Origin of the sequence: Paenibacillus segetis, from assembly GCF_014639155.1 — a bacterium.
In the GTDB taxonomy this organism is placed as follows: domain Bacteria; phylum Bacillota; class Bacilli; order Paenibacillales; family Paenibacillaceae; genus Fontibacillus; species Fontibacillus segetis.
In genome coordinates, this window is record NZ_BMFT01000001.1 from 692,058 (window position 1) to 1,614,803 (window position 922,746).

General features: G+C 42.3%; 895 protein-coding genes, 10 tRNA genes, 1 other RNA gene, 7 pseudogenes, 6 riboswitches and 1 other annotated feature (2 of these 920 running past the window's edge). Of the genes and pseudogenes, 689 read left to right on the top strand and 224 right to left on the bottom strand.

Going from position 1 to position 922,746, the window contains the following annotated elements; translation table 11 throughout:
* The 3 genes in view from IEW05_RS02915 to IEW05_RS02925 are tightly spaced (each overlapping or abutting the next) and all read right to left on the bottom strand, a layout consistent with a single transcriptional unit that may run on beyond the window.
* Positions 1-903, bottom strand: the 5' portion of a protein-coding gene (locus IEW05_RS02915; RefSeq protein ID WP_188535658.1) for an ABC transporter permease. It extends 270 nt beyond the left edge of the window; the window shows 903 of its 1,173 coding nt (coding positions 1-903); the start codon lies at positions 901-903; its stop codon lies beyond the left edge, outside the window.
* The gene (locus IEW05_RS02920) at positions 900-1,601 is read right to left on the bottom strand and encodes an ABC transporter ATP-binding protein (protein WP_188535660.1); all 702 of its coding nucleotides are present in this window, start codon (positions 1,599-1,601) and stop codon (positions 900-902) included. Before IEW05_RS02920 ends, IEW05_RS02915 begins: the two co-directional genes overlap by 4 nt.
* The gene (locus tag IEW05_RS02925) at positions 1,601-2,932 is read right to left on the bottom strand and encodes an efflux RND transporter periplasmic adaptor subunit (protein WP_188535662.1); all 1,332 of its coding nucleotides are present in this window, start codon (positions 2,930-2,932) and stop codon (positions 1,601-1,603) included. Before IEW05_RS02925 ends, IEW05_RS02920 begins: the two co-directional genes overlap by 1 nt.
* Positions 2,933-3,144: 212 nt before the next feature.
* Here IEW05_RS02925 and IEW05_RS02930 point away from each other — a divergent pair, with 212 nt between their 5' ends.
* Together IEW05_RS02930 and IEW05_RS02935 are read left to right on the top strand one after the other, a co-directional pair.
* Positions 3,145-3,501, top strand: coding sequence for a DUF4190 domain-containing protein (locus IEW05_RS02930; protein ID WP_188535664.1), 357 nt, complete (start codon positions 3,145-3,147; stop codon positions 3,499-3,501).
* A 154-nt stretch (positions 3,502-3,655) separates the two neighbouring features.
* Complete coding sequence (locus IEW05_RS02935) at positions 3,656-5,866, top strand: Tex family protein (RefSeq protein ID WP_373285816.1); 2,211 nt, start codon at positions 3,656-3,658, stop codon at positions 5,864-5,866.
* 39 nt (positions 5,867-5,905) lie between these two features.
* Here the strand turns inward: IEW05_RS02935 and cmpA are convergent, their stop codons facing one another.
* Both cmpA and IEW05_RS02945 read right to left on the bottom strand, forming a co-directional pair.
* Complete coding sequence (cmpA, locus tag IEW05_RS02940; protein ID WP_188535668.1) at positions 5,906-6,037, bottom strand: cortex morphogenetic protein CmpA; 132 nt, start codon at positions 6,035-6,037, stop codon at positions 5,906-5,908.
* 95 nt (positions 6,038-6,132) lie between these two features.
* Positions 6,133-6,486, bottom strand: a complete 354-nt coding sequence (locus IEW05_RS02945) for a hydrolase/acyltransferase (protein WP_188535670.1) — start codon at positions 6,484-6,486, stop codon at positions 6,133-6,135.
* Positions 6,487-6,614: 128 nt separating this feature from the next.
* Here IEW05_RS02945 and IEW05_RS02950 point away from each other — a divergent pair, with 128 nt between their 5' ends.
* The 11 genes from IEW05_RS02950 (at position 6,615) to IEW05_RS03000 (ending at position 13,011) form a co-directional block, all read left to right on the top strand.
* Entirely contained in the window at positions 6,615-7,076 is a 462-nt protein-coding gene (locus IEW05_RS02950; protein ID WP_188535672.1) for a SprT family protein, read from the top strand.
* Positions 7,077-7,134: 58 nt separating this feature from the next.
* On the top strand, positions 7,135-7,383 hold the full coding sequence (brfA, locus tag IEW05_RS02955) for a ribosome rescue factor BrfA (RefSeq protein WP_188535674.1): 249 nt from the start codon (positions 7,135-7,137) through the stop codon (positions 7,381-7,383).
* A gap of 39 nt (positions 7,384-7,422) precedes the next feature.
* A tRNA-Asn gene (locus IEW05_RS02960) sits at positions 7,423-7,498 on the top strand.
* Between the two features lie 7 nt (positions 7,499-7,505).
* Positions 7,506-7,594 (top strand) — tRNA-Ser (locus IEW05_RS02965).
* Positions 7,595-8,290, top strand: a complete 696-nt coding sequence (locus IEW05_RS02970; RefSeq protein WP_229753241.1) for a glycerol-3-phosphate responsive antiterminator — start codon at positions 7,595-7,597, stop codon at positions 8,288-8,290.
* Positions 8,291-8,542: 252 nt separating this feature from the next.
* Positions 8,543-9,352, top strand: coding sequence for an HAD-IIA family hydrolase (locus IEW05_RS02975; protein ID WP_188535676.1), 810 nt, complete (start codon positions 8,543-8,545; stop codon positions 9,350-9,352).
* Positions 9,353-9,431: 79 nt separating this feature from the next.
* On the top strand, positions 9,432-10,799 hold the full coding sequence (locus tag IEW05_RS02980) for an ABC transporter substrate-binding protein (protein WP_188535678.1): 1,368 nt from the start codon (positions 9,432-9,434) through the stop codon (positions 10,797-10,799).
* Positions 10,800-10,849: 50 nt separating this feature from the next.
* Positions 10,850-11,746 carry a carbohydrate ABC transporter permease gene (locus IEW05_RS02985; protein WP_229753242.1) on the top strand — a complete coding sequence of 299 codons (897 nt, stop codon included), beginning with the start codon at positions 10,850-10,852 and terminating at the stop codon, positions 11,744-11,746.
* Between the two features lie 27 nt (positions 11,747-11,773).
* Positions 11,774-12,574, top strand: coding sequence for a carbohydrate ABC transporter permease (locus IEW05_RS02990; protein ID WP_373285772.1), 801 nt, complete (start codon positions 11,774-11,776; stop codon positions 12,572-12,574).
* A 242-nt stretch (positions 12,575-12,816) separates the two neighbouring features.
* A tRNA-Glu gene (locus tag IEW05_RS02995) sits at positions 12,817-12,891 on the top strand.
* 37 nt (positions 12,892-12,928) lie between these two features.
* Positions 12,929-13,011, top strand: a tRNA-Leu gene (locus IEW05_RS03000).
* Between the two features lie 187 nt (positions 13,012-13,198).
* Here the strand turns inward: IEW05_RS03000 and IEW05_RS03005 are convergent.
* Positions 13,199-13,825: a PAS domain-containing protein gene (locus IEW05_RS03005; RefSeq protein ID WP_188535682.1), complete on the bottom strand. Its 627-nt coding sequence runs from the start codon at positions 13,823-13,825 to the stop codon at positions 13,199-13,201.
* A 170-nt stretch (positions 13,826-13,995) separates the two neighbouring features.
* Here IEW05_RS03005 and IEW05_RS03010 point away from each other — a divergent pair, with 170 nt between their 5' ends.
* Positions 13,996-14,394, top strand: a complete 399-nt coding sequence (locus IEW05_RS03010; RefSeq protein WP_188535684.1) for a helix-turn-helix domain-containing protein — start codon at positions 13,996-13,998, stop codon at positions 14,392-14,394.
* Between the two features lie 29 nt (positions 14,395-14,423).
* Positions 14,424-14,506 (top strand) — tRNA-Leu (locus IEW05_RS03015).
* A 76-nt stretch (positions 14,507-14,582) separates the two neighbouring features.
* On the opposite strand, the gene IEW05_RS03020 is transcribed toward IEW05_RS03015, so the two are convergent.
* Both IEW05_RS03020 and IEW05_RS03025 read right to left on the bottom strand, forming a co-directional pair.
* A complete protein-coding gene (locus IEW05_RS03020) occupies positions 14,583-15,851 on the bottom strand; it encodes an alkaline phosphatase (RefSeq protein ID WP_188535686.1) in 1,269 nt (422 codons plus the stop codon).
* 189 nt (positions 15,852-16,040) lie between these two features.
* Positions 16,041-17,399, bottom strand: coding sequence for an Nramp family divalent metal transporter (locus IEW05_RS03025; protein ID WP_188535688.1), 1,359 nt, complete (start codon positions 17,397-17,399; stop codon positions 16,041-16,043).
* A gap of 224 nt (positions 17,400-17,623) precedes the next feature.
* Between IEW05_RS03025 and IEW05_RS03030 the strand changes: the two genes are divergently transcribed.
* The 12 genes from IEW05_RS03030 to IEW05_RS03085 all read left to right on the top strand — a co-directional run bounded on the left by IEW05_RS03030 (position 17,624) and on the right by IEW05_RS03085 (position 28,992).
* Entirely contained in the window at positions 17,624-17,902 is a 279-nt protein-coding gene (locus tag IEW05_RS03030; protein WP_188535690.1) for a hypothetical protein, read from the top strand.
* 111 nt (positions 17,903-18,013) lie between these two features.
* Positions 18,014-18,448, top strand: a complete 435-nt coding sequence (locus IEW05_RS03035) for a thiol-disulfide oxidoreductase DCC family protein (protein WP_188535692.1) — start codon at positions 18,014-18,016, stop codon at positions 18,446-18,448.
* 150 nt (positions 18,449-18,598) lie between these two features.
* Entirely contained in the window at positions 18,599-19,789 is a 1,191-nt protein-coding gene (locus IEW05_RS03040) for a P-loop NTPase family protein (protein WP_188535694.1), read from the top strand.
* On the top strand, positions 19,737-20,984 hold the full coding sequence (locus IEW05_RS03045) for a TadA family conjugal transfer-associated ATPase (protein WP_188535696.1): 1,248 nt from the start codon (positions 19,737-19,739) through the stop codon (positions 20,982-20,984). Before IEW05_RS03040 ends, IEW05_RS03045 begins: the two co-directional genes overlap by 53 nt.
* 1 nt (position 20,985) lies before the next feature.
* Complete coding sequence (locus IEW05_RS03050; RefSeq protein ID WP_188535698.1) at positions 20,986-21,783, top strand: type II secretion system F family protein; 798 nt, start codon at positions 20,986-20,988, stop codon at positions 21,781-21,783.
* A 15-nt stretch (positions 21,784-21,798) separates the two neighbouring features.
* Positions 21,799-22,674 (top strand): type II secretion system F family protein, encoded by an 876-nt coding sequence (locus IEW05_RS03055; protein ID WP_188535700.1) that lies wholly within the window; start codon positions 21,799-21,801, stop codon positions 22,672-22,674.
* A 51-nt stretch (positions 22,675-22,725) separates the two neighbouring features.
* Positions 22,726-22,920 (top strand): Flp1 family type IVb pilin, encoded by a 195-nt coding sequence (locus IEW05_RS03060; protein WP_188535702.1) that lies wholly within the window; start codon positions 22,726-22,728, stop codon positions 22,918-22,920.
* Positions 22,921-23,574, top strand: a complete 654-nt coding sequence (locus IEW05_RS03065) for a TadE/TadG family type IV pilus assembly protein (RefSeq protein WP_188535704.1) — start codon at positions 22,921-22,923, stop codon at positions 23,572-23,574.
* 19 nt (positions 23,575-23,593) lie between these two features.
* Positions 23,594-25,819, top strand: coding sequence for a hypothetical protein (locus IEW05_RS03070; protein ID WP_188535706.1), 2,226 nt, complete (start codon positions 23,594-23,596; stop codon positions 25,817-25,819).
* Between the two features lie 49 nt (positions 25,820-25,868).
* Positions 25,869-26,759 carry a pilus assembly protein gene (locus tag IEW05_RS03075; protein ID WP_229753243.1) on the top strand — a complete coding sequence of 297 codons (891 nt, stop codon included), beginning with the start codon at positions 25,869-25,871 and terminating at the stop codon, positions 26,757-26,759.
* A gap of 27 nt (positions 26,760-26,786) precedes the next feature.
* Entirely contained in the window at positions 26,787-27,293 is a 507-nt protein-coding gene (locus tag IEW05_RS03080) for an A24 family peptidase (protein ID WP_188535710.1), read from the top strand.
* 19 nt (positions 27,294-27,312) lie between these two features.
* Positions 27,313-28,992: a DUF6382 and FHA domain-containing protein gene (locus IEW05_RS03085; RefSeq protein WP_188535712.1), complete on the top strand. Its 1,680-nt coding sequence runs from the start codon at positions 27,313-27,315 to the stop codon at positions 28,990-28,992.
* 52 nt (positions 28,993-29,044) lie between these two features.
* On the opposite strand, the gene IEW05_RS03090 is transcribed toward IEW05_RS03085, so the two are convergent.
* On the bottom strand, positions 29,045-29,956 hold the full coding sequence (locus tag IEW05_RS03090; RefSeq protein WP_188535714.1) for a TIGR01777 family oxidoreductase: 912 nt from the start codon (positions 29,954-29,956) through the stop codon (positions 29,045-29,047).
* 112 nt (positions 29,957-30,068) lie between these two features.
* The gene (locus tag IEW05_RS03095) at positions 30,069-30,536 is read right to left on the bottom strand and encodes a DUF2621 domain-containing protein (protein WP_373285773.1); all 468 of its coding nucleotides are present in this window, start codon (positions 30,534-30,536) and stop codon (positions 30,069-30,071) included.
* A 120-nt stretch (positions 30,537-30,656) separates the two neighbouring features.
* Here IEW05_RS03095 and IEW05_RS03100 point away from each other — a divergent pair, with 120 nt between their 5' ends.
* The 12 genes from IEW05_RS03100 (at position 30,657) to ppnP (ending at position 48,835) form a co-directional block, all read left to right on the top strand.
* On the top strand, positions 30,657-31,778 hold the full coding sequence (locus tag IEW05_RS03100; RefSeq protein ID WP_188535719.1) for a deoxyribonuclease IV: 1,122 nt from the start codon (positions 30,657-30,659) through the stop codon (positions 31,776-31,778).
* Positions 31,779-31,818: 40 nt separating this feature from the next.
* Positions 31,819-32,718 (top strand): formyltetrahydrofolate deformylase, encoded by a 900-nt coding sequence (gene purU / locus IEW05_RS03105; protein WP_188535722.1) that lies wholly within the window; start codon positions 31,819-31,821, stop codon positions 32,716-32,718.
* 163 nt (positions 32,719-32,881) lie between these two features.
* Positions 32,882-35,257, top strand: a complete 2,376-nt coding sequence (locus tag IEW05_RS03110; RefSeq protein ID WP_188535723.1) for a DUF8725 domain-containing protein — start codon at positions 32,882-32,884, stop codon at positions 35,255-35,257.
* A complete protein-coding gene (locus tag IEW05_RS03115; RefSeq protein ID WP_188535725.1) occupies positions 35,254-36,192 on the top strand; it encodes an ABC transporter ATP-binding protein in 939 nt (312 codons plus the stop codon). Before IEW05_RS03110 ends, IEW05_RS03115 begins: the two co-directional genes overlap by 4 nt.
* Complete coding sequence (locus IEW05_RS03120) at positions 36,179-37,105, top strand: ABC transporter permease (protein ID WP_188535727.1); 927 nt, start codon at positions 36,179-36,181, stop codon at positions 37,103-37,105. Before IEW05_RS03115 ends, IEW05_RS03120 begins: the two co-directional genes overlap by 14 nt.
* 72 nt (positions 37,106-37,177) lie before the next feature.
* Positions 37,178-38,893, top strand: a complete 1,716-nt coding sequence (locus IEW05_RS03125; RefSeq protein WP_188535729.1) for a DUF8809 domain-containing protein — start codon at positions 37,178-37,180, stop codon at positions 38,891-38,893.
* A gap of 28 nt (positions 38,894-38,921) precedes the next feature.
* The gene (locus IEW05_RS03130) at positions 38,922-39,908 is read left to right on the top strand and encodes an AAA family ATPase (protein WP_188535731.1); all 987 of its coding nucleotides are present in this window, start codon (positions 38,922-38,924) and stop codon (positions 39,906-39,908) included.
* The gene (locus IEW05_RS03135; RefSeq protein ID WP_188535733.1) at positions 39,905-40,825 is read left to right on the top strand and encodes a DUF58 domain-containing protein; all 921 of its coding nucleotides are present in this window, start codon (positions 39,905-39,907) and stop codon (positions 40,823-40,825) included. Before IEW05_RS03130 ends, IEW05_RS03135 begins: the two co-directional genes overlap by 4 nt.
* A gap of 123 nt (positions 40,826-40,948) precedes the next feature.
* Entirely contained in the window at positions 40,949-42,943 is a 1,995-nt protein-coding gene (locus tag IEW05_RS03140) for a VWA domain-containing protein (protein WP_188535735.1), read from the top strand.
* Entirely contained in the window at positions 42,927-45,815 is a 2,889-nt protein-coding gene (locus tag IEW05_RS03145; protein ID WP_188535737.1) for a VWA domain-containing protein, read from the top strand. The genes IEW05_RS03140 and IEW05_RS03145 overlap by 17 nt, the downstream gene beginning before the upstream one ends.
* 652 nt (positions 45,816-46,467) lie before the next feature.
* Entirely contained in the window at positions 46,468-48,492 is a 2,025-nt protein-coding gene (tkt, locus tag IEW05_RS03150) for a transketolase (protein ID WP_188535739.1), read from the top strand.
* A 31-nt stretch (positions 48,493-48,523) separates the two neighbouring features.
* Entirely contained in the window at positions 48,524-48,835 is a 312-nt protein-coding gene (gene ppnP / locus IEW05_RS03155; RefSeq protein WP_188535741.1) for a pyrimidine/purine nucleoside phosphorylase, read from the top strand.
* 112 nt (positions 48,836-48,947) lie between these two features.
* Here the strand turns inward: ppnP and IEW05_RS03160 are convergent, their stop codons facing one another.
* Complete coding sequence (locus tag IEW05_RS03160) at positions 48,948-49,844, bottom strand: NAD(P)-dependent oxidoreductase (protein ID WP_188535743.1); 897 nt, start codon at positions 49,842-49,844, stop codon at positions 48,948-48,950.
* A gap of 166 nt (positions 49,845-50,010) precedes the next feature.
* Between IEW05_RS03160 and IEW05_RS03165 the strand changes: the two genes are divergently transcribed.
* From IEW05_RS03165 to IEW05_RS25885, 6 genes are all read left to right on the top strand, one after another.
* Positions 50,011-51,366, top strand: a complete 1,356-nt coding sequence (locus IEW05_RS03165) for a glucose-6-phosphate isomerase (protein WP_188535745.1) — start codon at positions 50,011-50,013, stop codon at positions 51,364-51,366.
* A gap of 105 nt (positions 51,367-51,471) precedes the next feature.
* Entirely contained in the window at positions 51,472-52,104 is a 633-nt protein-coding gene (locus IEW05_RS03170) for a YigZ family protein (protein ID WP_188535748.1), read from the top strand.
* 5 nt (positions 52,105-52,109) lie between these two features.
* Positions 52,110-52,706 (top strand): TetR/AcrR family transcriptional regulator, encoded by a 597-nt coding sequence (locus IEW05_RS03175; protein WP_188535750.1) that lies wholly within the window; start codon positions 52,110-52,112, stop codon positions 52,704-52,706.
* Between the two features lie 289 nt (positions 52,707-52,995).
* Positions 52,996-54,060: a sulfate/molybdate ABC transporter ATP-binding protein gene (locus IEW05_RS03180; protein WP_188535752.1), complete on the top strand. Its 1,065-nt coding sequence runs from the start codon at positions 52,996-52,998 to the stop codon at positions 54,058-54,060.
* Positions 54,061-54,728: 668 nt separating this feature from the next.
* Positions 54,729-55,490, top strand: coding sequence for an MBL fold metallo-hydrolase (locus IEW05_RS03185; RefSeq protein ID WP_373285817.1), 762 nt, complete (start codon positions 54,729-54,731; stop codon positions 55,488-55,490).
* Between the two features lie 212 nt (positions 55,491-55,702).
* Complete coding sequence (locus tag IEW05_RS25885) at positions 55,703-55,834, top strand: hypothetical protein (protein ID WP_268238718.1); 132 nt, start codon at positions 55,703-55,705, stop codon at positions 55,832-55,834.
* A 25-nt stretch (positions 55,835-55,859) separates the two neighbouring features.
* Here the strand turns inward: IEW05_RS25885 and IEW05_RS03190 are convergent, their stop codons facing one another.
* Entirely contained in the window at positions 55,860-56,660 is an 801-nt protein-coding gene (locus tag IEW05_RS03190) for a Cof-type HAD-IIB family hydrolase (RefSeq protein WP_188535754.1), read from the bottom strand.
* Between the two features lie 202 nt (positions 56,661-56,862).
* On the opposite strand from IEW05_RS03190, the gene IEW05_RS03195 reads away from it, so the two are divergent.
* The 4 genes from IEW05_RS03195 to IEW05_RS03210 all read left to right on the top strand — a co-directional run bounded on the left by IEW05_RS03195 (position 56,863) and on the right by IEW05_RS03210 (position 59,963).
* Entirely contained in the window at positions 56,863-57,660 is a 798-nt protein-coding gene (locus tag IEW05_RS03195; protein ID WP_188535756.1) for a lipid II flippase Amj family protein, read from the top strand.
* A 31-nt stretch (positions 57,661-57,691) separates the two neighbouring features.
* On the top strand, positions 57,692-58,249 hold the full coding sequence (locus IEW05_RS03200; protein WP_188535758.1) for a GNAT family N-acetyltransferase: 558 nt from the start codon (positions 57,692-57,694) through the stop codon (positions 58,247-58,249).
* Between the two features lie 19 nt (positions 58,250-58,268).
* Positions 58,269-59,435 (top strand): purple acid phosphatase family protein, encoded by a 1,167-nt coding sequence (locus IEW05_RS03205; protein ID WP_188535760.1) that lies wholly within the window; start codon positions 58,269-58,271, stop codon positions 59,433-59,435.
* A gap of 66 nt (positions 59,436-59,501) precedes the next feature.
* The gene (locus tag IEW05_RS03210; RefSeq protein WP_188535762.1) at positions 59,502-59,963 is read left to right on the top strand and encodes a hypothetical protein; all 462 of its coding nucleotides are present in this window, start codon (positions 59,502-59,504) and stop codon (positions 59,961-59,963) included.
* A gap of 33 nt (positions 59,964-59,996) precedes the next feature.
* Here IEW05_RS03210 and IEW05_RS03215 read toward each other — a convergent pair whose 3' ends face one another.
* The gene (locus tag IEW05_RS03215; RefSeq protein ID WP_188535764.1) at positions 59,997-61,382 is read right to left on the bottom strand and encodes an MFS transporter; all 1,386 of its coding nucleotides are present in this window, start codon (positions 61,380-61,382) and stop codon (positions 59,997-59,999) included.
* Between the two features lie 112 nt (positions 61,383-61,494).
* On the opposite strand from IEW05_RS03215, the gene IEW05_RS03220 reads away from it, so the two are divergent.
* Complete coding sequence (locus IEW05_RS03220) at positions 61,495-62,388, top strand: LysR family transcriptional regulator (RefSeq protein WP_188535766.1); 894 nt, start codon at positions 61,495-61,497, stop codon at positions 62,386-62,388.
* Between the two features lie 50 nt (positions 62,389-62,438).
* On the opposite strand, the gene lplA is transcribed toward IEW05_RS03220, so the two are convergent.
* Entirely contained in the window at positions 62,439-63,443 is a 1,005-nt protein-coding gene (gene lplA, locus IEW05_RS03225; protein WP_188535768.1) for a lipoate--protein ligase, read from the bottom strand.
* A 143-nt stretch (positions 63,444-63,586) separates the two neighbouring features.
* Positions 63,587-64,393: a PPK2 family polyphosphate kinase gene (locus tag IEW05_RS03230; RefSeq protein ID WP_188535770.1), complete on the bottom strand. Its 807-nt coding sequence runs from the start codon at positions 64,391-64,393 to the stop codon at positions 63,587-63,589.
* Between the two features lie 383 nt (positions 64,394-64,776).
* Between IEW05_RS03230 and IEW05_RS03235 the strand changes: the two genes are divergently transcribed.
* From IEW05_RS03235 to IEW05_RS03300, 14 genes are all read left to right on the top strand, one after another.
* Positions 64,777-65,871, top strand: coding sequence for a pyridoxal phosphate-dependent aminotransferase (locus tag IEW05_RS03235; protein ID WP_188535772.1), 1,095 nt, complete (start codon positions 64,777-64,779; stop codon positions 65,869-65,871).
* Positions 65,868-66,596, top strand: coding sequence for an adenosylcobinamide amidohydrolase (locus IEW05_RS03240; protein ID WP_188535774.1), 729 nt, complete (start codon positions 65,868-65,870; stop codon positions 66,594-66,596). Before IEW05_RS03235 ends, IEW05_RS03240 begins: the two co-directional genes overlap by 4 nt.
* A complete protein-coding gene (cbiB, locus tag IEW05_RS03245; protein WP_188535777.1) occupies positions 66,596-67,564 on the top strand; it encodes an adenosylcobinamide-phosphate synthase CbiB in 969 nt (322 codons plus the stop codon). Before IEW05_RS03240 ends, cbiB begins: the two co-directional genes overlap by 1 nt.
* A 135-nt stretch (positions 67,565-67,699) precedes the next feature.
* Positions 67,700-68,305 (top strand): histidine phosphatase family protein, encoded by a 606-nt coding sequence (locus tag IEW05_RS03250; RefSeq protein WP_229753244.1) that lies wholly within the window; start codon positions 67,700-67,702, stop codon positions 68,303-68,305.
* Between the two features lie 128 nt (positions 68,306-68,433).
* Positions 68,434-69,321, top strand: a complete 888-nt coding sequence (locus tag IEW05_RS03255; RefSeq protein ID WP_188535781.1) for a TRM11 family SAM-dependent methyltransferase — start codon at positions 68,434-68,436, stop codon at positions 69,319-69,321.
* A 452-nt stretch (positions 69,322-69,773) separates the two neighbouring features.
* Positions 69,774-71,330: a methyl-accepting chemotaxis protein gene (locus tag IEW05_RS03260; protein ID WP_188535783.1), complete on the top strand. Its 1,557-nt coding sequence runs from the start codon at positions 69,774-69,776 to the stop codon at positions 71,328-71,330.
* A 100-nt stretch (positions 71,331-71,430) separates the two neighbouring features.
* Positions 71,431-71,639: riboswitch (cobalamin riboswitch) on the top strand.
* A gap of 202 nt (positions 71,640-71,841) precedes the next feature.
* Positions 71,842-72,843: a cobalamin-binding protein gene (locus IEW05_RS03265; protein ID WP_188535785.1), complete on the top strand. Its 1,002-nt coding sequence runs from the start codon at positions 71,842-71,844 to the stop codon at positions 72,841-72,843.
* Positions 72,840-73,886, top strand: a complete 1,047-nt coding sequence (locus tag IEW05_RS03270) for a FecCD family ABC transporter permease (protein WP_188535787.1) — start codon at positions 72,840-72,842, stop codon at positions 73,884-73,886. The genes IEW05_RS03265 and IEW05_RS03270 overlap by 4 nt, the downstream gene beginning before the upstream one ends.
* A complete protein-coding gene (locus IEW05_RS03275; RefSeq protein ID WP_188535789.1) occupies positions 73,883-74,704 on the top strand; it encodes an ABC transporter ATP-binding protein in 822 nt (273 codons plus the stop codon). Before IEW05_RS03270 ends, IEW05_RS03275 begins: the two co-directional genes overlap by 4 nt.
* 16 nt (positions 74,705-74,720) lie before the next feature.
* Positions 74,721-75,812, top strand: a complete 1,092-nt coding sequence (gene cobT, locus IEW05_RS03280) for a nicotinate-nucleotide--dimethylbenzimidazole phosphoribosyltransferase (protein ID WP_188535791.1) — start codon at positions 74,721-74,723, stop codon at positions 75,810-75,812.
* The gene (gene cobU, locus IEW05_RS03285) at positions 75,809-76,384 is read left to right on the top strand and encodes a bifunctional adenosylcobinamide kinase/adenosylcobinamide-phosphate guanylyltransferase (RefSeq protein ID WP_188535793.1); all 576 of its coding nucleotides are present in this window, start codon (positions 75,809-75,811) and stop codon (positions 76,382-76,384) included. The genes cobT and cobU overlap by 4 nt, the downstream gene beginning before the upstream one ends.
* A complete protein-coding gene (cobS, locus tag IEW05_RS03290) occupies positions 76,381-77,187 on the top strand; it encodes an adenosylcobinamide-GDP ribazoletransferase (protein WP_188535795.1) in 807 nt (268 codons plus the stop codon). The genes cobU and cobS overlap by 4 nt, the downstream gene beginning before the upstream one ends.
* 15 nt (positions 77,188-77,202) lie before the next feature.
* Positions 77,203-78,795 carry a cobyric acid synthase gene (locus IEW05_RS03295; RefSeq protein WP_229753245.1) on the top strand — a complete coding sequence of 531 codons (1,593 nt, stop codon included), beginning with the start codon at positions 77,203-77,205 and terminating at the stop codon, positions 78,793-78,795.
* Between the two features lie 32 nt (positions 78,796-78,827).
* Positions 78,828-78,970, top strand: a riboswitch (cyclic di-AMP (ydaO/yuaA leader).
* Positions 78,971-79,135: 165 nt separating this feature from the next.
* The gene (locus tag IEW05_RS03300) at positions 79,136-80,290 is read left to right on the top strand and encodes a KamA family radical SAM protein (RefSeq protein WP_188535797.1); all 1,155 of its coding nucleotides are present in this window, start codon (positions 79,136-79,138) and stop codon (positions 80,288-80,290) included.
* Positions 80,291-80,796: 506 nt separating this feature from the next.
* Here IEW05_RS03300 and IEW05_RS03305 read toward each other — a convergent pair.
* Entirely contained in the window at positions 80,797-82,485 is a 1,689-nt protein-coding gene (locus tag IEW05_RS03305; protein ID WP_188535800.1) for a methyl-accepting chemotaxis protein, read from the bottom strand.
* Between the two features lie 276 nt (positions 82,486-82,761).
* On the opposite strand from IEW05_RS03305, the gene IEW05_RS03310 reads away from it, so the two are divergent.
* On the top strand, positions 82,762-83,460 hold the full coding sequence (locus tag IEW05_RS03310; protein WP_188535803.1) for a queuosine precursor transporter: 699 nt from the start codon (positions 82,762-82,764) through the stop codon (positions 83,458-83,460).
* 110 nt (positions 83,461-83,570) lie between these two features.
* On the opposite strand, the gene IEW05_RS03315 is transcribed toward IEW05_RS03310, so the two are convergent.
* Positions 83,571-84,659 (bottom strand): M24 family metallopeptidase, encoded by a 1,089-nt coding sequence (locus IEW05_RS03315; protein ID WP_188535805.1) that lies wholly within the window; start codon positions 84,657-84,659, stop codon positions 83,571-83,573.
* Positions 84,660-84,846: 187 nt separating this feature from the next.
* Between IEW05_RS03315 and IEW05_RS03320 the strand changes: the two genes are divergently transcribed.
* Together IEW05_RS03320 and IEW05_RS03325 are read left to right on the top strand one after the other, a co-directional pair.
* Positions 84,847-86,364: an MDR family MFS transporter gene (locus IEW05_RS03320; RefSeq protein WP_268238746.1), complete on the top strand. Its 1,518-nt coding sequence runs from the start codon at positions 84,847-84,849 to the stop codon at positions 86,362-86,364.
* Positions 86,365-86,395: 31 nt separating this feature from the next.
* A complete protein-coding gene (locus IEW05_RS03325) occupies positions 86,396-86,968 on the top strand; it encodes a PadR family transcriptional regulator (RefSeq protein WP_188535807.1) in 573 nt (190 codons plus the stop codon).
* Between the two features lie 87 nt (positions 86,969-87,055).
* Here IEW05_RS03325 and IEW05_RS03330 read toward each other — a convergent pair whose 3' ends face one another.
* The gene (locus tag IEW05_RS03330; RefSeq protein ID WP_188535808.1) at positions 87,056-88,027 is read right to left on the bottom strand and encodes a 2-hydroxyacid dehydrogenase; all 972 of its coding nucleotides are present in this window, start codon (positions 88,025-88,027) and stop codon (positions 87,056-87,058) included.
* A gap of 264 nt (positions 88,028-88,291) precedes the next feature.
* Between IEW05_RS03330 and IEW05_RS03335 the strand changes: the two genes are divergently transcribed.
* A complete protein-coding gene (locus tag IEW05_RS03335) occupies positions 88,292-89,848 on the top strand; it encodes a copper amine oxidase N-terminal domain-containing protein (protein WP_188535811.1) in 1,557 nt (518 codons plus the stop codon).
* Positions 89,849-89,934: 86 nt separating this feature from the next.
* Here IEW05_RS03335 and IEW05_RS03340 read toward each other — a convergent pair whose 3' ends face one another.
* Positions 89,935-90,423: a flavodoxin domain-containing protein gene (locus IEW05_RS03340; protein ID WP_188535812.1), complete on the bottom strand. Its 489-nt coding sequence runs from the start codon at positions 90,421-90,423 to the stop codon at positions 89,935-89,937.
* A gap of 203 nt (positions 90,424-90,626) precedes the next feature.
* Between IEW05_RS03340 and IEW05_RS03345 the strand changes: the two genes are divergently transcribed.
* The 6 genes from IEW05_RS03345 to IEW05_RS03370 all read left to right on the top strand — a co-directional run bounded on the left by IEW05_RS03345 (position 90,627) and on the right by IEW05_RS03370 (position 95,149).
* Positions 90,627-91,037, top strand: coding sequence for a NusG domain II-containing protein (locus IEW05_RS03345; RefSeq protein WP_188535814.1), 411 nt, complete (start codon positions 90,627-90,629; stop codon positions 91,035-91,037).
* A gap of 130 nt (positions 91,038-91,167) precedes the next feature.
* The gene (locus IEW05_RS03350; RefSeq protein ID WP_308420371.1) at positions 91,168-92,379 is read left to right on the top strand and encodes a GTP-binding protein; all 1,212 of its coding nucleotides are present in this window, start codon (positions 91,168-91,170) and stop codon (positions 92,377-92,379) included.
* A gap of 31 nt (positions 92,380-92,410) precedes the next feature.
* Positions 92,411-92,560, top strand: coding sequence for a 50S ribosomal protein L33 (rpmG, locus tag IEW05_RS03355; RefSeq protein WP_091232962.1), 150 nt, complete (start codon positions 92,411-92,413; stop codon positions 92,558-92,560).
* Positions 92,561-92,584: 24 nt separating this feature from the next.
* Entirely contained in the window at positions 92,585-93,301 is a 717-nt protein-coding gene (locus tag IEW05_RS03360; protein WP_188535816.1) for a metal ABC transporter ATP-binding protein, read from the top strand.
* On the top strand, positions 93,238-94,134 hold the full coding sequence (locus tag IEW05_RS03365; protein WP_188535818.1) for a metal ABC transporter permease: 897 nt from the start codon (positions 93,238-93,240) through the stop codon (positions 94,132-94,134). The genes IEW05_RS03360 and IEW05_RS03365 overlap by 64 nt, the downstream gene beginning before the upstream one ends.
* Before the next feature lie 13 nt (positions 94,135-94,147).
* Positions 94,148-95,149, top strand: coding sequence for a metal ABC transporter substrate-binding protein (locus IEW05_RS03370; protein WP_188540707.1), 1,002 nt, complete (start codon positions 94,148-94,150; stop codon positions 95,147-95,149).
* Positions 95,150-95,177: 28 nt separating this feature from the next.
* Here IEW05_RS03370 and IEW05_RS03375 read toward each other — a convergent pair whose 3' ends face one another.
* The 4 genes from IEW05_RS03375 to IEW05_RS03390 form a co-directional block, all read right to left on the bottom strand.
* Positions 95,178-95,783 (bottom strand): DUF2087 domain-containing protein, encoded by a 606-nt coding sequence (locus IEW05_RS03375; protein WP_188535820.1) that lies wholly within the window; start codon positions 95,781-95,783, stop codon positions 95,178-95,180.
* Positions 95,784-95,943: 160 nt separating this feature from the next.
* Positions 95,944-97,197 (bottom strand): DEAD/DEAH box helicase, encoded by a 1,254-nt coding sequence (locus tag IEW05_RS03380; protein WP_188535822.1) that lies wholly within the window; start codon positions 97,195-97,197, stop codon positions 95,944-95,946.
* A gap of 277 nt (positions 97,198-97,474) precedes the next feature.
* Entirely contained in the window at positions 97,475-98,026 is a 552-nt protein-coding gene (locus IEW05_RS03385) for a 50S ribosomal protein L25 (protein ID WP_188535824.1), read from the bottom strand.
* A gap of 264 nt (positions 98,027-98,290) precedes the next feature.
* Positions 98,291-99,064, bottom strand: a complete 774-nt coding sequence (locus IEW05_RS03390) for a hypothetical protein (RefSeq protein ID WP_188535826.1) — start codon at positions 99,062-99,064, stop codon at positions 98,291-98,293.
* Positions 99,065-99,311: 247 nt separating this feature from the next.
* Here IEW05_RS03390 and IEW05_RS03395 point away from each other — a divergent pair, with 247 nt between their 5' ends.
* The 9 genes from IEW05_RS03395 (at position 99,312) to IEW05_RS03435 (ending at position 110,286) form a co-directional block, all read left to right on the top strand.
* Positions 99,312-99,716, top strand: a complete 405-nt coding sequence (locus IEW05_RS03395; protein ID WP_188535828.1) for a GNAT family N-acetyltransferase — start codon at positions 99,312-99,314, stop codon at positions 99,714-99,716.
* Between the two features lie 33 nt (positions 99,717-99,749).
* Positions 99,750-101,444 carry a sensor histidine kinase gene (locus IEW05_RS03400; protein ID WP_188535830.1) on the top strand — a complete coding sequence of 565 codons (1,695 nt, stop codon included), beginning with the start codon at positions 99,750-99,752 and terminating at the stop codon, positions 101,442-101,444.
* Positions 101,425-103,011 carry a response regulator transcription factor gene (locus IEW05_RS03405; protein ID WP_188535832.1) on the top strand — a complete coding sequence of 529 codons (1,587 nt, stop codon included), beginning with the start codon at positions 101,425-101,427 and terminating at the stop codon, positions 103,009-103,011. Before IEW05_RS03400 ends, IEW05_RS03405 begins: the two co-directional genes overlap by 20 nt.
* Positions 103,012-103,100: 89 nt before the next feature.
* The gene (locus tag IEW05_RS03410) at positions 103,101-104,405 is read left to right on the top strand and encodes an ABC transporter substrate-binding protein (RefSeq protein ID WP_188535834.1); all 1,305 of its coding nucleotides are present in this window, start codon (positions 103,101-103,103) and stop codon (positions 104,403-104,405) included.
* 69 nt (positions 104,406-104,474) lie between these two features.
* Entirely contained in the window at positions 104,475-105,362 is an 888-nt protein-coding gene (locus tag IEW05_RS03415) for a carbohydrate ABC transporter permease (protein WP_188535836.1), read from the top strand.
* A complete protein-coding gene (locus IEW05_RS03420) occupies positions 105,362-106,174 on the top strand; it encodes a carbohydrate ABC transporter permease (RefSeq protein WP_188535838.1) in 813 nt (270 codons plus the stop codon). The genes IEW05_RS03415 and IEW05_RS03420 overlap by 1 nt, the downstream gene beginning before the upstream one ends.
* A gap of 5 nt (positions 106,175-106,179) precedes the next feature.
* The gene (locus tag IEW05_RS03425) at positions 106,180-107,220 is read left to right on the top strand and encodes a glycoside hydrolase family protein (protein WP_229753246.1); all 1,041 of its coding nucleotides are present in this window, start codon (positions 106,180-106,182) and stop codon (positions 107,218-107,220) included.
* 186 nt (positions 107,221-107,406) lie between these two features.
* Positions 107,407-109,131, top strand: a complete 1,725-nt coding sequence (locus IEW05_RS03430; protein ID WP_188535840.1) for a cellulase family glycosylhydrolase — start codon at positions 107,407-107,409, stop codon at positions 109,129-109,131.
* A gap of 210 nt (positions 109,132-109,341) precedes the next feature.
* Positions 109,342-110,286 carry a phosphotransferase family protein gene (locus tag IEW05_RS03435; protein WP_308420372.1) on the top strand — a complete coding sequence of 315 codons (945 nt, stop codon included), beginning with the start codon at positions 109,342-109,344 and terminating at the stop codon, positions 110,284-110,286.
* A 113-nt stretch (positions 110,287-110,399) separates the two neighbouring features.
* Here the strand turns inward: IEW05_RS03435 and rlmD are convergent, their stop codons facing one another.
* Positions 110,400-111,956, bottom strand: coding sequence for a 23S rRNA (uracil(1939)-C(5))-methyltransferase RlmD (gene rlmD / locus IEW05_RS03440; protein WP_188535844.1), 1,557 nt, complete (start codon positions 111,954-111,956; stop codon positions 110,400-110,402).
* Positions 111,957-112,120: 164 nt separating this feature from the next.
* Between rlmD and recQ the strand changes: the two genes are divergently transcribed.
* Positions 112,121-113,962 carry a DNA helicase RecQ gene (gene recQ, locus IEW05_RS03445; RefSeq protein WP_188535847.1) on the top strand — a complete coding sequence of 614 codons (1,842 nt, stop codon included), beginning with the start codon at positions 112,121-112,123 and terminating at the stop codon, positions 113,960-113,962.
* Positions 113,963-113,973: 11 nt separating this feature from the next.
* Positions 113,974-115,746 carry a B12-binding domain-containing radical SAM protein gene (locus IEW05_RS03450; protein WP_188535848.1) on the top strand — a complete coding sequence of 591 codons (1,773 nt, stop codon included), beginning with the start codon at positions 113,974-113,976 and terminating at the stop codon, positions 115,744-115,746.
* Between the two features lie 103 nt (positions 115,747-115,849).
* On the opposite strand, the gene IEW05_RS03455 is transcribed toward IEW05_RS03450, so the two are convergent.
* Genes IEW05_RS03455 through mnmL form a run of 4 tightly spaced genes read right to left on the bottom strand, consistent with a single transcriptional unit; the run spans position 115,850 to position 118,773 of the window.
* Entirely contained in the window at positions 115,850-116,779 is a 930-nt protein-coding gene (locus IEW05_RS03455; RefSeq protein WP_188535851.1) for an alpha/beta hydrolase, read from the bottom strand.
* A 28-nt stretch (positions 116,780-116,807) separates the two neighbouring features.
* The gene (locus IEW05_RS03460; protein ID WP_188535853.1) at positions 116,808-117,209 is read right to left on the bottom strand and encodes a VOC family protein; all 402 of its coding nucleotides are present in this window, start codon (positions 117,207-117,209) and stop codon (positions 116,808-116,810) included.
* Between the two features lie 21 nt (positions 117,210-117,230).
* The gene (mnmM, locus tag IEW05_RS03465; RefSeq protein ID WP_188535855.1) at positions 117,231-117,818 is read right to left on the bottom strand and encodes a tRNA 5-(aminomethyl)-2-thiouridylate-methyltransferase MnmM; all 588 of its coding nucleotides are present in this window, start codon (positions 117,816-117,818) and stop codon (positions 117,231-117,233) included.
* A 1-nt stretch (position 117,819) separates the two neighbouring features.
* Positions 117,820-118,773 (bottom strand): tRNA modification radical SAM protein MnmL/YtqA, encoded by a 954-nt coding sequence (gene mnmL / locus IEW05_RS03470; RefSeq protein ID WP_373285818.1) that lies wholly within the window; start codon positions 118,771-118,773, stop codon positions 117,820-117,822.
* Positions 118,774-119,107: 334 nt separating this feature from the next.
* Between mnmL and trmB the strand changes: the two genes are divergently transcribed.
* Positions 119,108-119,821, top strand: a complete 714-nt coding sequence (gene trmB, locus IEW05_RS03475; RefSeq protein ID WP_188535859.1) for a tRNA (guanosine(46)-N7)-methyltransferase TrmB — start codon at positions 119,108-119,110, stop codon at positions 119,819-119,821.
* A gap of 60 nt (positions 119,822-119,881) precedes the next feature.
* On the opposite strand, the gene IEW05_RS03480 is transcribed toward trmB, so the two are convergent.
* Together IEW05_RS03480 and IEW05_RS03485 are read right to left on the bottom strand one after the other, a co-directional pair.
* Positions 119,882-121,018, bottom strand: coding sequence for an MGDG synthase family glycosyltransferase (locus IEW05_RS03480; protein WP_188535861.1), 1,137 nt, complete (start codon positions 121,016-121,018; stop codon positions 119,882-119,884).
* Positions 121,019-121,074: 56 nt separating this feature from the next.
* The gene (locus tag IEW05_RS03485) at positions 121,075-121,602 is read right to left on the bottom strand and encodes a phosphatase PAP2 family protein (RefSeq protein WP_188535863.1); all 528 of its coding nucleotides are present in this window, start codon (positions 121,600-121,602) and stop codon (positions 121,075-121,077) included.
* Between the two features lie 605 nt (positions 121,603-122,207).
* Between IEW05_RS03485 and IEW05_RS03490 the strand changes: the two genes are divergently transcribed.
* The 5 genes from IEW05_RS03490 to IEW05_RS03510 all read left to right on the top strand — a co-directional run bounded on the left by IEW05_RS03490 (position 122,208) and on the right by IEW05_RS03510 (position 125,401).
* Complete coding sequence (locus IEW05_RS03490; RefSeq protein ID WP_188535865.1) at positions 122,208-123,446, top strand: glycosyltransferase family 2 protein; 1,239 nt, start codon at positions 122,208-122,210, stop codon at positions 123,444-123,446.
* Positions 123,447-123,734: 288 nt separating this feature from the next.
* On the top strand, positions 123,735-124,229 hold the full coding sequence (gene infC / locus IEW05_RS03495) for a translation initiation factor IF-3 (protein ID WP_188535867.1): 495 nt from the start codon (positions 123,735-123,737) through the stop codon (positions 124,227-124,229).
* 84 nt (positions 124,230-124,313) lie between these two features.
* Positions 124,314-124,514: a 50S ribosomal protein L35 gene (gene rpmI, locus IEW05_RS03500; protein WP_188535869.1), complete on the top strand. Its 201-nt coding sequence runs from the start codon at positions 124,314-124,316 to the stop codon at positions 124,512-124,514.
* 30 nt (positions 124,515-124,544) lie between these two features.
* Positions 124,545-124,904, top strand: coding sequence for a 50S ribosomal protein L20 (rplT, locus tag IEW05_RS03505; protein ID WP_188535871.1), 360 nt, complete (start codon positions 124,545-124,547; stop codon positions 124,902-124,904).
* A 170-nt stretch (positions 124,905-125,074) separates the two neighbouring features.
* Complete coding sequence (locus tag IEW05_RS03510) at positions 125,075-125,401, top strand: hypothetical protein (protein ID WP_188535873.1); 327 nt, start codon at positions 125,075-125,077, stop codon at positions 125,399-125,401.
* An 11-nt stretch (positions 125,402-125,412) separates the two neighbouring features.
* Here IEW05_RS03510 and IEW05_RS03515 read toward each other — a convergent pair whose 3' ends face one another.
* Entirely contained in the window at positions 125,413-125,868 is a 456-nt protein-coding gene (locus tag IEW05_RS03515; protein ID WP_188535875.1) for a GNAT family N-acetyltransferase, read from the bottom strand.
* Positions 125,869-126,434: 566 nt separating this feature from the next.
* On the opposite strand from IEW05_RS03515, the gene ilvB (IEW05_RS03520) reads away from it, so the two are divergent.
* The 9 genes from ilvB (IEW05_RS03520) to IEW05_RS03560 all read left to right on the top strand — a co-directional run bounded on the left by ilvB (IEW05_RS03520) (position 126,435) and on the right by IEW05_RS03560 (position 136,731).
* A complete protein-coding gene (gene ilvB / locus IEW05_RS03520) occupies positions 126,435-128,180 on the top strand; it encodes a biosynthetic-type acetolactate synthase large subunit (RefSeq protein WP_188535878.1) in 1,746 nt (581 codons plus the stop codon).
* A complete protein-coding gene (gene ilvN / locus IEW05_RS03525) occupies positions 128,177-128,665 on the top strand; it encodes an acetolactate synthase small subunit (protein WP_188535881.1) in 489 nt (162 codons plus the stop codon). The genes ilvB (IEW05_RS03520) and ilvN overlap by 4 nt, the downstream gene beginning before the upstream one ends.
* A gap of 173 nt (positions 128,666-128,838) precedes the next feature.
* Positions 128,839-129,831: a ketol-acid reductoisomerase gene (gene ilvC, locus IEW05_RS03530; RefSeq protein WP_188535883.1), complete on the top strand. Its 993-nt coding sequence runs from the start codon at positions 128,839-128,841 to the stop codon at positions 129,829-129,831.
* A gap of 94 nt (positions 129,832-129,925) precedes the next feature.
* Positions 129,926-131,452, top strand: a complete 1,527-nt coding sequence (locus IEW05_RS03535) for a 2-isopropylmalate synthase (protein WP_188535885.1) — start codon at positions 129,926-129,928, stop codon at positions 131,450-131,452.
* A 183-nt stretch (positions 131,453-131,635) separates the two neighbouring features.
* On the top strand, positions 131,636-132,739 hold the full coding sequence (locus tag IEW05_RS03540; RefSeq protein ID WP_188535887.1) for a glycerol dehydrogenase: 1,104 nt from the start codon (positions 131,636-131,638) through the stop codon (positions 132,737-132,739).
* A 133-nt stretch (positions 132,740-132,872) separates the two neighbouring features.
* The gene (gene leuB / locus IEW05_RS03545) at positions 132,873-133,952 is read left to right on the top strand and encodes a 3-isopropylmalate dehydrogenase (protein ID WP_188535889.1); all 1,080 of its coding nucleotides are present in this window, start codon (positions 132,873-132,875) and stop codon (positions 133,950-133,952) included.
* A 190-nt stretch (positions 133,953-134,142) separates the two neighbouring features.
* A complete protein-coding gene (locus IEW05_RS03550; RefSeq protein WP_188535891.1) occupies positions 134,143-134,688 on the top strand; it encodes a peroxiredoxin in 546 nt (181 codons plus the stop codon).
* A gap of 231 nt (positions 134,689-134,919) precedes the next feature.
* The gene (locus tag IEW05_RS03555; protein WP_188535894.1) at positions 134,920-135,342 is read left to right on the top strand and encodes a hypothetical protein; all 423 of its coding nucleotides are present in this window, start codon (positions 134,920-134,922) and stop codon (positions 135,340-135,342) included.
* A 249-nt stretch (positions 135,343-135,591) separates the two neighbouring features.
* Positions 135,592-136,731 carry an ATP-binding protein gene (locus tag IEW05_RS03560; protein ID WP_188535895.1) on the top strand — a complete coding sequence of 380 codons (1,140 nt, stop codon included), beginning with the start codon at positions 135,592-135,594 and terminating at the stop codon, positions 136,729-136,731.
* A gap of 64 nt (positions 136,732-136,795) precedes the next feature.
* On the opposite strand, the gene IEW05_RS03565 is transcribed toward IEW05_RS03560, so the two are convergent.
* Genes IEW05_RS03565 through IEW05_RS03575 form a run of 3 tightly spaced genes read right to left on the bottom strand, consistent with a single transcriptional unit; the run spans position 136,796 to position 139,291 of the window.
* A complete protein-coding gene (locus IEW05_RS03565; RefSeq protein ID WP_188535897.1) occupies positions 136,796-136,948 on the bottom strand; it encodes a FeoB-associated Cys-rich membrane protein in 153 nt (50 codons plus the stop codon).
* A gap of 29 nt (positions 136,949-136,977) precedes the next feature.
* Complete coding sequence (gene feoB, locus IEW05_RS03570; protein ID WP_188535899.1) at positions 136,978-139,035, bottom strand: ferrous iron transport protein B; 2,058 nt, start codon at positions 139,033-139,035, stop codon at positions 136,978-136,980.
* A 28-nt stretch (positions 139,036-139,063) separates the two neighbouring features.
* Positions 139,064-139,291, bottom strand: a complete 228-nt coding sequence (locus IEW05_RS03575) for a FeoA family protein (protein ID WP_188535901.1) — start codon at positions 139,289-139,291, stop codon at positions 139,064-139,066.
* A 246-nt stretch (positions 139,292-139,537) separates the two neighbouring features.
* On the opposite strand from IEW05_RS03575, the gene IEW05_RS03580 reads away from it, so the two are divergent.
* The 4 genes from IEW05_RS03580 (at position 139,538) to IEW05_RS03595 (ending at position 143,119) form a co-directional block, all read left to right on the top strand.
* Positions 139,538-140,497, top strand: coding sequence for an aldolase catalytic domain-containing protein (locus IEW05_RS03580; protein ID WP_188535904.1), 960 nt, complete (start codon positions 139,538-139,540; stop codon positions 140,495-140,497).
* Between the two features lie 165 nt (positions 140,498-140,662).
* Positions 140,663-142,786, top strand: a complete 2,124-nt coding sequence (locus IEW05_RS03585) for a putative bifunctional diguanylate cyclase/phosphodiesterase (protein ID WP_229753247.1) — start codon at positions 140,663-140,665, stop codon at positions 142,784-142,786.
* 110 nt (positions 142,787-142,896) lie between these two features.
* A tRNA-Pro gene (locus tag IEW05_RS03590) sits at positions 142,897-142,973 on the top strand.
* A 75-nt stretch (positions 142,974-143,048) separates the two neighbouring features.
* A tRNA-Gly gene (locus tag IEW05_RS03595) sits at positions 143,049-143,119 on the top strand.
* Between the two features lie 133 nt (positions 143,120-143,252).
* Here the strand turns inward: IEW05_RS03595 and IEW05_RS03600 are convergent.
* A complete protein-coding gene (locus IEW05_RS03600; RefSeq protein ID WP_188535906.1) occupies positions 143,253-143,447 on the bottom strand; it encodes a YwbE family protein in 195 nt (64 codons plus the stop codon).
* A gap of 128 nt (positions 143,448-143,575) precedes the next feature.
* Positions 143,576-143,865 (top strand) — a binding site (T-box leader).
* Between the two features lie 97 nt (positions 143,866-143,962).
* Here IEW05_RS03600 and pheS point away from each other — a divergent pair.
* From pheS to zapA, 3 genes are all read left to right on the top strand, one after another.
* Complete coding sequence (gene pheS / locus IEW05_RS03605) at positions 143,963-144,997, top strand: phenylalanine--tRNA ligase subunit alpha (protein ID WP_188535908.1); 1,035 nt, start codon at positions 143,963-143,965, stop codon at positions 144,995-144,997.
* A 26-nt stretch (positions 144,998-145,023) separates the two neighbouring features.
* Complete coding sequence (gene pheT / locus IEW05_RS03610; protein ID WP_188535910.1) at positions 145,024-147,471, top strand: phenylalanine--tRNA ligase subunit beta; 2,448 nt, start codon at positions 145,024-145,026, stop codon at positions 147,469-147,471.
* A gap of 114 nt (positions 147,472-147,585) precedes the next feature.
* Positions 147,586-149,409, top strand: a complete 1,824-nt coding sequence (zapA, locus tag IEW05_RS03615) for a cell division protein ZapA (protein ID WP_188535912.1) — start codon at positions 147,586-147,588, stop codon at positions 149,407-149,409.
* Between the two features lie 68 nt (positions 149,410-149,477).
* On the opposite strand, the gene IEW05_RS03620 is transcribed toward zapA, so the two are convergent.
* Both IEW05_RS03620 and IEW05_RS03625 read right to left on the bottom strand, forming a co-directional pair.
* Positions 149,478-149,852 (bottom strand): cupredoxin domain-containing protein, encoded by a 375-nt coding sequence (locus tag IEW05_RS03620; protein WP_188535914.1) that lies wholly within the window; start codon positions 149,850-149,852, stop codon positions 149,478-149,480.
* 190 nt (positions 149,853-150,042) lie between these two features.
* Positions 150,043-150,405 carry a phage holin family protein gene (locus IEW05_RS03625; protein ID WP_188535916.1) on the bottom strand — a complete coding sequence of 121 codons (363 nt, stop codon included), beginning with the start codon at positions 150,403-150,405 and terminating at the stop codon, positions 150,043-150,045.
* A 145-nt stretch (positions 150,406-150,550) separates the two neighbouring features.
* Here IEW05_RS03625 and IEW05_RS03630 point away from each other — a divergent pair, with 145 nt between their 5' ends.
* From IEW05_RS03630 to IEW05_RS03640, 3 genes are all read left to right on the top strand, one after another.
* Positions 150,551-152,914, top strand: coding sequence for an endonuclease MutS2 (locus IEW05_RS03630; RefSeq protein ID WP_188535918.1), 2,364 nt, complete (start codon positions 150,551-150,553; stop codon positions 152,912-152,914).
* A gap of 19 nt (positions 152,915-152,933) precedes the next feature.
* A complete protein-coding gene (locus tag IEW05_RS03635) occupies positions 152,934-153,350 on the top strand; it encodes a DUF350 domain-containing protein (protein WP_188535920.1) in 417 nt (138 codons plus the stop codon).
* A 131-nt stretch (positions 153,351-153,481) separates the two neighbouring features.
* Positions 153,482-154,012: a hypothetical protein gene (locus IEW05_RS03640; protein ID WP_188535922.1), complete on the top strand. Its 531-nt coding sequence runs from the start codon at positions 153,482-153,484 to the stop codon at positions 154,010-154,012.
* Positions 154,013-154,094: 82 nt separating this feature from the next.
* Here the strand turns inward: IEW05_RS03640 and IEW05_RS03645 are convergent, their stop codons facing one another.
* The gene (locus IEW05_RS03645; RefSeq protein ID WP_188535924.1) at positions 154,095-155,327 is read right to left on the bottom strand and encodes an NAD(P)/FAD-dependent oxidoreductase; all 1,233 of its coding nucleotides are present in this window, start codon (positions 155,325-155,327) and stop codon (positions 154,095-154,097) included.
* Between the two features lie 168 nt (positions 155,328-155,495).
* Here IEW05_RS03645 and IEW05_RS03650 point away from each other — a divergent pair, with 168 nt between their 5' ends.
* The 9 genes from IEW05_RS03650 (at position 155,496) to IEW05_RS03690 (ending at position 161,577) form a co-directional block, all read left to right on the top strand.
* Positions 155,496-155,729, top strand: coding sequence for a hypothetical protein (locus IEW05_RS03650; protein WP_188535927.1), 234 nt, complete (start codon positions 155,496-155,498; stop codon positions 155,727-155,729).
* A 38-nt stretch (positions 155,730-155,767) separates the two neighbouring features.
* Complete coding sequence (locus IEW05_RS03655) at positions 155,768-156,145, top strand: spore coat protein (protein ID WP_188535929.1); 378 nt, start codon at positions 155,768-155,770, stop codon at positions 156,143-156,145.
* A 182-nt stretch (positions 156,146-156,327) separates the two neighbouring features.
* On the top strand, positions 156,328-156,828 hold the full coding sequence (locus tag IEW05_RS03660; protein WP_188535931.1) for an Lrp/AsnC family transcriptional regulator: 501 nt from the start codon (positions 156,328-156,330) through the stop codon (positions 156,826-156,828).
* Positions 156,829-156,841: 13 nt separating this feature from the next.
* Positions 156,842-158,053: an aminotransferase class I/II-fold pyridoxal phosphate-dependent enzyme gene (locus IEW05_RS03665; protein WP_188535933.1), complete on the top strand. Its 1,212-nt coding sequence runs from the start codon at positions 156,842-156,844 to the stop codon at positions 158,051-158,053.
* Positions 158,054-158,215: 162 nt separating this feature from the next.
* Positions 158,216-158,440, top strand: a complete 225-nt coding sequence (locus IEW05_RS03670; RefSeq protein WP_188540710.1) for an aspartyl-phosphate phosphatase Spo0E family protein — start codon at positions 158,216-158,218, stop codon at positions 158,438-158,440.
* Between the two features lie 180 nt (positions 158,441-158,620).
* The gene (locus IEW05_RS03675) at positions 158,621-159,184 is read left to right on the top strand and encodes a cob(I)yrinic acid a,c-diamide adenosyltransferase (protein ID WP_188535935.1); all 564 of its coding nucleotides are present in this window, start codon (positions 158,621-158,623) and stop codon (positions 159,182-159,184) included.
* A 2-nt stretch (positions 159,185-159,186) separates the two neighbouring features.
* On the top strand, positions 159,187-160,164 hold the full coding sequence (locus tag IEW05_RS03680) for an RluA family pseudouridine synthase (RefSeq protein ID WP_188535937.1): 978 nt from the start codon (positions 159,187-159,189) through the stop codon (positions 160,162-160,164).
* Positions 160,165-160,524 (top strand): arsenate reductase family protein, encoded by a 360-nt coding sequence (locus tag IEW05_RS03685; protein WP_188535939.1) that lies wholly within the window; start codon positions 160,165-160,167, stop codon positions 160,522-160,524.
* Between the two features lie 159 nt (positions 160,525-160,683).
* Positions 160,684-161,577, top strand: a complete 894-nt coding sequence (locus IEW05_RS03690; RefSeq protein ID WP_268238719.1) for a 5'-3' exonuclease — start codon at positions 160,684-160,686, stop codon at positions 161,575-161,577.
* 161 nt (positions 161,578-161,738) lie between these two features.
* Here IEW05_RS03690 and IEW05_RS03695 read toward each other — a convergent pair whose 3' ends face one another.
* Entirely contained in the window at positions 161,739-162,041 is a 303-nt protein-coding gene (locus IEW05_RS03695) for a DUF3055 domain-containing protein (RefSeq protein ID WP_188535941.1), read from the bottom strand.
* A gap of 315 nt (positions 162,042-162,356) precedes the next feature.
* On the opposite strand from IEW05_RS03695, the gene IEW05_RS03700 reads away from it, so the two are divergent.
* Positions 162,357-163,361, top strand: a complete 1,005-nt coding sequence (locus IEW05_RS03700) for an HRDC domain-containing protein (protein ID WP_188535943.1) — start codon at positions 162,357-162,359, stop codon at positions 163,359-163,361.
* 92 nt (positions 163,362-163,453) lie between these two features.
* On the opposite strand, the gene corA is transcribed toward IEW05_RS03700, so the two are convergent.
* On the bottom strand, positions 163,454-164,389 hold the full coding sequence (gene corA, locus IEW05_RS03705) for a magnesium/cobalt transporter CorA (RefSeq protein ID WP_188535945.1): 936 nt from the start codon (positions 164,387-164,389) through the stop codon (positions 163,454-163,456).
* Positions 164,390-164,849: 460 nt separating this feature from the next.
* Positions 164,850-164,985: riboswitch (SAM riboswitch) on the top strand.
* 122 nt (positions 164,986-165,107) lie between these two features.
* On the opposite strand from corA, the gene metA reads away from it, so the two are divergent.
* The 7 genes from metA to thrS (IEW05_RS03735) all read left to right on the top strand — a co-directional run bounded on the left by metA (position 165,108) and on the right by thrS (IEW05_RS03735) (position 173,109).
* Positions 165,108-166,043, top strand: a complete 936-nt coding sequence (gene metA / locus IEW05_RS03710) for a homoserine O-acetyltransferase MetA (protein ID WP_188535947.1) — start codon at positions 165,108-165,110, stop codon at positions 166,041-166,043.
* Between the two features lie 16 nt (positions 166,044-166,059).
* Positions 166,060-167,247 (top strand): PLP-dependent transferase, encoded by a 1,188-nt coding sequence (locus tag IEW05_RS03715; RefSeq protein ID WP_188535949.1) that lies wholly within the window; start codon positions 166,060-166,062, stop codon positions 167,245-167,247.
* Positions 167,240-168,424 carry a trans-sulfuration enzyme family protein gene (locus IEW05_RS03720; protein WP_188535951.1) on the top strand — a complete coding sequence of 395 codons (1,185 nt, stop codon included), beginning with the start codon at positions 167,240-167,242 and terminating at the stop codon, positions 168,422-168,424. Before IEW05_RS03715 ends, IEW05_RS03720 begins: the two co-directional genes overlap by 8 nt.
* Before the next feature lie 147 nt (positions 168,425-168,571).
* Positions 168,572-169,708 (top strand): cyclic dehypoxanthinyl futalosine synthase, encoded by a 1,137-nt coding sequence (mqnC, locus tag IEW05_RS03725; protein WP_188535953.1) that lies wholly within the window; start codon positions 168,572-168,574, stop codon positions 169,706-169,708.
* 118 nt (positions 169,709-169,826) lie between these two features.
* A complete protein-coding gene (locus IEW05_RS03730; RefSeq protein ID WP_188535956.1) occupies positions 169,827-170,732 on the top strand; it encodes a putative sporulation protein YtxC in 906 nt (301 codons plus the stop codon).
* Positions 170,733-170,848: 116 nt separating this feature from the next.
* A complete protein-coding gene (locus IEW05_RS25890) occupies positions 170,849-170,983 on the top strand; it encodes a hypothetical protein (protein ID WP_268238720.1) in 135 nt (44 codons plus the stop codon).
* A 188-nt stretch (positions 170,984-171,171) separates the two neighbouring features.
* Entirely contained in the window at positions 171,172-173,109 is a 1,938-nt protein-coding gene (gene thrS / locus IEW05_RS03735) for a threonine--tRNA ligase (RefSeq protein ID WP_188540712.1), read from the top strand.
* A 12-nt stretch (positions 173,110-173,121) separates the two neighbouring features.
* Here thrS (IEW05_RS03735) and IEW05_RS03740 read toward each other — a convergent pair whose 3' ends face one another.
* Positions 173,122-173,289, bottom strand: a complete 168-nt coding sequence (locus IEW05_RS03740) for a hypothetical protein (protein ID WP_188535958.1) — start codon at positions 173,287-173,289, stop codon at positions 173,122-173,124.
* Positions 173,290-173,324: 35 nt separating this feature from the next.
* Here IEW05_RS03740 and IEW05_RS03745 point away from each other — a divergent pair, with 35 nt between their 5' ends.
* The 11 genes from IEW05_RS03745 to glnA all read left to right on the top strand — a co-directional run bounded on the left by IEW05_RS03745 (position 173,325) and on the right by glnA (position 185,279).
* Positions 173,325-174,017, top strand: coding sequence for a 3D domain-containing protein (locus IEW05_RS03745; RefSeq protein ID WP_188535960.1), 693 nt, complete (start codon positions 173,325-173,327; stop codon positions 174,015-174,017).
* Positions 174,018-174,134: 117 nt separating this feature from the next.
* The gene (locus IEW05_RS03750) at positions 174,135-174,296 is read left to right on the top strand and encodes a hypothetical protein (protein WP_188535962.1); all 162 of its coding nucleotides are present in this window, start codon (positions 174,135-174,137) and stop codon (positions 174,294-174,296) included.
* 186 nt (positions 174,297-174,482) lie between these two features.
* Positions 174,483-175,466 carry a cell wall-active antibiotics response protein LiaF gene (gene liaF, locus IEW05_RS03755; RefSeq protein WP_188535964.1) on the top strand — a complete coding sequence of 328 codons (984 nt, stop codon included), beginning with the start codon at positions 174,483-174,485 and terminating at the stop codon, positions 175,464-175,466.
* A gap of 4 nt (positions 175,467-175,470) precedes the next feature.
* On the top strand, positions 175,471-176,520 hold the full coding sequence (locus tag IEW05_RS03760; RefSeq protein ID WP_188535966.1) for a sensor histidine kinase: 1,050 nt from the start codon (positions 175,471-175,473) through the stop codon (positions 176,518-176,520).
* A complete protein-coding gene (locus IEW05_RS03765) occupies positions 176,513-177,172 on the top strand; it encodes a response regulator (RefSeq protein WP_188535968.1) in 660 nt (219 codons plus the stop codon). Before IEW05_RS03760 ends, IEW05_RS03765 begins: the two co-directional genes overlap by 8 nt.
* Before the next feature lie 141 nt (positions 177,173-177,313).
* Positions 177,314-178,915 (top strand): S1C family serine protease, encoded by a 1,602-nt coding sequence (locus IEW05_RS03770; RefSeq protein ID WP_188535970.1) that lies wholly within the window; start codon positions 177,314-177,316, stop codon positions 178,913-178,915.
* Between the two features lie 157 nt (positions 178,916-179,072).
* Entirely contained in the window at positions 179,073-179,762 is a 690-nt protein-coding gene (locus IEW05_RS03775; protein ID WP_188535972.1) for a response regulator transcription factor, read from the top strand.
* A gap of 1 nt (position 179,763) precedes the next feature.
* Complete coding sequence (locus IEW05_RS03780) at positions 179,764-181,227, top strand: sensor histidine kinase (RefSeq protein WP_188535974.1); 1,464 nt, start codon at positions 179,764-179,766, stop codon at positions 181,225-181,227.
* A gap of 71 nt (positions 181,228-181,298) precedes the next feature.
* A complete protein-coding gene (locus IEW05_RS03785; RefSeq protein ID WP_188535977.1) occupies positions 181,299-182,261 on the top strand; it encodes a 4-hydroxy-3-methylbut-2-enyl diphosphate reductase in 963 nt (320 codons plus the stop codon).
* Positions 182,262-182,514: 253 nt separating this feature from the next.
* The gene (gene aroF, locus IEW05_RS03790) at positions 182,515-183,558 is read left to right on the top strand and encodes a 3-deoxy-7-phosphoheptulonate synthase (protein ID WP_188535979.1); all 1,044 of its coding nucleotides are present in this window, start codon (positions 182,515-182,517) and stop codon (positions 183,556-183,558) included.
* Positions 183,559-183,854: 296 nt separating this feature from the next.
* On the top strand, positions 183,855-185,279 hold the full coding sequence (glnA, locus tag IEW05_RS03795) for a type I glutamate--ammonia ligase (RefSeq protein WP_188535981.1): 1,425 nt from the start codon (positions 183,855-183,857) through the stop codon (positions 185,277-185,279).
* Between the two features lie 85 nt (positions 185,280-185,364).
* Here the strand turns inward: glnA and IEW05_RS03800 are convergent, their stop codons facing one another.
* Complete coding sequence (locus tag IEW05_RS03800) at positions 185,365-186,375, bottom strand: LacI family DNA-binding transcriptional regulator (protein WP_229753410.1); 1,011 nt, start codon at positions 186,373-186,375, stop codon at positions 185,365-185,367.
* A 434-nt stretch (positions 186,376-186,809) separates the two neighbouring features.
* On the opposite strand from IEW05_RS03800, the gene IEW05_RS03805 reads away from it, so the two are divergent.
* From IEW05_RS03805 to IEW05_RS25560, 9 genes are all read left to right on the top strand, one after another.
* On the top strand, positions 186,810-188,159 hold the full coding sequence (locus IEW05_RS03805; RefSeq protein ID WP_188535985.1) for an ABC transporter substrate-binding protein: 1,350 nt from the start codon (positions 186,810-186,812) through the stop codon (positions 188,157-188,159).
* 97 nt (positions 188,160-188,256) lie between these two features.
* Entirely contained in the window at positions 188,257-189,150 is an 894-nt protein-coding gene (locus IEW05_RS03810) for a carbohydrate ABC transporter permease (RefSeq protein ID WP_188535987.1), read from the top strand.
* Position 189,151: 1 nt separating this feature from the next.
* A complete protein-coding gene (locus IEW05_RS03815) occupies positions 189,152-189,988 on the top strand; it encodes a carbohydrate ABC transporter permease (RefSeq protein WP_188535989.1) in 837 nt (278 codons plus the stop codon).
* Positions 189,989-190,037: 49 nt separating this feature from the next.
* A complete protein-coding gene (locus IEW05_RS03820) occupies positions 190,038-192,764 on the top strand; it encodes a GH36-type glycosyl hydrolase domain-containing protein (protein WP_188535991.1) in 2,727 nt (908 codons plus the stop codon).
* Between the two features lie 133 nt (positions 192,765-192,897).
* Positions 192,898-193,782 carry a hypothetical protein gene (locus tag IEW05_RS03825; RefSeq protein WP_188535993.1) on the top strand — a complete coding sequence of 295 codons (885 nt, stop codon included), beginning with the start codon at positions 192,898-192,900 and terminating at the stop codon, positions 193,780-193,782.
* Positions 193,783-193,941: 159 nt separating this feature from the next.
* Positions 193,942-195,030: a 3-phosphoserine/phosphohydroxythreonine transaminase gene (gene serC / locus IEW05_RS03830; protein ID WP_188535995.1), complete on the top strand. Its 1,089-nt coding sequence runs from the start codon at positions 193,942-193,944 to the stop codon at positions 195,028-195,030.
* A gap of 111 nt (positions 195,031-195,141) precedes the next feature.
* On the top strand, positions 195,142-195,606 hold the full coding sequence (trmL, locus tag IEW05_RS03835; RefSeq protein WP_188535997.1) for a tRNA (uridine(34)/cytosine(34)/5-carboxymethylaminomethyluridine(34)-2'-O)-methyltransferase TrmL: 465 nt from the start codon (positions 195,142-195,144) through the stop codon (positions 195,604-195,606).
* Positions 195,607-195,812: 206 nt separating this feature from the next.
* Entirely contained in the window at positions 195,813-196,058 is a 246-nt protein-coding gene (locus tag IEW05_RS03840) for an AbrB/MazE/SpoVT family DNA-binding domain-containing protein (RefSeq protein WP_188535999.1), read from the top strand.
* A 57-nt stretch (positions 196,059-196,115) separates the two neighbouring features.
* Positions 196,116-196,274: a hypothetical protein gene (locus IEW05_RS25560; RefSeq protein WP_194434086.1), complete on the top strand. Its 159-nt coding sequence runs from the start codon at positions 196,116-196,118 to the stop codon at positions 196,272-196,274.
* A 147-nt stretch (positions 196,275-196,421) separates the two neighbouring features.
* On the opposite strand, the gene IEW05_RS03845 is transcribed toward IEW05_RS25560, so the two are convergent.
* Complete coding sequence (locus IEW05_RS03845; RefSeq protein WP_188536001.1) at positions 196,422-197,489, bottom strand: phosphodiester glycosidase family protein; 1,068 nt, start codon at positions 197,487-197,489, stop codon at positions 196,422-196,424.
* Positions 197,486-197,896 carry a hypothetical protein gene (locus tag IEW05_RS03850; protein ID WP_188536003.1) on the bottom strand — a complete coding sequence of 137 codons (411 nt, stop codon included), beginning with the start codon at positions 197,894-197,896 and terminating at the stop codon, positions 197,486-197,488. Before IEW05_RS03850 ends, IEW05_RS03845 begins: the two co-directional genes overlap by 4 nt.
* A gap of 135 nt (positions 197,897-198,031) precedes the next feature.
* On the opposite strand from IEW05_RS03850, the gene IEW05_RS03855 reads away from it, so the two are divergent.
* Positions 198,032-199,357: an aminotransferase-like domain-containing protein gene (locus tag IEW05_RS03855; protein ID WP_194434087.1), complete on the top strand. Its 1,326-nt coding sequence runs from the start codon at positions 198,032-198,034 to the stop codon at positions 199,355-199,357.
* Positions 199,358-199,390: 33 nt separating this feature from the next.
* Here the strand turns inward: IEW05_RS03855 and IEW05_RS03860 are convergent, their stop codons facing one another.
* Positions 199,391-200,146 (bottom strand): DUF2161 domain-containing phosphodiesterase, encoded by a 756-nt coding sequence (locus IEW05_RS03860; protein ID WP_188536007.1) that lies wholly within the window; start codon positions 200,144-200,146, stop codon positions 199,391-199,393.
* A 501-nt stretch (positions 200,147-200,647) separates the two neighbouring features.
* Here IEW05_RS03860 and IEW05_RS03865 point away from each other — a divergent pair.
* Complete coding sequence (locus IEW05_RS03865; protein ID WP_188536009.1) at positions 200,648-202,543, top strand: PrkA family serine protein kinase; 1,896 nt, start codon at positions 200,648-200,650, stop codon at positions 202,541-202,543.
* Between the two features lie 83 nt (positions 202,544-202,626).
* On the opposite strand, the gene IEW05_RS03870 is transcribed toward IEW05_RS03865, so the two are convergent.
* The 3 genes from IEW05_RS03870 to yhbH form a co-directional block, all read right to left on the bottom strand.
* Positions 202,627-203,601 carry an aldo/keto reductase gene (locus tag IEW05_RS03870; protein WP_188536011.1) on the bottom strand — a complete coding sequence of 325 codons (975 nt, stop codon included), beginning with the start codon at positions 203,599-203,601 and terminating at the stop codon, positions 202,627-202,629.
* A 374-nt stretch (positions 203,602-203,975) separates the two neighbouring features.
* On the bottom strand, positions 203,976-205,406 hold the full coding sequence (locus IEW05_RS03875) for a SpoVR family protein (RefSeq protein WP_188540713.1): 1,431 nt from the start codon (positions 205,404-205,406) through the stop codon (positions 203,976-203,978).
* An 8-nt stretch (positions 205,407-205,414) separates the two neighbouring features.
* Positions 205,415-206,578 carry a sporulation protein YhbH gene (yhbH, locus tag IEW05_RS03880; protein ID WP_188536013.1) on the bottom strand — a complete coding sequence of 388 codons (1,164 nt, stop codon included), beginning with the start codon at positions 206,576-206,578 and terminating at the stop codon, positions 205,415-205,417.
* Between the two features lie 292 nt (positions 206,579-206,870).
* On the opposite strand from yhbH, the gene IEW05_RS03885 reads away from it, so the two are divergent.
* Entirely contained in the window at positions 206,871-208,232 is a 1,362-nt protein-coding gene (locus tag IEW05_RS03885; protein WP_373285776.1) for an MATE family efflux transporter, read from the top strand.
* A 70-nt stretch (positions 208,233-208,302) separates the two neighbouring features.
* Here the strand turns inward: IEW05_RS03885 and IEW05_RS03890 are convergent, their stop codons facing one another.
* Complete coding sequence (locus tag IEW05_RS03890; RefSeq protein WP_188536016.1) at positions 208,303-209,157, bottom strand: DegV family protein; 855 nt, start codon at positions 209,155-209,157, stop codon at positions 208,303-208,305.
* A 75-nt stretch (positions 209,158-209,232) separates the two neighbouring features.
* Complete coding sequence (locus IEW05_RS03895; RefSeq protein WP_188536018.1) at positions 209,233-210,090, bottom strand: DegV family protein; 858 nt, start codon at positions 210,088-210,090, stop codon at positions 209,233-209,235.
* Positions 210,091-210,289: 199 nt separating this feature from the next.
* Here IEW05_RS03895 and IEW05_RS03900 point away from each other — a divergent pair, with 199 nt between their 5' ends.
* A complete protein-coding gene (locus IEW05_RS03900) occupies positions 210,290-210,670 on the top strand; it encodes a DUF423 domain-containing protein (RefSeq protein ID WP_188536021.1) in 381 nt (126 codons plus the stop codon).
* A 90-nt stretch (positions 210,671-210,760) separates the two neighbouring features.
* Here IEW05_RS03900 and IEW05_RS03905 read toward each other — a convergent pair whose 3' ends face one another.
* Complete coding sequence (locus IEW05_RS03905) at positions 210,761-211,315, bottom strand: hypothetical protein (RefSeq protein ID WP_188536023.1); 555 nt, start codon at positions 211,313-211,315, stop codon at positions 210,761-210,763.
* 380 nt (positions 211,316-211,695) lie between these two features.
* Here IEW05_RS03905 and IEW05_RS03910 point away from each other — a divergent pair, with 380 nt between their 5' ends.
* The 6 genes from IEW05_RS03910 to sufB all read left to right on the top strand — a co-directional run bounded on the left by IEW05_RS03910 (position 211,696) and on the right by sufB (position 217,628).
* Positions 211,696-212,169: a Dps family protein gene (locus IEW05_RS03910; RefSeq protein ID WP_188536025.1), complete on the top strand. Its 474-nt coding sequence runs from the start codon at positions 211,696-211,698 to the stop codon at positions 212,167-212,169.
* Between the two features lie 306 nt (positions 212,170-212,475).
* Entirely contained in the window at positions 212,476-213,258 is a 783-nt protein-coding gene (sufC, locus tag IEW05_RS03915; protein WP_188536027.1) for a Fe-S cluster assembly ATPase SufC, read from the top strand.
* An 18-nt stretch (positions 213,259-213,276) separates the two neighbouring features.
* Positions 213,277-214,578, top strand: a complete 1,302-nt coding sequence (gene sufD, locus IEW05_RS03920) for a Fe-S cluster assembly protein SufD (RefSeq protein ID WP_188536029.1) — start codon at positions 213,277-213,279, stop codon at positions 214,576-214,578.
* Entirely contained in the window at positions 214,575-215,789 is a 1,215-nt protein-coding gene (locus tag IEW05_RS03925; RefSeq protein WP_188536031.1) for a cysteine desulfurase, read from the top strand. Before sufD ends, IEW05_RS03925 begins: the two co-directional genes overlap by 4 nt.
* A complete protein-coding gene (sufU, locus tag IEW05_RS03930; protein ID WP_188536033.1) occupies positions 215,789-216,214 on the top strand; it encodes a Fe-S cluster assembly sulfur transfer protein SufU in 426 nt (141 codons plus the stop codon). Before IEW05_RS03925 ends, sufU begins: the two co-directional genes overlap by 1 nt.
* Positions 216,215-216,230: 16 nt before the next feature.
* Positions 216,231-217,628 (top strand): Fe-S cluster assembly protein SufB, encoded by a 1,398-nt coding sequence (gene sufB, locus IEW05_RS03935; RefSeq protein ID WP_188536035.1) that lies wholly within the window; start codon positions 216,231-216,233, stop codon positions 217,626-217,628.
* A 92-nt stretch (positions 217,629-217,720) separates the two neighbouring features.
* On the opposite strand, the gene IEW05_RS03940 is transcribed toward sufB, so the two are convergent.
* Positions 217,721-217,900, bottom strand: coding sequence for an aspartyl-phosphate phosphatase Spo0E family protein (locus IEW05_RS03940; RefSeq protein ID WP_188536037.1), 180 nt, complete (start codon positions 217,898-217,900; stop codon positions 217,721-217,723).
* Between the two features lie 49 nt (positions 217,901-217,949).
* Positions 217,950-218,996, bottom strand: coding sequence for an HD-GYP domain-containing protein (locus tag IEW05_RS03945; protein WP_188536039.1), 1,047 nt, complete (start codon positions 218,994-218,996; stop codon positions 217,950-217,952).
* A gap of 287 nt (positions 218,997-219,283) precedes the next feature.
* On the opposite strand from IEW05_RS03945, the gene IEW05_RS03950 reads away from it, so the two are divergent.
* From IEW05_RS03950 to IEW05_RS04030, 17 genes are all read left to right on the top strand, one after another.
* Complete coding sequence (locus tag IEW05_RS03950) at positions 219,284-220,723, top strand: bifunctional metallophosphatase/5'-nucleotidase (RefSeq protein ID WP_373285820.1); 1,440 nt, start codon at positions 219,284-219,286, stop codon at positions 220,721-220,723.
* Between the two features lie 120 nt (positions 220,724-220,843).
* Positions 220,844-221,941, top strand: coding sequence for an HD-GYP domain-containing protein (locus IEW05_RS03955; protein ID WP_188536043.1), 1,098 nt, complete (start codon positions 220,844-220,846; stop codon positions 221,939-221,941).
* Between the two features lie 70 nt (positions 221,942-222,011).
* Complete coding sequence (gene yfkAB, locus IEW05_RS03960) at positions 222,012-223,148, top strand: radical SAM/CxCxxxxC motif protein YfkAB (RefSeq protein WP_373285777.1); 1,137 nt, start codon at positions 222,012-222,014, stop codon at positions 223,146-223,148.
* A gap of 16 nt (positions 223,149-223,164) precedes the next feature.
* Positions 223,165-224,517, top strand: coding sequence for a hemolysin family protein (locus IEW05_RS03965; protein WP_188536046.1), 1,353 nt, complete (start codon positions 223,165-223,167; stop codon positions 224,515-224,517).
* A 132-nt stretch (positions 224,518-224,649) separates the two neighbouring features.
* Entirely contained in the window at positions 224,650-225,387 is a 738-nt protein-coding gene (locus IEW05_RS03970; RefSeq protein WP_188536048.1) for a helix-turn-helix transcriptional regulator, read from the top strand.
* A gap of 24 nt (positions 225,388-225,411) precedes the next feature.
* Complete coding sequence (locus IEW05_RS03975; protein WP_188536050.1) at positions 225,412-226,155, top strand: transglutaminase domain-containing protein; 744 nt, start codon at positions 225,412-225,414, stop codon at positions 226,153-226,155.
* A gap of 123 nt (positions 226,156-226,278) precedes the next feature.
* The gene (locus tag IEW05_RS03980; RefSeq protein ID WP_188536052.1) at positions 226,279-226,497 is read left to right on the top strand and encodes a spore coat associated protein CotJA; all 219 of its coding nucleotides are present in this window, start codon (positions 226,279-226,281) and stop codon (positions 226,495-226,497) included.
* Positions 226,436-226,771, top strand: a complete 336-nt coding sequence (locus tag IEW05_RS03985; protein WP_308420374.1) for a spore coat protein CotJB — start codon at positions 226,436-226,438, stop codon at positions 226,769-226,771. Before IEW05_RS03980 ends, IEW05_RS03985 begins: the two co-directional genes overlap by 62 nt.
* Positions 226,772-226,819: 48 nt before the next feature.
* Entirely contained in the window at positions 226,820-227,389 is a 570-nt protein-coding gene (locus IEW05_RS03990) for a manganese catalase family protein (RefSeq protein ID WP_188536055.1), read from the top strand.
* Between the two features lie 159 nt (positions 227,390-227,548).
* Positions 227,549-228,661: an acyltransferase family protein gene (locus IEW05_RS03995; RefSeq protein WP_188536057.1), complete on the top strand. Its 1,113-nt coding sequence runs from the start codon at positions 227,549-227,551 to the stop codon at positions 228,659-228,661.
* A 371-nt stretch (positions 228,662-229,032) separates the two neighbouring features.
* Complete coding sequence (locus IEW05_RS04000; RefSeq protein ID WP_188536059.1) at positions 229,033-230,001, top strand: ABC transporter permease; 969 nt, start codon at positions 229,033-229,035, stop codon at positions 229,999-230,001.
* A 28-nt stretch (positions 230,002-230,029) separates the two neighbouring features.
* Entirely contained in the window at positions 230,030-230,926 is an 897-nt protein-coding gene (locus IEW05_RS04005; RefSeq protein ID WP_188536061.1) for a carbohydrate ABC transporter permease, read from the top strand.
* Positions 230,927-231,017: 91 nt separating this feature from the next.
* On the top strand, positions 231,018-232,688 hold the full coding sequence (locus IEW05_RS04010; RefSeq protein WP_373285821.1) for an extracellular solute-binding protein: 1,671 nt from the start codon (positions 231,018-231,020) through the stop codon (positions 232,686-232,688).
* Between the two features lie 180 nt (positions 232,689-232,868).
* Positions 232,869-234,455 (top strand): response regulator, encoded by a 1,587-nt coding sequence (locus IEW05_RS04015; RefSeq protein ID WP_188536065.1) that lies wholly within the window; start codon positions 232,869-232,871, stop codon positions 234,453-234,455.
* Between the two features lie 16 nt (positions 234,456-234,471).
* Positions 234,472-236,247, top strand: a complete 1,776-nt coding sequence (locus IEW05_RS04020) for a sensor histidine kinase (RefSeq protein ID WP_188536067.1) — start codon at positions 234,472-234,474, stop codon at positions 236,245-236,247.
* 361 nt (positions 236,248-236,608) lie between these two features.
* Complete coding sequence (locus IEW05_RS04025) at positions 236,609-241,624, top strand: S-layer homology domain-containing protein (RefSeq protein ID WP_229753248.1); 5,016 nt, start codon at positions 236,609-236,611, stop codon at positions 241,622-241,624.
* 189 nt (positions 241,625-241,813) lie between these two features.
* The gene (locus IEW05_RS04030) at positions 241,814-242,926 is read left to right on the top strand and encodes an Ig-like domain-containing protein (protein WP_188536069.1); all 1,113 of its coding nucleotides are present in this window, start codon (positions 241,814-241,816) and stop codon (positions 242,924-242,926) included.
* Positions 242,927-242,974: 48 nt separating this feature from the next.
* Here IEW05_RS04030 and IEW05_RS04035 read toward each other — a convergent pair whose 3' ends face one another.
* Genes IEW05_RS04035 through IEW05_RS04045 form a run of 3 tightly spaced genes read right to left on the bottom strand, consistent with a single transcriptional unit; the run spans position 242,975 to position 245,986 of the window.
* A complete protein-coding gene (locus IEW05_RS04035) occupies positions 242,975-244,081 on the bottom strand; it encodes a sensor histidine kinase (protein ID WP_188540716.1) in 1,107 nt (368 codons plus the stop codon).
* 12 nt (positions 244,082-244,093) lie between these two features.
* Positions 244,094-244,795 (bottom strand): response regulator transcription factor, encoded by a 702-nt coding sequence (locus tag IEW05_RS04040; protein ID WP_188536071.1) that lies wholly within the window; start codon positions 244,793-244,795, stop codon positions 244,094-244,096.
* A 3-nt stretch (positions 244,796-244,798) separates the two neighbouring features.
* Positions 244,799-245,986 (bottom strand): acyltransferase, encoded by a 1,188-nt coding sequence (locus IEW05_RS04045; RefSeq protein WP_188536073.1) that lies wholly within the window; start codon positions 245,984-245,986, stop codon positions 244,799-244,801.
* A gap of 256 nt (positions 245,987-246,242) precedes the next feature.
* Here IEW05_RS04045 and IEW05_RS04050 point away from each other — a divergent pair, with 256 nt between their 5' ends.
* From IEW05_RS04050 to IEW05_RS04085, 8 genes are all read left to right on the top strand, one after another.
* Positions 246,243-247,265 (top strand): LacI family DNA-binding transcriptional regulator, encoded by a 1,023-nt coding sequence (locus IEW05_RS04050; protein WP_188536076.1) that lies wholly within the window; start codon positions 246,243-246,245, stop codon positions 247,263-247,265.
* A gap of 175 nt (positions 247,266-247,440) precedes the next feature.
* Positions 247,441-248,781 carry a glycoside hydrolase family 30 protein gene (locus tag IEW05_RS04055; RefSeq protein ID WP_188536078.1) on the top strand — a complete coding sequence of 447 codons (1,341 nt, stop codon included), beginning with the start codon at positions 247,441-247,443 and terminating at the stop codon, positions 248,779-248,781.
* Between the two features lie 22 nt (positions 248,782-248,803).
* Positions 248,804-252,031 carry a cellobiose phosphorylase gene (locus IEW05_RS04060; RefSeq protein WP_188536079.1) on the top strand — a complete coding sequence of 1,076 codons (3,228 nt, stop codon included), beginning with the start codon at positions 248,804-248,806 and terminating at the stop codon, positions 252,029-252,031.
* Positions 252,032-252,270: 239 nt separating this feature from the next.
* Complete coding sequence (locus IEW05_RS04065) at positions 252,271-253,209, top strand: ABC transporter permease (RefSeq protein WP_229753412.1); 939 nt, start codon at positions 252,271-252,273, stop codon at positions 253,207-253,209.
* Between the two features lie 18 nt (positions 253,210-253,227).
* Positions 253,228-254,118, top strand: coding sequence for a carbohydrate ABC transporter permease (locus tag IEW05_RS04070; protein WP_188536081.1), 891 nt, complete (start codon positions 253,228-253,230; stop codon positions 254,116-254,118).
* 108 nt (positions 254,119-254,226) lie between these two features.
* Positions 254,227-255,912: a type 2 periplasmic-binding domain-containing protein gene (locus IEW05_RS04075; RefSeq protein ID WP_188536082.1), complete on the top strand. Its 1,686-nt coding sequence runs from the start codon at positions 254,227-254,229 to the stop codon at positions 255,910-255,912.
* 83 nt (positions 255,913-255,995) lie between these two features.
* Positions 255,996-257,897: a cache domain-containing sensor histidine kinase gene (locus IEW05_RS04080; protein WP_188536083.1), complete on the top strand. Its 1,902-nt coding sequence runs from the start codon at positions 255,996-255,998 to the stop codon at positions 257,895-257,897.
* Positions 257,894-259,459: a response regulator transcription factor gene (locus IEW05_RS04085; protein WP_188536084.1), complete on the top strand. Its 1,566-nt coding sequence runs from the start codon at positions 257,894-257,896 to the stop codon at positions 259,457-259,459. The genes IEW05_RS04080 and IEW05_RS04085 overlap by 4 nt, the downstream gene beginning before the upstream one ends.
* Before the next feature lie 98 nt (positions 259,460-259,557).
* Here the strand turns inward: IEW05_RS04085 and IEW05_RS04090 are convergent, their stop codons facing one another.
* Positions 259,558-261,204, bottom strand: a complete 1,647-nt coding sequence (locus tag IEW05_RS04090) for a response regulator transcription factor (RefSeq protein ID WP_188536085.1) — start codon at positions 261,202-261,204, stop codon at positions 259,558-259,560.
* Between the two features lie 32 nt (positions 261,205-261,236).
* Positions 261,237-262,970, bottom strand: a complete 1,734-nt coding sequence (locus tag IEW05_RS04095) for a sensor histidine kinase (protein WP_188536086.1) — start codon at positions 262,968-262,970, stop codon at positions 261,237-261,239.
* A 182-nt stretch (positions 262,971-263,152) separates the two neighbouring features.
* Here IEW05_RS04095 and IEW05_RS04100 point away from each other — a divergent pair, with 182 nt between their 5' ends.
* The 3 genes from IEW05_RS04100 (at position 263,153) to IEW05_RS04110 (ending at position 266,872) form a co-directional block, all read left to right on the top strand.
* Positions 263,153-264,085, top strand: coding sequence for an ABC transporter permease (locus tag IEW05_RS04100; RefSeq protein WP_229753413.1), 933 nt, complete (start codon positions 263,153-263,155; stop codon positions 264,083-264,085).
* A 12-nt stretch (positions 264,086-264,097) separates the two neighbouring features.
* Positions 264,098-264,976: a carbohydrate ABC transporter permease gene (locus tag IEW05_RS04105; protein WP_188536088.1), complete on the top strand. Its 879-nt coding sequence runs from the start codon at positions 264,098-264,100 to the stop codon at positions 264,974-264,976.
* A 132-nt stretch (positions 264,977-265,108) separates the two neighbouring features.
* Positions 265,109-266,872 carry an extracellular solute-binding protein gene (locus tag IEW05_RS04110; protein ID WP_188536089.1) on the top strand — a complete coding sequence of 588 codons (1,764 nt, stop codon included), beginning with the start codon at positions 265,109-265,111 and terminating at the stop codon, positions 266,870-266,872.
* A gap of 68 nt (positions 266,873-266,940) precedes the next feature.
* Here IEW05_RS04110 and IEW05_RS04115 read toward each other — a convergent pair whose 3' ends face one another.
* Together IEW05_RS04115 and IEW05_RS04120 are read right to left on the bottom strand one after the other, a co-directional pair.
* On the bottom strand, positions 266,941-267,591 hold the full coding sequence (locus IEW05_RS04115) for a class F sortase (RefSeq protein WP_229753249.1): 651 nt from the start codon (positions 267,589-267,591) through the stop codon (positions 266,941-266,943).
* Between the two features lie 45 nt (positions 267,592-267,636).
* Positions 267,637-267,885: a hypothetical protein gene (locus IEW05_RS04120; protein WP_188536091.1), complete on the bottom strand. Its 249-nt coding sequence runs from the start codon at positions 267,883-267,885 to the stop codon at positions 267,637-267,639.
* A 199-nt stretch (positions 267,886-268,084) separates the two neighbouring features.
* Here IEW05_RS04120 and pdxK point away from each other — a divergent pair, with 199 nt between their 5' ends.
* Both pdxK and IEW05_RS25565 read left to right on the top strand, forming a co-directional pair.
* Positions 268,085-268,906 carry a pyridoxine/pyridoxal/pyridoxamine kinase gene (gene pdxK, locus IEW05_RS04125; protein WP_188536092.1) on the top strand — a complete coding sequence of 274 codons (822 nt, stop codon included), beginning with the start codon at positions 268,085-268,087 and terminating at the stop codon, positions 268,904-268,906.
* A gap of 71 nt (positions 268,907-268,977) precedes the next feature.
* Positions 268,978-269,121 carry a hypothetical protein gene (locus tag IEW05_RS25565; protein WP_194434088.1) on the top strand — a complete coding sequence of 48 codons (144 nt, stop codon included), beginning with the start codon at positions 268,978-268,980 and terminating at the stop codon, positions 269,119-269,121.
* Positions 269,122-269,209: 88 nt separating this feature from the next.
* Here IEW05_RS25565 and IEW05_RS04130 read toward each other — a convergent pair whose 3' ends face one another.
* From IEW05_RS04130 to IEW05_RS04160, 7 genes are all read right to left on the bottom strand, one after another.
* Complete coding sequence (locus IEW05_RS04130) at positions 269,210-269,893, bottom strand: HAD family hydrolase (protein WP_188536093.1); 684 nt, start codon at positions 269,891-269,893, stop codon at positions 269,210-269,212.
* A gap of 168 nt (positions 269,894-270,061) precedes the next feature.
* Positions 270,062-271,171, bottom strand: a complete 1,110-nt coding sequence (locus IEW05_RS04135) for a YheC/YheD family endospore coat-associated protein (RefSeq protein WP_373285778.1) — start codon at positions 271,169-271,171, stop codon at positions 270,062-270,064.
* A 56-nt stretch (positions 271,172-271,227) separates the two neighbouring features.
* Positions 271,228-271,677 carry a GNAT family N-acetyltransferase gene (locus tag IEW05_RS04140; RefSeq protein WP_188536096.1) on the bottom strand — a complete coding sequence of 150 codons (450 nt, stop codon included), beginning with the start codon at positions 271,675-271,677 and terminating at the stop codon, positions 271,228-271,230.
* A gap of 18 nt (positions 271,678-271,695) precedes the next feature.
* Positions 271,696-272,823 (bottom strand): YheC/YheD family endospore coat-associated protein, encoded by a 1,128-nt coding sequence (locus tag IEW05_RS04145; RefSeq protein WP_188536099.1) that lies wholly within the window; start codon positions 272,821-272,823, stop codon positions 271,696-271,698.
* Entirely contained in the window at positions 272,823-274,196 is a 1,374-nt protein-coding gene (locus tag IEW05_RS04150) for a YheC/YheD family endospore coat-associated protein (RefSeq protein WP_188536101.1), read from the bottom strand. The genes IEW05_RS04145 and IEW05_RS04150 overlap by 1 nt, the downstream gene beginning before the upstream one ends.
* Positions 274,197-274,219: 23 nt before the next feature.
* Positions 274,220-275,335: a YheC/YheD family endospore coat-associated protein gene (locus IEW05_RS04155; RefSeq protein ID WP_188536103.1), complete on the bottom strand. Its 1,116-nt coding sequence runs from the start codon at positions 275,333-275,335 to the stop codon at positions 274,220-274,222.
* Entirely contained in the window at positions 275,332-276,717 is a 1,386-nt protein-coding gene (locus IEW05_RS04160) for a YheC/YheD family endospore coat-associated protein (RefSeq protein ID WP_188536105.1), read from the bottom strand. The genes IEW05_RS04155 and IEW05_RS04160 overlap by 4 nt, the downstream gene beginning before the upstream one ends.
* A 146-nt stretch (positions 276,718-276,863) precedes the next feature.
* Here IEW05_RS04160 and IEW05_RS04165 point away from each other — a divergent pair, with 146 nt between their 5' ends.
* Complete coding sequence (locus tag IEW05_RS04165; protein ID WP_188536107.1) at positions 276,864-277,220, top strand: YlbF/YmcA family competence regulator; 357 nt, start codon at positions 276,864-276,866, stop codon at positions 277,218-277,220.
* 101 nt (positions 277,221-277,321) lie between these two features.
* On the top strand, positions 277,322-277,615 hold the full coding sequence (locus tag IEW05_RS04170; RefSeq protein ID WP_188536109.1) for a hypothetical protein: 294 nt from the start codon (positions 277,322-277,324) through the stop codon (positions 277,613-277,615).
* Between the two features lie 65 nt (positions 277,616-277,680).
* Here the strand turns inward: IEW05_RS04170 and ilvB (IEW05_RS04175) are convergent, their stop codons facing one another.
* Positions 277,681-279,390: a biosynthetic-type acetolactate synthase large subunit gene (ilvB, locus tag IEW05_RS04175; RefSeq protein WP_229753250.1), complete on the bottom strand. Its 1,710-nt coding sequence runs from the start codon at positions 279,388-279,390 to the stop codon at positions 277,681-277,683.
* Between the two features lie 193 nt (positions 279,391-279,583).
* Between ilvB (IEW05_RS04175) and IEW05_RS04180 the strand changes: the two genes are divergently transcribed.
* Positions 279,584-280,309: a YwiC-like family protein gene (locus tag IEW05_RS04180; RefSeq protein WP_188536111.1), complete on the top strand. Its 726-nt coding sequence runs from the start codon at positions 279,584-279,586 to the stop codon at positions 280,307-280,309.
* Positions 280,310-280,465: 156 nt separating this feature from the next.
* The gene (locus IEW05_RS04185) at positions 280,466-281,800 is read left to right on the top strand and encodes a DRTGG domain-containing protein (RefSeq protein WP_188536113.1); all 1,335 of its coding nucleotides are present in this window, start codon (positions 280,466-280,468) and stop codon (positions 281,798-281,800) included.
* Positions 281,801-281,825: 25 nt separating this feature from the next.
* On the opposite strand, the gene IEW05_RS04190 is transcribed toward IEW05_RS04185, so the two are convergent.
* The 3 genes from IEW05_RS04190 to IEW05_RS04200 are packed head-to-tail and all read right to left on the bottom strand — an operon-like array spanning position 281,826 to position 283,006.
* Positions 281,826-282,125 carry a YtpI family protein gene (locus IEW05_RS04190; protein WP_188536115.1) on the bottom strand — a complete coding sequence of 100 codons (300 nt, stop codon included), beginning with the start codon at positions 282,123-282,125 and terminating at the stop codon, positions 281,826-281,828.
* 57 nt (positions 282,126-282,182) lie between these two features.
* Positions 282,183-282,671: a sporulation membrane protein YtrI gene (locus tag IEW05_RS04195; RefSeq protein WP_505818304.1), complete on the bottom strand. Its 489-nt coding sequence runs from the start codon at positions 282,669-282,671 to the stop codon at positions 282,183-282,185.
* A 5-nt stretch (positions 282,672-282,676) separates the two neighbouring features.
* Positions 282,677-283,006, bottom strand: a complete 330-nt coding sequence (locus IEW05_RS04200; RefSeq protein ID WP_188536119.1) for a YtrH family sporulation protein — start codon at positions 283,004-283,006, stop codon at positions 282,677-282,679.
* Between the two features lie 251 nt (positions 283,007-283,257).
* Between IEW05_RS04200 and IEW05_RS04205 the strand changes: the two genes are divergently transcribed.
* From IEW05_RS04205 to IEW05_RS04240, 8 genes are all read left to right on the top strand, one after another.
* On the top strand, positions 283,258-286,998 hold the full coding sequence (locus IEW05_RS04205; RefSeq protein ID WP_188536121.1) for a DNA polymerase III subunit alpha: 3,741 nt from the start codon (positions 283,258-283,260) through the stop codon (positions 286,996-286,998).
* Between the two features lie 179 nt (positions 286,999-287,177).
* The gene (locus tag IEW05_RS04210; RefSeq protein WP_188540718.1) at positions 287,178-287,675 is read left to right on the top strand and encodes a phosphatidylglycerophosphatase A family protein; all 498 of its coding nucleotides are present in this window, start codon (positions 287,178-287,180) and stop codon (positions 287,673-287,675) included.
* A gap of 132 nt (positions 287,676-287,807) precedes the next feature.
* Positions 287,808-287,996, top strand: a complete 189-nt coding sequence (locus IEW05_RS04215; RefSeq protein WP_188536123.1) for a glutamate decarboxylase — start codon at positions 287,808-287,810, stop codon at positions 287,994-287,996.
* Positions 287,997-288,079: 83 nt separating this feature from the next.
* Positions 288,080-288,973: an acetyl-CoA carboxylase, carboxyltransferase subunit beta gene (gene accD / locus IEW05_RS04220; protein WP_188536125.1), complete on the top strand. Its 894-nt coding sequence runs from the start codon at positions 288,080-288,082 to the stop codon at positions 288,971-288,973.
* Positions 288,974-290,005 carry an acetyl-CoA carboxylase carboxyltransferase subunit alpha gene (locus IEW05_RS04225; protein WP_188536127.1) on the top strand — a complete coding sequence of 344 codons (1,032 nt, stop codon included), beginning with the start codon at positions 288,974-288,976 and terminating at the stop codon, positions 290,003-290,005.
* A gap of 112 nt (positions 290,006-290,117) precedes the next feature.
* The gene (gene pyk, locus IEW05_RS04230) at positions 290,118-291,539 is read left to right on the top strand and encodes a pyruvate kinase (RefSeq protein WP_188536129.1); all 1,422 of its coding nucleotides are present in this window, start codon (positions 290,118-290,120) and stop codon (positions 291,537-291,539) included.
* A 132-nt stretch (positions 291,540-291,671) separates the two neighbouring features.
* Positions 291,672-292,091, top strand: a complete 420-nt coding sequence (locus IEW05_RS04235) for an acyl-CoA thioesterase (RefSeq protein WP_188536131.1) — start codon at positions 291,672-291,674, stop codon at positions 292,089-292,091.
* A gap of 70 nt (positions 292,092-292,161) precedes the next feature.
* On the top strand, positions 292,162-292,554 hold the full coding sequence (locus IEW05_RS04240) for an FxsA family protein (protein WP_188536133.1): 393 nt from the start codon (positions 292,162-292,164) through the stop codon (positions 292,552-292,554).
* Between the two features lie 68 nt (positions 292,555-292,622).
* On the opposite strand, the gene ytvI is transcribed toward IEW05_RS04240, so the two are convergent.
* Positions 292,623-293,741: a sporulation integral membrane protein YtvI gene (gene ytvI, locus IEW05_RS04245; protein WP_188536135.1), complete on the bottom strand. Its 1,119-nt coding sequence runs from the start codon at positions 293,739-293,741 to the stop codon at positions 292,623-292,625.
* Between the two features lie 404 nt (positions 293,742-294,145).
* Here ytvI and IEW05_RS04250 point away from each other — a divergent pair, with 404 nt between their 5' ends.
* The 6 genes from IEW05_RS04250 to IEW05_RS04275 all read left to right on the top strand — a co-directional run bounded on the left by IEW05_RS04250 (position 294,146) and on the right by IEW05_RS04275 (position 300,167).
* Complete coding sequence (locus IEW05_RS04250) at positions 294,146-295,258, top strand: citrate/2-methylcitrate synthase (protein ID WP_188536137.1); 1,113 nt, start codon at positions 294,146-294,148, stop codon at positions 295,256-295,258.
* An 87-nt stretch (positions 295,259-295,345) separates the two neighbouring features.
* Complete coding sequence (gene icd / locus IEW05_RS04255) at positions 295,346-296,641, top strand: NADP-dependent isocitrate dehydrogenase (protein ID WP_188536139.1); 1,296 nt, start codon at positions 295,346-295,348, stop codon at positions 296,639-296,641.
* Positions 296,642-296,656: 15 nt separating this feature from the next.
* Positions 296,657-297,601, top strand: coding sequence for a malate dehydrogenase (mdh, locus tag IEW05_RS04260; RefSeq protein WP_188536141.1), 945 nt, complete (start codon positions 296,657-296,659; stop codon positions 297,599-297,601).
* Between the two features lie 147 nt (positions 297,602-297,748).
* Positions 297,749-298,174: a DUF2269 family protein gene (locus tag IEW05_RS04265; RefSeq protein ID WP_188536143.1), complete on the top strand. Its 426-nt coding sequence runs from the start codon at positions 297,749-297,751 to the stop codon at positions 298,172-298,174.
* 195 nt (positions 298,175-298,369) lie between these two features.
* Positions 298,370-299,239 carry an SDR family oxidoreductase gene (locus tag IEW05_RS04270; RefSeq protein WP_188536145.1) on the top strand — a complete coding sequence of 290 codons (870 nt, stop codon included), beginning with the start codon at positions 298,370-298,372 and terminating at the stop codon, positions 299,237-299,239.
* A 223-nt stretch (positions 299,240-299,462) separates the two neighbouring features.
* Positions 299,463-300,167, top strand: a complete 705-nt coding sequence (locus IEW05_RS04275) for a hypothetical protein (protein ID WP_188536147.1) — start codon at positions 299,463-299,465, stop codon at positions 300,165-300,167.
* 85 nt (positions 300,168-300,252) lie between these two features.
* Here the strand turns inward: IEW05_RS04275 and yfbR are convergent, their stop codons facing one another.
* Complete coding sequence (gene yfbR, locus IEW05_RS04280) at positions 300,253-300,849, bottom strand: 5'-deoxynucleotidase (protein WP_188536149.1); 597 nt, start codon at positions 300,847-300,849, stop codon at positions 300,253-300,255.
* 177 nt (positions 300,850-301,026) lie between these two features.
* Here yfbR and IEW05_RS04285 point away from each other — a divergent pair, with 177 nt between their 5' ends.
* From IEW05_RS04285 to IEW05_RS04350, 14 genes are all read left to right on the top strand, one after another.
* Complete coding sequence (locus tag IEW05_RS04285) at positions 301,027-302,562, top strand: fumarate hydratase (RefSeq protein ID WP_188540719.1); 1,536 nt, start codon at positions 301,027-301,029, stop codon at positions 302,560-302,562.
* Positions 302,563-302,568: 6 nt separating this feature from the next.
* The gene (gene pnpS, locus IEW05_RS04290) at positions 302,569-304,368 is read left to right on the top strand and encodes a two-component system histidine kinase PnpS (protein ID WP_188536151.1); all 1,800 of its coding nucleotides are present in this window, start codon (positions 302,569-302,571) and stop codon (positions 304,366-304,368) included.
* 132 nt (positions 304,369-304,500) lie between these two features.
* Positions 304,501-305,226: a response regulator transcription factor gene (locus IEW05_RS04295; protein ID WP_188536153.1), complete on the top strand. Its 726-nt coding sequence runs from the start codon at positions 304,501-304,503 to the stop codon at positions 305,224-305,226.
* A 154-nt stretch (positions 305,227-305,380) separates the two neighbouring features.
* The gene (locus IEW05_RS04300; protein WP_188536155.1) at positions 305,381-306,481 is read left to right on the top strand and encodes an amidohydrolase/deacetylase family metallohydrolase; all 1,101 of its coding nucleotides are present in this window, start codon (positions 305,381-305,383) and stop codon (positions 306,479-306,481) included.
* Positions 306,459-307,562, top strand: coding sequence for a DgaE family pyridoxal phosphate-dependent ammonia lyase (locus tag IEW05_RS04305; protein ID WP_188536157.1), 1,104 nt, complete (start codon positions 306,459-306,461; stop codon positions 307,560-307,562). Before IEW05_RS04300 ends, IEW05_RS04305 begins: the two co-directional genes overlap by 23 nt.
* 2 nt (positions 307,563-307,564) lie before the next feature.
* Complete coding sequence (dagF, locus tag IEW05_RS04310) at positions 307,565-308,320, top strand: 2-dehydro-3-deoxy-phosphogluconate aldolase (protein WP_188536159.1); 756 nt, start codon at positions 307,565-307,567, stop codon at positions 308,318-308,320.
* On the top strand, positions 308,313-309,329 hold the full coding sequence (locus tag IEW05_RS04315) for a sugar kinase (RefSeq protein WP_188536161.1): 1,017 nt from the start codon (positions 308,313-308,315) through the stop codon (positions 309,327-309,329). The genes dagF and IEW05_RS04315 overlap by 8 nt, the downstream gene beginning before the upstream one ends.
* The gene (locus IEW05_RS04320) at positions 309,329-310,057 is read left to right on the top strand and encodes a GntR family transcriptional regulator (RefSeq protein ID WP_188536163.1); all 729 of its coding nucleotides are present in this window, start codon (positions 309,329-309,331) and stop codon (positions 310,055-310,057) included. Before IEW05_RS04315 ends, IEW05_RS04320 begins: the two co-directional genes overlap by 1 nt.
* 305 nt (positions 310,058-310,362) lie before the next feature.
* Positions 310,363-311,118 carry a phosphate ABC transporter ATP-binding protein PstB gene (pstB, locus tag IEW05_RS04325; protein WP_188536165.1) on the top strand — a complete coding sequence of 252 codons (756 nt, stop codon included), beginning with the start codon at positions 310,363-310,365 and terminating at the stop codon, positions 311,116-311,118.
* Positions 311,119-311,138: 20 nt separating this feature from the next.
* Positions 311,139-311,789, top strand: a complete 651-nt coding sequence (phoU, locus tag IEW05_RS04330) for a phosphate signaling complex protein PhoU (protein WP_188536167.1) — start codon at positions 311,139-311,141, stop codon at positions 311,787-311,789.
* 400 nt (positions 311,790-312,189) lie between these two features.
* The gene (polA, locus tag IEW05_RS04335) at positions 312,190-314,856 is read left to right on the top strand and encodes a DNA polymerase I (protein WP_188536169.1); all 2,667 of its coding nucleotides are present in this window, start codon (positions 312,190-312,192) and stop codon (positions 314,854-314,856) included.
* A 30-nt stretch (positions 314,857-314,886) separates the two neighbouring features.
* Positions 314,887-315,747 (top strand): DNA-formamidopyrimidine glycosylase, encoded by an 861-nt coding sequence (mutM, locus tag IEW05_RS04340; RefSeq protein ID WP_188536171.1) that lies wholly within the window; start codon positions 314,887-314,889, stop codon positions 315,745-315,747.
* The gene (gene coaE, locus IEW05_RS04345) at positions 315,744-316,340 is read left to right on the top strand and encodes a dephospho-CoA kinase (RefSeq protein ID WP_188536173.1); all 597 of its coding nucleotides are present in this window, start codon (positions 315,744-315,746) and stop codon (positions 316,338-316,340) included. The genes mutM and coaE overlap by 4 nt, the downstream gene beginning before the upstream one ends.
* Positions 316,337-316,900, top strand: coding sequence for a lytic transglycosylase domain-containing protein (locus IEW05_RS04350; protein WP_188536175.1), 564 nt, complete (start codon positions 316,337-316,339; stop codon positions 316,898-316,900). Before coaE ends, IEW05_RS04350 begins: the two co-directional genes overlap by 4 nt.
* A 100-nt stretch (positions 316,901-317,000) precedes the next feature.
* Here IEW05_RS04350 and IEW05_RS04355 read toward each other — a convergent pair whose 3' ends face one another.
* On the bottom strand, positions 317,001-317,219 hold the full coding sequence (locus IEW05_RS04355) for an alpha/beta-type small acid-soluble spore protein (RefSeq protein WP_188536177.1): 219 nt from the start codon (positions 317,217-317,219) through the stop codon (positions 317,001-317,003).
* A 131-nt stretch (positions 317,220-317,350) separates the two neighbouring features.
* Between IEW05_RS04355 and nrdR the strand changes: the two genes are divergently transcribed.
* From nrdR to pstB (IEW05_RS04380), 5 genes are all read left to right on the top strand, one after another.
* Complete coding sequence (nrdR, locus tag IEW05_RS04360; RefSeq protein WP_188536179.1) at positions 317,351-317,821, top strand: transcriptional regulator NrdR; 471 nt, start codon at positions 317,351-317,353, stop codon at positions 317,819-317,821.
* Positions 317,822-317,962: 141 nt separating this feature from the next.
* Positions 317,963-318,877, top strand: a complete 915-nt coding sequence (locus tag IEW05_RS04365; RefSeq protein WP_188536181.1) for a phosphate ABC transporter substrate-binding protein — start codon at positions 317,963-317,965, stop codon at positions 318,875-318,877.
* A gap of 77 nt (positions 318,878-318,954) precedes the next feature.
* Complete coding sequence (gene pstC, locus IEW05_RS04370) at positions 318,955-319,857, top strand: phosphate ABC transporter permease subunit PstC (protein ID WP_188536183.1); 903 nt, start codon at positions 318,955-318,957, stop codon at positions 319,855-319,857.
* Positions 319,854-320,741, top strand: a complete 888-nt coding sequence (gene pstA / locus IEW05_RS04375; protein ID WP_188536184.1) for a phosphate ABC transporter permease PstA — start codon at positions 319,854-319,856, stop codon at positions 320,739-320,741. Before pstC ends, pstA begins: the two co-directional genes overlap by 4 nt.
* Positions 320,742-320,753: 12 nt before the next feature.
* Positions 320,754-321,512: a phosphate ABC transporter ATP-binding protein PstB gene (gene pstB / locus IEW05_RS04380; RefSeq protein ID WP_188536186.1), complete on the top strand. Its 759-nt coding sequence runs from the start codon at positions 320,754-320,756 to the stop codon at positions 321,510-321,512.
* A gap of 73 nt (positions 321,513-321,585) precedes the next feature.
* On the opposite strand, the gene IEW05_RS04385 is transcribed toward pstB (IEW05_RS04380), so the two are convergent.
* Both IEW05_RS04385 and IEW05_RS04390 read right to left on the bottom strand, forming a co-directional pair.
* Positions 321,586-322,116, bottom strand: coding sequence for a hypothetical protein (locus IEW05_RS04385; protein ID WP_188536188.1), 531 nt, complete (start codon positions 322,114-322,116; stop codon positions 321,586-321,588).
* 112 nt (positions 322,117-322,228) lie between these two features.
* On the bottom strand, positions 322,229-322,411 hold the full coding sequence (locus IEW05_RS04390) for a hypothetical protein (RefSeq protein ID WP_229753251.1): 183 nt from the start codon (positions 322,409-322,411) through the stop codon (positions 322,229-322,231).
* A 191-nt stretch (positions 322,412-322,602) separates the two neighbouring features.
* Here IEW05_RS04390 and IEW05_RS25715 point away from each other — a divergent pair, with 191 nt between their 5' ends.
* Positions 322,603-322,719: a YjcZ family sporulation protein gene (locus IEW05_RS25715; protein WP_229753252.1), complete on the top strand. Its 117-nt coding sequence runs from the start codon at positions 322,603-322,605 to the stop codon at positions 322,717-322,719.
* A gap of 82 nt (positions 322,720-322,801) precedes the next feature.
* Here IEW05_RS25715 and IEW05_RS04395 read toward each other — a convergent pair whose 3' ends face one another.
* From IEW05_RS04395 to IEW05_RS04405, 3 genes are all read right to left on the bottom strand, one after another.
* Positions 322,802-323,959: a DNA glycosylase AlkZ-like family protein gene (locus IEW05_RS04395; protein WP_229753253.1), complete on the bottom strand. Its 1,158-nt coding sequence runs from the start codon at positions 323,957-323,959 to the stop codon at positions 322,802-322,804.
* A 125-nt stretch (positions 323,960-324,084) separates the two neighbouring features.
* Positions 324,085-324,240, bottom strand: a complete 156-nt coding sequence (locus IEW05_RS04400) for a DUF1540 domain-containing protein (protein ID WP_188536192.1) — start codon at positions 324,238-324,240, stop codon at positions 324,085-324,087.
* A gap of 81 nt (positions 324,241-324,321) precedes the next feature.
* Entirely contained in the window at positions 324,322-325,278 is a 957-nt protein-coding gene (locus IEW05_RS04405; RefSeq protein WP_229753254.1) for a radical SAM protein, read from the bottom strand.
* Positions 325,279-325,832: 554 nt separating this feature from the next.
* Here IEW05_RS04405 and IEW05_RS04410 point away from each other — a divergent pair.
* Positions 325,833-327,311: an Lsa family ABC-F type ribosomal protection protein gene (locus IEW05_RS04410; protein ID WP_188536196.1), complete on the top strand. Its 1,479-nt coding sequence runs from the start codon at positions 325,833-325,835 to the stop codon at positions 327,309-327,311.
* A gap of 136 nt (positions 327,312-327,447) precedes the next feature.
* On the opposite strand, the gene IEW05_RS04415 is transcribed toward IEW05_RS04410, so the two are convergent.
* From IEW05_RS04415 to IEW05_RS04430, 5 genes and pseudogenes are all read right to left on the bottom strand, one after another.
* Positions 327,448-327,520: transfer RNA gene (locus tag IEW05_RS04415), tRNA-Lys, on the bottom strand.
* Positions 327,521-327,540: 20 nt separating this feature from the next.
* A tRNA-Ala gene (locus IEW05_RS04420) sits at positions 327,541-327,616 on the bottom strand.
* Positions 327,617-327,795: 179 nt separating this feature from the next.
* Positions 327,796-328,116 (bottom strand): annotated as a pseudogene (locus tag IEW05_RS04425) (FAD-binding protein); the annotation flags it as partial.
* Positions 328,117-328,127: 11 nt separating this feature from the next.
* Positions 328,128-328,256: a hypothetical protein gene (locus IEW05_RS25895; protein ID WP_268238721.1), complete on the bottom strand. Its 129-nt coding sequence runs from the start codon at positions 328,254-328,256 to the stop codon at positions 328,128-328,130.
* A gap of 385 nt (positions 328,257-328,641) precedes the next feature.
* Positions 328,642-329,532, bottom strand: coding sequence for a LysR family transcriptional regulator (locus IEW05_RS04430; protein ID WP_188536198.1), 891 nt, complete (start codon positions 329,530-329,532; stop codon positions 328,642-328,644).
* Positions 329,533-329,658: 126 nt separating this feature from the next.
* Here IEW05_RS04430 and IEW05_RS04435 point away from each other — a divergent pair, with 126 nt between their 5' ends.
* The 12 genes from IEW05_RS04435 (at position 329,659) to IEW05_RS04485 (ending at position 341,188) form a co-directional block, all read left to right on the top strand.
* Positions 329,659-330,879 (top strand): amidohydrolase family protein, encoded by a 1,221-nt coding sequence (locus tag IEW05_RS04435; RefSeq protein WP_188540721.1) that lies wholly within the window; start codon positions 329,659-329,661, stop codon positions 330,877-330,879.
* Between the two features lie 26 nt (positions 330,880-330,905).
* Complete coding sequence (locus IEW05_RS04440) at positions 330,906-332,126, top strand: amidohydrolase (RefSeq protein WP_188536200.1); 1,221 nt, start codon at positions 330,906-330,908, stop codon at positions 332,124-332,126.
* 142 nt (positions 332,127-332,268) lie between these two features.
* On the top strand, positions 332,269-332,406 hold the full coding sequence (locus IEW05_RS26165) for a response regulator (protein WP_229753256.1): 138 nt from the start codon (positions 332,269-332,271) through the stop codon (positions 332,404-332,406).
* Positions 332,367-332,609, top strand: a complete 243-nt coding sequence (locus IEW05_RS04445; protein ID WP_229753257.1) for a response regulator transcription factor — start codon at positions 332,367-332,369, stop codon at positions 332,607-332,609. Before IEW05_RS26165 ends, IEW05_RS04445 begins: the two co-directional genes overlap by 40 nt.
* Before the next feature lie 299 nt (positions 332,610-332,908).
* A complete protein-coding gene (locus IEW05_RS04450) occupies positions 332,909-333,562 on the top strand; it encodes a suppressor of fused domain protein (RefSeq protein ID WP_229753258.1) in 654 nt (217 codons plus the stop codon).
* Positions 333,563-333,599: 37 nt separating this feature from the next.
* Positions 333,600-334,364 (top strand): alpha/beta hydrolase, encoded by a 765-nt coding sequence (locus tag IEW05_RS04455; RefSeq protein WP_188536202.1) that lies wholly within the window; start codon positions 333,600-333,602, stop codon positions 334,362-334,364.
* A 94-nt stretch (positions 334,365-334,458) separates the two neighbouring features.
* Positions 334,459-335,445 (top strand): ABC transporter substrate-binding protein, encoded by a 987-nt coding sequence (locus IEW05_RS04460; protein ID WP_188536204.1) that lies wholly within the window; start codon positions 334,459-334,461, stop codon positions 335,443-335,445.
* A 10-nt stretch (positions 335,446-335,455) separates the two neighbouring features.
* Positions 335,456-336,469, top strand: a complete 1,014-nt coding sequence (locus tag IEW05_RS04465; protein WP_188536206.1) for a FecCD family ABC transporter permease — start codon at positions 335,456-335,458, stop codon at positions 336,467-336,469.
* The gene (locus IEW05_RS04470; protein WP_188536208.1) at positions 336,462-337,487 is read left to right on the top strand and encodes a FecCD family ABC transporter permease; all 1,026 of its coding nucleotides are present in this window, start codon (positions 336,462-336,464) and stop codon (positions 337,485-337,487) included. The genes IEW05_RS04465 and IEW05_RS04470 overlap by 8 nt, the downstream gene beginning before the upstream one ends.
* 16 nt (positions 337,488-337,503) lie before the next feature.
* Complete coding sequence (locus tag IEW05_RS04475) at positions 337,504-338,343, top strand: ABC transporter ATP-binding protein (RefSeq protein ID WP_188536210.1); 840 nt, start codon at positions 337,504-337,506, stop codon at positions 338,341-338,343.
* Positions 338,309-339,112, top strand: a complete 804-nt coding sequence (locus IEW05_RS04480; protein ID WP_188536212.1) for an alpha/beta hydrolase — start codon at positions 338,309-338,311, stop codon at positions 339,110-339,112. Before IEW05_RS04475 ends, IEW05_RS04480 begins: the two co-directional genes overlap by 35 nt.
* An 81-nt stretch (positions 339,113-339,193) precedes the next feature.
* On the top strand, positions 339,194-341,188 hold the full coding sequence (locus IEW05_RS04485) for an AraC family transcriptional regulator (protein WP_188536214.1): 1,995 nt from the start codon (positions 339,194-339,196) through the stop codon (positions 341,186-341,188).
* Between the two features lie 76 nt (positions 341,189-341,264).
* Here IEW05_RS04485 and shc read toward each other — a convergent pair whose 3' ends face one another.
* The 5 genes from shc to IEW05_RS04510 all read right to left on the bottom strand — a co-directional run bounded on the left by shc (position 341,265) and on the right by IEW05_RS04510 (position 348,667).
* A complete protein-coding gene (gene shc, locus IEW05_RS04490; protein WP_188536216.1) occupies positions 341,265-343,166 on the bottom strand; it encodes a squalene--hopene cyclase in 1,902 nt (633 codons plus the stop codon).
* A 179-nt stretch (positions 343,167-343,345) separates the two neighbouring features.
* A complete protein-coding gene (locus IEW05_RS04495; protein ID WP_188536218.1) occupies positions 343,346-344,176 on the bottom strand; it encodes a carbohydrate ABC transporter permease in 831 nt (276 codons plus the stop codon).
* Positions 344,173-345,099, bottom strand: coding sequence for a carbohydrate ABC transporter permease (locus IEW05_RS04500; protein WP_188536220.1), 927 nt, complete (start codon positions 345,097-345,099; stop codon positions 344,173-344,175). The genes IEW05_RS04495 and IEW05_RS04500 overlap by 4 nt, the downstream gene beginning before the upstream one ends.
* 71 nt (positions 345,100-345,170) lie before the next feature.
* A complete protein-coding gene (locus IEW05_RS04505) occupies positions 345,171-346,580 on the bottom strand; it encodes an ABC transporter substrate-binding protein (protein ID WP_188536223.1) in 1,410 nt (469 codons plus the stop codon).
* A 98-nt stretch (positions 346,581-346,678) separates the two neighbouring features.
* Positions 346,679-348,667 (bottom strand): glycoside hydrolase family 127 protein, encoded by a 1,989-nt coding sequence (locus IEW05_RS04510; protein ID WP_188536224.1) that lies wholly within the window; start codon positions 348,665-348,667, stop codon positions 346,679-346,681.
* 138 nt (positions 348,668-348,805) lie between these two features.
* On the opposite strand from IEW05_RS04510, the gene IEW05_RS04515 reads away from it, so the two are divergent.
* Positions 348,806-349,696: a helix-turn-helix domain-containing protein gene (locus tag IEW05_RS04515; RefSeq protein WP_188536226.1), complete on the top strand. Its 891-nt coding sequence runs from the start codon at positions 348,806-348,808 to the stop codon at positions 349,694-349,696.
* 10 nt (positions 349,697-349,706) lie between these two features.
* Positions 349,707-349,832 (top strand): hypothetical protein, encoded by a 126-nt coding sequence (locus IEW05_RS25900; RefSeq protein WP_268238722.1) that lies wholly within the window; start codon positions 349,707-349,709, stop codon positions 349,830-349,832.
* A gap of 112 nt (positions 349,833-349,944) precedes the next feature.
* On the opposite strand, the gene IEW05_RS04520 is transcribed toward IEW05_RS25900, so the two are convergent.
* Complete coding sequence (locus IEW05_RS04520) at positions 349,945-350,874, bottom strand: hypothetical protein (RefSeq protein ID WP_188536228.1); 930 nt, start codon at positions 350,872-350,874, stop codon at positions 349,945-349,947.
* Positions 350,875-351,172: 298 nt separating this feature from the next.
* On the opposite strand from IEW05_RS04520, the gene IEW05_RS04525 reads away from it, so the two are divergent.
* Together IEW05_RS04525 and IEW05_RS04530 are read left to right on the top strand one after the other, a co-directional pair.
* A complete protein-coding gene (locus tag IEW05_RS04525) occupies positions 351,173-352,210 on the top strand; it encodes an NADH:flavin oxidoreductase/NADH oxidase (protein ID WP_188536230.1) in 1,038 nt (345 codons plus the stop codon).
* Positions 352,211-352,395: 185 nt separating this feature from the next.
* Complete coding sequence (locus tag IEW05_RS04530; protein WP_188536232.1) at positions 352,396-352,830, top strand: MarR family winged helix-turn-helix transcriptional regulator; 435 nt, start codon at positions 352,396-352,398, stop codon at positions 352,828-352,830.
* Between the two features lie 71 nt (positions 352,831-352,901).
* Here the strand turns inward: IEW05_RS04530 and IEW05_RS04535 are convergent, their stop codons facing one another.
* The gene (locus IEW05_RS04535) at positions 352,902-354,560 is read right to left on the bottom strand and encodes a histidine kinase N-terminal 7TM domain-containing diguanylate cyclase (protein ID WP_188540723.1); all 1,659 of its coding nucleotides are present in this window, start codon (positions 354,558-354,560) and stop codon (positions 352,902-352,904) included.
* A gap of 257 nt (positions 354,561-354,817) precedes the next feature.
* Complete coding sequence (locus IEW05_RS04540) at positions 354,818-355,366, bottom strand: TetR/AcrR family transcriptional regulator (protein ID WP_229753259.1); 549 nt, start codon at positions 355,364-355,366, stop codon at positions 354,818-354,820.
* 204 nt (positions 355,367-355,570) lie between these two features.
* On the opposite strand from IEW05_RS04540, the gene IEW05_RS04545 reads away from it, so the two are divergent.
* On the top strand, positions 355,571-356,458 hold the full coding sequence (locus IEW05_RS04545) for an ABC transporter ATP-binding protein (RefSeq protein WP_188536237.1): 888 nt from the start codon (positions 355,571-355,573) through the stop codon (positions 356,456-356,458).
* Positions 356,455-357,264, top strand: a complete 810-nt coding sequence (locus IEW05_RS04550) for an ABC transporter permease subunit (RefSeq protein WP_188536239.1) — start codon at positions 356,455-356,457, stop codon at positions 357,262-357,264. The genes IEW05_RS04545 and IEW05_RS04550 overlap by 4 nt, the downstream gene beginning before the upstream one ends.
* A gap of 69 nt (positions 357,265-357,333) precedes the next feature.
* On the opposite strand, the gene IEW05_RS04555 is transcribed toward IEW05_RS04550, so the two are convergent.
* Entirely contained in the window at positions 357,334-357,759 is a 426-nt protein-coding gene (locus tag IEW05_RS04555; protein ID WP_188536241.1) for a MarR family winged helix-turn-helix transcriptional regulator, read from the bottom strand.
* A gap of 143 nt (positions 357,760-357,902) precedes the next feature.
* On the opposite strand from IEW05_RS04555, the gene IEW05_RS04560 reads away from it, so the two are divergent.
* The 6 genes from IEW05_RS04560 to IEW05_RS04585 all read left to right on the top strand — a co-directional run bounded on the left by IEW05_RS04560 (position 357,903) and on the right by IEW05_RS04585 (position 363,228).
* A complete protein-coding gene (locus IEW05_RS04560) occupies positions 357,903-359,366 on the top strand; it encodes an MFS transporter (protein ID WP_188536244.1) in 1,464 nt (487 codons plus the stop codon).
* A gap of 149 nt (positions 359,367-359,515) precedes the next feature.
* Positions 359,516-359,896, top strand: a complete 381-nt coding sequence (locus tag IEW05_RS04565) for a VOC family protein (RefSeq protein ID WP_188536246.1) — start codon at positions 359,516-359,518, stop codon at positions 359,894-359,896.
* A 114-nt stretch (positions 359,897-360,010) separates the two neighbouring features.
* Positions 360,011-360,127, top strand: a riboswitch (glycine riboswitch).
* Between the two features lie 209 nt (positions 360,128-360,336).
* On the top strand, positions 360,337-361,002 hold the full coding sequence (sdaAB, locus tag IEW05_RS04570; RefSeq protein ID WP_188536248.1) for an L-serine ammonia-lyase, iron-sulfur-dependent subunit beta: 666 nt from the start codon (positions 360,337-360,339) through the stop codon (positions 361,000-361,002).
* A gap of 13 nt (positions 361,003-361,015) precedes the next feature.
* A complete protein-coding gene (gene sdaAA, locus IEW05_RS04575) occupies positions 361,016-361,903 on the top strand; it encodes an L-serine ammonia-lyase, iron-sulfur-dependent, subunit alpha (protein WP_188536250.1) in 888 nt (295 codons plus the stop codon).
* 116 nt (positions 361,904-362,019) lie between these two features.
* Positions 362,020-362,577, top strand: a complete 558-nt coding sequence (locus IEW05_RS04580) for a hypothetical protein (RefSeq protein ID WP_188536252.1) — start codon at positions 362,020-362,022, stop codon at positions 362,575-362,577.
* Positions 362,578-362,700: 123 nt separating this feature from the next.
* Positions 362,701-363,228, top strand: coding sequence for a hypothetical protein (locus IEW05_RS04585; RefSeq protein WP_188536254.1), 528 nt, complete (start codon positions 362,701-362,703; stop codon positions 363,226-363,228).
* Here the strand turns inward: IEW05_RS04585 and IEW05_RS04590 are convergent.
* From IEW05_RS04590 to IEW05_RS04600, 3 genes are read right to left on the bottom strand one after another with little or no spacing between them, the layout of a single operon-like run.
* Positions 363,225-364,379 carry a DHHW family protein gene (locus IEW05_RS04590; RefSeq protein WP_188536256.1) on the bottom strand — a complete coding sequence of 385 codons (1,155 nt, stop codon included), beginning with the start codon at positions 364,377-364,379 and terminating at the stop codon, positions 363,225-363,227. The two genes, IEW05_RS04585 and IEW05_RS04590, sit on opposite strands and share 4 nt — an antisense overlap.
* Before the next feature lie 48 nt (positions 364,380-364,427).
* Positions 364,428-365,813 (bottom strand): MBOAT family O-acyltransferase, encoded by a 1,386-nt coding sequence (locus IEW05_RS04595; protein WP_188536258.1) that lies wholly within the window; start codon positions 365,811-365,813, stop codon positions 364,428-364,430.
* Between the two features lie 5 nt (positions 365,814-365,818).
* Complete coding sequence (locus IEW05_RS04600) at positions 365,819-366,310, bottom strand: DUF4358 domain-containing protein (RefSeq protein ID WP_188536260.1); 492 nt, start codon at positions 366,308-366,310, stop codon at positions 365,819-365,821.
* Positions 366,311-366,563: 253 nt separating this feature from the next.
* On the opposite strand from IEW05_RS04600, the gene IEW05_RS04605 reads away from it, so the two are divergent.
* Positions 366,564-367,643 (top strand): AI-2E family transporter, encoded by a 1,080-nt coding sequence (locus IEW05_RS04605; protein ID WP_188536262.1) that lies wholly within the window; start codon positions 366,564-366,566, stop codon positions 367,641-367,643.
* A gap of 70 nt (positions 367,644-367,713) precedes the next feature.
* Here the strand turns inward: IEW05_RS04605 and IEW05_RS04610 are convergent, their stop codons facing one another.
* Positions 367,714-368,286 carry a superoxide dismutase family protein gene (locus tag IEW05_RS04610; RefSeq protein WP_188536263.1) on the bottom strand — a complete coding sequence of 191 codons (573 nt, stop codon included), beginning with the start codon at positions 368,284-368,286 and terminating at the stop codon, positions 367,714-367,716.
* A gap of 169 nt (positions 368,287-368,455) precedes the next feature.
* The gene (locus tag IEW05_RS04615; RefSeq protein WP_188536265.1) at positions 368,456-369,379 is read right to left on the bottom strand and encodes a LysR family transcriptional regulator; all 924 of its coding nucleotides are present in this window, start codon (positions 369,377-369,379) and stop codon (positions 368,456-368,458) included.
* Positions 369,380-369,622: 243 nt separating this feature from the next.
* On the opposite strand from IEW05_RS04615, the gene IEW05_RS04620 reads away from it, so the two are divergent.
* Positions 369,623-370,666, top strand: coding sequence for a YeiH family protein (locus IEW05_RS04620; RefSeq protein ID WP_188536267.1), 1,044 nt, complete (start codon positions 369,623-369,625; stop codon positions 370,664-370,666).
* On the opposite strand, the gene IEW05_RS04625 is transcribed toward IEW05_RS04620, so the two are convergent.
* On the bottom strand, positions 370,658-371,500 hold the full coding sequence (locus IEW05_RS04625) for an NmrA family NAD(P)-binding protein (RefSeq protein WP_188536269.1): 843 nt from the start codon (positions 371,498-371,500) through the stop codon (positions 370,658-370,660). The two genes, IEW05_RS04620 and IEW05_RS04625, sit on opposite strands and share 9 nt — an antisense overlap.
* A 60-nt stretch (positions 371,501-371,560) precedes the next feature.
* Positions 371,561-372,007 carry a MarR family winged helix-turn-helix transcriptional regulator gene (locus IEW05_RS04630; RefSeq protein WP_188536271.1) on the bottom strand — a complete coding sequence of 149 codons (447 nt, stop codon included), beginning with the start codon at positions 372,005-372,007 and terminating at the stop codon, positions 371,561-371,563.
* Positions 372,008-372,208: 201 nt separating this feature from the next.
* Between IEW05_RS04630 and IEW05_RS04635 the strand changes: the two genes are divergently transcribed.
* The 4 genes from IEW05_RS04635 (at position 372,209) to IEW05_RS04650 (ending at position 376,916) form a co-directional block, all read left to right on the top strand.
* On the top strand, positions 372,209-373,636 hold the full coding sequence (locus IEW05_RS04635; RefSeq protein WP_188536273.1) for a serine hydrolase domain-containing protein: 1,428 nt from the start codon (positions 372,209-372,211) through the stop codon (positions 373,634-373,636).
* A gap of 135 nt (positions 373,637-373,771) precedes the next feature.
* A complete protein-coding gene (locus IEW05_RS04640; protein ID WP_373285779.1) occupies positions 373,772-374,137 on the top strand; it encodes a response regulator in 366 nt (121 codons plus the stop codon).
* Positions 374,138-374,216: 79 nt separating this feature from the next.
* Positions 374,217-375,119, top strand: coding sequence for a LysR family transcriptional regulator (locus tag IEW05_RS04645; protein ID WP_188536275.1), 903 nt, complete (start codon positions 374,217-374,219; stop codon positions 375,117-375,119).
* A 48-nt stretch (positions 375,120-375,167) separates the two neighbouring features.
* Positions 375,168-376,916, top strand: a complete 1,749-nt coding sequence (locus IEW05_RS04650; RefSeq protein ID WP_188536277.1) for a hypothetical protein — start codon at positions 375,168-375,170, stop codon at positions 376,914-376,916.
* Between the two features lie 65 nt (positions 376,917-376,981).
* Here IEW05_RS04650 and IEW05_RS04655 read toward each other — a convergent pair whose 3' ends face one another.
* Positions 376,982-378,163 (bottom strand): S-layer homology domain-containing protein, encoded by a 1,182-nt coding sequence (locus IEW05_RS04655; RefSeq protein ID WP_188536278.1) that lies wholly within the window; start codon positions 378,161-378,163, stop codon positions 376,982-376,984.
* A 199-nt stretch (positions 378,164-378,362) separates the two neighbouring features.
* Between IEW05_RS04655 and thpR the strand changes: the two genes are divergently transcribed.
* Positions 378,363-378,932, top strand: coding sequence for an RNA 2',3'-cyclic phosphodiesterase (gene thpR / locus IEW05_RS04660; RefSeq protein WP_188536281.1), 570 nt, complete (start codon positions 378,363-378,365; stop codon positions 378,930-378,932).
* A 10-nt stretch (positions 378,933-378,942) separates the two neighbouring features.
* On the opposite strand, the gene IEW05_RS04665 is transcribed toward thpR, so the two are convergent.
* Complete coding sequence (locus IEW05_RS04665) at positions 378,943-379,842, bottom strand: SDR family oxidoreductase (RefSeq protein ID WP_188536282.1); 900 nt, start codon at positions 379,840-379,842, stop codon at positions 378,943-378,945.
* 121 nt (positions 379,843-379,963) lie between these two features.
* Between IEW05_RS04665 and IEW05_RS04670 the strand changes: the two genes are divergently transcribed.
* From IEW05_RS04670 to IEW05_RS04705, 8 genes are all read left to right on the top strand, one after another.
* A complete protein-coding gene (locus IEW05_RS04670) occupies positions 379,964-380,986 on the top strand; it encodes a serine hydrolase domain-containing protein (protein WP_188536284.1) in 1,023 nt (340 codons plus the stop codon).
* 218 nt (positions 380,987-381,204) lie between these two features.
* Positions 381,205-382,665 carry a spore germination protein gene (locus tag IEW05_RS04675; protein ID WP_188536286.1) on the top strand — a complete coding sequence of 487 codons (1,461 nt, stop codon included), beginning with the start codon at positions 381,205-381,207 and terminating at the stop codon, positions 382,663-382,665.
* 15 nt (positions 382,666-382,680) lie between these two features.
* Complete coding sequence (locus IEW05_RS04680; protein WP_188536288.1) at positions 382,681-383,808, top strand: GerAB/ArcD/ProY family transporter; 1,128 nt, start codon at positions 382,681-382,683, stop codon at positions 383,806-383,808.
* On the top strand, positions 383,805-384,938 hold the full coding sequence (locus IEW05_RS04685) for a Ger(x)C family spore germination protein (protein WP_188536290.1): 1,134 nt from the start codon (positions 383,805-383,807) through the stop codon (positions 384,936-384,938). Before IEW05_RS04680 ends, IEW05_RS04685 begins: the two co-directional genes overlap by 4 nt.
* 155 nt (positions 384,939-385,093) lie before the next feature.
* On the top strand, positions 385,094-386,191 hold the full coding sequence (locus IEW05_RS04690) for a GerAB/ArcD/ProY family transporter (protein ID WP_229753260.1): 1,098 nt from the start codon (positions 385,094-385,096) through the stop codon (positions 386,189-386,191).
* Positions 386,188-387,588 (top strand): spore germination protein, encoded by a 1,401-nt coding sequence (locus IEW05_RS04695; protein WP_188536292.1) that lies wholly within the window; start codon positions 386,188-386,190, stop codon positions 387,586-387,588. The genes IEW05_RS04690 and IEW05_RS04695 overlap by 4 nt, the downstream gene beginning before the upstream one ends.
* Positions 387,585-388,730: a Ger(x)C family spore germination protein gene (locus IEW05_RS04700; RefSeq protein ID WP_188536294.1), complete on the top strand. Its 1,146-nt coding sequence runs from the start codon at positions 387,585-387,587 to the stop codon at positions 388,728-388,730. Before IEW05_RS04695 ends, IEW05_RS04700 begins: the two co-directional genes overlap by 4 nt.
* A 25-nt stretch (positions 388,731-388,755) precedes the next feature.
* Complete coding sequence (locus tag IEW05_RS04705) at positions 388,756-389,349, top strand: DUF421 domain-containing protein (protein ID WP_188536295.1); 594 nt, start codon at positions 388,756-388,758, stop codon at positions 389,347-389,349.
* An 86-nt stretch (positions 389,350-389,435) separates the two neighbouring features.
* Here the strand turns inward: IEW05_RS04705 and IEW05_RS04710 are convergent, their stop codons facing one another.
* A complete protein-coding gene (locus IEW05_RS04710; RefSeq protein WP_188536298.1) occupies positions 389,436-390,341 on the bottom strand; it encodes a diacylglycerol/lipid kinase family protein in 906 nt (301 codons plus the stop codon).
* 393 nt (positions 390,342-390,734) lie between these two features.
* Here IEW05_RS04710 and IEW05_RS04715 point away from each other — a divergent pair, with 393 nt between their 5' ends.
* From IEW05_RS04715 to IEW05_RS04830, 24 genes are all read left to right on the top strand, one after another.
* Positions 390,735-391,295 (top strand): DUF1697 domain-containing protein, encoded by a 561-nt coding sequence (locus IEW05_RS04715; RefSeq protein ID WP_188536300.1) that lies wholly within the window; start codon positions 390,735-390,737, stop codon positions 391,293-391,295.
* Between the two features lie 189 nt (positions 391,296-391,484).
* Positions 391,485-391,691, top strand: coding sequence for a helix-turn-helix transcriptional regulator (locus IEW05_RS04720; protein ID WP_188536302.1), 207 nt, complete (start codon positions 391,485-391,487; stop codon positions 391,689-391,691).
* A gap of 1 nt (position 391,692) precedes the next feature.
* On the top strand, positions 391,693-392,133 hold the full coding sequence (locus tag IEW05_RS04725) for a hypothetical protein (RefSeq protein ID WP_188536304.1): 441 nt from the start codon (positions 391,693-391,695) through the stop codon (positions 392,131-392,133).
* A gap of 163 nt (positions 392,134-392,296) precedes the next feature.
* Positions 392,297-394,060, top strand: coding sequence for a methyl-accepting chemotaxis protein (locus tag IEW05_RS04730; protein ID WP_188536306.1), 1,764 nt, complete (start codon positions 392,297-392,299; stop codon positions 394,058-394,060).
* A 127-nt stretch (positions 394,061-394,187) separates the two neighbouring features.
* Positions 394,188-396,110 carry an NAD(P)/FAD-dependent oxidoreductase gene (locus tag IEW05_RS04735; RefSeq protein ID WP_188536308.1) on the top strand — a complete coding sequence of 641 codons (1,923 nt, stop codon included), beginning with the start codon at positions 394,188-394,190 and terminating at the stop codon, positions 396,108-396,110.
* A 175-nt stretch (positions 396,111-396,285) separates the two neighbouring features.
* On the top strand, positions 396,286-397,068 hold the full coding sequence (locus IEW05_RS04740; RefSeq protein WP_188536310.1) for a tyrosine-protein phosphatase: 783 nt from the start codon (positions 396,286-396,288) through the stop codon (positions 397,066-397,068).
* 572 nt (positions 397,069-397,640) lie between these two features.
* Positions 397,641-397,937, top strand: coding sequence for a PX domain-containing protein (locus IEW05_RS04745; protein WP_188536312.1), 297 nt, complete (start codon positions 397,641-397,643; stop codon positions 397,935-397,937).
* 258 nt (positions 397,938-398,195) lie between these two features.
* Positions 398,196-398,951, top strand: a complete 756-nt coding sequence (locus tag IEW05_RS04750) for a YveK family protein (protein WP_188536314.1) — start codon at positions 398,196-398,198, stop codon at positions 398,949-398,951.
* Positions 398,932-399,624, top strand: a complete 693-nt coding sequence (locus tag IEW05_RS04755) for a CpsD/CapB family tyrosine-protein kinase (RefSeq protein ID WP_188536316.1) — start codon at positions 398,932-398,934, stop codon at positions 399,622-399,624. The genes IEW05_RS04750 and IEW05_RS04755 overlap by 20 nt, the downstream gene beginning before the upstream one ends.
* A gap of 228 nt (positions 399,625-399,852) precedes the next feature.
* Entirely contained in the window at positions 399,853-400,755 is a 903-nt protein-coding gene (gene galU, locus IEW05_RS04760) for a UTP--glucose-1-phosphate uridylyltransferase GalU (RefSeq protein WP_188536318.1), read from the top strand.
* Between the two features lie 58 nt (positions 400,756-400,813).
* Positions 400,814-401,446, top strand: a complete 633-nt coding sequence (locus tag IEW05_RS04765; RefSeq protein ID WP_229753415.1) for a sugar transferase — start codon at positions 400,814-400,816, stop codon at positions 401,444-401,446.
* Between the two features lie 21 nt (positions 401,447-401,467).
* Positions 401,468-402,583 (top strand): glycosyltransferase family 4 protein, encoded by a 1,116-nt coding sequence (locus IEW05_RS04770; protein WP_188536321.1) that lies wholly within the window; start codon positions 401,468-401,470, stop codon positions 402,581-402,583.
* Positions 402,584-402,600: 17 nt separating this feature from the next.
* Positions 402,601-403,992, top strand: coding sequence for an O-antigen ligase family protein (locus IEW05_RS04775; RefSeq protein WP_188536323.1), 1,392 nt, complete (start codon positions 402,601-402,603; stop codon positions 403,990-403,992).
* Positions 403,989-405,158, top strand: coding sequence for a glycosyltransferase family 4 protein (locus IEW05_RS04780; protein WP_188536325.1), 1,170 nt, complete (start codon positions 403,989-403,991; stop codon positions 405,156-405,158). The genes IEW05_RS04775 and IEW05_RS04780 overlap by 4 nt, the downstream gene beginning before the upstream one ends.
* Positions 405,158-406,288, top strand: a complete 1,131-nt coding sequence (locus IEW05_RS04785; RefSeq protein WP_229753416.1) for a glycosyltransferase — start codon at positions 405,158-405,160, stop codon at positions 406,286-406,288. Before IEW05_RS04780 ends, IEW05_RS04785 begins: the two co-directional genes overlap by 1 nt.
* Complete coding sequence (locus IEW05_RS04790) at positions 406,285-406,857, top strand: LbetaH domain-containing protein (RefSeq protein ID WP_188536329.1); 573 nt, start codon at positions 406,285-406,287, stop codon at positions 406,855-406,857. The genes IEW05_RS04785 and IEW05_RS04790 overlap by 4 nt, the downstream gene beginning before the upstream one ends.
* A gap of 97 nt (positions 406,858-406,954) precedes the next feature.
* Positions 406,955-407,986: a glycosyltransferase family 4 protein gene (locus tag IEW05_RS04795; RefSeq protein ID WP_188536331.1), complete on the top strand. Its 1,032-nt coding sequence runs from the start codon at positions 406,955-406,957 to the stop codon at positions 407,984-407,986.
* A complete protein-coding gene (locus IEW05_RS04800; RefSeq protein ID WP_229753261.1) occupies positions 407,987-408,895 on the top strand; it encodes a glycosyltransferase in 909 nt (302 codons plus the stop codon).
* 9 nt (positions 408,896-408,904) lie between these two features.
* Positions 408,905-410,257, top strand: coding sequence for an oligosaccharide flippase family protein (locus IEW05_RS04805; protein WP_188536334.1), 1,353 nt, complete (start codon positions 408,905-408,907; stop codon positions 410,255-410,257).
* A 1-nt stretch (position 410,258) separates the two neighbouring features.
* The gene (locus IEW05_RS04810) at positions 410,259-411,215 is read left to right on the top strand and encodes a polysaccharide pyruvyl transferase family protein (protein ID WP_188536336.1); all 957 of its coding nucleotides are present in this window, start codon (positions 410,259-410,261) and stop codon (positions 411,213-411,215) included.
* 151 nt (positions 411,216-411,366) lie between these two features.
* On the top strand, positions 411,367-412,761 hold the full coding sequence (locus IEW05_RS04815; protein ID WP_188536339.1) for a sugar phosphate nucleotidyltransferase: 1,395 nt from the start codon (positions 411,367-411,369) through the stop codon (positions 412,759-412,761).
* Entirely contained in the window at positions 412,758-414,092 is a 1,335-nt protein-coding gene (locus tag IEW05_RS04820; protein ID WP_188536341.1) for a UDP-glucose dehydrogenase family protein, read from the top strand. The genes IEW05_RS04815 and IEW05_RS04820 overlap by 4 nt, the downstream gene beginning before the upstream one ends.
* A gap of 70 nt (positions 414,093-414,162) precedes the next feature.
* Positions 414,163-417,369, top strand: a complete 3,207-nt coding sequence (locus IEW05_RS04825) for a hypothetical protein (protein WP_194434089.1) — start codon at positions 414,163-414,165, stop codon at positions 417,367-417,369.
* Between the two features lie 116 nt (positions 417,370-417,485).
* Positions 417,486-418,412, top strand: a complete 927-nt coding sequence (locus tag IEW05_RS04830) for a hypothetical protein (RefSeq protein ID WP_188536345.1) — start codon at positions 417,486-417,488, stop codon at positions 418,410-418,412.
* A gap of 1 nt (position 418,413) precedes the next feature.
* On the opposite strand, the gene IEW05_RS04835 is transcribed toward IEW05_RS04830, so the two are convergent.
* Positions 418,414-418,770 carry a helix-turn-helix domain-containing protein gene (locus IEW05_RS04835; RefSeq protein ID WP_188536347.1) on the bottom strand — a complete coding sequence of 119 codons (357 nt, stop codon included), beginning with the start codon at positions 418,768-418,770 and terminating at the stop codon, positions 418,414-418,416.
* Positions 418,771-418,967: 197 nt separating this feature from the next.
* The gene (locus IEW05_RS04840) at positions 418,968-419,804 is read right to left on the bottom strand and encodes a patatin-like phospholipase family protein (RefSeq protein ID WP_188536349.1); all 837 of its coding nucleotides are present in this window, start codon (positions 419,802-419,804) and stop codon (positions 418,968-418,970) included.
* A 232-nt stretch (positions 419,805-420,036) separates the two neighbouring features.
* Here IEW05_RS04840 and htpG point away from each other — a divergent pair, with 232 nt between their 5' ends.
* Entirely contained in the window at positions 420,037-421,917 is a 1,881-nt protein-coding gene (htpG, locus tag IEW05_RS04845; RefSeq protein ID WP_188536351.1) for a molecular chaperone HtpG, read from the top strand.
* 317 nt (positions 421,918-422,234) lie between these two features.
* On the opposite strand, the gene IEW05_RS04850 is transcribed toward htpG, so the two are convergent.
* Entirely contained in the window at positions 422,235-423,005 is a 771-nt protein-coding gene (locus tag IEW05_RS04850) for an SDR family oxidoreductase (RefSeq protein WP_188536353.1), read from the bottom strand.
* Entirely contained in the window at positions 422,998-423,396 is a 399-nt protein-coding gene (locus IEW05_RS04855) for a MerR family transcriptional regulator (RefSeq protein WP_188536355.1), read from the bottom strand. The genes IEW05_RS04850 and IEW05_RS04855 overlap by 8 nt, the downstream gene beginning before the upstream one ends.
* A gap of 71 nt (positions 423,397-423,467) precedes the next feature.
* Here IEW05_RS04855 and IEW05_RS25570 point away from each other — a divergent pair, with 71 nt between their 5' ends.
* From IEW05_RS25570 to IEW05_RS04950, 20 genes are all read left to right on the top strand, one after another.
* Positions 423,468-423,731: a hypothetical protein gene (locus IEW05_RS25570; protein WP_194434090.1), complete on the top strand. Its 264-nt coding sequence runs from the start codon at positions 423,468-423,470 to the stop codon at positions 423,729-423,731.
* A gap of 208 nt (positions 423,732-423,939) precedes the next feature.
* Positions 423,940-424,956: an aminoglycoside phosphotransferase family protein gene (locus tag IEW05_RS04860; protein ID WP_188536357.1), complete on the top strand. Its 1,017-nt coding sequence runs from the start codon at positions 423,940-423,942 to the stop codon at positions 424,954-424,956.
* Between the two features lie 66 nt (positions 424,957-425,022).
* The gene (locus IEW05_RS04865; RefSeq protein ID WP_188536359.1) at positions 425,023-425,898 is read left to right on the top strand and encodes a dihydrodipicolinate synthase family protein; all 876 of its coding nucleotides are present in this window, start codon (positions 425,023-425,025) and stop codon (positions 425,896-425,898) included.
* Positions 425,899-425,958: 60 nt separating this feature from the next.
* The gene (locus tag IEW05_RS04870) at positions 425,959-426,837 is read left to right on the top strand and encodes an AraC family transcriptional regulator (RefSeq protein ID WP_188536361.1); all 879 of its coding nucleotides are present in this window, start codon (positions 425,959-425,961) and stop codon (positions 426,835-426,837) included.
* 94 nt (positions 426,838-426,931) lie between these two features.
* Positions 426,932-427,924, top strand: coding sequence for an N-acetylglucosamine kinase (locus tag IEW05_RS04875; RefSeq protein WP_188536363.1), 993 nt, complete (start codon positions 426,932-426,934; stop codon positions 427,922-427,924).
* On the top strand, positions 427,921-429,234 hold the full coding sequence (locus tag IEW05_RS04880; protein ID WP_188536365.1) for a 6-phospho-beta-glucosidase: 1,314 nt from the start codon (positions 427,921-427,923) through the stop codon (positions 429,232-429,234). The genes IEW05_RS04875 and IEW05_RS04880 overlap by 4 nt, the downstream gene beginning before the upstream one ends.
* Before the next feature lie 186 nt (positions 429,235-429,420).
* On the top strand, positions 429,421-431,175 hold the full coding sequence (locus tag IEW05_RS04885; protein ID WP_229753262.1) for a sensor histidine kinase: 1,755 nt from the start codon (positions 429,421-429,423) through the stop codon (positions 431,173-431,175).
* Positions 431,176-431,198: 23 nt separating this feature from the next.
* Positions 431,199-432,839, top strand: a complete 1,641-nt coding sequence (locus tag IEW05_RS04890) for a response regulator transcription factor (protein ID WP_188536368.1) — start codon at positions 431,199-431,201, stop codon at positions 432,837-432,839.
* 113 nt (positions 432,840-432,952) lie between these two features.
* The gene (locus tag IEW05_RS04895) at positions 432,953-434,656 is read left to right on the top strand and encodes a type 2 periplasmic-binding domain-containing protein (RefSeq protein WP_188536370.1); all 1,704 of its coding nucleotides are present in this window, start codon (positions 432,953-432,955) and stop codon (positions 434,654-434,656) included.
* 190 nt (positions 434,657-434,846) lie between these two features.
* On the top strand, positions 434,847-435,740 hold the full coding sequence (locus tag IEW05_RS04900; protein WP_188536372.1) for an ABC transporter permease: 894 nt from the start codon (positions 434,847-434,849) through the stop codon (positions 435,738-435,740).
* A gap of 17 nt (positions 435,741-435,757) precedes the next feature.
* A complete protein-coding gene (locus tag IEW05_RS04905; protein WP_188536374.1) occupies positions 435,758-436,636 on the top strand; it encodes a carbohydrate ABC transporter permease in 879 nt (292 codons plus the stop codon).
* Between the two features lie 63 nt (positions 436,637-436,699).
* Positions 436,700-437,752 carry a glycoside hydrolase family 53 protein gene (locus IEW05_RS04910; RefSeq protein ID WP_229753263.1) on the top strand — a complete coding sequence of 351 codons (1,053 nt, stop codon included), beginning with the start codon at positions 436,700-436,702 and terminating at the stop codon, positions 437,750-437,752.
* Positions 437,752-439,851 (top strand): beta-galactosidase, encoded by a 2,100-nt coding sequence (locus IEW05_RS04915; RefSeq protein WP_308420378.1) that lies wholly within the window; start codon positions 437,752-437,754, stop codon positions 439,849-439,851. Before IEW05_RS04910 ends, IEW05_RS04915 begins: the two co-directional genes overlap by 1 nt.
* Before the next feature lie 244 nt (positions 439,852-440,095).
* Positions 440,096-440,383, top strand: a complete 288-nt coding sequence (locus IEW05_RS04920; protein WP_188536377.1) for a Dabb family protein — start codon at positions 440,096-440,098, stop codon at positions 440,381-440,383.
* Between the two features lie 26 nt (positions 440,384-440,409).
* Complete coding sequence (locus tag IEW05_RS04925) at positions 440,410-440,838, top strand: DUF86 domain-containing protein (RefSeq protein ID WP_188536379.1); 429 nt, start codon at positions 440,410-440,412, stop codon at positions 440,836-440,838.
* 125 nt (positions 440,839-440,963) lie between these two features.
* Entirely contained in the window at positions 440,964-441,404 is a 441-nt protein-coding gene (locus IEW05_RS04930; RefSeq protein ID WP_188536381.1) for a YtxH domain-containing protein, read from the top strand.
* Between the two features lie 178 nt (positions 441,405-441,582).
* On the top strand, positions 441,583-442,398 hold the full coding sequence (gene racE / locus IEW05_RS04935; RefSeq protein WP_188536383.1) for a glutamate racemase: 816 nt from the start codon (positions 441,583-441,585) through the stop codon (positions 442,396-442,398).
* Positions 442,399-442,574: 176 nt separating this feature from the next.
* Positions 442,575-443,204, top strand: coding sequence for a TraX family protein (locus IEW05_RS04940; RefSeq protein ID WP_188536385.1), 630 nt, complete (start codon positions 442,575-442,577; stop codon positions 443,202-443,204).
* Positions 443,205-443,216: 12 nt separating this feature from the next.
* Positions 443,217-444,134, top strand: coding sequence for a M14 family metallopeptidase (locus IEW05_RS04945; RefSeq protein WP_229753264.1), 918 nt, complete (start codon positions 443,217-443,219; stop codon positions 444,132-444,134).
* Between the two features lie 94 nt (positions 444,135-444,228).
* On the top strand, positions 444,229-444,468 hold the full coding sequence (locus IEW05_RS04950) for a hypothetical protein (RefSeq protein ID WP_188536387.1): 240 nt from the start codon (positions 444,229-444,231) through the stop codon (positions 444,466-444,468).
* On the opposite strand, the gene IEW05_RS25575 is transcribed toward IEW05_RS04950, so the two are convergent.
* Both IEW05_RS25575 and IEW05_RS04960 read right to left on the bottom strand, forming a co-directional pair.
* The gene (locus tag IEW05_RS25575) at positions 444,460-445,176 is read right to left on the bottom strand and encodes an ATP-binding protein (protein ID WP_194434091.1); all 717 of its coding nucleotides are present in this window, start codon (positions 445,174-445,176) and stop codon (positions 444,460-444,462) included. The genes IEW05_RS04950 and IEW05_RS25575 overlap by 9 nt on opposite strands.
* Before the next feature lie 595 nt (positions 445,177-445,771).
* Positions 445,772-446,512, bottom strand: a complete 741-nt coding sequence (locus IEW05_RS04960; RefSeq protein WP_188536392.1) for a LytR/AlgR family response regulator transcription factor — start codon at positions 446,510-446,512, stop codon at positions 445,772-445,774.
* Between the two features lie 222 nt (positions 446,513-446,734).
* Between IEW05_RS04960 and IEW05_RS04965 the strand changes: the two genes are divergently transcribed.
* The 4 genes from IEW05_RS04965 (at position 446,735) to IEW05_RS04980 (ending at position 449,321) form a co-directional block, all read left to right on the top strand.
* Positions 446,735-447,655 (top strand): ABC transporter ATP-binding protein, encoded by a 921-nt coding sequence (locus IEW05_RS04965; protein ID WP_188536393.1) that lies wholly within the window; start codon positions 446,735-446,737, stop codon positions 447,653-447,655.
* A gap of 3 nt (positions 447,656-447,658) precedes the next feature.
* Positions 447,659-448,456 carry an ABC transporter permease gene (locus tag IEW05_RS04970; RefSeq protein ID WP_188536396.1) on the top strand — a complete coding sequence of 266 codons (798 nt, stop codon included), beginning with the start codon at positions 447,659-447,661 and terminating at the stop codon, positions 448,454-448,456.
* A gap of 252 nt (positions 448,457-448,708) precedes the next feature.
* On the top strand, positions 448,709-449,011 hold the full coding sequence (locus tag IEW05_RS04975; RefSeq protein WP_188536398.1) for a HesB/IscA family protein: 303 nt from the start codon (positions 448,709-448,711) through the stop codon (positions 449,009-449,011).
* Between the two features lie 76 nt (positions 449,012-449,087).
* Complete coding sequence (locus IEW05_RS04980; RefSeq protein ID WP_188536400.1) at positions 449,088-449,321, top strand: YuzB family protein; 234 nt, start codon at positions 449,088-449,090, stop codon at positions 449,319-449,321.
* A 48-nt stretch (positions 449,322-449,369) separates the two neighbouring features.
* Here IEW05_RS04980 and IEW05_RS04985 read toward each other — a convergent pair whose 3' ends face one another.
* The gene (locus IEW05_RS04985; protein WP_188536402.1) at positions 449,370-451,367 is read right to left on the bottom strand and encodes an LTA synthase family protein; all 1,998 of its coding nucleotides are present in this window, start codon (positions 451,365-451,367) and stop codon (positions 449,370-449,372) included.
* A 54-nt stretch (positions 451,368-451,421) separates the two neighbouring features.
* Positions 451,422-452,567, bottom strand: coding sequence for a THUMP domain-containing class I SAM-dependent RNA methyltransferase (locus IEW05_RS04990; protein ID WP_188536404.1), 1,146 nt, complete (start codon positions 452,565-452,567; stop codon positions 451,422-451,424).
* Positions 452,568-452,701: 134 nt separating this feature from the next.
* Between IEW05_RS04990 and IEW05_RS04995 the strand changes: the two genes are divergently transcribed.
* Positions 452,702-453,331, top strand: a complete 630-nt coding sequence (locus tag IEW05_RS04995; protein ID WP_188536406.1) for an O-methyltransferase — start codon at positions 452,702-452,704, stop codon at positions 453,329-453,331.
* On the opposite strand, the gene IEW05_RS05000 is transcribed toward IEW05_RS04995, so the two are convergent.
* Positions 453,314-454,525, bottom strand: a complete 1,212-nt coding sequence (locus tag IEW05_RS05000) for an MFS transporter (RefSeq protein WP_188536408.1) — start codon at positions 454,523-454,525, stop codon at positions 453,314-453,316. The two genes, IEW05_RS04995 and IEW05_RS05000, sit on opposite strands and share 18 nt — an antisense overlap.
* 194 nt (positions 454,526-454,719) lie before the next feature.
* Here IEW05_RS05000 and hemE point away from each other — a divergent pair, with 194 nt between their 5' ends.
* The 8 genes from hemE to IEW05_RS05040 all read left to right on the top strand — a co-directional run bounded on the left by hemE (position 454,720) and on the right by IEW05_RS05040 (position 463,937).
* Positions 454,720-455,778, top strand: a complete 1,059-nt coding sequence (hemE, locus tag IEW05_RS05005) for a uroporphyrinogen decarboxylase (RefSeq protein ID WP_188536410.1) — start codon at positions 454,720-454,722, stop codon at positions 455,776-455,778.
* A gap of 117 nt (positions 455,779-455,895) precedes the next feature.
* Positions 455,896-456,837 (top strand): ferrochelatase, encoded by a 942-nt coding sequence (hemH, locus tag IEW05_RS05010; RefSeq protein ID WP_188536412.1) that lies wholly within the window; start codon positions 455,896-455,898, stop codon positions 456,835-456,837.
* Between the two features lie 7 nt (positions 456,838-456,844).
* Entirely contained in the window at positions 456,845-458,266 is a 1,422-nt protein-coding gene (hemY, locus tag IEW05_RS05015) for a protoporphyrinogen oxidase (protein ID WP_188536414.1), read from the top strand.
* Between the two features lie 132 nt (positions 458,267-458,398).
* Positions 458,399-459,712: a CapA family protein gene (locus IEW05_RS05020; RefSeq protein WP_188536416.1), complete on the top strand. Its 1,314-nt coding sequence runs from the start codon at positions 458,399-458,401 to the stop codon at positions 459,710-459,712.
* 35 nt (positions 459,713-459,747) lie between these two features.
* Entirely contained in the window at positions 459,748-460,479 is a 732-nt protein-coding gene (locus IEW05_RS05025; RefSeq protein WP_188536418.1) for a glycerophosphodiester phosphodiesterase, read from the top strand.
* A gap of 18 nt (positions 460,480-460,497) precedes the next feature.
* A complete protein-coding gene (locus tag IEW05_RS05030) occupies positions 460,498-461,145 on the top strand; it encodes a fumarylacetoacetate hydrolase family protein (protein ID WP_188536420.1) in 648 nt (215 codons plus the stop codon).
* A complete protein-coding gene (locus IEW05_RS05035; RefSeq protein ID WP_188540731.1) occupies positions 461,145-461,960 on the top strand; it encodes a DUF92 domain-containing protein in 816 nt (271 codons plus the stop codon). The genes IEW05_RS05030 and IEW05_RS05035 overlap by 1 nt, the downstream gene beginning before the upstream one ends.
* Positions 461,961-461,999: 39 nt before the next feature.
* Complete coding sequence (locus tag IEW05_RS05040) at positions 462,000-463,937, top strand: ABC-F family ATP-binding cassette domain-containing protein (protein WP_188536422.1); 1,938 nt, start codon at positions 462,000-462,002, stop codon at positions 463,935-463,937.
* 120 nt (positions 463,938-464,057) lie between these two features.
* On the opposite strand, the gene IEW05_RS05045 is transcribed toward IEW05_RS05040, so the two are convergent.
* The 8 genes from IEW05_RS05045 to IEW05_RS05080 all read right to left on the bottom strand — a co-directional run bounded on the left by IEW05_RS05045 (position 464,058) and on the right by IEW05_RS05080 (position 473,799).
* Positions 464,058-468,269, bottom strand: coding sequence for a 2-hydroxyacyl-CoA dehydratase (locus IEW05_RS05045; protein WP_188536424.1), 4,212 nt, complete (start codon positions 468,267-468,269; stop codon positions 464,058-464,060).
* A 23-nt stretch (positions 468,270-468,292) separates the two neighbouring features.
* On the bottom strand, positions 468,293-468,733 hold the full coding sequence (locus tag IEW05_RS05050; RefSeq protein ID WP_188536426.1) for a MarR family winged helix-turn-helix transcriptional regulator: 441 nt from the start codon (positions 468,731-468,733) through the stop codon (positions 468,293-468,295).
* 214 nt (positions 468,734-468,947) lie between these two features.
* Complete coding sequence (locus IEW05_RS05055; protein ID WP_188540732.1) at positions 468,948-469,718, bottom strand: hypothetical protein; 771 nt, start codon at positions 469,716-469,718, stop codon at positions 468,948-468,950.
* On the bottom strand, positions 469,705-470,742 hold the full coding sequence (locus IEW05_RS05060) for a M42 family metallopeptidase (RefSeq protein ID WP_188536428.1): 1,038 nt from the start codon (positions 470,740-470,742) through the stop codon (positions 469,705-469,707). Before IEW05_RS05060 ends, IEW05_RS05055 begins: the two co-directional genes overlap by 14 nt.
* Positions 470,743-470,794: 52 nt before the next feature.
* The gene (locus IEW05_RS05065; RefSeq protein WP_188536430.1) at positions 470,795-471,115 is read right to left on the bottom strand and encodes a LapA family protein; all 321 of its coding nucleotides are present in this window, start codon (positions 471,113-471,115) and stop codon (positions 470,795-470,797) included.
* 176 nt (positions 471,116-471,291) lie between these two features.
* A complete protein-coding gene (gene pepF / locus IEW05_RS05070; protein ID WP_188536432.1) occupies positions 471,292-473,082 on the bottom strand; it encodes an oligoendopeptidase F in 1,791 nt (596 codons plus the stop codon).
* A 259-nt stretch (positions 473,083-473,341) separates the two neighbouring features.
* Positions 473,342-473,515, bottom strand: a complete 174-nt coding sequence (locus IEW05_RS05075) for a hypothetical protein (protein WP_188536434.1) — start codon at positions 473,513-473,515, stop codon at positions 473,342-473,344.
* A 50-nt stretch (positions 473,516-473,565) separates the two neighbouring features.
* Positions 473,566-473,799: a hypothetical protein gene (locus IEW05_RS05080; protein WP_188536436.1), complete on the bottom strand. Its 234-nt coding sequence runs from the start codon at positions 473,797-473,799 to the stop codon at positions 473,566-473,568.
* Positions 473,800-474,003: 204 nt separating this feature from the next.
* Here IEW05_RS05080 and IEW05_RS05085 point away from each other — a divergent pair, with 204 nt between their 5' ends.
* From IEW05_RS05085 to IEW05_RS05105, 5 genes are all read left to right on the top strand, one after another.
* Positions 474,004-474,201 carry a cold-shock protein gene (locus tag IEW05_RS05085; protein WP_188536438.1) on the top strand — a complete coding sequence of 66 codons (198 nt, stop codon included), beginning with the start codon at positions 474,004-474,006 and terminating at the stop codon, positions 474,199-474,201.
* A gap of 252 nt (positions 474,202-474,453) precedes the next feature.
* Positions 474,454-475,197, top strand: coding sequence for a YebC/PmpR family DNA-binding transcriptional regulator (locus IEW05_RS05090; RefSeq protein WP_188536440.1), 744 nt, complete (start codon positions 474,454-474,456; stop codon positions 475,195-475,197).
* 176 nt (positions 475,198-475,373) lie between these two features.
* On the top strand, positions 475,374-476,336 hold the full coding sequence (locus IEW05_RS05095; protein ID WP_188536443.1) for a helix-turn-helix transcriptional regulator: 963 nt from the start codon (positions 475,374-475,376) through the stop codon (positions 476,334-476,336).
* Positions 476,333-477,412, top strand: a complete 1,080-nt coding sequence (locus tag IEW05_RS05100; protein WP_188536445.1) for a DNA glycosylase AlkZ-like family protein — start codon at positions 476,333-476,335, stop codon at positions 477,410-477,412. Before IEW05_RS05095 ends, IEW05_RS05100 begins: the two co-directional genes overlap by 4 nt.
* A gap of 14 nt (positions 477,413-477,426) precedes the next feature.
* Positions 477,427-478,332, top strand: a complete 906-nt coding sequence (locus tag IEW05_RS05105) for a hypothetical protein (protein ID WP_229753266.1) — start codon at positions 477,427-477,429, stop codon at positions 478,330-478,332.
* Positions 478,333-478,416: 84 nt separating this feature from the next.
* On the opposite strand, the gene IEW05_RS05110 is transcribed toward IEW05_RS05105, so the two are convergent.
* Complete coding sequence (locus IEW05_RS05110; protein WP_229753267.1) at positions 478,417-479,169, bottom strand: YheC/YheD family protein; 753 nt, start codon at positions 479,167-479,169, stop codon at positions 478,417-478,419.
* Between the two features lie 210 nt (positions 479,170-479,379).
* Between IEW05_RS05110 and IEW05_RS05115 the strand changes: the two genes are divergently transcribed.
* Together IEW05_RS05115 and IEW05_RS05120 are read left to right on the top strand one after the other, a co-directional pair.
* Entirely contained in the window at positions 479,380-480,168 is a 789-nt protein-coding gene (locus IEW05_RS05115; RefSeq protein ID WP_188536449.1) for a DUF6492 family protein, read from the top strand.
* Positions 480,169-481,488, top strand: coding sequence for a sugar phosphate nucleotidyltransferase (locus tag IEW05_RS05120; RefSeq protein WP_229753268.1), 1,320 nt, complete (start codon positions 480,169-480,171; stop codon positions 481,486-481,488).
* 72 nt (positions 481,489-481,560) lie between these two features.
* Here IEW05_RS05120 and IEW05_RS05125 read toward each other — a convergent pair whose 3' ends face one another.
* Both IEW05_RS05125 and IEW05_RS05130 read right to left on the bottom strand, forming a co-directional pair.
* Entirely contained in the window at positions 481,561-482,208 is a 648-nt protein-coding gene (locus IEW05_RS05125) for a nitroreductase family protein (RefSeq protein WP_188536451.1), read from the bottom strand.
* A 113-nt stretch (positions 482,209-482,321) separates the two neighbouring features.
* Positions 482,322-483,509, bottom strand: coding sequence for an MFS transporter (locus IEW05_RS05130; RefSeq protein ID WP_188536453.1), 1,188 nt, complete (start codon positions 483,507-483,509; stop codon positions 482,322-482,324).
* Between the two features lie 260 nt (positions 483,510-483,769).
* Between IEW05_RS05130 and IEW05_RS05135 the strand changes: the two genes are divergently transcribed.
* On the top strand, positions 483,770-484,798 hold the full coding sequence (locus tag IEW05_RS05135; protein ID WP_188540735.1) for a tetraprenyl-beta-curcumene synthase family protein: 1,029 nt from the start codon (positions 483,770-483,772) through the stop codon (positions 484,796-484,798).
* A gap of 102 nt (positions 484,799-484,900) precedes the next feature.
* Positions 484,901-485,872, top strand: coding sequence for a 6-phosphofructokinase (gene pfkA, locus IEW05_RS05140; RefSeq protein WP_188536455.1), 972 nt, complete (start codon positions 484,901-484,903; stop codon positions 485,870-485,872).
* An 81-nt stretch (positions 485,873-485,953) separates the two neighbouring features.
* On the opposite strand, the gene IEW05_RS05145 is transcribed toward pfkA, so the two are convergent.
* From IEW05_RS05145 to IEW05_RS05155, 3 genes are all read right to left on the bottom strand, one after another.
* On the bottom strand, positions 485,954-487,318 hold the full coding sequence (locus IEW05_RS05145; RefSeq protein WP_188536457.1) for an MATE family efflux transporter: 1,365 nt from the start codon (positions 487,316-487,318) through the stop codon (positions 485,954-485,956).
* 100 nt (positions 487,319-487,418) lie between these two features.
* Positions 487,419-487,622, bottom strand: a complete 204-nt coding sequence (locus IEW05_RS05150) for a hypothetical protein (protein ID WP_188536459.1) — start codon at positions 487,620-487,622, stop codon at positions 487,419-487,421.
* A gap of 175 nt (positions 487,623-487,797) precedes the next feature.
* Positions 487,798-488,619 (bottom strand): YitT family protein, encoded by an 822-nt coding sequence (locus tag IEW05_RS05155; protein ID WP_188536461.1) that lies wholly within the window; start codon positions 488,617-488,619, stop codon positions 487,798-487,800.
* Positions 488,620-488,896: 277 nt separating this feature from the next.
* Between IEW05_RS05155 and cshA the strand changes: the two genes are divergently transcribed.
* Positions 488,897-490,495: a degradosome RNA helicase CshA gene (gene cshA, locus IEW05_RS05160; protein WP_188536463.1), complete on the top strand. Its 1,599-nt coding sequence runs from the start codon at positions 488,897-488,899 to the stop codon at positions 490,493-490,495.
* A 66-nt stretch (positions 490,496-490,561) separates the two neighbouring features.
* Here the strand turns inward: cshA and IEW05_RS05165 are convergent, their stop codons facing one another.
* Entirely contained in the window at positions 490,562-490,651 is a 90-nt protein-coding gene (locus IEW05_RS05165) for a sporulation protein YjcZ (RefSeq protein WP_188536465.1), read from the bottom strand.
* Positions 490,652-490,839: 188 nt separating this feature from the next.
* Between IEW05_RS05165 and IEW05_RS05170 the strand changes: the two genes are divergently transcribed.
* The 3 genes from IEW05_RS05170 to IEW05_RS05180 all read left to right on the top strand — a co-directional run bounded on the left by IEW05_RS05170 (position 490,840) and on the right by IEW05_RS05180 (position 492,417).
* A complete protein-coding gene (locus tag IEW05_RS05170; RefSeq protein ID WP_188536468.1) occupies positions 490,840-491,619 on the top strand; it encodes a YesL family protein in 780 nt (259 codons plus the stop codon).
* A gap of 43 nt (positions 491,620-491,662) precedes the next feature.
* Positions 491,663-491,853, top strand: a non-coding RNA gene (gene ssrS / locus IEW05_RS05175) — 6S RNA.
* A gap of 174 nt (positions 491,854-492,027) precedes the next feature.
* A complete protein-coding gene (locus IEW05_RS05180; RefSeq protein ID WP_188536470.1) occupies positions 492,028-492,417 on the top strand; it encodes a DUF1499 domain-containing protein in 390 nt (129 codons plus the stop codon).
* A 74-nt stretch (positions 492,418-492,491) separates the two neighbouring features.
* Here IEW05_RS05180 and tpx read toward each other — a convergent pair whose 3' ends face one another.
* Complete coding sequence (tpx, locus tag IEW05_RS05185; RefSeq protein WP_188536471.1) at positions 492,492-493,013, bottom strand: thiol peroxidase; 522 nt, start codon at positions 493,011-493,013, stop codon at positions 492,492-492,494.
* A 113-nt stretch (positions 493,014-493,126) separates the two neighbouring features.
* Between tpx and IEW05_RS05190 the strand changes: the two genes are divergently transcribed.
* Together IEW05_RS05190 and gltC are read left to right on the top strand one after the other, a co-directional pair.
* Positions 493,127-493,741 (top strand): rhomboid family intramembrane serine protease, encoded by a 615-nt coding sequence (locus IEW05_RS05190; protein WP_188536474.1) that lies wholly within the window; start codon positions 493,127-493,129, stop codon positions 493,739-493,741.
* A 64-nt stretch (positions 493,742-493,805) separates the two neighbouring features.
* Positions 493,806-494,717, top strand: coding sequence for a glutamate biosynthesis transcriptional regulator GltC (gltC, locus tag IEW05_RS05195; RefSeq protein ID WP_188536476.1), 912 nt, complete (start codon positions 493,806-493,808; stop codon positions 494,715-494,717).
* Between the two features lie 102 nt (positions 494,718-494,819).
* Here gltC and IEW05_RS05200 read toward each other — a convergent pair whose 3' ends face one another.
* Both IEW05_RS05200 and IEW05_RS05205 read right to left on the bottom strand, forming a co-directional pair.
* Complete coding sequence (locus IEW05_RS05200) at positions 494,820-495,503, bottom strand: zinc metallopeptidase (RefSeq protein WP_188536478.1); 684 nt, start codon at positions 495,501-495,503, stop codon at positions 494,820-494,822.
* Positions 495,504-495,534: 31 nt separating this feature from the next.
* A complete protein-coding gene (locus tag IEW05_RS05205; RefSeq protein ID WP_188536480.1) occupies positions 495,535-495,966 on the bottom strand; it encodes a MerR family transcriptional regulator in 432 nt (143 codons plus the stop codon).
* A 276-nt stretch (positions 495,967-496,242) separates the two neighbouring features.
* On the opposite strand from IEW05_RS05205, the gene IEW05_RS05210 reads away from it, so the two are divergent.
* The 4 genes from IEW05_RS05210 to IEW05_RS05225 all read left to right on the top strand — a co-directional run bounded on the left by IEW05_RS05210 (position 496,243) and on the right by IEW05_RS05225 (position 500,353).
* Positions 496,243-497,637, top strand: coding sequence for an ammonium transporter (locus tag IEW05_RS05210; RefSeq protein ID WP_188536482.1), 1,395 nt, complete (start codon positions 496,243-496,245; stop codon positions 497,635-497,637).
* A 65-nt stretch (positions 497,638-497,702) separates the two neighbouring features.
* Positions 497,703-498,803: a DUF294 nucleotidyltransferase-like domain-containing protein gene (locus IEW05_RS05215; RefSeq protein ID WP_188536484.1), complete on the top strand. Its 1,101-nt coding sequence runs from the start codon at positions 497,703-497,705 to the stop codon at positions 498,801-498,803.
* Positions 498,800-499,534, top strand: a complete 735-nt coding sequence (locus IEW05_RS05220) for an exonuclease domain-containing protein (RefSeq protein ID WP_188536486.1) — start codon at positions 498,800-498,802, stop codon at positions 499,532-499,534. The genes IEW05_RS05215 and IEW05_RS05220 overlap by 4 nt, the downstream gene beginning before the upstream one ends.
* A 222-nt stretch (positions 499,535-499,756) precedes the next feature.
* Positions 499,757-500,353, top strand: coding sequence for a TlpA family protein disulfide reductase (locus IEW05_RS05225; protein ID WP_188536488.1), 597 nt, complete (start codon positions 499,757-499,759; stop codon positions 500,351-500,353).
* 48 nt (positions 500,354-500,401) lie between these two features.
* On the opposite strand, the gene cimA is transcribed toward IEW05_RS05225, so the two are convergent.
* Entirely contained in the window at positions 500,402-502,021 is a 1,620-nt protein-coding gene (cimA, locus tag IEW05_RS05230) for a citramalate synthase (RefSeq protein ID WP_188536490.1), read from the bottom strand.
* A gap of 409 nt (positions 502,022-502,430) precedes the next feature.
* Between cimA and IEW05_RS05235 the strand changes: the two genes are divergently transcribed.
* The 3 genes from IEW05_RS05235 (at position 502,431) to IEW05_RS05245 (ending at position 505,742) form a co-directional block, all read left to right on the top strand.
* Positions 502,431-503,717: a DNA polymerase IV gene (locus tag IEW05_RS05235; protein WP_188536492.1), complete on the top strand. Its 1,287-nt coding sequence runs from the start codon at positions 502,431-502,433 to the stop codon at positions 503,715-503,717.
* Between the two features lie 122 nt (positions 503,718-503,839).
* Positions 503,840-504,082 carry a ferredoxin gene (locus IEW05_RS05240; RefSeq protein WP_188536494.1) on the top strand — a complete coding sequence of 81 codons (243 nt, stop codon included), beginning with the start codon at positions 503,840-503,842 and terminating at the stop codon, positions 504,080-504,082.
* Between the two features lie 205 nt (positions 504,083-504,287).
* Positions 504,288-505,742, top strand: coding sequence for a L,D-transpeptidase (locus tag IEW05_RS05245; RefSeq protein ID WP_188536496.1), 1,455 nt, complete (start codon positions 504,288-504,290; stop codon positions 505,740-505,742).
* Here the strand turns inward: IEW05_RS05245 and IEW05_RS05250 are convergent.
* Complete coding sequence (locus IEW05_RS05250; RefSeq protein ID WP_188536499.1) at positions 505,739-505,876, bottom strand: hypothetical protein; 138 nt, start codon at positions 505,874-505,876, stop codon at positions 505,739-505,741. The two genes, IEW05_RS05245 and IEW05_RS05250, sit on opposite strands and share 4 nt — an antisense overlap.
* A 187-nt stretch (positions 505,877-506,063) precedes the next feature.
* Here IEW05_RS05250 and IEW05_RS05255 point away from each other — a divergent pair, with 187 nt between their 5' ends.
* The 6 genes from IEW05_RS05255 (at position 506,064) to IEW05_RS05280 (ending at position 512,340) form a co-directional block, all read left to right on the top strand.
* Positions 506,064-507,158 carry a quinone-dependent dihydroorotate dehydrogenase gene (locus tag IEW05_RS05255; protein WP_188536501.1) on the top strand — a complete coding sequence of 365 codons (1,095 nt, stop codon included), beginning with the start codon at positions 506,064-506,066 and terminating at the stop codon, positions 507,156-507,158.
* A gap of 31 nt (positions 507,159-507,189) precedes the next feature.
* On the top strand, positions 507,190-508,005 hold the full coding sequence (gene yjbM, locus IEW05_RS05260; protein ID WP_188536503.1) for a GTP diphosphokinase: 816 nt from the start codon (positions 507,190-507,192) through the stop codon (positions 508,003-508,005).
* Positions 507,995-508,468: a DUF309 domain-containing protein gene (locus IEW05_RS05265; protein WP_188536505.1), complete on the top strand. Its 474-nt coding sequence runs from the start codon at positions 507,995-507,997 to the stop codon at positions 508,466-508,468. The genes yjbM and IEW05_RS05265 overlap by 11 nt, the downstream gene beginning before the upstream one ends.
* 115 nt (positions 508,469-508,583) lie before the next feature.
* Positions 508,584-510,113 carry an RsmB/NOP family class I SAM-dependent RNA methyltransferase gene (locus tag IEW05_RS05270; protein WP_188536507.1) on the top strand — a complete coding sequence of 510 codons (1,530 nt, stop codon included), beginning with the start codon at positions 508,584-508,586 and terminating at the stop codon, positions 510,111-510,113.
* Positions 510,114-510,116: 3 nt separating this feature from the next.
* Complete coding sequence (locus IEW05_RS05275; protein WP_188536509.1) at positions 510,117-510,881, top strand: pseudouridine synthase; 765 nt, start codon at positions 510,117-510,119, stop codon at positions 510,879-510,881.
* Positions 510,882-511,542: 661 nt separating this feature from the next.
* Entirely contained in the window at positions 511,543-512,340 is a 798-nt protein-coding gene (locus tag IEW05_RS05280; RefSeq protein ID WP_188536511.1) for a Cof-type HAD-IIB family hydrolase, read from the top strand.
* Positions 512,341-512,456: 116 nt separating this feature from the next.
* Here IEW05_RS05280 and IEW05_RS05285 read toward each other — a convergent pair whose 3' ends face one another.
* Positions 512,457-512,555: a sporulation protein YjcZ gene (locus IEW05_RS05285; protein WP_188536513.1), complete on the bottom strand. Its 99-nt coding sequence runs from the start codon at positions 512,553-512,555 to the stop codon at positions 512,457-512,459.
* Positions 512,556-512,866: 311 nt separating this feature from the next.
* Between IEW05_RS05285 and IEW05_RS05290 the strand changes: the two genes are divergently transcribed.
* Genes IEW05_RS05290 through IEW05_RS05300 form a run of 3 tightly spaced genes read left to right on the top strand, consistent with a single transcriptional unit; the run spans position 512,867 to position 518,522 of the window.
* Positions 512,867-513,988 (top strand): glycosyltransferase family 4 protein, encoded by a 1,122-nt coding sequence (locus IEW05_RS05290; protein ID WP_188536515.1) that lies wholly within the window; start codon positions 512,867-512,869, stop codon positions 513,986-513,988.
* Between the two features lie 17 nt (positions 513,989-514,005).
* Positions 514,006-515,328 (top strand): metallophosphoesterase family protein, encoded by a 1,323-nt coding sequence (locus tag IEW05_RS05295; protein WP_188536517.1) that lies wholly within the window; start codon positions 514,006-514,008, stop codon positions 515,326-515,328.
* Complete coding sequence (locus IEW05_RS05300; RefSeq protein ID WP_188536519.1) at positions 515,325-518,522, top strand: AAA family ATPase; 3,198 nt, start codon at positions 515,325-515,327, stop codon at positions 518,520-518,522. Before IEW05_RS05295 ends, IEW05_RS05300 begins: the two co-directional genes overlap by 4 nt.
* A gap of 6 nt (positions 518,523-518,528) precedes the next feature.
* On the opposite strand, the gene IEW05_RS05305 is transcribed toward IEW05_RS05300, so the two are convergent.
* Entirely contained in the window at positions 518,529-519,566 is a 1,038-nt protein-coding gene (locus IEW05_RS05305) for a YkvI family membrane protein (RefSeq protein ID WP_188536521.1), read from the bottom strand.
* 114 nt (positions 519,567-519,680) lie between these two features.
* On the opposite strand from IEW05_RS05305, the gene IEW05_RS05310 reads away from it, so the two are divergent.
* From IEW05_RS05310 to IEW05_RS05335, 6 genes are all read left to right on the top strand, one after another.
* Entirely contained in the window at positions 519,681-520,307 is a 627-nt protein-coding gene (locus IEW05_RS05310; protein ID WP_188536523.1) for a DedA family protein, read from the top strand.
* Positions 520,308-520,366: 59 nt separating this feature from the next.
* A complete protein-coding gene (locus IEW05_RS05315; RefSeq protein ID WP_188536526.1) occupies positions 520,367-520,942 on the top strand; it encodes a xanthine phosphoribosyltransferase in 576 nt (191 codons plus the stop codon).
* Positions 520,943-521,025: 83 nt separating this feature from the next.
* Complete coding sequence (locus IEW05_RS05320) at positions 521,026-521,358, top strand: hypothetical protein (protein ID WP_188536528.1); 333 nt, start codon at positions 521,026-521,028, stop codon at positions 521,356-521,358.
* Positions 521,359-521,472: 114 nt separating this feature from the next.
* Positions 521,473-521,688, top strand: coding sequence for a hypothetical protein (locus IEW05_RS05325; protein ID WP_188536529.1), 216 nt, complete (start codon positions 521,473-521,475; stop codon positions 521,686-521,688).
* Between the two features lie 187 nt (positions 521,689-521,875).
* Positions 521,876-521,959, top strand: a tRNA-Leu gene (locus tag IEW05_RS05330).
* Between the two features lie 375 nt (positions 521,960-522,334).
* The gene (locus IEW05_RS05335; protein WP_188536531.1) at positions 522,335-525,832 is read left to right on the top strand and encodes an endo-alpha-N-acetylgalactosaminidase family protein; all 3,498 of its coding nucleotides are present in this window, start codon (positions 522,335-522,337) and stop codon (positions 525,830-525,832) included.
* Between the two features lie 406 nt (positions 525,833-526,238).
* On the opposite strand, the gene IEW05_RS05340 is transcribed toward IEW05_RS05335, so the two are convergent.
* The 3 genes from IEW05_RS05340 to IEW05_RS05350 form a co-directional block, all read right to left on the bottom strand.
* Positions 526,239-526,694: a chemotaxis protein CheX gene (locus tag IEW05_RS05340; protein ID WP_188536533.1), complete on the bottom strand. Its 456-nt coding sequence runs from the start codon at positions 526,692-526,694 to the stop codon at positions 526,239-526,241.
* On the bottom strand, positions 526,691-527,110 hold the full coding sequence (locus IEW05_RS05345; protein WP_188536535.1) for a bacteriohemerythrin: 420 nt from the start codon (positions 527,108-527,110) through the stop codon (positions 526,691-526,693). The genes IEW05_RS05340 and IEW05_RS05345 overlap by 4 nt, the downstream gene beginning before the upstream one ends.
* Positions 527,111-527,334: 224 nt before the next feature.
* A complete protein-coding gene (locus tag IEW05_RS05350) occupies positions 527,335-527,895 on the bottom strand; it encodes a sugar O-acetyltransferase (RefSeq protein WP_188536537.1) in 561 nt (186 codons plus the stop codon).
* Between the two features lie 236 nt (positions 527,896-528,131).
* On the opposite strand from IEW05_RS05350, the gene IEW05_RS05355 reads away from it, so the two are divergent.
* From IEW05_RS05355 to IEW05_RS05380, 6 genes are all read left to right on the top strand, one after another.
* On the top strand, positions 528,132-529,145 hold the full coding sequence (locus IEW05_RS05355) for an ROK family transcriptional regulator (protein ID WP_188536539.1): 1,014 nt from the start codon (positions 528,132-528,134) through the stop codon (positions 529,143-529,145).
* Positions 529,146-529,154: 9 nt separating this feature from the next.
* Positions 529,155-530,387: an MFS transporter gene (locus IEW05_RS05360; protein ID WP_188536541.1), complete on the top strand. Its 1,233-nt coding sequence runs from the start codon at positions 529,155-529,157 to the stop codon at positions 530,385-530,387.
* A gap of 22 nt (positions 530,388-530,409) precedes the next feature.
* Positions 530,410-530,997: a DUF1349 domain-containing protein gene (locus tag IEW05_RS05365; RefSeq protein WP_188536543.1), complete on the top strand. Its 588-nt coding sequence runs from the start codon at positions 530,410-530,412 to the stop codon at positions 530,995-530,997.
* A gap of 219 nt (positions 530,998-531,216) precedes the next feature.
* Positions 531,217-531,702 (top strand): hypothetical protein, encoded by a 486-nt coding sequence (locus tag IEW05_RS05370; protein WP_188536545.1) that lies wholly within the window; start codon positions 531,217-531,219, stop codon positions 531,700-531,702.
* Positions 531,699-532,088, top strand: coding sequence for a hypothetical protein (locus tag IEW05_RS05375; protein WP_188536547.1), 390 nt, complete (start codon positions 531,699-531,701; stop codon positions 532,086-532,088). The genes IEW05_RS05370 and IEW05_RS05375 overlap by 4 nt, the downstream gene beginning before the upstream one ends.
* A gap of 500 nt (positions 532,089-532,588) precedes the next feature.
* Positions 532,589-533,257 carry an SGNH/GDSL hydrolase family protein gene (locus IEW05_RS05380; protein WP_188536549.1) on the top strand — a complete coding sequence of 223 codons (669 nt, stop codon included), beginning with the start codon at positions 532,589-532,591 and terminating at the stop codon, positions 533,255-533,257.
* Positions 533,258-533,376: 119 nt separating this feature from the next.
* On the opposite strand, the gene IEW05_RS05385 is transcribed toward IEW05_RS05380, so the two are convergent.
* Positions 533,377-534,153: a DeoR/GlpR family DNA-binding transcription regulator gene (locus IEW05_RS05385; protein WP_188536551.1), complete on the bottom strand. Its 777-nt coding sequence runs from the start codon at positions 534,151-534,153 to the stop codon at positions 533,377-533,379.
* A gap of 392 nt (positions 534,154-534,545) precedes the next feature.
* Between IEW05_RS05385 and IEW05_RS05390 the strand changes: the two genes are divergently transcribed.
* The 15 genes from IEW05_RS05390 (at position 534,546) to IEW05_RS05460 (ending at position 547,833) form a co-directional block, all read left to right on the top strand.
* Positions 534,546-535,508 carry a metallophosphoesterase family protein gene (locus IEW05_RS05390; RefSeq protein WP_188536553.1) on the top strand — a complete coding sequence of 321 codons (963 nt, stop codon included), beginning with the start codon at positions 534,546-534,548 and terminating at the stop codon, positions 535,506-535,508.
* Between the two features lie 24 nt (positions 535,509-535,532).
* The gene (locus IEW05_RS05395; RefSeq protein WP_188536555.1) at positions 535,533-536,390 is read left to right on the top strand and encodes an EamA family transporter; all 858 of its coding nucleotides are present in this window, start codon (positions 535,533-535,535) and stop codon (positions 536,388-536,390) included.
* Positions 536,391-536,546: 156 nt separating this feature from the next.
* Positions 536,547-537,962 carry an MFS transporter gene (locus tag IEW05_RS05400; RefSeq protein WP_188536557.1) on the top strand — a complete coding sequence of 472 codons (1,416 nt, stop codon included), beginning with the start codon at positions 536,547-536,549 and terminating at the stop codon, positions 537,960-537,962.
* Between the two features lie 20 nt (positions 537,963-537,982).
* Entirely contained in the window at positions 537,983-538,807 is an 825-nt protein-coding gene (locus IEW05_RS05405; RefSeq protein WP_188536559.1) for a MerR family DNA-binding transcriptional regulator, read from the top strand.
* A 2-nt stretch (positions 538,808-538,809) separates the two neighbouring features.
* Positions 538,810-540,315: a cellulase family glycosylhydrolase gene (locus IEW05_RS05410; RefSeq protein ID WP_188536561.1), complete on the top strand. Its 1,506-nt coding sequence runs from the start codon at positions 538,810-538,812 to the stop codon at positions 540,313-540,315.
* Positions 540,316-540,471: 156 nt separating this feature from the next.
* Positions 540,472-540,858 carry a nuclear transport factor 2 family protein gene (locus IEW05_RS05415; protein WP_188536563.1) on the top strand — a complete coding sequence of 129 codons (387 nt, stop codon included), beginning with the start codon at positions 540,472-540,474 and terminating at the stop codon, positions 540,856-540,858.
* 116 nt (positions 540,859-540,974) lie between these two features.
* Positions 540,975-541,295: a hypothetical protein gene (locus IEW05_RS05420; protein ID WP_188536564.1), complete on the top strand. Its 321-nt coding sequence runs from the start codon at positions 540,975-540,977 to the stop codon at positions 541,293-541,295.
* 102 nt (positions 541,296-541,397) lie between these two features.
* On the top strand, positions 541,398-542,231 hold the full coding sequence (locus IEW05_RS05425) for an MBL fold metallo-hydrolase (RefSeq protein ID WP_194434092.1): 834 nt from the start codon (positions 541,398-541,400) through the stop codon (positions 542,229-542,231).
* Between the two features lie 186 nt (positions 542,232-542,417).
* Positions 542,418-543,428: a helical backbone metal receptor gene (locus tag IEW05_RS05430; protein ID WP_188536568.1), complete on the top strand. Its 1,011-nt coding sequence runs from the start codon at positions 542,418-542,420 to the stop codon at positions 543,426-543,428.
* 27 nt (positions 543,429-543,455) lie between these two features.
* Complete coding sequence (locus tag IEW05_RS05435) at positions 543,456-544,451, top strand: FecCD family ABC transporter permease (RefSeq protein ID WP_188536570.1); 996 nt, start codon at positions 543,456-543,458, stop codon at positions 544,449-544,451.
* A 1-nt stretch (position 544,452) separates the two neighbouring features.
* The gene (locus tag IEW05_RS05440) at positions 544,453-545,229 is read left to right on the top strand and encodes an ABC transporter ATP-binding protein (protein WP_188536572.1); all 777 of its coding nucleotides are present in this window, start codon (positions 544,453-544,455) and stop codon (positions 545,227-545,229) included.
* Between the two features lie 18 nt (positions 545,230-545,247).
* Positions 545,248-545,763: a HugZ family pyridoxamine 5'-phosphate oxidase gene (locus IEW05_RS05445; RefSeq protein WP_188536575.1), complete on the top strand. Its 516-nt coding sequence runs from the start codon at positions 545,248-545,250 to the stop codon at positions 545,761-545,763.
* A 25-nt stretch (positions 545,764-545,788) separates the two neighbouring features.
* Positions 545,789-546,250, top strand: a complete 462-nt coding sequence (locus IEW05_RS05450) for a DinB family protein (RefSeq protein WP_188536577.1) — start codon at positions 545,789-545,791, stop codon at positions 546,248-546,250.
* A gap of 178 nt (positions 546,251-546,428) precedes the next feature.
* Positions 546,429-546,950, top strand: coding sequence for a putative ABC transporter permease (locus tag IEW05_RS05455; protein ID WP_188536579.1), 522 nt, complete (start codon positions 546,429-546,431; stop codon positions 546,948-546,950).
* A 13-nt stretch (positions 546,951-546,963) separates the two neighbouring features.
* Positions 546,964-547,833, top strand: a complete 870-nt coding sequence (locus tag IEW05_RS05460) for a divergent polysaccharide deacetylase family protein (RefSeq protein WP_188536581.1) — start codon at positions 546,964-546,966, stop codon at positions 547,831-547,833.
* Here IEW05_RS05460 and IEW05_RS05465 read toward each other — a convergent pair.
* Positions 547,820-548,509, bottom strand: coding sequence for an N-acetylmuramoyl-L-alanine amidase family protein (locus IEW05_RS05465; RefSeq protein ID WP_188540736.1), 690 nt, complete (start codon positions 548,507-548,509; stop codon positions 547,820-547,822). The genes IEW05_RS05460 and IEW05_RS05465 overlap by 14 nt on opposite strands.
* Positions 548,510-548,657: 148 nt before the next feature.
* Here IEW05_RS05465 and IEW05_RS05470 point away from each other — a divergent pair, with 148 nt between their 5' ends.
* The gene (locus tag IEW05_RS05470; RefSeq protein ID WP_188536583.1) at positions 548,658-548,870 is read left to right on the top strand and encodes a YqzE family protein; all 213 of its coding nucleotides are present in this window, start codon (positions 548,658-548,660) and stop codon (positions 548,868-548,870) included.
* Positions 548,871-548,945: 75 nt separating this feature from the next.
* On the opposite strand, the gene IEW05_RS05475 is transcribed toward IEW05_RS05470, so the two are convergent.
* The 3 genes from IEW05_RS05475 to IEW05_RS05485 all read right to left on the bottom strand — a co-directional run bounded on the left by IEW05_RS05475 (position 548,946) and on the right by IEW05_RS05485 (position 552,818).
* Positions 548,946-549,902 carry a hypothetical protein gene (locus IEW05_RS05475; protein WP_188536585.1) on the bottom strand — a complete coding sequence of 319 codons (957 nt, stop codon included), beginning with the start codon at positions 549,900-549,902 and terminating at the stop codon, positions 548,946-548,948.
* A 180-nt stretch (positions 549,903-550,082) separates the two neighbouring features.
* Positions 550,083-551,042, bottom strand: a complete 960-nt coding sequence (locus IEW05_RS05480) for a YqhG family protein (protein ID WP_188536587.1) — start codon at positions 551,040-551,042, stop codon at positions 550,083-550,085.
* Positions 551,043-551,048: 6 nt separating this feature from the next.
* Positions 551,049-552,818, bottom strand: a complete 1,770-nt coding sequence (locus IEW05_RS05485; RefSeq protein WP_188536589.1) for a DEAD/DEAH box helicase — start codon at positions 552,816-552,818, stop codon at positions 551,049-551,051.
* 311 nt (positions 552,819-553,129) lie between these two features.
* Between IEW05_RS05485 and IEW05_RS05490 the strand changes: the two genes are divergently transcribed.
* Positions 553,130-555,712, top strand: coding sequence for an adenosylcobalamin-dependent ribonucleoside-diphosphate reductase (locus IEW05_RS05490; RefSeq protein WP_188536591.1), 2,583 nt, complete (start codon positions 553,130-553,132; stop codon positions 555,710-555,712).
* A 70-nt stretch (positions 555,713-555,782) separates the two neighbouring features.
* Here IEW05_RS05490 and IEW05_RS05495 read toward each other — a convergent pair whose 3' ends face one another.
* Positions 555,783-556,676, bottom strand: a complete 894-nt coding sequence (locus IEW05_RS05495; RefSeq protein WP_188536594.1) for an AraC family transcriptional regulator — start codon at positions 556,674-556,676, stop codon at positions 555,783-555,785.
* A 164-nt stretch (positions 556,677-556,840) separates the two neighbouring features.
* Here IEW05_RS05495 and rhaB point away from each other — a divergent pair, with 164 nt between their 5' ends.
* The 7 genes from rhaB to IEW05_RS05530 all read left to right on the top strand — a co-directional run bounded on the left by rhaB (position 556,841) and on the right by IEW05_RS05530 (position 565,204).
* Positions 556,841-558,295 carry a rhamnulokinase gene (gene rhaB / locus IEW05_RS05500; protein WP_188536596.1) on the top strand — a complete coding sequence of 485 codons (1,455 nt, stop codon included), beginning with the start codon at positions 556,841-556,843 and terminating at the stop codon, positions 558,293-558,295.
* Between the two features lie 34 nt (positions 558,296-558,329).
* Positions 558,330-559,586, top strand: a complete 1,257-nt coding sequence (gene rhaA / locus IEW05_RS05505) for an L-rhamnose isomerase (protein ID WP_188536598.1) — start codon at positions 558,330-558,332, stop codon at positions 559,584-559,586.
* 530 nt (positions 559,587-560,116) lie between these two features.
* Complete coding sequence (locus IEW05_RS05510; protein WP_308420379.1) at positions 560,117-560,884, top strand: DeoR/GlpR family DNA-binding transcription regulator; 768 nt, start codon at positions 560,117-560,119, stop codon at positions 560,882-560,884.
* Between the two features lie 115 nt (positions 560,885-560,999).
* Positions 561,000-561,911 carry a 1-phosphofructokinase gene (gene pfkB / locus IEW05_RS05515; protein ID WP_188536600.1) on the top strand — a complete coding sequence of 304 codons (912 nt, stop codon included), beginning with the start codon at positions 561,000-561,002 and terminating at the stop codon, positions 561,909-561,911.
* A 39-nt stretch (positions 561,912-561,950) separates the two neighbouring features.
* Positions 561,951-563,912, top strand: coding sequence for a PTS fructose transporter subunit IIABC (locus tag IEW05_RS05520; RefSeq protein ID WP_188536602.1), 1,962 nt, complete (start codon positions 561,951-561,953; stop codon positions 563,910-563,912).
* A gap of 210 nt (positions 563,913-564,122) precedes the next feature.
* A complete protein-coding gene (locus tag IEW05_RS05525) occupies positions 564,123-564,509 on the top strand; it encodes a CidA/LrgA family protein (protein ID WP_188536604.1) in 387 nt (128 codons plus the stop codon).
* A complete protein-coding gene (locus IEW05_RS05530) occupies positions 564,509-565,204 on the top strand; it encodes an LrgB family protein (RefSeq protein ID WP_188536606.1) in 696 nt (231 codons plus the stop codon). Before IEW05_RS05525 ends, IEW05_RS05530 begins: the two co-directional genes overlap by 1 nt.
* A 4-nt stretch (positions 565,205-565,208) precedes the next feature.
* Here the strand turns inward: IEW05_RS05530 and IEW05_RS05535 are convergent, their stop codons facing one another.
* Entirely contained in the window at positions 565,209-565,625 is a 417-nt protein-coding gene (locus IEW05_RS05535) for a MarR family winged helix-turn-helix transcriptional regulator (RefSeq protein WP_188536608.1), read from the bottom strand.
* A gap of 136 nt (positions 565,626-565,761) precedes the next feature.
* Here IEW05_RS05535 and IEW05_RS05540 point away from each other — a divergent pair, with 136 nt between their 5' ends.
* From IEW05_RS05540 to IEW05_RS05585, 10 genes are all read left to right on the top strand, one after another.
* Complete coding sequence (locus tag IEW05_RS05540) at positions 565,762-566,238, top strand: DUF2798 domain-containing protein (protein WP_188536610.1); 477 nt, start codon at positions 565,762-565,764, stop codon at positions 566,236-566,238.
* Between the two features lie 101 nt (positions 566,239-566,339).
* Positions 566,340-566,420: riboswitch (cyclic di-GMP riboswitch) on the top strand.
* Positions 566,421-566,458: 38 nt separating this feature from the next.
* Positions 566,459-566,540: riboswitch (cyclic di-GMP riboswitch) on the top strand.
* Between the two features lie 13 nt (positions 566,541-566,553).
* The gene (locus tag IEW05_RS05545) at positions 566,554-567,357 is read left to right on the top strand and encodes a transglutaminase-like domain-containing protein (RefSeq protein ID WP_188536612.1); all 804 of its coding nucleotides are present in this window, start codon (positions 566,554-566,556) and stop codon (positions 567,355-567,357) included.
* Between the two features lie 306 nt (positions 567,358-567,663).
* Positions 567,664-568,230, top strand: a complete 567-nt coding sequence (locus IEW05_RS05550; RefSeq protein WP_188536614.1) for a GGDEF domain-containing protein — start codon at positions 567,664-567,666, stop codon at positions 568,228-568,230.
* A 109-nt stretch (positions 568,231-568,339) separates the two neighbouring features.
* Positions 568,340-569,047: an HAD family hydrolase gene (locus tag IEW05_RS05555; protein WP_188536616.1), complete on the top strand. Its 708-nt coding sequence runs from the start codon at positions 568,340-568,342 to the stop codon at positions 569,045-569,047.
* A gap of 75 nt (positions 569,048-569,122) precedes the next feature.
* Positions 569,123-569,770, top strand: a complete 648-nt coding sequence (locus tag IEW05_RS05560) for an HAD family hydrolase (RefSeq protein WP_188536618.1) — start codon at positions 569,123-569,125, stop codon at positions 569,768-569,770.
* Between the two features lie 14 nt (positions 569,771-569,784).
* Positions 569,785-570,633: a P-loop NTPase family protein gene (locus tag IEW05_RS05565; protein WP_188536620.1), complete on the top strand. Its 849-nt coding sequence runs from the start codon at positions 569,785-569,787 to the stop codon at positions 570,631-570,633.
* A gap of 28 nt (positions 570,634-570,661) precedes the next feature.
* A complete protein-coding gene (locus tag IEW05_RS05570; protein ID WP_188536622.1) occupies positions 570,662-571,078 on the top strand; it encodes a hypothetical protein in 417 nt (138 codons plus the stop codon).
* A 19-nt stretch (positions 571,079-571,097) separates the two neighbouring features.
* Positions 571,098-571,652, top strand: coding sequence for a DUF4269 domain-containing protein (locus IEW05_RS05575; RefSeq protein ID WP_229753269.1), 555 nt, complete (start codon positions 571,098-571,100; stop codon positions 571,650-571,652).
* 134 nt (positions 571,653-571,786) lie between these two features.
* Positions 571,787-572,203 carry a YjdF family protein gene (locus IEW05_RS05580; protein ID WP_188536624.1) on the top strand — a complete coding sequence of 139 codons (417 nt, stop codon included), beginning with the start codon at positions 571,787-571,789 and terminating at the stop codon, positions 572,201-572,203.
* A gap of 117 nt (positions 572,204-572,320) precedes the next feature.
* Positions 572,321-572,860, top strand: a complete 540-nt coding sequence (locus tag IEW05_RS05585) for a GNAT family N-acetyltransferase (RefSeq protein ID WP_188536626.1) — start codon at positions 572,321-572,323, stop codon at positions 572,858-572,860.
* Positions 572,861-572,868: 8 nt separating this feature from the next.
* On the opposite strand, the gene IEW05_RS05590 is transcribed toward IEW05_RS05585, so the two are convergent.
* Positions 572,869-573,762 carry a helix-turn-helix domain-containing protein gene (locus IEW05_RS05590; protein WP_188536628.1) on the bottom strand — a complete coding sequence of 298 codons (894 nt, stop codon included), beginning with the start codon at positions 573,760-573,762 and terminating at the stop codon, positions 572,869-572,871.
* Between the two features lie 175 nt (positions 573,763-573,937).
* On the opposite strand from IEW05_RS05590, the gene IEW05_RS05595 reads away from it, so the two are divergent.
* Positions 573,938-575,716 carry an ABC transporter ATP-binding protein gene (locus IEW05_RS05595; RefSeq protein ID WP_188536630.1) on the top strand — a complete coding sequence of 593 codons (1,779 nt, stop codon included), beginning with the start codon at positions 573,938-573,940 and terminating at the stop codon, positions 575,714-575,716.
* A gap of 177 nt (positions 575,717-575,893) precedes the next feature.
* Positions 575,894-576,997, top strand: a complete 1,104-nt coding sequence (locus IEW05_RS05600) for a DUF4349 domain-containing protein (protein ID WP_229753270.1) — start codon at positions 575,894-575,896, stop codon at positions 576,995-576,997.
* Positions 576,998-577,047: 50 nt separating this feature from the next.
* Here the strand turns inward: IEW05_RS05600 and IEW05_RS05605 are convergent, their stop codons facing one another.
* Positions 577,048-578,298, bottom strand: a complete 1,251-nt coding sequence (locus IEW05_RS05605) for a methyl-accepting chemotaxis protein (RefSeq protein ID WP_188536634.1) — start codon at positions 578,296-578,298, stop codon at positions 577,048-577,050.
* A 211-nt stretch (positions 578,299-578,509) separates the two neighbouring features.
* Between IEW05_RS05605 and IEW05_RS05610 the strand changes: the two are divergent.
* Together IEW05_RS05610 and IEW05_RS05615 are read left to right on the top strand one after the other, a co-directional pair.
* Positions 578,510-579,379, top strand: a pseudogene (locus IEW05_RS05610) (glycoside hydrolase family 5 protein); the annotation flags it as partial.
* Positions 579,380-579,426: 47 nt separating this feature from the next.
* Complete coding sequence (locus IEW05_RS05615) at positions 579,427-580,182, top strand: class I SAM-dependent methyltransferase (protein ID WP_188540739.1); 756 nt, start codon at positions 579,427-579,429, stop codon at positions 580,180-580,182.
* 116 nt (positions 580,183-580,298) lie between these two features.
* On the opposite strand, the gene IEW05_RS05620 is transcribed toward IEW05_RS05615, so the two are convergent.
* From IEW05_RS05620 to IEW05_RS05635, 4 genes are all read right to left on the bottom strand, one after another.
* Positions 580,299-582,734, bottom strand: coding sequence for a glycoside hydrolase family 94 protein (locus tag IEW05_RS05620; protein WP_188536636.1), 2,436 nt, complete (start codon positions 582,732-582,734; stop codon positions 580,299-580,301).
* An 85-nt stretch (positions 582,735-582,819) separates the two neighbouring features.
* Positions 582,820-583,872, bottom strand: a complete 1,053-nt coding sequence (locus tag IEW05_RS05625; RefSeq protein WP_188536638.1) for a LacI family DNA-binding transcriptional regulator — start codon at positions 583,870-583,872, stop codon at positions 582,820-582,822.
* A gap of 138 nt (positions 583,873-584,010) precedes the next feature.
* Positions 584,011-584,931, bottom strand: a complete 921-nt coding sequence (locus tag IEW05_RS05630) for a molecular chaperone DnaJ (RefSeq protein ID WP_188536640.1) — start codon at positions 584,929-584,931, stop codon at positions 584,011-584,013.
* A 173-nt stretch (positions 584,932-585,104) separates the two neighbouring features.
* Positions 585,105-586,001, bottom strand: a complete 897-nt coding sequence (locus IEW05_RS05635) for a C40 family peptidase (protein WP_188536642.1) — start codon at positions 585,999-586,001, stop codon at positions 585,105-585,107.
* A 164-nt stretch (positions 586,002-586,165) separates the two neighbouring features.
* On the opposite strand from IEW05_RS05635, the gene IEW05_RS05640 reads away from it, so the two are divergent.
* Together IEW05_RS05640 and IEW05_RS05645 are read left to right on the top strand one after the other, a co-directional pair.
* Positions 586,166-587,449, top strand: a complete 1,284-nt coding sequence (locus IEW05_RS05640; protein WP_373285780.1) for an MFS transporter — start codon at positions 586,166-586,168, stop codon at positions 587,447-587,449.
* Positions 587,450-587,522: 73 nt separating this feature from the next.
* Positions 587,523-588,515: an aldose 1-epimerase gene (locus IEW05_RS05645; RefSeq protein WP_188536644.1), complete on the top strand. Its 993-nt coding sequence runs from the start codon at positions 587,523-587,525 to the stop codon at positions 588,513-588,515.
* A 114-nt stretch (positions 588,516-588,629) separates the two neighbouring features.
* Here the strand turns inward: IEW05_RS05645 and IEW05_RS05650 are convergent, their stop codons facing one another.
* Positions 588,630-588,986 carry a LytTR family transcriptional regulator DNA-binding domain-containing protein gene (locus tag IEW05_RS05650; protein WP_188536646.1) on the bottom strand — a complete coding sequence of 119 codons (357 nt, stop codon included), beginning with the start codon at positions 588,984-588,986 and terminating at the stop codon, positions 588,630-588,632.
* A 185-nt stretch (positions 588,987-589,171) separates the two neighbouring features.
* Here IEW05_RS05650 and IEW05_RS05655 point away from each other — a divergent pair, with 185 nt between their 5' ends.
* The gene (locus tag IEW05_RS05655; RefSeq protein ID WP_188536648.1) at positions 589,172-590,257 is read left to right on the top strand and encodes a lactonase family protein; all 1,086 of its coding nucleotides are present in this window, start codon (positions 589,172-589,174) and stop codon (positions 590,255-590,257) included.
* Positions 590,258-590,345: 88 nt separating this feature from the next.
* Here the strand turns inward: IEW05_RS05655 and IEW05_RS05660 are convergent, their stop codons facing one another.
* A complete protein-coding gene (locus tag IEW05_RS05660; RefSeq protein WP_188536650.1) occupies positions 590,346-591,419 on the bottom strand; it encodes a bifunctional 3-deoxy-7-phosphoheptulonate synthase/chorismate mutase in 1,074 nt (357 codons plus the stop codon).
* Between the two features lie 548 nt (positions 591,420-591,967).
* Here IEW05_RS05660 and IEW05_RS05665 point away from each other — a divergent pair.
* Positions 591,968-593,044, top strand: a complete 1,077-nt coding sequence (locus tag IEW05_RS05665; protein WP_188536652.1) for an AI-2E family transporter — start codon at positions 591,968-591,970, stop codon at positions 593,042-593,044.
* Positions 593,045-593,113: 69 nt separating this feature from the next.
* Here IEW05_RS05665 and IEW05_RS05670 read toward each other — a convergent pair whose 3' ends face one another.
* Complete coding sequence (locus tag IEW05_RS05670; protein ID WP_188536654.1) at positions 593,114-593,635, bottom strand: hypothetical protein; 522 nt, start codon at positions 593,633-593,635, stop codon at positions 593,114-593,116.
* Between the two features lie 172 nt (positions 593,636-593,807).
* Here IEW05_RS05670 and IEW05_RS05675 point away from each other — a divergent pair, with 172 nt between their 5' ends.
* Positions 593,808-594,848, top strand: coding sequence for an FUSC family protein (locus tag IEW05_RS05675; RefSeq protein ID WP_188536656.1), 1,041 nt, complete (start codon positions 593,808-593,810; stop codon positions 594,846-594,848).
* 154 nt (positions 594,849-595,002) lie between these two features.
* Here IEW05_RS05675 and IEW05_RS05680 read toward each other — a convergent pair whose 3' ends face one another.
* Entirely contained in the window at positions 595,003-596,733 is a 1,731-nt protein-coding gene (locus IEW05_RS05680) for a S41 family peptidase (RefSeq protein WP_188536658.1), read from the bottom strand.
* Between the two features lie 595 nt (positions 596,734-597,328).
* Here IEW05_RS05680 and helD point away from each other — a divergent pair.
* The 4 genes from helD (at position 597,329) to rpiA (ending at position 602,627) form a co-directional block, all read left to right on the top strand.
* Positions 597,329-599,683, top strand: a complete 2,355-nt coding sequence (helD, locus tag IEW05_RS05685; protein ID WP_188536660.1) for an RNA polymerase recycling motor HelD — start codon at positions 597,329-597,331, stop codon at positions 599,681-599,683.
* An 81-nt stretch (positions 599,684-599,764) separates the two neighbouring features.
* Positions 599,765-601,021: a bacillibactin exporter BcbE gene (bcbE, locus tag IEW05_RS05690; protein WP_188536662.1), complete on the top strand. Its 1,257-nt coding sequence runs from the start codon at positions 599,765-599,767 to the stop codon at positions 601,019-601,021.
* Positions 601,022-601,141: 120 nt separating this feature from the next.
* Positions 601,142-601,825, top strand: coding sequence for a DsbA family protein (locus IEW05_RS05695; protein WP_188536664.1), 684 nt, complete (start codon positions 601,142-601,144; stop codon positions 601,823-601,825).
* A gap of 127 nt (positions 601,826-601,952) precedes the next feature.
* Positions 601,953-602,627 (top strand): ribose-5-phosphate isomerase RpiA, encoded by a 675-nt coding sequence (gene rpiA / locus IEW05_RS05700; RefSeq protein ID WP_188536666.1) that lies wholly within the window; start codon positions 601,953-601,955, stop codon positions 602,625-602,627.
* A gap of 56 nt (positions 602,628-602,683) precedes the next feature.
* Here the strand turns inward: rpiA and IEW05_RS05705 are convergent, their stop codons facing one another.
* Positions 602,684-603,043, bottom strand: coding sequence for a hypothetical protein (locus IEW05_RS05705; protein ID WP_188536668.1), 360 nt, complete (start codon positions 603,041-603,043; stop codon positions 602,684-602,686).
* A 181-nt stretch (positions 603,044-603,224) separates the two neighbouring features.
* Between IEW05_RS05705 and IEW05_RS05710 the strand changes: the two genes are divergently transcribed.
* Positions 603,225-603,653, top strand: coding sequence for a GNAT family N-acetyltransferase (locus IEW05_RS05710; RefSeq protein ID WP_229753271.1), 429 nt, complete (start codon positions 603,225-603,227; stop codon positions 603,651-603,653).
* 59 nt (positions 603,654-603,712) lie between these two features.
* Here IEW05_RS05710 and IEW05_RS05715 read toward each other — a convergent pair whose 3' ends face one another.
* On the bottom strand, positions 603,713-604,387 hold the full coding sequence (locus tag IEW05_RS05715) for a tetratricopeptide repeat protein (RefSeq protein WP_188536672.1): 675 nt from the start codon (positions 604,385-604,387) through the stop codon (positions 603,713-603,715).
* Positions 604,388-604,530: 143 nt separating this feature from the next.
* Between IEW05_RS05715 and IEW05_RS05720 the strand changes: the two genes are divergently transcribed.
* The 4 genes from IEW05_RS05720 (at position 604,531) to IEW05_RS05735 (ending at position 607,103) form a co-directional block, all read left to right on the top strand.
* Positions 604,531-605,127, top strand: a complete 597-nt coding sequence (locus tag IEW05_RS05720) for an HD domain-containing protein (RefSeq protein WP_188536674.1) — start codon at positions 604,531-604,533, stop codon at positions 605,125-605,127.
* 75 nt (positions 605,128-605,202) lie between these two features.
* Positions 605,203-605,952: a 2,3-diphosphoglycerate-dependent phosphoglycerate mutase gene (gene gpmA / locus IEW05_RS05725; RefSeq protein ID WP_188536675.1), complete on the top strand. Its 750-nt coding sequence runs from the start codon at positions 605,203-605,205 to the stop codon at positions 605,950-605,952.
* A gap of 66 nt (positions 605,953-606,018) precedes the next feature.
* A complete protein-coding gene (locus IEW05_RS05730) occupies positions 606,019-606,732 on the top strand; it encodes a glycoside hydrolase family 73 protein (protein WP_229753272.1) in 714 nt (237 codons plus the stop codon).
* A gap of 191 nt (positions 606,733-606,923) precedes the next feature.
* Positions 606,924-607,103 carry a hypothetical protein gene (locus tag IEW05_RS05735; protein WP_188536679.1) on the top strand — a complete coding sequence of 60 codons (180 nt, stop codon included), beginning with the start codon at positions 606,924-606,926 and terminating at the stop codon, positions 607,101-607,103.
* On the opposite strand, the gene IEW05_RS05740 is transcribed toward IEW05_RS05735, so the two are convergent.
* Positions 607,100-607,279 carry an aspartyl-phosphate phosphatase Spo0E family protein gene (locus tag IEW05_RS05740; RefSeq protein ID WP_188536681.1) on the bottom strand — a complete coding sequence of 60 codons (180 nt, stop codon included), beginning with the start codon at positions 607,277-607,279 and terminating at the stop codon, positions 607,100-607,102. The genes IEW05_RS05735 and IEW05_RS05740 overlap by 4 nt on opposite strands.
* Positions 607,280-607,536: 257 nt before the next feature.
* Between IEW05_RS05740 and IEW05_RS05745 the strand changes: the two genes are divergently transcribed.
* Positions 607,537-608,418, top strand: coding sequence for a GNAT family N-acetyltransferase (locus tag IEW05_RS05745; RefSeq protein WP_188540741.1), 882 nt, complete (start codon positions 607,537-607,539; stop codon positions 608,416-608,418).
* A gap of 61 nt (positions 608,419-608,479) precedes the next feature.
* On the opposite strand, the gene IEW05_RS05750 is transcribed toward IEW05_RS05745, so the two are convergent.
* From IEW05_RS05750 to IEW05_RS05770, 5 genes are all read right to left on the bottom strand, one after another.
* Positions 608,480-608,776, bottom strand: a complete 297-nt coding sequence (locus tag IEW05_RS05750) for a phosphatidylinositol kinase (RefSeq protein WP_188536683.1) — start codon at positions 608,774-608,776, stop codon at positions 608,480-608,482.
* 172 nt (positions 608,777-608,948) lie between these two features.
* Complete coding sequence (locus IEW05_RS05755) at positions 608,949-609,167, bottom strand: hypothetical protein (RefSeq protein ID WP_188536685.1); 219 nt, start codon at positions 609,165-609,167, stop codon at positions 608,949-608,951.
* 191 nt (positions 609,168-609,358) lie between these two features.
* A complete protein-coding gene (locus IEW05_RS05760; protein ID WP_188536687.1) occupies positions 609,359-609,838 on the bottom strand; it encodes a ferritin-like domain-containing protein in 480 nt (159 codons plus the stop codon).
* 145 nt (positions 609,839-609,983) lie between these two features.
* On the bottom strand, positions 609,984-610,136 hold the full coding sequence (locus tag IEW05_RS05765; protein ID WP_188536689.1) for a hypothetical protein: 153 nt from the start codon (positions 610,134-610,136) through the stop codon (positions 609,984-609,986).
* A 91-nt stretch (positions 610,137-610,227) separates the two neighbouring features.
* Positions 610,228-611,079, bottom strand: coding sequence for an aldo/keto reductase (locus IEW05_RS05770; protein WP_188536691.1), 852 nt, complete (start codon positions 611,077-611,079; stop codon positions 610,228-610,230).
* A gap of 22 nt (positions 611,080-611,101) precedes the next feature.
* On the opposite strand from IEW05_RS05770, the gene IEW05_RS25725 reads away from it, so the two are divergent.
* Together IEW05_RS25725 and IEW05_RS05775 are read left to right on the top strand one after the other, a co-directional pair.
* Positions 611,102-611,392, top strand: coding sequence for an AraC family transcriptional regulator (locus IEW05_RS25725; protein WP_229753273.1), 291 nt, complete (start codon positions 611,102-611,104; stop codon positions 611,390-611,392).
* Positions 611,377-611,679, top strand: a complete 303-nt coding sequence (locus tag IEW05_RS05775; protein WP_188536693.1) for a hypothetical protein — start codon at positions 611,377-611,379, stop codon at positions 611,677-611,679. The genes IEW05_RS25725 and IEW05_RS05775 overlap by 16 nt, the downstream gene beginning before the upstream one ends.
* 52 nt (positions 611,680-611,731) lie before the next feature.
* Here IEW05_RS05775 and IEW05_RS05780 read toward each other — a convergent pair whose 3' ends face one another.
* Positions 611,732-612,007 carry a DUF2642 domain-containing protein gene (locus IEW05_RS05780; protein WP_188540742.1) on the bottom strand — a complete coding sequence of 92 codons (276 nt, stop codon included), beginning with the start codon at positions 612,005-612,007 and terminating at the stop codon, positions 611,732-611,734.
* Positions 612,008-612,133: 126 nt separating this feature from the next.
* On the opposite strand from IEW05_RS05780, the gene IEW05_RS05785 reads away from it, so the two are divergent.
* The 8 genes and pseudogenes from IEW05_RS05785 (at position 612,134) to IEW05_RS05820 (ending at position 614,819) form a co-directional block, all read left to right on the top strand.
* Positions 612,134-612,511, top strand: coding sequence for a nucleoside triphosphate pyrophosphohydrolase family protein (locus tag IEW05_RS05785; RefSeq protein WP_188536695.1), 378 nt, complete (start codon positions 612,134-612,136; stop codon positions 612,509-612,511).
* Positions 612,512-612,630: 119 nt separating this feature from the next.
* Positions 612,631-612,837 (top strand): annotated as a pseudogene (locus IEW05_RS05790) (terminase large subunit); the annotation flags it as partial.
* Between the two features lie 115 nt (positions 612,838-612,952).
* On the top strand, positions 612,953-613,240 hold the full coding sequence (locus IEW05_RS05795) for a hypothetical protein (RefSeq protein WP_229753274.1): 288 nt from the start codon (positions 612,953-612,955) through the stop codon (positions 613,238-613,240).
* Between the two features lie 186 nt (positions 613,241-613,426).
* Positions 613,427-613,612, top strand: coding sequence for a hypothetical protein (locus tag IEW05_RS05800; RefSeq protein ID WP_188536697.1), 186 nt, complete (start codon positions 613,427-613,429; stop codon positions 613,610-613,612).
* Between the two features lie 67 nt (positions 613,613-613,679).
* Positions 613,680-613,925, top strand: a complete 246-nt coding sequence (locus IEW05_RS05805) for a hemolysin XhlA family protein (RefSeq protein ID WP_188536698.1) — start codon at positions 613,680-613,682, stop codon at positions 613,923-613,925.
* Between the two features lie 2 nt (positions 613,926-613,927).
* Positions 613,928-614,310, top strand: a pseudogene (locus IEW05_RS05810) (M15 family metallopeptidase); the annotation flags it as partial.
* 120 nt (positions 614,311-614,430) lie between these two features.
* Positions 614,431-614,595 carry a hypothetical protein gene (locus tag IEW05_RS05815; protein WP_188536700.1) on the top strand — a complete coding sequence of 55 codons (165 nt, stop codon included), beginning with the start codon at positions 614,431-614,433 and terminating at the stop codon, positions 614,593-614,595.
* A 2-nt stretch (positions 614,596-614,597) separates the two neighbouring features.
* Positions 614,598-614,819, top strand: a complete 222-nt coding sequence (locus tag IEW05_RS05820) for a phage holin (RefSeq protein WP_188536702.1) — start codon at positions 614,598-614,600, stop codon at positions 614,817-614,819.
* Between the two features lie 153 nt (positions 614,820-614,972).
* Here the strand turns inward: IEW05_RS05820 and IEW05_RS25990 are convergent.
* Positions 614,973-615,050: pseudogene (locus IEW05_RS25990) on the bottom strand (YjcZ family sporulation protein); the annotation flags it as partial.
* A gap of 439 nt (positions 615,051-615,489) precedes the next feature.
* Here IEW05_RS25990 and IEW05_RS05830 point away from each other — a divergent pair.
* Positions 615,490-615,864: a hypothetical protein gene (locus tag IEW05_RS05830; RefSeq protein ID WP_194434093.1), complete on the top strand. Its 375-nt coding sequence runs from the start codon at positions 615,490-615,492 to the stop codon at positions 615,862-615,864.
* 55 nt (positions 615,865-615,919) lie between these two features.
* On the top strand, positions 615,920-617,164 hold the full coding sequence (locus IEW05_RS05835) for an SIR2 family protein (RefSeq protein ID WP_188536708.1): 1,245 nt from the start codon (positions 615,920-615,922) through the stop codon (positions 617,162-617,164).
* Positions 617,165-617,327: 163 nt separating this feature from the next.
* On the opposite strand, the gene IEW05_RS05840 is transcribed toward IEW05_RS05835, so the two are convergent.
* From IEW05_RS05840 to IEW05_RS05855, 4 genes are all read right to left on the bottom strand, one after another.
* A complete protein-coding gene (locus tag IEW05_RS05840) occupies positions 617,328-617,996 on the bottom strand; it encodes an Ltp family lipoprotein (RefSeq protein ID WP_229753275.1) in 669 nt (222 codons plus the stop codon).
* A 59-nt stretch (positions 617,997-618,055) separates the two neighbouring features.
* A complete protein-coding gene (locus IEW05_RS05845; protein ID WP_194434094.1) occupies positions 618,056-618,268 on the bottom strand; it encodes a hypothetical protein in 213 nt (70 codons plus the stop codon).
* A gap of 44 nt (positions 618,269-618,312) precedes the next feature.
* Positions 618,313-618,546, bottom strand: a complete 234-nt coding sequence (locus tag IEW05_RS25905) for an aspartyl-phosphate phosphatase Spo0E family protein (protein ID WP_188536712.1) — start codon at positions 618,544-618,546, stop codon at positions 618,313-618,315.
* A 145-nt stretch (positions 618,547-618,691) separates the two neighbouring features.
* Positions 618,692-620,095: a fibronectin type III domain-containing protein gene (locus tag IEW05_RS05855; RefSeq protein WP_188536714.1), complete on the bottom strand. Its 1,404-nt coding sequence runs from the start codon at positions 620,093-620,095 to the stop codon at positions 618,692-618,694.
* 225 nt (positions 620,096-620,320) lie between these two features.
* Between IEW05_RS05855 and IEW05_RS05860 the strand changes: the two genes are divergently transcribed.
* The 4 genes from IEW05_RS05860 to coaD all read left to right on the top strand — a co-directional run bounded on the left by IEW05_RS05860 (position 620,321) and on the right by coaD (position 622,885).
* Positions 620,321-620,713, top strand: coding sequence for a YhjD family protein (locus tag IEW05_RS05860; protein ID WP_188536716.1), 393 nt, complete (start codon positions 620,321-620,323; stop codon positions 620,711-620,713).
* 11 nt (positions 620,714-620,724) lie between these two features.
* On the top strand, positions 620,725-620,985 hold the full coding sequence (locus IEW05_RS05865; protein WP_188536718.1) for a YolD-like family protein: 261 nt from the start codon (positions 620,725-620,727) through the stop codon (positions 620,983-620,985).
* 800 nt (positions 620,986-621,785) lie between these two features.
* Entirely contained in the window at positions 621,786-622,382 is a 597-nt protein-coding gene (rsmD, locus tag IEW05_RS05870) for a 16S rRNA (guanine(966)-N(2))-methyltransferase RsmD (RefSeq protein ID WP_188536720.1), read from the top strand.
* The gene (gene coaD / locus IEW05_RS05875; RefSeq protein ID WP_188536722.1) at positions 622,379-622,885 is read left to right on the top strand and encodes a pantetheine-phosphate adenylyltransferase; all 507 of its coding nucleotides are present in this window, start codon (positions 622,379-622,381) and stop codon (positions 622,883-622,885) included. The genes rsmD and coaD overlap by 4 nt, the downstream gene beginning before the upstream one ends.
* Here the strand turns inward: coaD and IEW05_RS05880 are convergent, their stop codons facing one another.
* A complete protein-coding gene (locus tag IEW05_RS05880; RefSeq protein WP_188536724.1) occupies positions 622,886-624,103 on the bottom strand; it encodes a nucleoside recognition domain-containing protein in 1,218 nt (405 codons plus the stop codon).
* 135 nt (positions 624,104-624,238) lie between these two features.
* Between IEW05_RS05880 and IEW05_RS05885 the strand changes: the two genes are divergently transcribed.
* On the top strand, positions 624,239-625,264 hold the full coding sequence (locus tag IEW05_RS05885; protein WP_188536727.1) for a YlbL family protein: 1,026 nt from the start codon (positions 624,239-624,241) through the stop codon (positions 625,262-625,264).
* Here the strand turns inward: IEW05_RS05885 and IEW05_RS05890 are convergent.
* Positions 625,254-626,498: a nucleotidyltransferase gene (locus IEW05_RS05890; RefSeq protein ID WP_188536728.1), complete on the bottom strand. Its 1,245-nt coding sequence runs from the start codon at positions 626,496-626,498 to the stop codon at positions 625,254-625,256. The genes IEW05_RS05885 and IEW05_RS05890 overlap by 11 nt on opposite strands.
* Before the next feature lie 189 nt (positions 626,499-626,687).
* Here IEW05_RS05890 and IEW05_RS05895 point away from each other — a divergent pair, with 189 nt between their 5' ends.
* The 10 genes from IEW05_RS05895 to rnc all read left to right on the top strand — a co-directional run bounded on the left by IEW05_RS05895 (position 626,688) and on the right by rnc (position 634,328).
* Positions 626,688-627,203 carry a YceD family protein gene (locus IEW05_RS05895; protein WP_188536730.1) on the top strand — a complete coding sequence of 172 codons (516 nt, stop codon included), beginning with the start codon at positions 626,688-626,690 and terminating at the stop codon, positions 627,201-627,203.
* Between the two features lie 50 nt (positions 627,204-627,253).
* Entirely contained in the window at positions 627,254-627,427 is a 174-nt protein-coding gene (gene rpmF / locus IEW05_RS05900) for a 50S ribosomal protein L32 (protein ID WP_127191826.1), read from the top strand.
* Between the two features lie 208 nt (positions 627,428-627,635).
* On the top strand, positions 627,636-628,232 hold the full coding sequence (gene fapR / locus IEW05_RS05905) for a transcription factor FapR (protein WP_188536732.1): 597 nt from the start codon (positions 627,636-627,638) through the stop codon (positions 628,230-628,232).
* Positions 628,216-629,214: a phosphate acyltransferase PlsX gene (gene plsX, locus IEW05_RS05910; protein WP_188536734.1), complete on the top strand. Its 999-nt coding sequence runs from the start codon at positions 628,216-628,218 to the stop codon at positions 629,212-629,214. The genes fapR and plsX overlap by 17 nt, the downstream gene beginning before the upstream one ends.
* Complete coding sequence (locus IEW05_RS05915; protein WP_188536736.1) at positions 629,211-630,200, top strand: beta-ketoacyl-ACP synthase III; 990 nt, start codon at positions 629,211-629,213, stop codon at positions 630,198-630,200. The genes plsX and IEW05_RS05915 overlap by 4 nt, the downstream gene beginning before the upstream one ends.
* Positions 630,201-630,230: 30 nt before the next feature.
* Positions 630,231-631,169, top strand: a complete 939-nt coding sequence (fabD, locus tag IEW05_RS05920) for an ACP S-malonyltransferase (RefSeq protein WP_188536739.1) — start codon at positions 630,231-630,233, stop codon at positions 631,167-631,169.
* Between the two features lie 34 nt (positions 631,170-631,203).
* Positions 631,204-631,953, top strand: a complete 750-nt coding sequence (gene fabG, locus IEW05_RS05925) for a 3-oxoacyl-[acyl-carrier-protein] reductase (protein ID WP_188536741.1) — start codon at positions 631,204-631,206, stop codon at positions 631,951-631,953.
* Between the two features lie 68 nt (positions 631,954-632,021).
* Entirely contained in the window at positions 632,022-632,255 is a 234-nt protein-coding gene (acpP, locus tag IEW05_RS05930; RefSeq protein ID WP_019638123.1) for an acyl carrier protein, read from the top strand.
* A gap of 127 nt (positions 632,256-632,382) precedes the next feature.
* On the top strand, positions 632,383-633,621 hold the full coding sequence (gene fabF, locus IEW05_RS05935; RefSeq protein WP_188536743.1) for a beta-ketoacyl-ACP synthase II: 1,239 nt from the start codon (positions 632,383-632,385) through the stop codon (positions 633,619-633,621).
* Positions 633,622-633,635: 14 nt separating this feature from the next.
* Positions 633,636-634,328: a ribonuclease III gene (rnc, locus tag IEW05_RS05940; protein ID WP_188536745.1), complete on the top strand. Its 693-nt coding sequence runs from the start codon at positions 633,636-633,638 to the stop codon at positions 634,326-634,328.
* 80 nt (positions 634,329-634,408) lie between these two features.
* Here rnc and IEW05_RS05945 read toward each other — a convergent pair whose 3' ends face one another.
* Positions 634,409-635,830 carry a serine hydrolase domain-containing protein gene (locus tag IEW05_RS05945; protein ID WP_188536746.1) on the bottom strand — a complete coding sequence of 474 codons (1,422 nt, stop codon included), beginning with the start codon at positions 635,828-635,830 and terminating at the stop codon, positions 634,409-634,411.
* A gap of 187 nt (positions 635,831-636,017) precedes the next feature.
* On the opposite strand from IEW05_RS05945, the gene smc reads away from it, so the two are divergent.
* From smc to IEW05_RS06030, 18 genes are all read left to right on the top strand, one after another.
* Positions 636,018-639,590, top strand: coding sequence for a chromosome segregation protein SMC (gene smc, locus IEW05_RS05950; RefSeq protein ID WP_188536748.1), 3,573 nt, complete (start codon positions 636,018-636,020; stop codon positions 639,588-639,590).
* Between the two features lie 529 nt (positions 639,591-640,119).
* Positions 640,120-641,112 (top strand): signal recognition particle-docking protein FtsY, encoded by a 993-nt coding sequence (ftsY, locus tag IEW05_RS05955; RefSeq protein ID WP_188536750.1) that lies wholly within the window; start codon positions 640,120-640,122, stop codon positions 641,110-641,112.
* Positions 641,113-641,148: 36 nt separating this feature from the next.
* Entirely contained in the window at positions 641,149-641,793 is a 645-nt protein-coding gene (gene trhA, locus IEW05_RS05960) for a PAQR family membrane homeostasis protein TrhA (protein ID WP_188536752.1), read from the top strand.
* 128 nt (positions 641,794-641,921) lie between these two features.
* On the top strand, positions 641,922-642,275 hold the full coding sequence (locus IEW05_RS05965; protein ID WP_188536754.1) for a putative DNA-binding protein: 354 nt from the start codon (positions 641,922-641,924) through the stop codon (positions 642,273-642,275).
* A gap of 55 nt (positions 642,276-642,330) precedes the next feature.
* Positions 642,331-643,710 (top strand): signal recognition particle protein, encoded by a 1,380-nt coding sequence (gene ffh, locus IEW05_RS05970; protein WP_188536756.1) that lies wholly within the window; start codon positions 642,331-642,333, stop codon positions 643,708-643,710.
* 53 nt (positions 643,711-643,763) lie between these two features.
* Positions 643,764-644,036 carry a 30S ribosomal protein S16 gene (gene rpsP / locus IEW05_RS05975; RefSeq protein WP_059045412.1) on the top strand — a complete coding sequence of 91 codons (273 nt, stop codon included), beginning with the start codon at positions 643,764-643,766 and terminating at the stop codon, positions 644,034-644,036.
* 22 nt (positions 644,037-644,058) lie between these two features.
* Positions 644,059-644,289 carry a KH domain-containing protein gene (locus IEW05_RS05980; protein WP_127191811.1) on the top strand — a complete coding sequence of 77 codons (231 nt, stop codon included), beginning with the start codon at positions 644,059-644,061 and terminating at the stop codon, positions 644,287-644,289.
* Positions 644,290-644,461: 172 nt separating this feature from the next.
* Positions 644,462-644,980 (top strand): ribosome maturation factor RimM, encoded by a 519-nt coding sequence (gene rimM, locus IEW05_RS05985; protein WP_188536758.1) that lies wholly within the window; start codon positions 644,462-644,464, stop codon positions 644,978-644,980.
* Between the two features lie 2 nt (positions 644,981-644,982).
* Positions 644,983-645,774, top strand: a complete 792-nt coding sequence (gene trmD, locus IEW05_RS05990) for a tRNA (guanosine(37)-N1)-methyltransferase TrmD (protein WP_188536760.1) — start codon at positions 644,983-644,985, stop codon at positions 645,772-645,774.
* Positions 645,775-645,952: 178 nt separating this feature from the next.
* Positions 645,953-646,087 (top strand): hypothetical protein, encoded by a 135-nt coding sequence (locus IEW05_RS25910; protein ID WP_268238723.1) that lies wholly within the window; start codon positions 645,953-645,955, stop codon positions 646,085-646,087.
* Positions 646,088-646,241: 154 nt separating this feature from the next.
* Positions 646,242-646,586 carry a 50S ribosomal protein L19 gene (rplS, locus tag IEW05_RS05995; RefSeq protein ID WP_188536762.1) on the top strand — a complete coding sequence of 115 codons (345 nt, stop codon included), beginning with the start codon at positions 646,242-646,244 and terminating at the stop codon, positions 646,584-646,586.
* Positions 646,587-646,690: 104 nt separating this feature from the next.
* On the top strand, positions 646,691-647,317 hold the full coding sequence (gene lepB / locus IEW05_RS06000) for a signal peptidase I (RefSeq protein WP_188536764.1): 627 nt from the start codon (positions 646,691-646,693) through the stop codon (positions 647,315-647,317).
* 46 nt (positions 647,318-647,363) lie between these two features.
* Positions 647,364-648,227 (top strand): ribosome biogenesis GTPase YlqF, encoded by an 864-nt coding sequence (gene ylqF, locus IEW05_RS06005; RefSeq protein ID WP_188540745.1) that lies wholly within the window; start codon positions 647,364-647,366, stop codon positions 648,225-648,227.
* Between the two features lie 154 nt (positions 648,228-648,381).
* A complete protein-coding gene (locus IEW05_RS06010; protein ID WP_188536766.1) occupies positions 648,382-649,317 on the top strand; it encodes an MraY family glycosyltransferase in 936 nt (311 codons plus the stop codon).
* Between the two features lie 616 nt (positions 649,318-649,933).
* Positions 649,934-650,551, top strand: coding sequence for a ribonuclease HII (gene rnhB, locus IEW05_RS06015; protein ID WP_188536768.1), 618 nt, complete (start codon positions 649,934-649,936; stop codon positions 650,549-650,551).
* 59 nt (positions 650,552-650,610) lie between these two features.
* Complete coding sequence (locus tag IEW05_RS06020; protein ID WP_188536770.1) at positions 650,611-652,638, top strand: TP0910 N-terminal domain-containing protein; 2,028 nt, start codon at positions 650,611-650,613, stop codon at positions 652,636-652,638.
* On the top strand, positions 652,635-652,937 hold the full coding sequence (locus IEW05_RS06025) for an EscU/YscU/HrcU family type III secretion system export apparatus switch protein (protein ID WP_188536772.1): 303 nt from the start codon (positions 652,635-652,637) through the stop codon (positions 652,935-652,937). The genes IEW05_RS06020 and IEW05_RS06025 overlap by 4 nt, the downstream gene beginning before the upstream one ends.
* Before the next feature lie 8 nt (positions 652,938-652,945).
* The gene (locus IEW05_RS06030) at positions 652,946-653,296 is read left to right on the top strand and encodes a YraN family protein (protein ID WP_308420380.1); all 351 of its coding nucleotides are present in this window, start codon (positions 652,946-652,948) and stop codon (positions 653,294-653,296) included.
* 133 nt (positions 653,297-653,429) lie between these two features.
* Here IEW05_RS06030 and IEW05_RS06035 read toward each other — a convergent pair whose 3' ends face one another.
* The 6 genes from IEW05_RS06035 to IEW05_RS06060 form a co-directional block, all read right to left on the bottom strand.
* Positions 653,430-653,804: a magnesium chelatase subunit ChlI family protein gene (locus IEW05_RS06035; RefSeq protein WP_229753276.1), complete on the bottom strand. Its 375-nt coding sequence runs from the start codon at positions 653,802-653,804 to the stop codon at positions 653,430-653,432.
* 95 nt (positions 653,805-653,899) lie between these two features.
* Positions 653,900-655,588, bottom strand: coding sequence for a recombinase family protein (locus tag IEW05_RS06040; RefSeq protein ID WP_188536773.1), 1,689 nt, complete (start codon positions 655,586-655,588; stop codon positions 653,900-653,902).
* A 35-nt stretch (positions 655,589-655,623) separates the two neighbouring features.
* Entirely contained in the window at positions 655,624-656,256 is a 633-nt protein-coding gene (locus IEW05_RS06045; RefSeq protein ID WP_188536775.1) for an ImmA/IrrE family metallo-endopeptidase, read from the bottom strand.
* Positions 656,257-656,334: 78 nt separating this feature from the next.
* Positions 656,335-656,496 carry a hypothetical protein gene (locus IEW05_RS06050; protein WP_188536777.1) on the bottom strand — a complete coding sequence of 54 codons (162 nt, stop codon included), beginning with the start codon at positions 656,494-656,496 and terminating at the stop codon, positions 656,335-656,337.
* 89 nt (positions 656,497-656,585) lie between these two features.
* The gene (locus IEW05_RS06055; RefSeq protein ID WP_188536779.1) at positions 656,586-657,290 is read right to left on the bottom strand and encodes a hypothetical protein; all 705 of its coding nucleotides are present in this window, start codon (positions 657,288-657,290) and stop codon (positions 656,586-656,588) included.
* Between the two features lie 51 nt (positions 657,291-657,341).
* Complete coding sequence (locus tag IEW05_RS06060) at positions 657,342-657,740, bottom strand: helix-turn-helix domain-containing protein (RefSeq protein ID WP_188536781.1); 399 nt, start codon at positions 657,738-657,740, stop codon at positions 657,342-657,344.
* A gap of 157 nt (positions 657,741-657,897) precedes the next feature.
* On the opposite strand from IEW05_RS06060, the gene IEW05_RS06065 reads away from it, so the two are divergent.
* From IEW05_RS06065 to IEW05_RS06165, 21 genes are all read left to right on the top strand, one after another.
* A complete protein-coding gene (locus tag IEW05_RS06065; RefSeq protein ID WP_188536783.1) occupies positions 657,898-658,149 on the top strand; it encodes a helix-turn-helix transcriptional regulator in 252 nt (83 codons plus the stop codon).
* On the top strand, positions 658,150-658,311 hold the full coding sequence (locus IEW05_RS06070) for a hypothetical protein (RefSeq protein WP_188536785.1): 162 nt from the start codon (positions 658,150-658,152) through the stop codon (positions 658,309-658,311).
* 1 nt (position 658,312) lies between these two features.
* Positions 658,313-658,558 carry a hypothetical protein gene (locus tag IEW05_RS06075; protein WP_188536787.1) on the top strand — a complete coding sequence of 82 codons (246 nt, stop codon included), beginning with the start codon at positions 658,313-658,315 and terminating at the stop codon, positions 658,556-658,558.
* An 86-nt stretch (positions 658,559-658,644) separates the two neighbouring features.
* Positions 658,645-659,160 carry an XRE family transcriptional regulator gene (locus IEW05_RS06080; RefSeq protein ID WP_188536789.1) on the top strand — a complete coding sequence of 172 codons (516 nt, stop codon included), beginning with the start codon at positions 658,645-658,647 and terminating at the stop codon, positions 659,158-659,160.
* A 10-nt stretch (positions 659,161-659,170) separates the two neighbouring features.
* Positions 659,171-659,449, top strand: coding sequence for a hypothetical protein (locus IEW05_RS06085; RefSeq protein ID WP_188536791.1), 279 nt, complete (start codon positions 659,171-659,173; stop codon positions 659,447-659,449).
* Between the two features lie 49 nt (positions 659,450-659,498).
* A complete protein-coding gene (locus IEW05_RS06090) occupies positions 659,499-659,750 on the top strand; it encodes an AbrB/MazE/SpoVT family DNA-binding domain-containing protein (RefSeq protein ID WP_188536794.1) in 252 nt (83 codons plus the stop codon).
* 207 nt (positions 659,751-659,957) lie between these two features.
* Positions 659,958-660,215 (top strand): hypothetical protein, encoded by a 258-nt coding sequence (locus IEW05_RS06095; RefSeq protein WP_188536796.1) that lies wholly within the window; start codon positions 659,958-659,960, stop codon positions 660,213-660,215.
* Between the two features lie 71 nt (positions 660,216-660,286).
* A complete protein-coding gene (locus IEW05_RS06100; RefSeq protein WP_188536798.1) occupies positions 660,287-660,547 on the top strand; it encodes a hypothetical protein in 261 nt (86 codons plus the stop codon).
* Positions 660,544-662,541 carry an AAA family ATPase gene (locus IEW05_RS06105; RefSeq protein ID WP_188536800.1) on the top strand — a complete coding sequence of 666 codons (1,998 nt, stop codon included), beginning with the start codon at positions 660,544-660,546 and terminating at the stop codon, positions 662,539-662,541. The genes IEW05_RS06100 and IEW05_RS06105 overlap by 4 nt, the downstream gene beginning before the upstream one ends.
* The gene (locus IEW05_RS06110; RefSeq protein ID WP_229753277.1) at positions 662,542-663,597 is read left to right on the top strand and encodes a recombinase RecT; all 1,056 of its coding nucleotides are present in this window, start codon (positions 662,542-662,544) and stop codon (positions 663,595-663,597) included.
* The gene (locus IEW05_RS06115) at positions 663,594-664,301 is read left to right on the top strand and encodes an MBL fold metallo-hydrolase (protein ID WP_188536802.1); all 708 of its coding nucleotides are present in this window, start codon (positions 663,594-663,596) and stop codon (positions 664,299-664,301) included. Before IEW05_RS06110 ends, IEW05_RS06115 begins: the two co-directional genes overlap by 4 nt.
* Complete coding sequence (locus IEW05_RS06120; protein WP_188536804.1) at positions 664,298-664,480, top strand: hypothetical protein; 183 nt, start codon at positions 664,298-664,300, stop codon at positions 664,478-664,480. The genes IEW05_RS06115 and IEW05_RS06120 overlap by 4 nt, the downstream gene beginning before the upstream one ends.
* A 12-nt stretch (positions 664,481-664,492) precedes the next feature.
* Entirely contained in the window at positions 664,493-665,371 is an 879-nt protein-coding gene (locus IEW05_RS06125; protein ID WP_188536806.1) for an HTH domain-containing protein, read from the top strand.
* Complete coding sequence (locus tag IEW05_RS06130; RefSeq protein ID WP_188536808.1) at positions 665,358-665,693, top strand: replicative helicase loader/inhibitor; 336 nt, start codon at positions 665,358-665,360, stop codon at positions 665,691-665,693. The genes IEW05_RS06125 and IEW05_RS06130 overlap by 14 nt, the downstream gene beginning before the upstream one ends.
* A complete protein-coding gene (gene dnaB / locus IEW05_RS06135) occupies positions 665,671-667,098 on the top strand; it encodes a replicative DNA helicase (RefSeq protein WP_188536810.1) in 1,428 nt (475 codons plus the stop codon). Before IEW05_RS06130 ends, dnaB begins: the two co-directional genes overlap by 23 nt.
* A 15-nt stretch (positions 667,099-667,113) precedes the next feature.
* Complete coding sequence (locus tag IEW05_RS06140; RefSeq protein WP_188536812.1) at positions 667,114-667,272, top strand: DUF6906 family protein; 159 nt, start codon at positions 667,114-667,116, stop codon at positions 667,270-667,272.
* The gene (locus tag IEW05_RS06145; protein ID WP_188536814.1) at positions 667,269-667,457 is read left to right on the top strand and encodes a hypothetical protein; all 189 of its coding nucleotides are present in this window, start codon (positions 667,269-667,271) and stop codon (positions 667,455-667,457) included. Before IEW05_RS06140 ends, IEW05_RS06145 begins: the two co-directional genes overlap by 4 nt.
* A gap of 137 nt (positions 667,458-667,594) precedes the next feature.
* Positions 667,595-668,014: a RusA family crossover junction endodeoxyribonuclease gene (locus tag IEW05_RS06150; protein WP_188536815.1), complete on the top strand. Its 420-nt coding sequence runs from the start codon at positions 667,595-667,597 to the stop codon at positions 668,012-668,014.
* Between the two features lie 26 nt (positions 668,015-668,040).
* Positions 668,041-668,838 carry a hypothetical protein gene (locus tag IEW05_RS06155; protein ID WP_188536817.1) on the top strand — a complete coding sequence of 266 codons (798 nt, stop codon included), beginning with the start codon at positions 668,041-668,043 and terminating at the stop codon, positions 668,836-668,838.
* Between the two features lie 86 nt (positions 668,839-668,924).
* Positions 668,925-669,161, top strand: coding sequence for a hypothetical protein (locus IEW05_RS06160; RefSeq protein WP_188536820.1), 237 nt, complete (start codon positions 668,925-668,927; stop codon positions 669,159-669,161).
* The gene (locus tag IEW05_RS06165; RefSeq protein ID WP_188536822.1) at positions 669,161-669,955 is read left to right on the top strand and encodes an HNH endonuclease signature motif containing protein; all 795 of its coding nucleotides are present in this window, start codon (positions 669,161-669,163) and stop codon (positions 669,953-669,955) included. Before IEW05_RS06160 ends, IEW05_RS06165 begins: the two co-directional genes overlap by 1 nt.
* 89 nt (positions 669,956-670,044) lie before the next feature.
* Here the strand turns inward: IEW05_RS06165 and IEW05_RS06170 are convergent, their stop codons facing one another.
* Complete coding sequence (locus IEW05_RS06170; protein ID WP_188536824.1) at positions 670,045-670,239, bottom strand: DUF6199 family natural product biosynthesis protein; 195 nt, start codon at positions 670,237-670,239, stop codon at positions 670,045-670,047.
* Positions 670,240-670,309: 70 nt separating this feature from the next.
* Between IEW05_RS06170 and IEW05_RS06175 the strand changes: the two genes are divergently transcribed.
* Complete coding sequence (locus tag IEW05_RS06175) at positions 670,310-670,696, top strand: LexA family protein (RefSeq protein WP_188536826.1); 387 nt, start codon at positions 670,310-670,312, stop codon at positions 670,694-670,696.
* Positions 670,693-671,040: a hypothetical protein gene (locus IEW05_RS06180; RefSeq protein ID WP_188536828.1), complete on the top strand. Its 348-nt coding sequence runs from the start codon at positions 670,693-670,695 to the stop codon at positions 671,038-671,040. The genes IEW05_RS06175 and IEW05_RS06180 overlap by 4 nt, the downstream gene beginning before the upstream one ends.
* 73 nt (positions 671,041-671,113) lie before the next feature.
* On the opposite strand, the gene IEW05_RS06185 is transcribed toward IEW05_RS06180, so the two are convergent.
* Positions 671,114-671,626 carry a GNAT family N-acetyltransferase gene (locus tag IEW05_RS06185; protein ID WP_188536830.1) on the bottom strand — a complete coding sequence of 171 codons (513 nt, stop codon included), beginning with the start codon at positions 671,624-671,626 and terminating at the stop codon, positions 671,114-671,116.
* A gap of 194 nt (positions 671,627-671,820) precedes the next feature.
* On the opposite strand from IEW05_RS06185, the gene IEW05_RS06190 reads away from it, so the two are divergent.
* From IEW05_RS06190 to IEW05_RS06220, 8 genes are all read left to right on the top strand, one after another.
* The gene (locus tag IEW05_RS06190; protein WP_188536832.1) at positions 671,821-672,312 is read left to right on the top strand and encodes a hypothetical protein; all 492 of its coding nucleotides are present in this window, start codon (positions 671,821-671,823) and stop codon (positions 672,310-672,312) included.
* A 197-nt stretch (positions 672,313-672,509) separates the two neighbouring features.
* On the top strand, positions 672,510-674,231 hold the full coding sequence (locus IEW05_RS06195; protein ID WP_188536833.1) for a P-loop NTPase fold protein: 1,722 nt from the start codon (positions 672,510-672,512) through the stop codon (positions 674,229-674,231).
* Between the two features lie 235 nt (positions 674,232-674,466).
* Complete coding sequence (locus IEW05_RS06200; RefSeq protein WP_188536836.1) at positions 674,467-675,198, top strand: restriction endonuclease; 732 nt, start codon at positions 674,467-674,469, stop codon at positions 675,196-675,198.
* Between the two features lie 229 nt (positions 675,199-675,427).
* On the top strand, positions 675,428-675,577 hold the full coding sequence (locus tag IEW05_RS25585; protein WP_194434095.1) for a hypothetical protein: 150 nt from the start codon (positions 675,428-675,430) through the stop codon (positions 675,575-675,577).
* A 171-nt stretch (positions 675,578-675,748) separates the two neighbouring features.
* Positions 675,749-676,501 carry a hypothetical protein gene (locus IEW05_RS06205; protein WP_188536838.1) on the top strand — a complete coding sequence of 251 codons (753 nt, stop codon included), beginning with the start codon at positions 675,749-675,751 and terminating at the stop codon, positions 676,499-676,501.
* Positions 676,502-676,725: 224 nt separating this feature from the next.
* Entirely contained in the window at positions 676,726-677,265 is a 540-nt protein-coding gene (locus tag IEW05_RS06210) for a hypothetical protein (protein ID WP_188536840.1), read from the top strand.
* A gap of 239 nt (positions 677,266-677,504) precedes the next feature.
* Positions 677,505-677,831, top strand: a complete 327-nt coding sequence (locus IEW05_RS06215) for a nucleotide pyrophosphohydrolase (RefSeq protein WP_188536842.1) — start codon at positions 677,505-677,507, stop codon at positions 677,829-677,831.
* Positions 677,832-677,839: 8 nt separating this feature from the next.
* The gene (locus IEW05_RS06220) at positions 677,840-678,805 is read left to right on the top strand and encodes an HNH endonuclease (protein ID WP_188536844.1); all 966 of its coding nucleotides are present in this window, start codon (positions 677,840-677,842) and stop codon (positions 678,803-678,805) included.
* A 117-nt stretch (positions 678,806-678,922) separates the two neighbouring features.
* On the opposite strand, the gene IEW05_RS06225 is transcribed toward IEW05_RS06220, so the two are convergent.
* Complete coding sequence (locus IEW05_RS06225) at positions 678,923-679,243, bottom strand: hypothetical protein (RefSeq protein ID WP_188536846.1); 321 nt, start codon at positions 679,241-679,243, stop codon at positions 678,923-678,925.
* Between the two features lie 502 nt (positions 679,244-679,745).
* Here IEW05_RS06225 and IEW05_RS06230 point away from each other — a divergent pair.
* From IEW05_RS06230 to IEW05_RS06245, 4 genes are read left to right on the top strand one after another with little or no spacing between them, the layout of a single operon-like run.
* Positions 679,746-680,591, top strand: a complete 846-nt coding sequence (locus IEW05_RS06230) for a phage terminase small subunit-related protein (protein WP_188536848.1) — start codon at positions 679,746-679,748, stop codon at positions 680,589-680,591.
* On the top strand, positions 680,588-681,850 hold the full coding sequence (locus IEW05_RS06235; RefSeq protein WP_188536850.1) for a PBSX family phage terminase large subunit: 1,263 nt from the start codon (positions 680,588-680,590) through the stop codon (positions 681,848-681,850). The genes IEW05_RS06230 and IEW05_RS06235 overlap by 4 nt, the downstream gene beginning before the upstream one ends.
* Positions 681,762-683,366 carry a phage portal protein gene (locus IEW05_RS06240; RefSeq protein WP_229753278.1) on the top strand — a complete coding sequence of 535 codons (1,605 nt, stop codon included), beginning with the start codon at positions 681,762-681,764 and terminating at the stop codon, positions 683,364-683,366. The genes IEW05_RS06235 and IEW05_RS06240 overlap by 89 nt, the downstream gene beginning before the upstream one ends.
* Positions 683,366-684,409 (top strand): phage minor capsid protein, encoded by a 1,044-nt coding sequence (locus tag IEW05_RS06245; protein WP_188536852.1) that lies wholly within the window; start codon positions 683,366-683,368, stop codon positions 684,407-684,409. Before IEW05_RS06240 ends, IEW05_RS06245 begins: the two co-directional genes overlap by 1 nt.
* Here the strand turns inward: IEW05_RS06245 and IEW05_RS06250 are convergent.
* Positions 684,398-684,697: a hypothetical protein gene (locus IEW05_RS06250; protein WP_188536853.1), complete on the bottom strand. Its 300-nt coding sequence runs from the start codon at positions 684,695-684,697 to the stop codon at positions 684,398-684,400. The genes IEW05_RS06245 and IEW05_RS06250 overlap by 12 nt on opposite strands.
* A 155-nt stretch (positions 684,698-684,852) precedes the next feature.
* Here IEW05_RS06250 and IEW05_RS06255 point away from each other — a divergent pair, with 155 nt between their 5' ends.
* From IEW05_RS06255 to IEW05_RS06365, 23 genes are all read left to right on the top strand, one after another.
* Entirely contained in the window at positions 684,853-685,530 is a 678-nt protein-coding gene (locus tag IEW05_RS06255) for a scaffolding protein (protein ID WP_188536855.1), read from the top strand.
* Positions 685,531-685,545: 15 nt separating this feature from the next.
* Positions 685,546-685,923 (top strand): head decoration protein, encoded by a 378-nt coding sequence (locus tag IEW05_RS06260; protein WP_188536857.1) that lies wholly within the window; start codon positions 685,546-685,548, stop codon positions 685,921-685,923.
* Positions 685,924-685,953: 30 nt separating this feature from the next.
* A complete protein-coding gene (locus IEW05_RS06265; RefSeq protein WP_188536859.1) occupies positions 685,954-687,093 on the top strand; it encodes a major capsid protein in 1,140 nt (379 codons plus the stop codon).
* Positions 687,094-687,142: 49 nt separating this feature from the next.
* Positions 687,143-687,484, top strand: coding sequence for a DUF7210 family protein (locus IEW05_RS06270; RefSeq protein WP_188536861.1), 342 nt, complete (start codon positions 687,143-687,145; stop codon positions 687,482-687,484).
* Between the two features lie 10 nt (positions 687,485-687,494).
* Positions 687,495-687,875, top strand: a complete 381-nt coding sequence (locus IEW05_RS06275; protein ID WP_188536863.1) for a hypothetical protein — start codon at positions 687,495-687,497, stop codon at positions 687,873-687,875.
* Positions 687,872-688,204 carry a hypothetical protein gene (locus IEW05_RS06280; RefSeq protein WP_188536866.1) on the top strand — a complete coding sequence of 111 codons (333 nt, stop codon included), beginning with the start codon at positions 687,872-687,874 and terminating at the stop codon, positions 688,202-688,204. The genes IEW05_RS06275 and IEW05_RS06280 overlap by 4 nt, the downstream gene beginning before the upstream one ends.
* The gene (locus IEW05_RS06285) at positions 688,182-688,631 is read left to right on the top strand and encodes an HK97 gp10 family phage protein (RefSeq protein WP_188536868.1); all 450 of its coding nucleotides are present in this window, start codon (positions 688,182-688,184) and stop codon (positions 688,629-688,631) included. Before IEW05_RS06280 ends, IEW05_RS06285 begins: the two co-directional genes overlap by 23 nt.
* 4 nt (positions 688,632-688,635) lie before the next feature.
* Positions 688,636-689,037 (top strand): minor capsid protein, encoded by a 402-nt coding sequence (locus tag IEW05_RS06290; RefSeq protein WP_188536870.1) that lies wholly within the window; start codon positions 688,636-688,638, stop codon positions 689,035-689,037.
* A 5-nt stretch (positions 689,038-689,042) separates the two neighbouring features.
* The gene (locus IEW05_RS06295; protein ID WP_188536872.1) at positions 689,043-689,594 is read left to right on the top strand and encodes a hypothetical protein; all 552 of its coding nucleotides are present in this window, start codon (positions 689,043-689,045) and stop codon (positions 689,592-689,594) included.
* A gap of 79 nt (positions 689,595-689,673) precedes the next feature.
* Positions 689,674-690,081 carry a hypothetical protein gene (locus IEW05_RS06300; RefSeq protein WP_188536874.1) on the top strand — a complete coding sequence of 136 codons (408 nt, stop codon included), beginning with the start codon at positions 689,674-689,676 and terminating at the stop codon, positions 690,079-690,081.
* Positions 690,081-690,383 carry a hypothetical protein gene (locus tag IEW05_RS06305; protein ID WP_188536876.1) on the top strand — a complete coding sequence of 101 codons (303 nt, stop codon included), beginning with the start codon at positions 690,081-690,083 and terminating at the stop codon, positions 690,381-690,383. The genes IEW05_RS06300 and IEW05_RS06305 overlap by 1 nt, the downstream gene beginning before the upstream one ends.
* A gap of 3 nt (positions 690,384-690,386) precedes the next feature.
* Complete coding sequence (locus IEW05_RS06310; protein ID WP_188536877.1) at positions 690,387-694,616, top strand: hypothetical protein; 4,230 nt, start codon at positions 690,387-690,389, stop codon at positions 694,614-694,616.
* Positions 694,617-695,147 (top strand): phage tail domain-containing protein, encoded by a 531-nt coding sequence (locus IEW05_RS06315; RefSeq protein WP_188536879.1) that lies wholly within the window; start codon positions 694,617-694,619, stop codon positions 695,145-695,147.
* Positions 695,148-695,165: 18 nt separating this feature from the next.
* A complete protein-coding gene (locus tag IEW05_RS06320; RefSeq protein WP_188540748.1) occupies positions 695,166-695,564 on the top strand; it encodes a phage tail fiber protein in 399 nt (132 codons plus the stop codon).
* A 13-nt stretch (positions 695,565-695,577) separates the two neighbouring features.
* A complete protein-coding gene (locus tag IEW05_RS06325) occupies positions 695,578-697,245 on the top strand; it encodes a hypothetical protein (RefSeq protein WP_188536882.1) in 1,668 nt (555 codons plus the stop codon).
* On the top strand, positions 697,245-697,538 hold the full coding sequence (locus tag IEW05_RS06330; RefSeq protein ID WP_188536884.1) for a hypothetical protein: 294 nt from the start codon (positions 697,245-697,247) through the stop codon (positions 697,536-697,538). The genes IEW05_RS06325 and IEW05_RS06330 overlap by 1 nt, the downstream gene beginning before the upstream one ends.
* The gene (locus IEW05_RS06335) at positions 697,538-697,678 is read left to right on the top strand and encodes an XkdX family protein (RefSeq protein WP_188536885.1); all 141 of its coding nucleotides are present in this window, start codon (positions 697,538-697,540) and stop codon (positions 697,676-697,678) included. The genes IEW05_RS06330 and IEW05_RS06335 overlap by 1 nt, the downstream gene beginning before the upstream one ends.
* 18 nt (positions 697,679-697,696) lie before the next feature.
* The gene (locus IEW05_RS06340; RefSeq protein ID WP_188536887.1) at positions 697,697-697,885 is read left to right on the top strand and encodes a hypothetical protein; all 189 of its coding nucleotides are present in this window, start codon (positions 697,697-697,699) and stop codon (positions 697,883-697,885) included.
* Positions 697,886-697,923: 38 nt separating this feature from the next.
* Positions 697,924-698,478 carry a hypothetical protein gene (locus IEW05_RS06345; protein WP_188536889.1) on the top strand — a complete coding sequence of 185 codons (555 nt, stop codon included), beginning with the start codon at positions 697,924-697,926 and terminating at the stop codon, positions 698,476-698,478.
* An 83-nt stretch (positions 698,479-698,561) separates the two neighbouring features.
* Entirely contained in the window at positions 698,562-699,083 is a 522-nt protein-coding gene (locus IEW05_RS06350) for a phage distal tail protein (protein WP_188536891.1), read from the top strand.
* An 11-nt stretch (positions 699,084-699,094) separates the two neighbouring features.
* The gene (locus IEW05_RS06355) at positions 699,095-701,296 is read left to right on the top strand and encodes a phage tail spike protein (protein WP_188536893.1); all 2,202 of its coding nucleotides are present in this window, start codon (positions 699,095-699,097) and stop codon (positions 701,294-701,296) included.
* 41 nt (positions 701,297-701,337) lie between these two features.
* Positions 701,338-701,898 (top strand): stalk domain-containing protein, encoded by a 561-nt coding sequence (locus IEW05_RS06360; RefSeq protein ID WP_188536895.1) that lies wholly within the window; start codon positions 701,338-701,340, stop codon positions 701,896-701,898.
* 65 nt (positions 701,899-701,963) lie between these two features.
* Entirely contained in the window at positions 701,964-702,227 is a 264-nt protein-coding gene (locus IEW05_RS06365) for a hypothetical protein (protein ID WP_188536897.1), read from the top strand.
* Here IEW05_RS06365 and IEW05_RS06370 read toward each other — a convergent pair.
* Positions 702,219-702,602, bottom strand: coding sequence for a DUF2513 domain-containing protein (locus IEW05_RS06370; protein WP_188536899.1), 384 nt, complete (start codon positions 702,600-702,602; stop codon positions 702,219-702,221). The genes IEW05_RS06365 and IEW05_RS06370 overlap by 9 nt on opposite strands.
* 83 nt (positions 702,603-702,685) lie before the next feature.
* On the opposite strand from IEW05_RS06370, the gene IEW05_RS06375 reads away from it, so the two are divergent.
* Positions 702,686-702,907, top strand: coding sequence for a hypothetical protein (locus IEW05_RS06375; RefSeq protein ID WP_188536901.1), 222 nt, complete (start codon positions 702,686-702,688; stop codon positions 702,905-702,907).
* 136 nt (positions 702,908-703,043) lie between these two features.
* Here IEW05_RS06375 and IEW05_RS06380 read toward each other — a convergent pair whose 3' ends face one another.
* Complete coding sequence (locus IEW05_RS06380; RefSeq protein ID WP_188536902.1) at positions 703,044-703,304, bottom strand: hypothetical protein; 261 nt, start codon at positions 703,302-703,304, stop codon at positions 703,044-703,046.
* 157 nt (positions 703,305-703,461) lie between these two features.
* On the opposite strand from IEW05_RS06380, the gene IEW05_RS06385 reads away from it, so the two are divergent.
* The 3 genes from IEW05_RS06385 to IEW05_RS06395 are packed head-to-tail and all read left to right on the top strand — an operon-like array spanning position 703,462 to position 704,887.
* The gene (locus IEW05_RS06385) at positions 703,462-703,734 is read left to right on the top strand and encodes a hemolysin XhlA family protein (RefSeq protein WP_229753279.1); all 273 of its coding nucleotides are present in this window, start codon (positions 703,462-703,464) and stop codon (positions 703,732-703,734) included.
* A gap of 2 nt (positions 703,735-703,736) precedes the next feature.
* A complete protein-coding gene (locus tag IEW05_RS06390) occupies positions 703,737-704,648 on the top strand; it encodes a peptidoglycan recognition protein family protein (RefSeq protein ID WP_188536904.1) in 912 nt (303 codons plus the stop codon).
* Between the two features lie 17 nt (positions 704,649-704,665).
* A complete protein-coding gene (locus IEW05_RS06395) occupies positions 704,666-704,887 on the top strand; it encodes a phage holin (RefSeq protein ID WP_188536906.1) in 222 nt (73 codons plus the stop codon).
* Positions 704,888-705,045: 158 nt separating this feature from the next.
* On the opposite strand, the gene IEW05_RS06400 is transcribed toward IEW05_RS06395, so the two are convergent.
* The 7 genes from IEW05_RS06400 to IEW05_RS06430 all read right to left on the bottom strand — a co-directional run bounded on the left by IEW05_RS06400 (position 705,046) and on the right by IEW05_RS06430 (position 710,936).
* Positions 705,046-706,272 carry a phosphoribosyltransferase family protein gene (locus IEW05_RS06400; RefSeq protein WP_188536908.1) on the bottom strand — a complete coding sequence of 409 codons (1,227 nt, stop codon included), beginning with the start codon at positions 706,270-706,272 and terminating at the stop codon, positions 705,046-705,048.
* On the bottom strand, positions 706,253-707,509 hold the full coding sequence (locus IEW05_RS06405) for a DNA-protecting protein DprA (RefSeq protein ID WP_229753280.1): 1,257 nt from the start codon (positions 707,507-707,509) through the stop codon (positions 706,253-706,255). The genes IEW05_RS06400 and IEW05_RS06405 overlap by 20 nt, the downstream gene beginning before the upstream one ends.
* A 326-nt stretch (positions 707,510-707,835) precedes the next feature.
* Positions 707,836-708,333 (bottom strand): hypothetical protein, encoded by a 498-nt coding sequence (locus tag IEW05_RS06410; RefSeq protein ID WP_188536910.1) that lies wholly within the window; start codon positions 708,331-708,333, stop codon positions 707,836-707,838.
* Positions 708,334-708,362: 29 nt separating this feature from the next.
* Positions 708,363-709,418, bottom strand: a complete 1,056-nt coding sequence (locus tag IEW05_RS06415; protein WP_188536912.1) for an MBL fold metallo-hydrolase — start codon at positions 709,416-709,418, stop codon at positions 708,363-708,365.
* A 93-nt stretch (positions 709,419-709,511) separates the two neighbouring features.
* On the bottom strand, positions 709,512-709,724 hold the full coding sequence (locus IEW05_RS06420; RefSeq protein ID WP_194434096.1) for a hypothetical protein: 213 nt from the start codon (positions 709,722-709,724) through the stop codon (positions 709,512-709,514).
* 44 nt (positions 709,725-709,768) lie between these two features.
* Positions 709,769-709,933, bottom strand: coding sequence for an aspartyl-phosphate phosphatase Spo0E family protein (locus IEW05_RS25915; RefSeq protein WP_188536916.1), 165 nt, complete (start codon positions 709,931-709,933; stop codon positions 709,769-709,771).
* Positions 709,934-710,147: 214 nt separating this feature from the next.
* Complete coding sequence (locus tag IEW05_RS06430) at positions 710,148-710,936, bottom strand: hypothetical protein (protein ID WP_188536918.1); 789 nt, start codon at positions 710,934-710,936, stop codon at positions 710,148-710,150.
* A gap of 230 nt (positions 710,937-711,166) precedes the next feature.
* On the opposite strand from IEW05_RS06430, the gene IEW05_RS06435 reads away from it, so the two are divergent.
* Positions 711,167-711,448: a hypothetical protein gene (locus IEW05_RS06435; RefSeq protein ID WP_188536920.1), complete on the top strand. Its 282-nt coding sequence runs from the start codon at positions 711,167-711,169 to the stop codon at positions 711,446-711,448.
* Positions 711,449-711,461: 13 nt separating this feature from the next.
* Here IEW05_RS06435 and IEW05_RS06440 read toward each other — a convergent pair whose 3' ends face one another.
* Positions 711,462-711,950 carry a helix-turn-helix domain-containing protein gene (locus IEW05_RS06440; protein WP_188540751.1) on the bottom strand — a complete coding sequence of 163 codons (489 nt, stop codon included), beginning with the start codon at positions 711,948-711,950 and terminating at the stop codon, positions 711,462-711,464.
* A pseudogene (locus IEW05_RS06445) lies at positions 711,934-713,043 on the bottom strand (YifB family Mg chelatase-like AAA ATPase); the annotation flags it as partial. The gene IEW05_RS06440 and the pseudogene IEW05_RS06445, both read right to left, overlap by 17 nt.
* A 554-nt stretch (positions 713,044-713,597) precedes the next feature.
* Here IEW05_RS06445 and sucC point away from each other — a divergent pair.
* The 98 genes from sucC (at position 713,598) to pduL (ending at position 818,038) form a co-directional block, all read left to right on the top strand.
* Positions 713,598-714,755, top strand: coding sequence for an ADP-forming succinate--CoA ligase subunit beta (sucC, locus tag IEW05_RS06450; RefSeq protein ID WP_188536924.1), 1,158 nt, complete (start codon positions 713,598-713,600; stop codon positions 714,753-714,755).
* A 224-nt stretch (positions 714,756-714,979) separates the two neighbouring features.
* Positions 714,980-715,909 (top strand): succinate--CoA ligase subunit alpha, encoded by a 930-nt coding sequence (gene sucD / locus IEW05_RS06455; protein ID WP_188536926.1) that lies wholly within the window; start codon positions 714,980-714,982, stop codon positions 715,907-715,909.
* A gap of 147 nt (positions 715,910-716,056) precedes the next feature.
* On the top strand, positions 716,057-717,145 hold the full coding sequence (dprA, locus tag IEW05_RS06460) for a DNA-processing protein DprA (protein ID WP_188536928.1): 1,089 nt from the start codon (positions 716,057-716,059) through the stop codon (positions 717,143-717,145).
* Positions 717,146-717,233: 88 nt separating this feature from the next.
* Positions 717,234-719,333: a type I DNA topoisomerase gene (topA, locus tag IEW05_RS06465; RefSeq protein WP_188536930.1), complete on the top strand. Its 2,100-nt coding sequence runs from the start codon at positions 717,234-717,236 to the stop codon at positions 719,331-719,333.
* Between the two features lie 20 nt (positions 719,334-719,353).
* Positions 719,354-720,685, top strand: coding sequence for a methylenetetrahydrofolate--tRNA-(uracil(54)-C(5))-methyltransferase (FADH(2)-oxidizing) TrmFO (trmFO, locus tag IEW05_RS06470; RefSeq protein ID WP_373285822.1), 1,332 nt, complete (start codon positions 719,354-719,356; stop codon positions 720,683-720,685).
* 184 nt (positions 720,686-720,869) lie between these two features.
* Complete coding sequence (gene hslV, locus IEW05_RS06475) at positions 720,870-721,412, top strand: ATP-dependent protease subunit HslV (RefSeq protein ID WP_308420381.1); 543 nt, start codon at positions 720,870-720,872, stop codon at positions 721,410-721,412.
* Positions 721,413-721,559: 147 nt separating this feature from the next.
* Positions 721,560-722,963: an ATP-dependent protease ATPase subunit HslU gene (gene hslU / locus IEW05_RS06480; protein ID WP_188536934.1), complete on the top strand. Its 1,404-nt coding sequence runs from the start codon at positions 721,560-721,562 to the stop codon at positions 722,961-722,963.
* 601 nt (positions 722,964-723,564) lie between these two features.
* Positions 723,565-723,969, top strand: coding sequence for a flagellar basal body rod protein FlgB (gene flgB / locus IEW05_RS06485; RefSeq protein WP_188536936.1), 405 nt, complete (start codon positions 723,565-723,567; stop codon positions 723,967-723,969).
* 29 nt (positions 723,970-723,998) lie between these two features.
* Complete coding sequence (gene flgC / locus IEW05_RS06490; protein ID WP_188536938.1) at positions 723,999-724,454, top strand: flagellar basal body rod protein FlgC; 456 nt, start codon at positions 723,999-724,001, stop codon at positions 724,452-724,454.
* A 30-nt stretch (positions 724,455-724,484) separates the two neighbouring features.
* Positions 724,485-724,793: a flagellar hook-basal body complex protein FliE gene (gene fliE / locus IEW05_RS06495; RefSeq protein WP_188536940.1), complete on the top strand. Its 309-nt coding sequence runs from the start codon at positions 724,485-724,487 to the stop codon at positions 724,791-724,793.
* 31 nt (positions 724,794-724,824) lie between these two features.
* Positions 724,825-726,414, top strand: a complete 1,590-nt coding sequence (gene fliF, locus IEW05_RS06500) for a flagellar basal-body MS-ring/collar protein FliF (RefSeq protein WP_188536942.1) — start codon at positions 724,825-724,827, stop codon at positions 726,412-726,414.
* A gap of 11 nt (positions 726,415-726,425) precedes the next feature.
* Positions 726,426-727,445, top strand: coding sequence for a flagellar motor switch protein FliG (gene fliG, locus IEW05_RS06505; RefSeq protein WP_188536943.1), 1,020 nt, complete (start codon positions 726,426-726,428; stop codon positions 727,443-727,445).
* The gene (locus IEW05_RS06510) at positions 727,438-728,289 is read left to right on the top strand and encodes a FliH/SctL family protein (RefSeq protein WP_188536945.1); all 852 of its coding nucleotides are present in this window, start codon (positions 727,438-727,440) and stop codon (positions 728,287-728,289) included. Before fliG ends, IEW05_RS06510 begins: the two co-directional genes overlap by 8 nt.
* Complete coding sequence (gene fliI / locus IEW05_RS06515; RefSeq protein WP_188536947.1) at positions 728,276-729,595, top strand: flagellar protein export ATPase FliI; 1,320 nt, start codon at positions 728,276-728,278, stop codon at positions 729,593-729,595. The genes IEW05_RS06510 and fliI overlap by 14 nt, the downstream gene beginning before the upstream one ends.
* 10 nt (positions 729,596-729,605) lie before the next feature.
* Positions 729,606-730,049 (top strand): flagellar export protein FliJ, encoded by a 444-nt coding sequence (gene fliJ / locus IEW05_RS06520; protein WP_188536949.1) that lies wholly within the window; start codon positions 729,606-729,608, stop codon positions 730,047-730,049.
* Between the two features lie 44 nt (positions 730,050-730,093).
* Positions 730,094-731,041: a MotE family protein gene (locus IEW05_RS06525; RefSeq protein WP_188536951.1), complete on the top strand. Its 948-nt coding sequence runs from the start codon at positions 730,094-730,096 to the stop codon at positions 731,039-731,041.
* Between the two features lie 39 nt (positions 731,042-731,080).
* Positions 731,081-732,493 carry a flagellar hook-length control protein FliK gene (locus IEW05_RS06530; RefSeq protein WP_188536953.1) on the top strand — a complete coding sequence of 471 codons (1,413 nt, stop codon included), beginning with the start codon at positions 731,081-731,083 and terminating at the stop codon, positions 732,491-732,493.
* 18 nt (positions 732,494-732,511) lie between these two features.
* Positions 732,512-733,045: a flagellar hook assembly protein FlgD gene (locus IEW05_RS06535; RefSeq protein WP_188536955.1), complete on the top strand. Its 534-nt coding sequence runs from the start codon at positions 732,512-732,514 to the stop codon at positions 733,043-733,045.
* Positions 733,042-733,425, top strand: a complete 384-nt coding sequence (locus IEW05_RS06540) for a TIGR02530 family flagellar biosynthesis protein (protein WP_188536957.1) — start codon at positions 733,042-733,044, stop codon at positions 733,423-733,425. Before IEW05_RS06535 ends, IEW05_RS06540 begins: the two co-directional genes overlap by 4 nt.
* A 91-nt stretch (positions 733,426-733,516) precedes the next feature.
* Positions 733,517-734,338 (top strand): flagellar basal body rod protein FlgG, encoded by an 822-nt coding sequence (gene flgG / locus IEW05_RS06545; protein ID WP_188536959.1) that lies wholly within the window; start codon positions 733,517-733,519, stop codon positions 734,336-734,338.
* Between the two features lie 113 nt (positions 734,339-734,451).
* The gene (locus IEW05_RS06550; RefSeq protein ID WP_188536961.1) at positions 734,452-734,676 is read left to right on the top strand and encodes a flagellar FlbD family protein; all 225 of its coding nucleotides are present in this window, start codon (positions 734,452-734,454) and stop codon (positions 734,674-734,676) included.
* On the top strand, positions 734,673-735,146 hold the full coding sequence (locus IEW05_RS06555; RefSeq protein WP_188536963.1) for a flagellar basal body-associated FliL family protein: 474 nt from the start codon (positions 734,673-734,675) through the stop codon (positions 735,144-735,146). Before IEW05_RS06550 ends, IEW05_RS06555 begins: the two co-directional genes overlap by 4 nt.
* A gap of 40 nt (positions 735,147-735,186) precedes the next feature.
* Positions 735,187-736,185, top strand: coding sequence for a flagellar motor switch protein FliM (gene fliM / locus IEW05_RS06560; protein WP_188536965.1), 999 nt, complete (start codon positions 735,187-735,189; stop codon positions 736,183-736,185).
* Entirely contained in the window at positions 736,175-737,389 is a 1,215-nt protein-coding gene (gene fliY, locus IEW05_RS06565; RefSeq protein WP_188536967.1) for a flagellar motor switch phosphatase FliY, read from the top strand. Before fliM ends, fliY begins: the two co-directional genes overlap by 11 nt.
* 27 nt (positions 737,390-737,416) lie before the next feature.
* The gene (locus IEW05_RS06570) at positions 737,417-737,782 is read left to right on the top strand and encodes a response regulator (RefSeq protein WP_188536969.1); all 366 of its coding nucleotides are present in this window, start codon (positions 737,417-737,419) and stop codon (positions 737,780-737,782) included.
* Positions 737,783-737,791: 9 nt separating this feature from the next.
* Positions 737,792-738,304, top strand: coding sequence for a flagellar biosynthetic protein FliO (locus IEW05_RS06575; protein ID WP_188536971.1), 513 nt, complete (start codon positions 737,792-737,794; stop codon positions 738,302-738,304).
* Positions 738,305-738,327: 23 nt separating this feature from the next.
* The gene (fliP, locus tag IEW05_RS06580) at positions 738,328-739,089 is read left to right on the top strand and encodes a flagellar type III secretion system pore protein FliP (protein WP_188536973.1); all 762 of its coding nucleotides are present in this window, start codon (positions 738,328-738,330) and stop codon (positions 739,087-739,089) included.
* Between the two features lie 34 nt (positions 739,090-739,123).
* Positions 739,124-739,393 carry a flagellar biosynthesis protein FliQ gene (gene fliQ, locus IEW05_RS06585; protein WP_188536975.1) on the top strand — a complete coding sequence of 90 codons (270 nt, stop codon included), beginning with the start codon at positions 739,124-739,126 and terminating at the stop codon, positions 739,391-739,393.
* A 12-nt stretch (positions 739,394-739,405) separates the two neighbouring features.
* Positions 739,406-740,194, top strand: coding sequence for a flagellar biosynthetic protein FliR (gene fliR / locus IEW05_RS06590; RefSeq protein WP_188536977.1), 789 nt, complete (start codon positions 739,406-739,408; stop codon positions 740,192-740,194).
* A gap of 19 nt (positions 740,195-740,213) precedes the next feature.
* Positions 740,214-741,302, top strand: a complete 1,089-nt coding sequence (gene flhB, locus IEW05_RS06595) for a flagellar biosynthesis protein FlhB (RefSeq protein WP_188536979.1) — start codon at positions 740,214-740,216, stop codon at positions 741,300-741,302.
* A gap of 20 nt (positions 741,303-741,322) precedes the next feature.
* Complete coding sequence (gene flhA, locus IEW05_RS06600; protein ID WP_188536981.1) at positions 741,323-743,359, top strand: flagellar biosynthesis protein FlhA; 2,037 nt, start codon at positions 741,323-741,325, stop codon at positions 743,357-743,359.
* A complete protein-coding gene (flhF, locus tag IEW05_RS06605) occupies positions 743,356-744,738 on the top strand; it encodes a flagellar biosynthesis GTPase FlhF (RefSeq protein WP_188536983.1) in 1,383 nt (460 codons plus the stop codon). The genes flhA and flhF overlap by 4 nt, the downstream gene beginning before the upstream one ends.
* A complete protein-coding gene (locus tag IEW05_RS06610) occupies positions 744,735-745,622 on the top strand; it encodes a MinD/ParA family protein (protein WP_188536985.1) in 888 nt (295 codons plus the stop codon). Before flhF ends, IEW05_RS06610 begins: the two co-directional genes overlap by 4 nt.
* A gap of 29 nt (positions 745,623-745,651) precedes the next feature.
* Positions 745,652-747,073: a protein-glutamate methylesterase/protein-glutamine glutaminase gene (locus IEW05_RS06615; protein ID WP_188540753.1), complete on the top strand. Its 1,422-nt coding sequence runs from the start codon at positions 745,652-745,654 to the stop codon at positions 747,071-747,073.
* A 28-nt stretch (positions 747,074-747,101) separates the two neighbouring features.
* Positions 747,102-749,171, top strand: coding sequence for a chemotaxis protein CheA (locus IEW05_RS06620; protein WP_188536987.1), 2,070 nt, complete (start codon positions 747,102-747,104; stop codon positions 749,169-749,171).
* Positions 749,172-749,233: 62 nt separating this feature from the next.
* Positions 749,234-749,695, top strand: a complete 462-nt coding sequence (locus tag IEW05_RS06625) for a chemotaxis protein CheW (protein ID WP_188536989.1) — start codon at positions 749,234-749,236, stop codon at positions 749,693-749,695.
* 38 nt (positions 749,696-749,733) lie between these two features.
* On the top strand, positions 749,734-750,327 hold the full coding sequence (locus tag IEW05_RS06630; RefSeq protein WP_188540754.1) for a chemotaxis protein CheC: 594 nt from the start codon (positions 749,734-749,736) through the stop codon (positions 750,325-750,327).
* Positions 750,320-750,817, top strand: coding sequence for a chemotaxis protein CheD (locus IEW05_RS06635; protein ID WP_188536992.1), 498 nt, complete (start codon positions 750,320-750,322; stop codon positions 750,815-750,817). Before IEW05_RS06630 ends, IEW05_RS06635 begins: the two co-directional genes overlap by 8 nt.
* 2 nt (positions 750,818-750,819) lie before the next feature.
* A complete protein-coding gene (locus IEW05_RS06640; RefSeq protein ID WP_188536994.1) occupies positions 750,820-751,242 on the top strand; it encodes a hypothetical protein in 423 nt (140 codons plus the stop codon).
* A 15-nt stretch (positions 751,243-751,257) separates the two neighbouring features.
* Positions 751,258-752,046: a FliA/WhiG family RNA polymerase sigma factor gene (locus IEW05_RS06645; protein WP_188536996.1), complete on the top strand. Its 789-nt coding sequence runs from the start codon at positions 751,258-751,260 to the stop codon at positions 752,044-752,046.
* A 34-nt stretch (positions 752,047-752,080) separates the two neighbouring features.
* Positions 752,081-753,490 (top strand): flagellar assembly protein A, encoded by a 1,410-nt coding sequence (locus tag IEW05_RS06650; protein WP_188536998.1) that lies wholly within the window; start codon positions 752,081-752,083, stop codon positions 753,488-753,490.
* A gap of 56 nt (positions 753,491-753,546) precedes the next feature.
* Positions 753,547-753,867 carry a hypothetical protein gene (locus IEW05_RS06655; protein ID WP_188537000.1) on the top strand — a complete coding sequence of 107 codons (321 nt, stop codon included), beginning with the start codon at positions 753,547-753,549 and terminating at the stop codon, positions 753,865-753,867.
* A 214-nt stretch (positions 753,868-754,081) separates the two neighbouring features.
* Positions 754,082-754,684 carry a hypothetical protein gene (locus IEW05_RS06660; RefSeq protein WP_188537001.1) on the top strand — a complete coding sequence of 201 codons (603 nt, stop codon included), beginning with the start codon at positions 754,082-754,084 and terminating at the stop codon, positions 754,682-754,684.
* On the top strand, positions 754,681-755,307 hold the full coding sequence (locus IEW05_RS06665; protein WP_188537004.1) for a hypothetical protein: 627 nt from the start codon (positions 754,681-754,683) through the stop codon (positions 755,305-755,307). The genes IEW05_RS06660 and IEW05_RS06665 overlap by 4 nt, the downstream gene beginning before the upstream one ends.
* A 218-nt stretch (positions 755,308-755,525) precedes the next feature.
* Entirely contained in the window at positions 755,526-756,224 is a 699-nt protein-coding gene (gene rpsB, locus IEW05_RS06670; RefSeq protein WP_188537006.1) for a 30S ribosomal protein S2, read from the top strand.
* 156 nt (positions 756,225-756,380) lie between these two features.
* On the top strand, positions 756,381-757,031 hold the full coding sequence (gene tsf, locus IEW05_RS06675) for a translation elongation factor Ts (RefSeq protein WP_188537008.1): 651 nt from the start codon (positions 756,381-756,383) through the stop codon (positions 757,029-757,031).
* A gap of 134 nt (positions 757,032-757,165) precedes the next feature.
* Positions 757,166-757,894 (top strand): UMP kinase, encoded by a 729-nt coding sequence (gene pyrH, locus IEW05_RS06680; protein ID WP_188537010.1) that lies wholly within the window; start codon positions 757,166-757,168, stop codon positions 757,892-757,894.
* On the top strand, positions 757,894-758,448 hold the full coding sequence (gene frr / locus IEW05_RS06685) for a ribosome recycling factor (protein WP_188537012.1): 555 nt from the start codon (positions 757,894-757,896) through the stop codon (positions 758,446-758,448). Before pyrH ends, frr begins: the two co-directional genes overlap by 1 nt.
* Before the next feature lie 70 nt (positions 758,449-758,518).
* The gene (gene uppS, locus IEW05_RS06690; protein ID WP_188537014.1) at positions 758,519-759,286 is read left to right on the top strand and encodes an undecaprenyl pyrophosphate synthase; all 768 of its coding nucleotides are present in this window, start codon (positions 758,519-758,521) and stop codon (positions 759,284-759,286) included.
* A gap of 21 nt (positions 759,287-759,307) precedes the next feature.
* Entirely contained in the window at positions 759,308-760,108 is an 801-nt protein-coding gene (locus IEW05_RS06695; RefSeq protein WP_188537015.1) for a phosphatidate cytidylyltransferase, read from the top strand.
* 50 nt (positions 760,109-760,158) lie between these two features.
* The gene (locus IEW05_RS06700; RefSeq protein WP_188537016.1) at positions 760,159-761,298 is read left to right on the top strand and encodes a 1-deoxy-D-xylulose-5-phosphate reductoisomerase; all 1,140 of its coding nucleotides are present in this window, start codon (positions 760,159-760,161) and stop codon (positions 761,296-761,298) included.
* 116 nt (positions 761,299-761,414) lie between these two features.
* Positions 761,415-762,692 carry an RIP metalloprotease RseP gene (gene rseP / locus IEW05_RS06705; RefSeq protein ID WP_188537017.1) on the top strand — a complete coding sequence of 426 codons (1,278 nt, stop codon included), beginning with the start codon at positions 761,415-761,417 and terminating at the stop codon, positions 762,690-762,692.
* 33 nt (positions 762,693-762,725) lie between these two features.
* Positions 762,726-764,177 carry a proline--tRNA ligase gene (gene proS, locus IEW05_RS06710; protein WP_188537018.1) on the top strand — a complete coding sequence of 484 codons (1,452 nt, stop codon included), beginning with the start codon at positions 762,726-762,728 and terminating at the stop codon, positions 764,175-764,177.
* Positions 764,178-764,939: 762 nt separating this feature from the next.
* Positions 764,940-769,259, top strand: a complete 4,320-nt coding sequence (locus tag IEW05_RS06715) for a PolC-type DNA polymerase III (protein ID WP_188537019.1) — start codon at positions 764,940-764,942, stop codon at positions 769,257-769,259.
* Positions 769,260-769,486: 227 nt separating this feature from the next.
* On the top strand, positions 769,487-769,948 hold the full coding sequence (gene rimP / locus IEW05_RS06720; RefSeq protein WP_188537020.1) for a ribosome maturation factor RimP: 462 nt from the start codon (positions 769,487-769,489) through the stop codon (positions 769,946-769,948).
* A gap of 43 nt (positions 769,949-769,991) precedes the next feature.
* Positions 769,992-771,089, top strand: coding sequence for a transcription termination factor NusA (gene nusA, locus IEW05_RS06725; RefSeq protein ID WP_188537022.1), 1,098 nt, complete (start codon positions 769,992-769,994; stop codon positions 771,087-771,089).
* 250 nt (positions 771,090-771,339) lie between these two features.
* Complete coding sequence (rnpM, locus tag IEW05_RS06730) at positions 771,340-771,654, top strand: RNase P modulator RnpM (protein ID WP_188537024.1); 315 nt, start codon at positions 771,340-771,342, stop codon at positions 771,652-771,654.
* Positions 771,647-771,970 (top strand): L7Ae/L30e/S12e/Gadd45 family ribosomal protein, encoded by a 324-nt coding sequence (locus IEW05_RS06735; RefSeq protein ID WP_188537026.1) that lies wholly within the window; start codon positions 771,647-771,649, stop codon positions 771,968-771,970. The genes rnpM and IEW05_RS06735 overlap by 8 nt, the downstream gene beginning before the upstream one ends.
* Positions 771,963-774,599, top strand: a complete 2,637-nt coding sequence (gene infB / locus IEW05_RS06740) for a translation initiation factor IF-2 (RefSeq protein WP_188537028.1) — start codon at positions 771,963-771,965, stop codon at positions 774,597-774,599. The genes IEW05_RS06735 and infB overlap by 8 nt, the downstream gene beginning before the upstream one ends.
* Positions 774,600-774,614: 15 nt before the next feature.
* Entirely contained in the window at positions 774,615-774,965 is a 351-nt protein-coding gene (rbfA, locus tag IEW05_RS06745) for a 30S ribosome-binding factor RbfA (RefSeq protein ID WP_188537030.1), read from the top strand.
* A 19-nt stretch (positions 774,966-774,984) separates the two neighbouring features.
* Positions 774,985-775,962: a DHH family phosphoesterase gene (locus IEW05_RS06750; protein ID WP_188540755.1), complete on the top strand. Its 978-nt coding sequence runs from the start codon at positions 774,985-774,987 to the stop codon at positions 775,960-775,962.
* Positions 775,959-776,876, top strand: coding sequence for a tRNA pseudouridine(55) synthase TruB (gene truB, locus IEW05_RS06755; protein ID WP_188537032.1), 918 nt, complete (start codon positions 775,959-775,961; stop codon positions 776,874-776,876). The genes IEW05_RS06750 and truB overlap by 4 nt, the downstream gene beginning before the upstream one ends.
* 38 nt (positions 776,877-776,914) lie before the next feature.
* Complete coding sequence (locus IEW05_RS06760; RefSeq protein WP_188537034.1) at positions 776,915-777,862, top strand: bifunctional riboflavin kinase/FAD synthetase; 948 nt, start codon at positions 776,915-776,917, stop codon at positions 777,860-777,862.
* Positions 777,863-778,078: 216 nt separating this feature from the next.
* Positions 778,079-778,348: a 30S ribosomal protein S15 gene (gene rpsO, locus IEW05_RS06765; RefSeq protein ID WP_188537036.1), complete on the top strand. Its 270-nt coding sequence runs from the start codon at positions 778,079-778,081 to the stop codon at positions 778,346-778,348.
* A 226-nt stretch (positions 778,349-778,574) separates the two neighbouring features.
* Positions 778,575-780,668, top strand: a complete 2,094-nt coding sequence (gene pnp / locus IEW05_RS06770) for a polyribonucleotide nucleotidyltransferase (RefSeq protein WP_188537038.1) — start codon at positions 778,575-778,577, stop codon at positions 780,666-780,668.
* Positions 780,669-780,855: 187 nt separating this feature from the next.
* Positions 780,856-781,842, top strand: coding sequence for a polysaccharide deacetylase family protein (locus IEW05_RS06775; RefSeq protein ID WP_188537040.1), 987 nt, complete (start codon positions 780,856-780,858; stop codon positions 781,840-781,842).
* 149 nt (positions 781,843-781,991) lie between these two features.
* Positions 781,992-783,245 (top strand): M16 family metallopeptidase, encoded by a 1,254-nt coding sequence (locus tag IEW05_RS06780; protein WP_188537042.1) that lies wholly within the window; start codon positions 781,992-781,994, stop codon positions 783,243-783,245.
* Positions 783,229-783,684 (top strand): dUTP diphosphatase, encoded by a 456-nt coding sequence (gene dut / locus IEW05_RS06785; protein ID WP_373285784.1) that lies wholly within the window; start codon positions 783,229-783,231, stop codon positions 783,682-783,684. The genes IEW05_RS06780 and dut overlap by 17 nt, the downstream gene beginning before the upstream one ends.
* A 370-nt stretch (positions 783,685-784,054) precedes the next feature.
* Positions 784,055-784,954 (top strand): dipicolinate synthase subunit DpsA, encoded by a 900-nt coding sequence (gene dpsA / locus IEW05_RS06790; protein ID WP_188537046.1) that lies wholly within the window; start codon positions 784,055-784,057, stop codon positions 784,952-784,954.
* Positions 784,951-785,544 carry a dipicolinate synthase subunit B gene (locus IEW05_RS06795; protein WP_188537048.1) on the top strand — a complete coding sequence of 198 codons (594 nt, stop codon included), beginning with the start codon at positions 784,951-784,953 and terminating at the stop codon, positions 785,542-785,544. Before dpsA ends, IEW05_RS06795 begins: the two co-directional genes overlap by 4 nt.
* 70 nt (positions 785,545-785,614) lie before the next feature.
* Positions 785,615-786,649 carry an aspartate-semialdehyde dehydrogenase gene (locus IEW05_RS06800; protein WP_188537050.1) on the top strand — a complete coding sequence of 345 codons (1,035 nt, stop codon included), beginning with the start codon at positions 785,615-785,617 and terminating at the stop codon, positions 786,647-786,649.
* A gap of 94 nt (positions 786,650-786,743) precedes the next feature.
* The gene (dapG, locus tag IEW05_RS06805) at positions 786,744-787,967 is read left to right on the top strand and encodes an aspartate kinase (RefSeq protein WP_188537052.1); all 1,224 of its coding nucleotides are present in this window, start codon (positions 786,744-786,746) and stop codon (positions 787,965-787,967) included.
* Between the two features lie 89 nt (positions 787,968-788,056).
* Complete coding sequence (gene dapA / locus IEW05_RS06810; RefSeq protein ID WP_188537054.1) at positions 788,057-788,917, top strand: 4-hydroxy-tetrahydrodipicolinate synthase; 861 nt, start codon at positions 788,057-788,059, stop codon at positions 788,915-788,917.
* 234 nt (positions 788,918-789,151) lie between these two features.
* Positions 789,152-790,831, top strand: coding sequence for a ribonuclease J (locus tag IEW05_RS06815; RefSeq protein WP_188537056.1), 1,680 nt, complete (start codon positions 789,152-789,154; stop codon positions 790,829-790,831).
* Between the two features lie 269 nt (positions 790,832-791,100).
* Complete coding sequence (locus tag IEW05_RS06820) at positions 791,101-791,865, top strand: ClpP family protease (RefSeq protein WP_373285823.1); 765 nt, start codon at positions 791,101-791,103, stop codon at positions 791,863-791,865.
* Positions 791,862-792,089, top strand: a complete 228-nt coding sequence (locus tag IEW05_RS06825; protein WP_188537058.1) for a YlzJ-like family protein — start codon at positions 791,862-791,864, stop codon at positions 792,087-792,089. The genes IEW05_RS06820 and IEW05_RS06825 overlap by 4 nt, the downstream gene beginning before the upstream one ends.
* A gap of 148 nt (positions 792,090-792,237) precedes the next feature.
* Positions 792,238-794,859, top strand: a complete 2,622-nt coding sequence (locus tag IEW05_RS06830) for an FtsK/SpoIIIE family DNA translocase (RefSeq protein ID WP_188540757.1) — start codon at positions 792,238-792,240, stop codon at positions 794,857-794,859.
* Positions 794,860-795,031: 172 nt separating this feature from the next.
* Entirely contained in the window at positions 795,032-795,877 is an 846-nt protein-coding gene (sleB, locus tag IEW05_RS06835; protein WP_188537060.1) for a spore cortex-lytic enzyme, read from the top strand.
* A 171-nt stretch (positions 795,878-796,048) separates the two neighbouring features.
* Positions 796,049-797,329: an EF-P 5-aminopentanol modification-associated protein YfmF gene (gene yfmF / locus IEW05_RS06840; RefSeq protein WP_188537062.1), complete on the top strand. Its 1,281-nt coding sequence runs from the start codon at positions 796,049-796,051 to the stop codon at positions 797,327-797,329.
* Between the two features lie 3 nt (positions 797,330-797,332).
* A complete protein-coding gene (gene yfmH, locus IEW05_RS06845) occupies positions 797,333-798,613 on the top strand; it encodes an EF-P 5-aminopentanol modification-associated protein YfmH (protein ID WP_188537064.1) in 1,281 nt (426 codons plus the stop codon).
* A gap of 1 nt (position 798,614) precedes the next feature.
* Positions 798,615-799,382 (top strand): elongation factor P 5-aminopentanone reductase, encoded by a 768-nt coding sequence (gene ymfI, locus IEW05_RS06850; RefSeq protein WP_188537066.1) that lies wholly within the window; start codon positions 798,615-798,617, stop codon positions 799,380-799,382.
* Between the two features lie 127 nt (positions 799,383-799,509).
* On the top strand, positions 799,510-799,764 hold the full coding sequence (locus IEW05_RS06855; protein WP_188540758.1) for a DUF3243 domain-containing protein: 255 nt from the start codon (positions 799,510-799,512) through the stop codon (positions 799,762-799,764).
* 210 nt (positions 799,765-799,974) lie between these two features.
* Complete coding sequence (locus tag IEW05_RS06860; protein WP_188537068.1) at positions 799,975-800,742, top strand: DUF3388 domain-containing protein; 768 nt, start codon at positions 799,975-799,977, stop codon at positions 800,740-800,742.
* Between the two features lie 78 nt (positions 800,743-800,820).
* A complete protein-coding gene (locus IEW05_RS06865; protein WP_188537070.1) occupies positions 800,821-801,792 on the top strand; it encodes a helix-turn-helix domain-containing protein in 972 nt (323 codons plus the stop codon).
* Positions 801,793-801,879: 87 nt separating this feature from the next.
* The gene (locus IEW05_RS06870) at positions 801,880-802,047 is read left to right on the top strand and encodes a hypothetical protein (protein ID WP_188537072.1); all 168 of its coding nucleotides are present in this window, start codon (positions 801,880-801,882) and stop codon (positions 802,045-802,047) included.
* A gap of 158 nt (positions 802,048-802,205) precedes the next feature.
* Entirely contained in the window at positions 802,206-802,697 is a 492-nt protein-coding gene (locus IEW05_RS06875) for a YajQ family cyclic di-GMP-binding protein (protein ID WP_188537074.1), read from the top strand.
* 255 nt (positions 802,698-802,952) lie between these two features.
* On the top strand, positions 802,953-803,540 hold the full coding sequence (pgsA, locus tag IEW05_RS06880) for a CDP-diacylglycerol--glycerol-3-phosphate 3-phosphatidyltransferase (protein WP_188540759.1): 588 nt from the start codon (positions 802,953-802,955) through the stop codon (positions 803,538-803,540).
* Between the two features lie 118 nt (positions 803,541-803,658).
* Complete coding sequence (locus tag IEW05_RS06885; RefSeq protein WP_188537076.1) at positions 803,659-804,924, top strand: competence/damage-inducible protein A; 1,266 nt, start codon at positions 803,659-803,661, stop codon at positions 804,922-804,924.
* A 1,080-nt stretch (positions 804,925-806,004) separates the two neighbouring features.
* Positions 806,005-807,063, top strand: a complete 1,059-nt coding sequence (gene recA / locus IEW05_RS06890; RefSeq protein WP_188537077.1) for a recombinase RecA — start codon at positions 806,005-806,007, stop codon at positions 807,061-807,063.
* 126 nt (positions 807,064-807,189) lie between these two features.
* Positions 807,190-808,017 (top strand): regulatory protein RecX, encoded by an 828-nt coding sequence (locus IEW05_RS06895; protein WP_188537079.1) that lies wholly within the window; start codon positions 807,190-807,192, stop codon positions 808,015-808,017.
* 299 nt (positions 808,018-808,316) lie between these two features.
* The gene (gene rny / locus IEW05_RS06900) at positions 808,317-809,861 is read left to right on the top strand and encodes a ribonuclease Y (RefSeq protein ID WP_188537081.1); all 1,545 of its coding nucleotides are present in this window, start codon (positions 808,317-808,319) and stop codon (positions 809,859-809,861) included.
* A gap of 116 nt (positions 809,862-809,977) precedes the next feature.
* Positions 809,978-810,772 carry a TIGR00282 family metallophosphoesterase gene (locus tag IEW05_RS06905; protein ID WP_188540760.1) on the top strand — a complete coding sequence of 265 codons (795 nt, stop codon included), beginning with the start codon at positions 809,978-809,980 and terminating at the stop codon, positions 810,770-810,772.
* Between the two features lie 110 nt (positions 810,773-810,882).
* Positions 810,883-811,143: a stage V sporulation protein S gene (locus IEW05_RS06910; protein ID WP_007430104.1), complete on the top strand. Its 261-nt coding sequence runs from the start codon at positions 810,883-810,885 to the stop codon at positions 811,141-811,143.
* Positions 811,144-811,465: 322 nt separating this feature from the next.
* Entirely contained in the window at positions 811,466-812,428 is a 963-nt protein-coding gene (locus IEW05_RS06915; protein WP_188537083.1) for a dipeptidase, read from the top strand.
* A gap of 221 nt (positions 812,429-812,649) precedes the next feature.
* Positions 812,650-814,419: a 2-oxoacid:acceptor oxidoreductase subunit alpha gene (locus tag IEW05_RS06920; RefSeq protein ID WP_188537085.1), complete on the top strand. Its 1,770-nt coding sequence runs from the start codon at positions 812,650-812,652 to the stop codon at positions 814,417-814,419.
* The gene (locus IEW05_RS06925) at positions 814,406-815,272 is read left to right on the top strand and encodes a 2-oxoacid:ferredoxin oxidoreductase subunit beta (protein WP_188537087.1); all 867 of its coding nucleotides are present in this window, start codon (positions 814,406-814,408) and stop codon (positions 815,270-815,272) included. Before IEW05_RS06920 ends, IEW05_RS06925 begins: the two co-directional genes overlap by 14 nt.
* A gap of 209 nt (positions 815,273-815,481) precedes the next feature.
* A complete protein-coding gene (locus tag IEW05_RS06930) occupies positions 815,482-817,062 on the top strand; it encodes a trypsin-like peptidase domain-containing protein (RefSeq protein WP_188537089.1) in 1,581 nt (526 codons plus the stop codon).
* 403 nt (positions 817,063-817,465) lie between these two features.
* Positions 817,466-818,038: a phosphate propanoyltransferase gene (gene pduL / locus IEW05_RS06935; protein ID WP_188537097.1), complete on the top strand. Its 573-nt coding sequence runs from the start codon at positions 817,466-817,468 to the stop codon at positions 818,036-818,038.
* Positions 818,039-819,079: 1,041 nt separating this feature from the next.
* On the opposite strand, the gene spoVAD is transcribed toward pduL, so the two are convergent.
* The 3 genes from spoVAD to IEW05_RS06950 are packed head-to-tail and all read right to left on the bottom strand — an operon-like array spanning position 819,080 to position 821,456.
* Positions 819,080-820,093, bottom strand: coding sequence for a stage V sporulation protein AD (gene spoVAD / locus IEW05_RS06940; protein WP_188537099.1), 1,014 nt, complete (start codon positions 820,091-820,093; stop codon positions 819,080-819,082).
* Between the two features lies 1 nt (position 820,094).
* The gene (gene spoVAC / locus IEW05_RS06945) at positions 820,095-820,583 is read right to left on the bottom strand and encodes a stage V sporulation protein AC (RefSeq protein ID WP_188537101.1); all 489 of its coding nucleotides are present in this window, start codon (positions 820,581-820,583) and stop codon (positions 820,095-820,097) included.
* 12 nt (positions 820,584-820,595) lie between these two features.
* On the bottom strand, positions 820,596-821,456 hold the full coding sequence (locus IEW05_RS06950) for a DUF421 domain-containing protein (protein WP_188537103.1): 861 nt from the start codon (positions 821,454-821,456) through the stop codon (positions 820,596-820,598).
* 171 nt (positions 821,457-821,627) lie between these two features.
* Here IEW05_RS06950 and IEW05_RS06955 point away from each other — a divergent pair, with 171 nt between their 5' ends.
* The 15 genes from IEW05_RS06955 (at position 821,628) to IEW05_RS07025 (ending at position 836,315) form a co-directional block, all read left to right on the top strand.
* The gene (locus tag IEW05_RS06955) at positions 821,628-821,834 is read left to right on the top strand and encodes a DUF1657 domain-containing protein (RefSeq protein WP_188537105.1); all 207 of its coding nucleotides are present in this window, start codon (positions 821,628-821,630) and stop codon (positions 821,832-821,834) included.
* Between the two features lie 224 nt (positions 821,835-822,058).
* Positions 822,059-823,612 (top strand): tRNA (N6-isopentenyl adenosine(37)-C2)-methylthiotransferase MiaB, encoded by a 1,554-nt coding sequence (gene miaB, locus IEW05_RS06960; protein ID WP_188537108.1) that lies wholly within the window; start codon positions 822,059-822,061, stop codon positions 823,610-823,612.
* Between the two features lie 54 nt (positions 823,613-823,666).
* Positions 823,667-824,119, top strand: a complete 453-nt coding sequence (locus tag IEW05_RS06965; protein ID WP_188537110.1) for a YlbF/YmcA family competence regulator — start codon at positions 823,667-823,669, stop codon at positions 824,117-824,119.
* Positions 824,120-824,214: 95 nt separating this feature from the next.
* The gene (locus IEW05_RS06970) at positions 824,215-824,625 is read left to right on the top strand and encodes a PaaI family thioesterase (RefSeq protein ID WP_188537112.1); all 411 of its coding nucleotides are present in this window, start codon (positions 824,215-824,217) and stop codon (positions 824,623-824,625) included.
* A gap of 108 nt (positions 824,626-824,733) precedes the next feature.
* On the top strand, positions 824,734-825,513 hold the full coding sequence (locus tag IEW05_RS06975) for an NUDIX domain-containing protein (protein ID WP_188537114.1): 780 nt from the start codon (positions 824,734-824,736) through the stop codon (positions 825,511-825,513).
* A 68-nt stretch (positions 825,514-825,581) separates the two neighbouring features.
* The gene (locus IEW05_RS06980; protein ID WP_188537116.1) at positions 825,582-826,133 is read left to right on the top strand and encodes a cysteine hydrolase family protein; all 552 of its coding nucleotides are present in this window, start codon (positions 825,582-825,584) and stop codon (positions 826,131-826,133) included.
* A 48-nt stretch (positions 826,134-826,181) separates the two neighbouring features.
* Positions 826,182-827,636 carry a nicotinate phosphoribosyltransferase gene (locus IEW05_RS06985; protein ID WP_188537118.1) on the top strand — a complete coding sequence of 485 codons (1,455 nt, stop codon included), beginning with the start codon at positions 826,182-826,184 and terminating at the stop codon, positions 827,634-827,636.
* A 380-nt stretch (positions 827,637-828,016) separates the two neighbouring features.
* On the top strand, positions 828,017-829,024 hold the full coding sequence (locus IEW05_RS06990; RefSeq protein WP_188537120.1) for a 2-oxoacid:acceptor oxidoreductase family protein: 1,008 nt from the start codon (positions 828,017-828,019) through the stop codon (positions 829,022-829,024).
* Between the two features lie 21 nt (positions 829,025-829,045).
* Positions 829,046-831,352, top strand: a complete 2,307-nt coding sequence (locus IEW05_RS06995; protein WP_188537122.1) for a thiamine pyrophosphate-dependent enzyme — start codon at positions 829,046-829,048, stop codon at positions 831,350-831,352.
* A 59-nt stretch (positions 831,353-831,411) separates the two neighbouring features.
* The gene (locus IEW05_RS07000; RefSeq protein WP_188540761.1) at positions 831,412-832,407 is read left to right on the top strand and encodes an acrylyl-CoA reductase family protein; all 996 of its coding nucleotides are present in this window, start codon (positions 831,412-831,414) and stop codon (positions 832,405-832,407) included.
* 165 nt (positions 832,408-832,572) lie between these two features.
* Complete coding sequence (locus IEW05_RS07005; RefSeq protein WP_188537125.1) at positions 832,573-833,100, top strand: hypothetical protein; 528 nt, start codon at positions 832,573-832,575, stop codon at positions 833,098-833,100.
* Positions 833,101-833,374: 274 nt separating this feature from the next.
* Positions 833,375-834,418: a CobW family GTP-binding protein gene (locus IEW05_RS07010; protein ID WP_188537127.1), complete on the top strand. Its 1,044-nt coding sequence runs from the start codon at positions 833,375-833,377 to the stop codon at positions 834,416-834,418.
* 103 nt (positions 834,419-834,521) lie between these two features.
* Positions 834,522-834,860 carry a four-helix bundle copper-binding protein gene (locus tag IEW05_RS07015; RefSeq protein WP_188537129.1) on the top strand — a complete coding sequence of 113 codons (339 nt, stop codon included), beginning with the start codon at positions 834,522-834,524 and terminating at the stop codon, positions 834,858-834,860.
* 43 nt (positions 834,861-834,903) lie between these two features.
* Entirely contained in the window at positions 834,904-835,365 is a 462-nt protein-coding gene (locus tag IEW05_RS07020) for a hypothetical protein (RefSeq protein WP_229753282.1), read from the top strand.
* A 62-nt stretch (positions 835,366-835,427) separates the two neighbouring features.
* On the top strand, positions 835,428-836,315 hold the full coding sequence (locus tag IEW05_RS07025; protein ID WP_229753283.1) for an S-layer homology domain-containing protein: 888 nt from the start codon (positions 835,428-835,430) through the stop codon (positions 836,313-836,315).
* A 72-nt stretch (positions 836,316-836,387) separates the two neighbouring features.
* On the opposite strand, the gene IEW05_RS07030 is transcribed toward IEW05_RS07025, so the two are convergent.
* On the bottom strand, positions 836,388-838,457 hold the full coding sequence (locus IEW05_RS07030; RefSeq protein ID WP_188537133.1) for an ABC transporter ATP-binding protein: 2,070 nt from the start codon (positions 838,455-838,457) through the stop codon (positions 836,388-836,390).
* A 1-nt stretch (position 838,458) separates the two neighbouring features.
* Positions 838,459-840,216 (bottom strand): ABC transporter ATP-binding protein, encoded by a 1,758-nt coding sequence (locus tag IEW05_RS07035; RefSeq protein WP_188537135.1) that lies wholly within the window; start codon positions 840,214-840,216, stop codon positions 838,459-838,461.
* A gap of 474 nt (positions 840,217-840,690) precedes the next feature.
* Here IEW05_RS07035 and IEW05_RS07040 point away from each other — a divergent pair, with 474 nt between their 5' ends.
* A complete protein-coding gene (locus tag IEW05_RS07040; protein WP_188537138.1) occupies positions 840,691-840,984 on the top strand; it encodes a HesB/YadR/YfhF family protein in 294 nt (97 codons plus the stop codon).
* 74 nt (positions 840,985-841,058) lie between these two features.
* On the opposite strand, the gene IEW05_RS07045 is transcribed toward IEW05_RS07040, so the two are convergent.
* The gene (locus IEW05_RS07045; RefSeq protein WP_188537140.1) at positions 841,059-841,565 is read right to left on the bottom strand and encodes an ADP-heptose synthase; all 507 of its coding nucleotides are present in this window, start codon (positions 841,563-841,565) and stop codon (positions 841,059-841,061) included.
* A gap of 120 nt (positions 841,566-841,685) precedes the next feature.
* On the opposite strand from IEW05_RS07045, the gene IEW05_RS07050 reads away from it, so the two are divergent.
* Positions 841,686-843,434 carry an ABC transporter ATP-binding protein gene (locus IEW05_RS07050; RefSeq protein ID WP_188537142.1) on the top strand — a complete coding sequence of 583 codons (1,749 nt, stop codon included), beginning with the start codon at positions 841,686-841,688 and terminating at the stop codon, positions 843,432-843,434.
* Between the two features lie 81 nt (positions 843,435-843,515).
* Here the strand turns inward: IEW05_RS07050 and IEW05_RS07055 are convergent, their stop codons facing one another.
* Positions 843,516-843,968, bottom strand: coding sequence for a DUF441 domain-containing protein (locus tag IEW05_RS07055; protein ID WP_188537144.1), 453 nt, complete (start codon positions 843,966-843,968; stop codon positions 843,516-843,518).
* 41 nt (positions 843,969-844,009) lie between these two features.
* Positions 844,010-844,999, bottom strand: a complete 990-nt coding sequence (locus tag IEW05_RS07060; RefSeq protein ID WP_188537146.1) for a YpdA family putative bacillithiol disulfide reductase — start codon at positions 844,997-844,999, stop codon at positions 844,010-844,012.
* Between the two features lie 239 nt (positions 845,000-845,238).
* Here IEW05_RS07060 and IEW05_RS07065 point away from each other — a divergent pair, with 239 nt between their 5' ends.
* Positions 845,239-845,709: a DUF3939 domain-containing protein gene (locus tag IEW05_RS07065; RefSeq protein WP_188537148.1), complete on the top strand. Its 471-nt coding sequence runs from the start codon at positions 845,239-845,241 to the stop codon at positions 845,707-845,709.
* 617 nt (positions 845,710-846,326) lie between these two features.
* On the top strand, positions 846,327-847,424 hold the full coding sequence (gene rsgA / locus IEW05_RS07070; RefSeq protein ID WP_229753284.1) for a ribosome small subunit-dependent GTPase A: 1,098 nt from the start codon (positions 846,327-846,329) through the stop codon (positions 847,422-847,424).
* 21 nt (positions 847,425-847,445) lie between these two features.
* Here rsgA and IEW05_RS07075 read toward each other — a convergent pair whose 3' ends face one another.
* Positions 847,446-848,243, bottom strand: a complete 798-nt coding sequence (locus IEW05_RS07075; protein ID WP_188537150.1) for an alpha/beta hydrolase — start codon at positions 848,241-848,243, stop codon at positions 847,446-847,448.
* A gap of 176 nt (positions 848,244-848,419) precedes the next feature.
* Between IEW05_RS07075 and IEW05_RS07080 the strand changes: the two genes are divergently transcribed.
* Positions 848,420-849,598 carry an MFS transporter gene (locus tag IEW05_RS07080; protein WP_188540764.1) on the top strand — a complete coding sequence of 393 codons (1,179 nt, stop codon included), beginning with the start codon at positions 848,420-848,422 and terminating at the stop codon, positions 849,596-849,598.
* Positions 849,599-849,712: 114 nt separating this feature from the next.
* Here IEW05_RS07080 and IEW05_RS07085 read toward each other — a convergent pair whose 3' ends face one another.
* On the bottom strand, positions 849,713-849,952 hold the full coding sequence (locus IEW05_RS07085; protein ID WP_188537152.1) for a hypothetical protein: 240 nt from the start codon (positions 849,950-849,952) through the stop codon (positions 849,713-849,715).
* Positions 849,953-850,244: 292 nt separating this feature from the next.
* Here IEW05_RS07085 and IEW05_RS07090 point away from each other — a divergent pair, with 292 nt between their 5' ends.
* The 11 genes from IEW05_RS07090 (at position 850,245) to IEW05_RS07140 (ending at position 858,518) form a co-directional block, all read left to right on the top strand.
* Positions 850,245-851,051, top strand: a complete 807-nt coding sequence (locus IEW05_RS07090; RefSeq protein ID WP_188537153.1) for a class I SAM-dependent methyltransferase — start codon at positions 850,245-850,247, stop codon at positions 851,049-851,051.
* Positions 851,052-851,196: 145 nt separating this feature from the next.
* On the top strand, positions 851,197-851,823 hold the full coding sequence (locus tag IEW05_RS07095; protein WP_188537155.1) for a hypothetical protein: 627 nt from the start codon (positions 851,197-851,199) through the stop codon (positions 851,821-851,823).
* 138 nt (positions 851,824-851,961) lie between these two features.
* Positions 851,962-852,345, top strand: a complete 384-nt coding sequence (locus tag IEW05_RS07100) for a GntR family transcriptional regulator (RefSeq protein WP_188537157.1) — start codon at positions 851,962-851,964, stop codon at positions 852,343-852,345.
* Positions 852,342-853,211: an ABC transporter ATP-binding protein gene (locus tag IEW05_RS07105; protein WP_188537159.1), complete on the top strand. Its 870-nt coding sequence runs from the start codon at positions 852,342-852,344 to the stop codon at positions 853,209-853,211. The genes IEW05_RS07100 and IEW05_RS07105 overlap by 4 nt, the downstream gene beginning before the upstream one ends.
* Positions 853,204-853,839, top strand: coding sequence for an ABC-2 transporter permease (locus IEW05_RS07110; RefSeq protein WP_188537161.1), 636 nt, complete (start codon positions 853,204-853,206; stop codon positions 853,837-853,839). Before IEW05_RS07105 ends, IEW05_RS07110 begins: the two co-directional genes overlap by 8 nt.
* Positions 853,840-853,949: 110 nt before the next feature.
* On the top strand, positions 853,950-854,756 hold the full coding sequence (locus IEW05_RS07115; protein ID WP_188537163.1) for an SDR family oxidoreductase: 807 nt from the start codon (positions 853,950-853,952) through the stop codon (positions 854,754-854,756).
* Positions 854,757-854,905: 149 nt separating this feature from the next.
* Positions 854,906-855,241 carry a PadR family transcriptional regulator gene (locus IEW05_RS07120; protein ID WP_188537165.1) on the top strand — a complete coding sequence of 112 codons (336 nt, stop codon included), beginning with the start codon at positions 854,906-854,908 and terminating at the stop codon, positions 855,239-855,241.
* 53 nt (positions 855,242-855,294) lie between these two features.
* A complete protein-coding gene (locus tag IEW05_RS07125; RefSeq protein WP_188537167.1) occupies positions 855,295-855,981 on the top strand; it encodes a permease prefix domain 1-containing protein in 687 nt (228 codons plus the stop codon).
* Positions 855,971-856,549 carry a DUF4825 domain-containing protein gene (locus IEW05_RS07130; protein WP_188537169.1) on the top strand — a complete coding sequence of 193 codons (579 nt, stop codon included), beginning with the start codon at positions 855,971-855,973 and terminating at the stop codon, positions 856,547-856,549. Before IEW05_RS07125 ends, IEW05_RS07130 begins: the two co-directional genes overlap by 11 nt.
* A gap of 435 nt (positions 856,550-856,984) precedes the next feature.
* Positions 856,985-857,878, top strand: coding sequence for an alpha/beta fold hydrolase (locus tag IEW05_RS07135; protein ID WP_188537170.1), 894 nt, complete (start codon positions 856,985-856,987; stop codon positions 857,876-857,878).
* Between the two features lies 1 nt (position 857,879).
* Positions 857,880-858,518, top strand: coding sequence for a TetR/AcrR family transcriptional regulator (locus IEW05_RS07140; RefSeq protein ID WP_188537172.1), 639 nt, complete (start codon positions 857,880-857,882; stop codon positions 858,516-858,518).
* 9 nt (positions 858,519-858,527) lie between these two features.
* Here IEW05_RS07140 and IEW05_RS07145 read toward each other — a convergent pair whose 3' ends face one another.
* Complete coding sequence (locus IEW05_RS07145) at positions 858,528-859,202, bottom strand: SOS response-associated peptidase (protein WP_188537174.1); 675 nt, start codon at positions 859,200-859,202, stop codon at positions 858,528-858,530.
* Between the two features lie 201 nt (positions 859,203-859,403).
* Between IEW05_RS07145 and IEW05_RS07150 the strand changes: the two genes are divergently transcribed.
* The 4 genes from IEW05_RS07150 to IEW05_RS07165 all read left to right on the top strand — a co-directional run bounded on the left by IEW05_RS07150 (position 859,404) and on the right by IEW05_RS07165 (position 863,279).
* Positions 859,404-859,919: a sigma-70 family RNA polymerase sigma factor gene (locus IEW05_RS07150; RefSeq protein WP_308420385.1), complete on the top strand. Its 516-nt coding sequence runs from the start codon at positions 859,404-859,406 to the stop codon at positions 859,917-859,919.
* Entirely contained in the window at positions 859,909-861,186 is a 1,278-nt protein-coding gene (locus IEW05_RS07155; protein WP_188537179.1) for a DUF4179 domain-containing protein, read from the top strand. The genes IEW05_RS07150 and IEW05_RS07155 overlap by 11 nt, the downstream gene beginning before the upstream one ends.
* Before the next feature lie 108 nt (positions 861,187-861,294).
* On the top strand, positions 861,295-862,032 hold the full coding sequence (locus IEW05_RS07160) for a DsbA family oxidoreductase (protein ID WP_188537181.1): 738 nt from the start codon (positions 861,295-861,297) through the stop codon (positions 862,030-862,032).
* A gap of 299 nt (positions 862,033-862,331) precedes the next feature.
* Positions 862,332-863,279: a DegV family protein gene (locus tag IEW05_RS07165; RefSeq protein WP_229753286.1), complete on the top strand. Its 948-nt coding sequence runs from the start codon at positions 862,332-862,334 to the stop codon at positions 863,277-863,279.
* Between the two features lie 57 nt (positions 863,280-863,336).
* On the opposite strand, the gene tlp is transcribed toward IEW05_RS07165, so the two are convergent.
* The gene (gene tlp, locus IEW05_RS07170; RefSeq protein WP_188537183.1) at positions 863,337-863,558 is read right to left on the bottom strand and encodes a small acid-soluble spore protein Tlp; all 222 of its coding nucleotides are present in this window, start codon (positions 863,556-863,558) and stop codon (positions 863,337-863,339) included.
* An 800-nt stretch (positions 863,559-864,358) separates the two neighbouring features.
* Here tlp and thrS (IEW05_RS07175) point away from each other — a divergent pair.
* Positions 864,359-866,272: a threonine--tRNA ligase gene (thrS, locus tag IEW05_RS07175; RefSeq protein WP_188537184.1), complete on the top strand. Its 1,914-nt coding sequence runs from the start codon at positions 864,359-864,361 to the stop codon at positions 866,270-866,272.
* A gap of 518 nt (positions 866,273-866,790) precedes the next feature.
* Here the strand turns inward: thrS (IEW05_RS07175) and IEW05_RS07180 are convergent.
* The 7 genes from IEW05_RS07180 to deoC form a co-directional block, all read right to left on the bottom strand.
* On the bottom strand, positions 866,791-867,681 hold the full coding sequence (locus IEW05_RS07180; protein WP_188537186.1) for an alpha/beta fold hydrolase: 891 nt from the start codon (positions 867,679-867,681) through the stop codon (positions 866,791-866,793).
* A gap of 18 nt (positions 867,682-867,699) precedes the next feature.
* Positions 867,700-867,909, bottom strand: a complete 210-nt coding sequence (locus IEW05_RS25735) for a hypothetical protein (protein ID WP_229753287.1) — start codon at positions 867,907-867,909, stop codon at positions 867,700-867,702.
* 18 nt (positions 867,910-867,927) lie between these two features.
* Entirely contained in the window at positions 867,928-868,539 is a 612-nt protein-coding gene (locus IEW05_RS07185; protein WP_188537188.1) for a DUF2239 family protein, read from the bottom strand.
* A 338-nt stretch (positions 868,540-868,877) separates the two neighbouring features.
* Positions 868,878-869,066, bottom strand: coding sequence for an XRE family transcriptional regulator (locus IEW05_RS07190; protein ID WP_308420386.1), 189 nt, complete (start codon positions 869,064-869,066; stop codon positions 868,878-868,880).
* A 253-nt stretch (positions 869,067-869,319) separates the two neighbouring features.
* Complete coding sequence (locus tag IEW05_RS07195; protein WP_188537193.1) at positions 869,320-870,621, bottom strand: pyrimidine-nucleoside phosphorylase; 1,302 nt, start codon at positions 870,619-870,621, stop codon at positions 869,320-869,322.
* Positions 870,622-870,647: 26 nt separating this feature from the next.
* Positions 870,648-871,826 carry a NupC/NupG family nucleoside CNT transporter gene (locus IEW05_RS07200; RefSeq protein WP_188537194.1) on the bottom strand — a complete coding sequence of 393 codons (1,179 nt, stop codon included), beginning with the start codon at positions 871,824-871,826 and terminating at the stop codon, positions 870,648-870,650.
* Positions 871,827-871,874: 48 nt separating this feature from the next.
* On the bottom strand, positions 871,875-872,543 hold the full coding sequence (deoC, locus tag IEW05_RS07205) for a deoxyribose-phosphate aldolase (protein ID WP_188537196.1): 669 nt from the start codon (positions 872,541-872,543) through the stop codon (positions 871,875-871,877).
* A 216-nt stretch (positions 872,544-872,759) separates the two neighbouring features.
* On the opposite strand from deoC, the gene IEW05_RS07210 reads away from it, so the two are divergent.
* Entirely contained in the window at positions 872,760-875,069 is a 2,310-nt protein-coding gene (locus IEW05_RS07210) for a glycoside hydrolase (RefSeq protein WP_188540766.1), read from the top strand.
* A gap of 81 nt (positions 875,070-875,150) precedes the next feature.
* On the opposite strand, the gene IEW05_RS07215 is transcribed toward IEW05_RS07210, so the two are convergent.
* Positions 875,151-876,188: a HAMP domain-containing sensor histidine kinase gene (locus IEW05_RS07215; protein WP_188537198.1), complete on the bottom strand. Its 1,038-nt coding sequence runs from the start codon at positions 876,186-876,188 to the stop codon at positions 875,151-875,153.
* Entirely contained in the window at positions 876,185-876,859 is a 675-nt protein-coding gene (locus IEW05_RS07220) for a response regulator transcription factor (RefSeq protein ID WP_188537200.1), read from the bottom strand. The genes IEW05_RS07215 and IEW05_RS07220 overlap by 4 nt, the downstream gene beginning before the upstream one ends.
* Before the next feature lie 219 nt (positions 876,860-877,078).
* Here IEW05_RS07220 and IEW05_RS07225 point away from each other — a divergent pair, with 219 nt between their 5' ends.
* Entirely contained in the window at positions 877,079-879,466 is a 2,388-nt protein-coding gene (locus IEW05_RS07225) for an ABC transporter ATP-binding protein/permease (protein ID WP_188537202.1), read from the top strand.
* Positions 879,467-879,706: 240 nt separating this feature from the next.
* Here IEW05_RS07225 and IEW05_RS07230 read toward each other — a convergent pair whose 3' ends face one another.
* On the bottom strand, positions 879,707-880,459 hold the full coding sequence (locus IEW05_RS07230) for a spermidine synthase (RefSeq protein WP_229753288.1): 753 nt from the start codon (positions 880,457-880,459) through the stop codon (positions 879,707-879,709).
* Between the two features lie 50 nt (positions 880,460-880,509).
* The gene (locus tag IEW05_RS07235; RefSeq protein WP_188537204.1) at positions 880,510-881,529 is read right to left on the bottom strand and encodes a LacI family DNA-binding transcriptional regulator; all 1,020 of its coding nucleotides are present in this window, start codon (positions 881,527-881,529) and stop codon (positions 880,510-880,512) included.
* A gap of 358 nt (positions 881,530-881,887) precedes the next feature.
* Between IEW05_RS07235 and IEW05_RS07240 the strand changes: the two genes are divergently transcribed.
* From IEW05_RS07240 to IEW05_RS07260, 5 genes are all read left to right on the top strand, one after another.
* Positions 881,888-885,850, top strand: a complete 3,963-nt coding sequence (locus IEW05_RS07240; RefSeq protein ID WP_188537206.1) for a carbohydrate-binding domain-containing protein — start codon at positions 881,888-881,890, stop codon at positions 885,848-885,850.
* Between the two features lie 415 nt (positions 885,851-886,265).
* Complete coding sequence (locus IEW05_RS07245) at positions 886,266-888,587, top strand: ABC transporter permease (protein WP_194434097.1); 2,322 nt, start codon at positions 886,266-886,268, stop codon at positions 888,585-888,587.
* 38 nt (positions 888,588-888,625) lie between these two features.
* Positions 888,626-889,402, top strand: coding sequence for an ABC transporter ATP-binding protein (locus tag IEW05_RS07250; protein ID WP_188537210.1), 777 nt, complete (start codon positions 888,626-888,628; stop codon positions 889,400-889,402).
* Positions 889,403-889,416: 14 nt separating this feature from the next.
* Complete coding sequence (locus IEW05_RS07255; protein ID WP_188537212.1) at positions 889,417-890,097, top strand: response regulator transcription factor; 681 nt, start codon at positions 889,417-889,419, stop codon at positions 890,095-890,097.
* A complete protein-coding gene (locus tag IEW05_RS07260) occupies positions 890,084-891,364 on the top strand; it encodes a sensor histidine kinase (protein WP_188537214.1) in 1,281 nt (426 codons plus the stop codon). The genes IEW05_RS07255 and IEW05_RS07260 overlap by 14 nt, the downstream gene beginning before the upstream one ends.
* Before the next feature lie 90 nt (positions 891,365-891,454).
* On the opposite strand, the gene IEW05_RS07265 is transcribed toward IEW05_RS07260, so the two are convergent.
* Positions 891,455-892,342, bottom strand: coding sequence for a fructose bisphosphate aldolase (locus IEW05_RS07265; protein ID WP_188537216.1), 888 nt, complete (start codon positions 892,340-892,342; stop codon positions 891,455-891,457).
* Between the two features lie 507 nt (positions 892,343-892,849).
* Between IEW05_RS07265 and IEW05_RS07270 the strand changes: the two genes are divergently transcribed.
* The 4 genes and pseudogenes from IEW05_RS07270 to IEW05_RS07280 all read left to right on the top strand — a co-directional run bounded on the left by IEW05_RS07270 (position 892,850) and on the right by IEW05_RS07280 (position 898,811).
* Positions 892,850-895,915, top strand: a complete 3,066-nt coding sequence (locus IEW05_RS07270; protein ID WP_188537218.1) for an Ig-like domain-containing protein — start codon at positions 892,850-892,852, stop codon at positions 895,913-895,915.
* Positions 895,916-896,335: 420 nt separating this feature from the next.
* Entirely contained in the window at positions 896,336-898,519 is a 2,184-nt protein-coding gene (locus IEW05_RS07275; RefSeq protein WP_188537220.1) for a stalk domain-containing protein, read from the top strand.
* Positions 898,520-898,586: 67 nt separating this feature from the next.
* Positions 898,587-898,637: pseudogene (locus tag IEW05_RS25920) on the top strand (S-layer homology domain-containing protein); the annotation flags it as partial.
* Positions 898,638-898,643: 6 nt separating this feature from the next.
* On the top strand, positions 898,644-898,811 hold the full coding sequence (locus tag IEW05_RS07280) for an S-layer homology domain-containing protein (protein ID WP_229753289.1): 168 nt from the start codon (positions 898,644-898,646) through the stop codon (positions 898,809-898,811).
* Positions 898,812-898,896: 85 nt separating this feature from the next.
* Here the strand turns inward: IEW05_RS07280 and IEW05_RS07285 are convergent, their stop codons facing one another.
* The 3 genes from IEW05_RS07285 to IEW05_RS26050 all read right to left on the bottom strand — a co-directional run bounded on the left by IEW05_RS07285 (position 898,897) and on the right by IEW05_RS26050 (position 900,280).
* Entirely contained in the window at positions 898,897-899,223 is a 327-nt protein-coding gene (locus tag IEW05_RS07285) for an AzlD domain-containing protein (RefSeq protein WP_188537222.1), read from the bottom strand.
* Positions 899,214-899,948: an AzlC family ABC transporter permease gene (locus tag IEW05_RS07290; RefSeq protein ID WP_188540768.1), complete on the bottom strand. Its 735-nt coding sequence runs from the start codon at positions 899,946-899,948 to the stop codon at positions 899,214-899,216. The genes IEW05_RS07285 and IEW05_RS07290 overlap by 10 nt, the downstream gene beginning before the upstream one ends.
* Positions 899,949-900,094: 146 nt before the next feature.
* A complete protein-coding gene (locus tag IEW05_RS26050) occupies positions 900,095-900,280 on the bottom strand; it encodes an ATP-binding protein (protein ID WP_188540769.1) in 186 nt (61 codons plus the stop codon).
* A gap of 363 nt (positions 900,281-900,643) precedes the next feature.
* On the opposite strand from IEW05_RS26050, the gene IEW05_RS07300 reads away from it, so the two are divergent.
* Positions 900,644-901,018, top strand: a complete 375-nt coding sequence (locus IEW05_RS07300; RefSeq protein WP_188537224.1) for a BlaI/MecI/CopY family transcriptional regulator — start codon at positions 900,644-900,646, stop codon at positions 901,016-901,018.
* Between the two features lie 14 nt (positions 901,019-901,032).
* Entirely contained in the window at positions 901,033-902,898 is a 1,866-nt protein-coding gene (locus tag IEW05_RS07305; protein ID WP_194434098.1) for a M56 family metallopeptidase, read from the top strand.
* 89 nt (positions 902,899-902,987) lie between these two features.
* On the opposite strand, the gene IEW05_RS07310 is transcribed toward IEW05_RS07305, so the two are convergent.
* Genes IEW05_RS07310 through IEW05_RS07320 form a run of 3 tightly spaced genes read right to left on the bottom strand, consistent with a single transcriptional unit; the run spans position 902,988 to position 906,595 of the window.
* Complete coding sequence (locus IEW05_RS07310; protein WP_188537228.1) at positions 902,988-904,127, bottom strand: toxic anion resistance protein; 1,140 nt, start codon at positions 904,125-904,127, stop codon at positions 902,988-902,990.
* 22 nt (positions 904,128-904,149) lie between these two features.
* Positions 904,150-905,838, bottom strand: coding sequence for a vWA domain-containing protein (locus IEW05_RS07315; protein ID WP_188537230.1), 1,689 nt, complete (start codon positions 905,836-905,838; stop codon positions 904,150-904,152).
* A 13-nt stretch (positions 905,839-905,851) separates the two neighbouring features.
* Positions 905,852-906,595, bottom strand: coding sequence for a hypothetical protein (locus IEW05_RS07320; RefSeq protein ID WP_188537232.1), 744 nt, complete (start codon positions 906,593-906,595; stop codon positions 905,852-905,854).
* Between the two features lie 402 nt (positions 906,596-906,997).
* Between IEW05_RS07320 and IEW05_RS07325 the strand changes: the two genes are divergently transcribed.
* From IEW05_RS07325 to IEW05_RS07335, 3 genes are all read left to right on the top strand, one after another.
* Complete coding sequence (locus tag IEW05_RS07325) at positions 906,998-907,702, top strand: demethylmenaquinone methyltransferase (protein ID WP_188537234.1); 705 nt, start codon at positions 906,998-907,000, stop codon at positions 907,700-907,702.
* Between the two features lie 954 nt (positions 907,703-908,656).
* Positions 908,657-909,304: a hypothetical protein gene (locus IEW05_RS07330; RefSeq protein ID WP_188537236.1), complete on the top strand. Its 648-nt coding sequence runs from the start codon at positions 908,657-908,659 to the stop codon at positions 909,302-909,304.
* Between the two features lie 106 nt (positions 909,305-909,410).
* On the top strand, positions 909,411-910,499 hold the full coding sequence (locus tag IEW05_RS07335) for a DUF1648 domain-containing protein (protein ID WP_188537238.1): 1,089 nt from the start codon (positions 909,411-909,413) through the stop codon (positions 910,497-910,499).
* 330 nt (positions 910,500-910,829) lie between these two features.
* On the opposite strand, the gene IEW05_RS07340 is transcribed toward IEW05_RS07335, so the two are convergent.
* Positions 910,830-911,183, bottom strand: a complete 354-nt coding sequence (locus tag IEW05_RS07340; protein WP_194434099.1) for a hypothetical protein — start codon at positions 911,181-911,183, stop codon at positions 910,830-910,832.
* A gap of 66 nt (positions 911,184-911,249) precedes the next feature.
* Between IEW05_RS07340 and IEW05_RS07345 the strand changes: the two genes are divergently transcribed.
* The 9 genes from IEW05_RS07345 (at position 911,250) to IEW05_RS07385 (ending at position 919,137) form a co-directional block, all read left to right on the top strand.
* Positions 911,250-912,266, top strand: coding sequence for a siderophore ABC transporter substrate-binding protein (locus IEW05_RS07345; protein ID WP_188537242.1), 1,017 nt, complete (start codon positions 911,250-911,252; stop codon positions 912,264-912,266).
* 16 nt (positions 912,267-912,282) lie between these two features.
* Complete coding sequence (locus IEW05_RS07350; RefSeq protein ID WP_188537244.1) at positions 912,283-913,311, top strand: ABC transporter permease; 1,029 nt, start codon at positions 912,283-912,285, stop codon at positions 913,309-913,311.
* Positions 913,308-914,372 carry an iron chelate uptake ABC transporter family permease subunit gene (locus IEW05_RS07355; RefSeq protein WP_188537246.1) on the top strand — a complete coding sequence of 355 codons (1,065 nt, stop codon included), beginning with the start codon at positions 913,308-913,310 and terminating at the stop codon, positions 914,370-914,372. The genes IEW05_RS07350 and IEW05_RS07355 overlap by 4 nt, the downstream gene beginning before the upstream one ends.
* Positions 914,369-915,121 carry an iron ABC transporter ATP-binding protein gene (locus tag IEW05_RS07360; protein ID WP_188537249.1) on the top strand — a complete coding sequence of 251 codons (753 nt, stop codon included), beginning with the start codon at positions 914,369-914,371 and terminating at the stop codon, positions 915,119-915,121. The genes IEW05_RS07355 and IEW05_RS07360 overlap by 4 nt, the downstream gene beginning before the upstream one ends.
* 189 nt (positions 915,122-915,310) lie before the next feature.
* Complete coding sequence (locus tag IEW05_RS07365) at positions 915,311-915,994, top strand: response regulator transcription factor (protein WP_188537251.1); 684 nt, start codon at positions 915,311-915,313, stop codon at positions 915,992-915,994.
* Entirely contained in the window at positions 915,984-917,075 is a 1,092-nt protein-coding gene (locus tag IEW05_RS07370) for a sensor histidine kinase (RefSeq protein ID WP_188537253.1), read from the top strand. Before IEW05_RS07365 ends, IEW05_RS07370 begins: the two co-directional genes overlap by 11 nt.
* A gap of 91 nt (positions 917,076-917,166) precedes the next feature.
* Complete coding sequence (locus IEW05_RS07375) at positions 917,167-917,838, top strand: hypothetical protein (protein ID WP_188537255.1); 672 nt, start codon at positions 917,167-917,169, stop codon at positions 917,836-917,838.
* Position 917,839: 1 nt separating this feature from the next.
* The gene (locus IEW05_RS07380; protein WP_188537257.1) at positions 917,840-918,562 is read left to right on the top strand and encodes a cytochrome c biogenesis CcdA family protein; all 723 of its coding nucleotides are present in this window, start codon (positions 917,840-917,842) and stop codon (positions 918,560-918,562) included.
* Positions 918,563-918,579: 17 nt separating this feature from the next.
* On the top strand, positions 918,580-919,137 hold the full coding sequence (locus IEW05_RS07385) for a TlpA disulfide reductase family protein (RefSeq protein WP_188537259.1): 558 nt from the start codon (positions 918,580-918,582) through the stop codon (positions 919,135-919,137).
* Positions 919,138-919,340: 203 nt separating this feature from the next.
* Here IEW05_RS07385 and IEW05_RS07390 read toward each other — a convergent pair whose 3' ends face one another.
* Entirely contained in the window at positions 919,341-920,006 is a 666-nt protein-coding gene (locus IEW05_RS07390; RefSeq protein WP_188537261.1) for a FadR/GntR family transcriptional regulator, read from the bottom strand.
* 289 nt (positions 920,007-920,295) lie between these two features.
* Between IEW05_RS07390 and IEW05_RS07395 the strand changes: the two genes are divergently transcribed.
* The 3 genes in view from IEW05_RS07395 to dgoD are tightly spaced (at most 13 nt apart) and all read left to right on the top strand, a layout consistent with a single transcriptional unit that may run on beyond the window.
* A complete protein-coding gene (locus tag IEW05_RS07395; RefSeq protein WP_188537262.1) occupies positions 920,296-921,249 on the top strand; it encodes a sugar kinase in 954 nt (317 codons plus the stop codon).
* Between the two features lie 12 nt (positions 921,250-921,261).
* A complete protein-coding gene (locus IEW05_RS07400) occupies positions 921,262-921,906 on the top strand; it encodes a bifunctional 4-hydroxy-2-oxoglutarate aldolase/2-dehydro-3-deoxy-phosphogluconate aldolase (protein ID WP_188537264.1) in 645 nt (214 codons plus the stop codon).
* A 13-nt stretch (positions 921,907-921,919) separates the two neighbouring features.
* A protein-coding gene (gene dgoD, locus IEW05_RS07405; RefSeq protein ID WP_188537266.1) for a galactonate dehydratase crosses the window boundary here: on the top strand, positions 921,920-922,746 show its 5' portion. 325 nt of this gene lie beyond the right edge of the window; only the first 827 of its 1,152 coding nucleotides appear in the window; the start codon lies at positions 921,920-921,922; its stop codon lies off the right edge, out of view.

Consider the following 922,746-nt stretch of genomic DNA (forward strand, 5'->3'; position numbering starts at 1 on the left):
TCGTACACCGATTTCACGAGTTCTTTCACTGACCGATACCAACATGATATTCATGATACCGATACCGCCGACTAATAGAGAAATGCCAGCAATACCTCCTAGTGCAACGGATAGCAATTGAGTTGTTGAATTTAATGTATCCAGCATCTCTTGGGAATTGAATATGGAATATGAATTCGTCGCATTAAGAAATTTTTTATTCAGAGCAGCTTCGAGGTCTGCTTTTACAGTGCTAATTTGATCAGGAGATACTACTTGTACTGTAATTGAACGGACTCCTCCAGACTGAAGGAAGCGTTCTGCTGTGTTAATAGGTATCAGTATCTTATCGTCATTAGATGCCGTCATGCTGGACCCTTTGGATTCAAGGAGACCGATGATTTTGAAGCTGGTACCATTCAGTTGAATGGTTTGGCCGACAGGATTGTCGGTTCCAAAGTACGTAGTCGCGGTCTCTGTTCCAATTAGAGCTACCTTCATACGATATTCGATATCTAAATCTACAATGTAACGACCCGATTGCACGTGGAAGTCCTGTACATCTTCGTAGCTAGGAGCAATCCCTTCAACCGATATCGTGTCATTTGTCGTTCCCCTTTTAGCAGTTACAGAGCCTGAAATCACGGGAGACACAGCTTCAACTCCGTCAATGTTGCCCAATTCCATTGCTTCTTCATAGGATAAGGATGTAGTGTTCCCACGCCCCATGATATTAACGGTGAGAAGGTTTGTACCTAGCCCCTCTAGACTTTTCGTGATAGAAGAGGTCGTTCCTTGCCCAACCGATACGAGAGTGATAACAGAGGATACCCCGATAATGATGCCAAGCATCGTAAGAAAAGATCTGATTTTGCTGCCCATGATGCTCTTCCAAGACATCTTGATACTTTGGAGAATATTCACGCGTCATTCCCCCGGTCTTCAACGATCATTCCATCTTGAATATGGATGATCCGTTTTGCTTGATCGGCAATGGAAAGGTCATGTGTAATGAGTACTATGGTATGTCCCAATTTATTTAGTTCTTTAATCTTTGCCATAACTTCTGTGCCTGTCTTACTGTCTAATGCTCCAGTTGGCTCATCAGCTAACAAGATGGGAGGATTTCCGGCGATAGCCCGGGATATTGCTACACGTTGTTGCTGTCCCCCTGATAACTCTGAAGGTCGATGATGCATCCGATCCCCTAAGCCCATTAATTGCAATGCCTCTATAGCATTCTTTTTTCGTTCTTTGTAAGGTACATTACGGTAAATGAGTGGGAGTTCCACATTTTCGTAGGCCGACAACTTAGGTAACAGATTGAATTGTTGAAATATAAAGCCGATTTTTTGGTTGCGAATTTGCGCCAATTTATTGTCAGACAATTTTCTGATGTCCTGCCCGTCCAGTAGATAGGTGCCTTCATTTGCAATATCAAGACAACCCAGCATATTCATCAGTGTGCTCTTACCGGATCCGGAAGGGCCGATAATGGCTACAAACTCACCATGCTCAATGGTGAAGGAAACATTCTTAAGCACAGTCATCTCTTCACCCGCCATAGTATACCCATGTCCTAAATCGTTCACTTGAATTAGTGGTAGGTTGGAAGTGAGCATTATCTGCCACCACTTCCGCGGAATCCGCCACCGCTTGGCATACCGCCACCACTTGGCATACTACCACCGCTTGGCATTCCACCACCGCTGAAACCACCAAATCCGCTACCCATTTCACCTTGCTTGGATGTGGATGCATTTGTAGTAGAGGTAGGAGCTACTACCGTTGGGATTACAACCTCATCCCCTTCATTTAATCCACTCATAATTTCGATACTGCTTTCGTCATGGATACCAACTTCAACCTCTTTCATCTGACCGCCAAAATTATTGGGTCTCCCACTTCCGTTTCTACTTGAAGTGGTCGTAGATTTGTTGGTTCCTTCTGTACCGCCTTCCGCTGGCTTGGTTGCGACTTGACCATCCGTAGCTTTCGTGCCAGTGTCATTCCCTGTTTGGGTCGTTGGCAAGATAACGGAATATTTATCACCCATTTTTCGCACGGTTTCAATAGGTAATGTGAGAGCATCCTTCTTTTCACTCACTATAATATTCGCTTCTGCAGACATTCCCACTCGAGCTCCAGTTGGGTTACTTAATTCGATGGTGACAGCAAATAAGGACACGCCATTTGAAGGCGTACCTTCATTAGCAATACTTGATACCTTCCCTTCAAAGGTTTGATCGGGAAGTGCGTCTAAACTAATAGTTGCTGCCATTCCCAATGTAACACTGGGGATATCCAGTTCATCGACTGATATGTCTACACTCAGCTTTTGGTAATCATTGATGATGAACAATTCACTTCCATTACTAGCCCTTTCTCCAGCAGCAATGTTAACAGTTGTAATTGTACCGTCTATTGGAGAGGTTAACGGATCGGGTGGAATTTCTGCTTCCTTTAAAGAAGCGATGTCCCGTTCCGTACTTTTCATATTGAGTTCTTGTTTGGTTATCGACTTCTTAGTAGAATTAATCGTTTCCTCGGTAGCACCTTCCTGAACCTGTCGTTTGTACTGTTCCTGTAAGTCAACCAGATCCAGTTGCTGTTGTTGGAGTGTACTTTCTTTAGAATAAAGGCTATCACTGTTATCAATAGCTTCAAAAGTAAGTAAGACTTGTCCTTTTTTTACTACATCGCCAGTAGTAACTAATACCTCTTTCACTTTTCCTTCGTCTTTGGTTCGAACTGTCTCTTGATTAGTGGATGTAACGGATCCGGATCCGGACACTTTAACAACAATGTCTTTTTTTACTACCTGTGTGGTATTTTGAACGGGTGCCAGGCTTACATCCTTTTTACCAGAACTCGTAAGGATAAGGATAAGTATGAATGCAGCCGCGATCAAGATAATTAGACCAAGTCCAATCCAAAGCCACTTTTTCTTCATTCCATCACTCCAACTTTCTGTGAAATTGTTTCCATCGCAGTAGAAACATGAATCATTATAATTTATCAAGATGAGTTGAAGATGAAGCTTGGCTGAACGTTAGCTGAAAGTTTTTCGCCTAATATTTGGGGACAATTCAATAAATTTAATTAATTTACGTTCTGTTATCTGTTATACTTAGAAATATTTATATCTGAGGAGGACCTCTCTGAATGAATCAGAATTCTGAACAGCCTTATCAATATAGTACTTTTAATGATTACCCGCCAAACTATCCGCCAGCACCACCGAAGACGAACGGCAAATCTATAGCCTCACTTGTACTTGGTATATTGGGTATTGTGGTTCCGTACGGTGGATTCCTTTTGGGGATCTTAGCGATCATCTTCTCTAGTTTATCCTTTAAAAACATTAAGCGGACCAATGAGCAAGGTAAGGGACTCGCCATTGCTGGACTCGTATGTGGAATCGTCGGCACTGTGCTGTGGGGTATTGTTATTCTACTAGTCATTATCTTTGTGGTTGCTTTTTCTTCTTACGATAGTTATAACTCTTACACTAATTTTTAAATTGAGGATCAAGAACACCGCTCCCCTTCCGGCGCGGTGTTTTGTCATTTTAACCGTTGAATGTCAAATTCGTTCTGCTGGAAATAGGAATCAAAGTTTGTGATAATAGAGGTAGCGACTTTATCAGTATGAAAGAGGGATATCATTGGCACAATTGGATGAGAACGTGGAAGTAGGTCAAGGTAAGCTAACGCCAGAGGTACTTGAACGGATTATTGTACAAATCTCTAAAGAGTTAAGCTTATCATTGAAACAAGTAAGAACAACAGTGGGATTGCTGGACGAAGGAAATACCATTCCTTTTATTGCTCGTTATCGTAAGGAAATGACGGGGGAACTCGATGAGAACCAGCTCCGTGATATTGAGGAGCGTGTGCATTATCTTCGCAATTTGGAAGAACGCAAACGGGAAGTCATTCGCATCATTGCGGAACAGGACAAGTTGACGACAGAACTTGAATCTTCGATCAACAAAGCGGTGAAGCTTCAAGAGGTTGAGGATCTATACAGACCTTATCGTCAAAAGCGTAAGACGCGGGCTAGTGTGGCGAAGGAGAAGGGGCTAGAGCCCTTAGCTGTATGGGTGCTGTCGCAGCCGAAACAAGGTGATCCTTTGGCAGAAGCCGCGAAATTTGTGGATGCCGACAAAGGTGTGGAGACGGCGGACGATGCGCTGCAAGGGGCAATGGATATCATTGCGGAGCAAATTGCAGACGAAGCTCCCGTTCGGGCGTGGGTACGTCGATATACAATGGATCAGGGAACGATGATCTCCGAGGCGAAATCACCTGAGGAAGAATCCGTATACGAAATGTATTACAACTATCGTGAGCCTGCAAAAAAGATGCCACCGCACCGTATTCTCGCAATGAATCGTGGTGAACGCGAGAATGTGCTTAAAGTGACGCTGGAAGTAGAAGCTGAGCCTATACATCGATATATTGCTAGCAGGTTTATTAAGGGCCAATCTTCTGTTGAAGCTCTTCTGCACACAGTCATAGCGGATGCTTATAAACGTTTAATTGCACCTTCTATAGAACGGGAAGTCAGAGGTGAATTGACGGAGAAAGCGGAGAATCAGGCGATTTCGATCTTTGCTGGTAATCTGCGTAGTCTCTTGCTGCAACCGCCAGTTCGAGGTAAGAATGTGCTGGGTGTTGACCCCGCTTATCGGACAGGCTGTAAACTTGCTGTCGTAGACGACACGGGCAAGCTACTGGAGGTAGCTGTCACTTATCCAACGCCACCAAATAACAAGAAACAGGAAGCTGCGGCCAAGTTTAACGAACTGATTGATAAATATGCCGTAGAGCTTATTGTTATAGGTAATGGTACTGCATCACGTGAGAGTGAACAGTTTGTGGCTGAAGTTATTGCCCAGCGGCAAGACAAAGAATTAGCTTATCTAATCGTTAATGAAGCTGGGGCTAGTGTGTATTCCGCCTCGAAATTAGCACAAGAAGAATTCCCAGATCTCGACGTTGCAGAGCGTAGCGCTGTATCCATTGCACGTAGAATACAGGATCCTTTGGCGGAACTCGTAAAAATTGAGCCTAAAGCGATTGGTGTAGGACAATATCAGCATGATGTAACTCAGAAGAACTTGGATGAAAGCCTCAAGACTGTAGTAGAGTCCGCCGTTAACCATGTTGGCGTTGACGTTAATACGGCATCACCTGCACTCTTATCTTACGTATCAGGTGTAAATGCAACAACGGCTAAGAATATTGTGAAGTTCCGTGAAGAGAACGGTAAATTCAAAAGTCGGAAGCAATTACAGAAAGTGCCTCGCCTTGGAGCGAAGACATTTGAACAATGTATTGGGTTTTTGCGGATTAGCGAGGGGGACTACCCGCTAGATCGTACACCGATTCACCCGGAATCGTACGATGTAGTGAATCGCCTGTTCCAAGAGCTGCGAGTAGAACTGTCACAGCTGGGATCTAAGGAGCTTGCTGCGAAGCTTGCAGCGCTAGAGCCGGAGACACTGGCCGTGGAGCTAGGTGTTGGCCTGCCAACCCTGCGTGATATTTTGGACAGCTTGCAGCGTCCGGGGCGTGACCCGCGGGAGGAATTGCCATTACCCATTTTCCGTACAGATGTGCTAAAGATTGAAGATTTAGCTCCGGGGATGGAGCTACAAGGTACAGTGCGTAATGTAATCGACTTTGGGGCATTTGTTGATATTGGCATCAAGAACGATGGTCTGGTGCATATTTCTCAACTCAGTAATGGCTTTGTGAAGCATCCAATGGATATCGTATCCATCGGTGATAACGTCACGGTGTGGGTGCTGAGTGTCGACATTAACAAAGGACGCGTTGGGCTAACCATGCGTGATCCGGGCAAATCGGCTAATCAATAACAATCGTATATTAAATAAACAAAGAAGCCGGACAGTAATTTACTGTCTGGCTTCGTTATTGGTTTCACGGCGACTATAATAGAAAAACCAACAATCATTAAGTAATCGAATCTGGCGGCGATCCCGCTTATTAAAGGCGTTCATGATTTGATTGCTAAGCCATTTAGGCAAGAATATCTCCTCCTCTGGCAATTCCCTGTGTACGATAACATATGGGCGGAAGCCGGAAAAAGTGCAAGTCTTAGCCTAAACATCTTTAATTGTAGTTATAGGGCTCCTTCTTCCTCGTACCATTGTTCCAATTGGGCTTGTAGGGCCCGGATTTCAGTCAGTAAGGAGATAAGGGGATAATTCTCCTCCTGGATCGCTGAGAAAGATGACTCTAATTCATTAATATAATGAAGCCCATTAGTCATTTGATAAGATTCTTGCAAGAGCTCAAGCGAATCGCATTCGGCAATCGCCCGTGGCAATTCAGGAACCTGATCTGCTGTTAATTTCTCAATTTCCTTATTCAGACGTAAGTTTAAAGCACTTAATTGATAAGCGTATTCGCTGGGCATTTCCACGAAATTCAATTCCTGGCCGTGTTGTAAAATAACGTATCTCATTAAAGGCATGGTATATTAATCTCCTTTTCTATCATTCCTACTTGACAGTGTAGCGTAATGACAAGTTAAAATTCAAGTACATGGTCGAGGGAATAATGGTTAAAGGTTTATTTAGGTAAGAGAAAAGAGGGGATCATATGACCAACGAACAGCTTCAGACTTGGGTAGAGGAAATATCACTTCGTAGTTTTGGCCTCCCATTTCGGCATTGTGCTAGATTTAATTCTCGCTTAAGAACGACAGGTGGACGGTATTTTATGAAATCCCATGATATTGATATTAACCCCCATCAGCTTACCGCCTTTGGTAAGGAAGAAGTGGAGAAAATCATTAAGCATGAGTTATGTCATTATCATTTGCATTTGACTGGTAGGGGACATCGCCATCGTGATCCAGATTTTAAAGAGTTATTGGCAAAGGTGAAGGGGAGTAGGTATTGTCAGTCTCTGCCGGGAAGTACCGGACGACGTTCTCTTCCATATCGCTATAAACTGGTATGCGTTAGCTGTGGGATGGAGTATCTACGTAAGCGTAAGGTTGATCCAAAGCGCTACCGTTGTGGGAAGTGTGCGGGAATTTTGAAGATGAGTTCCTTATAACGGATCCCGATCATGTGCTATACTAATGAGGAAAGAAACTAATGAAGGAGTGATTGACATGGCTACATCTAAAGCTAAGAAAATTAGACAGAAGATAGCTAGAGAAGGCAAACGAAATCCTGAAGCTGGTCGAAGCCCATTTGCTACTACAGACATGAGAACTAGGAGGACTAAAACGAAGCTCGAACAACTGAATCGCAGCAAATATAAGAATCATTCCTCTATCTATGGAGACGATGGTTCTTTTTATTTATATAGAAAAATCCCCTTACAACACCGACTTGAACTTCTTGACTTTGCTATATAATCATGATAAATTAATTTGTATTCTGATTGTTATTTCTATTCCCTGATAGCTCAGTTGGTAGAGCACTCGACTGTTAATCGAGTTGTCACAGGTTCGAGTCCTGTTCGGGGAGCCATTATTTTGGAGAGATACCCAAGTGGCTATAAGGGGACCCTCTGCTAAGGGGTTAGACTGCGTAAGCGGTGCGAGGGTTCGAATCCCTCTCTCTCCGTTGCGAAATACATCAAGTAAAACGGCCTGCCGGCGATATCGGCAGGCCGTTTTTTTGTCAGTTAATACTGTACAAACAGTTGCTGGTTACACTGTAGATAAGACTCATAGGGTAGGTGGAAATGTGAGACATTATCCAATTATTGCATCAGTAACGAAAGAAGAACAATTCGTGCAGGTATTGCAAAGCGATGTAGAGCGAGTGAATTTGATGATCGGACATATCGGGAACATCGAGGAATATATCAGCCAGCTTCATGATGCGGGCAAGCAGGTATACGCTCATATCGAAATGATTACGGGACTCGGAAGGGACGCCCATTCAATCTCTTATCTATGCGACAAATTCAAAGCAGACGGGATCGTTACGACTAAGTCCGGCGCGATTACAGCAGCCAGACAAGTTGGAATCAAGAGCATCCAGCGCATATTCGCGATTGACACTGCCGCGATAAATACGGCCGTAAAGATGATCAACAGCACAAAACCTGACGAAGTGGAACTCATGCCCGGACTGATGCCGCGGGTAACCCGGGAATTGAAGGCTATGATTGAACAGCCCTTGATCGTCGGCGGACTGATTCGTCACGAGCATGAACTGATCGAAGCAATAGAGAGCGGAGCGGACTATATCTCTAGCGGCGATCCCATGATTTGGCGACATGCCGAGGTGCCGTTAAAAGTGGAAGTGAACTAGCAAAATATTTTTGCTGACAGGTAAGTAATCGATGGATTTAATGGTTTACATAGAAATAACAATCGCTTGATCTTCTCTTGATAAAGCGGTTTTATACTATTCTTGTACATGGTTACTGTAATTAATGGGTAGAGACCAGGAGAAAACCCTTGTTCGGTAATGATGATACGGTAAGGCCACCTAATGGTCTGCTTCCGTATCTCATTTTCGAGCAAGGGTTATTTTGTTTGAAAGGAGCAGCTTGAGAAACAGATGCAGCAGACCCCTTTGAGTGATTTTTCTAGTTATCTGTTTGATCTCGACGGAACGGTCTATGTCGGGAATCAGGTATTGGAGGGCGCGGCCTCCACGATTGAAGCATTACGAGAGCGCATGAAAACGATCATGTTCGCGACGAATACGACCGTGTATACGAGAGAGGAAGTGCAGCGCAAGCTTGCGGGCTTTGGCATTGCCTGTACGGTGGATGAAGTGATCACTGCCTTGTCCGTAGCCGGGATGTATTTCCGTGACTATGCCTCCGGCGCATCAGTATTTCCCCTCGGTGGCGAAGCTATGCGGGAGGAGATGTCCCGCAGCGGGATTACCGTCACTAGTGAAGCAGGCCGGGCGAGTCATGTTCTAGTCGGTCTCGACCGAACCTTCGATTTCGATAAACTGACAGCCGCCGTAAACGCCGTCAGAAACGGGGCGCTACTTATCGCCGCGAATCCGGATCCGTTTTGTCCGATGGAGGACGGGGTGATTCCCGATACCTGGGCACTCGTCAAAGCTATTGAAACAGCGGGCGGTCAAAAGGTCTGGGAAACCGTCGGCAAACCTTCGAGGCACTACGCCGCTTATGCTTTACAAAAGCTGAAGTCGGCCCCCGAACAATGCCTGATGGTTGGAGATAAGCTGGAAACGGATATCGCGCTGGGCAAAGTCATCGGGATGCGAACAGCGCTTGTGCTCTCCGGCGTGGATTCCCGGGAATCTGTCAAAAGGATAGGGATTAATCCGGATTACATTTGTTCCTCTATCAGCGCCATTTTAGAAGAAACCCGGCTGGAGAGGATTTGATTGCCGGCACCCTGGCAATAACCTTCATCATCCGATGAAGGACTCCATACATGCTTTTCAAAACCAAGGAGGGAATAACATGAAAAAGTTTAGTCTTCTTATCATCGCCATGATGCTCGTTCTATCTGCTTGTGGAAAATCAGGAAGCAACAATGGAGCTGGCGACAACAGCGTCGCTTCGGCGGCGGAGCAAGGTTCAGGAGGACAAGAAAACAATAAGACATCCGGAAACGGAGAAGAGAAGCCGGTCGAACTCAGTTTCTATTTCCCGGTAGCGGTCGGGGGGCCGATCACAGGTTTCATCGATAAGCTCGCTGCTGATTTTCACCAGGAAAATCCGGCAATTACGGTGAAGCCTATCTACGCCGGTAGTTACCAGGATACGATGACCAAAGTCGTGACGGCGGTCCAAGGTGGCAATTCGCCGGATTTGGCCGTGCTACTCTCGACAGAGTTGTACAGTCTGCTTGAGATGAATGCACTTGAAGAGCTGACACCGCGTTTTTCACAGGATTATTTCGGCGGATTTTATGAGGCTTTTATGAGCAACACCAAATCCGGTGACCAGGTCTGGAGCGTGCCGTTCCAGCGCAGTACCATTGTTATGTACTATAACAAAGACATGTTCAAGGCGGCGAATCTAGATCCGGAGAAAGCACCGGCTAACTGGAGCGAATTGAGGGATTTCGCTCAAAAACTCACAGTCAAAGACAGCGCGGGTAAGGTGAGTCAATGGGGCTTAGAAATTCCAAGCACTGGTTATCAATATTGGATGCTTCAAGCTCTTTCTTTACAAACGGGTACCAACATCGTATCCAATGACGGTACGGAAGTATATTTCAATAAACCGGAAGTAAAAGAAGCTTTGCAATTCTATACCGACTTAGGACGTAAGGATAAAGTCATGCCGGAGGGTGTGCTAGAGTGGGCGACCGTACCTTCCGATTTTATTAGCGGCAAGACGGCAATGATGTTCCATACAACAGGGAATTTATCCAAAGTGAAGTCCGATGCGAAATTCGATTTTGGCGTAGCCTATCTTCCAGCTAACAAAAATTACGGCTCACCTACAGGCGGGGGTAATCTGTACGTTTTTAAAGACATTCCAGAGGAACGCAAAGCCGTTGCTATTAAGTTCATCGAATTCCTTACACAGCCGGAACGTGTCGCACAGTGGTCCATTGACACAGGGTATGTGGGTACGACCAAAGCTGCCTATGATACGGAGCTTTTGAAGAACTATGTGGCTGGTTTCCCTCAAGCCGCGGTGGCCCGTGATCAGATGGAGTATGCTTCAAGCGAACTATCAACCTACCAAAACGGGCAGGTAACGAAGCTGTTCAATGATAATATCCAGTCTGCGCTACTTGGAGAAATAACGCCGGAAGAGGCGCTTGAGAAGTCGCAGCAGCAGGCGGATGATATTCTGAAGAAATACCGCAAATAAGGGACCTGGAACGGGAAACCGATTAACGTAAAGAGAGAAGTGAGACTTTCGTGACACGGCACTTGCTGCAAGTATTTCGCAGGTACAATTGGAAGGACAACATTCTGGCCTATGCTTTGCTGCTTCCTTCGCTTATTTTTCTAGTGATTTTTACATTCTACCCCATGATCAAAGTGTTGGACTTAAGCTTTTATGAATCCGTGATGAACGAAAGGCGTTTTGCGGGTTTGGAGCTTTACGGGCATGTTCTTCGGGATGAGGTGTTTCTTAAGGTACTTCGCAACAATATGCTACTTGCACTAGTGACCGTGCCGGTAAGCATCCTGCTTGCGTTATATATGGCGGTTTGGGTCAACGGTAAGCTGCGGGGAAGAAGTTTGATCCGGGCGGCGTTCTTTTATCCGACACTGATACCCATGATTGCGATAGCGAACATCTGGCTGTTTATTTATACGCCTGATTATGGGTTACTCGATAAATTTCTGGGGCTATTCGGGATAGAAGGGCCAAACTGGTTGGGGGACCCTGCTTGGGTACTAGTCTCCATGATGGGGATGCTGATTTGGAAGGAGTCTGGGTATTTCATGATCTTTTTTCTGGCTGGACTCCAGGTATTGCCGAAAGAAATCTACCAAGCCGCGGAGTTGGACGGAGCCGGGCCGCTCCGGAAGTTCAGAACGATTACGCTGCCTCTGGTTATGCCGACCACGCTGTTTGTCCTGATTATTGCCACAACGAATTCATTTAAGCTGGTCGACCACCTGTACATCATGACCAAGGGTGGTCCGAACAATGCGAGCAACCTGCTGCTTTATCATATTTATGAGACGGCATTCAGCTTCTGGGATATGGGCAAGGCGTCTGTATTGACTGTGATTCTGCTCGTCATTCTGCTGGTCATTTCGGTCTTTTATTACGGATATTTGGACAAGCGGATCCATTATTAGAGAGGAGTCCATGCGATGCACCGCCTGATGAACCAAATTGCCATATCTATTCTTGCGATCCTATTCGCTGTTCCATTGATCTGGGCCGCAGTAACCTCGATTACGCCATCGGATGAAATGCTTACCCGGGCAAATCCATTTGCCGTATCGCATCCGACGTTCAATAATTATGTGGCGGCTTGGCAGACGATCCCGTTCCCTGTGTACTATTGGAACACTCTGCTGATCGTAGCGGGCGTACTTGTCGTTCAGTTACTGACAGCAACGCTGGCGGCCTATGCGTTTGCCAGACTGCGGTTTTTAGGTCAAAGCCTTTTATTTATTCTGTTTCTTGTGCAGATTATGATTCCACCGGATATTTTGATTTTTCCTAATTATACGATTATGAAAGATCTACATCTCATTGATACGAAATGGGCGATCATCATTCCATTCTGGGCTTCTTCATTCGGTATCTTTCTGCTAAGACAGACTTTTAAGCAGATTCCTTACGAGCTGGACGAAGCATCAAGGGTGGATGGGTGCCGATGGTGGCAAAGCTTATGGCATGTCTATCTACCATCCGCACGGCCGACCTATATCGCATTTGCGTTGATTTCGATCAGTACGCATTGGAGCAATTTTATGTGGCCGCTCATTGTTACAGATTCCGTTCATAACCGGCCGCTGACCGTCGGGATCGCGATCTTCGCCCAATCCTCCGAGACGGGTGCGCAGTGGGGGACGGTTACGGCGGCAACGCTGATGGTTATTGCTCCTTTGCTGATCGCGTTCTTCTTTTTTCAGAAACAGTTTGTTGAAAGCTTCATGCATGCCGGTATCAAATAAACCGAATAAACTGGTAGCACAGGACACGTGGATAAAACCCTTTATGCAACGGATAATGATTTTTTTGCGCATTCCTTCATGTTGGATAGAGGGTTTTATCGTTTTTACACACAACGGTATGATCGACGGGGAGGTTAATTTTCCCATGTATTTTGTACGGGAAAAAATAAAAAAAGTGTTGCAAGGTGCATACGCATTTGATATACTCAATCTTGTCGCCGCTTCTGGGCGGTAATGAATATGGCCCGTTGGTCAAGCGGTTAAGACACCTCCCTTTCACGGAGGTAACAGGGGTTCGATTCCCCTACGGGTCACCATATTTTTTCCCTCATAGTTTCGAATTTAATTGTATATGCGGTCGTGGTGGAATGGCAGACACGCTATCTTGAGGGGGTAGTGGGTGTATACCCGTGGAGGTTCGAGTCCTCTCGACCGCATCCTATATTTAAAGTAAAGAACCCTTGATCAGCAAGGGTTCTTTTTTGTTATATGCTATATGTATGCAAATTTTGAATATAGTTCTCCTATGGGTTAATCATTGGATATGTTACAATTTAACAAATATGGGGTAGATTCTTGTCTAGCTTTGATTGTAATGTTGAGATAAGTATTTTATTTGTATCCTTACTGATCAGGCTGATCGAGAGCAGACGAATATTTTGGATATAGCAGTCGAATGCACTCAGGACAAATATCATGTGTGAACTCGATAGAGGTATGCTGCTTCATATATTTTTCAAGGGGATTCCAGACATTCTCATGATCTTTAATTTTCTTACATACGGCACAAATAGGGAGAAGCCCGTGTAATGCCGATATATTGGACATGACCTCAATGAGTTGAAATTCAATTTCTTTAAACTCTGTGATGTCGGAGCAAGTGAACAAAATACCTTCTATCTGTGTTGTTCCTTGTTTGGTTAATGGGGTGATTTCTGCAAGAAACCAGCGAGTTTCTTGGGTAGAATTCATCTGGAACTCTGTTTGAAAGTAAGGGGAATCGCCATGCAAAATCTGATGAAAATGTTCTAGGAGATGACTTGAGAGAGGGCTTAATTTATAAGTGCTGGAACCCAATAACTGAAGTAGGTTGGTTCCTGGTCGATCCCAATGAGGAGCTAAACCGTATTTTATAGCTTGCGTAGCCCAAGCTTGGTTAACGTGCTCTAGAGTGCCATCGGGAGATATAATACATATACTTAGTTTTAACGAATGTATGGCATCAAGCCATACGTAGGACAACTCAGTCACGATTAGCGCTCCTATAATAGAAGATAAGGGATGGGGATATTATTTTATAATAAAAATACAAAAATATTTATATTTAATTAATTTAATTATATACGTAAAAACGTAATTAAACAATGATATAACAACTTGAATACGTATTAATTACGTGTCTGAAGGAAGGTCGAGGTTCGTTGACTATATATGAGAGAATTGAATTATTAATTAAAAATATGGGAATAACGAAGAAAAAATTTTGTGCGGAGCTTGGAATTAGTACAGGGAATTTTGGAGATTGGAAGCGTGGAAAATCGACACCAAGCAGCAATAAATTGATTGATATTTCTCAGTATTTCAATGTTAGTTTAGATTGGCTTATGACAGGGAGGGAGAGGCGATCTGAACAAATAGATGACCATTTAGAGGCCTATCTAGCACATATATCATCCCAAAAATGTTCGTTTAAACTATCTGCCCATGAAGTAGCATTTATTCGAGAATATATTCAATTCTCCCAGTATCGGAGGAAATTGAAACTAATGAGTGAGGGGGGAAATAATACTGCTTTACATTTGGATTCTACGGAGTTATAATGTTAAATGTTCGCTTTAAGAACTCTCGCGCGGTCGTGGTGGAATGGCAGACACGCTATCTTGAGGGGGTAGTGGGTGTATACCCGTGGAGGTTCGAGTCCTCTCGACCGCATCAAATGAACATAATATAACGAGTAAATGAAAAAAGACTAACCTATAAGTGGCTAGTCTTTTTTTTTATTTCGATCTTATTTTTTAACTTTAAAATCTAAGGCTTGCATAAGCTTGGTAAATACTTCAGTGTTTTCATAAATCCCAGTAAATAATTGTGCGTTTTTTCCCATAGCTGTGATTGGAATATCTACTGCTGTATGACCTGAGGTCGTCCAGTCCACTACAAAATTAAGTTTGGAATTAGCAATGGCAAAAGGGCCGTCTTCTTGGGAAATGCTGTCTCCAGACTCATCCTCTTCGTCAACAGCTTCAATAGAGAACCCACCTGTTTCATGGTCGGCAAGAACTAGGACGAGGGTATCTGGATTCTTTTTAGCGAAATCTTTGGCTACTTGAACTGATTTATCCAGCTCTTGACCCGCTTTGATTGTCATCTTGGCATTGTTCTGGTGAGCGAATTCGTCAGTACCTTCTTCTTCAACCATTAGGAAAAATCCATTTTTATTGCTTGCAAGCGTGTCTATCGCTTTTTTAGTCATTTCAGGTAGAGATACAACCGGGTTGTAAATATCTCCTTCACCTTCTGGCTTTTGCTGGAACATTTCCTCATTTGCAAATAAGCCGAGCAACTTTCCGTTTTTTGCCTTTTGCATATCCGTTTTATTCGTTACATAGGTGTATCCTAACTGCTTAGCTTTATCTACAAGGTTGCCTTGGGTTCCTTTGCTTTTCTCTGAAGGGTCTTCAGCAGGTTCATCAGGGAATTTACCTGGGCTTCCTGCAGGATACCAGAAATCTTCGCCTCCACCGAGAAGAACGTCAACTTTACTTTTGGTCAGAAGTTGCAGAGCAATGTCACTTTGTTTGGAGCGATCTTCAACATGAGCACCGAATGCGGCGCCAGTAGCATCCGTGATTTGACTGGTAGTAACTATTCCTGTTGATTTTCCAGCAGATTTTGCATACTCCATAATAGTTTGGACAGACTTTTTATTGGCATCCATCCCAATAGCTCCATTATAAGTTTTCACACCGCTAGCATAAGCTGTAGCGGAAGCCGCTGAATCTGTAATTGGAACGGTGGAGCTTGTATGAATTAATCCAACGTATGGCATTGAATCCATAGCTAGATTTCCTTTTTCACCTACTGTAGCAAGGCGAATTGCATCACGTTGGGCGGTCCCCATTCCATCCCCAATAAACAGAATCACATTTCGTGTGCTTGATGAGGCTGCATTTGCTTGATTAGGTGCAAGTGTAGTGATTACATTCGAAACGAAAAGAGCAGTTACTGCAGTCGCTACAATTGCAGTTTTAACGCCATACTTTTTTGGTGATTTCATAGTTTCCCTCCTAATGTTTGTTTACAACCTCATACTATAGTAATTACATTAAGAGAATGTTTTCGAGAATTGTAAAAAATGTAAAAAATAGAGTTGCCAACCAAAGTTGATAACCAAGTATGGAATAACCCCGCTATCAGTGGTTAAACTGATAACGGGGTTATGTTCAGTTAAGACTATACAAGCTGTTTAAGAAGTAATGGTCTGTACAAGGAGATAGACATTTAATATCACGATGACCCCAGCGATAAACCATGCAAGGATGTTGAGCCACATTTTATTGGCGAATTCACCCATTTTGGTTTTGCTGGCTGTGAATTTGACCAATGGAATGACTGCAAAAGGTAGCTGTAGCGATAGGATAACTTGGCTGAAGATAAGCAGGTCCTGCGTGCCACGCTCTCCGTAGATCGCCGTAACAATAACTGCAGGAATGATGGCGATCAATCTTGTAATTAATCGTCGTAACCAAGGTGTTAGCCTTATATTGACAAAGCCCTCCATCACGATTTGACCCGCTAAAGTGCCGGTCAGTGTGGAATTTTGTCCGGAAGCGAGCAGGGCAACTGCAAACAAAATACTGGCAAGTGTAGTTCCAACAATAGGGGTAAGCAGATGGTAAGCTTCAGAGATGTCTGCTACCTGCGTCATACCGGTCTTGTGGAACGCAGCTGCTGAGAGGATCAAAATTGCCGAGTTGATAAATAACGCAAAGGTAAGGGCGATACTGGAATCCCATGTTGCATATTTGATGGCTTGTCGTTTTCCGGCAGGGCTCTGATCGAATTGTCTTGTCTGTACAATAGAAGAGTGAAGATATAAGTTATGCGGCATAACCGTTGCCCCTAGAATACCAATAGCAATGTACAACATTTGGGTATTACTTAAAATTTGGGCACTAGGTACATAACCTCTTGCAACACTCCCCAGGTCAGGTTTTGCAAGAATGAGATCGATCCCGAAGCAAGTACCGATGGTCACGATTAGCACTAGGACGAAGATCTCCAGCGAACGAAACCCTTTATTTTGTAATAACAGGATTAGTAATACATCAACGGCAGTAATCATTACGCCATAAATAATCGGGAGACCAAACAGGAGATTTAGGGCTATTGCCGCTCCAATAACTTCTGCTAGATCCGTGGCAGCAATGGCTAACTCGCATAGTAACCATAATGAGATGACCGTTGGTTTAGAGTAATTATCCCGACATGCCTGGGCCAAATCTTTCCCAGTTACAATGCCTAACTTACCTGAGAGAGCTTGGAGAACAACGGCCATGAGGTTGGAGATAAGAATTACGGATAGAAGTGTATAACCAAACTTTGAACCACCTTCAATATCTGTTGCCCAGTTGCCTGGATCCATATATCCAACAGCAACCATGTAGCCGGGCCCGGCGAATGCAAGAAATTTTCTGAACCAAGAACCTGTGGTAGGGATACGCATAGAACGGTGTGCTTCTGGTAGCGAGGGCTGACCCGCATCCATTCTCCATCCTTTTCCAGAGGCACCTGGATTACCTAAATTATCTTGAGATTCTTTCATGATGATCACCTTTATTATTAGAAGTTGTAAGAATACATCTATATTGTACACCTACAAGAGTTTTTGTCTAGGGAAACTTTTTATAGAGAATAGGATGAATTTGTTGTTGAGAAGCTATGGTTTAGTTAATTGTCATGTGCTTCCAAGTTGACATGAAGCTAAAAATTATTTAATATGTCTAAGTACTAAAACAGGATTGAAATTTGATAATATGGGTGATGACCATGTCTTACAGACCGAGTGTTGAGAACGTGACCAAAGCCGGAAGCAACGAGAAGGACGGATTGTACGAGTTTATCGTTAAAATGGCTGATGGCACAGAGTGCCGAGTATTTTACAGCCGGAATCCGCAGTGGCGCCTTACGAATATTAGCCGTCTGCAAAAAACACCTTGTCCAGTCTGCCGCAAAGATTTTATTTGTAAATGTATGGACAGCTTTTCAGATGCAATAGGACGCCAACTTGAAGAAGGACAATGGTTCGAGAAGGCATTAGCCGAGTAAGTGGGCAATGTATACCGATAGGCACGGGGATAATTCCTCGTGCTTTTTTCATGTTTATTTTATTAGCTGACTAGAGTTCGATATAATGGATAGATGGAGGTGTTATCGTCAATGAACATAGATCATTCGGAACCGGATGCGATTGTATTGTTTGACGGTGTCTGCCACTTATGTCAAGGTGCAGTTAAATTCATAATCAAGCGTGATCCTAAGGGACGATTTCATTACGCATCTTTACAATCACCGGCTGGTCGTCGTCTGATGGCGGAGAATGGTGTGAATGCAGAACTTTTAGACACCATCGTATTATTCGATAAAAATAACTACTATATTCGTTCAACTGCAGCGCTCCATATTGCGAAGAGACTCACTTTTCCATGGCCACTGTTATATGGATTCATCGTCATACCGCGATTTATTCGTGACGCGATATACCGTGTAATCGCTGCTAATCGATATCGACTTTTTGGCAGAGATGAGACCTGTCTTGTACCAACGAAGGAGCTACGTAGTCGTTTTTTGGAGGATGGTCAACACCTTACATGATGGAATGCAGGAAAGGGCTTGCCTCCCTATAATAACTATGGTATTCTAACTGTAAATTTAAGGAATTGGGAACGGAAGCACCGTTCAAGGACCGATACGTCGGTTTTTGAACGGTGCTTTTTTTCGTTTTCTCGAAAGGATGATGTAGTCTTGGTTCCTGTCAGACTTGTATTGGCTGTTCAAGATGAACAGTATATTGAGCTCTTCTTGCATTATGTACAATGCAGTGAATTTCAACAAAGGTTGGTTGTTACGGCGTTTAGTCGTAGGGATGCATTCTTGCGCTACATCGAGGACTCCCGAGAACTAATTCATGTTGTGTTAGGTGAGTCCTATTTCATGGAATACAAATCCAGCGAGTGTGAGAACCAAATTCCTTGGATTTGTCTCGGCGAGGGAGAGATGGAGCAACAATATGTAGGAAGAGTATCAAAGTATCAGTCGTTACATGCCATGTTATCCATAGTTCTAGGTCTCTACAGAGGGCGTGGAGAAGGGGCTGTATCTTCTGAAGGGAAATGTCAGGTCATTGGGGTTTACTCAGCACTCGGAGGTTCTGGTAAGACTACGGTTGCCCTAAATATAGCCAAGCAGCTCGGAATGCAAGGGAATCGGACTTTCTATTTGAATCTGGAGACGGTGAATGCAGGAATTCCAGGTCAAGGACAGATTCAGAATGGCGGTCAGCGTGCTGGACTTGCCCGTCTGCTATATGACCTAAAGGGAGATGATCTAGGAAAGTCGCCTATATCTCCGGTTTCAACCTATGCATTTAGGCATCCGGCTTTGCAGAGTGATATCTTTAGCCCTGTTGACAATATCAAAGAAATTTTGGAGATGGAAGAGAAGGATACGAGACAATTGATTGATTATATTGTGGATAGTGAACTCTATGATGCTGTAATTGTAGACATCGATTCAGCTCCAAATCATCGGAGCTTTGTAGCACTGGAGAGGTCCGATAAGTTGGTGTGGGTACTACTAGATGAATGGAGTGGTATGCAGAAGACGGATCTATGGATGTCTTATCTGGAACGCTCTTATTCAGCGCTATACAGTTCGATAATGGGGAAAACTTTTTTCGTTGTTAATCGCTATTCTGGGGAGATGTCTGTGCCTTTACCCAAGAGAGGGATGGCGGTTGAAGCAACTCTTTCATACATTTCTACATCGAATCAGGGGATGCATGGAGCCCTGCTGCACTCCCCTTTATTTCAACGAGATATATTGCGATTATGTCGAGAAGTATACACGGAGAAGAGTCTTGTAGCTCGGGGAGGGTTGGTGGATGACAAACGATATGTTTACACTACTGCGGGCCGAGATCCGCTTTGGTCTTGATGTTACTTCAGCGCTAAGTGATGATCAATTACTTGACTATATTGAACGGCGTGTACTTGAAGAGGATAAACTAGTTGATTTAACAGCTGCGGAGAAACGGAAATGGGTTCGGAGATTATATGATTCTTTCCGAGGTTTGGATGCATTGCAGCCACTAGTAGATGATCGCTCGGTGACTGAGATCATGATTAACAATCATGAGGAGATCTTTGTTGAGCGGAGCGGAGAGGTTTGTCGCCTTCCGGTGAAGTTCGAATCCAGAGAGAAGCTAGAGGATATTATTCAGAGCATTGTCTCAGGAGTCAACCGGGTAGTCAATGAATCTTCACCGATTGTGGATGCGAGGTTGAAGAATGGCTCACGGGTCAATATCGTTATGCCACCTGTCGCTTTGAAAGGTCCAACGATGACAATACGTAAATTTCCGGAACGACCTATGACGATGGAACAGCTAGTTGCATGGAATTCACTAAGTAGGGAGGCGGCTGAATTTCTACAGACGTTAGTTAGGAGTAAATACAACATTTTTATAAGTGGTGGTACTGGCTCCGGCAAGACAACGTTCTTAAATGCTCTTTCACAATACATCCCTCCCGATGAGCGTGTAATCACGATTGAAGACTCCGCAGAACTACAAATTGTTACCGTCCCGAACCTGGTATCGCTTGAGACTCGTAATGCCAATACAGAAGGAAAAGGGGAGATATCAGTAAGGGATTTAATTCGCTCCTCACTACGGATGAGGCCAAACCGGATCGTGGTTGGCGAAGTTCGGGGCGGGGAGGCCTTGGACATGCTACAGGCGATGAATACAGGACACGATGGTAGCCTCTCAACGGGCCATGCGAATGGCACAGTAGATATGATCAGCCGTCTGGAGACGATGGTACTTAGCGGAGCGGAATTACCTTTGGGAGTTGTTCGGGGACAGATTGCTTCTGCGATCGATATCTTTGTTCATTTGTCCCGGCTCCGTGATCGCTCCAGACGGGTGACGGAAATCTCTGAAGTGTCCGGGATCCAAGAAGGGGAGGTGATACTTAATCATTTGTATGTATTCAAAGAGGAGGCGGAGCGTGATGGGAAGATAATCGGCCAATTGACAAGAACGGGTAACAAGCTACTGCATGGAGATAAGCTTCGGATGGCGGGGATGACTTCCGACAGTTTTAGAGAGTGGGAGGAGGGGAACTGATATGAAGATCGTATTAAGACGACAAGAGGCAAGAAGATCAGTTTCCTCCCCAAATAAACTGCCGGACTATACAGTTTATGTACTCTCAACGCGGCAGAAGGGGATTTGCTTGTTGGTTGGTGGGGTGGTGCTCTACGGTATAGGCTACGTTTTCTTTCATTCATTATGGATTGCGCTAGTGTTAGCAGGAGGTGCCGTTTTTATACCAAAATATTGGAGTCGTTATTTACTGCGCCGTAGAAGGGATGCTCTAAGTTTAAATTTTAAGCAAGCATTGTATTCCCTGTCCTCTTCACTAGCGGCAGGGCGCTCGGTGGAGAATGGTTTTCATGATGCGATAGAAGATTTAAGACTACTGTATCCCGGTGGAGACAACGATTTAATGATGGAATTGGGGATTATTTGTACAAGGCTGGAGTATGGACAACCCATAGAGGAAGCACTTCAGGATTTCAGTAACCGGGCAGGAAATGAGGACATTGCGAACTTTGCGGATGTATTTACAACATGCAAACGTTCCGGAGGTGATCTTGTGGAGATCGTTAGAAGAACCTCTGCCATCATTAGTGAAAAGCTGGAGATTAGTCAGGAGATCGGTGTCATGATAGCCCAGAAACGGTTCGAAGCAAAGGCCATGATGATGTCTCCTCTGTTGTTTCTTGTATTTATGGATATGACTTCTTCAGATTATATGTCTCCGATGCATAGTGGCATAGGCTTGGTTATTTCAGGTCTGGCGTTATTAGTATTTGGGCTATGTGCCTGGCTAATGATAAGGATCATGGATATCTCGGTATGAAGGGAGTCTTTGTAGATGAATTGGTTCATGGGGGTCCTTCTGCTTGTGCTGATCTCGGTTTGGGGATTCTTATTCCTGCGCTCTACCGGAAAATATCGAAATAGCGCCAGCATGGTGATGGAAGGATTGCGACTTCAACGACTAGCACCCCCTATGTTGTATTTACTTGAGCGATTATCAATCTCTTCTAGGTTTCCAATGTTCTTCTTCAAGATCCAACGCTCGGTACAAAAAATATGTGGTGATCGGCGTAGCGGTGAGTTTACACTACTATTTCTTGCTGAGATGCTCACTTATAGTTGGTTGTTATTAACCTCAGGATGCTTGTTGTCCTTACTGATGGGCGAAGACAATACGATGATGATTATGGGAGCTGCCCTTGCTGTTCTTATTCCAGTTGCACTCTTCAATGATCTTCATCGAAAAGTAGTCAAACGTGAGCACGAGGTCATTCTGGAGTTACCGGAACTACTCAACAAAATCATTCTGCTAGTTGGTGCAGGATCTACAGTTCAGCAAGCCATCAAACAGTGTCTTGAACGGAAACGAGGAGAAGCGAATCACCCTTTATATCGTGAGTTATTTCAGATGCAACGAGAGTTGGAGAGTGGGGATCCATTTCAACAGGCATTGGAAGGATTCAGCAAACGGTGTGGGATTCAGGAGGTATCTGCTTTTACAACCTCGGTATTACTTAATTTTCGTCGTGGGGGTAATGACTTTGCTCTGGCACTACGTGAATTGTCCCATACCCTTTGGGAAAAGCGGAAGGCGGTTAGCCGCACGCTGGGAGAGCAGGCATCTTCAAAGCTGATGTTCCCGATGATGTTGTTATTTGTGGTGATCATCGTCTTGGTAGGCGCACCAGCATTTATGATCATGGATCTTTGATTTGCAGTTTCATTGCAATTTCAGTCAATCATCATTTTAGGAGGGAAGTTTATGTTAGAAGCAATTCGTGGGAAGGCCAAGGGGTTATGGCGAAATGAAGATGGGCTTGGCATGCTGGAGATGATCTTGATTATTGCGGTAATTGTAATTATCGCTGTTGTATTCAGAAAGCAACTGAAAGAGATGATTGAAAATTTGCTTGGTAAAGCAGCATCCAAGACTGATGAATTCATGGACGGTAAATAAATGAATCTGCTTCGTAATCGGGATGGAAGCTTTACGTTGGAAGCTTCTCTAGTATTTCCAACGATCTTCACTACGCTATTAATTCTATTGTTCTTCTGTTTGTATTTATATCAAAATACACTACTAGGTCACATCGCGACTATGGCGGCGGAACGAAGTGCTTATACCTGGGACAACAGCCACCGAAATCCCAGAACTGGAGCTTTTGAGATCACTGAACACGATTCATTATATTGGCGTTTGAAAGATGATGGTATGCTGCAGGCGATATTTGGATGGAGTGGCCAAACTTCACCGTCGGTGTTGCAATTACCTAGTGAGGCTAACTCGGATAGGGCGTTACCTCTACAAAAGCTTAGCCGAGTAGGTAGTGAAATTCCACAAGGAATCGACGGGGAAATGACATACGGTAATAAGCTGTTATTTCGCAAAATTACAGTATCGATGAATCGTTTGATACCTTTTGCACCATTAGAGCGTGTGATCGGGGATGTAACACAATTTGGCCAATCTACCTCCTATGTCGTTGAGCCCGTTGAATGGATTCGAACTGTAGATTTGGCACGATATTATGGTGCCAAATTTAAAGGTTCAGGGAATGATCATGTAGATAAGAACGAAGCGGGCAAGGCGCTTGATATGTTTGGAAAATGACGTGAGGAGGGAGAATAGAATGTTTAATAGACAGGACTCTGAAAAGGGAGCCGTAACGGTTTTTTTAATCGTAATCTTCACGGCCATCTTTGCATTTGTAGCGATTTTTATTGATTTTGCTAGGATGTATGCGCTACAGACGAAGACGGAGGCTTTAGCTCATGCAGCTACCCGCTCCCTCCTTTCAGCTTACGATAAGGATCTCGTTCAGAAATATGGTTTATTTGCATACGGAGAAACGGATGAGAATTACGTTTTGTCTAAGGTACTTCAGGACAATTTAGATCTAGCTGATCGAAGTGATGATCTACCAATACTGGGCGCTAGACTGGATTCTTCCTCAGTGGAATTACTAAGACCTTTAGGTAATTATTCCGTCTTTGAATCGCAAATTCGTGAGGAAATGAAGTACAAGGCACCTATCGATTTTACGATAGACATTATAAATCGCTTTAAACCGATATCGCAGGTAATGAAGGAGACTTCCAATACAGTAGATTTACTCGGTAAGCTACAGAAGCTGTATGACGAGAGAGAAGAGAAGCTAGATCAATTACTAGATAAGCAAAGGAAGGCTGGATTATCCGCAGAACCGTTGGCGTCCTTGCTACCGCGTTCTGCTTCGCTCCAGGTATCTGATGAAGCGGCGGGTGGGGTGCCATCGACTGCTGCCGACATGGCATCACAATACGCCTCTTACCAGAGCATGGTAATCGAAGACCAAGATAAAGATATTCTAGAGCGGCAACATAGTATAAGAATAAGCTCTTACCGACTTGGAGCGTCAAGGATATTTAGTGAAGCTGAGCGTTCTGTATCACAGGCACAGAGCAAACATAACGATTTATTAGCGGAAGCTAGAGGATTGCTCGAAGAAGTTGTACAGATAAATGAACAGATGAAAGTAATTATTGACCAGTCAGAGCAGCGGTCAGAACAGGATGGTTATAATTCTGTGTCCCAGGGACAGAGCACGGGAGGCTCTGAGAACGTTATAGGTGACAAAGAAATAGCAAAAATCCGCGAGCAAAGTCGAGCGTTACTACTTCCTGCGGACCTTATAGAAGATTTTAGATCCGATATTGGTGGACAAGCCATGCAAATGACTAAGCTCCAAAGTGAAATGAGTTCGTTCTTTACTGAGGAGGGCGGCGTGATGTCAGCCTCTACCTCTTGTGAATCGTTGAAATCTGCTGTATCTGTAGCCAGTAGAGCGGTTGATTCATATTTACATATTTATCTGGATCATGGGGCTAACAATGTATTAGATGAGAATGTCGCAGCACTTGAGCGATATCGTTCCTATGACCGTGAGCGTAAACAAGTGGAGAAAGAGGCGGGAGCTAAACTAAAAGATACTACAAATATCTTGAAACAACTGAAGGAATTAAAGAACATAATGAACCAACATCAGGAACAATTCGACGTTTTAGAATCTTATTTCAATGCAAATCGTCAATTGAATCAAGATGCCTCATCCGAAGAATCAACTGACGGTACCTCAATCGCCAAAGATCCTTATGATGCTGGTAAAGATGCAACCGCAAGCATGGATACCTTTTATGGTGGATTATCTAACATTATGGCAGGGATGACAGACACTTGTTTCCAAGCTGAATATATCGTCAATTATTTTCATTTCTTTGATGTGAGTACACTAGATGAACTACTGAAAGGCAATGGTACAGGGAAGCTGGAAGCTTTAACTGAACAGTTTGCTCCACAGGAACAGGAAGTTGAATACATATTGTACGGATTTCATAATCCAAGCGGTAATATTGCTGCTGCATATGGCGAAATTTTTACTATGAGACTGGCAATAAGGACAATGGAAGGGTTTATTAAGAACGTCAATAAAGGCAATCCATTGCTTATCCTAGCTTCTGCTCTGTTATATGGAGTTGAGAAGGCGATAGAGGATATGCTGACACTGGTACAGAAAGGGAGCGTTCCGCTCTGTGATTTTTTAAAGATTGAATTGAGCTATAGGGATCATTTGCGAATATTTCTCTTTTTACACGGTAGAAGTGAGAAACGATTATCCCGGATGTTATCCGTTATTCGGATGAATACCGGAATTAATCTAGACGAACGAGCAACGTATGCGAAAGGGGAAGTTACAGCGGCAATAAACTTATGGTTCTTGCCAGGTGTAGCTAAGGCTATGGACTCAGCGGGAGCATTGACAGGAAGAGTGGAAGGAAGCAGATATTATGTCGTCAAACAAGCGGACTTCTCATACTAAGAGAGTATTGGGGTCAAAGGGAAGTATTGTACTTGAAGCCTCCCTTGTTATGCCCATATTTATTATCGTTGTGTTCTTCTTCATTTATATGGTCCAAATGGCGCTTATAACTACGCAAATGCACACGGTGACTTCTAATGCGGTCAAATTAGTTTCTTCACACATTTATCCTATCGCTTTAGCGGTGGAAGCTCATACTGAGAATGCAGAGAGTAATAAAGAAGGCTCTGATTGGAAAATTCCCAAACTATCGTTAGCGGATTGGGCTGATCAATATGCTGCCAAATTACCGTCACCATTATCCGATTGGATCAGAGAAGCTGCAGCCAAAGGGGATGAACCACTTCAGGATATGAAGAATACGGTTTTGGAAAGTGTACTCGATCCGGTGATGAAACCTTTGCTACACCCTTTTCTCGAAGAGACGATTCTTAATGAAGATCGGCTACATGTCAGTCGTGTGATTGTCCCGGATTTAAAAACCGGGAAAAATCCCTATTTTGGCATAGAAGTTAGCTATGAGTTACCCATTAAAGTTCCTTTTACGAACCGAAAAATAGTCCTGCAATCAAAAGCAGAAGAGCGCCTTTGGATTGGGGATACCGGAGAATTAAATCAGAACTCAGGTGAAGGAGAGAATACTGAGGGGCTACCAGCTGTAATCCTCTCAAAACCAGAACCTGCTTATGCTGGGCATAAAACACGGGTGTCAGCGAGGATTGAACCTGGATCGACAGCAAAGTTAACTGTTTATTACAAGAGTGGTACCAGTCAGGCCAAATATTTAGGAGAGGCGACTGCAGATGCTAGTGGAACTATTGATTGGGAGTGGCTAGTAGGAGGGAACACCACACCTGGAACGTGGACTTTTGTTGTAGAAACGCAAGATGGATTACGTACAACGGATGTATTTGAGGTTGTAAGTCCAAATAAGAGTTAGACAAACTTTTAGGAGTGAAATGATACCATGCATATAGAATATTGGGGTTGTTTTATTTTACTCAGTGTCGCATTTATAACGGATATGAGGTCAATGAAGATACCGAATTTCGTCACGATGGGCGGAATGATATTGGGGATCTTATTTCATACCATGATGGATGGGAGCTCGGGATTGGTCTTTGCTCTCCAAGGTGCTGGGACTGGTTTTGGTCTGATGTTGATCCTCTATTTACTTGGTGCTGTAGGTGGGGGAGATGTAAAGTTATTTGGTGGAGTGGGAGCTTGGTGCGGTATAGGCTTAACTTTATCCACGATGATGTATTCCATCTTTGCTGCTGGATGCATCGGACTCATCATACTCATTTGGAGAAGAGATTTATTTAATAGATTACGTGGGGTTCTGAGCAGTTTGTTAGGTTCTATAGTTCTGAAAAGTCTCGTACCGATCCAGGCGAATGCCAAGGGTCATCTGCAATTTCCATTCATGCTTGCAGTACTTCCAGGTGCTATTATGGCGTTCTATTATTTTTAATGTGAGGGAGTGACGGCTCATGATGGGGTTGCATGTTGATTTCGTCAGAGATGGCGGGACGTATATGATCTTGAGAGCAGAAGGAGAATTGAGTTCCAATCAGTTAAATCAGGTGCAAAAAGAAATGCTGCTATCAGTAGCTGTACCTGGCTTACTGCGACTGGACATACGGGAGGTAGATTATAAGGTTAGTCTGCACTATGACATTACAGGCAAAAGGATGTTATCCCAATGTCTGAAGAGCGACAAATTCGGTATGACAGAGTTTTACAGCCTTCTACTTCAGATCATTACGGTATTGGATGATAGCAAAGGATATATGTTATCCCCATTAAATTATATTCTTGAAGAGGAATTTATTTTTGTTGAGGAACCACTGGCGAACGGAATCTTATTCTTCACCTACGTGCCTATGAAGGATCAGCTGACACTTGAACCGATCCAAAAAAAGCTATTATCTTTGATCACACGACTTATAACGAACATCTCTCAAATAGAGGGAAATGGGATTCAGAAAATCATTTCTTTTTGTAGTAGTGACCTTTTCTCCATCACGGGATTAAAGAAGATGCTGATTGGATTATTAGCTGATGACAGGTTAATGGAGAGTAAAGGGCCTAGCTCCATGGTTACTAATATGCAAAGTAAATATGAAAGTTCTCAAGTTGTAATCAAAGAATATTTGCCTTCATCTCCTCAAACGGCGGCTGCTAAAGAGAACGTAAGATTTGATCATAACTTCTTGCGGAGAAATGACCCCATCGTGCATCAAGAGCGAGAATCGCCGCGTTTATTCCACCCAGAAGATAACGAGGCTACTGAGCCTACAACTGAAAGCACTTCGAATTCGAGCTCACCAAAGTTAATTCATTTTCTCCTAGGTATCATTCTAATCGATGCTCTTTGCTGGAAGTTTCTATATTTGGACCATCCGGGAAGTTTGAGTAAGTATATATGTCTTACTTTGACTATTCTTCTTGCTGGAATTGTTCTACTTCTATGGAGTGGTAAACTCCCATTACCGTTAAATGGACTGTCAAAGCAACATTCTAAATCCAGCATAGGTATAGACGAGGAGCCTATAGAGGAAGAGCGAGGAGGAAGGGAAACTAGAGGACAGCGGAGGGCCCGGGAATATGACGAAAAATGGAGATGGAATGAAGTAGGAGACGTTAATTTTCCTAATCCACCTAAAGACAGAAGAGAGCCTCAGCCTATTGGGACACCACATTCATTCGAGGTGCCCGTGCAGCAGTCAGCTCAAATACCACAACAAATCTGGAGAGAACGTAATGAAGATTTGGCTTTAGAAAAGGAATCGGTTCTCCCTACTAATCCAGCAACAGTTCTATTGAAGGGACCCGCGGTTCAAGCCAGTTATTCTATGCCGCAGCAGACCATGGATCGTTATTTGGAACGTTGCCATGCCGGGGAGGGTGGAGCAGAGCGTATTCCGTTAAAACCAGGAAGCTTTGTAATTGGTCGTTCGGAAGAAATTGTTCAGTATGTAGAAAAAACAGTTGGGGTTTCACGTGCCCATGTTGAATTGATGGTGACTAACAATAGTTGTACTTTAAAAGATCTGGGCTCCAAAAATGGGACAAAGCTGAACGGTGAACTTCTTGCGCCATATAAGGATTATCCTCTTGAAGTGGGTGACGTATTCTCGATCGCTGAGGTCACTTTTAAATATTGTTGAGTGTATCGAGCTTTTGTGGGAAAAGCTCCGGTTAATTTGGTTTTGCAATAGTTTATCTTTTCCTTCTTAAATCTATTAACGCACTACTCAGCGTTGGATAAGTAAACTCAAAGCCATAACGGAGTGCAGCGCTTGGCAACACTCTCTGCCCTTCCAATAGGAGGGAGGACATATCTCCTAGTGCAGTCCTAAGGAATAAACTCGGAAGCGGAAGCCAGTGTGGTCTATGGTATACCGAGCTTAGAGTGAGTCCAAAATCGTTATTTGTGACAGGATGCGGGCTTACAGCATTGATTGGCCCGGAAATGTCTCGATTAGAGATGCAAAAGTCGATTAAGGAGACGATATCTGCAAGGTGTATCCACGGAATCCATTGATTGCCGCTACCGATTCTTCCACCGATGCCAATTTTATATGGGAGCGCCATCAGTGGATAGGCACCGCCGTTGTTTCCAAGTACAACCCCGGTCCGTAGCTTAACTAGCCGAACACCATGAATTTCGTGATCCGCTGTGCTTTCCCATTGTGTGGTTACATCTGCAAGAAAGTCATTGGAGGATATCGTGGACTCCTCGTCAAACTCCCCCTCAAGTGAGGTCCCGTATATTCCCACAGCTGATCCTTGAATAATAACTTCAGGTTTGATCGTTAAACCATTTACCCACCGAGCAACGGACTTCGTAGCGGTCAATCGTGAAGCTAAAATGTCCGCCTTAGCGGCAGGGGACCAGCGTTGATTGATGGTGGAACCCGCTAAATTAACAACCGCGTTTACTTCGTTATGAGGATACTCGTTATTCTCTAGCTCTTCCCAAGTTACATAGGAAAGGGCAGGATGCTCTAGAGCACGTGTTACGTCTGTTTTATTGCGTGTAACGATAGTCACTTGATATCCCTTTTCCAGCCAATATCCTTTTAATGCACTTCCTATAAATCCAGTTCCTCCACAAATAACGATCCTCAATGTATTCTCCTTTCCCAGTTCCGCATGGAATGTTTGTGGTTATAAAAAAACATCCGACCTTTGACGGAAATAAAAGCTGTCAGGGCCAGATGGATTGTTTATGTAAAATCATTTATTTGTTCATCAAATGCTGGTAAGGCGTATAATCGATCTGATTCTTCTCAAGAAAACGGACGAGAAACTTGTTATCTCTTTGAGGTGTTGCGACAATATAACCTTTGATACAGTGGTCTCTAGTTACTTCATCCGAGCCATCCTCAAGCGCTATTTTACCAATTTCGGCAGCAATAGAGTGTTTGGCAATATCTCTGAACGCACTTGGAACGGGAGCAACAAGTAAATCGAGGAAAGACTTAGCGTCTTCGCTCCAGAGATGACGACTCTTCTCTACCCAGTGATTCTGCCAATCAAGTTTGGACATGCCGTCTGCCTTAGGTAGTACCTTCATAAATTTGCGAAACATAAAGAATCCACCGATCGTCATCGCTCCGAGCATGACAAATCCCCAGAATACAATGGAATTCATGAACCAACGGTTCGGTCCAGACGCGTTAAGCGTATACAAAATAGAGTACCACATGGTCATTATCACCTCATTATTACTCTTATAACACCTAATCTGATAAGGATTATACCTTATTTCTAGATTTATTTCGATATTCGGGATAAAATAGGTGGTGTTTAAGAAGGAGGAGATAAAATGTTGAAGATAGGTTCACATGTTTCGTTCTCAGACAAAGGGTTGTTAAGCGCAACAGCAGAGGCCGCCTCGTACGGCTCTAGCTCGTTCATGATATATACTGGGGCACCACAGAATACACGGCGCAAACCCATTGATTCGATGCATATTGAAGAAGGGCAAGCTGCAATGGCAGCCGCAGGGATTGACGAGATCGTCGTCCATGCACCGTATATCATTAATTTGGGTTCGTATAAGTCTAATACGTACGAGCTTGCTGTCGATTTCCTACAGGAGGAAATTCGTCGTACACACGCACTAGGAGTTCGTAATATTGTGCTTCATCCTGGTGCATTTACGGACAAGGATGCTGAATATGGTATCGCAAGGATTGCCGATGGCTTGAATGAAGTGTTAAATGGTACGAATGAGACTGATGTGAACATTGCACTTGAGACGATGGCAGGTAAAGGTACGGAAATGGGGAGAAGCTTCGAGGAGCTTGCTTCAATTATTGACAAGGTGCAGCATAATGAACGGTTGACCATTTGTCTAGATACTTGCCATATTCATGACGCTGGTTATGATATCGTGAATGATCTGGATGGTGTACTACGTAAGTTCGATGATATCGTTGGTCTAAACCGAATTGCAGTGGTTCACATAAATGATAGTAAAAATCCGGTCGGTGCGGGTAAAGACCGTCATACTCCGATTGGATCGGGCTGGATCGGGTTTGAGGCGATCAACTCAGTTGTTCATCACGAAGCGTTAAAAGGCAGACCTTTCATTCTGGAGACACCTTGGGTTGGTAAGAACCCTAAAACCCAACGTCCGATGTATGAAGTGGAAATCGCGTTACTTCGGGGTGATGTTGCTGAGCGACTAGGACCTAAATTCCTAACGGAAGTTGAGCAGCTAAGTGCATTCTTTGCAAAAAGAGAACTTCACCAACGCGCCTTTGTCCTCGATACTTGGAATCTTCTTAAGAATGATGCTAAGGCGAAAAAAGCAGATCCACGTGAACCAATGGAACGTTTATATGATCTTGTAACAGAAGCAAATCTGTTCCCTGAACACACTGAAGAACAAGTGAATCAACTATTGGTGGCGTGGTTTGCTAGTAAAGCTCTTAATATGTAAAGCAGCGTAACTCACAATGATGCAGGGGGTAAGGAGAGAGATGGATACACACAAAAAGGCGGGCCGACGACCTGTCAAACCGTATGAGAATAACCGTGCACGGATGTTAATATCTTGTCCTGATGGACCTGGTATTGTAGCAGCAGTGTCACATTTTCTGCATCTTCATGGTGCGAATATCGTACAATCGGACCAGTATACGATGGATCCTGAAGGCGGTATGTTCTTCATGAGAATAGAATTTGATATGGAGAATCTTGAAGACAAGCTGGTCTCACTGAAAGAGGATTTTCTCGTTATTGCCGATAAATTTCAAATGAAGTGGGATATTCATCAATTGAGCTACAAGAAGAAGCTCGCCATTTTCGTATCCAAGGAAGACCATTGTTTGGTTGAGCTTCTGTGGCAATGGCAAGCAGGTGATTTGGATGCCGAAATTTCGATGGTCGTCAGTAATCATCCCGATATGAAGGAATATGTAGAATCCTTTGGGATTCCATATCATCATATCCCGGTTACTGCCGATACGAAGGCAGAAGCGGAGCAAAGACAGCTTGATCTTGTAAATGGTCAGGTTGATCTCATTGTCCTGGCTAGATATATGCAGATTGTATCTCCGGCTCTGATTGAACCGTATCGCAACCGGATTATCAATATCCATCACTCTTTCCTTCCTGCGTTTGTAGGTGGCAAACCCTATGCTCAAGCGTATGAGCGCGGCGTTAAAATTATCGGCGCAACCGCTCACTATGTGACTGAACAGCTGGACGGAGGACCAATTATTGAGCAAGACGTTCAACGTGTAAGTCATCGGGATAATGTTAACGAGTTGAAACGGATTGGTCGAACGATTGAGCGGGTTGTACTAGCTCGGGCAGTTAAATGGCATATCGAGGACCGTATTCTTGTTCACCAGAATAAAACGGTTGTTTTTAATTAAATTGAAGCTATGAAAAATACCGTCACAGCAAGGTTTTTTATCCTGCTGGGCGGTTTTTTTTTAATAGCATATTGAAGGGCATATTGTCATTATTCGTAACTTTATAGAGCTGAGTGCGTTATAGTTGAAAAAGTTCCTTTTATTTCAGAGAGGGGAGAATCATTTGTTTCTTCAAGTACAACGAAAGATAACACGTATGTCACTTTGGTTAACCATCATGGTGGCGCTTGTATGTATGTTGCCACAATCGGTTCATGCGGCTGATCCAGCTATTAAAATTCAGAAAAGCGAAATAGGTTATGGAGGGCATGTCAAACTAGGTGAGTGGAGTCCACTTACCATAACGTTGACAAGTGATGTCGATGTCTCTGGCGAAATTGTTGTCCAGACTGAATATCCATTCATTAATGGTAGTGGCTCCTATGTAAAGAAGGTAGATTTACCTGCTGGGACATCGAAAAAGGTGACACTAGGGATACCAGGCAATTTATTTCATGAAAGAAATAACTCTATTCGTTTCTATGAAGGATCTGCTGAGTCCGGTAAGTACATTCCATTTAAAGCAGGTCAGTCTTATATACAATCGACGGATACAGGAAGTACTCTAATCGGAGTGTTAGCGGCAGATCCGGATAGTGTAAACTTCTTGCAAACCTTGAATGCAAAGGGTTTGAATCTTTCGATCATTCCGCTTACGGGAGAGCAAATTCCAGAAGATGCAACCTTATTGAATACTTTGGATGTCATCTTTATAAATGATTTTGCAACAGACAGCTTAAGTTCAAAGCAGATTGAGGCCATTCATTCTTGGGTGGCTAATGGGGGGGCATTAGTATTAGCAGGAGGGTCGGGCTATCCTAAGGCAGTTCAGGGATTAGAAGATTTGTCTCCTGTCGAATACATAGGTCAAACTGACGTTACCTCATTACCAGAACTGGTGAAGCTAGGAGGTAAGCCGTTACCTTTAGAATCGCCTTTCCCAGTATCTTTGGGTAAGCCTAAAGCTGGTGCTGAAGTCGTACTTGAATTTGGAGAAAATCCGTTATTTGCTTCTTGGACCGTAGGAAAAGGGGAAGTCCATTATGCAGCTTATGATGTTGCGATGGAACCTTTGAACTCTTGGAGTGGACATGGTGACGTTTGGAGCAGTGAGCTAAGCACAAAATTTGCTATTACATCTACTAGTAATCAAGGAAGATATGGTAGCCAAAGTGGCTTCATGTCGGGAATGGATTATATACTGGATTATTTCCCATCATTAACGCTTCCCCCATTCTCTTTACTGGTATGGCTGCTTCTCGCTTATGCAGTTCTGGTTGCACCTATTTTGTATTACGTGCTCAAGAAATTAGATAAGAGAGAGTGGGCCTGGCTGCTCATACCGCTAATTGCAGTGATTGCAAGTGGAGGCATTTATGTAGCGGGAACATCAGGCAAATCATCGACGCTTACGCATACTTTAAATATTATGGAGCTTGATGGACAAGGACATGCCGATCGAACGACGGCCTCAGCTCTTTTTGTACCGCGCGGCGGGGATTATAAATTAGAATTTGCTGCAGGTAATCATCTGATCGTAAAGCGTGAGGATGGTCTTATCTCCGGGGGACAGGCAGGAGGCGCTGATAGGCAGTACATCAGAGTACAGGATGAAGCTACCACGGTCAAGTTGAAGGATATGACTCATCGTTCGATAGCTAAATTATGGACGGATGTAACAGAAACAAGGGAGTTCGGCAAGATCAAAGTGGAAGTTGCGTATGACGATCAGGGGAGTCCCGTGGGGACGGTAACAAATGAAACAACAACTGATTTAAGCAATGCTGCGATAATCTTAGGTGGCAAAGTATTCACGCTTGGAGATCTACCGAAGAATAAGAGCATATCGATTCCTGCTACTGCAAATTCACTTGTTTATGGGGATTATGGTTCCATGCTGTTTCCGTATAGTAACTACGGTAATGACGACGAGTGGGAACGAGAAAGAGGGATTTTAAATAATTATTATAGCCGCTCCAATTCCTCAGTAAATAATGCAGTAGTTGCTTGGAGTAAAGAAGAACTGAGCGACTATAAAGTAGATGGCAAAAAAGTGTCGTCTGAAAACCTGAATATGTGGGTTCAATCTGTCTCTCCGAAGTATGAGGCGAACGGTAAGGTGAATATCCCTTTTGGTCTTATCGGTGGTAAGATTAGCAGCGCAAAAGCGGGACAAGCGATGATGGAAGGACCGGGAATAATTCAAATGTCCGATGGTGAGGTTGTCTTTGACTATAACTTATCTAAGACCGATAACATTGACTATTCTTATCTAGCTATCAAGCAAGGAGATAATAACCCTAACTATAAGGCTGAGATATGGAACAACATGAGCGCGGAATGGGAAGAGTTGGATTGGAAGAGCGGTCAAGTGGAATTCACTGAAAATCTTAAATCCTACATCAAAGAAAATAGAAGCATACAAATTCGTTTGACAACAACCGACTGGGCTAACTTTGCTTTGCCGGAAATCTCTCTGAAAGGAGTGGTTAGCCGATGATTGAGATCAAGAACTTAACGAAAACCTATGGCAGCTTTGAGGCATTAAAATCGGTTAATATCTCTATTGATAAGGGGACGGTATTTGGCTTTGTTGGTCCCAATGGCGCAGGTAAATCGACGACGATGTCGATTCTGGCAACATTACTTCTGCCAACCTCCGGTAGCGCAAGCGTCAACGGATTTGATGTGACACAGCATCCTCATGAGGTACGGAAAAGAATCGGTTATATGCCCGATTTCTTCGGCGTTTACGATCATTTTAAGACTACGGAGTATTTGCATTTCTACGGCGCGAGTTATGGCATTCCTAGGGCTGAACGTGACAAGCTTATTCCTCAACTCCTGGAGTTAGTTAATCTAAGCGATAAAAAAGAGGCTTATGTAGACAGTTTATCTAGGGGGATGAAGCAGCGCCTTTGTCTTGCACGTTGTCTGGTTCATGATCCAGATGTGCTTATTTTGGACGAACCTGCTTCGGGTCTAGATCCTCGGGCGAGAATTGAAATGCGGGAAATCTTGAAGGAACTGAAGCTGATGGGTAAAACCATCATTATTTCTTCGCATATCTTACCTGAATTGGCGGAAATGGTTGATGAGATTGGAGTAATCGAGCACGGGGCAATGGTAGCCCAGGGTAAGGTTGCCGATATTCAAAATAGTCTTCGCGTTAAGCGTGTATTGCATATCAGGGTACTTGAGCGATCGGAGGAGCTAGCCGTGCAACTACGAGATGAGGCTTATGTCAGCCAAGTGCTAAGTGATGCTAACGGCGTACATGCGCACTTCAGCGGTGGAGATGCCGAACAGTCTCAGCTCTTAGGTAGAATTATGGATTTAGGTTATCAGGTCGTGTCCTTTAATGAGGCGCAGAGCAATCTGGAGGATGTATTCTTGGAAATTACGAAAGGAGGGGCGTCCAATGAATTGGCGTAGAAAATGGATCAATCCTGTGCTGAATAAAGAATTTGTACTGCGCATGCGGACGCCTCGCTCAGCCTATTCAGTACTTGTATATGTACTAGTTATGGGACTACTTGGCATGGGCATCATCTATGTGATGACGTCGAATTCGAGTAGTACTATGGGACGAATTGATCCCAGCACGAGCCGTATGATGTTCTACGCGCTGAGCATAGCTCAGCTGGTTCTCATCGCATTTATGACACCGGCTCTAACGGCAGGCGTAATCAGTGGTGAACGCGAGAAGCAGACATTGAATATGCTGTTGACGACTCAACAGAGCTCGGCAACCATTATTTTGAGCAAGCTTGTGGCATCGCTTAGCTTTATGACCTTGGTCATTTTGGCTACATTACCTGTATACAGTATTGTATTTCTGTATGGTGGGGTCTCACCCAAGCAGCTCGTATCTGTCTTTTTATTCTATTTATTTGTAATGCTGCTCTTAGGTGCGCTTGGTGTTTTGTTCTCGACGATTTTCAAAAAAACGATGATATCGGTTATTATGACGTATGGCGTAGGCCTAGTTATTTTTCTAGCAACGGGGATCGGATATATTTTTGCAATGGGCATTACGCAAGCCAATAGGTATAGCACAAATGTGACTCCACCGAGTTACTCATGGGTTGGTTATCTACTTGGGCTTAATCCTGCAGGCGCTTTGATTAGTATCTTTGAGCCTTCCTTTTCAGACTCAGTCTTTCTCGTCAATAGCGGTAATGCAGGTGCACCGATCGAATTGTGGCAACAGTTTTTGTTGGTATACAGCGTGATCATCGTAATCGCTTTGTGGCTGGCTATCCGTTACATTCGCCCGGTCAGAAGAAGAGTAAAGGCGAGTCGAGACATGGCGCCTATTGGAACCATGGACAAGATAGACGACTAGATCGATTGTGGCATAGGGCAAGAAGGCGACTAAGCATTACATCGTGAATAATTGCGGGAAGGAGGTGGAAACGTGGAGCAAATTTATACTCAAATCAATAAGGTTCGTCGGCGGTTGCGATGGTTCCATAGCATTGATGGAGCAAGGTTTGGTCTTGCAGGAGGGGTAGTCATTGCTATTCTTTGGTTTGTTGCAGGAAGGCTGTGGCCTATTGATGGCGTACTGTGGTTTGCTATTGGAAGCTTCATTGTTACAACAATCGTTGGTTTATTATATGGACTACTGAAGCGGATTTCCTATATGGAGGCTGCTCGTATGATGGATGCTACGGAAGCTGGAGTGGAGCGACAGGATGCCATGACAACGTCACTAGCATTTGCAGACAGTGATATTCCTGCCGCTATTCTTCAACGGAATCAAGCTATTGAATATGGCGAGGTTTATATTCGCGATTTGAAGAATAAGCTTCCATTTCCATCTAAGCGCAAGCAATGGATTCCTCTTGCCGCTGGTCTTCTTGTAGCTATATTACTGGCCGTGCTGCCTAACCCGATGAATGATATTATTGCTCAGCACAAACAGGAACAACAATGGGTAGATACACAGAAGAAAGAGATAGAGCAGCTTACAAAGACGCTTGAGGAACGTAAACTAGAACCTTTGGTAACGGATCCTTTATCCCAAGAATTAAAGAATTTGAGAAGGGCTTTGGAGAAGAGTTCTGATCCAAGCGAAGCACTTGAAAGTGTGGAGCAAACGATGAAGCAGCTCAAAGAAATGTCAGATAAGCTGGAATTGAAGCAACAGGAGCAGTCGCAGTGGCTTGACTCTTGGAAGTCTAATCCGGTATCCAAAGGACTAAGTGAGGCGCTGGAGCGGAAGGATGCGGAATCACTAGCAGAACAGATGAATACGCTGCGCAAAGACATGAATAGCATGGCGAAGGAAGATCGCCAGTCGTTAGCCGATGATTTGAAACAACTAGCGGATACTGCACCCGCTGATGATCAAGATGCGCAGCGTTTGGTAGAAGCGTTGAAGAAAGCGGCGGAAGCGTTGAGTAAGGGACAACCATCTCAGATGGATCAAGCGCTTCAAACTTTAAATGACGCCTTGCAGCAAGCGGCAAGCAGTGCGAGTCGAAATTCGCAGCAAGCCGACAGTGCCGCAGCATTAGCCTCTGCTCTCGCCAAACAAGGCATGGGCTTGGCACAGGAGATGTCGGCATCAGGGCTTGCCGTTTCGAATACTTGGAGTATGGGTGGCAGTGCCGAAGAGTTAGCCTCTGGAAACAGCGTTGCTAGTGGTGAAGGATCGAATGGTGGAGCTGAAGGTGGAGAAAGTGGGGCTGGACAGGGAGTGGGCCAAGGTTCTGGGCAAGCCGCTGGTAGCGGAAGTGAATCTGGTTCCGGTAGTGGAAGCGGTTCTGGTTCTGGCTCTGGTAGTGGCAGTGGAACTGGGTCCGGTTCTGGTTCCGGTAGTGGCAGTGGTCAGGGAAATGGATCGGGCTCGGGGGCTGGATTAGGTTCAGGTGGACGTAGTTTAGTGAAGACACCTAGAACTTACAGTGGCAGTGGCAACGTTCAAAATGATGGAGGCCCTTCTAACGGAGGCAGTGTACAAAAGGGTGGCAATTCCCCCGTATTTGAAGGAACAAGCCGCCCATATGAAGAGGTATATAGCGATTATGCTGCGGAGGCCAAACGTTCTTTGGAACGCAATGAACTACCGCAAAGCATGCAGAGTTTGGTCGAGAGTTATTTTACAGAGATTGACCCAGGGTCTTGAGTTAGGATTCATGAGGAGGACATAGGATATGGAAGCAAAAGAGCAGATGGAGTACTGCAGAAATACAATATCTTTGGTGCGGGAGGAAATTGCCCGCGTCATCGTTGGACAACAGGAAGTTGTTGAACAGCTCTTGTGGTGTGTTTTTGCGGGTGGACATGCCTTATTAGAGGGGATACCTGGCTTGGGTAAGACAATGTTAGTTCGCACGATTGCCGATACGCTTGACCTTTCCTTCTCGCGCATTCAATTTACACCCGATCTTATGCCAAGTGATATTACGGGCACGAATGTGATTCGATTTGGCCTGCAAGGTGCTGCTGATACCGTATTCCAGCCTGGACCAGTGTTCAGCAGTATTGTTCTTGCTGACGAGATTAACCGGGCTACACCAAAAACGCAAAGTGCTCTGCTCGAAGCGATGCAGGAACAGACGGTAACCGTTGCTGGTGAGACTAGGAAGCTACCGCAGCCCTTCTTTGTATTGGCAACTCAGAATCCGCTCGAGAATGAAGGGACGTATCCATTACCCGAAGCACAACTGGATCGATTTTTGCTAAAAATTAATGTGACCTACCCTAGCCCAGAGGAATTGAAGGAAATTGTACGTCGTACAACGGCTGTAAATCTATTAACTGTTGAAAAGCTGGCTTCAGCACAAGAATTGCTAGATATACGGCAAGTGGCTAAAGAGGTTCTACTAGCTGATGATGTGCTAGATTATGGAGTTCGTTTGTTAATGATGACCCATCCTGACGAGCCGTCTGCTCCAGAATCTATTCGTAAATATGTTGCTTTTGGATCAGGCCCGCGTGGTATCCAGTCCATAATCTCTGTGAGTAAAGTAAGGGCAATTTCGAAGGGGCGGATGCATGTATCGACAGGTGATATTGTTGCGGTAGCCATTCCTGCACTGCGTCATAGGTTGTTCCTTAATTTCGAAGGTCAGGCGATGGGGGTCTCTACCGACAGATTAATAGAGGATATAGTATCTGCGTTGGAGGGCTCAAGATGACGGAACCACTGCTACCACCGTCACTTCTACCTCGCTTGGAACGGTTATCTATCGCTTCCAAACGAAGAGTCAAAGGAACTACGCAGGGGAAACGCCGTTCGGGCCGATTGGGAGCTTCGCTGGAATTTGCCGACTATCGTGAGTATGCACCGGGAGACGACATCCGCCGTTTCGATTGGGGAGTATATGCCCGCACCGGACGGCCATTTGTTCGGCAATATTGGGATGAGCAAGAACTATACGTCAATCTGTATGTAGATATCTCAGCATCCATGGATTTTGGTGGCGAGAAGAGTACCGGGGCACCCGCTACCGAGAATAAGCTTCTTTATGCTAAGTCATTAGCTGCTTCCGTAGGTTATATGGCTTTGGCTGGGTACGATCGGGTGCAGGCTTCACTGTTTGCTAGTGAAGTAGAGGGGAAATTACCGCCGATTAGAGGGAAGGCTTCAGCCGCCAGGCTGTTTACATTTCTTCAAGATGCTGTTCCAAGGGGCTCGGGTGATTTGGCAAGTGCGTTACGACGCCCGCAATCTATTCCTAGACAACCTGGAATGACTTGGATTTTCTCTGATTTTTGGTTAGAAGGTGGCATTGAAACGCTGGGAGATATGTTATCCTTCCTGCTCGCTGCGGGTCAAGAAATTGTACTAGTTCAAGTATTGTCATCTGAGGAGCTAGGTCCCAAACTGAGTGGTGATTTGCGCCTACTAGATAGTGAGCTTGGAACAGGCAAGGAGATTGCACTGACAGGTAAAGTGCTGGAGAAGTATGGATATGCTTTGAAGCAATATAGAGAAGAGATTGCCCGCTTTTGCAGTGAGCGGGGTATACGCTATGTGTTGGCTCCAACTCATTTGCCACTTGAGAAGAGAATCTTCGAGACGCTGCGCGGTGCAGGCGTTGTTGGTTCATAAGTGGGGGACAGGATGGTATTTACAAAGCCCACTTTCTGTTGCGTGAAGTAGTAGTTGCATTGTTTACACCTAAATTTGGAAAGTCATCAGATCTTTTGAATGAAACTTTTAGGAGGGGACGTCATGGGAATTACATCATGGGCAGGATTATGGTTCGGCTTAACCATTCCCGTTATTGTGCTGATGTATTTGTTCAAGCGAAAGTATATCGACACGATCGTTCCCAGCCATCTGCTCTGGAATCGCGTCTTACGGAATATTGAAGCGAATCGTCCGTGGCAGAAGCTCCAAAATCGATTGCTGCTGTGGTTACAGTTATTGGTTGCCGCGCTGCTTGTATTTGCGCTGATGCTGCCCTTCGTCTGGGTCCATGGCAAAGCACAGGGCCATACGATTATTATTGCTGATACGTCGGCCAGCATGAGCGCAATATGGGATGGAGCACTAAAGAATCAAGAGGATTCAGTAACCCGTTTGACTGAAATGAAGAAGCAATTGATTAAGTATACGGATTCGCTTGATCAAGGAAGTGAAGTAACACTTCTGAAGCTTGGAAGTGAACCGCAGGTGTTGTTATCACGAGAGCATGATGAAAAGGTTTTAAAGAAAGTGATTGAAGCCTTATCTATCGATTATGGTAAAGCAGCTTATAGAGAGGCACTATCACTGGCGGCTGCATTGTCGCGAGATGACTCAAAGGCCAGGGTTGTTCTATATACGGATGGGGAATGGAGTGAATCTTCAGCGGACATTGTCTTTGATGCTCCAGTAGAGATGGTCTCCTTGAACTCAAGCAATGTTGCTGTGGTGAATGTGGCAATTGAACAATTTGGCGTCAAATACGATTCGAATTCTACTGAAGGTGCCGGGGTAGCGGTTATTCGCAATTATGGTACATCACAAGTGAAAGTTACTCTAGATTTGTATGGGGATGGGAAACTAACTGCTTCTAAACAATTAGTAGTTGAGAGTGGCAAACGGATGACGATGTCATTCGCTGGGTTACCTGTTGCGGACATCTATAAGCTCAAACTAAGTCCAGACGATGAGTATGCTCCTGATAATGAGGCCTTTGCATTTCGAGAGCAAGGGGGAGCGCCAAATGTATTGCTTATTTCCTCAGGAAATCTGTTTTTGGAGAAAGCGTTGCAGCTCTCTGGAGCTAGGGTGACCTTAATGGGTCCCGATTCGAGTTCATCCTCTGATGACGAAGGTGAGGCTGGAAATACCAGTACGCGTAAATTACCATCTCTGTCTCCTGATATCGTAATTGTTGATGGTGAGGCTCCAGCATTTATCAAGCAGACTCCTTGGGCTGAACTATTGCGTGATACACCGCTGTGGACTTTGGGGGGGCAAGGAGAAGTAGTCCAACCTACCCGGGGAGAAATGAAGGTAGAGAATCATCCGGTAACCCGTTATTTATCGCTAACAGAACCGCCGGCTGGAGAACTTCAGGACGAGGAAGTACCAGCGTGGGCCAAGCCTATTCTAACAATGGACGGGCTACCTGTGATGTATGCTGGAACGGAAGCGGGAGTTCCGCGATTAAGATTTCTCTTCACGCTAGAAGAAGGGGATTTACCTTTGCGGCCAGAGTTTCCGATCCTTGTGAATAATGCTGTTCAGTGGCTTCAATCAGGTAAAATGACTGGACTTGGTCGTGTAACGGCTGGATCCATCATAGACATTCCTGTATCTGCGTCAGCTGTTGAAGCTTCTTGGATACCTATTGATGGTTATGCAATAGCAGTGGGAGCAAAGTCTATACCGGCTAGACAAAGTGATCAATATATAGCTTCAGAGCAGGAGAGTCCGGGAATACCTGGATTATGGCGGTTTGTATCGAAGAGTGAAGATGGTACGGATCTGCCCGAATTCAGTGTAGAGGTAACTGCTGATTCACGAGAGTCAGTCATTCAGAGTGCGGAGCCTCTTCAATTAAGCAGATCGGATGGTACAGTGGTCGTCGATGGAGACGACATAGGAGATAACCCATCAGGTAATGAAAGTATGCAATTGAAATCGCGATTATCATTGGTGTATCTCCTAGCGTGGCTAGCATTGCTTGTTATTTTAGTGGAGTGGGGGGTGTATCAGCGTGGGCGTTCAATTTGATCATCCTTGGTTGCTACTACTCTTGATACCATTCGCTGTTGGTGCCGTATATGGGTATCGAGCTGATTTTAGATTAATTGGGGGACGGAAGAAGTGGGCTGTCGCTCTACGTGCGTCGATCATTCTACTGCTTGTTCTTCTGCTTGCCGGATTGCGCACTTATACACTGGTCAAAGATAAAGAAGTTGTCTTCTTAAGTGATCGGTCCTCTAGTATGCGAGAATTAAGCTCCGTTTCCTCGTGGATTGCGACCGCCGGCGAAGGGAAAGGTACGCAGGATAAAGTCGGGGCTGTATCTGTGGGCCTTGATGCCGTTGTAGAAAAAAACTTAGACTACTCGCCTCTCACAGATGGCTCCTTTGGAGGAGAGGTCGGATCTGGATTTACTTATTTAGAGAAAGGTCTACAACTTGCAGGGAGTCTGTTCGGAGGTCAAGGGAATCGTCACGTTGTCCTGATCTCGGACGGAGAAGAAAATGTGGGAGAAGTCTTAAATGGAGCCAAGCTGCTGAAAGAACGGGGAATTACGATTGATGTACTTCCGTATATCCAACCTGATCGTAAGGACGCTGCGGTTGAAGCATTTCAAGTTCCGCAGAAGCTGTTCCTTGCAGAATCTTTTACGTTTGAAGTATTGATTAGAAGCACCTTTTCCGGTAATGGAGAACTTCGCCTTTATGAAGATAATACGGAAATCGGACGGAAGACCGTTTCGTTAGAGCCAGGAGAAAATCGGTATGCGCTCCAAGGAGTGGCTAAAGCTCCCGGACTCCATCGATATCGAGCAGAAATTTTCACGGAAGGGGACGAGCAGTCGGCAAATAATGTAAATTACGCTTTTACCCGTGTGACAGGTAGTCCCAAGGTGCTGATTGTAGAAGGTAAGAGTGGAACCTCCTCTAATCTGGAGAATGTTCTTCAATCGGGTTTGATCGATTACTCCGTTATGGAACCAACGATGCTCCCCTCTGAGATAGCTAAGTATGCTGCATATGACAGTATTATTTTTAATAACGTCTCGGGTGATCAAGTCGGGGGTAAGCAGATGGAACTGATCGAAGCAGCCGTTCGTTCCTACGGAATTGGGTTTGTGATGGTTGGCGGCGAGGATAGCTATGGCATGGGTGGATATTTCAAGACACCGATCGAGAAATTGCTTCCCGTATCGATGGAATTGGAAGGGAAAAGAGAGGTTCCATCCCTGGGGCTTATTCTCGTCATTGACCGTTCCGGCAGCATGTCAGGTGACAAGATCGAGCTTGCCAAGGAATCGGCTATGCGAACCGTCGAACTACTACGAGCCAAGGATACGGTGGGGGTTGTTGCGTTTGATGATAAGCCCTGGTGGGTCGTGGAACCACAAAAATTAGATAATAAAGATAATGTCATCGCGCAGATTAATAGTATACCGAGTGCAGGAGGGACGGATATTTTCCCAGCGGTTTCAGAAGCTACTGAGAAAATGTTGACCATTTCGGCGCAACGCAAACATATTATTTTGCTTACGGATGGGCAGTCAGCGAGAACTTCGGCCTATAATGACCTCTTAAGCACAATGAATGATGAGAAGATCACGATGTCTACTGTTGCAGTCGGTGATGATGCAGATGTTCAGTTACTACAATCTTTAGCACAAGATGCTAAAGGGCGATATTACCTTGTTAAGGATGCAACAACATTACCGGCGATATTTAGCCGGGAAGCAGCGTTAATAGCTAGAACTTATATTGTAGATAAACCTTTTGTCCCATCACTTGTACAACCAGGGGATTGGCGGGAGCTGCTCTCAGGTGGTTTACCCACGGTTTACGGTTATGTAGCAACGACGCCTAAATCGACAGCACAGACGGTATTGTCAAGCCCCGAACCCGATCCTTTGCTTGCCAGATGGCAATATGGGTCAGGTCGGAGCGTGGCTTGGACTAGTGATTTGAGCGGGAAATGGTCACGAGATTGGGTGGCGTGGAACAAGTTCTCTGATATGTTCACTGAGATGGTGAAGTGGACGTTTCCGCAATTTACGGCTTCACCTTATGATGTGAATACGGTGGTGAAGGGGAATGAGGTTCATTTTGAAGTGAAGGTGGAAAGCGATACCTCACCGGAGGAGCTTGAAGCGGTAATTGCTGGTGAGGATGCAACAGAAGAGAGGATTCCATTAATTCAAAGCTCACCAGGGATCTACACAGGAGTTATGGAGGTTCGTAATCCAGGATCTTTTCTGATTAATTTGCAGGGGAAGTCGGAAGGAGAAGTTATCGATGGGGGTACGGGGACAGGGTTCGTTATCCCTTATTCACCAGAATATCGTTTGAATGTTGAGGATTCACAGAAGAAGCTACAGCAACTTGCGGAGCTTACGGGTGGCAGGATGTTGTCTTGGGAAGATCCGCAAGCAGTCTTCCAATTCAACACTAAGCCTTATAAATCCCTCCGCAATTGGGACTACGCGCTGCTAGTCGCCGCGCTGATGCTGTGGCTCGCTGACATCGCTGTGCGCCGTCTGGCGTTGCCATGGGGCCGCATGGCGGAGGCGCTGCTCGCCGCCATGCCTTGGCGCCGCCGCGCTAGCATGCGAGCGGCGGCTGGGTCCGGGCAGCCCGGCGCGTCCGCAGAGCCGGACGCCGGGCTCGCCCGCCTTGCGGCGCGGAAGTCCCGCACCGCGGCCTTCTACGGCGGCGATGGCGGGGACGCCACCACGCCGCCGGCTGCGGTGCGCGCTGATGCGAAGCCACGCGCGCAAACTCCGCCAACGGCTTCCCCTCCGCAGGAGGGGGCCGGGCGGAACAACGGCAGCGGCACGGAAGATGCCGCGCCAGGGGCAGAGCGGCTTGGCCGCCTGCTGGAGGCCAAGCGGCGTGGCAAGCGCTAGTATAACTAGCCCGCACACGCCCCTCGCCACGAGTTAAGCCGCCGCTATTACAGCATTATGCAGCTATACACTAGAAAAACGCCGCTTGGCGTTTTTCTTACTATTCTAAAGCATAAATTCAATTAACCTCTCATTTAAGTGACTATAGTACAACTAAATCTGAACTATTTTTGCTGATGCTCGATTTAATTGCACAAAGTACAACTAATTTCTAGGAAACCGTCTATTTTTAGCACATATTATTAGATTAATTGCACTATATGCAACTAATTCTCGCTTTCACAAAGTTACTATTGAAATATAAGTGTACTTTGTACAACTATTTAACGAGTTAGGTAGGTATGCTCGTATCATGGTGCTCTATAACGACGAATTGCGTAGATATGTTAAGTAAGTACTTAGCACCTTCTTCACATGTGTATAAAATGAGTTCTTTTCGGGGCAGGGTATGGGATAAGTAGAAAATTAGGTTCTCTTTGCTTTGGATTGGTTATTAGTCTTAAAAGTACAGAAAAGCATATGGAAATGATGTTATTGAAGTGGTACAATAGATAAAGTCGAAATGATCTTTTCAAATTGAATGTTTTGATTTAATGATTGAGTGTATATTTTAAAAAAACAGTTAGCTTTCAATTCTAAGGAGGAAACTAGCATGCCACTTTCAGACAACAACAACATTGACAACCTGTCGATTACCACGATTCGTACGTTGGCGATCGATGCAATCGAGAAAGCAAATTCCGGTCACCCTGGTATGCCGATGGGTTCGGCACCAATGGGTTATCAATTGTTCGCAAAAACGATGAATCATAATCCGGATCACCCAACTTGGATCAATCGCGACCGTTTCGTATTGTCCGCAGGTCATGGTTCAATGTTGCTTTACAGCTTGCTACACCTAAGTGGATACGATCTTCCAATGGAAGAGCTTAAGCAATTCCGTCAATGGGGAAGTAAAACTCCAGGACATCCGGAGTTCGGCCACACAGCAGGTGTTGATGCGACAACAGGTCCACTAGGACAAGGTATAGCAATGGCTGTTGGGATGGCACTTGCTGAGACTCAGTTAGCTGCAACTTACAATAAAGACGATTTTAAGATTGTTGATCATTATACGTACGGCATTTGCGGCGACGGAGATTTGATGGAGGGTGTTGCTAGTGAAGCGGCTTCCCTTGCGGGTCACCTGAAGCTAGGCAAATTGATCTTCCTGTATGATTCCAACGATATCTCACTTGATGGTAAGCTGAACCTCAGCTTCTCTGAAGATGTAGGTAAACGTTTCGAAGCTTATGGCTGGCAAACCCTTCGCGTTGAGGATGGTAATGACTTGGCGGCGATTGAAGCGGCGATTGCTGAAGCAAAAAGCGATACGACTCGTCCAACATTGATCGAAGTGAAGACCGTCATCGGTTACGGAAGCCCGAACAAACAAGGTAAAGGTGGACACGGTGGTACTCACGGTTCTCCGCTAGGTTCGGAAGAAGCGAAGTTGACGAAGGAATTTTACAAATGGGTATCTGAAGAAGATTTCTTTGTTCCAGAAGAAGTTCGCGAGCATTTTGCCAAAGTTAAAGAGCGCGGAATTGCAGCTAACCAAGCATGGGATGAGTCTTTTGCAAAATACAAAGCTCAATATCCAGAACTTGCGGCGCAATTCGAAACGGCTATCACTGGCGATCTGCCTGCTGCATGGGATGCAGACCTTCCGAAATATAGTGCAGAAGACAAAGCGGTATCCACTCGTGTTGCTTCCGGTAATGCGCTTAATGGATTAGCTGGACGTGTACCACAACTTCTTGGTGGATCTGCCGACCTTGAAAGCTCCACAATGACCCATCTGAAAGGGTTGACGGTTTATAACTCTGAGAACCGTGATGGACGCAACTTGTATTATGGTGTTCGTGAATTCGGTATGGCAGCTGCAATGAATGGTATTGCACTTCATAGTGGACTCAAAATTTTCGGAGGAACGTTCTTCGTATTTACAGACTACCTTCGTCCGGCGATTCGTCTGGCTTCCATCATGAAACTGCCGGTAACTTACGTGCTTACACATGATAGTATTGCGGTTGGTGAAGATGGCCCTACACATGAGCCAATCGAACAGCTTGCTTCCTTGCGGATTATCCCAGGTCTGACTGTTATTCGTCCTGCTGACGGTAACGAGACGTCTGCTGCTTGGGCATATTCTGTTGAGAATAAAGATAACCCTGTAGCTCTCGTGTTGACTCGTCAGAACCTACCTATTCTTGAGAAGAGTGCGGAGCTAGCACGTGAAGGCGTAAAACGTGGTGGATATGTAATCTCTGATGCCAAAGATGGTAACCCAGTAGCGCAAATCATTGCTTCTGGTTCTGAAGTTCAACTTGCTGTGAAAGCTCAAGCTGCTTTGGCAGAAGAAGGCATTCATGTTCGCGTAATTAGCTTGCCGAGCTGGGATCTATTCGATAAACAGGATCAAGCTTATAAAGATTCCGTTATTCTTCCAAGCGTTAAAGCTCGTGTTGCTGTGGAAATGGCTCATCCATTTGGCTGGGAGCGTTATACTGGCGAGAAGGGTTCCGTTATCGGCATCGACATCTTCGGCGCATCTGCACCTGGGGATAAAGTCATTGAAGAGTATGGCTTTACAGTGGCAAATGTAGTAAACCATGTGAAAGAACAATTGAAATAAGAATGAAGCACTTTTGAGGGGGAGTGGGGACATGTCGCAATTCAGTAATGTAACTGTAGACAAATCGGCTAACATTTATTTTGAAGGCAAAGTAACGAGTCGGAGCGTATGGCTGCAGGATGGAAGCAAAATTACACTTGGAATTATGCTGCCTGGAGCATACGAGTTTGGTACGGATTCGGTGGAAGTAATGGAAATCCTGTCTGGAGATTTGAAGGTATTACTTCCTGGCCAAAGTGAATGGTTAGAGATCCAAGGTCAAGGGACGTTCACCGTCCCTGCCCACACCTCCTTTAAGTTGGAAGTGCGCACTGTGACTGACTATTGCTGTTCCTATAGTTAAGGGGAGCGTAACCAGTAACTAAGCAGATAGACCAAAGGCAGATACCAGCGGGTACCGCTGTATCTGCCTTTTTCTTTTAAGATATAGACCCATATTATCTTTAGACTACCGCTTAAAGTTGTTTGCCACCCATCGTTTGTCCAATCCAAGACTCATAGATCTTCACGACGGAGGAAAGATCTTCGTCGCCATATCCCTCAGTCTGACCGGCTTGGAACAAACTCTTAGCCAGATTTAACATCGGGGATGGGATACTGGATTCGTCCGTTAGTGAAGAAGCAAGTTTGAGGTCTTTTAGCATAAGCGCTAGGGAGAACTGATTGGTGAAATCATGATCAATAATTTTACGTCCTTTAAGCTCTGCGGCTTTGCTACCTGCCGATCCAAGTTGAACGAGCTCTAGGAAAGCATCACCAGGAAGACCGGATTTGGCTGCAATGGCGAAGCCCTCAGCAAGTGCCAAATTGTTAATACCGACGATCGTGTTATGTGCTAGTTTAGCAACTGCACCAGTGCCGTTAGGTCCCATATGAAGTACCTTTTTGCCAAGGGTATCAAAGATATCCTGTTGTGCTGCTAACGTCGTTGTATCTCCACCTACCATGAAGACAAGTGTGCCACTGATCGCAGCCGGAGAGCTTCCTGTTACAGGAGCATCAAGGAATGCGCAGCCAAGTTTTTGAATCTTGTCAGCAAGCTGCTTCACTAGCGCTGGTGAAATGGTGCTGCAGTCTATAACTGTCGCTCCAGAACGGAGTCCTGTCAGCAGGCCATCTTCCCCTTCATATACAGCGATGATTGAAGTGTCGTCACTAACCATCGTGATGACCGTGTCAGCAGTACTAGCAGCTTCTCTAGGTGTGGTAGCTATAAATGCACCTTGCTCAGCTAAAGCTTCACTTTTGGCGCGGGAACGGTTGTATACAATGACTTCATAGCCTTGTTTCAAAAGATTGGCCGCCATAGGGGCACCCATTGTGCCGAGTCCAATAAATCCGATTTTTTTCAAAACAGTCACCTCAATCTAGAAATTGAACAGCATTTAATTATTTTATCATGTGTGGTGGATACTGTATATTGTGCCTTGTCTTCATTTGAAATTTACAGTATCCTAGTTTTAATGAGGATAGGCAGTGAGATTATATAAATATAATTAGATGGAGGTTTTTATTGTAATGTCTAACAAAGTGACGTTTGATTACAGCAAAGCCCTACAATTTGTTGGTCAACATGAAGTAGATTATCTTGCGGAGTCCATTCGAATTGCTCATGAGCAATTACATAATGGTACGGGAACAGGTTCAGATTATCTAGGTTGGATCGATCTTCCAACTGCCTATGATAAAGAAGAATTTGCTCGTATTCAGCAAGCAGCTTCCAAGATCCAAAGCGACTCTGAGGTACTGATTGTTATCGGTATTGGTGGTTCTTATCTGGGTGCTCGTGCAGCCATCGAATCATTGTCTCATTCGTTCTATAATCTTCTTCCTAAGGACAAACGCAAAACCCCGGAAATTTATTTTGCAGGTAACAACATCAGCTCGACTTATGTGAACCATTTGCTCGATTTGATCGAAGGTAAAGATTTCTCCGTTAACGTCATTTCCAAATCAGGTACAACAACTGAGCCTGCTATCGCTTTCCGTATTTTCCGTGCAGCATTGGAGAAGAAATATGGTAAAGAAGAAGCTCGCAAACGGATCTATGCAACAACAGACCGCGAGAAGGGTGCACTCAAGAAATTAGCTGACGAGGAAGGTTATGAGACGTTTATTATTCCTGATGATGTAGGTGGACGGTACTCCGTACTTACACCAGTGGGTCTCTTGCCAATCGCAACAGCGGGCATTAACATCGAAGAAATGATGCAAGGTGCGGCTGAAGCAGCCAAAGAATATAGCAATCCTAACGTGGCTGAGAATGCCAGTTACCAATATGCAGCCGTTCGTAATGCCTTGTACCGCAAAGGCAAAGTAACGGAAATTCTTGTGAACTATGAACCATCTCTTCACTATGTATCGGAATGGTGGAAACAACTTTTCGGTGAAAGTGAAGGTAAGGACTATAAAGGTATTTTCCCAGCAGCCGTAGACTTCTCAACGGATTTGCACTCGATGGGACAATTCATTCAAGAAGGTAACCGGAATATCTTTGAAACGGTAATCCAAGTTACTGAAGTACCAAGCCATATCACGATTGAATCCGATCCAGCTGACCTGGATGGATTGAATTTCCTTGAAGGCAAGACGCTTGATTTTGTTAATAAGAAGGCATTCCAAGGTACATTGCTTGCTCATACCGATGGTCAGGTTCCAAATTTGGTTGTCAATGTTCAAGATTTGACTCCTCATTCATTTGGATATCTGGTATACTTCTTTGAAAAAGCTTGTGGCATCAGCGGATACCTCATGGGTGTTAACCCATTTGATCAACCTGGTGTGGAAGCTTATAAGAAAAATATGTTCGCATTACTTGGTAAACCAGGTTATGAAAAGGAAAAAGCGGAGCTTGAATCCCGACTTTCCGAATAACGTAGAAGTTTTCTCTTCTTAGGGAGACATAAACGCCAGTGAAGCAGTTCAAACCGGAGTAACCGGATGGACTGCTTCTTGGCACATTTATAAGGATGAGGTCATATGCTAGAGTCATACAAAAGTGTTCGCTGTGCCGGGGATAAGGAAATAGTCATCAAAAAATCGCGATTTATCGGCTACATCAAGCCGGTGGATAACGAAGAAGATGCCATTTCTTTTATCGAGGAGATTAAGAAGAAGCATTGGAATGCAACCCATAACTGTTCTGCCTATATGATTGGGGAACGGGACGAGATTCAGAAGCAGTCCGATGACGGGGAACCTAGTGGAACGGCCGGCAAACCGATTCTGGAAGTGATCAAGAATCAAGGGCTCAAGAATGTTGTTATTGTAGTAACCCGTTATTTTGGCGGCATTATGCTCGGTGCGGGTGGTTTAATCCGGGCGTATACCGACGGGGCTGTCGCGGCGATTGAGGCGGGTGAAGTCATTCACTGGGTGCTTCATCGCGAAGTGTTTGTTGAATTGGATTATACTTGGCATGGTAAAGTAGAAAACGAGCTCAGAACCAGAGGAGTTCGTACAGGAGAAACAGCGTTTGCTGATAAGGTAACGTTGTTATGTCTGCCACTCGATGGGGAGGCTGAGGCCTTCAAAGACCGGATGACTGATATAACGCAAGGGCAGGCTGTACTGACGGAAGGTGAGAAGCTTTACTTAATTGAAGGGGAATAACGCCTATGGCAAGAAGAGCAGTGGAGCAGGAGTTGTCGAGGGAAAGGATTATGGATGCCGCTAGACACTTATTTATTACAAAAGGATATCGCGGAATTTCCATGAGGAGTATCGGGCAGCATTTAGGGTATAGCCACGGTTCTCTGTATTATCATTTCAAGGAAAAAGCGGAACTATTCTATGCGATTGTCGTGCAGGATTTCAATCTTTTATCGCAGCTTTGTCATCAGGTAACAAAACAAGCTCCTTCTGAAGGGTTAACGAAGGTCGAACAGTTGATGTTGGAGTTTATTAAGTTTGGCTTAGAGCATCCATACCAGTATGAGATCATGTTCATGCTTCGGGATGAGGAAATTCTCTCCTACTGCCGTAATGAACAAGCTAAATGCTTCGATATGTTCGAATGCCTCGTACGTCAATTTTTGCAGGAAGAGTGTCATCCGTTGGAGCATACCCCATCATTTCCGCTTAGTATGTTTTTGGGTATGCATGGATTCATATCTTTTTATATTCAGGATCGTTTGACGTTTGAGGAGATACTGCCCGCTGCTGTTGCCCATGTCAAAATGCTTAGTCAAAGCAGTTACCGCATGACGTCATAAGACGTTTTTATTTTCAAATCACGCTTTACCCATTTACCCTGTTATAGCTGTACTCCTGTATAACATTAATTTAACGATGTATCGGAAAAATAAGAGGCGTGAGTTTCCTAAGGGGAATTTACGCCTCTTAACGTTATTGTCTACAAAGTTCATTCATCGTTGTAGGTTTGGATTGACGTAAAAGGCAGAGTTTGGTAAAGTTATTGCAAAAGATAAATCCTAGTATTTTCATATGAATAATTTATTGTGTGGTCGTGAATTGGGGATTAATGAAAGGGTGTGACCTGTGATGCATGTAGAAGTACGAAATTTAGATAAGCACTTTGGTAATTTTCATGCGGTAAACGACGTCAGTTTTGGAATTAAGAAAGGCCAATTGATCGGTTTGCTTGGACCAAGTGGTGGAGGTAAAACGTCCATTCTTCGCATGCTTGCAGGACTGGAACAACCGGATTCAGGTGATATTCTGTTTCATGGTCAAAGTGTGGCTGGACTCCCTCCGCAGGATCGCGGCATTGGTTTTGTATTCCAGAGTTATGCTCTTTTTAAACATATGACGGTGTTCGACAATATTGCCTTTGGCCTACAGGTGAAGAAGGCGACTAAAGCACAAATTAAAGCTCGTGTGATGGAACTCGTTGAACTGACAGGACTAAGTGGTTTCGAGCAGCGTTACCCTCATCAGTTATCTGGGGGACAACGTCAGCGTGTAGCCTTTGCACGAGCATTAGCCCCTGAACCGCAATTGCTGCTGCTTGATGAGCCGTTTGCAGCGATTGATGCCAAGATTCGTCAGGAGCTACGCTCCTGGTTACGAGAATTAATCGAGCGCGTGGGTATTACATCTATCTTCGTGACGCATGATCAGGAAGAAGCAATTGAAGTTGCCGATGAGATCATGATTATAAATCAAGGGCGATTAGAGCAGAAAGGGACCCCATGGGATATTTATAAAGACCCGCATACACCTTTTGTTGCTTCCTTTATCGGGCAGTCCACGTTGGTGGAGAAAGCTTCCGATCTCAAGGGATTTGAAGAAGAAGCAGGTGATCCTGGAACTCGTGCGCTAATTCGTCCTGAATACATCGAGGTTGGTAAAGAACATGAATTTACCTTGCGTTCAGCAACTACACCAGGTAGAGTCAAGCATTTGCATTTCCGCGGTAGTGAATGGCTTGTTGAGGTTGAGGTAGGCGGATACACCCTGACAACGTTCCGCTCGCTGGAAAAAGAAACACTTCAGACCGGTGAGGAAGTAGCTGTCTTGGTGCATCGTGCTTACCTATTCAATGACGAGAGAAATTGGATCCTCGAAAATCCATTGAAGCGGGATCCGTTGAGTGTAATCATTTAGAAGTGGGAAAAGTGTGGTGAACAGCTGTCCGCTGCGCAAACCGTTTGATCTTTCGATCACTGTTGGAGTTGGATTATCTGATATGATTACACCTAAATGGGTTATAATCCAACTCCAAAGGCGAACGCGTTGCTTCTCCAGATTCAAACGTTTTACTCCACTCTGCTGTTCACCACACTTTTATGGGTGTGTAGTAAGGAGTGTTCCTTTAAATTGGAACACTCTTTTTTGTGTAGGTAGCTTAATCATTTGATGCCAATTATACACATTATTAGAGATTCAACCTTGGGGTTAGTGCTTGAATAGTACGCTGTAATAGTAAAAGTAGGGGTAACTGACACAGGAGCCACTGATTAATATAACAATTAAACCTTTTATTGGAGATTAGTGGACACTAGGGTTCTTATTTACTCAACAAACATTGGATAGAATCTTAATAGAGGCAAATAAGGTGTTCAGGTCCGTAAGATTTCTAAAGAGTTAAATAGTGTAAGAATAATGTTGTAATTGAACTATAACGGAAGAAGTACCCACACAACTAGCACGATGTTATAATTCTTGATGGGCGAAAGAAGAATTTGACTGTCTTTTTTGTATGAAGGACAAGACTCATGATTAAATGGATCAAATGCTTGTGAATCAAAGGAGGGACATTAGTGAACGATGTTATGACATTCTGGGGGACCGGTGATGCGATGGGGGTTCCGCGTGTCTATTGTGAATGTGAGGTCTGCCAGGAAGCAAGAAGTGGTGGAGTGAATCGGCGGTTTCGCTCCGCTGTGTTTATAGATGGCGAAGAGGGTGGGTTCCTGATCGACTGTGGGCCAGATTGGCAAGCTGGGATGGAGAGAGAGGGACTGCGATTTGTAGAACAAATTTTGATTACACACGCTCATTTTGACCATATTGGTGGATTACCGGAGTGGGCGGATGCGTGTCGATGGCTGGGACAGAGGGGACAGTTGTACGCACCACAAGAGGTGCTGGACATTATTGTTCGGCAGTATCCATGGCTTCCAGGGCAGTTGGATTTTCATGCTGTAGATGAGGGCGTTACTTTGGCGGATTGGAAGATTCAGGCCTGGAAAGTGTTCCATGGGAAGAATGGTTACTCTTATGCGTACCGTTTGGAGAAGGAAGACTATATTTGGGCTTATTGTTCAGATGCGATTGGCTTGCCTGCAGAACAGAAAATACCGCTTGAAGGTCTTGATCTGCTTATACTGGGAACGAGTTTCTACAAGGAGTATGCAGAATTCTCTACGAGGTCAGTCTATGATGTTACGGAAGCGTTGGAACTGCTGCAAGAGGTGAAGCCGAAAGAGACAATCTTTACTCATATGTCTCATGACATTGACCTGAATCGTGATTATGGACTACCTGCAAATGCCCGATTTGCAAAGACGGGGCAAAGGATTTTTTTGAAATAAATAAAAGAGTTCCATGAAGTCTGAACTCGACTTCTGTATTCAAATAAAGGTAAATTCTCCAGTTAGGTTGTTGCGTGGATAAATATGCCTACTTCTAACTGGAAAACCTCCTGTTAATTCAAGCGATTCTCGTTGAATATTGCTCCAAATTAAAAATTAGCGGGATAAATTCCAGGTAAGTTGCCATTAGATTGCTTTAGCAGTCAAATTAAATGGAGGAATTCCAGTTAAGTTGCACCGAACGTCAGGGTAAGGCGAACGTCACTGTACAACCGGACCTTGCCACACCGCAGCTCATCGTATCTACAAAGAATCTAGTCATTAAGACACAAAAAGGAGCCTGAAAATACCTTTCAGGCTCCTTCCATATTATTCCCGGTTAAACACAAATTTATCGATGACGAGCTTGACGCCATCTTCGTTGTTGCTAGCTGTTACGAAGTCGGCGATTTCTTTCAATGCTGGGATGGCGTTGCCCATAGCGACTCCAAGACCAGCTGCTTCGAGCATTTCATGATCATTCCAGGAATCACCGATCGCAATGGTGTCTGCAATATTGCAACCGAAGTGGTTGGAGAGGAATTTTAGCGCATGGCCTTTGGTTCCCTCATGATGCATGATCTCTAGGAAGTTTGGTTTGGACTTGGTGATATGCACTTGGTCACCTAAGAGTTCACGGAGCACAGGGGCGATTTCGTCCAAGTAATCCGGTTCATCGATGATGAGCATCTTTGGCGTAGGCTGGGCAACCAGCTTAGCGAAGTCAGGCTCTACGTAGTATTTGGTCCCATTGAGGTTCGTGTAGTCAATTAGTTTTTGATTTTCTTCACGCGCGTAGAGCTTGTCATCAATATAAGTTTGAAGATGAAGATTATGTTCAATACAGTATCTAAACAGCTTGTCCGCGGCCTCTTTTGGTACATAACGTTCGAACAATACGTGTTCATCCAGCAGGTTCTTAATTAATGCGCCTTGATAAGTAATAATCGGTACATTGAGTCCAGTCTGACGAGCTAGTACATGGGCGGAAGCATACGCACGACCTGTGGCTAATGTGACAACAACGCCTGCTGCAACAGCTTCTTCAAGTGCCTTCTGTGTGGCCGGTGTTACTTCTTTGTTATCGTTAATCAAGGTGTCGTCGATATCGATGGCAATCAGTTTGTACATATTGTTCTCTCCTTCATGATAGTTATGGAATATAAGTTCCACCTATTTATCTCTATAGACATAGCTGTATCTATTGTACCGTACGATGCGTAGATTTCAATTCAGAAAAGTGATTATTATATTTACATAAATTTCTTATTTCGTTTAGAATAGGGTTTAGTCATGGCGTTTGAGAATGATGAACTCCAAATGAGGTGTATTTATGTTACAACAAGTATTGTTTGTTGCATTGTTTACTTTTATTATTCACCTCTCAGAGACACTTACCTATTCTCTTCGTCTAGCTGGAGTAAAGTTAGGGAAATTAGCTGTTGCCTTATCCTTAACAGGAATCATACTTTTAGTATCAAGAACAGCCAATATGGTTCAAGCCGTACTAACCGGGAAAATCATAGACTTCGCAAAGCTTAACGCGGATTACGATCTAGTAGGACATTTACGAATTATAATCGGTGCCTCAACGATGGGAACCATTGTTGCGTTATTACTGTTTCCAACAGCAGTTGCTCTAGCAGCAAGAGTGATAGCACATTTAGAAGTAGCTGGGTCCATACCGCAAATGATCCGTTCCTCGGTTTCTACTCAAAAGATCCATAACGCAAGACATCATTTACGCAAACCCAAGTTATCGATGTTGTCGCGACTCCGAATCGGTGGAATACCCAAGAGGCTAGTCATTCTCAATTGTGTCGTAACCGCAATTTATACGATAGGTGTGCTAGCGGCCTTACTCGCTTCAACATTTACAACGCAATATGCAACGACAGCATTACAGTCTTCAGGACTCATCAATGGGCTGGCAACAATTTTATTGACGATACTTATTGATCCGCAAGTTGGTTTAATAACGGATAAGGTGCTTAGAGGAGAACAAGAGATTACTTCTCTTAACAAAGTCTTTGGGTTATTAATGATCTCGCGGTTATTAGGTACGGTACTTGCACAGATTTTACTGGTACCGGCGGCACACTTCATTATCTGGATGGTATCCATTTTATAGTCAACTTTATAGTCAATTAAGGAGCGAGCAGATGTATACAGACAATGAAATGATGATTAGACCTGCTAGGAAAGAAGATTTAAGAGATCTATGGGAGCTAATCTATCAAGACGAAGCGCCAGAGTGGAAAAAATGGGATGCACCTTATTACGAATTTAATAGAATTTCTTGGGATGATTATTTACTTAAGGATAACGTGATTGATCAGGATAATGATTGGGTCATTGAAGTCCAGGGAAGAATCATTGGCGGGGTTAGCTACTATTGGGAGCATAAACCTTCGAATTGGCTGGAGATGGGAATCGGCATCTATGATCCTAAGTATTGGAGCGGTGGGTTTGGTACACGAGCTCTTAAGCTGTGGATTAATCATCTATTTCATACGTTACCGTTGGTAAGAGTCGGTTTTACAACTTGGTCAGGGAATCATCGGATGATTGCAGTTGGAGAAAAGCTAGGCATGACCATGGAAGCCAGACTTAGAAAGTGCCGTTACTATAACGGCGTATATTACGATTCCATTCGAATGGGGCTATTGCGCGAGGAGTGGGAGTCGAATCCTTCTTTATTTAATAGTGGAGAATCTTGATTTAAAGTGAGGGGAAATCATGCTATTAATAGTTAAAGGACCCTATTTACAACGACCTACTGAAAACTCCATGACGATCATGTGGGAGACTTCAGATCCGGCTTCTTCAAGAGTTGAAATATTGTTGGCGGAGAGAATCCATAGCGGCCATCAAGGAAACTACAAGAAACCGGAGGTTGTACTCACCTCTGTTTCCAATGATAACCCTTCTACGATTCATCTACTTAGAGTAACCGGACTTGAGCCCGGAACGATGTATTTTTATAACATTTTCTCGGCAAATGAGCACGGAGAAGTCCAATCAGGTCCATATCCTTTTAAAACGGCGGTGCGAAGGGGCGAACCTTTTTCCTTTACCGTGACGAGTGAGACCGGAGGATTCAGCGGATTTGATCTATCGGATGGCTTGACGAATATCAACATATTCAAACAAATGCAAAGGTACCGACCCGATCTAACCTTATTTATTGGTGATTTAGTGAATGATGGGGACAACTACGAGGATTGGGAGAAATATTTCTTTGGCCCAGGAGGAGACTTTTTAATAAGTACGCCGTTCTATAGTTGCCTCGGTAATCATGAGAATAATGCTTCTTGGTATTATGACTTTTTTGATTTCAACTCACCTAAAAATTATTATTCATTTGATTATGGGGACGTTCATTTCATTTGTCTCGACAGCACAGATTTTATAAAGTCTGAACATTACCCCGCTAGTTCTGGAAATATGAGCACTGGAAATGATCAATACGACTTCTTAATCCATGATCTACAAGCTTCGTCTGCTAAATGGAAAATACTCTTTTTTCATTATCCGCCCTACGTATCAGGTGGGTATCAAGTGGAAGACTTGCGACAATTGTGTCCCGTGTTTGAACAGTATGGAGTTGACCTCGTATTTAATTCGCATACCATCGTATACGAACGTAGTCATCCAATTCGTGAGGGTATAGTGGACTTCCATGACGGGATTATTTACATTGTGGCTGGTGGTGCAGGTGCTATGCCGGAGTGGCTGTTGCCTAAGAGGGAGTGGCATACCTCGCAATCTTTGGCGATTCCCCATTTTGTACAAGTTGTTGCGACCAATGATCATCTGGAACTTCGAGCAATTGACGAAGAGGGCAGATTATTCGATAAATTTACTTTGAGAAAAGATTCGGATGGGAACAAGACTTACTTTTAGTGTCGATCTTAGCTATACGCCTACGTTGAAAGGTAATATTGTATGTAGGAAAGAGGGGAGATATAGTTGAAAAGAAAAGTAGTGTACGCAGGACCTATGACCAAAGTCTTCTCTGCTCTATTTTCAGCCATATCGGTTACCGTTTTAGCCATTCCAAGCTTAGGAGCAAGTGTAGACAAAACGAACGACGCTTATTTTTCATTCGGCTTTCAATTTATTACTGGATTGATCATAAGTTTAGCCATATATATCATCTTGATTATGCCCTTGTCGATATTAGCAGATGGATGTATTGCACAAAGTATGGGATCGAAGAGAATAATGAATATGATTACGATAATCTTTACTTATTGCATTTTAGGTGTTGTGAGCGGAATGATCTTCGCACTGTTTGTCCGTGTGTTCAACAACATATCTAATATAGTTCCCCTCTTTATTGTGGGGGCGTTAATATATCTGATATATCAATCATTACTAACATGGATATTCAACCAAATCAGATTAAACTACGCAAGGACTAGAATGTGAACAATAAAGCGTTAGACTCATGATGCTGTAAATCTACGACTCCTTTAATTGCCCTGACTCCCTGCGCCGCCGACTCATAAATACCAAAGACAATGCAATTAGCATGAGGATAATCCCAAGCACTTGAAATCCCTCGAAGCTGAACTTACTTCCCATTACGATACCTATTAACAATGAAGATAGAATGGTTCCTAAGTATCTTGATGTATTAAATAATCCGGATGCTACGCCGACGATTTCTTTGGGAGAACTTTGGAACAGGGCTGCTTGCATACCTACATTGTTCAACCCGTTGCTAATACCGAATGCAGCCAAAGCCAAACAGACGCTGATAACCGGCGAAGTTGGATTCAATGTCGCGAGCCATACCGACCCTAATGTCATCAGGATTGCGGACACCAGCAATGCCGGCCTTGGTCCTGATTTATCGATCCATCGACCTGCTATTGGAGAAGTAACCAGCGAACTGAGTCCTAAGGTTAGCATAAGTATCCCCGTTTGGAACTCACTGACATGGCGTACCATTTGCAAATAGGACGGAATCCCGAAAAAGAGTGAGTAATAAAGTACGTTAACGAGCATGAATTCCACATTAACCCAAGTCATTTCAGGATATTGAGCGAAAGTGCGCAAAGGAATAAAGGGCGATGGGGCTTTTAACTCATGTCGTACGAAAACCCCCAGCAGAACGAGGCCGATTAGAAAGACAAGGACATTTCCTAATGAGATATGCCCAGATGATTTTGCTGAGAGTAATGAAGCGAGCAGGGCAACCAGGCTTACTGTGAAGAGCAGGATCCCTGACGCATCAATCAAATCAGACCATTTACGAACGGACATGCCCTGTGCAACGGGTGTTGAAGGTTCGTCCTTAGGAATATGCCTCCAAGATAATAGAAAGCTCATTACGACGAATGGAATATTGACGAAAAAGATAGCAGGCCAGCCCCACCAGTGTATGATGACCCCGCCGATAAAGGGGCCGATTGCTGCAGCTCCGGATAGGAATATGGACAAAACAGCCAGCGCAGTCGCTTGTTTCTCCGTAATATGAATTCGCACAATGGCCATTCCGACGGCAACCATCATGCTGGTTCCGATGGCTTGCACAATGCGGAACACGATGAGCCACGCGAAGTTTGGTGCTAACGGAGCTATTAATGATGCAATGAAGGCTACAACAAGCCCGGTAAGAAATATCTTCCTACGACCGAATAAATCGCTGGCTTTTCCCATAACGGGTTGAGCGATGCTACTTGCAATGTAAAAAGAAAAAATAATCCAGGAAACATCTGTAAAGTCTAGTTGGAACACATTTTGCAGAATTGGAATGGCAACAGAAACTATCGAAGAATTTAAAGGGTTCAATAGTATCCCTAGACCCACTGAAATCATTAACCACCTGCTGCGAACACTCATTTTGAATCCCCCCGAAGCTTATTAATGTCATCGTACAATAAGTCGTTTATTCATTCCAACGCATTTCATGTTATGATCTCATAGACTTGAAGGAATGAATGGAGGGTGCAAAGTGGAACTTCTTCAACTGCAATATTTTCTCGCGGTAGCTCGTTTGGAACATGTGACCGAAGCTGCACGAAATCTGCACGTAACTCAATCGTCACTAAGCAAAACGATTGGACGCTTGGAGGAGGATCTAGGGGTCCCCTTATTTGATCGAGTAGGGAGAAAGCTGCGATTAAATGAATTCGGAAGCAGATTCCTTCTCCGTGCAGAAAGGGCTTTGTTTGAATTGGAGCAGGGGAAGCAGGAGCTTAGGGATTTATCCAGCCCGGAACATAGCACGCTTGAATTAGCGGTGACTACCGCTAGCACATTACCCAATATCCTTCGCGAGTTTCGGAAAAGGCGACCCGATATTCAATTTCATGTGCAAATGCTGACCACGCAGGAAATGGTTACGCTTCTTAATAGAGGAGAGGTTGACTTTTGCTTATCCTCGCCGCCTGTAGAAGGGGATGAAATCGAATGCCAAATTGTGTTGATCGACCCCATCCTTGTAGCCGTTCCTAAGGGGCATCGGCTGGCAGATCGAAGCAGCGTCTCCTTGACGGAGCTAAGGGATGAATGGTTTGTCGGTGTAAAGAGCGGTTATGGAACTCGCGATTTAATAGATTCTGTGTGCCAATCGGTTGGATTTATGCCTAAATATGTGTATGAGGGAGATGAACCTGCGAGATTAATCACTCTTGTGGAAGCCGAGATTGGCCTAGCCTTCATACCTAGTACGGCAAGGAATTCACGGGAAGACATCAAATATCTTCAAATAGATAATCACGAATTGGTACGGGAAATAGCATTACTATGGCACAGGAGTCGATACATTTCGCAGGCTGCTCTGGAATTCCGGAAGGTAGTTGTAGAATATTTTGGAAGGATATCCAGACAGAATCTGGAACGTTAGGACAATGACAAAAGGCTACCGAAGTGAACGGCAGCCTTTAGTACTAACTTCTATTCCTCCAAGAAAACAAGCCCTACAAAATCATCCATTTCCAAATTACCGAAATAATGCTTCACATCGATATCGGCAAGTGCGCTGCGAACTTCACTTTCCTCGTGACGAACACCTCTCAGTTTATTCTCGATATCCGCTACATCTCCCACTCCGAAGAAGTCGCCGTATATTTTGATTTCCTGAATAGTGCCATCCTTAATGTTCATACGCAAATCGATGATCCCGACTGGGAACTTCTTGGAATGCTTGACGTTCGATTCTGGGGATAGTCCATAGTTCCAGTCCCAGTTCTTATAGTGTTCTTCGGAGATTTCATGAATCTTCTTCCAATCAGCGTCAGTAAGTTTGTACTCCGGTACAGAGTTTGCTTCCATGCCGAAAATGTGGCGAAGCAGCTCGGAACGGAACTCTTCGATCGTCATTTTTGTATCCATAAAATCAATGATATTCGCCACACGACTACGCACGGATTTGGTGCTCTTGGATTTGAACTTCTCGGGATTAGCGTGTAATGATGCCGCTACATTGTCCAAATTCAGGTTAAACATCAATGTCCCGTGGCTGAACATCCGGCCTCGTGTAGCAAATTGAGCGTTACCGGATATTTTTTGATCGCCAACTTGCAAATCATTACGACCTGTCATTTCAGCATTTACACCAAGTGAATGAAGTGCTTCAACTACAGGTTGGGTGAACTTGCGGAAATTGTGGAAGGATTGTCCATCATCTTTGGTAATGAAGCTAAAGTTGAGATTGCCAAGATCGTGATAGACCGCGCCACCGCCAGAGAGTCGGCGTACGACTTGAACGCCGTTATCCTTGCAGTATTCCGCATTGATCTCTTCAATCGTATTCTGGTGTTTGCCGATAATGACGGACGGTGCGTTAATATAGAACAGCAAGTAACTGTCGTCGTCCATTGGAAGGTTCTTAAGTACAAATTCCTCGATAGCCAAATTGATGGACGGGTCGGTAATCCCCTGATTATCGATAAATAACATGAGTATCGCTCCTCCGATATAGTGAAGTGTTGAGCGTAACTGGTTTACAAATTGTATAATTTAATGCATCCGAGCTACCTTTATATTGTAAACCAATTCATCACAAAACCAAAGGAAAAGGACGTATGAAGATAGAGCTAATATTATTTGATTTCATCCAGGAGTGTCAGTAACTCAGGAATTGGCTCAGGATCTTTCAAATGTAATTTTCTTAAAGACTCTACGGCGATGCTGAGAACCGCATGATCCCGATACCATCTGTGATCTGCTGGGACGACATGCCATGGGGATACGCTGCTGCATTTTTCAAGTGCTTCTTCGTAATAAGCTCGATATTTCTTCCAAGCCTTACGTTCCATTACATCGGAAGGGTCAAACTTCCAGTTCTTTGCTGGATCTTCGATACGTTCTTTTAGCTTTTCTAACTGGAACTCTTTTGAGATATGCAAAAATATTTTTACGACTTTCACCTGATTGTTTTCTAACAGGGACTCAAAATGGTTAATGTGTTTGAAGCGACTTTTGGCTTCTTTATCCGAAATTAATTCATGTACCCGTGTAATAAGTACATCCTCGTAATAAGAACGATTAAATGTAGTGATATGACCTAGAGCTGGAACTTTATTGTGAGCTCTCCAGAGAAAATCATGCAGCGATTCTTCTTCGGTTGGTGTTTTGAAACTATAAGAGGATACTCCTCCAGGATTAAGCCCAGAGAATACATGCTTGATTACTCCGTCTTTACCGCTGCAATCCATGCCCTGAAACACAAAGAGGACAGCGTGACTTTTGCCCGCATGAAGTTTCTCCTGTAATTCCTGAAACTCTTCCTTAAGTTTGATCGTTTCTTCTTCCACTTCTTCTTTGCTGAGAAATGTACCCGTATTCTTAGGATCGATAGCGCTCAGATCAACCTTTTGTTTGACAGGAAGTGCGAATGGCTTGGGCATGTGTTATAGCCTCCTATTAAAACATATTTTCATTAGCGGTAGTTCAAAAACTCATCTTTTGATCACGAAGTAAAACTAGAAGTAGAATCGACATCGAATCTTGAATTCTGCCGGGCCTTCCGGTACTCACGTAGGTTTTGCCTACGCTCTGTTCCTCAGTCCCTAGCCTCATTCAACCTTCTCGGTGCTGAAAAGCTAACTTTTTGAACATGTACTATTAGTGTAACTCTAAAAGGGGAATATATCATCCTAATTATGGAAATATACATGAAATTGAGAGATTGACGGAAGAAGAGAATAAACGGCATAATGAGGGCATTGATTCTAATCGGCAGGAATGAGAATTTAGAATAGTAAGTAAGAGAGAAGAGAGGTTTGAAACGATGCTGGAGGTTTATGGGCATGGGGGAGATGTAGAGACAGCATCCCTTAGATACGGCATAGCGCCGAATGGGTTTACGGATTTTAGTGCTAATATCAATCCACTAGGGCCACCACCGGGATTGCTGGATAGACTTAAGGAGGCTTTGCCTGGCATCATCCGTTATCCTGACCCGGGACATCGAATGCTCACTACACTGCTCGCACAGCGAAATGAAGTTCAAGAGGCGTCCATCGTTACAGGGAACGGCGCAGCTGAAAATATGGCATTGGCACTCTTAGCAATTTCTCCAAAGATTGTTGGGATTGTTGAGCCTTGTTTCTCTGAATACGCTACGCTGTCCAGACAAATGGGTGCAAAAGTGCGGAGTGTATTTGGTACAGAGGAGAGAGCATTTAAGGCTGAACCCAAGGATATTGAGCGTTTGATTGCAGATAGTGATCTAGTGTTTATCGGACAGCCGAACAATCCGAACGGTGTGCAATATGGGCTGGATGAGCTGCGTTTCTTTGCCGATGCAGGGGAACGTTATAAAACTTATGTGGTGTTGGATGAGGCGTTTATTGACTTCATTCCAGCATCGGAACGTCAATCGCTTCTACCTGAACTTGAGCGCTATAAGTATGTGATTCTGATTCGTTCCATGACGAAATTTTATGCCATTCCTGGACTGAGACTTGGGTACGCGATCGCTAGTCCTCCATTAGCTGCGGAGATGATCGATAAGCAGGTGAGCTGGAGTGTGAATTTGTTAGCTTTGATTGCAGGTGAACATTGTTTGGCAGCGGGCGAGGAGTACGAGGCTAAGACAATTGCACTGGTTACCCAGCAACGGGGGTTTTTACAGGAAGGTTTGAATCGACTTGGCTGCATGACGTGGCCGGGCGAAGCTAATTTTCTGTTAGTTCGCTTACCGCTAGGCTGGACCGCAGCGGGGATGCAGAAGGCTTTGGGCCTGAGGGGTATATTAGTACGGAGTTGTGCGATGTATCCAGGTCTGGGCGATAGAGACATTCGCATTGCCGTTAAGAATAGTGAGGATAATAGGAAGCTGTTATTGGAAATGGGGCACGTGCTGGGAGGGACGGTATTGTGACAACACCTTTTTTAGATGGAAAACCAGGAGATATTTATGAATCTATCATTTGGCCGGGACTACAGCTCAAGCAAGGTGAGCGGCATTTACTGCTAGAAGCACCAATATCATTAGATGGGCTTGGAAGTGCGGTGTTTGGTGGTGGAATGAGGCCGCTACGAAGAATGGTTAACATCTATGTAGATCGATTCTATCGTTGCGATGATCCTGAGCGGGATATTTTACAGTTGTTGAATCAATGGGAATATCCGCAAGAAGAGACAGCCGGTTTATTGACGGCGGTTCAGCTTCGGCATGCTGCAGTGGCGGAAGAACGTACGGGTGATTTTGCGGTATTCTGCTGTGCAACGGCAGGCGTATCCAACGGTGCTCGGGCAGGTGTGAAGCGGACGACGTTTTCAGCTTCGTGGACACCGGGGACGATTAATTTGATGCTAGTCGTAGACGGGAGAATGACGCCTGCCGCGATGGTAAACGCGGTGATTACGGCAACGGAGGCAAAGGGGGCAGCACTTAGCGATCTTGGCGTGTTGGACGCCGAGAATGGGCTCGTGGCGACCGGCACAACGACAGATGCGGTCGTGCTTGGCGTGAGTCAGCGTGCCGATTGGCCGCTGCTTCACGCTTACGCCGGGACCGCGACGGATATCGGCGGCGCGGTGGGGCGGTTGGTGTACGCCGCCGTGAGCGAATCGCTGCGCGTAGCAGCAGGTGAGCGCGGGTGATGGCGGCGTGGTGGATTTTGCCGGCCGCGTATGCGCTGGACCGGCTGCTTGGTGATCCGCGGTGGCTTCCTCATCCCGTGGTCGGGATGGGGAAGGCGATTACCGCGATCGAGGCGGCGATTCGCCGCCTGGTTCCGCCCCGCCGCTACCGCATGGCGGGGCTCGCACTGCCGCTGCTGGTCGCCTGCGGCAGTTTTGCCTTGACCTGGGCCGCGCTGCGCCTGCTGGCCATGGTCAATCCATGGCTGGCCGCCGCCGCTGAGGCCGCTCTCATCGCGACGACGATCGCCGCGAAAGGACTGCGGGATGCTGGCATGGAAGTGTGCGGCCATCTGCGCCGTGGAGATCTCCCGGCGGCGCGCCGCTCGCTCTCCATGATCGTCGGCCGCGACACAGCGGATCTGCAATCGCCCGACATCGTCCGCGGCGCTGTGGAGACCGTGGCGGAGAACATCGTCGACGCGGTGGTGTCGCCGTTGTTCTTCGCATTGATCGGCGGCGCCCCGCTGGCCATGGCTTATCGAGCGGTAAATACGCTGGATTCCATGGTTGGCTACAAGAATGATAAATATATTCATCTTGGCTGGGCTTCAGCCAGATTAGATGATATCGCTAATTACATTCCTGCACGCTTAACGGCGCTAATGCTGTTGGCAGCTTCTTGGTGTCTTAGGCTCGATTCAAAAGGGGCATGGAATGCTGTTCGGCGCGATGCCTCAGGTCACCCTAGTCCCAATAGTGGCTATCCAGAAGCGGCTGTAGCAGGGGCACTTGGTGTAAGGCTTGGTGGCGAAAATTCATATCACGGTGTAACTTCCTTCCGCGCCTATATGGGTGACAAGAAGCGCGAACTCGAACCAGATGACATTCCACGGACAGCCAAACTTATGTTTCTAGTGTCGGGTGGATTTGTGCTGTTAGGAACCTTGATTTGGATCTGGATCAATGGCGGTCTGGCTTGGGTGTAATGAAATTATGGATAAGGATATAATTAGGGTTTGACACTGTAAGTAACGTTGATAGATATGGTGTTAGATCTCCTGTTTTTCGGTTGTTGTAGAGGATTACTAGATAGAGCGGTACAGAGGGGAGAGGTGTCACAGTTGCCACAGAATAGACAGGATAAGGCCGAGTTATCGGTGGAATGGTGGCTAGTCCGTCACGGATTAACCTCGTGGAATGCTGAGCGGCGATATCAGGGTCATAGCGATCAGCATTTGCTCTCTGGTGTAGCAGCTGGACTAGAATCACTACGCCAAGAGATACGAGGAGTCTCTTTCTCTACCACTTACTGTAGCGATTTAATTCGATGCCAAGAGACGCTCGCCTATGTCCGTCCTGACTTAAGTCCTACAGCTATACTAGATGATCGACTGCGGGAAATGAACTTTGGGCAATGGGAAGGTCAGACCTATGACATGCTTAAGGAAGATCACTTGTACCGTAGTTGGATTGATAACCCATACAAGGTTACGCCTCCTGGTGGAGAATCATGGAGTAGGTTTCACGAACGGGTTATGAGTGTACATAGTGAACTTATGCTACTCTCTCGCAAGCTAGTTGAAGAGCAACAACAGAACCCTGTTATTCTCGTCGTAACTCACGGTGGGGTCATTTCTATGTTGTCTTCAATTCTTCAGCCAGGAACGGGGTTTTGGGATACGAAGGCACCTTTAGGTGGAATAATACGGCATCAGATACGATTGTAGCCAGAGTACTAGGATGCAATTAAATTATTATTAAAACAGAGATGATTGGAATGTGATTGGCTTTGGAACACGAACCTAACTACATTTATACCTATACGAGTCATGAAAACGATCAAGAATTGTGTCAAATGGAGTTACGAGCTTTGTTCGGACAAAAGAGTCTGGAGTCTGAATCTGCTTTTTCCTATATCGAAACCAAGGTGAAAATTGATCCGAGTCGTAGCCCATTCATTTCTATGAGGCTCGATGTATTGCTCAGCGGTGATTCGCTGGATGAAATTCGATTGGCTGTGAAATCACTTGATTTAGGTGAGGCTACATTTAAGGTTCTATATATCAAACATGGAGATAAAATAAGTTACGAAGAGCAGCGAAACGTAGAGCGACTCGTTGGAATGAATATTACAGGAAAAGCAGATATGCGATCACCCGACGTGACGTACGGCATATTATCCAGTGGAGGAAGATGGATTTTTGGGCAATGTCATGCAGCTGAGGCTGTTTGGCTGAGACATAAAGATAAACCGCAAAATTATTCCACAGGATTAAGTACTCCTGTAGCAAGGGCACTTGCCAACATTGCTGTGCCGCAGCCAAGAGGTATCAAGGCGATTGATCCCTGCTGTGGAATGGGAAATGTGCTAATTGAGGCATTATCCATGGGGATAGATATGGTTGGAATGGACATTAATCCACTTGCGATTAAGGGAGCACGAATGAACCTACGGCATTTTGGTTACAACGATGCAACGCTGGTTCGTATTGGAGATATGAATGAAGTGGAGCAATCTTATGATGCTGCTATTTTGGACATGCCCTATAACTTGTGTTCGGTGCTATCGGTTGCGGAACGAATTCAGATGCTGTCTAGTCTTCGACGTTTCAGTGCAAGGTCTGTGATTGTATCATCTGAGCTTTTGGATAGGGATATTCAGCAGGTGGGGTTATGTGTTATAGATCAATGTACGATTACAAAAGGAACCTTTATCCGTAATGTGTGGTTATGTCAGAACTGAAAATCAAATGTCATGCAGCCGACCGAATGGGGTTGGCTTTTTTTTAGTGGATTCCAGTTATGTAAATTTAATAGGCAATGGTGGTTATGTGGAGAATAGTTGCATTTTCTACAGTTAAAATTTGAAACTCAACGCAAGATGGAGTAATTAGTTGCAGATTGTACAGTTAAATGAAGTTAAATTGGAGTTCACAAGGGATTCTCCTTATTTTAGATGCAGTTAGTACAACTAAATAAGCAAAAAGGGGTATTTGTGTTGAAATAGTTGCAGTTTATACACCTAATTATATGGGGGACGAGGATTAATTCGCAATATATGACGTGTGATGTTATATATCTCCTGATTCAAATCGCTTTTTAATAAAAAACAGCAAAAAAGTTACATATTTTTCTTTATAATTACTAACTTCCGCTTTATAATGTTAGATAAACTTACATAAAGGAGTGGTGGAGATGAATCAACTCCGCTCGAATGGTCGAAACACCCTGGTTTTTGGAGCAGGGGCGTCTCTTTTCCTAGTTATAGGTGTGTTATTACAAGGAGGAGCTTGGTATCTCGTTATACTAAGTCTATTAACCTTAGTATGCCAGGCATTAGCATGGTTGACACAGCACAAATCTACTGGGAATAAGCATGATAACGTAGAGGAGACGAACTGGAACGTCATAGCCAATGAGTCGTTAGTGGCGGCAGATCGGCTTCAGGCGGCTGTCGGTGAAGTGAATGGGAGTATTGAACAATTACAAAGCCTTGCTGATAAGGCTTCTTTGGAGGATATGAAGCTCAAGCGAAGCAGTGAGCGTTCTTTAGAACAGGTGCAAGAAAGTCTGGCCGCGATGGAGGAAGTAGCAGCTTCAGCCGCTCAAATTCAAGATGTAGCCAATACACTCCATGCAAGAAGTGAGAAGACGAGGGCCGAAGCTTCTCGGATGGCAGAGGCGCTAAAGACTGCTGATGGAACCATTCATTCAATTGCCGATTCCCAGAATTCTATAGAGAGGCCTATGGTAGATTTGGAACAGAACACCCGTAAGCTTGGTGCACTATACCAAGACATGGAGGGGATCGCTGGTGAGGTATCGCTACTTGCCTTGAATGCTTCCATAGAAGCTGCACGTTTTGGTGATCAGGGAAAAGGTTTTGATGTGGTTGCTTCACGGATGCGCCAGCTTGCCCAACAAACCACGTTAGCGATTGGAAATTCAGCTCCATTGTTTAAGCGAATTGAGGAAGATGTAGAGAAAGTAAAGGGATCGCTTCATGTGGGGAGAGAGTCCGCGATGCAAGGCATTTCGTTTATGAGAAAGATGGGGGAAGATATCCGCAATATTACTGAAGAAGTAGCCACAGTAGATGGACTTGTTGCAGATACAGGATGGCGAAGTAGGGAGCAGGCGGAGTTAACACGTAATATGGAAAGCATGATGGCAGAGGTGCATGAAGCTCTTAATCACAATATTACGCATGTTGAAGGTGCTTTGGTCCGAATGGAATCGCAAAGACGACATACCGTGGGCTTACAGGCTGTAGCTGGGGGGCTTCAAAAGGCTTCTGCAGAATTGATGTCATCTCTGGACAGTGTACGCGATTCAAGTGAGGATTTCATGGATGGGATAAGTGATGTGGTTGAACTAGGGCATGCTTACATACTCAAGTTAATTCAGGCAGCGAAGCAACCTGTATTTCAAGGAATGGAAGAATCTATTCATCGCACTGAGCTTACAAATTTGTTAGGAAGAGAGAACATCATAGAGGCCGCATGGACCAATCGCAGAGATGGATCATTTGTTATATCTATCCCGGAAGCTGGGCTATTAAACGCTAGAGGTAGAGACTGGTTCAAGAGAGCGTTAGCGGGTGAATCTGTCGTGTCTGAAGTATACATTTCGGCGATCACGAAGCGCCGTTGTGTAACTATCTCTGTACCCATTTCAAGTAATGGTGTGGTGATTGGCGTGCTGGGAGCGGACTTAGCAGTAGGTAATGTCGCTGCTAGGAGCAACATATAATTAGTGTTTAGATTATAGCTGAGTTAAACTAGGCTCGTATTGTAACTTTTCTGCTTTTCCCCTATAATCCAATAGAGAAGAAAGCCTTTAAAGACACACGAACCAATAAATACCCGTAGGTCCTGAAGAAAGCGGCTTGTCGCAGACTTTAGGTTAAAAGGGAAGCCGGTGCAAATCCGGTACGGTCCCGCCACTGTAAAACAGGGACGAAGCTCATTTATGCCACTGTTATCCATGAAGGATGATGGGAAGGAGAGCTAAGTCATTCAACCTGTAAGTCAGGAGACCTGCCCACGGGTGTCATAGACGGTCCTTCGAGGAAAGGATAACGTTCTGCTAAGATGATTCATGCTGGACCCGGTTTATTTTACGGTGTCGACGGTATGACCTTGTAGACGTAACCCAATTCCTTGCGGATTGGGTTTTTCTTGTATGATGATTTGTCAGGTGTTCAACAAAGGAACTTCACTCGTACTACAGAGAAATAAATTTTAAGGGGATGAAGAGCGAAATGAAGAACATGAGAAAAATATGGGGAATTTGGCTGCTTGCATTAATGTTAGCAGTAGTTGCAGGGTGCGGTACCAATAACGCAGCGAATAATAACAAACCAACTAACGAGGTAGAGCAGGGACAGAATACAACAACTCCGGCACCTACGCAGGATGAACTTAAAACGACTTATCCGTTGACGGTTAAGGATGCCAAAGGAACTGAATTAACGTTTGAGTCGGCACCACAGAAGATCGTATCACTTGCACCATCGGAGACAGAAGGATTGTTTGCACTCGGTTTAGATGATCAGGTTGTTGGGGTATCTGATAATGATGATTATCCTGATGCTGTAAAGGATAAGCCTAGAATGGGTGGATGGCAGGTTAATGTTGAGGCAGTTGTGGCGGCTAAGCCAGATTTGGTGCTGTCAGGTAATTTAGTGGATGAAGCAACGGTGAAGAGCCTTACCGATTTGGGTATCAAGGTATATCAATCTGACGCTAAAACTTTAGATGGAGTAATAGCGAATATTCGGGCAGTAGCTCAAATTACGGATCATCAAGCTCAAGGGGAAGAGGTAGTCTCCCAAATGGAGAAGGAACGCGACCAAGTAGTTGAAGCGGTCAAATCACTTACACCTGAGCAACGTAGTAAAGTCTATATTGAATTCTCCCCAGGCTGGACAGTGGGTAAAGGCGAATTCATGGATGAAATGATTACATTGGCCGGCGGAGAGAACATTGCTTCTGACATGACAGGCTGGAATGAAATTAATGAAGAAAATATTATTAAGGCGAATCCAGATGTGATTCTATACGCAAGCAGTGTGGTTGACGAGAACAACAAAACATTGGCAGATATTATTAAGGGCCGCAGTGGATGGGACCAAATCACAGCTATTAAGGAAGATCGCATCGTGGGTCTTAATGATAATTTGCTCAGTCGTCCGGGTCCTCGTGTGACTCAAGGTTTGATTGAAATGGCAAAAGCGATTTATCCGGAATTGATGAATAAATGAGTAAAAAGCTGGCGGGATATGGGACAATTGGCCTGATCCTTCTCGGCGTCACGTTACTGATCTGTATAGGCTTTGGTTCCGTATCTCTACCGCTAGGCGAGATACTCCGAATTTTATTGCATCGACTACCCTGGATGGACCAACTCATAACTAGGGATTGGGATGTGACATCGGAACAAATCATTATGCAGGTGCGACTGCCCCGTGTATTACTAGGTCTCTTAGTTGGAGCGTCGCTTGCAGTAGCGGGAGCCGCCTTTCAGGGAGTGCTTCGTAATCCACTTGCTGACCCGTTTACCCTTGGGGTATCTTCGGGTTCAGCCGTTGGGGCGGCAACCTTGATTTTCTTCGGATGGCAGTTCTCTTTAATCGGTGTGTTTACCTTACCAGTCATAGCGTTTGTCGCAGGTGCATTGACACTCTGGATTGTCATGTGGCTGGCGAGAGAGAATGGGAAAATTCCAATTGAAGGGCTTATTTTATCAGGTGTTGTAATGCAATCGTTCCTCGGAGCGATTGTATCTTTTCTAACGGCTATGTCGAAAAAGACGGTAAATGAAATTTTATACTGGACGATGGGGAGTCTAAGCCTTCGCGGATGGTCATATACGACCATCCTTTTGCCGTATTTAGCACTAGGGGCATTGTTCCTATGGAGTCGTGCCAGATCGCTAAATTTGTTAGCTTTGGGCGAGCGTCATGCGGCCCATTCTGGACTTCATGTGGAACGAACCAAACTCATCGTGTTACTTGTAGCTACTTTGATGACGGCCGCAGCTGTATCTGTATCAGGCGTTATCGGATTTGTTGGTCTTGTAGTTCCCCATATGCTTCGGCTTATAGTAGGACCGGATTATCGTATTATTATTCCACTCTCCGCGCTTGGCGGTGGTATATTTATGATGTGGAGTGATTTAGCTGCACGTTCGCTACTAGCACCAACTGAGATTCCTTTAGGTATTGTCACAGCGTTTGTTGGCGCTCCTTTCTTTGCGTATTTGTTATATCGGAAGAAGAAGCAGAGGGAGGCAGAAATGTCATGACGAACTCAAGCGAATTGAATATCATCGATGTTAAGGGGATCGTCAAATCGTTTAAGCGTACTCCAGTACTGCAGAACGTGAATTGGAGTGTTAAGCCAGGTCAATTCTGGGGGATTATCGGACCTAATGGTAGTGGTAAGACAACCTTGTTAAATTTAATTTCTGGCGTAGAGCAACCAGATCGTGGAGAGATAAGTTTTGGTGGGAAAGCTCTGACTTCTTATGGGCGCAAGGAGCTTTCACGTAGGCTTGCGGTATTACAGCAGGATGGATTGCCATCTGTTCCATTTCCAGTTCGTGATGTGATCCAGATGGGAAGATTTCCGTTTCAGGATTGGCGTGGAAAAGAGACGGATGAGAACGCAGAACAACTTCTCGAAGAAATTATGGAGAAGCTTGAACTCAAGGAGCTTGGCAATCGTCCACTAAGCGTGCTGAGTGGTGGACAACGACAACGTGTTGCGCTTGGTAAGGTGATGGCTCAGCAACCGGAAGTTGTTCTATTAGACGAACCAACAACATATCTCGATATCCGCTATCAGATGCGCTTTATGGAGCTCGTTTCTAGTTGGCAAAGGGAGGAAGGGTTGACGGTAATTGCAGTCATGCATGATCTTAATCTGGCTGCACTTTTCTGCGATCGCTTACTGGTACTGCAAGAAGGGAACATCGTAGCTGAAGGAACTCCTGATGAAATTATGTCGTCTGAAACGATGGAAAAGGTCTTCGAAGTGAAGACACATGTTATAAACCATCCGGACGTTGGAGCGCCTCAGTTGTTGCTCAAGACGGAGAAGAGGTCAATAGTAAATGAATGAAGGAGGAAATTATGATATGAACCCATTTATATCAATTTCTCAAATTGTGAATGACATTAAAGCGCTGGACATCACAGCGGCTACTGCTGCTGCAGATCATTTGGATCAGTTGACTAAGCCACCGGGTAGCCTTGGGAAGCTGGAGACCTTAGCAATTAAACTTGCTGGGATTACAGGGATGGAGCGACCATCTTTCCCTCATCGTTCGGTCGTTGTTATGGCAGCAGATCATGGAGTTTGTGAGGAAGGAATAAGTGCTTTTCCGGCTGAAGTCACACCACAGATGGTGATGAATTTTCTGTCTGGTGGCGCGGCGGTAAATGTACTATCTAGACAAGCTGGTGCAGAAGTATTGTGCGTTGATATAGGGGTAAACGCTGAAATGAATCATCCTGATCTTATTGATCGTAAGGTCCGTATGGGTACAGCGAATATGGCTAAAGGCCCAGCCATGAGCCGGAAAGAAGCAGAGGCGGCACTATTAATAGGTGCCAATATCGTGAATGAGGCTTTTGCCCGCGGAGTAAGACTATTTGTAACTGGGGAAATGGGCATAGGAAATACAACGGCTAGTGCTGCTGTATTGAGTGCTTTAATCGGTATTCCTCCATTGGAGAGTGTTGGACGAGGTACAGGAATTAGTGATGAAGTACTTCAACATAAAGCGTTGGTTGTAGAACGTGCAATAGAGTGTAACATTCCGAATGCGTTAGATCCGCTTGATGTGTTATCCAAGGTTGGCGGACTTGAAATTGCCGGATTAACAGGTGTAATCTTAGCCGCTGCGGCACATGGTTGTCCGGTCGTAATTGATGGGTTTATTTCTAGTGCAGCTGCATTATTGGCACAGCGGTTCTCACCAGAGTCAACTTATTATATGATTGCTTCCCACATTTCTCATGAACAAGGGCATGGTCTTTTGCTGAAGGAGTTGGGCTTAGATCCTATGCTGCAACTTGACATGCGGTTAGGGGAAGGAACAGGGGGAGTTCTAGCACTTCATCTTATTGATGCTGCTTGTCGCATAATGTCCGAGATGGCCACATTTGAGAGTGCAGGAATATCTTCAGGGCAGGAAGCAACAGAAGTAGAGAGCGAACAATTATGATTGTCTTGGTTACAGGAGGGGCTCGAAGCGGAAAGAGCTCATTCGCTGAACGATTGTGTATGAAGTATGCGGAATCGGCGGTATATATAGCTACAGCTCAGGCATTTGATCAAGAAATGGAGCAGCGGATTGCTTTGCATAGGGAACAAAGAGAAGGGACAGCGTTTCAGTGGACGACTCTAGAAGAGCCGCTGCAGCTTGCTGAACGGTTAACTTCTCCTAATGCTATAATCGGTGGAAATCTCATAGGAGAGGCTCCGCTTGTCCTTGTTGACTGCCTAACACTGTGGTTATCCAATGTTCTGTTAGCTGTCGTGGATGAGCCTGATGCTGAAGCTCGTGTGATGGAACAAATTCACCAGCTGGAGACAGCAGTTACGGCATACCCGGGTACGATTATTTTGGTTACGAACGAAGTTGGTAGCGGAATTGTTCCGGAATATCCACTAGGCCGAATGTATCGTGATTTGGCTGGTATTTTGAATCGTATGATCGCCCGGATCTCTGATCAGGTATTTCTAGTGACTGCAGGGATTCCAATTGAGTTGAAGAGTAGGGAGTACATTCTATGAGTGATAGAAGCCGGCCTATATTGGCTGCTTTTCAATTTTTATCAAGGATACCTATTAAGGCGGAACTGGATTTCAGTCCGGAACTGTTGCGGCGAAGCGTTAAATATTATCCATTAGTAGGATCGGTAATCGGACTAGCTGTATGGGCGGGGGCAACGCTCTCTAGCTGGGCATTACCCACCCTACCTGCGGCAGTTATTACGTTAATTCTGTGGGTTTGGATAACCGGTGGATTACATTTGGACGGATGGATGGATTCTGCTGATGCTCTATTAAGTTATCGTTCACGTGAGAAAATGCTGGAGATTATGAAGGATAGCCGCGTTGGAGCGATGGGTGTGCTGGCGTGTGTATTATTGCTCATGCTTAAAGTGTCGTTGATTAGTTCGTTACTGGAACTAGGAACTCTTCCATCGGGAGCGGCGTTATTGACTGCACCGGTATGGAGCCGATGGTTTATGGGGTGGGCGATGCGTTCATGGCCGATGGCTAGGAATGGTGAAGGACTGGCGGTACGATTTCATGGTGTAAGCTCTAAGGATACGATTTTGTCCGCACTACTCGCGTTAACATTGTCTGCAACAGGTATATTTCTTGCCTCCTCCACGGATTGGAGCGGGGTTACTTGGATGCCGTTGGTTTTGTATTTCGCTCTGCATCCACTAGTAATCTTTGGGGTTGGGACTTTAGTGGCCAGAGTAATGAACGCCAGACTAGGTGGCTTGACTGGTGATACTTACGGTGCGTTGAATGAAGGTCTAGAGGTTGTGCTACTCCTTCTGGCCGTTCTGATATTTCGTTGATGGAGGTAAAGCAACATGACAGAGAAGACGAAATGGATGTCTGATGATGACAATTCAATTGAGTTAGGTGCAGTCTTGATGGTTCAGGGGACGGCATCAGATGTCGGTAAAAGTGTTATTGTCACGGCACTTTGCCGTATTTTCAAACAGGATGGGTTAAGAACAGCTCCATTTAAATCGCAAAATATGGCTCTGAATTCCTACGTTACCCCAGATGGACTTGAGATTGGTCGTGCCCAGGGAATTCAAGCTGAGGCCTGTGGTATTTCAGCGACAACGGATATGAATCCGGTTCTGATCAAACCGACAGGAGATATGCATTCTCAGATTGTTGTTCATGGCAAACCGTACCAACATCTCAGCGCAGTAAGTTATCGGGAGGATTTCTTGCCTCAAGCAAAGCCCTTAGTAATGGATGCGTTAAAAAGACTGCGAGAAAACTATGACATTATCGTTATGGAAGGCGCAGGCAGTCCTGCAGAGATTAATCTGAAGCATCGAGATATTGTGAATATGAATTTGGCCGGTTGGGCGGATGCACCGGTAATTCTCGTCGCTGATATTGATCGTGGAGGAGTGTTTGCTTTTCTTGTTGGCACGCTTGAGTTGTTAGAGCCAGAGGAAAAAGCGCGGGTTAAGGGGTTCATTATTAATAAATTTAGAGGAGATCTTTCGCTACTACAGCCTGGACTTGATTGGTTGGAGCAGAAGACAGGTATTCCTGTACTTGGTGTGCTACCTTATATACCGGATTTGGAGATTGAGGCCGAGGATTCGGTTATTCTTGATTCACAGCATCTAAAAGTACAAGCAGAACGAGAGCTGGAAATTGTCGTTATTCGTTATCCGCGCATTTCTAATTTCACTGACTTTGATTGCCTTGCTGTAGAAGGTGATGTCTCTCTTCGTTACGTGGACAGGGCGTCTGATCTCGGAACACCAGACATCATTATATTGCCGGGGACAAAGGATACGATTGGAGATTTGTCCTTCTTGCGAGATCAAGGGCTGGATGCGGCGATTGAAGGAGTTATCAACTCATCTTCGCATACACAACTGGTTGGCATTTGCGGAGGCTATCAAATGCTGGGTAATTGGCTATCTGATCCGGAAGGGATTGAGTCTGGAAGTTCCAAGGAGGCGAAAGGACTTGGATGGCTTCCGGTTTCGACGGTCTTTCGTTCTGACAAAACGACGATTCGCGTCCACGGTGTAACCGTAGATAATCAACCTATTATGTTGTATCCACCTGGCAAGAGCGTTCCAGTGGAAGGGTACGAAATCCATGCAGGTGACACGAGCTGGGACCTCGGTTCAGATGTGGTCCATTTATTTAGCATCACGCGAACTAGCGGAGAGAAATTGTTCGAAGGAGCAGGACGCTTGGATGGTAGAGTATTTGGAACGTATCTGCACGGTTTATTCTCCAGCGATGTTTGGCGTAGATCCTGGCTTAATGGCGTACGGATGTCCAAGGGACTGGCACCTTTGGAAGAGACATTTTCAGCCGCGGTACGGAAGGAAGCAGCTTATGATCGTCTAGCTGATCATGTTCGCGAGCATTTGAATATGGACCTTGTATATGAAATAGCTCAGTTGGTTCGGTAGCAGACTTTGACAATAGGTAGAATATGGTATAGCATAAAAGTACGCTTAATTTTCGATTGGTAAAGTCGAAAAGCGGGGGAACCACTTTTTGGGGCGAATCGTAGATTCATTGAACGTAGGGAACCATAACTCCCGAGCCCGTCAGCTAACCTCGTTTGCAGTGTATGGGTCACAATCAGCTTTGCTATACTACATACTCATTGACCCTGTAACGGGGTCTTTTTGCATTTTTTTGACTCTTTGGCCCCGTTAACGGCACAGTATTGCTGTATTCACTGCGGTTAGTTGGTTTCTGCGCTTTCTCTTTACAAATTAGTAATGTCAGAGGAGGAGATAGCGTATGGCACGACCGAAGTACATCACCGATATTGGTAAAGTGACGCAGTTGTCCCAGTTGGAGATGGAGGAGCTCCGGCCAATTACAGACAAATTTGTATTCCGGGTAAATGATTATTATTTAAATCTTATCGATTGGGATGATCCACACGATCCGATTCGTAAATTAGTCATCCCTAACAAGGGTGAACTGAGCGAGTACGGTCGGTGGGATGCCTCCGATGAGGATACAAATTATGCAGCACCTGGCTGTCAGCACAAGTATCGAACAACAGCTCTACTCATTGTTTCAGAAGTGTGTGGTTCTTATTGCCGCTATTGTTTCCGTAAGCGCCTGTTTCGCAATGATGTCAAAGAAGCTTTAGCTGATGTTACGCCTGGCATTGAGTATATTAAGGAACATCCCGAGATTAATAACGTACTCCTCACCGGGGGAGATAGTTTAATATTAGCTACCTCAAAACTAAGAATTATTTTAGAACAATTACGTCAGATCGATCATGTGAAGATCATTCGTTTAGGTTCAAAGATTCCAGTGTTCAATCCAATGCGTATTTATGAAGATCCGGAGCTTTTAGAACTGATTAAGGAGTTCTCAACGGTAGATCAACGGATTTATGTCATGGCGCATATCAATCATCCCCGTGAAATTACGCCTGAAGCTAAGAAAGGTTTCCAGGCTATGCATGAGGCTGGAGCGATTGTCGTAAATCAGACGCCAATACTAAGGGGAATCAATGACGATTCCAAAGTGCTTGGGGAATTACTTGACCAGTTATCCTGGGCTGGAGTTACACCTTATTATTTCTTTATTAACCGGCCGGTTGCCGGTAATTCAGAATTTGTCATCCCTCTTGAACGCGCCTATACGTTGGTGGAAGAAGCCAAAGCCCGAACTTCTGGGCTTGGAAAACGGGTTCGACTGTCGATGAGTCATACCTCAGGGAAGATTGAAATCTTAGCGATTGAGAACGGTCAGGCGTTCCTGAAATATCACCAGTCCAGAGATGATGAATATGGAAAATTCATGATCCTGGACTGTCCGAAGGACGCAGCTTGGTTCGACGATCTTCCCGGTAACGAGGCTTATTGGAAACGGCCAGAGAAGAAACTGGCCGAGGTTGTATCTGTAAACGAGCTATCTCCCTCATCGGTGTAGAAGTAACAGATGGGGGTTCAGTCGTAACTTTGAGGAAAATTTGGACTTTCGATCGCTGTTATCCTCAGATTTCTAGAATTTATTCCGCTCAGCGGATGAAATCCGAGGATAAAGGCGAACGCTACCGCTTCTCCAGTTCCAAATTTCCTCTACGTTACTCCTTCACCCATCTGTTTAAGTGGTTAGTAATAGGCTGTAGCTCAACTTTAAAGAGTTGAGCTACAGCCTCAGTTTGTCGAGAAAGCCCAAAGGACTTTTCGGCGCTTAACAAAGACGTATCTCCTATGATTTCAAAAGGAGATACGTCTTTGTTGTAGTACTACTCACTCTAACAGATGGGTGAAGGGGGCATGGGGTGAGATTCGAAACTGGAGAAGCGGAGCGTTCGCCTTTGCTGTGTGATTATAACCAATTAAGGGTTTATACAATCAAAATAATCACACAGCAACAGCGATCGAAAGTTCGAATCACGCCGAATGCCCTTGCACTTCACCCAGCTGTCCCTCCTATATTTTAAACCTATTAACAGACTCTCTTAAAATGGTTGCTATTTCTTGTAGCGAGTTCACAGTCGTAGCGTGAGCCGTAATCTCCGTCATTTGCTGACTGGAATAATGTGCGATTTCTTTGATATTTTGCAATGACTTTGCTGTGATACTAGCAGCTTCTTCTACAGAAGCAGTAACTTCTTCCGTTCCAGCGGACACCTCTTGCGTAGATGAAGAAACTGAATGAATCGTAATATTGATATGTTGGATTAGCTCCGTTAACTGGTCGAAGGCGAGGCCAGCGTTCCTAACAATAGCTGCCCCAGAGTGAATTTCGTCACTTACATGCTGCATGGCGGTGAAGGAATTATGAGATTCCTCCTGAATGCTAATAAGATACTGACTAATTTTATCGGTGGCGGTTTGCGATTCCTCAGCTAGTTTACGGACCTCTTCAGCTACAACGGCGAAGCCTTTACCGTGAGCACCAGCACGGGCGGCTTCAATTGATGCATTTAATGCAAGGATATTGGTTTGTTTGGTGATTTCGCTGATTGTAGCTACAACTTTAGCGATGGATTCGGAACGCTCATTGAGAATTGATATGTGCTGTAGTGACTTTCCAGCGGCACCTTCGACTTGTTCCATTTGGTTAATGGCTGTTTGTGCTAGCTCATTGCCGATATTGGCTTGTTCGGAAGCTTGTCCTATTCTCTCTGTGACTGCAGCAGAGGAAGCAGCAATTTGCTGAATACCATCCGAGATTTCCTCCATAGCACGTGCATTCTCAGCCGTTGCTGAAGCTATTATATTACTACCACTCTCGATTTGAGTAGTTGCAGCATTGGAACGTTCAATCAATTCCTCAAAGGTACGGACAGATTGGATCATTTCATCGGCTCCGCTGACAACAGACAAGGAAGTATCATGTACTTTGGAGATCATGTCCTTGAGTTGAACAGTCATGGAATGAAAGCTCTCAGCCAACTGAGCCACTTCATCATGTCCTTTTATCTCAATATTTTGACGGAAATCACCAATTGCCATCTTTTCAGTTATTGTAACTAGATTTTTGATCGGTTTCGTGATGCGGCGACTACCTAGATAAGCAATCGTTATCCCAACCGTAATAACAAATAATGTGATACCAATACAGATCCACAGAATCTGGGATTGCTTCTGTTCTACAAAGGTTGCATCCATCCCTACGGCAAGTATAATGGAGCTTCCCGGAATGGATATGTAAGCTGTTTTGTGTGCCCCAAACTGGTCGGAGTAGATATTACTGATGCTGACAGTGCTATTTTCAGCCTTCAACATGGCATCCTGAATCATTAATGTATCCGTAGTTTTCATTTTCGATGTATCATTAGTAGCCAGTATGACGGCTTGTTTATCTTGATAATTAATGAGATAAGCGGAATCTAAATTGAATTTTTTTACACTTTCAGAAAGGTAAGATTCCACAGTAAAACGTGAATTTTCTTTGCCTTTAAGTAATTGTAGCGTTTGGCTCTTATCGAGACTTTTATAAATATCCTGTGTGCTAGTATATAATACCTTGTCAAACTGGGGGAGAACATGGGTTTTGATAATACCCATAGATATGTAATAAAAGCTGGTACTAAATAAGAGTGATGATAGAACGATAACTACTGCAAATGTCCGCATAAGTTTACGGCTAATAGAATGTTTAATTCTGAACATGCAATCCTCTCCGTTTTCCTCTAGATGTTCTTTTTTTGACGATTGTTCGCTGTTTCAATGGGATAGTTATATTTACCAACGGTCAATAGAACTATTTTATATGAAAAGCTATGATTTGCAAATGATAGTTACATGGGGAATTATATATTTTTCATTATTTTCACATCATGTATATGGTGGATTACAAGAAGGGATTATGGTAATGTAATAACTGCTGTATGTTGTTAGCCGCGGTTCGTAACCATCCCGCGTAATCAAAACTAGGAGGAATTTAATGTGTTTAATATAGGATGGGGCGTTTTGTTCATGCTTGTGAACTTTACGTTCTTCTTGATATGTTACCGTTTGTTTGGGAAGAAAGGGCTGTACGCTTGGATTGGTGTGGCGACAATCATCGCTAACATTCAGGTTGTCAAAACAATTGAGATGTTTGGAATCGTCATGACGCTCGGGAATACAATGTATGTCAGTTTGTATTTGACCAGCGATTTGCTGAATGAGAAATATGGCCGAGCAGAGGCCAAAAAAGCGGTTTGGTTTGGCTTTTTTACGTTGATTATGACAACGATTATTATGCAAATGGCGCTAGTGTTCCAACCTCAAGAGACTGATATTGCTCAATCGTCATTGGAGACGATATTTGGATTAATGCCACGTTTGGCACTCGGGAGCTTAACCGCTTATTTTATCAGTCAATTTCTCGATGTCAGACTATATGCTTGGATTCGGCGCTTTTATCCAAAACCACATCAATTGTGGATTAGGAACAATGGAAGTACGATGGCCAGCTCTTTTGTGGATACACTCGTATTCTGTACGATTGCTTTTGCAGGTGAATATAGCTTGAGGGTTTGGCTTGAAATTCTCTTTACGACCTATGTCATTAAATTTATACTGACAGCTGCGGGAACTCCGTTTTTATATATTGCGAGAAACTTTCAGCATAAAGACGATAAAGAAATGAGTACCGAATAACTACTTCATACTATTAACATACAATACAGCAATAAAAACCTCCAATTCATTTCGTGAACTTGGAGGTTTTTATTATGGGCTTCAAATATCGTGTTATAGAGAAGATTATCTTATAAATACGTAAGCATCTTCGGGAAAGATGTCAGTACTTCAACGCCTTCAGGAGTAACAAGTACATCATCCTCAATCCGGACACCACCGACTCCTGGAACATAAATTCCCGGTTCAACAGTAAATACGTTACCTTCCGTCAGTAAAATTTCATTATTTCCATGAATGGAAGGGAACTCATGCACATCAATACCTAGCCCGTGACCCAGACGGTGAATGAAGTATTCACCATATCCTGCTGCATCGATAACATCTCGAGCTGCTTTGTCTATGGAGCCGAAGGTAACACCGGGCTTAATTGCTGAGATAGCTGCTTGATTGGCAGCGAGAACCGTTTCATATATGTGCTTTTTCTCTTCAGATAATTCTCCAACGGCAAAGGTTCGGGTGATATCAGATGCATAACCGGAAGCATACACTCCAATATCAAACATCAGCAAGTCTCCGCGGCTGATCTGTCGGGTTCCTGGTACGCCGTGTGGAAGTGCGGTCTTCTCGCCAGACAATACCATAGAATCAAAAGAAGGACCGTCTGCACCCAGCTTTCGAATTTGATATTCAACTTCCGCAACCAATTCATTCTCCGTAATACCTTCTTTTACTTTGAGGAGAGCTTCTTGCAGGACTTGTTCAATGATTTGTACAGCATATCGAATTTTACTAACTTCCTCGGGAGATTTGACTACGCGTAGCTCGCGGAGCCACGGACCAATATCTACAAGATAACTGTCAAAAGACAACGTAGCCTTCAATTCTTCATAACGGGCGATGGAAACGTGCTCTTTCTCTAGGCCGACAGTTCCTAACGTACCATCCAAATGATTATTTAATATCAGGTAAGGATTATCTGTATCTTGGTGAGTAATGATATCTTGGATATCCGATGTAGAGCGAGCTGCCTCTTCGTCAAGTGCTGGTACAATGAGAAACGGCTCTCTGCCAAGCTGCAGTACAGCACCTAGAAACCTTTCATGGGGATTGCTTAGGAACCCGGTTAGATAATATACATGTTTGGGATCTGTAATGAGTAATGTATGTATACCAACATCCTTCATTCTTTGTTCTAATCCACTCCATTTATAGTTCATAAGTTAATCCTTCCTTTCACAACATTATTGCTATATTATAGGGTATTTATTTTGATAACAAAAGTTTTGTAGATTAACTTGGATTTTTTGTGGGTTAATTGGAATAAAAAGGTTTACTTTTTTAAAATTAAAACTAAAATAAAAATGTACTCAAATTTGAATAGGATGAAGGAGAGAGAATAGCTTGATAGTAAAAAACAAAGATCATACTAAATTTATATTGATCGGACTCATGTTGGGCATTTTGATGTCTGCGATGGATAATACGATCGTGACGACAGCGATGGGAACCATCGTTTCTGAACTGGGTGGAATGGATCAATTCGTTTGGGTAACGTCAGCGTATATGGTGGCCGTTATGGCGGGAACCCCGATCTTTGGTAAATTATCTGACATGTACGGCCGAAAACGTTTCTTTATTTTTGGGATTGCGATGTTCCTACTTGGCTCCATGTTATGTGGATTAGCCGGAAGCATCCTTCAGCTCAGTATATTCCGGGCGATTCAAGGGATTGGCGGAGGAGCGCTAATGCCGATTGCCTTTACGATTATTTATGATATTTTTCCGATTGAACAACGTGGAAAGATGACAGGATTACTTGGTGCCGTATTTGGCACATCCAGTATTTTTGGTCCGCTGCTCGGTGCATTTATTACCGACACATTTAGTTGGAACTGGGTATTCTATATCAATGTGCCGATCGGTTTGATTGCACTGGTTCTCATTATTATTTTCTATAAAGAATCATTGTCCCATGCTAAACAGCAAATTGACTGGGGCGGAGCGTTCACACTTGTTGGTGCGATCGTTTGTCTCATGTTTGCTCTGGAACTGGGTGGAGGTAAGTTTGCTTGGGATTCTGTAGTTATTCTCAGTTTATTAGGCGGTTTTGCTGCATTATTCATCGTTTTTGTACTGATCGAGAGACAAGCGAAGGAACCGATCATTTCCTTTGGTATGTTCAAGAATCGTTTGTACGCGACTAGCAATGCGATGGCATTGTTCTATGGTAGTGTCTTTATTGTAGCAACCGTATATATTCCCATTTATGTACAAGGGGTATTTGGGGGATCGGCGACTAATTCGGGTATTATCCTGATGCCGATGATGATTGGATCGGTTATTGGAAGTATGCTAGGTGGAATCCTTGCGCCGAGGATGCCTTATCGCACAATTATGATGATTTCTGTGTTGTTCTTAGCAGTTGGTATATTTTCACTAAGCACTCTAACGGGAGATTCATCACGAATATTGTTGACGGTGTACAGTGTGTTAACAGGTATAGGTGTAGGGTTCTCCTTCTCCGTTCTTAGCATGGCTGCGATTCATCACTTTGATATGCGGCAACGTGGTGCTGCAACATCAACAAATTCCTTCCTTCGCTCATTAGGTATGACGCTTGGCATTACAATATTTGGTATCGTGCAGCGAAATTTGATGTCTGATCAAATGGCAAAAGCTTTTGAGGGGATGGGTCAGGCAGGACAATCGTTTGGTGATACTAGAGAGGTGCTATCTTCGGAGTCAAGGGCGCACATTCCTGCAGAAATTCTTAAGAAAATTACGGATTCGCTTTCCTACTCGATCTCGCATATGTTTATGTGGGCTTTGATTCCTGTTATTTTGGCTATCTTGACTGTGCTTGTGATGCCAAAAGACCGGATTGCACGTAAATCAGGTGCCTCTGTAGAACAAATGAATTAATTTGATAAAAATTGCGAGGAGAGAATATGTTTTGTCAATCCGATTGTCCATATTAGGCTTACTCCTTGAAGAAGATCTGCATCCTTATGAAATTAGAGTTCGAATGAAAGAACGTTTTCTCGATCATCAGGGTAAGTTCCACATTGGTTCGCTGTATTATGCGGTGGAACAATTGGCTAAGCAGAAGTATATTGAAGTATTAGAAACCATTAGTAGTAGTAATCGTCCGGACAAAACGGTATATCGAATAACGGATAAGGGAAAGGATCATTTTCAGAAGCTATTACTTGATAAAATCAAGGTAATAGAGCCAGTGTACCATTCGATGTATATCGCTCTGGTGTTTGCTGACAAGGGAGACCAAGAAAAAATTGCGTCACTTTTAAGAGAACGGGTGAAGGAAGCAGAGCACCATGTAAATATCCAATATCAGATCTATTGTGAGCATCAAGGTATAGTTCCTAGAAGTGTCCTACACTTTATGGCAGGTCATTATGAGCATGCAATGGCAGAACTAAAGTGGCTCAAAAGATTGCTGGTTGATACGGAAGCTGGCCGTTTAGGCCAGATAGAGTTTACTCCTTTGCTAGATGATGAGGAGTAATACAAGTAATGAACCCCGGACCTGTTAGGTTTCCGGGGTTCATTTTTTAAATAAAATAAGTAACGAGCATTCGATGAGTCGAGGGTGTCATGTGCGCAGTTCTTTAACCAAATTGTTAGGGGTTTCACCCTTTAGGGCACTGACAAGATTCTCTGCGGCGAGCATGGCCATTTGATGACGGGTTTGTCTCGTCGAGGAACCAATATGAGGCAGGGTAACTACATTTGGTAGAGACAATAAGGGGCTGTCCCCTGTGAGAGGTTCATGTTCAAAGACATCTAGACCAGCCCCATAAATTTTCCCTTGTTGAAGTGCATGAATCATCGCTTCTTCATCTACCGTGGCGCCACGTGATGCGTTAACAAATACCGCAGTAGATTTCATCAAGGCAAATTCTTTGGCACCGATCATCTGATAGGTTTCTGCTGTCAGCGGGGTCATAAGAACGATGAAGTCACTTTCTTTGAGTAAGTCATGCATTGTGCAGTATTTAGCTTCTAGAGTGGCTTCGACTTCAGGTTTTCGATGGCGGTTATGATACAACACTTCCATTCCGAAACCCCATTTTCCTCTGTGAGCAACGGCTTCGCCGATTCCACCCATGCCAATAATACCTAGTTTCTTATGATGGACATCCAGTCCGAATAAATTCTCATCATCTCCACGTTTCCATTGTCCTTCTTTGACATACCGATCCATTTCGGGAATACGGCGAGCGGTTGATAGGATGAGAGAGAAAATTAAATCTGCTACGGTATCGTTCAGAACCTGGGGGGTATTTGTGCCCAAAATCCCTCGTGATTTCATTGCTTCTAGATCAAAATTGTTGTATCCCACACTGATCGTGCTGACGACTTTTAGATGAGGGGCATGGTCCAGAAGTTCCTGATTGATTTTACCGCCGGATGTTAATAACCCTTCAGCTATACTCAGATTTTCAAGGAGCGTAGCGCGAGGAATCGGTTCAGGATGATCCCACTTGCTGTAATTGCAGTGTTTAGCGATATAAGCTTCTACTTCTGCCGGGATTTTTCTTGCGATATAAACGTTCGGTTTCATGTTGTATGCTCCCTTCTATAACTTAATAACAGGCTTGTATATATATTTTACCAGAAATGAAGAGGAGCGAACCGATTACAGGTTATCAATTTTTTCTGGGCACATATCATAATGAAGTAGACAGGGCTTTGCTACCGCTTCGTATTTCGTCTCAGGACATTTGAAATAAATAATGTTGCGGAAATTTAACTCTCTATTTACAATTCGGACTGGTATGAAAGATAATGGGAAATAGCAGTGAAAGAAGAAGGGGGAAAATAATAAATGATGAAAAAATCGAAGTGGATTGCTGCACCATTGATCCTACTATTGATCATGCTTACCGGATGTACAGCAATTGGAGGTTTTGATGTCAATAAGGCTATACTCGGCAGTTTTGACGTAAAGGCTAGCGAATCGAAACAGACGCTATCGTTTGAGATTGTGCCTGCCGCAGGTGGTAATTTATCTGCAGAAGAGAAGAAAGCGATTGAACTCATTAATTCATTGTCGTTGACCGTTGATAACGCTAAAGTGAAAGACGGAAGCAATGTATCCATTGTTGGATCTGTAGGCTACCAAGGTAAGAAGCTTCCTTTCCAACTAGCAATGGACGAGAAAGGCATGACTGTTCAAGTGGAAGGCGCTAAGAAGCCGATCTACATAGCATTGGATACTTCGGAACAAGGTCTTCCTGACATGACGCAATATAAGGATCAGGTACAAGATCTTTCGATACAAGCGATGGGATTGATTATTAAGCATCTTCCGAACCCATCCACCTTGTCTGTGAAGCAACTACAAGAGAAGGTTAATGGTGAATCACTGAATTTAACAAATCTTCATGTTGAACTCGGTGGAGATGAGCTGTTAGGTCTAATTAAGCCGTTTTTAACGAATTTGTCTAAAGATGAACAAGGCTTGAAAGAGATTATTGGAGCATTCTACGATGTATCTAATACGCTGGGCTCCATGTATACTGATCCGTTTGAATATGAGTATGAGGATGAGTACGATTACGATTACGAGGATGAGTATGATGTTGAGGAAACAACTCCATTACTCAGTTCCAAAGAAGTTGAAGTAGCTGCAATCTTTGGCGTTATACAGCAAGGAATTACTGAGCTGTTGACTAACTATGATGAGCAAGTAACAGCATTACTGGATGAGACCCCAGAGCTTAAGACTGTTCTTAGCAAAGATACGACATTAAAGGTTGATCTGTACTTTGATAGTGCACTGAATATTCGTAAGCAGGTCTTGGATCTTAAGGTTGCTCTTCCACAGTCTGAAGAACTGCCTATCCAGGCGATTAAAGTTCATAGTGAAAATGAAACATGGAATATTGGCGGGGTTGTAGTCCCTGATAAGGTTGATATTTCCGCAGGGGTACTGGATGTAACGGATGGAGTGGTAACACCAGGACAGATCTTGCGTAACTTCGAGACGAATTCAGAAGTTTACAAGCTGTTAAAGAACGATTTGAAAATCTCGCAAAAATATTTAGTGATTGATACATTAAGCGACTATGATGGAGTCATTACTAAGAATAATACGTCTTTCGTACCGCTTCGCTATTTGTCGGAGCAATTGGATGCGGAGGTAAAGTGGACGAAGGGTTCTAAACAAATCGTCATTATTGACGATATCACGGGTCTGAACATTGTGATAACCGTTGGTTCTAAGGAAGCTAAGATAGGCGACCGTACGGTAACGTTAGCCCAGCCAGCATTTGTCGATAAGAGTGGAACAACCTATGTTCCTTTACGATTTATGGCCGAATCTCTAGGGGCCGTGGTTCAGAGTGATCCAGATGGTTGGATTACGATTGAACGTCAATAATTGATCTAGGTAGATATATATATGGCTGGCCCCAAATCATCTTTGATGAGTGGGGCCAGCCTTTTATACGTGTCGTTATTTTTAAATTAGGCTAAATTAAATTCTTCAGAAAACTTGGTGATGGAATGGAGAAAGATTTCGGGTGCGGGTTTACCATTTTTTTGCGCTGCTTTGGTTATGATTCCAGTGATCAACTTATCAAAAAAATTCATGTTAGTTCGATTTAATTCCCCACCAAAACATTCCTTGACTATGGCATGTTCCAGTAATTCAGAAGGAACAGCTACTGACCAATATTGCTCAATATTCTCAGGACTACCGCAGCATATAAATAATCCGAGCTGTTTCTGTTTTAGAATACTCAGGTTATCTATGCAAAACTGTTTAGCCACTTTTTGAAATTGTCCGAAATAAATAGATCCCCCAATAATGATCTTGTCATAATTAGATAGATCGGGTGTAGCTTCCTGATGAAGGTCGATTACTGTAACCGGGTTGTTTAAACTCATTTTTAATGCGTCTACGCTTGTTTTGGTAGAACCATATTTACCAGCATACAAAATCAGCGTACTCATCATTATGCCCCCATTATCATCCTAATTTTTACTTAAGTATAAATGGAGTACATTTTGGCGTATACGATATTCGTCATAGGAAGATACAATGAAAGTTTCTCATTTGCATATAGGCATTGACAAATGAGTGAATTGTCCATAATATGATTGTTGTTAATCGTAATTATTACGCTTAATCCGAAAGTGGTGGGTAAAGGAGAACTATGTTTAAACTGAAGCGTGGAGATATTTTGTTGATCACTGTGTTGATTTTGGTTGGCACGTTGTGGCTAGGATTAAGATATTACAACGAGAAAACTCAGGTCTACGATCCCTCAAGCTTGAGTGCGGTGATTACCGTAGATGGAAACCTATACGAGAAGATTCCTCTAGATGGGAGGGAGCAGAATATTGAGATCAAGACAGAGTATGGACACAACATATTAAAGGTCTTCGACAACGGGATTCAAATGGTGTACGCCGACTGTCCGAAGAAGATTTCCATGGCGATGGGCTTTATATCGCGTCCCAATGAAAGTATAGTTTGTGTTCCTAACCGAATATTTGTTGAAGTCGTTAAGAATCAAAGCAATGTTACGGATACCGATGATGGAATTGATGCGTATGTTCGATAAAACATAAAAAGGATAATAAACCTTATGTTGACAAAATTGATCAAAGGGATTATATTGATTTTTGTTAATCGTAATAATTACGATTAATGAGTGGGTTAGCTATTATATGGTCTGGAAAGGGGCTGCAGTATTGAATAAAAGGAAAATACCTGCTACCGTGCTTTGCGGATATTTAGGATCAGGTAAAACGACATTGTTAAATCATCTTCTCAATAACCGCAAGGGTTTAAAGGTAGCGGTTATCGTGAATGACATGAGCGAGATAAATATTGACGCCGATCTAATACAAGCCGGAGCGAATTTGTCGCGTACGGAAGAGAAGTTAGTGGAGATGTCCAATGGGTGTATATGCTGTACGCTTCGCGATGACTTGATTAAGGAAATAGAGAAATTAGCAATAGAAGACAGATTTGATTATATCTTGATTGAATCTACGGGGATTAGTGAGCCGATTCCGATTGCTCAGACATTCTCATATGAGGATGAGGAGAGTGGAATTGACTTGACCTCTGTGGCTAGATTGGACTGCATGGTGACTGTAGTAGATGCTTATCGGTTCTGGCATGACTTTTCCTCGGGTGAAACATTGCTAGAACGGGGGGAAGCAACGGGTACAGAAGATACTCGCGATGTAGTTGATTTGTTGATCGATCAAATTGAAACATGCGATGTGTTGATTATCAATAAATGTGATCTCGTTAATGAAGATGAGCTGAAAGAACTCGAGGGCGTACTTCGTAAAATACAACCTAGTGCTAAATTGATTAGAACACAGAATGGCATCGTTGAACCGGGAGAAATTTTGAATACAGGGTTGTTCGATTTCGATAAAGCTAGCGTGTCCGCTGGTTGGATCAAAGAGTTAGAACAAGAGAGCCATATTCCTGAAACAGAAGAGTATGGGATTAGTTCGTTCGTTTATCGACGTAGAAGACCGTTTCATCCTGAGAGGTTGGCGGACTACATGGCGGATTGGCCCGTCGAGGTTGTCAGAGCAAAAGGGTTAATCTGGATCTCAGTTAAATCGGATCTTGCTGCAAGCTTTAGCCAGGCGGGTCCCTCCATTCAGTTCGGTCCTGCAGGTCACTGGCTTGCAGCTTTGTCTGAGGAAGAACAACAGGCTGTATTCACAAATGAACCTGAGGTTCTACAAACATGGGATCATATCTGGGGAGATAGGATGACAGAGATCGTTCTGATCGGTATACACATGGACAAAAGAGAAATTGAGCAACAGTTGGATCGCTGCCTCTTAACTACTGAGGAGATGAATATGGACTGGGCCTCATTCAGAAATCCGCTCCCATGGCTTAGTGATGAGGAACTCCTGTCAAAGCGCTAATTAACATAAATAGTTCAAGGAGGTGATACACGTGCGGGTAGTCGTAACATTGGCATGTACGGAATGTGGAGATCGTAACTATACAACGACCAAGAATAAACGAAACCATCCAGAGCGTTTGGAGCTGAGAAAATATTCCCCTCGTTTGAGAAAATATACGATCCATCGGGAAACTAGATAGAAATGAATAAAAAGAGGGATCAAGATGATTTTATCTTCAATGAAAAATGTAGTTTTTGGATACGGAGAAGCCCCCGTTCTAAACGGGGTTTCTCTGGATATACACTGCGGGGAGTTTATAGGAATTACAGGTCCTAACGGAGCAGCCAAAACTACGATGCTCAAATTGTTACTAGGTTTACTTAAGCCATGGAGCGGCACGGTTGAATTAAACAAGCATGCTCTAGGTGGGAAAAAGCTGCAAATCGGGTATGTGCCACAGCATATCGCTTCTTTTAACAGCGGGTTTCCCAGCCATGTGTTGGAACTAGTCCAATCAGGCTGCTATTCGCGGTTAGGTCTGTTCAAGCGATTCACACAAGAGAAGGCAGCTGTAGTAGAGCAAAGTCTTAAGCAAGTAGGGATGTGGGACTACAGGCACCGCAGGATTGGTGAGTTGTCTGGAGGGCAAAAGCAACGGATTTGTATTGCTAGAGCACTCGCTGGAGAGCCCAATGTGTTGATTCTAGATGAGCCGACAGCAGGAATGGACCAACAGAGCCGTATTGGATTATATCGGTTAATGAGGCACTGCGTAACAACACACGGGATTACGGTCATTATGGTTACTCATGGACTGGAAGAAACGGATGAATATCTGGACCGAGTTATATCTTTGGAACAAAGGGAAAGTGAGGAGTGGCAATGTTTGAGTACGAGTTCATGCAACGTGCATTTTGGGCCGGAGCCTGTATCGGAATAATTGCGCCGATATTGGGTGTCTATCTAATGTTACGACGTCAGGCATTGATGGCAGATACACTTTCTCATGTCTCTTTGGCCGGGGTAGCGCTAGGCTCTGTGCTTAGCCTTAATCCCATAGTTTGTGGGTTTGTTGTTGCCGTGATCGGCGGAATCCTAGTTGAACAATTAAGGAGAACCTACCGGACTTATAGTGAAGTTTCGGTTGCGATTATTATGACCTCGGGGTTAGCGCTTGCTATTGTTCTTATGAGTCTACGAAGTAATTTGAATAAAAGCTTTAGTTCATATTTATTTGGTTCAATCGTTGCTGTTAGCGATGCGCAACTCTGGCTAATTGCTGTTGTCGCAATGATCGGTGTTGGTTATTTCTTTGTTCTAAGAAGACCGCTATATAACCTAACATTTGATGAAGAAACGGCACAAATTGGTGGAATGCGTGTCAGAGGACTGACGTTTTCGTTCGCTGTATTAACCGGTATGACGGTGGCTGCTGCAATGCCGATTGTTGGTGTTCTACTTGTATCCTCTCTGATGGTACTTCCCGCCTCATTGGCGTTACGAATAGCAAGAGGTTTTACAGCAGCTATAATTATGTCCGTGATCATCGGGTTCATAGGTATATTCAGCGGATTGACCGCTTCTTATTATATCAATACACCTCCGGGAGGAACGATTGCGTTAGTGTTGTTAATTTTACTTTTAATTGGGATTGGGATTCAGCGACTACGGCTTGGATCTCACAAACGAAGAGCCCGTGCTAGCTGGAGAAAGGGAATAGAAATGAATGAACAAGGATACCCCAAAAAAGGAGAGTCTCATTTTGAAATTTAAAAATCAAGTATTTATGACATGTATATTAGGATTGATATTCATTGTATCTGGTTGTGGTGGAGGAACGAATAATAGTGGCTCTATGGCAGATAGCGCTAATTCGAACGATTTTGGAAATAGCAAGGTAGTTCGATCGGAGAAACTAAAGATTCAAGTTAGCTTTTATCCCATGTATGAATTTACCAAAAATGTTGCTGGCGATTTAGCTGAGGTGGAAGTTCTGGTTCCTGGGGGAATCGAGCCTCATGATTGGGAACCTACGCCACAAGACATCAAGAAAATAGTAGATTCCGATGTGTTAGTCTATAACGGTGCAGGGATGGAATCTTGGATTGATCAGGTGTTATCTGCCGTGGGTAATGATAACCTAGTGAAGATAGAAGCGAGTCATGGTCTGGATATAATGGTAGGCTCGGAAGAAGAAGCTCATGAACATGAAGAAGAACCTCACGATCACGATGGAGAAGAAGCTCACCATCATGATCATGACGGTATGGACCCGCATGTATGGCTATCTCCAGCCCTAGCGATCAAGGAAGTTCGTAATATTGAAGCAGGGCTTGCGGAAGCGGTGCCTGATCATAAGGATGAGTTTAAGAAGAACGCTGACAACTATGTAGCTAAATTGGAACAGTTAGATCAGGAATTTATAGATGGATTAACAAATACAAAGAGGAAAGACTTTATTACGCAACATGCTGCTTTTGGTTATTTGGCTCAAGCATATGGACTAACACAGGTTCCGATTGCTGGCTTATCTCCTGAGCAAGAACCTTCTGCGGCGATGATGACGGAAATCGTGAAGTTTGCGAAGGACAATAAGGTGAAAACCATTTTCTTCGAGACGCTAGTTTCTTCAAAGGTGGCAGATACCATAGCGAAAGAGATTGGCGCAAAGACCGCCGTACTTAATCCAATAGAAGGACTTACGGAAGAAGACAAGACTAATCAATTAGATTACTTGGGTATTATGCGTCAGAATCTAAAAAGCCTACAGGCTGCGCTAAACGAATAGACGTGATGTTCGAATTACGAATGACTATTTAGGTCAATGTCTCCCATCTTGTCCACATTTCCTGCGGATTTATCGTATAAATCTCATGATCACGAATCATCATCTGATGCATGATGAATTCCCGACGGATGGTCGCGTAATCCTCATGATATTGTTTAATGAAATCGTTGATCTCTTTCTCCGTATATTGGCGACTTGGCTCAAGTGAAGATACGAGATGCTCTAGAACTATCAGTTTCTTCTTGAGTTGAACGGGTAACTGCTTCAATTTCCCTTCAGAAGTGAAGAAATTTCTAATAACGGAATCTTTCATGCGCTGTTGTTGATCATTCATTGGTTCCAAGCCTCCCAGAGTATTTATATTTTTGTAGATTAAATCAGCTGTTGCATTAGCGCTATTCTTGATGAAGTAGTGATTCAAGGAGAAATAAATCGTATTCTTCTCCCGACGTTCGCAGATCAAACTGGCTTCGCGAAGTTTGGAGGCATGGTGGGTAATGGTAGCCGGAGTAACAAATAATTTCTCGGCCAGCACTTGACCATTTAGTTCTCCACCCGATAATAAGAGCAGAATTTTGATTCTCGTTGGATCAGCAAGAGCCTTATGATAGTTAACAATCTTATCTAATTGCATAGATCAAGCCTCCTGACTGTTAATTTAACACTTATCTAATTTGATATTTGTTAAATTAGATATTACAGACAATAGAAATTATTGTCAACAGATACTAAGACATAACAAAAAAAGTAGTGATTCTGGAGACGTACTCTTCTCTAGAATCACTACTTTTAGGCTATGCCTTTCTTGGTGGAGCCGATTTAAAGGATTTACCCATCGGTTTTTTCTTGTTAAAAGGTTTGGGTTTTCTTGGCGATGTGGGCGTGGCTTCCTTTGCAGGTGGAGTTGTAACCAACATTGGATAAGGATGATCTTTCACTTCGGAAATCGACTTTCCGATCACTTTCTGTATATCCTTGAGATAAGGTATTTCTTCAATTTCGCAGAAGGAGATGGCAGTCCCGCTTAGACCCGCTCTACCCGTACGGCCAATTCGATGGACATAGGTTTCAGGAATATTAGGGAGATTGTAGTTGAATACATGAGAGAGTTCATCAATATCTATACCTCTCGCCGCGATATCTGTTGCCACGAGTACCCGTGTGACGCCACTTTTGAAATTACTAAGTGCATTCTGACGGGCATTTTGCGATTTATTACCATGAATGGCCTGGGCGGTAATATTTGCTTTGGTTAGCTCACGCACAACTCGGTCAGCACCATGTTTTGTACGAGTGAACACAAGTGCCGAAGCGATGGATTTGTCTTGAAGTAGGTCAATTAATAATTTCTGCTTGTTTCCCTTATCTACGAAATAGACACATTGTTGAATCTTATCGGCTGTCGAAGACACCGGGGTGATTTCCACTTTTACCGGATTAACAAGGATCGATTTAACCATAGTAGAAATTTCTGGTGGCATGGTTGCCGAGAAGAACAGGGTTTGTTTTTGCTTGGGGATCTTCGCGATGATCCTTTTCACATCATGAATAAAGCCCATATCTAGCATTCTGTCGGCTTCGTCTAGCACAAAGATTTTGACATGTTGTAAATCAATTAGTTTTTGATTCATTAGATCGATCAGTCTGCCTGGGGTTGCAACAACGATATCTGCACCTTGTTTGAGAGATCGCTCCTGCGAAATTTGTGATACGCCACCAAAGACAGCGCAACAGCGTAACCCGGTGTATTTGCCATAGGCTTGAAAGCTATCAATTATTTGAAGGGCAAGTTCCCTAGTCGGAGTTAATATTAATGAGCGGACATGACGGTGATTTGGTTTGCCGCTTTGCTGCTGGCTTAAGAGCTGTATAATTGGAACGGCAAATGCAGCCGTTTTTCCTGTTCCGGTCTGAGCGCACCCCAGTAAATCTCGGCCGGCTAACACTGGCGGGATGGCCTGTTCCTGTATAGGTGTTGGTTTCGTATAGTTTTCATTACTTAAAGCTTTCAAAATTGCGGGTATAATATTCAGTTCCTTAAATGTCATTATGTCTCCTTAGTTTGAAAAAAAGTATTGCGAAAAATCAGTCTGTTCACGGTCTAACTTACTCGCATTCCTCTATTGTACCATCTATAACGTTTTCGGGTTTACTTTTTCATTGTTATCTACCGTCTTTAGCATCTTTTGGTAAGATAAATGTTTCCTTACGAGCTATACTTTTATCCTGGAGTATACTGAAAAAGACCATGTTACTCTACATAAGTAGATAACATGGTCTTTCGATATATTAAATATTATTCTTATCTTAGATAAAATGGTGCGACTATAATCGAGGAGTGACAACGGATACTAGAAACTCATTACCGGAAGAAATAAGTTCAACATTGTTTGGAATCTGTAGATCTTTGACTTGGAGCGATTCACCAATTTCCAGATGACTAATGTCGATGGCTATTGAAGCAGGAAGGTCTGCAGGTAGCGCCTCAACTTCGATCATCGTAACTTGCGTCTGGAGAACCCCCCCCTTCTTTGTACCACTCGGTGTGCCAACGTATTCAACCATAACCCATGTACGAACAATTTCCTTATGATTCACTCGTAGAAAATCAGCATGAATCAGGTCCCTTGTGACAGGATCCCTTTGTATGGCTTCGAGAAGAACGGGTACTGTTTCGGATCCCTCCAGCTGCAATTCCAATACACCTGTTCCACCATTCCTAGTCCAACGTTGGAACTCTTTTAGCGCCACATGAATCATAGTTGATTCTGCATTCGCACTTAAGATTACGCCAGGAAGACGTCCCTCTCTACGTAAAGATTTCAAACCACTACGATTCGTTGGTTGACGCAATTCCGCCTCAAAACATGTCCTCATCACAATGACACTCCTTATTATTATAATTTTGTGTGTGCTCCCAATAACTCTGGTCTTACTTTGTTTTGGTTGGGCCCCCACGCAGGGGGATAGAAGAGCACCATCACATCACCACCTTTAATACATTTAATGTAAAACTACATAAATACGCACGAAGGCACCTCGTTCCAGTGGAACGAAATGCCTCATTGATGATACCATAGCATAAAGAATTCAAACTGTCGAATAGCTTTATAGGTTGAACGGAGGTCACATCGATTTGATCTACCTACACACCTCAGCTAACTTTCGTATCTCACTACTTAATCTTGCATTTACAGGAAAGATATCTTCAATATAGTTCAAAATATGAATGGCTGATTCAGGAACTTTATCATAACCTTGTATCATGTTCCCTAGGTTATTCGCAAAGTTCGGATACCTTTTTTCAATTCTTCGTTCATTCCCAAACCTATCAGGATAATAATCCACTTCTTGTTCTAATAAATGCATTACGGATATCAATCCGTCCACGGCATAACTTTGGATAAACTTTGTTCCTGACAACTTTTCACCTCTAGCGTATCGGCCAAGTCCGACATACAGATTGGTTAAAGCCTCATTGATGGCAAAGTCAATCGATTCTTGCTTTATTTTCTGAAAGTGGTCTGACGGATTTACTATATTGTCATTACCAAAGGAAGGATCCTTCCAAATAATTCTACCTTCAGAATAAGCTGCTTGCTCTAACTCCGTTTCTTCAAATATGGCAAATTCCCCGTAGATCCCATCTTCAAACATAATCTTATATCCAACGCGGCTATTCATGAAATAATAAGCTAAAGGGTGGGTATCCTCTAACCAATCCAGTTGCTCAATATACCTCTGTTTGTATCCTGGAGTGACAATGACAAAGAAATCTAGATCAGAATACTCATCTAACCGCTCTGTCTCAATACCTACAGACCCAAGCCCCATTAAAGCTAGTGCCCCACCTTTCTTGCTGAGAACTTTCCCTAATGCTTCGAGCCTTTGAAGTAAATGTTCTTTTGTTGCCATAATATATTCCTCCTCGTCCGTTATAATTTTCGCTCATTAAAAAAGTACAAGTCGGCTGTGAGGATGAATGCAAAAAGGGTTCAACCTCACAATTAGCGAGGTTGAACCCGAAGGTTACATTGCCTTTTTATTACAGCCAATTTAGCACAGCGTAATCATCGTAGTCAAGTTAATTATTTTATATAAAATAGGCATGCCTTACCACATTATTTTTAATATAATAGTTTACTAGAGAGGATGGATCATAATGAACATCAATTACACATCAGGTAAAGAACGTATCACAGAGGACAAGCTTGAAGAGTTATTTCTATCCGTTGAATGGGAATCAGGCAAATATCCGAAACAACTGTTACAAGCGATCCAAGGGTCTCATTCAGTCGTAACAGCATGGGACGGAGACAAGTTAATTGGTTTAGTAAACGCTTTATCTGATGGCATATTAACGGTATATTTTCATTATGCGCTGATCAACCCGAGTTATCAGAGTAATGGTATTGGTAAGGAACTAATGAAGATGATGCTCGAAGAATACAAAGAATACAAATCTAAAGTATTGATCTCTTATCCGGATGCGGTTAATTTTTATAGTAGACTTGGATTTAAAGCTGAAGACGGGTCTTCCCCAATGTATATTTCAGAATTGGTATGATATAGCTTTCATCAAAAAAGGAGGGAGCTATTTTTGAAAATCAAATATAAGCTCCTGCTTCTACTCATTGTATGTGTGGTTCTACCGTTATCTGTAAGCGTGTTTCTATCTTATAATTCAATCAATAATAGATTGAAGAATGAGATGATCGCCCAGTACAAATCGCAAGCGGAGCAGCTGAATCAATCTTTTGAAGTGTCGATTCACAGCATTGATAACAGTATACTAAGTATTTATCAGACATCTGAGTTATATAACTTTGTTACCAAGAGTACTGCAGGTACTGGGGAAGAAATAGTTGCTAGCCAGCGTCGAACGGAAAACTTGCTCAAAATATTAGCTCATTCCCTTAATGATTATAGTAATGTGTATTTGTATTTGAACGAACGTCAGCAATTATTCAGGGTAAGTGCCAAATATTTAAATGTGCAGGTTGAGACACTTTCAAATGATCAAAGTAAGTCATGGATTTCTCCGACACAAAGAGCGAATGGCGAGCTTGTTGTTGTTCAGGAGGATAGTCAATCAGAAGACAGAGATGCTACTGTATTTGTTGGTCGCTCTATATCGGATGTCATTTTAAAGCGACAGCTCGGGGTTATTGGAATTGATCTAGGCAAGGAGTATTTTGAGAATATTATTGGTTCTGATAATGTACTCGAAAGAGTCGAGGTACTGGATTCGGATGGTCAACTGTTGTTCTCGCATTTGCATGGTGAACAAACTCAAGGCAAGCAGCTAGTGATGGAAAGCCGGATGAACGTCTATGGTTGGCGCGTAGTTACCTATTTGTCACAAGGTACACTGAATAGCATCGCCTGGGAGGCTGTTCGTCCCACTATTGTGTGGGGCAGCGCCTTTATGCTAATGGCGATAGCATTATGGGCAGCGCTTTCACGGCAAATTTCAGGACCACTTTATAGTCTCGTACGAAAAATGCGGGATGTAGGCAAGGGGAATTTTCATAAGGAATTATGGAGCATATCGAAGCCCCGTAAGGATGAATTCGGATATTTGGAACAGCAATTTCTATCCATGGTAGAAAAGATTGATGAAATGATTAAGCAGGAATACCAATTAAAAATGAATGCATCTGAGATGCAGATGAAAGCATTACAGGCGCAGATCAACCCGCATTTTTTATATAACACGCTGACTTCTATTTACTCTGAGGCGCTTGAGGTAGGGGCGGATCAAGTATGTAAAATGGTGAAATCACTCTCTTCAATGTTTCGCTATACGACGGATTTCAGTCAGGATATCGTGCCATTGTCAGCTGAGATTGCCCATGTCCGTAATTATCTCGAAATTCAGAAGTTCAGATTTGAGGATAAATTGGATTTCCGATTTGATATCCCTGCTTATTTGTTAGATAAGTCGATTCTCAAGCTAAGCCTTCAGCCGATTGTAGAAAATGCGATTGTACATGGTATTTCCCGTGCAGGCAAAGGCTGTATTGTGATTGAGGCTTATGAGAGTAGAGGAATGGTCTGTATCAGGGTAGAAGATACAGCGGGTATGCTAAGTGAAGAAGAAGCTGCTAAACTGACTGCAGAAATCCAAAGTGAAGAGAGATTTGGATCTCATATCGGTCTTGTGAATGTACAACAGCGCATTCTGCATCTATTTCCTGGATCAACGGGCATATCAGTTGAAGTCGAGCATGGAGTAACCAGTGTTAAGATAACCTGGAAGGCGGAGGGGCATCATGAAGGTATTACTAATTGAGGATGAGCCTAAAGTTAGACGAGCACTACGAAGGTTGCTGACGGAGATTGATTCAGATATCGAAAGTATCTTGGAGGCTGAGGACGGCAATGAGGGACTTAAGCTAATCGTAGAAAAGCGGCCTGACATTCTGTTACTGGATATGATTATGCCAGGTATGCATGGTGACGAGCTGTTTGAACGCATAAGAACAATGAAACTGGATATTCCAGTTATTGTCGTAAGTGGACATAATGACTTTGCGTTGGTGAGACACGCCTTGGCAAACGATGCTATCGACTACATTCTTAAGCCATTTGATAAGGAGGATGTAGAGAAAGCGTTCCATAAAGCAAAGGGAAGTCTGGTGAAATCACAGCTAAATAGTCAGACAGAACAGCTTGTATTGGAAATGAGAAATGAGCATTCCCGACAACAATTTCATGCCTTAATACAAAATATTTATACCGGTCGGATAACGAAGCAAGAACTTGAATTGTTGCCTGAATTTATCCAAGAGGAAGCGTGCTCGATTCATATGGTGGTTATCAGGAATTACGTAGCAACAGTAGATGATCGTTTCAGAAAAGATGTCGCACTACTTCAATATGCAATTCGAAAATGTATCAATGAATATGCTGAAATGAAGGGGCTTGAGCTACTACCTGGGGGATCAGGGCAGTATGATTGGTGCACTTGGTTTGCCGTACGCGGTCACTTGGATCAAAGGCTGGATACTGATGAATTGACCGATATGCTCGAACATGTGCTCAGGCTCTCCTGTTTTGTACTTAGTTTAGATGAACCAAGATGTCTTCAGGAGTATTGTCATGCGATTAATGAATTAGAGAGTGACATAATGTACATCCAACTTGACAGTGGATTAAAGGTCGAGACAACACCTACACCAGAGCTATTGCGAGCTGCAGATACGTTCGTTTCCAGAACGATACATCTGATTCAACATCGATTATCTTTTCGTATTCAAGCTGATATCGAGGAGTTATTTCGAACTGTAGCCTTTCACGGGCAGTTATCCGTCATGTTTCTATTTCAGATTTGGACCAATCTGAATGCACGTGCTAAGCCGTTAGTAAAGCGTGTTCCTGGTGGAGTTAAGGAGATGGATCGAGTTGAACCTTTTGCGCTCTGCATCGCACTTGATGTGGATAAGGCGATGGTTCTTTTCACACGGGTGCTGGAAGATTATATTGTGGAGGCGGATACAGGCACAGACTCAATCAGCAGAAAGAAAGACAATCGTGCCTTTGTGGTTAAGGAATATATTGATTTTGCATTCTGTGAGCCTTTGTCGTTGGCCGATCTGGCTAAGCGCTTTTATGTGAGTAAGGAATACTTGGCGGCACAATTCAAAAGTCAGTTTGGAATGACGGTTATGCAATACATCCATTTTCTTAGGCTAGAATTGAGTAGACAGCGTTTAGAGGAAGCTGATGAGCCTGTGTCGTCGATAGCAGTAGCTGTAGGTTATGATCATTTCAGTTATTTTGACAAACGTTTCAAAGAAAAGTATGGAGTAACGCCATCGGAGTATCGTAATCGATATAAAAAACAGATAACACCTTAATATTGTGCTAATACAAACCTTAATATCTGGATAGGACCCCCTTTTAGAATTGTCTATACTTAAGACAATCAATGAAGGGGGTTTTTATATTGGTACATAACAAAAAAATATCTATTGTATTAATCCTAGTACTTAGCATCGGACTTATTCTTACCGCGTGTGGTGGCAATAAGGATAGCGATGGTGGAAAGAATGGACCTGCTGCAGCATCGGATAATAATGTAGGTGACAATGGTGCTTCTTCCCAAGATCCAATCACTTTAAATGCTTTCCTGTTTAACATGGATAAACGTCAGGCGCTGGAGGAGACATTCAAGGAATTCACCAAACAAAACCCAGGTATCACCGTTGATTTATTAGTAAATGATCAGGATTACTATACGGTATTAAAAACTAAAATTGCCTCTAACGATATGCCTGATATTGTGATGGGGGAATATGGTGATCTGAAGGAACTTGGGGATGCGGGTCACATTTTGGATTTGTCTGGCGATGACTATATCAACAATTATTCACAGCAAATCCGTGAGCAGATGCAGACGACCGATGGGAAAATTTATGGAGTTCCGCTCGACGTATCTGGGATGGGAATCTACTACAATAAGGATTTGTTTAGCAAAGCGGGGATAGAGCAGTTCCCCAAAACACAACAACAATTACATGAAGCGATTGATAAGCTAAAGAGTGCGAATATAACCCCATTTGCATTAGCCGTAGCGGATGGTTGGACTTTAGCGCATTCACTTTTCACTACAATTTCGGGCACGACGGACGATTTGAAAGGACTCGTCACGACTGTGGAAGGGGGAGGCTCAATTGAATCTGATCGTCTGACAGAAGGTTTCAAAACACTGGATATGATGTTTGCGAATGCGGATCCCCAAGCGTCAACCAATAACTACAATGCAAGCTTGTCCTTATTGGCTCAAGGAAAGGTTGCTATGTTACAGCAGGGATATTGGGCACTCTCTAGCATTAAGGACATTAACCCAGATGTGAATCTTGGATTTGCGGCAATCCCCTATAGCAATAAGGAAGAGGATGCAAAATTAGGTGTTAATGTGAACGTATCCTACGCAATAACAACTGAATCCAAGCATCAAGAGGCTGCTAAGAAGTTATTTGCGTGGTTGACGACCAAAGAGGGCAATGCAATAGCCAATGAGAAAATGCAACAAATTCCTGTTATAGAAGGGGTAGAGGTTAGCAGCAACCCGATTGCCGATGATATTTTAGCTTATAAAAATGAAGGGAAGGTGGTTCCTTGGTCACAAGTCTTGATGAATGGTTCTACTCGTACCGAGGCAGAATCCCTTATGCAAAGCTACTATTTCAATAAAAAGAATGCTCAAGAGGTCATGAACAGCATTTCAGCTTCTTGGGGTAAAAAATAAAAATAGTAACGGAAGCTGAGCAGGGTATTGATAATGTATCCTGCTCTGGCTTTGAAAGGAGTGGGGAGCATGCTTGGAACGAAGTCCAAATGGAGGGAAGCGGGGATTTCACTTAGCTTCATAGGACCAATACTCATACTATATATTTGTTTTTTTATTGTGCCATTGGGAGGTTCGCTTGTATATTCGTTCACGGATTGGGATGGTCTACAAACCTCATTTAACTGGGTAGGATTTCAGAACTATATCGACTTATTGCGCAACAGCGATAGCTTCAGGCATTCTTTTATTTTTACTGTTCAGTTTTCTCTAGTTAATATCATTCTCGTGAACGTATTTGGGCTGCTATTGGCATTGCTAGTTGATTCCAAGCTCAAATCCCGTTTTATTCTTCGCACCATCTTTTTTTCACCTAACGTCATTTCGTTGATTGTGGTTGGTTTCTTATGGAAATTCTTCTTTTCCTCAGTATTGTACGAACTGGGTGAGAAGTTGCATTGGAGTTTTCTAACCTATAGCTTCCTGGGGAATCCAGACAAGATTTTGTATCCGATTGCTGGTGTATCCTTGTGGCAAAGTGTCGGTTTGGCGATGGTTATATATTTGGCGGGTTTACAAGGAATACCTACTGAGCTGAAAGAAGCGATGCATATGGACGGGGCCGGTCGTTTTACCCAGCTGCTGAAGCTTATTATTCCACTGCTAGTGCCGGCCTTTATATCCAATCTGTTTCTGACAACAACCAATTCTTTTAAAGTTTTTGATCTCATATTGGCACTAACAGGAGGAGGACCAGGGGGAGCTAGTGAAAGTTTGGCAATCAACATTTATCGCGAGGCGTTTACAGCCAATGAATACGGTTCAGGAACCGCGAGATCAATCATTTTTTGTTTGTTCATTATGATTATTATGTTGATTCAATTTATGACGATGAAGCGTAAGGAGGAGAATAACTGATGCGCAAAATGGCATATGAGGTGGCAGCTGTGTTGCTTGCATTGATTTTTCTACTCCCTATTATCTTTGCATTGATCAACTCATTTAAAAGTAACGGTGAAATGCTGAGATCCTTTGTATCTTGGCCTGAGGTTTGGCGTTCAAGTAATTATGCAAGGGTATGGAGGGATATGAACTATCCACGAACGTTATGGAATACCATTGTAGTTACTGCAGTAAGTGTTAGTGTCACATTGCTTTTTAGTTCTATGGCTGCCTATCGGATATCACGAATGCGCTCTTCTAGAGGATTCTGGCTGACGATCTTCCTAACCATATCCATGATGGTACCATTTCAGACGATTATGATCCCGCTTGTCAAGTTAGCTTCAAAGCTCCATATGACTAACTCGCGGTTTGGTCTGATTTTGATGATCATAGCTTTGTTTTCTCCATTTACTATTTTTCTATATCGCGGCTTTATGTCGCAGCTTCCGGTGGAGTTGGAAGAGGCTGCCCGCATTGATGGAGCAAATATCTATCAAGCATTTTTTAGAGTGATCTTACCACTTTTAATGCCTATTACGGCAACGGCTGCTGTACTTAATATTCTTTGGGTATGGAATGATTTCATTCTATCCTTCCTTATGCTGCAAAAAGCGGAAGTTATGACGTTGCAGCTTGCCGTGTATCGCTATTTCGGAACGTATAGTCAGGAATGGAACTTGGCTCTGGCATCCTTAGTTCTGGCTGCCATTCCAGTGTTAATTCTGTATTTGCTATTACAAAAATATATTATTCAAGGCGTCGCTTCGGGCGCTGTGAAAGGTTGAGTGCCATGGGTCTTAAGCTTGATGATAAGAATGCACTGATGGAAGCTTGGGGAACGCTACTTCGTTCAGATCAGCCAGCGTTCACTGGATCTGGCATGGCTGGAAGCTATGATTCACATGGGGTAGATTGTCCTTTTGTATTTCGCCATCATGATCGATTCTATATGATGCATGTTGGTTTTGATGGAATTGGCTATCAGACAGCTCTGGCCGTGAGTGATGATTTATTGACATGGCAACATGAGACGGTTATCTTATCACGCTTACCGGATAGTGGACGGTGGGATCATGTAGGAGCGGCAGGCTCATGGATTTTACTGAATTCTAATGATATCGGAGACTTTCCACAGCTTAAAAAAATGAATGGAAGATACTGGATGATCTATCATTCCTATCCTGATGAGGGTTATGAAGCGGGCGGTGCAGTGATGGGGCTTGCCTGGACTGAGGATGAGTCGCTTCATGAATGGCATAGATGGGATGAGCCTATATTTACTTATGAGGAAGGCGATGCTTGGGAGCGCCAAGGTCTTTATAAATGCTGTTTGCTGGAGCATGAGGGTCGCTTCTGGATGCTGTACAATGCTAAGGGCGGATCAGAGTGGCCGTGGCAGGAGGAGACCGGTATTGCATGGTCGGAGGATCTATTTCATTGGCATCGTTATGAGCAGAATCCGGTGCTGCCTTGTCTTGAGGGAAGCTTTTATAGTCAGTTCTGTAGTGACCCGTACATACGTCATGATGGCGAACGCTGGCTGAACTTTGGTTTTGGCTTTGACGGTATTCATGCCCAAGGTCTGCTGGCTGTATCCAATGATTTGTTGCAATGGGAGACGTTAGAGCAACCTTTACTTCCACATGGATCAACCGGATCGCTTGACGAAATCCACGCTCACAAATCCTGTGTCGTTATCTGGAAAGGTATTATGTATCACTATTATTGTGCTTGTCGGCCTTGGCGACAAGGAGATCCTACTTCGGTTGAAGTATTTGACGGTCAGTTGGAGTTTAGATGTATTGCGGTAGCTACTGGCACGGCCTTATGACCTTTCCTTTATAGTTAGAAAAATAGCGTAGAAGCTCAAAAATGAGTTTCTTACGCTATTTTTGTGTGGTCACTGATATTTTGCTCACTGATTTACACATGATTTTCACATGAATTATTAAGGTATTTTAAGGAGATAAGGCATGATAAATTAGTCAATAGAAAACGCTTACAAAAGGAGGACGAAATGAAAAAGAGAAGACACAAATCCATAATATCGTTAACTGTTGCTACATGCTTACTACTATCTATGTTCTCAGCTGCGGTTTCCGCTGCTGATGTAACAAAAGAGCAGGGAACCAAAATCGTACCGGAGGGTACAATCCAGTCCTATGTCAACGATATGCAACCTGGATGGAATTTGGGTAATACGCTTGATGCTACTGGAAGCGACGAAACGTCATGGGGGAACCCTCGCGTAACCAAAGAGTTAATTCAACAAATTGCCGCTCAAGGCTACAAGAGTATTCGTATTCCGATTACATGGGACCAACACATTGGAGATGCTCCCAATTATACAATTGAACCAGCATATATGGACCGGGTGCAAGAGGTTGTCGATTGGGCACTGGATGCGAATCTGTATGTCATGATCAACATCCATCATGACTCCTGGCTGTGGGTAAGTCATATGGAAAAGGAACATGATACGGTGCTCGCCCGCTATCAAGCGACTTGGAGACAGATTTCCGACCGATTCAAGAACCACTCGAATAAGCTCATGTTCGAAAGCATCAATGAACCTCGTTTCACCGATGGGGGAACTCAAGATCGCGAGAAGCAAAATGAAATGCTATATGAACTTCTTACATCTTTCCACAAAATTGTTAGGGAATCCGGCGGGGAAAATGCAGTTCGTCCACTTGTATTACCAACACGTGAGACAAACCCTTCGCAAGAAGATTTAGATGTACTTTATAAAACGATCGTTAAAATGAACGACCCTAACTTGATAGCAACCGTCCACTTTTATGGGTTCTGGCCATTTAGTGTGAACATCGCCGGATACTATAAGTTTGAACAAGAGACGACGAAGGATCTTACGACTACCTTTGATAATGTTTACAATACGTTTGTAGCTAAAGGAATTCCTGTAATCCTAGGTGAATATGGCCTGCTTGGATTTGATAAGAACACAAATACGATCGAGCAGGGAGAGAAGCTTAAGTTTTTCGAGTTTTTAACGAACTATCTCAAAGAGAAAAAAATAACGAGTATGTTATGGGATAACGGACAACATTTCAACCGTACAACGTATAAATGGTCGGACCAAGAGCTGTTCAATATTATGAAAGCGGGTTGGGAAGGGCGTTCATCAACCGCAGAGAGTGACATTATCTATCTTACCAAGGGAACCGAAATTCAAGATGCCAAAGTACACCTGAACTTGAACGGAAATCAATTTGTTGGAATTGTGGTTAATGGTCAACAATTGCAGCAAGGTGAGGATTACGTATTGAACGGCGAAGAGTTAACCATCAAGTCAAGCCAAATCAGCAAGCTGACGAAGATTGGTAACCTCGGGGTCAATGCAACATTACAAGTACAATTCAACTACGGACCTGACTGGAAGTTGAAATTAACCATCAACGATAAACCCGTATTGCGTAGTGCAGAAGGTACAACTGAATCCTTTGCTATCCCGACCCAATTTAATGGTAATCGTATAGCTACAATGGAAGCAGTCTACGCTACTGGTGGAAATGCCGGTCCACAAGACTGGACATCCTTTAAAGAGTATGGCAACACGTTTAGTCCCTCTTTTATGACGGATGAGATTAAATTAGTTCCAGACTTTTTTAAAGATATTAAAGACGGCGATGTGATATTGAAATTCCATTTCTGGAGTGGAGAGATCGTTAGCTATACGATCACGAAAAAGGGAGAAAGTATTGTAGGTAAAGTTTCATAAAGTAATGAAGACTAGAAAAAGAGCGTTCTATTAAGGGAGATTTATCCCTATAGTTCGCTCTTTTGTTTCGTGTTTATCTGTTAATTTCTGATTCAATAGTTATAATATTAGAATAATAAAAGGAATAATAAGGGAGACATTCTATTGACTACGGCAATCATATTCTCTTCGAATAAGCTAGGTACAATAACTGATTCTCAATTACAGTCCATGCTTGATCGATTTAACTTAGGTAAACTCATATCATCTGAGAAAACAGAAAAAGGTGCGATGGGGCAGACGATGTTTGTCACATCTACGGAAGGGAAATTTGTATTTAAAGGTAACCCTTTGTTTCCGGAACAATTTGCTGAGGAAAAGTATTTTGTTGAAAATATTAATCATCGCACTGGAATAGCTGTTCCAACTCCGTATTTAATAGATGATATTGCAGATATTTTTGATTGGGCGTATTGCATCATGCCTTGCCTTGGTGGTAGTCACATGAACTCTCAGCAAATCAAAGCGAAACAAACGATAGATGACAAATTACAAATTGCTGAATTAATAGCTGATTCGTTGGCTGTCCTTCATAATTGGAAGGTTACTGAATATGGCGAGTTAGATACGAAGGATTTCACAATACATCCTTTTGAAAATTCATATCGAAGTTGGCTTTATACCAGAATTAGATTTTGGTTGGAAGATGCTAAGAAGTATTCAGTCATAACATCTGAAGATGTTCTATGGGTGGAAGATTTATTAGGGACTTCGCAGGCTTGTTTTGATAAATTAAGCTCCCCTACATTCGTGATGGGAGATTTTAAAGCTGATAACTTCTTATTAGAATTAGAAAATAATACTTGGAAAATAAGTGGTCTATTCGATTTTACTAATGCGTATTTTGGCGATCCCCTTGCTGACTTAATAAAGATGATCATTATGTATATAGATAATGACGAGGAAGAAGTGGCGAAGCATCTTGTATCAGTTTATCTAAACCAAACTGGGCAGATAGAAGCTTATAAAGAACGAATTAGAGTTCATATGCTTCAGCAACGGATTTTGGATTGGGGATGTGCCAAAGCGATGGGCATGGTTTCCTGGGATGATGAGCAGTCATTTTCTGATTGGGTAGAATATTACACGGGTGCAGCGATGAATTTGTTGAACTGAGTTCACATTCTTTTGTCAAAGAGTATGAAAATAAAGACGACTGCCACGGGGCAGCCGTCTTTGTGTTAACGGGAAAGATCGTACATATCATAAGTGAAATCGCTTCGTCTCAATTATGGATTTAAACTTAACAATACGACACACTCTACTTGACTTGTCTGTGGGAACATATCGATAGGTTGTACCCATTCCATGGTGTATCCTCCGTCTAGCAAAACCTTGCAATCCTTGGCGAGAGTGGAGGGATTACACGACACATACACGAAACGTTTAGGTTTCGTACGCAGAACAGCTTCCACAAAACTTGGATGGAGTCCGGTACGTGGTGGATCTGCGATGATAACGTCAGGCGAGAATCCACTCTTAACCCAGCGTGGCAGTAGATCCTCTGCATAACCTTCATAAAATGTTACATTATCGCGTCCGTTAAGAGATGCGTTGTCTTTTGCATCCAATATTGCCTCGGAGATGGATTCAATCCCCCGAACCTCTCGCGCATAAGGAGCTAGCCATAGGCCAATCGTGCCAGTCCCGCAGTAAGCGTCAACGACGGTCTCGCGACCGGTGAGTGCAGCAGCTGCTTTTACAGATTCATACAGTTTGACCGTCTGTAGTGGGTTCAATTGGAAGAACGCACGCGGCGATAGGGTGAATTCCAAATCACCAAGCGATTCCCTAATCCCTTCTTCTCCCCATATAAGAAGCGTTTTATCCCCAAATATCAGGGAGGTGTTCTTCGAATTAACGTTCATGGATATGCTGACGAGTTCTGGAATCGCGAGCCTGAGCTCTCTCACGAGTAGATCACGTTTTGGCAGCTTGTCACTCGCTGTCACAAGCGTGAGCTGAAGTTGCTCAGATTGAAATCCCCAGCGAACAACGATCGTGCGAATGAATCCTAGATTTCCTCGATCTTGGCCCTTATGAACTGGAATGTTGAGGCTTTGGAGTACTTGTCTTGTTTTGTTCACAGCTTCATTTACCTTAGGATGTTGGATAGGGCAGCCCGTAATATCTACAAGTTTGTGGGAATCGGCGCCATACAGTCCAGCGATGATTTCTTCCTTCTGCATGCCTAGTTGGAGCTGCGCTTTATTGCGATAATCCCAAGGATGTTCCATGCCAAGGATCGGTTTCATTTTGAGCTCCTGGGTCCCGGCGAAACGGGAGAAAGCTTCGCGAACGATCTCTTCCTTGCTTTTTAATTGTCCTGCGTAGGAGAGATGTTGGATCTGGCACCCTCCACAGATACCGAATACAGGGCAGGGAGCATCAACCCGATCTGGTGAACGCTTCTCAATTTTGGCAATGTCAGCACTGATGAATTTGCTCTCGGACCGCGTTACTGTAGCCTTGATAACCTCACCAGGTAGTGCACCTGGAATAAATACGGCCTTACGTCGATAATATCCGACGCCCTCGCCATTAATCCCGAGTCTCTTTACCGTTACAATAATTGTATCTCCAATGTGCAACTCTTCGGCATGCTCACGATCTTGCACCCTCTGTGCAGACGGTTTGGATTTAACCGATCCAGAGGAAGTATTGGTTTTCCCTGGCTTATAAGGTTTTTCGGATTTACCAACAGAGTGATTTTTTTTAGAGTTCAATGGTGTTTGATGTCCCCTAGATTTATTAGTGGGACGTTTAGCGTTTTTTGGTTCGTTCATAGTTTTAATTCTCCATCCTTGAAATTTCTACAGACTCAATATACCACGTAGAGGGTGGCAAGTACCATGTACTGACGAAGTCAATTTGCCCAATTTCCTCAACCCCGTTAAACTGGAAGGATAGATGGTTCAATGAGCAAGTGAAACGTAAGGAGCTTATTAAAATGAATTTGGTAGAACTTCATATGGAACAAGCCCAGGCTTATTTGCAAAAATACTACGGTTACCCCGATTTCCGTGAAGGACAGCGTAAAATTGTGGAGAGTGTGCTCTCAGGCTCAGATACTCTTGGCATTATGCCAACGGGTGGGGGCAAGTCAATTTGTTACCAAATCCCGGCTTTGATCTTGCCGGGGCTGACGCTGGTTGTGTCACCGCTTATTTCATTGATGAAGGATCAAGTGGATGCACTTACAACGATGGGAGTGCCAGCAGCTTATATTAACAGTACACTTTCTGGTAAAGAAGTGAACGACCGCATCCGGGCTGCAAAGCGTGGTGAGCTTAAGCTGCTCTATGTTGCACCTGAACGGCTGGAGCTGGACTGGTTCCGTGACGAGATGAGCAGTTTAGAAATTTCTTGCGTCGCAGTAGATGAAGCGCACTGTGTATCTCAGTGGGGTCACGATTTTCGGACGAGTTATCTCGCTGTATCGCCATTTGTGAACGGGCTACCCGAGCGTCCGATCGTAGCAGCATTTACCGCAACGGCAACACCGGAAGTCATGGATGATATGATCCGGTTACTTCGTTTGGAGGAACCGTCTTTATTTATTACCGGATTAGGTCGAGATAACCTCTCCATGTCGGTGCTACGTGGCGAGAATAAACGTGAATTCGTTTTGAATTACGCGGAGACTCATGCCCATCAGCCAGGAATCGTATATGCGGCAACACGCAAAGAGGTTGATGATCTATACGAGCGTTTGCGTCAATCGGGTATACCAGCTGGTCGGTACCATGCAGGCTTACCAGATCGCGAACGTGAGGAGAGCCAAGAAGCGTTTCTTTACGATGATATTCGCGTCATGGTAGCGACGAACGCGTTTGGTATGGGAATCGACAAGTCGAACGTTCGCTACGTCATTCACTACAATATGCCTAAGAATATGGAAGCTTATGTACAGGAAGCGGGACGAGCGGGGCGTGATGGTGAGCCCAGCGATTGTATTCTGCTCTTTAGTCCTCAGGATATCATGACACAAAAATTTCTGATTGAGCAAAATCCCCAAGATGGGGAGCGGAAGCGGAATGAATATCGCAAGCTTCAACAAATGATCGAGTATTGTTATTCAACCAATTGTCTAAGATGGGGGATGTTAGACTATTTTGGAGAAGTTCATGATCGTAAGCCTTGCGGTATTTGTAGTTCTTGCCGAGACGAACGTGAATTGGTTGATATGACCGTCGATGCGCAGATTATTTTCTCCTGTATCCATCGGATGCGTGAACGTTTCGGAGTTTCATTGGTTGCTTCGGTATTAAAAGGTTCGCAGAACAAGAAGGTTCTTCAATACGGATTTGATACTCTACCTACTTATGGAATGATGCGACGACGCACGGAGAAAGAAATATCAGAACTCATTAATCTTTTAATTGCGGAAGGCTATCTAGCTTTGACTGAAGGTCAGTATCCGGTAGTCCGCCTACAACCGTTATCGGTTGACGTATTAAAAGGACAGCATCAGGTCATGATGCGTGCTCCAGAACCTGTGTTGTCCAAAACTGCTAGTAGTAGTGGGAGTCGTCGAAGAGGTAATGCTTATGATGACGGACCTTCAGCGGTTAATGAGACGATATTTGAGCAGCTTCGCCTGATCCGTCGTGAATTAGCCGAGCGGGATCGTGTTCCTTCTTATATTATTTTCAATGATGCAACACTTCGTGAGATGAGTATGATCTGTCCAACCACGGAGTCGGATATGTTAAGAATTAAAGGGGTCGGTGAGGTCAAATACCGTAAGTATGGCCGGCCATTTCTTGAGTTTTTTCAAAATATGGAATAGGGTTGTGAATTATGAAAGTCATCTTGTCTACATTAAATGCTAAATATATACACACATCATTAGCGATACGGTTACTGAAGGCATACAGCGAGCACCAATTTGACATCGAGTTAGCTGAGTATACAATCAAGGATCCTGTAATGAATGTTGTATCTGATCTATTTCAGCGCAAACCGGATGTCATTGGATTCTCGTGTTACATTTGGAATATTGAAGAGACTATTCGTTTGGCTGATCTCTTAAAGAAGGTGCTACCGGATTGCAAAATCGTGTTGGGTGGACCTGAAGTTTCATATGATACGCAGTATTGGATGGAACGGGCGAAGAATGTTGACTTTATCGTGATGGGAGATGGAGAAGAGACCTTTCATCATCTCTTACAGGAGATAGAGGGCGACCAGAAGTACCATTATGTATTTGGTGCCGCTTATCGTAAGGGAGATGAAGTTGTTGTTAACCCGGGGCGACCGAAAAGTGATCTGAATACCTTACCGACACCTCATCGCTTTCCTGATGACCTTCCAGATTTAGGTAAACGAATCGTGTACTTTGAGACAAGCCGTGGTTGTCCGTTTAGCTGCCAATTTTGTCTCTCTAGTATAGAAGTAGGCGTACGTTATTACGATATTGAACGGGTCAAGTCGGACCTGCTTTACTTGATTGATAATGGCGCAAAAATAATTAAATTTTTGGACCGTACATTCAACATTAACCGTAGTTATGCGATGGAAATGTTTCAATTCCTTATTGAGAATCATAAGGGTTGTGTATTCCAATTTGAAATTACAGCTGACATTATGCGTCCAGAGGTTCTTGATTATTTAGCTGAGAATGCCCCGCCTGGTATTTTCCGCTTCGAGATTGGGGTACAGTCGACCAATGACGCCACGAATGAACTCGTTAAACGTCGCCAGAACTTTACCAAACTTTCCCGAACGGTCATGAAGATCAAGAACAGCGGGAATATTGATCAGCATCTTGACCTTATTGCCGGATTACCTGAAGAGGATTACGCTAGCTTCCGCAAAACTTTCAATGATGTGTTCGCCATGCGTCCAGAGGAACTTCAGCTTGGATTTCTGAAGATGTTGAGAGGAACCGGACTGCGAAATGAAGCTGCTAAATATAACTATGTTTACATGGATCATGCACCTTATGAAATCCTTGGAAATGACGTCATGCCTTTCTCAGATATCATCTCTTTGAAGCGGCTAGAAGATGTACTAGAGAAATATTGGAATGCACATCGAATGGATCATACGCTTAACTATTTGATGAAATATGAATTTGAATCGCCGTTCGATTTCTTCCAGGAGTTTGGTGATTACTGGGAAGAGCAGGGATGGCAACGTATTGGTCACCAACTTGAAGATTTGTTCACCCGTCTACAACAATTTCTAACTCGGCGTGGTCTCAAAGAGCCAGGGATCGTTCTTGGTCTGATGAAGTTGGATTATTTCCTGGGTCATAAATATAAGCCGCGGAAAATATGGTGGGAGGATCGGACACCTAAAGACATGCGTGTGAGTTACTTCAAGAAACTCGCAGATGAGCCTTCTAAGGTATCTGATGATTTTGCAGCTCGTCATCTCGATGAACGTGAATTACTGAAATTCGCGGTAGTTGAAGAGCTTCCATTCCTGCTGAATGACGTATTAGAGGATAAGGTTATTACGGAGTCTAATGGTCAGGGTTCATTACTTGTGATCTTGTATCAGCAATCAGAAGATGAGGTTCCGGTCTTTTATTCCATGCCCTTAGTACCAACACAAAATGGGGGATAGACTTATCTAGTAAAATTATTGTCGAATAGTAGCAGAATAAAATCCACTTGACTTTGGTCAAGTGGATTTTATGTTAAACAGGCTGAACATTTAATTGGTGAAGTTACTTCGTGTGACGAACTAACCAATCGACAACATCTGCAGTCACTTCGTCCCGATTCGTTTCATTAAGCATTTCGTGTCTTCCGCCCGGGTACATTTTCAGTTCAAGATCTTGTATTTGAAGCCGCTTATATATATCTACAAGTCGCTGAACTCCGGTCCCATTCTTCCCGACGGGGTCTTTATCCCCCCCGAATATATATACGGATTTTTGTTTGGAGATTTTGGCCATATTGTTTGGACGATGTATTTCTAAAAGTAATGTAAAGAAATCTTGAAAGAAACTAGCACTGCACAGGAATCCGCAGAATGGATCATCTATGTACTTATCCACTTCGGCTGGATCTCTGGAGAGCCAATCGAACTTCGTGCGAACAGGAAGGAAATTCTTGTTGAAGCTTCCGAAAGTGAGCGCATTCAACATCAAGCTAGGATGACGTTCACCTTGCAACATACCTTGAAAACGTGCAAGATTTTGTCCCATATGCAGTAAACCCTGAGGACCATTGGTTCCAGTCAGGATAAATCCGATGTAGTTTTGCTGGCCTGCGTACATTGTTTTTTGGGTTAGAAAGGATCCCATGCTGTGACCGAGTAAAAATAGAGGTAGATTCGGGTGTTGCTCTTTAATGATATCGCCAAGTTTGACAATATCTCGCACCATACCGTTAAATCCATCCTTGCCCGGATAACCAAGCTCTTCAGAATTTTGGGCTGTTTTACCATGACCTCTATGGTCGTTGGCATACACTTGGAAGCCTTGTTGCGTCAACTCACTGGCAAAACGTTCGTACCGTTTGGCCGTCTCCGTCATGCCATGTGCAATCTGCACAACACCCCTAACGGGGATCGATTCATCTTCAGAAGTCCAATGATATACAAAAACTTGTTGCCCCGCATCATTCTGAAAAGTGAAATTTTCCTCTCTCAACGATCACACCATCCTTTTAAGAGTTTCATTAATCTGATAAATGCACCGGCTCAAAAAATTCAATCTTTTCACCATCAGGACCGTTGAAGAAGAAAAAACGACTTTCGTTAGCTAGTGTACGAATTTCACGATCCAGTCCTGAAAGTTCTAACCCTGCGATCCGAGAATATTCTTGTTCAATCTGACTTACTGTAAATGCAATATGGTGAACCCGGCCTTCATTAGGAAGGTCATCACCTCCGCGGATAGAAATCAATTCGATCTCGACATTATCTTGCCCCGGAAATGCTAAAAAAGCAAGACGAAGATCGCTGTCTACTTCACCAATTATATTGAGCAATTTTAGACCGATTACTCGTTCATAAAATTCGATTGAGTCCTCAAGTGCGGATACACGAATACCGATGTGTTCTATTTTTCTGATCGACATAAATGTTCCCTTTCTTAATCCTTATTTTTTCTCAATAGCGATGAGATAAGGAGCAGTTGGTCTTTGCGGTTGACGATATACAATGGCTTGTCCGGTGGAAGAGGGGAGGTTTGCAGCCCATGATTCAACGGCCTTAGCCTCCTGATCCCCTCCAGGATGTCCTGGGTAGAGAACTACAGTTATTAGACCTCTGGGACGAAGCAAAGAAACCCCAGTTTCAAGAGCTTCCAAGGTGCTCTCCGTCAGAGTAATAACCGAATGGTCAGCCCCTTCGGTAGGGAGATAACCCAAATTAAACATAATAGAACCTAGTTGACCGTGCACTTCTGATGGAAGAGCATACTTTATTTCGGCATGACTACGGTGTAACAAGGTTACCTGTGCAAGCTTGGTATTTGCAGGTTTAGCCTTGTCTAGCCGTGCCTGGGTAATGTCTAATGCCTCTGACTGAACATCAAAGGCAAAGACATGTCCACGTCTTCCACAAGCCTGCGCTAGAAACAACGTGTCTGAGCCCGTACCTGCCGTTGCATCCACAGCGTAATCGCCAGGTTGAAGTCTTTCACTTGTAAGTTTGTGTGCAAAACTTAGAACAGAGAGGAAGCCCATATTAGCGACCTCTCCAATACTTACCTTGCCAAGAGTCACGCTGCTTCAGTTCATCGTCAATCGCATTGAGAACTTCCCATTTCTTCAGACTCCACATTGGACCAACCAGCAGGTCACGCGGTGCGTCTCCTGTTAGACGGTGAACGATCATTTCAGGTGGCAAAAATTCTAGTGTGTCGACGATAAGCTTCACATATTCGTCTTTCTCTAGAAATCTCAGCAGACCAGCTTCATATTGCTTAACCATTGGAGTTTTGCGCATGAGATGAAGCAGGTGAATCTTAATACCTTGCACATCCATGGCGGCGACTGCACGTCCCGTATCCAGCATCATCTCATGCGTTTCCTGTGGTAATCCATAAATGATGTGGGTACACACACGGATGTTTCGGCTACGAAGCTTCGCCACCGCATCCAAATAACATTGACTATCATGAGCACGGTTAATGAGCTCAGAAGTGGACTCGTGAATAGTCTGTAATCCCATTTCTACCCATAAGTAAGTCCGTTCATTAAGCTCAGCTAAATAATCAACTACATCATCCGGTAGACAATCCGGTCTAGTAGCGATAGACAATCCAACAACTCCTGGTTGCTGTAGAATAGCCTCGAAGTATTCGCGGAGCTCATCTACAGGAGCATAAGTGTTGGTGTATGCTTGGAAATAACCAATATACTGCGCATGAGGCCACTTGATGTGCTGTTTATCGCGGATTTTGTTGAATTGTGTAACAAGATCATCACGTCGACTTCCTGCAAAATCGCCCGATCCGCGTGCACTACAGAAGGTACAACCGCCTTTGGCAATGGAACCGTCCCGATTTGGACAAGTGAATCCGGCATCCAGCATAACCTTAAATACTTTGCCACCAAACTCCTCGCGCATTTCCGTATTCCATGTATGAAATCTTTTGTCTCCCCACAATTGGGGAGGGGTACTTGGTAGTGTTTTCATCATAACTCCTTTATTCTGTCACAAAAAATATGTTTCATTGTATCTTTGCCATAAAACCGTATTAATTCACGGCTTCCACAGTTCCATTGTATCAAAATTTTCAGAAAAAGGGGAATCTGGGGTGCTGACTTTCTTGCGATGAAATAGAGATTATGTTACTTTGAATGTATTAAAAACGTTGGACCCCAATTCCAAAATATATTGAAAAAGGAATCAAGCAAACCGTCTCCCCGGCGGTCGCAAGATTCCTTTTTCACTGTTTTTACTCTTTACAATTGAGTAGATCTTAGGCACAATTATGCAAGAATGGATTATAAGAAAGCGGAGGAATGACATGCGTTTACGCGGTAGGAAAGGCATACGCGAGAACCTTGAGCAACAGCAGGATCTCGTTATATTAGAGCCTAAAGAATATAAAGGCCGTTGGTCAGAATTGTTCGGTAATGATCGTCCTATTTACATCGAGCTAGGGATGGGGAAGGGACAGTTTATTAGTGGAATGAGCGTTAAATATCCGGAGGTCAACTTTATCGGCATGGATATGTACGATGAATTGATTCGTCGTGCGAGTGAGAAGGTTCGTACCATATGGAATGATCAGGAAGAGGGTACGGGCAAACCGGAGAGTGTTCGACTTGCACTTGGAAATATTGAATCCATTGAAGAGATTTTTGCACCTGGTGAAGTGGAGCGGATTTATTTGAATTTCAGTGATCCGTGGCCAAAAGCTAAGCATGGCCGCAGACGACTAACACATCCGCGTTTTTTGGATAAATATGTCGAGTTGTTGAATGAGCGTGGTGAAATACACTTCAAGACAGACTCACGGGATCTCTTTCAATTTTCACTTAACGCTTTTGCAGCGAGAGGATTGCAGATGAGTAATATTTCATTGAGTCTCCACGCGAATGGCATTAATGAAGAACATGTTATGACAGAATACGAGAGCAAATTCGTGGGGCAGGGAATGCCGATACATCGTTGCGAGGTCATCATCGGTTCAGAGGCTTTGCGTAACTATCATGACCACAAAATGGATACATTTTAATATAGCAAAAAGCCGCCAACCCCTGATTCTTTGTGGGTGGCGGCTTTTTTGCACCGAATATTAAATAAGAGCTTTGCTATTACTTTCTAAGATATCAATAATTGCCTGCGCGCTCTGCATCGGATGATAGCTGGCAATTTCACTGAGGACCTTCTCACGTTCCTGTGTTACTCCCTCATAATCATCAGTCAAACGCTTAATCCAATTGGTGATATCATCCAATGAACTAATCGGTGTTCCCCAACCTTGTGCAGCGAAATATTGCGAGTTCTCTTCTTCCTGACCTGGTAGTGGCTTATGGAATAACATAGGTATTGCCTTGGCCAATCCTTCCGAGCAAGTCATGCCACCGGGCTTCGTAATCAGAAGATCGGATACTTCCATCAGTTTGTCAATTTCTCTGGTAAAGCCCAGAAGATGGACATTCGGATGAATGAAGCGAGGATCTCGTTTCATCTTCTCCAACGATTTGACATTACTCCCGAAACAGAAGATAAGCTGGATTTGGTCTCTATGCATGGCAAGTAGAGAATGTACCGCTTCATCCTTCATAAATCCCCAACCGCCGCCCATGATTAGAATCGTAGGCATGTCGTGTAAATGAAATTGCTTCCGGATGTCATCTTTTCCGTGACGTTCCCAAAAGTTTGGATGGATTGGAATTCCAGTAATCTGAATCTTATCCTCTTCGACACCACGTTCCAGCAGCTTCTCCTTCACTGGATCTGTAGATACCAGGTAACGGTTGACTTCAGCACTGACCCAAGTTCCATGGGCATCATAGTCAGTTATAACTGTGCATAATGGTACATCTAGTCCGAGTCGCTTCATGCGCGAAATAACGGCACTAGGGATCGGATGAGTACACACAATGACATCGGGATGGAGTTGCTGAATGATTTGGGTAGTGTGCGTATAAAATAGCCGGTGAAGAGCCAGCGTCGTTAATCGGTTTAACGATTTTTTGTAGTTGCTGCGATACATCATACGAACAAGTCGCGGTTGAGTAAACACCGTTTTTTTGTAGGCAGTTATTATAAACGGTGCCATTCTCGGATTTAGGAAGCTGCCGAGTTCCATCACTTTCGTCTGCACATGAGGCGCTATCTTACGTAAACTGCTCGATAAGGCATATGCAGCTTGAGTGTGTCCAGCTCCAAACCCCTCAGATAAAAGTAAGACTCTTTGTTTATGCACTATAGTTTCACCTTTTCCCGCAAGGTATTCCCATTAACAATTTAACAATATCTTCTTTACGCCCATAATGCAACAGTTCCGAGCGCAACTGAGGTACCGATTATTAGCCCAGCAAGAACATCGGACGGATAGTGTAATCCCAAATAAATCCGGGAGAGTCCAACTAACAGCGCAATAGGACCAAGAACAAGTATAAGTGCTGGTTGAGCTGCTATAAATGGCATTGTCACCGAGAATATAGCTGTAGTATGCCCGGAAGGAAAAGAATGATCAGTTAGTGGATTCCTAAAAGTGTTCGTTCCTGGTATCGCCAAATAAGGTCGGATACGAGGATATAATTTTTTGGCAAGAGCGACTGGAATATGGCTGATCGCTAATGCAACACCTGCTTGAAGAGCTACCGTATGCCAAGGTTCAGGGCTTACCCACCAGATGAATAATACGGATATGATCGTGAATCTGGCCCCTCCTAAATGGGTAAGATGATACAGCCAAAAGTTGAGAAAACTCCGGTGCAAACGACCGTTGATTCCCATGAAGAGCTGCTGATCAAGTTGTATAAGTCTTTCAAATAAACGATTCATGTGATCCCTCCTCGCTTCAATTGGCCGCGAGTACGGCCCCAAATTGCACTCTTTTGAGTTAGGGTTTGTCGTAGCATGGCATTTTCGGGTTAGACCTATCATATTTTTATTCGATGACCTTTTCAAGGATAGAGGTCAATTTTTTTATTGAAATGAGTGTTGCTTTTTTGACTCTGAACTATTCAACCTTTACAATGATTCAAATGATATCAAAAAAGTTTAAAGAAAAATGAGTTATTTGGTAAACTTTTAAATTTTTTATTCGTTTATAAATGCAGGGATTAATTTTAAATGGCTAGTAAACGAAAAAAAAAGGGGGCATCAGGAAATAAAAAATGCCAAAATGGATGAAAATAAGAACTAAATTACATTGATTGAAGGCAACGATGTTGCCTTGTGGAGTTATATACTGACTAAGGCGCTTTTTTCGCCATATGAGGCTCTACAAGGGCTTTGACAAATGGATAAAAGTCAAGGAAAATCGTAATGCGTTAACTAGATGTAAATTTTCAGGTGAACGTTAATACAAAGGGTCATTACAAAAAAAGAAAACTCCACACTATGTAGACAAAGAATCGTGGAGTTCATAGGGGGTACAAAAAAATATGATCGACACCATCTTGGTATCACTGCAAATCGTTCTGGCAGTAGTAGGTTTGTATCAATTTGGACTATCTTTATTTGGCATGTACAAGAAAAAGAGAAAAGAAACTTTTGCGCCAAATAAATCTTTTGCTGTGCTGGTAGCGGCACACAACGAAGAACAGGTGGTAGGGGCTCTTATGGAGAACCTGAAGCACCTTAACTATCCGAAGGAACTTTACGATGTATTTGTAATTTGTGATAATTGCACAGACGGTACGGCGGCGATTGTCCGTAGCCATGGCATGAATGCTTGTGTGCGTACAAATCAAAATTTGCGCGGTAAAGGTTATGCGATTGAATGGATGTTGAAAGAGCTTTGGAAAATGCCTCGCCAATATGACGCGGTTGTTATGTTTGACGCTGATAACTTGGCGCATCCAGATTTCTTGAGTGAGATGAACAATGATCTGTGTTCTGGGGCTCGTGTCATCCAAGGTTACATCGATACGAAAAATCCTGAGGATTCATGGATTACTGCCTCTTATGGTATTTCGTACTGGTACTGTAACCGTTTATGGCAGTTGTCTCGCCATAACTTGAAGATGGCCAACTTCCTTGGCGGTACAGGAATGTGCTTTGAAACCGAGCTTCTGAAGGAAATCGGATGGGGAGCCACAAGTTTGGTTGAGGATTTGGAATTTACAATGCGCTGTGTTGAGCGGGGAATTTACCCGGTATTTAACTATGATGCAAAGCTGTTTGATGAGAAGCCTCTCACATTCAAGGCCTCAGCACGTCAAAGATTGCGTTGGATGCAGGGTCACTTTACAGTAGCTCGGCGTTATTTCTTCCCGTTATTGTGGAAGAGTATCAAAGAACGCAATTTGGTGAAATTAGATATGGCTTTGTATGGTGCTAACGTGTACATTGTGTTGTTGACGTTCCTGATGACTGCCGTAGTATGGGTGGATCAATCGTTTATGGGCGAGCCGCACTTAGCGAATCTGTATGGTTACTTCCCGTTCTGGGTATCTTTCGTAGCAATTGCAGCTAACGTGTTCATTTTCCTAGCGGCAATGGCTCTGGAGAAAGTAACTTACAAAAAAGTATACGCTTATCTCGTTTTGTTCCCGATTTATTTATTGTCGTGGTGGCCGATTACGTTCTACGCGTTCTTTACGCAAAACAACAAGCAATGGAGCCATACGAAACATACTCGTGTTGTTCGGCTTGAAGAGGTACAAAGTAAACAAGGTTAATAATTAATAAAAAAAGTGATGGATGACGCTTGACTTGTCGTCATCCTGTATGCTATATTACTTTGAGTGTTGCAACAATTAATAATGGATTGCAAGCAGAAGCCAATGCTTCTCACCTGTTCAACTTTTTTTGTTGGCTGGTTTTGATCCAATGATTTATGAATGGTATATTCATGAAGAATTGATCAATTTGGGGATGCGGGCGTTAACCTGCATCCCTTTTAATTTTGACTTATAGTCGTAAAGGTAACGAATATTTGGAGGTGGATATTTATCAGTAAGGAACATTTGATCAATGATGAGATACGGGCCAAAGAAGTACGTTTAGTAGGTGCTGAAGGCGAGCAAATTGGTATCAAACCAATTCGCGAAGCACTTCAAATGGCTATCGACCTGAATCTGGATCTGGTTAACGTCGCTCCGACGGCTAAACCGCCGGTATGTCGGATTATGGACTACGGCAAATTCCGTTATGAGACGCAGAAGAAAGAGAAAGAAGCCCGTAAGAATCAGAAGATAGTGGACATCAAGGAAGTATGGTTCCGTGCCAATATTGAGGAACATGACTACCAGACGAAGCTTCGTAACGTGATCAAATTTTTGAATGAGGGCGACAAGGTTAAATGCTCGGTTCGTTTCCGCGGACGTGAAATCGCCCATGCCGACCTAGGAAAGAAAATTTTAGACCGCGTTAAAGAAGAGGTTGCAGAAATCTGTAGTGTTGAACGACTTCCAAAACTGGAAGGTCGCAGCATGATTATGATCTTGGCACCAAAAAACTAAAGCATTCGCTCACTTCTACAGGCAGTTCCGCTCTAGCGGAATACTCGCGAAGTGTAAGCTCACAAATTCTGAGGGGGAAGTATAATGCCTAAAATGAAAACCCACAGCAGCCTGAAAGGCCGCTTTAAGATTACTGGTACAGGTAAAGTAAGACGTTACAAAGCTAACCGTAACCACTTGCTTTCGCACAAGTCCAAACGTGGTAAACGCGTACTAGCGAATAGCCCTGTAATGTACTCAGGTGACGTTAACCGTCTTAAACAACAATTAGCTAATTTGAAGTAATTAACATAACTTTTTGGGAGGTTTATTAATATGGCAAGAGTAAAAGGCGGATTTGTCGTTCGTCGTCGTCATAAAAAAGTATTGAAGCTTGCTAAGGGCTATTTTGGTTCGAAACACCGCATTTTTAAAACTGCTAATGAGCAGGTAATGAAATCCCTGATCTATGCATACCGTGACCGTCGTCAAGTGAAACGTGATTTCCGCAGATTGTGGATCGTACGTATCAATGCGGCAGCACGTTTGAATGGCTTGTCTTACAGCAAAATGATGCATGGCCTTAAATTGGCTGAAGTCAACATCAACCGTAAAATGCTTGCTGACTTGGCAGTGAATGATCTTCCTGCGTTCAATTCTTTGGCTACTGTAGCTAAAGAAAAGATCAATGCTTAAGCAATTGAATTCATAAAACAATAGGGCGACTCAATCTAGTATTATACTGGATTTGAGTCGCCTTTTTTTTGTGATAAGGCGATGGCGTAATCTGAATCCGCTTATAACGAATATGTTGAGTTAAAGACAGGGTATGGTCTTTGAACAATAAATTTCGGAGGAGGGTTTCCATGAGCAGAACGGTTACGAAAAAGGAAGCCGAGAAATGGATTGGTAAATCCATTACCGCTTACAAGAAGGATGGTAGCATCGTTACGGGCAAACTGATGAAAATCAGTGGTAATCGTCTGATATTAAGTCCTAATTCCAAAAAAAAGGTAAGTACGAAAGCGATTATTCCACTTGTTTTGTTTGATCTGCTAGCGATTGGAACTGCGCCTTACGTTGGTGGTTATGGAGGCTATGGCTACGGTGGTGGGTATGGAGGATATGGAGGAGGGTATGGTGGATATGGTTATCCTGGCTATGGTGGATATCCGTATGGTTATTTTCGGTAACTAGGATGAGTTTACGTTCTCATAGTTAGCTTCTTCTCCAATTCGTAACATTGGGATAGCTGAATGTAGCGGATCATTTGGTAACCTAACTTCTCGTAGAATAGGTGGGCTCGGGAGTTGCCCTGGTCCACCATTACTTTTGACCGCGTGCATCCACGGGAACTAGCGAAATTTTCTGCCTGAGACATAAGCGTTTTGCCTTGCTGCTTCCGTTGATACTCTGGTGCCACTGCCATCATATCGATATATAACAGTTCACCGTGAATCATAAAGTGAATGAATCCCACTAGATCGGCTTCGTAGTGAGGTGAAGCTACTAGCGTAACACCGCGCGATAGCCTTTTGGGCAGCTCCTCAATAACCTTGTTCAATTCGTTTGTGGGCAAACTTGAGAAAGGGACAAGCTCCTCTTTAATCAAGTTGTAAATATCAGGATCATCCTGTTTGGGCCTTCTATAGCGGATCATTTCGCTCGTATTCCTCCTTACTGTGCATAAATTGGGCGCTATTTAATATCATATGACAGTAAGGGGAAGAAGCGTTCCAATGATCGTTTTTTTGTTAAATACGAGATCATGTACGAAAAGGGTATTGACGGGGCGTGTAAACTAATCATATAATGTTTCTAACATTTTACGTTCATAGTGCATCGGCGATGATGAGGACGAAGGTTTAGGGGCTCTTTGCTCAGAGAGTGGCTGGAATTGCTGAAACCACCACCATAATTCCCTTAAATACGAGCTCACCTCGGAGCTGTTTTCTTGAAAAGCTTTAGTCAGGTAAAGTATCCTGTGGAACTTTACACCATAAGCCTATTAGGGAGAATCGTCAGGTCTGCGTTAGAGACCACGAGTACAGGCTAGCCATGCTTATACTCGTCAAGGCTTGGCATTGCGAAATGCTGGGTAAAAATGGGTGGTACCACGGAAGATATAACCTTTCGTCCCTCGGAATAGGAAACTATTCCGGCGGGATGGAAGGTTTTTTTGTTGTATGATTGGGAACTGCCTAACATTTGGAAGGAGGATGACTGATGAGTGCGCATATTCCAGAAGTGCAGTCTACAGATGAGTTACGTCAGAAATGGATGAAACCGGAGATTATTTCGGGTTCAGAAATCTTGCTTCGCAGTTTGCTGTTAGAGGGTGTTGAATGTGTCTTCGGTTATCCAGGAGGCGCGGTGTTATACATCTATGACGCTTTGTATGGATTTACTGATTTCAAGCACTTACTAACAAGGCATGAACAAGGAGCTATCCATGCTGCGGATGGATATGCCCGTGCTAGTGGTAAAGTGGGAGTTTGTATTGCAACTTCCGGTCCGGGAGCGACGAATACAGTTACAGGAATTGCAACGGCGTTTATGGATTCGGTGCCTTTGGTAGTCATTACCGGGAATGTGGTTTCTAGCTTGATCGGTACAGATGCATTCCAAGAAGCCGATATTACTGGGATTACGATGCCGATCACGAAACACAGTTACTTGGTTCGAGATGTAGAAGAACTGCCTCGTGTTATCCACGAAGCGTTTCATATCGCTAATACGGGACGTAAGGGACCAGTACTCATTGACATTCCAAAAGACGTATCGGCGAACAAGACTTTGTTCCAACCAGGTCAATCATTAAAGCTTCGTGGTTATAATCCAACAGTTATTCCGAATCGACTGCAGCTTGATAAGCTAGCAACTGCGATTCAAGAGTCAGAACGTCCAGTGATCATCGCTGGTGGAGGCGTGGTATACTCTGGAGCACATGAAGAACTGCTTAAGTTTGTGACTCAAACAGAAATTCCAGTAACAACAACCTTACTTGGTCTTGGTGGATTTCCAAGTGGTAACGAATTGTGGATGGGTATGCCGGGAATGCATGGAACATACACAGCGAACCAGGCAATACAGCAAGCGGATCTCTTGATCAATATCGGCGCACGCTTCGATGATCGCGTGACAGGTAAGCTGGATGGATTTGCACCACTAGCGAAGATCGTCCACATTGATATCGACCCGGCCGAAATTGGTAAGAACGTGAAGGCCGACATTCCAATTGTTGGTGATGTCAAAACGGTTCTAGAATTGTTAAACCCGCTCGTGAGTCGTAGTCACAAGGCTGATGCTTGGAGATCCAAAATCAGCGAGATGAAGAAAAACAAGCCGTGGAAATATATTGATTCCGAAACAGAATTAAAACCACAGTGGGTTATTGAATTGCTGAATGATACAACAAACGGTGAAGCAATCGTAACGACGGATGTTGGACAACATCAGATGTGGGCGGCACAATATTATAGATTCAATCAGCCGCGTTCAATGATTACCTCTGGTGGTCTAGGTACAATGGGCTTCGGATTCCCGGCAGCAATCGGTGCGCAAATGGCTTATCCTGAACGTTTGGTCATCTCGATCAATGGTGACGGAGGCATGCAAATGTGTGCTCAAGAGCTTGCGATTTGTGCGATCAATAACATTCCGGTAAAAATTGTAGTCATTAACAATCAGGTGCTTGGAATGGTTCGACAATGGCAGGAGTTGATCTACGAGCAGCGTTATAGCCATATCGATTTAGCAGGCAGTCCAGATTTTGTGAAACTGGCAGAGGCCTATGGTGTTAAAGGGTTACGTGCAAGTAACAAAGATGAGGCTAAACAAGTTTGGCAGGAAGCTATGGATACGCCAGGACCTGTTCTAGTGGAATTCGTAGTCTGCAAAGGCGAAAACGTATATCCGATGGTACCTCAAGGTTCTACCATTGATCAAATGTTGATGGGGGACAGTGAATGATGATGAAGAGCCATGCGATTTCTGTGTTAGTGAACGACCAACCGGGAGTTCTGCAACGTGTGTCGGGTCTTTTTGGAAGACGTGGGTTCAATATTGAGAGCATTACCGTTGGACAGTCGGAGGAAATGGGATTGTCCCGGATGGTCATCGTGACCCAAGGTGATGACAAGACCTTGGAACAAATCGAGAAGCAACTTTATAAGTTGATCGATGTCATCAAGGTTGTAAATCTAAGCTCCAAACCGATGGTAGGCCGTGAATTGGCGTTAATTAAAGTCAAGTCTGAGCCAGCTGAACGTCCTGAAATTATGGGAGTCGTTGAAACGTTCCGTGCGGCTGTCGTCGATATCGGAACCAATAGCATGATTGTCCAGGTTGTTGGTGATACCGATAAGATCAATGCAATGATTGAGCTGTTACATCCATATGGCATTCGGGAATTATCTCGGACCGGAGTTACAGCGATGATCCGGGGTAATGCGTAAGTAATCCAAATGTAAAAGTATTTGTACGACCCGCACCTAAGGCGGGCGTTTGAGAGGATCGAATAGATATAATCTCTCATTACGGTCCTTTGAAACGCCCGCTCATTAGGCGGAAATATAATATAAATAGGGGCATGCTTAAACGCTACCCACAAATTTAGGAGGCTAAAAAAATGGCAGTTACTTTGTACTATGAACAAGATGCAGAACTTAGCGTATTAAAAGGAAAGACAATCGCAATTATCGGTTATGGTAGCCAAGGACATGCGCACGCACAAAACTTGCGTGAGAGCGGTTTGAACGTAGTTATTGGTCTCCGCGCGGGTAAATCTTTTGATAAGGCAAAAGAGGATGGCTTTGAAGTGTTGTCCGTTGCGGATGCTACTCGCCGCGCAGATGTAGTACAAATTCTAATGCCTGATGAAACACAAGCATCTGTATACAATAGCGAAATCGCACCAAACCTCAAAAAAGGTGCAGCTCTATTGTTTGCACATGGATTTAACGTACATTTTGGCCAAATCGTACCTTCAGTAGACAATGATGTTCTACTTGTAGCTCCTAAATCTCCTGGCCACATGGTTCGTCGTACTTATGTTGAAGGCTTTGGCGTTCCTGGATTGATCGCAATCCACCAAGATGCAACTGGCAAAGCGAAAGAAATCGGTCTTGCTTATGCAAAAGGTATTGGTTGTACTCGTGCAGGGGTTATTGAAACTTCATTCCGTGAAGAAACAGAAACCGACTTATTCGGTGAACAAGCTGTACTTTGCGGTGGTGTGAGTGCACTGATCAAAGCAGGTTTTGAAACATTAACTGAAGCCGGTTATGCTCCAGAAATGGCATACTTCGAGTGTCTGCACGAACTTAAATTGATCGTTGATTTGGTATATGAAGGTGGACTAGCTACAATGCGTGATTCCATCTCCAATACAGCTGAATACGGCGATTATGTAACTGGACCTCGCATTGTTACTGACGAAACGAAAAAAGCGATGAAGGCCGTATTGACCGACATCCAACAAGGTAAATTTGCTCGTGACTTCATCCTAGAGAACCAATCTAATCGTGCTTTCCTCACGGCGACTCGTCGTAATGAGGCAAATCATCCGATCGAAGTGGTTGGCCGTGAATTACGTGGTCTAATGCACTGGATCAAGAAATAATAATTTATTATTCCTCTAAATCAATGCGGCCGTGCCATCAGCATGAGCCGCATTGCGTTTTTTGTAGGCCTTACTAAAGTCAGGAGGCATAGGAATGCGTAAAATTTATATTTTTGATACAACATTACGCGATGGGGAGCAGTCACCGGGAGTCAATCTGAACACTAGGGAAAAGCTTGAGATTGCCTATCAGCTCGAAAAGCTTGGAGTGGATCGCATTGAGGCGGGATTTCCTGCTGCTTCGCCAGGGGATTTAGCAGCAGTTAACGCTGTTGCACGTGCGGTTAAGCAATCCACTATTATCGGTTTGTCCCGTTCTCGTGAACAGGATATCGATGCAGTACGTGAAGCTCTTAAAGGAGCTGAGGATCCTTGTATTCATCTCTTCTTGGCTACAAGCCCTATTCATCGCAAATTTAAACTGAAGATGGAGAAGGAGCAAGTAATGGAAACGGCTCAAGCGGCTATCCGTTACGCTCGGAAATATTTCTCTAAGATTGAGTTTTCTTGCGAGGATGCAGGAAGAACAGAAATTGACTTCTTATGTGAGATGACTGCGATGGCTATCGCTGAAGGAGTTTCTGTGGTGAATATTCCCGATACGGTAGGGTATTTATATCCGTATGAATATGGGAATATCTTTAAGACGCTGAAAGAAAAAGTGCCAGGCATTGAGAAGATTCAATTAAGTGCTCACTGTCATGATGATCTGGGGATGGCAACAGCCAATTCGCTAGCCGCGATACTCGGTGGAGCAGATCAGATTGAAGGTACGGTGAATGGGATTGGTGAACGCGCGGGAAACACAGCGATCGAAGAGGTAGCTTTGGCGCTTGAAACGAGAAGCGATTTCTTCAATGCCAAAACTTCGCTTGCACTGACGGAAATTTCTCGTACGAGTCGATTGGTCAGTCGTCTGACTGGGATGGTCGTTCCTGGAAACAAGGCGATTGTGGGTGCCAATGCTTTTGCACATGAATCAGGTATCCATCAGGATGGGATGTTGAAGGAGAAAACGACTTACGAGATCATGTCTCCAGAAACGATTGGACTCAAGGAAAGTAAATTGGTGCTCGGGAAGCATTCTGGACGTCATGCATTCAGGGAGAAGCTTATTGATTTAGGATTTTCTCTGGATGATGAACGCCTGAACCAGGCTTTTGCTAAATTTAAAGCCTTGGCCGATAAGAAAAAGGATGTCAGCGATGAGGACATAATCGCCATCGTGGATGAGCGTTTGATCGATGCTCCTGAATTCTTCGCTCTTGAGACGATATATGTCTCCTATGGTAACGAAATGACGCCTTCGGCTAAGGTTCGGATCACAACGGCGGATGGAGATGTACTGGAGAGGGAAGCGGAAGGTAACGGTTCCGTTGATGCCATTTACAATGCCATTGATCAGGCTTCAGGAGAGGAAGTTACCTTATCTGATTACTCCATTAAATCTGTAAGCCATGGTAAAGATGCTCTAGGTGAGGTACACGTCGTGCTTACTCAGGATACGGCTTCAGTACAGGGAAGAGGCGTAAGTACGGATATATTAGAGGCCAGTGCTCGTGCTTATGTAGATGCGTTAAACAGATTGATCGAGAAAAGACAGCTGAATAATTGGAAATAGTCAAATCAAGTCGCAGAGATAGTCTCTGCGGCTTTTTTGTATGGAGACACTCCTTAAATTTTAGATTCAAAGGTTTGAAAAGGGGAGAAGGATGTTTAATTTTCTTAGAAAGGGCCATCTTAACTGTGAACCCAATGAAGTGATGTCTTTTGGATTCAAAATGATAAAGAAGGAGTTTTTTCCATGTCTAGCAACGTTAAATCAGTGACTTCTCCTAAGAAATTTATATCCGGTATGAATTTGCTTTCTAGCTTGAATGATTACATGAAAAGTTTTGGTGATCATGCGTATATTATCTGTGATGAATTTATTCTGGAACGAGCAAAAACCGAGGCAGGGCATTCTATTGAAGCTGGCGGTAATAAGGCTGTGTTTGAGAAGTTTAATTATGAGTGCACCAAGGATGAGATTAACCGGAATCGCGAGTTAGCTCGGCAGTCTGGAGCTAATATTATCATTGGAATAGGTGGAGGAAAAACGCTTGATACTGCGAAAGCCACGGCTTATTACGAGAAATTGCCCGTAGTCATTTTTCCGACGATTGCTTCTACCGATGCACCATGTACAGCACTTGCTGTAATCTATAAGAAGGATGGATCATTCGATGAGTATTTGTTCTTACCAAGTAATCCGGACGTTGTTTTAGCAGATACAGGTATTTTGGCTGCAGCGCCAGCTCGTTTCTTTGCTGCGGGTATTGGAGATGCACTAGCTACGTATTTTGAAGCGAGGGCTTGTTTCCGCTCTCATGGCGATAATCTTGTGCTAATGAAGCCTTCGACCACAGGTTTGGGACTGGCTAAGCTATGCTATGATACATTGCTTGAAAATGCCGTGAAAGCGAAAATAGCAGTTGATCGGCATATCCCTACACGGGCAGTAGAAGCCACCATTGAAGCAACCATATACTTGAGTGGTGTAGGCGCGGAGTCCGGGGGACTAGCGGCTGCTCACGCAATTCACAATGGTATGACAGCGGTGAAGTCATTGCATAAAGCACAGCATGGTGAGAAGGTTACCTTTGGCCTATTAGCACAGCTTGTTCTGGAGAATGCACCCAAGGAAGAGCTGGATACCGTGATTAAGTTAATAAAAGATGTGGGGCTACCACTGACATTAAAAGATCTAGGTGTGAAGGATTTCGATGAAAAAGAATGGCGTCAGGTGGCAAAAGACGCTTGTGCAGAAGGGGATACCATGGGGAATATGCCATTTCCGGTGACCCCGGATGATGTGTATAATGCGATTGTTGCAGCCAATGCAATCGCTGAGTCCTATCACGATTGAACGGCTTCTCTATAGCTATAACCTATAGCCTTAATAGATTCTATATCTTTGTTTATCTTAAGTGATTATGATACAACTGAGTAAGAGTCTATTCGAGTGAGTTTATAGTTATATTGAGAAGGAGCTGGAAGTCATGGGAGAAGTTAAGAAAATTGCGGTTATAGCTGGCGATGGAATTGGACCTGAAGTAGTTGCTGAAGCGGAAAAAGTATTGAAACGTACAGAGGAATTGTTTGGTTATCGATTTGAAACTGAGCATGCACTCTTTGGCGGTATCGCGATTGATCAGAAAGGAACTCCACTGCCGCAAGAAACGTTGGATGTATGTCAGCGGGCTGACGCAGTATTACTAGGCGCGGTTGGAGGGCCACAATGGGACAACAATCCGAAAGAATTACGCCCTGAAACGGGTTTGCTAGGGATTCGTAAAGCACTTGGCTTGTTCTCAAATCTTCGTCCAGCTGTTGTATTCGATTGCTTGAAGGATGCTTCAACACTGAAGCCTGAAGTCCTTGAAGGTACAGATTTGATGGTTGTACGTGAGCTGACTGGCGGGATATATTTTGGGGAGAAATTCCGTCGTGATACTGAGCATGGGCAAGAAGCAGTAGATACTTGCGCTTATAATGTTAAAGAAGTAGAACGGATTGTGACTCAAGCATTTGAGATTGCACAGAAACGTCGTAAGAAGCTTGCTTCCGTCGATAAAGCAAACGTATTGGAAACATCGCGTTTATGGCGTGAGGTTGTTAACGGAATTGCTCCAAAGTACCCTGACGTTGAATTGGAGCATGTGCTTGTCGACAACTGTGCAATGCAATTGTTACGTCGTCCTTCAAGCTTCGACGTTATCGTTACTGAGAATATGTTCGGGGACATCCTTAGTGATGAAGCAGCTATGTTGACGGGTTCGATTGGTATGTTATCATCAGCTTCCTTGGGTGAAGGTAGCTTTGGATTATATGAGCCAGTCCATGGGTCGGCTCCTGATATTGCAGGTCAGAATTTAGCTAACCCGATTGCCACCATTCTATCGGTTGCCTTAATGTTCCGGATGACCTTTGGATACGCTGATGCGGCTGATGCAATTGAATCTGCTGTGGCAGAAGTACTAAATGCTGGACATCGTACAAGTGATATCGCAGTTGATAAGAGCCAAGCAATTGGAACTAAAGAAATGGGCGATCTTATCGTAGCTGCAATTCAAAAATAATAGATTCAAATAAAGTGAAAAATTCAAGAAATATTCTTAATTAGAATGAGTATAGAAAATAAGCTGTTATAATCTTTACTTTGATATATATGGATGATAACATTTGAAATGTAGTCTTTTACTACTGTAAACAAATAAATTTAAGACATATTTTGTGTTTCTTACATATTTTCAAAGGAGGGTTTTTATAATGGCGGAACGTTTAGTTGGTAGACCTGCTCCTGATTTTAATATGGCAATGGTAACGGGTGATGGTAAGGAATTTGGACGTGTTAAGTTGTCGGAGTACCGTGGAAAATGGTTAGTATTCTTCTTCTATCCACTGGATTTCACCTTTGTATGCCCTACTGAAATTACAGCACTTAGTGAAGCTTACAGCCAATTTAAATCGTTGGATACAGAAATTTTGGGTGTCAGCACGGACTCTGAGCACAGCCATAAAGCTTGGATCAATACTCCAACTGACAGCAACGGTCTTGGACAATTGAACTTCCCGCTTGCTTCGGATATTACGAAGAGCGTAGCTCGTGACTACGGTATTCTAATTGAAGAAGAAGGCATCGCATTGCGTGGTCTATTTATCATTGACCCAGAAGGCGAATTGAAATACCAAGTTGTCAATCATAATGATGTAGGACGTAGTGTTGAAGAAACACTTCGCGTGCTTCAAGCTCTTCAATCAGGCGGTTTGTGCGCAATGAACTGGAAACCAGGTCAAAAGAACCTGAACGCATAATTCAGTTAATAAGGTCTTGAAAGACCCCCTGATGGGCATGTAACCTTGCCAATTCAGGGGGTCTTTTACCCTGATTTTCAATCAAATCTATCAGGTTCGTGGTACAAATTCAGCCCTGTTTAAATTTTATTTAAAAGGAATTTGAAGCAGGTGTCTCGAATAAATTATATGAAGTTCCATACGATATAGAGCCAGAGTTCATCTGAATTAAATCGGAGAGGGTGATGGGGAATGAGTTTTTGCTGTGGTGCAAGTATGGTGGGAACTAAGGGAACTTTGAAGCATTACCATACGCAGGTTCATAATGTTCCCCTACTTTTTTGTCCGGTGTGCCATCGGGTGGAGGTTCATTATAAAGTGGAGAACGAATACGAGGTCTTAGCGGAGTATGCACACGGTGACGGCGTGTCTGAGATCGATTTTCAAGACTTTATTATGGAAGATGACGAGTCCATTTTTAGAAATTGTGTGAATCGTGAAGACGAGGATCCCAATGATGTTGTGCAGAGTCAAATTGATATGTCCTTGGATCTGCTAACCGTAGCCAAGTTTATTGGAGATAGTAAGTGGGAAAGTGAACTTAAGAAACGACTTGCAGTGATGAGCAGGCGGAGAATGCGGTTGCAACATAACAATAGTAACGGCATGAAATAAGAGATCATAGCTCTCATATGAGGGCTATTTTCTTTTTTTTTGTGGAAATTTTGATGTTTAGTGATGATCCCTCTTTTTTCGACAGTATCTCTGATTGAGAAAATTGGAAATCTTTACTATGATTATAATAGAATATTATACCTTGTGTGATATTTAACATGGAATTTCGAAGATATTAGTTGAGGGGAGTAAAGAAATCTCGTACATAATTATCGGACAAGCTCATTTTTGGGAATAGGGGGAACCAATTTGTTGAGTGAATTCCAGAAAACTTTGCTTCAGTCGGTTAAGGCATTTCAGTCGACCCAACTTGTAAAGAATAAGTATGAGAATGTACTACAGCATTTAGACAGTGGAATAATACTGTTTGATAGCGAAGGGGTTCTAACTTTTGTCAACGTAGAGATGGCTAAATTAATGGAATTGCCGCGGCAATCACTCATAGGGTGCAACTTACTTCAAATGCTGCGTCATCCACATCTAAGTCGTTATTTGAAGAGAAAAGTCATACGAATTTATCGAGAAACATTCCTTTATGGCAAGAAATTCCATGAATTGGTTGATGAATACGGTAGAAATTGGCTTATTACGATTACGTATGGGGATCAGATGGATGGTGACTTTCTGCTTAGTGTTAAAGATGTATCAGATTATAAGCGAATAGAACAAACGGCTTATCATAATGACAAACTGGCGATGCTTGGGAAGATATCTGCAGCTATCGCACATGAAATTCGCAATCCATTGACGTCAATTCGTGGCTTTATTCAACTTCTACGTCCACATCTCATTCAACTGGGTAGGGACGAATATGCTCGTATTATTTTGGCGGAAATTGATCGTGCTAACGACATTATTCATGAATTTCTTAATTCATCGAAACCCTCAGCTCCCTTAAAAAGTGTTATTGATATCCCGACGCTGTTAGGGGAAGTAGTACTTTTAACTGAGAGTGAAGCTCTTATGAAGAATTGTGAAATTGTACTGAGCCTTCCAGAAGATAGTAGCATGACGGTTTCAATTGATACGAAACAAATAAAACAGGTTTTACTAAATATTATTAAGAATGCAATGGAAGCCATTGAGGAAATGGATGCTGAGCATAGGGGAATGATTGATATCTCTGCACATTCCGAAGGAGAGCTTGTATATATTACAATCCGAGATAATGGGAATGGTATGGATCAGAATTTAATGAATCGCTTGTTTGACCCATTCTTCACAACGAAGGAGAAGGGCACTGGTCTTGGTTTATCTGTTAGTTACCGAATAATAAAAAACCATCGGGGACATATATCTGTGGACAGTACAAAAGGTATAGGAACCGTTTTTGAGATAACTCTTCCCATGGTTGACTCGAAGAGTGCTGTGGTAGGAGCTAGTCAATAATAAAGCAGGAGGGACAGCGACGGCGCTATTCCTCCTGCTTTTGTATTATTGTGCAATAGCTCTATCAGGGCTTTTTCGTATCACATGAGCTGAACTGACTGCAGGAGCCACTGCAACCTGCACACCCACCTCCACCTGATTTACGCTTTTTGATTGAACGATAGGTGGTGAATCCAATAATGCTTGCTATCAGCAATATGATGATAAAATCTGCCATGTTCTTCCTCCTCCTGGTACTTGCGCTAGTTATGCAAGTCCGATGCCCAGAAAATGTCCCGCCTGATAAACGACCATTGAAATTAGCCATGCTGTTCCACACTGATAGGCGATGGTGAATAAGGTCCATTTCCACGAGTTCAACTCTTTCTTCGCTGTCGCAATAGCGGCAAAGCAAGGTACATAGAGTAGGACAAAGACCATAACCGAGAAGGCAGCTAAAGGGGTGAAATGGGTCTGCAGCGCAGTGCTTAATGCGCCGGTTAACTCTTCCGTACCTTGATTAATGTATAGAATACCTAAAGTACTTACAACGGCCTCCTTAGCAATCAACCCCGTCAGTAAAGCCGCCCCGATCTGCCAGTGAACTGCCCCCGTATCTTTAATATAGCCAAACCCATTCCACGCGAAGATTGGAGATATCGCTCCACCAATGACACCAAAGATACTTTTTGATGAATCATCAACCATTTGTAAGGAGAAGTTGAAGGTTTGAAGAAACCAAATGGCAACCGACATCGTTAGAAGGACGGTTCCCACTTTGATGACATACCCTTTAGCCTTTTCCCAAGTATGCAAAGTAGTCGCTTTTAATGTAGGAATACGATAGGGTGGAAGCTCCATGACAAAGGGAGCGGCATCCCCTTTTAACACGGTCTTATTTAACAAAAGACATGATAACATAGCAACAATGATCCCAAGAGAATAGAGACTGAACACAATCAAACCTTGATGTGCGGCGAAGAAAGAGCCTGCAAATACCGCATAAACGGGTAGTCTAGCACTACATGACATAAACGGCATGAGCGTAATGGCAAGACGTCGGCTTTTTTCATCCTCGAGAGTTCGCGTTGCCATGATGGCGGGAACCGAACATCCATATCCCATCAGCAAAGGTACGAAGGCTTTACCTGAAAGTCCAAAATACTGGAACAACCGATCCATAACAAAGGCAACCCTTGACATATAACCAATGTCTTCCAAAACGGATAGACATAGGAACAATAAAATAATCTGCGGCAAGAAAGATAATATATTACCTAGACCGGTTATTATACCGCCTACAACTAAACCTTGAGTTACTTCAGATGCTCCAGCCCAAGTTAAAAATTCCGTTGCCACATTCGGTAATGTCTCGGTTAGGAAGGCTGAGAAGGGGTCGACGACCCAGGCACCAATCGTACCAACTGCAACTTGAAATACTAGATACATAATGAGGAAAAATATAGGTAATCCTAAGATTCTATGAGTAACGATTTTATCAATCTTATCGGAGAAAGTAAGATCGCCTTCTTTACGGCCTTTCTGCACAAACTTAGAGATCGATTCCGTAATGTATTTATACCGTAAATCGGCAATCATCATTTCGATTTCTTGACCCGTTTGATGTTCTGCTTGCGCAACAGCTTTGTCGACAGCTAAATTCAAAGAAGGAGATAATTTTAAAGTGTCTTTAATTTTCTCATCTTTCTCCATCAGCTTGATCGCATTGTACAAAGTGTTGGAATAACCATTGGCTGTTAATAGGTCGCTAATGGTTTGTATAGTATCACATATTTTGGAGTTGTTTAGAGCATTTTTATGGGTGAGATCATGTCCAAGCTCAAGGGAAAGGGCTTTTTCTAGCAGTTCTGTTATTCCTTGATTTTTTGAGGCAGTAATCGGGACAACAGGGACACCTAATTGCTTCTCCAAGTTGATGATGTCAATTTTATCCCCACGCAATTCAAGTTCGTCCATCATATTGAGGGCAATAATCGTAGGAATTCCGAGCTCTAATAATTGTGTGGTCAAATACAGATTACGTTCAATATTTGTAGCATCAACGATGTTAATAATGGCATCGGGTCTATCTAGGGTTAAGAAATCACGAGCAACAATCTCTTCTGGTGTGTAAGGAGAAAGGGAATAAATACCGGGGAGGTCAACGATCATTATGTTTTCTGAAGTCTTCTTACATTTACCTTCTTTTCGTTCAACGGTGACCCCAGGCCAATTCCCAACATGTGCATTGTTTCCTGTTAGGCTATTGAATAGAGTTGTTTTACCGCTATTGGGATTACCAGCTAATGCAAACCGATAACTCATCTGGGAATCATCCCTCGCTTTATTATATTTATCGTTCGACGGTAATTTGGTCGGCCTCCGCTTTTCGGATGCTAAGCTCGTAACCGCGAATATTAATTTCAATAGGATCGCCAAGAGGTGCGACCTTTCTCATTATAATTCTAGCGCCAGGAGTAATGCCCATATCCATAAGCCTTCTACGGATGGGACGAGTGCCCCCAATACTTGTAATGATGCCACTCTCGTTCGGCTTAAGTTCTTTCAAAGAAACCATCATTTCCCCAGCCTCCAGTATTTCTATATATTAATGAAATAAATTTTTTGGTCGGATAGTTTATCGCATGTTACACACGAGGAAGATGGAGAGATTGATAATCAATCTCAATTGAAAACTAAAAGTAATATAACATGATGCCGTTATTCTAACTGTGACAATCATCACAGTCAATATGCACTTTACTTTTTTTATTCGGTTCAAGTAAGATGGGAAGTACAACATATATATGGAGAGGATTCGGTAAGAATGAAATTAAATCAGTGTAAGATTGTAGATTGCACTATTCGCGACGGAGGTTTGGTTAATAACTGGGACTTCAGTGTGGACTTTGTGCAAAAGTTGTATGCCGGCTTAAATGAAGCGGGCGTGGATTACATGGAAATAGGATATAAAAATAGTCCGAAACTGCTCAAAGGAGCAGAAAATGCAGGTCCTTGGAGATTTCTTAACGACGATTTTCTACGTAAAGTTATTCCGCAAAAAGGGCATACGAAATTATCCGCACTGGTTGACATCGGCCGGGTAGACGAGAACGACATTCTACCACGTAGTGAAAGTATGCTCGACCTGATTCGGGTAGCTTGCTACATTAAAGACGTGGACAAGGCACTTCAACTCGTACAGGTATTTCATGATCTAGGATATGAAACTACAATTAATATCATGGCGCTATCTAATGTCATGGAGAATGAATTAATTGAAGCTTTTGAAATGATCAAGGCTAGTGTTGTCGATGTCGTGTATATCGTGGATTCCTATGGAAGTCTCGATTATAAAGACATGCAGTATCTAGTGGAGAAATTCAAAACACACTTACCTAATAAAAGACTAGGCGTGCATACTCACAATAATATGCAGCTCGCTTTCTCCAACACACTTGTAGCCGTTGATCATGGAGTTGAGTTGCTCGATGCATCTGTATATGGCATGGGCCGTGCAGCTGGTAATTGTCCAACCGAGCTTCTTGTCACACATTTGAAGAATACCAAGTACAATCTTAGACCGGTTCTTCAGGTTCTTGAGGAACTTCTAATTCCGCTCCGTGAGAAAGAAGAATGGGGATATATCATTCCATATATGATCACAGGTACTTTGGACGAGCATCCACGTTCAGCTATGGCACTTCGTGCTACAGAAGATCGTGATAAATCGGTCGATTTCTATGATAAAATGACAACTCCCGAAGTGAATTTTGACAAAAAATAAGCATGTTTAAAGGCCCGGAGTATTCTTCCGGGCTTTTCCTAACATCATAGTTTCGACAATTCTCCAAGATATGATGTATTTTTCGATAACAAAGGAGGAAATAGCAGAAAAATGTTGAATTTGTAATTTAGCTAAATACGTATTTTTATACATCCGGGGGAAAATATGATGCAAATCAAGGTAGAGGAAAAAACAAAAATCATTCAGATATTCATCGGTTTGACGGTTATGCTATGTGTCATCCAACTCTCTGCTTCTACAGATTTGCTACCCATTAGCGGGAATGTGCTGCGGGCAATGCACCTATTAGCTGGTTTTTCATGTGCGGCTATGTCCTTCGCTATATTCACCCAAGGATGGATTTTATTCACGGATAAACTTTCGAGACAACGACTGTATTCCGCCGTTTTATTTTCTATTTTGGGGATTTTGGACATATTCCATATTGCGGCTTTTAGTAGTTTTAATTTTTTTGGCTTTGAACCGAACCTTAATTTATCAATTTGGTTCCTTATGCTCTCTCATGGGCTTGGGGCCATAGGAATGCTATTCATTTTTAGCTTTGGAGATCGACAGGTATCGGGAAGACATAAGCTGGGTGTTTTTGCGGGAACCGTGCTTTTCAGTCTCGGTGGAATCATTCTTTTATACATATATCAGGGGCAACTTCCAAGCTTATTGAGAGTGCCTGGTTTTGGAATTGGAGAACAAATCGCAATGATTGGCATTCCATTTCTGTATGGCTTGGCTATTTTTGCAATTTTATATCGTCATCGTAAAGAACGTTCATCTGCTGCTCTGACGGTTATCACGGCACTTATGTTTATGATGATGGGACATTATTTACTAACGGTGGTTGATCCTTTAGGGACGGGATTGGCACATGCTGCAGGCGAATGGTTTATGGGGTTGTCCTACTATTTTGTTCTGAGTGGTGTTTATAAGTTAACCATCGAGGAGCCTTATCGGGGGCAACTATTAATTGAAACTCAAATGAAGCATATGGCATATCATGACGATTTGACAGGTCTTCCTAATTTGCGTCGTATGAAAGAATGTTTGGGAGAGTGCTTGAACTCATTAAGTCCTTCAACAGGTCAGATCGGTGTTGTTGTTATTAATATTAACCGGTTCAAGGCAATTAACGATTCTCTGGGGTACAGTGCAGGTGACAAGTTGCTCACGGAAGTGGGAGAGCGGCTTACGGCACTTTGCTTACCTACAGAAACTGTATTTCGCATGGGAGAAGACGAGTTTGCTGTCGTTATGCCTGGATTTAGCAATATCGAAGCGGCAGAGTCAAGAGCGAAACAACTTCTGGCTTCTGTTGATCCTGCGGTCTTGATCGATAAGACGGAGTATCATATATCCCTTAGTATGGGGTTGTCTGTGTACCCTGAGGATGGGGTTACAGTAGATGAGATGATTCAATATGCTGACATGGCTGTACATAGTGCTAAAGAACTTGGGTTGGATTTTATGCGGTATACTCCAGCTATGAAAATTAGAACTCAATCTAGAGTGGAACTAGAGAATGATATGCGAAAAGGCTTGGACCGGGGAGAGTTCTTCCTAGAGTTTCAACCGCAAGTGAGCCTTGATTCTGAACGAACCGTTGGTATGGAGGCGTTGGTCAGATGGAATCACCCTAAGCGGGGCTTACTTCCTCCTGGAGAGTTTATACCGCTAGCAGAAGAAAGTGGCTTGATCGTTCCATTAGGTGAATGGGTGTTGAAAACGGCATGTCAATACAATAAGCAATGGCAGCTCGAAGGGTATGAGCCTATATGTATTTCTGTTAATTTATCGATGCGTCAGTTCCGACAATATAATCTGGCTGATCGGGTTGATGCAATCCTTAAGGAAGTTGGCTTGGAGGCGCGTTACTTAGAGCTTGAAATTACGGAAACGATGACATTTGATATTGATACGGCATTTGAACAACTGCATAGTTTGAAGCGACTTGGCGTACATATTAGTATCGATGACTTCGGAACAGGTTATAGCTCGCTATATTACTTAAAAAGTTTGCCGATTGATCGGCTCAAAATTGACCGTTCTTTCGTGAAAGAGGTTATGTTGGACGGGAATGATGCAGCTATTGTGTCTACGATAACTACGATGGCGCGTCATTTGAAGCTGAAGGTAACGGCTGAAGGCGTGGAGAGTAAGGAGCAACTTGAATTTCTAAAACTCCAGAACTGTCACGAAGGTCAAGGTTATTTATTTAGTAAACCTGTACCTGCTGGGATCTTTGAATCGCAGTTTCTTACACGACTGGTAAGCTGATGTTGAGTAGGGTTAAGGAAAAATTTTTGAAAAAAAGTGTTGCAATGACTCTTGAAAAATGATATATTATTTCTTGTCTTCACTTGAGAATTTCTTCTCAGCGAAGCCTTCGGGACGTAGCTCAGCTTGGTAGAGCACCTGGTTTGGGACCAGGGGGTCGCATGTTCAAATCGTGTCGTCCCGACCATTATTCTTTGATGTTGGCACCGCGAAAGTAATCGGCATTATCAGCGGAGCTTATCGTCACTTTTGTGGGTATTTTGCGGGTGTAGTTCAATGGTAGAACTTCAGCCTTCCAAGCTGATAGCGTGGGTTCGATTCCCATCACCCGCTTATAATGCATGAAGAGAACCTTGTGATACAAGGTTCTCTTTTTTTTGCAACTTTTGAATCGAACGATCCTTTGCATTTAGAGCGCTAAGCTAGCGAAGCCCCAGACTAGGTCATAGCCTGGGGTTTCATTTTATTATCCATGTATCAGCTTTACTCGGCCTACCTGACCGTCTTGAAGCCGGACTTTAATCCCGTGAGGATGGTTTGGTGAATTAGTGAGAATATCTTTAACCACTCCTCTCGTTAATTGCCCGGTGCGTTGATCTTTCTTTAGAACGATGTCAACGGTGATGCCTGGTGTGATGTTCTTGCGTTCAGTACCGTTCATTTCTACCCAACTCCTCATTAATTCTTAAGTAACAATAAAGATACCACAATCAAGATGATATACAAATAAACGTCTACTTGCCATTAAGTGCAACTTTTCATATAATAACAGATAAGTCAAGTTAACTAACAAATGCATTGATGGAGAAGAGTAAGCAGAATCCTCCTTACAGGAAGGGGACGCCAATGATTGAGAGCGTCTCTATGGAAATCAGGCTGCTGAAGTTCACTCCGGAGCAGTTTCTTGAACTCCAAATTTGTCTGTTAAGATAAATGTGGTACAGTAGGGAATACCGGTCACGATCCGTTACATCGTTAAAGTGAGAGTTTGCGCATGATGTTGCCCAGAGGTAAATGCCTTGGGGGGGCCTTATTGTGTACTCTAACAAGGGTGGTACCACGGTCTTTTCGTCCCTTTATGGGAGAGAAAGGCCTTTTTTTGTTGTTTTAATTCAAGTGCTGTTCAAAAAAAGTCATTTTTAAGAAACGAAGCAACCTTTAAAGGAGGATTTATCCATGAAAGAACGTTTGATAGCACTCAAACAGGAAGCGGTGGCGCAGCTCGGTAAAGTAGCTGATGCAGCCCACTTGAACGATCTTCGAGTTAAATATTTAGGTAAGAAAGGCCCTTTGACTGAAATACTACGTGGTATGGGATCGCTTAGTGCTGAGGAACGCCCAGTAATCGGTCAAGTTGCAAATGAGGTTCGTGGCGCAATTGAGTCGTTAATCGAAGAAAAACAAGAACATTTCCAACGTCAAGAAACAGAACAACGGCTAGCAGCTGAGAAAGTCGATGTTACATTGCCAGGTCGTCCGTTGAAACAGGGTGGCATACACCCGTTGAACCAGGTTATTCAAGATATTGAGGACATTTTTATCGGTATGGGATATCGTATCGCTGAAGGTCCAGAAGTGGAAACCGACTATTACAACTTTGAAGCACTAAATCTACCCAAGAATCACCCGGCACGGGATATGCAGGATTCTTTTTATCTAACGGATGATTTGCTTATGCGTACACAGACTTCCCCGGTACAAGTAAGGACGATGGAAGCTATGAAGGGTGAGGTTCCAGTAAAAGTAATTTGTCCAGGTAGAGTGTATCGTCGGGATGATGATGATGCGACTCACTCATTCCAATTCCATCAAATCGAAGGTATCGTGATTGGTCCTCGAATTCGGATGAGCGATCTTAAAGGTACATTGCTGCAGTTCACTCGTGAAATGTTTGGGCCTAATACACAGATTCGCTTGCGTCCAAGCTTCTTTCCATTCACAGAGCCTAGTGTGGAAGTAGACGTAACTTGCATGAAATGCGGTGGACAAGGTTGTCGGGTTTGTAAAAATTCAGGTTGGCTTGAGATTCTCGGTAGCGGAATGATTCATCCACGCGTACTTGAAATGAGCGGTTATGATCCGGAAAAATATAGCGGATTCGCATTCGGTATGGGTGTCGAGCGGATTGCGATGCTGAAATATGGTGTAGACGATATTCGCCATTTCTTTAGCAACGATCTACGTTTCTTAAGTCAGTTTGCATCACATTAATTTCTGAAGAGGGAAGGGAACCTAAGATGAAAGTATCAACCGAATGGTTGTCAGATTATATTAGTCTAGATGGAGTAGACATCGAGCAGTTAGGAGAGCAAATTACCCGCTCAGGGATTGAGATCGATTCAATTGAGAACCGAAATCTTGGTGTCACGAATGTGGTAGTTGGATACGTGAAAAGTAAGGAAAAGCATCCTGATGCTGACAAGCTTAACGTTTGTATTATCGACGCTGGAGTGGGTGAAGACCTACAAATCGTTTGTGGTGCTAAAAATATTGATGCGGGACAAAAGGTACCTGTTGCCCTTGTCGGAGCCAAACTACCCGATGGTCTAGAAATCAAAAAGGCGAAGTTGCGTGGCGTCGTATCACAAGGTATGATCTGTTCTGCTAAAGAGCTCGGCATGAATATCAAGTTGCTTCCAAAAGAGCAGCAAGAAGGTATCCTCGTACTCCCAGAAAACACAGAGATCGGCACACCGATAACCAAAGTACTCGGACTGGACGACAAAGTGATGGATTTCGATCTGACACCTAACCGTTCGGACTGCTTAAGTATGATTGGAGCTGCATATGAGGTTGGTGCCATTTTAGGTAAAGAGGTTATGTTGCCGAAGGCAAACCTAATTGAAGTTACGGAGCATGCTGCAAAAGAATCTATCTCTGTGAAAATCGATGATCCGGATTTGTGTAGCCATTACGCCGTACGGTACATCTCAGAAGTGAAAATTGGCCCTTCGCCACTTTGGATGCAGAATCGTCTTATGGCAGCTGGCGTTCGTCCAATTAACAATATTGTTGATATTACCAACTACGTTATGTTGGAATACGGACAACCGCTTCATGCGTTTGACGCTGATGTAATTGCAGGTGGATCAATTGGTGTAAGAAGAGCAGTAGAAGGCGAAAAGCTGGTTACCCTGGACGGACAGGAGCGTAGTCTCACAGCGGGTGCCCTCTTGATCGTGGATGGTCTGAACAAACCGGTAGGTTTGGCTGGGGTTATGGGTGGACTTGACTCTGAGGTAACGGAGAAAACCGTTAATATTGTGATGGAGTCGGCCAAATTTGACGGGGGTTCAGTACGTAAAACATCTCGCCAATTGGGTCTTCGTTCGGAAGCTTCGCAACGTTTCGAGAAAGAAGTGGACCCTAGCGCTGTTATTCCAGCATTAGACCGGGCGGCTGCTCTCATGGCCCTTTATGCGGGCGGGACAGTTCATCAAGGTGTGGTGGAGTCGATCCTTTCTCAGCCAGAAGAAAGAGTGATCCATCTATCGGTTAACAAATTGAATGATTACTTGGGGACTGATATTTCTGCACTCGAAATCAAGGTGATCTTGTCACGTTTGCATTTTGAACATGGTGATCTGGATAACGATGTGTTAAACGTTTCTGTGCCTACACGTCGTGGTGACATTACGCGTGATGTAGATCTTATAGAGGAAATAGCTCGCTTGTATGGCTATGATAATATTCCGGTAACGGCTATTGAAGGGCCTACAACAGCTGGAGGATATACGAAGCCTCAGGCGATTCGCCGTGCACTGCGTGGGTTACTGTCTCATGGAGGCCTGCAAGAAGCAATGGGTTACTCCTTCATTCGCGAAGGAGCAGGACGCGTGTTCCCGCTACTTGGTAAAGATGGACATGAAGTAAAATTAGCTATGCCGATGAGTGAGGACCGTAGTGTACTGCGGAGCAGCCTATTACCAGGATTAATTGATATAGCTGCATACAATCGGAATCGCAAAGAGGACAATGTGGCACTATTCGAAATCGGAAGTGTGTTCCAATCCGATGAAAAAGACCTAACGAAACAGCCACAGGAGTCGCCAGTGTTGGGCTTACTGCTTACTGGTGAACGTGGAGAGAAACGTTGGAACATACCAGCAGAGAAAGTAGATTTCTATGATTTGAAGGGTGCAGTAGAAAGCGTATTTGCTTATCTCGGAATGGCTGACATGGTTACTTATGAAGCTAATAAACCACAAGGCTTCCATCCTGGTCGATCAGCATCTATCTATCTGAATACTTCCGGGGGGAAAGAATGGATTGGCACATTGGGTCAGATTCATCCGGAACTCCAACGTGAGAAGGATTTAGAAGATACGTATGTAGCGGAAATATTGCTGACACCTGTATATCAGCATGCTGGCGAACGTGTTGTATATCGTGATTTACCACGCTTCCCTGCAATGGAAAGAGATATTGCCGTCGTTATTGACAGTGATATTGAAGCTGAAGCTCTTATTTCGAAGATTAAGCAAACGGCAGGAGAATTGCTTGAATCTGTTAAAGTATTTGACGTATTCACCGGTAGTAAACTTGGAGAAGGTAAGAAGAGTGTAGCTCTTTCTCTCGTCTATCGTCATAAAGAGCATACATTGACGGATGAGGAGATCTCAGCGGTCCACGAAGAAGTGGTTTCGGCACTTGAACAAACTTTTGCTGCAGAATTGAGAAAATAGCAGGAATTATACGAAGTCACATCGAATCAATGTAAAGTATCGATTCGATGTGACTTTCGTGCAAGTATAAGGCATCAAGACACACAACGGAGGACCCGAAGGAGGCACAAATCTTTGACTACCCCTGACCGAATTACTGTTAATGTTGAGATCTATGGAACTTCTTATAAAATTGTCGGTAGCAGCGCCGAATATATGAATCAAGTTGCCCGCCGTGTGGACGAACACATGCGTGCCATATCCAAAATGTATTCTCATTTGGATACACCACGTCTTGCGGTATTGGCGGCTGTTCGTATGGCGGAGGAAGCGGTTAAAACCGAACAGATTCGCGGTGAACTTCAGACTGCTCTCCAAGAGAAAGCTGGACTCACTCAAGAGATTTCTGTTATCGAAGCATTACACACTAAGCAAGAGAGTATGTACAAAACGCTGCAAGAGGAGCAACATCAGCTAAAGATTGATAATAAAATGCTCAGTGAGCAACTCGTAAAGAGTGAGAACACGGCTAAAGAACGAGAAGCTCAGAATCAAAAGATTACGGCTCGAGTGCAAGAATTAGAGCGTCAATTGTCTGAGCAACGAACTAGTAGTTCGCAACTTCAGTCTAAGCTGGCTTCAGTAGAGCAAGTGGCTATGAAGGAGAAGGGGGAAGTTGAAAGACTCCTACTTCAAATAAAGAGCTCGCAACAACGTGAGGAAGCGGCTAAAATCAGTGAACAGCGAGCTAAGGATAATCATGCCAAGCTGGAGCAACAGACAAAGGTTATGCAATCCACGTTACAAGCTGCTGAAGCTGAGACTAAGAAACAGCTGCGCTTAATTCAGGAAGCGAAAGAACGAGAAGATAAACTTCGTGCTGAGGTTGCAAGTGCACTTCAAAATGAGAAGTCATGGCAGAAATTGGCCGAGAAGCGAAACGAGGAATTGAGTCGACTAGAAATTGGTCTGTTGGAAGCGGCTGATCGTAGTGAAAAACTAGAAGAACAGTTGCAGCTCGCCAAGCAAGAATTGGATGGTACACGAGAAGGACTTCAAGCTGAGAAAGAAAAGGCTCGGAAGCTTATTTCGGATATGGAATTGTTGCGCTCTCAAATGGAACAAGTCACTAGAGAACGTACTCATGCACTTCATACAGTAGAATCAGCAGAAGAAGAAAAATCAAGCTTACAGGAGGAAGTACAGCGTCTTGGCGAGCGTTTGGCTGAGGCTGAACGCGAGATTCAGGATTATGCTGCATTGGTTGAGGAGCAAGAATCGTCGAAGCAGGAAGTACAGCGCCTTGGCGAACGTCTGGCTGAAGCTGAACGCGAGATTCAGGATTATGCTGAGCTGGTTGAGGAGCAAGAAGCATCGAAGCAGGAAGTACAACGCCTTGGCGAACGTCTGGTTGAAGCTGAACGCGAGATTCAGGATTATGCTGAGCTGGTTGAGGAGCAAGAAGCATCGAAGCAGGAAGTACAACGCCTTGGCGAACGTCTGGCTGAAGCTGAACGTGAGATTCAGGATTATGCTGCATTGGTTGAGGAGCAAGAGGCATCCAAGCAGGAAGCGGAACGCCGAGAGCTTGAATGGCGTGAGCAGTTGGCTTCGGCGGAGCAAGAATTGGTGTCGTGGCGGGAGACAGAGGCTGATCTTCAACGACAATTAAGCCAATGGCAGCAGGAAAGTGCTGCTGGAGGGGAACAGGTTCTGAATTTGTCGTCTGATTTCAGAGAGCTTGAGGAGAATAAAGCGCAAATTGCGGAGCAGTTGCGTCAGATTTCTGAAAGCTACGAAATTGTTTCACATGAGTATCGGTTGCTTCAGGTGGAGCGAGAAGTTGAGCGAGAACAGGTTCAGAAGACAGAGCAGGAATTCTCCCGTTTAAAGGAAGACTACTCCAAGCTTCAGTCTGAATATAACGAGTGGATCGAGTTAATCGAACAAGAGAATTAATCTGTTTCGGTTGTGATTAACGTACAAGAGCCCCCGGAAAAACTGGGGGCTCTTGTATATGTTTATTGCTAATCAACGATGATTTTGGCGGTCATGGTACCATGACCAGTGCCACACATAATCGCACAGGACATTTCGTATTCACCGGATTTTGTGGGCACAATGACCTTGGAATCGTTCTTTCCATCCAATTGCACCTTTAACCCTGGAATGAGTATCCCGTGATTGCCTTCATCATTCTTAAATGTGATTTTTACGGGAACGTCTTTCTTCAGATGGTACTCATTCTGATCAAATTGGTAATTAGTTGCGGTTATAACCAGTTCTGTTTCTGGTACGATCTTATTTTCCTCTGCATTATTGTTTGACTCAGTTCCACTACTACATGCGGAAATGGCAAGCAAAAAAGTCAATGTGAGCATAAAAGCAAGTATTTTTTTCATGTTTTCTCCTATGAAATTAAAATTTCGATGACAATTACATGAAAATCATAACTCAATTGGAGAATACTTGAAAGCTAAGGGTATGAAGAATTAATGACATTTTTAGTGTATGTCTTATTTTTTACAGCAAAAGAACTCCTTGCCCGCCTGAGAACAAGGAGTTCTATGCTACATCTAAGTAAACTAGATGTTAGTGGGAATCTTTTTCCTTAGCTGCGTTAAATGGAGTGGAAACTGGGATAAACAAATCAATAATCCCAATCACCAAAGCAGCAAGTAATGCTCCTATAATGGACACGGAAACACCCGAAACAATAAACTGGGCCAGCCAGATTACAAGTGCACTGACAAGAAATCCGACGATCCCACGTCCAAAAGGGGAGACTCCTTTTCCGAAAATACCTTCGATTGCCCATCCCAGTAAAGCAATGACGAGTGCCAGCAATAATGCGCTGCCAAAACCGCCAATACTGAACTGTGGAACGAGCCATCCCACAACAATCAGAACCAATGCAGAGACAATAAAGCGAACAACGTGTCCCAGAAAATGCATGGCAAATGGCCTCCTTTTATTTAATACTACACTTGATTATCTTGTTCTTAAATTGGTCTTCTTATGTGCCTATGTATGTAAAATGGCAAAAAATGAGCCATTTCGTTATAATGGAATCATAGCTTGAGGGGAGTAGTGAACGTTCTTGGACGAGAAAATATTAAGAACCATGGAATATCAAAAAATTATAGATAAGCTGTATAAATATTGTCAGACTCCGTTAGGCAAATCGACTGCTGAACAGCTGTTACCCGTTTCAAATCTGGAGGAAGTAAAACAGCTTTTGCAGGCAACGGATGAAGCCTTTAAAGTCGATCGACTTAAGGGATCACCAGCATTTGGTGGAATTGTTGATATTACGCCTGCTGTAAAGCGTGCGCGTATCGGTGGAACATTGAATCCACATGAGCTTTATGGTGTCGCAACAACGCTGGAAGCAGCTAGACGTATTAGAAGGTATATCGCTGCTATACATGATGAGGAGCCTATTCAGCTATTGTTTACGCTTAGTGATGCGCTTAGTGAACAAAAGGCGCTTGAAGAGGCGATCAAACGTTGTATTGATGAAAGCGCCGAGGTTCTGGATTCCGCTAGCTCAGAGCTGGCACAAATCCGCCGTGAACTAAGAGGCGGAGAAGTACGGATTCGTGAGAAGCTGGATGCGATGATTCGTTCATCGACTGTCTCGAAGATGTTGCAGGATCAGCTCATTACGATTCGAGGAGATCGTTTTGTTATTCCAGTAAAGGCGGAATACCGCGCTCACTTCGGTGGCATCGTACACGACCAGTCTGGATCTGGAGCGACGTTGTTTATCGAGCCGGAGTCTATTGTAGCGATGAACAACAAACTTCGTGAGACACGTCTTAAGGAAGAACGTGAAATCGAAGTTATTCTTCAGAAGCTTACCGCGTTAGTTGGAGATCAGGCGGAGCTATTGTTATATGATAGTGATGTGTTAGCTCAGTTGGATTTCATATTTGCTAAAGCACGTTTGGCTCGTGAAATGAAAGCGTCACTGCCGAGAATGAACGATCGAGGATTCTTGAAGCTGAAGAAGGGACGACACCCGCTTATTCCAGCCGATCAAGTCGTTCCCATTGATGTAGAGTTAGGGAACCAGTATTCCTCTATCATTGTTACAGGGCCTAATACCGGCGGTAAAACGGTAACCTTAAAAACCATTGGACTGCTAAGTTTGATGGCGATGTCCGGTCTGTTTGTACCTGCTGAAGATGGCGTTCAACTATGTGTATTTGATGCGATTTATGCTGATATTGGTGATGAGCAAAGTATTGAGCAGAGTCTAAGTACTTTCTCTAGCCATATGACCAATATTATCTCGATTTTAAAGGTAATGACCCCGAAGAGTTTAGTGCTTCTGGATGAAGTTGGGGCGGGTACTGACCCTGCAGAAGGTTCGGCTCTCGCGATAGCCATTCTGGAACATATTCATTCACTAGGTAGTCGCATGGTTGCAACCACTCATTATAGTGAATTGAAAGCTTATGCATATGAGCGTAAAGGTGTAATTAATGCGAGCATGGAGTTTGATGTGAATACACTCAGCCCAACTTATCGATTGTTAGTTGGTGTACCGGGACGAAGCAATGCCTTTGCCATTGCTAGCCGCCTAGGTTTGCCAACAGGCATCTTAGATTATGCTCGTGGAGAGGTAAAGGAAGAAGATCTTCGCGTTGAGAATATGATCGCCTCGTTAGAGGAGAATCGTCTTGGTGCTGAACAAGAGCATGAGAAAGCAGAGAAGCTACGCCGTGAGCTGGAAGCTTTACGTAGCAAGCATGAGGCAGAATTGGATAAGCTGGAGCAACAGCGTGATAAACGCTTGAGTAAAGCTGAAGAGGAAGCAGCTGCGATCGTCGCTAAGGCACGGAGCGAAGCAGAGAAAATTATCGAGGATCTACGTAAGCTTGCATTAGAAGAAGGCGCTTCAGTTAAGGAACATAAACTTATCGCTGCTCGCAAACAGTTGGACGAGGCTGAGCCACAGCGACGAAAGAAAGTGGGTACCAAACGTCAAGCAGTCAAAGCACCACGTACAATTGGTCCCGGAGATGAAGTCATGGTTTATAGCTTGAATCAACGTGGAGTTGTGGTTGAACTTGCAGGCAAGGAAGCTCTTGTCCAGCTCGGGATCATGAAGATGAAGGTCCGTACGGACGATCTTGAATTGATTGGCTCTGCTCCTGAAAGTAAGCCAACTCAGCGCACGGTTGCTAATGTGAAGCGGACTCGGGATGAACATGTCCGTAATGAATTAGACCTACGGGGTGCAAATTTAGAGGAAGCGTTGATTGAGGTAGATCGATTTATTGATGAAGCCTACCTCGGCAATTTAGGACAGGTAAGTATTATCCATGGTAAAGGTACAGGAATTTTACGTACCGGGATATCGGATTATCTACGCAAACATAAACATATAAAAAGCTACCGTCTTGGAAATTACGGAGAAGGCGGTAATGGAGTAACAGTAGCTGAACTAAAGTAATGATAAGGAGAGGGGAAACTTGAGAGGAAGCATTGATCCACTGCTGGAACAACCGCTTGGATTCATGGTCGGTTATTTATCGGTAGCAGTTTTGGAATTAATCGTGTTTCTTTCCTTCTTTGAACTTGTAACGAAATATCGTTGTTGGCAAGAGATTAAGCGCGGCAATGTAGCCGCGTCGCTCGCAACGGGTGGCAAAATATTCGGGATCAGCCATATTATCTGGAGAGCGGCTAGCGAGCCGACAATTTATGATTTTATGGCTTGGTCTAGTGTTGGTGTCGGATTGCTCTTTGTGGCCTATATATTGTTTCAATTTTTGACAACCGTTTTTCAGGTAGATAAAGAAATTGCTGATGGAAATGTGGCAGTGGGGTTTATAGCCTTGACTGTTTCAGTATCGATTTCGTATTTAATTGGGGCATGTATAGGTTAGGAGGAGTATAGTATGAAGAATTTTATGAAGAATCTAGCCGGAATTTTATTCGTTGCTGCTATACTTTTTATGGCCGCAGGTATCATATTTTTATGGAACACTTAAATTAAGTATTGAAAGGATGGGCTGCAATGGAAACGACGATTTGCCCATGGTGTCAGACGGAAATTGTATGGGATGAGGAGATTGGGCCGGAAGAAGAATGTCCCTATTGCCATAACGAATTAAAAGGCTATCGTACACTGCATATTGGTCTTGATTCCGATGTGGATGACGAGGATGAAGAAATTAGCGAAGGTGTTCAGCCATTTTGGGAAGAAGATAATGAAGAACACTTGGATACGATACGTCGCTTAGATGTTTTTGAAGCGGGAGGTGGAAACCCGCTCGTCTATGAATCTGGTGTGGAGACATTGCTTGATGCTCAAGACGAAGTCCCAGAGTGTCCACATTGCCGGGAGTATATGTTGTTTACTGGACAACAGCCGCTCGCTCAAGGTGATTTCGAAGCTATTGTCCCGGCTGGTCTTAAAAAGCCACTGATACGAGAAAAAGCAAAGCTAAATGTGTATGTATGCTCAGCATGTTTCCATGTTAGCCGGTTTCTCTCAGAGGAAGACAGGATCTCTTTAATCCAAACGGTTAGTGGAGAAAATGACTAAGTAGGTATAGCTTTTATAAGTAGTTACAGTTACAATGGCAGGTCCTGAGGAGTATCCTTCAGGCCTGCCATTTTTCATATAATTAGCTGAGATTAGGTGTCGGTTTGGAAGTTCGAGTCAAAGAGAATATCTCCATGTCTGGTCGATTTACTCCAGTTAGTTCATCAGTGATCATCTCAGCAGCAATCATACTGTACACTGTTCCGTTACCACCATAACCTTCTAAGAAATAACAATGTGGATAATCTGGATGTGGCCCGATGAAGGGAAGACCATCATGCGTTCCTCCAAATACTGCTCCCCAGGCATACTCCGATTTCAAGTTGGATTTATCAGGGAACATGGTATGAACGTTGTCTAATAATTTTTTGCTTTGGTGAATATATCGGCTCTCTTCTAACATTCCTCCAGGTAAATGCTCGTCAAGGCCCCCTGAAATAATGCGACCATCTGATGTTGTTCTCATATATAAGTAAGGTCTTGCCGTCTCCCAAATGAGGCAGCGTTGATACCAGTCGTTGAAATTTTGCACGGGTTCAGTCACTGTCACAAATGAGCTGGTTAGAGAAGCACCTTGATCTTTCTTGAATTGCTGTGTTTCGTACCCTGTTGCAAAAATAACGTGTTTTGCTCTGATGCTCCATTTACCGGATTGGCAAGTGACCCCGTCTTCTTGAAACTGGAATCCGTTAACTTCACTTTGCTCGAAAATTTTTGCTCCGTACTTTGAAGAAGCTTGCTTAATAAGTCCGTGTACATGGGCAAAAGGGTTAGTTTCGGCGTCCCCTTGAGTATAGATCGCGGCAGGCCTACTGAATGGAAAGCGAGCAGCGATATCATCTTCTCCCCACCATTCAGCAGGAAACCCAAATCTTGTTAGCGTTTCATACTCCTCCTGAAGCATGTCGACATCCTCTGGTGTACTAGCCAAATACAGGCTGTTTCTTGGGATGAGCCGTGCATTTGGCTCAAGATGCGAACTGAGCTCTTGAAGCTTAACGAGCGCTTGTAGCGATAATTTGTAGAAATGAACAGCAGTCTCCTCACCAAAAGTTCGGATGAAGGAAGTTAGTGTTTTATCACTCGAGTATTGTAGCAGGCCTGTATTTGCTATGGTGCTCCCACTACCAATTCTACGTTTGTCAACCAAAACAGTGTCAATACCTTGACTTGATAGCAAATTAGCACAGAGGGCGCCTCCCATGCCTCCGCCAACAATCAGACATTGGCAGGAAATATGTTCACTAACAGAAGGATATTGAGGTTGGAACTTCGTCACCTCTGGCCAGTAATAACTTCCGGTATGAAGCCTCATGACATTCTCATTCTCCCTCCATAGATGATTAGGATAAGATCATTATCTCCATGTGATATCGTTCTATATAAGTACTTGTTCAAAAAGTCGACTTTTCTAAGGCACATATCAATAAAGTTCCGGGACATAATATGCTTGAGTGCATCTATATCCAGGAGGGAATACAACATGAACGTATCGCAAATGCAGCCGATGTCAAACAAAGAATTGGAATACATCTCCGATTGCATTTCCAATGAGGATTTATTGATTAAACAGTGTGCAGCAGCAGCAGTAGTTAGTCAAAACCCAACGATCAGTCAGGCCATCACGCAACATATCCGTACTCATGAACAGCATTTGACTAAATTGACTGGAGCGCTGCAACAACATCAGAATCTAGCCCCCACTCAAGGTCATTAATACACGTCAGCTAATATAACTACAGGAGGGTAATAACTGTGAATTCACAACTACAAAATACGGATTTACTACCGCTCGAGGATATTCTTAATACGATACTTTGTGATTTAAAACGCTCAGTACGTGAATATACAACAGCCACTACGGAATCAAACTGCCCAAGCATTCGCCAGATGTTCACTGAATTGACTGACTCTACGCTGAAGCTTCAGGGGAATCTATACCAAATCATGTCCCAAAACAATATGTACACTGCTCCAACTCCAGCACCACGGACGGAAGTGAGTAAACAATTACAGTCAGCCCAACAAACGGTACAAAAGGCACAACAATTTGTTCAACAACGAGTACCTAACATGAATGCAGCATATCAACAACAGCCGAATATCCCATCTGGGCCATCAAAATTTATGTAACCTAACGCGTAAAGATTGAATCAGTACGTATAGAATAACCGTCCTTCCACATGTAAAGCTTTCCTGTGAGGACGGTTTTTCTTTGCATGGACCCTGAATTCATGTAATATAGTATTAAATTTAGATTCCGAAGGCTAAGAAACAATAGTAAGGTCATCGGAACAGCGCTGGAGGATTGAAGCATGAAACAATTGAGCGAATTGAAGCTGAAAGTGCTGGATCTTCTGAAAGAAGATGCTCGCCGAGATCCAAGCTTGCTAGCAACTCTTCTCGGTGTGACTTCGGAAGAAGTGACGGAAGCAATCAACGAGTTGGAAGAGGATCGAGTGATCGTGAAGTATGCGACAGTTATCAACTCGAGCAAATTGGATGATGAGAAGGTAACTGCGCTGATTGAGGTGCAGATTACTCCTGAGCGTGGGCGTGGATTTGAGGCAATAGCGGAACGGATTTATTTGTTCCCACAAGTGATGTCGGTCTATCTTATGTCGGGTGCTTACGATCTGCTTGTCGAAGTGGAAGGACGCAACTTGAAAGAGGTGGCCAGCTTTGTATCTGATAAACTGTCCCCGTTGGAATCGGTATTATCTACTAAAACACACTTTATTCTTAAGAAGTACAAACAAGATGGCATCATCTTCGAAGATCCTGAGGAAGATCGTCGTCTGTTGATTTCTCCGTAAAGGAAGTAATGGTATGAGTGAAAATACACAACAATCGTCTCAAGAGAATAATCAATCTATGACCAATTATTTGGCTCCACGTGTAAGAGAAATCCAACCTTCAGGAATACGACGGTTTTTTGATCTAGCAAGTGGGAGTAAAGATATTATTACACTTGGTGTGGGTGAACCCGATTTCATCACACCTTGGCATGTACGTGAAGCATGTGTGTATTCCCTGGAAAGAGGGTACACCAGTTATACCTCAAATGCAGGTACTCCAGAACTTCGTGAGGCGATAGGAGAGTATCTGTATAATAGTTTTGATGTGAAATACAATCCAAAGGATGAAATCCTCGTTACCGTCGGTGGTAGTGAAGCGATTGATCTTGCTCTGCGGGCATTGATTGAACCTGGAGACGAGATCTTAATTCCAGTACCTTGTTATATTTCATATTCTCCGATTGTTGCTATTGGCGGCGGAGTACCTATTGAAATTGAAACAAATGCACAGGATAGCTTTAAGCTAAAGGCTGATCAACTTCTTGATAAGATTACACCTAAATCAAAAGTGTTGATACTGAATTACCCTAATAACCCAACGGGCGGGATTATGACTTACGAGGATTGGCTGCCTATTGCAAAATTAGTGGAAGAAAATGATCTAATCGTCATTTCTGATGAAATTTATTCCGAGCTGACTTATGGGCAAAAGCATGTTAGTTTTGCTTCACTTCCGGGAATGAAGGATCGTACCATTCTGGTAAATGGGTTCTCCAAGGCATTCGCCATGACCGGATGGCGTATGGGTTATGCTTGCGGTCATCCTGAACTGATCTATGCTATGCTCAAAATCCATCAATACACTGTAATGTGTGCTCCGGTAATGGGTCAAGTGGCTGCGCTAGAAGCGTTGAAGAATGGGCTAGAAGAGAAAAATCATATGGTTGAATCCTACAACCAACGTAGGAGATTAGTTGTTCAAGGGTTGCGAGACATCGGTTTATCTTGTCATGAACCCGAGGGTGCATTTTATGCCTTCCCAAGCATACAGAGCACAGGACTGACATCAGATGAGTTCGCTCAGCGACTGCTTATGGAAGCTAAAGTGGCAGCTGTTCCCGGTAATGTGTTTGGGGCTGGTGGAGAAGGTTTCTTGCGTTGTTCGTATGCGACCAGCGTCAGTCAGCTTAGTGAAGCACTAAATCGAATGGGCCAATTTATTCACAAGTTAAAACAAGGCTAGTCTGTTCCCCAATAGAGAAATGGAGCTAATTAACATTTCTTTCATTTTTTAATTGATCGATGTCTTATTGGCATGATATAATTTTATTTTGGAAGAGACAACATTCTGTTTCTCAGGGAGGGATTACTTGTGTGTTACGTTGAATACAATCTAGCATTCGATATGAGCTCTTATATTGCTGAAGGCAAGAATTCAAATCGGAGCAATAATAGTCGATTGAGCTCCCCGGAAGCTGTTTCTTTAGAAGATGAAATCCATCAACTTCGGTGCAAAATGGAGCGTATATTTTCTCAGGAAAAATCCTTTACTTCGGATAATGTAATTGAAATCAGCAGCTTACTAGATTTAAAAATTAATGAATTTATGAAGACCCGGAAGACTAAATAAACGGGATTCATTTGTTGAATAACAGTAATTTTAATAATAATTAGGGCTCTTTCGTAGATCTAATGGGATCTATTGAGGAGCTCTTTTTGCCATTCGTTCGCTTCATTTATGTTATAGTGTAACTACAATAATGCAAATTGAATGTAGGCTTAATGCCGCTTTATTATAGGGGGAGTAATTATGACGATTTATACTCGGACCGGTGACGAAGGAAAGACCTCGGTAATCGGAGGAAGAGTTCTTAAAGACGATGATAGAGTTGAAGCTTACGGTACGATCGATGAGCTGAATTGTTTTGTAGGGCAGGCAATTAGTATAGCAGATCCAGAGACTTTCGCTGATTTGCGGGAAGACTTGCTTCTAATACAACATGAGCTGTTTGATTGTGGGTCTGATCTTGCTTTTGTCCGGATTAAAGAGGAACGCTATAAGGTAGGACAAGAACTGGCTGAACGATTAGAGTCGTGGATTGATCGTTATGAAGGGGAGAATCCCGCATTAGAGAAGTTCATACTACCAGGTGGTACGGGGCTAGCTTCATTATTGCATGTTTGCAGGACGGTATGTCGCCGCGCGGAACGGAGAACCGTGACTTTAAGTCACCAGTTGGAGATTAATCCTGAGGTGCTCAAGTATTTGAATAGACTCTCCGATTTTTTCTTCGCGGTAGCAAGGACTGCAAATGCGCGGGTTGAAGTGCAGGATATTGAATATGTACGGAGTGGGAAGGTGTTCCGCAACTAATTATGGCAGATTATTATGAACCGATAACATATGAAGTAACCGAACAGGAGAATGGGTGGATACTTAAAACGGTCTTGCAAAAAAGACTAGGAGTATCTCGTAAGCTACTGTCTAAGATTAAGCTCACAGAACGAGGAGTCACGCTGAATGGAGAAAGAGTCTATATTAGCGTGACTGTGAAAACGGGGGACCTTGTCGCGATTACACTGGAAAAAGAGACATCGGAGGATATCTTATCACAGCCGATTCCCTTTAATACGGTATTTGAAGATGATTCATTATTGATCGTAAACAAAGATCCAGGAATTATTGTCCATCCGACGCATGGACATTACACTGATACACTAGCGAACGGAGTTGTACATTATTGGCAGGAGAAGGGCGAAATGTTTCGCTTTCGTCCTGTGCATCGCTTAGATCAAGATACGAGTGGGCTGCTTGCGATTGCCAAGAATGCCTATGTACATCAGCATATTTCTGAGCAATTGATTGCAGGTCAGGTTGCGAAGAAGTATGCTGCAATCGTTCATGGTTGCCCGGAGCCATTGAAAGGTGTTATCGAAGGACCAATAGACCGAGATCCGGAAGAACCGCATCGACGAATTGTGATTGAAACAGGGTACCCAGCGATAACATGGTATAAAACTTTGGCCTCTTTTAAGCGAGGGGCACTTGTCGAACTTATCTTAGGTACGGGGAGAACCCATCAAATTCGTGTGCACATGACATCGCTCGGTCACCCGTTGATCGGCGACAAAATGTATAGGATGCCTGGGTTAGAAACGATGGATGATCAGGAGAGCGAGGGTATAGAGGCATTGGATCGTTTAATTCCTCGTCAAGCCTTACACGCTTGTGAACTTGGTTTTCGTCATCCTATTACGGGTGAACCACTTCTGTTCAAGGCACCACTACCCGATGATATGGAACAATTGAGAAACAAACTTGCAGATGATTTAAATACAGGAGGATTAACATAAATGAGTCAGCTTATTATTTTCCAATATCCGAAATGCAGCACATGCCGTAACGCTATGAAATGGTTAGAAGCTAAGGGGCATACACTAGATTCCAGACATATCGTAGAGACACCGCCCACAGAGACTGAACTCTCGGAAATGATTGATCTTAGTGGATTTGAATTGAAGAAGTTCTTTAACACAAGCGGTGAAGTTTATAAACAATTAGGGCTAAAGGACAAGCTCTCAGGGATGTCACGCGAGGAACAAATCGCGCTACTGGCTAGTAATGGCATGTTGATTAAACGGCCGCTCGTGAGCGATGGTAAGACAGTTACCGTCGGATTCAAAGAAGCTGAGTATGAGCAGGTCTGGGGTTAATAAAATTTGGAAGAACGTAGCGGAGGGGACGGAATTGTTCTGAAGAAGCGCTAGCGTTCGGCTTTGCCATCAGAAGAATAATCCGTCACAGTAGCGGTCATCTTCACTACTTTTTTAATTACTGTTCTGTGCTCAACTAATATTCAAGGAGAGATTGAAGTGGATTTTAAAGGGAACGATCAAGATAGAATTTTATTGGTGGATGGGATGGCACTAATGTTTCGTGCCTTTTATGCTTCGGCTGCCACAGGATACATTCGCCGGACGAAGGCAGGCATTCCAACGAATGCTGTGTATGGATTTATGCGTTATTTTTGGGATGCTGTACAGAAGTTTAATCCTACGCATATCGCTTGCTGCTGGGATCTTGGCGGCAAGACTTTTCGAAGTGGACAATTTGCTGCATATAAAGGGAATCGTTCTGATGCCCCGGATGAATTGATTCCGCAATTTGATATTATTCGTGATGTGATGGATAGCCTCGATATACCTAACATTAGCTCTGTAGGCTATGAGGCAGATGATTGTATCGGTACACTTGCAGCTAAGTTTAGTGAGGAAATGGATGTCCTGATATTAACGGGCGATCATGATATGCTGCAACTCGTAAGTCCAAAGACGAGCGTTATCATCATGAAAAAAGGTGTGGGCAATTATATGGTGTACACTCCTGATAGCTTGATGGAAGAGAAAAACCTGACCCCAATTCAGATCATTGATCTTAAAGGTCTGATGGGAGACACTAGCGACAACTATCCTGGTGTTCGTGGTATTGGTGAGAAGACGGCGTTGAAGCTGGTACAGGAATATGGCTCTATAGAGGCGATTCTTGCAAATTTGGATGGATTGACCAAGTCGGTTCGTACCAAGATTGAAGCTGATCTCGAGATGCTCCATCTATGTAGAGGGCTTGCGCAGATTCGCTGCGATGTTGAGCTCGTTTGTAGTTCAGACTCTTGCCGGTTTGAGCTTAATCCGGTACAGGTTGTCTCCAAGTTTGAAGAGCTAGAGATGGCAAGTGTATGTTCTTGGATGGGGGTAGCTGTGGTTTAAAGACCAAGGGGGCTATGTGAAATAACAGCAATGCACTCATAGTTGATGCCAACGTTAAGAAATAAGTGAAGAACCCTCCGGTAGTTCTACCGATCAGAGGGTTCTTTCTTTGTGTTCCTTTTTGAACGAGATATATAGAATCAGCAACAGCGGAATCTATATCAGTCTGTAAAGTAGGGCTCCCCTATAACTTGATGCAGAAAAATACGTAATTCATCTCCTTCTTCTGCATCGATTTTGAATATATGCTCCAGATATCCTGCTTCTTCTAGATCATCACTACCAAGAATGGCTGTTCTACCGTTCTGTAAGTCGGTTACGAGCTTCTTCCCGTAGAAACGGTTTGTAGTCGTGACAGCCAGATCAAATCGTTTCATCGAGTGTCCGACAAAGGTAACGAATCTTGTGGAGGTACTCTCCGTACTATCAGATAAAAAATCTAAGTCGTGTTGAGGATTAGTCATTTCATGGGCCTCCTTGAGAACATTTAGATGAAATTTTATTATTCAGGTTTGTAGTTATTATAACGGAAAAGCTAGTCGAGTGGGAATTTGTTAGCTATCTGAGAGGGTAATAATTCCTCACTAATAGTAGCGGTTATTGACAGTCTTGTAGAAAATGGTATAATAGGAAATAACAGTATACAGATGGAGGAAGCACCTTCTCTTGCGAATTCGCAGGGCAGGGTGCTTTTTTTGCATATATATTAGTGCAAGGGTTTAGCATTCCTGACTTCTTATTCGTTGCTGAAGCAGAAGACTAATAAGGAGGAGAAAGGTATGCGAGTTGTGTTCTTAAACAGCTTGGAGAAAAAGGAAGACCGTAAAATTTCATGTGCTGCGCAAGTGTGGATTGGAGAGGAAGACGGAATTTGGCGGATGGGCTGGAATGAAGTAAAGGATGAGGAAGAGCAGGAGCATATATGGTACGAAGGAGTGTCCTGGTCAGAAATGTTGCATGTGTATCGTCATCGACTCGTCATGAAGTTAAGTGAAGGCTTTCGTCCGGTCATAGAAGGTATTTGGGATGAGAAGGAAGATTTACATGGACGTGGCATGACAGCTCAGAAGTTAGTTTGTTATAGCGAATTAAATGGGAATGAGCCGCTGTATCTCGAACTATGTTCTTGGCGGAGGAAGAAAGCTTCATCAGAACGGAAGGTTCCCTATCTGATTGCCAGTAATCGATTGCTCAGGCTGATTAGTGTGTTTTGTCCACAAACGATGGAAGAGTTGCTACAACTGCCAGGGTTCGGTGAGAATAAAGCGAAGGAATATGGAATGGAATTGCTTGAGATGACTCAAGTTATTGAGCGGACGACATCTTTTCCACTAGACTGGGCCTTATTAGAGCTTGATGAGGAAACGTTCCGCTCCTGGCTTTATAAGCAAAAGGAAGCTAAATTTCGAGCAGAGATGGAGAAATTCACGACTCGTCGGAATGTGCTGGAGTATATTAATGAAGGTCTATGCGTAGAACAAATCGCCATACGCGCCGGAATTGAACGAAGAGAAGCTGTGGAATTACTAGAGGATTTAGAGAAGGATGGATATAACACGGATCATTTGATAGAAACAGAATTAAAGGAGATGCCGGATGGCGAACAAGTAGCCGTATGGAAGGCGTACGAAGAGATGGGGGATACCTTTCTGAAACCTGTATTGCAGCGGGTATATGGTCAAGAGGCAGCAGAGGGGAGTAATCTGGAGAAATTATATGAACGACTCCGCTTAATTCGCATACGTTATCGCCGTCAACGAGAATCTGTCCGCAGCGCAGGGTAGGTTACGAATCACAAAAGGACGAAAGAAATCTCCGTGGTTGTGGAGGTCTTTCGTCCTTAAGTATGTCCTAAGTGGTATATCGGGTTCTTCTTTCATATCCAATCACGCTTGCGGAACAGATAAAACATTCCTGCACCAGCAGTGACCATAATGCCAATAACGATAAAATAACTGTATTTCCCATGAAGTTCTGGCATGTTGTCAAAGTTCATTCCATAAATACCTGTAATCAAAGTAAGTGGAATAAATATGGTCGTGATCGCAGTAAAAACACGCATGATTTCATTCGCACGATTGGCGATGGCTGACTGATAGGCTTCACGTAAGTTGCCCATCAATTCGCGGAAAGTATCAAAGTTTTCAGATATTTTTACAGCATTCTCATAAATATCGCTGAAATACTTTTGCAGTTGGTCGTCGATCAGACGTAGATCTTTTTTATTTAAAATATTTATAACTTCTTTTTGTGGGCCAAGCATTTTTTTGAGCCAAAGAATCTCGCTTCGCAGACCGATAATTTCACTCAGATGAGAGCGTTTGGTATGCATGAGGATATCTTCTTCCAGTTTCTCGATTTTGTACTCAATCCGGTCGCCTACTGTAAAGTAATTATCAACTACAAGGTCGATGAGCAGATAGAGGAAACGGTCAGGTTCGCTTACTTCTTGATCCCATAGGATAGGCTTCACTGCCCGCAGCTCGTTAATCTTTTGTTTCGTTACAGTGATGATGTAATGACGACCTAGGAAAAGGCTCAGCGCACGCAGAAAAATTTCTTCGTCATCATATCGAATGCTATTTACAACAATAAAATAATGATTATCATAAGTTTCAATTTTCGGACGCTGTTCTTCTTCTGTAAGACAGTCCTCCACTGCTAAATCATGCAACGAGAAAAGAGGCTGCAGCAGTGCAAGATCCTCTACATCTGCATCAATCCAGTAAAAGCCTTCTTCTGGAGCAACAGTCGTAGTTTCTACGTCTTCGACAGTCGTGAATACGCCAGCTTGTACGTGACGAATTTTCATATGATTTCCTCCCTTACCCCGAGAGTTTGATCGGGGATGCTCTTGATTAGAGCAAGGGAAAGAACACAGCAGTACGGGAACACCAAAATAGGGTGTTACCTATGTAGTAACCGTAAAATGAAAGAGCCCCAATCTTTCCACGAGTGCCCTGCTGAATTCTTTCCTATGCGATTGTCGTATTGGGGCAGTTCTCCTCTGCGGACTCGGGTCGCCTTCCATTTCTTGGTTCACCTCTTTACCTTAACATTTTCAAACACTTGTCTAGTATAACGCCGCTGTATGAAATGTTACAACCCTTTAAATATCTTAATTTTATTCCCCAGTATATGGTTGGCTATCGGCAGAGGTGCCCCAAATTTTTGGATATGAGTTCTTGACGTAAGTAGGCCTTATACATTAAAGTGAATTCAGGGAACGCATTGTGATATTTATCCCTGAATCATGAATTAAATATAGCGAAATCTTATCAAGAGCAGGTGGAGGGACTAGCCCGATGACACCCGGCAACCGGCGATTTATCGCACGGTGCTAATTCTTGCAGAACCAGACCAGTAGTAATTACAAAGACATGGTTGGTGGTTTCTGAGAGATGAGAGAGGCGCATTCACGAAAATAGATGACGACCTTTCTCTAATGTGAGATAGGTCTCTTTTTGTTATCGCGATACTCTCTGGTAGAAAAACAAATTTCATTTACTGTAAAAAAGGAGCGAAGAATTATGCCGATTAAAATCCCTGATCATTTACCCGCCAAAGAAGTGCTTGAAAATGAGAATATTTTTGTAATGGATGAGAGTCGGGCTTATCGTCAGGACATTCGACCTTTGCGGATTGCTATTCTGAATCTGATGCCGACAAAGGAAACGACAGAGTCTCAAATTTTACGGTTACTCGGAAATACGCCACTTCAAGTAGAGATTGTGTTGCTTCATCCTCGTTCACACACATCGAGGAATACATCTGCAGAACATCTGGAGATGTTCTATAAAACGTTCGATGAGATTAAGAATCGTCGTTTTGACGGGATGATTGTAACGGGTGCTCCTGTTGAACAAATGGAATTTGAAGAAGTGAACTATTGGGAAGAGCTACAAGAAATTTTTGAATGGAGCAAAACTCACGTCACCTCAACATTACACATTTGTTGGGCTGCTCAAGCAGGCTTATATCATCACTTTGGTGTACAAAAAACTTACCTTGAGAAAAAATGTTTCGGCGTGTTTTCACATCGTATTAACATTCCTAATGTTAAATTGCTATTCGGATTTGATGAGGGTTTTCATGTTCCACATTCCCGTCATACGGATGTTGAACGCGCAGATATCGAGGCTAACCCTGAACTGCATATTTTGGCTGAGTCACCGGAAGCAGGTATCTATCTCGTAGCAACCCGTGATGGTAAGCAGATTTTCGTAACGGGTCATTCGGAATATGATCCTTGGTCACTGAAGTGGGAATATGATCGGGATATCGCCAAGGGACTTGAAATTGAATTGCCTGTTAATTACTATCCAAATAACGATCCTTCACTTGATCCGCCTTCAACATGGCGAGCACATGCTAACTTATTATTTTCCAATTGGCTCAATTACTATGTGTATCAGGAAACACCTTATGATATAGACCAGCAAACGGAGTTTGTTTATCAAATTTAATGTGGAGGGATAACTGGTGGCGGACAAAACATTGCGTATTGAAAGTAAGCTTGCACAAATTGGCTCTATAGAGGAACCGGTGACAGGAGCTGTCAATTATCCTATTTATCAGGCGACCGCTTTTCGACACCCTAGATTAGGGCAAAGTACAGGATTTGATTATGCACGAACAAAGAGCCCGACTCGTAAGGTGTTGGAAGATGCGGCAGCGGTGTTAGAAGCCGGTGATGCTGGTTTTGCCTGTAGCTCTGGGATGGCAGCACTGCAAACCGTGTTTACCTTGTTCTCACAAGGTGATCATCTCATTGTATCGCTCGATTTGTATGGTGGGACATATCGTCTACTTGAGCAGATTTTGTCTAAGTACGGTGTAACGGCTTCTTATGTTGATACGAACGATTTAGATGCGCTTGAAAGTGTGCGTAAACCCAACACCAAAGCAGTGTTTATTGAAACACCAACGAACCCTCTTATGATGGTGACCGATATTGAAGCAGTAACTAGCTGGGCACATGTACATGACATTATTACAATCGTAGATAATACGTTACTAACTCCATTCTTCCAGCGTCCACTGGAACTTGGAGCGGATATTGTCGTTCATAGTGCAACGAAGTATTTAGGTGGGCATAATGATGTACTTGCCGGACTGATCGTGACAAAAGATGAGAAACTATCCAAAGAAATTGGCTTTCTACATAATTCCATTGGTGCAGTTCTCAGCCCTACCGACTCTTATCAGCTCATGCGAGGAATGAAGACATTAGCGCTGCGGATGGAGCGTCATGAAAGTAATGCACTGGCAATGGCAAAATATTTAGAGAAGCATCCGCAAATCGCAGAGGTATTCCATCCTGGGCTTCCGGGACATCCGGGATATGAGATTCAAAACAAACAATCGAGCGGAAATACAGGGATTTTCTCATTTAAAGTGACAGATGCTCGGTTTGTTGAGCCAGTACTTCGCCATCTGCAACTGATCGCCTTTGCGGAAAGTCTAGGTGGAGTCGAATCACTTATGACTTATCCTGCGGTACAGACACATGCTGATATTCCGCTTGAAATTCGTGAAGCTGTTGGCGTAGATGATCGGTTGCTGCGTTTCTCGGTTGGTATCGAACACATTGACGATTTAATCGAGGATTTAGGCAGGGCATTAGAAGCAGCACGTGTGGAAGTTGAAGGAGGAATTAACCATGGGTGACCGCACGAATCACAACGAAAATTCAGAAGGTCCGGTGAAGAAGTTTGACACAAAACTGATTCATTTTGGTAGCGAAGTAGATAGTACCACGGGAGCATCCAGCGTACCGATCTATCAGGCGTCCACATTCCACCATCATGATATTTTTAATCCCCCTATACATGATTACAGTCGCTCGGGGAACCCAACGCGTCAAGCACTGGAAGACTATATCGCTGTGTTAGAAGGCGGAGTACGAGGATTTGCATTCTCTAGTGGAATGTCGGCGATTTCGAGTACATTTATGATGTTATCCGCTGGGGATCACATCATTGTAACAGAGGATGTATACGGTGGTACCTACCGCCTGTTAACAACAATACTTAGCCGGATGGGTATTGAGTCTACGTTTGTTGATATGACACAAGTGGAGCAGGTCAAAGCGGCATTAAAGCCAAATACAAAAGCTGTTTATATGGAGACACCATCCAACCCTACATTGAAAATAACGGATATAGCAGAGATAGCTGCTTGGTGTCAGCAAAATGATTTGCTTAGTATTGTGGACAATACGTTTATGACCCCATATTATCAACGGCCGATTGAACTTGGTGTTGATATTGTATTACACAGTGCTACCAAGTTTCTTGGCGGACATAGCGATGTGCTTGCTGGGCTTGCAGTCGTACGCACCGAAGAGCTGGGTAATCGTCTTAAATACATGCAAAATGGACTTGGAACCGTACTGGGGGCACAAGATTCATGGTTGTTGATACGTGGTATGAAGACGTTATCCGCCCGGATGGCACACAGTGAAATCAGCTCTCGTAAGCTGGCAGATTGGTTATCAACTCGCCATGATATCGAAGCGGTGTTCTATCCTGGGTTGCCGAACCATCCAGGCCGTGAAGTACATGAGAAGCAGTCCACTGGGTACGGTGCGGTAGTCTCTTTTGACGTCGGATCAGGTGAACGTGCGAAGCGGGTACTTAATGAAGTTAAACTACCGCTAGTTGCCGTTAGCCTTGGTGCAGTTGAGAGTATTTTGTCCTATCCAGCCATGATGTCTCATGCTTCTATGCCAAAGGAAGTTCGGAGTGAACGAGGGATTACTGACGGTTTGCTACGTTTCTCTGTTGGTCTTGAAGACATTGATGATCTTATTGCCGATCTAGAACAAGCATTAGAAAATAACTAAAGTAGTGACTGATTTCTTTCTATATAAGGCACTCGATCTTAGATTCGGGTGCTATTTTTCTGCCTATGATTATGTTACGATAATAGCCATAAACTATTTTTAATTTTAATATACTTCATCAATACGGGAATGAGGAGGCAGGCCAGAGTGACTGCAATAGACGATATACTAGATAAGGCGCTTCAAGGGGAGCGATTGAACCTTGAAGATACGATACGGTTATTTGAATCTAATGAAATTGAAAAAATGGGACATACCGCTAATATATTAATGGAGCGGAAGCATCCTGAGCCAGTGACAACTTTTGTCATTGGTCGAAACATTAACTACACGAATGTATGTGATGTTTATTGTCGTTTTTGCGCATTCTACCGCAGACCGGGATCCGAGGAAGGTTATGTCCTTCCGGATGAGGTTATTTTCCAAAAAATCCAGGAAACCATGGATGTTGACGGAACAGAAATTTTGATGCAGGGTGGAACGAATCCAAACCTGCCGTTTAGTTACTATACGGATTTGCTCAAGGCGATTAAAGAGCGCTTCCCAGAGATTACAATGCATTCCTTCTCCCCAGCGGAGATTATGAAGATGAAAGAGGTCTCGGACGGTCTATCTCTCGAAGAGGTAGTGCGTCAAATACACGAAGCCGGGTTAGATTCACTACCTGGTGGTGGAGCTGAGATTCTAGATGACCGTACACGTCGTAAGATTAGCCGACTCAAAGGTTCATGGACAGATTGGATGGATGTAATGAAGACTGCCCATCGCATTGGGATGAACACGACGGCGACGATGGTTATCGGATTAGGTGAATCCATGGAGGAACGTGCGCTACATTTGATGCGTGTACGTGATGCTCAAGATGAATGCATTCAGAACGGATATGATTCTGAAGGGTTCTTAGCATTTATTCCGTGGACATTCCAGCCTGACAATACGAACTTGAAGCTGGATAGACAAACTCCACAAGAATATTTGAAAACAGTGGCGATTAGCCGTATCGTTCTCGATAATATTAAGAATATTCAATCTTCTTGGGTAACTATGGGTCCAGAGATTGGAAAGCTGTCTCTGCAATATGGATGTAATGACTTTGGTAGTACAATGATCGAAGAGAACGTAGTTTCTTCAGCTGGTGCAACCTACAAGGTTAACATAGAATCTATTACTGAGATCATCCGTGAAGCAGGCAAAATCCCGGCGCAACGGAATACTCGTTATGAAATCCTACGGGTATTTGAAGAGGGAAGCTCGATCGAACGAGATTTTACCATGCAAAATTAACGATAATTATTCGTAATATTACAATTTTTTTCACTGAATTTCTTTCCATGAATCGCTCCGTATATCCGTTTCCTCCCCACCATATACTTTGGAGGAGGAAGTGGAAGGGGGCGAGTGCATGGATTTTTTTATGATATGTGCAAAATTGGATTCCGCAGAGTCGGGAGATCTGTTACCCGGATACATTGAAGAAGCGTTAAATGGTTTATATAAGGATAAAGCAAGGACGGAACTTACTACCCAGCTGGATGGGAAGATGGTCAAGGTCTTGCTAAGTGTTCATGACACATGGGATACCTATGGGAATGACTGGCCCAATAAGCTGGTGCAACGACTAGCAGAGGCGCTTGCTAACTACATCGTGGAGGTCAAGGAAGAGGGGATCGTCTCGGAGATCATCGCATCGGAATATTCCTTGTCCTCTCCTGAACAATCGAAGGCCGTTAAGGAACTAAGCTGCAAACTGCTCGGAACAGAACAGGATAGCGTTGAAGCCAGAAGGCTGCGAATGACAGGGCTGACGGAGTCCTGTTACTTATTCTTGCTGGAGAATAAGTCCCTCCATATAGATGGATTTATCACTTTTCGCTTAAAGGAATATAGAGCGAAGCTGAAGGAAATTGTAGATTTTGCTGTTGATGAATATTTACTTGATAAGCAGTACGAGGAGTTTATAGGGTTGCTCCAATATTTCGTGTACTTCCAGGAACCTCTGACACCTTTAGTTCATTTAATGCATATACGCGGTAATGAATTCAGTGTTCTGAACCAAGACTTCTCATCGGTAAGTGTTTCCTCTGTTAGTGGAGTGGTGGCAAGAATAGCTGATCAGGAGCTTGAGCTGGAGGATATTGTCGTAAGCACATTAATTTCGCTATCCCCTAGCCGTATAGTGATTCATACCCGCGATCCGGAGGTCGTCATTATCTCCACCATCCGGCGTATTTTTGGCGAGCGAGTTGAACTTTGTTTACTTTGTCCACACTGTAATTTATTACATCAAGGAGCCAGACACAGTGATTAAAGCGATATAGATAAAGCTGTCAGGTGCCCATCACTTATGACAGCTTTTCTTGACGGTAGAATGCGATACGATTATAATTACATGCAGAATGAATTTTTGCACAAATATGAAAAGCGTTGATAAAGATATGGACCATTGACATTGAACTGTACAGAGAGAGGGAACGTTTCTGGCTGGAAGTCCCTTCAGCTTCGGTATTGGTCTACCACTTTGTAGCTGCTTTCCTGAACTCGGACGGAACTGTTATCTAGTCCTGAATGGTATTAAGGAATGCCGGGTCATTGCCGTTACACAATGCCGAATAAGGGCTTATCCGTGATTAGCGGAGGAGCCGAATGAGGGTGGAACCACGGGTATATAACGCTCGTCCCTTTCCGGGACGGGCTTTTTGTATTATCCGCTTCCAACAAGTAGAACTTATTTTAGGGAGGAAAACATGGTGGCAGTATCAATTTCATTACCGGACGGTTCGGTCCGGGAGTATGCTGAAGGTAGTACTTTGGAGGATGTAGCAGCATCGATTAGTAGCGGGTTACGCAAAAATGCAGTAGGCGGAAAAATAAATGGGGTCACAGTTGACCTGAATACTAAACTTGAGGATGGCGCGTCCGTTGAGTTAATTACGCTTGATTCTAAAGATGGTTTGGAAATGATGCGTCATAGTTGCGCTCACTTGCTCGCGCAAGCAGTGAAAAGACTATATGGCAATAAAGAAGTTAAACTCGGCATCGGTCCGGTTATCGAAGATGGTTTCTATTACGATATGAATTTGGAACATCCACTTAATCCTGAAGATTTGCAAAAAATCGAGAAAGAAATGGAGCGTATCATCGGCGAGAATTTACCGATTACACGCAGAAACGTGAGCCGTGCAGAAGCTCTCGCCATTTTTACGGAGCTTGGTGACCAATACAAACTGGAATTGATTAACGATCTTCCTGAAGACAGCATCATTTCCATTTACGATCAAGGCGAATTCTTTGACCTATGTCGCGGACCGCATGTACCATCTACAGGTAAGATCAAAGTATTTAAGTTGCTAAGCGTTGCTGGTGCTTACTGGCGCGGTAATAGCGACAATGTAATGTTGCAGCGTATTTACGGTACGGCTTTTGCCAAAAAAGCTGAGCTGGATGAGCATCTGCATTTGCTCGAGGAAGCTAAGAAACGGGATCACCGTAAACTAGGTAAAGAGCTGAATATCTTCACGTTCTCTAATCTTGTGGGACAAGGATTGCCGATTTGGCTTCCTAAGGGTGCTACCCTACGTCGTACACTAGAACGTTACATTGTTGATATGGAAGAACGGTTGGGATATCAGCATGTATATACACCAGTATTGGGTAATGTTGAATTGTACAAAACATCGGGTCACTGGGAGCACTACCAAGAAGATATGTTCCCGAAAATGGTTCTTGATAACGAGGAGTTAGTTCTTCGTCCAATGAACTGCCCTCACCATATGATGGTATACAAGAGTGATATGCGGAGCTACCGGGATCTTCCGATCCGTATTGCTGAGCTGGGTATGCAGCACCGTTATGAAATGTCAGGTGCATTGACAGGCTTACACCGTGTTCGTGCGATGACTCTGAATGATGCTCATATTTTCTGTCGTTTGGATCAGATCAAAGGTGAATTTACTCGCGTACTCGATTTGATCAAACAGGTATATAGCGATTTTGGTATTAACGAGTACCGCTTCCGTCTATCTTATCGTGATCCGAAGGACACAGAGAAATATTTCGCGAATGATGAGATGTGGGATACAGCGCAACGGATGTTGCGTGAGGTTGTGGAAGAAGCTGGATTACCGTTCTTTGAGGCTGAGGGTGAAGCAGCTTTCTACGGACCTAAGCTTGACGTACAGATCAAAACAGCTCTAGGTAAGGAAGAAACCCTTTCGACTGTACAGATCGACTTCTTGCTACCAGAACGTTTCGAGCTGGAATACGTTGGCGATGACGGTGCTAAACATCGTCCAGTCGTATTGCACCGGGGAATACTTGGAACGATGGAACGTTTCTCGGCATTCTTACTTGAGAACTTCGCGGGCAACCTGCCTCTATGGTTAGCGCCAGTTCAGGCAAAAGTAATTCCGGTTTCGGTTGCGTTTGAAGGTTATGCTCGTGAGGTTCAAGAGAAGCTTCAAGCGGCGGGAGTCCGTGCAGAGAGTGATCTGCGCAACGAAAAGCTTGGATATAAGATTCGTGAAGCTCAATTGGAGAAGCTACCTTACATGTTCGTTGTTGGTGAGAGCGAGCAAAGCAGTGGCAGTGTCTCCATTCGTAAACGTGGAGAAGGAGATCTTGGCGCTAAATCACTTGATGAAGTAATCTCCATGCTTCGTGACGAAATTTCTAACCACACGATCTAAGTTAAGTTGACATCAGCAGAGCGGGCCACTTGAATCTGGAGAAGCGGACGCGTTCGCCTTTGTAGTTGGATTGTAACCCTGTAAGGTGTTATAAAAATGAGACAATCCAACTACAACAGCGATCGAAAGATCAAATGGCGCGCGTAGCGTTGCAATCATAATGTATGAAATTTGACGCATATGGAAATCCTTCGTACTAAGGGGGAGATTTTCATATGCGTCAATTTGTTATGTGGTACAGAATCGGAGTAGGATCACTCTTAACGATTCTGGTGATTACTCTGTTAACTTCGGACAACCCAATACAAGCAAATAACAATCCATCCATAAATGCTTACTCTGGTTATATCGAACCTGGAATATGGCTCAAATCTAAGTGGGTCTTAGGAAAACCAGAGCGGATGGTCTTTATGCCTGCAGAACGTCAAGAGGCGAACGTCATTCCACCGATAACTACCAAAGAGGAGCCAAAAGCGGAGAAGAAAGTGGTCAAGACAGTAAAAGTAATGGCTACTGGATACACGGCAGGTTATGAATCGACTGGTAAAAGACCTAGCCATCCTCAATACGGGATTACTTATTCGGGAGTTAAGGTCCGCAGAGACAAGAATACCGTTTCAACTATTGCGGCTGATTTGAAGGTATTCCCATTGGGGACAATTCTTTATATCCCAGGATACGGCTATGGGGTAGTTGCGGATAAGGGGTCGGCCATAAAGGGTAAGAAGATCGATCTGTACTTCAAAACTACCAAACAGGTATTCAAGGAATGGGGTAAGAAAGAAGTTGAAGTGCAAGTCATACGTAAAGGGAACGGCAAGCTGACAGAGGCTATGCTAAAAGAACTAGGTAACGCGATGGAAGTTAGTGAGGAGATACCAGAGAATTTATGGAACAATGTCATCTAATGCTGTAGTCTGCATATTTTTCTTCATTAATCGACATAATACTCAATGAAGTGTTTCCTGACGTCATCATTGGACCTTGACAGGAATCACCGTATTATGCAAATGGAGGTGAAATATATGCCGAATCAAAACAATAAAAAAGCGGCTTCTCCTGAATACAAAACACCAAATGAGAAGTTTAACGCTGAATTCGCTGAAGAGAATAATTCAACGATAGCACAGAAAGCGAAAGCTTCCCGTAATGCTGTCTCTAATCAAGGCTCCCAAAAACAAAATTAATTCCACATATTTATTAGAGCGCCTTTAGAGGCGCTCTTTCTTGTTGTTCTTATTTTTGTTAAAATCTAGTAGTAGACTCAGTCTGCAGACGGAGGAAGATTCAATCTCTCGGCGCTGTTATCCCATATTATAATGATATAAACTGTAATTAATAAAGATTGTGCTGCAATAATGGAGGGATTTGAGATGAGGGACGGCAGATTTTTTGGTGGGATGGTACTGATCGGTATCGGTGCATTGTTCTTGCTTAATCAAATGGGAATCACTGATATTAGTATTGGATATTTATTTTCGACCTATTGGCCCGTATTTTTAATATTAGGTGGACTTTCTCATTTATTTAATGGACAACGCGGAGGATCCAATTTGATCGGTAGTGCAATATTGATCATTATCGGTGTTTACTTTTTGAGTAGAAATACCGGCTATGTCGTGGTTTCACCAGGAGAGTTCTTTAAATATTTCTTCCCAGTTATGCTGATCATTGGTGGTCTACATGTTCTATTCAAACCTCGTTCACATCGACGTGAACGTCGAGAAGAACGTCGGGAAGAGCGTCACCGCGACCGTCATAACCGTCATCGTGATAGAAATAATAACTGGAATGTTGAGTTTCCACCTCCAGCTCCGATGAATCCTCCGGTGCCACCGATCACAGAGATGGAATCACCTTTAGACTCCATTTTTGGTGATGTAGGCAAGGAAGAATCTAAGAAGCAGGAGAAGTCGAACCAAGATAAATTCAAGCAAGATTATTATGGAATGGGAGGCGCATCAACAGGCAAAGTCGATGTGCTTAATAAATCAGGATTTATCGGTGATGTCCACTTCGGTCAAGAGTATTTCCAACTTCAACCGACGAACATTTCTCATTTTATCGGTGATACGATTATTGATTTGACGAAAGCGCAAATTCCTTATGGCGAGACTAAAATTAATGTATCTGCTTTTATCGGTGATGTGAAAGTATTTATCCCAGATGACATGGATATCGGTATTACCGTGACTTCAAGTGCTTTTATTGGGGATTTGAAAGTGCTCACACAGAATCAAGGTGGTTTTATGAGCAGTGTTCAAGCTCAATCTCCTTATTATGGAGAAGCAGGCAAGAAAGTAAAATTAATTGTCAGCGTCTTTATCGGTGACGTTAAAGTAAATATGGTAGGTTGATATTATGATGGTGCAACGTATTTTAAAAAATACCAAGTGGGAACTACTGTTTTATTTTCTGCTGACAGGCAGTATAACGGCGGTCACCTTGTATATCGGTTCTACATCCGGGGTCATTGTGGTAAACGATGCCCGGGTGTGGATTTACGGTATCGCAGGGAGCGTCGTTTTGACGCTTATAATTGGTTATATCGCAGGACAACGTATTCAACGACGTATTGATCTACTCCATTTAAATATGCTCCAAGTGGCTAAGGGTAATCTATCAGTAAGAATGCCTGATACCGTGGATCAATCTTTTGCTAGTGTGTATCAGGAGTTTAACAATATGACCATTACGGTTGAGAAGAAAATGCAATTACTGCAGCAGCTTGGTGAGCAAGAAGTAGTAGAGAAGGAACAAGCGGCAGAATTAGCTGTTCTAGAGGAGAGACGACGGCTGGCTCGTGATCTACATGATACGGTGAGTCAGCAATTGTTCGCCATTCATATGGCAGCGTCCTCATTACCTAAGGTATTGGAGACTAATGAAGAACACGCAAAAACCGTACTGGATCAGTTAATCCAAATGTCGAATTCAGCACAGAGGCAGATGCGCGCCTTGATTGCCCAACTTCGCCCGATGGAGCTTGTTGGCAAGACATTAGCGGAAGCATTAGATCAATGGTTCCCAGATTATTGCAGACAGAATGGTTTGAAAGGTATGAAGGATATGGATCTTCAGGGAGACATGTCTGAAGCTAAGGAGCATCAATTATTTCTGATAACACAAGAAGCGATGGCTAATATCGTTAAACATGCGGGGGCTAAGCTTGTCAGCTTGTCACTTCGAGAAGGCCCACGTCAAGTTGTTTTAAGTATAAGTGATGACGGACAAGGCTTTAGTAGCTCATATCAAAAACAAGGCTCATATGGATTAACGACGATGAGGGAACGCGCCGAGAAGCTCGGGGGACATGTTGAGATTATTAGTAAGCCAGGTGCAGGAACAACGATTCGTGTGCATATACCGAAGTTTGAGGAAGGTAAAAGGGGAGAAGAAGAGGATGAGTGAGAAGATCAAGGTCATGATCGTAGACGACCATGATATGGTACGAATGGGCCTTAAGACATATTTGATGTTAGATCCAGGGTTTGAGGTGATAGCCGAAGCCACTGATGGTAAGGAAGTTGTGGAAGTACTGAACCAAATGGCCCCAGAAGGACTACCTGACATCATTTTAATGGATCTGATGATGCCGATAATGAATGGCGCTGAAGCTACAAAAGAAGTTTTGAACCGTTACCCTGGATTAAAAATAGTTATTCTTACTAGTTTCCTTGAAGATGACCTTGTCGTACAGGCTATCGAGGCGGGTGCTGTTAGTTATGTGCTGAAAACGGTATCTGCTGAGGAGCTTATTTATGCATTGCAAGGGGCAAATAGGGGAATGCCTGTGATGACAGGTGATGTTGCTCAAGCTCTAACGAGAGGACTTAGACAAAGATCTGTTCAAGACGATGACTCTGGCATGACAGGGCGCGAGAAGGAAGTTCTCCTTTTGATCGCAGAAGGAAAGAGCAACAAAGATATTGCGGAAGAATTACATATTAGTATCAAAACAGTCAAGACGCATGTCAGCAACCTACTGATGAAGTGTGAGCTTGAGGATCGTACACAACTCGCAATTTATGCTCATCGGCAAGGTTGGGTCTCTCGTACGTAAACTAAACATATATTTTAAAAAGAATAGATAGGCTTTTATCTCCTTTTTAATTGTTTTTAAGGTACGCTTAAGGTTTATAGTACAGAATAAGAACATATAAACAACACCCCCTGAACAACAGGGGAAGGAGGTATAATCACTATGGATGATAACAAAAACAAACCTGACCCAACTTGGGGAATGAATGGAGATAACAATAACAAGCCGCAGGAAACACCCGAGTCTGACTCTTCATACTATTATTCCTACGGACCTTACCAATCCTATGGTAAAGATCGTGAGGAATCACGTGAAGAATATCCTTCTAACGAGCGTCGTCAACCGGAAGAGGTTGAAGTGACTAGACCACAACCGGTTAAACCGATTCCGTCATCCTATGACATTCGTCCTTCTTCAGATGGACTTAGGGGATCGAACGGAGGCGGCGGAACACCGCCAGGAAAAGGAAATGGAAATTGGCAGTATAATAAGCCACCTAAGAAAATCTCCTTCAAGAGTGTCATCGCTGGAGGATTGGCGGGTATGTTGATTCTACTAGGTGGAATGGTATATGCCGACACTCAGAACTTATTTACTGGGAATAAGTCAGCAGCTATACCGGTATCGACTTCAGGAGCAAAGAGCAATGAATCCAACTCAACGGCTTCAACGGCTTCATTTGCTATGACAAATCCTGGCGATGTGACGGCCGTGGTGAACAAAGCGGGAGCTGCTGTTGTCAAAATTGAAACACTAGTTAAATCAAGTAAACAAAGTAGAAACAATGCTTACAACAGTGATCCGTTCTATCGTTATTTCTTCGGGGATGATTCCTCCGGTAACGGTGATAGCAACCAAAACGGTGGAAGTTCTTCTGGGAACTCCGATCAGTTAGTTCCTACGGGCATTGGATCCGGTTTTATCTTTGAGAAAGACGGATATATTCTAACGAATGAGCATGTGGTTCACGATGCTGACGTTGTTCAAGTAACGTTACAAGATACGGAGAAACCTTATGAAGCTAAGGTGCTTGGTACTAGTTATGAACTTGACTTAGCTGTGCTTAAGATAGAAGGCGATAATTTCCCTTCCATCCCAATGGGCGATTCTGATAACACGGTTGTAGGTGAATGGTTGGTGGCTATTGGTAATCCACAAGGATTTGACCATACTGTAACTGCAGGTGTGCTTAGCGCCAAGGAACGTGGAGGCATTACGATCGCTGGTGAGAATGGAGAAGCCGATCGGCAGTATGAGCATTTGCTCCAAACGGATGCTTCCATTAACCCAGGTAACTCGGGTGGTCCACTTCTTAACTTGAAAGGTGAAGTTGTCGGTATCAATGTAGCCGTAAGCTCTGACTCTCAAGGTATTGGTTTTGCTATTCCAACCTCTACAATTTCTGAAGTACTAGATAAACTAAAAAATAATGAAAAAATTCCGAAAGCACCAGCACCTTTCATCGGTGCAACTTTAATGACGATGACAAGTGAAGTTGCCAAACAAATGGGTACGGATATTCAAGAAGGTTCAGTAGTTTCGAATATTATTTACAAATCGCCTGCTTATAATGCCGATCTTCGTCCTTACGATATTATCACAGGGGCAGATGGTAAAAAGTATGCGACAAAAGAAGATTTGATTGCGTATATCCAGAAACAAACGGTTGGCACAGATGTAACTTTTAATGTGGTACGTGATGGTAAAACGATCGACCTAAAAGTGACCATTGGTGACAAGAACGATTTTTCCAATTTGGAATAATGTGATTGTTCGGCCTGTAGTGTAACGAGAGACGGCAGGGCTATATGTCCTTCCGTCTTTTGTTCGTATATAGTTATTTTTTTGATAAAATAGGGATACTGAAGGTGTAGGCGAGCTGTAGCAACATCGTCGTCGCCTTATAAAAGGAGAGGTTACGATGAGATTCGAAATATTAGTAATTGATGATGATGAGAAAATCACTTCGATGTTAAGAAGAGGTTTAGCATTTGAAGGGTATGGTGTACATACAGCGAACAATGGGACGGAAGGACTGTCAAAGGTGTTGTCTGTCGATCCAGATTTGATTATCTTGGATGTGATGATGCCGATGATCGACGGTTTTGAAGTGATTCGTAGACTACGTGAAGGCGGCAGTACAACCCCGGTATTGATGCTAACAGCCAAGGACGAAGTAGAGAATCGTGTGAAAGGGCTGGATTTGGGAGCTGACGATTATTTGGTCAAGCCTTTTGCGCTTGAGGAATTGTTAGCAAGGGTACGCGCATTATTACGACGCAAAGAATCCGTAGGGGAAGCAGAGGGGCATAGGCTTACTTTTGAAGATATTGTACTTGATCTTGATTCTCGTGAAGTTGTAAGAGCAGGACAACGTCTAGAGCTTACGGCAAAGGAATTTGATTTACTATATCTTTTTATGCAGAATCCTAAGCGACTACTAACTAGAGATTTATTGATGGACAAAATTTGGGGTTATGATTATAGTGGTGAGTCCAATGTGCTTGAAGTATATATTGCTATGCTGAGACAAAAAACGGAGGAGTATGGCGGCAAACGTATCATACAGACGATTCGTGGCGCCGGTTACATTCTGAGAGGAGACTCTTAAGATGTCAATTAGACTGCGGCTAACCGCTTGGTATACTAGCATATTGGTCGTCATGCTAATTCTGTTTGGAGCTTCGATATATTGGCTTGTTTACTATAACACTTTTCAAGAAGTGAAGAATCGAGTCGAAGAACAGGGAGCTCTGATTGCTAGTGAAAACGCGGTGGGTTTATCCCAGGGATTAGATTTGAAGATGGAGCGGAGTCGAAGGATCCGATTAGAAGATGCTCGTATATTTTGGCAACTCAATAATTATGTGAAAGGCTCCATAGAGACCTCTCAAGGAATGGTTGACCGAGATATGGTATTCCCGGTTCCTAATATTGAAGAATTAAGTACGAAAGGTAACTTTCAAAATGTGACCATTAACGGTAATTCTTATATGTTGTATGAACGTGCCATTTATCTAGAAAATAAGAATGCTATTGTAGGATTGCTGCAGCTTGCAGCCGATACCAATGCAGAATATCGATTAATGGGTCAAATGAAGATTGTATTAATCTGGGGTTCGATTATTTCGATTGTGATTGCGAGTACCTTAGGATTGTTCCTTGCACGAAAATCAATGGCACCAATCGGCAAAGTGATCGAAGCCGCTAATGGGATTCAGACAGGAAATGACCTCAGCGTGCGTATTGATTATTCGGGTCCAAACGATGAGATAGGCCAACTCATTGGTACGGTTAACAACATGCTGGAGCGTACAGAGGGGTTCTATAAAGAACTGGATGATGCTTATGCGACTCAGCGACGCTTTGTCTCGGATGCTTCACATGAACTACGGACTCCGCTTACTACGATCCGCGGAAATGTCGATCTTTTGAAAAAAATGTGGACGCAGGAGAAAGAAGGAAAGGTCGCTTTAGATGAAGAGGATTTACGAAATATTTCGCTGGAGGCCATGAGTGATATTGCAGATGAATCTGAACGGATGAGCCGACTGGTGAACGACATGTTATCGTTAGCGCGAGCTGATGCTGGACATACGTTAATTAAGGATGTTCTCCCTCTCCCACCGCTAGTGGAGGAAGTTGTAAGACGCGCTCAATTTCTACCTCGTAAGGTATTATGGCTTCAAGGAGATTTGAGTGTAATTGAAAATGCATATGTGATGGGGAATAAAGATTACTTACAGCAAATGCTGTTCATATTCATTGAGAATGCGTTCAAATATACACCTGAAGGTAGTGTTACACTGGACGCTGTAGCAGCGGATAATCAGATCGGCATTAGGATCGCTGATACTGGCATTGGCATGGATCGTGAAGAAATTCCACATATATTTGAACGATTCTATCGCGCAGATCCTTCACGTGGAATCATTCAGGGAACAGGTCTTGGGCTATCGATTGCAAAATGGATTATCGATGAACATGGTGGTTCGGTTGAGGTAGTTACGAAGCGCGGTGAGGGCACAACGTTTGTAATTTGGCTTCCTGCTATCTTTGACGCTCTGGAGGAATAAGTTATAATAGACTTGTTTCCTACCGTAAGTAGATTTAGTTATGGAGACAGGAAAGTGGGGGATCAGTAACGATGGAAGTCATTAAAATATCGCCGCGAGGTTATTGTTATGGCGTTGTCGATGCGATGGTACTTGCTAGACAGGCCGCCAAGAATCTTGATTTGCCCAGGCCGATTTATATATTGGGCATGATCGTTCATAACAGTCATGTTACCACCTCATTCGAGGATGAGGGAATTATTACACTAGATGGTCCAAATCGTCTAGAAATCTTGAACCAGGTGGATAGCGGTACAATTATCTTCACAGCTCATGGTGTATCGCCAGAGGTGCGCAAAATCGCCCGGGAGAAGGGACTAACGACTGTTGATGCAACATGTCCAGATGTGACGAAGACGCATGTACTCATTAAGGAGAAAGTAGCCGAAGGTTATGATGTAATCTATATCGGTAAACGTGGTCATCCGGAACCTGAGGGAGCTATTGGCGTTGCTCCAGATCGTGTTCATTTAATTGAGAAAGAAGAAGAAATCGAGCAGCTGAGTATCGATTCAGATAAAATTATTATTACAAATCAGACTACGATGAGTCAGTGGGACATCAAACATATTATGAAGGAGTTGCTACAGAAATTCCCTGGTGCTGAAATACACAATGAGATTTGTTTAGCTACACAAGTCCGTCAGGAAGCTGTAGCGGAACAAGCAGGCCAAGCAGATTTAGTGATTGTAGTGGGTGATCCTCGCAGCAATAATTCTAACCGTCTAGCTCAAGTGTCAGAGGAGATTTCAGGAGTGACTGCTTATCGGATTGCAGATGTGACTGAATTGAATCGCGAATGGTTGATGGGAATAAATAAAGTTGCTGTAACTTCCGGCGCGTCTACACCTACGCCTATTACCCGAGAGGTCATTGCCTATTTAGAGCAATTTGATCCTAACAATGAGGACACATGGGAGATCGTGCGTACGGTTAATATGCAGAAGCTATTACCACCCGTCAAGGCAGCGGCGAAGAACAAATCAGCGGAATAATACTGCCTCAGTATAATGAAATTTACGGCGTTATGTTGGCATTTCAAACATAACGCCGTATTTTTTTATTATGGGTAATTCCCGAAGTAGTAGAAGCGAAAGTAATAAAGGGCTTGACGGTTAAGGTCATTTTCGGTATTATTGCTTTAGTAATTAAAAGCGTAGAAGCGAACAAGCGTTCAAGCATCAAAATAAAAAAGAATGAAGTGAACTTATTAGGCACTTGCCCGTTAATTATGAAAGGATGATTGAGATGATCGTTATAACTTCTAATCAAACACCTGAGAGTCGAATTCAGGAAATTATTGCAGTGATTGAAAAGGAAGGACTTCAAACGCACGTATCGCGTGGGAGTGATCGTACTGTGATTGGATTAATTGGTGCGATCGAGCCGAAGCTTGCTGAACATTTGCGTCAGATGAAAGATGTAGAGAGCGTGGTTAAGATATCCAAGTCTTACAAACTGGCAAGCCGTGATTTCCACCCAGAGGACACCGTAATCAAGATTGGTAATGTTTCTATTGGTGGAGGGGAACTTGTAGTAATGGGTGGTCCATGTGCTGTAGAATCTCCAGAACAGATTGATGAAATTGCCGCCTTAGTTAAGGCTGCTGGTGGGCAAGTACTTCGGGGAGGGGCATTCAAGCCACGTACAGGTCCTTACAGCTTCCAAGGAGTTGGTGTTGAAGGTCTCATCATGATGGCTGAAGCAGGCAAGAAACATGATTTGCTAACGATTACTGAGGTCATGACACCGGAGTATGTTGATGTTTGTGCTGAATATGCTGATATTTTGCAGATTGGAACACGTAATATGCAGAATTTCGATTTATTGCGCAAGCTTGGAACATGTGGTAAGCCGGTCTTACTGAAACGGGGATTCAGCGCAACCTACGACGAGTTATTAAATGCGGCAGAATATATTTTAGCTGGTGGTAACCCGAATGTTATGCTGTGTGAACGTGGAATTCGTACATTCGAGACATATACCCGTAACACATTAGATCTTTCCGCAATTCCTGTGCTTCAAAGCCTCAGTCATTTGCCAGTCATTTCTGACCCAAGTCATGGTACAGGAAGACGTGAGTTGGTCGAGCCGATGACTAAAGCATCTGTAGCAGCTGGTGCAGATGGACTTATCATTGAAATGCACACAGATCCTGACAATTCTATGACAGGAGACGGGGTTCAGTCCTTGTTCCCGGATCAATTTGCTTCGCTACTTCGCGACTTGGAGAAGCTTGCACCATTGGTTGGCAAACGTTTTGATACGCCGAAAGCTGCTAGCACGCTATAATACAAGAGGTATTATTAGAGTCTATATAATATTAAATAGATAAGCTGTTTTAGAAGTAGTTTAACCTACTTTTGAGACGGCTTATTTTTATGTATAAGCGCAGTTATGAGGCCTTTTATACTATTTGTAGAGAAGTTTGTACTCAATGTTATAATACCTTACATAGGGCATAAAAATACCTGACATGAGTATTGACGGTAGAAATTTCTGGTTTTATAATGACGACATAATTGAAGAAAAGGATGAACGTTAACTCTTAATTTTGAATTAATGTTCGTGATTGGGGAGGAATTTCAATGTCAGCAGAATTGGTTTTGAAGACAATTAAAGAAAAACAAATCGAATGGGTGGATTTCCGTTTTGCCGATTTGTCAGGACGGGCGCATCACATCACCTTACCGGCAAAAGAAGTAGATGAAGACACTTTTATTAACGGTGTTGCATTTGACGGATCATCAATTCCTGGATTCCGTGGAATTGAAGAGTCCGATATGGTCATGATGCCAGATCACGGCTCAATATATGTGGACCCATTCATGGCGCACCCAACGTTGAACGTATTTTGTGATATCTTCACACCGGATGGTGAACGTTACGAAAGAGACCCGCGTAGTATTGCGGTTCGTGCTGAAGAGTACTTGAAGGAAAGTGGCGTCGGAACAGCAGCGTTCTTTGCTCCAGAATCGGAATTCTTTATTTTTGACGATGTACGTCATGAGAGTGGAATGAATAAATCTTATTATTCCGTTGACTCTGAAGAAGCTTCGTGGAATACAGGACGTAGTGAAGAGGGCGGAAACTTGGGCTTTAAAATCCCAGTTAAGGGTGGATATGTTCCAGTAGCGCCGATGGATAAGCAACAAGATATCCGTAGTGAAATGTGCCGATTGTTAGAAGAAGTGGGTATCCGTGTAGAACGCCATCACCATGAAGTTGCTACTGCGGGTCAAGCGGAAATTAATTTCCGTTTCGATACATTGACTAAAACTGCTGATAATTTAATGATTTATAAATATATCGTGCACAATACGGCTGTTCAATTTGGTAAAACAGCAACTTTCATGCCAAAGCCGTTATTTGGCGACAATGGTAGTGGAATGCACGTTCACCAATCGATCTTTGATGGTGATACGCCGTTATTCTATGAAAAAGGTGCTTACGCGAATTTGAGCGAAACTGCGCTGCACTATATTGGGGGTATTCTATATCATGCTCCTGCGTTGATTGCGTTCACTAATCCCAGCACGAACTCGTTTAAACGGTTAGTTCCTGGTTACGAAGCGCCGGTTAATCTGGTATATTCCAAAGGAAATCGTTCCGCAGCGGTACGTATCCCAGTTGCTGCTGTGACACCGAAGGGTTGCCGGATTGAGTTCCGCACACCGGATTCAACGGCTAATCCATACCTTGCATTCTCTGCAATGCTAATGGCTGGGTTAGACGGAATCAAACGCAAGATTGATCCAACGAAAGAAGGATACGGACCGTTTGATAAAAATATTTATGAGCTCTCCGATGAAGAAAAAGGAGAGATTCGTAGTGTACCTGGATCGCTGGATGAAGCTTTAAATGCACTTCAGTCTGATTATGAATTTTTGACTGAAGGTGGCGTATTTACGAAAGAGTTCATCGATAACTTCGTTGATCTCAAACGGGCAGAAGCTAGATCGGTAGCCATTCGCGTTCATCCACACGAATTTGGTCTTTACTACGATTTGTAGGATTACTAAGAAAGATAATATTTGTATAACAAACAGGGTGTAGATCGCATTTTGATCTACACCCTGTTTGTTATTGTTACTATGTTTACTCGTAGATACTGCCTAGATTCATACCACTTCCACATGACTCACGAATAACCAATTCCGGTTCTACCACAACATTCACTGTTTCCGATTGATTATTGATTAGGTCAAATAACATAAGCGAGGCCAACCTACCGATTTTGTCTTTGTTCTGCTTAATTGTCGTTATGGATGGGCTTGTATATTGACATGCCTCAATATCATCACAGCCAATAATGGCTACATCTTGAGGTACACTTAAATGATTCTCTTTGAGTGCTCTCATTGCCCCGATAGCAATCAGGTCTGATGCTGCAAAGATGGCCCGTGGAAGGCTGCCAGATTGTATCATTCTACTCATCGCTTCATAACCGCTTGATTCAAAGAAGTTATCCCCATTAACGAACCAATTATCGTTTTGTGGAAGTCCAAAGTTCTCAATTGCATCTTTATAACCAGTTTCACGCATATTAGAGATATCGGATTCCAATGTACTTCCGATGTACCCCAGTTCTCGGTAACCCTGTAAATAAAAATGTTCGACAACCTTGTATGACATTTTATAGTTGTCGGACATAATATAACCAGAATTTTTGCCCTTGAGGTGGATATCGACGCCGATACATGGGATTTCGCTGAGATCTAACTCGGTAATGGATTGTTCCAATTGTTGTCCGGTAACAATAATACATCCATCTACATGAAAGTGTAAGCAGCGTGCTACATAATCCCCATCCACGGAGTGGAATTTCTCATTGGAGAAAAACAGGAGATCGTATCCTAAGAAGCCCATATGCTTCTTGAACGAGTTAAGCACTCCTAGAAAAAATGGATGTGTGAAGTCGACATTTAGCTTTCCCGCAAAAATAACGCCAATGAGATTGGATTTCTTGGTTGCCAACGTTTTCGCGGAATTCGAAGGGACATAACCAGTTTGTCTCATGATTTCAAGGACCTTAGCTTTGGTATCCTCGGAAATATCGCTGTAGTTGTTAATAATCTTGGAGACAGTTGATACGGAGACTCCAGCCATTTCAGCAATGGTTTTAATGTTTACCGACACGATCAAGCCCTCCTAGAGTTCAAAACAAATCTATACTTTAAAATCATCTTGTCATTAAGGATGATCATGGAGTCGAACATTCTGTTAAGCCTTATCCTATATACGAAAATTGTTTTCGTAAAATAGTGTACAAGTTATTTAAAGGGTAGTCAATTAGATTAATGTGAGGGAGAACAAAAAAACCATATATGAATAGGTTTTATGCTAAATATAACGATACTTATTTATATAAGAAGCGAAATTTCTGACATTAAAAAATAACTTTACAAACAAAAAAATCAATGCAATAATGGCAATGACGAAACCGCTTTCGTTAAAAATATCGCAGATACATTGGATTTTACGAAAATTAACGAAAATAAGTTTCGAAACAAAAATTTTGATAACACAGGGGGTTATTTAAAATGATTAAGAGAATTCCTGCTCTAGTCCTATCTGGTGCTCTAACACTTAGTTTGGCGGCATGTGGAAGCAATAATACCGCTACAGAAGGAAATGGTGGTAGCAAACCATCGGGAGAGAAAAAGGTAGTCAAAATTCTTCACTGGAAACAAGGTAACGTTAATGCAGCAATGGAGGAAATTAATAAGGCGTTTGAAGCTAAATATCCAGAATATAAAGTTGAGTATACGACAACCGGTCCGGATGACGAGTACAAGCAAGCGCAAAGAGCAAGAATTACTGCAAACGACGTTGACATTCTTGCCGACCTCTCAGGTATGAGATTGTCTCCGAAAGATTGGACTCCAGGAGCGAAAGTGCCTGACTGGCAACAATGGATTGATTCTGGCCTCATCGCTGATTTGTCAGATCAAGAATTCGTGAAGAAATGGAATGCTAACGATATCGAAAAAGCAGGTACCTACAACGATAAAGTCTATGCGATTCCAACTGGTAAAGTAGCGATGTCCGGGTTATTCTACAACAAACAAATTTTTGAAGATAATGGACTGAAAGTCCCTACTACTTGGACAGAGTTCCTTAAACTTTGTGAGGATTTGAAAGCAAAAGGTATCACTCCAATCGGCGTAGCTGGTAAAGATGTATGGCCTTTGAAACTGCCTGTATTCGCACTGCAAGCGAAAATTCTTGGCGGTGGAGATCAACAAAAATGGATTGAAGGCGTTTGGAAAGGCGAAACTGCATTTAACGATGCGGAAGCCGTAGAAGTTCTAGAAAAAATGAAGACTCTTCAAGATAATTATATGATTGATGGATTTATGGGAATTGACTATGCATCTGCACCTTCCATTTTTGCAACTGGAAAAGTGGCCATGCTTGCTGATGGTTCATGGGATGCACCAACAATTGCTACTGCAAATCCAGATTTGAAATTTGGTTATTTCCCAGTTCCAGCTACTGAAGACGCTGCGAAAAATGCATCTTTCGTTGGTAAATACGATGTAACCTGGTACGCAGCAGAAAAAGGTCCGAACAAAGAAGGCGCTTTGAAATGGTTGGAATTCTTCTCTGAACCAGAGAACTACACGAAATATGTCAAGGCTGCAGGATTTATTCCGACTCAAGATAATATCTCTACTGAAAGCGAATTTATCGACAATGAACTTACCCCTTACTTGGGTGACTTCGAACTTGCATATGAGATTATGATGATCAACCGTCAAAACGTGGGTGAGCATCTCGCTGCTGAAGGTGTTCATACTGAATATCTAGCTCCAGGCGGAGAATTTAAAACAGCTAAAGAATTGGCTGATGTACAGCAAAAAGAATGGGAAGCTGCTGCTCCTAAATGATTTAGGCGCTGATATAACTTATAGAACCAAACTGTATCGGGGTCTGAGTTATCAGACCCCGCTAGTTTATTGACATGGATAGGTGAGGTGAGAGAGTTTGTATCCATTTGGAAAAGGTTTTAACCGTTACGTACCCTTGCTGCTGTTGCTTATACCTTTTTTATTGTACGTAATATTCTATTTTGGTCCTTCAGTATTAACGGTTATTTACTCCTTTACGGATGTAAAGAATATACCTGGAAGTCCTGTTAACTTTGTAGGACTTGATAATTATTATGATGTATTCTTCTCTGGGAACTCTGGAGAACGTTGGCGCTCAATTACAAACACGCTAATCTTCATGGTTGTTGTAACAGTTGTACAGAATGGGGTAGCTTTGTTTATTGCTGTTTTGATTAATCAAAGGTTGCGTGGCGATAATTTCTACCGTGCCGTGTTCTTCATGCCGGTTGTTCTAGGTGTCGCTGTAGTTTCGTTAATTTGGGGCATGATGTTTGATCCACTTAGTGGCCCTGTGAACATGTTATATGAGTGGCTGTTTGGATATAAAGATATGTTCTTTGCCAGCTTTACACATGCTTTTGGTTACATTATCTTTGTACAGATTTGGATGTACATGGGTTACTCTATGTTGATTTTCCTTTCAGGACTTCAGTCCGTGCCTAAAGACTTATACGAGGCAGGATATATTGATGGAACTACAAAATGGCAGTCATTCCGCCATATTACATTCCCTCTAATTGCATCGTCATTTACCGTTAACATGTTGCTTTCGATTATCGGGGCGATGTCGACGTTTGATATTATTTTGGCAACGACAGATGGACGATTCAATACAAGAACAATGGCTTACGACGTATATAAAGAGACATTCCGTGGTAGCTTGGAGATGGGACTTCCTTCGGCCCTTTCCGTTGTTCAGTTCCTTATGATCCTAGTCTTCGTTATCGTTGCTGTTAAACAAATGCGTAAGAGAGAGGTGGAATATTAAAATGAAGAAGTCAAAATCATTTACTATTCTGTCTTACTCCGTAATTTTTGTACTATTGATACTGTATATCGCACCTCTGATCCTTGTTCTTAACGTTTCGCTCAAATCATATCCAGAGTATCTAATGAACCCCATTGGTCTTGTAAAAGAAGTGCAGTGGAGCAATTACGTTGATGCTTGGACGGAAGGGAACTTCGCCAATTACTTTATTAACAGTATTATTTATACGGTAGCTGCAACTGTATTGACAATCATTGTATCCGTTATGGGTGCATTCCCAGTTGCCCGCGGTTATGTAAAGTGGAGCGGATTTATTTACCTGTTCTTCTTGCTGTCGCAATTTCTGCCAAATCCAATGGTTTCTCAATATAAATTGATGCTATCACTGCGGGAAAGTTTGGATATCTTCGGATATGATACCAAGTTAGGTTACATCATATTGAAAACGAGCGGTACAGGTGTCGTGTTCATGTTGTTCGTTGGTTATATCAAATCCATTAGTCGCGACTTGGATGAAGCTGCGGGAATGGATGGATCTGGCTATGTTCGCTACCTGTTCCAAATGATTATGCCGTTGATGAAACCGGTTATTGCAACGGGTGTCATTCTGACAGCGATTGGGATTTGGAACGACTTTGTCGGTCCGATTATGTACTTGCCTAGTAAGGTGAATTACCCAATCACATTCGGATTGAAGGAGTTCAAGGGGCAATACGGAAATAACTGGCCACTTCTTGCCTGCGGTATTACTCTTGTTGCTGCTCCGCTTATGGTGTTATATTCCTTCATCCAGAAATATCTTGTAGATGGAGCTTTAGCAGGTGCAGTTAAATCTTAAGAAGTAAAGTTAAAAATGTGGTGATTTCAAAGTGAGAGGAAGAAGCAAAATGAGCCAACAGGGCTGGAAATTTCAGGGGAAACAAGGGGAGTTTAAGCTAACTCATCCGGAGAATCATAGCTATTTATACTTTCCTTTAGTGAATGAGGCGGGAATGATGTCCGCTATTACACCGAATTTGCATGGCGAGATCACCTCAAGTCATAATACATTCCTTATGGAACCAGTTTCTGTGGACAACTTACACAATTCCAAGGCATCGCGAAACTTTTGGGTTCATATTGAAGGTTACGGTGCTTGGTCAGCTAGCGGCAATTCGGCAAGACAGAACGCTCAGCAGTTCTCTGATGCCAAAGAAGATAGCTTCATGGAAGCAGGATTTTTGTGGCATAAATTAACACGGAATAATCAAGAGGTTGGCTTGAAGGCTGAGACGGTTAGCTTTGTCCCCGTTACTGATGACAAGGTAGAGCTAATGAAAGTGAGTTTGACCAATACGGGTAAATCCCCTATCCAATTGACTCCGACAGCAGCAATTCCTTTGTACGGACGTTCTGCAGATGACCTTAGGGATCATCGTCATGTAACTTCATTGCTTCATCGTATTTATCCTTCTGAATACGGGGTAGAAGTGCAACCAGCGCTTTCTTTTGATGAAAGAGGACATCGTATTAACAAAGTAACTTATGGAGTGTTGGGCTCTGACGCTAGTGGAGCAGCACCAACAGGATTATTCCCAGTAACTGAGGAGTTTGTTGGTGAAGGTGGGGCGCTTGATTGGCCTGAAGCCGTTGTTGCCAATTTAGAGCCAAACACTGCACGTGGGGTAACAATCGAAGGTTATGAAGCTGTAGGTGGATTGCGGTTCGAGCATGTGCAATTATTACCTGGGCAATCAGTCTCCTATATTGTGGCTATGATTATTTCTGATGATCGGATCGAAACTGAGCGTTATGCTAAAGATTATTTATCTGAAGCTTGTTTTAATGCTCTATTAGAAGAGAATAAGACTTATTGGCTAGAGAAGCTGGACACTATCTCATTCCATTCAGGAGATCAAGAGCAAGATATGTGGATGAAGTGGGTAACGCTACAGCCCATTTTGAGACGTATGTATGGTAACTCCTTCCTTCCATATCATGACTACGGTCGTGGTGGCCGTGGATGGCGCGACCTATGGCAAGACTGCTTGGCGTTGATGGTCATGGAGCCGTCCGAAGTGAGATATCTTCTCCACAATAACTATGCGGGTGTTCGTATTGATGGAAGTAACGCGACGATCATTGGATCAAAACCGGGTGAATTTGTTGCTGATCGGAATAACATTCCACGGGTTTGGATGGATCATGGAGCTTGGCCATTGCTGACTACATTGCTCTATATTCGTCAAAGTGGGGACATAGACTTCTTGTTACAACCACAGTCTTACTTCCGTGATTCCTTCGTCAAGCGTTGTCATGATCGTGATCTTTCTTGGAAGCCTGAGCACGGTAATCAGCTCCTGTCTCGTGAAGGAAGTCTTTATGAGGGAACTATTCTAGAGCATATTTTGCTACAAAACATCGTCCCATTCTTTAATGTTGGCGAACATAACAATATCAAATTGGAAGGCGCCGATTGGAATGATGGTCTTGACCTTGCTCCAGATCGGGGAGAGAGTGTTGCGTTTACCGCTTTCTATGCTAGTAATTTGCTAGAATTGTCTGAATTATTGCTCCATTTGAAAAAGGTTTCAAACATGGAGACCATCGAACTGGCAGAAGAAATGATCGTATTGTTCGATACATTGTCAAGTGCGATTTCATATGAGAGTATCACTGACAAGCATGCTTTATTGGAACGGTATTACGATTCCATTGTTCCGACGATTAGTGGTAAAAAACTCAAGTTGGACATTGAAAAAGTAGCAGCCGATTTACAACATAAAGCAGAATGGGTAATTGACCATCTCCGCAAAAATGAATGGATCGTGAACAAAGAAGGCTTTGAGTGGTTCAACGGATACTATAATAATGACTCAGAACGCGTAGAAGGAGATTATCCTAGTGGTGTAAGGATGACGCTTACGGGTCAAGTGTTCAGCATTATGGGTGGAATCGCTACAGATGAACAGGTTGGCAAAATTGTAAATGCTGTGGATCGGTATTTGAAGGATGATCATATCGGTTATCGTTTGAATTCGCAATTTGGTGGTATTCAGCAAAACCTAGGTCGGGCTTTTGGCTTTGCCTTTGGACACAAAGAGAATGGAGCCATGTTCAGCCACATGACCGTGATGTATGCCAATGCACTTTATAAACGCGGTTTTGTCAAAGAAGGTCATCAGGTACTAGACTCGATTTACTCTTTATCCGCAGACTTCGGCACAAGCCGGATGTATCCTGGGGTTCCAGAGTATATCAATGAGAAAGGCCGGGGTATGTATACTTATTTGACAGGGTCAGCCAGCTGGTTGCTACTGACCGAGCTTACTGAAGTATACGGAGTGAAGGGTCATTACGGAGATTTGCATCTGGAGCCAAAGCTTACAAAAGAGCAGTTCGATCAAGAAGGCAATGCTTCTGTCGAAACGTTGTTCGCCGATCGGATGTTACGTATTGTGTATCATAATCCTAAGCATGCTGATTTTGGGCAATACCGTATTGCATCTATCACTTTAAACGGTAAGCCGATCTCTTATGAAGAGCATGGCTTGGGTAGCCTTATTGGGCGTTCAATATTGGAGTCGCTACCTAAGGACAATACTCATACTATTGATATTATCCTTGATGTATAGTCGAAATTAAGTGTTAGCAACATGAACTTCAGTATATAACTTGATGATGAAGACCCTGGTCCTTACTAGAAGGCCAGGGTTTCTCTTATAAACTATTACTTTAATCGTTATAGAATAAAGAAGGGGATGCTATATGGCATATCAACTAAAAAATGAACATTTGATTATTGACATTGCGGAACCTGGTGATTACCAACGTACTCGTTTTGATTGGAGTGGGTTTATCACGGGAACGACTCTGATCCAAGGGAATCATACCTTTTGCGTACCGGAAAGCCTGATTCCGATGCAAGGAACTGGGGGAATAGGGATATGTAATGAGTTTGGATTGGCGAAGGCGATTGGGTACGATGAGGTGGGAGTGGGAGAACAATTCCCTAAGCTTGGAGTAGGTTTACTTACAAGAACCAGTGATACAGCTTATGAATTTAATCGAGACTATCCTCTCGATTCTTTCGAGATCAGTGTAGAGCATTCCGGACCGCAGAGCATCACTTTTACCGTACTACCCAAGGATTGCAGGGGCTACGCCGTTTCATTGGTTAAGACAATTTCGGTTGAGAATAACCGGTTAATTGTAGACTACTGCCTTCATAATACGGGAACAAAGGGGATTCATACCCACGAATATGCTCATAACTTCTTCGGCATTGACGGCCGTAAGGTAGGGCCCGATTATGTCCTGAAATTTCCTTTCGCATTACGTCCATGGAATGATGATAAAGAGACGATGGAGGGACTTTCGTTTCACAAGGGGGAGGTTCGCTGGAGCGGGGAGCCAGAAGAGGAGTTCTATTTCTGCTTAGATGGATTTGAAGGCCAGGCATATCCTTGGATGTGGGAGCTTCTACATGAACCTAGCCATACAGGAATACGTGAGCTTAGTAAGTTCTCCGTTTCCTCTGTCGCGGTATGGGGGAAGGGGCATGTTGTATCACCTGAAATATTCATTGAGTTAAAGCTTAACCCTGGTGATAAGAAAAATTGGTCCCGTGTGTATGAGTTTTTCACAAGGTAACACATAAATTCTTTGCCGAGATCAAGCGTTAATGTGTCAATTCTGCAAACTATGTTTTTTGATGCAATATACGCTTGCTGTCAAAAAGAATAGTTGCTATGATAATTCTTATCTATAACTTCGAACTATATAAAACAGGATAAGAGAGGGTGGGGGATTATGAGTAAGAGAGCTTATAACTTTAATGCCGGACCGGCTGCACTGCCGCTTGAAGTGCTAGAACGGGCACAAGCTGAATTTGTTGATTATCAAGGTACTGGAATGTCAATTATGGAGATGTCTCACCGTGGTGCGGTTTATGAGGCAGTTCATAACGAAGCTGCAAGTCGCCTGTTGAATCTACTAGGTAATCCGCAAGGGTATAAAGTATTGTTCCTGCAAGGCGGAGCTTCAACTCAATTCGCTATGCTCCCAATGAATTTCTTGACTGAAGGTAAGACTGCCGGTTATGTGAAGTCGGGAAGCTGGGCTAATAAGGCAATTAAGGAATCCAAATTGATCGGTAGCACTTTTGTAGCAGCGTCTTCGGAAGAGAACAAATATATGTCGATGCCCGATGTAAGTAACCTTGAACTACCTGAGAATACGGCTTACCTACATTTGACTTCCAATGAAACGATTGAAGGAACGCAGTTCCAAGAGTTCCCGGATACAGGTAATGTTCCATTGATCGCAGATATGTCTAGTGACATTTTGTGTCGTCCGTTTGATCTAACTAAGTTTGGCCTTGTCTATGCAGGGGCTCAGAAAAATTTAGGTCCTTCGGGTGTGACGGTTGTTCTTGCTCGTGAAGAATTGCTGCAAAATTCACCAAGTCATATCCCTACGGTTCTACGGTATGACACACATGCCGAGAATAATTCTTTGTATAATACCCCGCCATCTTTCGCAATTTATATGGTAAATCAAGTATTGAAATGGATTGAAGAGCAAGGTTCTTTAGAAGGTATTGAGAAGAAGAATCGTGAGAAGGCTAGTCTTCTCTATAATGCTATTGACGAAAGCGCCGGTTTCTTCCGTGGTTGTGTAGATCCTGCCAGCCGCTCGATCATGAATGTAACATTCCGTCTTGGTTCTGAGGAACTGGAGAAGTTGTTCATTAAGGAATCAGAAAAAGAAGGATTTGTTGGTCTGAAAGGACATCGTAGTGTTGGAGGGCTTCGTGCTTCCATCTACAATGCAGTCCCATATGAAAGTATTAAGGCGTTAGTTGACTTTATGAGTCAGTTCCAAAAGTCACACGGATAGGACAGGATAGTTCCTATTTAGGATAGCAAAAGCCTTTCGCTGGAAGACAGCGAAAGGCTTTTGCTTGATAGCTAGAAGTTAGCAAATTCATAAAGTGAGGTGCCATTCATCATGACATTGCATATCGTGCTCGTAGAACCAGAAATCCCGGCAAATACCGGAAATATCGCAAGAACGTGTGCGGCTACCGGTGTACATTTACACTTGGTACGTCCACTTGGTTTTCGTACCGATGATGCTACATTAAAGAGAGCAGGACTTGATTACTGGTATGCGGTGAATATCGAATATCATGACTCTTTTGCAGAGGTTGAAGAAAAGTATAGCGGCAGTCGGTTTTTCTTTGCATCAACCAAGGCGGAGAAAAGGTACAGTGATTTTGAATACAAAGATGGGGACTTCTTTGTATTTGGTAAAGAGACTAAAGGCCTACCCGTTGAATTACTACAAGCCAACTCAGATACTGCGATTCGGATGCCGATGACAGATAAAGTACGATCTCTGAATTTGTCGAATTCTGCCGCGATTATTGTGTTTGAAGCTTTACGACAATTGGATTTTCCAGATATGAAATAATGCTTAGATAAGGCCAGAGTAATGGGATCGATTGTGACCCGGTATAAGCCATTTGGACCTGTTGTACGAGGAAATCCTGCTAAAATAATAAAATTTGTCGAATTGTAGCAGGAATCTTGATAAATATAGCGAAATATTAAGTGAGTGTGTTCTCGATTTATATGTAAAATATCCATTATATTTTTCAGGAGAGGTGTACGTTAATTATGAAACCTGCTGGTGTGGTCCGCAAAGTGGACCAACTGGGTAGAATTGTTTTACCCAAATCTTTGCGCAAGAGATATCAAATGAATGAAGGAGATCCTGTTGAAATTTTAGTACAGGGTGATCATATCATTTTGGAGAGATATCGCCCGAAATGCGTATTCTGCGGATCTATGGAAGGCGTAAGTGAGTTTAAGGAACGCTCCATTTGCAGTCAATGCCTAGGTGATATGACACAATTGATCTAAATGAAATTTAAAATGAGAGAAGTATCCGAATCTAGAGATCGGATACTTCTTTTTTTCATGAATGAAATGACGAAGACGCAAATAAATAAGCATCCTTTCGCAGGAGGCTTATTTATTAACCGTGCTTTATCAATAGAAGACGATCCAAGTTACTTCTTACAGGCCTTTAGTTTTATCGTCGTTATAGGACGAAGTCAAGATGCCACACAAAAATAGGGCCAGCACTAATGCAATAATCCAAAACGTAATTGAGAAGGACAAAGCTGAACACCTCCAAGATTTAATCCCCTATAGTATACCTTTCTCTTGGAAAAAAATAAATGCCATTATGATATTTTTCGCAGACAAAGAGAAACTACAGTGCTACTTGAAGAATAGAAAGTGCGTTGGAACAGGACGAAGCGAGCCATCTGAAGGGTTATTGATAACTCGTCCATTCACAACAAGTGATGAAGAACCACCGCCATCCAGATTATAAGCATCTTTGACAGCAAGCTTCATTAGTCTCCCCTGAAGCTCCTCAAGCGTGGCTCCAGAGCTTCCGCTTTCATTGTAGCCATCGACAACAATAATGAGTAACTGATCATCTTTGTAATTCCCGATGACCGTACGTGGTGCACGAAGAGGAGAAGTCTGCCACTTGGTAGGGATGGTTGTCTTCTTACCATCCTTAAGTAATACAGGGACAAATGATGCACCAAACAAGGGGTTAAGCTTATCCAGGTTTTCTTTTCGTTGAAATTTCCCGCCAATCAATTTCCCCGATGAATTCAAACCAACGAAGAATAGATCCTTGAAAGTTGGCTCAAACCCAGTTAAATATTTGCCGTTCATTATTGTAGTACTCAGTGGATAACGTTTGCCACTAGAATCTGCAAACCCTCCAGCATTAATTCCCGCTACGGCGCCGTAACGATTTACGGCATGCAATGTCGTCTCAGAACCACCGAGTTTATCGTTACCCAACGTCATTTTCATGGCATCTGTTGATTTGAGCTTGATTTTCATAGCGTAACCTTTATAAGTTCCGGGATTCATCTTATATAGTTGAATCTTAATTTTATCGCTTTGTATTGTTTGGAATGGCGTTCCTAATTTAGATGAAATACGATCGTCATAAATATTCTCGGGACTTACGGCTGCTTTTTGCGCCATCTTAACGATGGAAGACATCGTTGACGTTGTCTTATGGTACAGCTCAGCAGTCGTTTTAATGGAGGAGATTGTAGTCTTTGCCATATTTTCAGCCTGACTCAGCCCTTCCGCTATATTTCCTGTCGTAGTCAAAATATCACTATCCGTTGTAATGGTGCTAGATTGACTCTCCCATTCAATTAAAGTGCCACTTATGAGTAGTGCTATGAGCAGGCCTAATAAAGGGCCACAAGCAAGTAGAAAGAAACGGTTGATTTGTTTTGTCTCAGTCATCATTTGAGTAAATCCATTTGTTTTTGTAGCTTGGCAAGCTGCTGCTTCACATCACTTAATTGGGAGTATAGCTTGTTGCTGTTATCCGTTTTATCGCTTGTGTTGTCTTTGGTAAAAGTGAGTAGTTCATTGAAGGTTTCGACCTTACTCTGTAATGTCTGAACCTCCTGGGACAATGTGGATAATTGAGTAGTGTAGTCGGCTTTCATCCGTTCTGTTTGTATATGCAATTTGGCTTCTAGTTGCTCAAGCATCGATTTCTTCAAATGATTGCTATATAGGAGGGCACCCGTTACACCCGCACCAATTAATAGAATCCAGATCAGTATTACAATTTTTGGGGATGTCTTTCGCGTTTTCTTATTTCGGGTGGGGCTTGTATTTGCTACAGGCTCCGTATAGTAAGACATGGAGATCACCTCTAGTATTTATTTCAAATTAATATTTTAACATGAGCCTACTTGATTCGCAAAAATAAAAGAGAGATTTAATCCTGGGAGATTATGTTTGCCGTGGAAATTTGTCCTGCTGTACAATCGCTTTAAATGAAGCAATCGAAGGTGGGTGAGAACATAGTGGAAGTATGGTTACGAGAATTTATACAGAGGTTACCATTGGGGTTTGGGAAGGATGTTGATACACCTTTCGTAAATGAAGGCTATATTTCCTTTGCGCAGAGGCAAGGCGATGGAGGAACGGGAACGGGTTCTTGGCGTGAGCTAGCAGAAGAGGCAAGAAAATCAACGTTGTCGGTGAAACAAGAGGCTTCAACGAGTCGGAAGAAGAGGGAACGAGAAGCTGAACAGGGATATTTACCTTTACGACAATGGTTAGTGAAAGCTTATGCTGAAGCTGAGGGAGCGGAAGAGGAGAATGCTCCAGATCATTTCATATTAGTAGATGATGCTGGAGAAGCGTTACATTTGTTGCTTCGTTCTTTGGTGAAGCCAGGTGAAGTGGTCCTGGTAGAGACGCCTGCTTCGCCTGAAGCTTTGGCAGAGATAAGCAGTTATGGTGCAATAGCAGTTCAAGTAGCTTGTGATCACGACGGTATGTTGCCCGTAGATGTGCAGAAACAGATGAATGGACATAAGCCGGTATTCGTGTATGTAACACCACATTATTCGAATCCATCGGGTACAGTATGGAGCCTGGAACGTAAGCTAGCTCTCCTTGAGATATGTGAGGCGAATGGAGTCTTCATCGTTGAAGATGACACGGCGGGAGCAGTACCCTTTCAATCATTACAAGAAGTCAATGAAGAGAGGGGTAAGAATCAAGTTTCCATCTCATTCTATCGCATATGTCAGATGCAGGAGAAGCATGAAGGGAAACTGAGGGTAGGAGTACTGAGTATAGGCGCTTTTGAGGGTACGCTGTTTCCAAATTTACCGCTGGCTTGGATTCGTGGTGAACCGAAAGAGATTCATTCTTTGTTGGATGTGAGGTTAGCAGGGCCGGTTTCCCTTAGGAAAATCGAGCGGGAACAAACGCTTCACACGCTGCTGGAAATGCCGTCCTTCAATTGGCGCGATCATGCCGTGCATGTAGAGGTTGAATATGCTGCAAGGCGTAAGCTGATGCTGGAGCTGCTGAGTGAGCCAGCCTGGAAGGGAACTGAGGTTATTGACCCCGGAGGTGGTCTATTCCTCTGGCTGCGCCTTCCAGCAGGTCTGAGCTCCGAAGCATTGCTACGTGCGTCTCTGCTTCAAGGCGTAGCCTTCGTGCCTGGTGTGCGCTGCTATGCAAGTGAGCCGGACACCGCTAGGCTCCGGCTCACATTTGCAGCGCAGCCCGAAGCGCAGCTGCGTCAAGGCATGGCCGTGATTGCGGGTGCAATCACGGAGTTCACAGCGCGCGCCGCCGAATGAGGCGCGCGAGACAGGCAAGAGCCGCCGCAGTCGTCAGTTCTCCGGCGGCTCTTGCCCTTCGGCAGCGGCGGCGGTCCGCTGCCAGCCTGCCACCACGGCGGCGTACTGCGCTAGCCCCTCGACGCCTTCCGGCGTCAAGGTGTAGCGTCCGCGCGCCACGCGGTGGAACCAACCATAATAATTGTGCTGCAGAATGGCAGCAGCATTACCGACCCCGCTCTGATCACGAATCTGTCGCGGACTCATTTCTACACCAACTTTGAGTGCAAGCGCAACGCGTAGTGCTTTTTCGCGATAGGATGTCATCAGCTTGGTGCCATGGCTACCCCCAACATTGTAATCACCGCTACGTTCATTAAATTCGTACAGCAAACGCTCTGAACGTTTTTTGGTAATTTTCCGCGACGAACCATTCGTAACTTCCCCAGGAGAGCATAAAATTTCGACAAATGGACTTTTTGTCTTGAACAGCGTGATCGTAATTAGCCCTAGGCCTAGACGTCGGCACAACCCGGTAAGATCACCCCAACGCTGGTTATGCGCCCCTTTCTTCGAACGGTTACGTTCAACGGCCAGATAGACTTCTTGACTGAGTTTCTGTCTCTCCAAGCCTTGCAGCAGCAAGGGAAGGTTAAATGTCTTCTTAATCTCCACAATGAGTGGGTGCTGGCGATCAGGATGAATACCAACTAGGTCACAGTGTTTGACCTCACCCCGGACAACATATCCCCGTTCCTCAAAAAACACTTTAAGGGGGGCGTATAATTCGGTTTCATGCTGTACAGCCATGAGAATCTCCTTTTATTAGTAGTTCAAAAAGTCATCTTTTGATCACGGAGGGTTTCAAGAAGTTTATTCGACTTCGAATCTTGAATTCAGCCGGGCCATGCATATGCTTACGGGGTATGTTTCCTACGAAACATTTTAGGTGCTCACGTAGGTTTTGCCTACGCTCCGCACCACAATCCCTAGCTTTATTCAACCTTCTGAGGCGTTTGGAAAAAACGCTACTTCGTAAGCTTAAGCTCTGGTGCTGAAAAGCCGACTTTTTGAACACGTATTTTTATTTTCCACTTTTCTTAAAGTCTGCTGGTTTCGTTACTTCCCGTTTTATTTTGTCAAGCTTCGATTTTGGTTTTGAGCCTGAAAAAATGGTCAACTTCTCTACACAAGTCGCATAGTTATGTAATACACTTTACCATTTATTTAGCTCTACTCAGTTTAGCATGGATCACTATTTGTGGAAACGCGATACGCTTGCCCCAAGCGGGAGTATAGGAGGTACCGAACATGGATATTTTTGAACGTATAGCAGCCTATCGGGCGGAAAGTGATTCTCTGGCGTGGAGCGGCACTTTCAAGGATTATTTAAATTTGTTAGCCGAAGACCCTTCGCCAGCCATGACCGCTCATGCACGGGTGTACGAAATGATCGAGTCATACGGTGTAGAGGAAGTGAACGGTCGGAAAAGGTATAAATTTTTTGAACAGGAAATATTCGGTCTGGACCGGGCTGTTGAGAAATTGGTTGAAGAGTATTTCCATTCTGCTGCCCGGCGTTTGGATGTACGCAAACGGATCCTATTGTTAATGGGTCCGGTCAGTGGTGGTAAGTCAACATTAGTAACATTGCTTAAGCGAGGATTAGAGAAGTTCTCTCGAACGGAAAAAGGGGCTGTGTATGCGATTGCCGGTTGCCCGATGCATGAGGACCCACTCCATCTTGTTCCGCATGAGCTTAGGTCTGATGTAGAAAAAGCACTAAGTGTGCGAATCGAAGGCAATTTATGTCCCGTTTGTCAAATGCGGTTGAAAACCGAATATGAAGGTAACATCGAAAATGTGATGGTAGATAGGGTACTGCTGTCTGAAGATAGTCGAGTAGGGATCGGAACCTTCAGTCCCTCAGATCCGAAGTCGCAGGACATTGCCGATCTGACAGGAAGTATCGATTTCTCAACCATTACTGAATATGGTTCGGAATCAGACCCACGTGCTTACCGTTTCGACGGGGAACTAAACAAAGCAAATCGGGGATTAATGGAATTTCAGGAGATGTTAAAGTGTGACGAGAAGTTTCTGTGGAACCTGCTCTCTCTAACGCAGGAAGGTAATTTTAAAGCGGGTAGATTTGCTTTAATTAGCGCGGATGAATTGATCATTGCGCACACGAATGAATCAGAATACAAATCTTTTATTGCGAATAAGAAAAATGAGGCGCTACAGTCGCGGATGATCGTTATGCCTATTCCTTATAATCTCAAAGTATCTGAAGAAGAGAAGATTTACGCCAAGCTGATTGGTCAAAGCGATATGAATCATATCCACGTGGCCCCGCATGCACTGCGTGCGGCAGCGATCTTCTCTATTTTGACTAGGCTTAAGGAAACGAAGAAGCAAGGAATGGATCTAGTCAAGAAGATGCGGTTATATGATGGTGAGGAAGTTGAAGGTTACAAGGATGCTGATTTGAAGGAATTACAAAATGAATACTTGGATGAGGGAATGTCTGGCGTCGATCCACGTTACGTCATTAACCGAATTTCTAGTGCCTTGATTAAGCAGGACCTGCAGTGTATGGGGGGACTTGATATCCTCCGTGCGATTAAGGATGGTTTGGATCAACATGCATCCATAACAAAGGAAGAGCGCGAACGTTATCTGAACTTTATTAGTATTGCACGTAAGGAATACGATGATCTGGCGAAAAAAGAAGTACAAAAGGCTTTTGTATACTCGTTCGAAGAGTCGGCTAGAACACTATTCGAAAATTATCTCGATAATATCGAAGCATTCTGCAACTGGACTAAGATTCGTGATCCACTGACGGATGAGGAGCTCGATCCAGATGAGCGGCTTATGCGATCGATTGAAGAACAGATTGGAATTTCAGAGAATGCCAAGAAAGCGTTCCGCGAAGAGATTTTGATCCGTATATCTGCTTATTCTCGTAAAGGACGTAAGTTCCAATACGATCATCATGACCGACTGCGCGAAGCCATCGAGAAGAAGTTGTTCGCTGATCTGAAGGATATTGTAAAAATAACGACTTCAACTAAAACACCAGATGAGAATCAGCTAAAACGTATAAATGAAGTTAGCAAACGACTCATGGATGAGCATGGCTATTGTCCGGTTTGTGCTAATGAGTTGCTCAGATATGTGGGAAGCTTGTTAAATCGTTAATTGAAACTGTTATCTCATGGAAAATAAAAAATTAGCCCTTCTCACGGTAATAAACCGTAAGAAGGGCTTTTCCTCTTGTACCTTTAAGGTAGGTTTCTGCCTAGTGCACTTGTGTAGAGCGTATACCACTCATCACGTGTAAGACGTAAAGTAGTGGCGTCCTTACATGAACGAATTCGAGCAGGGTTAATCGTCCCAATGACGGGTTGAATACCAGCAGGGTGGGTCATCAACCAAGCCAGCACAATGGCTTCAGCTGTTGTATCTTTCTCGTTGGCCATTTGCTCAACGAGCTTCGCTGTATTGACAACACGTTCAGGCTGGCCATCAAGTGAGCGGCCGGATAAATATCCTTGAGCAAGTGGACCCCACGATTGAAGCTGAATATTCTCCAAGCGGCAATACTCCATGGTTCCTTCCGGAAATACATTGTCTCGGGCGGCTTCTTGATTTACCGTAATGGCGGTATCTACGAAACCAGATTTGAGCAGACTCATCTCCAATTGGTTAGCAATGAATGGTTCATCACTGTATGTTTGTAGCAGCTTAATTTGGCTATGGCTCATATTGGACACACCGAAGTGGCGCACTTTACCTGAAGCTTTAAGCTGATGGATGGCGCTGGCCACTTCCTCAGGGTCAACAAGAGGGTCGGGACGATGTAAGAGCAGAATATCGAGATATTCTGTTCCTAGGCGTTCAAGGATGCCGTCAACGCTTTGCAGGATATATTTCTCTGAGAAGTCGAATTGGTGAGGGCTTGTACCTTGTGGAAAGCGAATTCCACATTTGGATTGCAGAATGATTTGCTCACGCAAACTTGGTCGCTCTTTCAATAGTTGACCGAAAACGCGTTCCGCTTTACCTTTGGTGTATATGTCAGCATGATCAAACATATTGATGCCAATTTCTAGTGCTGTTTCAAGGGCATCTTGACCTTCCTTGTAATGTTGTTCTGTAATAGGACTTTTATCATCCCAGTCTCCGCCTAATCTCATGCATCCGAGAACGAGTTGACTAGCTTGAATGCCACGTTTTTGGAATGGAATCGGTTTCATTTGTATGCCTCCATCAGATAGTTAATATGATCAAATAAAGTTGTGACTCAAAATCAAAATCGGTGTTTGACAAAATAAACGGGAAGAAACGTTACGTTTTGGAGGATGTTTCCCTCGCTGTTAAATGAGAATTTCCTTATTATACGATTGTAGTGGTTGAAATTCTCATTTAAAGGCGAACGCTTCGCTTGTCCACATTCCTCCAAAACTCCACTCGTATATGGGTTCTTGTCAACCAATGATTTCAAGGATGAGCCCCAATTATGACTCCTCTTATTATAGATGGAGTCTATACTGAATTGGAAGGGTTGAACTTAAAGATCCCGTTACCCCAGTCATAGACATGGAGCCGGGATCTTTATGGTTGTTATTCCTTACATGATCTTACGATAGTGTTTCTCGCCATCATAACTGAAAAGCGCCTTCTTATTTTCAACAATCGTCTCTAAATGGACGGTTTTTCCCCAGAGACGATATACGTAAGGGAGGGTGCGTTCTAGGTATTTTAAATCAAGCTCAATGCCTTCATATTGATGTTTGAGTACTAATTCACCATTACGAAGATGATCCCCATCCTGGACTACGATGTAGGGTGAACCTCCGTTGACACGAGAGGCGACAAGTTGATCGCGAATATTCTCCCATGACTTATCGGTGATTTTCCATTCTGGACCTTGTTTCTCAAAGATATATAGGTCCAGGTCGGTGACCAATTTCTTTGTCAGATAGCTACGGAGAAAGGAAGTGTCTCCATCCATCTCTCGTACCTCGAAGATTTTCTCTCTTCCAAGGCCCGGCTTACGTCCCAACCTACGCTGTTCTTCCTCTGTAGGATGATCCCAGCGGCGTTCGATGTCTTCGAATATTTTGAGTCCCAAATAATAAGGATTAAGACTCTGTTGCGAAGGCTGCACGACAGCAGAGTTGAGCTTGGCGAATTCAATGGTTTCTTCGCTGGTCAAATCTAGCTCACGCAGGATGCGTTGATGCCAATAGGAAGCCCAGCCTTCGTTCATGATCTTCGTCTCCATTTGCGGCCAGAAGTACAGCATCTCTTCCCGAAGCATGCTCATGATATCTCGTTGCCAATCTTCAAGAATCTCTGAGTATTCCTGAATGAACCAAACGATGTCCTTTTCGGGTTCAGGAGGAAAGGTTGGGATCTTAGTTTGTGGTTCCTTGATAGGTGACGGGTTCTTTAGATCATCAAGCGACCATAAATCATCATATTTACTATTCGTAGGCTTTTTAGGGCCTCCTTCTTTGGCTTGGGCAAGCTGTTCTTCTACTTTTTTACGTTTATCATGTCGTTCTGGCTTGATGAGTCTTGGATCAACATGTTCTTGAATACCCAGTACGGCATCAATGAAAGTTTCCACGGTGCTGGCACCATAGAGTAACTCGTATTGAGAGATTCGCTGGGCTGTTGCAGACATGCTCTCTACCATATCTCGGTTGGTGGCCGAGAAGCGGAGATTATTCTTGAAGAAATCACAGTGGGCCAATACATGAGCTACGATTAGTTTGTTCTGGATCAGAGAGTTCCCATCGAGTAAGAATGCATAACATGGATTGGAGTTAATGACGAGCTCATATATTTTGCTAAGACCAAGATCATATTGCATCTTCATCTTATTGAACATTTTTCCGAAGCTCCAATGGCTAAATCGGGTAGGCATGCCATAGGATCCAAACGTATAAATGATATCAGCCGGACATATCTCGTAACGCATCGGATAATAATCAAGACCAAAGCCATCCGCGATTTCCATGATCTCGGCTATGGCGTATTCCAGTTGCTCCATTTCTCCCTTCACAGTGCAGCGTCTCCTTCCCGCTTATGGAAAAATTGCCGAAGCGCTTGATATACCTCGCCTTTTTCTTTAATTACGTAATAAACAAATCGTTCGTGTTTGAGGTTACGATAAGCGGACATTAACGTACTTCCACGATTGTATTGATTTACTTCTCCGTACCCGAACATATTACAGCGTTTTAGAAGCTCATCAATCAGCCGGATGCATCGCTCATTGTCTGAAGTCAGGTTATCCCCATCTGAGAAGTGAAAAGGGTAGATGTTGTAAGCAGAAGGAGGGTAACGAGAATCGATGATGTCTAATGCTTTCTGGTAAACGGAAGAGCAAATCGTACCGCCACTTTCGCCACGGTTGAAGAAGTCTTCTTCGCTAACTTCACGCGCCTCCGTGTGATGTGCTAAAAAGACGATTTCGACCTTCTCATATTGTTGACGCAAAAACCGGGTCATCCAGAAGAAGAAACTACGCGCACAATACTTTTCGAAGGCTCCCATTGATCCTGAAGTATCCATCATGGCAAGGATAACCGCATTTGATTTTGGAACGACAACATCTTCCCAAGTCTTGTAGCGGAGATCGTCTGGTGAGATACCGTGAATACCAGGAATCCCCTCACGTGCGTTACGGCGTAGATTCTCTAGTATCGTTCGCTTCTTATCGATGTTCGACATGATACCCTTTTTGCGAATGTCATTGAAGCGGTAGGAAATGGTTTCGAGTTCATCCTTTTCTTTCTCCTGAATAAAGGGAAGCTCTAAATCGGCAAATAACAACTCTTCTAAATCTTCAATATTTACTTCGGCTTCCATATAATCGTGACCAGGTTGATCTCCCGCTTTACCACCTTTCCCGGAATCCTTAGGACTGTCTTGGGCTAGGACGTCACCAACCTCGCTGTCACCATTACCTTGCCCGACATGCTTATGCTTCTGGTAATTATGGATGAAGCGGTATTCCTCCAAATTTCGAAGGGGTATCTTGATGATCTTCTTCCCGTCAGACATGATGATGTTCTCCTCGGTGACGAGATCCGGGAGATTCTGTTTGATGACTTCGCGTACTTTCTCCTGATGGCGCTGCTGGTCTTGATATCCTTTACGGTGCAGCGACCAATCTTCCTTTGAGACAACAAAATTATATGGTTTTGGTGAAGACGGCATGGTTAGCACCTCCCTATATGCATAACAGAGAACCGTGAAGTGGATGTAAATAAAGTATATTCACGCAAGGGGACGATATGTGAGGAAATCTGGTGGAAACTTGTTCAGCGGGGAGCTCGTAGAGCTTTTAATACGTGTCGTAGTCATAAAAGGAGTACTTATGAAATGTTTATATTCGACAAAATTCCCCTTACATCGGCATAGCTCAGGTGATACGATGTTTATCGTACATTGTGCAAACGTTTGAACTGTAATGCTATATCTGTGTAACTATATGAAGGATGTGAATTACTTGCAGAGCAACGTAAAAAGAGATTTCTATAAAAATGTCTATAAAATTGCTGTTCCAGTAACAATGCAGAGCCTGATCATGGCATTACTTTCTTTAACGGATCAGTTAATGGTGGGTCAACTTGGAGATGTAGCGATTGCCTCCGTTGGGATGTCCACTAAGATCTATGGGATAATATCGGTCGTATTAGCAGGACTAGCAGCGGGAGTCTCGATCTATGCAGCACAATTTTGGGGGAAGCAAGATCGGAAGAGTATATCACAGCTACTGGGTATCGGCTTATTCTGTGGATTTATTTTGTCATTCTTATTCACTCTACTGGTCTATTTCAAGCCAGAGTTATGTCTCAGTATGTTCACAACAGATGAACGTGTCATTGGGGATGGATTTATCTTTCTGCAAATTGTTGCACTTAGCTATGTACCAACTATGTTGACGATGATGTACTCGGCAATACTTCGAAGTACGACTCATGTAAAATTGCCGATGTTTGTTAGTTTATTTACGGTATGCCTTAATATTGTATTGAACTATCTATTAATTTACGGAAATTTTGGTTTTCCTGAATGGGGACTAAAGGGTTCTGCAGTTGCCACGCTAATATCGAGGTTCATAGAATGTATAATAATCATTAGTGCGGTTTACATCTATCGGCTTCCGGGTTCGGTCGACTTCAAAAATCTATTTGGAGCAGGCAAACCGTTGGTGTCCAAATTTTTTCAAACTACCTATCCCATCATTCTTACTGAACTAATATGGGTACTTGGCGAGACCGTGTATGCGATTATTTACAGTAGGATGGGAACAGCGGAGATGACAGCCATGACGATTACTTTTCCGCTCCAAGGGTTAAGTATTGGATTATTATCTGGATTGGCTAGTGCAGGTGCCGTTATGGTTGGAAATAAATTAGGCGCTGGTGAAGAGAATCTAGCTCAGCAATATGCCAAGAGTTTTATTTCTTTAGGAATAATAATTTCTTTGGGTGTAGGGTTAGTTATTGCGTTGGCAGCTCCGCTATATGTATCGGCATTCCATGTTTCCGATGATGCCCATCAATTAGGAATTTATCTCGTCTGGGTATTTGCCGGATTCCTATGGGTGAAGGTAGCGAACATGATTATGGCTGGAGGGATCCTGAATAGTGGGGGCGACAGTAAATTTGTATTTGCCATGGAGTCCACGGCTACTTGGTTGATCGGAGTTCCATCCGGGCTATTATTATCCTTTGTCTGGAAGCAACCGATCTTTCTCGTCTATTTGGTATTGTCACTTGAGGAGGTAGTTCGCTTCGGTTTTGGGCTGGCTCGGATACACTCAAGAAAGTGGATCAAAAATCTGGTCAAGGATCTCGTGGCATAAAACAAGAACAAGCTGCTCCCGAAGTAGAGGGGATCAGCTTGTTTGTTATTCATTATTTGATATCGGACATTTAACTGATAGCTTTGGTGTATAGAATACCGATTGTTCTAGCTCCACAGTGGCTTGAAATAACACAACCCGCGTTGGAGATGACAATATCTTTCGCGCCAGTGCCAGCTTGAAGGGCAGCTCTTAATTGAACAGCATCTTCGTCGGCTAAGGAATGAGTGATAAAGATAAGATCATTATCCATTTCAGCGACCCGCGTCATTACGTTTTGGACCAATTGGTTCAGTGCCTTCTCGCGGGGGCCTCGTATTTTGTATGCCGGAGTCATTTTCCCATCGATCACTTTGATTACAGGACGAATTTTGAGCAGGCTACCTACCAGATTCTGTAATCCGGAACAACGTCCACCTTTATATAAATAATCGAGCGAATCGATAACAAACTCAGTTTCTACGTGTGGCCGGACATCATCCAATAGCTTGATGATTTCAGGCACGCTCTTACCGTCGGCGGCAGCTCTTACTGCCTTCATGACTTGTAGCCCGATCCCCGTGGATAGATTTAACGAGTCAAATACAGTCACTTGCCCAGGATGAAATTCATCACTTGCGATAAGTGCATTCTGATAGGTGGAAGATAACTCCGATGATAAACTAATATACAGTATTTGTTGTCCCTGATTAATAAAGGGAGTAAATGCTTGGATAAAATCGTTTGGTGAAGGAGCAGCTGTTTTGGGCAGACGTCCTTGCTCTGTTACCTTACGATACAATTGCTCTGTCTCCAAATCAATGCCATCTCTGTAGGTCTCTTCATCAAACGTGACATAGAGTGGAACGATACCGATGTCATAATCTTGAATCCATGACGATGGGAGATCGCAGGTGCTGTCAGCAAATATTTTGATCCTTCCCATACGGCACCTCCTAAAAGTTTTGTTAGCATTACATCAAGGAAAATCTACGTTCAACACTTACTTCGAAAGCATTTTCTAGTGAGTTAGTTTCTTAGTGTACATGATGCCAATCGTGTGTGGGCCGCAATGGCTAGAAATAACACATCCAGCTTCAGCTACAGCCACTTCGCGTGCTCCGGTTTGCTCTCTAAGAATAGCAGCTAAACGCAGGGCTTCTTCTTCAGCATACGTGTGAACAACGATGATCAGATCATTATCCATCATATCTGTATTCGCTAACGTGTTGTCCAACATTTGCCCGACAGCTTTTTCTTTCTTACCACGTATTTTGTAGGCTGGAATGATTCCTCCATCCACAACTTTTAGTACGGGCCGGATTTGTAATAAGCTACCAATGAAATTTTGCATACCGGAGCAACGTCCGCCCTTATATAAATACTCTAGTGTATCAATTACAAACTCGGTTTCCACTAGCGGCCGATAGGCCTCCACCAGAGAGACGATTTCGTCCAGACTTTGGCCGGATTCTGCTGCTCTAGCTGCTTTCATTACTAATAGACCTATCCCGGAACACAAGTTGAGGGAATCAACGATACGCACTCGGTTCTCCGGATATTCAGCAGCCGCAATGAGAGCATTTTGGTAGGTGGATGAGAGCTCAGATGACAAGCTGATATATAGAATATCTTCTCCACGTTCAATATGCGGACCGAAGGCATCCATAAAGTCTTTCGGAGAGGGTGCTGTCGTCTTAGGCAAACGATCCGTTTTCTCTACACGTTGGTAAAGTTCGGCAGGGGTAATTTCGACGCCGTCCTTGAAGCTTTCCTCATCAAATACAACATACAATGGAATAACTCCAATGTTATATTGGTTAATCCATGATGCTAATAAATCAGAGGTGCTATCTGCAAATATTTTAACTTTTGACATGAGTATCTCCTTATATTCAGTTCGTCCAATTCCATTTTAGCAAAAAGTGAGCGGGTTAGCATCATTTTACTCAGGTTACCTCTCAAACTTTGATGATAAACATCACTTCCGCACAATTCTTAAATTTTGTAATAAAAAATCAGATTCGGATTGCATTTTAGATCTCTTTCTGGCAAAGTGATGGCAAGGAGGCGAAATTATGCAACGAAAATATATCAGTATTGGTACTATCTTAATGGCTATATCCGTAGCACTCGGCGCCTTTGGTGCTCATGTGTTGAAGTCTATTATTGATGAAAATGCACTGGGTACTTTTGAAACAGGGGTTCATTATCATATGATTCATGCCTTAGGTATCCTGATTGCCAGTTTGTTTGTAGGGCAGTGGGGAGAATCTCGTAAAATACTATGGGCGAATCGATTGTTCTTAATCGGTATAATCTTATTCTCAGGAAGTCTTTATTTGATGGCAATTACGGGCTGGAAATGGCTTGGTCCCATCACTCCACTTGGAGGGGTATCATTTATCGCGGGTTGGTTATTCTTAGCTTCGGCTGCGTGGACTAGACCTACGAAGTAGAGAAGTAATGTAGATAAAATAGCTTGTTAAATGAAGAGGCCCCTTAAAAGTAGAACAAACTACTTTTAAGGGGCCTCTTTTTGGTAAATGTTATGTTTCAATAAAATCGATAATTTCACTCAAGTTGAACGTATATACTTGCTTTTCATCCACATGATACACATTGATCGCATACGTTTCAGGAATAAAGTTTAAAATTCGGCAAGGTATACTTAGTCTGTCACCATTACGAGTGACAGATAATCTAATAAGTCTGTTCTCAGAGATATGTTTTTGAATCCATTCTCCAAATTCCCCATTGTTGGCCATGTGCGCAAAGTTATCACGAATAGGTTCAGCGCTCTTTGTTTTTACGGATAGTGGCTCTGGAATGACCCCAGGACTTTTCTTCTTATTCTGTGCGTTAGCATTTAATCGTTTGTAGGAGTTAGTAATCATCGTTTGCTTCTTAGCAGTTAATAGAGATTCAATGATTGAACCCAATTCGATTCCGGAGTTAATACGGTAATCAATTATATTCTCAGCGTTGTTGAGCAACTGTAATAGAGCTTGCAGTGCTAGTGCATTGGTCTTGTCCTTTACCAAAACTTCTATATTGAACAAATAACCCAATTCTTCAGTGTTGTTTTGATTATGAGTGTCCATATTTCCCCCAAAAAAATCGCAATTTCAGTAATTATTCAGTTAAGAGAATCATATCATGAATTCCTCAATTAATAATAGCACCGCTCGTATCACAATCATAGTCCCTAAGTCCCTCAAGAAGGATCATTTTTTCTTGGTAACGTTTTCGGCATTCTTATTTAGTTCAAAAGTTACATGGAAACAAGTCTTTTATATGATGAACCCCTAGTTCAAAAGTTTCCTAAATAGATAATTGGCGGAAGGTCGGGAAGATATAAAATGATCACTAACAGAAATTTGGCTAACAAATACCTGTTTTGCTGGGGAATAAATTGGGTAAATAGAATAAATAGGAACGGTTATACAATTGAAATCAAAATGGAGAAATGAGGGGTTTTATCATGGCAAAGACAGATTCAGGTTCTTCAAGTAAAGTGAGCACAACAAATCTAGAAAAAGTATTAGATGAACAAGTAGCTAACCTAAATGTGCTATACGTAAAACTTCATCATTATCATTGGTATGTTAAAGGTGAAAACTTCTACACATTGCATATTAAATTTGAAGAGTTGTATAACGAGGTCACAGAGATGATGGATGCTATCGCTGAGCGTATGCTCACCCTTAAAGGTAGTCCTGCGGCCACGATGAAGCAATATTTGAAGCTTGCTACGATCCAAGAAGCCTCAGGAAAAGAAGAAAGTCGGATGATGGTGCAAAATCTGATTGAGGACTTCGCTACATTATGTGAATCCTTCCATGAAGGAATTGAACTAGCTGACAAAAATAACGATCAAGTGACAAGCGACCTTTTGACAGGATTCGAAGGTGATCTTGAGAAACATATGTGGATGTTACGTTCATTTTTGGGATAAGTATGATCTAGGTTGATATTATTAATGAATAAAGTTGAATTAATACGGACTTAGTCAAGGAACATGGCTAAGTCTGTTATTCTGTCAATGAGTATTTATATAGTAAGAAGGTACTCTATACGTATAGGGACCATTGATTAAGGTAAAAAAGTAGGTTAGAATGGAATGAGAATCAGTGATAATCACTTAGAATTATTCTAATCTGATAATCATTATGGTATACTGTCTACAACTTCAGGGAGGTGTCCCTGTAACAATACACGTAATATCAAATAATTAATGACAATTTGGAGGGAGCTTTAAAATATGTCTACACATTTCGTTATTGAAGGACTTAAAGCGACAATTGAGGAGAAACAAATTCTCAAGGGTATCGATATTGAAATAAAGGGCGGCGAAATTCACGCGATTATGGGACCGAACGGAACTGGTAAAAGTACGCTCGCTTCCGCGCTTATGGGACATCCCAAATATGAGGTGACTGAAGGCACTGTAACTTTGAACGGTGAAGATGTTCTGGAGATGGCAGTAGATGAACGTGCTCGTGCAGGTCTATTTTTGGCCATGCAATATCCTAGTGAAATCGCTGGAGTTACTAACTCCGATTTTCTACGCAGTGCTATCAACGCACGTCGTGGTGAAGGAAATGAAGTATCTTTGATCAAGTTCATTCGACAAATGGAAGGCAAAATGAAGGAACTCGAAATGAATCCTGAATTTGCACACCGTTATTTAAATGAAGGTTTCTCCGGTGGGGAGAAGAAACGTAATGAAATTCTACAAATGATGCTGCTAGATCCTAAGATCGTCGTATTGGACGAGATTGATTCCGGTTTGGATATCGATGCCCTTCGGATCGTTGCTAATGGTGTAAATGCTATGCGTAGTGAAGATCGTGGCTTCCTTATTATTACCCACTATCAACGTTTGCTTAACTATGTAAAACCTGATTTCGTACACGTGATGATGCAAGGACGTATTGTTAAATCCGGTGGTCCGGAATTGGCTGAACGTCTGGAGCAGGACGGATACGATTGGATCAAAGAGGAACTAGGCATTGAGGACGAGACTGTCGGTCAAGAAGCTTAAGTGGAGGGAGAAATAGAGATGACTACACAAATACTTCTTCCGGTGGAATCAGACCAGCTTAAGAATATTTCATTAAGTAATGGGGAGCCAGCTTGGTTGACTGAGAGCCGAGTTAATGCACTTGGGCTTGCTACTGAACTGGATCTGCCGAAACTGGAAAAGGCGAAAATTGAACGTTGGGATATTCAAAATTACGGTGCTTTGCGTCAAGCTCGTCAAGAGACTTCGCAGCAACTTCCAGAGAGTGTGACTTCACTCGTTGATCTTGGGGATCAGAGCAATCTGATTGTACAACGAAATGGTGATGTCGTCTTTACACGGCTTTCTCCTGAACTGGCTGCAAAAGGTGTGATCTTTACAGATCTTGAAACAGCGGTTCGTGAGCATGGAGACTTGGTGAAATCCTATCTGCACACAGCGGTGAAAAGTGATGAGAACCGTCTTACAGCGTTGCATGCAGCGCTCTGGAACGGAGGAGTTTTCCTCTACGTTCCAAAAAACGTGGAGATTGAAACACCATTGCAAAGTATTTTCCTACTAGATGATACAAGCACGGTGTTCTCACCTCACGTTCTTATTGTGGCAGAGTCAAACAGCCGCGTAACCTACGTTGACAACTATATATCAAGTGAGTTTGGCGATAAGATCGTGCATAATGGCGCTGCAGAAGTATTCGTCAAATCAGGATCTAAAGTACAATTTGCTACCATTCATGAATTAAATGAGAATACAACGGATTTGATCTACCGCCGGGCCATTGTTGAGAATGATGGCAGCATTGAATGGATCGTTGGAGAAATGAACAATGGCGATGCTATGAGTGAGACTTTGTCTGTGCTTAAGGGCAATGGATCGACGTCTGATGCCAAAGTTATCGCTGTGGGTTCTGGATCACAGAAATTAAATCTTACGACCAAAGCCGTTCACTTTGGTAAGAGCTCAGATAGCCAGATGATTACTCGTGCTGTAATGCGTGAACAATCAACGGCGATTATTAATGGGATTACGAAGATCGAGAAAGGCGCGACCAAGGCTAATGGAGAGCAAACGGAAAAAGTATTAATGCTTAGTCCTAAAGCTCGTGGGGATGCAAATCCGATCCTTCTAATTGATGAAGATGATGTAACAGCAGGTCACGCAGCTTCCGTTGGTCAAGTGAATCCTGAACAAATCTATTATCTGATGTCGCGGGGGATTTCTAAGGAAGAAGCCGAACGATTGGTCATTTACGGTTTCTTAGCTCCTGTTGTCTCCGATATTCCACTTGAGCAATTGCAGAAGCAACTGCAGGAGTTGATCGAAAGGAAGTTAGGCCAATGAACGCCGAGCTGATCAAAGAGCAATTTCCTATTTTACATCAGGAGATTAATGGTCACCCTCTTGTGTATCTTGACAGTGCTGCCAGTTCGCAGAAGCCGAAAGTCGTATTAGAAGCGTTGAAGCACTATTACGAGTGGGATAACGCCAATGTTCATCGGGGTGTTCATACGCTAGGTAGCCGGGCTACGGATGATTATGAAGGCGCACGTGAGAAGGTGACTAAATTTATCGGGGCTTCCCACACGGAGGAAATTATTTTCACCAGGGGAACAACGACTGCTCTTAACATCGTGGCTTCATCCTATGGTCCAGCGGTGCTACAAGAAGGCGACGAAATTGTCATTACGCCAATGGAACATCATAGCAATTTGATTCCTTGGCAACAACTTGCGCTGAGAACCAAAGCTGTACTGAAATATATTCCTCTTCAGGCTGACGGTCATGTTGCACTTGAAGATGTTGAGAAGACAATTACAAACAGAACAAAAATCGTAGCTATCGCATATGTATCGAATGTGCTCGGTGTAGTGAATCCGGTGAAACAAATCGCCGAAATCGCTCATCGTCACGGAGCGGTCATCGTAGTAGACGGTGCTCAGAGTACACCGCATATGAAAGTGAATATGCAAGATTTGGACTGTGATTTCTACGCTTTTTCTGGTCATAAGATGTGTGCACCAACAGGTATTGGAGTATTATATGGTAAGAAGACTTTATTAGAGTCCATGGAGCCGGTTGAATTCGGCGGAGAAATGATCAATGATGTTGGTCTTTATGAATCCACGTGGAAAGAGCTGCCTTATAAATTTGAAGGTGGAACACCAATCATTGCTGGTGCCGTGGGTCTTGGGGCTGCGATTGATTTCTTGGAAGCTATCGGCATGGATGAAATTCATCGGCATGAAACGAAGCTCGCCATGTATGCGATGGACCGCTTGTCTGAAATTGAAGGGATCACTCTATATGGACCTCGCGATCGTGAGGTTGGTTTGGTCACATTCAATCTGATGGATGTTCATCCGCATGATGTAGCGACTGTATTGGATGCATCTGGCATAGCCGTTCGGGCGGGGCATCATTGCTGTCAACCGTTGATGCGTTGGCTGCAAGTTAACTCAACGGTGAGAGCCAGTCTTTATTTATACAATACAGAGCAAGACATTGATGCATTGGCGAAAGCTTTAATCCAAACAAAGGAGTATTTTGGATAATGCAACTTGACGATTTGTACCGCCGTGTAATTATGGATCATTATAAAACCCCACGTAATCGTGGAACATTCGATGACGAGACTTTGACGGTAGAGTTAAATAATCCGACTTGTGGAGATCGAATCTCCCTTCATCTTGTCATCGAGGACGATATCGTGAAAGATGCCCGGTTTACGGGAGATGGTTGCTCGATCAGTATGTCGTCTGCATCAATGATGACGGAAGCAGTTAAAGGTCGTACGTTTAGCGAAGCGATGGAACTGGCTGACCGGTTCTCCTGCTTAATGAAGGGTGAACCAGCTGAATTTGATGACTATGAAGACATCGAAGCACTGTCGGGTGTGAATAAATTTCCTGCCAGAATCAAATGTGCAACGCTGGCATGGAATGCGTTGAAGAAGGGCATTAACGAAGAATCAAAATAATAAGGGGGTATCAACCATGGCCAAGAAAGCGCCTGATATGGAAGAGTATCAATATGGCTTTCGGGATGAACATAAATCAATCTTTCAGACGGGTAAGGGATTAACTCGTGAAGTTGTCATGGAAATATCCAAAATCAAGAATGAGCCTGAATGGATGTTAGACTTCCGTTTGAAATCACTAGAACAGTTCGAGAAGATGGCACTTCCTAAATGGGGTGGAGATCTCAGCGGTCTTGATTTTGACGATATTCAATATTATGTTAGACCATCAGAGAAACAAGGAAAAACGTGGGAAGAAGTTCCTACTGAAATCAAAGAAACATTTGATAAACTTGGAATTCCAGAAGCGGAACAAAAGTTTCTGGCGGGTGTCTCGGCACAGTATGAATCCGAGGTAGTTTATCATAGCATGCAAAAGGAATTGGAAGACCAAGGTGTTATCTTTACGGATACAGATACGGCGCTCAGAGAGCATCCTGAAATTTTCCGTGAGTACTTCGGAACCGTTATTCCACACACAGACAATAAGTTTGCTGCATTGAACAGTGCGGTATGGTCAGGCGGAAGCTTCATTTATGTTCCGAAGGGCGTGAAGTGTGAAGTACCATTGCAAGCCTACTTCCGGATCAATTCCGAGAACATGGGACAATTCGAACGCACACTGATCATTGCCGATGAAGACAGCTTTGTACACTATGTAGAAGGTTGTACGGCTCCAATTTATAGCACGAACTCTTTGCACAGTGCTGTCGTAGAAATTATCTGTAAGAAGAACGCACGCGTGCGTTATACAACGATACAGAACTGGGCACCGAACATCTATAACCTTGTAACCAAACGTGCTGTTGCTGAAGAGAATGCAACGATGGAATGGGTTGATGGTAACATCGGCTCCAAGCTGACAATGAAATATCCAGCTGTCATTCTCAAAGGTCGCGGAGCCAAGGGAAGTGTACTTTCAATCGCTGTTGCGGGTAAAGGACAACTTCAGGATGCCGGCGCAAAAATGATCCATCTAGCTCCTGATACAACGTCTACGATCATTTCGAAGTCGATCAGTAAGCACGGTGGTAAAGTAAGTTATCGTGGCTTGGCTTCCTTTGGCCGTAAAGCAGAAGGTGCTAAATCTAACATCAAGTGTGATACGTTGATTCTGGATAACGAATCGACTTCAGACACGATTCCTTACAATGAGATCATGAATGATAATGTCACGCTTGAGCATGAAGCTACGGTATCTAAGGTGTCAGAGGAGCAATTGTTCTATCTGATGAGCCGTGGTCTCACCGAAGCTGAAGCGACACAAATGATCGTTATGGGCTTCATCGAGCCGTTCACCAAGGAGCTTCCAATGGAATATGCGGTTGAGATGAACAGACTCATTAAGTTCGAGATGGAGGGCTCCATCGGTTAACGATAGCCAAGATATCTCGATGAAGATCTAGATATGATCGCAAAAAAACTCTGCTGAGCATGTAGCTAGCAGAGTTTTTTCGTGATAATTCATCAGGCCTCTTTATGGCAGGCACCTATAAGAGTTTTTCGTAACAATATATGGTTATACTCATTCAGCATAGCATCAAGTTGTTGGCTTGTCTCTAGAACCTCTTGATCAGCAAGACGTTTATGTACACATAGTTTATTTAACTCTAATCGGAGTTCTTCAATCTTATGGACAATTTCCAAAAGTAACAGCTCCTACTAATCAGACCGCTGGAGTCTTTCAATTTATGTATTACATATATACTTCAGTTATTGCCATCTCGCGTTCTTTAGATAAATCTATGAACCGTGACTCTGTTTGTACTAAGGGTCGGAAGAAATCCATTTGATTGGTCATAATAATCGATCCAATCTCTCCAGAAGTGAGAAGTACCTTCTTGCCAATAAAGTTCGGTAGTAAGTGATTGATAAGAGCTTGTGTAGGTTTCGGGCTTAGCTTACCGAAGCTAAGTGCATTCAATTCACGAAGTACTGTCAGAAACTCATGCTTTGACTGGTATACGCGGTTAGATGTCATTGCCGTATAAACATCAGCCACGGCTGTGATCTTGGCGTAAGGATGGATCTGCTCGTCTCTCAGGCCTCTAGGGTAACCAGATCCGTCATCTCGTTCATGGTGCTCGAGGGCAACTTGGGCGGAAACGCTATCACCAGTGGAGTTGAGGATGATGTCATGTCCATATTGGGCATGACGTTTTACAATCTCGAATTCTTCTGTAGTCAGCTTCCCGGGTTTGCTGAGGATATCTTGAGGCAATTTAGATTTACCGATATCGATCAAATAACCTGCTTTGCCGACCAAGTAAGCTTCTTCTTTTGGATAACCGAGCCAAGAAGCGATATAATAGGAAAGCATACCTACTTGCAAGGAGTGATTGTAAGTATAGTTGTCATTATCACCTAGCAATAAGAGCAGTGAAACTACGTCTTTTTGTCCAATTAATCCATTAATCATGGGCTCTAGTAGCTGATCAACTTTGGCTTCATCATAGGTGCCACTTGCTAACGCCGATAAGAAGATGACCTCAAACCCTTCAACAGCTTCGTCAAAGACTGGTTTTAACTTTTGCACGGAGTCCGAGATCGTGGTATTGGAATTGAAATTATGTTCTAGTATCAGCGGCTCGATATCTACGTAGTCAATTCCATGTTGCATGAGCTTTACAATCGCGTCATTGGATAAGGATGTATCTTTTTGCAGAACCAATACGCCATAACGGTTAAAAACATCAACCTTAAGACGATCACCGGAACTGAGATCCATGATATGAACTTTCAAGTTACTGACACCTCATTAAACAGTAATTTTCTTAATAATATCAGGTAAATTATGGATTGACAATGCATCCCATCTTCCCATATTTCTTTTTTCCAAGTGGGAACTCAAAGAGTGAGAAAGTAATTTCTATTTATATTCATCTCGAATGGTTTGTCAGCCACTATAATATATCATATATAGGGAGACAATGATTAAAAATGAGGTATATAATATTGTTAGAATATTGAATGGAAATGGATAGGGACTGGGCCGGATATACAAAGGCAAACCAAGGGGGGAATGCAATGTTGCAGGATGCGGACCAGGATGAATTAACCATACTTTATACAAATGATTTACACAGCCATTTCGATGTCATGGGACGTATTTCCGCCATGGTGGAGGAACAAAGAGCGGCCTGTAAAGATGCTACATCTACACTCCTACTTGATATTGGGGATCATATGGATCGAGCAGCACCGGAAACTGAAGGGACGATGGGACAAGCCAATGTAGATATTCTAAATCTAATGAGATATGATGCCATCACGATTGGTAATAATGAAGGGCTAACCTTTACTCCAGAGTTATTAAATCAAGCTTATGCTGGATTAATTTGCCCTGTCGTATGCGGTAACATTCGAGAGTTAGGCAAAGAACAACCTCCAAGTTGGATGATGGAGGATTTGATCGTCCAAAAAGGGAATATCACGATTGGATTAGTTGGGGCAACGGTGGCATACGCGGAGTTCTATGAATTACTGGGTCTAGAGGCGTTAGATCCGAAGCTTACAATTATGAATTCAGTAGAACGGCTACGTTCTAGGGTTGATCTGATTATTGTGATGTCACATATGGGCCTTCCTTTTGATAAAGAACTTGCTGAAGAGGTATCAGGTATTGATCTAATTATCGGAGGACACACGCATCATTTACTTGAAGAGCCGTTATTTATCGGTAGAACTGCGATTACAGCAGCTGGTAAATTTGGACGTTATCTCGGGAGAGTCGTGTTCAAGCGAGATTACGAACAAGGAAGATTCGTTGTGACAGAGGGGAATTGTATTCCCGTAGAAGAGGGAGCAGAAGATGGTATCATTCTACGAGCGATTTCTATTCACAAGAAACAAGCCGAGGAACGGATGCAGCGTACTGTCGCGGTTACAGATCGAACGCTACCTATTGAATATAATGTGGAGTCACCTTTTGGTAATTTGCTTGCCCAGGCGGTCCGTAGATATACCCATAGTGAGATTTCGATTGTGAATAGTGGTCAATTATTAGCTGATCTTCCAGCGGGAGAGATTAGTGAGGGAATGTTACATGAGCGGTGCCCATCGCCAATTAACCCTTGCCGGATGAGCCTTACAGGCGAAGATATTCTGTATACCTTGGAGCAATCACTACTTCAAGAATTTAATGAACGAGTCATTTATGGATTTGGATTTCGCGGAAAAGTTCTTGGTGGGATTTGCGTGGACGGCATGGAAATTATATACGATTTAGATCGTTTACCATATAATAGAATCCTTCAAGCAAGTGTACACGGAGTACCTATTTTACCTGAGAAAGTTTATGATGTGGGAACACTGGATATGTTCTCATTTGGTATTGGATATGAACGACTAAAGAATGGTAATCATAAACAGTTTATGTTACCTGATTTCTTGCGTGATCTGCTCAGAATGGAGCTACAGACACCTGGAGCGGTATCAGACTGTTATCTATCTAGATGGAGACCAAGCTAAATGGTTAAAATATAGTTGTATTATTCCCGATATATAAGATAACTTTTGTTTTAAGATTCAATTGAGATTTATGTTCGTGGTCATTGTTTTTATTCTTATCAGAGATGGAGTAGTGGATTTATGCGGTTAGTATCTGTCAACTCCTTGCTACCAGGAATGAAGCTTGGCAAGAAGCTATATAATGAAGAAGGTATTGTCTTACTATCGGAGAACGCGGAATTGAGCGACCCCATTATTCGTCGTTTGAAGTCTCATGGTCTGGATTTTGTTTATGTGTCTGATCCTCGTACAGATGATATTGTGATTGAGGACATGATCACTGAAGAGACACGTCAGCGAGCACTCATTGAGATCCGTACTAATTATCGTCAATTGATGAAACCTGCAGCGAAAGGTCTAGTCTATCCATATTTGGGAAAAGTATTCTCGAATCTAGTGGATTCAATTATGGATGACCTTGGTTCAAGAGAAGACGCGATGATTATGCTCATGAATATTAATAGCATGGATCAGTACCTATACCGTCATTCATTGAATGTGTGTATTTATACCATTCTTTTGGGGCAAATCCATGGATACAGCAAGGATGAGCTAACTATGCTGGGTATGGGCGCCATGTTGCACGATATCGGTAAGACCAAAGTGCCACTAGAAGTCCTTAATAAGCCAGGAAAATTAACAGATGAAGAATTTATGCAGATGAAGACCCATACGGAGATTGGGTTCAAGATACTCAAGGATGAACCAGGAATACCATTGGTCTCCGCGCATTGTGCCTATCAGCACCACGAACGAATAGATGGTAGTGGTTATCCTCGGGGAATTAAAAAAGATGAAATCCACGAATTTGCCCGTTGGATAGCGATTGCAGATGCTTTTGATGCGATGACAACCCACCGTGTATATCGCTCGGCGATGCTCCCACATCAAGCTTTAGAAGTGCTCTACACAGGTTGTGATACATGGTACGAGAAATCGAAGCTGGAAGTATTCCGGGACCGAGTTGCGATCTATCCGCTAGGGATGATGGTGAAGCTTAGTACGGGAGAGCGGGGAGTTGTCTCCCAAATTCATGGACTCATTCCGCATCGTCCGGTCATTCGCATATTGACTGATGAATTCGGTATGGATATAAAGTCTCCTTACGAAGTGGATCTCTCTAATCAATTATCCGTTGTAATTACTGAAGTTGACAATATGGGGGTAAAAGGGGCGTAAGATTGTTGAACCCATTCCTTGATGGTTTGACAACACGCCAGATTATTTAAATAGATAAGGTGAGTAAATAATGAAGATAATGTACAACAATACACATAAGATGGCTGCCATCAGTCCGAGCAATGATCCGTGGGACCCGATCGGTTCACTACGCGAATTTGGTCGTCACGTCCTGACGAGCGTAGAAATGACGGTCACTAATTTATGCAATATGCGCTGTGAACATTGCGCTGTTGGTGATAGCCTAGTCATGAAGGAGCCGGAGCAAATTCCACTCTCTCTCATGTTGAAGTCACTGGATGAAGTAGAGAATCTTCGTACGATTAGTATTACAGGCGGGGAACCGACATTTAGACGTCAAACAGTGGATGAGAAAATTATTCCTCTGCTACAGTATGCCAAAGAGCGAGGGATTCGCTCGCAAATTAATTCTAACTTAACACTGGATTATGAACGCTATGAGAAGTTGTTACCTTATTTAGATGTTATGCATATATCGTTTAACTACAGGGATGAGACAGATTTTCACGAAGTCGGATTTGCACGTAGTGGACACTCTGTTAAGCCTGAAGTGGCCTACAAGATGTATCATAAAATGATTGAGAATACGAAGCGACTTAGCGAAGCGGGCATGTTCATCTCAGCGGAAACGATGATTAATTACCGTACTTATGACAAATTACCTGAGATTCATCAATTAATCGTGGATATGGGTTGCCAAAGGCATGAGGTTCACCCTATGTATGCGGCTGATTTCGCAGAAGGATTACCTGTACTTTCCCTCGAAAATATGCGGATGGCAATCCATTCGTTGCTGGATAATAGAAATCAGGATTTATGGATGTTGTTTGGAACGCTTCCGTTCTTTGCGTGTAATAGTAATGAGGAGGACGCAAAGTTGCTACGCCGTCTTCGTCATGAACCAAATGTTACGGTACGCAACGATCCCGATGGCAGAAATCGGGTAAATGTCAATATGTTTACCGGAGACGTCTATGTAACGGACTTTGCTACAATCCCGGCTTTTGGTAATATAAATAATGGAAGATTGGACGATATTTTTGGACAATGGCTAAATGGACATCCCTTGAATCAAAAGGTGAACTGTCATTGTGATAGCGTTGGCTGCTGCGGACCTAATTTACTTGTAGCTGATATGTACTATAAGGATATTGATTTTAAATCCCGCAAAGCCATTAATTTATAGGAAAGAGGAGTGCATCATGCCCGACGGACATATAGAATTTAGTAAACTTATGTTAAATTTATTGTTTGTCTTTGTACTTGTATTATTAAATGGATTCTTCGTAGCTGCTGAATTTTCACTCGTTAAGGTGCGTCAGTCAAGGCTGACGCAACTTGTTAGTGAAGGGAACCGACGTGCTTCATATGCACTTAAAGTCAATAAGAAATTGGATGCTTATCTGTCAGCTACTCAATTGGGGATTACACTCGCTTCCCTTGGACTTGGATGGGTAGGGGAACCGGCCATTTCAGAGCTCTTGATTAAACCCTTAATGTACAAAATGGGCATCACTGATGCGACATTGATTTCAACGGTATCGGTTGCGGTCGGATTTGCAATTATTACATTTTTGCATATTGTTATTGGAGAGCTGGCACCAAAGTCACTCGCGATTCAGAAATCCGAGGAAGCATCTTTATGGTTGTCAGCACCACTTCTATACTTCTATAGAATTTTTCTTCCTGTAATTTGGTTATTAAATACAGCAGCAAATGGAATGCTTCGGTTGGTTGGTATTAAGCCAGCTGGTGAAGGGGAGGCAGCCCATTCAGAGGAAGAGATTCGTATTTTGATGAATCAAAGCGCCAAGAGTGGTGTCATTGATAAAGATGAAATGAAACTGATGGATAATTTGTTTGATTTCTCAGATATGCTAGCAAGAGAAGTTATGCTTCCTCGTACCGATATGGACTGCTTATACACACATTTATCATGGGAAGAGAACATGAAGATTGTAAGTGAAAGCAAACATTCACGTTATCCGGTTGCAGTGGAGGATAAGGACCAGATCATTGGTTTTGTACATATTACAGACCTTTTGTTACCTGAACCAGGTAAACCACTTGATTTAACACAAATGGTACGACCTATTCTTAATGTTCCGGAGTCGATGGAAGTTAGCCAAGTTCTGCGAAAGATGCAGAAGAAACATTCACAAATGACGCTGGTAGTTGACGAATACGGTGGAACTGCAGGCCTGCTGACGGCTGAGGAAATTATTGAAGAAATTGTAGGCGATTTGCATGATGAATTTGAGGACGAACGTCTTGAAATAGAAAAGCTTGCGGAAGGTGTTTATTCCGTGGATGGTCGGTTGTTGATTGAAGAGGTTAATGATTTAATAGGTATTGCAATTGAAGATGATGAAGTGGATTCTATCGGTGGCTGGCTGTTCAAAGAGCTGGAGGGGGCTCCAGTGAAAGGTAGAAAGAAAGAGTTCGAAGGTACCTTGTTTGAAGTTGCTGAATCTGCGCGATTGCGTATTACACGCGTGAAAATCACCAAACGCAAAATGAAAGAATCTGAAACGACCGATCCATCGGAAACATAAAGCTATGATATAAGTAGTTAATATCTATTCCAACAGGGTAGATTACCGTGACCTGCAAAAAGGATACTTTGTGAAAAGTAACTTTTGCGGGTCATTATTTTTTAACCACAGGTTTAGTGAAGGAGATTAGCAATGCTTAATCTATTATTTAGAGAAGAAGCCGTTCTCTTCTCCATAGATTCATTGGATGCCGAAATGCACCGTCACCATATGCTGCAAATCATATATGCGGTAATGCAACCTATCGAGATAACAATTGGGAATATGATGTTCCAAACGCAGTTTGTAATTATCGACACGAATGTCCTGCACAAGGTGAACACCTTAGGGACAGCTACTCATAATGTGCTTGTTGACCCTAGTTCCGCTTTATATTCATCTATCTATGCTGAATTGTTATTACAACAGCCTTATGTTTGTATAGATCACCTCTGGAAGGACTATAATATTGGATCTTGCGATCAATTGTATGAAGTGATTCAAGGACTAGTTGAGAAAAATAAGATACAGTACGTAGATCTAGAACAAAATGAGCAGATGGAGGAAGTTATAACTGCCATGCGACGCTCGGGTAAGTTTTATACACAGACCGAGATGGCTTCCCTTCTGAATTATTCTCCTAGTCATTTCTCAAGGTTATTCTCTGAAAAGTATGGCGTTGCTTATAGTAGTTATATCATTTTACATAAATTGAAAAGAGCCTTTATCCTGATGAATGAAGGGTACTCCTTAACCAGCGCCGCGCATGAAGCCGGCTTCAGTCATTCCGCGCATTTAGCTTCCGTAGCCAAAAAAACGTTGGGCATGTCGTTAACACAAATAAAAAAAGATAGCATAAATTTGAAAGTCATCCCTCCAGGACAGCATTAAACTGTAGCTGAAGGGGGCGAGAACATGAAGTCATATTTATGTGAAACTCAATTGTTAGATTATAAACAATCAGTGATTGAAGATTTGATTGATTCGCGTCAATGGAGGCAGATTGAATCCTCTCAAGAGCTTATTTCAGAAGTCTATAATTTTGTCAGAAATGAGATCAAATTCGGCTATAATCGGGGAGATGCGCTGACTGCAAGTGAAATACTGGGGGATGGCTTAGGCCAATGCAATACGAAGAACATCTTGCTTAGAGGTGTTGGGGTACCTTGTAGGATTCAAGGATTCACGATTGATAAGACGATGCAAAAGGGTGCTTTGACTGGAGTCACATATAGGCTGGCACCCAAAAAAATTATCCATGCCTATACTGAAGTGTTTTATAATCAAGAATGGCTTGCTCTGGAGGGAGTGATTGTTGACGATCAATTGCTCTCACAAACGAAGAGTCATCTCAGTGATCAAGGGGATAAATTACTCGGTTATGGTGTTTCCGTAAAGAAAAGCGATGGATTCAATACGTGCTTTTACGGAAAGTCTACCTATATCCAGTTCGCCTCGGTAATAGATCATTTAGGAACCTATAATTCTCCGGACGAGTTATTCCAACAGTACTCGAATAACAGATTGAAGTTCAAAATGTGGATTTTTAATACGTTTATGCGAAGAAGAATTAATACTAACCTGCAAAAAATACGTGATTATGGTGTGAGATATTCAATAAAGCTAGTTGCAACAAATTTTCAAAAATACAAACGATAAGAAATCTCAGGCCAGAGATATCTTGTCGTTTTCTTTTTTGCCCATATTTTAGGTTCATTTTCTGGGCGAACATCATATGTTAATGATGAGGAAATTGTCTTTTGATAAAAGGAGGAGCTTGGTTTGAGTTATCCCCAAGAGCAAACATGGGCCCCGTTTGTTGGCCCGTTCGACCCCTGCCCACCGATACTGTGCAAGACTTACAGCACACCTCCGCAGTTATTTATGTGCTTTCAACCTCCCAATTTACCGCAGTTTAGCCCACAGGAAGCCCTAAGATTTGGCACGTTATGGCCCGCTCTGTATAGTCCCTATGAATCCAGATGGGGAAAAGGACGGTGATGAAATGACATCGAAATCGCAATGTGAACCAGAGTTCTATGAAATGTTGGAAAAGCTGCAGGCGCTTGATTTTGTCTTAGTTGAATTGAATCTTTATCTCGACACTCACCCGGATGATTTACAAGCTATTGAACAATTTAATCAGTTGACTTGTGAACGGACCGGACTTGCTAACCAATTCCAGCAGCTATATGGCCCCTTGCAGAACTTCGGCCGTGCATACTCGAAATTTCCGTGGGAATGGTCGAAGGTCCCATGGCCTTGGCAGGTGTAAAGTTGTTTTACCATTTGGAGGCAAGCCAAAGGAGGGTAACACCAAGTAATGTGGGTCTATGAGAAGAAACTACAATATCCTGTTCGCGTGGGTAAATGTGATATCGGAATGGCAAAACTATTGCTTGAGCAGTATGGCGGTGCTGACGGAGAGTTAGCTGCGGCTTTACGGTATTTGAATCAGCGGTATACCATTCCTGACAAAGTTATTGGATTACTTAACGATATTGGCACAGAAGAATTTGCCCACTTAGAGATGATCGCCACGATGGTATATAAGCTGACCAAAGACGCAACGGTGGAGGAGCTGAAGGCGGCGGGTCTGGCACCGCATTATGTCGCCCATGATCGGGCGATCTTCTATGAGAACGCCGGCGGGGTACCCTTCACAGCAGCCTATATTCAGGCTAAAGGTGACCCTATCGCCGATCTCTATGAAGATATCGCCGCGGAAGAGAAAGCCCGGGCTACATACCAGTGGCTCATCGACATGACCGATGACGTTGATTTGCAGGACAGTTTGAAATTCCTGAGGGAACGGGAAATCATCCACTCGCTGCGCTTCCGCGAAGCGGTGGAGATCTTGAAGGATGATCGGCAGCAGAAGAAGGTGTTTTGAGGTAAGCTAAACAAAGGGATTCGTGGCCTATTGGCTACGGATCCTTTTGTTTATGGTTGTATTTTGTCCAAAAATATGATGATGAATTAGTCAAATTGAATATTTTTGTATATAATATTATTCGATTCGAATAACTTTAAAAAGGATGGTGGTACTTGAATGGCAAAAAAGATATCTGTTGAGATACTCTTGTTACGTTGCGTTGGCTGTCTATTTGTTGTGATGGTTCATGCCTTAATATTCACAAGTAGAATTCATGAGCCGACTGCTGTATTGAATGGGTTGAAACTCATCTTCAATGTAGGCACCCCGATATTTATTTTTATTACTGAATTTCTCATTGCCAAAAATTATAAAGAAGACTTGCCCGATCATTTCATTTGGAAGCGAATCAAAACATTAATTCCACCCTATATTGCGATGGGGATCATTGGCTCAATCTACAAGGTACAGGAAAACAATGAACCGTATACGATGTATAATATCTTAATTGAAATCTTAAGAAATGTATTCATGGCTGATTATAATGGCTATTTTATTATCATTATCATTCAATTTATATTGATTCATTACCTGTTACATAACAAATTAAAGAACTGGTCTGCCAAGGTGGTACTCCCTGTCTCTTTTGCCATTAACCTTATCTATCTTGGTTTCTTTAACTTTGTAAAGCCGTTTGGTTTCGCAAATGTAAACACAGCAGAGTATATTTGGTATTATGCTAGTTGGTTACCCTTTATTGGGTGGGCTTTTTATTTCGCGGTAGGGTATTACTGCGGTAAGTATTACGATCAATTCGTTGCCATCCTAAATCGACATAAAGGGATCGTGTTGGCATTGCCGATAATTACCTTAATCCCGATATTAGCTTTGAAATTCCTGGACATTTCCAATGTTTCTAGTTCAAAAGGTGTTGGATACTTATTTTTTACCCCCGCCATGATTTTTCTTATTTTTTATATATCCAATAAAATAACAAAGGTTCCGGATTTTATGGTTTCTATCTCGGACCACTCGTTTGGAATTTATTTAACACATAGCGTCATTATGAGAATCTTTGTTATTCTATATCTTCCGATTGCGACTAGTATGAATCAATATATTACGTTGCCACTGATTTATATCACTTGTTTGGGTGCAGCGTGGATCACAACGAAATATTTGAACAAGCTGCCATTTGGTAAGTTCATTGTTGGACCTGTAAGGAATAATTTAAAGGCTGTCAAACGTGATCAGGCAGTCAAAACCATCCATGCTGTCCAACAAGAATAGTGAAAAGTATAAATAAGGCACGTGCAGACGATAACTTTGCAGGTGTCTTATTTATTATTTACAGCCCAATTAATAGGGGCTAATACAAGAACGTGTCAAAGTATCAATAATCGTTGTTTTGTCATATACCTTTGAAAGCGCTTTGATATTAAGATTGAAATAAATAAGCCAAGGTCGTATCGGTAACATGATCGCGGTAATACGACAAGTTAAGGAATAGAAGAAACTGTAATTCAATGGAGGGGGAGAAAGAGTAGTAAGCCAACATAAAGAGATAAGGCTTGAATTATCCATACTTGTCAGAGATGTTATCACTAAGGGGAACGGCACTTTTATTTATGGCAATCAAGATTTGTAGGAGGGATTCGTAAATGGCGAACGCAAGTGTCGCACCAGACAAGAGATCCGAACTGAATCTCGACAAGCAACGAACAAGCGGAATAAGACGCTTTTTTAAACAAATAGATTTACAACTTATGGTAATTCCCGCACTCGTATTTATCTTTATATTTTCCTATATCCCCATGTACGGAATTCTTATCGCATTCCAAGATTATAAGTTAGGTTCAAGCTTTATAAGTAGTAACTGGGTTGGGTTAAAGCACTTTACTTATTTCTTTAATTCTCCTGAGTTCCCAGTGGTTATGAAAAATACGATTGTTATCAGTTTGCTAAAGTTCATTTTTGGATTCCCAGCACCGATTCTGCTGGCGTTAATGCTGAACGAAGTTCGTAAAATGGTTTTTAAACGTGTTATTCAGACAGTTACTTACTTGCCACACTTTTTATCTTGGGTTGTTATCGGCTCGATGGTAACTTCGATGCTATCCGTAGATAATGGCAGTATTAATATGTTGCTTGAGAAATTACACATCATTAATGAACCGATTAACTTCCTATCTTTGTCGGAATATTTCTGGGGTATTCTAGTTACAACCAATGTATGGAAAGAAATTGGTTTTGCTTCGATTGTATACTTAGCCGCTATCGCTGGAGTAGATCCTCACTTATACGAGGCTGCTGCGATGGACGGTGCAAGTCGCTTCAAGCAGGTATACTTGATTACATTGCCTTCAATTATTCCGGTTGTAATCATCTTCATGATTCTGGCTATCGGTAATCTGGTGAATGCAGGATTCGAAGATATTTTGATTCTAGCTTCCAATCCAGCTCTAAGGGAAGTATCAGATTCAGTTGATGTATACGTTGTGCGTGTTGGTATAGATAACTTCAGGTACTCCTATGCGACTGCTATCGGATTATTTAAGGCCGTTGTCAGCGTAAGCTTACTTACTTTTGCCAATTTCGTTTCCAGAAAAGCTGGTAGCAGCTTATGGTAATGAATTACTCGATTAGGAGGACTGAACGATGATACGAAGTAATATAGGGGACCGCATATTTATAGTGTTTATCTATATATTCTTGACCTTACTAGCATTTTCAGCTTTCTATCCATTTTGGAATTCACTTGTTATTTCCTTTAATGAAGGGATGGATACTTCCAAAGGTGGAGTGACCTTCTGGCCCCGACAGTTTACGCTTGAGAATTATAAGGTTGTATTCGAAGATTCTCGTCTAATGAATGGTTTCGTCATTGCTATTCTAAGAACGGTGATTGGTACTGTATCTTCGATATTCGCTACTTCGATCTTTGCTTATGGGATGTCAAAGCGTGAGCTGATGGGACGCAAATATTACATGATTATGTGTATCATTACCATGTATTTCGGAGGCGGACTTATTCCGTCATACATGCTCCTTAGAAATTTAGGTCTCTTTAATTCATTTTGGGTGTTCATTATTCCTGCACTTGTAGGTGTTTGGAATATGATCATATTCCGTACCTTCTTTCAAGGTCTTCCGCAGGGCTTGGAGGAATCAGCAAAGATTGATGGTAGTGGTAACTGGGGGATTTTCTTCCGTATCATTGTCCCATTGTCCGGTCCTGTCATTGCAACGTTATCATTGTTCACAGCTGTAAATCACTGGAATGAATGGTTCGTAGCGAGTATCTACATTACGAAAGAAGAGTTAATGCCAATTCAGACGATTTTGAGACAGATCCTATTCTCCAATATTGCATCAGAACAGTTGGCTAATGTAGATGCAAGTTCCATTGCACATATTAATGCAGCCAAGAAAATAACGTCGAAGTCATTGACGATGGCTACGGTCATGGTTGCAACCATCCCGATCATATGTGTGTATCCATTCCTACAGCGGTTTTTTGTTAAAGGTGTATTAGTGGGATCACTGAAAGAGTAGTATGATAGAACGAGTTTTGGGTTTAGAGCATATTGCTTTGAACATAGATTAAAATTTGAAAGGGGAAAATTCAGTGAAGAACAAGAGAAAAATGCTTCTCAGTATGTTGTCCATCTTGATGGTGTTGACACTGATGGCGGGCTGTGGTGGCAAAAACAATTCCAGCGCACCAGCTGCAACGGATACACCGGAGAATCAAGGAGGAAATGCGGCTAACACTGCTACTGAAGCTCCTGCGCCTGTATTGTATGAACTAGGGAAGGAACCGCTTGAAGTATCTTTTTACGGTAACTACGGCTGGTATCAAATGCCGAAATGGGGTGCCGATGCTGCTTCGAAGTGGATCTTAGACAATCTGAAGATCAATGTCACTGGAATTAGCTCTGGGGGCAATAATGCTCAAAAGCTGCAAACCATGATCGTTGGTAACGAGCTGCCGGATATTGTATGGACTGAAAAGGGTGCTGACGTAGAACGTCTTCGTCAAGCGGATATGCTAGTTCCATTAGATGAGTATATTGACAAATATCCAAACTTTAAAAAGTCTTTAACAGAGCAGCATTTAAATATGCTTCGTTCTCCTGATGGAAAGATATATCAATTGCCAAACTATTATACAACTCAACCTAACGGAAATGCCGGTTATGCAATCAATAAGAAGATTTACAAAGAACTAGGGTCTCCTAAACTAGAAACTACTGATGATTTGTATGCATATTTACAAGCTGTTAAGGCGAAGTACCCTGACGTAACTCCGTTCGAGACGGGTATTGCTAAAGATGGTAACGGTATTGACCAGTTGTTCTCCTCTTTCAAAGAGAATAACCTATCGTATACTAGAATTTATGCCGTTCCTAATGGCGACAAAATGGATTCGATCTATAAAGATGAAGGATTCCGTGAATCCGTTGTATATGGTGCTAAATTAATGCGTGAGAAGTTAATGACGCAGGATGCAAATACACAAACGGAAGACCAAATTAGAGAAAAAGCGTTGAATGGTAAGTTTGCTGTTATTGCGACATTCGATCCAATGAAGCTGCTTGCTACCGCTGATGAAGAGTTGAAAAAGGCAGATCCAGAAGCTGGTTATATGTTTATTAAACCAATTTACAAAGAAGGCTTGGACCCAAGTAAGATTACTCCAGGAACGTGGAATCAATTGGGTTGGAACGTTGCAACAATAACTAAAAATGCTAAAAATCCGGAAGCTGTGTTCGCTATGCTTGATTGGATGACAGGACCAGAAGGTAATATGGTATTGAACTGGGGCCCTCCAGGACCAGATGGTTATTGGGATGGATTTGAAGCAGATGGAGTTACACCTAAATTCAATAAAGATAAATATCTAAATGATCCAGATGCCCTAGCTGAAATTAGCGGTAAAGCCGGTGACTTGACTTGGGTAGGTGACACGGTGTTCTTGGATAATACGAAGAAGAACTTCTTGTCAACTCTTCCTGCTGACCAGGTTGACTTTATTAACCGTTCGCAAATGGAAGTAACCTGGGCTTCACAAGGTGACTTCACGGAGTTCCTAGGTTGGGATCCGGCTCCAGACAGTGAAGAAGGTATTATTAGACAAAGCGTTAGAGATATTTGGTTAACCGCTAGAGCAAAATCGATGTATGCGAAGACAGATGAAGAAGCATTGGCGATTCTGGATAAAGCACATGACGATTCCATGAAAGTTGGATATCAGAAATTCCTTGATCACATTACAAAGGTTTGGACAGAAAACAAGAAGAATTTAGGGAAATAATAATTAATAATTTGTAATACGAAGGTTTGCTACTAGGCAAACCTTCGTTTTTACGTTTCAAATCTTGTGACTCTTTGTTTAAAGACTGTTAGGCAAGATAATGAATGGTATACTGGAATAGATTCGGAAGTAGAATTCATATTGATATTTTTACTGCATTTCAAAGGGGGATTACACCTGATGTACAACGTATTATTAGTAGACGATGAGATGCTTGATCTGGAAGGTATGAGACAATTTATTCCTTGGAACGAGCTTGGGATGGAAGTCGTAGAGGCGGCGAATAACGCGTTTACCGCGTGTGATATTTTGGAACAACATGAGATAGATATTATCGTTAGCGATGTGAATATGCCTAATATGTCGGGTCTTGAGTTAGCCCGGATTGCGATAGAGAAAAAATCGGATATTCGTGTGATATTTGTAAGCGGTTACCAAGATTTCAGCTATGTTAAGCAGGCATTATCATTAAAGGCGTACAGCTACGTGCTTAAGCCAATGGATGATAATGAGCTTATTGCTGCACTTCGTAAAGTAAAGCAGGATTTGGATGATGAATATAAACGACGTGACGTTGAAGAAGCTTATCAACATTTGATCCCTATGGCTAAAAATGATTTAATGATTCGCTTGTTTGAAGGGGAGTGGGAGGGAGATGGGGGCCGTCAAGCTGGAATGCAGAAGCTTGTGAAGTCATATGGCTTAGATAAGCTGGAGTGGCCAGTTCGTGTAGCGGTCCTTGAGCTAGACTATTTCAGTTGGTTTCAAGAACAGGACAATTTATCCTTACATCAAATGTCCAAGGACTTTCTATATGAAGTGAATGAAATAGGTCAGAGGCATGGCATGCCTCATTGCTACAAAGTATCGTCTTATCGAATCGCATTGTTGATTCATGAACAGGGGATGGACGCATTTATTGAAGACATATACTCTGCGGTTCGCGCAAAGTTCCTTGTCACAATGACCGTGGGGATAGGTAAGCCAACCCTTGCTTTGGAGCAACTCCACACATCCTACAGGCAAGCAATGGAAGCCGTTGACGGGAAGATGTTTATTGGTAAAGGTAATCTTATTATGTACGAAAACGTTAGCTGCGAGCCCGGAATGATTGATGCCCGTATGCTGGATACTCGCATGGAAACGCTGTTTACAGCGATGAAGGAATACGAGCTAGTTCTTATTTATGATGAGATCGAAAAGTTGTTCCAATCTGTAAGTAGATTAAGATCCAAATTTACGATTCATAATCTAGCCATGTATATTATATGGAAGCTTGATCAGCAATTGAAGGATGTTAGTGAGGATCTATTTGATATTTTAGGTATGGAATTACATAGTTTAGATATTTTACTGCAATTTGATACGATCAAAGATATTCGCTCTTGGCTCGTACTTAAGGCTTTTGAGATATCCGAGTACTTGCGAAGTAAAGCAGATTCAGTGAACAATAAATTAATTCGCGAGATCATTCAAATGATGAAGGATAAGATGAGCGAGAACTTTACGCTTAAGGATATTGCGCAGCAGTTCTCTTTTTCTCCAAACTATTTGGGGTATCTATTCAAAGAAGAAACCGGGAAAACGTTCAGCGAAGTGCTCATTCAGCTTCGAATGGAACAGGCTTGTGAACTGTTGAAGGATCAGACGAGCAAAATCTATGAAGTTGCGAGCAAGGTAGGATACCGTTACCTTCCTTATTTCAGCAGGCAGTTCAAAGAGGCGTATGGTATGACACCAATGGAGTATCGTAAGCGTGATAAGTGATGGGGGATGATGTTCCATGAAACTGCAGCAAAAAAAACATAAGTATATGCCGATTGGTTATAAATTAATGCTGACCTATATGTTTTGCATTATTATCCCTATATCCGTGATTGGTGTTGTCTCTCACTCAATGTACAATGAATCATTACGCGAACACACGAGTACGAATGTTAAAGGTACGTTATTACAACTTCGTGATAATATTGATTATAAAATGGAGGAAATTACGCGTATATCCACGCAATTATATAGTGATTATGATTTCTATCGGAATCTAAGGAGTTACGAAGAAGGTTGGGAAAATTACGATCGGATGTCCAAGAAAGTACTTCCGAAGCTTGATGTAGCGATCCAATCTACAGGTATGAAGATTGGAATGTCGTTATTTTTGAAGAATGAATCCATTCCTGAGATCTATTCGAATTTATCTGGGCTTACGGGCTACCAAGAGAATAGCAGCATCTATCAAATTTATCATATGAAACGGATTGCTAATAAATCATGGTACAAAGAGTTTCCAACCGAAAAATACGGTGAAACGATGAAATGGTGGCAGATTGAGCGCGATGTAGACAATAATCGTATCTCGTTGCTCCGTAGATTTATCGATACATACAACCCCCTTCTACCCAATGAGATTGGGTTCCTAAGAATTAATGTAGGAATTTCAGAAATATTTGATAGTGTCAATTATACGAAGATAGGAAAAGGCAGTATCATACTAGTCAAGAACGAATTTGGTGAGACGTTGTACCAATCTGGAGAATTACCGGAGAACTATGCCAATGAAGCCGAGCTAAATAAAGATTACCTGACGATTAGTGAGGCATTTGGCAACCAATCATGGAAATTGATCGCCCTTGTTCCAACTACAATCCTTGAACAAGATGCTATGAAGATACGTCTATTGATTATTTTGATGTGTCTCATCTGTTGTGTTGTTTTTAGTTTCATTGGAATATTTATATCCAGATATTTCTCGATTCGGATTAATAAATTCGTATATGTACTGAATGCCTATCGGGAAGGTGATTTACATAAACGTATGTCATATCGAGGTAAGGATGAATTCTCTCAGATTGCTACCGCGTTGAATGATATGGGAGAAAATATCGAAGCATTGATTAAAGAGGTATATTTGACACAGCTACAGAAGAAGGAAGCGGAGCTAGAAATATTGCAATCACAAATCAACCCTCATTTCCTATATAATACCCTATCATCTATCAATCGATTAGCGAAGTTTGGGCAGAATGAGAAGTTGCAGCAGATGGTGCTGGAATTAGCAAAGTTTTATCGGCTGACATTAAATGAGGGTCGCACCATGATTCCAGTTCCAACCGAAATTGAACAGGCAAACGCATATTTGGAGATTCAGAAAATTAAATATGGCGACCGCATGGAGGTTTTGTTCGATATCGATCCAGATATCTGGCCTTATGAGACGATCAAGCTGATTTTACAACCGTTTATCGAGAACGTACTGAAGCACGCATGGTGCGGAGATCACATTCATCTTCGAATTGTTGGCCGTAAGGAAATGGATGGTATTCTGTTTCGCATCATTGATGATGGTATTGGTATGAGACAGGAACGTATCGATCAAATTTTCGATCCTAAGGGTCATATGAATACAGGTTATGGCATCCGAAATGTTGATCAACGTATCAAGCTACAATATGGTTCAGAGTATGGCGTAACTATATTTAGCCGAGTGGGAATTGGCACCTCAGTTCAGATCCTGATTCCTGCCAGAAGAAGTAAGCGAGAGCAGCATGGTGAGGGCGTGTAGCTTTGGATTACTGTACGGGGGCGTTATTTTACTTTCAAGCGGATGGTCTAAGTTCATTCCGTTCATTAATGAGAACTTCTCAGAATCTATGTCTGAGAAGTTCTCCATCCGTTAAAGGTATCATATTTGGGAATAAATAGAAAATAGTTTATGTAAATATCAATATGATAGTTATATATGTAGAAAATGAATTAAGATAACAAAATATGTAGAGAATACCCTGATGTTTTTAAGCTATATTTAATATAGAAGTATTGTAAAGGAGGGACGATGTCGAAGATCAAGGGACTGCTATTACACAAAAGTTAAAGCGCTTAAACTTTTGCTGAAAAGGGGAATGAGAGTGCAGATGAACAGCAATTTGAAAAAAAGACTACGCCGAATCGTTTCTTTGTTACTTGTACTTACGATGTTGCCATTCTATGTTGTTGGAGCTGCAGCTGCACCAGAATCTCCCGGTTCGAAAGCTTCATCCAGTGCGGAGTCTATAGCGGAATGGGTGTTCAAAGATACCCCTGAGAATGAGAGTGTATATCTAGCAACAAAAGGCACCTATAAGACAGCATCAACCCTTCGTAATGTGGGTGGTGTATTCGAGGAGTTTAATGATAGTGAGAAGTACATCGGCTACCAGGGATGGGATGACGGTGATGGGAAGAAGTATTGGCTAGCTACCGTATCAACATCCGGCTATAAGAATATTACCTTGTCATCCGAACAAAGCTCTTCTGGATCAGGACCTCGTGACTTCAAGGTACAAAGTAGCCACGATGGGAAGTCATGGATTGATGTGCCAAGAACAGATCTGAAATTGGGCAGGGACAAATTCGTAAATACTAGTAAATTGGTGAATACTCGCCTTCTGCAGGGTGATGATAATCAAGAATTGCTATATATTCGTTGGATCGTAAGCTCCAATGAGAACACAGGTGGCGAAGAAGAGGGCATTGGTTCAGGTGGTTCCAGCAGAATTAGAAATATTATAGTTTCTGGTGATCCTATTCTAGGGAAAACCCACGTTATTCCTACAATAGACCTTTTGGAACAGCCTACCAATGAATCTGATAATGTGCCAGCCGAAGTACCCATTCAAATCAGATTCAATAAGGCGATTGTTCTGAAGCAGGGTCATTCTGTCTCAATTCTAGATGAGAATAACAGAACACTAGATAAAGTTTCTCCTAAAATTGTGGATCACAACATTTTGCAGATTGACCATTCCACTTTGGAATATGGGATGTCTTATAAGGTAACCATCCCGAAGGAACTCCTAAAAGGTACAGATAACGTACCATTGGTTCGAGATGTTTCCTTAAGTTTTCGCGTTCAGGATTCACCCCTTGCACCAAAATCCATCAACATGACATTTAACGGAGATCCTAAAACTAGTATTGCTTTAGCTTGGTATACAGATGTCATGACCGATACCATATTACAGGTGGTGGAGGCCACCAAGGTTACAGGGAATTCATTCCCTGAAGCGGGAAGTTTGAGCTATCACGGGAAGGCAGAGGAAATTGAAACTTATGTAAAAGCAAGTGATAGAGAAACCGATCATACAACGAAATTTATCAGTCATAAAGTTATCGCAGATCAGCTTAAACCTGGAACTGCGTATAAGTTCCGTGTAGGCAACGGTAATGCGGAAGATTGGAGTTCGATCGGTTCGTTTACGACAGATGCAGCCGTTAACCAACCTTACCATTTTATCGCAGGTTCTGATTCACAAGCATCCAGTAAATCTGAGTTTGAACCTTGGGGTGATACATTCCGAAAGGCAATCGATTATATGGATGCTCCAAAATTCTTGATCAGTGCCGGGGATTTAGTGGATAACGGTGATTTAGAGGAGCAATGGCAATGGATGCTTGGTGTTGCCCAAGATGAATTGCTCCAGGTGCCTTATGTACCTGTTCTTGGTGGTCATGAAGTTATGGATTATGACGGAGACGAAACAACGCCAAATGATAATTTCTACAATCATTTTAATTTACCTAAACAGCTTGTAGCTGATACGCATAAAGGTTCAGTATACTCTTTTGAATATGGCGATGCACTCTATCTTGTCTTCAATTCGCAGTACGCAGGAGAGCTTGCGGAGAATGGAAAAGATGTGGAATTTGCGGATCAGCAATTCTGGGATCAGGTGGCCTGGATGAAGAATGCTGTTGCTAAAAGCGATAAAAAGTGGAAGTTCGTTACATTCCATAAGAGTCCTTATGCTGCAGGTGATAACTCAGCACAATGGGAAGGTGATCGCATAGAGTTTTACAAAAAGAATCTGATCCCTGCCTTTGACGAGATGGGCATTGATATGGTGTTTGAGGCTCATGATCATATGTATATGAGATCCTTTCAAATGTACAATGATGAGGTAATTCCGAAAGAAGAATTGCAATTTGATGAAAATGGAAATGCAATTAATCCTAAAGGTACCGTGTATCTCATGTCCAATGCATTTGGTAATAAATTCTATTATAAGAACAATCAATATTATCTAGATGAAGAATGGGAACCACATGAGGTACTAGATAAAGCAGGGAATCCGATTCCATATGACGATTACTTTGCTGATATTGATGAACAGCCAGAGAAGAAGATGTTCACGGATGTTTCTATCACAGATAAAGTACTTTCTTTTACAGCTTATACGGCGGCCGTAGCAGATGAAGGGAAATCAGGCACCGTAGGTAAAGGATTAATAGCTTACGATAATTATGGTATTAAGCGAACGGATACGAAGCCAGATTCGGTAGAAGCTGTGAAGGTTACGGTTAACGATAACAAAGCAGTCCTTTCATGGAAAACTCCTTCCGCAAGTAAAGAACCGGTAAGAGGGTTCCGAATTTATGAGAAGAACGACAAGGTAAAAACGCACTGGAGTACGTATGTACCCGTAGTAAAAGGACAAAGTGAATATACTTTTGCAGTAGACAATCTTAATCCAGCAAAGAATTATGATTTTATTGTCAAAGCTGTTGGCACGAGAATGAATTCAAATCCAGTCGAAGTTAGCACAACGGGGGGGCCTATCAAGTCTGAGCCGCCTTCAGCTCCTACTGATTTAAAAGGCACAGCTGCTTCGGCATTCCAGACTAATCTGACTTGGACAGCTTCCGCGGGAACTAAAAGCTCTGAAGGTTACAATGTGTACCGTAACGGTAGCAAGATTGGGACTACGACGGAACTATCTTACAAAGATACCGGACTAGAATCGAATAAGACATATACCTATGTGATTAAGGCTTACAACACGGTAGAAGTTGAATCTCTGGCTAGTAACTCGATAAGTGTGACGACGAAGTCATCTCCAACTGGAGCAGGGGTTCATAAGGCATTTCCGCAGCACACCGCTTATGCTGCAGGTACGATTAAGCCAAATCACTTAACACAGGCCCAATTGGATGCCACGGTTGCAAGGTTGTATAACGAGTGGAAAAGTAAGTACCTGAAGCAAAATCCATATAACAGTGATCAATACTATGTATGGTACGCTGATGGGGATTGGTTCGAGGAGAATGAAATTACAGTCTCAGAAGCTCATGGGTATGGGATGTTAATTACCTCTCTGATGGCGGGACATGATCCTGATGCTAAGAAATATTTTGATGGGATGTATCGTTATTTCCGAGCACATCCAAGTGAAATCAATCCGGATCTCATGGCTTGGCAGCAAGCAGATACAGGAACAGAAATTAAGGATATTAATGGTGTCGATTCGGCTACGGATGGCGATATGGACATTGCTTATGCCCTTCTGCTAGCTAATAGTCAATGGGGGAGTAATGGAGCTATTAACTATTTGGCGGAGGCCAAAAAAGTTATTCATGCCATCATGGAAAGTGAAGTCAATCATTCCGAATGGACCTTAAAAATGGCGGATTGGGTCACGGATGATGATCCGAAATATGGAAATGCAACACGTCCGTCCGATTTTATGCTTCAGCATCTGAAAGATTTCCGAAATGTGTCGGGGGATAGCAATTGGGATCTTGTAATCGACAAGACGTATAACGTGATTCAAAGCTTATATAAAGATTACAGCTCAAAAGCAGGTCTTCTTCCTGATTTTGTATTTAAGGATACAACCGATGGAAAGTATAAACCAGTAAGTACGCAAGATTGGGAGCCAGACGGAATTTTTCTGGAATCAGAGCAGGATGGAGATTATAACTATAACTCTTCCCGTATTCCTTGGCGCATTGCTACAGATTATCTCTTAACAGGGGATGACCGGGCTAAAGCTCAATTGGGCGCGCTTAACCAATGGATTCGTACCAAGACGAATAACGATCCCGAGAAAATTCTTGCGGGTTATAAATTGGACGGATCCGCAGCACTGAACGATTACACTGATATTACGTTCTCTGCTCCAATGATGGTTAGTGCTATGATCGATTCATCAAATCAGGAATGGTTGAATACATTGTGGGATTATAATGCCGCGGGTTCAACCGAAGATGATTTATATTTTGGCAATAACTTGCGCTTACTCAGTATGATTGTGGTGTCAGGCAACTGGTGGACTCCAACGATAGTTGATACTGATTCGCCTATGGAACCAACAATCGACAAAGCAGAGGCCGTTTCCAGCTCAGCTATCGAGTTGAATTGGACACCTTCCAAAGATAATGTTGGGGTAGCAGGGTACAAGGTATACCGAAATGATCAAGAGATCAAGGTAACAACATCTACAAATTTCAGAGATAGTGGACTTAATTCGAGTACTTCCTATAAATATTATGTAGTGGCTTATGACGCTGCAGGTAATACTTCGAAAATAAGTAATGTGAGACTTGTATCCACATTAGCTGCATCAAATGGCGGTAGTGACTTTAGTGATGTTGGCAGCCAATATTCCTGGGCAAAGGACGCTATTGAACAATTAACGGCCCAAGGAATTATTCAGGGAACATCCAAAACAACCTTTGATCCAGGCCAAAAGGTAACCAGAGGAGATTTTATACTAGGTTTGGTAACAGCACTGGGTTTAAAAGCAGATTCTACTGCTAACTTTGAAGATGTTGATCGGAACAGTGATTATTACGAGGCAATTGGCATAGCCAAGCAATTAGGGATTACCAGCGGAATAGATGGAAAGAAGTTTAATCCGCAAGGTGAGATCTCTAGGCAGGATATGATGGTATTGATTGCTAATGCATTACAGAAGGCAGGAAAAATAAGCGAACCTGGGACCGCTTCTGAGCTTAATAAATTTAAAGATGGTTCCAAAGTAGCTGATTATGCAGTGAAGGCCGTAGCTACGCACATCAAAGAGGGAATTGTTCTTGGCGATGGAAATTACATTCATCCAAAGGGAATGGCAACTCGAGCAGAAATGGCCGTAATGATCTTCAGAATATACAAGCTGAAATAACCAAGTAATTGTGAACTATGAGAGCAAATGTCTGAATTGTTCTAACAAAGGAGGTCTAGAGCCCGTTCATGTTGTGAGCGGAGCTTTAGACCTTTCTTTTGAGATGCCAAAGTACTTTTTAGCACTATATCAAATTCATATTATATTTTGCAGGTAGCTTTCCGAAATAAATAGAGAGGGGGAGAGAAATTGAAGATTAGAAATAACAAAATGATACATTTTCTATTAGTTATGGTACTAGTATTTATGACGGTATTGCCAACTAATGCGATGGCAGATAATGAGAAATTAACAGCCATTGGCTGGGAGAATTCCACATCGATTAAGCTAAATGTATCTGAAAGTAAGCAACTTCGCGTGATGGCTGTATACGATAATCAGACCGATAAACCTGTGGAGATCACAAGCAAAGCAGTATGGACTTCGAGTAACGAGAAGGTTGCATCGATAAAGAACGGAAAAGTTACCGCGAAGAAATCAGGTGACGCAATCATTACAGCCAAGTATGGTGATTTCCAAATAGAGGCACAGATTAAGGTGGACTCTAAGATACTAAATCTTAAGCTCTCAACGAAATCATTCCGTCTTAGCAAAGGTGGCGAGAGCGTTCTACCTACAGTAAAAGCTGTTCGTGAGGATGGTACAGAACAAGATGTAACTGCATTTATTCAATGGACCCTAAGTAGCCCGGTTGCAGAAATAAGTAACGGCAAAATTAAAGGAGTGACAGCGGGGAGAGCTACGCTAAAGGGTACGTATCTGACTAAATCGATTACGATCCCGGTTGCTGTAACTGCGGATATTGTAAAGATAGAGGCTAACCTTAAATCACTCCAACTGAATATAAAGAAGGTAAAATCCCTTCAAGTGACTGGGACCTATGAGGGTGGGAAAACGGTTAATCTTAGCAGTGATATGAAATGGGAATCTTCAAATAGCAGTATTGCAAAAGTAACAGGGTCCAAAGTACAGGCTGTTGCAGAGGGATCTACTACACTGACTGGTACATATCAAGGTCAAACAGTTACGATAGAAGTTAAAGTTGTACCTGTACTCACTAAACTGATTCCAAGCGAGAAGAAACTCATGTTAGCCCCAGGGGGGAATGCATCAGTTAACCTTACTGCATGGTATGATACAGGCAAATCCATATCTGTTACGAATCAAGTCGTGTGGACAAGCTCAAAACCATCCGTTGCTACCGTTGTTAACGGTAAGATACAAGCGGTTAGCAAAGGAACGGCCAGTATTAAAGCTAAATTTGCTACAAAAACAGTTACGATATCCGTCACCGTTAAATAGTAGATATGGCCAACCTGAGTTGATAGGTTGGCTTTTTTTATCGTGTATCTATTCAGCTATAGCTGGAAAGGAAGTCTCGAATTCTGTCTTTTTCCGTGAACTTTTGGCTGTAATACTCCCTTTATGAAGCTCCGTAATGCTCTTGGCAATGGCCAGGCCGAGTCCTGTACCGCCAGTTTCCCGTGAACGTGATGGGTCCACCCGGTAAAAACGTTTGAATAGATGAGGGATGTTTTCAGCCGGTATGGGGGGACCATAGTTTGTGCAAGTGGCAACTACTCTATCGTCTTTCCTATATACGGAAATGTCTAGAATCTTACCTTCCTTGCCGTACCTAACGGCATTGGTGAACAAGTTCTCATATAACCGAACCAGCTCGTCCGCATCCCCTTGTACTAACAAAGACCCCTCGTTAATATGGATTCGATACGACATATCGGCTTGCTCCAGAACGGGGACAAACTCCTCTGCGAGTTGTTCGAGTAGTTTTCCCAGATCAACTGGCTGAAGATCAAGTGGTAATTCGCTACCGGATACCCTTGTATACTCGAATAGATCATCAATTAGTTTTTTTAGTGTCAGCGATTTTTCATAAGCAATATTCACATAATAACGTAGCTCGATCTCGTTATCATAGCGGTCTTGCTCTATATACTCAAGAAATCCAAGCACAGACGTAAGCGGCGTTCGGAGGTCGTGGGAAACTCCGGTGATAAGCTCGTTTTTTGCTTTAGCTGCCGCCCGTTCCTCCTGTAATGCTGACTCTAGCTTGTCGGCCATTGCATTTATATTTACTGCCAATGTCCCCAGTTCATCTGTACGCGAAACGGGGATATGATAGGATAGATTCCCGTCTGATATCGTCTGCACACCAGTAGAGATGCTATGCAGATCACTCATGGTATCACGGGATATGATCAGAGTGAAGAGAATAAATAAAGGCACGCCAACAATGATCATGATTGGAGTCGAGCCGATATTGTTGATGACCCAGCGGATTAACGTCACTCCCCAAAAAGACTGCGAAGGATTGAGCCATAGGAGCATCGATGTGAAATAATAGCCGATCATAAGAACTAGGGCGGTGAACCCTAGGCTTGCGAGACTGAACCATGCCATTTTCCAAGATAGTGTATTGAAACGTCTGTTATTCAACATGGCTTCTCTTTATCCCTCTTTATCAATTTTGTACCCGACTCCCCAGACTGTCTTCAAATACCTCGGTTTTCTTGGGTTAGCTTCGATTTTTTCGCGAATCTTACGTATGTGAACCATAAGTGTGTTGTTACTCTCGAGAAATTGTTCTTTCCAAACCTTGGCATAGATCTGCTCCATACTTATCACTTGACCCGCATTTCGGGCAAGAAACTCCAAAATAGCAAATTCTCTAGGAGTTAATTTAACCTGCTGTCCATCCACGCTAACCTCATGTGTTGCGGAATTGATTAACAGTCCATCAATCAGGATTTCATCCTGTTTTGCAGCTAGATCTCCCATATAATTTCGTGTTCTGCGAAGTTGTGATTTAATTCGCGCTACAAGCTCCAGGGGACTAAAAGGCTTGGTCACATAATCGTCAGCTCCTACACTAAGTCCAGTGATTTTATCAAGTTCTTGTCCTTTGGCTGATAGCATAATAATTGGGAATTTTTGAGTTTCTCTAATCTTGATGCAGGCTTCTATGCCATCCATATTGGGCATCATAATATCAAGTACCATGAGATCGATGGTTTCTTTGCTAACAATTTCAAGCGCTTCAAGTCCATCACGGGCAGTTAACAGTCGATAACCTTCGTTCTCAAGATAGATTTGCATCAGTTTAACAATTTCGGCTTCATCGTCTACTAGGAGCAGCGTACCGTTGTCCATTCATTAAATTTCCTTTCTTGCTATATAAGCTGAGCTGTTATTTGTGATTAGCTTCTTTTTTAGTTTTGGTAAATTTCCGAAAATCATCCATGCATAAGGCAAATAGCGTGCTGCTAACCCGACCACAATCCAGGAACAGCCTAATGCCACGATGAATCCGCCGATATACCATAGGTGCAGAACCCAAGCAGTGCTTATCGCCGGAGATAACTGCCGGTATAGTAGTAGAAAAAAAGGATGAATCAGATATACACCAAACGAGAGTGAGCCGAGTCGATTTAACGGGCGGCATAACAGTGATAACTTGTTCTTACGAAGTAACATACTAGCAGCATGCATGAGGACGGGAAGACTTGTGAACGCAAAAATACTGTAGAGCAGGTCATATGCGAGCGAATTAAAGGAATGTCCATAGAGCCGACTTTGGTACCACAAAATGGAGTGAGAAACTCCTGAACATAGCCACACTGCCCATATTCCTCGTAATAGCATTCCAACGCCTGTTTCTCTCACGCCATTTTTCGAAATCATGTTATTGAACTTCTCTTTGATCATTGGATAGTACATGCCTAACCATGCGCCTAACATGTAATAAGAGAAATAAGTGAAGCACCAGCTACCTCTACTTGTTACATGGAACTGATATTTGTTGCCCAGTATAAATAACCATTGGATGACGATCCCTGCTACAATGGCCCATTTTCTTGATTTTGGGTAACGCTTGAACAATAGCAATAGGAAAGGAAACAGCAGATAGAACTGCACATTGATGAACACAAAATAGAGATGGGTATATGCCTTTCCTGTGAGTAGTTTATTTATAAAGTTTGAGATCATCTCAGCATTAAGCGTAGAACCCGCTATCACTTGAGTGAGCGAAAAATAAAACAATGAGAATAGGAAGTAGGGGAGCAGAATGTACAGCAATCTTTTTTTATAAAATCCTACGATTAGCTCTCTATTTAATGGCCGGTCACTATAGTTGTAGAAGAGAACAAAAGCGCTCATCGCGATAAAAGTTGGGGTCCCGAATTTCATAAAGATATTAAAGAAATTATAAAGAATAAAATAACCAGAGCCTGTTAATTGTACTGTTGCATACGAAGTAGCATGAACTGTAATTACCCCTAGAATACAAATAGCTCTGACGATATTGAGCTCAGGAACTCTTTCCTTTTTGATCGTAGTCATGTTTGCTTTCTTCCTTTCAAATCAGGTATATCTCTATTTAAAAGGAAAATTATTAACAATAATGATCTATATAAGTGAAGGAAAGCTTATCTTTTTCTTAAGAAATATTAAGAATTAAATTCATATCATATAAATTGTCACGGGTAGTATCGATTGAAGACGATAAGTTATATTTTTAGCTGGACTGGTTTGTAGAAAGAGGTTAAAATTACAGTGGACAAAATGGTCTTCATTTTAAGGGCAAGGGGGAGCCGGATTGATAACTATATATGATATTGCTAAAAAAACCGGTTACTCACCTACAACTGTGTCCAAGGCGTTCAATAACTATTCCGATGTACGTGAGAAGACCCGCCAAGAGATATTCAGAACAGCCAGAGAAATGGGATATGTACCCAATGCTCATGCGCGTACGCTAACCACTAAGAAATCGTGGACCATCGGTGTGTTGTTCATTGAGAGTACGGGAGTCGGAATCAGACACCCTTTTTTCAGTGCCGTCATTGAGAGCTTCAAACAGGTTGCTGTTGCCAAAGGTTATGCTTTGATGTTTATCTCCAAGGATGTAGCGGGTAAACAGAGCGGATATTTGGAAAATTGCAAAATCCGTGGTGTTGATGGTGTCGTAGTCTTTTTATCGGATTATGGAGATCCTTACTTCCAGGAACTTCTGGACAGTGATATTCCTACCGTCATTTTGGACTATGAGACAACCCAATCGCATACGGTGTGTTCTGACAACACAGCAGGTGCACTCTTGGCGATAGAATATCTGGAATCCCTCGGTCACAGTAAGATTGCTCACATTTCTGGAGGTATGAACACGTATCCAGGAATGATGCGTCAACTGGGGTATGAGGCAGCAATGAAGCAACGAGGACTTGAAATAAGGGACTCTTATGTCGTTGAAGGTGCATATTACTCTCTTGAGAGTGGCTATGGAGCAATGATGGAGCTGCTTCAATTGCCGGAACGGCCGACAGCAATATTTGCGTCAGGTGACTTGCTAGCATTAGGTGCTATTATGGCAGCTAAAGACAGTGGACTTTCCGTTCCAAATGATATCTCTGTCTTAGGATTTGATGATATCGACCTCGCAAAGTATGTTACACCCGCTTTAACGACAATACGGCAGGACACGGCTTTATTAGGAAGTCGTGCAGCAGACATTCTCTTTGCCACCATCGATAGAGATCGAGATGACATTGAAGCATTGGTGCTCCCTGTAGAAGTAGTTGAAAGGGATTCCTGTGCGCCTCCGGCGAGAGGGATATCATGAATATTCCTCATTTTTTGAACAATGCGCTTAGTTTGTAGTTTTTTTTTGAAACAATCGAAACCGGTTTCGATTGTTTCAACTAGAACGATTCCTTGTGTGAGTGGCTGTGTAGTTTGAGCAAATTGAATGCGCCCCAAAGTGATGTTCCAATCAATCTTAAGGAGATGAATTTGAAATGCCAACAGTACAAACCGTAGTAACTGCTAAGAACACGGACGAACGATTAAGTCCAAAGAACGGAATTGTATTTAAGGTAAGGGATGGGAATAATCCAGCTGATGTAGAACTGAGACCAGAGCGAGGGTATCAGACTATGATTGGTTTTGGAGGCGCATTCACTGAATCTGCGGCGTATACGTTGTCGCGAATGAGCCCAGCGAAACGAGCGGAGGTCATTCATCGTTATTTTCACCCTGTAGAGGGACTCGGTTACAGCATGGGGCGCGTGCATATTCATAGCTGCGATTTTTCCTTAGGAAACTATTCCTATGTTGAAGACAACGATACGGAATTAGCTACATTTGATATTTCTCATGAGTATAAGTGGGTGATGCCACTTATTAAGGACGCCATGAAAGTAAGAGGTGGAGAATTGACGATGCTGGCTTCTCCGTGGAGCCCTCCTGCATGGATGAAGACCAACGGTGAGATGAATAATGGTGGATCACTAAGACCAGAATATGGGGATGTCTGGGCACGTTATTACACCAAGTTCATTGAAGCATACCGTAAGGAAGGAATACCAATCTGGGCAGTTTCGGTTCAGAATGAGCCAGCCGCAGTTCAGACATGGGACTCTTGTATATACAGCGCAGAAGAAGAACGCGATTTTGTGAAGAATCATCTCGGTCCAGTGATGCACCAAGCAGGCCTGGAAGATGTGAACATCATCATCTGGGATCACAACCGCGATATTATGGTGGAACGCGCATCGGTCGTGTTATCTGATCCTGAGGCAGCGAAATATGTTTGGGGGACGGGCATTCACTGGTATGTCAGCGAGGATTTTGAGAATGTAGGTAAGGTTCATGACCTCTTCCCTGATAAGCATTTGTTGTTCACTGAGGGCTGTCAAGAAGGCGGCGTGAAGCTGGGCGAATGGTTTACAGGTGAACGCTACGGACGAAATATGATAGGCGATCTGAATCAATGGACGGAAGGTTATCTGGATTGGAATCTTGTACTCGATGAGACAGGAGGTCCAAATCATGTAGGTAATCTATGCGATGCACCGATTATTGCAGACACGACTACGGATGAGGTTCATTACAATAGCTCTTACTATTATATTGGTCATTTCAGTAAATTTATTGCTCCCGGTGCAGTACGTATCGGCTTAGAATCCGAAAATTCAGGCATTCTGTCCACTGCATTCCGGAATCCAGACGGAAGTATTGCTGTTGTACTGATGAATGAAAGTGAGGAAGATCGCAGTGTCACTCTAGGCTTGGGAGAACAAATTGCTTCCTGCCAGCTGACAGCGCATTCTATCGTAACGCATCTTATTTCTGAATAAAACAACATGAGGAGGAATTGACATGAGTAACTATTATTTTGAATCGGGCAAGTTTGTGATTGAACAATTTGACAAAGGGAAGCCATTCTCAAGCTTTCTTCCAGGGCTCGCTGGTCTAAAAGGCATACCGATGTGGTCCTTTTATGTAAACCGAGGTCAGGGGATTGCTAGTTTCGGTGTTCGCGATAAGAATTCTCCGATCATGGAATTCTCACCGGCTAACATTTCTTATAAAAATGTAGCAGAAACGGGTTTTCGGACTTTTATTAAGATCAAGGGTGAACAGGAAATCTATGAACCTTTTCAATCCGCGCGTCCTGATCAGGCGGCTAAGCGGATCATGACGATTCTACCGAACGGGCTTACGATTGAAGAAAGTCATGCTGTACATGGTTTGAAGACGACAGTTCACTATTTCATTTTGCCGAATGAGGATTATGCAGCTCTCGTTCGTCGGGTGAAGATTGAGAATATCGGTGACAAAGAGATCGATCTGGAACTGCTGGATGGCCTACCAGAGATTCTACCTTACGGGGTAGAGAATAGTGGCTACAAGGATATCGGTAATCTTTTGCGCAGCTGGATGGATGTATACAATGTCGAAAATGGCATTCCGTTCTACAAGTTACGTTCAAGTACAAGTGACGAGGCGGAGGTTAGTGAAATTACTAACGGTCATTTCTATCTATCATTTACAGGCGAGGGTGAAAAAATCTCACCGATCGTCGATTTTGAGGTGGTTTTTGGAGGTAACACATCCCTTGTCTACCCTGATCGATTTGCTGAGACAACGCTTGCTGATCTCGCAGAGCTGCCGCAATATCCAGTGAATAAAGTACCTTGCGGATTTAGCGGTGTAGCAAGAAACCTAGCTCCGGGTAAAGAATTAATCGTGAATACGTTGATCGGGCATGTCAACGACATCGACAAAATCAATAAGAAATCAGAGGCTGTATGCCGTGATGAATATATAACTCTCAAGGCTCAGGAAGCTGCAGACCTGACGGAGGAGTTGACAGCAGACATTGCCACTCACACCTCATCAGAAATATTTGATGCTTACTGTAAGCAGTCCTATCTCGATAATTTCCTCCGTGGAGGATACCCGTTCATTTTTGATAACGGGGGAGACGGATATGTTGTTCACTTGTATTCTCGTAAGCATGGCGACTTGGAGCGAGACTATAACTTCTTCTCACTAGCTCCAGAATACTATTCTCAGGGCAACGGGAATTTCCGTGATATGAATCAGAATCGACGGAATGATGTGTTTTTTAACCCGAAAGTTGGCAGTTTCAATATCAAAATGTTTTATAGCTTGATTCAAGCTGACGGATATAATCCGCTGAGTGTACAAGGAACAAGCTTTGAGGTTATGCCAGAGCATAAGGACAAGTTGAAGAACTGGATTACTGAAGGGGCTGTAGATCATCACGATGAACTTGCGAAGTTATGCAGCAGACGCTTTACGGCTGGTGGGTTGATCAACTACATCGCTGATCATGATGTCACACTTCAAATGAGCGAACAGGAATTTTTGTCTGGCGTATTGTCCTTGTCTAAGCAGAACATTGAAGCGACCTTTGGTGAAGGGTTCTGGTCTGACCACTGGACGTACAATATGGATCTGGTTGAGGGTTATCTGGAAATATTCCCTGACAAGAAGCATGAGCTTCTCTTTGGAGATGAGACATATGCCTTCTATGATAGTCCGGCATATGTTTTGCCTCGCAGTGAGAAATATGTTATTAGCCAAGGCAAGGTACGGCAATATGGTGCGCTCTTGGAAGATGAAGAGAAGCTGCACAAGTTGAACCGGAAAGCAGGAAATACAGAATGGCTTCGTACTGAAGGTGGCTATGGCAGTATTTATTACAGTAATCTGTTCGTGAAAATGGTGTCGTTAGCGTTGAACAAGTTTGCTACCTTGGATCCTTACGGTATGGGTGTTGAGATGGAAGGGAACAAGCCGGGCTGGAACGATGCTATGAACGGCTTGCCAGGATTATTTGGTTCCGGAATGAGCGAGACTTTCGAATTGAAGCGGATGGTTGTCTTCTTGTTAGAAGCTCTAAAAGATTCAGAAACCGAAGATGCGACTGTGAAGCTGCCTGAGGAAATGGTGCAGTTGCTAAATCAAGTATACGACCATGTAACCTCAGCATTAGCAGGTGATCTTGCACAGTTCCGTTACTGGGATATGGTGGCTTCTGCGAGGGAGGGCTATCGCGCAAGTATTCGTTTTGGCATCACAGGGAATCAATCTGAGGTGACACTAGCGTATATCCGCGAGGCATTCTCCCAGTTCCTTGTCAAAATCGATGAAGGAATAAAGAAAGCGGTAGAGCTGGGCAACGGAATTGCTCCTACTTATTTTCGCTTTGAAGCAACACGCTTCCAGCCAGTGACTGATGCAGCTGGTCATCCAGTGATCAGTGGCTATGGTCTGCCGAAAGCTATCGTAGAAGAGTTTGAAGTCTTTGCATTACCTTATTTCCTGGAAGGACCAACTCGTTGGTTGAAGACGTTAAAAGATCCTGTACAGGCGAAGAAGATTTACAACACGATCAAAACGACGGGGCTCTACGATCCCACAACGTCAATGTATCAAACGTCCAGCAGTCTCGAAGGAGAGTCACCTGAAATCGGACGGATGCGCGCTTTCACACCAGGTTGGCTAGAACGGGAATCGAACTTCCTGCATATGTCCTACAAATATTTACTTGAGTTGTTGAAATCAGGGCTCTATGAAGAATTTTACGGAGAGATGAAGACTTCACTCGTTCCATTCCTTGACCCAGCTGTTTATGGACGTAGTACTTTAGAGAATTCTTCGTTTATTGCTACCGGGGGCAATCCGGATCCTGGGACTCACGGAAGAGGTTTTGTCGCTAGACTCAGCGGGTCAACTGCGGAATTCCTCAGTATGTGGAGAACGATGATGGCTGGAAAATCGGTGTTCACTGTAGTGGACGAAGAGTTAACGTTATCCTTGGCGCCGATTCTACCTGGTTGGTTATTTGATGAACAAGGAAAAGTCTCATTTACCTTCCTTGGTGGTACTGAAGTGACGTATCATAACCCGCGGCGAGTCGATACCTTCGGAGCAGAAGGAGCAGTAATTCGGAGCCTGAAGCTTGTATACCGTGATGGAACGGCAGTAGGAAGTTCTGGAGGGCTGCTACGTGGTGAAGCTGCTGAAGCTCTACGTCGTGGAGAGATTGCTTCAATCGAAGCTGAACTGGAGTAAATTGTTAGGGTAAATGGCAGTGAGGAGGAGTTTGGCATTATGGGTCACGGTCGTATGTAGAGCGTGACCCGAAAAATGGTGCCTACCATACGAAATATGAAGCCTTACGGGCGTAGGTGAAAGCTCATACAATAAATGTATAGATGATGTATACGCTTTTATGAGCTGACAGAAAGAGCATGGAGGTCCATACGATGGAAAACAAAAGAAGCCCCGAAGTGGGGACGAGTTTAACACCAATGCTGCCTATGAACGTAAAATCCTCCTCACGTCGTTCACTCTGGAGAAGATTTATTGCCCAACGACATTTGCAAGTGATGGCACTACTAGGTGTAGCTTGGATGATAATTTTCAATTACATTCCGATGTATGGAATTATCATTGCTTTTAAGGAATTCAATATTGTCAAAGCCATTTCGGAAGCACCGTGGGTGGGACTTACTCACTTTAAGGAGTTTCTGCAAGACGACAATCTTCCAAATGTGATTAGAAATACGCTAGGTATCAGTTTGATTAAGCTGTGTATCGGTTTTCCACTGCCGATCATATTCGCACTTTTTCTTAATGAAGTTCGTTCCGTAAGGTACAAAAAGGCGATTCAGACGATTTCGTACTTACCACACTTTCTCTCATGGGTAGTACTTGGTGGGATATTGGCTACATGGCTTGCTGATGTAGGTATTATCAACCACATCCTGCAAGCGCTTCATCTCATCGATGAGCCGATTTCCTATCTAGCCGAACCAAAGTACTTCTGGACCATCATTATATCCTCGGATATTTGGAAGGAACTTGGTTGGTCTGCGATCATCTATCTGGCTGCGATATCTGGGGTATCACCAGATATGTATGAAGCGGCAACGATTGACGGTGCAGGACGGTTTCAGAAAATGTGGTATGTTACCCTACCAGCGATCAAATCTACCATTAGCATTCTCTTTATTCTCGCAGTCAGTGGTGTATTGAGTTCTAATTTCGATCAGATTCTGGTGCTACGTAACTCATTAAATGATAGTGCTAGTAATGTCATTGACTACTATGTCTACCAAACAGGTATTCTATCAGGCCGGTTCTCTTATTCTGCCGCTGTTGGTCTGATCAAATCAGTTATCACCCTTATTTTGCTGCTTATTGCTAACAAAGTATCTCAAAAAATTAATGACACATCGCTGTTTTAGGATAAGGGGGACCTATACATGTTTGCTATAAAGCGCAAAACAAAGGGAGAAGCTATATTTGATATCATCAACAATTTCGGTATGTTATGCATTTGTTTCTTAACTCTATACCCGATCTGGTACGTACTGGTTAACGCCTTTAATAATGGTAACGACGCAATGCTAGGAGGAATCTATTGGTGGCCACGAATGTTTACCTTGGAGAACTTTAAGGCGGTCTTCGCTAGTCCCGGCATTATGCAAGCCATGTGGATTACAGTTGCCAAGACAGCAATCGGTACGGTTGCCCATGTATTATTTACAGCAATGGTAGCCTATGCTTATTCTCGTAAAGGACTAATCGGCGGTAAATTTTACATTTTACTAGGTACAATCACTATGATCTTTAGTGGAGGGCTCATTCCAGGCTTTCTACTCATTAGAAATTTGCATATGCTAGATAATTTCCTGGTATACATTATTCCGTTTATGTTTAGCTTTTTCGACCTCATCATATTCATGACCTTCTTCCGTGAAATCCCTGAGGGTTTGGAGGAGGCGGCTCGGATCGATGGCGCAAATGATTGGTCTATCTTTCTAAGAGTCGTGCTACCCGTGTCAATGCCTGTTATAGCTACCATTGCGTTGTTCCACGGCGTATTTCAATGGAATGATTATTTTACAGGTATGATTTACATCAACAATGAGAATCTGCAACCAATTCAAACCTATCTGTTCCGTGTTGTGGCGCAGTCTAGTTCCAATCAGATGATGGTTGCTGTTCAGGGTAGTGCCATTAACAGAACAGTAACATCACAGTCGATCAAGCTGGCCACTATGGTGGTCACAACGCTCCCAATTGTATTCGTATATCCGTTCCTGCAACGATATTTTGTCAAAGGAATGATGATTGGATCGATCAAGGGTTGATTTGGAAAATAGGTTGTTATGCAGATCAAGGTAGCTCCTCCAGCCGTATAAGGCGGTCCTGGAGTTATAACTTATATATTAATCATTCTAAGAAGAGGGGTAAGAAGAATGGGTAGAAACAGCAAGCCGATGAAGACATTGATGATGTTATTGGCAGTAATCATGGTATTGTCATTAGCTGCATGCGGCGGGAATAGCAAGACTAACGAAGGAAAGGCAAACGATGGAAAGTCATCAAATACGGCAGCTAATGCAGAGCCAACTGCAGCAGCACCGTCGGCTGATGAGCCAGGTTGGAAATCTGACACTTCGCCGATCACATTTGATTGGTACCTGAATTTCGCTTGGTTTCCAAATAAATGGGGCGTTGATCCGACCTCCCAATATATTACCAAAAAAACCGGCGTTGATATTAACTTCATCGTTCCTGCAGGTAACGAAAATGAGAAGTTGAACACCCTGATCGCTTCAGGTAAGTTGCCTGACTTCATTACACTTGGATTTTGGGAAGATGCCGTCAAGAAAATGATCGAAGGAGATCTTGTACTTCCGCTCAATAAGTTGGCTGAAGAATATGATCCATACTTCTTCAAAGTATCTGATGCCGACAAATTGGGTTGGAATACACAAGATGACGGCAATGTTTACGCTTATCCTAACTCTTCCTCTTCTCCAGCCGATTATAAGAAATATGGAGAAAATTATGTCTCGAACCAAACCTTCGTTGTCCGCAAGGATATCTACGAAGCTATCGGTAGCCCTGATATGCGTACTCCGGAAGGATTCCTGAATGCGCTGAAGGCAGCAAAAGAGAAGTTCCCTGAAATCAATGGTCAGCCAATGATTCCACTTGGTCTGCATGAATTTACCGCAACCGGTAACGATTCATTAGAAGGATATATTCAAAACTTCCTAGCGATCCCGCGTGAAAAAGATGGTAAACTATATAACCGTGAGACGGATCCAGAATATATTCGCTGGATGAAGACACTTCGTCAGGCTAACCAGGATGGATTACTTGCTAAGGATATCTTTATCGATAAACGTCCGCAAATGGAAGAAAAGATTACTCAAGGTCGCTATTTCGCTATGTTGTACCAACGTACTGACTTTGCGGCACAACTTGGCACACTATATCAGCAAGATCCGAATAAAATTTATATCGCTGTGGACGGACCAGCTAACGCAAACCTTGATGCACCACGCTTGAACGGCCCTGGTATTTCTGGCTGGACAGTAACCCTCATTTCTAAAGATGTAAAAGACAAAGCACGTGCTATCAAGTTCCTTAGTTACTTGAACAGTGAAGAAGGCAATAAAGACCTGTTCCTAGGTGAAAAAGGCGTTAGCTATGACACTATAGATGGAAAAGATCAATTTAAGCCGGAAGTGTTTGAGTTGATGAATAAGGACCGTTCGGCGTTCGACAAGCAGTATGGCTCTTCCTTTACCTTCTGGATGCTGCAAAACACAAATATCACGGATCAATGGGCACCTAAATCAGTAGAGCCTTTCAAACAGCTTGAAGACTGGACGAGAGGAAAAGCGCACAGTAACTCGGAGTTCGATCAAATTGATCCTTTAGGCAACTCTCCTGAAGGAATTATCGGTTCAAAAATTAAAGAACTACGCGGCAAAACCTTCCCTAAGCTGTTGATGGCGTCTTCTGATGCGGAATTTGATAAACTTTGGAACGAGTATATTAACAAACAAAATGATCTAGGTCTCGATAAGTTCCAAGCTTACCAACAAGCTGAATATGAGAAGAACAAGAAGAAGCTTGGTATGGAATAAAATATGCTTTCTCAAAACGCCCGCCACCCGCGGGCTTTTGGGCTATCTATCAAATAGAATTACAGCGAGGTGGACATTACAGCGTGGAACCGAGCAAGCGTACAGTAGCTATATGGGATTCGTTCACCTATTGGTGGGGGCGCCGCTCACTGCAGAGCCGTCTAATCGCCGCATATATTTTTATTATTCTGGGACCCTGTTTGGCGGTGTCCTTTTATTCGTACAAAGCTATTAATAACACCTATATTCGAAATGCTATCGACAAGAACGACTATTTGCTTCAAATGGAGAAGTTGCATATTAATACCCAGATTGAAGCAATGGAGCGGGCAGCGCAAATGGCTTATTCGAACAAGGAAGTTAAGAATTATTTGATGAATGAAAGCGAACCTCAGCTCGGAGAGTTAGTTGATTTCAATACGAATGCTTATATTAATATGATGCAGATTCAGTTTAATAATCCTAATATTGAACATTTACAGGTGTATTCTAATAATAAGTATGTACATGAAATTTGGCCGATCTTTTACAGTGAAGAGCGGGTGATCAATGAACCTTGGTATCAAGAGGCGATGAATCTGATGGGGCCGGAACTATGGTCATTCCAAATGAGTGATCCCGATCTTATGCAGCGTTATGTGGACCAAAGCACAGTAAATAAACCAAAGGTCTCTTTGCTTCGTGAGATCAATATTCCTGCAGGTAATCATATCGGGATGATTCAGGTGGATATGATGTTGGATCGGTTTACGCCGAAGACATATACGAAAATACGAGATGGTCAGTCGCAAATGTTCCTGATTGATGACAAGTTCCAGTTGTTTACACGATCAGATTATTCATTCCTGCACGAGAACGGGGAAATGGCTCAAGCGATCACGGACCGCCTTCAGTTATATCGAAAGACAGGGGAATGGAATATTAACTACAAAGAAAATGGTAAATCTTTTCTCCTCATCAATACGCCTCTAGATGGGATGGATGCTAATCTGCTCAATGTAGTGTCCATGGAAAATGTAATGAAGGATATCTCACGTACACGCAATTTAATTATCGGGCTTAATATAGGTTTTATTGTGTTAGTAACCCTGATTGCTTATGTAATGAATGCATTTATACTTCAAAATTTACGGCGTTTGACCGATGCTATGAAGAAGGTACGGAGAGGCGAGTCGTACAAAGTGATAACCATCCGTGGTGGGGGGGAGGTCGGTGAGCTGGCGCATCATTTCTCTAAGCTGATGAACACGATAAATAAACTAGTAGCGCAAGCAGTTCAAAAAGAGGTGCTCTCAAAGGAAGCCGAGTTACATACCCTGCATAATCAAATAGATACACATTTTCTATACAACACGTTAGAGAACATAAAAATGCTGGCGGAAATGGAGAATCAACAGACAATCTCCGATGCGTTAACCTCACTCGGTGGGATGATGCGTTACAATTTCAAATGGTCCAGCGAGTATGTGAAGCTACGAGACGAAATTCGCCATATTGAGAACTACATCGAAGTCATGAATATACGTTTTGAATATCCTGTGGAGCTCGCGATCCAGATAGAATCGACATATTTGGAAGTAGAAGTATTGAAAATGTCACTGCAACCCATTGTAGAGAATAGTGTCAAACATGCATGGACCGAAGGAGAAGAGGAGCTTACGAATCGGATCATCCAGATTGAAATCTCGGAAGCTGAAGGAGACATCTATATTGAGATTACTGATAACGGTGCGGGAATTGACCCGCTGAAGCTATCCACTTTAAATGAGTCCATCTATTCCGAGGTACCGCCACCATCTGACTTTTCTGGTTCGCGCGGTGGTGTCGTTAGAGCTGGTGGAATCGGGCTGCGAAATGTAAATCAACGCCTGAAACTATTCTATGGGGAAGCATATGGCCTAAGAATACGAAGTGAGGTTGGGAGAGGGACAACCGTATCTATGACCTTGCCAAGAGTACTTTTGACAGGAGAACAACAACGATGACCAAACTGCTAATTGTAGATGATGAGAAGAATATCCGTAACGGTCTCAAAATTATGATCGAGCGGGAGTACCCTTCGAAATATACCATTTTCATGGCTGGAAATGGTGCTGAAGCGTTGAACCTGTTCCGATCGGATCCGGTTGATATTATTATTACAGATATCCGAATGCCAGTAATGGATGGAATGGAGTTTCTAGAGCAATTGTCTTCCGAAACGGGCAGTGGTATTGGACCAGAAATTGTAATATTAAGTGGTTTTGATGATTTCCACTATGCCCAAAGTGCAATCCGCTATCGTGTTAAGGATTATCTACTCAAACCGATTCGTCGGGATGAATTGTTTAAGATTCTAGAGGAAATTAACAAGGAAAGATTAGAGAAAGAATCTAACATCCACAAGACGGAACAGGAAACAGAAGCCCTGCTCAGAATGATTCGTACGAGTCGTTTGAAGGACCTATTGATACAGGATGAGATACATCTGGAGCCTGAACATAGGGATGAATTGAAGGGATTTGAGGTACCATTCACTATAGGTGTATTGAATTATCATTGTAGTGATGGAACGCGAGTTAAGTCGGGGGAACTACAATCTATTGTTGAATGTATTACCGGGCCACTTGAGAAGAAATTTACAGAAGTGATAATAGATTGGGATGGGAAATTAGTATTGTTCGGAAGTAGTAGGAAGTGTTTCATAGAACTTTCACAATGTGCTGAACAAAAGGGTTTAACTGGGCTAACCCTAGGGGTTAGCAGTGAAGGTCAGAGTATGTATGATATACGTGATTGTTATAAGGAAGCCTGTCGGGCGCTACAATATACCCTTCTGTATTCTCGGGCTAACTGTATTGAATATAATGATGTTAAGCAGGGGCGTCTTAACTTCCCTTCACCTGATGAGGAGCTTCGTAAGTTGCTTAATATGCTGGGAACAGAACGAGACAAGGAAATGAAGCTTTTACTAGCTGTTATATTTCAAATCGAGCACTTAAAAGAACTAGATCTATCTTATCTTGAGGCAGTAAGTCGAAGCATGAATGAGAAAGTACTAGATGAGGTGTTTCGAGTTCATGGAGAAGCCTCTATAGAAGTACTTAAGCTATATCGTCAAGTAGGTAGTATTTATAATTTTCTTAATTTCCACGATTATTATCGAGCGCTTGAGCATTTATTAATAAGTGTTAATGATTTTATTCTAGGGATACGATCAGCCCATACTGAGCATGCAGATTTAAAAGATGCCGTGGAATATATTGAAGCTAACTACCAACGTCCTATTAATATGGCAATGGTTAGCAACCATGTGTCTTTGAATTATTCTTATTTCAGTGAGGCATTTAAGGCATATATAGGCGAGAGCTTTGTTTTATATTTGAAAAAAGTACGCATCCGTCATGCGAAAGAGCTGTTGACTGAAAATCGCTGTAAAGTTGCTGAGGTTTCAGAGGCGGTTGGATTCGAGAACAGCAAACAGTTTGCACGAGTTTTTAAAGAGTTGGAAGGGATCTCTCCCGGTGAGTTCAGAGCGAAGAAGTTACAACAGTTCCAGCGAGAATAATGGCTAATCTCATATGCACTCATATAAAAGGAAAGCTGGCGCTACTAGGCGTCAGCTTTCTTTTTATATGAGTGTGTGTCGTCTGGAACCAAATTAGCTTATAATCCCAACTTATTTCGATATTCTTGTGGAGTTACGCCATAATACTTCTTGAATAGTTGGATAAAGTAACTTGGTTTTTGATAGCCTAGCATAACAGATATTTCATAGATTTTCTCCGGCGACTGCGATAGTAAAGTGGAAGCCTTCTCCATACGGACGCTTAGGATATATTCACTGATCCCTTCTCCGGTCTCTAGCTTGTAAATCTTAGAGAGGTAGGAGGGGTTAAGATAGATATTGGATGATATGGTTTGTAAAGAGGCCGTGTCAATATTGGCTACGATGTACTCTTGCACCTTGCGGATAATGTTTGAACGGGAATCAGTTTTGACATCACTGACCGATCGACGGTAACTGGCAATAACACGTTCTGTCCAGCTGCGTAGATCTTCAACCGTTTGTAATGGTTGTCCATTTGCTACTGCGTAGAAATCGTCTCCGATCGTGTCAGCCAGCCATTTCTTTGAACGGTGAATTAGCGAAGCAATGGAGGAGGCTATCACAAAATAGGTTTCAAGTATATGTTCCTGGGAGCCAGACCATTCCTCCTCCAATTCATGAAAGATTGCTGCAAGTTTCAAGTCGACTGCTTCCCATTGTCCGATCTCAAGCATGGAAGCGAGAGTTGGCATACGGTAGAGCTCGCCTAACTGTTGCATCTCACCACGATCTCGTTTCTTGGCAAGAGAAACGAATAATTCGGTATCATTCCCTATGAAATGTCGAAAGTCACCCAAAGATGATTGGTACATAGAGCCAATGTCTTGGGGAAATTGTCCGCTTTTGCTCGTCAGTACGGAGATACCTATTTTTAGATATGTTTTGGCAGCATGTTGAAGCTGGATTGCTTGTTTCTCGATCCAGTCGTCAAGTTCTTCCTCGTGTTCTTGGGGAATGTTAAGAGTCTCTTGTAAAGGAGAATAAAGTGATAGTATGCAGACGATGATGCCATGAGAGTCCTTGCAATGCCAAAGAGTCATTCGATCACCGAACAATTCAGCAGCCATGTTAGTTAGAGCATATTCAATGAGCGCTTCTCCAGCAGTATCGTACGAGCCATCGAAATTATCGATTCGTAATAGCATCATTCGGAATGAATCAGCGTTGTTGATTTGCACCTCATACATGTCAAGTTTCTTTACAAGTGAATTGGAATCAGGGGCCTGTTTCCCTGAAATTAGATCGAGTAGTAAGTACTCTCTAAGCTTTGGTAGTTGTTCACGCAAGGCATACATTGCTTTTTGCGTGGAAGAGATTTCTTGCCACTCCTTCTCAAGATCACTTAAAGCACGGCTTACGGAGTCCATCAATTCCTGATCCTCAACAGGCTTAAGTAAATAATCATACGATTTTAACTGCAATGCCTGTTTGGTATATTCGAAATCATCATAACCGGTCAGCAGAATGCACTTAATATGTCTCCAATTGCGTTTTATCTCCGAGATTAATTCCAAACCTGACATGCCAGGCATCCGGATATCCGTAACAACAATGGAGATAGAATGCTCATACAGCAGCTCAAGCGCTTCACGTCCAGAGTAGGCTTTATGAACGATGTCGATTCCAATTTCATGCCATGGCAGCATTTCAGCTAAATCGTCTGCTAGTACGGTTTGATCGTCAATAATTAGAAGTTGATGCATGATGATGTCCCTCCTAGATAGATAAGACCTGTCTACAAATCATTGTCAGAGTCCTTAAATTTTGGCCAGTAGAGCTGAGCCTCAACCCCACCTTCCTTTCGCCTTAAAATGCGGAGTCCCGCATTCGTCCCAAATTGCAGTTGCATTCTTTGTCTTGTATTCCATAAGGCACAACCCTTGTCATCCGTTGGAGGCATCACAATCTCTCTCTGCAAGGCAACGAGTTGTTCTTCTGTTAAACCAATGCCATCGTCTTCGACGGAAATAATATTATATTCATCATCACTACTAGCGATGATACGAATCGTTCCACCCCCAACGGGTTCAATACCGTGAAGGGCAGCGTTTTCTACCAGCGGCTGGAGAATAAGACGCGGCAGTTCAAGCTGAGCAAATTGCTCTGGGACATCGATTTCATATGTAAGGTCCTGTATCTGTATCGCTTGAATTGCTAGATAGCTATTGACTAAATCAAGCTCTTCCCGAAGTTCAGCTAGCTGGCGCTCGGAGCGGGTTGTATATCGATAATATTTACTTAGATGCATCGACAATTGCATGACGGTTTCTTTCTCACCGAGCCTAGTCAGACTGCGGATGAGCGAAAAGCAGTTATATAAAAAGTGCGGGTTGATTTGGGATTGTAGCTGTTTAAGCTTGGCATCCCGAGAGGTAATCTGCTCCATGTAGACGTTCTGAATAAGTTGCTCGATTTGCTTTGCCATGTCATTAAAGCTGACAAGTAAAAAGTGGAATTCGTTATTTGGATGTAAGACATTGACATTCGAGTAGTCACCTCGCTTCATCCTGTGGACGCCGCGAATGAGTTCACGAATCGGTACCTGAACATTGATGTATAAGAAGTAAGCAGCAATCGTACTGCCGATGAGCAGGAAAACAATCAAACTGTAGAATAGGTAGCTATTCGCCGTAATCGGCCGCACTACGTTCTGGATCGGTAAGTAATCAACGAGATATAGTCCTAGCCTTGGCATCCATACGCAGCTTACAGCATATTCGCTACCAGAGAGTGAAAAACGTGAAAATGTCATTTGTGTTAACGCTTGCATGTCTAGTTTGTTGACTAGTTCGGTTTGTAGTTTATTATCGGCGTTTATAGCGTTGATGACATGATGGTCAGGAGTGATAAAGAAAGGATCACCTTTGCCACCTTCTTTGAAGCGATCGAGCGCTTTGATCAAATCCGTGGCAGGAAAGCTTACTTCCACTATTAGTGTAGCTTTGTCCAGCGAGGAGTTAAATGGTTCTGTGATGTAACGGACAAAACGCGGTTGGTTGCGAAAACTGGAATGCACATCTTCTGTATATCGCCAAGCTCGTGAAAAATTGCGACGGATAAGCTCTTTATCATATTGCACTGAGATGTTGGAGGTTACAAAGGTATTGGTACCTGGTGCATAAATGCTAAGCGTCGTATCCCAAGTTGAGGAGGCAATCATTAGCCTGAGCTTGTCCTCAATGCGCATTTTCTCGGTAGTTTGCTCGTACAGTGTCGCGATATCAATGAACTCGAGCACCCTTACATCGAGATCCTCACTAAGAATGAGACCACTGTTGGATAACTGTGCGGCTGTATTATCTGTCTGGGCCGCAAAGTAAGTAAGATCCTTATACATCGACTTCTCAACTTCATCTGAAACCACACTTAGACTGGTCTGATTGGAGAACCAGTAGAGTACGATGATCGGAATCAGCAATATTAGAATTAGCCCGACAATCTTAGTAAAGGTATTTAGACGTATGTTCATGAACACGTGACTCCTTCATAACAAAAATGCAGGAAACAAAAAATGAGGCATCGTTCCAAAATAATCGGCGCAGACGGCCAAAAAAGGTCATTGGTATACTTACTATTGCAGGATGATGTCGTGGATGTCAATCCGTAAAAATGAACTTAGAGAGGATTATGGGCATGGAAACAACAAAAAAGATGAGTGTAAAAAGCACTCTGGCTACGCGGCCCGGACTTAAAGGTTTTCTAAAACGGACATGGCCATTGCATGTGATGCTGCTGCCCGCCGTCGTATTACAGTTTATTTTTGGTTATATGCCGCTTAGTGGGCTTGTAATCGCATTCAAAAATTTCAAACCATATGATGGGATTTGGGGTTCCAAATGGGCAGGATTAGAGCATTTTCGGTATATGTTCGAATACCCGGATAGCAAGCAGGTTATTCTGAATACCGCGCTGATCGCTGGATTAAAGATCCTATTTAATATCATAGTGCCATTTACATTTGCGCTACTGTTAAATGAAGTCAGACGTAATTCGGTCAAAAGAACGGTACAAACGCTCGTATATTTGCCTTATTTCATTTCTTGGGTGTTCCTTGGGGGAATATTGAGCGACATGCTCTCATCTGACGGCATTATTAACATGATGCTACAAAATTGGTTCGGCCTTGAACCGATCATGTTTCTGGCTAGTGGCAATTGGTTCCGCTTTATCGTCGTCGTCAGTGATGTTTGGCAGCAATTTGGTTTTGGAACGATCGTTTATCTTGCGGCCCTTGCCGGGGTTAATCCATCACTGTATGAAGCGGCAGAGGTTGATGGTGCAAATCGCTGGAGGCAAACACTAAGCGTGACGATTCCATCTCTTACACCTATCGTTATTGTGGTAGCCACACTTGCTATCGGTAATATTCTCAACGCGGGCTTCGACCAAATATTCAATTTATATAATCCACTTGTTTACGATAAAGGTGATATCATCGATACTTTCGTGTATCGCACGGGTATTCTGAATGGTCAGTATAGCTTTGCAACAGCAGTTGGCGTCTTTAAATCGTTAGTTGGATTTGTACTCATTGTGATTGGTTACAGGTTGGCATACAAGCTGGCGGACTACAAAATATTCTAAGGGGGTGCGGACATGTATTATAAAACACCGGGATACAGGGTATTCACCATATTCAATTACATCTTACTTATCATGGCCGGATTGTTATGCCTCTTGCCAATCATTCACATCTTAGCAATCAGCTTCAGTGCGAGTGCACCTGCCAATGCGCATCTGGTTGGGTTGTTACCCATTGATTTTAGTATTGAATCGTACTCAAAGACCTTAAACAATCCGAATTTCTTGCGGGCGTTCTTCATTTCAATAGGACGAACTATACTGGGCACTTTTATGACCATGAGTGTTATTACGCTTGCCGGATATTCTTTGTCCAAGGATTCGACGGTTCTCAAAAGCCGCAATATCTATGCTTGGTATTTCGTATTCACCATGTTATTCACTGGTGGAATGATTCCTTTGTATATGGTTGTACGCAATTTGCATCTCATGGATACCATATGGGCACTCGTATTACCAGGTGCGGTGCAAGTGTTTAATATGATTCTTCTCATGAATTTCTTCAGGGCAACGCCGAAGGAATTGGAGGAGGCGGCACTGATTGATGGAGCTGGACACTTTACCGTTCTGTTTCGGATCTACTTACCGCTTGCGATGGCATCCATAGCTACATTATCATTGTTCTCTATCGTCGGAAGTTGGAATGCTTGGTTCGACGGATTGTTATATATTAACAATTACCGCAACTATCCACTTGCAACATTTCTGCAGACCGTTATTGTGCAGCAGGATTTCAGTAAGTTGATTGCAGATCCAAGAGAGCTGATTAACATTTCAACGCGGACAGTGAAGGCCGCTCAGATATTTATCGGAATGTTACCAGTACTGGTTGTGTATCCGTTTATGCAGCGGTATTTCGTAAAGGGAATCGTGCTCGGGGCAATAAAAGAATAACAAAGCAAGAAGATAATAAATTAGTATCTGCCCCAAATCTCGGGTATATCCTAATTCCAAAACGAGATTTATAGTTTAAAATGTAGAGTGTTGGTAAGCGCTCACAATATTGCATAGGGGGAAATGAATAAGATGCGATTCAAACGAATGTTCAGTGTATTGCTGATTACAGCTTTGGCGCTCAGTGTGACTGCTTGCTCGGGAGGCAACAACAATAAGCCTTCAGCCAGCAATTCTGGCACGAATAACCAGAGTAAAACTAGCAATACCGATGGAAAGAACTCAAATAGTGCCGTTGACGAAACCGGTTGGGATGGTAGCAAATATGTTGATCCAATTACAATTACGACTGTAAAAGCCGTCGGTAACAATTACTACTACAAGACTGGCGAAACTATGGAGAATAACGTTCTTAATACTTATATGAAAGATAAGTTAGGCATCGATGTGAAATACGATTGGGTTGTAACTGATACAAATGAGGCTTATAAAACGAAGATACGACTTATGCTTTCCTCTGGGGATAAAATGCCGGATGTCATCACCTACCGGGGCGACATGGAAACAGTCAATATGTTGATCGATTCTGGTCAGTTCATGGACGTTAGTGACCTGTTCGACAAGTATGCAGGTGAGGCTTACAAAAAAGGTGTGGCACTGAACCCGGATACTTTGCTACCAGTAACCCGCGATGGCAAAATGATGGCATTGCCGGTGTTGGACTATGCTTACAACGATGATATGTTGCTATGGTTACGTCAAGATTGGATGGATAAGCTTGGATTACAAGCACCGAAGACAATTGCTGATTTCGAGAATATTATGGACGCATTTGTTAACCAAGATCCCGATGGCAATGGTAAGAAGGATACACTTGGTCTTGCAGCTGGATTCAAGAATACTTATCTGAGCTGGATTGCTGATATCAGCTGGGTGTTCGGTGCATATGGTACAATGCCTGAGTTATGGAACAAAGCAGCAGATGGTAGTTTGACCTACGGTTCAGTTGATCCTGGTGCTAAGCAAGCGCTTGAAACATTGAAATCATGGATGGATAAAGGATATATTTCCAAAGATTCAGGTATGATCGACGAAACAGGTGGATATGAGCTATTCACCAAAGGGCAAGCAGGTGCGATCGTTGGCCGTAACTGGTTACCGGATTGGCCGTTTGGTGATTTGTTAAACAATGTTCCAACAGCAAAATACAAAGGTTATCCGATTCCGGCTGGTCCTGATGGAAAAATTGGGTCGCAAAGTGGTAATCCGTCAGTTAACGGTTGGATGTTGATCAATAAGGACGCAAAGAATCCAGAAGCGCTTCTACGTTATTATAACTTCTTCTTCGATAACTGGGCTAATCCGCAAGCAGGTAGTGAGTTCGAGAACGGATTCGCGGAAGGTTATGACTATGCGAAGCTACCAGACGGTACAATTACGAAGGATCCTGCTAAATATCCTGACCTATTCCCAGGGTATGGAGACCGTACACATTTGGTTGAACCGATCTACTACTCGCTTACTTATGAGGGTGCACGTGATCCTGCATTATATGCAGAGACTATGAGTAAGCTGGCGGACGGTGGCAAGCCAGAAACACCTTATGAAATTGCAACAGCTAACAGCCGTAAGAAAGAGAATGTTGATGCGATGAAGATCGTGTTGGATCAGAAGGATATTCGTATGAAGAATTACTTCCAAGGACCACTAACTGAAACGATGACTTCGAAGAATGAACTGCTGTTGAAACTGATCCGTCAAACATATTCAAAAATTGTATACGGCCAATCCCCAATCGATGAGTTTGATACGATGGTAGCTAACTGGAAGAAAACTGGCGGGGATCAAATTACAACGGAAGTAAATGATTGGTATAAATCTGCCAGTGGCAAATAAATAGACATTAAAGACAATAAAGGAACGCTACTATTATTAATAGCGTTCCTTTTTTTATGGTTTGATTATCATTTATATTCCAGTTTTGTATATACAACAAGTCTTTTTTCGTGTTCTTGTTTCTTTCTGCTGTATTTTCCAGTGCATGTAATCAAATTTAAACGGGAGTCATCAGTTTCTCCAAAGATCCGGTCTTCAGGAGCCTCGAAAGTATTATATATTTCAACGGATTCAACTGTATAAGTTAGTTGACGTCCAGTTTTATTATTACGAACAATAACAGCGTCTCCACGTTTTAGTTTTTTTAAATTAAAAAAAATAGCTGGACCGGTGTAACTATCTACATGTCCGTCCAAAATAATATTACCTTTCCCACCAGCCAATATACCGGGTTGTAGAATGCCAACGAGTGTTGTATCTTTTGGAACAGCCATTTGACCGTCTTTAAGCAGACCTATCGGAACAATTTTCGCAGAAACATGAATGGCAGGAATTACTAGCTGAGTTGGCATAAATGGTTTGATTTCAGGTTGTTTGGCTTTAATTTCTTGAGTCTCCTGCAGCATTTTTGGCCCTGTGGGGACCTTGTTTATCACTGGAGGTTGAGATGAACTAGATGGATTATTCTGCTGCTTATTCTTTTGGATATTAGGGCTTGAACAACTAACAAGGCTGCAAGTAAACATGATTATTATGCATACGGATATCCACTTTTTCATATTTAAGAAAAGAAAGAGGGAGCTATTTGTCCCTCTTTCATCCTCCTACTCGGTTTGTTCGCTCGCGCCACCGAACCCGGTTTTTGGCATTTTTGTAGCTTTTGCTTTGATGCTTTTTGCTTTTATGCTTTTGGTTTTGATGCTTTTTGCTTTATGGCTCTTCATATGCATTTTTTTCTCATGAGCTTTTACTTCATGATGTTTATGTGTTGCAGGAGCGGCACTTGCACTTACTGCAGAGACTGTTGAGAGTAGTAAACAAGCTGACAAAATGGCCACAGATATTTTTTTCATGTGTGTGATCGCCTCCAATGAAGTTGTTATCCCCACAAGTTATAATCTCCAAAAGCCAAAAATTTAGGCTGGTAAATTATCCATTCATCTTTTTGTATCTTCAAAAATTATTTATAGCCATTTTATTTCAAGTTTTCTGATATAATAAGACAATATATTTTTTAGGTTTGAATATAATGGGACAAGGAGAATTATCTTTATGAGTGTGCGAAAAACGTTAACGGTTGCTGGTAGTGATTCTAGTGGTGGTGCAGGTATTCAAGCTGATTTGAAGACCTTTCAGGAATATGGAACTTATGGATTCAGCGCGCTAACAACGATCGTGACTATGGATCCGGATAATGGTTGGCATCATAAGGTCTATCCAATGGATGCAACGCTTGTTGCTGAACAATTGAAGACGATTTTAGCTGGCGGGCCAGTGGACGCTATGAAGACTGGGATGTTAGGCAGCGTAGACATCATTAAAGTGGTGGAGTCTACGATTTTAGCCAATCAACAAAAAAATGTTGTCATTGACCCTGTTATGGTATGTAAAGGGGAGGACGAAGTTTTGAATCCCGATAGTGCGGATGCGATTCGTGATTTGCTTCTACCGCTTGCTACGGTTACGACACCAAATCTTTTTGAAGCTGGAGTATTATCCGGTTTAGGTAAGCTTTCTACAATTGACGATATGAAGGAAGCTGCCAAGAAAATCCACGAGCTAGGTGCAGAGAATGTGGTCATTAAAGGCGGAAAAGCTTTGGATGGCGAAAAGGCTATTGATCTTTTTTATGATGGATCGGAGTTTACTGTGTATGAAACTGCTAAAATTGAGCCAGCTCATAATCATGGAGCGGGTTGTACATTTGCGGCTGCCATAACTGGTGGTTTAGCCAATGGGCTTACTGTGCAAGAGGCTGTAGCGAAGGCGAAAGACTTTGTAACAGAAGCAATCCGTGCAGGATATCAATTTAATGAATATGTTGGACCCGTTTTCCACGGTGGTTACCGGTTGAATGGAGCTGACAAAGCTTAAGATTCGAAGGTTATAGGTCAAATTGAAAAACAAGCAGAAACCCATTCGGGATTCTGCTTGTTTTTTTGTTTTTGTTGTTTTGTCGTTATACAATTGTGATACTGCCACCAGCATATCCAGTTACTGTAGAAGCTAAAGCAGAAGAAGAGAGTCTTGTTTACGCCGTTACTGGTATTGAAAGTCCAGTAGCAACATTACATGCCGTAATTGAATAAAATAACAAACAGCTAGTTTCCAATAACCCGGATACTTGCTGTTTTTTATCACCATTTACCAAAACTCCAAGATAACACAATTATTGTATTAGAAAGCCTCATCATACAATTGAATCAACTCATCGAAGGATGTGATCAAAACGTCAGCACCATCCAATTCAATACCTGCACCAAAACCGGCATATGCACACCCAATTACAGTCTGACCATTCTTCTGACCTGCTTCCACATCAGAGGAACGGTCACCAACCATCCATGCATTGTTTACTCCGTGGTTATCTAGCAAAAGTCTGACCAATTCCACTTTGGATTTGGTTTTATGTTCTCCAGCGCTATAAACCCCTTCAAATAATGATATTATCTTATGAGTTTCCGCTACGTCCTTCACATATAACTCCAGTCCATTACTAGCCACAAAAAGACGTACTCCATGCTCTCTTAACTTCATCAATGTTTCTGCTACTCTCGGGTATAATTCAGTAGCATACTCTTGTAATCCCTCATGTTCAAGTTGTAACAATAATTCATCTGCCCGAAGATGAACAACTTCATCATGGTTTGGAAGGACCTTCTTCCAAATTTGATCTAGCAACATACCAAGACAGCTTAAAATAATCTCCTCAGGTGGTGTTTCTCCGGAGTATAAACCTTCTAATCGCAGCTGATCAAATACTTGATGATATACAGGAATAAGCAACGTCTCCGTCTTAAACAATGTTCCATCCATGTCAAAAATAATAGCTTCTGGTCTCTTCAATGTCCTTCTCTCCATCTCTACATCCCTTCAGTATGTATAGTTATAGCCCCATATTAGGCTAAAATTTATTGCTTGTACACCCTGTATTCTGTTGAAAATCTGTAGTCAAATACAAAACATGATACCTCCGTTACTATCGTATTCATACATTTCTTAGCATGCTTAATAACATAAACGCCACCCTTAAGGGGCGGCGCTTTGTTTGTACATCCACATTGCATATTCAAGTGGTTTTATAATAGCCTGCCTATAGGCTTCTAAATCTCCCGACTGCTTGAATACCTCGCGTGCTGGTTTGGGGTTGACCTCGAGCAAGTATACATGGCCGCTCTTGTCGATCGCTAGATCAAGAGCGAGTTCGCATAGCGCTCCATAAGACTCCTCCAAATAATCCGCAACTTCAAGGCTGAATTTCTCCGCCGTATTACGAATCTCAACTCGATTCTCTTCGTTTGGGATCGATTCCTTGAGCAACGTATTCATCGTGACTGCATGCCCACCTCCGTGTAAATTGGAAGTGACGCTACGAGGGGGGCCTATACGCCCTGCACAGCCGGTAACCTCCCATTTTCCATTTCCGTTCTTCTGTACCAGCATCCGATAGTCATGGACTCTACCACTTGGGAGTTTAATCTGAATCCCTTGCTGGACAATAAAAGGAGTTTTTCCTTTCCAATGAAGTAAATATGAACTCAGACGAGCTCCATTGAATTTCTGGGCAGGAATGATCTGGCGGGTTTGTTTTCTACCTTGAACTAAATAATTATCGTTTCCTAGTTTGTCGATCCGCAGAATACCCCTTCCCCCCGTTCCGTTAATGGGTTTGATATATACGGATGAATGGTTCCTCAGAGTTGAAGTCACATTGTTGAAACTTTGAAATAGAGCCGTTTCAGGTAAATACGGACGAAATTTCGATTTCTGGTAAAGTGTTTGATGAACGGTCCACTTGTTGCGTAGAGGTCGATTGAGGAATTTCAAATTTCGATATCGAACCCTGAATTTTTTTAATTGCTCGAATCGTTTACTGTGTTGAATCCTGCAGCGGTCGAAAATGAGGTTAGGGAAATTACTCCATTTACGTGACCAAGTTTTTGTTTTGGGATCATAAAATAGGGCGAAGATTTTTCCCTTGCTATCGTATACATCCATTGGCGTAAATACAAATACATCCAATCCGATTCTTTGTCCTTCTGATATCATTTGCTGATAAATATGCCGCTCTTCAAGTTGCTTCTTATCATTAAGATATAAAGTTAATATACCTAGAACGGGTTGAGACAACAAAATCACCTTCTTTGAACGACGTTGGCGGCACGACTTTATTATGTTAGAGGGAGACCGAGCTTCTATTCTAACAGCAGGAGTGTCTTGCCATTAAGACCTTTGACTATACCTCTTGCACTTAGACCTGCGTGAAAACACATTTGGAGACTGGAAATGTTGCTTAAGGTAACGCGGCAGGACAATCGTCCAAGAGTGGATAATTGGTTCATTAGAAGCTTTGAACCTAATCCTGTTCCACGATACAGGGAATGAACGACGACTAAGCAGATCCCCTTGCCGTAAGAGGTCACACAGGAAACTCCAGCTATTCTTTCGCCATCCTCAGTTTTGATGGTGGCTACTAGTAGAGAAGTTCCCGGAGTATCCAAATCTCTGGGAGATAGCTTTCGGAGAATGCGATAATTCTCTGTGCTGATGACTTTTCTGCCAAAACGTTGGATGAATGACAGGATCTCACTGAATTGTAGCTCCCAAGCAACCCCCTTATCGGCAAGCAAGGATCTGATTTCCATGACGATGTACCTCCCTTGTTAACTTAACTTTTTAGACTGTTGATATAAATAATGACTATATTGAAAAATACGTTCCAGTGATTTTTTGCGAATATGTGGTTCATCAAACTTCATGGGTTTGGCGTTCGCTTCAAAAAACCACATTTTCCCATTAGTATCTATGCCGAGGTCCATGGACATTTCACCTAAATTATATCCCGCTCCCTTCTCAAGTTGTTTGGCTATGAGTAGAGAGTTGGATTTCAAACGATTAAGCAAATTCGTCGTCATTTCCTGGCCAAATAACGGCATTAGTAGCTTTTCTGGATCTTCAACACTTCCCCCCTGTGGTACATGAGTTGTAATTCGCTTGAGTCCTGCCAGACGAGCTCCGACCCCTGTGACCATCCAGACACCTTTGCCCGTTTTTTGCACGAGCACCCGTAGATCAAAGTGTCGGTTATGGTACGATGCCAAAGTGATTCCTTCCTGCATGATATAAGGTGTTTTCCCTGTCTCCCTTTTGATTCTTTTCCATAGTGAGGATAGTATGGCGGTCTTATATACTACATTTTTCTTAACTTTTCCTTGAATTGTCAGACGATATGGCATAGGACTGTGTTCGTCCATTTGCAGCAGCATGATTCCTTTGCCCGCTTTTCCACTTTCAGGTTTCAAATATAGACTTCCATAAGTCTTTAACATGGCAGATAACGATCTAGGGGTCAGCAACCTTTTGGTATCTGGAACTAGTGCTTTAGTAGAAGAGCCTTTTTTTAGCCAATCGAATAGACGCCATTTGTTGAAGAAGTAAGGGTTATAAATATGAATTGAATGGTGGTTGAGGCATTCATTGATTTTTCGTAAGACAACTTTTTTTTGTTCATCTTCACGAAGTGGAATTCGATTATAAATGATGTCTGGAAGAGGACACCATTGTTTATTCCATTCTTTCTCATCTGGATTGAACAGGTATCCTTGAACCCGTGAAGAGGAGAGCTTTAAATCTTTAGTAGTAACAATATATACTGGGTAGTTGAGTTCCCGACCTGTTTTCATAATATCTTTGAAGTTGGAGCGGTTTCCCCTAAAATGTTTCCATTCGTCTTCTACAGTTAAAACGGCAATGACAGGTTTTTTATCGTCTGAGAGGTGGCTTTGGATCATTAGCCTTCCCTCCTCCGGAATTTACTTAAATATAGGCAATGTTCTAAAATATGCTCAACTGATGCTTTCCCCTCATTACGTAAGGAAGGATGCTTGAATATAGAACGTCCTGGTTTGGCGTTGGCTTCGAACATCCATACTTTTTCGTCTTTGTCGATCCCGATGTCGAAGCCAAGTTCCCCGACTAGGTGGTTTTGATGAGTTTCGATTGATTCTGCTAATGAGATAGCGACGGATTTGGCATAGCGGAGGACTTCATCTCCCCTTGAGCCAAAGGCTCGATCAAGTGCTTGTTCCGGAGTCAATAACGATCCACCATTTTTAAGATGGGTAGTTACACTACCTTTACCAGCCTTTTTGGCTCCAATTCCTACGACAACCCACTGGTTCTTTCCGTTCTTATGCATGTGGAACCTGAAATCAATTGGGCAACCATCGATTTCGATTAGTCTGATACCTTGCTGTGCAACGTAACCTCTGAGGGCACTTCCATGCCGCGATTGAAATGTTCGCATTAGGCTTCCGAAAGAATTAAAACGAAGTAGTGCATTTTTGTTTCCTTTACGATAGCGAGCATAATATCCATTCTTAGCAACATAAGATAAACGATAAATCCCATGCCCAAGACTACCGTTATTGGGTTTGTAGTATATAAGAGAATGACGTTGTAGCAAATCCTTGATTTGCTCTGGTGATGGATTCATGATGGATTCAGGCACATGTCGGTTTGCTACAGGATCTTTTTCAAGCAGACGGTATATGTCTGATTTATTGAAGAAGCTCCAGTTAAAGAAAGGTATTTTCCGGCGGATAAACCGCTCGCGAAGTTGATTTATCGATAAGGAAGTTTCCGCACGACGGCTAGGCAGTCGGTTATATACAACATCGGGAAGAGGTACTGTCTTCCGGACAAACCGCCCAGCTTCATTTAGAAAATAGCCATGTACCTTTTCGTCTTCCCAATGGATATTTTTTGGTGTAAAGGCGAATATATAGGCCTGTTTGCTACCCTGTCTCAGAAGTTGTTTAATAAATCCTGTCCGAGATCCAAAAGGATTAACAGCGGAAGATGTTGGACCGTCAGATAAAATGCCAATGAGCGGGCCAATTTGAACATCGCCGTCTTGTAGGGTCCTCAGATGAATACCACCGGCTTGGGGGATTTTCAATTTTTTATGCACACCGGAGGAAAGATATAGATGGTTTCCACTTTTCTTAATCGGCTTGAGGGTGGCGGGAAAGAGTTCTCCACCCAATCTGAGACGAACAGACTTTTTTCCGGACAGCTTCAGGTTTTTCATTAAGGCCCCAGACACGTAGACGACCCTTTGGGGTTGCCCCGTGAGATGGACGTTGCAAAAAGTCAAACTCATGTATTTTTCCTCCTATAATTTTGCTACTCGCGGGGTCTGCTTAGCAGCAAGTAACGGGCGTAATGAATCGGATTCTCAATCGACCTTCTTGCGCTCTTCATATCACCGATCTGTGAGAAGGAGGACCGTCCTGGCTTGGAATTAACTTCCAGAATCCAGACTTTTCCTTCTTTGTCGACACCGAAATCAATACCGAGTTCTGCGAGGCGACCAAAGTAAGATTCAAGATAACTTGGGATCCTCTCTGATAATTGAGTGATAAGATGAATGAGTTCATTGCTGACAGTTGTACCTAATTCTCGACCCAGAAAAGGTAGCACCTCATAGGCAGTCCCCCCGCCATGAAGATTAGAGGTCAAAGAATTCCTCCGTCCTGCTCGCACCGCCATTCCTGTTAAGCTCCATAGTCCATTTTGATTTTTTTGCATTAATACTCTGATATCAAAAGGTTCTTCCTGTGAGCTGTTGAGCTGTAAATATTGCTGTAGCAGATAGTTTCGCTTGCCGGTGATTTTATTTATCCATTCGAAACCGTCTGCTTTATTGCGGAAAATTCTTCGAAATATAGTATTATTACCGCTCCGGCCCCTTACGCGAAGTCTGTCATCCATATTTGTGATTTTGACATGCAATGTCCGTTTTCCGTGTGTTCCATGCTGGGGTTTTAGAAAAGCTTCTCCTCCGTGAGAAGAAAGCCAGTCGGCCAATTGAATGGCCCCTGTATACTGTATAGTTTCGGGTAGGTATGGAGCGATCTCCTTGGATTTACATAGTGCCTGATAGACGGCCCACTTTCCAGCAAGTCCGCGAGTTAAATAGACAAAGGGATGATTATCAGTTAATAGAGATAAACAGCGTTGTTTGAGTCTTTGATGTTTGTTGTCACGTGAGAAGAAACGGTCGTAAATAATATCTGGGAAAGGGAACATTTTCTTAATCCAGCTCCCATTCTCATAGGTAAACCCCGGAATTAGATTTTTTCCAGAATGAACCCATGTAGGACAAAAGATATAAATCGCCATGTTATATCTTCGACCGATCATGCAAAGCTTGCGGCAGAAATCTGGTTCGGTGAAGGGGAGAGGGCCACTGCTCTCGTCAACCAAGATCCCAACTGTGCCTGGAATAGGTTTGTTCATCTTCTTCTCCCCCCAGTGAAGCCAGACAAATAACAAGCATATTCAATTACTTGTTTAACCGAGGGACGAATTTTATTTCCTCCAAGGGGAGTGTTATCGTTTTTAGATGGTTTGGAGTTGACTTCGAGTAACCAAATGCGCCCCGTCGTATCCACGGCTAAATCGATTCCGAGTTCTCCAAAGTGTGCAGGAATCTGGGTATCCACTCCGTTTGCAATATCGAGTGCTGCTTTTCGCAGACGGGTACCGATTTTAGTCTTGATGCCTCCTGGTAGAGCACTAAGAGCAATCGCTTCCTTCACGGTACTGAGTGAACCTCCACGAGCCAAATTAGATACAAAATGTTGGTTTCCAGCAGTTCGAGCAACGATGGAGGTAATATTCCATTTCCCAGCTAGATTTTTTTGCACGAGTGCCCGGAAGTCGACTGGACGCTTGGATACATCGATAAGGTTAAGACCTTGTTGAATTTGATAACGTGTTGTTTTCATTTTCTCTGATAAGGTTGAGAAGAGTTTGGCGAGTCCTGGATAAGTTTGACGCTTGGTTCCTCCTACTTGTGCTGTTAAAGTCTGATAACCCCCGCCCTCAATCCTGGAAATTCGGATGATTCCTTTCCCGAGACTTCCCCTTATAGGTTTTAGAAAAACGATGGGGTGTTTGCTACACATCGTTTTCAGCATGGCGAAATTTCGGAATAAATGAGATTCAGGCATGTACCTTGCTAATGAGGCATCATGAGCTAACGCATCAAACACTTCCGTCTTGTCAAGGAACTTTTCATTAAAGACATGGCTACCATAGCTAGATTTTACATCTTTCATAAATTGCTGTACGCTAGGTTTGTTCTCTAATTTGCGAGAAGTAAGGCGATTGTAGAATACGTCTGCGGCCGGTACCGTGGTCCGCTTCCAGCCGTCACCATAAACCCAGCCCGATATCACGCTGGAGTTTGTGTTGATTTGCTCAGGAGTGAAAAAATAAACAAAAGCCCCTTGCCGCTGACATGCATTTACAAGCTCCCTACAGAACATGGTGATTGGACCAAATGGTCTCTCCGGATTATCCGGATAATCCCTACTAAGCAGTACACCAATCAGTGGTCCAAAATGGATTGTGGAGGAATGTGGGCGGTATACCATCCGTAATGAGGATCTGTGGAAGATACCCATTTTTTTGGCAGTTCCTTGGCTGATACGCACCCCGTCAACTTTGGATAATGGAATCACCTTGATGCTCTGCCGAAATGATCCGAATGATAGTTGCAGTGAATGATTTGTGGGGATTTTCCACTGTTTGATTAGATTTTCTCCGAGCACGAGACAGTCGTCTTCCAGCAATCCCGGACTCATGATCTGTACCGTTATTTTTTTGGAGGACATGTAGCGGATCTCCTTCCAAGCTTAGGCTTGATGTTTTGGGGGCAATTGTATACTCTGCGTAAGTGCATGTAATGCATCATATGAGGACATATAATCCTTGGTGATTAACCTAATTTTGTATTTAAATATTGAGGAGGCGTAAATTGATGAACATTTATGATAAGGCGCATGAACTGGCACAATCTTTGAAAGAGAGCCCTGAGGTAAGTGAAATTAATGCAGCTATGAAAATAATCGATGCTGATCCGGAGAGCAGACGTATGCTGGATGACTTCCGTAATCGCCAAAATGAGGTACAGCAGCGGATGATGACGGGTGAAATGCCATCTCCTGAAGAGATGGAGAAGATGGAGAAGTTGTTTGAAGTATTAAGTCAAAACTTAAGTATACGGCGTTTATTTGAAGCAGAACGTCGTTTGAGCGTGATAATTCAGGATGTGAATAAGATCATTACAGACAGCCTAGTGCATTTGTATGGTTCTTCCCCTGAGTTGGAACAATAGTTTGTGAATCTCTCCTTGATTTCTTGTAATTTGTCTCATATTCTTCTGATTTACTTCATAGAATAGAGATATAGATTCAAGAAACAAAGGAGTTGCGGCAAATGAAGATTGTGAAGAAGAAAAGTAAGTTTACACATGCAATCTATTTGATTCTAGCTTTGGGCATGCTGGTATATGCTCTGCCTCTCATTTCATTCCAGCCTGGGACAGGATGGGTCTCTATATTTGGAGCGGTATGGGCTGGGTTTGCATTTCTAGTGATCGGCGCCCATCTGCATTTCATATTAGGTGTGAATGAGGAGAAACAGCGGGCGCTTGATTCTGTTCGTAAGCAAAAGCTGGAAGAATGGCAACTCAAATGGCAAGAGGAAAGCAAACAAGGTCAAAGCTTATAGTAACGATGAGGAGCCACCCATTTGGGTGGCTCCTTTATTATGGCAAGTGTGATAATTCAGCTAATCTAATTCTGTTCATCTATAATCATCCTATTATTACTTTCTCCTGGAGGAACCATAGGGTAGACATTTTGTTCTTCCTTTACGATAAATTCCATGAGAACGGGACCGGGAATTTGCAGAGCCTCTTGTATGATAGAGTCCGCTTCTATCACGGTTTCTGCACGTAAGCCGGGCACGCCGTAAGCCTTAGCAAATGTCACATAATCTGGGGAAGTTATTTGTACTGACGAATAGCGACGTTGATAAAATAACTGTTGCCATTGTCGTACCATCCCAAGATACCCGTTATTTAATATGGCAATTTTGATAGGTAAACCGTAGTCGACTGCTGTCATCATTTCCTGTAAGTTCATCTGAAAACTACCGTCACCTGTAATACAGAGGATGGGTCTAGAAATATCAGCTACGGCTGCTCCGATTGCGGCAGGAAAACCATAACCCATCGTACCAAGACCTCCTGATGTCAGGAAGGAACGTGGGTGAGTAAATCGGTAATGGTGGGCAGTCCAAATCTGATGTTGGCCTACATCCGTAGCTACAATAGCATCTCCTTTTGTATATTTGTTCAATAGTTGGATGACTTCTTGTGGATTAAGTATCCCTGGTTCGGCTCCGAAATGGGGAACCTTCTTCTGCCAGGTGGCAGTTTCTTGAGACCATAAGGTTGTAGCGGTCCGAAGGGATAGACGATTCAAATTAAGAAGTAAATTTCTAATATCTCCTTGGATGGCGAGATCCACGGGGATATTTTTGTTTAGCTCTGCATTATCGATATCGATATGAATTTTCCAGGAATCCGGTGAGAAGGATTTAACTTTACCGGACAGACGATCATTGAATCTTGCACCAAGACATAGTAATAGGTCCGCTTGATGAACCGCACGATTAGCAGCAAAGGTTCCGTGCATGCCTAACATCCCAAGATAAAGAGGGTGACTCGTAGGGAAAGAACCAATGCCCATCAAAGTACTTACAACGGGGATATTAGCTTTATCTGCTAAAACTAGCAGTTCATCTGTTGCACCTGAAGAGATGACCCCTCCACCTGCGATTAGGATAGGTCGCTTAGCGTAGTTGATTTTGTCCCAAATGGTGTTAATCGTTTCATCAGCAATTTGTGGAGTCTCGGAATACCCTCGAATTGAAATCTTGTGTTCAGGGCCAAGATCAGATTTAGCATTCATGATGTTCTTCGGTAGATCGATCACCACAGGACCTGGTCTTCCCGTAGATGCGATATGAAACGCTTCTTTAATAATCCTTGGCAATTGTTCAAGATCCATGACGACATAGTTATGTTTGGTTACATCCATCGTCATACCGAAAATATTCACTTCCTGAAAGCTGTCGCGTCCAATCAGATCAGTGGGGACCTGCCCCGTCAGAACGATGAGTGGTACAGAATCCATGAATGCATTGGCAATGCCGGTAATCGCATTTGTCGCACCGGGTCCAGAAGTCACAAGCGTTACTCCTGGTCTCCCCGTGACCCGTGCATAACCATCTGCTGCATGAACGGCTGCTTGCTCGTGCCTGGTTAAGATATGCTTGATCTCCTTACAGTCGTAAAGAGCATCATATATCGGAATGACAGCTCCTCCTGGATAGCCAAAAATCGTATCCACTTTTTCTTCAAGCAGACATTCAATGAGTAATTCTGCACCCGTTATGTGTTTTTGGTGTTGAGAAGCTGAAATCTGATATGTACTCAATTTGATATCCCCCTGATTATTTATTTTGACAATTTTAACGGATAGAATATCAATCGAGAGTGATTCTGGTCATAGGTACGGGGTTTTGATAAGCTGTCATTATTGAAGTGATGTCAATCACTAAACCGGTTTCTTGTTTGTCCATATAATAAATGTGCAAATTGGAAAACAGCCAAGAAGGGAGAAGACTTTGTTGAAGTTGAAGTATTATATTCCAAATCAGCATGGTGCTTGGGCTATGCTTATCGTTCCATTTTTGTTCGGTATGATCATTGCTGAGCCTAATCCACAGCATTTATTACTCTTTGTTTGTTGGTTACTTGTATATTTAATGATGTTCCCAATACTCCAGTGGATTCGTACGAAGAAGACAATTCAGTATCTGAGTCCGATTCTTTTTTTCGGTACGCTCTTGGTTCCTTTCGCCATTTGGCTCATTGTTCTTCGTCCTAAGATGATTCTTATAGCGCTGATGTTCATACCTTTATTCCTCGTAAATGCTTATTTTGCTAAAACAAAAAACGAACGAGCACTAATCAATGATATCGCTGCTATTGTGCAATTTAGCTTGATGGTCTTTATCTCTTTTGAGATAGGTGAAGGCACAAACTATTCCGCTGCAATGGAATTGTTCTTTGTTAGCATTCTATATTTTGTCGGAACAGCGTTCTATGTAAAAACAATTATTCGTGAGAAGAATAATAGATCATTCTATTACTTCTCCGTGGGATATCATGTTTGTTTGGTGTTGCTGTCGATGTGTTTTCTTCCATGGATGATGGTTTTGTCTGCGTGTGTACTACTAATAAGAGCTCTTTGGTTTCCACGAATGAAGATTAGTGTGAAGCAATCGGGGATAAGTGAGATTGTATTTTCTATTGTTGTATTATTGTCGGTTTGGCTTTCGTACGGGATATAAAACGAGTAGTTAAGGCCTATGAGATGATACTCATAGGTCTATTTTGTTTATTGTAACAATTCGTACAACGAGTAAGAGTTAGAACACTTTTTTTAGAATTCTAAAATGTGTATAATAGATACAGAATAGTACAGATTTGAACGGGAGGTATAACAGTTGGAGGGGCATGAAGAAAGTGTCACCAAACATGAGCAACTGCTTCAGCACATCGAAGGGCTTAAGATCGGAACGAAGATATCGGTGCGTAAGCTTGCTAAAAGTTTGGGTGTAAGTGAAGGGACGGCATATCGAGCTGTCAAAGAAGCCGAGAATCTTGGGATTGTAATTACGAAGGAACGGATCGGCACGGTACGTGTTGAGAAGAAGCCACGTAATATTTCCGACCAATTATCTTTCGGTGATGTAGTTGAGATCGTCGAAGGTCACGTGTTAGGTGGTGCAGAAGGATTGGACAAGACACTGCACAAATATGTTATTGGAGCAATGAAGATCGATGCGATGGCTCGATATATTGACGCAGGCAGCTTACTTATTGTGGGAAATCGGGAGAACACGCATTCTCTCGCTCTTGAACAGGGTGCTGGTGTATTGATTACTGGCGGTTTCGGTACGAGCCGGGAAGTTAAAGCGCTGGCAGATCGATTGTCCTTACCTATTATATCTTCACGCCATGATACATTCACAGTCGCTTCGATGATTAACCGGGCGCTATTTGACCGTCTGATTAAGAAGAAAATTATTTTGGTTGAAGACATCGTTGCTACTAAACCACGTGTGAATATGCTCAAAGTGACGAGCAATATTTCGGATTATGATCAGTTATCGCTGGAAACGGGGCAACAGCATTTCCCTGTTGTCGATGAGTGGAATCGAGTGATAGGGATCATTAGCCGTAAAGACGTGGAGGAGTTAAGTGGGGATCAAAGTATTGAGAAATGCTTGACCCGTCATCCCATTACGGTAGGACTGCAAACCTCACTTGCTTCTGCTGCGCAAATCATGGTGTGGGAAGGGATCGACTTCTTACCTGTTGTCGATCGCAACCGTAAGCTTGTTTCCTCTGTAACACGTAGAGAAGTGCTGCAGGCAATGCGTGATGCAAGGAATCAACCACAGCTCGGTGAAACGTTCGAACATTTGATGTGGAACGGTTTTGCAGAGGAACGGGATGAGCAGGGGAAACTGTTCTTCCACGGGATGGTTACACCACAAATGTCTAGCGATCTGGGTACGATATCTCATGGAGTACTGACCTCGTTGATGACACAGGCAGGTCTCAGAGCTGCAAAAGACATAGGTGGGGGAGATTATGTCGTAGATAATTTGACTAATTTCTTCATACGCCCTGTTCAAATCGAGAACCCGATCGTTATCACTCCGTTTATGCTCGAGATCAGTCGCAGGGCGTGCAAGCTAGAGATTGTTATGACTCACCAGGATCATATTGTCACAAAGGCCGTAATGACACTCCAATCCATCGATCACGCATAGAAGAGTATGTTTTAAATGTAAGAGGCTATCCCGCTTTGCGTCTTGAGAAGTTGCTATGATTACGAATACCGGCAAAAATGTTAAATGCACCAAGTACCATAAACAGAGCACCGATTACGACGCGAAGCGATGAACCCGTGAACAAAAACATTTGAATCAACGCTAGAATAATGAGCATGGCTCCCATGCTAATGTTCATTTTAGCATTGTAGAGTCCACGTAGTGTGCCATCGCTCGATCTCCGGGATCGAAAGCTAAAAACTAGTGAACAGACGCTAGAAATGATCAGCCCGACGTATAATACGTATTGAATGCCCTGGATCATGAAATAAGATGCTCCTTTTCAATTTTAATTAATTCTATTTTAATATATCATGAATAATCAGCTTCGGACATAAGGGCGCATATCAACCCAAACTTGTAGAACTCCATCACTTACTAGCATCGTCTTGACTTGAATACTATATTCTTTGTCGCGGACGTTGTATATTTTCTTATTCAACAGCGTACGAGCCATTTTGGCATCTGAATCAATCTCAAATATGCTTCTGCCACGAAGCACCTCAAGCTCTCCATGCAGTTGCTGAACTACTTCCTTAATAGCGAGTGAATCAAGTGGGGGGTCCTGCTCTTCTACCGTCACCTTGATTTCCTTGATCACAGTAGATCTTTTACTGTACTTCTTCAATGTTTTGTTGTCTTCTTCTGCTTGATACAATTGAATTTGTAGATCCTTGTTTTGGATCCAAAGCGTATTGAAGCTAGTTTGATAGACTACATTGTAAGCGACACTTCCTACAACCATCCCTAACACGAAAATGGCTGTAAACTGCATGAACTTCCTGAACCCTTTTAGTGTTGGTCGGTTGATCCCGTTCATCCCCGACTTCCTCCGCACATCCATCTCACCAGCTCCGAGCCCATATGAGCACCTAAAAAGGCGAACAGCAGATATAAAATCTGTTTGATTGCCGGAGATAAATTACCATCAAAGAAATTACTCTCAATGACCCGCATGGGGTCTATCGTTCCTCCAACTGCAGCTGCCAGAGCCCATATTTTGATGCGATCAGCAACATCCAGCATGCTCTGAGTAGGTGGTTGCAGGGATACAACTGCTCCGATGCCGCCAACCAAGGCTCCTCCAAGCACGATACCGAAGGCGATGAAAAAGTCCATAACTGCTTTGGTTAGAAACGTACTCATGTTTGCTAACTCCCCTTTTTAGGATTGTCATAACCGGTCTAAGATTTCGCTTGTCCGGTCCTATTACCTATTCTATGGGCGTATTAAAGCTATGTATGATAAAATATTTTTGAGTAGTTTAAAGTGAGTTCAAAAAGCTCTGCTGAATTCAAGATTCGATGTCGAATCCGCTTCTTGATATGCTTCGTGATCAATAATGGATTTTTGAACAACCTCTAAAAGAGTTTATTTTATTGAAGGGAAGGGGACACATGGACAGCTTCGTTCATCTTCACGTGCATAGTGAGTACAGCCTGCTGGACGGTGCCGCCCGGCTTGAAGATCTCGTACAAAAAGCAGCTGGCTTAGGTATGAAGGCGCTAGCGTTGACTGATCACGGCGTCATGTACGGTGCAGTTCCTTTTTATAAATTATGTATAGCAAACGGCATTAAGCCGATTATTGGATGTGAAATGTATTTTACGTCTGGTTCTCGTAAGGAACGAGGCAGTCGTAAAGATCAGCCGATCCATCATTTGATTCTTCTTGCCAAAGACGAAGTCGGATACCGGAATCTCATGCGACTTTGCTCCATTGGACATTTAGAAGGTTTCCATTACAAACCTAGAATTGATTGGGATGTGCTAGAGCGACATAGTGAAGGATTAATTTGTCTGAGTGCCTGTCTTGGTGGAGAAGTGCCGCAGCATTTACTTCATGGTCGATATGAGGAAGCAAAGAAAGCGGCTGGACGCTACCAAAAGGTTTTCGGTGATGATTTCTATTTGGAGTTGCAAGATCATAGCATTCCGGAGCAAAAAAGAGTGAATCCCGGGCTCATCGATCTAGCTCGTGAGTTAGGTATTTCCCTAGTTGCCACAAATGACGTTCATTATCTTGGCAGAGAAGACGCAGAGGTACAGGATGTGCTGATTTGTATCGGGACGGGGAAAACGGTAGACGATGAGGAACGTTTCAAAATGACAACGAATCAGTTGTATTTGAAAACAGGAGCAGAAATAGCTGCTTTATTTCCGCATGTACCCGAAGCGATTACGAATAGTGCACTCATTGCGGATAAATGTAATTTAGAGCTAGAATTCGGTCGTCACATTCTCCCTGCGTATTCACCAATTCCTGCGGAAATGACCGCTGAAACTTATTTGGCTTCACTCTGTGAGAAGGGACTATACAATCGATATGGTCATTTGGATTCATGGACAGACCCTGAAGAGCAAAGCCGACTGAAGCAGCGGTTGCATTATGAATTAGAAGTTATCCGTAATATGGGATTCTCTGATTATTTCCTGATCGTCTGGGATTTCATTGCTTATGCTCACCGAAATGGGATTACTACAGGACCAGGGCGGGGTTCATCAGCGGGCAGCATCGTCGCTTATGTTCTGAACATTACAGATGTTGATCCGATGAAGTACGCGCTATTGTTCGAACGATTCTTGAATCCTGAGCGGATTACGATGCCCGATATCGATATTGATTTTAACGACGAGCGAAGGGATGAGGTTATCTCTTATGTAGCCGATAAATATGGGGCAGAGCATGTGGCTCAAATCATTACATTTGGTACAATGGCGGCTCGCGCTGCAGTTCGAGATGTAGGCCGGGCGCTTAATGTTCCGTTTGGCGAAGTGGATAAGGTAGCGAAACTAATCCCAGGTAATCTGGGGATGACGATTGAGCGTGCATTGAAGGAAAGTCCTGATTTGAAGGCATTATATGATGGGCAGACTCGAATTACAGCATTGCTTGATATGGCGATGAAAGTAGAAGGCATGCCACGACACGCCTCCACGCATGCCGCAGGTGTTGTCATTTCCCGTGATCCGTTAACAGATGCTGTACCTTTGCAAGCTGGAAGTGAAGGGGCGGCACTTACTCAGTATTCGATGGAGAATCTCGAATCGATAGGTCTGCTGAAGATGGATTTTCTTGGTCTTCGAACCCTCTCGATTATTGAACGCTGTATGGCTTGGATTAGTGAAGAACAAGGCGTGACACCTGACTTTCAGCTAACCCTTGATAACGACGAGCTTACCTACGATATGTTAGGACGCGGGGAGACCACTGGAGTGTTCCAATTGGAGTCGGCGGGGTGTAGGCGTGTATTGCGTGATTTGAAGCCATCGAAATTCGAGGATATTATATCCGTTGTAGCACTGTATCGTCCTGGTCCAATGGAGTTTATTCCGAAATTCATTGCCGGTAAACATGGCGAAGTTACTGTGGAGTACCCACATCCGGATTTGCAACCGATTCTCAAAGATACGTATGGAATTATCGTGTATCAAGAGCAAATTATGCAGATTGCTTCTAGAATGGCAGGTTTCTCACTTGGAGAAGCGGATTTACTTAGACGAGCTGTTTCGAAGAAGAAGCGGGAAGTGCTGGACGAACAACGCAGTCATTTTGTAGCTGGTAGTAAGCTTCAGGGCTATACCGAGGACGAAGCAAACGTTGTGTACGATATGATTGTTAAATTTGCTAATTATGGATTTCCACGTGCTCATGCTGCAGCTTACGGTGTACTTGCGTTCCAGACTGCATATTTAAAGGCACATTTCCCTGTACATTTTATGGCCTCAATGTTAACAGCTGTCATGGGCAGCCATCGTAAGGTTGCAGAATATATTCTCGAATGCCGTCGAATGGGAATTAAGGTCATGCCACCCGATGTTAATGAAAGTGGCGTGTTATTTACACCTCAAGTACAGCTCACTGAAGCACCTGCAGCGGCAATAGATGCAGTACAGAAGTCCCTTGTGACTGATGTTGATTCAACAGGGATTACAAACGGTGTTATTCGCTTTGGTCTAGCTGCAATCAAAAATGTCGGAACACAAGCGATGGATAGTATTCTACGCGAACGTAAAGAGCGACCTTTTGACAGTTTGCTCGATTTCTGTCGTCGTGTCGATTTGCGCACGTGTAATAAGCGGGTTATTGAATCGCTCATTCAAGCTGGGGCGTTTGATTCTTTGCCGGGACACCGAGCTCAGCTGTTAGCCATGCTTGATGAAACTGTTGATGCAGCTATGAAATGGCGCAAGGAACGGGATGATTTACAAATTCAATTGTTTGATTTTGTGGAAACCCCCAACTGGGAAATTCAGTATCCCAATATCCCTGTATTTTCTATTTCACAGCAATTGGATCTGGAGCGAGAGCTCCTCGGCTTATACTTGTCTGGTCATCCGCTAGATGATTATGATGATTTGCTTGAGAAGGAAGGAATTGACCGATTGATGGAACTCACAGAAGCTCCAGATGAGAGTCGGAAAATTGTTGCTGGGATGGTCGTTTCAATAAAGACGATCATGACGAAGCAAGGTAAAGCGATGGCGTTTATGGAGTTGGAAGACCAAGTCGAACGCTGCGAGGTAGTCCTATTTCCAGAGGTATGGCGCCGTTGCTCAGGATTAATTATCAAAGGAGCGTTACTCGCTCTCAGGGCTACGGTCCAGCAGCAGGACGAAGGTTTTAAGTTGCTGGCAGACGATGTGGCACTGTTAGATGCACAGAACCTTGAGGCCTTACAGCGCGCGGCAGCGGCACGTGGCTCATCTAGAGGCAGGGAGTCTGCGAAACCTAAGAAGGTTGGTAGCTCAGCCTCAACAGATAATAACGCCGTTACACCGGTCTCTGCGGCTCCAGGGGGGCACTCCCCTTCCAAGACTATAGATAGTGATAGGGGAGACGCTGAGGACATGGTGAGGAACGCTGAGCGACCTGCTAAGGAAGGGCATGTCCGTAAATCGCAGCCGCAAGCACAACGTGTCTTTATCAAGATAGCGACCGTTAAGGAGAACGCTATTCTTTTAGAACAGCTGAAGGAGTTGCTGGAACTGCACCACGGTCCAGTGGAAACCGTACTTTTTTACGAAAGCACTGGGAAGCTGCTCGCATTGAACGAACGCTATAGCATCAAGCCCTCCCCCGACTTATTCCACCAAATGGAGGAAATGTTGGGACCGGACACTGTGAAGGTAAAGTAAGGAACATAAATCCTAGTCCGTTCTTCGATAGAAATATCGAGGTACGGGCTTTTTTAACGAACATTTTACCCTGCTCGCGCATACACTTAGAATCACGTTAGGACAAATACTGAAGTCAAAAAAGTCCTCAAAGAGCACAGACAGAATTCTGATCTTGATGGTATGCGGGAGGGATAATGATGTCATTTGAAATTGCGGAGGCACAGTTACTTCGCCGAGGTGTCAAGTTAGAGGATATTGCAGACATTGTATATTCACTACAAATTGTTTACAACTCAGAGCTAACGATGGAGCAATGTCTGGACAGCGTCAAGGCTGTACTACAAAAACGTGAGGTACAGTACACATTATTTACGGGGATTGCTTTGGACGAATTAGCAGAGAAGAAGCTGTTACCAGAGCCACTCCAGGCCATCATGGAGGCTGACGAACCGCTCTACGGCGTAGATGAAACTATGGCACTCGGGATTACGAGTGTATTTGGAATGATAGGATTGACCAGTTTTGGTTATTTGGACAAGGTGAAGCCTGAAATTATTGGTAAATTAAATGAAAAAGGAGCGCAGATTCATGTGTTCCTGGACGATTTGGTTGCAGGTCTTGCTGCTGCGTCTTCCGCTCGGATTGCTCATAAGAGTCCAAAGGCTAATCACTATCAATCGCCAAAGCTCCCTTAAACCAAACTCTTGTGATCGAAATAAGGCCGGGAATCCCGGCCTTTGCTATTTGTTGCGGGAAATTTGAAAATTATGTTATCATTATTCTATTAAACGGGCTCAGAAGTATATGGTTAGGGGGCTTAAGAAGGCATGTGGACCGTTATTTATATTGCGCCTACCGCGAAAATTACGGATATGATCAAAATGAAACTCTCGGAAGAAGGCTTTCTTGTCCAAACGCGTCCCGTCAATTTATCAAAACAGCAGTTTGAAATCTTAGTTCCTTCAGGAGAACTAGAGGAAGTTCAAGAAGTGTTAAATTCGATCCTTCATCCTTGAGGGTAAGAATAGGGCAAATCATCGAACAATAGATCCTTATCTGCAGATGTGGCCAATAAATTTACGGCTGAAGAGGTGTAGTTGTGTTTAAAGATTTGTTTCAGAAGAAAAGAAAATATGCGACCATTCCTTCTGAACGTTTGGGTAGCGATGACAGTTCGCAGTCGCTAGATCGACCTAAGCGTGAAGTTCCAGAAGGTTTGATGAATAAATGCAGCAGCTGTGGAAGCATTCAATATAGCAAAGAGCTTGAGAAAAATTTGAAAGTCTGCCCTTCCTGCGGCTATCATATGCGTCTGAACGCTATGGACCGAATTCGATTTACTATCGATGAAGGTACTTTTATCGAATATGACGAAGATATGGTCTCCGTTGATCCGCTAACATTTCCGGGATATGCTAACAAACTGGAACAACAGACCTTGAAATCGGGTCTACGTGAAGCGGTAATTACTGGACAAGGAAGTATTGGCGGGTTTCAAGCCGTTGTAGCTATAATGAGCTTTGATTTCTTCACAGGTAGTATGGGGTCCGTTGTTGGTGAGAAAATAACGCGGGCGATTGAAGCTGCCATAGAGAAATCTCTTCCTTTAATCATTTTCTCTACTTCAGGTGGAGCACGAATGCAGGAGAGTATTCTCAGCCTAATGCAAATGGCAAAGACAAGTGCGGCACTGGCACGATTGAATGAAGCTGGTGGATTATATATTTCGGTCATTACGGACCCAACAACAGGGGGCGTATCGGCCAGCTTTGCTATGCTTGGAGACATCATTATTGCTGAGCCGGGAGCTGTATTCGGTTTTGCGGGTAGAATAGTAATTGAACAAACCATCCGACAGAAGCTTCCTGACGACTTCCAAACAGCAGAATTCAATTTGGAGCATGGCCAGCTTGATCTGGTCGTTCATCGTAAAGAGATGAAAGCAATGTTAACTAAATTGCTTGATCTGCACGGTGGGAAGGGAGGGGTGTAAGTGGCAGGAGAATTACCTTTTGAAAGCCCATTAGTTAAACTGCGCGAGAAGATTCAAGAACTTGAACAGTTCGGAAGCGAAAAGGGCATAGATTTTGGCGAAGAAATTGCACGGTTGGAGGAACGTTATCTTCAACTTGAAGATGAGATATATAGCAACATTTCACCTTCACAAAAAATGCACTTGGCCAGACAACATCAACGGCCTACTTCGCTCGATTTGATCAATTTAATTTTTGGTGATTTCATTGAATTACACGGTGACCGTGTATTTGGTGATGACAAGGCCATTGTCGGTGGATTGGCTAAGTTAGATGATATGCCCGTTACCGTGATTGGACAGCAGCGTGGTAAGGACACGAAGGATAATATTGCGCGTTTCTTTGGAAGCGCACATCCAGAGGGCTTCCGAAAAGCGCTGCGCCTCATGCAGCAGGCTGATAAGTTTGGACGTCCGATTATTACCTTTATTGACACGAAAGGAGCTTATCCAGGGATTACGGCCGAAGAGAGAGGCCAATCCGAGGCAATTGCCCGTAACCTGAGGGATATGGCAATGCTAAGAGTTCCTGTTATTTGTGTGGTCATTGGCGAAGGTGGAAGTGGCGGTGCTCTTGCACTTGCTGTGGGAAACCGCGTACTGATGCTAGAAAATGCCATTTACTCAGCAATTTCACCAAATGGTGCGGCTTCCATTCTATGGAAGGATGCTTCTAAGGCAGATCAGGCAGCCGAGGCGATGAAGATCACCGCTCAGGATCTTCTGGAAATGGAAGTTATTGAGGGGATTATTCCAGAACCACGTGGTGGAGCTCATAAAGATTATGAGACCACTGCTTCTGAAATTAAAAATTCACTTGTGCAGCATTTAGCGGATTTGGTCAATATGAATCCGGACGAGCTTGTTGAAGATCGATATCGTAAGTTCCGCAAGATTGGACAATTTGCTGAATCGGGTAAGGTTGTCGGCCATAAAAAGGAAGATAACGAAGAACTAACCATTATTGATTCTCCATTAGTGGGTAAAGAATAAGAAGAATAATAAAAGTATGACGAATATCCTATACAAAACGAGTAAACTATAGTAAATTTAGTTGTTGGTAAAGATGATATAGAGAGAACTAATTAAACGGAGGAAACCCAAAATGCGCAAAACAAAAATCGTATGTACAATCGGTCCTTCTAGCGAGTCGTTAGAGAACATCAAGAAACTAATTACGGCCGGAATGAATGTCGCTCGTCTCAACTTCTCACATGGTGATTTTGAGGAGCACGGTGCTCGTATCACTACGATCCGTGAAGCGAGTGCAGAACTGGGGAAATCAATCGCCATACTGTTGGACACGAAAGGTCCTGAAATCCGCACAGGCAAACTTAAAGAAGAGCCGATTGAGCTAGTGCAGGATGAGTTAATCACTCTGACGACCGAGGAAATTCTCGGTGACAAAGATCGCATCTCCATCACATACAGTGATCTTCCTGGAGATGTTGAAGTCGGCTCGACTATTTTGATTGATGACGGATTAATTGGTCTTACTGTTGTTGATATCCAAGGTACGGAGATTAAATGCCGTATTGTCAACGGTGGTACGATCAAGAGTAAAAAGGGCGTTAACGTTCCAGGTGTGAATATCTCCCTTCCGGGTATTACAGAGAAAGATGCTAACGATATCGTATTTGGAATCGAGCAAGGCGTCGATTTTATTGCTGCTTCCTTCGTGCGTAAAGCTAGTGATGTTCTTGAAATCCGTCAATTGTTGGAAAGCCACAATGCATCTCATATCCAAATCATCTCCAAAATTGAAAACCAACAAGGTGTTGACAATTTGGATGAAATCTTGGAAGTGTCTGATGGTTTGATGGTTGCCCGTGGTGACCTAGGCGTAGAAATCCCTGCCGAAGATGTTCCATTGGCACAAAAACGTATGATTGAAAAATGTAATCGCGTTGGTAAACCGGTTATTACAGCTACTCAAATGTTGGATTCCATGCAACGCAACCCTAGACCTACTCGCGCAGAAGCAAGTGACGTAGCGAACGCTATTTTCGACGGTACAGATGCAATTATGTTGTCTGGCGAAACAGCTGCCGGTAAATATCCGGTTGATTCCGTTCTGACCATGTCCCGTATTGCTGAAAAGGCAGAATCGGCATTGGAATATCGCGAAATTTTCATTAAACAAAGTAATGCACAACAAACAACAGTTACAGAAGCAATCAGCCAATCGGTAGCCAACTCCGCTCTGGAATTGAATGCTAAGGCAATCATTACTTCTACAGAAACTGGTTATACAGCTCGTATGGTATCTAAATATCGTCCGAAAGCTCCAATTATTGCTGTAACAACTGAAGATCAAACCATGCGTCGTCTTGCTTTGAATTGGGGCGTTACTCCTGTGAAGGGCAATGTTGCTACTTCTACAGATGAAATGTTCGACAAAGCAATGAAGGGCGGTCTTGATTCCGGTATCGTTAAAGAAGGAGATCTTGTTGTAATTACAGCGGGAATTCCATTGGGACGTTCTGGATCAACTAACTTGATCAAAATTGGCCAAGTACGCAAATAATTAATTCGAGCTTGAAATAAATAATAGTCGGCAACGACAATTCAGAAAAAGCAATGGGGCATCCGGTAACGGGATCCATTGCTTTTTTTGCAAAATAAATATACATACCGCTGGAAAGGAGCTGGTATCTTCATGTTTGTTAGTGAGTTGACGATTCTGCCCAAATATTCTGAATTTGATATGATGGGAATTATTTATCATGCGCATTATCTAGGTTGGTTCGAGATGGGGCGCACGAAATTGTGTCAGGACCTTGGTTTTAATTATTTTGATATGGAGCAATCGGGTTATATTTCCCCTGTTCATGAAATGAAGGTAGAGTACAAACGGGGAATTACCTATGGAGATCAGGTGCTGCTCAGAACGTGGATCAAGGAGAACGGCGGCGTCAAAACGGTTTATGGTTATCAAGTGTTGGATGGAGAAGGGGTACTTCGAGTAGAAGGTTCGTCATCACACTATGTGGTGCGAAGAGAGGATTTCAAACCAGTTCAATTCAAAAAGGTATTCCCTGAATGGTATGCTGCTTTCGAAAAGGCTAGTAAATTTTGATTATACGGCTTTGAAGCGTTAAAATACTCCTATAAGTGTAGAATAGCAGCAACTATAAAGGAGTTATCATATGCGTAGATGGATGTTTTTACTTGTTATTATAATCACTACCTGTGAGTTCTGGGTTTATGTAGAGGTAGGAGAACGGTTTGGAGTTGGAAAGACAATATTCCTCTCATTAGCCACCTCGGTCATTGGTGGATTAATGATGCAATTTGAAGGACGTAAAGTGCTTGGAGATGCTAGAGCCCAAGTAAATGGAGGACAAATTCCAGGCAGAACCATGCTGGATGGGATATGTATCTTTATTGGTGGTATCTTACTGCTTATTCCAGGATTCGTTACCGATATCATTGGATTTACGTTGGTATTTCCGTTAACTCGACCGTTATATCGGAAGCCGCTTTTGAAATGGATCAGTAAAAAAATGAAGGATGGATCCATTACGTACTTCCGTCGTTAAATACGTTGATAACTTTTGTGAGCCCCGCTAGCTTTCTAAGTATGTGGGGCTTTTTTTACACTACACGTTTATCGTAACCGGCCATTAATAATATAATTCCGTAGATCACGAAGCACTCCTGCACGGATAAAAGCACCGATGACAACTAAGGACACGGGGCCGATGATGAGTCCGAGTACGCCGAATAACTTCATTCCGACGAACATGCTAATCAAGGTAGGTAGAGGGTCGAGTCCAACGCTACTTGCAAGAATCTTTGGTTCAATCAACTGTCTGGCAACAAGAATGATGCCATATAGAATGGACAGTCCGATACCTAGATGTAAATCTCCCGTTATATATGCGTAGAGTAACCAAGGAATCATTATCGTACCTACACCAAGGTAAGGCAGTAAATCAACCACTCCGATCAGAAGGGCGTAAGTGAAAGCTGACTCGACGTTAAGTATTATTAGAGTAATGAATACGATCAAGGCTGTAATGGAGATCATAATAAACTGTGCGCGAATATATCCGAAGAAGGCCTTTTGTAGATCTCGCCATACTTCCCCTGAGGCTTTGCGGAACGGACCAGGAATAAGGTTTCTTAACCGTGTCATGTTTCTATCCCAATTGTTACTGATAAGAAATGTAGCGAGAAGAATGACACTTAGAATGATCCCCAAGCCTGGCAATGAAGTGATCAAATTAATTATTCCGCTTAACAAAGCGGAAATGATATGTGAGACGACAGAACTTATGGAGGCGGCTGTGTTGTCAATATTTTTATTGATGGTATTGCTGTAACCTGGATTATTAGCAACGAAAGTGTTGATCTCACGAATGAGACTTTGAATCCCATCGCTGCGACTCCAGGCAATGAACCAATCCTTCCACTCTGCGATATGAACATCTAAAGATTCGGCTAAATGAATTAACTCTCTAAGGAGTCGTGTCACAGCAGCTGAGAGAACGATGGCTGCGCTACCCCAATACACTAACAGTCCTATGATAACGGAGATCCACCTTGGTAACTTGACCGCGGTCCGCATCCAGTGAATAAATGGATTCATTGCATATGCGATGACCCAGGCGATTAGAAAAGGGTATAAGAGTGGGATCAGCCAATAGATAGATAGTAATACGATGATCAGGACAGTACATATCCAAGTACCGCGCATTATGCGTTTGGTAATTACGTTATCCATGCGACATTCTCCTTTACGGTACAGGCCTTTCTTTTACCTTATTATTAATTCTAAAATAGTATTCCGAGAATCCGTTATAGATCCGTAGAAAAGCTAGGTTAATAGCTGATAGTCAATCATTTTCCATAATTTTCTTAGTCGAAAGTGATATTTATCATTGCGATATGGAATCGTTTACAAAATTAATTTATGGTTGTGATAAAACAATTTGATATACATAGGAGGGCTCAAAGCGGTTCCTTTGCTTCTTAAAATCCAGTATGATGATTTAGAAGGTGTAAAAAGCGTTCATACAAAGGTTTTTTCGACTGTTTAGGTCTTACTACCAAAATTTTAAACTTTCAAATTGAAAATGTTTACATGAACCTGTTGCTCAAATTCACATTACAAAGGAGAGATGTATCATGACAGCTACTAAAGGCCTGGAAGGTATTGTGGCAGCGACTTCCTCGATTAGTTCTATTAATGATGGCGTGCTCGCTTATCGTGGAATTAATATCGATGAGTTAGCTGAATGTGCTAGCTATGAGGAAACCGCCTATTTGCTTTGGTATGGTAAATTGCCTACTAAATCACAGTTGTTGACTTTGCAGGAACAACTCAGCGAATATGCAGCTGTACCACAAGAAATACTTGAACAAATGAAGTTATTTCCTACAGATGCTAACACAATGGCTGTTCTTCGTACGACCGTTTCTGCACTTGCTTTGTATGATGAGACTGCCAATGATATTTCTCGGGAGAGCAACCAGAAGAAATCGATCAAGTTACAATCGCAAATCCCAACGCTAATTGCGGCGTTCGCCCGTATTAGAGAGGGCAAAGAACCAGTAGCACCATTAAAGGGAGTCTCTATCGCACATAATTTCCTCTACATGCTAACGGGAGAAGAACCTGATGAAGTCGCTATTCGCGCTCTGGATCAGGCGTTGGTGCTGCATGCCGATCACGAACTTAATGCTTCTACATTCTCGGCACGTGTCACGATCGCAACTCTTTCGGATATATACTCCGGTGTTACTTCTGCCCTCGGCACATTAAAAGGACCTCTTCATGGAGGTGCTAACGAAGCAGTTATGCAAATGTTAAGTGAGATTGGTACTTTGGAACAAGTGGAGCCTTACATTCAAAATAAGTTGAATAATAGAGACAAGATTATGGGCTTTGGGCACCGTGTGTATAAGAATGGTGATCCGCGTGCGAAACACTTGCAAAAGATGTCCTATCAACTTAGTCAATTGAAGAACGACTCAACGTTATATGATATTTCTGTCAAAGTAGAAGAACTAGTAACAGGACAAAAGGGTCTTAGACCAAATGTGGATTTTTATTCTGCTTCCGTCTATACGCTACTCGAAATTCCGCGTGATTTGTTCACACCGATCTTTGCAATCAGTCGTCTTTCTGGGTGGACTGCTCACATTCTGGAACAATTAGATGATAACCGCATTATTCGTCCACGTGCAGAATATACAGGGGCGAACAATCAACAATACATTCCAATTGAATTAAGATAATCAAGAACGAAGAAACCTTGATGTAATCTGTGTTAGAATGGAGAACGTAAAAGTTTTAACTATTCATACGAGGAGGAAAAAATAGCTATGCTGAAATTGGAAAAGTTTGACCTTCCTACCGAGGGCGAAAAGATTGAAATTCAGGACGGTAAGCTTTTGGTCCCGAATAACCCTGTCATTCCTTTTATTGAAGGTGACGGTACAGGACGCGATATTTGGAAAGCATCCAAACGTGTTCTTGATGCAGCGGTAGAAAAAGCCTATGGAGGCACTAAAAAAATTGCCTGGTATGAAGTGTTTGCAGGAGAAAAGGCCTTCAATACATACGGGGAATGGCTGCCTGGCGATACGCTAACAGCTATCCGTGAATTTATTGTAGGTATTAAAGGACCACTTACGACACCGATTGGCGGAGGAATTCGTTCTTTGAACGTTGCATTACGTCAGGAACTTGATTTGTATGTGTGTCTTCGTCCGGTGCGTTATTTCGATGGGGTTCCTTCTCCGGTTAAACGTCCGGAACTTGTAGATATGGTTATTTTCCGTGAGAATACCGAAGACATCTATGCGGGAATTGAATACAAAGAAGGCTCTGAAGAAGTCAAAAAAGTGCTTTCGTTCTTGCAGAATGAAATGGGCGTAAGCAAAATTCGTTTCCCTGAAACTTCGGGTATCGGTATCAAGCCAGTTTCCGAAGAGGGTTCCAAACGTTTGGTTCGCGCAGCGGTTCAGTATGCGATCGATCATGGTCGTAAGACTGTGACGCTTGTTCATAAAGGGAATATCATGAAGTTTACTGAAGGTGCGTTCAAGAACTGGGGCTACGAAGTCGCTGAAGATGAATTTGGCGATAAAGTATTCACTTGGGCTCAATATGATCGGATTAAGGAAGAGTCTGGAACAGATGCAGCAAATGAAGCGCAAAAAGCTGCATTGGATGCGGGCAAAATTCTGATCAAGGATGCGATTGCTGACATCGCGCTGCAACAAGTGTTAACACGTCCAACTGATTTCGATGTCATTGCGACGTTGAACTTGAATGGTGACTACCTGTCTGATGCTTTGGCTGCGCAGGTTGGAGGCATTGGTATCGCACCAGGAGCTAACATTAACTATGTAACTGGACATGCGATATTTGAAGCGACACACGGTACGGCTCCTAAATACGCTGACCTTGATGTGGTGAACCCTGGATCGGTTATTCTATCCGGTGTCATGTTGCTAGAACATCTGGGCTGGCAGGAAGCGGCTGATCTGATCTATAAAGGCTTGGAGACATCGATTAATAACAAGACGGTTACGTATGACTTTGCACGTCTAATGGATGGCGCTACAGAAGTGAAGTGTTCTGAGTTCGCTAATCAAGTTATTAATAATATGTAGGAGGCCCTGACCGACGTGGCAATTGCTCGTAAAAAAATAACGGTTGTTGGCGCAGGGTTTACAGGAGCTACTACGGCTCTGATGCTTGCGCAGAAAGAGCTTGGGGATATCGTTCTTCTTGATATTCCACAGTTGGAGAATCCGACAAAGGGTAAAGCTCTGGATATGCTAGAAGCGAGTCCGGTTCAAGGCTTCGATAGCAACATCATAGGGTCGTCTTCATATGAAGATGCTGCTGACTCTGATATCGTCATTATTACAGCGGGTATTGCACGTAAACCAGGTATGAGTCGTGATGATCTCGTTCATACGAATGCAGGGATTATTACGTCCGTTTGCGAGAATGTGAAGAAATACTGTCCGAACTCTACTGTGATCATTCTGAGTAATCCAGTGGATGCTATGACATATGCGGCATATAAGAGCCTTGGTTTTCCGAAGAATAGGGTAATTGGTCAATCGGGTGTGCTTGACACGGCTCGTTACTGCACGTTTATTGCTCAGGAGCTTAACGTTTCTGTAGAGGATGTACGTGGATTTGTTCTTGGGGGACATGGTGATGATATGGTGCCGCTTATTCGGTACTCCAGTGTTGGTGGGATTCCAATAGAAACGCTGCTTTCTGCGGAACGCATTGATTCGATCGTGCAGCGCACACGCGTTGGCGGCGGCGAAATTGTTGATCTGCTAGGAAATGGTAGTGCCTATTATGCGCCGGCAGCTTCGCTAGTGCAGATGACGGAATCGATTCTAAAGGATAAAAAACGGATTATTCCGGTTATTGCACTACTAGAAGGCGAATACGGGTATGATGGTCTGTTCTTGGGTGTGCCTACAGTACTTGGAGGTAACGGTATTGAGAAGATCTTCGAACTAGAATTGACAGCGTATGAGAAGCAGGCGCTTGATAAATCAGCGGATTCTGTTCGTCAGGTTATTTCCGTTGTAAGAGGCTGGTAAGTAGGCTGCTCTCTTGCACTTTTGCTAGTGAATGAATATTTATATATTTTAAACCTCCCAGATTGGGAGGTTTTCTTTTCTTTATTCCGGTTAATAGTTATAATAGAGTGTGATACATCTAATTGACTTTGAGGAGTGGAGCGTTTTATGTACAAGGTTATGCTATTTCTTCATATCGTTGGAACCTTAGGACTCGGATTCTATTTGGTCCTACCATTTGTGCTTGGATCTGTAAGCAAATTATCTCTTGCAGCACAAGAAGGTACTGTGTCGGCAGTGAAAACGCTGAATCGTTACGCACAAATCGCATTGGTAATCCAATTACTTACGGGTGGATATATGATAAGTAAAGGGGATTATTCTGTTGCCTGGATGGTCGTCGTTGTGGTTCTGTTCCTAGCGATTGGCGCATTCAGCGGCATTTTAGCCAAGCCACTTCGGCTTGCATTGGAAGCTATCCGTCAGAATAAGAAGATTACTGCTCAAGCTAGTAAGCTCACTACTTTAAGTGCTGCGCTGTCAGTATGTGTTCTGCTTATTGCTTTCTTTATGGTTTATGATTCAATTATTTAATATTGAATAGAATGAAATCGCTCATTTGGGATCGTTGCTAGGATGTCCGGCAACCTTCCAAAGAGCGATTTTTTTTGTTTTAATGTAAATTCTGTGGCATAAGCTCAACTTCTTGGGTAATTCTAATTGGGATTAGGTAGTGAATTCTGCCAACAGATAGACCCATTACTTCAAGGTGAGAAAGGAGCATGTAACATGTCAGGGAATAAACAAACCAAACAAACGATGCCTCCCCAGCACCAGAATCAACAGCCAGGTGTTGAGGCGGAGATGAATCCAAAACCGGACTATGAGCGTTCTGCTCGTACGGCTGGTAAACTCCTCAATAAGGTAGCTCTGATTACAGGCGGGGATAGTGGGATTGGACGAGCGATTGCAGTAGCTTACGCCAAAGAGGGGGCAGACGTATCTATTGTGTATTTGAACGAACATGAGGATGCGAAGAAGACGAAGCAGGAGGTCGAGCAGGAAGGACGGAAGTGTCTACTGATTCCTGGAGACATAGGTGATGAAGCTTTTGCTGGACAAGCCGTGAGTCAAACGGTGGAGAAGCTTGGAGGTTTGGACATTCTTATTAATAATGCGGCAGAGCAGCATCCGCAGCAGGATATTACCAATATTACGGCCCAGCAGTTAGAAAGAACATTTCGAACGAATATATTTTCAATGTTTTATCTGACTAAGGCAGCTATACCGCATTTGAAAAAAGGTAGTTCCATTATTAATACTGCCTCGGTAACTGCTTACAGAGGAAACCCTATGTTAATTGATTACTCTTCCACCAAGGGAGCGATTGTTAGTTTTACACGTGCGCTATCCATGAATATTGTAGGTAAAAAAGGAATTCGTGTGAATGCCGTTGCACCAGGCCCAATTTGGACGCCTCTAATTCCTTCTACATTTGATGAGCAACAGGTTGCGACATTTGGTGGAGATACTCCAATGCAACGTCCTGGTCAGCCAGAAGAAGTTGCTCCAGCTTTTGTATTCCTCGGTTCGGACGATTCTTCTTATATTAGTGGCCAGGTTATTCATGTTAATGGTGGAGAGATTGTAGGGGGTTGATCCTATATAATCACTGCCGAGCCTGTACAAATCAGACACCCTGTATCCAGTTCAGATGGAGACAGGGTGTTTGTTATGTGAATAATACGGTTAATGTTAACGTATACATGCCAGAAAATAAGGCCGTTGTCTCAGTACTCGGTCTAGAATAATATAGATTTCCTGAACATAATGTGAACTATGCACAAAGCAAATATAGAAAGCGAAAGGATGTTTATCCTCTATGAGTCAAAAAAAACGTTACAGATGGCTTGGAATAAGCTTACTTGCACTCATCTTCTTACTCGCGCTACCTATGGCCTCATTTGCAGCAAATGCACAGAATGTAACTGAATCGGATCTTGTTATTAAATATGATTGTTCTTCGACGGCTACTCATCAGGTTTGGAAAATCAAAAACCCAACCTCCTATGATTACAGCAGTAGTTGGCCTAATGGAGGATACTGGATTGCCCGTAATAGTGATGGTGGGGTAGTCAAGGATCACTGGTTGCCTAACCTAACTGCGGGCGAAGAAGTTACTATAGAGTTCGATATCACGAAATGGGGAGAGTTTTCCGGTAAAAATGTCCCTGATCGTTTAGCTATAGCGGACAAAGACTATAAGACACTTCAATACAAATTTGCCGTATGCGAAATAGAGAAAAAGATAGTTATTGAATTCGATAAAACAGAAGGTAGTAAAACGTATTTTAATGTAACCAATACGACGGATAACGAATATGCGGGACAATGGTATTCTTTTGTTGGCAATGAAATTTACGCTAATGATGGATATATTAAAATTCCTAATGATGGTCAGCCTCATCAGCTCGTTGTGAATTATTGGGATACGAAAAATAATCCTCTCACCAAACTGACTCTATCTGCTCCGGATTCCGGTTGGTTAGGCGCAGGTAAACCGCTAGTTGCCGTTTGGACACCATAAAGCAACAATAGGGATAGGGTACAAAAACACCCCACCTCCATGATGTTGGAGGTGGGGTGTTAACTGTGTTGCGGGTCATTCACTGTTATGATAACTCATCAAGTGTCATCTCGAAACTGGGAGCGAAATGCTCTAAGAAGTAACTGACTTCTGGAAGCGTTAGACGTTGAAGCTTCTCTTGTAACTGGTCTTTAGCCACTGCAAATTCGCGGTTTCCACAGGTTAATTCCCAAGCACATTTGAGATAAGCATCTAGACTATCTGCTGCTTTAACATAGATCATGAGCTCCTTATCTTTCAGGTTACCCTCTTCTTTACCGGGAGACAGTAACTGGTCATAGGTAGCCTGTAGCTCTGAGGGAACCATCGAAAGCAGACGTTCCGCAGCAATATTTTCCATTTCCCTAAAGTTAGATAGTAAACGAGGATTGTGATGTTTCACGGGCGTTGGAATATCACCGGTGAACACTTCAGTTGCATCATGAAACAGAGCTAGTGTTGCAGCGCGATCGGAATTCAACTCGCGATTGAACAAACTGTTGCCTATCTCGCAGAGTAAATGAGCCAGCAAGGCCACGTGAAATGAATGTTCTGCAACATTCTCAGTCGAAGTACTCCGCATAAGACTCCAACGTTTAATGGAGCGAAGTCGGTACATATAAGCGGGAAAATGGTAGCTCATCAATGACAAACCTCTCTTTAATATGAGTGAATTTTGTATAAAAATTGTCAACCTCTTAAATTGTATTATGTTATTATAAAGCTAATAAGTAGCATAACACCATTGTTGAAATTACGGCAATTTAAAACTTTTACTACAATTAATCTATTTGTAGACAAGAGAGGGGACCCTATGATTATGCACCAGTTTGAAGAGAGCGTATACCAATTAATTGTGGAAGCTTCAACGAAATTACCTGGAGATGTGCGTAGGGCTGTGAATCGAGGAATGGCTGAGGAGAACAGAGCAACACGTGCGGGACTCGCATTAGCTACGATTTCCCGTAACATAGGGATGGCCGAGGAACAAATTTCACCGATATGCCAAGATACAGGGATGTTGACCTTTATTGTGCACACGCCTATCATGGTTAATCAGATTGAGATGAAACGAAGTATTCGTGCTGCAATCCAAAGAGCAACCAAAGAAGGAAAGCTGCGTCCCAATTCAGTAGATTCACTCACAGGCGAGAATAGTGGTGATAATCTAGGGCCGGGCACACCTGTAATTCATTTTGAACAATGGGAGAATGATTATATAGATTTGCGGCTTATTCTAAAAGGTGGAGGCTGCGAGAATAAGAACATCCAATACAGCTTACCAGCAGAATTGGAGCATCTGGGTCGTGCGGGACGGGATTTGGATGGGATTCGTAAATGTATTTTACATGCAGTGTACCAAGCGCAGGGTCAAGGTTGTAGTGCCGGATTCATCGGCGTTGGTATCGGTGGTGATCGGACAACAGGGTATGAACTGGCGAAGCAGCAGTTATTTCGTGCAGTGGACGATGTCAATCCGATCGCTGAATTAGATCAGTTGGAACAATACATTATGCAAAATGCCAACAAACTTGGTATTGGTACGATGGGATTTGGCGGGGAAGTAACGTTGCTTGGTTGTAAGATCGGTACTGCAAATCGTCTTCCGGCAAGTTTTTTTGTGTCCGTAGCCTATAATTGCTGGGCGTTTCGCCGTCAGGGTGTAGAGATAGATGCGGTAACCGGAGAAATTAATACATGGATATATGAAAAGGGTTCAGAGGTATCTATGGATCAACAAGCAAATGACGAATCCGAAACGGACGGGGAATCAGCCAGTCGTGAGATCGTTCTTCAAACACCAATAAGTGAAGAACAAATTCGTGCATTGCGTGTAGGTGATGTAGTTGTAATTAAAGGCGAAATGCACACGGGTCGAGATGCACTTCATAAATATTTGATGGATCATGATTCTCCTGTGGATTTGAACGGAGCCGTAATCTATCACTGTGGACCTGTAATGCTTAAGGATGAAGAAGGTTGGCATGTTAAGGCAGCGGGACCAACGACCAGTATTCGTGAGGAGCCCTACCAAGGCGATATTATCAAAAAATTCGGCATCCGCGCCGTGATCGGTAAAGGTGGCATGGGACCGAAGACATTAGCTGCGCTTAATGAACATGGCGGAGTCTATTTGAATGCTATTGGTGGAGCTGCTCAATATTATGCAGAATGCATCAAGCATGTAAATGGCGTTGATTTTATGGAATTTGGTATTCCTGAGGCGATGTGGCATCTGAATGTGGACGGTTTTGCAGCGATAGTAACCATGGACTCTCATGGGGATAGTTTGCATGAAGGTGTAGAGAAGAATTCTGCAGAGAAATTAGCTTCATTTAAGGAGAAGGTGTTTTAATCAGTTATGAAGACATTTCGCAAGAGACTTACGCTAATCATGATGGGGTTGGTGGGCATTTCCATGCTTGCTGCAGGGATTTCCATGGCGCTGGTATTTAAAGACTCGCATATCCATGCCTTGGAAGAGAACATGGGGCGTGAGATCAATTTACTTGAGAACACATTCCCTTTTGAACCCCTCGATGGAAACCCAGGCGCTTCGGAGTATTATACGGCGAAAGCCAAAGAACTGGAGGAATTAATCAATTCTCGTGTTACATTCATCAGTCTTGATGGGAAAGTCATTGGTGATTCCGAGGCCATTACGAGTGAGATGGACAATCACTTGAATCGTGAAGAAATCATCTCTGCGACTGAGGATAAGGTGGGTAGCGCTATACGATATAGCGAAACCATGCGCGAGGATATGCTCTATGTAGCGAGGAAAGTTTCGGTGTCTGACCAAGGCTATGATGGATATATAAGATTATCTATGAGTCTTGCAATTGCTAGTGAGGGGTTAAATCGAGGTTGGTTGTTGATGATCGGCGGGCTGGTGGTTTTATTTCTGGCAGCCACCTTACTTAGCTACCGGATGGCAAAAGGACTTACTAAACCACTGGAGCATATTACTAGGGTTGCGAATAAGATTTCCAAATTCGATTATGATGCGAGAGTAGGATTTAGTCGTAAGGATGAAATCGGCCAGCTTGGAGAAGCCATTAATGGCATGGCTGATAGTTTACAGCAGCAATTGAAACGAATCCGCGATAACGAGAGTCTGATGCAAAGTGTATTAACCAATATTACAGGCGGTATTGTAATGGTTGATTCTGATGGACAAATCGCACTGATCAATCGGGAAGCTGAACGTATTTTACGAATGAAAGAGAATTTGTTATTAGGCAAACCTTATCATGTGCTGAAAAGAAATTTCGAATTTACAAAGTTTATGGAAGAAGGCATGGAACACAAAGTTCGTGTTCATGAAGAGCGTAATGTGTATGACCCTGAGAATAAAATTTTACATTTTGACGGTGTGCCTATGTTTGAGAACGATGGAAGCTACCGAGGGATGCTCTTCCTGCTTCACGATGTTACAAGTATCCGTCGCTTAGAAGTGATGCGTAGTGAATTTGTAGCGAATGTATCTCATGAGTTGAAGACTCCAATTGCTGCGGTGAAAGGTTTCGCGGAGACCCTTCTGGCCGGTGGAGTAAAAGATGAAGAAACGGCAAGGTCTTTCCTGCAGATCATCTATGACGAGGGAGATCGTTTGAATCGTCTGATCGGGGATATCTTGGAGTTATCCAAGATCGAATCGAAACGGGCACCACTGGAGTATGCTCCGATCCAACTTAAGGAATTGTTCGATAGTATATTTGAAGTGCTGCAATCTGCCGCGGATAAGAAATCGATTGTATTACACCATGGTATTCCTGAACATATGTTTATTGAGGGTGATGAAGATAGGCTCAGACAAATCTTTATGAATCTGTTATCCAATGCAATCAATTATACGCCAGATGGTGGTAGAGTGAAGGTAGAAACCCAGATTAAGCATGAGGGTAGTGAAGAGGAAAAAATCAAATTTATTATTAGTGATACGGGGATTGGTATTCCGAAAAAAGATCTTCCGCGAATTTTTGAACGTTTCTATCGAGTAGACAAAGCAAGGTCAAGAAACTCGGGAGGTACCGGGCTCGGCTTATCCATTGTCAAGCATCTAGTGGAACTGCACCATGGGACAATTACAGTAGAAAGTAAGGTCGGTGAAGGATCATCCTTTATTTTGGAGCTTCCATTTATGCATAATTTGGAGTGAGTTAGGGTATTTCTCTATTTATGTTTGATATATTTTACACCGCGTTAACAATGTGGTGATATGCTGAGCATGTATACTCGAGTCAAGATTCGTCAACATCCATTCTGCATATAGAAAACAATGGGGGTTTATATGACGCAGCGACTATTAGTAATTGAAGATGAACCAACGCTATCCAGACTATTATCTTACAATCTTTCAAGAGAAGGATATGAGGTGACCGTGGAAGATCACGGACAAACTGGCTATGATACGGCTTTAAATCAAGAATTTGATTTAATTCTGCTGGATTTAATGCTTCCGGGGATGAATGGATTTGAAATTATGACCAAGCTCCGGCAAGAAGGCGTAAAGACACCAGTGATCATTTTAACGGCAAAGAATGCTGAAGAAGAAGTGGTAGAGGGCTTGAAATCTGGTGCAGATGATTACATTACGAAGCCATTTGGAGTGGCAGAGTTACTGGCGCGAGTTGCTGCTGTATTAAGAAGGTCGACAGGTGTAGAAGAACGGGAGAAGCTGCCGGATCGTGAAGATGCGCATATTTCGCATGGTGCACTTGTCATTTACCCTGAGAAGTATGAAGTAACGCTTAATGGCGAATCGATTACACTTCGGCCCAAAGAATTTGAAGTATTATTGTACCTAGCTCGTAAGCCTGGTGTAGTTATGACGCGGGACGATTTGATGAACGCGGTTTGGGGATTTGACTACATTGGAGGTCAGCGGACAGTGGACGTGCACGTTAGTTCACTACGGAAGAAGTTGGAACTCGATCCAGAGTCAGTGCATATTGATTCCATCCGCGGAGTTGGTTATAAGCTAGTTGTTAGTAAGAAAAAAAGCGTCCATCATTAATAAAATGATGGATGTTTTTTTGTAAATGAAGTGATTGAGGAGTTTAGTTATTTATGGAGCACTACAATCATAAACATTATAACGTTATATTTACTTAATGAACTATTCATGCTATCTTAAACATTATAATGTTATATTGAAAGAGGTGAGAACTTTGAAGAATAGTTTCGTCCTTCGCAATGTAAAACGTGTAAACGGTGAAGAAATTGATATCGTTATTGAGAGCGGTAAAATAGCCGAGATAGCTATTGCCGGAGAGGGGCACGGGGAACAAGTTTGGGATGGAGCAGGCACCTATGTATCAAGTGGTTGGATCGACATGCATGTCCATGCTTTTCCTGAATTCTCTCCGTATGGTGACGAGATCGATGAGATTGGAGTCAAACAAGGAGTAACGACCATTGTTGATGCTGGAAGTTGCGGAGCTGATCGGATTCCTGATCTAGTTGCTGATAGCAAACAGGCTAAGACGAATTTATTTGCGTTTCTAAATATTTCTCGGATAGGTCTAAAGAGAATCGATGAACTGTCCAATATGGAATGGATAAATCGCGAGAAGGTTAAGCTGGCGGTCAAAGCATACGGGGACGTTATCGTTGGTTTAAAAGCACGAATTAGCAGTAGTGTTGTTGGAGATAGCGGAATTGAACCACTACGCATTGCGCGGGAACTTTCCGATGAAACAGCACTGCCGGTAATGGTTCACATAGGTTCAGCACCGCCGAATATTGAGGAGGTTATTCCACTTTTAGAGCGAAAAGATATAATTACTCACTATCTTAATGGAAAGAGAAATAATCTGTTCGATATGGAGGGAAAACCACTTCAAGTGTTAATCGATGCGATTAACAGAGGAGTTCATTTAGATGTGGGGCATGGTACGGCAAGCTTTTCTTTTAAGGTGGCTGAAGCGGCCAAACAGCAGGGAATAGGGTTTCATACGATTAGCACCGATATTTACCGGGGAAATCGGCTTAACGGTCCGGTATACAGCTTGGCGAATGTTCTTACCAAATTTCTGTACCTAGGATATTCACTTGAAGAGATTATTGCGGCAGTCACGACACATGCAGCAGCTTGGCTAGGAAAACCAGAGCTTGGTCGAATCCAAGTAGGTGATCAAGCGAACTTGACGTTATTTACTCTACGAAATGAACAGACGGTACTCATCGATTCTGAAGGGGAGCAAAGAGTATCGGATCAAGTGATCGAAACGAGAGGAGTGGTTATAGGTGGGGAATACATTGAATGCTAAATATGGACTAAAACGTGTCATTAATGCTAGCGGACGAATGAGTATTCTTGGGGTTTCGGCTCCGACAGATACCGTAATGGAGGCGATGAAGCAAGGCGGGCAAAGCTATGTGGAAATTGCCGATTTGGTTGATAAAGCAGGGGATTACATAGCGAAGATTGTAGACTCTGAGGCAGCCGTCGTAGTGAACTCAGCCTCAAGCGGCATAGCCCTTTCTGTAGCGGCTATCGTGACGCAAGGAAATCGCCGCCGTAGTGAGCGTCTACACCAGGAGGAAATCCAGAAGAATGAAATCATCATTCTGAAGGGTCATAATGTGCAGTATGGTGCACCTGTTGAGACGATGGTATTCTTAGGTGGTGGTAAGCTGCTGGAAGTTGGATACGCCAATGAAGGCAAAGCTGAGCACATTGAAGAAGCTATATCGGACAAAACAGCTGCTATCCTGTACGTGAAATCGCATCATGCTGTTCAGAAAAATATGATTTCCGTAGAAGAGGCATGGGAGGTTGCTCAGCGTAGAGGTATTCCATTAATCGTGGATGCTGCTGCGGAAGAGGATATCCAAAAGTATGTTAAGGTTTCGGACCTGGCGATTTACAGTGGGTCTAAGGCCATTGAAGGACCTACATCAGGGATCGTTGCAGGGAAACGCACTTATGTGGAATGGCTTAAAGTGCAATTATACGGCATTGGACGAAGCATGAAAGTGGGGAAAGAAGTTACCTACGGACTGCTTCAGGCATTGGATGAATACATCGTGAAGCAAGATCGAAGTGAGCAAGAAAAAGAAACACTTCAAACTTTAATGCCGCTAAATGAAATCGCAGGAGTGCGGGTATCCATTGTTCAGGATGAAGCAGGGCGAGCGATCTACCGTGGGCGCATTCACATTGATCCGGAGCAGGCAGGTACTAACGCTAAGCAAGTTGCATCGGGACTGCAGAATGGGGAAATTGCGATCTATACCCGGGATTATGGGGTGCGACAGGGGTATTTCGATATCGATCCACGCCCATTACAGGGTGATGATATTACAGTTATTGAATCAAAAATACGTGAATTAGTTGGGGGACAATAAATATGTCTAATATCGCTAAGCGTTTTTATAAAGGTCGTGTTGCATTAAATGTATTAGCCAAGGATGTTGCCAATGCTAAAGAGGTCTTTGAAGCAGCGGAAGGGTATGTGCTAGTCGGTGTTTTGTCTAAAGACTATGCAACCGTAGAAGAAGCGGTAGTGGCTATGAAACAATACGGTCAAGAAATAGACGAAGCCGTATCCATTGGACTTGGAGCAGGGGATAGCCGCCAAGCGGCTGTTGTAGCTGAGATTGCAAAATATTATCCAGGTAGTCACATTAATCAAGCATTTCCTGCTGTTGGGGCGACACGTGCTAATCTTGGGGAGAAGGATAGCTGGATTAACAGTATGATAGCTCCTACCGGTCGTCCTGGATACGTGAATATCTCAACAGGTGCGATTAGCTCTACGCAGGATGAGTTAGCTATTGTTCCTATTAGATCTGCAATCGCGTTGGTCAAGGACATGGGAGGGAATGCACTCAAGTATTTCCCAATGCAAGGACTGAGTCGTGAAGATGAGTTCCGAGCTGTAGCCGAGGCTTGTGCCGAGACAGGATTCGCTTTAGAGCCAACTGGTGGAATCGATATGGACAATTTCGAAGCGATCCTGCGTATTGCGTTAGAAGCTGGAGTTCCGCAAGTTATTCCTCATGTATATTCTTCGATTATCGATAAAGAAACAGGAAAAACGAATGTTCAAGATGTGCGTGATTTACTAGTAATCATGAAGAAGTTGGCGGATTTATATGCCTAAGAACATAGCGGCCTTCGGAGAGGTCATGATGCGTTTACAAGTACCTGGATTCGAATTGCTATCGCAGGCAAGTACATTGAACTATTCTTTTTCCGGTACCGGAGTGAATGTAGCTTCGGCCTTAGGACGCTTTGGACATAACGGTTACCTCGTAACCCGATTACCCGTCAATCCCCTCGGAGATGCAGCAGCAGCATATCTTCGTAAACTGGGTGTTGCTTCATCGCTTATAATCCGGGGTGGAAGTTATCTTGGTATGTATTTTTTAGAAAATGGATTTGGTGTCCGGCCGAGTCGTGTAACCTATAGTAATCGAATGGATAGCAGCTTTAACACATCACCAGAAGGTACGTATGATTATGAAGGCATTGCCATGGAAATCGATGCGATTCATTTTTGCGGAATCACTTTATCTATGAATGATGGTGTTCGTAATCATATGAAAGCTTTGGCTAGGGCGGTTAAACAACACGGGGGGACCGTTATTTTTGATTGTAATTATCGTCCCTCTCTTTGGGGTGAGGATGGATATACAAGGGCGAAGCCACATTATGAAGAAATGCTAGAACTGGCCGATATCGTCATGATGAATGAAAAAGATGCTATCTTTACCTTAGGGATGGAAACTACAAAAGAGCAACGAGAAGACCAGCTTGTGGAGTTGATTCCAGTAGTTGCTAAGCGGTATGGTATCCGTACTATAGCAGGAACTCACCGATCCATTCATAGTGATAATTCACATTCATTGCGCGGGTTTATATTTAAGGATCAAAGCTTCACGTTTTCAAGTACATTAACCTTTTCCGTCTATGATAGAATAGGTGCAGGCGATGCCTACACTAGTGGAATCATACATGGTGAGATGGAGGGCTTCCCTGCTGTGAAGACGGTCCAATTTGCTGCAACGGCTGGAATGTTGGCCCATACGGTCGTAGGGGATACTCCCATGGCATCTGCGGAGGAAGTTCTCCGGGCGATGACAGAATCCATAGGCGATGTAGAAAGGTAGTGACAACCAACGTGAGCTTGTCCCGCAAAGACAAACCGTTATATTTACAAATCAAAAACATCCTGAAGGATCGGATTTTATATGGTACCTATTCCTTAGGAACAAATATCCCTTCGGAACCCCAGTTGGAGAAAGAGTTCGCAGTTAGCAAAATTACAGTGCGTAATGCAATTCAAGAATTAGCCCAAGAAGGTTATGTTGAGAAAGGCAGCGGTAAAGGAACGAAGGTGATCCGGAATACGTCTGCTTCTAAGCTGTCCAAGTGGAAACGGTTCACGGAGATTTTAGTGGATGAAGGGTATCAACTCCAAAAACAATGGTTACGAGCGGGAGTTACCCATAATGAAGCTGAAACTGAACTCTATCGGTTGTTTGGTGAACGCTGTTTAAGCTTACAACGCGTATATAGTCTGGATGCTGTGCCCTATATCCATTACACACATTATCTTTCCATAGCTATCGATGAGGTAGACTTGTCAGATTTAAATGCTGCTCAATCCCTATATGAATTACTTGAAGAACAAGAGATCTCTTTGGATAAGCTTCGAGATGAATTTGCAGTGGCTCTTCCACCAGAAGAAGTGGGGGAAATACTAGGGATAAAGAAGGGAACAGCCGTACTGAAGAGATCCAGGTATTCTTATGATGTACAAGGTAATTTGATCGAATTCAGTGTAGGTTATTACAATACGGAATTGCAAAGTTATGTTGTGAATTATGATGTGTAACTAGGCCGAGTGCTATATAAAGGTTATCCCTAAAAGCGACTTTTCGCTATGCGGATAGCCTTTTTTCTTCGGTATGGTGGTGCAGATTTTACACTGCGTTTACATTCAGGGCTAATATCGTTTACATAGAGAATGTAAAATTGTGATATTCGTGAGAAAATGGACTAGAAATGAAATGAAACAGAGAAACTGAAGAAGATGGCTTACAGGTCTGATCCCATCTTCTACCTGAAACGTTGGCATGGGTTTTCCGAGTTTACGTTTTGGTGCTGGTAGAGATGTTTAATTAGAGAAGGAGCAGTGACATGGAACCAATCATTCGTATTGATAAATTGAATTTGTATTACGATCAATTTCATGCGCTTAAGAATGTATCAATGGAAATTCCAGAAAAAGCAATTACTGCGTTTATTGGACCGTCTGGCTGTGGTAAGTCGACGCTTCTACGGACGCTGAATCGGATGAATGACATGGTTGTCGGCACCCGAATTGAAGGCTCTGTACAAATAGCCGGTACAGAAATTTATGGTGACGATGTACAGGTGGAATCACTCCGCAAACAAGTGGGAATGGTATTCCAACAACCAAATCCATTTCCTAAATCAATTTATGATAATGTTGCTTACGGTCCTAGACTCCATGGGGTAAAAAATAAAGCCGAGTTGGATGAGATTGTTGAGCAAAGTTTGCGGCAAGCAGTTCTATGGGACGAGGTTAAAGATTTCCTGAAGAGATCCGCTCTTAGTTTGTCCGGTGGGCAACAGCAACGTTTATGCATTGCGCGTGCGATAGCTGTTCGTCCTGATATTCTGCTTATGGATGAAGCAACCTCGGCGCTCGATCCTATTTCAACTTTAAAAATTGAAGAACTAGTTGGACAACTCCAAGATAGGTATACTATTGTTATGGTAACGCATAACATGCATCAAGCGGCTCGTATTTCAGGTCGGACTGTGTTCTTCCTGAACGGTGAGATCGTAGAGGCCGGGGATACTAAGGAGCTATTCTCTACTCCACAGGATTCACGCACTGAAGACTATATTTCCGGACGTTTCGGTTAAGAGAAGGGAGCATATGATCTATGATTCAAAGAAAGGAATTTGATCGAAATCTAGAAGAACTTCGTCAGTTACTGGGGCAAATGGGAGAGCATGTGGAACATGCCCTACAGGAATCCATTCAGGCATTACACAGTTTGGATGTAAGCAAAGCTAAAGAAGTTATAGAGCGTGATCTTAAGCTTAATAGGATGGAAGAACAAATCATGGACATTGGTGCACGATTAATAGTGACCCAACAGCCAGTAGCCAAAGACCTTCGCCGAATTATCGTAGCATTCAAGATTTCTAGTGACTTGGAACGAATGGGTGATTTAGCGGTTGATATTGCTAAAGTAACATTGCGTCTGGAAGGTCAGACCTTGATCAAACCTTTGATTGACATTCCTAAGATGTCCGAGATGGTTGTTCTCATGATAAGTGAATCCTTAGAATCTTACTTGGAAGAAAATACGGATTTAGCGTATAAGATGGCTAAAGATGATGACGAAGTAGATCATTTATATAGTCAAATGATTCGTGACCTTTATTCTTATATGGTCGAGCATCCAGAACAAGCGATGTTGCTAACTTTGGTTGGACGCTATATTGAAAGAATTGCTGATCATGCGACAAATATTGGTGAGAGTGCTGTTTATCTGGTTACAGGACATCGCCCTGATTTGAATCAATAAAATAAGTTTCATATAAAAGGTAGTTCAAAAACTCATCTTTTGATCACGAAGTAAATCATGAAGCGAAATCGACATCGAATCTTGAAATTAGCCGGGCCAAGCATATGCTTACGGGGTATGTTTCCTACAGAAACATTTCAGGTGCTCACGTAGGTTTAGCCTACGCTCCGCTCCTCAGTCCCTAGCTTCATTCAACCTTCTGAAGCGTTTTGAAAAAACGCAGCATCGTAAGCATAGGCTCTGGTGCTGAAAAGCTGATTTTTTGAACATCCATTATAATCAAGAGGTTACCTTACAGGTTAAAGAAATCAACTTGTAGGGTAGCCTTTTTTGTTTTTTTATTAAAGGGAGGCTTGTGTTAGAATATAGGGAGGAGTATAGCTGAAGGAGTAGGTGCTGTATGGAAAAATTGATTCTTATTGATGGTAACAGTATTATTTACCGGGCATTCTTCGCTATGCCACCGCTAACAAATTCTAAAGGATTGCATACGAACGCGGTGTATGGATTCACGAACATGCTGCTACGTTTGATTCAAGAAGAGAAGCCAAGTCATATTCTTGTGGCGTTTGATGCGGGGAAAGAAACGTTTCGTCACGAAGGATATAAGGATTATAAAGGTGGTCGTGAGAAGACCCCCCATGAGTTATCGGAACAGTTCCCATTGATGCGAGAATTGCTCGAAAGCTTTGGGATTGCCTGGTTTGAGTTGTCCGGTTATGAGGCGGATGACATTATTGGTACGATCAGTAAAAAAGGAGAAGAGTCTGGTCGTCAAGTACTTATTGTTACAGGCGATAAGGATATGCTCCAAGTCGTTTCGGATAATGTAAAAGTAGCGTTGACCCGTAAGGGGATTAGTGAAGTAGAACCCTATGGACCGAAGGAGATTGAAGAAAGATACGGTCTTCGTCCAGAACAGATCATTGATCTGAAAGGATTGATGGGTGACACTTCGGATAATATTCCAGGTGTTCCAGGTATCGGAGAGAAAACGGCATTGAAGTTGTTGCATCAGTATGGATCGGTTGAAGAAGTATTGGCTCATACGGATGAAATGAAGGGCAAGATGAAAGAAAATTTAGTGAATCATGCGGAGGATGCGCGCATGAGTAAGAAGTTAGCTACCATTTTCTATGAAGTTCCCGTTGAGCGCTCATGGGAAGATATGGCCTTTGCAGGCGTGCAGGAGGATAAGGCTGCTCCAATGCTACATAGACTAGAGTTTAAGTCGCTACTCGAACGGCTAGACTTTACGGTTGGCACGGCAGGGGAGGCAACCTCTGACAGTAATGTTCAATCTTTGACAGAAGTAGATGTAACTATTGTAGATACGGCTACATTACCGGAACTTAAAGAACTTCTCCCACAAATCGAAATGATGTATGTGGAGTCTTATGGTGATAATCCTCATCACGCGATTGCAATGGGGATGACTTTATCGACCCCTGAACGTCACTTCTTTGTCCCTTTTGATTTTCTGAAGAGCAAGGAGGCAGAAGTTATAGTCGCCTGGCTAGGGGACGCTTCTGTGCCAAAACGAGGATATGATCTACACCGAGCGGATTTAGTACTGCATTGGTTAGGTATTACTTTGGCGGGCGAGGAGCATGATGTTCAACTGGCTGCTTATCTGCTTGACCCTACGGATAATAATCAAACCACTAGTGGATTGGCTGCTAAATATAAGTTGCCTATTATAGCATCTGATGAAGAGGTATATGGCAAAGGTGCTAAATTCAAAGTACCAGATCAGGAGATATTGAGTAAGCATCTGGCTAGGAAAGCTCAGTTGTTGTTACAGATCATGGAGTTACAACGAAATGAGCTTGAGAAGAATGAAATGAATAGATTGTTTTATGAGTTGGAAATGCCCTTGTCTCGTATTTTGGCAGACATGGAGAAGCAAGGTGTGGCCGTAAATCGGGATGATTTGATCCAGTTAGGCAAAGAATTTGAGTCACAAATTGCTAAATTGATGAAACAAATTTACGAGATTGCTGGTTTGGAGTTTAATTTAAATTCACCTAAACAATTAGGTGAGGTTTTGTTTGATAAGTTAGGTATGCCTGTGATGAAGAAGACCAAGACTGGTTATTCAACAGATGCCGAAGTTTTGGAGAAATTAGCTCCATACCATGAGATCGTTCAATATATTCTTGACTATCGTCAACTTGCTAAGTTGCAATCGACTTATGTAGAAGGATTGCTAAAGGAGATCTCGCCAATTACTGGGAAGGTGCATACGTATTACCGCCAGACCATTGCGGCTACAGGTAGACTTAGCAGTCAGTTCCCGAACTTGCAGAACATTCCGATTCGGATGGAAGAGGGCCGCAAGATTCGCAAGGTATTTGTTCCATCGGAGGAAGGTTGGTTCATACTCGCTGCCGACTATTCCCAGATCGAACTTCGTGTATTGGCTCATATTTCTGAAGATGAAGGGTTACAAGAGGCTTTCCTTCATGATCTGGATATTCATACAAAAACAGCGATGGATGTATTCGGTGTATCGGCTGATCAAGTAGATTCAAACATGCGCCGTTCCGCAAAAGCGGTTAACTTCGGGATTGTATATGGGATTAGTGATTATGGATTATCTCAGAACCTGAACATTACGCGTAAAGAAGCTGCTCAGTTCATTGAGAAGTATTTCCAAGCATTCGGGGGAGTTCGTCGCTATATGGACGATATTGTACTCGAAGCAAAGCGGGATGGTTATGTAAAAACACTCTTAGAACGTCGGCGTTATTTGCCGGAGATTAATGCTTCCAATTTCAATATTCGTTCGTTCGCCGAACGTACAGCCATGAATACGCCAATTCAAGGAACGGCGGCAGATATCATCAAGTTGGCGATGGTGTTGATGGATGAAGCACTTAAGAAGCAAGGATTAAAAAGCCGAATGTTATTGCAAGTACACGATGAGTTGGTATTTGAGGTTCCACCGGAAGAAATGGATATCATGAGTAAGCTTGTGCCAGAAATTATGGGTCAAGCCCTTCCGTTATCTGTTCCGCTCAAGGCTGAAGTTAGCAGTGGCTTAAATTGGTACGAAGCAAAGTAACTCTTATATTAACTGAATGAGGTGAGCAATATGCCGGAATTGCCTGAAGTAGAGACGGTTAGAAGAACATTGACCGAATTAATCGTTGGGAAAACCATTCAATCCGTGACCGTGTCGCTCCCAAGAATTATTCAGCGACCTGACGACATTAAGCGGTTTGAAATAGAATTAATCGGTCATCGAATTCTCGAGATCGGTCGGCGGGGTAAATTTTTGCGAATCATCATGGACGGTCTTGTTCTGGTATCCCATTTACGGATGGAAGGAAGATATGGTTTATATGACAAAAGCGATCCTGTTGAGAAGCATACTCATGTCATTTTCCATTTCACCGATGGTTCAGAGTTAAGATACAAAGATGTACGGCAATTTGGAACGATGCACTTGTTCCGAACTGGTGAGGAATTTACGATGAATCCATTAGCCAAACTGGGATTAGAGCCACTTGATAGTTCATTCACTGCAGAGGCTTTTCGTGAAGTGATTTCGGGGCGGTCGACCAAGATCAAACCGGCATTACTTAATCAGGAATATGTGGTCGGGCTGGGGAATATTTATGTGGATGAAGCGTTATTTAGAGCGGGAATACATCCTGAGTATCCTGCAAAAGAACTGAGCGCGGCTAAGCTTGACGAATTATATGAAGCGATTAAATCGACGCTGCAAGAAGCCGTGGACGCTGGAGGCTCTTCAATTAAATCATTTGTGAATGGTCAAGGGGAAATGGGGATGTTCCAGCATTCTTTCCAAATTTATGGACGAAAGGGTGAACCCTGTGTTTCTTGCGGACATGCTGTGGAGAAGACCGTCGTGGGGGGACGTGGCACCCACTATTGTCCGAACTGCCAAAGACCATTCACTTCTGATCAAAGTAATGAGGTGAAGGGATGAATATCGGTTTGACTGGTGGAATCGCATCGGGTAAGAGCACCGTTTCTCAAGAACTGGTGAAGCGAGGTGCAGTGTTAATCGATGCCGATGTAATTGCCAGGGAAATCATGGAGCCAGGTCACCCGGTACTTGGGACTGTGGTTGATACTTTTGGTCCCTCCATTCTGTTTCCAGATGGTACGCTGAACCGAAAAAGATTAGGAAGCATTATATTCTCAAATCCAGAGGAACGTAAAGCTCTTGAAGATATTACACACCCTGCGATTCGAGTGGAAATGCGTAGACGTATGGTAGAATATGAAGCTGAAGATCCTAAACGTCTGGTTGTTGCGGATATTCCTTTGCTATATGAATCCAGGCTCGAGGACTTATACGATGAGATCATGGTCGTTTATGTACCCAGAGAAATCCAACTAGAGCGGCTAATGCAAAGAGATGGCCTTAACCGCAAAGACGCGGAGGATAGGCTAAATGCGCAAATGGATATTGAAGCAAAGAGGGAGAGGGCGGATATATTGATTGACAATAGCCTCGGGCTGGACGAGACGTTAAGTCAGATCGATAACTTTATGCGGGACAAAGGTTTGTTATGAGGTGGCTTCGAAAAAAAAGGGTGCTGTTACTTTTATTCATCGGCTTTACAGGTATTTTATTTCTTAACTCGAGTTGGCTTTCGTTATTCTACCCGATTCAATATAAGGATGAAATTCGTTATCATGCGGAGAACAATGATCTTGATCCAAGGTTGGTTGCTGCAATTATACGGGTTGAGACCAATTTTAAAACGGGGGCTGTGTCTAAGAAAGGCGCGCTTGGTGTTATGCAAATTATGCCGGATACAGCTAAATGGGTCATTGAAAAAGCAAAGTATACGGATGTGGAACTTGAAAGGGTTAAAGAAGAACCAGCAACGAACATCGAGATTGGAACCTGGTATCTGAAATACTTGTTCGACCAGTTTGATGGGAATGAAATTGCGATGATCGCTGCATACAACGCGGGTCCAACTAATGTTAAGAATTGGATCAAGAGTGGGAGATGGGATGGAACACTCGAAGCATCAAAGGATATTCCGTTTGGGGAAACAAGACATTACGTTCAGCGAGTATCCCATTATTTTAAACAGTACTCCAAAATTTACGACGAATTCTAAGTTCAACGAAAAAAACTTCCCCTAAAGGGCAGGTTAGGGTATATATATTAAAGAAAGCACTGGAGGCGTGAGCCTACCAATGCTTTCTCTGATCGATTGGTTATTTAAATTGACCTGCAAGTGATTGTTCTGCCAGGGTCACTAAGCGTTTTGTGATGTAACCACCGATCGAACCGTTTTCGTATGAAGTCAGGTTACCAGCGTATCCATCTTTCGGGAAAGAAATGCCAAGTTCTTGAGCAACTTCGTATTTCATTTGTTCAAGTGCCCCGGAAGCTTGTTTAACCACCAGGTTATTCGAAGAGTTGTTTTGGCTCATGTTGTTCACCTCCTTGTGGTTGGTAACAGTATTATGTACAGGGATGACAAACTTCATTACGCATTTTATAAGTTATTTTTTGGAATTATTACAAAGAGATAAGAGATATTAGAGAAGGGAGGGCGGATGACTTGAAATGCCCCTATTGCGACTATTTAGGAACGAAAGTGCTGGATTCAAGACCAGCAAATGAGAATCGTTCGATTCGGCGCAGGCGTGAATGTGAGAAGTGTAGTCGTCGGTTCACTACCTTTGAAATGGTGGAGGAAATGCCTCTCATCGTAATTAAGAAGGATGGTAGCCGTGAGGAATTCAGCCGCGAGAAAATGTTGCGTGGTTTAATTCGAGCTTGTGAGAAACGGCCAGTATCTGTTGAGCAACTTGAATCGATTGTCTCCGAAGCGGAACGTTCGCTGCGGCATTCAGCTAATGCTGAGGTTGAGAGCAGGGAAATCGGTGAATTAGTTATGGAACAACTTTATCCGGTTGATGAGGTCGCATTTGTGCGTTTTGCTTCCGTATATCGTCGTTTTAAAGATATTAATATGTTTATGAAAGAGCTCAAAAATCTATTGTCCAAAAATACAGGATCCGACAAATAAAATAGGACAAGCCCTATCAAATACATCTGCGAAATCCGCAGATGTATTTTTTTACACTGCGTTAACAAAACTAATACAGAGAGTTTATATTCCGTTTATATAATTGGTATTGTACAAACAAATAAGGGGGATACCTAAGAAATGAAAAAGAGTTTGATGTTGGTTTTGACACTGATCCTTACTTTCACATTGGCCGCATGCGGTCAAAACAACACTGCAAAGAATAATACTTCAGGATCGAATGGAGGAAATTCTACAGGTTCCGAGTTGTCCGGGTCGATTCTAGCTGTCGGTTCTTCTGCACTTCAACCACTGGTTGATCAAGCTTCTCAAAAGTTCATGGATTTAAATCCGAAGGTGTCTATCCAAGTGCAAGGTGGAGGCAGTGGAACTGGGCTGACTCAAGTCTCTGGAGGGCAAGCTGACATTGGTAACTCTGACGTATTCGCTGAGGAAAAGCTAGAAGCGGCTGAAGCGGGTGAATTAGTTGACCATCAGGTAGCAGTTGTTGCTATGGCTACAGTTATTAATCCAGATGTGAATGTTGATAACTTGACAAAAGATCAACTAGTCCAAATTTTTACCGGTAAGGTAACGAACTGGAGTGAAGTTGGTGGTAATGATCAAGCGATCCAAATCATCAATAGACCATCCAGCTCCGGTACTCGGGCAACATTTGAGAAATATGCGCTTGGAACAAAGACAGAAGATCTTAAAGGTGCAATTCAAGAAGATTCTTCCGGTACGGTTAAGAAGCTAGTTAGTGAAACACCTGGAGCTATCGGATATCTTGCTCTTTCCTATCTAGATGATTCAGTTAAAGAAGTGAAGTACGAAGGTGTAGAAGCAACTGTTGATAATGTAGCCAATGGAACTTATCCTGTGTGGGCATATGAACATATGTACACAAAAGGCGAGGCAAGTGAAGTAGTAAAAGCATTCCTTGATTTCATTGCATCTGATGAAGTTCAAAATGCTGATGTGGTTGAATTGGGATATATCCCAGCAAGCCAAATGCAAGTTAAACGCGATGTGGATGGAAACATCACTAAATAATAATGCATAACATCATATAGTAAGGAGAGAGGCGGAACCTTCTGCCTCTTTCTGTGCTGTGTAAAGGGAGAGGTTTCATGGCTCAGTCCGGCGGAAAGAAAAAGGTACAACCGCATATTATAGAGGAATGGACCGGTAAAATATATACTTCGTTATGTATCACTTTTCTGATTGTAACGATTTTCTCAATGGTTTTTTTTGTAGCATCTAAAGGATTAAGCTCATTCTTTGTAAATGGGATCAGCTTTGGTGAAATATTCGGAGGAACACAGTGGAAACCCGATGGAGAACCAGCGTTGTTTGGAGCATTGCCTTTTATCATCGGCTCGTTCAGCACATCGATATTAGCCGCGCTCATTGCTGCTCCACTTGGTATATGTGCAGCATTGTTTATGGTTGAAATTATGCCTAAATACGGAAAGAAATATTTGCAACCTGTTATTGAACTTCTTGCTGGCATACCATCTGTCGTTTACGGGTTTGTTGGATTAAGTGTAATAGTACCCTTCTATAGAGATATATTTCCTGGACAAGGACTGGGGATTGTTGCTGGAGCTACAGTTTTGTCTATTATGATCCTACCTACGATTACTTCGATTGCGACAGATGCACTTTCTGCTCTTCCTCCAGGACTTAAAGAGGGATCTTATGCTTTGGGAGCAACCAGATGGCAGACGCTATATCGTACAGTGCTTCCTACAACAATGCCTGCGTTAATGACAGGGGTTGTGCTTGGTATGGCGCGTGCATTCGGGGAAGCTCTTGCAGTTCAAATGGTTATCGGGAATGCACCTCATATTCCGACTTCCCTCTTTGAATCAACGTCGACACTAACAAGTGTCATCACTTTAAGTATGGGAAATACCGTTATGGGATCCATTCAGAACAATGTACTGTGGACCCTTGCGCTCATTCTTATGGCGATGACGTTCATCTTCGTATTTACAGTTCGTTGGCTTGAGAGGAGGGCAAAACGATGAGTGCAAAAACTGCAGATAAAGTAGCGACAGCGGTCATCATCACATTTGCAGGAGTTATCGTCCTGATTATGGCGGGCTTGCTTGGCTTCATTCTATTTCGCGGAGTAGGACATATCAGTTGGGATTTCCTGACTTCCGCACCGCAAACGATTAAGGCGGGTGGAGGAATAGGCCCTCAATTATTTAACTCTTTGTTTCTACTTGTTTTAACGATGATTATTACGATCCCACTCGGTTTGGGCGCAGGTATTTATATGAGTCAGTATTCAAAACCAGGGAAGGTTACGAATTTTATCCGTTTGATTGTTGAAGTGTTATCCTCGTTTCCTTCGATCGTCGTTGGTTTGTTCGGCTTACTCGTTATTGTTAATATATTTGGTTTTGGATTCTCATTATTCTCTGGCGCACTTGCGTTAACGGTATTTAATTTACCGTTGATGGTTCGTATCACAGAGCAGGCTATGGCTAGTGTTCCTCTGGCACAGAAAGAGGCTAGTTTGGCTTTGGGCTTGTCTAAATGGAAAACGATCAAATCGATTATGCTACCGATTGCCTTGCCAATCATTATAACAGGTACGATATTATCTGCTGGTCGCGTATTTGGAGAAGCTGCGGCACTGTTATTTACTGCAGGTATGAGTAGTCCAAGACTGGATTTCGGGAACTGGAACCCGCTAAGTCCTACGTCACCGTTAAATCCTTTTCGTCCCGCAGAAACGCTGGCCGTTCATATTTGGAAGATCAATTCCGAGGGCTTGGCCCCAGATGCGCCGGAAATTGCCGCAGGAGCTTCAGCTGTGTTGATATTAACCGTATTGATCTTCAATCTACTAGCGCGCTATATCGGGCGTTTAATGCACAAGAAATTTACGGCCACGAAATAGGAGGGCTATCATATGCAGAATATTGAATTGTCGGCCAAAGATTTGAGCGTATTCTATGGAGAGAAGCAAGCTGTAAAGAATATATCGCTTGATTTTGCTGCAAAGCAGGTAACGGCTTTAATAGGGCCTTCAGGCTGTGGTAAATCAACATTCCTTCGGAGCTTAAATCGGATGAATGATTTGATTGACGGAGCCCGGATTACCGGAGAAATTTGGATTGGGGATGAGAATGTAAATGACCCCAAGACAGATGTCGTTCTGCTTCGGCAGAAAATCGGCATGGTATGGCAGCGTCCTAATCCTTTTCATAAGTCCATATATGAGAATATCGCCTTTGGACCACGTTATCATGGAATTAAGAATAAGAAGAAGCTGGATCAGATTGTCGAGGAATCATTGAGAAAAGCAGCATTATGGGATGAGACGAAAGATCGACTGAACAAGTCGGCGCTTTCGTTATCAGGGGGACAGCAACAACGTCTATGTATTGCTAGATCAATTGCCGTTAGTCCAAGCATTATCTTAATGGATGAACCTGCTTCAGCGCTTGATCCCGTCTCTAGTGCCAAAATTGAAGAGCTCATTGCCGATTTAAAGCAGGAGTTCTGTATTATTATCGTAACACACAATATGCAGCAAGCTGCCCGTGTATCTGAGAAGACGGCTTTCTTCTTGATGGGTGATCTTGTGGAATATGGTGATACTAGCAAGATGTTTACGAACCCTTCTGAGAAACGTACGTCTGATTATATCTCAGGGAGATTTGGATAATTAATGTCAATTATGGAATAACCCGGGTTGCTTATGAAGCAGCCCGGGTTATTTAATGTTGAATATATTTAGATTACAGTAAGGAGATAACGAGAAGGTTATAGAGAACGAGTGGTAGAATAACGTCATTAAAGCCAGGACCGCCAAAACCAGGTCCACCGAAGAAAGCACGGTAATGTGGTTGATGACCTTGTTGTCCTAGTCCGGGATACTGCCCTCCATGATGCCCTTGGCCCCCTTGATGTCCCGGCATAGGATATCCTCCATGATGATGGTGCCCGTCTTGATGCCCCCAATTCCAATACTGCCCTCCATGGTGCCCATCTTGATGGCCCCAGTTCCAATACTGTCCATCATGATGTCCGCCATGTTGCCCTCCATGACCAGGGATAATTATGAACATATGGTCGCCATCCATATGAGATAGTCTACCTTCATAAGTGATTCCATCTACAGTTTGAACACGTACCGGATGATTAGCATATTGATTTCCAAGTTGATGGACCTTATTTTTAACTCCTTGCATGGCTTTAATTGAATTATCATCGGCTCTATAAATAACTTGACCTTGCCCTTGGCTTTGACCTTGCCCTTGTAAAGACATAAGTTTATTACCTCCACTAAGTCATTTTTTTCTCATACCGTATCGTATGCGATAGCCTATAGGGAGGTGCCTACAAAAAAGGCGCTAGAGTTCATCCGCTCTAAACGCCTTTTTAAGATTTTTTCTTTTTACCTTTCTTCTCCGTATCTTCACGTTCTTTAAGCAAAGAATAAAATGCGAATAAATCCCCAAGTACTTGAAGACCCGCGGCGATAATAGCTAGGTCCTCGGCCGTTAAGTCATTATTAACTAAATTAAATTCTTCATCTTCTAAAATATTGTTCCTTCTTGGCAAGGATATCACCTGCATTGAATTGTATTAGCTACATCATATGCAATGATGGAACATCTGGAGTAGGCAGACAACATCATAATGTTGGTAGCAATGCTGTTAAGCTTATATTTTTTGTAGCTCAACAAGTGCCGTGACTGAAAAGGCTATGCCCTAATATGATGGTCTATACTTCTGAAAAGGGAGGGAATACAATGTCGGGATGTTGTAACGAAGGTATTGTCGGAGGAGCAGGATTATGGACTTCTACAGGGGTAATATTGGTTTTGTTCATTCTTCTTGTAATCGTATCAAGAGCGTGCCTTATCTAGTGTTACAAAGACACCCTGCGTGAAAAAAAAGGTCCAGCAAATCATTTTGCCGGGCCTTTTTATTTTGTTATATTTATCTATTTTAAATTAAATATTTACCAAAGCGTTGCATACCTTCTTGTACTGCAAGCTCTAAAGATGATTCTATGTGAAGGTCTTTCTCCCACCACCAATTCTTGATCACGGATTTACCATTTTGATGGTGTTTCTCTGGTTCAAACCTAGCGATTAATTGATCGCCATATAGTACTGGTAATACATAATAACCATATTGACGGTCCACTGCAGGCTTATAAACTTCCCAGCGATATTCGAAATTAAATAATTCCTTAATCAAATTTCGGTCCCAGAGCAGGTTATCTAGAGGTGCCAGAATCCTGACGTGGGGCTTGCTCAGAGCATCTTGTTTGGTAATGCCTTCTAGCATAGGCAAATTCTCAGAACGAATGTATAGAGGAAAAGTCATATTTTCTATGGTAACTTCCACGATTTTATGATTAGTAAGTAGACGGCTAAAGGCTTCGTTTCGCTCTTTACTCTTAAAACCACTGCCAATGGAGGGCTGAATGCCAAGCCATGCATCACTTGGACGATTCCATAGCAAACCAATACTATCGATTCTTCTCAGTACAAACCAGTCGAAGAAGTCTTGTTCGGTAGCGTTTGGTTCAGGACTATGAAGAACACTTGTGGTTATATGGCGCTCCGCGAGGTCGTAATATTTCCGAGTGCGAACCTTATGATGAATTACAAGCTCACCCGCATAATACATTCCCTCGAGGGCAGCCCTAGCCATTCTTGTCTCTCCATAGTGCCAATCGACCTTGTCTTCAAATTCAAAGTCTGAAGAGCAACAGGCGCCTTGGGTCGTTATTTTCTTCACAATCGCTTCAATAATATCTCTATGTTGGTTGCACCAAGGTATGTACTTCGCCCTGAATCTTGAGAAATAAGGCCAATCTTCAGCGAGGCAGATTGACATGTTCTTGTCCCATTGGTCAATCAGCTGATAGTCAGTATACAACAGCTCTCGTAGTTGGTCAGGACGATAATTGCTAATACGTGATTGTAATATTAGATCCTGATTTTGGCCGACAACATTAAGCGGATCATATTGAATACAACGTACCCTGTTCATATAATCCATTACACCTGAAGTACCCGATAAGATATCACGGTCTAGAAAGTGGTAATGTATTAGAAACCGTCTTGCTTGCTCTTTGCTTATCCGTATACTCATAATGATTAAACCTGCCCCTTATGGTATTTATTCTCATTATATGCGAACGTATGATCTTTTTGAATATAGAATCGAAAAAAATCCCCGCTTGATTTGAAATCTGGCGGGGTTTTCTTAAGGGAAGTCTAAATTTTTGGTTCGAAAGTTTTGCAGTCGGTCTCTGCTGAATTCTTGGCGTGCTTTCCCTGATGACTTACTACATAAATGGAGGAAGCAGCGCATTTATTTCCAGCTGCCCAATAATTACAATTGTTTACCTCGCAAAGAACATCTTTTGCCATAGTTGGTTCACCCCCTTACCTTATTAACTAGGATGATCAGGATATGGGGGGGATATACATTTAGGATGAACTATGGAAGAATCACACGCCTTGCGGAAATAAGGCATCAAGTGCCGGACAAGGCCGTTTCTCAAGATATTGTTCAAGTGGGGCAGGCATGTTGGAGTAGATATCTTTTAATGATGTGCCTTGATATATATTTCCGATGATGATCGGATGACACAGCTCAGAAATGAGTATATCGCCATTACCGTGTAAATGAAGTTGTTTCATCCCTTCGATACAGTGGGGGAAGTATACCCCAGGCTGTTCTTCAAATCCAAGTGCTTCAGCAAAACGATCCATACACGTAAAGTAGAGAACGGTGTCCTCCTTCTTGTGTTGAATTAAATCATGTACTGCTTGTTTCAACGCATCGCGAGCGGCGATCGCCTTCCAGCCCGTGTGATCCATGATGATACTATTCTGAATTTCATGGGTGCGCACACCTAATTGGTACACCTTTTCGCTAATGGCCTGCATATTATGCTCAGTCTCGGCGAATAGAAGAGTTTCGAGAACCGTATCGATGCTAGTTGTCGCGCACATGGCAATATTACGACATATCTTATCATAAACACTTGGATGTACATTATAGTAGTTAGAATGACTCTCAGCAGTAGTGAAGTTAAAGGAGAAATGAATGGTCGTTAATCCGGCGTTCGCTAATTGCTGAATCCGTTCGGGATTAAGTAAGCTACCATTAGAGTTTAACTGAGTTTCAATCCCTTTGGAGCGACAATAGGCAACAATCTCTACACAGTCTTGAAACTTGAGGGTTACCTCGCCACCAGACAGTCGTACTCGCTTGATCGTTGGGATCTCTTCGAGTATACGAATAACTTCTTTACCGTCAATGGATTCTCCATCGTTTCTATTATATGCGCAGCAATAATCGCAACGAAAATTACAATTGGAGGTAACACCGACCTCGAGTGCCTCTAGCTCATATGTAACAGGCTTTTCTAACTCAAGAAATTTATATTTTATATTGTTCATAGTTTTAAAGTCCTCCTGAGAATGATGTGTATTTGAAAACATTCAACCTTTAGGATTATAAAGCTTTATCTATTTTCGGTTTGTGATTTTTTTAACTCCAAATTTAAAGATCATTATCGTTAGATGGAGGGTAGAGTTTTCAATTTGGAATTGAAATTGATGCTGATATTGTATTTCAATAAGAAAATTGCTAATATAAACTTACAATGATGAGAGGACTGATGAATGGACAATGATTAACTAATCTATATTTTTATTTGAAATGAATAACTTCAAACTACAAAATATAGGGTTAGTCTATCATTTTTCATAAATCGGTTTTCACTTGAATGATCATGAATCTATTGGTGAAAAAGAACTTTTTCATCGAAGTGAAAGACTAATCCTTCCGATTACGAATGGGGAGGATTTTTTTGTTCTCTCATAGAAATATTGATACTTTTTATCTGTAGGATAAAGGGGAGGAAGAAATGAATAATTCAGACACTACCGTTACACATGTAATGCTCCGTATAAGTCGATAATATCAATTAAACTTATACGGAGGAATTAACATGTCAATGATACAAGTACAAGACTTAACTTTTTCTTATCCAAGCAGCTTTGACAATATTTTTGAAGGCGTAAACTTTCAGATTGATACGGATTGGAAACTTGGATTTATCGGTAGAAATGGACGAGGTAAAACAACATTCTTTAATTTGTTATTGGGGAATTATGAATATAGCGGAAAAATCACGTCTTCGGTGGATTTTAATTATTTTCCTTATCCTGTTTCAGATAAAAATAAGTATACCTATGAAATCCTTGCAGAAATTTGTCCCCAAGCAGAAGATTGGGAATTTCTTCGCGAAATATCCTATCTTGATGTTGATGCCGAGGTCATGTACAGACCATTTAGTACATTATCCAATGGAGAACAAACGAAGGTATTACTTGCCGCACTATTTTTGAATGAAGGCCAATTTCTATTAATCGATGAGCCAACCAATCATTTAGACACCGATGCACGTAAGATAGTCTCAAATTATTTGAAGAAGAAAAAAGGGTTTATTTTAATTTCTCACGACAGAATCTTTTTAGATGGATGCGTTGACCATATCCTGTCAATTAATAGAGCTAATATAGAAGTTCAAAGTGGTAACTATTCTTCATGGAAGTTAAATTTTGATCGACAACAGGAACATGAAGAAGCAACGAATGAGCGTCTACAAAAAGACATCGGGAGATTAAAAGACTCCTCCAAGCGTTCTACAGGTTGGTCTCATCAAGTAGAAGCTTCTAAAAATGGGACAAGGAATTCGGGTTCTAAGTTAGACAAGGGGTTTGTCGGACATAAAGCGGCAAAGATGATGAAGAGAGCAAAGAACATTGAATCCAGGCAACAAAAAGCGATTGAGGAAAAGTCAAAACTGCTCAAAAATGTGGAAAAAACCGAGTCATTAAAATTAGAACCATTGGAATTTCAGGCAAAAGAATTGGTTGTTTTGGCTGATGTATCGATTCAGTATGATGATCAAATCGTGAATAAGCCAATTAGCTTTACCGTTGAACAAGGCGAGCGAATTGTACTTGATGGGAAAAATGGAAGCGGAAAAAGCAGTATCTTAAAACTAATTTTAGGAAATCCGATACAACATACGGGCTCAATCAATTTAGGTTCTGGACTTATCATTTCTTATGTTCAGCAGGATACTTCTCATTTGAAGGGACAGCTATCAGATTTCATTGTAGAGCATGAGATTAATGAATCATTATTTAAATCGATCTTACGTAAGATGGATTTTGACCGAATACAATTTGAGAAAGATATATCGCATTATTCTGGTGGACAAAAGAAAAAGCTGCTTATAGCCAAAAGTTTATGTGAAGAAGCTCATTTATATATTTGGGATGAACCTTTAAATTTTATTGATCTTTATTCACGTATGCAGATTGAAGAGCTTATTCAAGATTTTAATCCCACCATGGTTATTGTGGAGCATGATCTGGCTTTTCAACAAACCATTGCAACCAAAACGATATATATGTAATTAAATTTGAAAACTTGAAGATCAAATTTTTTTTCAAAATGAGATTAAAAATTTCAGTAAGAAAAACCCCCGCTAGATTTGAAATCTGGCGGGGGTTTTCTTAAGGAAGATCTAGATTTTGGGTTTCTTTCGATGATGGATTGTCAGGGGCTCGAACCCTGGACCTGCCGATTAAGAGTCGGCTGCTCTACCAACTAAGCTAACAATCCTTATCAATATGAAGTCCTCATGGTGGAGAATAGGGGGCTCGAACCCCTGACCTCTTCGCTGCCAGCGAAGCGCTCTCCCAGCTGAGCTAATTCCCCGTGAAAAAACGTTGCTTAAGTATTATACAAAATAAGTAGCTAATAATGCAAGAGAAAATTTTGGGCTTGTAAAAGGAGAGGAACAGTAATGTGATTTTTACAAATTAGCCAATAAGAGGATGCCAGCGAGGGGCATCCTCTTAAATGCAAAGCTCTTCCAATCTTCATTGTTTATTTAGCTACTGTTTCATATTGATGGCTGCATTTTCACCAGCGATACGTCCAGAGTTCCAAGCAAAGCCAGTTGCCAAACCTTCAAAAGTAGGGCAGCTTGTGATATTACCATAGAATCCGGCCGCATCGTTACCTACAACGTACAAGCCTGGGATAGGTTTAAGATTCTCATCTGTTGCTTGTAGTTTTTCGTTAACGCGTACGCCACCAAGTGTGCCTAGGTTACTAATTTGCATTTTGATTGCGTAGAAAGGTCCTTCTTTTACTTCATAAACCAAGCTTTTTTCGCTTTTTCCTAAAGGATCTTCCTTTGTTTGTACGGCTTTATTGTACTCTTCTACCTAGAAGTAAGACGATCAGATTCCATATCCAAGTTTTTAGCTAATTCTTCTAAAGTGTCACCTTTCGTGATAATTCCTTGTTTCACACCTTCTTCAGCTACTGCAGTGAAGTCACCGGGTTCCATGTTAGGACCACCAACAGCGGTATCCATTGTTAATGTTTTACCATCTGTATAGCTTTTCAGTGTATTGGTATCAACTAAGATATAGTAGACACCGCCTACAGATTAACCTGCGTTTGATGTTTGAGCCGTATCCCATACAAGTTCTTCATTTGCGTAGCGATTATCAGATTGATCGATCCACATTAAGGGAGAACGAGTGATTCGATTCTCATGTATTACTCTTGTTACTCTCTTTCATACTTATCTATTCTACCAAGGAAAACATAGTCAGAACAATATACATGCTCTCCATTTGGAATCGTTATGAGCGGCTCTTTAATAATTCGATTCTGGAGGTTCACATCGATTGTGTGGATGCTAGTCCATGTATAGTAGATGTTTTTGTTTAAAGGGAGGTTTCGACCATGCTCTTCTTTAGTAAATGGACAAAGTTCTGAGCAGACTTAGATAAGTAATGATTCTTCAACCATATGATTCCGACCGAAGAAGACAATGTAGTGCTCGAGATTTTATAACTCTGTATAGGATATCCTTTATGACGTTTAAGTATAGTTTCTGGAACGATAGACGCGCCAAAGCCAGATGAGACTAGATCCATCAAAAGCGTAATATCGGAGCATTCACTAACTATATTGGGATGTAGCTGAAACCGAGAAAATGCTTCCGTGATTAAATAGTGCACCCCAAGCCCTTCGGTACTCGGCAAAATGAGTGGAAAGTGTTGAATATCAGCAAGGGAAACTTCATGATCAAATGCCTTCTGTAGTGTGGAAGTAATAAAGTAAAAAGGTTCTGTATGAAGATGAAGCACGGAGAAATGCTCCAACTCAAGTGGTAATCGAATGATAGCCAGCTCGACTGCGCGGTCTCTGACCAATCTACAAAGGTGGGAAGATTCATTTTGCTGAATTTTGTAGGTTACCTTAGGGTAATGTTCCTGAAATTGATGAAGTAATCCGGGTAACTCAACGACAGAGAACGTATTGATGCCGAGCGTTAATCTTCCGTTTATCCCGTTTCCGACTTCCTTAACTTCCATTTTGGCTTCTTCCATTAGCTGAGTCATTTGCAAAGCATATTTATATAAAGCTTTTCCAGCTTCCGTTACTTCTAGAAACTTCCCGCTTCGTTCAATTAGCTTTGAACCAAGTTCCTCTTCCATTGTTTTTAATTGCTGGCTTAACGGAGGTTGACTGATATGGAGCCTTTCAGCAGCAGCGGAGATTTTTCTTTCTTCAACTATAGCTATGAAATATCGCAGCTGTCTTATGTCCATCCTTGAACACACACCTTTCTTGTATATGAAAAAAATAAGAAAAACAATTTATTTTAATATTTTTCATATAGCAATTTCCATGTTAGCATATTTGTATTGAAGAAAAAAGGAGTGGTATGGAAAGTGATGGAAACAGCATACTGGTTAACAAATGTCGCATTAGAAACTGGCTACCACTTTGAAAATGGTGAAGTTATCGGGACTGAAACAGATAGCTTCCATATACAAATTGTAGATGGACTCATAGTAGACATAATTCCGGCGAATAAACCCATTGCAACGAATTTACCTATACATGATGCCAATCATTACTTATTACTTCCATCCTTCAGAGATATGCACATTCATCTTGATAAAACCTACTATGGAGGTCCATGGAAAGCACCAACGATTGCTACTAAGGGAATTATGACCAGGTTGGAGGAAGAGACAGAATTACTTCCGCGTCTACTGCCTGTTGCCCAAGAAAGAGCTGCAAAATTACTGGATTTGCTGCTGCGATCTGGTTCAACACACATTCGTACGCATTGCAATGTTGATCCGGCGATTGGTTTGAAGAATTTAGAAGCGATCCTGCGAGTAGTGGAAGCTTATCAAGAAAAAGCTTCTGTAGAAGTTGTGGCCTTCCCGCAACACGGATTATTACGCAGCAATTCTGTGGCCCTGGTTAGAGAAGCATTACACAATGGGGCCTCATTCGTCGGAGGTGTTGATCCAGCATCGATTGACCAAGACATAGAGAAGTCTTTACAAAAGGTAATGGAGCTTGCGGTAGAAGCAAATGCAAATATTGACCTTCATATACATGATCCAGGTCATCTTGGTATATTCACGTTCAAGCGTCTGGCTTACTTAACGGAGCAGGCTGGCTGGCAAGGGAGGGTCACCATAAGCCATGCATTGGCCTTTACCGACATTTCATCTCAAGAAGCAGGTGAAGTAGCAGAGCTGTTGGCACATCAGGGAATATCAATTACATCATCAGTTCCGATTGGAAGGACGATACCGATTCCTTTACTTCATGACAAGGGAGTGGAGATATCCCTAGGTGATGATAGTATTACGGATCATTGGTCTCCATTCGGAAAAGGAGATAGCTTGGAGAAAGCGGGCGTATTAGCGGAACGATTCGGGCTCATTGACGAACGTTCTTTAGGGCAAACCCTGGGGTATATTACTGGAGGCATAACACCTTTAAATAATGAGGGTCAACGTATGTGGCCTAATGTAGGTGACAATGCAGATTTCGTGCTAGTTGATGCGACCTGCTCAGCTGAAGCTGTTGCTAGGAGAGCAAGAAGAATCGCTGTTTTGTTTAAAGGAAACCTCGTTGCGGGTTCACTATAATTTTACTACAGAAAGGTAGATGGCTGATGAGATCTTCATTTTGGTTAACAAACGCTCGATTAGAGAATGGCTATCATTTTGAGAATGAAGTCATAATGGGCACTAAGACTGATTGCTACCATCTGTTCATTGAGGATGGAAAAATTGCGAGAATATTGCCCTCTAGTGACATCATTACAGATGACCTTCCAAAAAAAGATGTTAAAGGGTTATTGCTGCTTCCATCGTTCACGGAAAAACACTGTCATTTGGATAAAACGTTGCTGGGTGACCGATGGCGTGCAGTAACACCTGCAAATACGATTTTTGAACGATTTGAAATAGAGAAAGAAGTGCTGTCTTCGTTGGAGACATCTACCCAAGAACGTGCAGAAAGATTACTGGATCATTATTTGAAATCAGGAGTTACCCATGTTCGTACACATGTGGATATTTATCCCGAGGTTGGATTGAAGAATTTAGAAGAGGTTCAACAAGCTTTGCAAACATTTGAAGGAAAGTTGTCTTATGAAATAGTCGCTTTTCCGCAACACGGTTTACTGCGCTCGAAGGCAAAAAATCTAATACAAGAAGCCCTTCGCCATGGAGCAAGCTTAGTAGGTGGTGTTGATCCTGCTACAGTAGATGGTGATATTGAAGCTTCACTGCAAGAAATGGTTGAGCTTGCTGCGCAAAGCAATGTTGGAATCGATTTGCATTTACATGATGCCGATCATCTAGGTATATTTACTATAAAAAGACTGGCGCAGCTAACAAAAGAAGCGGGTCTCCAAGGCAAGGTTGCCATAAGTCACGCATTTGGACTTGGGGATATCTCGGGGGCTCAAGCAGAAGGCATGGCAGAACTATTAGCTGATGCAGGGATATCCATAATTACAAGTGTACCAATTAACCGTAAGTTCCCACCTGTTGGCTTGTTGCACGCAAGAGGAGTATCTGTGGCGCTCGGATGTGATAATATATTTGATGTTTGGTCACCTTTTGGAAATGGTGATATCTTGGAACGAGCGGGGCGTTTAGCGGAAGTATCAAGATGGGCAGATGAGAGTTCATTAGCTCAGACACTACATTTTATTACGGGCGGGCAGACACCACTCAATCCTGAAGGACAACAAATCTGGCCGCGAGTTGGAAACGATGCAAGTCTCGTATTTGTTGAGGCATCTTGTTCTGCTGAAGTCATTGCGAGAAGATCGAAATCAGTAGCTACGATGTTCAAAGGAAAGATTGTTTCAGGTGCAATTTAATCTCAGTGTTGTATACCTTTAATTTATCAGTCGGATAAATGGATAGCATAGATTACAACCAAAATGGTAGGTCAAGGTGTATATCCTTGCCTGCCATTTTTTTGATTGATGTAATTACAGTAAAGTTAGACAAAGCCGATAATTGTTAACAAATGGAATAGAAGCGTTAGAGCAGGCGGGGAAGGAGCCCGATATTATTCTGCTCGACATCAACATGCCTGCGATGGATGGACTTGGGGTATGTACAATCATCAGAAATCATGTTTCATTCTATTCCTGACAGCAAAGGTTGAGGATGCTGATAAGATTAATGGCTTTCGCGTGGGTGGCGATGACTATATAGTGAAGCCGTTCTCCATAGAAGAACTTGGTGCAAGAGTTGCAGCTCATTTGCGTCGAGAGATGCGAAATCAAACCAAATCGAAGGTAATCTTTGCGGGTGATTTGGTGATTCTTAGGTGCTGTTGGGATGTTCTTCAGTAGAATCAGTGGCAATATAGCGGTTGGTTACATGATACCACTCGTTTATTATGTGTTTAATATAGGGGGGAAGAAGTAAGTATCTTGGAAAGTTCTATCTATTTTCGATGGTCAAAGAGAGTTTTGAAGAGAAGTATTGGCTTATGGGTACTGCGATTTTGCTGGTTGTTGTCACTTTGTTAATTCAAACTGTGATTAGAAGGGTGAGATAAGGAAGAAAAAACATAAATGAGAAGGTATTTTATACAAATTCGTCGAAATTTCCAATTATCGTAAAACCTACATTTTAGGAGGTATATATTTTGGATCATTCGACTGGATATTCTGAACAGATCTACAATCATGTTGAAAAGCATGTTGGTACAATTAATAATGTGTATAAAGAAATCGTACCAGATCATTACACAGTAGACATACTAGTTGTTAATCCTACACCTAAGCGGAATTATTATACTTTAATTACATCTGGAATGAGTGCATTACCTATGACGGTTCCAGAAGGAGCGGAGGAATATAGACATGCTGAAGTTATGATATGCCTTCCCCCTTCCTGGAAATTGTCAGATGAGGCTTTTAAGGATGAACGAAATTATTGGCCAATTCGGGCGCTAAAAGTAATAGCAAAGTTTCCACATGAGTATAATACTTGGCTCTATTTTTGGCATACAGTTGCGAATGGTAATCCAGCAAAAGCATACAGTGATGATGCATTATTTCAGGGTATGTTGCTCTTGCTTCCAGAGGTAGAAGATAAAGGAGGTTTCTTTAACTTAAATATTTCCGACGAAAAAGTGGTGCATTTCTATAATTTATTTCCACTATATGCTGAGGAAGTTGATTATAAGCTGAAGAATGGCGAGGAAGCCCTAATAAATAAATTATTTAAAGAGGGAGTTAGTGAATTTGTGGATATTTCCCGTAAGAATAGCTGTAAGAAAAAATGGGGGCTTTTCTAAACCTAATTGCTAGATTACTTTAAGGAGGGGCATTCCTATGTCAATTTACCCGCAAATAGAAGGAACAATTACGGAAATATTCTGTAACGAGCGGTCCATAACCCTCTACTTCCCTAAGGAATATCATGATCAATCGGATCGACTGTTTCCTATCCTCTTGGTACACGATGGTGCTGAATTATTTCAGGATGCTCTAATAGAAATCGAAGAGAATGTAAGCGAAGGAGTTGCAGCCCCAGTTGTCTTAGCAGGGGTATCCTCTACCGTGCGTAATGATGAATATACACCGTGGCCGCACCCGGCTCTAGCAGATCATTTTCCCGCTTTTGCTGGAGAAGGTGCATCGTACTTGGATGCCATAGAAAACGAAATTATTCCTTGTATTCAAAGTCTGTACCGAATATCGTTAGATCCTTGGGACCGAGCAATAGGAGGCGCTTCATTAGGGGGACTTATCTCGTTATATGCGATGTATAAGAAAAGCCACCTATTCAAAAAATATATGCTTTTATCTAGTTCACTTTGGTATGAAGGTTTTATAGAATTTATGTCGTCAGAGCCGTTAGATCCTGCTTTACAGGCTTATATGTACATCGGTGAAAAGGAAGGCATAACCAAACAAAATATACAAAGGAACATGGTGGCCAATAACAAATTAGGTTATCAGATTCTAAGTGATAAGCTTCATTCACTGTCCAAGCAACTCTGCTTCGAGACTGATCCTGAAGGTGTTCACGATGATCCTTATTTTATTAAGTATTTTATCCGTGGACTAGCTATTTTGTTTCCTGGTGCTAAGTAATAATATAAAGCCTTCCTTTAAAAAAAATAGTTGATAATGAGAATCATTATCGATATAATTATCAACATCAACTATTTTAGGGAGAGAGATTAGAATGAAAAGACTATTTATTGCAGGCACGACTGTATTACTAGCAATGAGCCTTGCAGCTTGTGGAAGTGATAACAAGAATGAAGCGAATGTTGCCCCGACTGAACCAGCAACAGTAGCTGTGGACACATCATCAACAGAAGCAACATCTTCTGAACAAACAATAACTTACCTGGGTAAAGACTATACTCTACCTGCACAAGTGAACAATATTGTTGCAGCAAGTCTGGAATCTATGGAAGATGCTGCGATTCTGGGAATTAAACCGGTTGGAGTATTGTCTATCGCTAATGCTATCCCTACATATCTTGAAAAAGAACTTGCCGGCGCTACTCTAATAGGTGATAAATTCGCACCTAATAATGAAGCTATTTTGGGATTAAATCCGGATGTTATATTGGGAAGTTCGAAATTTGGTGATGAGGTAGTAAGTGCTTTGAACAAAATACAAACCATGATTCCTTACTCTCATATTTCTACGAATTGGAAAGATAATCTTAACCTTCTTGCCCAATTAACCGGTAAAGAATCTCAAGCATCTACCATTATTGCCGATTACGATGCGAAAGCTGCTGAGGCAAAGCTTAAAATTAGCGAAACCTTAAAGGATAAGAAAATTATTGTGGTTCGTATTCGTGAGGGCTCCATGTGCGTGTATCCTGCAACCGTGTATTTGAACCCTATTCTTTATGACGATTTAGGCGTAACTATTCCAGATGTCATAGCAAAAACGGAAGCACAAGCCGAGCTTTCACTAGAAGGACTAGCCGAAGTAAATCCGGATTATATCTTCCTTCAGTTCGAAACGTCTGAGAATACGGATGCACCAAAGGCTCTTGAAAAGTTGCTAGATAATGCTATCTTCAAAAGTACGGAAGCAGCTAAAAATAATCATGTATTCGTAAACGCTATTGATCCACTTGCACAAGGTGGAACAGCTTGGTCTAAGGTTAAGTTCCTTGATGTAGCGATTGAAAACTTATTGAAATAAGGTGCGATATATGAGTACGAAGAAAACGAATTGGATACCAATTACGATGTTGGTTATCTCCCCATTCTTCATACTCCTCGCCATCGTAATATCAGTTCTATATGGGACAAAGGATATATCTGCACTCACTGCATGGCAAGCGATTACTGAGTTCGATCCCAATAATGTTGATCATAATATTATTGCAGGTTCTCGAATTCCTCGCGTAGTCGCTGCTCTACTGGTGGGTGCTTTTTTAGCGGTGGCAGGGGCGATCATGCAAGGGATTACAAGAAATTACTTAGCTTCTCCTTCCATTATGGGAGTAAATGACGGATCTGCGTTTGTCATTACATTGGCTATCGTCTTTTTTCCTGGCTTGTCTAACTACCAAATGATCATCTTATCTATGGTAGGTTCGGCTCTTGGAGCGGGCTTAGTATTTGGTTTCGGTTCGGTTATTAGAAATGGATTATCTCCAGTTAGGCTGGCGATTATCGGTACTGTTATTGGTACTTTCCTAAGCAGTATCGCTTCAGCAATTGCATTGTTTAATCAAGTTTCGCAAACGGTTAGCATTTGGTACAATGCCAAACTTCATGCTGTTGATGTTGATATGTTAAGGGTTGCAATTCCTTTTGGGATCATCGGATTATTACTGGCACTATTCACCTCCAAATCGGTAACCGTCGCTTCACTTGGAGAAGATATAGCGATTGGACTAGGACAAAGAACCAAATGGGTTAAGGCGCTAAGCATATTAGCAGTCGTATTCTTGACGGGCACATCGGTAGCTCTAGTGGGGAAAATCGCATTTGTTGGCCTTGTGATTCCGCATATTGTCAGATTTATAGTTGGAGTAGATTATCGTTATATTATTCCATGTTCAGCGGTAGTCGGATCTATATTTCTTGCCTTTTGTGATATTATTAGTCGCTTCATCAATTATCCGTTCGAAACGCCAATCGGAATTGTCACAGCAGTCATTGGTGTACCCTTCTTTCTCTATCTAATTCGTACTAAAGGAGGGGAGAAGAGTGCTTAGATCAAATCGTTTTGTGCTGACCTTATTCGTGATCTTTCTTCTAACATTTGGGGCATTTTATCTCCATATAACGAATGGTTCTTTTGATATGAGCGTATGGGATGTCATCAAAACCTTGTTACGCATCGACCCTAACCCTAAGCATGATCTCGTCATTTTTGATTTTAGACTTCCACGTATCGTTATTGCCATGCTTATAGGGATTGGGCTGGGCATTGCGGGGACCGTAATGCAGGGAGTAACCCGAAATGGTCTTGCTGATCCGGGTATCTTAGGTATTAATGCTGGTGCTGGAGCATCTATTGTTCTATTCTTACTACTCTTTCAAATGAAAGCGAAGCATATTACAGATGGTAGCTGGACATCCACAATGATGATGCCCATTTTTGGTTTTGTAGGAGGAGCACTCGCAGCAGCACTCATCCTGATTTTCTCGCGTAAGAATGGTCGAATGGATATGCAGCGATTGATTCTAACGGGAATTTCCATTAATAGTGGCTTTGGGGCGCTGTCGATGTATATTTCCTTAAAAATGAATCCTCAGGATTTTGAGATGGCAGCAGTTTGGATGGTAGGTAGTATATACAATGCCAACTGGGTATTTGTGTTGTCTATGCTTCCTTGGATCGTGATATTAAGCGTAATTATTTATCGAAAGGCACATTTGCTTGATTATTTTCAACTTGAAGAGGGAACGGTTACAAGTCTAGGTATCTCCGTTGAGAAGGAAAAAATAATTTTGATATTATGCAGTGTAGGGCTTATTAGTGCCTGCGTTTCCGTTTCTGGAAGCATAGGTTTTATCGGATTAATGGCGCCACATATCGCTAGAAGTCTTGTAGGGCTTCGTCATCGATTGATCATGCCAGTCAGTGCTGGAGTGGGAATGTTTCTATTAATCATCTCGGACTATATTAGTAAAACGGTGTTTGAGCCATCAGAATTGCCAGTTGGTATTGTCGTGTCTATTATAGGCATTCCCTATTTCTTATACTTACTAGTCAAATCAAAGGCTTAAGGAGGCTAGACAATAGATGCAAAATGTCATACGTATGGAAGAGTTGAGCTCAGGCTATGAGAAGAATACGATTTTTGCAAATCTCAATACTTCGATTCAAGCTGGTAAAATAACCACGATTATTGGACCTAACGGCTGTGGTAAATCTACCTTACTTAAAACAATTGGACGGATTTTGCAGCAAAAAAGCGGTAAGGTTTATTTGCAGGAACAAGATATGCAATTACTCTCAACGAAGGAAATTGCCAAGAAATTAGCGATTCTCTCTCAGAATCCAATAGCTCCTTCTGGGCTAAAAGTAGAAGAACTGATCTCATATGGACGTTATCCACATCGTAAAAATGTCGGAAGGCTTGCTGCAAAGGATCAAGAAGTTATTCAGTGGGCGATGGATATTACACATACTACGGCTTTTAGGGCACGAGATATAGAGGAGCTCTCAGGTGGACAGCGGCAGAAAGTATGGCTAGCCATGGCATTAGCACAGGAGACAAGCATCTTGTTGCTAGATGAACCAACAACTTATCTAGATATGGCTCATCAGCTTGAAGTATTACAAATCGTTCAAGCGCTAAATGAGGACCATCAATGTACCATTGTTATGGTACTTCATGACATCAATCATGCTGCCCGTTTCTCTCATGAACTTATTGCCATGAAGGAAGGGACGATAGTCAATCAAGGACGCCCTTCAAGCATTATGACCAAGGAGGTTATGCGTACGGTCTTTCAAATTGATGCGAAAATTATGCAAGACCCAGAAACGGGAACTCCTATATGTTACAGCTACGATGTAATTGGAGAAAGGAAGGAAAAAAGCGATGGAAGTAACAAAACTCGTACTCTCGCACTGTGATCATTTTCAGTTCCCTTCTCAGAAAGCAGGGTACACCTATGATATACGGGTGTATGTTCCTGAGGGAGAAGTTCCAACGGGGGGGTATCCCGTATTTTACGTGCTTGATGGCAGCTCTTATTTTCAAATTGCGCGTGATGTCGTACATCTTCAATCTCGGAATGCACCTAAAACACATATTGATAAAGCTATTGTGATTGGAATAGGTCATCAGGAATCGGATACGACAAAGAGAAGATTTTATGATTTTACAGCGCCTGCTGATGAATATATCTACCCTCCCCGTCTTCAGGATAGTGATCTAGGACCACATGGAGGTGCAGTGGACTTTCTTGCTTTTATAGAAGAAGAATTGATGCCTTATGTCCAACAGCATTACTCTATTCATGGTTCAAAACAGTCCTTATACGGTCACTCCTTGGGAGGATACTTCACATTATGGGTTAAATTCACAAGACCGGATTTATTCCAAACGTTTCTTGCTACCAGTCCATCCGTCTGGTGGAATAATCATGAGCTGCTGAACTATGCTGAACAATTCGCTGTGGATATGACACCTTCTGAACACAATAATATAATGATTACTGTAGGAGAAGAAGAGGGTTTTATGGTAGAGGATGCTGATAAACTAAGGGAGCTCCTTCAAAAGTATCATCTATCCGTTGGAGTCTACATCGCACTTGAAGAAAATCATGCCTCCGTAGTTCCAACAACGATGAGTAGAATGTTTCGATTTGGTTCTACTTATGTAGGTTCCATTCACGAATAAAACAGAATACGCCGGGGATGTAATATAGTAGATCACTAGAGCAAGCGCTGCGACATAGTTGATTGGAGGTCTAAAAAGGCAATGAAGTTGAATGATCACATCTTGCTCTGGAATCATGTTTTCATAAAAGTGATGGATGTCCGTCATAATATGCTGGATAAAGGGGAGAAATTATCAAACTATCGGCTCCCAACCAGCGCGTTTCTATATGTCGTACGTGGAAGCTCTAAGGTGTGGCTAGATCAAAATCTTCATAGAGTGGAGCGTTTCCATGTGTTGCATAGTGGAAAGGGCACGTGTCTGAATATTGTTACAGACGACGATCTTGATTACTACATAATTCTATACAAGGCAACACTTGTGTTGCCTTGCAGCAAGGAAGTTCAACAACGGATGGAAAGCGAAAATCCTTTTCATAATCAGTATGCTTTCACACCCCATAATCCGCTGCCTCTATATGATAAAGTTGAACTTCTGGAGAAAGAATGGCGTCAAGCATCCGGGCTTGGAAAGCTACATGTTAAAGCTATATTTCATCAGCTTGTCTATGAACTGCTTTGGCAATTGCACGGGCAAGGTATACGACCGCTTAAGCCTGATCTGGTTGCTCAGGCTACTTCGTATATCAGAGAACACTTCAGTCAACCCGTCACACTTGAAATGATTGCGGAAGAACTGGCATGCAGTGCTGGACATTTATCCAGATTGTTCAAGAAAAACATGCACACCAGCCCGATTCATTACCTTGGTCAGGTGCGGGCAGACCGAGCGATGCAATTATTAATACAGACCGATGCAACTTTGCAGGAAATTGCGGAGAACGTGGGCTTTCCAGATGCTCATTCTTTAAGCCGCAGCTTTAAGAAATACAAGGGAATATCCCCTATTAGTTTCAAAAAAGAGTGGAAACATAAGGCATGGAGTCAAGATATGCCTCAATCTATGTTAAAATATGCCGTTCAGCAGAGTTTGCCTACACGCTATACTGATATTGATTATCATTATCAGAAAAGAGTGGAAGGAGATTTATTCATGCATGGAAGAGTTAGAATTACTGCAATGACTGTAGTATTGTGTTTATCATTGGTACTGGGAGCTTGTTCAAGTCCGGCAAATAGTAATAATGGTAGCTCGCAATCCGAGGTTAATCATACGGCTGTCCAAGCCAATGGAGACCAGGTAAATACAAATGGGCAAGAGGCAGTACAGGTAAAGACGAGAACCGTATCGACGCTAAAAGGGGATATAGAAGTACCGTTAGATCCCAAACGGGTAGCTTCTGATCAGTATATGGGGCACCTTTTGAAACTGGGGATAATTCCTGTAGGGGTCAGAAGTTTTATGCTAGGTGAGTCTTGGATCGAGAAGTCTGGTATTTCAAAAGACGTATTGGCTGGAATTGAGGATCTTGGTGGATTTCCTATGAATTTAGAAAAGTTAGTCTATCTGGAGCCAGATTTGATTATTGGTTCGATAGAGGACAATATCGAAGCTTACCAAAAGATCGGAACCACTGTATTTTTGCCTTATTGGGAGGGCCTATCTACCGCGGATCCGTTGGCGAAATTCCGGAGAATTAGTGAAATATTCGGAAAGCAGGATGAAGCGGAGCAATGGATAACGGAATATGAGAACAAAGTCGCAGAGGCTAGAGCAAAAATTGCCGGAATCGTTAAAGAGGGTGAGACGGTTTCCGTCGTACAAATCGGAGGTAAATCGCTGTTTGTTGCTGCAGCGGAGAATGGAAACTATGGCAGCTCAACCATTTATCAAATGCTGAAGTTGCCGCCTACGGAACAAGCTCTGAAGATGGAGGAAGGATTTGAAAATATCTCTCTCGAGGTTCTACATGAATATATGGGGGATCATATATTTGTATATGGAGCTGACGATGAAGGGGCAGATCAAGTATTAAACAGTGCTTTGTGGAAGGCACTTCCAGCTGTTCAGAAAGGTCAAGTCTATAAATACGGTTCATTCGGAGAAAAAGGCGATGAATTTGTAATGGAGGATCCTTACTCTCTGGAGCTTCAACTTGATACTATTGTAAATCTTTTATTAGGCAAACAGGAATAGGATCAGGTGGAGTTACCCCTCTGATCCAACTATATTTTGAACATAAGCGGCAGTGATGCCGCTTTTTTGCATTTTCTTAATCTCCATATTTCCTTCTATAGTGACCCAGTGTAAGCAGCGGCCATATGTATCGGTAGCTGTGATAATGAATATAAAAGTTACCGGGTAGACCAGCACCTGTTGGATAAGTGGTCGTCCACTTATCTTCTTGCAATAAAATCATTAATTTCTCGATCCCTTTATTTATAGCAGGTGTTGGTTGCGAATGTACAGAGATGAGTGCATCTAAAGCCCAAGCGGTTTGAGAAGGTGTACTTTCCCCTAAGGGTATATATAGCTTGTGCCGATCACTTCTACAGGATTCTCCCCAGCCTCCATCATGGTTTTGTATGCTTAACAGCCATTTGACTGCTTTCTGTACCGTTTCATGGTTGGAAGCAATCCCTGTAGCCTTCAAACCAGTCAGTGCTGCCCAAGTACCATAGATATAACAAATTCCCCATCTCCCATACCACGACCCATCCTTTTCCTGATGGTGAATTAGCCAGTTGGTTCCACGTTTGATGAACTCGTGCCGGATATCGAGTCCGGCAAAACTCCCTAGATACTCCAAGGTGCGTCCGGTAAGGTCAGCCTCAGAGGGGTCAATAGCAGCAGATTTGGCTCCGTCGATGGCAAGCCAAGTGAGCATTTCTTTGTTCGTATTTTTCTCGAAAGCGGGCCATCCTCCGTCATTATTTTGCATGGATATCACCCAATTCAATCCACGATTCCATGACTCTAGATACGTTGGTTTGGACCATGTTAAGCCATGGATTGCTCGCAAAGCAGCAGTTGTATCATCGACATCCGGATTGATTGTATTGGTTTCTGAGAATCCCCATCCACCCGGTTCGATATTGGCATTATGAATGCTCCAATCTGCTAACTTGTTCTGTTGCTTGGATAGCAAATATGCAGCAGCACGACGAATTACCCTATGATCAGCGGGAAATCCGGCTTCTTGCATGGCGTAGGTGAGTAAAGCTGTGTCCCATATGGTAGAGGGTGAATTTTGAACCGTCGTTTTGCCGTTAGTGCGAAATTGCATAGCTGTTATACCTTGAACGGCATGAGTGATGAGTGGATGTTGTTGATCATATCTCAGAGCAAGTAGAGCGAATATCATCAAAATAGTACTACTGGCATAACTGTAAAGGGTGCCATCTGACTCAATTCGTTGTAACATGAACTGTTCAGCCTTCTTGAGGGCGGCTTTATGGATATTATGCGGAGTGCCAATAAGTCTATTTAGACCCGTTTGTATATTGTTTTGCATCTCCTGAAATCCTCGGGAATGCAACTCGTCTACTTCAATATCATTGGTGTGAGTCTGCTTGTTAAGCTCACTTAGTTCGGGAGTTTGGGCTGTCTGAATAGAAAAATTACGATCAGCCATGATTAGCATGGGGGTGAGATGGACTCTTGAGTACCCTGAAAATTCAAAAAAATTGATGGGGAAAGAAGAGGGAAAAAGGAGAAGTTCTAGTGGAATGGAGGAAATAGATGCAGGCCATTTCATTTGTCCAGTTGCGGCAAGGAGGGACCTGGTCAAGATACTTGAGACTTTTCCAAGACCACCCTTGGATTGTATAAAACGTTTGGCTCGTTGAATCGGCCCGTCTGTTGCTTGGCTGTATCCTGAATAGAGTAAGGCATAATAGGCTTCAATAGAAGCGGACAAGTTTCCCTCCTCTTCATCCTGGAACAATTTCCAGCCACCATCAGCTTGTTGCTCAGCAAGAATACGATCATGTAGTTGCAGAATAAGGGCTTCGTTCTCTATGTTTAACGTTCGAAAGAGAATGATTACATAAGCATCAATCGTCGTACCATTCTCAAAACAGCAACGCCAAGACCCATCCTGTTCCTGTTGTTGGATCAGTGATTCAGACAATCGATGGATTTCTTCATCTATTTTACTTACAACATTACTCATTCCCCTGGTACCTCCGAAATAAGTCGTTTTTATCATTGTATGATGATAGGGGGAGGGAAATGAGGGGAGCTAAAAATGCAATTACGATTCATCATAAAATAAGCTAAACCACGTCTCCTGGACGTGGTCTCTATTTTACCGGTGGATTAGGTAAAGCACTGATTAATTAATCAATCATGTTAACCTTTGATTCCCGTTGTCGCAATGCCTTCGGTGAAGTATCTTTGTCCGACCAAAAAGATAATAGTAGCGGGAATAATCATAATCATTGTACCAGCCATAATAAGGTGCATTGGAGAGGTTAGACTACTACGCAATGTTGATAACCCAAGAGCCACCGTGTACATATCCTGATCGTTCAAATAGACGAGTTGGTTCAAGAAGTCATTCCATACCCCAACGAAAGTGAACAGTAGGACTGCGACCAGCGCTGGTTTGACCAGTGGCAGGATGATTTGGGAGTATATCTTGAAATATCCCGCACCGTCCATAACCGCTGACTCATCCAAATCACGGGGAACGGTCAGTAAAAACTGCCTAAGTAGAAAAATGTTAAATGCGCCTCCGCCGAAGTAAGCCGGTATGATGAGAGGGAGAAAAGTACTCGTTAAACCAAGCTTCGACCAACCGATATAAGTTGGTACTAACGTAACAATGCTTGGCATTAATATCGTCATAATGACTAATGAGAACCAGAAATTCTTGAGTGGGAAATCGATTCGTGCGAACCCGAATGCAGCTAAACTACTCGTAAGACCGACTCCGATTAACACTGGAATGATTATGATAAATGTATTGCCGATGTATTTGAGGAAATCGACACGGTTTAGTACCTCGCTATAATTCTCCCACCTAAAAACTTCAGGAAATAGAATCGGAGGGTATCCCATGATTTCCCCTAAATCGAGTAACGAGGAACGGAATATCCAGTAAATCGGAAATATAAAGAGGAAGGCAAGAATCCCTAGGAAAAAATAAGTGAGCATTTGACCCCGTACACGGTAATTCATCTCTTGCTGCCCCCTTCATAATGCACCCAAGTGGACGAGAGCTTAAATAGCAAATAGGTGAAGAATCCAACGATAACGAAGAGTACCATAGCCAGTGCGCATGCATACCCCATATTCTGATACTTGAAGGCTTCCCGATAGATTAGGAAGGAATAGAACAGAGCGGAATCATTGGGCCCCCCACCGTTGCGTCCAAGGACATAGGTCTGGGTGAATGCTGTCAGCGAGTTGATGAAAGCTAAGATAATATTATAGAAAATAACGGGTGAAATAAGTGGAATTGTAACAGAGGTTAGTTTTTTCCACCATCCGCCACCATCGATTTCTACCGCTTCAAGAAGATGCCTAGGAACATCCTGCATACCAGCCATGAAGATGACAATGACATTTCCCGCTCCCCATACTGCGATAATTATCAATGAGGGAATAACCGAACCAGGGGCTCCAACCCAATACTGCTTATCAATCCCGAGAAATCCAAGAGCATAGTTGATAATCCCGAAATCGACGTTGAACATCCAAATCCAACAGATGGCACCAGCCAGCATCGGAATAACCGTTGGTAAATAGAAAACGGCTCTGAAAAAAGCCTTTGCCCGTTTGACAGAATTGAGTAACATCGCGATGGTGAAACAAAATATGACGATAGCTACAACACTTCCAATCGAATAGTAGGCGGTTACTTTCAATGATTTAACGAAAAAGTAATCTTCCATAAATACTTTTCGGTAGTTTTCGAAACCAATCCATTTTTTTGGTGCCAATACAGTCCAATTCGTAAAACTCAAATAAAAACTGTATAACAGTGGGGCCAAGGTAAAGATGAGAATACCTAGGATAGCGGGTAAGATAAAAAGATATCCTGCCCATATCTGCCGCCGTTTATGGCTTTTGTAACTGGTAGGTCGATCAAGTGTGGGCATTCACTATGCCTCCTTAATGTTGGAATGCACGGAGAGGCTGCTTCTATTTGCAGCCTCCGTGCATCGATCACTTACGGATTCGCTTTACCACTGTCGAATATTTCCTTCATTTTTGGATAAATAGCATCAACTGCTTCTTGTGCTGTCATCTCACCAAGCCATACTGGATCAAGCCCAGGATTTAGCACTTCACCGAGTCGGCTGTATGTTGGTAGGAAGAACCAGGGAGTTGGATATGTTGCTTTTAATGCATAATCGATAACGGCAGTTTTATATTCTGGTGGGTGTACTGCAGTTGCTGTCCATTTCTTGATTAATTCTGGATCCGTATACCAGCTTAGTTCTGTTGGCATCCACACACCACTGTCAAAGTTAGCTTGGTTTTGGTTTGGATCCATTAACCATTTGTATAACGTAATAGCTTCATCTGGATGTTTCGCTGTATTGTAGATAACCAGAGGCAATCCGGTATTGGTTGTTGCTGGTTTCTTAAAGATAGGCAATACACCTACGCCGTTCTTTAGGCCTTTTTCAACTTGTGGACCGATGTTAACGAGCTCCCATTGACCTGAAGTAGCCATGGCGATCTTGCCAGAGGCTAATTTTTGACCAACGTCACCAGGTAGCCCTTGCGCTTGTGCTGGAGTTGGAGAAACGAACTCTTTCAAGGACAAATCGGCTACTTTCTGAATGGCTTCGATGGTCTCCGGTTTATTGATCAGCAGTTCCTTGCCATCTTGGCTTACTTCACCGCCCCCATTACTAATGGCAAAAGGAGTCCAGAAGAAATCTGCAGCATGGTTAACATCGATACCAAATTGCACAATGTTACCTTTATCGAAGCCAGCTTCATTCGGGTGTTTACCATTCTTATCGACCGTTAGCTTTCGAGCAACCTCTAGCATTTGATCCCATGTCCAAGCCTTTTCTGTTTCGGCAGGAGGATAAGGAATACCAGCGTCATCAAATAACTGTTTATTGTAGTGAAGGATGATGATTTCATTGGCAACGCTATACCCGAGTAGCTTACCGTCTGGTGAGACGAATTTGTTACTTTCCATTTTCGGTGAGATCGTACCATCTTCATAGTATTTTGACATATCCATTAAAATACCTGATTCCGCCCATCTAAGTGCTTGAGCTTCATTCATTGCACTAATATCGGGTAGAGTTTTTGAAGCAGCCATCGCGGTCAATTTGGACGGAAACTCGTCTTCTGGAACGCTTTGATAATCAATCTTAATATTGGGGTGAGCTTCCATAAATGCATCGAAGCTTTTTTGCTGCGATTTTCTTTCTTCATCGGGGGCCCAGTCTAAGTACTTCAGAGTTACAATTTCGCCAGATTTATTTGAATCAGAAGTCTTGTTACTAGGGGAAGCTGTATTCCCTTTATTGCTATTCGAGCTACAGCCTACGATTAATGCGAAGATTGTGATTAATGCAACACTCATTGCCAATCCTTTTTTAATAAATCTCACGTTAACCCCTCCTTTATATAATCGTCGTCTTGGGAAAATGACTACATTCCCAGAACCCATAATTAATAGCTTCCCTCCCTCATTAGAGTAAGAAATATTTATACTTGCACCTCCTCAGGTTGAAACTTTTGTTCCCGTATCCAGACCTGCATCTCACCTACACTTCGGTTGGCCCAAGCGAAGTAGGGGATGAAATGGGCTGTCGTTTGCTCTAGCTGATCCTGAACATCAGCTTGGTATAGCTGATCGCCCCAGTAATCTCCTCGCATACGGAAGGCTGGCATTTCTATCATTTGCATACCTCCGAGTAACTCAGGGTGAAAGAGGGAGTGCCCGGTCTCATTGGGAGAGATCATTAATTGATGCAGATGGTTTCCATTGTCGACTTCCTCCAAGCAGTACACTAGGGGGCCTCGCTGTAACGCAACCTTTCCCGCTGTTTCTCTGATAAGAGGGTTGCCCTTCATATGATTAATTTGCATAGGTAATACAAGATGCACTAGATCCTTAGGATTCCATCGTCGGTCGATGTATATATAGCCATCGATTAATGATGCTTCATGAATAGAATAAGAAGTATCATTGATATGAATTTCAGGAGTATCGCACCAACTAGGTAATCTCAGCGCAAATGTGAATCGTAAAGATTGCTCCATGTTGAACTGGAAGCGAACATTACCTTCCCATGGAAGTTCAGAGTGCTGAATAACTTGAACCTTCTGGTCGTTGAGCTCTAGTTCGATTTGGCTTCCAATATACAGGTGGGTATACAAGGTCTCTTCCTTGACTGAGTAAATATAGGACCCAAGTGAGGCAAGTAGCCTTGAAATATTAGGGGGACAACACGCACAACCGAACCAACGCTGCCTTTGATGCTTCACGTGGTCAAAATTTCTATTCTTACCACTAGCGTCGGGCCATACTTCAAGTGGATTCACATAGAAGAAATGCTTTCCATCTTGGGACATTCCGGCTATTACGGTGTTATACAGTGCACGTTCTAGGACATCCGCATACTCGCTTTTTGCTGCGATTTGCAGCATACGGCGGGCAAAAAAGATTAATCCAATGGAGGCACAAGTTTCCGCATATGCGGTATCACTAGGTAGATCATAATCAAGAGAGAAGGCTTCACCGTAGGCCATTGATCCTATTGCCCCTGTGATATACATTCGTTTGGAGACAATATTTCTCCATAGTGAAAGGCAAGCAGCTAATAATTGTTCATCGTTTGTTTCGGCCGCAACATCTGCCATCCCCGCACACATGTAGACAACTCGGACTGCATGCCCTTCGGCTGTCTTTTGCATTCTGATTGGCAGGTGAGATTGGCTATACGATTTGTCTTTGGCCATGCTTAGTGAAGGAAAATGTGTTTTGCCGTTTCGTTTGGCGTATTCCAAATCGTAGAAATGCGGACGCTGTCCCCGTTCATCCAAGAAGAACTTAGCTAGCCGTAAATAGCGATCATTGTCTGTGATTTGATATAGCTTGATCAAAGCAAGTTCGATTTCCTGATGTCCGTCGTAGCCCTTGATTTTTCCAGCCTCTGCACCAAAAGCCTCATCAATACAGTCTGCTAAACGACAAGCGACATCCAAGATCTTACCTTTTCCTGTTGCATTGTAATAAGCAACCGCAGCTTCAATTAAATGTCCTGAGCAATATAATTCATGGCATTCCGCTAGATTTGTCCACCGTCCTGTGGGCTCTTTCAGCGTAAAGTACGTATTTAGATATCCATCCGTATGTTGAGCTTTGGCAATGATATCAATAACCTCATCGGCAATCTTCTCTAACTCGCTATCTGGACTTAATGTGAGTAAATAGCCAACAGCTTCTAACCACTTGGCAACATCACTGTCCTGAAACACCATTCCGTGAAACTCACCCGTTTCTAATCCAGCAGCAATTTTGAAGTTTTGTATGGCATGACTCGGCTCGGATTCTTCAACACGATCATTAAGCGCATCCCATTGATAAGGAACAACAACGTCTCGGATCAATGAAATATAAGGAGACCAAAAGTCATCCTGGATCGTTACCTTTTTTAATGGAAGAGGGGTCGATATGGACAAATTTCTCATCAAGTAGTCTCCTTTGATTTATAAATCCAAACTTTTATGAAAGCGCTATTAATTACATAATAAACGTAGTACTATGATATTTATATAATAATTACCAACTACTTTTTTAGAAATTACAACCAACTGGAGGTGATAAAGATGAGTTCACCGATCCTACATTTCATCTCTCCACCCATTCCCTATTTCATCGATTGTGGTCGCGCATTCTATTGTGTAGGTGAGCGCCATGTCAGTCGAAACAGCATTGGTGTATTTGATTTGGTCGTTGTTACCAAGGGGACATTATGCTTGGGAGAAGGGGAAACGGAGTGGATAATTCAGGAGGGGGAATCGTTCATTCTTAGGCCAGATGCCAGTCATTTTGGGACAGAAGCTTGTAATACAAATACGGAAATTATTTGGATTCATTTTCATACCTTCGGGGCTTGGGAAGAATGTATGAGTATGGGGGATTGTTTAGATAATCAATCAGCATTGTTCGCTAGTCACAAGCAAACAGCCTATCTAAACCATAGTGAGGTATGCTCCGTGTTTCTCCCAAAGCACATGCGACTTAAGCCCAAGGCGATGGATATTTTGGAGCAATTTTTTCAATTGGAAGATGAACCTAGGTCGCTTCGTAACTGGAAGAGGCAATCGGTGTTCCAGATCTTTATCCAGTATCTTGACCGTGAGCTTGCTTCAACATCAGATGGAACGGCATTTAATTTAGCAGAGAAAATTGAACTCTTCATCAGACAAAATTACAGCAATAAAATTACCAATTCGATCTTACAGAGCGTACTGAATTATCACCCCAACTACATGGCTAGATGCATGCTTAAGGTGTATGGAATGACGCCTATGGATTACTTATTACAATACAGAATTGAGCAAGCGAAGAAATTACTAGTGCAAACGGAGTGGTCGGCCACGCGGATTTCAGAGGAGGTGGGATTCCAGCATGGTTCGTATTTCACGTTCTGTTTCTCAAATAAAGAAGGGATCTCCCCGCTTAATTTTCGACGGAAAATGAGGGGACACCTGTAATTTTATGAAGATGAATTTATATAGAAATTTGGATGTTATGTCAGCCAACTACATTATTGATATGGGGCCAGAAGGTGAGAAGCATCACATACCGGAAGATCTCTTCGTACGGTGCTTTGAATCGGTGATTATGTAGCCATCTATTGTTTATATTCATGATTGTATTAACAAAAAACGTATACCATCCGAAATTGCCGGGGTAAACGTTTTTTTCTCTTGCGAAGTATTGTAAATTAGCTTTGTAGTTTTTATGAGGAAATACCTTTTAGAAAATCATTAATAGCTTGAGTTTTTGTATCATCTGATTGGTCTAGTAGCTTGAGGAACTCTTGGAGCTCGGTTAGAACACCACTGGCTTTGATTTCCGATGAAGTTTTACTGGTAAGTGCTTTTTCGTAAGCTGCTTTTGCTTCAGGATTGATTGTCATCGAATCGTAATCAAACAGCGGGGTATTACTGGTCCCGTAGAAGGTGTACATTCTAGACAGTACGAACGCCTCTTTAACAGCAGCCGTACGATTGGAACTCTTATATTTTGTTAGGAATGCTTCTTTTGCCAAGGTACGCTCAAGCACCTCATCCCAACCGATCCGAAGTGCTGCATCTGCGGTGGAAGGCTGCTGGGATTCCGTTGCCATCAAATCAATGTAGGCTTGAATATCTGGCTTCACATACGGCTTAAATACCTTAAAACTCTTATAATCCATAACAGGATAAAACATGCCTTCACTTGTCTCAAGCTTATAGCCAATAGAGTTTAGATCTTGGAGTACAATCTTGGTCTTGGAACTAGTAACTTTGGAGCGAACGGTGTTCATGGTCATACCTGGCTCGTAAACTTTATTAATATCATTCTGTATGGCGGTTGCTTCTATTCTTTGTTGAGCAGTTGGTAGGTAGGCTTTTTGCGCGTTTTCCAGGTGTAGTGTCGCAATTGTCGCTTGGTATAGTGAAAATTCATCAATGTTATTGATTAGGGTAGCTTTTGCCCAACCAAGCGTCGACGGTTTCTTCAATCGTTGCTCAAATTGGTCGTAAGAAGAATGGGTTGCTGTTGCAGCCGCCGCTTCCGTTTGCCCAGGGAGTAGGACGCTTGAGACAGCAAATCCTATACCTGCAAAAGCAATTGTCGAGCTGAGACCAACGGAAATCCATTGTTTAAGTAATTTCCTCTGCATAGATAACCCTCCTTTTGAAGTATTTGTTATATATATGACGATTTTTTGAATGCTAATGTTGCAGTTATAGTTCAATCGCTATAATCGACATTGTTTAGTTCGAATTAACAGTTCAAATTTTTCGTCAATTAGAGTTTACAGTCTTGAGTCTCTCACGTACTTCGTTCGTCAGGCTCTTGACAGTAAATTTCTTAACGTTATATAATATATGCATGAGCATGCATTTAATTAATGTGTGAAATTTAGCCATACTTAGAACATCAAAATAATTGATCGTACAAAAGGAGAGAGAGAGTTTATGAATCATTTATTTTCACCATACGAGTTGAAGAATCTGAAATTAAAAAATCGCGTGGTTATGCCTCCAATGTGTCAGTATTCTGTATCAGCCAAAGACGGAATGGCTACGGACTGGCATTACGTGCACTATGTGAGCAGAGCAATTGGAGGAACAGGATTAATTATCGTTGAAATGACGGATGTAGAGCCAGATGGACGAATTTCGGATTATGACCTTGGAATCTGGTCCGATGAACATATACCTGCATTGGCAAGAATCGTTGAAGCATGTCACGCGTATGGTGCTAAAGTGGGGATTCAAATTGGCCATACAGGGCGCAAAGCGGAAGATGCGGCTGTTCCTGTAGCACCATCAGCAATTGCGTTTAACGAAAAATATAAAACTCCAAGAGAACTTACGACTGCAGAAGTTAAAGAAATGGTTGAGAAATTCCGATTGGGTATACAACGGGCGATCAAAGCAGGTTTTGATGTGATCGAGCTTCACGGGGCACACGGTTACTTAATTCACCAATTCCATTCACCATTAACGAATAAGCGATCAGATGAATACGGACAGGATCTAACCTTGTTCGGTACTGAAGTCATTCGCGCTGCCAAAAGTGAGATGCCAGCTGATATGCCATTGATTATGCGTATCTCCGCTATGGAATATGTTGAAGGTGGATATGGAATTAATGAGAGCGTAGAATTCAGTAAGGCATATAAAGAAGCTGGTGTAGATATGTTCCACGTTAGTTCAGGTGGGGAAGGTGAAATCGCCGCTGCTGGTAGACCGGGTACCCATGCAGGTTATCAGGTTCCTTTGGCGAGAGAAATCAAGCAGCGATTGGATGTTCCCGTAATTGCGGTTGGCAAATTAGATGAGCCGGTACTCGCCAATGCTGTAATTGGTAATGCAGAGGCTGACCTTGTTGCAGTAGGACGTGGAATGCTAAGAAATCCTCATTGGACGCTGGAAGCTGCGGTTCAGCTTCAAAAAGAGACAGAGTTTCCTAGACAATATCAGTTTGGATTTCCTCGCATAACGAAATAAAACAATAATCCATTCATGTTTTGGAGACCTACTTTATGGTTAAGTAGGTCTCTGTTTTTTTATATAAGGGTTTATTGGGACATACATGCTCATATGCTCGTTATCTGTTGAACCTAATGTTATAATATGAAAAAAGTAAAGACTGATTCTTCAATTGCATTTTGCTTTGGAAAGGACTTAATGATATGGAAAATGAACTGAATCATGATTATATATGCACATGGCTGTCACTAACGCATATTCAAATGAACATAGCAGGTGAATTAGAATCTAATTTATTAGAAAAGCATCAGTTATCCTTAAAAGAATTTTATTTGCTCTTATTCCTATCTCAGGCACCTGAGAAGAAGCTTAAGTTGCACCAATTGGAGTCGATGGTTGGATTAAGTCAAAGCGCCGTCTCCAGACTTGTCAGTCGTTTTGAAGCCAAAGGCTGTGGGGCATTACAAAAGCAAATTTGTGAAACTGATCGTAGAAATGTCTATACCTCTTTGACATCTATTGGTCAGGATAAACTGGATAGAGCGAAAGTGACATTTAACGAGGTTCTATTAAAGGCTTTGCCGGACAACGATTTAGAAAGTTTGCTGCAACAGATTCTTCAGTTGAAACAACGTTAAAATAGAAGGCCCCCTCATAGTTCGTTAGATGACGAATTATGGGGGGGCCTTCTTCAAATTTTAAACTCAGCTTACCCTACAATACTAACTATCCGGTTACGGCCTTCATTTTTGGCTTGATATAAGGCTTTGTCCACAGATTCAAACATTTCATTTAGAATAGTCTTGGGGTTATTTGAAATTTCTTTATTAAATTCATGAATAGCTAGAAAGCCCATACTTACAGTAATCGATAAAGGAAATTCTACATTCTGGACAAAAACTTTATTCGATTCAACGGCTTGTTTGACTCTTTCAGCTATGTGGTATGCTTGATCTTGATTCGTATTAGGTAAATAGATTATAAATTCTTCTCCACCATACCGAGCCAAAATGTCACTTTGCCGCAGTGATTTATTAATTATCTCAACAGTGTTACATATCACTTCATCGCCGGCTAAATGCCCGTAATTATCATTTACAGATTTAAAAAAATCAATATCTAATAGAAACAAGGCAAACGGAATTTGATATTTCATATTCTTCATCACTTCATGTTCTAATTGTTGTGTCAAAAAGTGACGATTATAGCAACCTGTTAAGCTATCGGTAATTGCCATGAGCTCGAGTTTCTGATTGGTTTGAAAAAGTTCATGTTGAATGCCAATTAATGATTGATTACGAAGTTGTAGAACTTCGTTCTGGAAGTTGGTTTCGTCAATGAGACGGTGAAGTTCGCTCGTATCCTGAAAAGTAAGAATTCGCCCAACCATTGTATGGCTAACCATGATAGGTGCTGCGTGAATTTTGATATGACGGAAGTTGATATTATTATATTTCACTTCAATTTCATTTCTCTCCTGAGGTCGTTCTCTGTAAGCCTCCAGGAACATGTCAACCTCACTAATAGGATCTTCTTGTAAAAGGAAGGTCCCTATATCGAAGCGGTCACCTATTTCTAATTGGATATAAGGGGATAACGATTGATTTATTTCTACAACGGTTTCATTATCATCAAGTACTAGAATCCCAAGAATGAGTGTGTCGATAATATCTTGATGAGCTATCGTTACGATGTCAAATACTTTATAGCGACGAATAGCAATGACGAAAAAGCAAGCAGATAGCAGAATACCAAGAGACGTTAACCCTGGAATAACCGGTATAGGTAACGGGAATACGACATTGAGGAATATGTCCATAAATATGAAAGCAGACATGACCAAGATTCCTTTACGCATCTGGATAACCGGTTTTTTGATACGAGAAACTTGTTCTGACTTTAAAGCTAGATACATGAAATAGAGAGATACAATAAGATACCCTATGAAAATGGCCGAGATAACCCAAAAAAGTGGCCCATAAGCTCTCTGTACGTAACCCCCATGTACAGGTTGGACAAACATAGATTTTGGATTGAATATTGCACTGAGCGTTACTAATATAACTGGAACATAAATGAGTAAAGATATTTTTCTGCGTAAAAACTTGGAGTGCCCCGTTAGAAAAAGCGTGAATAGTAGCCATCCAAGTGCTAATAGAGTCATATTAATAAAAGCAAGCTGTACATAGAATAATTGCAACTGGGCGTTATCCGTTGTTTTTATGACAAACTGACAGAAGGGCCATAACATCATGGAGAAGTGAAATGCTAAATATATCTTATGTAAATTAGTGATTGGTACAGAGACAAAAACATAAACAAAAAGAGCAAATAAAAGGAAGAATACGATTATATCAACCCATGCCATGGGGCCCAATATGTAACACTCCTTATGTAATTGTATTTTTTCTCCATTCTAAGTTGGGCCTAAACTCCTATAATAATACTAATATAGTGAAAAAATTACAACAGAATTAAAGGTGTATTAAGTAAAATATTCCAAATGGATATGAGAAAATTCACAAAAATAATATTTTATATGTAAAAAAAGGCTATCCTGGCGGATATCCTCTAAATATATGTGAATGCTATTGGATTTGTAGATTGAAATTATAGTCTAGTAAATTAGGGCTTTCCGCATATACCATAAAAAAACATATGAACCATTCCATCGAGAAATTTATCTAAATCGCTACTTTGCTGAGCCATTCCCAGAATTAATTCGTATTGATTCATGAAAAGTTGTATAAAGCCTAGAACGCTTTCGATGGAGACGTCTTCGGAAATCTCGCCACTTTTTTTCCCTTCCCCAATGATCCGAATGGTCAAAGGAAGGGTTTTCTCCTTATAAACCTCTTCGACATATCGAGTTAGTTCTTGATCATCTATCAAAAGCTCTTTGATAAGTCCTGGTGATAATTCATTATAGTATTTTTTCTCCATGAAGAGAATATACTCTATCTTCTCCTTTAACGAATGACCTCCGTTCATATAGTCTTCGAATTCGGCGATTACATTGTTTGCGTAGTTTTTAAAGACTTCTTGGAGCAAAGTCTCTTTACTTCCAAAATAATTATAGATCGTAACTTGAGAAACCTTGGCCTCCTTGGATATGTCAGCGATTCGAATCCGTTTAGGGCCCGATGTTCGTAGCATGTTAAAGGTAGTTTTCATGATTTTATTTTTAATGAGGTTGGCCCTCTTTTCAAACCCGTTCATTACGTTCACCCTAACTTTATGGAATAATATAAATTTTATGAAATATAAACATAAATATATTTCATAAAACCATTGACGAAGTTATTTTTCAGGTATATTGTAACATATGAAATATATTATTAAAAATATTTCATTTTCTTTATTCTTGGAGGTGCCGTAATGTTAACCGTTCAGCATTTGACGAAGACATTTTCAAATGGGAGAGGGATTTTCGATGTGTCGTTTTCGGTGGAGAAGGGCGAGGTCTTCGGCTTCTTAGGGCCAAATGGAGCAGGGAAGTCTACAACTATTCGGCATATCATGGGCTTCATGAAACCTGATAAAGGCTTTGTGAAAGTGAATGGGTTAGATACATGGACGGAGCAAGGGAAGGTTCAAGCTTATACGGGATACCTGCCGGGAGAAATATCTTTTATTGAAGGGATGACGGGGAAGACGTTCTTGGATTTTATAGCTAAGATGCAGGGAATTAAGGATTTGTCCAAGCGCGCCAACTTGATTGATCGATTGCAGTTTGACGTTCATACCCCCATTCGTAAAATGTCCAAAGGCATGAAGCAAAAGGTGGGGATTGTAGCCGCATTTATGCATGATCCAGAAGTAATCATTTTAGACGAACCAACGTCAGGTCTTGACCCCCTCATGCAGAAGGTATTTATTGAGATTGTCTTAGAGGAGAAGTCCCGAGGTAAAACCTTCCTGATGTCTTCACATAGCTTCTCAGAAATTGAGCGGACCTGCGATCGGGCTGCGATTATTAAAGACGGTGTCATCATTGCGGTTAAAGATATTCACGAATTACAATCCATGCAGCGTAAGGTGTTCGAAGTTACCTTCGAAGACCCCTCCGATGCCCAATCATTCTTGAACTCGGGTCTGCTAATCGAATCACACAAAGGGGATCGCGTGAAGGTTGCCATTCAGGGGAATTACAATAAATTTGTGGAAGAGACGGCCAAATATAAAGTACGTAATATTGATATCTTTAGCCAAAACCTAGAGGACATATTTATGAATTATTATGATCGAAAGGAGACGATGAAATGAATGCTACCCTATATAAACAGATGATGAAAGTGAACTTAAAGGGATTCATGAACTATGCGTTTGGATCCGCGTTTTATATCATTCTCATGTTCTGGTTGTTTCCAAGCATCGCGAAAAATTCGGAAGCCATCGATGGACTAGTTCAAGCTATGCCTGAAGGAGTAGGCAAAGCTTTTGGACTTAACGGCTTTGGTAGTGCCGAGGCATTCATTTCAGGCGAATATTATGGATTGATTCTAATTCTTATCCTTGCGATCGTATGTGTTCAATTATCAACTGGGCTTATGGCTAAATTGGTGGATCAAGGTTCTATGGCCTATTTATTATCTACCCCGACAACTAGGGGGAAAGTAGCGTTTACTCAAGCAAGCGTGCTGGTAACTGGTTTATTTCTGATTATGGGTGTTACGACCCTTGCTGGATTCGCAGGAAATGCTTGGTTTCTGGGAAGTGAATATGAGTTCGATACAACTAAATTTATTCAGATGAACGTTTCGGCGTTTTTGCTATTCTTTGCTGTTGGAGGTATATCCTTTCTAGTGTCCTCTCTTTGTAATGATGAGAAGAAGGCGCGTGGTATTTCCGGATTGATTGCATTCGGATTCTTCAGCTTGGATCTGCTGGGTAAACTTAGTGACAAGATACATTGGATGAGGAACATTTCCATCTTCTCCTTGTATAAGCCTAGTGAAATTATTAATGGTAATGTGGATATGGTATTCATCTCGATCATTCTCACTGCTATCGGTTTGATATCGTTCGGTTTAGCGGTAGTATTATTTCGAAGACGTGATTTGCCATTATAATATGATTCATTCCATGGAAAGCAAATATGAAAACTCCAAGTCCCTAGGGGCCTGGAGTTTTTTGCGCATTTATTCTTCAGGGGGTTCAATATTGATTTTTTGGAGGAGGGAGATGAGTAAATCTTCTTCTTCCTGGTTTAAATTTTGAGCAAGTCTTTTATTATTATCATCCAATATGGATTGAAGAATGGGTAAGAACTCTTGAGCTTTTGATGTTGGATAAAGAAGCTGGGAGCGTCGATCATTCGGATCTGGCTTCCGCTCGATATATCCAGATTGCTCCAACTGTTTGATTGAACGGGCAGTAGTTGCTTTATCGAATTTTAATTGTTGTGTGAGCTGATCTTGGGTTATTCCAGGATAATGTAGAATTGATTTTAGAAAGCTATGCTGCCCACCGCTGCCAACTCCATAAGGAGATAGCTGCTTTACGAGTGTTTTTTGATTTTGCCTGTGAATATATGAGATAAGCTTGGCTAAGGGTTCTTTCTTCAAGATTACACCTCTTTAAAGAATTAATGTTACAACCCATATTATAATAAAGTGGTTGCACACGCAACTAATTTGAGTTAAACTGGAATTACTGATTTAGTTGCGTGTGCAACTAAATGAACTTTAGTCATCTGGAGGTTTACTTAATGAACTCAATTCTTGGAAGCTACCAAGAGGATGCCGACATTCAGAAGAAGCGTTGGCTTATTCTCATTGTTCTTAATTTATTTACCTTTATGTCCACGTTAGACGGAAGTATTGTTAATATTGCATTGCCTGTTCTATCCAAGGAGCTCGGCCTACCCATCGCGCAGATTGAATGGGTGACTACAGGTTACCTTATGGCTATCTGTGCAGCAATTCTTTTCTTTGGGAGATTAGGAGATATCGCGGGGAAAATCAGAATATTTAAAATCGGAACAGTCATTTTTATTATTGGCTCATTGTTATGTGGACTGAGTAGTTCATTATCCTTTTTGATTATCTCAAGGGTCATTCAAGCTTTGGGTGCTTCCATGACCATGGCGAATAGCCAAGGAATTGTTACTGATATTTTCCCAGCGCATGAACGGGGGAAGGCACTTGGCTTTATTGGAACCTTTGTCTCGCTCGGAAGTATTGCTGGTCCAAGCTTAGGTGGAATTATTATATCGTCACTCGGTTGGGAATATATATTTTGGGTGAATGTCCCCATTGGAATCATTGCCATTATGATGGGATGGAGATACCTTCCGAAAGATCAAGTTCGGGTAAAAGCAAAAATAGACGTACCAGGAAGTTCGCTGTTTGCCATATTTATTGTTACGTTGTTTGCTGGTCTGCTGCTTGGCCAACAATTGGGTTACGATAACATGTGGATTATTATTTCTCTGATTGCTGCTGCAATAACTTTAGCTTTATTCTTACGAGTAGAATTCGTTCGCTCTGAGCCGTTGCTTCAGCTGTCACTATTCAAGAACCCGTCGTTCTCAATCAGTATTCTTTGCGGATTTCTCGTGTTCACGGCAAACTTCTGTTTCAATATTATTGCACCATTCTATGCCCAGAATATGCTCGATTTGTCCCCGTTCCATGCGGGGTTCCTACTAATGCTTTTGCCAATTTGTATGGTCATTGTAGCTCCGCTTAGTGGAGCTTTATCTGACAAAATAGGATCTGAACTGCTGACCTTTGCGGGGCTCATTGTGATGGTCATTGCCCAATTCGGATTAGCTAATCTGCACGGGGGAAGCTCTTTGATTGTTGTAGGCATTTGGATTGCGATGCTAGGGATAGGCAGTGGGCTATTCCAATCACCGAACAATTCGCTCGTCATGTCTGAGGTTCCTCGTACCCAGCTTGGTTCGGCTGGAAGCGTGAACTCATTGGTACGGAATATTGGGATGGTCGTAGGGATTACCGTTGCAACCACGATTCTGTTCCATGTCATGAGCGGTGAGGTTGGTTATAGGGTAACTGGATTGATCCCTGATCGGCCAGATGTCTTCTTAACTGGTATGCGAGTGGTTTTCACAACTTCGGCATCGATCTGCTTAGTTGCAGGGTTGTTAACGGGCTGGCGTATGTATAAATCGCAGGCGGTTAAGCGGGCCGTTGCTAAAGAGGAATAATTGCCAATTTAATGAATCCATCAACTTAGTACGGAAGCCCTTGAAATTTTCAAGGGCTTCTATATATATGAAACTAATGCTTGACGGAAAAAGAATAAAATTGGATAATTCAGCATGGTACATATATCCTATAAAAGGAGTGTTCTATCGTGGAACATCAAAAAATTGCCACGTTTTTCATGTTTTCTGGACGGGCTGAGGAGGCTATGAATTTTTATACCTCTTTGTTTGACAATTCAGAAATAAATAAGGTGTTATATCATGAAGATGGAACCATATTACATGCTATCTTTACTTTAAATGGACAAACTTATATGTGTATTGATAGTAAAGAAGAACATAATTTCAACTTTACGCCGAGCATTTCATTGTTTATAACCTGCGAGACATCTGAAGAAATTGATAATCTTTATCTGAAGTTATCTCAAGAGGGTACGGTACTAATGCCAATATGTCCCACTCCCGTAAGTGAGAAATTTGCCTGGGTTAATGATAAATTCGGTATCTCGTGGCAATTAATGCTGCTCTAATGAGAATCACTCATGAGAATTTATAACCGGTTACTAATTTGAGTTAAAAAGCTAGGTATATTGACTGCTATGAATATTCTACATTAAGCTAAAAAGGTAAAACAGAATATGCGGATGAAGATGGTAGGGAGAGACCCTGAGCAAGATATATTCTCCGGGCACCGAAGGAGCAAGTCGGCAGCTAGTCAGCTGTTCGATTAAACTCTCAGGTAGAAGAACCGCCATTGGACGCGACTCTGGAGAGAGCACATAGCCACCAAAGGGGAACGCTGGTCTTAGGACTGCTTAAACTCTCAGGTACCCAGGACAGAGGATCGGGCATTATAGCCGGATCTCTGTCCTTTTTTGTGTTTACAAGTTAATTAATAAGAAATATGCATACGAACAGGTAGAGCATGACAAAGTAAAGCTAGAACGCTCACCTAAGAAGGGGATTCGTCATGAGGTTCAAAGATGTATTTTCTATTATCGGTCCAGTTATGGTTGGACCTTCAAGTTCACATACAGCTGGTGCGGTGCGCATCGGTCGTGTTGCACGGCAGTTGCTCGGATGTATGCCTGAGCAAGCTATCATCACTTTTTACGGTTCCTTTGCGGAGACGTATTCCGGCCACGGAACAGATCTAGCTATTATTGGAGGACTACTTGATTTCGACACAGATGATGAGCGAATTCAGAATGCCTTCACTGAGGCCGAGCAGTCCGGTCTGCACTTTGAGTTGCGGCAGAGTACTTTGATGAGTCCTCATCCCAATTTCGTTGAGATTACAGCGAGCGTAGGTGGTAGGGATATCACAGTTAGTGGGGCTTCAATTGGCGGTGGAAATATAAAGATACATTCCATAAATAGCTTCGCTGTTAGCTGCACAGGATATTATCCGACACTGGTGATCACTCACGACGACCAGGTTGGGATCCTGGCTTCTATTACGAGAGCGGTTAGTAGCGCTGGATTGAATATCGGTTTTATGAATGTAGATCGCAAAGAAAGAAATGGTTCCGCGATGACAGTCATCGAGTGTGATAAAAGGCCGGGGGATGAAGTTCTCGAAACCCTTTCTCTCCTGCCACATATTAGCCGAGTCTCTGTAATTGATCTCAACTAGAGGAGTTGTATATATGCGTTTTAGTACCCTTAAAGATATAGTGGAAATATGCCAGGTTGAATCGTTAACGATCGCAGAGCTCATGATCGCTGAACAGGCTAAAGAAACCGGGGAATCACCGGAGGAGATTGTGAATCAGATGACCGCCTATTATCAAGTGATGAAGGAAGCGGTTAGTAAAGGACTTGAGAGTAATACTTCCTCTCGAAGTGGGCTTGTAGGTGGGGACGGTCGAAAGGTTAACGAACTCATCACTTCTTTTGAACCGTCTGTTGGTGTTTGGGCTGCTAAAGCGATGGCGTATGCTCTCGCAGTGTCTGAGGTTAACGCTTCGATGGGTCGCATTGTGGCTACACCAACAGCAGGTTCCTGTGGGATCATTCCCGGCGTCTTTGTTAGCGCTCAAGAGCGATTCGGATGGGAGGATGAGAAGCTCGTTCATGGGCTGTTTAGTTCGGGAGCGATTGGATACGTTATCGCCAACAATTCTTTCATTTCAGGTGCAGAGGGCGGCTGTCAGGCTGAGGTTGGTTCTGCCATCGGGATGGCGGCAGGAGCACTTGTAGAACTTCGTGGAGGAACTCCTGAGCAAGCGGTTCATGCCGTTGGTCTTGCGCTCAAGAATACGCTGGGTCTAATATGCGATCCTGTTGCCGGGCTCGTTGAAGTACCATGTATTGTTCGTAATGGTCTTGGCGCAGTGAATGCATTAGCGGCTGCGGATATGGCTCTTGCCGGCGTTCGAAGTGTCATTCCCTCGGACGAAGTGATAGGTGTTATGTTAGAGGTTGGTTCGAAAATGCCGGGAGAACATCGCGAAACGGCACTTGGTGGATTAGCTCAAACTCCAACCGGACGCAAGTTGACGGAGCAGATCAAAGCGACTAAATCACCATCTTAAATGATCCTTAGGAAACATGGTTTAAGGATTGAAGATGTGGTTAATCCTATCTATCAATGTAATAGTATTTTTCAGTTAGAGATAATTTAACGATTAAACTTAATGGAGGTAACACGATGACACATAAAAGCAACATACAGCGACGATTTCATGCTACACTCCTTCTTTTTACTTGCCTATTCATTCTGCTAAGTGGTTGTTCGAAGGCACAAACTGAATCACAGAACTCAATTCCTCCAGTAGAAACCCCAGCACCAACAGAATCGAATACGAATACTACAACAGAACAACCGAATTCTCAAACAGAATCTAATGTAGCGGATTCAGAAGGAATCCCCGCAGATGTGAAAGTTAAAAAGGTACTTGTGGATACTACAATAAAAAAAGATTATCACAAAAAGGTTGAGCTCCTTACAGACGGTGGTAAACGTGTAACCATTACCGATCCTAAAGGTGAAATTGTCTTGCGGCAACTTGAATATGATGGAATCATTCAAGCGGTTAATGGGAATCAAGTTACCGTCCAAGTGGAACATGGGGGGCAACAAACCTTAACCATTCCGAGTCATATCGTCATTGAAGATGAAGACAACTTAGGACTGAACAAAGGTGTTGAAATCGAATGGACGGTAGATACGGATGGTCAAATCCAAAGTGTGGAATTGGATGATTAAGTAAGATATAAATAGAATTTAGACTATCTCAAGGGCGACCCTCGGGTCGCCTTTTGTCTTTTCTAGTGTATAATTATGGAAAATATCTCTTAACTGACATTCTTTGAATAGGGGAGGGAACTGATGAGTAAAAAATATTATATATTTATTGCGATCATTACTTTATGCTCAATCATGTTAGATGCTTGTTCGTATAGAGAAGAAATTAAGAACACGAGTAATGTTACTACACAAGTTTCTACAGCTACTAACATAGCCCTTAAATATAAATTGAAGGAGCTTGAAGCAGCTCCACCGGACAACGCTAAAGAGATTAACCCAGAGCAAATCGCGAAGAGGGAAAAGTCGATTAAGTCTCTAACAACAAAAGAGTTTTTCGATAAACAATCTGCTGATCATGTCTACGAATGGGCTTTGAGAGCAGCATTAATCAAACAAAGTGACCTGAAAATTACTTATATTTCATTTAGAAGATCAAATGTTACTGAAGATAGCAGTGAGCTTACTTATGAGGCCACTCTTCGTTTTGGGGAAGAAAAATTAACCCTGAATGGAACGATGACTCTTTTAAAAGAAGGCGGCTCTTGGAAAGTAAATGATGATCAATATAACGCTGATGATATTTTAGAAATAATAAATACAAATGACTAACGGGCTAATTTCAACAATTCTTGATTATCAACAAAAGTCGTTGTATTAAACAGTAGTAATACATCCTCAATCCCATTCTCGGTCATGTAAGTACCAATATCGCCGTTGTAATACCGTAGATCGATAACGTGAATTTCCGGCACTTGAAGGGCTAGAAATGGAAGCACGCTATGCGCATAAGAATCTTTGATGACTAACAGCTTCTGCTGTTCTATGTCCTCTGGCTTAATATCGCTTGTTATGGTCATGAGGGCATGGACTCCACCAAGAAAATAAGAGTATTTATCTTTCTTCTCCAAATAACTGGGGTCGTATAGACTAGATATGGTTTCATTTGTATCCGCGATATACATCTTTGAAGAGGTAGGCCATTTCGGTACATAAACTTGGATGGAATCTGGGTCTAATCTATTGAATTGGCTCCGTGTATGATAGCTCCCTAGAAAAGAATCGGTGATCGTTTTAATCGTAAACTCCGATTTGTCCTTTACCGTCCAGCCCACGTTCTCCGCATAGGCTTGATAAGCTAAGTAAGCACCATAAGTCGTCCAATGATGGTCTGTGCGGTAGAAGATGGGTATCTGTTCATGAGCAGCAGGACGCAAGAAATCAAACCCATCCATGAAAGATAGGTTGACGCCTAACTGTAACTGATCAGCAACATACTCGTTCACCTTCACCTGCGGAAAAGTAGGGGCAAGCCAAGGTAGCCGTTCTGGATATACCCCAATCGACGTAGGAGCAAGCATAAACGTTATGTTGGCCTTGGGATGATTAGCCGCAAACTTATTAATAGCCCCCGTATATTTCTGTATTGCTTCAAAATTTGGTTTACCAAACTTCTCGAATAAATAACCGTCATGACCTTTGTAAATCCCATTGTTCTCTTGTTGTAGACGCAACTGTTCTATGCTTGATTTTAATGAAACCCATGAATCTCGAAAAGGGAAATGATCGGTTATGTAGCCTTCGGTCTGTTCGGAAAATGTCTTGGACCAAAGGTTATCCCACGTGAACTGTGGTACTTTCTGTAGTGGACGATTCTCTGTGTCCGAGAAATACGACTTAGGTAGAAGCAGGAATAAGAAAGACATGACGAATAGAATAGCGACAAATCCAGCGATGTACAATTGATCTACGCGTTTCTTCATCTCATTCATACTCCTTTAATAGTGTGTTCAAAAAGTACCTCTTAGGTTTTAAAATCGGAAGTATAGGAAAGGATTAAAGGTTGCATCAACCAAGTAAGCGATTGACAGTACGAATAACACGGCATGCCAAACAAGCTGAAGATAAGGCCTAGTCTCCATACGTGATCCTATCCGGTTAGAACAAGAAGCAATGACCAGTACAACGAGCAATATTAAGTTCGTGTACCAAAGATAACCTGTCTCTGCATCCCATAAAGGTTGTCCATTTAGCCCTAACATGGCGGTAAAATAACTCAACATGGCGGGAAGCTCATCAAATGCGAAGAGTACCCAGCCGATCAAGATAAGAAGTATTGCATAACTATGTCTGATCCACCGTGGCATACGTTGAAGAAACTTCAGTCCTACCCACTTTTCAAATATTAGAATAATGCCAAAGTACAACCCCCAAAAGAGGAAGTTCCAACTTGCTCCATGCCAAATCCCCGTCAGCATCCATACGATCAGAATATTTCGCAGCTGTTTGCCAAATCCATGACGATTACCACCTAACGGTATATAGACATAGTCGCGGAACCAGGTGCTTAATGAAATATGCCAACGCCGCCAAAAATCAGTGATGCTCTGTGCCATATAGGGCTTATTAAAGTTCTCATTAAACCGAAATCCAAACATTAACCCAAGACCTATAGCCATGTCTGAATAACCACTGAAATCAAAATAAATTTGGAATGCAAAGGCGATAATACCGAGCCATGCAGTGAGAACAGTTAGTGTATCTGGGCTTGAGTTAGTGATCGTATTCCATAGCAATCCAATATTGTTCGCTAGCAATACCTTCTTCGCTAATCCAATCGTAAAACGCCGTACTCCTTCTGCAAACATCTCCCTGCTTACCGTTCGATGGCGTAATTGCTCAGCAATTGTGGAATATTGCACGATAGGGCCAGCTACTAATTGTGGGAAAAGGGCTACAAAGGTACCGAAATCGATCCAGTTCCGCTGGGCTTTAGCGGTTCTTCTATACACATCGATGATATAGGACATAGATTGAAACGTATAAAAAGATATCCCGATCGGCAAAGGTAACTCAGTTAACGGAATGTGTGTATCGAAGAGTGCGTTGATATTTCCGATAAGAAAGTCTGCATATTTGAAATAGGACAGCAAGCTCAAATTAACGATGACGGATACAACAACAATCCCTTTTCGCTTGTTATCACTGAGCTTTGGTCTCTCTAGAAGCAGACCAAAGCTGTAATCAGTGATGGTGGAGAGCAACATGATGACGATATATACAGGTTCTCCCCAAGCGTAAAATACGAGGCTGGCAGCGAATAAGATCAAATTCTTCATTCGCCACGGTGAGCCATAATATAATGCCAATACGGCAGGCAAGAACAAGAATAAGAATATTAGGCTACTGAAGACCATAACGATTATTTCTTAACGAAGAAAGTTTCGAATTCTTGCATGATTTTATCGGCTTCTTCGGAGATAACGAAGATAACGTATTTCCCTTTTGTTACTAGTTTATAGTTCTTGGCATTTTCGTATTGGTCAGGTAGATAAGTTTCGAATTGCTTCTGAATATCAGTTGCCCGTTGTTTGACAGCAGTTTCTACGGCCGGGGTGTCTTTGACATCTTTGACCTTGAGAAGAGCAATTTCATTTGTTTTCACATTCATCATCGGCATCATAATGGTATATTCCTCAAGTAAAGCAGGATCCAAGTGGTAGAGGTCACTGACCATATCCGGTGATAATTCCATTAAGGAAGGTTGCTCAACTTTTGAAAGTACAGTGTCGGTCATTTCCTTTGTTGTTTGGGTTGGTTCGACAGCCTCTTCTTTGTTGCTTGTACTACCGCATGCGGTTAGCATGATTCCAAGTACAACGACCATTATCATTAAAAGATTCTTTTTGCTCATGTTAGTTCATTCTCCTCGTCGTGTTTTATTGTGTTCAGATAGCAAAGACGGTACGGAAACTGTTAATGTTGCACGAAGACCAGTGGGAAAATAAGTATGCTTCTTATCATCTGCGGAAAACTATACAAAAATACAAAAAACGAGCCTGATACGATGATGTATCAGAGCTCGTTTGTTTAGTATTAGACCTCGGTTTCTGGGGGATTAATATAGTGATCAAGAATAGTAGCTGAAAAGAATAAGGGGCGATTATGTGATTAAGCTTAATAACTTTATCCGAGTATGTATTGCAATTGTATTAATACTGACAATATTGTATTTGGGCTCACAGGTTACTTTCATCTTTAGACCTATATTGTCGCTTATTACGATTGCTACCGTGCCTTTAATGTTATCGGCTTTCTTTTATTATTTACTTCGTCCACTTGTAAATATAATGGAACGAAAAAAAATGAATCGTACTTTATCGATCCTACTGATTTATTTGGTGTTTGGATTATTTTTTGTAGGCTTTATTCTTGGTGTATGGCCATCACTACGTGATCAATTTATCAATTTGTTAAATAATGCGCCGGATTTATTTGTCGCGCTAGGCAAACAGCTTCAAAATCTCGAACAAAGCGGGATTCTCTCGCAATTTTTCCCTAGTGACACGAGTCCTTCTTCACAGATCACGGATTATTTGAATAAGGGCTTTTCGGTGATGACCAACTATCTCTCTGGATTGTTCTCTGTCATATCGAATATTACCGTGATTTTGTTCATTTTTCCCATTGTATTGTTCTATATGTTAAAAGATAGTGGTAATTTTGGACGTAAACTCGTTAGCTTTACGCCAAAAAGATTTCATAAGGAAGCAGCTAAAGTAGTCGCTGATATCGATCGTTCTCTGAGCAGTTTTATTGTGGGCCGGGTGCTGATTAATTTGGCACTGGGAGTACTGATGTATTTTGGGTTCATCATCATTGGTTTACCGTATGCTCTGTTACTTACCGTGATAGCTGTTATCATGAACTTTGTTCCATTTGTCGGGGCAATATTATCTGCGATACCGATTGTCATTATTGGGTTAATTGAGTCCCCTTCCATTGGGATTTGGTCACTCGTTATCATTTTGGTCGCTCAGCAAATTCAAGATAATTTGATTGCCCCCTATATTTTTGGTAAGCAGCTAGATATTCATCCGATCACTACAATCATTTTGGTGTTGGTGGGTGGTGATTTGGCTGGAATCATCGGAGTGTTATTGATCATTCCAGTCTATATGATTATAAAAATTGTTGTAGTTAAGATATATGATTTATTCTTCCGTAAAAAATGGGAAAAAGCATAAAAAAACTGGCGATACGCCAAAAAGGACATACCGCCAGCTTATTGGATTTTCATAACATTACAAACTATGTTTATTGAATGATCGCGCATCCAATTCTATTACCAGAGTTACCTGCGGGATCGGTATGCATATCATCTGGATCTTCATGAATGATCAAAGCAGTTCCACCACTTTTGAGTAGTGAGTTGGGAACATCTTTTTGCAACGTGACCGTCGTTAATACAAATTGAGCCTGTGCTTTCCCATCTGCTCCTGCTACGAGATTAGATAAATCACCCGCATGTTCTCCTTTGGGGCTATCATATCCATGCTGTTTAACTGTTGGGTTAAAGTGTGCACCTGCTGATTTGAAATCCGGTATTTCACACTTGCCTGTTTCGTGTATATGAATGCCATGGAGTCCAGGCTTTAACCCTGATGCAGATACATCAATTTGAACACCTTTTGCTAATTGCGTAAACGTAGCTGTTCCAATTTTAGCTCCCTTTTCATTGATAATGTCGCTCGTGATGGGCTTCACCGCTGCAGATGGTTCATTGGCGATTGAGGCTGTCATTGCACCCATGGTTTCTTCGGCTTTGCAACCTGTTACGATCAGTAGCAGGACAATAACAGCTAACAATGGAATTTGTCTTAACTTCATAAATACCCTCCAAATCAATTGATTTATTTGTGTACTACCTTTTATTTATTCCCATTATCAGAGTCAGCAAACCCGTGTTGAATTAATATGGTCTCTCTTTTATGCAAAAAAGCACCGGATACATGAATGTATCTAGTGCTTTTCATATTTCTTTCTTTATTTTAACGGGTTAGTGGAATGATGGGGGAGTGAAGGTGTCCGGATCGTGAGCAAATTGTCTAAGTTTTTGAATGAACATTTTCACAGCCATCGTATCTAAGGAAGACTTCTTATCCTGCAAAACATAGAAATTACGGGTCATATGTTGACCTTGTATCTGTATATTATGTAATCCCTCACTTTCAAGCTCCTTAATCATAACTAAGCGGGATAAAATCGCAACACCCAAACCTGCAATAACAGCTTCCTTAACCCCCTGATTACTGTTGAAGACGAAGGAACGTTTCACGTGTAGGCCCAGCTCATCGATAAAATGATCGCTAAAAGCCCGGGTACCCGATCCGTGTTCTCTAAACACCCAGACTAGATCATGCAACATGTTTGGACTAACACTTCTTAGCGAAGCTAAGGGATGTCCAGCAGGCACAACTAACACCATTTCATCTTCCATAAAAGGCGGATTCACTTGAATTTCGGGATACTCAATTTCACCCTCAACCAAGCCGACATCAAGTTCATTGGTATGGATCTCTTGTGCGATCTCTTCGGTATTCGCAATTTTTACCTGGATATCGATATGCGGATATTGATTCACGAATTGTGATAGAAGACGCGGTAGGATGTATTCACCAATGGTATAGCTTGCGCCTATTTTTAATGACCCTGTAACCTCGTTCCGTAATAGATGAATTTCTTCTGTAGCTGCATCATATTGGGCTAAAATTTGCTTGGCTCTTGTGTATAAAATAAGTCCTGCTTCCGTCATCTTCACTTGCTTAGAAGAACGATGGAGAAGCTTAACACCAAATTCATTTTCCAAGTTTCTTATATGTAGACTGACCCCTGGCTGAGAAAGATTAAGCATTTCTGCAGCTCTTGAAAAATTGCTTTGTTCTGCTACGGTTACAAATACTTTCAAGGTATGAACAATCATTTTCTCCTCCATTATCGGACACGCTAAACTTACGAATATCTTACAAACATTGTATCTCTTTCTCGTAAGTTGGACAAACCGTCTTCGCTTCTCCTCCTTGTAGATGTAAGTATAAGTTTTGCAAATACTTCAGATAGCATATCGGTATTTCACTTCTGAGCTAAGGCGCCGTATTATTGTTGTCACAGATAAATACGTACTTACTATATCATCATGAGGCGCAATTAAGGGGTGTTTAGGAATATGAGTCAGTCGCAAGGAACTAAAGTTCAGGCTAAGAAACAAAGTATGGGTTTTGCATATGGAATCGGATTAACATTAATCATTGCACTAGTCGCTAAATTGTTGTCAGGGTTTCCTTTCCTCAGCATAATGGGTCAATTAGTCATTGCCATTTTGATCGGGATTGCTTGGCGGGCGACCATAGGGGTGCCAGATTCTATTGTCAGTGGGACTAATTTTTCAAGTAAAAAATTGCTTCGTCTGGGTATTATTCTACTTGGTATGAGGCTCAACCTTATGGATATTATTCATGCGGGTCCAAAGGTATTTCTAATCGCTGTCATCGTGATTACATTTACTCTTATGGTTGTTTACGGGATTACTCGTGCTCTTAACGTAGACAAGCGTTTGGGTATCTTGACAGCCTGCGGTACTGCAATATGTGGTGCTGCGGCAGTTGTTGCGATTGCTCCACAAATCAAAGCCAAAGACGACGAAACAGCTATTGGAGCGGCGATTGTGGCGATATTAGGTACGATATTTACGCTGCTATATACCTTTTTGTATCCGGTTCTTGGTTTATCGCCTTTAGGTTATGGTATATTCTCGGGGGCTACTTTACATGAGATTGCTCACGTAATTGCAGCAGCAGATGTAGGTGGAACCGAAGCAGTGGATATGGCGGTTATCATCAAATTAACGAGAGTAGCTTTGTTAGTTCCGGTTGCTATTCTGATTGGCTTCTTGTCTAATCGCGCATTAGTAAAAGAGCAGGGGGGATCACCTAAGACTTCATGGAAATCAATCCCGATTCCTTGGTTCATTCTCGGTTTTCTGCTCGTCAGCGGAATTAACTCGTTCGGGATCATTTCTCCATCGATTGCAAGTGGGATTGTAGTCATCGCATATATGCTGATTGCTATGGCCATGGGTGGACTTGGCTTGAACGTTGATTTGGTGGCTTTTAAAAGGCTCGGAATGAAAGCATTTGCCGCAGGACTTATCGGATCTGTATTGCTCTCCGTTCTGGGGTTCATTCTAGTTCAATTGTTCGGATTAAGTTGATTTTGGCAAATGTGATCCGATAAACGGTTTAATGCTGTCGGTTAAGGGAGTGACGGGACCTCCAATAAATCGCTCCAAATCAACTGAAGTTGAAGAGGTATTGATCTTGGCTAAGAATCCATATATCCAATTTTGAATTTGCGTATCTTGACGTAGGGAGATGGATTTGCCTGTAAGCTTGGATAAGGCTATGGCTAGCTCCTCAAATGTCCATGGACGAGGCGCAGTAAGCTCATAGGTCTTATTTTCATGGCAGGATTCTGACAGAATGGTTGCTATTCCTACAGCAAGATCATGGCGTGTGACGACATTAAATTTCCAATCACCAGGGTAAATACTCAGTTCACCTTTTGCTATAGCAGCATCCAGACCAAGTATTCCAACAAAGTCGATATACAAAGCATTTCGAAGAAAAGTATACGGAAGTCCCGTTGTAAGAATGGCATGCTCCGTAGCTAAATGTAAATGATGGAGAGAAGTTGAGTCGATACCATCTCCTAGGAAAGCAAAGCTGGTGTATAGGAGATGTTCAATGTTACACTTTTTTGCGGCTTCAATAACATGGGCATGCTGACGTAGTCGAACAGTATCATCTGGATTTGAGCTTGAAATCAATAACAGTTTAGATACTCCATCAAAGGCTTGGTGAAGTGTTTCAGGTTGGTCGTAGTCACAGATTCGAACATCTATCCCTTGCTTAATATAGCATTGTGCACGTTCTGACTGAGGATGACGAACACCAGCAATGATTTGATCCGCAGAAACTTTCCGCAAAAGTTGTTCAATAATTAAACTCCCTAATTTACCAGTAGCTCCCGTAATGATAATCGACATTGACAACATCCCTTTCGGATTATGATATTAGTTAAGTCCTTAACTATATGAACAAAAAAATTATGTCATTCTTAATTTATGGAGTAAAACAAGGAGTTGTTTCAATTCCTGCTCACCCAGTACATTCATTTTTTCGGATATGCCTTGACGGTTCTCAGGTAGGTACTTCAACAAAATACTTTGGCCTTCACTTGTAATCGATATTACTGATTTTCTGCCATCCTTTGGATGACTAGTACGAATAATTAATCCTTCATTCTCAAGGGGGGTTAACAATAGACTTATATTCGATTTCGTAACGCCAATTTTCTTGGCGAGCATCGAAGGAAGTATAGAACCGCCTTCCTTCATAATTTCAACTAAAATACGAATTCTAGCTCCGTTCAAACCTTTGGATTGCCAATATTTCTCTGAAGTCTCGACTAATGCTGCGGTTGTTTCAACTAATGAGAAAAAAGCCTGTGTATGTAGTGGCAAATCAATCACGTATTGTTGCAAATCCTTCATATAGTCACCACCCCCCCCAAATTAGTTAAGTGCTTAACTATATTATTACAAATTATAGAAAAAGTCCAATAAGAAAATTGTGAGATATTTGGTAGGATGAAATGGTAACTAACCATTCGTTTAAGTGAATTGCTTCACAAAAGTATGATATTATACAGGTGAATAGATATTCTCTTATCATTTTTTCAAAAGGGAGAGTTTATGAAAAAGACTATCGTTTTTGTATTAACGATATTTATATTATTCTCAGGATTCGCACCACAAAGTTATGCGTTGTCAGATTCGCAATCTGAGGCAATACATGGGTTGCTGGATGATGCCCGTCGTATATCAGGTGTGCCTGGAATGTCAATTTCAATAGTTGCCGATGATGAAGTGTTCTACTTTTCTTCCGGGTATGCAGACCGCGAAAAGGGGTTGTCTGCAAGTGAAAATACACTCTATGAGTTGGCCTCGGTCAGTAAAGCCTTTACCGGCATGGGTATTCTACTGTTGGAAGAGCAAGGGCTGCTATCAATGACTGACCCTATCCAAAAATATTTACCTTGGTTTACGTTAAAGTATCAAGGGAAACCTGTTGATATGCAAAGCCTTACACTTAATAACTTTCTTCACCATACGAGCGGCCTAACAAATTTTAGGCATACTCAAAATATTCCGCAAGGAAATACGTCGGATTTACTGCAAAAGACTGTGGAAATGCTGGTAAATGCTGAATTGGCGTTCCCTCCCGGCGAACAGTATAACTATGGAACCGTTAATTATGACGTATTGGGTTTGGTTATTGAGATTGTGTCGGGACAAAGCTATGAAGACTTTATGAGGGAACAGGTATTTCAGCCGTTAGGTCTTCACCAGACGTATGTTTATAGAGAAGATGCTCAAGCCACTGGACAGTTGGCACAGGGCTACCGCTCTTCCTTTTTTATGACAACTCCGTATAACGCGCCGGAATATGCTGGGAATAAACCCGCAGGTTATATCATTTCTTGTACAAAAGATATGGCGCGTTGGATGGGCATACAGATGGGTATTGTGCAGGACATACCCGAAATATTCCATACGGTTGTCGAAAAATCACATCAGGGTGATATGTCTGTTTCGGCTGTTAACGATATGTATTATGCGGCAGGCTGGTCGGTAAACGCCGACCAAACGATTATAGAGCACCCAGGGGGTAACCCCAATTTCGCAACCGAAGTGGCCATACTGCCAAATGAACGAACAGCCGTTTGCTTGCTGACCAACGGCGCAAATACCAATAGAAGCATGGTACTTCAAGTTAAAGATATATTAGATGGCAATCTCACGCAGTCATATGAAATAAGCGGCACACAGCTTTTGGACATCATTTTGTCATCTACAACAATTATTCTTTGTCTATTGGCCATTCTGTTATTTCTCTTAGGATTACGCAGAAGGAAAACGAATGAGCGGCAGCCAATGACAAAAAAGAGCATAATCGTAACAGTTATTTTCTTGATCGCTACGATTGTCCTGTGTATAGTGTGCAGTGCCTTCGATTGGTCAACGATACTTATTTGGCAAACATATAGTGTTCTTATAGCTTTGATTTCGTCGGCATTATTAACAGCAAGCATTACATGGTTTGTATACACGCATCGATAAAATTTTAATATCATCGACAATCCTCCAGTTTTGCAGAGAGATCCTATCTCTCTGTTTTTTTGTGAGAATGATTTGATAAAATTCCAGTGAATTAACACTTGTCGGAAGGGTTCCTACAGAAATGAGGGTAGTTAAATGATAAAAGGTAAAATTATGATCGTTGATGATACTGAGTTTATGCGGCGAGTACTCAAGAACATTCTTATAGCTAGTGGTTATGATGTTGTTGCGGAAGGGAGTAATGGCGCTGAGGCTGTTCAATTGTATAAGCTTGTGAGACCCGATTTGGTGACTCTAGATATTACGATGCCCGTGCTAGATGGGCTTGCTGCACTATCAGAGATTAAACGAATAGACTCACAAGCAAAAGTGATCATGTGCTCGGCAATGGGACAGAAGAATATGGTCGTTGAAGCCATTATGGCGGGAGCCAAAGATTTTATTGTAAAACCATTTAATGAAGAACGGGTCGCTGAGACAATCCATAAGGCGTTGGTTTGAATGATGTCCAATGAAGAGTTTCAGTATATAATGAGCATTAGATTGATGCTGGTAACGGAGGCGCAAGGAGGATAATCTATTGACTCTTCAACAATTAAAATATGTAATTGAGGTGGCTAGTCGTGGTTCGATCAACGAAGCTGCAAAGCGGTTATTCATATCCCAGCCCAGCCTTTCAAATGCGATAAGGGATCTGGAAGAAGAACTGCATATTACTATTTTTGAGCGTACGAACAAAGGAATTTCATTGTCTATGGAGGGGGCGGAATTTCTCAGTTATGCCCGTCAGGTGGTCGAGCAGGCCGAATTACTGGAGGGACGGTATCTCAATGCTAAGCCTTCTCCACAGCATTTTTCAGTTTCTACGCAGCACTACGCTTTTGCAGTGAATGCATTTGTGAAGCTAGTAAGTGAATATGGCCTAGATGAGTACGAATTAGCGCTTCACGAAACAAAAACCTACGATATTATCGAGGATGTTAAGACGATGCGCAGTGAGATTGGGATATTATATCTCAATGAGTTCAATGCCAAAGTAATCAACAAGTTACTTCTATCTGCACAGTTACAATTCCATGGTCTATTCATGGCTAAACCACATGTGTTTATAAGTATAAATAACCCGTTGGCTAAACAATCTATCGTTACCCTAGATGATCTTCAACAATACCCGTATCTTTCCTTTGAACAGGGTGAGTATAATTCCTTTCATTTCTCAGAGGAAATCCTCAGCACTTTATCGCATAAGAAGAGTATTCGTGTAAATGACAGAGCGACACTCTTCAATTTATTGATCGGTTTGAACGGATACACAATCTCTACAGGCGTACTTAGCGCTGATTTGAATGGTAATGAAATCATTCCCGTTCCACTAGAATGTGATGAAGTCATTAATGTGGGTTGGATAAGCCGCAAGAATATGACGCTCTCCAAACTTGCATCAGCCTACGTTGAAGCCCTTCAGCAAGCGATAGCTGAATAAGTGCTATATAATCGAACATGGAAAAATATAACTGATTAGAGGGGTATCATGAAAAGTGAGCTGCGAATCGGGATTTTTATTTTTATACTAATGATGGCATTTTCCTTATTGGGATGCTCGACTAATAATAGTCAAAAGGATTCACAAGCTTCGAAAGAAGATTTGACTGCGAAAGTAGATTCCGCCGCGTCTGATATTGATAAATGTACCCAGATTATTCAAAATATCTTTGGCACAAATCTGAAATATCGTGGGACAGAGACCATTAAAGGGTCTTCAGATGAGTTGTATATATTTTACGCGGATGCAGCTGAGGGCTTTGATAGCTTGACTTACAAGCTGAATGTTCGTACGGGAACAGTATCTGATGGTACTAGTGGAATGCCCTTATACAATATACAGGTTGAATCTTCGAATCTAAATGAGCTGGATTTTGAGAGCTATAAGGTTACTTTGAAGAAAATAGTTGTTCCCCTAATAACGAGTAATGGCTATAAACTGGATAGTGATGATTTAGATGCTGCTTTTCTTGGCTTTATTGGAGACGGTAACATTGAGTATCAAGTCAAGAAGAACGACGCTCCCTATGTAATACAAGTGGAACCATTCTTGAAGGAAGTGAAGGGAATGGGAGAGGTAGCGGCAGATATTGCTGTAACAGGGGATTTCGATGAGAATTCAGACATTGAGGAACAAGATTCCGAACAGACCCTGGAAGGTTTGCAAGAAGATGGATTTACTATAATCGAGGAACAGTCTTTTTGGGTAGATTTAAATAACTGGGGAAATGTGAGATTTGTTTCGGGATATTATACGAAGAACAAAGTGCAACAACTGCAATTTTTTATCATAAATTCAGATAAGGTTGTATTATGTGCTCTACCAAAAAGTTATTCTGGAACTCATCAGTTAGAGAATATTCAAGCGGTAAGTTTCAAAGATATGAATGGCGATGGATATAAGGATATTATTCTAATTGGAAATAATAATTTAGCATCGGTGTTTTTCTATTCATGGGAGTCGTTCATTCAATTGCCTTGGTATGACGATATAATCAATGATTCGGGAAACAACAATACGATAGCAGCTATAGTTAGAGAAGGACAAAAGCTGCTTCAAAAGATTCAGTCGCCTAACATAAGTAACGAGAATGATGAGTCTGAAATTGAAAGATTGGCTTCCCTGATTAGTAACAAAAAACTATTAGATTTAGGAGATTTAGATTATGCTGATTTATCGGCGTCTCTTGTCGTATTCTCGAGTTCTTCAACGTATTCAGAAGGTTACATAACGGGTCTAGTTAGCAATTATTTTGAAGAGGATACCGCACGTGTAGCATTTGATGACGAAACACTAAGAGTAAACTCAGAGAAATATGATGCCTTATCTGTCGATATTATTGGAGATATAATTACTTATAACTATATTGAATCGGGTGGGGGAACCATTTGGTCCCTGATCCATTCTTATTCCGCATTAGAAGCAAAGGTTGCGATAAATAGGTATGTAAAAGGAAATACTCTGGGGGATCAAGGAGCCCTTCGTACCTCTCTTAGCTCTTTATTGATTAATTGGAATCAATTACGTAAAGAAATGCAAAAGGTGATAGAAGATGAAGGGTTTCTTTCAGGAGATTATTCTATAGAATTGAAAGATGGAGACCTTGAGGAAATTGTAGACTTGAAAGAACGACTTGATCACAATATAAGTGATTTCATTAAGCAAGCTGCTCATGATAAGCAGGCGAAGATCTTAGTTGATTTGATTAACAATAATTTGAATATCGGCTTGAATTAAATTACACAAGAAAACCCGCTCAAAGTTGAGCGGGTTTTAGATATTACATATGCGATTAGGTTACATCAAGATTCTACAAAGACCATAGCGTCATTGTCACCGCTCTCGATGAGTTGTTCCGGGAACCGGGTTTTTGATTCAACCATAATGTATGGAAGACCTTCTACTGATATACGTACCGGATTTATGGGATTCGTAAGTTGTTCATAAGTATAAAGTGTCTTTTGGTTATTGACCGTAACATATACATCAAGTATTTGCGATGATTCAACACGGACAACAATATTTTTGATAGGTTTATCGTCAACTAAAGATTTATCGAGTACAACGGTAAAGGAGATACCTTCGTCTTCACCTTTGTAATAATACAGATTATGACCTTCACCGGAGGACTCCCCAGGACCATAGAGGAAATGTTTGCTTCCACCTGGGATAGGATCAACTACCGGTGGAGTAGGTGTATAATCCCCTCCTACAGTCAGATACAACCGGTGCAGTATGGTGACGATTTCGGCACGAGTGACTTGTTTTTGTGGGTAGAAGTTACCCTGATTATCGGCTGTTATGATCCCTTGATTCTGAAAAGTATATAACGCGTTTGCTTTGAGCCACTCCAGATCTTGCGAAATATCATTATCCGCTCCAACGGTTCCTACGATGGGAGTTAGAAGGGAATAGGCGTTCTTCCAGGCATCATATTTGTCATATGTAGCAAAATTCTTTGTTTGCACGTCCCTAATGAAATTCAAGTTAGACAGAAGCTGTCCATGAGTGGGCTCTGTCTGTCCTCCAATGTCCTCAAACAATGCATCCAGAACGATAAGCACATCCCAACGGGTCATCTTCTTGTCGGGTGAGTATGAATAGGTTTCTGTATTAAAATTTTGCTGATCCGCGGCGAAGATTCCAATACCCGTGTACAAATCAGAGAACTCCTGATGTGCCCAGTGATTAGGAGAAACACCTTGGATGTTTTGTGGTTCAGTTGCACGTAGCCCTGGAAAAAGTCGATGGAGCATCACTGTAAATTCGGCTTTGGTCACGGCTTGCTTGGGTTGGAAGGATCCATCAGGAAATCCGGTCACAATTTGATGATCGATCATAAAGTCGATGGATTCCATTGCCCAGTTATACTTGCTTGCATCAACGTCGCGAAATCCGGAAGCAGATGCTGGTGCAGGGATTGAGATGGTAGATAAAGTGATCATGGTAGTGAATAGTAGTAATATGTATTTGAATGTTTTCAAAGATTGCACCCCTTAATTTTGTATAAGTTCACAGTTGTGATTATTTGACATTACCCTAAAAAGAAATATATGTCCTGCAACAATTTTCCAAATGATTATTATTTCAGGATTGTGGATAATTCTTTATTAAAAGTGGGATTATCAAATCAGATCCTTTATGACTTCGGATCATGATCATGACATGGAGGGAATATAGAAAATGGGCCAAGGGGATCATAACAATCAATCAGTAAGGGTATTTGTTGCCGTACCTATTCCCAAACCGATTGCTGAGGAATTAGAGCATTGGAGAAATGCCAATAGAGATAAGCTACCTTTTCGCAAATGGACGCACCCTCAGGATTACCACATCACTTTGCAATTTCTCGGCGAAACATCTTTGCATAAGCTTGAAGCCATATGTACTTCATTGAGAGAAATCAAGGCCAACCCTTTCACGTTATCGATTAATGGCGGTGGTTTCTTTGGGCAGGCTAAGTCCCCGCGGGTATTATGGAGCGCTGTATCTGGAGACATAAGAAGCTTACGCTCGTTACACTTATCCGTTATACAAGCAACTAGTGGTTTAGGATTCATCCCGGAAGAGCGTCCGTATAACCCTCATATAACTTTGGCTCGCAAAGCCACGGACTCAGATTCCACAATAGTCGAAGTTATGTCTTCTGCACCTGCCGGATTAGCATGGGAAGTCGATCATTTCACACTGATGCGTACACATATGAATGTTTCACCGATGTATGAAATTGTAGAGACCTTTACATTAATGTAAAGGTCTTGTATTAGGTTTCCGTTATAATCCCACCATTGACATGCAAAACCTGTCCAGTTACGAAAGACGAATCATCAGAAGCTAAATAGATATAGGTTGGAGCGAGCTCAAACGGTTGACCAGCACGTTTCATAGGTGTCTCTAAACCAAAGGTCTTTACATACTCTGCCGAGTAGCTTGAAACAATGAGTGGTGTCCATATGGGACCTGGTGCGACGGCGTTCACACGTATTCCGTGATTTACTAATTGAAGTGACAAGGAACGGGTAAAGGACACAATAGCCCCTTTTGTTGATGAATAATCGACCAGAAGAGGGGCTCCAGCATATGCGGTTACGGATGCTGTACTGATTATGGTACTACCAGGACAAAGGTAAGGAAGGGAGGCCTTGGTCATATAAAAATGAGGAAAGATATTCGTACGATAAGTATCTTCCAATTGTTCATTGGAAATATCCATAATACTCTGCTGCGGAAACTGAACACCTTGGTTGAGTACCAAAACATTAACTTTTCCATAACATTCGATGGTTCTTTGGACTACTTCAGTCGAAAATTCAGGCTGGCGCAAATCACCTTCAATTAGCAGACAGCGACGACCGTATTGTTCCACCATTTGCTGTGTTGTAATTGCATCTTGGCGTTCGTACAAATAGACAATGGCTACATCCGCACCTTCTTTAGCGTATCCGATGGCTACGGCACGACCAATTCCGCTATCCCCCCCAGTAATAATAGCTACTTTACCTGACAACTTTCCGCTACCTTTGTACTCAGGGTTATCGGATATCGGAAGAGGGTTCATGAGATATTCGAGGCCAGGCTGTTTGTCTTGATGCTGAGGCGGAAAAGTAATGGGTACCTGTTTGCACTGTATTTCTTGACTATAATAAGGATACATCGGAATCATCTAAGGATCCTCCACTCTTTAGGTTAATATAGGGTATTCGCCTAATCAGCTAACGGTGAAGATATGATAACCGTGTATGATATACTAGATTCAATTGGGATATTATGGGGGATCACTACATATGGAAAAGAATAATCGTTTAATGACACGAATCGATGCTATAAACAAAGAGATTCCATTCTCAGGTACTATTCTTGTTAAAGAGAGAGGGGAACTTCTAGTAGAAGCAAGCCTTGGGTATGCAAATCGTGCTGAGCAGTTGGTGAATCAGGCCGGAACACGGTATGGTATAGCATCGGGATGCAAGTTATTTACAGCTATCGCTGTTTGCCAGTTAGTAGAGACGGGAAGGATATCTTTTGATACTAGAATCAGAGAATGCCTTGATATAGAGCTTCCTAACTTTGACGAGCAAATAACTATACACCAACTACTTACGCATACATCCGGAGTACCTGATTATTTCGACGAAGAAGTAATGAATGATTTTGAGGAGTTATGGATTGATAGGCCCATGTATCATATGCGGCGCCTGCAAGACTTCTTGCCATTATTTCAACAGGAGGGTATGAAGTTTACCCCAGGTGAGAGGTTCCAATATAATAATTCTGGGTACATCTTACTTGGATTAATCGTGGAAAAGGTTAGTGGTCGTGAATTTACCGAATATGTACATACAGAGATTTTTAATAAAGCGGGCATGTTAGATTCAGGGTATTTTACATTTGATGCACTTCCCGGACAAACAGCCCTTGGGTATATTGACCAAGAGGATGGTAGCTGGAGAACTAATATTTACTCACTTCCGGTGAAAGGTGGTTCTGATGGAGGAGCATATGTAACAGCAAATGATATGCTTAAACTGTGGGATGCGCTGTGTAATCATGAGTTACTAAACGAGTCATTAACCAATCAATTATTTACGCCTCATGCTGAAAGTGAGGAGGGAGATTATTATGGTTATGGTGTGTGGATCGAGAAAAAGAATGAGAGTATTTTTAAGTATCATGTTATGGGCTATGATCCTGGTGTTTGCTTCCACTCTGCGTATTATCCTGCGTCAGAGATCAAGCTTGCTGTTTGCGCGAATATCTCAAAAGGTGCGTTCCACATGATGAAGGAAATCGAAGAAGAACTTATATAAGGTTAATTTTTTAATAAAAAAAAGCAGTAATGGAATCCGATGAACACTAGCTTTACGCGTTCATCGGATTTTTTGTGCGCTGTACATCTCTAGTATTCATAGGTCATGAAGTATTGCATTGAATCTAAATTATAAGGACATATTATCCATATACCAAAATTGGAGAACATTAGTACATCCTAGAGATATATCTCATTGAAAAAGAAAGTGGGATCCCCATGTCAGCTTTTAGTAAGCAAATGGAGAGTAAAATCAAATCCATGTTACATGGAAGTGAAGGCTTAATCATTAAATCTCTAGGTGAACATTTAGTTGTTGCCTATATGAACGGTATGGTTGATAATGCTCAGTTAAACTTAAATCTGTTAACCCCGTTAACCGGGAATGCTCACTTCGATTCTATAGATAAACTATCGGAAATGATTCCGATTGGTGACTGTAAATCATTTAACCAGCTTTCGGACGCTATTAAAAAGTTGTTAAGTGGTTATGCCCTTGTGTTGCTTGAGGGCAAGAAGGGGGGGCTATTAGTCAATATAGCGAATATCCCTTCGCGAGCCCCCTCAAATGCAGATACAGAATCGACTATTTATGGACTGTTAATTGCTTTTACTGAATCGATGGAGAAGAACATTGCGCTACTCCGTTCGTATATTACAAGCGATAAACTTATTCAAGAGGAAGTACAGCTTGCTGCAGAACCCCAAACATCAGCCAGCTTGCTTTATCTAGATAATGAGAATGAGAAGAATCCATTTGTTGAACTAATCCGTAAGCGAATAAATAAACGCAAATGCAAAGGTTTAATCGGAAGTCCCTTGTTCCTGAAGATTCTAACTGATAATAAGTATGCATTGTTTCCTGAGATGAGCTTATCAGAACGTCCTGACCGGACAGCACAAGCATTACTAGAAGGCAAGGTTGTTGTCATGGTGGAAGGTAACTCACAGGTTATTATTGGACCGAATTCATTTGTTGATTTCTTCGAATCCGTAGAAGATCGATACTCGTCCTGGGGACTTGGTATGTTCAGCCGTTCCTTGCGGGCTTTAGCGCTTATCATATCGATCTTCTTAACACCACTATATGTGGCCGCATTAACCTTCCATTATGAAATGATCCCAGTGCCACTACTTGAGCCGCTTATTATGTCTCGGTCTCGAGTCCCATTCCCTCCGTTAATGGAAGCACTGGTCATGGAAGTCTCTATTGAACTATTGAGAGAGGCTGGCGCTCGTTTGCCTACGAAGGTTGGACAAACGATGGGCATTGTAGGAGGTATTGTTATCGGACAGGCCGCTGTGCAAGCTGGCTTCACCAGTAACATATTAATTATGCTGGTTGCACTTGCAGCCCTTGGTTCGTTTACGACGCCTAATTATATGATGAGCTCGTCTATTCGCTTTATACGTTTTCCTATGCTTATTGTGGCAGGCTTCTTGGGACTTATTGGGATCACCTTCTTCTCCGCGTTTCTGTTCATTCATTTGCTTCGAATGACTAGCTATGGAAAGCCGTACATGTATCCCTTTTATCCGCCTAATAGTAAAAGGCTTATCAATACGATGCTTATCACAGAATCTTCTCCGTTTCAGTATGAAACGGATTTAACGAAAAGTAATACTAAAGGCGGAAAGTCACGTGTAACTAAATGGTTCAAATCCAACAATGAAGAATGAAACCGAGGTTAAGCGATGAAGATACTCAGTAATCCCCCTGAAAATATTCGTTTCCATGCCTATCTTCTATTCTTTGTTATTTGTAATGTGCAAATTGGGGTAGGGATCTTCGATTTTGAGCGATATATATATCAAGAAGCCAAACATGATGCATGGTTATCGGTTATATTGGCTGCTCTATTTACACATTTTGTTATGTGGCTGATTGTTCATGCGCTTAGTAAGTATGAATCAACAGATTTATATGGAATTCATTATGACTTGTTTGGCAAGGTAATAGGAACATTATTTAGCTGTATCTATATGCTGTATTATCTATTCACTGCCATTGTTATCATGAGAAATTATGTCGATGTGATTCAAGCGTGGATATTTCCGGATCTTTCTCCTTGGTTGATTGCGTTCCTGTTAGCAATTTTGACCATTTACGCTGGATTTGGTGGTATTCGCGTCATTATTGGAATGTGTATGATCGGGTTTGTTGTTATTTTATTTACGGTGTTCTTGTTTACCTATTCTTTGAAGTATGCGATATGGACACAATTACTTCCGATCATGGAAAGTAGTGCCGTGGATATTATCAAGGGTGCAATTAGGATGAATTTCAGTTTAACTGGATTTGAAATCATGCTATTACTCTATCCTTATGTCACCAATAAGGAACATACTATGAGATATTCGCAACTAGCCCTTCTATTTGTCAATGTGGTGTATTTAGTAATTATGGTACTCTCTATTGTGTACTTCTCATCCGAACAGATGCTTCGGTCTATATGGCCATCTATTAACATGTTAAAAATTGTGAAATACCCTTTTTTGGAACGATTGGAGTTCATGGTGATCTCGGTATGGATGTTAATGGTTCTAACAGGGATCTTGCTAAACACATGGGCTATAACTAGAGGTTTTAAACGTATGTGGAATTTGAATCAGAAGGCGATGTTGCTCATCGTGATCGCGTTGGCATTTGGGATAACCATAGCTATTCATGGTCATTCAGCCGTCAAACAAGTCAATTATTGGCTTGGGAACGGAAGTGTTATATTTTCTTATATTTACCCGATTCTCTTAAGTGGGATTGTTATCATTGTATTTAAATTTCGAGGACGAAAACGATCCGACAGTAAAGGAGGGACATCATGAAAGGATTGCGGTTGTATGTTGCCCTAGTTCTCTTAGTTGTTCTTAGTGCCTGTCAGAGCTCTAGTGTCCTTGAGCAACAATCCATCATGGTGGCTATGGCGTATGATGCGCAAGAGGATAAAACGTTCCAAGTGAGTGGTACCTTTATACAAGCGCAGTCTGAAGAAAAAGAGTCAAGCCGTACGATATCGGTAGATGCAGAAACAAGTAAAGGTGCACGTAGAAAGATGAATCAGATGCTTCCTTATAATGTAGCCTCTGGGCAAACACGAGTGATTTTATTGGATCGTGACATATTCCGCCTTAAGATGTTAAATGAAATCGAAACCTTAAGCAGAGACCCTCTCTATGGGGATATGATTAATATCGCGATTGTAGATGGTTCTCCTGGAGAATTACTTAAATACAAATATAAGCAGTACTCCAATATAGCAACCTCACTTAACAGTTTATTGGATCATAATACTAAGATGAATTGGGTTCCGTCGATGACGCTGCATGACTTTTCACGTTCAAGGGGGATTAATCGAATAGATTTAGCTATACCTGTAATAAAAAAAGTGGAAGAGGAAGTCATTTTGACGAGTCTCGCTTTAGTACATAAAGATCAAATTGTAGGTGAAGCAACGCCGAATGAGGGATTTTTTCTTAAAACGCTCAAAGGTACCAACACACCCTATCTTTACGAACTAAATATCAAAAAAGAAGACATGCATGAGAGTGGTATGGATCGTTATTTGTTGGATGATGCGGATACGGTTAAGATAGTATTTAATGTTACAAAGAGTAAAGGTAAGATAAAGCTTATGGATCAAAAGGCCCTTACGTTTAATGCAGTTGTTGACATCGATGTTGACATCCAAGAAGTAACTGAGCATTATAATTTTGTTGAACCCGATGCAATTCAAGCGTTAGAGCATCAAATCATGTTTGAATTAACCAAGCAGTTAGAGCATTTCCTCGATAAGCTTCGTAAAGTGAATTCGGATTGTGTAGGATTTGGTGAAGTATATCGTAGTCATGTTGGAAATTCAGAGGTCGTTGAAGAAAAATGGGGGGATATGTTCCCTCAGTCCTCACTCAATGGCAAAGTCCGCATTAAAGTTATTCGAACAGGTATTATCGATTAGCTTTATAACTTTTTTTTAGATCCGTTAAACACTAGCTATAAGTGTTTAGCGGTTTTTTAATATACTCAAAACTGAAGTTAATAACGATGAATATGCATAATTTGGAATCTCTCGGTACAAGTTATATCTTAGCGATATAGGGCGGAGGGATTCAATTGGCAAGTGGGGGGAAACTACCAGTATCTCAAGGATTTATGTTAATGATGATGACGGCAGGAACTATGAACCACATCATGTTAATTCCAATAATGTTAGATAAATCGGGTAGAGATGCCTGGATTACTGTATTAGTAGGTGGCATTTTTTTTATTCCATGGGTATTGCTTGTTTATGGAATTATGAAGAAACTAGGAAATCGATCGTTGAAAATGGCTATTGAGGAAAGTAGTGGTAAGTGGGTGAGAATACTCATAATGGGGATGATAAGCCTATACTTATTCGCATTCGCTTTCTATAACCTCAAAGAAGTTATTGACTGGTTCAAATCGACCTATTTATATGAGACACCTACAGCAGCTACGACAATTGTACTAATTATTATTTGTGTCATCGCTGCGTATTCTGGAGCTGCTGCTATAGGTTCGACCGCAGGTATCTTACTTCCTTTGTCTGTATTATTTTTGTGCTTACTCTTTATATTCAATACAAAGTTCATGGATTATAGCCATGTACTACCCATTCTTGAATATGGAATAACACCAGTAATTCATGGCTTACCAGCACTCTTTGGCGGATTAACACAAATTGTACTATTCATTTTCATCCGTCCATTTCTGAAAGAGAACCCGCGTTTGATCACTGTTGTTATATTACACCTAGTCTTAATCTTGCTTATATTCGACCCGATCATCTCAGGTCTTTCTGAATTCGGCCCGGCGGAGATGCATTTGCAACGATATCCTCGACATGATCAGTGGATATTGGTCAAGCTCGGTAGGTATATTGAACATATTGACTTTCTATTTATTTTTCAATGGTTGAGTGGTGCATACATCTCCGTTTCTCTCTGTTTGTTCTTGATAGTGGAGTATGTCTTTCCATCCTCTAAACGTTTAATTGGGATTGTCACTATCGCTATAATTTTGACTGGACTGTGTATAGCCCCAATAAGTAATTTGGAAATGTACTATGTAGTCTCAGATAAATTCCTGTATATTTCTGCTATTTATACAAGTGTACTTGTATTACTGATGTTCTTCTTAATAGGCAGGCCTAATAATTCTCACTCTGAAAAAGGAGAGCACCTACAATGACATTAAATGTGGAGAGTCTTAAACAACGATTTAAAGATTGTGAGGATGTTTTTTTTAAGGAATATCCCGGTGTTCAAGATGACAAACCTTGGGGAATTATCATTTATAATAAGATGATGTGTGACGCCGTGAAAATGTCTGAAACATTCCTTCCGGTCATTTATAAGGAGTGGGAAGCAGATAAGAAGGCGCCGGACCCAGAGAAATTAGAATCACAGTTGACCTTGCAAAAAATCCAAGCAAATGAGGATAAAGTTATTAATTTGGTGTTCTCAGGAACTTGTGTCATCTTGATTCCAGGAGATGAACATTGTTATGCTTTTCATGCAGCTAGTGAATTCAATCGAACTCCCCAAGATGCTAGCTCAGAAGCAACAATAAAAGGGGCGCGAGACGGATTTGTCGAGAATCTGACTACCAATGTCGCTCTTATACGTAAACGGTTAAAGACGACAGACTTAGTATACACGTCCGTTGATTTGGGGGAAATCACACCGGTTTCTATTGGTATATTATATTTGAAAGAACGTGTTGTACCTCAAATGGTCGAAGAGATTATTAACAAACTGAAGAGCTATACTGGAGATGCACCAGTAGGTATTGGGGAATTGACGGAGCATATTTCACCATATAAGTACTCTTTATTTCCGATATTCGATTACAGCGGTAGACCTGATTTCGCATATGATGCTTTATTAAGGGGACGTGTGATTATGATCCTCGACGGTAGCCCCGTCGTGTTAATCGCACCTTCTAACCTTATGCAGTTATTGTTTGCGGCAGAGGATCCACATTTGCCATTTTATTTCGTTCTTCCATGGAGAATGTTACGTTTGGTTGGTATTATGCTCTCCATCTTTCTCCCAGGATTTTATACCTCCTTAATGTCCTATCATCAGGATCAAATCCCGTTTCCACTGCTAGCTACAATAGGTAGTACACGGAGCAGTCTTCCGTTTTCTCTATCTGTTGAAATGTTAATCATCCTGTTCATCCTCACCTTACTCCGTGAAGCTGGGAGCCGAATGCCAAGTCCCGTTGGAGGAACGATTACGCTTGTAGCGGGGATTATCATTGGAGATGCCGCCATACGTGGTGGGCTCTTCTCGCCCACTGCTATAGTAATTGCCGCCATGTCATTTGTAGCAGGTTCAACTCTTGCCAATCAGGACTTTGTGTTTACGCAAACCATTTTGCGGTTCTTCATTCTGTTAATGTCCTCGTTTCTTGGTTTATTTGGTTTTTTTATTACGATATTCTTAATAATTAACTATACAGCCCATCTTCGACCATTTGGGCAACCTTTTCTGTCTCCGTTTTCCCCCTTCGCTCCTCAGAGGTTGCTTCGGAACTTCATGCGCATTCCAGGATTGCGGAAGAAGGGGGGGGAATTATGACAAGGGTCAAATATGTAGTTATCCTTTTGTCTTCGTTATCCTTTTTTCTAACGGGTTGTTGGGATAATGGTGAGGTTCAGGAGATCAACTATCTGTCGGCATTTGGTATAGACTTTCATGATGGTGAATATTACATCTACGCTCAAATGCTTGATTATGAAAGTATCTCAGGTCCAGAAGGTATGCCATCATCTCAACCACCCATTTGGGTGGGTAAGGGAAGAGGAAAAACTTTAGCTGAAGCAACAAAGAAACTTTATACGACCAGTCAGCAGAAATTATCCTGGAGTCAGGTAACGGCACTTGTCTTATCGGAATCCATGTTGAAGCATGAACGAATAAGCGATGTGATTGATAAATCAAACCGAACTGAGGATATTAGTTATACGAAGTGGGTATATGGCACTAAGGAAAATATTGAAGAGCTTTTTACAAGTACTCCTTTCGTTGGGATGTCTCCACTTCGAACCATACTGCACGCACCGATGCTTAACTACTCTCAGAATTCATTCATACATCCGTTGCAGTATGTTGATTTTCTTGCAAATTACCGAGAAAAGGCAGCCACGGTTGTCCTTCCTTCTCTCGCCATAACCACATCTAATTGGACGGAAGGGATGAAAGAACATCCGATCCTTGAAATTGATGGTGCCTTTATGCTAAAGGATACGGAGAACAAAGGGTGGTTGAAGCTTGACGATATACTAGGAATTCGTTGGTTAAAGGGTTCAGCTACTAGGGCTACCCTTCTTGTCGGACCTATGGATGATCCCGTAGGACTTGTAAGGTTGGTTTCGCCTCATTCTGTTATTGGGTTTGAGCCTACGAAGGATGGAGTGAAATATCGTTTGAAAATAAAAGCCATAGGTAAAGTAGTTAATATGTATAAGCAAGTACCCATCGATGAATTCAAAAAAATGGCCACTGATATCTTTAAAAAAGAGCTGATAGGTACTTTTCGTAAAACTACGCCAAAACATGGGGACCCCTATCAACTCTCACTTATTTTATATCAGAGGAATCCCAAGCTTTGGAACAAGCTACAAAAGGAAGGAAAGTCGGTAACCGCAGAATCGCTTGATGAGAGTGATATTCAAGTGGATATTGATCTTAGATTATGGGGTGCTCGCAAACATCCTTAAAAAGACAGCTTATTACGGAGGATTTATGAAGTGGACAACATTGATTTGGGATGCCATTCTAATAGCAAGTGCCGGCACCCTTTTGTTAAGAATTGGTGGGCGTAAATCTATTTCGCAAATGACAACACCTCAGATCGCCATGGTGCTGATCATAGGCTCTGTATTGGGTTCTGATCTTGCTGGAAATGGAGTAGGACACTCCATTCTGGCGACAGGTATCTTTATTGCATTTCTGGGAGCTATTGAATGGGTCTCGTTGAATTGGAATCGTGCCGAGCGGATTCTGAAAGGTAGTGCTGTACCTATTATCGCCGATGGGAAATACCTAACATCGAATATGAAGCGTCTACGGATGACTACAGATGATATTGAAAAACGAATGCGTATGGCGGGAATACACAGTTTAGAGGAGATAAAGTCTGGAACTATCGAAAATAACGGAGAGCTTGGCATTGAGCTTCAGCCTTATGCAAAGCACTTAACTAGGGGAGACCTGGAGGACCTCCTGAAGACTTACTTTCCCCAGGTTACTCTCCCTGAAAGACCACGTGAGTCTAACATTTTTCCTGATGCAGGTGCGCTTGCACAGTCTGAGGAAGTGCCGGAGCAGTTGCAGTAAATCTAAGCTCTATCTATAAGCGGAAAAGAACTCTGGAGAAGTGATCTTTCTCCAGAGTTCTTTTGCGTAATAAGTGCTATTTATATTTAACCGGGATGTGGGCACATGACCTGTAAAACTCCTGGGTCGATCGAAGCTGTTAAAGGGGTAGAAGTAAGATGTTCTCCGTCTCCTAGAGCGAGACGAGGGAGACTGCTATGTACAGAAATGTTCTTTCCACGCAACATAGTAACGAACGGAAGACGGGTATGTCCACCGTAGAGTAACGTAGGGAAGAGCATCAGGAGTTTTAGTCTAGAGCAGTCATGAACAATACAAATATCTAAGAGACCATCGTCGGTTATCGCTTGGGGACAGATAGCAAGCCCCCCACCGTAACTAATAACATTGTTGACTGCAGTAAGCCAAGCGGATGAGTAATTGTGTGTCACACCGTCACATTCTACTGTTAGCTGAGCAGGACGAAAAGTTAGAAGGGTATGAAAAACTCCGATGACATAGGCTAATCTGCCCAAGCCGAAAGCATTGCATATTTTTTTATAACGACTTCTATTTACATTATGGGCTACTTCAGCATCAAAGCCTACGGCTAGTGCAGTAAGTGCACTCTGCCCAGATATTGCAATCATGTCGGTTGTTTTGGGCAAGCCCGCTAACATAACCTCTAATGCTGCGGTGGTTTCCATAGGGATATGAAAACCTCGAGCGGTATCATTACCAGAACCTGAGGGGAAAACTGCTAACGGAACACCAGAATCACGTAATGCTGGTAGCAAACTGTTGATGGTCCCATCGCCACCTACAACACCCACTGCAAGCCATTTGACACTCGTAGAGAGTTTCTCCATAAGAAGGGTATGGGCTTGCTCAGCACTTTGAGTAAATATGTGCTGATAAGGAATATTCCGCTCATCCAATATCTTACTTATTTTTGTCCAGACACGGTAACCTCTCCCGTTTCCAGAGTTCTTATTGACAACAAACAAGTACATTAACATACCTCCATCTGTTTAGCAGGTACTTCTTTTTTTTAGTAGTTTAAGAGGTAGTTCAAAAAGGCATCTTTTGATCACGAAGTAAATTATGTAGCCTTATCGACATCGAATCTTGAATTAAGTTGGGCCCTCTGGTGCTCACGTAGGTTTTGCCTACGCTCCGCTCCTCAGGCCCTATCTTCATTCAACCTTCTCGGTGCTGAAAATCTGTCTTTTTGAACTCACACTATAAGTGTAACAATAATTAGAGAAATGGACATCATTAAATTTAAAATTATACAATTTATTATTTTGGTTATACCAATATATGTAATTAAAGATAGGACTCGCCACTACGATCTGTGCTACAGCGGTGTTATAGTAGGTAAAAGATGAAATAGGGGGAAGGAAATGATCACGTATATCGCGTTGCTAAGAGGAATTAATGTCGGTGGTAAGAACATGATTAAAATGGCCTTGTTGAAGGAAATGTTCGAATCGATCGGCTTGAATCAGGTTCAAACATATATTCAAAGTGGGAATGTCCTGTTTAAATCGAATGAAGACGAACAGCATTTACGTCAGCGGATTGAACATGAGATTGAGGTTGTTTTTGGATTTCCGATTATTGTAACATTAAGGACTGCAGATGAGTTGGAACGTATTCTCGAGAAATGTCCATTCTCACAAGAAGAAGTGTCGTTAGCGGAATCGTCTTCAGTGGGGGAAAGTCTCTATGTCGCATTCATGCTAGAGGAACCAGTGGAAGAAGCGGTTGGAAAATGGATTGTTTATGCTAATGATAACGAAAAATATCATGTCAGCGGACGAGAAGTGTATCTGTTGTTCTCCGATAGTGTTCGTAACTCCAAGTTATCTGCTAATATACATAAATTAGGTGTACCGGCAACTGTTCGTAACTGGAAAACAATCAACAAGCTTTCAACTATGGCAAAAGAAATGGAAGCATAAGTAATCGCGTAAGCAATAGTCTTCTTAAATTAAGGACATTACCATCAATAATGGGAATGTCCTTTTTCCCATTCGAGAGCTTTAAAATGATGTTTTTGCAAAGTTAACTTGACATTATATGCAAAGCAAACTATTCTAATTATGCAAAGCAAACATTGCATATCAGCATTGTATATTGGAGGTGTGATTTTGAAAACCAGGATTCAAGAATTACGTAAACAACATAAACTTTCTCAGGAAGAGCTCGCCATGGCAGTAGGTGTGACTCGGCAAACTATTACATCTCTAGAGGTAGAGAAATACACTGCCTCCCTAGTCCTGGCGTATAAGATCGCAAAATATTTCAACCTAACGATTGAAGAGGTTTTTGACTTTAGTGAAGTGGAGGAAATTTAACATGGAAAAGTTTAAAGAAAAAATTCGGGTAAGAATTATATCTCTATCATTGATCACTTCGCTAGTTTGTTTGATTAATGTGATCTTACTTACCAACAGAAGTAGATTACCTGAAATTTCCGATTTTATTCTCGGATTTCAATCTGGAGTATTTATAGGTCTAATTTTAATTTTGGTATTTTGTTTGATGAAATTTCTTGCGAGCATGAAAAGTGATGAAGCGTTGAAAAAACTTTATATCCAGGAGAATGATGAACGTAGGCAGTTAATTGGATATAAGACATCTGTATTTACGACGGTGGGGATGTTGATCTTATTGGCTTTTGCCACCGTTGTAGCAGGCTTTTTTAATGAAATTGTCTTTTTTACATTGCTAGGGGTTTTAGCGGCGTTACTGATACTTTTATATGCTACTTTGATTTATTTCAAGAAGACAATATAAGTTAGATCGTATGACGCTTAGCACAGAGTTCACAATTTATTGCGATATAATTTACATTACCTTTACACTTCAATGTAAGGTAATTAATATCTTCCTTTTACAATCAAGATAGTAGTAAGAAAGGCCTATTTATTTTGATGTAGTAAATCGGAGGATGAGATACTTGAAGAACAGCAGCATGCACTTCTCTATGAAATGGAAATTAATCATTAGTTTTTCTGTGATTGCTATTATCTTCATGGCAGTGGCTTTTTATCAAAGCCATAAAATTAATATGGTGCATTCTTCTATGGAACGACAAAAAACGGAGATGGAGAAAAGAATTACGGTCTCTAGGATGACTCAATTTTTACAGGAATTAAATAGGGAAGAGACTTCCCTTGCCGAATCTAGTGACTTAGAGTTGGTTGACTTTTTCAGGGACAAGCAACAGCAATTTGAAACGGACTTGACTGCTGTAACATTTGAGGCAGGTACTGTAGCGTATGAAAATTTAGATCTTTTACATAATCAAGCTAAGGAATACTTTGGATATTTTGATGAATTGGTACAAACGATGGAAGATGATAGCATGGACCCATTAGAAGTCCTAGAAAAAATCGACGCTACTCATACAAAGTCGTTAGCTCTAAACCAAGAGATGCTGAAGACGAACGAACAGTTGTATAATTCTGCAGCGGGAAATGCTAGGCAAGCACAAGATGATTCTTTTACTATATTAAGTGATACAACTTCGATGACTACATATGCTGCAATCTTAGTATTTTGCTTCACCATTATTATTGCGATTATGCTTATCCGTTCCTTCCTTGCCCCAGTCCACAAGTTGCAAGAGGCTTTGCGCAAAATATCTGAAGGAGATCTACGGCATCAAATCAATTCACCATATAATGACGAGTTAGGTAAGCTTAGTCATCATTTCGATCACATGGTGGAACGGGTTCGTGATATGCTCCAACAGACACATTCCGTCGCCTCTTCGCTAGCGGTATATTCTCATTCTTTTCAACAAGCATCATCCATTACTGCTCACACGAACCATGATATTGTTAGCACCATTCAGGAAATTTCCGGTGGTGCGGATCAGCAGGCCGTGCAATCAGAGCAAAGCTCTAATTTGATTCTGGAATTGGAACAGGGTGTTAATGAAATTACGGAATATACGGAAGTAATGGTATTGACTAGTCAAACGGCGAATGACAATTCCCGTAAAGGATCTGCGGCGGTTACTTCTCTTCAGAAGGTATCTGAACATTCACGCGTATCCATTGGCAAGGTGTATGAAGCTTTGACGGTTCTGTCGGAACAATCCAAAGAGATATCAAAAATCACGAACTCTATTACTGAAATTTCCAATCAAACGAATGTATTGTCCTTGAATGCGGCTATTGAAGCAGCACTAGCGGGTGCTTATGGTAAAGGTTTTACCGTGATCGCTACGGAAGTAAGAAAATTATCGATGCAAACCAAGGAGTCATCGCTTTATATCGGCAACATGATCAATGAATGGCAAACTAGTATGGTTGAATTACAACAATATATGATGGAAACGAAAGAAAACTTGGAAGTGCAGGATGCGAAAATAGCGGAAACTCATTTATCTTTTGAAGCCATTGATCAATCGATTGAGGAAATCAGTAGACAGATTGAACAAATTCACGACAAGGTAAATGTGACTCGAACTAACAATTCGAGACTTGCTGAATCCGTTCATTGTGTTGCTTCTATTGCAGAGGAAACAGCAGCCGGGGTTCAAGAAGTTAATGCTTCGAGTATTCAGCAGGACAACGCTATTCGTAACATTGCCCAACAAGCGGTTGAAATTAATGAAATATCACAAAAGCTGTTCCAAGAAATCAATCTATTTAAGATCAATGAGGATGTAGTAGAAGAGGACATGGTTAGTGTTGTTGATGTATCCGAGTAGCGGATTCAGTGCATGAAGCATATGAAGAAGCGTACATTTATCTTTTTTTGTTATCAGTAGAATAAGCTTGGGCGCACTTAGCGGCTTACATACTGCCAATCAAAAAACGATAAAGGATGATCACGGGATGAAAATGTTAGAGACATCTGCAATTGGCAAAATGAAACTAAAGAACAAAATCATTATGGCACCTATGGGTGCGGAGCTAGGCAATTTTGATGTAAGAACAAATGCTTATTATGTTGCCAGAGCCAAGGGCGGGGTCAGTATGCTCATGTGTACTGTGGTTGCAACGGAAGAAATTGAAGGTCATAGTCCGGCCTCCGTCCTTGATGAGAACAGTTTTGATGGGCTTAAATCCCTGGTGGAACAATGTCACGAATACGATTCCAAGGTATGCCTGCAAGTAATGGCTGGCGCAGGTTTGGGAGGAATGGCTCCAGGTAGACTTCAACCAGTTGCTCCGTCCCCTATGCAGGTTATGCCTGGAATGGATTATATGTATGCTGAAATGTCCAAAGAGGAGATAACATTCGTACAAGGTGAAGTGATCCGCACAGCTAAATTAGCTAAGGAAGCGGGAGTAGATTGTATATCGATTCATGCCTATGGTGGATATTTAACCGATAAATTTATGAGCAAACGGTGGAACCATAGAACCGATGAGTACGGCGGAAGTTTTGAGAACCGTATGCGTTTCCTAACAGAAATGATTGATATGGTCAAAGCAGAATTAGGTAATGATTATCCGTTAATTGTTAAATTCACACCATGTCACTACATGCCAATTGAAAGCGGTTACAGAGATATGGAAGAGGGCTTAGAAATCGCTAAATTATTGGAATCTAAAGGTGTTCATGCACTCCATGTAGATGCTGGCTGTCATGATAATTGGTTTTTAGCTATGCCTCCTATCTATCAACAGGAAATGGCTCCACAAATGAAATCATCGCAAGCTGTGAAAGAAGTCGTATCGATTCCTGTCATTTCGCAAGGGCGATTGGAAAATGTCAGCAAAGCTGAAGCCGCTTTGGAGAATGAATGGCTTGATTTCGTTTGTATCGGTAGAGGATTGCTGGCTGATCCAGAAATCCCGAATAAGATCGCAGAGAATCGCACGGATGATATCCGTTCCTGTATTTCTTGTAATGAGGGTTGTATTGCACGAGTAGCGAGTATGCCGGATTACAAGAGTATTGAGTGTGCTGTTAATCCATTGACAGGACATGAAGGACTTAGAGAATTGAAGAAGACAGAAGCACCCAAACGCATTCTGGTCATTGGAGCAGGTCCTGGCGGTTGTACAGCCGCGATAACTGCCGCAGATGCAGGTCATGATGTAGAGGTGTGGGAGAAAGCTCCTCAATTAGGCGGTAATTTTTTGGCCGCTTGTATGCCTACCTTCAAAAGAGACGGCGAGAACATTTTGAGTTATTATCGGACACAGCTGGCAAAACGGAATATTACCGTCAAATATTGCAATGAAGCCACAGAAGAATCCATCCTCGGCTTTGGTGCAGATAAGGTAATATGGGCTGCGGGAGGCACTCCTGTCAGACCGTCTTCTATCGAAGGTATTATGGGCAAAAATGTATGCTTAGCTACGGATGCACTACGAAACCTTTGTCTTGTAGGAGATACGATTGTTGTGATCGGTGGTGGTTTGGTTGGGTGCGAAACAGCTATTAATTACGCGCGTAAAGGCAAAAAGGTAACCATCGTAGAAATGTCGGATAAGCTATTACCTGAACCCCTATTTATCCAAAATATGATGATGCTTACGCTGATGTTAGATCATCCTAATATCTCTTCCATGCCAAGTACTAAATTGGTGAAGATAGGTATGGGATCTGCGACCGTAGAAAATGAGAATGGACTCTTAGAAATTCCTTGTGATACTGTCATTCTTGCTATGGGATTTAAGCCAAATAACGAGGTGTTTACAGCGCTTGAAGGTAAGGTGGATATTGTGAATGTTGGCGACAGTGTTCGGGCGCGTAAAGTATATGATGCGGTACATGAGGCTTATAATACGGTGTTAAGTATTTAAAAAGTTGATTATTAAGACAACTACCCAACTCGTGATCATTCTTATCACAGGTTGGGTTGTTTGTCGTGGAAATTAGTTAGGCGTAAATTGCATTCTTATAAATGAGTATGATAGTTTAATAAATACGTATCAAGCTGATATCCAAAAAATATCTTGATAGGAAGTGAAGTACAACATGATAGATATCCATACGCATATACTGCCTGGAGTAGATGACGGGGCGGAAAATTGGAATGATACTTTGGATATGGCTAGAGCTGCCGTCTCAGAAGGAATCACAACAATCATAGCGACTCCGCATCATGCGAATGGGAGATATATCAACTCAGCAGTTGAAGTTGTCGAACATACTCGCTACATTAACGAACAATTATTTGCTGAAGGTGTACCTGTAACGATACTACCTGGACAAGAAATTCGTGTACATATGGATTTGCTAGAGGCATGGTCTAGAGCAGAATTACTTCCGCTCGCTAGCTCTAACTATGTGCTGATTGAGATGCCTTCTTCGCATATTCCGAAGGAGATGGAAGAGCTGATTCATGAACTCCATATAATGAAGCTAAAACCGATTATTGCCCATCCTGAACGTAATGCAGAGGTAATGAAGAACCCGCAGCGATTGGCGGAGCTGCTTGAGAGGGGGGCATTTGCACAGGTTACAAGTCATTCTTTACTTGGTGGTTTTGGCAGAAGAGTTGAGAAATTGGCGTGGACACTCTGTAGAAATGGTCTCATCCATATTGTATCTTCGGATGCACATCATGTGGAACGTAGAGGGTTTCGATTACGTGAAGCCTACGATGTGATAGGTGAGCGAATGGGGGAGCAATGGTATAACTATTTCATAAATAATGCCCAGTGTGTACTTGAGGATAAAAACTTTAATAGCCTACCAACTATAAATATACCAAAGGGCATGCTACGGCGGATGCTGACCTATTTCCATCATGTTTAGTCATAGGACTATCTCCATATTTGTGAATGGATATATTAGTAAATTAGCACCTGAATAGTATCATATGGGAACCAAGTGAACCGGATATTACGGAAAAACTTGGTTTTTTTTGATTATTCAGGCCAGCGAAACGCTTAATTATGTAAAAAGTGAGTGTGTTTTCCCATTCTTCACTTGCAGAAACCTCCGATATGGTCCTGTATTTATAGGACGGTGACCAATAGTCCCTAATTTGTGTAGAAGTTAAGCGCAAATCGCGATTTGCAGCGATTCATAATTTAGATAAAAAACCTTTATTTCACAAGGGAAGGAAGCTTTACATAGTGATAGATGATTAGTTCAAGGACAACGAAATTCTAAATCTGACATGAAGCGCTTACAAAATACAAAAAAATCCATTTTACCATCCTAAATAAGACAAGCAATGTTACTTTTCTACATAAATTAGGAGCTCATAACCATGTCTTTATTCTCTCAAGAAATGTTTACAAATATGTCATAATAGAAATCAAAGCAGGTTAAGCTCCATTATTCAAAAGAAAGTTAGACTTGATGAATGGAGGATATGAAAGATGAATGTTTCGAATGTCGAGCAGAGGCGAGGAAGGCTGAAGCAATTTTTGAAAATATTATCCGAAGATCCTTCTCTATTGAATCAAGATGGGTTAAAAGAAACCAGATCTTTATCGGAACTGCTTGTGTTCTCCGGTTACAGATCATGTAACGAACCCGTGGACATGGCTGAGGTATTGTCGAAATCGCTCAGGAAGATAGGACTTGAAGCATGTTCAGTGGATATGATGGAGCATGTCATGAATGGCGGTACGATTGACGAGTTTATGAATGCAAGGAGTCACAGGGCTACATAGCGAGCTTCAGGGATAGGTTCTAATTATGTTTATAGTAATAACCATGCCCTTGAGTTCTCGAATTGAATAGTTTTAGTTGTGATAGATTCATAAAGAATGATTTTTCCGTAGAGTCTTATAATTCTGCGGGCAAATCTTGCCCTGAAGTTCGCGTATTGAATAATAATTATATAAAGTTATTCGTAAAGAGAAGTTGTGGTCGCAATCATGTAGGAAGAAAGAGGAAAGACATAACCAACTAGTACTGGAGGAAATAATTTGGAGCTCAAACAATATTGGTTAATCGTCAAAAGAAGGTTGTTATTGATCGTGCTAATTATGACTGTAAGCTGTCTATCTATCGGCATTTATTCCTATTATTTCAGCACACCGCAATATGAAGCATCCGCCAAGCTTATTGTCAACCAATACAAGGATAGTAGTTCACTTCTTTCAAGTATAGATGTTGGTTCCATTAACTCAACGATTGGGTTGATCAAAACCTATAAGGAAATTATCAAAACACCAAGAATGATGAAAATTGTTGTTAAAGATTATCCAGATCTTGATGTGACCTACAGCGAGCTAATAGGAAAGGTAAGTGTTAGCTCCGTTAATGAAACACAAGTCATGTCCATTTCTGTTCGCGATATTTCATATGAAAAGGCCGCTAATATTGCCAACGCGGTCGCCGTTGTTTTTCAAAAAACTATTCCTGAGCTCATGAAGGTAGACAACGTATCTGTCTTGGATAAAGCAGATCCTAAAGAAATTCACGGTCCGATTGCTCCAAATTCCAAACTAAATATTGCTGTGGCATTCATGCTGTCGTTAATGCTAGGGGTAGGTATCTCTTTCCTACTGGATTATTTGGATGACACAGTCAAGACAGAAGAGGATATCGAGTTGTTGCTAGGAGTCCCCGTATTGGCCTCCATACCAAGATTCAAAGAAATGGATAACTCGAAACGCGATAATACAGCTCCGCTAAAGCCAGCAACTGGGAGGGATAGTCATGTCTCATTTGATTCCTAAATGGAACCTTATTACGGAAAGTAATCCTAAGTCACCGATCTCCGAGGGATATCGGATACTGCGGACAAATATCGAGTTTTCCACCATAGATCAAAACCTACAGGTGATTATGGTGACTTCATCCAAACCGAATGAAGGGAAAAGTACCACCAGTGCCAACATGGCTGTCGCTTTTGCTCAAGCCAATAAACGGGTTCTGCTGATCGATGCCGATCTAAGAAAGCCATCGCAGCATCATATCTTTGGCAAGTCCAACCGGAGTGGCTTAACAAGCGCTTTGTTTAAACAGAAAGAGCTTGGGGAAGTGATCCAGCATTCCAATACGGAGAATCTGTCAGTCATTCATGCAGGTCCTACGCCGCCTAACCCGTCGGAACTGCTCTCATCTAAACAAATGGCAACATTGTTAGCAACAACCAGGGAAATGTTCGATGTGATCATTATCGATACACCTCCGATCTTGTCTGTCACCGATGCGCAGATTGTAGCTACGCAAAGCGATGGCGTAGTACTCGTCATCGACTCAGGAAAAGTGAAGAAAGACGCAGCACTCAAAGCCAAAGCTGCTTTAGGTCATGTGAACGCTAAGTTAATTGGGGTTGTACTCAATAATATCAATCGCAAGCATTCGGATTCTTATTCCTATTATTACGAAGATGTAAACGAAGCATAAGTTGAATTTCTCCCAAGATTCTGAAAGAAAGAATGGGAAGGTAATGTCTCCTGCACCTCTATCACCGGAGGCACTCGATCATGCTGTGGGTCAGTAGACCTTAGACGTTTGTCGTCAAGAGTGTGATGTGAGGTAGGGTTCAATGCCCTTGTTTTAAATTTTGTTATGAATTTGATTTTAATAGCTGGGTACAAAGCGAATATAAAAATAGGATAGGGTGGATTAAAAATGAAAAAAGTGACAAAAGCCATTATCCCCGCCGCTGGACTCGGCACTCGGTTTTTACCGGCAACAAAAGCGATGCCCAAAGAGATGCTTCCCATTGTTGATAAACCAACCATCCAGTACATCGTGGAGGAAGCTATTGAATCGGGAGTTGAAGATATCATTGTCGTAACAGGTAAAGGGAAACGAGCGATCGAAGATCATTTTGATATTGCCTTCGAGCTTGAACACATTTTAGAGGATAAAGGGAAGTTCGACATCCTCGAGAAGGTTAGAAAATCTTCCAACGTGAATCTCCATTATATTCGGCAGAAAGAGGCCAAGGGACTTGGACATGCCGTATGGTGTGCACGGAATTTTATCGGAAACGAACCATTCGCTGTACTTCTTGGAGATGATATCGTGGAGGCCGAAGTGCCTTGTACGAAACAATTGATTCAGCAATATGAGCTTACAGGTCGCTCCGTGATCGGTGTTCAAACGGTAGATGTCGATCAAACGGATCGGTACGGAATTGTAGATCCTGGTGAGCGAATAGACAACCTTTATAAAGTTAATCGTTTCGTAGAGAAACCACCTAAGGGACAAGCTCCTTCCAATCTGGCCATCATGGGCCGTTATGTGTTGACACCTGAAATTTTTGAATACCTGGGTAGACATGAGCTTGGTGCAGGGGGAGAGATTCAGCTTACCGACGCGATTCAAAAGCTAAATGAAGATCAAGGTGTTTATGCCTATGACTTCCAGGGCACTCGTTATGATGTTGGCGAGAAAATCGGCTTTATTATGACGACCATCGATTTTGCTCTTCGGAACAACGATCTGAGGCATTTATTGATGGCAGGTCTGGAGGAAATCATGGAGCGTGAGCTTCGCAAACAACTATTTGCCGCAAGGAGTGATTAAGATGACGCCTTCACATTACCGGGATGAAGCAGTAATCGGTTTCTCAGATTATTATTTGATGACAAGTTCGAATCAGGAAAGCCTCACTCTATATTCCGTACTCAAGCGAGTTATTGATATCATCGGTTCACTAGCAGGACTTATTCTATTAAGTCCTTTGCTCATTTTAGTGGGTATTCTGATTAAAATGGAGGACCCATCAGGCTCTATCTTCTTCTATCAGACACGAGTTGGTAAGAACGAGCGGCTGTTTCGAATGTACAAGCTTCGTTCAATGTATACCGATGCTGAAGATAAGTTGAAGGATCTACTTGATCAAAATGAGATTAGCGGAGCCATGTTCAAGATGCGCGATGATCCACGTGTGACGAAAGTAGGGAAGTTTATTCGCAAGACAAGTATTGATGAGCTTCCACAATTAATCAATGTGCTAAGAGGCGAAATGTCTTTGGTTGGACCAAGACCCCCTTTAACTAGAGAGGTTGCTGAATACACCAATTATGAGAAGAAACGTTTATCTGTTACGCCAGGTTGCACAGGACTTTGGCAGGTTAGCGGGAGAAATAATCTCAGCTTCAAAGAGATGGTCGAGCTCGATATTACTTATATTTCGAAGCGATGCATCTGGTTCGATGTCAAAATTATATTCCGAACGATGAAGGCTATGCTTGGCTCTCAGGATGCATTTTAACTAAGAAATGGAGGGGAGGGAATGGCAACAATCCTTCATATTTCGGAGTTTACAAAAGGTGGGATTGAAACACATCTGAATGAAGTCTTGGATTATCAATCTGGCAATCATGATATTTATCTCGTAGCATCTCAGCAGAATTCCAGTCAGGAGACGCTTCGAATTAGTCCGGATCGATTGTTTCTATACCCTTACAAGAGAAGCCCAAAATATTTTCTCGATGCGATGAGATCGATTCGTAAGATGATCAAAGAAGTGAATCCCGATATCGTGCATGTCCATGGAACGTTCGCAGGCTTTTTTCTGCGGACGTTGTTTCTTTTTAAGAGAAAGCGTCCTGTTGTGATTTATTGTTCGCATGGTTGGGCTTTTCTAATGGACACTAAGCCTTGGAAGAAAAAGGTATTCGCCGCAGTTGAGAAGCTGTTATCGCTGCGTACAGACGTCATCATCAATATTTCAAACCACGAGTACCAGATGTCGATGAATTACGGCCTATCTTCCAAGAAATCGGTAGTCGTATATAACGGGGTATCGGATGCACCTGCGATGAATGATTTGCCGTTCGAGGTAAAGAAGGACAAAATTAACCTACTTTATGTAGGTCGTTTCGACCGACAAAAAGGGTTTGATCTGCTGCTTGAGGTATTTAACGAGCATCACTTCGGAGACGTTAATCTCTACATTGTGGGCGATACCGTATTGAAAGAATTGGAATACGAGTTTCCAAGCAATGCAGTGAAGCTTGGTTGGGTAGATCATTCGCAGATTGACCGTTACATGAGAGCGTGCGACGCCGTTATCGTTCCGTCACGTTGGGAAGGTTTTGGCATCGTTGCGATTGAGGCGCTACGAAATAAGAAGCCTGTTATCGCAAGCAATCGGGGTGCTCTTCCCGAGATCATTCAACATGGTGTTAACGGTTATATTTTCGACTTTGACCATAAGGAAGAACTAATTCAAATCATTGAGAAATTAAATAAACAGAAGCTAGAAGTGATGGGAGAAGCCGGGGAAAGGATCTTTTACGAGAAATTTCATGCGGAGAAGATGAACCAGCAGATTGAGTCACTATACGAAGCTGCCTTAAGCAACCGAAGAGATCGGTATTCTGGGGCCGTGGGCAAATATGTCTAGATTCACGGGGATGAAAGATGATGAATATGAGCTTGCAGAACAATCCTACGACAAGTGAAGAAGTAGTTCAGAGGCAGCCGGGCAAAGGGCAGTTATTTTTGGGACTTTACCTCAGTTTCTTGCTGATCCTGACACTCTATCAGGATTTTCCGCTGGTGAACAAGATCGGTGAAATTGGCCGATCACCCATTATTGTTCTGTTCCCCCTCTTTATTTTTTGCGAAATTGCGATGCTTTCGAAATATAAGAAGGTCGTGATGGTGTCCAAGCTACAGAAATATGTATTGGCATTCATAATTTATTTAAGCTTTATCAGTATGTTGTATATTCTGGTTCAATTTATGCAGGGAAGCTACAGTTTCGGGACGGAGAGCCTCCTTGGTAAAGCAATCAAGGTATTAATCTATTTTATAACCATATTGCTCTATATACGGCATATGCAGCTTGTATTCTCAAAAATCAACAGTTTTAAGCTGCTTTATGGATGCTTTTGTGCCGTATTAACCCTTTTGGCGGGCATCATGATTATTGAGTTAGTAAGTATGCCGAATGCCCTTCCCTTCTTGCACTCGAAAAGCAGTCCTTATTGGCGGGTGAGGTTACTCACGTCGGAAAGTAGTACAACAGGTTCAATTGTCGTCGTATACTCGGCGATTATGATTTATTTGTCCCGATATTTGAATGGGTTTGCAAAGACATTGTCATGTCTCTATGTAGCTAGTTTTTTTCTGTTTTATTTATTTGTTACGGGTTCCAAAGGATTCTTGATCGTGAGTCTATTAACTCTAGTTGTGACCATGATCAAATTTCTTGACTTCAGGAAGAAGAGAAACTTTTTTCTACTTCTTGGTGTTGTCCTAGCTATGTATTCGTTCATTACTTATTTCTCAGCAGGACTCATTAACTCTTTTAACAATGATATTCAGAATTACACGTCATCCTATACACGGATGGGTACCATTATTATTGCTTTAGCGACTGTTTTTCATCATCCATTTGGGGTAGGTACCGGAGCTTATTTAATGTACTTCGATAATTACTTAAACGATGCGATTAACCTGATGTCCCGTTTTTACTACAACGTCTTTGGTGTAAGTCAGATCAATACAGGCGAGTTGCTGCAATATACGGGTTCGGATAAAAATTTAGGTGTTAAATCAGGCTTCTTCCAATGGGTGATGTTCGGGGGGATTGTCGCTGTCGTATTTTTCTACCTATTGGCTAAAGATCTGATCATAAAAGTAAAGGGGAATATCATTTTATTCTTAGCGCTTATTTTTGTTTTGTTCTCGCTGCTCTTTGTGGCATTAGAAATTAAATATGAGATTTGGCTGCTATTTGCATTCATTAGTCTGTTTCTAGGGCAAAAAGAAATAAATCAAACCAACACCTGGGGGGTTACGAGATGAAGATACTTGTTGTGTGTAGTGACTTCCCATATCCCGCCGATCATGGGGGTAGGGTTGATACGTGGGGAAGAATCAAAGTGTTAGCCGAGCTCGGTTGGAAGATACATCTTGTTGTTTGTGGTAAACAACTGCCCTCTCATGGAGACATCGAGGTAGTATACCGCTATGTGGACAAGATTAAGCTGTGTGACCGAAGAAGTAAACTGAGAGATCTACTGCGTTCCATTCCATTGCAAGCCCAGTCACGAAAAGAGCTGAAGCATGTCAACATTGATGAGGATTATGATTATGTGTTGTTAGAAGGTGATTATGTATATCCCATTCTTAAGAATCCACTGATCAAACATGCCAACGTTATTTTACGGGTGCATAATGATGAGGCAGTATACTTCAAGGCGCTAGCTCGTAGTACCAAGAATTTGGTTCACAAATTGTATTATCGGATGGAGAGCCGTAAGTTCACAACATTGCAGCAGAAAATGCTGGAATGCGTAGATAAATATCTATTTATCTCCAATAAAGAATTTGAGGAATTTAAGAGACTGCATCCTTCAGCAAAAAGCTTGTTCTTACCGCCACCGGTTACGAAGGATACCTTCCTTGCTAGTACATTTGAGAGCAAACATGTTGTGTTTATTGGGTCCTTGTTCATGCCGAACAATCGGGAAGCGATTCAGTGGTACCTTGAACATGTTCATCCATTGATGCTACAAGAGCCGGACTACAAATTTATTGTGGCCGGAAATAGTAGGAAACAAAGCTTAAGCTGGCTTCAGGCTTATGATATGACGAATGTGATTGTGTATGATACGCCGGAGAGTCTCGATGAAATTTACAAAGGTGGGTACTTGTTCGTTAATCCGATGCAAAATGGCGCTGGTGTTAAGCTAAAGACGATCGAGGCCATTCAAAACGGACTACCCGTCATATCAACCTCAATCGGCTATGAGGGTACAGGACTTGTTCATAATGAACATATTATGGTTGCTGACAGCCCTGAGGAGTTCTTTGCCAGAGTGAAACAGCTGTTTGATAATCCTGCATTAGCGAAGAGCTTGCTAGAGTCGTCGCAACACTATATTCGCACACATTACAATCATAAAGAGGTACTGAGTAGCTACATAGATTCATTGAATACTCATGTTCAATTGGAGCAGGTGCTGTGATGGTCAAGGATAAAATAAACGTCCTTTTTATTACACATGCTGATAAAAAAGGTGGCGCTGAACAAAGTCTGATTCATTTAATTAATTATTTGGATACATCAAAATATCGGGTTTTCTTATTAAGTCCGGGGCATGCTGATTTTTTAAGTGAAATAAGAACGAACTTCACACATTTTCCACTCCGCCTGAACAGTATTAAGAAGAGATTAGGGCTCGGTTACCTGGAGACCGTATTTCAAATCAGGAAATTCGTAAAGAAAAATCACATTGATATTGTTCATGCCAATGGCTGGAGGGCCCCATGGTATGCTGCGCCACTCAAATTTCTAACGAATTGCAAATTGGTTTGGCATCATCGGGATTATACACATTTGAAGATGTTCAATAACGTGTTACCTCGGTTTTTTGATCAAGTCATATGTATATCGCACTTTGTGGCAGATTCGATTCAAGGTAACAATAAAACGATTATTTATAATGGAGTTGATCCAGAGTTAGCGCTGTCGATGAAGAGTCGCAGCTTTATGGAGGACGATACCCTGATTATAGGCACCTTTGGTCGAATCGTTGAGTGGAAGAGATATCATCTGGTGATCGAAGCAGTCAAGAAATTAGCAGATCATAAGAAGAATAACTGGAAATTACTAATCGTAGGTGACACATCGGTGGATGGGTCGGAGGATTATTATAACGATATGGTCCAGAAGGTTACAGAGTATGGTTTGGAGCATAACGTTATTTTCTATGGGTACAGTAAGAAGCCGCTTGATGTCATGAAGGAATGTGATCTAACGATCAATTTCTCACTTAATGAGCCGTTTGGAAGAGTGATCATTGAATCGTTGCTTGTTCAAACTCCTGTTATTGTTTCTGATTCTGGTGGAGCACCGGAAATCATTCACCAAACAAAGGGAGGATTTATCGTGAAGGATGGGGATGTCGAAGCATTATACCAGACAATTGATCGTGTATATGATAAGACCATTAACTACCAAGAGTTTTCTATTCAGGGGTACTTGAATGTTATGAAGGACTTTAACATGGTCACAATTGCCCGTAAGGTAGAAGACACTTATCAATTGTTACTGGCTGAACCTATGAATCCTACAAGCGGATGGATAACATCATGAGTATTTCAATTCAACAAATTAGTCTCGGTAAAGTATTGGCCGTGATAAAGGGAGCATGTATCTTGCCGATCAAAGCCAATTCCGTAGGCTTTCTAAGCCGGGTTTCAGGGAAGCTTCGAGTAAGCAATAAGGGCAAGATCGTTATTGGTGGAAATGTTTCTTTTCATGCCAAGCCCTTTCCTTCTTCCATTACTGTTGGTAAGCAGGCCAAGCTCTGGGTCGGTGATCATGTGTTCTTTAATTATGGGTTAGATATCGGTTGTACGAAGTCGATTCGGATCGGTAGTTATACGATTATAGGCCCTATGGTTAACATCATGGATACGAACTTTCACCCAGTAGATGTAGATGATCTCTCCTATAGTAAAGACATCGTCATTTCAGATAATGTCTGGATCGGTCGGGGAGTGCTTATCCTACCTGGTGTGACTATTGGAGCAAATTCTGTCATTGCAGCAGGAAGTGTTGTTACGAGAAATATACCTGATAATGTGTTGGCTGGAGGTACTCCCGCGAAGGTCATCCGTGAAATTCATGTCCCACAGAATTGGATCCGTAGACACAATTGATAGAGTGGCAGGTGACAGAGGAGAGACACCGGCAAAGGTGATAAAAAGGGACGTCCGGTGGAATTAATTCGAAAGAAATGTTAGGGAGAGTAATGTCATGAAAGTATGGATGTGGCCGAAATCAAGTCAATTGAACTTTTATAATGATTTGCTATCCGATTCGCTAAGTGATGCAGGTATGGATATTGTGGATTTAAGACACGGCAAGCTAATGCTTAAGATCGGTGGAGTAAAATCGGGAGACATCGTCCACATACATTGGATGCATCATGCTTATCAAAATGACAATCTGCTATTGTTTATCGTGAAATCGTTCTTCTTCATTTGTAGTATGCTGTACTTAAAATTGAGACGTGTTCAGTTGATCTGGACGATTCATAATTTGTATCCACATCATATGAAGTTCCTAAGGATGGAACGGTTCATGCGGTCGCTCATTTGCCGCTTCTGCAGCAAATTGATTGTAGCCTCTGAGTCTATAAAGTCAAAGGTCATGAGCGAATTTGGTGTTCCAGCAAGTAAAGTGTTCGTGGTGAAGCATGGCCATTATTTAGGCGTATATAAGCCAAAGGGCATAAATTTCAGAGAAGGATATAACATCAGTGAAGATGCTGATGTTTATTTATTTTTGGGTGCCATCAAAGCATATAAAGGCATTGAAGATTTAATTGAAGCATTTAATGCAATGAAGACTAGACAAACGTACCTGATTATTGCGGGGAAAGCGGATCAAGAAATGCTTGAATATCTGGAGAACGTTAAAGATACGCAGAATATAAGGATGGAGCTACGCTTCATTCCGAATGAAGAAGTTGCTGATCTAATCCGGGCAGTGGATGTCATGGTGATGCCTTACAAAGAAATTACGACTTCTGGTACAGCTATACTTGGACTGACTTTTAAGAAGCTGATCGTTATGCCAGACAATGATTTCATTCATGAATATTTCAAGGAAGATATGGTCGTTAGCTACGATCCCTTGGATAGAAACGGATTGCAAAATGCAATGAAAGCAGCTTTAAACGTAGAGAGAGAAGATAATAAACCAAAATATGAAGAAGTGCTTAGAGAATTAGAATGGAGTGCAATTGCACAGAAGATTAGAAACGTCTATCAAGGATGGGGATGAATGATGGATATAGCGGTAACAGTAGCCATATGTACCCATAATCGAGCAAAGGATACTGGCGAAGCCATTGAGAGCGTACTGCACCAAAGTTATGCAAATGAAGCAATCGAAATCGTTGTTATCGACAATCGCTCAACGGATCAAACCACGGAGGTAGTGAACGGATTAAGACGACGCTTCGGATCAAGGATACGCTATGTATATGAGAATAGACTTGGATTATCGGTTGCCAGAAATCGGGCGATTCAAGAGGCGAAAGGCAAATATATTTTATTTCTAGATGATGATGCTTTGGCCTCGCAAGATTGGGTATATGAAATCGTGGACGTGTTTGAAAGTGATCCAGAGATCGGCTGTGTCGGTGGAAAGATCGATCCGATCTGGGAAGCCCAGGAACCGGATTGGATTCCAGAAGAACATCGCTCTGTGTTCACCATTCTTAATTATTCAAATGAAGTGCAGGAAATGCCGGCGCCATTCATTCCATATGGGGCTAATGTTGCCTTCAGGCGGGATGTATTTAATGAGATCAAGCCTTTTCGTGAAGATTTGGGACGAGTCGGTAGTAATCTACTATCGAGCGAGGAAAGCGAACTGATTGCGAGACTGCGAGTTAGTTATAAGGTATACTACACTCCGTTCGCACAGGTAGGGCACAAAATCGCAAAGGAGCGTACGACGAAGTCTTGGTTCCTGAAAAGGATGTTTTGGCAGGGAGTAAGCGATGCAGTGAAACGTCAGGATACTAGCTTCATAGCGATCACGAAGCATACGATTCGCATGATGCAAGCCATAATGTCTGCTCTATTGTCGATCTTTCATTTTAAAACATTTATCCGCCAGATCATTAAAATTTGTTACCGTAATGGTTCACTTTTTGGCATCCTACGCTATAACAGTAGGGGGTGAGGTAACCATATGACACAGCTCACCTTTCAAAAAGTGTGGAGTGGTAACGGTTTGTTTCAAACGATACTTCGCACGAGTGCGACTAATTTCATGGTTATGGTTGTTAGCACATTGACCTCAATCGTGACGGCCCGTATGTTTGGTGTCGTTGGTAAAGGGGAGTTCTCTGCAATTCTATTCTGGCCAACTTTACTGGCTGGTCTTGTAGGGTTTGGTCTACCTACCTCACTTATTTATAACCTCAAACAAAATAGAGGTAATGAAGCAGATTTCGTAAGAGCAGGTTTCTTGTTTCAACTACCAGTTAGCTTAATCGTTGGCGTTATCGCTTGGATTTGGCTACCGATTTGGTTAGGAAATTATCCTGAAGCCATTATTCAAACGGCAAGATGGTATACGGTGTTGATGTTACCCATTTTGCTTGCAGTCAACTTAATCTCAGCACTGGCACAGAGCACGGGCAAATTTAACGTATATAACGGTGTACGTTTATACTTCCCTTTGATTAATCTTTTGGGATTAATGGCGCTTTGGGCAGTCGGTAACTTGAGTATTCATCATGCTGCACTGGCCTTTCTTCTGACGAGTGTTTTTGTTATTTCTTGGGCACTGTGTAGTATGCGAGAGTCATTGCAAATCAATTGGTTCAGGGGCTCTGGCAATCGAGTGGCGGCAAAGGCGCTGTTCGGATACGGTAGCAAAGTTTTTGGAGTTGAACTACTTGGAACGTTGTACACCCAGTTCGACAAACTCATCATTTTGTCTATGCTAACCGCTCGAGACTTGGGTCTCTATACTGTTGTTTACGCACTATCTCGTGTGTTTAATGTTGTGCAAACAGCGATTACGAACGTTATTTTTCCCAAGGTAACTGGTATGGACAAGGATACGATTATGGCTACGGTTGGGCGGGCGTTCAGACTATCCATGCTCTTGATGATGATTATTGTTGTTCCGTGTATGTTCATCGGCCGCTATCTGATGGGGATACTGTTCGGCGCACCTTTTTTAGAAGCGAGTGGAGCCTTTTATCTCTTGTCTATAGAATGTATTCTTGGTGGAGGTTCTTGGATATTAGCCTCCTCTTTTAATGCGATGGGAAGACCTGGTCTAGTCCTCGTTCGACAGCTTATTGGGCTGGCGGTAACGATTGGGCTATTTTTTGTGTTTACGCCATTATATGGACTAAACGGGATCGCATTTGCTCTATTCATTGGGGCGATCATCCGATTGCTGGTGACGATGGCATCCATGAGGATATCCTTTCAGATGAAGATGAGCAGCATCCTATTTAATAGGGATGATTTTCACTTTTTAATTGAGCGCATCAAAGTTATAAGAAATCGTAGAGGAGCGCGCTGATATGCACATGGATTTGAACATTCATCCAATGGATGTCCTGAAGAATCAACTTCGTAACATTTTGAAAGTGATCTCACCTGGATCAAGTATTTACTATATTGACTACCCTGTTCATAGTAACGGTGGTGACCTGTTGATTATGAAAGGTACGGAAGCATTCTTCAAGGATTATGATATCAGGGTTAAAGCACGGTATAGCGTGCTGGATTTTCCCAACAAGCTAGCTATTCCGAGCGATCACATCATTGTCCTTCATGGTGGTGGTAATTTCGGAGATCTTTATCCTGCCCACCAGAAGCTACGCGAGAAGATCATTGAGGACTATCCTGATCACCGGATTGTCATTCTGCCACAGACAATCTTTTATAAAGAAGAATCAGAATTTGATCGAACGGCCCAGATATTCAATCGGCACAACGATCTCCATCTTTATGTTCGGGACACCTTGTCCCACGATATGGCATCGAATAAATTTCATGAGATTCATGTGTATTTATCACCTGACATGGCTCATCAGTTATGGCCGATTATGCCGAAGAGTAGTCCGGGTAAGGATTTACTATATTTTTTTCGCACGGACATCGAGAAGACAAGAGAACAAGAGCAGCTTGAGTCGTCAGGTCGTGGTGACTATTTGGATTGGACCTCTTTGTACAATCGAGTCGAGAAAAAGTCGATCAACATGATCGTAGGGTTGATGAGAAAAGGGAGTGGGCCGCTGCCGTTGCAAGCGATATGGGGAAAATATACGGATTACCTTGTAGGCAAAGCCGTTAAACGTTTTAGCGGCTACCACAGCGTGCAGACCTCTAGGTTACACGGACATATTTTATCTTGCCTGATGGACAAGCCAAACACCTTGCTTGATAATTCATACGGCAAGAATTCCAACTATTATAATACTTGGACAAGTGGAATCAAATCCGCTCAGTTAGTTGTGGGGAACTCACAAAACTAAGTCTAAGCGCTTGCTGAAACAATGAAGTATGGGGATCGTAGCGATCATCTACACTAAGCCTATGCTTTCGAAGTAAGTTTTGTTTCACAAAACTAAGCTTATGCTTTCGAAGTAAGTTTTGTTTCACAAAACTTCTAAAAGGAGAGATATCATGAAAATTGTGCTGTTGTCGGGTGGTTCGGGTAAACGTCTGTGGCCGCTCTCGAATGAATCGCGCTCCAAACAGTTTTTGAAGGTGCTTGAGAATGACGTGGGTGAACGGGAATCGATGGTGCAGAGGGTATGGAGGCAAATTGCGAATGCAGGCCTTAGCGAACATGCTTACATTGGGACAAGTAAAGCTCAGGTAGAAATGATTCATAGCCAGCTGGGACACGAGATAGAGATCATCGTCGAGCCAGAGCGAAGGGATACCTTCCCGGCTATCGCACTGGCTGCAACTTATTTATATTCGCTGCAAAACGTGAGTTTGAATGAGACCATCGTGGTCATGCCTGTTGATCCCTACGTCGACGAGGCATTTTTTCACAAAACAAAAGAGCTGGATGAGGTACTTAACGAATCGGGCGCCGATTTGGCGCTCATGGGAGTTAAACCAACTTATCCTTCTGAGAAGTATGGATATATCGTACCCAACCACGGTACACAAGGTAACGAGCCTTTTGTAACCGTGCATAGTTTTAAAGAGAAACCCCGCGAGGAAGAAGCGGTAGCCATGATTGAACAGGCTGCGCTTTGGAACTGCGGTGTTTTTGCTTTTAAGCTGAATTTTTTGATTGATATTCTGATTGCAAATGACTTTCCTATACAGTTCGATGAGATGTCGAGACAATATGGCAAAATGCCAAAGAACAGCTTTGATTATGAGGTTGTGGAGAAGGCAAGTCGTATTGTTGCGCTTCCCTTTGAAGGTGATTGGAAGGATCTCGGTACATGGAATACGTTGACTGAGCAAATCGAAACCTCGCTCATTGGCAATGGAATTATGAGTGGTGATTGTCACAACACACATGTAATTAATGAACTTGATATCCCGATTACATTGCTTAATTTGCCTAATGTAGTTGTAGCGGCAAGTCCCGATGGCATCTTAGTATCGGACAAGGCATCAAGCCCCATGATCAAAGAGGTTATGAAACATTCAGATCAGCGCCCGATGTACGAGGAGCGACGGTGGGGACGGTACCGGGTGCTCGATTATTTGAAATATCCAGATGGAAAAGAAGTTCTAACCAAGCGAATCTGTGTTGCACAGGGTCAGAACTTAAGTTACCAATATCATCTGTTGAGGGATGAAGTATGGACTGTCGTTGCGGGTAACGGAGAGATGGTGTTAGACGGCAGACATTTTCCAGTGAAATCAGGAGATGTCTTAGTCATATCAAGAGATAGTAGGCATAGCTTACGGGCCATGACAGAAATGGACATTATCGAAGTACAGACCGGAAGTGAGCTTATAGAAGAGGATATCGTAAGGCTTGCTTTTGATTGGAACGAGATTATGCAGCTTAAAGAACCGATTTCAATAAGGAGTGATCGAGAGTGAACATTGCGGTGATCGGAACGGGATATGTTGGGCTCGTATCAGGTGTTTGTTATGCGCAGTTAGGTAATCATGTGATCTGTGTAGATAAGGACCCTCACAAAATTGATATGTTAAATGAGGGTGGCATTCCTATTTATGAGCCAGGACTGAAAGAATTGGCTGCAGCCAACCGCGAGGAAGGTAGACTTGCATTTACTTCTGATTTACCTAGTGCTGTCATCCATTCAGACATTATCATACTTGCTGTAGGGACCCCTCCACTACCCAATGGTGAGGCAAATCTGGACTATATCAATGAAGCGGCAATTGAAGTCGCAAAGGCGATGAATGGCTATAAGATCATTACCGTGAAAAGCACGGTGCCCGTGGGGACGAATGAGCGGTTAGCCCAATTAATACGGTCGCACACAAATATGAGGTTTGATAGCATTTCATTGCCTGAATTTTTGCGAGAAGGTTCAGCAATTCAGGATACGCTCCAACCTGACCGAATTATTATCGGAACGGAATGCCAAAGGGCAACAGACATCATGGTTCAGCTACATAAGCCGCTGACAGAGCAGATCGTCGTAACGGATATTCGGAGTGCCGAAATGATTAAATACGCATCCAATGCATTTCTAGCAACGAAGATTTCGTTCATTAATGAGATTGCTAACATTTGTGAAAAGGTTGGAGCAGATGTTACTCAGGTGGCAGATGGAATGGGCTATGACAAACGAATCGGTCCATCATTTTTGAAGGCGGGAATTGGCTATGGTGGATCTTGTTTTCCCAAGGATACAAGTGCACTTATACAAATTGCCGGAAATGTGGATTACGAATTCAAGCTACTTCGCTCGGTTGTGGAAGTAAATCAGGATCAACGATTCAATGTAATACGGAAGCTCAAGAGTATTTTTGATGGCGAACTGCGAGGAAAGGTTATTGCGATATGGGGATTGGCATTCAAACCGAATACCGATGACGTTCGCGATTCACCAGCCTTGGAAATCATTCAATATTTGGTTGATCACGGAGTCATAGTAAAGGCCTATGATCCTGTTGCAATGCATAGTTTTCAATCTCTATTCGGAAAGGGGGATGTGATTTGGTGTAATGATGCACTGGAGACGGCTCAAGATGCCGATGCCCTCTGTTTACTGACAGAATGGGAAGAGTTTGCATCTGTTGATCTTTTGGAGCTGCAAGAAGTGTTGAATCAACCTATTTTAATCGATGGGCGAAATGTGTTTGATGAAGAGGATGTCATAGGAACTGATTTTATTTATTATTCAGTCGGTCGCCCTAACTTAAATCAAGGCGTGAGGGAAAAAGTACCTGTGCTGTAAGTAGCAGTTCAAAAAGTAATTCAAAAAATATGTCCGAGGTGACGAGATGAAGTCCAATTCAAAAAAGATCATGGTATCAACGCTTGCATTTTCCATGCTTACTGCATCACTTGGAACCCTACCAATAGGTCCACAAGGCTTATTGTCGAAGCTAAATGTAGCACAAACCGTAAACGCCGCCGAGTTAGATAAGGCTCGCGAGCCTTTTTTTGAACGACTAAACGAATTATACGCTGCTCTTGCTAGTGATCCTGCGGGTTTACAAGACGTATTTAATTTACGAGATGAAATTGCTGGATACCGATTGGCTCCTGTTGATGATGAAGTGATTTCTCCGATATGGGCTAAAGTTAGAAGCCATCTCCCAGAATCAGTCGATCCCATAGAGCTGAGGGATAACATCGTGTTCATCATCAGGACTGCAAGTTCACTTGGGTCCGTCTCTGATTTGGAACAATTGCGAAATGACCCTGAATTTATCAGGGTGTTGAAGGCAGTTGCTTCTGCTAGTGGGCATGAAGATATTGGCGTAGACGATTTTCTCGTGTTTCTGTTGGGCGACGGGGAAAGTCGTAAAGGATTGGAAGGAACGGTCAGCAGTTTACTAGAGAATATGCAGCTCATCCAATTAATTGGTCTAATTGGCAATAGCCAAGCGACTACGGAGGTGTTGTTACAAGCCTCGGATCAGGTACTCGGTAATACTGAAGCCTATAAATTCAGCCTGATATTGAATGATCTAGGTATTTCCTCTTCAGATGTCAGATTGCTGGTGACTCATTTTAAAGGTCAACTTAAGACGAGTGATCGTGCTATCAATGCATTAACGATGGCCTATGTTCGCGCATCTGTAGAAGAGTCAGTACAAATTAGCGAAGATGGACGTCAACATACTTATAGTCTAAAGGCACTTGGGATCGATATTCCATCCATGGTATTGAAATGGAGTAAAGTGTCTGGTGACGATAGCGTCAAAGTGGCTCCAAGTGGGGTTATAACAATTCCCGAAGACGTTGAAAGTGGAACGGCTGTTGTTCGAGCACAGATAGTCAATCCATTGAGTGGTAAGGGAGTCGTCATTTTTGAGAAAGAAGTGACATTGCGAGATGCTGTTCCTGGGGAAGAAACCGTATTCCCGGTAGAACAATTCCTGGAGCGGATGAACAAACTGCATGCGGCACTTGCAGCAGGTGATCCAACTGATATCCAGGATGTTCGGAATTTGCGAGATGAAATAGCTGGGCTAGATATTACTTTGGATCAGGCGTTAATCGATCCGCTTTGGAATAAAATCGAATCGAAGCTACCTGCTAATGCAGATCGGGATGCATTAAAAACAAGTTTGTTCGAAATATTAACGGCCGTTGGTTCTATCCATTACGATTCAAACGCATCGGAGCTTGAAGGCATTCGGACAAACCCTAAATACAGGGCAACATTAAATGCAATCGGGGCAGCTGGCGGTGACGCTAAGCTAGTTATTGATGATTTCCTACTATTTATGTTCGGTGATAGCGATACGCACAAAGGAATTGAAGGAACTGTCCGGGATCTGCTTGCAAGCATGACGCCAGCGGAATTAGCAGGATTGCTTGGAAATAATCAAGCTATGAACGCTGTTATTTTACAAGCTTCTAATCTAATGTTAAGTGATACTGAAAGCTATAAGATTAGCGCAATCCTAGGTAAGCTTGATATTACGTCATTGGAACTAGGTTCAACCGTATTCAATTACAATGCTAGGTTACAAAATGCAGAGCCAGCTACTCGTGCGATGACTGTGGCTTATATGCGTTCGGAAACGAAGGAGCTCGTGAACGAAAGTGAGGATGGTCGTCAGCATATCTATAGCTTGAAAGTACTAGGGATAGATATTCCTGCTATGGCGCTCGAGTGGTCAAAAGTATCCGGAAGTGATGCCGTAAGCGTATCACCTAACGGTATAGTTACAATTCCTAAAGGTGTTGCCAACGCATCGGCAGTTATACAAGCGAAGCTCTTGAATCCTTATAGCGGAGCAGGAAAAGTGATATTTGAGAGTGAGGTTACCTTAACGGCTTCAGCTGAAGAGGGTAATACCTTCCCTGTGGAGTTATTCCTAGAGGGAATGAATAAGCTACGTACTGCACTTCATGAAGGTGGTTCTTCAGATGTTAAAGATGTTCGTAAGTTATACGATGAGATTATCGGACTAAATTCCTCGAAGGATCAGGCATTGATTGATCCAATCTGGAAACCGATTGCGGCAAAACTTCCAGCTTCCGTTGACAAGACTAAGTTGAAGAAGGGCTTGTTTGATATTATCAAAGCAGTTGGGTCTGTGCCTTACGATGTGGAGGTTAATCAACTAGAAGCCATTCTATCTAATCCTGAATTCCAAACGACACTGGACATTCTATCGGAAACGGGTGGAGTTAATAATCTGAAGATAGATGATTTCTTGATCTTGCTCTTTGGTGATGGTGCTAACAATAAGGGAGCTCAAGGATCGATGCGTGATACGCTAGAGAATATGAGCTCCAAAGAGTTGGCTAGGTTATTAAGTAGTAAGAGTAGTTTAGATTCAATAAAGGCAAACGCTTTGACGACAGTTTTAAAGGATAAGGAGAATTATGCTCTAAGTGAGGTGCTTAACAATTTAGGAGTTAAACCGGTTGATGTCACCTCAACAGTACAGAAATTTAAAAACAAGCTTAAATATGACGAGAAGGCTGCTACAGCGATGAGTGGTGCATTTTTCCGATCCGAGACAGATTCCACGGTTAAGATTACGGATAATGGTCGTCAGCATCAATATACATTAACGGTTCTAGGAGTAGAGATTTCATCTTCTAACGTGAAATGGAAGAAAACCTCAGGTAGCAAAGATGTTAAGGTAGATTCGAACGGTAAAGTGACCATTTCGAAAAAGATTCAACAGGGTACAGCTGTTATGCAAGCTTCGCTGACTAACTACCTGGGTGGAGGCACGAAGGTTGTTTATACCCAAGAGGTCACGCTTATTAATGGAGTCGTTGACCCTGAAGCAATGATCCAAAATATCATCCAGACCCTTCAAACGGATCTTGCCGAGATCAAAGTAAGACTTCGTTCTACAACAAATGATGCTGAAAAAATACAGCTGCTTGTGGAGGTCGCTCAGGCTGGAAAAGATTGTTTTGATCAGATTCAAGAAATCGAAGTGTCGAAGTCATTTAAGGATAAAGCGATTAAAAATGTGAAGAACCAAGTTACTCAAATGACAAACTTAATCCTCCAGGATTTAATGAAGTATTAAAAGTATGGCCAGCTCTCTTTGCTCTTTTGAGTAAGGGGAGCTGGCTTATTTCTTGTCCTCATCGAGTTTCTACTAGTTTATTAGCTTGAAAAATAAATGAAGGTGGTGTCGATCATATGGGACAACATCGTATTCGTAAGAGAAGGCGTCGTCGATTTCATAAACCGGATGTTGCGGTTAGTATCCTGGCTTGTCTCACAATCATTTTGCTGTTTGTGTGGGGAGGGTTGTATTGGAAGGAGTCTTCTGAGAAGATGCCTGTAGTGAATGCAAGTGTACAAGATCAGACCGAGCCACCATTAATGCAAGGGGAAAATGGGCTGCCTATAAAAGATGAAGAATACAAAAATACTGAGCTAGTTGACACGCTTCAAGCAATAGAAGAGGTAGAGGATCACGCGGGTAACAACGCTGATGAGTTGGCTGAGAATCAAGAAACATCACAAACCGAGGCGGCTTCCGATTCACAAGCAGGGAAGATGAACAAGCCTAATGCGATAGATAATTCGGCGAAACCTGATTCATCATCATCCAGTCTTACGAAACCAGAAACAAAAAGTTCGACAAAACCAAACGAGTCAGAACCAACCAAGACAGGACCTTTAAGCTCAATGAAACCGGACGAGCAGGAGCAAAATCTGGTGGAGTCAGATTCAACGGGGTCTTTGGTAACGGGCACCCCAAGTGTAACTCCAACGGCTCCCGCAGTATCCAAAGTCGAAAAATACGAAGAAGAATTCACAAAGATTCAAGGAAAGTGTACGAAGGATATGAAGGCGGTTTTAAGTGGAGCGGAAAGTAATGCTCAGCAGTTGGATAAGCGAGATCCCCGCGTTGTACTGGCATGGAGGGATAACTTGAACGCGGAGCTAGCAACTGCAGAATCCACATGTGAAGGTACTTTTCAAGGACTCATTCAAACCGCAGAGAATGAACAAGTATCTGACAATGCTATTGAAAAATGGAAGCAAACTTATACTGATCTAAAGGTGAAACTTCGTGAGGAGTCAGAAGCGAAGTTGAAGGAATTAATGGGTGGGTAGATCATTCATCCTTTGGAAAGTTTCGGTCACGGAGTACTCGTTCAAGTAAAATACGAATTAATTCTACATCGTCTTTTTCCAAAGGAACCCCGTCCCAATGAAGCTGCTCGTAATTTAGATATTCTTTTGCATTATGATTAAGTTCTGCTGATGGTTCAGGATAATCGGTGAGCCCAAGAAGGTAATCCGCAGAAGTATGCAGTTTTCGAGCTATCGTCTGAATGGATTCCAAAGTTGGCTCACGGTATCCAGATTCATATCCAGCATAAGTGCTCTTTGCAACCCCAACGTAATCAGCCACTTCCTGCATGGTCAATTTTCTCCGTTTACGCAACTGCTTCAGTCGCTTCGCGAACATCCTCAGGCTCCCCTTTCAAATCCCACTATTATATTTATCTGCAAGTGAGAATCGTTTGCTTGGATTCATTTCTTCTAAATGCAACCATTATTATAGCATGTTCCCTAATGGTGTGCACAAAGCTGTCAGACAAATATTTTCATTTTTTTCATAATATAGTTTCATGAATCATTTAGGCTATAATATCTAATTCTTTATTAAGCAAATAACTTACGTATATCGTTCATATTGTCCATAGCTAAGTCGTAGCCATGCTGGCAGGACTCTCGCAGTTTGTTGATATCTTTCTCAAAGCTATCAAGAGCATGTTCCGGGCGAATGATAATAGCTTTACCTTCTTGCTCAAGCTGTTCACAAAATTTTACCGTTTCATTATATCGTTCGTGACGAGTTAACAAAATTTCCTCAAGCAGAGGATATTTGCGTTTAAATAGCTTGCCGATAACTGCATTTTTTTTGCTGAATTGTTTAGCATAACCCTTGGGTTGGGTTAGGATGATCAGATGCTTATCATTACCATCTGCAATCGCTTTGCGTATTGGAATCGGATCGCACAATCCCCCATCGTAATATTTGGAACCATTCATTTCAATCGCAGGGAAAAATACGGGAAGAGCGCATGTGGCACGCAGCATCGTCCATTGTTCATCTATATCCATTCCATTAATATACTCAGGCATTCCCGTCTTAGCATTGGTGACTCCAACCAGAAGTTGTCCGTTATAGCTTTGAAAAGCTTCTACATCAAAAGGAATCAATTTGGCAGGAATTTCTCCAAATACGAAATCGAGTCCAAACAGACTGCGGCAGCGCAGGAAATTTTGGTAGCCAATGTACCGGTTATCATTACGGTATTTTTCCATGATCTCAAGATTTCTGCGCTTTTGCTTGGAAATATAGGAGAATCCATTGCTGATTCCTGCAGAAACACCAATACAATACGGGAACATTAAATCCTGATCTAGCAGAGCATCCATTACACCCGAACTAAATATAGGACGTAAGGTTCCTCCTTCCAAAATTAAGCTTGGCATGTCTTTTCTCCCCTCAGAATTACTTCTATTAGATCAACAAATCATATCTACTAGTCTAACGGTGTACATCCTTATATTCAATCTCTATGTAGATCGTGCGTAGTTAGGTTGACTTTGAAATGCAGGAATGTTATAAAAAATATAGGTTGGCACTCGGGACCCAAGAGTGCTAATCTGGTAGAAATAAACAGTTGCTGATGACATAAATAAACATTTGTAAGGAGAGATCTAATTGGAAAAGAAGCAGTTTCAAGCCGAATCTAAACGATTACTAGAAATGATGATTAATTCCATTTATACTCAAAAAGAAATTTTTCTAAGAGAACTCATTTCCAATGCCAGCGACGCCATCGATAAGATCTATTACAGAGCTTTAACGGATGAGACGTTGGCCTTTGACAGTGAAAGTTATTATATTAAGGTTAGCGCCGACAAGGCGGCTAGAACTTTAACCATTCGAGATACCGGGATTGGGATGACCCAAGAAGAGCTAGAGAATAATCTGGGGGTCATTGCTAAGAGCGGTTCTTTGGCGTTCAAAAAAGAGAACGAGTCAAAAGATGGACATGATATCATCGGTCAATTTGGCGTTGGTTTCTATTCTGCTTTTATGGTAGCTGATGTTGTTACCGTAACAAGTAAGGCGCTCGGTAGCGATGTTGCTTACAAATGGGAATCCACAGGGACTGACGGATATACAATTGAGCCAACAGATAAGGATTCGGTCGGTACTGAGATTGTACTGAAGATTAAAGAGAACACAGAAGATGAATCCTATGATGAATATTTAGAAGAGTATCGCTTGAAATCCATTATTAAGAAATATTCTGATTTCATCAGATACCCAATTAAGATGGATGTCACCGGACAAAGATTGAAAGAAGGCAGCGAAAGCGAATTTGAAGATTACCAAGAAGAACAGCATGTGAACAGCATGGTTCCGATTTGGAGAAAAAATAAGAACGAGCTTACTAATGAGGATTACGAGAAGTTCTATGCAGAGAAACACTATGGCTTCGATAAGCCGCTTAAGCATATTCATATCAGTGCTGATGGTGCGGTAGTGTACCAAGCAATCTTGTTTATCCCTGAGAATATGCCGTTTGATTTTTACTCCAAGGAATATGAGAAAGGTTTGGAGCTATACTCGAACGGTGTACTCATCATGAATAAATGCGCTGACTTACTACCGGATTATTTTAGCTTTGTAAAAGGTATGGTCGATTCAGAGAGCTTGTCCCTTAACATATCGCGCGAAATGTTACAGCATGACCGGCAATTAAAGATGATTGCGAAGAACATTTCTAGCAAGATCAAGAGCCAGTTGCTTAGCTTGTTAAAGGATGAAAGAGAAAAATATGAGCAGTTCTATAAATCCTTTGGAAGACAACTGAAATATGGAATTTACAGCGATTATGGAACGCATCGCGAGGAATTGCAGGATCTCATCATGTTCTACTCCTCGAAAGAGAAGAAACAAGTTACTTTAGATGAATATGTATCGAGAATGCCAGAAGATCAAAAGTACATCTACTATGCTTCCGGTGAATCGAATGAGCGCATTGAGAAGCTTCCACAGACGGAGCTTGTTTCTGACAAAGGCTATGAGATCCTCTACTTTACCGATGATATTGATGAGTTTGCGATCAAAATGATCATGACTTACAAGGATAAAGAATTCAAATCCGTATCAAGTGGTGATTTAGGAATCGAAGCGGATGAGAATTCGAATAATTCCGAATCGGAAGAGAACGATACGAAAGAGCTTTTTGAGTATATGAAAACTCTATTGGCCGATAAAGTAACAAATGTAAGAGCATCCAAGCGTTTAAAGAGTCATCCCGTATGTTTCTCTACAGATGGTGAAGTAACGATCGAGATGGAGAAAATCCTAAATGCGATGCCTAACAACCCGGATGTGAAAGCTAACAAGGTACTTGAGATCAATGTGAATCATAACGTGTTCCAATCGTTAAAGGATTCCTTTGATAAGGATAAAGAGAAGTTCGGCTTATACACAGCTCTCTTGTACAATCAAGCTCTACTGATTGAAGGATTGCCATTACAAGATCCTGTTGAATTTACAAATGATATTTGTAAGATCATGGTGTAATTAAGCCTCAATCTAAATACTCTATAGTGATGGAGCTACGATAACAAAATGTTCTTACGATCGCTGTTGTTCCCGAATTTCTTCATTGAACTTTTCTTAGGTTGAAATTCAGGAACAAAGGCGAACGCTTTGCTTCTTCAGAATCATTTTTCCCTCGTATCTAGTATCACTATTATTACACCCATATTAAGTTTTCGGCTTAATTAAGGGAAAAGGGTAAGATAAACAAATAAAATAAAGGGGGTTCCACATTTTAGTCATGACTAATATGTGGAACCCCTTAATTTTTAAATATAATTCTCTGTTAGCGTACGATTCTACCAATTTGCTGGTTTACGTTCTCGAAAGAATCCGCCATTGGGACCGTCTTCATCCAGTGTAGCCAACCAAACAGCCGTATCTGCTCCTTCAGCAACCGTCACTGGAGCAGGTATACCTTCATCTACTTGTCTGGAAGTTGTTGCTCTTCCCATATCCGTTTGTACTCTACCAGGGCAGACGGCGTTAACTTTTATACCCATGTCAGCAACCTCTTGTGCAACCAAACATGTCAAAGCATTGAGCATAGTCTTAGAGGTACGATAAGCAGATGATGATCCTTTAAGTCCTAATAATCCCGTAAGTACTTCAAAAGCTCCCAATCCTGATGAGAGATTGACGATGCGTCCATATCTATTTTCTTTCATTAAAGGAACAGTGGCTTGAATCATTCTTAATACCCCAAAATAATTCGTTTCAAAGGTATCCTTTATCACGGTCTCTTCTACATTCAACACAGAAACTCCGTGATCAAGTATAATTCCGGCATTATTCACCAATATATCTAGACGACCATATTGTTGTTTTACTGCCTCTACCATCTTTTTGATACTTTCTGTATCATTCACATCAACGACTTGTAACTCAACTGCTAATCCCTCTTGACGGAACTCATCAACGGTATGTTGCCCCTTATCCTCGTCTCTGCTACCAATCAATACTTTTAACCCTTTTGAAGCCAATTGATATGCGATTTCCCTACCTATACCACGGTTGGCTCCTGTGACTAATGCAATTCGGGGATTCCCTTGATCCACTAGGCTATTCATTTTGTTCCTCTCCTTTGCTCAAAATTTTCCTCCAAGTTGATAGATTCTCTTCTAGGAGAGATTCTGCTTTTCTTAAAGTGTCTATTTGATTTTTGATTTCTCCAAGCTTCCTTTCACCGACATTTATGGCATTCGGTAAGCACTGATGTTGAATTTCTTGATTAAACGAACAGTCAAAGAAATCGGTTATTTCCTTAGTAGTAAGACCAAGGCTAAAATACAGTTTAATAATTTTTACTTGCTCAATATGGGAGTCATCATATTCACGATAACCATTATCCAGACGGGCCGGTTTCAATATGGCTTTTTCTTCATAATATCGCAATGAACGAAGACTTACTCCTGTCTTGCGGAATAATTCACTAATATGAATACTACCAACCCCTTCCATATCTAATAACTGATATTCTAAACCATCACATCATGTTAAGGTCAAGCTAAATCAAACAATAACTGAACCAAGTGGCTGAGTTACGCTACCCGTTAGCAGAACTCGATGGTACTGGCCGAGACAAATCTGCGCTAACTTGGATTGATTTTTTTGCCAAAACAGGTTATTTTATAGAAAGCTTAGCGATAAGCAAGTTCCTGACACGAAGGGGGATGTGTTTGAATGGCAACTACTTATATGGTGGTTTGGTCTTAAAACTGAATAGCAGGCATATGCGAAAAAAGCGGGAGAACGCCCGTATTATTTGGTATGCCGTCCAAAGTAACCTTTCGTGAATATTGCTGTTTGCAGGATACGATGAAGGTCGTATCTTTTTTGCGTCCTGATGCCGCGCGACAGCAGCTTCTTTAGAGGCTGCTTGTCCGTGGCATTTTTGCGTCCAAAAAACAACATGAAAGGAGCTAACAAAAACCGTGGTGAATTCGAAACAAAAACGATCAAAATGTGGAGTAATCAAACATAGAAAAACGGGGGATGGAAAATATGAATATTAAATTCGAAACTTTGATCAATGCCCTAAGCCGACGGTTCAAGAGGGACATCATCTCTGCCGAAAGCCAAACCATGCAGTTACAGGGTGGAACCGTGGGGAATGTGTACCTGGTAATAGGGATCGCCGAAACTGTGGATGGTGAAAAATTGCCGTATCGTATCGTGCTGAAAATCCAGAAGAAATGGGAGCGTTACGGCGATCCGGGTTCATGGCGCCGGGAATATGATCTCTATGCGTCTGACTTGGGAGCGACGTTCTCGGATACTTTCCGCTGGCCGACATGTTATCACGCCGAGATGAATACCGAAGAAAATGAATTCCAGCTGTGGCTAGAATATATCGATGGCGTAAGCGGTTTAGACTTAAGCGGTGACATGTATGAACAGGCCGCGCTGGAGTTAGGACGCTATCAAGGCAAGCTGTATGCGGAGCAGCCCGCTGTGCTGCAGAGCCTGACCAACCTGAGCCACGCGGATTTCATGAAGAATACGTATCTGCATTACCGATCATGGCCGGTCGTCTACGATTATATACGCTCGGAGAACTGCGAATTCCCGCAGTACGTGCGGCAAATGCTCATCGACATCGATGAGCACACAGACGAGATACTCGCCCGCATCGAAAAATTGCCCCTCGTGTTATGCCATCGGGACTTTTGGGTAACCAACCTGATCTATGCCGACGGGAAAATCGCGCTCATCGACTGGGATACATCCGGATGGGGTTACTTGGGGGAGGATCTCGCAAGCCTAATTGCGGATGAAGCGGATATCGATCACATGGTCGAATACTACCAGCGATGTGTTCCCGCGTATTACAAAGGCTTTTCGGAGTATGCGGATGTATCCCCTATCGCCGATCATTGCGTCTATGAGCTGATCCTTCTCGTTTTCGGCTACAGGCTCGTAGAGGGATATCTCCACAAAGAGGACGATGACGAAAAGATGAAGTGTGTCCATATGCTCCAAAAAATCTATGAAATGAATAGCAACCCTGCGCAGGGTTGACTTACAATAAGCATATTCAAGTGGACAATTAATCCTAGTCCAGACAATATGGAAGGAAGATACAGAATGATATCAAATCCTTTTTTATCTTATAGTATTGCCATGGTTACTCCATTTAAGGAAGACGGCTCTTTAGACAAGAGAGGTATTCAAGAGCTGATGAGTTACTATGTGAGTAAGCAGATTCCTGCTCTTCTTATTAGTGGTTCAACGGGTGAACAGCACTCGATGACAGTTCAGGAAAGAATTGAATTGTATCACGAAGCCAATCGTCTTGCGCAGGGTAAGCTTCTTCTGTATGGAGGAGTTGCCTCTACAGTGACGAAAGATGCAGTTAGACTGGCGCTTGAAGCGGAGTACGCGAATTTATCAGCAATTATGCTAGGATTTCCACCTTACATTAGGCCATCTCAAGATGAAGTTTATCATTACGTCAAAGCGGTATGTGATGCTACCAATCTGCCTATCATGCTGTATAATAACCCAGCTCGAAACGGGTTTAATCTGGAAGTAGAAACCTTGCTAAGATTAGTTCATGATTTTCCACAGATCGTAGCTCTTAAGGAAGCAGGCGACCCGGATCATGTGATGACGACCAAAACTCAGCTAGGGAAGCACTTCAAAATTCTTTCGGGATCGGATGTTTCAATTGTCGATTATTATGAGAAAGGTTACGAAGGGATCACGAGTGTCATGGGAAATATTTTACCTGATGAAATGCGACTCGTTGTAAAACTGCTTGATGATCACAATATAGAACAAGCGACAATAGAGTTGGGAAAAATGAATGAACAAATGAACCTCATTTTCCAGATAGGCGCGATAAAAACAATTAAATTTATATTATCAGACCAAGGTATAAACGCTGGATATTGTAGAGAACCGTTAGGGAAATTAACCTTGCAGGAGCAACAACTGGTGCATAGAACATTTTTAGGTTGACGACCTACTGTGAATCTATGGTTCAATAAGATATAGGCATATTGCGTGGGAGGTCTTCAAATGAAACCGTCATTTCCTTCATCTATACAACGTGATCATATTCATCTTCCTACTCAGTTTCCGATGATGGTATCGACATCCCAAGGGGTAAGTCCCTCTTTTCAGAGATTGCATTGGCATCGAGCGCTGGAGATTAACTGGATCACGAGAGGGAGTGGAATATATATTATTAACGGCAGAGAATATCCCTTTGGAGAAGGGGATCTATTCTTAATCGATTCCGATGATTTGCATCGAGCGTATGAAGGTAAGGACCTGGAAATGGTCATTGTGATGTTTGAACCGACACTGCTAGTCTCGGAACAACGGTATGATCACGAAATCTTACGTCCTTTTCGAAGTACGGGTACACACTTCTCTAATCAAATTTCTCATAAGCACCAAAGTAGCAAAAGACTAACTAAATATATTGCTGATATGCAACGGGAATATAAAGCTGCTGAGCGTGGTTATAGTTCGGCGCTTCACGGGTTATTACTGCTGTTCCTGACAGATATAAATCGTTGTTTCAAGAATGAGGAAGGCGAGAAGCTGCGCGCGAATACCAAACATTTGGAGCAGATTCGAAATGTGATTGGTGTTATGGAGTCGCAGGTTTCATATCCGTGGACGTTGAAAGAACTTGCTAATCTGGTGCATTTAAGTCCATCTCGATTTAGTGCCCTTTTTAACACGGTGGTTGGTACCTCGCCGATGAATTATTTAGTACAACTACGTCTGGAGCATGCAGTAGAGATGCTGGAACAGGGAGAACAGAGCATTCTCAACATTGCTGAAGCAAGTGGATTTCGTAATTTATCAAATTTTAATCGTTTATTTCTACAGCATATGGGGGTATCTCCGACAGGTCACCTTCGGCGGATAAGAGGTGGAACCTAATCTAAACAGTAAGATAGTATCACAAATGAGGACTATTGCAGAAGAACGCAAGGTCCTTTTTTTGTACTATTAAGAAGAAGGGAGCGATGCATGAATGAAGCTTTTTTTGGGTGTTGATGCAGGTGGAAGTAAGACTTATAGTTTGATCGTGAATGAAAAGGGCGAGACACTCGGCCGCGGAGCCAGCGGTAATGGAAATCATCAGACCAACCCTAAGTTGGCAGAAGAGAATATTGCATCAGCCTGTCACCAGGCGCTCCAAGAAGCCGGTGTTGCACCTCAAGATTTGACATATGCGTATTTTGGATTAGCGGGGGCTGATCGTGAACCAGATTATAAGATACTTCGCCCCATGATCGCTAAACTGGGATTCCCTAAATATAGTATTGCTTGTGATACGATGATCGCCATGCGTGCAGGAACAGCCAATCATTATGGAGCCGTCGTCATTAGTGGTACGGGGTTTAACGCTGCAGCACGTAATCGAGCTGGGGAAGAACTATTGTATGGAGGATTCGGCTTTTTATTTGGCGACGGTCAAGGCTCGGGAAGAGATTTAGCTAATTATGCTTTTCGTTCCGCGGTTCGCGCGTGGGACAGGCGTGGCGCGCCGACTGTACTTAGTGACCTGGTATTGAAAGCAACGGGATTTCCGAGTGTTCCAGCGATGCTTGATGCCGCCTTGGATAACAATTACTACCCGCCCCTACAATTAGCTGAGCTGATGTTTGAAGCAGCCGACTTGGGAGACGAAGTAGCTATTGAAGTTCTTAAGGAGCAAGGCGCAGAACATGGTAATGCTGTAGCTGCACTAATCCATAGACTAGGGATGCAAGATGATTCTTTTGACGTCGTCCTTGGTGGAAGTGTTCTAGCCAAAAGCCAGAATACAACGATGGTTGAAGCACTTGAGCAAACACTGAGACAAACCGTACCGCATGTTAAAATTACGAGAATTACGATGGAGCCTGTGGCTGGAGCGGTATTAAGTGCGATGGACTGTGCTAATTTTGAAGTAGGTCCTGAAGTTTTGAACAACTTGAATGAGTTATCATTTTCTAATTTGAAAGGGGTAATTACACGATGAATGACAAGAAAGCAATTAAAATTACGGTTATTGGTGGAGGATCATCTTACACACCTGAATTGGTCGAAGGTTTGATCAAGGGATATGACGAAATGCCGATTTCCGAGCTTTGGTTGGTCGATGTTGAACAAGGTAGACAAAAGCTTGAAATTGTTGGGAACTTAGCAAAACGTATGGTACGCAAATCGGGTTTACCAATTGATGTTCATCTGACATTGGATAGACGGACAGCGATCAAAGGTGCGGATTTTGTTACAACACAAATGCGTGTGGGTCAACTTGAAGCACGGAAGCTAGATGAGCATATTCCAATCTCCTATGGAGTTGTTGGACAGGAGACAACAGGTCCAGGGGGGATGTTCAAAGCACTTAGAACGATCCCGGTTATCCTAGATATTTGTAGAGATATCGAAGAACTGGCTCCAGACGCATGGATGCTTAACTTTACGAACCCTGCAGGTATGGTAACTGAAGCGGTAACTAAATATTCTCGGGTCAAAACAGTTGGTCTGTGTAATTCACCGATTAACTTCAAGAAGTTCTTAGCTGAAGCTTACAATGTAAGTGAAGATCATGTTCTACCTGAATTTGTAGGGATCAATCATTTGCATTGGGTAACTTCGGCATTAGTTGATGGGAAGGAACGTTTACCAGAATTGTTACAGGGCAAGACCGAATATTCGGCCAAAAATGTTCCAACAATGGGCTGGGATCCAGAATTTCTACAGTCCCTAGGTGCCGTACCAACGTACTATCTTAAGTATTTCTATATGATGACGGAAATGTTTGAAGAGATGAAGGATTCGCTACAAAAAAATGGCACTCGGGCGGATGTGGTCAGCCGGGTTGAGAAAGAATTGTTTGAACTGTACAAGGATGAATCCCTTGAAGACAAACCAAAACAACTGGAGCAACGTGGCGGAGCTTATTATTCCGAAGCAGCGGTTCATTTGATGCAATCCCTGTATCTTGGACGTAATGATATCCAAACTCTGAATGTGCCAAACGGCGGGGTATATGATTTCTTACCTGAGAATGCTAGTATCGAGGTTAACTGTGTAGTGACCGCACTTGGGCCAATTCCTTTAGTTCCTAAGCATATTCCTGCACATGTCAAAGGACTACTGACAGCGGTGAAAACATATGAAAGCACAGCTATCGATGCTGCCGTAAGCGGGGATCGTGGATTGGCGCTTCAAGCCTTAGCACATCATCCATTAATACCTTCCGTTTCCACGGCTAAAGAAATCTTAGATGAAATGCTCGAAGCTCACAAGCAATATCTACCAAACTTTTTTTCAGAGGAATAATTGGGAATACCAAGAAAGCTATTTTAAAAAGGACCCTGAATTGGGGTCCTTTTTTTGCGTTTATCTCCCCTTCATGGATTACATATTGGTCCTAGATATAGCTAGTGATGAGGAAGTTCGTTGTTGTATCCGCTTCCAAGTTCGTTTATGATGTAGATAATTTGTGCAATGAATGGAAAGGTATGAATGAGTATGCCAAGAGTAAATCTATTTCGAAAAATCGTATTATTATTGCTTGCCATGTTGCTCCCCATTATCGGTGTTTATGCGTATTCGAATAAAATTAGCGTAAATGTACTGGATACAGAACTGAATCGTTCGAATACAAATCAGCTCCGATTCTTTCAAAATCAAGTAGATTCAACAATAGAGTTGATGGGAATGTGGCCCAATCTACTGATCCAGGATCCTGATATCAGCACGCTTCGAGATTATTTTGATCCTATGAAGGATCTGGATCTACAGACGATTTCGTTGATAAAACGAATTCAAAGCAAGTTGAGTATTCAACAGAGTTCATCGGATTGGAAAAGTGAGCTGACGATTTATTCGCCTACATTGCAGCGGGAGATTACTGTAAAGGACGCCAAAGCGTATGATGAGGCGGCGTTAAAAAAACGGCTGAAATCCGGCTGGCAAGTAGTTGAGTTGGATGAACCGGGCAATTATCGCTTTTCATTGATGACCGCACAGCCCTATAACTCTTTTAAAGATAAAAATATTGAAGGAATCCTATTAGAAGTTAGTTTTGATAGTCAGAATATTTCGGATATGCTTGATGATTTCAAGCGCGACGGGCGTCGAGACCCCTTATTCTACAACCCAGAGTCTGGCATTATTTTCAACAGTACATCGGACAAAGCGTTAGGTAGTGAATTGATTAATCAACTGAAACACGAAAAGTCAATTGAAGATAGCGGATATGCAACCGTTGAACTTGAAGGTGAAAAGTATATGGTGAATATGGCGCTTGCTGAGACGATTGGCTGGTACCTCATTGATTATATGCCAGTATCCGATATACTTGGCCCTGTTCACCAGACGAATCAACTATTTTATATTATAGTCGGTTCGTTGTTGTTAATGAGCTGTCTCATGGCTTATATGTTGTATGGTCAGGTTCAAGTCCCTGTGAAGCAGCTGATGATCAGCTTTAAGAAATTGCAGAATGGGGATTATTCTGTTCGACTACACCCTAAAGGGAAAGGAAAAACAGAGTTCCATTTTCTTTTTACAAGGTTTAATTCGATGGTCGAGCAAATACAATCATTGTTCGAAAAAGTCTATCTGGAGCAGATCCATGTAAGAGAAGCCAAGTTAAAGCAGCTCCAATCTCAAATTAACCCGCACTTTTTCTATAATTGTTTCTCGTTTATCTCAAGTATGGCAAAACTGCAGAATTATCAGTCGGTCATAGCGATGAGCCAAGCATTGGCCAAATATTATCGCTATACGACTAGGCAGGAGAAGAATTTTGTATCCATTCAGGAGGAACTGGAGTTTGTTCGTAATTATCTGGATATTCAGCAGATGCGTATGAATCGCTTGTCCTATTCGATCGAAGTCGCTGAGGGGATGGATCCGTTACTTATTCCACCACTTATTGTTCAGCCACTCGTTGAGAATGCCGTTCTGCATGGCATTGAACCATATCCTGAAGCAGGGGAAATTCGCATCGTTGTTTCGCAAGAACAAGGTGTGGCCTGCATTATCGTGGAGGATAACGGAGTAGGTCTCACCTCGGAAAAAATGTTTGCGCTAGTTCATCGGTTATCCAAACCGAAAGAGGATGAGTTTGGCTATGGGTTATGGAATGTTCAGCAGCGGCTTTATTTACGTTTCGGTGAACAGGCAAGGATTCACCTGGAGCATTCTTCGTTAGGTGGTCTTAAGATACAGCTGAGCTGGATACCAGATCACAACGTGAAGAAAGAGCATTAGTACGTTTAGGGAGATGGTTCTACATGATAAACATATTGCTTGTTGATGATGAAACGTATGTGACGGAAAGTTTAGCATTAACGATTCCTTGGCAAGAGATTGGCGTTGAACAGGTTTATCGAGCGGCTTCCGGGAAAGAGGCCTTAGCGATACTTGAAATGCATGATATCGATATTGTGGTAACAGATATTCGGATGCCGGGGATGACAGGTCTGGAGTTGATAAAGGTCATTATGGAAGAATGGCCTCATATACAATGCATGCTATTAACAGGATATTCGGATTTCGAATATGCGCGGAAAGCGATCCAATTGCAGGCATTTGATTATATCTTGAAGCCGGTAGATGATGAGGAATTTGTACATAGCATTGTTCAGATGATTGAAACATTGAAGGATGAATGGGAGAAAGCGGACAAGTACCATACCCTTTTGTATCATTTGAAGTCCGATTATGGCGTCTTACGTGGCAATTTATTGCATGATTTATTGCTAGGTAGGCATCTATCTTCAAAGAGTTTGGAAAGTAAGCTGTCACAATATGAAATTCCATTTACTGTGGATCAACAGACCTCGTTTATCTTACTACAATACGGGAACCCGTATGATGAGAGCGATCGAAATAGCATGACACTGATGGAATATGCTGTAGGGAAGATGGCTGAAGAGATTTTCTCGGAATCGATGCATGTTTGGTATGGCAAGGCACCACATGATTGCCTGATTTTGATGGTTCAGTTAAAGCGCGAAACAGAGCAGGAACTTAGCCAATTAACGGATTACAAGCTAGCTAGACGGAGATTGTTGGAATCACTTATGAAGAAATTCTGTGAAGAAGCGGGGAACTATCTAAATGCGGATCTGTCATTGATGGTATCTGGATGGTTTCACTTCCCTGGTGAGATTGCTGCAACCTATCGTAGGGGAATTAGCAGTTATTATTCGAGTAGGAATTATGCATTTGGAGAAGTTGTCTATTTAGAAGATCAATTGCAAATAACGGACATGAAAATTAACTTGAACGAATTTATGTATAAACCGCCAACACTTATTCATTTACTAGAATCTAAACAATGGGATTCAGCTGCAGAGAAGATTACGGAAGTTTTTGCACATCTAGGTAAGGTGAATTATTCCCGAGAGCATTTGTATGAAGTGTTTCTGTATATTACGAATGCCTTTATGTATACGGCACACAAGCAAGGTCAATTTATTTATGAAATTGATCATTCAAGTATGGATATGCTGCATGACCCTTATGTCGTTCAATCCTTGGATAAGCTACAGGGGTGGTCGATTCAGATGCTGGAAAAACTGCGTTCGGAGCTTACCGTAAGTGACGAGTATGCGAAGAGCAATTTGGTGAAACAGGTACAGGAGCTAGTCTCGGAAATGCATCGTCAAGATATTTCGGTGAAGACCATTGCCGATAAAGTATATTTGCATCCCGTGTATTTATCGAAAGTGTATAAAGCAGAAACCGGTGAGAGTTTGAGTAACTATATTATTCGCATGCGGATGGAGCAAGCTCATTATCTATTGAAACATTCGCACAAGAAAATCTATGAGATTACCGAGGAGCTTGGCTATCAGAATCCACAATATTTCAGTAAGATCTTTCGGAAGTTTTATGGAATGACGCCTCAAGAGTTCCGTGATCAATAGAAGAGGTTGTAAAAGGTGCATAGATCTTAGGATATTATCATAGGACTGCTCTTTCCCAGACACTATACTAAATTTGTAAGCAAGACATGAGGTCAAGATGGAGGGGGCGCAATATGTTAAGCACTGTAAAGAAACAATTATTTCTTGTATTAAGTCTTATTCTTGTAATTACAGCATTAACGGCATGCGGTAGCAGCAAGACCAATGATAAGACGGCAAGCAGTGAAACACCGGTTAATAACGAGGTGGCAGCAACTGAGGAATCAGCGCTAAAAGACAAGTATGATCCAGCAGTTACGATTACGACAGCATGGGGTGTCGATCCTGCGGTTCAATTTAAGAACGGTGAAACCATTGAAAATAACGTTGCGACGAAATGGGCGCTAGATACCTTCGGTATCGAAATTAAATCACTGTGGTCCGTAACAGATACGAACAATGCGTTTGCAACGAAGCTCCGCTTAGCGATGTCTTCCGGACAGAAAATGCCTGATGTTCTTGTTGTCGGAAATAACGACAAGCAACTCGTATCCGACTTGGTTGAGTCCGGTTATTTCCGTGAAGTAGGTTCATTGTTTGACAAATATGCAAATGATACTTGGAAGAAATCCATGGAGCTCGATCCTTCGGTATGGAATCCATATATGAAGGATGGCGAAAAGATGGGAATCCCTGTCCTGGATTACGCCTATAACAACGATTATATTCTATGGATTCGTCAAGATTGGCTCGATAAGCTTAACATGAAGGCCCCAACGACTTTAGAAGAACTCGAAGCAGTAATGGAAGCATTCAAAAATAACAATCCTGACGGCCTAGCACCAGATAAAGTTGTACCTCTTAGTATTGGGTTCAAATCTTCGATGAATACATGGATGGGTGATCCTTCCTGGGTCTTTGGTGCTTTTGGTACCATTCCACAACAATGGAATGAGGGTACGGATCAAACATTGGAATACGGGTCAGTTAATCCGGGAATGAAGCAAGGTCTACAAAAACTGAATGAATGGTATACAAAAGGATATATTCCGAAAGAAGCAGCCCTTTGGGACGAGAATAAAACAGCAGAGCCGGCAGTTGCTGGAACGGCAGGAATCATTCCTGGTCCGTATTGGATGAGTGGTTGGCCGCTTGTTGATACTGCGAAGAACGTGAAAGATGCTGTATGGAAACCTATCGCACTGCCAATGGGAGCAGATGGGAAAGCGGGACGTCATGGGACTTCTTTCTCCAGCGCCGTCGTTCTGATCAACAAAGATATGAAGAATCCTGAAGCATTCTTTACTTACGAAAACTATATGTATGATAATATCGCCAATCCACAAGTGGGAAGCCAATATGATATTGGTATTTTTAAAGGATATGATTATGATCTAGATGCGAATGGAAATCCAGTATATCTAGACGATGTACCAGGCGGAGAAGTCAACGTTGTTCGTTATTTCCTTGTACGTGACGGTGCTCGGATTCCAGATGCACAGATGAAGGCACTTATGGAGCTTGCGGATGGAAAGACACCAGAGACTCGTGTAGAGAAAGATCTCGCGAATAACTTTGGTAAGGAGACTCCGGCAGCTGCCAAGGTCGTGATGTCTCAGCCAGATGCTTCGTATATGGATATGTTCACGGGTCCTACAACAGAAACGATGAAAACGAAATGGGATTACCTCAAAAAAATCGAGTTGCAAACCTTTAACGAAATTATTTACGGTCAAAAACCACTAGATGCCTTCGATAGCTTTGTTGCGAATTGGAAAAAATCTGGTGGCGAGCAGGTTACAAAAGAAGTAAACGAATGGTATAGTTCAGTGAAATAAATATGAATTTTATTACGCGAAGAATCCTTGATTTATCAAGGGTTTTTCGCTTTTTTTGTCTCGAAAGCCTCTTTTTTCAAAAGTGGTTGTAATAGTGCCATCAATGTTGGTTTAGTCATGTTTTCGCAGGAAATAGACCGTTGCTATAATGTGGATGTTCAATATAAAAACAACGAGAGGGAGTGGATTAATGAGACAGCTCAAGATGAATTGGCAGTTCCATTTAATGATTTTACCATCACTTATATTTTTACTAGTATTTAGCTATCTGCCGATGGCTGGAATCGTCATAGCTTTTCAAAATTATAAACCTGCACTGGGTTTTACAGGGTCTGCTTGGGTGGGATTTGAGAACTTTCGTTTACTATTCGAACGAGAGGACAGCATGCAAGTGATTTGGAACACGCTGATTATCGCCGTTCTAAAGATCATAGTTAACCTGGGGGCTCCTTTTGTCTTTGCGATATTCCTCAACGAAGTGCGGAAGCAATTTTTTAAACGTTATGTGCAGACCTTGGTCTACTTACCGCACTTTTTATCCTGGGTCATTCTAGGCGGTATTCTGGTTGACATCCTATCAACGGATGGGGGCTTAGTCAATCGTGCGTTAGAAGCTATAGGATTGTCCCCAATCTTCTTCTTGGGAGATGGAAGCTGGTTCCGAGTCACAGTCATTGTGACGGATGCATGGAAAGAGTTTGGCTATGGCACAATCGTATTTCTTGCTGCATTAGCCGGCATCAATCCTTCTTTGTATGAAGCAGCTGAAGTGGATGGGGCGAGCCGTTGGAAGCAAACCCGGCACATTACGATTCCGTCGATGATTCCCATGGCGATTGTTGTAGGAACACTTGCACTCGGTAACATTTTAAATGCGGGATTTGACCAGATTTTCAACTTATATAATCCACTTGTCTATGAAAAAGGTGATATTATCGATACCTTCGTATATCGTACAGGGATTTTAAGCGGAGATTTAGGACTTGGTACAGCGGTGGGATTGTTTAAATCGGTGATTAGTATGATCCTCATCGTGATTTCCTATCGATTAGCGTATAAATGGGCAAATTACCGAATTTTCTAAGAACGGAGTGAGAGGACATGTACCATAAAACCAAATCCTATCGCATATTCGCGATGTTTAACTATACGGGGCTATTTATTATTTCACTTTTATGTGTCTTACCGCTTGTTCACGTTCTAGCCGTATCATTTAGTGCGAAGTCAGCAGCTGATGCCAATATTGTGAGTTTGTGGCCTGTTGATTTCACATTAGAAGCTTACAAGAAGACGATGAATAATCCTGCATTTATTCTGTCCTTATGGGTATCAATAAAAAGAACAGTTATCGGAACGGGGCTTACGTTATTGCTTGCCTTCTTGGCAGCCTACCCGTTATCGAGAGAGAACAATCGATTTAAGGGACGTAACGTATATTCTTGGTTGTTTGTTTTCGCAATGGTGTTTAATGGAGGGCTCGTTCCTTTTTATATCATGATTCAAAAAGTCGGTCTCATGGGTTCTTTCTGGGCTCTTGTATTACCAGGTGCGGTCAATATATATCTAACGATATTAATGATGAACTTCTTTCGAGGGATTCCAAAGGAGCTGGAAGAGGCTGCGTTAATTGATGGCGCAGGTCATTTCAAAACATTGTTCTCCATCTTCTTACCGGTATCCAAACCGGCGATTGCGACTCTAGGACTATTCAGTATTGTATTTCACTGGAACTCTTGGTTTGATGGTCTATTGTATACGAATGCCCCGGGACAATATCCGCTTGCGACATTTTTGCAGACCGTCATTATTCAACGGGATATGAGTTCATTAAGTTTGGATCCGGTAACGATGGACTTGATCTCTCAGAAGACGGTGAATAGTGCCCAGATCTTTATTGGGGCGTTGCCGGTGTTGATCATTTATCCATTTATGCAAAAGTATTTCGTGAAAGGTCTAGTCGTTGGTTCGGTGAAGGAATAAGCTTGGAAGAGTCGCTGAGAACCGGTTCTTTTTTTCAAAAAGACGCAAGGAGGATGTTGAATTTTGAAATTGAATTCATTTATTCATGGAATGGATGTCTCTTTTTTAGATGAAATAGAACAATCTGGCGGGACTTATTATGAAGGGGAAGAGAGAAAAGATGGCCTCGTCATTTTGCATGAAAGTGGTGTGAAATCGATTCGATTACGGATATGGAATGATCCTTCAGGTGGTTATTGTAATTTGGATCGAACACTGCTGATGGCCAAACGTATTAAAGCGTTAGGTATGCATTTTTTACTTGATTTTCATTATTCCGATAAATGGGCTGATCCGGCGAATCAATGGAAACCTCAGGCGTGGGAAAGTCTTGATTTCGAGGGCCTAAAGGCAGCTGTCTATCAATATACGTATGATGTACTAGATGCACTGAAGATGCAAGGAACCTTGCCAGATATGGTGCAAATCGGGAACGAAATTACTCCAGGAATGCTCTGGAAAGATGGAAAAGTAGATGGAGAATGTGATACAGATACGCAATGGGATGGGTTTACGCAGCTTGTGAAGTCAGGTATTGCCGGAGCGAAGTCCGTGGATACGAACCTGAATATCATGATTCATATTGATCGGGGCGCTGATCTAGGGGCAAGTCAGTACTTTTATGATCGTTTTGCTCAATTCGAAGTGATATTCGATACGATTGGTCTTTCTTATTATCCTTGGTGGCACGGCACTTTAGAAGATTTGCGTAATAATTTAGAGAATCTATCCTTACGTTACAATAAAGATATTATTGTTGTTGAAACCGCATATCCTTGGACACTAGATCCTCGAGAGGGATTTCCGTTGATTGTTGAAAAGGAAGAGCAATTACATGAGGGATACGCTGCGACGGTTGAAGGACAAACGAAGTATCTACAGGATTTGGTCCATGTCATTAAGCAAACACCAGGTGGGCGAGGGATTGGCTACTATTGGTGGGAGCCAGCATGGATTCCTGCTAAAGAAAAATGGTCTGTTGGACATGACAATAATTGGTCGAACTTAACCTTGTTCGATTATGAAGGACGCAAGCTTGGGACACTTGAATCTATAACTGAAGGGGACGAAAGATAATGAAGAAATATCCTCCGATTAGCAGCTCACTACCACGCATGATGCATGGTGCTGATTATAATCCGGATCAATGGCAGCGATATCCTGAGGTGTTGAAGGAAGATATTCGCTTAATGAAGCTAGCCAAATGCAATGTGATGTCTGTAGGGATATTCTCATGGGTATCTTTAGAACCAGAAGAAGGCATGTATACGTTTGAGTGGCTGGATAAGCTACTTGATTCGTTCGCCGAGAATGAAATTTATGTATTCCTAGCAACGCCAAGCGGTGCTCGTCCTGCCTGGATGTCTGTTAAATATCCTGAGGTACTTCGTGTTGGGCAGAACCGCGTAAGGAATCTGCACGGTTTCCGCCATAATCATTGTTATACCTCTCCGGTATATCGTGAAAAAACACGTGTGATGAATGAAAAGCTGGCGGAGCGTTATGGTAATCATCCTGCCGTGATCGGTTGGCATATTTCCAACGAATTCGGCGGTGATTGTCACTGCTCCTATTGTCAGGAGGCATTTCGACAGTGGTTACAGAACAAGTATGGAACTTTGGAAACGTTGAATCATGCTTGGTGGACGACGTTCTGGAGTCATACGATTACAGATTGGAAGCAAATTGAATCCCCTGCTCCGCATGGTGAGACGCAGGTCCATGCGATGAATCTGGATTGGCGACGATTCGTGACAGACCAGACGGTGGATTTTTGCAGACATGAAATTGCACCATTACGAAAGTTCCGCCCCGATTTGCCTGTGACAACGAATTTGATGGGTGTCTATGAAGGGCTGAACTACTGGAAATTCGCCGATGTACTGGATGTTATCTCATGGGACAACTATCCTACTTGGCATGATCAGAAGCATGATCACGAGCAAGGTGCCTGGATTTCGATGGTGCACGATATCAATCGCTCTTTAAAAGGCGGCAAGCCGTTTATGCTAATGGAGAGCACGCCAAGCATGACGAATTGGCAAGCGGTTAGCAAGCTTAAGAAGCCAGGGATGCATATGTTATCCTCTTTGCAAGCCGTTGCTCATGGTTCCGATACGGTTCAATATTTCCAATGGAGGAAGAGCAGAGGGTCAAGCGAAAAATTACATGGAGCTGTTGTCGATCATGTGGGACATGAGCATACGCGTGTATTTCAGGATGTTACAGATGTGGGCGATGCCCTTGAACGGCTTGAAGATATTGTCGGAACGAGTGTACCCGCTGAAGTAGCCATCATTTTTGATTGGGAGAATCGGTGGGCGATCAAAGATTCTCAAGGTCCTCGAAACATCGGTACAGATCCGAATGCTCCGGATTGGCACAGTGGGATGAAGCATGATGAGACCGTGAGCTGGCATTATCAAGCTTTTTGGGAGCAAGGGGTTGCAGTCGATATGATCGATATGGAATGCGACTTCTCAAAGTACAAGCTAATCATCGCCCCGATGTTATATATGGTCCGTCCGGGTGTTGGAGAGCGAATTGAGCGGTTTGTTGAAGCGGGAGGGACTTTTGTTGCTACGTATTGGTCCGGTATTGTGAATGAGAGCGATCTTTGCTTCCTAGACGGATTCCCAGGACCTTTAAGAAAGACGCTCGGAATCTGGTCGGAAGAAATCGATGGATTGTATGATGGAGAAATTAATCGGGTTATTCCCGTTGGTGATAATAAACTTGGTCTTAATACCACGTATGAAGCTATTGATTTATGCGACTTGATTCATACAGAAGGAGCCGAGGTACTAGCTTCATACGGTGATGATTTTTACGCAGGCCGTCCTGCATTAACCGTAAATTCCTTGGGCCAGGGGCAAGCATATTATATAGCTTCTCGTAACACTCAGCCATTTTATGATGATTTTTATGCTTCATTGATTCATAGTTTACAATTGTCTCGATCCATTGATACTGTGCTTCCAAAGGGTGTAACCGCGCAACTACGAACCGATGGTGAGCAAGATTATATCTTTGTGATGAACTTTACGAGCGAGGCACAGCAGGTGGTACTGGACGAATCGATGTACATCCACCAATTAACCGGCGAGCCTATTGACTCATCGCAGCTTCAACTTACTGCATATGAGGTCGTCGTTCTTCGAAGAACAAGAACCTAATAGTAAAGAAACGAACAAGCAGTAGTCAACAAGGGGTGATCGATATAACAACCCTTGTTAGATTACTGTTTTTCGTTCGATAAGTGTCTTTCTAATATCTTGATTCACGGTTAAACGTCTTAATAAAAGTATAAATGAAGTACTACGCTTCCACCCCGCGTATCGTTATGATATATTTTTGATACATACTATAAATCAATCGTTTGTTTGTAGTAATAATGATGCAAAGGAGTAGTTGCGAGCTATGATTAAACATATCGTATTCTTTAAATTAAAAGATTCTTCTACGGAAAATGTAGAGAGAACTGCTAAGGTGCTCCGTGGTTTAGAAGGTAAAGTTGAACAACTTCGTAGTCTGGAAATCGGTCTCGATGTAATCCATTCTGCACGTTCTTACGACATTGCTCTCGTGGCGACTTTTGATTCACTAGAAGACTTGCAAGGATATCAAATCCATCCAGAGCATCAGAAGGTAATCCAGTACATGAATGAAGTACGTGAAAACTCAGTAGCTGTCGATTATGAATTTTAATATTGCAAGGCTAGAGGAGGAATTCTATGTACTACGTGAATCGAGAACAAATTGAACGTAGATTGAATGTACTACCTGAACTTGTAGAAGTCCTTAAAGCTGTCTCCTCTCAGCATGACAATTCGCTTATCCAGCGTTATGCCGCGGGACGAGCTCTTCATCTGGCGATTGAAGTGGTTACGGATGTAGGGAGCTACTTAATTGACGGTTTTATTATGAGGGATGCTAGCAGCTATGAAGATATTATTGAAATCATTTATGGTGAAGGTGTTATAGCGGGTGATTTACATTCGATATTGACTGAACTAGTTCGGCTACGCAAACCATTAGTACAAGATTATATCGATTGGGATGGACAAGCTGCTCAAGATCTTACACGTACACTTCCGACTTGGTTGGAAGCTTATTCTGAGCAGATTCGTCTTTACTTAGATAAAGAAGAAATCACATCTTGACAAGCGATCAAAAATTTTGGGCTGAAACGAGTGTCGGGACAATCCGTAGTTGCTTATAATGAATTAATTATATAGGCATTAGCCCTGGGTTGTGCTAGGTGATGCCAAATAGGGAGAGATGGAAAATGAGCAAAGGGAACAAAGGTTGGTTATGGGGTGCGGCAATTGGTACGGTTGTTGGTTCGGTGACAGCGTTGCTGTTCGCTCCAAAGCCAGGGCGTGAGTTACGTAAGGATATCGCTGTAGGTGCTCGCCAAGTTGGTGAGAAAACAGCGGAAGTTGCAGAAAAAGTGGGCGAACAAAGTGCTATATTGGCTGAAAAGGTGAAGGATACTACAGAAGGTCTCATTCATGACTTCCAAGCATGGCGCGCTAGCAAACAAGAAGACAGTGAGGAGAAGGTTGTGATAGTATCATCCTTCTCTGATGAGAGCGTAGTCTCTGAAGAAGAAGAGCAGATCGCGCTGATTGGGGTTTCTACTGATGAAGAAGAAACAGTGACAGTGGTTGAAGACGAAGTTGTTGCTGAAATTGCTGCTGATTCTGAAGAGGAAAGTAATTCATAAGAAGCGACATCCAAGTGCGAAGAGACCCGGTTCGGGTCTCTTTTTACGTTGTATAAGCCTGGAAAAAGGACTCAATCCTTGTGCCACCTTATGAATTGGGTTAAAATTTAGGTACGCTTTATGCTGTACAGACATAAAGTAACGGAGAGATTTCTAAACTAACAACAAAGGAAGCGGTATGTTCGTGCAGCAAGCCATCGCAATATTAGACTCGGGAGTAGGAGGCTTAACTGTTGCTAAAGAAGTTATGAGACAACTTCCCCGGGAGAAAATTATTTATTTTGGAGATTCGGCCCGTGCTCCTTATGGTCCTAGGTCCCCTGAAGAAGTTACCTTGTTTACCGAGCAGATCGTAGATTATTTGATTCAATTTGATCCGAAGATGATCGTGATTGCCTGCAACACGGCAACGGCGTCTGCACTGAATTATATTAAAGAGAAAGTAAAGATTCCCGTGATTGGAGTTATCCATCCTGGTGCAAGGGCTGCTATTAGTGCGACCAAGACAGGGAAGATTGGGATCATCGGTACGATCGGCACCGTTCAAAGTGGCGCATACCCGATGGCGTTGAAGGAGCTAAATCCGGTTATTGATGTTTATAGTGAAGCATGTCCAGCACTTGTTCCCCTTGTGGAGCATGGCTTGTACGAAACGCCTGAAGCATTAGAAACTGTTCGGGATTCTCTTAAAGAGATGAAGGAGCATCCCATTGATTGTCTAATTTTAGGCTGCACTCATTATCCGTTTCTTAAGCAGAGAATCAAAGAAGTCATGGGACCGAAAGTAAAACTGATTAGTTCAGCCGATGAAACGGCAAGGGAGATCAGCACCGTGTTGTATCAGAAAGGGAAATTGGCTCGGGGCAATGATCTTCCCATTCATCAATTCATTTGTAGCGGTGATGCCGAAATGTTTCGGAAAATCGCTTGTCAGTGGCTTGGAGATCAGATCGAACTTACACCCATCGTATGGCAGGTCGCCAATCCTTCATGATTTTCATAGCAAACTACCTTTGGACGGATGTTCTCCGCCAAAGGTTTTTTTATAACAATAAAGCGGCGCTTTTTAGCTGGAAGTAATGGGTTTTACCTGATGAAGGAATAACTCCCAACTTTTATGTATACGCTTCCTTTTTGGGGTATATAAATAATGACGAAAGGGGGATCAGTATGCAAATCATTGCGATGCTTACCATGTTGATCGATCACGTCGGGCTCTTATTCTTTCCAGATCAGGTTCTATGGAGAATGATTGGCCGAATTGCATTTCCCCTCTATGCTTACGCATTGGTACAGGGATATCTTCATACATCGTCATATCCAAAATACGTGTTTCGACTGTTCTGTATTGCGGCACTATCGCAGATTCCTTATCAATTAGCCTTTGGTACGAATGGATTAAACGTTGTTGCATCCTTTTTGATTGCGATGTTCTTACTTCGTTTACTTCGCGCAATACCATCAGGCGTTGTATCTACTTTACTTATTGCAACGGTATGTATATTTCTAGAGGTATTTCCTTTTGAATATGGGGCATATGGACTGTTACTTGTGCTTATATTCAGATATGCGAGATCTCACCAGATTCTGATCATGCATTTGTTGCTTAATTTGACCTATTTGCTTGTCTACGGATGGGTAATTCAGATGTTCAGTATCATCCCTACGATTCTTATTGCATATGGACCTGGAGTATGGAGGAGGTTAGAATCACGAACCTTGCCAGGGTGGATATGGCGGTTCTTTTATCCTGTTCATCTTGCCGCTTTGGTCATCATAGGATACTTTATCGGAAAATAAAGGGGGGATCAAATGATGTCTACAGCTAACGAGGATACGCAGACTATCATTTCAGTAAATGGTGGGTACCGGTACCTGGATTTCATCGCTCAATGTGATCGTCTTCTTGTAAGATACGATTTCCTCCGCAAAGAGGAAATAGGCACCAGTGTAATGGGAAAATCAATTGTCGCATTGTTTCTTGGAACTGGAAAGGAGCAGGTGCATATCAATGCGGCGTTTCATGCCAATGAATGGATCACAGCACCACTGTTGCTCCGATTTATCGAAGAGATTGCTCAGTCTGTTAGCTCAGAGGGGACCTTTGCTAAAGAGGCTATAACATGGTTAGAAAACGTTACGATATGTGCTGTCCCGATGGTGAATCCTGATGGTGTAGATTTATCGCAGGATGGGATACCGCCTGATTGCATTTTGGCGCATGAATTGGCGGAGTGGAACGGTGGTGATTGTGACTTTAGCCGCTGGAAAGCTAACATTCGTGGCGTAGATCTGAATGACCAGTTTCCTGCGTACTGGGAAGAAGAAGTAAGCCGCAGGGGAACAAGTGGGCCTGGACCACAGGATTATGGTGGTGTGAAGCCACTCTGCGAATCTGAGGCGATATGTCTTGCCGAGCTGACAAGATCTCGAAATTTCGATCGGGTTATGTCAATTCATACGCAAGGAAGAGAGTTGTATTGGAATTATAGAGAGATGGAGCCAGATGGAGCGGAAGAAATGGCCGCTCAGATCGCAGCGGCGGGGAAGTACCAGGCTATTAAGTTATCCGGAAGCGATGCGGGATATAAGGATTGGTTCATTCATGAGTTTAGACGTCCCGGATACACACTGGAAGCGGGAGAAGGGGTTAACCCACTTCCACCAGAACAATTTTTAGATATTTATGAAGAGGTAGCACCTATATTGGCTCAATTTGTTCGGGGATGACCCCGGATTGTATTTGTTTGGGGCGTCTATCGCCCCTATTTGTGCATTTTTAAAAAGAATGGGGTATCTTATATTGTAAAAGGAGGGTTTAGTCATGAAATGGAGGAAAATGTGGTCATTTCGCCGTTGGTTACATATATTTCGCCGTGTGCCCCCTTTGTTGGCCTCCTCACGAATACCCTTGATCGACAAGCTATTACTTGTCATTCCAGCCTTGATGTACTGGGTTCTCCCCGATTTATTGCCCCTAATACCGATAGACGATATGGCTGTTACTGCGTTGTTGATGAATTGGTTCGTCACTCGGGCAGAACGGAAGCATCCTTTAGCGTGAGTATACCCCGCTTGCCTGTGCTTCAGGTACTGATACGGGTGCTCTTTCAATATTAAAAAGAACAACTTCGATTTGAAACAGATTATTGTCATAAGAAATATTCGATAATCCATGACAGTCGTCTACGATTTTTTTAATATTTTTCAGACCAATACCATGAACTTGCCTGTTGGTCTTCGAAGTCCGAATCTCTCCCTTAGCATTGGTGCGAATCTCATGTACATACGGATTTTGAATACGAATGAACAAGCTTTCGTTAAGATATTGCATATGTACTTTTATGTGGCGCTCTACATTCTCGTTCTCTTTACACGCTTCAATTGCATTATCTAATGCATTTCCTAGAATAACACTGATTGTTGTTGTATCAAGCTCCATCTGTGGTGGGATGTTTAAATCGAAAGTAACAGGGATGTGGTACTTTTCAGCGGTTTGTCTTTTGTAATTGAGAATGGAGTCAATAATTAAATTTCCACTATGGCAGACTCCTACGGGGTGTTCCATACTACCAAGTAGTTTATCTAGTTCATGTAGATCCTTTTTTTCTACACCGGATTGTAGTTTTGCACGTAGTCCCACCAGGATATTTTTGAAGTCATGTTGAGACTTAAAAGACTCTTCTTGCATTTCTTTGGTCATAAGATATTGATTTACATAGTAAGCGTTTTGTTGTTCTAATAATTGGCTCTTACTCTTCGCAGATTGCACACATAAGACCCGGTCGCATAAGACAAATAATAGGATGTTTATGATAAGCAATCCACCGGAAGTGATGGAGAATAAGGCAGGATAAGTCCGAAAAAACAAGGAAGATGTTAATAGGGTTATACCCATAATGCTTATAAGCGGACAAAAGAACAAGAGTATCCAATACCAACTGGACAAACTCCCCTCGCCATATGAGGTAGTTATTCGCGTTGAAATTAACACCAGGATAAACATGAGAAGCTTTGAGAGAAACAGGTTAATAATATATCCCTTTGATGAATATGTTGCTGGCATCACAACATCGCTAAGGAGTATAAGAGCTACGAGAAAAATCGCGGCACATATCCTCCATTTAAGACTTCCTTTATAGAACAATGATAGCAGCACAATTAAACCGATATTCAGAGTGAGTTGAAATGCACCAGGTAATGGAACAAAGCGTAGGGCAGCGCTGCATGAAAAATATATAGAATAGAGTAAGAACAGATGGGTCTTTCTTTCAATAAGGCACACAAAACAGTGACTGTAGAAATAATGAATAATGACGGACAGAAAGGGGAGCGTCGTTAAATAAAAGAGTTCTTCATAAAACACATTAGGTCCCAATAAGATCCCCCCTGAACTTCAAATAATGCATTCTGACGGAGGCACTATTCTTCTCACTTATAGGTAATTCTTTACCCGTCGTAAGCACGATCTTCCGACTACGTATTTCTTTAATAAAGTAAAAATTCACGATGTATGACTGATGTATCCTGATGAAATCGTGGGAAGGAAGCTTGTTCCCTTCTTCGTTTAATGTGCCATAATATTCGATTCTATCCTCTCTGGTGTTAACAATAACTTGTCTTATATGACTCTCTAAAAAGATGATGTCCCGGAAGGGTACCAAAACTTCTTTACCCTTTTGATGTACGGGGAGGAAGTTTATTTTGCCTTGTTGACGTTTGCGAATGGCTTTGTGAATGCTAGGAATCAGTTTGTTATTAAAATTATCTTCCTCAATAGGCTTTTTAATAAAACCCGATGGTTGAACATCGAAAAGTTGCAGATGATATTCTTCATGACTAGAGATATAGATAAGCTGCACAACATCATTCTCATCATTGGCCCTTAGCGTGTGCCCTGCGGTAATCCCATCCATACCTTCCATTTCAATATCCATACAAATAATATCAAATGGACAACCTTTCTCCACTGCTCTAGCGAAGCTCTCACCTGAGTAGAAGATATGAACTTCTATTTGTTCAGAAAAGTTATTCTGAGTATTCATTATCATCATTTCAATCTGCTGTGCTACCTTCATGTCATCATCGCAAATAGCGATATGAATCATTTCATCACTCCGTTCAACAATCCCAGGCCTCAATTGGCGGAATTTGTATGTTATATGAATAATTCTATAGACACTTTAGGGAAAATCAAGCGAACCCTGAATGTACATTTTCTAAGCCTTAATAACGACATAAACGACCCCAATTCTAACAATCCATACCTTTATTCAGTGAAATTATGCTAATTAGTTAGTTGGGAGTAATGAAGTAGAGGAGGATTTTAATTGAGTTCAACTATTTTTGAAGCCAAGGGACTAACCAAACGTTATGGATCATCTATTGTACTTCAGGATATCAATATGACAATCGATTCCGGTGATATATATGGTTTTGTTGGAGAAAATGGTGCCGGGAAAACCACTCTCATGAAAGTGATCGGCGGCTTGGTCCATCCGACAGGTGGCAAAATATCGTTGCTTGGGAAAAGTGACAAGAAAGATCTCAATTACGCTAGACGGCAGGTAGGATTTCTAATTGAAATGCCAGCCCTGTATCCTCATTTAAATGCGGAAGAAAATCTAACATTTTATTGCCGTGCTTTTGGTATTAAGGATGATCACAAACTGAGGATTGCTGATGTACTGCAGGCTGTAGCTTTGTTAGATGCTGGTAGCAAGAAAACGAGTGAGTATTCTCTGGGGATGCGACAACGTTTAGGACTGGCAATTGCTCTGCTTAACAATCCAAAATTTCTCGTATTAGATGAGCCTATCAATGGATTAGATCCTTCTGGGATCGTGGAAGTTAGAAAGATCATAGAGCGCTTAGTAAAAGAAAAAGGAGTTACTATTTTAATATCGAGCCATATTTTAAATGAGCTGCAACTGTTGGCCACCAAATTTGGTTTTATCCATCATGGGCGGTTAATCAAAGAAATCTCTGCAGCTGAATTGCTGAAATCGGCGGAAACACGAATCTGTATTCAAACACCAAATCCAGCCCTGGCTGCCCAAATCCTGAAGTATGAACTTCAATTGAAATCCATAGTGATCACTGAAGCTGGAGAAATTCAAATTCCTAAAGAAAATACGGACCTAGAAAAACTGATGTCTATTCTTCTACAGAAGGGAATTCAAATGGAAGGAATCAACGTATCTACCCCTAATCTTGAAAACTACTACATGGATCTAATAGGAGGGGGCTAACTCATGAAAAATTTTCTGAATGGCCAAACTTTTTATTTGAAAAAGGATACAACTTTTCGAAGCATTTGCTTCATATTTCTTATTGGAAGCATTGCGCTGCTAGTTTTGACAGGATCAAAAGGCGGATGGGATATTAGTAGTCCAATGAAACCTTTAAGTATGGCTGCTTCTTTTTCGCTTTTTCTGTATTTTGTTATTCCGATGCAAGCTTGTTTTTTTTCAACAGAGGGATTTGAATATGGATCAGTCAAAAATATTATCGCCTCAGGACAGAGTAGGACATCTTATTTTATGGGGAAGTTTCTTTCGGAGATCAAAGTCATCATATGGTGTGTGCTCCAATTTACAGGTGTTTTCTATGTTTTGTATATGATGGTAACCCTAATTTTAGGCGCTCACATTGGAGATAACAGTCTAAGACAAGATGCAATAGCCGGATTTACTGCACTTGGTTTCAACATGATGTATTTGGCTGCCTACTCTGCCATCGTCATGATGGTGGGGATGATTGTTAGAAAAACGGCTTCCGCGATACTCATCACTTTTGTCATCATATTCGGTGATTTTTTACTAAGTGGTTATCTTAGAGACTCTTCTTCTACTTTTTTGCGCATGGTTTCTAACAATACACTAATGACTCAGATCATGAAATTTTCCGGCATGTATGTTAAAGATTCTGAGCGAGTGTTGATAACAAGCATGAATGATTATGTCCACGTGGGTCTTATTCCAATGATCATCATAGCCATCTGTTTAACGGTAACCGTCATTTCTTTTGAGAAAAGAGATATTCATACTTAATACGCTATCCCTGATTACGTTCAAGGGCTGATAAACTCAAAACAATAATTCTTATCGTAAGTACTTTTATGGTCTTACTTATCTTTTGTATACTTTTTGTCGGCATCAAGCGTGTTTGAACTTTAGACCCAGACATTCCTTCAAATATGGCCCATGAGGTAGTAAGTTTGGCTTTGCTGCTGCTTGCACGTTCCGACATGTTTCTTTACAATAGGAATGTTAGGAAGTCCATTTGTGATAGGAGAGAACAATATGAGCGTCAAAATTACCCGCAATGCGGCGAAGGTGATAAAGAAAGAACTGGATAAGGAAGAGAACAAAGGATTAGCGCTGAAAGTATTCATCACTCATGCGCATGGTGATCATGCCCATTATGGACTTGATTTGGCCAAGGCAAGTGATAAGGATCATGTTGTTTCGACGGATAAAGAAATCGATGTAATTATTGATCCAAACGAACCACTCCTCGATGGTGTGAAGATTGATTATCTATATTTCCCTGAAGAAGGTTTCGTTATTACCAATCCTTCCAAAGGAAATCACGGAGATCACTAATTAGTTGGTCTAATATAAGGACAATCTAAATAGGAGCAATCTTATTTTTTCATCATAATAAAAGAAGGGATTCAACATGGCTAACGATATTCGCGTATGCGAAAAATGTAATCATATTCGTTTGAAGACGTTTATACCGAAATTACAGAAGCTCGCACCGGATGCGGAAATCACAATTGGTTGTAAATCTTATTGTGGACCCTGTGGCAAGCGACCCTTTGTTTACATTAATGGCCGTTATTTAAGCGCGCCAACTGAAGACGAGGTGCTAGCCAAAGCCGCACCATTTGTGAAGAAACCGAAGGCATAAATTAATCATAGCTTCTGAGCATAAATAATGAACAAAAAGCGGCATCCTTTATGGATTGCCGCTTTTTGTCGCTAATAAATCATATGTGATTACCTTATCGGAAATGTTAAGGCGTTTGTTGGCTTCATCATAGGCTACACGGCATTTCTGAACGTCTACAGGCTCGCGTGTACCAAGGTCATAACATGTACCATTTTGAAACAATTGATCATCTGAAGGGATATAGTATAATTTGTCATTTGAGAAGGCCCCCGATCTTTGAACAACCAAGTGTTCTTGTTCGTGACCTGCGAAGAGATTGTTCCCCATCATAGAGAAGGGTTCCGTGGAAATGCCTAGAAGATGAAGGATTGACGGCGCTAGGTCTAATTGTCCGGAAGGTTGTTCTTCTATACCGGTAAGTTCATCTTTTGGCACATGGACTAGTAAAGGAACCTGGTTCATAATTTGTGCCATGTCGAGCTCAGTCAAAGATTTTCCGAGAAATTTCTCATAGTCTCCCTTGTCCGTAACCGAATTATCATGATCTCCATAGAGAACTAATATCGTATTGTCCCATAAGCCATCCCGCTTCATATCTTCGATCAACTCACCTAAAGCTTCGTCCACATAATGAATCGACTCCAGATAATTCCCAAAGATTGAACCCTTGAACTCCCCGACATCCAAACTTTGTACTTTGGCCGGGAGAGAGTACGGATGATGACTAGTTAACGTGATCATAAAAGAATAGAAGGGCTGTTGCTCACTTGTCTTGGTCATAAAATCAAGAGATTGGCGAAAAAAAGATTTATCCCCAAGTGACCAACCGAGTGGCTCATCTATCTTAAAGTCTTTTTTAGTGTAAAAGTTGTCATAGCCCATAGCCTTGTACATATTAAATCGATTCCAGAAACTTCCCTCGTAGGCATGGAATGCCTCTGTCTTATAGCCACTACTTTTAAGGATCTGTGGCATAACATCAAACTTGTGGTCGGGGTAGCGAACAAATACCGAGCCCGTCGGTAAAGGATGTAATGAGCTTTGTGCGGAAAAATCAGCATCTGAAGTACGCCCTTGTCCTGTTTGGTGATAAAAGTTGGAGAAATACAAACTGTCTTTCATCAGTTTATTGAAGTTAGGTGTAATCTCTTCACCATTTATTTTCTGACCAATCATGAAGTTCATGAATGCTTCCACTTGGATAACGATAACATTGCTACCAGCATAAGCACCAAATGTCTCATTCCTTGTATTACGGCTAAGGCTGGCAGCATCAAACCATTGCTGTATTTCATCGTTTTCTTGTGCGGTTAGAACAGGCTGCTTGCCGTAATGCTCCTTAACGTAGCGGGACACGTCATAATAATGGAATCCGAGTAATCCAGTTACGTTATACAGGGAAAGATTCCACCAATTCCCCTTAAATAAATCACTAGCCCAGGTTTTGGTGTAAGATCGGATGGGTCCCATCGTCATAGAGAACCCGATGGTGAAGACAATCATACCCGTCGCAAAGCGTCTTAAGGGCTTGCCCATTCTTGATTGTTGTGGATCATGGCTTAAGAAGCTGCTGGGATACTGCGAATATTTGGCACTACGATTATGATGTAACAAGGTAATGGTGATCATGAGGACAAGCCACAGGGCCCAGTCGGCAACAAACCAGAGATCAGAGATTTGGATCAAAGACTGGATACTTTCTCCGAGTTCTCCTACTTGCCCTATTTGCATCAACACGGGAACCGTGATGAAATCACCAAAGTACCTGTAATACACTAGATCCGAGAAAATAAGTGCGGTTAACAGTACATTCAGTACACATAGAGCTATGGACCTCGCCCGATGAGGTAGCCATAGCGTCCAGAATGACAAGAGGATGATGGAACCTATGGCAATCAGGTCATCTATTCGGTTCATGTCAATATACCTGGCATGTAACTGATTATGGAGAAATTTAAGTTTATAGAAAATCGCAAAAACAAATATAAGATATTCAAAAAAGCGGTATTGCCAAAGATTACGAAGTAATCTCTTGGAATCACTATTTGGGGAAAAGCGGATCATTCTTTGATAACTCCTTTCCCAATTAGAATAGGAGAAACCCTCCCTCTACGTCAATTAATGACGAGGAGGAAGGGGCCCGAGGAACTGTAAATATTGACATTCGATCCGACCGTTAAATAGTTTACGACGTTTGTCTGCCTTGCGATGGAATATTTCCTCAAATCGCTCGGTTGGAGTAATGGCGAAGAAGGACCAAGTTGGAAGCTCAGCAGATAAACGACCGAGATGGGCGATGAGCTTACGTACTTCTTTCTCCTCACCAATCCGTTCTCCGTATGGAGGGTTTGTGATGAGGCATCCATAATCCCCCTGGGGCTGAATTTGGATCGCAGGGATATTAAGGAACTTGATCTCCTTAGCAAACCCAGCGGCCTTAGCCGAAGCCATCGATATCTCAATGGCAGCAGGATCGATATCGCTTCCGGTAATATTCAGCGGAATATCATCTTTAACGGAATCAAAGGCTTCTTCTCTAGCTTGTTGCCAGAGGTTGTCCGGCAGGACGGGCCAAGATTCCGAATTAAAGGTTCTACGTAGTCCAGGGGCAATGTTCCAAGCGATCATAGCTGCTTCGATCGGTAATGTACCCGATCCGCAACATGGATCGTAGAACGGTCTTGCAGGGTTCTGGTTCCACCGACTTAGAAGAATAAGGGCCGCAGCCATTGTTTCTTTAAGGGGAGCTTCTGTTGCATGTTTCCGATAACCCCGTTTGTGTAGCGCAGGGCCCGTCGTGTCTAGTGTCAACAATGCGGTATCATTTAGCAAAATGATCTCGATGACGTAGCGAGGTCCAGTCTCTTCGAACCATTCCGAGTTATACGATAGCTTCAGCTTTTCAACGATCGCTTTCTTGACGATACCTTGGCAAGCTGGAACGCTGCTAAGCTGAGATTTATGAGATCTACCCTCTACAGGGAATTCTCCGTGCGCTGGAATCCATTCTTCCCATGGCAACGCTTTGGTTCCTTCAAATAATTCATCAAAAGTTAAGGCAGTGAATTCACCCATCTTGATCAGAACTCGGTCTGACGTCCGCAGCCATAAGTTACATCTGCAAATATCAATGTAATCTCCTGTAAAATTGACCCGTCCATTCTCGATGAATGCATCATGATATCCTAGCTCTTTAAGCTCGCGCGCTACTACTGCTTCTAGACCCATTGGAGCAGTTGCGATTAAATTCAATTTTCCTGGCATGTTATCATATCAACTCCATTTAAACTTGTAGAAGTGGCTCTCACTTGTGTCAAAGGTGCAAAAACCATACAATTCAGTATAGGACAATGTGAAGCTAGATACAATCGGATAGCTACGAAAGGAGCAAATAACCTATGCAAACCCCTGAACAATATAGCGAGGATTTATATTTGAAGGATGAGGTTCTAGAACAAGTGCGACAATCCATTCTGGAAAGTGGATTAAATGATGTATCCATCGAAACGGGATATGGACGTTTATTAACGTTGCTAGTAATGTCATCGGGAGCTAAATCCATATTGGAAATTGGTGCACTTGGTGGATATAGTGGCATTTGTCTTGCGAGAGGACTTCAGGAGGACGGAAAATTGTTGTCTCTTGAACTCAAAGAAGCTAATGCTGGGTTGGCAAAAAGGAATTTGGAGAATGCGGGATTTGGTGACTCGGTGAATTATTTGGTCGGGCCGGCACTAGACAGTCTTAAGGAACTGGAGAGCCGGGGAGAACGTTTTGATTTCTTCTTTATTGATGCAGACAAGGAGAACTATCCTCATTATTTGGAGTATGCCATTTCGTTGTCACTGCCTGGAGCTCTAATCGTTGGAGATAACACATTTCTCCGTGGAAGAACATTAAACAGTGACAAGAATGGACCGTCCGTGTTGGCTATGCGTAAATTCAATGAGATGATTGCCAGGGATGAACGACTAATCAGTGCATTTCTCCCCTCATATGATGGGTTAGCTTTAGCCCGGGTTAAGTGATTTGGGCTTACTATATAATTTCATTCTGACCCAAATCGTGTTGATGAACAGAAGGATACCTGAAATAATAAAGATCCCCTCGATTCCAATATAACCTGACAAAAATCCTCCGATGAGAGAGCCGAGCATGTTTCCAAGGGCAAGTGTGCTGCCATTGAAACCATAAGCTCGGCTCTCCATGCCTTTAGGCGTATAGAAACGAATCAATGCATTGACGCTTGGTAATAGTCCTCCCATGAAGATCCCCATAAGAAAGCGAATGATAATGAGTTGCCACACCGTATGTACAAACGCTTGTGGTATCAGTGTAGCTGCCGCACCTAGTAAGGAGAAGGTTAAGATCCGATGAGCACCAACCGAATCGCTGAGTTTACCGAGCAAAGGTGAGGTAATCATGTTAGAAATTCCCGTCACTGCGATCACAAATCCTGCCCAGAACTCTACCTTGGTAGCTATTCCGTGAAGCTTCTCCACATAAAGGGGGAGGAGCGCCATCGGGCTTAACATGGCAAATTGCAATAAGAACGTCACGGCAAATAATGCGGTGAGCTGTGGTGTTTTGTTCAGTTCCCGAAAACCCTGCAGTACAGAAATTTGCGGCTTATTGGCTGCTTTCTGACGATCGAAATTCTCACGAACTAACAGTAATGCAAGGACGGAAGCAATAAACAACAAGCTACCGGTAATATAAAATATGGGGCGAAATCCAACCCATTCAGCTAACAGGCCCCCGATTAAAGGACCGAGGATGGTGCCAGCGACATTACCGGATTGAATGGTCCCCATAGCAAACCCCATTCTCTTTTCCGGTGCGGTTCCTGAAACGAGCGATACTGCAGCTGGATTGAACCCAGAAATAGTCCCATTAAGCAACCTTAGAGCTAATAAGTGCCATGGCTGTGTTGCAAAACCCATGAGCGTAATGACGATAGCCATCCCAAAGCCTGATCGTAGTAACATAATCTTTCGTCCATATTTATCCGAGAGCTTTCCCCATAACGGTTGAAAGATGAATGAGGTCGCGAAATTGGCAGCAAAGATGGCTCCCGCCCAAAGACCAATTTGGTGCTCACCTTGAACATGCAAATCTCTTGCCAAGTAGAGCGATAAGAAGGGGGTGATCATGGTCATCCCCGCATTGACTAAGAATAGTCCGAACCAAAGCACAATGAGATTGACTTTCCATGTCTTCAAAGTGCATTCACTCCCTTTTTGTGTATTCTCGCTGCAGATAGACAGAATTCCAGTATATCACAGTTGTTCTAGAACCTCAGATAGAGATGTCATACTATTGTCATGAGTGAGTTGTCTGTGATAGTTGTTACTTACTTTTAAAAAGGGCATAATATAAATTGGGTAAATTTTAATTATTGGAGGTCTCTTTCATCATGGTTTATAACGACCAGTTTATTCGTGCCTGTCAAGGACGGGAAGTGGACCAACTCCCCGTTTGGTATATGCGTCAGGCGGGTAGGTACGATCCTGAGTACCGCAAAATCAAAGAAAAGTTTAGCTTACTTGAAATATGTCAACAGCCGGAGCTTGCGGCTGAAGTCACGATGATGCCAGTTCGCAAACTGGGTGTGGATGCAGCCATTTTATATTCAGATATTATGAACCCGGTTGCTTCAATTGGAATCGACTTCGATATCGTTAAGAATATTGGCCCTGTGATTCACAATCCGATTCGCAGCGCTGAAGATATCGAACGTTTGAAACCAATTGATGTAGAGAAAGACCTTTCGCATATTCTTGAGACGATTTCTATTCTTGATCGTGAGCTAGACGTTCCTTTAATCACTTTTGCTGGAGCTCCATTTACGATTGCAAGCTACTTAATTGAAGGACGCCCTTCTAAAAGTTATATCCGCACCAAGAGCATGATGTACGGCGAGCCACAGCTGTGGTTTTCATTAATGGACAAGCTTGGCGATATGGTAATTTCGTATTTACGAGCTCACGTCAAGAGCGGGGGAAAAGCATTCCAATTGTTTGACAGCTGGGTAGGTGCTTTGGCCCCAAGAGATTTTGAAAAATTCGTACTTCCGACGATTACTCGTATTTTTGCCGAACTTCAGGATTTGGATGTACCGAAGATTTATTTTCCAGGTGTGAGCTCAGGAGAGCTACTTCCTAAACTGAGAGATTTGCAAGCGGATGTTATTGGGATTGATTGGCGTGTGTCTATTGAGGAAGGACGCCTACGCACAGGTGGTAAATTTGCTATTCAAGGCAACCTAGATCCTTACATTTTGACAGCTCCAATGGATATTATTAAACAGCATGCGAAAGATATTATTGATGAAGGCATCAAGCAACCTGGGTTTGTGTTCAATTTGGGACACGGTTTATTTCCGGAAGCTTCACTTGAGAAGCTACGTGAGCTGACAGAATTCGTTCATGAATATTCTGCTGAGGCTATCTTACGTACAGGTTTCACTATATAAGGAAATTTTCATTTAACAGCGATGGTAACATCCTCCAAAACGTAACGCAACTTTCCGTTGTATGTGGTCAACCACTGTACAGGAAATCAAAAATAACAAGATTGAGGTGATGCAATCATGGCAACTAAAGTAGGCGTATTAGTCATGTCTTATGGAACACCAGAAAGCTTGGAGCAAGTAGAATCTTATTATACTCATATTCGTCGGGGACATCCCCCAACGCCTGAACAACTCAAAGAGCTGAAGGATCGTTATGAGGCTGTTGTGGGTGGTGTATTTCCTTTACGGGCGAACACGAATCATCAGGTTGCAACACTTCAGGAGACATTAGATACTCATACTAAGAACCATGATGTTGAGTTTCACTGCTATCAAGGGCTGAAACATGCGCATCCCTTTATTGAAGATGGTGTAGCAAAGATGGCGGAGGACGGCATCAAGGATGCCATCGGAATCGTTCTGGCTCCTCATTACTCGATCATGAGTGTGGGTGGGTATATAAAACGAGCAGAAGCAAAAGCAGAAGAAGTCGGAATTTCGATGAAATTTATCCAAAGCTATCATCTACACCCGAGTCTCATAGAGGCTCTAACAACTAGAGTATCACGTAAGTTGGATCAGTTCGTGGAAGCAGGCGCAGAGCGGGATAAGGTACGAGTATTGTTCAGTGCGCATAGCTTGCCAGAGAAAATTCTCCAGATGGGTGATCCTTATCAGGAACAATTGCTTGAGACTTCAAGAGCAGTAGCAGAGAAAGCTGGCGTTACTTCATGGCAATTTACTTGGCAGAGTGCTGGACGTACAGCGGAACCTTGGCTTGGGCCTGATATTCTGGATACACTACGCACGTTAAGTCAGGAACAGGTGGAGGACATTCTCGTCGCTCCGGTTGGTTTTGTATCGGATCATCTTGAGGTGTTATATGATTTGGACATTGAGGCCAAGACGATTGCCAAAGAACTGGATATGCGGCTTGAGCGTATCGATTCGTTGAATAGTGATCCGTTATATATGGAGACAATGAGCGATGTCATTATCAAGACATGGGAGAAGGAATAATTAAACGATGAATGATACATCTTCTAGTAAGGTAGTCATAATCGGTGGTGGTTTGACGGGACTAAGCGCTGCCTTTTACATACGTAAATTTTACCGGGAGAAGGGACTAATCCCGCAAATTACGATTGTTGATAAAGATAGCAGGCTAGGTGGCAAAATTGAGACGCTCCACCGGGACGGATTCGTTATTGAAAAAGGCCCGGATTCCTTTTTGGCGCGAAAGACGGCCATGATCGATCTCGCTAAGGAGCTTGAAATCGACCATGAACTCGTCTCTATGAATCCCGAAGCCAAGAAAACTTATATTGTTCACCGCCGGGAGCTCCATCCCATGCCTTCGGGGCTTGTGCTTGGTATTCCAACTGAACTTGGTCCATTCCTGAAGACGGGCTTGATATCATTAAGCGGGAAGGCTAGGGCTATGCTGGATTTCGTTCTTCCTAGACGAAAAAGTAAAGAAGACGAATCACTGGGGCATTTTATCGAACGTAGGCTTGGCGCTGAGGTTCTACAGAATGTAACAGAACCCTTACTCGCGGGCATTTATGCGGGTGATACACATCATCTTAGTCTGCAATCTACCTTTCCCCAATTTGGTGAATTGGAACAGCAGTATGGTAGTTTGATCAAGGGAATGATGACAGGAAAGAAGCCAGTAGAGACCCATACGGGTACAAAACGAAGTGCTTTCCTCACTTTTCGTCAAGGACTGCAAAGTCTAGTTCATGCATTGGTGTATGAACTAAGCGATGTCGATCAGCGTTTAGAAGCACAAGTTGCTTCGATTTCTAAGAATGATGCTGGGGGCTATCAGGTTGTTTTGGCTTCAGGTGAAAGCTTACAAGCAGATGATGTCATAGTGACCGCACCTGCTTTCGCAGCTGCAGATTTGCTACGTCCTTATGTCGATGTTAGTGCGCTAGATGCTATCAATTACGTGTCTGTAGCCAATGTCGTTCTTGCTTTTGATAGAAGAGATCTAAAAGGCTTGTTTGATGGTTCAGGCTTTCTTGTACCGCGTAAGGAAGGGATGAGCATAACTGCCTGTACCTGGACCGGAGTGAAGTGGCTTCATACTAGCCCGGATGACAAAATGCTACTACGTTGCTACGTAGGACGTTCAGGGGATGAGCAGAAAGTGTTCCTCTCGGATGAAGCGCTCACTGACCTAGTACTACAAGATCTTCATGAACTAATGAATATACAAGCGGTTCCACTCTTCTCAGAGATTACGCGGTTACCAAAATCGATGCCACAATATCCGGTTCATCATTTACAGCATATTGCTGAATTACGCCGAAGTATAGAGTCTTCGCTTCCTGGACTATACGTTACTGGGGCGGCGTTTGAAGGTGTCGGATTACCTGATTGTATTAAGCAGGCCAAGGAAATGGCACAAGGTATGGCTAATAAGGCCTATACCAAATAACATGAAGTCTTGAACCCCTCCCTATAAAATAGGATTGGGGTTCTATTTATTTTGGGTTAGCTGATATAATAAAATGAAGGGTGCTTCTACTTTTAAATTGGGTTACATGAATAAGAATTAAAGGAGTAACTGATGAGTTTATCAAGAATGGAAAAGAACAAGCGTAGAAAAAAGAAAAAAAGTCCACGCCAAGGTCGTGTTTGGGTTGCGTTAAACCTGACGCTTATTACGGCTATTGTGGTATTAGGGACTTATTTTTATATTGAGCAACGTTTCCAGCCGAGTAAAGAGGTTACGTCCCAACAAGGAGCAATCTCAAATGAGGGAAACGGAACTGTTCCATCAGATCAGATCGATTCTGTTGATCCAGCGGTCGGAACTTCAGTGCCAGATGGAACTGAGAATGAAGAGATAGATGAACCGGAGTCGAAGCCTGATACGGACTTGAATCAAGGAGAAGGAGATGCACAACCTAATGAAGGATTGGAAGGGGAAGACACACTGCTCCTTCACTTTGCGGGAGACACGATGTTCTCTGACCGGGTTGCGCAAACGTTGAATATAGAGGGGTATGAGTACCCTTTCAAACATATTAGTGACTTGTTTCAAAATGATGATCTGAGTTTAGTCAATTTGGAGACGCCGGTTACTTCGTTTGGTACGAAGGCCGAAGATAAGACGTTTGTATTTAAGTCTTCACCTGAGGTGCTGCCTTTCATGGCTAAGTCGGGAATCGATGCGGTCAATCTCGCGAACAATCATATTTTGGATCAAGGTGCCCAGGGATTGCTAGACACGATCTCACATTTGAAGGACAATGATATTAAATATTTTGGTGCAGGTTCGGATACTAAAGAAGCTTATGCACCTATCTATATTGAACGAAAAGGAATTAAGATTGCGATTTGCGGCTTTAGCCGGGTTATTCCCAAATCAGATTGGGCAGCAGGTAAAGGAAAGCCTGGAGTTGCGACTACATACGACTCTACACTTGCTCTGAAGGCGATAAAGACAGCAAAAGAACATGCTGATATTGTGTTAGTCATGGTACATTGGGGTAAGGAACGTACAACAGTGCTTGAGAAACACCAAACATCACTTGCGCATGAATATATCGATGCAGGTGCGGACCTCGTTATTGGGGGACATCCACATGTCATGCAAGGAATTGAACAATATAAAGGTAAATGGATCGTATACAGCACAGGTAATTTTATTTTTACAAAGAACGCAAATGTGCCGGATACTTGGGAGACCGCTATTTTTGAAACAAAATGTAACCGTAAAGGCGCATGTGACTTGAAAATGATACCTTACTTAACTGAGGTTGGGCAGCCTGTTCCAATGAATTATGAAGATGGAGTCAAGTTATTCCAAAGGGTAGAGAGCTTATCGAGCGGTGTGAAAATTGCAAATTCCGGTGAAGTGACCTCGGTATCCCCATAAAATGAATTCCGGAAGGAAAGGAGGCGCTTTAAGATTTGCATAATCCTTGTGTAGCCCATAGAGGGTTCTCCAGTCAAGCTCCAGAGAATACGATGGCAGCGATTACGCTCGCGATGGAGCAACCGTATGTGAATTGGGTGGAGGTCGATGTCCAATTATCTAAGGACGGGGTTCCGTTACTAATCCATGATTATACGCTGAACCGTACGACAAGTGGACGTGGTCCTGTTAGGGACAAGACCTGGGCCGAGCTGAAGCTTCTTGATGCCGGAAGCTGGAAGTCCAAAGCTTATAGCGGAGAACGCTTGATTACGCTGGATGAATTTTTGGATGCCATATGCGGCCGCCTCCGCGCAAATATTGAGATTAAAACACATGATAACCTGTACCCTGGAATTGAGGGGAAGGTGATATCGGCAATCAAACGGCGTCATATGGAGAACGACGTTGTCGTAACATCCTTTTCACCTACTGTATTAGCTAAAGTGAGGGAAATTGGCCGCGATATTCGTACGGGGCTCATCATGGAAGGTAAACCAAGTGATCTGATTCTACGACTGCAATTGCTTCAATGCTCCTTCTTATCGATAAATTATCGATATTTGACCCCTGATCTAGTCTCCAAGGTAACCAATCGGGGGATAACGATCATGGCTTGGACACTCGATAATGTTAAAGTAATTAGACGGATTGCAGCTATGCATAAAGATATTTTGATCTGTACGAACAAGCCAGATGTTTGGCATAAGGCTATGTGTAATTCATGAATTTGGAGGCTAGAACGAATGAATAGATTGATTCAGAACGTTTATTGTGTCGGACGTAACTACCGACTGCACGCTGAGGAACTTGGTAACGCGGTCCCTACGGAACCCATGATTTTTATGAAGCCGTCGCATGCGATCGTTTCAATGGATGGAAGTGGAGATACCTTGAGTTTACCTGAAGGCCGGGGAGAAATTCATTATGAAACGGAGCTAGTACTGAGGATTGCACGCCGCTATGAACGGGGGATGTCTGTTGAGGATCTCGTTGATGTGATAGCTTTCGGCATCGATTTCACACTTCGCGATGTGCAAAATGAGTTGAAGAAAAAGGGACATCCATGGACTGCAGCTAAGGGATTCCTAAATTCAGCACCAATGACCCCTTACATCGCTTTTCCAGGGGCTGCAGAGACTGCGGAAGAGGACTTCACTCTGCGCAAAAATGGCGAGATCGTGCAGAGAGGTAATATCAGTAATATGATATTCTCGTTGCAAAACATCGTAGATTTTATAGCCGAACATTATGGATTGGATGAAGGGGATCACATCTTCACGGGAACACCTGAAGGAGTAGGACCTGTTGGTGCGGGAGACAAGCTGGAGATAGCTTATGGCGACCGGGAACTGGGGAGCTGCATCATTCAATTTGGATCCTCTCCATGCTGATGAGTTGGATTATTGGGGCGCTATGCGCCCTCTTCGTTTCTGTAGCGGCATATTGGAAGGGTTCGCTTAGCTTGTCCGGGATGGTTGCGGCACTCGTGATGGGAACCGTGTATTATGGTGCAGGAAACATGTTCTGGTTCGGTATATTGCTACTATTCTTTATCACCTCCTCTGTATTCTCTAAATTGCGTGGTGAACGGAAGCTGGAGCTCGAGAAATCCTACGCGAAAAGTGGACGAAGAGATTGGATGCAAGTATTTGCCAACGGTGGATTAGGCATGTTGGCTTGTATTGGAAATTTCATTTGGCCGCACCCAGCATGGGAATATTTCTTTGTAGGCTCTATGGCAGCCGTTACAGCAGATACCTGGGCGACAGAGTGGGGAGGCCTCAGCAAGAAAGCACCAAGATCGGTGATTACCTGGGAAAGAGTCCCGGCTGGAACGTCAGGTGGAGTGTCATTGCTTGGTAGTTTAGCAGCATTAGCAGGAGCTATTATGATTGGCGGAGCCGCTTGGATCCTGCTAAAATGGACAGGGAGTAGCGTAGCCACATCACTTTTCCTATGGAAATGGGTTATAATTGGTGGGGTGTCTGGGATCGTTGGTGCTTTTGCCGACTCATTCTTAGGTGGAACACTTCAAAGTATGAATCGCTGTGTTGTTTGTGGTAAAAGCGTTGAAGTGAGCACGCATTGTGACCGGGATACGGTTCATGAGCGGGGACTCGCTTGGCTTAATAATGATATGGTGAATTTGATCAGTTCCCTTGCTACGGGATGTATCGCTTGGGCGCTCGGGATGATTTGGATATAAAGTTTGGATAAAGTCTGTATAGAGAAGTAGGGAACCGAAATGAACATAATGACAGTTGAAAATCTAAGTAAGAGCTATGGGGAAAAGGTATTGTTCCAAGACGTTACCTTCGGCATGGATGAGAACGATAAAATTGGTGTGATCGGTGTGAACGGCACAGGTAAATCTACATTTCTGCGTGTCATTGCTGGATTAGATGAGCCGGATGGTGGACGCGTAGCATTAAACAATGATGCCCGGATTACCTTTTTGGCACAGAATCCAGAGTTTGATCCCGAAATCACTGTGCTCAGAGCCGTATTTCAGGGAGGTAGCTCGGAGCTCCAGGTTGTTTCATCTTATATGGAAGCTGCAGAAATGCTTGAACAACACCCAGCAGACACTGGATTCCAGGCGCAAATGACCAAATGGAGTCAAGAGATGGATCGGGTGCAGGCATGGGGATTAGAAAGTGAAGCAAAAAGCGTGTTGTCTAAGCTCGGAATTCCTGATTTCAGCAAAAAGATGGGGAGTTTATCTGGGGGACAACGTAAGCGCGTAGCTTTGGCATCTGCGTTAATCCTACCTTCAGAGCTGCTCATTCTAGATGAGCCTACAAACCATATCGACAATGATTCTGTCGCCTGGCTAGAGTCTTATCTCCAGAAACGGCGTGGAGCATTACTTTTGATTACCCATGATCGTTATTTCCTTGATCGTGTATGTAATGTGATGCTAGAGATGGATCATGGACGCTTGTTCCGTTATGAAGCCAACTATAGCAGGTTTCTGGAGCTCAAGAGTGAGCGAGAGGAACGGGAGGCATCAACAGAACAGAAACGTAAAAACCTGCTCCGTACGGAGTTAGCTTGGATTCGGCGTGGAGCGAAGGCTCGGACAACCAAGCAGAAGGCGCGGATTGAACGCTTTGAGAAGCTACAAGGTGCCAAGACGGAGTTCAAAAATGACTCCCTTGATATTTCGGTAGCCTCAACAAGGTTGGGCCGCAAAATAGTAGAAATCGCAGGTCTTCGTAAAAGCATTGGAGATCGCCTGCTTATAGGTGATTTGACGTACGTTGCAGTCCCTGGAGACCGCGTGGGTATAGTTGGTCCTAATGGTAGCGGTAAGTCTACCTTACTGAATATGATCGCAGGTCGTATTGAACCCGATCAAGGTGAGGTCATGCTGGGCGGGACGGTTAAGCTAGGCTATTTCACGCAGGAACATCAGGAGATGGACGGTAAGCAACGGGTGATCGAGTATATTAAAGACGAGGCTGAAGTCGTGTCGACTGCAGATGGCTCGCGGATCACGGCTGCGCAAATGTTGGAGCGATTCCTGTTCCAACCTGCGATGCAGTGGACCCCTATTGAGAAGCTATCAGGTGGCGAGAAACGTCGGCTATACTTGCTCCGTGTTCTGATGGGAGCTCCTAACGTTCTATTGCTTGACGAACCAACAAATGACTTGGATATCGGTACATTAACCGTGCTTGAGGCGTACCTTGACGAGTTTCCAGGCGCTGTGTTCGTAGTATCTCATGATCGCTATTTTCTCGACCGTACGGTGGACAAAATTATGGCTTTCGAAGGGGATGGCGTAGTTGCTGTCCATGTTGGAGATTATAGTGAGTACGAGGAACGAGTTCAAGGAACTGTGGAACCGGAGAAACAGAAGAGTGATAGCACCAAAAGCGGTTCAAGTAGCGTACCTAACGTTGGTAAGACCGATCAAGCCCCATCTCGTAACGAGAAGCTTAAGTTCAGTTTTAACGAGCAACGGGAGTACGACACGATTGATGGGATGGTAGAAGCGGCTGAGCAACGAATCATGGATATCGCTACCAGTATGGAGTCTGCGGCAAGTGATGCTGTCCAGTTGCAGGCTTTAATGACAGAGCAACAGGAAGCTGAAGCCGAACTGGAAAGACTGATGGAGCGCTGGACATATTTGAACGAGCTAGCGGAGAAAATTGAGAGTCAGCGAAATGGATGAATAGTTAATTTTTCTGGAGCAGACTAGAGAGATGCAAAAAGTCAGGTTCAAGGAGTGGTTATCCTTGACCTGACTTTTTGGCGTTATTGGTACATTGCAGCAAGTTAAAAACGTAAGAGATTAGCACAGAACTCCATTGGCAATCGACATCATGAGCTTGATCCGGTTGATTTGGTTCATTTCACTTACTCCGGCATCGTAATCAATGGCGGTAATATTGGCTTCTGGGTATAGTTCCTTCAGTCCTTTGACCATGCCACGTCCCGTAATATGATTGGGTAGGCAAGCAAATGGCTGAATACATACGATGTTGTTTACTTTATGATCGAGTAGTTCCATCATCTCTGCAGTTAGGAACCATCCTTCGCCCATTTGGTTGCCGATCGAGACTAGACGACTTGCCTTGTCCGCTAGTTCGTAAATACTCTCTGGAGCGTTTAAGTACGGGCTATTCTCCAGCGCTTGCCTCATGGGTTTGCGGTATAACTCCATGTATCCAATCAAGAGCGGATTCAAGAATCCCAGCATTTTACTTTTACCTAGCTGATCAGCTTTATAAATTGGGTTGTATAGACAATAGAACATGAAATCGAGAAAGTCTGGAACAACAGCTTCTCCGCCTTCGGCCTCAATCACTTCTACGATTTTATTGTTAGCGTCAGGGTGGAACTTAATGAGAATCTCACCGACGATACCTACACGTGGCTTAGATATTGTAGTTTTTGGTAATGATTCAAATTCAGAAACCATATTACGGGTAATCTCCTTGTAGTGTCGGAAAGAGAAGTTCTGGAGCGATAATTTACATTGATCCATCCATTTACGGAACAAGGTTTCGGTTGCACCTGGTTGTAACTCGTAGGGGCGGAATCGATAAAGTAGTCGCATTAATAGGTCTCCATAACATGCGGCGGCAAGTAAACGATTGATTGTTTTCAGGTTCAATTGGAATCCTGGCTGATTTTCCATACCAGAGACGTTGAGTGATATAACAGGTATTTGCTCCATATTTGCTTCCTTGAGTGCCTTGCGAAGTAAGGCAATATAATTTGTTGCCCGACAACCTCCGCCGGTCTGAGATAGGATCACAGCGGTTCGGTCTGGGTCGTAATCCCCGCTCCTCAGGGCTGTCATGATTTGTCCAATCGTCATAATGGCTGGATAACAGGCATCGTTGTTTACGAACTTCAATCCCTCATCCGTTGTTTCCTTATTTGCGGTTTCAAGAATCTTGAGCCTATATCCAGCTTCGCGAAACACTGTCTCGAACAACTCAAAATGAATGGGAGAGAGCTGTGGTGCGAGAATAGTATAAGTTTCCTTCATCTCTTTAGTAAAGGCAACTGGGCTGGAGGGAGTAGAGGAGAGCTTGGCAGTGATCTGACGATCCTCTCTTTCCTTCATAGCTGCTAGTAAAGACCGCAGTCGAATTCGCGCCGCACCCAAATTACTAATCTCATCTACCTTAATTAAGGTGAACGTTTTATTATGATTTTCCAGAATTTCTTGAATCGCATCAGCAGTTATGGCATCGATACCGCATCCAAACGAGGTGAGTTGTACAAGCTCAAGATCATCTCGTTCACTAACAAAAAAGGCGGCGCGGTACATTCTACCATGATAAGTCCACTGATTGACTACAGAAAGTGGGTGCTTCACAATGCCTAGATGGGAAATAGAATCTTCGGTAAGTACAGCTAATCCCATCCCGATGATTAATTCTGCAATGCCATGATTAATTTCAGGGTCTGCGTGATAGGGGTGACCACAGAGCACAATGCCTTTTCCACCCGTACGTTCCAAATTTGCTAGCGTCTCGTCACCTTTGGCACGAATGTCCTCTTTCGCTTGCCACGATTCATTTAACGCTTCATCTACAGCTGATAAGAGCTCCTCTTTTGGAATGTTCGGAAACGTTTCTAGTAGTCTCTTCTTAAGCACGGAGACATTATCGAAATTTAAAAATGGGCTAACGAGCGGGATTCCGGATTCCTTTAGTCCATCCATATTGGTGCGAATTACTTCTGGATAGGAGGCAACGACCGGGCAGTTAAAATGATTATCTGCTTTGTCGTCTTCTCTTTTCTCATAAACAACCGCAGGATAGAAGATGAAGTCTACTTTGCTACGGAGTAGGCTTTCAATATGACCATGTGCTAGTTTGGCGGGATAGCAGACCGATTCCGAGGGAATCGTCTCCATGCCACGTTCATATAGCTTCTTGCTAGATTTAGGTGAGAGCACAACTCGGTAACCCAATTGCGTAAAAAAGGTGTGCCAGAAAGGGTAATTTTCAAACATATTCAGAACCCTTGGCAGGCCAACTGTTCCTCGGATTGCTTGTGCTGGCTCAAGTGAAGTGTAATTAAAGATACGCTCATATTTGTATTCCACTAGATTAGGCAAATCGCTTTTTTCTTTCTTTTGAGTTGCTCCTCGTTCGCAGCGATTACCTGTAACATGAAAGCTTTTATCTGGAAAACGACTTATCGTCAGTGCGCATGTATTACTACAGAGACCGCATCTAGCTTGGGATACTTCGTATGAGAAGTTGCCAAGTTCATCTTTATGGAGAAGTGTAGTGACTCCTTGCCCGCTATATCGTTCCTCAGCAATCAATGCAGCGCCAAAAGCTCCCATCATTCCAGCGATATCGGGACGGATGACCTGGCGTCCGGTCAAATTCTCGAATGCGCGCAGCACAGCATCATTACAGAAGGTTCCACCTTGCACGATAATATGTTGGCCCATATCTTCTGGATTGCGGATTTTAATCACTTTCTGCAGAGCATTCTTAACGACGGAATATGCGAGTCCAGCAGAAAGATCGGGAAGGGAAGCCCCTTCCTTCTGAACTTGCTTCACCTTGGAGTTCATGAACACCGTACAGCGTGATCCTAGATCGACTGGTTTTGTAGATAACAGAGCCTGCTTAGCGAACTCAGAAATATCCACTCCAAGCGCTTTGGCGAAACTTTCAAGGAAAGAGCCACAACCAGCAGAGCAAGCCTCGTTCAACATTAGGGTGTCAATGGCTCCGCCACGAATTTTGATGCATTTCATATCTTGGCCGCCGATATCAAGGATGAAGTCAACATTCGGCATGAAGTGTGCTGCCGCTTTGTAATGGGCAACGGTTTCAACCTCTCCACCGTCTACGCGGAAGGCGGTCTTAATAAGCCCTTCACCATATCCCGTCACGCATGAATGAGCGATGTAACAGTCCTCAGGAAGCAGTTCATATAGTTCCTGTAGAGCGCCTGAGAGAGAATGGAGCGGATTACCCTTATTACCCGCATAGAAAGTATGCAAAATTTGATGGTCTGAACCTGTCAGTACTAACTTGGTAGTAGTTGAACCTGCATCGATACCGAGAAAGCAGGGTCCCTTATATGTTGATAGTTCTCCGCGAGGAGCCGCTGCGGTATTATGACGCTGATGAAAGACTGTTAGGTCTTCTGCAGTTGCAAACAAGGGGGGCAGTAGGGCATCTTTATTCTGATCTGCGCTAAAGTTGACGTTGGTCAGCATAGATTGCCACTCCATAAGGCTATGTGAGCTACCTTCAGCCCCGTGCAAGCAGGAACCGATAGCTACGAAATATTGGGCATTTTCTGGGAAAATGACTTCGTCTTCGGATAACGCTAGCGTTGCGATGAACCGATCGCGTAGGCGTGGCAGAAATGTTAGCGGACCACCAAGAAAAGCGATCTTGCCCCGGATGGGTCGTCCACAGGCTAATCCACTTATGGTTTGGCTAACGATACTTTGAAATATCGAAGCTGCAACGTCCTCACGGCGTGCTCCTTCGTTCAAGAGTGGTTGAATGTCTGTCTTAGCAAAGACTCCGCAACGTGAGGCAATGGGATATATCGTTTCATGGCGACTGGCTAAATCATCTAGTCCAGCAGGATCGGTCTCTAGCAGCGCCGCCATTTGATCAATAAATGCGCCTGTTCCACCGGCGCAAGCATTATTCATTCGTTGCTCGATCCCACCGCTGAAATAAATAATTTTAGCATCTTCACCGCCGAGTTCTATTGCGGTATCACTTTCGGGGGCTATGTGCTTTATCGCCTTACTGCAGGCGACAACCTCTTGAAGAAAGGGGATTCCGGCGAGCTTTGATAACGTAAGTCCTGATGAACCACTAATACATACTGTGGCCTCAGCATTAGGAAATTGATTCGTGACATTGCTCCATAGTGATAAAATGGCATTCTGAATATCACTATAGTGGCGTATGTATTCCTGATATACAATATTTACTCCGTGCATGACAATGATTTTGGCAGTTGTTGATCCAATGTCCATTCCAATATGAAGTAACATGGGCTGCTTCACCTATCCCTGCATTAAATTTGATCAATCTTTGAGAATTTGTTCCGAATTAACTCCAATGATGAAATGAACAAGGAAAGTTCCTCTTGGGAGAAATCGTGGAGCATGGTTTCGAACATGACATTACGTTTGTTGACCATTTCATCCAAAGCAGATTTTCCTGCTTGTGTTATTTGGATCCAGCAGATTCGTTTGTCTTCTTCGTCCTTGATCCGTTCTAGAAGTCCGTCTTGGACCAATTTGTTCACAGCGATGGTATTTGCACTTGATGAGAGTCCGACCGCTTCAGCAATTTGAGTGATCATACATTTTCCGCTTCTATATACAGCAAGGAGAATAAAAAATTTACTTGGTATAATGTTGTCACCATCATTACAGAACAATCGCCCCATGTTATGGGCAATATCAAGTGTAGTTTCACAAATGTTGCGTATAACTTCATTGCTATGTTCCACTCATGACACATCCTCTACTGTTCAAAATAAAGTTTTATGATAAAACTTTATAATCAAACGATATCATGATATATGGGTTGGTCTGCTGTGAGAAATGTAACACTGTAGGTGAAATATATTCCATTTATGATCTATCACATCCAACACAAAAAAGACGATAGAGGCGCCAGATATGGCTGCTTCTATCGTCTTTTGAGTTGCATTGTTGGGATAGTTATTTAATTGCGATAATTTGTTGGAGGTTTCTAGAATCACCACGTATCTTGATCTCAGCCGAGTTTAACTGTGATGAACCATCACCATCAAGGAAAATGCCTTCCTTCTTAGATCCTGGAGCAATCGTGTTCTGAATTGCGTCTCTGAACTCTTCAGCCGTACAGTGAGTAGGTGTAACGATGAGCCATAATAATCCCGAATCGTCGTATACAAGTCCGGAACGAAGTCGTCTCTCGTCGGGAGCAGGAAGGTGCTCCTGTTCCATGGTAGTACTCCAATTAGCTTCGTCTTGTAGACTCATGCTTACTCCACCTTGGGCAAAATACTGGCCACGGTCCCTAACATCAATCTCATCCGCAGAGGAAACAACCTGTATGGAGAAACGCCCTGCGACTTCATCCCATACGAGTGTACCTCGTTTATATTTGGCATTGAACCATCCAGAACCGAATTCTCGGACAGCCCCTTTAACGGGTACATCATTGTTCACAGCGATGGACAAGACAGCGTCCTCATAAAAGAAACCACCGTTCATTCCATAAAGGTGATATTCATTTAGCGGACGTTCAGCGGCCCGTAGCTCAATGGATTCTGGCTTAACAACAAGCGCATGAATCTTAATTCCTTGGGCGTCTTCTGCTTCATGATAAGTATAAGCATGGGGAAGAAGGTAGGCTCTTCCCCATAACATCATGAGTACAATACAGAAGGTAATAGCGATGATAGAAGTTGTGGCGATTCCTGTTCGACGTAACTCAGTCTTTAACATATGCGGCAAGAAGTCGCGTCGTATTCAGAATGGCTTGCTTATGAGTTCGCTCCATAGCGTGAGAAGCATGAACGCCTGGTCCTATAAGAGCGGCGCGGATATTATTCCCACCAGACAAAGCGGCGGAAGCATCAGAACCGTAGTGCGGGTAAATATCAACCGCATAAGGAATGTTCAGTTCTTTAGCAAGCTCAATGAGTTTACCTGTCATTTCATAATCATAAGGTCCACTGGAATCCTTGGCACAAATAGAAACATCGGTTTCTTTGCAGCTTAAGTCGTCACCCATAGCTCCCATGTCTACGGCGATCATTTCGTTGATGCCATTAGGTATCCACGATGCCCCATGTCCAACTTCCTCATAATTCGAGATGAGGAACACTAGATCATGACGAGGTACCCAACCTTCACGTTTACTTGATTCAAGCAGTCCAAACAGCGCAGCCACACTCGCTTTATCATCCAAATGACGAGATTTCACATAACCGCTAGGTGTAACCACTGCACGGGCATCGAAGGAGATGAAGTCTCCCGCAGAAATTCCCAACTTGAGAACATCTTCTTTATTCTCAACCATTTCATCGATTCGCACTTCCATATTACTTTCGATCCGTTTGAAGTCCCGCGCATCACTGTATACATGAACAGATGGATGGGTCGAGAGAATGGTCCCGCTATACGTATTACCACTGCGAGTATGAATGGTGCAGTATTCGTTCTCGATGCTGTGCATCATGAATCCACCTACGGAAGTGATGGCTAGCGTACCTCGTGAGGTCACAGAACGTACCATGGCACCAAGGGTGTCCACGTGAGCGCTGAGACCGATAACTCTAGAGGAATCCTTACCTTTCAAGGTCAGGATTGCGCCGCCTTTCTCATTTTGAGAAAAAGGGATATCCAGAGTCTGTGCTTCGGATTGAATTAATTTCATAATGTCATGGGTGAACCCGCTTGGGCTAGGGGTTTGTAGTAACTTAGTTAGTAAGTTCAAAATATAAGTTTCATTAAGTTGTATGCTCAATTCTGGAAGCCTCCTATTGATTACAGTTCATGATTAATCCAATACTGCGAGTTTAGTGTTCTGGTGTTGGTTCTTCTGTAGGTAACTTAGCTGTATCAGCTTCTGGAGCAACATATCCAGTAGCTTCTTGAATATGTACAAGCTTGGCTTTTAAGGTCTTGATTTCTCTTTGCAGTCGGTATCCACGGTAAATGCCAAAGGAACCAACAATAATCCCTCCAAGCAATGTGCAGCCGAGAATCAGCAAGATGAGCGGTACATCTACAGAACCTGCGAGCAAATTAACTTGTACTGGATCGACATTAATGACGGCAAATACAGCCGTAATGAGCGCAAAAATAAGCGCGAGGATCAGGGACCACTGAATTTTCACTGGGAAACGCCTCCTTTATCATATTGACAGTATAAAATCCCCCACTCATAGGAGCAAGGGATTTTATAACAGTCACTTCAAAACATCGTCATCTTTTGATCACGAAGCAAAGCAATGCAGCGGAATCGACATCGAATCTTGAATTCCCTATCTTCATTCAACCATTGAACATTGGATTACTTCGTTAAGTTCTCCATTTGTTCGATCAATTCCTCAAAGACGTTCATTGCGTCACGAATCGGTTGTGGTGAGGACATATCGACACCGGCTTTATTAAGGATGTTGATGGAGTAATCACTACCACCGCTCTTTAGGAAACCGAGATAGCGGTCCACAGCTGGTTTACCTTCTTCAAGAATTTGCTTCGAGAAGCTCGTGGCTGCAGAGAAGCCTGTAGCATATTTATATACATAGAAGCTGTTGTAGAAATGAGGGATTCTTGCCCATTCCATTTCAATCTCCTGATCTACAGCCATTTCTTTACCATGATACTTGACGTTGAGGTCATAGTATATGGATGATAATTCTTGTGGTGTCAATGAAATACCAGCTTCAGCCCGTTCGTGAATGATCTTCTCAAATTCAGCAAACATGGTTTGACGGAATATCGTTGTCCGGAACTGATCAGCGTAGTATGTCAGCAGGTATAGCTTTTGTTTTGGATCCGTCGATTTCTTGAGCAGATAATCCATCAGCAATGCTTCATTCGTCGTCGAGGCTACTTCGGCGAGGAAAATGGTGTACTGCGCATCGCGATATGGCAAGTTCTCATCAGAGAAATAGGAATGAAGAGCATGACCCATCTCATGGGCTAGCGTGAACATACTGTTCAAGTTCTCATTGTGATTGAGCAATACGTAAGGGTGGGTACCGTAAGCTCCCCAGCTATAAGCGCCCGTACGTTTGCCTTCATTCTCGTAGACATCGATCCAGCGATTGTTGAAACCATCGCGCAACGCACTAAGGTAGTTTTCACCTAGAGGCTTCAGCGCATCTTCAATCGTTTTCTTAGCTTCATCATAAGTGATGTCCCACTTGTATTCTTCCACTAAAGGAGCAAACAAATCGTACATGTGAAGCTCATCAACGCCAAGCAGTTTTTTGCGTAGTTTCATATAACGATGTAGAAGCGGTAGGTTCTCATGAATCGTGTCGATTAGGTTCGTATACACTTCTTTCGGGATGTTGTCTCCATAGAGAGACATTTCCAACACCGATGGATATTTGCGAACTTGAGAATAGAAAATATTTTTATTTACATTGGCATTTAGCGTAGCTGCAATCGTATTCTTTTGCTTGCCGTAGGTCTCGTAGATGGCTTTAAAAGCACGACGACGTACGTCACGGTTTGGATTTTCCAAGAACTGAATGTAGCTACCATGTGTAAGGTCGACTTCGTTGCCGTTCTCATCCTTTATCTTTGGAAACTTGATGTCAGCATTGTTGATCATACCGAAAATTTGCTGTGGAGCCTGTGAGAGGTTGCCAACTTGTGCAAGCAATGCTTCCTCAGTTTTGCTAAGTACATGAGCTTTCTCACGTTTGATTTCTTGTAAAGTGAATTTGTATGGCGCTAGATCAGGGTGCTCAATCAATTTATCTAAATCTTGCTCGGGTAGAGACAGAATTTCCGGTGTGATAAAAGAAAGTGCCTCGCTGATATCCACGCTAAGTTTTTTCGCTTTTTGTACAAGTGCTTGGTATGTAGGGTTGGTTGTATCTTCATCGTGATTCAGATGGGCATATACGTACAACCGTTCAATTTCCAAAGACAATTTATCTTCTAGAGTAAATAATTCTTTGATACTCTGAGGATTATCCAGTTTGCCTTCAAATTCGGAAGCTTTATCTTTCAGTTTCTTCAAATCATCATAGGCCTGATCCCAAGCTTTCTGATTCTCAAACAAGTCCTCTAGTTTCCATTTGTTCTCTGTTTCGACTTCGGAACGTTTCGGTAATGTGCTCATTGAAATCCTCCTCAAATTTGTGGAAAATGATGACTGATTATTCTTCTTAGCTGTGCTGTCAGGCACAGCAGCAACAAGCAAGCTGCAAGATAGCAGAAGGGGAAGCAAGTGGGTACTTTTCATACAGGAATCTCCCTTTCAAAGTCTTGGGGGACCATTAAAGCATGAGACAAAATTACTTTGACTCATGCTTTATTGGCATTTTCCTAGTATGACCCTCTGTAATGCAAAATATTTCCACTGTACTTTTGGAACGAATCTACAAGGTCCAAAAGCTGTAAACAATAAGGCAAAAAGCGACTACGACAAAAAGAAGTGTTGTTATGGCTAGGCCGCGTTTCAGCTTTGGAGCAATGTTGTTTTTACTCATCACAACCACGCCACCTAATGCGAATGCGGATATGATAAAAATAAGAATATTTGAACTATCCATGAACGTGATTCAACTCCTTTAGATTTAAATCCGGGCCTTACTAGAGCTCGTTAAACCTGTTTGAAGGCGTTCATGATGTCGTTCCATTCTTCTTCTCTTCCGATGAATTCTTCTTTGGGGAAGTGATTTTTAGCCCAGTGCATTAATGCAGGACGACTGAGGAACGTATGGGTTTCTTCACCCCACTGGTCAGATATTTCCCGGAGAACAATGTATTTGCCCTGTACTTCTACAGTTAACATATTCCATTTATCTCTTTTGTATATTTCGTGTTTTTTTATCATATTGTATTGCTCCGATCTCTACATCTAAATAGAAGGTATTTTTATGTAAAATGATAACGCAGGCCTGAGCGGAAAGCAAATAAAACAAGGGTAAAAATGATCAAGACAATTTTTCCAAAGTATGACACATTGCATTGTATATGACCATATAGTATACTATAGTTATTCGTCAACGATGGCGATTATTTTTAGGAGGTTGTTCATTTGAAAGGTACAGTTAAATGGTTTAACGCAGAAAAAGGTTACGGTTTTATTCAAGTTGAAGGTGGCGAAGATGTATTCGTACATTTCTCCGCAATTCAAGACGAAGGTTTCAAAACTCTAGATGAAGGCCAAGCCGTTGAGTTCGATATTACTGACGGTAACCGTGGTCAGCAAGCCGCTAACGTAATCAAATTATAAGACCCCTTCCGGTTAACGGATCACTTATAAAGTTTGGTTCCAGGCAATGATATGAAAGGCACAGCTCGAAAGGGCTGTGTCTTTTTTTGGTATGTCGTGAGAGTTGATTATTTGTACTTATTTTCACGATAAGAGTTCTTTCCTTTTGACCTATTTATAGTGAGAGTGATAAACTATTGAGGTAACTACTTTTTCTGGGAAATCAATTTTGTTGATTTTTGCAGTAATACATTTGGTGGGGAGCGTTAAGTTATGAAGTTCAAACTATTTAAGGATCGCAAAGGGAAAGCGGATCAAGCGAAGAACAACCAATGGGTTAAGATGAGCCGTGATATTTATATGCAAGCACGTAAAGGTGGACCCAACCCTGAAGCCAATTTTGGATTGAAGACGGCAATTGCTAATGCTAGAGCTATTAAAATGCCGGCTGATAACATCGAACGGGCAATCAAAAAGGCGTCCGGATCAACAGATAGCGTTGAATACGAAGAAATTTACTATGAAGGATACGGCCCAGGTGGAGTAGCGATCATGGTAAAATGCTTGACGGACAACCGGAACCGGACTGCAGCGGATGTTAGATCTATTTTTAATAAAAGAGGCGGTAACATGGGCGAATCCGGCTGCGTAGCCTATATGTTCGACCAGAAGGGTATGCTTGTCATTAACCGTGAAGAATTTGAGGATTTGGACGAGGATACGATCATGATGCAAGCACTTGAGGCGGGAGCCGAGGACATGAATGTTCATGAGGACAGTTATGAAATACTAACCCATCCACATGAACTAGAAGTAGTAAAAAGTGCATTAGAAGCATCCGGGCTGCAATTTAGTAGTGCAGAAGTACGCTGGATCCCACAAAATACTGTGGCTGCAGACGGCGAGAATGCTGAGAAGTTGCTTAAAATGATGGATGCATTTGAAGATAATGATGATGTACAGGACGTGTTCGCTAACTTCGAGATCAGTGAAGAAGAGATGGAGCGTATCGGATAAGCGACCGATTTATCATCTGGATATACACCTATGGAGAGGCTATCCTTACAAGTAGAGCAAATCTAACTTGAGGGTCAGCCTCTTTTTTATTAAGAAAATGTGATACAGATATTATAGGTGACAGTCAGTTGTCACCTATTGGTTGTTATGATGTAGGGGAATAGGGAGGATGCAGCATGAAGAGAATGGACCGAATGATGGCGATTCTGATGGCTTTACAGCAGAGATCAGAAACAGCCCAATCTCTTGCCGACAAATTTGAGGTCTCAAAGCGGACGGTATTACGTGATATGCAGGCTTTATCGGAAATGGGAGTTCCTCTGTACGCTGTGTCAGGTCCAGGAGGAGGCTACCGGTTAATGGACGGCTTTTATCTTCCGCCTCTGCATTTGGACTGTAACGAAGCGTTAACCGTATTGGTGGCGCTTGATGGGATGGCTAAGTACAGTGACGGTCCTTTCCATTCAGCGCACTGGACAGCCATTGATAAAATTCGTGCAGTTCTACCTGAGCAGACACTTCATCAAGTTGGTCCATTGCTTGAGCACGTGGAGATGGAGGTTCCCAAACGTCACTTCACAACCCCCCATCTTAACGCAATCATGACCTATGCGGCTAACTCTCAATGGTTAAAAGTAATGTATCGTTCGCAAAATTATCATCGTAGTCTTGAAATCTTTCCGCAAAGAGTATATGCAGCGCATGGTTTCTGGTACTGTGAAGCTTATTCTCTTGTACACGAAGAAGTACGGACTTTACGTATTGATCGTATGGAAACAGTTGAGGAGATTGAATATAGGGCTCCCGATTGGGAGAAGAAGGTGACAGAAGAGAACTCGGCACAGGTTCAATCGGCTTTACAAGATGTTATATACATATTTGCAAGATTGAGTTATCGCGGTGCGCTACTAGCAGAACAGGATCCACATATGGGGCATTTGGTTAAGCAGGTAGGTGACGAGGAATGGGAAGTAGAATTTCAGTGCCCTCTTTCGGAATGGAATTGGGCGGTATCTTTCTTTTTTAACATGGGATTTGATGCGGAAGTTATAGAACCACTGCTACTTAGAGAAGAGATTAGAGCACGAGCTAGGCATGTAATGGACAAGTATACCAAAGATGTAGGAGGATCACGATGAATCCATGGCAATATAAAGGAATAATTGCTGAAAGAATGAAGAGACAGGGGTTAGCAGAGCCTTTGGGTGATTCTAAGGATGAGGAGGCATACATTGATTTATTTCGTTATCTTCAGCCGGTTGCACCTCCGCATTTTACGCGTCCAGGTGATCCTCCAAAGCTTGTCCATCGGACACAATATGATGCTACGGAAATGGCATCTTCACTAAGAGAGCGACACTCTCTTGTCAAGGGGCGTTATTTGGGCGGGCGTGTCGGATATGTATTTGAAGATGATCTGAAGTTATACGGCACAGCATTTCGCAAAGTAATAACTCGTTTCAATCGTGTGCACGAGGATGTACTTAGTGCGATTCGGGAAGCAGGTGGATTGACTAAGGAACAATTGAAGGAGGAACTAGATTATCCTGCAGCACATATTGGTAAAGCACTTCAGGATCTACAATGCGCATTCATATTGCAAGAGGATCAGATTGATACGGACTGGGAAACAGGGTGGCTTGATTTCGCTGAAGAGTGGTTTGAAATCCCTAAGGATCCCGCGAGTCAGGTAGAAGCTCAGATGAAGGTCATACTACGGTTTATTGGATCAATGGTATTTGCAACCGAGGGACAAATTAAAAGCTGGTGCAATTTGCCTTCCAAGACGATTAAGGAGCTTGTTCGTCGTTTGGTAGAAGCCGAGAGGTTAGTGTGCATTGAGATTGAAGGACTAGGCCAAGGGTTGATGCTAGAGAAAGATGTCGCAGTTGGAGATTTTCATTATAGGGAGTGCTCTCGGAGTATTCATATGTTAGACCCAAGCGATTTTTTAGTAAGAGCATATTTGGAAGAGTTGAAATCACGATATAAAGGGTTAGAAGTTCTACAGTATTTACTGGTGGATGGCGAGTTTCAAGGTGCTGTTCTGGGGCATTGGCGGATTGGTCCATATGATGTTGATGATGTCATTTTAGACTTGGATGCTACTGAGGCGGTCTCTAGACAAGATGAAGTGATAACGGCAATTCGTAAAATCTATGATCCAGAATCCTGCGCAATATTGCGATATAACGGTGTAGAGATTAATCAATAAAGGGGGTTACATTCATGAGTATGAATAATGAAATGTCTGGGAACAACAATATTTTGAAGCGTGCAAGGATCTTCATCTATAGTAATGCCAGGTTACTTGAGCGGTTGTGCTTCGCATACCATTTCGAGAACGGCTCGAAGGAAGCTGTGTTGATGGCACTACGTGCCTATCAGAACAGTGATGGAGGATTCGGGAATGCATTAGAGGCTGATATGAGATGTCCGCAGAGTCAGCCTGTTACAACTGAAATGGCTTTAGGTATTATGGATGAGATAGAATGCTTTGATGTGGAGATTATGAACGGTGTGATTGCTTATTTACAATCCATAACCTTACCTGGAGGGGGGCTACCAAGGGCTACGACCGCGGTCAACGCATACCCACATGCTCCATGGTGGACTACAGAGCGAGATGACATTCCTTCAATTAATCCAACGGGGATTATTATAGGAGCATTACTTCGTCAGAAGTCACGGAGTGATTTACTAACAGAGGATTGGTTCCAGAGTCATATCTCATTCATGTGGCGTAGTATGGATGAGCAAAAACCAACTGATTATCATGATTACTTGCAATGGCTACAGTTCCTACAGAATACACCTGAGCGTGAGCGCGCCATTCCTTTTGAACAAATTCTAGACGAATGGTTGCAGGAGCCTGGAATCATTGAGAAGAATCCAGGCCAAGAAGGGTACAGTCATAAAGTACTGGATTATGTTCCAGCTCCAGGGAGTTATGCTTCCAGGTTTGTTACCGATGATGAAATTACACATCATCTAAATTATTTGGTAGAGAATCAACAAGAGGATGGGGGATGGCCTGTTTCTTGGCCGACGGTTAGTCCTGTAGTAGAACAGGAGTGGCGGGGCCGGATTACCATTGAACGCCTCTTAACACTTCGAGCCTACGGGCGAATTTAATAATAGTGAAGCGTCCACCTATTCGATACTTGAATGGAAGTGGACGCTTTTATTTTTACCTTAAAAGGTACAATGTTGGCTTTTCTACTTTTTCACAGTGGCACGCCGACAGCTCATGACTCTTCGGTACATCGATTTATCTTTTAATTGATTAAAAATATAAGGATCTGGCTGGGTATTCACTTCTATAATTTGAGGAGTAATTGTTTTGTCCAATCCAATATCTACGCCAATTTGCCTGAATTTTGGATAAGTTTTGCTGAGATGCGAAGCAATTTGTATCCCAAGCGAACTTAATTTTTTATGAAGCTGGGTTTGTTGACTTCTGGACAGATGATTATGGAGTAAACTTTCAATACTCATAGGTTTCCCTTCACTATGATAATTCGTCACAATTTTGCGAGCGTGCCCTAAACGTCCAATAATTCCCGTAGTCTCCCATCTTCCCTTAGGATTTACCTGTACCATGACTCTGATATCGAACCTGCGATGATTTTGTTTGAGTAGATGGATTCCTTTTTGAATCAAATATCTTCGTTTTTTTATCTGCTTTACAAGGCTTTTATGGAATTCTGAAAAGGTTTTGAACTTGAGAATGTTCTCGTTGATCTGGTATTTATAGGAATACTCGTCAATCATTTCTGCACGGATAACTCCTTTTCCGTGTGTTCCACACTCTGGTTTTACGTAGACCATCTTATACTGATGAATCATGGTTCTTAAGTTGTTCATGTTAAATTTACGAGTATCAGGTATGAAGGGCTTTATTGATTTATTCTGAAGTAACACTTTGGTTTTGGTCCATTTACTTAGGACTGCCACTCGGTTTGATTTCAATTTTGTTGTCCCTCCCAATATGATCATCAGAAATCCGCGAATACTACTTCTAGGTAATTCATCATATGCTGACCGATAGATTGGGTACAGAACAACAGCCCTCACTATATTATAAAATGGGCTCCATGATTGCCCGGACCGTGTCTTCTATTATTGAATAGACTAATGTAACGCTGAAGATTGCGTAATTTTCTATGTGGAGCTGAAGTGATGAACAATTCGCTTACCATTGATGTGCTTATCCCAACGATTGAGAAGGATTTAGCAACCTTACCTCATGTTATTGATAGCCTCCGTCGTTATGTGAAGCATAAGATTGGTCACATTTATGTCGTATCTCCTCAGAGTAGTAAGATTCAGACTCTTTGTAGCAATAAAGGATGTGTATTCATTGATGAGAAAAAAGTTCTCCCTATAACTAAAAAACATATTCGATACCGCTCAGCACATTGGGAACGCTCCGGTTGGTTATACCAACAACTTCTTAAACTGAGTGGAGACACCATATGTAAACACAAGTATTTCTTAGTGATTGATGCTGATACCGTACTCATCCGGCCACATACCTTCGTATCTCAGAATAAGGGGATATTCTACTATCGCAATTGGAGCCAACCAGAATATTTCCGCACATACAAAAAGCTTATGGGTTCCAAAGCTCCCTCACCGAAGTCTTTTGTTACTCACTATATGGTGTTTGACAAATCTAAACTTCGTCAAATGAAAAGAACGATTGAAGCGAAGCACAATCATCCTTGGTATAAAGCAATTATCCGTAGTATCGATAAAACGAAACAATTTGGGTTCTCTGAATATGAGACCTACGCCAATTATCTATACAGCGCGAATCCTAAGGCGATGATTCTAAAAAGTGCCCTGAATAAAGGTCTTAAAGATAAAGTATCTACGATCCCGCAGACTCAAATGAAAAAGCTGGCAAAGAGCTATCGTTCACTCTCTTTTCATGAGCGAAAGGGCTATAGAAGGTCGACCCGATAAATGAAGGATACCATGCACATTGTATTTCTATGTGGTGGCTCCGGTACAAGATTATGGCCGTTGTCTAACGAGATTCGCTCCAAGTTATTTCTTGAAATTCTTCCTTCACCTCATGGGGAGCGAGAATCGATGATCGGACGTGTGTATCGTCAGCTCACAGCGTCAGGATTACAAGAATCCGCCATTTTTGTTACTAGCCAAGAGCAATCGCATCTTATAGCACGGTATGCTGGAAGTCAGCCTCCTCTTATCATCGAACCGTTTAGACGTGGGACATTTGCAGCAACTGCTCTTACTGCAGCCTATCTGATTGCCCATAAGATGGCTGAACTTGACGATATCATATGTATTACTCCAGCTGATATGTTTGTAGGTGAAGACTACTTTAGCAGATTCAAATTACTTCCCAAAATACTTAAAGCTGCAAAAGCTGATTTAGCCTTGCTTGGAACAAAGCCTACAACTCCGTCAGTACAATACGGATATATTGTACCGGATCTAAATAAGGGAAAAACATCATTAGAATATTTCAACGTATCTAGTTTTCTGGAGAAACCAGATGTGGGCAGGGCAAAGGTTCTTATGGGTCAAAAAGCTTTATGGAATTGCGGAGTATTTGCTTTTCCCCTCCAAATTATCCTTTCTTATATGGAAAAAATCAATTTGCCGACGGATTACGAAGAGTTACTATCTATTTATGAGAATTTGCCAATACGGAGCTTCGATAATGAAGTTGCAGAACGTATAACTAATTCGATTGTACTGCCCTATACAGGAGAATGGAGTGACCTTGGAAGCTGGGCTTCATTAACTGAGCAATTAGATGTTAAGGTTATAGGCCGAGGTGAGATTTCCGGAGAATCCTCTAATACTCATCTTGTGAATGAGCTTCCATATTCTATACATGTGATTGATGTACCTGACATTATTGTGGCAGCAAGCCTTGAAGGAGTTTTGATTTCTAAAAAAAGTAGTGCAAATAAGATCAAAGAATTGAGAAGTGATATAACAATAAGTCCGAAGTATAATGAAACTTCCTGGGGAAGTTATCAAGTTATCGACTGTTCTCAAGATGAGCAAAACAGCAATATAAACACTTCCAAAATGACGGTTTTACCACATCATCACATCGCTCCTCAAATCCAGCATGGTAGCCACAAGGTATGGACGATCCTAACTGGAACTGGGGAGATGGTGTTGGATAATAACTTGTATCATGTTCGAAGTGGCGATGTTTACACGATTCCTGTAGGGTCACAGTATTCATTGACTGCCATAGACAAACTAGAGCTAATGGAGGTTCAGTTCGGAAGTCAGTAAGTTTCTTTGGTGTTTTTATATATATCACTCTGAAAAGCCCCGCCAGCGTTGGCGGGGCTTGAAATGTGAGCGTCACTCTAAGATGCACAATATGTCGGCGACTTCCTTTCGAGGAATCGCCTTTGGTGTGATCGCAGGATGGCCAAGAGCAATGACCATGGTAACTCCCCGATCTTCTGGAATATTGAGATATTCGCGAAGTTTCTCTTCAGCAAGCAGAACGGGACCGGTCATCGGACAAGTTGCAAGTCCTTTTGCGTGTGCAGCAAGCATTAAGTTTTGTGCTGCGAGACAACTACTCTTGAGGCCTTCTTCTTCCCAAACATCTGGCTCTACAAAGGAAATAGGGTCAAAGATTTTATCTCGAAATTTAGAAGCGTAGGGTGTAGATAGACATATGATCAATACAGGAGCACCTGAAAACGCAGTAGCATAGGGGCCAAACGATTTTACAAGTAGTTTAGCTTCACGCTCAAGACCATTCTGCTCAGCACGTGCTGCAATCTCATGAAGCTTCCCCCATGTTAGATCTTCTATTGCCTTGATTTTATCTCGGTTAACTATAGCGATAAATTCCCATGTCTGTGAATTGGTGTCACTGGGGGCGAAACGCGCACAATCGATAATATCCTCAATATCGGACAGGCTAACAGCTTCCTCTGTGAATTCGCGGATACTACGGCGTGTCTTGACTACATCTCGAAATAAAGAAAATTCCATGCTATCCCACCCTTCAATTTTAGTACTAGGTACTATAATCTGATCACAAATATTATATCTTAATTTTTAATATTTGGATAGTAAGGAGCAAACTGTCTTATTTTGAGTGTGAATTACATTGTACGTTGGATATCTCTAGGACCTCTGGGTTCACGGAATAGATATCGGCTGGCGAAACCACAGCAGGCAAGTACAGAGAAAGCCATAGCTACTAGGTAGAAATTACTTCTTCCAAAGTGCTCGAATACCATTCCTCCGAATGTACCGCTGAGTAAACCTGATATACTCGACCACATCACTGTAAAAAGAGCAAGGCCTGTTGCCCGATAACTATCCGGAATCAGACGTGTTAGCATTCGGATAGCGGTTACATAGAATACACCAAATGAGACACCGTGCATCATTTGAACGCCGATGATCCCATACGGGGAGTTGGTCAATCCCATGAGGAGAAACCGAACAGCGAACATAAGACTAGCGAAGATCAGTAAGGGGAGTTCTTTAAATCTGTCGCCATATATGTTAAGAAGTATAAAAATAGGAACCTCTGTAAGCGCTGAGGCAAGCATAGACCATCCGATCAGATTTTCCGTTGCTCCGAGATCATGAAGTGAAATCGTTAAGAAGGCATCATTCATACGTAGACCAATAGCTAGACAAAAGACACAACCGAAAAACCATATCAACTCTTTCTGTTTGAGGATAGACCAGATGCCTGATAGATTCACTTTAGCAACGTCAGTTACTCGATCTTTAACAAACATACTGAAGATTAATGATGCCAGAGCGATGACTATGGATACCCCAAGAGTCCACTTCGAACCTATGAGAGTTAAGACGTATCCAATGACGATAGCAAATGTGGCGTACCCGATGGATCCAAAGATACGGATCGTAATGAAATTTTTATTATATTGTTTAGCCGTAGAAATCGCTAACGTATCCGTTAGTGGAAATACAGGATAGAAGAAAAAGTAAAAGATCGTAATACAGAACATAATCATTGTGAAATTAGAAGACATGGAGAGGAACACGGTCATCATAATTTGACCAAGTAGTAGTAACATCAGAATTTTCTTAACTGTTCGGTAGCGATCACTAGTTAGACTCCAGAGCATATTTGAGAAGAGAGAGATCATAGGCCCAAGGGCGTACAACAAGCCAATCTGAGTGTTGCTGAAGCCTAACTGGGCATAATAGAGAGGAAAATAAGAGGCTACGAGCACGCTTGTCCCAAAAATCGTGAAGGTATACACCCGTAGCCATGTGAGTTCGGGCCGAGCGAAGAACAATGATCTCATGAATAACAATGCTCCATTCTGCATATTAGCTTGTGGGATTACTCACTGCGTTCATTGAACATTTCGCCTATAGTGAGCCAACGATAGTATATCATAGGAGGCTCCTATAGCATCTGTGATATTGTTTATTTGTGCAATAAGAGGGGACATATTATAATATAGAATGGTTTTAATTAAGTCTTAACGACATAAGTGGAGGCAGGCCATTGATTGAACATGTGCAAAGCCGGAATAAGATTCCACGTGAGCCGCTTCGGCTGATGAGTCGGGTATACAAATTCATTTTGCCAGATGTACGAAAGGAACTTAATGGCTGGAGGGAAACTGCGGGTAACATTCCTGATCCAGAATTAAGAAAACAAGCCCTCGCCAGTATTGAAACGAAGGAGTTTCACTGTCAAGGCGGTTCGGTTTATGCAGCAGCTAATCTGGAGCAACGTCATATTCTTATTCCGTTGATTGTTGCATTTCAGACTATTAGTGACTACTTGGACAACCTATGTGACCGAAGTACATCAATGGATCCTGGTGATTTTCGTCTACTTCATCAAAGCATGCTTGATGCGGTTAATCCCGAATTTGAGATTTCAGATTACTACGCTCTAAGGGATGAACGAGATGATGGAGGTTATTTGATATCTCTTGTTAATGCTTGTCGTTTGGGAATATCCAAATTGCCTGGATATCGTGCGGCGCAGCCATACATTACCGATCTGGTGAAATTGTATACGGATCTTCAGGTATACAAGCATATTGATCCGAATCTAAGGGAAGCTGCACTGTTAGATTGGTGGGAGCAACATAAAGAGCGAACTCCAGAACTTCATTGGAATGAATTTGCAGCTGCGACTGGTTCAACTCTTGGAGTGTTTATGCTATTCCTAGCAGCAACTAACCCTGAACTAGATGAAAAGAGTGCTAAAGTGATTCATAATGCGTATTTCCCTCATGTATGCGGGCTACATATTATGCTGGATTACTTGATTGATCAAGAAGAGGACGAAATCGGTGGAGACTTGAATTTCTGTAGTTATTATGATAATAAGGAAATCATGTTACATCGAATTGCTCTAATTGTAGAAGGTGCTCGAAAGGATGTTGCGATCCTTCCTGTTTCTTCCTTTCACGTGATGATTATTGAGGGATTGGTGGCTCTTTATTTGTCTGATCCTAAAGTAAGCAGGCAGCAGGAAATCAGAGATATATCCAAACAATTGATGAGAAATAGTCCGTTGATGCGGGTATTCTTTTTCATTAATAGCCGTTGGATACGCAAGCATGTAGTATAAGGACGTAAGTTATGTAACATTAAATTAAAGTTATGCTTCACAGAACGTTAGGTTATGCTTTCGAAGTAATTTTACTTCGTAAAATTTTGAGGAGGAATCATCATGTCAGAAGTTAAAAAAATCGCAGTTCTCACTAGTGGTGGAGATTCACAGGGCATGAACGCTGCAGTACGTTCCGTAGTACGTAGTGGATTGTACTATGGACTCGAAGTATTCGGTATTCAACGGGGCTATCAAGGCTTGCTTAATAATGATATCTTTTCGATGGATATTCGTAGTGTAGGCGATATCATTCAACGTGGTGGTACGATTCTTCAATCCGCTCGTTGTTTAGAATTCAAAACACCAGAAGGTCAACAAAAAGGTGCACAAATTTTACGTGATCATGGTATCGATGGTTTGGTTGTTATCGGTGGCGATGGTTCTTATCATGGTGCTGAGAAGTTAAGTAAATTGGGCATTAAGACGATGGGACTTCCGGGTACAATCGATAACGATATTTCATTCACAGATTATACTATTGGCTTCGATACAGCAGTGAGTATTGTAGTGGATGCAGTTAATAAACTCCGTGATACGATGTCTTCTCACGAACGCGCTTCTGTCGTTGAGGTTATGGGACGTCATGCTGGGGATATCGCGCTTCATGCGGGACTTGCTTCAGGTGCTGAGACGATTCTTATTCCAGAAATGCCATTTGATTTGAATGAAGTGGCTGACAGAATGAGACAGAACTTTGATAATGGTAAGAGACATAGCATTGTTATCGTAGCTGAAGGAGTTGGAAAAGGCGAAGAGGTTGTTGAGGCAATCAAATTGCGTCAACCATCGCTTGAACCTCGTGCTACTGTTCTAGGACATATTCAACGTGGTGGATCACCTACACCATTCGATCGGAATCTTGCAAGCCGCCTTGGTGACTTCGCAGTTCGCAGTTTGATTGCTGGAGAGTCAAACAAAGCTTGCGGTATGATCGGTGGAGAAATGGTTCTAACAGATATCGAAAAAGTAGTAACTACGAAGAAAAAATTTGATCTAGATCTTTATGAGCTAGCTTCCCGCTTGTCTCAATAATATAAGACCAAAGTTTAGAATAGGAAAAGGGAAATTCGTAAGCCCCCAAGAGGGCCTCGAATTTCCCTTTTTTAGTTTGGATTAATATTGAGTAATGCTTGTAACAGCAAGTTTCTTTTGAATGAAGTTTAGTCGTCCTAATAATAGGACAGCCGCAACTGCTAGACCACTGATCAGACCAATCCAATAACCGTAAGGGCCTTGCGATGTGTAATTCGCCAATATATAACCGAGTGGTAATCCAATGATCCAATAAGCAAGTAAGGTGATCCAAAAGGCAGGATTAACGTCCTTGTATCCTCGGAGCGCACCTTGAATTGGCGTCGCAATCGCGTCAGATATTTGAAAGAAGATAGCGTAGATTAAGAAATGTTTAATCATTATAACGACATTGCTGTTGTTTGAATATATTTCTGCCACGTTTTGGCGGAACAGCATCAGGATGACAGCTGTGAATAGCGACAGGATTGTAGCAGTACTGATACCTAGTACGGCATATTGTTTCGCATCTTTAATACGTGAGGCCCCTGTTTCATAACCTACGAGAATCGTCAATGCCATACAAATGCTATATGGAATCATATATAATGTTGTCGCGAAATTGTTAGCCGCTTGGTGAGCAGCAATCGTTACAGTATCGAATTGACTCATCAACAATGTAACGGCAGAAAATACTCCTGTTTCGAAGAAAATAGCAAAACCGATCGGCACACCAATCTTCATTAATTCCTTCCATTTGCTCAAGGATACGCGGTGAAATGTTCGAAAAATACCGAACGAAGCAAAGGCTTCTTTTTTATGGACGATAACTAGCGCCAACAAAAAGATACACCAATACGTAAAGGCAGTCGCGATTCCTGAACCAATTCCGCCGAGTCTGGGAAAACCCCAATGTCCAAAAATCAGTAAGTATCCCGCTCCAATATTTAGCGGAAGAGACACCAGTGTGATCAACATGGAAACTCTGGTTTGACCAAGAGCGTCAATAAAAGATCGGATAACGATATACCCGAATAGAGGGAGAACTCCTGTTGATAACGAAACAAGGTAATAAAAGGCGACATGATGGACCTTTGGCTCAAGATTCATGATGTTTAAAAGGGGAGAAATGAGCACTCCACCTGCAATCAGAACGACTATGCCAATTGCGATGGATAACCATAAAGCCTGGATCACATGATAACCTACCTTATCCCGCTCTTTAGCTCCTATTAACTGGGAGACGATCGGAGTGATTCCCATCAAGATTCCACTTAATCCTGTTTGAACGGGAATCCAGAAGCTGGTCCCAATAGCGACCCCAGCTAAATCGGCAGGACTAGCGTGACCCGACATCGTTGTGTCAAAAAAAGTCATTAACGACAACGTTACTTGTGTAATGAGAATAGGGATAAGAATGATTAGAAATTGACCGAATTTTTGCTTCCTTGTATTAGTAGCTTTCACTGACGTAAACTCCAATTCATCTAATTTTGAACATAAAAAGACCGCCTCTCTACCGTAGGGGCAAAAGAAACGGTCTGCATGTATTTCGGTTGTTTCAATTTTAGTGAAGATATGCCGCATTTTGATGCTCGCAGATGCTGAATTGGATGATTTCCAAGGCATCATTTGGTTCCAAGATGGTCAAGCCATCGCGGAGAACGATCATGGAGTTAAGTTCCTTATGATTGAAGAAAGGTAGCATATCAGGGAACCACTTCATAACAATTTGTGCAAGTTTTACCGTCTCCATATCCACATCAATCACCCTTTCCTCCTAGAATCATTCTTACGGAATCATTCTTAAATCGGAAAAGCACAAAGCTTGTGAAAAGGTAAAGCTGCTAAATATAGGATTGACTAAGGAACCGCATAAACACATTATAGCACAAAAAGAAGGAAGTTAAATGGGAGTTCCGTACGTATGGTACAAAGGAACTGAATTATCGTTTCCGGAATGATCCCATGATCCCGACCGTCTCCACGATATTAACAAAAGCATTCGGATCGCATTGTTTAATAATATTTCTTAATTCGACTAATTCATAACGTGTAGTTACGGTCATTAACATGTCCTTTTCTTTGTGGGTGAAAGCCCCTTGGGTCTTGATTAACGTAACTCCTCGTGGTAACTTCAACAAACTCGATAATAGCTCTTCAGTCTTGTCGGTAACAATAAATAAGGTGACTTTGATATGACTGATATGAATTAAATCAACTACTTTTCCACAAACGTATATAGATACCATGGAAGCCAAAGCCAAATTCCAATTGTTGTCTAAGTATCCCATGGCTAAAATGACGATAGCATTCATGGCAACTAGCACATTCCCGATGGGGAAATCACGATATTGGGAAATGATGGACCCTACGATATCGAAACCACCTGAAGAACCACCCGCTCGAAACGAAATGCCACTTCCAATTCCGACCAAAACACCACCAAAGACAGCGGATAACAGCATATCCGTAACTAGGAGGTTCACCGGTATTACAGCGATAAACCAAGTAACGCTGATAACGGACAATATACTAAATCCAATATATCGTTTGCCGAGCATGAATAATCCGGCGATGAGGATTGGAATGTTGTATAAAAAGTACATGACACTTAAATTTAGAGGTGTGAAATAACCCGTTAACATGGCTAAACCTGAAACGCCCCCACTAAGTAAATGATGAGGAACGAGGAATAAATTAAAACCCGAAGCGATTAAAGCAGCTCCAAAAACAACAATTAGACCATTTCTTACATCCTTTAACATGATGACTCACCTCACGAAGAATATGAAAGTAACCCAAGCCTGCTTGCTGGTGTTCTTTCATTGTTATGTGCTATAATGTTTGAGATATTCTTGAGTAGGGATCCTTTCCGACTTGACACTTATTTTTTTTGGGTCAAGAATATGGAAGTTTATGTAATGATCTAGTGCCGTATGTAAATTTTATAGGTTAATTGGAAAGCCTATAGACGTTGAACGCTACTTAAGAATACAGTCAAGAATGTGGATTGTCCACTATATAGAAGGAGTATGAATAAATTTGAACACATTTGCAGAGTTTGGCCTAGAGCCAAAGGTATTACAAGCAGTAACGGAACTTGGTTTTGAGGAAGCAACACCGATTCAAGCCAAGTCGATCCCCTTAGCTTTGGAAGGTCGCGATTTGATCGGACAAGCACAAACGGGGACAGGTAAGACGGCAGCTTTCGGTTTGCCACTGATTAACAAGATTGCCAAAGAAGAAGAAAAAATTGTGGCGCTTATTATGACACCAACACGTGAGCTCGCCATTCAGGTAGCTGAAGAAATTGGTAAATTAGCTCGGTTTAAAGGAACACGCTCCCTTCCGATTTATGGCGGTCAAGATATCGTTCGCCAAATTCGCGCTTTGAAAAGAAAACCTCAAATTATTATCGGTACTCCGGGCCGCTTGCTTGATCACATCAACCGGAAAACGATCAAACTTGATGATGTTCAAACTGTCGTACTAGATGAAGCGGATGAAATGCTTGATATGGGCTTCATGGACGACATTCAGTCGATTCTGAAGCTTGTCCCTGCAGAACGTCAAACAATGTTATTTTCAGCTACTATGCCCTCGAATATTCAACGGCTGGCTCAACAATTCCTGAAAAATCCTGAGCATGTCTCCGTTATTCCTAAACAGGTCAGCGCACCGTTGATCGACCAAGCTTACATTGAAGTACATGAGCGTCAAAAATTTGATGGGTTGACTCGTTTGCTTGATATGGAATCACCTGAACTAGCGATCGTCTTCGGTCGTACGAAACGCCGGGTAGACGAACTTGCAGAAGCTTTGCAGAAGCGTGGATACTCCGCTGATGGTTTGCATGGTGACTTGTCGCAGAACCAACGTGATAATGTTATGCGCAAATTCCGTGATGGCAGTATTGATGTCTTGGTAGCAACGGATGTAGCTGCACGTGGTCTCGACGTTTCAGGCGTTACTCATGTAGTTAACTTTGACTTGCCACAGGATCCTGAGAGCTATGTTCACCGTATTGGACGTACTGGACGTGCTGGTAAAGAAGGTGCGGCATGGTCTTTTGTCACCCCTCGTGAAATCGATCATCTGCACTTTATTGAACGGATTACTCGCCATAAGATCACTCGTAAACCATTGCCGAGCATTGCCGAAGCGATTGAAGGCAAACAACGTATTACGGCAGAGCGTATTATTGAACTCGTTGAAGCCGCTGAGTTGAACGAATATAAAGGTATGGCTATTCAAATGTTGGAGCAATATGACTCCGTTAATTTGCTAGCAGCAGCCTTCAAACTTATTACAGGTGAGAAGAACGATAAAGCCAACATCGAACTTACACCGGAAGAGCCGATTCGTGTAAAACGCCGGAACCCGGACATTCGTTCAAGTGGACGCAAACCTTCAGGTTATGGCAACCGTAGTGGCGGAAGCAACGGCGGTGGTGGATATCGCCGTGATAATCGTGATGGGGGTAGCAACCGTGGTAGTTATGGAAGTAACAACAAAGGTGGCTATAACAAAGAAGGTGGACGGGATTCATATCGTTCTTCTTCTGATCGCAAGCCTCGCCCAAGTTCTAGCAGCAGTAACAGACCTGCGAAACGTACTGAGAATAACTCCACTGACAACTAATTTCTGGTTGTTTAATAAAAGAAGACGAAGTGTTAACCACTTTCGTCTTCTTTATTTTTTATTTAATTAAATACATGCACGGCTCACAATGACAAGAAGAATGAACAATACCAGAATCGTACCAGTAGATGTAAAAAATCCACCAACATGTGACATGAAATGACCTCCTTTTTGAAGTTGTTAACTGTAATAAGTTATAATTTACGGTATATACTATGGCACAATAAACTACTAAGTTTAGACTTTAACCCAGAACTGTCAAAATAGGCGGTGGATTGCGATTAGGTTATCATGTATAGTTATAAGTAGAGAGATTGATTTACTACTGGAGAGGAGTAATACTTTTGGAATACAAAGGACTAATGGGTGGATTCTACAAAATAACGGAATGGATCATGAGGATATCGGGTAGCAATTTGCTATGGATCGTTTGTTCGATACCATTCTTATTTTTCTTGATGACTTACGGTATATCTGCAGATGAGGCTGTTAGAGCATCGTCGGTATGGTTTATGGGAATTTTGGCACCGTTTACAGTGTTTCCGGCAACGTCTGCATTGTTCTCTGTGGCTCGTAAATGGGTTATGGGTGAAGCGGATCTGAGCGTTATAAAAGTGTATTTCAAAGGTTATAAAGAAAATTATAAGCAAAGCATGTTAGGCGGTCTTTTTTACACTCTGCTGATCGTCATTATGGTTGTAGATTATAACGTTTATATGAAAGAGCTTAAGAATCTACAAATCATTGGAATGATTATGCTTGTCTTGTTGTTAGTCCTCTTTATTTCGCTATTTAACTTCTTTTCGCTTGTGGCACATTATCACTTGAAAGTGACATTGTTAATTAAGAACTCGATTTTATTGACGTTAATCAGCCCGCTGCGGTCACTGTATACGGTAATATTTACAGTTGTATTAGCGATGGTTACCTTTAAATTTCCGTGGCTTATTTTCTTTGGATTCGGTAGTTTGACGGCGTATATGGCATTTTTCAATTTCAATGCGGCCTACAATAAGCTTCAAGCTAAGGCAGAGAAGATGAAAGCATCTGAAGAGGGGACGGATCAAGAGGGTGGAGAGAATTCATCGCTTGAACTTCCTGATGGAAAGAATTCGGAGAAGTAGTTAACAAGGTTTACTTTTGCATTTTGAAGTTTTATAATGGGTTTACGTCCTGCGATGTACGTTTCGGTTCTATGTTGTTTTGAACCAATGACGATGTCTTGGGAGACTCATATTGCGCCGCCACCGAAAGGCCTTATCCATCTGGATGTGGGGACTTCGAAAGCGTCGCTGCGGTCACCCACCTGCTATAGCAGGTTCGAGACAATGTAACCGGACGGCATAGGCGGGTCTCTTGTTACTTATGGTTAACAGCACCTTATATCTTCCTTGTGGAAGGTGACGGGTGCTGTTTTTTGTTTAAGAAGTGATATGTTTACTTTTGTTTGTTACTCAACAATGGTAAACTATAGTATAAAGAAAACGCATACCTTAATTTCTGTTGGGGAGTAATGAAGGAGGAAGAATAGGTTGTCATTCAAAAGAACATTAACCGGTATTTTTCGTAGCCAAGAAGGAACGAGCGACCGTGCCAAGATGCCTGAATTAAAAACGAGATATTATCAATTGTCCAGGGACAAGGTTTGGGAGGATGTCTCTTCCACTTTGAAGAAAATACCGGGATACAAAGTATTACATGAGGTTCCTTCAGTAGGTGAAATCACTTTAGAGAAGCGCACTAGCTTTGGACGGACGATGGATATTACGGTTTCTGTCATTTCGACTGGCCCGGTTCGTACAGCGATAGATGTTTATTCTGCGACTCGTGGATCTCTTGGTGACCTGGGAGCGAATTACCGCAATATTATGCAATTGCTAGCTATATTAGATAAGAAATTCTCATCATATAGAGTGTCTTGATAGGGCTAGGAATACAGCAAAAAGCGAGTAGGGAGCGATACTCCTCCTACTCGCTTTTCGTTCATTTGATCGAACTAAGCTAAGAGTTCTTTGACGGCTGCTACTGGTTTATCATAGTCGGGGTGTTCCGACATTTCATTTAGATACTCGACATAGCGAATCGTGTTATCTTTGTCTAATACAAACACGGCACGATGATCAAGTTTAAATTCTTTAATCAGAACGCCATAATCTTTACCGAAGGAATTTTCCTTATAGTCAGATAAAGTGATTACGGATTCTATGCCAGCCGCACCGCACCAGCGTGCTTGGGCAAACGGCAGATCCACGCTTACAGTAAGGATGACGACATCCTCACCTAGATCTGCGGCTGCTTGGTTGAAGCGCCGGGTTTGAGCGTCACAGACGCCTGTATCAAGGGAGGGCACGACACTGATGAGTTTGATCTTGCCAGCATAATCCTGAAGGCTTACCTCTTCAAGTAAGTTCTTGATTAACTTGAAATCAGGAGCGGTATCGCCTACTTTCAGTTCTGGACCGATCAGGGTGATGGGATTGCCTTTGAATGTAGCGACGCTTGCACGTTCTTGTGTCATTTTAATTATCCTCCTAAACATTGTATAATTGATATTATTCAATTTTAATTATAGTCTTTTTAAAAAGCTTTTGTCCAACTTAAGGAAATACTCAAAGGAAAAGGAAGATTAATATGATTTTTATTCGTTATGAGAATTGGAGAAGTTATCTTCGATATTATCCTGTTACATGTCTGATCCTAGCTGCGAATTTGATTATGTTCCTTATTGTCGCAACGCATGGAGGTTCTGGGAACGTTTTAACCCTACTTAAATATGGCGCGATGACTAACATTGAGCCTTTTGCAAGTGAATGGTGGAGAATGATCTCGTCAATGTTTCTTCATGGGGGCTTCAATCATTTGTTCTCGAATTGTTTTGCAATCCTGGTATTTGCTCCGCCTTTGGAACGACTAATGGGCCACTCTAAGTATTTATTGCTCTATTTAGGAAGCGGACTCATAGGGAATCTGATTAGTTTGCTAGTGTATCTCCAATCTTCGGAACCGCATATATCTGTGGGAGCTTCAGGGGCAGTCTATGGGGTTTACGGAGCATTTTTGTATATTGCCTTGCTTCAACGTGGTTTGATGGATGAGAGCTCGCGTAAAACGCTATACAGCTTGCTTATGGTTGGTGTCGTGTTCTCATTTGTGGTAACTCAAGTGAATTGGGTAGCGCATTTTGGTGGTTTAGCGGGTGGCTTCCTGCTCTATGCATTAATGAACTTGTTTGTAAAACGTCGTTGAACCCTATGGGGGGAAATGGTAAAGTTGGTATAATGAGAGGAAGCGAAATGGAGCGATATAATTCGTGGAACTGAGACAGCTACAATATTTTGTAAAAGTTGCACAAAAAGAGCATGTAACTCAGGCAGCTGAGGAGCTTCATGTAGCTCAATCTGCTGTAAGCAGGCAGATTCATCAATTGGAAGAAGAGCTTGGTGTTAACTTGTTCATGCAAAAGGGAAGAAATTTACACCTGACGGCAGTAGGTCAGTTGTTCTGTGATCGGGTCGAGACGATTCTTAAAGACTTAGATCGCGCGGTAAATGAAGTTCACGAGTTTCTGGATCCTGAGCATGGGGAGATTCGACTTGGGTTTCCGAATAGTCTAGGCATTCATTTAATCCCCAGTGTTGTTGCTGAATTTCGTAAACTATTTCCAAACGTAAAGTTTAGGTTTAAGCAAGGGACTTATCCAACACTTATCCGTGATATCATTTCAGCAGAAGTGGATTTGGCATTTATTTCACCTTTTCCAGAAGGCCATGATCAAGTGACTGGTAACGTTGTGTTGACAGAGGATTTGGTCGCGATCCTCCCACCAAATCATCATTTAGCCGGAGAACAGAGCATTCGATTAAACCAGCTGAAGGATGATAAATTTATTCTCTTTAGTAAAGGCTATTCTCTTCGCCCGATTGTGTGGCATGCTTGTCTTGAAGCGGGTTTCACGCCGAAAATTGCCTTTGAAGGAGAAGAGACGGATACTATCCGTGGTCTTGTGGCTGCAGGAATGGGAGTCAGCTTGCTTCCGGAGATGGCGCTCTATCAGAGTTTCTCGCTGCAACCAAGCAGATTGCGTGTTTCCGAACCGAGGGTGACTCGAACAATCGGTTTGATTCATCGTACGGATGAGAAATTACCATTGGTGGCTCAATCGTTTCGTGGATTCCTTCTAGAATACTTCGGATTACAGGTAGATACGCCTCCAGTTAAATAAGAATGTGGCATTATTGGATTATTAAAAAGGAGCTATTCTCAGTAGATGTGTCTACTGGAGAATAGCTCCTTTTTGGATAACGATTAAATAGCTCTATATTTCTTAGTCGCGGTTATTGTTAACGAACATAAGGATTAAACGTGCTAGTTCGAGTAGGGAGACTAGCGCAGCGGCTACATACGTTAATGCGGCTGCGTTAAGAACCTTAGCTACACCTTGTTCATCCTGATTAGACGCAAGTCCATTACTCAGCATAATCCGCCGGGCGCGATTGCTGGCATCGAACTCGACTGGTAAAGTAACCAATTGAAACAGAACGGCTGCAGAGAAGAAAACAATTCCTAGGCCTACCAAGTTAAAGAATCCGAATAGAAAACCAGCCAATATCATGAATGGGGCGATTCCCGATGCAAAATTTACGAAAGGAAACATACGATGACGTAATACAAGCATAGGATAAGCTTCTTTGTGTTGAATAGCGTGCCCAACTTCGTGACAAGCTACTGCTACAGCTGAGACTGAACTTTCATGGTAGACAGGTTCGGACAAACGAACAACACGTTTGATTGGGTCGTAGTGGTCAGATAAGGTTCCGCTTACTGGTTCTATAGGAACATCATATAACCCATTAGCATCGAGCATACGGCGTGCAGCTTCACGCCCCGTTAATCCATAAGTATTAGGAACTTCCGAAAATTTATTGAAAGTCCCCTTAACTCGGAACTGAGCCCACATCGATAATGCGAAAGCTATAATGATCGGAATGTACATAAGATTAGAATTCATAAACATGCCTCCATAGTTGAATTGTTGATGATTACGTAAAAGGGCCGTGATTTAGCAAGATGTTTAATGCCTCGATGCAAGCGAGACTTTGCGGCATTAAATGTGAGAACGCTCGGCGAGCTTGATTAGGCTGTAAGTTAGAAATAAGTGGCTCGAGTTCTTTAACTTGGCGTTGAAGTTGTACCATCTGAATCTCAAGTGAAGATAATTTCTCTGTTACTTGCTCCTCAGGGCTCACTTTATTCCATTGCTCCAGCTTTTCGCGGATCTCTTCTAACGTATACTTCTCTTGTTTCATCTCATTAATACGTTCCAACCGGGTTAAGGTTTCAGAACTATATAAACGATAATTCTTCTGGGTTCGTGTCTCTGGAGTAATTAATCCGAGCTTCGTGTAATAGTCGATGGTACGTTCGCTGACATCTGCTGCTTTAGCTAATTCTCCGATTCGAAATAGTTTCATATCTCCAATAGGCTCACCCCTCCACATATACTTAATTTTATCTATCTCTATGTAGCTAATGATACCTGAATTACAACAGTACAGTCAAACGTTATGCTTTAAATTACTTAGTAACTTTCTTATCGATGTAATTGAATGTTACATATAATGTTACGAAAAGTGCAAAATAAAACATTTTTTTCAGAAAACTATTGTCATATCCGTATATTTGGTCTTATAATCACCTTAACAATTTGAATTGTGTAAGGAAACATGACATTGAAGGGGCGGGGTAATATGAAAAGAAAGTGGCTGTTTGGATTATTAGGTGTAGTTGCAGTATTAGCTTTTCCGATGTCAGCATTTGCTGCAGATGGTGAGGTTACAAACACGGTATTAGAAGTTGGACTGAATTCGTTGTTCGTATTCCTTGCTGCTATGTTGGTATTTTTTATGCAAGCAGGGTTCGCTCTATTAGAAGCTGGTACAGTACGGATGAAAAATGCAGGTCATGTCGCAGGTAAAACTGTACTGACTTTGGGTATTACAGTTATTGTTTGGTGGGCTTTTGGTTTTGGTTTCGCTTTTGGTGATGGTAATAGCTTTTTGGGAACAACCGGGTTCTTATTTGGAGGAGACGGAGCGATTGGCTCGTTTAGTGTCTTTTCAGAAGTTGGAGTTTCTCTTAACCTGATGTTCTTGTTCCAAATGGCATTTGCTGCTGTATCGCTTGCTATTGCTTGTGGTGGTATGGCTGAGCGTGCAAAGCTTAGTGTATACATTATATTCGGTGTGATATTCACGATTGTTATTTATCCGATTGTAGCTCACTGGGTATGGGGCGGTGGCTGGTTAGGAAACCTCGGTATGCAGGATTACGCTGGTTCGACTGTGGTCCATCTCACAGGTGCAACGGCAGCTTTGGTAGCTGCACTTCTACTCAAACCACGTTTAGGTAAGTACAACAAAGAAGGGAAGCCGAATAGCATTCCAGGTCATAACCAAGTGTTGACGGTTTTAGGGGTTATCATTTTATGGATCGGCTGGTTTGGGTTTAACCCGGGCAGCGCATTGACACCACTAGGTGATGGATTTTTCGGATATGTTCTGATGACAACCAATTTGGCTGCCGCTGCGGGTGGAGTTGCTGCGCTCTTAATCTCTTGGATGATTCTTGGTAAATCGGATATTCCGAGTATGTTAAATGGTGTCTTGGCCGCTCTTGTAGCGATTACCGGATCTTGTGCATTTGTAGACCCTTGGGCATCCGTTGTGATCGGTGCGGTTGCAGGTGTGCTTACTTTCTTCACAGCTAGATGGTTTGAACGTTCAGGGCTTGATGATCCAATCTGTGCATTCTCAGTTCACGGCATTGCGGGGGTATGGGGAGCTATTTCCACAGGTTTATTCGCAACACCAGAGCTCGCGGAAAAAACAGGAGTTGGTAAAGCAGGGTTGTTCTACGGTGGTGGCTTTGAACAATTGGGTGTTCAAGTGCTAGGTGTAATTGGAACTTTTGCTTTCGTATTCGTTCTGTCCTTCCTGGTCATGGGTGCGATGAAATATTTAACGGGTTTACGTGTCACTGAGGAAGAAGAGATGATGGGGCTTGATATTAGTGAGCATGGTACTTATGGGTACCCAGAACAAATGAGTTTGTTGAACTCAAGTGCTAAGAATACTTCGGTCTAACATTTATTAAAGTACCTATTTATCTTGATTAAGTTGAGGTTCTAACCAAGAAAGGGAGTGTGGCCATGAGCAACGGAATAGACCGCGATATCGTTAAGTTTACATCGATATCGTCGGCCTCCTCTCCTGAATTGTTGAAGATGGCCAGGATTAAGGAACAAGCGGCGATTTACGACAGCTTAGCAACCTTATCCATTGGGAAATGGAACCAGATTGTTTGCGGCATGCATGATGAGATCATGACTAGAGCTGTGACGCTGTGTGAAGAAGCCTTAATTCAGGAGGGTTTCGGCCCTCCACCTACCTCATATGCTTTCGTGACATTTGGTAGCGCTGGGCGTGGTGAACAAACGCTATGGAGTGACCAAGATAATGGGTTGATTATAGGGGAGAGTAGCACAAGTGAGGAAGAAGAGATAACCTTCTATTTTGAACAATTTGGTCTGAGACTTTCCAGTATTTTAGAGGAAGTTGGCTATCCTTTATGTCCCGGTAATGTCATGATATCTAATCCTTTATGGCGGAAGAATCTTCGAGATTGGGAGAGGCAATTGTGGTTCTGGAGCGGTCTAAGAGGTTGGGAGCAAGTTCGTTATTTAATGATTGCTGCAGATCTACGTCATGTAACAGGGGATCAAGTATTGACCATAACGCTTAGGGCGTCTATAACCCGGGTGATGGAGCAAAATGGGGATTCGGACAATGATCTCTGCGCTGCTGTTCTTCGCAATACAGTGAGACATAAAGCAGCCCTAAATGTTCTGGGACAAGTGATTACGGAGCAATCGGGCCAATATACGGGAGATTTCGATGTGAAGTATGGTCTCTATATCCCAATTGTAAATGCTATTCGTTATTTAGCTTTACATTATGGTGTAGAGTCTCCTTCTACTTACGATAGAATATCGCAGTTAGAACAGCTTGAAGCGGTACCGGTTCGAGAGCTAGATTCTTGCCGAAAGGCCCTGGATACAGCGATAAGATTGAGATCTCTAATGTCCGGCGTAGATGAGAAAGGCATGCTAACTGGGAATAATTATTTGCCTCAGACTTTGATCAGACAGAAAGAAGTTAGACTAGAGCTACGGGAGGCTCTAAGTACGGTGCGACTGATGTATCGCACATTACAGAGACAGCATCGATATGCGGAGAGGAATTGGTTATGAATGAGCAAATGAAGGGTAATGGTGGGTTCTGGGACACCTTGAAAAATGGGGGAGGTTCTCCACGTATTGCATCAATGCTTGGAGCTCCTAGCGCTCAACAAATAGCCTTTGTTCGCTCGCTGACCAAGGGACAGCGGAGACCCGAATCTTTGAGGATTCCACTTACAGAACTAAAGACGGCTGTGTTTGATCTAGAAACCACGGGTTTCCATTATCATTATGGTGATGAAATTCTATCGTTTGGTGCGATTAAAGTAGAAGGGCAGGAAATTAGCGAAGACGTATATTATTCTTTAGCTCAGCCTGCTTGTACGATACCTGAGCGGATTGTTGAGTTAACTGGAATTACAAGAGAAATGGCGCAGGATGCCCCGGTGTTGTTAGAAGCTTTACGAGGATTTATGTCATTTGTGGATGATCGAGTGCTTATCGCCCATGGTAGTGCACATGATAAAGCTTTTCTGGATGTTGCACTCTGGAAGACGACAAAGGCTCACTTGGGACACCGCGTTCTAGATACAATGATGATCGCACGGAAGTTAGAACCAACACGTGGTATATCTGGACTCGACGACTGGTTAGCTGCTTATGAGATTCCCGTTACACAGCGACATCATGCATTGGAAGATGCAAAAATGACAGCGAAGCTGTGGATCAATCTCATTCAACGCTTAAATGAACGAGGGGTTGTTACTTTGGGTGATCTCTACGCTTATTTGAGCAGAAGCTAGGTAGCTGGAAAATGAACCGAATAATGATCGTGATATTACCGTCCGGATTACCGGGCGGTTTTGTATTGTGTACAAGTATCGCTGTGAGTTAATTAACTATTAAGTCAATGACTTTATGCTCTTAAAGATCTTTTAATTGAAACAATTTGCGAAATAAGGATACAATAGCATATGAATGGCAAAGAAACTAACCATTACATATCACATAAAGGACGTTGTAGGATGAATCGAAACAGATGGATTTTGATTGGCCTATTGCTTCTGCTGGGGGTCGCCCTATATGGAAACACTGGGAAAGGACTATTGTCCTTTGTAAGAACTACCGATAAATCAGAAACAGAAACTAATCTCGATCAAAATAGCGAATCATTGAGCGCTTTGGCTGCGGCTGGAGCACCTAAACCGGGGAGTGCAACACCTGAGTTCACACTCAAGGGGCTGGATGGAAAGTCATATCAGGTTGGTGGGCAGCGCGAGAAGCCGTTGTTGCTTAATTTCTGGGCATCTTGGTGTGATCCCTGCAAGGAAGAGGCTCCTGACTTAGTTGATCTAGCGGGTAAATATAGCGACAAGCTTGATGTTTATGCTGTGAATGTTACGCAGTACGACAAGATAGACAACGTTAAAGAGTTTGTGGAAACGTATAACTACACATTTCCGGTTTTATTAGATGAGAAGGAAGAGGTTTTTCGTAAATTTAACGGGGCTGCTTTTCCAACAAATGTATTGATCGATAAAAATGGAGTAATACAAGAACTGGTTATAGGCGTTCTCTCTGCAGAAGAGTTAGAAGCCAAAATAAAAAAGTTAGTAGATTGATATTAAAAAGGGGATACCTATACTGAATAGGTGTCCCCTTTGTCTTAATTAATGGTTATTTAACCCCCGGCCAGCTGAAGGGATTTCTTCATAATCTGCTCGTTTGGTTTGCCGCAAAAGGGCATAACGGAGACTATCTACTAGCGCTTCCCAGCTCGCTTCAATAACATTGCTTGATACTCCTACAGTATTCCATGAGTTAGTGACATCAGTAGACTCAATCAATACTCTAACTTTCGAAGCGGTGGCGTCTTTGTCATCGAGGACACGAACTTTATAGTCGGACAAGTGCATATTCTGCAATCCAGGGTAATAGCTTATGAGGGCTTTGCGAAGTGCATTGTCTAGTGCGTTCACAGGCCCATTTCCTTCGGCTGCTGTATATACGCTTGTACCGTCGATGTTCAGCTTAACGAAAGCTTCAGATACAACATGATTTCCTGCTGTTTTTTCCACCAACATTTTAAATGATTCGAAAGTGAATAGTTCTTTAAGTTCACCGTTCGCTTGGCGTAGAAGCAGTTCCAACGAGGCGTCAGCGCCTTCGAATTGGTATCCCTCATGCTCTAAGTCTTTGATCTTGGAGATCACATCGCGAGTGCTATCGTTATCCGAACTAAGCTCAATACCCATTTCCTGTGCTTTGGATAAAATATTACTCTGTCCAGCAAGCTCAGAGACCAGTATACGTTGATGGTTTCCTACAGTTTCTGGAGCGATATGTTCATAGGTTCGAGAATCGCGAAGGATCGCAGATACATGAATTCCACCTTTGTGGGCAAACGCTGAGGAGCCAACATACGGCTGGTTAATCGGCATATGCACATTGGCGATCTCACTGACATAGCGAGCGGTACTTGTTAATTGTTTAAGTTGATCTGGTTCTAGTACGTTATAACCTAGTTTAAGTTGTAAGCTAGGAATAACTGAGCACAGATTGGCATTGCCACAACGTTCACCATAACCGTTCATCGTACCTTGAATTTGCTTCGCTCCGGCGCGTACCGCACTGATGGCGTTGGCAACGGCTAGTTCACAGTCATTGTGTGTATGAATACCAAGTCTGGCGGAGGTGACCTGTCCTGCCACTACGGTAACGATATCGTGAACCTCATGGGGGAGTGATCCACCATTTGTATCGCACATAGTAAGCCAGTCTGCCCCGGCTTCTTCTGCTTTGCGTAAGACGGAAAGTGCGTAGGCTGGATTGTTCTTATACCCGTCGAAGAAGTGCTCGGCATCAAAAATAACTTCAAGTCCTTGACGCTTCAAATAAGCGATAGAATCGTAAATCATAGCTAGATTCTCATCAAGAGATGTCTGAAGAGCGGTGTGAACGTGGAAATCCCACGATTTACCGACCAGAGTGGCGGCTTGTGCGCCGGATTGAATCAAACTGTTCAGGTTGGAATCATGCTCAGCATTGCTATCTTTACGGCGAGTGCTCCCGAAGGCTGTAATCTTAGCTGATAGGCCAAGTTGCTTAACCCGATTGAAAAATTCAATATCTTTGTTGTTGCTTCCCGGGATACCGCCTTCAATATAATGAACACCCAACTGATCCAGTCTTTTAGCGATCTTCAACTTATCGTCAACAGACAGGCTGATGCCTTCGCCTTGAGTCCCGTCTCGCAATGTAGTGTCGAAGATAGATATGGCCTTTGACATGATGGAATTTATCCCCCTTTGGATGTCCTTGAATTTTGCGCTCTTAATTATAATTTTTTAATTATAACACCTGCTACCTTGTAATGTAACATGGTTTTTATTATTTTGCATACGTACCTGTTGACCCGATTCTTCTAAAAAAGGTATGCTGACACTAATAGTGGTAGTTCAAAAAGTCATCTTTTGATCACGAGGTATATCATGCTGCAGAATCGACATCGAATCTTGAATTCAGCCGGGGCTTCCGGTGCTCACGTAGGTTCTGCCAGTAGATGCTTTCGAAGGCGTTTTCTCCGAAAACGTGAAGCTCCGCTCCTCAGCCCCTAGCTTTATTCAACCTTCTCGGTGCTGAAAAGCTGACTTTTTGAACACGTAATAACAGTAACCCACGAAAAATGAGGGAGCACACTTGAAAAATATTGAGGATTATTACCCCACTAAGGGTAGGGTTGTTCTTCATGTTGATATGAATGCCTTCTATTGTTCTGTTCACGAAGCGGAGGAACCGGAGAAATACAAGGATCAGCCAACAGCGGTTGCCGGAAGTGTAGAGCTTCGTAAGGGTGTCATTGTAACGTGCTCGTACACCGCACGGAGAATGGGTATTTCCACGGGGATGACGGTTAGTCAGGGCCTTAAGAAATGTCCGCAATTGATTGTTATTTCGCCTGACTTTCATCTCTATCGCAAATATTCCAAAGCTTTTATGGCTATTGCGTATAGTTATACACCTCTCTTGCAGGCAGTGTCTATAGACGAATGTTACTTAGATATTACGGGTTCCAAACAGTTTGGGACGCCTCTTGATATAGCTCAAGCTATACAATCAAGGGTCGCCAGTGAATTGGGACTGCCTTGCTCTATTGGGATTGCTCCTAATAAACTATTGGCAAAAATGGCGTCTGATATGAAGAAGCCTAGAGGGATTACGGTGTTAAGGATCCGCGATGTGCCAGCATTGCTATGGGATAAACCTTGTAGCGATTTGTTTGGTATAGGTAAAAAGACAGCGGAAAAGCTGAAACGCTTATCAATCTATACGATTGGGCAATTGGCAGCGGCAGATGAACATCTCTTAGTGGAGCGATTTGGTGTAAATGGCTATTGGATGAAACAAGCTGCTAATGGACTAGATGATTCACCAGTCGTAGAGGAACGAGATAAGAACAAGTCAATTGGACATACTACAACAATGCCTCGTGATATCAGTGATATGGAGGATGTGCAACGTGTAATGCTTAATATAGCCGATCAGGTAGCTCGTCGGCTTCGTCGGCAAAATCTGGTTGCGCAAACGATCCAAATTACGATTCGAACTCCCGATATGGTAACAGTTACGCGTTCTCAGACACTTGGTAATGTGACCGAATCGGCAGAAGAAATATACAGAGAGGCCTGTGATTTGTACCGTCGTCATTTCCGCGGAGGGAAGCCGGTTCGACTTTTAGGGATTACTCTGCAAAATCTTCTCCCTAAAGAAGAGGCGGCCTTACAACTGGACCTATTTGAATATGAAAAACAACCGAAGAAGGAGTCACTTACGAAGGTGATGGATATGCTTCGAGATAAATTTGGAGAAGATGCTGTCCTAACAGCAGGTATGCTAGGTGACGATCCATCTACACTGATAAGAAATCATAAAATTAGGGGGACTTCACTGCAAAAGGTCGATATCCGAGAAAATCAAGAGGAATGATAACTATTATCAATGGAATAATCTACCGAATCAATTGAAATTGCTCACAGTTTATATTATATTGGTGTAGTTAATAATAATGCACGGGACTTGTACCGTTTATTATCAGGAGGAAGATAATTATGGCGAAATATACTTGGGTTGAAAAGGATACTTGTATTGCATGTGGAGCTTGTGGAGCAACAGCACCAGATATTTATGATTATGATGATGAAGGTTTGGCTGAAGTTATCTACAATGATGACGCTAACAAAGGTAATGTTGAAATTCCTGAAGATCTATTCGATGATCTGCAAGATGCAGCTGATGGATGCCCGACAGATTCTATCAAAATTGCGGATTGCCCATTCAACAAAGAAGGTTAAGAACAGTAACAATAAGAAGCTGGATCTAATGATTTGTGAAAATAAGCCGTTATCTGTACACACAGGTAACGGTTTATTTTTTGATCTCAAACATGATAGGTAATAAGTCACAAATTTAAATTCATGAATTGTTGGTCTTTGCAACACAGGTTTTTATGCCGATATAAATGGTAAGAAACTATCTGATGATCTATGGAGGATTTCGATGAAAAACTCGGCGTACCTCAAAACATATGTGGAGAACCACCCGAAGAATAAAATGGCTTGGTACTTGCTTGGTAAGGAGTATGAAGCGACAGGGCAGGAAGGAAAGGCACACTATTGTTATATGCAAGCGGGAAGCGTCTACGAAGCATTTGAATCAAGTAAAGTGACGGAGGAGATGTGGGACGGCTACAAAGCTGGGCTACTTCAAGAATCACATCGTGCAGAGAAGCGGGGACGGCTTGTAAGGAAGATCGGGGTAATCATCCTTTTCGCATTATTGCTTTGGACGCCATCTGCTCATGCTCCTGGTGAACAAGTGTTAGGTACCGGAGTTGAATCGATTTGGGTTGATCAAGAGGAACCAAAGCAGGACGATAACGATATAGCAGGTTCAAGTAACGAGATACAACAAACAAACTCAGATTCATCTGAAATAGGACCTTTTTTTACGGCGAAAGGTTATTCAGGATCTGCTGATGATCGGATGAAAGCTCTCGGAGGTTTACTTGATGCTAGTACAGGTGGAGTTTCTTCGATCCAAGTGCTTGCAATGGGGCGCACAGGTAATTGGTTCATTTGGAATGATGATATGCCGGTCGTCTATGGAATTGATCGAAATAAAGCAAGCGGCAAGACAACACTCCAATCTTATGATCAAGTAGCTTGTCGCTGTGCGCCACCTGATACTTCGAAGCTTCAAAAGGCTGCCAAACAATGGATTTCGAGTCAGGAGTCTCTTGTTGTTCTCTCTTCCGCAATGAAACATTTTAAGGAACGAAGCGGTCAATGGCCAACTGAACTCAGTGAATTGAACAAACCATTTCCGAATAATTGGATTGCTGGAAATAACGAAGTGATGAAGCAGTCTTTTAAACCGTTGCTGAGTCTATTGCAAAATAGTAAAGGTGATGAAAAAAATACCGAGGATGTTAATTCCAACGGTAAAGTTCCGAATGGTAAGTCTTCCGCATCACAAGGGAAGTTATCTGAAGGAGAAGGTCCTTATTTTACTGAACCTTTGGAAGTTATTATTGATCTAGATCAACATCGTTTGGCTGTTGTAAGTGGCTCAGTTATGTTGAGAAGTTACCCCGTTGGACTGGGTGGAGATCGAACGCCAGAAGGTACATACAAAATATCGGAGAAAGTAGTAAATCCAAATGGACGCGATGATGGAGATTTCGGTAGCCGTGGTATGCAACTATCAGATACGAATTATGCAATTCATGGGACTAATGAGCCTAATAGTATAGGGAAGGATGAATCACTCGGTTGTATTCGGATGAATAAGCAGGATGTAGAGGAGTTGTTTGATCTATTACCTATGGGGACGAAGGTTAAGATAGGAAAGGGGATTCTTAGTGATCTTGAGATTGTACCGAAGCAACGTTTTGCTTTAGTGAACAAACAGGATCAGAGCAATCCCCACCGGACATATCATTGGCTTGATTAAGTCTGGGATACTATAAGTAGTACAGCGAATAGAATAATGAGCGCTCCTATCACAGAAATTGACCAGATGAGCGCTTTTTTGTTGACTTCGTCCTTCTTCTGTTGAAGTGTCGGTGGTTTGCGTTTGGTAGACATGAATCCATTCCCCTCTCTTATCTTTCAGGAATATACACTCCTATTGTAACGGCTTTCATTTCAAAATTCTACAGTCTTGTATGACTTTTCATGATCCTACACGTTGATCTTTTCTTTTGACGAAGAAACCGCTAAACTGGATATAGTATAGAGAGAGTATGAGGAAAGAACGGAGTGAAGTGAATACGTGTTGTATCGAAATCTAGGAAAGCCTTTGTTTTTCAAATTAGATCCAGAAAAAGCTCATCATCTTGTAATTAATGGTTTACATAAAGCTTCAAAAATTCCAGGTGGTGTTGGTCTATTAAGCGGGATGTATGGAGTCCCAGAATCAGCAGAACTATCTAGTGAATTGTTTGGTCTCCATTTCCCTTCACCAGTAGGTCTTGCCGCTGGTTTGGATAAGAACGCCGTGGCGGTAGATGGCTTCTCCGCTATTGGATTTGGCTTTATGGAAGTAGGTACGGTGACTCCTAAGGGTCAACCTGGGAATGATTTACCGCGGTTGTTTCGCTTACCGCCTGATGAAGCACTGATTAATCGAATGGGATTCAATAATCTTGGGGCTGATGAGATGGCAAAGTCTCTGGCCGCGCTCAAATCAAGACGTATTCCGGTCGCCGTCAATATCGGTAAGAATAAAATGACGCCAAATGAGGAAGCACATCGTGATTATGAGCAATGCATTTCGGTATTGTATCCGTATGCCGATTTCTTTGTGGTGAATATTAGTTCACCAAATACGCCTGATTTGCGTAATTTGCAGCATGGAAGTGAACTTGCTGTATTACTTGATGCTGTAATGAAAGAGATTTCTAAGCAGGCTGCGTTATCTGGTTCGACGAAAGCGGTATTGGTAAAAATCGCACCGGATGTTAATGACGCAGAATTGGAATTTATGATTGAGACGATTGCAAAAAGTGGCGTCTCTGGATTGATCGCTACCAATACAACGATATCTCGAGAAGGTATTAGTCACGGCCACGCTAAAGAAACGGGTGGACTCAGTGGGAAACCACTACGCGCCAGGTCTACGGAAGTCATTTCACGTGTCTATCGGCAAACCTCAGGTAAGCTACCTATTATAGGATCGGGTGGAATATTTACGGCTGAGGACGCTTACGAGAAAATTCGCGCCGGAGCTAGTCTGGTCGAAATTTACACGGCGCTCATCTATGAAGGTCCGGAAATTAATCGCAGAATACATCGCGGTCTGAAAGAGCTTTTGCGAAGGGATGGATTATCCCATATTTCGGAAGCGGTGGGCGCCGATCATCGTTAATCCGAGTTACACAAGATAGGAGGCAGACAAGATGGATAGTAGGGATTGGGGAACATTTTTGCTACCCTATGATCAAGCCGTTGAGGAATTGAAAGTCAAACTGAAAACGATGAGATCAGAGCTTAAGAAACGTGAGGAATACGCACCGATTGAATTCGTAACCGGACGGGTTAAGAAGATATCGAGTATTCTAGACAAAGCTAAACGACTTAATGTGTCCATGGAAGATTTAGAAACGGGTATTGAAGATATTGCGGGAATTCGGATAATGTGCCAATTCGTCGAAGATATTCGCCGGGTTGCGGAATATATACGGATGCGTAAGGATCTAAAGGTTCTTTTTGAGAAAGATTATATTACGAATTACAAAGAGAGCGGTTATCGCAGTTTTCATATGATTGTGGAATATCCAGTTCAGACTGCACTTGGTCAAAAAATTGTGTTGGCTGAGATCCAAATTCGTACACTTGCGATGAACTTCTGGGCTACAATTGAACATTCACTTAATTATAAATATCGGGAGAGCTTGCCTGATGAAATGCGCAGACGGCTACAGAAAGCTGCAGAAGCTGCTGCTGTGCTTGATAGCGAGATGTCCAGCATCCGTCAGGAAATTTTGATCGCACAAAAGAGCTTTGAAGATGATTCCAATGTCGTTACTTTACTGTTGGCTGCGATTCATAAGCTATACTTCTATCATTTGGTGTCTGAGGCCATTGAAGCGCAGCGGCAATTTAACGATCTTTGGGAAAACCATGACATGGACGGGATTAAGGATCTGCTTGTCAAAGTGAAAAGTCAGATCAAAGCAGTGAAGAAGGTAGAGGAACCCGGAGATGAATTATAAGCCACAGTTTGTGGCCTATCTAATTTATTTTAACCGTGACCGCGATTATTTTGAGTGTCATGAGGTATTAGAGGAGCTTTGGCTCGAACAGAATAAAGATCCTCTCTATAAGGGACTTCTCCAGGTAGCAGTGGGACTATACCACTTCCGAAACGGAAATGTGACCGGTGGAGTGAAGATGCTGCGCTCTGCAGCCGAACGGCTTGCGGCATATCCTCCCGATATTCTAGGAATTAATCTGGGTAAGCTGCGAGATGAGGTTGAAGTGTATACCAGAGCATTGGAAGCTTATCACGATCAACCTTTTGATTACTATGATCTGACGATTGAGATTGTAGATGCGGAGCTACTTCGTTCACTTGAGAGGACGTCTTTGGACATTGTTCCAAACGTTCCGCAGCGGCGGGGGCCAGAGCGGGGCGCCAAGCATGAACTAAGGCAGCAAAATAAGCGTAATAATTAAATGAGAACCCGAATCTTCGATCTTTACGAAGACGGGTTCTTTTTTTTATTTTCTTAGAGGGGATATGGTACAATAGATTTGTTTTTTTATACGGACATGAATGGAATGGTTAACGATGGCGGTTCAATTACCAATAACTTTTTTGCAAAGAATGAGAGAATTGCTTGGCGATGAATATGAGGCATTTCTCTCATCATATGATAATCCTCGCTATATAGGCATTAGAGTCAACACACTTAAAATTGATGTGGAGTCGTTCCGAGCCATATCACCTTTCAATTTAAGACCAATTCCTTGGTGTCCGACTGGTTTCTACGTGGAAGAGGGGGTCAAGCCCGGAAAGCATCCCTATTATCATGCGGGTCTGTATTACATTCAGGAACCTAGTGCGATGGCGCCTGCTGAGGCGCTTGACGTAAATCCCGGGGACCGTGTACTTGATCTTTGTGCCGCACCTGGTGGTAAGTCAACGCAAATTGCGGCTAAACTACAGGGCCAAGGTGTACTTGTTACAAATGATATTAGTGGAGATCGGACGAAGGCACTCGCCAAAAATCTGGAACTTTACGGTGTCCGCAATGCGGTTGTATTGAATGAGACACCGGAACGAATCGCAAAGTCGTTTCCGCACTTTTTTAATAAAATTGTGATCGATGCCCCTTGCTCGGGTGAAGGCATGTTTCGCAAGGATGAAGATATGGCGCGGCTGTGGGAGAATGATTGGACAACTAAATACAGCGAGATGCAGCGCGATATTTTGAAGACGGTAGCTACAATGTTGATGCAGGGCGGGAGAATCGTATACTCGACGTGCACCTTTGCACCGGAGGAGAACGAGGCGATTATTGCGGATTTTTTGGAGGAGCATGATGACTTTGAGCTTATTCCTCTCCCTCATAACACCGGATTCTCTCCTGGACGTCCCGACTGGTTGAGCCATGTAACAGAAACAAAAGGCGAGAGAGATTTTTCAGCGGATAAAGCGGCTCAAACGATTGGCTGTGGGAGACTCTGGCCACACCACATTGATGGTGAAGGTCATTTCCTGGCTGTTCTTGAACGGATTGGGGAAGCCCATCTGGGAGACGAGCTATACGTTGCAGAAAGTAACAATTCAATTCCGGCGAAACCAGAGCGTCCATCCAAACAGAAGGATCGCCTGCGTGGCAGTCGTAGGGATAATGGGGTAAAAGAACCGGATGAGCGTGAACTACTGGCGATCTGGGATCATTTTGCCCAAGAACAGCTGCGAGTTGATTTTTTAGGAGAAAAGGTGTTATTTGGCGGTCATATTTATCAATCCCCTGTTTCTAAAGAGCGTCTTCAAGGTCTTAAAACAGTCCGCCCAGGGTGGTATGTAGGTACGATTAAGAACGGAAGGTTCGCTCCAGGACATCCGCTTGCAACTGCATTACGGTCTGGAGAAGCGGTAAGAACACTTCGTTTGACTCTTGAAAATGGAGAAGCGGTCCGCTATTTAAAGGGAGAGACGTTAGAGATCCCAGCTTCCCGTATTTACTGTCATGAGAATGTCGCTCCCAAAGGATATGTTCTGATTACTGTAGATGGCTACTCCTTGGGCTGGGGTAAGTGGCTGGACGGCATACTCAAGAATGAATATCCTGCGGGCTGGAGGTGGACTTAGTAAATGAGTCAAGGTCAAGGTAAACAAACGTTACGAATTGATAAAATATTAGGCCATTTGGGTTATGGATCAAGAGCTGATATTAAGAAGATGGTCAAACAAGGTAGAATATTTCACAATGGAATAGTTGTAAAAGATAGCGGATTACAAAGTAACCCGTATAATGATGTTATTGAGGTGGACGGGGAACCGGTCGTATATCGAGAGTTTATTTACATTATGTTGCACAAGCCACCGGGTGTTATTTCTGCCACTGAGGATTCGCGAGATCGTACCGTGCTGGATTTACTTCCGCAAAATCTCCGGGTATTCTCACCGTTTCCGGTAGGTCGTTTGGACAAAGATACTGAAGGTTTATTGTTACTAACGAATGATGGACAACTCGCACATGACTTACTCTCCCCGCGTAAACATGTTCCGAAAACCTATGAAGCGGATGTACTTGGTGATGTTGGTGAACGTGAAGTAGAACTATTCAAACAAGGCGTTGAGCTTGATGATGGATATGTTACGCTTCCAGCTTCATTAAAGGTGTTAGAGCGATTATTGCAGGAAGATGGGAGTGTGTTGTCCCGCATTTCACTGACCATTTCCGAAGGTAAATTCCATCAAGTTAAGCGGATGTTTCAGGCCGTAGGCTCCAAGGTGATCTATTTGAAACGAGTTTCTATGGGCCCGCTAGCGTTGGACGAGTCACTTTCGTTGGGTGCTTTTCGCGAATTAACTGAGTCTGAGCTTGATTCGCTGCGACATTATAAGAAAGAATGAAATAGTGTGGTGTGGTGAAAAGGTCGTAACTGCGAGAAAATTTGGGCCTTCGATCGCTGTTATCCTCAGATTTCTTGATTCTATGCCGCGATAAGCGGATGAAATCTGAGGATAAAGGCGAACGCGTCCGCTTCTCCAGCTCCAAATTTCCTCTTCGTTACTTCATCACCACTCCCAATCATGATTCTCTCTCGAATAATCTCGCGAATCAGAAAAAGTATGTAGTAAGTAGACCTGCGCTAACGTAAAGCGCATCCCCGCAGGGGAGAGCGACTCACAGCAGGCAACAACAGTGTAACCACAATAGTAACTCCCTGTGCCATAATGGCAGGAGAACATAATTAAAGCGTGTCCCGAAGGGACGACAAGCGGCTCGTAGCACGGGCCTACCCGGGTGAGTCGAAAGTAGCAGAACTATCCAGCATGTTTATATGGTAACCCGGGTGAGCCAAAAGTAAGACGTACCCGAAGGGGGAATAGCGTGCCACGCACCAACTTATAGCGCATCCCCGAAGGGGACAGCGAGCAGGAGCGCCTCTCTACCTCTCAAGTTACCTAAGCGGGTATCCAAAGGGCGGCAGCCCTTGGGGCCCTCCCTTATGGTAAGGGAGGGTTTGGGAGGGATGAGAAACAATATATATATAACGAATAGGAGACAGAGATGAAATACGAACTGATTGCATTGGATGTAGACGGAACGCTGATAAACGACCATCATGAGTTGACACAAGGAACGATAGAGACCATCAGGAAGATCGCAGAGCAAGGTACAGAAATTGTGTTGTGTACCGGCCGAGCGCCAGACAGCACGATTCCCCTAATGAAACAGATTGGATTGGAAGGATATATCATCACTCATAATGGTGCAGCAACGGTTGATACACGTAACCTAAATGTTGTTAATGAATTTGCACTAAATCCGCATGGATTGGAAATGTATATTGATTATTGCCACAAGAACAATATCCATTTTGATGTTAATACAACATTTGCACTCTATGTTCAGGGAGCTGCAGGATTGAGTAAGGAAGCTTTGGATTTGTATAGCAAATTTATGATACAACCAAAGGAGCTTCCTGGCTGGGCTGATTTCAGTGAACCTATCGTTAAATTTACGGTAACGGCTCCTATGGAGGAACTGGATAAGGTCTATGCGGATTGGAGCCTCTGGTCCCAAGAGTTCAATATGCTACGTAGTGGCGACTTTTTCATTGATTTGATGCACAAAGAAGCTTCCAAAGGTGCGGCGCTACAGAATTTGGCAGCTAAAAGAGGAATTCCGGCTGAGAAAGTTATGGCCATTGGGAACTATTTTAACGATTTGACGATGTTAACTTTTGCCGGACTAGGTATCGCAATGGAAAACTCACCACTTGAGGTTAAGGCTGCAGCGAATGATGTAACATTGTCTAATAACGATGAAGGCGTAAAAGCTGCATTAGAGAAATACTGCTTGTAGGTTAGGTCATTTTGAGTTTCAAGAGTTTATACAAATACTTGATTACAAGGCGCCTTAATACAAAAAGCGGAAGAACCCTCTAGCAGGGTCCTTCCGCTTTTGTGCTGATCATGCCTTTAGATGCGAACGCAGGCACAGGATACGATAACGAGCAAGATGAACAGAACCAAAATGACACCTGTGGAAGTAAAGCCAGCCCCTAAAAAATCACCCATTGTTATTCCTCCCTCACATTCTGGATTGTTCTCCCCGTGATTAACGGGATACGGTATTGTATGTATGTGTAGTAATTAGGTATGGACTCCTGACTATATAAATAAAATCAGGTATTTGCCATAGTACAGAAGTCCTTATGTTAAATCTAAAATCATATTGTAAACTAACATCAAAATTGCTCAATTCATTTGGGTGAACTAAATATCTTATCATCGTGAAAGGGGAATGGATGTTCTTTCCTGCCTATGGCATAATGGAGAGGAAGGCCGAAAATGTGCCAAAGTGAAAGAGAGTGCAAAGGAGAACGCTTATGAAACTGTTACAGGCGTTATTTTTTCCTCCGGAACAGCCCGGGGGCGTATCTTCAATGATTCCTTACTTGCAAGACAGATTTAATCCTCCTCATTGGGAGATGGAATTGTTCTCTCTGCCTAAACGTATTCGAAACAAAGGAACTGACTTCGTTGAATTTGACACCTTTGATTGGCATGAGTACGAACAAAGTCCTATTGTGCAAAAATATATTCAAACCTATCGAGATTACCTATGGTGGACGAAGTTAAGATTACAGCGCCCCTTCGATCTCATTCATGCCCATCATCCAATAGCCGGGCTAGTTATGAAGCAGGTTTTCCCGAATACTCCAGTTATGATGAGTGTTCACTCCAGTTACGAGCGTGAGCTGATCTTGAACGGGGGGATTGAGGAAAATGGATTGGAACATCGGTTTCTGACCTCGATTTATAAGGAGCTCGAGCATCGATGTGACCGAATGTTTACCTCTTCTCGTTCTTTTATGGAGTATTTGTCACCTTATGTGAATCATCCGGAAGCTATCAGTGTCATTCCAAACGGTTTCGATGAGAAGCGATTTAAGCCAGTTCCACACGAAAATGAAGTAACTCAGCTTGTAACCGTATGCCGCTTGGTTCCTGCCAAAGGACTCGATATTTTGCTGAAGGCTTGTGCTGAGCTAAAGGCACAGGGGCATGCTTATGTGTTGCACATTATCGGTGATGGACCAATTCGCCGAGATCTAGAAGAACTAGCACAAAGTTTAGGTATCTATGAAGAGACTATTTTTTATGGATATACCCTGCATCCTGAAGAATTTATGCCTTTCTTTGATGTATTTGTGCTTCCATCTCGGGCAGAGGCGTTTGGTTCGGTATTTGCAGAAGCAGCGTTATGTTGCCTGGCCCTGGTAGGTACCGATATTGGGGGGATTGCGGAACAGATTGAGGATGGGGTCAATGGATTACTTGTTCCTCCTGAGGATCCACTTGCCCTATCGACCGCACTTGAGAAGTTGATCATGGACCCGGCTTTTCGCTATGAACTAGCGCGAAGTGGTTCAGATCAAGCTAAGAATCATTATTCCTTGAATCGCGTTGTATATCTATTGAAAAAAGTGTATTTGCAATACAAATAATGAAAGAGTGAGACCATATGACGTCATTTCGCTTCATTCACGCTGCTGATTTGCATCTGGATACTCCTTTTTCAGGAATGTCTGGAGTGCCTGAGCGGTTACGCCAATATTTACAGGGCTCCACCTTTTCCGCATTAGGAGACTTGGTGGACCTTGCCATATCCGAGGAAGTCGATTTCATCGTCATTAGTGGTGATATCTATGATGCTTCAGACTCTTCACTTCGTGCACAGCTTAGATTACGAGAGGCTTGGGATAAGCTGGGGCAGCATGGAATTCCCGTCTTTCTTATTCATGGGAACCATGATCCACTGAATAGTAGGCGTCTTCGCCTGGCTCACCCACCTCATGTAACTGTTTTTGGTGCGAAAATGGAGAGTGCGTATGCTTCACGTCGGAGTGACGGACAGACAGTCGCGGTTGTGAGCGGAATTTCTTATCCTACCGCAGCTGTTATGGAGAATACATCACGCCAGTTTCACCGGGATTCGGATTCGAAGCTGTACCATATCGGTCTATTGCATGCTAATGTAGACGGGCAAGAGGGGCATGATGCTTATTCCCCTTGCTCGTTACGTGATCTTGCAAACACTGGTTACGATTACTGGGCACTAGGCCATATTCATAAACGCCAGATTTTAAGCCAATCACCGTGGATTATTTACCCTGGTAACATTCAAGGCAGAAGTCTCAAAGAAACCGGACCCAAGGGATGTTATGTTGTTGATGTGGATGAGCACGGGGTCACTCATCCTGTTTTCCATGAGCTTGATTATGTTAGATGGAATGAAATTGAGATTTCAATTGAAGGTCTGATTAGTGAAGAAGACTGGAAAGATGCGGTCGAAGACAAGCTTCAAGAGTTAAGACGAAGTGGTACCGGGAGACTGCAGATTGTTCGGATGGTGTTTACGGGCCGTGGGCCACTTCATAAGCTTCTTCAATCGGGGCGGGAAAGCGGGGAACTACTCCAAGAACTGAGGAGACGGGAGAACCAACGTCTTGAGGAGAAGGGGACTGGAATAGTCGATATGGGATCGATCGTGTGGGTAGCAGGCTTCAAGGTAGCTACAGGCATGGATATCGACACAGCTTTACTGCTTCAGGAGGACAGTTTTCTGGGTGAATTATTCCGATTAGTGGCAAAAGCTGAAGGTGAGCAAGAACTGCTAGGTTCCATCGTAGATTCAGCCATGACCTCATTGATGGATAATTCTGTTCTTCGAGGCTTATTGAAGGAGGAAGGACCTCAGCAACGACTTGATCTTTTGAGGCGGGCACAGGAGTTAGCCTCCTCCCTATTGGTAGAAGAGGACCCTAGAGGAGGTGTAGGTCAATGAGACTGGAGAAGCTACAGGTGAGTGGATTTGGACACCTGCACGGCGTTGACGTGGAAATGCACAGTCCTATGACGGTCCTCTACGGTCCAAATGAGGCGGGAAAGAGTACGCTTCTAGGTTTCGTTCGTTCCATGTTGTTTGGCATTCCTACCCGGGCTTCTGGCGCTTTACGATACGAGCCTACGCAAGGTGGCATACACGGTGGGATGTTGACTGTGATGGGCGAGGATGGGGCTCGTTGGAGTATAGAGCGATATGCTGGACATGCGGATGGAAAGGTCTTGTCTGGAACGAGGGGCGATCGCTTGCGGATCACAAGGAGTGATCAAGAAGGGCATCTTCGTGAATTAACGCAGGAGGAAATGCAGCGAGATCTGCTTGGTGGCATGTCTAAGGAAATGTTCAAGCAGTTGTTTGCTGTGTCTCTTAGTGAATTACAGGAGGTATCGGCACTTCAATCTGAAGAGATGAGTCGTTTTTTATTTCACGCGGGAATTGGTGGCGGATCGACGGTTCTACGTGGGGAGAAGAAGCTAGTACAAGAGATGGATAAATTGTACAGGCCCCGTGGCCGTAATCAAGAAATTGCCCAGATGATGCAATCATTAGAGCGGATCCGTCAAGAAGCCGAGGGTATTAAATCATTATTGCCAAGGTATAACGAAGTATTGGTTGAATTGGAAGATGTGGAGTCCAGACTGACAAAGTGCACTGAGCAGCGCTCTCTAAGTGGGAAAGAAACAAGTAAGCTTCAACAGGCAGTAGAGATACGAAGTCATTGGCTTAAACGTGAAGCACTGCGAGCTGAGCTCACGGCTCTACCTCACCTTCAAGAATTTCCGGAGCAAGGTTTGATTCGCTGGGAAGCACTGCAGGAGGAGAAGGAGCGATTACTCCTAGAGATCAAAGAAAATGTAAGGCGTAACGATGCCTTGCGATCGGAGATGGACTCACTTTCAATAGATCAAGAACTCTTAGACCGGGCGGGAGAAATAAACTCATTGGCAACTCGATTGCCAAGTTATGAATCAAGGGTTCGTCAGCTAGCAGAACTAGAGGCGGAGGCATTAAGTCTTCGAGGCCAACTTGGTCAATGTCTTCGTAGCATTAATCCGGCATGGAATAACGAGGATTTACAGTCCTTTACGGGTACGGTAAGTGAAAGAGAAGCCGTACGTCGATATGTGAATCGTTTTGCAGAGTACGACAAGGAAATGGAGCGGCTGCAGAATGAACGATTCAAATTGGAGCGAGAAGTAACTTCCCTAAAGTCGACATACACAGCTGCGGTCTCGCGGATGGAAGAGAGCAAGGCTCTGGGAATGAGTCAGTTTGATGTTCTTATTTCACAAGATCGAAATGAGATTCGAAGTCAATGGAGTGTGATAAAGCTTGAGCTAGAACGCTGGCGCGAGTTATCCATGTCCAGTCTGCTTGAAACGAGGACTACGGCTGCGGAAGTGATGGTCCAGGAGCGTATGCGTTCGTTGTATTACCGTTTACTTGGTGGAAGTGCGACCTTGACCGTGGTGTTACCTATAGGGCTTTGGTTGACAACTCACTCGATCTGGAATGCTGTGATTGGCGGTGGGACTCTCCTATTGTTGGACCTATTTATTTGGATCGGCTTTAGAGGTAATAAATCTTCCGGTAGGTCCTCTTCACGGCGTTCTGGTAGTACTGGAAATTCCGGAAGCGCAACCTCAGCGGAAGAACGGCTAAATAAGTTATTGACTACATTTATTCGGCATCCTTTGTCTGCGGCAGGACGAGCTGTGGGGAATACATCACTTAAGGATGTTCCGAATTGGGAGCAAGAAGAGCGACAACTGCGTCAGATGATGGAAGGCTGGTATCTATGGGATCAGCGTCATGAATCTTTGGAGACTGAAAGTTTAAATTGCCGCGGACGAGTCCTAGCGGCGGTGGATGAATTACATGACTTAGAGCGAGAATTATCTCGCCGTGAAGCTGCTTTCGATGATCTAGCGCAGGAATGGGAAGCTTGGTTACTCGAGCGTAAATTACCAAGGGACCATTCTCCAGAAGCTACCTTGGAAATCTTCCGTCTTACGGAGCAGGGTGGAGAGTTGCTTAGTCGACTTGAGGGATTGTCTCATAAAATAAGCGCGCTACAGAAGGAAAATGAAGAGTTTGAGTCCAGTTGCCTATCTCTTCGAGGAGATATATTTACTCAAGCAAATGCACACACTGCAGTTTCACAGCTACAGAAAGTAATAGTGGAACTAGAAAACCAACAAGCCTTGAAATCTCGCTGGGATAGCTTGTTTATACGAATGGCTCCTTTAGCAGAGGAACGAGGGCGTTATGACGATCGACTGAACCGGGTCATGAGTATGGAGCAACATTTACTGGCGGAGGCTCAAGCCAAGGATGGGGAGGATTACCTTCGTCTTGGGGCAAATGCTGCTAAATGTGAAATCCTAATGAAGGAGATTCGGCAATGTGATCTTGTTATGTTCGGTGGGTTAGAAGATGAGAAGAAGGAACAACTGGAGCTATTGTTAAGAAGCCTCTCTGAGGAGGAACTTGAACATTGTTTGAAGGAAGCGCGTATTACAGCGGCTGATATAGAAAAGGACTGGCAGAACCTTCAGGAAAGACGTGGCAGGCTGCTACACGAGCAGGAAAGTTTAGAGGCTCGTGGTAAGCAGGAGGATCTAAGCCAGCAATTTGCTGAGCACAAGGCAGCTTTGAGTGAGAGCATTGATAAATATGCCGTAATGGCAGTATGCAATGAATTGATCTCACGTGTTCGGCGAATATATGAGGAAGAGCGACAACCTGAAGTATTGAGGCTGGCTTCGGACTATTTTGCAGAAATGACAGGTGGCGTATATCGCAGGATTGTTCTGAAAATGGGTAGCCAGGAACTTATGGCAGAACATCGTGAACATGGACCGATTGAAAGTACTTATCTAAGTCGGGGAAGTGCAGAACAGTTATACCTAGCGATGAGGCTCGCACTTTCAGAGGCTGTTTCAGGACAGGGAAAACTCCCTATCCTACTCGATGACTTGTTTGTCAATTTCGATGCCTCTCGTTTAGCAGGAGCGTTATCCGTCTTGAAAGGTGTGTCCAGCAGACATCAAGTCATCATGATGACGTGTCACAAACACGTTGTAGATGAGGTGCTGGCAACCATCCCAACTGCGGAGATTATACATCTATAGTGGTTGTTATGTTTTTTTTGGCTTATATACGGCTAGCATGACTGCCCATAGTAGACTAAACAATCCGAAGGTTGGATATAACACCGCTAGCAGCGAGCTGAAGCCGAACTGACTGGTCAAATAACATAGAAGCAGAATAAATATCGAGATGATTTTGGGCGAAATGTTAATATATTGTTTGAGTTGTAAGGTTACTCCATAAATGTCGGCGACAAACGTACTGAAGATTTCCATGAAAATAAGTAAAATGTAAATTAATTGAACTGCGGTACCTAATTGTTCGGCGATATTACCCATTGGAATTTCGTACTGAACGATTCCAGGCATATAAGCAGATAAGGCGAAATGACCGGCCATAAGCATGAATCCGACACCAGCTCCACCTAGCACACCTCCCCAGATGATAACTTTGCGACTTTTTGTATGGCTCCCAATCGGTACAAGCACAGCTTGGGCCATAGAAAGGTTAAAAGCAGTATACATAAGTGGGGAAGCCCATGTGGCTAAAAAGCTCTTATCCGTAGTGAGAGTGACGAAGTGAGCAGCGTCGGGTGATCCCATCGTATTAAAAATAATCGTGAGCGACAGGATAAGCATCATTGGAACCACGATGGAGTTGAGCTGCATCACACCTTTGATTCCTCTACCAAGTAACAAATAAGTACTGACTATGGTGACAACAAGCCCAGTTTGATAGTAAAATCCAAGATGTTCTGTAAATACCGATCCAGCTCCGGCTAGCATGACACTATTTACTCCAATCAGAACGATAAGTGTGAACAAGCTGAGCCAACGGCCGATGGTATTTCCAAATAAGCTTCGATTTAAGTCTTCATATGATGTTGCTTTTATTTTGTTGGCCAGTAGCATCATTTTGGTACCCAGCCAGATGAATAGGATCGTTGCTAGGATTATGGTAAGAACACCCCATTTTCCGTATTTCGTAAAGAATTGGAGTATCTCTTGACCCGTAGCAAAACCGGCTCCGACGACGGTGCCGATATAGGTAAAAGAAATTTGTAGAACTTTTACGGCATTTTTCATAGTTTTCCCCCCGGCGGATGTGCTATATATAGTACAAGGTATGTTAGCCGGGAACAGGACATGACTCAAACTTGTCCTCCAGAGTTGCTGCCGCTCCCGGAAAGGTGGATTTATATGATGAATGAAGTCATGTCTTATCTCGCGCAGTACGGTTATCTCGCTATGTTTGGCTTACTTTCATTAGGATTTCTGGGTGTTCCGGTCCCTGATGAAACTTTGGTTATGACATTTGGTGGATTAACGGCTTCAGGTCATTTTACATTCTGGATTACTTTTATGGTTGCTGTATTGGGCAGCTTGTCGGGAATGATGCTTAGTTATACTTTAGGACGCGTCATTGGCAAGCCTCTTCTTTATAAATATGGGAAATGGATATGGATCACGCCGAAACGTTTGAAGCAAACAGAGACTTGGTTTACACGGTTCGGTACTTGGAGTATATTGATCGGTTATTTTATTCCTGGAATTCGTCAGGTGACATCATATTTATCCGGTGTATATCAGTTGAAACTTCGGGTTTATGTCCTTTATGCTGGAATAGGATCTATTGTTTGGTGCGGTACATTTATGTTAATTGGACGGGCTTTAGGACATCGTTGGCATCGAATTATGCCGTATGTACATGGTCATAGACGATTCCTTATCGTGATGTCTGTCATTTTTTTAGTGATTATCATTAGTGCGGCTGTAGTATGGATAACACGTAAACAACAGGTAACAAGTGAGGAACCTGTCTCTTAAAAAGAGCTTACTTGCGGATTTGTTGATGGATGCATTTGTATTAGGGAGGATATCAAAATATGGAGAAATTAAAGCAAAGAATTGTGAAAGATGGTGTGGTTGTCTCGGATCAGGTGCTGAAGCTGGATGCACTTCTGAACCACCAGGTGGACCCACAATTGATGATGGAATTAGGTAAGGAGTTTGCAGAGCGGTTTCGTAATGACGGTGTGACGCGGGTAGTGACGGTAGAATCATCGGGTATTTCAATCGCATTTGCGACAGCTTATGAATTAGGAGTTCCATTGATTTTTGCTCGGCGGAAGAAGACACTTCTTGCGGAGGCGGATATGTTGTGCGAACGGGTACCGTCATTCACAAAGGGGATCGTAACCGATATTTTGATTTCACGTGAGTTTATTTCAGAGAATGATCGAATTTTGTTCATCGATGATATCATTGCCAACGGGGATGCTGCACGTGGGTTGATCAAAATTATTGGGCGTTCTGGAGCTGAGCTGGTTGGGGCTGGGATTGTGGTGGAGAAAGCTTTTCAACCTGGTGCACAAGCGATTCGTGAGCTAGGAATTCGGCTTGAATCACTTGCAGTCATTTCTTCATTAGAAGGTGGCAAGATCACATTCGCTGATGAATAAATAATGTACGATTTTTGTAACACTCCTTTGCAGGTATTCATTTTTTAGTTATAATTATGATTACTAGGAGAGGAGGCATATGAATGGGAAATGAACCAGCAGTAAACACGGAATTTTTCATTTCTAAATTAGCCGACGCAAAGGTTACTTTCGAACGTGCTTTGGACTGTAAACATACGGAGTTTGATGACCTTTATCCCTATATGCTTGAGCATCCTCAGTTCTTCTGGTATAAACGTTATGTTGCCTGGTCGCAGCTATTAACGATTGCGGGATTATGTGAGGAACTGTCTGTACCTTGGAAGGATCAGTTCAGCCCTCAGCAGGTAGGGTATCTGGAACAACGAGTGATGTCAGCAAAGGTGCTTGATTTTTGGTTCGAAACAAACGATAGTAAGGAACATGCACAGCGTTAATTAGGTAAAAGCTCATTCCATTTAAAGGGCTTAAGTATCATATTATACAGTGGACTCCGCCGAGGTTAATCGCGGAGTCCTTCTTTGAGATAAGAGTAAAGGAGGGAGATATCCATGATATCAGATGAGCAATTGAACGCCTACCGACTATCCGGTGAGAAGGTAAGAGTCGTCCGCGATGCAATCGAAGCTAATGATATTCGAGGTATCGTTGTCGCTTGGGACGACACTCAAGTACTAATTAGAAGACCAAATCGAAATGTTGTGAAATTAGATCGTAATTATGATATTCGTCCTTCGAAGGAGCCAAGAGTATCACCGCTGGATTGATGATGTTTTGGATTAGTGGGTAGCGATAAATTAAGATACGAAAGAATCCCTTTACCTCTGGTTAAAGGGATTCTTTTTGATAAAATCAAATGAAAAATAATTAGAATTTTATTGACTCTCTTATTGCTGCGTGATATTATATTACTTGTCGCTGCGGAAGAGAACATCCTCTAAAGCTAAGAAATATGCGGTCATGGCGGAATTGGCAGACGCGCTAGATTCAGGTTCTAGTGTCAGCAATGACGTGGAGGTTCGAGTCCTCTTGACCGCATTACAGATTCAAACCGGAGAAGCCTTGATTTATAAGGCTTCTTTTTTTCTATTTTGGATTGTTGGATTATCAATTAGTTATTTAGTAATTTTAGTTAATCAAGAAAGGTGTGCATTGCACATTTGATGGCCGTAGAACCCCTGCATTTTGAGGGGGGGATCCGAAGGATTTCTTGAATATACCTATTTTTAGAATTGGAGAGCTATAAGGATACGAAAACAACATATCTAAAATATAGAGCAATATGTATGTTGCTTAGAAAGGTACCCGTGAGATAAGGTGGGGATGTGCTTAAACAATGGAAGCGATTGCAGAAATATGCAAACAAAGGAATGCAAACGCTTACCAAAAATATCAACAAGAGGAGAGTAGCGTATGATAGTTTCTATGAACAAAAGCAAAAAAGCAGCGGCCATGCTTCTTGTAAGTTGTATGGTATGTTCTACATGGTTTGGAATTGTTCCAAAAACGATGGCAGAGGAAGCTAATAATGCTGTTCAAACGAATCAAACCGCAATCACTTCAGCACAAACTGTCATTCAATCACAGCAAATGAGTGTCCTTGTGGATAGGAATTTCCCTCGAGTAATTGAGTACACATTGAAAACAGGTGAGGGGAAGGGAAAAACCTTTTTGGGGCAGAAGGCTCCGCTAGATACCGTTGTGATTAATGATGTTCCTGTGAAGCCTATCGTTACAGCTCAAATTACAGGTAACAAAATCGTATATGAAATGAAATTGAAGAATGATGCTCATAAGGATAACAAGATTGATGCTGTCATTACGGCCGAATTTGTTGTTAAAGATAACATATTAGAATTCAATATTACGAATATTGTTGATCATGAAATTGTGAAAACCATTGAAATTCCAAATCAGAATCTGATTTCGGTAAACAGCAGTCAGTCTGGCGCTGTTTTAAATGGAGCAAGGATGTCAACCAATACCCATATCAATGGCGATCGTGAAGTAAGGGTAGATTCGAGTCTTGATGTGAGCAAAGAAGCAAAACAAGGTTATTTATATGCAATTTTATCGAATGAGGATCTCAGTGCAAGTATTTGGACGAACTCAGAGAATAATTTGGCAAGTAAAACAGATCCCATCACATCTGCTGCTGCGAAAAGAGACGCACAGCGTATTACAGCCTCAGCATCTGTGTTTGCTGGAGAAAAGACCGTGGGTTTAAGCAGTACGTTCTGGACTTATCAAAAAGGCGCGGAATATCGTAAGGAAGATGGAACCATTGAATACGCGGATGGAACGGTGATGCCGTTTGATGAAATGCCTTCAGCAAAGGTTATCATTACGCCTGATGCTAATGGAGACCATAAAATCGACTGGCAAGATGGTGCCATTGCCTTCAGACAAATTATGAACACACCGTTAGGTGCTGAGAAGGTACCTGATTTGGTAGCGTATCGTATTAGTATGAATTTCGGAGGTCAAGCTCAAAACCCGTTCCTAATGGCGCTAGATGGCGTGAAAAAGGTGTACTTAAATACGGATGGCCTTGGACAGTCAATCCTGCTGAAGGGCTATGGAAGTGAAGGGCATGATTCAGGTCACCTGAATTATGCGGACATTGGACAGCGCATCGGCGGTGCTGAGGATATGAAGACGTTGCTTGCAAAGGGTAAGGAATACGGTGCAGGCTTTGGTGTTCATGTGAATGCGAGTGAGACCTATCCAGAATCTAAATATTTTGAAGAATCTAGATTGTTAAAAAATGCTGATGGCACGTATAAGTATGGCTGGAACTGGATTGATCAGGGAATTAACATCGATGCAGATTATGACCTGAGAAATGGTCGAGATCAACGTTTTAAGGATTTCTATGATGAGCTTGGCGGAGCACAAAATGATTTGGATTTCATTTATGTAGACGTGTGGGGAAATGGACAATCGGGTGATAATTCATCCTGGCCAAGTCGCCAATTAACCAAAGAAATTAATACACTTGGATGGCGCGTAGGAAGTGAATGGGGCTTTGCTAACGAATATGATTCGACCTTCCAGCATTGGGCCGCTGACTTAACTTATGGTGGATATACGTTAAAAGGAATTAATAGTACCATGACTCGGTTTATCCGAAACCATGAAAAGGATGCTTGGATTGGTAACTATCCTTCTTATGGCGGTGATGCCGACGCCCCGCTACTTGGTGGTTATAGCATGAAGGACTTTGAAGGTTGGCAAGGTCGAAGCGACTACCATGCTTATATGAATAATCTGTTCGCAGTCAATCTTCCAGTGAAATTTTCTCAGCATTATAAAGTGATGCAATGGGAAGATGGAGAGCCCGTTCAAATGACGGATAACAAAGAGACGTATTCATGGGTGCCAGGTATGAAGGCTGTGCTGCAGGATGATGCGAAGGAAAATACGTTAACGATTACTCGTAAATCAAATGATTTTGCGAATAATAAAGATGATTATCGTACTAGAACAATGATGTTTAATGATAAATCTATTTTTGAAGGTCAACCAGGAGATGAGAAATACCTTATTCCATGGTTCTGGGATAGCAATGGCACACCATTGCCTGCAGATCAGCAAAAACTATATCACTGGAATACAAAGGGCGGCGTAACGAATTGGAAGGTTCCAGCTGGCTGGAGTGGTGATGTTAAAGTATATGAATTAACAGAGCTTGGCAAGGAAAATATGAAAACTGTAACGATCGAGAATGGTGTGATTACGTTGAATGCCAAAGCTTCCACGCCATATGTGATTTTAAAATCAGAACAATCCAATAAAGCAGTGAACTGGAGCGAAGGAATGCACATTGTAGATGCAGGCTTCAATAGCGGTTCTTTGGGGAATTGGAATATGATTGGTGATAAGGATGCTGTGAGCATTACGAAGAGTGAAGGCAGTAATAACATGCTGACCATCAAGGATAGTAAAAAAGATGTATACGTAACGCAAAAATTAACCGATTTAAAACCAAATACGAAATACGCTGCATATGTAGGTGTAGATAATCGAAGTGAGATGGGCGCAGGGCTGAGCATTACGACAGGAACCGAGAAATTTGTCAATAGTACGGGGAAATCGATTGCGAAAAACTATGTGAGAGCCTATGCACATAATACGTTAGGAACAGAGCAAGCCAAAGAGGATGGGCAAATGACGTCTACCGTGAATGGAACAAGCTATTTCCAAAACATGTACGTATACTTTGAAACAGGTACGGATGTATCCAATGTAAAATTGACGCTTTCTAGAGTAGCTGGCAGTGGCGCAACCTATTTTGATGATATTCGAATTGTTGAAAACAACGCTCAGAATAAAGTTAACACCACTCAATTTGTTCAGGATTTTGAAAATGTAGCTCAGGGGATTTATCCATTTGTAATCGGTAATATTGAGGGTGTAGAGGATAATCGTACACATTTAGCTGAACTGCATGCCCCTTACACACAAAGAGGATGGAACCAAAAAACAGTTAGCGATGTGATTAGCGGCAAATGGTCATTAAAAACGAATGGCTTAACAGAAGGGGACACACTTGTGTACCAGACCATTCCTCAAAACTTCAAGTTCTCTCCAGGCGTAACTTATAAAATTACGTTTGATTATGAGGCAGGAACGGATGGAACTTATGCTGTTGTAACAGGGAATGCCCCATTTGAAGAAAGCGGCGTGCTTACAAAGACGGAGCTAAAATCGACTGCAAATCCTGATAAAAATGCGAAATCAGGAAAGTATTCCTTTACGTTGACAGGCGACCCATCAGGTCAAAGCTGGTTCGGCATCTATTCGACGGATAAGCCTGCGGATACACAAGGTGTTGAGGGTTCTCAGGAAGATTTCAATGGATACAAGGACTTCATGCTGGATAATCTAGTAATTGAAGTTGTAAAGTAAACTACTTAAATAATAGCAGAGTCCAAATCGAGCGGTGAAAGATAAGTAAGTAATTAATAAGGCTACGACATATAACTGTGTCGTAGCCTTAACTTTTAGTAGATTAAGAGAAACGTCTCAAAAGCTGAACGATCCTTTAAGCTCCAGAAGGAGTTTATGGTAGACCATACGTCATTGAAGCATTGGAGGCAAGGTATCATGAATCAATAACATTTAGTAGCTATCCACGGGAGGCTGAATGGATTCTCTCATTCCGAGATTGGGTTAACTATCAGATTAAAGAAACGATATAGAAAAATACGAATAAAAAAAAGAAACCCTCTGTCTAAAAGACGTGGGCTTCCCGGCAAACTGTGCATCCAAAGGATACTTCTACGCGATTCTCTTAAGAGAATCGCTATTTATGTTATGCGACTTTTCTTACAAGCTGAATGTCGACATGAAGCTGACCGATGCTGGTTTCAAGCGTGAGTACTTTGTCTGATTTGTTCTGAATAGTGCATGTATCGGTATATTCGATGGATGGCGGCTGGATATCGCATTGTACCTGGTGATCGAACAAGCCGGTCATTGCATTGCCGCTAATGATGTTCACGACCTCGGAAATGGCCGAGGTGACGAAATCATCTAGCTCCTTCATCTCCATTCCAGAGAGAATTCGGACAATTTCCAGAGTTATGCTCTCAGGTATGCAATATTCAATCTTTCCTTCCAAATCGCCGATGATTCCGATACTGACGTTTACGGCCTTATTCTTCAACTCTGAAAGCTGCTCCGGTGGCGTCTTCTTAATGTCTAGATCGAGCATCAGTCGAAACACTTCCTGGGTTGCCTTGAAAAAAGGATGGGTCAAATCCGTCATACTTCTACCTCCAACCGGTGGATATAATCGGCAATCTTCTGGTCGGTGGCGGCCACGTGGTTAATCAACCAGGCAACCAGCTTGCCTGCGAATTTCTGCACGAGAGGTTCCTCATAGCCCTGTGCCTCGAACAATTTCACGAATTCCTGAACCTCGGAGGTAAATTCCGCATGGATCTCACAATGTCGATTACAATCGGGGTAACCTACACTTCTCTGATAGCACTCTTCGTCGTGAAAATGCTTCACTACGTACTCCTTCATAAATTCAAGTGTTTCCTTCACCTTCTGAACCTTATGCTCCCACGGTTCTTTAGAGCGAAGTACGAGCAAAAAGCTTTCGACTCGCTCAAACAGTTCCATATGTTGCTTGTCGATCAAGTCAACGCCGAGCGTATACTTGTCCTTCCACATCATCAGTAGGTCTCCTCCATGGTATTTTATGTAAATAGAAAAAAGGCAAATCTTATTATACGACACATCCTGACAAATGAATGTGAGCTTTGTTGCGTTCAGGTCTAGCGGCAGCAATGAGAAGGTACTATTGTGATGTTGAATCGGTTGAATAAATCATAAACAAGCGATAATCGCCTTAAAGGTTTACTAAGGATGATTATCGCTTGTTTTTGTAATCTATAATTTTATAGTTCGATTTGTTTAATGATTTTGGCTGGATTGCCACCAACAATCATATTATCAGGTACATCCTTGGTAACCACCGCTCCAGAAGCGATAACGACATTATTGCCAATGTTAACACCCGGATTAATCACTGCACGACCACCTATCCATACATTGTTCCCGATCGTTACTGGTTTGCCGTATTCCGGTCCAGCGCTTCGTTCGAATGGGTTGAGTGGATGAGATGCTGTATAAATATGAACGCCTGGACCAATGAGGCAGTTATCTCCAATGTGTACCTCACAGACATCCAAGATCGTGCAATCAAAATTAGCATAGAAATTTTCACCTACATAGATGTTGTATCCGTAATCAAAGCGGATATTGGGTTCCATGTACAGATTGTTACCTGTTGATCCAAACAGTTCTTTGAGCAACTTTGTACGCAGTTCATTATCGGTCTCCGCCGTCTGATTATAGACTCTTGTAATTCTTCTGGCATGTTCTCTTTCTTTCGTTAACTCAGGATCAGCGGCAATATATAGTTCTCCATCTAACATTTTTTGTTTTTCTGTTTTCATGGTGATAAATCATTCCTCTCGTATATCGCTTCAGCGTGTTTTATGCTTATTAAACGTATTTAATAACTATCGTTATAGTAGCAGAGCCTGATAGCTAAAGCAATGATAAATGCAATTCAATCATAATAAATTATCATAAACAACCATAATTTCATTGCTTCTAAAATCTGTTTCTGATATCATCGTGTTACATATTAAACGCGTTAAATAAGTTGCTTGAAGAGGTGATAAGATCTATGAGTGATTTATTGACCAATCCAAAAGATATGAAGAAAATGATCTTTCAAAACGTTCGCTCCGCTCTTTTAGAGCTAGGAGATGCAACAAAAGTTGAACTAAGTCAAAAGCTAGGAATCAGTTTCCCAACCATTAGTAAGTTCCTCTCTCAGATGGAGAGGGAAGGGGAGATTACGTTATCCGGGATTGACGATTCAAGCGGTGGGAGAAGAGCTAAGAGATATAGATATAACCCAGAATTTATGCTGGGATTAGCTATATTTTTGGAGAGGAATGAAACCAACTATACGGTATTTAATTGTCTGGGAGAATTAGTAGAACAGGGGAAGACTCCGAGTGTCCTAATGGAGGACGTGCAGAGTGTAACTAAACACATTGAAGAGATTGTGGAGAAACATCCAAAAATCCGTTCTATTGCAATTGGCGTACCCGGTTCGGTCAAGAATGGTCAGATCATTTATATACCTTGCTATAAGCCATTTGATCAATTTGATTTAAAAGGGCATTTTGAGGACCACTTTTCCATTCCAGTTGTCGTGGAGAATGATATGAACGCTGCGGTTCTGGGGTATCACAATAGCAACAAGAGTAAAGATAATTCGTCCTTGATCTATTTGTATCTTGGTCAGAATGGTCCAGGGGCCGGTATTATCGTCAATGGGAACCTAGTGCGAGGGAGCACATTTTTCTCAGGGGAGGTATCCTTTGTTCCGCAATATGATGATCGGAATTTCTCGGAAGCTTTACAAAGCCAAAAAGTTGACGCGATTAGTCGGTTGGTAGCAACGTTCTCCGCCGTAATTAACCCTCACACTATTATTTTTAATCACGAGGAAATAGACGATTCTGCAATCAAACAAATTGCGGGTAAGAGTGGCCTATATATTCCGGGAGAGCATCTTCCAGAGCTTGTAATAAGTGACTGGCAACAAGATTATTTATCCGGATTACAGAGCCTGGGGCTTGACCTGATGATTTCTGGATTAAGTATGAACAAACAACGAGGAGAATGATTGAACATTATGGCTACTTTCTTTTTAATTATTATTTACTTGGCTTTCATTAGCTTGGGATTACCTGATTCCATGTTAGGTTCTGCATGGCCCGTGATGCAATCTGAACTGGGAGCACCACTGGAGATGGCTGGTTGGCTGTTTATGGTCATCGCTGCGGGTACCATCGTATCTAGTTTGACAAGTGGAGCAATATTGAAACGATTTGGAACGGGCAAAGTTACACTGGTGAGCTGCATTATGACCGCAGTTGCATTATTAGGTTTTGCTTTCGCTCCTTCCTTTGTATGGTTATTTCTCTGCGCTATTCCTCTTGGATTAGGAGCAGGTTCTGTAGATGCGGGGCTCAACAACTACGTTGCTGCAAATTATAAAGCACATCATATGAACTGGTTACATTGTTTCTGGGGAGTAGGGGCTACACTTGGTCCTGTCATTATGGCTCAATTTATTTCGGGGCAAAACGGTTGGAGACATGGGTACTCTACGGTTTCCATGATTCAGTTTGGACTCGTGATCATTCTTGCTTTGACGCTTCCACTATGGAAACGAGTAGAGAGGATCAGCAATGTTACTTCAATTGAGGATGGAAAAGATGGAATCGATGCTTTTGAGGACAGTTCTATCGAATCAGTAAAACCATTGCAAATAAAAGGGGTCAAGCTGGCTTTAGTGTCTTTATTCTTCTTTAGCGGTGTTGAAGCTACCGTAGGCTTGTGGGGAAGCAGCTTTCTGGTGAATGTAAAAGATTTACCTGCATCAGTAGCAGCCCAATGGGTTTCCCTTTATTACGGGGGGATCACTGCGGGTCGATTTATCGCCGGATTTATTACATTCAAGATCAGTAACCGTATGCTCATTCGGGGAGGACAGATCATCGCCCTTAGCGGCGCATTGCTTCTACTTCTGCCATTACCGTCCATTTTTTCACTTGTCGGTTTTATGATCATAGGACTGGGTCTTGCTCCTATTTATCCGTGCATGCTGCATGAAACGCCTGTACGCTTTGGAAGAAAGCACTCACAGAGCATCATGGGATACCAAATGGCTTTAGCTTATACGGGAACGACATTGATTCCTCCACTTTTCGGATTAATTGCAACCAACTCAACAGTAGGGATCTTTCCAATTTATGTGGTTGGTTGTGCAGCGGCGATGTTCCTATTTTCAGAGCAGTTGAATGTTTTTCTGAGGAAGAAATCTACTTCTGAAGGGAAAAGCACGGGGGCTATAGAACTATAAGCCTAAATAGGAGGTACGTAAAATGACATTTGATTCAAAACAACTATTTTGGATTCATGAACCTACAGTTTATTCTATTCAGGAAAATAAGATCATCATTAGAACGGACCCTGAAACCGATTTCTGGCAGCGTACTTACTATGGTTTTAAAAATGATAATGCTCCGGCTTTATTGTGGAAGACAGAAGAACAGCATTTTTCATTTGTAGTCAAAACGCAATTTGACAGTAAACATCGTTATGACCAATGCGGAATTATTATTTATCAAAACAGTGATAATTGGTTTAAGGTGGCCATGGAATATGAAAATGAGGAGTTTCAAAGGTTAGGGAGTGTGGTTACGAACAAGGGTTATTCTGATTGGGCCACTACAGACATTAGCGCAGATATTAAGATAATGTATTACAGATTAAGTCGTCGGGAAAGCGATTTTTGTATTGAAAATTCATATGACGGAGTGCATTTTAAGCAAATGCGTATCTTTCATTTATTTGAGGGATCTGGTGAAATCCAACTGGGATTATACGCTTGCAGTCCTGAAAAATCCTCCTTTGAAGCTATTTTTAGTGAGATGGAAGTAATGGAATGTAAATGGGAAGCACATAAATAAAATCTTCACTCTTTGTACTTGAAGATATTAGGCCTATGTTGAAACGTTTAAACAGCAATAACGATAAGCAGTGCAATTTAGATATTGATATTTTTTTGGATAATCATGATACAATATTAAGAAAATTATGGAAAGGATTGTATCGTGAAAAAACTAAGTTTCGTTTTTATTTTACTAATAACATTAGTCGCGTGTAGCTCTAGCAATGAGTTTAAAAATATGAAACAATCAATCCCTGCTTCAACACCGACTCAATCGGAAGAATCAAGTCCTACATTGAACAATGTACAGGATGAACTAAATTGGGATGTTGGTGAAATCGTAACTACGATTTACTCATTAGATTTGAAGGAATATGAAGAGGCTAGAATCGATGTAATTCCATTTTATTCGAGGGGTGAAATTAAGCATCTCACCGAAGAAACTGTAAACTCATTTCTTGAAGGACATCATCCTTGGTTAGGACACGCTGAAACATTTGTGGCAACTCAGGTTTCTAATTTAGTTCCACCTGAGTACAAAAAGGACGATGATATAAAAAAAGAGTTCATCAAGCTTAAGAACATGTCTGAAAGCGGGGCATCGGCCATAATAATGCTTGGAGATAATTATTATTATGAAGTGACTTTGGAATCCTCAGAGAGTACAGGGGGAATTTTCTTTATAACAAACATTGTCCTTCATATAACATTAGAGGCGAAATGAATAAGATCTTACTGTTGGCGTTTATCAGTCTATTCATTATTACTGGATGCAAGAGCGGCAATAAAGTAATTATTGAACTTGTTGAGAAACCGGAAGTAATCTCTCAATTAGATTTCACGATCTCAGGGGAAGTAAAAGGATTGAAGTCAAATTATATTTTTTATCAAATAGAAGATGGCCATGGTTTTTTATCTGAAGGGAAAATCAATTTACAGAATAACGGGACGTTTAGGTCAAGCCTTTCAATAAAATCGCCCACTAATGAATACGGGATACTTTCCTTTTATTCGGATGTCAATCATAATGGAATATTCGAAATTGAAATTGACACTGTGCAAAAACTAGGTTCATTCGATCTTTTATTTCATAAATCTATTGTCATGTGACAGAGAAAACCTCTGATAACAATTTCACGAATCAAAATTACTTTCTAGGTAGACAATACAATAAAGATAAGTTTAAGAAATCAGTTGATAATATAGTCTCCGCTAATACGAGCTCTATAGTAAGTAGTTATGCTAAAGCACTGAAAGCTGTGACAGTATCAGACCTTGAAAGTTCAGAGATACAATTGCCTCATTTCAATACTTCTACACACCAAAAGGCTTTAGTGGTTTTAATGCTTGGACTTCAGCTATTTTTACATTTAGTGTTCTAGATGACGGCACTTATGCACTTGAATCTGTAAAACTAGATTAATATATTTAGTTTTTTGATTTTCGCCATCTGTAGTCGATTGGGACTGATCCCAATTGACTATGGATGGCTTTTTTTTTTAACTTTACTGAAAATTATGTTGTTATTGACCTTACTAATGAGCTATTCCTTTCGATATGATGTTATGTTAATTTTATTGTTAGTAAACTTAAGCAAAGGATGATGATTCATGACTGCTTCAACTACTAATCACAACAAAGTTATTCTATTTCAAGGAGATTCAATCACTGACGGGAACCGGGGGCGCGACGACGATCCTAATCATATTCTAGGACATAGCTATGCGTATATCATTGGTGGGAAATTGGGGAATGAGTTTGCAGAGAAAGGCTTGCAATTCTATAACCGGGGAATAAGTGGTGATCGGATCTCCGATCTATATGCACGTTGGAATGAAGACGCGATTAGTCTGAACCCTGACATTATCAGTATTCTGATCGGTGTGAACGACGCATGGAGAATAATGAACGGTGAGCCGAGTGGAGTAACAGATCGTTTTGAGAGAGCTTATCGACATGTACTTGAAGAGACCAGTGAAGTATTACCTCACACGAAATTGATTCTTTGTGAGCCATTTATTCTGAAAGCGGGTGGGATTGTAGAACAGTGGGCGGCTTGGGATGAGCGGATTAAGAACTATCAAGCCGTTGTCCGGGAGCTAGCAGTACAATTTAACGCTGTTCACATTCCGTTACAGGAGTTATTTAATGAAGCTGCTCAAAGAGTAGATGCAGCTTATTGGTTATGGGATGGAGTGCATCCAACGGCTGCCGGTCATGATCTTATTGCTAAACAATGGTTGACTATCGTTGAGAGGAGCGGCGTGCTTAACATTTAGCTGAATCATCGAAATATACATAGAAGAAGACACTAGGAGGGCATTCCCAGGCCAAATGTAAGGCTTGCGGGAATGCCTTTTTTTGTCTACGTAAAACGGTTGTTCTAAGTATTCGCTTCCTAATATGTTTCCCCTACAATTATCTCAATATCTAATCGTCGGAGTGCATCAATCCATTCTTGAGAACAACCTGGATCGGTAACGATCATGGAAATTTGCTCAATCGGGGCAATTTGGGCAAAGGTAGTGACTCCGAACTTGGAATGATCTACTACAAGGATGGACTCTTCTGCTCGTTGCATCATTTTACGCGACAACAAAGCCTCTTCCAGATTATATTCGGTAATACCATCTGAGAGCGAGACACCACCAGCCGATATAAAAGCTTTATTGACCTTAAACTGATCCAGCATGCTATGTGCGATAATTCCTGTTGCAGCTTGATAACTTAAATTCACCTCACCCCCGGCAAATATAACTTTTCCCTGGAATTCTTCCAACGCACAGTTCAAAATAACCACGGAGTTCGTAATTACTGTCACATCGGCACGATCTTTGAGCTGCCGCATAATTTCCAACGTTGTTGTACCGTTGTCTAACATCACTGTTTCCCCATCTTCTATAAGTGAAGCTGCAAGTCTTCCAATAGCTTGCTTCTCATTCCGCTGCATTTGGGAGCGTTTTAGAAATACTGGCTCGATCATTTCGGAACGAACCCGAACTGCTCCGCCATACACTTTTCTCAGTTTTTCTTCTTTCTCTAATCGGTCTAGATCACGTCTTATGGTTTCTGTAGATACATTAAATAACTCGGCCAGAGCATGCACTTGCACCTTCCCGTCCATATCCAACTGGGCGAGTATTGTCTGCCGTCGTTCTTCATAGGTTAAGGACAAGGATGATTCCTCCTATAGTTGGTTAGCGTTACTTCAAAGATCATGGTTCGTACAATACACATCAAAAGTATACACTATATAGTTATTTTTTTTGAAAATCCATGTGTTTTTATGTTGTTTTCACTTAGTTTATTCCCCACTATTATACTTGTCAAGATAGACCGAAAATAATAGCATATCATTTATTGAAGTTTAATGTCTGAATCAACTTTTTTTATGTATGATACGTTGGATTTCTTATATACATATAGTCTATATATAATTGTTAACGCAATGTAAAAAATGGATTGACAGATTGTGAAATCGGAAGTAGAATCAACTCGAAACCACATAATAACACACTAATCAACAGGTCGTGTAAATGAGTCAAAGGACTAAGGGGGATACTTACGATGAACCGCCACTTAACTTTTAAGAAAGACGGAACTTTTAAAATGGTACAATTTACGGATCTTCATTGGAAGGATGGAAGAGCCGAGGATCAACGTACCCGCGAATTGATGGATAATATTCTGAATGTAGAACAACCTGATCTGGTTGTCTTTACAGGAGATATTATTTACTCCGCACCAGTTTCGCCTGGAGAAGCTGAATGTGAAGATCCAGCACAGGCATTCCGTGACGCAGTGTCTACTGTGGAAGAACGCGGCTGTCCATGGGCTTTTGTGTTCGGAAATCATGATACGGAAATCAGGATTACACGTGAAGAATTAATTCAAGTGGCATTATCACATCGACATGTTGTAGCGGAGTCCGGACCAAAAGATGTATCTGGTTATGGGAATTATTCCGTTGAACTTGTAGATACAGCAGGAAATCCAGCAGCTAATCTATATTTCCTTGATTCGGGCGACTATTCAAATCTTGAGCATGTACCAGGATATAACTGGATTCAGCGAGATCAATTGAACTGGCTTGCAGGGGAGAGCTCTCGGCTAAATCCGAAGGGCACAGCGAATAAACTTCCGGCGCTTGCTTTCTTCCATATTCCGATTCCTGAATATCAGGAAGTGTGGGACACACAAGTCTGCTATGGACATAAATTAGAGCAGGTATGCTGTCCGACCGTCAACTCAGGATTATTCACGACGTTGCTTGAGATGGGCGATGTGATGGGGACCTTCTGTGGGCATGATCATATCAACGATTATTGTGGTACCTTGCATGGAATTAAGCTTTGCTACGGGCGGGCAAGTGGCTACAATACTTACGGTAAAGAAGGATTTATGCGGGGAGCGCGCGTCATTCAACTGACTCAGGAGCAAGAAGGATTCGACACCTGGCTTCGTCTAGAAGATGGCTCTGTCGTAAATGAACAACCTACTCATGATCCAAATGTTACGATAGAAAGTTAATCTTCTAAGGGGCTGACATCTGAAATGCTTTTACCTATTCTCCTAGTCATAGCTTCCGGTATGGCTCATGCTGTCTGGAGCATGTTTACCAAGAAGAGCCGTAATAAGAGTGTCTTCTTATGGTCGATTATGATGGTCGCAACCATCGTTCTGTTGCCCGTATTGATCATAGAGCTGTGGCAGAACCCGATGAATGCAAGTTCGTATGTTCTTCTATTGTTATCTGTTATCTTACAAGCCATTTACTCTTGGCTCTTGTCCAAAACTTATGAGCTTGGTGATCTATCACAGATTTACCCCATTATGCGGGGGACGAGTACGCTACTCGTACCGATCATTGGAGTTCTTTTTCTTAGCGAGTCCCTATCGATATTCGGTTGGGTCGGGATTATATGTATGCTTAGCGGGTTCGTCGTCCTTAGTGGGATTAGCCCCAGAACCAAACAAGCAAACTCGCAGATACATAGCAAAAAGCCTGTATTGATGGCATTATGTGTTGGCTTATGCACAACCTGCTACGTGTTCGTAGATAAGCTTAACTTGCAGCATATTTCTCCAATAGCGTTATTAGAAGTGACTAATATCGGTTTCGTTCTTGGTTTGACTCCAGCTGTGCTAGCGTCTCGGAAGATCTGGGATGAAATAAAGCACAATAAACCAACCATCATTATAGGATCCATTTTGAATCCGGGTTCTTATCTGTTGTTTCTCTTTGCAATGCAGCAGGCTCCGATGGCTCATATTAGTCCCCTACGGGAAATAGGTACTGTATTCGCTACATTCCTCGGCATTTTGCTTCTGAAAGAGCAGCAGGGATTGAAACGAATCTGTTGTTCCGTGGTCATATTCCTTGGGATATTACTTATCGGAATATGGGGCTAGATTTCTTCTTATCAAGAGGTTAACCAGTTCATTTGGTTAACCTTTTTTTTATTTGTAATAACCTATTGAGCTTGGAGTAACTCCATAGTTTATAATGATGGCAAGATGAGTTGCTGAAGGATATTAACAGGATCAGAGTACTAATTGTGAGAAGGGATGATACCTTTGAAAAAGGTGATACACTCCATTCGAGGAGCCTTTCGTTTTACAAGTACAGGGCTTACCATGGGGCAGAAATGGCGGCTTGCACTCCCTGGTCCTGTCCTATCTGTAGGGGGCGTACTCATACATAATGTGTTTATTAAGTACTATACGGATATGATTGGTCTGAGTCCTAAGTATGTCGGCTGGGTGTACCTCATCTATAATATTTGGAATGCCATCAATGATCCGATGATCGGCGTCTGGATTGATAAGATGAGACACCGTCCGAATCGGGGGAAATACGTCTACATTATGCGCGTAACTGTACCGTTTATGATCATTTCCTCTTTTCTCATGATGTTATCCAGTCCGTCTTGGGATCAGTGGTTGATATTCCTACTCTATACCGTAGAATTATTTATTTACGACACTGCTGCAACCGCTTACAGTGTGGCCTATCAATCTTATACTTTAATTGCAGCCCCTACCAAAGAAGAGCGTGTTGATGTCAACATCATACAAAATTACATTTCGCAAGCGTTGTCATTTCTAATTACGATGATTCCAACTTTACTGTTAGTTGGAGATGGGAAACGTGAGGTAATTATCCCGGTTTTTAGCGCGGTCATTTTGGCAGAAACGATATTTTTCACCTTGGCTTTAAGAGGGTTACGGGACGATGCCAAAATGTATGAATCCCTTAATAACCAGGATTTTGAGGGGAATAATCTTTGGAAGGAATCTTGGAAGATTATAAAATCTCGTCCATTCCTCACCTATGTTATTTATTCCATTATCACGATTGGACCTATAGGATTTTACTTTACCCCTTATTTATACTATATGGATGATGTGATGCAATCGGACGGTTTAACCGCTACGATTGTAGATGCGAGCACTCATATCATCGCTCTCATTTTTTTGCCGGTCATGGGTAACATCATTAAGAGATGTGGTACCAAAATAAGTATCTATTGGGGAACGCTCACGGCTATACTCGGTTATGTTGGTATTTTTTTCGCTAGCAATATCTGGACCGTAGCCGCCTCTTACATCATGATTGTATTTACAGTGAATTACATCCGAACTGCGGTCTCGCAAGTGGGAGCACTCATTATTGATGACAACGAGCGTTCTACCGGTGTACGGAAAACGGGACTATTTAACGGTCTGTTCTCAATATTTATCACTGCATTTTCTAGTTTACAGACTGTGATCTTTATTAATGTGATTGGTGCATTTGGTTACGATGGTCTTGCGGCAACTCAATCTGAATCCGCAGTCTTCGGTATCAGGGTGGCCACGGGTCTGATCCCGTTGGTTTCTGTAATTATCGGTCTAATCCCGATCTCTTTCTATCCATTCGATAAGAAAAAAGAGGAAGAGATATCTGCATTCAGTAATTATGCTAGAAGAGGGGGTCCTTAAAAGGTGGAGGTGAGTGCATTATGATAAAGCTTAAATTTACGATTGGTGAAGTATCCAATATTCTGAATATCCCGATTGATACGCTTCGCTACTATGACAAGATCGGATTATTATCATCTCATCGTGACGTCAATAAGTACCGCTACTATTATCTTGAACAGTTAGATTCTCTGATCACCATAAGAATGCTTAGAGCCATGGATGTTCCTATTGAACGTATCCAAGCACTCCTTACAGATGACAGTTTGCATGATATGCGCGAGTTGCTAGTTCATAAGCAGAAGGATATCGATCGGCAGTTGATCTATTTGAAGCATCTGTCCCATAAGCTTGATTTTCTGAATGATAAGTTTCAACGTTTCGAGGAAAGGGATGTCATTGAATTAGTTCAAAGTAATCCTAGCTGGGTGTTTCTAACGGATTCTGTTATGGAAAGTACAGACAAGAAGCTTGGGAGCACAGTGCAACAGCAGTTAAGTAAAATCAGTACCCAACAGAAGTGGCTCGATTTCTGCCATATTATTTCTATCGTGTCGATGGAGAACCTTCTAGTGGGCAATTATCACAGTTATTTGCATAATGGGATTTTGTCCACCTTTCCGATGAATGAAACTGCAGGCGTGTTCAAGAAATTTGAGCCCCGCTTTTGTGCTAGAAAATGCGTGATCATTAGCAAGGACTGTTATGCCGATTTAGATGATCATTACGAGCAAATGAAAGCATTCATCCGTAAACGTGGTTTAAGGATTGCTGGAAGTTCTCTTGAAATTAATCTATTTAATCAGTACAACAATCACTACATTGAAATCTACATTCCGGTAACTGAAATGGAGGAAGGAGAATAGAGATGAAGAAGCTTACAACGGATGGGCAACGTATTGTAAATGAAGATGGGGCACAGGTAATTTTGAGTGGTGTGAACTTGGTCTGTAAGGATAAAGCCAAAGGTTATGTGGAACCTTGCGGTGAAGATCTGTTCACATGGTTTCATGAGCAAGGGTTCAATGTGATTCGCTTAGGTTTGATCTGGGATGGTGTGGAGCCGGAACCAGGTGTGTATGATAACGAATATTTAGCTAAAATCAAACAGCAAATCATCTGGGCTAAGCAAAACGATCTTTACGTTTTTCTAGATATGCATCAGGATTTATATAGTTCGCGTTATGGTGATGGGGCTCCTGAATGGGCGACCTTCTCAGATAATCTGCCCCATATAGTTGGTCAAATATGGAGTGATGCGTATCTAGAAAGTCCGGCACTGAATCGTGCAATGGATCATTTTTGGGCTAACGCTCCCGCTAGTGATGGGATAGGTTTACAGGATCATTATGCGTCGATGTGGAAATATGCAGCCCAATTCTTTGCCGATTGTACCAATATCATTGGCTACGATATGATGAACGAACCTTATCCTGGATCAAGTGGACAACTGGTGTTTGGTGCAATTATCGATGCTTATGCCAAGTCCGTTATGGGAATGACTGAAGTCGACATGGAACAACTCTCCGCGCTCTGGTTCAATGAAGAGGATAAACAAGAGATCCTCAAAGGCATGGCGGATATGGATATCTATCGAGTTTTGGTTGATCGTGCGAAAGACGCCTCTCAGGTATTCGAGCGTGAAGTACTTGCCCCTTTTTTCAACAAAACAGCAGCAGCGATTCGTTCGGTTGTCCCGGACGGCTTCTTAATGCTTGAAACTAGTTATTTTGCTAATATGGCAGTGGAGTCTGGCTTGGTATTAGTACAGGACGATGAGGGAACAGTTGTTCATCATCAGGTCTACGCCCCCCATGGTTATGATCTGGTAGTCGATACGGAGCATTACGAGATATATAATCAGGATCGCGTTGAATTGATATATGCAACTCATCGCAAGGTGCAGGAACGTTTGAACATTCCTACCTTGATCGGGGAATGGGGAGCATTCACCAATCATCCTGCGACCCTCGAGCTATCCAAAGCATTGCTTGCCATTTTTGAAGGAAACCTTTGGAGCAACACCTATTGGTGCTGGTGCGATGGATTCAAGGAATCACCTTACTCCGTAGCATTAAAACGTGCTTATCCACAGGCAACAGGTGGATTGCTTGTAGGTTACCACTACGACTATGATACGGACATCATAAAAGTGGACTACGTTCCGTCCGGTGGTGAGACTTTGATCTATCATCCCCGCGCAGCATTGCTCTCCAAGGATGTTGTACTCATTTCTGGAACAGGTGTTGATGTATATCAGATCGAAGTCCGTCCTTTCCAGGGTTCGGAGAGTGGGATCATAGCGATTAGCGCCCCGCAAGACGAGACCAAGATTACTGTTACCATAGGGAACCCTTCATCAAAGCAAGAGTAGAAGAGTATACCACGATGAGTGGTGTCAGATACAGGTCGATTGCACGTGCAATCGGCTTTTTTTATATGAGATAAAACTCATCTTAAAGGGGGAACGTATGTGCTAATATGAAGGGGTCGGAATAACTTGTGAATTCTTATTGGACGAGGTGAAGTAATGGCAAATAAAGAGAAGATCATTGATTTATGGGCTGAAATCGATAAACAGAATTGGGATAATTTGTTTCAATATTTTACAGAAGACGCTGTTATCAACTGGAATAATTCAAATGAGAGCTTTAATGTGAATGAATTCGTTAGGGCAAATTGTGAATATCCAGGCAATTGGAGGATTGATATTGAGCGACTAGAAGCTATGGATGATTTAGTCGTTTCAGTGGTAAAAGTCGAGTTAAAAAGCTCCGAAATATCCTTTCGTGCCACCTCATTTTTCGAATTTGATGAAGATAAGATTAGATGGCTAAATGAATACTGGGGCGATAACGCCCAAGCCCCGCAGTGGAGGGTTGATATGAACATTGGTAAACCGATTATTAATACATAAAATATGACATTTAACAACATATAGAGCGAACAGGATCGTGTTTTGAAGTGGCGAATAACGGTGATGTTATTAGATAGTCTTATCATCATTGTATTGTGAACGAAGGAGGGCAGAAAATGGCACTTGGAATTTTGTTAGTTGTATTTGTTACGCTCGCAATTGTCAGTTTGATTAGTATCTTGCTACTGTTTCTCGTAAAAGATCCAAGAATAAACCATATTTTTTTCATAGTTACGGTAATCTTAGGTATTGTGATCAGTTATATGAATTTCACTTCTATTGCGAGTAATATGTTTGCTCCGCGAGTCATTGCTGTAGTTTTTAGTATTCTGTTGGCTTTTGGAGTTATTCTGAGATACATGGGAAACATTACTGCAGCTAAAATATTGACTGCTGCTTCGGTGGTATTGGGGTGTCTTCAGTTATTCTTCTTTTAAATAGATTTGAAACTATATCTTAGGAGAGTTGTCATAGTTCTTGATCAAAAATGAAAGTATAGTTAACTCATAATCATGAATTGAAGAAGGACGGAGTTGGCTATGGAGATTACCGTGTTACTCGAGAACACTAGTTGTGATAGTAAGTATACGGCTAAGCATGGATTATCACTCTTGATCAAAGCTGAACACGGTCAGATTCTGTTTGATACAGGACCCGACCGCACATACATAGATAATGCGAAGCAACTAAATGTAGATCTTAGTATTGTGGACCATGTGGTGGTTTCTCACGGGCATTCAGACCATATTGGCGGCTTACCTTTTCTGAATGAAGTGAATTCAACAGCACCGATTTATTTTTGCAAAAATGCGTTAGAAACTCATTGGTTGAAAATAGGTCCTTATTATCACAATGTAAGTGCTCCGGATAACATTTTGAATATATATAAACAGCGAGCAAACACAATAACAGAGAAATTAGTTATTTTTGAAGGAGCAACTCTTATTCCTTTAGCACCAACCAATGCACATGAGAAGCATTTATACAAAGGTCCTAAGAATGAGCGAAAGCTGGACGATTTCAATCATGAATTGATGTTAGTTCTGGAGACAACGAAAGGACTTGTACTCATAACAGGGTGTAGTCATCATGGGATTGTAAGTATGACCAGGACTGCAATGGAGCATTTTCCGAATAGGTCTATTGCCGCATTGATCGGGGGATTTCATCTGATTGGAATACCGATCATCAATACCTTAGGAAAAACAAAAGAGGAAATCGTTGATACAGCGAGTACCTTGGATAACCTTCCTATACAATCAATCTATACATGTCACTGCACTGGACAAAGGGGATATGAAATTTTAAAAACAGTTTTACAAGAGAAACTACAGTATCTGGCTACAGGAGACACAATTATTCTAGAAGATTGATAGATGGATTCAAAGTGAGCTTAACTAGTTTTACTAGTCAAGCTCACTTTTTTTATGTGTTTTAATCGACTTCTTTGAAGCAGTGACGCATAGAAATTAAAATATAAGAATTTTATTGATAATGATTATCATTCTATGTATAATGAGAATGGTTATCAATATCAATTGAATTTTATGGGGGAAATTATGAAGAAGATTTGGGGAATCATCGTACTTATTTCGATTGTCATTGCACTAACAGCATGTGGTAATAAAGAAGCTAGCAACAAGAATCAAGAGAACAGCAACAAGCAATCCAATGTAGTTGCAACAGATGCACCAGATGCAGCAAATGCTAGCAACAATACGGAAGTATCAATAAATGTCGACGAGACTAGGGTCCAAGAGCTTCAAGCGCAATTTGGTCAGGAAAAACCAGCTAAAGCTGTAACTTTATCTGTTGCCATAACGGAGCTGTACGATGCACTTCAACTTGATCTTGTGGGTGTGCCAACTACGCAGAGCGAGTTGCCTGATTCGTATGCTAACGTTCAGCGTGTCGGTTCTTCTCACTCTCCGGATCTCGAACAAATTGCCAAACTTGAGCCTAATATTGTGCTTGCTCCTGCATCTATTAAGGACAGCATTGATAAAGTGCTCAAACCGTCTGGTATACCCGCTGCATACTTGCCGGTTGACTCCTTAGATGAGCTTAAGGAATCGTTGGTTACGCTTGGTCGAATCTATGGAAAAGAAGATCAGGCCAAAGAGGTGCTCACTACCTTTACTAATGCGGAAGCTGAAGCACTCAAAGTTATCGAGGGGAAATCAGCGCCTAGCGTGATGTTTCTATTCGGTTCAGTTGAGTCCCTTATGCTGATGAATGAGGATACATTTGCAGGTAGTCTGGCTAAGAAACTTGGTGCTTCAAATGTCCTGAGTTCTGTTTTGAAGCAATCTGAGACCTATGTTCCACTGAATATGGAATCGATTGTTGAAGCTAATCCGGATGTAATCTTATTGGTGGCGCATGGTGATCCAACCGCTGTTGCCCAAAAGTTTGAGGAAGATGTGAAGAAGAATGGGGTATGGGAGAAGCTTGATGCGTTTAAGAATGGGAAAATGGTTACCCTTGACTACAATCTTTACGGTGTCGCTTCGCTTGTTAAAGCACCAGATGCCTATAAGGATCTAGCTGCAATATTATATAACAACTAAGTTTATTTAAGTTAGGGGAGCAGTAAATTGGCGAGAAACTTCAAAAAGAAGGAAGCTACGATTTTAGGAATTGCTTTGCTGCTGCTCCTAGTATCTATTGTTTTTGCGATTGGCATTGGGAGTGTTCAATTTACACTTTCACAGACGTGGCAGACGTTAATTGGCTCCGGGAAGGATGCAGACAACACGATCCTGTGGGATATTCGGATCCCAAGAGTGCTGTTGGCACTCATTATCGGTGCTAATTTAGCCGCCTCCGGCATACTTTTACAAGCAGTAATGAATAACCCATTAGCCGATCCAGGATTGACTGGAGTGTCTAGTGGAGCAGCAGTTACTGTTTTATTTATCATGCTCGTTGCTCCTGAGTATTCAGGATTCATTCCTCTTGCAGCCATTGTAGGCGGGGGACTCGCTGCCATTATGGTCTATGCATGGGCTTGGAAGAAGGAGAGTGGATATACTCCGATTCGGATCATTTTATCTGGTGTTGCAGTCAACGCTGTATTTGGTGGTGTGATTGGATTACTTTCCATTCTATACAGTGATAAGCTACCTACCGCGCTTTCGTGGATGAATGGTAGCTTGTCCGGTAAAGGGATGAAGGATGTATTAAACATCCTTCCCTACTCCGTAGCAGGTTGGGTCATGGCATTGCTGTGTATTCGTCAGGCTAATATCCTTCGGTTAGGGGAGCAGGCCGCACATAATTTAGGGCAAAATTTAAATCGGGTTCGTTTTTTGCTCTCTTTTGTTGCTGTATTCCTAGCTGCGATTTCAGTGTCCAAGGTAGGGCTTGTCGGCTTTGTTGGTCTGATCGTACCGCACATGGCCCGTATAATTATTGGATCCAATTACAAGCATAGTCTCCCACTTAGCCTGTTGCTTGGGGCGATGATATTAATTATTGCGGATACCGCAGGTCGGTCTTTATTTAGTCCACTGGAAATACCGGCGGGGATCATCATGGCTATGGCGGGAGGACCTTATTTTCTATATCTCATGAGAAAAGGAGGTGCCTGATATGCTAAATATTCATTCTCTCTCTATCCGTTATGCGGATAAAACCATTGTAAATGACTTCTCGATCGATGTGGAAGAAGGAGAGGTCGTATCGATTATCGGGCCAAATGGCTCTGGTAAATCTACCATTCTAAAAGGTGTAACAGGCCTTATACCATGTAAAAGCGGTCAAATTTGTATTGCGAATCAGGAAACTAACCAACTTAACAATAAGCAAATATCCAAATTGATGTGCATGCTGTGTCAGGGTAATGTAAGTCCGATGGATATGACCGTTGGGGAATTAATCAGCTATGGACGTATGCCTCACAAAAAGTGGTATGAGCGTATGGATGCAAAAGATTATGAAATCATTGAGTGGGCACTTATGAAGACTGGGATGCAGAATTTCAAGGAACGTCTGGTATCCACCTTGTCCGGTGGAGAAGCGCAAAAGGCATGGCTTGCTATGGCACTTGCCCAGTGCCCTAAGGTATTGCTTCTAGATGAGCCAACGACCTACTTGGACATCGCCCATCAACTGGAAGTGCTTGATCTAGTTCAATCGTTAAACCGTGAGTTAAAGCTTACAGTCGTTATGGTTCTTCATGATTTAAATCATGCAAGTACCTACAGTGACAAGGTATGTGTCATTAAAAAAGGATCTGTGCAAACCTATGGACGACCACAGGATGTACTGACGCAAGAGTTAATTCGGAGTGTATACGGTGTTGAGACAGAGATTGAGCAGTTGCCTAACAATCCGCGCCCACGTATTCATGTTCTTCATAAAATATAAACGAAACGAGGAAAAACTATGAAAGTAATGGATCTCGAGACAGTAAAGAAGCAATATTTAGATTTTACTAGTAGTTTAACTTCGGTCATGTTAAGCACTGTTGATGAAAAGGGTCAGCCGTTCATTTCTTATGCACCTTTTGTTAGGTATCAGGGTAAATTGTATGTTTATCTTAGTCAGATTGCACATCATTACTACCATTTAGAAAATAATAAAACGGTGGATGTCATGCTAATTGAAGATGAAGCGTCCACAGCGAATATGTTTGCTAGACAACGGGCCAGGTTTGTTTGTACGGCGAAGAATATCGGTAATGAAGGATATGAAGAAATATTCGAGCTGTTTGGAGAAGTGTTCAATAAAAAAATGATAGATATGTTACGTACGCTCGATTTCTCTTTGTTTGAAGTTACCCCTTTACAAGGTCGTTACGTTGCAGGTTTCGGTCAAGCCTTTGATATTGATCTTATGGCTGATAAATTCGAGCATGTTACTCGTGATGGGCATGATCAGAAAGATGACAAAGCAAATTAAGGCTTCATAAAAAGGGGTGACTAGGATGACTTATTCCACCATATTGCCATTGTGGAATTCGACTCAGGATCGATTTCACAGTATGGTAAAGAAATTGCCAGAACAAGATCTAACATTGCAATTAGGTCCTTCATCGATTGGAAACATGCTGCGACATAATGCTGAAGTCGAGTATATGGTTGCCGATTGGTTCTTTGGAAGGCCGATACCTGGGGACATTGAGATTCTAACTAGTCGTGGTGCCGCTAATAATAAGGTATCTCAAAGTAATCTTCAGGAGCTAATACAATTTCTCGAGAAGTCGAATACACATTTGATCCAAGCGATGGAGGCTCTTCCTGAAGAAGAATGGAATAAGCAGAAGGAGTGCCCTATCGGAGCTTCAACACCGCTTGAAGCTGTTGGACGACTTATGTATCATGCTGGAATTCATGCTGGCCAAATATCACTTATCCAGAAATGTACAACAAAACAGGAATCGATATAAAAGGGAATCCTAGATCGAAGGAGCATCATTTAGCGAAAGCTAAAGATGCTCCTTTTTATTTTTGCCTCGTGTATAGCATTGTTTGATTCTACAGATTTCATCTTGGCGCATTAATCAAGGCATGGTCAGTCATACTAGGAGAGATGATTTATCAATCTGTCGAAAGGCTGATGCTAACATGACTATGGATGCGTTGTTGTTTTATTTTCTGGTTTACTCGTTATTTGGTTGGCTTTTGGAGAATGGGTATAGTTATTTGACTGAAGGAGTGTTTGCAAAAGACGGTTTTCTTAAAGGACCTTATAAACCAATGTATGGGGTTGCCCCTTTATTATTGTTGTTATTGGGTACTGGACGTAGTCCCTTTGTTGTTGGGCTCCTCTGCTTAATCATTCCCACGGTTGTTGAGTATGTGAGTGGTTATTTACTTAACAGAGTATTTCATAAACAGTGGTGGAATTATTCAGAGAACCGAGTGCAATTGCATGGTCATATTTGTCTGAAATTCTCACTATATTGGGCGGTCTTGTCATTCGTGTTCCTGCGATATATTCATCCTTCCATTGAAGGGATATATGCAACAATGGCATCCGTCTGGGCAATGGTTAGCCCTGTATTCTTGCTACTGTTCTTAGTCGATCTTATTTGGACTTATCAGGTTAGACGTAGGGCAATAAAAAGTGATTTGATCGAACAATAAAAGGAGGGACCGTATGCGTCATTTGAATGGAAGAAGCAGAGTACTGTTAAGTCTATTCTCCGTTGTCCTTCTTACTGTGTTAGGGTGTAACCCGATAGCGACCGCAGCGACACAGTGGAGTATGGAGCAGGCTCCGTTGCAGGCAGAAGGTAAGGAAGTTAGGGAGCAGAAATTGGCGGTTATTATTGATGATCTCGGTAATGGAATGAAGGGTACGGAAGAGATCATGAAGATGCCAGTGAAACTTACGGTGGCGATTATGCCGTTTCTACGAACGACGGAAGCGGATGCCCGGCGGGCACATGAACAAGGCCATGACGTGCTGCTTCATCTTCCCATGGAACCTAAGCACGGTAATCCGAAGTGGTTAGGGCCTGGGGCAATATTATCGAATATGTCCCCTGAGGAAGTAAGAAAGAGGGTAGAAGCGGCAATTGATAATGTTCCATATGTTATAGGAATCAACAATCATATGGGTTCAAGGATCACGGGGGATGAAAAGGTGATGTCCATCATTCTTGATGTTTGCCGGGAACGGGGGTTATTCTTCATTGATAGTCGTACGAACTATCGATCAGTAGTTCCAAAATTGGCCGAGTTGAAGGGGATGCCCGAGGTTCATAATGAGATCTTCTTAGACGATTTTAAAACGGAGCAACATATTTCTGGACAATTACGGAAGGTTCAAGAGAAATTGATGCAGGAAGGACGCTGCGTTACGATTGGACATGTGGGTACTCAGGGTTTGAAGACGGCGACCGTACTGAAGCAGTTCATTCCAGCATTTCAGAAACAAGGAGTTACATTTGTGGGCATATCGGACTTAGTGCGGGAAAAAGAAAGTCCCGAACTAAGTCCGGGACCGGGAGTTATATTACCGTAAAATATTCCACAATTCCAGCATAAATAGCTTCGGCAATGGCTTGTTGACCGCGCGTGCTTATGAGCATGTTGCGGTCTTCGGCATTACTTATAAAACCTGTCTCTACAATAACCGCGGGCGAATCCGCATGCTTGAGAAGGTAGAAAGGTTTGCCGAGCTGCGTAGGGTGTGCGGTGCCATACAGCGTTTCAAGTGAATTCTGTAGACTAGATGCCAGAATTGCACTGCGACCTTCGTCTTGATGAAGGACCAAAGGTCCACGTTTTGATTTGTTCCGACCCCAATTCACATGTAAGCTGACGACGATTTCGGCGGGTAGTTCTTCAGTAAGTTGTTTACGTTGGGCTAAATCTCTTATGTGCCTGGAACGACTGCGTAACCAGCGATTATCATCGCTCAAGGCATAATCACCAGTTCTGTTGAGGATCGTTCGATAGCCATGACTACGAAGCACCATATAGAGCCTTCTAGATATAGCTAAATTGATATCCTTTTCCAAAATTTCTCCGTAGGAAGTACCGCCATCGATTCCGCCGTGACCGGCATCAATTAAGATGACGGGTTCTGGAAATGCATGCCGTAGATCTTTATCGTCAGCTTGGGCTGAAGAAGTCCATAGGCAGGAAGCCGCTAGCGCAGTGATAAGCAGGACTAGGAGGGACGAATGACGTTTCATGATCTCACCTACAAGATTTATTTTTCTATAGGTTGAGCCGAAAGTTGTTAAATCATGCATGCATCATCGGAATCCTTTGATTAGTCTGAGGTGAATCGGTGCAAGCTATAGTTAGGCAAGATCAGATTGAATGAAAGGAGTGGGAAATATGGCAAAAGGTGATGAGTTGGTGAAATACATTACGGAGAGGGTTGTTAATTATGTTGAGACCCCAAAAGAGATCCGTAAAGAACGCGCTAAACCAAAGGAATCGTGGTCACATTTATGGTTTGGGATGATCCCTTTTTCGATTGGTTTATGGATGAAACGGATTCCGACTAAGCGAAAAAGAGATAAGCAAACTTCCTCCCGGCTTTTGTAGATGAAGCTAATTTCATGGTTTGTACAAAATAACGGTCGCTGACCCATAATAACTGGGAAAGCAACCGTTTATTTTTTAACCTTTATAAGTAACAAAATAGCCACATTCCAATAGTGCATGAAGTGAAATCCACCGGGAAGATGAGTCTGTTCCAGTCAGAACATAGATAGATTCGTTAGAATATGTTGATGAATTAGATCCGGACCATTTTTGGTAACCGTGAATAGGTAATGACATCGAATAAGTGCGTTTCGGACCAGATGAGATAAAAACAAGTCGCTTACTTACATTCAATAAGGTTTCAAATGATTCTTGCTTAACTTGTAGTGCTTTCTCCGTCATCCATAAAATATTATCGTAAGGATCAAAAACTTTGGAAGTATGAACCGTTCGTTCAGGTGATAATTCCTTCTGGGCACTTCCTACAGCAAGCTCAGGGGCACGATAAGCAGCTACTTGCTGGGCCCAGCTATTCTTGCTCTCCGGTAACAATTCTCCTGTTAAGGCGTTCAGATAATGAGTTGAATTTTTGGAATTAGGTTTAGCCACTTCCCATTCCGCTAATACGGGACCTCCGTATAACGGAACTGCATTTTCTGTAATAACTCCCAGTTTGGATAGTCCGCTTCCTTTGAGAGCGGACTCCAGGGTGGATTGAACATATAAGGAGTCGGGACCACTACCGTACTCAACCAGTTTATACTCACCACTTTCTGTGGAGGAAATAATGAGATAGCCGGGAGGAGCTTGCTTTGTCTTAATAGTCACAAGCCAGCTGTGCGTCCCTGGACCAAGTGGCTCGATCACGGAATCGGCATCATCCCAGGTGGAGAGGGTCTCGGAAGAGGCTAATTGTTTGATCACATCTGCAACATAGTCTCGAAGATCAGCAGGCGCTGTGTCCAAAGCCTGGGCGGATTGGGCCACTTGCGCATGTAGCACGTTTACTTGAGGCTGCAGGACGATAGGCAGGAGAAGGATTGTACTAAGTAATATTTTGGCTACTATTGAAGTCGGTTTCCAGATATTCAAGTCTCTACACCTTCATTTCATTTGAATTGAACCGTTCACAGCGTGGCAATGGGATGAAGCTTAGATTGCTTGTCCATTGTATTGGAGTGGGCTCAAAAATGGTGTTACAACATGTCGCGCTGTTACAAGTTGTTTAGCTTCTATTTTTGCGGTCTTTTAGCGAGTAGGGTCAATTTCTGGTCAACGCGGCGAACGTAGATGAAAGATGCCGTAGTTCACGGTAGATACGACAATTCTCGGCTCGTACTGCCAGCGGATTTCTCCTTGTCTGGATTCGAACTGCTCCTGAATGGCTTGCTTTTGTTCTTCATCAGGTTGCTCCAATAGATCTCCGTAATAGGACTCAATGAGCATGAGTTCCTCTCTCAGACGTTCGGAGGCCGCTTCGGCCCAGCTGTGATCGTAAGCTTCGATTTTCTCTTGTAATCGGGATTGGAGTATATCGCGTCCATCAGCGAGTGAGAGTCTTGAAGGCTCGATAGCCACATTCTCGGGTACGCGAGGCACCCAGCTTTTGTCTGAAATTCTTGAGGAGAACATTTCATCAACCGTTCCACTTAGTAAAGATATCCCATAGAAGTGTAACTCCTCACGTTTCACATCGCAGGAGAGCTCGACCTTGAAGCATACAGCTAGCCACGGTTCATATGCTGCAGGAAGTAAAGTCATGCGCTGCCGCTGTCCAGGATCCTCAAATAAATAGACGCAGCGTCCACCGCGCTGTGCCGCAGCAAAAATCTGCTGGAGCCTTGGACTACCAAATGTAAGCTCCTCACGCTGAATCCTTCCTGGACCAAGTATTGGTAGTGGTCTGACTACACCGAAGTAACGTCCGAGGATACTGTCTTCCTGCGGAGCTGTTGTCCCCGTTGTTCCTAGTGCTGCCGATTCTGCAGCTTGAAGGTCCAGATCAGCCTGATGTTTCTGAGGATCGAAGATAAAGGAGAACGACATCGTTTCTGGCTCAGCACCTGTTCGCTCGATGAAACCCCAATAATAAGGGCGGTTCGTTAAATCACGATCAGCCTGAGGTGAAAGTTTTACAGTAACGTGATTAGGTGATTTCTCGATAATTTGACACTCGGTTGTCTCCAAATACGTCATGACAAAATTCTGGATTTGTTCCATTTTCATCGTCAATGTATTTTATCCTCCTAACAATTGCTTGAAGTCACCATCCGAATCCTTAGTAGATAATGTTTCATTATCCAGTTCATCCTTGATGGAATGAATACTACGACCAAGTGTATCAACACGACGGGCAATTTCATTATCGTCCTGTGATTCCAATAATATTTTGTAGATGCTATTTTCCAGTGAACCTTTCTTCTCAAAACGTTCTAGAATAACATCGAGTTGCCCGATAACCATTTCAAACATGTTGATCTTCTCATGAAGCAAGTTCAGAATATGTTCTTCAATAGTCCCTTTCGTAGACAAGTTATATATCATGACATCATTTTCTTGTCCTAAGCGATGAACCCGTCCGATTCGCTGTTCAACCCGCATAGGATTCCAGGGGAGATCAAAATTGATCATCTGATGACAGAACTGTAGATTGATTCCTTCACCACCAGCTTCGGTAGCAATCATCACTTGAGCTCGGCCACGGAAGAGATCCATCATCCAGTCTTTCTTACCTCGGTTCATACCACCTCGATATGGAACGGCCGTCATATTACGGTCTCGGAAATATTTCATCAGATATTCTTGAGTTGCACGGTATTCGGTAAAGACGATCACCTTGTCGTTCATCTCTTGGATGAGCTCCATCGTTTTCTCAGCCTTGCTATTCGTTTGAATCGTCTTAATAATGTCGACGAGCCCCCATATTCGCTCCCGTAGTGGAGAATCTGGGGCTAACTTTTTTGATAAATTAACGAGTGTAACAAAGACAGCATCCCGGCTACTACACACTTCCCGCTGAAGCGTAATCAATGACAGCATACTACTCAGGTTGCCACCCGCAGCTTGATATTGATCTCTGACAAAAGAAGTGACACCATCGTAAAGTTTCTTTTCTTCGTCGGAGAGTTCAACATGTACGTTGCGAACAATTCTCTTGGTGAACTCTAGTTCGCCGTCTCCACGCCGATTGCGAATCATAACTTTAGCGAGTTCACCCTTCAACTGTCCCTCATTTTTGGCCACTCGTTTATCAACGACGAAATTGGTCGAGAAATCACCCAATCCACCAAGTTGGCCTGGTTTAAGTAAACTGATGAGGTTGAATAGTTCTCCCAAATCGTTTTGCACAGGGGTAGCGGTCAGTAGTAGGCAATATTTTTTGCGTAGCTTCAGCATAAATTGATAATTTGTAGTCTTCTTGTTCTTTAGCTTATGAGCCTCATCAACAATGACCATGTCATACTCATTATTGAATAAAATATCCTTGTGAGGGTTGCGTTTTGCTGTATCCATAGAGGCAACAACGATGTCGTTTTGCCAAGAATATTCCTTTTTCTGCGCTACCGCAGGAATACCGAATTTCTGATTTAGCTCTCGCACCCATTGCAGAACAAGTGAAGCGGGTACAAGAATGAGCACTTTACGGATAAGCCCACGAATCATATATTCTTTTAGAATCATACCGGCCTCAATCGTCTTACCGAGACCAACCTCATCTGCGAGAATAGCACGCCCACGCATTTCGAATAATACCTTTCGAGCAGTTTCTGTCTGATGAGGCAGCGGCGTCACGTTCTGTAAATGTTGAAGGCAAAGCATTTCTTCAAAGCTAGTGACCAAAGAGGCAGCTTCTGCCTGAGCAGAGAGGTTGAATAGCTTCCAATCATCCCATGGACCACCTTTATTTAAGCGAGTTTCAAGATCTTCGTACCAGCTATGGTCGAATTCGATCGGAACAGGAACTGAACCTGTAGAATTTACTGTAGGGCTATGGGGATGAGGACACATGATGACAAAACCTCCATTAGTTGTTACGTATTCTTTTAGATGTAGGTGTAGTATGGACGAAAAAGAGGGAGTTCATAACTTTAAAGATTTCCAGTGTCTAAGGTAGGAAATAAAATGACGAAATTAAGAAGGATTTTTTATATAAAGAGGCTGTGAAATCGATATGTAGTATAGTATAATTGTATTCGCACACTATATATTGTGATCTATATGTAATTTCATGCTATATCTCTTAACATAGGTGCGAGCTTTCGAAGTAAGTTTTGTTACGAAGATTATTCAAGGAAGAAACTTTTAGGAGGGTGTTTTTTTTGGACAAACAGCAGAAGCAAACCTTAGAAGGCTTGAGTGAGAAAATCTTTTTGGACCGCTATGCTTGGAAGGATGCTGATCCAAGTCATGCGAAGGTAGGGGACGTTGTTCTCGTGCTTACAAAAGATGATCCGAAGTTTCCGACGAAGGAAGTCGGGGAAATCGTTGCTCGCGAAGGTCGAATGGTTACGGTCAAGACACGCCGAGGCGAGCTCGTAGAATCGGATGTGGAGAAGCTAACGCTGAATATTGAGAAAACACCAGAGGAAATGTGGGATCGTCTAGCTACCTCTATCTCTTCAGTTGAAAAGACGCCGGAACTTCAGAAGGATTGGGAAGAGAAGTTCCGCTATATATTGGATGATTGGAAATTAGTTCCTGGTGGACGAATTGCCGCAGGTGCAGGGGCTAGTGATGAATTGACACTCTTTAACTGCTATGTCATTCCTTCACCTAAAGATAGCCGTGGGGGAATTATGGAAACTTTGTCGGAAATGACAGAGATCATGGCTCGTGGCGGTGGTGTAGGGATTAATCTCAGTTCATTACGCCCACGTCGTGCCATTGTAAAAGGTGTAAATGGATCGTCTAGTGGAGCCGTATCTTGGGGCGGACTGTTTAGCTATACGACGGGTCTAATAGAGCAAGGCGGCAGTAGACGTGGAGCATTGATGTTGATGATGAATGATTGGCATCCGGATATCCTCGATTTCATCACAGTCAAACAAAGCATGGGGCAAGTTACGAATGCTAACCTGTCGGTATGCGTGAGCAATGATTTTATGAAGGCTGTTAAAGAAGATCTGGATTGGGAGCTTGTCTTCCCAGATACGACGGATGAGGATTATAACGACGTATGGGATGGCGATCTTGATAAATGGAAGGCTGCAGGACGAAATGTAGTTCATTATCGTACAGTTAAGGCCCGCGAGATCTGGCACACGATTATTGAGTCTGCTTGGAAATCGGCCGAGCCAGGTGTTGTATTTATGGAATACTATAATCAGATGTCCAACAGCTGGTATTTCAATCCAATTATTTGTACAAATCCATGTGGAGAACAGGGCTTACCAGGCTGGGGTGTCTGCAACCTGTCCGCGATTAATTTGTCCAAATTCTATGATGAAGAGAAACACGACATTGCATGGGATGATCTAGCGACTACAACGCGTTATTCCGTTCGCTTCTTAGATAATGTTATTGATCGAACCCCTTATCATTTTGAAGAAAATGAGTTGAATCAGAAGAAAGAACGCCGCGTAGGGCTTGGAACAATGGGCCTTGCGGAGCTGATGATTAAGCTGCATATTCGCTATGGTAGCCCAGAGTCACTAGAGTTTCTGGATAAACTATATGGCTTCATTGCCAAAGAAGCGTATCTGGCATCCTCAGAAATTGCGGAAGAGAAGGGTGCATTTCCAGCGTTTGAAGCAGACCCTTATTTACAAAGTGGATTTATGAAGGTGCTTTGTGATACGTATCCTGAAGTTGAGCAAGCAGTTCGTGAGAAAGGCGTTCGTAACGTAACACTTATTACACAAGCACCTACAGGTAGTACAGGTACTATGGTAGGAACATCAACCGGTATCGAGCCTTATTTCGCATTCAAATATTACCGTCAAAGTCGTCTTGGTTTCGATGAACAGTTTGTGCCGATTGCTCAGGATTGGCTGGATACTCATCCAGGGGAGGAGCTTCCGGATTATTACGTAACCGCGATGGATTTATCCGCTAAGGATCATATTCGTACACAAGCAGCTATTCAACGCTGGGTGGACAGCTCCATTTCCAAAACGGCGAATTGCCCGTCCGATTTTACGGTAGAAGAAACAAAAGAGCTATATGAAATGGCATTTGACCTCGGATGTAAAGGGGTAACGATATACCGTGATGGCAGCCGTGATGTGCAAGTACTACAAACGGAGAAGAAGGATGAGAAGCCAGTAGCGGAGGAAGTTATATCGACAGATGAAGAAGTGAGCAGCTTCACGCAGTCACTTTCTGTAAATACGGATACCGATGATAAGGTAGCTTTGGATAAACAGTATAAAAAACGTCCACAAGTCCTTCGTGGTGCTACTTATAAAATCAATACTCCATTCGGCATGGCCTACATTACGATTAACGATTTAGATGGGATCCCGAGTGAAATCTTCCTTAATGTCGGGAAGGCAGGCTCCGATGTGTTCGCTATGGCTGAAGCATTAGGACGCGTATGCTCTTTGTTCCTACGTTATGGCGATCATGGTCACAAGGTTGAGCTACTAATCAAGCATTTGAAAGGGATTGGTGGTTCCGGAGCGATTGGCTTTGGTCCAAACCGTGTGGAATCGATAGCGGATGCGGTAGCCAAAGCGTTAGAAACACATGTGCAAAATGGTCCCTATGTAGATCATGATCCCGCTCCAGTAGCGGCTACATTGGCTCATCATGATGATCACAATCATGAACCGGTTGGGAAGTCACACGGAGGTACATCAGTTACTTCACGTGATTTATGTCCGTCCTGCGGTGGTGCCACACTGATCAATATTGAGGGTTGTAAAACATGTAGTAATTGCGGATATAGCAAGTGCTCTTAACCCAATAGAAGTTGATTTGAACAAGAAGAGGGAAGGCCCAAGGCCTTCCCTCTCTTTTTCGTACATATATCTATCGTGAATATTCACTCTTCAGTTGGTTCTTCCATGTTTTTCGAAAAGATAGCGGTGTAAGCTCGGTTCGGTCTTTAAACAAATTGATAAAGTGACTTACATTATCTATGCCAATTTTTTCACTGATTTCGGCGACTGTAAGCTCTGAGTATTTAAGCAGCTCCTTGGCCCGAGTAATACGTAAATTAATGATATATTCACCCGGAGAGAGGCCGGTATGCTTTTTGAACAATTTAGATAAGTGATATTTATTTACTGATAATTTATTTGCTAAATAATCTAATGATAATTTCTCATTGTATCTTTTATAGATGAAGTCAAGAGCTTCCATGACTAGTGGTGGTGCATCCATATTTGAATGATCCGAAAGAGGGCTTGCAAGAATGACTTCCGTTAGCAATTCGACAATGAGTTTGGAGGATAATAATTCATTCTTTAGACTTTTATAATAATGTAACTCGATTAAATTTCGTAATAACTCAGGAATGGGAGTCTCATCTGAGGTTGACCGAACGGGTCCGTCTCCCTGTGAGAACTGTTCGTAATAAGCCCTTGCAGACGCGCCGTGCAGGTGAATCCACAACTTTTCCCATACATGACCTTTGGCTGGCGCATAATGCTGATAATTCATACAGTCTATTAGAAAAATCTGTTTTGGGAGTATATTGTACACTTTCCCACCATAACTTAATCTACCTTGGCCTGAAATGGTGTAAACCAGGAGAAAGGAATCTAAATATTCTCGCTCTGTGTAATACGTAGATAGCGTCTTAAAATGACCGATTTCTTGAACGTAAAAAAGAGCAGTTCTGGCAAAATCAGAAGGCGTATTAATTAACCGAATCGAATCTTCCGACCACGCATGTTCTGCGCTCTCCCAATAGGCTTGCATATATAAAATGCCTCCCAAGATTCTATTATTTTTCAACAATAATGTTGGATGTATTCATAAATATAAGCACTTACAATGTGAATATAAACTATTATCGCATATGCGGGAGGAAACTGTTCAAAAAATCTTTTGTTTAAGATTAAAGTAAAATAAGGAGTGTCTGTATGTTTAATCACATTGCCGTCGATATTGGTGCCTCTAGTGGACGACTTGTGCTAGGTAGATTAGAGGATGATAAGATCTTGTTGGAAGAAATCCATAGGTTTAGCAACGGTTTTACTGAACGAAACGGTTCCTGCTTCTGGGATATCGACTATCTGTATGATCAAATCATTGCAGGATTACAAAAAGCCAAAGGATGCGGCGTTCTAAAATGTACGTTAGGCATTGATACCTGGGCCGTTGATTATGTGTTAATCGATGAAAATGGTGAAAAAATCCAAGATGTATACTCCTACCGGGATAATCGTACAGAGAATACTATGGAGAAGGTTACAGCTCAAATATCCCCTGAAGAAGTGTATACGAAGACTGGAATTCAGCAACTCAGCTTTAATACGCTTTACCAGCTTTATATCCATGATCCACTTGAATTGGAGAAAGCTTACAAGATACTGATGGTGCCGGACTATTTATATTACAAGTTATCCGGCCATATGATGAACGAAGTAACTAACGCATCCACGACTCAACTACTGAATTTACAAACGCGTGATTATGATACCGATTTATTAAATCTGTTGCATCTTAAAAGAGAGCATTTCGCCGCACTAACAGAACCTGGGGAAGTACTTGCGTTTGTTAGCGAAGCCATAGTACAACAATACGATTTACCAGAGTGTCTGCTCATTTGTGCCGCAACACATGACACTGCTTCTTCCGTACTTGGTGTACCAGTACAAGAGGGTCGTTCTTCAGCTTTTATCAGCAGTGGCACATGGTCATTGCTAGGAGTTGAGTTAAGCCATCCAATAAATAATCATGATGCGATGAAAGCGAACTATACAAACGAATGGGGAGCTTTTGGTACTTATCGCTTTTTGAAAAATGTTATGGGTATGTGGCTCATACAGGAAGTTCGGCGACTAGGGGATTATCGATACAGCTTTGCAGAATTAGCAGAACTCGCAGCAAATGAAGAAGGATTTCGAAGTTTGATCCCCTGCAATCATCCTAGATTCTTAAACCCACTCAATATGATTGAAGAGATTCGTAGAGCTTGTCTGGAAAGCGGTCAACATGTGCCGACAACAATAAGCCAAGTAGCCCGCTGTATCTTTGACAGCCTGGCACTTTCATATTATTCCTATCTTAATGAGCTGGAAGAGCTTACGGGTACACCCATTGATGTGGTGCAAATCGTTGGTGGTGGTTCGAATAATGAACTGCTATGTCAATTGACCGCTGATGTTACGGGGAGAGAAGTTCTAGCTGGACCGACAGAATCTACAGCTCTGGGTAATATTGCAGTGCAACTTATTCGCACTAGGGATATTTCGGGAATTCATGAGGTCAGAAAGATAATAGGAAATTCATTTGAGATTAAATCCTATCTGCCAAGAAAAATGGCAAATTTCAAAGAACTCATCAACCGTTGGAGCTTAGTATTGCTGTTATAACGATACAAAAATATAACTTTAGGAGGAAAAGAACATGGATCAAAGCATCATCAATAGCTACAACGAAGCAAAAAAGCTTTATGCCTCCCACAGTATAAACGTGGATGAAGTATTGGAAAAACTGTCTCATATTAAAGTTTCACTGCATTGTTGGCAGGGAGACGACGTTAGAGGTTTTTTGTTCAAAGACAAGGAGCTTAGCGGTGGTATAGCCGTAACCGGAAGTTACCCAGGTCGTGCTAGCACCCCGAATGAACTCCGTCAGGATTTGGAGAAAGCATTGTCGCTTATTCCTGGCAAACACAAAGTTAATTTGCATGCGATTTATGCTGATACGAAGGAGAAAGTGGATCTGGATGAACTTGAACCACGTCACTTTGCACCATGGGTAGATTGGGCCAAGGAGCAAGGACTTGGGCTGGACTTCAATCCGACTTGCTTCTCCCATCCGAAAGCAGCGGATGGCTTCACTTTAAGCCACGCGGATGATGATATTCGCAACTTCTGGATCAAGCATTGCAGAGCCTCTCGTAAAATTGCCGAGTCTTTTGGCCGTGAATTAGGACAAACATGTGTGACTAATTTCTGGGTACCGGATGGATACAAGGATACCCCAGTGGACCGCTTATCTCCTCGTAAACGGTTGATGAACTCGCTTGATGAAGTATTTAATGAGGAAATTAATCCGCAATACAATATTGATGTAGTGGAAAGCAAGCTGTTCGGTATTGGATCTGAGAGTTATGTCGTCGGGTCACATGAATTCTATATGGGGTATGGCCTAACACGTGGTAAAGCAATTTGCCTCGATGCGGGACATTTCCATCCAACGGAAGTGATCTCAAACAAACTGTCATCCATACTGATGTTCAGCGAACAGCTATTGCTACATGTCAGCAGACCCGTTCGCTGGGATAGTGATCATGTGGTAACGATGGATGATGAACTGCTCGAAATCACACGTGAACTGGTACGTGGAGATTTGTTGCCACGTACACATATTGGTCTCGATTTCTTTGATGGTAGCATTAATCATATTGCCGCTTGGGTAATCGGCACCCGCAACACCATTAAGGCCTTACTCCGTGCAATGTTGGAGCCAGTCGAGGAACTGAAGAAAATCGAATTGTTAGGCGATTACACTTCTCGCCTGGCACTAGTGGAGGAGTTTAAATCTTATCCGTTTGGAGCAGTTTGGGATTATTACTGTGCTTCTCAAGGTACTCCTGTACGGGAACAATGGCTGGCTGAAGTTAAAACTTATGAGAAGGAAGTATTGTCTGCAAGATAACAAATTTAAAATAAGACGAGTCTTGCTATAAACTCTGAATCACTTGAGATCGGTGTACTGCTTGACTTCGCTAAGGAACATGGGTGTAGAATACTGCTCATTACCGATCTTCTAGCAAGCGACATGCTTGAGAAGGCAAATGTCTTACTCTATACTGCTCGGGGTCAGCTTTGGGAATATCATTCGATTACCTGAAAAGATATAATAGGATTATAAAAAAGAGGTCACCCATATGGGTGACCTCTTTCGGTTCTTTTACGATCGAAGAATCTTTGATCAGAATATTACGAGGGTGGATGATGACATACGACAGTTATAATGTGGTCTAAATTTCCATACTGAAACCGATTTACAGATGATGAAAACGCTGTTACAATCATAAATGTTCAATAACGATCAAAAATGATCATAAAATGATCATAAAATGATCATGATTAATTATTGTTTGAACATTTGATGATCATATACATCAAGAGGTAAGACGATTGGAATAGATAATAGGCTGCGCTAGCCCCTGAAGGAGTATGAATATGATGCTGTTTGAGGAAGAAAGAAAGAGAATTATCGTACAGTTCCTGGAGAAGCATTCTAGAGGGTCGGTTCAAGAATTGAGTCAGGAAACCGGGGTATCTGAGTCCACAATACGTCGTGATCTTAAAGAACTTGAAGAAGCAAAACTGCTTAAACGTACACATGGCGGAGCAGTTTCACTACAAAGTGTTAACTTTGAAGCACCCTATTCAGATAAGGAAGATCGATTCCTAGAAGAGAAGCAGCGGATTGCCCGCAAGGCTGTAGAGATGATCCAGGAGGGGGATGCGATCCTGCTAGATGCTGGAACAACCACACTACAGATTGCCAGAGAATTAAAGAATTTCTCGAAAATTATGGTTATCACCAACTCGATCATGGCTTTGAATGAGCTGAAGGATTGCCGCAATATTGAGGTCTCAATAACAGGTGGGATATTGCGCCCAGATACGATGGCCTTTGTTGGACCTATGACCGAACATTCTCTAGATATGGTGAGAGTGGACAAAGCTTTTCTTGCCACGAATGGTCTGGATTTGCAAGAGGGTATTTCAACTCCAAATATGCTTGAGGCAGCTACGAAGCGCAAAATGATTGCGATCGCAAAACAGATTATCTTGCTTGCTGATCATAGCAAAATCGAGCAGGTATCCTTCTGCAAGGTAGCTGATATTACTGAAATAGATCACTTGATAATAGACTCAGGTGCGCCGGATAGCTTCATTCAGGAACTCATAGAAAAAGGTATTGATGTTACCATCGTTTGAAACAAATGGGGTAAAAGTAAATAAGGTCGGTAAATGAATTATTGTAAGTGAATTCAGGAAGATTAGTTAAGATGAAATTCGAATATCAAAATTATAAACAGTTGAGGGATAAATCATGATCTATACAGTGACGCTTAACCCTTCCATTGATTATATCGTGGAAGTTGAAGATTTCAGACTTGGTGACTTGAACCGGATGAAACGTGATTTGAAGCTTCCGGGAGGAAAAGGCATTAATGTTTCACGTGTGTTGAATCAGCTTGGGATTCAGAATAAAGCCATTGGTTTTCTCGGAGGATTTACCGGGCGATATATTGAGGAATGGTTGCGTAAAGAATCGATTTCAAGCGATTTCGTGTTCGTCGCTGATGATACCCGGATTAACATTAAGCTTAAAGCTGGGCATGAGACTGAGATCAATGGGACTGGCCCGATCATTCAAGATACTGAAGCTGAAGCTTTGTTGCAGAAGCTTGTCGAGTTAACCGCGGATGATATTGTTATTTTGTCTGGAAGTATGCCCCCATCACTTGGTGGAGATTTCTATAACAAGTTAATCTCAGTATGCAAGCAGAATGGTACAGAATTCGTTATAGACACTACTGGTACAGCGTTGAAAGAGGCTCTAGCTCATAAGCCTCTGCTCGTCAAGCCAAATCACCACGAGCTCGCGGAACTGTTCGGTGTAACGATAAATTCTCGGGAAGAGATCATCACTTACGGACGTAAGTTACTGGAAGCGGGAGCGAAGCATGTGCTAGTCTCGATGGCAGGAGAAGGAGCGCTGTTCATCACAGGAAATGAGGTCTACCACGCAAATGCACCTAAGGGTAACGTGAAGAATTCGGTAGGTGCAGGTGATTCTATGATTGCTGGATTCGTCGGTACCCTGTCTCTGACCGGAGATCTACTCGAAGCTTTTCGTGCAGGGGTTGCTTCGGGAAGTGCGACTGCGTTCTCAGACGATTTGGCGGATAGAGAACACATTGAGAAGCTACGGCCACTGATTCAGATATCACAAGTATAAGTCAGTCAGAATTCTAAGTAATTAAAGGAGCTTTAAGAAATGAAAATTACGGATCTAATGATAAAAGATACAATGATCATGGATTTAAAGGCTACAACCAAAGAAGCAGCAATTGATGAATTGATTGCTAGCCTTGTGGCACACGGGCGTATCAGTGATCCTGCCCTGTTTAAGGAAATGATTTTGAAACGTGAAGCAGAGTCCAGCACCGGAATTGGTGGTGGGATTGCCATGCCGCACGCCAAGACGAAAGCTGTCAATGAACCGACTGTTGTATTTGCCAAGAGCATAAATGGTGTGGACTTTGAATCGTTGGACGATGAACCGGCGCGAATTTTCTTTATGATTGCCGCTCCTGAAGGGGCTGGTACTATGCATCTTCGCACATTGGCGGCATTGTCTAGACTACTGATAGATAGTGAATTTATCGAAAAGCTAATGGCTACTAAGACACCTGATGAAGTATCAGAGTTGTTTGATAAGAAACAGGAGGAAGAAATAGCTAAGGAGCAAGAGAAAGAGAAAAGAAAGAAAGCAAAGGAACTCGAAAAGATAAACGAAAATAGCGGCACAAAGTCCGAGACAGAACAAGTCATTGTGGGCAATCCGGACTCACAAGCTTTCGTTGTAGCTGTTACTGCATGCCCTACGGGAATTGCCCATACTTTTATGGCAGAAGATGCGCTCAAGAAAAAAGCTCTAGAAATGGGAGTCAACATCCGCGTGGAGACGAATGGTTCAGAGGGTGCCCAAAACGTACTGACGGCTGATGAGATCCGGCGCGCAAGCGGTGTTATTGTCGCAGCTGATAAAAATGTAGAGATGGCTCGTTTCGATGGAAAACCAGTGCTGCAAAGACCGGTAAGCGACGGTATCCGTAAGTCAGAAGAGTTGATCCGGAAAGCGATGAATGGTGAAGCTCCGATCTACCACAGTGAAGGTCGTGGTGGTAGTGTTGAGGAGTCAACCGAGAAATCCGTTAGTATTGGTGGCAAAATATATAAGGATTTGATGAACGGAATATCTCACATGTTGCCGTTTGTAGTCGGTGGTGGTATCCTTCTGGCAATTTCCTTCCTGATCGAACAGATTGGGGGCAATAACCACCCGTTATTCCAGCTATTACAGACGATTGGTGGAGGAGATGGTGCTTTCCACTTTCTAATTCCAGTGCTTGCTGGATTTATCGCTATTAGTATTGGTGATCGTCCGGCCCTGATGCCGGGTATGGTTGGTGGAATAATGGCCATGAATTCTAATGCCGGTTTTCTTGGCGGCCTTGCTGCAGGTTTCTTGGCAGGTTATGTCATCATCGGATTACGTAAAGTGTTCGCTGGTCTGCCAAAAGCGATTGAGGGTCTAAAGCCGATTATGCTATATCCAGTATTCGGTCTACTGATTACTGGAGGGATCATGTATTATCTGATTGATCCACTTTTTAGTTGGATTAACGTGGGTTTAATTGATGGACTTAACAACCTTGGAACCGCGAATGCAGTTATTCTGGGTATGGTTCTGGCTGGAATGATGTCCATTGACATGGGTGGTCCCTTCAATAAAGCGGCTTACACGTTCGCCATCGGGGTATTTACTACTAGTGGAAATACAAACGGGTTTATGATGGCGGCTGTAATGGCGGGGGGGATGGTTCCCCCACTTGCCATCGCACTTGCAACTACGTTTTTCAAGAATAAATTCACCGAATCGGAACGCAAATCAGGATTAACCAATTATGTGCTTGGGCTGTCATTCATTACCGAAGGAGCGATTCCATTCGCCGCTGCTGATCCGCTTCGTGTACTTTCTTCCTGTATCCTGGGTTCTGCCGTTGCTGGTGGTCTCACTCAACTGTGGAATATTAACGTCCCAGCACCGCATGGTGGGATCTTCGTAGCCGCTCTTTCAAGTCATGCATTACTGTTCCTATTGGCTGTTATCATCGGTTCGGTCATCTCAGGACTGATTCTGGGGTTGTGGAAGAAACCGTTAGCAGCGAAGTAATCCTATTTGTAACCCCTAGTATAGAAAAAGGGTGATCGCACCTTATAATAAAAAATCTGGAAAATATTTAGGCCGTGAATCTCAACTCTAGTTGTGATTTCACGGCCCTTTGTGTCTTAATAGATTGAAAAAATCTTGAACTCTCTGTACTCTAGTAGAGTCAGCCTTTTTTCGAATAGGTTTATTTTATTAATGAAGGGACTTTACGTCATGAGAATTTTGCGCATCATTGCCCAAGTTTTGTTTTTGTATTTATTTTCTCTGTTAGGTGAGTATCTACAACAACTTCTTCATCTTCCGATTCCCGGAAGCATCGTAGGGTTATTATTACTCTTTGTTTTATTACTGTGTAAGATCGTACCAGTAAAGTGGATCGAAGATGGCTCGACTGCGGTGTTAGCATACCTTCCGTTATTTTTTATTCCTGCCACAGCTGGCATTGTAAATCATATGGATATTTTCAGTGGAAGAGGATTATTGTTAATCGGTATTCTTATTGTGAGTAGCGTATTAACGATGGTGGTAGCAGCTCATTTCAGCCACTGGCTAGCTCTGTTGAGTAAGAAGAGTAAGAGAGAAAAGGGGAACGAATCATAATGTTTGTTATTGCAGCTGGGATTGTTCTACTAAATGTAGCTATTTATTTGGTCATGTCGAGTATATACAAAAGATTTCATATTCCTGTGCTCTTGCCAGCACTAACGGCGACTTTTGCCGTTGTTGTGCTGCTTCTATATTTTGAGATTCCGTATGATACTTATATGATAGGTGGTCAATGGATTAATAAATTACTAGGGCCTGCTGTCGTATCACTAGCGTACCCTTTATATAAGCAACGTCATGTGCTGCGTCACAATCTTCCTGCTATCCTCGGGGGGACAATCATAGGTTTACTCGTAGGAATGTTTAGTGGAATCCTATTGGCTTTGGCATTTGGGTTCTCGAAATTGTATGTCCTCTCCATATTGCCTAAATCCATTACAACACCTGTAGCCATACAGATCTCTAGCAATCTCGGTGGGGAGTCTTCCTTAACTTCTGTGTTCGTGATGATTGCTGGATTTACCGGAGCAATTGGCGGGCCATATATTATGAGACTCTTTAGAATCAAAAGTTCAGTAGGAATTGGGATTGGTTTAGGTACGGCTTCTCATGCACTAGGTACGGCTAAAGCGCTAGAATATGGGGAAGAGTCCGTATCGATGAGTTCAGTTGCCATGACCGTATGCGCAATTGTGGGCTCTTGTGTAGGGCCATTTGTAGCTTGGATCATGTATTCGTTAATAGGATAGGTTATTAAATCCAGTCTTGTTTTAAAATATCTTTGAGAAATTGGGTATGTTCCTTGCCAATTTTGTCTTCTATTTGCTGAATAAGCTGTTGCTTAACTATGAGTAATCTCTCGCAACACTCCACACCTTTAGAGGTGAGAACAATATGCTTATCGCGCAAATTACCTTCAACATCTAACACCTGAACATATTCGCGAGCTAGTAAACCCTGCACATATTTATGTGTGCCTTGTCTAGATATACCGATTATTCTGCTCAATTCAGCAATGGAAAGTTTTTCGTACACTTCTAACATAGCTAAGATGTGATTTTCAGTTTTGTTAATTTCGTTATCACTCAATTCAGCGATCTTTTTTCTTAGAAAGGTATGCTTTTCACTGAGTAAATCTATTAGATTTAAATGCTGTATATAGTCCTTCATTAAAATATCTCCCGTGTGTTTTTTTTGATAGTATAGAGTACAAAAAATATATTGTCAACTAAGTTGACGTAAAAACCCCTCTTGTGATAATGTAAACCAAGTTGACAAAATTACATTTACAAAGGGGTTTTTAGTCTTGGGAAAAAATAAGAAAGAAGACTTTGTATTTACACTGATGATGTGTGCTTTGATGGTGTTGGGAATGAGTATTTATAATGTGATATTGATAAAGGGATTCTCTAGCGAAGTCATTAAAGATGTATTAATTGGCTATATTCCAACGTTAGTGGTTGCATTACTTCTTGAAATATTTGTTGTTGGGAAGGTAGCCAAAGGAATTGTACACAAAATGATGCGTGACAATGATCCTTTGTTTAAAAGAATAATACTTACTTCACTATTAATGGTGTGTGGTATGGTACTCTTCATGTCGTTTTACGGTGCAGTTACCCATTTAGGGTTTTCATCAGGGTTACCTGGAGCCTATATTTCTAACATAGGTAAAAACTTTATTTTCGCACTACCATTACAGCTGCTCATTGTTGGACCGATTGCAAGACTCTTATTCTCAAGAATGTATCCGGTAAAAATTGCGAGTGCTTCATCGGTTTAGCCTCTCTATAACTCTATAAATGTGTGCAAACGGTGAATTTTTTTGATAGATTCCTATTGTAATAATTGGAATTTATGATACTATGAAACTATCAAAAGCTATTCAGATAATGGCAAACCTATCGAAAGGTAGGGACGCAAAGCTATAGGGCCTTCCCGTATGGATGGCAGCCAGTTACCGGAGAATCAGGCTTTTTTTGTTTGATTGATAATAGAACTTTATACGATAATGGCAAACCTATCGAAAGATAGGGACGCAAAGCTATAGGGCCTTCTAATGAAGATGGCAGCCTGGCCACCGAAGGGAGTTTTATTTATGCGAAAGTTTATTCTATTTATAGCTGTACTTTTGATAGTATCTCCATTGTTTAATGGGACAACAGTACAAGCAGCAGCTAGTTCATGGCTAAATGAATCAGAGATTAACAAAGGTGTCATTAGTGTAGATTACGATGTGAAGGCTACGGTTAAGACAAAACTCTTAATCGTTAAAGGTCAGGATAAATATTCGTACAATCTATCATCGGGCAAGCAAGCAGAGTCTTTTCCACTACAATTAGGCAATGGTGAATATACCGTTAGTGTATTGGAACAAGTCAGTGGAGATAAATATCAAGTTGTGAATAAGGACACGGTCACACTTAAGCTGAGTGATAGTAAGATGGTGTACTTGAATTCAGTTCAGAACGTGAAGTGGAATGATTCAGATCAAGCGGTTCACAAGGCGAAAGAGTTAACGAAGAACTTAAATTCGGATGCTGACAAGGTAAAAGTTATCTATAATTACGTAATTAGCAATATCAAATATGATGATAATTTAGCAGCTAACGTGTCCACAGATTATCTTCCTGAAATCGATCATACCTTATCATCCAAGAAAGATATCTGTTACGGCTATTCTGCTCTATTTGCAGCGATGCTGCGGAGTGTAGACATCCCTACTAAGCTAGTTATGGGTACTTCAAATTATGTGAAATCGTATCATTCTTGGAATGAGGTATATTTAAATAACAAATGGGTTATCGTGGATACAACGGTTGATGCAGGATTGAAAGACAGCAAGACAGCCTTTACGATGATCAAAGAAGCATCCAAGTACTCGGTCTCCAAAACATATTAATAAATATATAGTAGAAGCCTTGAACAAGCGTTCAAGGCTTTTTTGTCGGTTACAGGCTCGGGAATTTCTATAAAAAGAGTTAATCAATTTCCTATTTTTGGATTGAGAGGAAAGTTAAACTTTTTTATCCTGAATAAAAGGAATAATCTAGCTTTTGTCGAAATAGTATTAGATATGAGATTTCCTCCTCTATGATAGTACTAGGTTAAGTGACTAATTGTGCTAGGAGTTGTAGAAATGATTCTCTTACTCTTTCTAATCATAATAATTTTGTTATGTTTCTTATTCATTTTAAGAGTGTTGTTAATGGAAAGAAAAGTACTTAGAAAGCTAGCGTATCTTGATAAGATGACTGGAGTATTTAACCGTAATGGGTTAGATCGTTTCTGGGCCAAATATTCTGGGAAGGGAACACTTGCTGCTCTATTCCTCGATTTAGATCACTTCAAAGATATCAACGACACTTTTGGACATCAAGCCGGTGACTTGCTGCTTAGAGAGGTCGGTCTTTACCTTCAACAATTTAATCAGCAGAATAAGCAAGTATTCCGAATTGGTGGGGATGAATTTGTCATTATGATGGTGAATGCCAACCTCGAAGAAGCTGAAAGTTTAGCAGCGCGAGTGTTAGATAAATTAAGTAAACCATTTGTTATTCAGGGGCGTAAGGTATCTATAGCTGGTAGCATTGGCATCAGCTTAAGTGTAAAGGGTAAGGCCAAACGTTCAGAATTGCTTAAAGAAGCAGATATGGCGATGTATCAAGCTAAACGTTTAGGAAAAGGCAGCTATTCTGTATATAATGAAGACAAACACAGTTATTATAATGAAGCGGAGTTAATGTATGGACAGAAGCGATCCGCAAACTTATAGAAGTAGGCGTCAGTTTCGAAGTCATGATCACCATTTGAGGTGGTGAATATGACTAAGGAAATGACGTTTTTTTATATTTTAGATATTTAATATTGTTGGGAGTAGGAGTATGAGTCGATTTGAAGTGATTAGTCTGGATATGTTTCAAACCTTGGTGAATGTAGATAGTCGCAAGGAACAGGTTTGGAAGAGGATCCTCCAAGATACATATACATCTGAGTTGGCTAGTGAATACGGTCGTACATTACTGGAACATTACTATTCGGTAGCGACTGAGGCAAGAAGGTTGAGGGAATTCGTTCTTACGAGTGATATATACAGAGGTAGCTTTGAGCGAATATTTGCACAGCATCATATTTCGTATGATAGCTCTGTTGCTGTAGAGATTTTATTTCAGGAGCATAGGTTGTCAAAACTATATGAGGAGACAGAAGATGTCCTGAAGCGATTAATCAAGGAGTTTCAAGTTTGCATTGTTAGTGATACGGACATTATGATGTTACCTGAATTTTATAAGAACTATTCTATTCCATTGTTTGCTTCAGAACAGTATCAATCCTATAAGAATGATCAAGACAATAGGATGTTCAAAGAAGTCATTCAACATTATGATATTGAGCCGAGCAAAATCATACATATCGGTGATACTACCTCCGATGTAATTGGTGCCAAGAGAGCAGGAATGACAACTTGTTGGATAAATCGAGACCAGCAGCAATGGAACCAAGATATTCAGCCAGATTACATTATTGAATCATTAGATGAAATCTTCGATATTGTTAATAACTCATCAATCAAAGGGCGCTATCCATGCTAGTTTCTCCATGTTATCATAGTTTTGAACAGTAGTTCATTTAGGTACCCCCTGGTACGGGGAGAAGGAGTGAAGGGCATGTTACAAGCATTTATTTTTGATATGGACGGCGTCATTATTGATAGTGAACCTATTCATTTTGAAGTGGACATCCAGACGATGAGTTATTTTGGGCACAGTATTAGTAAAGAGGGTTTGGAGAAGTACGTGGGCACGACTAACCCAGCGATGTGGAAATCGATTCGTGAGGAATATAATCTGCTTCAAACGGTAGAGGAAATCATAGAGTATCAGCTAGCTAACAAGATTAGTACGTTACGTGGATTAGACATTGAGCCAATTGAGGGAATCAAGGAGCTTATTATTAATTTGAAAGAATATGATATCCCGGTTGCAATTGCATCTTCATCTCCCAGAGTTTTTATTGAGGAAGTGTTAACCAAGTTTGGAATGGAGAAAGACTTTGATTGTGTGGTTAGTGGAGAGGAAGTACCCCAAGGGAAGCCAGCACCGGATGTATATATTGAGGCAGCTAGGCAACTAGGTGTGGATGTGAAACGCTGTATGGTGTTGGAGGATTCTCGAAACGGGATTATCGCAGCTAAAGCGGCGGGAATGAGATGTATCGGATTTGTGAATCCGAACTCAGGCAATCAGGATTTATCCCAGGCAGACTATATTGTAGAGGATATAAGGGAAATTATTCTTGAGCCTTTTATGGACTAGAAAGAGGTTGTAACATGAGTTGCAAATTAGTAATAGTTGAAGGGTTACCAGGTTCAGGAAAATCAACCCATGCCAAATGGGTACAGGAATTGTTGATGGAAAAGGGTATAGATGCTAGATTATTTGCCGAAGGAAATTTGGATCATCCCGCAGATTATGATGGAGTGGCATGTTTTGAGCAGGACGAATATAACAATCTATTACTAGAATATCCAAGCTCAAATGAGATTATTGAAGAAAGAACAATCAAACAAGGACAATACCGTCTCATACCTTATCGTAAAATGCTGGAGGAGAATGGGTCAGACCTTCCAGCTGAGTTAATGAAAGAAATCTTTCAAAAAGACATTTATGAACTGCCATTTGAGAAACATGTGCAGATCGTTACGGATAAGTGGATCCGTTTTGCCGAAGCAGCACATCAGGGGGCTGTTACATATGTTTTCGAATGTTGTTTTATTCAGAATCCAATGACCATTGGGCTAGTGAAGTATGATACACCACAATGGGATATTTTCAATTACATATTAAAGTTAGAAGCAACGATTAAGGACTTAAATCCCTTAGTAATCTATGTGAATCAGAATGATGTGAAGGCATCTTTTGAGAAAGCAGTTCAGGACAGACCTCAGGAATGGTCAGAAGGTTTTATCGACTATTATACGAATCAGGGATTTGGTCTAACAGAAGGATTAAGCGGGTTAGAGGGAACGATCGAAGTACTTCGGCAAAGAAAGAAACTCGAACTGCATGTTTTTAGCTTACTTAACATGAACAAAGCATTGTTGGATAATTCGCAATTAGATAGCGAGAGAAGCAAACAAGAGCTTCGAGGTATTTTAGAAGAGATAGTATGGAAATAAAACAGTGACGCAGTTGGGAGGGAAATCATTGTCTAAACGGTGGGCTATGTTCATGTTAATTGGACTATTCTCCATACTTATGGCTGCATGTAATGAGAAGCAAGTGGTCACCGTAGAAGCTCAGTTTGCGATTCAGGGGGAAGATCAACAACAAATCGTTGAACTGATCCAGCAGCATTTTGCGGCAGCGAACGCGGACGATTTTGATGAGTATAAGATGACTATCTTTCCGATACCGGAAGCTCCGGTTGAGTATAACCCGGTGTTCACTATTTGGGATGATACAAGAGCAAAAAAATCTGAGCTTAAGAAAATAACCTTTTTAAGACAAGATGATGTAGGAAGACCAAGAATTATTGCTGACGTGTATTGGAACCAGGATCGCATCATGATGTTCTCACTTCAAAAGTTTGATGTAGGTTGGAAAGTTGCTGGCATAGATTAATAATTATGGTTTGTAGTTCATGATGAAATCAGGTGAACTTGTGAATATTAATTTCTTGGATATTGAATATTTATCTGTAGGCACTCCGGTTCAAAAGGAAGTATATCAGCTGCTTAGACGTGAGCATTTCATGGAGCTGCTAGATGATTATTCACCAATTCTTGTGGGGACGATTCCGCTTGATATTGACGTTGAAGACAGTGATCTGGATATCATCTGCAAGGTTTATGATTTTGATTCTTTCGAACGCTATGCTCGGGGGACCTTTGGCTCTTACGAAGGATATACATCTGTGTGCCGCTATGTAGAGGGAGTGCAACGAATCAAGGTTAATTTTCAGTGTGGTCGTTGGCCCATTGAAATCTTTGGTCAGGCTATTCCCACGGTGGAACAGAATGGTTACCGACATATGATCGTTGAACATAGATTGCTGGAGCTTTATGGTCAGCAATTTAAAGATCGAGTGAGAGCACTTAAACAAAGTGGAGTGAAAACCGAGCCTGCTTTTGCCCGAATTCTTGGCTTAGAAGGCGATCCATATCAGAAGCTATTAGAAAATGTTGATTGGAAGTAGTTGTTAATTTATAATAATTAGCAGAACACAAAAACACATTCTGGTTGGTAGTCCAGAAGCATGGGTAACCTATGTCAGTAACCTTCCCCCCTCGGGATGTCCATTGTTCTGAACGGTTGTAGAGGGGGATTCATGTGAAGTTAACAGTTTATTATGAAGGTCAGTATTGGGTTGGTGTTGTAGAGGTTACAGTGGATGGGAAGCTAAAGGCATATCGGCATATTTTTGGAGTTGAGCCTAAGGATCCTGAAATTTTGGAGTTTGTGAATTTTCGTCTGTTGCAGGTGATCAACGGGGTGACACAAGCTCTTGGCGTCGAGGATACTCAGGACTTAGCGGGAAGAATAAACCCGAAACGACTAGTAAGGTTAGCTGCTCGAGAAACGAGTGCCAGGGGTGTATCCTCATTCGCTCAGGAAGCATTGAAACTGGACTATGAGCAACGGAAGAAAGAAAAACAAGTGAAAAGCAAGGAAGAACGAGAGCGCTTTGAAGACTTCAAACGAGAATTGAAAGTGCAAAAAGCGAAGGCGAAACATCGTGGGAAATAAGCAAAGATCGGGTATATCCCGATCTTTGCTTTTTTTAATGATAAATGTCTCTATGTTTGGCTTCTACTATAGTATATAATATCCAAAATATATAATTGGAAGAAAGAGGGTTAGCTTATGCCACACCTTACGGGAAATCGGATTACACTTAGAGAATATCGGATGGAAGATTTGTCATCCATACGTCAGTGGGTTAACGACCCGGAGATCGTCGACACGTTGAGTGATATTTTCACCTATCCTCAGACGCTACATAACACCGAATCGTTTCTGCGAATGATGGTTGAAGGTCAAACGCAGTCTAAAGGATTTGTAATTTCTGATAAAGAAACTTTAGATTATATTGGGCAGATTGATCTACATAAACTGAATTGGCTGAATCGATCTGCGTTACTAGGCATCGTTATTGGTCGCAAAGATTTACTAGGACAAGGATATGGCCGAGAAGCTATTCATTTATTGAAGTCATTTGTGTTTGAGACCTTGAACTTGAACCGGCTTGAGCTGGAAGTATATGATTTCAATGAGAGAGCCAAACGCTGTTATCTCAGTTGTGGTTTCAAGGAAGAAGGTCGGCTACGGCAAAAGGTGTATAAAAATGGCAAGTATGTTGACGTCATCATAATGAGTATATTGGCTGATGAATATCAAAGCTAATTATATCATTACGACTTGAATTGGAACTTATCTGAGGTATTATTCTTGCGAAATACTCCTGGTGTACAGCCAGCCCATGATGTGAATTGACGACTGAAGCTTTGCACGTTCTCGTAACCGATTCGATGAGCTATACGTTCGATCGAATCATCAGTAGTTACAAGCATGTGCACTGCTTCTTGTTGTTTCAGCATCATTAAGAATTCTCGTGGTGGTATGCCATAGGTTTCTCTGAATATCCGGTGACAATGTCTCCGGCTTATGCCTAGTTTCCGCGCTATTCCCTCCAGCCAATCTCCCGTTAAATTATCCTCATTCATCGTCACCGTATCATCGGTCCGCAGGATCAAAGTTTGAATTTCTCGTGCGATCTGCGAAGAAAGCTCAGAATGATAGGCAGGATGGAACCTGTTGTTACCCGATGCCAATTCACTTTGTAACTCATCCATAAATGTGTACAGAATTCGTAGCAGGGACATTTTTGAATCGGGCCGTTCAAATAGCGTGTCGATAAGCTCTCTGACTAATGGAACAAGTTTCATGTTCATGGGATGGCCTGAGGGATAGAACCCTTGGTTTTCTGCCTCGATCAAATGCAGCAATTCTGGTTCTTCGATATGAATATGTAGAGTGAAGAAAGAGACATACTCAGCTTGTCGAACTTGAAGATCGTGAGGCTGCATGGGGGAGACGATAATTAAATCCCCTGCCTTTTGTTCATATTCAGAATTTCCAAGAATTGCGGTTTGTGACCCGTCTAGCACAAGTAGAACTTCAAACATCATATGATGGACATGTCGTCCACATACCCAGCCTTGTTGTACAGTTCGGGTATGCGGGGAAAACATACAAATTTCAGAACGGATATGTGGGAACATGATCTCGGGGTAGTTGTTGTTCATATATGGCAGCTCCTTGATGTCCGATTTAGTTAATCAATACGTGAAATACAGACCGAATATGTTATAGAGAAAGAAATCTAGGAGTTCTATACTTAACTCTGATGTTATGACTGGTCGAAAGTGGGCTATCTCATAGACATACAATTATATCATAAGTTATGAGCAGGAGGATTTCATGAGTAAGACCGAGATTTCTTTGGATTATTCCAAAGTATTTGAGAACGAACAGGCCGCCAAGATCAAGCCATTTAGTCTACTGACAAAATTATTTCGAGATCATCTTGGAAAAGTAGCATTATCAGCTCTATACTATACGATTAAGGCTTCACCAATGTGGGTGCTATCTATTATTACTGCTAATATTATTAACATTGTTAGCTATCCAGATAGTCATTCCATGACAGAATTTTGGATTAATCTAGCGATTGCCGTAGTAGTGATTGTCCAGAACATTCCGACACATACGCTTCATGTTAGCTATGTAAGTAAGGCAGTACGGCATGTTGAAGCAGGGCTACGGAGTACGCTGGTTAGAAAAATGCAGCAATTATCCTTAAGCTACCATGGAGACATGAATTCTGGGCGGCTACAATCCAAAGTACTTCGAGATGTCGAGGCCATTGATTTCCTTTCACGGCAGATGTTGATGACGATCATCCCAGCAGGAATTAATCTTGTGATCGTAATTGGCCTCACGTTGTATCACAGTTGGATCGTCGCATTGTTCTTTGTGTTAATGGCGCCAACATCGATCCTCTTAGTTCGTTTCTTCAGTGCACAGATGTCAAAGCGCAATCGAGATGTTCGTAAGAATATCGAGGAAATGTCCGGAAAAGTATCCGAAACCGTTGAAATGATTCCTGTCACGCGGGCACATGGTCTGGAAGATGTGGAGATCCGTAAAGTAGATGCTGCTCTGCAAGGTATCCGAGAACGTGGGCATCGTTTGGATGTACTCGAAGCTTATTTCGGCTCATCAAGCTGGGTAGTATTTCAATTATTTCAAGTAGGCTGTTTATTCTTTAGTGCTTATCTTGCCCATTTAGGATATATGCAAATTGGTGACATTGTCATGTATCAGAGTTTCTTTAATATGATTATCGGATCTGTTACCTCGATTCTAAATGTATACCCAAACTTGGTGAAGGGCTTCGAGTCACTACATTCTGTGACGGAAGTGCTGATGTCCAATGAGACGGAAGAGTACAAAGGACGTCAGAAACCTGAGCATGTACGTGGTGAATTCAAGTTCGAGAATGTAAGCTTTCAATATAAAGATTCGGAGAAGCATGTACTTGATGATTTCACGTTGAAGGTAAAACCGGGAGAGACGGTTGCATTTGTCGGGGAATCTGGATCAGGAAAATCCACCATTTTGAGCTTGATTATTGGTTTCTATAAGCCACAAGGTGGGAACATCTGGATCGATGGTATTCCGATGAGTGAGCTCAGTATGAACAAATATCGTCAATCACTTGCGATTGTACTACAGGACAACATCCTATTCTCGGGAACCATCCGTGAGAACATCACATATGGGTTGCCGCATATTTCACAGGAAAAGGTACAACAAGCGATTTGGATGGCGAATTTACATGATGTAATCGAGAGTCTTCCGGAGGGTCTTGATACTTCAGTAGGTGAACATGGTGGACGACTGTCAGGTGGTCAACGGCAACGAATTGCCATTGCGCGTGCCTTGGTAAGAGATCCACAAATTATTATTTTGGACGAAGCAACGTCTGCCTTGGATAATTTGTCTGAACGTCATGTACAGCAGGCCATGGAGCAATTGATGAAAGGAAGAACAACGTTTATCGTGGCTCACCGACTATCAACGGTGAAGAATGCCGATCGGATCGTTGTGATGAAGAAAGGCCGTATTGTTGAGAGTGGGACTTACGATGAGCTTCTCAAACAAAAAGGAGAGTTCTATAAACTCAAAAATTTATAATGAATATAGAATAAACCCACATATATTGTGGGTTTATTTATTTTTTTCGGCAACATTCTAAAGTTAGGCAACGTCAAAAATACAGGAGGATATTTCCATATATAGAGAGATACATAAATTGAACTGCGCAGAATAGAGTGGAGAAACCTTAAGATATTATATATAGGGGGCATGGAAATGCGTAGATGGGGATCATTTATCACCGTAATGGTTGTAGCTTTGTCGTTAATACTTGGGGGTTGTGGCAGCGCCAACAAAGACATGGCCAGTGAGTCGAAGGCGAATAGTGGGAATATGGCATCATCAACATCTTCGGACATGTTATTGAACTCAACAACCACTTCAAATGAAAGCCTTTCTGCAGTGGCTGAGGCTCCGTCATCTGATCTCGGGGGAGAATCACAGGTTGTTGATACGTCGGAAGCTGTAGCTTCAGACCGTGCAGGTTCAGGCTTCCAACCTTCCGATTCGGCAGCCGGGTTGAACAAGAAGTTAATTTATAAAGCGAATGTCGTTGTTGAAGTGAATGACTATGGTAAGGCTCAATCCGAAGTACGTAACCTAGTTACCTTATCAGGCGGCTATATTCTGGAGTTCTCGGAGAGTCAGTCACAGGACGAACGGGGAGGTACATTTGTTCTGAAAGTACCGGCTTCGGGGTTCTCTTCCTTCCTTGATCAATTGGAGAAGCTAAAGTCTGTATCACAGCAACGTAGTATCCAGGGGCAAGATGTCTCAGAAGAATATGTAGATTTGGAGTCCCGCCTGAAAGTAAAGCAAGCGATGGAAGATCGATATCTTAAATTTATAAATGAAGCGACCAAGACAAGCCAATTAGTCGAATTCGCCAATGAGCTTGAACGGATCCAAACGGAAATTGAGCAGATAAAAGGGAGAATGCGTTACATTGATAAGAATGTCTCATTCTCAACGATTGAGATTCGTCTGTATCAACCAGAGGAGAGCATCATTAAGATTTCCAAGGATGATACCCCACTAATGAAAAGAGCTGAAGAAGCATTAACCGGGAGCCTTAAAGTGCTATCCATGTTCTTTCAATGGATAATCGTTGTACTATCAGGGGCATTGCCGATTATCGTTATTGCCGCAGTAATTGGAGTTCCTTGGTGGCTACTTCGGCGTAGAGATAACAAACATAGACATATCACAACCAATCAGCCACCTAAGTCCAGTTTGCCTGAATTAGGGGAAGAGGAGACGCAAGGGTCCAAGATAGACGATTCATTAAATCAAGATGAGCATCATCCTGAGAAATCATAAGGAATAAAAAGAAGGCTGACCCATTAGCTTCTGGGTCAGCCTTCTTTGATTTAGAATTTGAAAATATGTATTGTCTTTTGTAGTTGGAATACGGCGTTCTTCATAGCTTCGGTATCTTCTGCCATGGCTTGAATGGAAGAAATCTGATCATTCATAGATGCAGATACCTCTTCAGTACCAGCGGCAGATTGTTCTGTGATTGCCGAAATGTTCTGAATTGATGAGGAAATACCGTGAGCAGCTGCAAGCATACTTTCACTTTCTTTTGAAAATTCAGCAATTTGCTCACTTATGTATTGAACACTTTGGACGATCTGTTGGAAGATTTCTTCGGCTTCCTTGATCATTTCACTTTGCTGACGGACTACTTCTTCGTTGATCTTAATGTTCAGACCCGCTTGTTTCACATCTTGGTCGATACTGCGTACAAGGTTGAATACTTCCTTGGTAGAGGCGGTAGACTCTTCGGCAAGCTTACGAACTTCTTGAGCAACTACTGCGAACCCTGCACCGTGTTCACCCGCTCTAGCTGCTTCGATGGAAGCATTCAGTGATAATAAGTTAGTTTGTTCAGCAATCTCAGAGATTGTAGCAGTAATCTTTGTGATGCCCTTTGCATTATGAGCAAGTGCTTCGATTGATCCAGCTACCTTCTGCGTCGCTTCAATATTCTTACGCATACCAGCGGCTTGTAAGGATACAGATTCGCGACCTTTTTCTACCAGTTTCAAGGTCTCCATAGAACGATTATTCATTTCTTGGGTAGAATCCGTGTAATTGGTTACTTTCTCTTCAATTTCGTGAATGGATTCGGTCATACCGCTTACATCTTCGGAGATTTCATTAGCCCCAAGTGCCAATTCATTGGAGGACATACCAACTTGGGTCATGACTCCAATCAAATTCTGGTTCTTCTCAGCTATTTCTCGGCTGGATTCCATGACTTTACGAGTAATATCAGATGTTTCTTGTAAAATTTTGCGAAGCTTGTCCACCATACTATTGAAAGAGAGTGTTAGGTTGCTCATAGATCCAGTTTCCGCAATCTTAACAGTGAAATCACCTTTGGATATTTTTGCAGAAGCATTAGAAATATCATCGAAGGTTCCTGTAAGTACATTTTTGAAATACGTCGAAAGAGGGAACGTAAGCGCTGCCAATACAATGATAGTAATAATGCCGACTAGAGCATCACCTGCAAGAATAAAGGCAATAAGTGTTGGTATTGCGAACAAAGCAGCCACGAGATAACATGCAACAGTAATTTTCTTAGCAAAAGATAGTTTGTGAAACCATGACATATGTATTATGACCTCCCAGTTAAATAGGATACTTTTATCTAATTATAACATCGAGTGTCCAAAGGGGATACAACAATTTGACAATCAATATTTAAACTAAATATTGCCAAATTTAGACTAGCAACGGATTCATTTGATAATTACACTTGAAGTGTGACATCTATGGTTAAAGGTACAAATAATAGAGAGGGGATAATATATGAATCTATCAAAGTTACAGGTTAACGGTACCGGATTGTTTAATGAACATGGTGAACAAGTGTAATTGCGAGGAATTAGTTCACATGGGCTTCAATGGTACCCCCATTACGTAAATAAGGAATGTATTCGGTGGCTACGCGAAGATAGGAATATTAATGTATATAGAATTGCTATGTACACTGGTGAGAATGGATATATTACTCGGCCTGAGTTAAAAGACAAGATGAAGGAGGCCGTAGAAGCTTGTATTGAGCTTGGGCTATACGTCATTATCGACTGGCATATTCTTTCTGATAATGATCCAAATATGTATATGGAAGAAGCCAAAATTTTCTTTGCTGAGATGGCTCAATTGTATGCGAATTATCCTAACGTAATCTATGAGATATGTAATGAACCAAACGGAGTAGATGTGACATGGAATGATGATATTAAACCTTATGCTGAAGAGCTTATTTCTGTCATTCGACAATATGATCGAGACAACGTTATTTTGGTAGGTACTGGAACATGGAGTCAGGACGTTCATCATGCAGCGGATCACCCACTACAAGGTGATCATATTATGTACGTTGCTCATTTTTACGCTGGAACGCATGGCCAGGAGCTGCGCGAAAAAATCATATATGCGCTGGATAAGGGAGTAGCAATTTTCGTTAGTGAATGGGGAACTACTCTAGCATCCGGAGATGGAGGCGTATTTACACAGGAGTCTGATGTCTGGTTGAACTTCCTATATGAAAAAGGAATCAGCTGGGTTAACTGGAACCTATCCGATCGTGTTGAAGATTCAGCAGTATTATTACCTGGCGCTGCTCCAGAAGGGAACTGGAGTGATAAAGATTTGACGCCTTCAGGTGCATATGTCCGCTCCAAGCTACGTGAGATTAATTAACTATAGTTAGAGTATAGGAAGGAATGATTGATATATACAGCGCATACGGACCGCTTTGTACCAAAGTATATGAACTGAGTAAACCGGTGGGGTATTCAACGGGAGATGTCGAATACTATACAGAGAGACTGAAAGGACGTAAGGGGAAGACGCTTGAAGTGGGATGTGGTTCTGGAAGAGTATTGGTCCCACTATTGGAATCCGGTATCCCAATCGAAGGAATCGATTACTCTAGTAGCATGCTTGATTCTTGTCGAGCTGAATGTCATGATCGAGGGCTCTCCACTACTTTGTATCTTGGAGATATGGGAGACTTTTCATTGGATGAAAAGTACTCAGATATAATAATTCCCGGTGGATCTTTTCAATTAATTGAGGAACGGGAAAAAGCTGTACAGGCACTGCGCAATTTCTACGACCATCTAGAGTCTGGTGGAAGGTTAATTTTGGACTTGTTTCTTGATATAGATCTTGAATTGAACAAGGTATCTATGCGAACTTGGGAAATTCCTCCGAGTGAGGCCATTACATTGGAGACTAGAATTATAGAAGTTGATTTCCTAAAGCAAAAGACGGTTTCCTTGCTGAAATATGAGCAATGGAGTGAAGGGCAATTGCTGCAGACGGAACTACAGAGGTTTCCCCTTTGCTGGTATGGCCTTCACGAATTCCAACTTCTACTTGAAAGTATTGGATACAAGGACGTAACGATCTCCGCTGATTATTCATATGGAACCTTGCCAACTCATGCTGGTGCGATGTTAACCTACGAAGCGATAAAATATTAGATTATTGAGATACTCGAGCTGAAAAAGCTAAATGCCAAAGAAACCTCATTCCGCCACCTGAAGGTAGGGATGAGGTTTCTTGGGTTTAACCGCTAATATTAACTAATGTGTTTAAATTATCCAAGTACGACAGTAACTTGATGAGTTCCACCGTCACCAACAGGTTTAACGATATTGCCTTCCACCGTTGCACCGTCCAGTGTAATACTCTTCACGCCTTTGGACACATGATCCGGATTGCTAACTTTGATTACGTAAGTATCACCACGGAATACACGTGTGATCTCGAATCCATCCCATGCTGCAGGAATACAAGGATCTACCTTAAGACCAGCAAAGTCAGCTTGGATACCGAGAATGGCTTGAGTGATCGCTACATAGTTCCAAGCGGCCGTTCCGGTCAACCAGGAGTTTTTGGCTTCGCCATGGTTAACTGCATCTTTACCTGCGATCATTTGTGAGTAGACGTATGGCTCGGTACGGTGAATATCACTGATTTCCTCCAAGTAGGCAGGAGCGATCTTAGCATAAATATCGAATGCTCTATCCCCGTGACCAAGTACGGTTTCCGCGATCATGATCCACGGGTTATTGTGGCAGAAAATTCCGGCATTTTCTTTGTATCCCGGTGGATAAGTCGAGATTTCACCTAGATTCAAATAATATTTGGAATATGGTGGTTGTTGCAATACGATACCGTATTTCGTATCGAGATGTTCTTCTACTGATTGTAGAGCTTTTTCTGCTTGACCATCCTCCACACCGATCCCGGCCATAACGCAGATGCCTTGAGGCTCGATGAAGATCTTACCTTCTTCATTCTCTTTACTACCAATTTTATCACCGTAGTGATCATAAGCACGTAGGAACCAATCGCCGTCGAAGCCGTGTGTAAGTGTGATGTCACGCATGTTACTGATTTTGTCCTCCGCATCAGCGGCAACATCATCAAGTCCACGCATCCGGCAAATCTCGGCATAGTCTGGTCCAACAAATACGAACAAACCAGCGATAAATACGGATTCAGCTACACGACCTTCAATGTTCGCCGTTGTTTGGAAAGATTCACCTGGTTCTTTAGAGAAGCAGTTCAAGTTCAGACAGTCGTTCCAGTCCGCGCGGCCAATTAACGGTAAGCCGTGTGGTCCTAAGTTATTGGTTACATGTTCGAAAGACACTTTCAAATGCTCGAACAAAGTCGCTGTGTTATCCGGGTTACTGTCAAAAGGAACTTGTTCATCTAAAATGCTAGTATCGCCGGTTTCTTTGATATAAGCTGCCGTACCGAGAATGAGCCATAGCGGGTCATCGTTAAAGCCAGTTCCGACTTCGTTGTTGCCTTTTTTCGTAAGCGGTTGATATTGGTGATATGCACTACCGTCCTCAAACTGTGTTGCGGCGATATCGAGGATACGTTCTCTCGCACGTTCTGGGATTTGGTGCACAAATCCAAGTAAATCCTGGTTGGAGTCCCGGAATCCCATACCACGTCCGATACCGGATTCAAAATACGAAGCTGAACGAGACATATTGAAGGTAACCATACATTGATATGGATTCCAAATGTTAACCATGCGGTTCAGCTTATCATCTCCGCTTTGAATTTGATATTTGGATAAGAGGTTATCCCAGTGAGCTGCTAGATCAGCTAGCGCTGCATCAACCTGAGCATCCGTAGCGAACTTCTCAATCATCGCTAGTGCTGGTTTTTTGTTGATAACATTAAGGGACTCCCATTTGTCTTCCTCTTCATTTTCGATATATCCAAGTACAAATACGAAGCTTTGCTCTTCACCGGGTGCTAGTGTAATATCGAGCGCGTGGGAGCCGATAGGGGACCAACCACTTGCAACAGAATTGGTTGCTTCACCGGCTGCTACAGCTTGCGGATGATCAAGGCCATTGTACATACCGACGAAGGATTCGCGATCTGTGTCAAATCCATTGATCGGTTTGTTGACAGAATAGAAAGCATAATGATTTCTGCGTTCGCGGTATTCCGTTTTGTGATAAATAACGGAGTCCTTCACTTCAACTTCACCTGTGCTGAGATTACGTTGGAAGTTGGTCATGTCATCTTGTGCGTTCCAAAGACAGAACTCAGCAAATGAGAATAGTTTAACTGATTTGGACTCAGTACCTGTATTTTTTACGATAAGACGATGAACTTCTGCATTATGACCTAATGGAACGAAGGCTAATTGATTAACGGAAATCCCATTACGTTCGCCAGTAATTGAAGTGTAACCAAGACCATGGCGGCACTCGTAGAAATCGAGGTCACGTTTAACCGGCATCCAGCCTGGTGTCCAGAAATCACCATTATCATAAAGGTAGTAGTAACGACCACCAGAATCTAGTGGAATATTGTTATAACGATAACGTGTCAGTCTGCGGAGCCTTGCATCTCTATAAAAAGTGTAACCTCCGGCTGTATTAGAGATTAACCCGAAAAATTGCTCATTTCCTAAGTAGTTGATCCAAGGGTAAGGAGTTTTTGGTGTATTAATGACATATTCTTTACGGACGTCGTCAAATGTTCCGAATTTCATGAATTTTCAATCTCCCTTCGTTTGTGAACGCGCGTTTATTTGAAACTATAAAACATTCCCTCGCAAGAGGGAGGGAACCGTTTTACTAATTGGAAAGCGATTTGCATGAATCCCTGACTATAAGTTGAGTCGGGAAGCTGATCGTGCTGAATGCGGATTGTCCAGACTGACATAATTCGATGATCTTCTCCACCGCGGCTCTGGACATCTCATCAATGGGGAGCCGGACAGAGGTTAATTTTGGGCTAACATGGGAAGCTAGTAGAGCATCATCAAACCCAACGATAGATATGTCATCAGGAATAGTAACCCCGTGCTGGATTAAAGCATCCATAGCAGAAATAGCCATAGCGTCATTAGAACAGAATAGAGCCGTAGGAAGTTTTCCAGAGTCCAGCATACGTACCACTTCACGATAAGCGTTTTCTTTTAGAAAATCACCAGACAGAACGAAGTGATCATGAATTGGGAGTCCATGCTTTTTGAGTGTATTCTCATAAGCCAAAAATCTTTCACGACCTGAGAAAGTACTCATTCTTCCTTTGATAATTCCAATCTCTTGATGTCCTAGGTTAATCAAATACTCAATTGCTTCCACCGTACCCTCGTAATCCCTAGAGTTGATGATAGACAAATGGTCTTTATCTAGGCGCTCATTGATGATCTCCGTGATGTCGTAATCGATGAGTACCAATGGGGCACCTTCTCCCAGCATATCGGATACGAAGTTGATATCTCTTTGTGTACCTACCAGAATACCTCCGTCAATCCGTTTCTGTTGGAACGCTTGTTTGACCTTTTGAAAATCGTCTGGAGAATAGATCGTATGAATAAGTACGTAGAATCCTTGGGCATTCGCTGTATCAACGACGATGTCGACGATCGGAGCGAAATAGCTGTTCTGATAAATCCGGCTTTCGTCTTCATTCTCGTTCATACTAATAGCAAATAAACCGATAGTGTCTGTACCTTTACCTGCCAATGCTCTCGCAAAACTATTGGGTTCGTAATGGTGTTGCTCAATAATTCTAAGCACCTTCTCCCGAGTAGCTGCGGGTACATTGGGATAATTGTTGATAACTCGGGATACCGTGCTCCGAGATACCCCGGCTAACTTAGCTATATCTTCGCTGCGCATGGTATTCCTTCTTTCTATAAACGCGCGTTTATAATATTATAATAGTTGATGTATTTCAATAAATCAATCAGGGTTTTTAGGAAAAATAAAAAAATCCCAAAGCTAAGTTAGCTTTGGGATGAGCTGATCATAGGGATATTATTTGCCTGTTTCAGTACCTTCTAGATATCTTTGAATGAACAGCATGGCTTTATCAAAATTCTTTGAACCATCTCGAACGGTAAGGATCACTTCTCGTTTGCTGATTGGGAGTTCATTGAACAGAGGACTATCACTCACATCTATTCCGTAAATGTGCTCCGTTGTGTCATCTTCTGTTTTGACTTTTATGGTCTTGTCTGTGGTCAAGAAAGGTTTCAAAGCACCTTCAGCTACATCATCGAGATTCTGTAAAACGCCGCTTCTACCAATCCATTCTATAGTTGGCTTGTCCATGATATAGATGTCAGGACTTTCTGTTGCAAGGACAGCCATTGCTTTTTGTTGATAAGCCATGCCAGCTCCACCTGCACCGTCACCTTCAGGGGGAAGAAAGGTCAGGCTAATCCCTAGTCGCTGGAATTCAGGGAATTGTTCCGTCATTGCTTTCTCTAATTCATCCGTTCTTCCGGTGGTATCATTGGTGATAAAGTTGCCGATATAAAGTATGGATAAGTCGATAGGAGGAAGTGCAGCAAGTCTTTTTTGTTCTTCACGATGATCAATAAATGCATTGATTCCAAAAATAAGTACGATAACTGCAATTACACTGATGATCACACGAAATTTGTACAATCGAAAAAAGTCATCTACTTTCTCAGCTGTGCCTGAGAACCTTCCCCATTTACTATATCTTTCTTGATTTTTACCTTGAATAATTAGACGGTCTTCATATTCTACAATTTGTTTGTAGGCTTTGAGTTTAATAGAGAATTCGCTCTCTTCTCCGTCGGTCAGATTGGCATCTTGTTGGCGGTTCCGAGATTTCCTTAACTGAAGATCGAAGGCTTTCTCTACGTCTTCTCTAGAGGCGTTCTCGGGAAGTCCCAGAGTTTCGTAAGCTTGTTTCAAGTCGGTCATCGTTATTCTCCTCTTAGTTCATTCAGTATGAAATATATTGTATGGAAAGTATTGCTTTCTATCATTATACTGTGTAATTAGTAGTAAAGGAAATGTTGAGATTAATAGGGTGGGAGGAGATGTCAAGGAGCTAGTGAAAGCCCCTTAACTAATGTTGTTGCAGTTGATTAAGACTATTGAATTCGGCGCATGGACAGTACAACATCCTTCCAATATCCTGAGTCAATGGGGCTAATTTGGACACCGGGATCACCCCAAGTGTGAATGAATTTTCCATCGCCGATATAGATTCCGACATGTCCTGGTATCTTATCACTTTCGAATCGACCTTTGACGGTAAAGAAGATGAGATCTCCAGCTTGAAGTTGACTTCGTTCGACGGATTTACCAACTTTAGCTTGCTCTCTTGCTAACCGAGGAAGATTCGTGTCAAATCGCTTGAATACATGCTGAGTGAAAGAAGAGCAGTCAAAAGTCTTCGATTGTTCGTAAGGAGCAGCTCCAAACTCATAGGGCACGCCGAGGAACTTTTTAGCGTAAGAAACGAGTTCGTCGCGGTTTTCAGCAATACCTAGCATGCCGAAATTACGCTCATTAGAGGGATTGGTATTTGTTATACCATTATCATTTCTAATCGGCCCGATATGAAGTGTGCGTTTCCATGGATCAACCTTTGTCTCCGTGTGAAGTAGCTCAGAAAGAGATTTTGCAGTCATATATACTTGGCCATTTTGGACTATAGGACCTTGAGATAGTGAAATGGATTGGCCATAGGATTTGGCTGAGTTCTTATTGAGCTGAACCTCAAACATAACATCGGAGTAACCGATATTTATCTTGTCGTCAGTTTGTTTCAGATGAAGTCCGAGTGCAGTTACCACTTCCTTAAGTGGTACCCAGGCGGTATTACCGACATTGATCCCAATTTCAGTCGGGATTACAGTATCCCATGTACGATTTGCGGATTGAACTTTTAATTGTGATTGCTTGTTTCCACAGGCCACGGTGGTTATGAGTAGGACGCCAACCAATAAGCGGGAACACAATAATTTGAATCTCAAGTTACGCATTTTAAGCTTGCACTCCATTCTAAGAGGTTGAGTTACGGCTTGGACGATAACCGTATTATTTGAAGTATGTTGAAGTTACTGATTTTTATGTATGTGGGAGTAAAATATCGTTCATTTAGCTTTATGAATATACTCGATGAAGGTTTAAAAAGGAGTATGCCATCATGATGGACTTCATTCATTTAAAGCAACACAAACGCCGAAACCCTTCTTTGCAACGTCGAAATTTAAGAATTGCTACGTATGAAGGGATACCAGCAGTTATATTCCAGACATTGCTAGGTGGACAATTTCTCACAGGTTATTTATTGTATCTTGGAGCTACATCTGAATTGATAGGTTTTGTCTTGGCAATCACTACGTTTGTGAATATTACACAAATTGCCGTAGCGTTCCTCATTCAGAGGCTAAAGAGTAGAAAATGGCCACTTGTGTTTTTTGTAGGCATGCATAGATTGTTGTGGGGAGTTACTGGTCTTGTACCTTTTCTATTCTCACAAGAAAATTGGGTGCAGGCGTTCATTTTCTTTTATATTACTGCCTTTCTGTTTGGGACGGTTGGTTCAGTGCTCTGGAATTCGGTGATAAGTGATATCGTCCATCCTAAGGTTAGAGGAAGATATTTCGGGATTCGAAATACGCTGTTGAATGCTCTGGGTACGTTGGTCCTATTCCTCGGGGGAATGATTCTTGATCATTATCCTGGTAGTCAAGGTTTCTTATATTTGTACATTATTATTTGGATTTGTCTCACAGCGAATGTCGTTATATTCTTTTTCTATCCTGACATCCCATTTGAAAGATCGACCGAAACTAAGTTTTTGCCGATGTTTAAGAAACCGCTTCATGATGCTCCTTTTATTAAAGCGACCGTGTTTCTTGCCAGTTTTCTATTTCTGCAAAATTTAGTCGTTCCTTTGTATTCTTATGTGATGTTGGAACTGTTACATATTAATTATCAGACAATCTCATTGATTAACGTTACGCAGACTGTTGCAATGATGGCGAGTTTTTATGTATGGGGTAATCTCAATGCAAGGTATAGCAATCGCCGTTTGTTGTTCTGGACACTTCCACTGATTGCGGCTTCGATCCTATTGTGGGGAACCTTATCCATATTTCCAATGCTGCCCGTGTTATTTATTGCCCAAACGATATTTGGGATGGGGGTAGGTGGATTTAACCAGCTTGCATTTAACTTTATGATCGGTGATACTCCAAAACCGGAAAGACCTATGTATACAGCGATGTATTCTGCTATTACTGGTGTAGCTTCCTTCTTCGGACCATTGATTGGCGGGAACGTTTATAAATGGATCGATCATATGCCAAGCTGGATTCAAATGTATGGTATGCAATTAGTGGTGGGGTTTATTATGGTTCTACTGGTGTTTATTTTGGGACGACGTATTTTGCGAGATGATTATGAGAGAATACCTTTGCGGTAAAGAGATTGCACGTTGCTCTATAGCGATGGTATGCTTTTGATAAAGCGATAGCTGAAGGGAGAATTCAGAGAACATGACAGAGAACAAAGCATTTCAAGGGACTTTTCAAGGTGAACAAGCCGTATGGCTCCAATCAGGAAAATATGAAGCGATTATTTTACCTGATACGGGAGGAAATTTAATTTCTTTTCGTGATCTGGAAAATGGATACCGCTTTCTTCGTGAGCCAGAGGAAGGAAATATCGAGGATTTTAAGAGTAATCCGGGAATTTATGGTATCCCAGTGTTGTTCCCGCCGAATCGTTACGAAGATGGACAATTTCCATGGCGTGGTGAAGTGTACCAACTGCCAGTAAATGAGGTAGCAACAGGAAATCATTTACACGGATTTCTACATACAACAGCGTGGCAAGTGGAGGACTTCGGACAAACGCCATCTGAGAGCTATGTTGTTGTCAAAGTTACTGTGGATGAGAAACATGAGGCGTATCAATATCTACCATTCAAATTTACAGTACGACTGAAATATACACTTGGCGAAAATGGCTTATCTCAACATTTATTTGTTCGTAATGAAGGGACAAACGAGATGCCTTGCCTGTTAGCGTTCCATACAGCTATTAATGCTCCTTTTGCTCCTAACGGAGTTGCTGAGGATTACCTGGTGAAAGCAACGATTGGAGAACGTTGGGAACTGAATAATCGCATGCTGCCAACGGGTTCCTACCAACCATTAACAGAGGGTGAGAAAGCACTTCAAGCTGGAGGCGTAAATCCATTCTTTGCTCCCATGGATAATCATTACACGGCATTGCCGCAAAACGGAAGAAATCTGATGGAATTGACTGATACGAAGCTTGGGGTGACTCTAGTCTATGACGTAGGGACTTCCTATAAACAGTGGATGATCTGGAACAACGGAGCGACGAAAGGATTCTTCTGTCCAGAGCCACAGATCAACTTGGTTAATGCACCTAAGGTTGATCTACCAGCTGATGAAATTGGGTTGTTTAGTCTTGCTCCAGGAGAGATATGGGAAGAGACTGCTCGTTTATATATCAAGTAGAATTTATTCTAAATATGTATTAAACGAGAACAGCCGCTCAAGAGAGTAATGATGACCTCTTAAGCGGCTGTTTCATTTTGTTGCAATTGCGGTAATGAAGCTACAAATGTGTGATTAATGAATTCCGGTAGTTAGATTGTGATCGGCCTCAGGGAGTAGTCGTTTAACTCCTTCGAGGTTCCGTCTGGGAACGTTAATCGTCTTAATTCCGTGGTAATCATCCCTAAATAACAAAACATTGTCCCGAATAGCATGAACCTTGACCAAATTGACGTAGCAATTGGTGCTAATTCGGTAAAACGAGGAATCAGAGGTCAGTTTGGAAGTTTGTTCGGCGGATAATCTCTTTTTTAAACTGTAATTCCTACCATGAAAGCAAACTAGTCCATGAACTCCAATCTTGAAATAATACGTATCATGTGGATCAAGGTCCTCATACACGTTGTGCTCCTCGTACTCGATATTCATCATTCCAAATCCCCCTTTAGATGATAAATGGAAGCGCTTGCAGTATATCATATTTTTCAACATTTGGGTAGGGGTTTATTAAAATTTAAAATTTTTATTATGTGTACAGGCTGGACTTTTTGCTGAAAATAGAGAAAAATAGGAGGGAGAATAACGTACAATGTAGCGACATTAAGGAGGAATTTATTTTGCTTGAACAACAACGTCTATTATTGTTTGTGGGCTCTTACGCGGAGGAGAGCGATCCTGGAATATATGTATATGAACTGAATCAAACCAATGGTGAAATGAAACTCCTTGATCAAAAATCCGGATTGAAAAATCCAACTTTCGTTAATGTAGATGGTCGGAGTCATAAACTATACTCCATTGCAGAGACGAAGGATGAAAATGGAGAAAGAATAGGGGAAGTTGTATCTTTTGAGATTGATCCTGTTCAAGGAACTCTGTCAGAATGTAAACGGACGGTGACCTTGAGACCATCCACTTCACACATTCAAAGAGATCGAAAGGATCAATATTTAATATTATCCGGTTATCATGGTGGTAATGTAGGACTTGTTAAGATAAACAACGGAGGAATAGCCGAAGAGCTAACCGATGAAAAGCTTCATCAAGGTCATGGAGCGGATCCGGTGAGACAGGATCGACCACACCCGCACTCGACATTGTGTAGTCCGGATAATCGTTTTGTATTCGTAGCGGATTTAGGGTTGGATGCCATTAAAATTTATAAACTTGATCCGGACCAGAATGAACTGATATATCATGGAGAAGCTTTAACCCCTCCAGGATGTGGTCCTCGTCATCTGGCGTTCCATCCGAATGGCAGATATCTATATTCCATTAATGAAGTGAATTCCTCGATTACAGCTTTTGCTTATGATCCTGAGTCGGGTCAGCTAACGAGTGTAGAGACGGTACCAACTTTGCCAGCGGACTATTCGGATGAGAATACGACGGCTGAAATTGCAATCTCTACGAACGGTTTATTCCTATATGGTTCGAACCGAGGTCATGACAGCATTGCCCTGTTTGCGATCGATCCAGCTAATGGTAAGCTAACATTTATAGAGCATGTATCAACCGAGGGAGGGCATCCCCGCCACTTTGCGTTGACTCCTGATGGTGGTCATTTAATCGTTGCTAATCGGGATACGGACCAATTGAATCTCTTTAGAGTTGATTCGCAAAATGGAAGGTTGACTTACACAGGTCAAAGTGCCCATGTATCCAAACCAGTTTGCGTACAACCAGTTTTGTTCAATTTGTAGTAAGTTTTAGGGAACATAATTCTAGAATCCCCCTGTTCATCGTTTGAAGTGGACAGGGGGATTTGGTGTTAATATAGATAAGATTTAATTACTCCTTGAAAAGCCCGGAATGACGAATTCCTTCCCATAACTGCTGGAATTGAGGGATATCTAGCTGCTGAGCTGCATCTGAGAGGGCTGTTTGTGGATCAGGATGAACTTCGACCATTACTCCATCTGCTCCAGCAGCCAGAGCTGCTTTGGCACAAGGAAGAAGGATATCCTTCCGTCCCGTTGAATGACTGACATCAACAAGTACAGGTAAATGAGTCTCTTGCTTAAGCAGAGGTACGGCAGAAATATCTAACGTATTGCGAGTCCATTTCTCATAGGTACGAATGCCGCGTTCAATCAGCATGACGTTGGTATTGCCTTTGACAGCAATATACTCTGCAGCATGAACGAATTCTTCTAAGGTAGCGGCAATTCCTCGTTTAAGCAATACAGGAATCTTCGCTTCTCCAGCAGCTTTTAGCAATTCGAAATTTTGCATGTTTCTTGCACCGATTTGAATAATATCGATATATTGTTCCGCTAGTTCAATATGAGCAGGATGAACGATTTCACTGATTGTCGCCAAACCGTATTCATCCGCGACTTCCTTCAACATCCGCAGTCCTTCAATACCAAGTCCTTGGAAATCGTAAGGAGAAGTTCTAGGCTTAAATGCGCCACCTCTCATGATCTTGATTCCCGCATCCTTAAGCGCTGCTGCAACACTTCGCAGTTGCTCATACGATTCTACTGAACATGGTCCAGCGATCATGACTTGAGCACTGCCACCGATCAACGTATCTTTAACGTTAATTACTGTGTTTGCGGGTTGGATTTTACGACTAACAATGAGTTGTTGTTTATGATCTTCTTCCTGCAGATTAAGGGAAGCTTTAAAGATTTCTTTGAATATATGTTTAATCTCCGCATTTTTAAATGGTCCAGGATTCTGAGAGGTCAATTCTTCTAACATGGCTCTTTCACGGACAGGATCAAATTTAGGAACACCTTGCTTTTCTTTGATCTCACCGATGCTGCGAACTACTTCAGCACGTTCATTCAACAGTTTCAACAATTCCCCATTAATTTCATTTAACTTGAGTCGCAATTGTTCCAATTGTTCGTTCATTTGTTTCCTCTCCTTTGATATGATGTAGAAGCATTTTAAGCCACTTTAAACAAAAAAAGGTCGTCTCCCAAGGGACGGAATATATCCGCGGTACCACCCTTGTTAGACAACCTTTATGTTTCTCAGCTTAGGCACAGATAACGGCGTGTGACCGGACGTCCCTACGAACCATAATAGAAGGTGTTTCAGGAGTCAACTCAGGAGTGAACTTCAGTCGGCGCGGTTCCTGCGGGGTGCTCTCAATCTACGGCACCACCGTCCCTGTTAGGACGCATCCACTTACTCTCTCCGTCATAGTCAATTGATTTATACGAAATTATATGCTGCACTTTAGAAAATGGCAAGAACTTACTGCTAAGCGTAAATGCTGTATTGTATTGAAGTAAGACCTATTTAAATAGGAATTATTATTAAAATGGAACTCTTTGAGTAGAAGGAACGTAATAATATTGTTGATGTGGCGAGGTTTGCTTGCTTTGTGTCCACAGCTGACATAAGATTATTACATTGGATTGTTTAGTCTATCATAGGGGAGCAGGATGCTTATAATGGGTTTTTTCAGAGAGCTTTCTCAAATTGCAGGATTCCGTAGGATTCTTGCCTTATTATTTGTGGTTTTTGTGCTATATTTTTCGCGTAGTATGCTCGATATGATTCTTATTACGTTCATTCTGACTTATCTGATTAATCGGCTTCATAATTTCATCAGTCGGAATGTGCAAAAAGTTGTACGAATTAATAGGAGAATCACCATTTTATTGATTTATGTATTGATTATTACCTTGATTGTGACGACTGTTTGCAATTATCTACCGGTATTTATCGCTGAACTTAATGATCTGGTCAATCAAGTACTATCATTTTATGCGCATCCTCCTGAGAATCTCCCAGATAATATTCTGCTAAATTTCTTAGTCGATTCGATGAAAGAAATTGATCTATCTGCTTATATTGGTAGTAGCGTTGATTTCTTGATTAAGACGGCATCTGATATTGGCAAGTGGAGTTTGAATTTGTTTGTTTCGATTGTTCTGAGTTTGTTCTTCTTACTTGAGAAAGAAAAGGTGACTAATTTTACCGCAAAATTCAAACAGAGCCGCGTAGCCTTCTTGTTTGAAGAGTTAGAGTACTTCGGTAAAAAATTTGTACTTTCTTTCGGAAAAGTAATCGAAGTACAATTTCTGATTGCGCTAATTAATGCTATATTATCAACCATATTCCTCTGGATTTTTGGTTTTCCAAATCTGATTGCACTTGGAATTATGATCTTCCTATTAGGTCTCATTCCTGTAATGGGTGTGATTATCTCATTGATTCCATTATGTGCAATCGCATTTAAAATTGGTGGACTAGTCAAAATTATCTACGTGTTAGTGATGATTGCTGTTATTCATGCTTTTGAAACTTATTTCTTGAATCCTAAGTTTATGTCTAATAAGACGCATATGCCTATTTTCTTCACATTCCTTGTGTTGCTTGTGTCGGAGCATTTCTTCGGCGTATGGGGATTAATTGTAGGTGTACCTGTGTTCATGTTCTTACTTGACATTCTCGATGTTCCAGTTGGATTACATCCTCCAATTCCGTTACCTGGTGCTCCAAAACAGGAAACTGAAGGGGAATAAGAATACTTTAAAATAGCAGGTCAAGGATAACAACCTTGGCCTGCTATTTTTATTATTAAACCTCAAACTTCATTCTGAAACATTTAACTGAATGGTATTGTTACGATATTCGGAGACAGGGTGCCCAGATTGAGTATTCTTCCATGTTCGGTTAATTACTCTTTTTAGTCGCTCTGGCAGACCTGCTTTGATCTTATCTGCTTGTTCTTTATTTAATTTACCCGTGGTTACGGCTTGATCGACATGCTGAAAAGCCTTTTCAGTCAGTTTCTTTAAATACTCAGCTTCGCTCCATCCCTTTTTAGCTTGAACGACTTGTAGCAAGGTTTTTCCCTGCTTTAATTGTTCAATAAGGGATCTAGGTTGAATACCTATAAGGGTCGCTGTATCTGTAATAATAGGTCCACCTTGAAGGTGCCCCTTATGATGGGAACGATGTCCCTGTCCGCCATGTTCCATGTTAGGTGTTCCTGACGGTGATGGAGACTGCTGGGGTTCCGCATAGATGACGTTTGTAGCTGTAACTCCTCCTGAAGCCAAAATGGCTACAGATAAGGTGCTTTTGAAGATCATACTTTTAAGCTTTTTCATTAGACATTTGTCACCCCTTCGTTTAAAATTATTGGGTCTTGCATATCTTTAGTGTTGACAAGTACTACGGCATAATAAACTAAATGTGCTGAAAATGGTTGGTTATACCTTAAAATTAGGGTATTAATTTAGATGATAATATAGGGATAAAGCCTGAAAAGGAGGGATAGATATGACATTTGGTGCAAGAATGTTAAAAACAGGACTAGCGGTAACCTTAGCACTTTACGTTGTTTATTGGATTAATTTACCTTCTCCCGTTATCGCTGCAGTTGCCGCTATTTTTGCCATGCAGCCATCTATCTATCGATCTTGGCGTTACTTAAGAGATCAGCTTCAGTCGATAACGTTCGGTGCGATCTTGGCGGTGCTTGGAGGGATGCTGTTATCCAATAGTCCTATCGCTGTTGGACTTGTATGTATTCTGGTTATCATGATATGTCTTAAATTGAAAATGGGCGAAACGATCGGGATTACTCTTGTAACTGTGGTAGCGGTTATGGAAGCTTCAGGTCAATGGGAGTTTGCACTTCATCGTTTTGTGCTCAGTTTAATTGGCATCTTATCTGCGTTTATAATTAACATTATTGTTTATCCACCGAAACCCAAGGTACAATATGAAGTTCAAATTGGGCAAACATTTGATCATTTGTCTTTGCTATTACGGACAGCTATTTCTGATGAGATTAAGGCAACGATCTACCGAAGTGAGAAGAGATCTCTAGAAGAAGCGATTAATTCACTAAGTGATAAATATAAGCTGATGGATGAAGATCAGAAGAAATTAAAGACACCTAAATTCAGTGAAGCTCGCCAGCTCGTTGTATATAAGCAGATGTTGAAGACGCTTCGTAAAGGCTATGAAGTACTTGATGCAGTGGAGGAGCATTATTTTCAAGCGGTTCGTTCCCCAGAGATTAATCATGAATTCGATCTACATTTAGAGAAGCTTACGAAGTTTCATGAGCATATTTTATTGAAGTTTAACGATAAGCTGAAACCAAATTTTCTAGAGGGAATGCAGTTTGAACAGGAGAACGATGCATTTATGCGCCAAATGCTCGATCGTTATGCGATCCAGCGAGAAGGGGTATTGCGCTTGTCGATTGTTTCAGCTGAAATGTATGAATATGGGCACCAGTTGGAAAGGCTAAACCGACTAGCGGATCATTCTACAGGTGCACCTACGGACAAGGGCTCTGATGATAAATAATCATGACCACCCGCATAGGGTGGTTTTTTTATTTTGTGCGTTTTACACGCCCAACTTAAGGCCTAAAGAAAAAAGTCGCCAATTTAGGCGACTTTTACTTTAATATAGGATTTTTTGTTAAAAAAAACTGGGTCATAAATGAAATGAGATCTTCTTATTTGCCCTGGCTGGATTCATGGATCAAATCAATTGCTTTTTGAAGAACCTCGTCTCGATTTTCTTTAATTCCTTGTATCGTAGGCTTCACTGTAATATCAGGGATAATTCCGATCCGCTGGGTTTCCGAACCGTCCGGATAATAGATGCCAGTCCCTGAAATCGCAGTAGTAAGGCCACCAGGCAGTTTAATTATAGACATATCGCCGTCAGCCCCAGCTGTCGTGCTTCCGATCACTGTGGCATCAGGAGCAGTTTTTAGGGCCATCGTCGTGAATTCCGCCAGACTCTGCGTTAATTCATTGACCAGAATGACGACTTTCCCTTTAAAATACTCCGGGTTGCTCTTCCCTGTCGGCAGTGTTACCATAAGAAATTGGCCTGGTTCCAGGGTATTCGCCATGGATATAGCCGTAAAATCAGTACTTTGGGGAAGTAAAAGCGCCGATAAGGAGTGCACGGTAAATTCTTTAGGGTAGCATCTTAAGTCAATAATCAATCCTTTAGAATTACTGATTTTTTTGGATATTTCCGGAATATTTTCATTCATCAGGTTTCCTAAATAAATATAGGAAATTTCAGGGTCGATCTGACTATAGTAATCTTGCTTGTTAAATGGATTAAATGGATCATAAGCTGCCACATCAAGTTGGGAAGGCGAATACATCTTAAGCTTAGATTCCTTAGCTTTACCGTCTCTTTCAAAATCAATAGTCAGGTGCGAATCATTTGTACGTAATAATTTGCCGGAGATATCCCTCAATTGAGTCGAAAAGTTTGAAGCTGGAATGTATTTTAATTTTTCTTTTACAATTTTGCTCACAGGCTTCTTATTGATTTTTGTAATAACATCTCCAATTTTCAGTCCGGTATCTTTCCCTAATACCTCATTGTAATAACTAGTAACAACCAGTTTGTCTTCTACAAAAGACACCACTAAAGGCGAATAATTCTCGCCCCAATAACGATTGATGGTCGGGTTCTTCTCCCAAAGACCTGCATGGCTATCATGGATTCTGGCTATGATCTCCAACGTCGTCAGCTTATACTCCTGCTCATTGGACGCCTTAACAAACTTAGGTATAAACTCCTTGAGAACGTTATCCCAGTCTTCTTCAATTAAATTTTTGTGAGGAAAATAATACTCAATAATATTCCAGTAGCGGTAAACAGACAATAAACGGTAACCAACTCCCGGGTAATTCATATCACTGAAGGCTTCTTCTGTAAATATCGGATTTCCAGCACCTTCATTTATGCTTATATATTGATTTTCACCTGTTCTTTTGGCGATTTTCAGATTCAGCAGCTTGGTTTCTAATTTATCTTCCAAGTTAAGCTTCGTAATCCAGTCCAAATCCGGCTTAACTTTAATTTCGTAAGGCTCAACCGGCTTGTTAGAGTCCGTTGCATAAGCTCCTAGGCTGTCAATCCAGTCAGAGAGAATCATGTCTCTTTTCTTTGGGGATTTCGCTTCAAGCACTTTTGGTAAAATGAGAAACAATTCATCATCCCAATTCCGATCCCCTTTGGCTACATTGGGATGATAGTATTTCAGATAGCCCCAAATTTTTCCTAGTACAAATAAATCATCGATGTTATCGTCAGAAAGCACCGTATTTGCTTTGAGATTTTTTTCGATTTTCGAGTTATCTTTAGCTGAGGTGAATCCTGTTAATGCTGTTATGATTAAAAGGCCTGTCAAAAGCCATATCCACATTTTTTTCATTTTTTCTTTCCCCCTCGTGATAAAAATAAAAAGCTCCTTTTATTGGTGGGTAATATTATCCAACTAAGTTGTGAAAATGTTCACTCTTAGTTTGCACCTTTATTAATTCCTGATTTATATCATTTTGAATATCTCCTTCCTCCTCGTGATAAAAATAAAAGCTCCTTTATTAGTTAGTAATATCATCCAACCATAAAGGAGCTCCATGATGTAGTTGTGAAAATGTTCACTCTGTCATTTCTAATTCATATTATAGTAAAATACGTATGTATATTCAATATAATTTGGAATAGAAGGAATATTATGATGAAGATTATCAAAGAATAGGATTTTCTCTAATATCATTCATTTAGAAATGTTTATTGGAAAGGAGTCAGAAGAAATCCCATCATTAGCACTTGTATGCTATTAGGATTCACTCTAGGAGGAGATATTCCTCCACTCGCATAGCGGTGTTTTTTTTGTTTTGTACGTTTCAAGCACTCAGCCGGTTTAATCCTAAATACAAGTCTCGTCAATTTTGACGGGGCTTTACTTGTGGTAAGATAATGAATGTCAATAAAAAGGTTGGATCCAATCGGGGAGGGCGTTGTAATTGAGTAGTACAGATAAGGTTTGGTTGCAAGAGCAACAGCGAGTAGAGTATGTTGGGGACCAAATTGAATCTAGGATCTCTACATTGGAGCAAGAGGTAGGTATTGTTCGTGGTGATGTTGTTGAGATGCGGAAAGACTTCTGGGATGAAGTAACAGTTAACTTTAGCGAAGCTGATGATGTTGGTGAGACTTCAACAAGCTTGCGCCAACAGTCCCAAGTTTTATCGGAACGCGAGAGTAAGCACTTACACTCTTCAAGCGCGTTAATCAAGATGAAACGACTTCGTCAGTCACCTTATTTCGGCAGAATCGACTTTGCTGAGGAAGGAGCTGATGTGGAAAATATTTATCTTGGTATTGCTTCACTTCTAGAAGAAGGAGACGAAGAGTTCCTCATCTACGACTGGCGGGCTCCTATTTCTAATTTGTATTACGATAGTGTTCCTGGCGAAGTTTCATACGAAACTCCTTCTGGTACGATACAAGGCAAACTGTCGCTTAAGCGTCAATTTGTGATACAGGGTCGTCAGATCAAGGTGATGTTTGATACGGGTATGACGATCGGTGATGAGTTATTACAGCAAGTACTAAGTCGTAGTTCAGACGCGCAAATGCGTAGCATTGTAGCTACAATTCAGAGGGAGCAAAATCGCATTATTCGCGATGATCGCCATCGAATGCTGATCGTGCAAGGTACAGCTGGTAGTGGAAAAACCTCCGCTGCGCTACAACGTGTAGCTTATTTGCTCTACAAGCATCGGGAGGATCTGAGAGCCGATCAAATGATTCTGTTCTCTCCGAATCCCATGTTTAATAGCTATGTCTCGACAGTTCTTCCAGAACTGGGTGAAGAGAATATGCGCCAAACCACATTCCAAGAATATCTTGAACATCGTCTCGGGCGGGAGTTTCAGCTTGAGGATCCTTTTATGCAAATTGAATATGTATTATCCGGGGAAGAAGATGAAGGATATGCTTCAAGGATCAACGGTATCCGTTATAAATCTTCGTCTGTTTATTTAGAAGCCATCAATCGTTATAAGGAATTACTTGAGAACAAGGAAATGAAGTTCAAGCCACTGCGGTTTCAAGGGAAAGAATTCGTGAGTTCAGAACTCATCAGGGAGAAATTTTATTCATTTGACCCAGCGATTCGACTAGCCAATCGTTGTGAACTGTTGAAAGAGTGGCTACTGAAAGAGCTGGCAAACTTCGCGAAAGGTGAGCTGGGGGAACCTTGGGTTGAAGAGCAAATTCAGCTTCTTGATACGGATGAATATCAAAAGGCTTATCGTCGAATGCGGCGTAAGCAACAAGGTAAAGACCCTTCCTTTGGTGATTTCGAGCAAGAGCGAGATATTCTCGGAAAAATGATTGTTAGCGATCGATTAAAGCCGCTTCGTAAGTGGGTAAAGGCTCTACGATTCGTGGATATCACAAAGCTATACGCTCAGATGTTCCGTGATCACGATTTGATGTCGGAGATCAGTTTAGGTAAATTACCAGAAGATTGGCAAGAAATCAGCAAACTTACCTTGCAAAAGCTTAGGGAAGGTGAGTTGTTCTATGAGGATGTTACCCCTTTTCTTTATTTGAAGGAGCTCATTTTAGGTTTCCGCTCAAATACTGAAATCCGTCACGTGATCATAGACGAAGCCCAGGACTACTCACCATTTCAGTTGTTTTTCCTAAAAAGGTTATTCCCACGTGCTCGTATGACGACACTAGGAGATCTCAACCAGGCGATCTATGCGCATGCGTCAGTACTTCAACAATCTAATGTTCTTATTGACTTGTATGGTGAGGAGGAGAGTGAATTAATTACTCTGTTCCAAAGCTATCGATCGACACGTGAGATCGTTGAATTTACCCGGGGAATGATTCCTGGAGGTGAGTCGATTGTTCCATTTAATCGTGATGGTGAGAAGCCAGAAGTCCGAAAGGTATCAGATAAAGAAATGCTGAACCATCGCATACGTGATGATATAGAATCTCTTCGTGCTGACGGGTATGAGACCATTGCAGTGATTTGTAAGACTGCGGAGGAAAGTTTGGAAACCTATGAAGCTCTTTCTCTAAACTTACCTGTCAAACTGATCAAAAAAACGACGCTTTCGTTCGAAAAAGGAATTCACATCATTCCGGCATATTTAGCTAAAGGTGTGGAATTTGACGCTGTAATCATTTATGATGGCTCCGATTTGAAGTACACTCGGGAAGCTGAGCGGAAGCTATTCTATACCGCATGCACTAGGGCAATGCATTTACTGCATATATATTCTCTTGGTGAACCTAGTCGATTCATTAGAGAAGCTGACCCTTCGACGTATATCAATGTTAAGATGTCTGAATAAATTTAAAAGAGAATATTTTAACGTTTTTCAACCACACTAACGGGTATCTAATGTGTAATCGTTAGGGAAGGAGGTTGAAAGATGGATAGTAAGAAAGGCGATTTGTTTGCTCTCGCATCCATTCCGCTGATTATGACTTTGGGGAACTCGATGTTGATTCCGATTCTGCCGCAAATTTCTCGCGAGCTACACATCTCTTCATTTCAGGTCAGTATGCTGATTACGGTATATGCCTTGGTTGCTATTCTGCTCATTCCTGTAGCGGGGTATCTTTCGGATAAATTTGGTCGCAGGATTATTATCATTCCCAGCTTGATTATCGCGGGAATAGGCGGAGCTGTATCGGGAGCAGCTTCATGGATGGCTGATGGAATGATGGTGTATTGGATTATTTTGGCGGGGAGATTTCTACAGGGGATCGGGGCTGCGGGGGCTTTTCCTATCGTGATACCGCTTGTAGGTGATATGTTTGATGACGACGAACAAGTGAGTAAAAATCTAGGAATCATTGAGACGTCGAATACATTTGGTAAGGTATTAAGCCCGATTTTAGGAGCATTGCTTGGGGCATGGGTCTGGTACGTTCCTTTCCTTGCCATCCCAGTGCTCTGTTTAATTTCATTATTGCTTGTACTATTCTTAGTTAAAGAGCCGAAAAAGAAAGCAAAGGAACAAGAAAAAAACTTGCCTCAGTTTATGAAGTCCGTAAAAAGTGTATTTAAGGAGAAGGGCCGTTGGCTCTATGCCATTTTTGCCATTGGTTGTATCTGCATGTTTTTACTCTTTGGAGTATTGTTCTATTTATCTGATCAACTCGAAATTAAACATAATCTGAAGGGGGTTATCAAAGGGCTGGTTCTGGCTATTCCATTAGCCGCTCTTTGCTTAACTTCTTATTTTACAGGAAAAAAGATTGGTAAGAACAAAAATTTAATGAAATGGTGCGGTGTGGTTGGACTAGTTATGTCAACGGCCGCCTTGTTTGGAATTGGGTTCTTCAACAATATCTATTTTGTGATCACCTGCCTCATTGTTTGTGGTGCGGGGATTGGTATTGTGCTACCGAGTTCGGATGCCCTAATTACTGAAGGGATCGAGAAGGAGCTTCGTGGTACCATTACCTCGATTTACAGTAGTATGCGGTTTATAGGTGTGTCATTAGGGCCACCCATCATGTCTCTCTTAATACCTTCGGGACATATGACGATGTTCTTTGTTTTTGCAGGGGTTTCTTTGGTGGCGGTTATTTTGTTACTGCTTATGGTAAAGCCAGAGTCTGGAAAAGACGGAGGTCATCGGGCCAAAGCTCCTCAACCCAAACCATTACACCAAGGATAGTATAAATTCACAATATTATCAAAATATGGATTGGAAATGGCGGGGTTTCATCTAGTAAAAAATCTCTTTAACCCGTATAATCATACAATTAGATCTTGTATGTATTGAGGGGGAGAGTTTGTGAGGAATAAAAAATGGGGTCCCTTTTTATTGTTGGGAGCGGTTGTAATTGTTATGCTGCTCATTGGATTCCTGCTAGTGAATAAGTCTACAAATGACAAAGAGAAAGCGGAAGTAAATTCTCCAGTGAATACTTTAAATGAACAGAGATTAATAGGATTTGAACCTGCGAAACAACCCTTTATCGGTGACCCTAAAGCTCCTATTGTGATCGTAGAATTTGCTGATTACAAATGTCCTTATTGCAAACAATGGACAGAAGAGGTAGTCCCCGAACTAAAGAAGGAATACTTAGATACAGGCAAAGCAGTTCTATATTATGTAGATCTTCCTTTCCTTGCCCCGGATTCCACGCTTGCTGCCCTTGCTGGAGAGACCTTATATCAGCAGAGTCAGGAATATTTCTGGACTTATTACAAAGCGATGATGAAAAATCAAGGTGATCATGCTGAGACTTGGGCTACCAAGGAGTTTATTATGAATTTGGTGCAGAGCAATCTTCCCAGTGTTGATATGAAGCAGTTTGAGAAAGAGTTGGACAGCCAAAAATATATCGAAAATGTGAATAATGACATCCAGATCGCTAATGATTCCAAGGTTGAAGGAACGCCTACGGTATTTGTGAACGGGGTATCGGTAGAGGATGTCTCATTTGCAGGAATAAAGGCCTTTATTGAGAAGTAATGATGATCAGCGCAGCATACCGGGGTCAAGGGTGTGCTGTTCTTTTTTAACGTATTTTTTGATATGATAATCATGGATTGCCTCGTAAAAAGAACAACTGATGTAATACGTATAGGAGGAGTACTACATGAACGCAAAACAAGCGGCGGGATACCGTGCTGCTGAATGGGTAAAAGATGGAATGACAATTGGTCTAGGGACAGGCTCTACTGCTTACTATGCGATTGAGAAGATTGGAGAAATGGTAAGTCAAGGACTTCGTATTCGTGCCATTGCTACTTCGAATGCTTCGGAAGAGCTTGCTAAGAAATATAACATACCGCTCATTACCGCAGCGGAAGTGGATCATTTGGATCTGGCCATTGATGGTGCAGATGAGGTTGATCCGGAAATGGCATTGATTAAAGGTGGAGGTGGAGCTTTGCTTCGTGAGAAGCTGGTTGCCATCCATAGCGATAAGTTTATTGTCATAGCGGATAGTGGTAAGAAGGTTTCTAGTCTAGGACAATTTAAACTTCCTATTGAAATCGTGCCTTTTACCTATGAATGGACACTCAAATTATTGGAAAGTAAATATGATGTTCCATTTGAATTAAGAAAAAATGGTGATGAGCTTTATGTAACGGATAATGGTAATTTCATTGTGGATGCTGCTTTTGGAGTGATTGAATCACCGGCGACACTTGCTGAAGAACTTAAGGCGTTAACTGGGGTTGTGGAGCATGGTCTATTCGTGGGAATTACGGATACGGTAATTATCGGTTATGAAGATGGACGTACAGAACTCATTGAGAAAAAATAAGTTAAACAGTACGTTGAGGATATCTCAGCGTACTGTTTTTTTTATGTGGAGTTGTTCTATTCCTCGAACCACAATTCTTCTAGACTAAAATAGTCATTCTTAATTTGACGTGAAATAGAGATCCTTTCCAGTTTAAGCTCCCACATTTGTTCTAATAATTGTTGTTTATGATCTTCGTCGCTTGTTTCGCGAATGGACATATATAATTCCAGCATCGTGGAATTGATTTGATCAAAACGTTCCCAAAGCTCTTCATTAGTACCGGATGGTTCTATAGAATCCTCCGGTGAAATTAGTTTACTCAAGATCTCTACAATGTCTTCTTGCCAAGCTGTATCACCCATTTGTTTGGCATAGTTCAACAAGTCTAGATAATCGTTAATTTTCTCGGAATGGTTGTGAAGTGTTTGATTCATAATCTCATCACCTTTATTTTTTATCCTTGTATACCGATTATTATAATCGGGATTAAATAAAAAGCAAGAGATTTTTATCGAATAAGTGGAGTTTAATGTACTTTTATGATAAAGTGTCATGCGAACGTATTGAATTAAAGAGTTACCTAAAGTTGAAAGGAGTGATAAATTGCTAACACTTGTGACTTCAAAAGTTGATGCATCGCCAGTTAAAGAGCTTCTGGAATCCGCAGTATTCTCTGATCCAGAAGCATTGGAACAAGCGATCAAACTATATAGTTCGAACGGAGAGTATGAGCTGTATGCGTATGTTGATGAGGATGAGTATGTTGGTCTTATCGGTGGACGTATGAATAGCGACCATCAGTTAGAAATTATTCATCTTGCTGTTCGTCCAGAAGATCGGATGAAAGGATATGGACGAGGCTTAATTGTTGAAATGATCCTACAGAAGCAACCAACGTCAGTCTTTACGGTTACGGATGAAGAGGGAGCCGAGTTCTTCCGCAATGTGGGATTTCAAGTTATGGGATTCGAATCTAATGAGGGTGGCTTAGAACAATTCCGCTGTTTTTATGAGGTTGATGATGAAGAAGAAGCAGAAGAATAATCAACGAAATGAATAAAAAATACCGTCAATTTCCTCAATAGGGGTTGACGGTATTTTTATTATAAAGTTGAACGTTTGAAGAAACTACGTAGAGCCCACTTGCGCTCGTGACGTTTCTTGTATTTTGGTAGGGTACGGTAGATGGCGATCGATTCATCGAATGCACGCTTTGCTTCGACTTTCTGACCAAGCGATTGGTACAGTACACCGAGCAAATAAAATGCTTCACTGGAAGAGGATTGAATTTCCCCGAATCTAGCAGCGTAATGTAATGCTTTCTGAGGATCAATCGTTCGATAAGCAGAGGCGAGATGGACATAAGGCTGACCGTATCTGACACGTTCATTTAAATGAAGCGCGCGTAGGATATATTCCTCACCTTCTTCGATTCGTCCTAAGCCTAGAACGGCGGTTCCAAGATCGTTCCAATACTCGGCTGACGATTCTGAGGAAGATTGAACCTCCTGTAAGAGATCATAGGCTTCAGAAAATTTACGTCTTTCAAGTAGTAATCGTGCAAGTTCACGTTTGGAAGAGACATCAAAATGATTCACAGATATCTGCTGACGTAGTCGTGAGATGTTTCGGGAACGACGAAATGGCTTAGAGATGCTGGGAAATATGCCGATAAAGCGTCGATCAATGAAATACACAATTACGAGTAGGATAAGTAGTGCAAGCAAGGGGCTACCTGTTAGCCAGGATAAAAAAACTAGGATCATGAACTTACTCATTTTATCCTCCACTTTTCATTAATATTAATCATTATAACACAGCAAAAATGACTAGAGTATATATCGGATGGGAGCACTTTTGAACCGAAGCAACAAATGTGGTATTTTCGAATAAATAGAAATGACCTAGGAGAGAATCCATTATGAATGAATCAATTCGTTTACATCAACAAATTGAATTTATACGAGAAATCGATAAGCTTAAAGCTGTCTTACGTCAATCCCTGCTCATGGATGCTTCGAGGCAAGAAAATGATGCTGAGCATACTTGGCACCTAGCTGTCATGGCAATGATTATGCTGGAATATGCAGCAGAACCTCGTCCAGATCTGACAAAAGTGATTAAAATGTTGCTTATTCATGACATTGTTGAAATTGATGCAGGCGATACGTTTGCGTATGACGAGGCAGGGCATAATGATAAGTTTCAACGAGAGCAACTGGCGGCTAATCGCATTTTTGGACTGCTTCCAAGTGATCAAGGAGATGAGCTGATGTCGCTTTGGCTGGAATTTGAAGCAGGGGAGACTATGGAGTCGCGATATGCGGCCACGATTGATCGCCTGCAACCATTGTTACACAATTACTATACGTGCGGAGCATCTTGGCGTAAACATGGTGTCAGAAGCTCTCAGGTGCTGAAACGGATAACCCAAATGGCCATCCCTGCACCAGCACTGCATGATTACGCTGTATGGCTTGTTGGTGATGCTGTTGCAAAAGGATATTTAGCGGAGTAGGATCGCTTATGAGGGTGTAATTTCGTGCAATTTAGGGTGCATACAAATAAACGTAGTAGAAGGGAATGATCTTGAATGTATAAATTAGTGCTTGTAAGACATGGAGAAAGCGAATGGAACAAATCGAATCTTTTTACCGGCTGGACAGATGTTGATTTGTCTGAAAAAGGCGTTGAAGAAGCAATGGCAGCAGGTAAGCTGCTTAAAGAGGAGAATTTAGTGTTTGATGTTGCTTATACTTCTTACTTGAGACGTGCGATCAAAACATTACATTACATCCTTGATACTATGAATTTATTATGGATTCCTACCTATAAGACATGGCAACTTAATGAACGTCATTATGGTGCGCTACAAGGATTAAGTAAGCTGACTACTGCACAGAAATATGGTGATGAACAAGTTAGACTGTGGCGTAGAAGTTACGATGTATTGCCTCCGGCACTAACGAAGGACGATGAACGATATCCTCGCAATGAAGATAAGTACCGAGATGTTCCTGATCAGTTGATTCCGCTAGCTGAGAGCCTTAAGGAAACGGTTGTCCGAGTACAGGATTATTGGGAGAAGGAGATCGCTCCTCAGATCATGAATGGCAAGCATGTCATTATTTCAGCTCACGGTAATAGTTTGAGAGCCTTGATTAAATACTTGGACAATTTGAGCAATGAGGAGATTATTGATCTTAATATTCCAACCGGAATTCCTTTGGTATATACCTTAGACGAACAACTACATCCTATTGAGAAATATTATCTTGGTAGTGAGGAACATATCCAGCACAAATTAGAGCAAGTAGCTCATCCCGATACCATTATGGAATAAAAAATAGGGCAAGATGTACAAACCCTCATTCTCGCATTTTCATTTCTTATAATGGAGGTGATGAGAATGAATAGCGATGCGTTTATCGCCAAACTAGCACCATCCGCTGTTAGCCAATGGCTGGATAGCGGCATTTCTGCAGCCTTAACCATCGCTCAAGGCGCTTTGGAATCCAATTGGGGCGCCAGCGGTCTGACCGTGAAGGGAAATAATCTGTTTGGTATTAAAGGTAAAGGTTCTGCAGGGAGTATCATCATGCCTACTACCGAATATGTGGCGGGGAAGCCGATAAAAGTAAACGCTGCTTTCTGCAAGTATACGTCTTGGGATGAATCTGTAGCAGATCATACTCGATTTTTAAAAGGTAAGCGTTATGCCAATCTTTTAGGAAAAAGTGGTAAAGAAGCAGCAAAGGTGGTTGCAGCCGCTGGCTATGCTACCGATCCTAGCTATGCTAATAAGCTGATTGCTCTGATGGACAGGTATAATCTCTATCAATATGATGAGGAGAGAGGAGATGAGCCTATGACGGCAGATGAGAAGAGGCAGTTCCAAGCTTTACAAGATTTAGTGAAGAATCAATCTGATCGGATCGCGCAATTAGAGAAGAGTAATGACATGAGCTTACCGGATTGGGCGAAAGATGCTGTTACGGCAGCCGTGAATTTCGACACAAAAAACCCGATTATTAACACACCGAATAGAGAAAGTCTCCCTTTTTACCGTTTGGTTACGGTTTTATATCGCTTGGGACTCTTCAATAAACCAAAAGCGAGCTAAACTCTATTTTTTAATCATATTTTCATATTAGTGTAATCTAATTTTAATATTAAGAGTCTATTATTGAGTTACCCCCTTTTGAATATATTTGAGAATACCTTGTCGTGATAGACAAGGTATTTTGTTGTTCTAAGAAGAATATAATAATTGGGACAAATATAAGTAGTAAATTGAAGTGAGGTGTTAGCTGTATGAGCGAGGATAATAAAAGGATTCAGCAGCTTGAAGAGCGGATAGCTGCCTTGGAAGCGAACTCCAAGCAGCACAAAAAGCAGGATGATACCGTTCGGACCATTCTTTATGTTGTGTTAGGTTTCTTTGCTGTTATGTTTATTATCGGAATTATACAGTTCATATCTGGCGGCCACTAACTAGGATCATTCTTGGATTTGATCTGCATTAGCCGATAATACTCATTTAGGACCGCGTCTAACATTTGACTGGCAATAATAACTTCAGGATCAGTGAAATTTTTGTTTTGGTGTAAATCATTTAATTGTTGACGTAATTGTTCAATTTGGATGAGTAATTGCTTGAGTTGATCCATTTTTGCTACCTCCTTACGGGTTGTTTGAAGTATTCCCGTAGAGAGATAAAAATATGATTATTAGACCCTGTGTTTACATTCGCTTATTCTGATGGATGCTTTTAGGTAAAAAATGATAATAGTTTTATTTTACATATAGGAATGATGATATTAATGCTACGATAAATGGAAAAGACGATTTGAAAAGGGGATTTTATTTGAATAAATCAATTGACCAGTTACATGAACAACAAATCCGTAATTTTCAACAAGAGGATATGCCCTTACTTGGTGAATTATACAACGCAGTAACCTCAAGGGAAAACGCGGTATTTTGGTGGGTTGGTGATCAAGATAACTGGGTTAATGTATATTGTGCATCTGAGAATGGCAAAATGGTGGCTAAAGGGCAAGTTAGTATTATTAATATTGTTCCACCTGGTCGTTCTACCGACAGCAAGCATTCAATCTATGTTAATTTAAAAACGATTCCCGAAAGAGAATATGACTTTATCTTGATGGAACAAGTCTATCAATATCTTTATTCGCGTGCTTTGCATTTAAAAGAGTCTTTATCAAAGGATTATGAAACCATACTTTGTGTGGGGAATAATTTATCAGAGATTGCCAACAATCAATATTTCAATAATGAAAAGGGTTTCCAACATTTGAACAGCCTGTATACAATGGAACGCAATTTAAGTGATCTGATCCCAACGCTACAATTGAGTGAAGATCTTCATTTGATGAACTGGAAGATGCAAACTCCTAGTGAAGAACAAGAGTATTTGGAGCTAGATGCGGAGATTTGGCCAGATACACCACTAGGATTTGAAAGGTTGTCCGAGTATAAGGGAAATCCACTTTGGACAGCCATAGTTGTTCGTGAAGTCACTTCCTCTACGATTGTGGGCAGCTTAATGGTATGGCAGGAAGAAGATAACGGGGTTATTGAAGATGTATTTGTACGTGAACCCTGGAGACATCGTGGAGTTGCGAAATATATGCTTATAACCGCGTTGAATTATTTGAAGGATCATGAACAACAATCCGTTAGATTAATGGCTTTAACTACCAATGACTCCGCTTTATCATTGTATGAATCCGTTGGTTTTGTAAGGGTCAAAGAAGAAATAAGATATTTTACAGAGCTTAGATAGTAAATGCTAGGTTCTTGATAATACGGAGGAGGGATATGATTGTTCATATCCCTCCCCTTTGTTAGAAGAAAAATGGAAGCAAAAAGAGATCTCTAATTCCGAAAAAAGGGATACGGCGATGAAAAAATCGACGTCTTGGGAAAAATCCGGGGTGGAAACCAAATTGTCTATAAGTAGATTCCTGAGCAGGCATTCCAGTTAAGCGATCAATCATTTCATCACTTGGGATAGCAAGGGTAACATAATCTTGGTCTACGTGAGCGATAAACCCGTCATGCGCCTTACCATCTGTTGTTTGTATGCCAACGTACTTATTCATACAAGTCCAGCAAATCTGTTGATAATTATTAGGTTCCATCTCTTGATAACCTCCTAGGTAATTGTACTTAACACCAGTCTATGGATTTGAACCCATGACGCTCACGGCATTAGCCTATTTTTTTATTGCAGGGGCAATAAAGACAGATAAAAGCACTTGTGAAGGTAGCCTTCACAAGTGCTTTTTCAAAATTGAAATTGTATATTCAGAACTAAATTAAAGCTATGGCAAGCAACGTAAACAGACTTAACGTTAAAATCTCATTGCTCCCAAAAAATCCTGAAGTTAGTACTTCCCCTCTAGGATCAGTTCTTAAATAAACATTATTTCTGTCTACATTCGTGATAATTCCTTCATGCGTTTCACCTTGGATCGTCAAAATACGGACTCTTCTGTTCATACAACGTAAGCAGTTAAAATATGCCTCCACCTATACATTCCTCCTTTTCTTATTAATTTATGGAGAAATGGATTAAGGGTAACGGCTAAGTTACCTGGGGTATATTTAATGGTTGTTGGTCTGTGGAGTATACATAGATTCCGCCTAAAGCTTTTTGTAACAAAAAAAAGGATGAATGGCTTATTTGAGTAATATAAGCTTTTCATCCAGTCCATCATGATCTATTTAGAGAGGACACTATTTAGAGTGAATAGGTAATTATATTTACTTGAATGTTTCAACTCATCTAGAATAATCTCAAAGAGAGCGTCTCTATATGGTCCAACAGGTAGACCTTTCCAAATTTCTCTATACTTCTCGACTGCAGATAACTCACCGAATAAAGCCTTCTGAATTCCTTCTAAATAGGAGGAAGGTTTAATGAATTCTTCATTGCTGATACCTGTTACTTCTCGTCCGGTTAATGAACGATAGATGTCCCGAAACATGACATTGTGTTTCCTTTCATCATCTCTTATTGAGATGATGATGTTCTGTTGATCAACAGTAGGTGCCATCCGGATTAATTCATCATAAAACAGTTCATCGTTCTTCTCACCTTGGACGGATTGATTAATGAGGAATAAAGAATTCTGATAATTAATTTGCTGATTGTGAGTATCCGAACGTCCCCCATAATATAGTGGATAGTAACTAAACATAGGTAGCCTCCATTAATAATTGATACTATACTTTATGTATAACTGCCTATATGGTTACACAAAAAAAGGACCCTCTTAAGCGGAGAGCCCTCATGGGAAAAGAGTAACTTATTATAGATACATATTTGAACGTCAAAACAAATTGTTAACAAGGGAAGTCCTGAGTATTCTGATCGGGCTGAATAATTGGAGTGTTTTGAGTATTGCGATTTCTGCGACGCTTTTTATGATTACAAGTAACAATCAATTTTTGACCAGGATGTAGCTTTACAAATATCACTTTATTTTTAGCAGCCATTTTGATCACCACCTTTTTATACAATCTATGATCATTTCAAAAGGAGTGATTGGACGGGCTAATAAGAGATTTATCTCTGTGATTTTTCTGGTTAGATATCTAGTTTCCTAGTACCAATCCATTTCACCATTTCAGGGTCCTGATGTGAAAAGAAGAGGCTTTGTTTCGTATCTAATGCAGTAATCGACTCTACATCCTCTTGGCTTAATTCAAAGTCAAAGATATTGAAGTTTTCGATTATTCTTTCCTTACGAACAGACTTTGGAATCACAACGATTTCTCTTTGTGTCATCGACCGTAAAACTACCTGGGCAACGGATTTATTATACTTTTCAGCAATAGCTACCAACAACTCATTTTCGAACAAGTTATTTTTTCCTTCAGCAAAAGGCGCCCATGACTCTATCTGAACACTGTTCTCTTTCATGAATTTTGCGCTTTCGATTTGCTGGTTGAAAGGGTGTGTTTCTACCTGGTTTACGGTAGGGATTACCTCATTATGAATAATCAAATCAATCAGACGATCCGCTTGAAAATTACTTACGCCAATTGCCCGGACCTTACCTTCACGATATAGTTCCTCCATAGCGCGCCATGAGCCATACACATCACCAAATGGCTGATGAATTAAATACAAATCCAAATATTCAAGCTGCAATCTGTTCAGTGATTTTTCAAATGCATTCTTAGTGCGTTCATAACCAGTATCCTGAACCCAAAGTTTCGTAGTGATAAATAATTCCTCTCTTGCTACACCACTTCGTTTAATTGCTCTGCCAACTGCTTCTTCGTTTAAATAAGAGGCGGCAGTATCAATCAGGCGATAACCTGCCATAATAGCGTCATAAACACTTTGTTCACATTCATTTGTATCTTGAATCTGATAAACACCAAAACCGAGTATAGGCATTTCAACACCATTGTTCAAAACTACTTTTTGCATGATATAACCCTCCAGTAATTAAATGAGTATATTTAAAAATTCTCGCCCCTATTCACTTCCTAATTATGCACCAGGTGACAAAGGGGGCGTTATCCTATTCGTATCAGATGTTTGCCTAATCCTCTCACTACTACTTATCTATCGAACGAAAATGGACAATAATCTGACTATAAAGAATGACGGAATGAGAGGATCAATTCCGTCCTTATTTTTCATGCGTGATTCGAATGCTTCCGTACCAAGATATGGAGTTTATAAACCTTCCTTATGTATGGTGGTTCAAGAGGCGATGGAGGTATGGCTGGCGGATTAGAAAACAGACACGTGCCTGTAATATCTGAAGCAAACCATCGTGCCTATCTCCTATCAGAATATGACCGCCTAACAAGCGAGATAGAAAGTAATCAAGTTGTCATTCAAGAATGGGTGGAAGAGAATGAACGACTTACTAAAGTTCTGGGATGGTATGCAGACAAGGATAATTACGATCCAGTACATCTAGACACATTTGGATATATCCCAATAGACAAGGACGAGGGAAAACGTGCTATGGCTGCCTTATCCCATATAGAGAGGATAACAAACCTTAGTCAAATATGATGGCGAAAAAAATAAAAAAAGAGCTGCATACACAGCTCCTTTGATTCATGAATTATTCTGGCATGATCCAAACGATCTCGGCGATACGGACAAAAAAATTCTTATTTCTTTGTTCAAGAACTACATGGTCTTGTTTGACTTCAAGTACACATCCGTCGATTCTACCACGTGTAGTTTCCAAGATAACAACTTTTCCGATTAGGCACATTAAAGCATCAACAACGCAATGATCTACTGGATTGACCACGATAGATTGGGGCATTTGATGCATATGAGGTTTGTAGGGCATGTTGGGCGTGTAAGGCATGTTAGCCATGTTATGCATCATTGGATAATTATTCAAAAAATTACCTCCCAAATATTTTATACGGCATTATACGCAGATGCCTATAAATTGACTGGGCGAATACCTAAAAACCGAAAATTCCAATAACAGAGGGGAAGGTAAAAGGATATGAAAACAATTAACGAGTTAGTACATGAGGCGCACAGTAACGCAGTTTCAAAGGGAAGGTGGGAAGAGCATCGGACTTTCGGGGAATTAATCGCTCTTATGCATTCGGAGCTTTCGGAGGCTTTGGAAGACTTCAGGAATAATGAACCAATCACGATAAACTGGTACGAGAAGAAAGAGGATGGAAGGGTTAGAACAGAAGTGATTCAGATTGACGATACATGGAAACCTTGCGGCATCCCCTCAGAGCTTGCAGATGTAGTTATAAGAGTCTTTGACGCTTGCGGAAGATACGGGATTGATCTGGAAGAGGCAATTCAGGAAAAGATGGCATACAACGCTACAAGGCCGCAGCGACACGGTGGAAAAAAGATTTGAGGGGAGAGGTATAAGGGATGACAGAGAGACTACACGAAACAACGGTTGAAGAGTATTGGATTAAGGCTGATAAGGCCCGTGGTTTGGAAGCAAGGTAACAGAAGTACGTAAATGAATATATCGCTCTTTATCGAGAGGGCAAAGTTAAATTTAACGAAGAACGAGAACTATTAATCGAATACCTGGAACGAGATGTATTGTCTCGGGACGATCTTTATTTCGATAACGAAATGATTGAGAACTGTATCAAGTTTGGTGAAAAGTGGTATTCCCCACTCCAACCATTCCAGAAGTTCTTGATTGCTTTCGTTTTTTTATTTTTCAAAGACACTTGATGCCAAGTCGCTAGGTTTCTCACCTTTACAACAAGAAGATATTTTGTTATATTAGCCACATGAAGCACATGTGGCACATTAGTCTGATGTGAAGGGGTGGGTATTTATGGCAACATCTGCAAGAGTACAAGTAATAAATGAGGTAGCCTATGATCCTAATGCAGTAGGGAATAGTTGGGTTCTGTGCTTACAGTGGTGTAGGTATATTTATGATGATGGGACCATGGAAATGGGTTTTAGATTCATTTGGAGAAGAGACGATGGGTCGCTGCAAGCTGCTCGTGGACAGGCAAGGATTCCCGATTTGGAAATGGTGTCTGTATTAATGGAACGAGCTAAGCAACTTGGCTGGGGGCATAACTCTAGTTCTGAAGATAAGGTTGATAATCGTTAATTGAGCATAGGGTACAACTAATGTTGTACCTATTTTTATGCACTTTCGGACCATTATAAGCAACACGAACAACGCTAAATAGGCGTATTTTTTATAGAACGGGGTTCGACATAAAAACCTCCTTTCCTTCTTTAATACTTGAGATATTTAAGTTGTTAAAGATTTTAAAGGATAGGAGGGGATTTAATGTTTGAAGGTGTAAAGTTATTTGCTGCAGTAATAGAACATCCAGAAAATATTAAGATGTTTGCGTTCGTTTATATTACGTCAGTAATTATATTCAAAGATATAAAAGCTGTCACAAAAGTAATAACTACAATAGCTATGTCTTACTCTATTGTATACACAGTAGCTAATTTGTTATTCGGTTAGTAAAAACAGAATAAAGGACAAGCCCTCGGACATCCGGGGGCTATTTATATTGAACAGGGGTAGAGAGATGTCGGATCCGCAATTAGCAACGCTGCAACGAGTAACAAGAGTTGAGACAAAAGTAGATAACATTGAGGAAAAGTTGGATAACGCCATTAACGGGCGAGAGCTTGCGGTAGAGGTGCTAACGTCATCTAAGGCGGCACATGATCGTCTAGACAAGATCGATAAAGTTAATTTCTGGCTTGTAACTACTGTGATCAGTGCTGTTATATTGGCGGTCATAAAGCTCGCTATGGAAGGAAGGGGATAGGTGTGAGGTATGACGCACGGAACAGAACGAATCTGGACAAGTTAGCACCTAATACCCTTAAAGCTGCCTATGCATGGTATGAGTACTGTATCCGAAACGGGATTGAGATCCTTATCTACGAGACTATTCGTACGCTAGAAACTCAAAAACTCTATCTAGCAAATGGGAGAAGTAAGACGCTGCGCAGCTACCACATTGTAGGGCAAGCACTGGACTTTGTGCCCGTACTTGTTACAGGGGCTACTGACTTAACGGGTACGGTGCGGCGGACGTTAAGAGAGCTATAACTGAGGCTAAACGCTTGGACTTCGAGTGGGGTGGGGATTGGTCAGGTAGCTGGGATAAACCGCATTTGCAATACAATTACAAAGGCTATGGCACTGATATTAAACTTGATATTCCAAAAGGAGATGAAGAGATGTCACCAGCAGAAAAAGAAGTTTTCACGGCCTTACAAAACACGTTCTAGGAACAAGCAAAGCAGATTGCGGCGTTAGAGAAGAGATTGAACATTTCAGGCAAAGAAACATATGCAAGCGGCTATGTGGATGCTGTCACAGCAGCACAGGCAGCCGGGGCAATTACCACATTCGCAGATAAATCAAAACTCGAATTAAATACTATTCAAATGCTTTATAATCTCGGGCTATTTAAGAAAGGGGATAAATAATCATGAATAAACAAAGGTGGCGTAACTATGCACTATGGGTGAGTATTGTGTCTCAGGGATTGCTTTTAATCCAACTTGTCGGACTTATTACAGGGGCATTCGATTTAACCGAGGTAATGAAGCAGGAACTATTGACTATTGTAGATGTGGCTCTTGGGTTATTGGCTACTTTGGGGATCGTATCTAACCCAACAAAACCTAATAGCGGCGGTTATAACTTGTAAATTGCCTAGACATAAGAGCCCAATAACTCGGAGGCTCTTATGTCTATACTTTACATTATCCATATTAGGTGTTAAAACACTCAATCGGAATTAACAGCCACAACCAATAGCAGGACTAACAACAGGACTAACGAAACCACGCATACAACTACAAGCGACGATTACTAACAAGATAAACAATACAAGGATTGTACCTGTGCTTGTAAAAGCTCCACCAACAAGATCGGACATGAAAACACCTCCCTAATTTTGAAGGATATTTTAGTACTCGATATGTTATGCAGGCCTCTCTTCCTTTGTCTGGGTGATTGTAACTGGCTATTTCACTATAAAAATAATGCTTAGCCATGATTCAATCACAAGTAAAGCCCACTAACCATATAGGTTAGTGGACTTTCAAAAAGATATCCCTCCAGTTTTACGCTGGAGGGTATATGTCGAGTTGTCACCTTAGTATATGACCTTTATAAAATAATGGTGACAGGGTAAATAACTTTTCAAAAGATGCTCTTGTTACAGTATACGGTTGACACTCCACAAGTGTAATGAAGAGATAATTGGTATAGCCCTGAGAACTTAATTGTTCTTGGGGCTTTTATATTTGTCCTGAAAATGTCCTGTCATTGGCCCTTCATTTGATTATGGTGATATTAAACTCTAATTAATAAAAATGGATACTAAAAACATAGCTATTATGAGAGGGATTGTTGTTATGGGAGAAAGTATTTATATTGAACAAGATCGAGAAGGCTACCAGATAACTATTCAAGATATAACTTTTTTGGCAAACGCTACTCAAATTGTTGTAATAAAAAATATGTTTGGTGAGTTTGCTTTGCAGGTGAGACATGAGATTGAAAGTAAAAGTTCGAAGGAGTACAACCAATGCTATATAAGGTGGATTCAATTGCAAGGAGATGAGTTTATAGTAGGTTTTGGAGGAACATATTCAAATGGAAAATCAACAGAAGGGAAGATGGGTTTAACTCCACTTGGTGATTTAACTCGAAAATTAAGAGATGTAGTTCTATGTTCCTATGAATAAACTAATAACCCATGTATAATATAATTTGATATATTTTACATGGGAGGTTCTTACAATGAGCAAAAGGATTCCTATAGCAGTATTTACTGGAGCGGGTGCATCCAGAGCTGACCCAATTTCGCTACCAACAATGAAAGAATTTTTTCAACAAATCATGGATGAAGAACATTATCCTAAATCTCCAAGAATAAGTGATCCTCAATATTTCAAATTTATATTTGATACTCTTTATGGAGAAGATGATAATTATGACCTGGAAAGAGTAATGGGCGCGTTGTATGAACTAAAAGAATTCACAAACAACGACTGTTGGTCATTATTTCAACACCCTATAATCTATACAACCATGTACGAAAATTTGGTTAATAAATTTGGAAGCCCGAGATATCCGAATAGCAACAGTGAAATAGGAGAGATAAACTTAATAAATTCACTATCGGATTCGGCAGAAAAAACTTATCAACTATATAAAGATAAAGCAGAAACATTAATTTTCGAGCTTGAAGATTTGATAAGAGAAAAATATGAAAGCATTCCGTTTGAATCAATTAGAGAAGTATATGAACCTCTATGGGATTTCTTAATTAAAATTAACACTATTAATCCTAGTAAAGAAAGCGCACCTTTAATTCCATTTTTCACTACAAATTATGATATGAGCGTTGATTGGTTTTTCAATCCTGAAAATGATTCTGACTTTGATATTCATGAGCGATGGGTGAATTCTTTAAAACATAATATTAGATATATTGATGGATTTGGAAAACGCGGTTGGGATATGAAAGAATATGAAAATATAAATGAAGGGTTAGAAAATACAGTGTTTGTTCCCTATTTCAAACTTCATGGATCATTATTTTGGGAGAAACGTGCAGGGAAAATTAAAATGGGAACTAATGTAGCAAATGATCGTCATGCTCCTAAAGATCTAATGTTGGTTTATCCTTCTGATAAGAAAGTACTTTTTGATGACCCTTATAGATTTAACCATCGAATGCTTGATCAGTATCTAAAAAGAATTGATAATTTATTGATCATCGGATTTTCGTTCAGAGACCCCGCATTAGTCAAATCTTTCGAAATAGCACTAATTGACAACCCTGAATTAACTATAAATATTGTTGGACCAATATTCAAAAATGAGGATTTCCCCGAAATGTCTGATTTCATAAATCGCCAAGAGAATTCAGGAAGAGTTTTTCATCGTGAATTTTACTTTGGCAGTAATGATTTCATTACATGGTTGGATGAACAGTATTTAATGGATATAGAAATCAAGCAACAGGTTACATTAAAATAGCAGATACATATTATATGCGCGGATGTTTGAATTTCGGATATCCATCCTAATCGAGATAAGCCAATCGACTATAGGTTAATGGCTTATCAACTTTACATTTACAACATATCCCAAATATATCATAAAGCCCACTAACCTATATGGTCAGTGGGCTTTTTTTATCTTATTCTAAATTATCTATCGCGTACTGGGCTTCTTTCTTGGTGAATTTTTCCCCGTATTCTGAAATCAATTGATCGTAAATAGCCGAATCTGACATACTCATAGTTTCAGCATATTGTTGTGCCTTTTTTAATGCATTTTCTTTCCAATCGGATTCAATGTTATCGATAGCATATTGAGCGGCTGCTGGTGGGAAATTCTCTCCATATTCAGAAGTCAACTGATCGTAAATGCCTGCCTTTGACATGTACATAGTTTGTGCATATAATTCCGCTTTCTTTAACGCTGCTTTATGTTCCCTAGGTACGCTTTCTTCCTTTGCCTTTTTCTCAGCTTCTTCCTTTGCTTTTTTCTCAGCCTCCTCTTTCGCTTTCTTCTCTGCTTCTAGTTTTGCTTTCTCTTCATTCTCTTTTTTCTCTTGTTCATCTTTCTTGACATCGTCTGTGGCGACTGCGGTCACTTCAGTTGCGGATTGATCATCTTTACTATCAGCATTATCAACCGTTGTACCAGGATCCGAAGCAACTGCAATTATGAAGATAACGAATAGAGCAGCGGATATAACAAATTGTTTTTTTGCCTTTCCATTCTTTTTAGCTGTTGAAACGATAGCTATTACTGTAAAAGTAATACATGCTAAAAAAGATATTAATCCAATAAACATCCACATGTTAAAAAAACCTCCTAGAATATGTATAATGGTAGTCTATCAGAACTAGGAAAATGTATCTATATCTTAAACTGAATAATCCTCGTTACATGTTCAATCTCTTTCAACGGTATCCAAACGATACCTTCAACTGTTCTTATCTTTACTCTCTTCGAATCGGCTCCCCAAGTTGGTCGGCCTAAAATAATGTTCCCGTCATCTATGGTTAAGACAGCATCATGACCTAATTTTACAGCTAGTATTAGTTCACGTAGCATATCCATTGGGATCACCTTCAATTATTTCTGAAGGAGCCGCTTTCGCGACTCCCTCTTGATTATCTGCCAGTTTTCTGTAGTTGATAATATTCGTTTATTGCTTTATCTAACTTCTCACTTAACTTTATGATTTCTTTATCAACTAGTTTTTTGTACGCGTATAATTGATTCAACTCCAAGCGGAGTTCTTCAATTATGTTGTAAAGACACACAAATCGAACATCTCCTAATAATAAAATATCTATATTAGACGTTCGCTGTGCACTTGCGTCCGTGTGCGCGGATCTCACCATAGTACTGTCCGCACCAGGACTAAAGTGATAATGTTTATTTCGATAAAAAAACTACTTAACACCTCCTAAATAGATAAATTATGTAAAATTAGATCGTGATTTGTGAACAAAAAAAGGAGCCGTATACACGGCCCCATGATTGTTGTTATTTACTTAATGTATATTCATCTACTTCAAAACTCAGGATGTTTTTAAATATTACATAGTCAACTCGTTTGCTGAATGGTCCTTTATTGTTGGTTTGTTTATCAATGCCGAAATTTGCCGGGCCAGTTCCGTTTTCTTTAGCATCGTACCAACTCAAGAAGGCTTGTACCTCACTAATTGATAGATCATATTCTTTCTCTAGGCCAGTTATTGTTGTGATAGTTAGAATAGCACGCTCACCCTTAGGCTGTGGGTCCGGGTTTGGATCAGGCTTAGGATTAGGTTCTTGTGCAGAACCATCTAGTACATCAAATTCGTAAACGGTTATTCCGATATTTTCGTAAGGATTTTCAAAGGAAACTGTTTTCACATTATTTACAGGTGTTGCTAAGCTAATTAATTGACCTTTATCACCTGATTTAAAAGTATAATTATAAGTAGTGATCAGATTTTTTGAAGCATCGTAGAATTTGATATCTAAATTAGCATTTGTTTTTAATTCTAGGGATTTTATTGAAATTTCATTTTGGAACTCATACCAACCGACTCTTTCGTTAGGCCCTAAAGGGGCTGACGTTGCATCTTTTCCGTCAGTCCACTTATCAATATCTGATATTGTGTGACCTATAGATTTTCCGAAATGCATCAGTTTACCTCTCAATAACCCTTCATAATATACCAACACTTTCTCGTTATTTGAATTGCTACTTTCTCCAGTGACATTGACACTTGTAACAACATAAAAATATTCGGTTCCGTTTGAGACAGAATCATCTGTATAGTTAAGCGTTGTAATTCCATTTTTAATTGTTTCAAATGGTCCATTCGGATTTGTTGACCGTTTAACTGTGTATGTGCTCGCTCCAACTCCTGTCTTCCAACTCAAATCTACAGATGATGGTTTAGCAAGAGTGATTAAATCAGAAGGGGCTGAAGGTATTTTAGGCACGACTTTATTGTCAAAAACATCAAATTCGTAAACGGTCATTCCAGCTTGTGTATTTGGATTTTGAAATGCTACAGTATGTACATTTGCGACAGGTGCCGGAAGATTAATAGTATTTACATTGGAGTGGTTATGATTATAAGTATCTATAATTTGATTGCTCTCATTGTAGAAAGTTACAAGTAAGGGTGCGTTAGATTTGATTTTTAGCGAGTCAATTGTTACTGTATCTTGGAAAGAGTACCAACCTACATACGACGCCGAAAGAGGTAGCGAAGTAGTTTCATTATCATCTGTCCATTTTTCTGATGTACCTTCAACTTTCAAATATTCATTACCCCAATTGAAGACTTTTCCTTGGAGCAAGCCTCCGGTATAAGCAAATGCATTTGCGTTCGGGTAGAGAAGCATAAATAAAAAACTGAAAATAACAGCCAAAGAAAAAAGTTTTTTCATTGTAATAGTCTCCTTTTTAATATTAATTGCACAACCTACGATACTTACATTGACAATCCATGTCTAAACATATTTGTCTATATCTGCAAATTAGTGTTTTAGTTCGCTATATCGCCACAAAAAGACCACCGAGGAATAAATCCAAAGTGGTCTTTTTTATGTTGAATAAATAACCTCAAAGAGTATATAATACAAACAAATGTTCGTATTTTGGAGGCGCATGTAATGAGCAAGGTCGCTAATGTTATAACAACAGAGGAACGTACTATGATTCGCGATTATATCTTGTTGCCACATCTTGAAAGCATGGTACAAAAAAGTTTAGACGAGATCGAATACTCCACAAATATCCTAAAGCGACTGTATCTAATGGCTGGACAGGTGGTACTTGATCAGATTGTAAATGAATCACGTAAGTCAAAAAGGGAGTTACAGCAGCGGAACATAAGGATGTTAGAGACTAAGCATGAGGGTTTTATTATTAACCATCACTATTTTTGTCGTGGGTATAACGATGTCTTTGGCATCACCAGAGATACTATGAAATCAGAGATCAGTATAAAGTTATCTCATTATATATATGATTTGGCTAGACACTTAAAATCGCAATCAACTTAGGAGGTAATCACATGTTTCCAAAGCCATCGAAAAAATACAAAGAGTCACGGCCCAAGAGGGACGATTTAGAGTTAGAAGAGTTAGCAGAGCGATTGATGGAAGCCAAGGAGAGTAACACACTCCTAACGTTCTCTGTGTGGCGTAGGGAGGACCATTTGACGGGGACTATTACTAATATGGACTCACGTACTCAAAGCGTTCATATAGCCGACAAAATGGGTGAGCTACATAAGGTCCCGTTTATTGATATATTAGCCGCTGAAAGTGAGTAAACGAAGATGACCACATAGGCGTTATGCTCATGTGGTTATTTTTAATATTATCTTGTCCACTTTTAGACCTGTAATTGTCCTCTTATAAGAATGTATCACATGTACAATATCCTTATATTGGTGGTCAATTTCAACTAGAGTAAGGTGGATAACTATAGATTGGAATTATATACACTCAGAATTAATACTATTAACTCGAGAGAAGACGCCCGGAATCTAATAAGAAATAATTCAGTAGGTTTTGATTCACCGTGTGATGTAGACATCATTACTTCAAGCGGTGTGGAAGAGTACTACATGGAACAATCAAATATTACTGGACTGAAAACTTTAATAATAGAAAGAAAATACACGTAAGCCCCGGACTAATCCGAGGCTTTTTTTGTTTCAGTATCACCTTTTATGAAATTTTATTATACATTTGGTCTACAACTGGTCTACAATCAAACTCTTTCTTCATTAAATATTGTCGATATTATTTAGAAGAAATCCTTATAAACAAAGGGTTTGTTAAACAAAAAAATTGGGCGCCCTTTACAGAGCGCCCTCATGGGAGAGGAGAAACCGGATGAAGAGCTTATGGGGAAACGTAAGTCTTCTCCGCGGTTGTCTACGACATTTGGTGATGTCGATAGTTTAAGTGTGGTCCGGTCTGACTCATTTTATACCTTGATAGTTTGAAAAATGTTATAATGATTCCGTTTTTAAATCTGCCAGTGATTGTGGTACGATATCGGCAGATAGACTGGCTATAGACTAATCGTTATAAAAGTTTCTGTTTAAAAAGGGTGTGATTAAGAATGAGAGTTATTTCGGGAAGTGCCCGGGGGAGAACGCTAAAGGCAGTTCCAGGTACAGGAACCCGTCCGACAACGGATAAGGTAAAGGAAGCTTTGTTCAGTATCATAGGACCTTATTTTGATGGCGGAGCAGTACTTGATCTGTTCGCAGGAACAGGTGGGCTTGGGATTGAGGCGCTAAGTCGTGGGATGGACCGTGCTGTGTTTGTTGATATGGACTTCAAAAGTCTTGAGACCATTCGAACTAATTTGAAGGCAACGAAGTTTGAAGAGCAAGCGGAAGTGTATAAGAATGATGCGGAAAGAGCGTTAAAGGCATTAGCAAAACGTGAGAATACTTTTGATCTGGTCTTCCTGGACCCGCCGTACCGTTTGAAGCATGGAGACAAGCTAATGGAGCAGATGGATAGTTTGGATTTACTTGAAGACCAAGCAACGATCGTGCTTGAACATGAGTCGTCTTTTGATTACCCGGATTCTTTCGGTAAATTTAGAGCTTGGCGTAAGGCGGAGTACGGAGAAGTGGCTATTTCAATTTATGTATATGATCAAGAGAGTCAATCGGTCCAGGCCGAGCAAGGAGGAATATCAACATGAGTAAACAGATGAGAGTAGCAGTATATCCCGGCAGTTTTGATCCGGTGACCAAAGGGCACATGGATATCATTCAACGAGCTTCCCGGCAGTTTGATAAATTGATTGTGGCGGTTCTGAATAATACGAGTAAAAGTCCACTGTTTAGCGTGGAAGAGAGAAAAGAATTGTTATCCTCGGCTACGAGTCATCTGGACAACGTTGAGATCGATAGCTTCCGTGATCTTTTGGTCAATTATATGGTTTATAAGCAAGCGGATGTCATTGTTCGAGGCATACGTTCGGTCACGGATTTTGAGTATGAGCTGCAAATTGCATCAACCAATCAAAAGCTAAACAGTGAAGTAGAGACGATCTTTATGATGACGAATCCTAAGTTTTCATACCTCAGTTCTAGTGTGGTGAAGGAAATTGCTAGCTTTCACGGAGATGTTAGCGATTTAGTTCCTACAGAGGTGGAGAAGGCACTGAAAAATAAGTACGATAATCCTCCAACAAAAAATTAGTTATTTATCGATGTGTTTTCGCCAAAACAGACCTAATACGAGAAATATTCCGATTAGTAGACCGAGCAGCCATGTTTGCCACTCTAACATCGTGATAGCTTGTCGCCAATTAGGCAGAAGGAATTCAGCACTTTTAATTGAGCCATTTGGATTGACTTCTATGCTTGCAGGTAGCACTCCAGTGAACCAAGTGAGGGGTTTCCAAAAGAGCAGCGTGAATATATATGCATAGATCCCGTGAAGAATACGATTACGCCAAAAATAGCTTCCTTTGATTCCGAGGGGTCCTAGAATAGCACGTACCTGAAGAATAGCACATAATCCACTCCATCCAAGTACTGCGCCTAGTAAAGCTGACTGAATGACCGGTGTTGTTGCAAGCTTGGCAATACTATAGGAACCTAGATGGGCCTCAAACAATCCGGCAACAGGAAACGCTGGGATCCCTGCTGGGAGGAACGATGAAATGACTTGGATGACGACTGCAAAAATAAGCATATACCCACCAGTGACCATCATCGTTTGTACACCAGAAATGACGGAATCGCCTAGTATTTTGCCGAAACCGCGACCATCTTCTCTGCGGACTTCTTCCATGTTCAGTAAGGCTAGTTGAAGCCTAGATGTTTTTTTGTGTTGAACTATTTTATCTTTTGGTGTTTGTACTTTGCTTCTTGAGGGTGAAAGGACATGTGAAGTGATTCCAGTAGCGAGTCCTGCAGCCCAATGTACGATTAATAGAAGTAGCCCTAACTCGGGCTTCCCGAGAAAGCCAGTTCCTATAACAACGATGACTAGCATAGGACTACTGAAGTGGGCTGCACTAGCCAGCTTCTCTGCCTCCAAGGTGGAGATTTTTCCTTGCTTATACAGAGTTGCAGTAGCTTCAGCCGCTGCCGGGAAACCGACCGTCATGCCGAGCGGGAGTACCCAGCCAACAGTACCTGGTAGTCCCAGTACTTTTCTTGTAAAAGGCTCGAGCAATGTACCTAAGCCTTGAGCAAAACCGCCAGCGAGCAATATTTGCGATAGAACGAGAAATGGAAGTAGTGCAGGAAAGACGATTCTCCACCATATGGTCAATCCTTGTCCGGATGCTTGGAAGGTTTCTGCTGGGGAGTAGACAATACAGAAGACTAACAGGGCAGCTACGGTTCCAAGCCCAATCGTCGATGCTAAGGCCCAGCGCCGCCCGTTTGCGAAGTTTTCGCGATTCATGAGTGTTCCCCTCTTTTGATTAGTTTTTTTCGGAAAAGTTAATTTTTGAACAACCCTATTAGTACATGCTTATGCGTGACTCGGATTCCACAGACCAAGGGATACTCCGTTACACTTGAAGGAGATGAATGATCAATGCAGCAATCAAGATCACGAATGATTAAATTTGGACTTTATTTGCTATCGCTTGTCATTTTAGTTTATGTGGTTGTGTATATGCCGACACCATATATGATCAATCAACCGGGGACTGCGGAGGAGCTTAAGCCGATGGTTAGTGTGCAGGGAGGGGATACCGAGGAGAAAGGGACCTTTATGCTCACGACGGTATCGGTTAGTTATGCTAATTTGGCGATGTTGATTACATCCCAATTTGATGCAAATGCTGAAGTGGTTCGTAAAGAGCCGGATCGAAATGAACAAGAGTATAAGACGGAGCAAAAATATTATATGAGTAGTGCGCAATCTAATGCGATTGTGGCTGCATATAACAAAACGAATGTCCCTTATGATATCGTTCCAGAATATGTATTTATCGTAGGGTTGTCTAAAACGATTCAGACTAAGGGCGATTTCCAATCGGGTGATATGATTACTAAATTAAATGGGACCCCCGTGGGTAAATTAGACGATTTGGCGACCTTGTTGGAGGGGAAAGTTGCGGGAGGTATTGTTCCAGTAGAACTGAAACGAGAAGGTAAAGTGCTGAATCAACAGGTTGAATTAGTAGAAATCGGCGGAGATAGTGGAATTTCCAAAGCAGGACTTGGTGTAAGTGTAGGGGAAGTACGTAAGATTAAACCCCGTGATCCTGGTAATGAAGTAACATTTGCTGATACAAAGATTGGTGGCCCGTCTGCTGGACTAATGTTCACGCTGGAAATTTATAATCAATTAACTCCTGGGGATTTGACTAAAGGCTACCGTATAGCGGGAACCGGTACGATGTCAGGGGACGGAACTGTTGGTGCAATTGGTGGGGTACAGTTCAAAATCGTTGCATCGAACCGAGAACACGCTGAAATATTTTTTGTGCCTGAAGCGAACTATAGTGATGCCAAAGCAAAGGCTGAGCAAATTGGGAGTACGATGAAGATCATACCGGTGAAGCATGTTGATGATGCACTGAAATACATTGAACAACTGGAACCTAAAGCATAATTGGTGGTTGACGATAATCTCTGAAAATAGAACCTTGTTGTCTCGTTTGCATGGCATTACCGTATACCGCAGATGCACGAAGATCTAGATCCAACTGAGGGTGCGACAATTCAGCCGCTCTTGTAACAATAGGAAGTGTAGATTTCTTCTTCATGGTCTTGAGTATTTCTCGTCCTGTTTCGCTGAATCCGAGCACGCGAAGATAACCCGGTCCTTCCGTTAATGCTGATCTAGACAGGGCCGAGCGCTTATTCTGCAACAGAACATGAAGTAAGGTACGCTGTAGCTTGGTGAGCGTGTAACGTTTAGTTTTAAGCTCTTGCAAGAGTGCGCTAACCGAAGGGTCTTTTAGCTCATATAGCGATTTCTTGATACGGTACTGCAGTCCTTCGGTCATTTCATGATGCTCTGCAAGCTCCTCGGGAGAACTTAGCAACAGACGATGAAAGAGCGGTTGGGTGAAGTTCTCCCATGTAACGGGGCCGCGTCCTGCCGTAAATTCACGTTCAAGAATGTCAACTGTAAATCGCGGAACATATGGAGAGATCGATTCAATGCCGCTGGTTCCAATAAGTTTACGCACGGCAGTGGCACTAGCGATGGATGCACTACGTGGCTCTGTATCACCGTAATCTGAGTTGGTTCGCCGTATGGTCACTGGCTCAATGCTGCTTCTAAGCCGCCGTAGTGCGATAAGATATTGCAGCCCTAGGCTATTGTTTGGTTGAGCTAATAGCGTTGTTATAGCCGTATCCCGGCCCCTATTGATTCCTGCTACGGCAAGTGTTTCTGCAGCCGCAGCGGCGAATGCTGCGGGGTAACTTGCGCCTGTAGCAAGCTGTTTCGCGAGCGCTACTCTTAGCGCTTCGCTCTCGTCCGCTAGATGCTCAGCGAGTGGAATCAGATCCTGGAGTTCGCCTGCTTCGCTGCCGAAGCACAGATGTGTCGTGACTCCGGTGGCTTCTAGCAACGCCACCGCACCATAAGCGAACCACTCTGCGGGCTGTGCCGCATATGCAACCGGGAGCTCCAGCACAAGGTCTACGCCAAGCTGTAGAGCCATTTCTGTGCGCGCCCATTTATCAACGAGCGCCGGCTCTCCGCGTTGCAGGAAATTACCGCTCATGACGGCGATCACGCCATCTGAACCCGTGTGACGTTTCGCCTCTGCGAAATGATAGGCATGGCCATTATGTAGCGGATTATACTCAACGATCAATCCGGTGATATTCAAGTCAGGTACCCACCTTTTTTATGGAGAGATTGTTTCTCTCCGCTCGATTTGTGCAATAATAGTAATATAACACGAAGAAGACATATTTCTGAATTTAGTTTCATATTTGGTAGATCAAAACTGTGTTAGTTGTTGACAAAACGGGCTAAAAATCGGTATAATAAATTTTGTTTGTTTGGAGTGATATTCATGAATTTTATTTTTCGTCAGGTGGCTTCATCCGATGTACCGATGGAACTCCATCAGGCCTTGGATGTCAGCAGTCTAGTCAAAGGACGTAAAGACATTACTGGTATTGGATCGCTTCAAGCCGATCTGCAGGCAAAACCTGCTGAAGGTGGCATTGTGGATGTCAGCGGTACCTTATCCGTGGAACTGGACATGTCTTGTTCCAGATGTCTCAAACCTTTGAAGCGCAAAGTCGATATCGAATTTGAAGAAAGCTTCAAACATAGCGACAATCCCGAGGCAAACTTACAGAATGAAGAAGAGGAACTCCGGTATGTTACCGAAGACCGCGTGGACTTGACTCCATATATCGAAGAATCCTTCCTTCTGAATCTACCGTTTGTCGCCGTATGTAAGGATTCTTGCAAAGGGCTTTGCCCGAATTGTGGAATTGACTTGAACGAACGGGAGTGCGACTGCAACAAGGATCGTATTGATCCACGGTTAGCAGCGCTGAGCGATTTTTTCAAACAATGAGATAAGAAGATTATCGAAATAGGTTTTACTTGATTAAGGAGGTGGGAACCATGGCAGTACCTCAACGGAGAACGTCCAAAACGCGCCGCGACAAACGTCGTACGCATTTTAAATTGGCTGTGCCGGGCATGGTAAAATGTGAACAATGCGGAGAAATGAAGCTTGCTCACCACGTATGCAAAGTTTGCGGAACATACAAAGCAAGAGAAATCATCAAGCAATAGTTTGAAACAGTTTTAAACTCAAAGTAGTACTTCATCTTCGGTGGGGTGCTATTTTTTTTGCCTTTTTGCGATTGTTCTTTCTTTTTGTGGACAGATGTTTTATACTGAATTTTAGTACCAGGTTCTAATATGATGCGTAAAATAAACGATGATTATAAAATAAAAAAATATATAGCTTGTTCATCGGGAGGTGATATCCATCGAACGTTTGCCTAAGAGGGCGAGGCAGCAGCAACTCGTCAAAATGATTGAAGAGAATCCCTTTGTGACGGACCAAGAATTAACCCGGCAATTAAAGGTCAGTATTCAGACGATCCGTCTTGATCGGATGGAGCTCGGAATTCCAGAGCTTAGAGAGCGGATGAAGTTAATGGCTGAAAGATCTTATGACCAAGTTCGTTCCCTGCCTCTACATGAGGTTATCGGGGATATCGTAGACCTTCAGTTGGATAAGAGTGGGATCTCTATATTTGAGATCTCAAAGGAGCATGTATTCTCACGTACGGGGATCGCTCGTGGACATCATGTGTTTGCACAAGCGAATTCTTTGGCCGTAGCTGTAATTAATGATGAAATCGCATTGACTTTCTCGGCAGACATACGGTTCGTTAGATCTGTACATCTCGGGGAGAAATGCATCGCGAAAGCCTATGTTCGTCCTGTTGCTGGAAATCGTGGTAAAGCTAAGGTAGAGGTATTTACCTACGTTGGTGAAGAAATGGTATTCCAAGGGAATTTTGTTATCTATCGATCAACCGGAGAAGAGAATCACGAAGGAGGAAGTCATCATGCGGATCGCCATTGACGCCATGGGCGGAGATCATGCCCCCAAGAGTACAGTGGAAGGTGCGATAGCTGCGGCCAATGAATGGAGCGACATCGAGGTCATTTTGGTTGGAGACAAGAAAGTGCTTGAGCCTTTAGCTCAAGGTGCACCAGCCAATTTTCGAATTCATCATGCAGCTGAAGTGATTGAGGCGGAGGATGAGCCAGTCAAGGCAGTTCGCCGGAAGAAGGATGCTTCTATGGTTGTTGCGGGACGTCTTGTCCGGGAAGGTGAAGCAGACGCGATGATCTCTGCAGGGAATACCGGTGCATTGATGACGACTGGCCTGCTTGTCGTTGGACGGATGGAAGGTATCGAGCGACCAGCATTAGCACCAATGATCCCGACGGTGGACGAACGTGGTGTGTTGGCGCTGGATCTTGGAGCAAATATGGATGCCAAGCCAGAGCATCTTGCACAATATGCTTTGATGGGTAGTATTTACCGCCAGAAAGTACACGGCATAGCTAACCCTCGTGTAGGCCTACTGAATGTAGGTACGGAGGCGAAGAAGGGCAACGAACTGACAAAAGCAGCATATCCGCTTATTGAAGAAATGCCGGTTACGTTTGTTGGTAATGTTGAAGCCCGTGACGTTCTAACTGGAGCTTGCGATGTGCTAGTATGTGATGGCTTTGCCGGCAATATTTTGCTGAAATCGTTAGAAGGAACTGCGGGAACGATATTCTCGCTCCTAAAGAAGGAATTTAGCAAGTCATTGAAAAATAAACTTGCGGCCGCAGTGTTGATGCCCTCGCTACGTGATATGAAAAAGACCCTAGATTACAAGGAACACGGCGGTGCGCCACTTCTTGGACTAAGTGGGCTTGTTGTTAAAGGACATGGTTCCTCGGATAGCGGTGCCATCAAGAATGCGGTTCGTCAGGCAAGAACAGCCATTCAAGGACGATTAACGGAGAGTATATCAAATGAAATCAGCGGGAAGAGAGTGACAGAATGATGAAATTACGTTCGGTGGGTATTGTAGGGACAGGGATGTACGTTCCCGAGAAGGTGTTAACGAACGCGGAATTGGAAACGATGGTGGAGACCAATGATGAATGGATCGTATCTCGAACGGGAATTCGCGAACGGCATATCGCTGCTCCAGAACAAGCAACCTCTGATCTTGCTTATGAAGCTGCTGTTAAGGCATTGGAATCGGCCGGACTTGCGGCTGAAGATTTGGAACTGATTATCGTAGCAACAGTTACACCAGATACTACTTTCCCATCCACAGCTTGTATCCTGCAGGAGAAGCTTGGGGCGAAGAAGGCCGCGGCGTTTGATTTGTCTGCTGCATGTTCAGGATTTGTGTACAGCTTGGCAACGGCAAATGGATTTATTCAAACTGGAATGTATAATAATGCACTTATCATTGGGGCGGATACGCTGTCCCGTATTACAGATTATAGTGACCGCAACACATGTGTTTTGTTCGGTGATGGAGCGGGAGCGGTTGTTCTAGGTGAAGTTCCAGAAGGTCGCGGTTTCCTTTCCTTTGATCTTGGTGCAGAAGGTTCTGGAGGAGCGTTGCTCAAGCTTGAGGCTGGTGGTTCACGGTTACCAGCGTCGGCTGAGACGGTTCAAGGTGGCAAACATTTCATTTACATGAATGGGCGTGAAGTGTTTAAGTTCGCTGTTCGTGTTATGGGATCGGCAACAGAGGAAGTATTACGCAAGGCTGGTAAGGGGAAAGAAGATATTGACTTGTTTGTTCCTCACCAGGCTAATATTCGTATCATTCAGTCCGCTATGCAGCGGCTTGATCTACCGGAAGAAAAATGCGTCATCAACGTAGATAGATATGCGAACACATCGGCAGCATCTATTCCGCTGGCGTTGGTAGAGGCGGCACAAGGAGGACGTATCAAAGAAGGCGATACGGTCCTACTCGTAGGCTTTGGCGGCGGTCTTACTTGGGGAGCTTCCGTGCTCGTCTGGTAGTACAACAAGGATAAGGAGTGCGATTATCGGATGGGTAAAATAGCATTTGTATTTCCGGGACAGGGTTCCCAAAGTGTAGGAATGGGCAGAGATATTTATGAAGCCTTACCGGAATCACGGCAGTTGTTCGAACTCGCTGACCAGGTAGTTGGTCTACCACTTACGAAGTTGATCTTTGAAGGACCTGAGACTGAATTGAAACAAACAGCCAACACACAACCTGCTTTATTAACAACTAGTGTAGCTTTGTATCAGGCTTTTTCTTCCAAAGGTTTAACTCCTGATTATGTAGCGGGTCATAGCTTGGGAGAATATAGCGCACTAACAGCGGCTGGAGTGCTCTCATTTGAGGATGCAGTATCCATCGTTCGTGCTCGTGGTGAATTTATGGAGCAAGCGGTTCCTGGTGGTAAGGGTGCTATGGCCGCGGTGCTTGGCGGAGAACGTGAAGCACTTGCGGGGTTATGCGCTGACATTACTGCTGGCGGTAATCCAGTCGAGCTGGCAAATATAAATTGTCCTGGACAAATCGTCGTTTCTGGAAGTAAGGAAGGCGTCGATCAAGTTGTCGAACGGGTCAAAGAAATTGGAGCAAAGCGGGCGATCCTACTTGAAGTTAGTGGTCCGTTCCATTCGTCGCTAATGAAATCTGCAGCGGAGCGTTTAGCGGAGAAACTTACAAGCATTGATTTTAAAGATACCAATTTCCCTGTAGTTGCGAATGTTACTGCCCGCCCAGTACACAGCGGTTCAGACATTTCGCAGTTACTTGTAGAACAAGTATATTCTCCGGTATTATGGTCAGACAGCGTGTCCTGGCTGATCGAGCAAGGTGTGGATACGTTCGTGGAGATTGGCCCGGGCAATGTATTGACTGGATTGATTAAGAAAATCGATAAGAACGTCCGGACCTTCAACGTTAAAGGACTTGAAAGTTTAGAAGAAACCGTAGCGGCGTTAAGTTTATAAGTTAACGTTCACTTTAGAGAAAGGAGGGAAACTTATGACGAAACCATTAGATGGTCAAACTGCCCTTGTAACAGGCGCATCACGAGGTATTGGACGTAGCATAGCGCTTGCGCTAGCTGAAGCTGGAGCCAATGTTGCCGTGAATTATGCGGGAAACGAAGAAGCTGCAGCACGCGTCGTGAGTGAAATCGAAAGTCTTGGTGTCAAAGCGTTTGCTGTTAAGGCGCATGTTGGGAACAGCGAGCAATTTGATGAGATGGTGAAAAAAATTGTTGATACTTGGGGCCGTATTGACATTTTAGTGAATAACGCGGGTATTACAAGAGATAATTTAATTATGCGTATGAAAGAAGCCGAATTTGATGATGTTATTGAGACGAATCTAAAAGGCGTATTTAACGGGATCAAAGCCGTTACTCGCCCTATGATGAAGCAGCGCTCAGGACGAATCATTAATATTTCTTCGGTTGTTGGCGTGCTCGGTAATCCGGGTCAAGCCAATTACGTTGCCGCTAAAGCAGGAGTTATTGGTTTAACCAAAGCTTCAGCTCGTGAGCTGGCCAGTCGGAATATTAACGTGAACTGTATTGCTCCTGGGTTTATTGAGACCGATATGACGGATCAATTGCCAGAAGAGATCAAACAAGGCTTGCTTAGTGGTATTCCACTGGCACGTTTAGGCCAGTCGGAAGAGGTTGCTAAGGTTGCTCTTTTTCTGGCCTCGGATAGTTCGTCTTATATGACAGGCCAGACTTTGCATGTTGATGGCGGGATGTATATGTGATTTTGAATCTCGTTTCTATGGCATTTTAACTTTAATTCTCGTATAATACTCAGGAGGAGGTGAACCGGATGTCCGATGTATTGGAGCGTGTAAAACGCATTGTTGTGGATCGCCTCGGCGCTGATGAAGCCGAAGTTACGCTTGAAGCGTCTTTCAAAGACGACTTGGGAGCTGATTCGCTCGATGTTGTTGAATTAGTAATGGAATTAGAAGATGAATTTGATCTGGAAATTTCAGATGAAGATGCAGAGAAGATTACGACTGTAGGTGAAGTTGTTAACTACATACAATCTCATACCTAAAGTCATTTCAAAGTCCCGTACCTCCATATAAGTAGGCGGGACTTCTCCTCATCTTACAGGCTTGTTTCTTAGTTATTATGCAGTTGAAATGAATGCTACACATGATGTCTATACGAGGTGAATGTGTTTGAAACATAGAGTAGTGGTAACCGGTATGGGAGTTGTAACGTCTCTCGGACAAGACTTAGATACATTCTGGGACAACCTTGTACAAGGGAAGTCAGGTGTATCTCAAATTGAAGCATTCGATGTTAGTGAATACTCCACTCGAATTGCGGCAGAAGTCAAAGATTTTAATCCAGAGCAATACGTTGATCGTAAAGAAGCACGTAAGATGGACCGTTTTGTGCAATTTGCAACTGCAGCTGCATTTAGCGCCCTGAAAGATAGTGATCTGAATATTGCCGAGCAGACTGATCCAGAGCGCGTGGGCGTAATGATCGGTTCAGGAATCGGTGGTCTTGGAACTTTGGAAGATCAACACAGTATTTTGCTGGAAAAAGGACCTAGACGGATAAGCCCTTTCTTCATTCCGATGATGATTGCAAACATGGCTTCTGGTCATGTCTCCATACTTACAGGGGCAAAGGGCCCGAATAGTACAACAGTTACGGCCTGCGCGACCGGAACTCATTCCATCGGCGATTCGTACAGAACGATTATGAATGGTGATGCCGACGTAATGATTTGCGGCGGTGCGGAAGCGACGATTCGTCCGACCGGGGTGGCAGGATTTTGCTCGATGAGAGCAATGTCAACACGTAACGATGAACCAGAGAAAGCAAGCCGGCCATTTGATATGGAACGCGATGGTTTCGTAATGGGTGAAGGAGCCGGGATATTAATTTTGGAATCTTTGGAGCATGCGCAAAAACGTGGCGCCAAGATTTATGCTGAGGTTATTGGTTATGGCTTAAGTGCAGATGCCCATCATATGACTGATCCTGACCCAGACGGAGCAATGCGTGCTATGAAAATGGCGATTCGTTCTGCGGGCATTGAGCCTAAGGATGTTGATTATATTAATGCTCATGGTACATCGACACCTCCAGGGGATCGTTCGGAAACGACAGCTATTAAGTGGACCTTTGGTGATCACGCTTATAAGCTTGCTGTAAGCTCGACGAAATCAATGACAGGACACTTACTTGGTGCTGCTGGCGGTGTTGAAGCAGTGATTTGTGGTCTTACTCTTCAGAATGGTGTCATTGCACCTACGATTAATTTGGAAAATCCAGATCCTGAGTGCGATTTGGATTACGTTCCTAATGAAGCTAGACACAGTGATGTTAAAGTTGCTATGTCTAACTCCTTCGGATTTGGCGGGCATAACGCAACGATCATTCTGAAGAAATTCGAAGCATAAAGGGAGTAAGTCTGTTGAGTGGAGAACTGAAGCAACTACAGAACAAACTTCAAATTGTATTCAAAAACAAAGGGCTATTGAAACAGGCCTTTACTCACGCATCTTACGTTAATGAACATCGATTCAGTCAGAACGAGGATAATGAACGACTTGAATTTCTTGGAGACGCTGTCCTTGAACTGACGGTTTCGGAGCATCTATACAATCTTTTCCCCGATCGACCAGAAGGCGAATTGACCAAGCTACGGGCTGCAATTGTTTGTGAACCATCCCTGGTGAAGTTCGCAGAAAGCCTGGAGTTCGGACAATATGTTTTGTTAGGCAAAGGGGAAGAGCTAACAGGGGGGCGTACTCGCCCCGCTCTGCTAGCTGATGTGTTCGAATCATTTGTAGGTGCGTTGTATTTGGATCAAGGATTGGATGCAGTCGTCAAATTCCTGCATAGCCATGTCTTTTCCCAAATTACATTAAACGGAAAATTACAGACAACTGACTATAAGACGGAGTTACAAGAGTTAACCCAACATCACAATATGGGGATTCTTGAGTATCGTGTGATCGAAGAGCGGGGGCCCGCTCATGAACGAGAATTTGTCTCGGAAGTATTCATGGAAGGCCTTCCACTTGGCCGAGGATCCGGACGATCGAAGAAAGAAGCTGAACAACAGGCTGCTGCTGTAGCTCTGGATCGATTAAAAACAACTTAGACATAACAACATGTATACGAAATCCCCGTCACTAATTGGTTTAAATTAGTGACGGGGATTTCGTATGTCTAGCAGTGAAATTAACGTATACTCTCGCGTACACCATCTAATAAATTAAGCATATCCATCCCAGCATGGTTGCCTAGAAGGATGATGGTAATCCCTCCACCAAGTTCCCTTGATAAGCCAGTAGAGTAACCAGTACCACTTCCGTTATGAAAAACAATGGTACTATTGCCAAGTTTTTTGATCATCCAGCCATACCCATAATTTTTGCTAGAGTAGGGTGTGAACAGTTTATCTAGAGAATCCTGTCCCAGAACTTGTTCGGTATTTAGCGCGTTATCCCACTTCAGTAGATCGTCTACAGTGGAATAAAGAGTACCCGTGCCAGATTGAGAGACGTAATAATCTGCTATTTCCCATTGTCCTTTTGATAATACAAACCCTTTCGTGGTGTTTTTACTTGGAGTAGCTTCTCCAGTATGCTTCATACCAAGTGGCTTGAAGAATGTATCGTTTAGATATTGTCCATAACTTGTTCCAGAAGTCTGCTCAATAATATAGGCGAGCAATACATAACCACCATTACTATATTTGAAATCAGTACCAGGCTTGAAATCAAGAGGCTTCTTCTTCAGCTCATCAACCGTTGACTGCAAGCTCATGCCATCGGTTCGAGTGAAATTTGCTGCTGCCCCAGATGTGTGCGAGAGCAACATATGTAGCGTAATCTGTGAGCCTTCGGGAAAACCTGGAACGTAGGCCTCCAATGTATCGTTAAGTGCTAATTTTCCGTCTTCAGCTAGTTTCATAATCGCTGCTGCCGTGAATGACTTAGTCAAAGACGCAATTCTTGTCTCTTTGTCGGGGCGATTCAGCTTATTCTCATCACCGTAGCCGTAACCTTTGCGCAAAATAACTTCACCATTGTTGGCTATAAGGGCCATGCCTGAAAACCCTTGTTTTTTCAAGTAGGTGTCTGCGGCTTCGGTTTCTTTCGTTAATAGCGAAACGTTGTCGGGCGAGATATCAATCGCCTTAAGAGACTGATTTGTAAATCTTATATTCGCCTTGAGGACATCGGCTAACGATTTAAGTGGCACCATCGTGGTTCCTTGCCTAGTGAGAGAATTAGCAGGTGCTTTAATCGTATACCCGTTCACATCGAAGATAGCTGTGCCAGGCTTGTGGAATATGGTATCTCCCTGGATATCTAGTTGTGAGGATTTCTTCGTAGCATTCCAGCGGACAGAGGCTCCAAGAAACTCTGCAGTATCCCGTAGCGGGACATAGGTCGTTCCGTTATACAGGAAAGGCTGTATCCCCCATTGTGGTATTTCTCCCTTGACGGTAACTTCAATCGGGATGTCCTTTGTAGCTTGATTTTGACTAGCCTGTACAATAGAAGTGTTCAACGAGAAAGTGCAAATCATTAATACAACTGCCGATAATACATAAGAGAGTAAAAGTACGGTGCGATGTTGCGTTCTCTTCATCATTATGAGCTCCTTTTGTTGTAAGAAGTAGTAGATACAGACTCCAACATTTATTGTTTACCACACTAACAAACCCGCAGGAAGTTTTCAAGATTGAAAGACGATGTAAAATGGGGCGCAGACGATTTCTAGACATGTTCCATAGGGCTTTTTGTATGTTACAATAGGGGTTAGAGGTGATCGTGAACGTATGTTTTTGAAACGGATTGAGCTATCAGGTTTTAAATCTTTTGCTGACAAGACGGAAATGGAATTCGTACGCGGTATTACTGCCGTTGTTGGCCCAAATGGTAGTGGTAAAAGTAACATTTCCGACGGTATCCGTTGGGTACTAGGTGAACAGAGTGCAAAATCGCTGCGCGGCGGTAAAATGGAAGATATCATTTTTGCGGGTAGTGATGCACGTAAAGCAGTTAACTACGGGGAGGTTTCTCTTACTCTCGATAATACCGATCTAGTGTTGCCACTGGATTTTACAGAAGTAACCGTGACCCGGCGTGTTCACCGTAGTGGGGACAGTGAATATCTGATCAATAAGCAATCATGTCGGCTTAAGGATATTACAGAGCTCTTTATGGATACGGGGATTGGTAAGGAAGCCTATTCAATTATTGGACAAGGCCGAATTGAGGAGATTCTCAGTACGCGGTCCGAGGATCGTCGGGGGATCTTTGAGGAAGCTTCGGGTATTGTCAAATATAAGAGTCGGAAGCGAGATGCTCGCCGTAAACTTGACGAAACAGAACAAAATTTGCTGCGTATTCATGATTTAGTCAGTGAGATGGAAGATCAAATCGGTCCATTAAAGGAACAATCAGAGAAAGCACTGCGATACAGGGAATTACGCGAGCAGTTGAAAAATAAAGAGATTTCGTTATATGTGCATCAGATCGAGCAAATTCATGAGTCTTGGAGTCAAGCGAATGATAAGTTAGCTAAGCTACAGGAAGAGCAATTATCATTTTCAACGGTGGTGTCTGCGCATGATGCCAAATTGGAGAATGACCGTTTAGCCTTACGCCAAGTTGAAGATCAAATAGAGCTTTTACAGGGGCAATTGCTAGAGTATAGTGAAAGCTTTGAGAAAAGTGAAGGACAAGGCGAGGTACTAAAGGAACGTGCTAAGAACTTAACTCAGAACCGTGATCAATTACGGCAATCTCTATCCGTGAGTGAAGAGCGTTATTCCCAACGTGATGGCGAACTGAATGTGCTGGCAGAGAAATTTGCTGAAGCAGAAAGACAGTTGAAAGAGCTGCAAACGGAGCTGTCAGCGGAGGAAGCTAAACTTCTAGGCGTAACAGGCGGTATTAGCCAAGCGCAAGAGGAAGGACTCAAAGGCCAGCTGCTAGATGTGATGAATCAGATGGCACAAGCACGTAATGAAATTCATTACAACGAACAGCAAAAAGAAGGCGTTCTACGCCGGATGGCGCGTTCAGAAGAAGAAGGCACCAAATGGCGAGATGAACTGGAGCGACTGAAAGGGAAGAAAACTGAGCTAGAGCAAGTTCTCGAGGCACTTAGTAAAGAAATTGCCAGCCTTCGTGGTAAGTATATATCTGAAAGCGAACGTTACCAATCGCTGCAAAAGCTTGTAGAAGAGAGTCAGAGTGGCATCCGTAAGTGGGAGCAGAAGCGAGAAGGCCTTGTATCGCGTCGAGATACGATGAAGGAAATGGAAGATGATTTCGATGGCTTTATTCTAGGTGTCAAAGAAGTTCTGAAAGCCTCGCGCAAATCGGTTCTCAGTGGTGTTCATGGTGCGGTAGCTGAGCTGATTCGTGTCCCAGAGAAATTGGAATTAGCAGTTGAGACGGCGCTTGGTGCAGCGATGCAGCATATCGTCATGGAGAACGAAACGGTGTCGCGGCAAGCGATTGCTTTTCTGAAGCAACGTCAGCTTGGACGGGCTACCTTCTTACCTCTTGATGTTATTCGTCCTCGTCAAATTTCTGCTTCTGATAAGAGATTAATGGAGGACGCAGAGGGTTTTGTAGGTATAGGTGCGGACCTTGTGAATTACGATTCTCGTTATGCTGATATCGTAGGCAGTTTACTCGGCAACGTAGTATTTGCTAGCGATCTGGAACAAGCAAATAAAATGGCCGCGCGTTGTCAATATCGATTCCGGATTGTAACGCTAGAGGGCGATGTAGTCAACGCGGGCGGTTCGATGACCGGAGGAAGTCAGCATCGGAAGAATAGCAATTTGCTAGGTCGTAAGCGTCAATTAGATCAGCTTGCCTCTGATATTCGTGAGAGTGACGACATGTTAGACAAGCTACGCAAAAGTTTGATTGATCTGCGTGAGCAAATGGTTCGCTCTGAGCAAGAACTGGAAAATCTTCGAACTGCTGGTGATCTTAAGCGGACAGAGGAACAGACTCAAGCGGGTGAGCTGAAGCAAGTTGAACATGAATGGAGACATGTCTCGGAGCAATTTGAGCTTTACGGCCAAGAGAAGGGGCATTATCTTAAAGAACTAGAAGATCTCGAAAAGGCAAAAGTTGCAGCAGCTGCTAAGCAGGTTGAACTTGAAAAAGAAGAGCAAAGTATCCATCAATCGATTCAGGCAGCAGAGTTTGCTCGTAAGGCAAATGAATCGGCCAAAGAAGAGCTTCAGGACCTCTTAACCGGGCTTAAGGTACGTGAGGGTAAGCTTGACCAAGAGTGTCACTCACTTCGTGAGCAACTCCGTCGCTCGGAAGAAGACTGTGGAATTCAACAAAGTGAGCTGGAACAGAATCGAAAGATTTTGCAGTCCATTGAAGCTGATTTGAAGCAGAATGAAATTGAGAGCGTCAAACAACGTGAAGATCTGAACGATTTCAAGATTAAGAAAGAACGCACTAGTGAAAAGCTGGAGATGGAACGTGCCTCACGGATTGTCTTAGTTAAAAAGCTTGAAGAAGGCGAAAGCGAAACGAAAGAGCAACGTGTTGGATTAAAAGCTGTGGAAGATCAGCTTCGGCAAATTGAAATCCAAGCCAATCGTCTCGATGTGGAGCTGGATAACATTCTGCGGAAGCTTAGTGAGGAATACGAACTGAGCTTTGAACTAGCGAAGCAACGGTACACAGTACCGGATGATGTCCCACAAGCCCAAGCTGACGTGAAGGAATTGAAGCGTAGCATAACAGCACTTGGCGATGTCAATTTGGGTGCTATTGAGGAATACCAACGTGTATCTGAACGTTACCAATTCCTCAGTGAGCAAAAAGACGATCTGGTAGAAGCGAAGACGACGCTCTATCAAGTAATTCGAGAAATGGACGAAGAAATGTCTAAACGCTTCAAGGTGACCTTTGATGCGATCCGTAAAGAGTTCGGCATTGTATTCTCGAAACTATTTGGCGGAGGAAGCGCAGATCTCATCTTAATCGACCCAGAGAACTTACTGGAGACAGGTATCGACATCGTAGCCCAACCTCCAGGTAAGAAGCAGCAGAACTTGCAGCTTCTCTCCGGTGGTGAGCGTGCACTAACCGCAATGGCGTTACTGTTCGCTATCCTGCAAGTCAAGCCTGTTCCATTCTGTGTTCTCGACGAAGTCGAAGCCGCTCTAGATGAAGCGAACGTTATCCGTTTCGCTCAGTATCTTCGCGAATTCTCAGAGCAAACGCAGTTTATCGTCGTTACCCATCGTAAAGGAACAATGGAAGAGGCCGACGTCCTCTACGGAGTCACGATGGAAGAGGGTGGCGTCTCCAAACTCGTCTCCGTCAAATTGGAAGACGAAGAAACGGTAGAAATTGCCTGACCCGCTTCAGTCTGTCATAATTAGGATAACCATAGGTAAATGATGATGTGCATGTGAGTAGCCACATAAATCTATGTAGCTACTTATATGCATGTTGTTCTCTTAAAGAGCGCATCCCCGAATGGGACAGCAGCTCATTGCACGAAGTAGCAATGAATTGCACTGAAACCAAGCGCATCCCGAAGGGATAGCGATCACAGTTTTTCGCAAGAAGTTAAGCGTGCCCGTAGGGCGACAAGCGGCTCATAATGCTGAAGTATCACAGGTGCGCCGAAAGCAGTAGCATTATCCAGTGTGTTTTCCCGGTAGCCCGGGAGAGCCGAAAGTGAGACGTACCCGAAGGGGGAAAAGCGTTCCTCGCACATAGCCAAAGCGCATCCCCGGAAGGGGACAGCGAGCAGGAGCGCCTCTCAGCCTCCCAAGTTACCTAAGCGGGTATCCAAAGGGCGGCAGCCCTTGGGGCCCTCCCTTACGACAAGGGAGGGTTTGGGAGGGTTGGGATCAACATATATAAGGAGTGAATCTCTACATGAGTTTCTTTAAGAAACTGAAAGAAAGTATCGCCTCAAAAACCGAGTCGGTAACAAAACAATTTAAAGATGGATTGGAAAAAAGCCGTAAAGGATTTGTAGAGAAGGTTACAGACCTGATTACTCGTCATAAGAAAATAGACGAGGAGTTTTTCGAAGAATTAGAAGAAATTTTGATTGGTGCCGATGTTGGGGTAAACACCGTAATTAATCTTATCGAAGACTTGCGCGTAGAAGTGAAACGTCGTCGGATTGAGGATGCTGCGGAACTGCAGCCGATTCTATCTGAGAAATTGACGGAACTACTGCGTAGTGATGAAGATAATGACTTGAAACTGAATCCGGACGGAATCACCGTTATTTTATTCGTCGGTGTGAACGGGGTTGGTAAAACAACAACGATCGGTAAATTAGCTCATCATTATAAGCAGCAAGGTAAGAAAGTTATTATGGCTGCAGGGGATACCTTCCGTGCTGGAGCGATTGAACAGCTTGAAGTGTGGGGAACACGTGTCGGCGTTGATGTTATTAAGCAGCAAGCGGGGTCGGACCCAGCTGCCGTGATGTATGATGCTGTTCAGGCGGCGAAGCAACGGGGTGCAGATATATTGCTGTGTGATACCGCTGGTCGATTGCAGAACAAGTCAAATCTAATGGAAGAGTTGAACAAGATCTATCGGGTTATTCAGCGAGAGATTCCAGGAGCTCCTCATGAAGTGTTGATGGTACTTGATGCAACGACAGGTCAAAATGCGCTTAGTCAGGCTAAAATGTTTGGCGAAAAGAGTGGCGTAACAGGTCTTGTGCTTACCAAACTTGATGGAACAGCAAAGGGTGGTATCGTTATTGCGATTCGTCAAGAGCTGAGCCTTCCGGTTAAATTTGTGGGTTTAGGTGAAAAAATGGATGATTTACAACCTTTCGATTCAGAGCAATTCGTACATGGACTTTTTGCTGGTCTGATTCGGGAAGAAGAGGCAGTGGAGGAGTAATTTACGCCCCCATCACTCGATTTAGGAGGTGAGAGTATGGCAAGTACACATACTTATCCGCGTAGAGAGGAAGTTGCTAACGCAATTACTCACGGAATTGGCGCGTTGCTTAGTTTAGCAGGTCTTGTGCTGCTGATAGTTTTCTCCAGTCTCAAGGGAACAGCATGGCATGTTGTGACTTTTACTATTTATGGAGTTAGCATGCTGCTATTGTATGCAAGTTCAACATTGGTCCATAGCTTTAAGGAAGGTAAAGTGAAGGATTTGTTTGAGTTCTTCGATCATTCTTCCATTTACATCTTTATAGCAGGGACGTATACACCATTTATGCTTGTGGCAATCCGCGGAACACTGGGTTGGAGTCTCTTTGGTACGGTATGGGGGATTGCTTTGTTCGGGGTATTGTTCAAGGCTTTTTTCGTTAAAAAGTTCTTGTTCATGTCGACGATTTTCTACCTGATTATGGGATGGTTGATCGTGATCGCATGGGGACCCTTAACGGCAGCGGTGCCTTCTACGGGAATTGTATTGCTCGTAACGGGAGGTATTCTTTATTCCCTAGGTACCATATTTTATGTTTGGCGGGCTTTCCCATATCATCATGCGGTGTGGCATCTGTTCGTTCTGGCGGGGAGTATTACTCACTTTTTTGCGATCCTACTGTACCTGCTTCCGAACTAGTTAGGAATAAAAATTTATGTTTGATAGGATGTTAAGGGAATTTACTTGACATCCTACTTTTCTATAGGTTATGATAAGTTTCGTTGATGCGCTGTAAAGTGTTTTTCCTTGACGGAGGGAGTGCCCATATGAGTCAAGAGAATAAGCTTGAGAAGACTAATCGGGTCAACCTATTGTTTGATTTCTATGAGACGTTGTTGACTGAGAAGCAGCAAACGTTCCTTAAATATTATTTTCATGATGATTTCTCGCTTGGCGAGATTGCAGGGGAGTTTGAAATTAGCCGGCAGGCCGTGTATGAGCATATCAAACGTGCGGAAGAAATGCTTGAAGCTTACGAAATGAAGCTGGGGCTGCTTCAGAAACACGAAGAACGATGTGCGTTACTTGCTAAGCTTCAGGAAGTGCTAATGGAAAGCGATATTTCCTCGCTACATAAAGAAACAGCAAAGGACCTGCTCCAACAGGTGGAGCAATTATAAATAATATAATCAGGTTATGAGAGTCAATCATTTTATGAACGGAGGTGACGGATAAATGGCATTTGAAGGACTGACTAGTCGATTGCAAGGTGTATTCAGCAAATTGCGTGGCAAAGGTAAAGTATCGGAAGAAGATGTGAATGCAGCGATGCGGGAAGTACGCCTCGCGTTACTCGAAGCGGATGTCAACTTTAAAGTAGTCAAGGATTTTATCGCCAAAGTGAAGGAGAAATCCGTTGGCAGCGAGGTGATGGATAGCTTCACACCAGGCATGGTCATCATCGATATCGTGAATAAAGAGTTGACTGAGCTGATGGGTGGTAGCCAAGCCAAGTTGGCCAGAAACAACCGTCCACCAACCGTAGTGCTTATGGCGGGGCTTCAAGGGGCAGGTAAGACAACTACTTCGGCTAAACTTGCTAAGTTGCTCCTCAAAGGGAATCACCGTCCGTTGCTTGTGGCAGGCGATATTTATCGTCCTGCGGCAATCAAACAATTACAGGTGTTAGGTGAGCAGATTAACGTACCCGTGTTCACTTTACCAGAGGGCAACAGTCCGGTAGAGATTGCACGACAAGCGCTCCAGCATGCCAAGGATCACGGCAATGATTACTTGCTGATTGATACGGCGGGCCGATTGCATGTTGATGAGGAATTGATGGAGGAACTTCGTCAAATTCATGAAGTAACGAAGCCCGATGAGGTTTTGCTCGTAGTGGATGCTATGACGGGTCAAGATGCCGTTAATGTAGCGGAGAGCTTCAACCAACAACTAGAATTGACAGGTGTCATCCTGACAAAGCTTGACGGAGATACACGTGGTGGTGCGGCGCTGTCAGTCAAAGCGGTTACCGGCTGCCCAATCAAATTTGCGGCGCTTGGTGAGAAGATTGATGCCCTTGAACCATTCCATCCCGAGCGTATGGCTTCCCGAATTCTCGGAATGGGAGATATGCTCTCCTTGATTGAGAAGGCTCAAGCAGGTATTGATGCTGATAAAGCGAAGGAAATGGAACGGAAAATGCGTAATGCAGAATTTACGTTCGATGATTTCCTGGAGCAGATGGATCAAGTGAAGAAACTTGGCCCAATCGATCAGATCATGGATATGATTCCTGGTATGGGTAAGATGAAGCAAATGAAAGACGTTAAGGTTGATGAGAAGCAGATGGGCCGGGTAGAGGCGATCGTTCATTCAATGACGAAGCACGAGAAGCAGAACCCTGACCTGATCAATCACAACCGTCGTAAGCGGATTGCTGCAGGAAGCGGTACAACGCTTGCGGATGTAAATCGTCTAATCAAACAGTTTGATGAAATGCGCCGGATGATGAAGCAGTTCTCTGATATGATGGGACCTAAAGGAAAAGGCTCCAAAATGATGAAGAAAATGCAAGGTAAAGCTGGCAAAGGGATGAAGTTTCCATTCCGTTAAATAGCGGATGAAATGATATATAATGTTTTGATTCTTTGAAGGAGGTGAATTTCGTGGCAGTTCGTATTCGTTTGAAACGTATTGGTGCTCATAAAGCTCCTTTCTACCGTATCGTGGTATCGAATTCTCGTTCCCCGCGTGACGGCCGTTTTATCGAGGAGATTGGTTACTATAACCCGGTTGCACAACCGGCAGTAGTCAACATCGATGAAGAGAAGGCGTTGAAATGGTTGCAGGATGGTGCGCAAGCATCTGATACCGTTCGCAATCTGCTCAGCAAAGCAGGCGTAATGAAGAAATTTCATGAGCTAAGACAGCAAAAATAATTGCTGATTCGGAGGGTCTCTTATGGAACAATTAGTCGGCGTTATTGCGAAGGCTCTTGTTGATCATCCGGACGATGTCCGTGTGGAAGTAGTGGAGAAAGAACACCTGATTGTATATGAACTGACCGTCCATCCTGATGATGTGGGAAAAGTGATTGGCAAGCAGGGAAGAATCGCCAAGGCGCTCCGCACGGTTGTAGCATCGGCAGCCGTAAAGATGGACAAACGGGTTACCGTGGACATCATGTCTTAAAGATATACGAAAGAGGGTTAGGACGATATCCTAACCCTTTTTCGTACATGCTGAGGCGAAGGTTCTAGCTTGGAGAGAATTAAAATCAGCTGATGATGACCGCTGATAAGTGTTATGTAATAGGCCATAATATAAGGTACAACGATTATATCGAAGATTAGAGGAGGATGTTATGACTGAATCATTGTTGATGGTTGGGAAGATCGTCAATACACACGGAATCCGCGGCGAGCTAAAGGTGTTGTTACATACGGATTTTCCAGAAGTACGATTTGCACCCAAAAGTCGCCTCCTAATCGTCCATCCTGAGAATGGAATTCTGACAGAGGTTACCGTAGTTTCGTCTCGACCTAACAAGGGAATGTATGTCGTTAAATTTGCGGGTTTTGATAATATTAATGAAGTGGAAAAATATAAAGGAACGGATTTAAAAGTTCCTAAAGAGAAAACAGTTGAATTACCGGAGAATGAATATTATTTCCACGAAATTATCGGATGCCGTGTCATTAGTGATGAAGACGAGGATTTAGGCGTTATTGAGGAGATTTTACGGCCTGGGGCTAATGATGTATGGGTAGTTAAAATGCCTTCGGGTAATCAACTGTTGCTTCCAGTAATTGATGATGTCGTGTTAGATGTCGATGTACGGAACCAACTCGTTAAGGTCCACCTCATGGAAGGACTGTTATAACGATGCGTATGGATGTCTTAACCTTGTTTCCGGAGATGTTTGACGGCGTCTTCAATAGCAGTATTCTTGGAAAAGCGCAGGATAAGGGGATTGTATCCTTGAACGCGATCAATTTCCGGGATTTTGCGGGGAATAAGCATAGTAGTGTCGACGACATGCCATATGGCGGAGGCGGTGGGATGGTGCTGAAGCCGGAGCCGATTTTTTCCGCTGTGGAGGATGTTCTCTCTCGGAGAACACAAGAGAGGGATAAATCAACAGAAACAGAACCCGTTTCACCACCACGTGTCATCCTGATGTGTCCACAAGGTGAGACGTTCACCCAGCGTAAAGCAGAAGAACTTGCCAAGGAAGAGCACATTGTCTTCATTTGCGGTCATTATGAAGGTTATGATGAACGGATTCGGCAATACCTAGTGACCGATGAATTATCAATTGGTGATTATGTATTGACTGGCGGCGAGGTGCCAGCGATGGTTGTGATCGACAGTGTTGCAAGACTTCTTCCGGGAGTACTAGGTAATGAGAATAGCGCTGTAAGCGATTCTTTTAGTACCGGGTTACTTGAATACCCTCATTACACGCGTCCTGCTGAGTTTCGTGGTTGGAAAGTGCCAGATATATTACTGAGTGGACATCATGCGAACGTCGCTGACTGGAGGCGCAAAGAAGCGCTACGGCGGACCTGGCAACGTCGACCTGACCTGTTAGATCATGTGGAGCTCTCACCAAAGGATCGAAAGTGGTTAGAACAACTTCAAGCTGAACGTGAACACGGAGATCCGATAGGTTAAAAAGTGTATATTTATGATGTAGAGCCGTGTTAAACACGGTTCTTTTTTATTTTTTGGAGATAATAATGAGTAATAATAACTTTTGTAATGAAAAATATATTCAGAAAGGTGCATATCATCCCCTATTGGTTAATAACTTAAAAGTGATGGGTTAAAGTCGATTAGGAGGAAAGTGCAAATGGAAAAACTAAAACAACAAGAGCAACAGCAGATAGAAAATGAACATAAGGAAGATTTTAAAATAAAAACGGTAGATGACATTCTAAAATTTTACGGCGATCGGAGTATGGTAAACTCTGTTCGATCGAGTTAAATGATGATAATGAGCAATATGCCTTGCTATGCTATCTAAAGTGTGGTAAAATTTCATTTGTTGTGAATTCGGTGGTCCTCTGCGGATAATGAAAGAGAACATGAGGTTTCTCTGGAAGAGGCAAGAACACCTGAGTGGAAGGAGGAAGTCATAAATGAATATTTTACAAGCGATTACGCAAGAACAACTTCGCAAAGATATTCCGAGTTTTCGTCCTGGGGACACTTTGAAAGTGTACGTAAAGGTTATTGAAGGAACTCGTGAGCGTGTCCAATTGTTTGAAGGTGTTGTTATTAAGCGTCATGGTGGCGGAATCAGTGAAACCTTTACTGTTCGTAAAATTTCGAACGGTGTAGGTGTGGAAAGAGCTTTCCCAATCCATTCCCCAAAAATCGAAAAAATCGAAGTGGCTCGTCGTGGTAAAGTGCGTCGTGCTAAGTTGTACTATCTTCGTGAACTTCGTGGTAAAGCAGCAAGAATTAAAGAAGCGCGTCGTTAATATTTTAACGATCAAGGGGGCTTGGTATTTTACTCAAGCCCCTTTATTATTTCTAGAAACCGAATTTTGTTACATATACCATGACAAAGAGAGGTCACCGATCTATGGAGCAGCAATTTCAATCGGAGCAGCACGCGGGCCATTCTGGAACATCACAGGACCCGCCTAAGAAAGAGAAAAATGAGGCTATTGAATGGCTCAAGGCCATCGTAATCGCTGTTGCTTTGGTTCTGGTGATTCGTTGGATTTTCTTCGCTCCGTTTATAGTAGACGGGCCGTCGATGCAGCCGAATTTCCATACGGGTGAAAGAATCATTGTAAACAAAATTCTATTTGATGTGAGACAACCGAAACACGGTGAAGTTATTGTTTTTCATGTGCCATCTGAGGGACGAGATTTCATCAAGCGAGTTATCGGAGTTCCTGGAGATACGGTAAAAGTCGAAGGCGACACGGTAACGGTTAATGGAAACGTAGTTGATGAAACATACATTAAAGAAGCTTTAGATGAGAAGCATAATAATAATGAGTTGTATAATACGAAAGCTGGCTTTCCGAATGATCAGTTTCAAGACGGGACGGTACCCGAAGGTCATGTATTTGTACTTGGGGATAATCGTTCCAATAGTACGGACAGCAGAAGCATCGGTTTTGTACCATTTAAGGATATTGTAGGGCGTGCGGATTTGGTATTCTGGCCCCTTAAAGATATGGAATTTGTAAAACACTAATGTCATTCGAAAGAAGAGCATAAACGGGAACTAGAGGTGAAAAATGATGACAATTCAATGGTTTCCCGGACATATGACCAGAGCTCGCCGTCAGATTCAGGATAAATTGAAGCTGATCGACGTCGTCATCGAATTACTGGATGCAAGGCTTCCATTATCCAGTAGAAATCCAATGATCGATGACATTTTACAGGGTAAACCCCGCATGATTGTATTAAATAAAGCGGATTTGGCCGATTCTACTGTTACGCGTGAGTGGATGGAGTTCTTTAAGAACGAAGGTCATTTGACGATAGCAGTTGATGCATCGACTGGCCTCGGAATTAAGGAAATTCCAATATTGGCAAAACAATTGCTCAAGGAAAAGATCGACAGGCAGATCGCCAAGGGAATCAATCCACGGGCGGTTCGTGCCTTGATCGTTGGAATTCCAAACGTCGGAAAATCTACACTAATCAATCGGTTGGCTGGGCGTAACATTGCAGCTACAGGTGATCGTCCTGGGGTAACAAAAGGGCAACAGTGGATTAAAGTCGGCACGGAAATGGAGTTGCTTGACACGCCAGGGATTTTATGGCCAAAGTTTGAGGATCAAAACGTAGGTTACCGACTTGCGGTGACTGGCGCGATCAAAGAGGAGATCCTTAATGTTGAGGATATCGCATTCTTTGCTGTAAAATATTTGTCCAAGTATTATTGGTCCCCTATGCAAGAGCGATTCGATTTGGGGGAACAACCTCGCGATTTTGATAATCCTGATGAGATCGTATCCGTGATGGAAGCGATCGGTCGTAAACGCGGCTGTATTGTAAGCGGAGGACGTGTCGATTTAGAGAAAGCATCTTCATTGTTATTACGTGAATTACGGGCTGGCAAAATGGGAACATTTTCACTGGAAGCTCCATATTAAAAAATGACCGTCCACCTTGAATGGGACGGTCATTTTTTCTATACTTATATCAGCCATGTCTAACGGAGATATCGACATTTTCTCCGTGCAATTGTATAATCTTGTTGATTATATATAATGGGGTGTTAATATTTTATATTTCATTTGCTTTGTGATGTCGTTTCTAATTGTATATATACTTATTCCACCGTTTGGTAGATTTGCATTTCGGATTGATTTTGTAGATAAGCCGAGGAAGGATGTAGAACGCAAGCTGCATCGTGAACCGATCCCGCTTACAGCGAGCTACGTTATTTTTATAGGTTTTTTTGTTACGTATTTGCTCCTTGGTAGAGAGTTTAATATGGAAACGGTAGCTATATTTATTGGTGGAATGATGTTACTCGTTATTGGTACTCTTGATGATTGGTACAAGACGAAGGGCAAAGATTTTCCAGCTCTTCCTAAATTGATTGTTCAAATTATGGCTGCAGTTATTGTATATGCTTCTGGAATTTCATTTACGGGATTTGTTAACCCATTTTCGGGTGATTATGTCGTCCTTCCTGGGATGTTACAATTTATATTAACTATTTTATGGATTTTCGGTGTAACGACGGTCATCAATTTCTCAGATGGTTTGGATGGACTTGCTGGAGGATTATCTGCAATATCAGGAATTACGCTATTTATCGTAGCTATAACCAAAGGACAATCAAACTCAGCGATTATGGCCATTATTCTCGTTGGTGTAACGCTCGCCTACTTACGATACAACAAGGCACCAGCAAAAATATTTATGGGTGATGCAGGAGCAACATTTCTCGGCTTCATACTAGCGGTCATCGCGCTAGACGGGGCATTCAAGCAAGCCACGGTCTTATCGTTGTTTATTCCTGTTCTTGCGCTAGGTGTTCCGATTTTTGATAATTTGTTTGTTATTATCAAGCGTTTTTCCCAAGGAAAATCAATTTATGTAGCCGATGCAAGTCAAGCACATTATCGGTTGCTCCGTGCGGGATTGACTCACCGCCAAACGGTTATGATTCTTTGGTTAATTAGTACTTGTCTTAGTTTGTCTTCGATTATACTCCTCCTCATTCAAACGTAAAGAATATAGAGATGCTATCGTTTAATCGTTAGACGGGGGGACAATTAAAATTTAATCTCAGCGCGTGTCGATAATTAATCGGTGCGTGCTATTTTAGATTTGCTTAAATTTCGTCAATTCTATTTGGGGGAATTTTGATCTAAACGGAATAACTCCAGTTATTTTGTTGAAGGAATCCATTATTTCTCTTTTAGCTGGAATAGCTCCAGTTAATTTAAATGTCTACCTCACTATTGCTTCAATGAGTCAAATTTAAATGGAGAAATTCCCGTTATGTCACTTGATGATGAGACTATCTTTCAAATAGATGGAGATATTCCTGTTCATATGTTCAACTCTTACGTCATGCCAAAAAGATTCAGTCAATCATGAATAAACTCTATAAGAATAAAGGTGTTATGCCGATAATAGGGTTATAGCTATTAACTCAACTACTTGCTAATTTAATAGAAGATAAGTAAAATCTAAAGGGGTTTTTCTATCTAACGCTTTGGAAGAAAGTTTTGTTGGAAGATGAACATAGTTATGCTCACAAAACTTAAGTGTATGCTTACGAAGTAAGTTTTGTACGAACTATAGTCAAAGAGTAACGCCCACAAAACTTTTAGGAGGAACTATGAGTGATTTATTAAGTTATGAGCGGGAGTACTGGCCTTCACACCAGTATATAGCTGGGATTGATGAGGTGGGGCGAGGATGTCTATTCGGAGATGTCGTTGCTGCTGCTGTAATATTGCCAAAGGACTTGGTTTTGGAGGATGTTAATGACTCTAAGAAGCTAAGCGCAAAGAAACGTGATAAATTGTACGATATTATTATAGAACATGCCCTCGCTGTAGGTGTAGGGTTTGTGGACTCAGAAATGATAGATCGAATTAATATTAAGCAAGCGGCTAGAGTGGCTATGAAGCAGGCGGTAGAACAGCTTAAGATTACCCCTGATTTTATGTTGATTGATGCCGAAAAGATGGATGTGAAAATTCCACAGTTGTCTGTTATTAAAGGTGATGCGACCAGTCAATCGATCGCAGCAGCGTCAATTGTCGCTAAGGTAACAAGGGATCGGCTTTGCGAAGGGGAATGGGATGCGCTTTATCCAGAGTATGGGATTGCCATACATAAAGGTTATGCTACGAAGTTTCATCGTGAACAAATTTTGGCCTTTGGAGCAACACCTATGCATCGTAAGAGCTTTTTAACTAATATATTTATTCAGGAGCAAACTTTGTTCTAAGAGCCCGCCATAGTTAGAGGCGGGTTTTCGTATACATCTGTCAGAGAGGGGTGAGCTAAATGAATATTGGACCATTGATCCGTAATCTGGTGGGAGATACCAGGGCAGGAACACCAAGAACGATGGAATTAAAAACGGGACAAGTTGTTAGAGGTACCGTATTAAGTGTGTCTGAAGATGGGCAGGAAGCAGTTATTCAAGTTCAAGGGGTAAAGCTTCATGCTACATTGGAAACCCCTCTAAAATCAGGAGAGACAACGCTACTTCAGGTACAACAGCCAAATCAAGGTGGAACGCTTGTACTCAAACCGATGGGCACTCAACCAGGTGTTCAGATGTCAGAGGCTTCAATGACTGAGGTCCTCAAAACGCTAGGGTTGGAGAACACGTCAGCTAACCGAGAATTAATAAGTCAGATGCAGGCTAATGGGCTACCGTTAACGAAGGAAAGTGTTTCGCAAATAATACAGACTTTAGCTCATAAACCAGTAGAGGTTCCGCTCTCGGAATGGATCCAAGCGGCAAGTATTGCAAACGGTCGTGGTTTGCCTATTACGGGGGAAACAGTGGCAGGATTGCATCAGGCAGTATTTGGTCCTCCACTTCATGAGTTGTTATCTTCACTTGAAGATGGATTAGCTAAATTTTTGGCTCAGAATGTAGCATCATCTGGTAAGGGCTTAAGTGGAGATGGCCTTGGAGCTTCAGGGAATGCAGGGACAATAGGGAATAGTGGTCAGTTGCTTGCTCAGCAGAATAATAATGCGGCTCAAGCTTCTACTAGCTCGGTGCCAATTGCAAATAGTAATGTTGCTTTGTCCAATACAGCGCCAGAAGGTAGTGGCCAAAATGGACTACTACTTCAGGGAAGCTTAGGTGGAGAGAAGAGTGGGGCAAGCTTATTAATAAAGTTGCAAAATGTATTGCTTGAACTGCGTTCGACCGTACCACAGGATGGAATATCTACAACTGGAGCACAATCGCAAGAAGCGGGGACGGCAAAGACGGTGGCTGATCCTCAACCAGGAGCAGCAAGAGCAGGCGTGGACCCGCAGATAACGGGTCCGGCAGGCAATGCCGCCCCCGCCGGGAATTCCCCGGCGGGTAGCGGCCAAGCCGCTGCCGCAAGCGCAGCTGCGGCCATGGCGGCGCCTGCGGCGCATGGCGAAGAGGGCCAGCAGGCCCCTTCGCCAGGCACGCGTCCCACCGCCGAGGCGGAGTCGTGGGTGGGACGCGTGCTCAAGCTGCTCGGTGCGGAGCACGAGCAGCAGTCGCTGCGCGCGGCCGCGCCTAGCGCGCCGCCAGCGCAGGGGGCAGCGCCGCAGGCCGCAGGCGCGGCGCAGCAGGCACTCGCCGGGAGCGCGGATGCGCCCGGCGATGGAACAGCGCCCCCCGCTACTGCTGGAGGCGCAGCGGCCCCTGCCGCCGCCCTTGTCGTACCGCACGGCGGCGGCACAGACAAAGCTGCAGCCACCTCAGCGGCTTTGCATTCGGCGCTGCATGAACTAACGCCGGATGCCGTAGCAAGCGCTAGTACGGCTAAAGAGACGCTGAAGGGACTGCTCCTGCAGATTGCCGCGGCTGACGATATTCCTGCACCACTACAAGAGGCGGCGAAGCAGCTTGTCCATCAACTTACCGGTCAGCAATTACTTCTGAATACAGACAGAACATCACCGTTTGCTCAAGTAACGATGTTCATCCCTTTTATAGGGCCGGATGGTCAGCAAACCGCCTCCGTTCATATTGAATCCAGACGTGGCCGGAAGGGGGAAATGGATCCCTCCAATTGTCGCTTGTGGTTTGATCTACAAATGAAAGCATTAGGGCAAATTATGGTTGACGTGCAAGTAGCCGATAAGAAGGTCCTACTGAAGATCTATAGTGAACAGGAATCTACTGGAGTATTTCTAGAATCAAGACAGGATGAAATAGAAGCTGCACTCGAAGCTACAGGCTATCAGTTGCTTTCCATGAAAGCAGAACTATTAATTAGGCCAGAGAGTGAGGATAATACCGGGAATGAATTGGGGATGTCGGCTTCATATACGCCAAGTCCTTATAAAGGAGTGGACTATCGGGTATGAGCGAGCATAAAGAAGATCGTTCACTCGCTTTCAAGAGAGCCGTAGCTCTGAAATATGAGCCTTCACAGAATGAGGCTCCAGTTATAACGGCTAAAGGTCGTGGACTGTTGGCAGAGAGAATCATGGAGACGGCAAAAGAACATGGGATTCCAATACAGGAGGACCCGGCATTAGTTGAGGTACTCTCTAAGCTCGATCTTGATCAGCAAATCCCTCCTGAGCTTTATACCTTGGTGGCTGAAATTCTCAGTTTCGTCTATCGTTCCGACAAATTAGCGGAAAGAAGGATGTCTCGTTGAGAGATGATATGAATCATATATCTAGATCCGATGGACGGAAAGCAAAAGGTCAATTAGCAGAACAAGCAGCGGCTGATTACTTATTTGCTCATGGATATGAAATCGTGGAGAGGAACTGGCGTTGTCGTTCAGGTGAGATTGATATTGTTGCCATACAAGATGACGTAATCGTTATTGTGGAAGTTCGTAGCCGTAGTAGTTATGCGTCGTCTTTTGGTACGCCATCTGAATCCATAACCGCTCGTAAAATGAAGCAGGTACGAGATACAGCTGCTGTGTATTTACATCATGTTCGGAAAAGTAACGCAATTGTACGTTTTGATGTACTAGCGATTACTTTGAACGTGATGAGTCACTAAGATTAGAGCATATAATTTCAGCATTTTAAATGATTGAGTCTAAGCGATCAACATGATCTACAATAGTTAGCTGATCAACCGCTACTTCCTGATTTCTCAGGAAATAGCGGTTTTTTACTTAGATAGAATTTGTTTAGCTCGTTAATTCCTGTCCCCTTCGATCAAGCTGACGATACTGAATGGCCTCCGCAATATGGTTCGCTGCAATCAGTTCTCTACCGTCAAGGTCAGCTATGGTTCGCGATAGTTTGATGATTCTATCAAAGGCCCGCATGCTGAGTCCTAGTGTCTCAAAGGATGATTTCAATAGCAATTCTGCTTCGTTACTCAGTTTGGAAAATTTACGAAGTGCACTCCCTGATAGCTCGCTATTATGGGAGTAAGGAGTCCCGCGGTATCTTCTCATTTGAATCTCTCCAGCTGTAAATACTTGCGTCCTCATTTCTATAGAAGTAAGAGGAGAAGTATCGTTCTGCCAACCGGAAGGGCGGGGAACTTCTACATGCATATCGATCCGGTCTAGAAGTGGTCCAGAAATACGTTCCCGATACTGAGCAATTCGGAACGGACTACATGTACATAGAGGAAGCGGAGGTTCTGAACCTAAATATCCGCACGGACAAGCGTGAGGAGATTACCTTGTGCATGCTCAAAGTTGTACCGAACTTTAACTTCAGCTTTTTTTCTTTTACTATTTCCATCCTCTGGTCCATCTGTGATAACAGTGATCTCTTTGACTAAAGCTTTTATGATTTGTCGTTTAACCTCAAAAGGCGGATCGTTTTCAATTTTTGATCGAAAGTCTAAAAGTAATTTTTCTGCAGAATCAAATTTTATAGAAATATGTTTCTCGGCTTCGATCAATGCATTCAGTTCCTTGATTCGATTCTCTAAATTAATGGACTCTTGCATTATTCCCTGCAGTTGCTTTTCTACATCGAGCGCAGTGATCATTTTTTGTCTATATAGATTTAAGATACTTTGACGTTCAGTTTCTTTGTCATCAATACTCTTCTTAATTATAAAGATCTCATTTTTATAATCCTCGGTCTCACTCCTCTTAACTATCATTCCATCTTCAAGCTCTTGTAGTGCATCCCCAGGGTTAAGAATAAAATCGACACACTCTTCCCAAACCAACGCTTCTATCCAATCACAAGGGATGTTTTTAGAAGGGCACTTACCCAATATCGGCCCTTTGTATATCCTTTTCCCACCGCATATATAAAACGGTTTTTTAATGCGTTTACCATTTTGATTACGAGGTCCCGATCCAAAGGAAGTTCCCATATACGTAATACCACAGCACCCACATTTGATTAAACCACGAAGCATATACTGACTCTTTGAGTTACGTACACTCTCAAATTGATTATCTCTGAGAGTTTGTTGAGCAATGTCCCAGGTCTCTTCTGGGACGATAGCAGGCACTTCACGACGAATTATTTCACGTTCTCTTTTGGACCGTTTCCCATAATCGTGATATCCCTTATAAGTAGTATTTTTTAATATGGTACTAATGCGTCCAGGTCTCCATATACCGGCAGTACTTTCTTTACGTTTTCCGCGATCAAGCCCTTTCTTAACCTTCCGTCCATGTACGATATAGGACGGTGGGATTTTTAAATCGTTTAGGTAATCTGCAACCTTAATGGTAGACATTCTCTGACTAGATACAAGATGATAAATCAGCCTCACAATTCCAGCCTCAGATAAATTTTCTTTCCCAGGGAGAGGATCTTCGTTTATCTCCAAAAAACCTTCAGTGTTTACTCTATATCCATAAGGGACTATACCGCCCAACCATTTACCGAGGCGTGCGTGACGATTAGCTCCATGCCAAAGTGTCTCGATTAAAGTATCCCTGTCAAATTCAGCTTGTCCAGCCAGCAGGGTAATGACAAATCTACCTGTTGGGGTACCAGTATCAAAAGGCTCTGTCATTGATCTGATCGCCACACCATATTGTTCAAGTTGATATATGGCATCTAAGATAAAACGAGCCTTGCGACCGAGACGTTTCATGTTATAGATCAACACTAACTTGATTTTTCCAGCCTTTGCGTCTTCAATAAGGCGCTTACCATCTGGACGTTCTTCAAGGGAATGAGCATGCCCGCTGACCCCATCGTCCTTGTAATAATCTTTAATATTGATGTTATATAAGTCCGAGTATTTATCGGCGTACTCAATTTGAGTTTCAATTGTTTCACGTTCCTGCTGATCCTCTGAAGATACCCTCGCATATACGACCGCATCTTTAAACTGACTTTGTTCATTAAAATTAAACATGATAACCTCCCCATGCTGAGAATGTATGATTTATATCAAGGTCGTAAAAGGCCTTTATCTTCATAACTTGGCATTCCGTTGGCCACGAGCTGACGATCTAATTTATCAAGAATTCGATGTGTCTCTGCGGTCCATTGAGGTTTCCGTTCCTCAGTCATATCTGCCTGGTTCACTGCGTCCATAAGGATACCTTGAAACTCTCGCCGGATGATCTGATCAAGGCGGCGCTCGGCAAACTCAAAAGGAACCCGAAAGATTTCTGATAAGTAAGCCACGGCTTCGCTGTGATAGCCTGGAATAGGCAATTGTGAAAACATTGAGAAGGGGACAGCGGCGTATAGGATGAACCGTTCGGCCTCATCCTCTTGAGCTTGTGTAAATGACTCAGGCATGATTGTTTGATTGCCTGTGTGTCGAAGAAGGTGACAAAGCTCGTGAAGAAATTCAAAGTGTTGCTCTTCCGGTGTTATTCGGCTATCAAGGAACATGCTGTGCATACCGGCTGTGGATTCTACTGCTCGACTTCTTACCTCCGCTTTGTGAACCCAGACATTTAAACGATGGGAAATCTCGTCTATAGAGATTTGATGGGGAGAGGTAATATTGTTTTGCTTATAGATATCCTCTAAAAATTGTTCCAGATTAGTCATTTGATAGTGTATAAACATGATGATAGCCTCCATTACGGGAATGTATGTTCTATTTTGTAGCGAAAAGAAAAGCCGTATTCGGCTTGAATTAATAAATTATGATTTCTTTTCATCGTCAGTTCTTTTTTCTACTTCTTTCGGTTGCGAAGCATAGTAGGCGATGACCTCAGGTGATGGTTCAGTTCCTGAAGCTTTAATAATCATAGGTTCTAATTTTAAATCACGATCGGATCCGTTAAAGACTCCAATTCTGATCATGGAAAACACCTTCCTTTACAGAATGTATGTTCGATTTTAGGGTGAAAAGAAAAGCCATTTCTGGCTCAGATTTAGAAAAAGGATATTATTCATTTAGTTATTGTTGAAACTGTTAATATTACAAAGCTTGTAGTTCCTCCACCGAGATTTTTCATTGAGGATAATCCTGTAGGTACACCTATCATAGTCACAAAATCACCATCAAGAATATCTCCGGTTGAATTCATATATATACCATAAATTGAATTGGTGTTTTCATCTATCACCTGTATGTCAGCTACAGTTCCCATTGCGGTTTCTGCTTCCTTAATTCGCAGAACATATCCACTAATCATTACCATTTTATCTAAATAAGGTGTGATATTTTTAAATAGGTGGCGCGCCGTAATATTATCGTCAACTTCAGCTTTAGCAGCAATCTTTGAATCGGTAGTTAGAGCAGGGAAAAGTTCGTAATGATCTACTATATAGTTATAAGTTTTTTCATTAAGAACTTTATCTTCATCCAAATAAGGTACTAACATTTTCATCATTTCAGCTGTTCTAGTTTTCTTAGAAGCTTCTTGTAGTTTAGCTTGTTCTTCAGCCTTTTTTGCTTCTTTTTCCTTTTTCTCCACAGCAGTTTTTTCGGCTAATTGATTTCTTAACTTTTCATTTTCCTCTTCTAATTTTTGTTGTTTCGTTGCACTAATTGAATCATTACCTTGACTACTTAACTTGCCATCGCTACTTCCACAAGCTGTAATGATTGATATGATGATAATAACTAATGCAGTAATCTTAAAACTCTTCATAAAAATAAATCACTTTCACTTTCATTGCCCCCATCGGCTGAGGTATTTGCTTTATTCCCCCTGTGGGTCCCCGGGCTTACGTCCTTTTTCCTTCTCTTGTAAGATCTTAAAAATCTGACGCATTTCTTCACGTCGTTCTTCTGGTGCATTTAGATAGTCTTTGAAAAATAAGCCATGCTCAGGGTTACTGATGAAGGTTTCAAATGCATCCAGTTCTGTAGAGTTCAAATTACTTTTATCTGGGGAAGGGTCATTAATTTGTCCAAGTAAATAGTCTGAATTTGTCTCAAGAATTTTTGCTATTTTTGTTAATGTCTGTGTATCTACATCACGCTTACCGGATTCGTAGTTCCCGTAACCTTGTCGTGTTATTCCTAATTTATCTGCCATATTTTGATGTGTAAGTTTTTTTTTAAGTCTTAATGTAGCTAATCGATCTAAGTCGAGCACTTTATATATCACCTCGCATTTATCACAAGTATAACGCAACTAATTGTTGCCTGAAACATTGGAAACAAAAAGTTGCAATTAATTATTGACAGAAACATAATGTTGCGTATAATGATTGATATGAGGAAACGAAATGTTGCATATGGAGGTGGTGAACATGCCTAGAACTTGGTTGATTGAAATTAGAACGAATGCGAATAAGACACATGATGATATAGCAACAGAAGTTGATGTTAGTCGGCAGTATTATGGAATGATTGAATCAGGAATTAGAAATCCTAGTGTTGATCTTGCAAAACGTATTGCTTTTATATTGAAGTTTGATTGGATAATTTTTTTTGAAGAGTATGGCAACAAAACGTTGCATATTGAGCAGTCTGTAACATCAAAACAAAAGGAGGTGGGATAGGTGGATGATGCTCATACGACTAATCCTTCAGGTATAACTTATCAACCTGAATACGAACCGGACAAGGAGAGAATGGTCAAGGCATTGCAAATTTTAAAAGAAGCTCCGCTAGCAAAGAAGGATGACTGTTCTAATGAAGATGAGCTCCAGGAAGGAGCCTGAAATGAGATTTCGATGGATCCGACAGACTTCTAGGTCCGCATGTATTTCAGCAGCCATAACTCGAGTAATGCTAAAGGATATGAATTTAGAAATTGCACTAGATATATCTCTTCCGAAGTACGCTGTTAATCCTGAGTCATTGTCTCAATTGGAACATAAACGATTGTTGAAGGATTTAAGATTGGAGCTAAAAAGGGTAGAAGAAAACCGCCGGAGCTGTACCGGCCACCGGCGGATGAGGGGATAAAGGGGAGGTATTACTTACAACTAAATCATACATCAGACCCTTGTCCGTATTCATCAACTAAAACGGACAAAGGAGGCTTTTATTAAATGGCAATCGGACAATTTGGACCAGCGCTTGAAGAAGTACTTAAGCGGACAGGGGATACACGAGGCAAAGCAGGTGCAGTAGCCCATGTGGATGCTACGTTAATTGGAAAGATCGTTAATGGAACTAGGAAGCCTTCCAAAGAGGTAATAAGGGCAGCAACTGAACATTACGATGATGGACAACTTTTCTTGGCTGCAGCTGCAGAGGCCACTGGAGGTGCGTTTGTTCCTTGGTTAAACCTCGCTGACTTACATAAATCTAGTACAACATTGAAAACTATCGAGGAAATGGAAGAGGCGGAAGCGGCACTTCAAGTAATACCGATTACAAAACGACCGGATCAACTAACCCAAAAAGAGCGTCAACAGATTCAAGTGTCGATCATGGAACAAATCGAAGCTGTTACAGCACTTATGCATAATATCGTCATACTTTGTCGGGAATACGGATTTTCGTTCTCTGGAATGTTTCGTGAACATGCGACTGAGATGAAACTCAAAAAATATATGAAATGAGGTAAGAGGAATGGATATCAAGCAACTGGAAGCAGAAGCGCGGTTTGTTGCTAGGAACGCCAAACATAACATGAAATTGATCCTACGTAATCCGGAAATGATTGTGGATGGCAAGATGAATCAGGTGATGGCTGATCTAAAGGGGATGGACAAGCTTCATACAACGTTTGAAGCACAAAAGGAAAATGCCCGTCGGCTAGGACGGACATCGTTGAGAACCCGATTAAAGTATCTCTTTGTGTCTATTGTACGTGTTGAACTCCGCAAGGGCAAGAGAGAAACAGCTTAATAATACTAAAGCTAATTATATCAATTTAATTATAAAAGGAGCTATTTATATGAAATCAACTGGAATTGTTAGAAAAGTGGATGAATTAGGACGCCTGGTTATCCCTATGGAGTTACGACGCACATTAGGGATCGGAGAGAAAGATCCAATTGAAATTTTTACAGATGGAGAGCAAATCATTTTACGTAAGTATCAACCTGGGTGTGTGTTTACTGGTGAAGATACTGATCTCATCTCTTTCAAAGGGAAACTGGTAAGCAAAGCTGCTATTCGAGAAATGGCGGCTGCTGCAGGAATTTAATCAAATAGACAGAGCTTCTGCTTTGTCTCCCGGCGTCGGACAGTATTCTAACCTTACTCCTGTTCGGCGTCGAGAGATGCAGCTGATGCATTAATCCATTAGAAAGGTGTGAGAACGGCGTAGCCTAAAAGATTTACTTCAAATGTTGAGTGGAGGGGTTGATAGAGGCAGCCGCTTCACTCTCAGAATCTGAGAGGAGGAGAAGCCATGCAAGTCATTCAAAAACTGACGATTGTCGGCAATCAGACACGGGTGTTTGAAGTTGGGACTGAGCTTAACGGTCGTGTAGTAATCGAGATTAAGCAAGTAGGAACTGAATTCGAAGAGTGTGTTCATTCGGAGTTTCATGTGTTAGACGAAGATGGGGAGCTGATAGCAAGTATTGAAAACGCTCCGGTCATTGTTGACTGGCAAGTAATTGCGGTTGATGACAATGAAAAAGACCCGTTGCAGCGGGTCTCATAAAGCACTTAAGAAATTATCTTGCCCCCACTATAGCAGATTGGGGGCTCACTACACAAGGGGGAGTGAATAGGATGGGTACAGCTTATTCGGTAGATGTAAGTTCCGAGAACATTGAGGTGGAGGTATTACCTGAAACAAAGTATTGCTCTACAGCACTTTGTCTTCGAGGCGGCTTCGGTACAATTCAACTATTTGCAGCAAACGAACACCTAGCAGAAATCGAATTCGCTCTACGGAATCACCTGGACCGAATTCGTTATCCAGAAACTCCGGATCAACAGTTAATCATGAATGAAGAAATGAATCATTACATTAAGGAGGAAATCGCTTGAAAAAAATCATTTTGGAGCGCCTGACGCTCCGTAATTTCAAAGGATTCAGGGAATTCACTTTATCTACGAATGGTGGTAATGCGGATGCCTTCGGTGATAATGGCAGCGGCAAGACAACATTGTTTGACGGTTTTACCTGGTTGCTGTTCGGCAAGGATAGCGCCAATCGTTCGGAGCAGAAATTTGAAATCAAGGAACTGGACTCAGCGGGCAAGGTGCTTCGGCACAAGTTGGAACATGAGATTGAAGCGGATCTCTTGGTTAATGGCCGCCGTCGGACATTTCGCCGGGTTTACTCAGAAAAGTGGACTAAGAAGCGCGGTTCTGCTACTGATTCTTTCGAGGGACATGTCACTGATTACTTTATTGACGGCGTACCAGTGAAGGCTGGTGAGTACAGCGCGCAGGTCGACTCCTTGATTAAAGAGGATCTATTCAGGCTCCTGACCAGCCCATCCTTTTTCAATGACCAGCTCAAGAAAGAAGAACGGCGCAAGGTTCTGCTTGAAATCTGTGGCGACATTACAGATGTCGAGGTTATTCATTCTAATCCATCGCTTAGCCGGTTGCCTGCTATCTTAGGCGACCGTGATGTCGAGAGTCATCGCAAGGTAGTAGCTGCTCGGTGTAAGGGTATCAATGAGGAAATTAAGGATATTCCGGTCCGAATTAGCGAAGCACAACGTAGTCAGCCAGATATAGCAGAATTGGATAAAGAACTACTTCAGGATGATATTGATTCTATTCGCTCTCAGATTAAAACAAAGGAAGAGGAACTGCTTCGTATCAGAAATGGTGGCGAGTCAGCAGTTAAAGAGAAGCGAATTCGAGAAATCGAGGGCGAACTACTTGCTATACAAAACAGGCTTCAATCAGCTGCCTTAGACAAGATTGCTGTTAAACGTAATGAAGTGGCCGAACTTCAATCTGATTACGATTCAATGCGTCGTAAAGTTGATGATGCAAATTACCGTATTCAGCAAAACGAACGAACTATTGAATCTCGTAACCAGGAAGCTGATCGTCTTAAAAATGAATGGAATTCAGTCAATAAACAGGAATTTCAAGGTCACGAACACGATGAAAACTGCCCAACATGTGGTCGAATGCTTCCTGCAGAACAAATTCAAGAAGCAAACGATAAAGCAGTGGCTGATTTCAATCGTAAAAAGGCTATGTTGCTAGAAAAAATTAGTGCTGAAGGTAAAGCTGCTAAAGACGAAGCGCGGAGATTGGAGCAAGATAACAGTCGCTTGCTTGATGAGATCAATCAACTGAGCGATAAATTAGCAATAGTTAAGACTGATCTGACAGCAGCTGAAGTTGAGCTTACAGAATTACGGTCTGGAATTCAGGACCCCAGATCAGATCCAGAGTATCAACGCTTGATGACAGAGAAGGATGTTGTCCAGAATGAATTAACTCAGCTTAGTGCTTCAGCGAAAGACGAGATTACTCGTGTTCAAAGCGATATTTATAACCTGCAGGCTGAATTGCGCTCGTTAGACGAGAACATGGCCAAGTTTGCTCAAGTGCTTAAGACAGAGCAACGTATTGTGGAGCTAGAACAGCAAGAACGTACTTTGGCAGCAGAGTATGAACGCCTACAGGAAGAATTGTTCCTAACAGAAGAGTTCACTCGCTCTAAGGTCGCTCTACTAGACTCCAAGATCAATTCAAAGTTTAAGTACGCACGATTCCGGCTGTTCGAGGAGCAGATCAACGGTGGCTTGAAAGAGGTCTGCGACACACTGTTCAATGGTGTACCTTACGATGGCGGACTTAATCGTGCAGCTCAATATATTGTCGGGTTGGATATTATTAATACCCTATCCGAGTATTACGGCTTTAGTGCTCCTATCTTTATCGACAACGCCGAGGCCGTCACCAAGCTAATCGATACGGATGCTCAGGTCATTCGCCTAGTAGTGTCTGAGCAAGATAAAAAGCTTCGGGTTGTAACACAAAACAACAGCATGCAGGAGGCGATGTAATTGACAACGCAAAATCAAACTGCTCCAGCGGAGTTAGCAAAGAAAGAACCTACACAATCCGAACGCTTTATGACGAAGGTCATTTCAGAATTTGGATCAAGCGTAGGGGAAGTCGCTCTTACTAATTTTCAAAAGAGACTTGCTCAGAATTACTTCATTGCCTTGGATTCGGTGCTGAAGACTACTGAGGAGAAACGTCTTAAAAAGTCCGAGAAGTACCGTGATGCCCTACCTGTTACATGGACCAACGTCAATATGGACAAGCTTGCTCGGGATGTTGTTGCTTATGCACGAATTGGCTTTGATCCATCACAACCCAATCATATTAATCTGATTCCGTTTAAAAACAACAACACCAACAAGTATGATATTGGTTTTATTGAAGGTTATCGTGGGATTGAGCTTAAGTCAGTGAAATATGGTTTGGATGTGCCAGATCATGTGACAGTTGAACTTGTGTATTCCACTGATAAATTCAAGCCAATTAAGAAGGATGTTACCCATAAATACGAAGGTTATGAGTTTGATATTGTTAATGCCTTTGATCGTGGAGAGATTATTGGTGGATTCTATTTCCACTCCTATTCTCAAAATCCTGAAAAAAATAGATTGGTCATGATGACAAAAAAGGATATTGAGAAGCGTAAGCCGGATCACGCTAGTCCTGAATTTTGGGGTGGTGAGAAGGACAAGTGGAAATGGGACGATAAAAGCAAAAAGAATGTCAAGGATGGCACTGAGCAAGTTGAAGGGTGGTACGAAAAAATGTGCTGGAAGACCGTTTACCGGGCAGCACATAGCGATATTACGATTGATAGTCAGAAGATCGATGATGATTACCTACGTTTGAAGCAAATGGAGAGCGACTTTGCGGAGGCAGAGGTCGCGCAGGAGATTAGAACAAATGCCAATGGGGAGATTATCGACATCACTCCGCCAGAAGGGACAGAACCTGAGAACAAGAAAGATCAGGCTGCAAACCAAGGTGAAATGAATTTTGAAATAAACCCTGATGACATTCCTCCTGCAGGTGGAGGGGAGCCGGATAGCTGGTGATTGATATTGCTTGTCTTGGATCAAGCAGTGCCGGTAATGCCTATCGCATAAGTGATGGGCATACCGCCATCCTGTTAGAAGCCGGATTCCCCTTTAAGTCCCTACAGAGGGCTTTGAACTTCCGAATGTCTGAGATTGCCGGGTGCTTGATTAGCCACGAGCATGGTGATCATAGTAAGGCAGCTAAGGACGTTATGAGAGCTGGTATCTCTATTTACACTAGCCAAGGCACTGCGGACGCACTCGGGCTTGTGGGGCATCGCCTTAAGCCTATCAAAGCGCACCAGCAATTTGAGATAGGTACATGGACTATTAAACCTTTTGAGATCGAGCACGATGCCGCCGAACCTCTAGGATTTGTCCTGGCTAACACAGCAGGAGATAGGCTTGTGTTTTTGACAGACACCTACTACTGCCGGTACCGATTTGCTGGCCTAACTCACATCATGGTTGAGTGCAATTATTCAATAGATATCGTGAATCAAAGGGTGGTAGCAGGACAACTGCATCCAGCGCAAAAGAAGCGACTGCTTCGTTCTCACTTTGGACTTGAACATGTTAAAGGCTTTATACGGGCCAATGATATCCGAGCTGTACAAGAGATTTGGTTGCTGCATCTATCTGACGGTAACAGTGACGCTGATAGATTCAAACGAGAGATTCAGGAGACGACTGGGAAGATGGTCTACGTGACAGATCGATGATAGGTAAGCCATTGTTGCAAAGCATGATGGGTGACCGGATCTGGAAGCTGATGAAGACGGATCCGGAAGAATTCAAACGGGAGACCAGGGCATATTTTGCCCTCACGTATCCTGGATGTACGGTTGTAAGAGTTAAGTATCCGATTGTGTATTTGAGAGACGATAGAAAGCAAGTTTAGGGGATGAAGCTAATGCCCGAAGGCAGTTACCCTTTTCCGATGTACTCCGGTTTGTTAGAACATAGACATTACAAAAAAATAGGTTCAGCGATTTGGCTGTTCCTTTGGTGCATCAGCTCTACGACGAAGGAAGTCGAAAAGGACGGAATTGTCTGGGGTGTCGTCCTTGGGAACAAGCCTATCAAAATTAGTGATTTAGAAGAAGAGTTTGGAGTTTCAGATCGTACGATCCGATCGTGGATTAAAACGCTCGAAGATAATCACTACATACGAGTCACCAGAGCACCTTACGGATTGATTTTCACGGTTCGAAACTCCAAAAAGTTCAGAAACAGGTCGGAAGAAAACTTCCGCTCTAATGAAGGAGATCGGCAACATTCTTCCGATCTGAATGATAGAGATCGGCAGGAAAGTTCCGATCTCCCGGAAGAAAACTGCCGATCTAATAAAGATATTACAGAGATAAACAATGTTGTTGCTGTTGTTACTGATCCAGAAACTATTTTGAAACTTGCCTTGGAAGTTGAACAGCATTTTTGTATGAAACGAGGACAAGGATTTAATGTTTCGCCAACTGACCTCGGCAAGATTAAGGAACTGGTTGCTACCGGTATTCCGCTGGAGATTGTAAAACAAAGCATTGATAAATCATTTGCAGAGTACAAGCCTAAACACGCTTGGGACAAAATCAATAGCATGGCCTTTTGCATCCCTCGCTGCCTTGACGAGTGGAATAGAATGCAGGTGGATGAATCTATAACTGGTGCGGTGCCGCACGTTCCAGTCGCCCTTAGTCCTCTTCCACAACGAGGTTATCGGAATAAACAACAAGCGCAAATTGAGGAACTAGACCGCTTCATCGAGGAGGAACGAAAACGTGGAAGTCGTTGATATAGCTGAACTTTATCGGCACATCAAGAAATACTATCCGGCTTTTGACGCTTCGCTTGAGCGAGTGAAAGAGGATCATAAATACCTTTGGGATTTTCCTAAGGAGGTTGCACAAGAGAATGTAGACGGGCACATCCGGACGAGCAAATTTCCACCGAACATTGCCGAGATCCGTGGAAGCCTGGGTGAACAAATTGAGCGCGACCGGATGAAGGACGCTACCGCCGAATACTTCGCTGAACGGGAACGAGCCCGAGCCGAAGCTTGTCCTCCACCTCCAGGTTGGAAGGAGGCTATATATGCAAAACTCGGTCGTTCTTGATGGGATGCTACCGGATATGCCGCATGATTTGCCTGCGGAATGCTCCGTCATTGGAGCGATTCTGATTGAGCCGGAAGTATTGGAATATACCGAGGCACTGGTCCCCGAGGCTTTTTACCACACCGGGCATAAGATCATTTTTAGCCGAATCATAGAGCTTGTTGACGAGGGACAACCGGTGGATCTGGTAACACTGACATCTCGGCTACAGGATCGTGGGGAGCTCGAGGATATTGGCGGTGTGAGCTACCTGTCTAAACTAGCGCATGCAGTGCCAACGACGGCCAATATGGAGACTTATGTTGCGTCAGTACAAAGCAAATGGATGGTTCGGGAGTATATCCGTTCAAGTATGGCCAGCATTCAGGCAGCGGGAGCGGGAGAGGACATTCAACGCCTGGTTGCTACAGCGCAGCAGACAGCAACGACATTGGCTGACCGAGTTGCTCCAAAGCAGGATTTTAAGCGGATCAAGGACGTTGTCGTCGAGGTAATTGAGACGACGGAGACTAAGTCAGAGGCATTTAAAACAGGCAAGGTTACAGGTCTTCGAACAGGTTTCACCGACTTGGATGGTATCACAGCGGGGCTACAAAAAAGTGATTTGATTATCGTTGCGGCCCGGCCATCCGTGGGTAAGACGGCCTTCGCTCTTAATATCGCTCAGAACGTAGCTACTTTAAGTCCGGATCCGGTTGCTATATTCAGCCTAGAGATGTCAGCTCCTCAGCTCGTTACACGTATGGTTAGTGCAGAGGGCAATTTAGAGGCAAGTCGGCTACGAGTCGGAGATATGGGTGAGGACGACTGGACTAAGATGGCGAGTGCTGCCGGTGTCCTGGGTGCATCAAATATCATGATTGACGATTCCCCTGGAATTACGGTCCATGACATCCGATCCAAGTGCCGGAGATTGAAAAAGCAAGAAGGGCTGGGGCTGGTCGTAATTGATTATCTTCAACTGATCGCAAGTGCAGGTCGGGGCCGTGGGTCAGAGAACCGGCAGCAAGAGGTTTCCGAGATTTCTCGGACGCTGAAGCATTTGGCCAGGGAACTGGACGTGCCTGTTATCGCTTTATCTCAGCTCAGTCGGGGCGTCGAGCAACGTCAGGACAAGCGTCCGATGATGTCGGACCTACGGGAATCAGGATCGATTGAGCAGGATGCTGATATCGTTGCGTTCTTGTACAGAGACGACTATTACGACAAAGAGACTGAAAAGAAGAACATCATCGAGATTATCATCGCCAAGCAACGGAATGGTCCAGTTGGAACAGTAGAGTTAGTGTTCCTTAAGCAGTTCAACAAGTTTACGAACTATGAACGAGCTCATATAGATTCGGGGCCACAGCAGCCATCACAGCAGAAGAAGGTTACCAATATCAATAAGCGCCAGTGGGCTTGATGAGGAGGAACGGGGATGAAGCAATTAAAGAAACCGACAAGGAAGCAGAAGTCAGAGATAAGCCGGCAGAAGTTAAAGCCTAATAGTTGGTTTGTTGAACGAGATGATGGACAGTTGATGGTCATTGTGAGTAAGGAGAAAGGTCAGGTGCGAAGACTCCGGTGGGGAGCATGAGCGGAGCTTGGAGCAAGTGGAGCGTTTATGAGTACATGCGGCATAAGTACATGTGGACCGGACGATGTCCAGACATGCCGGAGTTGTTGGATAGGTTTCCCGGCATGCCGCTGTCTGAGATCAAAGAGGGTATGAAGGAATTTGAGCTCACCATTACGATTGGGGGCGGCAAAATTGCGAAATGAGGAGCTCATCGATCCGTTCTTTCAAGATACTCCGTGGGAACTAATTCATGATGACGACGGCATACTTGTCGGGGAGGTATATGTATTGGATTTGCACATGCTTCCTGCAAAGTTCATGAAAGGGGAGGGGAGACGGAATGATTCAGTTCACCGTGTACGGGGAGCCGGTAGCTCAGGGAAGGCCAAGAGCGTCTACACAGGGCGGATTCGTTAAGTTGTATGATCCAGCGAAGTCTCGTGACTATAAGGACTATGTTCGACTGGCTGCTGTAGAGCATGCACCGGCTGCCTTAATTGAGGGGCCAATAGGGATGGCACTTACCGTTTACCGATCAATGCCAAAATATTTGAGTAAGTATCCGAAAAAGGCGTCCGCAGCTGAGCGAGGTGAAATCCTCCCAACATCAAAACCTGATACGGACAACTATCTCAAAGGGGTGAAGGACGCGCTCAAAGGTGTGATTTGGAAGGATGATAGTCAGGTAGTGGACGTGTTTGCTAGGAAGAGATATAGTGCTCGTCCACGTATAGAGATCAAAATCAAGGAATTATCTTAAATTTCATAGAGGGGAAAGTGAAAGATATGGGGAAAGATTTTGCTAGATTTACAGCTGAGGTTGCAAAAGGCATCAGTATCAAGGAAACAAGCGTAGAAGTGAAACTGCAAATCCCATTGAAAGAGGCACAAAAGCACCTTGTTTTTCTCAGCCAGAGTCAAGGCGAAAAGCTTCATGTTTACCTTGGAGATCCGCAGGCATCGTTTGATTTCGACGAGGACAAGGAAAATGATCCAATGTATCAGAAACATACTGGACGTTGGACGACCGCCGATTCTTCTGGTGTAGTGACCAAGGTCGAAGAAAAGGAAGAAGACGAGAATCAGGCTAAATTGTTTGATCAGGAATCGGGACAGAGAGTTGAGGATAACCAGGATTCTGCCGACAAAGTTGAAAGCGAATCATCCGAAGACAGTACGGACGGAAACGTAGATGTACTAAATCCTGAGGATCAACAAGACGGCTCTGACATTGGTGAGGATATTCCTGATTGGATGCGCGAAGGTGCTGGAGATCAGGAAATGAGTTTTACTGATGAAGAGGGATCAAATCCTCTCGATAATGATAATTCTGATACTGGCGAAGGTACCGGCGATGATGTTGACATTAGCAAGGAGCAACTCGAAGAGTTTATCCTGCAGAAGCGTCCAAGCTTCCCAGATGTTGATCTGGACTTTCCAAGCTTTGTTGAAAAGCGTCGAGATGGTGCAACTTGGCTAGGGTTGTCAAAAGAGTTAGGGATTCCAAGTAGTCAACTGAACACAAAATTTAAGAAATACAAGGATCAAGTTAAAAAGCTTATGAAGGATAACGGAGCTGCTTAATCAATACCTAGGTAAATGAATCTAGGAGGGCCATCTTTGGCTCTCTAACCAAACATATGATCTTATTTGGAGGTGCGGGTGAAAGTATGAGGAACACTTTGGGAGACTTGAACAATCACCTTTTTGCTCAACTAGAGCGACTGAGTGAAGAGGAACTGAATGGTGAAAAGCTGGCCGACGAAATCAACAGAGCGAAGGCCGTAACAAGCGTTGCCTCACAGATTATAGCGAACGGTTCACTTGTGCTGGAAGCAAGAAGGCTTGCGGATGATCGGATGAACGCTGATACAAAGATTCCTAAAATGCTTGAAGGTGGCATCTGATGATTCGATACACGCCTGAACAAAAAGAATTTATCCTGGAGAACGCTTGGGGTAAGTATAATTCAGAAATTACCGAGTTGTTTTTTGCCAAATTCGGTATCGAAGTTACAGTAGCCCAGATTAAAAGCTTTAAGGCTAATCACAAGATAAAAAGTGACGTTCCAAGGAGACGAATGACTGGTGATGAAGGGTTATTTACTAAAGCACAAAAAGACTTCATCAAGAAAAATGTTGGTGGTTGCCTTAATCAAGAACTTGCTGAACTCGTGAACGAAAAATTTAGTCTGCAGATTACAGCCAGGCAAATGAATACTTTTAAAAAAAATCACGGTTTGGTCAGCGGAGTAAATTGTCGCTTCCGGAAAGGGGACTCCCCAGCAAACAAAGGGACAAAGGGATTGTACAATGTCGGAGGCAACAGTACTTCATTTAAGCAAGGACAGCGTCCTTTGAATTACAAACATGTAGGCAGTGAGAGAATCGATCGTGATGGCTATACGCTAATCAAAGTGTCGGATGAGGGACCGTGGCATAAGCGGTGGAGGCATAAACACAAGGTCGTGTGGGAAGAAAAGCATGGTCCAATCCCAAAAGGGCATGTAATTCTTTTTGTAGATCAGAACAAACGCAATATCGGTCTGGATAATTTAATTATGATCAAGCAGAGTCAACTTTCAGTCTTGAATAAAAAGGGTTTGCTCCATAATGATGCTGAGCTAACCAAGACCGGCATAATCATGGCGGACATTTATAGCAAGATAAGTGAAAGACGTCGATCAAAGCACGTCCTTTAGAAGTTATCCAGGGCCACCTGCCACTTGGGATAGAGAAGCTATACCAAGAGATCCAGAAACAGAGCAACTGACTTTATTTTGAGTATGAATTAAAAAAAGTTAGACCAGAAAATGAACAGCACAATAAGCATTAATATACTGCTAATTCTTGTCATAAGCAGGTAAGCGTCACTCGGTTCGACGTCACCTTTAATCGTCCAACCATATCTCATATACCAACCGATTCGCGGAAAAAAGATATTTAGTAAAGCGAGAAGAATGAACAGAAACAAAAAGAATCCCATTAATAATCAACTCCTTTGCTAATAAATACGAATAATAAGGAAAATAGTTCCTTAAGAAAGGAGTGATGAAATGAACAATAAACCGCTAACCCATCGCCAATCAGAGGCATTGGAGTTCATTAAATCATATGTGGCCAACAATGGGTATCCTCCAACGATAAGGGAGACTCCAGATTATTTAAAGCTCAGTTCTTCTTCAACAGCTTTTAAGATTGTGGAGCAATTGGTGAGGAAGGGATTCATTAAAAAAGGATCCGGGCCGAGGGAAATTCAGATTGTGGGCTATGAAGATGTAAGGGATAAACAGATAACTAGATTGCAACAACAGCTAAAAAGTGTAAATGAAGCAATAGACGAAGGTCCGCAATTTGGTATAACAGCTTGGGATTGGCAAGACTGGCTGTATTTTACACTTCCATTTTTGAAAGAGCCTTTAGTAGAAGGTGATAAGGAATGAACAATATCCCTGTTATGGTATTGAAAAATAAGACGAATTCCAAAAGGTATCTGTCGGCGAATGCAGATGTTGGGGATTGGGAAGACGAGAATTTAGATGTTACGTTGGATGATATCCAGAACGCCTATGTGATCGTCCGCAAGGATTTAGCTATTCCGACTATTGAGGATTTCGAAGAGCACAGAAAATGTCATGCTGAACTGAAACGAGCTCTCGCTGAAAAATGGGGACATGAACCGTTTATGACTATGGACTTTGAAACAGTATGCGAACACTATGAACCCGTCAACATAGAGATTACGCAAGAGCAATATGAATACGCCCTAGAAATGATGGAAGATTGAGCTATTAACCCTTATAGGGATAACAAATAACACTATATGGCGAGTAAGACACAAATAGTGCAGCAATATTGAATTACTTATAAAAGTAAGAAGGATGGTTCAAACCGGTTGGCTCGTAAAATTCGTCATGCGAATAATTGAACCCTAATTTAATTAGCAAATTTTTAGAAGCCCTGTTTAAGGGGTTATGACCAGCAAATAAATTGTTGGCATCCAATGTTTCGAAGGCAAATTGGATTACAGCATTTGCGGCTTCGGAAGCATAGCCACTACCCCAATAATTACTTTTAAGATGAAATCCTATTTCATAAATTTTTTTTTCAATTTCGTATGGATGCAGGCCACAACAACCAATAAAATCGTTTGTTTTAAGCTCGAAAATAGGCCAGTACTGAACCAGAAATAGCTCATTAGTTTGAATTTCTGTATTCAATCGACTTTTAATCTGCTCGTTTGAATACAAACCATTTGAAGAAATAAATCTAGTTACTTCAGGTTCACCCCAAAGGGAAATCGCTAAATCTATATCGTTATTTTCCCAATGTGAAAAACCTAATCGAGTAGTTTCTAAAAAGTATTTTTTCATATTGATGCGACCTTTCCCAAAATATGTTTCTATTTATGAAGATTAGCATTTTAAGTGAGGTTGAGCTGTGCTTTTTGTGCGTAGTACGAAAATAGCAGTATTAAAGCCCCCCTTAACCTGGCCGGGCGCGGGGGGCAATCGGTAAATGTTTCCTTCACTCTCATTCGATTATAACATAAAGGGGAATGAGGGGAATGGCGATGGTATGGGGACAAGGGGAACTCTTTCCAACAGCAAATAAGCAGGAGATTCAGCGTACAAAGTTCCTACTCGGTAAATATACAAATATGATTTCATTGATGAGGGACTTCGAACAGTTTGAGGAAGATTTAAGGCAAGTGGCCATCGATGGCGAAGTAGCTCGCCGAATTGATCAGGATGACCTTCATGCAGATAAGACAGCGAATGCAACAATTCTAATTGAGAAGCAGCGCTGGGTGTATCAGCAATATAAGTTTTACACAGACCAACTTCGAAGGGCGTGGGCATTGATTCAAGACGTCGATGAAAAACGAGCAAATGAATATAGGTATATCCAGGGGTATTCACCCAAGGAGACATTGCTGTTCTTCCGACGCAGCATGAGTGACAGTACGATCCGGAGGAAGATTGACGATGGGATTGAGAGCATGGCCAACAGTTTGAAGCTCATGGGATTCTTTGAGCAGGATGATGCGGAGTATTGAGAAGTAGTCTGTTTTTGCACCGGTTAACTAAGATACTGAAATAAAGTCTTAGTTGGCCGGTATATTTTTAAAAAAATTCCCTTTTGGTAGCTCAAAAAGATTGAGAATTATATTAGTAAAACTTGTAAATAAGTTATAGTATTATGTTAATAGTTAAGCATCATTTTATTTTATTTCCTAAATTGGAGGTGTAACGTGTGAAAGCAAATGAAGTACTAGGAATCCTTAATCAATTTATAGATTCTAGTTATCAAAAGATTCTAATTAAAGGTAATTGGGGAATTGGTAAGACAAAATATGTTTCTGATTTTATAAAAAGTCACTCAAATACTTGTTACATATCTTTATTTGGAAAAAGGGATGTTAATAGTATAATTCAGGAAATATATTTTAGTATTATTGAAAGTGCACCAAGAGGAAAAATAAAAAAATACATTAGTGTATTCAGAGAAAAAATGAATACTTTTGATATTTCTTATTTTGGTGTGTCTCTATCAATACCATTAATAGAGAATATACACATAACTCTTAATAAGGAATTACATAGAAAAGAGACGCTTATAATTGTATTTGATGATTTAGAGAGAAGGCATGAGGAACTTGATATTAAGGAGGTATTTGGCGTTGTTGATAGTCTTTCTAAAATAGAAAAAATAAAGATTGTTCTTGTAGCTGCCTCTGACCAGTTCGAAGAAAAAGATAAGGGCACTTTTGAAAAGTATCAAGAAAAAGCAATAGATCGCACCTATAAAATAGAGAAATTTGCCGATGAAGCACCAATGCAAATATTGGGTGAATCAGTTTGGGAAGTCATAGAGATTTTCACTGAAGACTTCAAATTTAGTAATTTAAGAACATTTGAAAAAACAAGCCTATTTATAAAAGAAGTGATACAAACTCTTGGGGAAGATATTTTTAGTGATCTGTTCACAAGAGCTGATCTTTATCGAATGTGCTTTGCCTCCGTTTTTTTTGTAGTCGAGCATAACAGTGAAATGAAATTGATAATAAGTGACCCTAATGAAAAAGATGCTACTATGAGAAAGGCTTTTCATTCCGCTGGAGAAAGTGGAATTGTTGAATACCTCTATCGATATATATTAAAAAGTTCAATGGATAATCTCATGAGTAAAAGTTTATTTCCTCACATAAAAAGTTGGTATGAAACGGGCTCATTTACTAAAAGTGAATTAGTGAGTTTAATTACTTCCATTAATAATTATAAAGAAGAGCCGCATAATTTTTTTTCATCTGAGCCTGAGATACTTGCTATTATTAAAAATACTAGAGAACAAATAACATACTTAACCGGTGAAGAAGACATTGAATATATTATTAACAAATTATCCAATGCATTCGAATGGTGTGAAGTTTTGTGTATTGATTTTGAAATTAGTAATGATGAGATCGTAAAGTTACTTGAAAATAGTAATTTATTTAAGATAGATACAACAAAAAGTTTATATGAGCATAAGGTTGTTAAATATCATAGGTTTGCTGGCAACGAACGAATAATGACACTAATTAATCAAATTAATGAAATTATTAAATCAAAATACTTTACAGGTTTGCTTAATCAAATAGATATTGAATTAAAAAAAGAAACATATAACAAGTCATTTTTAAAGCATTTGAATGATTCGTTGCACTATATAAAAGATGATAAGTCGCTAAGAACCTTATTACTAAAAAGAATATCTGCTTCTGATTTTTTCTTCCCAATTCCATCAAATAAAATATCGGATTCACAGTGGGACTGGTGTCACCTTATAAATAATTTATTAAAGGAAATTGAACACCAATGGAATTTGTCAAACTATTATGAAGAGTTTAAATCTTATGTTTATGATCTACCAATCTATAAATCAGATAAATTGCTTCAACATCGTTTAAAATATCTTTTTGAAACTGACAGATGAAGATGAATGTAGTTTGCACTTGTTTTGACAAAACTTGAACATAGTGTGAGCACCAAATGAATGATTTTCCATGATAGTATGTAAGCATAGAAAAAGGCGAGAATGACACGCACGGCTGCATGAATGCGGCACTTAACCGGAGCGTACCTCTTCTCGCTTTTTCTATTCCTTTGCAGGAATATAGTTCCAATTGTCGAATGCTAAAGAAACATGACATGAGATTTGAGGGATTATTATGGCTAGAAGAAAGAGTAAAGCAAAGCAGCAAGAGGAATTTATAAAAGGTGTTGTCGGACTTTCGTTTGTTGGTCCGGGTCTGCTAGTGCTGAATATGACGCAATCTATTGAATTAGGAGCTGTAGCTGCCTTCATAGGTTTGATTATAGCTGCAGTAATTATGATACTAGTGAATAATGCCAAGGCAGAGAAATTAAAAAAATCAGGTATAGCTGACATTGATAAAATGGACGGCTTTCAGTTTGAAAAATATTTGGGCTATTTATTCCAAGCAAAGGGTTATAAGACACAAGTAACCAAGGCTGCAGGAGATTATGGTGCGGATCTCGTTCTTCAGAAGGATGGCAAGAAGATAGTTGTTCAAGCCAAGCGGTACAGCAAGAATGTTGGGATTAAAGCTGTTCAGGAAGCACAGGCATCTATAGCGCACTATGGAGCTGCAGAGGCTTGGGTAGTTTCTAACAGTGATTACACTTCAGCAGCGTATGAGTTGGCCAAGTCCAATAAAGTAAAGTTGATTAATCGTGATGGACTCATTGAAATGATTCTGGCCATGAATCCTGGAACTGCTCCAACACCAAAAGCGGTTATTGCAGCGACTCCGGTGAAAATGCTGATATGTCCAAGATGCGGTAATAAACTTGTTCTTCGAAATGGAGCGAAAGGACAGTTTCACGGATGCAGTAGTTTTCCAGAGTGTCGATACATGAAACAGAATGAAGTGGGTTAATGAAATAGTGAGATATTTGGAGCATATGGATGTTGCCATGGTGATAATCGAAAAATTCAAGTTGAAGTAGTGTTGACTCCATTTTCTGTAGCTCGTTAAAATGGTCTTGTCATTCCTCTCTAGTTACAAAGTACAGATGCTTTTATAGCAAAGAGCGAAGCACATTTGCTGCGGACGTTCCGGACGCAATTCTTTATAAAGTGTTGTTCAAATATCGAAATTCCGTTAAATGGCGGAAAACATACATATCACAGTCGAAGTCGTTCCTTTTGGAGCGGCTTTTTTATTTTGCCCTAAGGAGCGTGTTTGGAATGAAGCTTATTCAATGGCTTATCAAGGTGACATCAGGCAGATCAGAACCACCACGGAATCGGGGTGAACGTAGACATGGCCGGAAAACGTAATAAATTAAAACGAATGTATTCGGATCCAGTACAGCCAGAGAAATGTAAAAGATGTATATGGGGGCGATGGGAAGGGACAAAGCAAGTGTGTAGCATGCCTAAGTGTATTAAGTGGTGGCGAAGAGTTTAGAGGAAAATACTTCTTGATGTCGAAATTTGATGTTGAGGAGAGGATGAATGTGATCATAGTATTTGATGTAATAACAGAATCGGAGAAAGTCGTACAATCACAAAACTGGGTATGGTCTTGGGACTTAGTTATAAAAGCGATTGGCCTTGTAGCGATTGTGGCTACTTTTATAACGAGTTTAGTCGGTGCTTCTAAGTATTTTTTTGAGAAGAACAGAGATGTGCACTTGCGAAGGCTCAACGAAGTGTACGCACCATTATACACATATCTTGTTAAACAGGAGTCTTTTAGAAAAATAATGATGCCTGATGCAAAGATAAAAGACTTCCCTATTATCACACTGATAAATGTTAAGTCAACTCAGAGGTTGAATATTAAAGCTGGGGAACCAATTACTTTTACTAACAGTGAGTCCGAGGAAGTGTTGAGTATTTTAGATAGGAATAATTTCATAAAACTGTTCGATAAAACAAATAAGGGTTTAGCTCGACCCAAATTATTACTTCTGTTAAATCAGTATGAGATGCTTATTTACTTGGAGGAAAGTCTTCCTCATGAAAAGGATAGGGACAGCGATGGGAGGCGAGACGATGGTTATTTTGAAGACGACGACCCCAAATGGATCCTTGCGACCAAAGAAAAGGTAGAAGTCGAAAACGAAATATTTAATGAAATTATATCTGGTTATCTTGAAACGTTAACAAAGCTTGAGATAGATAAAAAATCAAGTTTCGAGACTATTAAGAACTTCTTCAAAGAGGCACCCTAACCGGTGCTTTTTCTTTTGCTTTTATAACACAGTAGAAGCCAATTACAAGCACGTATGTTCTTGGTGTCCTAATATAATGACAACTGCATAAAACGTCAGGAAGGGCCACAGCGTTGTTGTGTGGCTCTGTTTTTGTATGCCCGTATATGAAAACCAACTCAACATAAATGGGGCGAAGGAGATTTTTCGAATTGGTCGAATTATGAATGATGGGAGGGATTTAATTGATTATAGAATTAGTAGGAGCATTAGTATCAGGAATTGTTGGAGTAGTGGGTGTAGTGATCGGTGGAACGTTAACATATAAATTGAGTCATCGATCCGAAATGATCTTGATTAGAAAGAAAATAAAGATTGATAAAATTCAGGAAACACAGCGTGGGCTATTTATCATGGTGAGACAATTAGGAATATTACACCTTCGTCTTAAGGAAATTGAAAATAAGAGAATAAGTCGGGAAGAGTTTCTCAATACATCTAATCAGGTCCAAGAAGAGTGCGGTACTGTAATTCGTAATATTCGCACAAACGAGGTTTTCCTTAAAGAATACATCGATTTAATTGATGATTTTATTAACCAGACATCAGTATTTCATGATCTAATATACGATGCGTATATTTATCCTAATAGCCCGAGTAAAAGAAACTATGATTCTGATCTGCTATCTTATGAACATATAGAATATTTGATAATGGAAGCAATTAAGACTGTCATGAAGATTAAAGATCATCTTGATCAACAAATTGAGATTGAATTGAAGTAGGAGAAATAAACTAGACGAGAAAGGCGGCCTTCTATGGTCGCTTTTTTTGTAGCAATATAAAAGTTGGAGGTATGGAGATGAACATCAGAATCGTGCAGATTGACCAATTCAACGCAGCAGCCTATAACCCTCGTGTCGATCTATAACCAGGTGATCCAGAGTACGAGAGGTTTTGCCGCAGCATAGAAGAGTAGAGGAATAGGATACCTTATGTCGAATTATGAAATGAGGTGAGAATATTGAATGAATTGATAGAGAAAATAGTATCATTCAGAGATGAACGTAACTGGAAACAGTTCCATAATCCTAAGGATCTAGCAATTTCGCTAAATCTTGAGGCTAGTGAACTGCTAGAATTATTTCAATGGAAGAGTAGCGAAGAAGCCATTAGTAACAGTGAGCAAATTCAAGATGAACTTGCGGATATTCTCTATTATGTTTTATTAATGTGTAGCGATTTGGGTATTGATCCTAAGCAAGCGCTATTTGAAAAATTAAATAAGAATGCTAAAAAATATCCTATTGAAAAATCATTTGGCTCGAATAGAAAGTATACCGAATTGTAGGAGGATCCATGCAGAAAGTTATACTACAACCATCAGGAAATAAAGATGCTAGGGAACATTATGAAAATACGGTTCAAACACCAGTTCCATTTCTTGTACTTTCGGAGTATGTTACCGCTGAAGATCTTGAATTGATACATAGCCTATACCCTGATGGGTTCGTACCTACCTGGGGAGTTACTCCCGGTAAAAATGATGTAAACGTAAATAAGTGGGAGAGAATTCAAGTAGGTGATGTAACTCTATTTTCAGCCAATGGTCATGTGTTTGGTTCAGGAGTAGTAACTCATAAGCTCCATAACAAGGAATTAGCAGCTGCGCTATGGGATTACGATAAAGAGGGTCAAACATGGGAATATGTATATTTTCTTGATGAAATAAATGCCCATCAGATCCCTTATTCTCAATTTAATCAGATAGTTGGGTATGCTGATAATTATATTATTCAAGGATTTTCTGTGTTAAACGAAGAACGCAGTGATCGGATCTTAACTGCTCTGGATTTAAAGAGTGAGGTTTATCTTCCAGAGATTACCGAGGAAGAATATAAAGAAGAAATACTACAATTCAATATTGATGATGATCTTGACGTTCAACATTCAGGGAAGAGAAGAAAAGAGCAGTCATTCCTTAGACGACAATTATTCCAGAATAAGAGGGTTGGAGTTTGTGGAATTTGTGGTAAGCAATATCCCGTTGATCTTCTAGTTGCAGCACATATAAAAAAGAGATCTAAGTGTTCCAATGAAGAGAGATTGGACCACAAGAATATTATCATGCCAATGTGTAAATTTGGTTGTGACGATCTTTATGAGAAAGCGTACATTGTAGTTCGTGATGGAAAAGTGGTTAGGAACACTAAAAAGACATTTACACCAGATCTGTTGGATAAAGTGAATCAAGTAGAAGGAATTGAATGTTCATTTTGGAACGACAGTACAAAACACTATTTTGAATGGCACTTCCAACAATAGTTTTAAATCTCATACTTTAATTTAAAAAAAGCCCGAAGTTTTGTTTAGGGCTTTTTTTGTTTGCTGGTTCTGTGAGATGTGGGAAAAGTAAGCGTCGCGGGTCGCGGATTGGTTTACTCAAATACTGTTCAGCGATTTGAGAAGTCGTTCGAACTCATTCGTTGATCTGTCGATATCAAAGGCTTCGTTAACAGTGACAATTTTTCCGGACTTATTAACAAACTCATCGACTAACAATGTAAAGCCTTCTTTCTGAGCAATTGAATATAACTCAGGAAATTTTTCGGCAGACGAGATCGCGTAATGTAGACTTTCTGATTTGTCTAATAGTAACGATCTTTCGGTTACTAGATCTTCGAAACGAATGAAATAGTACCCTTCACGTTCGGTGACAACGACTTGATAAGTAGTTGTGTTAACAGTGTGGATGGTATTCATTAGAATTCTCCTCTCAATAATTAAATATGTTACTACTGGGATTATTGACCAAATGTACTGAGCTTGTCTATAGTAGGATTTTTTACTTCGGAAGCTAGAATTACCCATCGGAGGTGGTGATAATGATATGCCATCATTCGAGATCCAAACCGAGCTAGATTAAGATGGTTAACGATCTGAAAAAGCTGATTGAAATAGATATTGAATTGCAGAATGACGAAATATAAAAAAAAGCCCTGAAGGGCTTTAGTTAAAATGTAACCTCCTAGAGATAATCAAAAAAATCATCTCCTCTTTCAAATATTACTCTGATATTTATCAGAGCGGTTTAGTCTCTCTGAAAGATGCACCTCAGAAATTAAAACTTTTGAGGAAAAGTGTAGGAGGTGGAGAGACAGTCAACATTTTAATGAAAGTAACCATCTCCCTTCAGTGTATTAAACGAAAGACAAGGGAAAAAGTTGCACTTGGAACAGATCTATGGGGGTGGTGATGATGTAGCATGGCAAGAGAGCGAAGTCCTGACCGGGACAAAGCAAGACAGATGTGGCTAGAGAGCAGCGGTAAGATATTGTTAAAAGAAATTGCTGCCGCTCTTTCAATTGGTGAGACGCAAGTCCGAAAGTGGAAGTCTCAGGACAAGTGGGCTACTGATTTGAATAGTAACGTTACCAATGAAACGAAAGGTAACGTTACTAAACGAGGAGCACCCAAAGGGAACAAAAACGCCGTTGGCAATCGTGGTGGTGCACCTCCCGGTAATAAGAATGCTAAGGGGAATAAAGGTGGTGACGGTGGTCCAACAGGAAACAAGAAGGCCGTTACCACCGGTGAGTATGAAACGATCTGGATGGATGCACTGGAAGAAGATGAACAAGGGCTTGTAGACCAGGTTGATACTGATCCAGTTCAGCAGGCAGATGAAGCCATTAAACTGCTGACCATCCGTGAGCGTCGTATGTTGCAGCGTATCGGTATGCTTATGAATGGTCTGACCGAGAAGCAGCGGAGGGTACTAAGTGAGCTGAGGGGCATCAAAGATGTTATGACCGTCCATGACGAGAAGACTGGGGTCACTAAGACGATACCGGTTACTCGCACTGAAATGGTCGAGTCCCAGATTGAGGAAACGGAATACCGGACAATCGATGACATTATCAAACTGGAGGAAGCGTTAACTCGAGTTCAGAATCAAAAGATCAAAACAATCAAGTTGAAATATGAGATTGCAGGGCCTGAGCAACAGGCGAGAATAGATAAACTCCGCGGTGAAGCTAAGAAGCTCGGCATCAATGAGACAAAAGAACCGTTGCATATCGTTGTTGATTATGGGGATGAGGAGTCATGAGCGCTGCTGTTAAGGTGCAGTTCAATGCCCACTTCAAAATAGTTAATCGATCGCGGCGACGGTACCGGGCACTCCGTGGTAGTGCTGGATCCGGTAAGTCGGTCAATATCGCTCAGGATTATATACTTAAACTTGGAGATCCGAAGTACGCTGGCGCGAATCTACTATGTGTCCGTAAGGTCAATGAGACTAACCGGAATAGTACTTTTGCTGAGCTTACTGGAGCGATAAACCGGATTTACGGTGAGCGGGCTGAAGAATATTGGGAAGTGCTAAGATCTCCATTAACGATTCGTAGCCGTGTCACAGGTAATGAAATTATCTTCCGCGGCATGAACGATGTACGGGATAGGGAAAAGGTTAAGTCGATCAACTTTGCTCATGGTAAGCTCGTATGGATTTGGGTCGAGGAAGCAACCGAGCTACTGGAGTCAGACGTTGATATTCTTGACGACCGGTTACGTGGGATACTGCTCAATCTGAACCTCTATTATCAAATTACTTTCTCCTTTAACCCAGTATCAGCAACACACTGGATAAAGCGAAAGTATTTTGACTTTGAGAGCCCAGATGTGCTGGCGCATCACTCAACCTACCGACAAAATCGTTTCATTGATCCAGCTTATTATCGCCGGATGGAGCGGCGGAAGATCGAGGACCCAGAAGGTTATGCTATTTATGGTGAAGGTGAATGGGGCGAACTTGGTGGCTTGATCTTCAAGAACTTTATCATTCATGATTTCGATACATCCTTTGAGATGTTCGATAGTATGCACCATGCACAGGATTTCGGTTTCAACCATGCCAATGCTATTCTCACGGTCGGTGTTAAAGACGGTGAGTTTTTTATATGCAATGAAATCTATGTGCATGAGATGGCTACAGATGCGATTATCGAGATTGCCGATCGTAAGGGCTTAAGCAAATATCTTGCGATGTATTGCGACTCTGCAGAGCCCGACAGAATCCAAATGTGGCAGAATGCTGGGTACCATGCCGCTGGTGTTGTTAAGGAGCCTGGTAGCGTTGTTGCTCAGATCGATTATCTCAAGCAACGGAAGATTCATATACATCCAGACTGCGTCAACACGATTAAGGAGATTCAACAGTGGTCGTGGCGTAAGGATCCGAAAACAGGTCTTTACCTGGACGAACCGGTTAATGTGTTTGATGATGCAATGGCTGCCCTTAGGTACTCGGCTGAGCCGCTCCGGAGACCTGAAATGCTGCATACTAATCAACGGCCTTCAGGCTGGTAGAAAGAAGGTGATTAAGCTGACAATCATTTATACGCAAAAGAGCTTCCCACCCCCTCCATTTGATAGGGAAATAGGTATGATGATGTATTATCGCCTTCTATATGAAGGTGAGCATGCCGAGATATTCCCTCGAGCTCAGTCGGTAACCAAAGAAAGGAAAGTCGTCCGGCGACGGGTTGGTGTTCGGTCATGGCGTCAGGTTGAGAAAGTCTTCAGCGCTGATTATCAATATATTGTGGCCAACTTCAGCAGCCTAGTTGCCGAGGTGCCGGCGGATCTACTTAACCGATCACTTGGAAACATTTCTGCCGATACCGAGAAAGGTCCAGAGCTAGAATTTGTTTCCTCGGTCGTAACGGCAAGTAAGCCTAACGAGAAGATATGGGCCGCTGTTACCCAGCACCAGGTAGATGGACTTGTCGCTTACCGAATACGCCGAGATGAATCGGGGTCTGTGTGGTTTGAGTGGATTTTAGGGGATAGATACTTTCCTCATGACGATGGACGTGGCGCGGATATCGCGTGGATCGAGGAATGGGGTGAAGAGAATCGAAAGGATCGGTTTCTTCGTGTTGAGCGACAGCGACTAAGTGCTCAAGGTCTAAGTGCCCAACAACTCGTCTACAAAATGGAAGGCGATAATGTAGCAGCTGAAATTAATATTGATCAGTATTCAGCAGATCATGATATGGACATTCCCGAGGATGCGGAGCTCAAAGGAGTGCATGAACTACTTTGTGGAGTCGTAACCAATGAAGAAACACTCACTCATCTTCGTGGGAGATCCGCGCTTCGTAACATCGACGGATTGCAAGAGGAAATCAACTGGACCATTACCAGGGATGCCATTGTCTTTGAGAAGCATGGTAAGCCTAAACTAGCTATTCCTCGGGCTTTATGGGATACGGTGGCGAATCAGAACCATCGTGATTATGGCGCTCGCTTTGTCCGGAGTGATGATTTGGAGGTTGTCAGTTTCGATGAGAAGACCGGAGCTGTTCCTCAGTACATCACTTGGGATGCAAAAACGGCGCAGAGTTTCGAACATGTCACACGCTTGATTAAGTTCATGCTGTCTATCTCTAAAACATCTCCTCAAGCAGCTGGACTTGAGGAAGGGAAAGGGGATTCAGGCGTTGCTCTGTTATATTTATGGATCCAATCGGTGATAAAGGCTGAAGCTGTACAATCCAAGTTTGATGCAGCAATCAAATCGGCTATTCGGAAGTGCATGATCTTGGAGAATGCGATTGGCGGTACCTCGTTGAAGGTTGCCAATCCGGTCGTTGAATGGGGCGATCTGCTTCCCAAGGCTGACAGTGAGAAGGACACCGAAGAGATCGCGAAATACGAAGGTGGCGTTCAATCGCTTGAAACTACGGTTCGTCGAATGCATCCAGACTGGTCCGAGAAAGCGATTGAGTCCGAGATCCAGAAGATTCGGGATGAGCAAGCTGCGGAAGGAATGAATCCAACGTTTACACAACCGCCGAAGGTGAATCTAGGTGATAGTTAATGGCTGATGCTGAGAAGTTAATTGCTCTTTATTCTCGGGCAGGAGAGCGGCTGCTAGATCTGATCCGATCTCTCGAGGAAGGCAGTTACAATCGAAAACGCAAGGTGAAGCTTCTGAAACAGATCGACGACATTCTTGCCAGTTTAACTGATGGCTCTGCTCAGAGCATGTCCAAACTGTTAGCCGAAGCCTACAAGGAAGGTGTTGGTGAAGTAGCTACCAGCATGACAGCACAGGGAATACCAAAAGAACATATTAATACTGTTCTGGAGTCGATCATTCACCAGCGAGCTGTTCAGGCGATCATGGATGATTCCTTTTTTCGGATCCTCGAAGCTACCGACAACATGTCACTGGATGCTAAACGCCGGGTGGAGGAAGTTGTTAGAGCTGCCACAGAGCGAATGCTTACCGAAGGTGTTAACCGGAGGCAAGCCTCGAAGGATGCAATTGCTAAAGCTACGGAAAAAGGTATTACCGGCATCATAGCTAAAAACGGTGCAGAGATACCTGTAGACAAATACATGAATGGGGTCGTTCAGTACAATCTCCGGAAGGCACATGTTACCGGGGCTGAAAACACGATTACTAAGAACGGTCTTGATCTGGTTTACGTGAACTTTGTCGGGATTACCTGCGAATTCTGCGCCAAGTACCAGGGGCGTATATACAGTATTAGTGGTAACGACAAGCGTTTCCCTAAGTTGGATATCCGGCCGCCTTATCATTCTCATTGTGTTCATTCTATTTCGGCTTGGATCGAGGAGTATACTCCTGTTGATGAGGTTGAGCGTATGATTGAGCAGTCGAATCGGTCATTCGTCGATAACCGTACTGAGCATAACATTCGCCGCTACAATGAGATCCAGCGTGACAAGTCCCGTAAGAACGAGACCCGCAAGCAATGGATTAGGTATAAGGCTATATTGCCTAACGATACGCCGAATCTCAAGCAGTTCGCTAGTCAGAAGGTACGGCGCACGAATAAATACTTGAAGTTGCAGGAACTTTACAGGGCTGCTAACAAACCGCTAAGGCAGTAGACCGACCCATGGCAATTCGTGTTGCATCGCCGGTCTATTGAGCTGTACTCCTTTTGTAATATCATCCATGCGTTTTATATGTTGGGTAATTGTATTCACTGAATCAAGTATTTCAGGCTTCTTTCTTTCATTAAAAAAGTTAAACTTAACATCATATTGCAGGATTTGCTTTGCCAAATCATTGGCGACGTCGGGTGCAGGCTCTCCATTCTCAATACGCACTCTGTATTCAGGCAATACACCTACGATAATTGCATTTTCAGCAGGGGTCCATTTGTTATTTCCCATCAAAGCACCACTTTCTTTTTTCTTTTTTGAAAATTATACCATGTAGTAAACCAAGCCGTGAAGAACGGCTTTTTCTTTTGTCCAAAAACGCCGTGATGACATTATAAAAGCTGCGGCTGGTAGTCCACCCGGACTTAAAATAGGAGGTCAATAAAATGAATGTATATATTCCTAGTCGGTACCCGATGAATCTGCAGGTGTTTGCAGAAGATCCTAACCCGAATTCGGATCCCAATCCAAACCCGGATCCAAATGATCCGAACAAGGGAAAGACTTTCACACAGGCAGAACTTGATGCTGCTGTTCAATCACGGCTCTCTCGTGCCGAGAAGGTAGCCCAAAAGACCCTAGCTAAAGATTTGGGTTATGACTCGGTTGAAGCCATGCAAGCTGCACTGAAGTCGAAGGGCAAAGAAAAGGAAGACGGAAAACTTGATCCTGCTGAAGTCGATCGTCTGGTTGATGAGAAAATCAAGGCGCGTGAGAAGGAGCAGAACGACAAGACCTTCAAGCGCCTGCTGACCGCCGAGGTAAAGGTTTTGGCGAATGAACTCGGTTTCGTCGATTGGGAGGAAGCTTACGCACTTGCTGATCTGACTGGAGCTAAGGAAGATGACAAAGGTAACATAACTGGCGTCAAAGAAGCCATGGAAGAACTGCTAAAGAAAAAGCCGCACCTTGGGAAACAGAAACAGGGTAGCGGTCGAATTGGTGCTAATGTTCCAAACTCCCTGGAACAACAAAAGAAGTCGAAGGAAGAGATTATTAACCTTGCTAAAAGCCGCGGGACTGTAGGTGGTCAAACTGCTTTTGACCCGTGGAACAAAAATTAAGGAGGTATTTGAATTATGAGATTACAACCAAAACCACGAGTAGTGGTGCAGGATGAATATGAGATCCTGGCATCTTTTGAAGTGGTTCGCGAAGTGACGAATGGCATCACGATTGATGCAGCAGCTATTACGGCCGATGCAAAGGGTGACAAGATCATTAAGAAAGGTATGCCGATGGCGAAGCTGACTGCTTCAGGGAAATGGGTGCCGTATAAACCTGCAGGTGATGATGGCAGCCAAACCCCCACCGTCATTCTGAAGCGCACTGTGAACGTCAAGGATGGGGATCAAGTGGTCGGTGGTTACGAGGTCGGCAAGTTCATCAAGGAGCGTATTCCGGTCACTGTTGACGACGCACTTATTGCTAAAATGCCACATATCGTTTTTGCCTAAATCTCTAAAACAGAAAGGAATGAAAAGCTAATGACTAAGGAAATTAATTTACGTTACAAGCTTAATCTTCAGACGTTCGCCGATGGAGATCCGATCGATCTCACTCTGGAGGAGGCGCTAAGCGGCGAGGACTTACTCGTCTATTCTAGGAATCTTGAAACCTCAAACGAATATCTTCACCCGATTCTATTTCCAGCACTTGAAACATCGGAATTGACGGTTGATGTTATCAAGGAGGGCTCACCACGTTTACCAGTGATGGCTAAGATTGCTGAGCTTGGCACTGAGGTTGAGTATGCTTCACGCGAAGGTTTGACTGGCTCGAGAATTGAGATTCCTAAGATTCAGTTAGGCCGATACATGGATGAGCGCTTGGTTCGTTTAGCACTACAAGCATCTCAAAGTTATGGATTACGATCAGAGGAACGTAACCAGCTTCGTAATCGTCAGCTTAACGATGCTCAGTTCGCCGTTGATTCTATCCGTGCTCGGCGAGAGTGGATCGCGATGACCAGTGTATGGAGTGGTGGTGTGAACTATGTTGAAGGAAACGTTAATGTACAAGTTGACTTTGGCTACACAGTTGATCAAAAGCCTGTCTTGTCAGGTCAGGATAAATGGGACGATATCATTAATGCTACACCATTAGATGATATTCAATTATGGGTAGATCAATGGAGAGCTAAAGGTATTCGTTTGCGTCGAGCCATGACGAGTCAGAAAATCATCACACTGCTGCGTCGTAACTTGTCTATTCGTCAACACTATCACGGGAATCCGAGTGGCAATGCACAGCCTCCGCAACTTACTAAGTCACAACTTGATTCAGTGTTCAGCGAAATGGAGTTTCCTACTTTGATTGCTTACGACACACAAGCGCGTACTGAGGACCGTGCATTGACTGGTGGTAAGTTGTCATTCACAACGCTTCGCATGGTTCCGGAGAATCGGTTTATTCTTCTTCCCGATGGTCCACTTGGCAACTACCTGTGGGCTAAGACGACAGAGGAAATGATAGCTGAGATTGAAGCAGAGCAAACAGGTGACATGGGCCTATATGTGTTCCGTGATGTCACTAAGAATCCGATCCGCCTACGTACTGCAGGCGTTGCCTTAAACTTCCCAGCATTTGCTTGGGCTGACTCCGTAGTATCTGCAACAGTTATTTAAAGAGCGCCTACAAAGGTGCTCTTTTATTATTAATAAGAGGGTGAGCGAATTGAACATAAAGGTAACTGGTAAAGTGAAACACAACGGTGAGTGGTACGGTCCAGGTGATGTTATTCCGAATGTCGATGAGGACGACGGTAACCGGATCATCACAATTCGAGCGGGTGACTTGCTACCTAAAACACAGGAAGAAATTGCTGCAGAAGAGTCGGCAGAGTTAGCGAAAAAGGTGGAGGAAGAACGCAAGGCCGCAGCTGAGAAGGAGCAGAAAGAAGTTGAAAAACAACTAAAAGCACTCCGGAAGAAAGCAACCGATCTAGGTATTCAAGGTGTTGCCGAGATGGATGCCGAAACGTTGGCAGCAGAGATCGAAGTTGCTCAGCAGAAGTAGGTGACCGGTTATGGATCACAATGAAGTAGGCGATTGGATCCATGCGAACTTGTTAGACACTGACGCATGGGATCGATCAACTAAGCAGGCTGTTGCAGTTATCCAAGCCGAACGTGTTCTTTCTCGCTGGTACCCAGATGTTGAACTTATTACTGAGCTTGTAGCCTATCAAGCAGTTTGGGAGCTGCAGGGTATCGATCCGGCGCTGAAATACCAAAAGCATAACGTCAAGACAGTTGCAGACAATGGCGAATCGGTCAGCTACAAGGATGGAGAACGCCCTGTTGTCTCACCTGACGTCCGAGATTTACTTGGACCTACCGCTGATGAACTAGCAGAGTTGGAAGCCGAGGAAGCGGTACAGCGACAATTTGGTGGTGCTTTGATATGAGCATCTTCGGGTACCCGGCGACCGTTACACATTTCCATTCCGAGGTCGATGATTGGGGCCGTCCGCTGCCGCCAACAGAATCCGAGAAGGCCGCCAAGGTCGATGAAGAACAACGACTCATTAAAAACGCCAAAGGTGAAGAGGTGCAGATCGCATACACGATTCACATTGAAGGGGCGGTCGCCGTTGGCTTTGATGATTACTTCCTTTACACCAACGCCCTTGGTCTTGAGATACGATGTGATGTTGCTCATTTTGAGGTCCGGAAGTTCCTCGGAACCGATGACGTAAAGAAGGTAATCGTTTATGGCAGATCACAAAATATTTAGTTTCAGCTTGGAAGGGATAGAAGCGGTAATTAACCGGCTTGACCAACTGGAGAAGGAGTTGGACAACCGATTAGAGGATACGCTGACTCGTTTAACTCTGAAAGTCATCCATGATGCAAAACGTTTGGCTCCGATCGATGAGGGTGACCTCGAAGCAGCATTGATTATTGGTGAAGTGAAGCGTAGCATAGCAGGCATGTATATCGATATGGGGACGAGTCCGGAGGTTGATGATTATGCAGTTGTGCAGCATGAAGGTTTCCGGAAAACCTCCAAGGGGAATCTAGTCACCTTTACACCTGGAGAGAAGACACTCAGCAAGGGACCATACAACGGAGAATTTCCAGGCAAGAAGTTCTTAGAGCGAGCTTTGAAGATGAACGAGGATCTCATTATCGAAGAACTATCTAAAATTCTGGAGGGGTGAGCCGATGCTTGCAAATGATTTGATTACTTATTTAACAGCATCCGGTTACACCGTTTACCCGGATGCGAACTTCATCCCAGCCGATCTACCCGAGACAAAGCTCCCTTGCTTTTTTGTTATGGATAGCGGGGGTTACGCCCCTCATGATTATGTGCCGACAGAGAGGCCGACGTTCCAGGTAATTGTTAAAGGTAAATCATATAAGGCACTACCAGCTAACATGGCCATAACTGAAGCATTGGCAAAGAAGCTAGTTAATCAGCTTCATCGTAAGCCGAATTACATGGTAGGCAGCACATACGCTTTCTCTAGTAAAGCCATGCAACGACCGATTTATCTTGGTCTAGATGAAAAAGATAGGCCGATGTATTCAACAAACTTTATGTTTTATTCGAAGGAGGCATAACGAGTATGAGTAGTGTAGACAAGATTTATGCAGGACCCGGTATCTTTGTTTGGGGAGTAAAGGACGATGGTACCGTTGATACGGATGCCATCACAATTGACCTGACTCAAGGAGGTATCCGATTTTACACCGAAACTACCTGGTTCGAACCGACTACTGACCAAACAGGGACGGCTCCTGTTAAGTCCATCAGCACGGGTAAGGTTGGTAAAATTGAATTTTCCACGCCTGACATGGATTTCGAGAAGGTCATCGCCTTTGACGCCAATGCAACTAAGGTCGTAGATGGTACTGATGCGGAAAAGGTAAAGTATCAAGTTACTGGTTTGGCCGGACAAGAATTGCCACGTAAACGAGCTGTAATCATGCCACAAGGTGTGTCTGATCCGGATCGTTTTATCTATATTGAGAGCTGTGGCATCAAATTTGACCTTGATGCAGGGTTTAAACTTGACGACAACTTAAAGATGACTGTTACAGGGATGGGTTATCCAGCTCTTGATGCAACTCCGAAAGGTCTTATTTACACATGGGGAGACATTAAAGCTACAGCATAGTAAATATTCTGATAATGAAGAGGGGGCTTAATCGCCTTCTCTTTTTTTATTACTTTAATCATGTTTAGGGGGAATCAATATGTTCGGATTATCTAAAAAAGATGGAGTGCAGCTCGGTAACAAGCAAGTTGAAATACCAAAGTTGACCCGTAAGCGACTTAAGAAGCTAACGGATCACATCGGAACGATTGGTGATTATTTAGTCAGATTATTTATGACAACGGACCGGGATCGAGCAGTCTTTATCGTAGCCGGTGCCGACATTGCCATTGATGAAATATACGAGCTTACCTCTCTTCTGAGTGATTTACCTATTGAGTATCTCGATGAACACGCAGCCCTAGGCGAATGTACAGAATTTCTCAGGCTGACATGGGAAAGGAACGACATGAATGAAGCATTAAAAAACTTGAGCGGCCTGATTCCTCCGATGGCTCAACAATTCGTACAGAGCATAATGAAACGGATGGATCAGGCCGCAAAGTAATGACGCATGATGATTTTGTTTTACATTGCTGTACTCATTTAGGGAAAACACAGCGTGAAATAGAGGAGGATTACTACTTCGTGGATCTCCCGGAGTTGCTCATGCTAAAGAATCAGTCTCGAGCAAGAGAGTTGCTGGAGAATCTTGATGTGGTGTCTTATCCTCACATCATCGATGATAAAGCCCGTGAAGGTATTATCAAACGAATTACTAATTCGCTTCCTAAGCCTGCGGAAACTCCTCCGCAATCTGCTGAAGAACAGTATCAAGCGCATCTTGCACGCATGAAAGGCGGGGGATGATAAATGAGCATTGAAATTGGAGAGTTAAGGGCTAGAATGACCGCTGATGCTCAAGAAATAAAGGCAGAAATCAAGAACGTGAAGAAAGATATTGCTGATCTTGGTGAGCAAGGTAAGAAAACAGCCGGTGATATAAAAAGTGTTGACTCAGCATTGGGAAAATTAGGTTCATCCAAAGAACAGATTACTCGTCTTACTGCTGTTCTGGACAATGTAAATGCAAGAATCGAGCTACAACGACAGAAGCTTGCTATGTTAAAAGAGTCATACAACAACACTTTTAACGCAGCTGCTAAATCTAAGTTGCAAGAGCAAATATTGAAAACTGAAGGTACTTTGCTCCAATTGACACAAACGTCAGATAATACCGCAAAAAAGATATGGACGCTTGAGGATAGCCTGAACCAGGTTGCTGATGGAGGACAACAGGCAGCAACAGGTATGGACACCTTGGACAACGTTCTAAGAGATATTGGATTAAGTGCCGAGCAGATTAAGATCGTAAAAAAAAATCTGGATGGTGTGGATCCGACCAAGTTAGATCACCAACTTGACGAGTTAAGCGTTGCTCTTAAAAAGTTGGGCATAGACAGTCAACAGATAGAGAAGATCACCAATGAATTACGCGGAACAGAATTGGAGGCTACTAAGACCAAGCAAGGAATTAACGGATTAGCATCTGGATTGGCTGCTCTCGGTGCCGGTGCTGCTACAGCGAGAGCAGCCAATACGGTTAAAACTCTCGCAAGTGAAGCACATCAATTGGCTATTTCTTATATGGGTCTAGGAGAAGTAGCTAAATCATTCCACGTTGATACAGAAGAATCCATTAACCTTGCTGAAAAACTTGCCGATCGATGGGGACTTGATAAAGGTGTATTGTCCGATACGGTAAAAACTTACCTATCACTTAATATGTCTCTCGATGAAACAGAGAAGATTATTACTGCCACTGCTGATGCTGCTGTATATAACCGTGAAGCTCATTTATCTTGGGGAGATGCGATCAAGCAGGTTTCACAAGGTATTAAGTCCGGCAATTCTAATCTAACTGATGCTGCAGGTATTACGACCAATTTATCAGTCATGCAGGATCGTTACGCCAAATCTATTGGCACTACCGCAGCAAAACTAACTGAATCACAGAAAGTACAGGCTGCATACAACGGAATGATGCAAGAAGCTTCGTTATTCGCGGGAAACGCCGATTCAGCTATGACCGGTTATACAGGTACACAGGCAACTTTTAATCAAACCATTGAGACAGCTCGTGTTGAACTCGGAGAGGCATTTCTACCAGTGATACAAGACCTGATGGAAATGGTTACCCCAATTATTAAAGACTTCTCGTTATGGGCCAGTGAAAATAAAGAAGTAGTCGCAGGTATTGCGGCAGCAACGATAGCAGTAGGCGGATTAATAACGGTTTTAACGACTGCGATCACTGTGGTCTCTGCTTTAAGAATGGCATTTGTAGCCTTAAATATAACAATGGGGCCAATTGGTTGGGCTATAGCCGCCTTTAGTGCAGTGACATTAGGAGTGACTGCGTATACCTCCGCAGCTTCAGAAGCATCAAAGGAAGTCCAGCAACTCGCATCTAGCCAAGAAGAATTGAACAGAAAATTAAACGAATCACCTTTTAGTCGTTCAGTTGAGGACTTAAAAGGACTGCAGGATACAGAAAGTGAACTGAATGTGATACTTGAGGAGCGTATCAAATTACGTAAACGGCTTGATGAACTTGATGGTTTAGGAATTGAATTGTCCAGGGATCGTGAATTATTGAATGAAGCTAGAGAAACTAACGAAGCAATCAATCAACTAGATAAACGGATAAAAGGATTGGGATTTAAAAATATTGAGGACGCAACAAAGAGACAGAAGGAGCTAAGAGAAGAAATAGAGGATTCGATTCCAGCTCTTAGAGAAATGGAACGGGAGGAATTGGCCACCGTTGCAGCTAAAGTGAAACATGTAGATAAGGTTAATGCACTCAAAAAGGAATATGAATCGCTTAATGCAAAGGTAAAATTATCAACTGAAGAGAAGCAACGGCTTAACGACGTTGTCCAAGCGTTAACCAAAGAGTATCCGGGTTTGTTAAGTAACTTGGATAAGGAAAACCGTTGGCACATTAAAAATTACGATTCGTTAGGTGACCTGATTCAAGCCGAAAAGGACTCTATCGCAGCTTCTGCGGATGCTTCTAAAAAGCGGCTTGCTAACTGGAAGACGGAAACAGAAGCGAAATTGAAACTAGCCCGGATGCAACTAAATGCTTTAGAAGGTCTTGATAACCCAAGTAAAGTGATGAATAGTAAGATACCAGCGGCAGTAGGTGACGTTTTAGAACGAATACAAAAAGGTACGGCAGCGAATGTGCAAAAGTCAATCAACGGGTATCAACTTGAAATTAACGAGATTGATAAGGACATTCAGGCAATTACAGAGGGGGCTTTTGATAAGTTTGTAACTGGAGCGGGCGATTCGGCTGCTAAAGATAATAAAAAAACTAAAGATAAGACTGGAAAGTCCGCTGCTGAAATCGCCCGTGATCTCCGGAAACAAGCATATGATACCGCTCTTGCTACTGCGCAATATCAAGCTGAAATGTATGACTGGACAGCAGATCAGCAAATTAAAGCATACGAGAAAATTCGTAAGCAGCATCAACAGCATTTGAAAGAGTCAATTGATGACGAACGGCAAATGAATCTTCAACTAAAACGGCTGCAAGAAGATAGCATACAGTCTCGTTATGACTTTTCGGCTGAGTGGATTAACAGAGAAGAGGGACGAATGGAGAAATCGAGCAAGACGGAAATAGAAATTGCTCAAATGAAAGTAGATGCCTGGACCCGAGTTCGTGATCGCTACGATAAGGATTCTGAATATTATAAAGAGGCGGATGATAAACTTTTTGAATCTCGAAAAGCTCTAATCTCAGCTTTAGAAAAGGCAATGAAGGATCTGTACTCTTCTACTTCTGATTTTTTGAAACAAGAGGAACGTAAGTTGGAAGAGTCCGGAGCATCTGAAACCGAAATTGCCCAGATGAAGTTGGAACTATGGACTCGTATCAGAGACTCTTATGCCAAAGCCAGTGATTATTATAAGCAAGCTGATGAACAGGTTTATCAGGCTAAGAAGAATCTAATCTCTCAAATTCAAAAAGATAATGAGGCTGCTCGTAAAGTTGAGAAGCAGTCCATTACGGATGCCAAGAAGCTCGAACTTGATGCTATTACTGAACGGAGAAAGGCGTACACAGACGATATCGATGAGCGAATCGCTGCTATTGATAGACTCATTAAGGCTGAGGATCGTCTCAATTCAGAACAGGATTATGAATCGCTGCTTGCTGAAAAGAAGGCCAGACAAGCCAAGTTGGAGGACGCTGTAAGCCCAGAAGGTCGCCAGGAGTATGCGGATATCACAAAAGAGATTGAACGTATGGAGCTGGAGCATAGCCGGGACATTCGGAAACAGAATTTAGAGGATCAGAAGGAAGCGCTCCAAGATGAAAAGTCAGAGCGTGAACGGGCTTTTGATAAAGAAAAATCTGATGCAGAAGCTCATTATGATGCTCTTACAGATGCACTGGAGAACTATCAAGATGATGTGAAATTAATGGAGACGGGGCTACAAGATTTTAGAGTGGATGCTAGTCAAACGGCCAATGCCCAAATCTTATCTGACCTTGATAGTTTCGTATCTGCATATAACAGCAAGTTAGCATCTCTAACAACTGTTTCCGGTCCATCCCAACAGAGCTCCGACTTACAAGAATACAATGCCAACAAAGATGCCTATGATGCTGCAAAGCTTCGAGGAGACAAGGCAGAAATGGAACGCCTTTCAAAACGAAACGATGCTATACGTAAGCAATATGGTATCGAAAAGGACACAGGTAAGCTGGATCAACTACCCAGCTATGATGTGGGAGGACGTGTTCCAGGTCCTGATGGATCACCGATGGCAGCAATTATTCACGGCGGGGAGGCAATCTTTAATCCGCAGCAGTTAGACAATCTATTTAGGATGTTGGAAGTACCACGGGCATTGCCGGTATTCGACCGTTCTGATTCCAAGGGACAAACTGTTATCAATAATAATTTTGATATGTCCGTTGGCACGGTGGAGGTAGCAGATTCAGCAGATGCCGAAATACTTTACACACCTCGAGAACGAACCGCTCGTCGATTAGCTACTGTGGGAGGTGGGAAATAGATGGATGTATCTGTGAATGGAGAATGGACTTCTACAATTGGAGCCACACTTGTCGAACGAAACATCCCAGGTCTTCCCGAAGCACAAGAAAATATAGTAGAGGTTGCAGATCGGGACGGAGCTCTTGATTTCGGCAGCACATACGCGCCCCGGCCAATTGGCTTGGGCTTTTTTATTACCGGTGATTATGATACGACAGTTTCATTGTTGATGCGGATGTTTAATACGCGGCGAGGTCTACTTGATCTCGTCTTTTCTGATCGTCCAGGTAAACATTACTTCGCGGAGTACCGTGGGTCTATGAGTTGGGACAGTTCCACCGGAAATCGAGTGATAGAAATCCCTTTGAAAATGTATGACCCGTTTCCGGAGAGTGATGAGAGGATCATAGAGTTGACAATTATCCAATCACCTCAGGTTATTAGTATTGAATCAAATGGAGATGAGCGGGCCAGTTATCTGATCGTACTTACGAATACTGGAACAACTACACTCAGCAGCTTCAAGATTTCAAATGAATATGAAAAATAGGAGTTGATCTTCTTGGCAATGCAAATATCGAATTGGTTATCGGCTCAGTTACTTAACGCTGTACTTAGAAATACGACTTTCACACCGCCTGAAAAGGTCTATTTAGCATTATATACTTCTGACCCAACGGCAGCAGATACAGGGCAAGAAGTAGTCGGAGGAGGATACTCACGCCAACTGATCACTTTCTCAGCCCCTGTTCTGGAATCAGGGAAACAAACTGTGAAAAATAATGAAAATATAGAGTTTTCGAGTGCATCAGCCGATTGGGGCTTAATTACTCATACTGCGTTACGCACAGCAGCAACTGGGGGCAATTTATTATGGAGTGTCCCTATACCGAATCAGCGTACTATACAGAGTGGGGATAAACCGAAGTTTTTAAAGGATGGCACATTAGTTAGGTTCAATCAGTAAGGAGGTGTTTTAATTGGCACAATCGGTTATGTATCCACCACAATCAAATAGTCCTGGAACTGAGTTGGCATTAGAAATTACAAGTACATCTACTACTATTACAGTAATAGATGGTACCGCGCTTCCGGCAGCTCCCAACACAGTGACTTTGGGTACTGATGATACAGCAGAGACAATTGTTTATGGTTCCAAAGATGGCAATACATTGTCTGACATTGTTCGGGGATTTGATTCCACAGTAGCCAAGGGATGGAGTGTCGGCACTAAAATAGCACGGTATTTGAATGCACAAGATATATCAGCTTTACAGCATAATATTAATGACCTTAATGACCAATTATCCGATATTTCTCCAACTAGTATAGGGGCTGAAACCCCAGAGGGGGCACAGGACAAAGCTAATAATGCAAAGACAGCGGCAATGGAATACACTGATGAGAAGGTAGGCGTTAAGTCTACTGGTGCTTCAAACCTTTTGCCAAACTCTACAGGGTTACTTGGGCTTGAGTATTGGACAGGTGTTACTTCTGGTGTTGTTGCTGCTGAAATTTATAAAGATGAACGTCCTGCGATATTTAAGTTTACCAATACAACGGTTGCGGCTGGTATGGCTAATTTTGTTTCTGTTGCCCCCGGTGGTCAATATACCGTTTCAGCAGACTTTTACACACTAGGCCAAACAGGAACCTTGGGATTGCTTGTTTACGCCGGTACTGATACGTCAAATTTGCTTGGTTCTTTTATTGCAGATGTGAATAGTGATTGGCATAGAAAGTCTAAAACATATACAATTCCTGCTGGTGTAGATACTATCACTATTCGACTGACTTCTGGGGTTGGTACTGGTAGTGGTAGATTAGTAAGCCGCATCATGTGTAACGTTGGGGCTGTTGAGTCTGCTTGGAATGATATTAGCTCATTTAGACACGCCCAATTAAAAGTATCTAGTGCAGAGGTATATGGTCTGAGGGTCCTTACAGATAAGTTACAGTTTCAAAAATCGGACAATACTTGGGTTGATGTCGGCGGTGGTGGCGGCGGTGGGAAAGTGCCAACAACTGCTAGTCGTATGTATTATGTAAGTCCAACTGGTAATGATGCAAATGATGGGCTTTCGGAAGCCACACCTTGGAAGACTATAGCACGTGCTACTGAATTCTTTGAGTCCTTGATAATTAATCATCCCACTTCTCTTGCGATAAAAGCTGGAACTTATAATGAAGGTGTTTTGTTGCGTAATATTAGTGGTTCGTCAAGTATCACTATTACGGGTCGTTTTTCAAGCGATATAGCCAATCCAAAGATAATCAACATCATACAAAGTTACTCTACCTGTCGTATTGCTTTCAGTAACTTAGATCTTACAACGGCTTCCACAGCCATACAGATATACGGTGGGTTCACTACAGACTTAAACGGTGTTGTTTGTACAACTGCATCATCTTCTTATGGATTGCTTGCGTTTTATGGTGCACATGTAACTATGACAGGCTGTACCATTTCAAACAAACAACAGGCTCTTTCTGCGCAACAACTTTCACAAATTTTTTCTAACGGTAATACGGGTACTGGTAATGCTATTGGTTTACAGTCGGCTACTGGTTCCACAATATCCAAAAATGGCACACAGCCTACAGGAACTACCGCCGAAATTCAAACTTCTGGAGGTATTATACGATAATGAAAACACTAATATTTATCGGCGAAACGTATGAAGCTGAACGCATAGTCAAAACGGCTAACTCTATAACCGGGTACAATGGCAATGACGTTATATTCGCCTTTCGTGGTATTTCGGATTTTAGTGGATTTGAAATTGATGGAGAATGGGATGATCCAGAACTTAGCATAGAAGACACACTCGGTAATCTTTTGTTTGAAAGTGCTCTCGACAAAACAACCATAGCAACATTGGAGGACACAGTAGGAAATCTCTTGCTTGAAGTTGCTCTAATGAAGGGAGGCGCGGCATAATGTGGTATACGACAATAAAACGATATTATGATAATGGACATCCCGCATACACGGTGGAGAGTTTGAAAACATTCGTTGTCGCTAAGATGATCACAGTGGAGCAGTATAAGCAGATCACTGATGTAGAATATGCAGCGTAACCAATAGGGGGTAAGAGCATGTTCGAGACTGAGGAATTAAATGAGCTTAGTCATATTGTACTTTGGGCATTATCAGAGGGATATATCTCTTCCATTGATAAAGACAGCGTTCTGGAATCCATAATCAAAAAGCTTCCAATCAGTCAGCGCGATTTAAACTATGTTCATGAAATATCAGGTTTAAATTATAATCCAAAGGATTTTTAATCCCATTTCTTGAATTAATATGTCAAGAGGTGATCACATTGGATGACAGAACAAAACCAATTTTTCTGAGAGAAGTCCAAAGACAGATTTCGTTCGCAGAGATAGCTACCGAAGAAATGATGAGTATTACGGAATCAGTAATTAGTAACAGTGTTACCGACCCTGAAAAGATGCAAACCTTATTTTGGTATGCCGCACAAAATCTACTGATCTCATTAGCGAATATCTCAAAAGTATTATATCCTTCTAAGAAATATTACCGTCGAGGAGATGCGCTTAGAAAAGAATTATCTTTGCCCGTTGAAAATGTATTCAAAAGTAGATTATTAAGAAACTCATTTGAGCATTTTGACGAACGAATTGAAGAATTCTTTATGTCGGCAACAAAAGGAAAAGGGTCAATTTTTATTGATACAAACATGGTAGAAATCAAAATAACCGGTTTGGATATGCCAATTGCGTATATGAGGAATTATTTGCCTAGTGAACGAACCTTGTACTTTCAAGATGTAAAGTTAAATCTTGATACGGTACAGACTGAACTAAATGAATTAAAGGAGAAATTAAACAAACTTATCAAAAGCGCCGAATAGGGCGTTTTTATTTTGCCCTCGTAGCCGATACGGGGGCTATTTATCGCAAAGGTAAATTTTCCTTACCCGAGAGGAGGGGAGGTATGTTCAACCTAGCAGCATTTAACCGAACACCGTTTAATAGACCATTAAGTATAGAAACCTTCTTTACTGCAATATTTGAGGCAGACTCTGAACTTGTATTAGGGATCAACTTAGACATGGCAATGGATGCTACATTTGAAATAAAAACAGAGATTTTAGCATACATGACCAGAGAGACTCCATTCAAAGCCTTGTTTGAAACCAGCACAGAACTTTTAACAGGGATGATTCGTGAGAGAATATTCAGTGCTAAATTCGAACCGTCTACTGAATTCATTTCTAATCAAAAAATATTTCATATTGAAGAAATAGAGTTTGTTGGAGAATTTAAACCAGGTGATAAAATCGTGATCGATAGTGAAAAGTATAAAATCACACGTAACGGTGAAAATGTCTCACATTTATACAATGGTGATTTCTTCGACTTAAATTTAGGGATCAACAACCTTACCTGGACTGACCCGGTCACTGGGAGAACGGTTCTCTTTAGGATTACGTACCGGGATAGAATGTTGTACTAAGGAGGTGAAACATGCCGAACCCTACTATGAAAGTCTTTGATAAAAACTTTAAGCGTGTCGGTACCCTAATTGATGCCTATCAAATCGAACGAAGAAGACGACTCAATAGCGATTATGAGTTGTCTTTTTTAGTTCCCATGTCCAGTGATGATTATCTCGAAAAGATTCAGCTTAAAGGTCATGTCATGGATGAACGTGGTCAGTATTATGTAATTAATACTAGGCAGCGGCAGCGGGATAAGAAGAAGCTAACAGCTCTAATCACTTGTACACATATCATGTTCAAAATGAACGATTACAAAGTTCCTTATGATGACTATGTTTCTGAAGCTTACGGTGTTCATATTTCCACGCTGTTGGACAAGATCAGCGCCTGGACTGGTGGGCGCTTTACGTTCCAGGTACATGACACATTTGATCTCTGGGACATCAAAGACTTTGGGCGGACAAACGCACTTGCTGCTCTTAATCAGGTGATTAATCTTTTTGGCGCTGAGATCCGTCCGGATAACTTTGTGATTCATGTTCATAAAAAGATAGGTTCCGATAACCGGTTTGAATTCCGGACGAAAAAGAACATCATCAAAGATTCATTTAAAGATGATGGAACTAATCTTATAACTCGTATGTACGCTCAAATGAAAGACGGACTTACATTCCGAGGTCTCTCTATCGATCATCTGACAGCTGAAGAATTAAGTCTGCTGCAATCTGTTCCCGGTGCAATCCAGAATGGCAAGATCATGGTCAACTATCTCATTTCCCCATACGTAAATTATTGGGGTAGTGATTCGGTTCCGTATTTTGACGGGGAAAACGTCCAGCAGGATATTGAGGACCCGGTTGAGCTCCTTAAATCCACACGGGACAAGCTTCGGAAAAAAGAAACGCCTGAGTTGGAGATTACCATTGATTCGGCTGATCTTCATAAAATAGATCGTGACGAGCATCCACCTGATTTAGGTGACGCAGCCGCTGCATATGATCCTAAAATGGATATGCACCGTATAGCTGTCCGAATCATGGAGCTTATAGAGTATCCTTACTCGATAGATCAGCATACCAAGGTAACATTGGCCAACTTCGCCCTTAAGGATGACATTGACACTATAGCCGACCTAGAGCGATCTAAGAGGGTAATGGAGAACCTATTATCTGGTGGCCGGATACGGACAGAAGTATTTGAAACGTTCGCTAGGCAAGCTGTCATTGATGTTCATAACTCCAAAACTGAAATAATTTATGATTCCCGAGGAATTATCCTTCAAAGCCGAGTAAATCCACTAGGCCAGGTCATTATGACTGCAGATGGTATCATATTCAGCCAAGATGGAGGGGTAACAGCCAATACCGCCATTAATCATAAAGGCATTGCGGCCCCGGCTATTGTTGGCCAACTCGGTTCATTCGTATCGATGTTAATCGGCAACGGAAATGATATAACCCAAATTAATACCAAAGGCATAGCTGCAGGTCATGCTGATTTTAATAGTGCGCCATACCAGGTAGACATGAAAGGAAATGTAATAGCCAATAAATTAACTGCTAACTATGCTCAGATCAAGAGCTCCAGTTTTTCAGAGGGTGCTATAGTAGGTTCATCTATCAATGTGGGTAATGGTAAGTTTGTTGTTAATACGATGGGTAGTGTTTATGCTGCAGACGGAACCTTTCAAGGGACGATCAATGCGAAGGGTGGAACGTTTGAGGGAAATATTTATGCCAGTGGAGAAATTATTGGCGGAACCATTACGGGAGCTTTAATTAGGACTGCAAGATCAGGAGATAGGATAGAGCTAGATTTGAATGGGTTTGTATTTTACGATAGTGGCAATGCCCGAAGAGTTTCACTTGGAACCAACCAAGTAGCCGGTATATCTGGACATACCTATTACAATTCATCCGGGCAGTCACAGGGACTTATATATGCGGTAACCGATGAACTGCATGTGATTGGTAATAGGAGTCTACGATTGGGTGCAAATGGCGGTGCAATCTACTTGCAGGGTAATGTCGCATTTTCCCCAGGCGCTTCTGTTACTGGGTTAAATTTATCTATTTCAGATATTGCTGGGCTAAGAACTGAGCTAGAGTCCATTAAGAATCTGTTAAACAGTCACAGGCATAATGTTACAACAGCTCACCATAACCACGGCAATTCTCAAAACCAACCGAATACAGGTGGTGGAACCTTTACCACTACTACTCTGTAAGGTATCATAAAGGGTAAATATACCAACGGAGGTAGTAGTCCATGAAAAAGTTTGCTTACATGGCAGGAGCATTTATTCTCGGAATCGTGGCCGCTTCATCTGCCGGAACTGTTTCGGCGCAGGTCAAGTCTTTGATCGGTCAAAAAGTCACTGGTGAATACACAGTGTTTGTGGATGGTAAAGAGCTATCAGATAAGGGTGCGGTTATTAACGGCAAAACTAATGCTCCTGTCCGTGCTCTATCGGAAGCTTTAGGGGTAGATTTGAAAGTGGAAGGTAAGGTGATTCGTATCGCAACAAGCAATACATCAGGAGCAACCGACACACAAAGCACGGGACCTGTAAATAGTGATAACAAGTACATTGGTGACTCAAAGGAATCTCTATTAAAATTAAAGAGTAACTTGGAAAATGATACGTTAAAGATTCTAAAAAAGGAACGGGATGAGGTCCAAACTGAAATCGAAACGCTTAAAAAATTGTGGGACAATCCTGATCTATCAGCTAAAGAAAAACAACTTAAACAATATGATGACGATATAGCCAAATACACCAAGGAGCTTGAACAAGTTGAAGAGGCTCTGAAGCTCCTTGAACAATAACATACCACTACACTAGGTCTCGCTTATGCGAGGCCTTTTATTATGCCCTCAAGGAGGAAAGTTAAATGTCTACGGATCGAATTGAAAGTGCTCGCCAATATTTGCGAGCACTTGAGTTATATTCCTTGTACTTTGTGGACCATAGCGAACTCGTAGAAGCAGGGCTTTTGGATGCTGAGACGCAAATGCCGACAAGTAAAGCACATACCTTTATTGATAACACGCATAACGATGAGCGATGGAAGAAAGTTAAAATAACAGCGGACTCCTTAGATGAAGCAGTTCAGTTAGCTGATCAATTTGCATGCGAAGATATAGGTTTACTCTAATCCTATTGCTTTTTTTGCATAAGATTCGGCTAAACTCGCGAGTATATTTAAAGCGACCATTCCAGAGGATATAGCCTTTTGCTTAACTTTATTCCAACGAGAATTATCCCGAATATTATCTAAAAACAAATGCCCAGCATAGGTTAAGCCGCGTATTTTCGGGATTCTGCCGACAACTCCAACTAAATCAGTACCAACTGTTTCGATAAATCCAGCTTCTCGTAATTTAATTGAACAATAAAGAACTTCATCATATTCATATTTTTCTAAATCATCATGCTTATGCAGTTCCGTTAGAAGAACACAGGCATCTACTTTCAGTTCCGATTCAATTGTTAAGAGCATTTCACGAAAACAATCATGGTTTAATTTCAAAATTTCACCCCCCTGTAGTTTTGTTTCGACAATATAAGGTGGGTTCCCTTTTTCGGAATTACTTTGATTTTAACTACAAGGAGGTGAATACTCTGGCAAAACTCACGAAAATTGACGTATCGATCGATCTCGGACAACCTGTTCAGGAGATTACAGATATTACATCTTTGATTATCAACGCTCATCCAGGACGACAATTGGAAATACTACAGGCCGTAGATCAGCACATCGGCGATGCAATGGCAGCGCTAGAAAAAGCTCAACAGCCGGTGGAAGAAAATACGGAAACGGACAGCGCCGAATAGGGCGTTTTTATTTTGCCCACAGAGTTTATCTTGAGGTAATTTGAAGGAAGGAAGTGATGGAATTTAGATCTTTATGAGTGAGTAAATTCCAATGCTGAGAATGTTGATTTTAAAATTCAATCTATGGAGGCAGGGGCTATCCGATGGAGTATTCCTTCCAAGGAATACCCTGAAAATCAATGCTAGCTAAAAAATTAACAATATCTTGTTTTCCATGATACGTAGGTATACCATTGGAATTCTGTGCCATCAAAACAATTGGAATACCGAGAGGAAAGTATGGCCTAAACTTACTTCTCACTTCCTCGCGTTCTGCTGAATTAAGAATATGAGACTTTACTATAACAATAGCAAAGGTTACACCTTGTTCTCTAACTACAGCGCCTTGATATTTCAACGTTGTTATCTCCTTTCATAGAACTTATAGGAATAACGATCAATATTGTAATTCGCCAAATTGGAACGATTTACCTTTCAGTTCTTGTATGTAGTTATTATTTTTGAACGATTAACATTATTTTTCTTTGTCATCACTGTTACATGAGGAATGTCTAATGAAATTAGAACGGGGGGGAATGGGGATGCCAGATCCGCAACTGGAAACTTTACAACGGGTAACGCGAGTCGAGACAAAGATAGACAATATCGAGGAAAAGCTAGACACCATGATTGATGCAAAAGCAACAGCTAACACAGCATTAGATCAGGCAAAGTCAGCACATAAAAGACTGGATCAAATCGACAAGATCATTTTCTGGCTCGTTACGACTGTAGTTGGTGCCGTAATACTTGCGATTATAAAACTCGTCACCGAAGGGAGAGGTTAAGATTGGATACAACAAAATATAATATCGAGAGACGTTACATCAATAAGCGTCAAAATGTTAGGCCAGGTACTCGGCTCACAACCGGGACGCCGGCCTTTTTTGTTGCTCATGATACAGGTAATCCTGGAGCATCTGCAGATAATCATTTCACTTACTTTAACAATCTCAAAGACCGTAGCGCTTCTGCCCAGGTATTTATTGATGATTCGAAGATACTGGAGATCATCCCTACGGGTACCGGTTCGGATCCGGGTGAGAAAGCCTGGCATGTCCTCTACAACGTAACCACAGATAACGATCGGTTTGGATACGACAGCAACGATGCCGCTTTAGGCATTGAACTTTGTTATGGTGGCAAAATCAACTTCGCGGAAGCCTATAAGCGGTTTGTTTGGTACCTGGCTTACTGCTGTGATAAGTGGAATAAGAATCCTTCAACTCATATTCCAACTCACAAACAACTGGATCCGTCCCGGAAGAGTGACTGTGATCAGGCGCTAAAGTATGGCGGGAAAACCCTCAAGAACCTGATTACAGATGTAGCTTCAGAGCTGACCACATCTATCAATGTACCTGATTTTGTACAACTGCCGGCACAGGAAGCACAATGGTTAATCGACGAGTACATTTCTCCTGCATGGTTCGAATCTCAGCGGGCAGGGGACGAGGTCGGCAAGACTCATTTTCACAACCTTGCGAGTAACCTTCGGATGGCATCAGGTATCCCACTTAAAGCAGGATCACCGCCACTACCAATCGCTAAGCTACCTAAGAGCAATACCCAGGAGATTATTTTTCGTTGGTTATCTCCGGGATGGTTTAAGTCTAAAGCGGAGGGAAACGACGATCTAGCAAAGCATTTCAATACAGTTGCTAATTCATTGCGGCGAGCTGCAGGTATTCCAATAGAATAAGAGAGGGGAATTATTAAATGAATAAGAAAAGATGGCGTAACTATGCACTATGGATTAGTGTTGTATCTCAGGCGTTGCTATTAATTCAGCTTGTCGGACACTTGACAAGAGGCTTTGATCTAACAGAAGTGATGAAACAAGACATACTAACTATCGTGGATGTAGCGCTAGGGCTATTGGCTTCATTGGGAATCGTGTCTAACCCAACGAAGCCGAATAGTAGCGGGTATAACTTATAAATCTTTTGGTATAATAAGATTTACTTTTGTTTTTCATAATTGAATCCTTATGATATAAGTTCATAAATAGTGAAGCCCAAGGAAGCCCACAAATAAAATCGTGGGCTTTTTGCACAAATTCAGTTTATGAAATTATTGTTTGTATAAAAGATACTGAATTAAAAATCTATCTCCTCTAATTCTTCTGTTTCATTAAAAGAATTGCTAGAATTTATTCTTCTCCAACCAAGATTGAATGCGAGAATTTTATTACAGGTCCTATTGAAAAAATTGCTACATCCAAAGAATGCACCTTTTCCATTCTTGTTTATTCTTAATTGAAGTATACCACCACATTTATCAGGGCACATTAACGGTTGGCGCTGAACAGGAAACAGACTATCAAATTGATTAACGGCAAGGACTAGTATAGTTACACTTTTTGCACCTTTGTTCATTAATGTTTTGGCGCACTCTCCTACAGTAGCACCGGTTGTGAATATATCGTCAATTAATAGTATTTCTTTTCCTACTACATCTTCAGTAGCACGGAATTTACCTCTTACATTAATCCGTCTTTCTTCACTATTTGCCTGTTGTTTTTGTTTTGGGAAATCTTCCAAGCATAATAAATAATCGCTAAAGTTATTTATTTGTTCATACATTGAAAGTTGAGAAAGTAACATTCCAAGTCTGTCGCGTTCGTCACTTGGTCTTGGAGGAACGCGTGTAATTCCATCATATTTAGTTCTCTTAATTATTGGAACAATCAACTTCCAAAACAATTCATTTTGAGAAGAATCAGTTTTGCTTTTCCTCAAACGGTGAGAAAATTGATGGATTCTGTGTTTATGATGCTTAGTGCCGAAATAACGACCAAGAGAAATGACATTTATATTGAATTGATCATAAGATAAATTGAAATTGAATATCCTTCCAGAGTCAGAAAAGGAATTATCTCCGATGATCGTTGTTTTAACCTCAGAAAAGTATCCAGGATAGTTTTCAAGGGTGGTCTTTAATTCTGTAATGCTGGGAGCAATCAAGTCGGGCATATGACCAATGTGTTCATACAATATAGATTGAGTTATCATAATTGTTCCAATAGGCTCATTAATAATACTTTGAATTGTCAGGGGATTTGAAGTTACAAAGGCAATTTGATTGAGTCTTAGATTAAGACAATTTACTGCTTGTTTTAGTAAGCTTTTAATAAAATAACTGTTATTTTTAATGAGTATTTTTGAACGAGAGGAAATGACACCCTCTAATAATGAGGCCTCTTCATCTGAACTTATTAGAAAAACGCATTGGTATTTCTCATCGAGTTCTATCCATTCACTTAATAAAATGTCAGGCTTAATATCAATAATTAAACCCTTTAAATCATTCACTTCCACCAACATTTTTCATCCCTACTTCTTCATTAAATAGTGTTAACTGCTTAGGTGAATCCGTCGAGTTTTTCTGAATGATGTTGGAAGTCTCAAGCTTTGAAATTAACTCATCTATTTTTGAAAATTTTTCTGCACCTTCCTTGACGATATACTTATGTGGCCACTTTAACTTGTTATTTTCGAAGGCGCTTTGAGGGATAAAGACTAGTCGATTTTGTTTTAAAGCATAGTCAGCTTGTATTAATGCCCCACTAGTTTCACCAGCTTCAATTATTACTGTTGCAAGGCTGATTCCACTCATAATGCTATTTCTGAGTGGGAAGTTCCAACGTTGAACAGGAGTGGATGGAGCAAATTGTGATATAACTAGTCCTTTTTCTGCAATCGAATCTTGCAGTTTTGAATTTTCACTTGGATATTTTTTTGTTAGTGGAGTACCAATAACAGCAATTGTAGGATTATTATTTTCGAGAGCTGCTTCATGCGCACAACGATCAATACCTTTAGCAAGACCTGAAGCAACGACAATTCTATATTTTCCAAGAGTTGCAGACAGTTTTCTAGCTCTTTTTTCTCCTTCTTCTGAGGGATGTCTTGATCCGACAACAGCAACGGTATCATACATGAGTAAATTTGGATTTCCTCTCATGAATAAAAATGGAGGAGCTTGTTCAGTTTTTTCTAATATTTTTGGATATAAATCTTGCCCTAACTTAACAACAAAATCAGTAGGGGAAAGTTGTTCGAATCCTTTGTATGTTGTTTTATATGCTTGCAATAAAGTTTCAGACGGGAGACTCATTTGTTCTGAGATTAATCTTATATTATTGGGTAATGGTTCTTGTACGTTTAACAATGTAGCAAGGTGTTCGAAAAAAGGTTTTGCTTTCTTCATTGAGTTCTTCATTAATGATTGAATAGCAAAATAATTGATTGCTTCAGTAATGATATTACGATCATTTCCAAAGAGTATTTGATTGTCGATGTTGTTAACTATATTAGTTTTTAGTTGAGGTTTACTAGTAGACTTTTCCTCAAACATTGAAAGTTCTTTTACTCTTTCTTCTAAATCACTTTTTAAAAAGAGTGAACCCGCCTTTGCACTTTTGATAGGTGAAAGTTTTCCAGTTTGAACAAGCTGATTTAATCTTTGATTTGAAATATTCAGGAATTTAGCAGCTTCACTAGTAAAAAAAATTTCTTCAGAAATGAATTTTTTTACTTCTTCCATTCCTTCAAGTTTCACTGTGGACACCTCACATTGAACAAGGTTTTTCTCTATCTTAACCTAAGAGTTGACGATCATCAATAGTTAGTTTCAATATATCCTCTTTTTTTGAATCTATACTAAGGACTATTACCCAAAAAGTATATTTTTTTGATTCTTTATAGAAATTATCCTCGTTACAGGCTTAATCTCCTCGTGAGGTATCCACAATGAATCCTTGGCTGTTTCTTCAGAGTTATTAACATGTTGTCGATTGTAAACAGTTCCTAAAGATCTCATTTACTTCATTATCAGAAAACTCCAGTTGCAAATAAAAAGGAACCTTCTAACCTGCTCCTTTTTATTTAAAGATCTACTTCTTCTCCAGTCGAGATATCCATCTTAGTTATTTTCCCACTTGATTTATTAACGTAAAACCAGCCATAGGTTGCAATATGATCTTCAAAATCTTCGTATACCCGAATGACATATTTCTTTTCATCACTACCATCGAACATAAAGTGTAATTTATACTTATCAGCATCCTTTTTAATTTTGCTATAAAGAATATTCATTGCCTGTTCTTCTGTTAATTCAATTTTAGGTTTTTTTCCTATGTATATATTTTCCTTGACGATACTGGTTTCTTTTCCTATTAATTTTCCAACACTATTAATAGGGATATAGGTTGTGTTTTTATAAACGATTGTTTCAATTGATGATTTTTTTATTCCATCAAAATAGACTACCATTTTTTTGAATATGACAGTTATATTTGTTCCATTTGCTGCCATGACAGATGTACCAGTTAACAATGAACCGATTATGATTCCGAGCATTAACCCCTTCAGTTTGTCCTTCATTAGTATGTCTCCTTAAAATTAATATTTTATCATTTCTTAGTTGTAACAAAAGTGATTTTACTGCCATCACTGATAGCTGTTATAGTTCCTTGTTTATCAGTTCGATAAGTCACTGCATTTACATTATTTAATCGTCCAAGTATGCCAGAGTCTGGATGACCGTAACTGTTTTTACCCACGCTAATAATTGCATAATTTGGTTTTACGGCATCTATAAATGCTTTACTTGTAGAAGTTTTTGAACCATGATGACCAACTTTTAACACATCAGCCTTCAGATCAACTCCATCTGCGAGCATGTCATTCTCAGATTTTGACTCAGCATCACCAGTGAAGAGGAAAGAAGTATCTTTATAAGTAATTTTTAAAACTGCACTCCAAGCGTTTAGATCATCTGCATAATCATTTACGGGTGCCAAAAAACTGGCATCGACCCCATCTATAGTTAATGAGACTCCGGCCTTTGCCGTTTTGATAGTACGTCCTTCGGTTTTTACTGCGGTCAGAAAATCCTTAAAGGTGTCTGTTGTATGTGAAACCTTAGGGGCATAAATTACTTGAACATCAAAGGCTTTGAGTGCATCGTCCAATCCGCCGATGTGGTCAGCATCAGGATGTGTAGCGATCATAACATCAAGTTTTTTTACACCAAGACCCTTTAAGTACTTAACAACATTTTTCCCTTGATTATTGTTACCACCATCGATAAGTATGTATTGTCCTTTTGGGGTGCGGATTAGAGTTGAATCCCCTTGAGCTACATCTAAATAATAAACTTGTAGAGTGCCAGCTGGTTGCAATTTAGGAAGAACTAACCCTGTTGGAGATGTGATGGACTTCTCTGTTTTGGTATCTTTTTTAGTTTTTTCTTTAACAGTAGTTTTTATTGTTTCCTTCTTAATGCTTCCATCTGAGTTATGGTAGTGGTATTCTCCGGTTTTAAGTCCCCATTTTGCACAATTTGTTCGGCATGTATGTCCTCCATTTGCATCTGTTCTTCCAGGGTGAGCATTGGCTAATTCCAAGGGGATGAGTGAACAGAGCAGAATAAAGACTGCAAATAAAGAAATAAGTTTATTTTTCATATCAAACCTCCATTACTTTTGATTTAAGTCTATCAAAGGCAGGAATTTGTTTCCATAGGTTTCATATTTTCATAGGTTTCATATTTTTTCTTATTAATTTTTAAAAGGAATTATCCTTGTTACATGCTCAATCTCAGAAACTGGTATCCATATAATACCTTCATTTGTCTTTATCTGTACTCTCTTCGGATCGGTTCCCCAATTTGGTCGGCCTAAAATAATTTCTCCATCCATAATGGTTAAGACAACATCATGACCTAATTTTTCAGCTAGTTTTAGTTCGCGTAGCATATCCACTGGAATCACCTTCAATTATTTCTGAAGGAGCCGCTTTCGCGACTCCCTCTTGATTATCTGCCAGTTTTCTGTAGTTGATAATATTCGTTTATTGCTTTATCTAACTTCTCACTTAACTTTATGATTTCTTTATCAACTAGTTTTTTGTACGTGTATAATTGGTTCAACTCCAAGCGGAGTTCTTCAATTATGTTGTAAAGATCACACAAATCGAACATCTCCTAATATTAAAATATCTATATTAGACGTTCGCTGTGCACTTGCGTCCGTGTGCGCGGATCTCACCATAGTACTGTCCGCACCAGGACTAAAGTGATAATATATAATTCGATAAAAAACTACTTAATACCTCCTAAATAGATAAATTATGTAAAATTATGCTGTGATTTGTGAACAAAAAAAGGAGCCGTATACACGGCCCCATGATTATTGTTATTTACTTAGAGTATATTCATCTACTTCAAAACTCAGGATGTTTTTAAATATTACGTAGTCAACTCTCTTTGTGAATGGCCCTTTGTTGTTAGTCTGCTTATCTATACCATATTTAGCTGGTCCTGAACCGTTTTCCTTTGAATCATACCAGTTCAAGAATGAATTAACTTCACTTATTGAAAGATCGAATTCTTTCTCCAAACCAGTAGTCATTGTAACCGTTAGAATTGCACGATCTCCTGAAGGTTCTGGAGTAGGAGTGGGTTCAGGTGTTGGAGTCGGTGTTGGAGTCGGCGTTGGCGTTGGCGTTGGTTCAGGATTATTAGGATCAATTGATAACATATCAATTTCATAAATATCAACATCCTGATTCCCTGTAGGTGAAAGTGTTAAGTATTGCCACACACCTGCAGTAATTGTTGTAGCTGTCCCATCGGGTATTGTGTAATGATAACTTACGTCAGTCCCACCAATATAAGATTTGTCAGATTTATATAAATTTACTCTGAGTTTATTTGAGGAAGCTTTGATACGTAATGTATTGACTGAATATCCTTGACCAAGATCAATTACTAAAACGTTCCCTTTATGGAGAGTGTAAAATGTTGTTTCGTCGTTGTCAGTTGCAAGTGATGTCTCTTCAATTGTTGGGCCTCCAAAAGTAGATGATATTGTCGCTATTTTTCCATTAGCGTAGCCCCCAGTATACGCATTAGCAGACATCAATGGAATTATTAAGGCCATAAGTAAAGCTAAACACAAAAATAAACTAATTTTTTTCTTCATATGTATTCTCTCCTTTAATAGTTATTTGCACAACTTACGTTACTTACTTTCGTGATCCATGTCTAAACATATTTGTCTATATCTGCAAATTAGTGTTTTACTTTCATAAATCGCCACAAAAAGACCAATGAGACATTACGTCAGAGTGATCTTTTTTTTCCATTGCATAAAGGATATAAAACATCATATAATACAAACAAACGTTCGTGTTATTTAGAGGTGATGAAAGTATGTTATCTGATCTAGAAAGAAAACTACTGCGTATCTTGTATAATTTTTCTTTGAAACAACGAAGGATGCCAAACAATACTGAATTAGTCCGATTAACCGGCCGAAGCCAGGCGGAAATTATGAAGGGACTCAGAGGACTAGTAGAGCAGAGTTATATCTTTTGGCCTGACAATCCAGACTTATCAACCATAGTAATCCTGGAAGCTTGGGATCGGGATGCGCCATTAGAAACCTCGAAATCAAATGGGTCATCTTATTTAGATTACATTACGAGATATTAACAAGAGCCCCGGTTTATTTTGGGGCTTTGTCCTTGTAGGTAATGCTTATAAAATTATTTACTTCATTAATTGATTTGCTTGATGGCACTTGTCTATCTGTTTCCCAATTATTTATTGATTTTATATCAACTTCAAATTTCTCTGCAGCTTCAGTTACTAATAAGCCATGGTAAAAACGCGCCTTTCTTATTTTTTGCCCAAGTGTATCTGCAGGCATCTCCTCAAAAGTTCCTAAATAATAAATGGGTCTATCTAATATTTCAGCAAGCTTTCTTAAATTGGGAAGGGAAGGTTGAACAACATCTCGTTCAATATTGCCTATGGTATTAACACTGACACCTATAAGCAAAGCTAATTCCTTAATAGTAAGATCTTTAAGTTGTCGAACATATCGGATACGAGAACCAGAAGAAACGAGTGGTTCGACTAGGTGTTTTATGTTAGAAAATTTTTTCCTTCTTATTATATAGTTGCCCGAGTTGTTATCCGCACGGACAAGGATTTAGCGAACCGGCAAGCAGAAAATGAGCAGGAAAAGTAAATGCCGCTCGTGAACGACTGATCGTCACCTTATGCTCCTCTAGTGGTTGTCTGAGAACTTCGAGTACGTTGCGAGAGAACTCAGGCAACTCATCGAGGAATAACACACCTAAATGGGCGAGGCTGACTTCACCTGGTTTAGGGATGCCACCACCGCCAATCAACCCACCTGCGGAGATTGTATGATGTGGAGAACGAAAAGGGCGACGCTTGATCAAGCCAGTCTCTGAACCTTTAAATTTACCTGCAGAGCTATAAATCTTCGTAACCTCAAGAGACTCCTCTTGTGATAGTGGAGGGAGGATAGATGGCAGCCTGCGGATTAACATTGTTTTTCCTGTGCCAGGGGGACCGATGAGCATGATGTTATGCATTCCAGCTGCTGCGATGGTTAAGGCCCGTTTGACATGACGTTGTCCTAGAACATCACTGTAGTCCTCTATGGGTTCATGTGGATAATTAGAGGCTTGGGTTTGTTTTGTTGGCTTTTTTTCCAAATGTTCTAGAGAAGTGAGCACCAGTGGTGTCTCTTTGTCCTGTGTTGCTTTATTTGTTTGAAAAGGGGAAAGATCATGCAAGTGCTTCAGACCATATACTTTAATACCCTCTAAAAGTAAGGCTTCTTCAGTATTGTCTGCTGGAAGAAGTACGGCGTTAAACCCTTGGCGGAGAGCATGATCCACCATGGACAATACTCCGCGAACTGGTCGTAAGGCTCCATCTAGAGATAGTTCACCAATAATAAGGAGACGCTCACCAGGTGGTAGTATGATTTGATCACTGGCTGCAAGAATACCAAGTGCAATAGCCAAATCGAAGGCAGAGCCTTCTTTGCGAAGATCCGCAGGTGCCAGATTGATGGTTATACGCTGTAGCGGGAAAGTGTAACCGCAATTTTTGATCGCTGCTCGGACTCGATCTACCGCTTCTCTTATCGCTGAATCGGGTAAGCCCACGATATTCGTTTGGGGGATCCCGTTCGATAAATCGACTTCCACCTCGATAATTACACCATCAATACCATATAAACATGCGCTGAATAATTTTCCATACATAACAAAAAACACCCCTTATCCGTTTATTCTCATCGTGAAATAGAGCTCACTAAGTGAGAGTTACAGAGGTGCTTCCTCGTTTTCGTATTGTCTTTGACCGTATTCTAGGATTTTGTCTATGAAAAGTCAAGTAACTGTATCTTTAAATTAACTGAAAAGATTTTGCAAGAGAAAAGTTCACAATATTGAAATTCGTCATAATGAGACAAATTATGCAGGATTGATCTCAAATAGAGATATTTTTTTGGAATATTATAGGGGTGGATTATTTTGCGATTATATCCAACCGTTTGGTACTTAAGGGGATATGAGTAGATGATAAAATTTTACTCTCTAGTAACTATTCCATACGATGGAATGAATTGATCTCAAAATTAGATGAGAATGATATAAAAAAGTTGTGTATAAATCATGAACTTTTTAAGGAAAGCGTTTTAAAAACGTGATACAATGATCTGGGTTTCAACTATTCATCCGTAAAATTGTGTGTTCAATAAGTCAAATTGACTTTTGAACAACCTCTAAAACCGCCTGTTGATAGGAGGATTATAATCATGAATATCCACGAATATCAAGGAAAAGAAGTCTTGAAGCAGTATGGAGTTGCCGTACCAAAAGGACAAGTAGCATTTACGGTGGATGAAGCTGTGGAAGCAGCGGTAGCGTTGGGAAGTCCGGTAGTGGTAGTTAAGGCACAGATTCACGCCGGAGGCCGGGGAAAAGCCGGTGGCGTCAAAGTGGCTAAAAGTTTGGATGAAGTACGACTTTATGCTGAAGAAATTCTCGGTAAAGTGCTGGTGACACATCAGACGGGCCCAGAAGGTAAACAAGTAAAACGTCTGCTCATTGAGCAGGGATGCGACATCAAGAAGGAATATTACGTAGGTATTGTAGTGGACCGGGGAACAGGTTGTGTTGTTCTAATGGCATCTGAGGAAGGTGGAACGGAGATTGAAGAGGTTGCTGCGGCAACACCAGAGAAAATTTTTAAAGAAGTTGTTGATCCGGCTCTAGGTCTTCAGGCTTATCAGGCTCGTAGATTAGCTTACGCCATTAATATTCCAAATGAGCTAGTGAACAAGGCGGTAAAATTTATGCTCTCATTATACGAAGCATTTGTCGACAAGGATTGTTCAATTGCTGAGATCAATCCACTAGTAGTAACTGGTGACGGCGATATTATGGCGCTGGATGCGAAATTGAATTTTGATTCCAATGCACTGTTCCGTCATAAGGATATATTGGAGCTTCGCGATTTGGAAGAAGAAGACGAGAAAGAAATCGAAGCTTCCAAGTTTGATTTGAGCTACATAGCACTGGACGGCAATATTGGCTGCATGGTGAATGGGGCCGGTCTAGCCATGGCTACGATGGATATTATCAAATACTATGGAGGGGACCCGGCTAACTTCCTTGATGTTGGGGGCGGTGCAACAGCTGAGAAAGTAACGGAAGCCTTCAAGATTATTTTATCGGATACTAAAGTGAAGGGGATATTTGTAAATATCTTTGGTGGCATCATGAAATGTGATGTCATAGCTTCAGGAATTGTGGAAGCTGCACAACAAGTTGGTTTGGATCGTCCACTCGTAGTTCGATTGGAAGGAACTAACGTCGAGCTTGGCAAAGGTATCCTTGCAGGCTCGGGCCTAGCTATTGTGTCGGCAGACTCTATGGCCGATGGCGCCCAAAAGATCGTATCATTAGTATAGGAAGCTCAAAAAGTCATCTATTGATCACGATGTAATCCTAGAAGATAATTCGACATCGAATCTAGCTTCACCCCTTGAAGTCCGTTGCTCATGTAGGTTCTGCCTACACTCCGCTACTCCTTCTGCGGTCTGAAGCTACCTTCTCGGTGCTGAATAGTCGACTTTTTGAACACGATTCTGTTTCATAATATATTCACCTTAACCATGAAGTGGAGGTTCTAATCATGAGTATTTTGGTCGATAAAAATACAAAAGTTATCACCCAAGGGATTACTGGGAAAACTGCCCTGTTCCACGCCAAGGGTGCCCTTGATTACGGAACGCAAATGGTGGGCGGAACATCACCTGGTAAAGGTGGTACTGTAGTTGATATAGCGCTGGACAATGGTAACACTGTAAGTCTACCTGTGTTTAATACGGTGAAGGAAGCAAAAGAGGCGACGGGAGCTACTGCAAGTGTTATTTATGTTCCACCAGCTTTTGCCGCAGATTCTATACTGGAAGCCGTTGAAGCAGGACTCGAGCTCGTGATTTGTATCACGGAGGGAATTCCCGTGCTAGATATGGTTAAGGTGAAGCGTTATATGGAAGGTAAGTCTTCTGTGCTGATCGGACCTAACTGTCCTGGTGTTATTACTCCAGGGGAATGCAAGATTGGCATTATGCCTGGATATATTCATTTACCAGGTCATGTTGGTGTTGTATCTCGTAGCGGGACGCTGACTTATGAGGCGGTTCATCAGTTAACGACACGTGGAATCGGACAGTCTTCTGCAATTGGAATTGGTGGAGATCCGGTCAAAGGATCGGAGTTCATCGATATTCTACGTCGATTCAATGATGATGACGCAACGAAAGCTGTCATTATGATCGGTGAAATTGGGGGTACGGCAGAAGAAGAGGCAGCAGAGTGGATTCGTGATAACATGACGAAACCAGTTGTTGGCTTTATTGGTGGCGTTACTGCACCTCCAGGAAAAAGAATGGGCCACGCAGGTGCCATTATTTCCGGAGGAAAGGGTACAGCTGAAGAAAAGATCAATAAATTAGAATCCTGTGGAATCAAAGTGGCTCCAACGCCTTCAGAGATGGGCTCCACGTTAGTTAGCGTGCTCGAAGAGCGGGGAATTCTTAATCTCTGCACGACACACTAGTAATTATTTGGTACAATATAGCAAAGGTAAGCAACCTTCTAGGCCATTTCAGGTCCAGGAGGTTGCTTTTTTTTGTTATTTTTTATTGGTAATTTTTAGTTAAATTGATTGATCGTGTTCCAAATATATTGAATGGGGGAGTTTGAAATGGATAAGAAGTGGATACTGATAGGGTTAGATGGTAGTCCAGGATTGGGATGGAAGCGAATATCGAATATAGTGAAATTTGATGATGAATGGGAAAATGCCTTGGACTTTACACCTGCAGATTGGATACAGCGGGGACTAAGTACGGAGTTAGCAAACGAAATGTCGAGTCGATTTACTGCCTCTTGGGTAGAAGAAAGAGTAGAGAAAATGGATAAGAAAGGGATTCAATTTATCTCGTATTGGGATGAAGAATATCCCATATTAATGAAGGAAACCAATAACCCTCCATGGGTTCTTTATGCTAAAGGTGATAGTAGATTGTTATCTACCCTATCGGTGGCGATGGTAGGAACGCGCCTCCCAACCGCTTATGGACGCAAGGTAGGCGAAATGTTAACTGAGGGGCTCTGTGCCCACGGTGTTACGATTGTGAGTGGACTTGCGAAAGGTATTGACGGTGTGTGTCATGAAGCTGCTCTGAACTGTGCTGGATCAACGATAGCTGTACTTGGTACTGCCATAGATATTGCCTATCCACCAGAGCATAGCTCCTTATACAGACGGATTGCTGAACGTGGGTTGATTATATCCGAGTATCCAATAGGAACGGCAGGGCATCCAGGTCTATTTCCTCAGCGAAATCGCATCATAGCGGGAGTAACCCGTGGAACTGTAATTGTTGAAGCGGATGCCCGCAGTGGATCGCTGATAACCGCAGATCGCGCACTGGATGCCAATCGAGATATCTTCGCTGTTCCAGGCCCGATCACTTCACCCAAGAGCCGAGGTTGCCTCGAATTACTGAAGCAAGGTGCCAAAATCGTAACGGATCCGAGCGATATTTTAGAGGAATATGGCCTTTGGTCACAAGGGAAAAAAGTAGATATGAACAAAGGTCTGACAGATTACGAGTTGACAGATGAGGAGCAGCGCATATACCATATGTTGGAGCAGGGAACCCGTAGTTTTGATGAGCTGATGAATTTATCAGAATGGGATTTTGGACTTTTACATTCAGTTCTGTTATCTTTAATCATGAAAAAAGCGGTGGTACAACTGCCTGGTTCTGTTTATAAACTAATATAGTTCATTCCAACTGAGAGTGGCTTAATAATATGGCCTATATGATAATCAGGATAAATTAGACTGTTATGTTCGAGAGGAGGATGAACCTATGGCGGATTCTCTTGTCATCGTGGAATCGCCTGCAAAGGCGAAGACGATAGGTAAGTACTTAGGAAGCAAATACATCGTGAAGGCCTCGATGGGTCATGTTCGTGATTTGCCTAAGAGCCAAATTGGGGTTGAGGTAGAGAATGACTTCAGTCCGAAGTATATTACGATTCGTGGAAAAGGTTCTATATTAAAGGAATTAAAAGATGCTAGTAAAAAGGTTAAAAAAATATACCTAGCGGCTGACCCTGACCGTGAAGGTGAGGCTATCGCTTGGCATCTAGCTCATGCGCTTGATATGGATGAGACTGAAACATGCCGGGTTGTATTTAATGAGATTACAAAAGAAGCTGTTAAAGATGCATTTAAAACTCCGCGCAAAATCAATATGGATCTTGTTAATGCTCAACAGGCCAGACGGATACTAGATCGACTTGTCGGTTACAAAATTAGTCCGTTGCTCTGGAAGAAGGTTAAGAAGGGTCTTTCTGCTGGGCGGGTACAATCCGTAGCGGTTAAGATCATCTTGGATCGGGAGAATGAAATTTCGGAGTTCATTCCTGAAGAGTATTGGAGTATAACAGCCAAATTAAAAATTAAGGATTCCGCTTTCGAAGCTAAATTTCATCATTATAAAGGCGAGAAGCTGGAACTTACTAACGAAGCTCAAGTCAACGAAATTTTAAAATCTATTGAAGGCGCTAAATTCAATGTAACGAATGTGAAGGAAAAAGAACGTCTCCGTCATCCAGCTGCACCGTTCACAACAAGTTCACTGCAACAGGAAGCTGCTCGTAAGCTAAACTTCCGGGCGGCCAAGACGATGTCTGTCGCTCAGCAGTTGTATGAAGGGGTGGACCTTGGTAAAGAAGGTACAGTTGGTCTGATTACCTATATGCGTACAGATTCGACGCGTGTAGCGGCCTCAGCCCAAGAAGATGCAAAGGAATTTATCTTAGGTAAATATGGTGAGACCTTTGTACCTGAAACACCGCGCCAATATTCCAAAAAGGCAGCCAACGCACAGGATGCGCATGAAGCTATACGCCCAACTTCAGCTCTGCGTGATCCAGATTCTGTCAAAGCATTTACAAGCCGTGAGCAGTACCGTTTATATAAACTGATCTGGGAACGTTTCATGGCAAGTCAGATGTCTTCAGCCTTACTAGATACATTATCTGTAGATATCGCCGCAGGAGATACAACGTTTCGTGCTGTAGGTTCCAAGATTCGATTCCATGGATTTATGAAGGTGTATGTCGAAGGTAATGACGATGGAACAACAGATGATGATAAATTTTTGCCACCACTGCAGAGTGGAGACAAACTCAAGACCGAGGAGATCGAACCGAAACAGCATTTCACCCAACCGCCACCAAGATATACGGAGGCCCGTTTGGTGAAAACGCTAGAGGAGCTCGGAATTGGACGTCCTAGTACCTATGCGCCGACACTGGAAACGATTCAGAAACGTGGTTATGTAGCGATTGAAGAGAAGAAATTTGTACCTACTGAACTTGGTGAGTTAATTATTGAGCAGATGGAGCAATTCTTCCCGGAAATCCTCAATGCAGAATTTACTGCCAACATGGAAGGTAATCTCGACCATGTAGAAGAAGGATCAGAAGATTGGGTACAAGTATTGAGTGATTTCTACGAGACGTTTGAGAAGCGGCTTGAGGTTGCAGAAGAAGAAATGAAGGAAATCGAAATTGAAGACGAGGTTTCGGACGAGATTTGTGAAAAATGTGGAAGACATCTCGTTTACAAATTGGGGCGGTTCGGTAAATTCCTGGCTTGTTCCGGTTTTCCTGATTGTCGGAATACGAAGCCGATCATCAAAGATATAGGCGTAGCTTGTCCTAAATGTAAAGAAGGTCATGTGGTGGAACGCCGCAGTAAGAAAGGTAGAGTATTTTATGGTTGTGATCGTTATCCAGAGTGTGACTTTGTGTCATGGGATAGACCTTCAACGAAGCCATGTCCGAAATGCGAGTCGATGCTCGTAGAGAAGCGGAATAAACAGGGCGGTAAGCTACAATGTACGTCCTGTGATTTTACGGAGCTTATTGAAGATAACGACGACGCCTCCGAAGAATAAAACAATGACAACTGGGGGTTATTCATTTGGCAGATTCAACAAATAGGGTTACCGTTATCGGAGCGGGTCTGGCAGGTAGCGAAGCAGCCTGGCAGATTGCGAGCCGAGGTATCCCGGTGACATTATACGAAATGCGTCCGGTAGTAAAGACACCGGCTCATCATACAGATAAATTTGCTGAGCTCGTATGTAGTAATTCGTTACGGGCGAATGGTTTAACCAACGCAGTTGGTGTTCTAAAAGAAGAAATGCGGATGTTGAATTCACTTGTACTAGGTGCGGCTGATCGTAATGCCGTACCCGCAGGTGGTGCACTCGCGGTAGATCGTGATGGTTTCTCTGGAGAGATTACCCGGACGTTGCACGAGCATCCACTAGTAGAAGTAGTAACCGAGGAGATCACCGAGATCCCTCAAGATGGAATCGTAGTAATAGCTACAGGCCCCCTAACCTCTCCGGCATTGTCGGAGCAGATTCAACGGCTAACGGGTCAGGATTATTTCTACTTCTATGATGCTGCTGCTCCCATTGTGGATAAAGATTCAATCGATATGGATAAGGTATATCTTGCTTCTCGTTATGATAAAGGAGAAGCAGCATATCTTAACTGTCCGATGAATGAGCAAGAATTCGATGCATTTTATGAAGCTCTTATAACTGCTGAGGTAGCTCAATTAAAAGAATTTGAGAAAGAAGTATATTTTGAAGGCTGTATGCCGATTGAAATCATGATGCGTCGAGGCAAACAAACAGCGTTATTTGGCCCGATGAAACCGGTTGGCTTGCCCGACCCAAGAACAGGAAAAATTCCGCACGCTGTCGTACAGCTTCGTCAGGATAATGCCGCAGCAACACTTTATAATTTGGTTGGTTTCCAGACTCATCTTAAATGGGGAGAACAACAACGTGTGTTTTCCATGATTCCTGGCTTGGAGAAAGCTGAGTTTGTACGTTATGGTGTTATGCATCGGAATACATTTCTTAATTCGCCTAAGTTGCTTTTACCTACTTATCAGTTAAAGAGTCAGCCTAAGCTATTCTTTGCGGGTCAAATGACGGGGGTTGAAGGTTATGTTGAATCTGCAGCATCTGGTCTTCTTGCGGGAATTAATGCTGCTCGGCTAGCATGTGGCGAGGAAGGGATCGTTTTTCCTGAGGATACAACGCTTGGAAGTATGGCGAGGTATATTACTACAGCCGACTTTGAGAATTTTCAGCCGATGAATGCGAATTTCGGATTATTTCCTAATCTAGATATTCGCTACCGTAAAAAAGCGGAGAAGAAGGAAGCACTTGCTCATCGTGCACTAGATAGTATGTCTGCATTTATTGCCGAAAGTAAATTGGGTTGAATGGTTTGTTTGTTGATGGAATATGCTTGAATATGTGTTCAAAAAGTCGGATTTTCAGCATCGGAAGGCCTGGCTGAATCCAAGATTCGATGCGACTACGCCCCTTGATATACTTCGTGATCAAAAGATGACTTTTTGAACTACCTCTTTAAATGTAGATAAGAGATGGAAGGAAGCGGTTAACATGATTCCAACTTTTCATGCCACTACAATTTGTGCTGTTCGTCATAATGGTAAGGGTGCGATTGCCGGAGATGGACAGGTTACCTTTGGAGAAAGCGTCGTTATGAAGCAGACAGCCAAAAAAGTTCGCAGATTGTACCGTGGTCAAGTTATAGCTGGTTTTGCAGGATCAGTTGCTGATGCAATTACGCTGTTTGAGAAATTCGAAGGAAAGTTAGAGGAGCATCATGGCAATCTACAGAGAGCTGCAGTAGAGCTTGCTAAGGATTGGCGACAAGACCGAGTACTTCGTAAGCTAGAAGCGCTGATGATTGTTATGGATAAGTCTGGCATGCTACTCATATCTGGAGGAGGAGAAATCATCGAGCCTGATGATGATCTTCTGGCTATTGGTTCTGGGGGGAATTTCGCCCTTTCAGCAGCTAGAGCACTAAAACGACATGCCGTTCATCTTGAAGCTAAGGATATCGTCCGTGAATCTCTTCAGGTGGCTTCAGAGCTATGCGTCTACACTAATAGCAATATTATTGTAGAAGAACTTTGATGGAGCGACCTAGACCTCGTCCTTGTGATACTCATTCACGTTTGGACTTGGTCCATTTATTGATTGTCCGGGCTTACCGGACTTTTTTTCGTGAAAGAGAATTAGTAATGTCAATGCTACCAATAAACCTTTCAGGAGGGACGTCTCATGACTAACGGAAACTTAACACCAAGACAAATTGTTGCTGAATTGGATAAGTATATTGTAGGACAGAAGCAGGCGAAGAAATCAGTTGCGGTTGCACTGCGTAATCGTTATCGTCGAAGCCTCTTAAGCGAGGATGTACAGGATGAAATTGTACCGAAGAATATACTGATGATTGGTCCGACTGGGGTCGGAAAAACAGAAATAGCTCGACGTTTGGCTAAGCTGGTAGGGGCCCCTTTTATCAAGGTGGAGGCGACTAAATTTACAGAGGTTGGATACGTTGGAAGAGACGTCGAGTCTATGGTGCGAGATCTGATCGAAACAGCGATCCGGGCAGTTAAGGCGGAGCGAACTGAGAATGTAAAAGATAAAGCCGAAGAACTTGCCAATGAACGCTTAGTGCATATCCTCGTCCCGTCAGATAGTAAGTCGAAGAGTGGGAGAAATCCGTTTGAGATGTTGTTTGGAAACAATCAAAACTCCACACCACCATCCCAGGAAGATACAGAGGAAGATAGCAACTTGACTGAACGCCGTCGCCAAGTTCGATTTAAGCTGCTCTCTGGTCAATTAGAGAGTGACACAGTAGAGATTGATGTGGAGGACAACGCTCCTAATATGATGGATATGTTTGCTGGCCAAGGAAATGATCAGCTTGGGATGAATATGCAGGAGATGTTCGGTAGCCTGTTGCCTCGACGTACGAAGAAACGTAAGCTAAGTATCAAAGAAGCACGGAAAGTGCTGATTCAAGAAGAAGCGGCTAAACTGATTGATCAGGATGACCTTACACAAGAAGCGGTGAGTCGGGTTGAGCAGTCAGGGATTATTTTTATCGATGAAATCGATAAAGTAGCTAGTCGTGGACAGGGCTCAGGGCCGGATGTATCCCGTGAAGGTGTACAGCGTGATATTTTACCAATAGTTGAAGGATCAACCGTCATGACGAAATATGGACCGGTTAAGACCGATTATATTTTGTTTATTGCTGCAGGAGCATTCCACGTTGCTAAACCTTCTGATCTGATCCCGGAACTCCAAGGTCGTTTCCCGATTCGGGTTGAACTGAGCAGTTTGTCCCTTGAAGACTTTGTTTCAATACTTACTGAGCCTCAGAATGCATTAACTAAACAGTATGTTGAGTTACTTCGCACCGAAAATATCGATATTCAATTCTCAACTGAAGCGATAAGGGAGATTGCCAAGATTGCTGCCTCTGTCAATTCGAATACGGAGAATATAGGAGCGAGACGTCTTCATACAATTCTTGAGAAGTTGTTAGAGGATCTGTCGTTTGAAGCGCCTGAGCTCACGCTTGATACCATGGTGATTACTCCAGAATATGTTCGTGAGAAATTAGGGGATATTGCTAAAGATCGTGATCTGAGCCAGTTTATTCTTTAAATCTGAGTTCAAAAGTCGGATTTTCAGCACCAAGAGCTTAAGCTTACGAAGCAGCGTTTTTTCAAAACACCTCAGAAGATTGAATGAAGATAGGGATTGAGGAGCGGAACGTAGGCAGAACCTATGTGAGCACCGGAAGGCCCGGCTGAATTTAATATTCGATGTCGAATCCACTTCTTGATATGCCTCGTGATCAAAAGATGACTTTTTGAGCAACCTCTTTAGCTAGGACTTGTAAAAATGATCACAATACCATAATTCAAGGCCGTTAGACCCAATAAAAGTGGTCTAGCGGCCATTATTTTTTTCTGTCGTCAATTTTTCGGTAATTTATTCTAAAATATGAGATAAATAACCAAAAAATGAACGGTTTTTCATTACTTTTTTTAAAGATAGGGCTTTTTTCTTATTGTAATAATGTCGAATCTGCTAGAAACTTAAGTTATGCATTATTAATATGTTTTAATTTGCGAATTAATTATGGAAAAATTTATTATTCAAAATGATTGTCGAATTTATTGTCGAAAAAAGAAGGACTGCACGTTGTTTTGTTGAATAAGTTGTGATAGAAATTTCGAGGATAACATGAGGGGGAGAGTAAATGCAGATAATGAGTGGTGCGGGATTTAATCGATTAGAGACCGCAATTGAAGCTGCTAATATGAGGCAGAGTGTTCTAGTAAATAACATTGCAAATAATGATACCCCTTACTTTAAACGATCATCTGTTTCATTTGAGAGTTTATTGCAAAATGAAATGAATGGTGAGATGCCAACACTTCGTGGGACAACTACAGATCCTAGGCATTTTGTCATAGGACCTTCGAATAGCACGCCCGATCCAACGGTAACCACGGATCAGACAACAGCAATGAATAATAATCAGAATAATGTGGATATTGATCGTGAAATGAGTTTACTAGCTGAAAATCAGCTTCGATATAATGCGTACATAGAACAATTAAATTATCAAATTAAAATGAAACAAACAGCTATTTCGAAGTGAAAAAACAGTATTGAAAGGGGATAAACTGCTTGAATATCAGTAACAGCTTCTCTATCAGTTCATCGGCTTTAACTGCACAACGGCTAAGAATGGACGTCATCTCATCCAATATTGCTAATGCTGAGACAACTAGAGCATCGGTTGTGGACGGTAAGGCGGTTCCGTATCGCCGCAAGACGGTAGTTATGGCTCCAATGCAACAAAGCTTCAGCAGTACGTTGAGCTCTGCAATGAACTCAGGACAAAGCGCTCAAGGTCAAGGTGTCAAAATTACATCGATCCAAGACGATCCTTCAGCGTTCAAACCAGTGTATAACCCTACACATCCTGATGCGGACAGTGATGGATATGTATACATGCCGAATGTGGATACTTTGAAAGAGATGGTAGATATGATCTCTGCTACTCGCTCCTACGATGCTAATGTAACTGCGTTGAATGCTACTAAGGCAATGATATCTAAGGCCTTACAAATAGGGAAGTAATAAATAAAACTTAGTCAGGAGTGTTGTTCGTTGATCCAAACAATCAATTTAAATACTACTAAAGCTTTGGAAGGTGTTGTTCAACCTAATAAACCTTCGATGCCAACTCCTTCGGAGTCAATCAAAGAATTTAGTTCATATTTGACGAATGCATTAAATGGAGTAGCGGCACAAGAGAAAAATGTTGAAACACTGAATTCGCAATTTCAGTTAGGTCAAGTTAGTGTCGACCAGGTGATGATCGCTTCGGAGCAAGCCTTGTTAAGTTTGCAGCTTACTACGCAAGTCCGAAATAAAGTGATAGAAGCTTATCAAGAGATTATGCGTACGCAAATTTAATAGACTATAGAGCTTCGAATGAGGTGAAATTGTGAATGAGAGAATCACCCAGTACCTGGGGAGATTAACGGGTTACTGGAACCAATTTAGTAGAAAACAAAAGACACTTTTGGTGTCATCGCTAGCATTTATACTACTTGCAATTATCCTACTTACGGTTCAATTCTCCAAAACGGAGTATGAAGTAGCATTTACCAATTTGGATTCTGCGGATGCAGCAGGCATCATTAATTACCTTGAAACAGGTGGCGTTCCTTATAAATTAGGGACAGATGGAACGAGTATTTCGGTTCCAAGTAAGCAGTCGGCTCGCGTTAAAGTAGATGTTGGATCACAAGGAATCGTTCAGAATGGATCGATCGGCTGGGATATATTCAACGAAAGCTCTTCATTAATTGGCACAACGGATAACGAGTTCAACGTTAAATACAAAAGTGCTTTGAATGGCGAGGTTGAACAGTTACTTCAACGAATGCAGGGAGTTAGTGATGCAAAGGTTCTAATTAATCTGCCTTCAGAGAATGTATTTGCGAGTATAGATGAGCAGGAGAAAGCTTCGGCTTCAATTGTTATCAAGTTCAAGCCTGGATATCGAATTACCCAGGAAGCCGTTGATGGTTACTTTAATCTAGTTAAGACATCAGTGCCTAATCTACCGATTGAGAATATTTCTATATCATCCAGTGATGATACTGTTCTGTTGCCAACAGGACAAGGAGGCGGACAAGCGGGTTCATTGACAACCGCCGTGCAAGAAAATATGGCTCTACAGAAAAAGTTTGAGAGCGATGTAAGACAAAGCGTCAAACAGTTTCTATCCAAATTAACTGGACCGGATAAGGTTGAAGTGCTTGTAGCATCCAAACTGAACTTCGATCAAATCAGTGAAAAAGATAATCTTGTAACTCCTGTTGATACGGAGAACATGAAAGGCATTGAAATTAGTGCACAGAAGATCCAGGAAAGTTATACCGGCCAAGGAGATTCCAATAGTGGTATTCCAGGAACCGGAACTGAGGATGTAGCTGGATATCCTACTGCAAATACGCAATCAGGGTCAACCTCTGATAAGTCGTCCTCAACAATCAATTATGAAGTTAACCGGATCACGAAGGATATTGTGGCTAGTCCGTATGTTATTAAGGATTTAACCATTAATGTGGCTGTTGAACCACCTGCGGGTCAAAATTCTTTGGATCCAAATACACAAACAGCTATTGAGAACATTCTAAGTAATATTGTCGGTTCGTATTTAGCCGACTCTGGTACTACTTATACAGACGCTGATCTACAGAAAAAAGTTGCTGTCTTCTCACAACCTTTCCATAGTGAAGTTGTCAAGAGTAATGCATTGAGCTTGTCCAACCCGTGGTTATGGGGGATTGGCGTTGCTGTTCTTCTTGCGGGAGCTGGTATTGGAATGTTGTTGTTCCGCCGCCGGAAGAATGTGGAAGATATTGAGGAAGAAGAGACACCACCACCACTTCTATCAGAATTTCCTTCCATTAACTTTGAAACAGTTACAAATGAGAACCAAGTGCGCAAACAACTGGAAACATTGGCGAAGAAGAAGCCGGATGAATTCGTCAACTTGCTTCGTACTTGGCTGGCCGAAGAATAGAGGTGAACGCAATGTCGAAAGTGGCAACGTCTCAAGGATTAAGTGGAAGACAAAAAGCAGCGATTTTATTAATTACTTTGGGACCAGAGGTCTCCGCAGAAATTTTCAAACATCTTCGTGACGAAGAAATTGAACAATTAACGCTCGAAATCGCTAATGTTCGTAAAGTTGATGCTAGTGAGAAAGAGATGATCATGGCGGAGTTCCACCAGATTTGTCTCGCTCAGGAATATATTACACAAGGCGGTATTAACTACGCCAAAGAGATTTTGGAGAAAGCACTCGGTGCATCCAAAGCGTTCGATATTATTAATCGATTAACTGCGACACTTCAAGTTAGACCGTTCGATTTTGCGCGTAAAGCGGATCCTAACCAGATCCTCAACTTTATACAGAATGAGAATGCTCAGACGATTGCTCTGGTACTGTCATATCTTCAATTTGAACAAGCGGCTATTATTCTATCCTCACTTCCTCAGGAGAAACAAGCTGAAGTAGCAAGAAGAATAGCCATGATGGACAGTACATCACCAGAAGTAATCTCTCAAGTGGAACGCGTACTGGAACAAAAGCTGTCAGCGACGGTTACTCAGGACTATACAAGTGCTGGTGGACTCGAGTCGATTGTTCAAATTTTGAATGGTGTCGACCGTGGTACAGAACGCACAATTCTCGATTCTTTAGAAATTCAGGATCCAGAACTTGCCGAAGAAATCAAGAAACGTATGTTTGTCTTTGAAGATATCGTTAATTTGGACAACCGTTATATTCAGCGGATTATTCGCGACATTGAAAATTCGGATTTGCAACTTGCGCTTAAAGTGGCTAGTGAAGAAGTACGAGAAGCAGTCTTCCGCAATATGTCAAAACGGATGGCAGAGACTTTCAAAGAAGAAATGGAATTTATGGGGCCTGTGCGGCTTCGTGATGTGGAAGAAGCTCAAACCCGTATCGTAGCAACGATCCGTAGATTAGAAGAGTCTGGAGAAATTATTATTGCACGTGGTGGAGGAGATGACATCATTGTCTAATTTGATCAAGGTGTCCCAGTACGTTCCGGTGGACATTCTGAAACAACTCAATTTGGGCAAAACGTACCAGTCCTCCGAAGCAGAACAATTAGATGATGAGATCAGTGCGAAGGCAGAGGTTGCCGTCGCTGCTGAAGATTTAGCCGCTGAAGAAACTAGACGACAGATGCTTGTCGATGCGAAGGATTTCGCCGAACGTCAGGTGCGGGAAGCTTCGGAGCAAAGTGAGCGTTTGCTGAATGAAGCCAGGGAGCAGATTGATACCTGGTGGCAGGAACGTAGAGAGCAAGATGAAGATCTGATTGAAGCGATCAAGTCGGAAGGGTTCAGTCAAGGCTTTGAAGAGGGCAAAATTCAGGCAGAACAGACCCTTCGGGACAAGATCAACGAGATGATGGCCGAGGCATCTGCTGTGCTTGAAGAAGCATATATCGAAAAAGGACGTATCATTCAAGAGGCTGAACCTTTTCTAGTGGAACTAAGCTGTGCTATTGCTGAGAAGATTATTGCGAAACAACTTGATCTAGATCCGGAATATACGTTGGAATTGATTAAGGGGAATCTTTCTCGCAAACGGGAGCAGGGCATTCTTACCCTATGCGTTTCTCCATCGCAATTTTCATTTGTTCAGGCAGCCAGAGAAGAGTTGAGCTTGGCAATTGACTCACAAGCCGAGTTGCAAATTTTGCCTGATCCTACCGTGAAAGACCACGGCTGCGTTATTCGATCATCATTTGGTAGTGTGGATGCTAGAGTTGATACGCAATTAGCGGAGATAAAAAAAGAACTGTTGCGAATCTCGCTGCAGACCGAGGATCGGGGACAACCGCATGATGAAAATTGATTCGGAACGTTATATCGATCATCTAAGACAATTGGATCCTGTCCGGATTAATGGGAAAGTGACACAGGTTATTGGGCTGATGGTGGAATCTGAAGGCCCTGACGCAAGCATAGGTGATGTCTGTTACATATATCCTAGTAAATCGACCCAACCCCTACAGGCAGAAGTTGTTGGATTTCGCGATAATAAAGTGTTGTTGATGCCCTTAGGGGAATTGCAATCCATTGGACCAGGCTGTGATGTGGTTGGAACAGGCAAACCCCTCAGTGTTCAGGTAGGTTCAGAATTACTGGGTAAAGTGCTTGATGGGCTAGGTCAACCACTGGATGGTTCGGTCATACCTTCCCGAATGAGTCACTACTCCACCTATAACAAACCGCTGAACCCACTGCAACGACCGCGAGTTGCAGAACCTATTAGTATCGGAGTTAGAGCGATTGATGGTTTACTTACGATTGGTAAAGGACAGCGTGTCGGGATCTTTGCGGGTTCTGGGGTAGGGAAAAGTACGTTGATGGGTATGATCGCCCGTAATACTGCGGCGGATGTAAACGTCATCGCATTGATAGGGGAACGTGGACGTGAGGTGCTTGACTTCATTGAGCGCGATCTTGGACCGGAAGGTTTGGAACGTTCCGTAGTCATCGTTGCTACTTCTGACCAACCTGCATTGATTCGGATGAAGGGTGCACTCATAGCGACGACCATCGCTGAGTATTTTCGTGATCGTGGACTAAACGTCATGTTGATGATGGACTCAGTTACAAGATACGCGATGGCACTTCGTGAAGTTGGACTTGCCGTTGGTGAACCACCTGCGATGCGTGGATATACTCCATCAGTATTTGCGGCATTGCCTAAGTTGATGGAGAGAGCTGGGACAGGGCCTACAGGTTCAATCACTGCATTCTACACGGTGCTAGTTGATGGTGACGACATGAATGAACCGATTGCTGACGCGGTCAGGGGAATTCTAGACGGACATATTGTATTGAATCGGAATATTGCAAACAAAGGTCATTTTCCTGCGATTGATATTTTGGCAAGTATAAGCCGGGTTATGAAGGATATCGTCTCGGACGAACAAAGTGATGCGGCGGAGAACCTGAAACGCTTACTCTCAGTATATAAGGATTCTGAGGATTTGATTAATATCGGAGCCTATCAGCAGGGGTCAAATGATGAAATTGATGAAGCTATCGGTTACATACAGCGGATCTGGGATTTCTCGAAGCAGAAAGTGAATGAGAAAGTAACGTTACCCGAAGTACAAGAACGTTTGATTTCTGAATTTACGAGGAGCTGACCCTTAAATAATGAAGTTTCGTTACGTCTATCAGAAAGTTGTAGATTTGAAATCGAATGAGAAAACGCAAGCGGAATGGATGCTCTCGGCTGCCGTAGGCCATTTGCAAGCGGAGCAACGTTCACTTAATCAGTTATTCGAAGACAAAAGAGCTACATTCATTGCGATTCAGTCAGAGATGGAGAACAAAGCTTCCGTAATCAAGTTACAGGAACTTCAGAGGTACATGGATTTTCTCGAGCAATGCATATCTAGCAAAACAAGGGATGTACAGCGAGCTGAGGTCAATGTTGAGAACAAAAAGAGTTTCTTGAACGGTAAAATGTTAGACGAGAAAGTTTGGCTGAAGGCTAAAGAGAAGGAACAAAACAAATATCAGCACGAAATGCTTCTTCGGGAACAAAACGAACTGGATGAGATGGCTACAGTCCGGTTTGCCATGAGAGCCCGTTAGAGCGGAGCGGGTGGTAATGATGGGCTTGCGAAGGAGGCGATAGGATGGCACAGGCTGAGTTGGAAGAAGAAGATTATGAAACAGGCGGCGGGTTTTCACGTTTTTTGTTTTTTGTGACTCCCATTCTGTTTACAGTTGTTTTACTTGGTGTTCTACTGACACTATTTAATATGCCGTTTCGTGATATGATGCAGGGATTTGCTAAGAATATACCAATTGTAAGAAATTTGATTCCTGACGATGAAGTTGCACAAACGGATATAAAAGATACTCAGAAAGACAAAGAGAAGGATAGAAAAAAACAGATAGAGAGTTCCGAAGCTACCATCAAACAGCTTAAAGAGCAGGTGACGAAGCAAGAAGCCGATCTGAAAGAAGCCAATGCTCAAGTAGTGGAGCAAGAGGGGAAATTGAAGGATCTGCAGGCAGAATTGTCAGCAAGTCAACAAGTAGCTGCTAAGCAAGAATTAGCCGACGAACAAGAAGCGTACCAGAAAGAAGTCAAGAAGCTTGCTCAACTATATGCTCAAATGAGTCCTAAGAAAGCTGCTGCTATTCTAGAAAAGTTGACGACGGATGAGACTCTTCAAATGCTCAGTATGATGAATAATGAAAGTAAAGTCGCCATTCTTGAGAAAATGGATGCGCAAAAAGCAGCTGATATTTCAATATTGCTAAAAGATACTCAGCCTGCTGAAGATTTAGCGATTGCTGCATTGCAATCCCGCCTTAAGAAAGAAGCGGAAGCTAAAACCACGACTACAAATACGAATACGGGATTGAGCGATCAACAATTAAGTGCAACGTTTGCAAGCATGTCAGCTGATTCTGCATCGGCTCTGATCTTACAAACATACAAAATCAGTCCTGACAAAGCACTGAAAATATTAAATGCAGTTAATGACTCAACACGTTCGAAAATTTTGGAATCTATGGCTAAAGCTGATGACGTACAAACGACGAAAATACTAAACAAGCTTGTTAGTAAATAAGCTGATCCGTCCAACACTTGAAAGGAGGTGAGAAAATAGATGAGTCAAACAGTATCAAATCTATCAGCCGGAACTGCAACAAATGGACTTTGGTATGGGGCTAGTGGTAAATCGGAGTCAGTTCAAGGAACTGGGCAAGATTTTAACCAAACACTACTTATGATGCAGTTGGGTAATGCGCAACCACAAGAAGGTCAAGTTTCCGCACAATTATTGACTTTGACAAATCTGAGTCAGTCAACGGATGGTAGTAATCTTGAGACACAAGAAGATGGAGACACAGTGAATAAGTTGCTTACTGACTTGTTACATCAACTTGATCAAATGGATGAAGCTTTATCAGAGAATCCTTCACTTCTTGAGTTGTTGCAGAGTTGGCTTCAGGGGATTCAGAACCTGGTTCGGCAAAGTGGATCGACAGGTAATGACAGTGCTGCTACTGAAGAACACACGGAGTTACCAGTTCTAGCACAGCACTCTGAGACGATGCGATTCGCGATTCAAGATGCATTAGTGCAGGTATTAACCGTATCTGAAGGACAACAATCGATGGGGACGAGTAATTTGGGGCAAGCACAGGCGATGCTTCAATCCTTGCAAAGTGTTCTAAATTCGATGAATGCTACCCAAACCGAGATCAATCCTTTCGGTGAGAAACAGACAAACAACTCAGACAATAATGTGAGTTTAGCTTCTCTCCTTAATAAGAGTTCTGAAGCTACAACGGGAAAGAACGCGTCACAAACCGTTCAAAATGTACTTACAAGTAATGCAACGCAAGGCAAAGAGCCAACTATCTCTTTAGCTAGCGTAGTATCAAGTACGACCAAGTCGGAGTCAGGTGATGATCAGTCGGTTTCTGAAAGTGAAATTCGACTACATTCCGGTAATATAGTCACTGCAGGACAACTTGTGATGCGTCAAGCCGGATCCGCACCAGTAAAAACGACGGCACCGTCTGTACCTGTTGAGAATTTCGGTAAGGAAATGAGTGGCTTTCTAGTAAACAAGATGGATATCGTCAAACTTCAAGGGATTTCGGAAGCCAAAATTTCTTTGTATCCAGAGCACTTAGGACAAGTAGATGTGAAGATTACGATGCGAGATGGCCAAATGATAGCCCAATTCGTAACGGAGACTGCTTTAGCTAAGGATTCACTGGAGCAACAGATGGGACAACTCAGATCCGCTCTTCAAGCACAAGGACTTCAAGTTTCTAAACTGGAAGTAACGCAGAATTCTTCATTATCTTCACACATGTATCAAGACGGACGTCAACCTGGTACCGGTACAGGTAATGGCACTGGCCAGCAACAGAATGGTAAACGTCGTGAGATTCAAGAAGATGATGCTTTGCTAGTGAGTGACTTGAATGAGGAATGGAACGAATGGATCTCTGAGGTGAGAGCTAAGGAAGTCAACTACGGAAGCTCCTTCGTTGCTAAAGCTTAATAGAAAGGAGGAAGCAATGTGGCGGATATTATAGGAACGAATGTAGCATGGCCTGGTTACTCAGCAGGAAATGCAACAAAAGCAAGCTCAAAAGGTGGTAACTTGGGTAAAGATGATTTTCTAAAGCTGATGATGGCACAAATGCAGAACCAGGACCCGTTATCACCTATGGACAACACCCAAATGGTCGCTCAAATGGCTCAATTTACTTCTGTAGAACAGCTTGTGAATATCTCTGAACAGTTAACGGCAATGAGTCAATCCCTAGGTAATAATTCCGGATTAATTGGGAAGCAAGTTAGCTGGACGGCACAAACCAAGACAGGTGATTATTCACTTGAGACAGGACAAGCGGAGGTTATTACAGTGAAGGAAAGTGGAATCGTAGATTCCATCGTCGTTCGCAGTGGCGTTCACTACGTCAAAGTCGGTGATAAGGAAATACCGATTGATCAGATCGTGCAGGTTGACAACCCACCTGAACCTGAGGTTCCAGAAGTTCCTGAAGTGCCAGGTGATACAAACGATGCTGGTGAGGCGGGAGAATCATGAACTCACCAATTAAAGTAGGTCAACTGTATCCAGGTCGAATTGGACCCAGTGTACTAGCACAACCAAAGAACAGTCAGGCTAATGCCGGACAAGGAACTTCATTCAAAGAAATGCTTCAAGACCGACTTGTTCACTTCAGTAACCATGCGGTCAAACGTTTGGAACAAAGAGGTATTGAACTGAAGCCTGAACAATTGAATCAAATCGAATCTGCCATTGACAGTGCGGCTGCTAAGGGAGCAAAGGATTCTCTCATCTTGATGAAAGATATGGCTCTCATCGTAAATGTAGGTAATCGTACAGTAGTTACAGCAATGGACGGTAACAGCATGAAAGATAATGTTTTTACGCAGATCGATAGTGCAGTTATCATTTCTTAATTGGCTGGCCCGTAATTGGAAAGCCAAGGGCTGCGGATCGACTGAAGCAGCTCGCAAGCTATCATTTTATTCCTGGGAGGAATGAGAACGTATGTTAAGATCAATGTATTCGGGCGTTTCTGGGATGCGTGGGTTTCAAACGAAGCTTGACGTTATCGGGAACAATATTGCGAACGTAAACACAGTTGGATTCAAATCTGGTCGAGTGATGTTCAAGGATATTATGAGCCAGACAGTTGCCGGTGTTACGGCCCCGGCAGATGGCGAAAGCGGTGGGGTTAATGCGAAGCAGATTGGTCTAGGTGTTTCGATTGGTTCGATTGATACGCTTCATACATCCGGAAGCGCAATGACGACGAATAACCCGTTAGACCTTCGTATTGATGGAGATGGATTCTTTTTAGTGAAGCTATCAGCTGATCAAGAGGTTGCTTTTCTAACTAGAGCTGGAGATTTCCATTTGGATGCAGCACGTCAATTGGTCACTTCTGATGGATTGCTCGTCTGTGACGCTGGCGGAGATCCGCTTGAGCCGCTTGGAGAAGATGTAACGGCTTTCTCTATTGCGCAGGATGGAACTATCGTTATGAAAATGAATACCGGAGAGACAGAAGCAGGGGCGCAAATTGGCGTAGCCAGAGTGACTAACCCTGAAGGACTTGAGAAAATTGGTGGCAACTTGTACCGTATGACTCTGAATGCCAATGCAGAAGGTGAACTCGTACCTACGACTGCTAACAATCAGGAAGACGGAACAGGAGCTATCATCTCTGGACAGTTGGAAATGTCCAACGTTGACCTGACAGGGGAATTCACTGAAATGATCGTAGCTCAACGTGGATTCCAAGCGAATTCTCGTATCATCACAACATCTGATGAAATTTTACAAGAAGTTGTCAATTTAAAACGCTAAGTTATTGAATTGCGGGGGAGGATTTATCTCCTCCTTCGCTTCCTTCATGCGAAGATTCAAACGGTGTTTCCGATAAGGAACGGATTACTCCGTTACCACTTGGGAGGGTTATTATGATCTCTATAACACGCTTAAACGGTTCACAAATGTGGTTGAATGCACTCATGATCGAAACCGTTGAAGAAACACCGGATACATACGTAACCCTTGTTAATGGCAAGCGTATTATCGTTCTTGAGAAAGCTGCTGAAGTCATCGCAAGGGTGAAAGAGTGTTACAGTGAAATAGGTATTCACGCCGCAACTATTAAAGTGCAACAAACGGAGGAATGGTCATGAAGAAAATGGCGCCTTGGCTAATCACGATTCTACTATCCATTACATTGATCGTATTGGCCGCATTCTTACTGCTGAAGGATTACTCACAGCCTAGTCCTGGAAATGAACTAAGTGCCGCCGTTCAGGATGTAAAAGCACCATCAGGTTTGTCAGCGGATGAGATTGTTGAAGTAACTTCAACGATTGATGGGATCAAAACAAATTTGTCTGACCCCAATTATGTTGTTGTAATGGATTTTGCATTCCAAATGGATCGTAAAACTTCTAAGGAAGCTTTCGATAAAATCAAAGATTATAAAATCAAACCTATTATTATCAAGACGCTTGCCGACACCAAACCGGAGGATTTGAACGGATCCGTAGGCAAAGACAATCTAAGCTCCAAACTGTTGAATTTAATCAACAAGTCACTGCCGGAAGGAAAAGTGGTTCAAATCGATATTACTTATTTCATTAGTACACCTATCTAGACAATATCGATAGAATAAATCCTTTAAGGGGGTGAGATGTTTGGTAGATGTGTTATCGCAAAATGAGATCGATGCTCTGCTCGCCGCGTTATCTTCCGGCGAAATGGATGCAGAAGAACTGAAAAAGGAAGAAACGCAAAAGAAAATAAGAGCGTACGATTTCAAAAGAGCGGTGAGGTTTTCTAAAGATCATATCCGTAGCTTAACCCGGATTCATGAGAACTTTGCCCGTTATCTCACCACCTACTTCTCGGCTCAGCTTCGTACATTCGTGCAAATTAGCGTAGTTCAGGTGGAACAGCTTCCATATGATGAGTTCATCCGATCTATTCCAAAGATGACGATACTTAATATTTTTGAAGCGGAGCCATTAGAGGGAAGAATGGTACTTGAGGTTCATCCAAACGTTGCTTATGCTATGTTGGATAGGTTACTAGGAGGAATCGGTACAGCTCCATCAAAGATCGGATCTTTAACAGAGATCGAAACGATTATTATGGAGCGTATATTTAGTCGAGCATTTGAAAGTTTGCAAGAGGCTTGGAAGACGATTATCGATATTAATCCGCGGATGGAAGCTTTGGAAACAAACCCGCAGTTTATGCAAATTGTTTCGCCAAATGAGACGATTGCCCTGATATCGCTTAGCACCAAAATTGGGGACACAACGGGGATGATCAATTTATGTATTCCTCATGTGGTAATCGAGCCTATTATGCCTAAGCTTTCGGTCCATCATTGGTTTGTCTCTCAGAAAAAATCGCGTATTCCTGAAGAGGTTGATGCACTCCGTAATCGTGTGAACAAGGCAACATTGCCGATTATTGCCGAGCTTGGTGAATCACAAGTTACGATCCGCGAATTCTTAGGATTATCCGTTGGTGATGTAATCTCCTTGAATAAGCCCGTTCAAGAGGGGCTGTCCATTATGATCGGAGACAGATTAAAATATATCGGTAGCCCTGGTACGTTAAAAGACCGAGTCGCCGTTCAAATTGATGAAATTGTCAGCGAAGGAGTTGAAGAATTTGACGAGTAAAGACTATTTGTCTCAAGAGGAGATTGACGCTCTACTCAAGCAGGCGAATCATGATACGCCGTCTGAACCCACAGTAGACGACTATTTGACAGCGTTAGAACAAGATGCACTGGGTGAAATCGGCAATATCACGTTCGGCAGTGCGGCTACAGCTCTTTCGACACTATTGAACAAGAAGGTGGATATTACCACCCCTAAGGTGTCAATTATTACACGCTCGCAATTTGAGACGGAGTTCCCTAAACCACACGTGGCGATTCATGTACAATATGTGGATGGTTTTGAAGGGATGAATTCACTGGTCATCAAGACAAGAGACGCTCAAGTCATTGCTGATCTCATGCTTGGTGGAGAAGGAAATCCGGAAGATGCGGAATTGAATGAAATTCATATCAGTGCCGTTCAAGAAGCAATGAATCAAATGATGGGTTCCTCCGCGACATCGATGTCGACGATTTTCAACCGATTCGTGAATATTTCACCACCGGGTATCGATATCTTGAATATGTCCAACGGAAACGGGGTAAGCAATCTTCCTCCCGATGAAACCCTGATCAAGGTATCGTTCAGGTTGACTATCGGAGATTTGATTGATTCGACGATCATGCAGCTTCTTACGGTGAAATTTTCTAAGGATATGGTAGATAGTCTCATCAATGGTTCGTCTTCAGAACCAGCTCATCAAGAGGTTGCGGCGACAGCTACACCTGCAGCTCCTGTACAGCCGGCACCATCGACACATTCTGCACCGCCAATGCAATCTGCATATGAGCAACCGGTATATCCGCCTCAATCTCATACGCAACAACAAATGCCTTACAATGTACCTATGGAGCGCCCATACAGCGAACCTCAACACTACGGAGGACTTCAAGGACGTAGCTTAAATGTACAGCCTGTTCAATTTTCTAACTTGGGAGCTCCAACATTCTCACATGTTGACGACAATAATTTAAATTTATTGATGGACATTCCCCTTAAAGTCACCGTAGAATTAGGGAGGACCCAAAAGCAAATTAAGGATATCTTGGAATTATCTCAAGGTTCAATTATTGAGCTGGACAAGCTCGCTGGTGAACCTGTAGATATACTGGTGAACAACAAACTCATCGCCAAAGGCGAAGTCGTAGTTATTGATGAGAATTTTGGTGTTCGTGTTACCGATATTGTTAGCCAATGGGATCGCATACAGAAATTACAATAGTAGAAGTTTAGGGAGGATTTTTAATCAATGGCAAACCGAATTCTAATCGTAGACGATGCTGCTTTTATGAGAATGATGATCCGCGACATTTTATCGAAGAACGGGTTCGAAGTTGTGGGTGAAGCGCAAGACGGTGCGCAGGCCATCGAGAAATTTAAAGAATTACATCCAGACCTCATTACGATGGATATCACGATGCCAGAAATGGACGGGATTGCTGCACTGAAGGAGATCAAGAAAATTGATCCAAATGCAAAAGTGATTATGTGTTCAGCAATGGGACAACAAGCGATGGTTATCGACGCGATTCAAGCGGGTGCTAAAGACTTCATCGTTAAGCCGTTCCAGTCCGACCGGGTTGTTGAAGCTATTAACAAGACACTTGGATTGTAGGCTAGAGCCATGCCTTCGAATCAGGATGGCCCTCCGTCTTATAATACTGATTTTAATATTTGGGGGAATCTGATAACGGTCATCGTCGTGTTAGCAATTATTGTTGTACTGATCATATTGCTGATTCGTTTCCTAGGAAAAAGAAGTCGTTTTATGTCTCAAAACCGATCGATCCAAACGATGGGGGCTATCGGTCTGGGACCTAATAAATCTTTACAGGTCATTCAAGTTGGCAATAGTGTGTATCTCGTCGGGGTTGGCGAGAACATTACGCTTGTCGATAAGGTTTCTGATCCTAGTGAAGTGGCCGTTATTCATCAGGCTTTCCAAGAAGAAATTGCAGAGTATCCTGCTTTGACATCGGTGGTATCCGGATTCGTATCTCGTCTTCGGAAGAAACCACAGGTGGAAGTAGAGGAACTGGAAAGTACATCATTTCATGAGGTATTTCAATCACAGCTGCAAAAAATGCCGAACCGGAAAAAACAAATGGAACAACTATTGAAAGACGAAGAAGAATAATCTACAGATCGGTCGAGGGATTCATGAAGAAAAAGCTCATTATCGTTGGCTTGTTGCTTGGCTTATGGAGCGTATTTACGGTTACCGTAGCCTCCGCGACAGCAGTGAATCCGATACCGGATATCGGAATTCAAATCGGAGATTCAGGAGGGGAGCCGAGCACAAGCTCCTTGTCCATTATTCTACTCATCACAGTACTCAGTATCGCACCTGCGATTCTAGTGCTAATGACGAGCTTTACAAGGATTGTTATTGTGCTCGGATTTGTCCGCAGCTCGCTGGGAACGCAGCAGATGCCTCCAAATCAGGTGCTTGTTGGACTTGCTTTATTCCTGACACTTTTTGTTATGAGCCCGACGCTGTCCACGATTAATGAAGTGGCAGTGCAGCCTTATATCAAAGGGGAAATAACTCAGACGGATGCTTTGAATAAAGCTTCCGTTCCGATGAAGAAGTTTATGTATTCACATACTCGTCCGAAAGATCTGCAATTGTTTATGAGCTATACCAAAACGGAGAAACCAGCTTCTTACGAGGACATCCCGATTACAGTGATGGTACCAGCATTTGCTATCAGTGAACTGAAGACGGCCTTTCAAATGGGATTCTTAATTTTTATCCCATTCCTAATTATTGATATCGTCGTTGCCAGTGTCTTGATGGCTATGGGGATGATGATGTTACCACCGGTCATGATTTCACTTCCGTTTAAAATTTTGCTCTTTGTGCTTGTTGATGGCTGGTACTTGATAGTCAAATCACTACTAGTCAGTTTTAACACGTGACGAGGTTACTTATTCTTAAAAGGGGGAAGCGGTAATGAGTTCGGAATTTATTATCGGTTTGGCCGGACAAGCCGTTTTTACCGTACTGAAGGTTAGTGCTCCGATGCTCTTGATTGGTCTCGTTGTTGGTCTGATCATTAGTATTTTTCAGGCAACAACGCAAATACAGGAGCAGACACTCGCCTTTGTCCCCAAAATCATTGCTGTATTGCTCGCCCTGTTATTGTTTGGTCCATGGATTCTATCGACATTAGTTGATTTCACCTATGGCATATTTAATAATCTAGCTAGTTATATCGGTTAGGCCAAAGTGAACATGGAGACTATACTGCAGGGATTACCCATTTTTATGCTTATCTTTTGTCGAATGTCGGCGTTTTTTGTAGTCGCCCCCATCTTTGCATCCAAAACGGTTCCATCAACTTTCAAAATTGGTATCTCCGCTATGGTCGCCTTCCTGATTCTCTTAATTCAGGGAACGGATCAGGTGATTCCGATGGATCTCAGTTATGTGTTGCTTATCATCCGTGAAGTATTGATTGGATTGTTATTGGGGTTTGTGGCATATCTTATGTTTACTGTCATTCAAATTGCCGGATCATTTATTGATATCCAAATTGGTTTCGGGATCGCGAATGTAATTGATCCGATGACTGGGGCATCAGCACCCGTTCTTGGTAACTTTAAGTATATGTTTGCTACTTTATTATTCTTAAGCATGAACGGTCATCATTATTTGCTGGATGCTGTGATTCGAAGCTATAACTGGATCCCATTATCTAATGATTTGTTTCAACGTATTTACAGTGGGAACTTGTCAGATTTTCTAATCAAAACATTCAGTCAATCGTTTCTACTCGCGTTTCAAATGGCTGCGCCACTTGTCGTTGCGCTCTTTCTGACAGACGTTGCGCTCGGTTTCCTGGCTCGTTCGGCCCCTCAATTCAATGTTTTCGTCATCGGGATTCCATTGAAGATTATTGTTGGATTGGGTGTATTACTCATTTTGGTCTCCAGTTTTACCTACACGTTTGAACATTTATTCGCAGTATTGTTCAAATCGATGCAAAATTTACTTGGTACCATTGGAGATCGGCCTAAGTAGGAATCGGAGGAATCACGAAATGGTTCGATATCGTCTGGACTTGCAATTATTTGCGGGTGAGAAAACAGAGAAGGCTACGCCGAAGAAACGGCAGGATTCCCGTAAAAAAGGACAGATCGCCAAAAGCCAGGATGTGTCAGGTTCACTCATTCTGTTGTCTGCCTTTCTTGGTCTGCTAGCGTTTGGTGGTTACATCAAGGAACGACTTATTCTTTTGTACTCGGATGTGTTCTACCATCGACTGACTATGGATATCACCCAAGAAAATGTAATGACGATGTTCAGGAGTTATGGGATTCAAATTCTTTTACTGCTTGCTCCTATTTTTCTTGTGGTAGTGGTGATAGCAGCTATTGCTAACTACGCTCAAGTTGGATTTTTAATGAATGGAGAAGGACTCAAGCCCAAGTTTAGTAAATTGAATCCAATCCAAGGTTTTAAGAATATTTTCTCGATGCGCTCGGTCGTAGAATTCTTGAAATCTATCTTGAAATTGACAGTAATAGGATATCTCGTATTTTCAACATTATGGGGTTCACGAGACTATATTTCATCTCTGAGTAAAGTGACTGTGGAAGCAGCATTTCATTTTACAGCTCAGATTATGTTGAATATGGGGATCAAGATAGCTGTCGCTTTACTTGTCTTAGGTGTCTTAGATTATATGTACCAGAAGTATGACCATGAGAAAAAAATGAGAATGTCCAAACAAGATATCAAAGAAGAGTATAAGAAAATGGAAGGCGATCCGCTTATCAAAGGGAAGATCCGGGAGAGACAGCGGCGTATGGCACTTCAACGAATGATGCAGGAAGTGCCTAAGGCAGATGTGATTATTACGAACCCTACGCATTTTGCCGTAGCATTGAAATATGATGGATCGCAAATGGATGCCCCACAGGTTGTGGCTAAAGGTCAGGATTATGTGGCCCTGCGCATTAAAGAGATCGCTAAAGAACACGGAGTCATAACAATGGAAAACAGGCCGCTAGCACGTGCGCTGTTTCAAAGATCGGAGATCGGGGATGTAATTCCTGCCGATTTGTTCCAGGCCGTGGCTGAAGTATTGGCTTATGTATACAAAATGAAGGGTAAGAGTAAATCATGATGGGGATCGGAGGCTGACCTGTGAAGAAAGCAAAAGATATATTCATCCTTGTGGGTATAATCGGCATCGTTCTGTTGATGATTCTTCCGATCCCAACTTGGTTGTTAGATGTACTTTTAATTGTTAACATTTCGCTTTCATTGATGATTTTGCTGGTCGCAATGAATACGAAAGAAGCGTTGCAGTTCTCCATTTTTCCAGCGATGCTGTTAATTACAACCTTATTTCGGTTGTCGCTTAACGTTTCGACCACCAAATTGATTTTGGGACAAGCAAAAGCCGGGGATGTAGTTGCTACCTTTGGTTCATGGGTATCACAAGGCGAACCCGTTATCGGCTTCGTTGTCTTCCTAATCTTGGTGGTCGTTCAATTTATAGTGATCACTAAAGGCTCGGAGCGGGTGGCTGAAGTTGCTGCGAGATTTACTTTGGACGCGATGCCTGGTAAGCAAATGAGTATCGATGCTGATTTAAACGCAGGACTGATCAACGAGCAACAAGCTCGGGAGCGTCGTCGCAAAATTGAGCGAGAAGCGGATTTCTATGGAGCGATGGATGGTGCGAGTAAGTTCGTCAAAGGGGACGCAATCGCAAGTATTATCATCCTAGTAATCAACCTAGTTGGCGGTTTCATCATCGGTATGACGATTCATGGCATGCCATTCCAAGACGCCTTATCTACATATTCTATTCTGACGATTGGTGACGGTCTCGTCAGCCAAATACCGGCCTTACTTATTTCAACAGCGGCGGGTCTGATTGTAACCCGTGCTTCCTCAGAGGGCAATCTAGCTGATGATATTACAGGACAGCTGTTCACCTATCCTAAACTTATTTATATCGTGGCTGGAACGATTACTCTATTAGGTCTCTTCACACCGATAGGGCCTTGGACGACTCTACCATTTGCTGCAATACTAGTCTATGCTGCTCTACGAATGCAGAAGAATTTGAATCGCAAACAAGCCGAACAAGATCAGCAGGATGAGGAACAGGAGATCGAGGAGGTTCGAAGTCCCGAGAGTGTTATCAATCTACTACAAGTGGATCCGATCGAGTTCGAATTTGGTTATGGACTTATTCCATTAGCTGATACTGGACAAGGTGGAGATTTATTAGATCGAATAATTATGATTCGTAGGCAATGTGCTTTAGAAATGGGTCTTGTCGTTCCCGTAATTCGGATTCGCGACAATATTCAACTAAAACCGAACGAATACGTCATTAAAATTAAAGGAAATGTCGTAGGCGGCGGTGAATTATTACTTAATCACTATTTGGCAATGAGTCCAGGTATGGATGATGAGTCTATTACAGGAATTGAGACCCAGGAGCCAGCCTTTGGATTACCTGCAATTTGGATCGACGAATCTACTAAAGATCGGGCTGAGCAGTCGGGCTATACGGTAGTAGACCCACCGTCTGTTGTGGCAACGCATTTGACGGAAATGATCAAGAAGCATGCTCATGAATTGCTTGGTCGTCAAGAAACCAAGACACTTGTCGACAATCTCAAGGAAAGTTATGCGGTTCTTGTCGACGAATTGATCCCATCGGTTCTATCGATTGGGGAGGTTCAAAAGGTACTCGCCAAACTGCTTCGTGAGAAAATATCGATTCGTGATATGGTCACTATTTTCGAAACCCTAGCTGATTATGGTACTTATACCAAAGATCCTGACGTTCTGACGGAATACGTCAGACAGTCGCTATCCCGGCAGATTACACAACAGTTTACGCAACAGGGAGAGACGATGCGGGTGATTACGGTAGGTCCGATGCTAGAGAAGAAAATTGCAGAGAGCGTTCAGCAGAGTGAACAGGGGAGTTATTTAGCGTTAGATCCACAATCTACACAGACGATGTTCCAGAAGCTGAATGAACAGATCAACCGGCTTATCCAATCAGGACAACAACCGATTGTGTTGACCTCTCCGACCATTCGTATGTATTTACGACAGGTCATTGAACGGAGTATGCAGGATATTCCCGTATTGTCCTATAGTGAACTTGAACCTAATGTCGAAATTCAAAGTGTCGGAGTGGTGAATTTATGAGAGTGAAGCGTTATATCGTCGACACAATGCCTGATGCTATGCATAAAATACGCGGAGAATTAGGAGCCGACGCTGTAATTCTCAGCACAAAGGAATTGAAAATTGGCGGTTTTCTGGGAATGTTCCAGAAGAAGAAAATTGAGGTCATCGCTGCATCGGAGACAACTGAGTCTTCAGCTCCTAAGGGTGGAATATCGCGGCCTGTAGTATCATCGCCACCTCCAGTTGCTAGGCAGTCTGTACCGGAGGCTTACCGCAAATCCTCCCAAATGATGTCTAGTTCGTCTTCTGCCGTGGGCCTGAAGGAGAGACCAGAGGCAGCATCACGTGAAACAACTTCAGTTTCCGAACGTGATGACTTGGTTTCTCGTGCTTCACCTCCTGTGAGGGATAGACAACCTCAGATGCTGGATGAGCGACTATCTTTATTTCTTGAGTCAGAATCTAAGGAACAACCAGTTTCACCTGTTTCAGCACCTCTTCCTCAACCTGAAGTCAAGGAAGATCGGTTATTTGAAGAAATTAAGCAAATGAAATCAATGATGAGCAAGATAGCTAAACAACAGGAAGGTATTCGAGAACTTCCCGAAGCATTATTAGTTTTACAGAGTCAGCTTCAAGCTCAAGAAATTTCATCCGAATTGGTAGATGAGTGGATTGAAGATGCTTATAACGAATGGATAGCTTCTAGTCAGACATTAAGTAATGAGGATATGGTAGAGCAGGTACGTAGTACAATAGGTTCGTTTTTGAATGATCATATCGGTGAGGGGATCAGGGAAGAGACACAGATTGTTTATATCGCTGGCCCAACGGGTGTTGGGAAAACGACAACGATTGCGAAATTGGCAGCGGATCAAATCTTCCGAGTCCGTAAAAAAGTTGGGTTTATTACTGCAGATACATATCGTATCTCAGCGATCGAACAGCTTCGGACCTATGCTTCAATTCTGAACGTACCCTTAGAAGTAGTGCAATCACCTGGCGATATGCAGCGTGCCACTCAGAGACTTGCTGGATGTGATCTAATCATCATGGATACTGCAGGTCGAAATTATCTGAATGAGTTATTCGTTGCTGAACTGCATAGCTTATTTTCTCCATCAGCTCAAAGCGAAACCTATCTGGTCCTGAGCCTAACATCTAAGATTCAGGATATGAAAAGAATAACGGAGCATTTTAGTAGATATGGACTGGAAAAGGTAATTTTTACAAAGCTTGACGAGACGGAAAGCATCGGACCATTATATAATCTACTTAATGAATATCCTTTGAAAGCTTCATATATTACAAACGGACAAAATGTACCAGATGATCTCCTTACGGTTGATCAGAAGATGTTAATTGATCTGTTGCTTCTGGAAGAAAGGTCATCATGAGCGATCAGGCCCAAGCACTTAGACAACTAGTTTCGTCAAAAGATGATCTTAATCTTCAAGCTCCGGTACGCCATTCCGCTCGAATCATCACCGTGAGCAGTGGAAAGGGTGGAGTAGGGAAATCAAACTTCACTTTGAACTTTGCCCTGGCATTGAAATCGTTAGGACAAAAGGTATTATTGTTCGATGCGGATATTGGAATGGCTAATATAGATGTACTGATGGGAGTCCGCCCGAAGTATAGCTTGTATCACTTACTAAAAGGTGAGAAGGATATTTCAGAGATTATTGAACTTGGAACGCATTCCTTACCTTTTATTGCCGGTGGTTCAGGTATGGCAGATCTATTCACCTTATCAGAAGCTGACCTCAATTACTTCACCACACAAATTGAGCAGATTTCCGAAGAGATGGATTATATCATTTTTGATACAGGTGCTGGACTGTCAAAAGAAACACTTAAATTCATTGTAGCTGCTGATGAGTGCCTTGTTGTTACTACTCCAGAACCTACATCAATTACAGATGCATATGCACTGATTAAAGTAGTTCACAGCATGGAGAAGGACGTTTCATTCCAACTCATGGTTAACAGAGTAATAGACGAGGGTGAAGCAAGTCAGGTTGCTGACAAAATATCTTTGGTTGCGAGCCGGTTTCTCGATATGAAAATACCTATGTTGGGTTATATGAGTGATGATGCTCATGTGATGCAAGCAGTAAAAAAACAGGTTCCTTTCTCCATTGCGTTTCCCGGTTGTTCAGCTGCGCAAGATATTTATCGTGTAGCTATGAAATATGTTGAAGTTCCACAGTTTCAACCAAGAGAAACCTTGTCGGGAATCAAAGGATTTATGCATAAATGGCTAAAACGCACGAAATGATTCTGCTAACTAAGAACAGGGGTGGAACAATGGAGCCTTATCGGATCATGGTAGTTGATGATTCGGCGTTCATGCGAAAAATTGTATCGGATCTCATTGAACAGGATCCATCATTTAAAGTCGAGGCTACTGCTAAAAACGGGGCTGAAGCGGTTGAACAAATCTCAGCGCTGTCGCCTGATTTAGTCACTATGGATGTTGAGATGCCGGACATGAATGGTCTCGAGGCGCTCAAAATAATAATGGAGCGGTATCCAGTTCCAGTTATTATGCTTTCTGGTATTAATGAGCAAGGCACGCGAGAAACCATTATGGCGCTGGAACTAGGCGCATTTGATTTCATCCGCAAACCTTCAGCATCGACCAGTTCTCACGATATCGATCAAGTAGGGCGAGATCTGAGAGAACAAATTCGGGCGGCAATGCTCATGAAGGAGAGACGAGCAGCACGAGAGGCCCTTCGGACAAGTAATGAACCCTTACTTCCTTCACCATCTGTTGGCGAGCTTCCCACTCTACACAAGCCAAGCAAACTCAACCTTCCTCCAAAGAAGGTCGCTAAACCTAATGTGGAGATCGATACGCGTCGGACGAAAATGATTGACAATGGTTACAAAAGTCCACCACAGCCTGATCCTAAAGTACCTAATGATGATGCTTTGAAGGTGCATCCTGCACTGCAGAAGTTGCAGGAGAATCTCCGTCGAAACGAAGCGAAGATGCGGGATAAGATAATTCCTAGACAAACCTCACAGCCATTACTTCCTGAGATGAAGTCAAAAGAGAAGCCCGTACCTAAAGAGAAAGTGTCAGCTAAAGAGGTAATTAAGGAAATCGCTGTAGGGTATGAAGCGGGGCCAGGTATCCATACGAAGTTTACGGATGTGGTTGCTATTGGTACTTCTACTGGCGGCCCTAAGGCGTTAAAAGCTGTACTTGAGAAAATCCCAAGCAATTTCCCAGCTCCGATAGTTATTGTGCAACATATGCCTGCAAATTTCACGAAATCACTTGCTCAACGTTTGGATAGCTTATGTGCTTTGAACGTAGAGGAAGCGGAAGAAGGAATGGAACTGCGAAGCGGTACGGCGTACATTGCTCCAGGAGGGTTCCATATGAATGTCGTTATCGGTAGGGATGGTAGGTACAAACTAACCTTATCAAAACAGGAACTTCGTAATGGACATAGGCCTTCTGTAGATGTGTTGTATGAATCACTGTTACCGTTGCAAACGTTGAGAAGACACATTGTACTATTAACTGGTATGGGGAGTGATGGAGCGAAGGTCATGAAACGGCTCTATGATGCTGGCGTGACTTCTACCTTTGCCGAGAGTGAGGAGACTTGTGTAGTATATGGAATGCCACGATCGGCAATTGAACTAAAATGTGTCAGTCACGTTTTACCGTTACATGAGATTGGTCCTAAGCTCGTACAAGTAGTGAAATAACGGAATCTCTTGAAGGAGGTGCCTCACCATGGACATGAATCAATATTTATCCATGTTTATCGATGAGTCAAATGATCATTTACAGTCATTAAATGAAAATATGCTGGAGCTTGAGCAGCATCCGGACGACATTAGCATCGTACAGGTCATTTTTCGTTCCGCCCATACCCTTAAGGGTATGGCCGCAACAATGGGATATGAAGACTTATCTTCCCTAACGCACCAAATGGAGAACGTACTAGATTTAGTACGTAACGAAAAGCTGAAAATGCAAGAGGTTATTTTTGATACGTTATTCCAAAGTCTCGACGCATTGCAGTTGATGGTACAGGACATTACTCAGGGTGGGGAAGGCAAGGCGGATGTTAGTTCCATCGTCTCCTCTTTACAGAGTATTGTGAACGGAGATTTGGCTCCTGCTGCTCCTGCTGTTCCTGCTGATAGTGCGACCGGATCTTCGTCCTTTGATGGGAATGCCGTTCAACTGGATGAGTACCAACACTCCGTGCTAGAACAGTCCATTTCAGAGGGACATAAAGTACTGTTTATTGAAGTGGCCATTCGTGAGGATTGTCAGCTTAAGGCAGCCCGTGCATATCTTGTATTTGATTTGCTTGAGAGATATGGAGAGATTGTAAAGTCTCACCCTACGGTTCAAGAAATTGAACAAGAAAAATTCAACCGTAGCTTCTCACTTTATTACATAACTCAAAAAGAACCTTCAGAAATGAAAAGTATGATTCTAAACCTGTCGGAGATCGATACAGCTGAGGTTGCAGCACTTGATCTGGAGACCCTTGGACAACTTTCCTTTGGAAAGAAGGAAGCTGCAGCAACGGCAGTTGAGCCATCGAAACAAGCAAATGACGTGGTACCAGCTTCGAAATCAGCCGTGCCCACCGATAATCAAAGTGGAGGACGTACAGCTGGAGGCGGAGCATCAACTCCATCAAGAACTATTCGGGTCGATATTGATCGACTTGATGTGTTAATGAATCTGCTAAGTGAATTGTTGATTGATCGCTCTCGGCTTGAGCAATTGGCTGATGAGGTCAGACGACCTGACCTGACAGAAACAGTAGAACATATGAGCCGCGTAGGCAGTGATCTACAGAACATTGTATTGAAACTTCGTATGGTACCCGTTGATACCGTGTTTAATCGCTTCCCGAGGATGGTTCGTGACCTTGCCAAATCATTGGACAAGAAGATTGATCTCATTGTCGTTGGGGCCGATACAGAATTAGATCGTACTGTCATTGATGAGATTGGAGATCCACTCGTCCATCTTCTACGTAACGCCGTTGACCATGGAGTTGAATCTACCTCGAAGCGTATTGCTGACGGTAAGTCTGAGACTGGAACTGTTCACCTGCGGGCATTCCATAGTGGAAATCATGTCTTTATTGAAATTGAAGACGATGGTAGTGGTATTGATCGGAATGTTATTTTGGCCAAAGCGATTAAGAATGGCATTGTTACAGAGAGCGAAGGAGCAGCGATGACAGATGAGCAGGTATATATGCTACTGTTTGCTCCGGGTTTCAGTACAGCGGAAGTTATTTCAGACATCTCTGGTCGTGGAGTAGGTTTGGACGTTGTAAAAACAAAGATTATGTCGCTTAGCGGTGTTGTATCGGTAACTTCTAAGCTGGGTAAAGGTACTAAGTTTTCAGTGCAATTGCCGCTTACATTATCAATCATTTCTGCGATGTTGATTAAAGTGGGATCCGAGAAATATGCAATCCCATTGTCTTCTATTGTTGAGACTGGTCTGCTCAAACGAAATGAAATCCGTAATGTTCATGGTTATAAGATGATCCCTTATCGCGATACCCATATTCCATTGCTTTCATTAGCTGAGCTTTTTGAAGTCAAGGATTTTGATGAGAACAATGAGGAGGAATCAGAAATTGTTGTCATTCATAAAGGTGATCGACTGGCGGCTCTAACAGTGGAAGATTTCATTGGACAGAGTGAAATTGTTATCAAAAATCTTGGCAAGTATCTTCCTTCAATTCAAGGTATTGCCGGTGCTACGATTCTAGGCGATGGACAAGTAGCTCTTATTATTGATTCTAACGCATTCATTAAATAATCGATTAACACTCGGTCAGGAATGAAATCACGCATTGCCGAGATCATTAAGGAGGGGTTTTCGTGGGAGCTGAAATTAAAGTTATCGTTTTTAAATTAGGACATGAGGAATACGGAATCGAAGTAGATAAGGTACAAACAATTGAACGTATGATGCCAATTACTCGCGTTCCCAAAACGTTGACATTCGTGAAAGGAGTAATTAATCTCCGGGGCGTTGTCATTCCAGTCATTGATCTGCGTGGTCGATTCGGTATTGCTGAAGCTGAACATACGGATCAGACTCGAATCATCATTGTTACAGCAAACGAAATGGAAGTTGGTTTCATAGTTGATTCTGCAAACGACGTTATTGATCTCAATACGGACATTATTGATTCACCACCAGACGTTGTTGGAGGAATCAAAGCTAAGTACTTGCATGGCGTTGCACGTATTTCAGAAACGCGGCTGCTAGTCATGTTGAATCTATCCGAGGTGCTTAATCGGAGTGAAATCATTCAACTGGAAAGCTTAGAGGGATAAACGTGGTGGATCTGTTTGAAGGCCTTGAAGATTTCAAAATGGATGTACTGAAGGAAGTCGGTAATATAGGAGCTGGTAATGCCGCGACAGCTCTTTCAAGAATTCTTGATAAGCCGATCGATATGGCTGTTCCTAACGTACAAATGTTACCGTTTGAAGCAATTACAGACCGTGTGGGTGGGGCTGAGAATATTGTACTCGCTGTATATTTCCGTGTTGAAGGCGATGCACCGGGGAATCTTTTCTTCATCCTCAGTCCAGAAGCGGCTAAGAAGTTGCTTCATTATTTGGCCGGATTGGAGATGGGCACTGAGGATGAATTCTCTGAAATGGAATGGTCAGCACTTGCTGAAATTGGCAATATTCTCGCAGGATCCTACTTATCTTCATTGGCCGATTTTACTTCACTCTCGTTGATCCCCACCGTTCCTGCACTGGCCATGGATATGGCGGGGGCGATACTAGGGTACGGACTTTTACAGTTTGGCGAAATGGGGGATTCCGCTCTAGTGATTGATACAACATTTATCGAGGGTCAGTATGCAGTGGAAGGACAGTTTTTCCTTATTCCCGATCCAGAATCTTTTGACAAAATCTTCATTGCTCTGGGAGTGCCTATGAATCATGATTGATGAACAGCGGATTGTAAAGGTCGGCATGGCCGAGTTAAACATTATTACTGGGCATGGATTGATTCGCACAACTGGACTCGGATCTTGCGTGGGATTGACTCTTTTTGATCCGCATACTAAAGTGGCTGGTCTAGCACACGTTATGCTCCCAACTTCAGACATCGCACGAGAAGGTGTCCTCAATGTTGCAAAGTATGCTGACACTGCTGTCCCAACGTTATTAGATCAGTTAATTAGTAACGGAGCAGTAAAGAGTCGCATTGTCGCAAAGATGGCCGGGGGTTCGCAAATGTTTACGTTTGCTGGAACTGGAGATTCCATGCGAATTGGTCCCCGGAATGTGGAATCATGCAAAATAAAACTATCCGAATTAGGCATTCCATTGATAGCGGAAGATACGGGTGGAAACTACGGTCGAACGATCGAATTGAATTGTGAAACGGGTATTTTATTTATACGCAGTGTACAAAAGGGTGTAAAGGAATTGTAGCCATGACAGGAAAATTGAGATATTGCTGGTTGTTTGGTTTCATCGGATTTCTAATTACATTAGCTATATCAACGGGGAATAACTTGTTCATGACAAGTTTGGTCCGAGGGCTGATTGCGTTTGCGGTTTGGTTTGGACTTTCTTATGCTGCGCTGTGGATGTTCGATGCTCTAAGAGAACAACCCAATCAATCAAAGGATGAGGAATTAACAGCTACATTTTCTGAGCAGGGCAAAGGTGGTAATTATGATCTAACCACCCCGGATGAGAGCGAAGAATTAAATGATTTATTGAAACAGCCTCCGGTGAACTCGGTGAATATCAATGATTTTTCACCATTAAACCCACCAAAATTAGTGAAGACAACTAACGACAAAGATGCAGAAGAACTGGTTAAGGTCGTTCGTCACCTGACAGAAGAATAAGGAGGGTGAAGGCAATTGAACGAACGGAAGGGGTCAACTCTGAATTTCGTTGAGCTTTGGGAACAATGGAAAGAACATGGCGATGTAGAAGCCAAGAAACAACTTATCGAGAAGCATCTACCTATTGTCGATTACGTTTCTGGACGTCTTGCTGTAGGTCTACCAAAGAATGTGTCTAAAGATGATTTGTCCAGTAATGGAGTTATGGGACTCATTGATGCGGTCGAAAAATTCGACTATAAACGTGGTCTTCAATTTGAGACTTATGCATCATGGAGGGTTAGGGGAGCCATCTTGGATGGATTGCGACAAGGGGACTGGGTTCCCCGTTCTGTTCGAGAGAAGTCCAAAAAGCTAGAAGAAGGCTACCAACAATTGGAGCAACAATATCTTCGCTCTGTTACCGATTCGGAGATGAGCGATTATTTGAATATTAGCGAACGAGAGTTTCAAAACTTGCTGCAGGAAGTTGCAGTCATGACACTCTGCTCTTTGGAGGATCCGATACGTGAAGAAGAGTCGGAGACTAGACTTACGCTATTGGTAGACGAGAAGGCGAAGAATCCGGATTATAAAGTCCGTGAGTTCTACTTGAAAGATTCCCTAACCAAAGGCATTGAGAAGTTAACTGAAAAGGAACGTACGGTCGTTTCCCTGTTATATTATGAAGATTTATCGCTTAGTGAAATTGCGGAAGTAATGTCCCTGTCACCATCTCGAATTTCTCAACTTCATTCTAAAGCTATTTTGCGCCTTCGTGGTAGTTTGGAGAAACATCGCGATTTGCTGATGCAAGAAGACTAGTAAGACAGTTAGACGATGAAAGGGGGAACTTATTATGGACCGGACTAGTGAATTAGGACAGATACTGAGTGTGACAATTAATGAAGATAAAACGGTTGCTTACTTGCAATTTTTAAAAAAGGAAGATAGTTTCACTTGCAGTGCTGATGTATTACGCCATTTTCTTCAAAATAATAATGTTAAACATGGTATTCAACAAGATATAGTAGAACGTTTTGCAGCTAATCCGCGAGAATACTTTTTCAGTAGAACACCTATTGCCATAGGTAACGAACCGGTGGATGGGGTAAATGGAAGTATTCGTTATGCAATTCAGCTGGATGATGATCAGCACTTTCGTCCTGCAGAGGGTGAAGATGGTAAGGTTGATTACAAGGATGTTACTCGGTTAAATAATGTACGTAAAGGTCAAATTATCGCGGAACTTGTACCTGCAGTGCCTGGCCGTCCTGGAATGGCAGTGACAGGAGTCCCTATTCCCTGTAGAGATGGTAAGGAAGCTATCTTAAAGGTAGGCAAGAACGTTGTCTTGAATCCAGAACAGAATGCAATGTATGCGGCAATTGATGGTCTTGTGACGATGACGGAGAAGGGGAAAATGAATGTCTTTCCTATCTATGAGATCAACGGAAATGTTGATTACGGCACAGGGAATATTGAATTTGTAGGTACTGTAGTTGTCAGAGGAAATGTATTGACCGGGTTTAAGGTTACTGCTGCAGGAGATATTCGGGTTATTGGTGGAGTAGAGGGAGCTGAATTATTTGCAGGAGGCTCTATTGATATAACCGGTGGAATTATTGGATATAACAAGGGCCTTGTAAAAGCCGGCCATCAGGTGAAAAGTTCTTTCATTCAAGATGGAAATGTTCAGGCGGGTGAAGATGTAATTGTCTCTCAGAGCATTATGCATTCTAATATCCGTGCGGGTAGGGATGTCATATGCAATGGAACAAAAGGTCTCATTGTTGGAGGAAGCATTCAAGCGGGTGAGAAAGTAATTGCTAGAATTATAGGGAATCCAATGTCTACTGCAACTTCTATTGAAGTTGGTGTTCTTCCGGATCTACGTAACGAACTTCAAGACTTACGTACTCAAATCAAGGAGCAGTTGGCAAATCTCGATAAAACGGAGAAAGCGCTAACATTATTGGACCAATTAGCTTCTCTGGGCAAGTTGACCCCGGACAAAGTGGCGATGCGCTCCAAACTCGGACTGACAAAGAAGTCTAATGCACAGGAACTAAATGAAATGAAGGAACGAATGTTAATTATTGAAAAAACGCTGGAGGATACAGGAAAAGCAAAAGTTGGAGTCCTTAAGATGATTTATGGTGGATCCAAGATTGTTATTGGTCGCTATACTAAGTATATTAAGGAGCCAATTTCGCACATGTCTTTCTACTATAGTGATGGTGACATTTCAATGTCCTCTTATTTTTAAAATTTTTGGCGCTGCAGGGTGATGTTTTGGTATTCATTCCGTTCTGAGGTGATCTCATGAGTATGAAATCCGTGGAAATGCAAATCGCAATCCCGCGTACTAGCGAAGCAGGGCGTATTCAACAAGATCAGCAACATCGACCGCTGAATGATCAGACTTTGTTGGCAGGACAGAATATCAAGAACAGTGAACTAGAACGTCAGCGGAGTGCTAACATTGACGAGAGTGCCCATAATACGACTGTAAGACGAGAAGGAAATGGCTCCTCTGGCCAAGAGCAAGATCATTCCCCATCAGAGGACAAGCAGGAAGAACAAGCAAAGAAACACCCTGCGGAGCATCCCTATAAGGGAAAGCATATCGATTTTTCTCTATAAGAGGTAGTTCAAAAATCCATCTTTTGATCACGATGCATATCAAGAAGCAGATTCGACATCGAATCTTGAATTCAGCCGGGCCCTCTGGTGCTCACGTAGGTTTTTCCTACGCTCCGCTCCTCGGTCCCTAGCTTCATCCAACCTTCTCGGTGCTGAATATCTGAATTTTTGAACATATACTATAAAGACGCAGGGCAAAAAGGTGAGGATAACATTGTCATTTGGAGATCCATGGTTCTATATTGTGCTAATAGGGGTAGCTGCAATTTTTTACAGTTTTCTTCTTCCAGGAAGGAATAATCTCTCTACAACTAAGAACAATGCTGTAAATGAGTTGGAAACTACGCTTGAACAATACATGGCAGAAATAGAGAAAGAAAACGAAGAACTCATCCAATTGGTAACGCAGATGAAGCAGGACTTTTCTGCCAAGCAGATGGCGGTCCAAGAGCAGGTTGCTGAGCTGCGCGGACGGTTTGCTTCGATAGAGCAATCAACTCGACAAAGTGAGTCAAGATTGGGCATTCTTGAGGCTAAGCCGGTGAACATTGCGTTTACGGGGGGATTGGAGTCATCGAAGCAAGAGGAGCTATTGATAGAGAATGTGATGAAGCAAGAGGTTGCGTCTTCTGAGGAAATCTTGATACATTCTAATCCCAATGAAGAAGCACAGGAATCACTTCACGATAGATATTCTGAATTGTTCTCGATGTACAACAGTGGGAAGTCGATTGATATGATCGCTAAGTCTATCGGAATACCCCGTGGGGAAGTTCAACTCATATTGCAATTGGCTAAGAGGGAGGAATCCCGATGATCAAAAATCGACATTTTATGTTAGGACTAGGTGTTGGTTTAATTATAGGGGCACTTCTTTTACAAGTCATGATGATTGGACAGGGACAACCCAGAAATTTATCAACCATGGAGCAGGTACAACAAGCAGCTGCAGAGTTGAACTTGAAAGTAGTTAAGAATACTGAAGAGTTGCTCACAGAGGAAGAGTGGAAGGCAAAATCTCAGGATGCTGCTCTGAGTAATGGTGAGGATGAAAAAGAGGCTTCAACATTAGACCCTAATGAGCCAGCAACTCCAGAATCCCCACTGACGCCTACTTCACCTCAAGAACCTGAAGGAGAAATCGACTCGAATGTTTCAAAACCAGATGAGAAGAAGATAACCTCTCCTGACTCCCCTAATAGTCCGGATGAACCAGAACCGGTTGTGGTAGAGTATAAGATTCGTAGTGGGGCTACGCTATCTAATGTAGCTTCTGGATTGAAAAAAGCGGGTGTCATCAGTGATGAAAGTGCATTTATTAAGAAGGCTTCTGCCAAAGGGGTAAATCGCAAATTGCAGGTGGGCACCTACAATTTTACAATTGGAGAGGATTTTAATTCGATTATCTCCAAAATAACGCTTAAATCGTCAGGAAAGTAAACGAAATATTACAAAAAGACATTTAAAGCTCCTTTGGAGCTTTTTTTCATACCAACTTTGGTTGCATCGATATCTTAGTTATGGTATATTAGTTCACGGTGTTATAACGCACGCAGGATGATTTTGCGATGGGTGCTCTCCATACTGGGGAGTCATAGTGAAAAATGAAACCTGCGGAGGAAGCATCAAAAAAACCAAACTTTAGGAGGTGCGTGAAGATGGCTGTAATCTCCATGAAACAACTGCTAGAAGCAGGCGTTCACTTCGGACACCAAACACGTCGTTGGAACCCGAAAATGGATCGTTATATCTTCACAGAAAGAAACGGAATTTATATTATTGACCTACAAAAAACGGTCAAGAAAGTTGATGAAGCTTACAACTTCGTAAAAAGCATCGCAGAAGACAATGGTACTATTCTCTTCGTGGGCACGAAGAAACAAGCTCAAGACTCAGTTAAAGAAGAAGCTGAACGCGCTGGTCAATTCTACATTAACCAACGTTGGCTCGGCGGTACTTTGACTAACTTCCAAACTATTCAAAAACGTATTGATCGTTTGAAACAGTTGGAACTATGGGAAGAAGACGGTACTTTCGCAGTTCTTCCGAAGAAAGAAGTTATCCTTCTTCGCAAAGAGAAAGATCGTTTGGAGAAATTCCTAGGCGGTATTAAGAACATGAAAGGCCTACCAAGTGCCTTGTTCATTATCGACCCTCGTAAAGAGCGTATTGCGGTTGCAGAAGCTCGTAAATTGGGTATCCCAATCGTAGGTATCGTTGATACAAACTGCGATCCAGACGAAATCGACTATGTAATTCCAGGTAACGATGATGCAATTCGTGCAGTTAAATTGTTGACTGGTAAAATGGCTGATGCTGTTATCGAAGCTAACCAAGGCGAACAAAATAACGCTTAATTTAGCCTTATAATGAATAAATTAAATGAGAAAGGGTGGTTGGTAGGTGTCAAACCTCTCACTACCCTTTTTTTTAAAGGATAAATCTGTGATTTCCAAGCAGACTATGTAGATTAAACTGAAGTTAACATATAATTGATATGGAGGTACTTAATAATGGCAGTTGATGCAAAAGCAGTTAAAGAACTACGTGAAAGAACAGGCGCAGGTATGTTGGATTGCAAGAAAGCGCTTGAGGAAGCAAACAACGATATTAATAAAGCAATTGAAATTCTTCGTGAAAAAGGTCTTGGTGCGGCAGCTAACAAAGCTGGACGTATCGCTACTGAAGGTGTAGTTCAATCTTACATTCACGCAGGTGGAAGAATCGGTGTTCTAGTTGAAGTTAACTGTGAAACTGACTTTGTTGCCTTGACTGATCAATTCAAAGAATTCGCACGTGACATTGCTATGCAAATCGCAGCTGCAAACCCACGTTATGTAAGCCGTGAAGAAGTGCCACAAGAAGATATCGAGAAAGAAAAAGAAATCCTTAAGGCACAAGCTTTGAACGAAGGCAAACCTGAGAAAATCGTTGAAAAAATGGTTGAAGGCCGTATTGGTAAATACTACGAAGAGTTCTGCTTGATGGAACAATCTTTCGTTAAAGACCCAGACAAAACGATTGCACAATTGCTTAACGAAAAAATTAGCACGATTGGTGAAAACATCTCCATCCGTCGTTTTGCTCGTTATGAACTTGGTGAAGGTCTGGAGAAAAAAGTGGACAATTTCGTAGAAGAAGTAATGTCCCAAGTGAAACAATAATTTAACCTTAGATTATTTCATTAAAAAATAAAATTTTTCTTATAATTGAATGTAATAGAAAGTTGGAACACATCGTGTTCCTTCTTTTTTAACCTAATGATGATATTGGGTTCATTCAAAGTGGAGGGTATAATTTGGAACAGCCAGTTTTTAAACGTGTTGTCTTAAAGGTCAGCGGGGAGTCGCTTGCCGGCCAAAACGGCTATGGGATCGACGCGGATACCATTTCGTCAATCGCTCAGCAGGTGAAGGAAGTGGTAGAGCTCGGCGTCCAGGTCGCAATTGTTTGTGGTGGCGGAAATATTTGGCGTGGTATAGCAGGTAGTGCTAAGGGAATCGATCGTGCCACAGCGGATTACATGGGGATGCTTGCTACGCTCATGAACTCGCTCGCATTACAAGATGCTCTTGAGCAAATTGAAGTTCCAACACGGGTACAAACTTCGATTGCAATGCAACAAATTGCCGAACCTTACATTCGGAGACGGGCAATCCGTCATCTGGAGAAAGGACGCGTTGTTATTTTTGCCGCAGGAACAGGTAATCCGTTCTTCTCAACTGATACAACAGCGGCTCTTCGTGCCGCGGAAATTGAAGCTGAAGTCATCTTGATGGCTAAGAACAAAGTGGATGGTGTCTACTCTGCGGATCCATTCATTGATCCTACGGCTGAGAAATACGAAGTTCTCACTTACATGGAAGTGCTGAATAAAAATCTGGGTGTCATGGACTCTACAGCTTCATCGCTTTGTATGGACAATGACATTCCACTCATCGTGTTTGCCATTACGGAACAAGGTAACATTAAACGAGTTGTTCTCGGTGAGAAAATCGGGACTATTGTTAAAGGGAGTGTAGATTGATGCCACAATCGGTTAAGAAAAGTGCCGAAGAGCGCATGGACAAAGCAATCCAGTCATTGAAAAGAGATCTTGCAAGTTTGCGTGCGGGTAGAGCTAGTGTTTCTCTGCTTGATCGTATTCAAGTTGATTATTACGGTTCACCAACACCAGTTAATCAATTAGCAAACATCAATACACCGGACTCACGTACTTTAATGATCCAACCATGGGATAAATCATCCTTGGCGGATATTGAACGTGCGATTCAGAAGTCGGATCTCGGTTTAACACCGGCGAACGATGGTTCGATGATTCGCTTATCTATTCCTGCATTGACAGAAGAGCGTCGGGTTGAATTGGTTAAATTGACGAAGAAGTTCGGTGAGGAATCTAAGGTTGCGATCCGTAACATTCGTCGTGATGCCAATGACGATATTAAGAAATTAGAAAAAAGTGAAATTTCTGAAGATGAATCGCGTAGACATCAAGAGGATATTCAGAAATCAACAGATAAATTTATCGCAGAAGTCGAAAAAGTCCTGTCTGCGAAAGAAAAAGAGATCATGGAAGTTTAAGAGACGAAAAGCGGCCCCTCCTAATACGGTGGGGTTTTGTCTCTTTTCATCATCGGCTGGAGGAAAAGGAATGATGAATTTATTTCAATTCTGGCGAAAAAAAGGGAAGAGCCCACAAACCACCGAGTTGTCCACTGATAATATACCGAAACATGTGGCCATTATTATGGACGGTAACGGACGCTGGGCCCGTAGGCTTGGTTTGCCACGGATCGTCGGCCATCGCAATGGGATGAAAGCAGTCAAGCGGGCGACCATAGCTGCGGACGAATTTGGTATCAAGGTTTTGACCTTGTATGCATTTTCTACTGAAAATTGGAAACGTCCAAAGGACGAAGTTGAATTTCTGATGTCGCTTCCCCAAGAATTTTTGGCGCTCGAACTTGAGGAGTTAATTCAAAAAAATGTCCAGGTTCGCATGATGGGGCATACGGAAGATCTTCCACAACATACGATTAAAGCAATGGAAGAAGCGATATCCCGAACGAAAGATAATACAGGACTCATTCTTAATTTTGCTCTGAATTATGGTAGTCGGCGAGAAATAACTGAATGTTTGCGCGATATTACTCGAAAAGTAGCGGCTGGTGAAATTTCTCCGGAGGATATCACGGAAGACATGGTACAATCTGGACTGTTAACGGCGGGATTATCAGATCCTGATTTGCTGATCCGTACTGGTGGAGAATTAAGATTAAGTAATTTTATGCTCTGGCAAACTGCTTATAGTGAGTTCTGGTTTACGGAACTGTATTGGCCCGAATTTGGGCGTGAACATCTAAGGGAAGCCTTGATCGAATATCAGCGACGTACACGTCGCTATGGCGGATTATCTTAGCATGATGGAAGGTGTAGAGGCTTGAAGCAGAGGTTGATTACGGGTGTTATCGCCGGAGGTCTTTTTCTGGGTCTGTGTATCATCGGCGGTTTTGGGTACCACACACTTATCACGATCATGGCTTTAATTGGCTATTATGAGTTCGTACGTATGATAAAAATGCCCTCCTTTGGGGGCACAGCTATCCTTGGATATTTGGGAGTGCTGTATTTAACGTTTCCATGGGAACCGCTAAATCTCACCATGCCATTGCAAATATTGCCGGTGCTATGGTTGCTGATGTTACTGTTTCTTACGGTTACGGTTCTAACTAAAAATGAAATCCCTATCGGACAAATATCTCTATTATTTCTCGGTATGGTGTATATTGGCATGGGGTTTGCATATATTGCCGAAACCCGAAATACACCGGATGGGCATGGACTGTTTTGGACCATGCTAATGTTGTCTTCCATCTGGAGCAGTGATGCAGGCGCCTATTTTACTGGTCGGAGATTTGGTCGAAACAAGCTGTGGCCAGCGATTAGTCCTAACAAAACGGTCGAAGGTGCAATTGGCGGTATTGTGCTAGCTATTGTTGCTGCTGTAATATTCTCACTCTCTTCTGGTGGACTACTTACAATTGGACGGGCTATTTTAATTGGTACCTCAGCTGCAGTGGTTGGACAGATGGGTGATTTGGTTCAGTCAGCATATAAACGAATATATGGGATCAAAGACTCTGGTAAACTATTGCCGGGACATGGTGGTATATTGGATCGTTGCGATAGCTGGATTATGGTATTTCCGTTCGTACATATTCTAATGCTGCTTCCACTTTAGAGGTTGTTAAATCAAAGTGATGAAGTTACTCAAGATATGAGAGGTGCGTCATGAAGAAGATTTCAGTGATTGGATCTACGGGATCAGTGGGTACCCAGACGCTTGATGTCATTATGCAACATCCTGAGCAATTTGAAATTGAAGGATTGGCGGCTGGAACTAATACCGACTTGTTCATTGAGCAGGTTAATCAGTTTCGTCCTAAAAAAGCGTCTATTGGAAATAAGGAATTAGCGAATAAAATTTCAGCACATCTTCCTGCAGAGGTAGAACTGTTTTATGGCGAGCAAGGACTCATTGAAGTTGCGGCAGGGACGGATGCGGAGATCGTAGTTACGGCTATCGTTGGAAGTAGAGGCTTGCCTTCTACGCTGGCCGCAATTGCCGAAGGCAAGCATATTGGCCTAGCCAACAAAGAGACGCTTGTTACAGCTGGCCATCTTGTGACTGAGCTTGCTAGAAAGAAGGGGGTATCTCTACTCCCGGTAGATAGTGAGCACTCTGCAATCTTTCAGTGTCTTAACGGTGAGAACTTCAAAGAAGTAGAGGGAATTACTTTAACAGCATCCGGTGGTTCTTTTCGGGACTTCACTCGAGAACAGTTGCTGAATGTTACTGTGGAGGATGCGTTAAAACATCCGAATTGGTCTATGGGTGCTAAAATCACAATTGATTCGGCCACGATGGTCAACAAAGGACTGGAAGTAATTGAAGCCCATTGGCTATTTGGACTTCCGTATGAACAGATTAATGTATTGTTACATCCTGAGAGCATCATCCACTCTTTCGTTGAATATCGTGACGGGAGTGTAATTGCCCAGCTCGGTACGCCAGATATGCACATCCCTATTCAATATGCTTTGTCTTATCCCAATAGGCTATCTTCGTCCTCCAAAAGATTATCATTGGCGGAGATCGGTCGTCTGAATTTCCGTGAAATGGACTTGGAACGGTTCCCTTGTTTAAGACTTGCTTACGAATGTGGTAAAATAGGTGGTACGGCGACTACGGTATTTAACGCAGCAAATGAGATTGCCGTCTCACGTTTCTTAAAGCGGGAAATTTCCTTTTTGCAGATCGAGAATGTAATTGAGACTGTACTTTCCAAACATGAAGCGCAGTTGCAACCTGATCTTGAAAGTATTCAAGCTGCTGACGAATGGGCTAGGGAAGTCGCCGCATCCATCTAATTTCCCTCTCTTCGTAAAGAAAAGTTCCGCGTCGGTATTCTCTTGTGCCATATCGGAGAATAATGATAATCTAAAAGAACATTGGACGATCCGTGGCCAAAGGGAGGATGCTTACATTGGAATTGCTAAGAATCATATTTTTGACAGTACTCATGTTCTTTGTCATTGTGACGGTGCATGAATGGGGGCACTATTATTTTGCTAAACGTGCGGGTATTCTTGTGCGGGAATTTGCGATTGGCTTTGGGCCTAAGTTGTTTTCTTATAAAAGAAATGAAACCCAATTTACGCTAAGGTTACTGCCTTTTGGTGGATATGCGCGTATGGCCGGAGAAGACCCGGAACTCGTGGCGATTCAGAACGGACAAACCGTTTCGCTTCGACTCGAAGAGGGAGTTGTTCGGAAATTCTATTTAGACCGATTAGATAGCCGTAAGAATGTCATTCGTGGAGAAATACAAGAGTTTGACTTACTTGATGATCTGCATGTGACGTTAGACGTTGATGGAGAAAATGTAACTTACCCTGTACATCCGCAAGCCATGCTTGTGGCAAAAGGTAAGGAAACACAAATTGCTCCTAGAGACAGACAATATGGTAGCAAGACAGTTGGTCAGCGAGTACTATCAATTTTTGCCGGACCACTAATGAACTTTATTCTTGCATTCGTCTTGTTTGCATTGCATATTCAAATGGCGGGTATAGCGCTGGATAAGCCTAGTCACCTGCAAGTGGGCGATGTGATGAAGGGCATGCCAGCGGCTGAAGTAGGACTACAACAAGGCGACATCATTGAGACCATTAACGGTGAACCCGTCGGTACAGATGCCGAAGGAATGATTGCAAAAATCAATGCGTCAAAGGATAAAGCAATGGTCTGGACTGTGAAGCGTGGAGAACAGACACTAACGTTTTCGATAACCCCTCGTGCTGTGGAGGATCAAGGGTCAGCCAAAGTAGGAAGCACGATCGTTACGTATTACCCTACTCGGAGCGCATCATTTGGAGAGACGTTCAGTGTAGCCGGCAAAAGCATGGTAAGCACAACCAAGCTTATATTTGAAGGTTTTAGTCAACTTATTAATAAATTTTCAATGGATGATTTAGGTGGTCCCGTCCGTACATTCGAAGTAACTGGACAGATCGCTAAACAAGGAATTGCTCAACTAACTTATTGGGCGGCCATACTGAGTTTGTATTTGGGGATATTCAATTTATTTCCTATTCCTGCGTTGGACGGTAGTCGCCTTGTGTTCCTGGCTGTTGAAGCTGTGCGAGGTAAACCGATTGATCCCAACCGGGAGGGCATGGTACATTTCATCGGTTTTGCGATGTTATTCCTGCTGATGATTGCTGTAACTTATAATGATATACTACGCTTATTTCAAGGATAATATTGTGTTTTTTATGGGAGGACAAGAGTTCTGATGGCAAACGAGGATAAACAATTCGTAACAGAGATTACCCCACAAGGAGAAGATTTCTCGCGTTGGTATATCGATGTGATCAAAAAAGCTGATTTAATGGATTATTCACCGGTTCGTGGTTGTATCGTATTTAAACCGGATGGTTATGAAATTTGGGAGCATATTCAACAAGAACTGGATCGTCGCTTTAAAGAAACAGGACACCGTAATGCATACTTCCCTCTCTTCATTCCAGAGAGCTTCTTCCAAAAGGAGAAGGAACACGTGGAAGGCTTCAATCCTGAACTTCCATGGGTTACGGAAGCAGCTGGTGAAAAGCTGGAAGAACGGCTTGCTATTAGACCAACTTCGGAAACCATGTTTGGTCATATGTATGCGAAATGGATTCAATCATACCGCGATTTGCCAATGTTGATTAACCAATGGGCTAATGTAGTTCGTTGGGAGAAGCGCACGCTGCCTTTTCTACGAACGAGTGAATTCTTGTGGCAGGAAGGTCATACAGCGCATGAGAACGAACAAGATGCTCGGGAAGAAACCATGCGTATGTTGGAAGTGTATCGTGATTTCGTAGAGAATTATTTGGCGATTCCGGTTATTACCGGTCAGAAGACACCTTCTGAGAGATTTGCCGGCGCTGTTGATACTTATTCCATCGAAGCGATGATGAAGGACGGTCGTGCAGTACAGGCGGGAACGTCGCATTATCTAGGAACTAAGTTTGCTGCGGCATTCGATATTCAGTATCTCAACCGTGATAACATTCAAGAATATGTGCATACAACCTCATGGGGAGTGAGCACACGACTGATTGGTTCGCTAATTATGGTGCACGGTGATGATCGAGGCCTTGCTCTACCACCAAAAGTAGCTCCAAAACAAGTCATGATTATTCCAATCGGACCTCCTAAGACACGTGATGCTGTTGTAGGGCGTAGTGATGAATTGTTCGCTGAACTGAAGAAAGCCGGTATTCGTGTAGGAATCGATGACCGTGCGGATGTTCGTCCAGGTTGGAAATTTAATGAATATGAAATGCGTGGTGTTCCGATCCGTCTTGAAATCGGACCACGTGATATGGATAACGGCGTTTGTGTATTAGTATCGCGGATAAGTGGCGAGAAGAAGATCGTTCAACAAGATAATTTGGTTGAAGAAGTTCAAGCAATGCTGGAACAAGTGCATAATGAAATGTTCGAACGGGCGAAGGCGTTCCGCGAAGACCATTTCTATTCTGTAGATACGCTAGATGAAATGAAGGCAAGTATTGAAGAAAAACGTGGATTTACACTAGCTGGTTGGTGTGGTTCCGATGCTTGTGAACGTCATGTAAAGGATGAGACGGGCGCTACGAGCCGGAATATTCCGTTTGAACCAGCGGTTAAGAAAACCACATGTCTCGTTTGTGGTGAGAAAGCTGCTCATACCGTTGTTTTTGCCAGAGCCTATTAATGACTGTCCTTCTTTCAGTCCTGGTAAGCTAAGGATGAGAGACGTGTGAGTACGACATATTAGGAGGCTTCCGGTAGTGAGTTGCCGATGGGGATTATCGCCTGTCGGCCAGCTGCCGGGAGCTTTTTTTAACTGGCAAGTGGGATTGGTGAATTAGATCCGCTACGCAAACCGTTTGATCCTTCGATCGCTGTTGTAGTTGGATTGTTCTCTTTGTATGAGCCATATAAGGGTAACAATCCAACTACAAAGGCGAACGCGTTCGCTTCTCCAGATTCAAACGGTCCCGCTCCGCTATTTATTCACCTGATAGTTAACAAAATCTCCCGACGGCTTGTTGGCCTCGCTGCGAATTTGGTAGAGTAGTAATATTGAACGTGTATTTTGTGCACGTTCGAATAAGAATTGAAGACGTTTCGAAGTAGAGAGATAACTAGATTCATTACAAAAATTATGAGACTATTATATCTCAGAGTTGTGTTTATATATTTATGCGAAGTTGATCTTAGGACGAGCATATAATTTTTATAAGATATTAAGAAGTGTGGTGAAAGTAGGGCGTGCGTTGAGAATGATCTAGCGGAGAGTGTGAAATGATTCTGAAGAAGCGTACGCGTTCGCCTTTGTCCCTAAATTTCAACCTTATAAATATATAATAAAGAAATTTGGGGACAACAGTGATCGTAAGAACATTTCACAATCGTAGCCTAATCACAATCTAGGGTTTACTATTCATCACACTTCTAGGCGAGGAGGAAAGACATGACCGAACTTGGGGATAAGAGAACCAGACTTGAGTTACTGATGAAACAGGCGGAAGTCCCAGCTACTCTGATTGATCCATATTTTCTCGATGGATACATTGAGCAAGTGGAAGTTAGTCGTAGTAACCGGGAATGGAAAATCACCATTCGTAAGGATAATTTAGTACCGGCTCAAGCCTACCGGACATTCTGCTTGCGCGTTCAAGAGCGCATGGAACATATTGCTCATATTTCTTTCCAATTCCGTTATGGAACAGGTTTGTCAACGAGTGAAATCGTGATGGAGTACTGGAAGCTATTCCTCGAATGGGTCCAACAGGAAGTGCCTTCGGTAAATGGGTGGATGGCCAGAGCGATATTCGAAGTGGAGAATGATTTGCTCTCGGTGACCCTTGGAGATGCGATGGCACTTGAGCTAGCTCGAAAGAAAAATATTGATCAAGCCATCGTAAGTTTTTACGAAAGATTTTTCTCACTTGAATTGCGTGTCAAGCTATTAACAGGGGAGAAAAACGCGGAAGCTTTTGAAGAATTCCAACAACGAATTGTGGAAGAAGAACGGGAAGTTATTCAGCGATTAATGGAAGACAATGCTGTTGAGGAATTAGTGGAAGAAATCGTTGATGGTGAAGTGATTAAGCTGCAAATCGGCTACGACATCAAAGAACAGGCGGTACCGCTACAGCAGATTCAAGATGAAGAGAAGAAAATTACGATTCAAGGAACGATCTTTGGCTTGGAGAGCAAAGAATTACGTAATGGGAATACGCTCTTTACATTCTATTTGACCGACTTTACAGACTCGTTGCAAATGAAGATGTTTGCCAAGAATAAAGAGGACTTGAAAATTATGGGTCAACTCGCTAATGGCAAATGGGTTAGAGCACGGGGGCGTGTAGAGATGGATCGTTTCATGACGATTCCTGAATTGGTGATGATTCCATCCGACCTTTGCGAAGTCCCTGCACCACCATCTCGGAAGGATAATGCTGCGGAGAAACGTGTTGAATTTCATCTTCATACAACCATGAGCACGATGGATGCAGTAACTCCGATCGCTGATTATGTGAAGACTGCGGCGAAATGGGGCCATAAAGCGATTGCGGTCACTGATCATAGTGGAGTTCAATCCTATCCCGACGCGGCGAAGGCGGCGAAGAAGAACGGCATCAAGATGATTTATGGTGTTGAAGCCAACGTCGTCAATGATAATGTAGCCGTGGTTCTCAATCCACGGGAAGAAGACCTGAAAACGACAACTTATATAGTTTTCGATATAGAAACTACGGGTCTTTCGGTTACACAGAACAAGATTATAGAAATCGCGGCTGTGAAAATGATCGAAGGTAAAGAAGTTGACCGTTATGCTACCTTCGTAAATCCACATGTGCGGATTCCTTATAATATTCAGCAATTGACGAATATCAATGATGATATGGTTAAAGATGCGCCGGAACTGGAACCAGTTCTTCAGCAGTTTATAGATTTTGCAGGGGATGCTGTGCTAGTAGCCCATAATGCTCGCTTTGATGTTGGGTTTGTTAATGCCAAACTGAAAGAACTTGGACGTCCACCGATGGATAACCCTGTGTTGGATACGTTAGAGATGGCACGGATGTTGTTCCCTACGATGAAGAATCACCGTCTAAACACGTTGGCTGCAAAATATAAAGTGTCGCTAGAAAATCATCACCGTGCGATCGATGATACACTTGCACTCGGAGAAATTTTAAATGGGTTAATTGAAGATGCGGCTAAGATCGAGGGCATTAAGACGCTTGATCGTCTAAATGATAAAGTAGGTAAAGATTTATCCAATGCTCGTCCTTTCCATTGTGGAATCTACGCACTTAATATGACGGGTAAGAAGAACTTATTTAAACTCATTTCTATGTCTCATACCGATTATTTTAAGCGTGTAGCTTGTATTCCCAAATCTAAATTAGTAGAGTTAAGAGAAGGATTATTGATTCTGTCGGGTTGCGAAAAGGGTGAGTTCTTCGAAACGGTGCTCAACAAATCGGTTGAAGAAGCAGAGGCTGTAGCTGAGTTCTATGACATTTTGGAGATTCAGCCATTGACGATGTATATGCATCTAGTCGATAAGGGACTCGTTGGTAGTCCCGAAGAACTGAAGACAGCGATCACTAAGGTATGTGAGATTGGATTCAAACTTGGCAAGCCAGTGGTAGCGACTGGAAACGTACATTATTTGGAACCACGGGACAAGCTGTATCGCGATATTACGATTCATGGGATTACGGGATTCAGTCCACTTAAGGATCAGAATAAACCTGATGCACATTTCCGCACGACCGATGAAATGCTGGCTGAATTTGAGTTTTTGGGCAAGGAAAAAGCTTATGAGGTTGTCGTAACGAATACATCGGAACTCGCGGACTCTTTTGAAGAGCTTGAATTATTCCCTGATAAACTGTTCACCCCTATTATCGAAGGGGCGGATGAGGAAATTCGCCAGACATGCTATGACACAGCTAAATCGATCTATGGTGAGGAATTACCAGAAGTCGTTGTCGCGAGATTAGAAAAGGAACTGGAGCCGATTATTAAATATGGGTTCTCCGCCAACTATCTGATCTCTGAACGATTGGTTAAAAAATCTAATCAGGACGGATATCTCGTTGGATCACGGGGATCTGTTGGTTCTTCGGTTGTAGCTATGTTCTTAGGTATTTCTGAGGTTAATCCACTTCCTGCACATTATATTTGCACTAATTCGGAATGTAGACACAGCGAGTGGTTCCTTGACGGTAGCGTACCTAGTGGCTTTGACCTTCCCGATAAACCATGCCCGAAATGTAACGGCAACCTAAAGGGTGAAGGACAAGATATTCCATTTGAAACGTTCCTTGGCTTTAAAGGGGATAAGGTTCCCGATATTGACCTTAACTTCTCGGGGGAATATCAGCCAACAGCTCATAACTACACGAAAGAAATATTTGGTGAGAAAAATGTATTCCGTGCAGGAACGATAGGAACTATAGCAGATAAAACTGCCTTCGGATATGCGAAGAAATACGAAGAAGAGCATCAGAAACAATGGCGGGGAGCTGAGCTTAACCGACTTGCATCAGGTTGCACGGGTGTAAAGAGAAGTACGGGCCAGCATCCCGGCGGGATCGTCGTTGTACCGGATTATATGGAAGTAGAAGATATAACACCAGTTCAATTCCCGGCGGATGATGTCAATGCAGAATGGAAAACTACACACTTTGATTATCATGCTTTTGATGCCAACTTACTAAAGCTCGATATTCTGGGGCACGATGACCCGACGATGATGCGGATGCTTCAGGATTTAACGGGAGTAGACCCAACAACGATACCGATGAACGATCCCAAAGTTATGAGCATGTTCAACTCAACAGAGGCGCTTGGAGTTAGTCCACAGCAAATCCGTTCGGCGGTTGCAACTTATGGGGTTCCTGAAATGGGGACGAAATTCGTTCGTCAAATGCTAGTGGAAGCACAACCAAGCTCTTTTGCCGACTTATTGCAAATCTCGGGATTGTCACACGGTACAGGGGTATGGCTGGGGAACGCTCAAGAATTGATCAAGGGCGGGACATGCAATATCAAGACCGTAATAGGTTGTCGGGACGATATCATGCTGTTCTTGATTTACAAAGCGGGTATGGATGCTGGACTAGCATTTAAGATTACGGAAAGTGTGCGTAAAGGGAAAGGTCTAACGCAGGAATGGATCGATGAGATGAAGCGATGCAAGGTACCGGGATGGTATATTGATTCTTGTCTTAAAATCCAGTACATGTTCCCGAAAGCCCACGCAGCCGCTTATGTCATTTCAGCTGTGCGTACGGCTTACTTCAAGTTATATCATCCTATTGAATACTATGCTACTTACTTTTCAGTAAGGGCAGAGGATTTTGATATCGAACTGTGTTGTCAGGGCTATGAAGCTATTTATCGTAAAATCGAAGAGATCGAGCAAAAGGGATTCCAGGCTTTACCAAAAGAGAAGGGCATGTTGCCGATTCTAGAAATGGCACTGGAGATGACAGCACGTGGATTCCGATTCAAAAGCATCGATCTGTATCAATCAGATGCGACCAAATTCACCGTCGATGGAGATTCCTTAATTCCTCCGTTCTCCGCGCTTGCGGGTATCGGGGAAAATGCTGCTCGTAACATCGCTGCTGCAAAAGAATTAGGCGAGTATTTATCTATTGAGGATTTCCAACAAAAATCGAAAGCAAGTAAAACCGTTGTTGAACTACTGGGCACCTTGGGATGTTTCCGCGGGCTTCCTGAAAGCAACCAGCTTTCCCTGTTTTAGGAAATGAAAATTTCACTGTTTTTTCAGTCAGGGATTGCAATTATTTGCTTCAATTAGATGGTAGTTGGGCTCTTCGCCTTTCAGGTAAAGGTCTTTTACTTGTCACTATACCGTGACTATGTTATAATTTTTATGGTAATCATGGAGATAGAACCGTTGTTAAAGAGTGGGGAAACCCACTCTTTATCTTTGGTATATAGGAAACAATTGTATGGAGGTATGTACGCTTGAGCACACCGAAGATCAAAGCGACCGTGGAAGAGATGGTTACACCATTCCTAGAAGAGAATGGCTTTGAACTGGTTGACGTGGAATATGTGAAAGAAGGAAGCAATTGGTTCTTACGTGTTTTCGTGGATAAGGACGGAGGCATCGATATCGATGACTGTGGTCGAATTAGCGAATATTTAAGTGAGAAGTTGGATGCTAATGATCCGATCTCTTCAGCTTATTTCCTGGAAGTATCTTCCCCTGGGGCGGAACGTCCGCTCAAAAAGGCAGAGGATGTAACCAAAGCCGTTGGAAGTGATGTATTTGTAACTACATATGAATCGGTTGATGGCCTGAAAGAATTTGAAGGCCGACTTCTTTCCTTCGAGAATGAGGAGCTAGTTATCCAAGTTGGGAAGAAAAGTCATGCCATTCCATATAGTAAAGTTGCGGCCGCTAGGCTGGCCATTATTTTTTAACCTGTAACTTACCAGGAACATTGAAGGGGGGAACTCGAGGCAAATGAGTATGGATTTTATCGATGCCTTGAACGAATTGGAAAGAGAGAAAGGGATCAGCAAAGATATTTTATTTGAAGCGATTGAAGCTGCACTGATCTCAAGTTACAAACGTAACTTCAACACGGCACAAAATGTACGAGTGGATATGAACAGACTTACTGGTGTAATTAAGGTTTATGCTCGTAAGCTTGTTGTTGAAGAAGTTCTTGATCCACGCACAGAAATTTCACTGCCAGCTGCTCGTGAGATTAATCCTAATTTTCAGCTTGACGACATTGCGGAGATCGAAGTAACGCCTCGTGATTTCGGACGTATTGCGGCTCAAACTGCTAAGCAAGTTGTAACGCAACGTATTCGTGAAGCGGAACGGGGACTCATCTATAATGCGTTTGTTGAGAAGGAAGAAGATATCGTAACGGGTATCGTGCAACGTCAGGATTTGCGTAATGTTTACGTGGACCTTGGCAAAGTTGAAGCACATCTTCCACTTAGTGAACTTATGCCAAACGAGAAATTTAAACATGGTGATCGGATCAAAGCATATATCACGAAGGTTGAGAACACTACAAAAGGACCACAAATTTTACTATCACGTTCTCATCCGGGATTGCTGAAGAGATTGTTCGAGCTAGAAGTTCCTGAGATTTTTGATGGCGTAGTTGAGATTCGTTCTGTTGCCCGTGAAGCAGGATTCCGTTCCAAAATTGCGGTTTACTCTCGTAATAATGAAGTGGATCCGGTTGGTTCATGTGTAGGACCAAAGGGGAACCGCGTACAGACCATCGTAAATGAACTTCGTGGTGAGAAAATAGATATCGTTCGCTATTCGGAAAGTGTTGAAGAGTACGTAGCTAATGCACTTAGTCCTTCGAAAGTGCTTGAAGTTGAAGTCTTCGAGACTGAGAAAATGGCGCGGGTTATCGTTCCTGATTATCAATTATCACTTGCTATTGGGATCAAAGGTCAAAATGCCCGGTTGGCAGCTAAACTGACAGGATGGAAAATCGACATTAAGAGCGAGAGCCAAGCGGAAGAGGAATTCGGAAGAGAAAGAAGTCAGCTGGAGGAACTCGATCAAGATTCCATCTCCGTCGATTAAACTATAAGAGGTAGTTCAAAAAGTCATCTTTTGATCACGAAGCATATCACAAGAAGCGGAATCGACATCGAATCTTGAATTCAGCCGGGCCTTCCGGTGCTCACGTAGGTTTTGCTAGCGATTGCTTCCGAAGCCGTTTTCTCCGAAAACGTGTAGCTCCGCTCCTCATGCCCTAGCTTCATCCAACCTTCTTGGTGCTGAAAATCTGACTTTTTGAACACATATTATAAGGGACGGGAGTGTGGTCGAAATGAAAACCAGAAAAATACCGCTTCGAAAATGCGTTGCTTGTGGCGAGATGATGCCTAAGAAATCATTGATTCGTGTTGTACGTTCGCCTGAAGGCGAGGTTTCGATTGATTTAACGGGCAAAAAGTCGGGGAGAGGAGCCTACTTGTGCGGGAAAGAGTCCTGCTTCAAGTTGGCTCATAAGAACCGGGCACTTGATCGAGCGCTAAAAGCAACAGTTGGTCCAGAGGTTTACGAACAACTGGCTCGTGATTTTCTAGCAGTCGAGGAGGAATTCCTCGCTGAGCGGGATAAGGAAGAGGGAGACGATGAGTAAGGTATTGTCCGGACTCGGCCTTGCGATGCGAGCAGGAAAAATAGTGACCGGTGATGAGAGCGTATTAAAAGCCGTTCGGTCTGCTGAGGCAAAACTAGTTATCGTTGCTGGGGATGCATCCGCTAATACTCATAAGAAATTTCGTGACAAATGCGGAACCTATAAAGTTCCTTTGATCATTGGATTTGACCGGGAACGGCTTGGAGCCAGTGTAGGGAAACCGGAACGGATTGTTATTGGACTCATGGATCAGGGATTTGCTGACATGATTCGAAAAACCATCGTTAAAACGTCGGAGGTGGAGTATATTGAGTAAACAAGAAAACAAGGATAAACTCAGAGTATACGAATACGCTAAATCGCTCAATATGAGTAGCAAAGAAATTATTACAATTCTTAAACGCTTGGATATCCCTGTTAACAACCATATGAGTGTTATGGAGAATAACGCGGTTGAATCAGTGGAAAAATTTTTCAAGGATATTAAGAGTAACGCTGCTGCAAAAAGAGAAAACTCAGGACGTACAGAAGCTTCAGCGAAAACTCCCGTTAAATCGTCGGCTCCGGCTTCCGCAGGAGGAAGTCAGACACCGAATTCTTCGGCCGGTGAAGGATCTGGCCAGCGTGGAGAGCAGCGTCGAGACGTTCAAGGAAATACGAATAGTCAAGTTATTAACAAAAATCAACAAGAAAAGCAGGTAAGTATGAATAATAAACCAAATAACACTAACCAAGCTACCACTTCAGGTAGCACTCAAGCAACTCAGGAAAGAACAAATCGTCCATCTAACAGCGGGCAAGGAGCACGCCCAGGACAAGGATCGAGTGGTCAACCAAACCGCAATTCCGGACCTAACCGCTCGCAAGGCCAAAGCGGCGGCGCATCATCCGGATTTTCTCGTCCAGGAACGAGTACTCCAAATCGTAGTTCCCAGCCTCAGGCTCGTACTGCGTCTACTGGTAATGATTCAAATAACCGTGGACAAGGCCAAAGCCAAGGTCAAGGTCAAGGACAACGTAAAGGCGGAAACAGCAACTACAACGGTAGTAACAATAGACCGGGACAATCCGGTCAAAGACGTTTTGATGATAATAAAGGTGGTAATTTCAAGAATAACCGCGGCGGTAAGGGCGGCGGTCGTGGCGGTAGAGGTGGGCAACAACAACCTCCACGTGAAAAGATTGATAATACACCGAAGAAAATTATCGTTCGTGGTAATTCCACAGTTGGAGAAACCGCGAAGTTGCTTCATAAAGATGCTTCTGAAGTAATCAAGAAATTGATTTCTCTTGGAGTCATGGCAACGATCAATCAGGAACTCGATATCGAAACTATACTTCTACTTGCCGGCGAATTTGGTGTTGAAGTTGAAGTGAAGATTCCGGTGGAAGATGATCGTTTTGAAACACTTCAAGAGGTTGATGATGAAGCGGATTTGATGGAACGTCCTCCAGTCGTAACGATTATGGGTCACGTCGATCATGGTAAGACAACACTCCTTGATGCGATTCGTTCAACGAACGTAACTGGTGGCGAAGCTGGGGGGATTACTCAGCATATCGGTGCTTACCAAGTTGAGATCAACAACAAGAAGATCACTTTCTTGGATACACCAGGTCACGAAGCGTTTACCGCAATGCGGGCACGTGGTGCACAATTGACCGATATTACAATTATTGTGGTTGCAGCTGACGACGGAGTTATGCCACAAACGGTTGAAGCAGTTAGCCATGCTAAAGCGGCAGGTCTACCTATCATCGTCGCAGTTAACAAAATCGATAAACCAGACGCTAATCCTGATAAAGTAAAGCAAGAGCTTACAGAATATGGACTGGTACCGGAAGAGTGGGGCGGGGATACTATCTTCGTTAACGTTTCGGCTAAACAGAAGATGGGTCTGGAAGAGCTTCTTGAAATGATTCTGCTAGTTGCGGAAGTTAATGAGTATCGTGCAAATCCTAACAAACGTGCTCGCGGTTTGGTTATTGAAGCTGAACTTGATAAGAGTCGTGGTCCGGTAGCTCGCGTACTCGTTCAACATGGTACTCTGAAAGTCGGCGATGCTTTTGTTGCAGGTAACTGCTTTGGTCGTATCCGTGCTATGGTGAATGATAAAGGACGTCGTCTCAAAGAAGTTGGACCTTCTACTCCGGTTGAAATTACCGGTTTAACAGAAGTTCCAAAAGCTGGTGATCCATTCATGGTGTTTGAGGACGAGCGCAAAGCCCGTTCCATTGCTGAGAAACGTGCGATTACTCAACGTCAATCGGATCTTGGTCACAACACCAGAGTTACGCTCGACGATTTGTTCCAACATATTAAAGATGGTGAAATGAAAGACCTTAATGTCATTATCAAAGGTGACGTTCAAGGCTCGGTCGAAGCACTTAAGAGCTCACTTCAGAAGATTGAAGTTGAAGGCGTACGCGTGAAGATTATTCATAGTGGTGCGGGAGCCATTACGGAATCGGATATTATTCTGGCAGCAGCTTCCAATGCGATCGTGATCGGTTTCAATGTTCGTCCTGATTCTCAGACGAAAGCAACTGCTGAACAAGAGAAGGTTGATATCAGACTTCACCGTGTCATTTACAGTGCAATTGAAGAGATCGAACAAGCGATGAAAGGTATGCTTGATCCGGTCTACAAGGAAGTTGTTATTGGCCATGCTGAAGTTCGTAATTTGTTTAAGATTAGCAAAGTGGGAGCCATTGCAGGTTGTATGGTGACTTCTGGTAAGATTACTCGTTCCGCTGAAATGCGCCTAGTTCGTTCAGGCATTGTGGTATACGAGGGTAAAATTGATTCACTCAAACGTTTCAAAGATGATGCAAAAGAGGTTGCTCAAGGTTATGAATGTGGTATTACTCTGGACAACTTTAACGACCTCAAAGAGGGCGACATTATCGAAGCGTTCATCATGGAGACTGTTGAACCGAAGTAAGGTGAGGTGTCATATATGGCAAAAAATCGTACCGGTCGTGTAAGTGAACAAATCAAAAAAGAGTTAAGCATTCTGATTCAAACAGAGCTTAAGGATCCTCGAATTGGATTTGTTACAGTGACTGGCGTTGATGTTACAAACGATTTATCACAAGCAAAAGTATATCTGAGTGTATTCGGTGACGAAGAGAAAAAAGCTGAATCACTGAAAGGGATTGACAAAGCGAATGGATTTTTGCGGACTGAGATTGGAAAGCGAATCCGGTTACGTCATACACCTGAACTGATATTCAAAATTGATGAGTCGGTTGCTTATGGTAGCCGCATCGAGAAGTTGCTTGGTGAAATCACGCACGACGATAAATGAACATTTAAAGGAGACGGCAATGCAGACCAATGAACGGGAGTTCCGGCAGACCACTCAGTTTCTGACGGAACATGATGATTTCCTGGTAGTGTCGCATATTCAGCCGGACGGAGATGCAGTCAGTTCTACCCTTGCGGTGGGCTGGCTTCTCTCATGTCTAGGTAAAAATTACGTTATGGTTAACGAAGGCCCCATTCCTCGGCGGATGTCTTATTTATGGCATAGTGAACAGATCAAGGATCTTTCAGTTGATCCGCTCCAGCATAAGTACAGTCATGTTATTGCCGTAGATTGTGCTGACTATGCTCGAATTGGAAAGGTACGGGAATGCTTCGCTGATAACGCACAAATCTTGAATATTGATCACCATCCTACCAATGATAAATTTGGTGCAGTCAATTTGATTGTACCCGATGCGGCCGCAACGGTAGAAATTTTGTTCGATCTTATTGGGCATCTTGAACTTGAAATGACTCCAGATATCGCAACGGCGATATATACAGGTCTTTTGACCGACACAGGTGGTTTTCGTTATTCCAGCACAACTCCAAAGGTCATGGCAACAGCATCCAAACTATTGGAGTATGGAGTTGATGGGCCTGGCTTATCAGAATTACTTTTAGAGCAGATGACCCTCCCTCAACTACGTTTGTTAACTCGAGCACTGAATCGATTGGTTATCACAGAGGATGGCAAGATCAGCTGGGTGACGATTGATGATGAAGATATGTTAGCAACGGGTGCTATCCATGAAGACTTGGAAGGGATCGTTAATTATCCCCGCAATATTCAGGGGGTTGAAGTTGGTCTTTTATTTAAAGTTATAAATGAAAACGCCGTTAAAGCGAGCATGCGCTCGAATGGAAATGTAGATGTTGCTTCAATCGCTCAAAGCTTCGGTGGAGGGGGACATGTTCGCGCTGCTGGAGCCCGTATTGAAGGGACACTCGAGGATGTTGTATCCCGTGTAGTGGAGCAGGTGAAGGCAAAATTATGAGTTCATATGAAGGTATACTTCCGGTCAATAAACCCGCGGGTTTTACCTCGCATGATGTAGTAGCTAAGACGCGTAGGATTTTAAGCATGAAGCGAATTGGCCATACAGGGACGCTTGACCCAGCGGTAACGGGTGTGCTTCCATTATGCTTAGGCCGAGCGACGCGAATGGTTGAGTACTTGCAGGAATTACCTAAGGAGTATGAGGCAACTCTTTTGCTAGGAGTAGCTACTGATACAGAGGATATCTCGGGTAATGTGATAGAGCAAATGGAGCAGGTTTCCGTTACGGAGGAAGAGGTTCAGTTGGTTCTGTCTCAATTTACTGGAACGATTTCACAAGTTCCGCCGATGTACTCTGCTTTGAAGCAGGACGGTAAGCGCCTCTATGAACTGGCCCGCGAAGGAAAGACCGTAGAGCGTAAACCTCGGGAAGTTACGATCCATGAAATAGAAATGATCTCCTTCAATCCAGAAGGACCACATCCGACTATTTCTTTCCGGGCGCTCTGCTCCAAAGGAACGTATATCCGTACATTATGTGTCGATATTGGTCAGGCACTGGGTGTTCCTGCTACGATGTCTAAGCTTAAACGTACGATGTCGGCAGGTATACCTGAAGCAGCATGTCTGACTCTTGAAGATATAGCAAAGTATGCTGAGGAAGGTACATTAGCGTCCTATTTGCTCCCGGTCGATAAGGCAGTGGAACATCTGCCTGCTCATACGGTGGTAGCAGAGAAGGTACCAGCAGCTCTTCAGGGGCAGAAGCTATCCTCAAATACAATTCACCCTGGGGCGAATCCAGGGGATATTATGCGGCTGTATGGGCCGAATGAACAGTTTTTAGGCATTTTTCGCTTGGAGGAGCATGGTCAGTTTGTGAGACCTGTCAAAGTTTTTCTCCCTGAGTGATTAAGTGCCCATCACAGTGAAATTGCAGGTGAGCCATTGTGGAGACAATAACTTTATCTTATCCTTTACCAGAGGACATTATTGCTAGAGATACTAGACCGCAAGTGATGGCTATTGGCCAGTTTGATGGTTTACATCTAGGTCACGAAAGTGTGATCAAATCTGCGGTTAACTTGGCAGTGCGTTTGGGACTTCCTGCTGCAGTTATGACTTTCCATCCTCATCCGAAAGAAGTCATGAAGAAAGGTGACTATGATGGTTACTTAACTCCACCACATGTGAAAGAACAACTTTTCCGTGAACTTGGAGTTGATTATTTATATATCGTTGATTTTAACGATGACTTCTCCCAAGTAAGCCCACATCATTTTGTGTGTGACATGTTGTTACCATTGAAAGTTCATACCGCCGTAGTTGGCTTCGACTTCCGTTATGGATACCGTGGTGAAGGACATGCGGATACGCTACGTGAATTAAGCGGGAATACGATGGAAGTTTGCACGATGCCAGCTTTTCTTATCCATGATGAAAAAGTCAGCAGTTCGGGCATTCGTAAGGCATTACAAGAGGGTAACATCTCTTTGGCCAATCGTTGGCTAGGTAGACGGTACACAATTAACGGCACTGTTATGCATGGTGAGAAGAGGGGCCGCTTGCTAGGATTTCCAACTGCCAATATGAAACCAAACGAACATTTCGTACTTCCAACTAAAGGAGTATATGCTGTTAGAGCCAATTTAGAGGGAGCATCATTCTCAGGTGTCATGAACGTTGGAGTTAAGCCAACTTTTCACAGTGATGTAGTAGCACCGTCTTTGGAAATTCATCTACTTGACTTCAATGGCGACCTATATGGTAAGCAGTTGGAAGTAGAGCTAGTAGAATTTATTCGGGCAGAACGCAAATTTGAATCCGTTGAGAAATTAATTGCTCAAATCAAAGTAGATGCTGAGACGGCAAGAGGAATGCTCCTATCTGTGAAATAAAGAGAACGTTCAATATTTTGTGGATTTTTGAATACTCGCTTTAAATTAAGAATAGCGGCATTTACTTTCATCAGCGGGATATGATATACTGATAGACGTTGTTCATGGTAAGAGAGTTGATCTTAAATCATGGCACAAATAACCTTAGCTTGGTTAATCGGTCCTCACCGCCCGACAACGAGGCTAATGGCGATTATGATAAAGGAGGTGAACAGGATGGCATTGACTCAAGAACGTAAACACCAATTGATTGCAGAGCACAAAACTCATGAATCCGATACAGGATCTCCAGAGGTGCAAATTGCTATCCTTACGGAGAACATCGTGAACTTGACGGACCACTTGCGTACACACAAGAAGGACCATCATTCCCGTCGCGGTCTTTTGAAAATGGTTGGACAACGTCGTAGTTTGTTGGCTTACTTGAAGAAAAAAGACGTGAGACGTTACTCCGCATTGATCGAGAAACTCGGATTGCGTCGTTAATTTTGACATGATTAGCCAAAGCAGCCTGGTGGCCGCCGGATACGCTATTGAAGCGAGACGGGGTGTCACTGGGTTGCTTTTTAAAGTCATGGAAATGAATACGCTACTCAGGAAAATTTCACTACAATTTCGATGGGCACCGCAAGGTGCTTTTCTTATGAATTGAGCAAAAGAAGGAAATAATGGAGTCTGTAACGAACTTGTATGTTTGATAAGGAGGGATCTCATGGAGAAACATGTGAAAATGCAGTTAGGAGGAAGACCTCTTATACTGGAAACTGGTCGTTTGGCTAAGCAAGCAAATGCAGCAGTAATGGTACGCTATGGCGATACAGCTGTATTATGTACAGTAACGGCGTCCCCTGGACCAAAGGATCTGGATTTCTTTCCACTCACCGTTAATTATGAAGAAAAACTGTATGCAGTAGGGAAAATCCCTGGTGGTTTCATTAAGCGGGAAGGACGTCCAAGTGAGAAAGCAATTCTTGCTAGCCGTTTGACTGACCGTCCGATTCGTCCGTTGTTCCCGGAAGGCTTCCGGAATGATGTACAAATCGTAAATCTTGTCATGAGTGTGGATCAAGATTGCCAACCAGATATCGCAGCTATGATTGGTACCTCGGCAGCGCTAAGTATTTCGGATGTTCCATTTAATGGCCCGATTGGTAGCGTAGCTGTTGGTCGGATTAATGGAGAATTCATCATCAATCCAACGATCTCTCAGCAAGAAGCTAGCGACATTTATGTTGTGGTGGCTGGTACTAAAGACGCGATTATGATGGTTGAAGCTGAAGCAAATGAAGTACCTGAAGAAGTCATGCTGGAAGCGATCATGTTTGGTCATGATGAAATCAAGAATATCGTAGCTGTCATTGAGGAACTCGTCAAAATTGCCGGTAAAGAGAAGATGGAAGTGAAGCTTCATGCCGTAAATGCTGATGTTAATTCCGCTGTACGTGATTTTGCTGCTGCACGCTTGGTTGAAGCGGTAAAAGTAGCAGAGAAACATGCACGTCAAGAAGCAATTGACGCAATTAATGATGAGACGGTAGCATTCTTCGCGGAGAAGTACATAGAATCTCCGGAACTCTTGAACGATGTGAAGGAAGTTCTTCACGATATCGTTAAGGAAGAAGTCCGCCGCTTGATTACGCATGATAAAGTACGTCCTGATGGCCGGAAATTGGACGAGATTCGTCCGATCGATTGCGACATCGACTTGCTACCTCGTACTCATGGTTCAGGTCTATTTACACGTGGACAAACTCAAGCACTGAGTATCTGTACCCTTGGAGCTTTGGGTGATGTACAAATTTTGGACGGTATTCATTTGGAAGAGTCCAAACGATTCATGCATCATTACAATTTCCCTCCGTTTAGCGTTGGTGAAGCTCGTCCGCTCCGCCCACCGGGTCGTCGTGAAATTGGACATGGAGCACTTGGCGAAAGAGCACTTTCCAAGGTAATTCCTTCTGAAACGGAATTCCCATATACGATTCGTCTTGTATCTGAGGTTATCGAATCAAATGGTTCTACTTCCCAAGCTAGTATTTGTGCAAGTACCTTGGCCATGATGGATGCAGGTGTACCAATCAAAGCACCGGTTGCTGGTGTTGCGATGGGTCTCATTAAGGATGGGGAACATGTATCGATTCTGACAGATATTCAGGGTATGGAAGATCATTTGGGAGATATGGACTTCAAAGTAGCAGGAACAGCTGAAGGTGTAACTGCAATTCAAATGGATATTAAAATTGATGGTATCGATCGTCAAATTTTATCTGATGCATTGTCTCAAGCTAGAGAAGGACGCATGCATATCCTCTCTAAAATGATGGAACGTATTGATAAACCGAAGGCGCATTTATCTAAATATGCACCTAAGATTATCATTATTAATATCAATCCGGACAAAATCCGTGATGTTATCGGACCTGGTGGGAAAATCATCAACAAGATCATCGAGGAAACTGGTGTGAAGATCGACATCGAGCAAGATGGCCGAGTATTTATCGCTTCTACAGATGAGGAAATGAATAATAAAGCTCGCTCTATTATTGAGGGAATCGTCAAGGAAGTTGTAGTCGGTGAAATTTACATCGGTACGGTTAAACGGATTGAGAAATTTGGCGCTTTTGTTGAGATCCTACCGGGTAAAGACGGTTTGGTGCATATTTCACAACTGTCAACAGAACGTGTTGCCAAGGTGGAAGATGTCGTTGCGATCGGCGATTCAATAACTGTTAAAGTTACTGAAATTGATCAACAGGGTCGTATTAATCTTTCCCGCAAAGTAGTTCTGACCGCACAGTCGGAGTAATTTTATTCATACTCAATAGACTCTAGCCTGCGGCAAAAGAGACGGAATGTATTCATTCTGGCTCTTTTTTACTTTTTCCTCATATTAAAATACGAATGTTCTGAGAAACACTACCCTTCCTTCTGCATAAACCTGAACGTGTCCACATATGATGAGGACAAAACCAGGTTGAAGGGATGGGCCTGTCATGAATCGAAAAAAATATGCAGTCATATTATTCTGTGTGATGACGGTGTTGGTCATTGGACAGTTTACAGGGGTTAGGGCGTTTGTACAGGGTGTAGAGGGAGGGCAAAACGGTAGCTATGCATTTAGGCTGTTTAATGACGGTGAAGCGGAGAATACACTTCTTAGTAAAATTCAAGAGGAGGCCGCTAAGCGGAGAATTGAACCTGTAGATGCCGTAGTAGATCGTGTGTGGAAAGCAATCCCAGGGTATAATGGATTGGAAGTAGATATAGACAGCACGTATAAGAAGGCTAAAACAGCACCAGAAGGCGCGGAGATCCAGTATGTTTATCGGGAGATTAAACCCCGAATCAGTTTGGATGATTTGGAGCCACAGCCTATTTACCGAGGGAATCCAGCCAAGCCAATGGCCGCGCTGATGATTAATGTTGCTTGGGGCAATCAGTATATCGTACCCATGCTGGATACGTTAGATGAGGCTAAGGTAAAGGCTACTTTTTTTCTGGATGGTAGTTGGTTGAAGAAAAACGTTGAATTAGCTCAGGAGATTCAGAGACGTGGTCACCAGATTGAAAATCATGCATACTCACACCCTAATATGAGTCAGCTTGATGAAAGTCGTGCCAGATTGGAAATATCCAAAACGAAAGATTTATTGAAGGAAAAGCTAGGTGTGGAGAATCGATGGTTCGCGCCTCCATCTGGTGATTTTAATGATAGAACAGTTCGCCAAGCCGCTGATCAAGGGTTAAAGACGGTATTGTGGACTTTGGACACGGTGGATTGGAAAAATCCACCACCTAGCAGTGTAATTGCTAAAATATCAAAAAAAGTGGAACCGGGATCACTCATTCTAATGCACCCGACAGCATCGTCCAGTGAGGCTCTTAAAGAGATCATCCAGACCATACAGCACAAAGGTTTGAAGCTTGGAACGGTGGACGAGACACTATCTTCGAGTCGTGTTAATACACCGGGGAGTTGAGCATTCGGTCTTTTTTTGGTAGGATAAAGGATGCATTTATGTTTGTTAAATAAAAACTTAAGCTATGCTTGGGTCAGTTTTGCTTCGCAAAACTAAGTACATGCTTACGAAGTCAGTTTTGCTTCGCAAAACTTATAGGAGGGCCTTTCGTGAAGAAGATGCAATTGAAAAACGGCCTGCGAGTGGTTATGGAGACAATTCCAACCTTTCGTTCGGTGTCGTTTGGCATATGGGTAAAGACAGGATCGCGCAACGAAAGCCCCGAGATGGGTGGGGTTTCACACTTTATCGAGCATATGTTGTTTAAAGGTACTGAGCGCTTTGAAGCAAAGGATATTGCTGAAGAGTTCGATGCCATTGGAGGAAATGTTAATGCTTTTACCTCTAAGGAATATACGTGTTATTATGCGAAAGTTCTCGACGAGCATTTGCCTATCGCGGTAGATGTGTTAGCGGATATGTTCTTCCGCTCACGTTTTGATGAAGAAGAGCTTCGTAAAGAGAAGAATGTTATCCTTGAGGAAATCTCCATGTATGAGGATACCCCGGACGATATGGTTCACGATTTGTTGTCCAGAGCTGCCTATGGTGATCATCCGTTAGCCTTGCCTATTTTGGGTACGGAAGAAAAACTGCATGCTATGGGTCCCTCACATCTACGGGAATATATGCGTCAGAAATATACGATTGAGAATACGGTAATCAGTGTTGCTGGTAATATTGATGACAGCGTGATTGAATTACTGGAGAAGCATTTTGGTGATTTTAATAATCACGGAGTCCAAAGTGAGCCTGAACCGCCTACTTTTTTGGGTGGTTTGAAATTCCATCAAAAGAAGACAGAGCAAAATCATATTTGTTTGTCATTCCCGGGTTTGAAGAGTGGAGACCAACGTCAGTATGCAATGGTTCTATTGAACAACGCGCTTGGCGGCGGGATGAGTTCGCGGCTGTTTCAGGAGATTCGTGAGAAGAGAGGACTAGCTTATTCAGTTTACTCCTATCATAGCTCTCATGCAGATAGTGGATTGTTTACAGTATATGCAGGAACAGCGCCTAAACAAAGTGTAGAAGTTCTTGATCTGACGAAAGAGATCTTACACGAAGTGTCGGTGAAGGGGATTAGCGACAGTGAACTTCGTAAGGGAAAAGAACAGCTCAAGGGAAGTTTGATTCTTAGTTTGGAAAGTACGGGTAGTAGAATGAACCGACTCGGTAAGAATGAGTTGATGCTCGGTAAACATTATACGCTCGATGAAATGATAGCACGGATTGAAGCAGTAACGATGGATGATGTTGATTATGTGCTGAAAGAAATGTTCAAACAGCCGTTTTCACTTGCCATGGTTGGTTCATCAGATCGTGTGCTGTCGGGAATAAGGAGAGATGAACTTGTCATTTGATGTGCAAATTAACCGTCTTGCCGGGAATGAAGATATTGAACTCCCTCGCAAAATGTCGGAGCTAGCTTCTGGCTTCGATTTATACGCTGCTGTAACTGAAGATATTGTATTTCTTCCAGGGCAACGTGGGCTCGTTCCAACCGGATTGGCTATTGCGATGCCAGCAGGTTTGGAAGCGCAGATTCGTCCACGCAGTGGACTAGCGTTCAAACATGGTATCACTTGCCTGAATACACCGGGAACGATCGACGCCGATTATCGAGGAGAGATCAAAGTACTTTTGATCAATCTTGGAGAAGAACCATTTACCATCAAACGTAATGAACGAATTGCGCAAATGGTATTCCAGATTGTACCGGAAGTTAATCTTATTCCAGTTGATGAACTTTCCGACACTGCGCGCGGTGCGGGTGGCTTTGGCCATACAGGAAAGAACTAACCTTAATCAGGAATTAATAACGATTAGCTGAATTTATGCTGCAAATTTAAAAGCTTACAATACCAAGGCCATAGCGCTGCGGTGATTGTAGGCTTTTTTTGTATTGGCAGAATACAAAAGATGATGCAGAACGTAGCGAAGGGGACGGAATTGTTCTGAAGAAGCGGTAGCTTCGCCTTTGTCCTTGGATTTCTACCACTATAGGTTAATTAAATCAAGAAATTCAAGGACAACAGCGATCGGAAGAATAATCCGTCACCGTAGCGGTCACTATATTACGCCTTTTTTGTTACATGATCATTTTCACCACTTGATAGGCAATGGCATAAGATACTCTATACTGTGTTGCTTGGAAGGAGTGCCATTCTGAATGCTAACCGGACTTACCATTCTCTTCGTTGGTGGAGATGCACGGCAGGTTGAAGTTATTAACAAATGTGTTGAAATGGATGCAATAGTAAGGGTTGTTGGATTTGACCGATTGGAATCTCCACTGACCGGGGTGTCTCATGAAACGCTCACGCCTAGTTTAATGGCAGGAGCGGATGTTGTCGTTCTACCGGTCATGGGTTGTGATGACCACGGTGTCATCTTAGCACCGTTTTCTACTGGTGAACTAGTCTTGGTAAATGAGATGTTCGCTGCAATAAGGGAAAGTACTCTGGTGTATACGGGAATGGCCAAGAGCTTCCTGAAAAAGATGTGCGCAGAATATGGTTTCCGGATGATAGAGCTACTTGATCGTGATGATGTAGCGATATACAACTCGATTCCTACTGCTGAAGGCGCCGTCATGATGGCTATACAGAATACTGATATTACTATCCATGGTTCGTCTTGTATTGTACTTGGAATAGGACGGACGGGTTTTACTCTGGCGGAAACACTGCAAGGATTGGGAGCAACTGTACAGGTAGGAGTTCGACGAGAAGACCATGTTGCGAGGGCGGTGCAAATGGGCTGGAAGCCTTTTGCGACAACGGATTTGGCCCTTTATGCCGGCGATATCGACTTGATTTTTAACACAATTCCGACTATGATAGTCACAGCGCAAATCATCTCGAAATTGCCCCGGCAGGCAGTCATAATCGACCTTGCCTCTGCTCCCGGTGGAACGGATTTTCGTTTTGCCGAAAAACGCGGAATCAAGGCTCTTCTTGCTCCTGGTTTACCTGGAATTGTAGCTCCCAAAACGGCTGGAATTATCATTGCGAATGCGATATATCAGTCGATTATGGAAGAGTTTCAACTACGGGGGGATGAAGAGTGAATTGGCAGGGGAAAACAGTAGGTTACGCCATAACTGGCTCGCATTGTACATTTGCAGAAGTAATGCCGCAGATCCAACGGTTTGTCGACATGGGGGCAAAGGTCGTTCCGATTGCTTCTCAAACGGTCATGACGACGGATACTCGTTTCGGAAAATCAGATAATTGGCAGAAACAGTTGAAAGATATAACGGGGAATGATATCATTTCTTCAATTGTAGATGCTGAACCCCTCGGTCCAAGCAAACTATTGGACGTTCTGGTGGTTGCTCCTTGTACAGGGAACACAACTAGTAAACTGGCTAATGCAATGACAGATAGTCCAGTATTGATGGCGGTGAAAGCCCAGCTTCGCAATAGTCGTCCTGTGGTCATTGCGGTATCGACTAATGATGGATTAGGTTTTAATTTGGCGAATATCGCTAAGCTGATCGTTGCCAAATATATTTATTTTGTCCCGTTTGGTCAAGATAGCCCAGAAGGCAAGCCAAATTCGCTTGTTGCCAGGATGGAACTGGTTCCGGAGACCTGTTATGCAGCACTCGAAGGACGTCAGCTCCAACCGCTTATTATTGAGAAATTTAAGTACTGAACTCATTTACTAGGGGATTAATTTTTTAACTAATATAAATTGTGATGTAAGAAAAGGGGAGACGTGCCAGATGAGCAAGACGAAATTTAATGTCGCCGTAGTCGGAGCGACGGGAGCCGTAGGAGAACAGATTATCGGATTACTAGAAAAAAGGGACTTTCCGGTAGAGAAGCTGAAGCTATTGTCTTCGGCACGTTCCGCGGGTACCGTACTTAACTTTAAGGGACAGGAAATTACCGTTGAGGAAGCTGGCCCAGACAGCTTTGAAGGCATTGATATCGCGCTGTTTAGCGCCGGTGGAGATGTTAGTAAGGAGCTTGCCCCGCATGCTGTACGCCATGGTGCTGTATGTATTGATAATACAAATGCATTTCGGATGGATCCAACTGCTCCGCTAGTTGTACCTGAAGTGAACGCTGAACATATCGACAAACATCAAGGTATTATCGCCAATCCGAATTGTTCTACCATCCAAATGGTAGCGGCTTTGAAGCCGCTTTACGATGCATATGGCATTTCACGTATTATTGTGTCGACGTACCAAGCCGTATCTGGTGCTGGTGCAAAAGCAATAAACGAAATGCTGCGTCAGAGCAAAGAGGTGCTAGAAGGCAAAGAAGTTAAACCTGATATTTTACCGGTTGGTTCACTGCCAGTGAAGCACCAGATCGCATTTAATGCGATTCCACAAATTGATAAATTTCAAGATAATGGATATACACTGGAAGAGATGAAGATGGTACGCGAAACTAAGAAAATCTTTGGAGACGATAGTATTTCTGTGACGGCTACTTGCGTTCGTATACCCGTTGTATATGGTCACTCCGAATCGGTGTACGTCGAACTGAAGAATGACTATGACCTCGAAGCGGTGAAACAACTTCTTGCAGAGGCTCCAGGCATTACACTGGTTGATGATCCAGCATCTCAAGCTTATCCACTTGCAACGGATGCAGCCGGCAAAACCGATGTTTTTGTTGGTCGCTTGCGTCGTGACCTTGGTAATGAGCGTGGACTAAATTTGTGGATCGTTTCTGATAACTTACTCAAAGGCGCAGCATGGAACGCCGTACAGATCGCGGAGATCATTGCGGCGAAGGCGTAACGTATGGTGACGTATAATACATCAAGGTAGATTTAACACGGAAGAACGGAATGAAGTTACGCTTTACTCCGCATATGAAATTGGAGGAATACCCATGCGCATTTTGGTGCAAAAGTTCGGCGGCACGTCTTTAGCTACGAAAGAAGCGAGAGGGCATGTCATTTCGCATATTAAACGAGAGCTGAACAATGGTTATCGGTTAGTTGTTGTAGTTTCGGCTATGGGGCGTAAGGGAGATCCTTATGCCACAGATACGCTTCTTGGTCTAATCTCAGAAGGCGGCGGATCGTTGCCGGCGAGAGAACAAGATTTATTACTATGTTGTGGTGAAATTATTTCGGCAACTTCACTCTGCAGCCTGCTGCAGAGTGAGTTTATCTCCTCTGTCGTTCTGACAGGGGCTCAAGCTGGTTTTAGAACAGATCAGCAATTTGGAAATGCTCGAATTTTGGATATCGTTCCTTCAAAAGTGCTTCAAGAGTTGGAACATAAGGACGTTGTTATTGTGACTGGATTTCAGGGTCAAAGTCCTGAGGGTGATTTTACAACGCTAGGTCGGGGTGGTAGTGATACTTCAGCTACGGCACTTGGCGCCGCACTCCATGCTGAGATGGTAGATATATATACCGATGTAAATGGCATATTGACTGCTGATCCTCGAATCGTTGAAGATGCTAAGCCACTGGAATACGTTAGTTATGCTGAAATTTGCAATATGGCACACCAAGGGGCTAAAGTTATCCATCCTCGTGCAGTAGAAATCGCGATGCAATCAGGGATTCCCGTCCGAGTTCGTTCTACATTTTCCGAAAATGAAGGAACGCTTGTAGCGAACCCTGAAGGCTTTAAGGATGTTCAGACTGGAGTCGTGGACCGCTATGTGACAGGAATCGCATACGTCGCTAACGTGACACAAATCACAGTTGAATCCCGAGGTAAAGCTGAAGACAATCTTCAATTAAAAGTATTTAAAGCAATGGCTGAAAATGACATCAGTGTGGATTTTATTAATGTAACCCCATCAGGTGTTGTTTATACTGTATTTGATTTCGATGCGGTTAAAGCAGAGACAATTCTTCATAACCTTGGATTACAACCTCAAATTCTGTCTGGATGTGCCAAGGTATCCGTCATCGGTGGCGGAATTAATGGCGTACCGGGGATCATGGCGAAAATCGTCGAAGCTTTATCTGAGCAAGGGATTCAGATTCTACAATCAGCTGACTCTAATACAACGATTTGGGTGTTAGTAAATAAGGAAGATATGGTCCAGGCGCTTAGAGCCCTTCATGCAAAGTTTGAACTTGGACGCTGTTAGTATAGATTAAATAATAGAGCGGATTTCGCGGAATTATATCTATGCCTGGGTAAGATGGGTGTCCGCAGAAGCTTGAAGGAGGAGAATCAATGGATTTCGGAAGATTAATTACTGCCATGGTGACTCCCTTTGATGATCAGGGACTCATCGATTGGGAACAGACCAAAAGATTAATGGACTATTTGATCACAGACCAGAAATCCGATGCTTTGGTCGTATGTGGTACGACAGGTGAGTCACCAACAGTTACTGATGATGAGAAATTGGAATTGTTTCGATTTGCTGTTGAATATAGTGCAGGTCGGTGCAAAATCATTGCGGGTACGGGCAGTAATAGTACGGCGCATGCAATTCACTTAACCAAAGAAGCAGAGCGGTGTGGAGTTGATGGCGCCCTAGTCGTGGTACCTTATTACAACAAGCCTAGTCAAGAAGGTCTATACCGTCATTTCGAGGCGATCGCTAAATCTACCGAGTTACCTATTTTCCTATATAATGTACCAAGCCGTACCGTGATTAGTATGAGCGCAGAGACAACGCTTCGTTTGGCACAGGTTCCTAACATAGTTGCCACGAAAGAATGTGTTTTGGAACAGGTTGCGATAGTCGCTGGAGGCGCTCCAGAAGGCTTTAAGGTATACACTGGTGACGATTCAGCTACGTTGCCTGCGATGTCTATAGGTGCTTACGGTGTGATCAGCGTTGCAAGTCATGTCATTGGTGATAAGATGAAGCAAATGATTACTTCTTTCCTAGAAGGCCGAGTACTAGAATCTGCCAAACTTCATCAGGAAATCTTACCAGTATTTTCTGGTTTGTTCTCATGTCCAAATCCTGTTGGCGTGAAATATGCACTTAACGAGCTTGGAATCTCGGTTGGCTCAGTTCGTCTGCCGCTCATTCCACCAACTGAAGAGGAAGCTCGTTTTATTCGCAGCTTACTGAATTAAGAAGCATAATTCCAAATAAATCTTGTTCTACCAAAAACCGTTGCCTTCCTAGAGGCATCGGTTTTTTTGCAATAGTGCAAGGTAAGGATAGGCCTCCAAAGAAAGCATCCGACTTGTTTTTTCTCAAATTAATCATGTATAATGGTTTCAAGTGACTGGGTGCGGTGATTTTTAATTAAAATTAATAATAATAAACGATACGACGTCCAAATTAATTAGGAGGGTTAGATTGATTTGTCCAAAAAAAATAATAATGAAAAATTGACGATCTTTGCATTGGGCGGCGTCGCAGAAATTGGAAAGAACATGTATGTCGTTCAGTATGCCAATGATATTGTTGTCGTTGACGCCGGGCTAAAATTTCCGGAAGAGGACATGCTTGGTATCGATATCGTCATTCCTGATATCACTTTCCTGACGGAGAACCGTGACAAGGTAAGAGGGATCGTATTGACCCATGGTCATGAAGACCATATCGGTGGACTACCTTATGTACTCAAGAATTTGAACGTTCCCGTTTATGGAACGAAATTGACTTTAGGTCTTGTGGAGAACAAGCTGAAGGAAGCTAATTTGCTCGGTGAGACGAAACGGGTGCTAATCAACGCGGATTCGGAAATTGAGCTGGGAACCTCGATGAAGGCAACTTTCTTCAAAACAAATCACAGTATTCCTGATTCCGTCGGAGTTTGTATAGAGACTCCAGAAGGAAATGTAGTGCATACAGGTGACTTTAAGTTTGATCATACTCCTGTCAATGATCAGTTTGCTGATTTGCATCGTATGGGTGAAATCGGTGCCAAAGGAGTACTTGCGCTTCTCTCGGATAGTACAAATGCTGAGAAGCCAGGCTTTACACCTTCGGAGAAAAATGTGGGTATCGTACTCAATGATATTTTCCGCAAAGCACAGCAACGTGTGGTTGTAGCAACCTTTGCATCAAACGTTCATCGTGTTCAACAAGTGATTGACGCTGCTTATGCAACTGGCCGTAAACTAACGATTATCGGTCGCAGTATGGTCAATGTGGTCACGATCGCTTCAGAACTTGGCTATCTCAATGTACCTGATGGTATTCTGATTGAACCAGAAGAAGTGAACAAAATGGCTGCAGATCGTGTTGTTATTCTCTGCACAGGTAGCCAAGGTGAGCCGATGTCAGCGTTAACACGTATGGCACGTTCGACACACCGCAAAGTGGATATTTTGCCTGGAGATACGGTAATCATTGCCGCAACACCGGTACCAGGTAATGAAAAATATGTAGGTCGCACTATCGATGAATTGTTCCGACTTGGAGCTGAAGTTATATATAGTGGATCCAACTCAGGAGTTCATGTATCTGGTCATGGTAGTCAAGAAGAACTGAAGTTAATGCTTAACTTGATGAGACCGAAATACTTCATTCCGATTCACGGTGAATACCGTATGCTTCGCAAACATGCCCAATTGGGTCAATCCGTTGGTGTAGATCCAGACAACATTTTCTTGGTAGATATCGGGGAAATCGTTGAGATTGACAACGGCGTTGCTCGTAAAGCAGGGAAAGTCCCTGCAGGTAACGTACTGATTGATGGCTTGGGTGTTGGTGATGTAGGTAATATCGTACTCCGCGACCGTAAGCTATTGTCGCAAGACGGTATCCTAGTTGTCGTGGTAACTTTGAGTAAGCAGGATGGAACGATTGTATCTGGTCCAGATATCATTTCCAGAGGGTTCGTTTATGTTAGAGAATCCGAAGGTCTTCTTGACGAAGCAAATCGCATTGTATCCAGCACTCTAGAGAAGCTGATGAGCGAGAACGTGAATGAATGGGCTTCACTGAAAACGAATGTGAAGGATGCGCTTGGACGGTTCCTATACGAACAAACGCGTCGTAGACCGATGATTCTTCCAATTATTATGGAAGTCTAAGTAATATCCTACAGAATTAAATAATAAGATAGGCACACAGTCGCCTCTTCTCCTGCCGGTAATATTGGACGGTTCCTTGCGGGAGAGGAGGCTTTTTTTATTTTCGGGAGAAAATGACTATGATCGATTTGAAACCCTTGCATTGCAGGGGTGTTTTTTTGTGGATAAGCCTGTATAGATGATGGACGGTTGTCGGCATACTATTTCTTGCGAAGACTTGTTTGACGAGAATAGGGCCGGTCAGGCCGGAAGGAAGCGAATCAATAATGATGAATAACTATCCCAGGGTGCAGATGAATACCAAAAATGAAGGAGAAATACCTCCACAACCTGAAGGTGATAAAAAGAATCCAGCAGTCACGGACATGATTCAACAACTAGGGCAAACCGCAATACCAACACCAGGGGAGTCGAACGTGTATTGCTTAACGATTATTGGACAAATAGAAGGACATCTTGTGCTACCTCCGCAAAATAAAACGACCAAATATGAGCATTTGATTCCGCAGCTAGTTGCGGCAGAACAGAATCGCAATATCGAGGGTCTGCTGATTATTCTAAATACAGTTGGAGGAGATGTTGAGGCTGGACTTGCGATCGCTGAAATGATCTCATCGCTAAGCAAGCCAACGGTAACTGTTGTAATTGGAGGAGGGCACAGTATCGGTGTACCGATTGCCGTAGCTTCCGACTATTCGCTTATTGCGGAGAGCGCAACCATGACTATTCATCCGGTTCGTATGACAGGACTTGTGATTGGTGTACCACAAACATTTGAATATATTGAGAAAATGCAGGAGAGAGTAGTTCGTTTTGTAACCATGCATTCGCATATTTCTGAGGAAACCTTCAAGGAATTTATGTTCAGAACTGGAGGACTTAACCGGGATATTGGTACAGCCGTAGGTGGAATTGAAGCGGTGAAATGTGGCTTGATTGATGCAATTGGAGGAATTGGTGAAGGTCTCAATAAACTGAATTCATTGATTGACTCACGACGAGCAAGTGCAAACTTGGGAGGGATGACCCAATGAGCTTTTATACAATAATACCCGAAGAGTTGCAATGGGAGCATGAGGAATCACAGGAGATGTATAGTGAGATCGAACTTGGAGGAGTTCTCATGCAGGTGAGAATGGATGGGGGAAATCGAGCAACTATCGTTCGTTTGTTGCGTTGTAATTCTCTAGACGATTATTTAAACCCAGCGTATGCTCCAGGTGGACAAATTGCTTATATTCCGATCTTGCTTAGATAAGTGTGTGATAAACTTTGATGCTGAAAAGATGATTTTTTGAACAACCTTTATAGGATGCCCCCGCCTGAATATGGTATAATATTCATCTAGGGGGTGTTCCTTTTTGGCAGCAAATAAACGAAAAAAGAAAAAAGCTAAGCTTGGTAGCATGCTCAAATATGAAATCTATGGAATCATCCTAATCACATTATCGATAATCGCCTTGTCCGGGGAGGCTGCGGTCGGAAGAACTTTATCCAAAATGTCCGCGCTTATTCTAGGTAAGTTTTATTTTGTCATTCCATTGATAGGAGTTTATGTGGGACTAGCTGTCATGATTAGTAGAAAGTGGCCATCACGCTGGAGCACTAGACGCAGTGGGGCTTTACTCGCTGTACTTGCTCTCTCATTGATGAGTACTATTCTTGCTATGCAGCAGAAGCTGGCACCTGCAGTACCATTGACGGCAGGCAATATTTTATCACAAATCCATCGGGACCTACAGGGATCGCTCTTTGCACCTGGGATGGGGGATGCTGGATTTAGTCTGCTAAACATGAATATTAGTGGTGGATACATAGGGGGATTGGAGTTTGCGTTACTCTATTCTCTATTCGGTATGGCGGGCGCCAAGCTTATTATGATTGTTATGCTAGCAATTAGCTTTATGCTGATCACAGGTCTGTCATACGTAGATTTATTCCGTTTGTTGCGAGGTAGATTGGCCATCCTAGCTGAACAATTTGGCAAGAAGCTTCGTATGCTACGTCCTATTCCGGTTACAGGGAAGAATCAACGGGTACTTAAAACGGTCCCAATGGATAGGGACGACGAAGCCCATGATGTTGAAGAAGATGAATTTAAGCCAGCCTCTAGACCACTGATGAAGAAGCCTGTGTTCTTTCAGTTGTTTGGGTTTAAAGGTCGTACTAATGCAGTAACCCCAGTAGAATCGCCAACTCCGCATGAGCTAGAACCGCAAACAGTAGGAGACGTTATGGTACAAGGTCCTCCTGCTGCAATTAATTGGAATGATCTCCAATATGCCGGTGTAGGGGCGGGAACTATAGGGAGTAAACAGGGCGAAGGTCTACATTCCCCGGGAAGTTCGGCAGGAGATACAGGACCAATTATCCGTGACTTTTTCGATAATATTCAACGAGAAACGGGCATTCGTGAAGAGGATTTTGAAGTTGATGATTTAACGGACATTGGACAAGACCTACATGAATACATCGACAAGAATACGGATAACGTGGTTGATACTTTACATGATGTAGACTCTTCTCCTGTTGAAGAACAGCAATCTGGTGAGCTTGATGCTGATGATATAGCAGCTCCAGTGCTTCCACCAAAGCCAGCTCCCAAACCATACAAACTACCATCATTCAAGTTACTGTCGAGACCAGAAGGTGCTTCTAAATCAGGCGACCAAGCAGATTATATGCAGACGGCTCGTAAGCTCGAGGCCACACTTGAGAGCTTTGGAGTTAGAGCCCGTGTGTTAGAAGTAGTTCGTGGTCCCGCTGTTACACGTTATGAAATACAACCTGATATCGGCGTAAAGGTAAGCCGGATCGTGAATTTGACCGACGATATCGCTTTGGCATTAGCCGCGAAGGATATCCGTATGGAAGCACCAATTCCAGGTAAATCAGCGATTGGTATCGAAGTACCTAACGGAGAAGTTTCACTTGTTACGATGCGTGAAGTTATGGAGACACCTACGTTCCAGGAAGCGGAATCCAAATTGTCGATTGCTTTTGGACGCGATATATCTGGCGCGACAATCATCGGTAATTTGACGAAGATGCCCCATTTACTTGTAGCAGGAGCTACAGGTTCTGGTAAATCAGTATGTATTAACGGAATTATTACGAGTATTTTGTATAAGGCGAAACCTGACGAAGTGAAGTTTTTGATGGTCGATCCAAAAATGGTCGAGTTGAATATGTACAATGGAATTCCACATTTGCTTGCACCTGTGGTAACAGATCCAAAACGGGCTTCACTAGCACTTAAGAAAATCGTCGTGGAGATGGAGAAACGCTACGAGTTATTCTCTAAGTCTGGTGCGCGTAATGTTGAAGGGTATAACCTAATGATGAAAGATAACCCGGAAGCCGTGCTCCCGTATATCGTCGTCATTGTGGATGAATTAGCTGACTTAATGATGGTTGCAGCCAAAGATGTAGAGGACGCGATTGCTCGTCTTGCGCAAATGGCACGTGCTGCAGGTATTCACTTGATTATTGCGACACAGCGACCTTCTGTTGATGTTATTACTGGGGTTATCAAGGCGAATATTCCATCACGTATTGCCTTTGGCGTATCCTCGCAAGTGGATTCAAGAACGATTCTTGATATGGCCGGAGCTGAGAAACTATTGGGCCGTGGAGACATGTTGTTCATGCCAATGGGCGCATCCAAGCCTGTTCGTGTTCAAGGGGCGTTCATGAGTGATCAGGAAGTGGAAGCCATTGTGGGTTATGTTCGAGGTCAAGGACAAGCTGAATACGATGAGAGCCTCGTTCCTGAGGTAGACGAAGAGGTTCAACAAGAGGAAGAAGTAATGGATGAGTTATACGATCAGGCGGTACAGATTATATTGGAAGCTAAGCAAGCCTCGGTCTCGCTACTTCAACGCCGTATGCGTGTAGGATATACCCGAGCAGCGCGGTTGATCGATTCTATGGAGGCAAGAGGGATTGTAGGGCCTTACGAGGGTAGTAAGCCAAGAGAAGTCTTGATATCCATAGATCAGTATAAGTCGGGAAGAATCTCTTCCTAAGATATATTGGGTTATAGAAAAGCATACAGAGGAGTTGTTCTTAAAGCCGTAATGTGGCTTTGCGGGCAACTCTTTTTTTTGATTGCCGCTGGGTGCATAGGAAGACGTTACGCTTGTCATACTAAAGTCAACCATTCATGTTAATCCACAAAAGAAAGGTAGAGCTAAACGTATGAAAAAAGCGAAAATTTGGTTTGCTGCCGGTTTAGTGCTGCTTCTGTTCGGAGTTGTATACGGAGTAATTCAAGTCATAGAGCTCCGACAAACTGCCGAAAAACCGACGACTATAGGAGAAAAAGCTGAATCTGAATCCTTACCACCTGCAATGCCTGTCTTCAGCTCTCAGGTCATCACTTATGGAGCGTTTGGTGATGATGTTTATGAACTACAAGGACGACTGTCTTATCTCGGTTTTTATTACGGCAAAATAGACAGCATCTTCGGTTCGAAAACTCGGGACTCGCTAAAATGGTTCCAATCAGAGTTCGGAATGAAGGTCGACGGTTTGGCAGGGCCAAAGACCAAGCTTAAGCTATATAACGCCACAAAGAACTGGAAGTGGGGGCAAGAAAAGGCTGGAACGACGGCAAAAAAACCTGCAACAACGCCGAAAACACCAACAAAAAAAGAACCCCAATTATCTAATGCAAGTGGGCTTGGACTTTCGGCTAATGATTTAAAAATCATGGCGAATGCCGTTTATGGAGAAGCACGTGGAGAACCTTTTGAAGGTCAAGTTGCTGTTGCTGCCGTTATTCTAAATCGCGTTAAATCACCAAGCTTCCCTAACACCGCTTCAGGCGTTATTTTTCAGCCTGGTGCATTTACCGCAGTAGCCGATGGGCAAATCTATCTTGAACCCAATGAGAGTGCTCGTAAGGCTGTTCAACAAGCTTTGAATGGTTGGGATCCATCAGATGGATGCTTATACTACTTTAACCCTGAAACAGCTACGTCCAAATGGATTTGGACTCGTCCGCAAGTGAAGACTATCGGAAAACATATTTTCTGCATGTGACAGATGTAGAGCCCTGTCGCACCTGGGCTCATATCTGTCATATAAATATCGTTTGACAGAAGCAGCCGGTCGATACGCCAGGTTGCTTCTTTACTTTGGGATGGTATAGAATGGAACTACAAATTTTCACGAGTTAGAGCGTCATCAGTCTCTTGTAAAGGAGTTTTGGGATTGAACAAAACACAATTTGAGCGCGGCAGCGCGGGTAATATCCGGATTCACGTCCTGCCAACTACCAGATTCAAAACTTTCGCAGTTTCATTATTCGCTGGTATCCCGCTTCAGGAGGATACAGTTACAACTACCGCTTTAACGCCGTTTGTACTTCGCCGTGGAACGCAGTCCCATCCAGAGACGATTGAATTCAAGAAGCAGCTTGAACATCTATATGGTGCAGGCTTCGGATTTGACGTTTATAAACGTGGCAATTATCAAATTGTCCAGTTTCGGATGGATACGATTAACGACTCTTTTGTACAGAGTGGGGATTCCTTGCTGGAGAAGACATTTTCTTTTCTAGGGGAAGTGGTAACTCATCCGGCCACAGAGAACGGTGTATTTCGCTCTTCCTATGTTGAAGCCGAAAAGGAAACGGTACGTCAGAAGTTAGAGTCAATCATCAACGATAAGATACGTTATGCAGCAGAACGCTGTATTGAAGAAATGTTCAAGAATGATCCTTATCGTCTACATCCATTGGGCCGGATTGATGATTTGGCTGGGATTACACCAGCGTCATTGTATGAAGCCTACCAGCAATGGTTACGGCAAGCTAGCATGGATTTATACGTAGTTGGTGACACGTCGCTAGCTGAGATTCAAGAATTAGTGGAGTCCAAATTCAATCTTAATCGTTCTTCTGCACCGGATTATGCCCAGACCATCAGTGATATCATTGCAGGAGAAGTTCAGACAGTGGAAGAGGTCCTAGATGTTAATCAGGGCAAATTAAACTTAGGCCTGCGCACTCCGATTACTTATAGTGATGAGAGATATGCCGCGGCCCTGTTATATAACGGTATTCTTGGAAGTTACCCTCACTCTAAGCTGTTCATCAACGTACGTGAGAAGGAAAGTCTCGCTTACTATGCTTCTTCACGGTTCGATGGGCATAAAGGCATCGTTACGATTCAGTCTGGAATTGAGATTGAGAACTATGAAAAAGCGCTCAATATCATTAAAGCCCAGCTGGAAAGTATGAAAAAAGGTGAGATCAGTGAGCTTGAGATGTCTCAAACGAAAGCAATGATTCGTAATAGTCTACTCGAAATTCAGGATTCTGCATTCGAAATGATTGCTTACGATTTCAATCGCGTGCTATCAAACAAGGATCGCCCGGCGGAAGAGTTGCTTCGTCAAGTGGAGAAAGTTACACCAGAAGATGTTGTTGGTATAGCTGGATTATTCCATTTGAATACCATTTACTTTTTGACTGGGAAAAGGGAGGTGTAGCGGGTGGAAGTCATTACTTATGATGCGTTGAAGGAAACCCTATATCATGAAACGATGGATAACGGTCTACAGGTTTACGTGCTACCCAAGCCTGGATTCCAGAAAACATATGCTACCTTTTCCACCAAATACGGTTCGGTTGATAATCATTTCCAGGTAGAGGGTGAGGAAGAGATTTCTGTACCCGATGGTATTGCCCACTTTTTGGAGCACAAAATGTTTGAGGAGCCGGAAGGTGACATTTTTGCTAAGTTTGCTTCACAAGGTGCCTCTGCTAATGCATTTACCAGTTTTGATCAAACGGTATATCTGTTCTCGGCAACGGAGAACATTCCAGCTAACCTAGAGACATTAATTAATTTCGTGCAAAATCCATATTTTACAGATCAGAATGTGGAGAAAGAAAAGGGGATTATCGGGCAAGAAATCGGAATGTATCGAGACAATCCAGATTGGAGAGTTTATTTTGGACTGATCGAAGCCATGTATGAGCTTCATCCCGTTCATATCGATATTGCCGGCACCGTCGATTCCATTGCCACCATCACAAAAGAAACACTATATACATGTTATAACTCGTTTTATCATCCCAGCAATATGTTACTCTTTGTTGTTGGGGGTGTTGATGCAAAGGAAGTGTTTGATCTGGTTAGAAATAACCAGGCGAACAAGAACTATCCTCCTCAAGGTGCGATCAACCGATTGTTCCAAGAGGAACCAACACAAGTGCATGAGAAGCGTAGGCAAATCAAACTACCGGTATCGTTACCTAAATGCTTGTTTGGATTTAAGGATAAGCAGATTGGTCTATCGGGTGAGGCGCTGATTAAGCGTGATTTAACGACGAAGCTCGCTTTGGATCTGTTGTTTGGTTCTAGCACGAAACTGTATCAAAAGTTGTATGATATGGACTTGATCTCTGACAGCTTTGGACATGAGTATAACAGCGATCCAAACTATGGGTTTTCAGCCATTGGTGGAGATACGAAGGACCCGGATGCTCTATTGAAGATCATCACGGAAGAAGTGAAGGCTATGACTGCTTCGGGCTTCCAAGAAGAAGATTTCGAGAGAGCACGGAAAAAGAAAATTGGTGGATATTTGCGAATGCTCAATTCACCTGAGAATATCGCCCATGAATTTACGAGATATCGCTTCCGCGGGGGAGATCTATTCTCCATCCTGTCGATTTATGAGTCCTTGACTCTGGAAGAGGTAAACGAGCGTCTTCGGGAGCATATTGATTGGGAACAGTTAGCCGTATCTCTTGTGGTGAGTCCTTAAAATGACAATACATCATGGGGTGGAGAAGAATATCGGGGAAATGACCGTACTCGTTACCGGAGCAAGTCGAGGGATTGGGGCTCAGGTGGCACTAAGATTTGCCGCGGTTGGCATGAATGTAGTTATTCATTATTTGAACTCACACGAAGCCGCTAATGAAGTTGCACGCAAATGCATGGAATTAGGTGCCAAAGTGTACACAGTAACGGCTGATTTGCGAAGTAAAGAGCAAATTTTGCGAATGCAGGAAAGATTGGAATCTCATGGCTTACGTCCTGATATTGTAGTGAATAATGCAGGAATTTCACATTATGGATTACTTTCAGACGTTGATGAAGATAAATGGGATGAAGTCATGGATGTTAATTTGAAGAGTGTTTTTCTTTGTAGTCAAGTTTTTATGCCGTACATGATTGGGCAGCGGTTCGGTCGAATCATTAATGTGTCTTCGGTTTGGGGAATATCCGGGGGTTCATGTGAAGTGGTCTATTCGGCAGCTAAAGGTGGCGTAAATGCTTTTACGAAAGCGTTGGCTAAGGAATTAGCCCCTTCGGGTGTTACCGTAAATGCCGTAGCTCCAGGCGCGGTAAAGACAGATATGATGAACCGATTTAATGAAGAAGAGCTGAGACTTCTTGAAGAAGAAATTCCTGCCGGACGGCTGGCTTCTCCTGAAGAGATTTCTTCGCTTGTCTATTTTTTGGCTTTACCTGAATCGGGTTACATTACAGGTCAGATCATTAGTCCAAATGGTGGATGGATGACCTGATGTAAGTGATTTATGCATAAATGGGTAAGTGGTATTGGGCCTCAGGGTTGAATAAATGTGTCCTGAGAATCACATATTACAACTGTTGATTTTAAATCTCATGCGCCAAGCGAAGGAGGATTTAATGATGTCAACAGTACTCAAAAATTTCGATACATGGAAAAATTTCTTGGGTGAACGTGTCAAAAATGCGGAACAAGCAGGTCTCAGTGAGGAAGTGATCGCTAATCTTGCATACGAGATTGGTGACTTCCTTGATGAGAAAGTCGATCCGCAGAACGCTTCTAACCGTGTCCTGAAGGAAATTTGGGATGTAGGCGATGAAGCGGAGCGTAAAACCATTGCACGTTTAATGGTGAAATTGGCGAAGAAAAACGCATAGTTTGACACTGAAAAGCTCCCCGAAGCGGGGGGCTTTTCTCCAATTTTTCTCTGTGGCTTGCCTTTCAAATTCTTTTTATATATCATAAAATACGGATTGTTAATTAAATGAGACGTTTAAGGAATAAACATATAGTAATTTCAGGAGAAAAGCAGGAAATAAGTCCTATATTGTCGAAAAGAGCAAGTAGGAAATAGAGAAGGTGTTACGATGAAACAGAAACAGTGGTATATGGAATATAAGATACATAAGAACCGTCCAGGTTTACTGGGGGATATTGCCTCAATGCTGGGGATGCTTGAGGTTAATATTTTGACGATCAATGGTGTCGAAGGGGAAACACGGGGAATGTTGATCGAGAGCAATGATGACGAGAAGATTGCTCTGATCGGCAATATGCTCAGCAAAGTCGATAGCATTACGGTAACTGCTTTCCGAAGCCCACGTTTAGTTGATTTGTTGGCTGTTCGGCATGGGCGTTATATCAATCGCGATTCCGATGATCAGAAGACATTTCGGTTCACAAGGGATGAACTTGGGTTATTAGTCGACTTTTTGGGTGAAGTATTAAAGAGAGACGGACATCAGGTCATTGGTTTGCGTGGTATGCCCCGGGTTGGTAAGACGGAATCCATTATCGCAGGCAGTGTCTGTGCAATGAAGCGTTGGACCTTTGTGTCCTCAACCTTGCTTCGTCAGACTGTGCGTAGTCAATTATCTGAGGATGAAATAAATCCTCATAATGTCTTTATCATAGATGGCATTATCAGCACACTCCGTACCAATGAAAAGCATCATCAATTGCTGCAAGAGATCATGTCTATGCCATCGACTAAAGTCATTGAACATCCAGATGTATTTATCAAGGAAACAAGTTATGAATACGATGACTTTGACATTATTATTGAATTACGTAACAATCCGGAAGAAGAAATCGTATATGATACGTTTACTACGATGTATGATGATGAATTATAGGATCTAAGGATTATTTTTTAGAAAAATAAAAATATAGGGTAGTACCCATATAAAATCAATTAACTGGAGGTGATGGTTGTGTCGGATTTGGGTCAGCAGTTAAAAGAAGCGCGCCTTGCCAAAGGTTTGTCGCTCGACGATGTTCAAGAAGTAACAAAAATTCGCAAAAGGTATTTGGAAGCCATCGAGGCGGGAGATTACAAGGTTTTGCCAGGGAGTTTTTATGTGCGGGCATTTATTAAAACTTATGCAGAAGCTGTAGGTATTAACGCAGATGAATTACTCGAAGAGCATAGCCAACACGTTCCGGCTACGGTATCAGAGCAACAGACGATGGAACCAGTACTTCAAAAGCGTCGCAGTCGAGTAGCGACGGAACGCAATTCTAAATGGTTGTCGACAACGTTGATGTGGTCCTTTGCAGTGTTAATTCTTATCGTTATTTATTTATATTTTACGGTTTGGGGCAATACAGACAAACCAGATGATAAGCAGGTGACAGATCCAACCAAGCTTACTCAAATTGAGAAGGACCCTTTAAATCCAGACAATTCTGACTCCGCTTCTGGAGGAAATGTTCAAAATGGCGATAATACTGAGCCAGAAAAAGGTCAGAATGGATCGGACAACGGAAATACAGGGAATACTGAAAATACAGGTAATGAGGGAACTGACAATGGCACGGATACAGATGTGCCGCAAGACATAACCGTTGTACCTGATGGTAAAGATGGTAGCACTACAAAGTTTAAGGTTCAGAATCCGGGGGGAGCGCCGGTAGAAGTTGTCATTACCGCGACAGGCCGGAGTTGGATGGACATTCGTAAAGGGGATAAGAACGGGGAAAAGCTATTTTTTGATACAACTGCCGATGGCGATGTATTGAAATATGAGCTCGGACCTGAAGGCATATATATTAAATCAGGTGCTTCTCCTTACACGACAATCACTGTTGCTGGAGTGGTCGTGGAAGATGGCAAAAATACGTCTAAGATCCAGTTGAATCTGGATTCGGGTGAGAACACCAATACCGAGGGTACTGTCGAATAAGGGTTTACACTTCAGGGAAGAATAAATTTGCTGGTAGAGATACTAGTAAATTTATTCTTTTATTTTTAGAAGTGAGGTGTATTGTCCATGACACTCAGTTGGATTGTTATTGGTGTGGGTATCGTCGTTGCGCTTATTGGATATTACTTAACCCCAAGTGATTGGGCATATGGCGTTCTTGGATTTGGTTTGGCTCATATTGTGCTTGGAGTTCTGAACATGTTTCGCCATGAAGATCACCAGAAAAGTAAATAATATTAATTTTCAGGCGTTAATAGTAGCTCTTAGCTACTGAACGTCTGTTTTGTTGTTCTAGGGGATTATCTAGCGGTACTTGCCAATCCAAGTGGACAGGGCCTAACATTCCGGCATATAATTAATGGATATAGGAAATAAGGAAAGGATTGTGAAGTATGGCTTCAGAAAGTTCATATGATATCGTCTCAAAAATGGATATGCAGGAACTTGCTAACGCGATCGATCAGACGGAACGGGAGATCGCTAATCGTTTTGATTTTAAAGGTAGCAAGAGTGAGCTTAAGATTGAAAAAGATGTACTCGTTATCGCCTCTGACGATGAATACAAATTGAATGCTGTTATCGATATATTACAGTCCAAGATGATCAAACGGGGCTTGCCAATCAAGAATCTTGATTATGGTAAGATTGAACCAGCTTCCCTTGGTTCAGTACGTCAGCGGATCAATTTGAAGACAGGTATAGATCAGGAAAATGCGAAGAAGATAAACGTTCTGATTCGTGATTCCAAATTAAAAGTCAAAAGTCAGATTCAAGGTGATTCAATCCGAGTTACAGGAAAAAGTAAAGATGATCTTCAGGAGATCATGCAATTACTTCGCAAGGCTGATCTGTCTGTCGATTTACAATTTACTAATTTTAAATAGTTCAGTTATAGGCTTGGTCCCCGCGGTGTAGATCCATTGTGAGGGACCTTGCTTTCTTTTTGACAGCGCCCGTTTCAAAATATTATACTTGTAGAGGTAATGTTTAGACGGTTTTATATGATGGGGGATACGACTCATGACAGAGAAAATGATGATCGCAAGACTAGGGAGTCAACTGAACCTGACTCACAAGCATGATGGAGATTTTTTCGTAAAACATGTTTATGATTTATCGGGGGAGGTTATCCTGTGAATCTGAATCTGCCTAACCGAATCACGCTTGCTCGTATTTTTATGATTCCGCTTATGCTTGTGGCGCTGCTCGTAGATTTTGAGTGGTGGACGCATGAACTGCAATTTGGGAATTATCATCTTCCGCTCAATCAACTGATCGGTGCATTGCTGTTTATTGTTGCGGCAAGTACGGATGGAATTGATGGTTATATTGCCCGCAAACGTAATATGGTTACTAATCTAGGCAAATTGCTTGATCCATTGGCTGATAAACTATTAGTTGCAGCTGTGTTAGTTGCGCTTGCTGCGATGGGTAAATGTGACTCATGGATGGTCATCATTATTATCAGCCGTGAATTTGCCGTGACTGGCTTACGTGAAGTAGCATTGTTAGAGGGTTCTGTTATCGCTGCTAGCAAGTGGGGAAAAATAAAGACGATCACTCAGATTGTCGCCATTTCAGCGTTGTTACTCAACAACTTCCCATTCGAATGGTTAAATATTCCATTTGATGACATCGCGATCTGGCTAGCTGTGTTGATTACGATTTATTCAGGTATCGACTATTTTGTCAAAAACAAAGCACTGTTTTCGTTGTCTAAGGCTTAAGCAATAACTTGTATTTGTGAATTTACAACATAAGGAATCAATAATTTCGGGAGATATGAACAATCTCTTTAAAGTAGTGGGTTTCGTCTTATAGCCCGTATAAGGAGACATGGCTGACATGAAAGCGGAAATTATTGCAGTAGGTACGGAACTATTACTTGGTCAAATCGTAAATTCCAATGCTCAATACTTATCTCAGGAATTGGCGTCGCTTGGTATTGATGTATATGTACAAACCGTGGTAGGTGACAATATAAATCGCCTGTGTGAGGCGGTACGACTCGCTTCATCCCGTGCCGATCTCATGATTTTCACTGGGGGAATTGGGCCTACACAAGACGATATTACGAAGCAAGCACTAGCTTCTGTCCTAGGAAGATCTCTACATATCGACCGGATGGCAATGGATAATCTGGATCGTTTCTTTAAAGACCGAGGTACTCCAATGACAGAGAACAATCGGCGACAGGCTTTGGCTATTGATGGTGGCACTCCTCTGCCAAATGAGACAGGGCTAGCCGTAGGAAATGCTATCGCTGAGGATGGTAAGTTCTATATTGTTCTACCAGGACCACCTAGTGAAATGAAACCTATGTTTCAGAATGAGGCGAAACCATGGATTCTCCAGCACGTTCTGACGAACGAGATGCCGATTTATTCAACAATGCTCAAATTTGCCGGCATCGGTGAATCTTTGCTTGAGACGAAATTGATGGATCTGATTGAGAATCAGACCGATCCTACGATTGCGCCTTATTCAAAGGAAAGCGAAGTTACGATTCGCATCTCGACGAAGGCGGATAGTGAGAGTGAGGCATCAGGCAAGCTAAAAACGATGGAGCAGGAGATCGCTTCTAGGTTATCTGAGCATCTCTATGCGAATGAGGATGTTCCAATCGAGAAAGTCATTATAGATATGATGACAGAGCAGGGGCTTACTTTAGCCGTAGCGGAGAGTTGTACGGGCGGTCTTTTGATGGAGACAATTACTACGATTCCGGGCAGTGCTACCGTGTTCATTGGCGGAATCGTATGCTACTCCAACGCAATGAAGGAGAAGTTACTTAACGTACCGCATGACATGTTGGAGGGTGAGGATGCGCCTGGTGCTGTTAGCGCTGAAACGGCGCAGGTACTCGCTGAGCAGGTGCGGATGATTGTTGATACAGACTTTGGTGTATCCATTACTGGTGTGGCTGGCCCGGGGTATTCTGAGCGTAAACCTGTTGGCCTCGTCTACATCGCTATATCCCGTAGAGGTGGCGACACCATGGTGATGGAGCTGAACCTAAAAGGGAACCGCGATACGATACGAATCCGTTCTGCCAAAACCGTCCTCTATCATTTATGGAAGCAACTTAAAGCGAACGAAGCTGCTAATTAATCATCTTGCATGTCCCCCATGCTAAGATGTATAATCAAGTCACGGAAGAACCGTAGCTAACTGACCCAGTTGTGCTACGGTTCTTTTTTTTATGAAATTTTGTCGTTGAGGGGAGTGAATAAATAAAATTGGTGAATAAGTACGCTACGCATGCCGTTTGATCCTTCGATCGCTGTTGTATTCGGATTATTCGATTAGATTAATTACCATGAGGTAATAATCCGAATACAAAGGCGACCACTTCGTTTCTCCAGATTCAAACGTCCCGCTTCGCTATCTATTCACCGAAGAGCAATATTCACTCCCCCAACTTGGGAGCTCTTAGTAAGGCAGTGTATATTCGATTAGCTTGTCCCCTGTGGGGCCAGCGACTCTATACACAACAGTATTAGATAGTCACTCCACTACAGTCAATCTAAGACTTTGCTCTAAAGTGAGCGCATCCCCTACGGGGCTAGCGACTCCAAGCACAAAGTAGAAGCAAAGAAGCAAAGAAGCACACCAGTAACAGTAAGCACCAATGCAGGAGCACTCAAGTAGAGCGTGCCCGAAGGGCGTAAGCGACTCTACCTCTCAAAGTCACTCGGGTGCTTCGACAGTAGTAGTGCCTGCAGCATGTTTCAACTGGTAGCCCAGGAGCTCCAAAAGTAAGACGTACCCGAAGGGGGAAAAGCGTTCCACCTACCAAAGTAAAGCGTATCCCCGTAGGGTACAGCGAGCAGGAGCGCCTCTATCACTCCAAGTTCCGTAAAAGCGGGAGACCTGAGGGTGCAACCCTAGGGGCCCTCCCTTAAGATAAGGGAGGGTTTGGGTGGGATGTGATCCAGGAAAAGCGTTCCACCTACCAAAGTAAAGCGTATCCCCGTAGGGTACAGCGAGCAGGAGCGCCTCTATCACTCCTAAGTTCCGTAAAAGCGGGAGACCTGAGGGTGCAACCCTGGGGGCCCTCCCTTAAGATAAGGGAGGGTTTGGGAGGGTTGTGACCTATACACGAATGTATGTTCGAAAAAATGCTTGGCAAACGTTCCAAAACAGGTTACAATTACTCTAGGATTTAATCATGAGAAGGATGTGAATTGAATGTCAGATCGTCGTGCAGCGCTGGATATGGCGCTTCGTCAAATAGAAAAACAATTCGGTAAAGGTTCGATTATGAAATTGGGAGAATCCACTCATATGCAAGTGGAAGTTATACCCAGCGGATCTTTGGCATTAGATATCGCTTTAGGTATAGGGGGGCTTCCCCGTGGTCGGATTATTGAAGTGTACGGACCGGAATCATCTGGTAAGACAACGGTGGCTCTGCACGCCATCGCTGAAGTTCAGAAGACTGGTGGACAAGCAGCTTTCATTGACGCAGAGCATGCGCTTGATCCTTCCTATGCTAGCAAGTTAGGTGTAAATATCGACGAGTTGCTGTTGTCTCAACCGGACACAGGTGAACAAGCATTGGAGATTGCCGAAGCACTGGTACGTAGTGGAGCGGTGGATATCATAGTTATTGACTCCGTGGCAGCTTTGGTACCAAAAGCGGAGATCGAAGGTGACATGGGGGATTCCCACGTTGGTCTGCAAGCAAGATTGATGTCTCAAGCGCTTCGTAAATTGTCTGGTGCTATCAGCAAGTCGAAGACGATTGCCATCTTTATTAACCAGTTGCGTGAGAAGGTAGGCGTCATGTTTGGTAATCCGGAGACAACTCCGGGTGGACGGGCATTGAAGTTCTATTCCACGATTCGCCTTGATGTACGTCGTATTGAAGCGATCAAGATGGGTAATGACATGGTGGGTAACCGGACACGGATTAAGGTCGTGAAGAACAAAGTAGCACCTCCGTTCAAACAGGCTGAAGTTGACATCATGTATGGTGAAGGTATTTCCAAAGAAGGTAGTATCGTTGATATCGGTGTTGAGCATGATATCGTGGATAAGAGTGGTGCTTGGTACTCTTATTCCGGAGAACGGCTGGGCCAAGGACGCGAGAACGCGAAACAATATTTGAAGGATCATCCAGAGATTGCGGACCTCATTGAGCAGAAAATTCGCGAGGTCAGCAATTTGACAACGACGGTTCCTCCGACTTCTGAAGCGGACCTGGAGCAGGAATTGAAGGAAGAGCAAGAGCTTCTCGAAGATTAATATATTTTGGAAGTAGTTGATCGCTCTGATTCCCGGCGGATGTTCGCCGGGACAGAGCGTTTTTGGTATAGACGGGGATATTTTTTAATAAATCAACATTAATTAAGAAGCAAAGGAGCGGGCGGGGTGGATCATCGATATGAGAGCTGGGAGAAGCGAGGACGACAGGATAGAACAAGAGCTGGAGGCGGTCGTGAGAACGAGGTTGTTGATATCTCGGATGAAAGTTCTTGGGGCCAAGGTTCTGAGAATCCGAAACAGGAAGAAAGTGGACTATCTACTTTTCCGGAAAACATAGATCTGACGATTACTTCTGTTCAACTTCTTAAACGACCGAAATTCCGTTATCGGATCTTCTTTGGTCCATATGCGCTTGATGTTCATGAAGATGTAATGATTAGATACCGGATGATCCAGGGGGCTATTTTTACCAAGAACGATTTAGAAGAGATTGTATCAGCAGATGAGCGGCAGCGAGGATATGCCGATGCTCTACTCTATTTGAGTCGAAAGCCGCGTACTGCACATGAGATCTCGCTCCGGCTTGCTGAAAAAGGCTGGAGCCCCGAAACGATCAAGGAAGTGATTGAACGTCTTGCGAGCGAAGGCTTTATTGATGATGCCGCTTACGCGCTAGAATGGGCCGGGCAGCGGGTTAAGAATCGGGGCAAGGGCAAGCTGTGGGTAAGACATGAACTGCGTCAGAAGGGCGTCTCCAAGCCTCTCATAGAGGAAGCGCTTAACGAAGTGAGTGAAGAGGATGAATTCGACAGCGCATTACAACTGGGTGCGAAGAAATGGAGAGCGACGAAGGGAGAAACGTTAGATCGGAAACGCAAGACTGGAGCGTTTTTAATGCGACGCGGTTACTCTGGAGGGTTAGTTTCTAAGGTGATTAGTGAATTGTGTCTGAGAGATGGAGTAGATGGATTAGAAGACTGGGAAGACTTATAGGACCAAAAGACGACTTATCTTGTCATTTGCTTGACAACTTCTTTCGTCAAATAATAAAATGAGTATGAATCTATATTTAATGGAGTCTTTTTTCCTTCCAAAATTATGGCTCTATAGAGATTCTGTTCGCCTATCATGAAGGTCTGACTTCCGTACTTTTGCGGAAATATCGTGCATTTGCATGAACAGCCTACCTGAATCGGCCTGTAATCGATTCTTAGTATGATGATGAATGAGTTAATTACAAATTGGAACAATCCCAAGGAATACCTTGGAGGAATCAGCGAGGGGGTGAACAGATGCCATCAACAGTAATCTGGATCGTTCTCGTTGTAGCCGCTTTATTCTTGGGGTTCGTGGTCGGGTATTTTATTCGCAAATCTCTTGCGGAAGCTAAAATTTCCAGTGCAGAACATGCTGCCAGTCAAATCTTGGAGGGTGCCAAGAGAGACGCAGAAGCACTGAAAAAAGAAACAGTTCTAGAAGCCAAAGATGAGATTCATAGGCTCAGAACTGAAGCTGATAAGGACATTCGTGAACGTCGAAATGAAACTCAACGGCAGGAAAGACGATTGTTGCAAAAAGAAGAGTCGCTGGATAAAAAATTAGATTCACTTGAACGCAAAGAAGAGCAAGTGGCAGGCAAAGAGAAACGTATCGAAGAAACACAACAACAAATTGACCTGATTTACAAGAGCCAGGTTCAGGAACTGGAACGCATTTCGAATTTAAGCATGGAAGATGCTCGTACCATTATTCTTAACAATGTGGAGCAAGAAGTTCGCCATGAATCGGCGCAATTGATCAAAGATATTGAGCAGCAAGCGAAAGAAGAAGCGGACAAGAAATCTCGTGAGATCATTACACTTGCCATCCAACGCTGTGCAGCGGATCATGTAGCTGAGACTACGGTGTCAGTGGTAACGTTGCCTAACGAAGAGATGAAGGGACGGATTATCGGACGTGAGGGACGTAATATACGGGCTCTTGAGACGTTAACCGGTATTGATCTTATTATCGACGATACACCGGAAGCGGTTATTTTGTCGGGATTTGACCCTATTCGTCGTGAAATTGCTCGTACTGCCTTGGAGAAATTAGTTGCAGACGGACGGATTCACCCAGCGCGGATTGAGGAAATGGTTGAGAAATCTCGTCGCGAAGTTGATGAACGCATTCGTGAGTATGGGGAGCAAGCTACTTTTGAAGTTGGCGTACACGCGTTGCATCCTGACTTGATCAAGATTTTGGGACGACTCAAGTTCCGGACAAGCTATGGTCAGAACGTGCTGAAGCATTCAATGGAAGTCGCTTATTTGACTGGTCTTATGGCCGCGGAACTGGGCGAAGACATCGTGCTTGCAAAACGCGCAGGTCTATTGCATGACATTGGTAAAGCGCTTGATCATGATGTGGAAGGTTCACATGTTGAAATTGGCGTGGAACTAGCGAAGAAGTACAAAGAGCATCCAGTGGTTATTAACAGTATCGCATCCCATCACGGGGACTGTGAAGCCACTTCCGTTATCGCGATGTTGGTAGGTGCAGCCGATGCATTATCGGCAGCAAGACCAGGAGCGAGACGTGAAACGTTAGAAACGTATATCCGGCGTCTGGAGAAGCTTGAGGAAATTTCTGAATCATTTGAGGGCGTTGAGAAATCATTTGCCATTCAAGCGGGCCGTGAAGTTCGGGTTATGGTTCAGCCTGATAAGATCGATGATGCAGAAGCATTCCGTCTTGCAAGAGATATTACGAAGACAATTGAAAGTGAACTGGATTATCCTGGTCATATCAAGGTTACCGTCATTCGTGAAACACGGGCGGTTGAATACGCTAAGTAAATGGTATAATAAAAAGTGGCCCCTTGAGGGCCGCTTTTTCATTTTGGCCAAAGTGGCTATAATTATAAAGGTACGTAAGGCACCAGAAGTGCACGGCTTATGAGGAGGGAATTAACATTAAAGTATTATTTATTGGAGATATTGTTGGCAACACAGGACGCAAGGCATTGAAAGAGAGTCTTCCCCATTTAAAATCAAAATACAATCCGCATATCATTATTGCAAACGGCGAAAATGCTGCGGGAGGAAGAGGCATTACCGGAGCTATAGCTAGGGAATTTTTTGATTGGGGTATACATGGTTTAACGATGGGGAATCATACGTGGGATAATAAGGAAATATTTGATTTCATAGATGACGAGCCGCGGATGGTTCGTCCTGCTAATTTTCCACCTGGAACACCAGGGTTGGGCCATACTGTTATTAAAGCCAATGGAAAAGAGCTCGCGGTTGTCAATCTGATGGGACGCACATTTCTACCCGCAATTGATGATCCTTTCCGGGTAGCAGACGAGATTCTCGAAGATATATCCAAGAAACATAAACATATCTTAGTAGATTTTCATGCAGAAGCAACTTCCGAGAAGATTGCTATGGGTTGGTATCTTGACGGCCTTGTTTCGTTGGTGGTTGGTACGCATACGCATGTACAGAGCAACGATGACACTATCCTACCTCAGGGGACCGCTTATTTGACTGATGCGGGTATGGTTGGCTCACGTGAAGGTGTGCTCGGTATGCAGCGGGATGCCGTTCTACGCAAGTTTACAACCCAATTACCGGTACGTTTTCAAGTATGCGAAGGTAAGTGGCAGTTCCATGCTGTATTCGTTGAGTTGGATGATGCTACAGGGCGTGCGAAGAAGATTCAAAAGATTCGTCTATTGGAAGATGAGTGGATAATGGATTAGTTAAAAAGTCCGCTGAAGTACCTCTCCTGAAAAATAAGGAATGTATCTGCTACTTCCGAATATCATTGAAGTAGTGGAATTAAACCATTATTCCCAGGGAGGTACTTACCATGGATGTATTAAAAGTTTCAGCAAAATCCAATCCCAACTCCGTTGCGGGTGCGTTAGCTGGGGTGTTAAGAGAACGTGGCAATGCTGAACTTCAAGCTATCGGGGCGGGGGCACTTAACCAAGCCATCAAAGCAGTAGCGATAGCTCGGGGATTTGTGGCGCCAAGTGGAGTCGATTTGATTTGCATTCCGGCATTTACAGATATTGTGATTGATGGTGAAGATCGTACGGCAATCAAATTAATCGTCGAACCCAGATAAACAGATTCAAGAGTACACCGATGCCTGTTTACGAGTGTAGACAGGTTTTTTTGTGTCCATTGTTGCAATAATCCTGTAATAGAGGTTGTTTAAAAAGTCATCTTTTGATCACGAAGTAGAACAAGAGTATATTCGACATCGAATCTTGGATTCAGCCGGGACTTCCGGTGCTCACGTAGGTTTTGCCTACGCTCCGCTCCTCAGCCCCTAGCTTTATCCAACCTTCTGAAGCGTTTTGAATAAAACGCAGCATCGTAAGCATAGGGTCTGGTGCTGAAAATCTGACTTTTTGAACGCGCACTTAAAGCTTGGAGGGATGGTCATGGGGTATAAAGTTGTAGATTTTCACTGTGATGCTCTTAGTAAGATGCAACTTGATCCAAAGCTGGATTTTAGTAGTGATCGGAAATTGGATGTAACATTGACGAAGATGACTCAAGGTGGAGTCGCATTACAGTGCTTTGCTATTTTTGTGTCTCAGACGCTAGGCACACCGAAAATCGGTCATATTTTGGAGCAGATTGATATTTTCCATAATAAAATTGTGACCACAGGAATAACGCCGATTCGTTCAGTTGAAGATTTATTAGTGCAAGAACAAACAGGGCGCATTGGCGGGCTTTTGTCTATTGAAGGGGCGGATGGCCTAGAGGGAAATCTATATTATTTGAAACTATGCTATGATCGAGGCGTGCGTTTTCTAGGCTTAACGTGGAATTTTGCTAATTGGGCAGCGGATGGTATCATGGAAAAGAGGAATGGTGGATTCACCGCGCAAGGGGTGGAACTGGTTCGAACATGCTATGAACTTGGGATGATCTTGGATGTTTCTCATTTATCGCAAAAAGGATTCTGTGAACTGGTCGATCTGGCTAAGTTGTCTGGTCGTCCTTTTATTGCTTCGCATTCTAATGCCTATCAGATTTGCCCTCATGTTCGAAATTTACGAGATGAACAGATTAAAGCAATTATAGAACTCGATGGGCGAATAGGTTTGACGTTTGTGCCATGGTTCGTTAAAGAGGGGCAGGGTTCCTCTAGCAAAGACTTATTGTTGCATATTGACCATATATGTTCACTTCACGGTCAGCACACGTTGATGTTCGGCTCTGATTTTGATGGCATTGAAAGTTATTTGAGCGATTTAAAGCATGCTGGGCATTACTCAGGGTGGGTAGAAACATTGCTGAAGTATTATCCAGAAGAGCTCGTACGTCAATGGTTGTACGGGAATGCACTCTCTTTTTTGCAAAAGTGGCTACCAAAGCAAAAGAAAGCGCTTTAATCAATGTCATTACGAGAACGATATGATCGAAAACTACTATATGAAAAGGGGCTAGAAAACGCTTGCTTTTTATTGTTTTCCGACATAAAATTGACATGACTCAGAAACAAAATGTTCACAATTAAAGGCAGACAGATTGAGTTATTTATGAATCATCATTCTAGTTGCACTATATTTCTATTATTATTGTTAGCTCGATGCGAGTAAAGGAGTGGGCGATCTTGATTAGTCAATTGTCTTGGAAGATCGGTGGTCAGCAAGGGGAAGGCGTTGAAAGTACAGACCGAATTTTTTCGACGGCTTTGAACAGACTGGGTTATTATTTGTACGGGTATCGGCACTTTTCTTCCCGTATTAAAGGCGGTCACACAAACAACAAAATTCGGATTAGTACCAAGCCGATTCGTGCAATTTCCGACGACTTGGACATTCTAGTCGCTTTTGACCAAGAAAGTATCGATTTAAATGCACATGAACTTCGTCGTGGTGGAGTTATTGTGGCCGATGCCAAATTTAACCCTACCGTACCTGAAGATGTGAATGCAACGCTCTTCTCAGTACCAATTACTAGCATTGCAGAAGATCTGGGTACTTCATTGATGAAGAACATGGTTGCATCTGGTGCTTCCTGGGCGCTTCTCGGTCTACCGCTTGAAGTATTCAATAAAGCAGTGGAAGAAGAATTTGGACGTAAAGGACCTGCAATCGTAGAGAAGAACATTGAAGCGGTTAAACGCGGAGCAGAATTTGTGCTTGAGCTAGCCGGGGGACCTATCGATGCCTTCAAATTAGAACCAGCAGATGGTGTGCAAAAGTTATTCATGATCGGTAATGATGCCATTGGACTAGGTGCCGTAGCGGCGGGATGCCGAATTATGAGTGCTTACCCGATTACACCAGCTTCTGAAATAATGGAATATTTAATCAAAAAACTACCGAAATTCGGTGGCACTGTGGTTCAGACGGAAGATGAAATTGCCGCTGTAACAATGGCTATTGGATCGAGCTACGCAGGTGTTCGGACAATGACTGCATCAGCAGGACCGGGATTGTCACTGATGATGGAAGCGATAGGGCTAGCTGGTATGATCGAAACGCCAGTTGTCATCGTCGATACACAGCGCGGTGGACCTAGTACAGGACTTCCAACGAAGCAAGAGCAAAGCGATATCAATGCTTTGATCTACGGTACGCATGGTGAAATACCAAAGATTGTACTCGCTCCAAGTTCCATTGAGGAGTGCTTCTACGATACAGTTCAGGCGTTTAATCTTGCTGAGAAATATCAGGTGCCTGTCATTTTGGCTACCGACCTTCAACTATCATTGGGGAAACAGTCCTGCGCTATGCTGGATTATAATAAAATTACCATCGATCGTGGGTATATCGTCAAAGATATTCCTGAACGTGAAGACAAGAGTATGTTCAATCGTTACGCAGTTACGGAGAATGGCATTTCGCCACGGGTTCTTCCAGGTGAGAAGAATGGTATTCACCATGTAACGGGTGTTGAACATGATGAATCAGGTCGTCCTTCAGAGAGTCCGATTAATCGTAAAAGAATGATGGATAAGCGCCTTCGCAAAATAAGTAAGCTGGAAGTTGAGAATCCAATTCATTTGCAAGCACCTCATCTTGATCCTGAAATTCTCATCATCGGTATGGGATCAACAGGTGGTACGATTGATCAGGCACGTCGTCTTCTAGAAGAAGAAGGAATTGATACTAATCATATGACGGTACGTCTGTTGCATCCATTTCCAATTCAGGAAGTGCTACCACAAATTGAAAAGGCTAAAAAGGTACTTGTATTAGAAAACAATGCAACGGGCCAATTAGCGAATCTGATTAAAACGAATATCGGATCTCATGATAAGATCGTGAATGTACTTAAATATGATGGGAATCCGTTCCTTCCTTCGGAGATTTATAGCGAATGCATGAAGGTAGCTAAATCACAGGAGGGACTGGTGAAACATGGCAACATTTAAAGAGTTTCGTAACAATGTCAAACCGAACTGGTGTCCTGGATGCGGAGACTTCTCCATCCAAGCTGCAATTCAACGGGCAGCTGCTAACGTTGGTTTAGAGCCTGATGGACTTGCAGTTATTTCAGGGATCGGCTGTTCTGGTCGGATCTCAGGTTATATCAATGCCTATGGTCTTCATGGGATTCATGGTAGAGCATTGCCGATCGCACAGGGAGTTAAACTTGCTAACCGCGATCTGACAGTTATCGCTTCTGGTGGCGACGGGGATGGATTCGCGATCGGGATGGGCCATACGGTTCACGCGATTCGCCGTAATGTCAATATAACCTATATTGTTATGGATAATCAGATCTATGGATTAACCAAGGGTCAAACTTCACCACGTAGTGGCGAAGGATTCAAGACTAAGAGCACACCAGAGGGATCAATAGAATCAACATTGGCTCCCCTAGAAATTGCTCTTTCAGCTGGCGCAACCTTTGTAGCTCAATCATTCTCTAGCGATATTAAGCAATTAACCTCGCTTATTGAGCAAGGCATCCAGCATGAAGGATTCTCGTTGATCAACGTGTTCAGCCCATGCGTCACCTTCAACAAGGTCAACACGTATGACTGGTTCAAGGACAATATCATCAATCTGGATACGATTCCAGACTATGATCCATCGAACCGCTTAGCGGCGATGACCAAGCTGATGGAGACAGGCAGTATGATCACGGGACTCATTTATCAGAATAAAGAGCGTAAGAGTTATGAGAATCTCATCCATGGTTTCCGTCAGGAGCCACTAAGTGCTCAGCAGCTTGCTCTTACGGAGCATGAATTTGATAATCTAGTTGCTGAATTTAGATAAGGGAATTGTACAATAGGGTAATAACTTCATAGCCTAAAAAGCAGGTGTATACAACAGAACATGTTGTATACACCTTTTTATTTTTAAGACTAAGCTATAGCTTATTTAATAGGCATTTAGAAATATATTCCTAAACAGGAGGTTTGCACCTATAATTGATATTGTGGAGTGATTATCATTATTTTCAGAGTGGAATGGGGAAGATCAAAATGAAAAAGATGTTATTTATGTTCATCATGCTGACCGCATTCATAATACCAAGTACGGCATTTGCTGCAGATCAGGGTATTTCAGTCTATGTAGATGGGACTAAGCTACAGTTTACTTCCAAACCAATTCAAGAGAACGGGACTACATTAGTTCCCCTAAGAACCATTTTCGAGGTTTTGGGGGCAAATGTTAAATGGGATGCCAAGACCCAAACAGTTAGTGCCTCTAAGGAAGGGGTAAATATTCAAATCGTATTAGGGAAAAAATTTGCATCTCGAAATGGTCAGGTTATTCCATTAACAACAAAGCCAAGATCAATTTCGGGGGTAACTTATGTACCGCTCCGATTTATTGGTGAGTCGTTTGGTAATACCATTGAAGTTAAAGGAAAGCAGATATATATTCAATCACCACAAATTCCTTCGTTTGAATATATCGCGAATCCGCCCACGACAGCTAGTACGCCAAATTCAACGAGTACAAGTTCAAATCTGTCGATCCAAGAAGTTGGAAGACTTTCAAATCGGGTAGTATATATCGAAGTGTACAATGCATCAAACAAGGTAATATCAAGTGGTAGTGGTGTTGTTATAAGCGCTGATGGTGAAATTCTAACCAATTTCCATGTCATCGATGGGGCTTCAACGATCAGTGTTGAATTTAATGATCAACGAGCTTTTAAAACTTCAACACTGCTATTAAAAGATGAAACAAGAGATCTAGCGTTGATAAAAATTGATGCAAAATCTCTACCATATGTTAACATTGGAGATTCTACTAAACTAGAGTTAGGAGAAGAAGTAGTTGCGATCGGTTCTCCTCTTGGGTACAAAAATTCATTAACTAGTGGTGTTGTAAGTCAAACACTTAGAACCGTTGAGGGTCAAAACTATATTCAAATCTCTGCACCCATTGATCATGGAAGTAGTGGTGGAGCACTGTTTAACATGAGAGGGGAATTAGTTGGGGTTACATCAGCATTTATTCAAAGTTCAGCGGATATCAATCTCGCTATTCCTTCAAGTGATGTTACAACATTCCTAACAAAGTCCAAAGTAGCCCAATCTTTAACGACTGTTTTACAGCAAAAACCTAACAAAAATACTAGTTCAAATAAGATCACCGCTACTAGTCTTACTGATTATATGAATGAAAATTACGGTGTAATTACATATAAAGACTTGAATCTAGATTTTGAATGGGTAGTAATTCCTTCGAAAAATGGAGAAGGTTTTATACTCGGAGGAACTATGTACGATGGAACACAATGGGCTGATTGGATGGATTACCAGGTAAATGGAAATAACTCGGTGCCCGTTGCAGCAAGTGTAATTTTATATCTCTCTGATGAATTGCACGATGAACTAGGTTTATCGGATACATTTTTTACACTATATTTAAATGTTTATTTGAGTAGTTACCCATCAAGTTTCCCATATTCTGCAATCACGTCAGAGGGAAGAGGGTATCGTCTGGATTATAATTTTGCGTATGGCAAGTTGGATTACTCGACCGGATATTATGGATATACGGCAGATCCTGAAGACGAAGATGCATTTGTATACTTTAAATTAAGGTAGACGAAACCGGACTGTGCTGAGTTATCGCAGTTTCTCTTTAAGGTCAAAGCTCATGCAGGGCTTGCCTGAAGAAGAGAGGACAGCGGCACTTGGCATCGTCTTTGATTTGAACCCGAAAGCTTTACATCCTTTAGGTAGCTGTGGATCCCATGTAACATAAAAAAAGGAACATTTCATACAATCAATACGTTGTGATTCAGACATTTGAACCCCTCAATCCTATAAGTTATGTTCATTATACTGATGATCACAAACAAAATGTAGTTCAAAAATATTTCATATATATGACAAAAGGTATCCATTTAAAAATGAATGCCTTTTTCATTTCAACTTGTTAGGTGTATAATATTATATGATGTGAATCGTCATCGACATAGAGAATATACGAGGAGTGTTTTTAAAAATGAGTAAAACAGTACCAGTCGGCGTTTCTGCACGTCATATCCACTTGACTCAGGAACATATTGAAGCTTTGTTTGGACAAGGATACCAATTAACCGAATTTAAACCGTTATCCCAACCAGGACAATTTGCGGCTAATGAAACAGTTGCCGTTATTGGACCAAAAGGTCAGTTTGACAAGGTTCGTATTTTAGGCCCAGCTCGTCCTGCTTCACAGCTTGAGATTTCCCGTACGGATTCTTTTGCAATTGGTGTGAAAGCCCCAGTTCGTGAATCTGGTAATATCGATGGAACTCCAGGTGTATTGGTGAAAGGGCCAGCAGGAGAAGTGCAATTGGAGCAAGGTGTAATCGTTGCCGCACGTCATATTCACTTCCATACTTCCGATGCAGCGAAATGGGATATTCAAGATAAACAAATGCTGAAAGTTCGTCTTGGTGGTGAACGCGGTCTGGTGTTAGAGAACGTCGTTGCTCGTGTTTCCGATTCTTTCGCTTTGGACATGCATATTGATACGGATGAAGCTAACGCAGCCGGTGCTAATAATGGCGACACAGCTGAGATCATCGAATAATAAAGGACTCAACTATATTCATTTTTGTGAAACAGTGGGATGACCGCTACGAAGACGGATTATTCTTCCGATCGCTGTTGTCCTCAGATTTCCTGATTATAGACCGCGTTAGCGGTAGAAATCCGAGGACAAAGGCGAACTTAGCTTATGCTTCCGAGGCAGCTTTCCGAAGGAAAGCTTTTAGCTTCTTCAGAACAATTCCGTTCTCTCCGCTACGCTCAGAATAATCCATTGTTTTCAGCTAGGACTGATTATAGTTAAAGTAAAAAAGAAAAAGAGACGGGGATTCTTCCCTGTCTCTTTTTCTTTGTACTCGGTTTATCGTATACATTTACATCAACTACCGGCCTTGCCGCACGATGTATTCGGTTTTTCGTATACATTAGCCTCAGCAACCGTCTCAGCCGCACGATGTATTCGGTTTTTCGTATACATTAGCCTCAGCAACCGTCTCAACCGCACAATGTATTCGGTTTTTCACATACATTTGTCTCAGTAACCGTCTCAGCCGCACGATGTATTCGGTTTTTCGCATACAATTGCCTCAGCAACCGCCTCAGCCGCATGATGTATTCGGTTTTTAGTATACAAATGCCTCATTAACCACCTCTGCTGCACGATGTATTCGGTTTTTCGCATACATTTGTCTCAGCAACCGTCTCAGCCGCACATTGTATTCGGTTTTTCGCATACAATTGCCTCAGCAACTGCCTCGGCCGCACGATGTACTCGGTTTTTCGCATACAATTGCCTCAGCAACCGCCTCAGCCGCATGATGTATTCGGTTTTTCGCATACAATTGCCTCAGCAACCGCCTCAGCCGCATGATGTATTCGGTTTTTCACTTACATATGCCTCAGCAACTGTCTCAGCCGCACGATGTATTCGTTTTTTCGCATACATTTTCCCCAGGCAACCACCCAGCTTCAGCGAGTATTTGGTTTTTCGTACACATTCGCAATAGTGCATCTCCTTTGTCGGACCATATCTGCACTTTGGAGCGCTCCTATATACTCATAGTAAATGATCCACTGAGTTTTGTTAATGTACTCCGCCCTCAATTGAAACAGCGTGGGCGATGCAGGGAATGCTCTCGCCTTGTTGGAATGAGAGTGGAGAGAGCAGGGCGCCGGTTGCAACGACTAAGATACGTTTTAGTTCACCACTACGGATTTGTTTGATTAGGTGTCCGTATGTGACGACTGCGGAACAACCACATCCACTGGCACCAGCTTGCACTTTTTGTTTGTTGTAATTGTAGATCATCATGCCGCAGTCTTTGTAGGTGGTTCCTTCCATCGGGATGTTGTGCCTCTTGAGCAGATCGCCAGCGATTTCGTATCCAACTTTGGATAAGTCGCCGGTCACAATTAAATCGTAGTAGGAAGGTTCGATTTGCAGATCTCGAAAATGAGCTTCGATAGTATCTACCGCTGCAGGAGCCATAGCTGCACCCATATTAAATGGGTCTGTAATCCCCATATCGATGACCCTACCAATGGTAGCCGAGGTTACGGCAGGTCCCTTCCCCTCAAGTGAGACAACAGCAGATCCAGAACCGGTTACCGTATATTGAGCGGTTGGAGGTTTTTGCGAACCATATTCAGTAGGATAACGGAACTGTTTCTCCACGCTTGCATTATGACTACCAGTTCCTGCTAAGGCGTACTTAGCTCCTCCATAGTTGACGATGAAGGCCGCGAGTGCCAAGCTCTCCATTGATGTGGAACAAGCACCAAACATACCGATATACGGAATGGTCAGCGTACGAGCAGCAAAGCTGCTGCTGATGATTTGATTCATCAGATCTCCCCCAAAGTAAAACTGCACTTGCTCTTTGGTAAGCCCCGCATTTTCAATCGCTAGCTTGGTGGATTCTTCGAGTAATGTTCGCTCCGCTTTTTCCCAACTATCTTGTCCTAAAGATAAGTCCCCATGGATGATATCAAAATCATTGGCCAGAGGGCCTTGTCCTTCAAATGGACCTACTACAGTTGCTGTACTAACAATTTTTGGTCTGTTCTCGAATACCCAGCTTTGATGACCTTTGAGCATATTAGTGACCTCCTCCGGAGAAACCGGGAACGAATATGGCATAGATCAGGCCGATAATAAAAGCTGCAACCGTTCCAAAGACGATGACGGATCCAGCTAATTGGAACATACCAGCACCAACACCAAGGACTAATCCTTCACTACGGTGTTCGATTGCAGATGATGCCATAGAGTTGGCAAAACCAGTCACAGGTACGGCGGTTCCCGCTCCTGCCCACTGTGCGATCTTATCGTAAACGCCGAGACTAGTCAGAATGACTGACAAGATGATTAGGACAGCGACCGTGGGGTTAGATGCTGTCTTCTCCTCAAATCCTCCATACTTCATGAAAGCCTGACGAATACATTCTCCAATCAGACAGATAAACCCTCCGGATACAAAAGCTCGAAGACAATTGCCACCTACTGGCCGCTTCGGCTCACGTGAGCTAGCAAGCCGTTGATATTGCTGCTGTGTAGGAGTCAATTTCTTATTCTTTTTGTTGGCCATGACTCATACCTCCTATTGTGACAATATAGGCTTCACTTGGTTGATGATTTGTATCATTTGTGTAGAACAATCGCCATACATTTTTTTGCCGATAGGATCTTTTATGGAGAGGGCGAACATTTCAAGGTCGGCCTCACATTTTTTGAGCTGCGCAAGTAAGTAAGGTTTCTCTTGGGGTTCAGGGACCTGAAGAAGATCATCATATAAATCGACATAGAACTGACCGTAGCCATCAACCTGACCAAGATACACATTATCCAATGTGACACCTAATTTTTGTAATTCCGTATTCAACCACTGGCGGTTGAACCCTAAAGTTGCAAGCGGTTCATCCATAATTTCTCCATCAAGAATGACGGCTTGAGGTTCTGGTTCAGGCGCTACTTTAATACCTAGATGTGAAGGGGTAATGGGCTGATATTCTTTTTTCAGCAATACGTTAATTTCTCCATCGGGTTCGATGAGTGCAAATTCGACCTCCGCGGCTTTGAAAACATTCTTCTTCCGAAGCTGCTCCAGTAATTCTTCATTCGTCAGTTTTTCTTTCTTGAGATTATCCTCAAGGATTTTACCATTTTGGATCAACACGGTACTACTGCCGTCGATGAAGTTTCTTCCCTTTTTGCTCTTTATCTGTATAAACTCGATACCAAGCGAAATGGAAGCCCATACGGCCATGGCAATCATACCCAGGTACCAATCTGAATTAACATCAATGGAGACGGTCGCCGCTAAATCTCCGATAGTAATTCCCGTAATATATTCGAAGAGCGATAACTGAGAAATCTGCCGTTTACCTAGCAATTTGGTAAGGCCAAACAATACAACAACTGCGACAAGTGTTCGCACTATAATTTCTAGCCATACTGCCATGCTTGTGCTCCTTTCGATTAGAACTTGATACAATTCGATTATGCAAATTATGACCATAGCGCATGTATTTTACTAATTCAAAATATGGAAGAGGTTTTGTCGTATGTTTTGCGGCGGGTCGGGTCAAATTAAATCTCGCATGAGGAAATCATAGCTGAAGGTGGTGATATCATGACTGTAGCAAATCAAGTGAAAACAACGTTAGCGTCCCTAAAAAGTGCCCAAGCGAGTCTAGAAACTTTTGCACTTAGTACACAAAATCAAGAGGCGAAAACTTTGTTTACTAATGCTGCTGAGCAAACACAGCAAATCGTAACGCAGGTAGAAAGCCGGGTACAACAATTGGAAAATGAGGAGCCTCAATATAAAGGCTTCTAATTTCTAAAGATAGTATCTCGCACTTTGTCACAATATGCTTACTTACAAAGACGTTGGAGCTGTTCTAGAAGTAGATTATTCTACGGAAGGGACAGCTCTTTTCGTGTGCGCTGGTCTAGATATCACATGTGAATAATGTTATAATTTGATGTAATGCATTTTTAATGAATCATCAACCCGGGTAGGGGAAAACGATAGATTATTAAAAGGAGTGAGCCTGCATCATGGCTAAGGAGACAAAGGATTACTCCAAGTATTTTGACTTCTCAGATGCTAAAGTAATTTCGGAAGATGAGCAGGGGAAGAAGATCAGAATCCGCGGAAGGGACATCCAGATCCTATCAGAACCGGATCATCGTAGAGAGAAGCAGCGTGGGAAGGAAGATATTCAAGTATTGTATGATACCGCTGTACCTGAAGAGCTACAAGGTATCGGTATAGGCAAGCATTATATTGTGTATACATTTGGCTGCCAAATGAATGAGCACGATACAGAGACAATTAAAGGCCTATTGGAGCAAATGGGCTACCGGCCAACGGAAGATCGTAAAGAAGCGGATATTATCCTGCTCAACACTTGTGCGATTCGGGAGAATGCTGAAGATAAGGTGTTTGGTGAACTGGGACATCTTAAAGGATTGAAGACGGAGAAACCAGGGCTATTACTTGGTGTATGTGGTTGTATGTCACAGGAAGAAAGTGTAGTCAACCGAATCTTACAGAAGCATTCCTTTGTCGACATGATCTTCGGGACACATAATTTGCATCGTTTGCCTCAGCTTATTCAAGAAGCCTTATTCAGTAAGGAACTGGTTGTTGAGGTGTGGTCCAAAGAAGGCGACATTATTGAGAATCTGCCGAAGAAACGTGAAGGCATGCGCGCATGGGTTAATATTATGTACGGATGCGATAAGTTCTGTACCTACTGTATCGTACCGTTTACTCGTGGTAAGGAACGTAGCCGTCGTCCAGAAGATGTGATCGCCGAGGTAAGGGAACTGGCGCGTCAAGGCTTCAAGGAGATAACTTTACTTGGTCAGAATGTCAATGCGTATGGTAAGGATTTTACCGACATCAAGTATCTGTTCGCCGACTTAATGGACGATATGCGCAAAATCGATATTCCGCGCGTTCGTTTTATGACTTCACATCCGCGTGATTTTGATGATGATTTGATTAAGGTGTTAGCCAAAGGTGGCAACCTTGTTGAACATATTCATTTACCGGTACAGTCCGGTAGTAGTGCGGTTCTGAAGCGCATGAGCCGTAAATATTCACGGGAGCATTACCTAGATCTAGTTGCGAGAATTAAGGCGGCTATTCCGAATGTAGTGTTGACTACAGATATTATTGTGGGCTTCCCTGGCGAGACCGATGAGCAGTTTGAGGATACGATATCATTGGTACGAGAAGTCGGTTTTGATTTCTCCTATTCCTATATCTACTCTCCACGTGAAGGTACTCCGGCTGCAGTAATGGAAGATAATGTGCCGATGGAAGTGAAGAAGGAACGTCTTCAGCGTTTGAATGAGGCAATTAATGAGTATTGTCGTAAGAGTAATGACGCCGTGCAAGGCCAAATAGTCGAAGTGTTGGTTGAAGGCGAAAGTAAGAATAATTCGAATGTACTCGCGGGTCGTACACGCAGTAACAAGCTTGTACATTTTGAAGGCAGCGCTGATCTGATTGGTACCTTCGTCAAGGTTGAGATCACAGATCCAATGACATGGTATATCAGAGGGAACATTGTACCGGAAACGGTGGTCAATCAGGCTTAAAGACAGTACTTAACAAAGCCTGTTAACCGATTAATTAATAAAGGGGAGAATACCTTGGAACAACATAATAATCAAACGGATTGCGGCATTCCAAAATTCGATTCCCGTGATTTAGTCATTCGCGGAGATATCATGTCCAAAGCTAAGGAGCTCGCCGAATTAATCGGGACGAGTGAAGAAGTTCAGCATTTTCAAAAAGCGGAGAAATTAATTCAGCAGCACGAACGAGTGCAAGACTTGATTAGCAAGATTAAGAAAAAACAAAAAGAGATTGTAGCCTTTGAGAGCTTTCAGAATAAAACAATGGTGGATAAGATTGAAGGCGAAATGAGAGAGCTTCAGGATGAACTCGATAGCATTCCTGTTGTTACCGAATTTCAGCAAAGTCAGAGTGATATCAACTATTTACTTCAACTAGTGATTTCGGTGATTCGGGATACCGTTTCTGATAAAGTAAATGTGGAAACGGCGAGTACACAGGAACCTACTTCAGGGTATGGAGAATAATTAAGTAGTGCGGGGATATCTTGCTCCGCACTTTTTGATCATTAACACCATGAATTAATGGACCGATGTCTATCAACAACAGTGGGGGAACCGATATGGATATAGATTGGACAGAAATTACATCCCGGAATGAGAAAACATTTTGGGGACTACTGGGACTACGAATGTTATCTGTAGATAGCAGCCACGTGAAGCTCGCGCTAACGGTAAATGAATCGCATTTGAATTCGATGGGAATCGTACACGGAGGTGTACTGTCGTCCATGATGGATCAAGCGATGGGTACATTAGTGACTGCAAACAAAAATGGTCAACAAGCGGTAACAACAAATTTGAATGTTACTTTTTTAAATGCGATGCGCAGTGGGGACTTAGTAGTGTCTGCTTATCCAATGCATGAGAGTCAACGAAGTATGACTCTTCGCGCTGAAGTTCATGGGGAAGATGGTACCTTAGCTTGCATAGCAACAGCTACTTTTCTCGTCCCTCGAGATTCAAAATCGTAATTCGTGTGGATAGTTACACATATGGATTACAGTATTTCAAGTAATACCAGGGAATGCTTAGCGCGTAAGTGCGCGGGTGTTATCAAATGATTGATGTGGTGATTGCTGATGAACAAAGAACAAGAGCAAGGCAAACAAAATTACGACGCTAAAAAATACCGTACACCAGACGGTATTCCAGCCGATATTGTTATGTTCACATTAACGAGACTGGAGCGGAAGGCGTCAACGAAGTCTCTTCCTCGGTTCGATCTAAAGGTGATGCTGATCCGTCGAAGAAGCTGGCCTTTTGCTGGAGCATGGGCACTTCCGGGGGGATTTTCTCAAGAAGATGAATCATTGTTTGAGACGGCGAGAAGAGAATTGAAAGAAGAAACAGGCGTTGATGGTCACCATCTGGAGTATCTTGGTGTTTATAGTAAACCGGGGCGCGATCCAAGAGGATGGATTATTTCTCATGCCTTCTTTGCCCTTGTAGAAGAATGGGTGCTGGAGAAACGTCAGTTTGCAGACGATGCTCAAGAGGTTGGATTGTTTACGGTAAATGAGGCACTGGAGGATTTAGACCTGGCATTTGATCATCGTGAAATATTGCAGGATGCTTACAAAAGAATTCAACAGCAAATGCTACACACGACCATTGCCAAACAGTTTCTACCGCCACATTTTACACTTGGTGAACTATATCAGGTTATTCAGACGGTTGTTCCAGATTTCGCTGAATTGAATTTTATTCGTAAAATCACTTCGACGCGTAGCCGTCAAGGGATACTAGAAGAGGTTCGTGATGAGAACGGTAAGGCTATGTTGTCTAATCAATATTCTCAACGACCGGCTCAGTTATATCGATTCACGGACTTTACACCGCAATTATCGATTTATACGTAGGCAGTGTATGTCATTCCATTCTATATTTGCTTCACGATTGATTTAAATAAATTAATGGGGTGAAGTTTATGAAGGCACTTATCGTGATCGATTTCACGAATGATTTTGTTGATGGTAATCTCCCTGTGGGAGAACCTGCTGTTCTCATCGCAGAGAATATTTGCAGATTGACTGAGTTGTATGCTGAGCGGGGCGATTTTGTCGTTATGGCAGTAGATCTGCATGAACGTGAAGATACGTGGCATCCTGAGAGTAAGCTGTTTCCACCTCATAATTTACGGGAGACGGAAGGCCGTGCTCTATATGGTGACCTTGCTAAAGTATATAATCGACATGTGGGCAAGATACATTGGATGGATAAGACTAGATACAGTGCTTTTTGCGGGACTGATTTGGAACTGAAGTTACGTGAGCGTGGAATAACAGAAGTACACTTGATCGGGGTATGTACCGATATTTGTGTTCTGCATACTGCAGTGGATGCTTACAATAAGGGATTCTCCATTACGGTGTTTAATGATGCCGTAGCTAGTTTTAATCCGGAAGGACATGTCTGGGCACTAGAGCATTTCAAGGGAAGTTTGGGTGCCAATGTGACGGATAGCCGTGATTGTGACTGATCGTATAGATAACAGATAATACCTTGCAGCCAGAGAGGATGAGAGAGAATGCAAAGTGAAAGCTTGGCGCTACATACTGATAAATATCAAATTAATATGATTTATGCCCATTGGATTAATGGCACTCATCAGCGAAAAGCAGTGTTTGAAGCTTATTTTCGTAAGCTACCTTTTGGTAATGGGTATGCTGTGTTTGCGGGATTGGAACGGATTATAAATTATATCTCCAATTTACACTTCACTGAAGATAATCTGTCTTATTTGGCTAAGCAGGAGGAGAATTATCATCCGGATTTTTTGGAGCTGTTGCGAAATTTCCGGTTTAAAGGAACCATTCACTCTATGGCTGAAGGGGCAATCGTATTTCCCAATGAGCCCTTATTACGAGTTGAAGGTAGTATTTTGGAGACACAGTTAGTAGAGACAGCTTTACTGAACTTTATGAATTTTCAGACACTGATTGCAACCAAAGCTTCAAGGGTCAAACGTGTAGCAGATAATGATATTCTACTCGAATTTGGTACACGCCGGGCACAGGAGGCGGATGCAGCGGTTTGGGGAGCGCGAGCAGCGTATATTTCGGGCTTTGACGCAACTTCCAATATGCTAGCAGGTGAGTTGTTCGACATTCCAACCAAAGGGACACATGCTCATTCCTGGGTACAAATTTTTGACACAGAGCTTGAAGCATTTGAAGTTTATGCGAAGGCGATGCCTGATCAAGTATCGTTGCTCGTGGATACATTCGATACGCTTCAGAGTGGAGTGCCGCATGCGATTAAGACAGCTAAGATGCTTGAATCGATGGGCAAGCGGTTAAGTAGTATCCGTTTGGATAGTGGTGACCTTGCTTATCTTTCGATTAAAGCCCGCAAAATGCTGGATGAAGCTGGTCTCCCTTATGTGAAGATTGTTGCTTCCAACGATCTTGATGAGAACACGATTTTCAACCTCAAATCACAGGGTGCCAAAATCGATATTTGGGGTGTGGGGACACAACTCATCACAGCCGCTGATCAACCGGCACTTGGCGGCGTTTATAAGCTAGTTGAACGTGAGAAGGATGGAAAGATGGAGCCGACGATCAAGATCTCCGGTAACCCTGAGAAAGTGACCTCGCCGGGTAAAAAAGATGTGCTGCGTCTCATTAGCGGTGAAGATGGTAAGGCCATTGCCGACTACATTTGCTTCACGCATGAAGAACATGCCCGTAGTGGCGGAAAACTAAGATTATTTGATCCGGTTCATCCGTACATTAAGAAGACAGTAAAAGACTATAAGACCGTTTCTATGCTTAAGCTCATTTTTGAAGAAGGTAAGCTGGTGTATGAGCTTCCGAATCTGGAGGATGTGCGGAAATATCACCAAGAGCAGCTAGATTTATTCTGGCCTGAATATTTACGTAAGCTGAATCCCGAGAAGTATCGCGTCAATTTGAGCCAAGAAGCTTGGGAATTGAAGCAAAAGATGATCGAAGATTATATGAACTTGCAAGAAGATTAGTGTGGAAGCTTCTATATATAATATCGAGGAGGGTGCCCCATTACGGAATGGGCATCCTCTTTTTTTCGTATGAAAAAATTATTTCTCGGGAAAGCGCAGGAAGCGATATTTTCTAGCAATTTTGTTGCGTTAATTCGACAAGGTGTGTATTTGATGACAATCAGAATGAAAATGTCCAAATGAGATTATTCTTGTGACAAATGTCACATCGAACCCAGGGGACCTATGATAAATTGAAAAATTAATCGGGGATTATTTGACTGTGACATTTAATTCACGTCATGAAGTACGGAATACTATTTTTTATAAACAAATTTGTTCGGTTTATGATTGTTTTTGATGATTTTGAATTCGGATTAGTTAAGAAAGGGGCCTATGGCGTGGTACAACTACCTAAGTTAAATAAGCTTGGTTTTTTTGAAATTCGCTTGGAGTCAATCGGGGGATTAGGTGCCAATTTGGCGGGAAAAATGCTCGCTGAAGCTGGAGTAGAGGGAGCTGGCTTGAACGGTGTGAGTTTCTCCTCTTATGGTTCGGAAAAGAAAGGATCTCCAGTAAAAGCACATATTCGTTTCTGTGATTTGAATACGCCTATTCGTGATACGTCACCGGTTGAACGACCGCACGTAGTCGCTATTTTTCAAGAAGCACTTGCAAAAACGATGAACGTGATTAGTGGCATTTATGAGGATAGTACGGTCTTAGTCAACTCTCGTAAATCTCCTGAAGAACTGAAAGACAGAATGAAGCTCAAAGGCGGAACGATCGCCGTTATTGACGCTACGGGTATTGCACTTGAACATAAGAACCGTGTAAATATGGCGATGTTAGGGGCCATGTTCCGGTTATGTCCTTTCCTAGATCCAGAAACAATGAAAGATGTCATTACTAAATCATTAGAGAAGAAATACCCTCAGACTGTGGCACCCGCATTAGCTACGTTTGAACGGGGATATCAGGAAGTTGTTTTTCAAACCTTTACTTTGCCTGAGGGTGAAAGTATGCCGGAATTTGTTCGTACGGATACCCCTGTGCTTGGTTACGAGACGCAACCAATGGGTGGAATTGTCTCGAATCCGGGTAACAGCATTCTGAAAGACCTAAGCATCTCTCGTTCAGGATTGATGCCTCATTATAAAGAAGAGACGTGTATCCACTGTGCGCAGTGTGATAGCGTATGTCCAGATAATTGCTTTGTATGGGAAGAGCGGCCTGACAAGAAAGGACGGCCACAAATGTTCCTAAATGGTATCGACTATCAATATTGTAAGGGCTGTTTGAAATGTATCCACGCATGTCCGACGGATGCTTTGTCCGGCGAACTCGAGGAAGACGGCTATGCGGATGAACATCGTGTTCCGCATCTTTTCGATTTGGCTGTTCATTAATATAGAGAGGTGGGAACCGATATGGCAATTAACATGGAAAAAGAACGGGGCGTAGCTAAGGTAGAGCAACGTGTCGTGTATGAGTCTGGTAATGAAATGGCGGCGTATGCGGCTCATCAAATTAACTATCATATTATGGGGTATTTTCCAATCTCCCCTTCGACGGAAGTAGCTCAATTTCTAGATTTGATGAAGGCAGATGGACAACATGATATTAAGCTGATCCCATCTGATGGAGAACATAGTTCCGCTGGTATTTGTTTTGGTGCTTCTACAGGCGGCGGACGGGTATTTAACGCAACGAGTGCCAATGGGTATATGTATATGCTAGAACAAATGCCAGTACAGTCAGGAACGCGTTTCCCGATGGTTATGAACTTGGTATGCCGTTCGGTATCTGGACCACTTAACATTCACGGTGATCACTCCGACCTTTACTATGCACTCAATACAGGCTGGCCGATCTTGATGTGTCGTGATCCGCAAGCTGTATATGATATGAACATTATGGCGATCAAATTAGCCGAAGATCCGGAAGTACGTCTCCCGGTACTGGTAGCGTCAGATGGTTATTTCACATCCCATCAGAAGCGTCGGGTTCATACTTTTGCTAATCGTGAAGATGTACAGAAGTTTGTAGGAGAACAACCACCGGCTGGATTCGCTCACACGCTGGACCGTAATAATCCGATTACAGTTGGACCTTATATGAACGAGCCGGATTATATCAATAACTGCTACCAACAATCCCAAGCGATGTATAATGCTGAGGCCGTATTCGAACGGATCGCTGGTGAATATGCTGTATTAACCGGACGGGAATACAAAATGCTAGATATGTATCGTATGGAGGATGCAGAGGTTGCCGTATTCTTGATGAACTCTGCTTCGGAGATTATTAAAGATGTTGTTGATGAACTACGTAGCCAAGGTATCAAGGCAGGTTCTATCGCCCCTAATATGATTCGTCCGTTCCCGCAACGTCAAATTGCTGAAGCACTGAAAAATGTGAAAGCAATAACTGTAGGTGACCGGGCTGATTCTTATGGTGCTCATGGTGGTAACATGGTGAATGAGATCAAAGCAGCCTTGTTTACTCATGGCAATACTACGACAAAAGTTGTTAGCCGTATTTATGGTCTTGGAGGTAAGGAGTTCTACGCCGAGGATGGTCATCATCTGTTCTCACTTGCGATTGAAGCGGCAGAACAGAATCAGGTTACTGTTCCGTTCGATTATTACGGCCATACACCTGGTGACAAAGAAAAGGCACCAAAACGCGTGCTTAACCCGCTTAAATTTGAGGACCTAAAAACCGGACTCATCACAGTGACTCGCAATGAGGAAACAGGGAAACTAGGAGTTCGCATTCCACCACTTCGTGCTTTAACGAAAAAACCAAAACGGATTGCACCAGGTCATGGCGCTTGTCCGGGTTGTGGTATTTTCTCAGGCTTAGAATTGTTCTTCAAAGGTATTGAGGGTGACATTGTCGCATTGTTCCATACAGGTTGTGCGATGGTTGTTACGACGGGTTACCCGTACTCATCTCATAAAGCAACTTATATTCATAACTTGTTCCAAAACGGAGCCGCGACGCTATCCGGTGTTGTAGAGATGTTCTGGGAGCGCAAACGTAGAGGCGAACTCGATGACTTAGGTCTACAAGACGACTTCACATTCGTTATGGTTACTGGTGATGGCGGGATGGACATCGGTATGGGGCCTGCCATTGGTGCGGCGCTTCGTAACCATCGTATGATCATTGTGGAGTACGATAACGAAGGGTATATGAATACAGGGGCGCAAATGTCTTATTCAACGCCGCTTGGTCACCGTACATCGACTTCGAATCTTGGTTCAGTTCAGCACGGTAAAGTGTTCCATCATAAGGATACGGCACAAATTATGGCTGCGACTAATATTCCTTACGTATTTACAGGTAGTGAGGCATATCCACAAGATTTGGTGAAGAAAGCGGCTAAGGCTCAGTGGTATGCTCAGAATGAAGGGCTCGTATATGGTAAAATATTAATAGCTTGCCCGCTCAACTGGATTAGCCCTGATGATGCAGGCACAGACATTGTCGATGCGGCGGTTAATTCTTGCTTCTTCCCACTGTATGAAGTGGAGCACGGCCAAACAACAATTACTTATAATCCGGAAGATAAGGACAAACGGATTCCATTAGTTGATTGGTTGAAGACGATGGGTAAAACTCGTCATTTAACGAAGCCAGAGAACGCGGAAGCGCTAGAGTCGTTCCAACGTGAAGTAGAACGTCGTTGGCAAGTGTTGCTCGCCAAGAACGAAAATCCTTATTTGTAATTCCATTTGAACATGGACGATTAGAGAGCAGTGCGCGTCAGAAGAAGGAGGCGGACATCATAGAGAAATTGTTTCGAGCTTTTCGCGTCCATAAGGATGACGCTGGATTCCGATCTGGGATAGAACAATTGAGTATTTCTGATCTGCCAGAAGGTGAAGTAACCATCTCAGTACATTACTCAAGTGTGAACTATAAGGACGGACTCGCCAGTATCCCTGAAGGAAAGATCGTGAATTCGTACCCATTCATTCCAGGTATCGACCTCTCCGGTGAAGTGATTGAATCTCGCGATGATCGGTTTCAACCAGGAGATTTCGTTCTTTGCACCGGCTATGGACTTGGTGTTACACATGAAGGCGGCTATGCTGAAATTGCCCGGGTCCCTGCCGAGTGGTTGGTCTCTTTGCCTAAAGGGCTAACACCGTTTGAAGCGATGGCGATTGGTACTGCTGGATTTACCGCGGCTTTATCAGTGGAACGTCTACAGATGAATGGTCTTACACCTGATCACGGTCCTGTGATTGTCACTGGGGCGACGGGTGGTGTGGGAAGTATGGCTGTTGCAATATTGAGCAAATTGGGATACAAGGTGACCGCAGCCACGGGTAAAGCTGATGAGACGGACAAACTGAAACGTCTTGGTGCGACCCATGTTATCTCCAGGGAAGAGGTTGCTCAAGGAAGTAGAGGAATACTGGGTAAGGAGCAGTGGGCAGCTGTTGTTGATCCGGTTGGCGGCGCAACTACGGGAGAACTACTGAAATCTGTGAAGTATGGAGGCTCTATCGCCTTATCCGGGCTCACGGGTGGTGGGAAGTTTGACACTTCGGTGTATCCATTTATTTTGCGTGGTGTGAATTTACTTGGCATTGATTCTGTGTCCTATCCGGCACCACTTCGCTTGAAACTCTGGCAACAGCTCGCTCATGAATGGAAGCCAGATCAAGTTCTAGAAGAGGCAGTGAACGTGTATCCATTAGAAGAACTTCCAACTGCTCTATCTACAATTCTGGAAGGGAAAGCCGTTGGACGCCAAGTTATCTCTCTAAAATAGTGAAATTAGATTTAGGCATCTCCTACATGATTTATGTGGGGGATGTCTTTTTTTGGTGCTTACAGAGATTTGGATAATGATATTGGTATAAAATGGGGAGCTACTAGGTAACCTAACCACAGGGAGTAAGAAATTCAACCTTAGCGAAAAGGAAGGATTTTGACTATGAAGTGGTTGGTGCTCAGCTTGTACACTACGATTGCCTTATCCATGACAGTGGCATGCAGTAGTGGAATGCAAAGAACGGTTAAACAAGAAGTTGATAAGTATAATATGAAAAGCTACCAGAGCGGAAACGAAAATCAACGGATTCATGGTACAACGCTAAACACAACATTTCTTCAATCCCTGAAAAATGATTGTGAAAAGCGTGGAATTCGTTTAACTCATGAGACTTATTCCGAAGGACTGGATGGTAATATCAGCTATAGTTATTTCATCAATGGAGACGCACGTGATTTCATCATGGTGCATGTGTACCCAAGTGAAAGTGATCGGATTCGTGAGATTGCGGAAATCTATGATTCTGGGGATGGGAAAGGGGAGGTTAGCGCGTTGAGTTCTGATGCTTCTGTGATCTCAGCTCGAGGTAACACCGCCCTTGTCTATGCTTCCAGCGGTCAGACCAAGAATCAGTACCGAGATGATATGAAGATCATATTTGAGAATTTGCTAGACCGTTTGAAAGATTAAGGAGAATTGACTTAGTCTTATATAATAAAAAAAGCACCTTCTATTTCTCGAAGTGGATCTCGAAATGGATTCGATAACTTGATGATAGAGGGTGATTTCTCATGTATTTTTCCGGTATAAGACACGGTAACAGAGGTAACATTCATACAGGACACGTCCGTATAATATTTTTCCACAGAAAACCGACATTCGATTATTATATGAGGTTGCATCTACCTGCGGCTTGGTGTAAACTCGCTTTCATGGAATGTGTATTGAAAGTAGGGGATTGATTATGGAAAGAGTTACACCAATATATCTTTTGTCTGGTTTTTTGGGGAGTGGCAAGACAACCCTGTTGCAGCGTTTACTATCGCATTGGAAGGGACAAGGACTTCGTCCGGCAGTCATAATGAATGAGATTGGTGACGTCAATTTGGACGGGTTACTGGTGTCTTCGGAAGTCCCGATGGCAGAAATTCTGGATGGATGTATCTGCTGTACCGTTCGTGGTGATCTAGGCCTGCAGATGTCGGAGTTGATCACAAATGAACGACCCGATTTGGTCGTGATTGAAGCTACGGGTGCGGCGAATCCCATGGAAATATTCGATGCGGTGACAGAGGTATCCTTGTATTTGAAACTGGACATCAAACCGATGATAACGGTAGTTGATTCTGCTTATTTATCGGAGTTATACGAAGCACAGAAGGGAAAAACTTATCGACTGATGTTAGATCAGATCCGCTGCGGATCTGTGCTAATCTTAAATAAAGTGGATCGCATTAGTGAAGAGAAGCGTGAAGAAGTAAGGGCGTTAGTGAGACGATTAAACCCTTACGCACAAATTATTGATGCGGTGAAATGTGATGTGGAGCTTGAAGTGCTTTTAAATCAGGAGAGAGATCAACAATATGCTAATGTAAATCCAACGACGAAAGAACAAGACCATGATCACGGTCACGATCACGATCACTGTGATGGACATTGTCAACATGAGGATCACACTCACGGCCATGATGATCATAAACATACTCATGCTTCTCATGAGCATGTTACCGTGTATAGTCATTATTTTACAGGACCTGTAGACAGTGTTGAGTTTGAGCGGTTTATTTCGGAGTTACCTCGGGAGGTCTATAGAGGGAAAGGCGTGTTAAGTTTCTCAGATACATCCAGTAGGTTCCTGTTTCAATATGCTTATCGTGAAGCTGATTATCTCAAAATTAACCCACAAGGGGATGTACCGGATGTTGCTGTATTCATAGGGGAGCATTTTGATAAATCCTTGTTGTCTCAGCAATTAAAGGCACTTGAGCATAGTCAATCCAAATCTTAAGAGTACCGATTACTCTCCAACAGGCGTTTCAGAAGGGATATAACATGGTAAATACATAAGAGTATTTATACAGCAATTCATTATTCGGGAGGTATACAATAATATGATCATCGAAGAAAAAAATCGCGAATGTATTGAAGCTTGTCTCCAGTGTATGAATGCATGTAATTATTGTTATGTATCCAGTTTGAAAGAATATGATCTTGCTATGCTAAAAGAATGTATCCGAATTGACCGGGAATGTGCTGATGTTTGCGCATTTGCTGCTGAAGCATTGTCAAGGGACACGGCGTTTGCGTCAGAAATTTGTGAATTGTGCGCTAAAGTGTGTGATGCATGTGCTGAAGAATGTGACAAGCATAAGCACGAGCATTGTAAACAGTGTGCAGAGGCATGTCGTCGTTGTGCTAAGATTTGTCGTGAAATGAGTAAGGCTGCTTAAATAGCAAAGAATAAGAGGTTAAGCTCAAAGGTATGATTGGAGGATGGCGAGGTTTATGGTGGATGAAGGAATAAAAGATCTGAAGGACAATCATCAGTCCAGAGAATTGTTCACGTATTTTGGTCTAGCAGTTTATTATTCACAGGCTCTGGAACAACAACTCGCCAATCTGATCATGCTGATGAAGATCTCTCAAGGGAGGATGGTCTCAGAGGAGCAGTTTACAGAAAATTTTCAGCGAAAATTAAGCAGTTCACTTGGACAGCTTGTAAATGAAATAGGACATCATTTCTCATTCACTGACGAAGAGACGGCGCAGCTAAAAACTCTGTGGAAGCAAAGAAATTATATTGTACATGATTATTTCAAGCAAAGAATTCACGATACGTTTACTGAGGCTGGTAGGGCGCTTATGATCACGGAATTACAGGAATTCAGCGCTCAGGCCAGGGAGCTTGAGAAAAAGCTACAGGGCTATAATGTGGAATTGTACGACAATATTTAATGGGAATAATTTGCAACCTTTTTGTTCTCTTTCGCGTTAAATTAGGCGGAGGTGAAATATCAATGACAAATAATAAAATGAAATTGGTAGCCGCCATAATCCTATCTGGTTCTCTATTGATGGGCACTTCGGCTTCAGCTTTGGCTTTTAAGGATGTAAAAGGTCAAGATGCCAAGATTACTGAATCATTGCAGAAGCGGGGCGTTATACAGGGGATGACGAAAGACAAATTCGTTCCTCAAGGCAAGATTACTGGTGCACAGGGCATAAATATGATTGTTCAGGCACTAGGACTAAAGGAAAATGAAAAATCGAAGACCAAGCACTTTGGATCACATCTAGGGTATAAAGATGCGCTACAAATAGCTGAGGACAATGGAATTAAGCTACCGAAGAACTTTGATCCTAATGCAGAGCTATCTAGGGAGGCATTTGTTTACCTTTTAATGCAAGGTGTGGATTCCATTTCAGAGTATGCTACAGTTAGAATGATTGTCGTGCTTGCCGATGCGGACCAGGTTAGCTCGGAGTACGCTAACAGCATTCAGATGTTGTTGCTGACGCAAATTGGTGCCTTAGATAATAAAGATAAATTTTATCCTAAGCAGTCCATCACGCGAATCGATGCAGCAAGACTAGTCTATAATGCAGCGGAATTTGCGAAGGAACATAAGAAGTCGGAACACGGTAACCAAGAGGAAGTTTCCTTTAGTGTGGAGAGAGTAAATGATCGGATTAATAAAGTCGTTCTGACACGGTATAATCAACCGAATCCTGGTTATGGTATTTCTGTAGCTAAGATTGAATTTACGGATCAAGGTAAAGCGATTATATATTATAAGTTGTTATCACCTAAACCAAATCAATCTTATATTCAGGTGATTAGTGATACGAAGACAGAGACCTATATATCGAGTGGTTATCAGGTAGAAATAGCGCTCCAAAAATAAGTTCCAGCAAGTAAAAAAGGCGATCCTAGGTGAAGTTTCTTCACTTAAGATCGCCTTTTTGCTATGAACCCATTAGCTTGGGTTCATAGCAGGTTGTACGGTAGTTATAGGGTCATTGGATACTAATACTTCGGAGGAACCGAGTTGGAGACGGTACATTTGATAATACCGCCCACCTTTGGCCAAGAGTTCATCATGAGTACCTTGCTCTACGATTTCACCACGATGCAGCACAAGAATCTGATCGGCACTACGGATGGTAGATAAACGGTGAGCGATGATAAATGTTGTACGTCCACGCTTTAGCACTTCTAGAGCCGATTGGATCAGCGCTTCAGTCTCTGTATCGATATTGGCAGTAGCCTCATCTAGGATCAGAATGGCGGGGTCAAAAGCGAGTGCCCGCGCAAATGAGATCAGTTGTCGTTCTCCAGCGGAGAGTGTACTTCCTTTCTCAACTACGGGCTCATCTAGTCCTTTAGGTAGGTGGGAGAGGATTCGGCTCGCTCCGACATCTTCCAGCGCTTTCTCAACGGTTGCTCTCGAGATTCTTTCATCCCCGAGACTCACATTGGAAGCGATGGTCCCGGTGAACAAGTAAGGATCTTGTAACACAATTCCCATGTGTTCGCGAATCCACTGTTTAGGTAAATCCCTAACATTTTGACCATCAATCGTAATTGTCCCTTTCTGCGGATCATAGAAACGGAACAACAGGTTGATAATCGAACTTTTACCTGAGCCTGTATGACCAACGAGGGCTACCGTCTGGCCTTGCTTAGCTTCAAAATTAATATTTTTTAATACGTAATCTTTTTTATAAGCAAATGATACGTCTTTAAATTCTACATTTCCTTTGTAACGTGGCATGGAACCATCGGTAACGTTCTCGCCTGGTTCATCCATTAAAGCGAATACCCGGCCTGCAGATACCATGGAAGAGTCAAGTGCGGCAAGTTGGTTCACCATACCTGTAATCGGTTGGAACAGCCGTCCCAGGACGTCTACGAAAGCATAGAGCACCCCAAGTGAAATGATTCCTGCACCATTCAATTGAGCTGAACCGAAGTACCATAACACTACTGCGAATGAAAGGTTGCGAATTACGTTGACAAGGTTATGTGATGTGAATGAGTTCAGATTGAGCATTTTGTTCTGATGTTTCATGTAGTCGTTGTTCAAATTCTCAAATTCTTCCCTAGTCTTCGCTTCACGGCGGAAAATTCGGATGATGGACATCCCTTGGATCGATTCGTTAATAATCGCATTAATTTCACTTAATCGTGAGCGAATGATCGTATTGTACTTTGTCGCGAACTTCCGATAGAGAACTACCCATGCCCATATGATCGGAACGATGAAGAGACAGATGAGTCCTAATCGAACATCGAGTAAGAAGAGGGCTACATATACACCTATCATATTTATGATGCCAGAGAAGAAGTTGGACAGCACGGCAATGAACAAGTCTTTGACAGCCTCTGTGTCATTCGTTACACGAGATACTACTTTACCAGCAGGCAAATTATCAAAGAAATTCACGGGAAGCCGCTGAATATGTGCGTATACGTCCATTCGTAGCTTCTGAATAACTTTATTGGCAGAAGATTGCAACGAATATGTTTTACCAAACTCCATAAGTATTGAAATCGCTAGGAATCCAAGATACCAGCTGATGAGAGTAAAAATACCTGGAACTTCGGGTTTATAAAAAGAGAATAACTCGCTAGCACTTAGCTTCTGTGCGGGATATTCAGTTGACACACCCTTATTAGTTAAAGTTAGCACACCGTCTTTGTAGCTACGGTCACCAGAGACATCTAGTACCGGAGCGTCGATGAAAATAAAGGATGCTCCAACCTGAAGTATTCGCACCTCGTTACCCTTAGCTTCATCGACTGTAAAACGATCACCTCGTTTAAAGAACCTGTTATCGAAGGAGACGGTTTGCTCTCCTTCGATTGTAGTCTCGAAGTATGGTCGCTCAATAGCTAGCATGTGGTCATCGATCATGGTCCTAGCGATGAAGGGTCCAGCTAGCTCGGCTGCAACTCCAATGGCTAGCATCACAAGCGCAAGGATAAATGTATTCTTTGCCGTTAAGGCGTATTTAAAAAGTGACCTACCTGTTTTATTATGCATCTTAGGATACCTCCCCGTCGCTGAGGTCTGATTCTACCTGCTGACGTTCGTATTGTTCTCGATACCATCCACCTGCCTCGAGCAGCATTTCATGGGTACCTTGTTCGATCATATGGCCTTTCTCTAGCACGATAATCCAGTCGGCATGCTCGACAGCTGACAATCTGTGCGTTGAGATTAGCGTAGTTTTACCTGCACGTTTATTACGAATGTTATCAATTATTCTTGCTTCAGTCCGTGCATCTACTGCCGATAAGGCATCATCCAAGATCAACATATCCGGATCGGAAATGAATGCTCTGGCTAGTGCAACACGTTGTTTCTGGCCACCGGAGAGGGCCACGCCTTTCTCACCAACCAGTGTATCTAAACCATCAGACAATGTGTTTAAATCTTGATCGAAAGCGGCGGTTTTGATCGCTTCCATAATGATGTCATCTGGAGCGTCTTTCAAACCGAACTGGATGTTCTCACGGACCGACTTGGAGAATAGAATTTGCTCCTGCGGCACGTATCCAATCCAGCTATATAGCTGATTCAAGGCAATCCTGCCGATGGGAACGTTAGAGATCAACAACTCTCCACTGCCTGAAGGATACTCGTTTAACAGTTGTTTTAGTAAGGTTGACTTACCGCTACCCGTTCTACCAACAATGCCGAGTGTTTGGCCTCGTTTAATGGTGAGGCTAATTTGCTCTAAGTTGTTGATTGTTGATGTTGGATACCGGAAGGTAACATCTTTAAATTGAATGGTACCTAAACTTGGAACATCGATAGGGTCCTTTGGATCTACCACATCTGGTGGGACACGGAGCGTTTCATTAACCCGATCAAGTGATGCGCCGCCCCTTTGCATGATGTTGATTAACTCTCCAATCGCGAACATCGGCCAGATCATCATACCAAGAAACATATTGAAGGTTACCAGATTACCTAATGTAAGCTCATTATGGAATACAAGATATATACCGTATGTAAGACTGATTGCATAACTAAGTCCTACAAACAGGCGAATCGTAGGTTCAAAGTAAGCATCGACTTTAGCAACCGCAAGATTCTTCTTATACACATCATTGGTGATGTCGGCAAATCTTTGCTCGTCATGACGTTCTTGAACATAGGCACGAATGACGCGAATACCTGCTACAGATTCAAGCACTTGGTCATTCATATCTCCAAAGGCATCTTGGGCAAGCGTGTAACGCTCGTGAATGATCTTCCCATAAATCTTCATTGCAAGGGCGATAAAGGGGAGTGGGATGATTGCAGCCAGTGTAAGCTTCCAACTTATCGTCGTACCCATGGCGATCAGGATTACTGATAAATACGAGGTGGAATCGGTTAATGTCAGCATACCGAATCCAACAGTCACAGATACAGAACGTAAGTCGTTTGTTGCCCGCGCCATCAGGTCACCGGTACGGCTGCGCTCGAAGAACGGTGGCATCATGCCCAGCAAGTGATTCATGAATCGAGTACGTAGTAGACGTTCTACTAGGTTAGAGCCGCCAAATATTTCGCGCATCCAGACGTAGGTAATCATGTAGATGAAAGCGAGTACTCCAATGATTAATAGTACATATTTCGTTAGTGAAGCTCGGGTTACAGAGCCTGTAGCGATTTCGTCAATCGCGCTACCGAGTAACCATGGTGGAGCTAGTTCGAATACTCCAGCTAAGATAAGTAGAATTAGTCCGATGATATAACGTTTTTTCTCTCTCTTAAAAAACCATCCTAAATTTTTTAGAACTGAAAACATTGAGGGGTTTCCTCCTTCTCTAAATTGCTCAAATTGTGTGTTTGTAAAGACCTCTACAGGTACCGGAAATCACAAAAAAGACATATCGTCCGTAAACGATATGCCTTAAAGACCATAACATATATCGCGCACGTTACTTGATAATCAAGCAACCACCGCGAATGATATCGCCGATTCCCGCAAATAAATGACGGGACGCGTCAGCGTACAAATTCATTCAAGCCTGTAGGGGTTGCTTCGGTATTCAATTGATCTTGTGCCGCATGATGAAATGCGGAAGTAAAATAAATAGTTAACACCTTGCTCACCCTTTCTTAAGTAATTTGGTAAAACATTCAATTTATCTGGTACGTTGTCGATCTTATCACCAGTTTTATAGATGTGTCAATTCATTTTTTTGCACAGAAGAAGTGTCAATTGATTGGCTTTCCTCAGAGATTGGTCTAAAATAAAGGCAGACAGGAGGGAAAGAGAATGATAAATGTTACCCATGAGGCAGCAGAATGGTTCAAACACGAGCTTGGTTTACAGGAAGGGCAATCGGTACGCTTCTTCGCTCGCTATAGTGCAGGAGGGATAATTCATCCAGGGTTTTCTCTCGGTATCGAAGTCGATGAGCCCGTATCATTGGGTGTTTCCTCTGTAGTTGACGGTATTACGTTCTACATGGAAAACAAGGATCTATGGTATTTGGATGGCTATCGATTGAATGTTACTTATGTACCTTCAGAAGGTGACATTGAATATAAGTACGAAATAGCCCAGTGACTGATATACAATTTGGATGAATATGAGAAAAGGCCCGTTACCGGGCCTTCTCTTACATAAATTCACGCTTCGTATTATAAAATAACACTATCATCCATAGCGAACTCAAAGTCACCAATATCAAATACCTGTACAGGGACCTCGCATTCGATTATACGGCGGATTAGCTCTAATTGGTCCGTGAGAACGGGTGCATTTTCCCGTTGAGCTGTCAGTACGATTTCGGTCTCAATAGGATCGAGAAATTCCCCGTACTGCTCGGTATCAACCGCATTCACGACAGTCCATGAAATATTGTCACCGAAGAGTATCGACGGACTTTTGGACCAAGGAACATTTAAAGCTCGCTCAAGCTTTTTACGGTTGAGCGGTTCCTCTAAATAAGCGATTAATTCGCTTATTTTATTTTTTACATGTAGATCATCCTCAGAATTAATCATGAGGGTCTCGGGGCTGTGATGAAATTCGTATAGTTCCATGACGGTGGTATAAGGCACAATATATTCTACAGGTGCAGATGGCACCATCAATTCACCGTAAATCGCCACCATCACGGCTTCAATAACAAATCGACGTGACATGGTTATCCTCCTAAAGCGTTGATTACTCATTAATTAATAAGGAGTATATCATATCAAAGTGACAAATACAGCTTTGAACAGTCTAGTTCGCTAAATAAACATAAGGGAAGTGCGCATCTTTTGAAACACTGGAAGTCCTATTTTACTTTTGTTAAGCCTTATACGAAATGGATTATTCTCACTTTATTCATTGGTATTTTGAAGTTTGGTATTCCATCTTTGCTACCTCTCGTACAGAAGTATGTAATTGATGACATCTTGCTGAATACTACGCTAGATTTGAATCAAAAAGTAAGTAATTTGATGATGGTTCTAGGCATAACATTCTTTCTTTTTGTTATTGTACGGGGGCCGGTGGAGTATGCCAGACAATATTTCGCCCAACTCATCACAGCTAAGATTTTGTCTGACTTACGAAGTAAACTTTACAGTCACCTTCAGCGATTGTCGCTACGTTATTATCAGAATACAAAAGTGGGAGAGATCATTTCCCGTTTTATAAATGACGCGGAACAAACGAAGAATATCGTTGAAGTTGGTATGATGAATATTTGGCTGGATATGTTTACTTTGATATTCGTCCTAGGATTTATGTTTTATTTGAATCCAACGCTGACACTTGTAGCGATAGCTATTTTTCCATTGTATGCTTTGGCCGTCAAAATATTGTACAAGCGGTTAAAAAAGTTGACGAAGGATCGATCAGCAGCTTTAGCAGGTATCCAGGCTTATTTACATGAACGAATTCAAGGGATCTCCGTTATTCGTAGCTTTGCTTTGGAAAGACATGATCATCGAAAATTCGAAGGGATCAACGGAAAATATTTAAACAAAGCATTGGCTCATAGCCGCTGGAATGCATGGACATTTGCGATTATTAACACTCTAACTGATATTGCTCCTCTGTTGGTCATTGGTTATGGGGGATATCAGGTCATTCAGGGCAATCTGACGTTGGGGACATTTATTGCTTTCTTTGGATATCTTGATCGTCTTTACGCACCGTTAAAAAGATTGATTAACTCATCTACGATTCTAACGCAAGCTTCCGCATCGTGGGAGCGTGTACAAGAGCTATTGGAAGAACCTTATGATATGACAGATGCTAATGATGCCGCTATATTAAAGCCTGGAAGCTATGGTGTAGCATTTCGAAATGTATGGTTTAAATATCAAGAACACGATAACTGGGTGCTCAAGAATATTACGTTTCAGGCAAGCCCTGGGCAAACGGTAGCCTTTGTAGGAATGAGTGGTGGAGGTAAGTCGTCTCTCGTCGGCTTGATTCCTCGGTTCTATGATGTTCAGAAAGGCTCTTTAATCGTCGGAGGGAAGGATATTAAACATTGGACGATGGAGAGTCTACGCAATCAGATTGGGATGGTACTGCAAGATAACTTCTTGTTTAGCGGCAGTGTCCGTGAGAATATTATGCTAGGTAATCCAGATTGCGATGACGAGGCCGTATTCGCTGCAGCGAGGGCGGCCAATGCCCATGATTTTATCATGGAGCTGCCTCAAGGATACGATACTGAGGTGGGAGAACGAGGGGTGAAGTTATCCGGTGGGCAGAAACAACGGGTAGCAATCGCACGGGTCTTCTTAAAGGATCCACCGATCCTCATTTTGGACGAAGCAACCTCCGCGCTCGATCTGGAATCGGAGAGTTTGATTCAACAATCCCTTCGTCAGCTATCGCAGAGTCGCACAACGTTGATCGTTGCGCATCGTCTATCGACGATTACACATGCAGATCTCATCATTGTTATGAAGAGCGGCTCCATTGCAGAGCGTGGTACGCATGAGGAATTGATGGAGAAGCAGGGAGTGTACGCACAGTTGTATAATATTCAAAACTTAAATTCATAGCCAGACTATAAACAAAAGGAGGGGTTACTCTCAAAGGTCGATCAAGACCTTTGAGAGTAACCCCTCCTTTATTAACCCATTCTATAGTTTGCCGATAAGCAGAGAGAGGATCCCAGCCGCAATGAGTGGCCCTACGGGGACTCCCTTGAAAAATGCGACGCCAAGAACGGTTCCGATGAGCAGGCCAGCAACGACAGTTGGTTGGTTACCCATTAGCGTCGCTCCGCGACCTCCGAGCCAGGCGACAAGTATGCCAATCCCTATGGCCAGTAGGGACTTCCAGTGAAAGAAAGAGCTTAGTAGAGTTTGCGGAGAAATCTTACCACTGGCGACAGGGGTCATCACACCGATTGTGAGGATAATGATCCCGATGGTAAGACCATATTTCTCAAGCCATGGAAACGTGCGCTGCAGATTAAAGACTCTGAGGAGCAGCAATACGATCATGGCTACCGTAATCGGCATGTTGCTACTGAAGATCCCCAGTGCAACCATGAGCAGTAGTAAGAGGGAAGTAATGTCGACTTGATTCATTTCGTGAGACTCTCCTTTTTAAAGACATCGATTGAACGTAATTAGTTGTCCTTAAGGGAAGTAATGATATGCTCTGCGATAAATTTTCCGTGTTCACGGCCAGATTCAATGAATACCTCATTGGCATTACGTCCTGAAGCGATGACACCAGCAACATATAGACCAGGCACGTTGCTCTCCATCGTCTCTGGATTAAAAACAGGCTTCTCCATATCCCCAGACATTTCGACGCCAGCTTGCATAAGTAGTTTGCGATCGGGACGGAACCCGGTAAGTGCGAGTACGAAATCGTTAGGAATACGCTCCGTACTCCGATACTCTAGAGATTCAACAACAACATGGGCAGGTTCGATTTCGATGACCCTAGAAGATAGTTTTAGTTGAATCTTACCCTTGTTAACCATACTTTCAAAAATGGGTTTGACCCATGGCTTAATGGAATCGGATAGTTGCTCACCGCGGTAAACTACGGTTACTTCAGCACCAACACGCATCAATTCTAGTGCTGCATCTACGGCGGAGTTACTACCGCCAATGATCGCTACCTTCATCCCGGTATAAGGATGCGCTTCCCGGAAATAATGAGACACCTTACTCATATCTTCCCCTGGAATGCCAAGAAGATTAGGATGATCAAAGTACCCCGTAGAAATAACTACGTAGCGGGTCTTATACTCCCAAGTTTGCCCATCCCTTGTGATAGAAGATACGATAAATGTCCCATCTGCTTGGCGTTCAATGTTAGTAGCTTCTTCATAAGACGCAACCCCAACGGAATAGAAATCACTGACACCGCGATAATAAGCTAATGCTTCATGACGAAAGGGTTTATCGTTCGACGATGTGAAGGGAATATCCCCAATGGAGAGCATTTCCGCTGTGCTGAAGAACTGCATATGGGTCGGATATGAATAAATGGAATGGACCAAACAATGTTTCTCTAGTACGAGTACATGTAGTCCACGGCGCTGGCATTCAATAGCTGCAGAAAGTCCGCATGGACCCGCTCCGATGATAATAACGTCTTGCATGAGAGTCCTCCTATACCTACTTTTTTAGTGAGAATCACTGATTAACTCAAACATATTCATCCTACAGCAAATGCCCCGGAATATCCAGACGTTCGAGTTAGCGGAAATTACTGAAGAGAAGATAAGGCAATCCTGTGACAGATAGTGAATACAGCTCTCAAACCAAGAAGAAGTGGATATAATATAATTGTAAGCGCTTCCTACCTTCCAAGTCTAAACTTAAGTAAGGAGGTACTATCATGTTGTCTTGGTTGAGAAAAAACAACAAGCGTAGTCACGTGCTTTCCCCGTCCGTCGTTCAGGTCACTTTGGAAGATATGAAACAAGCCGTATTGCGTTATGAAGCAGAGATGCCAGAAGGCATCAATCGGATATCGCTCATGTTATCAGATGGAAGTTTGGATACGTCTCGTTTGACAAGATATTTGGGTGGATTAAGTGCTAGGAAGTTTTATTTGTCTCGTGAAACCTATGAGATCTTTGAAGAAGAAGACAGACAGATTCCATACTATCTAGATCTCGTGCAGGCTGCTGTAGATGATTATCTAGATGAGAAAGGTAAACTACCTGTTCTTCTTGAATCACCCGATTTTCAGGTCGACTTTTCGTTACTTCTGCGTGAGCATTATCTAAAAGAAATGCCCCCATTCCCGCTTTATGTTACGGAACAGGAGCTGATGCTATCGCATCGACCCAAAATGATCATTTAAGTTAAACATTGACAAATCTTATTGCTGTCAACTATGATGTATACAAATATTTGAAGGAGGCTGGATTTAATGAGTGGAATAAACATGAATTTGAAATTTAACCCTATCCATTTCGTAAATACGGTCTCTTTATCGGCGTAAGATTGTCGTAAGTTCTTGCACATGCAAGAACGAACGTATGAATCTATCATATTAGATGATGCCGCAGGGGCCATGATTGCCCTGCGGCTTTTTCATGCCGTCAGCGTTGTTGCGCGTTGACGGAGAATCGGCAAACCCACAAAGATTTGCATTACCATTTCCTTAAGAGGAATGGGGTCGTTTTTGTTGGCTCGATTATGAGAATGCGTAGGGCAGATGCTCTACGTATTTTTTGTTTTTATTTGTTTAAATTTTTAGCTCAATGAGAGGTGACAGAAATACAAGGAAATTCTCCATCAATTTGGATGTTTCGAACCCAAATGAGGTTGAATCGGTTGGGATAACTGGAGAATTTCCAGTTAATCAAATGAATCTTGAATTTTTCAACTAAATAAAGGGAGGTATTCCCGCTAACGTATAGGGAATTGATGCCACAAGTAGTTTGAGTACTTACTTATTTCAGGGAGGAATACGAATTGAATTTAGAAATTTTAGAAACTATAGGTTGGAACAGTAAGCGGGAGACCGCATATAAGCAATTAGGACTTGAAGACGTAAGTCCGGGCAGAATTGTCGCGGATCACGGGCAAAAATATCGGGTAATGACGGAGCGTGGGGAAGGATGGGCGGAGATGTCCGGCCGGCTGATCCATGATCTTGGTGAACGCAGTGCTTATCCAGCTGTAGGGGATTGGGTAGCTGTAAGGTTCTTAGCAAACGAAGAAGCTAATGGGGTCATTCATGGAGTATTGCCGAGAAGTAGCCAAATATCTAGAAGGGCGGCAGGGAGTGTTCCAGTAGAGCAAATTGTTGCTGCGAATGTAGATATCTTGTTCCTTGTCGTGGCGCTCAATCTGGATTTCAATCTTCGCCGTTTGGAGAGATATTTGATTATGGCCTGGAATAGTGGGGCCTTACCCATCATTTTACTTAGCAAAGCTGATCTGTGCGATGATCCAGAGCGATACATCTCAGAAGTGGAAGAAGTATCCCCAGGTGTTCAGGTGTTAGCTGTTAGTGCGCTAGAGAACCGAGGTGCTGAGGAGCTTCATAAATTATTAAAACCTGGAGTAACAGTGGCGTTAACAGGATCGTCTGGTTCAGGGAAATCAACGATCGTGAACTGGATGTCAGGTCAAGAAATGCAGCGTACCCAAGATATTCGAGAGAACGATAGCCGAGGTCGCCACACAACGACACATCGCGAGATGTTTATTCTGCCACAAGGTGCTGTCATGATTGATACACCAGGTATGCGTGAACTTCAATTATGGGACGATGAGGGCGGTTGGTCGGAAGCGTTTGGTGATATAACCGAGCTTGCGAAGGAATGTCGATTCGGAGATTGCCGTCATGAACGTGAAGCTGGCTGTGCTGTTAGAGCAGCTTTGGATAATGGACAGCTTGACCCCAAACGGATGGATAATTATCGGAGGACACAACGTGAACTGAAATTTCAGAGTGCGAAGGAGAGAAAAAGTGTGAGGGCTAGTAAGTCGACAGCGGACAAAAGAAAAGCTCCGCGGGGGAAAGGGGAGCAACGAAGACTGTTCGAAGTGGTGGAATGGGAGTGATAGGCACTCCCATCACACGTTTTAGTTCGATGTTTTGTTTAGCGGAAGCCAAGACAATACATCCTGAATTTTAGCGTCCCAGTATGCCCAATCATGTGATCCAGGGCTTTCGTTATAAGTTAGCGGAAGTCCTGAAGCATGACAGGCATCGCGGAACGTGAGGTTGTCCTGATAGAGGAAATCTTCGGTTCCACAGCATTGATAGAGTAAAGGTTTCGGACCTTCCTGTTTGGCAACTTCTTCTACGAGAGTTAGTAAGTCGTTATTCGTGCCTTGGGGACCATCTGCTCCAAAGATCCGCTTGAATAGAGAAGTAATCTCCTTGTCACCTCTTACCTCATCGACGAGATTATGGGATATATTAAGTGCGCCTGAGAGACTAGCAGCTGCGCAGAATTGATCTGGTTTGCGTAATGCTAGTTTGAAGGCTCCGTAACCACCCATCGACAGTCCAGCAACAAAATTATCTTCGCGTCGGTTCGAGAGAGGAAAGAATGAACGGCAGACCCTTGGAAGTTCTTCACTGATAAATGTCCAATATCGATTGCCTTCAGCCATGTCAGTATAAAAGCTTAAATCAGCTTGTGGCATGACAACTGCAATCCCTAGATTAGATACATAACGTTCGATGGATGTACGTCGCATCCAGATACTGTCATCGTCAGACATTCCATGTAGCAGATATAAGGTCGGGTAAGGTCCGGCGACGTTGCTTCCGGCCATTCCAATCTGCGATGCTGCGGGCTCTGGCAGAATAACCGACATCGATGTACTAAGCCCAAGTACTTCAGAGAAAAAGCGACATTGAATGTAAGCCATATGTACTTGCTCCTTAAGATAAGTTATGAAAGCTTTAGCTATCATTTCTATTATATCGTGAAATTAATAGTTCCGATATGATTCATATTTTTTTCAAATTGAAGCCTCAGGTGATACAATATACAAATGAGATTTTATTCCAGGGAATAATAATAGACAACAATGGGGGTGGAATGATGAATTTCCCCTGGAAAAGGAATCTATACGTGCTCTGGATCGGTGTTTTTTTCTGTAGTATGGCGTACTCTATGGTTATTCCATTTCTATCTTTGTTTATAGCACACGATCTTGGTGTCACAGATCATTTAACGCTATGGTCAGGATTTGCATTTGGGATCACATTTCTTGCTGGTGCACTGATCTCACCATTTTGGGGTTCGCTCTCGGACAAATATGGACGTAAACCGATGCTGTTACGCTCGGGGTTTGCTCTTTGTGGTGTTTATATTTTAACCTCATTTGTTCAGAATCCTTATCAGCTCGTGGCGGTTCGGATCTTGTCCGGATTACTGGCAGGTTATGTGCCTTCAGCGATTGCTTTGGTGGCAACGAATACGCCAGAGAAGAATGTTGGTTATTCGCTCGGTATTATGTCAACGGCAAGCGCAGCGGGTGGTATTATTGGCCCGATGATCGGCGGTTTTTTAAGTAAATATATAGGATACCGCGAATCTTTTCTGGCTGCAGGTGCGGTAGTATGTCTCTCTGCATTAGTTGCTTGGTTCTTCGTAAAAGAAGAGAATTATGATAAGAACCGCGAACGCTCGCATGTGCTTGACGACTTAAAGAAAGCTTCTGCCAATTCACCATTCATGAAACAGTTGATTATCGCGCTTATTGTTACCTCATCGGTCATGGTACTAGAACCATTGCTATCACTGTACGTGCTTGACCTTGGAGCCTCTAGGTCAGATGCGTCTTTCAGTTCAGGAATCATTTTCTCGGCGGTTGGGATATCAACTGTGATTGCTGCGCCAATATGGGGAAGAATAGGTCAGCGAATTGGGTATCGAAATACACTGATTATTGGCTTACTAGGTGGCGGCTTGGGCAACTTCCTTCAGGTGTTTGTTCATAATCTCGTGGGTTTTGGGATACTTCGTTTTGTATATGGTCTGTTCTTCGCAGCAGTCTTTCCTGCGCTTAATGCATTGATTGTAAAAGTAACTGAACCAGAGTTCCGAGGAAGGGCATTTAGTCTAAACCAATCTGCAAATCAGCTAGGGAATATGGTCGGGCCAATGTCAGGGGGAGCTTTAGCCGGTTGGGTATCTATACCTTTCGTATTCGTACTCAACGGATTACTTCTGGTTATTACGGCGACGACACTCCGATTGAAGTCGCGAAGATCATAAAGTAACTTGGGACAAAGAAAAGGTCCACATGACGGCAGTGTATTAAGCCGAATTGTGGACCTTTTCATAACATCACTATATTCCAATTGTCTAGGCTACAGGTGACTCTCAACTTTAGTAGAGAGAAAGCGCCAAAGAGTCGAATTCGCTTTTGCTGTGGAGAATCGCTTCGGAACCTTCAATCTCGATACTAATGAGGGAGTTCAGACATTTCTGAAGTGCTTGTTTACCAGTGCGGATTTTGTTCTCAAGTGCGCTGGTGAGCAATTTCAATGTCCGCTGTATAGGTTGCTTGTTGTCGATGTTAAAATAAACGGGTACAAGACTGTTTTGAAAATTAATAAGTATTCTCATTTAAATCACCTCTATAAAGTGGTTTCATATTACACATTCTAAAATAGAAATCTTAAAAATAGATTAAGAAATGATTATAATTCTATAAAAGTTTGATTACTTATGTACCTAATACGAATATTAATCTAAAAAAGTTTCATTTTTTGTATTTATTTTGCTTGAATCACGACATATTTTTTGAAAATATGCAATAAGCCTTTTGTCTTATATTCATTCGTAAACATGGAAAATTATCACAGCTATCTTCTCGTTACTAGAATTATAATGTTTGAAATGAAAGGGGAGATAAAGGATGAGTGAAGTTGTAAGAAACTATTATGAGAACAATGCAGAGCATGAATGGGAGAGATTAAACCAGCCTTACAGTAAAATTGAATTCTTAAGTACATTACGATTATTTGAGAAGTACTTATCTCCCGCAGGGCATATTTGTGATGTCGGCTCCGGTCCTGGGAGATATTCGATAGAGCTGTTAAAACAAGGGTATCAGGTTACATTGTTCGAAATCTCGCAACAAGAGCTCGATATTGCTTCAGAGAGAATTCAAGAATTAGGACTACAAGCTGAAGCCTATATCTGCGATAATGCGACGAATATGCATGTTCTTGATGATGAAGCTTATGAAGCTGTTCTAGTGATGGGACCGCTATATCATATTCATGATGATGAGGCGCGAAGTAAAATAATTCGGGAAACCTCAAGAATTCTAAAAAAAGATGGTGTAGCGATTTTCGCATACATAAATTCATGGGGGGCACTAAAGGCTGGGGTATCTGAATTTAGTGAGGAATTTAGAGATTTAAACCATCTTTATAATTATTTAGGCGAGCTAAAGTTGGATGAGAATCAGGGTTTTACAGAATGTTATTTCACGACACCAGTAAAGGCACTAGACGAAGTTACATTAGGCGGATTTGAGATTGTAACATACGCGGGGACTGAAAGCTTCCTAGCAGGTATGCGTCCCGAAGTAACAAGATTGTACAATGAAGATCGCATCGTTTATGATCATCTATTACAAGTGGCGAGTGAAAGCTGTGAGTTACCACAGTACCGTGACGCGACGGAACATCTGCATATTGTGGCAAGAAAGAGATAGAGTAATAGTATGGCTATACAGGATTAACTTTATTATCTATAATTATGTTGTAATGTAATAGTTTGGGATTATTGATGAGTGTTTTGATTTTTTCTAAATTGGTTAAGTTTATTAGATATGCCGTATTCTAGTAGGAGGTGGGCTCATGTTCATTGCGGAGTATTCCCGATCATTCATACCACCGCAAATATGGTCTCGACTGGGTAAGGCTGTGTCTAATAAGAAAGCATGTTGGCTCAAATTTAGCGTTGGTAATGAAGGATTTGAGGAATACTTGCTCATTACGAATGAACGTGTTGTCAAGCTGGAACGTATAGAGGGGCAGCAATCTCTTTGTCAGGTTGATGACATGGGTAGGCTATCTAGTATGTGTAGCAATTTGGCTAAAAGAATGAAATGGAGCACTAGCTCGTCTATGGAGCTTCCTGCGCTTACGTTATCAAGAAGCCAGTTCGATAGGGTTCTAAGACATTCAGATGAACTTAATATGGAAGAGATTATGATGGAACTATTGAAGTCCTGTCCAGATGAAGCTGGTGTTATTGATTTGGCTAGATGCTTGAAGTTGAAGAGAGTTCAAGGTTATTTCACATTCCTAATGGCAAATGGAGAAGAATGGGAAGGGCAAAGGGCCCAGTTTATTATTTGTCATTCCATGAACTGGCTGGTTCGTTCCAGTACGAAAGAAGACGAGGATTGGTTGATTGCATCACCCATGTCCAAGGTTAAGCTTCAGGAGCTTATGATCATGTGGCTTCGTCAGTCGAAGTAGATAAAATAATAAATTAGAAGAGCCGCCCATAAGGGGCGGTTTATTTTTGTGAAAAATAGTTGATAAATAACAATCAAGTGTATATATTGTATATATACATTACAAACAAAGAGTACATTGTTACAAAGGAAGGTGACTATGAATATTATTCTCTCCCATTCATCTGGGGAACCTATATATTTGCAAATTGTTCAGCAAATCCGAGGGGCAATTCTGCAAGGAGAGCTCTCCCCAGGCATGCCGCTTCCCTCCATCCGCCAGCTTGCTAAGGATCTGCAAATTAGCGTCATTACAACGAAAAGGGCATATAACGAATTGGAGCAGGCAGGATTAGTTGATTCAGTTGTTGGTAAGGGATCTTTTGTATCAGGCGGGAATAAAGAATTTATCCGTGAACAGCGAATGCGGATGCTGGAAGATAAACTCCGGGAAGTATTGGAGGAATGTCGTAGTATCCCCATTAGTAGTGATGAATTAGTCGATTGGATCAAGCTATTGGAGAAAGAAGGCGATAGTAAATGAGTCATGCGATCGAAGTGACCGAGGTAAGCAAAACATATAAGAACTATAAACTGTCGGATGTGACGTTTGGTGTACCCAAGGGTTATATAACTGGACTAATTGGTCCCAATGGGGCTGGTAAGAGTACGATCATTAAGATGATTATGGGGATGGTCCAACCCGATCAAGGTAGTATTTCGGTCTTGGGAAATGTGTTAAGTCCACATAGTGGCAACTATAAGGAAGAGATTGGGTACGTATCAGATGAGAACATATATTACGACTGTCTATCTATGAGGCGAATGAAGCAGATTATAGCTCCTTTCTATAGTAAATGGGACGAAGATGCCTACACCAAATATATGACTTTGTTTGAGTTGCCAGAGCGTAAGAAGATTAAAGATTGTTCCAAAGGCATGAAGATGAAATTCTCCATTGCGATGGCCTTATCTTATCACCCTTCTTTGTTGATTATGGATGAACCTACCGCGGGGCTTGATCCTGTCTTCCGGCGTGAATTGTTAGATTTACTCTCGGATTACATCATGGATGAAGAAAAAAGCATTCTATTCTCCACGCATTTGACAACTGATCTGGACCGGGTAGCGGACTATATAACGTTTTTGAATAAGGGGAGTCTCGTATTAACAGATACCAAAGACGATGTCCTGGAGCGTTATATACTCGTGAGAGGTGCAAGTAGTTTATTGGATTCAGATGTTAGAAAAGAATTGGTTGGCGTGCGAGAGACGGCCGTTGGATTCGAGGGATTAGCTAGAGAACGAAATAAAGCTATGGAATTGTTTGGGGATCGTGTACTGTATCAGCAGCCTACTTTAGAAGAGATCATGTATTTTACGTCAAAAGGAGGTAAACAACATGCATAGTATGGCTTCACTGTTGCGTAAGGATTTTCAGTTGATTCAGCGTTATTTATGGATAATTTTGATTTATGCCGTTGTGTTTTCTTCTCTTTTTCATAAAGACAATCAAATGCTGTTTGGTCTGCTGCCTAGCATGATATTTATTATAACAAATAGTATGGATATGCGAATGCCTAACCAGCGATTTCTGGTCAGTCTCCCTGTGAATCGTAGATTCTTGGTGATTTCAAAATATACAAACTCTCTGATCTTCATCGTACTTGGATTTGTTCTTTGTATGCTTATAAATGGGATGTCGGATTTATATAATGTAGGGCGGATCGGATGGAATCTACAATTTGTTGCCGGTACGTTTATGAGTATGCTTCTGGTTGTCTTGATTTATTTACCGCTCCACTACTGGTTAGCTCATAGAGGGGCTCAAATTCTTAATGTTGTTATGATGGCCATGGTGATGGGGGGAAGTACGGCTATTTCAGGCATAATAAATGATGTGGACTCAGCAGAACTTATGAATTGGATTGCTTCCCATCAAGCAGCGTTAGGGTGGTTCAGTATATTCAGTATGCTACTCTGTCTTTTCATTTCATATCGGATTTCGTTGCACATATTTATGAGAAGGGATCTATAAAATGGACAGATGATTAAATCACACCCCTTTATGGGTAATCTTGAGACAGGAACTAATTATGAAGTCCCAAAATCAAGAATCCCAATTTATTAATAGGAGAGTGTGGCATCATGTCGATAAATCAAGCGAATAGAGGGCGGTTTGAAGGTAAGTGTGCCATCGTGACCGGAGCTGGTTCGGGAATTGGGAAGGCGGCTGCAATCAAGCTGGCCAAAGAAGGGGCCAAGGTAGCGCTTTTTGATCTTTTGAATAGCCGAACCCAAGGTACGGAAGCAGAGATCAACAAGGTCCACCCCGGAATGTCCCGTGCATTTGATGTAGATGTGTCTGACCCTGTGCGAGTAGAACAAGCTGTTCGTGAAGTGGCTGAGCATTTTGGTGGTATCGATATCGTGTTCGCTAATGCGGGGATTAATGGTGCTGTAGGACCAATTGAAGAAATGACGTTTGATGAATGGCAAAAAACCATGAGCATTAATCTAAATGGAACATTTCTAACTGTAAAACATACGGTACCGTACCTGAAAAAACAGAGTGGAGGGAGCATCATTATCACCAGCTCCATCAATGGTAACGACCGTTTCTCAGGTTTTGGGATGTCAGCTTACAGTACAACGAAGGCCGGACAAGTGGCTTTTGCTAAAATGGCTGCGCTAGAACTAGCTAAATATAAGATCCGGGTTAATGTTATCTGCCCAGGTGCGATTGCTACGAATATTGACTCCAGTACGGAAGTTAGCGAAGATTTGCAGGAGATTATCATTCCAGTGGAGTATCCGGAAGGCTCTCAGCCCCTTGCGGATGGACCGGGAGAAGCTGAGAATGTAGCGGATCTTGTGGCGTTCCTTGCTTCGAATGAATCGATCCATGTCACAGGGGCTAGAATCGTCATTGACGGTGCGGAATCGTTGTTGTAACGCTAACTAAATATTTAAATTAGGCTCAAGCAGAAAATGCTTGAGTTTTTTTGTGTAGTAGGACCACTATATCCTCGATAATTTTTGTCACATAGTACATTGACACACATAGTAATATTTTATATGATACACCTGTGAGGTGAACAATTATGAAAGAAAATAGTATTAGCAGCGATTTAATTCGCGGCAATATCGATACCATCATTCTTCGTGTGTTATGTGACGGTGATAATTATGGCTACGAAATTATTAAAGCAATTTCGAAAAAGAGCAACGGTAAATATGAGTTGAAAGAACCTTCGCTATACACAAGCTTAAAAAGGCTCGAGACCAATAAACTGATTCAGTCTTATTGGGGAGATGAAAGCCAAGGTGGTAGGCGCAAGTATTATAAAGTGACAGAAGCCGGAATGGAGACCTTTCAGCGCAATCTTGCAGATTGGAAGATCGCCAAAGAATTAATCGACGAGTTATTAGAGAATTAAGTACAAGTATACGAAAGCAGTTTTCATACAGAAAACTTTTGGAGGGATTTTAGATGAATGAACTACAAATGTATGTGGATCGTTTATTCAGACGACATAAAAATAATAAACAAACCAATGATTTGAAGGCAGAGATTCTAAGTAATCTTGAAGCTAAAGTGGCTGACCTCACATCGGGAGGCATGGAGTATAAACAAGCGGTAAAGGTAGCTACGGAGAATATCGATAGTGTCGACTTTCTATTAGATCATGGTAACAAAAAAATCTATTTCACCAGATATTTAACGGAGCTACTACAGATCGCGTTACTGTATTGTCTAATAGCGTGGATTGTAACAATACCGCTTAGAATTATTGGAGAAGGGATTGTGCTTAATGGGGTCCTTTTTATAATCTTTATTATAGTTGGGGCTCTATTCTTGATCTTTAGGTTTATTAAAGCAAATCGCTTTGTAAATATGACATTCACTTGTGATCAGGATGCGATAAAGCGTAATCGGAATTTAATTTGGTTCATTTGGATTTTGTTTATTACGGTGTGGACACTTGGTAATGTAGCGATTGATTTTGGCAGTAATATCTGGTATTCGCATCAGATCAAAATTGGGGGCCCTTATCAATTTGCTGTATTGGCAATTCGATATGCACTTCCGTTTGTTTCCGTCATCATTCCTATGTTATTTCAAGCATCCGTGAAACTAATTGCGAAGTATGAGGTAGGTAGCCAAGATGAAGACTAGAAATACGATCATTATCATTCTACTGATGCTCGGAATTGGTTTATTTACCGTAGTTCAAGGTTGGATCATCCCTCAACAAGAACAAGATAAGCAGCGGTATATAATGGAGCAACAAAGTCCGCTTACTCACGATATTGGAAGTGTATTAAAATTTAAAAGCAAATACATGGGCGATTTTTCTAATTTCGATAATTTGATAAGTTCCTTACCTTTAAACCGTGTTGATAGGTCATATCAACTTTACCCAGAACAATTAACAGCTCAAATCAATTATGAAGAAACGGTACTTGGTATCGGACAGGAACGAGTAGAGCTGGGTCTAATCTATAATGCAACGGCTGCATTTGCTCTAATTGATAATCTTGAAGGTATTAACTTTAATTTCATGGATGTGGACTATCAGGTCAAACGTCAGGATGTTGAGAACTGGTATGGTACGACTTTGTCTGCATTATTAGTTGAAGATACTTGGGGAGCTAAAGTACAGGAGAAGCTTGCTGACGATGAATATGTACTCAGTTGTTCAAAAGCGTTGCTCTCGAAATCAAAAATCCAACCCGCTAGTTGAGGGGATGGATTTTTTTGTTGCTTCGCTATTTTACGATCAGAACATGGGGAATACATATTTGACCAAGAAGTAAAGTGCTCCGAAAAATATAATGATATACGCTGCGTATTTAATAAATGTTGACGCAACAATGCTGGAATCCGATTTCTTTTGTACCTCCCTATGTTCGACTTCAACACTTCTATCTTTGTAAGCAGGTTCCATTATCAATCTCTCCTTTCGAAATTTTCGATTTGAATTAATCGGTGATTTTGTATAGCCTCCATTAACCGAGACTTTCTTACTTGAAACAAAAGTCGCACACCACTTGTCAGATTGGTCAAAAAACACCTCTTCAAGTTCACTCTTGGCAATCTAACAACTGTTAGGTATAATCTATCTAACAGTTGTTAGGTTGATACGGTTAAGAGACTATTCTTGGGGGAGTGGTTGTAAGTGAAAAGGTATAAATCCAAAGAAGGCAAAGAGCTCATCTATGATTCTTACGACAAATTATTAGCTACATGGAACGTAGCGTTTGAGGAAAAGGATGTACCCACCTCATTTGGAACTACTCATGTTATTACTGCCGGTCCTTCAGAGAAACCTACTTTATTATTACTGCACGGAACAGGTGATAACGCCTCCATGATGTGGGTCTATAACATTCAGCAATTATCCCAAAGCTTCTATGTTATAGCGATAGATGGCATAGGTGGTTCTGGAAAGAGCGAGCCGGGTGAAAAGTATGATAAACAATTTAATCAAACGGAATGGCTGGATGAATTACTAGCTCAAATGGAGATAGAAACAACACATATAGCTGGGGTTTCGTACGGAGCCTACTTGGCTTATCACTATACAATTATGCGGCCTAATAAAGTGGATAAGATCGTATGTATGGCCGGAGGACTTACGACGAGCCATTTTGAAGCGATGATTAAAATGATGAAGGCGTTTTTACCAGAGGCTTTATTTCCAACGGAGGCAAATTGCAAGAAACTGCTTCGGAAATTATGTGGACCAAACTATTCTGTATTTGAAGATAATAGGGAACTAATGAAGCATTGGTATTATTTGCTGAGGTATTTCAATAATAAATCGATGATGAAACACTCTATAACAATATTTAATAAGGAACAGTTACAGTCACTCAGAGAAAAAGCTTTGTTTTTAATTGGAGAAGATGATATATTGACTCATTATCCAAAGTCCATACATAGACTACAAGAACATCAAATGAACTTTAAAATTGTGGAACAAGCAGGACATGCCATCAACCATGAACAGCCAGACGTAGTAAACAAGGAAATTGTTGATTTTCTCATATCATCTAAAAGGAACTCTTAACATGAATAAAATAAAAGTGGATACCAAACAGCATATTTTAGAAGTATCATTAGACCTTTTTTCTCGAAAAGGTTATAGTTCCGTATCAATTCGTGATATATGCGGCAAGGTGGGTATTAAAGAAAGCAGTGTGTACTATCATTTCAAGAATAAACAGGATATCTTTGAAAGCTTGTGTCAATCTTTTACGGATGTTACGTATGCTATTCCTCAGAACTTTGCTGTTGAAATGTCAAAGGTGACAACGGTTAGTGAAGAAGCATTTCTCTTTGTTTGCCAAAGTTTTCTGAACGATTACCTTATGGATGACAAAGTGAACAAATTCATTCGTATGCTGATTCTTGAACAAAGTACTAATTCTGAGGCTGCTGAACTGTACCATAAGGTGTTGTTTGATGAGGCTCTAAGTGGTCAAAGAGTCATTTTCGAATGGCTAGTTAAAATCGGTTTTCTAAAAGACAATGCTGTAGACAGCATGGTGATGGATTATTATGCACCGGTTGTTTATTTGTTTCATCGCTATTTAGTAGCTGGGGAAATCACTGAACAAATCAAAGCAGAAGTTAACCAACAGCTTATCAAGCATGTACAACATTTTTTGATTAAATATAAAGTTGATAACCAAAATCAGGAGTGTTAGGGTATCTAATTACGATTGGAGTTGTTCAATTAATTCCTTCGAATCATTCCGCACATTCCCCACTGCTGAAGAAACGGGATAAGCGCTCATTTTGGATGCGTCGTATGGTTTCAATAATGCCATCAAGGATTGGACATCGTTATTGTTTCTGCCTAGCCAATCTCCCTCGTCCTCAGGACGCAATATCACCGGCATTCGATCATAGATCTCTTCCATCAAACGGTTTGGCGTAGTAGTAATAATCGTACAGGTGCTAGTTTTCTTGCCTTCCGCATCCACCCAAATATCATACAGTCCGGCCATTGAAAAAATACTTCCGTCCGACATCACAATCCGCATAGGTTGTTTACCATTCGCTTGCTTCTTCCACTCATAAAATCCATCGGCTGGAATGATGCAGCGGCGGGTACTGATTAGGTGCTTGAATGATGGTTTCTCGAGCAATGTTTCGGACCGTGCATTAATTAGTTTGCTTGCGTTCTTATCATCTTTGGCCCAAGAAGGAACTAATCCCCAGCGGAGCTGCCCAATCCTGTTGCTTGAACCTGTGTTAATGATAGCCGGGATATATTGCATGGGGGCTACGTTATATTTTGGTCCATAATGGCCCAACGTACTATCATCCGTCATGTACCTGATCATTAATTCTTCCATCGTTACGGTTATTGTATATCGTCCACACATGATAAGCCCTCCTTATTGACCAATATAGTATAATATGTTGGGTTGAATGTCTAATTGAACTATTTAACGGTATAGCAGATGAATAATGATTTGCCTCCCAAACACAAGGGAGGTTTTTTCTATTGAATAAAAGCCAAAAGTATAATTGGTGCGTCTAATGAGTATAGAGCAAAAGAGAAGTAGGTGAGGAGTATCTTACATTTGGTGAAGAAAGCTCAGCAGGGTGACGAAACGGCTTATTTGAAATTATTTCAACAGTTTGAAGAAGACCTATACCGGACGGCCTATGTTTACTTGAAAAATCAAGAAGATGCGTTAGACGTAGTGCAAGAAACGGCATACCGATCTTTTAAATCTATTACGAGCTTAAAGGAACCGAAATATTTCAAAACCTGGCTTATAAGAATTGCGATGAGTTGTTCCATCGATTTATTAAGACAACGAAAAAAAGTGATTCAGCTAAAGCCGGACTATTACGGAAGAACAATGGAGAGTGAAGAGGATAATCTCCCTCTTTCCTTATCCTTGAAAGACCTCATTGATCTAATAGATGAAGATGAGAAGAGTGTCATTATTTTAAGATTTTATCATGATTATACGATTCAGCAGACAGCTGAAATTTTGTCTGTTCCACTGGGAACGGCAAAGACAATTCTGTACCGCGCTTTGAAGAAACTCCGCCGACTAACTGAGGAGGGTGATATATATGAGCAATAATATTAGACAAGATATCGATACAATCGAGATCCCTCCACAACTCCATCTACGCAGTCAAATGGGGATTAGGCAAGCTAAGGCCGAACAGGAAGAAGCCAAACATAGAGTCATCCGGTGGTCTCGTCGAAAAACCGTAGTTGCGCTGGTACTAGCCTTTATTTTGATAACAACGACCATTTTTAATACACAAGTCATAGCGGCCATTCAAAAGGCACTTCAATATTTTCCAGGTACAGGGATGGTCATTGAAGAAGAGGTACCACAGGAGAGATATGGGTTAGAGAAGCCAGTTACAACTCAAATAGATGGGGGAACCGTCGTTATAACAGGTATGTTAGTTGATGAGAAGATGACCTATATAACTATGTCAGGAACTAATTCAAAGAGAGTTCAGAGTATAAAGATAATCAATGAACAAGGGATAGAATTTAGCTTAGAATCATCAGGCGGGACTTGGACCTCGGACAAATGGGCGAGAGATTATTGGTACCAAGGGAAGTTGGACATTAAGGGGCATGTACAAGTTATTATTGGAGAGAATCCCGGGACGGTAATTCCACTTACGCTTACGAAGGCCGAAACATTTAATAGTTATCAGGACATGGGGGAGACTTCAACGGCAAACGGTGTAACCATCACGGCTATTGCCAATCGGGTAGGAGAGAGAGCTAGGATTTCTTTAGTCTCTCAGCATTCTAAGGAATTTAGAATTAGTGATTACGATGGTATGTATGGTGTTCATGAGGACAAGAAACTAAACATGAAGGACGAAACTGGAAAGGTATATGAATTAGAACATTATATGGGGCTATCAAGTCCTGCAAGCGAGTTTTACTTTGACTTGTCAGGAAACGATGTGAAAACTTATAGTTTAACGATTCCTGAGATCAATGTGACTTATGACGATACTGCAAAAATCTCTTTTAATATTCCCTCGCAAGTAGGGATACCCGTAGTTGACAATAAAACATTCGAAATAGCGGGTTTCCCCGTGAAAATAACCAAGCTTGAAAGAGTAGAGAATAACCGGCTTAGAGTGTACGCGGATCTAAATTATAACGAGAATAGCTCAAAAGCTTTGCATAATTTTAAAATCAACGCCAGTCACATGGCAAAATTGGATGAGCGTACAATGTCGTTAGAATATCTAGAATTTGATATTGAACCGGGTAATAAAGTAGTGAAATTAACGATATCAGATCCCGAAGTGGTTATTCGAGGGTCATGGAAATTTGAACTGCCAGTAAGTAAGTATTTTAATCAATGATAGTTCGAATTAATAGTCATGATAGATTATTCATTTAATATAATTTATTAAATAGCTTACTTTTAATAACCTTCCGGGGTATAATAAACACAACTTAAAAATTTAGGTATGGAGGTTACGAAAATGAAAGTTGAAATATGGTCTGATTATGTATGTCCGTTCTGTTATATAGGAAAACGTAAGTTTGAAGCTGGATTGCAACAGTTTGCACATAAAGAAGAGATTGAAGTTGTATACAAGAGCTTTGAACTCGCTCCGGATGCCCCGGTCGATGGGAATCCAGGCGTATATGATATGCTTGCATCCAAATATGGAATGAGCCGCGAGCAGGCAATTGCAAATACAAACAATATTACTCAACAGGCCAAAGAATTAGGTCTAGATTATTACTTCGATCGCACGATTCAGACGAATACCTTCGATGCTCATCGTTTATCTCATTTTGCAGAATCCAAAGGGAAGCTGAAGGAAATGACGGAGCGGTTGTTGAAAGCTCATTTTACCGACACGCTCCATCTTGGTGATCATAATACACTGGCTGACTTGGCTGCTGAGGTAGGACTTGATCGTGCTGAAGCTCTTAACATATTGCAGAGTGGGGAATTCAGTAATGAAGTGCGTGCGGATGAGCAAGAAGCTGGACAGCTAGGTGTGAGAGGTGTTCCATTCTTCGTTATCAATCGTAAATATGCTGTATCTGGGGCGCAAGCAAGTGAAACATTCCTCGATGCTTTGCAGAAAGCTTGGGATGAAGAACATCCATTTACCGTACTTGGAGATCCGGATGTTGATTTATGTACGGATGGTAGTTGTATCGTTCCTGGGCAAGATAAGTCTTCATCTTGATGTGATCTTATTGGATTTAATGTCTAAAGAAAACGGCGATTCTGTCGTTTTCTTTTTTTTTGAAGCGTAAAATAGCAACTAAAATATGTAAATATATTGGGTGAAATCCCCAGAGATTCAATCATTCTGTGACTACTTCACCCCAAATGGACAATTTATGCGTAATTTTAGTGAACATTTCTTGTAACTATAGATTCCGCTCTTATATGCTATAAAGGATAATCAATAGTTCAACTATTCTAGCTAATAAGACTTGCTTTTAAATTGATAACTATGGGGGAATTAAGATCATTAAAATAATGGCGGATTCAACTTGTGACTTAACTGACGAGATAATCGAGAAATATAACATTGGGATCGCGCCATTAACGATAAGGATAAAAGGTGAAGAGCTGAGAGATAAAGTGGATATTAGAGCAGACGAGTTCTACGAAATGCTTGGAAATCTTGAAGAACACCCTACGACATCCATGCCAAACCCAACAGAATATCTGAAAATAATTTATGAAGCAATAGAAAAGGGCTACACAGAAATTTTATGTATTTGTATGTCTAGTGGAACTAGTGGATCCTATCAATCTGCAAAAATAGCAACAGAGACCTTTTTTGATGAACACCCGGATTCATCTATTAAAATTCATGTCGTAGATTCGAGATCGATGAGCCAAGGTAGTGGTTGGTTAATTGTGAAATCGGCGATGTTGAGAGAAAAAGGGTTTAGTTTTGAGGAGTTAGTTCATTTTAATGAGACCTATAAAAGAAATGTGAAACATTTTCTCTGTGTAGATGATTTAAATCACTTAATTAGAAGTGGTCGACTGACTAATGCCAGTGCCTTAATCGGTAGAATTCTGAAAATCAAACCGATCATGTCGATGAGAAATGGCAAAGGTGCTATTGTAGCAAAAGAACGAGGATTAAATGGTGTATTAAACCATTACGTCAAAGAGTTCATCCAGAGGAATGATTGGGAAGTTACTGATATCATAATCATAGGCTATACTTCGGAGAGAATGATTGCTGAAAAATTATTGAACAAGCTTAGAGAAGAAACAGCATATCGTGGTGAAGTATTTATCATGCAAATGGGCGTAGCCGTAGGAACCCACGTTGGGTTAGGTGCCGTTTCTATGTTCTTTATTGAGGAGGGGCATAAAAGAGATGGTCTATTGATCAATGAAATTCACGCGATAACCGAAAAGAAAAACGAATTCATGAAAAGGGCGAAGCAAACAATAAATCATTAATTAAAAACAAGATCCCCTTCGTGTAGAGGGGAGATCTTGTTTTTTTGTGGTTGGAGCTTATTGTTGATCCGCTTTCTCATCTTCTACTTCTGCACGAAAACCTTCAATGGCGTTGAGGCGCTTAGTGTTCTTTTTTTCGATTTGTTTGATCTCTTCACCAGTGATTTCATCGGCATGCTCATCTAAATAATCTTGCCCTTCGCGATAATTCTCAATCGTCTTCTGAATACTTGTATTTAGCTTCTGTACATTATCGGACCGATCGTCGGGTTTTGCCATGGAAATACCTCCTGAAAAGTGTGATGTAATTTCAATGAACTTGCTTATTTTCCCTCGATGGCGGTTGTTTTATTCTCTGAATTGTTTGATCCTGCTGCCTAAATTCAATTTATCGGGAAAAGCTCCAGCTAATTCGTTGAAAAGTCACAACATTTCTGTATGAACTGGAATAACTCCTGTTAATTCAAGTGGTTCTTGAACATGATAGTAAAAAACGCAAAATTAACTGGAGGAATTCCAGTTAAGTAGTTATTTCCAAAAATGCAATTCTAAATACATGGAGAAATTCCAGTTATTCATATTCCAATCGTGCTATTTTTAAATATAAAATAATCGTTTTCCGTAACGGTAATAACAGTTTTTCGTAGTGCGTACGCTTCTCGGACAATGACTATGGAAATTTCTAAATTTTTTCTCCTTGACTTTGGCCACAAATATTATGTAGTATGATAACATTAATTTAATACATGGCATTGATCAAAGACATGATTTCCTTCGCGAACTGCCCAGAGAGAGAAGTATAGCTGAAAGCTTCTCCTGTTATCGGTTGTGAAATTACCCCTTTGTAGCTGTGACGTTGAACCCGCCTAAATGATATCACTGGCTGGCAGTAAGCGACACCGCCTGATCCTCGATACCGGATTCTAATAAGGACCATGCAACTATATTCTTTGGTGAACCGCCAAAGTTGCAGGTCGAATTAGGGTGGAACCACGAGCTGAACGCACTCGTCCCTTTCTGGACGAGATGCGTTTTTTTGCGTTCAAGTTTAACAAAATGGAGAAATGGAGGCTAAAATCATGGAGATCAAGGTAACATTGCCAGACGGAACAATCAGAGAGGTACTTCAAGGAACGACCATTAAAGACATTGCGGGTGCTATTAGCACGACCCTTCAGAAAAATGCAGTTGCCGGAAAACTAGATGGCAAATCCGTTGACCTAAATCAACCGATCGAACATGATTGCCATCTCGAAATTGTTACGCTTGAAAGTAAAGAAGGCTTGGAGATTTACAGACACAGCACAGCACATATCATGGCACAAGCCATCAAACGAATATATGGACAGAAAGCAGTTAAGCTCGGAATAGGACCGGTCATCGAAGATGGCTTCTACTATGACATCGACATCGATAATCCGTTATCCACAGAGGATCTGGGCACGATCGAAAAGGAAATGGAGAAAGTGATTCAAGAGAATATTCCATTTCTTCGCCGGGTCGTCAGTCGCCCTGAGGCGATGAAGTTATTCGAGGAATTGGAAGAACCTCTAAAGCTGGAACTCATTTCTGGGCTGCCGGAGGACGCTGAAATTTCAATCTATGATCAAGGTGAATTTTTCGACCTATGTCGTGGACCACATCTTCCTTCAACAGGTCGAGTTAAGGCTTTCAAGCTGCTGAACGTGGCGGGCGCTTACTGGCGCGGGGATTCCAATAACAAGATGTTGCAACGGATCTATGGGACTTCATTTCCAAAAAAAGCCCAACTTGATGAGCATCTACACTTTCTTGAGGAAGCAAAGAAACGTGACCATCGCAAGCTAGGCAAACAACTGGAATTGTTTATGTTCTCTGAAGAAGCACCGGGAATGCCTTTCTATCTTCCGAACGGAATGACGATTCGTACGGAGCTAGAGAACTTCGCCCGTGAATTGCAGAGACAGCGCGGTTACGATGAAGTGCGTACACCACTTATGATGAATAATCGTATTTGGGAAGAATCCGGGCATTGGGACCATTACAAGGATAACATGTACTTTACGAATGTTGACGATACAAAGTTTGCGCTAAAACCAATGAACTGCCCCGGTCACATGCTTATCTTCAAGAATAACTTACGCTCGTATCGCGAGCTTCCACTCCGGATTTCGGAATTTGGGCAGGTTCATCGTCACGAATTCTCCGGGGCACTTAACGGGATGATGCGGGTTCGCACATTCTGTCAGGATGACGCACACATTTTTGTTTCGCCAGAACAAATTGAGGATGAAATCAGTCAGATTATTGATTTAATTGATCACATTTATCAAGTGTTTGGCTTTGAATACAAAGTTGAATTATCCACTCGACCAGAGGATTACATGGGTTCAGAAGAGCTATGGGATCAGGCGGAACAATCATTAAAAAATGTCTTAGAACATCGCGGTACCCGGTATCGTATCAACGAAGGTGACGGTGCGTTTTACGGACCGAAGATCGATTTTCACATTTTAGATGCGCTGAAGCGGAGTTGGCAGTGCGGAACAATTCAATTGGATTTCCAGATGCCTGGGAAGTTTGGCCTCACTTACATTGGTGAAGATAACCAGAAACATTGTCCGGTTGTTATCCATCGTGCGGTATACGGATCAATTGATCGGTTTATCGGGATGCTGACGGAGCATTATGCTGGAGCTTTTCCGATATGGCTTGCGCCTGTTCAGGCAAAGTTACTGCCCGTTTCAGAGAACTATGTAGATTATGCGTTTCAAGTGAAGAAGTCATTAGAAGAAGTCGGCATTCGTGTCAGTGTTGATGTGCGAAATGAGAAGCTTGGTTACAAAATGCGTGAAGCCCAGTTAGAAAAAGTTCCGTACACACTTGTACTAGGGGAGAATGAGAAAAACTCCAGTAGTGTGTCCGTAAGACAACGGGGTGGAGCTGATCTGGGGATAATAAGTATCCAAGATATTGTGGAGCAAATCATTACTGAAATTCATGCTAGACAATAAAAATCGATTTTAGCTAGAACCATGCGAGTGAATATCATATCCGCAGGGAAAAGATAAGAACAGATCTCAATATGAAGTGCACCCCTAAAGTAGACATTGGAGATACCCAGTTGGGAAACCGATGTACTTTAGGGGTGTTTTTTGTTAAACGAGATCAAATGTTATACAGGACTTATTAAGCTTACGGGCAGAATAGTTGAATAAAAAGAACAGAATTCCGAAGCACCTGCTCTGCACTTCAATGTATTATTCAACTATCGTGATCGTTTCTTGTATAATTCGATTCTGAATCTGACACGGAAAAAGCGTCGGCTCACGATGTTATCATGAAACCGGCGCTTTTTCGATCGACTCCACATATAAGTTCAAATGGAGTTTCTGTTAGGAAGCCCCGTTAATTGATGATATGGAGCTGCTTTAACAATCGTTTTAAATGGATCAACCGCTGCGCCCCTGCGCCTACTTAGCCCTATTGGGCACCGCGGGACTCCAGCTGGTTGCTATTCAGGAAGCATGTGTCAATTGCGACGAGCCGTTCGCTCTATGCCATCAGCGATTACTTCGTACAGTTGGTGCGGTAAGTCGTGTCCCATGCCGTCAACCAACATTAGCTCGGCACCCGGGATGGCATAAGCCGTATCCTCGCCACACGCCGGGACGAACAGGGGATCGTCTACCCCATGAATGACAAGTGCTGGTATTTTTATGGTCGCCAGCCGCGGGCGACGGTCACCAGAGACAGCTATCGCAGCAATTTGTCGTCCGACACTGCCTGGATCGTAAGCTCGCTGGACTTCCTCCAGAATGAGAGCCCGATAAGCGTCCTCTTCAAACGGATAGCCTGTGCCAGAGATGCGTTTGGCAAAAGAGAGGCTGTGTGCCAAAAATCCTGCTTCATCCTCAAATGGGTTCGGCGCCGGTTTAGTCATCATCGCCATGACATCCGGGGAAGTTTGCGGAAGTGCGGGATTACCGGAACTGGACATAATGGAGGTGAGTGATAAAACCCGTTCAGGGTACATACTGGCAGCAATCTGGGCGATCATTCCGCCCATCGACCTGCCAACGAAATGTGCCCGGTCAATTGAAAGGGCATCGAGCAGTCCGATAGCGTCGTTTGACATGTCATCGAGAGTGTAAGGGATGTCCGGTCGCTGTCCCGACATGAGAGCAGTCGCCAGTACCTCAACATCCAGCGTCTGATAATGGCTAAAGTGTGTTGAGCGACCTGCGTCGCGATTGTCAAAGCGAATCACGCGAAAGCCCCGCGCTGCTAGTATCCGACAAAACGGAACCGTCCATCGGATCATCTGGGTTCCAAGCCCGGCGATAAGGATGATAGCCTCGTCATTCTCGTTACCGAAACTGTCATAGGCCAAATCAACGCCGTTGACTTTCAGGATGTTCATAATTATGTTCTCCTCCAATTAATTCGCTATTGTAAGTTCTGCCATAGACAGAAGGCGTGAATCTTCGATCGCTGCGTCCGATGCCCGATACCGGCTAGGTATTCTTGATGACTTGAATAAACGTCTTCGGGTCCGATAAGAAACTCTCTGCTGATCCGCCAGAGCAGCGCGCATGTATTTCTTGCTGCTGCGTTCTCGTGATATTTTCTTTTTATTCCAATTCTTCACGCCTATACATGTTTTCTTTCATAAGTTCCCTTCAGAAAATGCATTTGTGGCTAATCTTTTGATATGGTTTCTGATATCAGGTGCCCAGTCATCGATGTAGTGGTAAAAACGCTCCAAATCACCAGCATACAGTGCCCGCAGAGCTTCTTCGTATTGATGGAAGTTTCCGGCCATAGCCGTCATAAAGTGATGTGTTGCTTCTTGTGACTCTCGTATCTTGCTCTGTTGTCCTCCAGCACGGCGAGCCTCACCAACGAGTTTTCGTAAAGTTACCGAGGCCCCTCCAGGTTGACTCTTGAGCCATTCCCAATCTCGTGGCAATAATGTAACCTCACCGGATACAACCCCCAGCTTGGGTCGACCGACCCGCCGTGTAGGCTGGTGATTCATTTCCGTACCGAGCAAGTCACCAAACTGTTCACCTAATCGTTTGAGCACATCATCTGTCTTCCCACGAAAATCAACATCTATCTGCGTACCCGTGGTATCGTCAAATATAAGTAGCTGTGTGAGGTCTCTGTCATCCAGAACATCCTTCACTGTAGAAATAACGTGCTGTAACGAACCACTGGCGACGACTCCCACACCCAAAAATGCCGTGCAGTAAATGCGTGTTTGATCATCTCTCACTCTGTACATCCTCCTTTGAATGACAATAATTTTACCCAGGTAAAAACAAAAAGTCAATATTACCCGGGTAAAATTTGTTTTGTCATTCGTTATGGAAGGAATAAGTGAAAAAGATGCGCCTAAGAGAAACCGCACTGTTGAGGGCTAGTGTTTGTTTTATGTTATAGATGCTGTGTTTTGTCGCAAAACTGCCCGTTAGTTGAGCAAACATAAAAATGCTGCCGATTGGTAGCCCTTTGTTCAACTAACAGGACACAATAGCACCATAATACACATTGAAGGCGACCGGATAAGATTCGGCCGCCTTCGATATGTTATCGGGATGGACTTAGGTTTTGTTATCCTTGATTGTTGGTTATTTGCCAAACATCGGAAGGAGTTAATTCGTACAGGCTGCGCACCTCGCACTGAAGTGTATCGGCAATCGAGATCGCGAGCTTAAGAGACATCACTCTCTTATTGTCGATAAAGTCATCCAGACGCTCCCGTCTCACACGCAGTTCAAGCGCTAGCCGTTCCAGCGACATGCCTGCTTCCTGAAGCCTTTCCTCTAGCAGGCAACGGCCAAGTTCGTATTTCAATATGCAATGCCCCTCTCAGAAAAGTTCGTCCAACGAATCTTGTGATTTCTTTTCGATGATATTACTATAAGGTAGCAGAAATAATTGAAGCGACAGTTGGTCTGCCGCTTTCTCATAAATTTGATCAGGTATTGAGTTGTTTCATTGTCTACAATATTGGGGTTCGACCAATATGGATAAGTCGTAGAGTGATTCCTCGTTACTCTGTCACGATATCATAAATCAATACAAGCGGATCGGCATGATCGCTAATCCGAATATTCTCATAGATTTTTGCCATGACATCCTCCACATTTTCTCGATTCGCATGAATGGTGACCAAGGACTCTCCGGTTTTAACTGGATCTCCGACTTTTTTGTTCAACATTAGACCAACGGCTAGATCAATAACCGAGTCTTTCGTCGCCCGTCCAGCACCTAACAACATAGCAGCGGTACCAATCTCATCAGCTACAATTTCAGCTACAACACCGTCTTGTTTGGCAGGAACCTCAATTTGATATTTCGCTTGAGGTAATTTCTCTGGATGATCTACAACCGAAGAATCACCACCTTGATTGGCAATGAAATCTTTGAATTTATTCAAGGCTTTTCCGTTACGTATAACTTCTTGCAGCATGTTCTCAGCCTCTTCAAGTGAGCTTGCTTTGTTCGCTAAGAAGACCATTTGGCGACCTAAGGCAAGGCAAAGTTCTTCCAAGTCTTTGGGTCCTTTTCCTTGCAATGTATCAATCGCTTCTTTCACTTCGAGTGCGTTACCAATGGCAAATCCAAGCGGCTGGCTCATATCGGATATAACTGCCATGGTCTTTCGGCCCACATTATTCCCTATACTTACCATCGCATGTGCCAGTTCCTTGGCATCAGTTACGCTTTTCATAAATGCGCCAGCTCCTGTTTTCACATCCAATACAATTGCATCGGACCCAGCAGCAATTTTCTTGCTCATAATTGAGCTAGCGATAAGGGGGATGGCGTCAACCGTCGCGGTTACGTCCCGTAGTGCATACAACTTTTTATCCGCAGGTGTAAGATTCCCTGATTGACCGATGACCGCAATTTTATCCTTATTCACCAAATTTACGAATTCATCATTACTAATCTCGACATGGAACCCTGCAATAGCCTCCAATTTATCAATGGTACCCCCGGTATGACCCAATCCACGACCAGACATTTTAGCGACTGGGATATCTAATGCTGCTACTAGCGGAGCTAAGACAAGTGTTGTTGTATCGCCAACTCCGCCAGTAGAATGCTTATCCACTTTCACTCCTTCAATAGCTGATAAGTCAATGGTATCTCCGGAATTGACCATGGCCATGGTCAGATCGGCACGTTCCCGTTCGTTCATATCTTGGAAGAAGATTGCCATCGCCAAGGCACTCATTTGATAATCAGGAATCTCATCCTTCGTATACCCATCAATAATGAAGTTGATTTCCTCCGTCTTTAGTTCCTTGCCATCCCGCTTTTTTGCAATAAGATCAACCATTCTCATCCTAAATTCTCCTCGCTTCCGTCAATTTAAATAAATATTCCAGCCACAATTGCTGACAAAAGACTTACTAGCGTAGCCCCATATAGTAATTTCAGACCAAAGCGAGCGACAACATTCCCTTGCTGCTCATCCAACCCTTTGACCGCACCAGAGATAATTCCAATGGACGAAAAATTCGCAAACGAAACGAGGAATACAGATACAATTCCTACTGTTCGTGCGGATAGCTCGGTGTGATTTTCCAGCTCGAGCATAGCAACAAACTCATTAGATACCATCTTCGTCGCCATAATACTGCCAGCAGTAACCGCTTCTTTCCATGGAATACCCATAATAAAAGCAATGGGAGCAAAGACGTAACCAAGTAATTGTTGAAACGATACCCCGAGAATCAAACTAAAGATACCGTTGATCATCGCAATGATCGCTACAAAACCAATCAACATGGCTGCCACTACAATGGCTACTTTGAACCCATCCATGATGTACTCCCCAAGCATTTCAAAAAACGATTGTTTTTCTCCTTCCTGTACCTCGAGAATATCCTCATCTTTGTCAACAACATACGGGTTGATGATGGATGCAATAATAAATCCACCAAATAGGTTGAGGACGAGCGCAGTGACTACATACTCAGGATTTAATATCTGCATATAGGATCCAACAATAGACATGGATACTGTAGACATCGCTGAGGCACATAATGTATAGAGCCGGTGTTTTGGTATTTTATGGATCTGCTTTTTGACAGATATAAACACCTCGGATTGCCCTAGAATAGCAGAAGCAACCGCATTATACGACTCCAACTTACCCATACCATTAACCTTACTAAGCACAAGGCCAATATACTTAATAATGAAGGGTAAGACTTTAATATACTGCAAAATCCCAATGAGCGCTGAAATAAACACGATAGGGAGCAAAACCCCTAAGAAAAATGTGAATTCACCTTCATTGAGTATCCCACCAAACACGAAATTAACGCCCTCTGCAGCATACAGCAACAATTTTTCGAACACAGCTGAAATTCCACTAATTACAAATGAACCAACAGCTGTATTTAATAACAAAGCTGCCAAAATGATCTGCAAAATAACCATGAGGATCAATGGGCGATAGCGGATCTTTCTTTTATCGTTACTGGCAATAAAGGTGAGTCCAAAGACGATCAGTATTCCAAGGATTGTAATTAGATATCTCATCGATGCTTCTCCTAGTTGTCAATTGGATTGTGATTGGTTAACTCCTGATCAATACGACGATGTGGATTGTCCACCCTCCATAATTTTCACGCCTGAACTAGCACCAATTCTTGATGCGCCTGCTGCAATCATTTTTTCCATATCTTCAAGATTTCGTACTCCACCAGAAGCTTTAACGCCAACATTTGCACCGACGGTTTGTCGCATGAGGGCTACGTCTTCTGCGGTGGCTCCACCTGTTGAAAAACCAGTAGAGGTCTTCACAAAATCGGCGCCTGCTTTGACTGATAATTGACTAGCGATTTTTTTCTCTTCATCGGTTAAGAGACTTGTTTCAATAATCACCTTTACAAGCGCCTTTCCAGCTGCAGCATCTACGACTGCCTTAATGTCTTGTTCAACAAGATGATGATCGCCATCCTTTAAGGCACCTATGTTAATGACCATATCCACTTCAGTTGCTCCGTTCTTAATGGCATCACTTGCTTCAAATGCTTTGGTTGCACTGGTGTTAGCCCCAAGTGGGAATCCGATGACCGTACATACCTTCACATTGGTGTTAGCCAAATGCTCGGCTGCATAGGATACCCAAGTTGGATTTACGCAAACGGAAGCAAATTCATATTGTTTCGCTTCTTCAATTAATTTTGTCATCTCGGTTTTCGTTGCGTCTGCTCGTAAAAGCGTGTGATCGATCATCCTTGCTAAGTTAGTCATTTTTAATTCACCTTTCTTTTGTAAGAATCATTTGTTATAACTTGCCCTAAATTTGCCCAAATCATTTCAAACCAATTACATATTGTTGAAAGCACATTGTAAATGACTTCCTACCAAGCCGATTTTATTAAATGGCAGATGTCTGTTTATTATGCTGTAACATTGGCGTAACAACCCTGGGTTAGTATACGTGCCAGGGGGGGAATCCATATGAATATGAAAAGAATAGTATCCATCGTCCTAGTTACTGCAACAGTAGTGAGCATACTTGCAGGATGCACGGATAACAAAAATGTCAAAGAGAGAGAGGAGAATTCACAACAAGAGAGTCAAGATTTTAAATTTAATGTAGAACCGGAGACCTTTAAGCTTGAGGTGGAATCCGGTGGAATTACGGAGACCGTGTCTGAGCCATTACCAAAAATGATCGTGTCAGACTTTAAGGACAAGGGTGATCAAATTACCTGGACGTATCCTGAAAAGGATATCGAAGTTGAGATCGAAAAAAAGAAGCAATATTTAGACTTAACAATAAAATCGAGAAAAGATGATGAAAGTGCCTTCGCATGGCCACTGGTAAAAGGGGAGGGATATATGCTTCCGCTGCATCAAGGTAAGTATATTCCGAGTGGTGATGAAGTTTGGAAGGAGTATTTACAAGATGCAACATTGAAAGGAATTGAGTCTTTCTCCATGCAGTTTTTTGCCGTGGATAAGAGTAAATATTCATTAGTGTATATCATTCAAAATCCATATAATAATGAGCTTATTTTTGATACAGAACAAGGAATTGAGTTTGCTTTAAATCATGAGTATCCATCGATAAATAAAAATAAGGAATATGGTTTTAGGATATATATTACGGAGAAAGATCCAGTGAACGTTGCGAAAACTTATAAGAACTATTTGATTGAAAAGGGAGAGTTTAAAACTCTCGCGGAGAAAGCTAAAGTAAATCGTGATATTGAAAAGCTATATGGAGCTCCCCATGTTTATTTTTGGGATAGAAGTGTGATTTCTGAGGAAAATGTGAAATGGGATCAACTAAGGGGTGATTTTCCTAAACAATTGAAACTATGGATTCAAGATCTACTAAACACAAAAGTTGAAGATGGGGCAGAACTTGTGTCAGCGTTTGATGAGATGACCTCCTTAGATTATATAGACAAGTATAACAAAAACAGAATTTTAAAAAGCTTGAGCTCCGTATTGAAGTTGAAAGAGTTTTATAATGCGGACATATTTAAGGATACAGACAAAGAAAGTCAGGAACTATTAAACAAAGGTATAGACAATCTAAATCCGGTAGAATTGATTGAATTAAACAAAATGCTTTTAAAAAGCGTCCTTGGAAATCTAGTAGACCCCATTGATAAATGGGCTGATGCAAATACAGTTGATGTGATAAAGGATATGAAGGATTCGGGTTTAGATCAAATGTGGATCGGTTTAGATGACTGGCAAGAAGGATTTATCAAACCAGAATTGGTACAAGCAGCGAATGATCAAGGATATCTAATTGGTACCTATGATTCCTATCATTCGATCCATAAACCAGGCGAAGAGCAGTGGGAAACCGCTAAGTTTACGGATACTTCACTATTTGAGGATGCTACCGTAACCAATAAACAGGGAAATAAAATTGAAGGATTCCAGGGTGTAGGTAGAAAATTGAATCCGACCTTGGCGATGCCTAGTGTAAAAGAGCGAGTTAACTCTATTTTAGATACGGGATTAGCATTTAACTCCTGGTTTTTAGATACAGATGGAACTGGTGAGGTATTTGATGATTACTCTCCAACGCATATGACTACGGAAAAAGAAGATATCAAGGCTAGAATGGAGAGAATGGAATATCTTCAAGCGGAGCAGGGATTGGTAGTTGGAACGGAGGGCGGGAATGATTTCGCTAACAAGAGTATCGCTTTTGCTCACGGAATAGAAATGCCGTCATTTTCCTGGATGGATGAGGATATGAACAAGAACAAAGATAGTGATTATTATGTAGGTAGATATTACTCTAGTACGAGCGGAGTTCCCGAATTATTTGCTAAACAAATACCAATAAAAGATAACTACAAAAAGATATTTTTGGATGAAACGTATACGATCCCTTTGTATAAACTAGTCTACAACGATGCAGTGGTTACAACCTATTGGTGGGGATGGGGGACTCTGAAAATTGAAGATGAAATAGCCAATAGAATGTTATATGAAGTACTTTATAATGTCCCACCTTTATATCATATAGATAAAAATGAGTGGAAAAAGCACAAAGAAACGATTATAAATCACGCTATGGTTTGGTCTGATTTCAGCAAAAAGGCAATAACTAAAGAAATGACTGACTATAAGGTTCTATCAGACGATAGGCTGGTTCAAATGACGAAATATGGTGAAGATTTAAGTGTTGTAGCTAATTTTTCGGAAAAGGAATATATGTATGAGGACTCAAAAATACCAGCCAAATCATTATTAATCATGGATGGAGACCGTGAATTAATATATAAGCCAGAAGTGAAATAAGCGAAATAAATAGCAACCGCCCGGTTAAACCTTTTTAGGTCAGTCGGGCGGTTGTTTGTATTATTTGAGTACGTAATCGTACTAATCCATAGGCAACTTGACCGTAAAGGTTGATCCTTCTCCTAATTCACTTTCCACCTTAATGGTACCTCCGCATAAATTGATAATACGACTGACTAAAGGAAGACCAAGGCCATTACCTTCAGCAGACCGGGCATGATCTCCTTGATAGAACTTTTCAAAGATGTACTTCTTCACATTCTTCTCCATCCCGATACCATTATCGGAGATAGTTGCTGTGATGTTATTATCTTGTAACGAAAGAGTGATAGATATTTCTCCACCCTCATGTGTAAATTTAATCGCATTTCCAAGTAGATTTAACCACACCTGCATCATCAGCTCTTCATTGCCATAATACAGAATCTTCTCAAGCTCAATATTAAGGGTCATTTGTTTAGGTTCCCACAAGGTTTCTAGTAGTAATATGGCTTGTCTTAGTTGCTCATCTAAGCGATATTCCTTTTTTTCGGATATTACTTCTTGATTTTCTAGTTTGGATATTTTCAGGATATTCCCAGACAGAGTTGATAATTGCCGCGCACTATCGATAATCATCTTAGTATATTCTTCATGCTCTTGTTCTGAGATGCTCCTGTCTTGCAGCAGCGTAGCGTAACCTTCAATAGAGGCAATAGGTGTTTTAAACTCATGAGATACATTGACTACAAAATCATTGCGAAGTGTTTCGATACTTCGTAGTTCTTGAGCCATTAAATTGAAATGATGTGCCATTTCACTGATTTCATTCACGCGATGCGATTCATTTAAGTCGATGTCGAAGTTTCCTTTGGCGATTTCTTTTGCAGCATTGCTGAAAATAGTAATCGGGGATAGTATTTTCTTGCCAACCATGATCGTGATGATGGTACCGATGACAATACTGAGTAACGATAAAACTAAAAAGGGTGCAAAGGGATATCTTCCATGTTCTGGGATATTACCGTAGTGAATATACAACAATGCTATCGGAGCCATAATTAAAGATGTTATCAACATGCCAAGAAAAACTAACGATACAAAATACCACCATAGACTTTTGATCTTTCGAATGTTCATGTTGGTTTCACCGCCTTGTAACCAAGACCTCGGACAGTGACAATCTCAAAATCGGTACATGCCTTAAAACGTTCACGCAAACGGTTAATATGCACGACCACCGTATGTTCATCAGAATTGGAATCAAATCCCCATATTTCGTCCATCAACTGTTGCTTCGTGAAGGTCTTATTCGGATACGATAACAGTTTGTACAATAAATAGAACTCCTTCTGTGGGAGAAGAATGCTCTCATTATGCTGCGTTACAGTTAGGGAATCATAATCTAATAGGGTATTTCCAAATACAAGTTGTCGCTCATTGACGATCTTTGCCCGGCGCAGCAACGCTCCTACACGCAGGATCATTTCATTGACGTCAATGGGCTTCACCATGTAATCGTCTATTCCCACGAGAAATCCTCTTTGTTTATCAGCAAAGTTCTCCTTTGCCGTTACCATTAAGATAGGTAGATTAAAGTTCGCTTCTCTAAGTGTTCTCGTTAGTTCGTAACCGTCCATATGGGGCATCATAATATCTGAGATGATCAAATCGACATATTCTTTATCTAAAATAGACAGTGCATCATTTCCATCTTCCGCAGACAAGGCGCGATAACCATTTCTTACGAGCACCGTGCAGAACAACTGACGCAATTTCGGGTCATCCTCGACAACAAGGATATTAAACATTATAGTTACCTCCGAAGTTATAGGTATTTGTGATGTGAGTAGAAGCAAAAAAGAGTGGCTTGTACAAATAACAGTATACCTTATAAATATAAAGTAAATCTCAACCGCTAAACTGACTTCAAAGTGGAATCATTCAGTTTAGGTTTAGTTTATATATGGTTGATATACTAGCTGCATAAACAAAGAGAGTTTGGAATAGGGAAGGAGAGAAACATCTTTATGTTGCAATTGAAAAATATTACAAAGAGCTATAAGACCGGCGAATTCACGCAGGTTGCGCTGGACAAGGTAAGTCTTAATTTCCGGGAAAGTGAATTTGTTGCTATTCTTGGACAGAGTGGTTCTGGTAAGACGACCCTATTAAATGTGATCGGTGGTCTTGATCAGTATGATAGTGGAGAGCTAATTATTAATGGACAATCCACCAAAAACTTTCAAGATGGCGAATGGGATGCTTATCGTAACAATAGTGTAGGCTTTATATTTCAAAGCTATAACTTAATCTCTCATTTAAGTATCGTGGATAACGTTGAGATGGGAATGACACTTAGCGGTGTGTCTGCAGCAGAGAAGAATAAGAAGGCAATGGAAGTACTCGAAAAGGTCGGATTGAAGGACCATGTGCACAAAAAACCAAACCAGTTGTCAGGTGGACAGATGCAGCGTGTCGCTATTGCGCGTGCACTTGCGAACAATCCAGATATTATTCTGGCGGATGAACCAACAGGTGCGCTAGATTCAGAGACTAGCGAACAAATCATGGATTTGATCAAGACGATTGCAGAAGACAAGCTTGTCATTATGGTTACTCACAATCCTGAATTGGCAGAACAATATACGGATCGTGTAATCAAATTCTCCGATGGTAAGGCGGTATCGGATAGCAATCCTTTAGCCAACCAAAAGTTAACATCCAATTATAAACTTAAGAAAACAAGTATGAGCTTTTTTACCGCATTAAAATTATCAGGCAAAAACATTGCAACTAAAAAGTGGAGAACAGGATTAACTGCTTTTGCGTCCAGTATAGGCATTATCGGGATTGCGCTGATCCTATCCTTATCCAATGGATTTGATAAGCAAATCAGTTCTTATGAGACGGGAGCACTCTCTACTTTTCCAATAACGATTAGTCAGACCGCTATGAACGTTGATATGACACAACATTCTTCATTTGGTGGTACGGATCTTACCCCTTATCCGGAAGAGAAGGTACTGTTCCCATATGATCCAACGGAGAATTCAATACTTCACTTTAATGTATTATCTACCGATTATTTGGACTATCTAGCGAAGATCGATCCAGCACTGATCGACGGAATATCGTATACACGTACCGTGAATATGAATATGCTAAAGTCGGACGGAGAAAAGGCGACAACGCTGAATAAGAGCAATATTAGCTTTTCATCTTATCCTAGCAAGCAAGGAGACGCCACAGGGAGCTATTTAGAGCAGTACTATGATCTACTTGAAGGCAGTTTCCCAACTAAAATGACGGATCTCGTACTCATTGTGGACGAATATAATCGTTTGAATAATTCCTCACTTGAGGCTCTGGGTATTAAGCATGACGCTGATAGCATTGATTTTAATGATTTAATTGGTTATGAATTGAAACTGATTAAGAACGATGACTATTATGTGAAAAATGGTGAACAATTTACTGTTAACGGCACAGCATCGAATTTGATCGATATGTATAATAGTGACAAAGCAATAACTTTAAATATTGTTGGTGTTATTCGCGGTCAGGAAGAATCCAAAATGTCTACATTGCCTGCCGGGATTGCATACTCCGATGAACTTGCAACCTACTTTATTGAAGATGCGAAAAATTCAGAGATCGTTAAGGCACAGCAGGAAGCAGATTATAATGTAATAACTGGACAGTTATTGTCTCAGGATACTGCAGTTGAGAACAAAATGGCAACGATGGGTAGTGGCGCAATGCCTGTTGGTGGAATGGGATCCGCTATGGCTGCAGGTTCCGATGTCGCCCCAACCAAAGATGAGATGTTAGCTTCCTTGGGTGCAACGGAGATACCAGCTTCCATTTCGCTATATCCGGTTGATTTTGGTGCAAAAGAAAAGGTTACTGCTTATCTGGATGAGTGGAATAAGGACTTAGAAACAGAGAACAAAGTAGTTTACACAGATATGGCAGCCATTGTCACACGTATTTCAGGCGGGATTATGGATGGTATCACTATGGTACTGATTGCATTTGCGGCAATCTCTCTAGTAGTATCACTGATTATGATTGCAATTATCACTTACATTTCGGTAATGGAAAGAACGAAGGAGATCGGTATTCTTCGCGCCTTAGGTGCAAGGAAGAAGGATATCACTCGGGTATTTAATGCAGAGACCTTTATTATAGGTATGTGTTCTGGGGTGCTTGGTATTGGTATTACGTATCTGTTAACGATCCCAGTGAATGCGATACTGTATAATCTTACAGAGCTCTCCAACGTTGCTCAACTTAATCCGATACATGCCTTAACACTTGGCATTATTAGTGTAGTCCTTACGATGCTTGGTGGCTTCATTCCTGCTAAGATGGCAGCGAAGAAGGATCCAGTTACGGCGCTACGCAGCGAATAAGTGTTCAATCGTAGATCGAAGGTCGCTGCACGGACGGATTATCCTTCCGATCGCTGTTGCCTCCAAATTTATTTGATTATCTCGCTATAGGGTAAAAATTTGGAGGCAAAGGCGACCGCTCCGCTTCTTCAGGACAATTCCGTCCTCTACGCTAAGATCTACTTAATTAAGGTAAATAATAAAAAAAAGGGTTCAACCTCGTAGAAATACGTGGTTGAACCCTTCTTTTTTTGCGTTTAACTATCTATGTTTACTATCTCTAATGATATGCCCTTGACCCAATTCGATTCGAATGAATCCGGCCATATGTTGTGCTTGATATACGATAGGGGAGCTGCTGCCAATTATAATGATATTCTTTACGTCCGTTGCGCTTTCAGATGGTAATTGAAACGACTGAACAAAGTCATATTCTTCGTTAAGCGTCGTATGAATGGCGTTCATTAGTCTGTCGTTGTTTCCTTTCCCCATCAGGTTCATGATGATTGAACCATAGGGATGCAGTTTTTCTTTTGTAACCTGGAAGAAATCTTTAGATATTAAATGTAGTGGGGTACCTTTTTCGTTAAAAGCATCGATAATAATATAGTCGTAAGCGTCTGATTCTTCATGCTCTAGAATTTGACGTCCGTCTCCAATGATCACATTATCGTGGTTGTATCCAAAATGCTGCTTACTTAACTCCACAACTTTATCGTTGAGTTCGGCGATCTTAAATCTTTTATCAACATAATGACCGGCAATACTTCCAATGCCATGACCAATCATAAAAACGTCTCCGAATGATGGGGTATTACACTCCATTAGGTGGATGATGGCCCGGGGATATTCAAACAGAATACGCTTCGGGTCATTCAAATCCATCGCACCTTGGATAGCAGCATTTGCAAACTGCATGACTCGGAAATTCCCCGATTCCCCATATAATTTCGTCGTATCGTAAACTTGTAATTCCTGATTATTACTATCTTCTTTAAAAAGGTATTGCTCCAAATCATCGATCTCCTTTTAGGGCATGTTGTATGGTGACAGTATACCACTGATTAGTCATTGACTACCTGCGAACAAATAGCGCACGAATTACGAATAATGAATTTTGTAGGTACGATAAGGGCTGGAGGGGGTGAATTGGGCATATTGATCATGTCATTCAACAATAGAATCGACTGATCTCCGAGTGTTAGGAAGTCCTGTTGAATGGTTGTGAGTGCTGGTTGTGTATGTTGGGAAATCTCGATATCATCGAATCCGATCACAGACAAATCTTGAGGGATGGATAAACCAGCCTCCACAGCAGCCTCCATGACACCAAGAGCAATCATGTCAGAGCTGCACACGACGGCAGTTGGTCGATCTTTAAGCTGTAGAAATGCTGTCATAGCCGTATAGCCTGATTCTTTAGTGAAATCACCAAAAGATATGTACTCAGGAAAATAGAGTAATCCCAGTTCCTGAATGGCGCGACGATACCCTTCAAAACGTTGCTTCCCAACATAGGAATCAAGATGCCCATTCACAAAGGCAATTTTGTGGTGATGCAATTTGTACAAATACTGAACAGCAGTCTTGATACTCTCAATGTTTTCCGAGGTAACATAACCTGCATGAGGACCTATAAAATCTAAATCAATAAAAATAGTAGGAATATCGGATTGAATGATCTCTTCAAAATTGAGATCATTCTTCTGAAATCCAAAAATAAGGACTCCTTCTACATTGCGACTCATACAATGTTGAACGAGGCTGTATTCTGGGTTCCAATCAATCTGAACCAGGTAAAGTAGATCAAACCCTGTATTTTTCAAAGCGTTCTCTAGTCCAACCAAGACTTTGGAGAAGAAAGGATGAGTTAATCCGGTAGTTAAAAACATCCCGATCGTTTTTGATTTCCCTTTAACTAACCCTCGGGCTGTATGGTTCGGTATGAATTGTTCATCCCGAATGATCTGCTCCACCCGTGCCCTTGTTTTTGGACTGACATAGGGTTTATTATTAATGACCTTGGAAACGGTTGTAACCGAGACTCCAGCCGATTTAGCGATATCGCGAATATTCTTCGCCATGAGTGCCACCTTGTTTCTTCAATTTAGTAATACTTTCCTTGAATACTTAAAGGATATCTCGTTCACAGGAGTTTTGCAATTAATAATAGGGAAACGTTTTCTGTTCGATTAGAGGGAAGTTATGCTATAATCATGAGTGACTTGGTAAACGAAACGATAAACGCGCGTTCATAATATGTAAGCGCTTTATTAGAGGGGATTTTCTCTATCAAAAACTGTTAAAAAGGAGGAGGTATATAAAGAATATTGCAGGAATATATATTTTTATGTTGAATCTTGTTGAAAAAGGGAAACGTTTCCCTATTTTTCATGACATGATTTATTCCAAAAAAATGGCTAAGTTTTGGGAGGTTAGAACGTGAAAAATAAGATAAAAATTCGAATGGCTGCAATCATAATGACAATTACGTTATTAAGCTCACTTGTTCCAATCAGGTTAGGCGCGACAGCAGAACCTATCGATTCTAACTTGATTGTTCAAACTGCAATTAAACCGTCGATTGGCGGTGCCTTACAAATAATTGATCATAATGGACAAAAAACTCTAGGCGATCAAAACGGAATTCCAATTCAATTGCGTGGGATGAGTACGCACGGCTTACAATGGTTTCCAGAAATAATCAACGATAATGCTTTTGCAGCACTAGCCAATGATTGGAATGCTAATGTAATTCGACTTGCTATGTATGTGGGCGAGAATGGATATGGAACAGAAGCTAATAAAGCGATTCATAAACAAAGAGTTATTCAAGGAATAAATTATGCGATAGCAAATGATTTGTACGTGATTGTGGATTGGCATGTACATGCTCCAGGTGATCCAAGAGCGGAAATATATAGTGGCGCTAAAGAATTCTTTGAGGAGATATCCGGATTATATCCGAATGACGAACATATCATTTATGAGTTAGCGAATGAACCAAGTTCCAATAACAGTGATGGACCGGGCATTACTAACGATCGTGCGGGATGGTTAGCGGTAAAAGAATACGCAGATCCCATCGTTAGCATGTTGCGTGATCCTGTGAACGGGAATGCCCAGAACAACATTATTATCGTCGGTACTCCAAATTGGAGTCAACGACCTGACTTGGCCGCTGATGATCCAATTAATTCTCATAACATCATGTACACGGTACATTTTTATACGGGTACTCATATGCCTGCCACGGATAGTACAGATAGAACAAATGCGATGAGCAATGTAAGATATGCACTCGACAAAGGTGTAGCCGTATTTTCAACGGAATGGGGTACTAGCCAAGCTAGTGGTGACGGTGGGCCTTACTTGGATGAGGCGGATAAATGGCTCGATTTCTTAAATGAGAACAATATAAGCTGGGTGAACTGGTCTTTAACGAATAAGAACGAAACTTCAGCGGCTTTTATGCCTTTAGAGCTTGGTAAACAAAATGCAACGAGTCTTGATCCAGGCAGTGATCAAGTATGGTCTTTACCGGAGTTGTCGGTTTCGGGTGAATATGTAAGGGCAAGGATTAAGGGAATCCCTTATGAGCCGATAGACCGCAACAAATATTCCCAAGTCTTGTGGGATTTCAATGACGGAACAACACAAGGATTTGGTGTAAATGGCGATAGTCCGAATAAAGAGAGCATTACATTAAGTAATGTAGCTGATGCTTTACAAATAACAGGATTAAATACTAGCAATGATATTAGCGAAGGAAACTATTGGGCCAATATTCGACTATCCGCAGATTCTTGGGGGAAATCGGCTAATATCTTGGGTACGGAACAACTATCTATGGATGTTATCGTAGACGCGAAGACAACGGTATCGATTGCCGCGATTCCGCAAGGTCCCTCAGCAAGTTGGGCTAATCCGACTCGTGCGATTCAGGTAACGGAAGAGGATTTTATTCCTTACGGGGATAAATTTAAAGCAGTTCTAACGATCACTGCAGATGATTCTCCATCACTTGAGACGATTGCCATGAATGCAGACAACAACATCATGACGAATCTGATTTTGTTCATAGGGGCAGCAGATGCAAATGTGATTTCCTTGGACAATATTACTGTAACAGGTACTAAGGTTGAAATTCCGGTTATTCATGATCCAAAGGGAACCGCAATACTTCCATCTAACTTTGAAGACAATACTAGACAAGGTTGGGATTGGAATCCGGAGTCAGCGGTTAAGAGTGCTCTTACAATAAAAGAGATTCAGGGTACTAAAGTTCTTTCTTGGGAAGTTGCCTATCCGGATGTTAAGCCTTCTGATGGCTGGGCTTCGGCTCCTCGTCTAGAGTTATATAAGGAAGGGTTAATCCGTGGAGATAGCGATTATGTCATGTTTGACTTATATATCGAGCCGCAGCGTGCAAGTTCAGGATCCTTGGCGATTAATCTGGTATTCCAGCCGCCTACCGGAGGATTTTGGCAGCAAGTTCCGGGAAGTTATAATGTTGATTTTGAAAATCTTAACTCAGCTTCTGCAACTGACGAAGTGTATCACTATAATGTAAGTTTCAACTTAAGAGATTTGACAGGGATTACAGATGATACGGAATTGCGTAATATGATTCTTATTTTCGCGGATGTTGAGAGTGACTTTGTAGGGAGATTGTCTATCGATAATGTCAGGTTTACACCAGGTTTGGTGGCGACTGCTGGAGATGGTCTGGTAAATCTGGAATGGGAGCCCGTATCGCAAGCAGAGTATTACAACGTGGAGCGTTCGACGACTTCTGGTGGTTCATTCTCGACAGTGGCCTCAGCAGTATATGGAACAAACTATGTAGATACGGATGTAATAAATAACACAACATACTATTATGTTGTTACTGCCGTCGATCGTGATGGAGGAACTTACAGCTATAGGGAAAGAGCCGCTACGCCTGGAGCCATACTTCCAATCCCTGCGATCCCTAATGGTCTTTCAGCGCAAGCGGGCGATAGCCATGTAACACTAACTTGGGGCACCGTGCCAGGAGCGAAGTATTATAACGTGAAGAGATCGACAAATTCAAGTGGCCCCTACACGAATGTTGCAGCCGTAACAAGCGGAACAAGCTATACGGACAACGGTCTGACCAATGGGACGACTTACTATTATGTTGTATCTGCTGGAAATGAATCTGGCGAAAGCGCCAATTCTGCGGAAAAACAAGCTAAACCATACAAAGTGAGTAGCGATACTGACAATAATACTAACAATAATAATAGTAGCACTAGTAATGGTGGTGGAAGTGTACCTCCAAGCAACGGTGCGATTACTCTTCCGGTAGTAGATCAGGATGGTAAAATAGTCGTGTTAGTTGCAAAAGGAGCGACAAAAGTCGTTCTTCCAGCAAATTCAACAGTGATTGATGATAAGGTCATCATAGAGTTTAAAAATGAAGATATAACGGTACAAATTCCTGGAAGTATTTATAAGCAACTTCAAAGTTTATTCACTGCGGATGAACTGAAAGATGCAACAATTTCTTTCCAAATGGTGCCTTCGTCCATCACGGATCGTCTTGCTCTGCTAGATAGAATAACAGCTAATAACAGAGCTGATGTGACGGCAGCAGGAGACATCATAGATTTCTCGATATCGATCATAAGTAAAGACGGCAAAGAAATAAAGCTGACTCAATTTGAAAAGCCCATCATCATTACTCTGAAAGTAGATGCTGATACAAACAAAGAACTGATGGGTATGTACAGCATTGCTGATAATGGCACATTAGAGTATGTCGGTGGAAAACTTGTAGATGGTAAAATGGTTGCCCAAATCAGTCACTTTAGTAAATATGGAGTTCTAAGCTATGACAAATCTTTTATTGATGTAAACGAGAAGCATTGGGCAGTGCAAATCATTAAGCAATTGGCAGCAAAACATATTATCGAGGGTGTGAGTGACACTAAATTTGCACCTGATAGGTTCATCACTCGTGCAGAATTCGCAGCTCTGATTGTCCGTGCACTGGATATCGAAGCCAAAGGCAAAGCGCAATTTAGCGATGTGGGGGCCTCAGATTGGTATTCAAGCGCCATCGCTGCAGTTAGTGAAGTTGGTATTGTAAATGGACGAAGCACTTCGAAGTTCGACCCGAACGCTACCATCACTCGTGAAGAAATGGCAGTCATTCTGGTACGCGCTTACGAGTACAGCAAAGGGGAAAAGGCTTCTGCAGAAATTGTAAATGTCTTTGCCGATCAAGCTAATGTAAGCTCTTGGGCACAAGATGCCGTAGTAACTGCACACTCGCTTGGTTTGATTCATGAGCTCACAAACAATCAATTTGCTCCAAAAGATAAAACAACACGTGCGGAAAGTGCACAAGCGATCTCTAAGTTAATTGCCGAATAAGTTATCGTAAGTTCCGCTGGCTGTTGGGGGACTTCATCTTGAATAAATACTCCAACAGTCGGTACTTAAAGCATAATAGATCATGTTCAATGGCCTTCCTTTAGTATCAGGAGCTGGTTGTTTAATTTATTTTCATGGAGGAGTTTTTACGATAAAAGAAGCACCAAAGACAGAACACTGAGTCCATCAAGAAATATGGAATTTGAGGCTAAGTTCAATGAAACACGTCTATTCTGACGTGTTTTTTCATTTACGTTATTCTCATGGAGTTAGGCTTTGTTTTATGCGGAAAAATCTCCTGAGCGCTTTAGGATTATTTAATAACTTTCCATTTATACTGTGATCAGACAGAACGGAAAGGGGTTCTAACGTGTTTCTGAAAATACTAAAAAAAGATCTTAAGCGCAAAAAAGTGATGAATATCGTGTTGTTTGTTCTAATTACTCTAGCAGCTACGCTTGTTGCGAGTAGCACTAATCTGATGGTGTCCACAACAACCGCCGTATCCAGTTTTATTAGTCAAAGTAAGGTCGCAGATTTCAGCTTTACTATCTACAATACCCCAGAGAATAACAAACGGATAGAAGATTGGATCAATAGTACACCGATGATCGAAAAGTACTATGCTGATAACCTGATCAACGTACCCTCAAGCGATATCACGGTTCCGAGGGGAAGGAATAACATACCTGGGAATACAGTGATTGTGCTACTATCCACCCTACCACGGGATATCAATCTTGTGTTTGGACAGAACAATGAAAGTTTTACATTACAAGACGAAGAAATAGCTTTACCTATCAACATCAAGAATAGTACTGGAATTCAGCTCGGGGAGCAGCTTACGGTCAATCTTGGCGGCGTCTCAAAAACCTTCACTGTGAAAGAATTTTTTAAAGATGCTTTTATGGGGTCCGATTTATTCTCCAACAAGAGGCTAATCTTATCGCAGCATGATTTTGAAATATTTAAGCAAAGTGTACCTGAGGAAACCTATACGAAAGTATGGAGCTTCGTCAAAAAAGCTGAGGTTGATTTTAATGAGAAGAATATGGCCACAGAATTTTCGCGGTCGAATATTCTTAGTACCTTTGAAATTGACAAGACGTTAGTTGAATCGTCGTTTATGACAGACCGTATCATGTCAGCCATGTTATTTGTTGTTAGCTTGTTCTTGATCTTTATCGCTTTTCTGACCTTAAGATTTACAATCGTGTCCACACTGCAAGATGACTACAAGGAAATCGGCGTCATGAAAGCCATTGGCTTTACGAATGCCAGTATCCGAAGATTATATTTGACGAAATATTTGGGGATATCGCTTGTTGGTGGCGTTGTTGGACTAGGAATTAGTATCCCACTTACAAACATCATGACGCAGAGGGTATCTGAATATATCATTGTGCCAAGTGGAAACACCAGCATCATTGTAGCCATTCTAAGTGCACTCGCTATTGTGGTCATTACATTATTATTCTGTTCCCTATGTATGCGGAAGATTAATAAAGCTTCTGCGATTGATGCGATTAGGCAAGGACATACCGGTGAGCGATTTAAGTCCTCGGGGAGAATATCATTACACAAGAGTAAAGTTCTTCCCACAACCTTGTTCTTGGCGATTAGTGACGTGATCAACCGCCTTAAAGGATATACAACATTAATTCTGACCTTTGTATTAAGTACAGCAATTATTCTCATTCCGATCAATTTGACCAACACCATCGTAACACCGAAATTTATTAGCTATTTTGGAGTAACGGAAGCTGACTTCTACACCAAACAAGTGGTTACAGAGAGTACGACATCGGAGATATTAACCGAGTTGGAACGGATAGATCAAGATTTAAGAGGGAAGGGTTTTGACGTTTCCCTATCCGTTGATTCCGTCATCAACACGAAATATATTTCCGATGATGGTAAGGACAATTTGCGAATGATGGGGATGAAGAACGAGTCATCTACAGATCAATTATTTGATTACTTAGATGGAGTTGGACCCAAGCTGAAGAACGAAATAGCGATTACAGGCGTGATGTCCAAAATTTACAATAAACAAATTGGCGATAGCATTCAGTTTGAGATTGATGAACAGCAGCAAACCTTCCTTATCTCTGGCATATTCCAGACGATTTCGAATGGCGGATACATGGTGCGATTGGCAGATGATTATAAACCAATCAAAGCTGCAGCCTATCAAATGAACGGAACCATACATGCTCCGGATCAAGACAAACCACAGATTCTAAAGGATATGAAGGAACAGTTCCGTAATCTCGATATCAAGAGTGCACTGGATATACAAAGTGATATGACCGGAGGGTTCATAGATCAGCTTAAAATGGTCATCGCGATTATCATTGCCGTTGTGAGCCTCATTACATTCTTCATCACCAGTCTATTTGTTAGACTCTTAATTACGAAGGAAGTTCAAGGCATTGCAATAATGAAGAGTCTCGGTTTTACCAATGGAATGATCAGGTTATGGCAGACGTTACGTATTATGATTCTGCTTGTTGCTTCTATTATATTAGGTGTATTCGTCGCTAATGTTCTCGGCGAACGACTGGTAGGGATACTATTCAGAATGTTTGGTTTAACGAAGCTAAGCTTCAATATTGTACCCTTACAGGTTTATGTTTGGTGTCCACTCATCATTCTTATGGTCGTATTGCTCGCAGTGTATACGAGTTGCAGACAAATCAAGAAGATTCAAGTGTGGAATATGAATGAAGAATAAGCGAGGAAATGATCAATTTAATTGGGGGGAATAAAGTCATGACTACCGTATTAAAGGTTAGAGATTTATGCAAAACGTATATCGTGAATAAACAACAAAATAATGTATTGAAAAATATAAGTTTCACCCTGAACGAAGGAGAATTTGTCTCAATCATGGGACCGTCGGGTTCAGGGAAATCTACTTTACTGTACACGGTAAGCGGGATGGATCGGTTAACTGCTGGAGAGGTCGAATTTGATGGAATCAGCCTTTCCGGGCTTTCGGAGAAGCAAATTGCCGAGGTGAGACTTCATAAGATGGGGTTCATCTTTCAACAGATGCATATGCTCAAAAATCTATCGATTTATGATAATATCATTCTATCGGGCTTCCAAGCTTTGAAAAGTAACGGCAATAAACGCACTCGTAGCGATGTGAATGGGTATGCCGATAAACTGATGAAGAAGTTAGGTATCGTTGAAACGGCCACTCATGATATAACGGAAGTATCGGGAGGACAGCTGCAAAGAGCTTGTATCTGCCGTGCATTAATTAATCAGCCCAAAATGCTGTTTGCTGATGAGCCTACGGGTGCACTAAATTCGAAGGCAGCCAAAGAAGTAATGTCAGAGCTTTGTCAGATAAATGAGGACGGGACTACAATTATGATTGTCACTCATGATGTTAAAGTAGCCGCGCAAAGCGACAAAGTCATGTATATGGTAGACGGCAATATTCAGGGTGAACTGAAATTAGGAAAATTTTCGGATGAGAATGGACTCAGAGAACGAGAAAGAAGCTTAAATCGTTGGCTAATGGATATGGGCTGGTAGAAGGATGGGATCAAGTGGTAGATATACTAATCATAGAGGACAATGTGGAGCTTGCTACGCTTATTTCAGATTTCTTATTGAATGAGGGATACTCGGTATTTGTGACTTCGAGCGGGGAAGAGGGACTTCTATATCTTGAAGAGAATACGGTGAAGCTCCTATTGCTCGATATCATGCTGCCCGAGCTTGATGGATTTTCAGTCTGTAGAACCATAAGGGAGAAGCACAATCTACCCATCATTATCATGAGTGCTAGAAACGGCGACGATAACAAGATTATTGGTCTTGAGCTCGGTGCAGATGACTATATGGAGAAGCCTTTTACTGTAAATCTATTAACTGCCAAAGTAAAATCGCATCTACGTCGCAGCTATGACATGGTTGAGAACAAACAGTTACTATCAGACGGCGATCTTACGATTAATCGAGCTTCGATGACGGTCTACCTCAAAGATGAGCCGATTGTAATGACATCAAAGGAATATGAACTATTAGTATTGTTAATGGAGAATAAGGGGAAAGCCCTTCGAAAAGAATGGCTGTTTGAGACCATATGGGGGGTTGATAGCTTCAGCGAGCTGTCAACCCTTACGGTTCATATTAATAAGTTACGTGAGAAAATAGAGAACAATCCCAAACAACCAAAGCGTATCGTCACGGTATGGGGAGTAGGGTATAAGTATGAAGCAGTTTAATCGCTTAATCTTATCAGTTATTGTGATTGGAATAGCGATCGTGATCACTTTTTCATATGTGGCTTATTATGGCGACAATGCGGAGGTTAATAAAGGATATATAATTGAAGCAAATCGAATCGCTAATGAGATGAACCATGGAGTGCTACTAACAGACATTGATCTCGACAAAGCTACTTCTATTCAATCCATCGATTGGATTGAGGCTGACGCTCAGCCACTTCAAATGGACCATTTTTTTAATGGTGTAGGTGTTCAAAGTGAAGAAAGTTTCCTGATCAAGCCCATCTATCAGGGTCAGAATCTATCAGGATATCTACGGCTTACCTATCATGTACAAAATCAGATCAGATCGATGATCATGACCATAGATATTATTTTACTTATAACGTTAATTGCAGTCGTGCTCATGTTGCTATATCTTAAACGGCAGATTATCAAACCATTTCATTTGATTCAGGATCTACCAGTTGAGTTATCCAAAGGACATCTGAAGCAAGGCTTGAAGGAGAACAAAAGTCGGTTCTTCGGCAAGTTTATTTGGGGACTTGATCTGCTCAGAGAGACGTTAGAGTCTCAGAAACAGACCAATTTACGGCTTGAAAAAGATAGACAGACACTCATCGCCTCATTATCACATGAGCTTAAAACCCCGGTTTCGGCTATCAAATTATACTCTGCTGCCTTATACGATAACCTATATGAAAGCGAAGAGAAGCGGAAGGAATGTGCGAAGCTAATTGAACAAAAAGCTGAACATATCGAGAAGTTAATTGGCGATATCATCAATACATCTACTTCCTCCCTAAGTGATATGGAGATACAACATCGGGAATTTTATTTAAGGGATTGGGTTGAGAAGGTAACAAACAGTAATCAGGAGCGGCTTACGCTGCTGAAGATTAAATTTGAGATCGAGTCCTATCGAGACAAGCTGTTGCTAGGGGACCCTGATCGACTTGCCGAAGTATTCGATAATATCATCGACAACGCCATTAAATATGGGGATGGCAATTACATAAGGGTTTCCTTCTACGAAGAAGACTACCGCCAACTCATCTCTATTCAGAACTCAGGCACACCTATCTCTCCAAATGAACTACCACATATGTTCACCAGCTTCTGGCGAGGCTCTAACTCGGAGCACAAACCAGGCAACGGATTGGGATTATACATATGCAAGCAGCTTCTGAAGAAGATGGACGGCGACATATTTGTTGAAGCTGGGGAAGGGACGATGGGGGTTGTGTTGGTAGTGCGGGTGTAAGTTGAAATTGATAGTAATACTGCTGCACACTAAAAAATAGTCGATATAAGCTTCGAAGCTTATATCGACTATTTGTGTATTTACCCTATTTTATTTGATGGAGGCTTCATAAATGTCCTGAATGGATTTAGACAGCATTGCATTGAATTCATCGTCTGTTTGCCCAGCGGTTAGTCCTTGCGATAAGGCACGCGAGAAACTAGCGATCAATCCGTGGTTATGAGCCAGCTTTTCATTTGCTTCCGCTTGACTGTAGCCACCTGACAATGCCACAATCCGCACAACGTGTGGATCTTCCATTAAGTCGCTGTAGAAATTGTCTTCCGTTGGTATGGAGAGTTTCAGCATGACTTTTACGTCTTTACCAAGAGAGGATAATTGAGCAGCAATTTCATTCTTTAATAGATGTTCCGCTGCTGCTTTATCTGCGCTGTAGATATCTACTTCCGGTTCGATAATCGGAACAAGTCCCATCTCTACGATTTGGTTACCGATGGCAAACTGTTGCTCAACGACTTTTTTGATTCCGGTAGGATTGGCTTCCTTAATAAGTGAGCGCATTTTTGTTCCGAAGATATTGCGCTCAGCCGCCCGTTTCAGCAGGTCGTTTAAGCCAGGGATCGGTTTCATGATCTGAACACCATCTTCAAGATCAGCGAGTCCTTGATCGACTTTTAGAAAAGGGACAATCCCTTTCTTCTCCCAGAGATAATCGGCGGTAAATTGCCCGTCTATGAAACGATCCATCGTGTTCTCAAAAAGAATAGCACCTAAAATGTACTCAGAGTCAAACGCGGGACTCTTAATAATGCGCGTTCTCATCTCGTGTACCAATGCATACATCTCTTCTTCATTGGAATAACTTTTTTCTTCAATGCCGTATTGGAGCAGAGCTTTAGGAGTACTTCCGCCGCTTTGGTCCAAGGCCGCTATAAAGCCCTTACCTGTTCGGATTCGATCCAATTGTTTTGTATTCATGGATGGTTCTCCTTCCCATTTGTGGACTGAAAATTTTTCAATACTTTTCTATTATAGCACTTTTTATTGGCAGCATACCTTCTAGGTGCTAGGAAACAAACTCATCCTGTTAATATTTGGATGTAACATCACGGGTAGATTTCAACTAACCTGAAATTGTTACTTGAGTTTTATTTTATTTATACAGAGGTAAAGGAAACTGTTTTGGGGTGCATGCATTCTGAAGAGGTTTATGAAGGATAAATATATTAACATAAAAATACATTTTGCAATATGACAAAACTAATGACAACTGTCACTATGACGAGGGTATCTTTTTGCGTATAGTAGTTCATTAGTAAAGTTTTTTATAGTTGGAAATGTCGAAAAATATTAAGGGGAAATGTTGAGGTAAGAGCTGGTCCTGAACAAAGTTGTACTCGGAAAGAGTATTATCACGAATTTAAAAGGTCAGCTAGTTAAACAATCAACTAAACGGACACATGACCAATTGTAGGAGTGAATAAATTGAACCGATATATTAACAAGATAAGTTTTATATTAGCTGTTGTAGTATTACTTCAAATCTCATTACCAGAGTGGTTAACGTTATCTCAAACAATGAAAGCGGCAATAGCGGGACCTATTATTGTAAGCAAAAATCCGGCCGACGACTCCCAAAGCGTAGCATTAAGTTCTAATCTGTCCTTCAAGGTTGATGAGAGCATTACAAAAGTAAATGGCGCGGCGTCCATTATCATTTATGAATCTGATACGGATTCCGTATTCGAAAGCTTCGTTGTTGCCTCCAGCGGAGCAGTTACGATCGATTCGACAGGAAGAGTTGTAACGATCCAACCGAGTAAACCTTTTCAAAGGGATACGGAGTATTACGTCATTATTGAGCCGGGCGCTTTTGCTAACGTTTCTAACGGCGCGAATTTTAATGGAATTGCAACAAATAATCAATGGAACTTTAAGACGACCGCTCAGGACAGTATTTCACCTGTACTTCAAGCCCATTCTCCCGCATCAGGGGCACTGGATGTACCTTGTTCATCGTCAATCTCGATGACTTTTGATGAAGAGGTATATGTAGCTAGTGGGGAATTTAGTTTAGTATCGGACTTAAGCTCTACTGTCTACGATAATAGACAAATCCCTGTAACAGATAATCAAGTGACAGGCAGTGGCTCCAAGACCATTACGATTACCCCATCAGTAGCATTATATACAAATACGACTTACACATTCTCGATACCAGATGGGGTTATTCAGGATAGTTCAGGCAATAAATATCATGGTTATAGCTGGAGTTTCAAGACAGATACCGCCCCTTTGAAAGTGCCACCAACTGTAACTAAGCTGGAATATAGCGGAAGCACGATTACGATGACATTTAATGAAGATTTAAATGAAAGCTCTATTCCGGTGGTAGGCAGCTTTTATATTACGGTGGATGGCGTGAATCGTCCCGCAACAGCGATATCAATCTCGGGTGCAACAGTGAAGGTAACGTTGTCAAGTGCCATAACGAATGGCCAAGTCGTTAAGCTCTCTTATTCGAGACCGACGAGTGGTGGTATTCAGGATTTAATGCAAAACCAGGCAGTGAACATCTTTAATCGTGATGTTACGCAATTAGTGGATCCAATAGCTCCCACATTAGTAAGTGGTTCTGTCTCAGGGAATACGATAACATTGACGTTCGATAAAGAACTGGCTCCTGCAAGCAGCAGCGCTTATCAACAGTTCAGTGTCTACATAGCTGGCAATTATTTTAGTGCGAGTTCGCTCAATACACGCGGCAGAGTTCTGACGTTAACTTTTCACGGTACAATAACGGACAGACAATCGGCATATATTACTTATTTACCAAGCACGCATCCAATTACCGATACAGATGGCGTTAATGTCGCAGCATTTAGCAGTTATAGCCTGACGAATGCGACTTCATCGTCTAATTCAAATTCGGTATACACCCCTGTCAGCACAAGTACTAGCTCTTTGAATGGCGCAATTGTAAAAGGCAAGACGCTTACGCTAACATTTAATGAACCATTGAATACGAACTATATTCCTTCCGTCAATTATTTCTCGATTATGAGTCAGAATGTAATGCTATCCGTTGAGAAAGTCACCATTAGCGGTTCTGTAGTTACATTGACACTAAATGCTTCACCAAACATTGGTGAAGCCGTGTACATTACCTATATCCCAAGTACTAATGGAATTCACACGACAAGTGGGAAGTCAATTGAAGGGTTTACATCCACTACAGTTACTAATCAGACGACTTTAGACTCCTTATTGGGAGATTATACTGAAGCCGACGGAGGTGGGATTGATTTTAAGATTTCAGCAGCTACAACGACTTCGGCTATATCGCCTGCAGGCACTTTTACAAACAAATATTCCATCTCAGCACAGCAAATCAATAATGCCTATGAAGCGGCAACAAGTGCGGGCCTGAGTAAACTGCGCGTTGTATTTAAGGTTCCCAATACCGAGCGGGCTGCAATCGTAGCTGTGCCACTTAGTACGCTTCAGAACGCCGCCAACTTTGGCCAAGGAGCAAGCTTTGCAGTGCAGTATAACGATATTACGTATGAGATTCCGGTCCATTCTTTGGATTACTCCGAACTATCTAAAATGCTTGGATCAAGCGGAGTAGTAGGTGATCTTCTTATCAAGATCGACCAAGGGGAGTCTAGTCTGACAAACTCATTCATGTCCGCGATCAATCGTTTTAATGCATCTGTTCTATCAGGTCCTGTTCACATTGAGGTAGCAGTTTCCGATGGAAAGATGGAGAAGAAAATACCGAGATTCAGTGGCTATGTGTCTAGTTCGTTGGATACGGTAACGTCGATAGAAGCAAAGTCTGCTGCTGTAGTATGGTATGATCCGGAAGCTAATGCGTTGTCGTACGTGCCTACTCTATTCACCACTTCAGGGGGCAAGACGGTTGCTACCTTTAAAAGCATAGGTAATAGAGCTTATGCTCTGGTACGAGGTTCTGCAAATTATTCGGATATCGGCAAGCATTGGGCAGGAACAACTATCCGAGCATTGGCTAGTAAGTTTATTGTTGAAGGCCGAACCACGACAAAGTTTGAGCCTGAGAAATCAATTACCCGAGGCGAGTTTGCGACTTATATCTCGAAGGGCCTCGGTTTGTCCGGCAATAAGTCGGCGGCTTCCAAGTTTGAGGACGTGAATACAGGGGCTACAATGGCTGCTTACATCGGTGCTGTATCGGAAGCAGGAATTGTAATGGGGAACACAGACGGAACCTTCAAGCCTGATAGTCCGATTACTCGTCAAGAGATAGCAGTCATGATGACTCGTGCGGCAGCTACAACAGGGGTGACAGTATCATTACCGACTTCTGCCTCGTCATATTTGGAGAAGTACAAGGACCACAGTAAGATCAGTAGTTGGGCGAAGAATGATGTAGCCAAAGCGGTGTATACTGGGGTTATTTCAGGTCAAACATCAACCAACTTAAGTCCATTGACCCATGCTACTCGCGCTGAAGCGGTTGTTATGATCCAACGTTTGCTTGAATCGGTTAATCTTCTCGAAATGTAATAGATAAGAAACATAGACTGCCCATGATCATACGTGATCTTGGGCAGTTTTTTGTCGATCTGATTCCGTTAATATTTGTATGCAAAACACGGGTAGATTCCAACTAACTCTATATAATGAAGCTTAGGGTATCCCGACAAAGATACAATATGGATAGGCATGCTTGTGGTAAGTAATACGGCATAAGGTAGCAACCTCTTCCACTCTTGTTGTCAGATCAGCTGGAACACCTGTAAAGATTTCCGCATTTCAACGAATTTCATAGTTAATGTTACATATTACTTGCAGTAAATTATTGTTAGTATGTTTGATTTATGGTATAAAAGGCGTGATAAACCATTTGCAAATCGTAGGTATATCAGTCACAAGAACTTCAGGACGACGATTTAACTTACTATTAGATAGAATGGGAGATTTCCAATGAAGATTAAGATGGCTGTTATCATATTTTGCTTGGTAGGTATGTTTTTCACATTTACTAGTGTTGCTGCCTCTCAAAGCGTTGTGATTAAATTCGATGGTCACATATTAGAGTTGAAGCAAGAGGCTTTTATTGAAAATGGAAGTGTTATGGTCCCAATACGTGGAGTTTTTGAGCAAGTGGGGATTAAGGTACAATGGGACGGAAAAGATCAAACCGTTACAACCACTTCAAAGAATCAAAAGATAGTGCTGAAAATGGGTAGTGTAACAGGATATGTAAACGACAAAGAATTCTTACTTAATAGTCCCCCGATTATCAAAAATAACTCAACTTACGTTCCGCTTCGGTTTTTAATTTCACATTCAGGATTCCTTGTTAACTGGGATCAGAAATCTAAGACAGTAAGCATAAGTGCTCCCAGCTCCTCTAACACAACGATTAATGCATCGGATCAATCCGTATATTTTCCTACACAAGCTAATACGAAAAAATATCCCGAAGTAAAAGGGCAAGTTCTAGATTCTACAGGTAAACCAGTTAGTGGGGCAACCGTTTATTTCTATTATTTATCAGGTGTTTCTGAAGACTATTCTATAACAACTTTACAGGATGGAACTTTCACCATTTCTGAACTGCAGCCCGGCACAGAATATTTAACTATTGCTTATCCTCCGAAGGGTCATGCGGACAATAATTCTGAATCTATTAATTTTCGATATGAGGGTAAGAATGAGCAACTTCCTATTATATCTTTACAAGCGGTGCAAGTAACAGGTGAAGTCATCCTGAATCCGAATGATGCTATTAGTGGTGAGATATCGATTCTTCTGTATGAAATTCAACCCGATGGAAGTTATGATAAGATCTTTAATAGTCCTATTGATGAGGAAAATAAATATAAATTAAGCGGGCTAACCGTGGGTAGAGAGTACGTAATTTTTGCAGATCTTTTCGATGAATATAATTCCAAATTTTCAATTCTTGACATTACCTCTGGCAATAATCGTTTTGTATATCAGGCGGATAATCCCAATCGTGATCTTATATTGTCCAAGCCAGCGGAAAACCCATATATACAGCTACTCGGGTCTGAAGGAACAAGTGTGAAAGATAGTAACATTATGATACAAGCTAGAGATTCCTCTGGAAAGTTCTATTCTACTCAATCTACAGAAGATGGAAATTATATGATTCAGGATCTAAAGCCAGGTACAACCTTTACCATTAGTGTACAAATCATCGGTAAGAATAAGTATAAAGCTCCTGCTCCAATTACAGTGACTTACCAATCCGGTAAATTAAATTTAGGTGTGATTAAGCTTCTAGATCAGGCACCACCACAAGTAACAGGAAAGGTTCTAGACGAACAGGGCAGAGCAATTACTCGTTTTACAATCTTTATCAGAGAAATGAATACGAGAGAAGAATTTTCATTGAATTGGAGTGATCCTAACGGGGAATTTACACTGAATGATCTTCAACCAGGACATCGGTATCAGGTAGAAATTGATAATGATAGGAACATTCATTTGCCTATTTCGGATGACGATTATGTAAAGCCACCTAAATATGAATTTATATATGATTCAAAGATGACCACAATTCCAACATTCATTACACCGAAAATTCAGATGATAGGGCGTGTTATTGAACCTAACGGTACTCCGTTGAATGCGTATAGTCGACTCTACGATTCGAATGGGGTATTGATATCGGAATTTACTCCAAGATTGGATCGTCAATTTGCCATCGGAGGGATGAAGGCAGGGCAACGCTATCGTATAGACTTCGTCCTCACTCGTGTCAACAATTTGGGTAATAATTTACCCGAATTATATTCCTATACTTTTGTTTATCAACCTTCGATGACACGGTTTGATGATATCGTGTTTGATTTTGATAAAAAGTCACCAGGAGAGTTTATGGCTGTAAAAGGTAAAGTTGTTGACAATAAGGGTAATCCGATTCCAGATGTATTTGTACGAGCGGATCACAATTCGAATGGTGAGATAGTAAACAAGATAGTAAAGACCAATAGCGGTGGAGAGTATGTGTTTTATTTCAGTGAGCCAACTCAAGGAGAGATCTATATGCTAGGTAATGATGATATTTCTTCTAAGGTGCCATTCTCCATTGTTGATCGTGATATAAGTGTTTCAACATTGATTTATAGTAGATAAATAACAGAACTACAGGCAATCCTCTTGTCTTTGCTGCTTCCAGCACTTCGCGTCCCAAGCAATGTAATATCCGGACGGAACATTTAAACCTGATGCGACTGTAACGCGCGAGGAATTTACGTTCATGCTGATGAATACGTTGAAGCTGCAAGGCGAAGGAGCATCGCTGGCTTTCACAGATACAGCGAAGATCGGAGCTTGGGCGCAGAAAGCAGTCACACAGGCGGTATCAGCAGATATAATTAGTGGCTATCCGGACGACTCATTCCGTCCAAATCTTCCGAAATGGTGAATACCGAATAAACATAAAAAAAACGGCAGTCTAAGACTCTATCTTCGAGTCTTAAGCTGCCGTTGTTACATTTTTAGCGTTTCTATTATAAAAACATGCGCAATAGCATCACGGATACAATGCCTACCAATACTGTTCCTAATAAGCTACGAGTTAGAATTGCGGTCAAAAATGTTGGTGCCGCTGCGATTAACTCGATATGATTTTGAAAGGGGGAAAATCTCCCATCTACCAACAATAACTCTTCTCCCACCAAGGCTGCCATTACTGCGACTGGAACATAACTTAACCATCGCAGTGCCCAATCAGGTATATTTATACGACTGAGTACCATGAGTGGAACCACTCTTGGGATTAGGGTCACAATTGATGCACCTATAATTATTAAGAGAATATGCCATCTTATTTCCATTTTTCAACCACCATTCCTAATGTAGCAGCAATAACAGTAGCAACAATAATTGCTATACTTCCAGATAAGAAAAAACTTGTCCCCAAAACAATAACTACAGCACTTATTGCCACAACTAAATCTTTAGCGATTTTCCCTCGACTAACGAACTGGATAACAAGAAGCCCGATAAACATGGCAGGTAATGCAAAATCCAAACCAAACTTTTCGGGATTTGTAATCCACTGACCCAAAAATGCTCCAGCTAAAGTGGCTACAATCCAATTTAGATAAGCTGTTATATTTAGACCGTGCATCCATTTTTCACTGATATAATCTTTGTCCGCCGTCTTATTAATCGCGACCCCAAATGTCTCGTCTGTAAGTAAAGAACCTATTAGCAAAGTTTTAACCGGAGCTAGACGACTGAAATACGGTGATAAGGCTGCGCTAAGTAAAAGATGCCGAAGATTTACGATAAAAACGGTGAGAATAATTGAAGCCGGTGATCCATGAGATGCGATCATTCCAGAAACGATAAATTGGGCAGAACCAGCATAGATAAGTAATGACATGAGTGTGATTTCAATAATGCTTAAGCCAGATGTATTTCCTACAACACCCGCAGCAAATCCAATACTTAAGTAACCCAACAATGTTGGAATGCAATCTTTTACACCTTGTAAAAAACTATCCTCACGTATATTAACATCTTGTTTATGTAGTTGAATATTCTCTTGCACTATAAGTTGATCTTCCTTTCACTCTCGCAATCTTCCAAAGGTTTGTTTATTATAACATACGAAATTTTAAGTAAAAGAGTATTCCGGAGGCAAATTGAATAACAAATTGTACCATAAGATCATGCTACGAGGGCAGAGGAAGTAACAGTTTAAAACATTGTTTTTTCAAAAGGGACACTCGTCAAGGTAATTGATCCACCATGGAAAGCTATGTTTTCTTTGACAATGGAAAGTCCAATGCCCAGTCCTTCGCCTTTTCTGCTGGTATCGACACGGTAGAACCGTTCAAAAACATGTTCTTGATCCTGTAAGGGAATGCCGCGTTCTTTATCAATAACCTACATGAATAGGGTATCATCCTTTTTCATAAGGTCAATCTCAAGATGGCCAATCTCAAGATAATTGCCCTCTGATCCGTAACGGATCGCGTTGTCGAGTAGGTTTCGCAGCGCTCGTTCGATTAGGGGAGCATCAATCCAAGCTTGGATATCCTCATCATGAGATATAATCTTCGTGAAATAAAAAGGGAACTTCTCTCAAAACTGAGAAGTATCCTTTTTTTTATCTATTGAATAGTTATTTGTTATGTGAACGGAGGGGGATTCCAAACTACTTCAGTAGTGTTGACATCATCAAACTATCGTAGTAGTATGAAGGTGCAACTCAAACTATTGCAATAGTGTAAGGAGCTGATCATCATGGCCATTAAGCTTTTCGATTCTGAACTTAAGGTTATGGAAGTCTTATGGAAGACAGGTGATATCACCGCCAAACAGATTTCTGATACTTTGAAGGAAGAAATTGGTTGGAATATGAACACGACCTATACTGTGATCAAAAAGTGTATTGGAAAAGGTGCAATAGAGCGCCGTGAGCCTAACTTTGTGTGTCATGCGCTGATTGCAAAGGTACAGGTACAAGAAATGGAGACAGATGAGTTGGTTGACAAGGTGTTCGATGGTTCTGTTGATAAACTGTTTGCCTCATTATTAGGACGAAAGAAATTATCTACTGGGCAGATTGAGAAGCTCAAACAGATCGTAAACAATGAAGAATTAAATGATGACTTATGAGCACCTTTTTGAATATGAGTTCCTCGGCAGCAGTGATGATCTTGGCAGTTGTTGTCATTAGGGCATTGTTCATCCATAGACTTCCCAAGAAGACCTTCATGGTGTTCTGGGGAATTGTCGTATGCAGATTACTGCTTCCTTTTAACTTGCCGTCACCATTTAGCATCTATACCTGGATCGATCGTTTCAGTTCTGAGAGATTACCAAGCGTCAATCAACCCTCATTACCCATAACGCCTCAACTAGCCTTACCAATGAGGTTAGCAGGTTCGACGTCAGAGGTACAACCAATCAGTGACCCAATCACAACTGGAACTATTTCGCCCATTGTAGTCATCTGGATTGTTGGTGTAGTTGTCTGTACCTTGTTCTTTACGATCACATATGTGAAATGTCGAAGAGAATTTCAAACTTCTGTACCTGTTCATCACCCAGTCGCTTTGAAATGGCTAGCCGAACACAAGTTGACTCGTTCGATACAGATACGCCAATCGGACAGAATCAATTCACCCCTAACCTACGGAATTCAGAAACCAGTCATACTATTGCCGAAGAACACAGATTGGGATCATGTCGTACAGCTGCAATACATCCTAGAGCATGAGCTTATACATATTCGACGATTCGACCAGATTTCTAAACTGTTGTTAACGGCTGTTCTCTGTATCCATTGGTTCAATCCGTTAGTATGGGTTATGTACATGCTTGCGAATCGTGACATGGAGCTTTCTTGCGATGAAACGGTCGTGCGATCCTTTGGTGAAACGACGAAAAGAGCCTACGCCATGTCGCTGATCACGATGGAAGAACGAAAGAATAGGATAACCCCTTTGAGTAACCATTTTTCAAAACATGCGATTGAAGAAAGGATTGTTGCGATTATGAAAATGAGAAAAACGTCTGTAGCAGCCACGGTTCTGGCCTTTGCATTGATTGTTGGTGCAACGACTGTCTTCGCAACGAGTTCATCTGGATTGAAACAAGATTCGGATTCAGCCTATGCATATGAAGGAACAGGTAGTATGAACCCACCTCTCAGTGAACAAGAGCAAAGGTCTGAAATGGCAAAGGTATTAGCTCCATATGATAAATTCGGCTTGATCTATGATAAAGCGTCGGGGAGAAGCACCTATTATGGAAAAACGGTTCGTCAGTTTTTTGATGAAATTGCCCAACTAGGTTTCTCTGAGCTCACTGGTGAAGTAGATTTGGAAGCGGAATATATAGAAGGGAAGTTAAGTGGATTAGTTCCTGCAACTCAAGTGGAATTCGATGCGAGAACGAAGGAACTGCAAAGTGTTCAGAGTAATGTTGGTTCACTAGATTCGTCTCAGGCAATTGAGATGACAACGCTCTTGTCCCGAGAAGAGAACGGTTCAATACAATACTCCTCCGACGAAGGAAAGACGTGGCTGACACAAGCTGAGTATGATGCTAAGTATCCAACTCCTGATGTCGAATGGTGGACCTATGATGGGTACAAAGCATGGCTGGATAATGAAAAGATAGAACTTCAGAAAGTAATTGGAGCGAGAGCATGGAACTCTAAGGATGGCTGGTTCACATGGACACAGAAACGTGTGGATGATGCAATCGCTACGTATGAACAAATTCTCGCGGATATTAAAGCGGGGACACAAGTCTCGAAGACCGTGGATGGTCGAGATGATGTTGTGTTATCCTTTGATCCAGGTAAAATTTCTACTGGCACTAGCTATAGCGTAGATATCACACTAGATAACGGTGAAGCAACCTCTTTTGGTCCATATGACACGAAGGAAGAGCTTCTAGCGAAGGTAAAACCCTACTGCGAGCAACAAGTGAAACAAGGAAATATGACGCAGAAGGAAGCGGATGAGATTTTGAATCGATATAACTAAGTGGAATACAAGAGTCGGATAGTAACTTGATAATTATCGAAAGCCCCGCTCGAGATGAGAGGGGCTTATTCTTATAAATCTCTCCGACCCTACAACCCCAACTTCTGCCCCTTCTCCAGCCTTTGAATATGCTGCTCCCCGTTATCCGCCAGCTCTCTAAACTGATTAATCGTTTCACGCATCTTCGGAAGGGCTTCTTGCTTATAAGTGCTAATGGAATCTAAAGCCGAAAGAACGTCGGTGAAGGCCTGTTTCAAAGTATCTACAGAGATACTCGTCTCAAGAGATTGTTTATGGATTGCTGCTCCTTGGTCTTTTAACATTTTAGACGTGCCGCTAATTAGACTGTCTGTGGTTTGATTGAGAAGCTCAATCTTTTTCAGGACAATTCTTTGATTGTAAAGGGCACTGGCTACGGTAACTGAAATTTTGAGGGCGGAGACAGTAACGTTTCTTGCACGGTCTACCCCTCGGATCAGTTCTTTATTATTTCTTATGACAACCTCAATCGCCATGATTCCCTGTTGATTAACGACCAACATTTGTTGTAGATCCATGACCCGCTGACGCAATGGAAACAATACTTCTTCTGTAATGAACTTGATTTTATCTTCAGACTCATTACGTAATTTAGCAGCTTCGATCTGAGTCTCGATTTCCTCGTCCATCAGCATACCAAGCTGGATTTCTTTTTGTAGTTTTTTGGTGAGGTCCCGTAGTGCCTGCTGTTCAAACTCTAGCGTTGTATTATCATTTTTTAATACGGACTTACCCTTATCTAAGGAAATGATAATGTCCGAAATGACTGCATCCGCTTTTTGGTACTTGGCAAAGTAAGCACGTAATGGATTAAAGAATTTACCCAGGAATCCACTCTTGGCAAAATCCACGACACTCGGGTCCAAATCTTTCAACTGCAATTGTAACTCCGTCAAACCCTTGGCTACTTGGCCGCCCTCATCGCCGGTTTTGGATAAATTGCCCACAGATACTTGCAAGAGCGAATTTTTCTCTGAAGACGACTTCATAGAATTCATGCCAAAGCTGTCGATGGATTGTAATACAGCCTGACGTTTCTCTAAAGACTCAATATCTAACTCCAGGATCGCCCCGACGTTGTTTGCTGCTAACTCCTTTAGCTGCTTAACCTCTTCAGGCTCTGGTTTAACCTGCTCCTCAATAACCGACTTAAGCTTCTCCGGACTTACTACTTCCATAGAAAAAGACATTGTTACGCCCCCTAAAAATTATTTACATTTGAACATTAAGCAAATTGCTTATTTTGTACACCACATCATCTGTATCCGCATTGATATTGGCGGCTTCGTTAATACTTGAGATACTTTCAAGCGCCTTGATATTCGCGTTATAACCAATCGTGTATATCGGGATTTTGTAGGTCTCAATTAATCCTCTGATCTCATTAAGGGAATGCCCTTCATTTGTTTCGCCATCACTTAGCACAAAAATCATCGGTCTGCTATCCGGATGAAGAGCTAACTCATCTTGAAGCATTTTCATGGCGACGACGATACCATCAAATGTTGCTGTACCTCCGTCAGCTTGCAGGCTGTTGATCGATCCAACAAACATCGATTGCTGATTGGTATCGTACTTCCCGATAGGAAGATTGATTGTAACGGTATTCGAGTAGGAGACAAAACCAATGCTATTGTCCCTACCTAGGAATTTTTGACCGGTTAGTAAGGATTTCTTCAGTTGATTGAGCGGTTCTCCGTTCATACTCCCAGATACATCTGCAACAAATACCGCAGTGATCGGTTTACTTCCGTTTTTCTTCTCCTTCCATAACTTCTGAGCTGAGGATAGGAGGTTGCCATCAACTGCCGCAAGTTCTGAATGGTAATCATCAAGTCCATTGAACCCTTTTTCCTTAGCCAAATCCTGATATTTAGCTCCTTCAACAAAGTCTGCAAACTTCTGAATAATGTCTAACTTATCTTGTGGTACATCCCCTATAGCATAGAGAGGACTATCATGTCTTACCCCAAAAGGCGTGAACACATAGCCACTCTTTAGATCTGACGCATTGACATAGGTTTGATACTCTAAGACAAAAGCATCCAGCATCCCGGTCTTAGCAGCATCACGCATTTGTATCGTAGTGGAAGCAAGGAAAGGGACATTGGCTTGGAATTTCTCAAACCCTTGAACCGCTTGTTGACTTAGTAAATCCGAGCTATCAAAGGTACTTAGAGCAGCTACCAGGAAGTTCAAACCTGTGGAACTAGCAAAAGGATCTGTATATCCCATAGCTAGTTCGTTATCCGCAATAGCATCGGTGATCGTCTTGACGTTCAATGAGCCGTATTTTTCTACCAACTGATCGTATTTCGTTTTATTCGTAACCACACCAGCTACGTTACCGACAAGTCGTTTCGATATAAGCTCCGTATGGATGCCTTGTGCTTTGACCATCTCACCCCATAGTTCATTTGAAGGTGTAAATGCATCAGGCACATATTTTCCAGATCTGATGTAATCAGTAGCTGTACCCGAAGGAATATTGCGGATTTTGACTGAAACAGGACTCCCATTCACTTCAATATTAGCCTTGTTGAAATCTGTAGCGACTTCATTTAACCATCCATCAATACCGGTTCCTGATTTCTCGGTAGAAGAGAAAATCTCTACAAAATGATCCGTCGTATTGGTTACAGAGATTGGGAACTTCGAGATATCGGGCAATGAATCACCGACAGCAACTGGATCTAAGTCGATCTGACCTTTGATTTGTTCAGCTGTAGTTACGGAAATATTTTTGTAGAGTTTATTTAGTTGTTTAGCAGCGTCTTCTGTAGTGATCTCCGTTTTGCTCTTGCCTAGGTTAGAGGTTAAGTTGATGCCAAAATACACAAGCCCGAACACGACCACCGCAATCACAATTAACACCACAAACGCTTTACCCTTGCTTGCCATACACATCTTCCTTTCATTGCTTGTAGAATTTGGTCTGGTTGATCAGAGCATCAATTTCCTTCATGCAGGGCATATCTTCAACATCCTTATAATCCGTACTCCCTAATAGAGAGATTTCCAATAACAATTTGTCTAGCTTCAGCAGAATTTCTTCATTCGCACCCAGATATCCAGATACGCTGGATAAGTACTCATTGTACAAAACCGTTTTTTCTTGTATCAGTTTGTTAGACAACTGCGTTGATCTTTGACCACTGGCGAAGGTTGCGAACTCTGACGCATCAAACACACTTAACTTATTCAGAATCCCTCGGACACTGAGATAAAAGAGTTTTTCGACCTCAGAGATGACGGACATAAATTTTTTGAAGCTCAATTCTGTAGGTTCAAATCTTTGAGACAGGACATCAAGTAAAGTTTCTTTTTTCTTCTGGATTCGTTCCAACTGGTCTATGGCAAGGGCAACGTCCTTTTTTAGTACCTTTACATTTCGGTAATGGGAAAGTGCTTCTATATAATCCTCATGAGTTTTGATGTCTTTGACAGGTGGTACAGCCGGAGGTTTTAAGAGTAAAAAATAACTTCCATATAGTACAACGAGCAGACTAATGATTAGTAAAGTTACGCCACTAGCTGTCTCAAGGACATTTGCTCCGCCAATTTCCACACCTAATAACCCTGGTGACAGGACTACAACGTTCACTAGCACAATCCCAGCAATAAGGCCCAACAGTTTGATACTTCTCGAGCTATTCAAAATAGACACCTCCACCACGTATCGCGCAAACCGATAATATAGTCCACTTCCAATATATAGATTTAGCGCAATATTTATGCGGTCAAAGGTGAACAAGGCTTGGGGGGATTTGAAAGGGAAAGGGGGGGGAGAATAATTTACGATCAATAGAAATGAGCAATGGGTGTAATTGAAAAACATGGTAGTGATACAGTCATCCTTTTTAATCTGAAGAAAAGGGTGCACCAAATACTGCTGGTTATGTTCTTGGCGGGTGTAGTCATTCATTTAGCAGCCTTAGTTAACTTGTGAAAAATACCTAATTATCCGTATATGTGTCTGAAAATTATGGTATATTTGTATTTTAAACTAGTAGACGACGGACGACAGTTCTATATTTTATTGGATGGAAGTGGGGATTATATGTCTGAACAAACAAAGACGGAAAGGGTTCATCAAGTTTTTGAAAAGATATCGAATCAATATGATTCAATGAACTCGATCATCACTTTCAAGAGACATATCGCATGGCGCCTAGATGTCATGAAACAGATGAATGTTAAAGAAGGAAGCAAGGCTCTTGACGTATGTACTGGAACTGGGGATTGGGCGATTGCTTTAGCAGATGTTATTGGAACGCATGGTGAAGTAATCGGTTTAGATTTTAGTAACAACATGCTCAAAATTGCACAAGATAAGCAACAGCAACAAGCTTTAAAGCAGCTTACATTTATCCAAGGAAATGCCATGGAGCTCCCTTTTGAAGATCATTCATTTGATTATGTTACCATTGGTTTTGGTTTAAGAAATGTACCGGATTATTTAACCGTTTTACGGGAAATGCATCGAGTAACAAAACCAGACGGAAAAGTAGTTTGTTTAGAAACATCCGAACCCACATTAATTGTTTATAGACAACTTTCACTTTTTTATTTTCGCTATATCATGCCCTTGCTTGGTAAGTTCATTGCCAAAAGTTATGATGAATATTCATGGCTACAAGAATCAACTCGTCATTTCCCAAATAAAAAAGTACTAAAAGAAATGTTCTTAGAAGCGGGATTTTCCAAAGTTGATGTAAGAAGCTATAGTGGCGGCGTCGCAGCAATGCATATGGCTATGAAGTAGATGGAGAATAACTAGCAGCGCCAGGGAAGTAACGAACAGCCAAATGATTCCGACCATTAAGCAAGTCGGAATGGGATTTCATTCAAAATAACCTGAAATAGAGCAAGCCGGAGCATGGATTGATCATGTACTCCGGCTTGTCTTTATTTTGTTAAGATTTCTGACTGTCTTGCATAGAATGATGCACTTTGGGGAGAGGTATGTCTATCTCGGCCACATGCTCATGAGAATGCAGAACACATTGCCGGATGGCTGATTACCTTCTTGGATTACATATTCACATTTCTTCATGAATTACTCCTCTAAAATTTTACAGTTTACATATTCGATGATGTGTCATCAAAAATGCTCAACATTCTATTTGGAAGGCGGCAAAATATTAACACGTTTGGAGTAGAGGAATTAATAGAAAGCAAAACATTTAGTTTCTTTGGAAGGGGGAGTAGAGAATTCTGTCGAATAATAAAAAGAGGAGTACTGGCGTTTTTTGGAATAATTTCCGTAAGAGTTTAGAACTAAAATGGGCAAATCTATTTTTACATTCAAGACATAACCTGATGCATGAACATTAAGAACAAGGGAAATTAATATTGTTTCAAAACGAATGAAAAAGTTAGTCGCCCTTGATCTAATGTAAAATAATGCATAATTCATTAAGTTGAAAAGGTGCGAAATTCCATAATAACTCGTGTAAATCAATTAATATAGATGCTTCTGCCAATGGAATTGGTGGGAGCATTTTTTGTTCGGAAAGTATAGAATTTAATTGTAGTATTCTTCCATTTCATAGTAAGTTTAATTCTAATAGATTTAGTAAAGAAATGGGGAAAGAAAAGGAGGAGCGAAAAAAGCTGGTGTCGAACTTTCTACAACGGAAGAAAAATACTTTTATCGACTAACTCAAGAGTGTTATACAAATAATGGAAAATTTATGTTTGACGGAGGGTTCAGCTTATGGGCGAAAAGAAAGTTGGAGCAAGCGATTATCTTGCATTAGGTTTGTATGCTTTTGCAGGATTCGGTCTTGAAGTTGTACTGTCAATGCTTTTGCCTTTTATATTCGGTGTTGGAAGTTCTGAATATACTCTCATCCATCAATGTATACACTGGGTTCTTACATGCATTTTGTGGGGGAGTATGGCACTGTTTTTGATAAGGCTTTCAAAGAAAAAATACTCCTTTGATATTATGAAGCTAAACGAAATGCCAGACTCCAAGGGATGGTTACTTGCGGTTGTGATTTCTGTTATAGCAATTACAGTTACCACTTTTGTATGGGGTGGCTTTAAGCCAGTTCAAGAATACAATGGTATCGTTAAATACATTTTTCAAAATATTTACTACTTGTTTGAAGCTGCCTTGATTCTGCTAACGATTGCTTTTGGACAAAAATTCGGTGAAACGCTCATAAAAAGAGGCAGTCTACCTTATGGAGGGATTTTTCTTGCGCTCACATGGGGACTCATACACATTTTTCTCCAAGGAAGTCTAACAGGTGTTTATGCTTTCTTCATGTCCATTTTATATGGCATTGTATACATATTGTTAAAAAAGAATATCCGATATTCATATATTATGATCGTAATTATATTTATCTTATAAGCAATTACATCATACGGATTTACATAAGTCTGTGCAATAAAATTGAGGTGCGGATTCAACCTATTACTTAGCTCGTGACACTTATGTATAAGAGGAGGCGAATGATATGACGATAATGCCTGTTATAGTAATGATCTTTGTATTTGTACCTACCATTGTACTCATGGTAAGCATGCCTTATTTAACAAGGGAGACGATTAGTTTTGGGGTCACCGTCAGCGCTGTACAATTCCACAGTGAGCCTCTGCGTCAGATGCGGAAGTCATATGCTAGGATCAGTGCTACCTTGCATACCATCCTATTCATTGTTTGTATCATCTGCCTAATATACGGTGATGAACATTCCAAGCAACAAAGTTGGATCATTGTCACTTATTCACTCGCCATGGTCGTAATCTCCCTAGTCATAAACATTAGCTATCATTTCAAAATGAAAAGTTTACTACCTATGCTGCCTATTGCTCCGGAATCATCGATCATGGCAGTGGACACTGGATTTAGGAAAAGAGACATTGGCTTGTCTAATAATTGGTTCCTCATTCATGTTTTATTTATTGTTGTTAGTATTGTAACTGTGCTACGCAACTACGATCTGATTCCTGATCAGATTCCGATCCATTTCAACAGCAGTTGGAACGTAGACCGCTATGCAGCTAAATCTTATAGTTCTGTGTTTATGCCTACGATAATGCAAGTGTTCATAACACTTTTGTTCATATTTGAGAATTGGAGTATTCGCAGAGTGAAGCAGCAGGTTCAACCCACTGATCCTAACCGTTCCATCAGACAAGATGTAACATTCCGCCGTACTTGGTCATATTTTATGATTACAGCAAGCTTCTTAATAGTTATCCTGTTTTCCGTCGTGCAACTAAACATGATATCTCTGCTTAACATCAATTTCGCTATCCCCATTATCCTAATCATAATAGCCTCTATCATCCTATACGCCTTCGCCTTATCGTTCTGGGCTGGTCAGGGCGGAAGCCGCTTGGAGCGATCTGCCGATCGCTCCAATGTCAGACCTGTCCATGATGATGATAAATGGCTATTAGGTATGATTTATTTCAATCGCAATGATCCAAACCTAATCGTCGAGAAAAGGTTCGGAGTCGGCTGGGGATTAAATTTCGGTCACTCAGTAATCTGGCTGATTTGTCTCGGAATTATTGTACTGTTAGTTGTGGTGCGGTAACAAGGCTTGGAGGTTAATACTCACCGGAGTATTCTAGCTTTCAACAAAAAAATATTTTCGCTTCCAAATTAGACGCCATTCACATTAGACAAGCACGTACCTGTCATTGATGAGATGTTCGCGTGAATCAATTTCTATAGAAGCTCTTGCTTTTAAGCAGGAGTTTTTTGTTTGACGTATAAGAACAATATTCGAATGCGGCCTGATTATGGGGTATCTCTGAATGGTAAAATTCTTTTCTGCGGTGAGCATATCAATGGTGGGAGAGTTTGAGAATTAATATTATCTGCACAGTAAATATAATCTTGGTTTTCCGTACGTATTTTAATACTAATTTTTTCGGTTTCTCTCTATCATTCGAAGCGAAGTTACATATTTAGTCCCCAAAATGGTCCTGAGCGCAGGAGGGAACGCACGAGAACCCGGCTCCGTAAGCTCGGCTATTTCTTCCTTTCCCTTCCGAATCTCTCGAATCGCCACGGTTACCCTAGAGGCAAAATGCCGCCCTACCGCTTTTTTCCAGATAACTAAGTTTAAAAGAATAGTTGACACATCATTAAAATTTAGTATACTTGAAATTGGGTTTTGAAATTGATAATCATTATCATTGATGTTTTTTGTATTGTCGCTGTGCACTAGTGAAATAAAAATATCTATTATTAAATCACGCATAAAAACATCCATAGATATTAATTCATCAATTCAATAATCTGTTTGTCTATAAAGTTACATAAGGGGAGAGTATCGGAAATGAAGAAATTTAAATTAACTGTTGTCTTTTTAGCCATTTTTGCTGTGATGTTGGCAGCTTGCTCAAATTCAAGTAATGAAAACGGTAAAGCTGGAACTAATGGGAAAGAAAATGATTCTACTGTAGCTTCAACGGTTGAAATCACTGATCTTCATGGAACTGTTACTGTTCCTGTAAACCCAAAGAATGTCATTTCTTTGGATAGTAGAACTTTTGAAACTTTATCTGATTGGGGAATTAAATTGGCTGCTGCTCCAAAGGATGTAATGCCTGCGGATTCACCATATGTAAGTGATGATTCTGTTCAAAATATTGGAAATCACCGTGAACCAAATCTTGAAGTTATAGCTGCTGCAGATCCTGAACTTGTAATTATCGGTCAAAGATTTGCTAAGTATTATGAAGAAATCAAAAAATTAGTGCCAAATGCAGCTGTTATTGATCTTAATTTTGATGTCTCTGAGGAAGCTGATACACCTGGGGAAAACTTAGTAAATGGACTTAAGGATTCTACTGTCGTTTTGGGACAAATTTTTGATAAAAATGAAGAAGCTAAACAATTGGTAGCTGATTTTGATAAAGCTGTTGAAGAAGCTAAGTCTGCCTATAATGGATCGGATACAGTTATGGGTGTTGAAGTTTCTGGTGGGAATATTGGCTATTCAGCTCCTCATTTTGGACGTGTATGGGGACCTATGTTTGACATCTTTGGATGGAAACCAGCTTTAGAAATTGAAAATGCTACTTCAGATCATAAAGGTGATGAAATTTCTGTTGAAGCTATTGCACAAAGCAATCCAGATTGGCTTTTCGTACTAGATCGTGATGCTGCAGTATCTTCTACAACGGATGCCGTTCCTGCTAAGGATGTTATTGAAAATTCACCTGCACTTAAAAATGTTACTGCTGTTTCTAAAGGGCAGATTGCTTATGCACCTAATGACACTTACACAAATGAATCAATCCAAACTTTTATTGAGATATTTAAGAACCTCACAAGTACTTTAGCTAAGTAGTCTTAAGGAGTCTAATATGGTGCAGAAAAAGACAATACAAAATAATTCCGGGGTTGAGAGAAATTCTCAACCCCAGCTTTATAACCACAATAAGATATGGACAAAACCTTTTATATTAGCAATTATAGTTGTTATTATTTTAGGCATGATATCCCTATTTACTGGAGTATATGATATACGTGGACAAGCAGATGGAATGGAAATGTTCTTCATCACTCGTGTTCCAAGAACAGCTGCGTTAATGCTTACTGGAGCTGCCATGTCCATGGCAGGACTTGTCATGCAACTTATTACACAGAATCGTTTAGTTGAACCTACCACAACAGGAACCATTGAATGGGCGGGTTTGGGCCTTCTATTTGTTTACTTATTATTTCCTGCACCAACGTTAGTTTTAAGAATGACGGGTGCAATTGTTTTTTCTTTTGTAGGAACGATGATTTTCTTTTTATTTTTGAGAAGAGTTAAACTTCGTTCGTCTTTAATTGTTCCGATTATTGGACTGATGCTTGGAGCAGTCATTTCTGCAGTTTCCACTTTTATTGGACTCCTTTTTCAAATGACGCAAAATATTGAATCTTGGTTTGTAGGTTCTTTTGCGGCAGTTCAAGTTGGAAGATATGAATATTTATGGCTTATTGTTATCGTTACTTTTCTTATTTTTATTGTTGCTAATAGACTGACTTTAGCTGGACTAGGGGAAGATGTTGCGACAAGTCTTGGAGTAAATTACAATAGGATCGTTCTTGTAGGTACGGGTCTTATATCTGTTGCAGTTGGAATTGTTGCTGCTGTTATCGGAAACTTACCTTTTTTAGGATTAATTGTCCCGAATATTGTTTCCATGTTTAGAGGCGATGATCTTAGAAGTAATTTGCCTTGGGTATGTGTGATAGGAATGGGTACGATAACGGTTTGTGATATCATTTCTCGAACCATTATAATGCCTTTTGAAGTGCCTGTTTCTCTAATACTCGGAACAGTGGGGGCAGTCGTATTTATTGCTATTTTATTGAGGCAAAGAAAACCAAGGAGGCTAAGATGAGCGCATTGGAATATAGAAATAATGAAAATGTCGTAATCGATTCTAGCCTTCATAATGAGAATAGATCAGCTAGAGCTTTTCGTTCTAAGAAAGAAGAAAAACGTTATTGGATTTTACTGATAACATTGATCATATTGGGCATCCTTTCTTCTTATGGACTTTTAGTTTATAACAATCCAGTTCCGGTAGATTCACCTTCTTTTATCCCGGTTGTTAAGAGAAGAATAGTAGCTCTGGTTGCTATGGTTATTGCTGCAATTTGTCAGAGTTTGTCGACCGTTGCTTTCCAATCGATTACGAATAATAAGATCATAACTCCTTCACTTTTAGGTTTTGAAGCACTTTACTCAACTATTCATACGAGTACCATATTTTTCTTTGGTGTTGGTGCATTGATCAATTTTACTGGTATTGGCCCATTTGCAATTCAAGTTATTGTTATGGTCTTGATGAGTTTGATTCTTTATGGATGGTTGCTTTCTGGAAAGTACGGAAATTTGCAGCTTATGCTGTTGGTTGGAATTATTATTGGAACGGGGCTGAAATCTGTATCAACTTTTATGAAAAGACTTCTTGCGCCGTCTGAGTTTGATATTTTACAGGCAAGATTGTTTGGTTCTGTCAATAATGCGGATTCTGCATATTTTCCTGTAGTAATTCCAGTGGTCATCATTGTAGCATTATTACTTCTTGCTAATTCTAAGAATTTAAATGTATTGTCACTTGGAAAGGATGTCTCTACTTCTTTTGGAGTTAAACATCAATCGAGTATAATATATACGCTTATTTTAGTTTCTGTTTTGATGTCAATTTCAACAGCGTTGATTGGACCCCTTACTTTCTATGGATTTTTAGTTGCAACTTTGAGTTATCAAGCAGCGCCAACCTATGATCATAGATATATTTTTCCAATGGCTCTTGCTATAGGATTTTTGATCTTAACGAGTGCATACTTTTTAATGTATCATGTATTCCATGCTCAAGGTGTGGTTTCAGTTATTATTGAATTATTTGGTGGAATCATATTTTTAATTGTAATTTTAAGGAAGAGGGCCCTATGATAAAGATTGATAATGTTAGAAAATTGTATAGTGATAAGGTAAAAATAGGACCTTTGAATATTGAAATACCAAAAGCGGGTCTTACATCTTTAATTGGACCCAATGGTGCTGGAAAGTCTACGACACTTTTGATGATTGGAAGACTTTTGGATATGGATGAAGGCCAGATTCAGGTCGCAAATATGGATGTTTCTGAATCTAAATCCAAAGACATAGCGAAAATTTTAACTATTTTGCGACAAGAAAATCATTTTGTAACGAGGCTTACGATTAGACAATTAGTTGGATTTGGACGATTTCCTTATTCAAAGGGAAGATTAACTAAAGAAGATGAGGCTATTATTTCTAAATATATCGATTTTTTAGGTTTGAATGAATTAGAAAATAGATATTTAGATGAGCTTTCTGGTGGTCAAAGGCAAAGAGCATATGTAGCCATGGTTTTGTGCCAAGAGACTGAATATGTACTTTTGGATGAGCCTCTGAATAATCTTGATATTGCTCGTTCTGTTCAAATGATGGAGCATTTGAGGCATGCTGCAAATGAATTTGGAAGAACAATTCTGACTGTCATGCATGATATCAATTTTGCAGCCAAATATTCTGATCGAATTTGTGCCATGAAAGATGGACAAATTGCCACTTTTGGAACAGTAGAAGAGGTTATGACCCCAGAAGTTTTGACAGATATTTTTGAAACGAAAATAGAAATTATCGAGGGTCCTTATGGACCAATAGCGGTTTATTAATCTCCACTCAGTCTGAGTCTAGAACAAATCATTCGGATTGAACTACCTGAAATAGAACAAGCCAGAGCGTGAATGGTCATGCGCTCTGGCTTGTTTTTATTTGCTAAGTTTTTCAATTTTACCGTCTTTAACATTTCTTTAAATTAGTCTTGTATAATGTACCTTTAGTTCAAGAAAGGGTGAGATGGGATGCAGAAAGATATCTTAATCGTCGAGGACGATATGAAAATAAGAAAGCTCTTAAGGATATATTTGGAAAAAGAAGGATATGGCGTATTGGAGGCTCAGAACGGGGAAGAAGCCAGAGTGATATTTCAACAGGATGAACCCTGTTTCGTGATCACTGACCTGATGATGCCCAAGTTCAGTGGCGAACAATTATGTAAGTGGATTCGGCATGAACTGAAAAGCGATATCCCTATTATTATGCTCACAGCTAAAATTACGGAATCCGAACGTATCGCAGGTCTGCAAATGGGTGCGGATGATTATATTATCAAGCCATTTAGCCCTCAAGAAGTAGTTGTACGGGTAAATACGGTACTCAAACGGATGGCGAATCGTTGCAGCAAGATTAGTTACAGAGGTCTAACGATCAAGACGTTATCCGGAGAGGTTAAGTATAAAGGGGTCGATATTGCGTTAACACAGCATGAATTTAGATTGCTGCATTTCTTTATGAAGCATCCTAATCAAATCTTGTCCCGCGAACAAATTTTAAATGAGCTCTATCCCAATGATGAGAGATCTGTGATTGACCGTACGGTTGACGTCCACGTCGGCAAGCTCAGAGAGAAGATCGAGGTATCCTGCCGGGCACCGACCTTCTTTCAAACGGTCCGTGGAATGGGGTATCGCTTTGTTGCTAACTAAGAAATTGCAAATACGGAAGCATTATGTCGCTTGGAAGTTGATTGCGGTTAATGCGTTGGTGATGCTCGTTGTGATCTGGTTAGCAGGTGTGTCAGTGAAAGATTTTGCATGTGTGTTGGTGGAAAAGTATCAGCTGGTGGGTGATGCCAAGAACGATTTTTTTCAACGCACCATGCAGTTCTATCTTATTAGGGCAAGTCTGCTTGCCATCGCAGTTGCTACACTCATTCATTTTTTCTTTATCAAGAAGATTCTATCTCCTTTGAGAAAATTGACAGATTCGACCCGTCAGTTAATGGAAGGATCCTATCCTGAACCTATTGAAGTCAACTCTGAGGATGAGATTGGAGAATTGACAAAACGCTTTAATGCGATGACACTAACCCTGCAGCGATCGGAACAAAATCGTAAAGTAATGTTCAGTAATGTATCACATGATTTAAGAACACCCCTCAGTAATTTGAATGGTTATTTGGAAGCGTTAAGTAACGATGTGATTGAGGGAGACCGAGAATTGTATTTATCCCTGTTGGAAGAGTCACAGCATATTACGAGACTTGTTGAGCAGCTTCACCAACTATCCCTTTGGGAGGACAAGGGAGCTGACAGTATGATTTTCAACCGGATACCCATCGATGAGTTCATTACACGTAGTTTGCAATCTTTTCAACTAGAACTCCAGCACAAAGAGATAATATTAGATATTTCGCTTGAACAACTTGATATAATAAGCTCAGAAGACGGATTACGACAGGTCTTAACCAATCTGATGCAGAACGCAATTACTTATAATTCAGGACATATGATTTGGATTTCAGGAGTAGCTGACCGTGATAATTATCGACTTACAGTAAGCAATTTGGGAGAGTCTTTGCCAGAAGAGGAGCAGGATTTGGTCTTTGAACGTTTCTACCAAGCAGATGTGTCCAGACAACGTAGAGAAGGGATAAAGGGCAGCGGACTTGGTCTAGCTATAGTAAAGGAGATTATGGAAAAGCTTGGAGGTCAGGTAGAGCTCACCTCTGACATGAACATGTATTCTTTTGCAATAACGATACCTCTCAAACCAAACAAGACATAAAGGATCATTTGAATTGAAGTAATCAAGGTTACTTTATCATATCTTTATAAAAGTCTGACAAGCTGATAAGAGAGAAAGGAGGTCGGAGGATATGGGAAATATCCAACTGGGATCACTATTACTAAATGGACGACTCGTAATGTACCTGACCTTTGGGGCAATAGGATGGCTCGTGTTGCATTATCGGCTACGGCATAATCCAGAACGAAATCGCTTCATGTCTTATGCAGGCAATGCATTCTGGATATGGATGCTTGTATGGAAAGGGAGCTTTATATTGTTATCTCCCGTTGAATTTATAGAGACTCCCATTAGCTTATTGTATTTTGATGGCGGCAAGCGTGGAGAGTGGTTGGCGAGTATCATTGCGATTTGTTACCTTTGGTATCGTTCGAGAAAATTACACTTGCCTGCGAATGAATGGATGGATATCGGGCTGTGGTTCATCACTGGATGTTGGTTGCTCTATCCATTCTTGCAGTTTATAGCAGGAAATGAACCTGCTTTATATGATAGCTTAAGCGTATTATGGTCGGGTCTGTTTCTGTTGATCCTGTTCCTGACGCGGAGAACCTCACGGTTTGGTGACCGGACTGGATATGCCATCTGGTTTCTGCTTGGACATGTTCTACTTCAGTTTATGCATCCTGACCGTACGTTGTGGCTACTGTCATTTAGCAGGCTGCAAATGATTTGTATTGCAACAGCGACAGGTTTGGCGGGATGGTCAATATTCCGCGAGAAGAACGAGAAAGGATCATGATATGAATCAAATTTCGATTATAGTAGCTTTTGCTGCCGGGATGTTGTCCTTTCTATCCCCCTGCATATTTCCACTGATTCCTGCTTATTTGTCACATTTGACAGGGTCATCGCTGCAAGACGGCAAACTTGTGGTGCATAGAGGGAGATTATTCACGCAATCCCTATTTTTTATTTTAGGATTTAGTTTGATTTTTATCGCCATGGGTGCTTCGGCAAGTTTCATTGGTCATTTTTTTGCTCAGCAACGAGAGTTGGTACAGAGAATAAGCGGCCTATTCATTATTATCTTTGGCTTGCAAATGATCGGATGGCTCAATCTGTCTTTTCTAATGTCAGGAAAAACTTGGGGGACCAAAGGTGGGAGAAGCAGTGGAGCGGTTCGTTCTTTGCTCACTGGATTTGCGTTTGGAGCAGGTTGGAGCCCGTGTGTTGGACTGGCATTATCCTCGATTCTACTCATGGCGGGTTCATCAGAAACGGTATGGAGCGGTGTAGGTATGCTAGCTGTCTATTCCCTGGGCCTCGGCATTCCATTTCTCCTGATTTCCTGGATGTTAACATACTCTTTGAACGTGCTAAAAAAAATGAATAAATGGATGCCCTTGTTATCGAAGATGAATGGGATTCTGTTGATAGGCATGGGACTTCTCCTGTTCACAGGGCAATTGCAAAGACTGAGTGCTTGGTTGGCTAAATATAGTTTCTGGGATATTAATTTTTGATAGACAGGGGTAATTAAATGAAAAAAAACATCATCGCAATTATCTTTATAATTGGATTAGTACTATATGGCGGATATGAATACTATAGCAAGACTTCCCAACAGCCTATGCAAAGTGCAAGCTCGGAAGAGGAAAGTCATGATATTGGAATTGAGAAAGGACAATTAGCTCCTGATTTCTCACTTCAAGATCTGAAGGGTAATCAGGTACGGCTATCGGATTATAAGGGAAAAAGAGTATTGCTAAATTTTTGGGCTACATGGTGTCCTCCCTGCCGGGTAGAGATGCCGCATATGCAGAACATTTATGATCATTATCAATCGGAAGATGTGGTCATTCTCGGAGTGAATATGACTACAACTGAAGATTCGATTGAGGATGTCCCCACGTTTGTTCAAAACCATGAACTTACATTCCCGATTGTATTGGATGAGGAAGGGGACCTTATGTTAACCTATCAGGTCGTTGCCTACCCGACCACTTATGTATTGGATGCCGATGGAGTCATTCGGGAGAAGGTGCGAGGCGCCATGAATTATGAGATGATGAAAGACCTACTTTCAAGAGCAAAATAGGAGAGAAATCATCAAAAGGGGAGCTTGACATGTCCAAGCTCTCTTTTGTATTGCTATCGAATATTTTTCGTGAATAAAGCTGGGGAAAGTGTTATTCGTGATGATGTACATTCTTCAACACTTTATAGCCCGTAAAGCTGGACACCGTAAAGCTGGACACCTTGAACAAGGTGACATCTTTACGGGTTATTTGTATGCCTATGCTACTTTTTTAAAGCTTCAAGCATGTCATTGATATGAAAATGCATCAGTTGTTTCGCCTGTTCACTATGTCTTTCCTCGATAGCAATCGCAATGAGAATGTGGAAATTGGAGGCTTTCGTACGCATATGAGGTAAGGTATTCGTCTGCTTACGTCCTTCAGCCAGTAGTGGATAGATCGATTCCAGCATACGCAGCAGGACAGGATGCTGAGCTGATTCGGCAATGAGCCGATGAAAGGAGAGATCTGTATCCAGGAAAGGGCCGCCTTCTTCCATCTGATGAACCATTGCATCCGCCAGTTCCCGGAGTTGCTTGACTTGGGTTAGTGTAGCCCGCTCTGCACTTAATCCAGCAAGTACCGGCTCAATTAACAATCTTGCCTCCAGCAATTTGACGAGCGAAATATCTCCGAGCTCTTTGAGATTCGCAGTTGGATCCTCAAGCAATAATGGATCATTACGTACATACATACCCCGACCGTGTTCAATGCTTACGTTTCCCTGGCTCTCCAGCGTTCTCAATGCTTCTCTAATTGTGGTGACACTGACTTCCATTTCTTTGGAGATTTGTTGAAGCGTAGGGATGCGTGAACCCGGAGGCCACTCACCGTCAATAATTTTTTTGTTAAGTTGCTCTACTGTAGTTAAGAATGCGGTCTTTTTCATGATCATAGTCTCCTGATATTTCTCATAATAAAGCTATTTTAACATAGTCTTTCAGCTCGTCGCTAATTGTATTAGTATGTTGACATCTCCCGAAAAAGATACTATGATACCTCCATAAAGATCATATCTATTTATCTATTATAGCAATAATCCAGTTAAAATATGTTTATTTATCGATAAAAGATCATTTGTATTTTGATTTATTAGGATTAAACCAAAAATAGATACGATCTTTAAATTGGTATAAATTAAACGCTAAACTGGTTGTTGAGTCAAAGGAGGATGTAGGATGGAGGTTGTCACTTTTGGTGAATCGATGGTCCTGTTTAGTGGAGATCAGAGTTTACCACTTGAATATGTGCATCAATTCCATAAACAGATGGCGGGGGCCGAGTCTAATGTAGCGATTGGACTAGCCAAATTGGGCCATTCGGTAGGTTGGTTCAGTAAGTTAGGACAGGATGCCTTTGGACGTTACATCATGCAAAGTGTAAGAGGTCAGGGAGTGGATACTTCCCGTTGTATATTTACGGATGCGGCTCCCACAGCTGTGTTTTTTAAAGAACGCCAATCAGGCGGGAGAACACAGGTCTATTATTATCGCAATCAATCCGCCGCAAGCTTGATGAAACCTGAAGATTTAGATGAATCTTACTTGGCTCAAGCTAAAATTTTGCATGTAACAGGCATTACTCCTGCCCTCAGCCAGAGCTGTCTAGAATTGATTGGGCATGCGATGGACTTGGCCAAACGGAATCATTTGCGCATTGTGTTTGACCCCAATATAAGATGGAAGCTTTGGAATCGTCCGGATACTAAACAGATATTACTCGAACTAGCTAGTAAGGCCGATTATATTTTACCTGGTTTGGATGAGGGTGAATTCCTTACAGGTCAGACGGAACCCGAAGGAATTGCCGAAGAACTGCTCAAGCTGGGTGCAAAAGCAGTTATTGTAAAGCTTGGCAAGGAAGGCGCGTATTATCAGTCCTTAACCGAGAAAGGGAGTGTCCCTTCTTATCCCGTTCAAGAGATTGATCCTGTCGGGGCTGGTGATGGATTTGCTGCCGGGTTTATAAGTGGACTATTGCGGCAAGAAGAGCTGGCGATGGCTGTGTCCAGAGCGAATGCGGTCGGGGCAATTGTTGTCGGGGTTAATGGCGATACAGAGGGACTTCCAAGTGATGAAGAGCTCACGCTGATGATGTCCGGGCAAGTGAATTATCAAAATGTACAACGGTAAGGAGTGTTGAATATGGAGAAACATGAAAAGTTACAGCAGTTAAAGGATTCTGGTGTCATTGCCGTCGTACGTAGACCTCCATTTGAACAAGCTGTACACATTGCGGATGCACTTGTAGCCGGTGGGGTTCAAGCTTTGGAGATTACGATTGATACAGATAGAGCTTTAGAACTGATTACATTGCTTAAAGATAGATACCAAGATCGTGTACTGGTTGGTGCGGGCACAGTTCTGAATGCGGAAGTTGCGGTGACGGCGATAGAAGCCGGGGCAGATTTTATTTTTTCACCCATTTTGGATGAGGAAACCGTAAAAGTGACCATTAGAGCTAACTGTATATCGATACCAGGAGTTATGACTCCTACGGAGATTGTAAAGGGGTATCAATATGGCGCCGATATGCTCAAGATTTTCCCCGGGTCATCTCTAGGCGTTAACTATATTAAGGAGCTGTCAGCACCTTTGGGACATATCCCGATGATGCCAACAGGTGGGGTAACATTGGACAATGTAGGTAAGTTCATTAAAGCTGGGGCAGTAGCTGTTGGTCTTGGAGGATCGCTGATCGATAAGAAGGCGGTAGAAGAAAAGCAGTACGATGTAATAACAGCCCGGTCGCAACAATTTATCCAAGAAATTCATAAAGCAAGAGAATAGGGAGAGATCATTCATGAAAATTACAAAATTCAGCACTTATATCGTACCGCCGCGCTGGTTATTTCTAAAAATTGAAACTGATGAAGGCATTGTAGGTTGGGGAGAACCTGTAATTGAAGGCAAAGCCCATACGGTGAGAGCCGCAGTAGATGAACTCATGGATTCGTTGATTGGTCAAGATCCTCTTCGTATTGAAGATCATTGGCAGGTCATGTACCGCAGTGGATTTTACCGTGGTGGACCTATTTTAATGAGTGCTATTGCTGGGATTGATCAGGCCTTGTGGGATATAAAAGGGAAGTACTTCAATGCGCCAATCTATCAATTGCTGGGCGGGGCATGCCGGGATTCCATGCGTGTGTATTCCTGGATTGGTGGAGACAGACCTGTAGATGTTGGGCAAGCTGCACTGGAGAAACAAAATGCCGGGTTTACTGCCATCAAAATGAATGCCACGGAGGAATTGCAGTATATTGATAGCTATCACAAGGTAGATGAAGTTGTGAATCGTGTGGCGGCGATTCGTAATGCTACAGGTCCAGACTTTGGCATTGGGGTAGATTTCCATGGCCGTGTACATAAACCAATGGCCAAAGTGCTAGCAAAAGCACTAGAGCCTTATAGACTTATGTTTATTGAAGAGCCTGTGCTCCCAGAGAATAACGAAGCATTGCGAGATATCGCCAATCACACAAGTACTCCTATTGCAACTGGAGAGAGAATGTTCTCACGCTGGGACTTTAAATCGCTCTTGGAAGATGGATATGTTGATATCATTCAACCGGATTTATCGCATGCAGGTGGTATTACAGAATGCAAGAAAATTTTTGCGATGGCTGA

Bases quoted from the DNA above. Each gene is read 5' to 3' on its own strand.
- IEW05_RS05770 (WP_188536691.1), bottom strand. From the start codon at position 611,079: ATGCAAAAAGTAGTTTTGAACAATGGTGTTGAAATGCCTATACTCGGT.
- IEW05_RS05780 (WP_188540742.1), bottom strand. From the start codon at position 612,007: ATGATGCATAACATGGCTAACATGCCTTACACGCCCAACATGCCCTAC.
- IEW05_RS03695 (WP_188535941.1), bottom strand. From the start codon at position 162,041: ATGACTAATCCTCAACACGACTTAGATTTTTTATCTGATAGTACGGAG.
- IEW05_RS04285 (WP_188540719.1), top strand. From the start codon at position 301,027: ATGCACCAGTTTGAAGAGAGCGTATACCAATTAATTGTGGAAGCTTCA.
- IEW05_RS06665 (WP_188537004.1), top strand. From the start codon at position 754,681: ATGATCAAAAATCGACATTTTATGTTAGGACTAGGTGTTGGTTTAATT.
- fabD (WP_188536739.1), top strand. From the start codon at position 630,231: ATGGGTAAAATAGCATTTGTATTTCCGGGACAGGGTTCCCAAAGTGTA.
- IEW05_RS04170 (WP_188536109.1), top strand. From the start codon at position 277,322: ATGAAGATTGTGAAGAAGAAAAGTAAGTTTACACATGCAATCTATTTG.
- ftsY (WP_188536750.1), top strand. From the start codon at position 640,120: ATGAGTTTCTTTAAGAAACTGAAAGAAAGTATCGCCTCAAAAACCGAG.
- IEW05_RS05720 (WP_188536674.1), top strand. From the start codon at position 604,531: ATGAATGAATCAATTCGTTTACATCAACAAATTGAATTTATACGAGAA.
- IEW05_RS04945 (WP_229753264.1), top strand. From the start codon at position 443,217: ATGATGTCTACAGCTAACGAGGATACGCAGACTATCATTTCAGTAAAT.
- IEW05_RS03975 (WP_188536050.1), top strand. From the start codon at position 225,412: ATGAAGTCATATTTATGTGAAACTCAATTGTTAGATTATAAACAATCA.
- IEW05_RS05415 (WP_188536563.1), top strand. From the start codon at position 540,472: ATGGCAAATAAAGAGAAGATCATTGATTTATGGGCTGAAATCGATAAA.
- IEW05_RS05120 (WP_229753268.1), top strand. From the start codon at position 480,169: ATGAAGGATACCATGCACATTGTATTTCTATGTGGTGGCTCCGGTACA.
- IEW05_RS06715 (WP_188537019.1), top strand. From the start codon at position 764,940: ATGACCGAACTTGGGGATAAGAGAACCAGACTTGAGTTACTGATGAAA.
- IEW05_RS05575 (WP_229753269.1), top strand. From the start codon at position 571,098: ATGATGAAATCAGGTGAACTTGTGAATATTAATTTCTTGGATATTGAA.
- IEW05_RS02975 (WP_188535676.1), top strand. From the start codon at position 8,543: ATGCAGCAGACCCCTTTGAGTGATTTTTCTAGTTATCTGTTTGATCTC.
- IEW05_RS04975 (WP_188536398.1), top strand. From the start codon at position 448,709: ATGAGCGTCAAAATTACCCGCAATGCGGCGAAGGTGATAAAGAAAGAA.
- IEW05_RS04785 (WP_229753416.1), top strand. From the start codon at position 405,158: ATGGTCAAGGATAAAATAAACGTCCTTTTTATTACACATGCTGATAAA.
- IEW05_RS04440 (WP_188536200.1), top strand. From the start codon at position 330,906: ATGAGATCTTCATTTTGGTTAACAAACGCTCGATTAGAGAATGGCTAT.
- pfkA (WP_188536455.1), top strand. From the start codon at position 484,901: ATGTCAGAAGTTAAAAAAATCGCAGTTCTCACTAGTGGTGGAGATTCA.
- ppnP (WP_188535741.1), top strand. From the start codon at position 48,524: ATGTCGCAATTCAGTAATGTAACTGTAGACAAATCGGCTAACATTTAT.
- IEW05_RS25560 (WP_194434086.1), top strand. From the start codon at position 196,116: ATGAATGAAATGACGAAGACGCAAATAAATAAGCATCCTTTCGCAGGA.
- IEW05_RS06540 (WP_188536957.1), top strand. From the start codon at position 733,042: ATGAACTCACCAATTAAAGTAGGTCAACTGTATCCAGGTCGAATTGGA.
- IEW05_RS05785 (WP_188536695.1), top strand. From the start codon at position 612,134: ATGAAAACAATTAACGAGTTAGTACATGAGGCGCACAGTAACGCAGTT.
- IEW05_RS04855 (WP_188536355.1), bottom strand. From the start codon at position 423,396: ATGGAAGGGGTTGGTAGTATTCATATTAGTGAATTATTCCGCAAGACA.
- IEW05_RS04040 (WP_188536071.1), bottom strand. From the start codon at position 244,795: ATGGACAACGGTACGCTGCTCCTAGTAGACGATGAAGCCGAAATTGTT.
- IEW05_RS06385 (WP_229753279.1), top strand. From the start codon at position 703,462: ATGAAATTAGAACGGGGGGGAATGGGGATGCCAGATCCGCAACTGGAA.
- IEW05_RS04155 (WP_188536103.1), bottom strand. From the start codon at position 275,335: ATGAACAAACCTATTCCAGGCACAGTTGGGATCTTGGTTGACGAGAGC.
- IEW05_RS03650 (WP_188535927.1), top strand. From the start codon at position 155,496: ATGAACGTATCGCAAATGCAGCCGATGTCAAACAAAGAATTGGAATAC.
- galU (WP_188536318.1), top strand. From the start codon at position 399,853: ATGAAAAAAGTGACAAAAGCCATTATCCCCGCCGCTGGACTCGGCACT.
- IEW05_RS07040 (WP_188537138.1), top strand. From the start codon at position 840,691: ATGATAAATGTTACCCATGAGGCAGCAGAATGGTTCAAACACGAGCTT.
- pstB (WP_188536165.1), top strand. From the start codon at position 310,363: ATGGAACCAATCATTCGTATTGATAAATTGAATTTGTATTACGATCAA.
- IEW05_RS07365 (WP_188537251.1), top strand. From the start codon at position 915,311: ATGCAGAAAGATATCTTAATCGTCGAGGACGATATGAAAATAAGAAAG.
- IEW05_RS07325 (WP_188537234.1), top strand. From the start codon at position 906,998: ATGTCTGAACAAACAAAGACGGAAAGGGTTCATCAAGTTTTTGAAAAG.
- IEW05_RS07225 (WP_188537202.1), top strand. From the start codon at position 877,079: ATGTTGCAATTGAAAAATATTACAAAGAGCTATAAGACCGGCGAATTC.
- IEW05_RS06185 (WP_188536830.1), bottom strand. From the start codon at position 671,626: ATGAAAAAATACTTTTTAGAAACTACTCGATTAGGTTTTTCACATTGG.
- IEW05_RS03905 (WP_188536023.1), bottom strand. From the start codon at position 211,315: ATGGACACTCATAATCAAAACAACACTGAAGAATTGGGTTATTTGTTC.
- IEW05_RS07315 (WP_188537230.1), bottom strand. From the start codon at position 905,838: ATGGCAAGCAAGGGTAAAGCGTTTGTGGTGTTAATTGTGATTGCGGTG.
- IEW05_RS07285 (WP_188537222.1), bottom strand. From the start codon at position 899,223: ATGGAAATAAGATGGCATATTCTCTTAATAATTATAGGTGCATCAATT.
- IEW05_RS05335 (WP_188536531.1), top strand. From the start codon at position 522,335: ATGATAGTTTCTATGAACAAAAGCAAAAAAGCAGCGGCCATGCTTCTT.
- IEW05_RS06285 (WP_188536868.1), top strand. From the start codon at position 688,182: ATGGCAGATCACAAAATATTTAGTTTCAGCTTGGAAGGGATAGAAGCG.
- IEW05_RS25725 (WP_229753273.1), top strand. From the start codon at position 611,102: ATGAGTATATTTAAAAATTCTCGCCCCTATTCACTTCCTAATTATGCA.
- IEW05_RS03185 (WP_373285817.1), top strand. From the start codon at position 54,729: ATGACATTCTGGGGGACCGGTGATGCGATGGGGGTTCCGCGTGTCTAT.
- recQ (WP_188535847.1), top strand. From the start codon at position 112,121: ATGAATTTGGTAGAACTTCATATGGAACAAGCCCAGGCTTATTTGCAA.
- IEW05_RS03265 (WP_188535785.1), top strand. From the start codon at position 71,842: ATGAAGAACATGAGAAAAATATGGGGAATTTGGCTGCTTGCATTAATG.
- IEW05_RS04870 (WP_188536361.1), top strand. From the start codon at position 425,959: ATGAAACCGTCATTTCCTTCATCTATACAACGTGATCATATTCATCTT.
- IEW05_RS03330 (WP_188535808.1), bottom strand. From the start codon at position 88,027: ATGAAACCGAACGTTTATATCGCAAGAAAAATCCCGGCAGAAGTAGAA.
- IEW05_RS05430 (WP_188536568.1), top strand. From the start codon at position 542,418: ATGAAGAAGATTTGGGGAATCATCGTACTTATTTCGATTGTCATTGCA.
- IEW05_RS04100 (WP_229753413.1), top strand. From the start codon at position 263,153: ATGAGTGTAAAAAGCACTCTGGCTACGCGGCCCGGACTTAAAGGTTTT.
- IEW05_RS04400 (WP_188536192.1), bottom strand. From the start codon at position 324,240: ATGGCAAAAGATGTTCTTTGCGAGGTAAACAATTGTAATTATTGGGCA.
- pstA (WP_188536184.1), top strand. From the start codon at position 319,854: ATGAGTGCAAAAACTGCAGATAAAGTAGCGACAGCGGTCATCATCACA.
- deoC (WP_188537196.1), bottom strand. From the start codon at position 872,543: ATGACTAACTTAGCAAGGATGATCGATCACACGCTTTTACGAGCAGAC.
- IEW05_RS05510 (WP_308420379.1), top strand. From the start codon at position 560,117: ATGATGCTGTTTGAGGAAGAAAGAAAGAGAATTATCGTACAGTTCCTG.
- IEW05_RS04625 (WP_188536269.1), bottom strand. From the start codon at position 371,500: ATGTCGATTATCATTACGGGAGCTACTGGTAAATTAGGGAGTTTAATT.
- yfbR (WP_188536149.1), bottom strand. From the start codon at position 300,849: ATGAGCTACCATTTTCCCGCTTATATGTACCGACTTCGCTCCATTAAA.
- IEW05_RS02925 (WP_188535662.1), bottom strand. From the start codon at position 2,932: ATGAAGAAAAAGTGGCTTTGGATTGGACTTGGTCTAATTATCTTGATC.
- IEW05_RS05775 (WP_188536693.1), top strand. From the start codon at position 611,377: ATGGCTGGCGGATTAGAAAACAGACACGTGCCTGTAATATCTGAAGCA.
- IEW05_RS05295 (WP_188536517.1), top strand. From the start codon at position 514,006: ATGACGTCATTTCGCTTCATTCACGCTGCTGATTTGCATCTGGATACT.
- IEW05_RS07395 (WP_188537262.1), top strand. From the start codon at position 920,296: ATGGAGGTTGTCACTTTTGGTGAATCGATGGTCCTGTTTAGTGGAGAT.
- IEW05_RS05740 (WP_188536681.1), bottom strand. From the start codon at position 607,279: ATGGATCAACTCAAGCAATTACTCATCCAAATTGAACAATTACGTCAA.
- IEW05_RS07260 (WP_188537214.1), top strand. From the start codon at position 890,084: ATGAAGCAGTTTAATCGCTTAATCTTATCAGTTATTGTGATTGGAATA.
- IEW05_RS05020 (WP_188536416.1), top strand. From the start codon at position 458,399: ATGAGTTTATCAAGAATGGAAAAGAACAAGCGTAGAAAAAAGAAAAAA.
- IEW05_RS06025 (WP_188536772.1), top strand. From the start codon at position 652,635: ATGAGCGAGCATAAAGAAGATCGTTCACTCGCTTTCAAGAGAGCCGTA.
- IEW05_RS25715 (WP_229753252.1), top strand. From the start codon at position 322,603: ATGTCGGGATGTTGTAACGAAGGTATTGTCGGAGGAGCAGGATTATGG.
- IEW05_RS07035 (WP_188537135.1), bottom strand. From the start codon at position 840,216: ATGTTTTCAGTTCTAAAAAATTTAGGATGGTTTTTTAAGAGAGAGAAA.
- IEW05_RS05165 (WP_188536465.1), bottom strand. From the start codon at position 490,651: ATGTCACATGTTGGTGGATTTTTTACATCTACTGGTACGATTCTGGTA.
- IEW05_RS05090 (WP_188536440.1), top strand. From the start codon at position 474,454: ATGAAGTTCAAACTATTTAAGGATCGCAAAGGGAAAGCGGATCAAGCG.
- rhaB (WP_188536596.1), top strand. From the start codon at position 556,841: ATGTTTAATCACATTGCCGTCGATATTGGTGCCTCTAGTGGACGACTT.
- IEW05_RS04830 (WP_188536345.1), top strand. From the start codon at position 417,486: ATGGGACAACATCGTATTCGTAAGAGAAGGCGTCGTCGATTTCATAAA.
- IEW05_RS04355 (WP_188536177.1), bottom strand. From the start codon at position 317,219: ATGAGCCAAAACAACTCTTCGAATAACCTGGTGGTTAAACAAGCTTCC.
- IEW05_RS03405 (WP_188535832.1), top strand. From the start codon at position 101,425: ATGAAGGTATTACTAATTGAGGATGAGCCTAAAGTTAGACGAGCACTA.
- IEW05_RS05340 (WP_188536533.1), bottom strand. From the start codon at position 526,694: ATGACGGATTTGACCCATCCTTTTTTCAAGGCAACCCAGGAAGTGTTT.
- IEW05_RS05820 (WP_188536702.1), top strand. From the start codon at position 614,598: ATGAATAAACAAAGGTGGCGTAACTATGCACTATGGGTGAGTATTGTG.
- IEW05_RS05135 (WP_188540735.1), top strand. From the start codon at position 483,770: ATGAGTCGGGTATACAAATTCATTTTGCCAGATGTACGAAAGGAACTT.
- IEW05_RS07235 (WP_188537204.1), bottom strand. From the start codon at position 881,529: ATGGCGAAGAATATTCGCGATATCGCTAAATCGGCTGGAGTCTCGGTT.
- IEW05_RS04960 (WP_188536392.1), bottom strand. From the start codon at position 446,512: ATGATTCATATCGCTATTTGCGATGATGACATGAAGGTAGCACAGCAG.
- IEW05_RS04685 (WP_188536290.1), top strand. From the start codon at position 383,805: ATGAAAGGATTGCGGTTGTATGTTGCCCTAGTTCTCTTAGTTGTTCTT.
- IEW05_RS07140 (WP_188537172.1), top strand. From the start codon at position 857,880: ATGAATAAAATAAAAGTGGATACCAAACAGCATATTTTAGAAGTATCA.
- IEW05_RS05485 (WP_188536589.1), bottom strand. From the start codon at position 552,818: ATGTGTCCTCATCCCCATAGCCCTACAGTAAATTCTACAGGTTCAGTT.
- IEW05_RS05280 (WP_188536511.1), top strand. From the start codon at position 511,543: ATGAAATACGAACTGATTGCATTGGATGTAGACGGAACGCTGATAAAC.
- IEW05_RS03060 (WP_188535702.1), top strand. From the start codon at position 22,726: ATGTTAGAAGCAATTCGTGGGAAGGCCAAGGGGTTATGGCGAAATGAA.
- pepF (WP_188536432.1), bottom strand. From the start codon at position 473,082: ATGAGCACATTACCGAAACGTTCCGAAGTCGAAACAGAGAACAAATGG.
- IEW05_RS06065 (WP_188536783.1), top strand. From the start codon at position 657,898: ATGCCTAGAACTTGGTTGATTGAAATTAGAACGAATGCGAATAAGACA.
- IEW05_RS07025 (WP_229753283.1), top strand. From the start codon at position 835,428: ATGACAAATAATAAAATGAAATTGGTAGCCGCCATAATCCTATCTGGT.
- IEW05_RS06250 (WP_188536853.1), bottom strand. From the start codon at position 684,697: ATGGGAAATAACAAATGGACCCCTGCTGAAAATGCAATTATCGTAGGT.
- IEW05_RS07210 (WP_188540766.1), top strand. From the start codon at position 872,760: ATGAAAAGAATAGTATCCATCGTCCTAGTTACTGCAACAGTAGTGAGC.
- IEW05_RS25910 (WP_268238723.1), top strand. From the start codon at position 645,953: ATGGAAAAACTAAAACAACAAGAGCAACAGCAGATAGAAAATGAACAT.
- IEW05_RS03080 (WP_188535710.1), top strand. From the start codon at position 26,787: ATGCATATAGAATATTGGGGTTGTTTTATTTTACTCAGTGTCGCATTT.
- IEW05_RS06930 (WP_188537089.1), top strand. From the start codon at position 815,482: ATGAAAAAGATGTTATTTATGTTCATCATGCTGACCGCATTCATAATA.
- IEW05_RS03370 (WP_188540707.1), top strand. From the start codon at position 94,148: ATGACATGTATATTAGGATTGATATTCATTGTATCTGGTTGTGGTGGA.
- IEW05_RS03025 (WP_188535688.1), bottom strand. From the start codon at position 17,399: ATGAAAGAATCTCAAGATAATTTAGGTAATCCAGGTGCCTCTGGAAAA.
- IEW05_RS06365 (WP_188536897.1), top strand. From the start codon at position 701,964: ATGTCTACGGATCGAATTGAAAGTGCTCGCCAATATTTGCGAGCACTT.
- IEW05_RS03660 (WP_188535931.1), top strand. From the start codon at position 156,328: ATGAAACAATTGAGCGAATTGAAGCTGAAAGTGCTGGATCTTCTGAAA.
- IEW05_RS03485 (WP_188535863.1), bottom strand. From the start codon at position 121,602: ATGAATCGTTTATTTGAAAGACTTATACAACTTGATCAGCAGCTCTTC.
- IEW05_RS03115 (WP_188535725.1), top strand. From the start codon at position 35,254: ATGATTGAGATCAAGAACTTAACGAAAACCTATGGCAGCTTTGAGGCA.
- rpsO (WP_188537036.1), top strand. From the start codon at position 778,079: ATGGCATTGACTCAAGAACGTAAACACCAATTGATTGCAGAGCACAAA.
- IEW05_RS03745 (WP_188535960.1), top strand. From the start codon at position 173,325: ATGCGTCAATTTGTTATGTGGTACAGAATCGGAGTAGGATCACTCTTA.
- cimA (WP_188536490.1), bottom strand. From the start codon at position 502,021: ATGTCAAAGGCCATATCTATCTTCGACACTACATTGCGAGACGGGACT.
- IEW05_RS04150 (WP_188536101.1), bottom strand. From the start codon at position 274,196: ATGAGTTTGACTTTTTGCAACGTCCATCTCACGGGGCAACCCCAAAGG.
- IEW05_RS03385 (WP_188535824.1), bottom strand. From the start codon at position 98,026: ATGAGGACATGTTTTGAGGCGGAATTGCGTCAACCAACGAATCGTAGT.
- IEW05_RS04770 (WP_188536321.1), top strand. From the start codon at position 401,468: ATGGCAACAATCCTTCATATTTCGGAGTTTACAAAAGGTGGGATTGAA.
- IEW05_RS04800 (WP_229753261.1), top strand. From the start codon at position 407,987: ATGATGGATATAGCGGTAACAGTAGCCATATGTACCCATAATCGAGCA.
- smc (WP_188536748.1), top strand. From the start codon at position 636,018: ATGTTTTTGAAACGGATTGAGCTATCAGGTTTTAAATCTTTTGCTGAC.
- IEW05_RS04200 (WP_188536119.1), bottom strand. From the start codon at position 283,006: ATGAGTACGTTTCTAACCAAAGCAGTTATGGACTTTTTCATCGCCTTC.
- IEW05_RS05405 (WP_188536559.1), top strand. From the start codon at position 537,983: ATGATAAAGCTTAAATTTACGATTGGTGAAGTATCCAATATTCTGAAT.
- IEW05_RS06095 (WP_188536796.1), top strand. From the start codon at position 659,958: ATGCAAGTCATTCAAAAACTGACGATTGTCGGCAATCAGACACGGGTG.
- IEW05_RS04735 (WP_188536308.1), top strand. From the start codon at position 394,188: ATGAAAATGTTAGAGACATCTGCAATTGGCAAAATGAAACTAAAGAAC.
- IEW05_RS03295 (WP_229753245.1), top strand. From the start codon at position 77,203: ATGACAGAGAAGACGAAATGGATGTCTGATGATGACAATTCAATTGAG.
- IEW05_RS02950 (WP_188535672.1), top strand. From the start codon at position 6,615: ATGACCAACGAACAGCTTCAGACTTGGGTAGAGGAAATATCACTTCGT.
- IEW05_RS04140 (WP_188536096.1), bottom strand. From the start codon at position 271,677: ATGGAAATCAGATCCTTGCTTGCCGATAAGGGGGTTGCTTGGGAGCTA.
- IEW05_RS05805 (WP_188536698.1), top strand. From the start codon at position 613,680: ATGTCGGATCCGCAATTAGCAACGCTGCAACGAGTAACAAGAGTTGAG.
- IEW05_RS04405 (WP_229753254.1), bottom strand. From the start codon at position 325,278: ATGAACAATATAAAATATAAATTTCTTGAGTTAGAAAAGCCTGTTACA.
- IEW05_RS06925 (WP_188537087.1), top strand. From the start codon at position 814,406: ATGGCAACATTTAAAGAGTTTCGTAACAATGTCAAACCGAACTGGTGT.
- IEW05_RS06090 (WP_188536794.1), top strand. From the start codon at position 659,499: ATGAAATCAACTGGAATTGTTAGAAAAGTGGATGAATTAGGACGCCTG.
- IEW05_RS04810 (WP_188536336.1), top strand. From the start codon at position 410,259: ATGCACATGGATTTGAACATTCATCCAATGGATGTCCTGAAGAATCAA.
- IEW05_RS03805 (WP_188535985.1), top strand. From the start codon at position 186,810: ATGATTAAGAGAATTCCTGCTCTAGTCCTATCTGGTGCTCTAACACTT.
- IEW05_RS07400 (WP_188537264.1), top strand. From the start codon at position 921,262: ATGGAGAAACATGAAAAGTTACAGCAGTTAAAGGATTCTGGTGTCATT.
- IEW05_RS03260 (WP_188535783.1), top strand. From the start codon at position 69,774: ATGAATCAACTCCGCTCGAATGGTCGAAACACCCTGGTTTTTGGAGCA.
- IEW05_RS04915 (WP_308420378.1), top strand. From the start codon at position 437,752: ATGAAGAAATATCCTCCGATTAGCAGCTCACTACCACGCATGATGCAT.
- IEW05_RS05300 (WP_188536519.1), top strand. From the start codon at position 515,325: ATGAGACTGGAGAAGCTACAGGTGAGTGGATTTGGACACCTGCACGGC.
- IEW05_RS07125 (WP_188537167.1), top strand. From the start codon at position 855,295: ATGAATGAACTACAAATGTATGTGGATCGTTTATTCAGACGACATAAA.
- ylqF (WP_188540745.1), top strand. From the start codon at position 647,364: ATGACAATTCAATGGTTTCCCGGACATATGACCAGAGCTCGCCGTCAG.
- ilvC (WP_188535883.1), top strand. From the start codon at position 128,839: ATGGCAGTTACTTTGTACTATGAACAAGATGCAGAACTTAGCGTATTA.
- IEW05_RS03200 (WP_188535758.1), top strand. From the start codon at position 57,692: ATGTATACAGACAATGAAATGATGATTAGACCTGCTAGGAAAGAAGAT.
- IEW05_RS06615 (WP_188540753.1), top strand. From the start codon at position 745,652: ATGGAGCCTTATCGGATCATGGTAGTTGATGATTCGGCGTTCATGCGA.
- gpmA (WP_188536675.1), top strand. From the start codon at position 605,203: ATGTATAAATTAGTGCTTGTAAGACATGGAGAAAGCGAATGGAACAAA.
- IEW05_RS04765 (WP_229753415.1), top strand. From the start codon at position 400,814: ATGACAAGTTCGAATCAGGAAAGCCTCACTCTATATTCCGTACTCAAG.
- IEW05_RS05840 (WP_229753275.1), bottom strand. From the start codon at position 617,996: ATGTGGATGTTTATTGGATTAATATCTTTTTTAGCATGTATTACTTTT.
- IEW05_RS06775 (WP_188537040.1), top strand. From the start codon at position 780,856: ATGAATCGAAAAAAATATGCAGTCATATTATTCTGTGTGATGACGGTG.
- IEW05_RS03390 (WP_188535826.1), bottom strand. From the start codon at position 99,064: ATGGCAACAAAAGAACATTTACTTCAAAGGCTCGAAGCATTAGGGAAA.
- IEW05_RS04085 (WP_188536084.1), top strand. From the start codon at position 257,894: ATGACCAAACTGCTAATTGTAGATGATGAGAAGAATATCCGTAACGGT.
- IEW05_RS03870 (WP_188536011.1), bottom strand. From the start codon at position 203,601: ATGAAACCGATTCCATTCCAAAAACGTGGCATTCAAGCTAGTCAACTC.
- IEW05_RS04900 (WP_188536372.1), top strand. From the start codon at position 434,847: ATGAGACAGCTCAAGATGAATTGGCAGTTCCATTTAATGATTTTACCA.
- IEW05_RS06280 (WP_188536866.1), top strand. From the start codon at position 687,872: ATGAGCATCTTCGGGTACCCGGCGACCGTTACACATTTCCATTCCGAG.
- IEW05_RS07220 (WP_188537200.1), bottom strand. From the start codon at position 876,859: ATGTTTAATATCCTTGTTGTCGAGGATGACCCGAAATTGCGTCAGTTG.
- IEW05_RS25885 (WP_268238718.1), top strand. From the start codon at position 55,703: ATGGAGGAATTCCAGTTAAGTTGCACCGAACGTCAGGGTAAGGCGAAC.
- IEW05_RS05980 (WP_127191811.1), top strand. From the start codon at position 644,059: ATGGAACAATTAGTCGGCGTTATTGCGAAGGCTCTTGTTGATCATCCG.
- IEW05_RS04120 (WP_188536091.1), bottom strand. From the start codon at position 267,885: ATGAAAAAAATATCTGTGGCCATTTTGTCAGCTTGTTTACTACTCTCA.
- IEW05_RS03875 (WP_188540713.1), bottom strand. From the start codon at position 205,406: ATGGAGCAACTGGAATACGCCATAGCCGAGATCATGGAAATCGCGGAT.
- IEW05_RS03800 (WP_229753410.1), bottom strand. From the start codon at position 186,375: ATGGCTGGAGTCTCCGTATCAACTGTCTCCAAGATTATTAACAACTAC.
- IEW05_RS05965 (WP_188536754.1), top strand. From the start codon at position 641,922: ATGAGTCAAGAGAATAAGCTTGAGAAGACTAATCGGGTCAACCTATTG.
- IEW05_RS04075 (WP_188536082.1), top strand. From the start codon at position 254,227: ATGGGTAGAAACAGCAAGCCGATGAAGACATTGATGATGTTATTGGCA.
- pdxK (WP_188536092.1), top strand. From the start codon at position 268,085: ATGAGTGTGCGAAAAACGTTAACGGTTGCTGGTAGTGATTCTAGTGGT.
- miaB (WP_188537108.1), top strand. From the start codon at position 822,059: ATGGCTAAGGAGACAAAGGATTACTCCAAGTATTTTGACTTCTCAGAT.
- sdaAB (WP_188536248.1), top strand. From the start codon at position 360,337: ATGAGGTTCAAAGATGTATTTTCTATTATCGGTCCAGTTATGGTTGGA.
- sleB (WP_188537060.1), top strand. From the start codon at position 795,032: ATGAAAAAAGCGAAAATTTGGTTTGCTGCCGGTTTAGTGCTGCTTCTG.
- spoVAD (WP_188537099.1), bottom strand. From the start codon at position 820,093: ATGCTCAAAGGTCATCAAAGCTGGGTATTCGAGAACAGACCAAAAATT.
- IEW05_RS07190 (WP_308420386.1), bottom strand. From the start codon at position 869,066: ATGTCGCTGGAACGGCTAGCGCTTGAACTGCGTGTGAGACGGGAGCGT.
- IEW05_RS04530 (WP_188536232.1), top strand. From the start codon at position 352,396: ATGGAAAATGAACTGAATCATGATTATATATGCACATGGCTGTCACTA.
- IEW05_RS03435 (WP_308420372.1), top strand. From the start codon at position 109,342: ATGCTTGATCGATTTAACTTAGGTAAACTCATATCATCTGAGAAAACA.
- IEW05_RS07095 (WP_188537155.1), top strand. From the start codon at position 851,197: ATGTTCATTGCGGAGTATTCCCGATCATTCATACCACCGCAAATATGG.
- IEW05_RS04295 (WP_188536153.1), top strand. From the start codon at position 304,501: ATGACGCAGCGACTATTAGTAATTGAAGATGAACCAACGCTATCCAGA.
- IEW05_RS05225 (WP_188536488.1), top strand. From the start codon at position 499,757: ATGAATCGAAACAGATGGATTTTGATTGGCCTATTGCTTCTGCTGGGG.
- IEW05_RS06735 (WP_188537026.1), top strand. From the start codon at position 771,647: ATGAGTAAGGTATTGTCCGGACTCGGCCTTGCGATGCGAGCAGGAAAA.
- IEW05_RS04010 (WP_373285821.1), top strand. From the start codon at position 231,018: ATGCTTCTCAGTATGTTGTCCATCTTGATGGTGTTGACACTGATGGCG.
- IEW05_RS05460 (WP_188536581.1), top strand. From the start codon at position 546,964: ATGCGTCATTTGAATGGAAGAAGCAGAGTACTGTTAAGTCTATTCTCC.
- trmD (WP_188536760.1), top strand. From the start codon at position 644,983: ATGCGTATGGATGTCTTAACCTTGTTTCCGGAGATGTTTGACGGCGTC.
- IEW05_RS05530 (WP_188536606.1), top strand. From the start codon at position 564,509: ATGTTTGTTATTGCAGCTGGGATTGTTCTACTAAATGTAGCTATTTAT.
- IEW05_RS05360 (WP_188536541.1), top strand. From the start codon at position 529,155: ATGGCTACTTTCTTTTTAATTATTATTTACTTGGCTTTCATTAGCTTG.
- dagF (WP_188536159.1), top strand. From the start codon at position 307,565: ATGTCTAATATCGCTAAGCGTTTTTATAAAGGTCGTGTTGCATTAAAT.
- IEW05_RS06395 (WP_188536906.1), top strand. From the start codon at position 704,666: ATGAATAAGAAAAGATGGCGTAACTATGCACTATGGATTAGTGTTGTA.
- IEW05_RS03890 (WP_188536016.1), bottom strand. From the start codon at position 209,157: ATGGGAAGGATCAAAATATTTGCTGACAGCACCTGCGATCTCCCATCG.
- IEW05_RS05250 (WP_188536499.1), bottom strand. From the start codon at position 505,876: ATGTCTACCAAACGCAAACCACCGACACTTCAACAGAAGAAGGACGAA.
- IEW05_RS07195 (WP_188537193.1), bottom strand. From the start codon at position 870,621: ATGAGAATGGTTGATCTTATTGCAAAAAAGCGGGATGGCAAGGAACTA.
- IEW05_RS03535 (WP_188535885.1), top strand. From the start codon at position 129,926: ATGCGTAAAATTTATATTTTTGATACAACATTACGCGATGGGGAGCAG.
- IEW05_RS04460 (WP_188536204.1), top strand. From the start codon at position 334,459: ATGAAAAGACTATTTATTGCAGGCACGACTGTATTACTAGCAATGAGC.
- IEW05_RS05665 (WP_188536652.1), top strand. From the start codon at position 591,968: ATGGGTTTTTTCAGAGAGCTTTCTCAAATTGCAGGATTCCGTAGGATT.
- fliQ (WP_188536975.1), top strand. From the start codon at position 739,124: ATGAGTTCGGAATTTATTATCGGTTTGGCCGGACAAGCCGTTTTTACC.
- IEW05_RS05945 (WP_188536746.1), bottom strand. From the start codon at position 635,830: ATGATGAAGAGAACGCAACATCGCACCGTACTTTTACTCTCTTATGTA.
- IEW05_RS03195 (WP_188535756.1), top strand. From the start codon at position 56,863: ATGTTACAACAAGTATTGTTTGTTGCATTGTTTACTTTTATTATTCAC.
- rpmF (WP_127191826.1), top strand. From the start codon at position 627,254: ATGGCAGTACCTCAACGGAGAACGTCCAAAACGCGCCGCGACAAACGT.
- IEW05_RS05105 (WP_229753266.1), top strand. From the start codon at position 477,427: ATGAGTATGAATAATGAAATGTCTGGGAACAACAATATTTTGAAGCGT.
- racE (WP_188536383.1), top strand. From the start codon at position 441,583: ATGTTCGTGCAGCAAGCCATCGCAATATTAGACTCGGGAGTAGGAGGC.
- IEW05_RS04815 (WP_188536339.1), top strand. From the start codon at position 411,367: ATGAAAATTGTGCTGTTGTCGGGTGGTTCGGGTAAACGTCTGTGGCCG.
- sdaAA (WP_188536250.1), top strand. From the start codon at position 361,016: ATGCGTTTTAGTACCCTTAAAGATATAGTGGAAATATGCCAGGTTGAA.
- IEW05_RS04270 (WP_188536145.1), top strand. From the start codon at position 298,370: ATGTCAGGGAATAAACAAACCAAACAAACGATGCCTCCCCAGCACCAG.
- IEW05_RS03575 (WP_188535901.1), bottom strand. From the start codon at position 139,291: ATGATGGTTTCTTTGAAAGAACTTAAGCCGAACGAGAGTGGCATCATT.
- IEW05_RS05210 (WP_188536482.1), top strand. From the start codon at position 496,243: ATGAAAAGAAAGTGGCTGTTTGGATTATTAGGTGTAGTTGCAGTATTA.
- IEW05_RS04015 (WP_188536065.1), top strand. From the start codon at position 232,869: ATGTACAACGTATTATTAGTAGACGATGAGATGCTTGATCTGGAAGGT.
- IEW05_RS06255 (WP_188536855.1), top strand. From the start codon at position 684,853: ATGAATGTATATATTCCTAGTCGGTACCCGATGAATCTGCAGGTGTTT.
- IEW05_RS04600 (WP_188536260.1), bottom strand. From the start codon at position 366,310: ATGAGCAAAAAGAATCTTTTAATGATAATGGTCGTTGTACTTGGAATC.
- IEW05_RS07305 (WP_194434098.1), top strand. From the start codon at position 901,033: ATGAGTTCCTCGGCAGCAGTGATGATCTTGGCAGTTGTTGTCATTAGG.
- IEW05_RS03075 (WP_229753243.1), top strand. From the start codon at position 25,869: ATGCCCATATTTATTATCGTTGTGTTCTTCTTCATTTATATGGTCCAA.
- tsf (WP_188537008.1), top strand. From the start codon at position 756,381: ATGGCAGTTGATGCAAAAGCAGTTAAAGAACTACGTGAAAGAACAGGC.
- yjbM (WP_188536503.1), top strand. From the start codon at position 507,190: ATGGATAGTAGGGATTGGGGAACATTTTTGCTACCCTATGATCAAGCC.
- brfA (WP_188535674.1), top strand. From the start codon at position 7,135: ATGGCTACATCTAAAGCTAAGAAAATTAGACAGAAGATAGCTAGAGAA.
- IEW05_RS04055 (WP_188536078.1), top strand. From the start codon at position 247,441: ATGCCAACAGTACAAACCGTAGTAACTGCTAAGAACACGGACGAACGA.
- IEW05_RS04145 (WP_188536099.1), bottom strand. From the start codon at position 272,823: ATGATCCAAAGCCACCTCTCAGACGATAAAAAACCTGTCATTGCCGTT.
- IEW05_RS06335 (WP_188536885.1), top strand. From the start codon at position 697,538: ATGTGGTATACGACAATAAAACGATATTATGATAATGGACATCCCGCA.
- IEW05_RS04930 (WP_188536381.1), top strand. From the start codon at position 440,964: ATGAGCAAAGGGAACAAAGGTTGGTTATGGGGTGCGGCAATTGGTACG.
- IEW05_RS04640 (WP_373285779.1), top strand. From the start codon at position 373,772: ATGATAAAAGGTAAAATTATGATCGTTGATGATACTGAGTTTATGCGG.
- IEW05_RS04650 (WP_188536277.1), top strand. From the start codon at position 375,168: ATGAAAAGTGAGCTGCGAATCGGGATTTTTATTTTTATACTAATGATG.
- IEW05_RS04850 (WP_188536353.1), bottom strand. From the start codon at position 423,005: ATGAATAGCCTAGTGGATCAAGGGAATCCCCGAATTGCATTAGTCACA.
- IEW05_RS02990 (WP_373285772.1), top strand. From the start codon at position 11,774: ATGAACCAAATTGCCATATCTATTCTTGCGATCCTATTCGCTGTTCCA.
- ilvB (WP_188535878.1), top strand. From the start codon at position 126,435: ATGAGTGCGCATATTCCAGAAGTGCAGTCTACAGATGAGTTACGTCAG.
- IEW05_RS04005 (WP_188536061.1), top strand. From the start codon at position 230,030: ATGATACGAAGTAATATAGGGGACCGCATATTTATAGTGTTTATCTAT.
- sufB (WP_188536035.1), top strand. From the start codon at position 216,231: ATGGCCAAGAAAGCGCCTGATATGGAAGAGTATCAATATGGCTTTCGG.
- IEW05_RS03095 (WP_373285773.1), bottom strand. From the start codon at position 30,536: ATGTGGTACTCTATTTTGTATACGCTTAACGCGTCTGGACCGAACCGT.
- IEW05_RS07010 (WP_188537127.1), top strand. From the start codon at position 833,375: ATGGAAAGAGTTACACCAATATATCTTTTGTCTGGTTTTTTGGGGAGT.
- IEW05_RS06915 (WP_188537083.1), top strand. From the start codon at position 811,466: ATGGGGTATAAAGTTGTAGATTTTCACTGTGATGCTCTTAGTAAGATG.
- IEW05_RS03030 (WP_188535690.1), top strand. From the start codon at position 17,624: ATGTCTTACAGACCGAGTGTTGAGAACGTGACCAAAGCCGGAAGCAAC.
- IEW05_RS03215 (WP_188535764.1), bottom strand. From the start codon at position 61,382: ATGAGTGTTCGCAGCAGGTGGTTAATGATTTCAGTGGGTCTAGGGATA.
- IEW05_RS07055 (WP_188537144.1), bottom strand. From the start codon at position 843,968: ATGAATCAAGTCGACATTACTTCCCTCTTACTACTGCTCATGGTTGCA.
- IEW05_RS03760 (WP_188535966.1), top strand. From the start codon at position 175,471: ATGATGGTGCAACGTATTTTAAAAAATACCAAGTGGGAACTACTGTTT.
- IEW05_RS03925 (WP_188536031.1), top strand. From the start codon at position 214,575: ATGAACGCCGAGCTGATCAAAGAGCAATTTCCTATTTTACATCAGGAG.
- hemY (WP_188536414.1), top strand. From the start codon at position 456,845: ATGAATGATACATCTTCTAGTAAGGTAGTCATAATCGGTGGTGGTTTG.
- IEW05_RS05315 (WP_188536526.1), top strand. From the start codon at position 520,367: ATGGAGAAATTAAAGCAAAGAATTGTGAAAGATGGTGTGGTTGTCTCG.
- IEW05_RS04485 (WP_188536214.1), top strand. From the start codon at position 339,194: ATGAAGTTGAATGATCACATCTTGCTCTGGAATCATGTTTTCATAAAA.
- IEW05_RS03620 (WP_188535914.1), bottom strand. From the start codon at position 149,852: ATGAAAAAAATACTTGCTTTTATGCTCACATTGACTTTTTTGCTTGCC.
- shc (WP_188536216.1), bottom strand. From the start codon at position 343,166: ATGAGTAATGTTGTAAGTAAAATAGATGAAGAAATCCATCGATTGTCT.
- IEW05_RS04350 (WP_188536175.1), top strand. From the start codon at position 316,337: ATGAGGTGGCTTCGAAAAAAAAGGGTGCTGTTACTTTTATTCATCGGC.
- IEW05_RS05275 (WP_188536509.1), top strand. From the start codon at position 510,117: ATGAGTCAAGGTCAAGGTAAACAAACGTTACGAATTGATAAAATATTA.
- IEW05_RS03135 (WP_188535733.1), top strand. From the start codon at position 39,905: ATGACGGAACCACTGCTACCACCGTCACTTCTACCTCGCTTGGAACGG.
- IEW05_RS03180 (WP_188535752.1), top strand. From the start codon at position 52,996: ATGCATGTAGAAGTACGAAATTTAGATAAGCACTTTGGTAATTTTCAT.
- IEW05_RS06145 (WP_188536814.1), top strand. From the start codon at position 667,269: ATGAGCGGAGCTTGGAGCAAGTGGAGCGTTTATGAGTACATGCGGCAT.
- IEW05_RS04840 (WP_188536349.1), bottom strand. From the start codon at position 419,804: ATGCCAAGCTTAATTTTGGAAGGAGGAACCTTACGTCCTATATTTAGT.
- IEW05_RS04805 (WP_188536334.1), top strand. From the start codon at position 408,905: ATGACACAGCTCACCTTTCAAAAAGTGTGGAGTGGTAACGGTTTGTTT.
- dprA (WP_188536928.1), top strand. From the start codon at position 716,057: ATGGATAAGAAGTGGATACTGATAGGGTTAGATGGTAGTCCAGGATTG.
- IEW05_RS06315 (WP_188536879.1), top strand. From the start codon at position 694,617: ATGGATGTATCTGTGAATGGAGAATGGACTTCTACAATTGGAGCCACA.
- IEW05_RS06125 (WP_188536806.1), top strand. From the start codon at position 664,493: ATGCCCGAAGGCAGTTACCCTTTTCCGATGTACTCCGGTTTGTTAGAA.
- mnmM (WP_188535855.1), bottom strand. From the start codon at position 117,818: ATGGGCTTCCTCTCTGTTCTAAGTTTTGCACACAAACTTACAAGTGAA.
- IEW05_RS04480 (WP_188536212.1), top strand. From the start codon at position 338,309: ATGGAAGTAACAAAACTCGTACTCTCGCACTGTGATCATTTTCAGTTC.
- IEW05_RS06100 (WP_188536798.1), top strand. From the start codon at position 660,287: ATGGGTACAGCTTATTCGGTAGATGTAAGTTCCGAGAACATTGAGGTG.
- IEW05_RS06640 (WP_188536994.1), top strand. From the start codon at position 750,820: ATGACAGGAAAATTGAGATATTGCTGGTTGTTTGGTTTCATCGGATTT.
- IEW05_RS06300 (WP_188536874.1), top strand. From the start codon at position 689,674: ATGTTCGGATTATCTAAAAAAGATGGAGTGCAGCTCGGTAACAAGCAA.
- liaF (WP_188535964.1), top strand. From the start codon at position 174,483: ATGAGGGACGGCAGATTTTTTGGTGGGATGGTACTGATCGGTATCGGT.
- IEW05_RS04510 (WP_188536224.1), bottom strand. From the start codon at position 348,667: ATGAGAAATTTGTCCATATCGACCCCTCTTCCATTAAAAAAGGTAACG.
- IEW05_RS05855 (WP_188536714.1), bottom strand. From the start codon at position 620,095: ATGAAAAAACTTTTTTCTTTGGCTGTTATTTTCAGTTTTTTATTTATG.
- IEW05_RS04705 (WP_188536295.1), top strand. From the start codon at position 388,756: ATGAAGTGGACAACATTGATTTGGGATGCCATTCTAATAGCAAGTGCC.
- truB (WP_188537032.1), top strand. From the start codon at position 775,959: ATGAGTTCATATGAAGGTATACTTCCGGTCAATAAACCCGCGGGTTTT.
- IEW05_RS04160 (WP_188536105.1), bottom strand. From the start codon at position 276,717: ATGTCCTCCAAAAAAATAACGGTACAGATCATGAGTCCGGGATTGCTG.
- IEW05_RS03680 (WP_188535937.1), top strand. From the start codon at position 159,187: ATGGCAGATTATTATGAACCGATAACATATGAAGTAACCGAACAGGAG.
- IEW05_RS06175 (WP_188536826.1), top strand. From the start codon at position 670,310: ATGAACAATAAACCGCTAACCCATCGCCAATCAGAGGCATTGGAGTTC.
- bcbE (WP_188536662.1), top strand. From the start codon at position 599,765: ATGGATAGTAAGAAAGGCGATTTGTTTGCTCTCGCATCCATTCCGCTG.
- IEW05_RS05450 (WP_188536577.1), top strand. From the start codon at position 545,789: ATGACTTATTCCACCATATTGCCATTGTGGAATTCGACTCAGGATCGA.
- polA (WP_188536169.1), top strand. From the start codon at position 312,190: ATGGAAAAATTGATTCTTATTGATGGTAACAGTATTATTTACCGGGCA.
- dnaB (WP_188536810.1), top strand. From the start codon at position 665,671: ATGCAAAACTCGGTCGTTCTTGATGGGATGCTACCGGATATGCCGCAT.
- IEW05_RS03550 (WP_188535891.1), top strand. From the start codon at position 134,143: ATGGCGGAACGTTTAGTTGGTAGACCTGCTCCTGATTTTAATATGGCA.
- IEW05_RS03375 (WP_188535820.1), bottom strand. From the start codon at position 95,783: ATGCAATTAGATAAGATTGTTAACTATCATAAGGCTCTTGCTGATCCA.
- IEW05_RS04205 (WP_188536121.1), top strand. From the start codon at position 283,258: ATGGACAGCTTCGTTCATCTTCACGTGCATAGTGAGTACAGCCTGCTG.
- IEW05_RS07340 (WP_194434099.1), bottom strand. From the start codon at position 911,183: ATGGATGTTTTTATGCGTGATTTAATAATAGATATTTTTATTTCACTA.
- IEW05_RS05650 (WP_188536646.1), bottom strand. From the start codon at position 588,986: ATGATGAATATCGAGTACGAGGAGCACAACGTGTATGAGGACCTTGAT.
- fliG (WP_188536943.1), top strand. From the start codon at position 726,426: ATGTCGAAAGTGGCAACGTCTCAAGGATTAAGTGGAAGACAAAAAGCA.
- IEW05_RS03565 (WP_188535897.1), bottom strand. From the start codon at position 136,948: ATGGCAGATTTTATCATCATATTGCTGATAGCAAGCATTATTGGATTC.
- IEW05_RS04875 (WP_188536363.1), top strand. From the start codon at position 426,932: ATGAAGCTTTTTTTGGGTGTTGATGCAGGTGGAAGTAAGACTTATAGT.
- cobT (WP_188535791.1), top strand. From the start codon at position 74,721: ATGAACCCATTTATATCAATTTCTCAAATTGTGAATGACATTAAAGCG.
- IEW05_RS07380 (WP_188537257.1), top strand. From the start codon at position 917,840: ATGAATCAAATTTCGATTATAGTAGCTTTTGCTGCCGGGATGTTGTCC.
- IEW05_RS04070 (WP_188536081.1), top strand. From the start codon at position 253,228: ATGTTTGCTATAAAGCGCAAAACAAAGGGAGAAGCTATATTTGATATC.
- IEW05_RS06350 (WP_188536891.1), top strand. From the start codon at position 698,562: ATGTTCAACCTAGCAGCATTTAACCGAACACCGTTTAATAGACCATTA.
- IEW05_RS05835 (WP_188536708.1), top strand. From the start codon at position 615,920: ATGAGCAAAAGGATTCCTATAGCAGTATTTACTGGAGCGGGTGCATCC.
- IEW05_RS05600 (WP_229753270.1), top strand. From the start codon at position 575,894: ATGCGTAGATGGGGATCATTTATCACCGTAATGGTTGTAGCTTTGTCG.
- IEW05_RS03900 (WP_188536021.1), top strand. From the start codon at position 210,290: ATGCAACGAAAATATATCAGTATTGGTACTATCTTAATGGCTATATCC.
- IEW05_RS06155 (WP_188536817.1), top strand. From the start codon at position 668,041: ATGGGGAAAGATTTTGCTAGATTTACAGCTGAGGTTGCAAAAGGCATC.
- icd (WP_188536139.1), top strand. From the start codon at position 295,346: ATGCTGAAATTGGAAAAGTTTGACCTTCCTACCGAGGGCGAAAAGATT.
- IEW05_RS04790 (WP_188536329.1), top strand. From the start codon at position 406,285: ATGAGTATTTCAATTCAACAAATTAGTCTCGGTAAAGTATTGGCCGTG.
- cbiB (WP_188535777.1), top strand. From the start codon at position 66,596: ATGGCGGCGTGGTGGATTTTGCCGGCCGCGTATGCGCTGGACCGGCTG.
- IEW05_RS06165 (WP_188536822.1), top strand. From the start codon at position 669,161: ATGATTCGATACACGCCTGAACAAAAAGAATTTATCCTGGAGAACGCT.
- IEW05_RS06040 (WP_188536773.1), bottom strand. From the start codon at position 655,588: ATGTTTAATTTTAATGAACAAAGTCAGTTTAAAGATGCGGTCGTATAT.
- rsmD (WP_188536720.1), top strand. From the start codon at position 621,786: ATGAGAGTTATTTCGGGAAGTGCCCGGGGGAGAACGCTAAAGGCAGTT.
- IEW05_RS07015 (WP_188537129.1), top strand. From the start codon at position 834,522: ATGATCATCGAAGAAAAAAATCGCGAATGTATTGAAGCTTGTCTCCAG.
- IEW05_RS05040 (WP_188536422.1), top strand. From the start codon at position 462,000: ATGAACATAATGACAGTTGAAAATCTAAGTAAGAGCTATGGGGAAAAG.
- IEW05_RS06140 (WP_188536812.1), top strand. From the start codon at position 667,114: ATGAAGCAATTAAAGAAACCGACAAGGAAGCAGAAGTCAGAGATAAGC.
- IEW05_RS05800 (WP_188536697.1), top strand. From the start codon at position 613,427: ATGTTTGAAGGTGTAAAGTTATTTGCTGCAGTAATAGAACATCCAGAA.
- IEW05_RS05880 (WP_188536724.1), bottom strand. From the start codon at position 624,103: ATGAATCGCGAAAACTTCGCAAACGGGCGGCGCTGGGCCTTAGCATCG.
- IEW05_RS05075 (WP_188536434.1), bottom strand. From the start codon at position 473,515: ATGGATAGTTCAAATATTCTTATTTTTATCATATCCGCATTCGCATTA.
- IEW05_RS04190 (WP_188536115.1), bottom strand. From the start codon at position 282,125: ATGATCCAGGGCATTCAATACGTATTATACGTCGGGCTGATCATTTCT.
- pfkB (WP_188536600.1), top strand. From the start codon at position 561,000: ATGATCTATACAGTGACGCTTAACCCTTCCATTGATTATATCGTGGAA.
- pstB (WP_188536186.1), top strand. From the start codon at position 320,754: ATGCAGAATATTGAATTGTCGGCCAAAGATTTGAGCGTATTCTATGGA.
- IEW05_RS06870 (WP_188537072.1), top strand. From the start codon at position 801,880: ATGACACTCAGTTGGATTGTTATTGGTGTGGGTATCGTCGTTGCGCTT.
- IEW05_RS03665 (WP_188535933.1), top strand. From the start codon at position 156,842: ATGAGTGAAAATACACAACAATCGTCTCAAGAGAATAATCAATCTATG.
- topA (WP_188536930.1), top strand. From the start codon at position 717,234: ATGGCGGATTCTCTTGTCATCGTGGAATCGCCTGCAAAGGCGAAGACG.
- IEW05_RS05200 (WP_188536478.1), bottom strand. From the start codon at position 495,503: ATGAATTCTAATCTTATGTACATTCCGATCATTATAGCTTTCGCATTA.
- IEW05_RS03275 (WP_188535789.1), top strand. From the start codon at position 73,883: ATGACGAACTCAAGCGAATTGAATATCATCGATGTTAAGGGGATCGTC.
- IEW05_RS05455 (WP_188536579.1), top strand. From the start codon at position 546,429: ATGACTATGGATGCGTTGTTGTTTTATTTTCTGGTTTACTCGTTATTT.
- IEW05_RS03415 (WP_188535836.1), top strand. From the start codon at position 104,475: ATGCTTGGAACGAAGTCCAAATGGAGGGAAGCGGGGATTTCACTTAGC.
- IEW05_RS03910 (WP_188536025.1), top strand. From the start codon at position 211,696: ATGGCAAAGACAGATTCAGGTTCTTCAAGTAAAGTGAGCACAACAAAT.
- IEW05_RS25915 (WP_188536916.1), bottom strand. From the start codon at position 709,933: ATGTTCGATTTGTGTGATCTTTACAACATAATTGAAGAACTCCGCTTG.
- IEW05_RS03580 (WP_188535904.1), top strand. From the start codon at position 139,538: ATGAAATTAAATCAGTGTAAGATTGTAGATTGCACTATTCGCGACGGA.
- IEW05_RS04695 (WP_188536292.1), top strand. From the start codon at position 386,188: ATGACATTAAATGTGGAGAGTCTTAAACAACGATTTAAAGATTGTGAG.
- IEW05_RS04940 (WP_188536385.1), top strand. From the start codon at position 442,575: ATGCAAATCATTGCGATGCTTACCATGTTGATCGATCACGTCGGGCTC.
- IEW05_RS06970 (WP_188537112.1), top strand. From the start codon at position 824,215: ATGGATATAGATTGGACAGAAATTACATCCCGGAATGAGAAAACATTT.
- IEW05_RS07155 (WP_188537179.1), top strand. From the start codon at position 859,909: ATGAGCAATAATATTAGACAAGATATCGATACAATCGAGATCCCTCCA.
- IEW05_RS04970 (WP_188536396.1), top strand. From the start codon at position 447,659: ATGAAAAATTTTCTGAATGGCCAAACTTTTTATTTGAAAAAGGATACA.
- IEW05_RS04435 (WP_188540721.1), top strand. From the start codon at position 329,659: ATGGAAACAGCATACTGGTTAACAAATGTCGCATTAGAAACTGGCTAC.
- flgB (WP_188536936.1), top strand. From the start codon at position 723,565: ATGCAGATAATGAGTGGTGCGGGATTTAATCGATTAGAGACCGCAATT.
- IEW05_RS04700 (WP_188536294.1), top strand. From the start codon at position 387,585: ATGACAAGGGTCAAATATGTAGTTATCCTTTTGTCTTCGTTATCCTTT.
- frr (WP_188537012.1), top strand. From the start codon at position 757,894: ATGCCACAATCGGTTAAGAAAAGTGCCGAAGAGCGCATGGACAAAGCA.
- IEW05_RS06830 (WP_188540757.1), top strand. From the start codon at position 792,238: ATGCTCAAATATGAAATCTATGGAATCATCCTAATCACATTATCGATA.
- lplA (WP_188535768.1), bottom strand. From the start codon at position 63,443: ATGTTATTTATCGATAATCAGGGGATTACCGACCCGTCCATCAATTTG.
- IEW05_RS04740 (WP_188536310.1), top strand. From the start codon at position 396,286: ATGATAGATATCCATACGCATATACTGCCTGGAGTAGATGACGGGGCG.
- IEW05_RS06160 (WP_188536820.1), top strand. From the start codon at position 668,925: ATGAGGAACACTTTGGGAGACTTGAACAATCACCTTTTTGCTCAACTA.
- IEW05_RS06035 (WP_229753276.1), bottom strand. From the start codon at position 653,804: ATGCATGTAGAAGTTCCCCGCCCTTCCGGTTGGCAGAACGATACTTCT.
- glnA (WP_188535981.1), top strand. From the start codon at position 183,855: ATGTCAGCAGAATTGGTTTTGAAGACAATTAAAGAAAAACAAATCGAA.
- IEW05_RS25905 (WP_188536712.1), bottom strand. From the start codon at position 618,546: ATGGTGAGATCCGCGCACACGGACGCAAGTGCACAGCGAACGTCTAAT.
- IEW05_RS04835 (WP_188536347.1), bottom strand. From the start codon at position 418,770: ATGTTCGCGAAGCGACTGAAGCAGTTGCGTAAACGGAGAAAATTGACC.
- IEW05_RS03360 (WP_188535816.1), top strand. From the start codon at position 92,585: ATGATTTTATCTTCAATGAAAAATGTAGTTTTTGGATACGGAGAAGCC.
- IEW05_RS04795 (WP_188536331.1), top strand. From the start codon at position 406,955: ATGAAAGTATGGATGTGGCCGAAATCAAGTCAATTGAACTTTTATAAT.
- IEW05_RS05320 (WP_188536528.1), top strand. From the start codon at position 521,026: ATGGGAAATGAACCAGCAGTAAACACGGAATTTTTCATTTCTAAATTA.
- IEW05_RS04710 (WP_188536298.1), bottom strand. From the start codon at position 390,341: ATGTACTTGTTTGTTGTCAATAAGAACTCTGGAAACGGGAGAGGTTAC.
- IEW05_RS02980 (WP_188535678.1), top strand. From the start codon at position 9,432: ATGAAAAAGTTTAGTCTTCTTATCATCGCCATGATGCTCGTTCTATCT.
- IEW05_RS07080 (WP_188540764.1), top strand. From the start codon at position 848,420: ATGAATTTCCCCTGGAAAAGGAATCTATACGTGCTCTGGATCGGTGTT.
- flhB (WP_188536979.1), top strand. From the start codon at position 740,214: ATGGTTCGATATCGTCTGGACTTGCAATTATTTGCGGGTGAGAAAACA.
- IEW05_RS03515 (WP_188535875.1), bottom strand. From the start codon at position 125,868: ATGATCCGCTATAGAAGGCCCAAACAGGATGATCCTGATATTTACAAC.
- IEW05_RS03625 (WP_188535916.1), bottom strand. From the start codon at position 150,405: ATGCATTTTCTGGGACACGTTGTTCGCTTTATTGTCTCTGCATTGGTT.
- IEW05_RS05080 (WP_188536436.1), bottom strand. From the start codon at position 473,799: ATGATAAAAAAACACGAAATATACAAAAGAGATAAATGGAATATGTTA.
- IEW05_RS03345 (WP_188535814.1), top strand. From the start codon at position 90,627: ATGTTTAAACTGAAGCGTGGAGATATTTTGTTGATCACTGTGTTGATT.
- IEW05_RS03490 (WP_188535865.1), top strand. From the start codon at position 122,208: ATGATCGACACCATCTTGGTATCACTGCAAATCGTTCTGGCAGTAGTA.
- IEW05_RS05270 (WP_188536507.1), top strand. From the start codon at position 508,584: ATGGCGGTTCAATTACCAATAACTTTTTTGCAAAGAATGAGAGAATTG.
- ytvI (WP_188536135.1), bottom strand. From the start codon at position 293,741: ATGGATAACGTAATTACCAAACGCATAATGCGCGGTACTTGGATATGT.
- IEW05_RS05390 (WP_188536553.1), top strand. From the start codon at position 534,546: ATGAACCGCCACTTAACTTTTAAGAAAGACGGAACTTTTAAAATGGTA.
- trhA (WP_188536752.1), top strand. From the start codon at position 641,149: ATGGCAAGTACACATACTTATCCGCGTAGAGAGGAAGTTGCTAACGCA.
- IEW05_RS05030 (WP_188536420.1), top strand. From the start codon at position 460,498: ATGAATAGATTGATTCAGAACGTTTATTGTGTCGGACGTAACTACCGA.
- rnhB (WP_188536768.1), top strand. From the start codon at position 649,934: ATGAGTGATTTATTAAGTTATGAGCGGGAGTACTGGCCTTCACACCAG.
- thpR (WP_188536281.1), top strand. From the start codon at position 378,363: ATGGGCCAAGGGGATCATAACAATCAATCAGTAAGGGTATTTGTTGCC.
- yhbH (WP_188536013.1), bottom strand. From the start codon at position 206,578: ATGCCGTCTTCACCAAAACCATATAATTTTGTTGTCTCAAAGGAAGAT.
- IEW05_RS06875 (WP_188537074.1), top strand. From the start codon at position 802,206: ATGGCTTCAGAAAGTTCATATGATATCGTCTCAAAAATGGATATGCAG.
- IEW05_RS04115 (WP_229753249.1), bottom strand. From the start codon at position 267,591: ATGAAAAAGTGGATATCCGTATGCATAATAATCATGTTTACTTGCAGC.
- IEW05_RS06240 (WP_229753278.1), top strand. From the start codon at position 681,762: ATGATGCAATGGCTGCCCTTAGGTACTCGGCTGAGCCGCTCCGGAGAC.
- mnmL (WP_373285818.1), bottom strand. From the start codon at position 118,773: ATGAAAACACTACCAAGTACCCCTCCCCAATTGTGGGGAGACAAAAGA.
- IEW05_RS05895 (WP_188536730.1), top strand. From the start codon at position 626,688: ATGAATTTTATTTTTCGTCAGGTGGCTTCATCCGATGTACCGATGGAA.
- IEW05_RS06800 (WP_188537050.1), top strand. From the start codon at position 785,615: ATGAGCAAGACGAAATTTAATGTCGCCGTAGTCGGAGCGACGGGAGCC.
- IEW05_RS06995 (WP_188537122.1), top strand. From the start codon at position 829,046: ATGGCAATTAACATGGAAAAAGAACGGGGCGTAGCTAAGGTAGAGCAA.
- IEW05_RS03730 (WP_188535956.1), top strand. From the start codon at position 169,827: ATGGATTTTTTTATGATATGTGCAAAATTGGATTCCGCAGAGTCGGGA.
- dut (WP_373285784.1), top strand. From the start codon at position 783,229: ATGAACTTGTCATTTGATGTGCAAATTAACCGTCTTGCCGGGAATGAA.
- IEW05_RS07110 (WP_188537161.1), top strand. From the start codon at position 853,204: ATGCATAGTATGGCTTCACTGTTGCGTAAGGATTTTCAGTTGATTCAG.
- IEW05_RS04630 (WP_188536271.1), bottom strand. From the start codon at position 372,007: ATGAAGGATTTGCAACAATACGTGATTGATTTGCCACTACATACACAG.
- coaE (WP_188536173.1), top strand. From the start codon at position 315,744: ATGAATATCGGTTTGACTGGTGGAATCGCATCGGGTAAGAGCACCGTT.
- IEW05_RS05265 (WP_188536505.1), top strand. From the start codon at position 507,995: ATGAATTATAAGCCACAGTTTGTGGCCTATCTAATTTATTTTAACCGT.
- fliP (WP_188536973.1), top strand. From the start codon at position 738,328: ATGAAGAAAAAGCTCATTATCGTTGGCTTGTTGCTTGGCTTATGGAGC.
- IEW05_RS05680 (WP_188536658.1), bottom strand. From the start codon at position 596,733: ATGAAAAAAATGTGGATATGGCTTTTGACAGGCCTTTTAATCATAACA.
- sufD (WP_188536029.1), top strand. From the start codon at position 213,277: ATGACTACACAAATACTTCTTCCGGTGGAATCAGACCAGCTTAAGAAT.
- IEW05_RS03235 (WP_188535772.1), top strand. From the start codon at position 64,777: ATGCTGGAGGTTTATGGGCATGGGGGAGATGTAGAGACAGCATCCCTT.
- IEW05_RS04045 (WP_188536073.1), bottom strand. From the start codon at position 245,986: ATGACTACGATCAAAAAGGAAAGAGTTCCTGAGCTCAATATCGTCAGA.
- IEW05_RS05915 (WP_188536736.1), top strand. From the start codon at position 629,211: ATGATGAAATTACGTTCGGTGGGTATTGTAGGGACAGGGATGTACGTT.
- IEW05_RS05345 (WP_188536535.1), bottom strand. From the start codon at position 527,110: ATGATGTGGAAGGACAAGTATACGCTCGGCGTTGACTTGATCGACAAG.
- IEW05_RS06555 (WP_188536963.1), top strand. From the start codon at position 734,673: ATGAAGAAAATGGCGCCTTGGCTAATCACGATTCTACTATCCATTACA.
- IEW05_RS03255 (WP_188535781.1), top strand. From the start codon at position 68,434: ATGGAGTTACGAGCTTTGTTCGGACAAAAGAGTCTGGAGTCTGAATCT.
- IEW05_RS07215 (WP_188537198.1), bottom strand. From the start codon at position 876,188: ATGAACATTCGAAAGATCAAAAGTCTATGGTGGTATTTTGTATCGTTA.
- IEW05_RS05830 (WP_194434093.1), top strand. From the start codon at position 615,490: ATGGATACTAAAAACATAGCTATTATGAGAGGGATTGTTGTTATGGGA.
- IEW05_RS04860 (WP_188536357.1), top strand. From the start codon at position 423,940: ATGAATATTAAATTCGAAACTTTGATCAATGCCCTAAGCCGACGGTTC.
- rplS (WP_188536762.1), top strand. From the start codon at position 646,242: ATGAATATTTTACAAGCGATTACGCAAGAACAACTTCGCAAAGATATT.
- IEW05_RS03585 (WP_229753247.1), top strand. From the start codon at position 140,663: ATGATGCAAATCAAGGTAGAGGAAAAAACAAAAATCATTCAGATATTC.
- IEW05_RS03065 (WP_188535704.1), top strand. From the start codon at position 22,921: ATGAATCTGCTTCGTAATCGGGATGGAAGCTTTACGTTGGAAGCTTCT.
- IEW05_RS04515 (WP_188536226.1), top strand. From the start codon at position 348,806: ATGAGTTCACCGATCCTACATTTCATCTCTCCACCCATTCCCTATTTC.
- IEW05_RS07130 (WP_188537169.1), top strand. From the start codon at position 855,971: ATGAAGACTAGAAATACGATCATTATCATTCTACTGATGCTCGGAATT.
- IEW05_RS25900 (WP_268238722.1), top strand. From the start codon at position 349,707: ATGAATTTATATAGAAATTTGGATGTTATGTCAGCCAACTACATTATT.
- trmL (WP_188535997.1), top strand. From the start codon at position 195,142: ATGACATTGCATATCGTGCTCGTAGAACCAGAAATCCCGGCAAATACC.
- IEW05_RS06305 (WP_188536876.1), top strand. From the start codon at position 690,081: ATGACGCATGATGATTTTGTTTTACATTGCTGTACTCATTTAGGGAAA.
- sufU (WP_188536033.1), top strand. From the start codon at position 215,789: ATGCAACTTGACGATTTGTACCGCCGTGTAATTATGGATCATTATAAA.
- mutM (WP_188536171.1), top strand. From the start codon at position 314,887: ATGCCGGAATTGCCTGAAGTAGAGACGGTTAGAAGAACATTGACCGAA.
- leuB (WP_188535889.1), top strand. From the start codon at position 132,873: ATGGGAGAAGTTAAGAAAATTGCGGTTATAGCTGGCGATGGAATTGGA.
- IEW05_RS06075 (WP_188536787.1), top strand. From the start codon at position 658,313: ATGAGATTTCGATGGATCCGACAGACTTCTAGGTCCGCATGTATTTCA.
- thrS (WP_188537184.1), top strand. From the start codon at position 864,359: ATGGAGATCAAGGTAACATTGCCAGACGGAACAATCAGAGAGGTACTT.
- IEW05_RS05190 (WP_188536474.1), top strand. From the start codon at position 493,127: ATGATTTTTATTCGTTATGAGAATTGGAGAAGTTATCTTCGATATTAT.
- IEW05_RS04235 (WP_188536131.1), top strand. From the start codon at position 291,672: ATGTTTGTTAGTGAGTTGACGATTCTGCCCAAATATTCTGAATTTGAT.
- IEW05_RS03380 (WP_188535822.1), bottom strand. From the start codon at position 97,197: ATGACATTTAAGGAACTGAATATTATACCCGCAATTTTGAAAGCTTTA.
- IEW05_RS03970 (WP_188536048.1), top strand. From the start codon at position 224,650: ATGCTTAATCTATTATTTAGAGAAGAAGCCGTTCTCTTCTCCATAGAT.
- IEW05_RS03895 (WP_188536018.1), bottom strand. From the start codon at position 210,090: ATGTCAAAAGTTAAAATATTTGCAGATAGCACCTCTGATTTATTAGCA.
- spoVAC (WP_188537101.1), bottom strand. From the start codon at position 820,583: ATGGCCAACAAAAAGAATAAGAAATTGACTCCTACACAGCAGCAATAT.
- IEW05_RS06030 (WP_308420380.1), top strand. From the start codon at position 652,946: ATGAATCATATATCTAGATCCGATGGACGGAAAGCAAAAGGTCAATTA.
- IEW05_RS04065 (WP_229753412.1), top strand. From the start codon at position 252,271: ATGCTGCCTATGAACGTAAAATCCTCCTCACGTCGTTCACTCTGGAGA.
- IEW05_RS03300 (WP_188535797.1), top strand. From the start codon at position 79,136: ATGGCACGACCGAAGTACATCACCGATATTGGTAAAGTGACGCAGTTG.
- IEW05_RS03750 (WP_188535962.1), top strand. From the start codon at position 174,135: ATGCCGAATCAAAACAATAAAAAAGCGGCTTCTCCTGAATACAAAACA.
- IEW05_RS06530 (WP_188536953.1), top strand. From the start codon at position 731,081: ATGAGTCAAACAGTATCAAATCTATCAGCCGGAACTGCAACAAATGGA.
- IEW05_RS05310 (WP_188536523.1), top strand. From the start codon at position 519,681: ATGATGAATGAAGTCATGTCTTATCTCGCGCAGTACGGTTATCTCGCT.
- IEW05_RS05305 (WP_188536521.1), bottom strand. From the start codon at position 519,566: ATGAAAAATGCCGTAAAAGTTCTACAAATTTCTTTTACCTATATCGGC.
- IEW05_RS05425 (WP_194434092.1), top strand. From the start codon at position 541,398: ATGGAGATTACCGTGTTACTCGAGAACACTAGTTGTGATAGTAAGTAT.
- IEW05_RS06205 (WP_188536838.1), top strand. From the start codon at position 675,749: ATGTCGAAATTTGATGTTGAGGAGAGGATGAATGTGATCATAGTATTT.
- IEW05_RS05350 (WP_188536537.1), bottom strand. From the start codon at position 527,895: ATGAAAACAGAAAAACAAAAAATGTTAGATGGAGAACTATATATTGCC.
- IEW05_RS04585 (WP_188536254.1), top strand. From the start codon at position 362,701: ATGAGTAAAAAATATTATATATTTATTGCGATCATTACTTTATGCTCA.
- rpsB (WP_188537006.1), top strand. From the start codon at position 755,526: ATGGCTGTAATCTCCATGAAACAACTGCTAGAAGCAGGCGTTCACTTC.
- IEW05_RS05590 (WP_188536628.1), bottom strand. From the start codon at position 573,762: ATGAACAACAACTACCCCGAGATCATGTTCCCACATATCCGTTCTGAA.
- IEW05_RS03765 (WP_188535968.1), top strand. From the start codon at position 176,513: ATGAGTGAGAAGATCAAGGTCATGATCGTAGACGACCATGATATGGTA.
- IEW05_RS04610 (WP_188536263.1), bottom strand. From the start codon at position 368,286: ATGAAGTTAAGACAAATTCCATTGTTAGCTGTTATTGTCCTGCTACTG.
- IEW05_RS04990 (WP_188536404.1), bottom strand. From the start codon at position 452,567: ATGCCAGGAAAATTGAATTTAATCGCAACTGCTCCAATGGGTCTAGAA.
- IEW05_RS03820 (WP_188535991.1), top strand. From the start codon at position 190,038: ATGAGCCAACAGGGCTGGAAATTTCAGGGGAAACAAGGGGAGTTTAAG.
- IEW05_RS07345 (WP_188537242.1), top strand. From the start codon at position 911,250: ATGAAGAAATTTAAATTAACTGTTGTCTTTTTAGCCATTTTTGCTGTG.
- IEW05_RS04430 (WP_188536198.1), bottom strand. From the start codon at position 329,532: ATGGACATAAGACAGCTGCGATATTTCATAGCTATAGTTGAAGAAAGA.
- IEW05_RS05625 (WP_188536638.1), bottom strand. From the start codon at position 583,872: ATGCGCAGCGAAGATATAGCTAAGTTAGCCGGGGTATCTCGGAGCACG.
- IEW05_RS05545 (WP_188536612.1), top strand. From the start codon at position 566,554: ATGCGAAAGTTTATTCTATTTATAGCTGTACTTTTGATAGTATCTCCA.
- IEW05_RS04495 (WP_188536218.1), bottom strand. From the start codon at position 344,176: ATGAATTACCGTGTACGGGGTCAAATGCTCACTTATTTTTTCCTAGGG.
- IEW05_RS05395 (WP_188536555.1), top strand. From the start codon at position 535,533: ATGCTTTTACCTATTCTCCTAGTCATAGCTTCCGGTATGGCTCATGCT.
- IEW05_RS07360 (WP_188537249.1), top strand. From the start codon at position 914,369: ATGATAAAGATTGATAATGTTAGAAAATTGTATAGTGATAAGGTAAAA.
- pyk (WP_188536129.1), top strand. From the start codon at position 290,118: ATGCGCAAAACAAAAATCGTATGTACAATCGGTCCTTCTAGCGAGTCG.
- ffh (WP_188536756.1), top strand. From the start codon at position 642,331: ATGGCATTTGAAGGACTGACTAGTCGATTGCAAGGTGTATTCAGCAAA.
- IEW05_RS03020 (WP_188535686.1), bottom strand. From the start codon at position 15,851: ATGAAATCACCAAAAAAGTATGGCGTTAAAACTGCAATTGTAGCGACT.
- IEW05_RS03100 (WP_188535719.1), top strand. From the start codon at position 30,657: ATGTTGAAGATAGGTTCACATGTTTCGTTCTCAGACAAAGGGTTGTTA.
- IEW05_RS25585 (WP_194434095.1), top strand. From the start codon at position 675,428: ATGGCGGAAAACATACATATCACAGTCGAAGTCGTTCCTTTTGGAGCG.
- IEW05_RS03850 (WP_188536003.1), bottom strand. From the start codon at position 197,896: ATGTCTTACTATACGGAGCCTGTAGCAAATACAAGCCCCACCCGAAAT.
- IEW05_RS06080 (WP_188536789.1), top strand. From the start codon at position 658,645: ATGGCAATCGGACAATTTGGACCAGCGCTTGAAGAAGTACTTAAGCGG.
- IEW05_RS03640 (WP_188535922.1), top strand. From the start codon at position 153,482: ATGGAAACGACGATTTGCCCATGGTGTCAGACGGAAATTGTATGGGAT.
- IEW05_RS05865 (WP_188536718.1), top strand. From the start codon at position 620,725: ATGTTTCCAAAGCCATCGAAAAAATACAAAGAGTCACGGCCCAAGAGG.
- IEW05_RS05045 (WP_188536424.1), bottom strand. From the start codon at position 468,269: ATGTTACTTCATATTGGAATGGACATTGGATCAACAACTGCCAAAATC.
- IEW05_RS07355 (WP_188537246.1), top strand. From the start codon at position 913,308: ATGAGCGCATTGGAATATAGAAATAATGAAAATGTCGTAATCGATTCT.
- IEW05_RS03425 (WP_229753246.1), top strand. From the start codon at position 106,180: ATGGGTCTTAAGCTTGATGATAAGAATGCACTGATGGAAGCTTGGGGA.
- IEW05_RS04890 (WP_188536368.1), top strand. From the start codon at position 431,199: ATGATAAACATATTGCTTGTTGATGATGAAACGTATGTGACGGAAAGT.
- IEW05_RS06010 (WP_188536766.1), top strand. From the start codon at position 648,382: ATGTCGTTTCTAATTGTATATATACTTATTCCACCGTTTGGTAGATTT.
- hemE (WP_188536410.1), top strand. From the start codon at position 454,720: ATGGTTTATAACGACCAGTTTATTCGTGCCTGTCAAGGACGGGAAGTG.
- IEW05_RS04215 (WP_188536123.1), top strand. From the start codon at position 287,808: ATGTGGACCGTTATTTATATTGCGCCTACCGCGAAAATTACGGATATG.
- IEW05_RS03995 (WP_188536057.1), top strand. From the start codon at position 227,549: ATGGCAAAAAAGATATCTGTTGAGATACTCTTGTTACGTTGCGTTGGC.
- IEW05_RS03270 (WP_188535787.1), top strand. From the start codon at position 72,840: ATGAGTAAAAAGCTGGCGGGATATGGGACAATTGGCCTGATCCTTCTC.
- IEW05_RS04550 (WP_188536239.1), top strand. From the start codon at position 356,455: ATGAATGCTACCCTATATAAACAGATGATGAAAGTGAACTTAAAGGGA.
- IEW05_RS06170 (WP_188536824.1), bottom strand. From the start codon at position 670,239: ATGGGATTCTTTTTGTTTCTGTTCATTCTTCTCGCTTTACTAAATATC.
- IEW05_RS05520 (WP_188536602.1), top strand. From the start codon at position 561,951: ATGAAAATTACGGATCTAATGATAAAAGATACAATGATCATGGATTTA.
- IEW05_RS03720 (WP_188535951.1), top strand. From the start codon at position 167,240: ATGGGTGACCGCACGAATCACAACGAAAATTCAGAAGGTCCGGTGAAG.
- IEW05_RS05035 (WP_188540731.1), top strand. From the start codon at position 461,145: ATGAGTTGGATTATTGGGGCGCTATGCGCCCTCTTCGTTTCTGTAGCG.
- IEW05_RS04020 (WP_188536067.1), top strand. From the start codon at position 234,472: ATGAAACTGCAGCAAAAAAAACATAAGTATATGCCGATTGGTTATAAA.
- IEW05_RS04110 (WP_188536089.1), top strand. From the start codon at position 265,109: ATGCGATTCAAACGAATGTTCAGTGTATTGCTGATTACAGCTTTGGCG.
- IEW05_RS05640 (WP_373285780.1), top strand. From the start codon at position 586,166: ATGATGGACTTCATTCATTTAAAGCAACACAAACGCCGAAACCCTTCT.
- IEW05_RS04210 (WP_188540718.1), top strand. From the start codon at position 287,178: ATGTCATTTGAAATTGCGGAGGCACAGTTACTTCGCCGAGGTGTCAAG.
- IEW05_RS03130 (WP_188535731.1), top strand. From the start codon at position 38,922: ATGGAAGCAAAAGAGCAGATGGAGTACTGCAGAAATACAATATCTTTG.
- IEW05_RS06235 (WP_188536850.1), top strand. From the start codon at position 680,588: ATGAGCGCTGCTGTTAAGGTGCAGTTCAATGCCCACTTCAAAATAGTT.
- IEW05_RS05115 (WP_188536449.1), top strand. From the start codon at position 479,380: ATGAACAATTCGCTTACCATTGATGTGCTTATCCCAACGATTGAGAAG.
- IEW05_RS06055 (WP_188536779.1), bottom strand. From the start codon at position 657,290: ATGAAGAGTTTTAAGATTACTGCATTAGTTATTATCATCATATCAATC.
- IEW05_RS06340 (WP_188536887.1), top strand. From the start codon at position 697,697: ATGTTCGAGACTGAGGAATTAAATGAGCTTAGTCATATTGTACTTTGG.
- IEW05_RS06610 (WP_188536985.1), top strand. From the start codon at position 744,735: ATGAGCGATCAGGCCCAAGCACTTAGACAACTAGTTTCGTCAAAAGAT.
- IEW05_RS03685 (WP_188535939.1), top strand. From the start codon at position 160,165: ATGAGTCAGCTTATTATTTTCCAATATCCGAAATGCAGCACATGCCGT.
- IEW05_RS03785 (WP_188535977.1), top strand. From the start codon at position 181,299: ATGGAAGTCATTAAAATATCGCCGCGAGGTTATTGTTATGGCGTTGTC.
- IEW05_RS04675 (WP_188536286.1), top strand. From the start codon at position 381,205: ATGTCAGCTTTTAGTAAGCAAATGGAGAGTAAAATCAAATCCATGTTA.
- dpsA (WP_188537046.1), top strand. From the start codon at position 784,055: ATGCTAACCGGACTTACCATTCTCTTCGTTGGTGGAGATGCACGGCAG.
- IEW05_RS06400 (WP_188536908.1), bottom strand. From the start codon at position 706,272: ATGTTGGTGGAAGTGAATGATTTAAAGGGTTTAATTATTGATATTAAG.
- IEW05_RS06180 (WP_188536828.1), top strand. From the start codon at position 670,693: ATGAACAATATCCCTGTTATGGTATTGAAAAATAAGACGAATTCCAAA.
- IEW05_RS03055 (WP_188535700.1), top strand. From the start codon at position 21,799: ATGAATTGGTTCATGGGGGTCCTTCTGCTTGTGCTGATCTCGGTTTGG.
- ymfI (WP_188537066.1), top strand. From the start codon at position 798,615: ATGACAATACATCATGGGGTGGAGAAGAATATCGGGGAAATGACCGTA.
- IEW05_RS06200 (WP_188536836.1), top strand. From the start codon at position 674,467: ATGGCTAGAAGAAAGAGTAAAGCAAAGCAGCAAGAGGAATTTATAAAA.
- IEW05_RS03120 (WP_188535727.1), top strand. From the start codon at position 36,179: ATGAATTGGCGTAGAAAATGGATCAATCCTGTGCTGAATAAAGAATTT.
- IEW05_RS06980 (WP_188537116.1), top strand. From the start codon at position 825,582: ATGAAGGCACTTATCGTGATCGATTTCACGAATGATTTTGTTGATGGT.
- IEW05_RS03190 (WP_188535754.1), bottom strand. From the start codon at position 56,660: ATGTACAAACTGATTGCCATCGATATCGACGACACCTTGATTAACGAT.
- IEW05_RS03175 (WP_188535750.1), top strand. From the start codon at position 52,110: ATGGCAAGAAGAGCAGTGGAGCAGGAGTTGTCGAGGGAAAGGATTATG.
- IEW05_RS05285 (WP_188536513.1), bottom strand. From the start codon at position 512,555: ATGGGTGATTTTTTAGGGGCTGGCTTTACTTCCACAGGTGTCATTTTG.
- IEW05_RS07330 (WP_188537236.1), top strand. From the start codon at position 908,657: ATGGGCGAAAAGAAAGTTGGAGCAAGCGATTATCTTGCATTAGGTTTG.
- IEW05_RS04925 (WP_188536379.1), top strand. From the start codon at position 440,410: ATGTACTACGTGAATCGAGAACAAATTGAACGTAGATTGAATGTACTA.
- IEW05_RS03740 (WP_188535958.1), bottom strand. From the start codon at position 173,289: ATGCGTCAAATTTCATACATTATGATTGCAACGCTACGCGCGCCATTT.
- IEW05_RS03510 (WP_188535873.1), top strand. From the start codon at position 125,075: ATGAGCAGAACGGTTACGAAAAAGGAAGCCGAGAAATGGATTGGTAAA.
- IEW05_RS06045 (WP_188536775.1), bottom strand. From the start codon at position 656,256: ATGTTTATACACTATCAAATGACTAATCTGGAACAATTTTTAGAGGAT.
- IEW05_RS04265 (WP_188536143.1), top strand. From the start codon at position 297,749: ATGTACAAGGTTATGCTATTTCTTCATATCGTTGGAACCTTAGGACTC.
- IEW05_RS04715 (WP_188536300.1), top strand. From the start codon at position 390,735: ATGATCACGTATATCGCGTTGCTAAGAGGAATTAATGTCGGTGGTAAG.
- IEW05_RS07250 (WP_188537210.1), top strand. From the start codon at position 888,626: ATGACTACCGTATTAAAGGTTAGAGATTTATGCAAAACGTATATCGTG.
- IEW05_RS05660 (WP_188536650.1), bottom strand. From the start codon at position 591,419: ATGAACGAACAATTGGAACAATTGCGACTCAAGTTAAATGAAATTAAT.
- IEW05_RS05445 (WP_188536575.1), top strand. From the start codon at position 545,248: ATGAAAGTAATGGATCTCGAGACAGTAAAGAAGCAATATTTAGATTTT.
- IEW05_RS04885 (WP_229753262.1), top strand. From the start codon at position 429,421: ATGAGTATGCCAAGAGTAAATCTATTTCGAAAAATCGTATTATTATTG.
- IEW05_RS07335 (WP_188537238.1), top strand. From the start codon at position 909,411: ATGACGATAATGCCTGTTATAGTAATGATCTTTGTATTTGTACCTACC.
- IEW05_RS06655 (WP_188537000.1), top strand. From the start codon at position 753,547: ATGAGTATGAAATCCGTGGAAATGCAAATCGCAATCCCGCGTACTAGC.
- IEW05_RS03775 (WP_188535972.1), top strand. From the start codon at position 179,073: ATGAGATTCGAAATATTAGTAATTGATGATGATGAGAAAATCACTTCG.
- IEW05_RS04595 (WP_188536258.1), bottom strand. From the start codon at position 365,813: ATGGTCTTCAGTAGCCTAATATTCTTATTCTTGTTCTTGCCTGCCGTA.
- IEW05_RS04895 (WP_188536370.1), top strand. From the start codon at position 432,953: ATGTTAAGCACTGTAAAGAAACAATTATTTCTTGTATTAAGTCTTATT.
- phoU (WP_188536167.1), top strand. From the start codon at position 311,139: ATGATTCAAAGAAAGGAATTTGATCGAAATCTAGAAGAACTTCGTCAG.
- recA (WP_188537077.1), top strand. From the start codon at position 806,005: ATGTCAGATCGTCGTGCAGCGCTGGATATGGCGCTTCGTCAAATAGAA.
- feoB (WP_188535899.1), bottom strand. From the start codon at position 139,035: ATGAGTTATCGGTTTGCATTAGCTGGTAATCCCAATAGCGGTAAAACA.
- IEW05_RS04130 (WP_188536093.1), bottom strand. From the start codon at position 269,893: ATGGAGAGAAGGACATTGAAGAGACCAGAAGCTATTATTTTTGACATG.
- IEW05_RS03430 (WP_188535840.1), top strand. From the start codon at position 107,407: ATGAAAAAGAGAAGACACAAATCCATAATATCGTTAACTGTTGCTACA.
- IEW05_RS05125 (WP_188536451.1), bottom strand. From the start codon at position 482,208: ATGGAATTTTCTTTATTTCGAGATGTAGTCAAGACACGCCGTAGTATC.
- IEW05_RS04395 (WP_229753253.1), bottom strand. From the start codon at position 323,959: ATGAGTATACGGATAAGCAAAGAGCAAGCAAGACGGTTTCTAATACAT.
- IEW05_RS04410 (WP_188536196.1), top strand. From the start codon at position 325,833: ATGTCAATGATACAAGTACAAGACTTAACTTTTTCTTATCCAAGCAGC.
- IEW05_RS04060 (WP_188536079.1), top strand. From the start codon at position 248,804: ATGAGTAACTATTATTTTGAATCGGGCAAGTTTGTGATTGAACAATTT.
- IEW05_RS05400 (WP_188536557.1), top strand. From the start codon at position 536,547: ATGATACCTTTGAAAAAGGTGATACACTCCATTCGAGGAGCCTTTCGT.
- IEW05_RS25895 (WP_268238721.1), bottom strand. From the start codon at position 328,256: ATGGAACCCGGTGACTTCACTGCAGTAGCTGAAGAAGGTGTGAAACAA.
- trmB (WP_188535859.1), top strand. From the start codon at position 119,108: ATGCGTTTACGCGGTAGGAAAGGCATACGCGAGAACCTTGAGCAACAG.
- IEW05_RS03825 (WP_188535993.1), top strand. From the start codon at position 192,898: ATGGCATATCAACTAAAAAATGAACATTTGATTATTGACATTGCGGAA.
- IEW05_RS04755 (WP_188536316.1), top strand. From the start codon at position 398,932: ATGTCTCATTTGATTCCTAAATGGAACCTTATTACGGAAAGTAATCCT.
- dapA (WP_188537054.1), top strand. From the start codon at position 788,057: ATGGATTTCGGAAGATTAATTACTGCCATGGTGACTCCCTTTGATGAT.
- IEW05_RS03540 (WP_188535887.1), top strand. From the start codon at position 131,636: ATGTCTAGCAACGTTAAATCAGTGACTTCTCCTAAGAAATTTATATCC.
- IEW05_RS04725 (WP_188536304.1), top strand. From the start codon at position 391,693: ATGGAAAAGTTTAAAGAAAAAATTCGGGTAAGAATTATATCTCTATCA.
- IEW05_RS05370 (WP_188536545.1), top strand. From the start codon at position 531,217: ATGAAACAATCAATCCCTGCTTCAACACCGACTCAATCGGAAGAATCA.
- IEW05_RS05325 (WP_188536529.1), top strand. From the start codon at position 521,473: ATGATATCAGATGAGCAATTGAACGCCTACCGACTATCCGGTGAGAAG.
- IEW05_RS06435 (WP_188536920.1), top strand. From the start codon at position 711,167: ATGTTATCTGATCTAGAAAGAAAACTACTGCGTATCTTGTATAATTTT.
- IEW05_RS04620 (WP_188536267.1), top strand. From the start codon at position 369,623: ATGAGTCAGTCGCAAGGAACTAAAGTTCAGGCTAAGAAACAAAGTATG.
- pduL (WP_188537097.1), top strand. From the start codon at position 817,466: ATGAGTAAAACAGTACCAGTCGGCGTTTCTGCACGTCATATCCACTTG.
- tlp (WP_188537183.1), bottom strand. From the start codon at position 863,558: ATGGCAAAACCCGACGATCGGTCCGATAATGTACAGAAGCTAAATACA.
- IEW05_RS06635 (WP_188536992.1), top strand. From the start codon at position 750,320: ATGATTGATGAACAGCGGATTGTAAAGGTCGGCATGGCCGAGTTAAAC.
- IEW05_RS05465 (WP_188540736.1), bottom strand. From the start codon at position 548,509: ATGAAACGTCATTCGTCCCTCCTAGTCCTGCTTATCACTGCGCTAGCG.
- IEW05_RS06355 (WP_188536893.1), top strand. From the start codon at position 699,095: ATGCCGAACCCTACTATGAAAGTCTTTGATAAAAACTTTAAGCGTGTC.
- IEW05_RS06225 (WP_188536846.1), bottom strand. From the start codon at position 679,243: ATGAATACCATCCACACTGTTAACACAACTACTTATCAAGTCGTTGTC.
- IEW05_RS04525 (WP_188536230.1), top strand. From the start codon at position 351,173: ATGAATCATTTATTTTCACCATACGAGTTGAAGAATCTGAAATTAAAA.
- IEW05_RS05715 (WP_188536672.1), bottom strand. From the start codon at position 604,387: ATGAGTAAGTTCATGATCCTAGTTTTTTTATCCTGGCTAACAGGTAGC.
- IEW05_RS03855 (WP_194434087.1), top strand. From the start codon at position 198,032: ATGAAGCAATCGAAGGTGGGTGAGAACATAGTGGAAGTATGGTTACGA.
- cobS (WP_188535795.1), top strand. From the start codon at position 76,381: ATGAGTGATAGAAGCCGGCCTATATTGGCTGCTTTTCAATTTTTATCA.
- IEW05_RS06885 (WP_188537076.1), top strand. From the start codon at position 803,659: ATGAAAGCGGAAATTATTGCAGTAGGTACGGAACTATTACTTGGTCAA.
- IEW05_RS04445 (WP_229753257.1), top strand. From the start codon at position 332,367: ATGTACAATCATCAGAAATCATGTTTCATTCTATTCCTGACAGCAAAG.
- dapG (WP_188537052.1), top strand. From the start codon at position 786,744: ATGCGCATTTTGGTGCAAAAGTTCGGCGGCACGTCTTTAGCTACGAAA.
- sucC (WP_188536924.1), top strand. From the start codon at position 713,598: ATGAATATCCACGAATATCAAGGAAAAGAAGTCTTGAAGCAGTATGGA.
- IEW05_RS04105 (WP_188536088.1), top strand. From the start codon at position 264,098: ATGTATTATAAAACACCGGGATACAGGGTATTCACCATATTCAATTAC.
- rbfA (WP_188537030.1), top strand. From the start codon at position 774,615: ATGGCAAAAAATCGTACCGGTCGTGTAAGTGAACAAATCAAAAAAGAG.
- cobU (WP_188535793.1), top strand. From the start codon at position 75,809: ATGATTGTCTTGGTTACAGGAGGGGCTCGAAGCGGAAAGAGCTCATTC.
- IEW05_RS03770 (WP_188535970.1), top strand. From the start codon at position 177,314: ATGGATGATAACAAAAACAAACCTGACCCAACTTGGGGAATGAATGGA.
- IEW05_RS03700 (WP_188535943.1), top strand. From the start codon at position 162,357: ATGCGAGTTGTGTTCTTAAACAGCTTGGAGAAAAAGGAAGACCGTAAA.
- fliR (WP_188536977.1), top strand. From the start codon at position 739,406: ATGGAGACTATACTGCAGGGATTACCCATTTTTATGCTTATCTTTTGT.
- IEW05_RS06330 (WP_188536884.1), top strand. From the start codon at position 697,245: ATGAAAACACTAATATTTATCGGCGAAACGTATGAAGCTGAACGCATA.
- IEW05_RS06290 (WP_188536870.1), top strand. From the start codon at position 688,636: ATGCTTGCAAATGATTTGATTACTTATTTAACAGCATCCGGTTACACC.
- flhF (WP_188536983.1), top strand. From the start codon at position 743,356: ATGAGAGTGAAGCGTTATATCGTCGACACAATGCCTGATGCTATGCAT.
- IEW05_RS03230 (WP_188535770.1), bottom strand. From the start codon at position 64,393: ATGCCCAAGCCATTCGCACTTCCTGTCAAACAAAAGGTTGATCTGAGC.
- plsX (WP_188536734.1), top strand. From the start codon at position 628,216: ATGCGGATCGCCATTGACGCCATGGGCGGAGATCATGCCCCCAAGAGT.
- rpmI (WP_188535869.1), top strand. From the start codon at position 124,314: ATGCCTAAAATGAAAACCCACAGCAGCCTGAAAGGCCGCTTTAAGATT.
- IEW05_RS05750 (WP_188536683.1), bottom strand. From the start codon at position 608,776: ATGGAACCTAATAATTATCAACAGATTTGCTGGACTTGTATGAATAAG.
- ilvN (WP_188535881.1), top strand. From the start codon at position 128,177: ATGATGATGAAGAGCCATGCGATTTCTGTGTTAGTGAACGACCAACCG.
- IEW05_RS07090 (WP_188537153.1), top strand. From the start codon at position 850,245: ATGAGTGAAGTTGTAAGAAACTATTATGAGAACAATGCAGAGCATGAA.
- fabG (WP_188536741.1), top strand. From the start codon at position 631,204: ATGACGAAACCATTAGATGGTCAAACTGCCCTTGTAACAGGCGCATCA.
- IEW05_RS05130 (WP_188536453.1), bottom strand. From the start codon at position 483,509: ATGAGATCATTGTTCTTCGCTCGGCCCGAACTCACATGGCTACGGGTG.
- IEW05_RS05220 (WP_188536486.1), top strand. From the start codon at position 498,800: ATGAATGAGCAAATGAAGGGTAATGGTGGGTTCTGGGACACCTTGAAA.
- IEW05_RS03670 (WP_188540710.1), top strand. From the start codon at position 158,216: ATGAGCTCTTATATTGCTGAAGGCAAGAATTCAAATCGGAGCAATAAT.
- IEW05_RS06230 (WP_188536848.1), top strand. From the start codon at position 679,746: ATGGCAAGAGAGCGAAGTCCTGACCGGGACAAAGCAAGACAGATGTGG.
- IEW05_RS06220 (WP_188536844.1), top strand. From the start codon at position 677,840: ATGCAGAAAGTTATACTACAACCATCAGGAAATAAAGATGCTAGGGAA.
- IEW05_RS03460 (WP_188535853.1), bottom strand. From the start codon at position 117,209: ATGTCGATCAGAAAAATAGAACACATCGGTATTCGTGTATCCGCACTT.
- IEW05_RS05420 (WP_188536564.1), top strand. From the start codon at position 540,975: ATGGCACTTGGAATTTTGTTAGTTGTATTTGTTACGCTCGCAATTGTC.
- IEW05_RS03840 (WP_188535999.1), top strand. From the start codon at position 195,813: ATGAAACCTGCTGGTGTGGTCCGCAAAGTGGACCAACTGGGTAGAATT.
- IEW05_RS06295 (WP_188536872.1), top strand. From the start codon at position 689,043: ATGAGTAGTGTAGACAAGATTTATGCAGGACCCGGTATCTTTGTTTGG.
- IEW05_RS06265 (WP_188536859.1), top strand. From the start codon at position 685,954: ATGACTAAGGAAATTAATTTACGTTACAAGCTTAATCTTCAGACGTTC.
- IEW05_RS05555 (WP_188536616.1), top strand. From the start codon at position 568,340: ATGAGTCGATTTGAAGTGATTAGTCTGGATATGTTTCAAACCTTGGTG.
- IEW05_RS03450 (WP_188535848.1), top strand. From the start codon at position 113,974: ATGAAAGTCATCTTGTCTACATTAAATGCTAAATATATACACACATCA.
- IEW05_RS06410 (WP_188536910.1), bottom strand. From the start codon at position 708,333: ATGAAGGACAAACTGAAGGGGTTAATGCTCGGAATCATAATCGGTTCA.
- IEW05_RS07390 (WP_188537261.1), bottom strand. From the start codon at position 920,006: ATGAAAAAGACCGCATTCTTAACTACAGTAGAGCAACTTAACAAAAAA.
- pnp (WP_188537038.1), top strand. From the start codon at position 778,575: ATGGAGAAACATGTGAAAATGCAGTTAGGAGGAAGACCTCTTATACTG.
- IEW05_RS06570 (WP_188536969.1), top strand. From the start codon at position 737,417: ATGGCAAACCGAATTCTAATCGTAGACGATGCTGCTTTTATGAGAATG.
- serC (WP_188535995.1), top strand. From the start codon at position 193,942: ATGAGTAAGAGAGCTTATAACTTTAATGCCGGACCGGCTGCACTGCCG.
- IEW05_RS05620 (WP_188536636.1), bottom strand. From the start codon at position 582,734: ATGAAATTCGGAACATTTGACGACGTCCGTAAAGAATATGTCATTAAT.
- IEW05_RS04165 (WP_188536107.1), top strand. From the start codon at position 276,864: ATGAACATTTATGATAAGGCGCATGAACTGGCACAATCTTTGAAAGAG.
- IEW05_RS04500 (WP_188536220.1), bottom strand. From the start codon at position 345,099: ATGCCCACACTTGATCGACCTACCAGTTACAAAAGCCATAAACGGCGG.
- IEW05_RS04250 (WP_188536137.1), top strand. From the start codon at position 294,146: ATGACAGCTACTAAAGGCCTGGAAGGTATTGTGGCAGCGACTTCCTCG.
- IEW05_RS06085 (WP_188536791.1), top strand. From the start codon at position 659,171: ATGGATATCAAGCAACTGGAAGCAGAAGCGCGGTTTGTTGCTAGGAAC.
- IEW05_RS06910 (WP_007430104.1), top strand. From the start codon at position 810,883: ATGGATGTATTAAAAGTTTCAGCAAAATCCAATCCCAACTCCGTTGCG.
- IEW05_RS05860 (WP_188536716.1), top strand. From the start codon at position 620,321: ATGAGCAAGGTCGCTAATGTTATAACAACAGAGGAACGTACTATGATT.
- IEW05_RS06750 (WP_188540755.1), top strand. From the start codon at position 774,985: ATGCAGACCAATGAACGGGAGTTCCGGCAGACCACTCAGTTTCTGACG.
- IEW05_RS07310 (WP_188537228.1), bottom strand. From the start codon at position 904,127: ATGTCTTTTTCTATGGAAGTAGTAAGTCCGGAGAAGCTTAAGTCGGTT.
- IEW05_RS06550 (WP_188536961.1), top strand. From the start codon at position 734,452: ATGATCTCTATAACACGCTTAAACGGTTCACAAATGTGGTTGAATGCA.
- IEW05_RS05245 (WP_188536496.1), top strand. From the start codon at position 504,288: ATGAAAAACTCGGCGTACCTCAAAACATATGTGGAGAACCACCCGAAG.
- IEW05_RS04980 (WP_188536400.1), top strand. From the start codon at position 449,088: ATGGCTAACGATATTCGCGTATGCGAAAAATGTAATCATATTCGTTTG.
- IEW05_RS04680 (WP_188536288.1), top strand. From the start codon at position 382,681: ATGAAGATACTCAGTAATCCCCCTGAAAATATTCGTTTCCATGCCTAT.
- IEW05_RS07280 (WP_229753289.1), top strand. From the start codon at position 898,644: ATGCTGATGAATACGTTGAAGCTGCAAGGCGAAGGAGCATCGCTGGCT.
- IEW05_RS05765 (WP_188536689.1), bottom strand. From the start codon at position 610,136: ATGGCTGCTAAAAATAAAGTGATATTTGTAAAGCTACATCCTGGTCAA.
- IEW05_RS07045 (WP_188537140.1), bottom strand. From the start codon at position 841,565: ATGTCACGTCGATTTGTTATTGAAGCCGTGATGGTGGCGATTTACGGT.
- IEW05_RS06275 (WP_188536863.1), top strand. From the start codon at position 687,495: ATGGATCACAATGAAGTAGGCGATTGGATCCATGCGAACTTGTTAGAC.
- IEW05_RS04615 (WP_188536265.1), bottom strand. From the start codon at position 369,379: ATGATTGTTCATACCTTGAAAGTATTTGTAACCGTAGCAGAACAAAGC.
- IEW05_RS06955 (WP_188537105.1), top strand. From the start codon at position 821,628: ATGACTGTAGCAAATCAAGTGAAAACAACGTTAGCGTCCCTAAAAAGT.
- IEW05_RS06190 (WP_188536832.1), top strand. From the start codon at position 671,821: ATGGCGATGGTATGGGGACAAGGGGAACTCTTTCCAACAGCAAATAAG.
- IEW05_RS04995 (WP_188536406.1), top strand. From the start codon at position 452,702: ATGCAAACCCCTGAACAATATAGCGAGGATTTATATTTGAAGGATGAG.
- IEW05_RS03675 (WP_188535935.1), top strand. From the start codon at position 158,621: ATGACGATTTATACTCGGACCGGTGACGAAGGAAAGACCTCGGTAATC.
- IEW05_RS04950 (WP_188536387.1), top strand. From the start codon at position 444,229: ATGAAATGGAGGAAAATGTGGTCATTTCGCCGTTGGTTACATATATTT.
- IEW05_RS06360 (WP_188536895.1), top strand. From the start codon at position 701,338: ATGAAAAAGTTTGCTTACATGGCAGGAGCATTTATTCTCGGAATCGTG.
- IEW05_RS04780 (WP_188536325.1), top strand. From the start codon at position 403,989: ATGAAGATACTTGTTGTGTGTAGTGACTTCCCATATCCCGCCGATCAT.
- IEW05_RS04095 (WP_188536086.1), bottom strand. From the start codon at position 262,970: ATGAACATACGTCTAAATACCTTTACTAAGATTGTCGGGCTAATTCTA.
- IEW05_RS07275 (WP_188537220.1), top strand. From the start codon at position 896,336: ATGAAGATTAAGATGGCTGTTATCATATTTTGCTTGGTAGGTATGTTT.
- IEW05_RS07145 (WP_188537174.1), bottom strand. From the start codon at position 859,202: ATGTGTGGACGATATACAATAACCGTAACGATGGAAGAATTAATGATC.
- IEW05_RS04865 (WP_188536359.1), top strand. From the start codon at position 425,023: ATGATATCAAATCCTTTTTTATCTTATAGTATTGCCATGGTTACTCCA.
- IEW05_RS06320 (WP_188540748.1), top strand. From the start codon at position 695,166: ATGCAAATATCGAATTGGTTATCGGCTCAGTTACTTAACGCTGTACTT.
- IEW05_RS06630 (WP_188540754.1), top strand. From the start codon at position 749,734: ATGGATGTACTGAAGGAAGTCGGTAATATAGGAGCTGGTAATGCCGCG.
- IEW05_RS03305 (WP_188535800.1), bottom strand. From the start codon at position 82,485: ATGTTCAGAATTAAACATTCTATTAGCCGTAAACTTATGCGGACATTT.
- IEW05_RS03965 (WP_188536046.1), top strand. From the start codon at position 223,165: ATGCCCGACGGACATATAGAATTTAGTAAACTTATGTTAAATTTATTG.
- IEW05_RS07165 (WP_229753286.1), top strand. From the start codon at position 862,332: ATGGCGGATTCAACTTGTGACTTAACTGACGAGATAATCGAGAAATAT.
- IEW05_RS04670 (WP_188536284.1), top strand. From the start codon at position 379,964: ATGGAAAAGAATAATCGTTTAATGACACGAATCGATGCTATAAACAAA.
- IEW05_RS05095 (WP_188536443.1), top strand. From the start codon at position 475,374: ATGAAGAGAATGGACCGAATGATGGCGATTCTGATGGCTTTACAGCAG.
- yfkAB (WP_373285777.1), top strand. From the start codon at position 222,012: ATGAAGATAATGTACAACAATACACATAAGATGGCTGCCATCAGTCCG.
- hslV (WP_308420381.1), top strand. From the start codon at position 720,870: ATGATTCCAACTTTTCATGCCACTACAATTTGTGCTGTTCGTCATAAT.
- IEW05_RS05215 (WP_188536484.1), top strand. From the start codon at position 497,703: ATGAGCAACGGAATAGACCGCGATATCGTTAAGTTTACATCGATATCG.
- IEW05_RS04385 (WP_188536188.1), bottom strand. From the start codon at position 322,116: ATGTCTTTACAAGGGCAAGGTCAAAGCCAAGGGCAAGGTCAAGTTATT.
- IEW05_RS06020 (WP_188536770.1), top strand. From the start codon at position 650,611: ATGAATATTGGACCATTGATCCGTAATCTGGTGGGAGATACCAGGGCA.
- IEW05_RS06855 (WP_188540758.1), top strand. From the start codon at position 799,510: ATGTCAACAGTACTCAAAAATTTCGATACATGGAAAAATTTCTTGGGT.
- IEW05_RS06415 (WP_188536912.1), bottom strand. From the start codon at position 709,418: ATGAAAAATAAACTTATTTCTTTATTTGCAGTCTTTATTCTGCTCTGT.
- IEW05_RS05645 (WP_188536644.1), top strand. From the start codon at position 587,523: ATGACAGAGAACAAAGCATTTCAAGGGACTTTTCAAGGTGAACAAGCC.
- purU (WP_188535722.1), top strand. From the start codon at position 31,819: ATGGATACACACAAAAAGGCGGGCCGACGACCTGTCAAACCGTATGAG.
- IEW05_RS05410 (WP_188536561.1), top strand. From the start codon at position 538,810: ATGAAGAAGCTTACAACGGATGGGCAACGTATTGTAAATGAAGATGGG.
- IEW05_RS07375 (WP_188537255.1), top strand. From the start codon at position 917,167: ATGGGAAATATCCAACTGGGATCACTATTACTAAATGGACGACTCGTA.
- IEW05_RS06430 (WP_188536918.1), bottom strand. From the start codon at position 710,936: ATGAAGAAAAAAATTAGTTTATTTTTGTGTTTAGCTTTACTTATGGCC.
- IEW05_RS03865 (WP_188536009.1), top strand. From the start codon at position 200,648: ATGGATATTTTTGAACGTATAGCAGCCTATCGGGCGGAAAGTGATTCT.
- IEW05_RS05205 (WP_188536480.1), bottom strand. From the start codon at position 495,966: ATGAAACTATTTCGAATCGGAGAATTAGCTAAAGCAGCAGATGTCAGC.
- IEW05_RS07005 (WP_188537125.1), top strand. From the start codon at position 832,573: ATGAAGTGGTTGGTGCTCAGCTTGTACACTACGATTGCCTTATCCATG.
- IEW05_RS07060 (WP_188537146.1), bottom strand. From the start codon at position 844,999: ATGCAAGACGTTATTATCATCGGAGCGGGTCCATGCGGACTTTCTGCA.
- IEW05_RS04455 (WP_188536202.1), top strand. From the start codon at position 333,600: ATGTCAATTTACCCGCAAATAGAAGGAACAATTACGGAAATATTCTGT.
- IEW05_RS05535 (WP_188536608.1), bottom strand. From the start codon at position 565,625: ATGAAGGACTATATACAGCATTTAAATCTAATAGATTTACTCAGTGAA.
- IEW05_RS05525 (WP_188536604.1), top strand. From the start codon at position 564,123: ATGAGAATTTTGCGCATCATTGCCCAAGTTTTGTTTTTGTATTTATTT.
- rpiA (WP_188536666.1), top strand. From the start codon at position 601,953: ATGAACGCAAAACAAGCGGCGGGATACCGTGCTGCTGAATGGGTAAAA.
- IEW05_RS05795 (WP_229753274.1), top strand. From the start codon at position 612,953: ATGGCAACATCTGCAAGAGTACAAGTAATAAATGAGGTAGCCTATGAT.
- IEW05_RS04985 (WP_188536402.1), bottom strand. From the start codon at position 451,367: ATGATCCGCTTTTCCCCAAATAGTGATTCCAAGAGATTACTTCGTAAT.
- IEW05_RS05705 (WP_188536668.1), bottom strand. From the start codon at position 603,043: ATGAATCAAACACTTCACAACCATTCCGAGAAAATTAACGATTATCTA.
- nusA (WP_188537022.1), top strand. From the start codon at position 769,992: ATGAGTATGGATTTTATCGATGCCTTGAACGAATTGGAAAGAGAGAAA.
- IEW05_RS05100 (WP_188536445.1), top strand. From the start codon at position 476,333: ATGAATCCATGGCAATATAAAGGAATAATTGCTGAAAGAATGAAGAGA.
- rny (WP_188537081.1), top strand. From the start codon at position 808,317: ATGCCATCAACAGTAATCTGGATCGTTCTCGTTGTAGCCGCTTTATTC.
- IEW05_RS03780 (WP_188535974.1), top strand. From the start codon at position 179,764: ATGTCAATTAGACTGCGGCTAACCGCTTGGTATACTAGCATATTGGTC.
- IEW05_RS03420 (WP_188535838.1), top strand. From the start codon at position 105,362: ATGCGCAAAATGGCATATGAGGTGGCAGCTGTGTTGCTTGCATTGATT.
- IEW05_RS03165 (WP_188535745.1), top strand. From the start codon at position 50,011: ATGTCTAACAAAGTGACGTTTGATTACAGCAAAGCCCTACAATTTGTT.
- IEW05_RS05240 (WP_188536494.1), top strand. From the start codon at position 503,840: ATGGCGAAATATACTTGGGTTGAAAAGGATACTTGTATTGCATGTGGA.
- IEW05_RS06310 (WP_188536877.1), top strand. From the start codon at position 690,387: ATGAGCATTGAAATTGGAGAGTTAAGGGCTAGAATGACCGCTGATGCT.
- IEW05_RS07100 (WP_188537157.1), top strand. From the start codon at position 851,962: ATGAATATTATTCTCTCCCATTCATCTGGGGAACCTATATATTTGCAA.
- IEW05_RS03815 (WP_188535989.1), top strand. From the start codon at position 189,152: ATGAAGAAGTCAAAATCATTTACTATTCTGTCTTACTCCGTAATTTTT.
- pheS (WP_188535908.1), top strand. From the start codon at position 143,963: ATGAAAGAACGTTTGATAGCACTCAAACAGGAAGCGGTGGCGCAGCTC.
- IEW05_RS07120 (WP_188537165.1), top strand. From the start codon at position 854,906: ATGAAAGAAAATAGTATTAGCAGCGATTTAATTCGCGGCAATATCGAT.
- IEW05_RS04315 (WP_188536161.1), top strand. From the start codon at position 308,313: ATGCCTAAGAACATAGCGGCCTTCGGAGAGGTCATGATGCGTTTACAA.
- IEW05_RS07300 (WP_188537224.1), top strand. From the start codon at position 900,644: ATGGCCATTAAGCTTTTCGATTCTGAACTTAAGGTTATGGAAGTCTTA.
- IEW05_RS04540 (WP_229753259.1), bottom strand. From the start codon at position 355,366: ATGAAAACTACCTTTAACATGCTACGAACATCGGGCCCTAAACGGATT.
- IEW05_RS06575 (WP_188536971.1), top strand. From the start codon at position 737,792: ATGCCTTCGAATCAGGATGGCCCTCCGTCTTATAATACTGATTTTAAT.
- IEW05_RS04745 (WP_188536312.1), top strand. From the start codon at position 397,641: ATGAATGTTTCGAATGTCGAGCAGAGGCGAGGAAGGCTGAAGCAATTT.
- IEW05_RS06985 (WP_188537118.1), top strand. From the start codon at position 826,182: ATGCAAAGTGAAAGCTTGGCGCTACATACTGATAAATATCAAATTAAT.
- IEW05_RS05595 (WP_188536630.1), top strand. From the start codon at position 573,938: ATGAGTAAGACCGAGATTTCTTTGGATTATTCCAAAGTATTTGAGAAC.
- IEW05_RS03845 (WP_188536001.1), bottom strand. From the start codon at position 197,489: ATGATGACTGAGACAAAACAAATCAACCGTTTCTTTCTACTTGCTTGT.
- IEW05_RS04475 (WP_188536210.1), top strand. From the start codon at position 337,504: ATGCAAAATGTCATACGTATGGAAGAGTTGAGCTCAGGCTATGAGAAG.
- IEW05_RS06150 (WP_188536815.1), top strand. From the start codon at position 667,595: ATGATTCAGTTCACCGTGTACGGGGAGCCGGTAGCTCAGGGAAGGCCA.
- sucD (WP_188536926.1), top strand. From the start codon at position 714,980: ATGAGTATTTTGGTCGATAAAAATACAAAAGTTATCACCCAAGGGATT.
- IEW05_RS02930 (WP_188535664.1), top strand. From the start codon at position 3,145: ATGAATCAGAATTCTGAACAGCCTTATCAATATAGTACTTTTAATGAT.
- IEW05_RS05585 (WP_188536626.1), top strand. From the start codon at position 572,321: ATGCCACACCTTACGGGAAATCGGATTACACTTAGAGAATATCGGATG.
- IEW05_RS03990 (WP_188536055.1), top strand. From the start codon at position 226,820: ATGTGGGTCTATGAGAAGAAACTACAATATCCTGTTCGCGTGGGTAAA.
- IEW05_RS05675 (WP_188536656.1), top strand. From the start codon at position 593,808: ATGACATTTGGTGCAAGAATGTTAAAAACAGGACTAGCGGTAACCTTA.
- IEW05_RS05630 (WP_188536640.1), bottom strand. From the start codon at position 584,931: ATGACCGACTTGAAACAAGCTTACGAAACTCTGGGACTTCCCGAGAAC.
- IEW05_RS05735 (WP_188536679.1), top strand. From the start codon at position 606,924: ATGAGCGAGGATAATAAAAGGATTCAGCAGCTTGAAGAGCGGATAGCT.
- IEW05_RS07065 (WP_188537148.1), top strand. From the start codon at position 845,239: ATGTTGTCTTGGTTGAGAAAAAACAACAAGCGTAGTCACGTGCTTTCC.
- IEW05_RS05380 (WP_188536549.1), top strand. From the start codon at position 532,589: ATGACTGCTTCAACTACTAATCACAACAAAGTTATTCTATTTCAAGGA.
- IEW05_RS05495 (WP_188536594.1), bottom strand. From the start codon at position 556,676: ATGCAAGCCTATTGGGAGAGCGCAGAACATGCGTGGTCGGAAGATTCG.
- IEW05_RS04560 (WP_188536244.1), top strand. From the start codon at position 357,903: ATGAACTCAATTCTTGGAAGCTACCAAGAGGATGCCGACATTCAGAAG.
- IEW05_RS05355 (WP_188536539.1), top strand. From the start codon at position 528,132: ATGAGTGATTTATTGACCAATCCAAAAGATATGAAGAAAATGATCTTT.
- pnpS (WP_188536151.1), top strand. From the start codon at position 302,569: ATGAAGACATTTCGCAAGAGACTTACGCTAATCATGATGGGGTTGGTG.
- IEW05_RS05760 (WP_188536687.1), bottom strand. From the start codon at position 609,838: ATGTTTAGTTACTATCCACTATATTATGGGGGACGTTCGGATACTCAC.
- IEW05_RS06260 (WP_188536857.1), top strand. From the start codon at position 685,546: ATGAGATTACAACCAAAACCACGAGTAGTGGTGCAGGATGAATATGAG.
- IEW05_RS07105 (WP_188537159.1), top strand. From the start codon at position 852,342: ATGAGTCATGCGATCGAAGTGACCGAGGTAAGCAAAACATATAAGAAC.
- IEW05_RS04665 (WP_188536282.1), bottom strand. From the start codon at position 379,842: ATGATTCCGATGTATCCTTATTATAGTCAAGAAATACAGTGCAAACAG.
- IEW05_RS06700 (WP_188537016.1), top strand. From the start codon at position 760,159: ATGAAGAAGATTTCAGTGATTGGATCTACGGGATCAGTGGGTACCCAG.
- metA (WP_188535947.1), top strand. From the start codon at position 165,108: ATGCCGATTAAAATCCCTGATCATTTACCCGCCAAAGAAGTGCTTGAA.
- IEW05_RS07200 (WP_188537194.1), bottom strand. From the start codon at position 871,826: ATGAGATATCTAATTACAATCCTTGGAATACTGATCGTCTTTGGACTC.
- sufC (WP_188536027.1), top strand. From the start codon at position 212,476: ATGTCTACACATTTCGTTATTGAAGGACTTAAAGCGACAATTGAGGAG.
- IEW05_RS07180 (WP_188537186.1), bottom strand. From the start codon at position 867,681: ATGAACATCCTGAAAGTCAACGGCGTTGATTTGGCCTATGACAGTTTC.
- IEW05_RS05365 (WP_188536543.1), top strand. From the start codon at position 530,410: ATGACATTTGATTCAAAACAACTATTTTGGATTCATGAACCTACAGTT.
- lepB (WP_188536764.1), top strand. From the start codon at position 646,691: ATGGAGCAGCAATTTCAATCGGAGCAGCACGCGGGCCATTCTGGAACA.
- IEW05_RS07350 (WP_188537244.1), top strand. From the start codon at position 912,283: ATGGTGCAGAAAAAGACAATACAAAATAATTCCGGGGTTGAGAGAAAT.
- IEW05_RS03170 (WP_188535748.1), top strand. From the start codon at position 51,472: ATGCTAGAGTCATACAAAAGTGTTCGCTGTGCCGGGGATAAGGAAATA.
- IEW05_RS03555 (WP_188535894.1), top strand. From the start codon at position 134,920: ATGAGTTTTTGCTGTGGTGCAAGTATGGTGGGAACTAAGGGAACTTTG.
- hslU (WP_188536934.1), top strand. From the start codon at position 721,560: ATGACTAACGGAAACTTAACACCAAGACAAATTGTTGCTGAATTGGAT.
- IEW05_RS04775 (WP_188536323.1), top strand. From the start codon at position 402,601: ATGATGAATATGAGCTTGCAGAACAATCCTACGACAAGTGAAGAAGTA.
- pstC (WP_188536183.1), top strand. From the start codon at position 318,955: ATGGCTCAGTCCGGCGGAAAGAAAAAGGTACAACCGCATATTATAGAG.
- IEW05_RS07030 (WP_188537133.1), bottom strand. From the start codon at position 838,457: ATGCATAATAAAACAGGTAGGTCACTTTTTAAATACGCCTTAACGGCA.
- IEW05_RS05550 (WP_188536614.1), top strand. From the start codon at position 567,664: ATGGAAAGAAAAGTACTTAGAAAGCTAGCGTATCTTGATAAGATGACT.
- IEW05_RS04090 (WP_188536085.1), bottom strand. From the start codon at position 261,204: ATGCATCAACTTCTAATTATTGACGATCAAACCGTACTAGCAGACGAT.
- IEW05_RS03070 (WP_188535706.1), top strand. From the start codon at position 23,594: ATGTTTAATAGACAGGACTCTGAAAAGGGAGCCGTAACGGTTTTTTTA.
- rlmD (WP_188535844.1), bottom strand. From the start codon at position 111,956: ATGAACGAACCAAAAAACGCTAAACGTCCCACTAATAAATCTAGGGGA.
- IEW05_RS04520 (WP_188536228.1), bottom strand. From the start codon at position 350,874: ATGCAGAGGAAATTACTTAAACAATGGATTTCCGTTGGTCTCAGCTCG.
- rimM (WP_188536758.1), top strand. From the start codon at position 644,462: ATGACTGAATCATTGTTGATGGTTGGGAAGATCGTCAATACACACGGA.
- IEW05_RS05565 (WP_188536620.1), top strand. From the start codon at position 569,785: ATGAGTTGCAAATTAGTAATAGTTGAAGGGTTACCAGGTTCAGGAAAA.
- fliI (WP_188536947.1), top strand. From the start codon at position 728,276: ATGATGAAAATTGATTCGGAACGTTATATCGATCATCTAAGACAATTG.
- IEW05_RS04635 (WP_188536273.1), top strand. From the start codon at position 372,209: ATGAAAAAGACTATCGTTTTTGTATTAACGATATTTATATTATTCTCA.
- IEW05_RS04920 (WP_188536377.1), top strand. From the start codon at position 440,096: ATGATTAAACATATCGTATTCTTTAAATTAAAAGATTCTTCTACGGAA.
- IEW05_RS03050 (WP_188535698.1), top strand. From the start codon at position 20,986: ATGAAGATCGTATTAAGACGACAAGAGGCAAGAAGATCAGTTTCCTCC.
- IEW05_RS06245 (WP_188536852.1), top strand. From the start codon at position 683,366: ATGGCTGATGCTGAGAAGTTAATTGCTCTTTATTCTCGGGCAGGAGAG.
- IEW05_RS05470 (WP_188536583.1), top strand. From the start codon at position 548,658: ATGGCAAAAGGTGATGAGTTGGTGAAATACATTACGGAGAGGGTTGTT.
- IEW05_RS04590 (WP_188536256.1), bottom strand. From the start codon at position 364,379: ATGAAGAAACGCGTAGATCAATTGTACATCGCTGGATTTGTCGCTATT.
- rhaA (WP_188536598.1), top strand. From the start codon at position 558,330: ATGGATCAAAGCATCATCAATAGCTACAACGAAGCAAAAAAGCTTTAT.
- corA (WP_188535945.1), bottom strand. From the start codon at position 164,389: ATGAAAATTCGTCACGTACAAGCTGGCGTATTCACGACTGTCGAAGAC.
- IEW05_RS03205 (WP_188535760.1), top strand. From the start codon at position 58,269: ATGCTATTAATAGTTAAAGGACCCTATTTACAACGACCTACTGAAAAC.
- IEW05_RS07020 (WP_229753282.1), top strand. From the start codon at position 834,904: ATGGCGAGGTTTATGGTGGATGAAGGAATAAAAGATCTGAAGGACAAT.
- IEW05_RS04545 (WP_188536237.1), top strand. From the start codon at position 355,571: ATGTTAACCGTTCAGCATTTGACGAAGACATTTTCAAATGGGAGAGGG.
- IEW05_RS03315 (WP_188535805.1), bottom strand. From the start codon at position 84,659: ATGAACTATAAATGGAGTGGATTAGAACAAAGAATGAAGGATGTTGGT.
- IEW05_RS04000 (WP_188536059.1), top strand. From the start codon at position 229,033: ATGGCGAACGCAAGTGTCGCACCAGACAAGAGATCCGAACTGAATCTC.
- IEW05_RS07115 (WP_188537163.1), top strand. From the start codon at position 853,950: ATGTCGATAAATCAAGCGAATAGAGGGCGGTTTGAAGGTAAGTGTGCC.
- IEW05_RS04880 (WP_188536365.1), top strand. From the start codon at position 427,921: ATGAATGACAAGAAAGCAATTAAAATTACGGTTATTGGTGGAGGATCA.
- IEW05_RS03645 (WP_188535924.1), bottom strand. From the start codon at position 155,327: ATGAGGCTTCATACCGGAAGTTATTACTGGCCAGAGGTGACGAAGTTC.
- IEW05_RS05440 (WP_188536572.1), top strand. From the start codon at position 544,453: ATGCTAAATATTCATTCTCTCTCTATCCGTTATGCGGATAAAACCATT.
- IEW05_RS02945 (WP_188535670.1), bottom strand. From the start codon at position 6,486: ATGCCTTTAATGAGATACGTTATTTTACAACACGGCCAGGAATTGAAT.
- tkt (WP_188535739.1), top strand. From the start codon at position 46,468: ATGCCACTTTCAGACAACAACAACATTGACAACCTGTCGATTACCACG.
- IEW05_RS05560 (WP_188536618.1), top strand. From the start codon at position 569,123: ATGTTACAAGCATTTATTTTTGATATGGACGGCGTCATTATTGATAGT.
- IEW05_RS06950 (WP_188537103.1), bottom strand. From the start codon at position 821,456: ATGGCAGTATGGCTAGAAATTATAGTGCGAACACTTGTCGCAGTTGTT.
- IEW05_RS04275 (WP_188536147.1), top strand. From the start codon at position 299,463: ATGAGTCAAAAAAAACGTTACAGATGGCTTGGAATAAGCTTACTTGCA.
- IEW05_RS07085 (WP_188537152.1), bottom strand. From the start codon at position 849,952: ATGAGAATACTTATTAATTTTCAAAACAGTCTTGTACCCGTTTATTTT.
- IEW05_RS06120 (WP_188536804.1), top strand. From the start codon at position 664,298: ATGATAGGTAAGCCATTGTTGCAAAGCATGATGGGTGACCGGATCTGG.
- IEW05_RS05670 (WP_188536654.1), bottom strand. From the start codon at position 593,635: ATGAAAAAGCTTAAAAGTATGATCTTCAAAAGCACCTTATCTGTAGCC.
- IEW05_RS03955 (WP_188536043.1), top strand. From the start codon at position 220,844: ATGCGGTTAGTATCTGTCAACTCCTTGCTACCAGGAATGAAGCTTGGC.
- tpx (WP_188536471.1), bottom strand. From the start codon at position 493,013: ATGACACAAGAACGTGCAAGCGTCGCTACATTCAAAGGCAATCCCATC.
- IEW05_RS05635 (WP_188536642.1), bottom strand. From the start codon at position 586,001: ATGCGTAACTTGAGATTCAAATTATTGTGTTCCCGCTTATTGGTTGGC.
- aroF (WP_188535979.1), top strand. From the start codon at position 182,515: ATGATCGTTATAACTTCTAATCAAACACCTGAGAGTCGAATTCAGGAA.
- hemH (WP_188536412.1), top strand. From the start codon at position 455,896: ATGGCAACTAAAGTAGGCGTATTAGTCATGTCTTATGGAACACCAGAA.
- IEW05_RS04905 (WP_188536374.1), top strand. From the start codon at position 435,758: ATGTACCATAAAACCAAATCCTATCGCATATTCGCGATGTTTAACTAT.
- IEW05_RS05730 (WP_229753272.1), top strand. From the start codon at position 606,019: ATGAATAGCGATGCGTTTATCGCCAAACTAGCACCATCCGCTGTTAGC.
- IEW05_RS07385 (WP_188537259.1), top strand. From the start codon at position 918,580: ATGAAAAAAAACATCATCGCAATTATCTTTATAATTGGATTAGTACTA.
- rplT (WP_188535871.1), top strand. From the start codon at position 124,545: ATGGCAAGAGTAAAAGGCGGATTTGTCGTTCGTCGTCGTCATAAAAAA.
- IEW05_RS05155 (WP_188536461.1), bottom strand. From the start codon at position 488,619: ATGTTAAAGGATGTAAGAAATGGTCTAATTGTTGTTTTTGGAGCTGCT.
- IEW05_RS03140 (WP_188535735.1), top strand. From the start codon at position 40,949: ATGGGAATTACATCATGGGCAGGATTATGGTTCGGCTTAACCATTCCC.
- IEW05_RS06820 (WP_373285823.1), top strand. From the start codon at position 791,101: ATGAATAACTATCCCAGGGTGCAGATGAATACCAAAAATGAAGGAGAA.
- IEW05_RS04365 (WP_188536181.1), top strand. From the start codon at position 317,963: ATGAAAAAGAGTTTGATGTTGGTTTTGACACTGATCCTTACTTTCACA.
- IEW05_RS05745 (WP_188540741.1), top strand. From the start codon at position 607,537: ATGCCCTTACTTGGTGAATTATACAACGCAGTAACCTCAAGGGAAAAC.
- IEW05_RS07075 (WP_188537150.1), bottom strand. From the start codon at position 848,243: ATGGCTTACATTCAATGTCGCTTTTTCTCTGAAGTACTTGGGCTTAGT.
- IEW05_RS06860 (WP_188537068.1), top strand. From the start codon at position 799,975: ATGAAACAGAAACAGTGGTATATGGAATATAAGATACATAAGAACCGT.
- pheT (WP_188535910.1), top strand. From the start codon at position 145,024: ATGAAAGTATCAACCGAATGGTTGTCAGATTATATTAGTCTAGATGGA.
- IEW05_RS06050 (WP_188536777.1), bottom strand. From the start codon at position 656,496: ATGATCAGAATTGGAGTCTTTAACGGATCCGATCGTGATTTAAAATTA.
- IEW05_RS03045 (WP_188535696.1), top strand. From the start codon at position 19,737: ATGACAAACGATATGTTTACACTACTGCGGGCCGAGATCCGCTTTGGT.
- IEW05_RS05055 (WP_188540732.1), bottom strand. From the start codon at position 469,718: ATGTTAAAGACTGAGTTACGTCGAACAGGAATCGCCACAACTTCTATC.
- coaD (WP_188536722.1), top strand. From the start codon at position 622,379: ATGAGTAAACAGATGAGAGTAGCAGTATATCCCGGCAGTTTTGATCCG.
- IEW05_RS04580 (WP_188536252.1), top strand. From the start codon at position 362,020: ATGACACATAAAAGCAACATACAGCGACGATTTCATGCTACACTCCTT.
- IEW05_RS05375 (WP_188536547.1), top strand. From the start codon at position 531,699: ATGAATAAGATCTTACTGTTGGCGTTTATCAGTCTATTCATTATTACT.
- IEW05_RS03395 (WP_188535828.1), top strand. From the start codon at position 99,312: ATGAACATCAATTACACATCAGGTAAAGAACGTATCACAGAGGACAAG.
- IEW05_RS03340 (WP_188535812.1), bottom strand. From the start codon at position 90,423: ATGAGTACGCTGATTTTGTATGCTGGTAAATATGGTTCTACCAAAACA.
- IEW05_RS07245 (WP_194434097.1), top strand. From the start codon at position 886,266: ATGAATATCGTGTTGTTTGTTCTAATTACTCTAGCAGCTACGCTTGTT.
- IEW05_RS03335 (WP_188535811.1), top strand. From the start codon at position 88,292: ATGATGAAAAAATCGAAGTGGATTGCTGCACCATTGATCCTACTATTG.
- rnpM (WP_188537024.1), top strand. From the start codon at position 771,340: ATGAAAACCAGAAAAATACCGCTTCGAAAATGCGTTGCTTGTGGCGAG.
- IEW05_RS06825 (WP_188537058.1), top strand. From the start codon at position 791,862: ATGAGCTTTTATACAATAATACCCGAAGAGTTGCAATGGGAGCATGAG.
- IEW05_RS04240 (WP_188536133.1), top strand. From the start codon at position 292,162: ATGCGTAGATGGATGTTTTTACTTGTTATTATAATCACTACCTGTGAG.
- IEW05_RS06975 (WP_188537114.1), top strand. From the start codon at position 824,734: ATGAACAAAGAACAAGAGCAAGGCAAACAAAATTACGACGCTAAAAAA.
- IEW05_RS06620 (WP_188536987.1), top strand. From the start codon at position 747,102: ATGGACATGAATCAATATTTATCCATGTTTATCGATGAGTCAAATGAT.
- IEW05_RS03860 (WP_188536007.1), bottom strand. From the start codon at position 200,146: ATGGCTGTACAGCATGAAACCGAATTATACGCCCCCCTTAAAGTGTTT.
- IEW05_RS02920 (WP_188535660.1), bottom strand. From the start codon at position 1,601: ATGCTCACTTCCAACCTACCACTAATTCAAGTGAACGATTTAGGACAT.
- IEW05_RS03035 (WP_188535692.1), top strand. From the start codon at position 18,014: ATGAACATAGATCATTCGGAACCGGATGCGATTGTATTGTTTGACGGT.
- IEW05_RS04535 (WP_188540723.1), bottom strand. From the start codon at position 354,560: ATGGCATGGGTTGATATAATCGTATTCTTCCTTTTATTTGCTCTTTTT.
- IEW05_RS04465 (WP_188536206.1), top strand. From the start codon at position 335,456: ATGAGTACGAAGAAAACGAATTGGATACCAATTACGATGTTGGTTATC.
- uppS (WP_188537014.1), top strand. From the start codon at position 758,519: ATGATGAATTTATTTCAATTCTGGCGAAAAAAAGGGAAGAGCCCACAA.
- IEW05_RS06650 (WP_188536998.1), top strand. From the start codon at position 752,081: ATGGACCGGACTAGTGAATTAGGACAGATACTGAGTGTGACAATTAAT.
- IEW05_RS04825 (WP_194434089.1), top strand. From the start codon at position 414,163: ATGGTATCAACGCTTGCATTTTCCATGCTTACTGCATCACTTGGAACC.
- IEW05_RS07265 (WP_188537216.1), bottom strand. From the start codon at position 892,342: ATGAATACAAAACAATTGGATCGAATCCGAACAGGTAAGGGCTTTATA.
- IEW05_RS05885 (WP_188536727.1), top strand. From the start codon at position 624,239: ATGCAGCAATCAAGATCACGAATGATTAAATTTGGACTTTATTTGCTA.
- acpP (WP_019638123.1), top strand. From the start codon at position 632,022: ATGTCCGATGTATTGGAGCGTGTAAAACGCATTGTTGTGGATCGCCTC.
- IEW05_RS06525 (WP_188536951.1), top strand. From the start codon at position 730,094: ATGGCACAGGCTGAGTTGGAAGAAGAAGATTATGAAACAGGCGGCGGG.
- IEW05_RS07160 (WP_188537181.1), top strand. From the start codon at position 861,295: ATGGAGGTTACGAAAATGAAAGTTGAAATATGGTCTGATTATGTATGT.
- proS (WP_188537018.1), top strand. From the start codon at position 762,726: ATGGCAAACGAGGATAAACAATTCGTAACAGAGATTACCCCACAAGGA.
- IEW05_RS05290 (WP_188536515.1), top strand. From the start codon at position 512,867: ATGAAACTGTTACAGGCGTTATTTTTTCCTCCGGAACAGCCCGGGGGC.
- IEW05_RS05605 (WP_188536634.1), bottom strand. From the start codon at position 578,298: ATGTCATGGTTTCACAAACTATCTTTTGCTAAGAAAATTACTGTTGCA.
- flgG (WP_188536959.1), top strand. From the start codon at position 733,517: ATGTTAAGATCAATGTATTCGGGCGTTTCTGGGATGCGTGGGTTTCAA.
- IEW05_RS03600 (WP_188535906.1), bottom strand. From the start codon at position 143,447: ATGAACGGTACTGAACGCAAGAACATCACACCAGGCATCACCGTTGAC.
- IEW05_RS03085 (WP_188535712.1), top strand. From the start codon at position 27,313: ATGATGGGGTTGCATGTTGATTTCGTCAGAGATGGCGGGACGTATATG.
- fliJ (WP_188536949.1), top strand. From the start codon at position 729,606: ATGAAGTTTCGTTACGTCTATCAGAAAGTTGTAGATTTGAAATCGAAT.